Source organism: Stutzerimonas stutzeri (assembly GCF_038561965.1).
In the GTDB taxonomy this organism is placed as follows: Bacteria; Pseudomonadota; Gammaproteobacteria; order Pseudomonadales; family Pseudomonadaceae; genus Stutzerimonas; species Stutzerimonas stutzeri_AA.
In genome coordinates this window covers 1,378,437-2,293,598 of the sequence record NZ_CP139348.1, presented here as the reverse complement: position 1 = coordinate 2,293,598, position 915,162 = coordinate 1,378,437, and the positions used below count along the sequence as shown (strand labels likewise).

At 60.5% G+C, this 915,162-nt stretch carries 843 protein-coding genes, 11 tRNA genes, 3 rRNA genes, 1 other RNA gene and 8 pseudogenes (1 of these 866 cut by a window edge); 397 read left to right on the top strand and 469 right to left on the bottom strand.

The genetic code is table 11. The features are described 5' to 3' along the window. The 4 genes from SM130_RS10510 to SM130_RS10495 form a co-directional block, all read right to left on the bottom strand. Positions 1 to 327 carry the beginning of a TonB-dependent receptor gene (locus SM130_RS10510; protein ID WP_102826084.1) on the bottom strand. Its footprint begins 1,974 nt before the window's first position, so 327 of the gene's 2,301 nt are visible here — the first part of the coding sequence; its start codon is at positions 325 to 327; its stop codon lies beyond the left edge, outside the window. A gap of 356 nt (positions 328 to 683) precedes the next feature. Beyond that, positions 684 to 1,343, bottom strand: a complete 660-nt coding sequence (locus SM130_RS10505) for a response regulator transcription factor (RefSeq protein ID WP_102826085.1) — start codon at positions 1,341 to 1,343, stop codon at positions 684 to 686. Beyond that, entirely contained in the window at positions 1,340 to 2,605 is a 1,266-nt protein-coding gene (locus SM130_RS10500; protein ID WP_102826086.1) for a histidine kinase, read from the bottom strand. Before SM130_RS10500 ends, SM130_RS10505 begins: the two co-directional genes overlap by 4 nt. 44 nt (positions 2,606 to 2,649) lie before the next feature. Then, entirely contained in the window at positions 2,650 to 3,087 is a 438-nt protein-coding gene (locus tag SM130_RS10495) for a hypothetical protein (protein WP_015276869.1), read from the bottom strand. Positions 3,088 to 3,472: 385 nt separating this feature from the next. Between SM130_RS10495 and SM130_RS10490 the strand changes: the two genes are divergently transcribed. The 8 genes from SM130_RS10490 (at position 3,473) to SM130_RS10455 (ending at position 11,518) form a co-directional block, all read left to right on the top strand. Further along, a complete protein-coding gene (locus SM130_RS10490) occupies positions 3,473 to 5,644 on the top strand; it encodes a methyl-accepting chemotaxis protein (protein WP_102826145.1) in 2,172 nt (723 codons plus the stop codon). Positions 5,645 to 5,782: 138 nt separating this feature from the next. Continuing rightward, positions 5,783 to 6,970, top strand: coding sequence for an ABC transporter substrate-binding protein (locus SM130_RS10485; protein WP_102826087.1), 1,188 nt, complete (start codon positions 5,783 to 5,785; stop codon positions 6,968 to 6,970). Further along, positions 6,967 to 7,464 (top strand): tetratricopeptide repeat protein, encoded by a 498-nt coding sequence (locus SM130_RS10480; RefSeq protein WP_102826088.1) that lies wholly within the window; start codon positions 6,967 to 6,969, stop codon positions 7,462 to 7,464. Before SM130_RS10485 ends, SM130_RS10480 begins: the two co-directional genes overlap by 4 nt. A gap of 18 nt (positions 7,465 to 7,482) precedes the next feature. Continuing rightward, on the top strand, positions 7,483 to 8,454 hold the full coding sequence (locus tag SM130_RS10475) for a YVTN family beta-propeller repeat protein (RefSeq protein ID WP_102826089.1): 972 nt from the start codon (positions 7,483 to 7,485) through the stop codon (positions 8,452 to 8,454). Then, positions 8,451 to 9,347 carry an ABC transporter ATP-binding protein gene (locus SM130_RS10470; protein ID WP_102826090.1) on the top strand — a complete coding sequence of 299 codons (897 nt, stop codon included), beginning with the start codon at positions 8,451 to 8,453 and terminating at the stop codon, positions 9,345 to 9,347. The genes SM130_RS10475 and SM130_RS10470 overlap by 4 nt, the downstream gene beginning before the upstream one ends. Next, the gene (locus SM130_RS10465; RefSeq protein ID WP_102826091.1) at positions 9,344 to 10,135 is read left to right on the top strand and encodes an ABC transporter permease; all 792 of its coding nucleotides are present in this window, start codon (positions 9,344 to 9,346) and stop codon (positions 10,133 to 10,135) included. Before SM130_RS10470 ends, SM130_RS10465 begins: the two co-directional genes overlap by 4 nt. A 102-nt stretch (positions 10,136 to 10,237) precedes the next feature. After that, positions 10,238 to 10,801 carry a PQQ-dependent catabolism-associated CXXCW motif protein gene (locus SM130_RS10460; protein WP_102826092.1) on the top strand — a complete coding sequence of 188 codons (564 nt, stop codon included), beginning with the start codon at positions 10,238 to 10,240 and terminating at the stop codon, positions 10,799 to 10,801. A gap of 51 nt (positions 10,802 to 10,852) precedes the next feature. Next, positions 10,853 to 11,518 carry a response regulator transcription factor gene (locus SM130_RS10455; protein WP_102826093.1) on the top strand — a complete coding sequence of 222 codons (666 nt, stop codon included), beginning with the start codon at positions 10,853 to 10,855 and terminating at the stop codon, positions 11,516 to 11,518. 30 nt (positions 11,519 to 11,548) lie between these two features. Here the strand turns inward: SM130_RS10455 and cysG are convergent, their stop codons facing one another. From cysG to ftsK, 6 genes are all read right to left on the bottom strand, one after another. Continuing rightward, a complete protein-coding gene (cysG, locus tag SM130_RS10450) occupies positions 11,549 to 12,943 on the bottom strand; it encodes a siroheme synthase CysG (RefSeq protein WP_102826094.1) in 1,395 nt (464 codons plus the stop codon). 120 nt (positions 12,944 to 13,063) lie between these two features. Beyond that, positions 13,064 to 14,344: a serine--tRNA ligase gene (gene serS, locus SM130_RS10445; RefSeq protein WP_102826095.1), complete on the bottom strand. Its 1,281-nt coding sequence runs from the start codon at positions 14,342 to 14,344 to the stop codon at positions 13,064 to 13,066. 72 nt (positions 14,345 to 14,416) lie between these two features. Beyond that, the gene (crcB, locus tag SM130_RS10440; protein WP_102826096.1) at positions 14,417 to 14,791 is read right to left on the bottom strand and encodes a fluoride efflux transporter CrcB; all 375 of its coding nucleotides are present in this window, start codon (positions 14,789 to 14,791) and stop codon (positions 14,417 to 14,419) included. Continuing rightward, the gene (locus SM130_RS10435; RefSeq protein ID WP_102826097.1) at positions 14,788 to 16,113 is read right to left on the bottom strand and encodes a replication-associated recombination protein A; all 1,326 of its coding nucleotides are present in this window, start codon (positions 16,111 to 16,113) and stop codon (positions 14,788 to 14,790) included. Before SM130_RS10435 ends, crcB begins: the two co-directional genes overlap by 4 nt. A 71-nt stretch (positions 16,114 to 16,184) precedes the next feature. Then, positions 16,185 to 16,811, bottom strand: coding sequence for an outer membrane lipoprotein chaperone LolA (gene lolA, locus SM130_RS10430; RefSeq protein WP_102826098.1), 627 nt, complete (start codon positions 16,809 to 16,811; stop codon positions 16,185 to 16,187). A gap of 16 nt (positions 16,812 to 16,827) precedes the next feature. Next, positions 16,828 to 19,281 carry a DNA translocase FtsK gene (gene ftsK / locus SM130_RS10425; RefSeq protein WP_181019286.1) on the bottom strand — a complete coding sequence of 818 codons (2,454 nt, stop codon included), beginning with the start codon at positions 19,279 to 19,281 and terminating at the stop codon, positions 16,828 to 16,830. Positions 19,282 to 19,442: 161 nt separating this feature from the next. Here ftsK and trxB point away from each other — a divergent pair, with 161 nt between their 5' ends. The 4 genes from trxB (at position 19,443) to infA (ending at position 22,201) form a co-directional block, all read left to right on the top strand. After that, positions 19,443 to 20,390 carry a thioredoxin-disulfide reductase gene (gene trxB, locus SM130_RS10420; RefSeq protein WP_102826100.1) on the top strand — a complete coding sequence of 316 codons (948 nt, stop codon included), beginning with the start codon at positions 19,443 to 19,445 and terminating at the stop codon, positions 20,388 to 20,390. A 51-nt stretch (positions 20,391 to 20,441) separates the two neighbouring features. Then, positions 20,442 to 21,122, top strand: coding sequence for a leucyl/phenylalanyl-tRNA--protein transferase (aat, locus tag SM130_RS10415; RefSeq protein ID WP_102826146.1), 681 nt, complete (start codon positions 20,442 to 20,444; stop codon positions 21,120 to 21,122). A gap of 52 nt (positions 21,123 to 21,174) precedes the next feature. After that, positions 21,175 to 21,882, top strand: coding sequence for an arginyltransferase (locus SM130_RS10410; RefSeq protein ID WP_102826101.1), 708 nt, complete (start codon positions 21,175 to 21,177; stop codon positions 21,880 to 21,882). Positions 21,883 to 21,982: 100 nt separating this feature from the next. Beyond that, on the top strand, positions 21,983 to 22,201 hold the full coding sequence (gene infA / locus SM130_RS10405; protein WP_002553999.1) for a translation initiation factor IF-1: 219 nt from the start codon (positions 21,983 to 21,985) through the stop codon (positions 22,199 to 22,201). 132 nt (positions 22,202 to 22,333) lie between these two features. Here the strand turns inward: infA and clpA are convergent, their stop codons facing one another. Together clpA and clpS are read right to left on the bottom strand one after the other, a co-directional pair. Next, positions 22,334 to 24,604: an ATP-dependent Clp protease ATP-binding subunit ClpA gene (clpA, locus tag SM130_RS10400; protein ID WP_102826102.1), complete on the bottom strand. Its 2,271-nt coding sequence runs from the start codon at positions 24,602 to 24,604 to the stop codon at positions 22,334 to 22,336. 29 nt (positions 24,605 to 24,633) lie between these two features. After that, positions 24,634 to 24,996 (bottom strand): ATP-dependent Clp protease adapter ClpS, encoded by a 363-nt coding sequence (clpS, locus tag SM130_RS10395; protein WP_102826147.1) that lies wholly within the window; start codon positions 24,994 to 24,996, stop codon positions 24,634 to 24,636. Between the two features lie 217 nt (positions 24,997 to 25,213). Between clpS and cspD the strand changes: the two genes are divergently transcribed. Then, positions 25,214 to 25,477, top strand: a complete 264-nt coding sequence (gene cspD, locus SM130_RS10390; RefSeq protein WP_102826103.1) for a cold shock domain-containing protein CspD — start codon at positions 25,214 to 25,216, stop codon at positions 25,475 to 25,477. A 54-nt stretch (positions 25,478 to 25,531) separates the two neighbouring features. On the opposite strand, the gene icd is transcribed toward cspD, so the two are convergent. Then, positions 25,532 to 26,788, bottom strand: coding sequence for an NADP-dependent isocitrate dehydrogenase (icd, locus tag SM130_RS10385; protein ID WP_102826104.1), 1,257 nt, complete (start codon positions 26,786 to 26,788; stop codon positions 25,532 to 25,534). 360 nt (positions 26,789 to 27,148) lie between these two features. On the opposite strand from icd, the gene SM130_RS10380 reads away from it, so the two are divergent. The 11 genes from SM130_RS10380 (at position 27,149) to SM130_RS10330 (ending at position 40,575) form a co-directional block, all read left to right on the top strand. Next, positions 27,149 to 29,377 (top strand): NADP-dependent isocitrate dehydrogenase, encoded by a 2,229-nt coding sequence (locus tag SM130_RS10380; protein ID WP_102826105.1) that lies wholly within the window; start codon positions 27,149 to 27,151, stop codon positions 29,375 to 29,377. A gap of 102 nt (positions 29,378 to 29,479) precedes the next feature. Beyond that, the gene (locus SM130_RS10375; protein WP_102826106.1) at positions 29,480 to 29,920 is read left to right on the top strand and encodes an NUDIX hydrolase; all 441 of its coding nucleotides are present in this window, start codon (positions 29,480 to 29,482) and stop codon (positions 29,918 to 29,920) included. A gap of 68 nt (positions 29,921 to 29,988) precedes the next feature. Then, a complete protein-coding gene (mnmA, locus tag SM130_RS10370; protein WP_146029753.1) occupies positions 29,989 to 31,116 on the top strand; it encodes a tRNA 2-thiouridine(34) synthase MnmA in 1,128 nt (375 codons plus the stop codon). Next, on the top strand, positions 31,113 to 31,751 hold the full coding sequence (gene hflD / locus SM130_RS10365) for a high frequency lysogenization protein HflD (RefSeq protein ID WP_102826108.1): 639 nt from the start codon (positions 31,113 to 31,115) through the stop codon (positions 31,749 to 31,751). Before mnmA ends, hflD begins: the two co-directional genes overlap by 4 nt. An 87-nt stretch (positions 31,752 to 31,838) precedes the next feature. After that, positions 31,839 to 33,209 carry an adenylosuccinate lyase gene (gene purB / locus SM130_RS10360; RefSeq protein WP_102826109.1) on the top strand — a complete coding sequence of 457 codons (1,371 nt, stop codon included), beginning with the start codon at positions 31,839 to 31,841 and terminating at the stop codon, positions 33,207 to 33,209. 76 nt (positions 33,210 to 33,285) lie between these two features. Further along, a complete protein-coding gene (locus tag SM130_RS10355) occupies positions 33,286 to 34,452 on the top strand; it encodes a cupin domain-containing protein (RefSeq protein WP_102826110.1) in 1,167 nt (388 codons plus the stop codon). Next, entirely contained in the window at positions 34,445 to 34,870 is a 426-nt protein-coding gene (locus tag SM130_RS10350; protein WP_102826111.1) for a GNAT family N-acetyltransferase, read from the top strand. Before SM130_RS10355 ends, SM130_RS10350 begins: the two co-directional genes overlap by 8 nt. A gap of 6 nt (positions 34,871 to 34,876) precedes the next feature. Then, complete coding sequence (locus tag SM130_RS10345; RefSeq protein WP_102826112.1) at positions 34,877 to 35,506, top strand: histone acetyltransferase HPA2; 630 nt, start codon at positions 34,877 to 34,879, stop codon at positions 35,504 to 35,506. Then, positions 35,503 to 36,312, top strand: a complete 810-nt coding sequence (locus tag SM130_RS10340; RefSeq protein ID WP_102826113.1) for a secretin N-terminal domain-containing protein — start codon at positions 35,503 to 35,505, stop codon at positions 36,310 to 36,312. Before SM130_RS10345 ends, SM130_RS10340 begins: the two co-directional genes overlap by 4 nt. A 483-nt stretch (positions 36,313 to 36,795) precedes the next feature. Further along, complete coding sequence (locus tag SM130_RS10335; protein WP_102826114.1) at positions 36,796 to 38,391, top strand: isocitrate lyase; 1,596 nt, start codon at positions 36,796 to 36,798, stop codon at positions 38,389 to 38,391. Between the two features lie 189 nt (positions 38,392 to 38,580). Beyond that, the gene (locus SM130_RS10330; protein ID WP_102826115.1) at positions 38,581 to 40,575 is read left to right on the top strand and encodes a PhoX family protein; all 1,995 of its coding nucleotides are present in this window, start codon (positions 38,581 to 38,583) and stop codon (positions 40,573 to 40,575) included. 53 nt (positions 40,576 to 40,628) lie between these two features. On the opposite strand, the gene SM130_RS10325 is transcribed toward SM130_RS10330, so the two are convergent. From SM130_RS10325 to SM130_RS10290, 8 genes are all read right to left on the bottom strand, one after another. Continuing rightward, complete coding sequence (locus SM130_RS10325; RefSeq protein ID WP_102826116.1) at positions 40,629 to 41,687, bottom strand: AI-2E family transporter; 1,059 nt, start codon at positions 41,685 to 41,687, stop codon at positions 40,629 to 40,631. Positions 41,688 to 41,809: 122 nt separating this feature from the next. Further along, on the bottom strand, positions 41,810 to 43,126 hold the full coding sequence (locus SM130_RS10320) for a Na+/H+ antiporter family protein (RefSeq protein WP_102826117.1): 1,317 nt from the start codon (positions 43,124 to 43,126) through the stop codon (positions 41,810 to 41,812). Between the two features lie 220 nt (positions 43,127 to 43,346). Further along, a complete protein-coding gene (queD, locus tag SM130_RS10315) occupies positions 43,347 to 43,703 on the bottom strand; it encodes a 6-carboxytetrahydropterin synthase QueD (RefSeq protein ID WP_102826118.1) in 357 nt (118 codons plus the stop codon). A 538-nt stretch (positions 43,704 to 44,241) separates the two neighbouring features. Continuing rightward, positions 44,242 to 44,357: ribosomal RNA gene (gene rrf / locus SM130_RS10310) — 5S ribosomal RNA — on the bottom strand. Positions 44,358 to 44,487: 130 nt separating this feature from the next. Beyond that, a 23S ribosomal RNA gene (locus tag SM130_RS10305) occupies positions 44,488 to 47,378 on the bottom strand. A 267-nt stretch (positions 47,379 to 47,645) separates the two neighbouring features. Then, a tRNA-Ala gene (locus tag SM130_RS10300) sits at positions 47,646 to 47,721 on the bottom strand. Positions 47,722 to 47,751: 30 nt separating this feature from the next. Then, positions 47,752 to 47,828, bottom strand: a tRNA-Ile gene (locus SM130_RS10295). 91 nt (positions 47,829 to 47,919) lie between these two features. Next, a 16S ribosomal RNA gene (locus tag SM130_RS10290) occupies positions 47,920 to 49,456 on the bottom strand. The 16S, 23S and 5S rRNA genes sit together here with 2 tRNA genes alongside, the layout of an rRNA operon. Positions 49,457 to 50,198: 742 nt before the next feature. Here SM130_RS10290 and SM130_RS10285 point away from each other — a divergent pair. The 4 genes from SM130_RS10285 to SM130_RS10270 all read left to right on the top strand — a co-directional run bounded on the left by SM130_RS10285 (position 50,199) and on the right by SM130_RS10270 (position 53,870). Continuing rightward, on the top strand, positions 50,199 to 51,536 hold the full coding sequence (locus SM130_RS10285) for a TRZ/ATZ family hydrolase (RefSeq protein WP_102823848.1): 1,338 nt from the start codon (positions 50,199 to 50,201) through the stop codon (positions 51,534 to 51,536). A gap of 141 nt (positions 51,537 to 51,677) precedes the next feature. Then, on the top strand, positions 51,678 to 52,376 hold the full coding sequence (ubiG, locus tag SM130_RS10280; RefSeq protein WP_102823847.1) for a bifunctional 2-polyprenyl-6-hydroxyphenol methylase/3-demethylubiquinol 3-O-methyltransferase UbiG: 699 nt from the start codon (positions 51,678 to 51,680) through the stop codon (positions 52,374 to 52,376). Further along, a complete protein-coding gene (gene mupP, locus SM130_RS10275; protein WP_102823846.1) occupies positions 52,376 to 53,047 on the top strand; it encodes an N-acetylmuramic acid 6-phosphate phosphatase MupP in 672 nt (223 codons plus the stop codon). The genes ubiG and mupP overlap by 1 nt, the downstream gene beginning before the upstream one ends. 82 nt (positions 53,048 to 53,129) lie before the next feature. Further along, a complete protein-coding gene (locus SM130_RS10270; RefSeq protein ID WP_102823845.1) occupies positions 53,130 to 53,870 on the top strand; it encodes a YciK family oxidoreductase in 741 nt (246 codons plus the stop codon). 77 nt (positions 53,871 to 53,947) lie between these two features. On the opposite strand, the gene rluB is transcribed toward SM130_RS10270, so the two are convergent. The 5 genes from rluB to prmB form a co-directional block, all read right to left on the bottom strand. Continuing rightward, a complete protein-coding gene (gene rluB, locus SM130_RS10265) occupies positions 53,948 to 55,081 on the bottom strand; it encodes a 23S rRNA pseudouridine(2605) synthase RluB (protein WP_102823844.1) in 1,134 nt (377 codons plus the stop codon). 116 nt (positions 55,082 to 55,197) lie between these two features. Next, a complete protein-coding gene (locus tag SM130_RS10260; protein ID WP_102823843.1) occupies positions 55,198 to 55,842 on the bottom strand; it encodes a bifunctional 4-hydroxy-2-oxoglutarate aldolase/2-dehydro-3-deoxy-phosphogluconate aldolase in 645 nt (214 codons plus the stop codon). Between the two features lie 17 nt (positions 55,843 to 55,859). Further along, positions 55,860 to 56,573 (bottom strand): 6-phosphogluconolactonase, encoded by a 714-nt coding sequence (gene pgl / locus SM130_RS10255; RefSeq protein ID WP_102823842.1) that lies wholly within the window; start codon positions 56,571 to 56,573, stop codon positions 55,860 to 55,862. Continuing rightward, on the bottom strand, positions 56,560 to 58,029 hold the full coding sequence (zwf, locus tag SM130_RS10250) for a glucose-6-phosphate dehydrogenase (RefSeq protein WP_102823841.1): 1,470 nt from the start codon (positions 58,027 to 58,029) through the stop codon (positions 56,560 to 56,562). Before zwf ends, pgl begins: the two co-directional genes overlap by 14 nt. A gap of 210 nt (positions 58,030 to 58,239) precedes the next feature. Further along, positions 58,240 to 59,163: a 50S ribosomal protein L3 N(5)-glutamine methyltransferase gene (gene prmB / locus SM130_RS10245; protein WP_102823840.1), complete on the bottom strand. Its 924-nt coding sequence runs from the start codon at positions 59,161 to 59,163 to the stop codon at positions 58,240 to 58,242. Positions 59,164 to 59,462: 299 nt separating this feature from the next. On the opposite strand from prmB, the gene SM130_RS10240 reads away from it, so the two are divergent. From SM130_RS10240 to folE, 3 genes are all read left to right on the top strand, one after another. After that, a complete protein-coding gene (locus tag SM130_RS10240) occupies positions 59,463 to 60,059 on the top strand; it encodes a cysteine hydrolase family protein (RefSeq protein WP_102823839.1) in 597 nt (198 codons plus the stop codon). Between the two features lie 139 nt (positions 60,060 to 60,198). Continuing rightward, positions 60,199 to 60,756, top strand: a complete 558-nt coding sequence (locus SM130_RS10235) for a Smr/MutS family protein (protein WP_102823838.1) — start codon at positions 60,199 to 60,201, stop codon at positions 60,754 to 60,756. Between the two features lie 95 nt (positions 60,757 to 60,851). Then, positions 60,852 to 61,397: a GTP cyclohydrolase I FolE gene (gene folE / locus SM130_RS10230; protein WP_102823837.1), complete on the top strand. Its 546-nt coding sequence runs from the start codon at positions 60,852 to 60,854 to the stop codon at positions 61,395 to 61,397. Positions 61,398 to 61,442: 45 nt separating this feature from the next. Here the strand turns inward: folE and SM130_RS10225 are convergent, their stop codons facing one another. Together SM130_RS10225 and SM130_RS10220 are read right to left on the bottom strand one after the other, a co-directional pair. Then, positions 61,443 to 62,045, bottom strand: coding sequence for a glutathione S-transferase family protein (locus tag SM130_RS10225; RefSeq protein WP_102823836.1), 603 nt, complete (start codon positions 62,043 to 62,045; stop codon positions 61,443 to 61,445). A 41-nt stretch (positions 62,046 to 62,086) separates the two neighbouring features. Beyond that, positions 62,087 to 63,253, bottom strand: coding sequence for a PLP-dependent aminotransferase family protein (locus SM130_RS10220; protein ID WP_102823905.1), 1,167 nt, complete (start codon positions 63,251 to 63,253; stop codon positions 62,087 to 62,089). 80 nt (positions 63,254 to 63,333) lie between these two features. On the opposite strand from SM130_RS10220, the gene SM130_RS10215 reads away from it, so the two are divergent. After that, positions 63,334 to 63,777 carry a MarR family winged helix-turn-helix transcriptional regulator gene (locus SM130_RS10215; RefSeq protein WP_102823835.1) on the top strand — a complete coding sequence of 148 codons (444 nt, stop codon included), beginning with the start codon at positions 63,334 to 63,336 and terminating at the stop codon, positions 63,775 to 63,777. Between the two features lie 102 nt (positions 63,778 to 63,879). Here SM130_RS10215 and rpsA read toward each other — a convergent pair whose 3' ends face one another. The 8 genes from rpsA to mtnA form a co-directional block, all read right to left on the bottom strand. Next, entirely contained in the window at positions 63,880 to 65,562 is a 1,683-nt protein-coding gene (gene rpsA / locus SM130_RS10210) for a 30S ribosomal protein S1 (protein ID WP_102823834.1), read from the bottom strand. A 193-nt stretch (positions 65,563 to 65,755) separates the two neighbouring features. Beyond that, on the bottom strand, positions 65,756 to 66,445 hold the full coding sequence (gene cmk, locus SM130_RS10205; protein ID WP_102823833.1) for a (d)CMP kinase: 690 nt from the start codon (positions 66,443 to 66,445) through the stop codon (positions 65,756 to 65,758). Then, a complete protein-coding gene (locus SM130_RS10200) occupies positions 66,442 to 68,685 on the bottom strand; it encodes a bifunctional prephenate dehydrogenase/3-phosphoshikimate 1-carboxyvinyltransferase (protein WP_102823832.1) in 2,244 nt (747 codons plus the stop codon). Before SM130_RS10200 ends, cmk begins: the two co-directional genes overlap by 4 nt. Next, a complete protein-coding gene (hisC, locus tag SM130_RS10195) occupies positions 68,682 to 69,791 on the bottom strand; it encodes a histidinol-phosphate transaminase (RefSeq protein ID WP_102823831.1) in 1,110 nt (369 codons plus the stop codon). The genes SM130_RS10200 and hisC overlap by 4 nt, the downstream gene beginning before the upstream one ends. A gap of 69 nt (positions 69,792 to 69,860) precedes the next feature. After that, positions 69,861 to 70,958, bottom strand: a complete 1,098-nt coding sequence (gene pheA / locus SM130_RS10190; RefSeq protein WP_102823830.1) for a prephenate dehydratase — start codon at positions 70,956 to 70,958, stop codon at positions 69,861 to 69,863. Next, the gene (gene serC, locus SM130_RS10185) at positions 70,958 to 72,043 is read right to left on the bottom strand and encodes a 3-phosphoserine/phosphohydroxythreonine transaminase (protein ID WP_102823829.1); all 1,086 of its coding nucleotides are present in this window, start codon (positions 72,041 to 72,043) and stop codon (positions 70,958 to 70,960) included. Before serC ends, pheA begins: the two co-directional genes overlap by 1 nt. A 113-nt stretch (positions 72,044 to 72,156) precedes the next feature. After that, entirely contained in the window at positions 72,157 to 74,967 is a 2,811-nt protein-coding gene (gene gyrA, locus SM130_RS10180) for a DNA gyrase subunit A (RefSeq protein WP_102823828.1), read from the bottom strand. 124 nt (positions 74,968 to 75,091) lie between these two features. After that, entirely contained in the window at positions 75,092 to 76,168 is a 1,077-nt protein-coding gene (gene mtnA, locus SM130_RS10175) for an S-methyl-5-thioribose-1-phosphate isomerase (protein WP_102823827.1), read from the bottom strand. A 384-nt stretch (positions 76,169 to 76,552) separates the two neighbouring features. Between mtnA and imuA the strand changes: the two genes are divergently transcribed. The 3 genes from imuA to SM130_RS10160 are packed head-to-tail and all read left to right on the top strand — an operon-like array spanning position 76,553 to position 81,669. Further along, on the top strand, positions 76,553 to 77,170 hold the full coding sequence (gene imuA / locus SM130_RS10170; protein WP_102823826.1) for a translesion DNA synthesis-associated protein ImuA: 618 nt from the start codon (positions 76,553 to 76,555) through the stop codon (positions 77,168 to 77,170). Between the two features lie 9 nt (positions 77,171 to 77,179). Further along, a complete protein-coding gene (locus SM130_RS10165; protein WP_102823904.1) occupies positions 77,180 to 78,595 on the top strand; it encodes a Y-family DNA polymerase in 1,416 nt (471 codons plus the stop codon). Next, positions 78,592 to 81,669, top strand: a complete 3,078-nt coding sequence (locus SM130_RS10160) for an error-prone DNA polymerase (protein ID WP_102823825.1) — start codon at positions 78,592 to 78,594, stop codon at positions 81,667 to 81,669. Before SM130_RS10165 ends, SM130_RS10160 begins: the two co-directional genes overlap by 4 nt. Positions 81,670 to 81,777: 108 nt before the next feature. Here the strand turns inward: SM130_RS10160 and SM130_RS10155 are convergent, their stop codons facing one another. From SM130_RS10155 to pdxK, 3 genes are read right to left on the bottom strand one after another with little or no spacing between them, the layout of a single operon-like run. After that, positions 81,778 to 83,004, bottom strand: coding sequence for an aspartate aminotransferase family protein (locus SM130_RS10155; protein WP_102823824.1), 1,227 nt, complete (start codon positions 83,002 to 83,004; stop codon positions 81,778 to 81,780). A gap of 6 nt (positions 83,005 to 83,010) precedes the next feature. Then, entirely contained in the window at positions 83,011 to 83,271 is a 261-nt protein-coding gene (locus SM130_RS10150; RefSeq protein ID WP_102823823.1) for a cytoplasmic protein, read from the bottom strand. Between the two features lie 4 nt (positions 83,272 to 83,275). Continuing rightward, complete coding sequence (pdxK, locus tag SM130_RS10145) at positions 83,276 to 84,151, bottom strand: pyridoxine/pyridoxal/pyridoxamine kinase (protein ID WP_102823822.1); 876 nt, start codon at positions 84,149 to 84,151, stop codon at positions 83,276 to 83,278. Between the two features lie 147 nt (positions 84,152 to 84,298). Here pdxK and ptsJ point away from each other — a divergent pair, with 147 nt between their 5' ends. Beyond that, positions 84,299 to 85,594: a transcriptional regulator PtsJ gene (gene ptsJ, locus SM130_RS10140; protein WP_102823821.1), complete on the top strand. Its 1,296-nt coding sequence runs from the start codon at positions 84,299 to 84,301 to the stop codon at positions 85,592 to 85,594. Between the two features lie 31 nt (positions 85,595 to 85,625). Here ptsJ and SM130_RS10135 read toward each other — a convergent pair whose 3' ends face one another. Next, on the bottom strand, positions 85,626 to 86,924 hold the full coding sequence (locus SM130_RS10135; protein ID WP_102823820.1) for an aminotransferase class I/II-fold pyridoxal phosphate-dependent enzyme: 1,299 nt from the start codon (positions 86,922 to 86,924) through the stop codon (positions 85,626 to 85,628). A 28-nt stretch (positions 86,925 to 86,952) separates the two neighbouring features. Between SM130_RS10135 and SM130_RS10130 the strand changes: the two genes are divergently transcribed. The 6 genes from SM130_RS10130 to alaC all read left to right on the top strand — a co-directional run bounded on the left by SM130_RS10130 (position 86,953) and on the right by alaC (position 93,526). Continuing rightward, positions 86,953 to 87,648: a glutamine amidotransferase gene (locus SM130_RS10130; RefSeq protein ID WP_102823819.1), complete on the top strand. Its 696-nt coding sequence runs from the start codon at positions 86,953 to 86,955 to the stop codon at positions 87,646 to 87,648. A 13-nt stretch (positions 87,649 to 87,661) separates the two neighbouring features. Beyond that, on the top strand, positions 87,662 to 88,372 hold the full coding sequence (locus tag SM130_RS10125) for an MOSC domain-containing protein (RefSeq protein ID WP_102823818.1): 711 nt from the start codon (positions 87,662 to 87,664) through the stop codon (positions 88,370 to 88,372). Positions 88,373 to 88,426: 54 nt separating this feature from the next. Beyond that, the gene (gene ccoN / locus SM130_RS10120) at positions 88,427 to 89,860 is read left to right on the top strand and encodes a cytochrome-c oxidase, cbb3-type subunit I (RefSeq protein ID WP_102823817.1); all 1,434 of its coding nucleotides are present in this window, start codon (positions 88,427 to 88,429) and stop codon (positions 89,858 to 89,860) included. Between the two features lie 338 nt (positions 89,861 to 90,198). Then, positions 90,199 to 91,104: a diiron oxygenase gene (locus tag SM130_RS10115; RefSeq protein WP_256044893.1), complete on the top strand. Its 906-nt coding sequence runs from the start codon at positions 90,199 to 90,201 to the stop codon at positions 91,102 to 91,104. Positions 91,105 to 91,173: 69 nt separating this feature from the next. Then, positions 91,174 to 92,202 carry an iron-sulfur cluster-binding domain-containing protein gene (locus tag SM130_RS10110; protein ID WP_102823816.1) on the top strand — a complete coding sequence of 343 codons (1,029 nt, stop codon included), beginning with the start codon at positions 91,174 to 91,176 and terminating at the stop codon, positions 92,200 to 92,202. Between the two features lie 97 nt (positions 92,203 to 92,299). Continuing rightward, a complete protein-coding gene (gene alaC, locus SM130_RS10105) occupies positions 92,300 to 93,526 on the top strand; it encodes an alanine transaminase (RefSeq protein ID WP_258006864.1) in 1,227 nt (408 codons plus the stop codon). Positions 93,527 to 93,590: 64 nt separating this feature from the next. Here alaC and SM130_RS10100 read toward each other — a convergent pair whose 3' ends face one another. Next, the gene (locus SM130_RS10100) at positions 93,591 to 94,637 is read right to left on the bottom strand and encodes a threonine aldolase family protein (protein ID WP_102823815.1); all 1,047 of its coding nucleotides are present in this window, start codon (positions 94,635 to 94,637) and stop codon (positions 93,591 to 93,593) included. A gap of 528 nt (positions 94,638 to 95,165) precedes the next feature. Between SM130_RS10100 and SM130_RS10095 the strand changes: the two genes are divergently transcribed. Then, positions 95,166 to 96,893 carry an AMP-binding protein gene (locus SM130_RS10095; RefSeq protein WP_102823814.1) on the top strand — a complete coding sequence of 576 codons (1,728 nt, stop codon included), beginning with the start codon at positions 95,166 to 95,168 and terminating at the stop codon, positions 96,891 to 96,893. Here SM130_RS10095 and SM130_RS10090 read toward each other — a convergent pair. Next, positions 96,874 to 97,461 carry a Crp/Fnr family transcriptional regulator gene (locus SM130_RS10090; protein WP_102823813.1) on the bottom strand — a complete coding sequence of 196 codons (588 nt, stop codon included), beginning with the start codon at positions 97,459 to 97,461 and terminating at the stop codon, positions 96,874 to 96,876. The two genes, SM130_RS10095 and SM130_RS10090, sit on opposite strands and share 20 nt — an antisense overlap. Positions 97,462 to 98,196: 735 nt before the next feature. Continuing rightward, a complete protein-coding gene (locus SM130_RS10085; protein ID WP_342369139.1) occupies positions 98,197 to 98,325 on the bottom strand; it encodes a hypothetical protein in 129 nt (42 codons plus the stop codon). Positions 98,326 to 99,121: 796 nt separating this feature from the next. Between SM130_RS10085 and SM130_RS10080 the strand changes: the two genes are divergently transcribed. The 3 genes from SM130_RS10080 to radC all read left to right on the top strand — a co-directional run bounded on the left by SM130_RS10080 (position 99,122) and on the right by radC (position 102,929). Next, a complete protein-coding gene (locus SM130_RS10080) occupies positions 99,122 to 101,119 on the top strand; it encodes a methyl-accepting chemotaxis protein (protein ID WP_256045077.1) in 1,998 nt (665 codons plus the stop codon). A 554-nt stretch (positions 101,120 to 101,673) separates the two neighbouring features. Continuing rightward, positions 101,674 to 101,982 (top strand): DUF736 domain-containing protein, encoded by a 309-nt coding sequence (locus SM130_RS10075; protein WP_256045078.1) that lies wholly within the window; start codon positions 101,674 to 101,676, stop codon positions 101,980 to 101,982. A gap of 440 nt (positions 101,983 to 102,422) precedes the next feature. Further along, positions 102,423 to 102,929, top strand: coding sequence for a RadC family protein (radC, locus tag SM130_RS10070; RefSeq protein WP_256045079.1), 507 nt, complete (start codon positions 102,423 to 102,425; stop codon positions 102,927 to 102,929). 143 nt (positions 102,930 to 103,072) lie between these two features. On the opposite strand, the gene SM130_RS10065 is transcribed toward radC, so the two are convergent. Next, on the bottom strand, positions 103,073 to 105,073 hold the full coding sequence (locus SM130_RS10065; protein ID WP_256045080.1) for a TonB-dependent receptor family protein: 2,001 nt from the start codon (positions 105,071 to 105,073) through the stop codon (positions 103,073 to 103,075). Between the two features lie 522 nt (positions 105,074 to 105,595). Here SM130_RS10065 and SM130_RS10060 point away from each other — a divergent pair. Then, positions 105,596 to 107,752 (top strand): PQQ-dependent dehydrogenase, methanol/ethanol family, encoded by a 2,157-nt coding sequence (locus SM130_RS10060; protein ID WP_256045081.1) that lies wholly within the window; start codon positions 105,596 to 105,598, stop codon positions 107,750 to 107,752. Positions 107,753 to 107,768: 16 nt separating this feature from the next. Then, positions 107,769 to 109,205, top strand: coding sequence for an aldehyde dehydrogenase (gene aldA / locus SM130_RS10055; RefSeq protein ID WP_256045082.1), 1,437 nt, complete (start codon positions 107,769 to 107,771; stop codon positions 109,203 to 109,205). 137 nt (positions 109,206 to 109,342) lie between these two features. Here the strand turns inward: aldA and SM130_RS10050 are convergent, their stop codons facing one another. The 5 genes from SM130_RS10050 to exaC form a co-directional block, all read right to left on the bottom strand. Continuing rightward, entirely contained in the window at positions 109,343 to 111,256 is a 1,914-nt protein-coding gene (locus tag SM130_RS10050) for a sigma-54-dependent Fis family transcriptional regulator (protein ID WP_256045083.1), read from the bottom strand. A gap of 389 nt (positions 111,257 to 111,645) precedes the next feature. Next, the gene (eutC, locus tag SM130_RS10045) at positions 111,646 to 112,455 is read right to left on the bottom strand and encodes an ethanolamine ammonia-lyase subunit EutC (protein WP_256045084.1); all 810 of its coding nucleotides are present in this window, start codon (positions 112,453 to 112,455) and stop codon (positions 111,646 to 111,648) included. 26 nt (positions 112,456 to 112,481) lie between these two features. Beyond that, positions 112,482 to 113,876, bottom strand: coding sequence for an ethanolamine ammonia-lyase subunit EutB (locus tag SM130_RS10040; protein WP_256045085.1), 1,395 nt, complete (start codon positions 113,874 to 113,876; stop codon positions 112,482 to 112,484). Positions 113,877 to 113,983: 107 nt separating this feature from the next. After that, positions 113,984 to 115,267 carry an ethanolamine utilization protein EutH gene (gene eutH / locus SM130_RS10035; protein ID WP_256045086.1) on the bottom strand — a complete coding sequence of 428 codons (1,284 nt, stop codon included), beginning with the start codon at positions 115,265 to 115,267 and terminating at the stop codon, positions 113,984 to 113,986. A gap of 134 nt (positions 115,268 to 115,401) precedes the next feature. Continuing rightward, the gene (gene exaC / locus SM130_RS10030; protein WP_256045087.1) at positions 115,402 to 116,922 is read right to left on the bottom strand and encodes an acetaldehyde dehydrogenase ExaC; all 1,521 of its coding nucleotides are present in this window, start codon (positions 116,920 to 116,922) and stop codon (positions 115,402 to 115,404) included. Positions 116,923 to 117,213: 291 nt separating this feature from the next. Here exaC and qhpR point away from each other — a divergent pair, with 291 nt between their 5' ends. From qhpR to SM130_RS09970, 12 genes and pseudogenes are all read left to right on the top strand, one after another. Beyond that, a complete protein-coding gene (qhpR, locus tag SM130_RS10025; protein ID WP_256045088.1) occupies positions 117,214 to 118,302 on the top strand; it encodes an AraC-like transcriptional regulator QhpR in 1,089 nt (362 codons plus the stop codon). A gap of 423 nt (positions 118,303 to 118,725) precedes the next feature. After that, on the top strand, positions 118,726 to 119,007 hold the full coding sequence (locus tag SM130_RS10020; RefSeq protein ID WP_042919813.1) for a helix-turn-helix domain-containing protein: 282 nt from the start codon (positions 118,726 to 118,728) through the stop codon (positions 119,005 to 119,007). After that, positions 119,007 to 120,308, top strand: coding sequence for a HipA domain-containing protein (locus SM130_RS10015; protein WP_256045089.1), 1,302 nt, complete (start codon positions 119,007 to 119,009; stop codon positions 120,306 to 120,308). Before SM130_RS10020 ends, SM130_RS10015 begins: the two co-directional genes overlap by 1 nt. Before the next feature lie 410 nt (positions 120,309 to 120,718). Next, positions 120,719 to 121,243, top strand: coding sequence for an RNA polymerase sigma factor (locus tag SM130_RS10010; RefSeq protein WP_256045090.1), 525 nt, complete (start codon positions 120,719 to 120,721; stop codon positions 121,241 to 121,243). Further along, positions 121,240 to 122,082, top strand: coding sequence for a FecR family protein (locus SM130_RS10005; RefSeq protein ID WP_256045091.1), 843 nt, complete (start codon positions 121,240 to 121,242; stop codon positions 122,080 to 122,082). The genes SM130_RS10010 and SM130_RS10005 overlap by 4 nt, the downstream gene beginning before the upstream one ends. Before the next feature lie 74 nt (positions 122,083 to 122,156). Further along, positions 122,157 to 124,469 (top strand): TonB-dependent receptor domain-containing protein, encoded by a 2,313-nt coding sequence (locus SM130_RS10000; protein WP_256045092.1) that lies wholly within the window; start codon positions 122,157 to 122,159, stop codon positions 124,467 to 124,469. 71 nt (positions 124,470 to 124,540) lie between these two features. Continuing rightward, the gene (locus SM130_RS09995) at positions 124,541 to 124,852 is read left to right on the top strand and encodes a hypothetical protein (protein WP_256045093.1); all 312 of its coding nucleotides are present in this window, start codon (positions 124,541 to 124,543) and stop codon (positions 124,850 to 124,852) included. Continuing rightward, positions 124,845 to 126,392 carry a PepSY-associated TM helix domain-containing protein gene (locus tag SM130_RS09990; protein ID WP_256045094.1) on the top strand — a complete coding sequence of 516 codons (1,548 nt, stop codon included), beginning with the start codon at positions 124,845 to 124,847 and terminating at the stop codon, positions 126,390 to 126,392. Before SM130_RS09995 ends, SM130_RS09990 begins: the two co-directional genes overlap by 8 nt. Next, positions 126,385 to 126,690, top strand: coding sequence for a DUF3325 family protein (locus SM130_RS09985; RefSeq protein ID WP_256045095.1), 306 nt, complete (start codon positions 126,385 to 126,387; stop codon positions 126,688 to 126,690). The genes SM130_RS09990 and SM130_RS09985 overlap by 8 nt, the downstream gene beginning before the upstream one ends. 45 nt (positions 126,691 to 126,735) lie before the next feature. Further along, a complete protein-coding gene (locus tag SM130_RS09980) occupies positions 126,736 to 127,140 on the top strand; it encodes a hypothetical protein (protein WP_342369143.1) in 405 nt (134 codons plus the stop codon). Beyond that, positions 127,058 to 128,020 carry a bifunctional GNAT family N-acetyltransferase/nucleoside diphosphate kinase regulator gene (locus tag SM130_RS09975; RefSeq protein WP_256045096.1) on the top strand — a complete coding sequence of 321 codons (963 nt, stop codon included), beginning with the start codon at positions 127,058 to 127,060 and terminating at the stop codon, positions 128,018 to 128,020. The genes SM130_RS09980 and SM130_RS09975 overlap by 83 nt, the downstream gene beginning before the upstream one ends. Before the next feature lie 81 nt (positions 128,021 to 128,101). After that, a pseudogene (locus SM130_RS09970) lies at positions 128,102 to 128,479 on the top strand (helix-turn-helix transcriptional regulator); the annotation flags it as partial. Between the two features lie 436 nt (positions 128,480 to 128,915). Here the strand turns inward: SM130_RS09970 and ssuC are convergent. Next, a pseudogene (gene ssuC, locus SM130_RS09960) lies at positions 128,916 to 129,259 on the bottom strand (aliphatic sulfonate ABC transporter permease SsuC); the annotation flags it as partial. Between the two features lie 171 nt (positions 129,260 to 129,430). Beyond that, positions 129,431 to 130,000, bottom strand: a pseudogene (locus SM130_RS09955) (LLM class flavin-dependent oxidoreductase); the annotation flags it as partial. 1,109 nt (positions 130,001 to 131,109) lie between these two features. On the opposite strand from SM130_RS09955, the gene SM130_RS09950 reads away from it, so the two are divergent. The 12 genes from SM130_RS09950 (at position 131,110) to SM130_RS09895 (ending at position 153,772) form a co-directional block, all read left to right on the top strand. Continuing rightward, a complete protein-coding gene (locus SM130_RS09950; protein ID WP_256045097.1) occupies positions 131,110 to 131,514 on the top strand; it encodes a hypothetical protein in 405 nt (134 codons plus the stop codon). A 114-nt stretch (positions 131,515 to 131,628) separates the two neighbouring features. Then, positions 131,629 to 138,279, top strand: coding sequence for an SDR family NAD(P)-dependent oxidoreductase (locus SM130_RS09945; protein ID WP_342369138.1), 6,651 nt, complete (start codon positions 131,629 to 131,631; stop codon positions 138,277 to 138,279). A gap of 44 nt (positions 138,280 to 138,323) precedes the next feature. After that, positions 138,324 to 139,640, top strand: coding sequence for a flavin-containing monooxygenase (locus SM130_RS09940; protein WP_256045100.1), 1,317 nt, complete (start codon positions 138,324 to 138,326; stop codon positions 139,638 to 139,640). 26 nt (positions 139,641 to 139,666) lie between these two features. Beyond that, positions 139,667 to 143,194: an alpha/beta fold hydrolase gene (locus SM130_RS09935; RefSeq protein ID WP_256045101.1), complete on the top strand. Its 3,528-nt coding sequence runs from the start codon at positions 139,667 to 139,669 to the stop codon at positions 143,192 to 143,194. Then, the gene (locus SM130_RS09930; protein ID WP_256045102.1) at positions 143,191 to 144,621 is read left to right on the top strand and encodes a flavin-containing monooxygenase; all 1,431 of its coding nucleotides are present in this window, start codon (positions 143,191 to 143,193) and stop codon (positions 144,619 to 144,621) included. The genes SM130_RS09935 and SM130_RS09930 overlap by 4 nt, the downstream gene beginning before the upstream one ends. After that, positions 144,609 to 147,398 carry a beta-ketoacyl synthase N-terminal-like domain-containing protein gene (locus SM130_RS09925; protein WP_256045103.1) on the top strand — a complete coding sequence of 930 codons (2,790 nt, stop codon included), beginning with the start codon at positions 144,609 to 144,611 and terminating at the stop codon, positions 147,396 to 147,398. Before SM130_RS09930 ends, SM130_RS09925 begins: the two co-directional genes overlap by 13 nt. Next, positions 147,395 to 149,290 (top strand): acyltransferase domain-containing protein, encoded by a 1,896-nt coding sequence (locus SM130_RS09920; RefSeq protein ID WP_256045104.1) that lies wholly within the window; start codon positions 147,395 to 147,397, stop codon positions 149,288 to 149,290. The genes SM130_RS09925 and SM130_RS09920 overlap by 4 nt, the downstream gene beginning before the upstream one ends. Next, a complete protein-coding gene (locus SM130_RS09915; RefSeq protein WP_256045105.1) occupies positions 149,287 to 149,559 on the top strand; it encodes an acyl carrier protein in 273 nt (90 codons plus the stop codon). The genes SM130_RS09920 and SM130_RS09915 overlap by 4 nt, the downstream gene beginning before the upstream one ends. After that, entirely contained in the window at positions 149,552 to 151,312 is a 1,761-nt protein-coding gene (locus SM130_RS09910) for a fatty acyl-AMP ligase (RefSeq protein ID WP_256045106.1), read from the top strand. Before SM130_RS09915 ends, SM130_RS09910 begins: the two co-directional genes overlap by 8 nt. Further along, complete coding sequence (locus SM130_RS09905) at positions 151,309 to 152,049, top strand: thioesterase II family protein (protein ID WP_256045107.1); 741 nt, start codon at positions 151,309 to 151,311, stop codon at positions 152,047 to 152,049. Before SM130_RS09910 ends, SM130_RS09905 begins: the two co-directional genes overlap by 4 nt. A 1,011-nt stretch (positions 152,050 to 153,060) precedes the next feature. Then, positions 153,061 to 153,579, top strand: coding sequence for a tetratricopeptide repeat protein (locus SM130_RS09900; RefSeq protein ID WP_256045108.1), 519 nt, complete (start codon positions 153,061 to 153,063; stop codon positions 153,577 to 153,579). Between the two features lie 31 nt (positions 153,580 to 153,610). Continuing rightward, positions 153,611 to 153,772: a hypothetical protein gene (locus tag SM130_RS09895; protein WP_256045109.1), complete on the top strand. Its 162-nt coding sequence runs from the start codon at positions 153,611 to 153,613 to the stop codon at positions 153,770 to 153,772. Positions 153,773 to 154,303: 531 nt separating this feature from the next. On the opposite strand, the gene SM130_RS09890 is transcribed toward SM130_RS09895, so the two are convergent. After that, positions 154,304 to 155,275, bottom strand: coding sequence for a helix-turn-helix domain-containing protein (locus SM130_RS09890; protein ID WP_256045110.1), 972 nt, complete (start codon positions 155,273 to 155,275; stop codon positions 154,304 to 154,306). A gap of 475 nt (positions 155,276 to 155,750) precedes the next feature. On the opposite strand from SM130_RS09890, the gene SM130_RS09885 reads away from it, so the two are divergent. The 12 genes from SM130_RS09885 to SM130_RS09830 all read left to right on the top strand — a co-directional run bounded on the left by SM130_RS09885 (position 155,751) and on the right by SM130_RS09830 (position 172,240). After that, entirely contained in the window at positions 155,751 to 155,999 is a 249-nt protein-coding gene (locus tag SM130_RS09885) for a hypothetical protein (RefSeq protein ID WP_256045111.1), read from the top strand. Continuing rightward, on the top strand, positions 155,996 to 157,249 hold the full coding sequence (locus tag SM130_RS09880; RefSeq protein WP_342369137.1) for an MFS transporter: 1,254 nt from the start codon (positions 155,996 to 155,998) through the stop codon (positions 157,247 to 157,249). Before SM130_RS09885 ends, SM130_RS09880 begins: the two co-directional genes overlap by 4 nt. Before the next feature lie 172 nt (positions 157,250 to 157,421). After that, positions 157,422 to 158,597, top strand: a complete 1,176-nt coding sequence (gene moeB, locus SM130_RS09875; RefSeq protein WP_256044985.1) for a molybdopterin-synthase adenylyltransferase MoeB — start codon at positions 157,422 to 157,424, stop codon at positions 158,595 to 158,597. Positions 158,598 to 158,612: 15 nt separating this feature from the next. Further along, the gene (locus tag SM130_RS09870; protein WP_256044986.1) at positions 158,613 to 159,023 is read left to right on the top strand and encodes a M67 family metallopeptidase; all 411 of its coding nucleotides are present in this window, start codon (positions 158,613 to 158,615) and stop codon (positions 159,021 to 159,023) included. A gap of 62 nt (positions 159,024 to 159,085) precedes the next feature. Next, positions 159,086 to 159,358, top strand: a complete 273-nt coding sequence (locus SM130_RS09865) for a MoaD/ThiS family protein (RefSeq protein WP_256044987.1) — start codon at positions 159,086 to 159,088, stop codon at positions 159,356 to 159,358. Between the two features lie 88 nt (positions 159,359 to 159,446). Next, a complete protein-coding gene (locus SM130_RS09860) occupies positions 159,447 to 161,279 on the top strand; it encodes a CoA transferase (protein WP_256044988.1) in 1,833 nt (610 codons plus the stop codon). Continuing rightward, positions 161,276 to 162,970: a class I adenylate-forming enzyme family protein gene (locus SM130_RS09855; RefSeq protein ID WP_256044989.1), complete on the top strand. Its 1,695-nt coding sequence runs from the start codon at positions 161,276 to 161,278 to the stop codon at positions 162,968 to 162,970. The genes SM130_RS09860 and SM130_RS09855 overlap by 4 nt, the downstream gene beginning before the upstream one ends. Before the next feature lie 22 nt (positions 162,971 to 162,992). Next, positions 162,993 to 164,984: a TonB-dependent receptor gene (locus tag SM130_RS09850; protein ID WP_342369136.1), complete on the top strand. Its 1,992-nt coding sequence runs from the start codon at positions 162,993 to 162,995 to the stop codon at positions 164,982 to 164,984. Between the two features lie 61 nt (positions 164,985 to 165,045). Continuing rightward, positions 165,046 to 167,430 (top strand): thiamine pyrophosphate-binding protein, encoded by a 2,385-nt coding sequence (locus tag SM130_RS09845; protein ID WP_256044991.1) that lies wholly within the window; start codon positions 165,046 to 165,048, stop codon positions 167,428 to 167,430. Between the two features lie 7 nt (positions 167,431 to 167,437). After that, a complete protein-coding gene (locus SM130_RS09840; protein WP_256044992.1) occupies positions 167,438 to 169,957 on the top strand; it encodes an aminotransferase class III-fold pyridoxal phosphate-dependent enzyme in 2,520 nt (839 codons plus the stop codon). 62 nt (positions 169,958 to 170,019) lie between these two features. Then, the gene (locus SM130_RS09835) at positions 170,020 to 171,198 is read left to right on the top strand and encodes a CynX/NimT family MFS transporter (protein ID WP_256044993.1); all 1,179 of its coding nucleotides are present in this window, start codon (positions 170,020 to 170,022) and stop codon (positions 171,196 to 171,198) included. Positions 171,199 to 171,202: 4 nt separating this feature from the next. Continuing rightward, positions 171,203 to 172,240 carry a glucuronyl hydrolase gene (locus SM130_RS09830; protein ID WP_256044994.1) on the top strand — a complete coding sequence of 346 codons (1,038 nt, stop codon included), beginning with the start codon at positions 171,203 to 171,205 and terminating at the stop codon, positions 172,238 to 172,240. 206 nt (positions 172,241 to 172,446) lie between these two features. On the opposite strand, the gene SM130_RS09825 is transcribed toward SM130_RS09830, so the two are convergent. The 5 genes from SM130_RS09825 to SM130_RS09805 form a co-directional block, all read right to left on the bottom strand. Beyond that, on the bottom strand, positions 172,447 to 173,595 hold the full coding sequence (locus SM130_RS09825; protein ID WP_256044995.1) for an acyl-CoA dehydrogenase family protein: 1,149 nt from the start codon (positions 173,593 to 173,595) through the stop codon (positions 172,447 to 172,449). Continuing rightward, positions 173,592 to 173,864: a hypothetical protein gene (locus SM130_RS09820; RefSeq protein WP_256044996.1), complete on the bottom strand. Its 273-nt coding sequence runs from the start codon at positions 173,862 to 173,864 to the stop codon at positions 173,592 to 173,594. Before SM130_RS09820 ends, SM130_RS09825 begins: the two co-directional genes overlap by 4 nt. Continuing rightward, positions 173,861 to 174,916, bottom strand: coding sequence for a methyltransferase (locus SM130_RS09815; RefSeq protein WP_256044997.1), 1,056 nt, complete (start codon positions 174,914 to 174,916; stop codon positions 173,861 to 173,863). Before SM130_RS09815 ends, SM130_RS09820 begins: the two co-directional genes overlap by 4 nt. 1,040 nt (positions 174,917 to 175,956) lie before the next feature. Next, the gene (locus SM130_RS09810; protein WP_256044998.1) at positions 175,957 to 176,220 is read right to left on the bottom strand and encodes a hypothetical protein; all 264 of its coding nucleotides are present in this window, start codon (positions 176,218 to 176,220) and stop codon (positions 175,957 to 175,959) included. A gap of 26 nt (positions 176,221 to 176,246) precedes the next feature. Then, positions 176,247 to 176,375 (bottom strand): hypothetical protein, encoded by a 129-nt coding sequence (locus SM130_RS09805; protein WP_423836607.1) that lies wholly within the window; start codon positions 176,373 to 176,375, stop codon positions 176,247 to 176,249. A 159-nt stretch (positions 176,376 to 176,534) separates the two neighbouring features. Between SM130_RS09805 and SM130_RS09800 the strand changes: the two genes are divergently transcribed. Together SM130_RS09800 and SM130_RS09795 are read left to right on the top strand one after the other, a co-directional pair. Next, positions 176,535 to 176,918: a nucleotide pyrophosphohydrolase gene (locus SM130_RS09800; RefSeq protein WP_423836603.1), complete on the top strand. Its 384-nt coding sequence runs from the start codon at positions 176,535 to 176,537 to the stop codon at positions 176,916 to 176,918. A gap of 21 nt (positions 176,919 to 176,939) precedes the next feature. Beyond that, on the top strand, positions 176,940 to 178,814 hold the full coding sequence (locus SM130_RS09795) for a DNA/RNA helicase domain-containing protein (RefSeq protein ID WP_256044999.1): 1,875 nt from the start codon (positions 176,940 to 176,942) through the stop codon (positions 178,812 to 178,814). Between the two features lie 200 nt (positions 178,815 to 179,014). On the opposite strand, the gene SM130_RS09790 is transcribed toward SM130_RS09795, so the two are convergent. The 4 genes from SM130_RS09790 to SM130_RS09775 form a co-directional block, all read right to left on the bottom strand. Beyond that, complete coding sequence (locus SM130_RS09790) at positions 179,015 to 179,566, bottom strand: suppressor of fused domain protein (RefSeq protein WP_256045000.1); 552 nt, start codon at positions 179,564 to 179,566, stop codon at positions 179,015 to 179,017. 10 nt (positions 179,567 to 179,576) lie between these two features. Further along, complete coding sequence (locus SM130_RS09785; protein WP_256045001.1) at positions 179,577 to 180,422, bottom strand: RHS repeat-associated core domain-containing protein; 846 nt, start codon at positions 180,420 to 180,422, stop codon at positions 179,577 to 179,579. Between the two features lie 79 nt (positions 180,423 to 180,501). Next, positions 180,502 to 184,425 (bottom strand): RHS repeat protein, encoded by a 3,924-nt coding sequence (locus SM130_RS09780; RefSeq protein ID WP_342369135.1) that lies wholly within the window; start codon positions 184,423 to 184,425, stop codon positions 180,502 to 180,504. Positions 184,426 to 184,521: 96 nt separating this feature from the next. Further along, on the bottom strand, positions 184,522 to 184,845 hold the full coding sequence (locus tag SM130_RS09775) for a hypothetical protein (RefSeq protein WP_256045003.1): 324 nt from the start codon (positions 184,843 to 184,845) through the stop codon (positions 184,522 to 184,524). 443 nt (positions 184,846 to 185,288) lie between these two features. Between SM130_RS09775 and SM130_RS09770 the strand changes: the two genes are divergently transcribed. Further along, positions 185,289 to 185,813, top strand: coding sequence for a hypothetical protein (locus SM130_RS09770; RefSeq protein WP_256045004.1), 525 nt, complete (start codon positions 185,289 to 185,291; stop codon positions 185,811 to 185,813). A gap of 694 nt (positions 185,814 to 186,507) precedes the next feature. Here the strand turns inward: SM130_RS09770 and SM130_RS09765 are convergent. From SM130_RS09765 to SM130_RS09755, 3 genes are all read right to left on the bottom strand, one after another. Further along, positions 186,508 to 186,996, bottom strand: coding sequence for a hypothetical protein (locus tag SM130_RS09765; protein WP_256045005.1), 489 nt, complete (start codon positions 186,994 to 186,996; stop codon positions 186,508 to 186,510). 74 nt (positions 186,997 to 187,070) lie between these two features. Beyond that, positions 187,071 to 192,218 (bottom strand): RecQ family ATP-dependent DNA helicase, encoded by a 5,148-nt coding sequence (locus SM130_RS09760; RefSeq protein WP_256045006.1) that lies wholly within the window; start codon positions 192,216 to 192,218, stop codon positions 187,071 to 187,073. Positions 192,219 to 192,575: 357 nt separating this feature from the next. After that, positions 192,576 to 193,328 carry a hypothetical protein gene (locus SM130_RS09755; RefSeq protein ID WP_256045007.1) on the bottom strand — a complete coding sequence of 251 codons (753 nt, stop codon included), beginning with the start codon at positions 193,326 to 193,328 and terminating at the stop codon, positions 192,576 to 192,578. Between the two features lie 296 nt (positions 193,329 to 193,624). On the opposite strand from SM130_RS09755, the gene mauJ reads away from it, so the two are divergent. Together mauJ and SM130_RS09745 are read left to right on the top strand one after the other, a co-directional pair. Further along, positions 193,625 to 194,953 carry a methylamine utilization protein MauJ gene (gene mauJ / locus SM130_RS09750; RefSeq protein WP_256045008.1) on the top strand — a complete coding sequence of 443 codons (1,329 nt, stop codon included), beginning with the start codon at positions 193,625 to 193,627 and terminating at the stop codon, positions 194,951 to 194,953. A gap of 140 nt (positions 194,954 to 195,093) precedes the next feature. Continuing rightward, on the top strand, positions 195,094 to 195,591 hold the full coding sequence (locus SM130_RS09745) for a hypothetical protein (RefSeq protein WP_256045009.1): 498 nt from the start codon (positions 195,094 to 195,096) through the stop codon (positions 195,589 to 195,591). Positions 195,592 to 195,633: 42 nt separating this feature from the next. Here SM130_RS09745 and SM130_RS09740 read toward each other — a convergent pair whose 3' ends face one another. The 3 genes from SM130_RS09740 to SM130_RS09730 all read right to left on the bottom strand — a co-directional run bounded on the left by SM130_RS09740 (position 195,634) and on the right by SM130_RS09730 (position 197,500). Next, positions 195,634 to 196,638: a hypothetical protein gene (locus SM130_RS09740; RefSeq protein WP_102052516.1), complete on the bottom strand. Its 1,005-nt coding sequence runs from the start codon at positions 196,636 to 196,638 to the stop codon at positions 195,634 to 195,636. A 221-nt stretch (positions 196,639 to 196,859) separates the two neighbouring features. After that, a complete protein-coding gene (locus tag SM130_RS09735; protein WP_102052515.1) occupies positions 196,860 to 197,300 on the bottom strand; it encodes a hypothetical protein in 441 nt (146 codons plus the stop codon). Continuing rightward, positions 197,297 to 197,500, bottom strand: coding sequence for a hypothetical protein (locus SM130_RS09730; protein WP_102052514.1), 204 nt, complete (start codon positions 197,498 to 197,500; stop codon positions 197,297 to 197,299). The genes SM130_RS09735 and SM130_RS09730 overlap by 4 nt, the downstream gene beginning before the upstream one ends. A gap of 105 nt (positions 197,501 to 197,605) precedes the next feature. Between SM130_RS09730 and SM130_RS09725 the strand changes: the two genes are divergently transcribed. Continuing rightward, positions 197,606 to 197,740, top strand: a complete 135-nt coding sequence (locus SM130_RS09725) for a hypothetical protein (protein ID WP_256045010.1) — start codon at positions 197,606 to 197,608, stop codon at positions 197,738 to 197,740. 503 nt (positions 197,741 to 198,243) lie between these two features. Here SM130_RS09725 and SM130_RS09720 read toward each other — a convergent pair. The 3 genes from SM130_RS09720 to SM130_RS09710 all read right to left on the bottom strand — a co-directional run bounded on the left by SM130_RS09720 (position 198,244) and on the right by SM130_RS09710 (position 203,085). Beyond that, the gene (locus SM130_RS09720; protein WP_256045011.1) at positions 198,244 to 199,422 is read right to left on the bottom strand and encodes a PBS lyase; all 1,179 of its coding nucleotides are present in this window, start codon (positions 199,420 to 199,422) and stop codon (positions 198,244 to 198,246) included. A gap of 485 nt (positions 199,423 to 199,907) precedes the next feature. Further along, on the bottom strand, positions 199,908 to 201,875 hold the full coding sequence (locus SM130_RS09715; protein ID WP_256045012.1) for an AAA family ATPase: 1,968 nt from the start codon (positions 201,873 to 201,875) through the stop codon (positions 199,908 to 199,910). Between the two features lie 115 nt (positions 201,876 to 201,990). Then, a complete protein-coding gene (locus tag SM130_RS09710; RefSeq protein ID WP_256045013.1) occupies positions 201,991 to 203,085 on the bottom strand; it encodes an HNH endonuclease in 1,095 nt (364 codons plus the stop codon). Positions 203,086 to 203,890: 805 nt separating this feature from the next. On the opposite strand from SM130_RS09710, the gene SM130_RS09705 reads away from it, so the two are divergent. The 3 genes from SM130_RS09705 (at position 203,891) to SM130_RS09695 (ending at position 206,479) form a co-directional block, all read left to right on the top strand. Beyond that, positions 203,891 to 205,060, top strand: a complete 1,170-nt coding sequence (locus SM130_RS09705; protein ID WP_256045014.1) for a hypothetical protein — start codon at positions 203,891 to 203,893, stop codon at positions 205,058 to 205,060. A gap of 107 nt (positions 205,061 to 205,167) precedes the next feature. After that, on the top strand, positions 205,168 to 205,881 hold the full coding sequence (locus SM130_RS09700) for a hypothetical protein (RefSeq protein ID WP_256045015.1): 714 nt from the start codon (positions 205,168 to 205,170) through the stop codon (positions 205,879 to 205,881). Further along, entirely contained in the window at positions 205,874 to 206,479 is a 606-nt protein-coding gene (locus SM130_RS09695; protein ID WP_256045016.1) for a hypothetical protein, read from the top strand. Before SM130_RS09700 ends, SM130_RS09695 begins: the two co-directional genes overlap by 8 nt. A 148-nt stretch (positions 206,480 to 206,627) precedes the next feature. Here the strand turns inward: SM130_RS09695 and SM130_RS09690 are convergent, their stop codons facing one another. The 3 genes from SM130_RS09690 to SM130_RS09680 all read right to left on the bottom strand — a co-directional run bounded on the left by SM130_RS09690 (position 206,628) and on the right by SM130_RS09680 (position 207,681). Further along, entirely contained in the window at positions 206,628 to 207,014 is a 387-nt protein-coding gene (locus tag SM130_RS09690; protein WP_256045017.1) for a hypothetical protein, read from the bottom strand. A 50-nt stretch (positions 207,015 to 207,064) separates the two neighbouring features. Then, positions 207,065 to 207,331, bottom strand: a complete 267-nt coding sequence (locus SM130_RS09685) for a hypothetical protein (protein WP_256045018.1) — start codon at positions 207,329 to 207,331, stop codon at positions 207,065 to 207,067. A 212-nt stretch (positions 207,332 to 207,543) separates the two neighbouring features. Then, positions 207,544 to 207,681 carry a hypothetical protein gene (locus tag SM130_RS09680; RefSeq protein ID WP_256045019.1) on the bottom strand — a complete coding sequence of 46 codons (138 nt, stop codon included), beginning with the start codon at positions 207,679 to 207,681 and terminating at the stop codon, positions 207,544 to 207,546. 190 nt (positions 207,682 to 207,871) lie between these two features. Between SM130_RS09680 and SM130_RS09675 the strand changes: the two genes are divergently transcribed. From SM130_RS09675 to SM130_RS09660, 4 genes are all read left to right on the top strand, one after another. Further along, positions 207,872 to 213,670 carry a hypothetical protein gene (locus SM130_RS09675; protein WP_256045020.1) on the top strand — a complete coding sequence of 1,933 codons (5,799 nt, stop codon included), beginning with the start codon at positions 207,872 to 207,874 and terminating at the stop codon, positions 213,668 to 213,670. A gap of 250 nt (positions 213,671 to 213,920) precedes the next feature. Continuing rightward, the gene (locus tag SM130_RS09670; RefSeq protein WP_256045021.1) at positions 213,921 to 215,531 is read left to right on the top strand and encodes a hypothetical protein; all 1,611 of its coding nucleotides are present in this window, start codon (positions 213,921 to 213,923) and stop codon (positions 215,529 to 215,531) included. A gap of 494 nt (positions 215,532 to 216,025) precedes the next feature. Continuing rightward, positions 216,026 to 216,292: a hypothetical protein gene (locus SM130_RS09665; protein ID WP_256045022.1), complete on the top strand. Its 267-nt coding sequence runs from the start codon at positions 216,026 to 216,028 to the stop codon at positions 216,290 to 216,292. Positions 216,293 to 216,477: 185 nt separating this feature from the next. After that, positions 216,478 to 217,200, top strand: coding sequence for a helix-turn-helix transcriptional regulator (locus SM130_RS09660; protein WP_256045023.1), 723 nt, complete (start codon positions 216,478 to 216,480; stop codon positions 217,198 to 217,200). Between the two features lie 132 nt (positions 217,201 to 217,332). Here SM130_RS09660 and SM130_RS09655 read toward each other — a convergent pair whose 3' ends face one another. The 3 genes from SM130_RS09655 to SM130_RS09645 form a co-directional block, all read right to left on the bottom strand. Then, entirely contained in the window at positions 217,333 to 218,646 is a 1,314-nt protein-coding gene (locus SM130_RS09655) for a hypothetical protein (RefSeq protein WP_256045024.1), read from the bottom strand. A gap of 241 nt (positions 218,647 to 218,887) precedes the next feature. Continuing rightward, positions 218,888 to 219,433 carry a hypothetical protein gene (locus SM130_RS09650; RefSeq protein WP_256045025.1) on the bottom strand — a complete coding sequence of 182 codons (546 nt, stop codon included), beginning with the start codon at positions 219,431 to 219,433 and terminating at the stop codon, positions 218,888 to 218,890. Between the two features lie 25 nt (positions 219,434 to 219,458). Next, positions 219,459 to 220,136: a DUF5710 domain-containing protein gene (locus tag SM130_RS09645; RefSeq protein WP_256045026.1), complete on the bottom strand. Its 678-nt coding sequence runs from the start codon at positions 220,134 to 220,136 to the stop codon at positions 219,459 to 219,461. Between the two features lie 199 nt (positions 220,137 to 220,335). On the opposite strand from SM130_RS09645, the gene SM130_RS09640 reads away from it, so the two are divergent. The 4 genes from SM130_RS09640 to tcyN all read left to right on the top strand — a co-directional run bounded on the left by SM130_RS09640 (position 220,336) and on the right by tcyN (position 223,663). Further along, entirely contained in the window at positions 220,336 to 221,340 is a 1,005-nt protein-coding gene (locus tag SM130_RS09640; protein ID WP_256045027.1) for a D-cysteine desulfhydrase, read from the top strand. Positions 221,341 to 221,445: 105 nt separating this feature from the next. Next, positions 221,446 to 222,240, top strand: coding sequence for a cystine ABC transporter substrate-binding protein (gene tcyJ / locus SM130_RS09635; RefSeq protein ID WP_256045028.1), 795 nt, complete (start codon positions 221,446 to 221,448; stop codon positions 222,238 to 222,240). Beyond that, complete coding sequence (gene tcyL, locus SM130_RS09630; RefSeq protein ID WP_256045029.1) at positions 222,237 to 222,905, top strand: cystine ABC transporter permease; 669 nt, start codon at positions 222,237 to 222,239, stop codon at positions 222,903 to 222,905. The genes tcyJ and tcyL overlap by 4 nt, the downstream gene beginning before the upstream one ends. Then, positions 222,905 to 223,663 carry an L-cystine ABC transporter ATP-binding protein TcyN gene (gene tcyN / locus SM130_RS09625; protein ID WP_256045030.1) on the top strand — a complete coding sequence of 253 codons (759 nt, stop codon included), beginning with the start codon at positions 222,905 to 222,907 and terminating at the stop codon, positions 223,661 to 223,663. The genes tcyL and tcyN overlap by 1 nt, the downstream gene beginning before the upstream one ends. 88 nt (positions 223,664 to 223,751) lie before the next feature. On the opposite strand, the gene SM130_RS09620 is transcribed toward tcyN, so the two are convergent. The 9 genes from SM130_RS09620 to SM130_RS09580 form a co-directional block, all read right to left on the bottom strand. After that, complete coding sequence (locus SM130_RS09620; RefSeq protein ID WP_256045031.1) at positions 223,752 to 224,231, bottom strand: VOC family protein; 480 nt, start codon at positions 224,229 to 224,231, stop codon at positions 223,752 to 223,754. A 465-nt stretch (positions 224,232 to 224,696) separates the two neighbouring features. Continuing rightward, complete coding sequence (locus SM130_RS09615) at positions 224,697 to 225,875, bottom strand: ABC transporter substrate-binding protein (protein WP_256045032.1); 1,179 nt, start codon at positions 225,873 to 225,875, stop codon at positions 224,697 to 224,699. Continuing rightward, positions 225,872 to 226,861: a CobW family GTP-binding protein gene (locus SM130_RS09610; RefSeq protein ID WP_256045033.1), complete on the bottom strand. Its 990-nt coding sequence runs from the start codon at positions 226,859 to 226,861 to the stop codon at positions 225,872 to 225,874. The genes SM130_RS09615 and SM130_RS09610 overlap by 4 nt, the downstream gene beginning before the upstream one ends. Then, positions 226,858 to 227,157 (bottom strand): hypothetical protein, encoded by a 300-nt coding sequence (locus SM130_RS09605; RefSeq protein WP_256045034.1) that lies wholly within the window; start codon positions 227,155 to 227,157, stop codon positions 226,858 to 226,860. The genes SM130_RS09610 and SM130_RS09605 overlap by 4 nt, the downstream gene beginning before the upstream one ends. A 1-nt stretch (position 227,158) precedes the next feature. Beyond that, entirely contained in the window at positions 227,159 to 227,908 is a 750-nt protein-coding gene (locus SM130_RS09600) for an SDR family NAD(P)-dependent oxidoreductase (protein ID WP_256045035.1), read from the bottom strand. A gap of 43 nt (positions 227,909 to 227,951) precedes the next feature. Then, positions 227,952 to 228,713 carry an SDR family NAD(P)-dependent oxidoreductase gene (locus SM130_RS09595; protein WP_256045036.1) on the bottom strand — a complete coding sequence of 254 codons (762 nt, stop codon included), beginning with the start codon at positions 228,711 to 228,713 and terminating at the stop codon, positions 227,952 to 227,954. A gap of 16 nt (positions 228,714 to 228,729) precedes the next feature. Then, complete coding sequence (locus SM130_RS09590; protein WP_256045037.1) at positions 228,730 to 230,088, bottom strand: MFS transporter; 1,359 nt, start codon at positions 230,086 to 230,088, stop codon at positions 228,730 to 228,732. A 27-nt stretch (positions 230,089 to 230,115) separates the two neighbouring features. Further along, entirely contained in the window at positions 230,116 to 230,997 is an 882-nt protein-coding gene (locus SM130_RS09585) for a polysaccharide deacetylase family protein (protein ID WP_256045038.1), read from the bottom strand. Between the two features lie 73 nt (positions 230,998 to 231,070). Further along, positions 231,071 to 232,444, bottom strand: a complete 1,374-nt coding sequence (locus tag SM130_RS09580) for an amidase (RefSeq protein ID WP_256045114.1) — start codon at positions 232,442 to 232,444, stop codon at positions 231,071 to 231,073. 247 nt (positions 232,445 to 232,691) lie between these two features. Between SM130_RS09580 and SM130_RS09575 the strand changes: the two genes are divergently transcribed. Further along, positions 232,692 to 233,702, top strand: a complete 1,011-nt coding sequence (locus SM130_RS09575) for a GntR family transcriptional regulator (RefSeq protein WP_256045039.1) — start codon at positions 232,692 to 232,694, stop codon at positions 233,700 to 233,702. Positions 233,703 to 233,762: 60 nt separating this feature from the next. On the opposite strand, the pseudogene SM130_RS09570 reads toward SM130_RS09575, so the two are convergent. Further along, positions 233,763 to 234,081, bottom strand: a pseudogene (locus SM130_RS09570) (NYN domain-containing protein); the annotation flags it as partial. A 254-nt stretch (positions 234,082 to 234,335) separates the two neighbouring features. Here SM130_RS09570 and SM130_RS09565 point away from each other — a divergent pair. Beyond that, positions 234,336 to 235,025: an endonuclease gene (locus SM130_RS09565; protein WP_256045040.1), complete on the top strand. Its 690-nt coding sequence runs from the start codon at positions 234,336 to 234,338 to the stop codon at positions 235,023 to 235,025. A gap of 474 nt (positions 235,026 to 235,499) precedes the next feature. Here the strand turns inward: SM130_RS09565 and SM130_RS09560 are convergent, their stop codons facing one another. Next, the gene (locus SM130_RS09560) at positions 235,500 to 238,589 is read right to left on the bottom strand and encodes an error-prone DNA polymerase (RefSeq protein ID WP_256045041.1); all 3,090 of its coding nucleotides are present in this window, start codon (positions 238,587 to 238,589) and stop codon (positions 235,500 to 235,502) included. A 250-nt stretch (positions 238,590 to 238,839) separates the two neighbouring features. Here SM130_RS09560 and SM130_RS09555 point away from each other — a divergent pair, with 250 nt between their 5' ends. Then, positions 238,840 to 239,355: an SOS response-associated peptidase family protein gene (locus SM130_RS09555; protein WP_256045042.1), complete on the top strand. Its 516-nt coding sequence runs from the start codon at positions 238,840 to 238,842 to the stop codon at positions 239,353 to 239,355. Between the two features lie 88 nt (positions 239,356 to 239,443). Here the strand turns inward: SM130_RS09555 and SM130_RS09550 are convergent, their stop codons facing one another. Both SM130_RS09550 and SM130_RS09545 read right to left on the bottom strand, forming a co-directional pair. Continuing rightward, entirely contained in the window at positions 239,444 to 239,926 is a 483-nt protein-coding gene (locus tag SM130_RS09550) for a hypothetical protein (RefSeq protein WP_256045043.1), read from the bottom strand. Further along, positions 239,927 to 240,175, bottom strand: coding sequence for a carbon storage regulator (locus SM130_RS09545; RefSeq protein ID WP_256045044.1), 249 nt, complete (start codon positions 240,173 to 240,175; stop codon positions 239,927 to 239,929). A gap of 372 nt (positions 240,176 to 240,547) precedes the next feature. Between SM130_RS09545 and SM130_RS09540 the strand changes: the two genes are divergently transcribed. The 3 genes from SM130_RS09540 to SM130_RS09530 all read left to right on the top strand — a co-directional run bounded on the left by SM130_RS09540 (position 240,548) and on the right by SM130_RS09530 (position 242,520). Next, positions 240,548 to 240,799 carry a helix-turn-helix transcriptional regulator gene (locus tag SM130_RS09540; protein WP_256045045.1) on the top strand — a complete coding sequence of 84 codons (252 nt, stop codon included), beginning with the start codon at positions 240,548 to 240,550 and terminating at the stop codon, positions 240,797 to 240,799. 389 nt (positions 240,800 to 241,188) lie between these two features. After that, complete coding sequence (locus tag SM130_RS09535; protein WP_256045046.1) at positions 241,189 to 241,701, top strand: antirestriction protein ArdA; 513 nt, start codon at positions 241,189 to 241,191, stop codon at positions 241,699 to 241,701. Between the two features lie 141 nt (positions 241,702 to 241,842). Further along, positions 241,843 to 242,520: a DUF47 family protein gene (locus SM130_RS09530; RefSeq protein WP_256045047.1), complete on the top strand. Its 678-nt coding sequence runs from the start codon at positions 241,843 to 241,845 to the stop codon at positions 242,518 to 242,520. Between the two features lie 13 nt (positions 242,521 to 242,533). On the opposite strand, the gene SM130_RS09525 is transcribed toward SM130_RS09530, so the two are convergent. Further along, positions 242,534 to 242,884 carry a histone-like nucleoid-structuring protein, MvaT/MvaU family gene (locus SM130_RS09525; protein ID WP_256045048.1) on the bottom strand — a complete coding sequence of 117 codons (351 nt, stop codon included), beginning with the start codon at positions 242,882 to 242,884 and terminating at the stop codon, positions 242,534 to 242,536. A 451-nt stretch (positions 242,885 to 243,335) separates the two neighbouring features. Here SM130_RS09525 and SM130_RS09520 point away from each other — a divergent pair, with 451 nt between their 5' ends. The 6 genes from SM130_RS09520 (at position 243,336) to SM130_RS09495 (ending at position 248,279) form a co-directional block, all read left to right on the top strand. Further along, positions 243,336 to 243,674 carry a helix-turn-helix transcriptional regulator gene (locus SM130_RS09520; protein ID WP_256045049.1) on the top strand — a complete coding sequence of 113 codons (339 nt, stop codon included), beginning with the start codon at positions 243,336 to 243,338 and terminating at the stop codon, positions 243,672 to 243,674. Positions 243,675 to 243,688: 14 nt separating this feature from the next. Further along, on the top strand, positions 243,689 to 244,513 hold the full coding sequence (locus tag SM130_RS09515) for a replication initiator protein A (RefSeq protein WP_256045050.1): 825 nt from the start codon (positions 243,689 to 243,691) through the stop codon (positions 244,511 to 244,513). 244 nt (positions 244,514 to 244,757) lie between these two features. Next, a complete protein-coding gene (gene parA / locus SM130_RS09510) occupies positions 244,758 to 245,396 on the top strand; it encodes a ParA family partition ATPase (protein WP_256045051.1) in 639 nt (212 codons plus the stop codon). Further along, positions 245,393 to 245,635: a ribbon-helix-helix protein gene (locus SM130_RS09505; protein WP_256045052.1), complete on the top strand. Its 243-nt coding sequence runs from the start codon at positions 245,393 to 245,395 to the stop codon at positions 245,633 to 245,635. The genes parA and SM130_RS09505 overlap by 4 nt, the downstream gene beginning before the upstream one ends. Further along, positions 245,632 to 246,135, top strand: a complete 504-nt coding sequence (locus tag SM130_RS09500; protein ID WP_256045053.1) for a S26 family signal peptidase — start codon at positions 245,632 to 245,634, stop codon at positions 246,133 to 246,135. Before SM130_RS09505 ends, SM130_RS09500 begins: the two co-directional genes overlap by 4 nt. A 206-nt stretch (positions 246,136 to 246,341) precedes the next feature. Further along, positions 246,342 to 248,279 (top strand): DUF3363 domain-containing protein, encoded by a 1,938-nt coding sequence (locus SM130_RS09495; protein WP_423836604.1) that lies wholly within the window; start codon positions 246,342 to 246,344, stop codon positions 248,277 to 248,279. On the opposite strand, the gene SM130_RS09490 is transcribed toward SM130_RS09495, so the two are convergent. Beyond that, complete coding sequence (locus SM130_RS09490) at positions 248,269 to 249,150, bottom strand: helix-turn-helix transcriptional regulator (RefSeq protein WP_256045055.1); 882 nt, start codon at positions 249,148 to 249,150, stop codon at positions 248,269 to 248,271. The two genes, SM130_RS09495 and SM130_RS09490, sit on opposite strands and share 11 nt — an antisense overlap. Before the next feature lie 140 nt (positions 249,151 to 249,290). Here SM130_RS09490 and hemA point away from each other — a divergent pair, with 140 nt between their 5' ends. The 25 genes from hemA (at position 249,291) to SM130_RS09370 (ending at position 276,121) form a co-directional block, all read left to right on the top strand. Continuing rightward, on the top strand, positions 249,291 to 250,523 hold the full coding sequence (gene hemA, locus SM130_RS09485) for a 5-aminolevulinate synthase (RefSeq protein WP_256045056.1): 1,233 nt from the start codon (positions 249,291 to 249,293) through the stop codon (positions 250,521 to 250,523). Next, positions 250,523 to 251,026, top strand: a complete 504-nt coding sequence (locus SM130_RS09480; protein WP_256045057.1) for a GNAT family N-acetyltransferase — start codon at positions 250,523 to 250,525, stop codon at positions 251,024 to 251,026. The genes hemA and SM130_RS09480 overlap by 1 nt, the downstream gene beginning before the upstream one ends. Next, positions 251,023 to 252,096: a Gfo/Idh/MocA family oxidoreductase gene (locus tag SM130_RS09475; RefSeq protein ID WP_256045058.1), complete on the top strand. Its 1,074-nt coding sequence runs from the start codon at positions 251,023 to 251,025 to the stop codon at positions 252,094 to 252,096. Before SM130_RS09480 ends, SM130_RS09475 begins: the two co-directional genes overlap by 4 nt. Positions 252,097 to 252,109: 13 nt before the next feature. Beyond that, positions 252,110 to 253,963 carry an asparagine synthase (glutamine-hydrolyzing) gene (asnB, locus tag SM130_RS09470; RefSeq protein ID WP_256045115.1) on the top strand — a complete coding sequence of 618 codons (1,854 nt, stop codon included), beginning with the start codon at positions 252,110 to 252,112 and terminating at the stop codon, positions 253,961 to 253,963. A 59-nt stretch (positions 253,964 to 254,022) separates the two neighbouring features. After that, positions 254,023 to 255,228 (top strand): MFS transporter, encoded by a 1,206-nt coding sequence (locus SM130_RS09465; protein ID WP_256045059.1) that lies wholly within the window; start codon positions 254,023 to 254,025, stop codon positions 255,226 to 255,228. 19 nt (positions 255,229 to 255,247) lie between these two features. After that, complete coding sequence (locus tag SM130_RS09460; RefSeq protein WP_256045060.1) at positions 255,248 to 256,195, top strand: LysR family transcriptional regulator; 948 nt, start codon at positions 255,248 to 255,250, stop codon at positions 256,193 to 256,195. A gap of 219 nt (positions 256,196 to 256,414) precedes the next feature. After that, positions 256,415 to 256,810: an MbcA/ParS/Xre antitoxin family protein gene (locus tag SM130_RS09455; protein ID WP_342369133.1), complete on the top strand. Its 396-nt coding sequence runs from the start codon at positions 256,415 to 256,417 to the stop codon at positions 256,808 to 256,810. Further along, positions 256,810 to 257,277 (top strand): RES family NAD+ phosphorylase, encoded by a 468-nt coding sequence (locus tag SM130_RS09450; RefSeq protein WP_256045062.1) that lies wholly within the window; start codon positions 256,810 to 256,812, stop codon positions 257,275 to 257,277. Before SM130_RS09455 ends, SM130_RS09450 begins: the two co-directional genes overlap by 1 nt. A 298-nt stretch (positions 257,278 to 257,575) precedes the next feature. Further along, entirely contained in the window at positions 257,576 to 259,492 is a 1,917-nt protein-coding gene (locus tag SM130_RS09445; protein ID WP_256045063.1) for a TonB-dependent receptor plug domain-containing protein, read from the top strand. 35 nt (positions 259,493 to 259,527) lie between these two features. Continuing rightward, positions 259,528 to 263,442, top strand: coding sequence for a cobaltochelatase subunit CobN (gene cobN / locus SM130_RS09440; protein ID WP_342369132.1), 3,915 nt, complete (start codon positions 259,528 to 259,530; stop codon positions 263,440 to 263,442). A 14-nt stretch (positions 263,443 to 263,456) separates the two neighbouring features. Then, positions 263,457 to 263,990: a MotA/TolQ/ExbB proton channel family protein gene (locus SM130_RS09435; RefSeq protein WP_256045065.1), complete on the top strand. Its 534-nt coding sequence runs from the start codon at positions 263,457 to 263,459 to the stop codon at positions 263,988 to 263,990. 5 nt (positions 263,991 to 263,995) lie between these two features. Next, positions 263,996 to 264,313: a DUF2149 domain-containing protein gene (locus SM130_RS09430; protein ID WP_256045116.1), complete on the top strand. Its 318-nt coding sequence runs from the start codon at positions 263,996 to 263,998 to the stop codon at positions 264,311 to 264,313. Then, on the top strand, positions 264,310 to 264,513 hold the full coding sequence (hemP, locus tag SM130_RS22325; RefSeq protein WP_425473501.1) for a hemin uptake protein HemP: 204 nt from the start codon (positions 264,310 to 264,312) through the stop codon (positions 264,511 to 264,513). Before SM130_RS09430 ends, hemP begins: the two co-directional genes overlap by 4 nt. Positions 264,514 to 264,715: 202 nt before the next feature. Beyond that, positions 264,716 to 266,653, top strand: coding sequence for a conjugal transfer protein TraG (locus tag SM130_RS09425; RefSeq protein WP_423836606.1), 1,938 nt, complete (start codon positions 264,716 to 264,718; stop codon positions 266,651 to 266,653). After that, positions 266,650 to 267,102, top strand: coding sequence for a CopG family transcriptional regulator (locus SM130_RS09420; protein WP_228208719.1), 453 nt, complete (start codon positions 266,650 to 266,652; stop codon positions 267,100 to 267,102). Before SM130_RS09425 ends, SM130_RS09420 begins: the two co-directional genes overlap by 4 nt. A gap of 38 nt (positions 267,103 to 267,140) precedes the next feature. Next, positions 267,141 to 268,091: a P-type conjugative transfer ATPase TrbB gene (trbB, locus tag SM130_RS09415; RefSeq protein WP_256045117.1), complete on the top strand. Its 951-nt coding sequence runs from the start codon at positions 267,141 to 267,143 to the stop codon at positions 268,089 to 268,091. After that, positions 268,088 to 268,429 carry a TrbC/VirB2 family protein gene (locus tag SM130_RS09410; protein ID WP_272890631.1) on the top strand — a complete coding sequence of 114 codons (342 nt, stop codon included), beginning with the start codon at positions 268,088 to 268,090 and terminating at the stop codon, positions 268,427 to 268,429. The genes trbB and SM130_RS09410 overlap by 4 nt, the downstream gene beginning before the upstream one ends. Further along, positions 268,426 to 268,698, top strand: a complete 273-nt coding sequence (locus SM130_RS09405) for a VirB3 family type IV secretion system protein (protein WP_256045066.1) — start codon at positions 268,426 to 268,428, stop codon at positions 268,696 to 268,698. Before SM130_RS09410 ends, SM130_RS09405 begins: the two co-directional genes overlap by 4 nt. A 7-nt stretch (positions 268,699 to 268,705) precedes the next feature. Next, positions 268,706 to 271,126, top strand: a complete 2,421-nt coding sequence (gene trbE / locus SM130_RS09400; RefSeq protein ID WP_256045067.1) for a conjugal transfer protein TrbE — start codon at positions 268,706 to 268,708, stop codon at positions 271,124 to 271,126. Then, positions 271,123 to 271,854: a P-type conjugative transfer protein TrbJ gene (gene trbJ / locus SM130_RS09395; protein ID WP_256045068.1), complete on the top strand. Its 732-nt coding sequence runs from the start codon at positions 271,123 to 271,125 to the stop codon at positions 271,852 to 271,854. The genes trbE and trbJ overlap by 4 nt, the downstream gene beginning before the upstream one ends. Beyond that, positions 271,851 to 272,063, top strand: a complete 213-nt coding sequence (locus tag SM130_RS09390) for a hypothetical protein (protein ID WP_080695066.1) — start codon at positions 271,851 to 271,853, stop codon at positions 272,061 to 272,063. The genes trbJ and SM130_RS09390 overlap by 4 nt, the downstream gene beginning before the upstream one ends. Further along, complete coding sequence (gene trbL / locus SM130_RS09385) at positions 272,060 to 273,217, top strand: P-type conjugative transfer protein TrbL (protein ID WP_256045069.1); 1,158 nt, start codon at positions 272,060 to 272,062, stop codon at positions 273,215 to 273,217. Before SM130_RS09390 ends, trbL begins: the two co-directional genes overlap by 4 nt. Positions 273,218 to 273,231: 14 nt before the next feature. Continuing rightward, positions 273,232 to 273,924, top strand: coding sequence for a conjugal transfer protein TrbF (gene trbF, locus SM130_RS09380; RefSeq protein WP_256045070.1), 693 nt, complete (start codon positions 273,232 to 273,234; stop codon positions 273,922 to 273,924). Between the two features lie 11 nt (positions 273,925 to 273,935). Continuing rightward, on the top strand, positions 273,936 to 274,919 hold the full coding sequence (gene trbG / locus SM130_RS09375) for a P-type conjugative transfer protein TrbG (RefSeq protein WP_256045071.1): 984 nt from the start codon (positions 273,936 to 273,938) through the stop codon (positions 274,917 to 274,919). Next, positions 274,916 to 276,121 carry a TrbI/VirB10 family protein gene (locus SM130_RS09370; protein WP_256045072.1) on the top strand — a complete coding sequence of 402 codons (1,206 nt, stop codon included), beginning with the start codon at positions 274,916 to 274,918 and terminating at the stop codon, positions 276,119 to 276,121. Before trbG ends, SM130_RS09370 begins: the two co-directional genes overlap by 4 nt. A gap of 59 nt (positions 276,122 to 276,180) precedes the next feature. Here SM130_RS09370 and SM130_RS09365 read toward each other — a convergent pair whose 3' ends face one another. From SM130_RS09365 to SM130_RS09355, 3 genes are all read right to left on the bottom strand, one after another. Next, positions 276,181 to 276,588: a helix-turn-helix domain-containing protein gene (locus SM130_RS09365; RefSeq protein WP_256045073.1), complete on the bottom strand. Its 408-nt coding sequence runs from the start codon at positions 276,586 to 276,588 to the stop codon at positions 276,181 to 276,183. After that, entirely contained in the window at positions 276,585 to 277,901 is a 1,317-nt protein-coding gene (locus SM130_RS09360) for a type II toxin-antitoxin system HipA family toxin (RefSeq protein WP_256045074.1), read from the bottom strand. Before SM130_RS09360 ends, SM130_RS09365 begins: the two co-directional genes overlap by 4 nt. Positions 277,902 to 278,087: 186 nt before the next feature. Beyond that, complete coding sequence (locus SM130_RS09355) at positions 278,088 to 279,353, bottom strand: hypothetical protein (RefSeq protein ID WP_256045075.1); 1,266 nt, start codon at positions 279,351 to 279,353, stop codon at positions 278,088 to 278,090. A 418-nt stretch (positions 279,354 to 279,771) separates the two neighbouring features. On the opposite strand from SM130_RS09355, the gene SM130_RS09350 reads away from it, so the two are divergent. Beyond that, positions 279,772 to 280,971, top strand: a complete 1,200-nt coding sequence (locus tag SM130_RS09350; protein ID WP_272890632.1) for a tyrosine-type recombinase/integrase — start codon at positions 279,772 to 279,774, stop codon at positions 280,969 to 280,971. Between the two features lie 92 nt (positions 280,972 to 281,063). Here SM130_RS09350 and SM130_RS09345 read toward each other — a convergent pair. From SM130_RS09345 to SM130_RS09300, 10 genes are all read right to left on the bottom strand, one after another. Further along, positions 281,064 to 281,140, bottom strand: a tRNA-Pro gene (locus SM130_RS09345). Between the two features lie 84 nt (positions 281,141 to 281,224). Further along, positions 281,225 to 281,581, bottom strand: coding sequence for a MerR family transcriptional regulator (locus tag SM130_RS09340; protein ID WP_015276808.1), 357 nt, complete (start codon positions 281,579 to 281,581; stop codon positions 281,225 to 281,227). Continuing rightward, complete coding sequence (gene ihfA, locus SM130_RS09335; RefSeq protein ID WP_003282572.1) at positions 281,562 to 281,864, bottom strand: integration host factor subunit alpha; 303 nt, start codon at positions 281,862 to 281,864, stop codon at positions 281,562 to 281,564. Before ihfA ends, SM130_RS09340 begins: the two co-directional genes overlap by 20 nt. Positions 281,865 to 281,867: 3 nt before the next feature. Further along, positions 281,868 to 284,246: a phenylalanine--tRNA ligase subunit beta gene (gene pheT, locus SM130_RS09330; protein WP_102823811.1), complete on the bottom strand. Its 2,379-nt coding sequence runs from the start codon at positions 284,244 to 284,246 to the stop codon at positions 281,868 to 281,870. A 35-nt stretch (positions 284,247 to 284,281) separates the two neighbouring features. Then, positions 284,282 to 285,298 (bottom strand): phenylalanine--tRNA ligase subunit alpha, encoded by a 1,017-nt coding sequence (gene pheS, locus SM130_RS09325; RefSeq protein ID WP_102823901.1) that lies wholly within the window; start codon positions 285,296 to 285,298, stop codon positions 284,282 to 284,284. Between the two features lie 174 nt (positions 285,299 to 285,472). Continuing rightward, entirely contained in the window at positions 285,473 to 285,829 is a 357-nt protein-coding gene (gene rplT / locus SM130_RS09320) for a 50S ribosomal protein L20 (protein WP_003282569.1), read from the bottom strand. A gap of 27 nt (positions 285,830 to 285,856) precedes the next feature. After that, positions 285,857 to 286,051: a 50S ribosomal protein L35 gene (rpmI, locus tag SM130_RS09315; protein WP_003282568.1), complete on the bottom strand. Its 195-nt coding sequence runs from the start codon at positions 286,049 to 286,051 to the stop codon at positions 285,857 to 285,859. 62 nt (positions 286,052 to 286,113) lie between these two features. Further along, on the bottom strand, positions 286,114 to 286,665 hold the full coding sequence (gene infC / locus SM130_RS09310; protein ID WP_181019222.1) for a translation initiation factor IF-3: 552 nt from the start codon (positions 286,663 to 286,665) through the stop codon (positions 286,114 to 286,116). Then, positions 286,665 to 288,587, bottom strand: a complete 1,923-nt coding sequence (gene thrS, locus SM130_RS09305) for a threonine--tRNA ligase (protein WP_102823809.1) — start codon at positions 288,585 to 288,587, stop codon at positions 286,665 to 286,667. Before thrS ends, infC begins: the two co-directional genes overlap by 1 nt. Positions 288,588 to 288,816: 229 nt before the next feature. Continuing rightward, positions 288,817 to 288,893, bottom strand: a tRNA-Val gene (locus SM130_RS09300). A gap of 167 nt (positions 288,894 to 289,060) precedes the next feature. Between SM130_RS09300 and SM130_RS09295 the strand changes: the two genes are divergently transcribed. Beyond that, positions 289,061 to 290,344, top strand: coding sequence for an NAD(P)/FAD-dependent oxidoreductase (locus SM130_RS09295; protein WP_102823808.1), 1,284 nt, complete (start codon positions 289,061 to 289,063; stop codon positions 290,342 to 290,344). Between the two features lie 3 nt (positions 290,345 to 290,347). Here the strand turns inward: SM130_RS09295 and SM130_RS09290 are convergent, their stop codons facing one another. Then, positions 290,348 to 291,301 carry a PA2778 family cysteine peptidase gene (locus tag SM130_RS09290; RefSeq protein ID WP_102823807.1) on the bottom strand — a complete coding sequence of 318 codons (954 nt, stop codon included), beginning with the start codon at positions 291,299 to 291,301 and terminating at the stop codon, positions 290,348 to 290,350. Further along, positions 291,298 to 291,699, bottom strand: coding sequence for a PA2779 family protein (locus SM130_RS09285; RefSeq protein ID WP_102823806.1), 402 nt, complete (start codon positions 291,697 to 291,699; stop codon positions 291,298 to 291,300). Before SM130_RS09285 ends, SM130_RS09290 begins: the two co-directional genes overlap by 4 nt. 204 nt (positions 291,700 to 291,903) lie before the next feature. On the opposite strand from SM130_RS09285, the gene SM130_RS09280 reads away from it, so the two are divergent. Beyond that, entirely contained in the window at positions 291,904 to 292,215 is a 312-nt protein-coding gene (locus SM130_RS09280; protein WP_102823805.1) for an I78 family peptidase inhibitor, read from the top strand. Positions 292,216 to 292,285: 70 nt separating this feature from the next. On the opposite strand, the gene SM130_RS09275 is transcribed toward SM130_RS09280, so the two are convergent. Then, positions 292,286 to 293,314: an acyltransferase family protein gene (locus SM130_RS09275; RefSeq protein WP_102823804.1), complete on the bottom strand. Its 1,029-nt coding sequence runs from the start codon at positions 293,312 to 293,314 to the stop codon at positions 292,286 to 292,288. Between the two features lie 241 nt (positions 293,315 to 293,555). On the opposite strand from SM130_RS09275, the gene mobA reads away from it, so the two are divergent. The 3 genes from mobA (at position 293,556) to SM130_RS09260 (ending at position 294,638) form a co-directional block, all read left to right on the top strand. Beyond that, entirely contained in the window at positions 293,556 to 294,203 is a 648-nt protein-coding gene (gene mobA / locus SM130_RS09270) for a molybdenum cofactor guanylyltransferase MobA (RefSeq protein WP_102823803.1), read from the top strand. 4 nt (positions 294,204 to 294,207) lie between these two features. After that, complete coding sequence (locus SM130_RS09265; protein WP_102823802.1) at positions 294,208 to 294,429, top strand: YgdI/YgdR family lipoprotein; 222 nt, start codon at positions 294,208 to 294,210, stop codon at positions 294,427 to 294,429. A 132-nt stretch (positions 294,430 to 294,561) separates the two neighbouring features. Further along, a tRNA-Pro gene (locus tag SM130_RS09260) sits at positions 294,562 to 294,638 on the top strand. Positions 294,639 to 294,718: 80 nt separating this feature from the next. Here SM130_RS09260 and SM130_RS09255 read toward each other — a convergent pair. Then, complete coding sequence (locus SM130_RS09255; RefSeq protein WP_102823801.1) at positions 294,719 to 294,967, bottom strand: glutaredoxin family protein; 249 nt, start codon at positions 294,965 to 294,967, stop codon at positions 294,719 to 294,721. A 421-nt stretch (positions 294,968 to 295,388) separates the two neighbouring features. Between SM130_RS09255 and SM130_RS09250 the strand changes: the two genes are divergently transcribed. From SM130_RS09250 to SM130_RS09225, 6 genes are all read left to right on the top strand, one after another. Beyond that, positions 295,389 to 296,666, top strand: coding sequence for an OprD family porin (locus tag SM130_RS09250; protein ID WP_102823800.1), 1,278 nt, complete (start codon positions 295,389 to 295,391; stop codon positions 296,664 to 296,666). Between the two features lie 228 nt (positions 296,667 to 296,894). Beyond that, a complete protein-coding gene (locus SM130_RS09245; RefSeq protein WP_102823799.1) occupies positions 296,895 to 297,296 on the top strand; it encodes a DUF883 family protein in 402 nt (133 codons plus the stop codon). A 15-nt stretch (positions 297,297 to 297,311) separates the two neighbouring features. After that, on the top strand, positions 297,312 to 297,692 hold the full coding sequence (locus tag SM130_RS09240; protein ID WP_102823798.1) for a phage holin family protein: 381 nt from the start codon (positions 297,312 to 297,314) through the stop codon (positions 297,690 to 297,692). Further along, entirely contained in the window at positions 297,689 to 298,003 is a 315-nt protein-coding gene (locus SM130_RS09235; protein WP_102823797.1) for a hypothetical protein, read from the top strand. Before SM130_RS09240 ends, SM130_RS09235 begins: the two co-directional genes overlap by 4 nt. Before the next feature lie 174 nt (positions 298,004 to 298,177). Next, positions 298,178 to 299,509, top strand: a complete 1,332-nt coding sequence (locus SM130_RS09230) for a deoxyguanosinetriphosphate triphosphohydrolase (RefSeq protein ID WP_102823796.1) — start codon at positions 298,178 to 298,180, stop codon at positions 299,507 to 299,509. A gap of 5 nt (positions 299,510 to 299,514) precedes the next feature. Beyond that, complete coding sequence (locus SM130_RS09225; protein ID WP_102823795.1) at positions 299,515 to 300,606, top strand: FUSC family protein; 1,092 nt, start codon at positions 299,515 to 299,517, stop codon at positions 300,604 to 300,606. On the opposite strand, the gene SM130_RS09220 is transcribed toward SM130_RS09225, so the two are convergent. After that, positions 300,590 to 300,934: a 50S ribosome-binding protein YggL gene (locus SM130_RS09220; RefSeq protein WP_102823794.1), complete on the bottom strand. Its 345-nt coding sequence runs from the start codon at positions 300,932 to 300,934 to the stop codon at positions 300,590 to 300,592. The genes SM130_RS09225 and SM130_RS09220 overlap by 17 nt on opposite strands. Before the next feature lie 272 nt (positions 300,935 to 301,206). Here SM130_RS09220 and dacB point away from each other — a divergent pair, with 272 nt between their 5' ends. Continuing rightward, on the top strand, positions 301,207 to 302,664 hold the full coding sequence (gene dacB, locus SM130_RS09215; RefSeq protein WP_102823793.1) for a D-alanyl-D-alanine carboxypeptidase/D-alanyl-D-alanine endopeptidase: 1,458 nt from the start codon (positions 301,207 to 301,209) through the stop codon (positions 302,662 to 302,664). Between the two features lie 41 nt (positions 302,665 to 302,705). On the opposite strand, the gene rlmKL is transcribed toward dacB, so the two are convergent. After that, a complete protein-coding gene (gene rlmKL, locus SM130_RS09210) occupies positions 302,706 to 304,886 on the bottom strand; it encodes a bifunctional 23S rRNA (guanine(2069)-N(7))-methyltransferase RlmK/23S rRNA (guanine(2445)-N(2))-methyltransferase RlmL (protein ID WP_102823792.1) in 2,181 nt (726 codons plus the stop codon). 353 nt (positions 304,887 to 305,239) lie between these two features. Here rlmKL and rmf point away from each other — a divergent pair, with 353 nt between their 5' ends. Then, positions 305,240 to 305,455 carry a ribosome modulation factor gene (gene rmf, locus SM130_RS09205; protein ID WP_003280740.1) on the top strand — a complete coding sequence of 72 codons (216 nt, stop codon included), beginning with the start codon at positions 305,240 to 305,242 and terminating at the stop codon, positions 305,453 to 305,455. A 94-nt stretch (positions 305,456 to 305,549) separates the two neighbouring features. On the opposite strand, the gene SM130_RS09200 is transcribed toward rmf, so the two are convergent. Next, positions 305,550 to 306,581 carry a quinone-dependent dihydroorotate dehydrogenase gene (locus SM130_RS09200; protein ID WP_102823791.1) on the bottom strand — a complete coding sequence of 344 codons (1,032 nt, stop codon included), beginning with the start codon at positions 306,579 to 306,581 and terminating at the stop codon, positions 305,550 to 305,552. A 111-nt stretch (positions 306,582 to 306,692) separates the two neighbouring features. After that, positions 306,693 to 306,914, bottom strand: coding sequence for a DUF2835 domain-containing protein (locus tag SM130_RS09195; RefSeq protein WP_102823790.1), 222 nt, complete (start codon positions 306,912 to 306,914; stop codon positions 306,693 to 306,695). Between the two features lie 158 nt (positions 306,915 to 307,072). Here SM130_RS09195 and SM130_RS09190 point away from each other — a divergent pair, with 158 nt between their 5' ends. Further along, positions 307,073 to 307,987, top strand: coding sequence for a DUF6685 family protein (locus tag SM130_RS09190; protein ID WP_102823789.1), 915 nt, complete (start codon positions 307,073 to 307,075; stop codon positions 307,985 to 307,987). A gap of 143 nt (positions 307,988 to 308,130) precedes the next feature. Here SM130_RS09190 and SM130_RS09185 read toward each other — a convergent pair whose 3' ends face one another. Then, positions 308,131 to 312,981 carry an NAD-glutamate dehydrogenase gene (locus SM130_RS09185; RefSeq protein ID WP_102823788.1) on the bottom strand — a complete coding sequence of 1,617 codons (4,851 nt, stop codon included), beginning with the start codon at positions 312,979 to 312,981 and terminating at the stop codon, positions 308,131 to 308,133. A gap of 211 nt (positions 312,982 to 313,192) precedes the next feature. On the opposite strand from SM130_RS09185, the gene SM130_RS09180 reads away from it, so the two are divergent. The 10 genes from SM130_RS09180 (at position 313,193) to SM130_RS09135 (ending at position 323,612) form a co-directional block, all read left to right on the top strand. Continuing rightward, positions 313,193 to 314,152: an AAA family ATPase gene (locus SM130_RS09180; protein WP_102823787.1), complete on the top strand. Its 960-nt coding sequence runs from the start codon at positions 313,193 to 313,195 to the stop codon at positions 314,150 to 314,152. Next, on the top strand, positions 314,152 to 315,114 hold the full coding sequence (locus SM130_RS09175; protein WP_102823786.1) for a DUF58 domain-containing protein: 963 nt from the start codon (positions 314,152 to 314,154) through the stop codon (positions 315,112 to 315,114). The genes SM130_RS09180 and SM130_RS09175 overlap by 1 nt, the downstream gene beginning before the upstream one ends. Beyond that, positions 315,111 to 315,605 (top strand): DUF4381 domain-containing protein, encoded by a 495-nt coding sequence (locus tag SM130_RS09170; RefSeq protein ID WP_102823785.1) that lies wholly within the window; start codon positions 315,111 to 315,113, stop codon positions 315,603 to 315,605. Before SM130_RS09175 ends, SM130_RS09170 begins: the two co-directional genes overlap by 4 nt. Beyond that, positions 315,598 to 316,617, top strand: a complete 1,020-nt coding sequence (locus SM130_RS09165; RefSeq protein ID WP_102823784.1) for a VWA domain-containing protein — start codon at positions 315,598 to 315,600, stop codon at positions 316,615 to 316,617. Before SM130_RS09170 ends, SM130_RS09165 begins: the two co-directional genes overlap by 8 nt. Continuing rightward, positions 316,614 to 318,338: a VWA domain-containing protein gene (locus SM130_RS09160; RefSeq protein WP_102823783.1), complete on the top strand. Its 1,725-nt coding sequence runs from the start codon at positions 316,614 to 316,616 to the stop codon at positions 318,336 to 318,338. Before SM130_RS09165 ends, SM130_RS09160 begins: the two co-directional genes overlap by 4 nt. Next, positions 318,335 to 319,963 carry a BatD family protein gene (locus SM130_RS09155; protein ID WP_102823782.1) on the top strand — a complete coding sequence of 543 codons (1,629 nt, stop codon included), beginning with the start codon at positions 318,335 to 318,337 and terminating at the stop codon, positions 319,961 to 319,963. The genes SM130_RS09160 and SM130_RS09155 overlap by 4 nt, the downstream gene beginning before the upstream one ends. A 175-nt stretch (positions 319,964 to 320,138) precedes the next feature. Further along, positions 320,139 to 321,359, top strand: coding sequence for a CmpA/NrtA family ABC transporter substrate-binding protein (locus SM130_RS09150; RefSeq protein ID WP_102823781.1), 1,221 nt, complete (start codon positions 320,139 to 320,141; stop codon positions 321,357 to 321,359). A gap of 14 nt (positions 321,360 to 321,373) precedes the next feature. Continuing rightward, positions 321,374 to 321,952 carry an ANTAR domain-containing response regulator gene (locus SM130_RS09145; RefSeq protein WP_102823780.1) on the top strand — a complete coding sequence of 193 codons (579 nt, stop codon included), beginning with the start codon at positions 321,374 to 321,376 and terminating at the stop codon, positions 321,950 to 321,952. A gap of 300 nt (positions 321,953 to 322,252) precedes the next feature. Continuing rightward, on the top strand, positions 322,253 to 322,975 hold the full coding sequence (locus SM130_RS09140; protein WP_102823779.1) for a hypothetical protein: 723 nt from the start codon (positions 322,253 to 322,255) through the stop codon (positions 322,973 to 322,975). Positions 322,976 to 323,168: 193 nt separating this feature from the next. Then, positions 323,169 to 323,612, top strand: coding sequence for a thioesterase family protein (locus tag SM130_RS09135; protein WP_102823778.1), 444 nt, complete (start codon positions 323,169 to 323,171; stop codon positions 323,610 to 323,612). Here the strand turns inward: SM130_RS09135 and SM130_RS09130 are convergent. Continuing rightward, positions 323,596 to 324,546 carry a 1-phosphofructokinase family hexose kinase gene (locus SM130_RS09130; protein WP_102823777.1) on the bottom strand — a complete coding sequence of 317 codons (951 nt, stop codon included), beginning with the start codon at positions 324,544 to 324,546 and terminating at the stop codon, positions 323,596 to 323,598. The genes SM130_RS09135 and SM130_RS09130 overlap by 17 nt on opposite strands. Positions 324,547 to 324,915: 369 nt before the next feature. Between SM130_RS09130 and SM130_RS09125 the strand changes: the two genes are divergently transcribed. Together SM130_RS09125 and SM130_RS09120 are read left to right on the top strand one after the other, a co-directional pair. After that, positions 324,916 to 326,127 (top strand): nitrate/nitrite transporter, encoded by a 1,212-nt coding sequence (locus SM130_RS09125; RefSeq protein ID WP_102823776.1) that lies wholly within the window; start codon positions 324,916 to 324,918, stop codon positions 326,125 to 326,127. Positions 326,128 to 326,194: 67 nt separating this feature from the next. After that, a complete protein-coding gene (locus SM130_RS09120; protein WP_102823775.1) occupies positions 326,195 to 327,868 on the top strand; it encodes a bifunctional protein-serine/threonine kinase/phosphatase in 1,674 nt (557 codons plus the stop codon). Positions 327,869 to 327,871: 3 nt separating this feature from the next. On the opposite strand, the gene SM130_RS09115 is transcribed toward SM130_RS09120, so the two are convergent. Further along, complete coding sequence (locus tag SM130_RS09115) at positions 327,872 to 328,180, bottom strand: hypothetical protein (RefSeq protein ID WP_015276770.1); 309 nt, start codon at positions 328,178 to 328,180, stop codon at positions 327,872 to 327,874. Between the two features lie 487 nt (positions 328,181 to 328,667). Here SM130_RS09115 and nirB point away from each other — a divergent pair, with 487 nt between their 5' ends. The 4 genes from nirB to cobA all read left to right on the top strand — a co-directional run bounded on the left by nirB (position 328,668) and on the right by cobA (position 335,257). Beyond that, positions 328,668 to 331,118, top strand: a complete 2,451-nt coding sequence (gene nirB / locus SM130_RS09110; protein WP_102823774.1) for a nitrite reductase large subunit NirB — start codon at positions 328,668 to 328,670, stop codon at positions 331,116 to 331,118. A gap of 24 nt (positions 331,119 to 331,142) precedes the next feature. Beyond that, positions 331,143 to 331,472, top strand: a complete 330-nt coding sequence (gene nirD, locus SM130_RS09105; RefSeq protein WP_102823773.1) for a nitrite reductase small subunit NirD — start codon at positions 331,143 to 331,145, stop codon at positions 331,470 to 331,472. A gap of 172 nt (positions 331,473 to 331,644) precedes the next feature. Beyond that, positions 331,645 to 334,494, top strand: a complete 2,850-nt coding sequence (locus SM130_RS09100) for a nitrate reductase (RefSeq protein WP_102823772.1) — start codon at positions 331,645 to 331,647, stop codon at positions 334,492 to 334,494. Between the two features lie 25 nt (positions 334,495 to 334,519). Continuing rightward, positions 334,520 to 335,257, top strand: coding sequence for a uroporphyrinogen-III C-methyltransferase (gene cobA / locus SM130_RS09095; RefSeq protein ID WP_102823771.1), 738 nt, complete (start codon positions 334,520 to 334,522; stop codon positions 335,255 to 335,257). Between the two features lie 76 nt (positions 335,258 to 335,333). On the opposite strand, the gene SM130_RS09090 is transcribed toward cobA, so the two are convergent. The 8 genes from SM130_RS09090 to SM130_RS09055 form a co-directional block, all read right to left on the bottom strand. Continuing rightward, positions 335,334 to 337,688, bottom strand: coding sequence for an efflux RND transporter permease subunit (locus SM130_RS09090; protein WP_102823770.1), 2,355 nt, complete (start codon positions 337,686 to 337,688; stop codon positions 335,334 to 335,336). A 16-nt stretch (positions 337,689 to 337,704) separates the two neighbouring features. Continuing rightward, positions 337,705 to 338,703: a WD40/YVTN/BNR-like repeat-containing protein gene (locus tag SM130_RS09085; RefSeq protein WP_102823769.1), complete on the bottom strand. Its 999-nt coding sequence runs from the start codon at positions 338,701 to 338,703 to the stop codon at positions 337,705 to 337,707. Positions 338,704 to 339,207: 504 nt separating this feature from the next. Beyond that, positions 339,208 to 341,868 carry an aminopeptidase N gene (pepN, locus tag SM130_RS09080; RefSeq protein ID WP_102823768.1) on the bottom strand — a complete coding sequence of 887 codons (2,661 nt, stop codon included), beginning with the start codon at positions 341,866 to 341,868 and terminating at the stop codon, positions 339,208 to 339,210. Positions 341,869 to 342,081: 213 nt separating this feature from the next. Next, entirely contained in the window at positions 342,082 to 342,915 is an 834-nt protein-coding gene (locus SM130_RS09075; protein ID WP_102823767.1) for a DUF2797 domain-containing protein, read from the bottom strand. Then, positions 342,915 to 343,193 (bottom strand): YeaC family protein, encoded by a 279-nt coding sequence (locus tag SM130_RS09070; protein WP_102823766.1) that lies wholly within the window; start codon positions 343,191 to 343,193, stop codon positions 342,915 to 342,917. The genes SM130_RS09075 and SM130_RS09070 overlap by 1 nt, the downstream gene beginning before the upstream one ends. A 68-nt stretch (positions 343,194 to 343,261) precedes the next feature. Beyond that, positions 343,262 to 344,122, bottom strand: a complete 861-nt coding sequence (locus SM130_RS09065; protein ID WP_102823765.1) for a rhomboid family intramembrane serine protease — start codon at positions 344,120 to 344,122, stop codon at positions 343,262 to 343,264. Further along, positions 344,119 to 345,087 carry a metallophosphoesterase gene (locus tag SM130_RS09060; RefSeq protein ID WP_102823764.1) on the bottom strand — a complete coding sequence of 323 codons (969 nt, stop codon included), beginning with the start codon at positions 345,085 to 345,087 and terminating at the stop codon, positions 344,119 to 344,121. Before SM130_RS09060 ends, SM130_RS09065 begins: the two co-directional genes overlap by 4 nt. Further along, positions 345,087 to 345,974 carry an NAD(+) kinase gene (locus tag SM130_RS09055; protein WP_003280695.1) on the bottom strand — a complete coding sequence of 296 codons (888 nt, stop codon included), beginning with the start codon at positions 345,972 to 345,974 and terminating at the stop codon, positions 345,087 to 345,089. The genes SM130_RS09060 and SM130_RS09055 overlap by 1 nt, the downstream gene beginning before the upstream one ends. Before the next feature lie 207 nt (positions 345,975 to 346,181). Here SM130_RS09055 and SM130_RS09050 point away from each other — a divergent pair, with 207 nt between their 5' ends. Beyond that, positions 346,182 to 347,171 (top strand): DUF1853 family protein, encoded by a 990-nt coding sequence (locus tag SM130_RS09050; RefSeq protein ID WP_102823763.1) that lies wholly within the window; start codon positions 346,182 to 346,184, stop codon positions 347,169 to 347,171. Between the two features lie 33 nt (positions 347,172 to 347,204). Continuing rightward, positions 347,205 to 348,425 (top strand): chromate efflux transporter, encoded by a 1,221-nt coding sequence (gene chrA, locus SM130_RS09045; RefSeq protein ID WP_102823762.1) that lies wholly within the window; start codon positions 347,205 to 347,207, stop codon positions 348,423 to 348,425. A gap of 4 nt (positions 348,426 to 348,429) precedes the next feature. On the opposite strand, the gene SM130_RS09040 is transcribed toward chrA (SM130_RS09045), so the two are convergent. Then, positions 348,430 to 349,182 (bottom strand): sulfite exporter TauE/SafE family protein, encoded by a 753-nt coding sequence (locus tag SM130_RS09040; RefSeq protein ID WP_102823761.1) that lies wholly within the window; start codon positions 349,180 to 349,182, stop codon positions 348,430 to 348,432. Between the two features lie 110 nt (positions 349,183 to 349,292). On the opposite strand from SM130_RS09040, the gene SM130_RS09035 reads away from it, so the two are divergent. Beyond that, positions 349,293 to 350,243 (top strand): LysR family transcriptional regulator, encoded by a 951-nt coding sequence (locus tag SM130_RS09035; protein ID WP_102823760.1) that lies wholly within the window; start codon positions 349,293 to 349,295, stop codon positions 350,241 to 350,243. 12 nt (positions 350,244 to 350,255) lie between these two features. Here the strand turns inward: SM130_RS09035 and SM130_RS09030 are convergent, their stop codons facing one another. The 6 genes from SM130_RS09030 to speE form a co-directional block, all read right to left on the bottom strand. Further along, on the bottom strand, positions 350,256 to 350,597 hold the full coding sequence (locus SM130_RS09030) for a ribonuclease E inhibitor RraB (RefSeq protein WP_102823759.1): 342 nt from the start codon (positions 350,595 to 350,597) through the stop codon (positions 350,256 to 350,258). Positions 350,598 to 350,793: 196 nt separating this feature from the next. Beyond that, positions 350,794 to 351,528, bottom strand: coding sequence for a proteasome-type protease (locus SM130_RS09025; protein ID WP_102823758.1), 735 nt, complete (start codon positions 351,526 to 351,528; stop codon positions 350,794 to 350,796). 84 nt (positions 351,529 to 351,612) lie between these two features. Further along, positions 351,613 to 352,407: a transglutaminase family protein gene (locus SM130_RS09020; protein WP_102823757.1), complete on the bottom strand. Its 795-nt coding sequence runs from the start codon at positions 352,405 to 352,407 to the stop codon at positions 351,613 to 351,615. After that, positions 352,404 to 353,354: an alpha-E domain-containing protein gene (locus tag SM130_RS09015; protein WP_102823756.1), complete on the bottom strand. Its 951-nt coding sequence runs from the start codon at positions 353,352 to 353,354 to the stop codon at positions 352,404 to 352,406. The genes SM130_RS09020 and SM130_RS09015 overlap by 4 nt, the downstream gene beginning before the upstream one ends. Further along, complete coding sequence (locus SM130_RS09010; RefSeq protein WP_102823755.1) at positions 353,355 to 354,767, bottom strand: circularly permuted type 2 ATP-grasp protein; 1,413 nt, start codon at positions 354,765 to 354,767, stop codon at positions 353,355 to 353,357. A 178-nt stretch (positions 354,768 to 354,945) separates the two neighbouring features. After that, positions 354,946 to 355,806, bottom strand: coding sequence for a polyamine aminopropyltransferase (gene speE, locus SM130_RS09005; RefSeq protein WP_102823754.1), 861 nt, complete (start codon positions 355,804 to 355,806; stop codon positions 354,946 to 354,948). A 188-nt stretch (positions 355,807 to 355,994) separates the two neighbouring features. Here speE and SM130_RS09000 point away from each other — a divergent pair, with 188 nt between their 5' ends. Next, positions 355,995 to 356,879 (top strand): DNA-3-methyladenine glycosylase family protein, encoded by an 885-nt coding sequence (locus SM130_RS09000; protein ID WP_102823753.1) that lies wholly within the window; start codon positions 355,995 to 355,997, stop codon positions 356,877 to 356,879. On the opposite strand, the gene SM130_RS08995 is transcribed toward SM130_RS09000, so the two are convergent. The 8 genes from SM130_RS08995 to aroC form a co-directional block, all read right to left on the bottom strand. Next, positions 356,876 to 357,433, bottom strand: a complete 558-nt coding sequence (locus SM130_RS08995) for a histidine phosphatase family protein (RefSeq protein WP_102823752.1) — start codon at positions 357,431 to 357,433, stop codon at positions 356,876 to 356,878. The two genes, SM130_RS09000 and SM130_RS08995, sit on opposite strands and share 4 nt — an antisense overlap. 3 nt (positions 357,434 to 357,436) lie before the next feature. Further along, positions 357,437 to 357,628: a PLDc N-terminal domain-containing protein gene (locus tag SM130_RS08990; protein ID WP_102823751.1), complete on the bottom strand. Its 192-nt coding sequence runs from the start codon at positions 357,626 to 357,628 to the stop codon at positions 357,437 to 357,439. A gap of 3 nt (positions 357,629 to 357,631) precedes the next feature. Then, positions 357,632 to 357,844, bottom strand: a complete 213-nt coding sequence (locus SM130_RS08985) for a PLD nuclease N-terminal domain-containing protein (RefSeq protein ID WP_102823750.1) — start codon at positions 357,842 to 357,844, stop codon at positions 357,632 to 357,634. An 80-nt stretch (positions 357,845 to 357,924) separates the two neighbouring features. Then, positions 357,925 to 358,608: an acireductone synthase gene (mtnC, locus tag SM130_RS08980; protein WP_102823749.1), complete on the bottom strand. Its 684-nt coding sequence runs from the start codon at positions 358,606 to 358,608 to the stop codon at positions 357,925 to 357,927. Between the two features lies 1 nt (position 358,609). Further along, positions 358,610 to 359,155 (bottom strand): 1,2-dihydroxy-3-keto-5-methylthiopentene dioxygenase, encoded by a 546-nt coding sequence (locus tag SM130_RS08975; RefSeq protein WP_102823748.1) that lies wholly within the window; start codon positions 359,153 to 359,155, stop codon positions 358,610 to 358,612. 50 nt (positions 359,156 to 359,205) lie between these two features. Continuing rightward, positions 359,206 to 359,826 carry a methylthioribulose 1-phosphate dehydratase gene (locus SM130_RS08970; protein WP_102823747.1) on the bottom strand — a complete coding sequence of 207 codons (621 nt, stop codon included), beginning with the start codon at positions 359,824 to 359,826 and terminating at the stop codon, positions 359,206 to 359,208. After that, entirely contained in the window at positions 359,823 to 360,974 is a 1,152-nt protein-coding gene (locus SM130_RS08965) for an MFS transporter (protein WP_102823746.1), read from the bottom strand. The genes SM130_RS08970 and SM130_RS08965 overlap by 4 nt, the downstream gene beginning before the upstream one ends. Positions 360,975 to 361,048: 74 nt before the next feature. Next, positions 361,049 to 362,140 carry a chorismate synthase gene (gene aroC, locus SM130_RS08960; RefSeq protein ID WP_102823745.1) on the bottom strand — a complete coding sequence of 364 codons (1,092 nt, stop codon included), beginning with the start codon at positions 362,138 to 362,140 and terminating at the stop codon, positions 361,049 to 361,051. 144 nt (positions 362,141 to 362,284) lie between these two features. Here aroC and SM130_RS08955 point away from each other — a divergent pair, with 144 nt between their 5' ends. Together SM130_RS08955 and SM130_RS08950 are read left to right on the top strand one after the other, a co-directional pair. Beyond that, positions 362,285 to 363,247, top strand: coding sequence for an alpha/beta hydrolase (locus SM130_RS08955; RefSeq protein WP_102823744.1), 963 nt, complete (start codon positions 362,285 to 362,287; stop codon positions 363,245 to 363,247). A gap of 82 nt (positions 363,248 to 363,329) precedes the next feature. Then, on the top strand, positions 363,330 to 364,106 hold the full coding sequence (locus tag SM130_RS08950) for a hypothetical protein (RefSeq protein ID WP_102823743.1): 777 nt from the start codon (positions 363,330 to 363,332) through the stop codon (positions 364,104 to 364,106). 10 nt (positions 364,107 to 364,116) lie between these two features. Here SM130_RS08950 and SM130_RS08945 read toward each other — a convergent pair whose 3' ends face one another. The 14 genes from SM130_RS08945 to SM130_RS08880 form a co-directional block, all read right to left on the bottom strand. Next, positions 364,117 to 365,340: a maltoporin gene (locus SM130_RS08945; RefSeq protein ID WP_102823742.1), complete on the bottom strand. Its 1,224-nt coding sequence runs from the start codon at positions 365,338 to 365,340 to the stop codon at positions 364,117 to 364,119. 110 nt (positions 365,341 to 365,450) lie between these two features. Continuing rightward, positions 365,451 to 366,623 carry an ABC transporter ATP-binding protein gene (locus tag SM130_RS08940; RefSeq protein ID WP_102823741.1) on the bottom strand — a complete coding sequence of 391 codons (1,173 nt, stop codon included), beginning with the start codon at positions 366,621 to 366,623 and terminating at the stop codon, positions 365,451 to 365,453. A gap of 12 nt (positions 366,624 to 366,635) precedes the next feature. Beyond that, on the bottom strand, positions 366,636 to 367,478 hold the full coding sequence (locus SM130_RS08935) for a carbohydrate ABC transporter permease (RefSeq protein WP_102823740.1): 843 nt from the start codon (positions 367,476 to 367,478) through the stop codon (positions 366,636 to 366,638). After that, positions 367,471 to 368,388, bottom strand: coding sequence for a carbohydrate ABC transporter permease (locus tag SM130_RS08930; protein WP_102823739.1), 918 nt, complete (start codon positions 368,386 to 368,388; stop codon positions 367,471 to 367,473). The genes SM130_RS08935 and SM130_RS08930 overlap by 8 nt, the downstream gene beginning before the upstream one ends. Positions 368,389 to 368,496: 108 nt before the next feature. Next, positions 368,497 to 369,744 carry an ABC transporter substrate-binding protein gene (locus SM130_RS08925; protein WP_102823738.1) on the bottom strand — a complete coding sequence of 416 codons (1,248 nt, stop codon included), beginning with the start codon at positions 369,742 to 369,744 and terminating at the stop codon, positions 368,497 to 368,499. A 158-nt stretch (positions 369,745 to 369,902) separates the two neighbouring features. Further along, on the bottom strand, positions 369,903 to 371,354 hold the full coding sequence (locus SM130_RS08920) for an ATP-binding protein (protein ID WP_102823737.1): 1,452 nt from the start codon (positions 371,352 to 371,354) through the stop codon (positions 369,903 to 369,905). Continuing rightward, positions 371,338 to 372,072: a response regulator gene (locus SM130_RS08915; RefSeq protein ID WP_102823736.1), complete on the bottom strand. Its 735-nt coding sequence runs from the start codon at positions 372,070 to 372,072 to the stop codon at positions 371,338 to 371,340. Before SM130_RS08915 ends, SM130_RS08920 begins: the two co-directional genes overlap by 17 nt. Before the next feature lie 58 nt (positions 372,073 to 372,130). Next, positions 372,131 to 373,093, bottom strand: coding sequence for a glucokinase (locus SM130_RS08910; RefSeq protein ID WP_102823735.1), 963 nt, complete (start codon positions 373,091 to 373,093; stop codon positions 372,131 to 372,133). Beyond that, a complete protein-coding gene (gene edd, locus SM130_RS08905) occupies positions 373,090 to 374,919 on the bottom strand; it encodes a phosphogluconate dehydratase (protein ID WP_102823734.1) in 1,830 nt (609 codons plus the stop codon). The genes SM130_RS08910 and edd overlap by 4 nt, the downstream gene beginning before the upstream one ends. Before the next feature lie 232 nt (positions 374,920 to 375,151). After that, a complete protein-coding gene (scpB, locus tag SM130_RS08900; RefSeq protein ID WP_102823733.1) occupies positions 375,152 to 375,928 on the bottom strand; it encodes an SMC-Scp complex subunit ScpB in 777 nt (258 codons plus the stop codon). A gap of 21 nt (positions 375,929 to 375,949) precedes the next feature. Then, positions 375,950 to 376,771 (bottom strand): segregation and condensation protein A, encoded by an 822-nt coding sequence (locus SM130_RS08895; protein ID WP_102823732.1) that lies wholly within the window; start codon positions 376,769 to 376,771, stop codon positions 375,950 to 375,952. Positions 376,772 to 376,800: 29 nt separating this feature from the next. After that, positions 376,801 to 378,006 (bottom strand): tryptophan--tRNA ligase, encoded by a 1,206-nt coding sequence (locus tag SM130_RS08890; protein WP_181019219.1) that lies wholly within the window; start codon positions 378,004 to 378,006, stop codon positions 376,801 to 376,803. A gap of 57 nt (positions 378,007 to 378,063) precedes the next feature. After that, positions 378,064 to 378,687 carry an L-threonylcarbamoyladenylate synthase gene (locus SM130_RS08885; protein WP_102823730.1) on the bottom strand — a complete coding sequence of 208 codons (624 nt, stop codon included), beginning with the start codon at positions 378,685 to 378,687 and terminating at the stop codon, positions 378,064 to 378,066. Between the two features lie 13 nt (positions 378,688 to 378,700). Then, positions 378,701 to 379,567 (bottom strand): PHP domain-containing protein, encoded by an 867-nt coding sequence (locus SM130_RS08880; protein ID WP_102823729.1) that lies wholly within the window; start codon positions 379,565 to 379,567, stop codon positions 378,701 to 378,703. A 410-nt stretch (positions 379,568 to 379,977) separates the two neighbouring features. Between SM130_RS08880 and SM130_RS08875 the strand changes: the two genes are divergently transcribed. The 5 genes from SM130_RS08875 to SM130_RS08855 all read left to right on the top strand — a co-directional run bounded on the left by SM130_RS08875 (position 379,978) and on the right by SM130_RS08855 (position 383,430). Then, entirely contained in the window at positions 379,978 to 380,277 is a 300-nt protein-coding gene (locus SM130_RS08875; protein ID WP_102823728.1) for a YciI family protein, read from the top strand. A 74-nt stretch (positions 380,278 to 380,351) separates the two neighbouring features. Further along, positions 380,352 to 380,729 carry a hypothetical protein gene (locus tag SM130_RS08870; protein ID WP_102823727.1) on the top strand — a complete coding sequence of 126 codons (378 nt, stop codon included), beginning with the start codon at positions 380,352 to 380,354 and terminating at the stop codon, positions 380,727 to 380,729. A gap of 14 nt (positions 380,730 to 380,743) precedes the next feature. After that, positions 380,744 to 381,421 (top strand): response regulator transcription factor, encoded by a 678-nt coding sequence (locus SM130_RS08865; protein ID WP_102823726.1) that lies wholly within the window; start codon positions 380,744 to 380,746, stop codon positions 381,419 to 381,421. Between the two features lie 146 nt (positions 381,422 to 381,567). Next, positions 381,568 to 381,981 carry a Spy/CpxP family protein refolding chaperone gene (locus tag SM130_RS08860; protein WP_102823725.1) on the top strand — a complete coding sequence of 138 codons (414 nt, stop codon included), beginning with the start codon at positions 381,568 to 381,570 and terminating at the stop codon, positions 381,979 to 381,981. A 90-nt stretch (positions 381,982 to 382,071) separates the two neighbouring features. Further along, on the top strand, positions 382,072 to 383,430 hold the full coding sequence (locus tag SM130_RS08855; protein WP_102823724.1) for a sensor histidine kinase: 1,359 nt from the start codon (positions 382,072 to 382,074) through the stop codon (positions 383,428 to 383,430). On the opposite strand, the gene SM130_RS08850 is transcribed toward SM130_RS08855, so the two are convergent. Further along, positions 383,415 to 383,987, bottom strand: coding sequence for an NAD(P)H nitroreductase (locus tag SM130_RS08850; protein WP_102823723.1), 573 nt, complete (start codon positions 383,985 to 383,987; stop codon positions 383,415 to 383,417). The genes SM130_RS08855 and SM130_RS08850 overlap by 16 nt on opposite strands. Before the next feature lie 95 nt (positions 383,988 to 384,082). After that, positions 384,083 to 384,454, bottom strand: a complete 372-nt coding sequence (locus SM130_RS08845) for a YkgJ family cysteine cluster protein (RefSeq protein WP_102823722.1) — start codon at positions 384,452 to 384,454, stop codon at positions 384,083 to 384,085. A gap of 188 nt (positions 384,455 to 384,642) precedes the next feature. Between SM130_RS08845 and SM130_RS08840 the strand changes: the two genes are divergently transcribed. Beyond that, complete coding sequence (locus SM130_RS08840) at positions 384,643 to 386,094, top strand: TrkH family potassium uptake protein (protein ID WP_102823900.1); 1,452 nt, start codon at positions 384,643 to 384,645, stop codon at positions 386,092 to 386,094. Here the strand turns inward: SM130_RS08840 and SM130_RS08835 are convergent, their stop codons facing one another. Both SM130_RS08835 and SM130_RS08830 read right to left on the bottom strand, forming a co-directional pair. Then, positions 386,095 to 387,027: a DUF808 domain-containing protein gene (locus tag SM130_RS08835; protein ID WP_102823721.1), complete on the bottom strand. Its 933-nt coding sequence runs from the start codon at positions 387,025 to 387,027 to the stop codon at positions 386,095 to 386,097. An 82-nt stretch (positions 387,028 to 387,109) separates the two neighbouring features. Continuing rightward, positions 387,110 to 388,123 (bottom strand): AraC family transcriptional regulator, encoded by a 1,014-nt coding sequence (locus SM130_RS08830; RefSeq protein WP_102823720.1) that lies wholly within the window; start codon positions 388,121 to 388,123, stop codon positions 387,110 to 387,112. A 123-nt stretch (positions 388,124 to 388,246) separates the two neighbouring features. Between SM130_RS08830 and SM130_RS08825 the strand changes: the two genes are divergently transcribed. From SM130_RS08825 to SM130_RS08810, 4 genes are all read left to right on the top strand, one after another. Further along, on the top strand, positions 388,247 to 388,564 hold the full coding sequence (locus tag SM130_RS08825) for an Mpo1-like protein (protein WP_102823719.1): 318 nt from the start codon (positions 388,247 to 388,249) through the stop codon (positions 388,562 to 388,564). A 256-nt stretch (positions 388,565 to 388,820) separates the two neighbouring features. Further along, positions 388,821 to 390,209, top strand: a complete 1,389-nt coding sequence (locus SM130_RS08820; protein ID WP_102823718.1) for an adenylate/guanylate cyclase domain-containing protein — start codon at positions 388,821 to 388,823, stop codon at positions 390,207 to 390,209. Positions 390,210 to 390,285: 76 nt separating this feature from the next. Then, a complete protein-coding gene (locus tag SM130_RS08815; RefSeq protein ID WP_102823717.1) occupies positions 390,286 to 391,044 on the top strand; it encodes an AraC family transcriptional regulator in 759 nt (252 codons plus the stop codon). Positions 391,045 to 391,174: 130 nt separating this feature from the next. After that, positions 391,175 to 392,053, top strand: a complete 879-nt coding sequence (locus SM130_RS08810) for a DMT family transporter (RefSeq protein WP_102823899.1) — start codon at positions 391,175 to 391,177, stop codon at positions 392,051 to 392,053. A 3-nt stretch (positions 392,054 to 392,056) separates the two neighbouring features. On the opposite strand, the gene SM130_RS08805 is transcribed toward SM130_RS08810, so the two are convergent. Next, positions 392,057 to 392,338, bottom strand: a complete 282-nt coding sequence (locus SM130_RS08805) for a SelT/SelW/SelH family protein (protein WP_102823716.1) — start codon at positions 392,336 to 392,338, stop codon at positions 392,057 to 392,059. Between the two features lie 71 nt (positions 392,339 to 392,409). Here SM130_RS08805 and SM130_RS08800 point away from each other — a divergent pair, with 71 nt between their 5' ends. Beyond that, positions 392,410 to 394,596, top strand: a complete 2,187-nt coding sequence (locus SM130_RS08800; protein ID WP_102823715.1) for a patatin-like phospholipase family protein — start codon at positions 392,410 to 392,412, stop codon at positions 394,594 to 394,596. Positions 394,597 to 394,614: 18 nt separating this feature from the next. Here SM130_RS08800 and SM130_RS08795 read toward each other — a convergent pair whose 3' ends face one another. Together SM130_RS08795 and recQ are read right to left on the bottom strand one after the other, a co-directional pair. After that, a complete protein-coding gene (locus SM130_RS08795) occupies positions 394,615 to 395,046 on the bottom strand; it encodes a MarR family transcriptional regulator (RefSeq protein ID WP_102823714.1) in 432 nt (143 codons plus the stop codon). 180 nt (positions 395,047 to 395,226) lie between these two features. After that, complete coding sequence (gene recQ / locus SM130_RS08790; RefSeq protein WP_102823713.1) at positions 395,227 to 397,350, bottom strand: DNA helicase RecQ; 2,124 nt, start codon at positions 397,348 to 397,350, stop codon at positions 395,227 to 395,229. A 175-nt stretch (positions 397,351 to 397,525) separates the two neighbouring features. Between recQ and SM130_RS08785 the strand changes: the two genes are divergently transcribed. Together SM130_RS08785 and SM130_RS08780 are read left to right on the top strand one after the other, a co-directional pair. Beyond that, entirely contained in the window at positions 397,526 to 398,113 is a 588-nt protein-coding gene (locus SM130_RS08785) for a YecA family protein (RefSeq protein ID WP_102823712.1), read from the top strand. Between the two features lie 243 nt (positions 398,114 to 398,356). Next, positions 398,357 to 398,776, top strand: a complete 420-nt coding sequence (locus tag SM130_RS08780) for a YbaN family protein (protein WP_102823711.1) — start codon at positions 398,357 to 398,359, stop codon at positions 398,774 to 398,776. Positions 398,777 to 398,851: 75 nt separating this feature from the next. Here SM130_RS08780 and SM130_RS08775 read toward each other — a convergent pair whose 3' ends face one another. Then, the gene (locus tag SM130_RS08775; RefSeq protein ID WP_102823710.1) at positions 398,852 to 399,445 is read right to left on the bottom strand and encodes a tRNA-uridine aminocarboxypropyltransferase; all 594 of its coding nucleotides are present in this window, start codon (positions 399,443 to 399,445) and stop codon (positions 398,852 to 398,854) included. An 87-nt stretch (positions 399,446 to 399,532) separates the two neighbouring features. On the opposite strand from SM130_RS08775, the gene SM130_RS08770 reads away from it, so the two are divergent. Then, on the top strand, positions 399,533 to 400,204 hold the full coding sequence (locus SM130_RS08770) for a glutathione S-transferase (protein WP_102823709.1): 672 nt from the start codon (positions 399,533 to 399,535) through the stop codon (positions 400,202 to 400,204). A 13-nt stretch (positions 400,205 to 400,217) separates the two neighbouring features. Here the strand turns inward: SM130_RS08770 and SM130_RS08765 are convergent, their stop codons facing one another. Next, the gene (locus tag SM130_RS08765; protein ID WP_256044892.1) at positions 400,218 to 400,343 is read right to left on the bottom strand and encodes a PA1414 family protein; all 126 of its coding nucleotides are present in this window, start codon (positions 400,341 to 400,343) and stop codon (positions 400,218 to 400,220) included. 214 nt (positions 400,344 to 400,557) lie between these two features. Next, entirely contained in the window at positions 400,558 to 402,279 is a 1,722-nt protein-coding gene (gene aceK / locus SM130_RS08760) for a bifunctional isocitrate dehydrogenase kinase/phosphatase (RefSeq protein WP_102823708.1), read from the bottom strand. Between the two features lie 127 nt (positions 402,280 to 402,406). Between aceK and SM130_RS08755 the strand changes: the two genes are divergently transcribed. Continuing rightward, the gene (locus SM130_RS08755; protein WP_102823707.1) at positions 402,407 to 403,318 is read left to right on the top strand and encodes a DMT family transporter; all 912 of its coding nucleotides are present in this window, start codon (positions 402,407 to 402,409) and stop codon (positions 403,316 to 403,318) included. Positions 403,319 to 403,342: 24 nt separating this feature from the next. Here SM130_RS08755 and cysK read toward each other — a convergent pair whose 3' ends face one another. Then, a complete protein-coding gene (gene cysK, locus SM130_RS08750) occupies positions 403,343 to 404,317 on the bottom strand; it encodes a cysteine synthase A (RefSeq protein ID WP_102823898.1) in 975 nt (324 codons plus the stop codon). A 123-nt stretch (positions 404,318 to 404,440) separates the two neighbouring features. Between cysK and SM130_RS08745 the strand changes: the two genes are divergently transcribed. The 4 genes from SM130_RS08745 to SM130_RS08730 all read left to right on the top strand — a co-directional run bounded on the left by SM130_RS08745 (position 404,441) and on the right by SM130_RS08730 (position 408,185). Then, a complete protein-coding gene (locus tag SM130_RS08745) occupies positions 404,441 to 405,511 on the top strand; it encodes a DUF748 domain-containing protein (RefSeq protein ID WP_102823706.1) in 1,071 nt (356 codons plus the stop codon). A 144-nt stretch (positions 405,512 to 405,655) separates the two neighbouring features. Continuing rightward, on the top strand, positions 405,656 to 406,504 hold the full coding sequence (locus SM130_RS08740; protein ID WP_102823705.1) for an AAA family ATPase: 849 nt from the start codon (positions 405,656 to 405,658) through the stop codon (positions 406,502 to 406,504). A 49-nt stretch (positions 406,505 to 406,553) separates the two neighbouring features. Next, positions 406,554 to 406,958 (top strand): GFA family protein, encoded by a 405-nt coding sequence (locus SM130_RS08735; protein ID WP_102823704.1) that lies wholly within the window; start codon positions 406,554 to 406,556, stop codon positions 406,956 to 406,958. Between the two features lie 48 nt (positions 406,959 to 407,006). Next, a complete protein-coding gene (locus SM130_RS08730; RefSeq protein WP_102823703.1) occupies positions 407,007 to 408,185 on the top strand; it encodes a vWA domain-containing protein in 1,179 nt (392 codons plus the stop codon). A 73-nt stretch (positions 408,186 to 408,258) separates the two neighbouring features. On the opposite strand, the gene SM130_RS08725 is transcribed toward SM130_RS08730, so the two are convergent. Genes SM130_RS08725 through SM130_RS08715 form a run of 3 tightly spaced genes read right to left on the bottom strand, consistent with a single transcriptional unit; the run spans position 408,259 to position 410,064 of the window. After that, positions 408,259 to 408,774: a DUF2937 family protein gene (locus SM130_RS08725; protein WP_102823702.1), complete on the bottom strand. Its 516-nt coding sequence runs from the start codon at positions 408,772 to 408,774 to the stop codon at positions 408,259 to 408,261. Continuing rightward, positions 408,768 to 409,550 carry a class II glutamine amidotransferase gene (locus tag SM130_RS08720; protein ID WP_102823701.1) on the bottom strand — a complete coding sequence of 261 codons (783 nt, stop codon included), beginning with the start codon at positions 409,548 to 409,550 and terminating at the stop codon, positions 408,768 to 408,770. Before SM130_RS08720 ends, SM130_RS08725 begins: the two co-directional genes overlap by 7 nt. 37 nt (positions 409,551 to 409,587) lie before the next feature. Next, the gene (locus SM130_RS08715; RefSeq protein ID WP_102823700.1) at positions 409,588 to 410,064 is read right to left on the bottom strand and encodes an MFS transporter; all 477 of its coding nucleotides are present in this window, start codon (positions 410,062 to 410,064) and stop codon (positions 409,588 to 409,590) included. 199 nt (positions 410,065 to 410,263) lie between these two features. On the opposite strand from SM130_RS08715, the gene SM130_RS08710 reads away from it, so the two are divergent. Next, positions 410,264 to 410,704, top strand: coding sequence for a universal stress protein (locus SM130_RS08710; protein WP_102823699.1), 441 nt, complete (start codon positions 410,264 to 410,266; stop codon positions 410,702 to 410,704). A 47-nt stretch (positions 410,705 to 410,751) separates the two neighbouring features. On the opposite strand, the gene SM130_RS08705 is transcribed toward SM130_RS08710, so the two are convergent. Both SM130_RS08705 and SM130_RS08700 read right to left on the bottom strand, forming a co-directional pair. Beyond that, a complete protein-coding gene (locus SM130_RS08705; RefSeq protein WP_102823698.1) occupies positions 410,752 to 411,444 on the bottom strand; it encodes a DUF6901 family protein in 693 nt (230 codons plus the stop codon). 119 nt (positions 411,445 to 411,563) lie between these two features. Continuing rightward, positions 411,564 to 413,474, bottom strand: coding sequence for an ATP-binding cassette domain-containing protein (locus SM130_RS08700; RefSeq protein WP_102823697.1), 1,911 nt, complete (start codon positions 413,472 to 413,474; stop codon positions 411,564 to 411,566). Positions 413,475 to 413,764: 290 nt separating this feature from the next. Here SM130_RS08700 and SM130_RS08695 point away from each other — a divergent pair, with 290 nt between their 5' ends. Then, positions 413,765 to 415,687, top strand: a complete 1,923-nt coding sequence (locus tag SM130_RS08695; protein WP_102823696.1) for a transglycosylase SLT domain-containing protein — start codon at positions 413,765 to 413,767, stop codon at positions 415,685 to 415,687. A gap of 43 nt (positions 415,688 to 415,730) precedes the next feature. On the opposite strand, the gene SM130_RS08690 is transcribed toward SM130_RS08695, so the two are convergent. From SM130_RS08690 to yegS, 3 genes are all read right to left on the bottom strand, one after another. Then, positions 415,731 to 416,531, bottom strand: coding sequence for an MOSC domain-containing protein (locus tag SM130_RS08690; protein ID WP_102823695.1), 801 nt, complete (start codon positions 416,529 to 416,531; stop codon positions 415,731 to 415,733). Positions 416,532 to 416,609: 78 nt separating this feature from the next. Continuing rightward, positions 416,610 to 417,542, bottom strand: coding sequence for a chemotaxis protein CheV (locus tag SM130_RS08685; RefSeq protein ID WP_102823694.1), 933 nt, complete (start codon positions 417,540 to 417,542; stop codon positions 416,610 to 416,612). A 133-nt stretch (positions 417,543 to 417,675) separates the two neighbouring features. Next, positions 417,676 to 418,569: a lipid kinase YegS gene (gene yegS, locus SM130_RS08680; RefSeq protein ID WP_102823693.1), complete on the bottom strand. Its 894-nt coding sequence runs from the start codon at positions 418,567 to 418,569 to the stop codon at positions 417,676 to 417,678. Positions 418,570 to 418,944: 375 nt separating this feature from the next. Between yegS and SM130_RS08675 the strand changes: the two genes are divergently transcribed. From SM130_RS08675 to SM130_RS08625, 11 genes are all read left to right on the top strand, one after another. Next, the gene (locus tag SM130_RS08675; protein WP_102823692.1) at positions 418,945 to 420,372 is read left to right on the top strand and encodes an undecaprenyl-phosphate glucose phosphotransferase; all 1,428 of its coding nucleotides are present in this window, start codon (positions 418,945 to 418,947) and stop codon (positions 420,370 to 420,372) included. 157 nt (positions 420,373 to 420,529) lie between these two features. Further along, positions 420,530 to 420,967 (top strand): low molecular weight protein-tyrosine-phosphatase, encoded by a 438-nt coding sequence (locus tag SM130_RS08670; RefSeq protein WP_102823691.1) that lies wholly within the window; start codon positions 420,530 to 420,532, stop codon positions 420,965 to 420,967. 13 nt (positions 420,968 to 420,980) lie between these two features. After that, positions 420,981 to 423,197: a polysaccharide biosynthesis tyrosine autokinase gene (locus SM130_RS08665; RefSeq protein ID WP_102823690.1), complete on the top strand. Its 2,217-nt coding sequence runs from the start codon at positions 420,981 to 420,983 to the stop codon at positions 423,195 to 423,197. A gap of 135 nt (positions 423,198 to 423,332) precedes the next feature. Further along, positions 423,333 to 424,412, top strand: a complete 1,080-nt coding sequence (locus SM130_RS08660) for a glycoside hydrolase family 5 protein (protein ID WP_102823689.1) — start codon at positions 423,333 to 423,335, stop codon at positions 424,410 to 424,412. 19 nt (positions 424,413 to 424,431) lie between these two features. Next, on the top strand, positions 424,432 to 425,619 hold the full coding sequence (locus SM130_RS08655; protein ID WP_102823688.1) for a polysaccharide pyruvyl transferase family protein: 1,188 nt from the start codon (positions 424,432 to 424,434) through the stop codon (positions 425,617 to 425,619). Between the two features lie 2 nt (positions 425,620 to 425,621). Then, positions 425,622 to 426,854, top strand: a complete 1,233-nt coding sequence (locus tag SM130_RS08650) for an oligosaccharide flippase family protein (RefSeq protein WP_102823687.1) — start codon at positions 425,622 to 425,624, stop codon at positions 426,852 to 426,854. A 64-nt stretch (positions 426,855 to 426,918) separates the two neighbouring features. After that, positions 426,919 to 428,169: a Coenzyme F420 hydrogenase/dehydrogenase, beta subunit C-terminal domain gene (locus SM130_RS08645; protein ID WP_102823686.1), complete on the top strand. Its 1,251-nt coding sequence runs from the start codon at positions 426,919 to 426,921 to the stop codon at positions 428,167 to 428,169. A 44-nt stretch (positions 428,170 to 428,213) separates the two neighbouring features. Further along, positions 428,214 to 429,467: a hypothetical protein gene (locus tag SM130_RS08640; protein ID WP_102823685.1), complete on the top strand. Its 1,254-nt coding sequence runs from the start codon at positions 428,214 to 428,216 to the stop codon at positions 429,465 to 429,467. Then, positions 429,427 to 430,302 (top strand): glycosyltransferase family 2 protein, encoded by an 876-nt coding sequence (locus tag SM130_RS08635; RefSeq protein ID WP_102823684.1) that lies wholly within the window; start codon positions 429,427 to 429,429, stop codon positions 430,300 to 430,302. The genes SM130_RS08640 and SM130_RS08635 overlap by 41 nt, the downstream gene beginning before the upstream one ends. Next, a complete protein-coding gene (locus SM130_RS08630) occupies positions 430,295 to 431,062 on the top strand; it encodes a WecB/TagA/CpsF family glycosyltransferase (RefSeq protein ID WP_102823683.1) in 768 nt (255 codons plus the stop codon). Before SM130_RS08635 ends, SM130_RS08630 begins: the two co-directional genes overlap by 8 nt. Positions 431,063 to 431,504: 442 nt before the next feature. Next, positions 431,505 to 432,605, top strand: a complete 1,101-nt coding sequence (locus SM130_RS08625) for a polysaccharide biosynthesis/export family protein (protein WP_102823682.1) — start codon at positions 431,505 to 431,507, stop codon at positions 432,603 to 432,605. A gap of 233 nt (positions 432,606 to 432,838) precedes the next feature. Here SM130_RS08625 and SM130_RS08620 read toward each other — a convergent pair whose 3' ends face one another. Further along, positions 432,839 to 434,023 carry a thiolase family protein gene (locus tag SM130_RS08620; RefSeq protein ID WP_102823681.1) on the bottom strand — a complete coding sequence of 395 codons (1,185 nt, stop codon included), beginning with the start codon at positions 434,021 to 434,023 and terminating at the stop codon, positions 432,839 to 432,841. 451 nt (positions 434,024 to 434,474) lie between these two features. Continuing rightward, positions 434,475 to 435,974, bottom strand: coding sequence for a polyphosphate:AMP phosphotransferase (pap, locus tag SM130_RS08615; protein ID WP_102823680.1), 1,500 nt, complete (start codon positions 435,972 to 435,974; stop codon positions 434,475 to 434,477). Positions 435,975 to 436,304: 330 nt separating this feature from the next. Between pap and SM130_RS08610 the strand changes: the two genes are divergently transcribed. Together SM130_RS08610 and SM130_RS08605 are read left to right on the top strand one after the other, a co-directional pair. Continuing rightward, positions 436,305 to 437,024 carry a 4'-phosphopantetheinyl transferase family protein gene (locus tag SM130_RS08610; RefSeq protein ID WP_102823679.1) on the top strand — a complete coding sequence of 240 codons (720 nt, stop codon included), beginning with the start codon at positions 436,305 to 436,307 and terminating at the stop codon, positions 437,022 to 437,024. Positions 437,025 to 437,274: 250 nt separating this feature from the next. Next, positions 437,275 to 437,682: a PA2817 family protein gene (locus SM130_RS08605; RefSeq protein WP_102823678.1), complete on the top strand. Its 408-nt coding sequence runs from the start codon at positions 437,275 to 437,277 to the stop codon at positions 437,680 to 437,682. A gap of 189 nt (positions 437,683 to 437,871) precedes the next feature. On the opposite strand, the gene SM130_RS08600 is transcribed toward SM130_RS08605, so the two are convergent. From SM130_RS08600 to SM130_RS08520, 17 genes are all read right to left on the bottom strand, one after another. Further along, on the bottom strand, positions 437,872 to 439,884 hold the full coding sequence (locus SM130_RS08600; protein ID WP_102823677.1) for a polysaccharide biosynthesis protein: 2,013 nt from the start codon (positions 439,882 to 439,884) through the stop codon (positions 437,872 to 437,874). 82 nt (positions 439,885 to 439,966) lie between these two features. Beyond that, positions 439,967 to 440,524 carry a sugar transferase gene (locus SM130_RS08595; protein ID WP_102823676.1) on the bottom strand — a complete coding sequence of 186 codons (558 nt, stop codon included), beginning with the start codon at positions 440,522 to 440,524 and terminating at the stop codon, positions 439,967 to 439,969. Between the two features lie 17 nt (positions 440,525 to 440,541). Next, entirely contained in the window at positions 440,542 to 441,465 is a 924-nt protein-coding gene (locus tag SM130_RS08590; protein ID WP_102823675.1) for a UDP-glucose 4-epimerase family protein, read from the bottom strand. A gap of 83 nt (positions 441,466 to 441,548) precedes the next feature. After that, entirely contained in the window at positions 441,549 to 442,259 is a 711-nt protein-coding gene (locus SM130_RS08585) for a glycosyltransferase family 2 protein (RefSeq protein WP_342369141.1), read from the bottom strand. 37 nt (positions 442,260 to 442,296) lie between these two features. After that, on the bottom strand, positions 442,297 to 443,052 hold the full coding sequence (locus SM130_RS08580) for a glycosyltransferase (RefSeq protein WP_102823673.1): 756 nt from the start codon (positions 443,050 to 443,052) through the stop codon (positions 442,297 to 442,299). Next, the gene (locus tag SM130_RS08575; protein ID WP_146029724.1) at positions 443,045 to 444,193 is read right to left on the bottom strand and encodes an O-antigen ligase family protein; all 1,149 of its coding nucleotides are present in this window, start codon (positions 444,191 to 444,193) and stop codon (positions 443,045 to 443,047) included. Before SM130_RS08575 ends, SM130_RS08580 begins: the two co-directional genes overlap by 8 nt. Before the next feature lie 232 nt (positions 444,194 to 444,425). After that, positions 444,426 to 445,370 carry a glycosyltransferase family 2 protein gene (locus SM130_RS08570; protein WP_102823671.1) on the bottom strand — a complete coding sequence of 315 codons (945 nt, stop codon included), beginning with the start codon at positions 445,368 to 445,370 and terminating at the stop codon, positions 444,426 to 444,428. A gap of 64 nt (positions 445,371 to 445,434) precedes the next feature. Next, positions 445,435 to 446,577: a polysaccharide pyruvyl transferase family protein gene (locus SM130_RS08565; protein ID WP_102823670.1), complete on the bottom strand. Its 1,143-nt coding sequence runs from the start codon at positions 446,575 to 446,577 to the stop codon at positions 445,435 to 445,437. A 50-nt stretch (positions 446,578 to 446,627) separates the two neighbouring features. Continuing rightward, the gene (gene menD, locus SM130_RS08560; protein ID WP_102823669.1) at positions 446,628 to 448,370 is read right to left on the bottom strand and encodes a 2-succinyl-5-enolpyruvyl-6-hydroxy-3-cyclohexene-1-carboxylate synthase; all 1,743 of its coding nucleotides are present in this window, start codon (positions 448,368 to 448,370) and stop codon (positions 446,628 to 446,630) included. A gap of 14 nt (positions 448,371 to 448,384) precedes the next feature. Then, positions 448,385 to 449,440, bottom strand: coding sequence for a sugar nucleotide-binding protein (locus tag SM130_RS08555; RefSeq protein WP_102823668.1), 1,056 nt, complete (start codon positions 449,438 to 449,440; stop codon positions 448,385 to 448,387). After that, entirely contained in the window at positions 449,437 to 450,963 is a 1,527-nt protein-coding gene (locus SM130_RS08550) for a lipopolysaccharide biosynthesis protein (protein ID WP_256044891.1), read from the bottom strand. Before SM130_RS08550 ends, SM130_RS08555 begins: the two co-directional genes overlap by 4 nt. Before the next feature lie 101 nt (positions 450,964 to 451,064). Beyond that, entirely contained in the window at positions 451,065 to 452,573 is a 1,509-nt protein-coding gene (locus SM130_RS08545; RefSeq protein WP_102823667.1) for an MBL fold metallo-hydrolase RNA specificity domain-containing protein, read from the bottom strand. Between the two features lie 132 nt (positions 452,574 to 452,705). After that, the gene (locus SM130_RS08540) at positions 452,706 to 453,986 is read right to left on the bottom strand and encodes a Wzz/FepE/Etk N-terminal domain-containing protein (RefSeq protein WP_102823666.1); all 1,281 of its coding nucleotides are present in this window, start codon (positions 453,984 to 453,986) and stop codon (positions 452,706 to 452,708) included. Positions 453,987 to 454,282: 296 nt separating this feature from the next. Continuing rightward, positions 454,283 to 455,551 carry a Wzz/FepE/Etk N-terminal domain-containing protein gene (locus SM130_RS08535; protein WP_102823665.1) on the bottom strand — a complete coding sequence of 423 codons (1,269 nt, stop codon included), beginning with the start codon at positions 455,549 to 455,551 and terminating at the stop codon, positions 454,283 to 454,285. Between the two features lie 142 nt (positions 455,552 to 455,693). Further along, positions 455,694 to 455,978: an integration host factor subunit beta gene (gene ihfB / locus SM130_RS08530; RefSeq protein ID WP_003280517.1), complete on the bottom strand. Its 285-nt coding sequence runs from the start codon at positions 455,976 to 455,978 to the stop codon at positions 455,694 to 455,696. Between the two features lie 248 nt (positions 455,979 to 456,226). After that, complete coding sequence (locus tag SM130_RS08525) at positions 456,227 to 457,897, bottom strand: DEAD/DEAH box helicase (protein ID WP_102823664.1); 1,671 nt, start codon at positions 457,895 to 457,897, stop codon at positions 456,227 to 456,229. A 297-nt stretch (positions 457,898 to 458,194) separates the two neighbouring features. Then, complete coding sequence (locus SM130_RS08520; RefSeq protein ID WP_102823663.1) at positions 458,195 to 458,944, bottom strand: spermidine synthase; 750 nt, start codon at positions 458,942 to 458,944, stop codon at positions 458,195 to 458,197. Positions 458,945 to 459,079: 135 nt separating this feature from the next. Between SM130_RS08520 and SM130_RS08515 the strand changes: the two genes are divergently transcribed. Both SM130_RS08515 and SM130_RS08510 read left to right on the top strand, forming a co-directional pair. Next, positions 459,080 to 460,429, top strand: coding sequence for a class II 3-deoxy-7-phosphoheptulonate synthase (locus tag SM130_RS08515; protein ID WP_102823662.1), 1,350 nt, complete (start codon positions 459,080 to 459,082; stop codon positions 460,427 to 460,429). 132 nt (positions 460,430 to 460,561) lie between these two features. Continuing rightward, positions 460,562 to 462,010 carry an SLC13 family permease gene (locus SM130_RS08510; RefSeq protein ID WP_102823661.1) on the top strand — a complete coding sequence of 483 codons (1,449 nt, stop codon included), beginning with the start codon at positions 460,562 to 460,564 and terminating at the stop codon, positions 462,008 to 462,010. Positions 462,011 to 462,078: 68 nt separating this feature from the next. Here the strand turns inward: SM130_RS08510 and efp are convergent, their stop codons facing one another. The 3 genes from efp to ffs form a co-directional block, all read right to left on the bottom strand. Next, positions 462,079 to 462,645, bottom strand: a complete 567-nt coding sequence (gene efp / locus SM130_RS08505; RefSeq protein WP_102823660.1) for an elongation factor P — start codon at positions 462,643 to 462,645, stop codon at positions 462,079 to 462,081. 146 nt (positions 462,646 to 462,791) lie between these two features. Further along, positions 462,792 to 463,946 carry an elongation factor P maturation arginine rhamnosyltransferase EarP gene (earP, locus tag SM130_RS08500; RefSeq protein WP_102823896.1) on the bottom strand — a complete coding sequence of 385 codons (1,155 nt, stop codon included), beginning with the start codon at positions 463,944 to 463,946 and terminating at the stop codon, positions 462,792 to 462,794. Positions 463,947 to 464,174: 228 nt separating this feature from the next. Beyond that, positions 464,175 to 464,271, bottom strand: an RNA gene (gene ffs, locus SM130_RS08495) — signal recognition particle sRNA small type. Positions 464,272 to 464,581: 310 nt separating this feature from the next. Here ffs and SM130_RS08490 point away from each other — a divergent pair. The 3 genes from SM130_RS08490 to SM130_RS08480 all read left to right on the top strand — a co-directional run bounded on the left by SM130_RS08490 (position 464,582) and on the right by SM130_RS08480 (position 467,225). Then, positions 464,582 to 465,568, top strand: coding sequence for an NAD(P)/FAD-dependent oxidoreductase (locus tag SM130_RS08490; protein ID WP_102823895.1), 987 nt, complete (start codon positions 464,582 to 464,584; stop codon positions 465,566 to 465,568). A gap of 107 nt (positions 465,569 to 465,675) precedes the next feature. Continuing rightward, positions 465,676 to 466,482, top strand: a complete 807-nt coding sequence (locus SM130_RS08485) for a motility protein A (protein WP_102823659.1) — start codon at positions 465,676 to 465,678, stop codon at positions 466,480 to 466,482. Positions 466,483 to 466,484: 2 nt separating this feature from the next. Next, positions 466,485 to 467,225, top strand: a complete 741-nt coding sequence (locus SM130_RS08480) for an OmpA/MotB family protein (RefSeq protein ID WP_102823658.1) — start codon at positions 466,485 to 466,487, stop codon at positions 467,223 to 467,225. Positions 467,226 to 467,245: 20 nt separating this feature from the next. Here SM130_RS08480 and SM130_RS08475 read toward each other — a convergent pair whose 3' ends face one another. After that, positions 467,246 to 468,178, bottom strand: coding sequence for a ZIP family metal transporter (locus tag SM130_RS08475; protein WP_102823657.1), 933 nt, complete (start codon positions 468,176 to 468,178; stop codon positions 467,246 to 467,248). 219 nt (positions 468,179 to 468,397) lie between these two features. Between SM130_RS08475 and SM130_RS08470 the strand changes: the two genes are divergently transcribed. The 7 genes from SM130_RS08470 to SM130_RS08440 all read left to right on the top strand — a co-directional run bounded on the left by SM130_RS08470 (position 468,398) and on the right by SM130_RS08440 (position 475,290). Beyond that, positions 468,398 to 469,540, top strand: a complete 1,143-nt coding sequence (locus tag SM130_RS08470) for an efflux RND transporter periplasmic adaptor subunit (RefSeq protein ID WP_423835149.1) — start codon at positions 468,398 to 468,400, stop codon at positions 469,538 to 469,540. Positions 469,541 to 469,543: 3 nt separating this feature from the next. Then, positions 469,544 to 470,764, top strand: coding sequence for an ABC transporter permease (locus SM130_RS08465; RefSeq protein ID WP_102823655.1), 1,221 nt, complete (start codon positions 469,544 to 469,546; stop codon positions 470,762 to 470,764). Continuing rightward, on the top strand, positions 470,757 to 471,488 hold the full coding sequence (locus SM130_RS08460; RefSeq protein ID WP_181019211.1) for an ABC transporter ATP-binding protein: 732 nt from the start codon (positions 470,757 to 470,759) through the stop codon (positions 471,486 to 471,488). The genes SM130_RS08465 and SM130_RS08460 overlap by 8 nt, the downstream gene beginning before the upstream one ends. Positions 471,489 to 471,654: 166 nt before the next feature. Continuing rightward, a complete protein-coding gene (locus SM130_RS08455; RefSeq protein ID WP_102823654.1) occupies positions 471,655 to 472,518 on the top strand; it encodes an MBL fold metallo-hydrolase in 864 nt (287 codons plus the stop codon). Further along, entirely contained in the window at positions 472,508 to 472,957 is a 450-nt protein-coding gene (locus SM130_RS08450) for a beta-lactamase hydrolase domain-containing protein (protein WP_272890402.1), read from the top strand. Before SM130_RS08455 ends, SM130_RS08450 begins: the two co-directional genes overlap by 11 nt. 178 nt (positions 472,958 to 473,135) lie before the next feature. Then, positions 473,136 to 474,926, top strand: coding sequence for a SulP family inorganic anion transporter (locus SM130_RS08445; RefSeq protein ID WP_102823653.1), 1,791 nt, complete (start codon positions 473,136 to 473,138; stop codon positions 474,924 to 474,926). Continuing rightward, the gene (locus tag SM130_RS08440; RefSeq protein ID WP_102823652.1) at positions 474,910 to 475,290 is read left to right on the top strand and encodes a rhodanese-like domain-containing protein; all 381 of its coding nucleotides are present in this window, start codon (positions 474,910 to 474,912) and stop codon (positions 475,288 to 475,290) included. The genes SM130_RS08445 and SM130_RS08440 overlap by 17 nt, the downstream gene beginning before the upstream one ends. 82 nt (positions 475,291 to 475,372) lie before the next feature. Here the strand turns inward: SM130_RS08440 and SM130_RS08435 are convergent, their stop codons facing one another. The 4 genes from SM130_RS08435 to SM130_RS08420 are packed head-to-tail and all read right to left on the bottom strand — an operon-like array spanning position 475,373 to position 476,757. Next, a complete protein-coding gene (locus tag SM130_RS08435; RefSeq protein ID WP_102823651.1) occupies positions 475,373 to 475,573 on the bottom strand; it encodes a YgaP family membrane protein in 201 nt (66 codons plus the stop codon). 13 nt (positions 475,574 to 475,586) lie between these two features. Then, a complete protein-coding gene (locus SM130_RS08430) occupies positions 475,587 to 476,006 on the bottom strand; it encodes a YeeE/YedE family protein (RefSeq protein ID WP_102823650.1) in 420 nt (139 codons plus the stop codon). Between the two features lie 2 nt (positions 476,007 to 476,008). Next, positions 476,009 to 476,443 carry a YeeE/YedE family protein gene (locus SM130_RS08425; RefSeq protein WP_102823649.1) on the bottom strand — a complete coding sequence of 145 codons (435 nt, stop codon included), beginning with the start codon at positions 476,441 to 476,443 and terminating at the stop codon, positions 476,009 to 476,011. Then, complete coding sequence (locus SM130_RS08420; protein ID WP_102823648.1) at positions 476,440 to 476,757, bottom strand: ArsR/SmtB family transcription factor; 318 nt, start codon at positions 476,755 to 476,757, stop codon at positions 476,440 to 476,442. The genes SM130_RS08425 and SM130_RS08420 overlap by 4 nt, the downstream gene beginning before the upstream one ends. 196 nt (positions 476,758 to 476,953) lie before the next feature. Here SM130_RS08420 and SM130_RS08415 point away from each other — a divergent pair, with 196 nt between their 5' ends. Next, positions 476,954 to 477,244, top strand: coding sequence for a metal-sensing transcriptional repressor (locus tag SM130_RS08415; RefSeq protein ID WP_102823647.1), 291 nt, complete (start codon positions 476,954 to 476,956; stop codon positions 477,242 to 477,244). Positions 477,245 to 477,459: 215 nt separating this feature from the next. Here SM130_RS08415 and SM130_RS08410 read toward each other — a convergent pair. Next, positions 477,460 to 477,535 (bottom strand) — tRNA-Gly (locus tag SM130_RS08410). A gap of 16 nt (positions 477,536 to 477,551) precedes the next feature. Further along, positions 477,552 to 477,627: transfer RNA gene (locus tag SM130_RS08405), tRNA-Glu, on the bottom strand. 227 nt (positions 477,628 to 477,854) lie between these two features. On the opposite strand from SM130_RS08405, the gene SM130_RS08400 reads away from it, so the two are divergent. Both SM130_RS08400 and SM130_RS08395 read left to right on the top strand, forming a co-directional pair. After that, a complete protein-coding gene (locus SM130_RS08400) occupies positions 477,855 to 478,610 on the top strand; it encodes a hypothetical protein (protein WP_102823646.1) in 756 nt (251 codons plus the stop codon). A gap of 65 nt (positions 478,611 to 478,675) precedes the next feature. Further along, positions 478,676 to 479,353, top strand: coding sequence for a glutathione S-transferase family protein (locus tag SM130_RS08395; RefSeq protein WP_102823645.1), 678 nt, complete (start codon positions 478,676 to 478,678; stop codon positions 479,351 to 479,353). Positions 479,354 to 479,432: 79 nt separating this feature from the next. Here the strand turns inward: SM130_RS08395 and SM130_RS08390 are convergent, their stop codons facing one another. The 3 genes from SM130_RS08390 to msrB form a co-directional block, all read right to left on the bottom strand. Next, positions 479,433 to 480,323 carry an ATP-binding protein gene (locus SM130_RS08390; protein ID WP_102823644.1) on the bottom strand — a complete coding sequence of 297 codons (891 nt, stop codon included), beginning with the start codon at positions 480,321 to 480,323 and terminating at the stop codon, positions 479,433 to 479,435. Between the two features lie 87 nt (positions 480,324 to 480,410). Further along, positions 480,411 to 480,893: a glutathione peroxidase gene (locus tag SM130_RS08385; RefSeq protein WP_102823643.1), complete on the bottom strand. Its 483-nt coding sequence runs from the start codon at positions 480,891 to 480,893 to the stop codon at positions 480,411 to 480,413. Between the two features lie 27 nt (positions 480,894 to 480,920). After that, the gene (gene msrB / locus SM130_RS08380) at positions 480,921 to 481,319 is read right to left on the bottom strand and encodes a peptide-methionine (R)-S-oxide reductase MsrB (RefSeq protein WP_102823642.1); all 399 of its coding nucleotides are present in this window, start codon (positions 481,317 to 481,319) and stop codon (positions 480,921 to 480,923) included. A 320-nt stretch (positions 481,320 to 481,639) separates the two neighbouring features. On the opposite strand from msrB, the gene SM130_RS08375 reads away from it, so the two are divergent. The 4 genes from SM130_RS08375 to SM130_RS08360 all read left to right on the top strand — a co-directional run bounded on the left by SM130_RS08375 (position 481,640) and on the right by SM130_RS08360 (position 485,013). Then, on the top strand, positions 481,640 to 482,851 hold the full coding sequence (locus SM130_RS08375; RefSeq protein WP_102823641.1) for a pyridoxal phosphate-dependent aminotransferase: 1,212 nt from the start codon (positions 481,640 to 481,642) through the stop codon (positions 482,849 to 482,851). A 4-nt stretch (positions 482,852 to 482,855) separates the two neighbouring features. Next, positions 482,856 to 483,326, top strand: a complete 471-nt coding sequence (locus SM130_RS08370; RefSeq protein ID WP_102823640.1) for a hypothetical protein — start codon at positions 482,856 to 482,858, stop codon at positions 483,324 to 483,326. Between the two features lie 87 nt (positions 483,327 to 483,413). Continuing rightward, positions 483,414 to 484,286 carry a protease HtpX gene (gene htpX / locus SM130_RS08365; RefSeq protein WP_102823639.1) on the top strand — a complete coding sequence of 291 codons (873 nt, stop codon included), beginning with the start codon at positions 483,414 to 483,416 and terminating at the stop codon, positions 484,284 to 484,286. Between the two features lie 82 nt (positions 484,287 to 484,368). Then, entirely contained in the window at positions 484,369 to 485,013 is a 645-nt protein-coding gene (locus tag SM130_RS08360; RefSeq protein ID WP_102823638.1) for a DUF2959 domain-containing protein, read from the top strand. A 31-nt stretch (positions 485,014 to 485,044) separates the two neighbouring features. On the opposite strand, the gene SM130_RS08355 is transcribed toward SM130_RS08360, so the two are convergent. The 15 genes from SM130_RS08355 to ccmA all read right to left on the bottom strand — a co-directional run bounded on the left by SM130_RS08355 (position 485,045) and on the right by ccmA (position 498,252). Further along, positions 485,045 to 485,704 carry a thiopurine S-methyltransferase gene (locus SM130_RS08355; RefSeq protein WP_102823637.1) on the bottom strand — a complete coding sequence of 220 codons (660 nt, stop codon included), beginning with the start codon at positions 485,702 to 485,704 and terminating at the stop codon, positions 485,045 to 485,047. 57 nt (positions 485,705 to 485,761) lie between these two features. After that, positions 485,762 to 487,165, bottom strand: coding sequence for a sigma-54-dependent transcriptional regulator (locus SM130_RS08350; RefSeq protein WP_102823636.1), 1,404 nt, complete (start codon positions 487,163 to 487,165; stop codon positions 485,762 to 485,764). Between the two features lie 5 nt (positions 487,166 to 487,170). Then, a complete protein-coding gene (locus SM130_RS08345; protein WP_102823635.1) occupies positions 487,171 to 488,358 on the bottom strand; it encodes a sensor histidine kinase in 1,188 nt (395 codons plus the stop codon). Positions 488,359 to 488,513: 155 nt separating this feature from the next. Beyond that, entirely contained in the window at positions 488,514 to 489,983 is a 1,470-nt protein-coding gene (locus SM130_RS08340; protein ID WP_102823634.1) for a sigma-54 dependent transcriptional regulator, read from the bottom strand. Between the two features lie 386 nt (positions 489,984 to 490,369). After that, entirely contained in the window at positions 490,370 to 490,666 is a 297-nt protein-coding gene (fliT, locus tag SM130_RS08335) for a flagellar protein FliT (RefSeq protein ID WP_102823633.1), read from the bottom strand. A 156-nt stretch (positions 490,667 to 490,822) separates the two neighbouring features. Continuing rightward, positions 490,823 to 491,263: a hypothetical protein gene (locus SM130_RS08330; RefSeq protein WP_102823632.1), complete on the bottom strand. Its 441-nt coding sequence runs from the start codon at positions 491,261 to 491,263 to the stop codon at positions 490,823 to 490,825. An 18-nt stretch (positions 491,264 to 491,281) separates the two neighbouring features. Next, on the bottom strand, positions 491,282 to 492,493 hold the full coding sequence (ccmI, locus tag SM130_RS08325; RefSeq protein ID WP_102823631.1) for a c-type cytochrome biogenesis protein CcmI: 1,212 nt from the start codon (positions 492,491 to 492,493) through the stop codon (positions 491,282 to 491,284). Then, positions 492,490 to 492,963: a cytochrome c-type biogenesis protein gene (locus SM130_RS08320; RefSeq protein WP_102823630.1), complete on the bottom strand. Its 474-nt coding sequence runs from the start codon at positions 492,961 to 492,963 to the stop codon at positions 492,490 to 492,492. The genes ccmI and SM130_RS08320 overlap by 4 nt, the downstream gene beginning before the upstream one ends. Beyond that, positions 492,960 to 493,490: a DsbE family thiol:disulfide interchange protein gene (locus SM130_RS08315; RefSeq protein ID WP_102823629.1), complete on the bottom strand. Its 531-nt coding sequence runs from the start codon at positions 493,488 to 493,490 to the stop codon at positions 492,960 to 492,962. The genes SM130_RS08320 and SM130_RS08315 overlap by 4 nt, the downstream gene beginning before the upstream one ends. A 1-nt stretch (position 493,491) precedes the next feature. Next, the gene (locus tag SM130_RS08310; RefSeq protein WP_102823628.1) at positions 493,492 to 495,465 is read right to left on the bottom strand and encodes a heme lyase CcmF/NrfE family subunit; all 1,974 of its coding nucleotides are present in this window, start codon (positions 495,463 to 495,465) and stop codon (positions 493,492 to 493,494) included. Next, positions 495,462 to 495,929, bottom strand: coding sequence for a cytochrome c maturation protein CcmE (gene ccmE, locus SM130_RS08305; RefSeq protein WP_102823627.1), 468 nt, complete (start codon positions 495,927 to 495,929; stop codon positions 495,462 to 495,464). The genes SM130_RS08310 and ccmE overlap by 4 nt, the downstream gene beginning before the upstream one ends. After that, on the bottom strand, positions 495,926 to 496,102 hold the full coding sequence (ccmD, locus tag SM130_RS08300) for a heme exporter protein CcmD (protein ID WP_015276605.1): 177 nt from the start codon (positions 496,100 to 496,102) through the stop codon (positions 495,926 to 495,928). The genes ccmE and ccmD overlap by 4 nt, the downstream gene beginning before the upstream one ends. Further along, complete coding sequence (locus SM130_RS08295; protein WP_102823626.1) at positions 496,099 to 496,854, bottom strand: heme ABC transporter permease; 756 nt, start codon at positions 496,852 to 496,854, stop codon at positions 496,099 to 496,101. Before SM130_RS08295 ends, ccmD begins: the two co-directional genes overlap by 4 nt. Positions 496,855 to 496,948: 94 nt before the next feature. Further along, complete coding sequence (gene ccmB, locus SM130_RS08290; RefSeq protein WP_102823625.1) at positions 496,949 to 497,620, bottom strand: heme exporter protein CcmB; 672 nt, start codon at positions 497,618 to 497,620, stop codon at positions 496,949 to 496,951. Next, positions 497,617 to 498,252 (bottom strand): cytochrome c biogenesis heme-transporting ATPase CcmA, encoded by a 636-nt coding sequence (gene ccmA / locus SM130_RS08285; protein ID WP_102823624.1) that lies wholly within the window; start codon positions 498,250 to 498,252, stop codon positions 497,617 to 497,619. The genes ccmB and ccmA overlap by 4 nt, the downstream gene beginning before the upstream one ends. A gap of 135 nt (positions 498,253 to 498,387) precedes the next feature. On the opposite strand from ccmA, the gene SM130_RS08280 reads away from it, so the two are divergent. Continuing rightward, entirely contained in the window at positions 498,388 to 499,917 is a 1,530-nt protein-coding gene (locus tag SM130_RS08280; RefSeq protein ID WP_102823623.1) for a flagellar hook-length control protein FliK, read from the top strand. After that, positions 499,914 to 500,246 carry an EscU/YscU/HrcU family type III secretion system export apparatus switch protein gene (locus SM130_RS08275; RefSeq protein ID WP_102823622.1) on the top strand — a complete coding sequence of 111 codons (333 nt, stop codon included), beginning with the start codon at positions 499,914 to 499,916 and terminating at the stop codon, positions 500,244 to 500,246. Before SM130_RS08280 ends, SM130_RS08275 begins: the two co-directional genes overlap by 4 nt. On the opposite strand, the gene SM130_RS08270 is transcribed toward SM130_RS08275, so the two are convergent. The 15 genes from SM130_RS08270 to flhA all read right to left on the bottom strand — a co-directional run bounded on the left by SM130_RS08270 (position 500,227) and on the right by flhA (position 514,859). Continuing rightward, positions 500,227 to 500,670 (bottom strand): rhodanese-like domain-containing protein, encoded by a 444-nt coding sequence (locus tag SM130_RS08270; protein WP_102823621.1) that lies wholly within the window; start codon positions 500,668 to 500,670, stop codon positions 500,227 to 500,229. The genes SM130_RS08275 and SM130_RS08270 overlap by 20 nt on opposite strands. 134 nt (positions 500,671 to 500,804) lie before the next feature. After that, entirely contained in the window at positions 500,805 to 501,218 is a 414-nt protein-coding gene (locus tag SM130_RS08265) for a DUF2802 domain-containing protein (RefSeq protein ID WP_102823620.1), read from the bottom strand. Between the two features lie 3 nt (positions 501,219 to 501,221). Further along, positions 501,222 to 501,701 (bottom strand): chemotaxis protein CheW, encoded by a 480-nt coding sequence (locus tag SM130_RS08260; RefSeq protein WP_102823619.1) that lies wholly within the window; start codon positions 501,699 to 501,701, stop codon positions 501,222 to 501,224. Positions 501,702 to 501,786: 85 nt separating this feature from the next. After that, positions 501,787 to 502,590, bottom strand: coding sequence for a CheW domain-containing protein (locus SM130_RS08255; protein WP_102823618.1), 804 nt, complete (start codon positions 502,588 to 502,590; stop codon positions 501,787 to 501,789). Between the two features lie 87 nt (positions 502,591 to 502,677). Next, on the bottom strand, positions 502,678 to 503,466 hold the full coding sequence (locus SM130_RS08250) for a ParA family protein (RefSeq protein ID WP_102823617.1): 789 nt from the start codon (positions 503,464 to 503,466) through the stop codon (positions 502,678 to 502,680). 87 nt (positions 503,467 to 503,553) lie between these two features. Further along, the gene (motD, locus tag SM130_RS08245) at positions 503,554 to 504,396 is read right to left on the bottom strand and encodes a flagellar motor protein MotD (RefSeq protein ID WP_102823616.1); all 843 of its coding nucleotides are present in this window, start codon (positions 504,394 to 504,396) and stop codon (positions 503,554 to 503,556) included. Positions 504,397 to 504,401: 5 nt separating this feature from the next. Continuing rightward, entirely contained in the window at positions 504,402 to 505,142 is a 741-nt protein-coding gene (locus tag SM130_RS08240; RefSeq protein ID WP_102823615.1) for a flagellar motor protein, read from the bottom strand. Between the two features lie 16 nt (positions 505,143 to 505,158). Further along, positions 505,159 to 506,274 carry a protein-glutamate methylesterase/protein-glutamine glutaminase gene (locus SM130_RS08235; protein ID WP_102823614.1) on the bottom strand — a complete coding sequence of 372 codons (1,116 nt, stop codon included), beginning with the start codon at positions 506,272 to 506,274 and terminating at the stop codon, positions 505,159 to 505,161. Positions 506,275 to 506,327: 53 nt separating this feature from the next. Then, positions 506,328 to 508,490, bottom strand: a complete 2,163-nt coding sequence (locus tag SM130_RS08230; protein ID WP_102823613.1) for a chemotaxis protein CheA — start codon at positions 508,488 to 508,490, stop codon at positions 506,328 to 506,330. 11 nt (positions 508,491 to 508,501) lie between these two features. Beyond that, positions 508,502 to 509,296, bottom strand: coding sequence for a protein phosphatase CheZ (locus tag SM130_RS08225; RefSeq protein WP_102823612.1), 795 nt, complete (start codon positions 509,294 to 509,296; stop codon positions 508,502 to 508,504). A 23-nt stretch (positions 509,297 to 509,319) separates the two neighbouring features. Next, positions 509,320 to 509,694 (bottom strand): chemotaxis response regulator CheY, encoded by a 375-nt coding sequence (locus SM130_RS08220; protein ID WP_181019210.1) that lies wholly within the window; start codon positions 509,692 to 509,694, stop codon positions 509,320 to 509,322. Positions 509,695 to 509,768: 74 nt separating this feature from the next. After that, on the bottom strand, positions 509,769 to 510,494 hold the full coding sequence (fliA, locus tag SM130_RS08215) for an RNA polymerase sigma factor FliA (RefSeq protein WP_102823610.1): 726 nt from the start codon (positions 510,492 to 510,494) through the stop codon (positions 509,769 to 509,771). A 17-nt stretch (positions 510,495 to 510,511) separates the two neighbouring features. Then, complete coding sequence (fleN, locus tag SM130_RS08210) at positions 510,512 to 511,339, bottom strand: flagellar synthesis regulator FleN (RefSeq protein ID WP_102823609.1); 828 nt, start codon at positions 511,337 to 511,339, stop codon at positions 510,512 to 510,514. A 91-nt stretch (positions 511,340 to 511,430) separates the two neighbouring features. After that, positions 511,431 to 512,723 carry a flagellar biosynthesis protein FlhF gene (gene flhF, locus SM130_RS08205; protein ID WP_102823608.1) on the bottom strand — a complete coding sequence of 431 codons (1,293 nt, stop codon included), beginning with the start codon at positions 512,721 to 512,723 and terminating at the stop codon, positions 511,431 to 511,433. Between the two features lie 15 nt (positions 512,724 to 512,738). Continuing rightward, positions 512,739 to 514,859 (bottom strand): flagellar biosynthesis protein FlhA, encoded by a 2,121-nt coding sequence (gene flhA, locus SM130_RS08200; RefSeq protein WP_102823607.1) that lies wholly within the window; start codon positions 514,857 to 514,859, stop codon positions 512,739 to 512,741. 217 nt (positions 514,860 to 515,076) lie between these two features. Here flhA and sodC point away from each other — a divergent pair, with 217 nt between their 5' ends. Further along, positions 515,077 to 515,598 carry a superoxide dismutase family protein gene (sodC, locus tag SM130_RS08195; protein ID WP_102823606.1) on the top strand — a complete coding sequence of 174 codons (522 nt, stop codon included), beginning with the start codon at positions 515,077 to 515,079 and terminating at the stop codon, positions 515,596 to 515,598. Between the two features lie 45 nt (positions 515,599 to 515,643). Here sodC and flhB read toward each other — a convergent pair whose 3' ends face one another. The 18 genes from flhB to fliE form a co-directional block, all read right to left on the bottom strand. After that, the gene (gene flhB, locus SM130_RS08190) at positions 515,644 to 516,780 is read right to left on the bottom strand and encodes a flagellar biosynthesis protein FlhB (protein WP_102823605.1); all 1,137 of its coding nucleotides are present in this window, start codon (positions 516,778 to 516,780) and stop codon (positions 515,644 to 515,646) included. Between the two features lie 33 nt (positions 516,781 to 516,813). Beyond that, a complete protein-coding gene (gene fliR / locus SM130_RS08185) occupies positions 516,814 to 517,590 on the bottom strand; it encodes a flagellar biosynthetic protein FliR (RefSeq protein WP_102823604.1) in 777 nt (258 codons plus the stop codon). Positions 517,591 to 517,595: 5 nt separating this feature from the next. Then, positions 517,596 to 517,865, bottom strand: a complete 270-nt coding sequence (gene fliQ / locus SM130_RS08180; RefSeq protein WP_102823603.1) for a flagellar biosynthesis protein FliQ — start codon at positions 517,863 to 517,865, stop codon at positions 517,596 to 517,598. Positions 517,866 to 517,876: 11 nt separating this feature from the next. Then, the gene (gene fliP, locus SM130_RS08175; protein WP_102823602.1) at positions 517,877 to 518,653 is read right to left on the bottom strand and encodes a flagellar type III secretion system pore protein FliP; all 777 of its coding nucleotides are present in this window, start codon (positions 518,651 to 518,653) and stop codon (positions 517,877 to 517,879) included. Further along, positions 518,653 to 519,072 carry a flagellar biosynthetic protein FliO gene (gene fliO / locus SM130_RS08170; RefSeq protein ID WP_102823601.1) on the bottom strand — a complete coding sequence of 140 codons (420 nt, stop codon included), beginning with the start codon at positions 519,070 to 519,072 and terminating at the stop codon, positions 518,653 to 518,655. Before fliO ends, fliP begins: the two co-directional genes overlap by 1 nt. A 1-nt stretch (position 519,073) precedes the next feature. Then, positions 519,074 to 519,547 carry a flagellar motor switch protein FliN gene (fliN, locus tag SM130_RS08165; RefSeq protein WP_102823600.1) on the bottom strand — a complete coding sequence of 158 codons (474 nt, stop codon included), beginning with the start codon at positions 519,545 to 519,547 and terminating at the stop codon, positions 519,074 to 519,076. A gap of 40 nt (positions 519,548 to 519,587) precedes the next feature. Next, on the bottom strand, positions 519,588 to 520,559 hold the full coding sequence (gene fliM / locus SM130_RS08160) for a flagellar motor switch protein FliM (protein WP_014820859.1): 972 nt from the start codon (positions 520,557 to 520,559) through the stop codon (positions 519,588 to 519,590). Between the two features lie 13 nt (positions 520,560 to 520,572). Next, positions 520,573 to 521,106 (bottom strand): flagellar basal body-associated protein FliL, encoded by a 534-nt coding sequence (gene fliL / locus SM130_RS08155; protein WP_102823599.1) that lies wholly within the window; start codon positions 521,104 to 521,106, stop codon positions 520,573 to 520,575. Between the two features lie 240 nt (positions 521,107 to 521,346). Continuing rightward, a complete protein-coding gene (locus tag SM130_RS08150) occupies positions 521,347 to 522,582 on the bottom strand; it encodes a flagellar hook-length control protein FliK (protein ID WP_102823598.1) in 1,236 nt (411 codons plus the stop codon). A gap of 190 nt (positions 522,583 to 522,772) precedes the next feature. Then, positions 522,773 to 523,123, bottom strand: coding sequence for an Hpt domain-containing protein (locus SM130_RS08145; RefSeq protein WP_102823597.1), 351 nt, complete (start codon positions 523,121 to 523,123; stop codon positions 522,773 to 522,775). Positions 523,124 to 523,152: 29 nt separating this feature from the next. Next, positions 523,153 to 524,844 carry a fused response regulator/phosphatase gene (locus SM130_RS08140; RefSeq protein WP_181019209.1) on the bottom strand — a complete coding sequence of 564 codons (1,692 nt, stop codon included), beginning with the start codon at positions 524,842 to 524,844 and terminating at the stop codon, positions 523,153 to 523,155. Further along, a complete protein-coding gene (locus SM130_RS08135) occupies positions 524,844 to 525,149 on the bottom strand; it encodes an STAS domain-containing protein (RefSeq protein WP_102823596.1) in 306 nt (101 codons plus the stop codon). The genes SM130_RS08140 and SM130_RS08135 overlap by 1 nt, the downstream gene beginning before the upstream one ends. A 243-nt stretch (positions 525,150 to 525,392) precedes the next feature. Then, positions 525,393 to 525,845 carry a flagellar export protein FliJ gene (fliJ, locus tag SM130_RS08130; protein ID WP_102823595.1) on the bottom strand — a complete coding sequence of 151 codons (453 nt, stop codon included), beginning with the start codon at positions 525,843 to 525,845 and terminating at the stop codon, positions 525,393 to 525,395. 3 nt (positions 525,846 to 525,848) lie between these two features. Then, positions 525,849 to 527,207, bottom strand: a complete 1,359-nt coding sequence (gene fliI / locus SM130_RS08125) for a flagellar protein export ATPase FliI (protein ID WP_102823594.1) — start codon at positions 527,205 to 527,207, stop codon at positions 525,849 to 525,851. Further along, on the bottom strand, positions 527,197 to 527,973 hold the full coding sequence (fliH, locus tag SM130_RS08120; RefSeq protein ID WP_102823593.1) for a flagellar assembly protein FliH: 777 nt from the start codon (positions 527,971 to 527,973) through the stop codon (positions 527,197 to 527,199). The genes fliI and fliH overlap by 11 nt, the downstream gene beginning before the upstream one ends. A gap of 19 nt (positions 527,974 to 527,992) precedes the next feature. After that, positions 527,993 to 529,009 (bottom strand): flagellar motor switch protein FliG, encoded by a 1,017-nt coding sequence (gene fliG / locus SM130_RS08115; RefSeq protein ID WP_102823592.1) that lies wholly within the window; start codon positions 529,007 to 529,009, stop codon positions 527,993 to 527,995. Beyond that, the gene (fliF, locus tag SM130_RS08110; protein ID WP_102823591.1) at positions 529,002 to 530,786 is read right to left on the bottom strand and encodes a flagellar basal-body MS-ring/collar protein FliF; all 1,785 of its coding nucleotides are present in this window, start codon (positions 530,784 to 530,786) and stop codon (positions 529,002 to 529,004) included. The genes fliG and fliF overlap by 8 nt, the downstream gene beginning before the upstream one ends. Before the next feature lie 13 nt (positions 530,787 to 530,799). Continuing rightward, the gene (gene fliE, locus SM130_RS08105; RefSeq protein WP_102823590.1) at positions 530,800 to 531,129 is read right to left on the bottom strand and encodes a flagellar hook-basal body complex protein FliE; all 330 of its coding nucleotides are present in this window, start codon (positions 531,127 to 531,129) and stop codon (positions 530,800 to 530,802) included. A gap of 234 nt (positions 531,130 to 531,363) precedes the next feature. Here fliE and SM130_RS08100 point away from each other — a divergent pair, with 234 nt between their 5' ends. After that, positions 531,364 to 532,551: a benzoate/H(+) symporter BenE family transporter gene (locus tag SM130_RS08100; protein ID WP_102823589.1), complete on the top strand. Its 1,188-nt coding sequence runs from the start codon at positions 531,364 to 531,366 to the stop codon at positions 532,549 to 532,551. Positions 532,552 to 532,596: 45 nt separating this feature from the next. Here SM130_RS08100 and SM130_RS08095 read toward each other — a convergent pair whose 3' ends face one another. Then, positions 532,597 to 533,358 carry an SDR family oxidoreductase gene (locus SM130_RS08095; RefSeq protein ID WP_102823588.1) on the bottom strand — a complete coding sequence of 254 codons (762 nt, stop codon included), beginning with the start codon at positions 533,356 to 533,358 and terminating at the stop codon, positions 532,597 to 532,599. A gap of 217 nt (positions 533,359 to 533,575) precedes the next feature. On the opposite strand from SM130_RS08095, the gene SM130_RS08090 reads away from it, so the two are divergent. Beyond that, positions 533,576 to 534,580, top strand: a complete 1,005-nt coding sequence (locus tag SM130_RS08090; protein WP_102823892.1) for an NADP-dependent oxidoreductase — start codon at positions 533,576 to 533,578, stop codon at positions 534,578 to 534,580. 51 nt (positions 534,581 to 534,631) lie between these two features. On the opposite strand, the gene pyrF is transcribed toward SM130_RS08090, so the two are convergent. Then, positions 534,632 to 535,327 carry an orotidine-5'-phosphate decarboxylase gene (pyrF, locus tag SM130_RS08085; RefSeq protein WP_102823587.1) on the bottom strand — a complete coding sequence of 232 codons (696 nt, stop codon included), beginning with the start codon at positions 535,325 to 535,327 and terminating at the stop codon, positions 534,632 to 534,634. Positions 535,328 to 535,501: 174 nt separating this feature from the next. Here pyrF and SM130_RS08080 point away from each other — a divergent pair, with 174 nt between their 5' ends. Together SM130_RS08080 and SM130_RS08075 are read left to right on the top strand one after the other, a co-directional pair. Further along, the gene (locus tag SM130_RS08080) at positions 535,502 to 535,669 is read left to right on the top strand and encodes a DUF2897 family protein (protein ID WP_102823586.1); all 168 of its coding nucleotides are present in this window, start codon (positions 535,502 to 535,504) and stop codon (positions 535,667 to 535,669) included. A 99-nt stretch (positions 535,670 to 535,768) separates the two neighbouring features. After that, on the top strand, positions 535,769 to 538,336 hold the full coding sequence (locus SM130_RS08075) for a bifunctional diguanylate cyclase/phosphodiesterase (protein WP_102823585.1): 2,568 nt from the start codon (positions 535,769 to 535,771) through the stop codon (positions 538,334 to 538,336). Between the two features lie 25 nt (positions 538,337 to 538,361). Here SM130_RS08075 and SM130_RS08070 read toward each other — a convergent pair whose 3' ends face one another. The 7 genes from SM130_RS08070 to SM130_RS08040 form a co-directional block, all read right to left on the bottom strand. After that, positions 538,362 to 538,904, bottom strand: a complete 543-nt coding sequence (locus SM130_RS08070) for a hypothetical protein (RefSeq protein ID WP_102823584.1) — start codon at positions 538,902 to 538,904, stop codon at positions 538,362 to 538,364. Positions 538,905 to 538,938: 34 nt separating this feature from the next. Further along, positions 538,939 to 540,369, bottom strand: a complete 1,431-nt coding sequence (locus tag SM130_RS08065) for a PLP-dependent aminotransferase family protein (protein WP_102823891.1) — start codon at positions 540,367 to 540,369, stop codon at positions 538,939 to 538,941. 108 nt (positions 540,370 to 540,477) lie between these two features. After that, a complete protein-coding gene (locus tag SM130_RS08060) occupies positions 540,478 to 541,257 on the bottom strand; it encodes an OmpA family protein (protein WP_102823583.1) in 780 nt (259 codons plus the stop codon). Between the two features lie 14 nt (positions 541,258 to 541,271). Next, positions 541,272 to 541,628, bottom strand: coding sequence for a DUF4398 domain-containing protein (locus tag SM130_RS08055; RefSeq protein ID WP_102823582.1), 357 nt, complete (start codon positions 541,626 to 541,628; stop codon positions 541,272 to 541,274). Between the two features lie 8 nt (positions 541,629 to 541,636). Continuing rightward, a complete protein-coding gene (locus SM130_RS08050; protein ID WP_102823581.1) occupies positions 541,637 to 542,461 on the bottom strand; it encodes a substrate-binding periplasmic protein in 825 nt (274 codons plus the stop codon). Between the two features lie 126 nt (positions 542,462 to 542,587). Then, positions 542,588 to 543,517, bottom strand: coding sequence for an electron transfer flavoprotein subunit alpha/FixB family protein (locus SM130_RS08045; protein WP_102823580.1), 930 nt, complete (start codon positions 543,515 to 543,517; stop codon positions 542,588 to 542,590). Then, on the bottom strand, positions 543,518 to 544,267 hold the full coding sequence (locus tag SM130_RS08040) for an electron transfer flavoprotein subunit beta/FixA family protein (protein ID WP_102823579.1): 750 nt from the start codon (positions 544,265 to 544,267) through the stop codon (positions 543,518 to 543,520). It abuts the gene before it with no gap. A 330-nt stretch (positions 544,268 to 544,597) separates the two neighbouring features. Here SM130_RS08040 and SM130_RS08035 point away from each other — a divergent pair, with 330 nt between their 5' ends. Beyond that, entirely contained in the window at positions 544,598 to 546,253 is a 1,656-nt protein-coding gene (locus SM130_RS08035; protein ID WP_102823578.1) for an electron transfer flavoprotein-ubiquinone oxidoreductase, read from the top strand. A 58-nt stretch (positions 546,254 to 546,311) separates the two neighbouring features. Here SM130_RS08035 and SM130_RS08030 read toward each other — a convergent pair whose 3' ends face one another. The 4 genes from SM130_RS08030 to SM130_RS08015 all read right to left on the bottom strand — a co-directional run bounded on the left by SM130_RS08030 (position 546,312) and on the right by SM130_RS08015 (position 549,206). After that, complete coding sequence (locus SM130_RS08030; protein ID WP_102823577.1) at positions 546,312 to 546,878, bottom strand: DUF1285 domain-containing protein; 567 nt, start codon at positions 546,876 to 546,878, stop codon at positions 546,312 to 546,314. 49 nt (positions 546,879 to 546,927) lie between these two features. After that, entirely contained in the window at positions 546,928 to 547,539 is a 612-nt protein-coding gene (locus SM130_RS08025) for a DUF4823 domain-containing protein (RefSeq protein ID WP_102823576.1), read from the bottom strand. Positions 547,540 to 547,656: 117 nt separating this feature from the next. Continuing rightward, positions 547,657 to 548,553, bottom strand: a complete 897-nt coding sequence (locus SM130_RS08020; protein WP_102823575.1) for a radical SAM protein — start codon at positions 548,551 to 548,553, stop codon at positions 547,657 to 547,659. A 32-nt stretch (positions 548,554 to 548,585) separates the two neighbouring features. Next, positions 548,586 to 549,206 carry a TetR/AcrR family transcriptional regulator gene (locus SM130_RS08015; RefSeq protein WP_102823574.1) on the bottom strand — a complete coding sequence of 207 codons (621 nt, stop codon included), beginning with the start codon at positions 549,204 to 549,206 and terminating at the stop codon, positions 548,586 to 548,588. A gap of 75 nt (positions 549,207 to 549,281) precedes the next feature. Between SM130_RS08015 and SM130_RS08010 the strand changes: the two genes are divergently transcribed. After that, entirely contained in the window at positions 549,282 to 550,415 is a 1,134-nt protein-coding gene (locus SM130_RS08010; protein WP_102823573.1) for an aminotransferase class V-fold PLP-dependent enzyme, read from the top strand. A 222-nt stretch (positions 550,416 to 550,637) separates the two neighbouring features. Here SM130_RS08010 and SM130_RS08005 read toward each other — a convergent pair whose 3' ends face one another. The 14 genes from SM130_RS08005 to SM130_RS07940 form a co-directional block, all read right to left on the bottom strand. After that, positions 550,638 to 552,032: an amino acid permease gene (locus SM130_RS08005; RefSeq protein ID WP_102823572.1), complete on the bottom strand. Its 1,395-nt coding sequence runs from the start codon at positions 552,030 to 552,032 to the stop codon at positions 550,638 to 550,640. 105 nt (positions 552,033 to 552,137) lie between these two features. Further along, positions 552,138 to 552,923, bottom strand: coding sequence for a TatD family hydrolase (locus SM130_RS08000; RefSeq protein WP_102823571.1), 786 nt, complete (start codon positions 552,921 to 552,923; stop codon positions 552,138 to 552,140). Positions 552,924 to 553,029: 106 nt separating this feature from the next. Beyond that, a complete protein-coding gene (locus tag SM130_RS07995; RefSeq protein ID WP_003283656.1) occupies positions 553,030 to 553,386 on the bottom strand; it encodes a PilZ domain-containing protein in 357 nt (118 codons plus the stop codon). A gap of 31 nt (positions 553,387 to 553,417) precedes the next feature. Further along, entirely contained in the window at positions 553,418 to 554,404 is a 987-nt protein-coding gene (locus tag SM130_RS07990; RefSeq protein ID WP_102823570.1) for a DNA polymerase III subunit delta', read from the bottom strand. Then, positions 554,397 to 555,029: a dTMP kinase gene (gene tmk, locus SM130_RS07985; RefSeq protein WP_102823569.1), complete on the bottom strand. Its 633-nt coding sequence runs from the start codon at positions 555,027 to 555,029 to the stop codon at positions 554,397 to 554,399. The genes SM130_RS07990 and tmk overlap by 8 nt, the downstream gene beginning before the upstream one ends. Then, a complete protein-coding gene (gene mltG, locus SM130_RS07980) occupies positions 555,026 to 556,099 on the bottom strand; it encodes an endolytic transglycosylase MltG (protein ID WP_102823568.1) in 1,074 nt (357 codons plus the stop codon). Before mltG ends, tmk begins: the two co-directional genes overlap by 4 nt. After that, positions 556,096 to 556,911 carry an aminodeoxychorismate lyase gene (gene pabC / locus SM130_RS07975; protein WP_102823567.1) on the bottom strand — a complete coding sequence of 272 codons (816 nt, stop codon included), beginning with the start codon at positions 556,909 to 556,911 and terminating at the stop codon, positions 556,096 to 556,098. The genes mltG and pabC overlap by 4 nt, the downstream gene beginning before the upstream one ends. A gap of 2 nt (positions 556,912 to 556,913) precedes the next feature. Then, positions 556,914 to 558,158, bottom strand: coding sequence for a beta-ketoacyl-ACP synthase II (fabF, locus tag SM130_RS07970; protein ID WP_102823566.1), 1,245 nt, complete (start codon positions 558,156 to 558,158; stop codon positions 556,914 to 556,916). Between the two features lie 169 nt (positions 558,159 to 558,327). After that, positions 558,328 to 558,564 carry an acyl carrier protein gene (gene acpP, locus SM130_RS07965; protein WP_003283670.1) on the bottom strand — a complete coding sequence of 79 codons (237 nt, stop codon included), beginning with the start codon at positions 558,562 to 558,564 and terminating at the stop codon, positions 558,328 to 558,330. Positions 558,565 to 558,758: 194 nt separating this feature from the next. After that, complete coding sequence (fabG, locus tag SM130_RS07960) at positions 558,759 to 559,502, bottom strand: 3-oxoacyl-ACP reductase FabG (protein WP_102823565.1); 744 nt, start codon at positions 559,500 to 559,502, stop codon at positions 558,759 to 558,761. Between the two features lie 14 nt (positions 559,503 to 559,516). Continuing rightward, positions 559,517 to 560,455 carry an ACP S-malonyltransferase gene (gene fabD, locus SM130_RS07955; RefSeq protein WP_102823564.1) on the bottom strand — a complete coding sequence of 313 codons (939 nt, stop codon included), beginning with the start codon at positions 560,453 to 560,455 and terminating at the stop codon, positions 559,517 to 559,519. 62 nt (positions 560,456 to 560,517) lie between these two features. Then, positions 560,518 to 561,588: a phosphate acyltransferase PlsX gene (gene plsX, locus SM130_RS07950; RefSeq protein ID WP_102823563.1), complete on the bottom strand. Its 1,071-nt coding sequence runs from the start codon at positions 561,586 to 561,588 to the stop codon at positions 560,518 to 560,520. Between the two features lie 3 nt (positions 561,589 to 561,591). Next, positions 561,592 to 561,774, bottom strand: a complete 183-nt coding sequence (rpmF, locus tag SM130_RS07945; RefSeq protein WP_003293518.1) for a 50S ribosomal protein L32 — start codon at positions 561,772 to 561,774, stop codon at positions 561,592 to 561,594. Positions 561,775 to 561,786: 12 nt separating this feature from the next. After that, positions 561,787 to 562,314 carry a YceD family protein gene (locus tag SM130_RS07940; RefSeq protein WP_102823562.1) on the bottom strand — a complete coding sequence of 176 codons (528 nt, stop codon included), beginning with the start codon at positions 562,312 to 562,314 and terminating at the stop codon, positions 561,787 to 561,789. 105 nt (positions 562,315 to 562,419) lie between these two features. Between SM130_RS07940 and SM130_RS07935 the strand changes: the two genes are divergently transcribed. Continuing rightward, the gene (locus SM130_RS07935) at positions 562,420 to 562,998 is read left to right on the top strand and encodes a Maf family protein (protein ID WP_102823561.1); all 579 of its coding nucleotides are present in this window, start codon (positions 562,420 to 562,422) and stop codon (positions 562,996 to 562,998) included. Between the two features lie 12 nt (positions 562,999 to 563,010). On the opposite strand, the gene SM130_RS07930 is transcribed toward SM130_RS07935, so the two are convergent. From SM130_RS07930 to rluC, 3 genes are read right to left on the bottom strand one after another with little or no spacing between them, the layout of a single operon-like run. Then, the gene (locus SM130_RS07930) at positions 563,011 to 563,994 is read right to left on the bottom strand and encodes a S49 family peptidase (RefSeq protein WP_102823560.1); all 984 of its coding nucleotides are present in this window, start codon (positions 563,992 to 563,994) and stop codon (positions 563,011 to 563,013) included. Beyond that, entirely contained in the window at positions 563,984 to 564,670 is a 687-nt protein-coding gene (locus SM130_RS07925) for an HAD-IA family hydrolase (RefSeq protein WP_102823559.1), read from the bottom strand. The genes SM130_RS07930 and SM130_RS07925 overlap by 11 nt, the downstream gene beginning before the upstream one ends. Continuing rightward, positions 564,663 to 565,616: a 23S rRNA pseudouridine(955/2504/2580) synthase RluC gene (gene rluC / locus SM130_RS07920; protein ID WP_102823558.1), complete on the bottom strand. Its 954-nt coding sequence runs from the start codon at positions 565,614 to 565,616 to the stop codon at positions 564,663 to 564,665. Before rluC ends, SM130_RS07925 begins: the two co-directional genes overlap by 8 nt. 560 nt (positions 565,617 to 566,176) lie before the next feature. On the opposite strand from rluC, the gene rne reads away from it, so the two are divergent. After that, the gene (rne, locus tag SM130_RS07915) at positions 566,177 to 569,338 is read left to right on the top strand and encodes a ribonuclease E (protein WP_219725290.1); all 3,162 of its coding nucleotides are present in this window, start codon (positions 566,177 to 566,179) and stop codon (positions 569,336 to 569,338) included. An 858-nt stretch (positions 569,339 to 570,196) separates the two neighbouring features. Here the strand turns inward: rne and murB are convergent. The 8 genes from murB to SM130_RS07875 all read right to left on the bottom strand — a co-directional run bounded on the left by murB (position 570,197) and on the right by SM130_RS07875 (position 577,035). Next, the gene (gene murB, locus SM130_RS07910) at positions 570,197 to 571,216 is read right to left on the bottom strand and encodes a UDP-N-acetylmuramate dehydrogenase (RefSeq protein ID WP_102823556.1); all 1,020 of its coding nucleotides are present in this window, start codon (positions 571,214 to 571,216) and stop codon (positions 570,197 to 570,199) included. Next, positions 571,213 to 571,677, bottom strand: coding sequence for a low molecular weight protein-tyrosine-phosphatase (locus SM130_RS07905; RefSeq protein ID WP_102823555.1), 465 nt, complete (start codon positions 571,675 to 571,677; stop codon positions 571,213 to 571,215). The genes murB and SM130_RS07905 overlap by 4 nt, the downstream gene beginning before the upstream one ends. A gap of 1 nt (position 571,678) precedes the next feature. Further along, on the bottom strand, positions 571,679 to 572,443 hold the full coding sequence (gene kdsB, locus SM130_RS07900; RefSeq protein WP_102823554.1) for a 3-deoxy-manno-octulosonate cytidylyltransferase: 765 nt from the start codon (positions 572,441 to 572,443) through the stop codon (positions 571,679 to 571,681). Further along, positions 572,440 to 572,625: a Trm112 family protein gene (locus SM130_RS07895; RefSeq protein WP_102823553.1), complete on the bottom strand. Its 186-nt coding sequence runs from the start codon at positions 572,623 to 572,625 to the stop codon at positions 572,440 to 572,442. Before SM130_RS07895 ends, kdsB begins: the two co-directional genes overlap by 4 nt. A 45-nt stretch (positions 572,626 to 572,670) precedes the next feature. Further along, positions 572,671 to 573,675 carry a tetraacyldisaccharide 4'-kinase gene (lpxK, locus tag SM130_RS07890; protein ID WP_102823552.1) on the bottom strand — a complete coding sequence of 335 codons (1,005 nt, stop codon included), beginning with the start codon at positions 573,673 to 573,675 and terminating at the stop codon, positions 572,671 to 572,673. Next, positions 573,675 to 574,103: an ExbD/TolR family protein gene (locus SM130_RS07885; protein WP_102823551.1), complete on the bottom strand. Its 429-nt coding sequence runs from the start codon at positions 574,101 to 574,103 to the stop codon at positions 573,675 to 573,677. The genes lpxK and SM130_RS07885 overlap by 1 nt, the downstream gene beginning before the upstream one ends. Continuing rightward, complete coding sequence (locus SM130_RS07880; RefSeq protein WP_003299642.1) at positions 574,100 to 574,732, bottom strand: MotA/TolQ/ExbB proton channel family protein; 633 nt, start codon at positions 574,730 to 574,732, stop codon at positions 574,100 to 574,102. The genes SM130_RS07885 and SM130_RS07880 overlap by 4 nt, the downstream gene beginning before the upstream one ends. Positions 574,733 to 574,803: 71 nt before the next feature. Continuing rightward, positions 574,804 to 577,035, bottom strand: coding sequence for a DNA internalization-related competence protein ComEC/Rec2 (locus SM130_RS07875; RefSeq protein ID WP_102823550.1), 2,232 nt, complete (start codon positions 577,033 to 577,035; stop codon positions 574,804 to 574,806). Between the two features lie 148 nt (positions 577,036 to 577,183). On the opposite strand from SM130_RS07875, the gene SM130_RS07870 reads away from it, so the two are divergent. After that, complete coding sequence (locus tag SM130_RS07870) at positions 577,184 to 577,699, top strand: DUF2062 domain-containing protein (RefSeq protein ID WP_102823549.1); 516 nt, start codon at positions 577,184 to 577,186, stop codon at positions 577,697 to 577,699. 6 nt (positions 577,700 to 577,705) lie between these two features. Here the strand turns inward: SM130_RS07870 and SM130_RS07865 are convergent, their stop codons facing one another. Genes SM130_RS07865 through SM130_RS07855 form a run of 3 tightly spaced genes read right to left on the bottom strand, consistent with a single transcriptional unit; the run spans position 577,706 to position 580,903 of the window. After that, complete coding sequence (locus SM130_RS07865) at positions 577,706 to 578,950, bottom strand: lipoprotein-releasing ABC transporter permease subunit (RefSeq protein WP_102823548.1); 1,245 nt, start codon at positions 578,948 to 578,950, stop codon at positions 577,706 to 577,708. Continuing rightward, positions 578,950 to 579,648, bottom strand: a complete 699-nt coding sequence (gene lolD / locus SM130_RS07860; protein ID WP_102823890.1) for a lipoprotein-releasing ABC transporter ATP-binding protein LolD — start codon at positions 579,646 to 579,648, stop codon at positions 578,950 to 578,952. The genes SM130_RS07865 and lolD overlap by 1 nt, the downstream gene beginning before the upstream one ends. Positions 579,649 to 579,655: 7 nt before the next feature. Next, entirely contained in the window at positions 579,656 to 580,903 is a 1,248-nt protein-coding gene (locus tag SM130_RS07855) for a lipoprotein-releasing ABC transporter permease subunit (protein WP_102823889.1), read from the bottom strand. Positions 580,904 to 580,937: 34 nt separating this feature from the next. On the opposite strand from SM130_RS07855, the gene SM130_RS07850 reads away from it, so the two are divergent. From SM130_RS07850 to SM130_RS07840, 3 genes are read left to right on the top strand one after another with little or no spacing between them, the layout of a single operon-like run. After that, on the top strand, positions 580,938 to 581,573 hold the full coding sequence (locus tag SM130_RS07850) for a PilZ domain-containing protein (protein ID WP_102823547.1): 636 nt from the start codon (positions 580,938 to 580,940) through the stop codon (positions 581,571 to 581,573). 3 nt (positions 581,574 to 581,576) lie between these two features. Next, entirely contained in the window at positions 581,577 to 581,885 is a 309-nt protein-coding gene (locus tag SM130_RS07845) for a phosphodiesterase (RefSeq protein ID WP_102823546.1), read from the top strand. Next, positions 581,882 to 582,604: a glycerophosphodiester phosphodiesterase gene (locus SM130_RS07840; RefSeq protein WP_102823545.1), complete on the top strand. Its 723-nt coding sequence runs from the start codon at positions 581,882 to 581,884 to the stop codon at positions 582,602 to 582,604. Before SM130_RS07845 ends, SM130_RS07840 begins: the two co-directional genes overlap by 4 nt. A 150-nt stretch (positions 582,605 to 582,754) precedes the next feature. Here the strand turns inward: SM130_RS07840 and sthA are convergent, their stop codons facing one another. The 10 genes from sthA to SM130_RS07790 form a co-directional block, all read right to left on the bottom strand. Continuing rightward, complete coding sequence (gene sthA / locus SM130_RS07835) at positions 582,755 to 584,149, bottom strand: Si-specific NAD(P)(+) transhydrogenase (RefSeq protein WP_102823544.1); 1,395 nt, start codon at positions 584,147 to 584,149, stop codon at positions 582,755 to 582,757. A gap of 138 nt (positions 584,150 to 584,287) precedes the next feature. Continuing rightward, entirely contained in the window at positions 584,288 to 584,515 is a 228-nt protein-coding gene (gene nqrM, locus SM130_RS07830) for a (Na+)-NQR maturation NqrM (protein ID WP_102823543.1), read from the bottom strand. Then, positions 584,512 to 585,435, bottom strand: a complete 924-nt coding sequence (locus tag SM130_RS07825; RefSeq protein WP_102823888.1) for an FAD:protein FMN transferase — start codon at positions 585,433 to 585,435, stop codon at positions 584,512 to 584,514. The genes nqrM and SM130_RS07825 overlap by 4 nt, the downstream gene beginning before the upstream one ends. 130 nt (positions 585,436 to 585,565) lie before the next feature. Further along, entirely contained in the window at positions 585,566 to 586,792 is a 1,227-nt protein-coding gene (gene nqrF, locus SM130_RS07820; protein ID WP_181019217.1) for an NADH:ubiquinone reductase (Na(+)-transporting) subunit F, read from the bottom strand. A 12-nt stretch (positions 586,793 to 586,804) separates the two neighbouring features. Next, positions 586,805 to 587,413: an NADH:ubiquinone reductase (Na(+)-transporting) subunit E gene (gene nqrE, locus SM130_RS07815; RefSeq protein WP_102823541.1), complete on the bottom strand. Its 609-nt coding sequence runs from the start codon at positions 587,411 to 587,413 to the stop codon at positions 586,805 to 586,807. Continuing rightward, the gene (locus SM130_RS07810; protein ID WP_181019208.1) at positions 587,413 to 588,087 is read right to left on the bottom strand and encodes an NADH:ubiquinone reductase (Na(+)-transporting) subunit D; all 675 of its coding nucleotides are present in this window, start codon (positions 588,085 to 588,087) and stop codon (positions 587,413 to 587,415) included. Before SM130_RS07810 ends, nqrE begins: the two co-directional genes overlap by 1 nt. Beyond that, positions 588,084 to 588,878: a Na(+)-translocating NADH-quinone reductase subunit C gene (locus SM130_RS07805; RefSeq protein WP_102823539.1), complete on the bottom strand. Its 795-nt coding sequence runs from the start codon at positions 588,876 to 588,878 to the stop codon at positions 588,084 to 588,086. Before SM130_RS07805 ends, SM130_RS07810 begins: the two co-directional genes overlap by 4 nt. Next, a complete protein-coding gene (locus tag SM130_RS07800; RefSeq protein ID WP_102823538.1) occupies positions 588,871 to 590,082 on the bottom strand; it encodes an NADH:ubiquinone reductase (Na(+)-transporting) subunit B in 1,212 nt (403 codons plus the stop codon). The genes SM130_RS07805 and SM130_RS07800 overlap by 8 nt, the downstream gene beginning before the upstream one ends. Positions 590,083 to 590,085: 3 nt before the next feature. Then, positions 590,086 to 591,423, bottom strand: coding sequence for a Na(+)-translocating NADH-quinone reductase subunit A (locus SM130_RS07795; RefSeq protein ID WP_102823537.1), 1,338 nt, complete (start codon positions 591,421 to 591,423; stop codon positions 590,086 to 590,088). A gap of 334 nt (positions 591,424 to 591,757) precedes the next feature. Next, positions 591,758 to 593,209: a glyceraldehyde-3-phosphate dehydrogenase gene (locus SM130_RS07790; RefSeq protein WP_102823536.1), complete on the bottom strand. Its 1,452-nt coding sequence runs from the start codon at positions 593,207 to 593,209 to the stop codon at positions 591,758 to 591,760. Positions 593,210 to 593,367: 158 nt separating this feature from the next. Here SM130_RS07790 and mfd point away from each other — a divergent pair, with 158 nt between their 5' ends. From mfd to pdeM, 8 genes are all read left to right on the top strand, one after another. Continuing rightward, entirely contained in the window at positions 593,368 to 596,814 is a 3,447-nt protein-coding gene (mfd, locus tag SM130_RS07785; RefSeq protein ID WP_102823535.1) for a transcription-repair coupling factor, read from the top strand. Further along, entirely contained in the window at positions 596,815 to 597,333 is a 519-nt protein-coding gene (locus SM130_RS07780; protein WP_102823534.1) for a CsiV family protein, read from the top strand. A 74-nt stretch (positions 597,334 to 597,407) separates the two neighbouring features. Next, complete coding sequence (locus SM130_RS07775) at positions 597,408 to 599,738, top strand: DEAD/DEAH box helicase (protein ID WP_102823533.1); 2,331 nt, start codon at positions 597,408 to 597,410, stop codon at positions 599,736 to 599,738. Between the two features lie 146 nt (positions 599,739 to 599,884). Continuing rightward, positions 599,885 to 600,445 (top strand): hypothetical protein, encoded by a 561-nt coding sequence (locus SM130_RS07770; RefSeq protein ID WP_102823532.1) that lies wholly within the window; start codon positions 599,885 to 599,887, stop codon positions 600,443 to 600,445. Between the two features lie 167 nt (positions 600,446 to 600,612). Next, the gene (locus tag SM130_RS07765; RefSeq protein ID WP_102823531.1) at positions 600,613 to 601,629 is read left to right on the top strand and encodes a ligase-associated DNA damage response exonuclease; all 1,017 of its coding nucleotides are present in this window, start codon (positions 600,613 to 600,615) and stop codon (positions 601,627 to 601,629) included. A gap of 97 nt (positions 601,630 to 601,726) precedes the next feature. Beyond that, a complete protein-coding gene (locus tag SM130_RS07760) occupies positions 601,727 to 603,433 on the top strand; it encodes an ATP-dependent DNA ligase (RefSeq protein ID WP_102823530.1) in 1,707 nt (568 codons plus the stop codon). A 350-nt stretch (positions 603,434 to 603,783) separates the two neighbouring features. Further along, positions 603,784 to 606,408 (top strand): ligase-associated DNA damage response DEXH box helicase, encoded by a 2,625-nt coding sequence (locus tag SM130_RS07755; RefSeq protein ID WP_102823529.1) that lies wholly within the window; start codon positions 603,784 to 603,786, stop codon positions 606,406 to 606,408. 297 nt (positions 606,409 to 606,705) lie between these two features. Continuing rightward, positions 606,706 to 607,395 carry a ligase-associated DNA damage response endonuclease PdeM gene (gene pdeM / locus SM130_RS07750; protein ID WP_102823528.1) on the top strand — a complete coding sequence of 230 codons (690 nt, stop codon included), beginning with the start codon at positions 606,706 to 606,708 and terminating at the stop codon, positions 607,393 to 607,395. Here the strand turns inward: pdeM and SM130_RS07745 are convergent. After that, the gene (locus tag SM130_RS07745; protein WP_102823527.1) at positions 607,373 to 607,606 is read right to left on the bottom strand and encodes a hypothetical protein; all 234 of its coding nucleotides are present in this window, start codon (positions 607,604 to 607,606) and stop codon (positions 607,373 to 607,375) included. The two genes, pdeM and SM130_RS07745, sit on opposite strands and share 23 nt — an antisense overlap. 194 nt (positions 607,607 to 607,800) lie before the next feature. Here SM130_RS07745 and SM130_RS07740 point away from each other — a divergent pair, with 194 nt between their 5' ends. After that, entirely contained in the window at positions 607,801 to 609,135 is a 1,335-nt protein-coding gene (locus SM130_RS07740) for an erythromycin esterase family protein (protein WP_102823526.1), read from the top strand. 93 nt (positions 609,136 to 609,228) lie between these two features. Here the strand turns inward: SM130_RS07740 and SM130_RS07735 are convergent, their stop codons facing one another. From SM130_RS07735 to SM130_RS07705, 7 genes are all read right to left on the bottom strand, one after another. Beyond that, a complete protein-coding gene (locus SM130_RS07735) occupies positions 609,229 to 609,390 on the bottom strand; it encodes a hypothetical protein (RefSeq protein ID WP_342369127.1) in 162 nt (53 codons plus the stop codon). A 108-nt stretch (positions 609,391 to 609,498) separates the two neighbouring features. Next, a complete protein-coding gene (locus SM130_RS07730) occupies positions 609,499 to 610,038 on the bottom strand; it encodes a DUF2058 domain-containing protein (RefSeq protein ID WP_102823524.1) in 540 nt (179 codons plus the stop codon). 112 nt (positions 610,039 to 610,150) lie between these two features. Next, on the bottom strand, positions 610,151 to 610,981 hold the full coding sequence (gene mazG / locus SM130_RS07725; protein ID WP_102823523.1) for a nucleoside triphosphate pyrophosphohydrolase: 831 nt from the start codon (positions 610,979 to 610,981) through the stop codon (positions 610,151 to 610,153). 187 nt (positions 610,982 to 611,168) lie between these two features. Further along, positions 611,169 to 613,412, bottom strand: a complete 2,244-nt coding sequence (gene relA, locus SM130_RS07720) for a GTP diphosphokinase (protein WP_102823522.1) — start codon at positions 613,410 to 613,412, stop codon at positions 611,169 to 611,171. Between the two features lie 105 nt (positions 613,413 to 613,517). Further along, positions 613,518 to 614,870, bottom strand: a complete 1,353-nt coding sequence (gene rlmD, locus SM130_RS07715; RefSeq protein ID WP_102823521.1) for a 23S rRNA (uracil(1939)-C(5))-methyltransferase RlmD — start codon at positions 614,868 to 614,870, stop codon at positions 613,518 to 613,520. An 84-nt stretch (positions 614,871 to 614,954) separates the two neighbouring features. Further along, positions 614,955 to 615,857, bottom strand: a complete 903-nt coding sequence (gene cysM / locus SM130_RS07710; protein ID WP_102823887.1) for a cysteine synthase CysM — start codon at positions 615,855 to 615,857, stop codon at positions 614,955 to 614,957. Between the two features lie 112 nt (positions 615,858 to 615,969). Further along, entirely contained in the window at positions 615,970 to 616,863 is an 894-nt protein-coding gene (locus SM130_RS07705; protein ID WP_102823520.1) for an HTH-type transcriptional regulator ArgP, read from the bottom strand. A 140-nt stretch (positions 616,864 to 617,003) separates the two neighbouring features. On the opposite strand from SM130_RS07705, the gene SM130_RS07700 reads away from it, so the two are divergent. From SM130_RS07700 to SM130_RS07680, 5 genes are all read left to right on the top strand, one after another. Further along, a complete protein-coding gene (locus SM130_RS07700) occupies positions 617,004 to 617,630 on the top strand; it encodes a trimeric intracellular cation channel family protein (protein WP_102823519.1) in 627 nt (208 codons plus the stop codon). Positions 617,631 to 617,723: 93 nt separating this feature from the next. Then, the gene (locus tag SM130_RS07695; protein WP_181019207.1) at positions 617,724 to 620,480 is read left to right on the top strand and encodes a response regulator; all 2,757 of its coding nucleotides are present in this window, start codon (positions 617,724 to 617,726) and stop codon (positions 620,478 to 620,480) included. Between the two features lie 68 nt (positions 620,481 to 620,548). Then, positions 620,549 to 622,531, top strand: coding sequence for a bifunctional tRNA (5-methylaminomethyl-2-thiouridine)(34)-methyltransferase MnmD/FAD-dependent 5-carboxymethylaminomethyl-2-thiouridine(34) oxidoreductase MnmC (mnmC, locus tag SM130_RS07690; RefSeq protein ID WP_102823518.1), 1,983 nt, complete (start codon positions 620,549 to 620,551; stop codon positions 622,529 to 622,531). Between the two features lie 101 nt (positions 622,532 to 622,632). Then, positions 622,633 to 623,190: a Tll0287-like domain-containing protein gene (locus SM130_RS07685; protein ID WP_102823517.1), complete on the top strand. Its 558-nt coding sequence runs from the start codon at positions 622,633 to 622,635 to the stop codon at positions 623,188 to 623,190. A gap of 183 nt (positions 623,191 to 623,373) precedes the next feature. After that, on the top strand, positions 623,374 to 624,129 hold the full coding sequence (locus SM130_RS07680; RefSeq protein WP_102823516.1) for a sulfite exporter TauE/SafE family protein: 756 nt from the start codon (positions 623,374 to 623,376) through the stop codon (positions 624,127 to 624,129). Here the strand turns inward: SM130_RS07680 and SM130_RS07675 are convergent, their stop codons facing one another. Then, positions 624,130 to 624,366 (bottom strand): DUF1127 domain-containing protein, encoded by a 237-nt coding sequence (locus SM130_RS07675; protein ID WP_102823885.1) that lies wholly within the window; start codon positions 624,364 to 624,366, stop codon positions 624,130 to 624,132. A 96-nt stretch (positions 624,367 to 624,462) separates the two neighbouring features. On the opposite strand from SM130_RS07675, the gene SM130_RS07670 reads away from it, so the two are divergent. Then, complete coding sequence (locus SM130_RS07670) at positions 624,463 to 625,317, top strand: LysR substrate-binding domain-containing protein (RefSeq protein ID WP_102823515.1); 855 nt, start codon at positions 624,463 to 624,465, stop codon at positions 625,315 to 625,317. Between the two features lie 5 nt (positions 625,318 to 625,322). On the opposite strand, the gene SM130_RS07665 is transcribed toward SM130_RS07670, so the two are convergent. Continuing rightward, positions 625,323 to 625,703, bottom strand: coding sequence for a transcriptional regulator (locus tag SM130_RS07665; protein WP_102823514.1), 381 nt, complete (start codon positions 625,701 to 625,703; stop codon positions 625,323 to 625,325). Positions 625,704 to 625,846: 143 nt separating this feature from the next. Here SM130_RS07665 and SM130_RS07660 point away from each other — a divergent pair, with 143 nt between their 5' ends. Then, a complete protein-coding gene (locus SM130_RS07660; protein ID WP_102823513.1) occupies positions 625,847 to 626,143 on the top strand; it encodes a hypothetical protein in 297 nt (98 codons plus the stop codon). A gap of 16 nt (positions 626,144 to 626,159) precedes the next feature. Here the strand turns inward: SM130_RS07660 and SM130_RS07655 are convergent, their stop codons facing one another. Continuing rightward, on the bottom strand, positions 626,160 to 627,491 hold the full coding sequence (locus SM130_RS07655) for a DEAD/DEAH box helicase (RefSeq protein ID WP_102823884.1): 1,332 nt from the start codon (positions 627,489 to 627,491) through the stop codon (positions 626,160 to 626,162). Between the two features lie 149 nt (positions 627,492 to 627,640). Here SM130_RS07655 and SM130_RS07650 point away from each other — a divergent pair, with 149 nt between their 5' ends. After that, a complete protein-coding gene (locus SM130_RS07650) occupies positions 627,641 to 628,078 on the top strand; it encodes an anti-virulence regulator CigR family protein (RefSeq protein ID WP_102823512.1) in 438 nt (145 codons plus the stop codon). Between the two features lie 51 nt (positions 628,079 to 628,129). On the opposite strand, the gene SM130_RS07645 is transcribed toward SM130_RS07650, so the two are convergent. Then, on the bottom strand, positions 628,130 to 628,450 hold the full coding sequence (locus tag SM130_RS07645) for a 3-phosphoglycerate kinase (protein WP_102823511.1): 321 nt from the start codon (positions 628,448 to 628,450) through the stop codon (positions 628,130 to 628,132). A 58-nt stretch (positions 628,451 to 628,508) separates the two neighbouring features. On the opposite strand from SM130_RS07645, the gene SM130_RS07640 reads away from it, so the two are divergent. From SM130_RS07640 to SM130_RS07630, 3 genes are all read left to right on the top strand, one after another. Beyond that, positions 628,509 to 629,417, top strand: coding sequence for a LysR family transcriptional regulator (locus tag SM130_RS07640; RefSeq protein ID WP_102823510.1), 909 nt, complete (start codon positions 628,509 to 628,511; stop codon positions 629,415 to 629,417). A gap of 28 nt (positions 629,418 to 629,445) precedes the next feature. Then, entirely contained in the window at positions 629,446 to 630,000 is a 555-nt protein-coding gene (locus SM130_RS07635; protein WP_102823509.1) for a peptidylprolyl isomerase, read from the top strand. A gap of 96 nt (positions 630,001 to 630,096) precedes the next feature. Further along, entirely contained in the window at positions 630,097 to 630,519 is a 423-nt protein-coding gene (locus tag SM130_RS07630; RefSeq protein ID WP_102823508.1) for a DUF6306 domain-containing protein, read from the top strand. A gap of 120 nt (positions 630,520 to 630,639) precedes the next feature. Here SM130_RS07630 and SM130_RS07625 read toward each other — a convergent pair whose 3' ends face one another. The 3 genes from SM130_RS07625 to tcdA all read right to left on the bottom strand — a co-directional run bounded on the left by SM130_RS07625 (position 630,640) and on the right by tcdA (position 634,133). Next, positions 630,640 to 631,770, bottom strand: a complete 1,131-nt coding sequence (locus SM130_RS07625) for a GNAT family N-acetyltransferase (protein WP_102823883.1) — start codon at positions 631,768 to 631,770, stop codon at positions 630,640 to 630,642. Positions 631,771 to 631,853: 83 nt separating this feature from the next. Then, complete coding sequence (locus SM130_RS07620) at positions 631,854 to 633,155, bottom strand: OprO/OprP family phosphate-selective porin (protein ID WP_102823507.1); 1,302 nt, start codon at positions 633,153 to 633,155, stop codon at positions 631,854 to 631,856. A gap of 168 nt (positions 633,156 to 633,323) precedes the next feature. Further along, positions 633,324 to 634,133: a tRNA cyclic N6-threonylcarbamoyladenosine(37) synthase TcdA gene (gene tcdA / locus SM130_RS07615; RefSeq protein ID WP_102823506.1), complete on the bottom strand. Its 810-nt coding sequence runs from the start codon at positions 634,131 to 634,133 to the stop codon at positions 633,324 to 633,326. A 127-nt stretch (positions 634,134 to 634,260) separates the two neighbouring features. Between tcdA and dapE the strand changes: the two genes are divergently transcribed. The 3 genes from dapE to SM130_RS07600 are packed head-to-tail and all read left to right on the top strand — an operon-like array spanning position 634,261 to position 636,640. Then, on the top strand, positions 634,261 to 635,409 hold the full coding sequence (gene dapE, locus SM130_RS07610) for a succinyl-diaminopimelate desuccinylase (RefSeq protein ID WP_102823505.1): 1,149 nt from the start codon (positions 634,261 to 634,263) through the stop codon (positions 635,407 to 635,409). Continuing rightward, positions 635,403 to 636,209, top strand: coding sequence for a putative RNA methyltransferase (locus tag SM130_RS07605; protein ID WP_102823504.1), 807 nt, complete (start codon positions 635,403 to 635,405; stop codon positions 636,207 to 636,209). Before dapE ends, SM130_RS07605 begins: the two co-directional genes overlap by 7 nt. A gap of 59 nt (positions 636,210 to 636,268) precedes the next feature. Further along, positions 636,269 to 636,640, top strand: coding sequence for a hypothetical protein (locus tag SM130_RS07600; RefSeq protein WP_102823503.1), 372 nt, complete (start codon positions 636,269 to 636,271; stop codon positions 636,638 to 636,640). 141 nt (positions 636,641 to 636,781) lie between these two features. On the opposite strand, the gene SM130_RS07595 is transcribed toward SM130_RS07600, so the two are convergent. The 4 genes from SM130_RS07595 to SM130_RS07580 form a co-directional block, all read right to left on the bottom strand. Further along, a complete protein-coding gene (locus SM130_RS07595; protein WP_003283763.1) occupies positions 636,782 to 636,991 on the bottom strand; it encodes a cold-shock protein in 210 nt (69 codons plus the stop codon). Positions 636,992 to 637,196: 205 nt separating this feature from the next. Further along, entirely contained in the window at positions 637,197 to 639,038 is a 1,842-nt protein-coding gene (locus tag SM130_RS07590; protein WP_102823502.1) for a GldG family protein, read from the bottom strand. Positions 639,039 to 639,048: 10 nt separating this feature from the next. Next, entirely contained in the window at positions 639,049 to 639,780 is a 732-nt protein-coding gene (locus SM130_RS07585) for an ABC transporter permease subunit (protein WP_102823501.1), read from the bottom strand. Next, on the bottom strand, positions 639,777 to 640,700 hold the full coding sequence (locus SM130_RS07580) for an ABC transporter ATP-binding protein (RefSeq protein ID WP_102823500.1): 924 nt from the start codon (positions 640,698 to 640,700) through the stop codon (positions 639,777 to 639,779). The genes SM130_RS07585 and SM130_RS07580 overlap by 4 nt, the downstream gene beginning before the upstream one ends. 235 nt (positions 640,701 to 640,935) lie before the next feature. Here SM130_RS07580 and blaOXA point away from each other — a divergent pair, with 235 nt between their 5' ends. The 6 genes from blaOXA (at position 640,936) to SM130_RS07550 (ending at position 646,841) form a co-directional block, all read left to right on the top strand. Next, positions 640,936 to 641,718, top strand: coding sequence for a class D beta-lactamase (gene blaOXA, locus SM130_RS07575; RefSeq protein WP_102823499.1), 783 nt, complete (start codon positions 640,936 to 640,938; stop codon positions 641,716 to 641,718). 91 nt (positions 641,719 to 641,809) lie between these two features. Further along, entirely contained in the window at positions 641,810 to 642,520 is a 711-nt protein-coding gene (locus tag SM130_RS07570) for a class I SAM-dependent methyltransferase (RefSeq protein ID WP_102823498.1), read from the top strand. Then, on the top strand, positions 642,510 to 642,854 hold the full coding sequence (locus SM130_RS07565; protein ID WP_102823497.1) for a hypothetical protein: 345 nt from the start codon (positions 642,510 to 642,512) through the stop codon (positions 642,852 to 642,854). Before SM130_RS07570 ends, SM130_RS07565 begins: the two co-directional genes overlap by 11 nt. A 91-nt stretch (positions 642,855 to 642,945) precedes the next feature. Then, complete coding sequence (locus SM130_RS07560; RefSeq protein WP_102823882.1) at positions 642,946 to 643,359, top strand: ester cyclase; 414 nt, start codon at positions 642,946 to 642,948, stop codon at positions 643,357 to 643,359. Between the two features lie 156 nt (positions 643,360 to 643,515). Next, complete coding sequence (plsB, locus tag SM130_RS07555; protein ID WP_102823496.1) at positions 643,516 to 646,017, top strand: glycerol-3-phosphate 1-O-acyltransferase PlsB; 2,502 nt, start codon at positions 643,516 to 643,518, stop codon at positions 646,015 to 646,017. Positions 646,018 to 646,169: 152 nt separating this feature from the next. Further along, entirely contained in the window at positions 646,170 to 646,841 is a 672-nt protein-coding gene (locus tag SM130_RS07550) for a DUF4197 domain-containing protein (RefSeq protein WP_102823881.1), read from the top strand. Positions 646,842 to 647,135: 294 nt separating this feature from the next. On the opposite strand, the gene SM130_RS07545 is transcribed toward SM130_RS07550, so the two are convergent. The 3 genes from SM130_RS07545 to SM130_RS07535 form a co-directional block, all read right to left on the bottom strand. Next, on the bottom strand, positions 647,136 to 647,951 hold the full coding sequence (locus SM130_RS07545) for a TlpA family protein disulfide reductase (RefSeq protein ID WP_102823495.1): 816 nt from the start codon (positions 647,949 to 647,951) through the stop codon (positions 647,136 to 647,138). Between the two features lie 76 nt (positions 647,952 to 648,027). Continuing rightward, positions 648,028 to 649,392, bottom strand: coding sequence for a heavy metal sensor histidine kinase (locus SM130_RS07540; RefSeq protein ID WP_102823494.1), 1,365 nt, complete (start codon positions 649,390 to 649,392; stop codon positions 648,028 to 648,030). After that, entirely contained in the window at positions 649,389 to 650,072 is a 684-nt protein-coding gene (locus tag SM130_RS07535) for a heavy metal response regulator transcription factor (protein WP_003283788.1), read from the bottom strand. Before SM130_RS07535 ends, SM130_RS07540 begins: the two co-directional genes overlap by 4 nt. A 211-nt stretch (positions 650,073 to 650,283) precedes the next feature. Here SM130_RS07535 and SM130_RS07530 point away from each other — a divergent pair, with 211 nt between their 5' ends. The 6 genes from SM130_RS07530 (at position 650,284) to SM130_RS07505 (ending at position 654,964) form a co-directional block, all read left to right on the top strand. After that, positions 650,284 to 650,541, top strand: a complete 258-nt coding sequence (locus SM130_RS07530; protein WP_102823493.1) for a heavy-metal-associated domain-containing protein — start codon at positions 650,284 to 650,286, stop codon at positions 650,539 to 650,541. Between the two features lie 20 nt (positions 650,542 to 650,561). Continuing rightward, entirely contained in the window at positions 650,562 to 651,008 is a 447-nt protein-coding gene (locus SM130_RS07525) for a DUF411 domain-containing protein (RefSeq protein WP_102823492.1), read from the top strand. 205 nt (positions 651,009 to 651,213) lie between these two features. After that, positions 651,214 to 652,989, top strand: coding sequence for a copper resistance system multicopper oxidase (locus tag SM130_RS07520; RefSeq protein ID WP_102823491.1), 1,776 nt, complete (start codon positions 651,214 to 651,216; stop codon positions 652,987 to 652,989). 11 nt (positions 652,990 to 653,000) lie between these two features. After that, positions 653,001 to 653,321, top strand: coding sequence for a hypothetical protein (locus SM130_RS07515; RefSeq protein WP_102823490.1), 321 nt, complete (start codon positions 653,001 to 653,003; stop codon positions 653,319 to 653,321). Then, positions 653,311 to 654,261: a copper resistance protein B gene (locus SM130_RS07510; RefSeq protein ID WP_102823489.1), complete on the top strand. Its 951-nt coding sequence runs from the start codon at positions 653,311 to 653,313 to the stop codon at positions 654,259 to 654,261. Before SM130_RS07515 ends, SM130_RS07510 begins: the two co-directional genes overlap by 11 nt. Positions 654,262 to 654,265: 4 nt before the next feature. Continuing rightward, positions 654,266 to 654,964 (top strand): c-type cytochrome, encoded by a 699-nt coding sequence (locus SM130_RS07505; protein ID WP_102823488.1) that lies wholly within the window; start codon positions 654,266 to 654,268, stop codon positions 654,962 to 654,964. 46 nt (positions 654,965 to 655,010) lie between these two features. Here SM130_RS07505 and SM130_RS07500 read toward each other — a convergent pair whose 3' ends face one another. Then, on the bottom strand, positions 655,011 to 655,550 hold the full coding sequence (locus SM130_RS07500; RefSeq protein ID WP_102823487.1) for a DUF3087 domain-containing protein: 540 nt from the start codon (positions 655,548 to 655,550) through the stop codon (positions 655,011 to 655,013). Positions 655,551 to 655,792: 242 nt separating this feature from the next. Between SM130_RS07500 and SM130_RS07495 the strand changes: the two genes are divergently transcribed. Continuing rightward, a complete protein-coding gene (locus SM130_RS07495; RefSeq protein ID WP_102823486.1) occupies positions 655,793 to 656,293 on the top strand; it encodes a GNAT family N-acetyltransferase in 501 nt (166 codons plus the stop codon). 10 nt (positions 656,294 to 656,303) lie between these two features. Here the strand turns inward: SM130_RS07495 and wrbA (SM130_RS07490) are convergent, their stop codons facing one another. Both wrbA (SM130_RS07490) and SM130_RS07485 read right to left on the bottom strand, forming a co-directional pair. After that, the gene (gene wrbA / locus SM130_RS07490; protein WP_102823880.1) at positions 656,304 to 656,903 is read right to left on the bottom strand and encodes an NAD(P)H:quinone oxidoreductase; all 600 of its coding nucleotides are present in this window, start codon (positions 656,901 to 656,903) and stop codon (positions 656,304 to 656,306) included. Between the two features lie 83 nt (positions 656,904 to 656,986). Beyond that, positions 656,987 to 657,685: a pirin family protein gene (locus SM130_RS07485; protein WP_102823879.1), complete on the bottom strand. Its 699-nt coding sequence runs from the start codon at positions 657,683 to 657,685 to the stop codon at positions 656,987 to 656,989. Positions 657,686 to 657,918: 233 nt separating this feature from the next. Between SM130_RS07485 and SM130_RS07480 the strand changes: the two genes are divergently transcribed. After that, complete coding sequence (locus SM130_RS07480) at positions 657,919 to 658,263, top strand: FKBP-type peptidyl-prolyl cis-trans isomerase (RefSeq protein WP_102823485.1); 345 nt, start codon at positions 657,919 to 657,921, stop codon at positions 658,261 to 658,263. Between the two features lie 43 nt (positions 658,264 to 658,306). On the opposite strand, the gene mdoH is transcribed toward SM130_RS07480, so the two are convergent. The 6 genes from mdoH to SM130_RS07450 form a co-directional block, all read right to left on the bottom strand. Continuing rightward, complete coding sequence (gene mdoH, locus SM130_RS07475; RefSeq protein ID WP_102823484.1) at positions 658,307 to 660,865, bottom strand: glucans biosynthesis glucosyltransferase MdoH; 2,559 nt, start codon at positions 660,863 to 660,865, stop codon at positions 658,307 to 658,309. A gap of 13 nt (positions 660,866 to 660,878) precedes the next feature. Continuing rightward, positions 660,879 to 662,405 carry a glucan biosynthesis protein G gene (locus SM130_RS07470; protein WP_102823483.1) on the bottom strand — a complete coding sequence of 509 codons (1,527 nt, stop codon included), beginning with the start codon at positions 662,403 to 662,405 and terminating at the stop codon, positions 660,879 to 660,881. A 174-nt stretch (positions 662,406 to 662,579) separates the two neighbouring features. Beyond that, positions 662,580 to 664,871: a beta-glucosidase BglX gene (gene bglX / locus SM130_RS07465; RefSeq protein WP_102823878.1), complete on the bottom strand. Its 2,292-nt coding sequence runs from the start codon at positions 664,869 to 664,871 to the stop codon at positions 662,580 to 662,582. A 100-nt stretch (positions 664,872 to 664,971) separates the two neighbouring features. After that, complete coding sequence (locus tag SM130_RS07460) at positions 664,972 to 665,751, bottom strand: PhzF family phenazine biosynthesis protein (protein ID WP_102823482.1); 780 nt, start codon at positions 665,749 to 665,751, stop codon at positions 664,972 to 664,974. A 144-nt stretch (positions 665,752 to 665,895) separates the two neighbouring features. Continuing rightward, positions 665,896 to 666,606, bottom strand: coding sequence for an LrgB family protein (locus SM130_RS07455; RefSeq protein WP_102823481.1), 711 nt, complete (start codon positions 666,604 to 666,606; stop codon positions 665,896 to 665,898). After that, positions 666,603 to 666,968, bottom strand: coding sequence for a CidA/LrgA family protein (locus SM130_RS07450; RefSeq protein WP_014820968.1), 366 nt, complete (start codon positions 666,966 to 666,968; stop codon positions 666,603 to 666,605). The genes SM130_RS07455 and SM130_RS07450 overlap by 4 nt, the downstream gene beginning before the upstream one ends. Before the next feature lie 301 nt (positions 666,969 to 667,269). Between SM130_RS07450 and ccoG the strand changes: the two genes are divergently transcribed. After that, on the top strand, positions 667,270 to 668,688 hold the full coding sequence (ccoG, locus tag SM130_RS07445) for a cytochrome c oxidase accessory protein CcoG (RefSeq protein WP_102823480.1): 1,419 nt from the start codon (positions 667,270 to 667,272) through the stop codon (positions 668,686 to 668,688). Between the two features lie 34 nt (positions 668,689 to 668,722). Further along, entirely contained in the window at positions 668,723 to 670,132 is a 1,410-nt protein-coding gene (gene mapR / locus SM130_RS07440) for a GntR family transcriptional regulator MpaR (RefSeq protein ID WP_102823877.1), read from the top strand. Positions 670,133 to 670,147: 15 nt separating this feature from the next. Here mapR and SM130_RS07435 read toward each other — a convergent pair whose 3' ends face one another. From SM130_RS07435 to SM130_RS07425, 3 genes are all read right to left on the bottom strand, one after another. After that, on the bottom strand, positions 670,148 to 671,488 hold the full coding sequence (locus tag SM130_RS07435) for a sensor domain-containing protein (protein WP_102823479.1): 1,341 nt from the start codon (positions 671,486 to 671,488) through the stop codon (positions 670,148 to 670,150). A gap of 139 nt (positions 671,489 to 671,627) precedes the next feature. Then, positions 671,628 to 672,440: a Zn-dependent hydrolase gene (locus SM130_RS07430; protein WP_256044886.1), complete on the bottom strand. Its 813-nt coding sequence runs from the start codon at positions 672,438 to 672,440 to the stop codon at positions 671,628 to 671,630. A 5-nt stretch (positions 672,441 to 672,445) separates the two neighbouring features. Beyond that, positions 672,446 to 673,039, bottom strand: a complete 594-nt coding sequence (locus tag SM130_RS07425) for a glutathione S-transferase family protein (RefSeq protein WP_102823478.1) — start codon at positions 673,037 to 673,039, stop codon at positions 672,446 to 672,448. Between the two features lie 134 nt (positions 673,040 to 673,173). On the opposite strand from SM130_RS07425, the gene SM130_RS07420 reads away from it, so the two are divergent. After that, the gene (locus tag SM130_RS07420; RefSeq protein ID WP_102823477.1) at positions 673,174 to 673,734 is read left to right on the top strand and encodes a TetR/AcrR family transcriptional regulator; all 561 of its coding nucleotides are present in this window, start codon (positions 673,174 to 673,176) and stop codon (positions 673,732 to 673,734) included. Between the two features lie 32 nt (positions 673,735 to 673,766). Here the strand turns inward: SM130_RS07420 and SM130_RS07415 are convergent, their stop codons facing one another. Continuing rightward, complete coding sequence (locus SM130_RS07415; RefSeq protein ID WP_102823476.1) at positions 673,767 to 676,847, bottom strand: efflux RND transporter permease subunit; 3,081 nt, start codon at positions 676,845 to 676,847, stop codon at positions 673,767 to 673,769. Between the two features lie 5 nt (positions 676,848 to 676,852). Continuing rightward, the gene (locus SM130_RS07410) at positions 676,853 to 677,953 is read right to left on the bottom strand and encodes an efflux RND transporter periplasmic adaptor subunit (RefSeq protein WP_102823475.1); all 1,101 of its coding nucleotides are present in this window, start codon (positions 677,951 to 677,953) and stop codon (positions 676,853 to 676,855) included. 93 nt (positions 677,954 to 678,046) lie between these two features. Here SM130_RS07410 and SM130_RS07405 point away from each other — a divergent pair, with 93 nt between their 5' ends. Then, a complete protein-coding gene (locus SM130_RS07405) occupies positions 678,047 to 678,682 on the top strand; it encodes a TetR/AcrR family transcriptional regulator (protein WP_102823474.1) in 636 nt (211 codons plus the stop codon). Positions 678,683 to 678,712: 30 nt separating this feature from the next. On the opposite strand, the gene SM130_RS07400 is transcribed toward SM130_RS07405, so the two are convergent. From SM130_RS07400 to ppc, 7 genes are all read right to left on the bottom strand, one after another. Beyond that, entirely contained in the window at positions 678,713 to 679,489 is a 777-nt protein-coding gene (locus SM130_RS07400; RefSeq protein ID WP_102823473.1) for a class I SAM-dependent methyltransferase, read from the bottom strand. Between the two features lie 66 nt (positions 679,490 to 679,555). Continuing rightward, positions 679,556 to 680,248 carry an extensin family protein gene (locus tag SM130_RS07395; protein ID WP_102823472.1) on the bottom strand — a complete coding sequence of 231 codons (693 nt, stop codon included), beginning with the start codon at positions 680,246 to 680,248 and terminating at the stop codon, positions 679,556 to 679,558. A gap of 72 nt (positions 680,249 to 680,320) precedes the next feature. After that, a complete protein-coding gene (locus SM130_RS07390; protein ID WP_181019216.1) occupies positions 680,321 to 681,181 on the bottom strand; it encodes a DUF72 domain-containing protein in 861 nt (286 codons plus the stop codon). Between the two features lie 11 nt (positions 681,182 to 681,192). Next, positions 681,193 to 681,537 carry a hypothetical protein gene (locus SM130_RS07385; RefSeq protein ID WP_102823875.1) on the bottom strand — a complete coding sequence of 115 codons (345 nt, stop codon included), beginning with the start codon at positions 681,535 to 681,537 and terminating at the stop codon, positions 681,193 to 681,195. Positions 681,538 to 681,601: 64 nt separating this feature from the next. Further along, the gene (gene tsaB / locus SM130_RS07380; protein WP_102823470.1) at positions 681,602 to 682,279 is read right to left on the bottom strand and encodes a tRNA (adenosine(37)-N6)-threonylcarbamoyltransferase complex dimerization subunit type 1 TsaB; all 678 of its coding nucleotides are present in this window, start codon (positions 682,277 to 682,279) and stop codon (positions 681,602 to 681,604) included. Between the two features lie 143 nt (positions 682,280 to 682,422). Continuing rightward, a complete protein-coding gene (adk, locus tag SM130_RS07375; protein WP_102823469.1) occupies positions 682,423 to 683,070 on the bottom strand; it encodes an adenylate kinase in 648 nt (215 codons plus the stop codon). A 245-nt stretch (positions 683,071 to 683,315) separates the two neighbouring features. Further along, positions 683,316 to 685,955, bottom strand: coding sequence for a phosphoenolpyruvate carboxylase (gene ppc, locus SM130_RS07370; RefSeq protein WP_102823468.1), 2,640 nt, complete (start codon positions 685,953 to 685,955; stop codon positions 683,316 to 683,318). A gap of 249 nt (positions 685,956 to 686,204) precedes the next feature. On the opposite strand from ppc, the gene SM130_RS07365 reads away from it, so the two are divergent. From SM130_RS07365 to SM130_RS07355, 3 genes are all read left to right on the top strand, one after another. Continuing rightward, positions 686,205 to 686,555, top strand: a complete 351-nt coding sequence (locus SM130_RS07365; protein ID WP_102823467.1) for a pilin assembly protein — start codon at positions 686,205 to 686,207, stop codon at positions 686,553 to 686,555. A 285-nt stretch (positions 686,556 to 686,840) separates the two neighbouring features. After that, on the top strand, positions 686,841 to 687,233 hold the full coding sequence (locus tag SM130_RS07360) for a DUF4398 domain-containing protein (protein ID WP_102823466.1): 393 nt from the start codon (positions 686,841 to 686,843) through the stop codon (positions 687,231 to 687,233). Positions 687,234 to 687,282: 49 nt separating this feature from the next. Further along, a complete protein-coding gene (locus SM130_RS07355; RefSeq protein ID WP_102823465.1) occupies positions 687,283 to 688,065 on the top strand; it encodes an OmpA family protein in 783 nt (260 codons plus the stop codon). Between the two features lie 105 nt (positions 688,066 to 688,170). Here the strand turns inward: SM130_RS07355 and SM130_RS07350 are convergent, their stop codons facing one another. The 11 genes from SM130_RS07350 to SM130_RS07300 all read right to left on the bottom strand — a co-directional run bounded on the left by SM130_RS07350 (position 688,171) and on the right by SM130_RS07300 (position 700,930). Continuing rightward, positions 688,171 to 688,497 (bottom strand): hypothetical protein, encoded by a 327-nt coding sequence (locus SM130_RS07350; protein WP_102823464.1) that lies wholly within the window; start codon positions 688,495 to 688,497, stop codon positions 688,171 to 688,173. Between the two features lie 60 nt (positions 688,498 to 688,557). Continuing rightward, positions 688,558 to 689,304 (bottom strand): TIGR00266 family protein, encoded by a 747-nt coding sequence (locus tag SM130_RS07345; protein ID WP_102823463.1) that lies wholly within the window; start codon positions 689,302 to 689,304, stop codon positions 688,558 to 688,560. A 60-nt stretch (positions 689,305 to 689,364) separates the two neighbouring features. Next, the gene (locus SM130_RS07340; RefSeq protein ID WP_102823462.1) at positions 689,365 to 690,024 is read right to left on the bottom strand and encodes a Bax inhibitor-1 family protein; all 660 of its coding nucleotides are present in this window, start codon (positions 690,022 to 690,024) and stop codon (positions 689,365 to 689,367) included. A 43-nt stretch (positions 690,025 to 690,067) separates the two neighbouring features. Continuing rightward, the gene (locus SM130_RS07335; RefSeq protein ID WP_102823461.1) at positions 690,068 to 691,363 is read right to left on the bottom strand and encodes a flavohemoglobin expression-modulating QEGLA motif protein; all 1,296 of its coding nucleotides are present in this window, start codon (positions 691,361 to 691,363) and stop codon (positions 690,068 to 690,070) included. A 95-nt stretch (positions 691,364 to 691,458) separates the two neighbouring features. Continuing rightward, positions 691,459 to 692,961, bottom strand: coding sequence for a lysine--tRNA ligase (gene lysS, locus SM130_RS07330; RefSeq protein WP_102823460.1), 1,503 nt, complete (start codon positions 692,959 to 692,961; stop codon positions 691,459 to 691,461). Positions 692,962 to 693,187: 226 nt separating this feature from the next. Then, positions 693,188 to 694,283 (bottom strand): peptide chain release factor 2 gene (gene prfB, locus SM130_RS07325; RefSeq protein WP_102823459.1). Its coding sequence is split into 2 segments (ribosomal slippage): positions 693,188 to 694,210 and positions 694,212 to 694,283, totalling 1,095 coding nucleotides; the frame shifts between segments, so codons are not numbered across the junction. Positions 694,284 to 694,439: 156 nt separating this feature from the next. Then, complete coding sequence (locus SM130_RS07320) at positions 694,440 to 695,189, bottom strand: tellurite resistance TerB family protein (protein ID WP_102823458.1); 750 nt, start codon at positions 695,187 to 695,189, stop codon at positions 694,440 to 694,442. Between the two features lie 41 nt (positions 695,190 to 695,230). Beyond that, complete coding sequence (locus SM130_RS07315; RefSeq protein WP_102823457.1) at positions 695,231 to 696,340, bottom strand: NADH:flavin oxidoreductase/NADH oxidase; 1,110 nt, start codon at positions 696,338 to 696,340, stop codon at positions 695,231 to 695,233. Between the two features lie 95 nt (positions 696,341 to 696,435). Continuing rightward, positions 696,436 to 698,529 (bottom strand): molybdopterin oxidoreductase family protein, encoded by a 2,094-nt coding sequence (locus SM130_RS07310; protein WP_102823456.1) that lies wholly within the window; start codon positions 698,527 to 698,529, stop codon positions 696,436 to 696,438. 129 nt (positions 698,530 to 698,658) lie between these two features. Continuing rightward, positions 698,659 to 700,374: a single-stranded-DNA-specific exonuclease RecJ gene (recJ, locus tag SM130_RS07305; protein WP_102823455.1), complete on the bottom strand. Its 1,716-nt coding sequence runs from the start codon at positions 700,372 to 700,374 to the stop codon at positions 698,659 to 698,661. A gap of 28 nt (positions 700,375 to 700,402) precedes the next feature. Continuing rightward, complete coding sequence (locus SM130_RS07300; protein WP_003283847.1) at positions 700,403 to 700,930, bottom strand: winged helix DNA-binding protein; 528 nt, start codon at positions 700,928 to 700,930, stop codon at positions 700,403 to 700,405. A 189-nt stretch (positions 700,931 to 701,119) separates the two neighbouring features. On the opposite strand from SM130_RS07300, the gene SM130_RS07295 reads away from it, so the two are divergent. The 4 genes from SM130_RS07295 (at position 701,120) to SM130_RS07280 (ending at position 704,819) form a co-directional block, all read left to right on the top strand. After that, on the top strand, positions 701,120 to 701,869 hold the full coding sequence (locus SM130_RS07295; RefSeq protein ID WP_102823454.1) for a 5-oxoprolinase subunit PxpA: 750 nt from the start codon (positions 701,120 to 701,122) through the stop codon (positions 701,867 to 701,869). Next, positions 701,866 to 702,573: a 5-oxoprolinase subunit PxpB gene (gene pxpB / locus SM130_RS07290; RefSeq protein WP_102823453.1), complete on the top strand. Its 708-nt coding sequence runs from the start codon at positions 701,866 to 701,868 to the stop codon at positions 702,571 to 702,573. The genes SM130_RS07295 and pxpB overlap by 4 nt, the downstream gene beginning before the upstream one ends. Beyond that, on the top strand, positions 702,570 to 703,484 hold the full coding sequence (locus SM130_RS07285; RefSeq protein ID WP_102823452.1) for a biotin-dependent carboxyltransferase family protein: 915 nt from the start codon (positions 702,570 to 702,572) through the stop codon (positions 703,482 to 703,484). The genes pxpB and SM130_RS07285 overlap by 4 nt, the downstream gene beginning before the upstream one ends. Positions 703,485 to 703,598: 114 nt before the next feature. After that, positions 703,599 to 704,819 (top strand): NRAMP family divalent metal transporter, encoded by a 1,221-nt coding sequence (locus tag SM130_RS07280; RefSeq protein ID WP_102823451.1) that lies wholly within the window; start codon positions 703,599 to 703,601, stop codon positions 704,817 to 704,819. Between the two features lie 48 nt (positions 704,820 to 704,867). Here the strand turns inward: SM130_RS07280 and SM130_RS07275 are convergent, their stop codons facing one another. After that, positions 704,868 to 705,410 (bottom strand): YaeQ family protein, encoded by a 543-nt coding sequence (locus SM130_RS07275; protein ID WP_102823450.1) that lies wholly within the window; start codon positions 705,408 to 705,410, stop codon positions 704,868 to 704,870. 176 nt (positions 705,411 to 705,586) lie between these two features. Between SM130_RS07275 and SM130_RS07270 the strand changes: the two genes are divergently transcribed. Further along, positions 705,587 to 707,296: a hypothetical protein gene (locus SM130_RS07270; protein ID WP_102823449.1), complete on the top strand. Its 1,710-nt coding sequence runs from the start codon at positions 705,587 to 705,589 to the stop codon at positions 707,294 to 707,296. A 22-nt stretch (positions 707,297 to 707,318) separates the two neighbouring features. Here the strand turns inward: SM130_RS07270 and SM130_RS07265 are convergent, their stop codons facing one another. From SM130_RS07265 to SM130_RS07230, 8 genes are all read right to left on the bottom strand, one after another. Then, positions 707,319 to 708,011: a phospholipase D-like domain-containing protein gene (locus tag SM130_RS07265; protein WP_102823448.1), complete on the bottom strand. Its 693-nt coding sequence runs from the start codon at positions 708,009 to 708,011 to the stop codon at positions 707,319 to 707,321. Positions 708,012 to 708,026: 15 nt separating this feature from the next. After that, on the bottom strand, positions 708,027 to 708,572 hold the full coding sequence (locus SM130_RS07260; RefSeq protein WP_102823447.1) for a rhomboid family intramembrane serine protease: 546 nt from the start codon (positions 708,570 to 708,572) through the stop codon (positions 708,027 to 708,029). Continuing rightward, positions 708,569 to 713,812 (bottom strand): DNA repair ATPase, encoded by a 5,244-nt coding sequence (locus tag SM130_RS07255; protein ID WP_102823874.1) that lies wholly within the window; start codon positions 713,810 to 713,812, stop codon positions 708,569 to 708,571. Before SM130_RS07255 ends, SM130_RS07260 begins: the two co-directional genes overlap by 4 nt. Positions 713,813 to 713,919: 107 nt before the next feature. Further along, a complete protein-coding gene (locus SM130_RS07250) occupies positions 713,920 to 714,159 on the bottom strand; it encodes a hypothetical protein (protein ID WP_102823446.1) in 240 nt (79 codons plus the stop codon). 78 nt (positions 714,160 to 714,237) lie between these two features. Next, complete coding sequence (locus SM130_RS07245) at positions 714,238 to 716,280, bottom strand: flotillin family protein (protein ID WP_102823445.1); 2,043 nt, start codon at positions 716,278 to 716,280, stop codon at positions 714,238 to 714,240. Between the two features lie 27 nt (positions 716,281 to 716,307). Continuing rightward, entirely contained in the window at positions 716,308 to 716,952 is a 645-nt protein-coding gene (locus SM130_RS07240) for an OB-fold-containig protein (RefSeq protein WP_102823444.1), read from the bottom strand. Positions 716,953 to 717,028: 76 nt separating this feature from the next. Further along, positions 717,029 to 717,724: a PspA/IM30 family protein gene (locus SM130_RS07235; RefSeq protein ID WP_102823443.1), complete on the bottom strand. Its 696-nt coding sequence runs from the start codon at positions 717,722 to 717,724 to the stop codon at positions 717,029 to 717,031. 19 nt (positions 717,725 to 717,743) lie between these two features. Continuing rightward, on the bottom strand, positions 717,744 to 718,364 hold the full coding sequence (locus SM130_RS07230) for a YjfI family protein (protein WP_102823442.1): 621 nt from the start codon (positions 718,362 to 718,364) through the stop codon (positions 717,744 to 717,746). A 251-nt stretch (positions 718,365 to 718,615) separates the two neighbouring features. Between SM130_RS07230 and SM130_RS07225 the strand changes: the two genes are divergently transcribed. Then, on the top strand, positions 718,616 to 718,834 hold the full coding sequence (locus SM130_RS07225) for a bacterioferritin-associated ferredoxin (RefSeq protein WP_102823441.1): 219 nt from the start codon (positions 718,616 to 718,618) through the stop codon (positions 718,832 to 718,834). Positions 718,835 to 719,025: 191 nt separating this feature from the next. Then, positions 719,026 to 719,496, top strand: a complete 471-nt coding sequence (bfr, locus tag SM130_RS07220; protein WP_102823440.1) for a bacterioferritin — start codon at positions 719,026 to 719,028, stop codon at positions 719,494 to 719,496. 75 nt (positions 719,497 to 719,571) lie between these two features. Here the strand turns inward: bfr and SM130_RS07215 are convergent, their stop codons facing one another. The 3 genes from SM130_RS07215 to SM130_RS07205 all read right to left on the bottom strand — a co-directional run bounded on the left by SM130_RS07215 (position 719,572) and on the right by SM130_RS07205 (position 720,744). After that, positions 719,572 to 720,321: an FKBP-type peptidyl-prolyl cis-trans isomerase gene (locus SM130_RS07215; protein WP_102823439.1), complete on the bottom strand. Its 750-nt coding sequence runs from the start codon at positions 720,319 to 720,321 to the stop codon at positions 719,572 to 719,574. A 257-nt stretch (positions 720,322 to 720,578) separates the two neighbouring features. Then, a tRNA-Asp gene (locus tag SM130_RS07210) sits at positions 720,579 to 720,655 on the bottom strand. Positions 720,656 to 720,668: 13 nt separating this feature from the next. Next, positions 720,669 to 720,744: transfer RNA gene (locus tag SM130_RS07205), tRNA-Val, on the bottom strand. 214 nt (positions 720,745 to 720,958) lie between these two features. Here SM130_RS07205 and rdgC point away from each other — a divergent pair. Next, on the top strand, positions 720,959 to 721,879 hold the full coding sequence (rdgC, locus tag SM130_RS07200; protein WP_102823438.1) for a recombination-associated protein RdgC: 921 nt from the start codon (positions 720,959 to 720,961) through the stop codon (positions 721,877 to 721,879). A 39-nt stretch (positions 721,880 to 721,918) separates the two neighbouring features. Here rdgC and SM130_RS07195 read toward each other — a convergent pair whose 3' ends face one another. The 4 genes from SM130_RS07195 to SM130_RS07180 all read right to left on the bottom strand — a co-directional run bounded on the left by SM130_RS07195 (position 721,919) and on the right by SM130_RS07180 (position 725,088). Continuing rightward, positions 721,919 to 723,331, bottom strand: coding sequence for an MFS transporter (locus SM130_RS07195; RefSeq protein WP_102823437.1), 1,413 nt, complete (start codon positions 723,329 to 723,331; stop codon positions 721,919 to 721,921). Then, positions 723,328 to 723,654 carry an AzlD domain-containing protein gene (locus SM130_RS07190; protein ID WP_102823436.1) on the bottom strand — a complete coding sequence of 109 codons (327 nt, stop codon included), beginning with the start codon at positions 723,652 to 723,654 and terminating at the stop codon, positions 723,328 to 723,330. Before SM130_RS07190 ends, SM130_RS07195 begins: the two co-directional genes overlap by 4 nt. Beyond that, positions 723,651 to 724,367, bottom strand: a complete 717-nt coding sequence (locus tag SM130_RS07185) for an AzlC family ABC transporter permease (protein ID WP_102823435.1) — start codon at positions 724,365 to 724,367, stop codon at positions 723,651 to 723,653. Before SM130_RS07185 ends, SM130_RS07190 begins: the two co-directional genes overlap by 4 nt. A 160-nt stretch (positions 724,368 to 724,527) precedes the next feature. Next, positions 724,528 to 725,088, bottom strand: a complete 561-nt coding sequence (locus tag SM130_RS07180) for a GNAT family N-acetyltransferase (RefSeq protein WP_102823434.1) — start codon at positions 725,086 to 725,088, stop codon at positions 724,528 to 724,530. A gap of 275 nt (positions 725,089 to 725,363) precedes the next feature. Here SM130_RS07180 and SM130_RS07175 point away from each other — a divergent pair, with 275 nt between their 5' ends. Both SM130_RS07175 and SM130_RS22320 read left to right on the top strand, forming a co-directional pair. Then, positions 725,364 to 728,831: a hybrid sensor histidine kinase/response regulator gene (locus SM130_RS07175; protein WP_102823433.1), complete on the top strand. Its 3,468-nt coding sequence runs from the start codon at positions 725,364 to 725,366 to the stop codon at positions 728,829 to 728,831. A gap of 225 nt (positions 728,832 to 729,056) precedes the next feature. Continuing rightward, positions 729,057 to 729,214, top strand: a pseudogene (locus SM130_RS22320) (MgtC/SapB family protein); the annotation flags it as partial. Between the two features lie 9 nt (positions 729,215 to 729,223). On the opposite strand, the gene rmuC reads toward SM130_RS22320, so the two are convergent. Together rmuC and SM130_RS07165 are read right to left on the bottom strand one after the other, a co-directional pair. Continuing rightward, the gene (gene rmuC, locus SM130_RS07170) at positions 729,224 to 730,696 is read right to left on the bottom strand and encodes a DNA recombination protein RmuC (protein ID WP_102823432.1); all 1,473 of its coding nucleotides are present in this window, start codon (positions 730,694 to 730,696) and stop codon (positions 729,224 to 729,226) included. A gap of 63 nt (positions 730,697 to 730,759) precedes the next feature. Beyond that, on the bottom strand, positions 730,760 to 731,107 hold the full coding sequence (locus SM130_RS07165; protein ID WP_102823431.1) for a tetratricopeptide repeat protein: 348 nt from the start codon (positions 731,105 to 731,107) through the stop codon (positions 730,760 to 730,762). 545 nt (positions 731,108 to 731,652) lie between these two features. Between SM130_RS07165 and SM130_RS07160 the strand changes: the two genes are divergently transcribed. Genes SM130_RS07160 through SM130_RS07150 form a run of 3 tightly spaced genes read left to right on the top strand, consistent with a single transcriptional unit; the run spans position 731,653 to position 734,796 of the window. Next, positions 731,653 to 734,214 carry a YdbH domain-containing protein gene (locus tag SM130_RS07160; RefSeq protein WP_102823430.1) on the top strand — a complete coding sequence of 854 codons (2,562 nt, stop codon included), beginning with the start codon at positions 731,653 to 731,655 and terminating at the stop codon, positions 734,212 to 734,214. 37 nt (positions 734,215 to 734,251) lie between these two features. Next, positions 734,252 to 734,443: a YnbE family lipoprotein gene (locus tag SM130_RS07155; RefSeq protein WP_102823429.1), complete on the top strand. Its 192-nt coding sequence runs from the start codon at positions 734,252 to 734,254 to the stop codon at positions 734,441 to 734,443. An 8-nt stretch (positions 734,444 to 734,451) separates the two neighbouring features. Continuing rightward, positions 734,452 to 734,796 (top strand): YdbL family protein, encoded by a 345-nt coding sequence (locus tag SM130_RS07150; protein WP_102823428.1) that lies wholly within the window; start codon positions 734,452 to 734,454, stop codon positions 734,794 to 734,796. Positions 734,797 to 734,845: 49 nt separating this feature from the next. Here SM130_RS07150 and SM130_RS07145 read toward each other — a convergent pair whose 3' ends face one another. The 6 genes from SM130_RS07145 to dapA all read right to left on the bottom strand — a co-directional run bounded on the left by SM130_RS07145 (position 734,846) and on the right by dapA (position 740,942). Then, entirely contained in the window at positions 734,846 to 735,154 is a 309-nt protein-coding gene (locus SM130_RS07145; RefSeq protein WP_102823427.1) for a hypothetical protein, read from the bottom strand. A gap of 72 nt (positions 735,155 to 735,226) precedes the next feature. Next, positions 735,227 to 737,593 (bottom strand): DNA polymerase II, encoded by a 2,367-nt coding sequence (locus SM130_RS07140; protein ID WP_102823426.1) that lies wholly within the window; start codon positions 737,591 to 737,593, stop codon positions 735,227 to 735,229. Between the two features lie 179 nt (positions 737,594 to 737,772). Continuing rightward, a tRNA-Ser gene (locus SM130_RS07135) sits at positions 737,773 to 737,862 on the bottom strand. A 122-nt stretch (positions 737,863 to 737,984) separates the two neighbouring features. After that, a complete protein-coding gene (locus tag SM130_RS07130; protein WP_102823425.1) occupies positions 737,985 to 738,854 on the bottom strand; it encodes a phosphoribosylaminoimidazolesuccinocarboxamide synthase in 870 nt (289 codons plus the stop codon). Between the two features lie 95 nt (positions 738,855 to 738,949). Continuing rightward, positions 738,950 to 740,047 carry an outer membrane protein assembly factor BamC gene (bamC, locus tag SM130_RS07125; protein ID WP_102823424.1) on the bottom strand — a complete coding sequence of 366 codons (1,098 nt, stop codon included), beginning with the start codon at positions 740,045 to 740,047 and terminating at the stop codon, positions 738,950 to 738,952. Positions 740,048 to 740,063: 16 nt separating this feature from the next. Next, on the bottom strand, positions 740,064 to 740,942 hold the full coding sequence (gene dapA / locus SM130_RS07120; protein WP_102823423.1) for a 4-hydroxy-tetrahydrodipicolinate synthase: 879 nt from the start codon (positions 740,940 to 740,942) through the stop codon (positions 740,064 to 740,066). 215 nt (positions 740,943 to 741,157) lie between these two features. Here dapA and SM130_RS07115 point away from each other — a divergent pair, with 215 nt between their 5' ends. Both SM130_RS07115 and SM130_RS07110 read left to right on the top strand, forming a co-directional pair. Further along, entirely contained in the window at positions 741,158 to 741,718 is a 561-nt protein-coding gene (locus SM130_RS07115; RefSeq protein WP_102823422.1) for a glycine cleavage system protein R, read from the top strand. A 17-nt stretch (positions 741,719 to 741,735) separates the two neighbouring features. After that, the gene (locus SM130_RS07110) at positions 741,736 to 742,209 is read left to right on the top strand and encodes a peroxiredoxin (RefSeq protein WP_102823421.1); all 474 of its coding nucleotides are present in this window, start codon (positions 741,736 to 741,738) and stop codon (positions 742,207 to 742,209) included. 33 nt (positions 742,210 to 742,242) lie between these two features. On the opposite strand, the gene SM130_RS07105 is transcribed toward SM130_RS07110, so the two are convergent. Further along, a complete protein-coding gene (locus tag SM130_RS07105; protein ID WP_102823420.1) occupies positions 742,243 to 743,313 on the bottom strand; it encodes an AI-2E family transporter in 1,071 nt (356 codons plus the stop codon). A 21-nt stretch (positions 743,314 to 743,334) separates the two neighbouring features. Then, positions 743,335 to 743,586 carry a sulfurtransferase TusA family protein gene (locus SM130_RS07100; protein WP_102823419.1) on the bottom strand — a complete coding sequence of 84 codons (252 nt, stop codon included), beginning with the start codon at positions 743,584 to 743,586 and terminating at the stop codon, positions 743,335 to 743,337. Between the two features lie 111 nt (positions 743,587 to 743,697). Here SM130_RS07100 and SM130_RS07095 point away from each other — a divergent pair, with 111 nt between their 5' ends. After that, positions 743,698 to 745,128 (top strand): M48 family metalloprotease, encoded by a 1,431-nt coding sequence (locus tag SM130_RS07095; RefSeq protein ID WP_102823418.1) that lies wholly within the window; start codon positions 743,698 to 743,700, stop codon positions 745,126 to 745,128. Between the two features lie 41 nt (positions 745,129 to 745,169). Here SM130_RS07095 and nadA read toward each other — a convergent pair whose 3' ends face one another. From nadA to aspS, 17 genes are all read right to left on the bottom strand, one after another. Next, complete coding sequence (nadA, locus tag SM130_RS07090) at positions 745,170 to 746,228, bottom strand: quinolinate synthase NadA (protein WP_102823417.1); 1,059 nt, start codon at positions 746,226 to 746,228, stop codon at positions 745,170 to 745,172. A 242-nt stretch (positions 746,229 to 746,470) separates the two neighbouring features. Then, the gene (locus SM130_RS07085; RefSeq protein WP_102823416.1) at positions 746,471 to 747,967 is read right to left on the bottom strand and encodes an acetyl-CoA hydrolase/transferase family protein; all 1,497 of its coding nucleotides are present in this window, start codon (positions 747,965 to 747,967) and stop codon (positions 746,471 to 746,473) included. Positions 747,968 to 748,171: 204 nt separating this feature from the next. Next, a tRNA-Lys gene (locus tag SM130_RS07080) sits at positions 748,172 to 748,247 on the bottom strand. A gap of 105 nt (positions 748,248 to 748,352) precedes the next feature. Beyond that, entirely contained in the window at positions 748,353 to 749,027 is a 675-nt protein-coding gene (gene queC / locus SM130_RS07075) for a 7-cyano-7-deazaguanine synthase QueC (protein WP_102823415.1), read from the bottom strand. 62 nt (positions 749,028 to 749,089) lie between these two features. Continuing rightward, positions 749,090 to 749,731: a 7-carboxy-7-deazaguanine synthase QueE gene (queE, locus tag SM130_RS07070; RefSeq protein ID WP_181019214.1), complete on the bottom strand. Its 642-nt coding sequence runs from the start codon at positions 749,729 to 749,731 to the stop codon at positions 749,090 to 749,092. Between the two features lie 119 nt (positions 749,732 to 749,850). Beyond that, on the bottom strand, positions 749,851 to 750,654 hold the full coding sequence (gene ybgF / locus SM130_RS07065) for a tol-pal system protein YbgF (RefSeq protein WP_102823413.1): 804 nt from the start codon (positions 750,652 to 750,654) through the stop codon (positions 749,851 to 749,853). 6 nt (positions 750,655 to 750,660) lie between these two features. Continuing rightward, positions 750,661 to 751,164 carry a peptidoglycan-associated lipoprotein Pal gene (gene pal, locus SM130_RS07060; protein ID WP_102823412.1) on the bottom strand — a complete coding sequence of 168 codons (504 nt, stop codon included), beginning with the start codon at positions 751,162 to 751,164 and terminating at the stop codon, positions 750,661 to 750,663. Positions 751,165 to 751,212: 48 nt separating this feature from the next. Beyond that, complete coding sequence (gene tolB / locus SM130_RS07055) at positions 751,213 to 752,514, bottom strand: Tol-Pal system beta propeller repeat protein TolB (protein ID WP_102823411.1); 1,302 nt, start codon at positions 752,512 to 752,514, stop codon at positions 751,213 to 751,215. Then, the gene (gene tolA, locus SM130_RS07050; protein WP_102823410.1) at positions 752,511 to 753,512 is read right to left on the bottom strand and encodes a cell envelope integrity protein TolA; all 1,002 of its coding nucleotides are present in this window, start codon (positions 753,510 to 753,512) and stop codon (positions 752,511 to 752,513) included. Before tolA ends, tolB begins: the two co-directional genes overlap by 4 nt. Next, complete coding sequence (gene tolR, locus SM130_RS07045) at positions 753,512 to 753,952, bottom strand: protein TolR (protein WP_102823409.1); 441 nt, start codon at positions 753,950 to 753,952, stop codon at positions 753,512 to 753,514. Before tolR ends, tolA begins: the two co-directional genes overlap by 1 nt. Positions 753,953 to 753,963: 11 nt before the next feature. Continuing rightward, entirely contained in the window at positions 753,964 to 754,656 is a 693-nt protein-coding gene (gene tolQ / locus SM130_RS07040) for a protein TolQ (RefSeq protein WP_102823408.1), read from the bottom strand. A gap of 2 nt (positions 754,657 to 754,658) precedes the next feature. Further along, a complete protein-coding gene (ybgC, locus tag SM130_RS07035; protein ID WP_102823407.1) occupies positions 754,659 to 755,102 on the bottom strand; it encodes a tol-pal system-associated acyl-CoA thioesterase in 444 nt (147 codons plus the stop codon). Positions 755,103 to 755,153: 51 nt separating this feature from the next. Further along, positions 755,154 to 756,206, bottom strand: coding sequence for a Holliday junction branch migration DNA helicase RuvB (ruvB, locus tag SM130_RS07030; RefSeq protein WP_102823406.1), 1,053 nt, complete (start codon positions 756,204 to 756,206; stop codon positions 755,154 to 755,156). A 3-nt stretch (positions 756,207 to 756,209) separates the two neighbouring features. Next, positions 756,210 to 756,815 carry a Holliday junction branch migration protein RuvA gene (gene ruvA, locus SM130_RS07025; RefSeq protein WP_102823405.1) on the bottom strand — a complete coding sequence of 202 codons (606 nt, stop codon included), beginning with the start codon at positions 756,813 to 756,815 and terminating at the stop codon, positions 756,210 to 756,212. A 73-nt stretch (positions 756,816 to 756,888) separates the two neighbouring features. After that, a complete protein-coding gene (gene ruvC / locus SM130_RS07020; RefSeq protein ID WP_102823404.1) occupies positions 756,889 to 757,413 on the bottom strand; it encodes a crossover junction endodeoxyribonuclease RuvC in 525 nt (174 codons plus the stop codon). 151 nt (positions 757,414 to 757,564) lie between these two features. Further along, on the bottom strand, positions 757,565 to 758,314 hold the full coding sequence (locus SM130_RS07015) for a YebC/PmpR family DNA-binding transcriptional regulator (protein ID WP_015276358.1): 750 nt from the start codon (positions 758,312 to 758,314) through the stop codon (positions 757,565 to 757,567). Positions 758,315 to 758,464: 150 nt separating this feature from the next. Continuing rightward, on the bottom strand, positions 758,465 to 760,240 hold the full coding sequence (gene aspS, locus SM130_RS07010) for an aspartate--tRNA ligase (protein WP_102823403.1): 1,776 nt from the start codon (positions 760,238 to 760,240) through the stop codon (positions 758,465 to 758,467). Positions 760,241 to 760,588: 348 nt separating this feature from the next. Between aspS and SM130_RS07005 the strand changes: the two genes are divergently transcribed. After that, on the top strand, positions 760,589 to 761,059 hold the full coding sequence (locus SM130_RS07005) for a Dps family protein (protein WP_015276356.1): 471 nt from the start codon (positions 760,589 to 760,591) through the stop codon (positions 761,057 to 761,059). A 266-nt stretch (positions 761,060 to 761,325) separates the two neighbouring features. Beyond that, positions 761,326 to 761,952: a cold-shock protein gene (locus tag SM130_RS07000; RefSeq protein WP_102823402.1), complete on the top strand. Its 627-nt coding sequence runs from the start codon at positions 761,326 to 761,328 to the stop codon at positions 761,950 to 761,952. A gap of 52 nt (positions 761,953 to 762,004) precedes the next feature. Here the strand turns inward: SM130_RS07000 and SM130_RS06995 are convergent, their stop codons facing one another. Then, a complete protein-coding gene (locus SM130_RS06995; protein WP_102823873.1) occupies positions 762,005 to 762,211 on the bottom strand; it encodes a SlyX family protein in 207 nt (68 codons plus the stop codon). Between the two features lie 2 nt (positions 762,212 to 762,213). Beyond that, positions 762,214 to 762,636: an HIT family protein gene (locus SM130_RS06990; RefSeq protein ID WP_102823401.1), complete on the bottom strand. Its 423-nt coding sequence runs from the start codon at positions 762,634 to 762,636 to the stop codon at positions 762,214 to 762,216. A 434-nt stretch (positions 762,637 to 763,070) separates the two neighbouring features. Between SM130_RS06990 and SM130_RS06985 the strand changes: the two genes are divergently transcribed. From SM130_RS06985 to SM130_RS06970, 4 genes are all read left to right on the top strand, one after another. Continuing rightward, positions 763,071 to 764,366: an OprD family porin gene (locus SM130_RS06985; RefSeq protein ID WP_102823400.1), complete on the top strand. Its 1,296-nt coding sequence runs from the start codon at positions 763,071 to 763,073 to the stop codon at positions 764,364 to 764,366. A gap of 160 nt (positions 764,367 to 764,526) precedes the next feature. Beyond that, complete coding sequence (locus SM130_RS06980) at positions 764,527 to 766,242, top strand: proline--tRNA ligase (RefSeq protein ID WP_102823399.1); 1,716 nt, start codon at positions 764,527 to 764,529, stop codon at positions 766,240 to 766,242. Between the two features lie 9 nt (positions 766,243 to 766,251). Then, on the top strand, positions 766,252 to 767,181 hold the full coding sequence (locus SM130_RS06975) for a hypothetical protein (RefSeq protein ID WP_102823398.1): 930 nt from the start codon (positions 766,252 to 766,254) through the stop codon (positions 767,179 to 767,181). A gap of 5 nt (positions 767,182 to 767,186) precedes the next feature. Then, positions 767,187 to 767,759 carry a lytic transglycosylase domain-containing protein gene (locus SM130_RS06970; protein WP_102823397.1) on the top strand — a complete coding sequence of 191 codons (573 nt, stop codon included), beginning with the start codon at positions 767,187 to 767,189 and terminating at the stop codon, positions 767,757 to 767,759. Between the two features lie 10 nt (positions 767,760 to 767,769). Here SM130_RS06970 and SM130_RS06965 read toward each other — a convergent pair whose 3' ends face one another. Continuing rightward, positions 767,770 to 768,228, bottom strand: a complete 459-nt coding sequence (locus SM130_RS06965) for a TlpA family protein disulfide reductase (RefSeq protein ID WP_102823396.1) — start codon at positions 768,226 to 768,228, stop codon at positions 767,770 to 767,772. Positions 768,229 to 768,452: 224 nt separating this feature from the next. Between SM130_RS06965 and SM130_RS06960 the strand changes: the two genes are divergently transcribed. Continuing rightward, positions 768,453 to 768,845 carry a hypothetical protein gene (locus SM130_RS06960; protein ID WP_102823395.1) on the top strand — a complete coding sequence of 131 codons (393 nt, stop codon included), beginning with the start codon at positions 768,453 to 768,455 and terminating at the stop codon, positions 768,843 to 768,845. Position 768,846: 1 nt separating this feature from the next. On the opposite strand, the gene SM130_RS06955 is transcribed toward SM130_RS06960, so the two are convergent. Beyond that, entirely contained in the window at positions 768,847 to 769,047 is a 201-nt protein-coding gene (locus SM130_RS06955) for a hypothetical protein (RefSeq protein ID WP_102823394.1), read from the bottom strand. Positions 769,048 to 769,196: 149 nt separating this feature from the next. Beyond that, positions 769,197 to 770,429 carry a virulence factor BrkB family protein gene (locus SM130_RS06950; RefSeq protein ID WP_102823393.1) on the bottom strand — a complete coding sequence of 411 codons (1,233 nt, stop codon included), beginning with the start codon at positions 770,427 to 770,429 and terminating at the stop codon, positions 769,197 to 769,199. 162 nt (positions 770,430 to 770,591) lie between these two features. Here SM130_RS06950 and arsC point away from each other — a divergent pair, with 162 nt between their 5' ends. From arsC to SM130_RS06935, 3 genes are read left to right on the top strand one after another with little or no spacing between them, the layout of a single operon-like run. Beyond that, positions 770,592 to 770,945, top strand: a complete 354-nt coding sequence (arsC, locus tag SM130_RS06945; RefSeq protein ID WP_102823872.1) for an arsenate reductase (glutaredoxin) — start codon at positions 770,592 to 770,594, stop codon at positions 770,943 to 770,945. After that, a complete protein-coding gene (wrbA, locus tag SM130_RS06940; RefSeq protein ID WP_102823392.1) occupies positions 770,942 to 771,547 on the top strand; it encodes an NAD(P)H:quinone oxidoreductase in 606 nt (201 codons plus the stop codon). The genes arsC and wrbA (SM130_RS06940) overlap by 4 nt, the downstream gene beginning before the upstream one ends. Then, positions 771,540 to 771,950: a DUF2069 domain-containing protein gene (locus SM130_RS06935; protein ID WP_102823391.1), complete on the top strand. Its 411-nt coding sequence runs from the start codon at positions 771,540 to 771,542 to the stop codon at positions 771,948 to 771,950. The genes wrbA (SM130_RS06940) and SM130_RS06935 overlap by 8 nt, the downstream gene beginning before the upstream one ends. 52 nt (positions 771,951 to 772,002) lie before the next feature. Here SM130_RS06935 and hda read toward each other — a convergent pair whose 3' ends face one another. From hda to SM130_RS06920, 3 genes are read right to left on the bottom strand one after another with little or no spacing between them, the layout of a single operon-like run. After that, positions 772,003 to 772,707 carry a DnaA regulatory inactivator Hda gene (gene hda, locus SM130_RS06930; protein ID WP_102823390.1) on the bottom strand — a complete coding sequence of 235 codons (705 nt, stop codon included), beginning with the start codon at positions 772,705 to 772,707 and terminating at the stop codon, positions 772,003 to 772,005. Further along, complete coding sequence (locus SM130_RS06925) at positions 772,704 to 773,801, bottom strand: AI-2E family transporter (protein WP_181019206.1); 1,098 nt, start codon at positions 773,799 to 773,801, stop codon at positions 772,704 to 772,706. The genes hda and SM130_RS06925 overlap by 4 nt, the downstream gene beginning before the upstream one ends. 58 nt (positions 773,802 to 773,859) lie before the next feature. Then, a complete protein-coding gene (locus SM130_RS06920; protein ID WP_102823389.1) occupies positions 773,860 to 774,909 on the bottom strand; it encodes a DUF2066 domain-containing protein in 1,050 nt (349 codons plus the stop codon). Positions 774,910 to 775,280: 371 nt separating this feature from the next. Here SM130_RS06920 and purM point away from each other — a divergent pair, with 371 nt between their 5' ends. From purM to dapC, 5 genes are read left to right on the top strand one after another with little or no spacing between them, the layout of a single operon-like run. Beyond that, entirely contained in the window at positions 775,281 to 776,339 is a 1,059-nt protein-coding gene (gene purM / locus SM130_RS06915; protein ID WP_102823388.1) for a phosphoribosylformylglycinamidine cyclo-ligase, read from the top strand. Then, positions 776,339 to 776,986 (top strand): phosphoribosylglycinamide formyltransferase, encoded by a 648-nt coding sequence (purN, locus tag SM130_RS06910; RefSeq protein ID WP_102823387.1) that lies wholly within the window; start codon positions 776,339 to 776,341, stop codon positions 776,984 to 776,986. Before purM ends, purN begins: the two co-directional genes overlap by 1 nt. Positions 776,987 to 776,994: 8 nt before the next feature. After that, on the top strand, positions 776,995 to 777,705 hold the full coding sequence (locus SM130_RS06905) for a DUF3108 domain-containing protein (protein WP_102823386.1): 711 nt from the start codon (positions 776,995 to 776,997) through the stop codon (positions 777,703 to 777,705). A gap of 55 nt (positions 777,706 to 777,760) precedes the next feature. Further along, entirely contained in the window at positions 777,761 to 778,426 is a 666-nt protein-coding gene (locus SM130_RS06900) for a COG3650 family protein (protein WP_102823385.1), read from the top strand. 51 nt (positions 778,427 to 778,477) lie between these two features. Then, positions 778,478 to 779,674 carry a succinyldiaminopimelate transaminase gene (gene dapC / locus SM130_RS06895; protein ID WP_102823384.1) on the top strand — a complete coding sequence of 399 codons (1,197 nt, stop codon included), beginning with the start codon at positions 778,478 to 778,480 and terminating at the stop codon, positions 779,672 to 779,674. Between the two features lie 39 nt (positions 779,675 to 779,713). Here dapC and SM130_RS06890 read toward each other — a convergent pair whose 3' ends face one another. After that, on the bottom strand, positions 779,714 to 779,863 hold the full coding sequence (locus SM130_RS06890; protein WP_181019205.1) for a hypothetical protein: 150 nt from the start codon (positions 779,861 to 779,863) through the stop codon (positions 779,714 to 779,716). Positions 779,864 to 779,877: 14 nt separating this feature from the next. Then, complete coding sequence (locus SM130_RS06885; protein WP_102823383.1) at positions 779,878 to 780,123, bottom strand: hypothetical protein; 246 nt, start codon at positions 780,121 to 780,123, stop codon at positions 779,878 to 779,880. Positions 780,124 to 780,251: 128 nt separating this feature from the next. Between SM130_RS06885 and SM130_RS06880 the strand changes: the two genes are divergently transcribed. The 5 genes from SM130_RS06880 (at position 780,252) to SM130_RS06860 (ending at position 783,851) form a co-directional block, all read left to right on the top strand. Next, the gene (locus tag SM130_RS06880; RefSeq protein ID WP_102823382.1) at positions 780,252 to 780,581 is read left to right on the top strand and encodes a thioredoxin family protein; all 330 of its coding nucleotides are present in this window, start codon (positions 780,252 to 780,254) and stop codon (positions 780,579 to 780,581) included. A 137-nt stretch (positions 780,582 to 780,718) separates the two neighbouring features. Beyond that, positions 780,719 to 781,090, top strand: coding sequence for an ArsC family reductase (locus tag SM130_RS06875; protein WP_102823381.1), 372 nt, complete (start codon positions 780,719 to 780,721; stop codon positions 781,088 to 781,090). A 42-nt stretch (positions 781,091 to 781,132) separates the two neighbouring features. Beyond that, positions 781,133 to 782,167, top strand: a complete 1,035-nt coding sequence (gene dapD, locus SM130_RS06870; RefSeq protein WP_102823380.1) for a 2,3,4,5-tetrahydropyridine-2,6-dicarboxylate N-succinyltransferase — start codon at positions 781,133 to 781,135, stop codon at positions 782,165 to 782,167. A 74-nt stretch (positions 782,168 to 782,241) separates the two neighbouring features. Then, positions 782,242 to 783,447: an aminotransferase class V-fold PLP-dependent enzyme gene (locus SM130_RS06865; RefSeq protein ID WP_102823379.1), complete on the top strand. Its 1,206-nt coding sequence runs from the start codon at positions 782,242 to 782,244 to the stop codon at positions 783,445 to 783,447. Then, positions 783,444 to 783,851 (top strand): SufE family protein, encoded by a 408-nt coding sequence (locus SM130_RS06860; RefSeq protein WP_102823378.1) that lies wholly within the window; start codon positions 783,444 to 783,446, stop codon positions 783,849 to 783,851. The genes SM130_RS06865 and SM130_RS06860 overlap by 4 nt, the downstream gene beginning before the upstream one ends. An 18-nt stretch (positions 783,852 to 783,869) precedes the next feature. Here SM130_RS06860 and SM130_RS06855 read toward each other — a convergent pair whose 3' ends face one another. After that, positions 783,870 to 784,991: a beta-ketoacyl-ACP synthase III gene (locus SM130_RS06855; protein ID WP_102823377.1), complete on the bottom strand. Its 1,122-nt coding sequence runs from the start codon at positions 784,989 to 784,991 to the stop codon at positions 783,870 to 783,872. 325 nt (positions 784,992 to 785,316) lie between these two features. Here SM130_RS06855 and SM130_RS06850 point away from each other — a divergent pair, with 325 nt between their 5' ends. Beyond that, the gene (locus SM130_RS06850; protein ID WP_102823376.1) at positions 785,317 to 785,847 is read left to right on the top strand and encodes a hypothetical protein; all 531 of its coding nucleotides are present in this window, start codon (positions 785,317 to 785,319) and stop codon (positions 785,845 to 785,847) included. Between the two features lie 29 nt (positions 785,848 to 785,876). Here SM130_RS06850 and SM130_RS06845 read toward each other — a convergent pair whose 3' ends face one another. Continuing rightward, on the bottom strand, positions 785,877 to 786,104 hold the full coding sequence (locus SM130_RS06845; RefSeq protein WP_102823870.1) for a DUF3820 family protein: 228 nt from the start codon (positions 786,102 to 786,104) through the stop codon (positions 785,877 to 785,879). Between the two features lie 215 nt (positions 786,105 to 786,319). On the opposite strand from SM130_RS06845, the gene SM130_RS06840 reads away from it, so the two are divergent. After that, a complete protein-coding gene (locus SM130_RS06840; protein WP_102823375.1) occupies positions 786,320 to 786,847 on the top strand; it encodes an ankyrin repeat domain-containing protein in 528 nt (175 codons plus the stop codon). Positions 786,848 to 786,924: 77 nt separating this feature from the next. Here the strand turns inward: SM130_RS06840 and ybaK are convergent, their stop codons facing one another. Next, positions 786,925 to 787,395 carry a Cys-tRNA(Pro) deacylase gene (ybaK, locus tag SM130_RS06835; RefSeq protein WP_102823374.1) on the bottom strand — a complete coding sequence of 157 codons (471 nt, stop codon included), beginning with the start codon at positions 787,393 to 787,395 and terminating at the stop codon, positions 786,925 to 786,927. A 72-nt stretch (positions 787,396 to 787,467) separates the two neighbouring features. On the opposite strand from ybaK, the gene glpD reads away from it, so the two are divergent. Next, a complete protein-coding gene (gene glpD / locus SM130_RS06830) occupies positions 787,468 to 789,012 on the top strand; it encodes a glycerol-3-phosphate dehydrogenase (RefSeq protein WP_102823373.1) in 1,545 nt (514 codons plus the stop codon). Between the two features lie 50 nt (positions 789,013 to 789,062). On the opposite strand, the gene metE is transcribed toward glpD, so the two are convergent. Further along, positions 789,063 to 791,372 (bottom strand): 5-methyltetrahydropteroyltriglutamate--homocysteine S-methyltransferase, encoded by a 2,310-nt coding sequence (metE, locus tag SM130_RS06825; protein WP_102823372.1) that lies wholly within the window; start codon positions 791,370 to 791,372, stop codon positions 789,063 to 789,065. A gap of 161 nt (positions 791,373 to 791,533) precedes the next feature. Between metE and SM130_RS06820 the strand changes: the two genes are divergently transcribed. Then, positions 791,534 to 792,124, top strand: coding sequence for an exopolysaccharide biosynthesis protein (locus SM130_RS06820; RefSeq protein ID WP_102823371.1), 591 nt, complete (start codon positions 791,534 to 791,536; stop codon positions 792,122 to 792,124). Positions 792,125 to 792,275: 151 nt separating this feature from the next. Continuing rightward, the gene (gene metR / locus SM130_RS06815; RefSeq protein WP_102823370.1) at positions 792,276 to 793,202 is read left to right on the top strand and encodes a transcriptional regulator MetR; all 927 of its coding nucleotides are present in this window, start codon (positions 792,276 to 792,278) and stop codon (positions 793,200 to 793,202) included. A 9-nt stretch (positions 793,203 to 793,211) separates the two neighbouring features. On the opposite strand, the gene SM130_RS06810 is transcribed toward metR, so the two are convergent. From SM130_RS06810 to SM130_RS06800, 3 genes are all read right to left on the bottom strand, one after another. Then, entirely contained in the window at positions 793,212 to 794,186 is a 975-nt protein-coding gene (locus tag SM130_RS06810; RefSeq protein WP_102823369.1) for an SDR family oxidoreductase, read from the bottom strand. A gap of 86 nt (positions 794,187 to 794,272) precedes the next feature. Beyond that, positions 794,273 to 794,728 (bottom strand): VOC family protein, encoded by a 456-nt coding sequence (locus SM130_RS06805; protein ID WP_102823368.1) that lies wholly within the window; start codon positions 794,726 to 794,728, stop codon positions 794,273 to 794,275. A gap of 75 nt (positions 794,729 to 794,803) precedes the next feature. Further along, positions 794,804 to 795,439 (bottom strand): LysE family translocator, encoded by a 636-nt coding sequence (locus SM130_RS06800; protein WP_102823367.1) that lies wholly within the window; start codon positions 795,437 to 795,439, stop codon positions 794,804 to 794,806. 246 nt (positions 795,440 to 795,685) lie between these two features. On the opposite strand from SM130_RS06800, the gene SM130_RS06795 reads away from it, so the two are divergent. From SM130_RS06795 to SM130_RS06750, 10 genes are all read left to right on the top strand, one after another. Beyond that, positions 795,686 to 796,336: a helix-turn-helix transcriptional regulator gene (locus SM130_RS06795; protein WP_102823366.1), complete on the top strand. Its 651-nt coding sequence runs from the start codon at positions 795,686 to 795,688 to the stop codon at positions 796,334 to 796,336. Further along, positions 796,333 to 796,716, top strand: coding sequence for a curli production assembly/transport protein CsgE (gene csgE / locus SM130_RS06790; RefSeq protein WP_102823365.1), 384 nt, complete (start codon positions 796,333 to 796,335; stop codon positions 796,714 to 796,716). The genes SM130_RS06795 and csgE overlap by 4 nt, the downstream gene beginning before the upstream one ends. After that, a complete protein-coding gene (locus tag SM130_RS06785) occupies positions 796,713 to 797,129 on the top strand; it encodes a curli assembly protein CsgF (RefSeq protein WP_102823364.1) in 417 nt (138 codons plus the stop codon). Before csgE ends, SM130_RS06785 begins: the two co-directional genes overlap by 4 nt. 22 nt (positions 797,130 to 797,151) lie before the next feature. Beyond that, positions 797,152 to 797,982: a CsgG/HfaB family protein gene (locus tag SM130_RS06780; RefSeq protein ID WP_102823363.1), complete on the top strand. Its 831-nt coding sequence runs from the start codon at positions 797,152 to 797,154 to the stop codon at positions 797,980 to 797,982. Positions 797,983 to 798,235: 253 nt separating this feature from the next. Continuing rightward, positions 798,236 to 798,733, top strand: coding sequence for a curli production assembly protein CsgB (locus SM130_RS06775; protein WP_102823362.1), 498 nt, complete (start codon positions 798,236 to 798,238; stop codon positions 798,731 to 798,733). A 47-nt stretch (positions 798,734 to 798,780) separates the two neighbouring features. Then, positions 798,781 to 800,067: a hypothetical protein gene (locus SM130_RS06770; RefSeq protein WP_102823361.1), complete on the top strand. Its 1,287-nt coding sequence runs from the start codon at positions 798,781 to 798,783 to the stop codon at positions 800,065 to 800,067. A 367-nt stretch (positions 800,068 to 800,434) separates the two neighbouring features. After that, entirely contained in the window at positions 800,435 to 801,250 is an 816-nt protein-coding gene (locus tag SM130_RS06765) for an outer membrane protein OmpK (RefSeq protein WP_102823360.1), read from the top strand. Positions 801,251 to 801,501: 251 nt separating this feature from the next. Beyond that, positions 801,502 to 802,176 carry a TetR/AcrR family transcriptional regulator gene (locus tag SM130_RS06760; protein WP_102823359.1) on the top strand — a complete coding sequence of 225 codons (675 nt, stop codon included), beginning with the start codon at positions 801,502 to 801,504 and terminating at the stop codon, positions 802,174 to 802,176. 6 nt (positions 802,177 to 802,182) lie between these two features. After that, a complete protein-coding gene (locus tag SM130_RS06755; protein WP_102823358.1) occupies positions 802,183 to 803,139 on the top strand; it encodes a LysR family transcriptional regulator in 957 nt (318 codons plus the stop codon). A 55-nt stretch (positions 803,140 to 803,194) separates the two neighbouring features. After that, positions 803,195 to 803,716, top strand: a complete 522-nt coding sequence (locus SM130_RS06750) for an ATP-dependent zinc protease family protein (RefSeq protein WP_102823357.1) — start codon at positions 803,195 to 803,197, stop codon at positions 803,714 to 803,716. A gap of 7 nt (positions 803,717 to 803,723) precedes the next feature. On the opposite strand, the gene SM130_RS06745 is transcribed toward SM130_RS06750, so the two are convergent. Both SM130_RS06745 and SM130_RS06740 read right to left on the bottom strand, forming a co-directional pair. Next, a complete protein-coding gene (locus SM130_RS06745) occupies positions 803,724 to 804,665 on the bottom strand; it encodes a class I SAM-dependent methyltransferase (protein ID WP_102823356.1) in 942 nt (313 codons plus the stop codon). A 61-nt stretch (positions 804,666 to 804,726) separates the two neighbouring features. After that, complete coding sequence (locus SM130_RS06740) at positions 804,727 to 805,737, bottom strand: zinc-dependent alcohol dehydrogenase family protein (protein ID WP_102823355.1); 1,011 nt, start codon at positions 805,735 to 805,737, stop codon at positions 804,727 to 804,729. 253 nt (positions 805,738 to 805,990) lie between these two features. Here SM130_RS06740 and SM130_RS06735 point away from each other — a divergent pair, with 253 nt between their 5' ends. Continuing rightward, positions 805,991 to 807,523 carry a phosphate ABC transporter substrate-binding protein gene (locus tag SM130_RS06735; RefSeq protein ID WP_102823354.1) on the top strand — a complete coding sequence of 511 codons (1,533 nt, stop codon included), beginning with the start codon at positions 805,991 to 805,993 and terminating at the stop codon, positions 807,521 to 807,523. Positions 807,524 to 807,537: 14 nt separating this feature from the next. Here SM130_RS06735 and SM130_RS06730 read toward each other — a convergent pair whose 3' ends face one another. Then, complete coding sequence (locus SM130_RS06730; protein ID WP_102823353.1) at positions 807,538 to 809,469, bottom strand: sigma-54-dependent Fis family transcriptional regulator; 1,932 nt, start codon at positions 809,467 to 809,469, stop codon at positions 807,538 to 807,540. Between the two features lie 395 nt (positions 809,470 to 809,864). Between SM130_RS06730 and SM130_RS06725 the strand changes: the two genes are divergently transcribed. From SM130_RS06725 to SM130_RS06680, 10 genes are all read left to right on the top strand, one after another. Beyond that, a complete protein-coding gene (locus SM130_RS06725; RefSeq protein ID WP_102823352.1) occupies positions 809,865 to 810,368 on the top strand; it encodes a gluconate 2-dehydrogenase subunit 3 family protein in 504 nt (167 codons plus the stop codon). Between the two features lie 49 nt (positions 810,369 to 810,417). Next, on the top strand, positions 810,418 to 811,995 hold the full coding sequence (locus tag SM130_RS06720; protein WP_102823351.1) for a GMC family oxidoreductase: 1,578 nt from the start codon (positions 810,418 to 810,420) through the stop codon (positions 811,993 to 811,995). Positions 811,996 to 812,020: 25 nt separating this feature from the next. Continuing rightward, positions 812,021 to 813,010, top strand: coding sequence for a thiamine pyrophosphate-dependent dehydrogenase E1 component subunit alpha (locus SM130_RS06715; protein WP_102823350.1), 990 nt, complete (start codon positions 812,021 to 812,023; stop codon positions 813,008 to 813,010). A gap of 100 nt (positions 813,011 to 813,110) precedes the next feature. Beyond that, positions 813,111 to 814,181, top strand: a complete 1,071-nt coding sequence (locus SM130_RS06710; RefSeq protein ID WP_102823869.1) for a 2,3-butanediol dehydrogenase — start codon at positions 813,111 to 813,113, stop codon at positions 814,179 to 814,181. 13 nt (positions 814,182 to 814,194) lie between these two features. Further along, positions 814,195 to 815,217, top strand: a complete 1,023-nt coding sequence (locus tag SM130_RS06705; RefSeq protein WP_102823349.1) for an alpha-ketoacid dehydrogenase subunit beta — start codon at positions 814,195 to 814,197, stop codon at positions 815,215 to 815,217. A gap of 5 nt (positions 815,218 to 815,222) precedes the next feature. Next, positions 815,223 to 815,456: a lipoyl domain-containing protein gene (locus SM130_RS06700; RefSeq protein ID WP_102823348.1), complete on the top strand. Its 234-nt coding sequence runs from the start codon at positions 815,223 to 815,225 to the stop codon at positions 815,454 to 815,456. A 2-nt stretch (positions 815,457 to 815,458) separates the two neighbouring features. After that, positions 815,459 to 816,160: a 2-oxo acid dehydrogenase subunit E2 gene (locus tag SM130_RS06695; RefSeq protein ID WP_102823347.1), complete on the top strand. Its 702-nt coding sequence runs from the start codon at positions 815,459 to 815,461 to the stop codon at positions 816,158 to 816,160. Beyond that, positions 816,157 to 816,924, top strand: a complete 768-nt coding sequence (locus tag SM130_RS06690) for a lipoate--protein ligase family protein (RefSeq protein WP_102823346.1) — start codon at positions 816,157 to 816,159, stop codon at positions 816,922 to 816,924. The genes SM130_RS06695 and SM130_RS06690 overlap by 4 nt, the downstream gene beginning before the upstream one ends. Before the next feature lie 376 nt (positions 816,925 to 817,300). Next, the gene (locus tag SM130_RS06685) at positions 817,301 to 819,433 is read left to right on the top strand and encodes a PQQ-dependent dehydrogenase, methanol/ethanol family (protein WP_102823345.1); all 2,133 of its coding nucleotides are present in this window, start codon (positions 817,301 to 817,303) and stop codon (positions 819,431 to 819,433) included. A 164-nt stretch (positions 819,434 to 819,597) separates the two neighbouring features. Beyond that, positions 819,598 to 820,866: a carbohydrate porin gene (locus SM130_RS06680; RefSeq protein ID WP_102823344.1), complete on the top strand. Its 1,269-nt coding sequence runs from the start codon at positions 819,598 to 819,600 to the stop codon at positions 820,864 to 820,866. A gap of 137 nt (positions 820,867 to 821,003) precedes the next feature. On the opposite strand, the gene SM130_RS06675 is transcribed toward SM130_RS06680, so the two are convergent. Next, positions 821,004 to 821,621, bottom strand: coding sequence for a LysE family translocator (locus SM130_RS06675; RefSeq protein ID WP_102823343.1), 618 nt, complete (start codon positions 821,619 to 821,621; stop codon positions 821,004 to 821,006). A gap of 326 nt (positions 821,622 to 821,947) precedes the next feature. Between SM130_RS06675 and SM130_RS06670 the strand changes: the two genes are divergently transcribed. Further along, positions 821,948 to 822,892, top strand: coding sequence for a LysR substrate-binding domain-containing protein (locus SM130_RS06670; protein WP_102823342.1), 945 nt, complete (start codon positions 821,948 to 821,950; stop codon positions 822,890 to 822,892). 56 nt (positions 822,893 to 822,948) lie between these two features. On the opposite strand, the gene SM130_RS06665 is transcribed toward SM130_RS06670, so the two are convergent. Beyond that, positions 822,949 to 823,536 carry a glutathione S-transferase family protein gene (locus SM130_RS06665; RefSeq protein ID WP_102823341.1) on the bottom strand — a complete coding sequence of 196 codons (588 nt, stop codon included), beginning with the start codon at positions 823,534 to 823,536 and terminating at the stop codon, positions 822,949 to 822,951. Then, positions 823,533 to 823,961: a VOC family protein gene (locus tag SM130_RS06660; RefSeq protein WP_102823340.1), complete on the bottom strand. Its 429-nt coding sequence runs from the start codon at positions 823,959 to 823,961 to the stop codon at positions 823,533 to 823,535. The genes SM130_RS06665 and SM130_RS06660 overlap by 4 nt, the downstream gene beginning before the upstream one ends. Before the next feature lie 113 nt (positions 823,962 to 824,074). Here SM130_RS06660 and SM130_RS06655 point away from each other — a divergent pair, with 113 nt between their 5' ends. The 3 genes from SM130_RS06655 to SM130_RS06645 all read left to right on the top strand — a co-directional run bounded on the left by SM130_RS06655 (position 824,075) and on the right by SM130_RS06645 (position 826,522). Next, complete coding sequence (locus SM130_RS06655) at positions 824,075 to 824,971, top strand: LysR family transcriptional regulator (protein ID WP_102823339.1); 897 nt, start codon at positions 824,075 to 824,077, stop codon at positions 824,969 to 824,971. Between the two features lie 303 nt (positions 824,972 to 825,274). Next, entirely contained in the window at positions 825,275 to 825,763 is a 489-nt protein-coding gene (locus SM130_RS06650; protein ID WP_256044976.1) for a hypothetical protein, read from the top strand. Positions 825,764 to 826,051: 288 nt separating this feature from the next. After that, on the top strand, positions 826,052 to 826,522 hold the full coding sequence (locus SM130_RS06645; protein ID WP_102823337.1) for an SEL1-like repeat protein: 471 nt from the start codon (positions 826,052 to 826,054) through the stop codon (positions 826,520 to 826,522). A 39-nt stretch (positions 826,523 to 826,561) separates the two neighbouring features. On the opposite strand, the gene SM130_RS06640 is transcribed toward SM130_RS06645, so the two are convergent. After that, entirely contained in the window at positions 826,562 to 827,212 is a 651-nt protein-coding gene (locus SM130_RS06640; RefSeq protein WP_272890593.1) for a DUF998 domain-containing protein, read from the bottom strand. A gap of 135 nt (positions 827,213 to 827,347) precedes the next feature. Here SM130_RS06640 and SM130_RS06635 point away from each other — a divergent pair, with 135 nt between their 5' ends. Then, complete coding sequence (locus SM130_RS06635) at positions 827,348 to 828,223, top strand: LysR substrate-binding domain-containing protein (RefSeq protein ID WP_102823867.1); 876 nt, start codon at positions 827,348 to 827,350, stop codon at positions 828,221 to 828,223. 246 nt (positions 828,224 to 828,469) lie between these two features. On the opposite strand, the pseudogene SM130_RS06630 reads toward SM130_RS06635, so the two are convergent. From SM130_RS06630 to SM130_RS06580, 10 genes and pseudogenes are all read right to left on the bottom strand, one after another. Further along, a pseudogene (locus tag SM130_RS06630) lies at positions 828,470 to 829,374 on the bottom strand (hypothetical protein). 1,155 nt (positions 829,375 to 830,529) lie between these two features. Continuing rightward, positions 830,530 to 830,829 carry a hypothetical protein gene (locus tag SM130_RS06620; RefSeq protein ID WP_342369126.1) on the bottom strand — a complete coding sequence of 100 codons (300 nt, stop codon included), beginning with the start codon at positions 830,827 to 830,829 and terminating at the stop codon, positions 830,530 to 830,532. A 156-nt stretch (positions 830,830 to 830,985) separates the two neighbouring features. Next, positions 830,986 to 831,126 (bottom strand): annotated as a pseudogene (locus SM130_RS06615) (RHS repeat-associated core domain-containing protein); the annotation flags it as partial. Positions 831,127 to 831,415: 289 nt separating this feature from the next. Next, on the bottom strand, positions 831,416 to 831,817 hold the full coding sequence (locus tag SM130_RS06610; protein WP_102823332.1) for a type II toxin-antitoxin system MqsA family antitoxin: 402 nt from the start codon (positions 831,815 to 831,817) through the stop codon (positions 831,416 to 831,418). Positions 831,818 to 831,819: 2 nt separating this feature from the next. Continuing rightward, positions 831,820 to 832,116, bottom strand: a complete 297-nt coding sequence (locus tag SM130_RS06605; protein WP_069521742.1) for a type II toxin-antitoxin system MqsR family toxin — start codon at positions 832,114 to 832,116, stop codon at positions 831,820 to 831,822. Positions 832,117 to 832,166: 50 nt separating this feature from the next. Next, positions 832,167 to 833,165 (bottom strand): tyrosine-type recombinase/integrase, encoded by a 999-nt coding sequence (locus tag SM130_RS06600; RefSeq protein WP_102823331.1) that lies wholly within the window; start codon positions 833,163 to 833,165, stop codon positions 832,167 to 832,169. Continuing rightward, complete coding sequence (locus SM130_RS06595) at positions 833,155 to 834,009, bottom strand: hypothetical protein (RefSeq protein ID WP_102823330.1); 855 nt, start codon at positions 834,007 to 834,009, stop codon at positions 833,155 to 833,157. The genes SM130_RS06600 and SM130_RS06595 overlap by 11 nt, the downstream gene beginning before the upstream one ends. Positions 834,010 to 834,011: 2 nt before the next feature. Next, positions 834,012 to 834,761 carry an IS21-like element helper ATPase IstB gene (gene istB, locus SM130_RS06590; protein WP_102823329.1) on the bottom strand — a complete coding sequence of 250 codons (750 nt, stop codon included), beginning with the start codon at positions 834,759 to 834,761 and terminating at the stop codon, positions 834,012 to 834,014. Then, positions 834,754 to 836,298 carry an IS21 family transposase gene (gene istA / locus SM130_RS06585; RefSeq protein WP_102823328.1) on the bottom strand — a complete coding sequence of 515 codons (1,545 nt, stop codon included), beginning with the start codon at positions 836,296 to 836,298 and terminating at the stop codon, positions 834,754 to 834,756. Before istA ends, istB begins: the two co-directional genes overlap by 8 nt. A gap of 266 nt (positions 836,299 to 836,564) precedes the next feature. Beyond that, complete coding sequence (locus tag SM130_RS06580; RefSeq protein ID WP_256044975.1) at positions 836,565 to 836,870, bottom strand: hypothetical protein; 306 nt, start codon at positions 836,868 to 836,870, stop codon at positions 836,565 to 836,567. A gap of 177 nt (positions 836,871 to 837,047) precedes the next feature. Here SM130_RS06580 and SM130_RS06575 point away from each other — a divergent pair, with 177 nt between their 5' ends. Beyond that, positions 837,048 to 837,905: a hypothetical protein gene (locus SM130_RS06575; protein WP_181019203.1), complete on the top strand. Its 858-nt coding sequence runs from the start codon at positions 837,048 to 837,050 to the stop codon at positions 837,903 to 837,905. On the opposite strand, the gene SM130_RS06570 is transcribed toward SM130_RS06575, so the two are convergent. Then, positions 837,900 to 838,067: an antitoxin VbhA family protein gene (locus tag SM130_RS06570; RefSeq protein WP_146029721.1), complete on the bottom strand. Its 168-nt coding sequence runs from the start codon at positions 838,065 to 838,067 to the stop codon at positions 837,900 to 837,902. The two genes, SM130_RS06575 and SM130_RS06570, sit on opposite strands and share 6 nt — an antisense overlap. Before the next feature lie 408 nt (positions 838,068 to 838,475). Here SM130_RS06570 and SM130_RS06565 point away from each other — a divergent pair, with 408 nt between their 5' ends. Next, a complete protein-coding gene (locus SM130_RS06565) occupies positions 838,476 to 838,805 on the top strand; it encodes a hypothetical protein (protein ID WP_102823326.1) in 330 nt (109 codons plus the stop codon). Beyond that, positions 838,806 to 839,423 (top strand): hypothetical protein, encoded by a 618-nt coding sequence (locus tag SM130_RS06560; RefSeq protein WP_102823325.1) that lies wholly within the window; start codon positions 838,806 to 838,808, stop codon positions 839,421 to 839,423. 79 nt (positions 839,424 to 839,502) lie between these two features. Here the strand turns inward: SM130_RS06560 and SM130_RS06555 are convergent, their stop codons facing one another. The 8 genes from SM130_RS06555 to SM130_RS06520 all read right to left on the bottom strand — a co-directional run bounded on the left by SM130_RS06555 (position 839,503) and on the right by SM130_RS06520 (position 845,746). Next, entirely contained in the window at positions 839,503 to 840,132 is a 630-nt protein-coding gene (locus tag SM130_RS06555) for a hypothetical protein (protein WP_102823324.1), read from the bottom strand. Between the two features lie 143 nt (positions 840,133 to 840,275). After that, the gene (locus tag SM130_RS06550; protein ID WP_102823323.1) at positions 840,276 to 840,551 is read right to left on the bottom strand and encodes a hypothetical protein; all 276 of its coding nucleotides are present in this window, start codon (positions 840,549 to 840,551) and stop codon (positions 840,276 to 840,278) included. An 84-nt stretch (positions 840,552 to 840,635) separates the two neighbouring features. Then, entirely contained in the window at positions 840,636 to 841,694 is a 1,059-nt protein-coding gene (locus SM130_RS06545; protein ID WP_102823322.1) for a hypothetical protein, read from the bottom strand. A gap of 36 nt (positions 841,695 to 841,730) precedes the next feature. After that, positions 841,731 to 842,429, bottom strand: coding sequence for a hypothetical protein (locus tag SM130_RS06540; RefSeq protein WP_146029720.1), 699 nt, complete (start codon positions 842,427 to 842,429; stop codon positions 841,731 to 841,733). An 88-nt stretch (positions 842,430 to 842,517) separates the two neighbouring features. Further along, complete coding sequence (gene nucC, locus SM130_RS06535) at positions 842,518 to 843,243, bottom strand: CBASS effector endonuclease NucC (RefSeq protein WP_102823321.1); 726 nt, start codon at positions 843,241 to 843,243, stop codon at positions 842,518 to 842,520. Positions 843,244 to 843,325: 82 nt separating this feature from the next. Beyond that, positions 843,326 to 844,258, bottom strand: coding sequence for an AAA family ATPase (locus tag SM130_RS06530; RefSeq protein WP_102823320.1), 933 nt, complete (start codon positions 844,256 to 844,258; stop codon positions 843,326 to 843,328). Next, positions 844,258 to 844,773, bottom strand: coding sequence for a hypothetical protein (locus SM130_RS06525; protein WP_102823319.1), 516 nt, complete (start codon positions 844,771 to 844,773; stop codon positions 844,258 to 844,260). The genes SM130_RS06530 and SM130_RS06525 overlap by 1 nt, the downstream gene beginning before the upstream one ends. 7 nt (positions 844,774 to 844,780) lie before the next feature. Further along, on the bottom strand, positions 844,781 to 845,746 hold the full coding sequence (locus SM130_RS06520) for a CBASS oligonucleotide cyclase (RefSeq protein WP_102823318.1): 966 nt from the start codon (positions 845,744 to 845,746) through the stop codon (positions 844,781 to 844,783). A gap of 187 nt (positions 845,747 to 845,933) precedes the next feature. On the opposite strand from SM130_RS06520, the gene SM130_RS06515 reads away from it, so the two are divergent. Continuing rightward, complete coding sequence (locus SM130_RS06515) at positions 845,934 to 846,257, top strand: helix-turn-helix domain-containing protein (protein WP_102823317.1); 324 nt, start codon at positions 845,934 to 845,936, stop codon at positions 846,255 to 846,257. Between the two features lie 2 nt (positions 846,258 to 846,259). Next, positions 846,260 to 847,150, top strand: a complete 891-nt coding sequence (locus tag SM130_RS06510) for an ImmA/IrrE family metallo-endopeptidase (protein WP_102823865.1) — start codon at positions 846,260 to 846,262, stop codon at positions 847,148 to 847,150. A gap of 461 nt (positions 847,151 to 847,611) precedes the next feature. On the opposite strand, the gene SM130_RS06505 is transcribed toward SM130_RS06510, so the two are convergent. From SM130_RS06505 to SM130_RS06490, 4 genes are all read right to left on the bottom strand, one after another. Then, positions 847,612 to 847,842, bottom strand: coding sequence for a hypothetical protein (locus SM130_RS06505; RefSeq protein WP_102823316.1), 231 nt, complete (start codon positions 847,840 to 847,842; stop codon positions 847,612 to 847,614). A gap of 8 nt (positions 847,843 to 847,850) precedes the next feature. Then, the gene (locus tag SM130_RS06500) at positions 847,851 to 850,598 is read right to left on the bottom strand and encodes an RHS repeat-associated core domain-containing protein (protein ID WP_102823315.1); all 2,748 of its coding nucleotides are present in this window, start codon (positions 850,596 to 850,598) and stop codon (positions 847,851 to 847,853) included. A 17-nt stretch (positions 850,599 to 850,615) separates the two neighbouring features. Further along, the gene (locus SM130_RS06495; RefSeq protein ID WP_102823314.1) at positions 850,616 to 852,250 is read right to left on the bottom strand and encodes a DUF6531 domain-containing protein; all 1,635 of its coding nucleotides are present in this window, start codon (positions 852,248 to 852,250) and stop codon (positions 850,616 to 850,618) included. 114 nt (positions 852,251 to 852,364) lie between these two features. Beyond that, the gene (locus SM130_RS06490) at positions 852,365 to 852,877 is read right to left on the bottom strand and encodes a type II secretion system protein N (RefSeq protein WP_181019202.1); all 513 of its coding nucleotides are present in this window, start codon (positions 852,875 to 852,877) and stop codon (positions 852,365 to 852,367) included. A 665-nt stretch (positions 852,878 to 853,542) separates the two neighbouring features. Here SM130_RS06490 and SM130_RS06485 point away from each other — a divergent pair. The 3 genes from SM130_RS06485 (at position 853,543) to SM130_RS06475 (ending at position 856,602) form a co-directional block, all read left to right on the top strand. Beyond that, complete coding sequence (locus SM130_RS06485) at positions 853,543 to 855,291, top strand: ATP-binding protein (RefSeq protein WP_102823312.1); 1,749 nt, start codon at positions 853,543 to 853,545, stop codon at positions 855,289 to 855,291. Between the two features lie 52 nt (positions 855,292 to 855,343). Beyond that, on the top strand, positions 855,344 to 856,030 hold the full coding sequence (locus SM130_RS06480) for a hypothetical protein (RefSeq protein ID WP_102823311.1): 687 nt from the start codon (positions 855,344 to 855,346) through the stop codon (positions 856,028 to 856,030). Positions 856,031 to 856,209: 179 nt separating this feature from the next. After that, complete coding sequence (locus SM130_RS06475; protein ID WP_015276279.1) at positions 856,210 to 856,602, top strand: VOC family protein; 393 nt, start codon at positions 856,210 to 856,212, stop codon at positions 856,600 to 856,602. Between the two features lie 125 nt (positions 856,603 to 856,727). Here the strand turns inward: SM130_RS06475 and ggt are convergent. The 3 genes and pseudogenes from ggt to SM130_RS06460 all read right to left on the bottom strand — a co-directional run bounded on the left by ggt (position 856,728) and on the right by SM130_RS06460 (position 860,792). Beyond that, positions 856,728 to 858,401: pseudogene (ggt, locus tag SM130_RS06470) on the bottom strand (gamma-glutamyltransferase). Positions 858,402 to 858,765: 364 nt separating this feature from the next. Beyond that, positions 858,766 to 859,467: an SDR family NAD(P)-dependent oxidoreductase gene (locus SM130_RS06465; protein ID WP_102823310.1), complete on the bottom strand. Its 702-nt coding sequence runs from the start codon at positions 859,465 to 859,467 to the stop codon at positions 858,766 to 858,768. Between the two features lie 17 nt (positions 859,468 to 859,484). Beyond that, positions 859,485 to 860,792, bottom strand: coding sequence for an ABC1 kinase family protein (locus tag SM130_RS06460; protein ID WP_102823864.1), 1,308 nt, complete (start codon positions 860,790 to 860,792; stop codon positions 859,485 to 859,487). A 433-nt stretch (positions 860,793 to 861,225) separates the two neighbouring features. Here SM130_RS06460 and SM130_RS06455 point away from each other — a divergent pair, with 433 nt between their 5' ends. From SM130_RS06455 to SM130_RS06425, 7 genes are all read left to right on the top strand, one after another. Further along, a complete protein-coding gene (locus SM130_RS06455) occupies positions 861,226 to 862,752 on the top strand; it encodes an ATPase domain-containing protein (protein ID WP_102823309.1) in 1,527 nt (508 codons plus the stop codon). Continuing rightward, complete coding sequence (locus SM130_RS06450) at positions 862,736 to 864,436, top strand: response regulator (RefSeq protein WP_181019201.1); 1,701 nt, start codon at positions 862,736 to 862,738, stop codon at positions 864,434 to 864,436. Before SM130_RS06455 ends, SM130_RS06450 begins: the two co-directional genes overlap by 17 nt. A gap of 63 nt (positions 864,437 to 864,499) precedes the next feature. Further along, complete coding sequence (locus SM130_RS06445; RefSeq protein WP_102823308.1) at positions 864,500 to 865,003, top strand: GNAT family N-acetyltransferase; 504 nt, start codon at positions 864,500 to 864,502, stop codon at positions 865,001 to 865,003. A 102-nt stretch (positions 865,004 to 865,105) separates the two neighbouring features. Then, positions 865,106 to 865,516 carry a GFA family protein gene (locus tag SM130_RS06440; protein WP_102823307.1) on the top strand — a complete coding sequence of 137 codons (411 nt, stop codon included), beginning with the start codon at positions 865,106 to 865,108 and terminating at the stop codon, positions 865,514 to 865,516. After that, positions 865,516 to 866,052 carry a GrpB family protein gene (locus SM130_RS06435; RefSeq protein ID WP_102823306.1) on the top strand — a complete coding sequence of 179 codons (537 nt, stop codon included), beginning with the start codon at positions 865,516 to 865,518 and terminating at the stop codon, positions 866,050 to 866,052. Before SM130_RS06440 ends, SM130_RS06435 begins: the two co-directional genes overlap by 1 nt. Positions 866,053 to 866,157: 105 nt before the next feature. Next, on the top strand, positions 866,158 to 866,844 hold the full coding sequence (locus tag SM130_RS06430; protein ID WP_102823305.1) for a hypothetical protein: 687 nt from the start codon (positions 866,158 to 866,160) through the stop codon (positions 866,842 to 866,844). Positions 866,845 to 867,066: 222 nt separating this feature from the next. After that, complete coding sequence (locus SM130_RS06425) at positions 867,067 to 867,573, top strand: DUF523 domain-containing protein (protein WP_102823304.1); 507 nt, start codon at positions 867,067 to 867,069, stop codon at positions 867,571 to 867,573. A gap of 192 nt (positions 867,574 to 867,765) precedes the next feature. Here SM130_RS06425 and SM130_RS06420 read toward each other — a convergent pair whose 3' ends face one another. Next, a complete protein-coding gene (locus SM130_RS06420; protein WP_102823303.1) occupies positions 867,766 to 869,013 on the bottom strand; it encodes a benzoate/H(+) symporter BenE family transporter in 1,248 nt (415 codons plus the stop codon). 367 nt (positions 869,014 to 869,380) lie between these two features. Between SM130_RS06420 and SM130_RS06415 the strand changes: the two genes are divergently transcribed. From SM130_RS06415 to SM130_RS06375, 9 genes are all read left to right on the top strand, one after another. Continuing rightward, complete coding sequence (locus tag SM130_RS06415; RefSeq protein ID WP_102823302.1) at positions 869,381 to 870,880, top strand: PLP-dependent aminotransferase family protein; 1,500 nt, start codon at positions 869,381 to 869,383, stop codon at positions 870,878 to 870,880. Positions 870,881 to 871,231: 351 nt separating this feature from the next. After that, positions 871,232 to 872,212 carry an isopenicillin N synthase family dioxygenase gene (locus SM130_RS06410; RefSeq protein ID WP_102823301.1) on the top strand — a complete coding sequence of 327 codons (981 nt, stop codon included), beginning with the start codon at positions 871,232 to 871,234 and terminating at the stop codon, positions 872,210 to 872,212. Next, entirely contained in the window at positions 872,205 to 872,954 is a 750-nt protein-coding gene (locus SM130_RS06405; RefSeq protein WP_102823300.1) for an alpha/beta fold hydrolase, read from the top strand. Before SM130_RS06410 ends, SM130_RS06405 begins: the two co-directional genes overlap by 8 nt. Positions 872,955 to 873,004: 50 nt before the next feature. Further along, positions 873,005 to 873,982, top strand: coding sequence for an ABC transporter substrate-binding protein (locus SM130_RS06400; protein ID WP_102823299.1), 978 nt, complete (start codon positions 873,005 to 873,007; stop codon positions 873,980 to 873,982). 4 nt (positions 873,983 to 873,986) lie between these two features. After that, complete coding sequence (locus SM130_RS06395) at positions 873,987 to 874,790, top strand: ABC transporter ATP-binding protein (RefSeq protein ID WP_102823298.1); 804 nt, start codon at positions 873,987 to 873,989, stop codon at positions 874,788 to 874,790. Beyond that, complete coding sequence (locus tag SM130_RS06390) at positions 874,777 to 875,571, top strand: ABC transporter permease (RefSeq protein ID WP_102823297.1); 795 nt, start codon at positions 874,777 to 874,779, stop codon at positions 875,569 to 875,571. The genes SM130_RS06395 and SM130_RS06390 overlap by 14 nt, the downstream gene beginning before the upstream one ends. A 214-nt stretch (positions 875,572 to 875,785) precedes the next feature. Further along, on the top strand, positions 875,786 to 876,256 hold the full coding sequence (locus SM130_RS06385; RefSeq protein ID WP_102823296.1) for a nucleoside deaminase: 471 nt from the start codon (positions 875,786 to 875,788) through the stop codon (positions 876,254 to 876,256). A 122-nt stretch (positions 876,257 to 876,378) separates the two neighbouring features. Beyond that, positions 876,379 to 877,116 (top strand): SDR family oxidoreductase, encoded by a 738-nt coding sequence (locus SM130_RS06380; RefSeq protein ID WP_102823295.1) that lies wholly within the window; start codon positions 876,379 to 876,381, stop codon positions 877,114 to 877,116. 10 nt (positions 877,117 to 877,126) lie between these two features. Further along, positions 877,127 to 877,582 carry a carboxymuconolactone decarboxylase family protein gene (locus SM130_RS06375; protein WP_102823294.1) on the top strand — a complete coding sequence of 152 codons (456 nt, stop codon included), beginning with the start codon at positions 877,127 to 877,129 and terminating at the stop codon, positions 877,580 to 877,582. Position 877,583: 1 nt separating this feature from the next. On the opposite strand, the gene SM130_RS06370 is transcribed toward SM130_RS06375, so the two are convergent. Then, complete coding sequence (locus SM130_RS06370) at positions 877,584 to 878,504, bottom strand: AraC family transcriptional regulator (protein WP_102823293.1); 921 nt, start codon at positions 878,502 to 878,504, stop codon at positions 877,584 to 877,586. 248 nt (positions 878,505 to 878,752) lie between these two features. Between SM130_RS06370 and SM130_RS06365 the strand changes: the two genes are divergently transcribed. From SM130_RS06365 to SM130_RS06355, 3 genes are all read left to right on the top strand, one after another. Beyond that, on the top strand, positions 878,753 to 880,309 hold the full coding sequence (locus SM130_RS06365) for an ABC transporter ATP-binding protein (protein ID WP_102823862.1): 1,557 nt from the start codon (positions 878,753 to 878,755) through the stop codon (positions 880,307 to 880,309). 12 nt (positions 880,310 to 880,321) lie between these two features. Continuing rightward, on the top strand, positions 880,322 to 881,428 hold the full coding sequence (locus SM130_RS06360; RefSeq protein WP_102823292.1) for an ABC transporter permease: 1,107 nt from the start codon (positions 880,322 to 880,324) through the stop codon (positions 881,426 to 881,428). A gap of 62 nt (positions 881,429 to 881,490) precedes the next feature. After that, positions 881,491 to 882,417, top strand: coding sequence for an ABC transporter permease (locus tag SM130_RS06355; protein WP_102823291.1), 927 nt, complete (start codon positions 881,491 to 881,493; stop codon positions 882,415 to 882,417). Between the two features lie 89 nt (positions 882,418 to 882,506). Here the strand turns inward: SM130_RS06355 and SM130_RS06350 are convergent, their stop codons facing one another. From SM130_RS06350 to SM130_RS06340, 3 genes are all read right to left on the bottom strand, one after another. Then, positions 882,507 to 883,640, bottom strand: a complete 1,134-nt coding sequence (locus SM130_RS06350; protein ID WP_102823290.1) for a Fic family protein — start codon at positions 883,638 to 883,640, stop codon at positions 882,507 to 882,509. 188 nt (positions 883,641 to 883,828) lie between these two features. After that, a complete protein-coding gene (locus SM130_RS06345; protein ID WP_102823289.1) occupies positions 883,829 to 884,554 on the bottom strand; it encodes an SIMPL domain-containing protein in 726 nt (241 codons plus the stop codon). A 73-nt stretch (positions 884,555 to 884,627) separates the two neighbouring features. Further along, complete coding sequence (locus SM130_RS06340) at positions 884,628 to 884,951, bottom strand: hypothetical protein (RefSeq protein WP_102823288.1); 324 nt, start codon at positions 884,949 to 884,951, stop codon at positions 884,628 to 884,630. Between the two features lie 193 nt (positions 884,952 to 885,144). Between SM130_RS06340 and SM130_RS06335 the strand changes: the two genes are divergently transcribed. Next, complete coding sequence (locus SM130_RS06335) at positions 885,145 to 886,374, top strand: dicarboxylate/amino acid:cation symporter (protein ID WP_102823287.1); 1,230 nt, start codon at positions 885,145 to 885,147, stop codon at positions 886,372 to 886,374. A 19-nt stretch (positions 886,375 to 886,393) separates the two neighbouring features. Here SM130_RS06335 and SM130_RS06330 read toward each other — a convergent pair whose 3' ends face one another. Continuing rightward, a complete protein-coding gene (locus SM130_RS06330) occupies positions 886,394 to 886,606 on the bottom strand; it encodes a DUF3079 domain-containing protein (protein WP_003283903.1) in 213 nt (70 codons plus the stop codon). A 188-nt stretch (positions 886,607 to 886,794) separates the two neighbouring features. Between SM130_RS06330 and SM130_RS06325 the strand changes: the two genes are divergently transcribed. Beyond that, positions 886,795 to 888,741: a DNA topoisomerase III gene (locus tag SM130_RS06325; RefSeq protein WP_102823286.1), complete on the top strand. Its 1,947-nt coding sequence runs from the start codon at positions 886,795 to 886,797 to the stop codon at positions 888,739 to 888,741. A 144-nt stretch (positions 888,742 to 888,885) separates the two neighbouring features. On the opposite strand, the gene SM130_RS06320 is transcribed toward SM130_RS06325, so the two are convergent. Both SM130_RS06320 and SM130_RS06315 read right to left on the bottom strand, forming a co-directional pair. Continuing rightward, positions 888,886 to 889,362 (bottom strand): GreA/GreB family elongation factor, encoded by a 477-nt coding sequence (locus SM130_RS06320; protein WP_102823285.1) that lies wholly within the window; start codon positions 889,360 to 889,362, stop codon positions 888,886 to 888,888. Continuing rightward, positions 889,359 to 890,315: an alpha/beta hydrolase family protein gene (locus SM130_RS06315; protein ID WP_102823284.1), complete on the bottom strand. Its 957-nt coding sequence runs from the start codon at positions 890,313 to 890,315 to the stop codon at positions 889,359 to 889,361. The genes SM130_RS06320 and SM130_RS06315 overlap by 4 nt, the downstream gene beginning before the upstream one ends. A 162-nt stretch (positions 890,316 to 890,477) precedes the next feature. On the opposite strand from SM130_RS06315, the gene SM130_RS06310 reads away from it, so the two are divergent. Together SM130_RS06310 and chrA (SM130_RS06305) are read left to right on the top strand one after the other, a co-directional pair. Continuing rightward, positions 890,478 to 891,422: a chromate resistance protein gene (locus SM130_RS06310; protein ID WP_258006858.1), complete on the top strand. Its 945-nt coding sequence runs from the start codon at positions 890,478 to 890,480 to the stop codon at positions 891,420 to 891,422. Next, positions 891,415 to 892,770 carry a chromate efflux transporter gene (gene chrA / locus SM130_RS06305; protein ID WP_102823282.1) on the top strand — a complete coding sequence of 452 codons (1,356 nt, stop codon included), beginning with the start codon at positions 891,415 to 891,417 and terminating at the stop codon, positions 892,768 to 892,770. The genes SM130_RS06310 and chrA (SM130_RS06305) overlap by 8 nt, the downstream gene beginning before the upstream one ends. Positions 892,771 to 892,803: 33 nt before the next feature. On the opposite strand, the gene SM130_RS06300 is transcribed toward chrA (SM130_RS06305), so the two are convergent. Further along, positions 892,804 to 894,825 carry a methyl-accepting chemotaxis protein gene (locus tag SM130_RS06300; RefSeq protein WP_102823281.1) on the bottom strand — a complete coding sequence of 674 codons (2,022 nt, stop codon included), beginning with the start codon at positions 894,823 to 894,825 and terminating at the stop codon, positions 892,804 to 892,806. Between the two features lie 361 nt (positions 894,826 to 895,186). Here SM130_RS06300 and SM130_RS06295 point away from each other — a divergent pair, with 361 nt between their 5' ends. Further along, entirely contained in the window at positions 895,187 to 896,413 is a 1,227-nt protein-coding gene (locus tag SM130_RS06295; protein ID WP_102823280.1) for an MFS transporter, read from the top strand. A gap of 137 nt (positions 896,414 to 896,550) precedes the next feature. Further along, a complete protein-coding gene (locus tag SM130_RS06290) occupies positions 896,551 to 897,477 on the top strand; it encodes an alpha/beta hydrolase (protein ID WP_102823279.1) in 927 nt (308 codons plus the stop codon). Between the two features lie 143 nt (positions 897,478 to 897,620). On the opposite strand, the gene SM130_RS06285 is transcribed toward SM130_RS06290, so the two are convergent. Both SM130_RS06285 and SM130_RS06280 read right to left on the bottom strand, forming a co-directional pair. Continuing rightward, the gene (locus SM130_RS06285) at positions 897,621 to 898,628 is read right to left on the bottom strand and encodes an alpha/beta fold hydrolase (RefSeq protein WP_102823278.1); all 1,008 of its coding nucleotides are present in this window, start codon (positions 898,626 to 898,628) and stop codon (positions 897,621 to 897,623) included. 123 nt (positions 898,629 to 898,751) lie between these two features. Further along, positions 898,752 to 900,368 carry a methyl-accepting chemotaxis protein gene (locus tag SM130_RS06280; protein WP_102823277.1) on the bottom strand — a complete coding sequence of 539 codons (1,617 nt, stop codon included), beginning with the start codon at positions 900,366 to 900,368 and terminating at the stop codon, positions 898,752 to 898,754. 475 nt (positions 900,369 to 900,843) lie between these two features. On the opposite strand from SM130_RS06280, the gene SM130_RS06275 reads away from it, so the two are divergent. Continuing rightward, a complete protein-coding gene (locus SM130_RS06275; protein WP_102823276.1) occupies positions 900,844 to 901,194 on the top strand; it encodes a DUF6746 family protein in 351 nt (116 codons plus the stop codon). 12 nt (positions 901,195 to 901,206) lie between these two features. Here SM130_RS06275 and SM130_RS06270 read toward each other — a convergent pair whose 3' ends face one another. Continuing rightward, positions 901,207 to 901,632, bottom strand: coding sequence for a 3-isopropylmalate dehydratase (locus SM130_RS06270; protein ID WP_102823275.1), 426 nt, complete (start codon positions 901,630 to 901,632; stop codon positions 901,207 to 901,209). A gap of 112 nt (positions 901,633 to 901,744) precedes the next feature. On the opposite strand from SM130_RS06270, the gene SM130_RS06265 reads away from it, so the two are divergent. After that, on the top strand, positions 901,745 to 902,584 hold the full coding sequence (locus SM130_RS06265) for an AraC family transcriptional regulator (RefSeq protein ID WP_102823861.1): 840 nt from the start codon (positions 901,745 to 901,747) through the stop codon (positions 902,582 to 902,584). Here the strand turns inward: SM130_RS06265 and SM130_RS06260 are convergent. From SM130_RS06260 to SM130_RS06250, 3 genes are all read right to left on the bottom strand, one after another. Next, complete coding sequence (locus SM130_RS06260; protein WP_102823274.1) at positions 902,581 to 903,168, bottom strand: LysE family translocator; 588 nt, start codon at positions 903,166 to 903,168, stop codon at positions 902,581 to 902,583. The genes SM130_RS06265 and SM130_RS06260 overlap by 4 nt on opposite strands. Before the next feature lie 84 nt (positions 903,169 to 903,252). Then, complete coding sequence (locus SM130_RS06255; protein WP_102823273.1) at positions 903,253 to 903,462, bottom strand: hypothetical protein; 210 nt, start codon at positions 903,460 to 903,462, stop codon at positions 903,253 to 903,255. 55 nt (positions 903,463 to 903,517) lie between these two features. Next, the gene (locus SM130_RS06250) at positions 903,518 to 903,706 is read right to left on the bottom strand and encodes a hypothetical protein (RefSeq protein WP_102823272.1); all 189 of its coding nucleotides are present in this window, start codon (positions 903,704 to 903,706) and stop codon (positions 903,518 to 903,520) included. Positions 903,707 to 903,940: 234 nt separating this feature from the next. Between SM130_RS06250 and SM130_RS06245 the strand changes: the two genes are divergently transcribed. Beyond that, on the top strand, positions 903,941 to 904,339 hold the full coding sequence (locus tag SM130_RS06245; RefSeq protein ID WP_102823271.1) for a hypothetical protein: 399 nt from the start codon (positions 903,941 to 903,943) through the stop codon (positions 904,337 to 904,339). Between the two features lie 286 nt (positions 904,340 to 904,625). Then, positions 904,626 to 905,891 carry a DUF445 domain-containing protein gene (locus tag SM130_RS06240; RefSeq protein ID WP_102823270.1) on the top strand — a complete coding sequence of 422 codons (1,266 nt, stop codon included), beginning with the start codon at positions 904,626 to 904,628 and terminating at the stop codon, positions 905,889 to 905,891. 6 nt (positions 905,892 to 905,897) lie between these two features. Here the strand turns inward: SM130_RS06240 and SM130_RS06235 are convergent, their stop codons facing one another. The 4 genes from SM130_RS06235 to SM130_RS06220 form a co-directional block, all read right to left on the bottom strand. Next, positions 905,898 to 906,551: an ATP-binding cassette domain-containing protein gene (locus SM130_RS06235; protein ID WP_102823269.1), complete on the bottom strand. Its 654-nt coding sequence runs from the start codon at positions 906,549 to 906,551 to the stop codon at positions 905,898 to 905,900. After that, a complete protein-coding gene (locus tag SM130_RS06230; protein ID WP_102823268.1) occupies positions 906,544 to 907,305 on the bottom strand; it encodes an ABC transporter permease in 762 nt (253 codons plus the stop codon). The genes SM130_RS06235 and SM130_RS06230 overlap by 8 nt, the downstream gene beginning before the upstream one ends. Then, entirely contained in the window at positions 907,302 to 908,252 is a 951-nt protein-coding gene (locus SM130_RS06225) for an ABC transporter substrate-binding protein (RefSeq protein ID WP_102823267.1), read from the bottom strand. Before SM130_RS06225 ends, SM130_RS06230 begins: the two co-directional genes overlap by 4 nt. Positions 908,253 to 908,394: 142 nt before the next feature. Beyond that, entirely contained in the window at positions 908,395 to 908,838 is a 444-nt protein-coding gene (locus SM130_RS06220; RefSeq protein ID WP_102823266.1) for an HIT family protein, read from the bottom strand. Between the two features lie 136 nt (positions 908,839 to 908,974). Between SM130_RS06220 and SM130_RS06215 the strand changes: the two genes are divergently transcribed. The 6 genes from SM130_RS06215 to SM130_RS06190 all read left to right on the top strand — a co-directional run bounded on the left by SM130_RS06215 (position 908,975) and on the right by SM130_RS06190 (position 913,527). Further along, complete coding sequence (locus SM130_RS06215) at positions 908,975 to 910,225, top strand: M20/M25/M40 family metallo-hydrolase (protein WP_102823265.1); 1,251 nt, start codon at positions 908,975 to 908,977, stop codon at positions 910,223 to 910,225. A 98-nt stretch (positions 910,226 to 910,323) separates the two neighbouring features. Then, a complete protein-coding gene (locus SM130_RS06210; protein ID WP_102823264.1) occupies positions 910,324 to 910,878 on the top strand; it encodes a hypothetical protein in 555 nt (184 codons plus the stop codon). A 1-nt stretch (position 910,879) separates the two neighbouring features. Then, positions 910,880 to 911,146 carry a hypothetical protein gene (locus SM130_RS06205; RefSeq protein WP_256044974.1) on the top strand — a complete coding sequence of 89 codons (267 nt, stop codon included), beginning with the start codon at positions 910,880 to 910,882 and terminating at the stop codon, positions 911,144 to 911,146. 215 nt (positions 911,147 to 911,361) lie between these two features. Beyond that, positions 911,362 to 911,781 carry a YciI family protein gene (locus SM130_RS06200; RefSeq protein WP_102823263.1) on the top strand — a complete coding sequence of 140 codons (420 nt, stop codon included), beginning with the start codon at positions 911,362 to 911,364 and terminating at the stop codon, positions 911,779 to 911,781. A gap of 16 nt (positions 911,782 to 911,797) precedes the next feature. Next, a complete protein-coding gene (locus SM130_RS06195) occupies positions 911,798 to 912,211 on the top strand; it encodes a VOC family protein (protein WP_102823262.1) in 414 nt (137 codons plus the stop codon). Positions 912,212 to 912,363: 152 nt separating this feature from the next. After that, complete coding sequence (locus tag SM130_RS06190) at positions 912,364 to 913,527, top strand: DUF1624 domain-containing protein (protein ID WP_102823261.1); 1,164 nt, start codon at positions 912,364 to 912,366, stop codon at positions 913,525 to 913,527. A gap of 115 nt (positions 913,528 to 913,642) precedes the next feature. Here SM130_RS06190 and SM130_RS06185 read toward each other — a convergent pair whose 3' ends face one another. Next, on the bottom strand, positions 913,643 to 914,956 hold the full coding sequence (locus tag SM130_RS06185) for a CitMHS family transporter (RefSeq protein ID WP_102823260.1): 1,314 nt from the start codon (positions 914,954 to 914,956) through the stop codon (positions 913,643 to 913,645). Positions 914,957 to 915,162: the final 206 nt, after the last annotated feature.

Sequence of the window (915,162 nt, the reverse complement as noted above, 5' to 3'; positions counted from 1 at the left end):
CGCGCTGAAGCCACGATAATTGAGATCCGCCTGATAGGGGTTGCCCTGCGTCTCGTTGACCGTAACGCTGGGTAGCCCTCGCTGCAGCTTCTCGGCAAGCGACTGGCCGCCCAGCTCGCGCAAAGCGTTGTCGTCCAGCGTGCGAATGTTGGCAGGCACCTGATCCTTGGGCAGGTCGATGCCTGGCAGCGGCGTCGTCGCCACCACATCCTGGCGGCCGAGATCGAGCGGCTGGTCGGCATGAGCGAATCCAGGCAACAGGCTGGTGATGGCGAGGGAAAGCAGCGTGCGTCGGGGCGTCCCGCGGCAACAAAGCTGATACGGCATGGGTGGTCCTTGTTTTTGTTGGCCAATCGGATCGGGCGAACTGTCGGCGCTTGACGGGCCAGAAGTTCGTTGGTGGGCAAATACTGGCAACCCGCCAGGTACGATTATCGAGAGGCGCGATGCAGCGCTGACAGGGAAGAATTCCCGGCTACTGCGGGAAAAATTCCCGGCAGCGCGGCGATTGGTCGTACGACCAGCGCAGTAGCCCGGAGCACGACTTTCGACACGCACGAACCGGCCTGGGAATGCTCAAGGCAAGACGAGGCCTGGAGACGTGATTGCGGCCTTATGGATATGGCGCGCTGCGTCTGCGATGCAAGCGGAAGGCAGAAATGCAGCTGTGTCGCTAGCTGGGGTCAGGCCTCGCAAACCATACGGTCACCGATACGCAGCAAGCCCTGATCGATGGCCAGGTGCACCAGCTCGGCCTGCGAGCTGACCTCAAGCTTACTTTTGAGCAGCGCCATGTGGTTCGAGACGGTCTTGCTGCTGATGCACAGCCGCTCGGCGATTTCTCGATTGCCGATACCCCGGGCCAGCATGATGAAGATCTCCATTTCACGTGGAGTCATCTCTGCCAGCCGCCCCTTGACCGGCGATTGCGACGGCCGCTGGCACGCCAGTTCGGTAGCGAGCGGCTGCTCGATGAAGGTCTGGCCGGCGAGTACCTTGCGCACCGCCTCGACCAGCACATCGGGCGCGCAGCGCTTGGTCAGGTAGCCGGAGGCGCCGGCATCCAGCGCCTGCCGAACCAGCGCCAACTCGTCATGCATGCTGAAGATCAACACCGGCATCAGCGGCAGTCGCTGGCGCAGGCGGCGGCAGGTCTCCAGACCACTGATGCCAGGCAGACCCAGATCAAGCACGACCAGGCTTGGAATCGTCTCCTGTACCTGCTCGAGCGCCTGCTCGCCGCTGGCGGCTTCGCTAACGGTCACTTCGGGAAGCAAGGCCTTGAGCAGGCTCGCATAACCCTGACGCACTACCGCGTGGTCATCCACCAGCAGAATTTTCATGACGTCGCTCCTTGCAAAGGCAACTTGAGATAGAGAGCCCAGCCCCTGCCGGCGCGATGCCGCACACGCAAGCGAGCCCCGAGACAACGCGCATGTTCGAGCATCGAGCGCAGGCCAACACCCGGGCGCTCCGCTGGGCGGCCATGCCCGTCGTCACGGATCAGCAAACGCAGCACGTGATGGTCACCGCGCAGATCGAGACATACCCGAGAGGCACGCGCATGTCGCGCCACGTTGGTCAGCGCCTCCTGCACCATGCGATACAGATGCACCTTGGCCTCCATCGACAGCGCAGGCATGGTGCCGCGCAGGCGAAGCTCGCATGAGACTCCCTGGGTGCTTTGCCATTGCTCGGCGAGTTGCCTGATGGCGTCCTCCAGACTCAAGTGATCGAGCATTACTGGGTACAAATCGCGCACCAGCGTGCGAAAGCCGTTCTGCAGATCGATGCTGTGCTGTTCGAGATGGGCAGCGGTTTCGCGCACTGCGGCTGGCTGATCGGCCTGGACCCGCAACAGGCAGACCCGGGCCCGAATACCAGCGAGGTATTGCCCCAGATCGTCATGCAGCGCCTGCGCCAGGCGGGTGCGCTCGCGCTCCTGCAGCGCCAGCAACGCCTGGGTCAGGCGCTCGTTGTCGACCCTGGCCTCTTCGAGGGCAGCAGCCATGTGGTTGAAGCGCTCGGCAAGCTCGCGCGCCTCGGCGAAGCGATGCATCGGCAAGCGGGTGTCGAGCCGGCCGTCGGCGATTCGCACCAGCGCACCGAACAACTCGCCCAGTACGCGCATCCCGGGGCGCAGCGCCCAACGAATCGCCAGTAGGCAGAGCATCAGCGCCAGGCCGAACAGCACCAGCAGCTGTACTAGCGAATCCCTGACCTCCTCGACTTCGTCGCTTGGATCGACGCTGATATGCAACCGCTGGCCATTCGACAGTTGCAGCACCGTGGGCGCGGAAAGTTCGGTCGGATACAGCCAGGCGCCCAGCCAGTCGCTTAGCACCGGATCGGCAGCATCAGCCTTGATAGTGTCCGCTTCCAGCCAGCGAACACGGACATGCCGCAGGCTGTCGGTGAGTCCAGGCCGCAAGGAATCTGGATCACGCTCGGCCATTTCGCCGAGGTAGCCAACCACCGCGGCAGCGGCATTCAGCTCACGCTGCACGTCATGGCTGGCCTGGCGCAGCAAGACTGCCAGGCAAACCATGGTGACCAGCGTGAAGAAAAGCGTGACCAGCAGATTGATTCGCCAGAGTGCGGACATGTCGGCCATTTCCCCGAGTCAGCGTCGCCGAGCGCGAGGCCGCATCACTTGACCACGAACCGGCCTTCCATGCCCTTGTTCTGCAGACCCTTGCAGTAGAACGGAAAGCTGCCCGGCTTGACTGGCAGAAAGAAGATCTCGGCTTCACCGGCGTCCTCGAACTCCAGCTCGACCAGCGTGATGGCCTTGATCTCTACGCCGCCGGCCTCGACCTTGCGCAGGAAGATCGACTGCGCGAACTCGGGGGCCTGGAAGGCGCATTCCTTTTGCCCGTCTGAGCTGATCTTGAGTTGATAGGCGACGCCGGTTTCCAGTTGGTACTCCTTTTGCGAGACAGCGTAATCGCTTTCTTCGGAGCCGAATTTCAGGTCTGGCAGAGCCTGGGTCCGGCGAGTCAGATCGCCAGCGGCGTGGCTATGATCGAAGCCGATCAGGCTGCCAATCAGCAGAAGGTTGAACAGCAGCGCTTTGATAGTGGGCATGGGGATAGCCTCATTATTGTTTTCGGTGCCCCATCCTAAGGCGCCCCGCTTCGTCCAGCTTCCTACCTTGGTAGCGCCCAAACCGGCAGGTCGCATTGCATCGCCCCCGCAGCCATTCGATTACGCGCATCGAAACCGACCAAAAAAGCACGTTCTCGACTTATTTCCGTACGCCGACGGTACTGACTTCGGTAGCGGCCCGCTAAACCAGTACCAACGTAGCAGTACCAAGGTACCGATCAACTTAATGGTCGGCCGGCCGCAATATTCAGGTATGCGTGATGCCGTTTGGACATCAACTCGATCTTCGGCGACTGGGCAGCTGTATCGCCATCCCTGGTACGCCACCGCTGGTTCTTTTGCGTTATCAGGAGTTGGAACCGTGATCTCTCTCAAATCCATACAGCAGCGAATAGCGATTACGGGCGGCTTATGCCTGCTCGCGACGGCAGGCATATTGATCGGCTACAGCGTCTACCTTGCCAGCACGACTCAGCAGCTGGTTTCCGGCCGTGTCAGTCAGCAGGCACAAGAGGATGCTTTGCAAACGCTGCAGCACCTTGGTGGCAAATACGCCGGGGAGATCCGCTCGGAGTTCACCGAGGCACTGGAAGCCGCCCGCGGGATGGCGACCACATTCGCAGTCGGCAAGTCGAGTTCGACGAACTCCGGAGGCCTCCAGATCGGGCGTGATCAGGTCAATTCCATTCTGCTGAACGTGCTCAAGAGCCAGCCCGATTTCAACGGTACCTACTCGTGCTGGGAACCGGACGCCATCGATGGCCAGGACTTCCTGTTCACCGATGCAGGGAATGGCAACAACGGGCAGACCGGCCGCTTCACGCCGTACTGGACCCGTGGCGCAGACGGCAAGATCGCCGTTCAGCCGCTGGTCGAGTACGACACCATGGACAAACACCCCAACGGGGTGCTCAAGGGCGGCTGGTACATCGGACCCAGGGAGACACTCAAGGAAAGCGTACTCGGCCCACTGCCCTACATCGTTCAGGGTAAGCAGGTGTGGCTGGCGACACTCTCGGTGCCAATCATCGTCGACGGCCGCTTCATGGGCGTAGCGGGCACCGACTACAACCTGGACTTCGTGCAGAAGATCAGCCAGGAAGTATCTGCCAAGTTGTTCGACGGACAGGGCGAAGTGGCAATCATCAGTGATCAGGGACTGATCGTCGCGGAAAGCCGCTTCCCGAATCTGATCGGCCAGCACTTCCAACAGGTCCTGCCTGATGGCTGGCAGACGGCGCTGAACTCGGTGCAGAAAGGCGAAGAACTCGCCCGTCTGGATGACAATGGCATGGTCGTGGTATTCGCCCCCATCGAGCTGGGCCGCACTGGAAAGCCGTGGTCGATGATGCTGAAAATCGACAAGGAGATCGTGCTGGCCAAGGCGACCGAACTGAAAGCCGAGATGGACGCGCAAAGCGCCCGGAGCATGCTGCAACAGATCGGCGCGGGCGTGCTCGTCTCGCTACTCGCGGTCATTGCCCTGTGGATTTCCTCCCGGGCGCTGGCGCTGCCCATTCGCAAAGCGGCTCAGCTGGCCGGGGCGATTCAGAAAGGTGACTTCTCCCAGCGCCTGGCGCACCAGTCTGCAGACGAAGTCGGGCAGCTGTCCGCCAGCCTCGACCGGATGGCAGACAGTCTTCAGGAACAGGTGCACGTCGCCGAGCGTATATCCCAGGGCGACCTGGCGGTCGAAGTACGGCTGGCATCCGAGCAGGATCAACTCGGCCTCGCGCTTCGGCGGATGGTGGACAACCTGAACGGGTTGGTTTCTCAGGTGCAGCTGAGCTCCGAGCTGATCAACGACAAAGCGGGCCAGGTCACCACGCTGAGCCAGGACCTTTCCAATGGCGCAACGGAATCCGCCTCGGCGGTCACCCAGATCAGTGCGACCGTCACCCAGATGGCCGCGCAGATCCGCCAGACCTCCGAATATGCCAGCGAAGCCAACGCCCTTTCGCGCAGCTCAGAACATTCGGCTCGCGGCGGCAATGAGCTGATGGTCACACTCAAGGCCGCCATGCAGGAGATCAACCAGTCGGGGCTGGACATCACCAACATCATTCGGGCAATCGAAGAGATCGCCACGCAAACCAACCTGCTCGCGCTGAACGCAGCCATCGAGGCGGCCCGAGCGGGCGAGCATGGGCGCGGATTCGCAGTGGTTGCCGATGAGGTCCGTCAGCTGGCAGCCCGCAGCGCCGAAGCTGCACAACGCTCCACGCGGCTGATTCAGGAGTCCAACGCACGCACGATCAAGGGCATGGAGATAACCGACGACACGGCACGCGCACTCGAGGCGATCGTTCAGGGCGCGGCGCAGGTATCGCAGCTGGTGGACGAAATCGCTTCCGCGTCGAGCCAACAGGCATCCGGTATCGAGCAAGTCAGCCTGGCCATCGGCCAGATCGATGAAGTCGTTCACCACAACAGCACCAACTCAGAGCAGTCGACGCAAGCGGCACAAGAACTGACGCAGCAAGCGCAGCAAATGATCGTTCAGGTCGGACGATTCAAGGTCAGGCGAATTCGCTGACAGGTCAGAGGCGGCGCACCTGCTGCGCCGCCTCGTTGCGCTTTTCTACGACCTTGGTACACAGCGACTGGTACTTTCTGCATATTCCCCCGCTCCGCCATGGTTCCTATGCTGCCTGCAACGTCACAGGAGCTGCCCATGCGCCATGTATTTCGACGACTCGGTTTCCTGATCGCCCTCACCTGCTGCGCCCCTTGGGCGGCGGCCGCCCCCAGCCAGGAGCTATCGATACGCATCGGCTACCTGGGTTATCGAGCGGATACCGGGCCAGTGCTCTCCAACGTCATTCCTGAACCGGAAGATGCCGCCCTTCGCGGCGCCGAGCTGGCCATTACCGATAGCAACAGCACCGGACGCTTTCTCAAGCACAGCTACGCGCTCGAGGCGGTCACCAGCGAAACGGCGGAGGACCTGCTTGAACAGGCCACCAAGCAATACGCCGATGGCTTGCGCCTGTTCGTGGTCAACGCCCCGGCGGCAACCTTGCGCCAGCTGTCCGACGCCATGCCGGAAGCACTGCTGATCAACGCCGGCAGCGCCGACGACGCGCTGCGCAGCCAGAGTTGTCTGGCCAATGTTCTGCACACACTGCCGAGCCGCAGCATGCTCGCCGACGCGCTAGGCCAGTTCCTGGCGGCGCGGCGCTGGAACCGCTGGCTGCTGATCGCCGGGCCCACCGCGGATGATCGGGCCTACGCCGATGCGCTGCGCCGTGCCGCAAAGCGCTTCGGGCATCGGATCGTGGCGGAAAAAGCCTGGAGCTTCGACAACGACCAACGCCGCAGCGCCCAGGCCGAGATGCCGCTATTCACCCAGGCCGCCGAATACGACGTGGTGCTGGTGGCCGACGAGCGTGGCGACTTCGGCGAGTACGTGCCCTACCAGACCTGGCTGCCAAGGCCGGTTGCCGGCACTCAGGGTATGACCGCCACCGGCTGGCACAAGACTGTGGAAACCTACGGCGCCGCGCAGCTGCAGAAACGTTTCGAAGCGCATGCCAAGCGCTGGATGAATGACCGCGACTTCGCCGCCTGGATGGGCGTACGCAGCTTCGCCGCCGCAATCACGCGCTTGCGCAGCACGGACCCCGCCGCGATTCGCCAGTTGTCGCTCAGCGGCGAGCTGCCGCTGGATGGTTTCAAGGGCCGCAAGCTGAGCTACCGCGCATGGGACGGTCAGCTGCGCCAGCCGATCCCGCTGGTGCACCCACGCGCGCTGGTTTCGAATTCCCCGCAGGAGGGTTTCCTGCACCCCACCAGCGAACTGGATACCCTCGGCTTCGATGCGCCGGAAAGCAGCTGTCGCCTCAGTGAGGTTCGCTCATGAAAAGACCATTGACTATTGGCTTGCTGGGCCTGGCGGTGCTTTCCAGTGCCGCCGTGCAGGCAGACGAGATGGGTTACGAAGCCTATGTGGACAGCCCGAAACGCATCAAATGCCTGTACGGCTACGTGACCGCCAAGACCGGTAACTTCGATGCAGCAAGAGCCATCTTTGAAGACTGTGTGGCGCGCTGGAATGACGTCTACTCGCTGATCTCGTTGGCGCAGATGTACGAGAGCGGCAACGGCGTAGAAAAAGACCTGAACAAATCCGCTGCGCTGCTCAAGCAGGGCGCGGAGCAACCGGACAAGGCCAGCTACGTCAGCTTGGCGCGCTATCACTGGGGCGTCGCGCTGGCCGAAGGGCGTGGCGTCGAGGCTGATCCAGATGCCGCACGCACCTGGTTGCGCCGCGCCGCCGCCGATGGCCAACCGGAAGCGGACGAATACCTGCAGCAGCTGGACCACACTCACGCGCCAGCCTCCAACACACAATAACGACAAGAGAACCCGACCATGCCACGAACTGCCCTTGCCGCCGCAATTGCCCTTGCCGTCAGCCTTGCTGCGGGCTCGGCTGCGGCCGCGACTGCCTACGTTTCCAACGAGAAAGACGACAGCATCAGCGTCATCGACCTGAATAAGATGGAAACGGTCGAGACCCTGCAGGTTGGCATGCGCCCGCGTGGCCTTACCCTTTCCAACGACAACAAGCTGCTCTACATCTGCGCCAGCGATTCGGACACCGTTCAGGTGATGGACCTGGCCACACGCCAGATCATCAAGCAGCTGCCATCCGGTGCAGACCCGGAACAGTTCGCCCTGCACCCCAACAACAAGTGGCTGTACATCTCCAACGAGGACGATGCGCTGGTGACAGTGGTCGACGTCGAGAAGGAAGAGGTGCTGGCGCAGATCGATGTTGGAGTCGAGCCAGAAGGCATGGCGGTGAGCCCGGACGGCAAGTGGGCGGTCAACACCAGCGAAACCACCAACATGCTGCACTGGATCGACACCAGTACCAACGAGCTGGTGGACAACACCCTGGTCGACCAACGTCCGCGTCACGTCGAGTTCACCAAGGACAGCAAGCAGCTCTGGGCCTCGGCAGAAATCGGCGGCACCGTCAGCGTCGTGGATGTCGATAAGCGTGAGATTCTCAAGACGCTGACCTTCAAGATCAAGGGTGTGCACCCGGACAAGGTGCAGCCGGTGGGCATCAAGCTCTCCGCCGATGGCAAATACGCCTTCGTCGCGCTTGGCCCGGCAAACCACATCGCGGTGGTCGACGCTAAAACCTACGAGGTGCTCGACTATCTGCTAGTCGGCCGCCGCGTCTGGCACATGGCGTTCAACCCCGATGAAAGCCTGCTGCTGACCACCAACGGTGTCAGTGGCGACGTCTCGGTGATCGACGTCGCCAAGCTCAAGGTCATCAAGTCGATCAAGGTTGGCCGCTATCCGTGGGGCGTGGTGGTTACGCCATGAACGCGCTGGAGGTCAGCGATGTCGGCTTCGCCTACGGCGCTCGCCGGGCGCTCGATGGGGTGAGTTTCACCGCGGCGCAAGGCCGCTTCACCGCATTGCTTGGCCCGAACGGGGCCGGAAAGTCGACGCTGATTGCATTGCTGACTCGCCTGTATGACCTGCAACACGGCCAGATCCGCATTGCCGGATTCGGCCTGCGCGAAGCACCACGCAAGGCCCTGGCACGCCTGGGCGTGGTCTTTCAACAGAGCACGCTGGATCTGGACCTGACCGTGGAACAGAACCTGCGCTACCACGCGGCGCTGCATGGGATGCCCCGAGCCGTGGCGACCGAGCGCATCGAAGTTGAACTGCAGCGTCAGCAGCTCGGGGAGCGCCGGCGTAGCAAGGTACGCGAACTCAACGGCGGGCATCGCCGGCGCGTGGAAATCGCCCGCGCACTGCTGCACCGCCCCGATCTGCTGTTGCTCGACGAAGCCAGTGCCGGCCTGGACCCCGCCAGCCGCCAGTCGCTCAACCAGCATGTGCGCATGCTCTGCCAGGAGCAGGGCATGAGCGTGCTGTGGACTACGCACCTGCTTGATGAAGTCCACGCGGATGACGATCTGCTGGTACTCAATCGCGGCCGGCTGGTCGCTCAAGGCAGCGTGGCCAGTGTGGCCCTGGACGGCGAGGATCTGGCGGCAAGCTTTGCACGGCTGACCGGCGACGCCACACAGGTCTCGACGTCGACATCACCAACGCTCCAGCGAGCAAGCACAGCCCCGTGCTTCGCGGAAGCCGCTAGCCTCCCGGTAAATGCCTCCGCCCCGGAAACAGCGACGCCAGAAGCCGACCCCGCGGCTGCCCGTCGTCCAAGCGCCCCTCTCAATCCCGGGCGGGAGACCTTATGACTACCTACTGGGAATGCCTGCGCGGCATCGTCATGCGTGAATGGCTGCGCTTCGTTCAGCAACGCTCGCGGTTCTTCAGCGCTCTGGTGCGCCCCCTGCTGTGGCTCGTGGTATTTGCTGCCGGTTTTCGCGCGGCGCTTGGCATCGCCATCATCGAGCCGTACGACACCTACATCACCTACGAAACCTACATCGTTCCAGGCCTGGCATGCATGATCCTGTTGTTCAACGGCATGCAGGGTTCGCTGTCGATGGTTTATGACCGGGAGATGGGCAGCATGCGGGTATTGCTGACCAGCCCGCTGCCGCGCAGCTTTCTGTTGGCCAGCAAGCTGGTGGCCATTGCGCTGATCTCATTGCTGCAGGTCTATGCGTTTCTGGCCATCGCCTGGTTCTACGGTGTCCAGCCACCGCCGCTGGGCCTGGTCGCCGCCCTGCCCGCCTTGCTGCTGGTGGCGCTGCTGCTAAGTGCCTTGGGCTTGCTGCTGTCCAACGGCATCCGCCAACTGGAGAACTTCGCCGGCGTGATGAATTTCGTCATCTTCCCGATGTTCTTTCTGTCTTCGGCGCTGTACCCACTGTGGAAGATGCGAGACGCCAGCGAGTGGCTGTACTGGATCTGTGCGATCAACCCATTCACCCATGCCGTGGAGCTGGTACGAAACGCGCTCTATCTGCGCCTGGCTCCCACTGCACTGATGGTCTGCCTTGGCCTGACACTGCTGTTCAGTCTGCTCGCGGTCATCAGTTTCAACCCGCAACATGCGGCGCTACGGCGCTCGGCATGAGCGAATTAGTACTTTGGTAGCGCTTTTCCCCTCCATCGTAGGATTTAAAAGACGCGCCCATTGTTCTGTAATCGGCCTACCGAAACGCCAAGGACTACAACCATGCTCAGGTCGCTGCTGCCCTTGCTCTTTGCCGCGCTGCCTGGACTCGGCATGCCCCTGATCGCATCGGCCGAGGATCAGCTCGCCTTGTTCTCCGCCGACGGCTATCGCCAGACGCAATACCGCAGCCCGACGCCGCCTTCGATCGACGGTGCACAGACCCTGGATACCGCCGCATTGCAGGCATTGCTGGAACGACAGCCCGACGTGGTCTTGGTGGACGTGTATCGCAGCCAATGGCTGGCCGGCCAGTTCATCGCCAGCGAACCCCATGCCAATCTCCCAGGCAGCCTCTGGTTGGCGAATACCGGCGATGGCGATCTGCAACCCGAATGGGCAAGCTACTTCAGCGAAAATCTCACACGCGCCAGCCAGGGCAATCTCGAGTGGCCAATCGTGTTCTACTGCCGCTCCGACTGCTGGCTAGGCTGGAACGCCACCAGGCGCGCCCATGCGTTGGGCTATAAGAAGCTTTACTGGTATCGAGACGGGGTGGACGGCTGGGAACAGGCGGGTCTGCCCTTGCACCCGGCTACGCCGAAGCCCCTGCCTGGCGACGACTAGCCTCCCGATCCAGCATGCCCCACCATAATCACAACAAAGAGGTGACCGGCCTTGTACAAGATTCTGATCGCGGACGACCATCCGCTGTTTCGTGAAGCCATCCACAACGTCATCCGCGATGGCTTTCCGGACAGCGAGATCCTGGAGACCGCCGACCTGGACAGCGCATTGGCGCTAACCCTGGAACACGACGATCTCGACCTGGTGCTGCTGGACCTGAACATGCCAGGCATGCACGGCCTGAATGGCCTGATCAATCTGCGCAACGAGGCGCCGACCATCCCTGTGGTCATCGTTTCCGCCGAGCAGGACAAGCAGATCGTATTGCAGGCGATAACCTATGGCGCCGTTGGCTTCATCACCAAGTCTTCGCCACGAGCGCAGATGACCGACGCCATCCAGCAGATTCTCAACGGCAACGTCTACCTTCCTTCAGACATCATTCGCAGCCAGAAGCCCACCAGCCGCCATTCCCATCACAACGAACAGTCGATTCCGCCGGAACTGCTGCAAGCCCTGACCCGCAAGCAATTGCTGGTATTGGAGCGCATGACCAAGGGCGAGTCGAACAAGCAGATCGCCTACAACCTCGATATCGCCGAAACCACGGTGAAGGCGCATGTCTCAGCAATCCTGCGCAAACTCAACGTACACAACCGCGTCCAGGCAATCCTCTCGGCCGGTGATATCGACTTCACTGCCTATCTGCGCCGCTGAAGCGCGGCGCACGCAGCGCTCGGCTTCAGACTAGTCGCTCGCCTGGGCACCCTCGAACCAGGCGAGTTTTTCCCGCAACTTCACCACCTCACCGACGATCAACAATGTCGGTGCCTGGACCTGCTCCTGTGCAATCAGCTCTGCAAGGGTGGCCAGCGTACCGCTGAAAACCCGCTGGCTGCTGGTGGTGCCCTGCTGCACCAGCGCCGCTGGTGTATCAGGCGAGCGGCCATGTGCAATCAGCTGCTGACAGATCACCGGCAATCCCACCAGCCCCATGTAGAACACCAGCGTCTGCCCCGGCGCCGCCAGCTCTGCCCACGGTAAATCGCAGCTGCCATCTTTGAGATGACCGGTGACGAAGCGTACCGACTGGGCATGGTCGCGATGGGTCAGCGGAATGCCGGCATACGCCGCGCAGCCGCTGGCCGCGGTAATGCCGGGCACCACCTGGAACGGCACGCCATGGGCCGCCAGCTCTTCAATCTCCTCACCGCCGCGTCCGAAGATGAATGGATCACCACCCTTGAGTCGCAGGACGCGCTTGCCCTCCTTGGCCAGGGTCACCAGCTTCTGGTTGATCTGATCCTGCGGCACGGCATGATCCGAGCGCTGTTTGCCGACATAGATGCGGTCGGCATCACGCCGGCACAAGTCGATGATCGCCGGGGCGACCAGTCGGTCGTAGAGGACCACGTCGGCCTGTTGCATCAGACGCAACGCGCGGAAGGTCAGCAGATCCGGATCGCCCGGGCCGGCACCAACCAGGTAGACCTCACCCAGCGCGCGGGGCGCGGCACCTGCGAGCTTTTCGGCAAGCAAGCGTTCGGCCTCAGCGGTACGCCCAGCCAACGCCTGCTCGGCAATGGCACCCTGAAACGTTTCCTCCCAGAACACCCGACGCTGCTGTACGTCGGCAAACCTGGCTTTGACTTGGGCGCGAAACTGCTTCGCCAGCCCGGCGAGTTGCCCGTATGCAGCCGGAATCCAGGTTTCGATACGCGCACGAATAAGACGCGCCAGCACCGGCGCATCGCCGCCACTGGACACGGCGATGACCAGCGGCGACCGATCGACGATCGCGGGGAAGATCACGCTGCATAGCTCGGGCGAGTCGACTACGTTCACCGGAATGCCCAAGGCGTTGGCGTGTTGCGATACCGAAGCATTCAACGGTTCGTCGTCGGTCGCAGCGATGGCCAGCACACAGCCCTGCATGTCCCGCGGCTCGTAGCCGCGATCGAGGCATTCGCCACCACCCGCCTCTACCAGCTCAACCAGTTGCGTTTCGATGCTCGGCGCCACCACCCGTAGCCGCGCTCCGGCCTCGCTCAACAGTCGAGCCTTGCGCAACGCAATCTCGCCACCACCGACAATCAGCACCGTACGGCCTTTGAGGTTGTGGAACAGCGGGAGGTATTCCATGGGCGAATCCTGGAGGGTCATTGGAGGTACGGGCATCACAGCCATTACGGCCGCGATGCCCCTTGTCGAATATCAAGGATCCGGTCTGATGCCAGGATCGCGTTGACGCAGCGCCGCACGTCAGCCGATGACGTCGATGCCGCCCATGTAAGGCTTCAGCACCTCCGGCACTACCACGCTACCGTCGGCCTGCTGGTAGTTCTCCAGTACGGCGACCAGGGTGCGGCCTACGGCCAGGCCGGAGCCATTGAGTGTGTGCACCAGTTCAGGCTTGCCGGTTTCCGGGTTGCGATAGCGCGCCTGCATGCGCCGGGCCTGGAAATCGCCGCAGTTGGAGCAGGAGGAAATCTCGCGGTACTTGTCCTGGCTCGGTACCCAGACCTCCAGGTCATAGGTCTTGGTCGCGCCGAAACCCATGTCGCCCGTGCACAACGACAGCAGACGGTACGGCAGCTGCAGCAGCTGCAGCACCTTCTCGGCGTTGCCGGTCAGCTCTTCCAGCGCCTCGAAGGATTTTGAAGGCTCGACGATCTGCACCATCTCAACCTTGTCGAACTGGTGCTGGCGGATCATGCCGCGGGTGTCGCGGCCGGAAGCACCGGCCTCGCTGCGGAAACACGGCGTATGCGCGACGAACTTCAGCGGCAGCTGCTTGGCATCGAGAATCTCGCCGGCAACGATGTTGGTCAGCGACACTTCGGCGGTAGGAATCAGATAGAAATCGGCTTCGCCCTCTCGGCTGATCTTGAACAGATCTTCCTCGAACTTCGGCAGCTGGCCAGTGCCCAGCAAAGCCGGAGCTTGTACCAGATAGGGCGTGTAGGCCTCTTCATAGCCATGCTCGCCGGTGTGCAGGTCGATCATGAACTGCGCCAGCGCACGATGTAGACGGGCAATCGGACCGCGCATCAGGGCGAAGCGGGCACCGGACAGCTTGGCGGCCGTTTCGAAATCCAGCCAGCCATGCTGTTCGCCCAATGCGACATGATCCTGCACGGCGAAGTCGAAGGTTTTTGGCGTGCCCCAGCGACGAACCTCGACGTTCTGGTCCTCGTCGGCGCCAACCGGCACGGACTCATGCGGCAGGTTGGGAATGCTCAGCATCAGGTGGTCGAGGTCGCTCTGGATACGATCCAGCTCGAGTTTGCCGGATTCGAGTTCCGAGCCCATGCGATCCACGTCCGCCAGCAACGGCGCAATGTCCTCACCGCGCTGCTTGGCCTGGCCGATGGACTTGGAGCGCGCGTTGCGCTCAGCCTGGAGTTGTTCGGTGCGGGTCTGCACGGTCTTGCGCTGAGCTTCCAGCGCCTCGATGCGCGCCACGTCCAGCTGGTAGCCACGGGTGGCCAGGCGGGCCGCCACGTCCTGTAGCTGAGTGCGTACCAGTTTCGAATCAAGCATGGTGGGTCTCGTCTGTGAAAGCTTGGATAAAGGGCGAAGAGGGAGCGAAGTTTACTGTGAACCGGCGTCGGTTCATAACCTTGCGAGCGTGAGCCCAACCCAGGCCGCGAGCAAGCCGCCAAGCACGCTGCCACCGACGTAGGCAAAGGCGGTCGCAAGCTGACCACTTTCGAGCAGCCGCAGTGCATCCAGCGAGAAGCTGGAGAAGGTCGTCAATGCTCCGAGGAAGCCGATCAGCAACGCGCCACGCAGCTCCGGAGAAATATCCGGCCGGGCAAGGAAGGTCGCGTAGAGATAGCCGATCAACAAGCACCCGAGCAGGTTCACTGCCAACGTGGCCAGATAGAAATGCCGGGGCCACTGTGTACTGACCCAAGCGGCGACGGCAAAGCGCAGCAATGTTCCGATCACACCACCGCAGGCGACGGCGAAGGCCATGCGGATCATCGCTTTCTCCGCTGTACGGGGCTATCGCGATCGAGCTGGGCAAGATGCTCGAGCTTATCGCGGATCTTGCTTTCCAGCCCGCGCGGAGCGGGATGGTAGTAACGACGCGGCTCCATTGCCTCGGGAAAGTAGTCCTCGCCAGCAGCATAGGCATCCGGCTCGTCATGGGCGTAGCGGTATTCGTTGCCGTAGCCGAGCTCTTTCATCAGTTTCGTTGGCGCGTTTCGCAGATGCAGCGGCACTTCCTGCGAGCCGTTTTCCGCAACGTCGCGCATCGCTGCCTTGAACGCGGTGTAGACGGCGTTGCTCTTCGGCGCGCAGGCGAGATAGACGATGGCCTGCGCCACGGCCAGTTCACCTTCCGGACTGCCCAGGCGCTCCTGTACATCCCAGGCATTCAGGCACAGCGGCAGCGCACGCGGGTCGGCATTGCCGATTTCCTCGCTGGCCATGCGCACCACGCGCCGGGCAAGGTACAGCGGGTCGCAGCCGCCATCGAGCATGCGCGCAAACCAGTAGAGTGCTGCATCGGGATTGGAGCCGCGGACTGACTTATGCAGCGCCGAAATCTGGTCGTAAAAGGCCTCGCCACCCTTGTCGAAACGGCGGCGGCTGTCACCCAGCAGGTCCTGCAGCAGGTCGGTACTGATGCTGCCGCCCTCCTCGGCCAGGTCGGAGGCGTTCTCCAGCAGATTGAGTAGCCGCCGCCCATCGCCGTCAGCCGCGGCCAGCAGCATCTGGAAGCTTTCTTCCGGCAGTTCCAGATGCAGATCGCCCAGGCCTTTCGGTTCGCTCAGCGCCCGCGCGACCAGCTTGCGTAGAGCCGCTTCGTCGAGGCTTTTCAACACGTAGACGCGGGCACGCGAGAGCAACGCATTGTTGAGTTCGAAGGAGGGATTTTCAGTGGTAGCGCCGATGAAGATCAGCGTGCCGTCTTCAACATAAGGCAGAAAGGCGTCTTGCTGCGACTTGTTGAAACGATGCACTTCGTCGACGAACAGGATGGTACGCCGGCCATACTGCGCAGCCTGCTGTTTGGCGATCTCCACCGCCTGGCGGATCTCCTTGACCCCGGCGAGCACAGCCGAAACCGTCTCGAAATGGGCATCGGAAACCTTGGCCAACAATCGCGCCAGCGTGGTCTTGCCAACGCCAGGCGGGCCCCAGAACACCATGGAATGCAGCGCGCCCTGCTCCAGCGCCTCACGCAGCGGCTTGCCCCGCGCGAGCAGATGCTCCTGCCCGACGTACTCGTCGAGACTGGCGGCACGCAACCGCGCGGCAAGTGGCTGGGAGACTGGTTCACGGCTGAACAGGTCCATTGCGGACGGTTACCTCAATTGCAGCGGCCTGCAATTACGCAGGCCACCGGAAACGAAATGCCGGACGTAGGTCACTCGGAGATGACGTCGGCACCCTCGGGGATTTCGAAGGTGAACAGGTCAGCCTTCAGCGGCTGGTTCATCTTTACGCCCATGAACAGGATATTGGTGCGCTGACCGACGCTGTCGATCAGTTGCATGTCGTTGATCACACCACCGCGGAATGACAGGCGCAGATTGTCGAACAGCGTGTCCTTGGCCTTCGGCTTGAGGGTGAAATCGACAACGTCGCCGGCCTCCTTATGGGAAACCTCGAAGTTCTCGCTGATGGTCGACACGTCACCGGAGAGCAGCAGCGCAGGGGTATGCGTCAGACGCTGGTCGAGTTGCTGAACGGTGACCTGCTCCAGGTCCGGATCGTACAGCCAGACCTTCACACCATTGGAAACCAGCAGCTGCTCCATAGGCGCGTCGGTATGCCAGCGGAACTGGCCGGGGCGCTTCAACGACAGCTCGCCGGACGTTTCCTGCAGCTGGGTACCGCTGCCATCGAGCGACAGCTGCGAGAAGCGGCCAGTCAGGGTTTCGGCCTGGTTGAGCAGGCCGGTCAGTCGTTTGGTGGATGCAGCCTGGTCGGCGTGAGCCGGGGCCAGGGCAACCATCAGGACAGATGCACACAGCAAACGGATCAATTGCATGTAACCCTCAAGCGATTCAATCGCGCATAGGCGGCGGCGCGAGGACTTCCCGCGAGCCATTGGTATTCATGGATGTCACCACACCGGCCATTTCCATGGCTTCGATCATGCGCGCGGCGCGGTTATAGCCAATCTTGAGTTTGCGCTGCACCGCGGAAATCGATGCACGGCGGCTTTCGGTGACGAAGCGCACGGCCTCGTCGTACAGCGGGTCTTCTTCACTGCCTTCTCCGCTACCTTCGCCACTGCTGCCATCAAAGCCGTTGCCAGTGTCTTCCACGCCAACGAGGATTTCCTCAATGTAATCGGGCGCGCCACGGGCCTTCCATGCCTCAACCACCCGGTGCACCTCTTCGTCGGAAACGAATGCGCCATGCACACGAATCGGCAGGCCGGTGCCCGGCGGTAAATAGAGCATGTCACCGTGACCCAACAGCTGTTCGGCACCGCCCTGGTCGAGGATGGTCCGCGAATCGATCTTGCTCGATACCTGGAACGCCATACGGGTCGGGATATTGGCCTTGATCAGACCGGTGATCACATCCACCGATGGACGCTGAGTGGCGAGGATCAAATGAATGCCCGCCGCCCGCGCCTTCTGCGCGATACGTGCGATCAGTTCTTCGACCTTCTTGCCGACGATCATCATCATGTCGGCGAATTCGTCCACCACCACGACGATGGTCGGCAGGGATTTCAGCGGCGGCGGCTGATCGTCCATGTTTTCGCGACGGAACAGCGGATCGGTAAGCGGTGTGCCCGCCTCTTCGGCGTCCTTGACCTTGCGATTGAAGCCGGCGAGGTTACGCACCCCCATTGCCGCCATTAGTTTGTAGCGACGCTCCATTTCGGCGACGCTCCAGCGCAGCGCGTTGGCCGCCTCCTTCATGTCGGTAACCACCGGGCAGAGCAGGTGCGGAATGCCTTCGTAGATCGACAGTTCGAGCATCTTCGGGTCGATCATGATCAGCCGCGCCTCTTCCGGCGTGGACTTGAACAAGATCGACAGAATCATCGCGTTGACGCCCACCGACTTACCCGAACCGGTGGTACCGGCTACCAGCAGGTGCGGCATCTTCGCCAGGTCGGCAATAACCGGCTTGCCGCCGATATCGTGGCCAAGGGCGATGGTGACAGGCGACTTGGCGTCGTCATAAGGCGCGGAAGAAAGCACCTCGGAGAAGCGCACGATCTGGCGATCCTCGTTGGGTATCTCGATGCCTACCGTGGTCTTGCCTGGAATCACCTCGACCACGCGCACGCTGATCACCGCTAGCGATCGCGCAAGGTCCTTGGCCAGGTTGGAGATACGACTGACCTTTACACCGGCCGCTGGCTGAATCTCGAAGCGAGTGATGACCGGGCCCGGATGAACCGACTCGACGATGACCTCTACACCGAATTCCTTCAGCTTGATTTCCAGCAACCGCGACATCGCCTCCAGCGACTCAGGCGAATACTGCTTCTGTTGTTTCTCGGCAGCATCGAGTATCGAGATCGGCGGCAAGCTGCCTTCGATCAGCGGGTCGACGAAGAGGTTGGCCTGCTTTTCTTTCAGCACGCGCTTGCTCGGTTCGGCAGCTTTGGGCGGTGCAGCCGGGGCGATCACCGGAGCCACACGCTTGTCGCGCTCGCTCATGTGCTTGGCCAGGGCATCATCACGCTCGATGATGCGCTCCTTGATCTTGGCCTGCTCACGGCGGTCGCGCACCATCGGCGCAGCCACCTCGCTCACCACATCGTCCACTTCGCGCAGCTGGGCAACCATCTGCTTGCGCTCGGCCCGGGCATTCCACCAGCGGCTGAAAGCGCTCTGAATCAGCTCGATCAGATCAAGCGTGATCTTGCCGGTGATGTCCATTACCTTGAACCAGGACAGATCAGTAAAGACGGTCAGGCCAAACAGGAAGAATGCCAACAGCGCCAGGGTACTGCCCTGCACGTTCAGCGAAAGCACGGCAAGCTGGCCGAGGCTTTCGCCGAGCGCTCCGCCTGCGGACGCCGGCAAGCCAGGTGCTGCCTGGAAATGGATATAAGCCAAGGCCGAACCGGACAGCACCAAAAATACCAGCCCGATCAGACGCCATGAGAACAGCCAGCCATTCCATTCCCAGGGCTGATGCCTGGCACGGAATACCTGCCAGGTCTTGACCCCGAGCAACAGCGGAAACAGGTAGGCGAAATAGCCCAAGGCCATGAACAGGACATCGGCAAACCAGGCGCCAGCGCGCCCCGCTGCGTTACGCACCTGATCGATATTGCTTGTATGCGTCCAGCCCGGATCGCCTGGATCGTAGGTCAGCAAGGCCATCCAAAGGTAGACGCAGAGCGCACCGAGCGCTATCAACGCGCCTTCCTTGAGGCGATAGTGCAACTGTTGTCGCCAGACGGTTGCCGGCGCGGTAGATGAGGAATTCTTCAAAACGCTTTCTTTCCTGCGCCTGCGGCGCGATGAACCGTAGTCAGCCAGAACCCCGGCATTGTACGGGTTTGTCGATTCGATGGCATGCGGGTTCCGCGGCGGCTTGGGCTTTTGCCAATGCTTCGGTGTAGCATAAACGCCCGATTTCCCGGCGCGGCTCGACTGGAGCACGCTTCTCTATTTGCAACAAAGGCTTATGAGGGCTTTTTATGAGTGAAGTCAAGCATTCGCGTCTGATCATCCTCGGCTCGGGCCCGGCCGGTTATACCGCTGCGGTATACGCTGCCCGCGCCAATTTGAAGCCATTGATGATCACTGGCATCCAGCCCGGCGGTCAGCTGACCACCACCACCGAAGTCGACAACTGGCCCGGCGACGTCGAAGGCCTCACCGGCCCCGACCTGATGGTCCGCATGCAGAAGCACGCCGAGCGCTTCGACACCGAGATCGTCTTCGATCACATCCATACCGCAGAGTTGCAGCAGCGTCCGTTCACGCTGCGCGGCGACAGTGGCGTGTATACCTGCGATGCACTGATCATCGCCACCGGCGCCTCGGCGCAGTACCTCGGCCTGCCTTCGGAAGAAGCGTTCGCCGGCCGCGGTGTATCGGCCTGCGCGACCTGCGATGGCTTTTTCTACCGCAACCAGGTGGTCGCGGTGATTGGTGGTGGCAACACCGCTGTCGAGGAAGCGCTGTACCTCTCCAACATCGCGAAGGAAGTCCATCTGGTCCATCGCCGCGACAAGCTGCGCTCGGAGAAGATCCTGCAGGACAAGATCATGGACAAGGCGACCAACGGCAATATCCGTCTGCACTGGAATCACACCCTCGAAGAAGTACTCGGCGACGCCAGTGGCGTTACCGGCGTGCGTCTGAAAAGCACCCTCACCGGCGAAGAAAATCAACTCGACCTCGCCGGCGTGTTCATTGCCATCGGCCACAAACCGAACACCGACCTGTTCCAGGGTCAGCTGGACATGAAGGACGGTTACCTGAAGATCAGGGGCGGCGGCGAAGGCGATGCCACCTGCACCAGCATTCCCGGAGTCTTCGCCGCTGGCGATGTGGCTGACCATGTCTATCGCCAGGCAATCACCTCTGCCGGCGCTGGCTGCATGGCTGCCCTGGACGCCGAAAAGTACCTAGATAACTGATCAAGCGGCGGGCCCCGGCCCGCCCTCCCCTTTTTGTATCTGCGTGGCGATATGCTCACCTGGCTGAAGCGCGACGACCTCGAATTCCCTCCTCTCGAAACGGCTCTGCATGAACCCAACGGCCTTCTGGCGGCCGGCGGCGATCTGAGCGTCGATCGGCTGTTGGCGGCCTATCGACATGGCTGCTTCCCGTGGTACCAGGACGGCCAACCACTGCTGTGGTGGTCCCCCAACCCTCGCACCGTGCTCTACCCGAACGAACTGCATGTCTCGCGCAGCCTGCGCAAGCGCATTCGCCAGGGCGATTTCCAAGTGACGTTCGACCGAGCCTTCGGCGACGTGATTCAAGGCTGCGCCGGCCCTCGCAGCTATGCAGACGGCACCTGGATAACCACACCTATGCAACGGGCCTACCTCAAGCTGCACGACATGGGCGTTGCGCATTCGGTGGAGGTTTGGCAGAACGGGCAGCTCGTCGGAGGACTCTACGGCTTGGCTATGGGTAGGCTATTTTTCGGCGAGTCGATGTTCAGTCGCGCGACCGATGCGTCCAAGGTCGGCTTTGTCACACTGGTAGAGCGATTACACGCCTGGGACTTTGCCCTGATCGACTGCCAGATGCCAACGCGGCATCTTGAGAGCTTTGGAGCCCGCAGCATTCCACGGGAGGCCTTTGCCGCGGCACTTGCCGAGCATCTGGATCGCCCCGGCGCAGCCGACTGGCGCGCCTAGTCGACTACCGCAAGCTGACCTACACTCAGCTCATGATTTCTGAGAGTTGACCATGACTTCACTGGCTCGCCTCAAGTTCTACGCCACCCAGCCCCATGCGTGCAGCTACCTGCCCGATGAACAGGCCACCACCCTGTTCCTCGACCCCAGTCAGCCAATGGATGCGCACGTGTATGCGGAGCTTTCAGAGATGGGCTTCCGGCGCAGCGGCGACCACCTTTACCGTCCGCACTGCCAGCGCTGCTCGGCCTGCATCCCCGCGCGCATTCCAGTCGACGCACCAGACCTCAGTCGGCAACAGAAGCGGATCCTCAAACGCAACGCAGACCTGGAAGTTCGCTGTGTTCGTCCGTCATTCAGCGAAGAGCTCTATACGCTCTATGCAACCTACATCGAGAAGCGGCACGCGGATGGCGATATGTACCCGCCCAGCCGGGAGCAGTTCAACACCTTCCTGGTGCGCGACCTGCCCTTCTCGCGGTTTTACGAATTCAGACTGGCCGGCAGGCTGCTGGCCGTCGCCGTCACCGATGTGCTACCCAATGGCCTTTCAGCCGTCTACACCTTCTACGACCCCGAAGAAGAACGCCGGAGCCTGGGGCGCTACGCGATCCTTTGGCAGATAGGCGAAGCGGCGCGGCTTGGCTTGAGAGCCGTCTATCTAGGCTATTGGATCAAGAACTGCCGGAAGATGAATTACAAGACCGAATATCGTCCAATCGAACTGCTGGTTAACCAGCGCTGGGTGACGCTTAGCTGAAGTCCTTGGCTCATCGAGTCATTTCGGGCACAATGCTTGCCGCTTTTGCCCGCGCACGCATGCGCCGGGTCACTCATTTGGACACCGAGGACTTTACTGAATGTCGAAAGAAGACAGCTTCGAAATGGAAGGTACTGTCGTCGACACCCTGCCCAACACCATGTTTCGTGTGGAGTTGGAAAATGGGCACGTCGTTACTGCGCACATCTCCGGAAAGATGCGCAAGAACTACATCCGGATTCTTACCGGTGACAAGGTTCGCGTGGAACTGACCCCCTACGATTTGAGCAAGGGTCGCATCACCTACCGCGCCCGCTAAGCGAGTCGCGAGAAAAAATGCCCGGTTCTTACCGGGCTTTTTTGTTATGTCGCATATTTACCTAGCGCACTAGATCGGTTGGCCATAACGAAAACGCCCGGCTAAAAGCCGGGCGCTCGATACAACTGACAGTTACGCCAGCTCGGCAGTGGTCTCGAATTCGAAGAACGGTTCACCGTCGCGAATATCGATATTCACCACCCCGCCATGCTCAGCCAATTCTCCAAACAGGATCTCTTCGGCCAGGGGCCGCTTGATCTTGTCCTGAATCAGCCGCGCCATCGGCCGCGCACCCATCTGCGCGTCATAGCCATGCTCTGCCAGCCAGCTTCGGGCAGCATCCGACACCTCCAGCGTCACATGCTTGTCCTCGAGTTGCGCCTGAAGCTCGATGAGGAACTTATCAACGATACTCTTGATGACTTCGTGACTCAGGCGACCGAACTGAATGATGGTATCCAGACGGTTTCTGAACTCAGGCGTGAAGCTCTTCTTGATGACTTCCATCGCATCGGACGCATGATCCTGCAGCGTAAAGCCAATAGACGCACGCGCTGCTGTTTCCGCACCCGCATTTGTGGTCATGATGATGATCACATTACGGAAGTCAGCTTTACGCCCGTTGTTATCGGTGAGCGTGCCGTGATCCATAACCTGCAGCAGCAGGTTGAAGACCTCCGGATGCGCCTTCTCGATCTCATCCAGCAGCAATACGCAGTGTGGCTGCTTGGTAATAGCCTCAGTCAGCAGGCCACCCTGATCGAACCCGACATAACCCGGAGGCGCGCCGATGAGCCGAGACACAGTATGGCGCTCCATGTATTCGGACATGTCAAAGCGGATCAGCTCAACCCCCAACGCCCGTGCCAACTGGCGTGCAGCCTCGGTTTTGCCTACGCCCGTAGGCCCAGCGAAGAGGAACGAACCAACCGGCTTATCCGGCGCCTTGAGGCCTGCGCGGGAAAGCTTGATCGCGGTAGCCAGTGAATCGATTGCGTCGTCCTGCCCGAAAACCGTGAGCTTGAGATCGCGCTCGAGGTTGCGCAGCAATTCCTTATCGGAGCTGCTGACATGCTTCGGAGGAATCCGTGCAATCTTTGCAACGATATCTTCGACCTGCTCGACATCAATGCATTTGACCCGTTGATCCTCAGGCTGCAAACGCTGGTAAGCCCCAGCTTCATCAATGACGTCAATCGCCTTGTCAGGCATATGGCGATCATTGATATAACGCGACGCCAATTCAGCCGCGGCACGAAGCGCCTCGTCGCTGTATTCAATGTTGTGATGCTGCTCGAAGCGCCCCTTCAGGCCGCGCAGTATGCCGATTGTGTCTTCGACAGACGGCTCGCTGACATCGACCTTCTGGAAGCGTCGCGCGAGCGCGCGATCCTTTTCGAAGATTCCACGAAACTCCTGGAAAGTCGTGGAGCCAATGCAGCGGATTTCGCCAGAGGAAAGCAACGGCTTGAGCAGATTGGAAGCATCCATTACCCCGCCCGACGCTGCACCAGCGCCGATGATGGTATGGATCTCATCGATGAAAAGAATCGCATGCGGACGCTTGCGCAGTTCGCCGAGCAACGCCTTGAAGCGCTTCTCGAAGTCGCCCCGGTACTTCGTACCGGCCAGTAGAGCACCCAGATCCAAGGAATAGACGACGCTATCGGCCAGCAGATCCGGGACTTGGTTATCTACGATGCGTTTGGCCAGACCTTCGGCAATAGCGGTCTTGCCAACACCGGCCTCACCGACGAGCAGAGGGTTGTTCTTGCGCCGGCGCGCGAGGATCTGCGCAACTCGCTCAACTTCGCTCTCACGCCCTACCAGCGGATCGATCCGCCCTTGCCGCGCTAGCTCGTTGAGGTTACTGGCATAGGCATCAAGCGGATTGCTAGACGCGCCCGGCTCGCCGCCGTCTTCGTCCTGCATCTCGGCGTCGCTTTCCGGACCTCCAGCGTTGCCGGGAATCTTGGAAATGCCATGCGCAATGTAATTGACGACATCAATACGCGCCACATTCTGCTGCTTGAGCAGAAAGACAGCCTGGCTCTCCTGCTCGCTGAAGATAGCTACCAGCACGTTAGCGCCAGTGACCTCACGCTTGCCGGAACTCTGGACGTGGAAAACCGCACGCTGCAGAACGCGCTGAAACCCTAGTGTAGGCTGGGTCTCGCGCTCTTCATCGTGCTGTGGAATGAGTGGTGTGGTGGAGTCAATGAATTCCTGCAGATCGTGGCGTAGCTTGTCCAGGCTCGCACCACAGGCCCGCAACACAGTTGCAGCCGCTTCATTGTCCAGTAGGGCCAAAAGGAGGTGTTCAACCGTCATGAATTCATGACGCTTGGTACGTGCCTCTTTGAAAGCCAGATTCAGAGTGACTTCGAGCTCACGGTTCAACATAGCTTCACCTCTTTCCCCAGCAATGGGAGTTAACCGTCCTTCTCGATCTCACAAAGCAGCGGGTGCTGGCATTCCCTTGCATATTGATTCACTTGCATCGCTTTGGTTTCGGCCACGTCACGGGTATATAGCCCGCAGACTGCCTGCCCCTCGGTATGGACGGCCAGCATGATCTTGGTGGCCTGCTCCCTGCTGTGATTGAAAATGCCTTCCAGCACCTCGACGACGAAATCCATCGGCGTGTAGTCATCATTGAACATGACAACTCTATACATCGGTGGTGCCTTCAGCTCCGGCTTGGCCTCCTGAACAGCGAGACCAGACGCGTCGTCTTCGTCCTCTAAAGGCCGATCCTGATTGAATGTTAGTCGAATCTGAGCAAATGCATGCATGCGCATAACGGTTCTAGGTCGTGGCGTGGAGCCAGATAAATATGGACAGCTTCGCAGCCAGCTGACGAGTCGCCTTGACTATCGGCAAAACGGTGATACAAACAGTATGTGCCTACAAGGGCAAACGGGTTGCGCAACATGAGGCCTCGGGCTGCATAAGCGCGGAATGAAATGGATGTTACTCCAGTAATGGACTCCTTTGCAGAGGGATAACAGCATGCTAAGCGGTAAGGTCAAGTGGTTCAACAACGCCAAAGGTTACGGCTTCATCGTAGCAGACGGCGGCGATGAGGACCTGTTCGCCCACTACTCGGCCATCCAGATGGAAGGCTACCGAACTCTGAAAGCTGGGCAAGCAGTCATGTTCAATATCCTGCAGGGTCCGAAAGGCCTTCACGCAATCGACATCAGGCCTCAGCAGGCCCTGTCTGAAGCGACGACCCCTGTAGCTGCCCAAGACGTCTCTACGGTAGACGCCTGACGCTTCATGAAACAAAAAAGCCGATCAGATGATCGGCTTTTTTTCATCGCCCAGTTACATATGGCTGATCATCGCGTCGCCGAATTGCGAGCAGGACATCAGCTTAGCGCCGTCCATCAAACGCTCGAAATCGTAGGTCACGGTCTTGGCTGCGATCGCGCTTTCGGTCGATTTGATGATTAGGTCAGCAGCTTCTACCCAGCCCATGTGACGCAGCATCATCTCGGCGGAAAGAATCAAAGAACCTGGGTTGACCTTGTCCTGACCGGCGTATTTCGGCGCGGTGCCGTGCGTCGCTTCGAACATGGCAATGGTGTCAGACAGGTTCGCTCCCGGAGCAATACCGATACCACCCACCTCGGCAGCCAGAGCATCTGACAGATAGTCACCATTTAGGTTGAGCGTGGCGATTACATCGTACTCAGCCGGTCGTAGCAAAATCTGTTGCAGCATGGCATCAGCAATAGCGTCCTTAACGACGACGTTCTTGCCGGTATTCGGGTTCTTGAATTGCATCCATGGGCCACCGTCCAGCAACTCAGCGCCGAACTCATCGCGCGCTACCTCGTAGCCCCACTCCTTGAAGGCACCTTCGGTGAACTTCATGATGTTGCCTTTGTGAACGATGGTGACCGAGCTACGGTCATTGTCGACGGCGTATTGCAGGGCCTTACGAACCAGTCGCTTGGTGCCTTCAAGGGAAACCGGCTTGACGCCAATGCCACAATTTTCAGTGAAGCGGATCTTCTTGACACCCATTTCCTCGGTGAGGAACTTGATGACTTTTTCTGCTTCTGGGGAACCCGCCTTCCACTCGACACCAGCATAGATGTCTTCAGAGTTCTCGCGGAAGATCACCATATCCACATCGCCCGGCTTCTTGACCGGACTCGGCACGCCTGTGAACCAGCGAACCGGGCGCTGACATACGTAAAGATCGAGTTCCTGACGCAGCGCAACGTTCAACGAGCGGATACCGCCACCAACTGGGGTCGTCAGCGGGCCTTTGATTGACACCACGTAATCGCGGACCGCTTCCAGGGTTTCCTTCGGCAACCAGGTGTCCTGATCGTAGACCTGCGTCGCCTTCTCGCCTGCGTAGATTTCCATCCAGGCAATCTTGCGTTGGCCGCCATAGGCCTTCTGAACAGCCGCATCCACGACCTTGATCATCACCGGGCTGATATCGACACCGATACCGTCCCCCTCTATATAAGGAATGATCGGATTATTGGGGACGTTCAGGGTGTTATCGGCATTAACGGTAATTTTGTCACCGCTGGATGGCACCTGGATCTTTTGGTATCCCATGCTGGACTCCGTCTTCGTGGTTAGACATCGATCGTCGTTTGAGGGTAACCCACTCGAATCGCCTGAAACTACATGTTCGTTCGTCGTATGCGCAATGCCGTTCTGCCAGAGGGTGGCTCAATGGTATACTTCCCGGATGACTAACAAGTCATAAGGGACGAGCCTGTCTTGTACAAGACCCGCCTCTTGAAACCACTGAGTTGCTACCGCGGCTCTTCGGTTCAAATGCTCGACACTCTATTGGTGCATCCATCATCACCGCGGCGAATCCCCTTCTGGTTCATCTAGACGGAGACCAGAGCGCCTACCCGGCGCACTCGGGATTCTGTGCACGCCCAGCAAGAAGAGAGTTAACGCTAAATGTCCACCCCCTCGAAGATCATCTATACCTTCACCGACGAAGCTCCAGCCCTGGCCACCTATTCGCTTCTTCCAATTGTAGAAGCCTTCGCAGCCTCCGCTGACATAGCCGTCGAAACACGCGACATCTCTCTTGCAGGGCGCATTCTTGCGAGCTTTGCCGACCAACTGGAAGCGGAAAAGAAAGTCGACGACGACCTGGCCAAGCTGGCCGAGCTGACAGTCCAGCCGGATGCCAACATCATCAAGCTGCCGAACATCAGCGCCTCCGTACCGCAGCTCAAGGCAGCCATCGCCGAGCTGCAAGCCCTCGGCTTCGGCATCCCCAACTTCCCGGAAGATCCGCAAACCGAAGCGGAGAAAGACGTGCGCGCTCGTTACAGCAAGGTCCTCGGCAGCGCCGTGAACCCTGTACTGCGTGAAGGCAACTCTGATCGCCGCGCGCCAGCCGCCGTCAAAGCCTATGCCCGCAAGCACCCGCATTCCATGGGCAAGTGGAGCAAGGCTTCGCAGTCCCACGCCGACTACATGCGCGGCGGCGACTTCTTCTCCAGCGAACAGTCCGTCACCATGGACAAAGCCGGTGACGTGCGCATCGAGTTCGTCGGCAAGGACGGCAAGGTCGAAGTCAAGAAGCAGCTCGCCCTACAAGAAGGCGAAGTACTCGACGGCATGTTCATGAGCTGCAACAAGCTGCGTGCGTTCTTCGAAGAAACGCTGCAGGACTGCAAAGAGACCAACGTGATGTGGTCGCTGCACGTCAAGGCCACCATGATGAAGATCTCGCACCCGATCGTCTTTGGCCATGCGGTCAGCGTTTACTACAAGGACGTGTTCGACAAGTACGGCGAGCTATTCAAAGAGCTGGGCGTCAACCCGAACAACGGCATCAGCAGCGTCTACGACAAGATCAAGTCCCTGCCCGCTTCGCAGCAGGAAGAAATCCTGCACGATATCCATGAGGTCTACAGCCACCGCCCGGAAATGGCGATGGTCGATTCGGTCAAGGGCATTACCAACCTGCACATCCCGAGCGACGTAATCGTCGACGCCTCGATGCCGGCAATGATCCGCAACTCTGGTCAGATGTGGGGCAAAGACGGCAAGCAGAAGGACACCAAGGCGGTGATGCCGGAAAGCACCTACGCCCGCATCTATCAAGAGATGATCAACTTCTGCAAAACCAACGGCGCTTTCGATCCGGTCACCATGGGCAGCGTGCCGAACGTTGGCCTGATGGCACAGAAGGCCGAGGAATACGGCTCGCATGACAAGACCTTTGAGATGCAGGCCGACGGCACCATGCGCGTAGTCTTGGCCGATGGCACCGTGTTGATGCAGCATGAAGTCGAGAAAGGCGATATCTGGCGCGCCTGTCAGACCAAGGACGCCCCGATCCGCGACTGGGTCAAGCTGGCCGTCACCCGTGCTCGCCAGTCGGACACTCCGGCGATCTTCTGGCTTGACCCGGAGCGCGCCCACGATCTTCAGCTGCAGAAGAAAGTAGAAGCCTATCTTCAGGATCACGACCTGAGCGGCCTGGACATCCGCATCATGGGTTACAACGAAGCCATTCGCGTCAGCATGGAGCGCATGATCCGCGGTCAGGACACTATTTCGGTGACCGGCAATGTGCTGCGCGACTACCTGACCGACCTGTTCCCGATCATGGAGTTGGGCACCTCGGCGAAGATGCTCTCCATCGTTCCGCTGATGGCGGGCGGCGGAATGTACGAAACCGGTGCGGGCGGCTCCGCACCGAAGCACGTACAGCAGCTGGTCGAAGAAAACTACCTGCGCTGGGACTCGCTCGGCGAGTTTCTGGCGATAGCGGTTTCTCTGGAAGAAACAGGTATCAAGACCGGCAACAACAAGGCCAAGATCCTTGGCAAGACGCTCGATCAGGCAACCGGCAAGCTGTTGGACAACAACAAGTCCCCGGCCCGCAAAGTTGGTCAGCTGGACAACCGTGGCAGCCACTTCTACCTGGCGCTCTACTGGGCCCAGGCCCTTGCCGCGCAGGACGAAGACGCCGAACTGAAGGCCCACTTCACTCCAATGGCCAAGCAGTTGACCGAACAGGAAGCGACCATTGTCGCCGAACTGGCTGAGGTGCAGGGCAAGCCGGTAGATATCGGTGGTTACTACCGTTCCAATCCGGAACTGACCAGCAAGGTCATGCGCCCAAGCGCGACCTTCAACGCGACGCTGGCTGCGCTGAACGCCTGAGTCACGCCTGAGCGTTACACGAGCCCCGGCCTAGTGCCGGGGTTCGTGCTTTCTGGGCGGAAGTGGCTGCTATCATCCCGTCAATTACACGAGGCAGCTCCTATGGATTGGCAACCACACATCACCGTCGCAACCGTGATCGAAAACCAGGGCCGCTTCCTATTGGTAGAAGAACTCAAGGCCGGCCGGTTGGTACTTAATCAGCCTGCCGGCCATCTGGAAGCCAACGAGAATCTGCGCGAGGCCGCGGTACGGGAAACGCTGGAAGAAACCGGCTGGGAGGTCGAGCTCACGGGCGTCGTCGGTATCTACCTATACACGGCTCCGAGTAATGGCGTGACCTATCAGCGCGTGTGCTTCGCTGCCAAAGCCCTGCGGCATGACCCACAGCGCACGCTCGATGACGGCATCGTCGCGGCTCTATGGCTGAGCCGTGAAGAGCTGGCTGAGCAGCCTGAACGCTGGCGTAGCGAGCTGGTACCCCGCTGCATCGATGACTACCTGGAGGGCCCGCTGCATTCGCTTGACGTGATTCGCAACTGATCACGGCTTCGTCAGCCAGCGGCAGCCTGTTAGAATTCCGCCCCCTTGCAGAACCTCAGTGTATTCCCATGTCTGTAACGCCCTTAACCGCCCCGGAAAAAACTCGCGTAATCGTCGGCATGTCCGGCGGAGTGGACTCTTCCGTTTCGGCCCTTCTGCTTCTCGAGCAGGGCTATCAGGTCGAAGGCCTGTTTATGAAGAACTGGGAAGAGGACGACGGCACGGAATACTGCACCGCCAAGGAGGACCTGGCCGATGCCCAAGCCGTCTGCGACCGGATCGGCATCAAGCTGCACACAGCCAACTTCGCCGCAGAGTACTGGGATAACGTCTTCGAACACTTCCTTGCCGAGTACAAGGCTGGGCGGACACCTAATCCGGACATCCTTTGCAATCGCGAAATCAAATTCAAGGCATTCCTCGAATACGCACTGATGCTCGGGGCTGACCTGATCGCTACCGGCCATTATGTGCGGCGCAGGGACCTGAATGGGCGCAGCGAGCTGCTCAAAGGGCTGGACCCGAACAAGGACCAGAGCTACTTCCTCCATGCGGTTGGCGGCGACCAGCTGAGCAAGACGCTGTTTCCAGTTGGCGAACTGGAAAAGCCCGAAGTACGCGCAATCGCAGAAAAGTACGACCTCGCCACGGCGAAAAAGAAGGATTCCACTGGTATCTGCTTCATCGGCGAGCGACGCTTCAGTGACTTTCTCAAACAGTACCTACCGGCGCAGCCGGGCAACATCGAAACCATTGACGGCGAAGTGATCGGCCGCCACCACGGCCTCATGTATCACACCATCGGGCAGCGTCAGGGCCTGGGCATAGGCGGCCTGAAAGATGCCTCGGACGAGCCGTGGTACGTCCTGAGCAAGGACCTGCAGCGCAATGTACTGGTGGTCGGCCAGGGCAATGATCATCCGTGGCTGTTTTCCCGCGCCCTACTGGCATCCGATATCTACTGGGTGAACCCCATCGACCTCAGCGCCCCGCTCAAGCTGACCGCCAAGGTTCGCTATCGTCAGGGCGATCAAGCCTGCACACTGGAAAAAACAGCGAATGGTTATCGCGCGCTGTTCGAAGCGCCGCAGCGGGCCGTGACGCCTGGCCAGTCGGTCGTGTTCTACGACGGCGATGTGTGCCTGGGTGGCGGCGTGATCGAACAGGCCGAACCTTGGTTCGAGGGCCGCCCATGAAGTCCGTGGACGAGCAGCTCATCGCACTCGGCGCAGTTTTCGAAGCCGCAACGCTGGTGGATCGCATCGCTCGCACCGGTCAGCTGCCGAACGCCTCGCTCGGCTGCATGCTCGGCAGCCTGCTGGCACGCAACCCGCAAACCACGCTGGAAATCTACGGCGGCGATGATCTCAACCTGCGTGACGGCTACCGCGCACTGGTTGGCGCACTGGAGCGCGACAGCAGCACGCTGCAGCGAGAACCACTGCGTTATGCGCTGGCGATGATCGGCCTGGAACGCCAACTGGACAAGCGCGATGACATGCTCCAGGTCATCGGCAGCCGGCTGGACCAGATTCAGCAGCAAGTCGAGCATTTCGGCATTACCCACGAAAATGTCGTCGCCTCGTTCGGTGGCCTGTACCAAGACACCTTGAGCACCTTCCGTCAGCGCATCCAGGTCCAGGGCGACATGCGCCACCTGCAGCAAACCGATAATGCTGCCAAGATTCGCGCCCTGCTGCTGTCCGGCATCCGTTCGGCGCGCCTCTGGCGCCAGCTCGGCGGGCATCGCTGGCAGCTGATCTTCAGCCGTCGCAAACTGCTCGACGCGCTCTATCCGCGCGTTCGCTCCACCCAGAGCGAAGACCATTAACCGCAGCGAATGTGCCGGGCTCAGCCGGTGCATTCGTGTATAATCTGCGCCCTCTTTTCGTTGCCTGACTGTCCGAGAATGCCCTCTATGCAGCTTTCCTCGCTCACGGCGGTTTCCCCCGTCGATGGCCGCTACGCCGGCAAAACCAGCGCCCTGCGCCCGATCTTCAGCGAATTCGGCCTGATCCGCTGCCGTGTTCAGGTAGAAGTCCGCTGGCTTCAGCGCCTCGCTGCTCACCCAGGCATTCCGGAAGTCCCCGCCTTCTCCTCCGAAGCCAACGCCGCGCTGAATCAGCTGGCCGAGAACTTCCAGCTCGAACATGCCGAGCGCGTCAAGGAGTTCGAGCGCACCACCAACCATGACGTCAAAGCGGTTGAATACCTGCTCAAGGAACAGGCCAAGCAGCTGCCCGAACTGGCCAAGGTCAACGAGTTCATTCACTTCGCCTGTACTAGCGAAGACATCAACAACCTGTCTCACGCGCTGATGCTGCGCGAAGGTCGCGACAGCGTCCTGCTGCCGCTGATGCGCCAGATTGCCGAATCGATCCGCAGCCTGGCTGTGCAGTTCGCCGACGTACCGATGCTTTCGCGAACCCATGGCCAACCTGCGTCGCCGACCACCCTCGGCAAGGAACTGGCGAACGTCGTATACCGCCTGGAGCGTCAGATTGTGCAGGTCGCAGCCGTTCCGCTGCTGGGCAAGATCAACGGCGCCGTAGGCAATTACAACGCCCACCTGAGCGCCTATCCGGATATCGACTGGGAAGCCAACGCGCGCGAGTTCATTGAAGGTGACCTCGGCCTGACCTGGAACCCCTACACGACGCAAATCGAGCCGCACGACTATATCGCTGAGCTGTTCGACGCCATTGCACGCTTCAACACCATTCTCATCGACTTCGACCGCGACGTATGGGGCTACATCTCGCTCGGCTACTTCAAGCAGAAGACCGTAGCTGGCGAGATCGGCTCGTCGACCATGCCACATAAGGTCAACCCGATCGATTTCGAAAATTCCGAAGGCAACCTCGGTATCGCCAACGCACTGTTCCAGCATCTGGCGAGCAAGTTGCCGATTTCCCGCTGGCAGCGTGACCTGACTGACTCAACGGTGTTGCGCAACCTAGGCGTCGGCTTTGCCCACAGCGTCATCGCCTATGAGGCCAGCCTCAAGGGTATCGGCAAACTCGAGCTGAACGCAGCCCGCATCGCCGAAGACCTCGACGCCTGCTGGGAAGTGCTGGCGGAACCAGTCCAGACCGTCATGCGCCGCTACGCCGTGGAAAACGCCTACGAAAAGCTCAAAGACCTGACCCGCGGCAAAGGCATCACGCCAGACGCACTGCAAACGTTCATCGACAGCCTCGACATCCCGGCTGAAGCCAAGGCTGAACTGCGCAAGCTGACCCCGGCCAACTACATCGGCAACGCTGTTGCCCAGGCCAAGCGCATCTGAGCAACCCCATGCATGCACGCCCGGCTGTGCCGGGCGTTTTTATTTTCAGCTCTGTATATAGAGCAAGGTGTTACGCATGACTTCTGATATCCCACTTCAAATTCTGGGCGGCATCAGCGCTCGGGAATTTCTGCGCGACTACTGGCAGAAGAAGCCCCTTCTTATCCGCCAGGCCATTCCGGACTTCCACAGCCCCATCTCACCAGACGAGCTGGCCGGGCTTTCTCTGGAAGAAGAAGTCGAATCCCGACTGGTCATCGAGAGCGGCGAAACGCCCTGGGAACTGCGCCGCGGCCCATTTGCCGAGGACACCTATCAGCAACTCCCCGAGCGCGACTGGACCCTTCTGGTGCAAGCCGTGGATCAGCTGGTACCGGACGTTGCCGACTTGATCGAGCACTTTCGTTTCCTGCCCAACTGGCGCATCGACGATGTGATGGTCAGTTACGCCGCACCGGGCGGCGGCGTCGGCCCACATTTCGACAATTACGACGTGTTCCTGCTGCAGGCACATGGACAGCGACGCTGGCGTATCGGGCAGATGTGCGACAGCGATAGCCCGATGCTTGCCCATGGGGATCTACGAATTCTGGCCGACTTCCACGGCACCGACGAATGGGTGCTGGAGCCAGGCGACATGCTGTACCTGCCTCCCCGCCTTGCCCATTTCGGAACCGCAGAAGACGCCTGCATGACCTACTCGGTCGGCTTTCGCGCGCCAAGCGCGGCCGAAGTGCTGACTCACTTCACCGATTTTCTCGCGCAGTTTCTACCGGACGAAGATCGCTACAGTGACGCCGATCTGCAGCCGACCGACGATCCGCATCAGATTCAAAGCGACGCGCTGGATCGCCTGAAAGCACTGCTCGCCGAACATATGAACGATGAGCGCCTACTGCTTACCTGGTTTGGCCAGTTCATGACCGAGCCTCGCTATCCAGAGCGTGTAGAAGGCCCTGGCATCGACGAAGCCGAATTGCTCGCCGCCTTGGAAGATGGCGCCCTGCTGGTCCGCAATCCCGCTGCTCGCTTGGCCTGGAGCGAGGTAGATATCGGACTGCTATTGTTTGCCAGCGGGCAGAGCCGGTTGCTTCCTGCCAGGCTGCGAGAGCTTCTCAAGCTGATCTGCTCGGCTGACGCGCTACATGTTGAAAACGCCGGCGCTTGGCTGAGCGACGAAGAAGGGCGTAGCCTTTTGTGTGAACTGGTCAAACAGGGAAGTCTGGAGTTTGCTGATGAATAGCGTTCAGGTGCGGATCGCCGATTGGCAGCAGGACAACGCCGAATTGCGGCGTATCCGCGAAGCGGTTTTTATTGCCGAGCAGGCGGTTCCACCCGAGCAGGAATGGGATGCCGATGATGCGGAAGCCATTCATTTCCTTGCATTGGAAGGTGACTACCCGATCGGCACCGCCCGCCTACTGGCCGACGGGCAAATCGGACGGGTAGCGGTTCTGCGCGACTGGCGAGGCATGAACGTCGGCGATGCGCTGATGCATGCGGTCATTGCCGAGGCTGAGCATCGCGGTCTCGCGGAACAGAAATTGACCGCTCAGGTTCATGCCACCGCATTTTATGAGCGTCTTGGTTTCGAAGTCGTCAGCGACGAGTTCCTCGAGGCCGGCATTCCCCATGTCGATATGCTCCGCCGCAGCCACTGATCCCACATGAGCAATAGCGCCCCGGACGAACAAGACGATCCGGCCGAACTTCCGGCCATCGACTTCCATTCCCCGGGGCGTTTTACGGTGCATAACCCTCAGGCTGACATCCCCGAGCCCCGAGCATGGGACGCCGCCCCTTTCCAGTTAGGCCAGAACACGGCACTGCACCGTTTCGACAAACCCATCGAGGTTCGACAGCATGCATTGGCCATGCTGCAGCAGACAAAGCGTTGCCTCTGTATCTTCACCACGGATCTCGAGCCCTGGCTGTATCACCACAGCAGCGTCCAACAGGCTTGCACTCGCCTTCTGCTCTCGCATCCGCGCACCCAGCTGCGCATCCTGGTCGCCGATCCGACACGCGCCGTCAGAGAAGGCCACCGTCTCCTGCAGCTAGCCCGTCGACTGACCAGCAACGTGCATATCCGCAAGCTGAATCCCGACCATCCAACGACCAGTGGCGCGTATCTCATTGCTGACGACTGCGGTCTACTGGAAAGGCCCAAGGCTGATCAGTACGCCGGATACGCCCTGTACCGCGACCCCGCTCGAGTGCGCGTGCGCCAGGCGGAATTCGACAAGGCGTGGGATCATGGACTATCGGATGCGAACCTACGGAGCTTTCTGCTATGACCCTTCGTACCTTGCTGTTGGCCGCCTCGCTCAGCCTCTGCCTGCCGCTGCAGGCAGCGACTGAAATCATTCAACTCAACAACCGCATGGCCGAGGATGTGATTCCAGTGGCCGAATCCGTATTGGGCAACCAAGGTCGAGTTACCGCTTACGGCAATCAACTGATCGTCAACGCACCGGACTCGATGATCAGCGAACTGCGCCGGGTGATTGACCAGCTGGATGTCGCGCCGAAGCGTTTGCTTATCAGCGTCGACACGCAAGACTCGGCAAGCAGCAGCGCAGGGGGCTATCAGGTAGATGGAACCATTCGTTCCGGCGATGTGGAATTCGAAACCGGGCGCGGTGAGACAGGCGGTCGCGATCGCGTGCGAATAATCCGTCGCAGCACCAACAGCCGAGATGGCGGCGTTCAGCAAGTGCAGGCCAGCGAAGGTTACCCAGCCCTGATCCAGGTTGGTCAGAGTGTGCCGCTGATGACGCAGGGCACAGACGGTTACGGCCAGATTTACCAGCAGACGCAATATCGTGACGTTCTTCGAGGCTTCTACGCGACGGCCACCGTGCACGGCGACCGCGTACAAATCACCATCAGCAGCACTCGTGATCGGCTCGCGCAGGGCCGCAGCGGCGTGGTCGAAGTGCAGAATGCCGATACCCGAGTCAGCGGCCGGATCGGCGAATGGATCACCATCGGCGGCATCGATGAAAGCGCCAACTCCGAGCAGCGCGGCACGCTACGCCGTTATTCGACGCAAGGTAGCCAGAACCTGTCAATGCGCCTGAAGGTCGACGTTCTGGACTAACGGCAACGCCTGTCTAGACCCCTGACAGGAGAATGTAGTGCCGCAAAAAAAACACTACAAAACGATTGACGATGCCTTTTCAGCGGAGCATTATTGCCCCGCTCCCGCTAACCAGGGGCCCTGGCAAGGGTCTCCGGGGCGTGCTCAAGCCAACCAGCCGAGCCGTTCCGTGACTGCACTGCCCACAAGGCGGACTGACGAGGTTGCGACTGGAACGAGTCGTCCTGAGGGACGGGGTAGCGATTGACGCATCAGCCAGACTGACCGCTTCTCGTTGTTGTAGCGCACACGGCAGCCACGCCGGCTGTGGGCGCAGCAACCGGAACCAGCCCGGCGATCGTATCCCCCCTTCTCTTGGTTCAATCCTCGTCCCGGTCGATATTTCGACGCTCTGCCGCGTGTTGCCCGCAATGATCAGCGATACCACGTAGGTTTCGGTGGGAAAAGTCGGTGCTCAACCACACTCATTTTGAAGGATTGAACATGTCCGCATATCAAGACGACATCAAGGCAGTTGCCGCCCTGAAAGAGCAATACGGCAGCAGCTGGGCCGCCATCAACCCTGAGTCTGTCGCTCGCATGCGCGCCCAGAACCGCTTCAAGACCGGTCTGGAAATTGCTCAGTACACTGCCGACATCATGCGCAAGGACATGGCCGAGTACGACGCCGACTCGTCCGTCTACACGCAGTCCCTCGGTTGCTGGCACGGCTTCATTGGTCAGCAGAAGCTGATCTCTATCAAGAAGCACCTGAAGACCACCAACAAGCGCTACCTTTACCTGTCCGGCTGGATGGTTGCTGCTCTGCGTTCCGACTTCGGCCCGCTGCCGGACCAGTCGATGCACGAGAAGACTGCAGTCTCCGACCTGATCGAAGAGCTGTACACCTTCCTGCGCCAGGCTGACAGCCGCGAGCTGGACCTGCTGTTCACCGCGCTGGACGCTGCTCGTGAAGCAGGCGACACCGCCAAGGCTGCCGATATTCAGTCGCAGATCGACAACTACGAAACCCACATCGTACCGATCATCGCCGACATCGACGCCGGCTTCGGCAACCCGGAAGCGACCTACCTGCTGGCCAAGCGCATGATCGAAGCAGGCGCTTGCTGCATCCAGATCGAAAACCAGGTTTCTGACGAGAAGCAGTGCGGCCACCAAGACGGTAAAGTGACCGTTCCGCACGCTGACTTCCTCGCCAAGATCGCCGCTGTTCGTTACGCCTTCCTTGAGCTGGGCATCGACAACGGCGTGATCGTTGCTCGTACCGACTCCCTGGGTGCCGGCCTGACCAAGCAGATCGCCGTAACCAAAGAGCCGGGCGACCTGGGCGACCTGTACAACTCCTTCCTGGATTGTGAAGAAGTATCCGCTGCCGACCTGAACAACGGTGACGTGGTCCTGAACCGCGAAGGCAAGCTGCTGCGTCCGAAGCGTCTGCCGTCCAACCTGTTCCAGTTCCGCGCTGGCACCGGTGAAGCACGCTGCGTACTGGACTGCATCACCTCGCTGCAGAACGGTGCCGACCTGCTGTGGATCGAAACCGAGAAGCCGCACGTTGGCCAGATTGCTGCCATGGTTGACGAAATCCGCAAGACCATCCCGAACGCCAAGCTGGTTTATAACAACAGCCCGTCGTTCAACTGGACGCTGAACTTCCGTCAGCAGGTATTCGATACGTTCGTTGCCGAAGGCAAGGATGTTTCCGCTTACGACCGCGCCAAGCTGATGAGCGTCGAGTACGACGAAACCGAACTGGCCCAGGTTGCAGACGAGAAGATCCGTACCTTCCAGCGCGACGGTTCGGCTCATGCCGGTATCTTCCACCACCTGATTACCCTGCCGACCTACCACACTGCCGCGCTGTCTACCGACAACCTGGCCAAAGGTTACTTCGCCGACCAGGGCATGCTGGCCTACGTGAAGGGCGTCCAGCGTCAGGAACTGCGTCAGGGTATCGCCTGCGTTCGTCACCAGAACATGGCTGGCTCCGACATCGGCGACAACCACAAGGAGTACTTCGCTGGCGAAGCTGCTCTGAAAGCAAGCGGTAAAGACAACACCATGAACCAGTTCCACTAAGAACAGGTTCGTAGCCTTTACAGCTGCGATGTAGTGAAAAAGCCTCGGCACTTGTGCCGAGGCTTTTTTTTGCCCGAACGAAGCGTGCATGCGCCTGCGCTTCGTCGGGCAAACTCGAAACTGTCATTCTGTTGTCGCATATGCAATTTAGCGTCATGGCTCCGACAACAATTGTTATGGAGCTGCGCCGTGATTACTGAGAACAAAGACATTCTGTTCGGCAACGGGGACGAGTTGCCCAGTAACCATTCAACGAATCCGCATATCCAGGATGTAATCTCCATTGGTCGCCGCAAAGTGCTTGCTGGCGGCGCAGCAATGGGCGCCCTGGCATTTCTTGGCGCGTCGCTTCCGGGACTTGTACAAGCAGCCGAGCCGGCGGCCCGTACACTCAAGGATATTCCGTTCAAGCGCCGTACCCGCCTGCCCTTCACCCCGGTTGCGGTTACTCGCGCAGATACCATCACGGTTCCTGCCGGTTACTCCGCGACAACGTTCATCCCGTGGGGCGCTCCTATTACTGGTCGCTATCCAGCCTGGCTGGAAGATGGCAGCAATAGCGCTGAAGACCAGGCTCAGCAGGTGGGCATGCATCACGACGGGATGCACTTCTTCCCAATGAACGCGAAACACGGCGGGCGTCAGAGCGACCACGGCCTGCTGGTCCTTAATCACGAATACATCGACGCACCCCTGCTCCACCGCAACGGCCCAACGGTGGTGGACGGCAAGCGCACCAACGTCGACGAGGTTCGCAAAGAGATTAATGCGCATGGCGTGTCCGTGGTGGAAATCCGCCGCGGCCCACGAGGCGAATGGTCGGTACTGCCGACGGCTCGGAATCGTCGCATCACCGGCGCCACCCCGATGCGTATCGAGGGTCCCGCACGTGGTCATGCCCTGATGCGCACGCGCTATAGCCCGAGCGGTACATCGACCCGAGGTACCCTCAACAACTGCGCTAACGGCTATACGCCGTGGGGCACTTACCTCACATGCGAAGAGAACTGGGCCGGGTATTTCGCCACCGCCGATGCCGAAATACCACGCGAACTCAGCCGTTATGGCATACGCGGCAGCGGTCGCTACGGTTGGGAAACAGTCGCGGGCGATGAATTCGAGCGGTTCAACGCGACACGCATGGCTGCTGCTCCGCAAGCAGACTATCGCAACGAGCCAAACACCTTCGGCTGGGTCGTCGAGATCGATCCGTTCGATCCGAATGCGACTCCTGTAAAGCACACTGCCCTAGGTCGATTCGCCCACGAGGGTCTGGTATTCGCCCCGGTCAAGCCAGGTCGCCCTGTCGTCTGCTACTCAGGCGACGACTCGCAGAACGAGTACATCTACAAGTACGTCAGTCGTGACAAGTACCGGCCGCAGCGCAGCGATGGCCGCCTGCTGGATGACGGCGTTCTTTATGTGGCGCGTTTCAACGCCGACGGCAGTGGTGATTGGCTCGCTCTGGATTATGCAAACCCGGCATTCAAACGCGCCTGTGAGGCGGCCGGTGTCCAATTCGCAGATCAAGGCGAGGTCCTGATCAACACCCGACTGGCCGCAGACATAGTCGGCGCAACCAAAATGGATCGGCCAGAGTGGGGCGCGGTGAATCCGGATACCGGTGAGGTCTACTTCACTCTCACCAACAACAGTGGCCGTCAGGAGGCGGATGCCCCCAACCCGCGTGCACCTAACCCGTTTGGTCATATCATCCGTTGGCGAGAGGAGAGCCGTGATTTCTCCGGCACGCGATTCAACTGGGATCTCTATCTTCTTGCCGGACCACAGGAAAACAGCCGCAGCCCGAAAGGCAAACCGCTCGATGACAGCAACATTCTGGCCAGCCCTGACGGCTTGTGGTTCGATGATGAAGGGCGCCTATGGATTCAGACCGACATGAGCGGCAGCCAACTGAGCGCAGGGCCATTTGGTAACAACCAGATGCTGGTATCCGACCCCAAAACCGGCGAGACCAAGCGGTTTCTGGTCGGACCCAAGGGCGCAGAGGTGACGGGGATCACGGCGACACCTGATTTCCGAACCCTATTCATTAATATTCAACATCCCGGTGAAGGCTCGACTCCAACGAACTACACGAGCACATGGCCGGACGGCCCAGGCCGCAGACCTCGTTCCGCGACGGTTATCATTACCCGCGAAGACGGAAAGCGGTTGATGTGACCATCGAGGGGGCTGGCTCATGCCAGCCCCCTCCTCTCTACGACGATGCCCAACTAAGCAATATCAGACTCTTCGGGTGAGGTAAAAAGCCCCCAGGTAGAAATGAACAGGGCGGCCACCAACGGGCCAATGACAAATCCGTTCAATCCAAATAACGCCAGCCCCCCTAGCGTCGAAATCAGTACGACGTAATCGGGCATCTTGGTGTCCTTCCCAACCAAGATCGGCCTGAGAATGTTGTCCACCAGACCGATCACCAACACCCCATAGAGCGTTAGCACCACGCCTTGCCAGATCGCTCCAGTCATCAGGAAATAGATGGCTACGGGTGTCCAGATCAACCCTGCACCCACGGCTGGCAACAACGATAGAAACGCCATCAGTACGCCCCATAACAAGGCGCCGGAAATACCGAGCACCGCGAAGATGATCCCGCCCAAGGCGCCTTGGGTTAGGGCAACGACGATATTCCCTTTGACCGTCGCTCGTACCACGCGCGTGAACTTGTTGAACAAGCGTCGCTTCTGCGCATCGCTGAGCGGAATAGCCTTTCTGATTCGTGCAACCAGCTCGCGGCCGTCCCTTATGAAAAAGAACAGCAGGTACAGCATCACGAAGAAGCTGATCAGGAACTGGAATGTACCCTGGCCAAAGCTAAACGCCTTGGTGGCAAGGAACTGACTGCCCTCGAGCGCACCGGAAGCAAGCCGCTCGCGCATCGATTCGAGGTCCCCGAAGCCGAAGCGTTGCAGTTGCTGCTGTAGCGACTGCGGCAGCAGCTCTCGAAAGCTCGTCACCCAGCTGCCGATGTCCAGTTCCCCGCTTTCGATCTGCTTGTAGAGTGTCGCGCCTTCTTGAACCAACATTCCCGTAGTCAGGATTACAGGGAGAACGGCAACCAGTAGGCAAACCAGCAGCGTAAAGAGCGCTGCCAGGTTACGTCGCTGATTGAAGCGCCGGTAGAGATACCGCTGCAGAGGAGCAAAGATGATTGCGAGGATGACTGCCCAAAACACTGCCCCGTAGAACGGCAATAGGATCCAGCCAAACGCGAAAGAAACCACCACGAGCAGCGCAAGGAAGACCTTTTGCTCGAGCGTCGAATTTACCATTGTTGACCCTGCCCGCTGCGTTCAGTCCTGTTTAGTCAACGGGCGGCGGTACGAGTGCGGGTCGGCAGCCTAATCACTGTCGGGCCGTCGCCGAGCAGACGGCCCTAAGAGAATTGAGCGTGCTACAGGGTCATCGCCGCCAGCCAGCCGAAAGCCAGCAGCGGCAGGTTGTAGTGCAGGAAGGTCGGTACGACGGTGTCCCAGATATGGTTATGTTGGCCATCAGCGTTCAGACCGGCTGTCGGCCCAAGCGTGGAATCGGAGGCCGGCGAACCGCCGTCGCCCAGAGCACCTGCAGTTCCGACCAGGCTGACGATCGCTAGCGGGCTGAACCCGAGTTCCATACCCAGCGGCACAAAGATCGCGGCGATGATCGGCACGGTAGAGAATGACGAGCCAATGCCGATGGTCACTAGAAGACCGACCAGCAGCATCAACAACGCGCCCACAGCCTTGCTGCTTCCGATCCATTGAGTCGATGCATCTACCAGCAATTTCACCTCGCCGGTTTCACGCATCACTTCAGCAAACCCAGCGGCGGCGATCATGATGAAACCGATCATGGCCATCATCTTCATGCCATCGGTAAAAAGATCATCCGCTTCTCGCCAGCGCACCACCCCGGACACGGAGAAGATTACAAACCCAACAAGCGCGCCGAGTATCATCGAGTCCAGCCACAGCTGAATCACGAAGGCCGCTGCAACGGCAACGGCGGCTACCAACAGCGTGAGCGGACTGTAGCTAACTGTGGTCTTTTCAACCGTCTCAATCCGTGCGAGGTCATATTCCCGAGGCTTGCGATAACTATAAAAAGCGATCAATAGCCCAGTAACCATTCCCATCGCTGGAATGAACATCGCCTGGGTAACTTTGATGCCGGCGACATCCGCGCCGCTCTTCGCAACGTTTGCCAGCAGAATCTCATTCAGGAAGATATTGCCGAACCCAACAGGAAGAAACATATAAGGCGTAATGAGGCCGAATGCGAGAACACAGGCAATCAAACGTCTATCGATCTTCATCTTTGACAACACGAAAAGCAGAGGCGGGACCAGAAGCGGAATAAAGGCAATATGGATAGGCAGAATATTTTGAGAAGACACTGCTACCGAGAGCAGCAATCCAATCATCAACCACTTAACCGCGCCGGCACCATGAGCGCCTTGCTTACCAACCAGAGTCAGGGCCTTATCAGCGAGGGCATGCGCCAGCCCGCTTTTACCGATAGCCACGGCGAATGCTCCGAGCAAAGCGTACGACAATGCGACCGTTGCTCCACCGCCAAGCCCCTTATTGAACGCAGCAAGGCTGCCTTCCATCCCTAACCCGCCGATCAAGCCACCTGCCAGAGCTCCAGCAATAAGCGCAACCACTACATGCACGCGACATAGACTCAAGATCAGCATGATGCCGACTGCCGCAACAACTGCGTTCATTCCAATTCCCCATAGAGGCGGCCTAGGCCGCGTAAAAAGCGCCGTACTCTGCTACAACGAAACGGAAGTGTCAAAGAAGCGGAGATTCGAGCGTTAACCAACCCACTTATGCCATCTGACGCTGCCCTGTCGCCTTTAGCTGATGCTGATCCGCCTTTGGGCTGGCACTTCAATCGGTTCAGCTAATAGAGCCTTGGCGGCATCGCTAGCGAGCAGGCTTTTAGTCGCCACGATACTCGCAGCCACTGGTGCAGGTTTCATGAATACGGATACGCGATAGCTCTGGGAGCAATGGCTTGAGTTCGTTCCAGATCCATTTCGCCAAGTTTTCGCTGGTAGGGTTTTCCAAACCAGGAATGTCGTTCAGATAGTTGTGATCCAGTAACTCGTACAACGGCTTGAATATGGACTTGATCTCACCGAAGTCACGAATCCAACCCGTATGAGGATCTATCGGACCGCTGATATACAGAGCAACCCGAAAGGAATGACCATGCAGCCGCCCGCATTTATGGCCCTGCGGCACATGAGGTAAACGGTGGGCAGATTCGAACGTAAATTCTTTGAAAATTTCCACGATATCAACTCGGTAACCTAGTCACTGGATCGAAGCGCGATTCTACGCGTTTTGACGATATGACACTCGCGTTTGCTGCCTAGAGGTCGACGTGCACCGCTATCAGCAACAAGCAACGGCAACAACAAGGCAAATTGATCGATGTTTCGACCAAGAACGACTCTTGTAACCATGGGCCCACGCAGCTTCCTGCACAAGCCCGTCACTATCGACCTGTAGCTGTTGCGCAGCGATCAATCAAGCCATCGGCTGCTACCTAAAGAAGCGAAGCATGCGCGCCAAAGAAATAACCAGAAAAAACGGTAGCAGATGGAAAGTCCGACGGTAGATGCTCCGCAGGTCTGCAATGCCGGTGCTCCCCCTCCCTGCCGCCCTCTGCCGCCGACCCTAGGCCGCTCGACCAGCTAGCCCTAGCCATCCGAGGTGACCGTTAAGTTAACCTTTCGATGATCAACGACAGTACGTGCCTATCGCAGCTTTCTTTTGGGCAAAAGCAAACCCCCGACCCGCTTTCGCGGATCGGGGGTTTGGGAAAGGAGCTTGACGATGACCTACTCTCACATGGGGAGACCCCACACTACCATCGGCGATGCGTCGTTTCACTACTGAGTTCGGGATGGGATCAGGTGGTTCCAACGCTCTATGGTCGTCAAGCAATTCAGTTGCTGTCTCGGGGTTTAGCCGCTACAGCCAATTGGGTATGTGATCAGGTAATGCGTGTTCATGCTGATTTTCGGCTTTTCTGTCGACTTTCCGTCTAACAGCCAAATTGTTTGGGTGTTATATGGTCAAGCCTCACGGGCAATTAGTATTGGTTAGCTCAACGCCTCACAGCGCTTACACACCCAACCTATCAACGTCGTAGTCTTCGACGGCCCTTCAGGGAGCTCAAGGCTCCAGTGAGATCTCATCTTGAGGCAAGTTTCCCGCTTAGATGCTTTCAGCGGTTATCTCTTCCGAACGTAGCTACCCGGCAATGCCACTGGCGTGACAACCGGAACACCAGAGGTTCGTCCACTCCGGTCCTCTCGTACTAGGAGCAGCCCCTCTCAAATCTCAAACGTCCACGGCAGATAGGGACCGAACTGTCTCACGACGTTCTAAACCCAGCTCGCGTACCACTTTAAATGGCGAACAGCCATACCCTTGGGACCGGCTTCAGCCCCAGGATGTGATGAGCCGACATCGAGGTGCCAAACACCGCCGTCGATATGAACTCTTGGGCGGTATCAGCCTGTTATCCCCGGAGTACCTTTTATCCGTTGAGCGATGGCCCTTCCATACAGAACCACCGGATCACTAAGACCTACTTTCGTACCTGCTCGACGTGTCTGTCTCGCAGTCAAGCGCGCTTTTGCCTTTATACTCTACGACCGATTTCCGACCGGTCTGAGCGCACCTTCGTACTCCTCCGTTACTCTTTAGGAGGAGACCGCCCCAGTCAAACTACCCACCATACACTGTCCTCGATCCGGATAACGGACCAGAGTTAGAACCTCAAAGTTGCCAGGGTGGTATTTCAAGGTTGGCTCCACGCGAACTGGCGTCCACGCTTCAAAGCCTCCCACCTATCCTACACAAGCAAATTCAAAGTCCAGTGCAAAGCTATAGTAAAGGTTCACGGGGTCTTTCCGTCTAGCCGCGGATACACTGCATCTTCACAGCGATTTCAATTTCACTGAGTCTCGGGTGGAGACAGCGCCGCCATCGTTACGCCATTCGTGCAGGTCGGAACTTACCCGACAAGGAATTTCGCTACCTTAGGACCGTTATAGTTACGGCCGCCGTTTACCGGGGCTTCGATCAAGAGCTTCGCTTGCGCTAACCCCATCAATTAACCTTCCGGCACCGGGCAGGCGTCACACCCTATACGTCCACTTTCGTGTTTGCAGAGTGCTGTGTTTTTAATAAACAGTCGCAGCGGCCTGGTATCTTCGACCGGCATGGGCTTACGTAGTAAATACTTCACCCTCACCGGCGCACCTTCTCCCGAAGTTACGGTGCCATTTTGCCTAGTTCCTTCACCCGAGTTCTCTCAAGCGCCTTGGTATTCTCTACCCAACCACCTGTGTCGGTTTGGGGTACGGTTCCTAGTTACCTGAAGCTTAGAGGCTTTTCCTGGAAGCATGGCATCAACCACTTCGCTTTCTAAAAGAAAGCTCGTCATCAGCTCTCGGCATTAAGATCCCGGATTTACCTAAGATCTCTGCCTACCACCTTAAACAAGGACAACCAACGCCTTGCTGGCCTAGCCTTCTCCGTCCCCCCATCGCAGTAACTAGAAGTACGGGAATATTAACCCGTTTCCCATCGACTACGCTCTTCAGCCTCGCCTTAGGGACCGACTCACCCTGCGTCGATTAACGTTGCGCAGGAACCCTTGGTCTTTCGGCGTGCGAGTTTTTCACTCGCATTGTCGTTACTCATGTCAGCATTCGCACTTCTGATACCTCCAGCCAGCTTCTCAACTGACCTTCACAGGCTTACAGAACGCTCCTCTACCGCTCAACTTACGTTGAACCCGTAGCTTCGGTACCTGGTTTGAGCCCCGTTACATCTTCCGCGCAGGCCGACTCGACTAGTGAGCTATTACGCTTTCTTTAAAGGGTGGCTGCTTCTAAGCCAACCTCCTAGCTGTCTAAGCCTTCCCACATCGTTTCCCACTTAACCAGGATTTTGGGACCTTAGCTGACGGTCTGGGTTGTTTCCCTTTTCACGACGGACGTTAGCACCCGCCGTGTGTCTCCCGTGCTGACACTTGCTGGTATTCGGAGTTTGCATCGGTTTGGTAAGTCGGGATGACCCCCTAGCCGAAACAGTGCTCTACCCCCAGCAGTGATACACGAGGCGCTACCTAAATAGCTTTCGAGGAGAACCAGCTATCTCCGAGCTTGATTAGCCTTTCACTCCGATCCACAGGTCATCCGCTAACTTTTCAACGGTAGTCGGTTCGGTCCTCCAGTTAGTGTTACCCAACCTTCAACCTGCCCATGGATAGATCGCCCGGTTTCGGGTCTATTCCCAGCGACTAAACGCCCTATTAAGACTCGCTTTCGCTACGCCTCCCCTATTCGGTTAAGCTCGCCACTGAAAATAAGTCGCTGACCCATTATACAAAAGGTACGCAGTCACCTAACAAAGTAGGCTCCCACTGCTTGTACGCATACGGTTTCAGGATCTATTTCACTCCCCTCTCCGGGGTTCTTTTCGCCTTTCCCTCACGGTACTAGTTCACTATCGGTCAGTCAGTAGTATTTAGCCTTGGAGGATGGTCCCCCCATATTCAGACAAAGTTTCTCGTGCTCCGTCCTACTCGATTTCACTTCTAAGACCTTTTCGCGTACAGGGCTATCACCCACTATGGCCGCACTTTCCAGAGCGTTCCGCTAAAATCAAAGAAGCTTAAGGGCTAATCCCCGTTCGCTCGCCACTACTAAGGGAATCTCGGTTGATTTCTTTTCCTCAGGGTACTTAGATGTTTCAGTTCCCCTGGTTCGCCTCACACACCTATGTATTCAGTGTGTGATAACCATCTTATGATGGCTGGGTTCCCCCATTCAGACATCTCCGGATCAAAGTCTGTTTGCCGACTCCCCGAAGCTTTTCGCAGGCTACCACGTCTTTCATCGCCTCTGACTGCCAAGGCATCCACCGTATGCGCTTCTTCACTTGACCATATAACCCCAAGCAATCTGGTTACTGTCTAATAACGTGAAGACGACATTCGCCGAAAATCCGCATTCTGCCCATAAAGAGCAACTCGCAAATTTTACCTTGACTTGAATAATTACCAGTGAAAGTAACTACCCAAATCTACTTCTATCACATACCCAAATTTTTAAAGAACAGTTCTGGCGCAAAGACCAGAAATCAATACCCTCAAACATCCATCAGATGCCCAAGCAGCACTCATTTCTGAGCTTTCAGCGATTATCGAGTTAATGGTGGAGCCAAGGAGGATCGAACTCCTGACCTCCTGCGTGCAAAGCAGGCGCTCTCCCAGCTGAGCTATGGCCCCATCTACAGATCGGCCACATCCCATGACAATTGGTGGGTCTGGGCAGATTCGAACTGCCGACCTCACCCTTATCAGGGGTGCGCTCTAACCAACTGAGCTACAGACCCAATCGTCTCTCTCGGGTCGAAACCCAATCGCTTTTCGCTAGTGAATCAAGCAATTCGTGTGGGAGCTTATGAAGAAGCTGAAGTCTTCGATTAAGGAGGTGATCCAGCCGCAGGTTCCCCTACGGCTACCTTGTTACGACTTCACCCCAGTCATGAATCACTCCGTGGTAACCGTCCCCCCGAAGGTTAGACTAGCTACTTCTGGAGCAACCCACTCCCATGGTGTGACGGGCGGTGTGTACAAGGCCCGGGAACGTATTCACCGTGACATTCTGATTCACGATTACTAGCGATTCCGACTTCACGCAGTCGAGTTGCAGACTGCGATCCGGACTACGATCGGTTTTATGGGATTAGCTCCACCTCGCGGCTTGGCAACCCTTTGTACCGACCATTGTAGCACGTGTGTAGCCCAGGCCGTAAGGGCCATGATGACTTGACGTCATCCCCACCTTCCTCCGGTTTGTCACCGGCAGTCTCCTTAGAGTGCCCACCATTACGTGCTGGTAACTAAGGACAAGGGTTGCGCTCGTTACGGGACTTAACCCAACATCTCACGACACGAGCTGACGACAGCCATGCAGCACCTGTGTCAGAGTTCCCGAAGGCACCAATCCATCTCTGGAAAGTTCTCTGCATGTCAAGGCCTGGTAAGGTTCTTCGCGTTGCTTCGAATTAAACCACATGCTCCACCGCTTGTGCGGGCCCCCGTCAATTCATTTGAGTTTTAACCTTGCGGCCGTACTCCCCAGGCGGTCGACTTAATGCGTTAGCTGCGCCACTAAGATCTCAAGGATCCCAACGGCTAGTCGACATCGTTTACGGCGTGGACTACCAGGGTATCTAATCCTGTTTGCTCCCCACGCTTTCGCACCTCAGTGTCAGTATTAGCCCAGGTGGTCGCCTTCGCCACTGGTGTTCCTTCCTATATCTACGCATTTCACCGCTACACAGGAAATTCCACCACCCTCTGCCATACTCTAGCTTGCCAGTTTTGGATGCAGTTCCCAGGTTGAGCCCGGGGCTTTCACATTCAACTTAACAAACCACCTACGCGCGCTTTACGCCCAGTAATTCCGATTAACGCTTGCACCCTTCGTATTACCGCGGCTGCTGGCACGAAGTTAGCCGGTGCTTATTCTGTCGGTAACGTCAAAACAGCAAGGTATTAGCTTACTGCCCTTCCTCCCAACTTAAAGTGCTTTACAATCCGAAGACCTTCTTCACACACGCGGCATGGCTGGATCAGGCTTTCGCCCATTGTCCAATATTCCCCACTGCTGCCTCCCGTAGGAGTCTGGACCGTGTCTCAGTTCCAGTGTGACTGATCATCCTCTCAGACCAGTTACGGATCGTAGCCTTGGTGAGCCTTTACCTCACCAACTAGCTAATCCGACCTAGGCTCATCTGATAGCGCAAGGCCCGAAGGTCCCCTGCTTTCTCCCGTAGGACGTATGCGGTATTAGCGTTCCTTTCGAAACGTTGTCCCCCACTATCAGGCAGATTCCTAGGCATTACTCACCCGTCCGCCGCTGAATCAGAGAGCAAGCTCTCTTCATCCGCTCGACTTGCATGTGTTAGGCCTGCCGCCAGCGTTCAATCTGAGCCATGATCAAACTCTTCAGTTCAATACTGCTTGGGTTTTGAGAAAACCCTAAACTTGGCTCAGCAATCGCAAATCTCTTTACAAGTAAAGAGTAACTCTCGAATACTCGAGTGTTGCTTTGTGATGCTGATAATCTAGCTGACCATCAGTCTTACATTCACAAGCACCCACACGAATTGCTTGATTCAGTTGTTAAAGAGCGTTTCGATCAAGTCTTTCGTCTCAACCGAGGCCGCGCATTCTACAGCAGCCTTGTTACCTGTCAAGCTGTTTTTGAAGAACTTTTTCTTTCTTCTCAACCGCTTGCGCCTTCGATCAACTCTCATCTCTCGTTAGCGGGAGGCGAATCATACAGCGTTCAAAACCGCTGTCAACCACCTCTTTCAACCACCTCTTTCAACCACCTCTTTCAACCGCTCCCGATCAACCTGACCGAAGCCACCAACAGGACTCAACCACCACCCTGTCAGCCCGGCGCATTCTACTTGAATTCGCCATCCGTGCAACCCTTTTATTTCGCTAACCTTTTGATTTACAAGAGGTTTTGCTTAAGGACTGCGCCGGAGAAGGTGCGCATTATAGGAGCCTGAAAACTAACGTCAACCGTTATTTTCGATCACAGATCGCACCGCCGGATATTTAGGAGGGCATCTGGCGGTACCTATATATAGAAGCTACAAGCACCGCCTCAATCCGCGCGCGTTCCTTCAATCCCAAGTCGCTAGCCATTACACTAACAGCCTTCCAATCAGTCATGGCTTCCCATGTCCAGGCAAAGCGACGCACAGTTAGACCTGCTCTTGTTCCCGACCTGGCTTGTTCCAGTAGAGCCGGCCGGTGTTGTGTTGCAAGGCCACGGCCTTGGCATTCGAGACGGACGCATCGCACTAATCGCCCCCCGAACTGAGGCTGTGAAGTATCCGGCTAAGGAGACTCGCGACCTTGCAGGCATGCTCCTCGCGCCAGGCCTGATCAATGCGCACGGTCACGCGGCCATGACGCTTTTCAGAGGCCTCGCCGACGATCTCCCCCTGAAGCGATGGCTGGAGGATCACATCTGGCCGGCCGAATCGCGCTGGGTCAATGAAGAGTTCGTTCGCAGCGGGACCGAACTGGCTATTGCCGAACAGTTGAAAGGTGGAATCACATGTTTTTCGGATATGTATTTCTACCCGAACGTGGTCAGCGAACTGGTACATAAGCACGGGGTGAGAGCCCAGATCGCTATTCCAGTTCTGGACTTTCCCGTCCCAGGCGCTCGCGACGCTGACGAAGCGCTACGCAACGGGGTGGCATTGTTCGACGACTTGAAGCATCACCCACGAATGAGCATTGCGTTCGGGCCGCACGCTCCTTACTCCGTGACAGATGACAAGCTCGAGAGCATCCGCGTTCTCGTAGCGGAGATGGACGCGGGCATCCATATGCACGTTCATGAGACGGTACAGGAAGTTCAAGAAGCACTGCGCAAGCATGGCGAACGTCCGTTAGCACGACTGGCTCGGCTACAGCTACTCGGACCACGGTTCCAAGCGGTGCATATGACTCAGATTAACGATGACGACCTTGGACTGCTTACCGAGCACAACTGCAGTGTCATTCATTGCCCTGAGTCCAACCTAAAACTTGCCAGCGGTTTCTGCCCCGTGGAACGACTATGGGAAGCAGGTATCAATGTGGCGATCGGCACCGACGGGGCGGCAAGCAACAACGACCTGGATCTTCTCGGCGAAACCCGCACTGCGGCTTTACTGGCGAAGGCCGTCGCCAACTCGGCCACGGCCCTGGACGCGCACCGTGCGCTGCGCATGGCGACGCTAAATGGTGCGAGAGCCCTTGGCATCGACGACCACACAGGCTCGCTTGAAATTGGAAAGTTTGCCGATCTGGTCGCGCTGGACCTTTCTGGCCTTGCGCAACAGCCAATATACGACCCCGTCTCCCAAATGATCTACTCCACCGGCAGGGACGCCGTGCGACATGTCTGGGTAGGTGGCAAGCAACTTCTGGATAATGGCAGCCTGACCCGCATGGACGAGCAGCGCGTAATTGCCAATGCCCGCCAATGGGGAAAACGAATTGCTAGCACAGACAGGCATTGATAGTGCAGTGCTGATAGCGCGGCTTGAAAGGCACCTGACATACGAAAAAGCGGCGGCCACCAGGGCCCCACATCATCTGAGCTGGCAACATGAGCATTTGCGGCTCAAGCTTATTCCTCAAGCTTTCAAACGGACCGGACCATGAGCAACGTCGACCATGCTGAAATCGCCAAATTCGAAGCCCTTGCACATCGCTGGTGGGATCGCGAAAGCGAGTTCAAGCCACTGCATGAGATCAACCCGCTTCGCGTGAATTGGATAGACGAGCACATATCGTTGGCTGGCAAGAAGGTCATTGATATCGGATGTGGCGGCGGAATCCTCAGCGAGGCTATGGCACAGCGAGGAGCCGAGGTCACCGGTATCGACATGGGCGAGGCACCGCTTTCAGTAGCGCGCCTACACCTTCTCGAATCGGGTCTGGATATTGATTATCGACAGATCACGGCTGAAGCCATAGCGGAAGAGACGCCCGAGCAATTTGACATCGTGACCTGCCTTGAGATGCTCGAACATGTGCCAGACCCAGCATCGGTGATACGGGCCTGCAGCAAACTGGTCAAGCCGGGCGGGCATGTGTTCTTTTCGACAATCAATCGCAATCCGAAAGCCTATGCGCTTGCCATCATTGGCGCAGAGTACGTGCTGCAGTTGCTTCCACGTGGCACCCATGATTTTAAAAAGTTCATCCGGCCTTCGGAGCTTGGCGCCTGGAGCCGCGACGCCGGGCTCGCCGTGAAGGACATCATCGGCCTTACCTATAACCCGCTTTCCAAGCACTACAAGTTGTCAGCGGACGTCGACGTCAATTACATGGTAATGACCATCAAGGAGGCCTGATGCGCCTGCGCGCTGTTCTGTTCGACATGGACGGTACCCTGCTGGACACCGCTCCCGACTTCATCGCCGTGTCACAAGCCATGCGTATTGCTCGAGGGCTTACGCCAATTCCTGAACAGCAGATTCGCGATGTCGTGTCGGGTGGAGCGAGAGCCATGGTGCTAAGCGCATTCGATGTCGACCCGCTATCTGACGAGTTCGAAGAGCTGCGCCTCGAATTCCTCGCGCGGTATCAGGAGAATTGCGCCGTACATAGTCATCTATACGACGGCATGGCCGAACTCCTCGATGACATCGAGCGGGCTAACCTGTTATGGGGCGTAGTGACCAACAAACCGCTGCGTTTCGCCGAGCCGATCATGCGCCAGCTGGGCTTGGCGAAACGCTCTGCTGTTCTGATTTGCCCGGACCACGTAAGCAAGAGCAAGCCCGATCCCGAACCAATGCTGCTCGCATGCAAGCTACTCGACCTTGACCCTTCATCGGTGCTCTTCGTAGGCGACGATCTGCGGGATATCGAGTCCGGCCGTGCAGCCGGAAGCAGAACAGCTGCGGTTCGCTATGGCTACATCCACCCCGAAGATAATCCAGGTAATTGGGGCGCAGACGTGGTGGTCGACCATCCACTGCAGCTCCGGCAGATACTGGACAGCGCGCTGTGCAGTTGCTGAAACGGGATTAATGAATAGCTGCTTTAGCTTATCGTTCGGCAACACAGTCGAGCGCCAATACCATCATTAAACGAGGCAACCGATGTTCGAGTACTCCGCCCGCCCCGACCTGCTCGCAGGGCGCATCATTCTAGTAACGGGTGCCGGTCGCGGCATCGGTGAAGCGGCGGCTAAAGCCTATGCCGCTCACGGCGCAACGGTGTTGCTGCTCGGCAAGAACGAAGACAACCTAAATCGTGTTTACGACGACATTGAAGCGGCCGGCCATCCGCATCCAGCCGTCATCCCGTTCAACCTGGAAACCGCCTTGCCGCACCAGTACGACGAACTGGCCGCCATGATCGAGCGCGAGTTCGGCCATCTTGACGGGCTGCTGCACAACGCCGCAATCGTCGGTCCGCGCACGCCGCTCGAGCAGCTGTCCGGCGACAACTTCATGCGAGTGATGCAGGTGAACGTGAACGCGATGTTTATGCTGACCAGCACACTGCTCCCGCTGCTCAAGCTCGCCAAAGACGCCTCGGTAATCTTCACGTCGAGTAGCGTCGGCCGCAAAGGCCGAGCTTATTGGGGCGCCTACGCGGTATCTAAATTTGCTACCGAGGGCCTGATGCAGGTGCTCGCAGACGAAGTGGATGAAACCGCGCCAGTACGTGCCAATAGCATCAACCCCGGCGCAACCCGCACTGACATGCGCGCAAAGGCATATCCTGGCGAGAACCCTCAGGTCAATCCGCTTCCAGATGAGATCATGCCGGTCTATCTGTATCTGATGGGCCCCGACAGCGCCGGAGTTAATGGCCAGGCGCTGGACGCGCAATAACCACGCCTTGCGCGGAAACAAAAACGCTGCGCAGTGGCGTCGAACCATTGCGCAGCGCTGGATACAACAATCAGGAATCAGGTGCGTTTGCTACGCCCGAAGCCTGGACGCTGACCATCTCCGGCCGGCCTTTTACCTGGACCTGAAGGGCGCCCTGCCCTGTCATCGCGCTTGCCGCCTTTACGCGTACCGCTCGGACGCTCGGCCACGGGTGTCCCACGACTCTTGTCGCTACGCTCTTCGCTAACACGCGGCTTGCGCCCGCCTTGATCGTCCCGTTGGGTCCGCGGCTTGTTCGAGCTTGGTACATCAGCCTCGTTTGATGAACGAAGCACGCGAGGTCGACGCTCGCCACGACTCAGAGGCTTCGCCACCTTACGCTGCATGCGGTCGATCTTTTCCTTGGCCTTGGCCTTCATGCTCGGCAGTGCAATCGGCTTGAGCCCGACCTCCTGACTGAGGATGTCGACTTCGGTTTGCGACATTTCGCGCCAACGCCCCATCGGCAGATCGGAGGTCATGAACACCGGACCGAACCGGACCCGCTTCAGGCGGCTCACGACCAAACCCTGGGACTCCCAGAGCCGACGAACCTCACGGTTGCGGCCTTCCATCACTACGCAGTGGTACCAATGGTTGAATCCCTCACCGCCAGGCGCTTCCTTAATGTCGGTGAAGCGTGCCGGACCATCCTCTAGCATGACGCCGGTCTTCAGCCGCTCGATCATCTCGTCGTCGACTTCCCCACGCACGCGTACCGCATACTCGCGGTCCATTTCATACGAAGGGTGCATCAGGCGGTTGGCCAGCTCTCCATCCGTGGTGAAAAGCAAAAGACCGGTGGTATTGATATCTAGACGGCCGATATTGATCCAGCGTCCTTCCTTCGGCCGCGGCAACCGATCGAAAACCGTCGGACGACCTTCCGGGTCGTTGCGAGTGCAAATCTCGCCGTCAGGCTTGTTGTAGATCAGTACGCGTCGAACGACTTCGTTGGCTTCTTCCCGCTTGAGCAGGCGACCATCGACGGCAATGGCATCATGTGAGTCGACCCGCTGGCCAAGGCTTGCGATAGCACCGTTGACCTTGACGCGGCCTTCCGCGATCCACTTTTCGACATCACGGCGCGAAGCCATGCCCAGGCGAGCCAGCACTTTCTGCAGCTTTTCGCCATGGGTTACGTGTGTGCTTGTTTCTTCGTGCTCGGTCATGGGCACCTCCCGGTGTGGCAATCCGATTGAAAGGGCGCGAATCATACGCGCATCGCTGCGGCTACGCTACGCACCAACGACAGCGTAGCAGCGATTCAAAAGGTAGCCTCGGCGTGCTATGCCAACGCCGCAAGGGCCTCGGCCGTGCGCTGCTGAATGCCTGACCAGTCGCCGCTGTTGAGGCTTGCGCTGTCGATCATCCAGGTACCGCCGACACACATTACATTTGGCAAAGCCAGGTAGTGTGGGGCGTTGGCCGCCGTCACGCCGCCGGTTGGGCAGAAGCGAACGTCCGCGAAAGGCCCGCCCAAGGCCTTCAGCGCGGCGATGCCGCCGCACACCTCCGCCGGAAAAAGCTTGAACCGCCGATAGCCGAGCGCATAACCCTCCATTAAGTCGGACGCACTGCTGATGCCCGGCAGCAACGGCACGGAGCAGCTCACTCCGGCTTCGAGGATTTCTCGGGTCGAGCCAGGCGTGACGATAAACTGTGCCCCCGCGGCTTCGACCTCATCCATCATTCGTCGATCGAGCACGGTGCCCGCACCGATGCAAAGATCGGGACGCTCTTCGCGCAGCCGCCGGATTGCCGTCAGGCCATGACTGGATCGCAGGGTGATCTCCAACGCGCGCAGACCACCAGCGGCAAGCGCATCGGCAAGCGGCAGGATTTGCTCTTCACTGCCTATCGTGATGACCGGAAGAATCCGCGCATCCACACAGATTCGTTCAATCAGAGCGTTTTTCTGGTCCATGGTCATGCAAGAGTCCTCGGGCCTCATGGGCACCAGTAAATCTCGAGCGGAGAATGTAGGAACGCGCGGATCGGCATTTGCAGCGGATCGGCAATCAAAGCGGCGCGCAAGGTTTCAAGCTTGTCGGCTCCCTGAATAGCCAGGCACTGCATCCGGGCGCTGGCTAGGAGCGGATAGGACATCGTCAAACGAGCGTGCGGCGCTACGGGAGCCTGCATCGGCAGACAACGCTCCGCACAATCCGAGCGCAACGCATGTGCCAAGTTAGGACTACCTGGGAACAGTGACGCCGTATGGCCATCGTCGCCCATACCGAGTATGAGCACGTCGATTGGCCACCGAAGCCGCGCAAGGGCTTGGTCGGCGAGCGATGCCGCCTGGACAAGGGAATCAGCGGGCTGATACAGCCCGATCAGAAGAGCGTCACCGGCAGCGTTCTGCAGCAGATGACGGCGCACCAGGCCTTCGTTACTTGCCGGCTCTCCAACAGGTACCCAGCGCTCATCGGCCAGGCTGACCTGAACCTTCGACCAATTCAGCTCTCGCGTCGAAAGCTCTTCGAAAAACGTGATCGGACTGCGCCCGCCAGATACGACCAGACTGGCAACGCCATGGGTCTGCACGGCATAGGCGAGTGCACCAGCAACACTGTCAGCCATCACTTCTGCTTGTCGCTTCGGGTCAGCCGAACTGTGCGCAATCACTCCGATCGGTAGATCCAGCTCAGAGATCGCCATACCACGTCCTCCCGTCTCGGGTGATCAACGCAATCGAAGCGACCGGCCCCCAGGAACCGGCGGGATATAGCTTTAGCGAGGCACCGAGGCGATTCCAGCCCTCGATAAGTTGGTCGCACCACTGCCACGCGTACTCGATCTCATCCCTGCGAACAAAAAGGTTCTGGTTGCCTTGCATGACTTCAAGCAACAGGCGCTCGTACGCATCGGGAATGCGGGTGCTCTTGTAAGTGTCCGAGAAATTCAACTGCAGTGGCCCGCTGCGCAGATGCATGCCCTTGTCCAGTCCCTGCTCCTTGGTCATGACTTGCAAGGAGATGCCCTCGTCAGGCTGCAGCCGGATGATCAGACGATTGCTGATCAGTGCGCGTTGCTCAGGCGCGAAGATATAGAAAGGCGGTTCCTTGAAATGGATGACTATTTGCGAGAGCTTCTGCGCCATGCGTTTGCCGGTGCGCAAATAGAACGGCACGCCCGACCAACGCCAGTTACAGATATCGGCGCGCAGCGCCACGAAGGTTTCCGTGCTGCTCTCGGCGTTGGAGTTTTCCTCGTCGAGGTAACCCGGCACCGAGGCGCCAGCGACGTTCCCGGCCGCGTACTGGCCACGAACCACCCGCTGATGGATCGACTCTGCGGTGATTGGCGCAAGCGCTTTGAGTACCTTCACCTTCTCGTCGCGAATGCTGTCGGCCGTCAGGTTGCTCGGAGGGTCCATAGCTATCAGGCAGAGCAACTGCAGCAGATGGTTCTGCACCATGTCGCGCAGTTGGCCGGCCTGGTCGAAGTAGCCCCAGCGCCCTTCAATCCCCACCGTCTCGGCCACGGTGATTTCGACATGGGATATGTGGTGCTGGTCCCATTGCGTCTCGAACAGGCTATTGGCGAACCGTAGCGCGATCAGGTTCTGAACGGTTTCCTTACCCAGATAATGATCGATGCGATAGATGCGGCTCTCGGGGAAATGCTCTGCGACCGCATCGTTGATGACGCGCGAAGAATTCAGGTCATGCCCGATAGGCTTCTCTAGAACGACTCGCGTCTGCTCCGCCAACCCTGCGGAGGCCAGATATCTGCAGATATCCCCGTAAACGGCTGCGGGCGTCGCGAAATAGGCGATCAAGGGCCGGTCAGCCGGCACGCATTCGCTCAGCGCCAGGTAGTCCTCGGGCCGACGAAAATCCATTGATAGATAACTCAGCCGAGCGTTGAAACGCTCAAGCGCTTTTTCATCGAGTTCCGCAGCAGGAATTCGGGTGCGCAACGCCTGTTCGATCCGCGCCTCGTGAACGCCAGGCTCACCGCCCTCGCGTGACAGCGCCAGAATCTGGGTATCGGGGTGCAACAGACCGGCACGATCCAGCTGATACAAGGCCGGAAACAGCTTGCGCAGGGCCAGGTCACCCAACGCGCCGAACAATGAAAAGGTGGTGGATTCTACCGTGATGCCTGGCATGGTCCGTCCGCTTGAGTGCTGGGGGTCACTGACGTACTGAGCGCATAACGATGAATCAACCGGTCAGACGTGTCGATCAGCGCTCAGATCATTCGTCACATGCAACAGACCCGCACGAAGGGCCAAATGCTCAGAAAAAATCGGTGAGATTTGCCCGCTCCGCACCCAGGCACTCGCTCGACGACCTGGCCGAGCGCTGCACATGCCAACTCAACGCTGCTCGAGGCGCGAGCGGAACAGCGCCTGATGCTTGCGGCACTGCTGAGCCGCCAGCAGGAATACTCCATGCCCCCCGCGCGAAAACTCCAGCCAAGTGAAATCCACTTCGGGGTACAACGCCTGCACATGGACCTGACTGTTACCGACTTCGACGATCAGAATACCGTCATCGGTGAGGTGATCGGCAGCCTCAGCGAGCATCCTTCGCACCAGATTCAGCCCGTCTTCGCCGCACGCCAATCCGAGGGCCGGCTCATGCTGAAACTCCTCTGGCATGTCGCCGAAATCTTCCGCATCGACGTAAGGGGGGTTTGAAACAATCAGATCAAAACGCTGACTGGGCAAACCATCGAAGCCATCTCCCTGCACGGTGTAGACACGTTCTTCGAGGCCATGGTGCTCGATATTTCGATTGGCCACCTCGAGCGCATCGAATGACAGGTCCGCCAGAACAACTTCAGCTTCGAGAAACTCATAAGCGCAGGCTATGCCAATGCAACCCGATCCGGTGCATAGATCGAGTATTCGGGCCGGCGTACCGGGCAGCCAGGGGTCGAAGCGATGCTCGATGAGTTCGCCTATCGGCGACCGCGGGATCAGGACTCGCTCGTCGACAATGAACGGCAAGCCGCAGAACCAGGCTTGCCCGAGAAGATAGGCGGTCGGTACGCGCTCTTCGATACGCCGGTGTAACAAGCTCTGCAGATGCTCGCACTCGTCGAGTTCCAGTCGACAGTCCAGATAGCTGTCCGACATTTCCCAGGGCAGATGCAGCGCCCCTAGTACCAACTGGCGGGCATCATCCCAAGCGTTGTCGGTGCCATGGCCGAAAAACAACTGCTCCGCCTGGAATCGACTGACAGCCCAGCGAATATGGTCACGCAGCGTACGCAAGCGGGAGATTGAAGCGGTCACAAGGGCATCTCCTGTAAAAGGGCGCGAGTTTAACAGGCAATCCAGACACTCGGGCTATGCCCGTGACACCGGAAAACACCGGCCTGCGCCGTTGTAAATGCGCTGTTCGCTTCATGCATCTATCGACTGCCGGTATTACCCTTCGCAGCCCGACATGGTTTCCAACCCATGCTCACCCTTGCTGGTCTATGGCTAGACCGCCTGGTCAGCGCCAAGGCGCTGCGAAACATCAGTCGGAAGGTTCACATCAGCGCGTTCTGGCGCCACAATCAGCCCCCTCACAGCACAAGGAGTCGACAATGACCAAGCCACAGACCATGCTTCAGCTCAGTGGCCGCAGCTATAACCCGGCGACGCTGGCGAACGCGACCCTGCTGGTCATCGATGTGCAGGAAGAATATCGCAGCGGTGTGCTGGCCTTGCCCGCACTGGATCGTGCACTCCCGGAAATCAAAAACTTGCTGGCCGCTGCACGCGAGGCCGGCGCACCGATCGTGCATGTGCACCACCTTGGCATCAGCGGCGGTCTTTTCGATCCGCAGGGCTTTCGCGGCCAGATCATGCCTGAAGCCGCTCCCCAGCCTGGCGAGGCAGTGGTAGCCAAGCGACTTCCGAATGCCTTCTCCGGCACCGAACTGCATGAACTGCTTCAGAAGCTGGGCCGCCTTGATCTGATCGTTTGCGGATTCATGACTCATTCGAGCATCAGCACCACCGTTCGCGCCGCCAAGGACTACGGCTATCGTTGCACCCTGATCGACAGCGCCTGCGCCACTCGCAATTTGCCGATGGGCGAAGGCAGCATTGATGCCGAGCAGGTCCACCGTATCGAGATGACGATCCTCGCTGATAACTTCGCCGTTTGCGTCCAGGACGTGGCAGCACTAGCGCTCTAGAGCTCTGTACCGTTCAGGTCGCTCCTGCCCGGTTGCAGCCTGCTAGAACGGCATGTGTCAAATATTGGAACGCCTGGACGGAACGCTTATCCGCCAGGCGCGGTGGCTGGGGTAAACTGCCTGCCTGTCTGGAGGCCCCATGCAAGACGACGACTTTTCCCTCTTCCAATCTTCCGTGCGCGGCGTCAAGCCGATCACCCATGATCGCGCCGAGACTGGCAAGGCGCGTAGCAATCGTGAACAGATCGCGACCCGCCGCAGCAATGCGACCGTAAGTAACGACACGACTCGTGTCGACGGCCTATCTGATCAGTTCGTCATCGACGTAGGCGCCGAGGACGAGCTGTACTGGGCTCGCGATGGCGTGCAAGACAGCCAGGTCCGCAAACTCAAGGCAGGCCAGATTCCATTCGAAGGAAGCCTCGATCTGCATGGCATGAGTGTCGAGAAGGCCCGCGAGCTGCTATGGGACTTCATCGCCGAAGCGACCCGGCTCGAAGTACGCTGTGTCCGCGTCACCCATGGCAAGGCTGCGCGGCTCGACGGCAAGCGGCCGCTGATCAAGAGCCACGTCAACACGTGGCTGCGGCAGCATCCACAGGTGCTTGGCTTCACCTCCTGCCTGCCACGTCATGGCGGAACCGGAGCGATTTACGTAATGCTCAAGCGCACCATGCTCGAAGGCCGTGATGAATGAACCGCGTCCGGCAGATCGCTCGGTATACTTGCCAGCCAAGCGGCCGCCCCCTACCCTTCGCATTCGCGACCTCATGAAGCCTGACAGGTAGTTCAATGCCCCTGGAACAACACTACACCGCGATCCTTGGCCAGCTTGGCGAGGACGTTAGCCGCGAAGGCCTGCTCGACACGCCCAAGCGCGCCGCCAAAGCCATGCAGTATCTGTGCAAGGGCTATCAGCAGACCCTTGAAGAAGTCACCAACGGTGCGCTGTTCAGCTCGGACAACAGCGAAATGGTGCTGGTCAAGAATATCGAGCTGTATTCGCTGTGCGAGCATCACATGCTGCCTTTCATCGGCAAGGCACACGTTGCTTATCTACCCAACGGCAAGGTGCTGGGCCTTTCGAAGGTGGCCCGAATTGTAGACATGTATGCACGCCGCCTGCAGATTCAGGAAAACCTGACTCGGGAAATTGCCGAGGCAATGCAGCAGGTTACCGGCGCTTCAGGCGTTGCGGTGGTCATCGAAGCTCAGCACATGTGCATGATGATGCGCGGTGTGGAGAAACAGAATTCGTCGATGGTTACGTCGGTGATGCTGGGCCAGTTCCGCGATAACGCCGCGACCCGCAGTGAGTTTCTCGGCCTGGTCAAGTAGCCTCAGGCGCATAGAAAAACAGGGCCCTTGCGGCCCTGTTTTTGTTCAATCGTACATACCGACATGTCGTGGATGACTAGCCACTCGCTCCAGCCAGAGGCGAATTGCGGGATAGGTGTCGAGCTTGAACCCTCCCTCTTCAGCCACATGTGTGTAAGCGTACAACGCAACGTCGGCGATTGAGTAATGCTCACCCACTAGATAGGGCGTGCGCAGCAATTGTTGCTCCATTACGTTCAACGCGTGGTAGCCATCGAGTTGCTTGGCCTCATACTCCTCACGGCGATCCTCAGGCATACCGAGATACACCTTGATGTAGCGGGCAACAGCCAGAAACGGCTCATGGCTGTATTGCTCGAAGAACTGCCACTGCAGCACTTGGGTTCGCAGTCGCGGATCAGCTGGCAAGAATTCGCTGCCGTCGGCCAGATAGTTGAGGATGGCGTTGGACTCCCACAGGCAGGCGCCATCTTCCAGCTCCAGAACCGGGATCTTGCCATTCGGGTTCTTCTTGAGAAATTCCTCGGAGCGGGATTCCCCGCGGAGGATATTGATCGGAATCCATTCGTACGGCTGATCAAGCAGATGCAGCATCAGCTTGACCTTGTAGCAATTACCCGATCTGTAATCACCATAGACTTTGAACATGACTCCCTCCAATGACCCGCAACGCAGGTCAATAATATTCCTCAGGCAGCTTCCAGCGCTTTAGCTTCGCGGATGACCTGCGCCAGGCGGCGCAACCCTTCCTCCATTCTCTCAGCGGCAACGTGACTGAAATTAAGCCGCAGATAACCGGGATTGGCATCCGGATCCACGAAGAAAGGCTCGCCGGGCATGAACACCACATCGTTGGCGAGCGCCTGGTTAAGCAAGGTCCGCGTGTCCAGTGGCTGCTTCAGCGTCAACCAGAAGAACAGTCCACCCTGCGGCAGCTCCCAGGTCGCCAATTCACTAAAGTGCTCGCTGAGCGCAGCCTGCATGGCATCGCGACGAGTACGATAGAAGTCGCGCAGCTCTGCCAGATGCGTCTGATACCGCTCACTGCCCAGCCATTGCAGGGCTTGCCACTGCCCTATGCGATTAGTATGTAGATCGGCCGACTGCTTCAGCCGCAGCAGGTACGGATAGATATCCGGTGAAGCGATCAGATAGCCCACGCGCAGCCCAGGCAGCAACGTCTTGGAAACGGTCCCGGTATAGATCCAGCTCGCTCGTTGCAGACGCGAAACGATCGGCCTGGCACTGCCCTGATCGAATACCAACTCCCGGTATGGCTCATCTTCAAGCAGCGTCACGCCGAACTCGTCGAGCAAGCTCGCAACGGCGTCACGCTTGCTTTCGCTGTAGCGCACAGCAGATGGATTCTGGAAGGTCGGGATCAGATAAGCGAAAGCTGGCGTATGTTGCTCCAACGTGGCGCGCAGCACGTCCAGATCCGGGCCATCAGCCTGCTGCGGGACGGCCAGACAGTGTGCACCGAACAGCTGAAAGGATTGAAGTGCGGCGAGATAGGTAGGCGCCTCGACCAGCACCTCAGTACCTGAGTCGATAAACAGCTTCGACGCGAGGTCCAGCGTCTGCTGCGAGCCACTGACGATCAAAACCTGACTCGCCTCGCAAGGCACGCCAAGCGCTCGCGCTTGGACGGCAATGGCCTCACGAAGAGCGGGTTCGCCTTCACTCATGCCGTACTGCCCCATGCTTGCCGGCAATTCGGTCCAATCGACGGTTGGCAGCATCGCCTCGGCCGGCAGCCCGCCAGCGAAAGACATCACTTCCGGGCGCTGGGCTGCAGCGAGAATTTCACGAATAAGGGAGCTTTTCAGGCGAGTAATACGTTCGGAGAAGGCCATTTTCATACCAGATGCGAGGCGCTGCGAAATAAGTCAAACTTCTTGACCGAAATTACGCCTCTCATGATAAATACGTCAACATGCCTGACCTAAAAAAAAGCACAGTACAACGCCAGATAATGGAGAGCTTTTTTCTCGGCTACCAAGCCTTCACGGCCAAGCCTGACGAAATGCTCGCCCGCCGCGGCCTGTCCCGCGTGCACCACCGCATCCTGTTCTTCATCGCCAGCTACCCGGACCTCAGCGTCAAGGAATTGCTGAGCTACCTCGGCGTATCCAAGCAGGCGCTAAATACGCCGCTACGCCAGCTGATCGAAATGCATCTGGTGGAGAGCCTTACTGCAGAGGATGACAAGCGCAAGCGCATGCTGCGCTTTACGGCGGAGGGAGCGAAACTGGAGCAAGTCCTGCGCAGAGAACAGGTCCGCTTGCTTCAGCGCGCATTCGATGATGTCGGCGAACAGGCCGTCGATGGCTGGCTGGAAGTCAACCAGGCGCTTGCGATGGAGAAGGCTAAGGGCTAGACGGAATTTGTGCTTCGATCAGATTATTTCATCGTCTGACTGTTTTCGCAGGCACAAAAAAGGGCGACCGAAGTCGCCCTTTTTTACATGAAGAACCCGAACTTAGTTCTGGTTTTCCATTTGAGCACGGATCAGATCACCAATGGTGGTCGGGCCGGTGCTTTCTACGTCCTGCTTGGTACGCAGCTCTTTCATCGCATCCTTTTCGTCTTCGACGTCTTTGGACTTGATGGACAGGCTGATCACGCGGGACTTGCGGTCGATGCTGATGATCTTGGCTTCGACTTCGTCGCCTTCCTTCAGTACGTTGCGCGCATCTTCAATGCGGTCACGGCTGATTTCGGAAGCTTTCAAAGTTGCTTCGATATCGTTGCCCAGATCGATGATGGCGCCTTTGGCGTCAACTTCTTTCACGGTACCGCGAACGATGCTGCCCTTGTCATTGACAGCGGCGTAGTTGGAGAACGGATCGTCTTCCAGCTGCTTGATGCCCAGGGAGATGCGTTCACGCTCCGGATCGACCGACAGGATAACGGTGTCCAGCTCGTCGCCCTTCTTGAAGCGACGCACGGCTTCTTCGCCAGCTTCGTTCCAGGAAATGTCGGACAGGTGAACCAGACCGTCGATGCCGCCGTCCAGACCAATGAAGATACCGAAATCGGTGATCGACTTGATGGTGCCGGAGATGCGGTCGCCCTTGTTGAACTGGCCAGAGAAGTCTTCCCATGGGTTGGACTTGCACTGCTTGATGCCCAGGGAGATACGACGACGCTCTTCGTCGATGTCCAGAACCATGACTTCCACTTCGTCGCCGACCTGAACGACCTTCGACGGGTGGATGTTCTTGTTGGTCCAATCCATCTCGGAGACGTGCACCAGACCTTCGACACCCTCTTCCAGCTCGGCGAAGCAGCCGTAGTCGGTCAGATTGGTGACGCGCGCCTGAACGCGGGTGCCTTCCGGGTAACGAGCCTTGATGGCAACCCATGGGTCTTCGCCCAGTTGCTTCAGGCCCAACGATACGCGGTTACGCTCGCGGTCGAACTTCAGCACCTTGACATCGATCTCGTCGCCAACGTTGACGATCTCGGACGGGTGCTTGATACGCTTCCAGGCCATGTCGGTGATGTGCAGCAGACCATCGACGCCACCCAGGTCAACGAACGCACCGTAGTCGGTGAGATTCTTGACGATACCCTTGACCTGCTGACCTTCCTGCAGGGATTCCAGCAGAGCTTCGCGCTCGGCGCTGTTCTCGGCTTCCAGCACGCTGCGGCGGGAAACGACAACGTTGTTGCGCTTCTGGTCCAGCTTGATGACCTTGAACTCGAGCTCTTTGCCTTCCAGGTGAGTGGTATCACGCACCGGACGGACGTCGACCAAGGAGCCTGGCAGGAACGCACGGATGCCGTTAACGTCGACAGTGAAGCCGCCTTTAACCTTACCGTTGATAACGCCCTTGACCACTTCCTCAGCGGCGAAAGCTGCTTCCAGAACAATCCAGGATTCCGCGCGCTTGGCCTTTTCACGGGACAGCTTGGTTTCGCCAAAGCCATCTTCAACCGCGTCCAGAGCAACGTGGACCTCGTCACCCACCTTGATGGTCAGCTCGCCCTGCTCGTTGTAGAACTGCTCGACCGGGATGACGCCCTCGGACTTCAGACCGGCATGAACAGTGACCCAGTCACCGTCGATGTCGACCACGATGCCGGTGATGATGGCGCCCGGCTGCATGTCGAGGGTTTTTAGGCTTTCTTCAAAAAGTTCTGCAAAGCTTTCGCTCATGTTTATTCCTGCTGTTTTCGGACGAGGATCCGCCCAATCTCCACATTCCAGACAATGTGGGTTCATTCATATAAAAAAAGGCCTGTGGGACTGGATCTGGTCTCCCACATGCCTCCTTGTTAACGGGCCCGAGATGCACATCGTAGCGACTGCGCCTGCTCAAGGTCCGTTTGGCCGCCTTTCGGCGTTCCGTTCATCCAGCCAAATCGCGGTCGGCGACTTCGCTCAGAATCTTTTGCAGCACTTCTTCGATGGAGAGCGTAGTGGAATCCAGTTGAATGGCATCGTCTGCCGGCTTCAACGGTGCCACCGCACGTTGGGTATCACGCTCGTCGCGCTCCCGGATCTCCTCAAGAAGACTCGCGAGATTAACATCATCACCGCGAGCCTTCAACTGCAAGAAGCGTCTGCGAGCACGCTCTTCTGCGCTCGCAGTAAGAAATATCTTCAGCGGCGCGTCGGGAAAAACCACCGTACCCATGTCACGTCCGTCGGCAACCAAGCCAGGGGCCTCGCGAAATGCCTTCTGTCGCTGCAACAAGGCTGTGCGAACCACCGGCAACGCCGCTACCTGGGATGCGCCTGCGCCAACACTTTCATTGCGAATGGCTTCGGTGACCTCCTCCCCTTCGAGCGTGATGATCATGCCGTGCCCGTCGCGAGCCGCACCGAACTGAACGTCGAGGTGTTCGGCAAGCACTTTCAATGCTTCTTCGTTGGTCAGATCGACTCCGTGGTTACGTGCAGCGAAGGCCAGAAGACGATACAAGGCGCCGGAGTCGAGAAAATTCCAGCCCAGCTTGCCCGCGAGCAGAGCCGCGACGGTTCCCTTGCCTGAACCGCTCGGTCCATCAATGGTGATGACCGGTACGGGCCTGATCATGAATCTCCCTCCGAATGAACGTGCATGCCAGCACGCTGTGCCAACGCCAGAAAGTTGGGGAACGATGTCGCCACATTGGCGCAGTCATGGATGCGGATCGGACCGCTCGCGCGTAGCGCTGCCACACTGAAGGCCATGGCTATGCGATGGTCGCCATGAGCCCAGACCTCACCGGAGCCAATCGCACCTCCTTCGATGACAATTCCGTCGGGGGTCGGTTCAGCCTTGACGCCAAGTGTCTGCAAGCCGTCAGCCATGACCTGGATTCGGTCTGATTCCTTCACACGCAACTCCTCGGCGCCACGCAGCGTGGTACGGCCATCGGCGCAGGCCGCTGCCACGAAGAGCACAGGGAATTCATCAATTGCCAGCGGCACCAGGTCCTCGGGAATGTCGATGCCCTTGAGCTGTGCGCCTCGCACACGGATGTCCGCCACCGGCTCGCCGCCCACTTCACGGAGATTCTCAAGAGAGATATCTCCGCCCATCAGTTTGAGGATGTCGATTACACCGGTGCGGGTCGGATTCACCCCAACGTGCTCGAGCACGATCTCCGAGCCTTGAGCGATGCTCGCTGCAACCATGAAGAAAGCCGCCGAGGAAATATCTGCCGGCACTTCGATATGAGCAGCTTGCAGCTTGTGTCCAGGCTCGACGAGCGCGGTACTACCCTTGACGGTTACCGGATAGCCGAAGCCGCGCAGCATGCGTTCAGTATGGTCGCGCGTCGGGGCCGGCTCGGTCACAGAGGTTTGGCCGGCAGCGTACAGGCCAGCCAAGAGCAGGCAGGACTTGACCTGAGCGCTGGCCATCGGCATCTCGTAATGCATTCCAGACAGACGCTGGCCGCCTCGAATGATCAGCGGAGGCCGCCCTTCCGGGGCCGTCTCGATCACCGCACCCATTTCGCGCAGCGGCTTGGCAACACGATTCATCGGACGCTTGGACAAGGATGCGTCACCGGTCAGCGTCGTATCGAATGGCTGCGCAGCGAGCAAGCCGGACAGCAGCCGCATGGAGGTCCCGGAGTTGCCCAAGTAGATCGGACCAGGCGGAGCCTTGAGGCCATGCAGACCCACACCGTGAACGGTCACACGACCCTGCTGCGGGCCTTCAATGACGACGCCCATATCACGGAACGCCTGAATGGTAGCCAAGGCATCCTCTCCCTCGAGAAAACCCTCGACTTCAGTCGTGCCTTCGGCCAATGAGCCAAGCATGATCGAACGGTGGGAAATGGATTTGTCGCCCGGAACACGCAGATGGCCAGTCAGGCTGCCGCCGGGGTTGGCGAGGAAAACGAGGTCATTGGAATGCATAACGTCCACATAGGCTCGGCGAGCCAGTATTTTACTGAAATGTTCCCGGGCAGCCTTGGCGCGGGTAAATACGCCCAACAGCCTGTGCCCGTCCCCTTCATCGACCGCGGCGCGCAGCGCGTCGAGGTCGGCACGAAAATCATCCAGGGTATGCAGCACAGCTTCGCGATTGGCGAGAAAGATGTCGTGCCACATCACCGGATCGCTACCAGCGATACGGGTGAAATCGCGAAAGCCACCCGCCGCATAACGGAATATCTCGAGATTTTCATGGCGCTTGGCGAGCGAATCAACCAGACCGAAGGCCAGTAGATGCGGTAGATGACTGGTGGCAGCCAGTACCTCATCGTGATGCGCTACCTCCATATGCTCTACATCCGCACCAAGCGCCGACCAGAGTTTGCTCACCAGCGCGAGCGCTTGCGGATCGGTACTCTCCAGCGGCGTCAGGATCACCTTGTGTCGCCGAAACAGCGTGCTATTAGCCGCCGTCACACCACTGAGCTCCGAGCCCGCAATGGGATGACCAGGCACGAACCGCGACGGCATACTGCCGAATACGTTACACGCGCACCGCACGACATTGCCCTTGGCGCTGCCGACGTCGGTGATCACTGCATCACCGAGCTCAATGCTCGCCAGCTCGGCGAGTAGCTTTTCCAGCGCAAGGATAGGCGTAGCAAGCTGAATCACATCAGCCCCATGACAAGCCTCGGCGAGTGTATCGGCGCAGCGATCCACCACGCCCAGCTCGACCGCCAGCTCACGCGCACGTGCATCGAGATCGAAGCCGACCACCTCGCGACAGAGACGAGCCTCACGCAGACCCTTGGCGAACGAGCCGCCGATCAGCCCGAGACCGACCACCACTAGGCGATTCACAATAGGCGCAGACTGCTGGCCGTGACGAACGTGATTCACTGAGCGAGGACCTGGCGCAGCACATCGAGAAAGCGTGCATTTTCCCGCTCGGTGCCAATGGACACACGCAAGAATGTCGGCATGCCGTATCCGGCTACAGGTCGCACGATCACACCTTCGCGCAATAGCGCCTGATTGATCGGCGCCGCATCACGAGCGAAGTCCACGGCAATGAAATTGCCCCGCGAAGGTATCCACTCCAATCCCAGCTGACGGAAGCCCGTTTCCAGCTGAAGCATGCCGGCATCATTCGCCTTGCGACTGGAGACCAGGTAATCAACGTCATCCAGCGCCGCACAGGCACCGGCCAGCGCCAGACTATTCACATTGAATGGCTGCCGGACGCGATTCAGCACATCGGCAATCACCGGCGAGCAGATCGCATAGCCGACTCGCAAGGCGGCAAGCCCATAAGCCTTGGAGAAAGTGCGCGAAACCAACAGATTCGGATAGTCGGCCAGGAACGCCAGGCCATCCGGCAACTCCTGCCCTTCGGCATATTCGATATAGGCTTCATCCAGCACCACCAGGACTTGTTCCGGTATACGCGCTAGAAATGAGCCCAGCGCAGCGGCGTCGAACCAGGTTCCGGTGGGATTGTTCGGGTTGGCGACGAAGACCACGCGAGTGTTCTCATCAATGGCCGCGGCCATAGCATCCAGATCATGCCCCCAGTTCTGCGCCGGCACGGCACGCCCCTGCGCACCGACCGCCTGCGTTGCAATCGGATATACGGCAAAGGCGTGCTCACTGAATACCGCATTCAGACCCGGCGCCAGATAAGCGCGAGCGACAAGTTCCAGGATGTCGTTGGAACCATTGCCCAGCGTGACCTGATTGATACCGACCGAATATCGCTCGGCGAGGCGCTGTTTCAGCGCAAAGCCGTTGCCATCGGGATAGCGAGTAAGCTCCGAAAGCTCGGCCCTGATCGCATCAAGCACTTTCGGGCTTGGCCCCAGGGGGTTTTCGTTGCTGGCCAGCTTCACGATCCCGGCGGGATCCAGGTTCAGCTCTCGCGCCAGCTCGTCAACAGGCTTGCCCGGTACGTACGGAGACAGCTTCTGCACCCCCGGCTGAGCCAGGGCGAGGAAATCACAACTCATAAAAAGCCTCAGGCTTCCGGCAGCTGGTACAAGCTGCTCGCCTGTCCCTCGCCGCCTGAAGCCGTAATGTCAAAGGACTGCTTTGGGGTAGGAACCCAGCACTTTCAGCGCCACGGCTTCCTGACCGATTCGCTCCAGCACATCTTTGATCAGCGGATCCTGGTGATGGCCGATGCAGTCGATGAAGAATACGTAGGTCCATTTGCCGCTGCGCGAAGGGCGGGTCTCGATCCGCGTGAGATCGATTCCATTGGAATGGAACGGCATCAGCAACTCATGCAGCGCGCCTGGCTTATTGCGCATGGAGACGATGATCGAGGTCTTGTCGTCGCCGGTCGGCGGCACTTCCTGGCTACCGATGATCAGGAAACGCGTGGAGTTATCCGGGCGGTCCTCGATCTTCTCGGCCAGCTTGGTCAGACCGTATAGCTGAGCAGCCATGTCGCCGGCGATCGCAGCAGAATTCCATTCGCTTTTGACCCGCTTGGCCGCATCGGCATTACTGGAAACGGCTACGCGCTCGACATTGGGATAATGTGCATCGAGCCACTTGCGACATTGCGCCAAGGATTGAGCGTGGGAGTAGATCCGTGTGATGCGATCAGTCTTGGTCGTTTCGCCCACCAGCAGATGGTGGTGAATACGCAATTCCACTTCGCCGCAGATGACGATGTCGTGCTCTAGAAAGCTGTCCAGCGTGTGATTGACCGCACCTTCGGTGGAATTTTCCACCGGCACCACGCCGAAATTCACAGCCCCCGCAACCACTTCGCGGAACACCTCATCGATAGCAGCCATCGGCTTACTGATCACAGCATTGCCGAAGTGCTTGAGTGCAGCGGCCTGGGAGAAGGTGCCTTCCGGACCCAGATAGGCTACCCGCAGAGGCTGCTCAAGAGCCAGGCACGAAGACATGATCTCGCGGAACAAACGCGCCATTTCCTCGTTGTCGAGCGGTCCGCGATTGAGCTCCATGATGTGCTTGAGCACCCATGCCTCACGCTCCGGACGATAGAACACCGCCGATTCACCCTCAGCCAGTGCTGAGGTCTTTACCCGCGCGACTTCCTGGGCGCAGCGGGCGCGCTCGCTGATCAGATCGAGAATCCGCTCGTCGAGGCTATCGATTCGAACCCGCAGGGCCTTTAGCTGATCGGCGTCGCTCATCAACCGTGCTCCTTCTCGAACTCAGCCATGTACGCTACCAACGCTTCGACCGCATCCAGGCCGACAGCGTTATAGATCGAAGCGCGCATGCCGCCAACGGAGCGATGCCCCTTGAGGTTCAACAGGCCGCGTGCGTCGGCGCCAGCCAGAAAAGGCTTGTCCAGACGCTCATCAGCCAGACGGAACGGTACGTTCATCCACGAGCGGGCATTGATCGCGATCGGGTTGGTATAGAAATCGCTGGCATCGATGGCGCCGTAAAGCATGTCCTTCTTGGCGCGATTGCGCTGCTCCATCGCCTCGACGCCGCCCTGCTCCTTCAGCCACTCGAAGACAAGGCCAGACAGGTACCAGGAAAAGGTCGCGGGCGTGTTGTACATCGAGCCGTTATCCGCAGCGATCTTGTAGTCGAGCATGGTCGGGCAGGCGGAACGCGCGCGGCCGAGCAGATCCTCGCGAACGATGACGACTACCAACCCCGACGGACCGATGTTCTTCTGCGCACCTGCGTAGATCAGGCCGAAATTTGAGACGTCGATGGTGCGCGACAGGATGTCCGAAGACATGTCGACGACCAAAGGCGTATCGCCAAGATCCGGGATCCAATCGAATTGCAGACCACCAATGGTCTCGTTGCTTGCATAGTGCAGATACGCAGCGCGCTCACTTGGCTGCCACTCGTTCTGCCCCGGAATGGCGAAGTAATCGAGGGGCTTGGCGCTTGCTGCGACGTTGACGTTACCGAAGCGGCGCGCCTCTTCGATTGCCTTGCGCGACCAGATACCCGTATCGATGTAGTCGGCAACCCCATTTTCGGGTAGCAGGTTCAGCGGGATCTCGGCAAATTGCTGACTAGCGCCGCCCTGCAAAAACAGCACCTTGTAATTCGAAGGAATCGCCAGCAGGTCGCGCAGGTCCTGTTCGGCCTTTTCCGCGATGGCGGTGTATTCCTCACTGCGGTGACTCATCTCCATGACCGACAGGCCCTTGCCATGCCAGTCGAGAAGCTCCGCCTGGGCGCGCTGAAGGACGGCTTCGGGAAGCGCAGCCGGACCGGCACAGAAGTTAAAGGCGCGTTTGCTCACTGCTGTTCTCTCGCTCTTGCTCGATGTTGATTCCCGGGACGCAGCGGCCGGTATCTACCGACCGCCTCGCTACCACCTTCCCGGTGTGCTGCTGTAGGGATAGCTTTCGCCAATCAGTCTTCGTCGTCAGTAGGCACAACATCCGGCGACACGTCACCGGCACCACCGAGCAGCTCGTCCTCGCTAGGTTCGGTACTGAGTACAGGCATCTCTTTCTCGAGGGAGTCGTCATCGAGCAGTGCTTCGATGTCGTCCAGCACGTCTTCCTCGGATGGCTCCTGCACACGCTCCAGGCCAACAAGATGCTCGCCCTTGCTCAGCTTGATCAGCGTGACGCCCTGAGTGTTGCGGCCCAGCGATGACACCTCATCCACTCGGGTCCGCACGAGCGTGCCCTGATCGGAAATCAGCATGATCTCCTCACCTTCTAGCACCTGAACCGCGCCGATCAGCGGACCGTTGCGCTCATTGGTGACCATGGCGATCACGCCCTGACCGCCACGACCACGGCGCGGGAACTCTTCTATTGATGTGCGCTTGCCATAGCCACGAACGGAGGCAGTTAGAATCTGCGCACTCGACTCAGGAATCAGCATGGAAATGATCTGCTGCCCTTCAGGCAACCGCATGCCGCGTACACCACGAGCGTTTCGGCCCATGATGCGAACCTTGCTTTCCTTGAAACGGATCACCTTGCCGCCATCGGAGAACATCATGACCTCCTGGGCGCCATCGGTCACTGCCGCTGCGATCAGGGTGTCACCATCCTCCAGCTTCAGCGCAATGAGACCCGAGCTACGCGGTCGGCTGAACTGCACCAGGGGTGTCTTCTTGACCGTGCCTTTGGCGGTAGCCATGAAGATGTATGAACCCGTCGGCTCATCTTTCTCGTCGCTGTCGGCGTCATCGCTTTCGACGTCGTCAGCATCTTCGTGCTCGATGACGAGGCCTTCCGCGTCGTCCAGGTCGTCGTCCCCTTCGGCAGCCTGCTTGCGCAATGCTTCCAGGTCCACCTGAAGCATGGCGGTGATTCGTTCGCCTTCGTCGAGCGGCAGCAGGTTGACCAGTGGACGACCGCGCGAGGTGCGCGACGCTTCGGGAATCTCGTAGGTCTTGAGCCAATACACCTTGCCCTTGCTGGAGAACAGCAACAGCGTGGTGTGACTGTTGGCGACCAGCAGGTGCTCGACGTAGTCCTCTTCCTTGACCCCGGTTGCGGCCTTGCCACGCCCACCGCGACGTTGCGCCTGGTAGGCCGCCAACGGCTGCGACTTGGCGTAACCGCCGTGGGAAATGGTGACCACGCGCTCTTCTTCGGTGATCAGGTCGGCAAGCGTCAGATCCAGACGCGTTTCGAGAATCTCGGTGCGACGCGCGTCGCCGAAGTCGCGTTTGACGCCTTCCAGCTCTTCGCGAATGACCTCCATCAGACGCACAGGGTTGGTCAGGATACGGATCAACTCACCGATCTGAGTCAGGATTTCCTGGTATTCGCTGAGGAGCTTTTCATGCTCGAGCCCAGTCAGGCGATGCAGGCGCAGATCAAGAATGGCCTGGGCCTGCTCCGGCGAGAGATAGTACTTGCCGTCACGCAGGCCGTACTGCGGATCGAGGCCTTCCGGACGGCAGGAATCGGCCCCGGCACGCTCGACCATCGCTTCAACGGCGCTCGATTCCCAATCCTTGGCAATCAGTGCTTCCTTGGCTTCGGCCGGCGTCGGCGAAGCCTTGATCAGGGCGATTACCGGGTCGATATTGGACAGCGCGACCGCCTGGCCTTCGAGAATGTGCCCGCGCTCACGCGCCTTGCGCAGCTCGTAGACGGTCCGACGGGTCACGACTTCGCGGCGATGGCGTACGAAGGCTTCGAGCAGTTCTTTCAGGTTCAGCGTACGTGGCTGGCCGTCGATGAGCGCCACCACGTTGATACCGAACACGCTTTGCAGCTGGGTCTGAGCGTAGAGGTTGTTGAGTACGACCTCCGGCACTTCCCCGCGGCGCAGCTCGATCACGACGCGCATGCCATCTTTGTCCGACTCGTCGCGCAGCTCGGTGATGCCCTCGAGCTTTTTCTCTTTAACCAGCTCGGCGATCTTTTCGATCAAACGTGCCTTGTTCAGCTGATAAGGCAGCTCGGTGATGACGATCTGCTGGCGACCGCCGACCTTGTCGATATCTTCGATCATCGAGCGGGCACGCATATAAATGCGCCCGCGGCCGGTGCGGTAAGCTTCGACGATACCCGCGCGGCCGTTGATGATGCCTGCGGTGGGGAAGTCCGGGCCCGGGATGAACTGCATGAGTTCATCGATGGTGATGTCGGCGTTCTCGATCAGCGCCAGGCAACCATCGATCACTTCACTGAGGTTGTGCGGCGGGATGTTGGTCGCCATACCAACGGCGATGCCGCTGGAGCCGTTGACCAACAGGTTTGGAATCTTGGTCGGCATGACTGCCGGAATCTGCTCGGTGCCATCATAGTTGGGCACCCAGTCGACGGTTTCCTTGTCCAGGTCCGCCAACAGTTCGTGCGCCAGCTTGGCCATCCGCACTTCGGTGTAACGCATGGCTGCGGCGTTGTCGCCGTCCACCGAACCGAAGTTGCCCTGACCATCGACCAGCATGTAGCGCAGCGAGAAGGGCTGCGCCATCCGCACGATAGTGTCGTAAACCGCCGAGTCACCGTGAGGGTGGTATTTACCGATCACGTCACCGACCACACGGGCGGATTTCTTGTACGGCTTGTTCCAGTCGTTGCCCAGCTCGCTCATGGCAAAAAGCACACGGCGATGCACAGGCTTCAATCCGTCGCGCGCATCCGGCAGTGCACGACCGACGATTACGCTCATCGCGTAATCGAGATAGGACTGCTTGAGTTCGTCTTCGATATTGACCGGGAGGATTTCTTTGGCCAGTTCGCCCATGGAAGCCTGGTTCCTTATAGTCAGCAGGGTCCTGCGATTAAGCGCGGAATGGTATCACAGCTGGCGAGCCGGAGGCTTCAGGAAGCACATTCGAGAGAAAGGACTCGGCCAGCGAATACCCGATTCAATGAAGCCGCTTGCGGCTCATCAACGCGGCGAGCTTGGCGGCATTTGGCCGCTCTACCACGCCTTTTTCAGTCACGATGGCATCGATCAGGTCGGCAGGCGTGACATCGAACACCGGATTGAATGCCTCGATATCAGCCGCAAAACGCTGACCATTGACCTCCAGTAGCTCACTACCGGAGCGCTCCTCGATCGGGATATCTTCGCCACTCTCCAATGCCATATCAATCGTCGAGCTCGGCGCCACCACCATGAAGCGTACGCCGTGGTGCATAGCGAGAACCGCGAGCTGGTAGGTGCCGATCTTGTTTGCCACATCGCCATTGGCGGTGATGCGATCCGCACCTACGATTACCCAGGAAATGCCTCTGGTTTTCATCAGATGAGCAGCAGCGGAGTCGACATTCAACATGGCCGGCACGCCATCGCCGAGCAATTCCCAGGCCGTCAGCCGGGAGCCCTGCAGCCACGGACGCGTCTCATCGACATAGATCCGCTCCACCAGCCCCTCGAGATGGGCTGCACGGATGATACCGAGCGCCGTACCGAAGCCGCCCGTCGCCAGGGCGCCCGTATTGCAATGGGTGAGCAGGTTCTGCGGATTGCCTTGATGCCGGCGAATCAGGTCTACGCCAAATTGCGCCATCGACAGATTCGCCTCGCGGTCGCTTTCATGAATCGAAATAGCCTGGGCCTCGAGCGCTGCGCAAGGGTCTTCACCCGGCTTGAGACGCTCCAGCCGCTCGCGCATCTGGTTGAGCGCCCAGAACAAATTGACCGCAGTGGGTCGGGAATCAGCCAGCACCCGGAAGTCTTCTTCCAATGCCTGTCGCCAGTCACCGCCATCAGCGATGCGTGTGCGCGCGGCGAGGGCCAGGCCATACGCCGCGCTTATTCCGATCGCAGGCGCGCCACGCACGACCATGTCCCGAATCGCCCCGGCCACCGATTCCGCTGAGTCGTAGCTGCACCAAAGCGTCTCGGCAGGAAGCTTGCGCTGATCGAGCAGGTTCAAACGCCCGTCCAGCCACTCGATCGACTTCACCTTCTCCGCAGCCAACAAACGCTCGCGCATGGCATTCCCCTCGTTCAGCTTCGTCGAAGCAGGACCCATCATGCGCCCCGCACAGCAAACAAAAAGCCCGGATCGCGGGCGAACCGGGCTTTCATCTTGATATGGCCGGGAAGCAGCTAGTTGGACGTTGCAGCCTCGTCCCGGGCGCGAATCCTAATCGACTGATTTTCCGAGCACAAGCAGCGCTTACGGAGCGATGCAGGGCCTTCCGATCATGATCCGCGCATGTACTGGGCAAGTTGTCTCAAGGTTGACTCCCGTCCCGCCCGAAGCAGATAAGAAACCAAATCACCAAAACGGTGCGCTCGCTCATCGCGTCGAACTTGACCAATTCAGGTCAGGCCAAATACTGTATTTATATACAGTTATTTTGGATGTTTTTTCATGACTACAGTGGTCGCCCTCGACCGCCTGCTGGATACCCGGCGTATCTGGCGTGGCCAGGCCGTTGTTTCTCGTTCGGCCACCCAACCGACCGGAAACACAATGCTGGATGCTTTTCTGCCTGGCGGCGGCTGGCCGGAATCGGCACTCAGCGAGCTTCTCGTCGCGGCCACCGGGATCGGCGAACTGCGTCTGCTATGGCCGACCCTGGCACGGCTGACCAAAATCGGCGAGCGCGTGGTGCTGATTTCGCCGCCCCATCGTCCTTACCCCCAGGCCTGGGTCGCTGCCGGCGTAGATCTGCGACAGCTAGTCATCGTCCAGGCAAAGGGACGCGATGCATTGTGGGCTGCCGAACAGTGCCTGCGCTCGGGCAGCTGCGCCGCTGTCCTGTGTTGGCCGCGGCAGGCAGATGACCGGGCTTTGCGGCGCCTGCAGATTGCCGCCGAGACCGGCCAAACCCTTGGTTTCATCTATCGGCCGCTGCATGAAGCAGACAATCCATCACCGGCCGCACTGCGACTGACCATCGAGGCGCAACCGGCCCAGCTACGCGTAATCAAGTGTCGCGGTGGTCTGGCTCCGGCTACCCCTCTCCCAGCCGCTGCCTGGCAATAGCACATGCCTATGCTCTGGGCTTGCATTCTGTTGCCTCAACTCGCCATGGACGGTGTGCTACGCCATCGCGATGATCCCGATTCGCCACTGGCCCTGCTCGCCGGCCCACCGCAGCGGCGTGTGCTGCAGGCCGTCAACGAAGCCGCGCGCAATCTCGGCCTCAAACCTGGACAGTCGCTGATCGCAGCCCAGGCCCTGACCCGGGGCTTTGCCACAGCCGAGTATGATCCGGTCACGATCGAACGCTGGCAGCGCTTCCTTGCCTCCTGGGCTTACAGCTATAGCGCGCAAGTCAGCCTGCATTACCCACGCTGTCTGCTGCTGGAAGTGCATTCCAGCCTCAGCCTGTTCGGCCCCTGGCCGTGCTTCGAGGCACGCTTGCGTCAGGAGTTGACGGCCTTGGGCTTTAGCCATCGCATCACCTTGGCCCCCAACCCGGCGGCGGCACGGATCCTAGCCAACGCTCATGACGGGTTGGCCATAACCGATGCTGCCGGGCTGCGTCAGGCTCTCGACCCATTGCCTGTAGAACGTCTTGGTCTGTCCCGTGAGGTGACCTCTTCCCTCATTCGCATGGGCCTGCGCCGTCTACAACAACTGCTTGCCTTGCCTCGTGACAGCCTGGCCAAGCGCTTCCCCTCTGAAGTATTGGCTCAACTCGATATCCTGCTTGGCTACCGGCCACTTGCACTGGATTTTTATCGACCTCCGGACGTGTTCGATGAACGCCTGGAATTGAATTTCGATGTCGAGTCACACCAGGCCCTTCTCTTTCCACTGCGTCGCCTGACCGCTGACCTTGCCGCCTACCTGTCGGGACGCGACAGCGGTGTGCAGCGCTTCGTCCTGCATCTGCAGCATCGCAACCAGACCGATACGCAAATCCCGGTCGGCTTGTTAGCCGCCGAGCGCGAAGCGTCCATGCTCTTCGAACTGACCCGCGGACGCCTGGAGCAACTGCAGCTGACGGCGCCGGTACAAGCCTTGCGCCTGCTCGCTCGCGAGCTGCCAGTGTTTACTCCAGAACATCGCCAGCTGTTCGACGAACGCCCTCAGCAATCGCTACCTTGGAAACAACTACGCGAGCGGCTTCGCACGCGATTGGGCGACGATGCCGTACAGGCGCTGGGTGTCCGCGCCGACCATCGTCCCGAATGCACTTGGCTGCCCAGCGAGCAGACGTCTCATGTCGCGCTCCCGGCCTGCAGTTCGAGGCCTGGCTGGCTGCTCGACACACCGGTACCGCTATCCGACACCTCCATACGCATCCTTGGTGACTCCGTGCGAATCGAGTCCGGTTGGTGGGATGGGGGGGACATTCGGCGCGACTATTACCTGGTAGAAACCCGAACCGGCCAACGCGGCTGGGCGTTCCGCAGGCTCGACAGCGAAGGCCCGTTGCTGCTGCACGGCTGGTTCGCATGACCGCCGATTACGCCGAGCTGCATTGCCTGTCCAACTTCAGCTTCCAGCGCGGTGCCTCCAGTGCTCAGGAACTGTTCGAGCGTGCCGCCCGACACGGATACCGCGCCCTGGCGATAACCGACGAATGCACCTTGGCCGGCATTGTTCGTGCCTGGCAGGCATCAAAGAAAGCACGCCTGCAGCTGATTGTCGGCAGCGAGATGCGGATTGAGAGTGGCCCTAAGCTGGTTTTGCTGGCCGAGAACCTCACGGGTTATCAGGCCTTGTGCCGGCTGATAACCCGTGCCCGACGCCGCGCCGAAAAAGGACGATATCACCTGCTGCGCGAGGATCTGAGTGAACAACTCGACGGCCTCATAGCGATCTGGACTCCCCAGCATCACATTGATGGCGACGCCGACGGCCACTGGTTGCGCGAGCGCTTCCCCACTCGCCTATGGCTGGGGATTGAGTTACATCGCAGCGGCGACGATGCACGGCACCTGCGCGACAGTCTTGCGCTGGCCGGGCGCCTAGATATCCCTCCGGTCGCCTGTGGTGACGTGCATATGCATGCCCGCGGCCGCCGCGCCCTGCAAGACTGCATGACTGCCATCCGCCACCACCTGCCAGTTGCCGAGGCCGGTGCATACCTGTTTGCCAACGGCGAGCGCCATCTTCGCCACCGCGAGGAGCTCGCCGAACTCTACCCGCCAGAGCTGCTGGCCGAGACGCTACGCATCGCAAAGCGCTGCAGTTTCGATCTCGGCCAGTTGAAATATCACTACCCCCATGAGCTGGTACCAGCCGACCACAACGCCACCTCCTGGCTGCGCGCGCTGGTCGAACGGGGTAGCAGTTGGCGCTGGCCGGACGGCGTCCCAGCAGATGCCCGAGCGCGAATTGAGCACGAACTGGCATTGATCGCCGAACTGCGTTACGAGAGCTACTTCCTGACGGTGCACGACATCGTTCGCTTCGCCCGTGAGCAGCACATCCTCTGCCAGGGTCGTGGCTCGGCAGCCAACTCGACGGTGTGCTATGCCCTAGGCATTACTGAACTGAACCCCGCGGGCAGTCGACTGCTGTTCGAACGCTTCATGTCCCGTGAGCGCAAGGAGCCGCCGGATATCGATGTCGACTTCGAGCACGAGCGCCGTGAGGAAGTCATCCAGTACATATTCCGCCGTTATGGCCGCGGACGTGCCGCGCTCGCCGCGGTGGCCAGCACCTATCACGGCGCTGGCGCGGTTCGCGACGTCGCCAAGGCGCTCGGCCTACCAGCGGACCAGATCGACTCGCTGGCCGACTGCTGTGGACGCCGGCATGAGGGAGCGCCGTCCGCTACGCGCCTGATCGAGGCCGGTTTCGACCCGGACAATCCACTGCTGCGCCGTGTGTTGACGTTGACCGCGTCGCTGATCGGATTCCCTCGTCATCTGTCGCAACATCCCGGGGGCTTCGTCATATCCGAGCACCCGCTGGAAACTCTGGTACCGGTGGAAAACGCGAGCATGGCCGAGCGCACGGTAATTCAGTGGGACAAGGACGATCTCGACCTGGTCGGCCTGCTCAAGGTCGACGTACTGGCGCTCGGAATGCTCAGCGCACTGCGCCGCTGCTTCAACCTGATCGAACACTATCGCGGGACTTGCTGGACTCTGGCCAGCTTGCCGCAGGAGGATCCGGCAACCTACGCCATGATCAGCCGCGCCGACACCGTCGGGGTATTCCAGATCGAATCACGGCCACAAATGGCGATGCTCCCGCGGCTGCGGCCGAAGACCTTCTATGACCTCGTGATTCAGGTGGCCATTGTTCGTCCCGGGCCAATCCAGGGCGACATGGTGCATCCCTATCTGTGCCGCCGGAACGATGAGGAGCCAGTGGTATATCCCTCCGAGGAACTCATCCCAGTGTTCGAACGCACCCTTGGTGTACCCCTGTTTCAAGAACAAGTCATGGAGCTGGCCATGGTCGCAGCCCAGTACACAGCGGGCGAGGCCGACGAGCTGCGCCGCAGCATGGCCGCCTGGAAACGTCACGGTGGCCTGGAACCACATCGAATACGCCTGACCTCGAGGATGCTCGCCAGAGGCTACACACAAGAATTCACCGAGCGGATCTTCAGGCAGATCGAGGGCTTCGGCAGCTATGGCTTTCCCGAGTCCCATGCAGCCAGCTTCGCCCTGCTCACCTACGCCAGTTGCTGGTTGAAGTGCCACGAACCGGCGGCCTTCGCCTGCGCACTGATCAATAGCTGGCCAATGGGTTTTTACAGCCCCGACCAGATATTGCAGGATGCCCGCCGCCACGGCATCGAAGTACGCCCGGTAGACGTGCGCCATAGCGAATGGGAGTGCAGCCTGGAACCGACCAGTGACCCGCAACCGGCTATCCGCCTCGGCCTGCGGATGATTCGCGGCCTGCGTGAAGAGGCCGCGCGACACATCGAGGGAGAACGGCGGATATGCCCGTTTAGAGATGTCGAGGATCTGAGCCGGCGAACCGGGCTCGACGCTCGCGCCCGCGAGCAACTGGCCGATGCCGGTGCTTTGCGCGGTCTGGCCGGCCATCGGTACCAGGCTCGTTGGGCAATGGCAGGAATCGAACCACAGCTGCCACTGTTCGCCGGCCTGCCGACCGAGGAAGCATCGGTGAGTTTGCCGCTGCCGAGTTGTGGCGAAGATCTGCTTACCGACTATGCCACTCTGGGCACCACACTCGGCCCACACCCATTGAAATTGCTACGCCCCCAACTCGCAGCCCAGCGCTGCCGAAGCTCACGCGACCTGGCCGCACTGGAGCACAAACGCCCGGTCAGCGTTGCCGGCCTGGTGGTTGGTCGCCAACGTCCACAGACGGCAAGCGGAGTTATCTTCGTCACGCTAGAAGACGAGTTCGGCATGATCAATGTCGTGGTATGGCACGACTTGGCCGAGCGCCAACGTCGGGTGCTGGTGCAATCGCAGATGCTGCGCATTGACGGCTACCTGGAGACAGCAGATGGCGTACGCCACGTAATCGCCGGTCGGTTGACCGACCTCACGCCCATGCTCACGGGCCTGGACGTACGAAGTCGGGATTTTCAATGACCGCCTGCCGATCCGTTTTTCAAGCAGAGTCCCGTGGCGGGATGACCGCACTACTTCGCTTCATCCATACGACGGGCACAGACATGGATGCAAAGCACCCTTTGCCAATCAAAGCGTCGCAAGCGAGGCTTGCCGCAGCGTGTCGCTCTGCAGGCGCGACCATTTCCAAACGATCCGTGACAGGCGAGCTGCAATCTCGTCGATCTCAGCTTCGGAGCAGATCAAAGCCGGCAGCAGGCGGATCGTTCGTTCCCGCGAGACGCTGATCAGCAGGGCTTCATCTTTCAATGCGCAGGTCAAAAGCTCGGTACATGGGCGATCCAGTTCGATGCCTACCATCAGACCGAGTGCGCGAATCGCTACAACGCCTTCGCACCCCGCGAGCCCTTGCCGAAGTGCGCCTTCCAGGCGCTGCCCCATGACCCTCGCATGTTGCGGTACACCATCTCGCTCCATCACATCGACCACGGTGCAGCCGATTCGACAGGCCAAGGGGTTGCCGCCAAAGGTGGAACCGTGGTGACCAGGCGAAAAGAGATCCGCCGCGACGCCTCTGGCTAAACACGCACCGATTGGATAGCCGTTGCCAAGGCCCTTGGCCAAGGTGATCACGTCCGGCAGCACTCCCGCATGCTGGTACCCAAACCATGCCCCCGTACGGCCGAAGCCGGTCTGCACCTCATCCACCATGAACAGCCAGTCGTTGGCCGTGCACAACTCTCGCAGCGCCTGCATATATTCAGTCGGCGCAATACGTACACCACTTTCGCCTTGAACGGGCTCAACCAGCACCGCAACGATATTGGGGAACTGCGAAGCGAGCGACCTGACTGCATTGATATCGGCGTAGGGCACCCGCATGAAGCCTGGCATAAGCGGCTCGAAGCCCCGGTGTACGCTTGGGTTACCGGTCGCAGCCAACGTTGCGAGTGTACGACCGTGAAAACTGTTCTCCATTACCAGCACGACCGGCAGGGCTTCGCCTCGGCGGGTTGCGTGCAAGCGAGCCAGCTTCAATGCGGTCTCGTTTGCTTCCGCGCCTGAGTTGCAAAAGAACGCCCGACGCATTCCAGAGATCGCACAAAGCCTCGAACCAAGCGAGTCCTGCCACTCGATGCCGAACAGATTCGAGGTATGCATCAAACGACCGGCCTGATCGGCAATGGCGGCGGTTATTTCAGGGTGAGAGTGACCGAGATTGGTTACGGCAACCCCCGCGATGGCGTCGAGATATTCCCGCCCATGAGTGTCCCAGAGGCGGGCGCCCTTCCCGTGGGTGAAGTAAACCGGCTGCCTGGCATAAGCATGCATCAGATGAGCGCTTTGATCGTCCATGACCTGTCACTCCACTGCTGAGAGAAGCGCTGAACGCTGCGTTACGGGCCGGAAGCTGCGCTCCGTACCCAGTACTCGGATTCCGCTGGGCCCGACCTCCAGGTAGCGGCGTTCGCCATCGGATACCTGCATCTCGATGCAATAGCCCTCGCCCGCAGGCAGACGTTGAGCGATGTCTTGTACGGCCTCCAAGGCCCATGGCGCATCGGACTCAAAATGACCTAGATGCTTTTGATCACGGCGAATGTTTAAACGATAGACGGGCATGGAGTCATTCCTTGGCGAAGAGAGAGGTGCCAAATGCTGGCAAGCGCAGCTCAGCCGAATTGCTTTGGCGTGTAAGGGCTAGGGAATCAATGACTTGGCGGCAGGCAAACTTAACGGCGTGGGTAAGCTCCATCCCCCTCAGCAATGCGGCGGCCAGGGCTGCACTGAAAAAATCTCCGGTGCCCTTGGGCGAGACGCTGACTCGCTCGTGCTCGATCACCTCTGCAGACTCTTTCGTAGCCACCACCACGTACATACGTTCGCTTGGCCACTCATGTTGAGCTGCACTGGTGACGACGACCCACTGGGTACGCCCGGTCAGCAAGCTGCGCGCGGCATCGATAACCTGCTCGACGGTTTCAACGCAGCGGCCGGATAGACGAGCCAGCTCGAATGCATTGGGTGTCAGGCCATTGGCGAACCGAAGCAAATGAGTCTGAAAGGCACTCACCATCGCAGGCTCTACATACATGCCGCAGTCATCATCACCAAGGACGGGGTCCAGCTGAACGCGTATACCCGGGTGCCTCTCCAGTACCGTGCCCAACCAGCGGGCAAGTACCGCCGCCTGTGTCGTGCTGCCCAGATAGCCCACCAGCACGGTTCTTACCGAGCGCAGCGCATCCCGGGCTTCCAGATCTTTGAGGTAGCCAGCGAACCAGCTAGTCGGAAGCGCACCGCCATGGCAGGTGGAGTAGTGAGGCGTATTGCTGAGCAAGACGGTGGGTATGGCCCCCACGGAGAGACCGCCGGCATTCAGTACGGGCACGGCGATGCTGTTTCCTACGCACCCGTAGACAACCTGCGATTGGATCGAAATCACGTCCAGTGGAAGCGGCTCTGCACCCGACACGCCGGTGAAATCGATGCTGACAGCCATCAAACACATACTCCATTGCAGCCTGCTGGTGAGCCACGGCTGAAGCTATCCGCTCAAGCTGCGTGGGATCGATTGCCTTGAGGTAGCAACCGCTTTCGCAAAGTGTAAGATTGTCCTGTGCCCAAGTAAACATTGTCATAGGACAATATGAAAACTAAAAACAAGACCGCAATCGACATCTTTGAAACGATACGAAGCCAAGTGCAGGCGCAGCAGCTAACTCCTGGTCAGTCGCTACCGCCCGTGCGTCAGCTGGCATCGGAACTCGGGGTCAACCGCAACACCGTCGCCGCGGCGTATAAACGATTGGTCGCTGCAGGTGTTGCTGAAACCCGAGGACGGCTGGGCACGGTGGTTTGTGAAACGGCCGGGCCCGGTGAGCAGGAAGGCGGCATCGGGCACTCTCGATTGATTGATTTATCGAGCGGCAACCCGAACCCCATATGGCTGCCTGATCCGGCTCTCGCACTGGCACAACGGCAATCACGCCTGCGGCTGTACGGCGACGCGCCGGTTGATCCGACCTTTCAGGACGTGGCCTATCGATGGCTGGTTGACGATTGCCCTTCGCCTCCGGAAATCGACCTGGCCCATGGCGCAGTCGACGCAGTTGAGCGCCTGCTGGCCGCCTATCTTGTATCCGGCGACAAGGTTGCGGTCGAGAGCCCTTGTTTCATCAGCAGTATCAACACACTGCGCATTGCTGGCCTGCAGGCCGTCGGTGTCCCTGTTGACGAGCAAGGGATGCAAACTGACGCGCTTGAAGCCGCACTAGCGAAGGGTGTGCAGGCGGTGCTGATCACCCCCCGCGCTCACAACCCTACCGGCTCAAGCTTGAGCGCTGAGCGGGCCGCACAAATACGCGCCGTGCTTGAGCGACACCCTCAGGTTCTAGTGCTCGTCGATGATCACTTCGCACTGTTATCCGAAGCGGCATTCCACCAGGTCATCCCCGCCTCCAGCCGACGCTGGGCTCTGATCAGGTCCGTATCCAAAGCGCTTGGCCCGGATCTGCGACTCGCTGCTATCGGCAGCGATCGGGAAACATCACAGCGGCTTCGGTTGCGGCTGGCTTCAGGCACAACCTGGGTGAGTCACCTTTTGCAAGATATCGCTCATACCTGCCTGACCTCGCCGCTGGTCGGAGCAAAAATCGAACGCGCTCGAGCGGACTACAAGCATCGCCGAGATCTTCTGCTCGCCGCACTGAGGGCCCATGGTGTACAGGCCGGACATCCGTGTGATGGGCTCAACGTCTGGGTGCCGCTTGATGAAGATGTCGAACCGATCATTCTCCATCTGGCCCAGCGGGGCTGGGTCGTTCGCAGCGGCACGGGCTTCACCGTGCAAGAGCAGGTGCGCGGCATTCGCATCACTACCTCGACGATGGACGCGGACCAGGCGGCCCGCTTCGCCGAAGACTTGAGCCTCTGCATGCAATGACCCAGCACTCCAGGCGATTTGCTGCACTCGTTCAGTTAACCGTTCGGCGACGCTGCTTCAATGCATGAGCAACATCGCGCGCTAAAGCGGGCACGCTGATAGGGTTCAGGTTGCCGATACTGACGCGTACAGCCGCCGGGCTTTCCAACCTGAACGGCGAGCCCGCCTGGATGGCCCAGCCCAACGATGCCAGCGTCTGGACCACAGAGGTCTCATCCGAGACGGGCAGCCACACATGCAGGCCCTCCCCCTGAGTGGGCACGGCTATGCCTAAGTCATTCAGCCCCTGGACCAAGGACGAACGCCGTTGCAAATACTCAGCCCCCACTGCCGATAGGCGATTGCTATCGAGCATTTTTTGCCAGAGGCGCCCTGCAAGCCTCTGTAGCAAAAGGCTGACCCACCGGGGGCCGAGCGTCTGCTGGTGGTGCATGCTCTTGAGCACGCTGGAGGTGCCCGTGACCACCGAAACGCGCAAGTCCGGCCCAAGGAATTTGCTGACCGACACAACGTAGACCCAACTAAGAGGCTCACGACCGAAGCTCAAGGGTTCGGCAGCGCTGAGCGGCCCCCAATGATCGTCAAGAATGAGCAGCGTATCGGGCGCATCTGCAAGCCTGTCGACCCACTGCTTCCAACGGCGACTACTTATGCAAAAGCCGGTGGGGTTATGCGCACGCGGCGTCAAGATGACCGCCGCCGCCGAGCGAAGGATTTCAGTAGAGGGGACCATCGCGCCCTCTTCGTCTACGGGTACGGGAACCGCCTTGAGTCGCAGGCTCGCCAGTAATGCCAGCGCTGGCGGCCAGCAAGGATCTTCCACGATTACCTTGTTTCCTGGCCGGCAACGCAGGCGAAGCGCCCGCTCTACGGCGTCGAGCGCTCCCGAATAGATGCCCAGCTGCTGACAGGGAATTCTCTGCTCAGCCAGCCACCGGCCCGCAACATCAAGCAGCTGTGGGTCATTACTTTGCACGTCATAGCCGGACTGGCTCTCCGTGAGCCAGCCAGCCTCGATGGCAGGCAGTGTAGCCCCGTCAATATTTCCAGAGGCCATGTCCCGCAAACCTTCCGGAATGGTGGTTTGCGTCTCGGCCGTCGGCATCTCACTCGCCACACGCGTACCGCGCCGTCCGTCGGTAACTATCAGGGCCGCATCACGCAGCAGCTTATAGGCCGCCGCCACAGTGTTTGGGCTGACTTGAAGCTGCTGCGCGAGTGATCTGACGGCAGGCAGCAGGGCGCCATCCGGGTAAAAACCCGAACGAATTTGCTGTTCGATCGATTCAGCGATCTCGACAGCGGTCGATCCGCTAGCTATTGTATTCATACATTCATTCTATTGTATTGGTACATAAATGCAAACCGCCCTCGTCATCCGCTTTCTCGCTTTCGAAGATCTCGGCTCGCTGCAGCAAATTCTTGATAGCCGCGGATACCAAATCGAAACATTGGACGCGAACCTCGACTCGTTCGCGAATCACGATCCGTCAGCACCAGACCTGGTGATTGTTCTCGGCGGCCCAATCGGTGCATTTGACGAAGCGAAGTACCCGTTCCTCAAATCCGTGCTTTCGTTCGTCGAACAGCGGCTTCAGTGCGGCAAGAAAATACTGGGAGTTTGCCTTGGCGCTCAGCTGATAGCACGAGCACTGGGCAGCAACGTCGGCCCCATGGGGAGAAAAGAGATCGGCTTTGCACCGATATCGCTAACCGACGAGGGCTTGCAGTCCTGCCTGGAGCCACTAAGTGGCGGGATACCGGTGCTGCACTGGCATGGCGATCAGTTCGAAATTCCAGCGGGAGCGACGCGGCTGGCAGCAACCGAAATCTGCCCAAACCAGGCGTTTTCGGTTGGCACATCGGTTCTAGCCCTTCAGTTCCACCTCGAGGCCAATCCGCAGCGTATTGAGCATTGGCTGGTCGGCCATGCAGGTGAGCTCGACAGCATCAAGCTCGACCCCCGCGTGATCAGAGAGCAAGCACAGGCATGCGCCGACGAACTGCTCGCCGCTGCACAGACGGTCTTTGCATCCTGGCTGGATCGGAACTGACGGAGCCGCATAAATGCTACTCGGGACGATTCAAACCATCATGACCGGAACAGCGGTGCCATTTACTCGGCCCGAGACCTTCAGTGGAATCGACAAAAGACCGCGCACAGGCTCGGTCGGCGTCGGGCTTGAGGGGCTCGAAGGTGACGAGCAAGGAGATCGACGTGTTCATGGCGGGCCTGACAAGGCTATCCACCACTACCCGTACGACCATTATCGCCACTGGAGACAAGCGTTCGGAGATCGAAAGCTACTGCAAGCCCCAGGCGCCTTTGGCGAAAACATATCAACTGTAGGAATAACCGAAGAAAACATCTGCATGGGAGACATCATCTCGTGCGGATCCACGGTGCTGGAGGTTTCGCAGACCCGTCAGCCTTGCTGGAAACTCGATGATCGGTTTGCCGTCCGGGGCGTTGCCCTCGAAATGCAACGCAGCGGCAAAGTTGGCTGGTACTACCGGGTGCTCAAGCCTGGGGCATTTGAAGTCGGCGCAGCGCTGAACCTGATCGACCGACCGAACGCCGAGTGGCCACTGCGCAGAGTGCTTCAGCTCCTCTACGTGAACCCGATGGACCTGGACGCATTGACGCGCTTGCAGTCGCTTCGATTGCCGCCCTCCTGGGAGAAGATTGTGGCAAATCGCATTAGGACCAGCACCGTTGAGTCTTGGGCCAAGCGCCTGGGCGGGCCGGGATTCGACGCAGGCGAATCGCATGGATGACGCGCTGTCCCCCAGAGCGCGCCGATTCAACCGAGTCACCGGTGAGGGCAAGACGTGAATAACACTAACGAAACGCTGAATTATGAGGTGGTACGCCAGTTTACGTTGGCGGCACTTGTGTGGGGCGTGCTGGGCATGGGAATGGGCGTGTTCATTGCCGCGCAGCTCGTCTGGCCAGGTTTGAACTTCGACTTGCCATGGACAAGTTTCGGTCGGATTCGTCCGATCCATACAAACCTTGTCATCTTTGCATTTGGCGGCAGTGTCCTGTTCGCTACCTCGCTGTTCGTAGTGCAGCGAACATGCAAAACCCCGCTTATTTCTTCTGCGGCTGCGAGTTTCGTATTCTGGGGATGGCAGTTAGCGATCCTGGCGATGATCGTAAGCTACGCGCTGGGCTATACCACTTCCAAAGAGTACGCAGAGATGGAATGGCCGATCGCCGCCTGGGTTACGGCGGTTTGGGCGATATACTGCTACTTGTTCTTCGGGACGATCGCTAAACGAAAGACCTCCCATATCTACGTGGCAAATTGGTTCTTTGGCGCATTCATCATCGTGACCGCAATGGTCCACGTCATCAATCATTTAGCGATACCGGTAAGTGCATTAAAGTCGTACTCCATATACTCGGGAGCAACCGATGCAATGATCCAATGGTGGTACGGTCACAGTGTTGTAGGATTCATCCTCTCAATTGGCTTTCTGGGAATGATGTATTACTTCGTACCTAAACAAGCTGACCGGCCAGTCTATTCATATAGACTTTCAATAGTACATTTCTGGGCGATCATCAGTTTATATATCTGGGCCGGCCCTCACCACCTGCATTACACCGCTCTACCGGACTGGGCCCAAAGCTTGGGTATGGCCATGTCAATTATTCTGCTGGCACCAAGCTGGGGCGGGATGATCAATGGAATGATGACGCTTTCAGGTGCGTGGCATAAGTTGCGGACTGACCCAATCCTTCGCTTTCTGGTTGTTTCCCTCGCGTTCTATGGCATGTCAACGTTTGAAGGTCCGATGATGGCAATAAAGACCGTCAATGCGCTTTCTCACTACACTGACTGGACCATCGGCCACGTCCATGCAGGCGCTTTGGGATGGGTGGCGATGATCTCCATTGGCACGCTGTACAACATGATCCCCGAGCTTTGGGGCAAGAAAAAAATGTACAGCGTCAGGCTCATCAACGTGCACTTCTGGCTCGCAACGGCTGGAACCGTTCTTTACATAGCCTCAATGTGGGTAAACGGCATCACACAAGGCTTGATGTGGCGAGCTGTAAATGACGACGGTACCCTGACCTATTCGTTCGTTGAAGCGTTGGAAGCGAGCCATTCGGGTTATGTAGTGCGCCTTCTAGGCGGATCACTTTTTGTGATCGGGATGATATTGATGGCCTACAACGCGTGGCGCACGTTAGTTATACCTGCGGAGCAGTTGAGCCCTGCCCGACGCCCCTCTGCTGCCGAGGCAATTTAATGAGTTTTTTAATGATGCTGGCTACGACGTTGGCCAGCTTCTGGCTCCTCGCTTGTTCAATCCGGATTGATGACAGATCAAGAAGCCCTAGACGCCTCCCAACTCCCATTTGCTGACGAGCCCGACTACCAGCCCCAGATCTTATTTGAGGCATAGCCAACACAAAACCAGAACACCTAACTTCAACTATGGCGAAGCAACTTGTTTCGCCAGCAGTTCCGGCCGCCCAAAATAATTAATTAACAAGGACACCGACAAACGGCACCAGCTCGTAACAGAGTCGCAACATATAAAGACAACCATTCAACTTACGAGACCACCAGAAGAGGAGAAACATCATGCACGCAGCGCAACCCGCAGGACAGCATAACTCCGTAGCAGATATGCTAAATAAGCTGTCAGAACTTTGGGAAACAAGGGCAGCCGTTAACAAGCCACAAGGAAAATATAATGAACTTGCATTTGATCCAAGCCGAAACGACTACAGCGAGTCTCTTCTACCGTTCCGCAACCACGGGGCATGGGCCAGAGCACCAGAACAGATAAAATCCAAGTGCCTGTCATATGCTTGGATCATATACAACTTAAAGACGATATATATCGAATGCGATATTGTCACTCCAGCGTGCGAAGACATAATAAAAACACCTCCTAGCAACACAGGTAACCGTGCAGTTCTCCAGAACGTCATGGCAGAAGCTTTGCTGGACGAAGCGCTTCATACGAAAATGTCGTTGAATGCATGCAATTATATCTATGATCGCAGAAATCTAGATTATTTCGACTTCAGCGATTTTAATTTAATCAAATGGCGCAATGAAGTAATTGGGAGTTGTACGGCAGAGTGGGAGCGGCGTCTAACCCGATTCGGTATCGCATGCGCGAGCGAAACGCTGATCACCGATTACCTGAAGACAATGGCCGAAGATGATTCGATCCAGAAAATTTGCCATCAGGTAACCAAAACCCACGCAATGGACGAGTGGAGTCACTCCAGCGTGTTCAGCTTCGTGGCAGCCGACATTGTAAACGGCTTGGCCCTATCGGAAAAAAACCATCTGGAAAAAATTATACGGAGAACCGTTTCCATGTTCGCCAACAATGAGCTGAAAGCATGGGAACATGCTTTTGCACTTGCTGGCCTTCCTTATTACCAAGAAATTATTAATGACAGCGCGGAGCTTGGCGAAATCAACGTCTATACCGACTCCGTCGAGAACCTCATTGAACGCATTGGGCTTTAGTCCTAACGTTCACGGCACTAATAGGTGCACATAAAAACAATTCGGCATTATCAGGCAATAGAGGCTCCCATGGAAGACATTATGTTTCTTCGATGCGAACAGGCTTGCGAAGTAGCAAGGAACGTGAAGACATTTAAGTTACGCATTCTAGATATCAGTCACAGCACCACCCCAGAACCAGGACAGTACATATCCATCGTATTTCCCGACTGCAGCGGAATACGTCAACAACGCAGCTATACAGTTATCGGAAAGCCAGAAAACGACTTGATAGTCATAGCCGTTCAACGAACCGGACGCGGTGGCGTTTCGGATAGGCTCCATGCCGATCTCAAGGAAGGGGTCGTGGTTGGCGCGACGGGCGCCGCTGGTGAGATCACATCTGAAGCCTTGATTGGCGCCAGTGAGCTGGTACTGCTAGCCGGAGGCATAGGGATCACGCTTCCTTATGGCCTTATAAAATCCCTCTCGACGCTTCACGACGCCGGCCTTCCCGTACCCAAGACTACCCTTTTTCTAAGCGCACCAGACGTAACCGATATCCCCTTCCTTGGCGAACTTCTCAAGCTTGACATGAGCACCGACTGGTTCAGCATTCGCTTGTTCATCACCCGCAGCCCTATCCGGCACAGTACTGTTCAGTTCCGAAGCGGCCGCATACAGGCCTCATTGCTCGCCGAGCATGCGCAGCCGGATACGGTAATTATTTGCGGGGGCCATAGCTTCGCTCAGTCACTTCACGAGCAATGCAATCAAGTATATGAGAGGGCGCACTATCTCATTGAATCATTCTCCGCTCCGGAAACTGACGAAATCACGAATGGTCGTCCCCACCCTGTCACGCTATACATCGAGGGCATCGACAAAGAGCTCGTCATGCAATCGGATCAATCGTTGTTGGATGGGCTCGAAGCCCACGGCATTCCGATAAAGACCCAGTGCAGGACCGGAGTCTGCGGTAGTTGCAAGATTCGCATCAACAGTGGCGACATACATCGCAGCGCCGATTTTGCGTTGAGAGCGACTGAACGCGCGGCGGGCTATGCATTGGCATGTTGTTCTTTTCCTCAAGGCAAGGCCGTTTCAATTTCACTCTGATGACCTTTTTCGGGGGGTTAGTCTTTGGCATCCGCTAGCCCGCCGATTACAAAACCAGCTCCCGTTCAAGATATCCGCCTTTATTCTCGAGATCCAAATGTCCAATAACAGTCAGTCAGCCCCCATTCCCTCCAAGATGGCGTTCAGTCGAATCGATCGCCTTCCTGCTTATGTTTTCAATGTCACAGCGGAGCTGAAGCTCGAAGCGAGACGCAGGGGGGAGGATATCGTCGATCTCAGCATGGGTAATCCGGACGGCGCGACTCCACCGCATATCGTGACAAAGCTCTGTGAGGTCGCTCAGCGGGACGATACGCACGGCTATTCGAGTTCAAAAGGCATTCCTCGGCTGCGCCGCACGATCACCCAGTGGTACCAGAGTAGATACGACGTCGAGATTGATCCGGAAACCGAGGCAATCGTGACGATCGGCTCCAAGGAAGGGCTGGCACACTTGATGCTCGCTACGCTGGACGCCGGGGATACGGTGCTCGTACCCAACCCGAGCTATCCGATCCATATCTATGGCGCGGTGATCGCCGGCGCTCAAGTCCGCTCCGTTCCACTTGTGTCAGGCGTGGACTTTTTCATCGAGCTGGAGCGGGCCATTCGTGAATCCATTCCAACACCGAAGATGATGATCTTTGGCTTTCCGTCGAACCCGACGGCGCAATGCGTCGAACTCGATTTCTTCGAGCGGGTGATCGCGCTCGCCAAGCAATACGGCATCTTGGTCGTGCATGACCTCGCCTACGCGGACATCGTGTTCGATGGCTGGCAAGCCCCCTCGATCATGCAGGTACCTGGAGCCAAGGATGTAGCAGTCGAGTTCTTCACGCTGTCGAAAAGCTACAACATGGCCGGATGGCGCGTTGGCTTCATGGTGGGCAATGCCGAACTCGTTAACGCCCTGGCTCGTATCAAGAGCTACCACGACTACGGCATGTTCACCCCGCTTCAGGTCGCCGCAATAGCGGCGCTGGAGGGCGACCAAAGCTGTGTGAAGGAAATCGCTAAAACTTACCAAGCCCGCCGAGATGTTCTGGTCTCGGGGTTGCGAGCTCTCGGTTGGATGGTCGAGCAACCCAAAGCAACCATGTATGTCTGGGCAAAAATACCCGAGCGATACCAACACCTGGGCTCGCTTGAGTTCGCCAAAAAGCTGATGGCAGAGGCCAAAGTCGCCGTTTCCCCCGGGGTCGGTTTTGGCGAATATGGCGATGATCACGTCCGCTTTGCGCTGATAGAGAACCAGAGCCGTATTCGCCAAGCACTGCGTGGAATCAGATCCATGCTAAACGCCAGCTACCCGCCAGTTTCTTAGGCGGGCCCAGCTAAATAAGCGGTACCGCATGTTCGCGGGCGGTGCGAGCCGTGCATCGCGCTGCCTATACGGGGCCGGTTATGGTCGCGCGGATATCATCTGCCAACTGGCGTACCCGAGCTTCGCTGGTGTCCCACGAGCACATGAAGCGTGCGCCGCCAACGCCGATAAACGTGTAGAACATCCAGCCGCGGTTTCTCAGCGCTTCCAGCGCCGATGGCGGAAGGCTGACGAACACGCCGTTTGCCTGTACCGGGAACATCAACTCGACGCCAGGCAAGTCCTGAATCAGGGCCGCCAACAACTGGGCACAATGGTTGGCGTGCTCGGCGTATCTATGCCAGGCGCCGTTCTCGAGCAGTCCGACCCAGGGCGCCGAAAGGAAGCGCATCTTGGAGGCGAGTTGGCCGGCCTGCTTGCAGCGATACTCGAAATCGGTGGCCAGTTCGCGATTGAAGAACAGGATGGCCTCACCTACCGCCATACCGTTCTTGGTGCCCCCGAAACAGAGCACGTCGATGCCGGCTTTCCAGCTAAGCTCGGCTGGCGGCATGCCCAGATGAGCGCAGGCGTTGGCGAAGCGGGCGCCATCCATGTGCAGGTGCAGCCCGAGGTCTTTGCAGGTGTCGCTGATGGCACGCAGCTCGTCGGGCTGATAGACGGTACCGACTTCCGTGGCCTGGGTCAGGCTCACTACGCGTGGCTTGGGGTAATGGATGTCCTTACGCTTCAAGGCAATCTCACGAATGGCCGCCGGCGTGAGCTTGCCCTGCTCAGTTCTGCCGAGCAGCAGCTTGGAGCCGTTAGAGAAGAACTCTGGTGCACCGCATTCATCCGTCTCTACATGCGCGATGTCTGCACAGATCACGCTGTGGTAGCTCTGGCAGAGGGACGACAATGCCAGGGAATTGGCAGCCGTGCCGTTGAAGGCGAAGAACACCTCGCAATCGGTATCGAACAATGCGCGGAAATGGTCAGCGGCGCGGGCGGTCCATTGGTCATCGCCGTACGCCCTATCGTGGCCCAGATTCGCCCTCGCCATGGCCTCCCAGGCTTCGGGGCAGATGCCGGAATAATTATCGCTGGCAAATTGCTGTTTGTCGGTCGTCATCGAATCCTCCTCGCATGACACTGCCGGGCCGTTGGTGGCTGCACGTTACGCTGTAGAGCCCAAAAGATGCGAGCGCAAACGATAAAGTGCCGGATGGCGGGTACGACTTTGCTGTTCCCGCTCACCTTGTACGGCGTGAATGCGGGTGGCGTCCACCAACAGCGTGGCGGGTTTCCGGTAACCAACCGTAGCCACCCTGCCCTTGCTCCACGCGGGCTCGCGCACCGCGGACTGTAGGCCTATAGGGAACGGATGCGTAGAGACAGGCTGATTCGAGTGGCCAGTTCCAGAACTCTTACGATCGAAAGCGCTGCGCAAATCCGTGTAGTGAGCGGGAGCACAGAGTAATCGCATGTTCGTAACCCGCGCTCTTTTCCTTTACCTGAAGCGCAGGCGAGCACGCTGAATGGAGCGGCTGTGCTCAGGGCGTGGGCGATTCACAGGGCTCGATCCGTTGACATATGTTAATGAGCTGACAGATCTGCCAGGGGATCATCGGCGCCTCTTGCTCTGCATAAGCCCATAACAATGAAAAATAATTGCCCTGCCACCGTTTATGAACTCATCTTGGCGTCTGCCCAGAAAGTGCCCAAGTCGACCGCTATTCACTACGTCGAAGACGCTGATGACCTCAATCCTGGATATGCTCAATCCTACGAGCAGTTGTTAAGCAAGCTGCACAAGTCGGTCAACATGATGAGGACGCTGACTGGCAAACGTCGGCCTGTGGTGTCACTTCTCCTACCGAATATTCCGCAAGCTCAAACCTTACTTTGGGCTGCCGAGTCAGCTGGTGTCGCCAACCCTTTGAATCCGCTCCTTAGCGAAGAAGCGCTGTTTCAACTGATGGAAAAAGCCAAGACGGATCTTATCTTCGTGATGGGCCCTATGGAGGGCAGTGACCTCTGGGGAAAAGCTGAACGGGTTGCTGGTCGACTTACCAGCCAGCCACAGTGCGTCTCGGTTCTAAGCGCGGCAGGCTCACTCCATTACGACGCCCTGGTGAACCGCTACGCAGACATTCCTTTGGGTGCAGATGCGGCGCCCTCACCGGGAGATATCGCTGCGTACTACCATACCGGCGGGACAACCGGGACGCCGAAGTTAGCCTGCCACACTCACGCCAATCAGACCGCAGGCGCGCTTGCCGTTGTGCAGAGCATGCAGCTGACGGAATCTGATATCGCCATTAATGGCCTGCCGATCTTTCATGTAGCAGGCGCGATAGTGAACAGTTTGGCGATCCTAGCGGCCGGCGGCCAATTGGTACTCCCGACCGCGGCGGGCTTTCGCAATCCTTCGGTGATACGGAACCACTGGCGCTTGATCCAGCACTTGGGCGTGACCATCAGCAGCGGTATTCCCACCTCGATGGCATCCATGCTTGATACGCCCGTAGAACACAACGACATCGGCACGTTGCGCTTTCTGGTTTCGGGCGGAGCGCCTGTTCCCCTGAAGCTTCATGAGCTCGCCCAGCAAAAGCTGGGACGACACCTGTATCAAGCCTATGGCATGACAGAGTGCAGCGGTGTCATTGCGCTTCCCAACCTTTCCAAGCCTCCAGTGTGGGGGAGCGTTGGTCAGGTTGCTGCTCCCTCAGAGGTGCGCATTGACTCCGGAGAAATTTGCATCCGAAGCCCCATGGTATCGCCTGGCTATCTCGGTTCAGAGAAGCAGCTCTGCGAGGACGGCTGGTTTAGGACCGGAGACCTGGGTCGAGTCGACGAAGAAGGCAATCTGTTCATTACCGGACGCGCTAAGGACCTGATAATTCGCAGCGGCCACAACATTGACCCGGGATTGATCGAGGGATCTCTGGAGCAACACCCAGCAGTGGGTATGGCAGCTGCGGTTGGCATGCCTGATAAATATGCAGGAGAACTGCCTGTCGCCTTCGTACAGCTCCGGGCAGGGGCACATGCCACTTGCGAAGAGCTGCAAGAGTTTGCAATGACTCATATCGATGAACGACCTGCTTGCCCCAAAAGGATTGTCGTCTTGGATACACTGCCGATAACTGCTGTGGGCAAGGTCTTCAAGCCGAAGCTGCGTGAACACATTACTGAGCTGCTCCTTGAGGAGCTCATCGAGCCACATGTGGGGAAGGTCACCATCAGTACCCGTCACACCGAAAGCGGCGAGCTTGTTGTTCGGTTAACAGATGTGCCAAGTACGCAGGAGGCGTGGTGTCGCAGTGTGGTTGCGCAGTTGAACCTGCAGCTAGAAGCGCTAATCACCCAACATGACGTTTAATACGCGATAGGGAGGCGGGCTCTATGCCCAGGTAGCTTGCCAGATGATATTGGGCCACTCGGGATACGAGCCACCCCTGATGCTCAATCAGCCACCGGTAGCGAGCCTCACTGTTGCAAGTCAGCAGCAAGGCCTCGCGCTCCTCATTGCGCAGCATGATTTCTCGGATGTATCGGTTGAGCAAACCTTGAAGCGGCTGCCCGGTTTCGCTCAGATCGTCAAAAACACTGACCGGCAATGCTGCCAGTTGGCAGTGCTCGACCGCCGCGATCGTATAGGTACAAGGTTGACGCTTGAGGTATGAGCTAAGTGATCCGATTAACTGGCCTTCTCGGAAAAAAGCTTTGTTCCATTCCTTGCCGTTTGGCGATAGGTAGTAATAGCGAGCCGTGCCGGCGAGCACCATGTAGAAGTACGTCGGTATCTGTCCCGCTTCAATGACGACCTCATTCTTTGCAACTGACCGCAGCCGGGCAAGATCAGCCATTGCCGCCAGCCATTTCCCATCTGAAAGTCCAAGTGCCTCTAGCTGGGTCTGCAACGTTCTCCTTGCTGCTTGCGGCTGCATCTATCTCACCTTCACGCTTAGAAAACAGGCACCAACTTGGAGTGTGCCATGCTTTTTTCGCATCGAGAAAAAGGGGGGCGAATTGAACTGACCCTGATTTTACGGAGACCTCGAATGTGACTATACCGTCAGGTAGGAAGGTGTCCCATGATCGACAAACGTACGTATCAACGCCACAGCCCAGAGTTCAAGCAAGAGGCTGTACGCCAGCTCACCGACACGAATAAGTCCTGGACGCGCAGGACCAGAACTAAGCCGCCGGGCTGTACCGTTGCAGGGAAGCGGCGATCTGCAACCTAGTCGAATTTCAAGGCCCCAGTCGTCCAGCACTCACTGCGCTCTACCTTGAACATTTGGCCCCACCTCGCGATTTGCCCGTCGACCATGTGGACGACGAGTCGTTGGCTCCGTACATCCGAGACCGACTGGCTGGCCGATTACGCGGCAACCGGCAAAGCATTTGCGGCCTGTCTCCACCGCGGACAATAAACCTTGCGATCGAGAGAGTCATACGTGTCTTGGAGCTGTGTGCCTGAAGTGACGCGATGAGACAAGACGACTCTGGCGCGATACGGCCACGATGATTACGCAGCTGCACCTCAGACGTCGACGCGCCAGGCCCATACGCTATCTTGGTATGAACAGATCCTGCTCTGTTCACCAACTGTCCGATCATTTGCGAAGGATGGCCCTCAACAGATCCATAGCGGCTCTCGGGAGCAGGAGGTAGCCAAGTTAGGATTGAGAAATTCCGCTGCCGGAACTTGGAAACAGCATGTTCTTCATCATCTGGCCGACCTCAGCGGGCAACATGACTACGCGGGGGTGAAGTACGGCGACGAGCGCCTGATCGTGCTGATCCATGCCGCCAAATCGGTGATCGAGAGGCAACGAGGTTCGGACCCAGTGTGAGCCCTACGGGTTGGCCACCCTACCCCAACGCATCGAATGATGGCTCTGCATGGCGCAAAGCAAGGAAGCGAGCGGCAGCGATGTATGAGCAGCGCTTCCGGCATAGCACCGCCGGATTTTGCTTCGATCCGCGTGCATGACCTGAAGCACACGTTCGGCCGCAGGCTTCGCGCCCGCGCTTGACGGAGGAAGACAGGACGATCCTGTTGGGCCACAAGAACGGCAGCATCACCAGCCACTACTCGACGGCCGAACCGGGCAAACTGATCGATGAGCCCAACGGGATATCGGCAACCGACTCGTGGGGGGCGACACTAACGATATTGAGGAGGAAGGCAGGATGAAGGAAGCCCTGCAAAAGTCCCACAACGAAAAAGGCCGGTGCTTTCGCAACCGACCTTTTTCGTTGATTTGTTTGGTCGGGACGGAGTGATTCGAACACTCGACCCCTTGCACCCCATGCGGGTTATCGAACACCTATCTTGTTGTTTTTAAATACTTTTTCAACGGCGTCCTACTGCAATCAACGCCCTACACTGTTCAACGATGCTCAACGGATCCCCGCAAAACTCCCACCACACCATCTGCTCGCAGCCGAGCCCTCTACTTCTATTATATCGAGTGTGTGAAGCCTGCCTTGAACCCGGGCGACCGCCAGTCGCCGATTTCTTAACTAATCGGTCAACAAGCCGATAGCGCACCATCGCCATGCCCTCCGTTGGGCCGGCTGTCTCAAGGTTCAGGATCCATGCTCTCTTTGCGTACCATCAAAGCTCGCTACACCGCTGCCTTCATCGGCTTCGTTCTTCTGGTCATGCTGCTCACGATGCTGGGCATCAAGCGCTTCGTTACCCCACAGCTTATGGAGGCAGGCGAAACCATCGTCATGTCGCAGGTCACCGAGATCGGCGAACACATCTCGTTGGAACTCGCCCGTGTCGAGGCGCAGGCACGCAGTATCACCCAGACGGTGCCGATGCTCGCCAGTGACGAGATCGACCGGGTCCTGCCGGGTCTCGTGGACCAGTACGGCGACATCAAGGTATTCGGTGGTGGGATCTGGCCACTTCCCGAGGTCCGCACGCCGGGTCGCGCCAAGCACAGCACCTTCTATCACCGGGATGCGTCCGGGAAACTGATCGTCAATACCCACTGGAACTCGGCCGAATCGCGCAACTACTTCGACGAGCCCTGGCATAAGGGGGGCCTGCTGGCGCCGCGCGGCAAATGCGTCTGGGCGGCGGCCTACCAGGACGACGCCAGTGCCGAGCCGCGCACCAACTGCGCGATGACAATCTATAAAGAAGGCTCACCCTGGGGCGTGTCGACCATCGATCTGACCCTCGGCTTCTTCAACCGCCTGGTTGCCGAAAAGCAGGACGAGATCGGCGGCGAGGTCATGATCATCGAGGCCGATGGCAAGATCCTCAGCAACCAGCCGCAGCTTGGTTCGGACATGGTGCTGCGCAACGTGTCGGAACTGGCCAGCCAATCGCCGTTCATCGCGACGGTGCAAAAGGCTCTGGCCAGCACAACGCAACCCTTGCGCCGCAACATGTTCACCAGTACGACCGGCGACGCATTCACTTTCTTCATGGCACCAATCGAAGGTACGCCGTGGTTCCTCGCCGCAGCCCTGCCGACCGCCAAGCTCGAGGCACGAAGCGATGAGATGCTCGGAACGCTCGCGTTCCTGCAGATCCCGATGGTGGTTGTCCTGCTCGCGCTGATGCTCGTTGCGATCAGCCAGCTAATGAAGCGACTTACGGTCCTGAAGACAAATATCGATTCCCTTTCCGCAGGCGACGCCGATCTGACCAAACGTATCGATATCAAGGGCGAGGACGAAGTCGACCAGGTCGGCCGCTCAGTTAACGGCTTCATCGGCTACTTGCAGAAGATGATGATCGACGTAAGCGATGCCACCACCCAGATCCAGTCCGAAATCGCTCAGCTCAAGCTGCTCTCACGCTCGACCAATGAAGCGCTGGCCCGGCACGCCTCGGAAACCGACCAGGCCGTTACCGCGATCAACGAGATGAGTTCGACGGCCGAGTCGGTTGCCCAGAGCGCCAGCGACACGGCGAGCTTCACCCAAACGGCCAATCACAACGCGGTTTCCTCCAGGTTGGTGGTCGACGATGCATCGAGCAGCGTGCGCTCGCTGGTCAGCGAGGTGGAAAGCGCAACGGCGAAAGTCCAGGCGATGCAGGCCGATGCCCAGCGCATCAACGATGTACTGGGCGTCATTGGAGACATCGCCGGGCAGACCAACCTGCTTGCGCTGAATGCGGCGATCGAGGCTGCCCGAGCCGGCGAACAGGGCCGTGGCTTCGCGGTCGTTGCTGACGAGGTCCGCGCACTTGCCGCACGCACTCAACAGAGCACGTCCGAAATCAATGAAACCCTGCAGCGGCTGAAGGATGCCGTCGGATCTGCCGTGCAGGCCATGGAACAAACCAAGGCGAGCTGCCAGGCGACAGCCGACAAAACGGCTCAGGTCACCGTTGGACTTGATGAAATGACCAACTCGGTCGTTCACATCAATGATCTCAGCACCCAGATCGCCACCGCGGCGGAAGAACAGAGCGCCGTAGCCGAGGAGATCAACCGGAACATGGTCGCCGTGCGGCATGTTGTCGACGAATTGGTCGAAAGCGGTGTGAGCGTCGATCGAAGCACAGAGTCCTTGCTCAGCACCAATGCTCGCCTGACGGCGCTGGTGAATCGATTCAGGGTTCGCTGATAGAGCGATCGCAAAAAAGGCCCCACTGGGGCCTTTTTTTGCACCGCAATCTTCTACTCATAAGCCACGTTGCGGCCAGCCTGGCCCGCCCGCGCTCCAGTGGGTGGCCGGAACATCGATCGTGGCGGAGCATATCGATCAAGGTCACTTCGGTCATCTGCCCGACGATCCCGCACTGTGGCGCCTCGTCGACTCATCGCGCACGGCATTCACCATGGCAGGGCACGGCCACGTCGCGACGGCTCATAAATGCGCACCATGCGAATGGTCGTCTTGCGCAGGGTCATCGGTTAAGCCTGGAGTCTGCCCCTGCCAGAGCGCCGGCCAGCGTCCTCTGCTCGTAGTGAATCCTGGAGGGCTCGGGCTTTCTGCCCACAACCGCGGAACCAAACAATTTCCCCGCCGGTGCCCGGCTTCCTCGCGACGCAAATTGTTAGGTCCCTACGGTCCTTCTCTGCGTTACGGCTGCAAGCAGTGCGGCCCGCCCTCTCCCACCGACCGGATCACAACGAGGACGCGATAGGCGCGGCCCTCAATCCGAAAGGAGAAACACCATGGCCAACATCGGCACCTTCACCACCCTCAACGACGGCTTCACCGGAACGCTGCATACCCTGACGCTCAAAGCGAAGATCGCCTTCGTGCCCAACGAAAAGGGCACAGCCAATGCGCCCGATTATCGCATTCTCACCTCGGGCGGAGTCGAGATCGGGGCCGCCTGGCAGAAGCTCAGCCAGAACGATCGCCCCTACCTGTCGGTCGCGCTCGATGATCCGGCTTTCCCCACCACCGTATACGCACGGCTGCTGGAAGGATCCGAAGGCTCCCACGTATTGATGTGGAGCCGAAGCAAGACCGAATGACGCCAAGGCGCCCTGGCAATCCAGGGCGCTTTTTTTGTGACCCAGTTCCGCATGCGCTGAGCCATGTGCGCTACGGTTTGCGCGGGGTGAAAACGACCCCGCACTGCTTGCTCTTCACAAACCAGTGAGGAGCATTGGGCGCCCGAAGGGGCGCTTTTTTTTGTCCGCGTTCTGGACGACTTAAACTACGGGTGCGGCCACGGCCGATGATAGGCGCAAGGCCTACGCGCGCAGCTTGCGTCGTTGCCTGTCATATCGTGCCAGAGAGTTAATGGGGCGGACTTGCTGTTTTCCTTCACCTTGTCACGGCGTGCTCGCCGTCAAGGGCTTCACCCGCGTCGCGTTTTCGCGGCTGGCGCCGGCTTCGCCCCCTGACTGCTTGCGCTGCGCCGTGCCGGGTCGGGTCCGGGCAATCTCGCCCGAGCAACCGGAGCACCGATATGTCGAACGACACTTCCTTCGCCGAATCCATCCTGCTGGTTCGAGACGATGCGGGCCGTTATGTACCGGCAACCCCTGAACAGATACTCGATGCCGCGCGGCGCGCCATCGATCTGAAGATGAAGAGAGGCGCAGCATTCACGTCGCCAGAAATCGTCAAGGACTTCCTGCGGGCCAAGCTCGCAGGTTTCGAACACGAGATGTTCGCTGCCCTGTTCCTGGACAACCGGCACCGGTTGATCGAATACATAGAACTGTTTCGCGGCACCATCGACGCTGCTTCGGTGTACCCCCGCGAAGTGGTGAAGGAGGCCCTGCGGCTCAATGCAGCGGCGGTGATCTTCTCCCACAACCATCCAAGCGGACATCCCGAGCCGAGCGAAGCGGACAAGGCACTGACCAGACGCCTCAAGCAGGCGCTAGAACTTGTCGACGTGCGCACCCTCGACCACGTAATCGTGGCTGGCCATGCATCGGCTTCACTCGCTGAACAAGGGCTCGTCTAATTCAAAAGGGGGCGCAAGCCCCCTCTCTTCAACGGGCCGCCAAGGAGTCGACCGAGTGATGTCGTGCAGGCGAGACGGCGGAACTGCTTGCTGTACGCAAACTCCCGAGGCCGGCGAAGGTCGGCATGCTGAAATATCAGTCGTTATTCAAAAGTCAGCTTCGCCCCGGCGTAGAACGTGCGGCCGGGGGCAGGCTCGTAGTAGCGGCCGAAGTTATCGTTGATTCGTAGGTTGTCGTAGTAGTCACGATCGAACAGGTTGTCGATACCAATATAGGGCTCCCACTGCTGACCGCCCCACTGCAGCCGCCAGCCCAGGCGGGCGTTGGCTACTGCATAGCCGGGCACACGGTCGAGGTTGGCGTTGTCCGCGTACTGACGGCCATAGGCATTGACGTTGACCCGCGCATGCCAATCGCTGCGGTCGTAGCTGGCCTCAGCGAACAGGCTCTGCTGCGGTATCCCAGGAATGCGATTGCCGTCATAGCCCTGGAATTGCTCGAAACGATAGCGGTTGTAGGCCCACGCTCCGGTCAATCGCCAAAAGCGCCCCAGCAACCAGTCCCCGCTGAGCTCGACACCGTCGCGGCTGGAGCGGCCCGCGTTTGTGTAGAAGGTGCGTCCGTCGACTTCGGGGATCAACTCGTCTTCGATGCGCATACTGTAGAGCACCGCTTCGTAGCGCAACCCGGGGTGCTCACCCTTAATGCCAATTTCGCGGTTGACCGACTGCGCCGCTCCGAGCGATGGATTGAAGCCGCCCCCGGTTGGATTGGCCATTTCATTGATCGTAGGGGTCTCGAACGAGGTCGCGTAACGCACGTACGCCACGTGATGGGCGTCCAGTTGCCGGCTCAGGCCCAGGCTGTAGTTCCAGTCTTCCAGGTTGCGCTCGCCCGAGGCATCGCCGTCGCTCAGATAGCGGTCATTTGCCTCGAGCCGCACGCTGTCATAGCGCAGACCTGCGGTGAGCAGCCAGGCGTCGCCCAGGTTCACCTGGTCCTCGATAAACACACCCCGGCTGTCTGCCGTTTCGCGCTGGCGCTGAGTGAGGACGCCCGTGATGCCGCCAGGCAGGTTGTCGTTGCGAGAGCGATCATCCCGCTGACTCTCCAGATCCACCCCAAAGGTCAACTGATGGGGCAAGCCCGCCAGCTCACGGTGAAAGGTACGCTGGGCACCCACCCCGGCGAACCAGCGGTCGTAGGCTGTCTGACCATTGGAGCGCAGCGGGAGGCGGTTGCTGAACTCACGCTGGCCATAATAACTGCGCAACTGGTAAGTATCGTCGCCTGCAGCCTTACCATCCCAAACCAACGAAAGGCGTTGCTGCTGGATGGTCTCGTCTGAATTGAACTGAAGGCTTTGTGGCCGCGCCTGGGAACGATCAGCCCGGACCTGATCCAGGGTCAGCCCACCGGGGTCTTCGGCCCGGTTGTCGATTGCATGCAGGGTGAAACCGAGCGTGCCGCCCTCCCTCCGCCAGCGCAGCTTGCCGGTGAGGTGGTTGGTTTCGGCGGTCCCGTGGCTGCGGTAGCCATCGAGTTGCGTTGCGTTGACCGCCAACAATGCGCCCAATGCTCCGGTGCTGCCACTGGTTTCCGCGCGCATCCGGCGATAGCCCAGTTCGCCTCCCGTCACCTCGACCTGAGTGCGCGGCGTGTCCCCTGGCTGCCGCGTCTGGATCGCCAGAACGCCACCGGCGGCATTGCCGTAGATGGTCGACGAGGGACCACGAATCACCTCGATGCGCTCGACCAGCGAGGTATCGAGGCCGTCCATTTCGGTCTGCCCGTCAGGCATCGTCAAGGGCACCCCGTCGACCAACACCCGCACGCCGCGCACACCAAAACTGGAACGGGAACCGAACCCGCGAATCGACAGGCGCATGCCCTGTGCCAGGTTGTAGCGGCTCTGCGAAAGCGCGCCCGGAACGGGCCCCAGCAGGCTGTCGAGGCTGAGCAACTGCTCGCCCGGATGGTCCTGCGCGTCGACGGCGGACACCGCCATCGGCAAGGTAAACCAGTCGGATTCCGCTCGAGGCGAACTCACCCACAAGGGATCGAGAGTGAGCGGCTCGCTCGTCTGGGCGAGCAGTGAACCGGATACCAACAAGAGCGATCCGGCGAGCAGTAGTCGATGCATGATTGAGCCTTGTTGTTATTGAGTGACGATGCTGTCACCGACCTCTGTTGAAAAGAGCCTCACCAGAGGACGCGATTGGGCAGCCTTGGAGCCCAGCGCTCCGGCACACGTATTCCAAACTACAGAAACGACCGGACGCGGGAAATCCTCCCTTAGGGTCATCAAGGCAACGCACATGCCAAGCGAGCCCGACGACTTCACCGTTTACCATTCATGCCCCGAAACAGCCCTCAGCGCGCGGTCCTGCTGTTCCGGCAGTGCCTTCTGAATCGCCGCTCCGCATACAGATGGTGATCGCGCGGCCTGGGTGCGCCTTTCCGCTGTCGCCAAGACGCGACAGTTGTCGCAGCCGTGCAACGGTCAAGGTGCGACAGGCCGCACCAACCGTGGACGATCTGGATCGCGTCAGCCAGCGCCAGTGCTAGCTTTGCGGCCAAATTGGAACGCCTGGCACAGCGGTTGCTCTCTCCGGTTTAGCTGCCCTGCGGGGCGGCCATAGCCAATAACAAGAGAGAGCCTTCGATGAATCAGTTCGATCCCTGTTCGGGCCGACGGCCCACCGCTCTGCTTGGCGCCAGCCTTGCCGCGCTACTGTCCCTTCCGCTGCACGCCGCCGATGTGGACGGCCAGCGCATCGCCAATGCCGACGCAGAACCCGGCAACTGGATGAGCCACGGTCGCGACTACGGCGAGCAGCGCTACAGCCCACTGAAGAACATCACCGACGAAAACGTCGACAAACTCGGTCTGGCCTGGAGCTACAAGCTGGACATCGATCGCGGCGTGGAAGCCACACCCATCGTGGTCGACGGCGTGATGTACACCACCGGCCCCTTCTCCATCGTCTATGCACTGGATGCACGCACCGGCAAGGAAATCTGGAAATACGACCCCAAGTCCGACCGTTCCCGCGCCGGCGAGGCCTGCTGCGATGCGATCAACCGCGGCGTCGCCGTGTGGAAAGGCAAAGTTTACGTCGGCGTGCTCGACGGTCGCCTCGAAGCCATCGACGCCAAGACCGGAGAGCGCGTCTGGTCGGTCGACACCCGCTACGACAAGGAACGCAGCTACTCCATCACGGGTGCGCCACGCGTCGTCAACGGCAAGGTGGTGATCGGCAACGGCGGCGCCGAGTTCGGCGTGCGCGGCTACGTCACCGCCTACGATGCCGAAACCGGCGATCAGGCCTGGCGCTTCTTCACCGTACCCGGCGACCCGGACAAGCCGGCCGAAGGCAACGGCATGGAGATAGCCAAGAAGACCTGGCATGGCCGCGCGTTCGTCGAGCAGGGCGGCGGCGGTACCGCCTGGGACTCCTTCGCCTACGACCCGGAGCTGAACCTGCTCTACATCGGTGTCGGCAACGGCTCGCTGTGGGATCCGATCTGGCGCAGCGAGGGCAAGGGCGACAACCTGTTCCTGTCTTCCATCGTCGCGGTCAATGCCGACACCGGCGAATACGTCTGGCACTACCAGACCACGCCGGGCGATGCCTGGGATTACACCGCCACCCAGCACATGATCCTGGCTGATCTGGAAATCGAGGGCAAACAGCGCAAGGTGCTGATGCAGGCACCAAAGAACGGCTTCTTCTACGTCATCGATCGCGCCACTGGCGAGCTGCTCTCGGCCGAAAACATCGTGCCGATCAACTGGGCCAAGGGGGTCGATCTGAAGACCGGTCGCCCCATCGTCGATGATGAAGCCGCGGCCTACTGGAAGGGTGAGAAGAAGGCCAAGCTGGTCCAGCCGGGCTTCTGGGGGGCGCATGACTGGCACCCGATGTCCTATAACCCGAACACCGGGCTGGTCTACATCCCCGCGCACATCATGTCCGCCTGGTATGAGCACGTACCTGATGCGCCTGCGCGCAACAAGTTCAAGAGCATGTACCAGCTGGGTCTGAAGACCGGGATGATGCCCGAGGATCCTGAAGGCCTTGGCAAGTACGCCGACACCTGGTCCGGCAAGCTGATCGCCTGGGACCCGGTCAAGCAAGAGCAGGCTTGGGAGGTGCCCTACGTCACCATCTTCAATGGAGGGACGCTGACCACCGCCGGCAACCTGGTGTTCGAGGGCAGTGCCGACGGGCGGGTCATCGCCTACGCGGCCGACGATGGCGACAAGCTCTGGGAGCAGCCGGCCGCCAGCGGCGTGATGGCCGCACCCATCACCTACAGCGTGGACGGCGAGCAGTACGTGACCTTCATGGCGGGCTGGGGCGGTGCGTTCTCCACCTTTGCCGGCGCCCTGTCGCTGCGTGCCGGCGTGCAGCCCTACGCACAGGTGCTGACCTACAAGCTCGGCGGCACGGCTGAACTGCAGGAGCCGGCACCGCGCAAAGACGCCCCCGAGCCGCCACCGCTGACGGCCGATGCTGCGACGGTCGAAGCCGGCGCCAAGCTGTATGACGGTTACTGCTCGCAGTGCCACGGTATTCATGCGGTCAGCGGCGGCGTGCTGCCGGATCTGCGCATGCTGACGCCGGAAACGCACAAGCAATTCCTCGGCATCCTCCATGGCGCGCGCGTTCCCGATGGCATGCCCTCCTTCGCCGAGGCGTTCGATCGCGAACAGATGGAGCAGATCCACCAGTACCTGATCAAGCGCGCCCACGACCGTCTCGAACACGGCCCGGACGACCTGCCGCAGCCCACCCAAGAAACGGCCAGCAACTGAGCACCAGGAGATCGACATGACTGACGCAATCACCTATCAGAACTATATCGACGGCAGCTTTGTCGCCTGCGACAACCTCGTCGACGTGCGCAACCCGGCCACTGGCGCCCTGCTCTCACGCGTCCCGGAGTCCGATTCGGCCACCGTCGAGCGCGCCATCGCGGCCGCCCGCACGGCGCAGAAAGACTGGGCGAACAAGCCAGCCAAGGAGCGCGCAGGCTATCTGCGCACCATCGCCAGCAAGATTCGGCAGAACGCCGAACGCCTTGCCCGCGTCATCACCGAAGAGCAAGGCAAGATCCAAAGTCTGGCGCTGGTGGAGGTGAATTTCACGGCCGATTACATGGATTACATGGCCGAGTGGGCGAGACGTATCGAGGGGGAAATCATCACCAGCGACCGCCCTGGCGAGAACATCTTCCTGTTCCGCAAGCCGCTGGGCGTGGTCGCCGGCATTCTGCCGTGGAACTTCCCGTTCTTCCTGATCGCCCGGAAGATGGCGCCCGCACTGGTCACCGGCAACACCATCGTCATCAAGCCCAGCGAGGAAACGCCGAACAACTGCTTCGAATTCGCCAAGCTGGTGGCCGAGACCGACCTGCCCAATGGCGTGTTCAACGTGGTCTGCGGCAGTGGCGCCGGCGTGGGCAGCGCCCTGACAACCAGCAGCGGCATCGACATGATCAGCTTTACCGGCAGCGTCGGCACCGGCTCACGGATCATGGCCGCAGCAGCGCCCAACGTCACCAAGCTCAACCTGGAGCTGGGCGGCAAGGCCCCGGCCATCGTGATGAACGACGCCGATCTCGAACTGGCCGTGACGGCTATTCGCGCCTCCCGAATTATTAACACAGGCCAGGTCTGCAACTGCGCAGAGCGCGTCTATGTTCAGCGCGGCGTGGCCGATCAGTTCATCGAACGCATCGCCGGGGCCATGGCCGAAACCCGCTATGGCGACCCTATTGCCCAAGCGGATGTGGAAATGGGCCCGTTGATCAACGAGGCCGGCCTGCGCAAGGTCGAGCAGATGGTACGGACCGCCCAGAACCAAGGCGCTCATCTGATCACGGGCGGTGCCGTGGCCGATCTCGGCCAGGGCTTCCACTATCAGCCAACCATCCTTGCCAATTGCTCACATGACATGGAAATCATGCGCCAGGAGATCTTCGGCCCGGTGCTCCCAATCCAGATCATCGACGATCTCGACGAAGCCATCGCCATGGCCAACGACTGCGAGTACGGCCTGACCTCCTCGATCTACACGCGCGACCTCTCTACCGCGATGAAGGCAGCCGCCGGCCTGGATTTCGGCGAGACCTACATCAATCGCGAGAACTTCGAGGCGATGCAGGGCTACCACGCCGGGGTGCGCAAGTCCGGCATCGGCGGTGCGGACGGAAAGCACGGTCTTTATGAGTACACCCATACTCATGCGGTGTATCTACAAAGCTGAGTGAGTTGCGGTAATCCAGAACCCCGCCCCGGCGGGGTTCTTGTTCTTTGGTCGAGCGACGACCAGCGCCAGATCCTAGGTGGACCGGGCGGCCATGCGCTCCGGGCCACCGAAAGCACTGACTCGTAGTCGAGACATCATTTGCGCAGCGCCGCCAGGTCGTAACGGTGCAGCTTGCGATATAGGGTGGCGCGGTTGATGCCGAGGGAACGAGCCGCAGACGCGACGTTGCCACCGTGCTGTTCAAGTGTCGTTTGCAAATGGGCCGCCTCGGCTGCATCCCGGGTCGTCGTCAGCGATTGTGCCGATGACGACCGTTCCACGGGCACCGACACGACTTCCGGCGGCAGGCAGTCAGGACCGATCATCCCGTCGTCGGCGAGCGCGACGGCACAGCGCAGCACGTTGATCAGTTGGCGCACATTGCCAGGCCATCCATAAGTGGCCAGGCGTTCCATTGCGTGGGTGGTCAGCTCGATATGCTCATCCCCGGCCTCACGTGCCAGGACACGACGAATCAGGCTCCTACGATCCGCACGGTCACGCAAGGCGGGTAGCCTCACCGTCAAGCCATTGAGCCGATAGTACAGGTCCTCACGAAACTCCCCCGCAGCGACCATCGCTGGCAGGTCGCGGTGCGTTGCGCACACAAGCTGTACGTTCAGGGCGACTGGAGTCGCAGCGCCCAGCGGTACCAGCTCCCGCTCGGCCAGCACGCGCAGCAGCCGCGTCTGCAAGTGCGCCGGCATGTCGCCGATCTCGTCGAGGAACAGCGTCCCGCCATTGGCCTGCTCCAGCTTGCCCTTCATCCCTTGCCGGCTGGCGCCGGTAAAGGTGCCGGCACGGTAGCCGAACAGCTCGCTCTCGATCAGCGACTCGGGGATCGCGGCACAATTGAGCGCGATGAAGGGTCCGCTGGCACGCACGCTCGCCTGATGAATCGCCCGCGCAAACGCTTCCTTGCCGGTCCCCGTCTCGCCGGTCAGCAGCAGCGAGATGTCGCGATCAAGCACGCGGCGCAGCTTCTGGACGGAGCGCTGCAGGTCAGGGTCCTCCCCTGCCAGGTGATCGAGCGTCGGCTCTGCCGGAACCACCCTCAGCCCGCGCTCATTTCTGGAGCGCCGCGTGGCGGTGGCCGGCATGCGCAGCGCGACCTCCAGTGCCGCTCCACCGGCTAAGCGCAAGGACGCACTGCGATGGCCGCCCTGGGTCAGGGTGATTAGCTCGTCCAGTGATATGGACAGGACATCCTGGACTGCTGCCCCCAGCAGAGGGATCCCCTGGGCGGCGGCTAGAAAGGACGCCCGATTGGCACCGAGGATGCAGCCCGCGCCATCAATTGCCAGCAAACGCTCGTTGCCCAAATCACCCGAATCGCCGCCCAGGGTCAGCATGGCGCAACTGGCATAGCGTTGACGGAAACTGGCGTTCTCGATCAGTCGCGCGTACAGGCTTACCAACTGCAGCGTTAGGTACTGCGCCTGCTTCGGCCCGCCACTGTTGAGACACGAGGCATTGAGGCAGCCCAGCAATGCACCCTGGGGATCGAACAGCGGTGCCACCGAGCAACTCAGCAGGGCGTTGCTGCTGAGAAAATGCTCGTCCCGGTGGATGATCAGCGGCTGGCTGGCGGCCAGCCCGGTACCGATGCCATTGGTCCCCACAAGCGACTCGTCCCAGCAACTGCCAATCACCAGCCCCGAGTCCGAATAGGGGCTGTGCTGCCCTGGCAGTCTCGCGTCGAGCGTGATACCGCGCCGATCGCTGAGCAGCACCGCAAAACCCGCGGGGTTCAGGCGCCGCGCGAGGCCTTCCACGCCCTGGCTCGCAATCGCGAGAAAGTCATGGTGCTCCTCTTGATGCAGGCGGATCTCGTGGTGCTCAAGCTGAACATGAGAGGCAGGTTTAGCGGGATCGAGCCCGTGCTCGTAGACGCTGCGGTACCAGGATTCAGCAATCAACCGATCCGGATTGGAGCCTCGACCAGAGAAGTGCGTAGCAACAAACGCTGAAAGGTCGCTTGGAAGCTCAGATGGTGGGCGCGCGATCATGCGGGACTCCAAACCAGGCGCCGAGTCGGGCCGTGCGTAATTGTTTGTATTGGCAGGCAACGCAGCCAAGCCCAAGCCTAGCACGGCCACATTACTCCAAGACGGGCGATCTGCTCACGGGCGCTGCGAGGTAAACGTATCGGTATCACGCTCCATACGGATGGAGCAGCCCGTGTTCCGGACGGTACGTCTCGATGGGGTGAGGACATCGAGCGAAACCGAGGCTTGTCGATGCTTGGAGCGCCACGAAACTGGTGCGCCCGAGCAACACGAACTCGTCAATGGTGCCCTATACCGCGGCGGGGCTCCGAGGCTCGAAAGGCGAACCCGGGTTTCACGGTGCCCTTCGCCGCTCCGTCCTTTTTGTCTACCTACTGGTGCATCCTCTTTCAGGCCAGGTCTGGCAGCAGGAAGTTGCCGGGCCCTTGTTTATCCAGCGTAGGCACCTGGGCTTCGTCCTTGAGATCGACACCGGACAATTGCCGCCGGCAGGCTTCGCGCATCAGGTACATCAGACGGAAGGCGGCCATGCCGTAGCTCAGACCCTCCAGACGGACATTGGAGATGCAGTTGCGGTAGGCATCGTTGAGGCCAACGCGTGGGGCCCAAGTGAAGTACAGGCCGAGGCTATCCGGCGAGCTGAGCCCGGGCCGTTCGCCGATCAGAATCACCGTCATCTTCGCCCCAAGCCGCTCGCCCACTTCGTCGGCCACCGCCACGCGGCCCTGCTCAACGAGGGTAATCGGCGCCAGCGACCAGCCTTCGGCAGCCACCTGTTCGAGCACACGCATTAAAAAAGGCAGGCTGTGGCGGCTGACGGCAAGGGATGACAAACCATCGGCGATGACGATGGCCAGGTCATGGCCGCCCCCGTGTTGCTTGACGTGATCATCCAGCAGCGCAGCGGACGCTTCGTCCAAACGCCGGCCCAGATCAGGACGCTGCAGGTAGGTGTGGCGATCACTGGCAGCACTGTGCAGCAGCAGCGTGCCATGCCCCCGGGCGTGCAGTTCTTCACGCAGGGCTGCGTGGTCGAATGGCAGGTGCACAGCGTCTCGTGCCTGGGCATGGGCGAACTGGAAATCGAGCTGGGCGCCGGTCGGCAGGCTGGTGCCGGCACGGCCCAGCGCGATGCGCGCGGGGGTCAGCTGGCGCAACTGTTGCCACGGGTTCTCTGTGGCAGGGGCGTTATCGGTCATACGTACCTCTGCATAAGTGAGCGAAGTCAGGAAAGTTGTGCCAGGGCCTGGCGGAAGGCGGATGGCAGTTCGTTACCCAGGCGCAGTTGGCCGTCGCGCTGCTGGAGGATGCCCATGTGCGCCAGCCATTGCTCGAACTCCGGTGCCGCGCGCAGACCGAGCACCTTGCGCGCGTAGAGCGCGTCGTGGAAGGAGGTGGTCTGGTAGTTGAGCATCACGTCGTCCGACCCAGGGATGCCCATGATGAAGTTGATGCCGGCAGCGCCGAGCAGCGTCAGCAGCATGTCCATGTCGTCCTGGTCGGCTTCGGCGTGGTTGGTGTAGCAGATGTCGCAGCCCATTGGTACGCCGAGCAGTTTGCCGCAGAAGTGGTCCTCCAGACCGGCGCGGATGATCTGCTTGCCGTTGTAGAGGTACTCCGGGCCGATGAAGCCGACCACGGTGTTGACCAGGAAGGGATTGAAATGACGGGCCACCGCATAGGCGCGGGCCTCGCAGGTCTGCTGGTCGACATCGTGATGGGCGTTTGCCGACAGCGCGCTCCCCTGCCCCGTCTCGAAATACATCAGGTTGTTGCCGAGCGTGCCGCGCTTGAGACTCAGGCCGGCCTCGTAACCTTCCTGGAGTACCTTGAGGCTGATACCGAAGCTGGCGTTGGCCGCCTCGGTGCCAGCGATGGACTGGAACACCAAGTCCAGCGGCGCGCCGCGTTCAATGGCCGCGATGGAGCTCGTAACGTGGGTCAGCACGCATGACTGGGTGGGTATTTCGTAGCGCTGGATGACGGCATCGAGCATCTCCAACAGGGTGCAGATCGAGCTCATGCTGTCGGTGGCCGGGTTGATGCCGATCATCGCATCACCGTTGCCGTAGAGCAGGCCATCGAGCGTGCTGGCGGCGATGCCTGCGGGATCATCGGTGGGATGGTTGGGTTGCAAGCGTGTGGACATGTGGCCGCGCAGGCCCATGGTGTTGCGAAAGCGGGTGACCACGCGAATTTTCTGCGCGACCAATATCAAGTCCTGGACACGCATGATCTTCGACACCGCCGCCGCCATCTCTGGCGTCAAGCCGGGGGCCAGGGCGCGCAGGCTGGCCTCGTCGGCATGATCGCCCAGCAGCCAGTCGCGCAGGCCGCCTACGGTCAGGTGGCTGACCGGGGCGAAGGCGCTGGCATCATGGCTGTCGATGATCAGTCGAGTGACTTCGTCGCGTTCGTAGGGAATCACCGCTTCGAGCAGAAACTGCTTGAGCGGCACATCGGCGAGGGTCATCTGCGCTGCCGCGCGTTCGGCGTCGCTGGTTGCAGCGACGCCCGCCAGGCAGTCGCCAGAACGCAGCGGACTGGCCTTGGCCAGCACCTCGCGCAAGCTGTCGAAACGCCAGGTCTGGCCACCGATACTGTGGGAATAGGTTGCCATGGTCGGGCTCCTGTTTTCAGGGTGAACGGCGACCCGGCGAGCACGCTGCCGATGAGGGCGTTAAGCCTCTTGCGGCAGCAGTGGCCCGCTTTAGGGATCGTCGGGGTTCAGGCGTGGGCGGCGGCTTTCGGGATCGGCAGAGAGCCGTCGTGTAGCGATGAGCCCGGATATTCATCCGCATCGATGATGCCGGCGGCGCGATCCTGCTGTTCCAGTTGCAGCGCCTTGGGTACCGACAGCCAGTAGGCAAGCCCCACGGCAGTGAAGCCGGCGAGCATCTTGCCGATCAGCACCGGCAGGATGATGGTCGGCTGGAAGTTGGCGGTGAACGACAGGTGATCGCCCAACAGGAAGGCTGCGCACACGCCGAAGGCGATGTTGATCACCTTGTCCTTCGGCGGCATGAAGCGCACCAGACGAAACATCGCAAGGATATTGGCGATGGTCGCCAGCATGCCGGCGCTGCCAACGGCGCTCAGGCCGACCCTGCCGCCGAGCGCTTCCAGCGGCCCACCGAGGTACTTGCGCAGCAGGTAGACCATTGGAAAGGCACCGGCCAGCATGATCCCGATATAACCGGCCGTCTCCAGCGCGCGGGTCTGATCCTCGGCGTCGGCGATGATCGGGTGGAAGCCCCAGCCCCCGAAGACCACGGTGAAGAAGCCCGTGAAGTACTCGACGATGGAGAACACCAGCACCAGTTTGATCATGGCATCAAGGCCGCGTCCGAAGGCGATAAAGCCCTTGATCATCAGGTCCGGCAGAAAGCGCAGACCGGCCGCCAGCGCCACCACGAAGACGATGATCGGCAACAGGTTGGCGAAGATGCCGCCAAGGCTCATTGCCAGCTGATAGGTGGCCTCACCGTTGGTGGCGACCACCTCGCGCACTGCGGGATTGCTCAGCATCAGTACGACGCTGGCGATCAGCACACCGACTGGGATACTGAGGATGCCCGACATGATGCCCAGCGCCATGTACTTGTGGTCACGCTTGTCGAGCATGGCCAGACCCATGGGGATCGAGAAGACGATGGTCGCGCCGCCCATGAAGCCGGTGATCAGCGCCATGATCAGCGCTTCCTTGCTTTCAGTGAGCGCGGCGGCCAGGTGATAGCCGCCCATGTCCGAGGCGATGATCATCGTCGCTGCCAGCGCCGGGTCGGCGTTCAGCGCATCGAAGAACGGCCCGAACACGCTCTCGATCAATACCGTCAGGTAAGGGATGGAGGCCATGATCCCGGCCGCCGGGACGAAGATGTGCCCCGTGGCATGGATACCCTCCATGAACTCGCGGCCGAGGCCTTTTTCGCTGTCTCGAATGGCTGCGAAGGCCCCAAGGACCGCGCAGAACATGATGACGTAGAGGACGTAATTGCCGATCTGATCCATTGCTTTGCCCTTTTATTGTTTTTACCAGGCGCCAGAGACCCATCCTCAGCGGCAGCTTGCTACCGCTGGAGAAGGAATCACGGAGTTTGATGCGCCGGGGCTGAACGCACGCAAGCCAGCCCCGGTGTTCTGCGTTAGAAGAAGCCCAGCGGGTTGATGTCGTAGCTGATCAGCAGGTTCTTGGTCTGCTGATAGTGGTCGAGCATCATCTTGTGGGTTTCACGGCCGACGCCGGATTTCTTGTAGCCACCGAACGCAGCGTGCGCCGGGTACAGGTGGTAGCAGTTGGTCCACACGCGACCGGCCTTAATGCCACGACCCATGCGGTAGGCGCGGTTGATGTCGCGCGTCCAGACGCCGGCACCCAGGCCGAACTCGGTGTCGTTGGCAATCGCCAGCGCTTCAGCCTCGTCCTTGAAGGTCGCAACACCGACTACGGGTCCGAAGATCTCTTCCTGGAACACACGCATCTTGTTGTGGCCTTTGATCAGCGTTGGCTGCACGTAGTAGCCGGTCGATAAGCTGCCTTCGAGCTTCTCGGCGGCGCCGCCGGTGAGGATCTGCGCACCTTCCTGCTGAGCAATCTCCATGTAGGAGAGGATCTTGTCGAACTGCTGCTCGGACGCCTGAGCGCCGACCATGGTGTCGGTATCCAGCGGGTTGCCACGCTTGATCGCCTTGATCTTCTTGATCACCACTTCCATGAAGGGCTCGAAGATCGATTCCTGGATCAGCGCACGCGACGGGCAGGTGCAGACCTCACCCTGGTTGAAGAAGGCCAGTACTAGGCCTTCAGCGGCTTTCTCGATGAATGCAGGCTCGGCATTCATGATGTCTTCGAAGAAGATGTTCGGGCTCTTGCCACCCAGCTCCACGGTGCTCGGGATGATGTTCTCGGCGGCGCAACGCATGATGTGCGAGCCGACTGGAGTCGAGCCGGTGAAAGCGATCTTGGCGATGCGGGTGCTGGTGGCCAGCGCCTGACCGGCTTCGCGACCGAAGCCCTGGACGATGTTCAGCACGCCCGGCGGCAGCAGATCACCGACCACTTCGATGAATACCATGATCGACAGCGGGGTCTGCTCGGCCGGCTTGAGCACGATGCAGTTACCGGCAGCCAGGGCCGGAGCCAGTTTCCAGGCGGCCATCAGCAGCGGGAAGTTCCACGGGATGATCTGGCCGACAACACCCAGCGGCTCATGGAAGTGATAGGCCGCGGTGTGCTCGTTGATCTCGGCGGCGCTGCCTTCCTGGGCGCGGATGCAGCCAGCGAAGTAGCGGAAGTGGTCGGCAGCCAGCGGCACGTCGGCGTTCAGGGTTTCACGGACGGCCTTGCCGTTGTCCCAGGTTTCAGCGACAGCGAGCTTTTCCAGGTTGGCTTCGATGCGATCGGCGATCTTCAGCAGAATCAGCGCGCGGTCCTGCACCGAGGTCTTGCCCCAGGCATCGGCAGCAGCGTGAGCGGCGTCCAGCGCTTTCTCGACGTCTTCGGCGCCCGAACGCGGGAACTCGGCAATGACTTCACCATTTACCGGCGAGGTGTTGACGAAGTACTCGCCTTTGACCGGCGGGACGAATTCACCACCAATGTAGTTGCCGTAGCGCGGCTTGAACGATACGACGGCGCCTGCGGTGCCGGGTTGGGCATAGATCATGGGAATCCTCCGAACGAACTCTTGTAATAATTGGTGCACTGGCCGAATCTCGACACGGCTCACGTTGATCATGAGTCAGTTTCATCAGCGCGACTTGACGCCAAACGGAGCTCTGCTGTCGTTGACAGTCAACTTCGTGGCGTAATGTCGCAGGGGACAGGCGAGCGCTCTGTTTTGATGTGCGTTCGGGCGGGATGCTCTTTGGACACGCTTGCGCGGCTGTCCGGTGCCCTGCACGAAGCGCACGGGGCTTGCCTTCAGGTCGCGAAATCACGGTTGGTGGAGACTTCGATGAGTTCCTTTTTCGAGCAGACAGATGCGCCAGCCGGCCTGGCGCTTGTCACCAGCGGGCAAAGGCATGTCGGCGTGCTGGCCGCAGCCGCCAGCGGCCTGTGCGGCTTTATCGAGAAACAAGGCGGAGACCCCGAGCGGGTGCTCGGAGTGTCGGGCATTGATGCGCAATTGCTGCAGCGTCCAACACTGAGCCTGGCGCTGCCCAACTACTGCCAGGTGCTGGAAGAGGCGGCGCGCCAATCGGGCTGCGACAACTTCGGTCTGTACTACGGCCAGCAGTTCAAGCCACAGGCTCTGGGGCTGCTAGGCTATATCGGGCTGTGCTCGGCAACCGTCGAGCAGGCACTGATCAACTTCGCCCGCGCGTTCCCACTGCACCAGCGCAACAGCCTGATCCGCCTGGTCGATGAGGGGGACTGCTATCGCTTCGACTATCAGGTCCGTCACGGCGCCATCCTCTGGCGGCGACAGGATGCAGAGCTGACGCTGGGCATGGCGCGCAACCTGATCCGTCACGTGCTCGGCAGCCAATGGGCGCCACGGGCGGTGCACTTCGAACACCCACGTCCTGCGGATTGGCACGAGCACAGCAAGGTCTTCGATGCGCCGGTCTACTTCGAGCAACCGTACAACTCGCTGCTGATCCCCAAGGCCGGCCTGAACCGAGCCATGCCGGACAGCGATCCGATCCTGTTGATGGTCATGCAGGATTCCCTGCGCCAGCTCAGCCTGGCGGGCCGCGATGAGCCTGACGTCGTCGATGATGCACGCGCACATATTCGCCAGCGCCTGGTGCTGGGCGAACCGGGGTTGGAGGATATCGCCGAGCAGATCGGCATGACCAGCTGGTCGCTACAGCGCCGTTTGCGCGAGCAGGGGCTGACTTTCTCTGCGCTGGTGGACAAGCAGCGTCAGGAGCTGGCGACCTACTATATGCGCCAGCAGCAACTGCCCATTTCGGAGCTAGCCCCCTTGCTGGGCTATTCGGAAACGAGTGCCTTTTCCCGTGCGTTCCGCCGATGGTTCGGCGTAAGCCCCCGCCAATGGCGCCAGCACAGCGACCTGGTCAATACCAGGCAGCACTAGCTGGCGCCGTTCTGCCCTGACTATCAGTACTCATCGTTCGATGTCGGCTGCCCGGGTACCGATCGCATTCAATTAATCGGAGACGGTATTTGTCTACGTCTCACCGAGCCGCCGCCCGGACGAACGCACTGGCGCGCCGAGAGGCCCGTCGCGTCCGAACTGACGTTACCACTCCAGATCACCGCGCCCTAGCGATTAGCAGCTCGTTGGGGGCGGTGATGAATGCGATGCGCGACGAAGATCACCAAGGCCGCAGCTTGTCCAAAACCGCGCTAACCGGCCCACCAGGGATCCAAGATCCTCACGCCCGCAAGGATTTACCCCTTATCCACCCCTCTCGGGCACTTTATCCTTACGATCGTGAGGATTACGTTGCGTTTCAAGCCGCTTCAGCTATTATCCACGCGATCGTGAGGATTAATAATGAAGATTACACTCGGTTCTGCATCGGACATTGGCCCTCTCGTGCGCGCTACGCGCAAGGCACTTGGACTGCGCCAGGACGATACCGCAGGCACGATAGGCGTCAGCGAAAACTTCTTGGGCAAGGTCGAGCGCGGCGACGACTCCGTGCAATGGAGCAAGCTGTTTCAGGTGCTGGACCAGTTGGGCATACGCCTCACCGCCGAGATACCGGAGCAAGCCAGAGCCCTGCACGAAGCCGAGACGAAAAAGCTCGAGACGCGCCGGAGTGAGGCGAACTGATGTCGCGTACGCTCGAGGCCTGGATTAACGACCGGTTCGTTGGCGCGCTTCACGAAGCAAACGGCTTGTGGGCGTTCGAGTATTCCAAGCAATGGCTGGCCCACCCGGATGCTTATCCGCTTTGCCCGGGCATTCCATTGGTCGAAGGGCTGCAACGCGATGGCGCCACCAGTCGCCCGGTGCAGTGGTACTTCGACAATCTGCTGCCCGAGGAAGGCCAGCGAACCCTGTTGGCCGGTTCGGCGCAGCTCGATGCCCACGATGCCTTCGCACTGCTGGCGCACTATGGCGCCGAGTCTGCAGGCTCGGTGACGCTGCTTGCGCAAGGCACCTCCAAAGGACCTCACGCCACCCATCCGCTGTCCGACGAGGCGCTGTCGCGGCGGATCCGGCTGATGCCCAGCATCGCGCTGACCCATGAAGCCAGGAAACGGATGTCGCTTGCTGGCGCACAACACAAGCTCGCCGTCATCCTGGGCCCCGACGGCCTCCGGGAACCCGAAGGCGGTACCGCCTCCACACACATCCTCAAACCCGATCACCCCGACCTGTCATACGCCCACTCTGTCATAAACGAATGGTTCGTGATGACCCTGGCCGCACGGGCGAAACTGAACGTGCCCGCCGTTGAGCGCCGCTACGTCCCGCAACCCGTATACCTGATCCAGCGATTCGACCGACGTCACGAGAGTCAGGGCTGGAGCCGCATTCATTGCATTGATGCCTGCCAACTGCTCGGTTTGGATCGGACCTACAAGTACACCGCCGGCAGCGTCGAGCAACTGGCACGACTGGCCAATCTGTGTTCGGCGCCGGCGATCGCGCGTGCACAGCTTTTCCAATGGCTGGTCTTCAACGTACTGGTAGGCAACACGGATGCACACCTGAAGAACCTGAGCTTTCTCGTAAGCCATGATGGTATCGGCATGGCCCCATTCTATGACCTGCTCAGTACCGCCGTTTACGAGACACGCGCGTTCGATAGGGATCGCTGGCCACTGGGATCTACGCTGGCCTGGCCGATCGGCCAGACGGCGCGGGTGGCGGAAATTGGTCGTTCAGCCCTGGTCGAGGCCGGCCGGAGGATGGGAATCAAGGCTGCGACGGCCAGTGCCATGGTCGATCGGCTGCGCAATGCCGTAATGAGGGAGTCCGTCAGTCTCTACGAAACGACCGAACGGGCCCATCAGCAGCTTGGCAGTGAGCAGCCTTCGCTCAAGCCAACGCTTGCCGGGGAGCTACGCTGCTTGCGTGCAATTACCAAGGTGATTATTGCGGACCAGGCTAGGCGCCTGGCCTGATTGCCCTTGGCGGCCTCGTAAGATTAGAAGCCCCTGGCGCATGACTGGGCACGTTTGTCAGCCGCCATCGAATGACTTGGAATACACATTTGGCGGAGCGTTCGCACAAGCGCCTGTTTTCGAATTAGACGCAGATTGCACCGTGCCGGTGGCCGAATTTCCTGGCAAGCACTCACCCGCCATTACCTAACAGAGGTTCTTCGGGTCATTGCTCATCCCCCTCGTTAGCGGCTAGGAAGGATCAACATAAGGCCTTTGTCGGGTGTCAGCGTAACAAGCTCACAGGCGTTCTTACCGAACTGGTTGATATAGCCCTCTGTGGCAGTCGAAGAGCACATTCACTTCTTTCAATTGCTAAGAGTTCTCATTTATATTCGCAGCCTTACTCCTTGCGCTCTTGCGGCCCCCTCGTGTCTCACGCCCCATCCCGATCATCCTTGGTTACGGTGCTAACCCGTCATTACGAAGAGTTGGTCGATTCTGTGCGCCGCCGCTTTGGTGATCGTCATACGGCGCATGAGGTCGTGCACGACGTTTGCGTACAGCTGCTTGAGTCGCCCGAGAAGGAAGGTGTGCGTCTGCCCTTGGCCCTGCTGCGCAAGATCACCCACGATCGTGCCATCAGCCATTACCGCAGCGAGAGGCGGCGACAGGCTTGGATCGACGAACATGCAAACTTACCGGAAATCACCTGCAGCGCATTAAGCCCGGAGTGCCATCACCAGGTCGCTGACGAGTTGGAGCGCCTCAGCGCCGCTGTCTCTACCTTGTCGCCACGCTGCCAGCAGGTGTTCATCATGCACAAGATCCATGAGCTGCCGCAGAAAGAGGTTGCAGTGCAGCTGGGGATATCGCTGAAGGCCGTGGAGAAGCACCTCAAGCTGGGCATGACCCGCTGCCGTATCATGCTCGGCTACCAGAAGGCTCAGTCATGAACCAGAACGAGCCGCAACAGAACGCATTCGTCCCCGCTGACGACGCCATCGCACGCCACCGCGATGAGCTGAAAAAGCGCTTTCCGCTGCCAGCACCGGCAAAAAAACCTAAACCCCGCAGCCTCACCACGCAGAGCATCCTGATCGCCACGCTGGGGCTTGCCGGCGTTCTGGCCTGGCTCGACCCCAGCTACAAGACCGAGCAGTTTGGCAGCGCTATTGGTGAGCATCAGGGTATCCCGCTGGCGGACGGCAGTCGCATAACTCTGGATGCTGCTAGTCGGATCAAGGTCAGTTGGCACCTGCGCTCACGCCGGGTGGAACTGCAAGCTGGCCAGGCACTTTTCACTGTCGCCCCGGCCCTCTATCGCCCATTCCTGACCACCGCGGGCTCGACCCAGATCAAGGTGGTCGGCACTCGCTACAACGTCAGTCGTTATCAGGACGATGTGCGTGTCACGGTAGAAGAAGGCAACGTCGATGTTCGTGTTAACGATGCAGGCATCCGCCTCGGGGCAGGCGAGCAGATTGCGGTACACAATGGTCGGCTCGGGAAACCTGCGCGGGTCGACGCTGCGGCCTTTGTCGCCTGGAAAGAGGGTCGCCTGGTATTCGAGCGCACGCCATTGCGTGAAGTGCTTGAGGTAATTCAGCGTTACCAGCGCCAGCCCATCGCCATGGATGACAGCAGCCTTGCCGAGCTTCCGGTATCGGGGGCTTTCGATAGCGCGCGCCTGGACGTAATGCTGGCATTGCTGCCGAAGATCCTGCCGCTAGAGCTGAACGCTGATACCGATGGCACGCTGCATCTGACGCGGCGCACACGCAAAAATAAATAAAGTCCCCGGGTAGGGTTTCCTCTTCGCTGTGGCGGCTAACTCCAGGAACACAACACTTTCCCGGAGATCCACGCGTGATAACCCAGACCCTGCGCCTTTCCCTGTTGGCCAGCAGCCTGTTGCTTGGCTTGTCGTCGATAGCCCAGGCTGCCACTGAAGTCGATTTCGACCTGCCGGCCGCACCGCTCGAACAGTCGCTGAACGCCTTGGCCAACCAGTCCGACGCGCAGATTCTCTTTTCCAGCGATATCGCGGCCGGCAAACAGACGCCGGCGTTGCGCGGTCGCTATACCACCTCTGAAGCCTTGCAGAGGTTGCTCGGCAATAGCGGCCTCAAGGTGCAACAGCAGGACGAACACACCTATATCGTGGTGCCCGACGCAGCCGCAGCGCCGAGCCCAGCGCCTGCCGCACCAATTGAGCTCGCCCCGCTCATGGTCAGCGGCGAAAAAATTAGCCGTACCCTGGCACAAACCCAGTCCAGCGTCGTGGTCGAGACAGCCGAGAGCATGCGCGCGCATGGCGACAGGGATATCGGCAGCGTATTCAGCCGCACCCCGGGCGTGTACACCCAGGCCGGCAATGAAAACTGGGGCATCCGCGGCGTACCGGTTTCGGGCTTCGATGATCAAGGCCCGGCGACCCTGAACGGTGCCGTTTCGGTGTACGTGGACGGAGCCCAGCAGCCTAATCGGGCGTTGACCCTGAGCCCGATGTCGATGTGGGATGTGGAGCAGGTGGAAGTGCTGCTCGGCCCGCAATCCACCACCCAGGGCCGTAACTCCCTGGCTGGTGCGGTGGTGATTCAAACCCGCAACCCCACCTTCGAGCCGACCTTCTCGGCACAAACCAATGCCGGCAGCTATGGCGAAAGCGGCGCCGCGGTGGCCGGTGGCGGCACGCTGGTCGATGGTGTGATGGCCGGCCGCGTGGCCGTGGATTACCAGGACGGTGATGGCTATATCGACAACATCACCACTGGCAGCGACGCCAACCCCAACCGCAACAAGAATGCCCGGGGCAAGCTGCTGATCCTGCCCAACGACGACCTCGACGTACTGCTTACCTACGTCCACCACAACAGCCAGCAGGGCGACAATTCGATTCTGCGCAGCAACAACGATGTGCAGTATTACAAGATCGCCTCCAACACCAAGGCCTTCGACAAGCTGCAGCAGAATACCGCCACCGCCAAAGCCGACTACCGCCTGGGCGAGGCCTTTACCCTGACCAGCCTGACCACCGGTACGCAGTCGGATTACCAGTCGCGGCTGGACTTTGACCAGACCGCCACTCGCAACCAGGAGGTCGCGCGCACCCAGGAAACCCACCTGTTCAGCCAGGAGCTGCGGCTGGCTTACGAGGGCGAAAGCCTGCGCGGTTTTGCCGGCGCTTATTACGGCCGCACCAGCAACGCCTACCACGACAGGCTGAGCAACAATGGCAATCTGCTTGGCACCGTGAAGGGCTACACCAGGATCCACAACAAGGCGGTGTTCGGCGAACTGAACTGGACCTTTGTGCCTGACTGGACCCTGATCACCGGCCTGCGCTACGACAAAGAGCAGAACGATACCGATGTCGAGCAGGATGACTTTTCCAGCCCTGGCCAGGTATCGAAAACGTTCAACGCACTGCTGCCAAAGCTCGGGCTGGACTATCAGTTCGCAGCCGATCAGTACCTCGGCTTCATGGTGCAGAAAGGTTACCGCGGCGGTGGTGTCAACGTCCGCGCCGGCGGCGGGCACGCCGACTACGATCCGGAATACACCATCAACTACGAGCTGTCATACCGTGGTTCGTGGCTGGACGACAGCCTGCGAGCTCGGGCCAACCTGTACTACACCGACTGGAAGGACCAGCAGGTGAGCATGCTCGATAACGCCGGTGACTTCTTCCAGGTGTATAACGCCGCCAACAGCACCATCAGGGGCCTGGAGTTGTTCGTCGAGCAGGATCTCACCAGCCGCCTGCAGGTGAATGCCGGGCTCGCCTACACCGATGGGCGTTACGGCGACTTTGTATTTGGCGATGGTGACGACCTCAGTGGCGAGTCGTTCCTCTATGCACCCAAGTACAAGGTTTCGGTCGGTGGCAGCTATCGCTTCGACAATGGCCTGAAAGTCACCAGCGACGTGATCTATCAGGAAGGCAGCCCATCGCAGTACGAGTTCGACGCCAGCGGTGACGTGATCCATACACGCCGCAGTGATGACTTTGTACTGGTCAACCTCAATGCCGAATATGAGCTGATCAAGGGCTTGGCCGTGTCGGGCTACGTGAAAAACCTGTTCGACAAGGAGTACGTCACCAACAACCGGGGTGGCGACATCATCGATGTGGGTGCCCCCCGGACCGTAGGGCTGGTTTTGCACTACGACCTCTAACCTTGGAGTGATGCCAAAACAGCGGCCAGAGCGATCCGCCACGCGCTCTGGCCTGATTTAGGGGGACGGGCGTGCACACTCTAGCGAAAACGCCGGCAAGGAATACGGCTCTGGCACGTGGCGCTTATCTGCTTGTTGTGCTGGTGGGCGGCTATGCCGCTATCTGGGCGCTTACGGGCTTTACCGGGCTGGTCTTGTTGCACCTGGGCTTGGCGCGCAGTGAAGTGGCGATCTTCAGCAGCCTGCTGGGCTTTGTACTCTATCCGGCGCTCGTCATCGCGGCACTTGCAGTTAAGCGGCCATTGCGACTCTGGGGTGTATTGATGGCGGCTAGCGTTTTGCTGGAAGTGGTCAGCCGCTGGTGGGGAATCCCTGATGTTTAGCAACTTGCGTCAGGCCATGCTCTGGCTGCACAGCGTGCTCGGCCTGGCCTTCACGGGGCTGCTGTTCGTGGTGTTCTTTACGGGCAGTCTGGCTTTGTACGATCGCGAGCTGGACCGCTGGATGCTGCCGCAGACGCGGCTGCCAACGGCTGCAGCCGAGCTGTCCCTGGATCGTCACGTGCTGCCGGTGGTTGAGTCGCTAATTGCGGGGCAGGCGCTGGAGCAATGGTTTATAGAACTGCCCAGCAGCCGGGTGCCGCCGCTACGTCTGCAGACCTGGGATCTGCAGGGCAAGGGGCAAAGCCGCTTTATCGACCCAGGCACTGGCCATGTGCTCGAAACGACGGCTAGCCAGGGCGGAGACTTCTTTTACCGCTTCCATTACACGCTGCACCTGGAGGCCGGTCGCCTGGGCCTGCTGCTGGTTGGCCTGGCCAGCATGGCCGGGCTACTGGTAATCATCGCCGGGCTGCTGATCCATGTGCGGCTGTTCAAGGACTTCTTCAGCTTTCGGCCGGACAAGACAGCGAGGCGTTTGCTGGATCTGCACAACCTCTCCGGGGTGTTCGCCCTGCCGTTCTTTCTGACCCTGCTGCTGAGCGGCCTGGTTATCAGCTTTCCGCACTATTTACCGGCCGGCATGCTGGCGACCTACCAAGAGCAGGCCGGTGAGCTCGCCAGCGAGGCGCGTGACCTCTTTAGCCGGTCAGCGTCAGGCCAGGCTAGCAGCCTGGCGTCGCTGGATGACATGGCCGAGCAGGCACGAACGATATGGAAAGGCGGAGAGCCGGCATTCATCCGCGTCTGGCACCCGGACGATGCCCAGGCCTATGTGGAAATCAGCCGTTCTCTTGCCAGTCGAGTGAGCCAGGACGCCGACACCCTGTACTTCGATGGCCCCAGCGGGCAGCTGTTACATCAAGCCAGGCTCAAACCGGCAGCCTCCATCTATAGCCTGTTGGCTGGGCTGCACGTGGCGTATTTCCAGCAGCCATTGCTGCGTGCGTTGTACTTCCTGGCCGGGGTCAGCTGCTGCCTTGTGCTGGCCAGCGGCCTGCTGTATTGGGCCGAGAAACGTCGCTTGCGCCTGCCCCAGGGCAGAGCGGGCCTGCGTATGGCCGAAGTGCTGGCGGCCTGCCTGATCACCGGCCTACCGCTGGCGACCCTGGCCATGCTGGCGAGCAATAGGCTGTTACCGGAGAGTCTGGTGCAGCGGGCGAGTTGGGAGCTGTGGCTGTTCTTCGCCACCTGGTTGGCCGCAGCCGTGCACGCGCTCCTCATGGTTTTCCGCTCCAGCGACAGCCGTGCGCCCTGGCGAAGCCAATGTGCGGCTATCGCCGTGCTGGCCCTGGTGACGCTGTTGCTCAACGGCATAACCACCGGCGACTATCTATGGCGAAGCCTGAGCCAGTCCCACTGGGCCGTAGCCGCGGTAGATGGCTGCTTATTGCTTAGCGCTTGGCTGGCTGCCTATACCTGGCTGCGCCTGGGCCGGCGCAGGCCTCGGCGCTTGCAATATAAGGCGCTCGAGGATGCTTGATCTGCTGCTCATTACCAGCCTGCTGGTTCTCTATCTACTCGGCCTGGCGTGCTTGGCGCTAGCCCAGAACAAACACTGGAAAACGCTGAACGTTTACTCTCAGCGCCAAGCTTGGATAGCCCCTATCGGCTGGGGCAGCCTGGCATTGAGCCTGCTACTGGCCTGGATCTATCAAGGCGTGGCTTTCGGCAGCCTGATCTGGGTGCTTCTGCTGCCGCCCGGCGGCTATGTCATGGTCTTCACCCTGGCCTGGAGACCGCGGTGGTTAAGGCCGCTGGCCAGGCTACTGAGCCGGTAGTTTCTCCTTGGGTTGTGCCAGTTTGGGTCTCCATGAATGGCCATAATGGGTCTGCTGTTGACGGCCGTGACAGCCTATAACCGGCTATTAGCAGATGGCCGCAACAGGCGCTACCGGCCAAAAGCGGGCATTGCAGCCCGCATGGCAACTTCAGCGACAGTTCCTGCCAGCATCTCTTTCGAGTCGACCTGCAGCGCCTCTAACCCCCTCAAAGCCAAGGTGCCTATGAGTTTGTTGCGAGGCCGTTACGTGCAGGCGCTCGTTCCCCGTGCGCACTACCCCGCCGTCGTCAGCGTGCCGCAACAAGGCACCTGTTCGGCATTTCCCGCGTTATGTCTTAAGATGGCCGGCTGCCGAAAGAACCGTCATGGCTATAGCCATGGAGGGCTTTCATTCTTTACAGACTCGTGTGGTGAAGATGAAAAAGCCTTTCGTTTCGCTGTGCCCTGAGATCACTCGGGAACACGCGCTGATGCTGATGGACTGGTTGGATGATGAGCGTGTCACCTGCTACCTGAGCGACTCGCGTCATACTTCCCGCTTCATCGAGCAAGCCATCAATCGTACTCAATTACCGATCCTGACCCAGCTGTTCAACCGGGGCGGCCGTTTCTTCATGGCCTATAACCGGCATGACGCTCCGGTGGGCTTTGTCCGTCTCATCAAGACCGGCGCAAAGTGTGAAATAGTCTTGGTCATCGGAGACAGCGACAAGTGGGGCCGGAACCTCGGCGCCAGTACGATCCGCGAAGGTATGAAACTGGCTTTTCTCGACATGCGCGCCGAAAAGCTCATCGCCAAGATCCACTCGGACAATGTGCGCTCGGTAAAAGCCTTTCTGCGCAGCGGATTTCTGCTTGAGAGCGAAGCGCCTGCATTGAAATCATTCTCTATGACCTTCGGGCGCTATCTCCATTTCCTGCGCGACGGCGACGTTGGCGACTCCACTAGGATCTACATCACTGAAATCGACAAAGCCAGGCTCGAGAGTCTGATTGCGATGGAGCAAGGCCCGGTCGTTGTTGAAATCGAACACGAGCTTGAACGAGCGATTATCGTCAAGCCGCAGCAGGTGGCGCGTAATGTTGTCACGATGAACTCTAAAGCCTTGCTGCAGGTGGACGAAGAAGAGATCGAAGTGGCCTTGGTCTACCCGGAAGACGCAGACATCCGCGCGGGAAGGCACTCCGTGTGCTCCGACATCGGCGCTGCCATCCTGGGCTATCAGGAAGGGGACGTCATCGACTGGCGAATTTCTGATCGGGCCTGCCGGATTGCAATCAGGAAAGTGCTTTACCAGCCGGAGGCGGTGGGCCATTTCCACCTTTGATTGCGCTTCTAGCCGTTAACAGTCTGGTACCAGAGTTGGCGCGGACTGCTGGCTGGCTAGAAAGCAGTGAATACGCAAGCTGATTCCCTGCGCCAGCTCAGCCTGGCGGGCCGCGATGAACCTGACGTCGTCGATGATGCACGCGCACATATCCGCCAGCGCCTGGTGCTGGGCGAGCCGGGGTTGGAGGATATCGCCGAGCAGATCGGCATGACCATCTGGTTGCTACAGCGGCGCTTGCGCGATCAGGGGCTGACCTTCTCTGCGCTGGTGGACAAACAGCGCCAGGAAATGGCGACCCACTATATGCGACAGCAACAGCTGCGCATATCGGAACTAGCCCCGTTGCTGGGCTATTCGGAAACCAGTGCCTTTTCCCGTGCGTTCCGCCGATGGTTCGGCGTAAGCCCCCGCCAGTGGCGCCAGCACAGCGACCTGGTCAATACCAGGCAGCACTAGCTAACGCGGTTCTGCCCTGAGTATCAGTACCCATCGTTCGATGTCGGCTGCCCGGGTACCAATCGCATTCAATTAATCGGAGACGGAGTCTTTTACGTCTCACCGAAGCGCCGCCCGGACGAACACACTCGCGCCGAGAGGCCCGTCGCGTCCGAACTGACGCTACCACTCCAGATCACCTCCTGCGCCCTAGCGATTAGCAGCTCGTTGGGGTCGGTGATGAATGCGATGCGCGACGAAGATCACCGCAACGCTCTATGCAGTTCGCTACATTGGCCAACGTTGATCCAACTGATCGATATCTGGACGAAACCGAGAAGGGCTCTCATGTCAGGCAAACCCGCCGCTTGCCTGAGCGACCCAGCCTCCTGCCCGATTCCCAGACATGGCACACCCGCCATCACGTCCGGCGCCCCGGATGTGCTATTCAATAATCGACGAGAAAGATCTTCGCGCCCTCGTCGATGCCAAACCAGAGGATGACCAGCGGGATCAGCGCCAGGTGCGGCACATTACGGATCATCTGCACCGAGCTGTCGAGCAGTCGTTCGCCCCAGGTCGACAATCCGGTGATGAAGCCCAGCAGCAGGCCGATCCCACCGCCAATGGCGAAGCCGATGCCCGCGCGCCAGCCGCTATGGCCAGATGTGTCCAGAGCTCGCCACTGTCGAGCAAGTCCCAGCCGGCCGCAAGCACGGCGCTCGGCGCCGGAAGGACGCGGGTGGACAACAGCCCGAAGACCACCGCGCCCTGCCAGGCCGCCAGCACCGCAACCGGCAAGGCTCACGGCGCCAGGCGTTGGCCAAGAGAATTGAAGGTCATGGTTATGCTCCGCATGTTCGAGTTTCGATTACGTAAGGTCGGTCGCCTTCAGCAACGGCTCGATGTTTCACCGGGCCGCCGACAACAGGCGGGGCATTCACCCCGCGGGCTTTCGCCCACCCTGCGTACTCAGCTTGCCGCAGCCGCCTTCGGCAGGATGTCGCTGGAGATCATTTCACCGAACGGGCTCACGTAGCCGCGGCTCGCCGGACGTTCGGGCTGGGCGATGTCCAAGTGCGGGAACAGCAACTCGGCAACGCGATAGCTCTCCTCCAGATGCGGGTAGCCGGAAAAGATGAAGGTGTCGATGCCAAGGTCCGCGTATTCCTTGACCCTTGCCGCTACGGTCGGGCCATCGCCGACCAAGGCAGTGCCAGCGCCACCACGCACCAGTCCGACGCCTGCCCAGAGATTGGGTGCAACCGCCAGCTTGTCCTTGCGGCCGCCATGCAGCGCGCTCATCCGTTGCTGCCCCACCGAGTCGAAGCGCGCGAGGGAGGCCTGGGCGCGCGAGATGGTGTCATCGTCCAGGTGGCTGATCAGCCGATTGGCGGCAGCCCATGCCTCCTCATTGATCTCACGCACGATGACATGCAAACGAATGCCGAAGCGCACCGTGCGACCATGCCGGGCCGCCTTCTCGCGCACCTGGGCGATCTTTTCCGCGACGACGTCCAGCGGCCCGCCCCAGGTCAGGCCAGAAGGAAGCGATTGGGCAGCCTTGGAACCCAGCGCTCCGGCACACGTGTTCCAAACTACAGAAACGACCTGAAGCGGGAAATCCTCCCTTCGCGTCATTAAGGCAACGCACATGCCAAGCGAGCCTGACGACTTCACCGTTTACCGCTCATGCCCCCAAAACAGCCCTCAGACCGCTGTTCTGCAGTTCTGCAGTTCTGCTGTTCTGCTGTCCTGCTGTCCTGCAGTGCCTTCTGAATCGCCGCTCCGCATACAGATGGTGATCGCACGTCCTGGGTGCGCCCTTTGCCCTGTCGCCAAGACGCGACAGATGTCGCAGCCGTCAACTCGGGCTGGCCTGGGATTCCACGCCGGGGTGCGCAATTCCGGCATCAGCGGTACGACGGCAAGCACGGTTTTTATGAGTGCACCCATACTTATGCGGTGTATCTACAAGCTGAGTGACTTGCGGTAACCCAAACGCTTCCCCAAAGCGGTTCTTGTGATTTGGCCGAGCATCCCGGGTCGTCGTGAGCGACTTTGCGCAAGGAATGTCCGCCCCGCGAGCGCAGATTGGACCTCCTGCGGTAAGCAATCGAGATCAATCATCCCGTTGTCAGCCAGGGCGACCGCACAGCGCAGCGGGTTGTTCAGCTGGCGCGCGTTACCAGGCCACCCATAACCGGACAGGTGCTGTATTGCATCGGTGGTCAGGTCGACATGCTCGTCCACGGAATCACGTTGCAGAAAGCGACGAATAAGCCCTGCGCGATCCGTGCTGGCCGCGCAAGGCGGGCGGGCGCACCGTTAAGCCATTGAATCAATAGTGCAGGTCCTCGTGAAACTCTCCCACATAACGATTGCTGGCGCCGTCGGTTAAGTTGGCTATCTCCTGTTCGTTCATGCAATGGACTCACAAACAATATTTCGTATATCCACCACTGCATTACGCATAAACTTTACGGAACTTCAGTAGTAGTAATTACTACCCCTCTCCTTTCTTTGGTCTTGATGGCACTTTGTTTGCTTGACAAGTATGCACGCCCGCAGCAATTCTTATGTTCAGCAAAGAGACCCATAACAAAAACTTTAAATTGCGCCTATTGGCGCCATAAGTAAGGAGCTGCCCAATGCTCGGTTATTATGCGCAATACAGCAAAGAATACATAACAACCTTGATGCTGTTGACCACGCTTTTCTTTGCATTGCCCATCTTTATCGCCCCACTTGCTTGGGCTAGAGCAATGCGCTGGGCAATCCCCGAGCAGCAACACCTAACCATCTACTTTGGCCGGTGTCTTGGCGCCTTTATTTTGGTGATCGAAGCAACAATGTTGCGTTCCGCAACTACGGGCACAAGCTTCAGTTATTCCTTCGATGTACTTTTCGTAGTGTTTTCCCTGATGTTTGCAATCCATGCCTATGGAGCTGTAAAGCGTATTCAGCCTATTACTGAAACGCTTGAGATTGGTTTGTGGATGATCCTGTTTATCTTAAACATCCTATTCTATCCCGCCCCCAGTATCACTCTTTAATGCACGTTTGTAGATCCAAAATAAATTACCCTGCTTGTTGTTGCCTGTAGTCAAGCGTGAACAACTTCTTTAACGATCGGCATCGATAGTTGTGTTTGCCTATAGGAGTTAACAATGCCTAATTTAGTAGATGCATCGAAACGCGCTGCGCTTATGGACCTAGTCCGCCGCCTCTTTCACGAGGCCACCGACGTAGCCCTGCAGGAGCTGCACGACGACGCGACGTTTTATGAGATTGGGCTCAATTCACTGGCAATAATTCAGTTCAACCAGCTGATCCAGCCGATTTTTCCCAACCTGAGTAAAACCCTGCTTTTCGATTGCCGTGGTATCCGCGAGGTGGCCGACCACCTGCTGCGCGAACATCCAGCGAGCAGTGCGAAGTACCTGCACGAGCAACTGCCCGCACCGACCGCGGTACCTCGCGCGAATGACGGCTGGCCAGTGCTGGCGCCTCTCGCCACTGAGCCTCGGAGCGAGGCCTGTGCGGATATCGCGATCGTCGGCCTGCATGGCCGTTTTCCCGATGCGGACAACCTCGATCAGCTCTGGCAGAACCTGCTCGATGGCCTCGATTCGATCAGTGAGATTCCCGCTGAGCGCTGGTCGCTGGAGGGCTTTTTCGAAGCGGGTAGCGACGCCCGCGGCACGGGCCTGAGCTACGCCAAATGGGGCGGTTTCCTCAAGGACATCGAGCAGTTCGACGCGCAGTTCTTTGCGATTCCGCCCCGCGAAGCGGCCTGTCTCGATCCCCAGGAGCGGCTGTTTCTGCAATGCGCCTGGCATGCCCTGGAAGACAGCGGCCACCTGGGCGAGCGCAGCCGGTTGCTGCGCCATGCCAATGGCTCGCTGGATATCGGTGTGTTTGTCGGTATCACCAGCAATACCTACCCGTTACTCGGGCCGGCGCTCTGGCAGGCCGGGCAGACCTCGATTCCCAGTGGTCTGCCCTGGTCGGTAGCCAATCGGGTGTCCTTTGCTCTGGATCTGTGCGGGCCGAGCCTGGCCATCGACACTGCCTGCTCGTCATCGCTGACCGCCGTGCATATGGCCATGGCCAGTCTGCGCAAGGGCGAATGCCGCGCCGCCCTGGTCGGCGGGGTCAATCTCTACAGTCACCCGGCCAAGTACGTGCAGTTGTGCCAACAACATATGCTCTCGCCCACCGGGCGGTGCCATGCCTTCGGCAGCGCCGCAGACGGCTTCGTCCCCGGTGAAGGGGTCGCGGCCCTGCTGCTCAAGCCACTCGCTCAGGCGCTGCGCGATGGCGACCGGGTGCTGGCGGTGCTCAAGGGCAGCGCCATCAACCATGGTGGGCGCACCAATGGCTACACGGTGCCCAGCGCCAGTTCCCAGGCCGCGCTGATTGAACAGGCGCTGGCCGATGCCCAGGTGTCGGCCAGCAGCATCAGCTATATCGAGGCCCATGGCACCGGTACCCGCCTGGGCGACCCGATCGAGCTGCAAGGCCTCAAGCAGGCCTTGGCCAGCGACAGTGCCGAGACCTGCCATATCGGTTCGATCAAGAGCAATTTTGGCCATCTGGAAGCGGCGGCCGGGATGGCCAGTCTGAGCAAGGTCGTGTTGCAATTGCAGCACCGGCGCCTGGCGCCGTCGCTCCATGCCCGCACGCTGAACCCGGATGCCGGACTGGAGCGCAGCCATCTGCGTATTGTCCAGGAAGCCTGCGACTGGCCGGCCGGCGCCCTGCGGCGGGCCGGAATCAGCTCCTTCGGCGCCGGTGGCGCCAATGCCCATGTCATCCTCGAACAGGCCCCCGACGCTCAGGTTCGCACTAGCAGCGCGGGAGTTCCGGTGTTCGTCTTGTCGGCGCGTAGCGAAGTCCAGCTGCGGGAGCAGGCCGGCGCCCTGCTGGACTGGTTGCAGCGCCATGCCGATGCATCCGCCAGCCAGCTGGCCTATACCCTGCAATGTTGCCGTCCGGCGTTCGACTATCGTTTCGCCCTGGTCGCCGATAACCTGCAGCAATTGCGCGAAGGCATGAGCCGTTTTATCCAGGGCGCCGCCGTCGGTTATCAGGGTCGCCTGCTGGCGGGCACGGGCGCTGCGCCGACCGCCAAACCGGCCGGTACCGACCCGCAACACCTCGCGCAAGCCTGGGTCGCCGGCCAGCTCGGCAACTGGAGCCGCTTCTGGGATCAGGAACCCGGTCCGCTCGCCGCGCCGCTCTACCCCTTTGCCAGGGATCGCCACCAACTGCCACGGCTCGACAGAGCCGCAGCCGCCGAGCGCAGCGTTGTGTTGCTCGATCCGCGGCGCTTTTTCCTGCGTGATCATCTTATCCAGGGCCAACCGGTGTTGCCCGCCGCGGCCTTTATCGACTTCTGCTACAACGAGGCTCGCCGTCACGGCCTCAGCCTGCCGCTGGAATTGCACAAGTTGACCTGGGCCAGTCCGATCCGTTTCCAGACGGAGCAGCCGCGCACTCTGGAGTGTCGTAGCGAACGACATGAGGGAGCCCTGCGCATCACCTTCCATCCCCTGCCGAACAGCCATACCAGCCCGAGCTTTCGTGGTGAGTGCCGCGCTCTGTCGCGCGAGCCCGCGCGCCAGCCGAACCTGCAGCAACTGCGTGACGAATGCCGCGATGCGTTGTCTCTGGAGCAGCTGTATCCGACCCTCGAACGCCTAGGCATCGCCTACGGACCGAGCTTCCGTTGCCTGACCGGCGCTTGGCTCGGCGCCGAACAGGCGCTGACTGAAGTGCGTTGGCGCCCGCAGCAGCGCACGGATGAGCCGCTCAGCACGCTTGACCCGGCCCTGCTCGATGCCGTGCTGCAAAGCGCCTTTGTCACCGCCGCGCGGGGTGGTTCGCAGATCGACGCGACATTCGTGCCCTATGCGTGCCAGTCGCTGCAGTGCTACGGCGCGCTAACCGAGCGGCTGTTTGTTCATGTGTGCCCGCGCCCGACGCCGGGTAGCCAGACGCGCCTATATGACTTCCGGGTGTTCGCTGACTCCGGGGCACTGCTGCTGGTGATCGAAGCCTTCGCGTTCCGCCAGTATCGGGTCGCGCCGGCCAACCCTGTGCATTTGCTCGAACCCTGCTGGCTCCCGGCCCCGGCAGCGGAGCGGGACAGCGCAAGCGTGCCGACCACCCTGCTGTTCGGTACCGCCGCGCACAGCCAGCTGCCCGCCTGGCTGCTGGAGCATAGCTGGCGGCTGATCGCTGCCGAACACTTTCAGTACCAGGCGCCATGCACCGTCGAGGCCGATTTGAGCGACCCACGGCAGATCGAACTGCTGCTGCGCCTGCTGGCATCCCGGGGGCTGACGCCCGAACGTCTGCTGCTGGATCTGCGTGCGCCTTCGCCAGCCGCGGATGCGCTGGGCGAAGGCCTTGATGCGCTGCTCGACGCGGCGGATTTGCTGCGTCAACTCTGCCTAAGCCAGTCCACACCGCGGTTGCATATTCAGGTGCTGCTGCAATCCGGCCCGACCAGCGCTATCGACGGGCTGTTGCGTTCGGTGGTCCAGGAACTGCCCAGCCTGAGTGCCAGCGTGATTGAAATCAGCGCCAGCCCGACTGTTGCCGAGCAGGCCGCACTCGACGGCGAACTGCGGGCCGTGGTCCGGCCCGGGGTCAGACGGGTACGTCTGGCCGACGGTCAGCGCCAGCTCGCCGCGTTGCGGTTTGTCGAGCCACAGGCCGGCAGCGTCTCGAGCGATCTGGCGCGTGGCGATACGGTGCTGATCAGCGGCGGCCTTGGCGCGGTGGGTCGGGCCTTGAGCAGCGCCATGGCGAAAATCGATGGGCTGAAGCTGGCGATTATCGGCCGCCGTGCCGCTGACACTGAGAGCGAACGATGGCTGCAGCAATTGCGGCAGTTGGGTGCGGCCGACGCCGGTTACTGGCAGGCCGATTGCGCCAACAGCGAGTCGCTGCACGGCGCCCTGGCCGCCATCCGCCAGCGATTCGGCGCCTGCCACGGCGTGATCCATTGCGCCGGGGTATTGCAGGACGGCTTCTTCCTGCGCCAGCCCGCGGCCGAACGCATCAAGGTTCTGCAAGGCAAGACCCTGGCCGCCCAACATCTTGACCGGTCCACTGCCAGCGATCCGCTGAAACTCTTTATGGTCTGTTCATCCCTGGCCGGGGTCTATGGCAATGTCGGGCAGAGCACCTACGCCCTGGCCAATGCCTGGCTCGACCGCTTTATCGAGGCACGGTTGCAGCGCTGCAACGAGGGCCAGCGCCAAGGCCGCTCGCTGTCAATCGCTTGGCCGCTCTGGCAGACCGAACACGGCATGCAGGCCCCAGAACCGGTGCGCCAGTGGCTCGCCCAGCATGGCCTGGCGCTGATGTCTGGCGAACAGGGCATGGAGGTATTCCTGCGCTGCCTGACGTTGTCCCAGCCGGTACTGATTCCCGTGTGCGGCCAGCGCGAGGCGGTGGCCCGGCTGTTCGCGATCAAAGCAGCTGAGCCTGCTCCGACAACCCCGTCACTTGGTACGTCCAGCGTCACAGCCAGCAGCCCATCGCTGCTCGACTATCTGGTCCGGCAGCTGGCCGAGGTCACCGCCACGGCCCTGGACAAGGTTGATCCTGATATCGCCCTGGAGGTCTTCGGCCTCGATTCGATCCTTGTCATGGAGCTCAATGGGCGCCTCGAACAGCATTTTGCGAACCTGTCGAAAACCGTGCTGTTCGAGGTCCGCAGCCTGCGTGAACTGGCGGCGCTGCTCGGTCAAGAACATCCCGACGAGGTCGCTCGGCTGGTCCCTGTGCCGCTGCCGGCGGCACCGGAACCCATGGCCGTGCCCGAGGAGGTTGAGGCATTGCCGTCCTCCAGCGAGGCACGGTGCGAGGACATCGCGATTATCGGCCTGGCCGGGCGCTATCCCGGCGCCCGCGATGCACAGGCGCTCTGGCAGCATCTTGCCGCCGGCGACGATCTGGTCAGCGAAATCAGCGGCCGCTGGGAACCCGCCGATAGCGAAGATCCGGTTTATGCCCGCTGGGGAGGGCTGCTGGATGACTTCGACTGCTTCGACCCGCTGTTCTTCGGCATCTCGCCCCGCGACGCGGAACGCATGGATCCGCAGGAGCGGCTGTTTCTGCAAACCGCCTGGCATGCCGTGGAAGACGCCGGCTACACCCCGCAGACCCTCTGCGGCCCGCGTCAATCGGGGGTGCCACGGCGGCGGGTGGCGGTAATCGCCGGGGTGATGTATGGCGAATACCAGTTCTACGGCGCCAGCAGTTGGCCGCGCAAACCGCAGACCCTGACCAACTCCTCTTATGCCTCGATCGCCAACCGGGTGTCCTTCTGTCTCGACCTGGAAGGACCGTCGTTCGCCATCGACAGCATGTGCTCGTCGTCACTGACCAGCCTGCACCTAGCGTGTGAGCTGATCCGCGGCGGCAGTTGCGAATTGGCCCTGGCCGGTGGCGTTAATCTGTCCCTGCACCCGTACAAGTATCGCACCCTGTGCGAGCTCAATTTCGCCTCGACCCAGGGCCAATGCCGCAGTTTCGGCGCTGATGGCGACGGCTATGTGCCCGGCGAAGGCGTCGGCGTGGTTCTGCTCAAGCCGCTGGCCCAGGCCCTGCGCGACGGCGACCATATCCACGGGGTGATCCGTGGCAGCGACCTCAACCATGGCGGGCGGACCTCCGGCTACACCGTGCCCAACGCCGAGGCTCAGGCCCAAGTAATCGGCCGGGCGCTGGAGCGCTCAGGCCTGCCGGCTGCGCGGCTGGGCTATATCGAAGCCCACGGCACCGGCACCAGCCTCGGCGATCCCATCGAGATCCGTGGGCTGAGTAAGGCCATCGCCGCCCAGGTGCCGGCCGGCTGGCAGTGCCCCATCGGCTCGATTAAGGCCAACCTCGGCCACCTCGAATCCGCGGCAGGCATGGCCGCGCTGACCAAGGTGCTGTTGCAATTCAAGCATCAGCAACTGGCGCCATCGATTCATGCCCAGCCACCGAATCCAAATATTGATTTCAGCAAGACGCCGTTTGTGGTTCAGCAGCGTCTGGCCGCCTGGCCCACACCGGTCGATGGCTTGCCACGGCTGGCGGCGATCAGCTCGTTCGGTGCCGGAGGCGCCAATGCGCACCTGTTGGTTGAAGATGCCGCGGCCCGGCCACTGGCCGCCGCCAGCGGGGTCCAGGTATTTGTCTTCAGTGCCCGCGGTGCTGGCCAGTTGCGCGGCTACCTGCAGCGCTTCGTCGAGCATCTGGAACGTGAGCGCGCACTGGCCTCGGAACCGTTCGCCGAGCGTCTTGGTCGCGAAGGTTTCACCACCCGCGATGTGGCCCGCACCCTGAGCGAAGGCCGCCAGCGGTTCGACGAAGTGCGCCTGGCGGTGGTCGCCGCGAACTTCGACGAGCTGCGTCAACTGCTCGGTCAATGGCTGCTTGAGCCACCGGGCACAGATGGCCGGGCATTGCTGGCCGGCGCGACTGCCAGCGTCGCTTGCCGCGAACAGGCCCAGGCCTGGCTCGACGCCCGCACAGGCGAGGCCCTGCCGGCGGGCGGCGAGCCATGGCGCAAGGTGCCGCTGCCCGGCTACGAATTTCTCCGGCGCCGCTACTGGGTCAGCGCCCCGCCGCCTGTGCCGGACGCACCCGCTGCCATCGTGCGCGACAAGGACATTGGGACGCAGCTGTCTCCGCGCCGGACAGGTGAGGTCGTCGCACCGCCCGCGCAGACGCCGCAGGACATTCTCGACCGCCTGGCCCGCCAGGAAATCAGCCAGGAGCAGGCTCGCGAGCTGCTCCGGGCCATGCTCTGAACGCGACCAGCCGCCCTATTTCAATCTTTCAAGGGAGTGACGCAATGCAGCAGCCGACAATCGCCATTATCGGGGCCGGGGCCAGTGGCCTGGGTGTGGCCAAGGCCCTCAAGGCAGCCGGGGTGGCGTTCGAGCTCATCGAGGCCACTGCCCGCTTCGGCGGCAATTGGCAGCCCGACGGCCCGGCCTCGAAGATGTATGCATCGGTGCACCTGATCAGCTCTCGGCGCAACACCCAGTTCGCCGATTTTCCCATGCCCGAGGACTATCCCGACTACCCCCGGCATAACCAGGTCTTCGCTTACCTGACGCAACTGGCCGAGCACTATCAGCTGGCGCAACACACCCGCTTCAACACCCGCGTCAGCCAGATGGCCAGGGACGCCCAGGGCTGGCAGCTGACCTTCGACGATGGCCGCCAGGCCCGCTATGAGCTAGTGGTGGTATGCAACGGCCTGCTTGGCACGCCGGCGATTCCCCATTACCCCGGCAACTTCAGTGGTTCAACCCTACACGCCTGCGACTATCGTTCCTCGGAGCAGCTGCGTGGCAAGCGGGTGCTGGTGGTCGGCGGCGGCAACTCCGGTTGCGACATCGCCGTGGATGCCGCGCAGACCGCGCAACGCGCGCTGCATTCGACCCGCCGCGGCTATCACTATATGCCCAAGTTCATCGACGGCCAGCCGACCCAGGAATGGCTGATGGACCAGGCGCCCAAATTCGCCGACGAAGACGAGTATTGGGCCCATGTCGAGCGCAGCTTCAAGTTCGCGGGCTTCGATGGCCGCGACTTCGGCCTGCCGGCGCCCGACCATGGGATCCGCGAGTGCCATCCGATTCTCAACTCGCAGATTCTCTACTACATCGGTCACGGCGACGTGCTGCCCAAGCCCGACATCAGCCATTTCGACGGCCAGCAGGTGCACTTTGCCGACGGCAGTGTGGAGAGCGTCGACCTGATTGTCTGGGCCACCGGCTATGGCATCGACCTGCCGTTCCTGCCGCTTGAGACCTACAACTGGAAGCGCGATTTCGACGCGCAGTTCCTGCGCATGCTGCCGGCCGCCTACGACGACCTGGTGTTCGTCGGCTACCTCAACACGCCTTCCGGCATCGGCAACCTGGCCAATATGACCGGCCGCTTCGTCGCCGCCTATATCCAGGCCCGTGCCGCGCGCAGCCCGGCCTGGCACAGCCTGATGCAGATGAAGCTGCAGCCGGAGCTGCTTGATCTGGGCCAGCAGCGCTTCATGCAGACCCAGCGGCATGCCCATGAAGTCGATCTGTGGAAATTCATCAAGGCCATGAACTTTCTGACCGCGCGCCTGCAGCCGGCGCAACCCCTGGCGCACAGCGCCTGACCATCGACTTCACGCGAGGCATGACCATGAATCAATCCACTCGCCTGCCCTTTGCCGGCGACGCGGGCGCCAGCGCGCTGAGCGCCAGTCAGGCCCTGCAATTGCTGGACAGCCTGAACTCGCCTGCGCCGGCGCTGGAGCCGCGTCTGCTTGCCGATCTGCGCCAGTTGCTGCTGGACGTGCTGAAGATCGACCCCGAGGACTTCTCGCCGACACGCGCGCTGATGGACTACGGGCTCGACTCCATCGCCTCTACCGAGATCGGCACGCTGTTCAGCAAACGCTTCGGCATCAGCGTTCCGCCTACGGTATTTTTCGAGTTCCAGGACCTGCAGAGCTTTTGCGGCTATCTGCTGGCCAATCACAAGACGCCGTTGCTGGCGCACTATGGCGACAGCGAACCCGCTCCGGCTGCGGTGGTCACGCCGCCCACGCCGCTTGCCATCGTCGCGCCCACGCTGCCCACGTCCACGTCCACGCCTACGCCGAAAGCGCCCAGCTCCGGCACCGCCCTGAGCATCGAAGCCCTGTGGCAGCGCCATGAACACGCGGCGCCCAGGCCAGTGCCCGCCACGCCGGATATCGGCGTCGAGGAACCTCCCCAGGCCCTGCTCGACGAGCAGCTGGCGATCTGCCGCCTGGCCAGCCGGATACAGATCCAGCGCCCTGATCGTTCGCGCCTGGAGTGCGCCACCTATGGCAGCGGCACGCCCGTGCTGTTGCTGGGCGGGCTGGTGATGCAGTACGACGTGATGTGGCGCCTGCAAATGCAGGCCCTGGGCCAGGAGCATCGGCTGATCATGTTCCACCTGCCCGGTTGCGGTGAGGCCGAACTGCCGCAAACCTTCGATATCGGGCATCTGGTGGCCGATACCGCCGCGCTGCTCGACGAGTTGGGCATCCGCCAGGCGCTGCCGGTGATCGGCTATTCCTTTGGCGGCGTGCTGGCGCAGGCCTTTGCCCTGGCGCACCCAGAGCGCTGCGCGGGGCTGTGCCTCAGCGTCAGCTCGCCATTCAGCGAAGGGGCCTCGAACTTCCCGGTGTTGATGGGCGAGCTGCAGAAAAGCCCGCGTTTCATGACCCTCAATCGCGGCTGGAACATGGCAGCCCTGCCGGCCTACCAGCAGGTCATCGGCGACTTCGACCTGCGCCCGCTCCTGGCCCGCGTGCAGTGCCCCTGCCGGATCATCTGCGGCAGTGAGGACGCCTATCAGCCGCCGGCCTATTCGGCGCTGATCGCTGCGGCGGTGCCCCACGCCGAATTGATCGAAGTGGCGGGTGCCGGGCATCTGCTCGGCTTCACTCACCACCAGCGCTATAACGAATTGCTGCTGGAATTTCTGCAGAGTCTGCCAAGCCCCGACAGTCCGCCTCGCGCGCGTCCGCGAGTGTTCCAGCCGGCCACCGCACAGACGCTGGAAACCCTCGAAGACTATGTTCGCCAGGGCGAGCAGGGCCACTGCGCCATCCTGTCCGCCCCGGCGGCGCAAACCGCACTGCTGCTCAACCATGTGAGCCGGCGCGGCAAGCACGAGCCGGGGGAGTACCGCAGTTACTTCATGACTTCCCTGGAGGAATCCCTCGACGCGGCGCTGCGCCTGGCCCGCCATCATGCGCGCAATCGCACGCCCGGTGGCGAGGGCAGGCTGCTGCTGATCGACGCCAGCGGTTACTGGGCGCGTTATTTCGACCCCTTGCAATGCAAGGACGCCAGCGCCTTGGTGCCCGGCGTACAGGTGGTCGCCAGCCTGGCCGAGGCCCGTGCGTATCTGGCCGGCAGTGGTCCCGAGCAACTGGCGGCGGTGGCCTGTATCGAGGCCCGTGATGCCACGCCCGCAGCCTTCGATGCCTGCATCAGCGGACTGGCCGGCAGCGGCATTCTCAGCATTGTCGTCGAGCATTGTCGGCAACCCGGGGCTTGGCCCTTGCTGGAGCTTCGCGAAAGCCCCGACCTGATCGTCTTCGGTGAAGGCCTGGGCGGTTTCCAAACGCCGCTGGGCGCCTGCCTGGTGCATGGTCGGGTGAAGAATCCCTGGCTGATGACCCCCAATGAAAGCTATGTGCGCCATGTGATGAGCAATTTCGGCCTGCCCTTCAGGCTGGCCGTCGAGCACCTGATGGAGCATTTCGCCGCAGGCCTTGGCACCGATGAGCAGCGTCAGTTGCGACGCATCGCCGCCAGCAGCGAGGCGACCTATCAGGCGCATCTGCGCTACGGCAACAGCGGCTACGCGAAGATCGCCCGCATGCATGGCTTTCACGGGCGCTTCCACGAAGCCCGCGGTGTGCGTTCGCGGCTGGTGGAGGATGGCCAGCCCTCGCGGGAAATCATCGACTGCTTCGTCAATGTCGGCACCTGCCCGCGCGGCCTGAACCCTGCGGATGTGATCGAACAGGTCGCTCTCCAGCATGACGCCAGCCGCGACTACTGGAGCGAACTGCAAAATCTGCTGGCGGGAACGACCGGCCTGCCGCTGGCGCTGCCGGCGTCGAGCAATGTCACCGCCGTGGAGGCGGCACTGACCCTTGGCCTGCTGGCCGCCCGCGGTGAGCGTCGCAAGTTGCTGTGCTTCAGCGGTGGACTGGGTTTTTCCATGCTCAGTGCGGCAGCCTCGCGCAACGAGGAGTTCGACATCTTCCGCCAGCCCTTCGAGCCGCTGCACGCCCACACGGTGTTTGTCGACCCGACGGCCAGCGATGCCGAGGCGCAGTTACAGGCGCATCTGCTTGGCGGCGAGATCGCCATGGTCTGGTTCGAGACGATCCAGGTCGATGCCAACGCCTCGCGGCCGATTCCGCCTGAGCTGATCGCCCTGATCGAACGCCATCGCGAGGCGGGCGGCTATCTGGTGGGCATTGATGAAACCCAGACCAATCTGGTCAGCGGCAGGTTTTTGCATAGCCAGGCGCAGGTGCCAAGGCCGGATATCATCGCCCTCGGCAGCGCGCTGTGCGACAGCCTGCTGCCCATGGGCGTGGTGCTCCACCACGATGCCCTGGCGCAACGGGCGGCGCAGCGCCAGCCCGAGCGCCTGGGCGATCTGCAGGAACGCGGCATTGCCCAGTTGAGCGCGCATATCGCCCTCAACTGCCTGCAGGCCCTGGAACGCGATGCCGCGCTGGAACAGGTGCGCAGCCAGGGTGGCTATTTCAAGCAGCGCCTGCAGGAAGTACAGCGCGACTTCCCGCTGATCCGAGAAGTGCGCGGCGAGGGCCTGTTGCTGACTGTCGAACTGGATCTGGCCGGCACCCCGACGTTTGTCGAGCGCAGCTTCGGCTACCTGCTCTGGGGCAGCCTGCTGCGCGATCCCGAAGGCGGCGTCGCCGCCGCGGTCTGCCCGATCTACAACAACTGCCTGCGCTACCTGCCGCCGCTGAACATCGACCGCGAGGCCATCGATCTGATCATCGCCAACCTGCGCCGGGCTCTGGCCCGTGGCATCGACGGCGTTCTGCAGGACTGCGCCGAGCACAACCTGCGTCTGGGCGATACCCGCACCGCCGACTTTCTGGCCAGCCTGACCCAGGCTAAAAAAAAAGGACTGAACCTGTGACCGAGCACACTCGCCTCAACCCGTCGCACCTCGCCGAACCGGGCGTGGCCAGCATTCGTCCGCTGCAGGGCCGTGGCCCGATGGTCTGCATCATCGGCGCCGGCGTCGGTGGCCTGTGCATGGCCCGTGCGTTGAAGCGCAAGGGCATCGAGTTTGATTGCTTCGACAAGCGTGACCGCATCGGCGGGATCTGGGCCTTCGACGATACGGGCCAGCACACTTCGGTATGGCACAGCATGAACATGAACACGCCCAAGGGCCTGTATCAGTTCAGCGACTTCCCGATGCCGCAGCACTATCCGGACTTTCCCTCGCACCGCCAGGTGCACGCTTACCTGGAAAGCTTTGTCGAGCACTTCGAGCTGCGCGACTCGATCCATCTGGACTGCCCGGTGCGGCACACCGAACGGCTTCCGGACGGCGTCTGGCGGGTCACCCTGGCTTCCGGCGAAGTCCGCCATTACGACGCCCTGGTGGTCGCCAACGGCCATCACAACACCCCGAACCTGCCGGACTACGCCGCCACGGCCGGGATCGACAGCATTCACTCCCAGCAGTACCGCTACCGCCATTCCTATCAGGACAAGCGGGTGATGGTGGTCGGTGTCGGCAACAGCGGCGCGCAGATCGCGGTGGATGTCAGCCATGACGCACGCATGACCTATCTTTCCCTGCGCCGCGGAGTATATGTGCTGCCGCATTACCTGTTCGGGTTTCGCATCGACAAGGTCATGGGGCATCTGAACGACTGGTGGGTGAGGAAGATCCTGCCCTATCCGCTGAGCGGGCTGATGTTCACGGGCCTGTACAAGCTGCTGATTGCCAAGCGCAAGCAACTGGGCATGCCCAAGCCCGACCACCTGATGATGTCGAGCCTGCCGACCCTGTCGGAAAATTTCGGCAACCGGGTCGGCGATGGCAAGCTCAAGGTGGTGCCGCAGGTACAGCGTATCGAGGGCAATACCGTGCACTTTGTCGACGGCAGTCGGCTGGAGGTGGATGCGGTGATCTACGCCACCGGCTACCACACCGACTTTCCGTTTCTGCCGCCGGACCTGTTGCAGGTAAAAGAAAACCGCATTCCGTTGTTCCAGCGGATTTTCCTTCCCGATGTACCGAACCTGGCCTTTATTGGCCTATTCCAGGCGGTGACCTGGGGCTTTCTCGACATGATGGAGCGCCAGGCCGAGCTGGCCGCCGACTACTTTGCTGGCGACTACCAGCGTCCCTCGGCCGCCCGCGAGCGCGCGCATATCGCAGCAGAGCGCAAGGTCATTGAGCGCGAGTTTCTGGCCACCCCGCGCAACAACTACGAAATGCACGGCCCAACCTACATGCACTACCTAGCTAAGGAACTGCGCCAGGGTCGCCAGCGCGCCCGGGCACAGACGGATGGTCCACTGGAGCGCAGCGCATGCCAACTCTGAATGCCGAACCGCTGGCAGTGGTCGGCATGTCCGGACGCTTTCCCGGCGCTGCCGATCTGCATGCATTCTGGTGCCTGCTGCGCGACGGTCGCGATGCGGTCGGCCAGGTGCCTGCCGAGCGCTGGAACTGGCGCGACTACGACAGCGAGCTGAACGCCGGCGAAGACACCAGCTACTGCCAGCGCGGCGGGTTCATCGAGAATGTCGACTGCTTCGACGGGCGCTTCTTCGGCATCCTGCCCCGCGAAGCACAGAGCATGGACCCGCAGCAACGGCTGTTTCTGCAAGCCGCCTGGGCCGCCTTGGAAGACGCCGGCTATGACCCCACGCAATTGACCGAACGTCGGGTCGGGGTTTTTGTCGGAGTCGGTCATGCCGATTACCCGACGCTGCTGCGGCGCGATGCGGTGCCCATCGATCCCTGGCGTGGCACTGGCATTGCCCTGACAGCCATAGCCAACCGGGTATCGTACTGCCTTGACCTGCACGGTCCCAGCGAGAGCATCGACACCGCATGCTCAAGTTCGCTGGTGGCCGTGCACCGTGCCAGCCAAGCTTTGCAAGCCGACGAGTGTGACCTTGCAATAGCCGGTGGAGTCAATCTGCTTCTCGGTCCGGAGCTGTTTATCGCCTTCGCCAAGGCAGGCATGCTCAGTCATGCCGGGCACTGTCAGACCTTCGCCGCCAGCGCCGATGGGTATGTGCGCGGCGAAGGCGTCGCCGCCCTGGTGCTCGCGCCGCTGGAAGTGGCCCGCGCCAATGGTGATTTCATTTATGGCCAGGTCTGCGCCAGTGCGCAGAACCACGGCGGGCGCGCCCACAGCTTTACCGCACCCAACCCCAAAGCACAGAGCGAAGTGATCGAACGTGCCTGGCAGCACTCCGGCTATTCGCCGCGCCAGGCGTGCCTGATTGAAACCCATGGCACCGGCACCCCCCTGGGTGATCCGGTTGAAATCAATGCCTTGAAAAAGGCGCTGCCCGTGGGCAGCGGCGCGCCCATCGCCCTGGGCGCGCTGAAAAGCCAGATTGGCCATCTGGAGGCCGCCGCCGGGATTGCCTCGGTGATCAAGAGCCTGCTGTGTCTGCAACACCGGCAACGGGTCGGCAATCTGCACCATGCCAGCCTCAACCCGCAGATCAACCTGGAGGGCAGCCCCTTCTATCTGCCCACCGGCAGCGCACCGCTGACGGTCAGTCCCGGAGAACCGCTGCTGGCCGGCGTCAGCGCCTTCGGCTTTGGCGGGGTCAATGCCCATGTGGTGCTGCAGGCCGCCGATACGGCGCCGGAAACCGCGCCTGCGCCTGTCCGGCAGCCTTATTTGATTCTGCTTTCGGCCAGGGATGAAGGCGGCCTGCGCGCCCGCGCCCGGCAATTGCTCGAAGCCTTTGGCGAACCGGCACCGAGCCGCGCGGCGCCCTTGCGTCAGGCGCTGCTGGAGCGATTGCGCGATCTGCTCGGCCTGGACGCCGAGCCCACCCGACTGGCCGACCTGAACGTCGATGCCGATTATTTTGTCGGTTGCCTGGAGCAGGCCCTGGCGGCCGAGCATCTGGACGCGCCGATCGACGCCTGGCGGGGCGCGCTCAGCCTGGAAGAAGTGGTCGAGCGGCTGGTCGCCGCAGCGCGGCTGGACGCGCCGGCCGAACCACGCCTGGAGAGTTTCGGCGCCCTGCCGGCCAGCCAACTGGCCGCTGCCAGCCTCGCCGCCATTGCCCGCAGCCTGCTGGAAGGGCGCGCCGCCATGGCCCAGCGACTGGCCTTTGTGGCAGACAGTCGCGAAAAGTTGTTCGACGGCCTGCGCGACTATCTTGACCCGTGCCTCGACAGTACCCAGTCGCTGTTCTGCAGCGGCGCCGGGCAAGCCGTCGCCGCGCCGGCCAGCAACCCGCAGCGGGCCGACGCCGAACACCTGGCGCAGTGGGCCGTGCACTGGGCCGGCAGCAAGGTTCCCAGCCCGAGCTGGTCGAGTCTGTATGGCGACGAACCGCGCCCTGGCAAGATTCCGCTGCCGGCCTATCCATGGCGCCTGGAGCGCGTCTGGTATACCCCGGCGGCTGGCGTGGCGGCCGCCAGCCGCGCCGCGCCTGCGCCAGCCCAGGCCTGGCTGGCGTGCTGGGAACCCGGCGCGGCCTTGCCCGGCTCGCCCATGGCGCTGGCCGGGTTGATTGGTCAGGCGTTGCGTCAACAGCCGAACGCCGTACTGAGCTGGCTGGATATGCGCTTCGGCCCGCCGCAGACGCTGACAACCGGCGAAGCCATGCGGTTTACCCAGGCCGGCCGGCACTGGCAGGCCAGCCTGGGCGAGCAGGTGCTGCTGCAGATTGAAAGTGCCGCGCTCAGCCAGTCGCCGCAGGCCCTGCAAGCCGAGATCGGCGCAATCACGCTGTCGGCCAAGGCGTTTTATACCGGCCTGGCCGATCAGGGCCTGCGCTACAGCGTGAGCGGGCGCGGCCTGCAAGGGGTGCGCAGCACCCCGGACGGCCTGCACGCCAGCCTGGCTCTGGCGTGCCAGGGCGTTGAGGATCTGCCGTTCTGGGCCGCGCTGTTGAGCAGCTTCAGCGCCGCCCAGGCGCTGCTCGATCCGGCGACCGGCACCAGTCTGCCCTGGCGCATTCGCCAGCTTCTCCTCGATCCCGCAGCGCTACCGGGCGCGCGGCATCTGGACATGGTTCGCCAGGGCGCGCTGTTCGCTGTCAGCCTGTGCAATGCCGATGGCCGCTGTGCACTGCGCCTCGACGGCCTGGAAATGCGCGGCATCCGGGTGAGCGCATGAAGGCCTGGTTGTTTCAGGGCCAGGGCAGCCAGCGCAAGGGCATGGGCGCGGCGTTGTTTGCGCGCTTTCCCGAACAGGTCGCCGAGGCCGACAGGATCCTTGGCTATTCCATTGAACGTTTGTGCCTGGAGGATCCGGAGCAGCAGTTGAACCTGACCCTCTACACCCAGCCGGCGATCTACGTGGTGTCCTGGCTAGGCTATCTGGCCGCGCGCGAAAACGGCGAAGCGGCGAGCATGGCGGCCGGTCACAGTGTCGGCGAGTATGCCGCGCTGACCGCTGCCGGTGTACTGGACTTCGCTCTGGGCCTGCGCATCGTAATCGAGCGGGCGCGGTTGATGGCGCAGGTCGAGGGTGGTGGGCTGATGGCGGTACTCGGCCGTGACCATGACCAAGTCCGGCAACTGCTTGATGAGTTGCCGGACCTGGGTCTGGCTATCGCCAATATCAACAGCCCGCGACAGATCATTGTCGGCGGCAGCCATCTGGCCCTCGAGCGGCTGCTGGCGCATTGCGCCAGTCAAGGCATTCGCGCCCTGACGCTCAAGGTCAGCGGGCCTTTCCATACGTCTCATATGCAGGCTGCAGAGACACCGTTCCGGGCCTTTCTCCAGGAACTGAGCGGCCAGTTTCGCGCGCCGGCCTTCCCGGTAATCGCCAATCTCGACGCCCGTCCTCATCGCCGCGAGCAACTGGTCGAGGCGCTATCCAGGCACCTGACCCATCCGGTGCAATGGCAGCAGGTCCTGGAGCGATTGCTGGCCGAGGGCGTCGAGGACTTCGTCGAAGTCGGTCAGCCGGCGATTCTCGGCGACATGCTCAAGGATATTCGCGAGCATGCTCCGCCGGCCATACCGAAGCAGCCCCAGGGCGGCGCGCGATCGCTACTGGTCGCTGCCCTGCTCCCCGAGCACGGCGGCGAAGCGCTGCTCGCCGAACTGGCACGTCACGGCGCCATAGGTCTGCTCGACAGCCGAGGGCTGGACGACGAACAGCTGCGTAGCACCCTTGAGCGCCTGAAACACAACCCCGTACTAAGCGGTCGTTTTGGCGTCAGCCTGAGCGGCGCCGCGCGGCTGGCGTGGGTCGCCGAGCTTGGCGTGCGCTGCATCGAGTTTGCCGCCAGCAGCCTGGCGGCGGATCAATGGTCGGCCCTGCGCAAGCGCTGGCCGACGGTGCACTGGCTGGCCCGGCTCGATCATGACGCCGCGCTCGACGCAAGTCTGGCCGGCGCCAATGCCCTGGTGATCGCCGCGGACCGGCAACTGCCCCTGCTGCTAGAAGCGCTGGCCCGCCGCGAGCAACTGCCACAGACACAGCGCCCATTGATTGGCGCCAGCGGTCTGATCGGGACCCCCGCCAGCGCCCGGGCCATGTTCGATCTGGGCGTTGATTTCGTCATGCCCGGCGCCGTGTTTCTACTCAGCGCCGAGGCCGCGGTGCCTGTCGGACGCCAGCGACAGCTCGCGGGGCTGGGGCGGCTCGACCACGGCCTGCTAACAGACTGGCGTTTTCCGGAGCTGGCCAGTCGCTCTCCCGGCTACGTCCTCGACCGCGCCGTGAGTGAGCAGAGCGAGGCCTTGCAGACCTTTTACCTGAGTGCCGGCGGCAATGACTGGCCCGGCCTGCAAGCCATCGTAGCATCATTTTCCGCACCGCTGATCAGCGCCACGGCGCCCGCCGATGGTGAGGTCCGACGCGAGCTGCACGTGCGTCTCCAGGGTGCATTGCTTGACGCGCAAATGCCGGGCGACGCCTCGCTATGGCTGTTTAATCAGTGGCGCCAGCTGCACGCGCCGACCCTGCCCATTCCATTACCCGCGGCGCAGTTGCTCGAATTGCTCTGCCCCACGTCCGCTACGCCAGAAGCCCCCACAAGGAAAAGCTCATGACCCTGGTCGAGACTCTACAAACGCACATCAGCGACTTCATCTGCAAAGAGGCAGATCTGCCGGTCGAGGACATCGATCTGCAAGCCCCCCTTGGCGCCTTGGGTGTCGGTTCGCTGACCGGCACTCGACTGATCGGCAACCTGGAAGAGCAGTTCGGGCTGCGGCTGTCACCGACGCTGATTTTCGAATACCCGAGCATCGCCGAGCTGGCCACCGCCATAGCCGAAATCGCTGCCCAAGCCGCCTGCGAGAAGCCTGCCAATGTTTAACAAGACCTGCCTGAGCACCCAGGAACTGGCCTCCGCCACCGGTTCGCTGGCCATCCACGACAGCCTCGCCCTACGCGCCTGGGCCCACCCGGATAAGGTGCTGTTCACGCTGCTCGACGACAACGGCGGCGAACAGGAGCGATTGACCTACCGGCAGCTGCTTGGCCGGGCCAGCGCTATTGCCCGTCAGCTGCAGACCCTGAGTCAGCCGGGCGAGCGCGTTGCGCTGTTCTTCCCGCAGGGCTTGGAATTCATCGCCAGCTTTCTCGCCTGCCTGATGTGCAAGCGAATTGCCGTGCCAATCAATTTGCCGACGCGGCGGCGCATCGAGCGCTGCCTGACGATTCTCGACGACAGTGGCAGTCGCCTGTTGCTGGTCGCCGGAAGCGAGCAGGCGATGCTGCGGCAGGCCTTTGCCGACAGCCCGGCGGCAAGTCTTCCGATGGCCTGCCCCACCACGGCGTGCGATGATGATCCGCATTGCTCGCCAACCTTGGAAAGTGACCCACAGCGCCTCGCTTTCCTGCAGTACACTTCGGGCTCCACTTCAGCCCCCAAGGGGGTGATGGTCAGCCACGCCAATATCACCGCCAACCTGCGGATGATGCGCGACTCCTGGGCTTTGGATCACACCTGCGATTTCGTCACCTGGCAGCCCCACCATCACGATATGGGGCTGATCCTCGGCCAGTTGCTGCCTATCGTGCTGGGTAACCACACGGTGGTCATGGCGCCTTCGACCTTTGTCCGGCAGCCGCTGATCTGGCTGCAAGCCATCGCCCGTTACAAGGCGCGACTGGCCGGTGGGCCGAACTTTGCCTACAACCTCGCCGCCGAGCGTTACGATGCCGAGCGCCTTGAGGGCCTCGACCTGTCGAGCTGGTCCCACGCGCTCAACGGCGCGGACGTGGTGCGTCCGACCAGCCTTGCGCGCTTTGCCCGGCGCTACGCCGACCATGGCTTTCGAGCGACGGCCTTTCTGCCCTGCTATGGCCTGGCGGAAGCCACGCTGTTCGTCTCCGGCGGGCCTCATGGCCGGCCTGTGCACTCACTGCTGGCCGACCCCCTGACGCTGGCCATGGAGCAGCGGGTGGTACCGCCCCGCGATCCTTCGGCAGTAAAGGAACTGGTCGGTTGCGGCGAACCTTCCTGGGAAGCGCAGGTGGCGATTATCGACCCCGCGAGCGAGCAGCGCTGCGAGTCGGGGTGCATTGGCGAGATATGGTTGCGGGGGCCGGCCGTCGCCCAGGGTTACTGGCAGAACCCAGCCGCCACCGAAGCCGGCTTTGGCGCGCAACTCGCCGACGGCAGTGCGCAGACCTACCTGCGCACCGGCGACCTGGGCTTTGTCGAGCCGCAGAGCCAGCAGCTGTACATTTGCGGCCGGCTCAAGGATCTGATCATCTGCGAGGGACGCAATCTGCACCCGGAGGACATCGAGCACACTGTGATCGAGGCGCTGAGCGACTTGCGGGCGCAAAGCTGCGCAGTGTTCAGCCATGACGACGACCAGCAGCGCCAGACCATCGTCGCAGCCATCGAACTGAATCGTGAACTCAAGCGCCGCCTGCAGGACAATTGCCGCCAGCTCAAGGCCGTGGTGCGTAGCGCGGTGGTGGACAGTCATGGCATCACCCTCAACCGCATCGTCTTCGTGCAGCCGACCAGCATTCACAAGACGACCAGCGGCAAAATCCAGCGCGCGAAGATGCGCCAGCTCTATCTCGCCGAGGAACTGGACATGCTGCAATGAAACCCGGTGCCCCTTCAGCCCTGGTGCAGTGGCTGGCCGATGCGGCGGCACCAGTGAGCCTGGTCTGTTTCCATTGCGCCGGCGGCAGCGCGCAGAGTTTTTTCCCGTGGAAAAAGGCCGCCCAAGGCCTTTGCGAGCTGTATGCCGTCGAACTGCCCGGCCGCAGCCGGCGCTTGCGCGAGCCGTTCGCCGAGTCGCTGGCGCAACTGGCCGAGGCCTTCGCCGAGCAGTGTCGCGCCCTGCCGAACAAACCGCTTATCCTCTTCGGTCATAGCCTGGGCGCACTGCTCGCATATGAAACCGCTCGTGTGTTGCTGGCCAAAGGCGAAAGGCCACCCGTGCAGCTGCTGGTGTCCTCGCGCCAGAGCCCGGACTGGCTGCCGGCCTGCGCGGGTCTGCCGGCGCTAAACGATCAGGCTCTGCGCGATTACCTAGGCAACCTCGCCGGCACCCCGCCAGAGGTGCTGCAGAGCAAGGCGATGATGGATCTCGCGGTGCCGGTGCTGCAGGCCGACCTGAAGCTGATCCTCAATTACCAGCATCGACATCTCCAGCCCCTGAGTATCCCGGTGCTGGTCTTCGGCGCGATCAGCGACCAACAGGTGCGCTATGAGTCGCTGCTGAGTTGGGAGCGGATCAGCGGCGAGGGGTTCAGCCTGCGGATGATCGAGGGAGGGCACTTTGCGGTAATGCAGCAACCGCAGTGGGTGCTTGACCAGGTGCAAACCGAGTTATAGCCCTCCCAGCCAGCTCCCATACGCAGGCACATCTCTGTTTGCGCCTCGCTCTTCGCCCTCTCGCGTTGGACATAAGAACTCGCCCATGCGCGGGGGCAAAAGATATCCCAGGTCCTTGACGTGTCGTGAATCGCGATCCGATTTGCCGTCGAGGCTTTTTGCCGTGTCTCGAGCGAGTAGAAGCGCAGCCGGGGCTAAACTCATTCGCCTCGCCAGACGGGCCCCCGCTTGCACTTCATGAACTTGCAAACCTGACATGCAAGGGTGCACGCCTGCGTTTTACCCACCAATGGCATGCCCTTATCAATACCAATCCGAAGGTACTGGCGTGCGCGTGCTCGTAGCTGATAAGAACGTCCATCCCAACAAGCCGTAAAAACGGTCAAACTGCGTTTTTGGGCAATTTAATCGCCGCGATGCTCTAGCAGGGGCAGCACAATTGGGAGCACTCGAGGACTTCGATCCCGAACCTTCGCCCGGCTGGACAAAGTGACACAAGCCGATGCTAGCCCCACGGTTGAAACCCGTATTCGCTGCTACCCCGAGCAGCCCGGCAATTATCTGCTGCGTTGGTCGTTCAAATCCTGTGAAACTGATCCTACGAAAGCCGGTATCGGCATATCGCAAGGCCTCTGGGGCAAATTTTCTATTTCTTGACCGCCCCCAACCGGATACCAAAAGCTTCGCGTTTACCGCGGGTTTTATCGAGTCTGGACGGCGTGAAAGGGCAGGCTTGCCCTGGACTTGGTGCCGGACTACTACATTGGTATGCAGCGCCTGGCACTTTTTGCATATTTCGCCATAGCGACGGGGTTCCTATGCTGACGGCAACTCCACAGGAGTCGCCCATGTCATTTCATCACCTGAGAGCGGGTTGCCTGCCCTTGACTGCTTCGCAGCTTTGGCGAACGCCACACCAACCGATCCAGTGCTGGGCGTGAAGATCGGCTATCTGGCTTATCGACCGAACGCGGGGCCATTGCTCTCCAACGTCCTCAGCGAGGCGAAACCATGATGGCAAAACATTTCCCTCTACTAAGTTTGGTCCTCGCGATACCAGTTACGCACGCTCAGACCAGTGATCTGAGCTATGAGAGCTTTGTGGATAGCGATAGACGCATCAAATGCCTCTACGGCTATGCCGCTGAAAAGACGGGTGATCACGAGTCGGCGATCAAGATTTTCGAAGATTGTGTCGAGCGCTGGAACGATGTGTATTCGATGATTTGGCTTGCCCAGATGTACGAATCCGGCGCAGGTGTGGATGTAGACCTGGCGAAAGCCGCATCGCTCATGAGACGCGGCGCAGAGCGGCCCGACGATGTTGCGTACGTCAGTCTGGCACGCTATCACTATGGGCTCGCGCTGGCGGAAGGGCGAGGAGTCAGAAAAGACCTTCAAGCCGCTCGTGCCTGGTTGCAAAGCGCCTCAAAAGGTGGCCAGAGCGAAGCGAATGACTACCTCACGCAACTGGAAAAGTCATCCTCTTTGAACGCTCCGGCTCGTCAACACCCTAGCGGAGCCGAATAAACGCTTTGCCAGCTCCTACCGAGCGCGTCAGGTGTATGACAACGTGCTGCACAAGCACAGCAAGTCCCAGGCTCGCTTCGGTCGCTCGGGCCTAGACATGCTGGCGTACGACCCTCTGGAAGAAGGGCCCTTGTACCTGTTCGGTGTGAGCGCGAGCGCCCAAGCTAACGGTGAGCTTCACTACGACATCTGAGCTTTTTTCGGAGTTAGGTGATGCGCTGAACCTGGTCGAACTCCATGGCCGCATTTACAACCAACCTCTGCGCATAACGACGACATTTATGTGGTGATGATCAGCGTGCGCTCGAGATCCTCACTTTCTCAGGTGGAACAGGGCGTGAAGCGAAAATCGACATCAAATACACAGTCAAGCCCATATCGCGAACGACCTTCTTCCGAATGCTCCGACGCAAGACCGAATAGGCTCTGGTAGATGTGCGCCGATGCTGACGCTGAGTAGAAGGATATCGAGACAGCAGAGATGGACTACCCAGAGGTACCTACGGTTTTATCCGAGCATTTACAAGGCCGGAGCCCGATAGCCGCTGATTATGAAGTTTGACAACCGACCGCTTTTGGCGAGGTCGCCGACGATACGCCGCACAGGCCGCCAGCCCAGTACATGATTTTCGCCGCTGTCGTTCTCGACAGCGGCGGGAGGGATGCATCATTCAGTACATTAGGCTGGAGCGCCCGTCATCGATCACGGGCGCACCGAGGTAGCTTACGGCTCCAGTAGTCGCTTGCCGAACAAGGCTTTCGGCGATTTGCCGTGGTAGCGAGTAAAGGCGACGGTGAAATTGTTGGGGTATTTGTAGCCTACCATCCAGGCGACCTGGGAAACCCGCAGCCCGGTTTCCAGCAGCGCGAGAGCCTTGGTCATGCGCAATTCCAGCAGCAGCTCCGCCGGCGTGGCGTTGTACAGGTAGATCATGCCGTCCTTGAGCTTGTTCTTGTTGATGCCGACGATGGTGGCTAGATAGTCGAGCGTCAGGGGCTTGTCGAGGTGCTCATCCATCATCTGCCGTGCCTGCTCGATACGGTCGATGTCCGCTGGCGAAAACGGCGATGAAACTGCACCGTGCTGCGGCGCCAGCAGGCTGAGCTGTTCGTTGAGCAGGCTAAGGGTGTGGATGTGCAGGTCCAGCCGCGAGAGCGGACGACTACAAGGCAACAGGTGGCTGATCAACGCGTTGGCATGGGCCATTGTCGCTGGCGTGCTGGCGCGATACGCCAGACGGCTGAGCTGATTGCCACCGAGCGTCTCCGCCGCCCGCTCCGGGCCCACGTATTTGCAGATCAGCGGCTCATACGCCACCACGCGCAGTTGCGAAACCGTAACGTCCGCCTCGTAGCGCCGCTCACCGGGAATACCCTGGAACGAGGAGATGGTGGTGTAGCCCTTCTGGAATTCCAGGCTGGTGACATCCTGCCCGTCGTAGCAGGAGCGGCCTTTCATCCCAACGGTGATGACCATGACCCGACCTTCATGCGGTCCGCTCGTTTCCTCGATCAGCGGCACAGTCGGACGATAGTGCAGCCTGCCAAGACCGAGGCCTGGTTCAAGTTCGACAAAATCCTGGAAGCATTGGCCAATCTCGTCGGGCAGCTGCAGCCGAGTCTTGCCATCGCTCAGGACGCTGCGGATGCGTGGTTCTTCCATTGTCAGCCGGTAGCAGCTCTTGTGTGCGCTCACCTCTCACCTCCAGTCCGTTAGCCCCCCGAATGTCGCGCATATCAATCTGTGTTTCTCGCATACAAAAAATGCTAATGGTTCTCATTACTATAATGCATCATTTTACCGATGGCCAGTCATTGGCGACCAAACACCCAACTAAAAATACGGAAAATCAATGTCTTACAGGCCAGGCACTGCACGCCCGAGAGGAACTGGACGACTACCCACGAAGCCAAACCCTGTCGAAACACTGCCGTTCCCTTCTCTCCTTGCTCGACCGCACGCGCTGCAATCGTGTTGGCCGACGCAGCTGACCGAGCCGCTGCGCGATGGCAGGCCGTGTCCGGTCTCACCCGCTCCTGCTGGACGGCGGCAGGGATGGGCCGATACCGCCCGGGTGAAGATGGCTCAGGTGCAGGCGGTCAGGGCCGACGTGTCCTGTGAGATTCTTCCTCGACAGCCCGTGTTTTCGCCGATAGGACGGACACTGAACATGGACGGCATGCCCGGCTTGGTGGCGGTCGCACTGGCGAAGCCGAAGCTGGAAGTGTCCGGTGTAGGGTTCGAGTGCCCGGCCGCCGCCGTCGTGGCGCAGCAGCCCATCGAAAGCGTCGGACTTCCCGACCGTCTGAGTGCGCGCAGCGGCGATCTGGTACAGGAGGTCGAGCAACGGGATGACGTCTGTTTTCCGTTCGCTTCCGTCGCTGGCCTGCTCGCCCGCAAAGAGGAAAACCTCTCATGACCAAGTCGCGAGTGGTAGGTCTGCAACTGTTGTTCGGCTGGATGAATCTGGTGCTGGCGGTACCCAGCATCTACTTGATGCTCGGCATGCCACTTGTAATGCGCCAGCATGGCTGGAGCGGCGCAGAGATCGGGTTGTTCCAGCTTGCCGCGCTGCCGGCGATATTCAAATTCCTGTTGGCTGTGCCGGTGCAGCGTGTGCGCCTCGGGCGCGGACATTTCGTGCACTGGTTGCTGTTGCTCTGTGCGCTACTACTGGCGCTGTACTGGCTAATCGGACGGCATAATCTGATCGGCGATCGCATAATGCTGTTCGCGCTGACCTTCGCCATCAGCATTGCCGCCACGTGGGCCGACATTCCGCTAAATGCGCTAGCGGTGCAGTGGTTGCCGCGTAGTGAACAGTTGCGCGCCGGCAGCATCCGTTCCGCAGCGCTGTTCGTAGGCGCCATTGTTGGCGGCGGCGTCATGATCATGGTGCAGGCGCGCGTGGGCTGGCAGGCCCCCTTCTGGCTGCTAGGGGTCGGACTGCTGATTGGCGCCCTGCCCTTCCTGCTGTTGCGTAGACACGCCGCACTGCCCGAGCAGGCCGAGCCGCGCGAGACTACAGATCCTCCACCGGGCGTGATGGCGGACTGGGCAAGCTTCTTCCACCAGCCAGGGGCGCGGCAATGGACATTGCTGCTGCTGACCAGTTTCCCCTTCCTCGGCGCGACGTGGCTGTACCTCAAACCTTTATTGTTGGACATGGGCATGCAGCTAGAGCGCGTGGCCTTCATCGTTGGCATCGTCGGCGGCACCGCAGGCGCACTGTTCAGCCTGCTCGGCGGACAGCTAGTGCAAATGTTGGGCATAGCACGGGCCATTGCCTGGTACCTGCTGGCGGCGCTGGGCGCGCTGGCACTTTTGACGTTCAGCGTCTGGGCCCAACTGGGGGCGGCATGGCTGATTGCCAGCGCCCTCTGCGTGGCAGCCAGCATGGGCGCCATCTCGGCGCTGATGTTCGGGTTGACCATGTTCTTCACCCGAAATCGGCGCAACGCGTCGGACTATGCCCTGCAAACCACCATGTTCACCGTTGCGCGACTGGCGGTGCCGATCGCCGCCGGGGTGTTGCTCGACCGGGTGGGCTACACCGGCATGCTCCTGGCAATGACCCTGGCGCTGCTGCTTTCCTTCGCGCTCGCCTGTCGGGTGCGGGAAAAGGTGGAATCTTCGGCACAGTCGATACTCGAGCACGAGCGGGTTTGAAGGCTGAAGTGACCGGCCATGCCCCTTCGGACAATGGCCTGAAATGCGCGGTCCTTTTGCATAGTTTTTCATGCTCACGTCATATGAAAGAACAGCCAACGGCAATTGCTATAGTCATCACCACGAACGATAATGATTATCGTTACCATTGAAATCAAACAGGATAAGCGATATGCCACTATCAGCGCTGGTGGCGCCGGCTGGGGAACTGAGCCGCGCCGAGATCAACCGTTACAGCCGCCACCTACTGATACCCGATGTGGGCATGATCGGGCAGCGTCGGTTGAAGAACGCCAAGGTGTTGGTCATCGGCGCCGGCGGTCTTGGCTCTCCGACTCTGCTCTATCTAGCTGCAGCAGGTGTGGGCACCATCGGGATAATCGACTTTGATCGGGTTGACGACTCCAACCTTCAGCGCCAGGTCATCCACGGGGTGGATACCGTGGGCGAGCTCAAGGTGGACAGTGCAAAGAAAGCCATTGCGCGACTAAATCCCTTTGTCCAGGTCGAAACCTATACCGATCGCCTGGAACGGGACATGGCGATCGAGCTGTTTTCGCGCTACGACCTGATCATGGACGGTACCGACAACTTCGCAACCCGTTACTTGGTCAACGACGCCTGCGTGCTGGCCAACAAACCCTATGTGTGGGGCTCGATATTCCGTTTCGAAGGGCAGGCGTCCGTGTTCTGGGAAAACGCCCCGAACGACCTGGGCCTGAACTACCGCGACCTGTATCCGGAGCCTCCGCCGCCCGAGATGGCCCCCTCGTGCTCCGAGGGCGGTGTGTTCGGCATTCTTTGCGCATCCATCGCATCGATCATGGCCACCGAGGCGGTCAAGCTGATCACGGGCATCGGCGAGCCACTACTGGGTCGGCTGGTGGTGTACGACGCTTTGGATATGCGCTATCGGGAGCTTCCTGTGCGCCGCCTGCCAAATCGACAACCGATCACCGACCTGGCCGAGGACTATCAGGTGTTCTGCGGTCTGGGGTTGCCCAAAGGTGACACGGCGGACGCCGTGCCAGGGATCAGCGTAACGGAACTCAAGAAGCGGATGGATCAGGACGAGGTGCCTGTGCTGATAGACGTGCGCGAGCCCACCGAGTGGGACATCGTCCGTATTCCGGGCGCAATCTTGGTGACCAAATCGCCCACCGCAGCGCAGACACTGCGCGAGCGATACGGGGCAGATGCCAACCTGGTGATCGTCTGCAAGTCCGGGCGGCGCTCTGCCGACGTGACCGCCGAGTTGCTAAACCTGGGCATGCGCAATGTTCGCAACCTCGAAGGTGGCGTTTTGGCCTGGGTGAAGGACGTGGACTCTTCTCTGCCTAGCTACTGATAGGAGGCCTAGAAGATGGCATTGCTTATCAAGCGTCAGGCGCTGGGGCAGGTTCTGGCTCAAGCACGTCGCGATCACCCACTTGAAACCTGTGGAATCGTGGCGTCTTCACTGGAAGCCCAGTTAGCGACAAGAGTAATCCCAATGCGCAACCAGGCGGCATCACAAACCTTCTTTCGGCTCGACTCGCAGGAGCAATTCCAGGTGTTCCGATCTCTGGATGATCGCAACGAGTTCCAACGGGTCATCTACCACTCTCATACCGCGAGTGAAGCCTATCCGAGCAGGGAGGACATCGAGTATGCGGGCTATCCGGAAGCGCATCACCTGATTGTGTCCACATGGGAGAACGCCCGAGAGCCCGCCCGTTGTTTCCGGATACTTCGTGGAAAAGTCATCGAAGAAAGTATCTCCATTGTGGAATAGCGACTTTCCAATATTTCAATCAGCAATGCCTCAGCCACAGCTAGAGGCAAAAGGAGTTCTACATGTCGATTTCAGTGATCGTTCCCACATTGCTGCGCCCGCTGACCAATGGGGAAAAGACAGTTTTTACCCAAGGCAACTCGGTGGCAGAGGCCATCGAGAACCTTGAACACCAGTTCCCTGGCCTTAAGGCCCGGCTGGTCAGTGCGGAACATGTGCATCGTTTCGTCAATATCTACGTCAACGAAGACGACATCCGCTTCTCAGATGGGCTCAACACGCCACTCAAGGCCGGTGACAGTTTGACCGTGCTGCCTGCCGTCGCCGGTGGCTGACTCGCACCTCCGGACACCGCTGAAAGAATGACCCCTGGCGATTCAAATCCAGGGGCAAGTGCAACGCTTTTGTCTCTCGGTTTTGAATATGCCGACACTCTTAAATGAATTTTCCCTGCTGCATTCATCCACTTCGTTTCCGCCGAATTGGAATGAACTGCAACTTAGCCTGACGGAACAGGCCAGATTATTGGGCATTTGCCCGCTCGCAATCTCGCCGCCTGTGGATATGGAAGGAGCCGCATTCCAGCTGCAGCATCCGGCTATTTCTCCTATTCAGGCCCACTTCGCCTCACCAGCCGGCTGGCTGCCAAATCGACACCTCTCGGAGCTGCTGCTGCAGGCGGGCAGCGGTCTTATGTCGGTGCACGGCCGTGCTAGCGGTAGGGCCCAACCGCTGGGCGTGGATTATCTTTCGACACTTACCGCCGTCATGACGCTGCACGGAACGCTGGCCGCAGCCGTGGGGCAGCTGCGTGGCGGTGCATTTGATCAGGTTCAGCTTTCTCCACTGGGATGCGGGCTGCTCAGTATCGGGCAGTATCTGGCAGGCGCCACGGCACCAGAAGATCGTGAGGCGTTCCTGCCGGGCGGCTCCGATCCGCATTTGAGGCCGCCATTTCGTTCCGCTGACGGCATCACATTCGAGCTGGAAACGCTCGACAGCACACCGTGGCGAAGCTTTTGGACCGCCGTCGGCATTGAATCGGAATTGGCCGGTACGGCCTGGAAAGGTTTTCTGCTTCGCTACGCGAGGGCCGTGTCGCCTCTACCTGCCGCCTGTCTCACGGCGCTCGCCCGCCTGCGTTACGCAAAGATCCAACAATTGGCAGCGCAAGCGGGTGTTGCGGTCGTGCCCGTCCGCACCGATGCGCAACGCCGCGAGGACCCCGATTACCGGCAGTCACTGGCTACGCCATGGCAGTTCGAGTCTTTCCCGCCGTCCCCCGAAAGGCATCGAGACACCGCATTTCCGTCACTGCTGCCGCTACAGGGGATGCGCGTCATCGAATCCTGTCGACGCATTCAGGGACCGCTGGCCGGGCATCTGCTGGCATCGCTGGGCGCCGAAGTCATTCGGCTGGAGCCGCCGGGTGGCGATCCGTTGCGAGCCATGCCGCCCTGCGCCGAAGGCTGTTCGGTGCGCTTTGACGCGCTGAACCACCTCAAATCCGTTCACGAAGTCGATATCAAATCCGCCCATGGGCGGCAGTTGGTCTACGAGCTCGCCCGCGATGCGGATGTCTTTCTGCACAACTGGGCGCCCGGCAAGGCCCATGAAATGCAACTGGATGCTGAACATCTGCGCAGGGTTCAGCCACATCTCGTTTACGCCTATGCGGGAGGCTGGGGCCGGGCTCCCGTCAATGCCCCGGGTACCGACTTCACCGTCCAGGCCTGGTCGGGTGTGTCCGCCGCCATTGCACGTCAATCCGGCATCCGCGGCGGCTCGCTGTTCACCGTGTTGGATGTGCTGGGCGGCGCGATCGCGGCACTGGGTGTGACGGCCGCGTTGCTCAATCGAGCAGTCACGGGCACGGGTACTTATGTCGAGAGCTCATTGCTGGGCGCCGCCGATCTGCTGATGCACAGCAGCGGCAAGGCGTCGAGGGGCATCTTGTCCGGCGTGTATCCCACGCTATCGGGACTGATCGCCATCGACTGCCAACACCCAGATCAGTTCCAGTCGCTGGCCATGTTGCTGGACATTCCTGCCACTGCGGATACCTGCCAGCAGACGCTGGCGGAGCGCTTACGCAAGCGACCCGCTTCGGAATGGGAAACGGTGCTGAACGAACGGGGCATCGGCGCCTGTGTAGTCATCGAAGACCTCAAGCAGCTCGCCGCCGACACCCGCATCTCTGAATGCCTCACTCGCAAGTCTTACTTCTCTGTCAACGCCCCCTGGAGGTTCCTATGAACAACGCTGGCATCATCGACCTGGTTCCTGCTGAGGAACGCCAACGTTGGGTGCAGGACGGTACCTACCCGAACCAGCCCGTATTCACGCTGTTTGCCGCCAAAGCCGAAGCGCATCCCGACAAGAAGGCCGTGCTGTCGCCGCAAGGTGACGTGACCTACGGCGAGCTCCTCGATGCAGCCCTGCGGATGGCTCACAGCCTGCGTGATTCGGGGATCGTGGCCGGCGACGTGGTGGCTTACCAGCTCACCAACCACTGGTTGTGCTGCGCAATCGACCTGGCAGTGGCAGCGCTCGGTGCCATCGTCGCCCCCTTCCCTCCGGGACGCGGCAAGCTGGATATCCAATCGCTGGTTCGCCGCTGCGACGCGCGAGCGGTGATCGTCCCGCAAGCGTACGAAGGCATCGATCTGTGCGAGGTTATCGAGTCACTGCGCCCCACCCTGCTATCCATGCGCCGCCTGATTGTTCAGGGCAAGCCTCGCGAAGGATGGATTACGCTCGATGAGCTGATGAGCACCGAGCCGCTGGATCTCGCCAGCCTACCCAGGGTGTGCCCGAACTCGCCGGTGCGTCTGCTGGTGTCTTCAGGCACCGAGTCGGAGCCCAAGCTGGTGGCGTACTCGCACAATGCGTTGGTTGGTGGTCGCGGGCGCTTCCTGCAGCGCATCGCGTCCGATGGCGAAGATTTTCGCGGCATGTACCTCGTTCCGCTGGGTTCGTCCTTCGGCTCCACTGCCACCTTCGGTGTGTTGTGCTGGCTGGGTGGTTCGCTGGTCGTATTGCCCAAGTTCGACGTGGATGAAGCCATCAAGGCGATTGCGGCATTTCGGCCGGGCTTCATTCTCGGCGTACCCACCATGCTGCAACGCATCGCCGCTCAACCGGCGTTGGAGAGCATCGACAAATCCAGCCTGCGTGGTTTGATCGTCGGCGGCTCGGTCATCGACGAGGCCACCGTGCGCAAATGCCGTGATGCGTTTGGCTGCGGCTTCATCAGCCTCTACGGTTCCGCCGACGGCGTGAACTGCCATAACACCCTGGACGACCCCATCGAAGTTGTGCTGACCAGCGTCGGCAAGCCCAATCCGGCGGTCTGCGCGATTCGTCTGGTGGACGACGAAGGCCGGGAGGTCCGGCAAGGCGAGGTTGGCGAAATCACCGCCCGCGGGCCATTGACTCCAATGCAGTACGTCAACGCGCCGGAGCTGGACGAGCGTTACCGCGACCCGCAAGGCTGGGTGAAGACCGGAGATCTGGGCTACATCAACGACAAGGGTTATCTGGTCCTAGCCGGTCGCAAGAAGGACGTCATCATCCGTGGGGGCGCCAATATCAGCCCGACCCAGATTGAAGGCCTGGTCATGGCGCATCCCGATGTCGTGACCGTTGCGTGCATTCCTGTTCCCGATGATGATCTCGGGCAGCGGGTGTGCCTTTGCGTCACCTTGCGCGAGGGTGCAGCGAAGTTTTCCCTGAAAGCGATCACCGACTTCCTGCGCGAACTGGGACTGGAGGTGAACAAGCTCCCCGAGTACCTACGCTTCTACCGCGCTCTGCCTCTGACACCGGCGGGAAAGATCGATAAAAAAGCGCTAACCGAGGAAGCCCGCGAGCTGGGCACCTCGGGCATTTGTCCCGCTGGGCCGGGGCAGTCGACTCCCGAGCGCAGCTTACGGGAGTACGCATGATATGCGCGGTCAACCGATGATGATGGCTACAGCTTTGATCTGTGCCTTTGTACCAGGGCCACAGTTGGCGTTTGCTGCGCCAGGCTCCGCGGCTTCGCCTGACTCCACGACGCTACCGGAAATCACCGTCACAGCCGAGAAAATCGAGCGGCCGCTGGAAAGGGTGCCCGCCAGCGTGGCGGTGATCGATGGCTGGGACGCCGAGCAGTCAGGCATCACTAGCCTCAAACAACTGGAAGGACGCATTCCTGGTCTGTCATTCCAGCCGTTCGGGCAAGCAGGTATGAATTCACCCGTCATGCGGGGGCTGACGGCCAACTTCAACAGCTTCTCCAGTTCAACGTTGTTGCTGGTCGATGGCGTTCCCACGCTGACAGCCCAGGGATTCGAGAGTGGCATGCTGGATCTCGATCGCATCGAGGTCATTCGCGGCCCGCAATCTACGCTGTATGGCCGTAATGCCGAGGCCGGTGTGATTGCCATCCACAGCCTGCCGATGGACGCGACCCCGAGAGCCAGCGTGTCTGCCGAAGCGGGCAGCCGGAACAAGCGTGTCATGCGGTTTGCGCTCAGCCAGCCTTTGGTGGAAGAGCGGTTGTACGGCAGCGTATCGGGCAACTGGTCGAGCCAGGACGGCTTCATCGACAACACCCACACGGGGCACAAGGCGGACGATCGTGAGCAGAAGAACCTGAACCTGGGGCTGCGCTGGGCCCCGGGGGCCGCAACGGATGTGGTCATGCGCTATGCGCATCAGGAGTACGACGATGGCGCCTCCCTGTGGGGCTCGCCCGGCGCGCCAAGGAAGCGAGTCGCGTCCGGAACGCCGAGCTGGAACCGTTCTGAGGGCCAGACCTTGTCCTTCAATGTCCAGCATGAATTTGCCTCCGGCCTGCGGTTGCATTCGGTAACGGCCTGGAACGAGTTCAAGGACAGGATTCAGCAGGACACTGACTTCATGCCAGCCGATGTTCTGCACGTCGGGCGCGACCATCACCTGCGCACACTCTCCCAGGAGTTCCGTGTGGAGGGACAGCTCGGGGAGGCCAGTTGGCTGGCTGGTGTCTACGCGGATCGCAGCGACAACGATCTGCACAGTACCAGCAAGACCATGATGGGGCTGTCGGACATTCGCGCGGATCAGCAGAGCGATACCGCTGCACTGTTCACCCACTGGAACGTCCCCCTGTCGGCCGACTGGTCCATAGACGCCGGAGCGCGCGTCGAGCGCAACGAGGTGCAGCTACGTCCGCAAGGGGCTACGAGCCATGAAAAAGGCTGGACACACGTTTCACCCAGGCTCGCGCTGCAACACCAGATAACCGCCAATCACCAATGGTATGTGAGTGCCAGTCGTGGCGTGCGCACTGGCGGCTTCAATGTGCTGGCGCCGACGCTGGGTTATCTGCCTTACGACACGGAGAAGAACTGGTCGTATGAAACCGGTCTCAAGGGCTGGCTTCTTGACAAGCGCATTCGCTATTCGCTGGCCGCCTACCTCATGGACATCGATGACATGCAGGTCATGCAGATGCCCACCGTCGGCGTGATGTACATCACCAGCGCTGCCACGGCGACATCCAAAGGTCTCGAGCTGGATGTGGACTATCTCCTCGGTGGCGGCTGGCAGCTCAAGGGCGGGCTGGCCTGGAACCACACGCGCTTCGATCACTTTCGCGATGGCGAGGCGGACTATGACGGCAACCAGAACCCGTTCGCGCCGGATCTCACCGGCCACCTCGGCATCCGCTACGACGCGCCCGAAGGCTGGTATGCACAAGCCAGCGTGACCGGCAGCAGCAAGGTCTACCTCGATGCGGCCAACGGGTATGAACGCAACGGCTACGGCCTGGTGAACCTGGTAGCTGGTTACCAACGCGGCAACTGGGAAATCGCGGCCTACGCCGACAACGCGACCGATCAGCGCTACGACGCGGTGGGCTACCAGAACGGATTCGTCACCGTCTACAGCCCGCCGCGAGAAGCGGGCCTGCGTCTGACATGGCGCCTGTGAACAAAGTCGTCGGAATCCGCGGGATCGGGCAATGGCAGCAAGCCAAAGAGGATGCGGGCATATGCAGCAAGAGAGACGGAATATCGGAATACTCTTGGTCAGCCAGGATGAAAAACTGGCGTTGGACCTGGACATGGTAGTGGAAAGCGTAAACGGTTTGCTCAGTCGCAATACCGATACGCCTTTCGATTTGCACCCGAACGACGAATGCTTTCCCTACCGCCAGATCTTCGCTCAGGCCTGTCGATACTTGCGCTCACAACCCAGGGACAAGCTGCCCGCCCTGTTCTCTCGGTGCTTCCACTCAATGGCAACCGCCCGCCAGGCGCTGTCGGCGGGTGATTGGACGTTGTCCCCGCTTGAATGCGTGTTGCTCGATACGCGCCATGAGGAACCGGTCGATGACGACCCCTTCCTTGCGCTTACGCTGCAACAACCGCCGACCCGGCCCTCGCCCTGCTCTGCAATGCTGCTGTGCGAGGAAAGGGTGCTGGGTAAATGGATGTGCCGGCTGGGGGGCAACCGCCTGGTGCGGGTGCCGCATTCGAATCCCTGGCAACGCCGCGCCGATATCCTCCGGCTGATTCTGGATCATCTGGAGCATGCCCATTTCAACCGCATGCTTGCTCGCGCGCGCCAGAAAGCCGATGGCCAGGTGACGCTGGCACAAAAGATTCATCACCTCATGACTGAACGCTGGGGTGATCAATGGGACTTCCACTTCTACACGGGCTCCATGGTCGCCGGTTTCATCGACTCGATGAAATCTCTGCTGCAGGGAACGGACAGCCACTGCCTGACCGGTAACAACGAGCACTCATTGGCCGTAAGCGCGCTGGCTGGCTGGCAGTTGTATGGCCGTGCCTACGTCATCGCCATGACCTCCGGGATGATCGACGAAGCGCGCGGGACTCTGGCGAATCTCAAGCGTGCCGCAGCCCCTGGCATCATTGTCTGCGCCGACTCCCCGGAAACGATCTGGTATCCATTCCAGGGTACGCTCGACGCCGACAGCGACGGACATGCGGTCATTGCAGCACGCGGCTTGTGGCATGGGTTCATGCGTACCCCCGATGACATGCCAGCTTGCCTTGCAAATGCCTTCCAGGCCCTTGATGAGCGCCCCGCTCCAACCTTCGTCCTTGCAACGCAACACGTGCTGGAGTCGCAAGCGACCATTTCGGAACCAGTGGTGCAGCGCCCCTCCTCCAAGGCTGCAACGCTCTCCTGCGCGCAACGCGAACGACTGGATCAGGCCGTGGCCGCCATCAACCACGACAACGCCCGGATGCTGTGGCATTGCGGTCGCCTCACATCGGACGAGCGGAATCAGATTCTTCGCCTGGCCGAAAAAGCCGGCATCGCCCTGGTGGACAGCATCATTCATCCGGGAAGCGTGCCCGGGTTCAGCGACGGCAAGTCCGTAGCGAACTATCTGGGAACGCTTTCCATGTATGGATTCAACCGCGCGGTCTATGAATTCCTGGAAGCGCAAAGCACCAACGAAGAAGGCGCTCCCTGGCTCTTTTTCCTCAAGGGCAAGGTAGAGCAATCGTCTACCCCGTATTCGGAAGGCAAGCTCAAGCGCAACTTCCGCATTGGCCAAGTCAACTGCAATGAGGCGCACCTGTCGCCATTCACCCTGCTGGGACTGGACGTTCGGTTGGCGGACTTCCTGAATTACCTCGAACCACGCCTGCAGGTTGACGACGCGGTGCTACGGCAGCGCCGCGCCAGAATCGAACAATTGCGCAAGCTGCCGGCCGCTCAGCCAAGCGACCTGATCGAAACAATGCCGATGACCCCGAATTATTTCTTCCACCAGTTGGGACGACTGGTGGTCGATCTGATCGAGTCGCGAAGCTACCGCTATACCGGCGTCTACGACGTTGGTCGTTGCGGTTTGTCGGCAATGCGCAACGTGGCACGCACCGATCCCGGTTTCTCCGGCTGGTACGGTCGCGCCCTGATGGGTGACGGTCTGATGTCGCTGCCCTATATCGCCTTGAAGAACGAACGCAATGTGCTGGCATTCATCGGTGATGGTGCTCGCGCAATAGTGCCGAATGTGGAGCAGCGCCTGGTTGGCTCTTCGATCCGGGGCATCGCAGGGCGTGGTGGCAACGTCACCGTTTTCTATCTGAGCAACGGCGTGCTTTCCATGATTCAGACCTATCTGGACAAACGCTACACGCTCAATGGCTGCAGCCAGGTCAACGTGCCATTGACGGAATGGAAGGAGGCTCCCGTCGAGCATGCTGAAGACGATGTGACGGTTCATCGTCGCGTTATCCGGCAATTCTGCCCGGCGCTGTTGGGCGAGGCCTTGATGGCTCCGCGCCGCGTCAATTTCTTTGATGTCTGGCTTGGACACAACTCGGAGGGCGATGGCTTGAGCCTGATCTCGGAAGGGTCCTGGAGCCGCATGCGTACTCATGGAGAGTGAACACATTATGAAGTTCGGTTTTATTGCCCACCCCACATCCCGGGACTTGCTGCATCAGGTCAAGCTGATCGATATGGCGGGTCGTATGCTCGAGGAACAGGCCAACGGCTACGACGGCGAGCGCTGGCGCCGTCGCAATCTGGTTCCGTTCATTGAATTCACTCGCATCGTGAGCGCCAGCGGTTCGCAGTGTGAAGGCATCTTGCAGTTCATGCCGTTGACGGCAGAGCAAATGTTGAGTCAGCCGAGGCGCATTGCGGAGCGTGTCGTCGAAGGCGTCAATGCGTTAAAGGACGAGGGGGCAGAACTCGTAGGGCTGGGAGGCTTCACGTCCATTGTTGGCAATCGCGGCCTGCAGACACTGGATCGCACGCAAATTCCGGTGACGACGGGTAACTCGCTGACTGCGTATGCCGCCTATATGAATCTGTTGGGTGTCCTATCCGCGCTGGAAATTCCACCAGAAAAAGCGGAGGTCGCCGTGCTCGGGTATCCCGGGTCGATTGCACTGGCCATCGTTTGCCTGCTGGCGCCATTGGGGTGTCGGCTGCGACTGGTGCATCGCGGAGGGAAACAGCAGGTCGACACGTTGCTTGAGTACCTGCCCTCACAATTTCACGGACAAGTGACGCTGCACGCCGGTCTGGAAGATTGCTATGCCCAGGTCCGATTGTTCGTTGCCGCGACCTCCACCGGTGGGGTCATTGATCCTCGGCGGCTGGCTTGCGGTAGTGTCGTGGTGGATGCAGCGTTGCCGAAGGACATGCAACCTGGCTGGGAAAAACGCGACGACATTCTGGTCATTGATGGCGGCCTGGTCTCTGCGACTGACGCAGTGGACTTCGGGGCCATGGCGCTGGGCCTGGGTCCTAAGCGCAATATCAATGGTTGCCTGGCCGAAACCATGATCCTGGCGCTGCAGGGTCGCGCAGAGGCATTCTCCATCGGGCGCGAACTGCCTGCTGAGAAGGTTCTCGAGATCGGTCGCATCGCCGAGGGACATGGCTTTCTGCCTTACCCCATGGCGAGCGGCGGCGAATCAGTGGATGGCGCTCGGTTCGATGAACTGCGACGATTTCACGGTGCCAGGCCGCCAGCTGTCGTACACGACCTGAATACCGGCTCCCAGGAGCTTCGCTCAGAAGTGCTGCGCTGCTTCGGTACGCACATCAACCCCATTCTGCGTGAATTCTATGAGTTCAATCATGTCGAGCGTGTCTTCAGCAATGGCCAAGGCTGCTGGCTGACGGATCTGGACGGTCGCCGTTACCTGGATTTCGTAGCGGGATACGGCTGCCTCAACACGGGCCACAACCATCCGGAGATAGCAGCCAGGCTGCAGGAATACCTCACCCAGCAGCATCCCACCTTCGTGCAGTACCTGTCTGCGCCGTTGCATGCCAGCCTGCTGGCCAAACGTCTTGCCGAGCTGGCTCCAGCCGGACTGGAGCGCGTGTTCCTTAGCAACTCTGGGACCGAAGCCGTGGAGGCGGCTTTGAAGCTGGCTTTGGCCGCCAGCGACAAATCCACGCTGCTCTACTGCACCAATGGCTATCACGGCAAAACGCTTGGCGCCCTGTCCGTAACGGGGCGTGAGAAGCACCGCAAGGCGTTCGAACCGTTGCTGCCGCGCTGCGAGGAGATTCCGTTCGCCGATGTTTCGGCGTTGCGAAACCGGTTGCTCAAGGGGGATGTCGCAGCCTTCATCATGGAACCGATCCAGGGTGAAGGTGGTGTCACCATGGCCCCGGACGGCTATCTCAGAGTTGTGAGGGACCTGTGCTCCGAGCATGAATGCCTCTGGATTCTCGATGAAATCCAGACCGGGCTCGGACGTACCGGCAAGATGTTCGCCTGCGAATGGGAAGACGTCTCGCCCGACATCATCGTGCTATCCAAATCCCTGTCGGGTGGTCTGGTGCCTATCGGCGCAACGCTGTCCTCGAAAGAAGTCTGGCAACGCGCCTACGGCAATATCGACCGATTCGCATTGCACACCTCGACGTTTGGCGGCGGGAATTTTGCTGCCGCCGCCGCCATGGCCGCGCTGGACGTGATCGAGCACGAAGACCTGCCCGGCAATGCCGCTCTGGTTGGTGCACACCTGCGACAAGGGCTGGAGGCGCTGGCCCGCAAGCACTATTTCATCAAGGAGGTTCGCGGGCGAGGCCTGATGATCGCCATCGAATTTCAGAACGATGTCTCAAATGGCATTGAAGCCTTCGTGCGGGATATGACCAGCCGGATGCCCGCCAATGCCGCAGCCACCTACCGAATGATGCCTGCCAAGGCCCGCGAACACCTCGAAGCAGCCATGCGCGAATTGGAGTCCACGCTGGCCGACATGTTCGTCCTGCGCATCATGACCAAGTTGTCCCAGGAGCACGGCATCCTGACCTTCGTGACGGCCAACAACAACCGTGTCATGCGGATTCAGCCGCCGCTGGTTCTATCACTGGCAGAAGCCGATCGGTTCATAAAGGCATTGGGCGAGGTCTGCGAGGATCTCTCGACCTTTGAGTCATGAGTTCAGTCATCGGGATGCGCTGTTGATTCGATCTCCCCTTCCCAGCTTATAAGGGTGACGCAATGAACGTTGAAACCCATCGTCCTGCCTCGCTGGCTGGACTGTCCGCGCTTCTGTTGATAGCGATGGGCATGCCGATGATGATCTTCTATGCTATCGGCATCCTGGGCCCGCACCTGGTTGCCGACTTGGGGATTTCCCGTCAGCAACTGGGCTGGCTGACCGCCAGCACCTTCGGACTCGCCGCCCTGCTGTCACCCTGGGCAGGCGCACTGGTCCAACGCATGGGCACTCGTGCGGGGCTGATATGCATGTTCCTGCTGGTGGGGTTGTCCTTTTCGCTAATGGCGGTCCTGCCTGGCTTCGGTGGATTGGTCACGGCATTACTGCTTTGCGGGACGGCCCAGTCATTGGCAAACCCGGCGACCAATCAGGCCATCGCGCATAGCGTACCCGTTGCGCGGAAAGCGGGTGTCGTCGGTCTGAAGCAGTCGGGTGTGCAGGCGTCCGCCTTGTTGGCGGGCGTGGCGCTTCCACCGCTGGTGCTGATGTGGGGATGGCGTGGCGCGTTGGCAGCCTGGGTGCCCGTGGCATTGGTCATGGCCGCATTGGTGACCTATTGGGTACCTGCAAAATCGGTGTCAGCGCCAAGCCTGCCATTGCGCGTGCGTGGACCCAATGTGTGGCTGTCGATATTGATGGCCATTCAGCTTTGCGCAGGTCTTGCGCTGTCCTCGTTCATGACCTTCCTCGGCGTCTATGCCGCCCAGATCGGCGTATCGGTCAGCACCATCGGAGCCATGGTCAGTTGCTTTGGCGCCATGGGGATCCTGTCCCGCGTGCTGCTGACACCGATCGCTGACAAGCTGAAGGACGAAACCATTTTGCTCGGCGTGCTGTTCATACTTGCAGGCCTGGCGCTGGCGGTCATGCGCGAGGCCAACACTCAGCAGCACTGGCCACTCTGGCTTGGCGTGACGGGAATGGGCCTGACCGTGGCCGCCAGCAATGCCATCGCCATGAGCATGCTGTTGCGCGATGGGCGATTTGGCGGCGCAGCCACTTCGGCGGGGATGCTATCGGTTGGATTCTTCGGCGGCTTCGCCGTTGGCCCGCCTGCATTCGGGTGGTTCTTGGCCCACTCAGAGGGCTTCGCGGCCGCCTGGCTTAGCCTGATCGGTATCTTGGTCGCAGGCGGTCTTCTGTGCCTGCTGTTGCTCTACATGCGCCATCGGGAATGAGTCCATGCAAGGAAATAACCTCCATGAAGTTGCCATCCGCGCCATCTTCAAGCGAATGGATGAAATTGCCGCGCAATGCGGCGATCGTTTCCCGTTGTTCCGCCGCAGCGCAGACGGACTGTGGACGTTATCCACACGAGGCTCTTGGCTGGGTGGGTTCTGGGCGGGGCTTTGGTGGCGGCGCGCCGCCTACACAGGCAGTGCAGACGACCATGCTGTGGCAGAAGCTTGGTCGGCGCGACTTGCCCCATTGTTACGTGAGCCATCGATCAATCGCAGTTTCGTTTTCTGGTATGGCACCGCCATCGGCCATGAGAAGCGCGGTAAAGACCAAGCGTCCCAGCAACTTGCCAACCAAGCGGCTCTCGCCATCTCTGAAAGTTTCAACCCCGGATTGGGTGGCTGGATGTCCGGTTCCGGCATGGGCGCCGGAGAACTCGGAACGCGCGCGCTCAACGTCGACGCGCTGGCGCCGACACTGGCACTGCTGCACGGTCATGGAGGCCAGAAAGAACGCAAACGGGCGCGTCAGCATTTACAGACCTGCCTTCACTACCTCGCAACCGAGCATGGCGCCTGGCGAACCAATGCTGTTCTAGATGCCGGTGACGGCGCGAAGCAGGAAGCGGCCGGGGCTTGGCCTCGCGGACAGGCCTGGGCCATGCTGGGCATGGCTGAAGCGGTTCGATTGTTTGGAGAAGCCTATCGGCATCCGGCTTTGCAGGCTTGCACGTATTGGACTGAACGCTGGGGAGGCGCCAGTCAGCCTGCAGAAACATCAGGGTTGCAACGCCCGCCGCAGGACCTTTCCGCGCACGTGATTTCGGCAACTGCCATGCTCAATCTGTCGCGGCTCATCCCAGGCCAGCATTGGTTGTACCGCCAGGCACATATGCAAATTTCTGCGGTGCTTGATGTCACTGACGTTGTCGAGACAGGGCAATTCGTTGGGCATCTTTATCACGTCGGCCCAGATGATGAACAGCTGGTTGAGTCGGCCTGCGCGACATTCTTCTTGCTTGAAAACCTGATTAACCTGTAACGCGCTGTGCTCGTTGCGGTTCGCGCCGACGTCCCGAGGGGCCTGCCCAACGCACACCGCATCTGGCGCTACAGGCCGTCTTCGCCTCTCACCGCGGTCGGCCTTCCCCCAAACGCAGCGCCGTCCCTCGCCCCAGGGCATCTGGTGCGTATTAGCGCTGGCACCATTTCGCGCCACTGAACGATACGCTCAGGGCCTGAGAGGCTTCAAAGCAGCGAAATTCCTCTTTCGAGCAGGCGGCGCGCGATCATGATCCGATGAATTTCCGAGGTACCATCGTAAAGCCGGAAGACCCTCGCATCGCGGTAGTAGCGCTCGATCGGCAACTCAGTGCAATAGCCCATTCCGCCAAAGATCTGCACTGCGCTGTCCGCGACGCGGCCCAGCATTTCGGACGCGAACAACTTCACCATCGAAACCTTCTCACGCACATCCCGCCCTTGATCGATTTCCCAGGCCGCGTTGAGAAGCATCATCCTGGCGCCGTAGATTTCACACTGCATGTCCGCCAGCATCTTCTGCACCATCTGGAAACTGCCGATCGGGGCACCGAACTGCGAGCGCTGCTTCGCGAAATCGACCGACATTTCCAGTAGTTTCGAAGCCATGCCGACAGCCCTGGCACCGACATAGGCCAACCGTGCAACGTTGAGATGGCCAAGTACCAGCGACATGCCCCGCCCCGGCTCGCCGAGCAATTGTTGCGGCGCGATCCGGCAGTCGGTGAAGAACAGCCCGTGCTGATGGGTACCGCGATGCCCCATCATTTCCTGTATCGGCCCGAGTTCAAGGCCCGGCGTATCGCGGTCGACCAAAAAGCAGGAGATACCTTCCTCGCTGCGTGCAGTGACGATATAAGCGCTCGCGATATCGGCATCGCTGATGAAGTGTTTGCTGCCGTTCAATATCCACTCGCAACCGTCGCGCTTGACCGCGGTTCTGATGCCGTTTGCGTCCGAACCGGCCTCGGGCTCGCTCATGGCAACCGACACATGTATATCGCCACGCATGGCGGCATGCAGGTACTTCTCGCGCTGCTCGCCGGTACAATGAACAAGGATGCTGGGAACGTGGCCGAATGCCCGCCTTGCCAACACATCCTTGGTTCGGCCGATCTGCTCATTGACCAGACAGAATTCAACGGCACTCAGCCCGCCGCCGCCCACCTCCTGCGGCATATGCATGGCCCACAGCCCCAGCTCCCGGGCCTTTTGCTTGAGGCCTTCAGCCACGCTGGGATCGATCGCATTCGTTCTTTCGATCTCATCCTCGAGCGGATTGAGTTCGTTTTCGACGAACCGCTTCACCGTCGAAACCAGCATTTGCACTTCATTGGGAAGGGAAAAATCGATCATGTCGTTGGCTTCCGGCGTTCCGGCCAAGCGTGAAAGCCGGCCTGATGGATCAAGTTGCCAGCGAGGCGGTAACTGGCCCAAGGGAACACCACGTGCTCGGCGACGCTTGTGCGGGTGGTGTAGCAGATGCCGTAGGTGACACGACACAAAGACCTGCCTACGGTTTCGTCGCGCACACGTTGCTCGCTGCGGATGATGGCAATGAACGCGGAGTCGGCCTGCTTTTCCAGATCGGCTCCATCGGCTAGTCCGAGGGCCAAAGACATCATCGGCACACCAGCACTTGCACTGGCGCCAATGGAAACAAGTCGCTCTCGAAGGTGGCGACGTTAGCGAATCCTGCGGCGAACAACGCCTCGGCGAGTTCTCCCTGGTGCCAGACATGGTGGCCACGCATCAGCAACGGCAGGTAGTACGCCAGAACCGTGGCTGTCTGCGCCGCCGTGAGCGGAATTTCAGCATGAATGCTCACGAAAACCCCGCCCGGCGCCAGCGCTGCTCGGATCTTACGTAGCGTCTGCGCAAGATCCGGCACGAAGTGCAAAACCGAAGCGCACCAGATGAGGTCATAACCGCTGCCAATTTCATCACGGGTCAGGTCGCCTCCCAGCACCGACAGACGCGTGCCGAGTTGCGCCATCTCGACGTTCTGCCGTGCCACTGCTGCGGTTGGCGGCAACTCGAACGCAGTGCCATGGCATCCGGGAAGAGCGCGTGCCAACGCAATGGCCACCATGCCGGGACCGCAACCGAGGTCCAGGAAACGTCGAATGCCCTTTAGCTCCGGCAGGCGAGCAACGATCGCGAGTGCCGCTTCGACCGTAACAGCCGATTGCTCCTGCACGATTTTTGTCCGAGCAAGCGTGGCCCAGCATTGGTCGGTCGGTACCGGCGCCTCCTCGATGGCACGCACTTGCAGATATTCCGGCAATCGCGTGCCAAAGTCGCGTAGCGACCGAAGGCGAAAGGCCCAAGCATCACCGCAGTAATCGGACGACTGCTTGGCGAAAAAACGCTTTGCTTTGTCGCTGGAACGATAGTGTGGCGTCGACCCAGTGCTGTCATGGAGCTGAAACCGCTCCAACAGATCCATGCTCCATAACAACTCAAGAACGGGCTCGAGCCTGTTCGGATCAAGTTCGAGCTGCTCTGCAATTTTCCCGGCCCCTGCCTGTTCGGTCAGCACATCGAAAAGGCCGCTATCCAGCGCAGTCGCCAACGCATCAGCCTGCACAGACGCCAGCGCGAGATCCCAGCAGGATTGCAATGGATGGGCGTGTTGAAATTTCATCTTGGACCTCATAAGCGCTACGTCACCCACAGGCCTACCTCACTCAGCAGGCTGTTGATCGTGGTCGCGCCATCAATGCCGATGGTGTCGTGGTTTCGATACCCAGCGTTATGGAAAAAAAAAGGACGACTCGTGTGTCCGACGGTGCAATCCGCCATCAGTTGATCGCGTCGTATTCGGCGCCGCCGTTGTCGAAGGTCTCGAACTGCCCATGTGTCAATGCGCCGAAGCTCGCCAGCAGCGCGTGAAGTCAAAGACGTCTGGCATGAAGCTTTATGCGAAGTGTCACCATTGCCCGCTCCCAAAAGGTGTTTTCGCCAAATCGCTCTCGTCGCGCGGAGGAATCCTGGGCACTTGAACCATGTGCTCCATGGGCTTGACGGCCAATCCATGGCAGATAACGCAGTCAACAATAGCAATATCTCGCATTCCCATTCGTATTAGGATCGCTGTATTTCGTATGCGATCCGTGCAACTGGGCGCGCGGCGCGAGAAAAGCTCGTACCTTTACCGGGCTTCGATCATTCGTCATCAGCAAGCAACGGCAGGACGAACGCGGTGGTTGCAGGGCTTTTGCGGGAAGTGATAACGGACGTTGTACAAGCGTTCAGGCTCGCGTGCGCTTGACACCGCTAGGGCTACAGGGAAATGGACGATGCCCCGTAAAGTGGCATTTTCCCTTACCGGAGATGGGATCGGCGGCTCTTCGCTGGCCTAACCGGAAACTCCACAGCTCGCGCGCTCACCTTAAGCATTGGCCAGTGAAACGCGCGCCTCGGCGATTTAGCTTCACTGCTAGTGCCCGGCATGCGTAGGCGCGTGAGGTCGCGGTGGGGTGTTGTCGCGGAGAGTCCGAGGATGTGAGTTAGAGCAACGGCAGGAGCGCGTGCGCACAGGTTAGGCGTCACCCGGATAGGCCGGGTCGCGCTGGTGTGCTCCAGATAGATTCGGTCCAGCACGTCTTGACCTATGAAGCTGCTTTGGGAAGCCGCGACGTTGGTAGCTTTGACCAATCGGTTCCAGAAGCGATCGCAGTGGAAAAAGTGTTCTGAGGGCAGTGACCTAAGGCTCTATGTTAGCAAGAGTCCTTTTACTTTCTGCTTGATTTCAACTGGACACTCTTTAAAGCCGTATTTCCCGGCATTCTCTTTAGATGAGTTAAATCCCAGATAGTAGCCATCGTAACAAAAATAGTAATTGTCAATCTTTCGCGTGCTTGGCTTGTCTTTTTCCAGCATGTCTAGAAGCGTCTTTAATTGTGAGCGCGTTAGCCAAAAATTCTGAGGTACAGCAGAGTTGCATTCATATGTCAGCTGTAAGAGTAACCTAGCCATAAAGTCTCCTTAACATCGCAGTCAGGTCACGCACGAGAATCGCTCGACTTGCCGAAACCATAGCGTGCCAGGAACTTGGTACGGCCGAGCTGCACGAACTCATCGATGGCAGCCTGCACGGCGGCGGGGCTACGGAGCTGGGAAAGCTGGGACAAAAACGACCACGTCCTTATGTTGTGTAACGCCGGGAACCCTCAAGCTGCAGCTTTCTCGCTTCGCAGGCCCTGGCCCGATGGTTGCGGGCCGGGCCGCACTTACATCGGCCTTACGCTCAAGTATGATCGGCAAACCCTGCCGCCACCAAGGACAACCTCGTGCCGATCGATGCCTCGCCGCCCTCCTCGCTCGTTGATGTAGCGCCACTGGCCGAAGCGCTCGAACAGTTCGCCGAGGCGCGCAACTGGGCGCAGTTCCACTCGCCAAAGAACCTGGCCATGGCCCTTGCGGGCGAGACGGGCGAACTCCTCGAGATCTTCCAATGGATGACCGAGGAACAATCCATCACCGCGGCGCAGCGCCCCGAAACAGCCCAGGCGGTGCGCGACGAGCTGGCCGACGTGATGATGTACCTGGTGCGGCTGGCCGATGTCCTGGGCGTGGACCTGGACGAGGCCGTGCAACACAAGCTTCGGCTCAATGGGCAGAAGTACCCCGTCGACAGGGCGCGCAACACGAGCAAGAAGTACGACCAACTTTAAAACCCGGCCAAGGAAGACCGCGTGATCGTCTACGAAGCTACCAAGCAGCAGTTCCTCAAGGACACCGACAACGACGACATCGAGGACGTGATCCTCGCCCACTTTACCGCCAGCACCGGCAAGCGGGTCGGACGATCGGAGATCGAGTCGTGGAAAGGGTCGCTCGGCTACATGGCCAAGGTGCTACGCGACGAAGCGTTGCCGGCTGACACGGGACTCGCCATCGAGCTCCATATCCCGCAGTCCTCCAAGCGCATCGACTTCACGCTCACCGGCCATGACGAGCTGGGTGGCAAGAACGCCGTGCTCGTCGAGCTCAAGCAATGGAGCACGGCGAAGGCCACGGCCAAGGATGCGATCGTGGTGACCGCCCTCGGCAAGGGGTTGAGGGAAACGGTGCATCCCTCGTACCAGGCCTGGTCCTATGCCTCTCTACTGCAAGGCTTCAACGAGGCGGTATACGGCCAGAGCATTTCCGTCAGGCCTTGCGCGTACCTTCATAACTACATACGTGACGGGGTCATCGACGCCTCACATTACCAGCCCTACATCGAGAAGGCCCCGCTCTTTCTTAAGGGCAAGGACGAGCTCGAGCAGCTTCGCGCCTTCATCCGGAAATACATCAAGTCCGGTGACGACAAGGCCGTCCTGTACGAGCTGGCCAACGGCCGGATCCGTCCGTCCAAGGCGCTCGCCGATTCGTTGTCGGGCCTGCTGAAGGGCAACCCTGAGTTCGTCTTAATCGACGACCAGAAGGAGGTCTACGAGGCCGCGCTTGCAGCGGCCAAGGCTGCTTCGTCCGATCAGCCCCGGGTCGTCATCGTCGAGGGTGGCCCCGGTACCGGCAAGACGGTGCTGGCCATCAACCTACTGGTGCAGCTCACCTCGCAGGGGTTGGTGGGCAAGTACGTGTCGAAGAACGCCGCCCCGCGAAAGGTCTACGAGACGAAGCTCGTCGGGTCGATTACCCGCTCACGGTTCTCGCACATGTTCACCGGGTCCGGCGCCTTCGTCGATGCCGAGCCCAATGTATTCGACGTGCTCATCGTCGATGAGGCCCACCGCCTCAACGAGAAGAGCGGCTTGTATGCCAACCTCGGCGAGCACCAGGTCAAGGAACTGATCGGAGCCTCGAAGTGCACGGTCTTCTTCATCGACGAGGACCAGCGCGTCACCCTCAGTGACGTGGGCAGCAAGCAAGGGATCCGGCAGTTCGCCGAGGCCAAGGGCGCCCTCGTCGAGGAGTACGACCTGGCCTCCCAGTTCCGTTGCAGCGGGTCGGATGGCTATCTCGCGTGGCTCGACAACGCGCTCGACATCCGGTCGACCGCCAATTATCGGCTCGATGCCGGCGAGTATGACTTCCGGGTATTCGATACGCCCGAGGCGCTGCATGCGGCGATCGAGGCACGCAACCACCAGAACAAGGCGCGTGTCGTGGCCGGCTATTGCTGGCCATGGCGCAGTAAGAAGGATCCGCTGGCCGACGACATCGTGATCAGTGATTACCGCCGGCAGTGGAATCTCAGCCAGGACGGTAGCCTCTGGATCATTGCCGAGGAATCCATTGACCAGGTCGGGTGCATCCACACCTGCCAGGGCTTGGAGGTTGACTACATCGGCGTGATCATCGGGCCGGACCTGATCGTGCGTAACGGCCGTGTCGTGACCTTGCCCGACCAGCGCGACAAGCAGGACCGTTCCATCCGCGGGTACAAGAAGCTCATGAAGACACAACCGGACCTGGCGCGGCAGGAAACGGACCTGATCATTAAGAACACCTACCGCACGCTCATGACCCGTGGGATGAAGGGGTGCTATGTGTATTGCACGGATGCCGAAACGGCCGAGTACTTCAGGGCTGGGTTGGCAGCTGGTCCTCTAGGGGCAGGTTGAGATGGGGCGTCGCCCGGCGCCGCCGGGCGACGCTGTCGTGAAGCGAGCCGGAGACCGTCTCGCCCCTTCGGGCTTCCATCGTGCCCTTCCCTGCGGTCGGCTGACGCATAGTGCTCGCACGGCAACCCGGAGCGTAATCCAGAGCGTTTGATCATCGATGAGCACGTCGCAACACTGCTGCTCATACAGAACGCAGAACGTTAAACTATTGGATCTCGCTCCAACAGGAATAGATCAGGGTCTTGATCCTCTAATAGATCCTCAAATGCGCTCCAGCCGTTCACCTCAATGTAGTTGGCTTCGCTCCGGCAGACAGGAATCATCCAAACGAAAACAGTTGCCGGAACCGATCCATGATAAGTCGCGAAATGGTCATGTAGGAAAACCGGTATTGTACAGTACAGCGCATCGAACCCAAGCTTCTCCGCAGCTTCGATCGGCATCTCTATCAACTGCCCCCGAAAAATGGCTTCATGGGTAGACAAAACGAGCTCACATACGTAGAGCAGAAGCGAGGCCACCGTTTCGGACGGAGTTAAACTTGAAACAGCAAAAATCAGCTCCTGCCGGACATTCTTTTTTTCATTAATTTTCAACTCATGAAAACTGAGCCCGACAGTGATGTAAGTGCTGATATCTTTAAGTGGTGCATTTTCAAAATATAGTACTTGCAAACCATCTACTGAACCGGTTTCGTTCCAGCCTTGAGAGGCCTTCCCTAAAAATCTTTCAGCATGTGCGATGATGTTCATCGATTGTTCCTCAATTGTCGCTGCGGTTACAGCTCGGGCATCGCAACCTAACATCCTTGTTATATTGATCCAACACTTGTTTCCTATCCAGACCACGCAAATCCCTATCGCGCCACTTTGGCTGATGGTCTACGTCCCAATCTCGACGCCCCTGCCCAGGAGCGACCTCGACATCTTTATTACAAGTAGGGCATGCTTTCGCATCACGCTTTGATCCAGGAGCGGCATTATCCCAGGAATCCTGAATGGTTCGCTTTCTGAACGTCGACGGGCGCTTGGTTACGTCTTTAGCTTCCGACACTGCGGGTCTAGCCTTAACCCCGCTATTAATTAACTCTCCCTGCGGAGCCAGCCCTCCTTTCAAGCCACCAATCGGTCCCAGGCTCCCCTGCCATGTATCAACCTCAAACCCAGGTATCCAGCCGCCAGCAAGGATGGCATCGTCGGACATTCTCCCGTCCGGATCAACGTAGCGGTGGGGATTATTGTTGCCATAGGCATAGCGATTGAAGGTAACGGGGGATTCAAACTGAATGTTGGCCGGGTCGATGGAAAGAAACCGGCCCAAGACAGGATCGTAATGTCGAGCACCTGCATAAATAAGCGCGCTCGTATCGTCCTGCGCATGGCCTGTATAACCCAAAGCTCCGAACCGTCCCGTCGGCGTTTCCTCCTGCCGCTCGCCGAAAGGTCTGAAGTGCGCCCGCCACAAAAGCTCATCTCGTTCATCGGTAGCCGCGACCGGTGAACCAAGATAGTCATTATGATAATAGGTGGTAAATCTAAGAGTTTCCGCGTGGACCGGTGCACCAAGGCAGAAGAGCACGACCATCAGAAAGCAAAACAAGCGTCTCATAATCCGTCATCCCTGTTGATTATCGTTGCCGCATGAGCGCAACATCGCACAAATGAATTTCCTAACACGCCCATTAGCGCTAATTAAGAATGACATTCAAAGCAGGAAGTACTGCGGGCCACAACGATGATGCAGGTGTGCCTTTGGTGAAATGCTCAAGGTTGGACACGCCGTCGCCGTTCAGATCTAGATGAGCGTCCGACGCGGAGTTTGGATCGAGACCGAATCGTAGCTCCCAGCCGTCCGGCATCCCGTCGTTATCACTATCGACATTGCGAATTTTAGTGGCGTATCGATACTCCTGATAATTTAAGACGCCATCACCGTCACTATCAGCGTAGCCATCCGCTCGATCATCCGGATCGAGCCCTAGGCGCTTTTCATAGCAATCTGGCAACCCATCACCGTCGGAATCAATGGCGGAGCATGTCTCGCTGTGCGCAACAAGCTCTCTTCCGACATATATATAATCTTTAACCGTTCCGGACGTCAGGCTCTCTTCGCTAGCAAGCAATCCTCTGCTTGAGTAAATATGAACGCTCCGATTCCCCTCACTATCGGTACTTACAATTTTTCGTTGCCGCGCATCGTAAGAGTACTGCAGGTCGGGCCGAGCAGCGCAGTCGGAACGAGCATTTAAACAAACTAATGACAGATTTCCTGCGAGGTCATATCGATATTGGCTGCGAGCTGCGAGGACATTGCCTTTTTCATCGTAGGTAACAGCACTCTGAATGTTGCCACTGAGGCCAGATAGTCTACCGCGGGTATCGTAGGCATAATTGATAACGTATGTGCCAAGTTTCCGGCTTGTTATATCGCCGCGATTATTATAACTATATATCTCCGTGCCCCACCCGCCCACGCCAGATGAGATTCGATTAAGCGTATCGTAAGTGAGTTTCTGCGAGTATCCACTGTTTTGAAGATCAGTTACTTGAATGACATTGCTTGTAGCGTCGTAGACCAATCGCTGCTGCATCGGCAAGTCAGTGCCATAAACAACACGTTCAACAGGACGCAGCCTATTATCTAACGTGACGGTTAGCTTACGATCATTACCAAAGTGAAGTTGCTGGATCGCCCCATTAGCATGATAGCTAATTGACTTTGCGTAAGCGCCGGCCTTCGTCGGCCTTCCGTAGGCGTCTGGAGAGAAATCGATTATCAGGCCGCTTGGATAGGTCATGGAGGAGAGTGCATCCGTCGCATTGTAGCTGTACGATAGCTTGAACGTACGCGACGGTGACGCTAGAGAGACGCTCTCGCTCAAAAGATTGTCATGCGCGTCGTAGGAATAAGTCCAAGTTGAGGACCCGAAACTCTGCGTCGCGAGCCGCCCTCCTTTGTCGAACGTATTTGCGAGCCTAAGCGTGCTCCCCCCGTATGTAACCGTCGTTAACCTATTTCTCATATCATATGTGTACAGATCTGCCGCGGCCGCACCTACCTTCTTGGACAGAACGTTACCTACTGCATCGCGGGTGTACTGAGTGACTCCCGATTCGGGATGGTTTTCAGACGCGAGAAAACCATTGCTCGAGAATACGAAGGTTCTCGTTAGCCCGTCTTGCATGACTGACGTTACCCGCCCCAGGTTATCGAGGCTTAGCGACGTGGTGACTCCGCCTGGCTGAGTTACTTTTGACAGGATTTTTTCATTAGGCTCGCCAAATGCAACAAACTCTTTTGTTGTAACGTTGCTCCGCTCATCGCTCACGCTTACCTTGTTTCCCGTCTGATAGGAAAACGAACTTGAAGTGCCGTCGGCATTAGTTATCTTCGTTATGCGGTTCAGGGCATCGAAACTGCGACGCTCTCCAGATGAAGAGGCCGAGAGATAGTTTGGGTTGGAAAAAAAGGTGCGGTTCCCTTGGGAATCATACCGAGCTGCGACTATGATCGCACTGCCGGTACCGCTCTCGGCTTGATTAAATAACTGGCCAAGTTGGTTATAATTCCGCACACGTCTATAGGCTCCTACAGACAACGTCTCAGTGGCCCCGTTACTACCAAAAGCATACTTGATAGCTATTTTCGAGGTAAGGCCTTTCGGTGGAACTATCGACACAATCCTATCCATGTCGTCGTATGAATATGATGTTACCCTTCCGAGCTCATCGGTCCGTGATGCAACCGTCCCCGATGAGTTGACTGTATATTTAACAGTCGTTCCGTCAGGATAGGTGATCAGCCTCGGAACACCGCGATAGTAATCTTCATAACGAGTGGTTCGACCATTAGCGTCAGTCTGAGCACTGACATCGCCTCGACTTGTATACGAATACTTGGTAATGACGCCGTATTCATTTTTCTGCGTAACCCTCGCGCTTGTATTGTAAGAAAAACTTATATTTCCGGATATCCCGGATATTGATTGCGTCGCCACCAAGCCAAGCACCCAATTACCACCGGGCCTCGAATATGTCAGATTTTTAGTTCTTGTTTTTTGGCCTGATTCGACAACCCGCGTAGGCTGTCCGTTTTCGTCGTACGTATACTCTGTCGTGTAATTAGAGCCACCTTGCTGTACCACCATCTTGGCCAGGATGGCGGTATATGTTCCATTCTGCGTTTGACTGAAGTTATATGCCCCGTATCGCCTCACCTCATTTTGATATGATATTTTTTGACTATCCCATGTACTTTGCTCGCTCCTAACGAGTGTACTGCACGCTGAACCGTCAAGTGTCTCCTTTTTTACCAGTAAACCAAGCTTCCACAGCTCGTTTGTAATCGTCGCCTTGCTTATCGTGTCGGATCCTATATGTTCATAACGGACACAGCTCTGCGGGCCTGCAACCAACGTTTTGTCGTTGTTGGGTGAGTAACCCTTCGTGTAAGAATATTTCCAAACCTGCTTTGATTGATCAGCCCCCGCAACGGAGCTTAGTGTGCGACTTGTAACAACATTAACTTTTTCCGCCGGCAGCGCACCCATCTGACGATATTCGTATGTATAACTTGTATTAAGACCAAGCGGACTCGTCATTTCAGATATTGAAAATCGGCCCGGAACAAAGTTTGCTTGGTCCGAGCGATGGATGTACTTATACGACCACTTTGTTCCATCAGCGTACCGCACCGAAGTCAGGTAATGCGGTAACTCGTTAGTTCCCGAAAACCAATCCGCATCATTGTAGTTGTATGCAACGCTCTTTCCGCCGCCCTTGATGCTGGTCAGACGGGGGCGCCATCCGATCGCGTCGTTAGTAACGTCGGCATAGTCGAAATCGACGCGACGCCCGTCGGAGGCGACAATAGACTTTAGGAGGGTATATCTAGTAACGGTATTTCCGCTCGGCTTAAAATAATCGAATTGGAGGCTGTTACCATCAAGATCCTCGATTTTTGTAACAAAATAAGCCATATATGGTTTATCTGGAGAAACCGACCCCAGCAAATTGAAGGTATATTTTTTTCCTTCAGGGGAGAAAACAATTAGTCCGCCAACGGAGTTCGCATTTTCTCCAGTTGGCAGGCACTTTCCGATCCACCGATTTTTCGTAATAAAAGCATAATCGGTGCCCAAGCTGTTCGCTAGTAGTTCACGGGACCCATCTGGAAGTTCGAGGTACGGATTGAATCCTGTGGCGACGTTGTTCTTCTTACATGAGGAAGGGCTATTCGACGCATTGATATGTCTATAAGAATTATTATTGGGTACAAGTATTCTGCCAAAATTTATATCCCAGCCCGTCCCGAAAGGAGTGCGAGCCGTATGCCCATTATTGTATGGGCCGCGATCATTATTGTTACTTTGATAGTTGCGAACGACATCAATATCTAGGCCGCCATTACCCGGCACATGCAGGTCAACTACTAATATTTTTAGCTGACCGGAGAATGGGTCGATGGAGTCTTCCTGTCGACTGGAAGAGTAATCGCGATTTGTGTTAAAACCCGGATCTTGGTATATATCGGTCGCTGCGCTATTAAAACCGTCTTCTGCGCCATAGACCATTCCGGCAGAAGTTAACAAGAGCAGCAAAGATGCCGTCATGATTCTAGAGATAAAGACCATACTGACCTCGGCGAATAATTTACACGAAAGTTTTGGTCCTTCTTGCAACCAAGCAAGGACGCTCTTTTGCGTAGTTTAATTCTGCCTAACATCAGCGCTGGTCGCGTTGCACTGCGCACCCACTGCGAGCTTATCTATAACAATTCCGAATTTGGTCTGCATTGCCATCGACGACAAGGCAAGGGCGTAGGTTTCTGAGTATAGTTTCTCACCAAGGGTCGCACGCTGGAAGTATGCATATTTGTGTTGGCAGTCGTCTAATGCGGTTGAATCCAGAGTAACTATGAACGCACCGCCTTGAGGCCAAACCCTGGTGATTTTTCCCGAATACCAGGCTGGAGCCGCACTTGCCTGATTTGAGAGAAGAACTGCTGCGGTAATAATGCTCAGTTTTTTCATTTCAATTCCCTTTGATTAGCTACGATTACTGCACGGCTGACGAACATCAGTTTTTTACGAGATGTTTCGTCGAGGCCCTTTATCAGGTGCCTAGAAAATCTGGTCAAAGTCGCCGATGTTTTACTGTGAACTCGTTCACGGTTGATCGGTAACGATCCGCTGGACGGTAAGATTGGCGGCTGGGACTCTCGGGGCAGGTTGAAGCAGGGGCGTCGCCCGGCGCTGCCGGGATGCGCTGTCGTGGAGCGAGCCGGAGACCGTCTCGCCCCTTCGGGCTTCCATCGTGCCCCTCCCTGCGGTCGGCTGACGCGATCAAGACTTCGTTTAGCTAGCCGAAATCGATAGTTCGCAAAGAGGCTTAGGTGACAGCAAAAGCTATCTTGGGAAAAGGGGGTCAGCCACCCCCTTGCTCTGCTCCTCGATGACCGAACAGGATGAATGAAATGCGATTGATTCCCCCGCGAGCGGAAATGCTGGAAGTACTTGAACAGGCGACCAGAGAGCTTGTCGTGTCGTTCATCGTGGGAGGCATTCCGCTTCTGCTATTCGCCCCGACGAGCAAGGCTCTGAAAGAACTGATCAATGCTAGCTTGACACCTATTCCGCTGATGAAATGGTACGCATGTTTGATGATCCCGTTGGTTATCGGGGCTTTGTTTGCCAAGCACCTGAACATGCGCAAAGGTCGCTCACTCTACATCGCAAAGTGGGTATTTCGAGTTCTGAGTGACATCGCAGGCACAATGGCAAGTGCTATTCAGCTAGCGCTCGGTGCCGCATTGGGCTTCTTAGTCACTTGGCAATCTGTTGAGCCTGAGACTCTCACCGCCCAAAATGCCCTAGGCCTAATAGTTACGATCGTCTGCATGCTTTTCGCTTCAGTAATGTTCTCTTTATACGCTCCGATGTTTCGGAACCCCAGGGCATCTAAAAGGAGGACATCCTCCAGCACCGTCTGGATTGACTGAATGAAGCTGTACTGCTGTAGGCACGCGATGTGCTCTCAGTCCAATCGGAGGCGTGTTCCCGCAGCTTACCTGGCCTCGCCGGGCCGGCAGATTAAGTGGGGCTTCTAACAACAATCTGGTTCGGGAGGCCGCAGATCTGGTAGTAGCTATTCGGCCTGAGCCAGACATGGCCGATTCTATCGATCAGATTCCGTACCACTGGTCAGCCAGACCAGATGCAACATATTCAGCTCAATGCGATGAGTTATAGAACAGAGGAAGAGTGGCGCCGTTAAGAATAACGACGCGCCGACGCTTCTATCTAACGGAATCGCTTCCTGCGATCTGATGCTGCGCGCGATATCGCTTGATCGAATCGGCTGAAACATCTTCCCTGTAGCACAGCGGCGAGGCTCCGCCTGGTCGGCTGTATGCACTACGGCCCCCGCACCTTGAGCCATTGCTGGCGCGGTTGTATGGGCATGGACAGTTGCCAGAATATGCATTGATCGACCGATCAATCAGGATCTGGGCGATTGCATCATCCGATAGTGCCGAATTCTCTTTTGCAATGGCAGAACCGCTAATCAGCGCTACCAACGCAATCCAACCTACGGCCACGAACCGACCTCTCCACATAGCTTTCATCCTTGTAAAACATTGGGGGATTGAGACTATATGGCATAGTGACATCACGCACTAGGGAAGATGTTGCTTAGAATGGATCGCCCTCAAGCACCGCGCGTCCTGGATCTGCCTCGCACGAACCAATGCCCTGCCACGTTTGAACGGCAGACTTCTCTTGAGGCCGAATTGATAGTTGGCGCCGCGCACAATCCAAGGTGCTGGTGATTTCGCTCGCTTCAAGCAACTCTTCAGTCCATAAAGAAACCCGATACACCCGGGCCGCTGACGTGAGGTCCTGTCCTTCCAGATGCTTGAGCAAATTTGCCTCTGCTTCGATGCAAAGCTCCGTTGCCTGAAAGCACCGTATCTCTATCGCACCGGTTCCCGGTTGGACATAGCCGGCCTGGACGTTCCAGGCACCCCAGACTCGAACTTCATCCGGCTCCGTCAGAATCTCCATCGGGGGGCGAACGACATCCCACCTATCGGATTGGGATTCACTGACCAGCCACCCCGTTATAGCGCCAATTCCAAGCGCAACGCTTACGCTCACGACTACTGCCTTCGAAACGATCATATCCACCTCCATGTGACGGCACATCGCTGTGCCTTAGACGTACAAACATCAAGCCTCTTGCAGGGCGGTTATTTTCAGTTCCGGCCAGCTCGGTTAATCCTCAGTCCGCCCACTACCCTCGGCACCACCAACTCCCACTGCTCGCACTTGTGCCAGGCCCGGTACTGTTCTTCGCATCGATCGGTGTGGCGTACCAGGATCGCCGCCACCTCGCAGTGCTCGACATCGAGGTCGAGCTTGAAGGTCTTTGCGGTACGGCCGACGATTCGATCGTTGGCGTCCAAGATCAAGTAACGGTCGTCCTGTGGCTGGATTGTGAGGGGATCGCCCGGCTCAAGGCTTGCCAGTGCTTTGTGGACGGTTGAGCTCGGCGGCTGGCGTCCAGCAAAATCCAGGTCGATGTCCTTGAGCGAGAGCTGCAGGTAGCGCTTGTCGAGTTCTGGCATGAACTCGCCGGCAAAGGTCCGCCCCATCACCTCTTCGGTTAGGTTGCGTGAGAAGGGGTTGCCGCCCGGAAATTCGCATAGGGTCAGGGTCTGCTCGGCGCGGGTCATACCCACGTAAAAGAGCCGACGCTCATCGCTCAAGGTTTCGGGCTGCGAGGACCAGCCACCGTCCAGCACTTCCACGTGCCGAAACTCCAGCCCCTTGGCCGAGTGCACCGTGCCCAGGTACAGCCCCTGCCTTGGTTGTTGGCGCAGCTCGCGGGCGTAGTCGTATAGCCAGTCGATCAGCGTGCGGGCGGCGAGCGGGCATTGCCCGAACTCGACCGTGAGCTGATCGAACGCCGTCATGAATAACCCGTACCAATCCGGGGCAAGGGCCGTCTGGCTCAGGCGCATCCATGCTTCGGCGGCCGTGACCGGCTCGGTGATCGCGCGTAGCCCTTCGACCGCGCGCACAAAGCCCCGCTGGGCCGTAAGGGGCAATGCACTTTCCTTGTCAGCGGCCAGGCAGTACGGCACGCCGTGCGCCTCGCACCAGGCCTGCACCGGCAACAAGTACTGATGGGTGCGCGCCAGTACGGCGCAGCCCTGCCAATCCTCGGTGTCCAGCGCGAGCACCCGTTGCAGCTCGGCCATGGCCGCTTGGGCCTGAACGTTTGCGCGTGCATCGTCTTCCGCGTCGACCCTCAAACGCAGCACCCGCCCCGCCCGCTCCGAATCCAGGTTCTCCCAGTCGCCACCTTTGGGTCGTTCGCGGCGGGCCGTATCGATCTGCATTGGGTGATCTTGTTTCAGGCGCTCCGGGTTGCGGTTGATGACGCTGTTGGCGGCTTCGATGATGCGGGCACTGGAGCGGTAGTTGTCGACCAGATAGCTGGTCGACGCCGAGTAGTCTTCGCGAAAGCGCTCGATGTAGCGGTTGTTGGTGTCGCGCCAGGCGTAGATGTTTTGGTCGTCGTCGCCCACCGCCAAGATGCACAGGCGCCCTTCTTCCTCGGCCTTGCGCCCGGCCAGGGCACTGACCAGGCGGTATTGCAGGTCGTCGATGTCCTGGTACTCGTCGACCAGGATATAGCGGTACCCGCGCATCAATTGTTCGCGCAGGTCATCCTCGCCCTCGACCTGACGCTTGCCTTCGAGCAGCTCGACGGCCTCGCTCATCACCTGGGCGAGCCGCCCTTCCTCGACCGTTTCGCCGCGTTCGAAGCGGGTACCCGTTAGGCGCATGGCCATGCGGTGATAGGTCATCACGTTGACCCCAAATGCATCGGGTCCGACCAGCCTCACCAGGCGCTGCTTGATCTCGTTCGCCGCATGCCGGTTGAAGGTCAGCGCGACGATGCAGCGCGCCGGAACTCGGCGTACGCGTAGCAAGTAGGCAATGCGGTGGACGATGACCCGTGTCTTGCCCGAGCCGGGGCCTGCCAGCACCAGGCGGTTGACGTCATCGTCATCGGAGACGATGACCCGCTGCGCCGCGCTCAATTTCTCGACGATGCTGCGCCAGGACTCTTCGCTGGTGGCGAGCTTGAGCACCTCTTCGCGGCCGGCGAAATAGCGGCGAATGAACTCCTGCTTAGCCAGGGTGAAGTAGTGCTTCACCAGGTCGCGGGCTTCGCGCATCGAGCCCAGTGCAACCTCGGCATACTCGCGCATCACGTGCACCTGAATGCGCTTCTCGCGGTAGTGCTCGTCCAGGCGCTGATAGTCGTCTTTGAGGTACCCGGTGCGTTTGTCCGGCTCGACTTCGATGGTCATGGCGCGACGCATCACCGTCATCCCGTGGTTGAGGGTCAGTACGTCCTGCTTGTGCAGGTAGAGCAGCACGTGCTCGATGGCCCGGCGTCGCTGGGGCGCCTCGATGCGGGAGCGCAGTTCGAGGTCCTGGTCGATCAGGTCCATGAGTTCACCGAACGTGGTGTCGACCAACAAATCCTTGCTGCGCGAGCCCGGCGCCAGCTTGCCGATCAGAAACGGTAGCACCACCGCGGCCAGGGCGCGACGGCGCTCCCCCAATCCTTGAATGCCCCGCCAGTTGTACCCACCGCGGATGCGCAGCTTGAGAAAGTCCTGGCTGATCTGACGCAACTCGAAACTGCTGCGCAGTTGCGTCTCGCTGTCGTGATCCTGAGCCAGGTTCCGGAGCAGGCGCAGCACGTGCAGCGGAATCAGATCCTTGTTTCCGGTCGCGGTCTTGAGCGCTGCGGTCAGCAGCGGCACGTTCAGATCCTGCCATTCGCCGCTCTCGGCCTCGGGCGCTTGCTCCTGCAAGAGATCGAACAGTGCCGACTCCAGCTCCAGCGTGGCTTGAAGACGCTGTGTGGATGGTCCCACTACGCCGTGGCGCACGTAGAGGGTGAGCTTGGAATCATTGACCAGTAGCCCCAGGTCCTCCATCTGCCGCAGGGTCGCGGTGACCTCTTCGGAGGTCAGGCTGGTCAAGCCCATCAGCGCGTCGGTGTTGATGCGCTCATCCGCGCTCGCGTCATAGAGAAAACTCAGAATGGCCTTGAATTCTTCGAGCCTTCGGCCCGGTAGCTTGGCATTGGCCAGGCGCTTGTCGGCCTCCTCCTTGGAGAGCTTCAGGCTCGCGGGAAAGATCTGGGTCTGGTTCTCCTCACGCCTTAGAAACTGCCCACGCTCGAGCCACGCCACCGCGGTGACGACCTTGGTTTCGGCGTCGCGCTCACCGGCTTCGAAGCTGGTCTCGACCTGTTCGTCCATCAGCACTTCACCCGCGGTGATGACGACCTTGCCGCCCTTGCGCCGCTCACTCTCCTTGCGCAGTTTGCGCAGGATCTGCTGAATGTCGCGCAGGGTCAGTTTCGAGCCTTCGCACATACCGAACTGGTTTTCGATGTCTTGGGCGTCGTACAGCAACACGCAGCGCGCCTCGCCTTGGTCGCGCCCCGCCCGGCCGGCTTCCTGCAGGTAGTTTTCCAGCGAACCTGGAATGTCGGCGTGCACCACCAGGCGAATGTCGGACTTGTCCACGCCCATGCCAAAGGCGTTGGTGGCCACGATGATCTTGAGCTCGCCGCTTTTGAACGCGTCCTGAATGTCCTTTTTCTCGTGTGGCTCGAGCCCGGCATGAAAGTACTTGCAGGCCCAGCCATGGCCGATCAGAAAATCTGCCAGTTCCTCGGCGCCCTTGCGGCTGGAGACAAAGACCACTGCCCCGCCCTCGCGACGGCCCAATTCGTCTTCGAGCAGGGCCTGGGTGTGGTGGCGCTTCTCAGCTCGGGCACAGGGCAACACCTCAAAATGCAGGTTGGTCCGCTCGTGGGTACCGATGAAGCACTCGAAGGTGATGTCGAGCTGATCCTTGAAGTGCTGCTCGATGTCTTCGAGCACATCGGGCTTGGCCGTGGCGGTAAAGCAGCCGATGGCGGCCAGCGCACCGTCACCGGTGAACTGCTTGATGAAGCGCGAAACGTAGAGGTAGTCCGGGCGAAAGTCGGCGCCCCATTTGGACAGGCAGTGGGCCTCGTCGAAGATCCAGGCGCCGACCTGGCGCTGGGCAATCGCCCGGCGAAAGGCCTTGTTGCGAAACTGCTCTGGCGAGACCAACAAGATGCCCACATCCCCTAGCTGAATCTTCTCCAGCACCTCGGCCCGCTCGGGCATGGTCAGGAGACCATTGAGGGTGGCGGCGCATTGGACGTTGCGGGCCAGCAGGCCATCGACCTGGTCCTTCATCAAGGACTGCAGCGGCGAGATGATCACCGTGAGACTGCCGTTGCGATGAAAACGGTTCAGGGCCGGGAGCTGGTAGCACAGCGACTTGCCGCCCCCGGTCGCGAGAATGGCCAACACGTGCTTGCTTTGCATGCCCGCCAACACCACGTCGTGCTGCAGGGTGCGGCCGTCCGGTTCGCTACGAAAGTCCTGAATCGGTGCAAAGTAGCGCCGGAGCTCGTGGCGCGGGTCGTGGGTGGTGCTGCAGTAGCCACAGCTCTCTTGGCCGCAAGGCGTGTCGCGCAACTCAGCGATCAGCCGACCGACTTCTGGAAACTGGTGACGCACCCAGGGCGCCAGTACCGAGTTGCCACCCGAAACGCGCAGCCAGGCCAATGCATAGGCCAGGGGCCAGTGCAGGGACTCGTGCAGGAGGTCGGTTTCGAGCAGGCGCTCCAGGCGGGTGCTGCAGACCTTGAGGCTACGGGTCAGGGTCGGGTCGGTTTCGTTGAGCAGCTCGGGAATGAGGCTGCGCAGTTCGGTGACCGGTTTGGGGCTTTTGCCGCTGAGCGAGGCAAAGAACGAGCCCAGGTCACTTTTGAGTGTTGGAGCCAGCAGCGTTTGGTAGCACAGGAGCTCGGCCTGGTGACTCGTGTTGAGCTCGGCGAAGGCCTGGCGCTGGTCGTTGAACAGGGTGAGCGTGGAGCGGCAGTCCGACAGCGGTGAGTTGAGGCTGTCACGAATGAGTTTGTAGTCCTTGACCAGGCGGTGATACGGGTTCTGCGGAAAGGCCAAGGGCGACAGGCGCAAGGTGTCGATCACCGGGAGCTGGTGCAGGGCAAGCGTTGGCGCCTGCTGTTTGAGGATCGGCAGGTCATGGTCGATGACGTTGTAACCGAGCACGAAGCTTGCGCCCTGCCCCAGCGTGTCCAAGGCATCGAGGACGCTGGGTAGGTCCTTGTCGACCTTGCGTTCGAGCTCCTCGCCCGTGTCGGGACGCAGGGCACCGACCATGAAGATGCGGTCGGGTTGGTCGGCTTTGCCGGGGGCGACTTCCAGATCGAAGATCAGGCTTTTGGGTTGAGACGGTGAAGCCATCCGGACGGCGATCCTTGCAACAGACTACGGGGCTGCCTGCACTGTAGCGGCAAATGCCCGGTGTAGGTAGGTGCGTGAGGTCGCGGTGGGGTGTGGTTGCGGGGGTTTCCGACGGGGGTGAAGGATGGGCAACGGCAGGAGCAAAAGAGTATGGCGTCACCCGGCTGGGCCGGGTCGCGCTGGCGTGCTGCGCATCGAGCCGGCCGGTGCCGTCTCGACCCTATGGGGCGCTCATCGCTGACGCGGGAGCGGTGGGGATGGCGGGTTTCGGCCAAAAGCGGACTTTGGACTCGATGCGCTAAGAGGAGATAGTGCGCAGGCCGCTTGCCAGTGATGCGTAAGCAGTTGGGCTCAGGGTTAGCTGACGGGCCTATCGATAATGTTCTCGCCGCGCTGAATCATGTCGATTAGCCGTATCAGGTAGAACCCAATTGTGTCCGCGGAGATAAAGTTGAGGATGCCGGTTTCCTCATGAGCAAGGGCGAGCATCCCGGCAAGCTTCCATATTCCGTCCACGTTTGCTACTACAAGGGAACCGCTAAGGCCTCGAAATGAGCTCGGGCGCTCACCGAACACATGGAGGGTGGATAGCCCATCAACCTGTGGTGTGGTTAGCCTGGCTTCGAGGATGGATAGCTCGGCGGTGAAGGTCTGCTGTTCATAGTTATATTCTCGATCGTCCTCCGAGTAGCCGACGATGCAGAAATGATCTGCGTTCGGCTGTTCATCATCCGCGATAGAGTCCGTGAGGTTGATCCAATAAGCGCCAAGTGACCGAAGTAGTTCTTGCTGGAAGGCGGCAATGCGCAAGATGACGAGATCGAAGTGTGGGGAGTAGTCGGGTTGGAATACTGCTTCGGCATCGAATTGCACTGAGTACCCATTCTTGCGTAGTAGGATCTGCAGGTCGCTGCTCGTGGCATGCTGGCTGTCGAGGATGTGCTTTGCGGTCACAACAAAAAGCTGCTGCTCGAACTCCAAGATGAACGCGGTGCCGACACCGTAGTACGGATACTGATCATCCGTGCTTTTCAGTATCACCGGATGGATCTGGCCTTGGAGGATCTTTGTAAGTTCTCCAATCGAGACGAATTCACCGTCATCGCTCATCGCCTTGCCTCCGATTCCTAGCGGGGTGCCAGTATGAGGGGGTGGCATTCATTCGTCTCCCCAATGACATCCACCTCCTAGGCTTTGTTTGAACGTCTGCCTTTGGCCGTTTTGAGCCAGTCGCATCAGGCAGGAGTCGGCCAGAGGCGGTTATCGAGCATCTACGAAATCAGGGCATATTCGGAAGCACTGAGTTCGACCATCTATAGTCCATGCCTCACGCCGCTCGGAAGCTGCCTCTCGGGCTGGGCGTAGATTTACTCTGTACAGCAAAAACTCATTATGAGGCTAGGCCCATGCTGGCGACACAAGACCCTTTCGAAGAAGCTGAACAACTTCAGCAGCAGCGCGGACACTGGATAACGGCAGGTGTGGAAACCAGAGCTTTTTGGCCCAAGCGGGCACAAGTTCTCTCCTTCGAGGGTATACGGTTCTTGCTCCAGCCCGCAGAGCGCGGTGAACGCGGGGACACTCTACCCGCTATCGCGCTTCGTACCGATGGTCTAGGCCTGACTGACCACCAGTGCAGGGCAGTAATCATGCGGCTCGCAACTGCCATAGCTTGGCGTGAAGGTCAAAAAGTAGAGCTGGTCATGTGGGGCGGTGGGAGTTCTCCTTTCCGATTAGGTATGTCACGAAACAATGCGATTACGGACTACCTTCCAGCTGACAACCTTTGCGCACCTGTTAGTGACGAGGCACGCAAAGCGTTGGCTTATTATCGGGAAGGCCTGTCCATAGATAACCCCTTCTACTCGTTTCTGGGGTTCTACAAGGCCTTCAGTCGGTCATTGCCCAATGGGAGGGAACGCGGGCCCTGGATCGCCGCAACGCTACCGCGGCTAACCGACAGGAAGGCCATCGAACGAAGAAGTGAATTGATTCGAGCAGGCGAGGACATTTCGACCTATGTAGCCAACCAAGGTCGTCACGCGATCGCTCATGCTGAGCGGGATGACATTGTTGATCCTGACGATCCCTCCGACCATCAACGCATCATCCAGGACCTTCCTCTCATGCGCCATTTGGCTGAGATTGCCATGGAGGAACGTCTTGAAATTACCCGACCTGGCGCTTACGAGAGAGACCACCTCTATGAGCTTGCAGGCTTCAGGGAGCTCTTCAACGATGTCGAGCTGGAAGCACTTCGACGTGGAGCGTTGGCGCCAGGCGAGAAGTACGAAGGTCCGGAGCACTACTTCGTCCTAGCCCGTAAGCAAGGCAAATTCTTTCCGTTGGGGAAAATGAAAATGTCAGGGGGCGGGCTACTCGAAGGGAAGCTGGTTATTGATCTCGAAAGTGAGAGCCAGAACGTCCTCGTTCGAATAACGCTCGATTTCGTTAACGAGCGCTTACTGTTCGATCCATTACGGGATGTGGGTTTCCGCCAAGATCGCAACAGCCGCGCCTCAGTTCAGGAGGAGCTGGCAGTCCACTCGTTTCTCTGGTGCATGTACTGCAATGGTCGAATAGAGGTGTGGGATGAAACGGGGGAACAGCGAATGGCAATGTCGCAACCTTGTATCCTCACGAATATGGATCTGAATCCAGCAGGTCATCAACGTCTAGTAGACGAGCTGACCGCGCTGCTTGATCAATTCCCGCCTGACGAACCCGTCGCATGATCCTGTAAAGAAGTCGCTGGCATCGGGCTGTTCTTTCTGGTGCCGCTGGCCGACCTGCCTGAGCACCAGAAGCTGATTCTGCGCATGCTCGCTTGTCTAAGTTAGGATTCAGTAACCAATAACAACTGCATGGAGGCTCTATGAAACTTGATCGTGATCTACAGCGTAAGCTGCTGGAAGAGTTGCGCGAACACTACCCGGCGCCATTTTTCACTAACCGTATGGAGCATCTACACGCTGATCCTCAACATCTGATGGCAAACGCTGCTTATCTGATCGAGCACGGCTTGGTGGGCGGTGATTTACGGATGACCTCCACAGGTCGTGGCGACTTCTTGCCGACGAAACTTGCACTGACAGCCAACGGATTGGATTTCTTGGAGGATGACGGCGGGCTCACTGCAGTTTTGGGCACCCTGACCGTTAGGCTGCATGCTGACAGTGTCCGTGACCTACTTGCCAAGCAGATCGAAGCTTCGGAGTTGGAAGACAGCGTTAAGAGCCAGTTGATCGCAGAGGTGAAGGGCTTGCCAGCAAAAGGTTTGGAAACAATGGTGACCGGGCTCGCTAAAGAGGGACTAGCTCGCTTGCCAAACGCCATTCAGTGGCTGCAAACATCTCTAACTGGTATGCAGTGAGTGGTAAAGTCCGACCCCGGCCAAAGCCAGTTGCTGATGAGCTCACCGTTTATCCTTGGCGTCCTCGCGGATGCCATGCGTCAATTGCTCGACCAGAGTAAGTGTTTCAGCCACTGCCTCGCGCTTGATCACCAACCGCTGCCCAGACTTATACCGTGTGTCACCGGTTTTCCGGATGTAATCATCATCGACGACGCCCTGTGTGTGAGCGAGCAGGTGACGCTGTTGGAAGGCCGTTGTCAGTTGTTCCATCTCGACGACCGTAAGATGCCTATCGTAACCGCGCCCCATCGCAGCAGCCCAAAGAGCTGAGCCCTCGGCAAGGTTCTGAAATGCATTGCGCCGGATCTTGGTTGTCGGCGCTACGCGTGCGTGAAGTGCTTCTGCAACCCTCTGGAATGCCGTCACCACGTTCTGCAAAGCACTCTCAACGATCAGACGGCACGTGTTCTCAGCAGTGTCTGCGTCTGCTATGGCAGCTCTGATGGCATCAACGGCTTCAAGCGACTGCCGGATGCCCTGGGCCGTGAGATCGAAGACAAGTTCCGCAGCGTTTGCTCCGCAAGACGGGCAGAAATACGCCGCACCGACGACGGCATACCTACATCCGCATTCACCACAGGTGATCTTGAGACGCATGGGGGCTGCCGCGGCATAGGGGATAGGGACATGCTGAGGTCTGCTGTCCACCTTCATGCTCATCGAGATGAATCCACCCTTGGGCTGCCTCTGATTGAACCTCTGCGCATCAAGGCGAAGTGCACCACCTAAAGCCGCTTGAACCTTCGCCATAGCGACGTCCCGTGCGTGATTTAGCTGTTCCTGCGTCCACCACTTCTGAGCATCAGCGGTGTGGCCGCAGAACGGACAAAAGACCTCCTCGTCCCTAACCTTGTCCTTCCAATCTGCCATCAGAACCTTGAACTGAGCTAGGCATTCTGGCGCGGGACACTCGCGATCGAAGTAGTTGTCATCGTCTGCGGAGATGGCGACGGTAGATTTTTCGTCGCCAAGCTCTTTCAGTGCGCGGATTGTTTCTTCAAACATTGCCATTCTCCCTGCAGAGGCACCGCGATTGAGGGGCTTTCTTATTCGATACGGACTAACTGATAGTAACCGGGCCACATTTGCCGCAGAGTTTTTCTGCACAAAGCCTCTGTACGCATCTCCTTCTTCTCTGTCACGTAGATAATCTTCCTCCCGGCTACTGTGCCACCCACCACTGCCTTAGTTGGCAATACCCACACCCAGTCCGCCATTATCCCTCCCTAGCCGGGCAAGCCGAGCTGAGCAGTTAGCATCCTGGCCCCAAGGGAAAGCGCCTCGCTGGCAACGCCGCGTAACACCTCCTTAGCACCGCCCTTGGATGCGTCCACCAGCTTGTCGCCCAGTGTTGGCCCAGCCTGCAAGCTAGCAGGGAAAGCTTTCAGCACTTCAAGACCTTTGGCTGTCAGTACACAGCGGTAAACATCCCCATTGTTGGCAGCGCTTCCATGCTCTATGTAGCCGGCACTGCCAAGCCAGAGCACGGTGGATTGAAAGAAAACGCCATCCTCTTTCGCTAACCAGCCATCCTCCATTGGGGCTCCGGTGAAGAGGTCGCGATAGCTCCAGGCCTCAAGATCCAAATCCACCGGGAAATGCTGATACAGCTCAGCCAGTACCCGCCCCGTCAGAACGTCGAACCGTTCAATGTTGCTGGCCGTCATGGCTCACCTCGGGCCTTGCACTTCAGGGCGGACAGATACCCGCGCAGATGGGTTTCGGCAGCATGATCGGGGTTCAGGCCTCTGAGCGTTGTTTGCCGTGTGGAGCCATCCGGCAGATAGACCGTCAACTCATCGCCCAGCTGGATATAGCTAGCCGAGTAGATCTGCCCCTCATGCTCCAGCGTCACTTCTTCTTCCACTCTTGCCTCCCATGGCATCTCTTTAAACCAGATTAAAAGCCTGTTGGCCGGCTAGGTGCGATGCTCAGAGCTCCTTTCGGATACCCATCACCCGGAGCAACGAACATGGCTGAAACCCTGCACACTCCCCTCAAGTTTCCCTTCACCGGCGGTGCGGGCAACCGTATCGACAAACTGCCCATTCGCCACCACAAGCGCAAGGACATTGCCGATGCCCAGCAGCACTGTCCGCCAAGATGACCGGCCTAACCCTGGGCGATCTGAGCGAGTTGGATATTGAGCTGAATATTGCCGACTCACGAACGGTGACCGAGGTGTTTCGGGAAGTGGTTGGCGGTGGAGACGGTTCAGCAGTACTGGGACGAGGCACTGCTGCTAGTGCCGCGGATGCAGCTGAGTGAGATAAACGAGCTGGAGATAAAGGACTACTGCGGTGGTGCGAGGTGTGCGAGTGGGAGATCAACCGTCGGGTCGAGCACGCTGAACGGCTGAGCCACCAGGTAGGCCACTAGCCCTACTAGGAATGAACCGCCCGCTGCCAAAGGGGGGTGGCCACCAGCAGCTGCGGCATAAATAGCTCCCGGTTTGTAGATACCTTCAAGCCTCAAATGAACGTCCGCGAGTCCACTACATGGTCGGCCGCTTTTGGCCGGAAGCGGCCGGGACAGAGCCGCAGCTATCGGCCGGGTAGCTGCGGGCCATACCCGCGCGGTCAAGATTCATTCTGGCGACAACACAACTAGTCAAAGTATTCGCTGCACCTTTTCGATGCTCAAAAGGCCTTGAGCGGCCAGTTGCATTAGCTTTTCTGCTGCTGCCTCGCGCTCGATTCTGGGTGTCACCGGGTCAACCATCAAATACTGTCGATCGCACCAAAGAGCCAGCTGACGGAGCCAGAATGCTTGGAAATCGGTTTCCGCGCCCAGCCGAGCGAGTAGGAATGCTAGCTGTTGCCACTCAGGCAGCAGCCGCAGAATCGCTTCGCGGCGGGCTGCCGGCAGCGCATGCCAGCGTTGAGACAATTTACTGTCCAGCTCTTTTAATGACGACCAAGGTTGCTTACCAAGCCGCGCGACCGAGGCACTAAAAACCCTGTCTGAAGGGTCCTCTAGCATCTCAAACAAGAGCGATAAATGATCGTCGCGAAGCTGCAGCACGGCGGACTCGCGCACGGTTGGGTAGCCGGAGCGCAGTGCATTCTCCAACCATTGCATATCGAGTTCGACGTCAAGCTCATCGGCGAGACCAAGAACGCCTAGCCAGCCTTTCTTCGTCACTGGCATGTCGCCTTGACGTCGCTCTGCGAGAATAGCAGCGGCATCAAGGCCGCTGCGGGGAGCTGCCCAGCATGCAAAACCCCTAACACCTCGGGATGCGTCCAACAACGCGTCGCGCAATACGTCGCGCGGGTCATCAAGTAAAGGCAGCAATGCCCGCAGCACGCAAACCCGAACGCTGGCGCCAGGTCGCGACAAGGCGTCGGCTAGCAACGAACGCGCCTGGTAAGCGGGTAGTTGCTTACAGACAACCACTGCCATTAGCCGTACGGTGAGCTCCCGGTGGGCTAGCGCAGACCTAAGTAGCGCCTCGGGCTCAGCGTCGCACTCTAGCAATAGGTCAAACAGGTAGCGCGCTGCTTTACCCTGTCGTGTCAGGAAGTGTCGATAAACCTCCTCCCGAACGAGCGGGGATTGTAATACCGTGCGCGCCGCCATGAGCGTGGGGCCATGATCGACCCTCTGCCGTGCTTCAAGGGCGATGAGCGGCTCAAGCGCCGCTAGCAGCGCGGGTGCCTGGGAAGGAGACAGATACTGTTTGAGTCCGGCGGCTGCGAGATCACGGACCTGTGGCACCCAATCGTTGAGCCTGTCGATCAACGCGACTAGCGCGTCAGGTGAACGCGTGCGGTTCAACTCCCTCACCGCAACTTCCCGCACGAAACCGTTGCAGTGGCGAGACAGGCCAACCCATGCAGCGTCATTTCCAGCCTGTGCCACGAGTTCGAGCGCTTCGACACGTCGACGGTCTGCCCACGACTGAGCGGCTCCTATCGAGCCAGCCTCGTATTTCGTTCAACTCTCAGATCTCGGACGCGTGTATGAGCAATTATTTGTATCGTTCAACAGTTGGACGAAGCCTCTTGAGGTCGCTCCAAGCGCACGGCAGGCCTGGACGTGCCACCGAGCCGTTCCACTGTTGTAACAGTAACAGCCCGCTTATGGCCTGAAGTGTGCGTAATCCCGCGGTTTTGAATCCGCCATGACAGACCGATCAACAAGCGGTGTGCGGGGCAGCTTCGGGGCCTGCTTTTTGAGAGTTGGCGGGTCATGGTCGATGACGTTGTGGCCAAGCAAGAAGCTTGCGCCCTGCCCGGCTAAGAAAGCACAGTAGGCTTCTACAGGGGGGTTCAGCTCCGATTTGGGGTCGAATAGGCTTTTCTGTGTGCATCCATCGTCCATCCATCAATCTGGCCTGGAACGATCAGTTTGTGTTTGGCACGTGATGCTGCGGTGTAAAGGCTCGCGCAAAGAGTGCCAAGGCCGCTTACATCATTCAGCTTGGGCATACGTAGAAAATCCGGGGAGACCACGACGCGATCAAATTCCTGGTTCTTGGCATCCTCTGCGCGCATTAACGTGATAGGTGCGTTTTCTTGCTGATGCTGGCTCAGATCGTTTAGAAAATCGGTTAGAGAGCCTCCCCTCTCTACTCGTCGAGTGAAGCGGGCAAGGCCTGGGACGGCACCGATCGAGTCCTGCAAGTGGTCCCAGCTGTGGAATGAAAGCAAATTTCGGTGACGAGCTGGAGTGCCGTGCGAATAGAGCTCGAAAAGGTCGCTAACTAACAAGTGGATCCCCAATGCGAGCTTCTCGGGCACCCGAAAGCGTGCGCCAGCGTCGATTAGGCGCAAAACCCAGTCCAGAACTCCCCATTCGTTGGCACAAAGCACGGTGGTCGGGTCATTAGGAATCTCCAACTCATCATATTGGACTACATCCGTACGGTGCTCGGCCCTGCCTACGAATGGGTCCTTGAATGTGCTGGGATGCGCAATGATCAGTGGATTCAATACTTGGCCCATCTGAGCCCCTGCGCGAACCGACTCTGTGATTATTCGCGGACGGATGAAGTTACCTCGTCGAGCAGCGAGCCGAGACAGTGACTGGAACTCATCACCTAAAGTGATCACTGCCTGTGGGCTACGATCTAGGATGGTCAGCATCGCTGGCGTTAGCTCGTGGCACTCGTCCACGACGACGTGCGTGAAGCGCTCCGGGATCACATCCCGACGCAGAGACAGGAATTTGATGCGATGCACATGGCGGATAGGGAGGCGAATCCATGGCTCTGAGGGTGAAACGATTTCTCTCCAGAGGGTTTCGCTAAGCTCGAGTAAAATGCAGACGTCTGCCTGGGTAAGCGGAACAGCAATCGCTGGAAGATGGCTGGCATTGAACGAGCGAGCAGACGACTCGCAATAAGATTTCACGGTACGCTGGCAGATCGTTGCCACCGTTGCAGGCGAAAGGCCGCCGACACGCGGCAGTTGTAGCCACTGAGCGATCTGATTACTCGAAACAGCATATTGCTGATACGTCCGCTGGTGATCGGTGATAATCCAGCTGTCGCGGGTGCGGTTACCGTTGATGATCCGGCTCGCCAGCACGCCTATGGTCATCGCGTGCAGTTTATCGGGCTCGATACCACATAACCGAGTAATCCGTTCCGTCAACGCTTTTACTTGTCCGGGCGTGTTCGACAGCAACAGCGTCCTGTCGGGGTCGAGTAGCTCGAATAGATATGAAATCAGAAAGGTCTTGCCAGCGCCGGCATATGCTTGAACGTGTAGCGACTCCTCCATGTTGTTGCGCATTTCGTTATAGAGCACGCTTTGCGAACGACTGAGGAGGCTGATCGAACCGTCGGGGCGCGAAACGGGGTGTTGAAGAACCTTTTCGCGCTCGCGCTGACGAACCCAAAACGAAAAATCCCATAGTCGATCAAGCCGACTGAGGTAGTCGGCTTGGCGAACCTCACCAGCGGTTAGCAGTTTGATCCGGTACTGCGGAAGGCTTTTCAACCGATCCGTTACCGTGCCCGGCAAAAAGCAACCTCTAATGTCTGATGCCGGGTCGTAATTGGGCTCTCCGGATTTGCGCGTGGAGGCTTTTTCAAGGGCACGTGCAAAAGCTCTTTCTAGCGCAGTTGAGCTGGGGTTGGCTGCGGCAATACGTGGCAGATGTAGCAAGAAAATAAGAGCGATCTGCTCTGCTGTACTAGACGAGGCAAGAAAGGACTCAAGATGCTGTGCATCTTGAAGTTGATGCAACGTTGTCCTGGCTATAGGCAGATAGAAGATGTGCTCAGTGTCCATGTTAAATCCTAGCTGACCGCTGTCGCAGCCGGAACAACCCGGCAATCGCTAATCAGATAACCAGTAGTCACATACTGATTGCCAGACCTTGTGCTTTCAATCAAGCGCCGGGCTGCTATTGCTCGAGAGCAGCGACGTAAGCCTTTAGCCGGTCGTTTTTGACGTGCCCCTGAATACCATGATGTATTTCCCTATGACAGTCTGGACACACCGCCCCTATGTAACGCGGGTGATCCAGCCCGCCATCGGAGAGGCGGTTCACGTGGTGTGGCTCAAGGTAAGGCGAACCGTTTCTCTTAATGAATGGGGCCGGCTTCTTACAGCTCTCGCACTTACCGTCGGCTCTTTTTAGAACGTAATCGGAGATACGTTTGCTGCGCCGGTAGTTCGTCCTTAAGGCCTCGCTTTTACTGCCCGGACCGGAGCTTGCCGCGGCCGCTAGGGCACGCTCTCGCAACTGCGCTAGCGAAAGACTGGGATCGCTCTCATCGTCGTCCTCGACGAGTTCCGGTCGCTCGAGCTCAAGCCCTACAGGCACGAGGTTGAACACCACTACCTTCCGAACGTTTCCGTGCTTGTCCTGCCCTTCGCGCCACTCATGACTCGCGCACGCATACTCGCCGATGTAGCGTTGCCCTTGACCCTTGCCCAAGGCCTCAAAGACATGGATAGCCCGACCTGTCTTGGCATGCTCGAGAATGGCGCGGTTGCCTTTCGTGAGCGTCATGTCGTTTGACTGTCCCTCACCGGTGTAACTGAGCACACCATCTGGCCCGCGTGTGTCGGCGTACCCGAATTGTTCACCGGATTCACCGGTGAAAATGAAGATCGCAGGCACCTTTGCCGAGGCTGAAATACCGCTTTGCCGGCTACCACCGAACCAATCATGTATTTCCGTCTGGCGGTCATATACCTGCCCCACCACAAAGCAAAGCTCGGGTTCAGAGGAGCGAGGCAAATCCACAATCGTGAAGCCGTGGCGTTTCAGGAACCCGTTGGTCGTCTGGCCACCTGAGAAAAGCCTTACTGGAGTTCCTGTCGCGAGCGAGACGATCTTCTTGGCCGGGTACAGCTGGCCATTAGCGCTGATTGCGTATCGGTGTGCTTGGTGCTCGGTCCACCCTTGCCATTGGCGAGTGTGGCGAAGCTTTTGGTCGAACACCTGCAGAGCACGTTCGAGTTTTTCTTTTTTTACAGCTGGCAGTTTCAAAGCGACGTCCTTGTGAAATAGCTGGTGCTTCGCGCAGGGCTGGCTAGCGATCCGAGCTGCATCGTAGATCCATAACCACCCCTGCTAAAGGCGGACTGGGCAGAACAAGGCTCTTCGACTGGTGTCTTGGCTCGCCTTGGGGCCTAGGCTATAGGTTCTGCTTGTCCCAGTTGCCTCTACCCTGCGCTGATCTGGCATCTCTCCGCGCCTGGTCAGCTACACGTGCTGCTTCACGGTCGGCAAAGACTTCCAGATGAGCTAGACGTGCGGCGATTGCGCCCTCGGTTCGCTGCATCAGCTCGCCTATCTCTGAGCACAGCTTCTTTTCCTGATGCCAGAGGACTTTTAAGTATTCATCATGTTCAGCTTCCCACCTCTGCCCAGTATTGGCAGGTTTAGGGCCCGGCGAAGGACTCGTTGCCTTAGGCGCCGCCGGCGCGTTCGCAGGGATAGCAGGTAACATCAGCCAAGGCTGCTCCGTAGCGTCCAGGCTGCGTTGCCAGACTGACCCGTCTTCACATAGCGCCACCAAGGCAGCGTGTGTGCCAGAGTTCATCTGCAGCTGAACAATCTTGCGGGATTTCAAAGGCCGACCTCCAAAGCACCTAGGGTGGGAGTTCTGAAACTAGCAAAAATCAATATGTGCGCAACAGCCTTATGTTTTGCCCCGCTGCTCCGCATCTAGAGCTGCCAAACTGGCACACATACCACGTCGACTAGGTCGCCGGCATGCCGCTCGAAAATAGGTGGTTTTTCAGAGGCGTCCGCCACAACCTGCTTAGCCAAGCAGCTCCATGTTACTGTTTTGAACATGATCTTCACTGACTATCAACGCGCCAACGCAAGCCCCAAAGCGAACCGCGAGAGTAATTTCGCCTTCTTGGATCGATCCGCTAGACCGGAAATGGAGCGAGTCCGCCATTACTTAGAAAGCCTTGTGGGGGAATACCCACAGGAGGAGCGAACCGAGCTAGTCGCTCGGCTCAAATGCGGCGACGACACGCACTTCAAGTCTGCAGTGTTCGAACTCGCCCTCTATGCGTTCTTGGTTCGACTGGGTTACACGTTGTCCCCCCACCCCGAGCTGCCGAGTGGGTCAAAGGCACGCCCTGATTTCCATGTCACAACACCCGCGGGTGAAGAGTTCTATCTCGAGGCTGTTTTGGCTTCGATTAGGGACGAGTCTGTTCCTGCAGCAGAAGCAATGATTGGTTCAACGCTCGATGCCCTGGGTAAGGCTAGCCACCCTAACTTCATGGTCCTCGTTGAGTACGACGGCACACCCGATACTCAACCGAGCGGTAATAAACTGCTCGCCGCCACATTGAAATGGCTGGACTCACTCGACCCCGATAGGGTTCGAGCTGAAGCTGAAAGCCGAGGCTTGGAATCAACCCCCAAACACGAATGGGCACATGAAGGATGGCAAGTGCGCCTCCGTGCCTATCCACTTAAACCTGAGGCCCGCGGTAAGCGTTCATTGATCGGCATGCTTGATGGTGGCGCAGGGCTCATTGATCAGTGGTCATCCATTCGGGATGCCATCAAGCACAAGGGCGCAAAGTATGGCGACCTCGATAAGCCTCTCTTGGTAGCAGTGAATTTCGGCTCGTTCCATCTCGATAAAATTGACGAAATGGACGCGCTATACGGGCAGGAGCAGTACGTTCTGGATACTAGAGATCCGGAGGAGGAAGCCAGAATTACTCGTGCTTCAAATGGAGCATGGATTGGCCCGTCGGGCCCTCGAGCCAGGCGTGTTAGCGGCGCATGGATTTTCAACGACCTGACCGTATACTCGCTCTCCTCACGACGCCACACGATCTATCTCAATCCATGGGCAACGCATCCACTCCCTGAAGCACTGAAAGCGATGCCTCACGCGATCGTTAGCGGGGATCGGTTGCAAAGGTACGACGGCTTTTCGCTCGCTGAGGTGCTCGGGCTTCCCACCTGCTGGCCGGAAGACGGATAGCACGGTGGCCGCGGTGCATCTGGCCAGTGATAAGAGCTGATGAGCGTTAAGCGCGGGTGGCTGCTTGTCGCCCTTATTCATTACGCCCTAAGGATTTAGCGCACTGAATGAAGCTTTACGAAAACATCACCATCGGGAATTTCTTGTTTGCCCTCGGCTATGCCATCCGTGACTTCCAGCAAGGCTCAAAATCAGCTGCGGTAGGATCGGTCAATTTGCTCCAACAAACGCCTGCCGATCGACTGTTAGCCGACGTGTTGTTGAATTTCGGTGGAGTGGCCCGTCTCTTGGAATTCAAAGCCGAGGGAGCGAGGCTAGGCAAGGAACTCGGTAAGCATGCAGGGCTCAAGCAGGTCATTGAAGATCAGGGGCTCTCCGAGATTTCCCGTGAAGTGCATTGGTATGTCGAGACCAAGGCCACCGAGGATTCGCTAGGACTCCTCAGCGTTCCATATCTGGATGCGTTTCCTAGGGAAACTGCGAGGGACGGCCGGCTGCACGAGCTCGTCCAATCCACTGCTAAGGCCATTGCCTTACAGAAATCCAGCTTCACCCCCAAGGAGATTCACGACTACCTCCTAGCAGTCAAAACCGTTAACGGTACTGAGAGCTCGGGGACTGGCGGCTTGCTGCTTTGGGCTGAACCTGGGGGGGTACTGAAATTCACTCCTCTAGAGGACATGCTCGAGCTCAATATGACGCATCGAGAATGGGTAAAGGAGCGGTTCGAACGCGCCGAAGAAAATCACCAGCTAGCTCTTGATAAGGCAAAAGCGAAGGAGCTCGCCAAACATAAATCATATGGTCCGAGCCTTGGATGAGCGCCTGATGAATGCTAGTGATTACGCAACCTACGACGAGAAAATCCGTGGTCAAGCCGAGGTGCTCACCTCGCTCCTCACTGCAGGATTGCGGACCAAGCAAGACGTCGAAAAAGCGGTCGTTGCTCTAGGAGAATTTCAGACTGCAGTCGAGGGTCAAATCACCTCTGCGAGACAAGACCTTTCTCTCATTGCTGATAAAACCGCCACCCAGGCCGCAGCTTTGCTGTCTGATAAATTCGTTCAGGCGAACAAGGCAGCTGACCATGCTGCTAAGCAGTACAGAAGCGCGGCCCGGATGCTAGGCCTCAAGACCTTCGTGATACTTGTCGTTTCTCTAGCAGCCATCGGCGTGACAGCATGGCGTCTGGTTGGCCCCCTGCTACCAAGCCAAGCAGAGCTCGCGTTTCGGCGCGCGCAGATTGCTGAGATGGAAACCAAGGCAGCCGAGCTTGAGCGCAGAGGTGTCAACTTAGAGTGGGGCACGTGCGAAGTGGGGATCTTGAAACGCCATAAACCCTGTTTCAGATCAGACGGAAAGGTCTACGGACCGGACGTTCGGTCTAACTTCTACGCTGTTCCGCATAGCTCGCTATGATCGGCATTCCCAATCAATAGTCTCAGTAACGAGCGCCGTGTACCCTAAGGCTGCTTGCTCCGAGATTTCGTTGGCACCTAGCCTCCCCTTGGAGAAACCTGAAAGCCCGCCCGTTTAAGGCGGGCTTTTTTGTGCCCCTCCGCAATGGTCACGATCCGCCAGCAGGTAACGACAAGCGCGTCCTGATGTTTTCGATGATCTCGGTGATGCGCTTCGGGTACTCACCAGTGAAGTACTCGAAGGCAAGCGGGTTTTTCGCAAGAAATTGACTGCAGAACTCGACCCAGTCTTTTGTTCTCAGCGGGCCATTGATTTTGAAAACCTTGGTCGATCTTGCCTTGATGTGCGCTGAATTCTTCATGACCATATTGAAGTCAGAATCCCTCCTCTGAAAATACTCATATTCCGTAAAGAGCTGGATCGCGCCATCGAAGTGCCTGAAGCAGTCGGCCTTGAGGTCGTACTCGGCATGCAGGTACCGAGCAGGAAAGTAATGCTGCCCTTCGACCTCGACCCTGACGCTCTCCGTCTTCATCTCCAGGGCTTGGAACGACTTGATTCCATCCGACTCGCTCCACTTGATGTCTAGGCAATAGGCATCAGCGAGAACATCGAGAGATCTATCGAATCGAGGTCGAGAGGAGGTCGCAGCTTGACGCTACCGGGTTTTATATTCCGGATGTCATCGTCGAAAGGTGCGCCGAACCATGTGTCGGCTTCGAAGTAGCGCCCACCGTCAACATCGATCCGAACCCGGTCCTCGTCGAGGGCTATGTATTTTTCTATCCCGGGACCGTCGAAGCTCCAGAACAGCTCTATAAACCGCGGGGCCCAGCTGTTCACTAGGCTCATGCTGCGCCGGTAACAGGGGTGGGCCATCAAAATAAAGTCAGAACCAGCAAAACACCCACCACCAAAGTGGCTTGGGGGTAGCCGTGCCGCAATATCGTTGAACGGCAGCAGCCCATCACGCTCTGCAGTTATCGGCCCTAGAAGCTTCCTAGCAATGCCTTGCGCCTTAGCGACAATTCCGGTGGTTTGGACGTACCCGAACGAGTCTGCACTTAGATCACCCCTTTGGATGCTGCCATGTCAGTAAACCTGGCAAGCAGATCTGCTTCTTTTGCGAGCCGTTTGCGCGACTGGTCTTTTAAGTCCTCAAAATAGCGGGCCAGCCAGTCGTTATGGTCATGATCAGACATCACTTTCAGGTCGCCGCGCAGGTATTCTCTGTCCTACTACGATCGAAGGCTACAAACATCAAGTCACCGCAGGCTAGAATGCTAGAGCCACAGCCGGTGATCGGGCAGCCTTAGTCAACAGATGTATAAATACACAGCTAGCATCCGCACAATGCTAGTACCCGAGTGAAAAACTCAAGATATTGATTCCATGACCATAGAACACTTAAAAAATCAGGCGATATATCAACTACCTAAGGCACTTGAAAACCAAAGCGGCCAAGTTGATCAAGAGATCCTAGCCAAGCTTTGGCAACGAATGCCAAAGAGCGGATCAGTGATCAGGGCGCTGATAAAAGACCTGTCATCAGCACCCTTAAGCCCTAAAGATAATGCTTTGGAAAAACTAGCTTCACTTTTAACGTGCAGCTTATTTCTCACCAAATGGTTAACGCAAGAAAAAAAACACTACCCGCCATTATCAACGCTGATAAATTCTTATTTTGAACTAAATGACAAAACGCTTAGCTTCGCCAGCTTAAAAAAATTGGGCTTTTTTGCGCAAGCCAAGAACAGCAAAGACAAATATCTACCAGACCTAAATAAAATACCCGACCTAGTAGACCGGATTGAAAAATCACAACTACAGGTAAACTATCTAGCCTTGTTCGTGTGGCAGCTATTAACCAACTCTCGAATCGCAAAACCGAAGTATCCGCATGAAAAGTCGATCCAAGAATTCGAGCTGCGTTTTACAAGCGCATTACAAGAAAGGAACTTGGATGTCTTGCTGGACCTTACGAAGCCTGGGAACTGGGCCATAGATTTACAACCGCAGTGCACAAATAGCACAGAATTGGAATCTGATTCACCGCCATCCCCTACCGACACCAAGCATAACGCCCACCCTAAAGTCACCATATCGTGCGAAACGACCGAACACCTACTGGCAGATAAGCTAGCACTTGAAGCGAAGCTTGATAACTACAACCAAGCAATAAACCTAATAATTTTCAGAGCAAAGCAGCTTTTAAGCGACGACGATCCAACACAGACGCTGCGAAGTCTAAAAGACCTAGCACAACGTAATGAAGAATTATACTGCGACATAAATAGCAGAGCACAAGAAATCGCTAGCAATATCGACTGCAAATTACTATCTGAAGCCGAACGACTTTGCATCGCGATAGAACTGCCCGAGCCGCCAAAGCTCCAGCTTTCAGCGCATAGAAACTGGATCGCTTCGTTAACACGTAGAATCGAGGACAACCGACAGCTACTAGATCTCGCCTCACGAATAGACCAAAGCAACATTAGTGAGTTCGAGCCCCCATTGTCGCCGTCAATGAAAGTCAGCCATGAACAACTTAAAGCGATTTTAGAGAGCAAACTTAATAAAAACCAAACATGCCAAGCTGGTTTAGAGGCATTAGAGACTATACGAGGCTCAGCTAAGAAAAACCTATTAAACCTCTCTTGGAATCTGTTCCAGGACGAACTTATTGACAAGAAGACTTGGCGAGAACTCACAGCTTATTACATTCTTGCAAGGAAGCTAGGGCCAAGCCTAGGAATAGCTTTAAGCTATACGCTCGATGACTTCCAAACTGATTTCGCCAGCATGGTTACTTCGCAACTATCAACGCAAGACCACGCCACTATTGCAAAAATCATTCAGTCTATCTCATGGCTAACACTGGCTCAACAGGAATCACTTGCGAAATCACAAGCCGAGCTTAGGACACTCGTAGCGCTATGCCAACTCGACGCTTATTTCCAAGCAGTTAAAAGCACACGTGAATACTATGTATATTGGAGCAGCAGCCCACTGAGCGACATCGCAAACACGCACCACAACGTGGTCGTTAGAACTTTCTTCTCTGCCATTTACGAGTTAGTCTCAGCACCTGGGACTGATCCAATAAGTTACGCGTCAATAGCATGGTGCATATCCAGGTCACAGATTGGGAAAGCCACTAGCACTCACGAAAAAGCATCACTTGCCAAATTCAAAGACGAGCTAAACGAAATATTAACCTTTCGAAGAAAGGGGGGGCGAACTACCTACGCCCATATATGGCAAGCTGCGTATGAGGATATTTTTGCGCCACTGCTTGAGATACTTAAGCGACAAGGAATTGCGCCATTCATCGATGCATTTAGGCTCTGGAACAATAGTTTTGAGATCGAATACCACTTGTCAGATTGGAAGTCTCAAATACCAGACCATTTGAAGAAAAGATCCGAATATGACAAATTTGTCAGGACACAAGTCAACCTAAAGATCACGGAGATTAATAATTGGCTTAAAGTGTACGAATCCGTCACGCTCCAACACCAAACCGTCGTTAGCGAGCCACTAAAAAACCTACAGAAAGCTATAGAAGGTATCTTTAAAGCGAGAGATTCTGATTGCACCGCAGTAAGAATTTGGCTGGAAGCGACTTGTTCAGACCATCCGATTAAACTAAATAGCTACCCATGCGACAACAGGGAACTAGCAAAGGGTATAAACCATAAAACCAACTTCAGCAATATTGATGCGTATCACCCTCGCGCCTTTGCGAAGCCGATCGAGGTCCCAATCTCCTATGAAGAAATTTACACCGATGACTTCCTTGCCGATTTAGGACTACTTTCGCATGAAAACCTTATTAATATTTATATAGAAAACGAAATATTTGAGGGTTATTCGTCCATAGTTGATGACTCCGCTGAAGAAATACCACCTGCCCTAGACCGAAAAGTCGAAAAATTAATAGATGAGGTTGTTGCAAATCTTACTCAGCGAGTAGCTGCGCTAGATAACCTGAGAGGGTATTCGGAGGTCAGCGATCTACTTGTTAAGGCTGAAAACCATATCGAAAACCAGCAATGGCGACAGGCTGAAGCCACGGTAGACAAGGCTGAACGTGTTTCTATACAAAAAAAGGGAGAAATTCAGAGCCTTGAAGCGAAAGAAAAGTTGTTGAGAAAAATCGAGCGACTCGGCGGCCAACCAGAAAGGGAACAACACAAAGACAATGACGCCCTGAAATCGGAAGTTGAAAAACTGCTCTTCAAAAATCAGGACAGACGAAGGCACATTTTGGTTATTGAGAAGCTAGCTACATTAAATTCGACTGGCTTCGAAGAAGAGCTTTCCGATTGCCTAAATCACCTCGATCAAGCCAAGTACTTCCCAACGATCGAAGTCTCTGAGTCAGTGGCTTATTATTTAGAGCAAGCTATAGAACCTATCGTTAGCGAGCTTAGCAGAAGCAGGACCCTCCTTGCGACGTACGTGTCGCAGCTGAAGAAGCTAGGCAGAATTCTGCTTATCAATATACGTCATGATCAAGCCCTATTCGATGAAGAGTCCCCTCTGATATCTATTCTCCTAGACACTGCCCACCTTTGGCAAAACCTCGCCATTGAAGGCAAGTCGAACGCGGATAGAATCATCAACCTTTTCGAAGAAAAAGGTGTTAGCTATTTACAAACGAAATCGGATGAAAGGCAAGCACAACCGCCCTCATTTGTTATTCCAAGCGAAGCTACCATCGATTTAAGCGTGGATTGCTATGAAGAGCTAAAAATCAAAGCTAAAGAAGCCTTCAATAGCCAAGCCCATCCGCATCACCGTCCGGATCAAGAGTTAACAAAATTAATTAATGCTAGAGACTGGACTGGGGTAAGCGAATTTTCACTCGCTAGCCTTAGTAAATTGAATTTTGATTCGCTAGAACACTTGGCAAACTGGTCTATTAGCGAATGTGTCGGAGGAACAACTTCGTTCAAGCACAACGAGCTTTCTGCCATTTTGAGGCTTGTCAACGACAGAACGAGTTCAACGCTATCCCGCTTTATGCTCCAAGAGAAAGCAACCCGCGTGCTTATAGCAGACATGGCCGCACGGTTCGTTAACACCTTGGCGGATGAAGTTAGCGGCAAAACGGAAGCACGCAGGACACCGCTCGAGAATCTACAATTATTGAACTCAAACATCGATCTTACGATAGCGCACAAGCATAGCTTCAGGCAGGCATTCGAAAACGCTGGTTCGGAAAATACCGTACTGAAGTCTTTTTGGGACAAATTCGCTGGAGAGCAAAAGCAAGCAGACGCCCGCGCGTTGTTTATGTATTTAGCTTGGAAGCTGCAGTCTGCAACAGCACTGGAATACTGCTTAACTCTACCGCCCATAGATCTGGAGCGACGCAAAGCGGAAGCCCTAGCAAAGGTTGCTAATGATGCGCTCATAACCGGAAATAGCAATTTACTACAAGGTTTCTTCGACCTTAAAAAGAGTATCCAGGCTAAGCCTTTCCAAATTTTCGCTGATTTAATATTAAGCAAATCAATACCGCAGAGTGAAAATCCAGCAAGGCTATCGCTCTTAGGCGGCCTAGAAAGACAGCTTGACGGAACCTTAAGGGGCATTATTCGCATCGAGCCCAGACGCGTAGATAGCCCTGACAGCATTAGCTTGCAGCTGCCCGCGAACAGTCCGGTGAGGTTTGCGGACGGGACGTTATATGAACAGTTACAAGGTCCGTTCTTCACCGACACCTCCTTACCGGTGTCTTTCATCTTGCTCGACGAGTTAGCTGTAACCTTTGTTAGCGAGCTGACTTGTGCTGTCATATCGCTGACTGGAGTCACGTCAGGTTTCACTGAGAGATTCGTCTTTACAATTTCAGGTGAAACGCCTTTTGAGCCCCTCACGCCCGATGAAATAGACGACGCCTTTGAGAACTTCCCTGACAAACACATGCGGGGAGAGAGCTATGTCGCAAGGGTGATCGACGAGCGTAAAATCGAAAAAGCGCTATTTGAAAGTAAAACTGTTCGTAGTCTTTGGATATCCAGCCCACGCAGGTCGGGGAAAACGACAATGCTGTTTCGAATACTGGATGCGTTCTCTCATAAGGCACACCGGGATAATCTGGTCGTGTACTTGACGCTAGACGAGACGTTTGAAGACAGCGCATCGTTCAATCGCTGGATGTGGAGAAGGATCAGAACAGTTCCAGCAAATAAGGAGCTTCGTGAACTATACACGGACTTTGAGGCCATCGGTCGTCGGCTGCCTTTTGACTCAGACACTGGAACTTTCATAGGCGAGCTTTCGACTTTGTTACTTAGCGATAGAGACAATGCTACCCGGATAATCTTTCTTATCGACGAGGTTGATCGATTTGCGTCAATGTACTTTGAAGGCAGCACTAAGAGAAATACCGCGGTGGACATATTATGGCAAATCCGCCACATGATTACAGATAGGCGCGATATAGGCATTGTTTTCGCTGGATCGTCCGCAGCCAAACAGATATTTATCACAGATGCTTCATCGCCATTTTATAATAGCATTGACCACCTTGAACTAACTCCGTTCTCCTGCAAAACAGACGTAATGGAGTCTGCCTCCAGAGAGATTATTGAACCTCACAAGATTAAATTTTATTATGATCTACCGAAGGATAGCCTTGAGCACTTAATATGGGTTTGCGCGGGCATTCCTTACTATATGAAGCTCGTAGCTGGTGCGACTTATGCGATCGCGAAGCAATCACACATCTTGAAAAGCGATATAAACGAAGGGCTTAGAGCGTTACTGTCAAAAACCACGGGGATATCTAAGCTCGATGACATGGGCGGCGACCCAGGCTCTGATGATCTACGTACAACTATATCGTTAGAGAAAAGCACAGACGCGACAATTGCAAAGGCTGTGCTCTACTCCTTTGCTGACTTGCATAGTCCTATAAGCGGACATAAAAGCTATCGCGGAAAAATCACCTCGAGCGAGAGCCGCCTGGTATCTCATTACAAACTACCTAAAGCACTCATCGAGCACGGCCTCGATATTTGTATTAAATTAGGCCTGATGCGCTTGATCGAAACAGAGTCTGTGCCGGAAATCGATTTTTCAATACCAATTCTCGGTGAATCCATCCGAAAGGCGTCAGGTCGACTATGGGCAAATATTGACCACCAGCTCATTGAACTATCTCAACAGGCCTCATAATATGGTACCGAGCGCTCAACTAACTGTACTCTCAGAAATAATCAAAAGCTGGCAACTCGGGAGAAGCAATTACATATTGGTCTGCCCACCAATGAACGGCGAGAGGCGACTAGTTAGTAAATTAACATCAAAAGCATACATCAGCGAAGTAATCGGAGATAAGTGCAGCAGCCTCGCAATAGCTTCGTTAGATACAGCGGACTTCAGAAGTGAACTAGCCTTCGCGACTAGCGTTGCGGGGAAATGGCAAGTGGATCATATCAGCATTGAGAACGATGATGCGCGTACTATTCTCGAGCTCGCCTGCGCGGAGGTCTGCCGCCAAGGCCTTATTCCTATTCTAGTAATACATCGTTTTCACGAAGCTCTAGATAAACTAGGCGAAGACATTGGGTCAGCATTACGAGATCTCGAACACACCTATAATCTAAAAACAGTCGTTACAATGCCTGTTTCCCTCACGGTTCTGCGCGAACGCTGGGAAGTTATGGATCCCGACAAAGCTCCTTTTTTAGCATCTGACTGGGGCCAAGGTCATCGTAGCAAGATGCTAAAAGGGTATACTCGCGCCGAGCTCAGCGAAATCGGTGCAAAAAGAGGTATTGATGATGCTGTCTGCGACGCTCTGCATAGAGCTACTGCGGGGTTGGTAGACCTTGTTGAGATTTTACTCGACGAAGTCAGAAACAAGAAAGGTAAGGGTCTTACCTTATATCTACAGCAGCGTGCTCCAGAAATATGCAAGCGAACTCTAGATTGGCTTGACCCCGTAAGCAGCTCTCATACTTATAAAAAATCTCTTATTAATTTACTAGACACAAACTTTTACCCAAGCGCCCTAAGCTTCATCAGGGACCATGATTGGAATCCAATATTACTAAACAAAAATAGCGAACTGGGCTTCTTGATGCTAGCGTGGGCCGCGAACACTACTTTATCAAAGTTGCCGGACTCTCAATGGATTGAAACACTGAGCACTCAGTTTAGAGATGGAAATTTTGACTCAGCTCGCTCAGTCATTGAAATGATGTACGGCTCTGACAAAAAAAATAGGATTTTTTGGCTAACTCTGCGTCACCTAGCTATATTTTGCAAATCTACTAGTGACGTATTCTCCAGAACGGAAGAATGGGATACTGCAAGTCGCACTTTGCTGAAGCTGTTAAACAGCCAAAAACCTAAGGTTCCTGAGCACAACAGCTGGATAGTATCAGATATTTCCAAGTGGAAAACGCTCATAGATTTGCTTTCAGGCTTTCTTTCAGTCAAATCATCCTGCCCCACCCTTCGAATTGAGCAATACATTTGTGAACGTTCGAACCGAAACCATATTTTGCCATTTCTGCAGCTCATGCATTTGAGATTACAGGCTGCCGAGAAGGCGAACACCTATCAGGCTCTTCAATGTATCGTATCGGCCCCTGAGAGTCTTTTGCAGATCTATGCCTATTTCGAATGTGACATTCGGTTTTGGGCGTTTGACGGACTCTCAAATTCTCATGCTTCACGTTTAGGGGAGGTCGCAAGAAAGCCTTATCACATCAAAGCTGGAAGACTTGGCTATAGTGATCTAGCATTTCTCATAAAGATTAAGGATGAGGACAATAACAGGAGCCCTGCTCTATTTATCGACAACATAGAGCTAGATGACGCTCTTGCGAATTATGAACTACGTAAAGAAAGCGCTCACAGCACGATTTTCGCAGAGCGGGAAAGCTGCGAGAAATATCGCTTGTTCCTTTTGCATTTGCTTCATCGTTACGTCTCCATAATTGGCGAAACCCCACAGAGCATAGCGCTACCCTCGCCTAAGCTATCGGCACTTGAGCTCATCAAGCTTGCTCCACAAGCACCCGTATAGAGATTAACGAAGAGCTGATTCTGTCGCTTGATGCTTCTGCAGACTATCAATCGTTTACGCGCAAAGCACTTAGGCATTCGGCACAGCCCCGGCCTAAGGCCTTACGAATGCGTACGCCTGCACGCTTGTCGCCTTCCAATTCCCCGCGCTAGACTGTCCGCGTCGTGGTAAATCCCACGGCCGGGTGTAGCAACCTGAGAAAACCAGGGCGCGGTTGCGCCGTAGCGCACAGTCAGTGTTTTGCACTGCGCTGTGGCGACGCTATGGCGGGCCGTGCGGGGCAGGCTTCGGCCTGGCCGGTTCCCTTGGTTTCCGGTTTGCTACCCCCGTGCGGTCCGCCACCCATAACCGCGTAGCAACGGCGGGTGACGGCTCCTTAATCAAACCAAGGAGCACAAGCAGAATGCACTACCTCCTTTTTACGCCCGCGCCCCACCCTGTCGCTTCGTCGTTGTCTGACCGTTATGTTGTCACTTCGCGCTGCGAGGTGGGCCATGACTGAACATCCTTCCAATCTCCTGGCCTTTCCTTCCACTGCCCCCTTGCGTTGTTCGACTGCCGTTTCGTCTTCCGGTCCATTGGCCGAGGCGGAGATGCGTGTCGAGATGATCCGGGGCCTTTTGCTTCAGCTGACCGAGGACGAGGGCGTGCAGACCCTTGACCTGCGTGCGCGTCTGCTGGGCTATGCGGCCCAGGAACTGCTCGACGAGATGGTCGTGCTGTATCGACGGGCATTCGGGACGGAATCGGCGCAAGCCTGAGCCGTTGGGCCGTCCGCTTGGGCGGCCCGCTCTGATCCTATCGTTGGTCCTCGGTGTGGGCTCATCGCGCTGTTTGCGTCGTTTGCCCTGTTACGCCTCAGTGCCTTTTGGCTTCTTGTCGTTTTGGGGAGGCTGATCGTTTCGCCTTGACGTTTGCCTTGGGTGATTGCTTCCGGAGACTTGGCGTGAAACTGGAGCTGATCAGGCGTGCGGTGCATGAGCTGTCCGAGACGGATTCGCTGAATGATCTGCGGACTGTGTTGGGCAGGCTCTTTGCCGGTCTGGGTATCGAGCAATATGCCTTCGTTCGGGTGGAGAGCGCCGTGCTGGGTGCGTCTCCCCTGCTCGTCTCGAACCATCACGGTTGCTGGCAGCAGCTGTATCGCACGCAAGGCTATCAGTGCATAGATCCGTTTGTGCGTCATGCGCGGTGTAATGCGTTTCCCTTCCTTTGGCGGGACGTGAGTGTGCAGGCTTCGTGCTGCTCGGCTGACGCAGCGTTCCTGGCCTGCGCCAGGCGGCATGGCATCGATGTTTGTCGGGGCGCCTCAATCCCGGTCCATGTGCGCGGCGAGCAGCTCGCGTTGCTCAGCATCAGCCAGGCGGTGGAAAGTGATCATAGAAGAGACATCTGTATTCGCGATGCGCTTTTGCTGTCGGGCGTTGCCACGACGCTACACCTGCGGGTCGGCCATTTGGTGGTGGGTTGCCGATATCGATCGCTGACACGGCGTGAACGCGAGTGTCTGCTCTGGGCATCGCGCGGCAAGGGGCAGGAGGAGATTGCCGTGATACTGAGCTTGCGGCCGCGGACCGTTCGCTTCCACCAGGAGAACGCCATGTGCAAGCTCGGTGCTCGCAACATTGCGGCGGCCGTGGCGATGGCAACTGCGCTAGGGCTTCTCTAACACATAGGTTAGCTGTGGGTTGCTCGGTCACCAAGACTCATCGAACACTAAGCGCCTATCGACGCCTGCTTTGCTCTCTGCTGGCTCCCGCAGAGAGCAGAAGGAGGCTAACCTCCTTCTGGGTATTCGTCGCTACGACCCGACGGATGCCGCCACTACAGCGCGTGCAGCATCTAGGCGTTGAAGCATCTTACGCAGGGGGGCGCAATCGAGATACGACCGGGTCAGAATGGCATGGACTCGATCGACAGCCCTCAGCTGCTCTCTGGCTGTCCGGTACCGCGCGAACTCAATCCCGCTGTAGTACGCATCCTCTTCATCCCTGGTGCACTTCCGATTGCCCCAGGAGTTTTCCGCCACCATCCAGTCTTCGAGCTCGGACCGAATGCCACCGAGCATGTCGTAAGCATCGATGCGGAGACCTGAAACTCTCAGCCTCTGGAAGATTTTGCCCAACGCAACGTGATCAGCCAAGTGCATGGACGGATAGGGGCGCCACAGCGGCTTGAAGCCTGGGCGGCGCCAGTATTCAATCGCGTTTTTGCTAGCCCCATAGGTCGTACCAGGACGAGACTTCCGCTTAGCACCTGCAGCCTCGCGGGCCGGACTCACGAACTGTGAGCGGTAGTCAGCAGTGGTGCCCTGCCACTTATCCGCGTCAAGACACACGATATCAGGCATGGCCTCGATCGTCTTTACCACTTGCTGCAGTAGCCCTTTGTCGGCGCAGATTAGATGGGGGACCGCGTGGTTAGGGTAATAAAGCCCACTCCACGTTGGTCGAGCCCAGAACAGTCCGCGGCTCTCCACCCAGGCCGCTCGCGCGGCCATCACGCTTGGTTCGGTCACGTGATCATAGGGCTCGTCTAGAGCGACCCACTGACCAGATGGAGCCACCCAGCGTGACAGATGATCACGCTTAGGAAATTCATCGACGGCCAGCATCCCCTTCCGCTGAAGCTTGGTTGTTGCCGGACGCAGACCAGTCGCCTCCATGAACTGAAGGGTCAACGCGGCTCGGCATAGCAGCTCACGCGCTCGTCCTTGAGAATCCACATCCCCACGCATCTCAAGGTGATCTTCGAACTCGATGTAAAAGGCCTCAAGGTTCCGGGCACTACCGCACTGGTGCTTCTTGACGATTGCATGCAGCGGACTGGGCAATTCAATCTTCAGCGTTTCCAAACCCCACTGGAATGGCTTGGCCGACCTGTCGCGCCAGTAGGCCGAAAGGTAGATGCTATTGCTTCGCTCCGAAGGCAGGTCGCCTGCGAGCAGTCGCTCCAGGACACGCCGCGCATGGTGATAGTCTTGATAGCCGCAGTTTTGGGCGGCCTGGTTAAGCGCTTGGAAATGAGGAATCTCTTGTTGCCTACGGATCGACTTCGCCAGTCGCTTGAGGCCAGATAGAGATGAAGGAAGTGCGGAACTTGAAAGATGGCGCATGGTTTTATCCTCGCCCCTTCTGCATACGCCACCCGCCTACGTTGCTGAGGGACCAGAGGAAACCTTGGCCTTACGCGTGGTGTTACAGGGTAGTGCCGATTTCCAGCTGCCACTGACGGGTGAGTTGCGCCTACCCAGCGCAGGCCAAATCTAACAAATAGGTTCAGTGCTCGCAACCTCGCCGTGGGCTTAGACCTAGCTACCGCACTCGGTCTTCTCTGGAAGTCGGAGATATGTCCGGCTAGGGCTGCAGAGCCCAAACACCTGCCAAATGCTCGCCTGGAATCTGCGGAACGCTGTTCTTTGCCCAACGGACCGTACTGATCGCTTTGAACTGATTAATGCCAACCGATCCGCGCTCATTGCGGGCTTTTGATCCTGGCTTGGTGAGTAGTGCCTCGACAGCAACACGCTCCGCTTCGTACATCGCAAGCGCATTCAGGTCCATGTCCAGTAGGACCAGCAGTACGGTATCGAAAGGTTGCCTGAGATCGATCTTTCCGACCCGCCCCGTTACGCGCTTCGGGTCAGCGATGCATCGACCTTTTATTTGCACCCGAACGGGCTTCCCGTCTCGCATCTCGGTTGCGTCATAGCCCGCGGTCCGAGCCGCGTGCAGATCCAAACCAAGAATGGCGGCCGCCTCGAACTCTGCCACTTCTCCTGTAATACCCAACGGTTTACCGGTGAGCTGGCGATAACGCACCGCGATCAGCTTGGCCTGGCGCAGCAGCTCGACGACCTCTTCGTTGCTTCCCCCTGAAGCGTCTTCTAACCCATAGCTCATGTAGCGCTACCTCGATGCTTGGCACTCACTGGTCATCCTTGTGCTGCATGAACTCGACGAAATTCTCCGATGCATATCCCACACTGCCATTCGCCTCGAACGGCGCGTCGACCTTGCGCAGGATCATCTTGCTTGCGTCGGCAGCCGACATTGGAAAGAACGCACCACCCGGCTCTGAGTGCATATAGAAGTCACCCAGCTTGGCCCCGCAGTGCTTGCAGTGATTCATGTAGTAGGTAGCCCCGGCCTGTTGGCTGTAGGCAGGCCTATAGCGGGGCGTATGGGACCGAAGCTGCGTCACTACCTTCGGCGACAAGCCATACACATTCGACACCGTTCCCACCTCCCCCTGGCGCATCCAGTAACCGCGGGGACTGGCTAGGGTAAACGCCTCATCGTCCTCGTCTGCGTACTCGAACTGCTCGTGATCCTCCGGCAGCATGAACGCATGCACCTGTGTCGGGCTGCCGCATTTCCAACAGTGCGATGACGACTCAACAAGGAAGTACCAAGGCGACCGGATTTTGAATTCCGGCTCATTCGCCAAGTCTGCATCGCCTTGCTGGCGGAGCCATCTCGCAAAGGGAGTCGTTTCCTTGCCCTCGGGGACATACCAGGTCTTGGCCTGCGGATCCCAACGGGCTCCAACCGCTTTTGCCTCGTCCTTCTCGGCAAACGGAACGTCTAAGTCAACGCGAGCCACACAGGTTCTCCTGAGACGGGTGAGTCTGCCACGGCGTCGCCGAGGCTCTGGTGTAGCGACCGAAGGATAGCAAGGCTCCACAGAGAACTGGGAAGCCGCCTAGCATGCGCAGCTTGTCAGCACTCCGCCAATATCGACTTGGTGCAGCTTTGAATTGCCTTCTACAGTGATGATTCATCTCTGTTCAGAAGCCTGCCCGATGCTCACCGATGCCCTCGCCCGCTTCCCGCGCCTTGAATTGATTACCGCCCCCACACCCCTGGAACGTCTACCGCGTCTTTCACGTCACCTGGGTCGGGATATCTGGATCAAGCGTGACGATCTCACCCCGCTGGCGTTCGGTGGCAACAAGGCGCGAAAGCTCGAATACCTCGGTGCCCAGGCGCTAGCTCTGGGCGCCGATATGCTGGTAACCGCCGGTGCGATTCAGTCCAACCACGTGCGTCAGACCGCAGCCCTGGCGGCCAGGCTGGGTCTTGGCTGCCTGGCCCTGCTGGAGAATTCGCTGGGCACCGACGAGGGCAACTACCTGGGTAATGGCAATCGTCTGCTGCTCGACCTGTTCGGCTGCGAGATCGAAGCGGTTACCAACCTGGACAATGCCGAAGAGTTGCTGCAGGCCGCCGCCGAGCGTCTGCGCAGCGCCGGGCACAAACCCTACGTGGTGCCCATCGGTGGCTCCAATGCGCTTGGTGCGTTGGGCTATGTGCGCGCCGGCCTGGAGCTGGCTGAGCAGATGCACGGCACGGGCGAGGATTTTGCCGCCGTGGTGCTGGCCTCGGGCAGCGCCGGGACCCACAGTGGTCTGGCGCTAGCGCTGGAGCATGCCCGACCCGGCAGCCGGGTGGCCGGGGTTACCGTGTCGCGCCCGGAGGCGACACAACGGCCCAAGGTCGAGGGGCTGCTGCAGCGCACCGCCGAGCTGCTCGGTGTCGAGGTACCAGGGGGGTTACAGGTCGAGCTGTGGGACCAGTATTTCGCCCCGCGCTACGGTGAACCGAATGCCGACACACTGGCCGCGATTCGCCTGCTTGCCGAACAGGAAGGCGTGCTGCTCGATCCGGTGTACACCGGCAAAGCCTTCGCCGGACTGCTCGGCGGCCTGGCCCAGGGTGCCTTCCCCGGCACGGGCCCGCTGCTGTTCCTGCACACCGGTGGTGCCCCTGCATTGTTCGCCTATTATCCATGGGCACTGGGTGCATAACGCCATATTCCTATGGCGTTGGCTCTGATGCCTTCTAATTATTTTGTCGAATAAATGCCCATCGTTAGAGTTATGTGACCATTCCGTTCCCCCTGGAGGCCTGCCATGACGTTTGCGATCCTGCGTCGCCATTTGCTGCTCGGAGGTCTGAGCCTGCTGCTCGGAAGCCTGTTCATGCCGGTGTTCGCGGCCGACCTATTGGATGAGGTCAAGGCCGATAAGGTGCTCGAGGTCGGCCTGGAAGGCACCTATCCACCTTTCAATTATCAGGATGCCGGTGGCCAGTTGACCGGCTTCGAGGTGGACTTCGCCAACGCGCTGGCTGAGGAACTGGGGGTCAAGGCCAAGTTTCAGCCGACCAAGTGGGATGGCATCCTCGCCGCCTTGGAATCCAAGCGCCTGGACGTCGTGATCAACCAGGTGACCATCTCCGAGGAGCGCAAGCAGAAGTACGACTTCTCCACGCCCTACACCGTCTCCGGCATCCAGGCGCTCACCCGCAAGGCCGATGCGGACAGCATCAGGAATCCGGCCGACCTCGCCGGCAAGAAGGTCGGGGTGGGTCTGGGTACGAACTACGAGCAGTGGCTGAAGGAGAACGTGCCACAGGCCGATATCCGCACCTACGACGATGACCCGACCAAGTTCCAGGACCTCGCCGTCGGCCGCATCGACGTGATCCTGGTCGACCGACTGGCCGCCTTCGAGATGGTCGAGAATACCGGCGATCGCCTGGCCGTGGCCGGTGACGCCTTCTCCCGCCAGGAGTCCGGCGTTGCCCTGCGCAAGGGCAACCCGCAGCTGCTCGCCGCCATTAACGAAGCCATAGCCAGGCTGCGCGCCGACGGCACGCTCAAGGAGCTATCAGAGAAGTGGTTCGGGGCTGACGTCACGCAATGATCGAGGGCAGCCTGCAGCTGGTCCTGGACTCCCTGCCCTTCCTGCTGAAGGGCGCATGGTGGACCGTGGTGCTGAGCCTGGGTGGGATGTTCTTCGGCCTGCTGATGGGCTTCGGTTTGGCGCTGCTGCGGCTGTACGCGTTCTGGCCGCTGCAGTGGCTGGCGCGGGTCTACGTGTCGTTCTTCCGCGGCACGCCGCTGCTGGTGCAGCTGTTCATGATCTATTACGGCCTGCCGCAACTGGGTATCCAGCTCGATCCGCTACCGGCGGCCCTGATCGGTTTTTCGCTGAACATGGCGGCCTACACCGCCGAGATCCTGCGCGCCGCCATCGCCTCCATCGACCGTGGCCAGTGGGAGGCGGCCGCGAGCATCGGCATGGGCCGCGCGCAGACCCTGTACCGGGCCATCCTGCCGCAGGCCGCACGCACCGCCCTGCCCCCGCTGGGCAACAGTTTCATCTCGCTGGTCAAGGACACCGCCCTGGCTGCCACCATCCAGGTGCCGGAGCTGTTTCGCCAGGCGCAGCTGATCACCGCGCGCACCTTCGAGATCTTCACCATGTACCTGGCCGCTGCGCTGATCTACTGGTTGCTGGCCAGCGTGCTGGCATACTTCCAGGGGCGCCTGGAACACCGGGTCAACCGCCACGAGCAGGACGCCTGATGATCGCCGTGCGCAATCTGAAGAAATCCTTCAGGGGCCAGGCGGTGCTCAAGGGCATCGACCTGGACATCGCGCCCGGCGAGGTGCTGGCGATCATCGGCCCCAGCGGTTCGGGCAAGACCACCCTGCTGCGCTGCCTCAATCTGCTGGAGCAACCCAGCGGTGGTCAGATCAGCGTGGGCGAAATCCACATCGATGCGGACCGGCCGCTCAAGACGCAGCAGGGGCTGATCCGTCAGCTGCGCCAGCACGTCGGTTTCGTGTTCCAGAACTTCAACCTGTTCCCCCATCGGACCGCGCTGGAAAACGTCATCGAAGGCCCGGTGCAGGTGAAGAAGGAGCCGCGAAGCGAGGCGATCGAGCGCGGCCGCGCTATGCTCGCGAAAGTGGGGCTCAATGGCAAAGAAGACGCCTATCCCCGACGCCTCTCCGGCGGCCAGCAACAGCGCGTGGCGATTGCCCGCGCCCTGGCCATGCAGCCGGACGTGATCCTGTTCGACGAGCCGACCTCGGCGCTCGATCCGGAATTGGTCGGCGAAGTGCTCGCCACCATCCGCGGTCTGGCCGAGGAAAAGCGCACCATGGTCATCGTCACGCACGAGATGAGCTTTGCGCGGGACGTGGCCGACAGGGCGATTTTCATCGACGACGGGGTGATCGTCGAACAGGGTGACGCCAGACAGCTGCTCAGTACACCGCAGCACGAACGCACGCGGCAGTTCCTGAGCAAGTTCATTGGCGGCCACAACTCACACTAGGGCGCTCGCTTGCCGCGGCCCTCGGGCACCAGAAATGTGTTCGTCGGGGCCGGTTTGGTTTTGGCCTTTCGCTGGGTCGCCGGCCCGATTAGCCCCGCAATGCCGCTTCGATCGTAGCGATGTCGATCTTGCGCATGCCCATCATTGCGTCGAACGCACGCTTGGCCGCTGCCCGATCAGGGCTGGTCCAGGCGGCCGTCAAAACGCGTGGCGTGATTTGCCAGGACAGGCCCCACCTGTCCCTGCACCAGCCGCATTCACTTTCCTGGCCGCCGTTGTCGACGATCGCGCTCCACAAGCGGTCCGTCTCGGCCTGGTCGTCGGTGGCAACCTGGAACGAGAACGCCTCGGAATGCTTGAACACCGGGCCCCCGTTTAGCCCGAGGCAAGGAATCCCCATCACCGTGAACTCGACCGTGAGGACATCGCCCTGCTTGCCCGAGGGATAGTCGCCTGGCGCACGATGCACCGCGCCTATGGCACTGTCCGGAAAGGTTTCGGCATAGAAGGTAGCCGCCTCGAGCGCGGTACCGTCGTACCACAGGCAGATGGTGTTCTTGCTGATCATTGCAGCTCTCCGTCTTAACGAGATGGTGCCAAGCCCGTGTGGTGCAGACGCCCGCCGACCCACCGCCCCTGGATATGGCCGCGGCCATGGCATTTGCGGCGACGGCCGGGCAACTTCCTCAGATAGTCGTATGGGCGCCTGCGCAATCGACACCTCGCTCGAATCGCTGGGAAGCTTTTCTGGCTGCGCGGACGCCGTCACCGTTCGGCGGCGTCGCGACGCTAGATCCTCACCCGCCCGAGGACGATCCGTCGCGTATGCTTCCACCATTCGATCAGTAGGATTTTTTGATGTATCGGCCTTGCTCCCTTCCTTTTCGGCTCCCTCTCCCGTGAACCGCCGGGCGTTAATTCTAGAAGCAGTCATACGAGGAGCCGGCTTTATACGGTCGCTATCCAGTAGCGCGCCTCAGTCCGCTGTCAGCACCTCGGTGCCAGTCCTGGGATAACTACTCTCCAGCAACCTTCAGGCGGACCGAGCCGCGCGGAGGAAGTCGCTCCAACGCCGCACCAGATAATTGTGCTCATCCATAACGGCGTTCCATACACCGATATGCCCCATGCGCTGAGCATAGGAGCCACCTTCGCGCAGTTCGCCAGGCTCGATCAATGGCAGCCCGTCGCTGCCCAGCAACTGTTCTGCAGCGGGCTTACCGTCATACCAATAGTCCCATTCGGCAATGGACATCTGGTCTCGGGCGCGCGTCGGATTGGAGATGTAGAACCCTTGACGAGCCATCAACGCGCCGGGCCAGCCGGCCAGCCACCAGTTGAGGTAGGCGTAGGCAGCATCTTTGACCTTGCCCTCGACGCAACGCGACAGCGAGAGGCCTCCGAACCAGGCGCGATAACCTTCCTTTGGAGCGGCCAGACGGTACCGCACACCGGCGCGGTGCAATTGCATGATGGCCGGAGACCACAGGCTCTGCACATGTACGTTGGGGCCGAGCATGAGTTTGCTGGCCTCACGGTCATCTGACCAGAACGCAGCGAAGTGGCCGTGACGCTGCTTCTCGATCAGCTGCTCGGCAAGACGGTCGATCTCGCCCAGCCGAAGGTTACCGATATTGTCGAAGTGCGCCAGGCCTGCGGCCTGAAGCGCGAGCGCGGCATCGAGCGCACCGATGGCGGCATCGTTCTGCAGGGCAATATGTCCGCACCAACCTTCGTCTACCAGCCAGGCCCAGCTCTCCTCATGGCCCGCCAATTCCGTCGGCAAATGCGCGGGCAGGTAGGCAAAGCTGTCGGCGTTGTGGGTCAGCGGCAACATGCTGATATGGTCACTCGGCGTACTGCCCAGGTTGCCGTCGGGCTGCACAAAAAGTCGGTCGCAAGGCAGGCTGCCGCTGGCCAGGCGGTCGTCGGGGTGCAGGCGGCCTTTCTTCGGCAGATCGTTGATCTCTTCCCAGAGCGCCACACGACGCGTGTCGATCGGCTGGATTGCCCGCGCAGGCCAGACGAAATCGATGCTATGAAACCACTGGTCGTAAAGGTCGTAGCTCTCCGGCTGCATTACCGCGATGCGTTGCACGGTTTGGGTGTCGTGCAACTGATACTCCAGGCGGATGCCGAGCTCCTGCTCGGCGCGCTGGCGGATCGGTTCGAGCAACGTGACGGAGGTGCCGAGTACGCGCAGGGTGATCATGCGGCGCGCCCAAGCCCGGTCAGAAAGGCATTGAACGAGCGCCGCAGCGTCACGGTGTCCAGTTCGCGGACGATGAACACCAGGCGCGAGCGGCGCGCACCACCCGGCCAGGCATTGAGATGAATCGGCGCATGCAGGCAATGCTGCACGCCATGAATGACGATGGGCTGGGGAGAATCGATCACGTCGAGAATGCCTTTGACTCGCAGTATGCGTTCGCCGTGGCATCTTAGCAGCATGGACAGCCAGACCCCGAACGCGATCCAGTCCAACGCGCCATCGAACTCCAGGCAGCACACCTCGACACTACCATGGCGGCGAGTGTCGAGCGGCGCGAAGAGTTGCCAGCGCGCTACTTCAGCATCGGGATTGGAACCCTTTAGCCCCTCGCCGAGCAGCAGCTCGTCGCCACTGGCGATGTCGCGGGTCAGCGCCAGCGATGCTGACGGATTGAGTGCCAACAGCCTTGAGCGCAGCGGGTCGATCACCTCTGCCGCGACCAGATCGGTCTTGCTCAACAGCAGGCGGTCCGCCGCCGTGACCTGGCCGAGCCACTCCGGGTGCAGGCGCTCCTGCAGCTCGGCATGTTGCGCATCGACCACCGTCACCAGCAGACCGAGATGGAAGCGGCGACGCAGTTGCGGATCGCGTTGCAGGGTGGCCAGAATTGGTGCCGGGTCGGCCAGCCCGGTAGTTTCCAGCAGCACCCGGCGGAAGGCCGGAACCTCGCCACGGCTGCGTTTGCCGTGCAGATCGAGTAGCGCCTGCTTGAGGTCTCCGCGCACCGAACAACAGACGCAGCCGCTGGGTAGCAGCACGGTTCCCGGTGCGACCTCCTCGACCAGCAGATGATCAATACCGACTTCGCCGAACTCGTTGATCAGCAGCGCGGTATCACCAAGTTCCTCGTCGGCCAGCAGGCGTTTGAGCAGCGTGGTCTTGCCGCTGCCGAGAAAGCCGGTGACGACGTTGATGGGCAGGCTCATGGCTGTGCCTCCAGATGATCGAGCACCCGTGGGTCGAGCGGATCCAGAGGCCGGCCGAGGATCGCTTCGGCCTGCAGCCAGAGCTGGTCGAGGCCGCTGGCCAGCGCCTGGCGGCCAGTCGCCCCCTGCAGCAGATAAGAGACGCCCTGTACATCGCTGACGGTGAGGCGGAATGGCGCCAACACCTGGTTGATCGCGGCGATCCGGCGAAGCCGCTCACGGCGCCGAGGCAGGGTGTCGCCGAGCGGGTCGCTCCAATGCAGGTCTTCGCCGAGCAGGCCGCAGAGTCCGCACATGTCAGGGCATCACATCGCCGGAGTTCGGCCCGAGGGTCTGGCCGACGAACAGGTTGCCACCCGGCTCCGAGGCCAGCAGCACGGCGATAGGCGCCACCTCACTGGCCTTGCCGAAACGGCCGAGGGGCAATTCCTTGGCCTTGGCCGTCTTCCAGTCCTGGCTGATGCCATTGACCAGTGGCGTCTCGATGGGGCCGGGGGCAATAGCGTTGACCAGCACGTTTTCCTTGCTGACCTCGAGTGCCAGCGACTTGCTGAAGCCGATCACACCGGCCTTGGCTGCGGCATAGTGGGTCAACTCAGCACCGCCCTTGATGCCCAGTTGCGAGGCGACGTTGATGATCCGCCCCCAACGCTGCGCAAGCATATGGGGCAGCGCACGCTGGCTGGCTACGAACACACTGGTGAGGTCGACACGCAGCATATCGTCCCACATTTCCTGGGTCAGCTCGACGCACGGTGCCTGGGTCAGCATGCCGGCGTTGTTGACCAGGATATCAATACCGCCGAAGGCCTCTACGCAGGCATCGACCCCGGCCTGGGCACCTTCGCGGGTGCCGACGTCGGCTACGCTTTGGACCACCTCGGCACCGCGCTCGCGGCACTCGCTGGCGGTGACCGCCAGGCGGGCGGCATCGCGATCGCAGAGCACCAGGCGGGCGCCTGCATCGGCATACGCATGGGCGATGGCCGCGCCGATGCCACTGGCGGCGCCAGTGACCACGGCGCGACGGTCTTGTAGTTGCTTCATGGCTCTGTCCTTATCTTTTTTGAGCGGCAAGCTGCTCTTACTCTCAATCTGGCCAACGCACAGTCAGGCCACCATCGACGATGATGCTCTGACCGGTGATGTAACTGGATTGGGCACTGGTCAGGTAACGCACCAAGTCGGCTACTTCGCTGGCGCGGCCGACGCGGCCCAACGGGATGGACCGAGCCGCCTGGGCCAGCCCCTGCGGTCCGAGGGAGTTTTGCGCGTCGAGCGATTGCGGCGTTTCGATAAGGCCGGGGATCACCGCATTGCAGCGGATGCCCCGGGCCGCCAGCTCCACCGCTAGCGACCTGCACAGACCCGGCACGCCGGCCTTGGCGGCGGCGTAATGAGCATGCTCCTGCCAGCCGTAGACACCGCCAGCGATGGAAGAAATCGCCACCAGTGCACCGCCTTCACCCATGTAGGGTACGGCACTGCGAAAGGTGCGCATGACGCCGGTCAGATCGACGTCGAGCATCTCGTTCCAGCGCTCGTCAGTCATTTCCAGCAACGGTGCGCGGCGTAGCAGGCCTGCATTGGCCACCGCATAGTCGAGGCGGCCAAAACGCTCGACAGCGGCAGCGGCCAGAGCGTCCAGCGAGGCGCTATCGGTGACGTCAGCGGCGAGCATGATGCACTCACCACCGGCGGCTTCGACCAGCTGCTGAGTCTCGGCGGGGTCATGGGGGTCCGCCGCGAAATAGCCGCCGGCTACGCGCACGCCGCTTCTGGCATACGCGACCGCCAGGGCCTGGCCAATGCCGCTGGCGGCACCGGTAATAATGGCAACGGGTAAAGTCATGGAAAGGTCCTCCTCATCATTTGATGCTGTCCGGCTCTACATGGCGTGCAGCGAGCATTACAAACCCAGACAGGAAGCATGGGAGCGCACCGAACCAAAGAGCCGCGCTGTGCCATTCGCCCCCGCTGGTGAGCACGCCGGTAATGCCGAGACCGGCGAGGATCGCTCCAATCGGGCCCATGGCATGAACAATGGCGCCGCCGGTGGCACGGATGCTGGTGGGGAAGCTCTCGCCCATAAAGAACAACATCGCCGAATATGGGCCGGTCAGGAAGAACAGGCCGAGGCTGTACAGCGCGACGACGGTCATCAAGTCGCTTGGCGCTTGCACCATGGCAAAGAACGCAACGCCTCCGCACATCCAGCCGATGGCAACGGTATTGCGGCGGCCGAATCGGTCACCCAGCCAGCCATGGAACAGGTAGCCAATGAACCCGACGAGATTTGACAGCACCAGAATCACCAGCGAGTTTTCGAACGACAGCTTGTGCACGCTGACGATCACCGAGGTCCCGAGTACGCTGAACACCTGAATTGCCGACCAGTTGAGCAGGATCGCCAGGCTCAGCACCAGGGTCGGGCGCAGCGCCGCGCCGCGGAATGCTGCCGCCACACCAGCCTTGGAATGCTCCTCGTAATCCACATCATATTCACGGGCCAGGGCACGCGCGTCAGCATCCTGGCCAGCCTTGCGAAGTTGGGAAATTCGCTGGTGCACCTGAAACTGTGGGCTTTCCTTGAGTTTGTAAGCCAGCACCGCGATGACAAACGCCGGTATTGCGGCAAACACGAAGCAGCCCTGCCAACCGATGTGCGGCAGCAGCAGAGCGGTCAGGCCCGCGGCAATCAGCGCGCCCACCGGCCAGCCACTCTGCACCAGGCTGTAGATGAAACCGCGGCGTTTGATCAGCTTCGGATCCGTGGACGCGGCATACACCTCGGTCAAGTACGTGGCGTTGACGGCTTCTTCGGCATAGCCCAGCCCGGCCACCGAGCGCACCAGGATCAACGGCACCTTGCCCATGCCCGCGCAGACCGCCGTCAACGCCGAACAAATTGCAGTGCCGCCAATCGTTACCATGATGCCGCCACGGCGACCGATACGGTCTACGATCGGGCCGATAGCAAAAGCGACGATAGCGCCGCCAAGGGCGACCCAGGTAGCAATCTTGGCCTGCTCAGCCTCGCTCCAGTTGAAGTGACCACCCATGACCGGCAGCAAGGTGCCGAACAGGATGAAATCATAGACTGCAAAAACCCACGCGAAGAACGCGATCCAGGTCGAGTAGGTAACATCTCTGGGTGACAGCTGCACCGGTTTCCAGGTGCCAGCTTCTTCCCCGTGCGTCGGTGTTGCGGCATGCGTGGTAGTCATCTCGGCATTCTCGTCAGGGGCTAAGAATCAGCGCGCGCGCGGCTGACGCCGCAGAAAGTCATCAGCGATTTCATCCATGGTCACGAAGCGCACGCCTTCATGGCTCTTGAAGTGCTCGATAAGGCGCTCGAGCATCAGCAGGACCTGGGGGCGACCGGAGACGTCGGGGTGGATGGTGATCGGGAATACCGCGTAGTCATGCTCGCGATAGACCCAGTCGAACTGGTCGCGCCACATTTCTTCCAGCTGGCGCGGGTTGACGAAGCCGTGGCTGTTGGGCGCCTTTTTGATGAACATCATGGGCGGCAGGTCGTCGAGGTACCAGTTAGCCGGAATCTCCACCAGGTCGGTTTCTACACCGCGAACCAGCGGTTTCATCCAGATATCCGGGTGCTGGCTGTAGTCGATTTTGGTCCAGCGATCACCCACGCGCACGTAATAGGGGTGGAAGTCGTTGTGCATCAGGCTGTGGTCATACTTGATGCCCTTTTTCAGCAGCAGCTCGTTGGTCACGTTGCTGAACTCCCACCAAGGCGCGACATACCCTGTCGGGCGCTTGCCGGCCAGGGCGGTGATCAACTCGATGGATTTGTCGAGCACGATCTCCTCCTGCTCGGGGGTCATGGCGATCGGGTTTTCATGGCTGTAACCATGGATGCCAATCTCATGGCCCGCATCGGCCACGGCCTTCATCTGCTCGGGAAAGGTCTCGACCGAGTGACCGGGGATGAACCAGGTGGTGCGCAGGCTATATTTCTCGAACAGCTTCAGCAGGCGCGGTGCGCCCACTTCACCGGCAAACAGCCCACGGGAGATGTCGTCCGGCGAGTCTTCGCCACCGTAAGAACCGAGCCAGCCGGCGACCGCATCCACGTCCACGCCGATGGAGACGAATATTTCTTTTGCCATGGTTGAATCCTCACAGCCCGGATCGGTGAACGACGAGCGAGCGGGCCGGGCCCCGCCACTCGCGAAAGCGAATTCAGGGCAGCAAGGCAGACTCGACAGCCAGTGCCGCGCGTAACAACAAGTCGTCCGCTGCGCTGGGCGCTGCAAGTAACAGACTGGTGGGTAGGCCGTGCTCATCGACGCCGCTAGGCAAGGCGACCCCAGGCATATCGAGCAGGCTGCCTGGCATAGTCAGGCGCAAAGTGGCCAAGTTGGTGGCAACGAAAAGCGCCTCGTCGGCTTCCAGAGGCGCCAGCAGAGGAGCCACATGCGCGACGGTCGGTGTTATGACAAAAGCGCCATCCAGCTCATCGGCGAGTTGCTTGCGCAGGCTTTCAGCTTGTTGGTAAAGGCGGATCTGGTGGCTTGCACGGATCGAGCGCGCCCCTTCGAGACGCTTGCGCACGCGCGGGTCGAGACGCCCGGCATCGGCGCTGTCGAGCAGGCGCTCATGCAGGGCAAAGGCCTCGGCGGATCCGACCCAGTCGCCGCGGTCGATCATGGCCAGCGCCTCGCGCATGGCCATGATCGGTTTGCGTTCAATGACGGCGCCGGCGCGGGCCAGGCGTTCCAGGCTCTGCTCCAGGTTCTGCCTGACCGCTGGCTGTACACACGAATCGTCGACCCAGGCCAGGTCGACATACAGCCGCAGGCCAGCCAATGACAAGGCTGTTGGGCAACTCGAAACCACGCCACCACGCAGCAGAGTATCCACCGCCACCACGTCTTCGACAGTGCGCGCCAGGGGCCCGAGGGCGTCCAGAGAGCGAGCCAGCGGAAATACCCCTTCGAAGGCGTAACGACAACGGCTGCTGCGGTAGCCGACCAGACCGTTGAACGCCGCAGGGACGCGAATCGAGCCTGCCGTATCGGTACCCATCGCCAACGGCACTACACCCGCGGCTACGGCAACCGCAGAGCCACTCGACGATCCACCGGGAACCCGGGGCGTGTGTCCGCTGCATGGGTTGATCGGCGTACCGAAATGCGGATTGAGACCGAGCCCGGAGTACGCGAACTCGCTGAGGTTGGTCTTGCCTAGAGTGACCAGCCCAGCCCGGGTCAGCGCGCCGACCAAGGCAGCGTCGGCGATGGCCGGCGCCAGCTCGCGGCGAGTTGCAGAGCCGGCGGTCGTCACGCTGCCGGCCACGTCGAACATATCCTTCCAGGCGACTGGTACACCGTCCAACACAGAAAGCGCCTGCCCAGCCTGCCATCGTGACCGTGACGCCAGGGCCTCGCGGCGACCACGTTCCGCGCTCAGTGAAATGAATGCACCTGGTAGCTCGTCAGCGGTCGCCAACGCGGCCTCGAACACCTCGACAGGGTCGGTCAAACCCGCAGCATAGGCGCGGGTAATCTGGAGAGCGCTTAATGAGCCGTGCACATACACCTCGAAAACGTACATATTCAACAACGTACGTTTACAAGGCAGGCTTCATGCCAATCTTTTAAAACGTCCAGCTAGCCCAGCAAATGCGTAGAAGGCCATCAATATTTAATAATGGATATAAATCTAAAAGATCCATTTTTGTGCAGAAAAGTAACGCCAACTGCTACGATGCTTCCTTTTGGAGCATGTTCATCTCCGCCATCGGCAGGGTTGGCTGTGAGAGAATCGTCGACTCGTACCCGAACTCGTCCCGGAAACCGGTATGCCCGCAGCCAGCGCCCCTCAGGAAGAACCCCTTGCGGTCTCGCGCTATCAAATGATCCGCGACACCTTGCGTGCGTCCATCAGCCAGGGGCGCGCCACCCCGGGCCTGGTGCTAGTCGAAGCCCCTCTGGCGCAACTGTTCGGCACCAGCCGAGTACCGGTACGCCGAGCGCTGAACCTGCTGCATGACGAAGGCCTAATCTGTCGTTTCGAAGGGCGCGGCTACTTGGTCAACCCGCACGACGCCGCCGTCGAACCACTACGCACACCGCTGACACGCCAGCTATTGGGCTTGGAAACCGAAGATGAATTGATCGACGTGCGTCCGTTGGGCGAACGGGCTTATGAAGACCTCGCCGCCAACGTGGGGACCTTCATGGTCTTCGGTCACTACCGGCTGGACGAGCAGTTGGCGGCAGAGCATCTGAACGTCAGCCGCAGCGTGGTCCGCGAGGCGCTGATGCGCCTGCGTGACCGTGGTCTGGTGGAAAAGGAGCCCTACTCGCAGTGGCTGGCCGGCCCACTTACGGCGCAATCGGTGTTTGACGACTACGAACTGCGCTGCCTACTCGAGCCACAGGCGCTACGGCAAAGCGCGCCGGGCTTGAGGCCTGAGGTTTTGCACGGCATGCTCGCGCGCATCGAACGCGCCCGACAGGCCAGCAACAACCCCGATCGCGCGAGCATCGAACGCATCGAGCATGACCTGCACGTCGAATGCCTGGCCGGCCTGCCCAATCAGAAGATGGCGCTGCTGATCCGCCAATGCCAGAGCCAGATGAATATCGGCCGCATCCTCCATGGCGCCTTGCGCAGGAGCCTGGACGAGGCAATGCTCAACGAACACTATCAAGTAATCGAAGCGTTGCTAGCCAAGGATACCGAGCGCGCCGCGAATGCCCTCCACCATCACCTGTGTAATGCCCGCGAACGCACCCTGCAGCGCCTAAAGGTGCTGTCGGTCCTTCCTGAACCTGTCAGACCGCCTTATCTGATCCGGCTGAGCTGATGATCGGTAACGACCGGACGCTCAAAACGTGTGCGATCGGCAATTTACTACCAAGGCATGTCTGGGAATTGGTGCCGTGCTGACGGCAGCGCCCCGCTCCCGCAGCTTGCGGCACAGGTAGGCGAAGTCCGAGTCGCTGGTAACCAGGCAGAAGGTATCGGCACGCGCGTCGAACAGCCCCTCGAGCGCAGCGAGGGCAAGGCCGATATCGGCGGTGTTCTTGCCTCGGCATACTGGTACTGCAGGCGCGGTGTAAGACAAGGCGCACCAGCGCCTCCTGCCAACGGTTGGCAAGGGTGTCGTGATTTCCATAGCCGGCGTAGGTCGACGGGACCGAATTGGCAACTAAGCGAAGCGCATGCTCCAGGATCTCGGGCATGACGTTGTCGCCATCTACGAGTACGGCGACGCGTCACCCCGTTGCTGAAGACACCATCCGTGTCCCCTTCCCATCGTCCCTGACGCATACTCAAGGCCACCATCAATCGATCCTGTCGCATGGCCCTAACCCGTGCACCTGTGCGGCAGCCCTTAGCCATGCACCGGTGGAGTTCGAACCGTGACGTTGGGCATGATTTCCCGCGCCTGGTTGCTGTATATTTGTACAGCCAACTTGATAGTGCCGGTTCTCCGATGGTTCGTTTGCTTGCCGCCCTTCTGCTCACCGTTCTACTGCCCGCTTCCCATGCCGCCGCGCCGCGAACCTTCGCCGAGGCCAAGAAGGCCGCATGGGCCATCTATGCGTCAAATCCGGTCGAGTTTTATTGTGGCTGCCGCTATTCGGGGAACCGGGTCGACCTGGCAAGCTGCGGGTACGTGCCGCGCAAGAACCCACAACGTGCCGCGCGTATCGAGTGGGAGCACATCGTGCCCGCCTGGGTGATCGGCCATCAGCGCCAGTGCTGGCAGAACGGTGGTCGCTCGAACTGCGCGAAGAAGGACGCGACCTATCGTCGGGCAGAGGCCGACCTGCACAACCTGGTGCCCAGTATCGGCGAGATCAACGGTGACCGGAGCAACTACAGTTTTGCCTGGCTGCCGCAAAAGCCGACGCAGTACGGAAGCTGTCCCATGGTCGTGGATTTCAAAGCGCGCAAGGCGATGCCGCGCCAGCCGATACGCGGCATGATCGCGCGCACCTACTTCTACATGGCCGATCGATACAAGCTGCGCCTGTCCAAGCAGGATCGACAACTGTTCAACGCCTGGAGTAAGACCTATCCACCGCAGCCGTGGGAACACGCGCGCAACCAGCGAATCGCATGCGTGATGGGGCACGGAAACGCTTTTGTCGGGTCCGTGGACCTGGCCAGATGCCGTTGATTTTTCTTCGCCAAACACAAACCAGCGGTGTGGAGACGAATGCCGGGAGGCCCCTGCAAACGGTAACAAATCGGGAATAAGCTGACCGGCTATCTGAGTTGGATGCCGCAAAGCCGCGCCGGCACTAGGATTTAGTTCCTTATCCACAGAAGCTGTGGATAACACTGTGAACATATCTTGGATTCTTGCTTCAAACCCCCGCCTGGCGCGGACTTGAAACGGATCGGCGAGATTTTGCGCAGCGTTGCCTATTGCTTTTAAATCAATCACTTACATCACTGCAGCAATCTGCCGCAGCGCCGACTTCAGGTTTGCAAATCTCCTCAAGCAGGAATGTGCATAATTGTTGGTGTCAACCATTTTTTAAGACCTTTTTCTGCTTATTAGCTGGGTAAGCACCTTGACTTGCGCTTCACTTGAGCCGGATCACATCCTGTCAATTGGCTACGCTTTTTTACTGAAAGGTCAGATGGGTCAATGAAAGTCGCGGCTCCTAACATCCAGCCCGTCGAGTAGATCGCTTCGGTCTTGAAGGTGGCCGGCAATCAGGTGCCTCACACCGGCCTGGTCCTCGAGCTTGCCCTTGACCTGCAGCAATCGCGACTGCATTAGCGCCGTCCGGTAGCGCTCGGCCAGATCCCGCCAGACCACGACGTTGACCATGCCGTACTCGTCCTCCAGCGTGACGAAGGTTACACCCGACGCCGTCGATGGCCGCTGCCGACCGGTGACGATACCGACCACCGTAACGAACTGACCATGTGCCGACTCGGCCAGATCCCTGGAGCTGCGAGCCCGCATCGACCTCAGTGTGGCGCGAAGCAGCGACAGGGGGTGTGGGCCCAGCGTCGTGCCGGTGCGCGCATAGTCGGCGTGCATGTCCTCGACCATCGTCGGCACTGGCAGGGCGATCGGGTCGTCTGGCTCGACGCCATCGAACAGCGGAAGCGGTGCCTGGACACCGGCGATGTCCCAGCGCGCCTGATGCCGATGCCCTGCCAGCGCCCGGAGGGCATTGGCTTCGGCCAGCAGTTCGCGCGCCTTGGTATCGATCCCGGCCCGAAGGCACAGGTCGCCGACGTGGCGAAACGGGGCGCTTCTGCGCTCGGCTTCGATGCGGCGCCCGACCGGTTCCGCGAGCCCGCGCACCATCCGCAGTCCCAGGCGAATCGCCGGCGTCTCTTGTTGAGGTTCTTCCAATGTGCAATCCCAGTCGCTCAGGGTAACGTCCACCGGCCGAATGTCGATGCCGTGCCGGCGCGCATCCTGTAGCACCTGGTCGGGCGAATAGAAGCCCATGGGCCAGCTGTTGATCAATGCACAGGCGTAGGCAGATGGTTCATGGCATTTGAGCCAGCAGCTGGCGTAGGTCAGCAGCGCAAAACTGGCTGCATGGGACTCGGGAAAGCCGTAACTACCAAAGCCCTTGATCTGTTCGAAGATGCGTTCCGCAAAGGCCTCGTCGTAACCGCGCTCGAGCATGCCCCGCTTCAGGCGCTGCTGGTGGGGCTCCAGCCCACCGTGACGCTTCCAGGCGGCCATCGAGCGGCGAAGCTGGTCCGCCTCGCCGGCGGTGTAGCCAGCCGCGACGATGGCCAGGCGCATGACCTGCTCCTGGAAAAGCGGGACCCCCAGCGTGCGCTCGAAGACCTCGCGCAGCTCATCGGTCGGGTAGGTCACCTCCTCCTCACCGTTGCGCCGGCGCAGGTAGGGATGGACCATCTGCCCAACGATCGGCCCGGGCCGCACGATGGCGACCTCGATGACGAGGTCATAGAAGGTCCTGGGCTTGAGCCGGGGCAACATGGCCATCTGGGCCCGGGACTCGATCTGGAACACGCCGAGCGTGTCGGCGCGACTGATCATGGCGTAGGTCTGCGGGTCCTCGGCCGGGATGGTGGCCAACGTCAGATCGCGCCTGACATTGGTGCGCAGCAGGTCCAGGCAGCGCCTGATCGCGCTCAGCATGCCCAATGCCAGGACATCGACCTTCATCAGCCCGAGCGCGTCGATATCGTCCTTGTCCCACTGGATGATCGTCCGGTCCTTCATGGCCGCGTTTTCCACCGGCACCAGCGTCGACAGCGGATGTTCGGAGATGACGAAACCACCCGGATGCTGGGACAGGTGCCGCGGAAACCCGACCAGTTGCGAAGTCAGGACCAGCACCCGGTGCAGCGTCGGGTTCTGCGAATCAAATCCGGCCTCGGCAAGCCGCTGCGGCGAAGGCATGTGGTCACTCCAGCTACCACAGCATCTGGCCAGGGTATCGACCTGGTCGGGCGGCAGGCCAAGGGCCTTGCCCACGTCGCGGATCGCGCCGGCAAAATGGTAGGTGCTGGCCACCGCCGTCAGTGCCGCCCGCTCGCGTCCGTAGCGGTCGAAGATGTACTGGATCACTTCCTCGCGCCGCTCGTGCTCGAAGTCCACGTCGATATCCGGCGGCTCGTTGCGCTCCTTGGAAATGAATCTCTCGAACAGCATGCTCATCCGGGTGGGATCCAGTTCGGTAATACCCAGTACAAAGCACACGGCCGAGTTCGCGGCGGACCCCCTGCCCTGGCAGAGGATGGCCCGGCTTCGGGCGAAGCGGACGATGTCGTGTACGGTCAGGAAGTAGCTCTCGTACTGCAGTTCCTCGATCAGGCCGAGTTCCGCCTCGAGTTGCGCCAGTGCCTTGCCCGGGATCCCGTCCGGCCAGCGCCAGTTCGCGCCTTCGAACGTGAGCTGCCTCAGCCACTCGGTGGCCGATCGCCCTTGCGGCACGACCTCGTGCGGATACTCGTAGCGCAGCTGGCCAAGGTCGAAGGTACACAGCGCCGCGATCCTGACCGACTCGCGCAGCAGCGCTGGCGGATAGAGATCGGCCAGCATCTCCAGCGTACGAAGGTGGCGCTCGCCGTTCTGGAACAGGTAGGCACCGGCGTCGGCGACGACGCAGTGATGCCGGATCGCAGTCATGGTGTCCTGCAGTGCCCGCCGCCCCCTCACATGCATGTGCACGTCGCCAGCGGCCACGAGGGGCATCCCAAGTCGCTCGCCCAATGCCATGAGTTCCAACCGCTTGCGCTCATCGTCACACTCACGATGCAGCTCCACCGCAATCCAGCAGCGGTCGGCAAAGCGCGATTCCAACCACCTGCCCTGCTCCTCCGCTTCGTTCAGATCCGGTATCCAGAGCGCGAGCATCCCTTCGGTCCCGCTGTCGAAGTCGGACTGATGAAGCACATAGCTCCCCTTCCTTGCGCGCCGCCGTGCCTGGGTAATAAGTGCGCAGATCCGCTGGTAGCCGACCAGATCCTGGGCCAGCAGCACCAGCCGAGCGCCCTCGACTAGCCTTACCTCGGTGCCGACGATCAGGCGAACGCCGGTTGCCTTCGACGCCTGCCACGCCCGCACGATGCCGGCGAGGCTGCACTCGTCGGTGATGGCGAGCGCCTCGTAACACAGGTGACGGGCCCTCTCGAACAGCTCGGCGGCGCTGGATGCACCGCGATGAAACGAGAAGTTGCTCAGGCAGTGCAGTTCCGCATAGCGAATGGGAGTGGGATCGACGCTGTCCATGGAGAAACCACAAAACTGTATATGCATACAGTATATTGTGAGCGAGCCGAATTGCGTCAATCGAGAAGCGACAGGAGGAATGATCAATGTGCGGACGCGTCGCCCAGCACCGTGCGGCGGAGAAGTACCTGGCATCGCTGGGTGTCCATGCCACCCTGTTGGGGCGTGCACCCGCAGAGCACATCGGCCGCTATAACGTCGCGCCGCACTCGCGCGTGGACCTGCTCAGGCGTGTTGGCGAGGGCCTGGTATGGAGCCCGGAACGGGCTGGACGCCCAGTTGGGCCAAGGTCCCCGTGCGCAACGACATCAATGCCACCCGCGAGAAAGTCGCTCATAGCACGTACTTTCGACAGGTCTGGCCGAACCGGGCGCTGCTTTGTGCCGACGGCTGGTACGAGTGGTGTCCAGTCGAGGGCCAGAAAACCAAGCAGGCCTATTACATTCGCCGATGCGACAGCGAACCGCTGTTCATCCCTGCGATCGGTCAGTTCTCTGATGCAGGAAGCGAGCCCCGCGCAGACGACGGCTTCTGGATCATCACAGCCGATTCGCAGGGCGGAATGCTCGACATTCACGACCGGCGCCCCGTCGTGCTCGATGCGCTGCAGGCGCGTTCCTGGCTGTCCGACTTCGGCGCTGGCGAGGCCGATGCGCTGCTTCAGGCCCATGCGATTGCCGTCGATGCCTTCGTCTGGCATCCGGTCGGGCGAGACGTGGGCAACCCGCGAAACGAGGGTCCCCATCTGATCGAGCCGATTGCCTAGTCGATCTTCTAAGCCGGTCAGCCAGCCACAGCGATCCATCAGGCTTATTGGTCGCGATCAGCGCTCTGCAGACCCGCAGCGCGGCGCGCTACTGGTACCGATTGAGAACCGCCAGAAGTGCCGTACGGTCCTGGCTGGGCACCTTGGTCATGAGCATCTGAAGGAAATCGAACGCATCCAGCCCGTCGATGCTGGCCTTGGAACTGGCGATCTCCCTATAGGGATCGGCGCCAGCCTGCAGGAAGCGCTCGACCAGAGCGGGCTCGTTGTACAGGATCGCGGCGTTCAAGGGCGAAAGGCCCAGTTCATCGGGCTCGTCGATGTCGCAACCGGCGTTGATGGCCGTGTCGATAACCTCAAGCACGACGACCTTATCCTTGGACAGCTTGTCGTAGGCGCCTGCCATCAGGACGATGGTCGGCGCTTCGAAGTCTTTACCGTCGGTCAAGCGGCAGGCGTTGTTATCCTTTGTGCGCAGGCCGAACGAGGCCAACGAGTCGGACCAGGCGTTGCCGCACAACAGTACGCAGACCACGATGGCCAGCCCAGCGGCGAGGGTTCTGGCAGGCATCTAGGAACGCTCGAATCCAGCCGTGAGTTCCACGAACGACTCGTGGCTTGGAATCAGCTCGTCGCGCAGGACCAGCATTTGCTCGGGCGCCTCGATGGCCAGACGGGCCCGGCCTCCATCGATCTCGACGACCGTTATCCAGATGCCGACCTGCTCCAGTTCATCCAGAAAGTCGTCGATCGAGGCACCGGGCTTCAACGTCAGTCTTATCTGCTCATCGGCTCGCCTGCTCAAAACCAACCTGCCCATATGCGCTCCTTGCTTGGGTCATCCGTCGAGCTCGACAGTAGCGCAGCGCACGATGGAAGCTGAAACGAATTTCCAAGTTTAGGCAGTCGTTCACAGTCCGCCTTACCCGTGGTCGAGAACGAGAGGCAGGGTGTCGTGCAATTTCCTATGAGCTGCTGACGCGTAGCCCGCGGGACGCAAAGTACGCCGCACTGTCCATTTTTGTAGCTTGTGGGCCACAAATAACAGGTGTTGTTTTTAGGCTCCATCGGCTTCGAGCGCCTTTGCATTCGGGCGACGCCGCCTCGCAACGTTCACGCAGAGGTTATTAATTGCTCTTGTGCATTGTTCCGAATACGGTACATTTTTCTTTATATGTTACACAAACAAGACATGGACTACGCCTTCATTACAGCTCGCCTTGGCCAGCAGGTCAGGCAGCGTCGACTGAACCTCGGCCTGACCCAGGCGAAGCTTGCCTCCCTGACGGGCATCACCCGCCAGAAGGTTATCGCCGTCGAGAGGGGCGACTTGTCGGTTGGAATCGCGGCTTATGCGAGGGTGCTGGGCGCGTTGGATTGCGAGTTCGCGGTAACGCCGGCCGCGATGCCCACACTCGATGATATCCAGGGAGTGTTTGATTGATGACAGCCGTGCTTCGAGTGTCGACGCCGGAAGGCGGCAGCGGGAGGATCCTTAGCAGTGGTGGCGACTATCTATTTCGCTGTTTGGATAGCGCATCGAGGACGCGCGACAGTAACCTATCGGCGACCGAGCAAGGCGGTTGACGCTCAAAGGGTGACTGCCAATGTGAAGGCGTACGCTGGAGCATTGAGGGCACGGTTCAAACGCGAAAAGGCAGGGGTTCTTGCCCCCTCAAAATCAAGATAAATAGACGGTTTCCACCCGGCCGCTGCGCTGGGCGGAGCCTCCGCGATTTTTCCTGATTTTTTCACGACGGCCTTAGTCGCCCTAGTCGGCAGGGGTTCATGCGCGGCGAAACGCGCAGAACCTTCGAGACAAGGAGCGCAAGCATGAGCAAGCCCATCCGGATCTACCTTGCCGATCTCGCTGCCTACAATGCCGGGCATCTACACGGCGTGTGGGTTGAGGCTACCCAACCCCTGCATGAGATTCAGACGCAGATCGAGTCGATGCTCCGAGCATCCCCGGTCCCTGGCGCCGAGGAATACGCGATTCACGACCATGAGGGTTTCGACGGTTACCGTCCTGGCGAATACGAGTCGCTCCAAGCCATACGCGAGATTGCCTGCCTGATCGGAGCGCATCCCGAGCTAGCCGGCGCTCTGCTGGCCTACTTTGGCGAGGTGGAACCAGCACGCGCTGCAATCGAAGAAAACTACTGCGGCTGCTATACCTCCCTCGCTGACTACGCCCAGGACGTGACCGAGCAAACAACCGATATCCCTGCGCACCTCGCGCCGTATATCGACTACCAGGCCATAGCGCGCGACATGGAATACGGAGGCGACGTGTTCACCATCGAAACGGGCTTCGAGCAGGTGCACGTTTTCCACGCCAACTAGCGGGTTACCTGCGGACGCCTACGAGGGTCCGCAACCTGTCCCCTGAGCGTAGCCGCCTCGCACACCGGTGGCGGCGTCATCCAATTGCAATGCGCCACGGCCTTCAATACATCGCCATCGCCAATCACCGAGGCCAGCATCATGCCCGAGAAAGCCCTATGCGGACTGGTAGCCCGCTTCCCATTCAAGCAGCTGCGCAGCCAATTCGAGCAGGTGCATGGTGCGGTCCAGTTGCTGCTTCCCCTGCTGCGCAGCGCCCTTGACGAGGACTGGCAGCGCGTACACCTGATCGAGCAGCAGGTGCAGGAACTCAGCCAGGAAAGCGAACGCGTGTCGCGCGATGTCTGCCTGCACTTGCCGAGCACGCTTTTCATGCCAATCCCCCGCAGCGATGTGCTGGATCTACTGCGGGCGCAGGACAACCTGGCCCACGGCGCCAGTGAAATCGCCCGCCTCGTCGCGTTGGGCAGGATGCGCTTTCATCCGGCGATGCAGGATGAAATCAGGATCCACCTGCTGCGGGCGGTCGATACGGTAGCGCACGTCATGGTTGTGGTGGAAAAGCTCGACGAGTTGCTCGAAAGTCGTTTCCGCGGCCATGAGGCGGTTTTGGTGCAGACGATGATCAACGAACTGATCAACATCGAGTACTCGTCGCGGCAACGTCGGGACGAGGCAACCATCAAGTTGCTTGGAATGAAAGACCAATTGCCGGCCGCTGAACTGATGCTACTCGATAGGCTAATCGACTTTATTGCCGGCATGGCGGCGCAGGCCAAGCAAGTTGGACTGCGCCTGGAGCAGCTGTTGGCAAACTAGCGGAAACTTATGTTCAGGCCGCCCAGGACTTCACCGCCTCGGCGCCGTACTGCTCTTTCCAGGCATTCAAAATCTTATGGTTACCGCCCTTGGTCTCGACCACCTCGCCAGTGTGCGGGTTCTTATAGGTCTTGGTTTCACGGGCACGACGGCGGCCGACAGGCGCTACATCCCCTGTCTGCGCTGGGTCGAGGATATCGAGGACGGTGCGGGCATTGAAACCGTACTCGTTGATCAGGGCCTTGAGCTTGTCTTCAAACTCCATTTCCCGTTTCAGTTGGCCATCGGTCTTGAGTTTGTCCAGCGCCGCGAGTTGTTCGGCAAGTTGGGCTTCAAGGCGTTTGTACTCGGCGATCTTGCTCATCATTTTCCTCTTCAAAGCCATAAGACATAATTGGCCCGGCGATATACCGTGGGCCAAACTAACACGGCCACTAGTGGATAACCAGAAGGCGCCACGGTAAATCAACTTCTGCCCCGTATTCAGACGGAAACGTAAAGGCGTATTTACTATTAGCGGCACAATACGTGAACGCACAGTTACGATTCTGTGCGTATACGCATTTCAGTAATTGCAGTTCTACTGAAATGCGCTCTTTCGCTTCTGGTAAAAGTGGATGCGTCGCACCCGCTTGCAGGACATGCGGGCAACGTCGATCAATATGTCTGCCCGGTTCGCGCAGTGACGCAGCAATCGGACCGGGCACGCTGCAATTGGTTTTGTGCCGCGTTGCCGTCTGCCCCCAGACGCAGTCCGGCATGATCGGCACGGGCTGATCGGCACAGGGTAGGCCTCCGTTACAGGAGACCTGCCCATGTCCCACTTACCTCACTACGATGCGCCCTCTTCTACCGACCACGACCGGCAAACCCTGCCTGGCCAATCGGTAGCGCCCAGATCGCACAGCGCTTCCGCGCACGATCATCCGACCTATCTCAACAATGCCGAGGCCGCGGTCTTCCTTCGGCTTTCACCGCGCACCCTGGAAAAGCAGCGTGTCATCGGGGGCGGACCGCGCTTTCGCAAGTTCGGCCGCCGCGTCATGTATGCCCTCGCCGATTTGCAGGCATGGGCCGATGCGCGCAGTTTCGAGACCACCTTCGACCCCGAGTACCTGCAGCATCACTGCGGAGGTGCGCGCCATGAACGTTGAGACGCTCGATACCGATGAGCGCGCGTTCCGAGCCGCCTGCCCTGGAACGGCCGCTACCCCCGTTTCGTGCCCTGCACGGCGACATGGCCCCGCGCGATGCCCAGGACCTGATGGCGCACCCCTTCTTCTCGCTCGGCAAATCGCGTCGCACGCTGCCAATCGACTTTCGCTCGGGGAGCGTGACGGTACGCGTGGAGGGCACGCACGAGCATGGCATCGCGACGATATGGGATGCGGACATCCTGATCTGGGCCGCCAGCCAGATTGTCGAGGCGCGCGATGCGGGTATCGCGACGTCCCGCCTGATCAGGGCGACGCCCTACGAGATCCTGCGCTTCATCGGGCGTGGCACCTCCCGGCGGGACTATCTGCGGCTGAAGGCAGCCCTGGATCGGCTACAGACCACGAGCGTCGCCACCTCGATACGCGAGACCACCGGCCGCCGGCTGCATCGCTTTTCATGGATCAACGAGTGGAAGGAGCTAGCCAATGCCGATGGCAAGCCCCTGGGTATCGAATTGATCCTACCGGACTGGTTCTATGCAGGCGTACTGGATCGCGCCCTCGTCTTGACCATCGACCGGGCGTATTTCCGGCTGACCGGCGGGATCGAGCGCTGGCTCTATCGCCTCGTGCGCAAGCACGGCGGGCACCAGCCGGAGGGTTGGCAGTTCGACTTCAGGCACCTGCACCGAAAGTCTGGCAGTGCTGCCCGCTTCTCGGACTTTGCCCTCGATCTTCGTGCACTCGTCGCCCGCCAGTCCCTGCCCGGCTACCAGCTGGACATCGTGCGGTTGGAGCCCTCCACCGAGCTGCTGGCGTTCAGGCCCGTGCCGTAGGCGGCACGGGGATAAGCCGGGGACAAGCTGTGAAACCCGTCGTGCTATCAGGCGCAAAGACACTCGTGCCATCAGGCGCAAGCCTATCGTGCTATCAGGCGCACCGAATTGGACGCAGGCCAGCAAACTCGCGGCCTGCGACGTGCCTTAACTTAACTAACTCAAAATCTCTAACTTGTTGTTGTGCGATCAAGGCCATACGGGTCATCCGTGCCGCCCGGCACGCGTACATGGAGGCCGAGTCATGATCCTCGCCCTGCTCAACCAGAAAGGCGGGGTCGGCAAGACCACCCTGGCCACCCATATCGCCGGCGAGCTGGCACGACGCGGCAAGACCGTGATCCTGCTCGATGCCGACCCGCAAGGTTCTGCGCTGGACTGGGTGCAACGGCGTGCCCAGCAGGGCCTGGCGAGGCTGTTCGGCGCGGTGGGCCTGCCACGCGAGACGCTCCACCAGGAGGCGCCGGAGCTCGCCAGACGTGCCGACCACCTGATCATCGATGGCCCACCGCGCATCGCTGCCCTGGCCCGATCGACGTTGATGGCGGCGGACCGGGTACTGGTACCGGTCCAGCCCAGCCCCTTCGACTTCTGGGCTAGCGCCGAGATGGTCGACCTGATCCGCGAGGCACAGGTCTTTCGTCCCGCGCTGCGCGCGGCGTTCGCAATCAACAGGCGTGTCAGCACCACGGTGATTGGGCGCGAGGCCAGAGAGGCACTGGCCGACCAGCCGCTCCCGGCGCTCCGCGCCGAAGTGCGCCAGCGAATCGTATTTGCCGACAGTGCGGCAGCCGGCCGCCTGGTGCACGAACTCATCCCCGACGGCGCAGCGGCCCGCGAGATCAGCTCTCTGGTCGACGAACTGATCGGGTGGGCGCCATGAGCGCGAAGCGCGTCGACATAGGCGCGCGGCCCATGGCCGATGCCCAGGCCCGGGCATGGATCCGTCAAGCGTCGGTACAGCTCCCTGCAAAGGGCAGCATCCACACGGCGCGCCTTACGCTCGACATCACCCCCGACCTGCGGGCTCGAATCAAGGTGGCCGCGTTTCAGGAAGGCATCACGGTGGCCCAGATGCTGCGCGAGCTGCTCGAGGCGCGTTTTCCGGAGCGCGAGACATGAGGCGCCGCACGTCAGTCCTCCTGCTGGTGATCGTCGGCACCGCGTGGGGCCTGTCGGGCCTGATCGAGCTGCCGGTGAGAGTCGTCTACAACGCCTCCGACAGCGTGCCGCCGGGCTGGTACCGCATCGAACCGGGCGCGCTGCCAAAGGTCGGGGAACTGGTCTTGGTACGCCTGCCAAGCGAGGCGGCGCAGCTCGCATCTCAACGTGGGTATCTACCGATTGAGGTGCCGATGCTCAAGCCGGTCTTCGCGGTGCACCCGCAGCGGGCGTGTGCGATCGGAAAGCGTCTGCTGGTGGGTGATGGTACGGCGGTGCAGGTACGCAGGCACGACAGCCGTAGGAGGCCGATGCCGCAGTGGAAAGGATGCCGCCCTCTGGCGGAGGACGAACTCCTGCTGCTCTCCCCGCTCCATGCCGACTCGTTCGACAGCCGCTATTTCGGTCCCGTCAGCACGCATACCGTGCTGGGCACGGCACATCGTTTGTTTGCCGATTAGTGGCGAATGGCGGAGCTGAGAGGCATGAAAAGCGGAGGGCAAGATAAAAGGGAACCCTACGCCCTGGCAGGCGAGTCCAGTCTGCACGTGGGTTGGAGACGGCACGGACATTACGGTTCGGAGTGCCTGTCAGCCCTGGGGGCGCACCGGCTGTGCAGCTAACCGGGGCACCCCTGCGCCCCACCACGACCACATTGGAGGCAATGATGGACGATCGGGATAGCACCCATGACGACCGATTCCGGCCTCGAACCGGCCCGCCGAAGCAGCGCGGCCAGGCCTTCGTCGGCCAGGTTCTTCGCCAGGCCAGCAAGACGGGTGCCCATGCGCTCGTGCAATCAACAAGGCCAGGCGCCCGCCTCGGCCGTGGTCATGTCGAGGCTCAGTTCGGCCGAACAGGACGCTCGGTCTATTTTCGGCGTGTCGCCGTCAAGACGCGCCTGGTGAATCTCCAACGCGCCGGCAGGCGATCCACATCGACTCATCTGCGCTACATCGAGCGAGAGGGCGTCGGGCGTGATGGCGAGCCGGGCAAGGCCTACGGCGCGCTGACCGATGAGGTCGATATCCAGGCGTTCGAAGCGCGCGGCCGCGATGATCGCCATCAGTTTCGCTTTATCGTCTCGCCCGAGGACGCGAACTCGCTCGATGACCTGCGCACCTTCACCCGGCACCTGATGGAGCGAGTCTCGTCGGACCTGGGAACGCGGCTCGATTGGGTAGCCGTCGACCACTGGAACACCGACAACCCGCACACCCATATCGTGTTGAGGGGCAAGGACGAATCCGGCCGGGATCTGGTCATCGCCAGGGACTACATCGCCCATGGGATGCGCGAGCGAGCATCGGGGCTGGCGACCGATTGGCTCGGGCTGCGCACGGAACGGGAGATCGCGCAAAGCGCTCAGCGCGAAGTGACGCAGGATCGCTGGACGAGCCTGGATCGCATGCTTGCTCGCCAGATGTCGCCGGAAGGGCTGCAATTGAACGCTCTTGGACGCCACCCGCGGCGCCAACAGCTGATCGGGCGGCTCCAGCACCTGGAACGACTAGGGCTCGCCAGGCAGGCGCCGGGGGGACACTGGCGCGTATTCGATCACGCCGAGCGCACGCTGCGCGAGTTGGGCGAGCGCGGCGATATCCTGCGCACGATGCAGCGCGCCATGGCGGGCACCCAACGGGACCTGCATATCGTTCAGCCTGGACACGACGGCAGCATCATCGGGAGGGTGGCAGCCAAGGGGCTAACCGGCGAGTCCCACGACCTGCCGTACTTGGTGGTCGATGGCACGGACGGCCGGGCTCACCACGTCACGTTGGCGCGCGACACGCAGTTGTCGAGCTACCCAGTCGATGCAATCGTCGAGGTCAGGGGTACGTTCCCGCCACGTGCAATGGATAACCGGATTGCCGCCCTGGCGGTCGATGGCCTGTACGTCCGGGATACGCATCGCGCCATGCTAACGAAGCGAGACCCGAAGATCGACATGGAATCACTGCTCGATGCGCACGAGCGGCGTCTCGAAGCCTTGCGCCGCGCCGGTATCGTCGAGCGGGTAGGCAACGGCTTATGGCGCGTGCCGCGGGACCTTGCCGAACAGGGGCGCCGGTACGACACGCAGCGCTCGAGCGGTGTCGCGGTAACTGTCCATTCGCGACTGCCAATCGATCGCCAAGTCCGGGCCATGGGTGCCACCTGGCTCGACGCGCAGCTCGTGGGAGGGGCAGCGGAGCCGGCGACACGTGGCTTCGGCGCAGAGGTTCGCACGTGCCTGCGCGAACGAGCAGACTATCTGGTCAAACTTGGGCTGGCGCAGCGCCTGGGCGAGCAAACATCCTTTGCACCGAGCCTGCTAGCGACGCTTCGCCAGCGCGAATTGGCCGCCACGGTGAAAGGAATCGAGGAACGGACTAGCATGCGGCATCACGCACCGGTCGAAGGCGTACGGGTCACCGGGATCTACCGAAGGTATGTGGACCTTGCCAGTGGGCGCTACGCGCAGCTCGAACATGACGGCGGCTTCAGCCTGGTGCCATGGAAGCCGGTCATCGAGCCGCGGCGAGGGCTATCGGTGACTGCACGGGTCCGGCGCGACCAGGTGTCCTGGAACATCGGACGCTCGCGCGGCCCGGTCATTGAATGAGCGACGCGCGATCCGGGCTGGAGGTCGCGGCGTCGTTCGCCAGCCACTGCTCGAAACGGTGCTCATGCACCTGCCCTTCCCTCGCTGCGTAGTAAACCAGCCGCAGGTCGCGGTCGACGTCGATGGTCAGGGACGTATGGTCGAACACGACCGGGCCAACCTCGGGAACGCTAAGATACCGAACCCCCTGGCACGGGCCATGGATATCCTGCTGGCGCCACCAGGTCCTGAAGTCGGTATCGACCTTTTCCAGGTCCTTGACCAGGTTGTCGATGTCCGGATCGAGCGGGGCCCTGACGAAGTCGCGGCGAAAGCTCGACAGAATTTGCAGCGCCTGATCCTGCCAGGGATCGAACAGGGTGCGCATCGAGGCGGCGGTAAACAGCAGCCAGAGCAGGTTGCGTCGCTCGGCCGGAAAGCTCGAGAAGCCAAACAGCCGATCGGCCGCAGCATTCCACGCCAGCACGTCCCACCGCAGGTTCAACACATACGCCGGGCGCAACGGCAGATCGGCCATCAGCCGATGCACGAGGGGCGGAACCACGCACCACGTCTTGCCCGGTTCTGGCGGCAAGCGCTGATGGGCCAGCAGAAACAGATGGCGACGTTCTGTCGCATCGAGCTTGAGCGTGCGCGCCAGGTTCTCGAGAAATGTCGCCGATACGCCGATATCCCTGCCCTGCTCCAGCCAGGTGTACCAGGACAACCCCACCCCAGCGAGCGCGGCCACCTCCTCGCGCCGAAGGCCCGGCGTACGGCGCCTGCCGCCCGACGGAAGGCCAACCTCCTCGGGCGTAATGCGTTCACGGCGGCTGCGCAGGAAGTCGGCAAGCTCGGTGCGGTTTCGTTCGAAGCTTCGCGGTGCGCTCATCCAATTACCTCCAGTAACAGCATAACCAGTCAAATTGTAACCCCCTGGCAACGGTACTAAGAATAGCGTCTCGTCGCGCAAAACCCCATTGCAGAGCAGTCGGTAGGGGCAAGGCGGCCAGATCGCTAGGAGAGATACGGATGTACCAATCATTGCTTCGCGAACAGCTGGAGTCATTGAAGTCCTCCAACCAGTACCGCACGTTCACAACACTCAGCCGCATCTGTGGCCAGTACCCACTGGCCAAGCTCCAGGGCAGCGACCGCGAGCCGGTCGTTGTCTGGTGCAGCAACGACTACCTGGGAATGTCCCAGCACCCGGCGGTGCGCCAGCAGATGCACGTCGCACTCGAGACCTACGGCGCCGGCTCCGGCGGCTCGCGCAATATCGGCGGATCCCATGAGCTGTATGCCCGCCTGGAAGCCAGCCTTGCCGAGTGGCATGGCAAGGAGGCCGCGCTGGTCTTTCCAACCGGCTTCGGCTCGAACGATGCGACCCTGCAATGCCTGCTGCGCCAGATTCCAGACTGTGTGGTGGCGAGTGACGCCATGAACCACGCCTCGATCGTCAATGGCATTCGGGCAACACCCAACGAGCGCAAGGTATTCAGGCACAACGATGCCCGTCATCTTGATGAAATCCTGTCTGGCTACCCACTCGGGCAACCAAAGCTCGTCGTGTTCGAGTCAATCTACTCAATGGACGGCGACATCGCGCCAATCGAACGTATCGTCGAGGTTGCCAAGCGCCACAACGCGCTGACGTACCTGGACGAGGTTCATGCGGTTGGCATGTACGGTCCCCGCGGTGACGGCATTGCCGCCCAGCTCGGACTGGCCGGCGAGATCGACATCATCCAGGCGACGATGGCCAAGGCCATCGGGGTCATTGGCGGATACATCGCCTCGAGCCAGGTCATCGTCGATGCCGTGCGTTCCTTCGCAACCGGCTTCATCTTCACCACTTCGCTGCCACCGGCGGTTACGGCCGGCTGCCTTGCAAGCGTCGAGTACCTCAAGGCAAACGACGACGAACGCACCCGGCTGCACGCCAAGACCGCGCTTCTTCGTGAACGGCTCAAGCAGTACGACATCCCGGTCATGCCCTGCTCGCAGACGCACGTATTGCCCGTTCTCGTTGGCGAGGCGGAGCGGTGCAAGGCTGCCGCCCAGCGCCTGCTCCATACCCACCGCGTGTACCTCCAGCCGATCAACTATCCGTCGGTACCAGTGGGCACGGAGCGCTTTCGCATCAACGCCACGCCGAACCACAGCGAAGCGCAGATTGAACAGCTGGCCGCAGCTCTGGACGAGACTTTCGCGCATTTCGCCATTCCCCGGGCTTCGAGCGCCTTCAAGACGGAGGTTGTGTGATGGGCGATTCGTTGTTCAACGTGCGCAGCGCAACCACGCTCGACATCCCGATGCTGATCGAGCTGCGCGGGGTACTGCTCGACGGCACCAACGCCAGCTACTCCAGTCGCACGCCGGAAGCGTGCGCGCGCTGGCGAGCGGCGTACCGGACCTGGCTGAGCAGCACCCTCGGCGCCAACGACAATGTCCGTGTGCTGGCCGTCGAGCATCGCGACTCCGGCCAGGTGATTGGTTGCGCAACCGGCATCATCGACGCGAGGGCCCCCACCGCCGCAAACCCGAACGGACTCTCGGGGTGGGTGCAGTCCGTCGTGGTAGCACCGCAGTTCCGTGCCAGGGGCATTGCGCGCGAGCTCATGACAACCCTCCTGCGTTGGTTCGACAAGCGCGAGGTACGCACCGTCGTGCTGCAAACCACAGAAGACGGGGCGCAGCTCTACTCCGCGCTTGGCTTCCAGCCCAGCAACGAGCGCTTGCTGGTCCGCCAGGAGGCGCCGACATGAAGGTGCTCATCATCGGCTTGGGCTATGCGGGACTGCGCTGGCAGCACGCACTCGAGCACGTCGGTCGTACGTGCCGTATCGCGATGTCGATTGCCTATCTGGATCGTCGCGAAAGGCCGAGCACGCTCGAGCGAATCGGGACCATCGACGAGGCGCTCGAGGCGTTCGGACCGGACCTCGTCGTGGTCAGCGTCAATGACGTGAGCCATGCTGCAGTTCTGCGCCAGCTGGGCGGGTACCGCGGATTCGTCATCTGCGAAAAACCGCTGGCAACACCGGCTGACGACCTCGGACCCATCGACTCCGCCCTCGCCTCGCTCGACGGCTTCTCCCTCAACCTGGTCGAGCGCTACTCGAGTGCGAGCCAGACGCTTCGCGAGTGGGTCGCTCGGCATCGCTGGCGTCTAGTGCGGGCGCACTTCAACTGGGGGAAGGACCGAATCAACGACTATCGCCCGACCTGCGGCGTTACGAGCGAAGTGATCCATGCCCTTGACCTTGTGAGCTGGATCTGTCCCACCGAGGGTGAGTGGTCGGCCGACGAGGTGATCGGCGTTCGATCGGACTTCTCGATATCCGGCCCCGCAGTGCTCGACACGGTGATGGTCGGCGCAACGCTCGGCGAGGTCCCCGTCACCGGCTACAGCAGTTTCGTCAATGTCGTCCGCCAACGCACCGTCGACTGGTCGTTCGTCGATGACCAGGCGCATGTCATCCACGCACGGCTGACCTTCGATACGCCGTGCTGGGACCACGATCATCTGCGGATCTGGATGCGCGACAGCGACGGAACGCAGTTGACGCTGCACGAAACGAGCGAGGCGCCCAGCGAGCCGGGTCTGAAAACACTGCACAAGCTCTCGCACCTGTGCCGGGACGCGGTGCTCTGGGTAGCAAGACGGCGCGAGCCGGACTTGCCATTCGCCGACCTGCGCACCGCGATCAAGCTGCAGCGCCTGCTCAACACGCTGGAGACGCGCGCCAAGGCAGCCGCAGTTCCCGCGCGCTACATCCGCTCCCAGAACCGGGTCCTGCTCGGCGAAGACAGCGACCTCGAAAGCCTTGGCTAATCAGGAGACAACTATGTGTGGAATCACAGGATGGCTGTTCTACAGCCAGGACATGCGGGAACACGAGAACGTCCTGCAGCGCATGACCGACTCGATGGCCCGGCGGGGCCCCGATGCGCAGGGAACCTGGATCGACGGCCCGGTCGGCCTCGGCCATCGCCGCCTTTCGATCATCGATCTGGAGGGCGGCAAGCAGCCGATGCTGGCTCGCCAGGCGGACGGTAAACAGGCAGCGGCCATTACCTATAGCGGGGAGATCTACAACTTCCGCGAGCTGCGTGCAGAACTGCAGCTGCGCGGACATCGTTTCGAAAACCGCAGCGATACCGAAGTGGTCCTTCGCGCATATCTCGAATGGGGGGAAAACTTCGTCGACCGGCTCAACGGCATGTACGCCTTCGCCATCTGGGATCGACGGCAGGAAAGCCTGCTTCTCGTCCGCGACCGCATGGGCGTCAAGCCCTTGTACTACTACCCCACTGCGGACGGTGTCATCTTCGGATCCGAGCCGAAGGCCCTTTTGGCCAACCCGAGCGTGCCGCGCCGAGTCCGTGCGGACGGCCTTCGAGAAATACTGGAGATGGTCAAAACCCCCGGCCATGCCGTCTTCCATGGCATGTACGAGGTTCTGCCCGGCGAAGTCGTTCGGGTCGATCGCCGAGGGCTGAGGAAGCGGCGCTACTGGCGCCTTGAGGCACGCGAGCACTCCGATTCGCTGGAGCAAACCGTTCGGCATACGCGTGACCTGCTGGAGGATATCGTCGAGCGTCAAATCGTGGCAGATGTTCCCCTGTGCAGCCTCCTGTCCGGCGGTCTGGACTCGTCCGTGATCACTGCGCTCGCATCGAAGAAGCTGCTCGAGGCCGGTAAAGCGAACATTCGCTCCTTCTCGGTGGACTTTCGAGAACACGGCCAGGGCTTCGCCGGCGACGCGGTTCGGGGAACGCCGGATGCGCCCTTCGTCCGCGAACTGGTTGCACGAATCCACTGCACGCACGGCGAGATCATCCTGGACAGTGCCGAGCTTGCCGATCCGATCCTGCGCCGTCAGGTCGTGCGCGCGCTTGACCTTCCACCGGCGTACTGGGGCGACATGTGGCCGTCGCTGTATCGCCTGTTCGAGGAGGTGCGCAAGCATTCGACCGTGGCGCTCTCCGGGGAAAGCGCCGATGAGGTGTTCGGCGGCTATCGGTGGTTCCATGACCCGGAGGCGATCGAGGCAGGCACCTTTCCCTGGCTGACGTCCGTCACCGGCAAGTACTTCGACGGCAAGACACTGTTCGACCACGGGCTGCTGCGCCAGCTCGACATGCCTGTATTCCTCGCCGACAGCTACCGCCAGGCCATCGCCGAAACACCCATGCTTGTCGGCGAGAGTCCGGTCGAGCGGCGGATGCGAGAGCTCAGCTACCTGAACCTAACGCGCTTCGTGCAAACGCTGCTCGATCGCAAGGACCGCATGAGCATGGCGGTCGGACTCGAGGTCCGGGTTCCGTTCTGCGACCACCGACTGGTCGAGTACGCCTTCAACATCCCATGGTCGCTTAAGGCCTTCGATGGCCGCGAGAAGAGCATCCTGCGCGCAGCGACACGCGACCTGCTGCCGCCACCGATCACCGACCGCGTCAAGAGCCCCTATCCCTCTACGCAGGACCCTGCGTACGAGCACGCGCTGCGCCAGTCGCTGGCCACGATCATGCAAAGCCAGGATGCACCCGTCCGACCGCTGCTGGACACCATGCAAGTCCAGGAAACGCTCAACCGGCCGCTGGGCGATGTCTCGCCCATGTATGACCGGATGGGCATGGAGCTCGCCGTCGGACTCAACACCTGGCTGACAGACCTGGACGTAACACTGGATCTTTAACCTCCGGGCGTGGCCCGACGGGCCACGCTGCCCTGTCACGACGTGGAGCCTCAATCCTCATGAGTACCCCCTCATCCAATTCGCTACCCATCTACCTGATCGCACTCGGCGCCTTTGCGCTCGGTATGGCGTCCTACGTCACGGCCGGACTGATACCGTTGATCGAAGACGCCTTTACGGTCTCGGTTGCCGTCGCCGCGCAATTGGTTACGGCCTTCACCCTTGCCTATGGACTCGGCTCGCCCATCTTCGTGGCGCTGACGCCGCCAGACCGTCAACGCAGTGGCCTGCTTGCCGCCCTGGCCCTCTTCGTCGTCGCGAACGCGGCCAGCGCGCTTTCCACGGACTTCAATGCCCTCCTTGCCTGGCGCGCCATCGCCGGAATTGGCGCGGGCGTTTACCTGGCCATGGGCATCGGCGCATCGGCCGCCCTTTCGACCGCGGAGCGACGCGGCAAGTCCATCGCGATCATCATGGGCGGAATGGCCAGCGGCGTGGTCCTGGGCGTACCGCTTAGCCTCATGATCGCCGACCTCATGGGTTGGCAGGCCGCGCTCTGGCTGGTCACGCTGCTCGGGCTTCTGGCCTTCGTCGGGCTCTTACTGCTGCTACCAGCACTGCCCGCCGCACAAGCGAGCTCCCTTCGCGAGAAACTCGCCATGCTCGCCGATGTGCACGTAGTCACCATCCTGCTTGTTTCGCTGCTCGCAGCGATCGCCAGCCTCGGCATGTACACCTTTATCGCACCGCTGCTGCGCGACCCAGAGTTTGGTGGCGTTCGCTCGGTTACCCCATTTCTCTGGGCGTGGGGAATCGGCGGCGTGCTCGGCAGCTTCCTGATCGGACCGGTGGTCGATCGTGTGAGAGGGCCGGTGCTGGTCCTCGCCATCATGCTCATCCTGAGCGCCTCGCTGTTCCTGTTGCCAGTGGTGGCCGCCTTCAGTGTCTGGCTCGCCATGCTGCCCATTGTAATGTGGGGCGCCGTCGGCTGGGCGCTGCAGGTACCGCAGAACAACGAACTGATTCTGGCGCGCCAGGCACAGGGCGACGGCAATCTCGCCATTGCGCTCAACGAGTCCGCGCTGTACCTGGGCAGTGCCATCGGTGCCGCGGCCGGTGGGTTCATTTTTCTGCTGCAGCTGCCCATCTGGTCGCTTGCTGTCGGCGCGGGCGCCGTTGCGCTGGCCGGGGCCCTGCTGCAAACGCTCAACCTTCGTCGCCAACCCGATTGGTCTGCTGCACGGCGGGCTGCATCGGATCACTAATCGCTAGGAGGTAGTAGCCGTGGAGCTTCGTCACCTACGCTGCTTTGTCGTCGTAGCCGAGGAACTGCATTTCGCTCGGGCAGCCGCACGATTGCATATCGAACAGTCACCCCTGTCACGCATCATCAAAGACTTGGAATACAGACTCGGCGTACAGCTGTTCGAGCGCACGACCCGACGAACCCGCCTAACCTGGGCGGGCAGCGTGCTGCTCGAAGAAGCGCGCCGGATCTTTGCCGTGGTCGAACAGGCCAAGGCGAGCGTCAAGGGCGCTGCCGCGGGCTTTCGCGGCAAGCTCCGTGTCGCGCTGTCCGATGGCGTGCCGCAGTCCCGGCTCGCTGCGCTGTTGGCCCAATGCCGGGAGGAGGATCCGGACGTCGAGATCTTTCTTCGCGAGGTGCCGTCCTCGGTGCAGGCCAACGGCCTGCGCGAGGACTTCTTTGATGTCGGATTTGCACAGACCTCCGCCAACGAAGGTGATGGGCTCCTGTCCGAGCCTGTCTGGCAGGACCCGCTTGTCGTCGTCCTACCTGCCCGGCACCAGTTGCTTGCACACCGGCACATTCCAGTCGACGAGCTAGCCCGGCATCCACTTGTGCTATGTGAGCCGGAGGTCTGCGAGGGCTTCTGGCAGCAACTTCAACCCGTGCTCAAACCGATCGAAACGCAGATGACGATTGCCGACCGTGTACCCACCCTTGACCTCCTGATGGCGCTCGTCGCCGCGGGTTACGGCCTTGGCTTCTCGAGCCTTGCTCGCGTCACCGAACTCAACAACCCAGATGTGACGACCCGGCCGTTGGCAGGCGACACGACCATGATCACCACATACCTTATCCGGCGTGACGTCGAACCCAGCGAGCAACTGAGACGTTTCATCAGTCGAGTCGTGAAGGCCGACGATGAGCTAGACCCCGTTGCCTGTGCGGACGAATCTGCAACGCCAATCACTCAGTCTGGGATATAGGTGCCAGGGACAGATGACAGTCAACCCGAGTCGCCCTTCCACGCTAAGGAACACGACGCATGTGGTTCCAGACTGCTTTGCGCAGCGAAATGGAACGCCCGAAGGTGCTATCATATGACGTATCTAAGTACGTCATTTGAGGGTTTCGCAATGACTACCGCAGCGAAGCAATCGATCAAACGGTCCTCCAGCACTCCGAAGACGCCTAGTTTCTGGAGCATGGCGCACGAGCTGTCGAAGAACACCGAGTACGAACGGCTTGAGCGAATTCGTGCGGGCTTCGAGCCCTACTGGCTCCTCGCAACCAAGGCAGCGTTCGGGCTAACCATTCCGATGATCGCAGGCATCGCAAACGTGTCGGCGTCGACAATGGAACGCAGACTGAGAAGTACCGATGCCCTTGATCCAGTAGCATCGGAGCGAATTGACCGATTGGCTCAGGTCGCAGTGCTGGCCGAGGACGTGTTCGAGGAAAGGGACGCCGCGAGCCGCTGGATGGCAACACCGAACGATTCGCTAGGAGGAAACACGCCCCTCTCCCTTTGCGAGACAGAGCTCGGCGCGCGGCAGATCCGTCGGGTCCTGCATGCGATTGAATGGGGCGGCGTTGTCTGATGCGCGCATGGCGTATATCCAAAGCCAAACGTGCTGCAGACCTGTCCGGCCTGGGCGCTGCGATTGAGGGTGGACGCTGGAATGATGCCAAAGTAGCAGCCGTTTACTTAGGACTATCTCCCGCTATCTGCTGCCTAGAAACGTTTGTGCATCAGAACCAGCGTCCGGTGATTCCCATGAAAATTACCGAACTCGAACTGCCAGACGATCCTGACCTGTATTTTGAACCCGCCGAAAGCGAACTACCGGTGGGCTGGGCAGCATTGCCGGCCGACACGCCCAGCATGTCTTTCGGCACGGACTGGTTGAATCGCGCCTCCCATCTGGGACTGATCGTGCCTTCTGCCGTTCTGCCGCTCGAGCGAAACATCGTGCTTAACCCAAGACACCCGGCGATCACGCGCGTAAAGATCAGCCGGATAATGGATTTCGCGTACGACGAAAGGCTTTTCGCAATTCGGCCGTAAGAGAGACAAAAACAAGACACTCCTCGTGCGTGGACTGACCGATAGCACCACGCACCACGGCCTGCGACCAATTGTCATCCCCCTTTGCCCACTCGAATCGCCCGTCTTCGGCCATTACAGCCAATTGTCCGAGCATGCCCTGATGGGACTCCCGGTCATCGACAGCCAGACGTGCCATGCATCGATTGCGTTCGATAATCATTCTTATTACCATCTATCGCTTCACTTAGGCCGATACGTTCTAGCCAGCCAGGGACAGTCCCCAGCCAGCCATCTCATTCTTTCTTAGGGGGTGAATATGCGCAGGCACGCGCTGGCAATGGCATGCATCATGGTTTCCGGAGCGGGAGCAGCCGCCGAGACGACCGAGCTCAACCCGATGGTGGTTACGGCCACCCGCAGCTCCGTCTCATTGGCAGACGCGCCAGCTGCAATGACCGTTATCACTGCCGAGCAGATCCGTGCACGAGGTGCGACCAACCTGCTCGAGGCGCTTCGCGGGACCCCCGGCATCACCCTCAATGGGCGCCAGGTTGGGGGTCGCAAGACCTTGAGCATTCGCGGCGCCGAAGATCGCCATACGCTCGTGTTGATCGATGGCCGACGCATCTCCTCGACCGATGACACGATTGGCCACTCCGACTACCAGTACGGGTGGGTCGGTATCGAGCAGATCGAACGGATCGAGGTCGTACGGGGCCCAATGTCCGCCCTTTACGGCTCCGAAGCGATCGGCGGGGTGATTAATATCATTACCCGCCAGGCCCAACGTGAATGGAGCGGCGGGGTGACCCTGCGTGGGGATGTGGGTGAAGGGGACACCGGCAATGGCCATCGCCTGGCCGCGCGGGCGTCAGGCCCACTTGCCGAAGGGTTAAATGTCGCGATGGCGGTCGAAGAGATGCGCCGCGAATCGACACCATGGGAGCAGGATCGGCGAGTGTCGGAAATGGAGGGGCACGATCGCAAGACGGGAAGCCTTGCGATCAGTTACCGGCCGATTGAAGGACAGATGCTGAAGCTGGACCTGCTTCGCAGCGACGAAACCCGCGATCGTGACCAGCAGTACGCCTACTACGCTCGTCCGATCTACCTGGATACCTACGAGCTTGAGCGACGCCAGAACTCGCTGGCCTGGAACGCCGACTGGGGTGACCTTCAGTCGCAACTGCGCTTTACCCGTTCGGAATTCGACGTCACCAACAAGCGTACTCAGAACCTGGCCCCAACGCGCCCCCAGTCGATCCGCGATGACGTATGGGACGGCAGCCTCAATTTTCACATCGGCGAAGACCATGCCCTCACCGTAGGCGGAGAGCATCGGGACGAACGCCTGGAGAACGCCGGCCTGATCGGCGGCTCGGACTCCGCGACACACCAAGCGGTGTTCATCCAGGATGAGATCGCATTGGCGACGGAGTGGGCATTGACTCTGGGCGCGCGCCTCGACGATCACGAGATTTTCGGGCGCGAGACCAGCCCACGTGCGTGGCTCGTCTGGCGCGCCACACCGGAACTGACGTTCAAGGCAGGATACGGCGAGGCCTTCCGCGCACCGACGCTCAAACAGATCTCGCCGAACTACGTCGGGGCCGAAGGCCCGCATACGTTTCTGGGCAACGCCGACATCAAGCCGGAAACCAGTCGCTCGTTCGAGCTGGGCGTCGATTGGCATGACGAGCGTGGTGCCTATACCGCAAACGTCTACCGCAACGAGATCGACGACCTGATTTATTACCGGCGCCTGCGCACCGAGCCCGGCATACCGCCGCGCACGATCTATCAGTACGACAACATCGAACAAGCTCGAATCGAGGGGTTGGAGCTCACCGGGCGCCGCGAGTTGGGATACGGCATTGCATTGGGCGCGACGGTCAACTGGATGGACCCGCGCGACGCTCGGACCGAAGCCAAGCTCAACGGACGTCCAGAGTTCACAGCTACGCCTTCGCTGGAATGGACCATGGCGAGGTGGAACGCGCTGGTGCAGTGGGAGTATATCGGCAAGCAGTACCTGGAAGGCTCGAACGGGCAGGAGCGCGCACCCGGCTACAGCATCGTCAACGCGAGCCTCGGGTACAGGCTGCAAGACAACCTGACGCTACGTGGTGGCGTGCTTAACATCGGCGACGTGCGACTGGAGGACAAATCCGAACTGTTTGGCTACGCCGAACAGGGTCGCACCGGTTGGCTGGCGGTGGAGGCCGGGTTCTGATGCGCGGCCTACTACTGCTCACTAGAACAACAGTGATGCTCGTCTTCGGCCTCCTGGCGCTGAGCCTGTCGATGCGGGTCCAGGCCGAGACCATGCAGGCCAAACGTTTGCTGTTCGTGGCGGCGGCGCCAGTCCAGGCGGGCAAATTCGAGCGCCTGAAACCCATCGCCCGCGATGCAGGCTTTAGCCTCGAGTATCGGATGATCGACGGCGTAGATGGCAATCCCAACCTCGCACAGCTCGACAGCTTCGACATGATTGCAATCGACGCGCCCTACGGCGCTGCCCTGGGAGCAATGCAAATGGGGCTTGGGTCGGCGCTCGACGGCCTTGCGACGCCCTGGATCTGGCTGCGCCGGGATGGCAGCCGCGGCAACGGCCTGCCGCCCGCGCTGATCGAGGAGCTCGACCTCTATTACACAAACGGCGGCGTAGCGAACTTCAACGGTTTCTTCTGCCGTCTCGACGCTCATCTCACTAGCAAAGCGTCACCCTGCCCGTCTCCGGATATTCATCCGCAGGCAGGCATCTATCATCCCCAGGGGGACGGGAGAATCTTCACCAGCCTGGACGACTACCTCGAGTGGAAAGGTGTTGAGCTACGCACCGAAATACCGGTGATTGGCGCTCTCTTCCACAAGGCGTACATGGACTCCGGGCTCACAGGCTTCGTCGACGACACGGTCCGGCGCATCGAAGCGGCCGGTGCGCTGGCAGTACCGCTCTATACCACGGCGATGGGCAACGATGAGATTACCTCGTTGCTCGGCACTTCCGGCACGCCCCGTGCGGATGTGCTGATCAACATGCAGATCATGCTCAACGGCTCGGGGCGCAAGGCGGAATTCGAACGACTCGGCATCCCGGTCCTACAGGCCATGCCCTATCGCGGTGGCGAGCAGGCCGACTGGGAAGCCGACGCAGTCGGTTTGGAGGCCCAGGACATCCCGTTCTATCTCGCGCAACCGGAGTATGCCGGGCTCATCGACCCGCTGTTCGCTGCTGTAACGCGCAAGGCCGATGGCGACATCGTGCCCATCGATCGCCAGCTTCAAGCCGTTGTCGACAAGGCGATGCGGCTCGCGCATTTGCAGCGGCTGCCCGCCCAAGAGGTGCGAACAGCGATCATGTTCTACAACTACCCGCCGGGCGAAACAAACCTTGGCGCGTCGTTCCTCAATGTGCCACGCAGTCTCGAAACGTTGCTCGCCGCCTACGCGGAGCGCGGCTATGGCGTGCAGCAGCTCGATGAGCAACAGCTGATCAACGAGCTGGCCAGCTTGCTTGCCCCCTTCTATCGCGACGATGCGCTTGAGGGTCTGCTGATCGATGACCGCGGCGCGCCGTTGTCGCTCGCGGCTTACCAGTCCTGGTTCGACAATCTGCCCGAGAGGGTGCGGCAGCCGATCCTCGAGCGTTGGGGACTACCAGAGGATGCCAGCTTGTTCTTGCCGGCACGCAACGTCTTTGTCATTCCACGTCTGCAGCTTGGCAACCAGGTGGTGATGCCGCAGCCGCCGCGAGGCGAGCGGCTGGACGATCGCGAAAAGGCGCTGTATCACGACACGAAGTCTCCCCCTTCCCACAGCTATCTCGCGGCCTATCTCTGGTTGCGCAACGAGTTCGCCGCCGACGCGCTGGTGCATTTCGGGACACATGGTTCCGCGGAATGGCAACCGGGCAAGGAGCGAGGGCTCGACGTGGTCGAGGCGCCCTACCTCGTGCTGGGCGATCTGCCGGTGATCTATCCCTACATCGTGGACAACATTGGCGAGGCGCTGCAAACCAAGCGCCGGGGCCGAGCGGTCACTATCAGCCATAACACCCCGGCCTTTGGCCCGGCCGGGCTACATGGCGAGCTCAACGAGCTACACGACCTGCTCCACCAATGGCTGAGCATGACCGAAGGCGAGGTGCGGACTGTGACCGCCAATCGGATCCGCGAGCTGACCGAACGGCTGAAGCTCGACCGAGACGCGGCAATCGATACGGCAACCATCGAAAGCAATTTCGCTGCCTTCATCGACTCCCTGCACGTACAACTGCATGACCTGGCGCTGGAACAGCAGCCGTTGGGGCTCGCACGCTTCGGAATGCCGGCCGATGAAAACGTGCGTCTGTTGACCGTGCAACAAATGCTCGGCAAGCCGCTGCTCCAGGCCATCGCCCCGGACGATCCGGAAGAACTATTGCTGGTGGACTATGAGAGCATCCGGACAACCCCAGTGTGGCATTTGCTGGACGAGCACGTACGCCAGGGGCGGCCCTGGACCGGCGACCCGCAAGTTGGAGCGCTGCTCGAGCGCGGCCGCAGCTACTGGCAAAGCCTTGGCAACGACAGCGAACTGGACGGCTATTTCGCCGCGTTGCAGGGGCGCCACGTGCCCACGAGCTACGGCGGCGATCCCATAAAGAACCCGGACAGTCTTCCGACTGGCCGCAACCTGTACGGCTTCGATCCTTCACGCATTCCAACGCCCGAGGCATGGGAGGCCGGCCAACTGGCCGCAACACGACTGCTCGAGCAGCATCGGGAGAAGCATGGCCAATACCCCAGCAAAATGGCCTTTACGCTATGGTCGGTGGAAACCATGCGCCACTTCGGCATGCTCGAAGCCCAGGTGCTGGCGATGATGGGTTTCCGCCCGGTCTGGGACAGCGCAGGTCGGGTCACCGGCATTGAGGTCATCCCTGCCGAAGAACTCCAACGGCCGCGTATCGACGCGGTTGTTTCGGCGACCGGCCTCTATCGCGACCAGTTTCCGCAGGTCATGCAGTGGCTCGCCCAGGCGGCTGACCAGGCCAGCGCGCTGGACGAGCCGAACAACGCAATAGCCGCCAACAGCCGGAGAATCGAACGTACGTTGCGGGAGATTGGACTGTCACCCGAGGATGCATCGCTGGCAGCCCGAACGCGGATCTTCTCTTCCGAATCGGGCGCCTACAGCACCGGCCTGGAGGACGCCACCCTGGCCAGCGACAGCTTCGGCGAGAATGCCGATGGCGGCCAGGACCGCATCGCTGGCGAGCAAAAACTGGCCAGCCTCTATCTCGATCGAATGCAGTTCGCCTATGGGCCGGATCCCGCACGCTGGGGAGAAAAGCCGGACGTCAACCTTTACGCCGAGCAGCTACGCGGCGTGGAAGGTGCAGTGCTGTCCCGTTCGTCAAATCTATACGGAATGCTCACCACGGATGACCCCTTCCAATACCTGGGTGGCCTCGGCCTTGCCGTAAGGCACCTAGATGGCAAGTCGCCCGAGCTTTACATCAGCAACTTGCGCGACGCGGACAATCCGCGCAGCGAGACGGCGGCCGGCTTCCTCGCACGCGACCTGCGCGCACGCTACTTCCATCCCGGCTGGATCAAGGCGATACAGCAGGAGGGCTATAGCGGCACGCTCGAGGTCCTGGGCGCAGCCAACAACCTCTGGGGTTGGCAAGTCACCGCACCGGAAACGGTTCGCACCGATCAATGGGACGAGTTCAAGGCGGTGTATGTCGACGACAAGCTTGGACTGGGCATCAATGAATGGTTCGAGCAGAACCATCCGCAAGCCCAGGCCCAGCTGATCGAACGGCTACTGGAAGCGGCTCGAAAGGAGTACTGGCAGGCGGACGCGCAAACGCTACAGCAGTTGGCGCAGCGCTGGCAGGACCTTGCAGAGCGCCACGACGCGGTCAGTGACAATGCCAAGTTCAGCGCCTACGTCGAACAGGCAGCGGCGGGCTTCGGGCTCGCCGCGCCGAGCGACGCGCCCCCCGACGCGCAAGCCTCAGCCGCAAGCGATGCTGCGGATACACAGCCCGTCACGGGCCAGAAGCTGGAGCGTCAACAGGCCCAACCGCAGCCCTTCGACTGGGCATCGCTGGCGGTCCTGCTGATGATCGCAGTGGCGCTGCTGGCCGGTATTTACAACCAGGGGCGGCACCTGCCGGCCCGTGCATGACTCAGGGAGACACCATGCAACTGTTCATCGAATCCGCGCTGTACAGCGCCAGCCAGATTTTCATGCTGCCGGTACTGCTGACCGTGATTGCCATGTTCATCTATGCGTTCTTTGCGGTGGGCCAGTTCCTCATGCAGGCGCGTCAGCGACGCCAGGGCCAGCCGCGTGGGTACGACCTGGTCGAGAGCTGGCGCCTCGCGCCGTCCATGTGCGCAACCGAGCTCGAGACACTGGCGTTCAAACGCCTCGAGACGCCGCGCATCGTCACGCGAGTGACTCCGATGCTGGGTCTGGTGGCGACCATGATTCCAATGGGGCCCGCACTCAAGGGCCTGTCCAACGGCCATCTCGATCAGGTGAGCGACAACCTGACGGTTGCCTTCTCCGCAGTGATTCTTTCCCTGCTCGCTGCCTCGCTCACCTACTGGGTCGTGAATGTGCGTCGGCGCTGGTATGCCGAGGAGCTCGTACAGATCGAGCATGAACAGCGAAACGGTACCGGTGCTGCAGCTGAGGTCGCCCACGAGATGACAGTGGAGATGAGCTGATGAGCGTGCGCTTGCTTGAGGAGGCGGAAGCCGATGATCCGATCCTTTCGGTCGTCAATCTGATCGATGTATTCCTGGTGATCATCGCTGCACTCCTGATCGCGGTGGCGAACAACCCAGTCAACCCGTTTACCAGTGAGGATGACGTCACGGTTATCAAGAACGCCGGCAAACCGAACATGGAAATTTTTATCAAGGAGGGCAAGACCATGGAGCACTACAAGTCCACTGGTGACATCGGCCAAGGACAAGGCGCCAAGGCTGGCGTGGCGTATCGCCTCGAGGATGGGTCAATGGTCTACGTGCCGGAGGGAGCGAAGTGACGGTCATACGAGCACCGCAGCGTCCGTTTGCAGAGCCGGTGGGCAAACACATCGGCGAGTCGAACGGATCGGCAAATCCGCGCCGGAGGGCCAACAGCGAACACCTACTGCAGGGCGCTCGCGAACTGGTCATCCTTCATGACGGTTGCGAGTACATCCTGCGCGTCACCCGACAGAATAAGCTGATCCTAACCAAGTAGTTCGCCGCAGACCTTCGGCGGACGACGCTCGCGGCCCCAACCATTCCGATCACGACGCCGCCGACCGACATAATCGTTGCCCAATCGGTCTTTGAAATCAGGGACCTGATTACCGAACCTTATCCAGGCGGCACGCCAAGGTGCCGTATGGATCAGGAGCGCAACGGCAGTGAGTCAGGCATCAAGCGTGCTGTACGGACAGATGGTGACGACGGTCTCGGTCGTATTCGCCAGCGTCTGGATCGCGACGCAGTCGGCCGCATCATCGCTGGGCTACGCCGAGCAGCTTGGCCACCCCTGGTTCGAGTTGCAGGGCTATCCCGTCTATAAGCCATGGGACTTGTTCGGCTGGTGGTTTCGGTTTGGCGATGCGTCCCCATCTACCTTCGACAGAGCGGGACTAATCGCAAGCGGCGGCAGCGCAACCGCCGTATTGCTCGCATTCGGCATGTCTATCTGGCGGGCCCGCCAGTCCAGTACAGCCACTACCCATGGTTCGGCGCGCTGGGCCATGCCCAGGGAGGTACGTGCGGCTGGGCTGACAAAGGACGCGGGTGTCTGCCTGGGCCTTTACCGAGGCCGCTATTTGCGCCACGCAGGCCCCGAGCATGTCCTTGTGTTCGCCCCCACCCGCTCTGGAAAAGGCGTCGGGCTGGTCGTGCCTACCCTGCTGTCGTGGACAGGTTCGGCGGTCATCCACGATATCAAGGGCGAGAACTGGAACCTGACGGCAGGCTGGCGCTCGCGCTTCTCGCACTGCCTTCTGTTCAATCCGACCGATCCGGCCTCCGCGGCATACAACCCCCTGCTCGAGGTTCGCCGGGGCGATCATGAGGTCCGGGACGTCCAGAATATCGCGGATATCCTCGTCGATCCCGAAGGCGCGATGGAGCGCCGTAACCACTGGGAAAAGACCAGTCACTCTCTACTGGTTGGCGCCATCCTCCACGTCCTGTATGCCGTCGAGGACAAGACGCTGCGAGGCGTTGCCAACTTTCTTTCAGATCCCTCCTGCACCTTCGAGCTGACGCTCCATCGCATGATGGCTACCTCCCATCTGCCGGAGGGTCCCCATCCGGTCGTCGCTTCTGCGGCACGCGAGGTATTGAACAAGAGCGAGAACGAACGCTCGGGCGTGCTCTCGACGGCCATGTCCTTTCTTGGTTTGTACCGTGACCCGACGGTGGCCCAGGTGACCTCCCGATGCGATTGGCGCATTGCGGATCTGGTTGCCGCTGTGCATCCGGTGTCGCTTTACCTCGTCGTTCCGCCGTCGGACATCAGTCGCACCAAACCGCTCATTCGATTGATCCTGAACCAGATCGGGCGGCGCCTGACCGAATCGCTCGACGACGCCGACGGCCTCAGGCGCAGGCACCAACTGTTGCTGATGCTCGACGAGTTCCCCGCGCTGGGACGGCTGGATTTCTTTGAATCGGCCCTGGCGTTCATGGCCGGTTACGGCCTGCGGGCGTTCCTGATCTCGCAATCGCTCAACCAGATCGACAGGGCATACGGGCAGAACCACTCGATCCTGGACAACTGCCATGTCCGCATCACCTTTGCCACCAACGACGAGCGTACGGCCAAGCGCATCTCCGAGACCTTGGGCACCGCGACTCACCTGCGCGCGCAACGCAACTATGCCGGTCACCGCCTGGCGCCCTGGCTGGGGCATCTCATGGTCTCACGCCAGGAAACGGCACGACCGCTGTTGACGCCCGGCGAGGTGATGCAACTGCCGGTCGACGAGGCCATCGTGATGCTCTCGGGCGTGCCGCCCATTCGCGCCAAGAAGCTGCGCTATTACGCGGATCGCAACTTCGTCCGAAGACTCTACAGCGCTCCGGTGCTCAGCCCGGGTCCCTACCCGGATGCGCCAGCCGTAGCACCTCACGACTGGTGCGGCGTCGTTGTGACCGGCGAGCCATACCAGCCGCTCGGCGCACTTGGGGACGATGCCGGTGGCCTCGAGCACAGCTCCTTGGGCGAGTCGTGGGACGAGGCACGGCCAATGCCGAACCTGTCGCCCCTGACCAACGACCTGGCGCTGCTGGACGACGATGCGGGTCTCGATTCAGTCGGAACGCCGCCGCGGCTATCGGCGGCAATTGGTCCTGACGATGGAGTATCCCTATGAGACGCGCGCGACTAAACCTCTTCATCGAGCCCGAGCACGCCAAGCGTCTCGATGAGCTGGCAACCAAGAAAGGTGTATCGAAGTCCTCCCTCGTCGCCGCCGCACTGGCGAGTTGGTTGTCGCCCGCTTCGGGTGAACAGCGTGAAGTTGCCATGGGCAAGCGGCTGGATCGCCTGTCGAGGCAGTTCGAGCGGTTGGAACGTGACCAGAACATCCTCATCGAGACGGTTGCTCTGTACGTGCGCTACTACCTGACCGTCAGCACGCCGGTGCCCGAAGCGCACCAGGAAGCCGCTAGAGCCCAAGGTCGCCTGCGCTTTACCCAGTTCGTCGAGCAGTTGGGCAGACGATGGCAGAAGGGCCGACGTCTGATAGACGAGATCGAGCGTGAAGGGCAGGCATTCGAAACACCTGATCACACCATGACGGCGTCGGGAGATCGGCCATGACCGCCCTCCCCGTCACGGCTCTCACGCGCAGCGCAGCGATGTTGCGCACCGCCTTGGGCGCGCGGATCGCGACCGCCCTCGATGACGCAGATGTCGCCGAGGTCATGCTGAACCCCGATGGACGCCTTTGGATCGACAGGCTATCCGGGGGACGGCAAGAGATTGGAACTCTGACGGCATCCGAGGCCGAGCGCATTGTCCGGCTGGTCGCAGCACACGTGGGACGGGCCGTGACTGCAGCCACCCCCCTGCTGAGTGCCGAGCTGCCCGAGACCGGCGAACGCTTCGAAGGCGTACTGCCCCCCGCCTCGCCCGCTCCCGCCTTCTCTATCCGCAAGCGCGCAATCCAGCACCTCACCCTAGACGACTATGTGGATGACCGTGTCATCACGCCCGAGCAGCGTGACGTACTGCGTAAGGCGGTGCACGAGCGCAGGAACATCCTCATCGCTGGCGGCACAAGCAGTGGCAAGACCACGCTGGCCAACGCCCTGCTCGCGGAGGTGGCCGGCACCGGCGATCGAGTCCTGGTGCTCGAGGATACGGTAGAACTGCAGTGCACGGCCCGCGACCAGGTTTGCCTGCGGGCAATCTCCGGAGTCGTCACGATGAAGGACCTCGTGCGCAGCACCCTCCGGCTTCGGCCGGACAGGATTGTCGTCGGTGAGGTGCGGGGCGCGGAGGCGCTTGACCTCGTCAAGGCATGGGGCACCGGCCACCCGGGTGGGATCGCCACGATCCATGCCGGTTCCTGCCACGGCGCGCTGCTTCGTCTGGAGCAACTGATTCTCGAGGTCGCCCTCGCCGCACCGCGGCCGCTGATCGCCGAAGCCGTCGATCTGGTCGTGTTCCTCACCGGCCGCGGCCGCGCGCGCCGCGTACAGGAGATGGCCTGGGTTACCGGCTACGACCATCAGGGCTACGGACTGACAGCAATCGGCATCCCACTCGCCGACACACCAACCAACCATCAGGAAGCCCCCGCATGATCCGACTCTTACGCACTTGTCCGAGTCTGGCCGTTCGTATCTCGCGTATTGCATGGGGGCTGCAGGTTCTGGGTCTTGCGACGCCAGTCCTTGCAGCCGGCTCGGGGATGCCCTGGGAGGCGCCGCTGGAGTTGATCCTCAAATCGGTTCAGGGTCCGGTGGCCAAGATCGTTGCGGTGATCATTATCGTGGCGACCGGACTGACCCTTGCCTTGGGTGACACCAGCGGGGGCTTTCGCAAACTCATCCAGATCGTCTTCGGGCTGTCGATTGCCTTTGCCGCTTCCTCGTTCTTTCTCACCTTCTTCAGCTTCGCCGGCGGCGCGGTGATCGCATGAGTGAAGCGGGCCCATACCTACCCGGCTTCGAGCTGCCGCTGCACAGGTCATTGTGCGAGCCAATCCTGCTCGGCGGCGTGCCCCGCAGCGTCGCCATTCTCAACGGCACCATGGCCGCCGTGGTTGGATTGGGCCTGCAGCTCTGGCCGGCCGGCCTCGCACTGTGGCTGACAGGCCACATGCTGGCGGTATGGGGGACCCGGCTGGATCCGCTGTTCCTCCCGGTGTTTGCCCGCCACCTCAGATTCCCACCCTTGCTTGACGTGTAGGCCGACCATGCTGAATCTGCGTGAATACCGGGCGTTGCCCGCCAGGCTGGCCGACTGGCTTCCCTGGGCAGGCCTCGTGGCGCCCGGGGTAGTACTGAACAAGGACGGCTCCTTTCAGCGGACCCTGCGCTACCGCGGGCCGGATCTGGACAGTTCAACCGAAGCCGAGCTGCTCGCCATAACGGCTCGCTTGAACAATGCGCTACGTCGCCTCGGATCCGGCTGGATGCTCCATATAGAGGCAGACCGGCACGCATCCGAGGCGTACCCCACCAGCCAGTTTCCCGATGCGCTGTCCTGGCTCGTCGACGAGGAACGCAGGGCGACGTTCGAAGCGGCTGGCCGCCATTTCGAGAGCCAGTACTTCCTGACCCTTACCTACCTGCCGGGCGAGCAGATCCGGGCGCGCGCATCTGGCCTGCTCTACGCCGGTCGAGCCGCTCCCGGCGCAGACTGGAAGCGCGAGCTTGGCGACTTCGTTCGCGACAGCGACCGCTTCCACGATCTGATCCAAGGCGCGATGCCCGAGTCCGCCTGGCTGGATGACGGGCAGACGCTGACCTATCTGCACCAAACCGTATCGACACAGCGGCAGCAGGTGACGGTCCCGAACGTTCCCTTCTACCTGGACGCCCTCCTCGCCGATCGCCCGCTCGTAACAGGGACCGCACCGGTGCTGGGCGATCAACACCTGAGGGTCGTCTCGGTCAGAGGCTTTCCGGGATCGACCTGGCCTGGCGTTCTCGACAGCTTGAACCACATCGCCATCGCGTACCGCTGGTCCACCCGCTTCATCTGCCTCGACAAGCACGAAGCCCTCACCGAACTCACGCGGCTTCGCCGACAGTGGTTCGCCAAGCGCAAAAGTGTTGCGGCGCTCCTGCGCGAAACCGTCTTCCAACAAGAAAGCGCACTGGTCGATAACGACGCGTCCAACCAGGCCGCCGACGCCGACGCTGCGCTGCAGGAACTCGGCGCCGACATGACCGCCTTTGGGTATGTCACGACAACCGTGACGGTTCTCGGCGATACCCGCGAGCAAGCCGAGGAGAAACGTCGGCTGGTGGAGCGAACCATCCAGAGCCACGGGCTCGTCACCATTGACGAGCAGCTCAATGCAGTCGAGGCCTGGCTCTCCTCCATTCCAGGCAATGCCTACGCCAATGTACGCCAGCCACTGATCTCAACCCTCAACCTTGCGCACCTGATCCCGGTCTCGGCGGTGTGGGCGGGGCCCGCGCGAAACCAGCACCTCGACGGCCCGCCCCTGATGATCACCCGTACAGAGGCCTCAACGCCTTTTCGGCTGGTTACCCATGTCGGCGATGTCGGCCATACGCTGATCGCAGGCCCGACCGGCATGGGCAAGTCCGTACTGCTTGCGACCCTTGCGCTGCAATTTCGGCGCTATCCGGGCGCACGCCTTCTGATCTTCGACATGGGCCGGTCGCTTAGAGCGACAACGCTGGGCCTCGGCGGCATCCACAATGATCTCGGGGACGACGCTTCGATCGCATTCCAGCCGCTGGCCGACATTGATCATGATCGCCAGCGCACGTGGGCGAGCGAGTGGATCCAGGCCCGCCTGCTGCAAGAGGGTGTCCGGGTGGGGCCCGAACAACGGTCGGCCATCTGGACGGCGCTGCTCAGCCTGGCCGGCGTGCCCGGGGCCCAGCGAACCCTCACGGGTTTCACCCTGCTGCTGCAGGACCCCGCCCTTCGCGAAGCGCTCGAGCCCTATCTGCTCGGCGGCCCACATGGCCATCTACTCGATGCAGACCAGGACTGCCTGGCCGATGCGCCCGTGCAATGCTTCGAGATGGAGGCGCTGATGTCGAGCAAGGCGAGCGTCGCGGCGGTGCTCGGCTACCTGTTTCATCGGTTCGACGATCAATTCGATGGCGCGCCGACGCTGCTCATTCTCGACGAAGCCTGGCTATTTCTGGACGAGCCTCTCTTCGCAGCCCGCATCAGGCAATGGCTGAAGACGCTGCGCAAGAAGAACGTCTCGGTGATCTTTGCCACCCAATCGCTCGCTGACATCGACGCCTCGAGCATTGCCTCGGCCGTCATCGAAAGCTGCGCGAGCAGGATCCTGCTGCCCAATCCGCAGGCGCAGGAGCCACAGGTCCGCGAACTCTACAGGGCGTTTGGCCTGAACGATCGCCAGATAGCAATGATCACGGGCGCCGTACCCAAGCGCGAGTACTACTACCAGTCCCGTCAGGGCAACCGCCTGTTCGAGCTGGCACTCGGCCCGGTAGCTCTCGCCTTTGCGGCCGCAGCCACGCCCGAAGACCAGCGCCGGATCGACCAGGTGCTCTCGAGCGGAACGCCCTTCGCACAGGCCTGGCTGCAGGCCCGCGGACCGGGCTGGGCGGCCGGGCTGCTTGCGTCCCATCAATCGGTACAGGCTCACCAGCCATGACATTGCAGCGCCTGGTCCTACACATGGTGGTTCTGCTCTGCGCCTCAGCCATTGGGCACGCAGGCGCGATAACCGTCATCGACCCGACCAATCTGGTCCAAAACACGCTCACCGCCGTGCGCACGCTGGAGATGACCAACAACCAGATCAGCCAGCTGCACAACGAGACCCAGATGCTGCTGAACCAGGCGCGCAACCTTGCCGCACTGGACTTCAATGCCGTTAACCGGCTGCGACAATCGATCAGGCGAAGCGAGCAGCTGCTGGCCGAGGCAACCGGTCTCGCGTACGAGGTTTCAAGGCTCGACCAGGCTTTCGCCCGGCTTTACCCCGAGCGGTATGCCGCCTCGATCACCGGGTCCGACATGGCCGCCCATTCGATCGAGCGTTGGAGCCAGGCGCGCGAAGGCGTGCATACAGCCCTCCGGATGCAGGCGCAGCTCTCGCAGGATCTTGCCTTGGATGAGGCTGCGCTCACCGACCTGGTCAGTCAAAGCCAATCTGCAGTGGGGGCGCTTCAGGCTTCGCAGGCGACCAACCAGTTGCTAGCGCTGCAGGCCAAACAGGTCATCCAGGCCCAGCAATTGGCGATCGCACAGCACCGCGCCGTGTCCATCGGGCAGGCCCGCCAGGTTGCCGCCGAGCACGAGGCCCGAGAGCAGCGCAAACGCTTCATGTCTATTGGCACGTCCTATTCGCCTCGCCCCATCCGGCTCTTCGCACCATGAAGCCGCGCGTGTTCGTCCCGGCTCTTTTGGGTGCTGCGCTTGTACTGGCGTGCGGCTGCCAGCAGGCGGATTCGAGCAGCGATGCTGCGCGCCATGCGAAACCTGATGCAACACAGCGCTTCTTCTCCGGGCGGGCACGGCCCGATGAGTTTCAACGGCTGCATCAGCTGCCGGACATCCCGCCGACCTTCGAGGAGGCGGAACCATGAACGACGTGGGGGTCATAGACCGCTTTCTCGAAACCTTCTCGCTCTACATCGACTCCGGCTTCGGGCTGCTCAATGGGGAGATAGCCTTTCTGTCGGCGACCCTGGTCGTCATCGACGTCACCCTTGCGGGCCTGCTGTGGGCCAACGGCGGTGACGATGCCATTGCGAAGCTGCTCAGGAAGACGCTCTACGTAGGCGCGTTCGCCTTCATCATCGGCAACTTCAACTGGCTGGCCAAGATCGTCTTTACGTCCTTCGCAGGCCTTGGCCTGCTGGCATCAGGCTCTTCCATGACGCAAGAGCAGTTTCTGCAACCGGGACGGATTGCAGCGCTAGGCATCGAGGCGGGACGCCCCCTGCTCGAACGCATCGGTGGCCTGACGGGGCTCACCGAGACGATGGCCAATTTAGACATGATCGTCGTGCTGTTCCTGGCATGGCTCGTGGTGCTCGTCAGCTTCTTCATTCTCTCCATCCAGCTATTCGTCACCCTGATCGAGTTCAAGCTGACCACGCTCGCAGGCTTTGTATTGGTGCCCTTCGCGCTCTGGAACAAGACCGCCTTCCTCGCCGAGAAGGTCCTCGGCAACGTTGTCTCGTCAGGGATAAAAATCTTGGTGCTCGCGGTGATCATCGGAATCGGCAGCGGGCTGTTCGACGAGTTTCTATCAACTCCCGAGGAGCCCACCCTTGATCATGCGCTGGCCACGATGCTCGCCTCGCTCGCCATGCTGGGGCTCGGCATCTTCGGCCCCGGCATCGCGACCGGACTTGTCTCGGGCGCACCACAGCTGGGCGCGGGTGCGGCCGCCGGAGCCGCCTTAGGGGTTGCCGGCATGACTGCCGGCGGTGTGGCCCTGGCATCCGGCGCAACATCTGCACTCAAGGGGTCGCGCCTCTCCGCCGGCGTGACGGGCGCAACAGGCGCAGCGAGCGCGGCGCGCATGGCAGGCGGCTCCCTGGCTGAAGCCACCATGGGGCAAGGTTCGGATGGGCAGTCAGAAACCTCGACCGCACAACCGGCCTGGGCCAAGCGCCTGCAACGTCGACAGCAGCTCAGCCAGGCGACCGCCACCGTGGCCCACACGCTGCGCGGCGGGGACGCTGGTGGCTCGGCACAGGGACCTCGACTGAAGGACCCGTCGGATGGGTAAGGGAGACCGCCTCGATGCGCTTTAGACGCGCTCGCACGCGCTACTCGCAGGCGCCTACACCAGCGACGCCCTACCAGGCTGCTGCACAGGTCTGGGACGAGCGTCTAGGGTCCAGCCGCGTCCAGGCCAGGAACTGGCGCCTGATGGCGTTCGGTTGCCTGGGTTTGGCGCTGCTGATGGCCGCGGGCCTGGTCTGGCGTTCGGCACAGTCGCTGGTCATTCCCTACGTGGTGGAAGTCGACAGTGCTGGCCAGGTTCGTGCGGTGGGCGAAGCTGCGACCGGCTACCAGCCAGGCGATGCGCTGATCGCTCAGCACCTGGCCCGCTTCATCACCCAAGTCCGCGCGCTGCCCATCGACCCGATCGTGGTCCGCAGCAACTGGCTTGGCGCCTACCAACTGACCACGAACCGCGGTGCCACCACGCTCAACGAGTTCGCTCGCGAGAGTGATCCGTTCTCACGCATCGGCAGGGAGTCGATCACGGTTGAAATCACGAGCGTTGTCCGCGCCAGCGAGCACTCCTTCCAGGTGCGCTGGACCGAGCTCCGCTATGTCGATGGTGCCTCGGCAGGTTCCGAGCGCTGGACCGCCGTGCTAACGGTCGTCCTCAAGCCGCCACGCAGCGAAGAAAAGCTTCGCCAGAATCCCTTGGGCATCTATGTCGACAGCCTGTCCTGGAGCCGCGAACTGAACACCAGTCAATGAGGCGAGCCACGATGATGCGGTACCTGCACTACGTTTGCTCTTTTCTAATCATTGCAACAACCGGCTGCGCCAGCCGAAACGAAATACCTCCGGCGATTCCACTGGAGGAGCCGGTTGCAGCCCAGCAGATGGCGGAGCCTCCAAAGCCGTTGGAGGTAGTGGCGATACCCCAGCCGCTGGCGCTCCCGTCACAGCTCAAGCCACTGCCACAGCCGGTCAGTCAGTCGGAACCTGCCGCCCCTGAAGCAAGCGTCTCGCGCGCCAACGATGAAGCCAGGATTGCACCGAGCCGGGAGGGCTATCTCAACGCAATTCAGGTATGGCCTTTCTCCGACGGTGCCCTATACCAGGTCTTTGCCAGTCCCGGCCGAGTGACCGCGATCAACCTCGAACCCGGTGAAGAACTCGTCGCCGTCGCCGCCGGTGACACCGCACGCTGGATCGTCGGCGACACATCGAGCGGGATGGGCGAGAAGCTGCGGATCAGCATCCTCGTCAAACCGACCCGCGTCGATATCACGACGAACATGGTGATCACCACCAACCGACGCACCTACCTGGTCGAACTGACCTCCACCGAGCAGGCCTGGATGGCATCGGTATCCTGGGACTATCCACAGGATCGGCTTATTGCCCTCAATAGGCAGGCCGCCGAGGCCCTCGAAGCGGCCCCCGTGGATGTCGGTCTCGCCCTCGAACAGCTGCATTTTCGCTATGTGATCCGCGGCGACAACCCGTCCTGGAAGCCACTTCGTGCATTCGACGATGGGCGCAAGGTCTACATCCAGTTTCCGCCGGGGATTGCGCAGGGCGAGCTCCCGCCACTCTTCGTCATTGGCGCCACGGGCGATGGCGAGCTGGTCAACTACCGCGTCCGGTCCCCGTACTACGTCGTCGACCGGCTGTTTGCCGCGGCGGAGCTTCGCCTGGGCGGCGAAAATAATGCGGTCGTCCGAATCGAACGCAGCGACGTCCCCTCCGGTGGTCGTCGATGACGAGCGCACCCGACGCCTCGGAGGACGACGGCGCAGTGCCGCCACAGACAAAGGTGGCGGCCGAGACGCTGGCATTGCGCGCTCGACCGGATCGCATCACGCGGTTAAACGCACGGACAGTGCTAGCCATTGCCGGCACTCTGGCCACAGCGACGCTCATCGCCCTACTCCTGGGACTGAATCCACCAGACCACACGCGCGGGAATGCGGCGGGAGAACTCTTCAACGTCGATCACAATGTTCGACCGGAGCGCTTCGAATCACTTGCAAAGGACTATTCGCAATTGGCGTCGCCCCGGCCAGCGTCGGGTAGCCACACCGAGAGACCCGACACCGCGACAACCGAGCCTTTGCCTTACGCGTCACCGCACCCGAGCGGGGTCGAGCCGAAAACGCCCGAACTGGCGGACGCGGAAGAGGACGAGCAAGCGCGCCTCTCGCCACTCTTCTTCCAGGCCAGCCATACCCGGCCAGCCAGCGATCCCGTCATTGATCCGGATCGCCTTGACCGCTCTGTTCAAAACCTCGGTAGCAATCAGGCGCTTCGCAGTAAAACCTCAGACGCACAAATGAGCGAATCCGCATTGGTGCCGAAGCCGGCGTCTCCCTATCAGATCATGGCGGGGACCGTGATCGCGGCCGCGCTGGTGACCGGCATTAAGTCCGACTTGCCAGGCGACGTGATCGCCACGGTAACCGAGCCGGTCTACGACACCGCGACCGGAGCACATGTGCTCATTCCCCAGGGTGCTCGTCTGCTTGGCCGCTACGACAGCCAAATCCGCCATGGACAGAGCCGAGTCGATGTGGTCTGGCACCGGCTTATCTTCCCCGACACCTCGTCGCTAAAACTCGACACCCCTACCGCAAGTGACCCCCAAGGCTATGCCGGCCTCGAGGACGGCGTTGATTGGCACTGGGATCGAGTCTTTGCTGGCGCGGCTCTGACCAGCCTGTTGGGCATTGGCGCCGAGCTGGCGGCCCCGTCCAGCCGCGACGAGGGGGATCGAATCGTGATAGCGGGTCGTGACAGCCTGCAAGACTCGGCCAACCAGGTAGGCCAGGAGATCACACGGCGAAACGTGGACATACGGCCCACGCTCACCCAGCGGCCCGGTCTTCCCCTGCGGATCATCGTCAACCGCGATATCCCGCTGCGCCCGTATCGGCCGCTTCCCGCACCGATACATGGCCGGCCATGAGAATCGAGCGAGACGACGAAGACTCAATCCTCCCACAGACGTGCCCGGCGCTAGCCAGCCTATCTTCGCTCGCCACCCTTATCGGGCGGAGCGGCCGTCCTCCCTTCTCGCCGTTCGACGTGTTTGCGGCGCGGGTTGGCTCCGCGGACCGGGCGGGCCACATCGGACGGCGGCTCGCGCAGAGAAACGGACGAGGCGGGTATGCCGGCAACGAGCCCAAGGCGAAGCCCGAATTTCCTCAGGATCGCCTCGATGGTGCCGAGGGTTGGATTACCTTTATCGGTCTCAAGCTGGTACAGGGCTTTGGTGGACAGGTTGCACATCGCGGCGAAGGTCGCCTGGTCGAAACCGGTCACCTCGAGGCGCAGCCGGCGTATCGAAGTCCCCAGCGTTTCCCTTCCCGACGCATGGCCCTGCATGATGTCGTCGATGATCTGCTTTCGTTGCTCGCTATTGGGCGTACTCATCTCAACCCCCATTCCGCCAGGCGCGCGTCCAGGTTGTTCAGGGGGATGGTCCGGGCCTGGCGCACCTCTGCGGGCAAATCGACCAACAGATCGGGCAACGCTCTGAATCTCTGCGCAGCCCCGCGGAGGCGCTCGAACAGCGCAGCCGGATCGGTAATGGCGTGGAAATAGTCGCAGACCGCTCGCCAGTCCGGGCTCCCCATGTGTTCAGGCCTCCACTTGGTCACCCGCGTGACGCCCTCGGGGTCCAGCACCATCGGCGCGAGGTCATAGATGGGCGCCAGCTCGAATCTGCCGCGATATCGAAAAATCGCCATATTGCGGCCGTGGTTGTCGGAGTTGCCGAGGATCCGATTCAACAGATCGCGCTGCAGGTACTCGAAGACAAGCTCCTCGAGCTCGCCGACTTGGTTGTTGGAGGCCCACAGCCCGATCAACCGCCCCAGCACGTCCTCATGGTTCATCCTTGACCCCGGAACGGTATTTGCGCAGACCGAATAGATCGACTCGACCGGGATCCTTTCGACCCCACCTTGATTGGTTCGACGATCGAAGCGTGGCATCCACAGGCTTGGCTTCTCGGCTTCCTCAAGCACGAGGCCGTCGGTCGAGACCGTGTTCAAGCCGAGCGCCGAGACCGCCCGGTAGTAGTGAAATTCAGAGCGGAGGATGTTCTTGTCCCGCTCGGTCACCTGGTTGCGCGCGAACTTGACCAGCCAATGACGCCTGGCCAGGTCATCGGACAGCATCGCGTCTGCATACAGCGCCCCATCTACGCCTTCAACCATCAGCAGCTTTGGCGCCTCGCCCTGTGCACCGGTGGCGCCGCCTAGCGCAGCTCCCGATTCGTAGGCGTACTCAAGAAAATCGTTGGTCCTGTCCACGACTTCGCGGCGAGGAAAAGCTTCCCGGCGCGCCTGGTCCACATGCTCGAAAGACTCCTTCACGCGCAGATGGCCGATCGACGACGGGGTACAGCGGCTTAGCAGAAAAAAATTGAGATCGACTCCGTCGGGCTTCTCACCGCCGAAGCGCTTCTCCAGCGATCTGCGAGCGGCACCGGCTGGCATTAGGTCATAAACGAAAGCCGGATAGCCCCTGGTCTCGGCCAGATTCCAATTCACCGGCAGGTTTACGCTAATGGCGGGCTCGAGAAGCGAGTCCAGGTCACCAATGAAGTCGACCAGGTACGGCTGCAGGTAGGCGGTCGTGCATCTCGCTTCCCCCACATGACGAATGTCCGTGATCGAGAGCACCAGCGCATCTCGCCAGCGGCCCTCGATGTGGGTCTGGATCGTGAGTTCTCCAATCATAAGCCTGCCCAATATATAACCGGCACTTTAGTTCCGAATATATCGCAGAGGGCCTGACTAGTCAGCATTAAAATACCTACAAAAGGGAAAAATAAATAATATTCGGTTTTATAGTACTGATTGAAGCCCCAACTAAGCAGTCGATGCGAGTCGCGAAATGATCGCGCGGGACGATGGGTGGGAGCCCTAACGCTCTTCAGGCGTTTTCCAGCTAAGCAGCGCTGCCAGGGGATCCGGCTCGCCCATCAATGAGCGAGCGCTATCCAGCCGCTCGAGAAGCACATCATGCGCGTCATCGTTTCGCTGTCGAACTTGCGCTCTTGCCGCTGCAAAGAACGAGTCGATACGCTGCGCTTCGTCCCAGCTGGCAATGATCTGCAAAAGCTCATTCCGTGCGTCCTGCCTGGCCTTCTCGCACCGTTGCCGCTCCCGCTCCTCCAAATGGCGCTGCCATTGCGCCTCTTGTTCCCGGCGTCGAACTTGCTCGGTGAGCTCTCCCTTCTCCACAAGCTGCGCCACGAGGGGCGCAGCTGCACGCACCGCACGAACGATGGCGTCGAGGCGTTTTCGCAGGTCGCCGGGCTTGCGCTCGCGCCAGGTTTCGGACCAGTCGGCCAGCGGATAGGGAGAATAGGCCTGCAGACAGAACCGCCCCGTCGCGAAGGCATGCTGGGTCGTCCAGGACCAGTGCGGCCATCCGTGCCGGGGCCGATGTTGCTCGGCCTGCTCAAGCGGCACGTACTCGCCGTCGATGTAACGCGCCTCCTTCGTTTCCGTCAGCTCGAACAACGTCAGCCCAATGGCAACGGTCCCAATGAAAACGACGGTTGGCTTCGACGGAGCCCAGAGCGAGGGATAGCGGCGCTCGGCGGTCTTGCCTGGGTTCTCGCGCACATCCACCCCGACCCGACGATAGATCCGATCTCCGGGTGACAAGCTGACCGGGTGTCCTTTTTGCTCGAACCGTCGAAACAGTTCATCAAGCAGCGCAAATCCCTCGTCGAGCATCGGACGGGTCACCACGAGATCGGCGAGACGGCGCTTGGAGGGCTTGAGAAAACCCTGGTCGATCTCTTGCCCTTGCGCGAACACCTCCTTCGCACCGGCGAGCACCGGATGGGGTCTAGCGCTATCGCGAACCACGGCCTTGAGCCAACGCGATCGTGCGGGCGGCTTTGGCAGTGAACGAGGACCGCTCATATCGACCCGCTCGCCACGGCGCCACGACTCGCGCATTCCAGGCCCCAGCGCAGGCAACGGCGGCTGCGGACTGGGTTTGCCGTGACTAAGCTTCGCCCAGTGACCGCGCGGCGGTCGCGGCACTCCCATGCATTGGCAAACCCGAGCCATGAAGCTGGACGATACCCTGTAGCGCTCAGCGACCCTGAGCATGGGTTCGCTCCAGACCAGTTCGTACAGCGTCTCTCTAGTAATCCGCTCGTCGTTGCTCACCTCTACCTCCAGCCAATCAGCCCCACCCCCCTACCACGCCCGCTCCAATATGCCCGAGCCGGTTGAGCACCTGCAGCGTAACGCCCAGCATCTAGCCGATGGTGCCAACGGCACCCTGTCGTTTCAAGCAACCGGTGCCCAAGGCCATGGCAAACCCCAGCAGCCCCACCCTAGCGCCCCTTCCCCCGCGCATTCTGCGAGCCAATTCAGCTCCGGGGTACCTGGGCATGTGTCGCAGCGAGTTCAACAGGACCGTACGTCCCTTCATTCGCGAATTTCCCATTGGGGTCCAGGGCGTTGGCTTCGATCGACTGGAGCTCGACGCCTGGGCAGATGCCTATATCGCCAGAGCCAGTATTGAAAAGAACGGTGCGCAGGGGGAAGATTTGCCCTGCAGTAGGCGCCGTGGAGGACAACCATGGCGAAAAGAACAATCAGCGGTCTCTACCAACGCAACAGCGTCTGGTACATCGACAAGATCTACCGAGGTCAGCGCATTCGGGAAAGCACTGGCTCAGGTGACCGGAAGGAGGCGGAGCAATACCTGATACATCGCCTGGAGCAGCTGAGGCAACAGCACATCTATGGCGTTAGAAGGGTAAGAACATGGCGCGAGGCGGCTACGCGCTATCTGGTGGAATACAAGGACCAGCCATCCATTGGACTGACGGCGTTGTATCTCGAGCAGCTCGATCCGTACATTGGTGATCGACCGGTCGACCACATCGACGACGAGGCACTCGCACCCTATGTGAAGGACAGGCTCGCCGGTCGCCTGCGCGGATCCGCCGGAAAAGGCAGAAGCGTGGCGCCGCGAACCATAAACATCGCGTTGGAGCGAGTCATACGGATCCTGAATCTCTGCGCCCGTAAGTGGCGTGATGAAGCGCGACGTCCCTGGCTTGATACCGTCCCGATGATCACGCGGCTGGACCTCAGGCGCTCGACGCGTCAGCCCCATCCGCTGTCATGGGAGGAGCAGAGCCTGCTGTTCGCAGAGCTGCCGGATCACCTGAAAAGGATGGCGCTTTACAAGGTCAACAGCGGCTCCAGGGAGCAGGAAGTGGTCAAGCTACGCTGGGATTGGGAGATCCCTGTACCGGAGCTCGGCACCAGCGTTTTCCTCATCCCGGCCGATTTTGGCGGGCGACACGAAAATGCGGGCGTGAAGAACGGCGACGAGCGCCTGATCGTGCTGAATAGGGTCGCCAAATCGGTCATCGAGGGGCAACGGGGACTGGATACGATATGGGTGTTTCCCTACGGTCAGCCCGACAAGGATGGCAACGCCACTCCGATGCACCGCATGAACGACTCGGCGTGGCGCAAGGCAAGGAAACGTGCGGCCGCGATGTACGAGCAGCGCTTCAAGCGAACGGCACCGGCGGGGTTTGCGTCGATCCGCGTGCATGACCTGAAGCACACGTTCGGTCGCAGGCTTCGCGCCGCAGGCGTTACCGAGGAAGACAGGAAGGTCCTGTTGGGCCACAAGAACGGCAGCATCACCAGCCACTACTCGGCGGCCGAACTGGGCAAGCTGATCGATGAGGCCAACAAGATTTCGGCGACGGATTCGAGGGGACCGGCGCTGACGATATTGAGGAGGAAGGCAGGATGAAAAAAGTCCCCCCAAAAGTCCCCCATCGATGAGCGTGAACCGGGCAAAAAAAATCCAGTCACCGCTAAGTAACTGGATTTTCTAGGGAATTTTGGTCGGGACGGAGTGATTCGAACACTCGACCCCTTGCACCCCATGCAAGTGCGCTACCAGGCTGCGCTACGCCCCGACTAGTACTTTCAACACTGCTGAAAGCGGATCGAACTATACATTAAGCATATGAAAATGTGAAAGTTTTTTAGGCCTAAGCGGCCTATTTTCTCAGCACCTGAAGGACCTCTTCCAGCTCAGAGATCATCTGTCGAATGAGCTGCTTGTACTGAGTCGTGTCGTCGCGCGCTTCTTCGCCAGACATACGCTGCCTAGCGCCCCCGATGGTGAAGCCCTGGTCGTAAAGCAGCGCCCTGATCTGACGAATCATCAGAACGTCCTGACGCTGGTAGTAGCGCCTATTGCCACGACGCTTAACCGGATTGAGCTGAGGAAACTCCTGCTCCCAATAGCGCAGCACATGCGGCTTGACGGCGCAAAGCTCGCTTACCTCACCGATAGTGAAATAGCGCTTGCCTGGGATCGACGGAAGCTCGTCGTTATGACTTGGTTCCAGCATAGGCCTCGACTCTCGCTTTGAGTTTCTGCCCTGGGCGGAACGTGACCACACGACGCGCCGTGATAGGAATCTCCTCACCTGTTTTCGGATTACGACCCGGCCGCTGGCGCTTGTCGCGCAGATCGAAGTTGCCGAACCCGGACAACTTGACCTGCTCGTTATGCTCGAGCGCCTGGCGGATCTCCTCGAAAAACAGCTCCACCAACTCCTTGGCCTCGCGCTTATTCAAGCCCAGCTCTTCATACAGACGTTCCGCCATTTCAGCTTTCGTCAGAGCCCCCATACGCTATTTCCTTAACGTGGCATTGAACCTTTCTTCCAGGGAGGCGAGGATTTTCTGCATCGTACCGTTCACCTCATCGTCGTTTAGAGTGCGCGATGGGTGCTGCCAGGTCAAGCCGACTGCCATACTTTTGCTAAGAGGATCAATACCTTTCCCCTGATAGACATCAAATAGCTTGAGGTCTGTCAGATTCTCACCCGCAACGTCACGAATGCAGCTGAGAATATCCTGAGCTGCCGCCGCGCAACCGACTAGCACAGCAATATCGCGCCGAACTTCGGGAAACCGCGACAGCTCATTAAAGGAAGGCATTCGCCCCTCGGCGATCTCGCTGATCTTCAGCTCAAACATGTAAACCGGCTGATCAATACCCAAGGTGCTTGCCAACTCAGGATGGAGGCTTCCCACGAATCCAACCAATCTTCCGTCGCGCTCGATACGTGCGGTCTGTCCCGGGTGTAGCGCCGGATGCTCCCCCGCAACGAAACGATAGGCGCCGGCATTACCGGCGAACGCTAACAGCGCTTCGACGTCTGCCTTGATATCGTAAAAATCCACCGCCTCACGGGAATTCGTCCAGCCTTCGGGCTGACGGCTTCCGGTGAGCACGCCGGCCAACATGCTTTCTTGCTCAAGCTCTTGCAACTGGCCAACGAAGCGCAGACCCGCCTCGAACAAGCGAACACGTGACTGTTGCCGATTGAGGTTGTATTGCAGGGCTTTGATCAACCCCGGCCAGAGTGATGCACGCATGGCCGCCATATCGGCAGAGATAGGATTGGCTAGCTGTAAAGGTTTTACGCCAGGACTGAACAGTTCGAACAGCTTAGGATCGATGAAGCTGTAGGTGATTGCCTCCTGATAACCGCGAGCAACCAGCAAGCGTCGCAGCAATGGCAATTCGGCACGCGCTTCCGGCTTTGCTTCAGGGGCAAGCCGAGCCTGCGGATAACGCACCGGCAGACGATCATAGCCATACAGCCTACCCAACTCTTCGATCAGATCGACTTCAAGACTGATATCGAAACGATGACTCGGAACACTAACCTGCCAATGCCCTTCAGCGTCTTCAGCTACCGCTAGGCCCAGCGAGGTCAGCAAGCGAACCACCTCGGAACCGTCCATTTCCAGACCCAACATCTGGGTGGCACGCTCAGCCCGAAGCGTTACTGGTGCAATCTTGGGCAGGTCACTTTCACTGACGGTCTCGACGATTGGCCCTGCTTCTCCACCAACGATTTCCAGCAGCAAACCCGTCGCGCGCTCCATAGCCCCACGAGCGAGCTGCGAGTCCACGCCTCGCTCGTAACGATGCGATGCATCCGTATGCAACCCATAGGAACGCGCTTTTCCAGCCAGAGCGATGGTGTCGAAAAACGCGCTCTCCAAGAAGATACTCTGCGTAGCAGCATTGACACCACTATGCTCTCCCCCCATTACACCAGCGATGGCGAGCGCACGCTGATGGTCCGCGATAACCAGAGTATCCGCACGTAGAGCAATCTCCTGACCATCCAGCAGGACCAGCTTTTCACCCTCTTCAGCCATTCGAACCCGAATGCCACCTTTGATCTCGGCAAGGTCAAAAGCATGCAAAGGCTGACCTAGTTCAAGCATCACGTAGTTCGTCACATCGACAACTGCGTCAATGCTACGGATATCGGAACGACGCAGACGCTCAACCATCCACTGCGGCGTTGGCCTGGAGAGGTCAACGTTTCGAATGACACGCCCGAGGTAACGCGGGCACGCAGCCGGTGCAAAAACCTCTACGGGACGCGACTCGTCATGGCCAACTGGCGCCGCGGCGATTTCCACCGAACTGACCGCAGCACCATAGATCGCGCCGACCTCACGCGCCAAGCCAGCAATGGAAAGGCAATCCCCGCGATTGGGGGTCAGGCCGATCTCGATACTTACGTCATCGAGCCCGAGAAACTCACGAAAATCAGTACCAACCGGTGCGTCGCTGGCCAGTTCCATCAGACCGCTATCGTCAGTGCCGACCTGCAGCTCGGTTTCCGAGCACAGCATGCCACTGGACTCGACACCGCGCAGCTTGGCTTTCTTGATCTTGAAGTCACCTGGCAACTGGGCGCCAATCATGGCAAAGGGAATTTTCAGGCCTGGCCGCACGTTTGGCGCACCGCATACCACCTGAAAGGTTTCGCTACCATTGCTGACCTGACACACCCGCAGCTTGTCCGCATCGGGATGCTGCACGGTTTCGAGCACCTCACCGACGACCACGCCGCTGAAACTGCCCGCAACGGGCGTTACAGCATCAACCTCAAGCCCGACCATGGACAGACGAGCAACCAGCTCTTCGCGGGAAACCTGCGGATTTACCCAGCTCCGCAGCCATTGTTCACTGAATTTCATCCTGCTCTCCTAATATTCGTTGACGGGCGGCGGTACTAGCGAAATTGCGCAAGGAACCGCAGGTCGTTGTCGAAGAACAGGCGCAAGTCATTGACACCGTAACGCAGCATGGCAAGACGCTCTACACCCATGCCGAAAGCAAATCCGGAGTAGCGCTCCGGATCGATCCCGGACATCCGCAATACGTTTGGATGCACCATGCCGCAGCCCATGACTTCAAGCCAGCCGGTCTGCTTGCATACACGGCACCCCTTGCCGCTGCACATTACGCACTGCATGTCGACTTCGGCCGAGGGCTCGGTGAACGGAAAGAACGAAGGACGGAAGCGAACACCGAGCGGCTTTTCAAAGAACACCCGAAGGAACTCTTCGATGGTGCCCTTGAGATCGGCAAAACTGACACCCTCGTCGATCAGCAGCCCTTCGACCTGATGAAACATCGGGGAATGGGTGATATCAGAATCGCAGCGATAGACGCGCCCCGGACAGACGATACGAATAGGCGGCTGACGTGACTCCATGGTGCGCACCTGAACCGGCGAGGTATGGGTGCGCAGCAACATGTTGGCATTGAAGTAGAACGTATCGTGCATCGCCCGCGCGGGGTGGTGCCCTGGAATATTCAGCGCCTCGAAGTTGTGATAATCGTCTTCGACCTCAGGCCCTTCCGCCACGCTATAGCCGATATGACTGAAGAACTGCTCGACGCGCTCCAATGTACGAGTTACCGGATGCAGCCCACCTGACAGCTCGCCGCGCCCAGGCAAGGTCACATCAATTTGCTCGGCCGCGAGCTTGGCATTCAAGGCCGCCTGCTCCAAGTCAGCCTTGCGAGCATTCAGTACATCTTGAACGCGGCTCTTGGCTGCGTTGATCAGCGCGCCGGCCTGCGGACGCTCCTCAGCAGACAGCTTCCCCAGGGTTTGCATCAGCTGGGTGAGTTCGCCCTTCTTGCCCAGATACTGGACGCGCACTTGCTCGAGGGTCCCGATGTCTTCGCTTCGTTGCACAGCCTCAAGCGCTTGCGAGACCAGTGCATCCAGATTTTCCATGTACACAACCTCCAGAGGTTCTTGCAGAACCGCGCTGGTCATCGCCTTATAGCTAGCGACAGCCAAACGCCCTTTTGCAAAAGCCCCTCTCAGATACGAAATAGGGGAAGAGCACAAGGCTCTTCCCCTATTGATGACGTTGCAACGAATCCGAAAATTCGCGATTGCCGGGGCTTAAGCCAGAGAAGCTTTGGCTTTCTCGACAATCGCAGCAAACGCCGCTTTTTCGTTTACTGCCAGGTCGGCCAGAACCTTACGGTCGATCTCGATGGCCGCCTTTTTCAGACCGGCGATCAGACGGCTGTAGGACAGACCGTTGACACGAGCACCAGCATTGATACGGGCAATCCACAGAGCGCGGAACTGACGCTTCCGCTGACGGCGGTCACGGTAGGCATATTGGCCAGCCTTGATTACCGCCTGCTTGGCAACGCGGAATACGCGCGAACGCGCTCCGTAGTAGCCTTTGGCGAGCTTCAGAATCTTCTTGTGACGACGACGGGCAACGACGCCACGCTTAACACGAGCCATGAGTTATTCCTCTGAGTCTTGACCGAATCAACGAACGCGCAGCATGCGCGCCACCTTTGCAACGTCGGACGGGTGCACTTGCGAGCAACCGCGCAGCTGACGCTTACGCTTGGTGGACATCTTGGTCAGGATGTGGCTCTTGAAAGCGTGCTTGTGCTTGAAGCCGTTAGCAGTCTTCTTGAAGCGCTTCGCAGCACCACTTTTAGTCTTCATCTTTGGCATGTTCGGTACTCCACATTGTGGGTGATTACAAATAACCGCAAGGCCTGCCAGTGCCCTGGGGGTTACTTTTTCTTCTTGGGAGCGATGACCATGATCAGCTGGCGTCCTTCCATCTTCGGATGCTGTTCGACCGAACCATATTCAGCGAGATCGGTTTCGACCCGCTTCAACAATTCCATCCCCAGCTCCTGATGGGCCATCTCACGGCCGCGGAATCTCAACGAAACCTTGGCCCTGTCCCCTTCACTCAGGAAACGCACCAGGTTACGAAGCTTGACCTGGTAGTCCCCTTCTTCCGTCCCTGGACGAAACTTTATTTCTTTAACCTGGATCTGCTTCTGGTTCTTCTTCGCTGCAGCAACCTGCTTCTTCTTTTCAAACAGATGCTTGCCGTAATCCATGATCCGGCATACAGGAGGAACCGCATCGGCGGAAATTTCCACCAGATCCAACTTGGCTTCTTCAGCTATACGAAGCGCTTCATCAATCGAGACGATGCCAACCTGCTCGCCATCAGCACCAATCAAACGGACCTCACGAGCCGAGATATTCTCGTTGATCGGGGCCTTGGGTGCAGCTCGTTTATCCTGTCTCATTTCACGCTTAATAATTATTACTCCAATTCTTGGCGACCACGCCGGGAAACCGCTTGTGTCAGCAACTGGGCGAAGTCATCAAGGGGCATGGAGCCCAGATCAACGCCTTCACGCGTGCGCACAGCAACGGATCGTGTCTCGACTTCCCGATCTCCGATAACCAGAAGATAGGGAACCTTGAGCAAGGTATGCTCGCGGATTTTAAAGCCGATCTTTTCGTTTCTCAAGTCACACTTGGCACGGAGGCCGCTTTGGAGGAGCGTTTTTTCGACTTCAGCGGCAAAAACGGCCTGCTTATCGGTGATATTCATGATCACCGCCTGCGTCGGCGCGAGCCACGCAGGGAAAGCTCCTTCATAGTGCTCGATCAGAATACCAATGAAGCGCTCGAAAGATCCAAGGATCGCTCTGTGCAACATGACCGGATGCTGTCGATCATTGTTCTCACTAACGTATTCCGCGCCGAGACGCACCGGCAGATTGAAATCCAACTGCAGCGTGCCGCATTGCCATACCCGCCCGAGACAATCGCGCAGGGAGAACTCGATCTTAGGACCGTAGAACGCACCCTCACCAGGTTGCAGATCATAAGGTAGGCCGGCAATTTCCAGCGCCGAGGCGAGAGCCGCTTCAGCCCTGTCCCAGAGTTCATCCGAGCCTACGCGTTTCTCGGGACGGGTAGACAGCTTCAGCTCGATGTCCGAGAAACCGAAGTCGGCATACACCGCCTGCGTCAGCTTGATAAACGCCGCAGACTCGGCCTGCATCTGCTCTTCCGTACAGAAGATATGCGCATCATCCTGGGTAAAACCACGCACACGCATGATGCCGTGCAACGCACCGGACGGCTCGTTACGATGGCAAGCGCCAAACTCTGCTAGGCGCAACGGAAGCTCGCGATAGCTTTTCAAACCTTGGTTATATACCTGCACATGGCACGGACAGTTCATCGGTTTGATCGCGTAATCGCGGCTCTCCGACTCAGTCGTGAACATGTTTTCGGCGTAATTGGCCCAGTGTCCGGACTTTTCCCAGAGCACGCGATCGACTACTTGCGGGGTTCTGATCTCCAGATATCCGTTTTCGCGCTGTACCTGCCGCATGTACTGCTCAAGCACCTGGTAAAGCGTCCAACCATTCGGATGCCAGAACACCATGCCCGGCGCCTCTTCCTGCGTATGAAACAGGTCAAGCCGCTTGCCGATCTTGCGATGGTCGCGCTTTTCAGCTTCCTCGATGCGCTGGATATAGGCAGCCAGCTGCTTCTTATCCGCCCAGGCAGTACCGTAGATACGCTGCAACTGCTCGTTCTTTGCGTCGCCGCGCCAGTACGCACCAGACAACTTGGTAAGCTTGAACGACTTCAGAAAGCGTGTATTCGGTACATGCGGACCACGGCACATGTCGACGTATTCTTCGTGGTAGTACAAACCCATCGCCTGCTCGTTGGGCATATCCTCGACCAGGCGCAGCTTGTAGTCCTCACCGCGCGACTGGAACACCTCGATGACCTCAGCACGTGGCGTCATCTTTTTGATGACGTCGTAATCGTGATCGATCAGCTCACGCATACGCTGTTCGATGGCAGAGACATCATCAGGAGTAAAGGGCCGCTCGTAGGCGATATCGTAATAGAAGCCCTCATCGATGACTGGCCCGATAACCATTCGAGCCGTCGGATATAGCTGCTTCACCGCATGCCCGATCAGGTGCGCACAAGAGTGGCGAATGATCTCCAGCCCTTCCGCATCCTTCGGCGTGATGATCTGCAGCGTCGCGTCCTGTGCAATCAGATCACAGGCATCGACCAACTTGCCGTCAACCTTGCCTGCGACGGTCGCTTTGGCAAGACCAGCGCCAATGGACTGAGCCACCTCAGCCACGGTAACTGGATGATCAAACGAACGCTGACTGCCATCGGGAAGAGTAATGGTGGGCATGGCGCCTCCTCTCCTAGTGGTGACCCGTACTAAAGGCCACATGGGTTGGGATGAGCCAGTAAAGCGATTCGGCGAGCATGCCTGCCGCACAATGGCAGGCGCTTGATGAGCTCACCTCGACCGAACCGAAGTCACTGGAGGAAAACAAGACTGGCGATGCTTTCAGAAAGCAGAAGCACTGACAAGCAAGCCAAAAAAAAGGGTCGCTTGCGCGACCCTTTAATCGAATTGGTAGGCACAATTGGATTCGAACCAACGACCCCCACCATGTCAAGGTGGTGCTCTAACCAACTGAGCTATGTGCCTTCGATGGGGGCGCATTCTAAAGCCAGAAAAAAAAGAGTCAAGCGCTTTTTCTTCTAACTCACTGATATCTGGAAATTTTGGAAACACGTGCGCAGCGGGCTCGCAGTCTGGCGAGCGGCAGTCTTAAGCGCTAGCATGCGTAAAATATTCAGAACGGAGCATCCAATATGCCGCACAAGGATTATCCAGCTTCCTACTATGCAGCCACCGCGACTACAGCGGCAGCTCGACCGGAGCTTCAGGAAGACAAGCAGGCGGACGTGTGCGTGATCGGCGCAGGATATACCGGCTTGTCGACCGCTCTGTTTCTGCTCGAAAAGGGTTACAGCGTAGTCGTCCTTGAAGCAGTAAAAGTTGGCTTTGGCGCCTCCGGACGCAACGGCGGACAGATCGTCAATAGCTACAGCCGTGACCTGGATAGCATTGAGCGCAGCGCTAGCGCCAAAGCAGCAAAGATGATCGGTGCAATGGCGTTTGAAGGCGGTCGGATTATTCGCGAACGAGTCGCTCGCTACGATATTCAATGCGATCTGAAAGACGGGGGCGTGTTCGCCGCCTTCAATCAGAAACAGCTGCACCACCTTGAAACGCAAAAAGCACTTTGGGAACGATACGGCTACCAGCATCTAGAGCTACTGGATGAGCAAGACATGCGGAGGGTAGTCGCGTGTGACCGATATGCGGGAGGCATGCTCGACAAGCATGGCGGCCATATTCATCCACTCAATCTCGCGCTCGGCGAAGCCACTGCCATCGAGTCGCTGGGCGGAACCATCCACGAATACTCCCCCGCCACTCGAATCGAACGAGGCGAAACACCGCTGGTGCATACACCCAAGGGGACCGTTCGCTCGAAATTCGTTGTGGTTGCAGGTAACGCTTATTTGGGCGATCTGGTTCCTGAGCTGGCTGCTAAGTCGATGCCTTGTGGCACACAAGTGATAGCGACCGAGCCGCTGGACGATGAGCTCGCGCGCAATCTTCTGCCGCAGGACTACTGTGTTGAGGATTGCAATTACCTGCTCGACTACTATCGGCTATCGGCTGATAAACGCCTCATTTACGGGGGCGGAGTCGTCTATGGTGCACGCGACCCTGCCGATATCGAATCGATCATCCGCCCAAAAATGCTGAAGACCTTCCCACAACTAGAAAAAGTGAAGATCGACTATGCGTGGACGGGTAACTTTCTGTTGACGCTGTCACGACTACCCCAGGTCGGGCGACTGGGCAACAATATCTACTATTCGCAAGGTTGCAGCGGCCACGGCGTTACCTATACACACGTGGCAGGAAAGGTGATCGCCGAAGCCCTCAGCGGCCAAGCGGAGAGATTCGATGCGTTTGCCAGCTTGCCTCATTATCCATTCCCCGGAGGGCAGCGTTTTCAGGTGCCGCTGAGCGCGCTCGGCGCTATGTATTACAGCCTTCGTGACAGGCTTGGCTTCTGATAATCAGGGTGAAGAACACAGTGGAATCGGAAGGCATTGAGCCGCTTGTCCGCTCCCTTGCGCCGGCAACGGCGCTTTGAGGCGAGCATCATCCGGGGCAATTCGTACAGCGCAGGCTTGCGCATCTCGGGCAAGAGAGCCACAACCCCGCTCAGCCAGCACCTGCGAAAGATTGAACCAGCCAATGGCGAAGCCTGGATCGAGACGGACACTCATACGCAGCGACTCTTCAGCCGCAGCCTTTTCTCCAACTGCATACTGACTGTTCGCTAGTGCAAACCGCGAGAGTGCCGAATTCCAGTGCGCTGCCGCGGCCTCATACGCAACCTGAGCAGCGCGGGTCCGCCCCACCTCTTCGAGGTCGCTCGCACTGCGTAGCCAGACCGTTTCCCGTGCCGTGGATGGCATCTGATCAGGCCTGAGCGTAACCACAGCCCAACGCTCGGCCTTGGCCCAAGAACGCTCGAACTCACGGAAACTGCCTACCCAGCGCTTCGTCGTGCCGGAACGCAAAACAATTTGCTGCTTCGGGAGGTCATAGCCTACTACCACGGCGAAGTGCCATTGCGGCCAGCGATCAAAAGCAAGATTTTGCAATACCAACACAGGATTACCTGCTGCTACTTCGGCAAGCAGATCCTCAAGACGTGGTTGCAGCGGATACACGAGAAGACCGCTCGAACGAGCCGCAGCGACCATTTCGACCTGCAGGCTGCCTTTGCGCTGAGGAATGTAAACCTGATCCACCAGCGCGTCCGGCGTCGTAGCGACACCTCGCTGCGAGAGCATTGTTGCCAGCGCAGCGGGCCCGCATTGGTACTCGTCCTGCGGATAGAACGGCACCTCAACCAGCTCTGCCCTCGCCGGAAGCTGCGCATCGTCGACAAGCGTAACCGCCGTCCGAGCGCAGCCGCCGAGCACCGCGAACAGCAGCAGTATGAGTAGCCGCTGACTCAACGGTTGACGCAGTTGACGAAGTTGAAGATGTTGGTTGCACAGAGCATGTCAGTGATGATGAAGATCACCAGGAACAGTACGATCACGCCCACCACACCCGCACCAGCAGGCGCCTGATCTAGCTGCTGATTGAACTGAGCCAGCTCAGCGGCCGTCAGACCATTGATTCGCTTTTCGACCTGGTCGCGCTCTACACCCATCGACTCGAGTTTTTTCTGCACGTCCTGATCATCGAGCATGGAAAGCAATTGCTGCCGGTCCACCTGCTGCTGGTGTTCGGCAACGACTTCTGGCGTGCCGATCATCGCAGCTTGCGCAAGTGGAATCTGTGCCACCAGAAGGATGTGTAGAGCAGCCAGGACCGTCGCGACTCGCTTGAGTAAGGGGGAAGTGAACATAGCGGGAAACTCCTTCTTTATCGTCAACTGAGGATTGCAAAGCGCCATCAGGCAATAAGACGAGCCAATGCCGTTTCGGTTCCCGACCACGGCCTCATTTTAAAAATCCACAAGGCGTGCTCTTTGCGCATGGTTCCACCTGCCCTACCGACCCGCTCGTAACTTTGATAATAGTTGTTTTTGAAGAAAGGGAACGAATAAGGAATGCACACGTATCAGATCAAATTTTCCATTCCACTGCTGATGGCTGCTTCAGCGCTGGCATCTGGCTGTCAGCCCAAAACCACTGCCATCGAACCCATTCATGCAGACGGGACCTGTAACTCCGAGGCTGTGAGCCACTTCGCAGGCAAGAAGGCAACGCCGGAGTTGCTAGAGCAGGCCAGGAATCAATCAGGAGCGAAGACAGCGCGCATACTAGGGCCCGATGACATTGTGACGCTGGAATACAACTCCCAGCGCCTGAACATAAATACCGATGCAAGCATGACCATAGAGCGAATCAGCTGCGGCTGATTGCATGGGGAGACGTCACCAACCATGGCCGCCGCCCACACCTCGACTGGGCGGCGACCAAGGGAAAGCCCTACGCCATAGCCTTGCGCATGCGTAGATGGGACGCGGAGATTCGCTTGGGTGGCGTAAGCAGAAAATGAAGCTTGAAGCGGTCAATAAACACCTGCGCGAGCAGTGGAGCGGCAATTCCGATCAGCGTCCCGATCACAAGATGAGCAGCAATCGAGTCGATACCAAGGAACTTGCTCAGTATTACCCGTACGCCACTGCCTGCCAGAATGTGCATCAGGTATATCGTCATCGAAGACGCGCCGATGAACAGGAACCAATCAACTCGAAACTGCCCGAGCCACATCGACAAGGCAATCATGAAGAAGATCGAGACGGTTGCCAGCGCCAGCACTGGCAACCCGCCACTGGTGTAGTTCAAGCCGAACGTCACATGAAACAGATATTGTCCTGCTACGAACAACACACCGAAGAACAAGGTCAGTTGCGTAAAGCGCGCCAGGAAAAAAGCCTTGACCTCGTTGAACCACACACCAAGCGCAAAGAACACGGTGTTGCCTAGAATGAAGCGCGTCATATTGTTGACCGTCAACTCCTGCTGAAACACGAACAAGACACCAAACAACACAACGAACGGAAGAAAGTAACGGCGATCAGCGCGAGCGTATAGAAACGTGCAGACAACAAACACTAGAAAGAGCGCATAGAGGAACCAGAACTGCGCTCTTGGCATCCACAACAGCGAAAAAACTTCGATAAGGGTGACTTGCCCGTTCGTATAGTTTGACAAGAGGACTTCGAACAACCCCTGCAACAGCGACCAGACAATAAAGGGATACACGATTGTGTCCACTTTATTCACGAGCAGCCCGCCCCGCCCCCTTTTCTGCAGCGAATCGAAGAAGAACAGGCCCGACAGAAAGAAGAACAACGGCATATGGAAGCTGTAGATGATGCTGTCTACCAGCGCGAACTCGCCCTCATCCATTGGCAGGCCCGCGTTGAAAACACCTCGTGCGACATGCCCGTAGACAACGAGAATGATTCCGATCGCCTTGGCGTAATCAACCCAAACGTTTCTCTCCTGCATGTGCTTGTTCTCCTTGTGTCGGCCAATAAGCAGGCGGCATCCGCTTCCTCTGAAAACGCGGATGGAGGAGATAGACAACGGAATTCCTGGTTGGTTTAGCCGAGATTATGTGCTCCGAGGCACAAATACTCCCGACCGATGCCTCACGAGAGCCAAGACATAGGATTAGCTGACGCTGGACGTGAGCGGTTGCCCCCATACCGGCCGGGTGCTATACGCAACATATTTGCGGAGCAACATCATGTCGGATCTGATATTGCCGTCGTGCTCCATCTTGCTTCTAGCAGGCGGTCGTGGTCAGCGTATGGGCGGGCATGACAAGGGCCTGATCGATTGGCATGGTCGGCCACTGATCGCGTGGTTGCATGAAACTGTTCGGCCTCTGACGGACGACCTTTTGCTGTCCTGCAATCGTAATCAATCCTGCTACGCCAAATATGCAGACCGGCTGGTATGCGACGCCGAGGAAGGATATCCAGGCCCCCTTGCAGGAATACGAAGCGGCCTCTCGGTTGCGCGCAATGACTGGATGCTTCTATTGCCTTGCGATACGCCCCTGGTAGATCAACCACTGCTCCAATCTCTTCACGCTGCCGCAACTGACGCGCCGGAAGTACCGGTAATGCTCCGCTGCGGAAAACAATCGGAGCCCCTTTTCAGCATTATCCCTACCTACTTGCGCGCGGAGATCGAAACCTTGTGGCTCGCCGGGGAGCGCAGCCCATTACGCACTCTCCTTCATCTGGGGGTCATGGAGCTTCAGGCTCCCGATGCCGACCCTCGCTTGGCCAACCTCAACAGCCCAGAACTGCTCAAGACCGATTTGCTAGCGGGAACTTCGCAGCGGCACGCTTCGTCCCATGGGTATCGAAACCCGCAAAAGGAATAGCGTCATGCGACCATCTATCATCTCCACCCTCGTCCTCGCTGTGAGTTTCGGGATCCTTGCTGGCTGTGCCAATCCGAGCGTGATTACGCTCAACGATGGCCGAGAAATTCAGACATTGGATCGCCCCGACTATGATGACGAGTCTGGTTTCTATGAATATGAGCAGATCGACGGCAAGCCCGGCAAAGTGAATAAGGATCAGGTGCGCACCGTACGCGAACTTTGAGACGTTTCCCTCCCTGCGTGCCCGAGCAGCTCTTGCCAGGGCACCTTGCACAAATCCTCAGGCACGCTCCAAAAAATTCCCCGCCTAACGCCTTGTGTAGCAAAACTTTTTCTGTAGAATGCGCGCCATCTTCGGAGCGTAGCGCAGCTTGGTAGCGCGTCTCGTTCGGGACGAGAAGGTCGCTGGTTCGAATCCAGTCGCTCCGACCATATCCCTTCGTTCAGCTAGCTGAACGAGCTGAACAAAAAAACCGGCTAATTAGCCGGTTTTTTTATGCCTGTTCCATGCATCATCGCGTCGCACTTTGTAGAAAACTCACCACTTGTTGCGCCTCGAATGGCCAATCCAATTCAGCGCCGGTATCAACGCGACGAAGCACTGGTATGCGCAAGCCGTAATCCTCGACCCACTCGGAACGCTCGGCAATATCGATTAGCTCGACTAGCAGGCCGTGTTCGACTAATGGCATGAGCACTTCCTCGGCCTGCTCACAAAGATGGCAGCCCAAGGTACCGAAGAGTTGACATTCAGGCGACATCCGAAGCCCTCGCAATTTCCGTGCGGAGATACTAGCAAGAGCAGCCTAATTCGCCACTGACTTCAACGGGCCAAAAGCAGGTTATCCGACCTCGAAAATGTGAAACCGCCCCCACTCGCCTGGCGTTTATTGTCACGCCATTCGACTCTGACCGAGCAAAACGCTAGGATGCTGCCACCCGCGGCAACACAGATTGCCCGGCAAATGCCCTTAGTATTTAACCGCCAGACCTATGCAACGCGCGATATACGAAGCAGACCGACCGTCATTTGAGTTGGCCATCAGGGCTGCGACCGTCTAGCACGTTGACTTGCGGGGCTTGGCGACTAAAGTCTAAAGGTTGAAAAACCTCTGTAATGTTTTATTGCATGGCGCCGTAAAGAGCGACTTCAGAGCATCATCCAACGAGGAGAAATAAGAAATGCTCAAGACCCCCATCGCCCGGGGCGTGGCCCTCGCCACTCTGGGAGCAACACTGGCTATCCCCACCATGGCTCAAGCCGCCTTCATTGATGACACCAAGGCTGGCCTGGAACTCCGTAACTTCTATTTCAACCGTGATTTCCGTCAAGAAGGCGGTGCTAGTGGCCAATCCAAGGCTGAAGAGTGGGGCCAAGGCTTCCTGCTTCGCGTAGAGTCTGGATATACCGAGGGCACAGTTGGGTTCGGGGTTGACGCTCTAGCGCTGCAGGGTGTCAAGCTATATTCCAGTGAAGACACTGCTGGTAGTGGCTTGATGCCTAGCTCCTACGGCAATGAGGCTCCGGGAGATTGGTCGTCGTTTGGCCTGACCGGCAAAGCCAAGGTTTCCGAGACTATTCTCAAAGTTGGCACTCTGCAGTTCAAGAACCCTGCCATTGGCACCAGCGACAGCCGTCTGCTGCCGCAAACCATGCAGGGCGCCCAGATCATCTCTAAAGAGATTAAAGGGCTGACTCTGGACGCAGGCTATGCGAACCGTATCAACCATCGCGACTCCACCAACAACCAGGTAATGGCGCTGAATACCGGGGGCCGCCGCGGTATCAGTATTGAGGGTGGCGCAGCAAACAATCAGTCCGACGACTTCCGCTTCCTCGGCGGCAGCTATCAAGTCTCCAAGGACCTGACTGCTACTTACTACTACAGCAATCTGGAAGACCTCTATAAGCAGCACACGTACAACCTCGTACATGTGCTGCCAATCGCTGATGGCCAGTCCCTCAAAACCGACCTGCGTTACTCGCGTTCGAAGGATGACGGCAGCTCTAACGTAGACAACAAAGCGCTTGGCGCCATGGTGACTTACTCGCTTAGCGGCCATAGCTTCGGCCTTGGCTACCAGAAAATGAGCGGCGATACCGGCTTCGCTTATGTTGGCGGCGCTACCGATCCGTTCCTGGTTAACTACGTTCAGATCAACGATTTCGCCAACGCTGACGAGAAGTCATGGCAGGCTCGCTACGACTTCAACTTTGCCTCCATTGGTATCCCGGGTCTAACCTTCATGACTCGTTATATCACCGGCGATAACTTCGAGCGCGCTAACGGCACCGAAGGCAAAGAGTGGGAACGCGACATGGACATTGGCTACACCTTCCAAGAAGGTGCGCTGAAGAACCTGAACCTGAAATGGCGTAACGCCACTGCCCGTAATAACTACGGCAACGACATCGACGAGAATCGTCTGATCGTTAGTTACACCATTCCGCTGATGTAATAGCGGTTGAAAACGGTGCAGTAGAAAGAAAACCCGCTTTAGGCGGGTTTTCTTTTGCTCGTAGTTACGAGGCTTGCCGTCTAGCAGAGGAGAATTCTCTATGGTAGAGCCATGTCATACACGCTCTCGGCTAGACTAACGAAGCGGGGAACCTTTACAACAACTCCACGCTCGAAACTTAAGGCAACGGGACGTCCCGTCCCCGCGAGATTCAAGAAGGAGCTGCGAATGTCTACCGAATCCACCTTCGGCACCAGCGACAACACCCCTATCCCTGAGGGTCCTGCTGGGAGCACCCGCCCCCTGATCGATACGTCGGCCCATCGCCGTAACTTGCAGGCTGCACAGAATGCCTTGATCGAGGAGTTTCATACTCTGATCGGCGACACTGAGCGACTGCTCAAGCACACCCAGGAAACCGCCGGCGGGCAGACCGAAGAGCTGCGCGGCAAGATCAATGCGAATATCGCTAAGGCTCGGGAGATGCTGAAGGAGCGCGAGGGCTCGATGCGTGAACAGAGCCAGGCGGCCATTCAGTGCACTGAGGAATACGTGCACACCCATCCATGGCAGTCGATCGGTATCGCCGCCGGCGTTGGCTTTCTGCTCGGTCTGATTACACGTCGATAAATGGGAGAGACACCAATGGAAGCGAAGCCCGGCGCCGAGGCCCCTAAGCCATCGCTGAAAAAGCTGGGCGGCGCATTCGTCGGTCTGCTACAGGGACATCTGGAGCTGGTTGGCATAGAGGTCCAGGAAGAGAAAGCCCGTACATTTCGGCTATTTCTACTGGCCGGGGTCAGCCTGATTCTAGGTCTTTTGATTCTGGTTGGTCTTTCAGCGGCGATTGTCATCGCATTCTGGGAGACTCACCGGATCGCTGCAATCCTGACGTTGTGCGCCGTTTACGCAGTTGTCATGGTCGTATGTATCAGCCGTGCCATCTCGCTTGCCAAACAGTGCGCCGCGCCATTCCAGGCCACTCTTGAAGAACTGGAGCGTAACCGGGAGCGCCTATTGCCATGAGCCGACCGCTAAGCACGTCGAATGAATTGAGTATGCGCAAAGACCTGGTGCGCTTGCGGATGGAGATGCATCGCCAGCAGATGCTCTACCACGCACAACCGATTTCTCATCCATTGCAACAGGTGAAGAATTTCGTCACGTCACGCCGCTCATCAACTGAATCATCCTCAGGTAGAGGCCCGATGATGATGGCGGCCACGGTGATGCTTGCGCTGTTCGGTCGCCGATTGGGGAGGATGGGCAAACTGGCTCGTGTGGCGCTGACCCTCTACCCGCTGATCAAGGGTCAGCAAAAGCTGCGAAACAGGTAACGCGCACTCATCGCCCCAACCTCGTGAACACGACTCACCTTGCCGCAGGTTGCCGCAGGGCCGAGGCGAGTCGTGCTGTGCAATCATGCTTCACCTCTGACACGTTAGCCGATCTGCATCCAGCAGTTATGGTAGCTTTGCACCAGCCCGCTAATGGCAATATGGAGATGGTCCTTGGACTGGCACACACTGCTTACCCGCGAACGACTCGGCAAGTCGGCCCATAGCAATGACGAGTTGGGCCGCAGCCCTTTTCACAAGGACCATGATCGCATCATCTTCTCCGGAGCCTTCCGCCGGCTCGGGCGCAAGACGCAGGTCCATCCGGTTTCCAGCAACGATCATATTCACACTCGCCTGACACACTCGCTAGAAGTGAGCTGCGTAGGACGATCTCTAGGCATGCGTGTCGGCGAAGTATTGCGCGACGACCTGCCTGAATGGTGCAGCCCAGCCGACCTTGGCATGATCGTGCAGTCGGCATGCCTGGCCCACGACATCGGCAACCCGCCCTTCGGGCATTCCGGTGAGGATGCGATTCGCTGCTGGTTCCAACAGGCCGCAGGGCGCGGATGGCTCGACGACATGAGCGACGCACAGCGCGCCGACTTTCTCAATTTCGAAGGCAACGCCCAGGGTTTTCGCGTCCTCACGCAACTGGAGTATCACCAGTTCGACGGTGGAACACGGCTGACCTATGCCACGCTCGGCACTTACCTGAAGTATCCCTGGACCTCTCGCCACGCAGAGGCACTGGGGTACAAGAAGCACAAATTCGGCTCCTACCAGAACGAGCAACAGCTGCTCGAGCAGATTGCGCAGAAGCTGAACCTGCCGCAGGTTGCAGAGCAGCGCTGGGCGCGCCATCCCCTCGTTTACCTCATGGAAGCGGCAGATGACATCTGCTATGGCCTGATCGATCTCGAAGACGGCCTTGAGATGGAGCTGCTGGAATATTCGGAAGTCGAAGCGTTGTTGCTGGCGCTGGTTGGCGATGACATTCCGGAAACCTATCGCCAACTCGGTCCTCGCGATTCCAGGCGACGCAAGTTGGCGATTCTGCGCGGCAAGGCAATCGAACACCTGACCAATGCAGCAGCCGGCGCGTTCGTCGAGCAGCAGGGCGCCTTGCTCCGCGGTGATCTGCATGGCGATCTGGTCGAGCACATGCATGGCCAGGCGAAAGAATGCGTATTGCAGGCAAAGGCAATGGCCCGGCAGAAGATCTTCCAGGACAAGCGTAAAACGCTGCATGAGATTGGCGCTTACACAACGTTGGAGATACTGCTCAACGCGTTTTGCGGTGCAGCGCTGGAGCAGCATCATGGCGGCACTCCTTCGTTCAAGAATCAACGAATCCTCGATCTGCTAGGCCGTAGCGCCCCATCTCCCGATCTGCCGCTCTATCAGTCGTACTTGCGCATGATCGACTTCATCGCAGGCATGACCGACAGTTACGCCACGGAAATGGCCGGCGAGATGACCGGCCGCTCCAGCCCGGTCTGACTGGCATGAAGCGCCTGTTACGACAGAGCATTCACTGGAACCCCGGCCGGCCAGCTTGGGGTGCAGCCATGGTTGCCGGCTTCGGTTGCGCCCTACCCCTGCTGCTCGGCCTGTTCAGCGGTCATCCAGGCTTCCTTTGGGCAACTGTCGGCGCGTTTCAGGCGGCCAAGGCCAACCCCCTTCACCGGTTCGGCATGTTGCGCATGCTACTACTCATCGCGTTAGGCGCCGGGAGTGCCGGGCTCGGCTTCTGGTCCGCGACTCACCCACTGATCAGTCTTGGTTTGTTCGCTTTCTACGGCTTGCTACTGGCCTGGCTGCAGCGCTATGGCAGCGAAGCGGGAAAGCTCGGTATTGGGCTCGCTATCTGCCTGTGTCTGGGCCAGGGGCAATATGGTATCGGCGAGTTCAATAATCCTTATGCGATCGCTGTGCTCTTTGCGCTTGGCGGGCTCTGGGTGACATTGTTGGCGTTCGGCATGCGCGGGATGCATGGGCTGCGCATGTGGCCCTACATGCCCAGGCTAATGAGCATTCTGCGGGTGCTACGCCGGCATGCGCGACGCACGCCGATCCGCCAATGGCGCGTGCATGCGCTGAGCTACACCTTAGCCGGTGCATTGGGTGGCGTGATCGTTAACATGGCGGACTTGCCGAGAGGCTACTGGCTGACGCTGGCAGTGTTCACCACGCTGCAGATGGATCTGGAGCGGAGCCTGGTGCGGGCGCTGCAAGCGAGTCTGGGGATATTGGCTGCGGCGGCAATTCTGATCTACATCGGCCATGGCCTAGCCGATCCACCGCTGATGGTGATGATTCTGCTCCCGCTGGTGGTGCTGGGAAGGGCCTTCCAGGCGAACCACTACGGGCTGTTCGTGCTGCAGACTACTCTGCTATTCCTGCTACTGGCAGAGACGCTGGCGCAGGATTGGAATCTGCCACAGATTCGCCTCATAAACGCCGCTATCGGCGTAGGCGTCGCGCTGCTGGTAGCAACGCTGATGCATCTGCTACATGTGCTGCTGGCCAGGCGTTCGCGCAGGAAGGCCCAGCTCGCAGCGCAACGATCAGAAGAGCAGACTACTTCTCAGCCCTGATCGGGTTTTCCGGATACCACACATCCATCAGCGGGCTGACGCTGTACTCAGCCAATTCGCTGCGACCTTTGAGCCAGGCATCGACTGTCGCGCGCTGCTCCTCGCTGACCGAACCGCGGCGGCCCAGGCAGACAAAACCGTAGTCTTCACCGCCGATATAGCCGAGTTCGTTACCTTCCATCGCTTCACCGATGAACGCTTCGAGGAAGTCATCTACGGCCTTGCTTTCAATCCCATCGCGATAGGTCAGATTGATCTCGAAGCCCAGTTCCTGGAACTCATCGACACAGAGTTTCTTGCGCAGGCGGCGCGAACGATTGGTAGCCATTGAAGCGATCCTTTTTCTACTTGATGACGGCGCGCACTCTAACAGCAACCCCGTGCCAAGGCGATCACCGACCGTGAACCAGACGATCGTAGCGCCTGGCCGCGTATCTTGTTTTGCAGTTACCCATGTGCCACAGCTACGCTTATCGGATAGAGGCACCGCGCCTCTACCTCCCGGGCATAATGGCCCGCATTCGTTCCCTTAGAGCAGTGGGAAATCGTATGTCAGATCGCATCGCCAGCAGCCCCTTGTGTATGCCCAGAGGTGCTCGCATGAAGAACATCCTCCGCGGCATTAGTTTCGCCATTCTTTCCTTGCCTTTGGCCTTGCCATCGCTGGCCGCGGGTGTAAACCAGACGCTGCCTACCCGCGTCGAGCAGGCGCTCAAAGCGAACAAGATCAACAACGAAGCATTGTCGTTGGTCATGCTGCCACTAACCGGCAACGCCACATCTACCATCGTCAACGCTGACGTTTCGGTAAACCCTGCCTCGACCATGAAGCTCGTTACCACCTATGCCGCGCTCGAACTGCTTGGGCCCAATCATCAGTGGAAGACCGAGTTCTATGCGGACGGTCCGCTGGTGGATGGCACCCTCAACGGCAATCTCTATCTCAAAGGTGGCGGCGACCCGAAGCTGAACATGGAGAAGCTTTGGCTACTGCTGCGAGATCTGCGCGCCAATGGCGTGAGCAGGGTCACCGGCGACCTGGTGCTGGACCGCAGCCATTTCGTCCAACCCAACCTGCCGGTTTTCGACGATGACGGCGGCGACCAAAACAAGCCATTTCTGGTCGGGCCGGATTCGCTGCTAGTTAACTTGAAGGCGCTGCGTTTCATCGTGCGCAACGATGGCGGCAAGGTGAACATCGCGGTGGAGCCTCCCATCGCCACTGTTCGCATCGACAACCGCGTACAGGCACTACCCGCAGCCAAATGCCCAGGCTGGCCGGAGGTGCTCTACAACCCTGTAGCAGAGGGTGATGGCGTAACCGTCGTGGTCACTGGCAAGCTCGCCGACGGCTGCAGCGCACAAACCTATCTTTCATTGCTGGATCACGAGCGCTACGCCGCAGGCGCAGTACGTGCGATCTGGGGTGAGCTCGGCGGAAGTATTCTTGGCCGCGATCGGGTAGCACAGGTCCCCAGCAGCGCGCGGCTACTGGCGAGGGCTTACTCGCCTGATCTCACCGAGATCATTCGTGACATCAACAAATACAGCAACAACACCATGGCCAAGCAGCTGTTCCTGAGCCTGGGCGCAACGTTCCGAAATGAAGCCGACGCGGACGACGCCAAGGCGGCGCAGCGGGTAATCCGCCAGTGGCTGGCCAAGAAGGGGCTGATTTCCCCACACTTGGTAATCGAGAATGGCTCTGGGCTTTCGCGCGCGGAGCGCGTCAGCGCCAGGGAGTTTGGCAACCTGCTGCAGGCTGCCTGGCGCAGCCCGTACGCCGCCGAGTTCATCTCGTCGATGCCACTTGCTGCCGTAGACGGCACCATGCGCAAGCGTCTGCGCAACACGCCAGTGGCAGGCAAGGCACATATGAAGACCGGCACGCTGAACAACGTACGCGCCATAGCCGGCTACAGCCGCGACGGTGACGGCAATGTCTGGGCGGTGGTGGCCATCCTCAACCATCCGCGCCCCTGGGGCGCCTCATCGATTCTCGATCAGGTGCTGGTAAGCCTGTACAACCAGCGCAACGAAAACACGGCGCACCGCTGATAGCCGAACTAAGGCAGGCCGAGCGGCCTGCCTTAACACGATCACCGAGCCTGCAGTTTCCAGGCGCGGTGAATTCGAGGATTGCGGCGGAAGTCTTCATCCAGCGTCGAGGCAGTGATTTCCTCCACGGCATAGCGGTCGCTCAAACTTGCATCCAACACGAACTTGCGGAAGTTGTTGGAGAAATACAGAGTGCCACCTGCAGCCAGCCGTGCCATAGCCAGATCAAGCAACGCCAGATGGTCACGCTGCACGTCAAACACGCCTTCCATACGCTTGGAATTGGAGAAGGTCGGCGGGTCGATGAAGATGAGATCGTACTCGTCACGATCTTCTTCCAGCCAAGCCATTACATCCCCCTGCTCCAGCCGTTGCCGATCCGACAGCCCATTTAGCGCCAGGTTACGTCGCGCCCAGTCGAGATAGGTTTTCGACAGGTCAACGCTAGTCGTGCTGCGAGCACCACCCTTCGCGGCGTGCACCGTTGCGGTAGCGGTATAGCAGTACAGGTTGAGAAAACGTTTGCCGGCCGCCTCTCGTTGAATACGCAGGCGCAGCGAACGGTGGTCGAGAAACAGCCCGGTGTCGAGATAATCGGTGAGATTGACCAGCAGCTTGACGCCGCCTTCAGCTACCTCAAGGAACTCGCCCTGAGTGGCCTGCCGTTCGTACTGGCGCGTACCGGACTGTCGCTCGCGCCGCTTGACCACCACTTTCTCGCGCGGAATACCCAGCGCCTGTGGAATTGCGGCCAAAGCGTCGAGCAGACGTACCTGGGCTTTGTCCGGGTCAATCGAGCGTGGTGGTGCATATTCCTGAACGTGTACCCAATCGCGGTACAGGTCGATTGCCAGCGCGTATTCCGGCATATCGGCGTCATACAGCCGATAGCACTCGATGCCCTCACGACGCGCCCACTTCCCGAGCTGACGCAGGTTCTTCTGCAGGCGATTAGCAAACATTTGCCCGCCTTCGCTTAGGCGCGCCTGCTCGACCGGAGCCTGCTGTTGCGTATTGTCCTCGTTTGCAGCCGTGCGCTGGCCGGTGACGAACTGCTCCAGATCGACCTTGATCAACAGCAGCTTGCACGGCAGCGCACCATTCCAGAACGCATACTGCTTGTGGCTGCGAATGCCCATGCGCTTGCCGAGATCCGGCGACGCAGTGAACACCGCCGCTTCCCAACCCAGGCAGGCCTGACGCAAACGCTCGCCGAGATTCTGATAGAGGTAAAGCAGGCTCGCCTCGTCACCGAGGCGCTCGCCGTATGGTGGGTTGCAGATGACCAAGCCCTTCTGGTTCTGGTCCGGCCGCGGCTCGAAATCGCCGACGTCGCCCTGATAAACCTTGATCCAGCCGGCCAGGCCGGCGCGCTCGATGTTGTTGCGCCCCGGCTGAATCAGTCGAGGGTCGGCCTCATAGCCGCGGATCCACAACGGTGGTTTGGCCAGCCCAACCTCCGCTCGCGCCAGTGCCTCAGCATGCAAACGGGCCCAGATCGCTGGGACGTGTCCGAGCCAGGCACTGAATCCCCAACGCTCGCGCTTGAGGTTCGGTGCGATGTCCGCTGCCATCATTGCCCCTTCGACGAGAAAGGTGCCGACGCCGCACATGGGGTCGGCCAGCGCACCACCAGCAGCGGCAATGCGCGGCCAGCCAGCACGAATCAAAATCGCGGCTGCGAGGTTTTCCTTCAGCGGTGCCGCGCCCTGCTGTAGGCGATAGCCGCGCTGGTGAAGGCTGTGCCCAGAAAGATCGAGCGAAAGGACCGCCTGCCCCCTGTCTAGGCGCAAATGCACCCGCAGGTCAGGGTCGAGCTTGTCGATGCTGGGTCGCTCGCCCGATGCGGTACGCAGGCGATCAACGATAGCGTCCTTGACCTTAAGCGCACCGAAATGGGTATTGTCGATGCCGGAGCCGCGACCGCTGAACTCCACCGCCAGGCTACCGACTGGCTGCAGATGTTCAGCCCAGTCGACATCATGGACGCCCTGATAGAGTGTCTCGGCATCGACCGTAGGAAAACGGCGTATTACCAGCAGCACGCGATTGGCCAGACGTGACCACAGACAGAGCCGGTAGGCCACGTCCAGCGCACCGAATCCTCGAATCGCGGACGTCTGCTCGCGCGCTTCTTCCAATCCGAGTGCGGTCGCCTCTTCAAGCAGCAGGCCTTCGAGCCCCTTGGGACAGGTCAGTATCAATTCATGGCGGTCGGTCATGGTGTTTCCAGAAAAGATGCTTCGCCGTTCGACCCTTTCGTCGGAACAAGCCCAGCAGAGAAAATAAAAGAAGCGGCTACGAAATATGTCTAAACGCTGACAGAAAGGCGAAGCAGTACACTTCAGGTGCCGTTCTGTTTCCGGCTTATGGGCAGAACCATTAATTCGTTACCTACTTATGACAAAACGATCATTCCAGCGCCTTCAGCATTGGGTTAGAACTCACCTCAGGCCGGCATCGCAAATATGTCGGCGAAGCGCGCCACGCCGGCAGCGCGCTTCATAGGCAGTCTATCTGCCCGGTCTCGCCATGAGGCCAAGGAACACCAGTCAACCACTGAGGGCAATACCCAATGAGAAGACTCAAGCGTGATCCGATGGAACGAGCATTCCTGCGCGGTTATCAACACGGCATACATGGCAAATCTCGCGACCTCTGTCCTTTTTCACATCCCAATGTTCGCCAAGCCTGGATCAACGGCTGGCGGGAGGGTCGCGGCGACAACTGGGATGGCCTGACCGGCACGGCCGGTCTGCATAGACTCAACGAACTCCACGCGGTCGGCTGATTCACCCATCCTTCCGACCTGATACAGCACGCCCTACCCGGGCGGCGGGCTAGACGCCCAGGGGCTCCACCAGGAGCCCCTTCCCAAAGCAACTTCAGCGCGCTTGTGAGCGCAACGCCGCGATGGCATCCACCGCCTCGCGGATCAAGGCCGGTCCCTTGTAGATGAACCCTGAATACAACTGGACCAAGCTGGCCCCCGCCTCGATCTTCTCTGCCGCATGCCGACCTTCGGTAATACCGCCTACCGCAATGATCGGCAGTCGTCCACCAAGGGTCTGCGCCAGCACCCTGACCGTGTGTGTGCTTTTCTCCCGTACGGGCGCACCCGACAGACCGCCAGCTTCATCGGCGTGTGCCAGGCCGGCAACACCTTCACGCCCAAGGGTGGTGTTAGTGGCGATGATCGCATCCATCCCCGCCTGGAAAACGGCCTCGCCCACCAGCGCCGTTTCTTCGTCGGTCATGTCAGGGGCGATCTTGATGGCCAGCGGTACGCGCTTGCCGTGCATGATTTCCAGATCCTCACGGCGCAGGCGCAACGCGTCGAGTAACTTCTTGAGCGAATCGCCGAACTGGAGACTGCGCAAGCCCGGCGTATTCGGCGAACTGACGTTCACCGTGACATAGCTGGCGTGGTGATACACCTTGTCCAGGCACAGCAGGTAGTCCTCATCGGCACGCTCGACCGGCGTGTCGAAGTTCTTGCCGATGTTGATACCGAGCACACCCTTGAACCTTGCAGCTTCGACGCGCGCCAGCAGTGCATCGACGCCATGATTGTTGAACCCCATGCGATTGATGATCGCCTCGGCCTCGGGCAGTCGGAATATCCTCGGCTTGGGGTTGCCCGGCTGCGGACGCGGCGTCACGGTTCCCACCTCGATGAAGCCAAAGCCCAGCTGCGACATCCCGCGAATGGCCTCGCCGTTCTTATCCAACCCGGCAGCCAGACCCACTGGGTTGGGAAAGTCCAAGCCCATCACTCGGACAGGAAGACTTGCCGGTGATTTACCCAACATCGCATTGAGCCCGAGACGGCCACCGGCGCCAATCAACTCGAGGGAAAGTTCATGGGAAGTTTCCGGAGATAACTTGAACAACAGCTGGCGGGCCAGGTTATACATACGCAGCCTAAAATCTCGGTAAATGTGGACGCGGAGTATAGCAGCCGAAGGGGTTTCAGCGGCCGCTTACGAGGTGGGAAATACGCCGCCACGACGAGGTCGACAATCGCCCTATTTCAGACGTCGCAAGCGCAGCAATTCGCCCTGCTCCGAGAATTCGAGCTCAAAGGAACCATATATGCCTTCGTGGGTCAGAAACGGGCGCAGATGATGCGCCGGCAAGCTGACTCGCGTGCCCTCACGGCTTCGGATCAGGACTCGATTCGCATGGCCCTGATATACCGCTTTCATTCGCTCGGCCGGTAATGCGATATCCAGCAGCAGATTTGGCATGGAGGCTCCTCAATGATCTATTCCGCGATATTGCCACATCGATACGTCACCTTTGGCCAGGCCTGTGACGCAGGACCAGCCCGCAAGGGGTGCAAAGCCCGTGCGCAAATGACACAGGTCTGCCACACTTCGGCCGTAGCCCTGAGAGCTCAAGCATCATGATGAGCCTGCCCGAGCCCATGCCTTTACTGACATCTCAAATCGCCAGACTTGCGCAACGCCTCGGGCTACGCTCCAAGGCTTCGCTTCCGATCCAGGAGCGCGCCAGCAGTTTGCAGCTGCCCTTCTCCCGCTTACCCGAGCCGGAACCAAGTATTTTCTGGAATGACGGCCCTTGCCTGCAGCGCCTGCTCGAATTGCCAAGGGGCGCTCTGTCTGGCCCGGTTCAGGAAGACAAGGCTCGCGCTCATGCCGCCCTCACCCGATTGATCAGTAAGGATTCCGTTCGGTCACAGCTCGACCTACGGCAGATCGATGGCTTTGGTGGCCAATGCAAAGCCGACTCGAACTACCCGACCTTCGAGGCCTTCGCCACGACCGCCGCCTGCAGACAGGTGCGGATCATCAGCTACAAGGATTTTCTCCGAGCGCTCGGCAGCGCCTTGCCTGGGTTCGACATGGGAGCAGCGATAGAGGTGCGCCAGGCCAGTTGGCTCGGCGAGCGGCTTTACTGGGCCGGGGAACACCATCTCGAAGCATTCGCCTGTGCCGTGTCCTATGCCCGCCTACGCGGCCTGGAAGTGATGCTGACGGCGGATGTTACCGATTACCGCCTTGACCGCTCTGGCGTTCATGCGCTGGACGCGGAATATCACGCGGTGACAATGCCAGCCCAGGCATGGAGCGACTGTGAATTCATGGCATTGCTTCTCGACAGCCAGGTGCCCTATGCCCGCCTGACCCTGTTACGTGATACCAGCAATTCGGAATTGCTGTTGCTGGAGAAGCGCGATCCGACCGCCAACGCCATTGGTGAGGGCCTGAAGGCAGCGGGTGCGCCAGACCTCATCCGTTACCTGCGTGATTTACCGCAGATCACACGCTTCAAGGTCGGACTGCCTGCGCACGACTGAAGCATCACCCGCCTCCGATCATTTCTCTCGAAAAACTCTGACCTGAACATAAAAACAGCGCACCGCCCAAGGGCGGTGCGCTGCGTTACTTCGGATCCGCGGCTAACCGTCTGGGATCAGATCGACCCCAGACGGCCGGGCGGTTAGCTATGTCCTACCGATTGCGCCAGCCCCTGCAACTCCCGGCTAGCGACAGCGTATATCGCGTAGTCATTACCGCTCGCACTACGCAACTCCGCCAACATCGATCGCCACCGCGCCAGCGGTGCCGGCCGTTGGGCCAGCCACGCATCGACCCGCTCACTGATCGACTCCGAGCCGTTCTCCATCTGCAACACCGAGACCGTAATGCTGCGTTGCTGGGAATCCAGGTCATCACGGAAGCCTTCACGGGCCAGCGCCTGCCAGTTATTGGCCACCGGCATGTTGCTCAGTTGGTGCAGATACCAGGGCAATTCCAGCGCTCCACCGACGGCGAAGTACGCTGCTGCGACATGCGCGGGAACCTGACCGGTCTCATCGGCCGCCTCGAGGATCGGCAACAGCGTGTACAGATGGTTCGTCCCCGCCACCATACGCGCGAGCAACTCGGGTACACCGGCTTCGGTGTAACGCCGATAGCGTTCCTGCCAATGGTCGCGGGTGGAACCTTGCAACAGCTCGTCGAGCTTCAACCCAAGAGCGGCGACACGCGGACCGAAGTGCGCGACATCCCGCGCCGCGTCCAGCTCGCTGCGACGGTTGCGCAGGAACCAACGCGTTGCACGCCGCCCTAGACGCATGAGTTCGTCCATCAGGCTCAGTTGCAGCTCTGCAGGCACTTTGTGATCGAGCGCCTCGATCTGCCGGAACCAGTGCGGCAGATGGAAGATGTCGCGGACGATCACATAGGCGCCAGCCACATTCGCGGCACTCATGCCGGTCGCCTCGTTCAACCGCTGAACGAAGGTGATGCCCATGTTATTGACCAGATCATTGGCAATCTGCGTGGCAACGATTTCGCGCTTGAGGCGGTGCTGCAGCATTGCCTCGCGGAACTGCTCGGCGAGCCGTTGCGGGAACGCACTGTCCATCTCCCGAGTGAGGTAATCGTCGTCCGGAACGCGGGAATCCAGCAGCGCTTTCTTGAGCTCGATCTTGCTGTAGGAAATCAGTACGGAAAGCTCTGGACGAGTCAGCCCTTTGCCAATCGTAGCGCGATCCGCCAAAGCCTCATCCGAGGGCAGGAACTCGAGTGCACGGTCGAGTTGTCCCGTGGCCTCCAAGGCGTTGATCAACCGCACGTACTCGGCGGCCCGCTCGCGCGAGCGATGCTGTGCCTGGGACAGCGCCTGGGTCTGCTTGTAGTTGTTGTGCAGCACAAGTTCGGCAACATCATCAGTCATCTCGAACAACAGCTGGTTTCGCTGCTTGGCGGTCATGTCACCGGCGCTGACCACCTCATTGAGCAGGATCTTGATGTTCACCTCATGATCCGAGCAATCAACCCCGCCGGCGTTATCAATGAAGTCGGTATTGCTCGAGCCGTCGTGCAAGGCGTATTCGACGCGCCCTAGCTGGGTCATACCGAGATTGCCGCCCTCGCCCACGACCTTTGCCCGCAGTTCGGCGCCGTTGACCCGTACCGCATCGTTGGCCTTGTCGCCAACCTCGGCATGGCTTTCGCTGCTGCTCTTCACATAGGTTCCGATGCCGCCATTCCAAAGCAGATCGACCGGCGCCTTGAGTAGCGCGTTCAGCAGCTCGGCAGGCGTCAGCTGGTCCGCTTCGATGGCGAAGCGCTGCTTCATCTGCGGCGTGATATGCACCCGCTTTGCCGAACGCGGGAAAATGCCACCGCCCTCAGAGATCAGAGACGCGTCGTAATCGGTCCAGGACGAGCGCGGCAAATCGAACAGTCGCTTGCGTTCGAGGAAGCTGCGGGCCGGGTCCGGATTCGGGTCGATGAAGATGTGCAGATGGTTGAATGCGGCCACCAACTGCAAGGTTTCGGACATCAGCAAGCCGTTGCCGAACACGTCGCCGGCCATGTCACCGATGCCGATCACACTGATGACGTCGGTCTGCACATTGATGCCGCGCTCGCGGAAATGGCGCTGCACGGAAACCCAGGCGCCGCGAGCGGTGATGCCCATTTTCTTGTGGTCATAACCTGCCGAGCCGCCTGAGGCAAACGCGTCGCCGAGCCAGAAGTCGTACTCGGCAGCGATGCCGTTGGCGATATCCGAGAAACTCGCCGTGCCTTTGTCCGCAGCAACCACAAGGTAAGGGTCATCGCCGTCATAGCGCAGTACGTTCGCCGGCGGTGCGACCTGGCCTTCGCGCAGGTTGTCGGTGATGTCCAGCAGGCCACTGATGAAGATCCGATAGCAGGCGATCGCTTCAGCCTGAATGTCATCACGCGAACCGGTGGTAGGCAGACGACGCGGTACGAAGCCGCCTTTGGCGCCGCCTGGGACGATCACCGCATTTTTCACCTGCTGAGCCTTGACCAGGCCAAGCACTTCGGTGCGGTAGTCCTCTTCGCGGTCGGACCAGCGCAGCCCACCACGGGCAACCTTGCCACCACGCAGGTGCACACCTTCGACCCGCGGCGAATAGACGAAGATCTCGTACATCGGCGCCGGTCGCGGCATTTCGGGGATAGCGCGCGGATCGAACTTGAAGCTGAAATACGGTTTGGGTCGGCCGTTAGCATCCGGCTGGTAGAAGTTGGTCCGCAGGGTCGCCTGGATCAACGCCAGATAGCGCCGCAGGATACGGTCCTCGTTAAGGACTGCGACGTCATCCAGCGCACTCAGAATCGCGTGCTCGAGCCGCTGCTGCTTGTCAGCCAGATCCTCGTCACCCAACTTGCGCGCCAAGTAGAAGCGCATCTTGAACAGCCGCACCAGTTCGCGAGCAATGTCCGTGTGATTGAGCAGTGCACTGGCGATGTAGCCCAGGTCGAAGCCCATGCGAATCTGCTTGAGGTAGCGCGCATAGGCTCGCAGCAGCGCCACTTCCCGCCAGGCCAATCCGGCAGTCAGGGCCAACCGGTTGAACGCATCGTTCTCGGCAAAGCCGCCATAGATATGGATGAACGCATCCTGCAGCGCCTCGTTGATCTCCAGGAGGTCGATTTCCAGCCCTTCGGCATAAGTGAAGGCGAAATCATGGATCCAGTATTCAGCGCCGTTTCGGTCGCGCAGCCGGAAAGGAAACTCTCCCAGCACGCGCAGTCCGAGATTCTCCATGATCGGCAGAATGTCCGACAACGGCAGCGGCGTGCCCAGGTGGTAAAGCTTGCAGTGGAGGCGATTCTCTTCCGCAGTGATCGGCTGATAGAAGCTCATCACCAGCGGACGCTCTTCACTCAGGTCGAGCACATGCTGCATGTCGACGGTGGCCGATTGCGGCGAAAAGCGCTCGCGGTAACCGGCCGGGAAGCCCTTGGGAAACTCGGTGAGCAGATGCGTGCCCTTGGCCTCACCGAATCGCTCGACCACCAAGCTCTGGTAATCGTCCTGCCAGGTGCGGCAGGCCTGCAGCACTTCCTGCTCCAGACGTACTGGATCGACCTGTACCGCCCTGCTGGGATCGAGGCGCAGGATGAACTGCACCCGCGTCAGCACGGACTCGGAGAAGTAAGTGGAAAACTCGCAATCGCTTGCCTCGAGCCGCTCCTGCAGAACCTGTTGGATCTTGAGCCGCGTCTCGGTCGAGTAACTGTCGCGCGGTACGTATACCAGGCAGTAGCAGAAGCGCCGGTACGGATCGAAGCGCAGGAACAGCCGCAGTCGATTGCGCTCCTGGATCTGCACGATGGCGATAGCGTTCTCGAACAGCTCGTCAATCGGCGCCTGGAACAACTCGTCGCGCGGCAGCACTTCGAGAACCTGCACCAGCTCCTTGGCCAAGTGGGCGGAGTTGCCGAAGTTTGCCCGCTGCACGACCGTCTCCACCTTGCGGCGAATGAACGGAATGCGTCGCACACTCTGGGTATAGACGGACGAGGTGAACAGACCGAGGAAGCGGCACTCGCGCACCACGCGCCCCTCGTCATCGAATTCACGCACCGACACGAAGTCTGGATACGCCGGGCGATGCACCCGGCTGGGCATGGCCGCCTTGGCAAACGACAGCAGCAGCGGCTCGCGCAAATAACTCACCGACTGGGCAGTGAGCGACTGCTCTTCCTCCGAAAGCCCGGTGCGCATGGACCGCGACAACCCCAGCAGCGAGCTTTCGTCGTAGACGATTCGTCCGCCGTCAGCCTGCTCCAGCACGGAGAACTCTTCGTAACCAAGGAAGGTGAAGTGATCGTCGGCCAACCAGCGCATGAAATCGCGAATTTCGTCCAGTTCGTCGCCGTCGATATTCAGATTGACCCGTTCCAACCGCCCTTGTAGCTCGACGGCCTTGCCCTTCATCGCAGAAAAATCGCCTACGGCCTGGCGCACGTCGGCCAGCACGCCGAGCAGTGATTGCTCCAATTCGCGCAACGCAGACGGGCTGGCGCAGCGATCTATTTCGACGAAGATCAGCGATTCAGCATGGCTATCGGCGACGCGCTGGTCCTTGGGCAGAAGTTCAAGCAAGCTGCCGTCGGCGGCGCGGCGAACCTGCAACACGCTGGTCTGCAGGGTGTGGATGCTGTAGCCGCGGCGCGTCAGCTCCATGCGTACCGAGTCGACCAGGAACGGCATGTCCGGGTGTAGCACCTCGACCACGCTGTGGGTCGACTGCCAGCCATGCTTCTCGAAATCAGGATTGAACACCTGCACTTCCGGCGTGGCGGGGTCGAAGCGCTCAAGCAGGCGCCAGCTGGCCAGCGTCGAACCAACCAGGTCACTCATGCGCCGCTCGGTGAGTTCCGGCAACGCGACGATGCCGAAGAACTGTTCGGCGAACAGATTCAGTTGCGGCAGGATTTTCGTGTCTACGTGTTGCGCTAACGCTGTCTGCAATTGCTGCTGAAAGTCGGCTTTGCTGGCCGCTGAAAAGAACGCCATGTATGGCTCCGCTTGGCTTGCTGGGGAAAGGCACGTCGGTAGTGACTGACGGCACAGGACGAAGGTTCAAGGTTAGTCTAGTTGAGGGCTAATGCAGTAAAGTGGCGCTTCTCCAACAGTCCCCTGCGACTGTCTGTAGCAGGCAATAGCTGCTGACGGCCCCGCCAGCCCCATCAGCCGATCTGCCGCCCACCCTGGAAGAAGCGAAACGATGGATCACCGTGAATCGATAACCGCGCTGCGACAGTTCCTGTCCACCCAGATTCTGGGCCAGGAACGGCTGATCGAACGACTGCTGATCGCCCTGCTCGCCGACGGCCATATGCTCGTCGAGGGTGCGCCGGGTCTGGCCAAGACACGCGCTATCAAAGAGCTCGCCGAGGGTCTGGAGGCCGAGTTCCATCGTATTCAGTTCACGCCCGACCTGCTGCCAGCGGACATCACCGGCACAGAAATCTACCGTCCGGAAACCGGCAGCTTCGTTTTCCAGCAAGGCCCGATCTTCCACAACCTGGTGCTTGCTGACGAGATCAACCGGGCCCCGGCCAAGGTGCAGTCGGCACTCCTCGAGGCGATGGCCGAACGGCAGGTCAGCGTCGGACGCAGCACCTACGACCTTCCACCGCTGTTTCTGGTGATGGCAACGCAGAACCCGATCGAACAGGAAGGCACCTACCCGCTGCCAGAAGCGCAACTGGACCGCTTCCTGCTGCACGTGAAGATTGGCTTCCCTGACGCCTCGGTCGAGCGCCGTATTCTTCAGCAGGCCAGGGGCGAAGCCATCAACGGCGAAGCGGCACCGGAGCACCGGGTCAGCCAGCAGGCCATCTTCGCCGCACGCAAGGACATCCTCGGGCTGTACATGGCCGACGCCGTAGAGGAATACCTCGTGCAGCTGATCATGGCGACCCGTACTCCGGCGAAGTTCGACGCCGAGCTGGCCGAGTGGATCGCCTATGGCGCGAGCCCGCGCGGATCCATCTCGCTGGACCGCTGTGCCCGTGCCCATGCCTGGCTGGCCGGGCGTGACTTCGTCAGCCCCGAGGATATCCAGGCGATGCTCTTCGACGTGCTGCGTCGCCGCCTGATCCTTTCCTTCGAGGCGGAAGCAGCCGGGATCGACCAGGACCGCGTCATCCAGCGCATTCTCGACGTGGTCGCGGTGGCCTGATGCAACCGCAGGCTTCCGGCAGCGGGCAGCCGAGCGAGCAGACCGCCGGCATCCGGGTGAGCCTGGCCGAGCTGATCGATATGCGCCATCGCGTGCGTGAAGTGCCCATTTTCTCCACGCCCCATCGCCGCAGTCCGCTGGTGGGTCTGCATCATTCCAAGCTGCGCGGGCGTGGTGTGGATTTCGACCAGGTCCGTGTCTACCAGGCCGGAGATGATGTGCGCACCATCGACTGGCGAGTCACCGCGCGCACCCAGGAGCCCCATACCAAGCTCTTCCATGAAGAACGCGAGCGCCCGATCTACATCGTCATCGAACAGAGCCCGCGCCTTTTCTTTGGTAGTGGCCGTCTGTTCAAGTCAGTGTTGGCAGCTCATGCGGCAAGCCTGATCGCCTGGGCGGCGCTCAGCCACAACGACCGGGTCGGCGGCTTGGTGTTCGGCAGCGAGCAGCAGGAGATCAAGCCGCGGCGCAGCAAGCAGAGCCTGCTACAGCTGCTCGATCGCGTCACGCAGGCCAACAACCGACTGCACCCGGAAAGCCCACTCGATCCGGAAGCGTTCAGCATGGCGCTACGCAGGGCACGAGAAGTGCTGCGCCCCGGTAGCCTGTCGGTGATTCTCTGCGACGAGCGCACCCTGACCGATGCCGCAGAACAACAGCTCAGCCTGCTGGCGCGCCATGTCGACTTGCTGTTGTTGCCCCTGTTCGACCCGCTGGATCGCGCCCTGCCCGCCGCCGGCCTGCTGCGCTTCAGTGAAGGCAATGCGCGGCTGGAACTCGATACCCACGACGCCGCGCTGCGTCAGCGCTACCGCGAGCTGGGCGAAGCGCGCAGCGCGCGTTGGCAGCGCCTGGCCAACCGTTTGCGGGTGCCGCTGATGCCGCTGGACACCCAGCATGACTTGATCGAACAGCTGCGCGAGCATCTGAGCGTCCGGCATCCGAGCACACGGCCATGAACCCGCTCGACCAGTTGGCACCGCTGATCAACCCGGAGCCTGTCCACTGGTGGCCCCCGGCGCCGGGCTGGTGGCTGCTCGGGCTGGTGCTATTCGGCGTCTTCGCTGCGTTGTGGCAGCTGCGCCATCGTCTGATCACGCGTCAACCACGCGTCCAGCCCGAGGCGCCATTGGACCCGCAGCGCCAAGAGGCGCTCATCGAGTTGTCCCGCCTGAGCAAGCCCTACGGCGGCCAACCCGCCAGCCAATGGCTGCAGCAGATCAACGGTTTGCTCAAGCGACTCTGCCGCATCCGCTATCCCGACGACCATCCGCACACGCTCAGCGGCCGTACCTGGCTGGCCTTTCTCGACAGCCGCTGCCCGGCCGCCGGACTGACCCGCTGGATGATTCTGGTCGAAGGCGCCTATCGAGCCGAGTGCCGGCTCGACGACAAGGCCATCGACGGCCTCGAACAATCCGTCGACATCTGGATTCGCAAGCATGTTTGAACTGGCCTGGCCCTGGATCTTTGCCCTGCTGCCCTTGCCCTGGCTACTGCGCGCACTGCTGCCGCCTGCCGACAGTGGCGAAGCCGCCTTGAAGGTCAGCTTCCTCGATGAGCTGCAACAACTCGCGGGGCGTCGCGCCCGTATCGCACTGCCCGCCTGGCGCCAGCAACTGCCCTACCTCACCATCTGGCTGCTGCTGCTGTTTGCCGCGGCCCGCCCGCAGTGGCTCGGTGAACCGCTGCCCCTGCCCACCAGTGGCCGCGATCTGCTGCTGGCTGTGGACGTCTCCGGCTCGATGGACTACCCCGACATGCAATGGCAAGGCGAGGAGCTGACACGCCTGGACCTGGTCAAGGTGCTGCTCGGCGACTTCATCGAACAGCGCCGCGGCGATCGCGTCGGCCTGATCCTGTTCGGCAGCAAGGCCTATCTACAGGCACCACTGACCTTCGACCGCCGCACGGTGCGTGTCTGGCTGGACGAGGCGCGGGTAGGCATTGCCGGCAGCAACACCGCTATCGGCGATGCCATCGGCTTGGCCGTGAAACGCCTGCGGGACCGACCAGCGAATAGCCGCGTGCTGGTGTTGATCACCGATGGCGCAAGCAATGGCGGTGAAATCGAGCCGCTGCTGGCGGCCTCGTTGGCCGCCGCTGAAGGCATACGAATCCACACCATCGGCATCGGCGCCGTTCCGGAAGAAGGTGGAGTACTCAGCCGCTTCGGCTTCAATCCGGGCCTGGACCTGGACGAGCCCACACTTCGCGCCATCGCCGACCAGACCGGCGGAGAGTACTTTCGCGCAGCCTCCAGCGCAGAGCTGAAGGCCATCGGCGACGCCCTGGATCGGCTCGAGCCAGCCGCACAGCAACCGACCCAAGCGCGCCTCGCCGAAGCGCTCTATGTCTGGCCGCTGTCGGCGGCACTGCTGATCAGTCTGCTGATGGTGGCGGCCAGCCTGTGGAGCGCTCAGCTGCAGCGCCTGGCATGGCGGCGGGAGCAGCGTCGATGAGCGAACTGCTGCCCTATCTGCTACGGCCCTACTGGCTGGTCATCCTGCCTCTGCTGATCTGGTTGCTGTGGCGGCTCTGGCACCGCCAGTTGCAAATCGGCCGCTGGCAGCGTTTGCTCCCGGAAGCCTTTCATGCGGCGCTGCTGACCCGCGGCCGGCTACGGCATAGTCGCTTGCCCTGGCTGGTACTCGGCGTTGCCTGGCTGCTGGCCGTCAGCGCCCTGCTCGGCCCCAGCTGGCAGCGCTTCGAGCAACCCAGCGTGAAGCGCAGCGATCCGCTGGTGGTGCTGCTGGAGCTCACCCCCTCGATGCTCGCTGGCGATGTTCCGCCCACGCGCCTGGAGCAGGCCAAGCGCAAACTGCTGGATCTGCTGGAGCGGCGACAGGACGTACAGACCGCCGTGGTGGTGTTCGCCGGCAGCGCCCACACCGTGGTGCCGCTGTCAGACGATCTGGCGACCACCCGTAACTTGCTGGATGCCTTGCATCCGGCCCTGATGCCCGAGCCGGGCCAACGTGCGGACCTCGCCGTCGCCAAGGGTCTCGCCCTACTCGAGCAAACGGGTCTGGGCCGGGGGCGCTTGCTGCTGATCGGCAGCAGTCTGGACGAGCACGAACACAGAGCAATCGGCACCTTGATGCGTGGGCGCGGCGAGAACCTGCTGATCCTCGGCGTCGGCACCGAACAGGGCGCACCCATTGCCGGAGACAATGGCAGCTTCCTCAAGGACGCACAGGGCGCGATCCTGATCCCGCGCCTGGACAATGCACGGCTGCAGCGCCTGGCCACAGAATTGGGCGGTCGCTACCAACAGGCACGCCTGGGCGACGACGATCTCGCGGCGCTCGGCCTGTTCGATGAGGCCGGTACGTTGCAGCACGACGACGAGATCACCCGATTCGAAGCCTGGTTGGATCAGGGCCACTGGCTCCTTGTGCCGCTGCTCCTGCTTGCTGCGCTGGCTGGCCGTCGCGGCTGGCTGTTCTGCCTGCCGCTCCTGCTGTTGCAGCCGCAGCCGGCCAACGCGTTCGAATTCGATGACCTGTGGCTGCGGCGCGATCAGCAAGGTCAACGCATGCTCGAGGCACAGCGCCCCGCCGAGGCGGCGGAGCGCTTCATAGATCCCCGCTGGCGAGCGACTGCGCGCTACCAGGCCGGCGACTATGCCGGCGCCGCGGAGCTGTTCGCCGAAGGCAATACAGCCGTCGATCACTACAATCGTGGCAATGCCCTGGCTCGCAGCGAAGCCTTGGAGGCTGCCATCGAGGCCTACGACCAGGCGCTCGATCTCCAGCCTGATCTGCAACCGGCACAACGCAACAAGGCACTGGTCGAAGAGCTGCTGCGCCGCCGTGAGGAACAGCCCGAATCCGAACAAGACCAGGATCAGCAGGACGAGCAAACTGAAGAACCGCAACCGCAGCCGCAGCCGCAGCAATCGCAGGAGCCAGGCTCGGCCAGTTCGCCGTCGTCCGACCACGCCGAAGGCGAAGCAGACCGGGAGGCCAGTGGCGCCGCGCAACCTTCGGTAAGCGAAACGACAGCGGATGCGCAAGAACAGGATGCCGCCACGGCCCTGGCGCAGCATGAAGCGCTCCCTGAGCAGGAGCGGCAACAAGCAATGGAACAATGGCTGCGACAGATTCCGGATAACCCCGGCGAGCTGCTGCGGCGAAAATTTCTCTACGAACAGCGCAAGCACCAGGAAACCAGTCGATGATGCGCCTGATGGCCTTTCTTCTGCTCAGCATCCTTGCCGGCCAGGCTGCAGCGGCCGGTCTTTTCGCTCGAGTGGACCGCACCCAGCTGAGCATCGACGAAACCTTCGAGCTGAGCCTGGAAAGCCAGGGCGGCGCGGTGTTCGGCAAGCCCGACCTGCAGCCGCTGGATGATCTGTTTCAAGTCTTCGATACCCGCCAGGTCAACCAGCTTTCGAGCAGCAATGGCGAAGCGCGGGCGATCACGCGCTGGTTGATCACCCTTCGTCCGAAGCAGACCGGCTACGTGGTCATTCCGCCACTGCAGCTGGGCGACTGGCGCAGCGAGCCGATTACCCTGCTGGTCCAGGAATCGTTGAAAAGCAGCGAAGGCGACCAGTTGGCACCGATCTTCATTGACGCCAGCGTCAACCAGGAAACCATCTACGTGCAGGCCCAGGTGATCCTCACGCTGCGCATCTACCATTCGGTTTCGCTTTACGACGACAGCACCCTGTCGCCGCTGCAGATGCCCGAAGCGCTGGTGGAGCGACTCGGTGAGCCACGTACCTATGAGAAGACCATCAATGGCATCCTTCATGGTGTCATCGAAGTGCGCTATGCCCTGTTTCCGCAGAAATCCGGCGAGCTGACGATCCCCGCCCAGCTGTTCAGCGCCACTACCGTGACCAACGGGAGTAACTCGGTATACGGCTCGCGCTCGGGTCGCTCGACTCAGGTCCGCTCGCCGAGCATCCCGCTGACGGTCAAGGCCAAGCCGGCAGACTATCCCGCTGATGCTCCCTGGCTGCCGGCACGCAGCCTGACGCTGGTGGAAGCCTGGAGCCCTGAGCCGGACCAGGCGCAAGCCGGCGAATCGCTCACCCGCAGCCTGTTGCTCAAGGCCGAAGGCTTGACCAGTACACAGCTGCCCGCCATCGGTTCCGCGCAAAGCGCAGAATTGCGCCGCTATCCGGACCAACCAAGCCTCGCAAACGAAGTCAGCGGTACCGGGCTGGTCGGTAGCCGTGAGCAGCGCGAAGCGCTGATTCCCACGCGCAGTGGCACGCTGCAGCTGCCTGCGCTGGAAGTGGTCTGGTGGAACACCGTTGAAGACCGGCTGGAACGCACCATCCTGGACGAACGCACCCTGACTGTTGCAGACAACCCGAATCTCGTGCCACCGCCTGCGGAGCAATCCGCCGTAGCGCCGGTGCCGGTCATGCAACAACCAGTTTGGCCTTGGCAGCTGAGCACCGCACTCTTTGCCCTCACCACCCTCGTCGGCTTCGGGCTGTGGTCACGTGCACGGCGACAGCCTGCGGTGCAACGCGCATTGCAACCCGGGCCGACCCCGCGCAGCCTGCTCGACGACCTGCGCCGCGCCTGCCAGGCCAATGATTCCCAGGCCACGCGCCAAGCGCTGGACGCCTGGGCACGGCAACAACCGGAGACGCTGGCGGACATGGCCGCCCGCTTCGTGCCGTTGTCCGATGCGCTGGACGACTTGAATGGCGCGCTGTACAGCGAAGCCGGGCAGCGCTGGCAAGGCGACGCCCTGTGGCAGGCGATCCAGGCACTGCCTCCGGCTGTTGGTCCTAGCGTCGAACAGGACAAGAGTGCCCTACCGCCGCTCTACCCTCGCTGATCGCCTGTGGCCTGGCTAACCATCGCTTGCCGACGCGGCGCGTATGTAGCGCGCTATGCACCATTTCCACGCTGGCATATCGCTTGCTTCAGGCTTGGCATAGACCACTCCTGAGCCGTCGCGGCACTCGTCGAGATCTGCACGCGCGCTTCGTAATCGAAAAGGCCAACACAGCATGACGGACTCCCCCTCGCCGCACCGCCACGACGCACTGGCCTGGGTTGCCGGCAGCGACGCACCGGAAAAGAGCTCGGTCAATCTCGGTTTTCTACCCCTCACGGACGCCGCATCACTGATCGTCGCGGCGACACAGGGCTTCGCGCAGCCATTCGGCCTGACGCTGAACCTGCAGCGGCAGAACTCCTGGTCGGCGCTGCGCGACAAGCTGATAGGCGGTGAACTGGACGCAGCCCACGGGTTGTACGGACTGATCTATGCCGTGCATCTGGGCATCGGTGGCAGCCCGGCGGTGGATATGGCAGTGCTCATGGGCCTTGCGCAAAACGGCCAGAGCATCAACCTGTCTGCCTCGCTGAAAGCCGCGGGCGTGACCGATCCGGAGGCGTTGCGCAACAGCGTGCGCCAAAGCGGTGCGCGACTGACCCTCGCGCACACCTTTCCCACCGGCACCCACGCAATGTGGCTGTACTACTGGCTCGCCGCCAATGGCATCCACCCCTTGCAGGATGTGCGAACGCTGGTGTTGCCGCCGTCGCAAATGGTGGCGCACCTGCGCGCCGAACGCATCGATGGCTTCTGCGCAGGCGAGCCATGGGGCGCCCAGGCGATCACCGAAGGCGTCGGTTTCACTCTGGCGACTAGTCAATCGATCTGGCCGGACCACCCCGAAAAGGTACTTGGCTGCACCCGTGCATTCGTCGAGCAATACCCAAACACAGCGCGTGCATTGGTAATGGCGGTACTCGAGGCAAGTCGTTTCATCGACCAGAGCCCGGAAAACCGCCGCAGCACAGCGCAGCTGATCGCCGGGCGGGAGTACATTGATGCACCGCTCGCGGCTATCGAGTCGCGCTTCCTCGGCACCTATCAGGACGGGCTAGGCAACGCCTGGAGCGACGAACACCCGCTGCGCTTTTTCGCTGACGGCGCCGCAAACATGCCTTATCTGTCAGACGGACTCTGGTTCATGACCCAGCTACGGCGTTGGGGTCTGCTGCGCCAGGACCCGGACTACCTGCAGGTAGCACAACAGGTTCAGCAGACCGAACTGTATCGACAGGCCGCCGAAGCGCTTGGCGTAGCCATGCCGGAGTCGACAATGCGCAGTGCCACACTCATGGACGGCAAGATCTGGGACGGCAGTGATCCGGCAGCCTATGCCCGCAGTTTCACGCTGCACGCCATGGCCGAGCAGGCCGTGGCGGCCACAGTTTGACAAGGGGGTCTGGCATGTTGCGCATCCTGCTGATCGACGACACCCCACGAAAGATCGGGCGCCTGAAAAGCGCGCTGATCGAGGCTGGCTTCGAAGTCATAGACGAGTCCGGCTTGAGCATAGACCTGCCCGAGCGCGTCGAGGCAATCTGCCCTGACGTGGTGCTGATCGATACCGATTCCCCCGGCCGCGATGTGCTGGAGCAAGTGGTGCTGGTAAGCCGCGACCAGCCACGGCCGATCGTCATGTTCACCGACGACAGCGACCCAGGTGCCATGCGCCAGGCCATCCGCGCTGGCGTCAGCGCCTACATCGTCGAAGGCATCCAGGCCCAGCGGCTCAAGCCGATCCTCGATGTGGCAATGGCGCGCTTCGAGACCGACCAGGCGATGCGTGCGCAATTGCAGGCCCGCGAGCAGCAGCTGGCTGAACGTAAACGCATTGAACTGGCCAAGGGGATGTTGATGAAGATGCGCGACTGCAAGGAGGAAGAGGCCTATACGCTGATGCGCCGCCAGGCGATGAGCCGGCAACAGAAACTGATCCAGGTCGCCGAACAGATCATCGCCATGAACGAGCTGCTCGGGCAGTAGCCCTGCCCGCTTGCGGTGCTACTGCCCAACGAAGCGCACCAGCACTGAGCGAATCTGGCCACCGCGCAGTCAGCGGCGCCAGCTAGCTGGATCGCCAAGTACGCATGCGGTGAGGCGCTCCGCTGAATTTGCTGCTCCTGGCGGCCTTGGCAAGCGACTTGCTTAGTTGCTTGGCCGACCCAACGAAGGCGTCCGGCGAAGACGAAGGCGCCCCGTTACCGCATGTTCTGCATGCCGGTCCGGACGCCTTTTTTATTGCATGCGCTGGACATGCTCCGTGCTTACTCTGGGATTTGCAGAATGACCATAACCGCAACCTTGGCGATCGCCTGTGCACTGCTGTTGCTGGGCCACTATCTGAACGGCATTGCCAGCGCCGAGCACTCCCGGCGCGTTAACCAGTTACGCATGCTGGCCGTTCAGGAAGATCTGGAGATTCTGCGCTTGCTGCAGCAACACCGCGGCCTGGGCGTGCAGAGCGAGCCCGCGGCGGTGGCTTTGCGTTCTGTCATGGCGGCAAACCTGACGCAGCGACTGCAACAACGTAGCGCCTTCCCCGATGCGTATTCGCTAACCGAGAGCTGGGCGGCGTTGCGCCTTACCCCGGAGGATTTCGACGCACATAGCGCGTTGATCGAAACCCTTATCGAAACGCTTGAGAACAGGGCATCGCTTCCCAACGACAAAATCGCCCCCATCGCTGCAGCATGCCGCGAACTGGAAGACGTGGCGCGTCTGCGCGGATTGTGCGTTATCGCCTCGAACCAGGGCGGCTGCACGCCAACCCTGCACAAACGCCTGGAGGCGCTCTGCCGACGCATCCGCAGCGGTGCGGATACGGAGCTCAACCGGTTGGTCGGCAAGCTTGAGCGTGGCGTGATCCATAAGATTCAGCCGCGGCTGAGCCCGCCCGAATGCTTTGCCCTGGTCACCCCCTTCATCGATGCGCGCCTGCATGCCATCCAGCAGTGCCTGCTGCACGGCGACACACCGGCGCAGCCCGGCTTGCATCGGCTGGGGTAACAGGGCCATCAGCCGCCATGATTTCAATCATGCTCCGGGCTCGGGCCGCGAACGGAGGGATTTTCCCTGGGAGCGGCCTTGGCCCGGTCGATGCCGACCCATTTGCGGTCAAGAGCGCTCTGCCGTGCGTGCCTAACCTGTGGGAGTGACGCGGCGCTAGAATGCGCGCCTTCGATCGACAACCGAGCGACCCATGGCGCGCCTGAATCTACAGTTCCCGGAAGACCAGTACTGCTTCTCCACCCAGCTCACCGTACGAATCACCGACATCAACGCCGGCAACCATCTGGCCAACGACTCGATGATTTCAATGATCTCCGAGGCGCGGGCGCGCTTTCTATTTGCCTATGGCGTGGCCGAAACCCGCCAGGACGGAGCCGGGATCATCGTCACCGACCTGGCCACGACCTATAAAGCCGAGGCCCATGCCCGTGACGCGCTGCTGTTCGAAGTCGGCGTGATGGATTTCAACAAGTACGGCGGAGACATCATCTTCCGCATCACCCGTCCCGCCGACGGCACGCTGATCGCCATGGCCAAGTCCGGTTTCGTCTTCTACGACTATTCCCAAAGCCGCGTCGTCGCCATGCCCGAGGCGTTCGCTGGCAAGTTTCCGCGGGTCAACCGACTCGACTAGAGTCGCTTTCCTTGGTTGGCAGTAACCGCTGGACATCCTCGCGACGGCATAGCTCGGTGCCCGGGCGCATCACCGTGGAGGCACCGGCAGCGATGCCCCGGCGTACTGCGTCCTGCAGTGAGCACCCTTCGGCCAGTGCCAGCACGATGGCACCAAGCATGCTGTCGCCCGCTCCAACCGCGCTGACCACCGGGACATCCGCCGATGGCAGCCGCTGCAGCGCATCGCCACAGGCGTACAGCGCCCCTTCGGCACCCAGCGACAACACGACAATTTCCGCACAGCCCTGAACGATCAGGCTGCGCAGGGCTTGTTCCTGCTCGGTTTCGCTGGTGACCGCGCGGCTCATCAGCGTGGACAACTCATCGAGGCTCGGCTTCATCAAATAGGTGCCGCCTTGCCGGGCTGCGTAACGCAAAGGCTCACCGGACAGATCGACGACCAGCCGGGCACCGATACCTCGGGTAAGCGCCAGCAGCTCGTCGTAAAAACTCAGGCCAACGCCGGGCGGAAAGCTGCCACTCAACACGACGAACAGCGGCGCGGGCTGCAGTGCCGCCAAGCCGTCGAGGCAGCGCTGCAGTTCCTGTGCGGACAGCGTCGGACCAGGCAGCACGAAGCGGTATTGCAGGCCTGACTCCAGTTCATCGACGGTGAAGCTCTCGCGGGTGTCGCCAGCAATCGAGACCGGGCGATGCACCAGGCCCAGCTCGTCCAGCGAACGTTGCAACAGATCACCGAATGGGCCGCCCGCCGGGTAGACGGCAACCGCCTTGCCTCCCAGCGTCTTTACCACTCGCGCCACGTTGATCCCGCCGCCGCCCGGATCATGACGCGGTAGCGAACAACGCAACTTCTCGGTACTGGTCACCCGGGCGGTGCTGACGGAAAGATCCATCGCGGGATTGAGGGTGAGGGTCGCAATCAGAGGCATCGCTCGCTCCTTGGGCAAAAGCAGGCCAAGCCTATCAGCAACCGCAGCACCGGAGGCGTTGCGCAAAGCCAGGAAGCTTGCCCCGATTTGGCGCGCAGTTGCGCGCTATCTGTGCGCTGCGCTGCCACGGGCCAACCGCGAATTACCTCGAACCCTCGCAGATCGAGGCTTTCGCCAGCTGGCACGCTAGATGCTAGATCCGCTCCAGGCAGGCCAACGGCGGTCTGCAAAACACGACAAAGGCGTCGCACCACTCCTGCTCCGGCAGGCGTGCTGCGGCGCCTTTTTTGTTTTTCCGCCTCGACGAAGGGGCGGCCTGAGCAGCCCTGGCGACCAACGCCGCATAACGAACGCCCTGGAGCAGAGCCAATGAGCACGAGTTTCTGGAAAGCCGGCCACACGCCGACCCTGTTTGCCTCCTTCCTCTACTTCGACCTGAGCTTCATGGTCTGGTACGTCCTTGGCCCGCTGGGCGTGCAGATTGCCGCCGATCTCGGCCTGACCACCCAGCAGCGCGCCTTCATGGTGGCCACGCCGATTCTTGCCGGCGCGGTATTACGCCTAGTGCTGGGCATCCTGGCTGATCGCACCTCACCGAAAACCGCTGGCCTGTTCGGCCAGGTCGTGGTGATCGTTGCGCTGTTCGTCGCCTGGCTGCATGGCATCCACAGCTATGAGCAGGCTTTGCTGCTCGGGCTGTTCCTCGGCATGGCCGGCGCATCCTTTGCCGTGGCACTGCCGCTGGCCTCGCAGTGGTATCCGGCCGAGCATCAGGGCAAAGCCATGGGCATTGCCGGCGCTGGCAACTCCGGCACCGTGCTGGCCGCCCTGTTCGCGCCGGTACTGGCGGCCATCTTCGGCTGGAACAACGTGTTCGGCTTGGCGCTAATTCCACTGGTGCTCACGCTGATCATCTTCGCCAGTGTGGCGAAGAATGCGCCCAACCGCCCTGCGCCAAAGTCGCTGGCCGACTACATGAAGGCGCTGGGCGACCGCGACAGCTGGTGGTTCATGTTCTTCTATAGCGTGACCTTTGGCGGCTTCCTCGGCCTCGCCAGCACCCTGCCCGGCTATTTCCATGACCAGTACGCCTTTGACCCGGTCAAGGCTGGCTACTACACCGCTGCCTGCGTCTTCGCCGGCAGCCTGCTGCGCCCACTCGGCGGCGCGCTGGCCGACCGCATCGGCGGTATCAGGGCGCTATTGGTGATGTACACCGTCGCCGCATTCTGCATCGCCGCGGTGGGCTTCAACCTACCGAGCTCCACTGCCGCGCTGGCGCTGTTCGTGGTTGCCATGCTCAGCCTGGGAGCCGGCAATGGTGCGGTGTTCCAACTGGTGCCGCAGCGTTTCAACAAAGAAATTGGCGTGATGACCGGACTGGTCGGCATGGCCGGCGGTATCGGCGGCTTCCTGCTCACCGCCGGTCTCGGTGCGGTCAAGCAGTCCACCGGCGATTACCAGCTTGGCCTTTGGCTGTTTGCCAGCCTCGGCGTGCTTGCCTGGTTCGGCCTGTACGGCGTCAAGCGTCGCTGGCGCACCACCTGGGGCTCGGCTGCCGTGACCGCGGCGCGGGTGTGATGTCCACCCAGGTCCTTCAGGGCGCGAATATTGCTCTGCTGCAGTACGCAGTCTTTCGAGAACGACCATGCCCCTGCGATTGAGCTATGGCGAAGCCAGCGCTGCCGGACCGCGCCCAGAAAACCAGGACGCAATACGTATCGTCACCCCGGCACCCGGACTGGCGACCGGCAAGGGCTACCTGTTCGCCCTGGCCGATGGCGTCAGCCAGTGCGCTGATGGCGGGCTGGCGGCGCGCGCATCTTTGCAGGCGCTGGCGTTCGACTACTACGCGACGCCCGAAACCTGGGCCGTCGCGCAATCGCTGGACCGCGTTCTGGTCGCGCATAACCGTTGGCTGCAGGCCAACGGTGGCAGCCAGCCGCTGCTGACCACCCTCACCGCGCTGGTGCTGCGCGGTCGACGCTTTACCCTGGCCCACGTCGGCGACTGTCGCGCCTATCGCTGGAATGGCTCGTTGCTCGAGCGGCTCAGCGAAGACCATGTCTGGGAACAATCGGGCATGCAGCACGTGCTCAAGCGCGCGCTGGGGCTGGATCAGCACCTGGTGGTGGACTACCTCGACGGCGAGTTGCACGAAGGCGAAAGCTACCTGTTGCTGAGCGACGGTGTCTGGTCATGCGTCACCGAGCGCGACATCACCCATATCCTGCGCGATCAGCCTGACCTCAGCGCCGCGGCACAGGCGCTGGTCAATCTGGCACATCAGAGCGGCAGCCAGGACAACGCCAGTGCCTTGCTGCTGCGCGTTGACGCGCTTCCCGAAGCGGTGCTGGCCGACGCCCTGGCGCAGCTCGATCATTGGCCGCTGCCACCGAAGCTACGTCCCGGCCAGCTGTTCGAAGGCTGGCAGATGCAAGCGCTGCTGCATGAGTCAAGGCAATCCTTGATCTACCGTGTTCAGGACGCTCAGGGCCAGGCCTGGCTACTGAAGACGCTGCCGCCCAGTCGGCAGGATGAAGCTGACGCCGGGCCTGCGCTGTTACAGGAAGAATGGTTCATGCGTCGGGTTGCCGGGCGCAACTTCGCCGAACTGCACCCGCTGCCAGCACGGCAACACCTCTATTACGTGCAGCGCGAATACAGGGGGTCGACCCTCGCACGACGCTTGGAGCGGGACGGCCCGCTGCCCCTGGCCGATCTGCTGCAGGTCGCGTCCCGGCTGATCCGCGCGGTCGGCATGCTGCATCGGCGCAACATCCTGCACCGCGACATCAAACCGGAAAATCTGCTGCTGGGCGAAGACGGCGAGCTGCGCATCCTGGATTTCGGCCTGGCGTTCTGCCCTGGGTTGTCTCGCGACCTACCCAATCACCTGCCGGGCACACCAAGTTTCATCGCGCCCGAAGCATTCACTGGCGCTGAACCCAGTACGGCGCAGGATCTCTACGCCACTGGCGTAACGCTCTATTTCCTGCTGACGGGGCACTATCCCTACGGCGAGATCGAAGCCTTTCAGCGTCCGCGCTTCGGCAACCCGACACCGGTCAGCCGCTATCGCCCGGACGTGCCGACCTGGCTGGAGGAAAGCCTGAGCCGAGCAGTGGCGGCCGAACCGCGCCAACGCTTCGAAACCGCCGAGCAATGGCTGCTGGAACTGGAACAGGGCGAACAGCGCAGCGCCAACCTGCATCCACTTCCGCTGCTCGAACGTGAACCGCTTAAGGTCTGGCGCGGCATGGCATTGCTGTCGCTGTTGCTCAACCTGCTGCTGGTGGTGTTGCTGATAAAAGGCGCGTGACGCTCAGCGCCGGGTAATCAGCCCCTGGCGCGCCACCCGGGTCAGCTCACGTACGCATTCTTCCAGGCGCTCGGCGGTCGGTGCCTGAATGACAGCGAGGTCGAAGCTGTCGGTGGCGAAACGTGCCAGCGACTCGTCGGCCGTGGCGAACTGGATTAGCAGGGCGCGGGATTTGCGATGACGTCGCGGCCAGCCTTCGAGGTAGCGCAACAGAGACGGCTGGTGAGTGCCGCCAAGGAGGATTTTTGGATTACTGGGGTGTAGGCCGCTGGTGATCGGGGCCAGGCGCAACTGAGCGTGCTTTGCATTCATTGATTCAACTTCCGCCTCGAGGATTCCGCTGGGCAGCGGTGGGAGGCGACACCGGAACCAGCGCTTTAGCGGTATTTCGAAGCCATTGGCTCCAGGCGCCCCGCAAGTAGCTGACTAAATCGGCGCATGGGCGAAACTTTAGAAAGCCAGCCGGCGCCTGTCAACGGCCTTTTGGCGTCGGTGCCAGAGCGATTCGCACCATCAGGGCGCAAGCCGCTGCATATCAGTGCAACGAACCACCCTGAGCAACTCGCCAGCAATGCCTCAAGCCCTGGAAAATGGCGTATTCACAAGTTGGCACAGCCTCTGCAATGTAAACCTCGAAGAATCATTACAACCTGACCCTCAACGTGGAGTGGCCAGGTTTCCCGATAGAGCGGGACACGGACAAAGGCGTCCTCACTGGGTAACCGGTGGGACGCCTTTTTTGTTGTTGGAAAATATCGAGCAGGCCGGGCGACAACGTCGACTGGCACGGAGAATCGGCATGAAGAAACTCAAACTGGTGATGATCGGCAACGGCATGGCCGGGGTGCGCACCCTGGAGGAACTGCTCAAGCTCACCAACGAGCTCTACGACATCACAGTGTTCGGCGCCGAACCACACCCGAACTACAACCGCATCCTGCTCTCCCCCGTGCTGGCCGGCGAACAGCAGTTCGAAGAGATCGTGCTCAACGATCTCAACTGGTACGCCGAGAACGACATCCACCTGATGCTCAACCGCAAGGTGGTGAAGATCGACCGCGTAAAACGCCGGGTGATCGCCGATGACGGCAGTGAGGCGGAATATGACCGCCTGCTCATTGCCACCGGCTCCAACCCGTTCATCCTGCCGATTCCAGGCAAGGACCTGCAGGGCGTAATCGGCTACCGCGACATCGCCGACACCCAGGTAATGATGGAAACCGCCAACACCCACAAACACGCAGTGGTCATCGGCGGCGGTCTGCTCGGCCTGGAAGCGGCGAATGGCCTGAAGCTGCGTGGCATGGACGTCACCGTGGTGCACATCGGCGACTGGCTGATGGAGCGCCAGCTGGACAAGACTGCCGGCACCCTGCTGCAGAGCGCGCTGGAAAGCCGCGGACTGAAGTTCCTGCTGCCCAAGCACACTGCCGAACTGCTCGACAACGGAGAAGGCCGGGTCTGCGCGGTCAAGTTCAAGGACGGTGAGGTGATCCCCGCCGACCTGGTGGTGATGGCCGCGGGCATCCGGCCCAACAGCCAGCTGGCCGAGCAGGCCGGCATCCCCTGCAACCGCGGCATTCTGGTCAACGACACCCTGCAGACCTATGACCCGAGGGTGTACGCTGTCGGCGAATGCGCAAACCATCGTGGCACCGCCTATGGCCTGGTCGCGCCGCTGTTCGAGCAGGCCAAGGTCTGCGCCAACCACCTGGCCATGCTCGGCTTCTCCCGCTACCTGGGTTCGGTGACCTCGACCAAGCTCAAGGTCACCGGTATCGACCTGTTCTCGGCGGGCGATTTCATCGGCGGCGACGGCACCGAAACCATCACCCTGTCCGACCCCATCGGCGGCATCTACAAGAAGCTGGTGATCAAGGACGACGTGCTGGTAGGCGCCTGCCTCTACGGCGACACCGCCGACGGCGGCTGGTACTTCCGCCAGGTGCGCGAGGGCCAGAACGTCGGCCAGATCCGCGACCATCTGATGTTCGGCGAAGGCGCCATCGGCGACGCTGGCCACCAGGGCCAGAGCAAGGCCATGTCGATGCCCGACGACATGGAAGTCTGCGGCTGCAACGGCGTGTGCAAGGGCACCATCGTCAAGGCGATCCAGGAACACGGGCTGTTCTCTGTGGATGAAGTGAAAAAGCACACCAAGGCTGCGAGTTCCTGCGGCTCCTGTGCCGGGCTGGTCGAGCAGATTCTGATCAACACCGTCGGCGGCGCGGCGGACGTCAAGCCGAAGAGCGAAAAAGCCATCTGCGGCTGCAGCGACCTCAACCATGGCCAGGTGCGCAAGGCCATCCGTGAGCACCACCTGACCAGCATTCCGGCGGCCATGGCCTTCATGGATTGGCGTACGCCCAACGGCTGCGCCACCTGCAGGCCGGCGCTGAACTACTACCTGATTTCTACCTGGCCGGGCGAAGCCAAGGACGACCCGCAGTCGCGTTTCATCAACGAGCGCGCCCACGCCAACATTCAGAAGGACGGCACCTACTCGGTAATCCCGCGGATGTGGGGCGGCGTCACCAATGCCGCCGAGCTGCGGCGCATCGCCGATGTGGCGGACAAGTATCAGGTGCCGATGGTCAAGGTCACCGGCGGCCAGCGCATCGACCTGCTCGGCATTCGCAAGGAAGACCTGCCGGGCGTCTGGAAAGACCTGGACATGCCTTCCGGTCACGCCTACGGCAAATCCATCCGCACCGTGAAGACCTGCGTCGGCAGCGAGTTCTGCCGCTTCGGCACGCAGAACTCGACGCAGATGGGCATCGATCTGGAACACGCGCTGTTCAACATGTGGTCGCCGCACAAGGTCAAGCTGGCCGTCTCCGGTTGCCCGCGCAACTGCGCCGAATCCGGCATCAAGGACGTCGGCATCATCGGCGTGGACTCCGGTTGGGAGCTGTACATCGGCGGCAACGGCGGCATCAAGACCGAGGCCGGCGAGTTCTTCGTCAAGGTGAAAACGGCCGATGAGGTCATGGAGTACAGCCTGGCGTTCCTGCAGCTCTACCGCGAAGAAGCCTTCTACCTCGAGCGCACCGTGCACTACATGCAGCGCGTCGGCATGGATCACATCAAGAAGGCCGTGTTGAACGACGCCGAGCGACGCAAGGCGCTGCACCAGCGACTGCTGTTCTCGCTCTCCTTCGAGCAGGACCCGTGGCAGGAACAGCTCTCCAAGCCGCAGCTGAAGAAGGAATTCGACCGCATCGCCGTCAAGCAGCTGGAAAACGCCTGAGAACCTGATCTGGAGAGACACCGCATGAACTGGCTCGATATCTGCGCACTGGATGAAATCAACCCGCTCGGCTCGCGCATCATCGCCGGCCCCAAGGGCGACATCGCGATCTTCCGCACCTCGGACGATCAGGTCTTTGCGCTCGACGACCGCTGCCCACACAAGGGCGGTCCGCTGTCGCAGGGGATCGTCTACGGCAAGCAGGTCGCCTGCCCGCTGCACAACTGGCAGATCGACCTGCAAAGCGGCGAAGCACTGGCGCCCGACGTCGGCTGCGCCCATCGCCACGAGGCGCGTGTCGAGAATGGTCGCGTGCAGCTTTCGCTGAATACACGCAAAGAATGTGCGGCTTAGAACATGCAGCTGCGCACCGTAGGGTGGGCTTCGGCCCACCGCTTGTTCGGCTTTTGCCTATGAACGGCCACCGCCACGCCGCGCGCTCCGCTGTGGTCAGCGCCCCGCGGCTTGGTGGGCTGAAGCCCACCCTACAGCTCCGGCCCGGCGATAACTTCCAGGAGACGACGCCATGCGTATGACAACCGCCTCAACTTGCTGCTACTGCGGTGTCGGCTGTGGCGTGCTGATCGAACACGACGGCGAGCGCATCCTCGACGTGGCCGGCGACCCCAGCCATCCGGCCAATTTCGGCAAGCTATGCAGCAAAGGCTCGACCCTGCACCTGACCGGCGATCTCGACGCCCGCGCGCTCTACCCCGAGCTGCGCCTGGGCAAGGGCCTGGCCCGCAGCCGTACCGACTGGGACAGCGCCCTGGAGCATGCCGCCAACGTATTCGCCGAGACCATCCGCGAACACGGGCCGGACAGCGTGGCCTTCTATGTCTCCGGCCAGCTGCTGACCGAGGACTACTACGCCTTCAACAAGCTCGCCCGCGCGCTGGTCGGCACCAACAATCTGGATTCCAACTCGCGGCTGTGCATGTCCTCGGCGGTGGTCGGCTACAAGCGCAGCCTGGGCGCCGACGCCCCGCCCTGCTCCTACGAGGACATCGAGCTGGCCGACTGCCTGCTGATCGCCGGCAGCAACATGGCCTACGCACACCCGGTGCTGTTCCGCCGCCTGGAAGAAGCCAAGGCGAAGCGGCCGGAGATGACCATCATCGTCATCGACCCGCGGCGCACCGACACCAGCGAGCTGGCCGACCTGCACCTGGCGATCCTGCCGGGCACCGACGTCGCGCTGTTTCACGGCTTGCTGCATATCCTCATGTGGGAAGGCTGGATCGACCGCCATTTCATCGATGCTCATACCGAAGGCTTCGATGCGCTGAAAAGCCTGGTGCGCGACTACACCCCGGCCATGGTCGCCGACCTTTGCGGCATCTCTGTAGATGATCTGCAAACCTGCGCACGGCTGATTGGAAAACCCAGGGCGCGCAGGAGCGTCGCGAGCGAAGGTGCGGCAAGGCAAAAAACGGCGAGGGAGCGGAGTTTACATGCAGTAAATGAGCATCCCGAGCCGGTTTTTAACGCGGCCGCACCGAGTGCAGCAGCTCCTGCGCGTCATGGGGCGCCGAGCTTTCTAAGCCTGTGGTGCATGGGGCTGAATCAGTCCACCGCCGGCAGCGCGAAGAACAGCGCGCTGATCAATCTGCACCTCGCCACCGGACAGATCGGCAAGCCGGGCGCCGGGCCCTTCTCGCTGACCGGCCAGCCGAACGCCATGGGCGGACGCGAAACCGGCAGCCTGTCCAATCTGCTGCCCGGCCACCGCGACGCAACCAATGCCGAACACCGCGCCGAAGTGGCGGAGTACTGGGGCGTAGAGCAGCTGCCGGCGCAGCCCGGGCTGTCCGCCATCGAGCTGTTCGAGGCGGTGCGCGCCGGCAAGATCAAGGCGCTGTGGATCGCCTGCACCAACCCGGCTCAGTCGCTGCCGGACCAGCAGAAAGTCCATGAAGCGCTGGCCACCTGCCCCTTCGTCTTGGTGCAGGAAGCCTTTTTCACCACCGAAACCTGCCGCCACGCCGACCTGCTGCTGCCAGCCGCCAGTTGGGGCGAGAAGGAAGGCACCGTGACCAACTCCGAGCGCCGTATCAGCCACGTGCGCCGTGCCGTGCCAGCCCCAGGCGAGGCCCGTGCGGACTGGGCAATCACCTGCGATTTCGCCCGGCGCCTGGAGCGCCGCCTGCGCCCCGGCGAACCGAGTCTGTTCGCGTTCGATAACTCCGAAGCGCTGTTCGAGGAATACAAGCCGCTCACCGCCGCCCGCGATCTGGACTACAGCGGCCTGAGCTACGCCGTGCTCGATGCGCTCGGCCCGCAGCAATGGCCGTTCCCGCCGGGCAGCGAACAGGGCACCGCGCGGCTGTATGGCGACGGTGTGTTCCCAACTGCCAACGGCCGCGCGCGTTTCATCGACGAGCATTATCAGGCGCCGAAGGAAAAGCGCGAGGCGCGCTATCCGCTGACGCTCAATACCGGCAGGCTGCGTGATCAATGGCACGGCATGAGCCGCACCGGCACTGCGGCGCGGCTGTTCGGCCATGTCGAGGAAGCACTGCTCGGTATGAACGCTGAGGACATGCGCCGCCGGCGTCTGCTGGACGGCCAGTTGGTGAAGGTGAAAAGCCGCCGCGGCAGCCTGGTCGTCCCGGTGCAGAAGGATGACAACCTGCGCGCCGGCCAGGCCTTTCTGCCGATGCACTGGGGCGATCGCTTCCTCAAGGGGCTGGGCAGCAACGTCCTGACCCTGGCCAGCGTCGACCCCTTGTCGAAGCAGCCGGAACTCAAGCACGCCGGCGTCGAAGTGGAACAGGTCGAATTGCCGTGGCAGTTCTTTGCGCTGGTTGAAGGCGACGTACAGCGTCGCTTCGAGGCATTGCGGCCCCTGTTCGAGGCCTTCGACTTCGCCAGTTTCAGCCTCGGCGGTCGCGAACGCTCGGCACTGCTGATCCGCGCCGCCCGGCAGTCGACGCCAACGGCTGCTGAGCTGGACGCCATCGACCGGCTGCTCAGCCTCGAAGAAGGTCCGGTGCTGGCCTATGACGATCCGCGACGCGCGGTCGGCAAGCGCGTGCGCATCGAAGAGGGTCGCATCGTCGCCTTGCGCCTGGCCGGCGAAACCGCCGCCCGACACTGGCTGCGCGGACTCTGGGAAAGCGGCAGCGCCGACGCCGAACTGCGCCGCTGGTTGCTGGCGCCGCTCAGCGCCCCGCCAGGTGGCGCGACAATCAGCACTGACCGCACGTTGTGCAACTGCATGAACGTCAGCCAGAGCAAAGTCCGCGCAGGCATCGAGCGTGGGCTCGACCTCACTGGGCTCAAGCAGGAGCTGGGTTGTGGCACCAGCTGCGGCTCCTGCATTCCCGAAATCAAGCGCCTGCTGGCCAGCCAGCCGGAACGCGCACTTTCCTGATACCGACCAAGACGAGGATTACCCCATGAGCGCAAAAGTCTGGCTGGTAGGCGCCGGCCCCGGCGATCCGGAACTGCTGACTCTCAAGGCCGTGCGGGCGCTGGGCGAAGCACACGTTGTGATGATCGATGATCTGGTCAACCCCGCCGTGCTCGAGCATTGCCCCAACGCGCGGATCATTCCAGTGGGCAAGCGCGGCGGCTGCCGTTCCACGCCGCAGGCCTTCATCCACCGGCTGATGCTGCGTTATGCCCGCCAGGGCAAATGCGTAGTTCGCCTCAAGGGTGGCGATCCGTGCATCTTCGGCCGCGGCGGCGAAGAAGCCGAATGGCTGGCGACACGTGGCATTGACGTCGAGCTGGTCAATGGCATCACCGCGGGCTTGGCCGGCGCGACCCAATGCGGCATCTCGCTGACCCAGCGCGGCGTTGCTCGCGGTGTCACCCTGGTCACCGCGCATACCTTGGACGACAGCAGCCCCGAATGGCAGGCACTGGCGAAAAGCGGCACCACGTTGGTGGTATACATGGGCGTCAGCAAGCTGGAGCAGGTACAGGCCGGTCTGCTGGAGGGCGGCCTTCCGGCCGGCACGCCGGTGGCCATGATTGAGAACGCCTCGTTGCCACAGCAACGTGAATGCCGTTCGAGCCTGGCCACCATGTGCCGCGATGCCTTGACCTTCAAGCTGAAGAGCCCGGCCATTCTGGTGATCGGCGAGGTTGCCGCGCAGGCGGCGATGGAAGCCATAAGCCAGAGCGCCTGATCACTCAGCCGACCCGTCACGATCTGCCATAAAAAAACGCGGCCCTAGGGCCGCGTTTTTTGTTGCCACTTGAACATCACGCCTTCTGACGCAGCTTCTCTGGGTTGATCAGGAAGCGCGCCAGGGCCGGCAGCAGCCAGATCGCGCCGACCATGTTCCAGAGGAACATGAAGGTCAGCATCATGCCCATGTCAGCCTGGAACTTGATGTCCGAGAACACCCAAGTCACCACGCCGATCGCCAGACAGACACCGGTGAAGATCACCGCCTTGCCGGTTGATTTCAGGGTCTGGTAGTAGGCTTCCTGCAGGGTCATACCCTGGCGCAAGAAGGACTCCAGGCGGCTGTAGATATAGATGCCATAGTCCACACCGATGCCCACGCCCAGTGCAATTACCGGCAGCGTTGCCACCTTGACGCCAACCCCCATGAAGGCCATCAGCGCGTTGCCGAGAATCGAGGTCAGCACCAGCGGCAGGATCACGCAGAGCGTGGCCGCCAGCGAGCGGAAGGTCAGCAGACACATGATGCTCACGGCCAGGTAGACCGCGATCAGCATGGTGGTTTCGGATGCTGCGATGACCTCGTTGGTGGCCGCCTCGATACCGGCGTTACCCGCTGCCAGGACAAACTCCAGGCCTTCGCGATTGTTTTCCTCGGCGAAATCCTTCGCCGCCGCAACCACGTGTTCCAGGGTTTCGGCCTTGTGGTCGTTGAGGAACACCAGTACCGGCGCCAGCGAACAATCGCTGTTGTACATGCCTTCGGCGCGGGCGATGGAGTTGTTCAGCACATGCTGGTTACGCGACAGCGTTTCCCATTTCAGGCTGCCCTCGTTCATGCCTTTGATGCCCTGGCGGGCCACCGAGACCATTGAAACCGCCGACTGCACACCGTCGGTGTTCTGCATCTTCCACATCAGCTCGTCCATGGCAGCGAGCGTGTCGTAGTGGGAACAGCCCTCCGGCGCGGTCTTGACCATCACCACCAGCACGTCGGAGCTGGTCGAGTAGTTGCGGATGACGAAGTCGTTATCCAGGTTGTAGCGCGAGTCCGGATGCAGTTCCGGTGCGCCCTGATCGAGATCGCCGATCTTCAGGTTTTGGCCATACCAGAGACCGCCGGCCAGCGCGACCACCGCGATGGTGATGGAGATCGGCGCCACCTTCGGGCTGGCGAAGTTCGACAGCGCGCGCCAGAACGGATGATCGCGGGAGGCTTCTTCGCGAGCCTGCTTGATCGCCCGCTGGCTGATGCCCATGTAGGAGATCGCCACCGGTAGCAGGATCAGGTTGGTCAGGATGATCACCGCCACACCCAGCGAAGCGCCGATGGCCAGCTCGCGAATCACGCCGATGTCGATCAGCAGCAGGGTAACGAAGCCCACCGCATCCGACAGCAGCGCCACCATGCCCGGGATGAACAGCTGACGGAACGCCATGCGCGCAGCCGTCACCGGGTCTTCGGTATAGCCGGAGGCCATGGCGATGCCGTTGATCTTTTGCACGCCATGGGAAATACCGATGGCGAACACCAGGAACGGCACCAGCATCGAGTACGGATCGAGCCCGAAGCCCAGCGTATGCAGCAAGCCGAGCTGCCAGGTCACGGCAATCAGCGTGGTAACCAGCACCGCGATGGTGCTCTTCAGGCAGCGGGTGAACCACAGCAGCAGAACGAAGGTGATGCCGATGGCAACGATAAAGAACAACGCCACACCGACCAGCCCGTCGATCAGGTCTCCGACCTTCTTGGCGAAGCCGATGATGTGCACCTTCACATTCGGATTCTGCGCCTGGTACTTCTCGCGGATCTTTTCTTCCAGCTCGTGGGAGAACTTCTGGTAGTCGAGCTTGATTTGCCGGCTCTGGTCTTCCGGGTCCGGGTAGGACTCCAGCAGCGGCACATCGATGATGCTCGACTTGAAGTTGTTCGCCACCAGGCGGCCGATCTGGCCGGACTTGAGGATGTTGTCGCGCAGGTCATCCAGGCTCTCGGGCGAGCCGTCGTAGGTCTGCGGGATCACCTCGCCACCGGCGAAGCCTTCCTCGGTGACCTCGGTCCAGCGAACGTTGGGGCTCCACAGCGACTTCATGTTGGAGCGGTCGACACCGCGGATGTAGAACACCTCGTCATGGATCTGCCGCAGCGTCTCCATGTACTCCTTGGAGAAGATGTCGCCTTCCACGGCCTCCACGGAAATACGCACGGTGTTGCCGAGGTTGGCCAGGTCGTTCTGGTGCTCGAGCATCTTCTGGATGTAGGGATGCCCCAGCGGAATCATCTTCTCGAAGCTGGTCTGCGGCCGAACCTGCGCCGCCTGGTAAAAGAGGAACGCGCTGATCAGCAGGCAGAGAACCACGACTGCCGGCCGGTTATTGAAGATCAGGCGCTCTAGGAACGACGCCGGCTTCTGTTGGTGCTTGGTCATGCAGACTCTCCCGGCTTTATTGTTTTGGGGCCAGATCCGCGCCCGATGGCGAGGCGATGCGAACACCACCCTGCCCTACCAGGATCAGGTTGCCTTGGGAATCGGAGTTAACACCTGACAGCGAACGGCGGTCAGGTCGATTAAAGAGTTTGAAACTGCGGCCCTGATCGTCGCTGGTCAGCACGGCGCCGCCATGCCCGACCACCGCGATGCGGCCATCACGCAGCAGACTGCCATCGGCCAGCCCGGACTCGAGCGTATGGCCGTTGCCGTTGCTGAGTTCGATGGCCTGCCAGCTGTCGCCGAAATCGACGGAGCGGAACAGGTGACCGCGCAGGCCGAAGGCGACGACCACGCCGGGCTCAGAGCCGCCCACCACGCCGAAGAACGAGCCCTTATAGGGCGATTCGACCCGTTCCCAGGTCTCACCCATATCGGCGGAGCGGAACATGCCGCCCATTTCGCCAACCACGAACAGGCCGGAGCCTTCAATATGGGTGATGGCGTTGAGGTGGAAGCCGTCTTCGTTGTCGAGCCGCTCGCTGATGTCATCCCAGCTCTGACCGCCATCAACGGTTTCGATCAGTGCACCGTAGGCGCCGACGGCGATGCCGTGCTGGGTATCTTCGAACCAGACATCCAACAACGGCGCCTCGCGCTCGCGCTCTTCATATTGCACCGCCCAGCTTTCACCGCCATCGGAGGTGACCAGCACCAGCGCGTCGTGTCCGACCGCCCAGCCGTGCTTGTCATCGATGAAATCAATGGCAGTCAGCAGCTGACGCGTCGGCACCTTGGCCTGGGTCCAGCTGTTGCCCTCGTCGTCGGAATAGAGGATGTGGCCTCGATCACCCACCGCAACGATGCGGTCACCGGCCTGAGTGATGTCGAGTAGAAGATTGGAAGCAGCTTTGGCCGACTCGATCGAATAGCGAGTCTGGCCATCGGTAGCGGCCTGGGCGGGTGCCGATGCCGCAAGCAGCAGGAGCGAGAACGTGCCGCATAGCGAAAGCATGCCGGCAACCGATGAGTGAAGACGCGACGCCCTCGCCTGGTGCGGAACCTTGGCGCGGCCGGATAGTGTGCGCCGCTGAACGGGCTCACTCATACATACCCCCTTTATTCTTATTAGGTAAGGCCTGTAGTGCAGGCTCGGCCATCCTAGCCAGCTTACGCAGACAGGCACAATTGGCCGGACGTTATGAATTGTTAACTCTTACGCAATGATTGACGCGTGATCACTCAGGGTGATTAGGCCAGTGGCCAGTATGGTGACTGGCTGATCCGACGTCGAAGTGACGATCGGACGCGGTGGGGTCAGGGATGGTCACGGCAGGCGGCAACGAATAAAGAGTATCTCTAAGTGGGACACGGTCCCCTGTGCCCTGACGGCACGGTGAATCGACGAAGGCCTGCTTTGGTGGACTGAAGCCCGCCCTACGATTGAAGCAGAGGCAGAGGCAGAGGCAGAGGCAGAGGCAGAGGCAGAGGCCGATCGTTGTGCGATCGGCCTTTGGACTCAGGCGAGGCTCTTGCTCACCACTTCGTAGACGTCGCTGGACAGCTCTCCCGACGCCAGGATGCGCTCCAGCTCGCCCTTCATCAGCGCCTGGCGCGCGCTGTCGTATTTGCGCCAGCGGGTCAGCGGTGCCAGCAGACGCGAGGCGATCTGTGGGTTCAGCGCGTTGAGGGTGATCACCTGATCGGCGAGAAAGCGGTAGCCGGCACCATCGGCGCGGTGGAAGTTGACCAGGTTCTGATTGGCGAAGGCACCGATCAGCGCGCGCACCTTGTTCGGGTTCTTCAGCGTGAACGCCGGGTGCTGCATCAGTGCCTGTACCCGCTCCAGGCCACCGGGCAGCGGATTGCCGGCCTGCACGCTGAACCACTGATCCATTACCAGCGGGTTGTCCTTGAAATGCTCGGCGAAAGACTGCAGCGCCTTGTCGCGCTCCGCCTCGAACGGCGAGTTGACCAGCACGGCGAGCGCGGTCAGGCGTTCGGTCATGTTGTCGGCGTGCTCGAACTGATCCAGACACGCTTCGACGACCTCGGCTTTCTCGCTCAACATCAGGTACGACAGTGCGATGTTCTGCAGCGCGCGACGAGCGAAGTGCTCGGCCGAGGCGACATAGGCGGTGTTACGCGAGGTTTCGCGATTGGCCTGATAGCGCTGCCACAGCGGCTCGAACAGCGCATCGGCAATGCGCTTGCGAGCGAAGTCACGGGCGGCGTGAATGGCATCGACATCCGCCACGTCGCTGATTTCGGTCAGATAGGCTTCGCCCGGCAACGAGAGCATTTCGGCAACCATGGCCGCATCGAGCGTCTCGTTCTGCAACAGGCTGCGCAGCGCCTCGACCAGACGCTCGTCCATTGCCAACGCTTCCCCACGCTGATGCTGGCCGATCAGCTCCTGCAGCACCTGCACCGACAACTGCTGGCCTGCCTCCCAACGGTTGAAGCCGTCGGAATCGTGCTGCATGAGGAACATCAGCTGGTCGCGGCTGTACGGGTAGTCCAGTTTCACCGGCGCAGAGAAGCCACGCAGCAGCGATGGCTGCGGGCGCTCGGCGACGTCGACGAAAGTGAAAGTCTGCTCGGCCTCGGTCACCGCCAGCACACGGCTGGTCCCGGCTGCAGACGCTTCGCCCTGCAGCCGTAGCGGCATGTCCGAACCATCGGCAGCCAGCAGGCCGAGTTTCACCGGGATTACGAACGGCTCCTTGGTCGGCTGGCCCGGGGTCGGTGGACAGCTCTGGCGGAAGGTCAGCCGATAGGTCTGCGCCGCCTCGTCGTATTGCTCGCTGACGGCCAGGCGCGGCGTGCCGGATTGGCTGTACCAGCGCTTGAACTGCGTCAGGTCGGCGCCGTTGGCGTCTTCCATCGCCTTGACGAAATCGTCGACGGTCACCGCCTGGCCGTCATGCCGTTCGAAGTAGAGATCGCTGCCCTTGCGAAAGCCTGCTTCGCCCAGCAGCGTCTGGATCATGCGCACCACTTCGGCGCCCTTCTCGTAGACGGTCAGGGTGTAGAAGTTGGAAATCTCGATGAAGGATTCCGGGCGCACCGAGTGGGCCATCGGGCCGGCATCCTCGGCGAACTGATGGGTGCGCAGGTAGGCGACGTCCTCGATGCGTTTGACCGTCGCCGAGTTCATGTCGGCGCTGAACTGCGAATCGCGAAAGACAGTGAAGCCTTCCTTGAGCGACAGCTGGAACCAGTCGCGGCAGGTCACGCGGTTGCCCGACCAGTTGTGGAAATACTCATGGGCAACGATCGCCTCGACGCGCTGGTGAGCGGCATCGGTGGCGGTTTCGGCGCGGGCCAATACGGCGCTGGAGTTGAAGATATTGAGGCCCTTGTTCTCCATGGCACCCATGTTGAAATCGTTGACCGCGACGATCATGAAGATGTCCAGATCGTATTCGCGGCCGTAGGCCTCCTCGTCCCACTTCATGGATTTCTTCAGGCTATCCATGGCGTGCTGGCACTTGTCGACGTTCTCCGGCTCGACATAGATGCGCAGCGCCACATTGCGACCGCTCATGGTGGTGAAGCTGTCCTCGATGGCCCAGAGGTCGCCCGCCACCAGCGCGAACAGGTAGGCCGGCTTCATGAACGGATCTTCCCAGGTCGCCCAGTGCCGACCGTTGTCCTCGCTGCCACTGGCGATCGGGTTGCCATTGGACAGCAACACCGGATAGGCCTTCTGCTCGGCGCTGACGGTGGTGGTGAACTTGCTCATCACGTCCGGGCGGTCAAGGTAGTAGGTGATTTTGCGGAAGCCTTCGGCTTCGCACTGGGTGCAGAACATGCTGCCCGACTTGTACAGCCCTTCAAGCGCAGTGTTGGTTTCCGGATGGATCACCACCGAGCTGTCGATGACGAAGGCATCTCTGTCCGGCTGCAAGGTCAGGCAGTCTTCGTTGATCTGGTAGTCGCCAGCACCCAGCTGGCGATCGTTCAGCGCAATCGACAGCAGCTCTATTTCCTGGCCGTGCAGCTCCAGCGGCGGCAGCTTGCCAGCCGGGCGTTCGGGATTGCGGCGCATCACCAGCTGGGCATGCACCAGGGTGCGATCCTCGTACAGCTCGAAGGTCAGGTGGGTTTCATCGATCAGGTACTCGGGCGCCTGGTAATCCTTCAGATGAATGACTTTCGGTTGTTCGGTACGCATGGAAACCTCGTCGGCTGAGCTTCAAGCGGCAAGCTTCAAGCGGAAATATGGATGTCAGCCCGGACACCGGGCTGCGGATGAGTTCGAGCTTAGCGCCTGTCGCAGCGGACTTGTAGGGTGGAAACGGCGCAGCCTTTTCCACGCGATGGTCCGGCCGCTCAATTTGAGCCTGAGGGCGGGGTCAATCGGTGGATAAGCGAAGCGTTATCCACCCTACGCCGTAGTGCTTGCCGCGACCTGATAAGCGGTGAACTTGCGGATATTGATCACGCCGGTATCGAGGATCAGGTACTGGCCCTTGATGCCCTTGAGCGTGCCTTCGACCACCGGGGTCTTCTCCAGATCGAGGCTGACCACCTTGGTCGGGTAGGCGTCGACCGGATAGCGAATCTCCAGCACCTCGGCATTGGCCACCGGCTGGATCGCTTGCAGCCCGTAGCGCTGCTGCAGCTCGCGCAGGCCGTCGGCGCAGGCATCGAAGATCTGCTCACGCATCTCGATCAGGTCGAGCGGCTCGGCGTCACTTTTAAGCAGCGCCCGCCAGTTGGTGCGATCCGCCACCTGGCTGCGCAGCAGATCTTCGACCATGCCGGACTGCTGGCGCGTGGCGACGCGCAAGATCGGCAGCGCCTGGCTCGCACCCTGATCGAGCCAGCGCGTCGGCAGTTGTGTGGCGCGTGTGATGCCGACCTTGATACCCGACGAGTTGGCCAGATACACCACGTGGTCGGTCATGCAGAAGTCCATGCCCCACTGCGGATCGCGGCAGGTGCCGAAATCGTGGTGGCACTTTTCCGGGCTCATGATGCAGATGTCGCACTGCGGCAGCTTTTTAAAGCAGGGATAGCAATAACCCTGGCTGAAGCTCTTGTTGGTCTTGCGTCCGCAATGGGTGCAGTTGATGGCACCGAGGTATTCCAGCCGCAGGGTCTTGCCGATCAGCGGGTTGACCGGCACCAGTTCGTCATTCAAACGGAAGGAATACTGCGCCGGCGCGCCCAGCTGGATCGACATTTTACTCAGCGCACCGCGTCCCAATTCAAGCATCAGTGGCGGGTTCCCGAAGCGGGCGAGAACAGGCTGGTATCAATCGCAGGCTCGGCCTTCTTGCTCTTGGAAGCGCATTCCTGACCGCCCATGAAGCCGGTGCGCTTATCTTCCGGGAGGTTCTTCATCTCCCAGGCAATCACCGCCTGCATGCAGGTTTCCTTCTGCTCGGGGGTCAGCTTGCGGCCGTCAGCCCATTTGCCGAGTTCGAGGGCCTGCTTGAGGCTCTGGTAGATTTCCGGGGTGATGTTTTCGGCGGTTTGGATAAAGGTCGACATGGCCAGCTCCGAGGGAAACGAGCGGCCATTCTACCGGGCAGTCGCGCTTTAGGGAAAAGCCTCGCAAGCTAACGGCGGCGTGCCAGCATGCCGCCAATCACACCGGTGACGCAGCCGGCGACCAAGCCGCCGACATGCGCTGCATTGGCAATCGCCAGCGCGCCGAAACTGAGCACCTCGATGACACCGGTCAGGCAAATCACCAGCCACACCAGCATCAACACCACCACGCCAGGCGGCAATCGGTAGGCGGCGTTAGGCGCGAGCTTCTGATACAGCCAGCAATGCCCGAGCAGGCCGTACAGCACACCCGAGAGCCCACCAAAAATGCCAGGCCCACCGAACAGGTACTGGGCGAAATTGGAAACCAGGCCGAACAGCAGTGTCAGCGCCAGCAGCATCCAGGCTCGCTGATGCGCTTCGATGCGCCGCCCCAGCTCCCAGAACCACATGCTGTTCATCGCCAGATGCAGGATGCCGAAGTGCACGAAGATCGGTGTAATCAGGCGCCACCACTGACCTGCAGCAAGCGTCTGCTCCAGCGAGGCGAAATAGGCGTATTCACCATCGACACGGAAGTCGACGAAGTTCAGCCAGCGAATCGCCGCGAAATTCTCACCAAGCATGGTGACCGCTGCGACGACCAGGGTAATCACCAGCACTGCTGCAGTCAGCGGGTTGGCGCGCAGGGCTGCGACAAAGCCTCCGCGCCGACGTGGCTGCTCGATGACCACGCTGTCATCGCCCTGCGGATAGCGCGCATACAGATCACGGACCTGCTCAACCACCTCGCCCGGCACGCGCAAGACCTGCTGATCGCCCTCTTCCGACACCCGGCATGGCACTCGCAGACGACGTAACAGGGCGATGAAACCGCTCAGGTCTTCTGACAATGGCAGGCGCAACGCCTCGGCAACGGAGACGCTCACTGGATCACCGCCTTTACATCGACCCAGACGAACTTGGCAGGGTCCAACCGGGTTTCCTGGTCGAGCCGATATGCCACCAGCTTGCCGTTCTTCACCGCGCTGTAATCGAGACAGGCGAGATTGTCGCGAATCGGTGCCGGTTGGCCACGACGCCAGTAGTGACCGACGAACAGCAACGGCTCGTCCGGCCCGTAGAGGAACAGGCGATTCTTCTGCTGTTGCGACAGCGGCATACGCGCCGCGTGGTCCGGTAGGCCGTCAGGCTGGAACACGACATCCCCGTAGGTCTGCGGATTCTCTTCCCAGAATTTGGTGCGGAAGAAGGTCCGCACGAAGCCTTCCTCGCTGGTCAGCACCATTCCTTCGGGCAGCGGCATATCGGTACCACGCAGCAGCCGATCCAGCGCCTGACAGATGAAGGTGCCCGGCAGGCCAGCCTCGCGCAGGATCGCAGGGTTGATGCAGTCATCGTTCAGCAGCGGTCGCAGGCGCGCGATCACGCTGCTGTCCCAGCAGGCGTGCACGACGCGGAAGCGTTCGTTCTCGAGAAATAACGGCAAGCCGTAGAACCACTCGCGGAAGGCTTTCCACTCGTCAGGATAGGCTTCGAACTGCTGGAAGGTTTCCTGCAGCAGGCGGGCGAAACGCGGCGAATGCTCGCGGACGCAATCGCGAGCGCTGCCCGGCGGCGCTGGCATGTACCAGCCCAGCGCGTTGAATTCGTGGTTGCCCATGATGCAGTAGGCGTGACCCCGGTCGACCATGTCGTAGACCAGGTGCAGCGCCTCGCGAATATGCGGGCCGCGGTCGATGATGTCGCCGAGGAAGATCACCTGTCGCCGCGGATGGCGCCAGACGCCGCCCTGAAAACGGTAGCCGAGCGTGTCCAGCAGGCGTGCCAGGGTATGGCCGCAGCCATGCACGTCACCGATCAGGTCGTAGCCGCGTTCGGGATCCAGCTGCATCAATCGCCTCCGCCGAGCCGGCTGCCCCAGCCAAGCTTGGTCCGGCACACTTCGTAGTAGTTGTGATCCAGCGGATGGATAAGGTGCAGCTTCTGCGGCTTCTTGCGCACCGTCACGGTGTCGCCCGGCGCGCAGGTGAAGTGGTTCTGGCCATCACAGGACACCTGCGGATAGATCTGCATGTTCGGCGACACCACGATTTTCAGCTCACTGTTACCGTCGACCACGATGGGCCGGCTCGACAACGTGTGCGGGTACATCGGCACGACGACGATGGCGTCCAGCCGCGGATGCATGATCGGCCCGCCCGCCGACAGCGAGTAGGCCGTCGAGCCGGTGGGGGTCGCCACGATGAGGCCGTCGGCCTTCTGGCTGCAGACGAACTGACCGTCGATATACAGCTCGAACTCGATCATCCGCGTGGATTTGCCGGGGTGCAGCACTACATCGTTGAGCGCATCGCCCTCGCCGATCGGCTCATCGAAACGTCGCGCCTGGGCTTCGAGCAGGAAGCGGTTTTCCAGCGTGTACTGCCCGTTGAGTACCTCGGCAACCTTCTCCTCCAGTTCATCCGGACGGATATCGGTGAGAAAGCCAAGGCTGCCACGGTTGATGCCGAGTACCGGCACCCGGTGCTTGGCCATCGCGCGGGCCGCGCCCAGCAGGCTGCCGTCACCGCCGACCACGATCACCAGATCGCAGGATTCGCCCAGGCGCTGCCTGGATGAGGTCTGCATGCCATGGCCCGGCAACACCTCGGCGATGTTCTCTTCGAGAATCACATGCAGATGCCGCTCGACGAGGAATCGTTTCAGCCGGCGGATGGTATCCAGCACCTGGGAGCTACCCAGGCGGCCGATGATGCCGATATTGCGGAATTGCTCCATTGACGTTCCCTGGTGTGGCTGGGCGGATGGTTGCGGGCAGTCGCAACGCTGGAAAAGTAACACGCAGCACGCTGGCAGAGTCGCCATGAGCGCCGGGCCTGCATTCCGCCAACAGACGTTAGAGGGCCTGATTGGCGATGGTGTTCAGCGCAACGGATTATCGGCGAAACGCCGGACCATCGGCAAACCGACGGCTATGCTGCATCCATGAGCCTTCGCAGTCTTGCCGATTTCCCCAGCCGTCTCCAGCATCAGCAGGTGCGCGACCTCGCCTGGACGATCCTCTCGCCATCGCTGTTGAGCGAGGCGCCACGATGCCAACGGCATCCGCTGAGTGCGAGCCGCTGGAACAGCGAACCCGAGCGGATGGCCGACTGGCTGCAGCAGCAGGACGCCGATCCATCCATCCTTGAGGCCTGGTTATCGCTGCACAGCACTCGCCGCCTCGGCCTGTATTACGAGCGGCTGTGGCAGTACGCGCTTTCCCAGGCGCCGGATATTCAGCTATTGGCGGCCAACCTGCCGATTCGCCAGAACGGCACCACCCTGGGCGAGTTGGACTTGCTGTTCTGTGACGACGACGGCGTGCACCATCTGGAGCTGGCGGTGAAGTTCTATCTGGGCCTGGACCACGGCGGTGGCGGCGCGCATGCCGATTGGTTGGGGCCTGGCAGCCATGACCGCCTCGACCTCAAGCTGGCCCACATGTGCCAGCATCAGTTGCCGCTGAGCAGCCAGCCGGCAACGCTCGCGGTGCTCGCTGAACTCACCGGCCGCGTCGTACACAGCAGTTTCTGGCTCGGCGGCTATCTGTTCCAGCCCTGGCCGCGAGGCTGCATGCCGCCTCTCGGCGCCAATCCGCACTACCTGCATGGGCGGTGGCTGCGCCAGGCCGATTGGCCGGGCTTCAACGCGGAGAAGCCCGACGCGGTCTGGCAGCCCATCGCGCGCGCAGCCTGGCTGGCACCGGCACGTATTCCGGCCGCGGAATTGTGGGATGCAAGCCGCTTTGCCGATTGGCTGGCAGGTAATCCAGCGCAGGCGCGCGCGCAGCTGCTGGCAAGGCTCGAACCGGATGCGACCGGCGCTTGGCTGGAGCAGGAGCGACTCTTTCTCGTTGCCGACGACTGGCCTCGAAACGGCGCGGCCATGCTCGGTATGTCACCGCGTCACCAGCCTGACACGTTCGCTGGCTAAAATGGCCGCCCGACTCAACCCCGACGGCCTTACATGCCAACTGCCCAACAACACGATCCGGCGATCAGCCGACTCGATGCCTGGACAATTTTCCTGGTATTTCTCCGCCTCGGCCTGACCTCGTTTGGTGGCCCCATCGCGCATCTTGGCTACTTTCGCCACGAGTTCGTGCAACGTCGGCGCTGGCTCGACGAGCGCAGCTATGCCGATCTGGTGGCGCTTTGCCAGTTTCTTCCCGGGCCGGCCAGCAGCCAGGTCGGCCTGGCGATCGGCCTGCTGCGCGGCGGCTATCGCGGGTCCCTTGCCGCCTGGGCGGGTTTCACCTTGCCGTCGGCGGTCGCCCTGGCAATCTTTGCGTTGGGTATCGCCAGCTGGGGCGAAGCGCTTCCCCATGGCGTGCTTCAGGGCCTGAAGGTCGTCGCCGTGGCGGTGGTTGCCCAGGCGGTGTGGGGCATGGCTCGGACCCTGTGCACGGACGGACCACGCGTGGTCATCGCCTTGGCCTCGGCAAGCGCCGTGTTGCTGCTCCCGTTCGTCTGGGGCCAGGTCGGGGTTATCGTCGCGGCGGGCCTGCTCGGGCTACTGATATTCCGTCCAATCGTCACCGAGTCGCATGTGGCATTGCCAGTCGCCGTATCAAGCCGCGCCGCCTTGACGGCGCTAGCGGTATTCGTCTCGTTGCTCGCCCTGCTACCGCTGCTCGCCAGCGGTACCAGCAGCCAGGCCCTGGCCCAGGTCGACGCGTTCTATCGTACCGGCGCGCTGGTATTCGGTGGCGGCCACGTGGTCTTGCCATTGCTGCAAGCGGAGGTGGTGCCGTCAGGCTGGGTCGACAACGATTCTTTCCTCGCAGGCTACGGTGCAGCCCAGGCGGTACCGGGGCCGCTGTTCACCTTTGCGGCTTTTCTCGGTGCATCGATGAGCGTCGGCGCCAGCGGTTGGCTGGGTGCCGCCCTGTGCCTGGTGGCAGTATTTGCACCTTCGTTCCTTCTGGTAATCGGCGTGTTGCCGTTCTGGGAAAGATTGCGCAGCAATCGACGTACCCAGGCGGCACTGGCCGGGGTGAATGCCGCTGTGGTCGGGCTAATACTGGCCGCCCTGTACGACCCGGTCTGGACCAGCGGCATAAAGGCACCGGAGCATTTCATCTTGGCGCTGCTCGCGCTTGCCGCCCTGATGTACTGGAAGCTGCCGCCATGGCTGGTGGTGGTCGGTGGCGCATACGGCGGCTGGGCACTCACGCTCGTGCTTTGACTGATCAGCTTTCCAGCGCGAGCAACACTGCGCTGGCCACCAGGAACAGGCTGAACAGCAATCGCAACAACCGCTCAGGCAGCGCATGCGCGAGCCGAACGCCCAGGCTGATGCTCAGCAGCCCCCCGACCGCCAACGGCAATCCCAACAGCCAGTTGACCTGGCCGTGCAGTGCGTAGGTGACCAGCGTGACGCCAGTGCTGGGCGCCGCCAATGCCAGCGAGAGACCTTGGGCAACCACCTGCGACGCACCGAATACGCTGGTCAGAATCGGCGTGGCAATCACCGCACCGCCCACACCAAACAGGCCACCCGCTGCGCCGGCGCCCGCACCGAGCAGGCTCAGCCAGGGCCAGGGGTGGCGCAACTGCCCATCACCAGGGGGCGGACGCAGGAACACCCGCAGCAACGTATACGCCGCCAGCGCCAGGAGGAAACCGACGAACGCCAGGCGCATGCGGCCGGCGTCCAGCGACACCGCAATGGCGGCCCCGAGGATCGCAAAAAGGAAGCTGGTGCTGCCCAGCGCAACGGCGTTACGCCAGTCGATTCGATTGCGCTGGTGGTAACGCCAGATGGCGAGCAGCACATTAGGCACAACCATAACCAGGGCGGTGCCCTGAGCCAGTTGCTGATCCAGACCAAACAGTACGCCCAGCACCGGAATCGCGATCAATCCGCCACCGATACCGAACAGCCCGCCGAGCGTGCCGAGTGCCAGCCCAAGCAGCACGTTCAATCCGATATCCAGCAGCATTTGTTCGCTCCAGCTTATATGAGGCGCCTATGCTACGCCGCCATGGCTGGCACCGGTACGCACAGCCACGCACAATGGCTTTGCGCAAATAGCAAAAGTGAGAACCCCCAATGTTGCCCGATGCCCTTTCTGCTCAGCTCAGTCTGTTCATCGATGTGCTCGACGCTGGCAGTTTCTCGGCCGCGGCGCGCCGTCACGGCTTGACGCCGTCGGCAGTCGCGCGCCGTATCGACGCACTCGAAAAGGCGCTCGGCTGTCAGCTTTTCAGCCGCAGCACCCATGCGGTTCGGCCAATGCCTGCCGCGCTGGTATTTGCCGAGCGCGCGCGGCGCATCGTCAAGGAGCTGAATCTGGCACGTGCGGAAGCAACGTCGCTGGACAGCGCGCCGGAGGGCCGCATCCGGATCGACGCGCCAGCGCCGTTCGGTCGTCGTCATCTGGCGCCGGCGCTAGCTGAATTTCTTCAGGCCTACCCAGGAGTGGACATCCAGCTGCGGCTGATCGACAGCTTCGTCGATCTGCACGGCGAGCACCTGGGCGAGGTTGACCTGGTGCTACGCATCGGCCCATTGGCCGACACCCGCCTGGTCGCCACACCTCTGGCGCCGATGGTGCGTATCGTCTGTGCCAGCCCCGCCTATCTGGAACGCCGCGGGGTGCCGCTGCAACCGGAAGAGCTGCCCGAGCATGACGGGCTGGACTGGGACGCGCTGGCGCCGCCGCATGCCTGGCGTTTCGAGCGCGATGGGCGGCCGCAGCTGTTGCGTCCGGGTCGGCTGCGAATGGTGGCGAACAACGCCGAAGCGCTGCTGGCCGGAGCGTTGGCCGGGCTCGGCATCGCCCACCTGCCAACCTGGCTGATCAGCGATCAACTGCTGCGCGGGGAATTGCTGCCACTGTTCTGCGAAGGGGGTCTACCGCAACCGGAAGCCAGCGGCATCTATGCGCTGCGCCTGACGCGCGAAGCGGATTCACGTAGTCGCCTGCTGCTGGAATTTCTGAAGAACCGCTTTGGCCCGGTCCCTCCCTGGGACCAGGCACTTCAGAGCGGCTTCAGGTGAGGGTGAAACGGATCAGACGCTCAGACCTTCAAGTTCCTGGGTGACGCCCCAACCATCGAGAACACCGCCAAGGGGTTCGACGAGATGCTCGAGATCCTGCTCGAAATCGCCGATGCCGTTGAATGTCGCGTACATCACTTTGCTTACCTGCAGATTCCAGCTCCCGTCCTCACGCGGAAACACCTGGGTATTGATGGTTTCGCCGCGAAAGTTCTGCGCGGCTATCTCGGCAGGGTCCTGTTCTGGAAACACCGCATAGAACTCGATGGGATGAACACGGGCGAAATCGAAACCGCCCTCCTTCATCCGGCGCAGAACGGTGCTGCTGACATCCTCGTGGAAGGTGCTGCTCATAAATCAACCTCCTCTCATACCTGGATGAAGTTGCCACGAGCTCAGCGGGAGGTCGGCTCCGTCGTCAAGACATCGGGCAAACGGAAGTCGCAACAGCTAATCGGAGAAACGCGGTGGACGCTGTCCACAGTGACAAGCTAGCAGGCCGTGAAGCTGACTGCGAGAGCTATATGGCGTCACGCCACATCAACGGCTCCTACTCAAGATAGAGGCCCGGCGCTGATGGCAGTTCAACCAGCATTCGTCGCAAGTTGCTACACCACTGCTCGCGAATACCCTCGTAATAGGCATCACCCTCCGCCACGCGATAGCCGGCGGGCAGCTCGAGAGTGTCCTTGCGATAGACCAACACATCCAGAGGCATGCCCACCGAGAGATTGCTGCGTATGGTCGAGTCGAAGGAGATCAGTGCACAGCGCAGCGCCTGCTCGAGACCAGTGGCGAACTGCAGCGCGCGGTCGAGAATGGGTTTGCCGTACTTGCTTTCACCGATCTGGAAGTAAGGCGTGTCTACCGTCGCACTGATGAAATTTCCCTGCGGATAGAGGTTGTAGAGCTCAGGGACCTCACCCTTGATCTGCCCGCCCACCAGAAAAGAGCTGCTCATGTCGATGCCCGAGTTCATGCTCGGCGAGGCATCGTGCTCCACGACTTCGCGTAGCGTGTCACCGACCAGGCGCGCGGCGGCGAACATGCTGGGCACGTTGTTGAGGTTGACGCCATCGGCAGCCAACCGGTGGCGCAGCAAGCTCACTACCGCTTGCGAGGTGGCCAGATTACCGGCGGTCTGCAGCACGATCAGGCGCTCGCCCGGTATGCCGAAACGGTAGAGCTTGCGGAACGTAGCGATGTGATCGACGCCGGCATTGGTCCGCGAGTCGGACACGAATACCAGTCCGTCGGCGAGGTTCATGGCGACACAGTAAGTCATTACTCGGACTCTTTTGAGTGAGGGGCCAGCCCCAGGCAGCGCGGATGGTAACCCAACCGCCACAGCCGCAAGGCAACGCCAGAACTACTGCTGCGCCATCTGCATCGGCATGACCTGAACCCGCGCGTGCATCGATTCACAGCCACCGCCCCGACGCATGCCGCGCACGGGGCATGCGTCGAGATAATCCAGCCCCACCGCCAGCTTGAGATGGCGATCCGGACGGATCAGTCGGTTCGATACATCGAAGCTGTACCAGAGCCCCTCGACCCAGGCCTCGACCCAGGCGTGACTGGCCAGGTGGTCACTGTCATCGGTGAGCAGATAGCCGGATACATAGCGCGCCGGTATACCCAGGCTGCGAGCACAGGCGATGAACGCGTGACTGTGGTCCTGGCAGACGCCCGCACGACCCGCGAACGCCTGCGCGGCCGTGCTTTCTACGTGGGTGGCTCCTGGGGTGTAAACCATGTGATCGGCGAGCGCGTGCATCAGCTGCGCCAACGAATCACGCTCGCGACGGCTACCGCACTGAAGCCGAGCAAAATCGATCAAGGCGTCGTCAGCCTGGGTCAGTGGGCTGGCGCGCAAAAAGGGTAGCGGCGATGCGTCGTCCGTTTCGCATTCGCAGGCTTCATCGATCTCCACCTGGCCGCGGGCGCGAATGACGATCTCGTCATGGGGTTCGTCGAGCGTCAGCACATGCAGAACGTTGCCGTAGGGATCGAGCTGCGCACGCACCGGGCGCGGCAACTCGAGTTCCCAGCTAAATACACGCTGGCGCTGGCTCTGCTGCGGGGTCAGGCGCAGGTACTGGATGCTCGCGCGAACCTGATCTTCGTAGCGATAGCTGGTGTCGTGGCTTATCGATAGCTTCATGCTGCCTCCAGATAGGACGAGTGAATGGCGCTGCCGAGCCGGCCGATGTGCTCGATGTAAACGCTGATCCAATCGTGCAGGCCGAACTCGACCACCTCGTCGATTGCGGTGTAACGCAGACCCGCCTCGAGTTCGGAAGCCAAGCGTTGTGCGGGCCGCCCGTTCTCGCCCGGCAGGCTGGCGAGAATCATCTGTAACTCCACCAGGCAGGCGCGTAATGAGCGCGGCACGTCCGCGCGTAACAGCAGCAGCTCCGCAACCTTCGCCGTACGCGGCGACCCCCGGTAGATCTCGGCGAACGCCTCGAACGAGGACAGCGCGCGCAGCAGTGCGCTCCACTGGTAATAGGCCCGCGCCGAACGGTCATCGAGCAGTTCGCTTTCCTCGCCAAGTAACTCGTGGCGCGCATCGAGCAGACGCAGGGTGTTATCCGCACGCTCGATAAAGGTGCCGAGCCGAATGAAGCGATAGGCATCGCTGCGCATGATGGTGCCCACGGTAGCCCCGCGAAACAGGTGCGAGCGCTCCTTGACCCACTCACAGAATCGGCTGATGCCGTAGCGCCCCAAGCCCTGCTCGGCGATGCCACGCATCTCCAGCCAGGCAGCGTTGATGTTCTCCCACATATCCGAGGTGATGCGGCCGCGCACGGCATGGGCGTTGCTACGGGCCAGGCGCAGGCAGTTGAACAAGCTGACGGGGTTGGCTTCCTCAAGTGCGAAGAAGTGCAGCATTTTTTCGGCATTCAACTGGCCGTGGCGGCGCAGGTATTCATCCAGGGTGCCAGTGATCAGCAGCGGCATCGCCAGCTCGTCGAGGCCGTCGCCGCGCCCGCTCTGCGGCATAAGCGACAGCGAATAACTCACATCCATCATGCGCGCCATGTTCTCGGCGCGCTCCAGATAGCGGGACATCCAGTACAGGTCGGCAGCGGTTCTACTCAGCATTCAGAAATCCTCCACAACCCAGGTGTCCTTGGTGCCGCCGCCTTGCGACGAATTGACCACCAGCGAGCCTTCGCGCAGCGCAACGCGGGTCAGCCCGCCAGGGACCAGGCGTGTCTCGCGGCCACTGAGCACAAAGGGCCGAAGATCGATGTGCCGCGGTGCGATGCCGTTTTCGACGAAGGTTGGGCAGGTCGACAGACACAACGTGGGTTGCGCGATGTAGGCGGCCGGATTTGCCTTCAGCCGGGCACGAAAGGCCTCGATCTCCCTTACGCTGGCCGCAGGACCAACCAACATGCCGTACCCACCGGAGCCTTGTGTTTCCTTGACTACCAGCTCCGGCAAGTGGGCCAGAACGTGGGACAGCTCGTCTGGCTTGCGGCACTGCCAGGTCGGCACGTTGGCGAGAATCGGCTCCTCGTCCAGGTAGAAGCGGATCATCTCCGGGACGAATGGGTAGATCGATTTGTCATCCGCCACGCCAGTGCCGACGGCATTGGCCAGCACCAGGTTGCCTGCCCGATAAGCCGAGAGCAGGCCCGGCACACCCAGCGTCGAGTCGGGATTGAATGCCAGCGGATCGAGAAAACCATCGTCGAGCCGGCGGTAGATCACGTCCACCTGGCGCGCGCCGGAGGTGGTACGCATGTACAGGTGCTCGTCGCGAACGAACAGATCGGCCCCCTCGACCAGCTCGACACCCATTTCCCGTGCCAGAAAGGCATGCTCGAAAAAGGCGCTGTTGAACCGACCCGGTGTCATCACCACCACGCAGGGGTTATCCATCGGGCTCGAATGCTTGAGCGTTTCCAGCAACAGGTTCGGGTAGTGATTGATCGGCGCAATGCGCTGTGCGGCGAACAGCTCGGGGAACAACCGCATCATCATCTTGCGGTCTTCGAGCATGTAGCTCACGCCGCTGGGCGTGCGCAGATTGTCCTCGAGTACGTAATAAGTGCCGTCACCGTCGCGTACCAGATCCACGCCAGCGATGTGCGCGTAGATGTCTCCGTGCAGGTCGAGCCCCTGCATGGCCGGTTGGTAACCCTCGTTGGTAAGCACCTGCTCCGGTGCAATGACGCCAGCCTTGAGGATGCGCTGCTCGTGGTAAATATCCGCAAGGAACAGATTGAGCGCCTGGACCCGCTGCACGCAGCCGCGCTCGACCATGCGCCACTCGCTCATCGGTATGGAGCGTGGAATGGTATCGAACGGGATCAGACGTTCTGTGCCCTGCTCATCACCGTACAGGGTGAAGGTGATACCCGCCCGGTGGAACAGTAGATCGGCTTCACGCCGGCGCTGAGCCAACATGTCGGCCGGCGTGCTCGACAACCAGCTGGAGAATGGCTGGTAGTGGGGTCGGCAGCCGCCTTGGGGGTCGAACATTTCATCGTAGAAAACGCGGTCCATGCAAAGCCCTCGAGCACATACGTGCCCATTCACAGTGCAAAGCCCGCGCCACGAAAACAAATCCTTTCAGAACAGCCAGTTTAACGATCGCAGAAAAAAAGCCCGCACCGTTTCCGGGCGGGTCGCGTCAGCGAGCAAGGAGGCGTGCCCCTTTTCGAGACACTCGTCACATTTGACCTCAGTCGTTACTGGGCTTGGCGATCGCATGCAGCACGAACTGCGGCAGTGCGAAGGCGCCGATATGCACGTGCGGGTTGTAATAACGGGTAACGATGCCGCTGCCGGCGTAACGCTGCGCCAGGGTTACCAGCGGCAGCTTGCGGCTCTCGACGTTGCAGGCGCCCCAGGCGAAGGTCATGGCGCCGCCGATATAGGTCGGCACTGCGGCCTGATAGAAATGCCAGTCGGCGAACAGGCCATGCAGGCGCTTGGCAGTGGTCTGCACTTCACCCAGTTGCATGAACGGCGTGCCGTTCTGTGTGACCAGAATGCCGCCTTCGTTCAGGCAGCGGCGGCATGCCTGGTAGAAATTTTCGGAGAACAGCACCTCGCCCGGGCCGATGGGATCGGTGGAATCGGAAATGATGACGTCGAACTTCTCTTCGGTGGTCGCCACGAAGCGCATGCCGTCATCGATCACCAGATTCAGCCGCGAGTCATCGAAGGTTCCAGCGGAATGATTCGGTAGGAACTCCCTGCACATATCCACCACGGTGCGATCGATCTCGACCATGGTGATGCTCTCGATATCACGATGACGTGCCACTTCTCGCAGGATGCCGCCATCACCACCACCGATGATCAGCACTCGTCGCGCCAAGCCATGGGCCAGGATCGGCACATGCGCAAGCATCTCGTGGTAGATGAACTCATCGGCTTCGGTAGTCTGGATCACACCATCGAGAGCCATGACGCGACCCATCCGGGCGTTCTCGAAGATCAGCAGATGCTGATGTTCGGTACGCACTTCGTGCAGCAGCTTGTCGATCTGAAAGCGCTGGCCGTATCCCTCGTAGAGAGTTTCCTGATAGTCACTCATGGGGCTTTCTCCGTTGGCAGACGCCGAGCGCAGCGCTCCGGCGTCTGAGCTGGCTGAGGGGAAGGACGACCGAATCGCCCACCGCAAAGAGGCACGATTCTACGTTGGCCAACATGACAGGGGGAGCCATGGGGTTCGAAAGCATACTTCGGGGCGACAAAGTGAATGACGCACGCTAGGGTCTGGTGATGACTGAAACCTTGCAACTGCCCTACCTCGAACCTTGGGACTGGCAGCAATTCCATCGCCATTTCGCCCTGCGCCTGCTGCCAGGTGTCGAACGTCTGGAGCCGGACGGCTACTCGCGTACGCTGCGTCTGGGCCCAGCTAGCGGTTGGCTCAGCGTACGCACACTGGCTGACCGCCCAGCGCTCGAACTGACGCTCAGCAACTCGCTGCAACAGGCGACCCAGACGCTCGTCAGCCAGGTGCGCAAAATGTTCGATCTGGACGCGGACCCGCACGCCATCGCAGCACACTTCACCCCTGACCCCGCGTTAGGTCCGCTGATCGCGGCTCAGCCAGGCCTGCGTCTGCCGGCTGCCTATGACCCGTTCGAGCAAGCCGTGCGCGCAGTGGTGGGCCAGCAGGTAACGGTAAAGGCAGCGGTGACCATTACTCGCCGCCTGGTAGAGCGGCTCGGCGAGCCGCTGCAAGACGCACCAGCCGGGCTGGAGCTGCTCTTCCCTACTGCCCAGGCAATCGCCGATGACCCGCTGGAGAACATCGGCATGCCTGCCAAACGCGCGCAGGCTCTGCGCCGCCTCGCTGCAGCGGTGGCCGAAGGTGCGCTGCAATTGCATGTCGAAGACGGCGCCGACGTGCTTGTCGAGCAGCTGTGCGAACTCCCCGGTATCGGCCCCTGGACGGCTGAATACATCGCCCTGCGCGGGTTCGGCGTTGCGGACGCCTTCCCGGCAGCCGATCTCGGTTTGCTCAAGGCGCCTCTATGGGGCGACGGCGGCATCGCCGCCAAGGCGCTTGCAGCACGTGCGGAAGCCTGGCGGCCCTGGCGGGCCTACGCCGCCATCCACATCTGGGACAACTATGCCAAGGGAACCAAGGGTGGCTAAGGCGGAGCGATGCGTGCCAATACCACAGGAGGCACTGCCAGCGGACGAGCCAGGATCAGCCCCTCCCCCGATTGCGGGAAGATGCCCGTCAGCGCAGTGATATTGACTTGATGAGTCACCAGCACCGCGACCTCGCCCGGCGCTAGTACCTCGACTGCCCGGCGCAGCGCGGCTGTCTGATGCCGCTCGGTGATCGGCGATGTGAAGAAGGAATCCAGCGCAGGCAATGGTTCGACGACTCCGAGCGCCATGAACTGCGCCGTCTCAAGCGCACGGCACCAACGGCTACTCAGCACCCGAGCGCTTGTGATGCCGGCCTGCCGTAACCGCGCGCCCCAGCGCCGGGCTTCGGCACGACCGCGTTCATCGAGATTACGCTGCGTCTTGCAGTCGTCGATGTTAAAGCCACCAGGGTCGCCCAAACCTGGCGCAGTAGCGTGGCGCAAAACGAGAATGGCATGCCCTTCACGCAATGCCTGCCATGCGTCGTGTTCATCGGCCTGCGCCAGTTCCAGGCTGTAGAGCAGGCAGATCAGCAGGCCTGCGCGACACATGATTCAAAGCCGCGCCTTGCCGAATGGCCCCGCTGCCACCGCCCACATGACCAAGCCAACGACCGGCAGCAGCACGATCACCAATGACCAGATCACTTTGCGACCTACTTCGATGGAGCTGCGCCAGACATAGACGATTGCCACCAGGTCCAGCAGCAGCACGATGATCGCCAGCGGAGCGCTCAGGCTTTCCATCAGTTAGTGCCGGTAAGGTCCACGTGCATCGGGACGATTGCCGCGCGGGCCCATGATTCCCCAGATGATCAGGCCGAGCACTGGCAGAATGACGATCAGCAGGACCCAGAGCACTTTCTTGCCGCTGGTGCTGTCACTGCGAATCACGCTGATGATCGCCCAGATATCCAGTATCAGGATGAGCAGGCCGAAAATACCGCCGAAGGCGTCTCCCATGGGTACGCTCCTGTTTGGGTGGGTACGTAACGTAGGATGCCAGCGCGGCGGCAGGGTTCAGTTCCCTGGTTCAGAGCGGCTCAATAGCGGGCAGGGTCGATCTGCGCAAAGCTGGCTACGCTTTCATGTCCGCCCAGCTCGCCGCCTTCGCGCGCCAGGCCACACACCTGCATGCCGGCCTGCTGCGCTGCATCAAGCTCTTCGGCAACGTCGGAAAGGAACAGCACGTGGACGGCCGGAACACCAATGGCCTCGGCGATACGCCGGTACGACGCAATGTCCCGTTTGTGCCCGCTGGTGGTATCGAAATAACCGGAGAACAACGGCGTCAGGTCGCCGGCCTCGGAGCAACCGAATATCAGCTTCTGCGCCTGGACCGAGCCCGAGGAATAGACGTAAAGATCGAAGCCGCGCGCCTTCCACTCGCGCAGCGCGGCTACCGCATCCGGGTAGACATGCCCCTTGAGCTGTCCGGCCCGATACCCCTGGGCCCAGACCATGCCTTGCAGGGCCTTGAGCGAGGTGACCTTGCGATCACTGGCGATCCAGCCAAGCAGGATTTCGATGACGCGCTCGATATCTGCATCGAGCTCCCCGCTTTCACTGCGCACCGCTTCGATCTGCGCGGCTACCGCGGGTGCCTCGGCGTGACTGCGGATGTAGGCCGGCAGATGCTCGCGAGCGTAGGGGAACAGCACATCGAAGACGAAGCTGACGGCGCTGGTGGTGCCTTCGATATCGGTGAGGATCGCCTTGATCGGCATCTCAGTCGTCCAGCCGCGGGAACTGATCGGCGATGCTCTCGCCAGTGAACTCGGCGACCCAGCCTTCCGGGTTGTTGAACAGGCGGATGGCGACGAAGTGCGGCTCTTCACCCATGTCGAACCAGTGGCGCGTGCCGGCGGGCACGGAGATCAGGTCGTTCTTTTCGCACAGCACGGCGTAGACCATGTCCTCGATATGCAGCGTGAAGAGCCCGCGCCCGGCGACGAAGAAGCGCACCTCGTCCTCGGCATGACGGTGCTCGTCGAGGAACTTCGCGCGCAGTTCGTCCTTCTGCGGGTGATCGCGGGTCAGGCTGATCACATCGACGGTGACGTAGCCACGCTCGGTCATCAGCTTGTCGATCTGCGGCCGGTAGGCAGCGATCACCTCTTCCTGGCTGGCCCCGGCGACGATTGGTGCGCTGGCTTCCCAGCGCTCCAGCTGCACACCGACCTTGGTCAGCGTCGGGGCGATGTCTTCGAGGTGGGTCAGCACCTTGAGCGGCTGATCGGGGCGGGACTCGTGATAAACGCTGAGGACACTCATGTTCGGCTCTCCGAAAATCGTCTGGCCGGTCGTTACCGGCCAGGCAGGAATTATCTGGGCTGCAGGGCGCGCATTTTCAGTTCGCATTCGAAGAGAAATTCGAACGCCTCGATCTGCCGCAGCGCATCGCTCATCTTCTCGCCCCAGGTGTACAGGCCGTGGCCACGAATCAGGTAACCGACGCAATCGGGATGCTCGTCGAGCCAGGGCTGCACCCTGGCGGCCAGGCGCGCGATGTTCTGATCGTTGTCGAAGATCGGCACCAGCACTTGTGATTCATGGCTCGAGATACCACTGAAGGCCTTCTGCAATTCGTAGTCGGCGAACACCAGCGAATCGGCCAAGGCTACGCGGGACAGCACCGTGGCGTTGACCGAATGAGTATGCAGCACCGCGCCGATCTCCGGCTTCCAGCGATACAGCTGGGTATGCAGCAACGTCTCTGCGGAAGGCTGCTTGCCCTCCTCCAGACTGTTGCCGTCCATGTCCACCGCGAGCAGGTCGTCAGCAGTCAGCTCACCCTTGTGCCTGCCGGAAACGGTCAGCAGTACCTCGGCGCTGGTCAGGCGCGCGGAGTAGTTGCTGCTGGTCGCCGGCGACCAGCCACGACCATACAAAAAGCGTCCGGCGTCGATGATCGCCTGGCTCAGGTGGCGGCGCGTGGCAGTCATGCTCGGTCCTCCTGCAAACGGAAGGCAATGATAGCGGCTGCGGCCAGCGCCGCCAGACTGGCAATGGCGAACGACCAGCCTGGCCCAAGACCTGACCAGGCGTAGCCCGCGTAGAGCGCGCCCAATGCGCCACCGATGCCCGACAGGCTGGCATACAACGCCTGGCCCTGGCCCTGCTGGCGATGACCGAAACTGCGCTGGACGAAGTGAATGGCGGCAGCATGGAAGCTGCCAAAGGTGGCCGCATGCATCAACTGCGCAACCAGCAGCACGGCAAGATGCTCGGCAAATTGCCCGAGCAGCACCCAGCGCAGCGCGGCTATCAGGAAACTGGCCAACAGCACCTGACGCAGCGAAAAACGCGCAAGCAGGCGCGCCATGACCAGAAACAGCAGGATCTCCGCTACCACGCCCAGCGCCCACATCAGCCCGATGAAGCTGCGGCTGTAGCCGAGCGCCTCCAGGTGAATGCTGAAAAAGGTGTAGTACGGCCCGTGGGCCAGCTGCATCAGCGCCACGCAGGCGTAGAAAGCCAGCACACCAGGACGTCGCAGCTGAGCGAGAAAACCGCCGTGCCCGGTCACCTCGCTACGCTGACGCGGGTGCGCGTTGGGTACCCAGGCACTGCTCAGCACGATGCCGACCATCACGAAGGCCACCGCAGTTGGGTAGAGATCAAGGCTCAGCTGCTGGAACAACAGCCCGAGCCCCACCACCGCAAAAATGAAACCGATACTGCCCCATAGGCGAACCTGGCTGTAGCGCTCGGGCTGTTCATGCAGATGGGCCAGTGTGATGACTTCGAACTGCGGCAGTACCGCGTGCCAGAAGAACGCATGCAGCGCCATCACCATCGCCAGCCAGGCAAAGCTCTTGTCGAAGAAGATCAGGCCGAAGGAGAGCAAGGTGCACAACGCACCGAGGCGGACGATTTCCAGCCGCCGGCCGGTTGCGTCACCCAGCCAACCCCAGAGGTTCGGCGCCACGCAGCGCATCAGCATGGGGATGGCGATCAGTTCGCCGATGCGTTCCGGGAAAAAACCCAGGTGATCGAAGTACAGGCCGAGAAACGGCGCCGTCGAGCCGAGCAACCCAAAGTAAAAGAAGTAGAAACCGGACAGGCGCCAGTAAGGCAGAGCAGCGGCCATGGGCTACAAGCTACCGGCTGCAGGCAAAGGCCGTCTTTTCCTGCAGCCGCGCACCTGTTGCCTACCGCGCGGACTCACAGTTGCGGCAGCACCGGGGTGAGCACCTGCACATCGGCGTTCTGCCCACGGTGGCGCAGCAGGTGATCGAGCAGCACGATGGCCATCATGGCCTCGGCAATCGGCGTCGCACGGATGCCAACGCACGGGTCATGGCGGCCCTTGGTGATGACGTCCACCGGTGCGCCATTCACGTCGATCGACTGCCCTGGCGTGGTGATGCTGGACGTCGGCTTGAGCGCCAGATGGGCGACGATCGGCTGGCCCGAGGAGATGCCGCCGAGAATGCCGCCGGCATTGTTGGAGTGAAAGCCCTGTGGCGTCAGCTCGTCACGGTGCTCGGTGCCACGCTGGGCTACCGAAGCGAAACCGGCACCGATCTCCACGCCCTTGACCGCGTTGATGCTCATCAGCGCATGGGCCAGCTCGGCGTCGAGACGGTCGAAAATCGGCTCGCCAAGGCCCGGCGGCACGCCATCGGCAACCACGGTGATCTTCGCGCCCACCGAATCCTGATCGCGACGCAGCTGGTCCATATAGGCCTCAAGCTCCGCCACCTTGTCCGGGTCCGGGCTGAAGAAGGCATTCTGCTCGACACTGTCCCAGGTCTTGAACGGGATCTCGATCGGCCCGAGCTGGCTCATGTAGCCACGCACCTGGATGCCCAGGGTCGCCAGATACTTCTTGGCGATGGCGCCGGCCGCCACGCGCATGGCGGTCTCACGTGCCGAGCTGCGGCCACCGCCGCGGTAGTCGCGCACGCCATATTTGTGGTGATAGGTGTAGTCGGCATGGGCCGGGCGGAACTGGTCCTTGATCGCCGAGTAGTCCTTGGACTTCTGGTCGGTGTTGCGGATCAGCAGGCCGATCGGGCAACCGGTGGTCTTGCCTTCGAACACGCCGGAGAGGATTTCCACCTCATCGGCTTCCTGGCGCTGGGTGGTGTGCCGGCTGGTACCCGGCTTGCGACGGTCGAGGTCGCGCTGCAGATCGTCCAGCGACAGCTCCAGCCCAGGCGGGCAGCCGTCGACGATGGCCACCAGTGCAGGACCATGGCTTTCGCCGGCAGTGGTGACGGTGAACAGCTTGCCGTAGGTATTGCCGGACATGCAGGACGCTCCGCGATCGACCGAAAAACAGGGGCCGGAAGTATACCTGAGGGCGCTGCGGTTTCATCGTCCCTGTTGCCGGCGCATACTGACCTTTGCGTCGAATGCCGCATCCAACCTGCTCCGTGATCAAGAAGTCCTTCCATGCGTGCCCTGCTGATTTTGCTGCTAATGACCATGTCCCCTTCTTTCCTGCAGGCACAGACCCTGCTCAATCAAACGCTCAATCTGGACACCGGCAGCGGCATGTTGCAGGGCAGCCTGCTGCTGCCGAAAAGCGACCAGTCGGTGCCGGTGGCGTTGTTGATCGCGGGCTCCGGCCCGACCGATCGCAACGGCAATAACCCTGCCGGACACAACGACAGCCTCAAGCGCCTCGCCCAGGGCCTGGCCAAACTGGGCGTGGCCAGCCTGCGCTATGACAAGCGCGGCGTCGGCGCCAGTCTAGCGGCCGCGCCGAACGAGAGTGAGCTGAGCGTTGACGCCTATGTCGACGACGCCTTGGCCTGGAGCGAAAAGCTCAGGAACGACTCGCGCTTCAGCGAGCTGATTCTTATCGGCCACAGCGAGGGTGCGCTGATCGCCAGCCTTGCAGCGCCCAGGTCCGGAGCCACCGCATTGATCAGCATTGCCGGCAGCGGCAGGCCGATCGACCAGGTGCTGCGTGAGCAACTTCAGGGTCGCCTGCCACCTGCACTACTCGCCACCAGTTACTTCCTGATCGACGAGCTCAAGGCCGGACGCACCCATATCGAGGTGCCCGAGCCGCTGCAGGTGCTGTTCCGCCCCAGCGTGCAGCCTTATCTGATCTCGCTGTTCGCTTTCGACCCGGCCACCGCCTTCGCTGCCGTCGAGATACCCGCGCTGATCGTTCAGGGCCGTCATGACATCCAGGTTGGTGTGGAGGATGCCGAAGCGCTGCAGCGAGCGAAGCCGGATGCCAAGCTGGCGCTGATCGATGGCATGAATCACGTGCTGCGCATCGTCCCGCCGAGCGCCGCGCAGTTGGCCTCCTACGACGACCCGAACCTGCCGCTCGCCCATGCTCTGTTGCAGGACGTTCAGCGCTTCCTGCTGGATAATGGCATCCCGCCATCCTCTAGTTAGGCGCCGCGCGGCCGATAGCCCGCGTGACGATGGCCCGATACGACTCCTGAACGAGCCGCCGCGCAGGCCCAGGAACGCGCAGATGACCGACACCGAGACGACTCCAACCGCCGAGAAAGACCTGGCCGAAAAGCCGAAACATCCGTGGGCAGAACTCAAGCCCGACCGGTTTCGCTTGCTGCGCCTGGCGCCACTGCCAACCGAACGCGACGGCGGCGCACGTCCGCTGCGCTTCGTCGAACTGGCTCAGCTCGAACGCCATACACCTGAACAGAGCCTGCTGCGGATGTTCATCAACATTCCCGGCCAGGTGCGCGCGCGCAAGAACAACGTGCTGGAGGTCTGGGCCGATCACCGCAGCAAGGAGCTGCGCTTCGGGCCTGATTCGGGCCTGCGGCTGGAACCAGCCAATCGCGGGCTCGGCCGCTTCCTGCTCGCGCAGGGCGCAGCTTGGGCACAGCGGCGTTGGGGCCACTATCTAATTGAAGGTGGGGCGCTGAAGGACGTATCGAGTGACGACCAGCGCCTGCGTCGTGACCATTGCCTGCGCACTCAGGGCTTCGACATCGACTACCCCAAGGATCAGACGGCCACGGCGACCTACGGTGCGCCGCGGGTCAGCATCCTGCGACCTGACTGGAACAGCGAAAAGGTCCAGGTCGTCGAACTGCAGGACGCCGCAGCCATGTTGGAGCAGGCCGACCGCAACCTGCAGGCGCAGGAAAACCAGATCCGCGACCTGCAGGAGCGTATCGCCCGCTTCCGCCGCGAGGACGGTGCGCTGCGATTCACCATCGTCAGCCTGATTGCGCTGGCGCTGTTCCAGGCCGGACTACTGATCTGGATGGCGACCCGCTAACCAGTCGCGCTTACCACCAGTGCTCCACCTGCACGCCGAAGTTCGAACCGTGCTGGGCATTACCGAACGCACCCGTATCGGACAACGCCGAGCCCTCGGCCATCAGGTTGGCTGCACGCTGCGCGGCATCGTTCCAGCTGGCGTAGGTGTAATACAGGCGGAACTCGGGGCGCGCCCAGAATCCCGGACCTGACGGTGACCAGGTCGGCGCAACGGTGAACTTGCTCAACTTGCGCGTGCCGTCGGTGGCATCGATCTGGTCATGCCCTACTTCGGCAACGAGCTTGAACTGCTCGTTGATCGCATAAACCGGACGTGCACCCACCGACCACCAATCCTGGTCACCGCCATCAGCGCGCTTGTCTTTCTGGTAGACGACCTGGAACTGGCCGCCAAAGCGCGGCGTCAGCTGCCAGTCGAAATACTCCACTACGCGCCAGCTCTTGGCACTGTCATCCAGTGTCACGTCGCCGGTGTAGCCGAGGCCAGTGCCTGGGCCTTCACCGTACTGCAACGCCACGGTGTTCTTGCCACCGAGAAAGTCCGACTGCACGTGCTGCACCGTCACTGCCCAGCCACTGTGAGCGTCGTCACGGCTGGGCTTGTCGATGTAGCTGACACCAAACTCCAGCTCGCCGCCCGGGTTGCTGTCGAAGCCGCCGACGTTGAAGTCGTGGCGATTGACGTAATTCTTCTGGAATACGCTGTCCTTGCGCGAGAAGGCGTAGCTGTACTTCAGCCCGCCGATTTCCATGTCCTCAACCCCGGCGCCGGTGGCGCTCTGGTTCCAGTAATAGAAGTCGGAGATGTGGATGTCGTTACGCTTGTAGAACCGGCGCCCGGCCCACAGCGAGCCGTTATTGAGTGCCGGCACCTTGCTCCACTCGGCATAGGCCTGCACCATCCGCGCCCAGCCGTGATCGCCGGTAAATTTCGGGGTGTGGTTGTACTGGTTGTACAAGGCCGCCATGCCTTCCAGGCTCAAAACCGAGCCGTCGGCAAAGGTGTAGAGGTCGTGACGAAGATCCAGCTCGCCGTACTGCTCACATTCGTTACCGAGGCGGTACTTGCTCGGCGCGCCAGGCAACTGGAAGCAGGATTGCGAGTCGCTGTTAACCGATTCACCGACGCCGCTACGCATGTAGCCGGTGAATTCCAGGGCGTGGGCGCTCAGAGGCAGTGCCATTCCGGCAACGGCGGTCGCTACGCCCAACGCTGTTAGTGTTTTTTTCATATCCACTCCGCTTTTGTTGTTATTGATCGCTGGATCGAGCCGAGACGGCTCTTTTCATTCCTGTAACCGTTCACTTTCATCGGCCGCCTGCTGGCAAGGCAGGCGGCATGTCACTGCGCAGTTCCCGCGCCGTTGGAAACCAGCCGAGTAACCTTGCTCTCACGTACAGGCTCAGGCTGGACGACACCCAGCCGTTCGCCGGTCTGCCCATCGAAAAGCAGCGCCTTGCGCGGATCAAATTGCAGATTGAGCGTTTCCCCCACCCGCGGAGCCTGATCCGGTGCCAACCGGCAACAGGCCTTGACCTGGTTCAGTGTGAACACCACCAAGGTGTCTGGCCCGGTGGGTTCCACCACTTCGATGTCGACTGCCAGAGAAAAATCCGTTGATCCTGCTGCAGCCAGGCCAATTTGTTCCGGCCGGATGCCGAGAATGAGCTCGCGGTCACGCAGACCCTCGTCGCTGGTAATCGGCAACGGCAACTCGCAACTGCCCTGCTCGCTGTTGAGCACACCCACCCAGCGCCCGTCGCGCTGGCGAATGCGCAGCGGTACGAAGTTCATCGGCGGCGAACCGATGAAGCTGGCGACGAACAGGTTGGCCGGGTTGTTGTATATCTCGTGCGGGGTGCCGAACTGCTGGATGACGCCATCCTTCATCACCGCGACCTTGTCGCCGAGGGTCATCGCCTCGATCTGGTCATGGGTGACGTAGACCGTGGTGGTTTTCAGGCGCTGGTGCATCAGCTTGATCTCGGTACGCATCTCCACCCGCAGCTTGGCATCGAGATTCGACAGAGGTTCATCGAATAGATAGATCTTCGGCCGTCGCGCCAGTGCCCGGCCCATGGCCACACGCTGCTGTTGGCCCCCGGACAGCTGCGCCGGTTTGCGCTCGAGCAACGGCTCGATCTGCAGCAGCTTGGCAACCCGCGCCACCTCCTCCTCGATCTTGGCCGCCGATACCTTGCGCATCTTCAGGCCGAAGGCGATGTTGTCGCGCACGCTCATGGTCGGATAGAGCGCGTAGGACTGGAACACCATGGCAATATCCCGATCCTTCGGACTGGCCTGGCTGATGTCTTCGCCGTCGACGAGAATCTCGCCGCCGGTGATGTTCTCCAGCCCGGCGATGCAGTTCATCAGGGTGGATTTTCCGCAGCCCGAAGGCCCGACCAGGATCAGGAACTCACCGGCGTCGATCCTCAGCGCGATGTCCTTCAGCGTCGCGATCTGGCTGTTGCCATAATTCTTTTGAACGTTGCGCAGTTCCAGGGAAGCCATCGTTGTTTCTCCTCAACCCTTGACGGCGCCGGCAGTCAGCCCGCGCAGGAAATATTTGCCGGCGACCACGTAGACCACCAGCGTGGGCAGCCCAGCGATCATCGCGGCCGCCATGTCGACGTTGTATCGCTTGGCGCCGGTGCTGGTGTTCACCAGATTGTTCAGCGCTACGGTGACCGGCTGCGTGTCGCCACTGGCGAACACCACACCGAACAGGAAGTCGTTCCAGATCTGAGTGAACTGCCAGATCAGGCAAACCATGATGATCGGCACCGACATCGGCAGCAGGATGCGTCCGAAGATGGTGAAGAAGCCGGCGCCGTCCAGTCGCGCCGCCCGCACTAGCGCATCCGGCACGCTGACGTAGAAGTTGCGGAAGAACAGCGTGGTGAAGGCCAGCCCGTAGACCACATGCACCAGCACCAGGCCGGTGGTGGTGTTGGCCAGGCCCAGCTTGCCGAGCGTAAAGGACGCCGGCAGCAGGATCACCTGGAACGGCAGGAAGCAGCCGAACAGCAGTAGACCGAAGAACAGCTGCGAGCCACGGAAGCGCCACATCGACAGCACATAGCCGTTAAGCGCGCCCAGCGCCGTGGAAATCAGCACGGCCGGAATGACGATCTTCACCGAGTTCCAGAAATAGCCGCCAATGCTGTCCCAGGCGGTCAGCCAACCCATCGCACTGAAGGCTTGCGGCCAGCTCAGCAGGTTGCCCGTGCGGATGTCTTCCGGGGTCTTGAAGCTGGTCAGCAGCATCACGATCAGCGGCACCAGGTAGACGGCACAGGCCAGCAACAGCGTGGCATGGATAGTCAGGCGCCCGAGGGTCAGGCGCGGTTGCGCGAAGTCAGACATGGCGCTTGTTCCTCAGCTCGGAATACAGGTACGGCACGATGATCGCCATCACCGCGCCGAGCATCAGAATGGCGCTCGCCGCACCCAGGCCCATCTGGCCGCGGGTGAAGGTGTGGGCGTACATGAACATCGCCGGCAGATCGCTGGAATAACCCGGCCCACCGGCTGTCATCGCCGCCACCAGGTCGAAGCTCTTGATCGCGATGTGGGCGAGGATCATCAGCGCGCTGAAGAACACCGGGCGCAAACTCGGCAACACGATGCGCAGGTAGATGATCGGCAGGCTCGCACCGTCCACCTGGGCGGCGCGGATGATCGACTGATCGACACTGCGCAGGCCGGCAAGAAACAGCGCCATGACGAACCCGGAGGCCTGCCACACTGCAGCGATCACCAGGCAGTAGATGACCCGGTCCGGGTCCACCAGCCAGTCGAAGCGAAAGCCTTCCCAGCCCCAATCGCGCAGCAGCTTGTCCAGCCCCAAGCCAGGATTGAGCAGCCACTGCCAGGCGGTGCCGGTGACGATCATCGACAGCGCCATGGGGTACAGGTAGATGGTGCGGATCAGCCCTTCGCGACGGATACGCTGGTCCAGCAGCACGGCGAGCACGACGCCGATCAGCAGGCTGATGGCGATGAACAAGCCACCGAAGACCAGCAGGTTCTGGCTGGCGACCCACCAGCGGTCGTTATCCCAGAGGCGCTCGTATTGCTGCAGGCCGACCCATTTGTAGCTGGGCATGAAGCGTGAATTGGTGAACGAGAGCAGGAAGGTCCAGCCGATGTAGGCGTAGAAGCCGACCAGCACGATCAGCATGCTCGGAGCCAGCACCAGCTTGGGCAGCCAGCGCTGCAGGGCGTCGAACGGCGAGGCCTTGGCTGGCCTGGCTTGAAGCGCGATGGAGCTCATGGGTGTGATCCCTCGGGGAAATCCGGGATGTCGTCGCCCAAGGCACAGGCGTGGGCATGTGCCGGGACGTACGTCAGGGAAGCGGGCGGACGCGGTCCGCCCTCAGCGTTACTGCACGGCCTTGATCGCCGCAGCCAGCTGCTTGGCCGCCTTTTGCGGGTCGGCCTTGGGATCGTTGAAGAAGTTGGTGACCACGTCGAACACCGCACCCTGCACATAGCTGGAAGCGGCCATGCCATGGGTCAGACTGGGCTGCAAACCGCTGCCCTTGGCCGCCGCCTTGAAGTCAGTCATCGACTGCTGGGCGCAGGCGTCGAACTCGCTCATGTCCTGGTCCTGGCGAACCGGAATAGAGCCCTTGTTCTGGTTGAAGAACGTCTGGAATTCCGGCTCCAGCACGGTGCGCGCCAGGTCTTCCTGGGCTTTGCGGTTGTCATCGTTGCTGAGCTTGAACATCGCCAGGGAGTCGATGTTGAAGGCAAAGCTGCCTTGGGTTCCGGGGAACGGCAGGCACTGATAGTCCTTACCGGCCACCTTGTTGGCGGCGGTGAACTCGCTTTTTGCCCAGTCGCCCATGATCTGCATGCCGGCTTTGCCGTCGATGACCATGCCCGTAGCACGGTTCCACTCGCGCCCCGCAGCATCGGGATCGATGTAGTCACGCAGCTTTTTCAGGGCGGTAAAGGCCTGGACCATCTTGTCGCCAGTCAGGGTGTCGTTATCCAGCTCGACGAAGGCCTTGTGATAGTCGTCCGGCCCGAGAATGCTCAGCACGAAATCCTCGAAGACAGTGCCGTCCTGCCAGGGCTGGCCACCGTGGGCAACCGGGATAAAGCCGGCGGCTTTGAGCTTGTCGGCTGCAGCAAAGAACTCATCGAGCGTCTTCGGTGGCGTGGCGCCGGCCTTTTCGAATACTTCCGGATTGATCCACAGCCAGTTGACCCGGTGTACGTTGACCGGGACGGCCACGTAGGAACCGTCGTACTGCATGATCTTGCGCACCTGCTCTGGCAGCAGCTCATCCCAGCGCTCGGCCTTGGCGGTGTCATCAAGGTTGGCGAGCAGGCCGAGCTCGCCCCACTCCTGGATGTCTGGGCCCTTGATCTGTGCAGCAGAAGGCGGGTTGCCGGACACGGCGCGGGTTTTCAGTACAGTCATGGCAGCCTCACCGCCGCCACCGGCCACCGCAAAATCCTTCCAACTGTGGCCCTTCTGCTCGACCAGCTTCTGCAGGGTATCGGCCGCGCGCTTTTCACCACCGGAGGTCCACCAGTGCAGAACTTCGACTTCGCCGGCGTGGGCGAGAACAGGCAGGGCAAGGGAAACGGATAGAGCGAGACGATGGAACGCATTCATGGAGGGGCACCTTCTTGTTTTTATCCTGCAAGTCATGGTCGCTTGCGATGGATCGAGTCTATGCGCAGAAAAATGGTCACTGGGTAACGAAGGGATGGCCGATGGTCACAAGGCCGTTACAAAGGCGCGACACGCGTAACGAGGCGCACGGGGCTGATTCAGCGCGGCAGGGTCAGCGTCACCCTCAGCCCACCCGGCTGCAGGTTGCGCATGCTCAGCTCGCCGCCATGGGCGTGGGCGATGTTGCGTGCAATGCCAAGGCCCAGCCCATAGCCCTGCTGCTGCCCCGACAGTCGTACGTGGGGCTCGAAGACCTGTTCAAGACGCTGCTCCGGTACACCAGGGCCCTCGTCATCGACGTGCAGCACCAGCGTCTCCTTGTCGTCCTCGACGTGTAGATGGGCGCGCTCGCCGTACTTGAGCGCGTTATCCAACAGGTTGCCGATGCAGCGCTTGAGCGCCAGTGGCTTGCCGGGATAGCTGGCGAGTGCGCGCCCGTCCAGGGTCACGCGGGTGCGGTCACAGGCCTGATACGGTTCGACGATATGCTCGAGGAGCAGATTGAGGTCGACCGCCTCGATGTTCTCGTGGATATCAGTGTCCTTCACGCATTGCAGCGCGCCCTTGACCAGCAGTTCCAGCTCGTCGAGATCGCGGGTGAATTTGATCTGCTGGGCTTCGTCTTCCAGCAACTCGACCCGCAGGCGCAACCGCGTGATGGGCGTACGCAGGTCGTGGGAAATGGCGCTGAACAGTTGTCCCCGCTCGGTCAGGTAACGGCTGATGCGCTCACGCATGTTGTTGAAGGCGCGACTCACCTCGACGATCTCACTGGCGCCGGTTTCGGTCAGGGTTTGCACCTCGGCGCCCAACGACAATTCACGCGCTGCCTTGGCCAGGCGCTTGAGTGGCCGGCTCTGCCAGCGCACCAGCAGACCGATGAACAGCAGCAGAAAGGCGCTGGTCAGCACGATGAACCAGAGCTGCTGGATCGGCAGGCCCTCGTCTTCCAGGCTGACGTAGGGCGCCGGCATCAGCGAGGCCAGGTACAGCCATTCCTGTGGGGCGATCTGGATTTGCGTCACCAGTACCGGCGGCGACAGCGGTTCTAGCCCCAGCGCGTAGTGCGCCCAGGAGCGCGGCAGTTCATCGAGCTTGATGCCGCTGTTGAAGATGCGCAGGTCGTCCGGACTGACGAATTCGATGGTCAGGTCCACCTCGCCGCCGAGCCGTTGACGCAACACCTGCTCCACTTCATGCAGGACGGCCCGCTTGCGCGGCGTCTCCGGAAGAATCTTCATGTCCAGCGGGTTGTCGTTCAGCGAGACGAAAAACCGCGTGCCGCCCATGCTGCGCAGCTGATCGAGTACCAGCGGACGATAGCCCAGTGGCAACGAACGGAAGTAGCTGACGCTGGCGGCCATCGACTGCGCCAGGCTGCGGGCGCTGGTCAGCAGGCCTTCCATCTGGCTGGCGCGCAGCTGTGACAGCCAGATCAGACTCGACAGGCCCTGAGCCAGCAACACCGCCAGCAGGGTCAGGAGCAGCATCCGTCCGAGCAGCGAGCGCGGCACCAGCCGCAGGCGCCGCCGCTCAGTGCGCAGATTCATGGTGCGGCGTTACCTGGGTGGCCAACAGATAGCCGCTGCCACGCACGGTGCGGATCAGCCGCGGCGACTTGCCGGTGTCGCGCAGGCGCTGGCGCAGACGGCTGACAGCCATGTCGACGATGCGCTCCAGCGGCATCACCTCGCGGCCGCGCGTGGCGTTGGCGATGGTGTCGCGGTCGAGGATCTGCTGCGGATGATCGAGGAACAGCTTGAGCAGGGCGAAATCGGCGCCTGAGAGAAAGACTTCCTCGCCGTCGGCGTGGAACAGGCGGTGGCTGATCATGTCCAGCCGCCACTCATCGAAGGCCAGCACATCGCTGCCACGCTCCTGGGCGAAGCTGACCCGCCGCAGCAGGGCCTTGATCCGCGCCAACAACTCGCGCGGGCTGAAGGGTTTGCCCAGATAATCGTCTGCGCCGAGTTCCAGGCCAATCACCCTGTCCGTCTCGTCGGAGCTCGCCGTGAGCATGATGATCGGCATTGAAGCCAGCCGGTCATGCTGGCGAATCCAGCGGCACAGGCTGAAGCCGTCCTCGTCGGGGAGCATGACGTCGAGAATTACCAGGTCGGCCGGTTCGGCACACAGGGCAGCACGAAACTGACCGCCGTCCGGCACGCCACGCACCTGAAAGCCTGAGCGACTGAGATAGGTCTGCAACAGTTCACGGATTTCCTGATCGTCGTCGACCAGAAGAATGTTCTTACCTGCTTGGCTCACGTCACGTCCCTTTCTTGTTGTTATCCGATCACCACCGACCTGATCTGTCTGTCGCCGCCTAGGCACCCTCCAGCAACGGTTGCAGCGCCACGCCTGCCCCTTCCAGACCGGGGTAAGGCGCGGTCACCAGCCACACCGGCAGTCGATCGAAATAACCGCTCATCTGCCCCTTCTCGCGTAGTGCATCGCGAAAGCCGCTAGCCAGGAAGATATCGACGAAGCGTGGCACCACGCCACCGACGATGTATACGCCACCGCGAGCGCCAAGTGTCAGCACGTTGTCTCCGACGATGCGCCCCAGCCAGCGACAGAACTGTTCCAGCACTGCCGCCGCGTATGGCTCACCGGCCAGCGCTGCGCGAGTAACCTCGGCAGGTGAAGCGAAAGCCTGCTGCTGCCCATCCAGCGCACAACAGGCGCGGTACAACGTCAGCAGGCCCGGACCGCTGAGCACCGCCTCGGCATTGACATGGCCAAGGGAGCGATGCAGCTGCGACCAGATCGCCGCTTCCCGATCTGTACCGATCGGCAGGCAGATATGCCCGCCCTCACCGGGCAAGGCCCGCCAGCCGCCGCCAGACAACGGCAACAGCCCTGCAACCCCGAGCCCGGTGCCGGGCCCTATGACCAGCCGCGGCCGTCCTGGTTCAGGCTCGCCCTGGCAAACCGTGATGCGCTCGCCATCGTGCAGGCGTGTCATGCCCAGCGCCATGGCGGTGAAGTCGTTGATCAGCAACAGCTCCTTTACGCCCAACTCGCGGCAGAACGCCTCCCGGCTCAGCTGCCAATGGTTGTTGGTAAAGCGAAAAAGATCGCCGCCGACCGGTCCGGCACAGGCCAGGCAGACCGCTTCGAGCGCTTCGAGTGGCTGGTCCACTTCATTCAGATACGCGCGGATCGCCAGTTCCGGCCGCGCATAATCCGCGGTGGGGAGCACGCGAATCTGCTCGATATGCTGATCACGCCACAGGGCGAAACGTGCGTTGGTACCTCCGATGTCTCCAACCAGCGCTGTCTTCACTTGAGCGCCTCCAGACTCTCGGTGAATGCGCTGGCGCCCTGCTCTGCCGTGCTGAACGAGGCGCGCATGAAGGCAAAGAGCTCACGACCGCAGCCAATGCCCATGTCTTCAGGCCGAATCGCCGGTTCACGCGCATTCCATTCGGCGGGATCAACCAGTGCCCGCAGTTCCCCGGTCTCGCCATCTACACGGATGATGTCGCCATCGCGCACCCGCGCCAGCGGCCCGCCGTCCAGCGCCTCGGGGCAGACGTGAATGGCCGCCGGCACTTTGCCAGAGGCTCCGGACATGCGCCCGTCGGTGACCAGTGCCACCTTGTAGCCACGGTCCTGCAATACACCGAGGAACGGCGTGAGTTTGTGCAACTCCGGCATGCCGTTGGACTTCGGGCCTTGAAAGCGCACTACCGCAATGAAGTCGCGCTCCAGCTCGCCAGCCTTGAACGCAGCCGCCAGCTCGCTCTGATCAATGAACACCCGCGCTGGCGCCTGGACCACACGGTGCTCTGGTGCCACCGCGGAAATTTTGGTGACCCCACGGCCAAGGTTGCCCTCCAGCACGCGCAGCCCGCCTTCCGGGGAGAATGGCCGCTCGGCCGGGCGCAGGATGTTCTCATCGAGGCTCTGCGCTGGCCCGTCACGCCAGACCAACTTGTCTCCGTCGAAGAACGGCTCCTGGATGTAACGTCGCAGCCCCTTGCCGACCACGGTATGCACATCTTCATGCAGCAATCCGGCATCGAGCAGCGTGCGCACCATGAACGGCACGCCGCCACAGGCATGGAAGTGATTCACGTCGGCCTGACCGTTGGGGTAAACCTTGGCCAGCGTCGGCACCACCTCGGAAAGATCGGCCATATCCTGCCAGGTCAGCTGGATGCCAGCGGCACGGGCGAATGCGGGAATGTGCAAGGTATGGTTGGTCGACCCACCGGTGGCGTTTAGCGCGACGACCGAATTGACGATGGACTTCTCGTCGACCACCTGACACAGCGGTGTGTAATTACCGGCCTGGTGGGTCAGACGCGTCACCTGCTGCGCTGCCTCGCGAGTCAACGCATCGCGTAGCGGCGTGTATGGGTTGACGAACGATGAGCCCGGCAGATGCAGGCCCATGATTTCCATTACCACCTGATTGGTATTGGCCGTGCCATAAAACGTGCAGGTACCGGGGCTGTGATAGGAGTTCATTTCCGACTCCAACAGTTCCTCGCGGCTGGCCTTGCCCTCGGCGTAACGCTGGCGCACCTCGGCCTTCGCCTTGTTGGGAATTCCAGAAGGCATGGGTCCGCCTGGAACGAAGATGGTCGGCAGATGGCCGAAGCGCAGCGCGCCTATCATCAGGCCGGGCACGATCTTGTCGCAAATGCCGAGCATCAGCGCCGCATCGAACATGTTGTGCGACAGCGCAACAGCGGTGCTCATGGCGATCACTTCGCGGCTGGCCAGGCTCATTTCCATGCCCGCCTCGCCCTGCGTGACGCCATCGCACATGGCCGGCACGCCACCCGCGAACTGACCGACCGAACCGATATCGCGCAGTGCCTGGCGAATCATTTCCGGAAAATGCTCGTAGGGCTGATGCGCCGACAGCATGTCGTTGTACGCCGAAACGATGGCAACGTTTGCCGCGTTCATCAGGCGCAGACTCTGCTTGTCCTGACTGGAATTGCAGCCGGCGACACCATGAGCGAAGTTGGCGCATTGCAGCCCGCCTCTCTGCGGGCCCTCGCTGGCGGCAGCGGCCATCATCGCCAGATAGCGCTCACGGGTTTTGCGGCTGCGCTCGACCAGGCGCTCGGTGACTTCTAGAACTCGCGGATGCATGCCTCACTCCTGCTGCAAGATTCAACTGTTGGTTGAACAGCTCAACGTTTGGTTGAAAGCTCAGACAACCATAAACCATCCAGGGTCAGTTGGCGTTCGGACGCGATGCGATGCCGACGACCGAAGTGCCAGCCGGGCGGGTTGATGGTGGAAGGACTTGGCTGCGAGCGCCCCCGCGAGGGTGCCGATCACTTTATTGGCACGCGCGACCGCGCTCGGCGAAAAGTTCCGATCAGGGCGCCGGCTTCGCCTCGGATGGCTCGTCCGTGAGCGTTTCTTCCTCGGCCTCCAGCAGGTCGTCGAAGTCGGTCTTGAGGCCCTGCTCCATACCGTCGAGTTCAGCCAGCAAGCTGCGAAAGCTGGCCTGCTCGCGTATCGGCGCCTGTGGCTCATCAGCCGCCTCATCGGCGCGCGCCTGCAAGGCGACAGGCACGGGCGCGTCCTCGTCGTCGAGCACCGGGCGCAACTCTGGCTCCATCTCGCGCAACACCGCGAGTGGCGGCAGCTCATCGAGGTTCTTCAGGTTGAAATGGTCGAGAAATTGCCGCGTGGTGGCGAACATTGCCGGCCGACCCGGCACGTCACGATGGCCAACCACACGAACCCACTCGCGTTCCAGCAGTGTCTTGACGATCTGACTGTTCACCGCGACGCCGCGAATGTCCTCGATCTCGCCACGGGTGATCGGCTGGCGGTAGGCAATCAACGCCAGGGTTTCCAGCAGCGCGCGGGAATAGCGCTGCGGGCGCTCTTCCCACAAGCGGCCAACCCAGGGCGAAAAGCGCTGACGCACTTGCAGGCGATACCCGCTGGCGACCTCCTTGAGTTCGAAGGCGCGGCCCTTGCAGGATTTCTCCAGTACTTCGAGCGCCTTTTTCAGCTGCGCCGATGACGGCCGTTCGCCTTCCTCGAAGAGTTCGCCCAGGCGTTCCAGGGAAAGCGGCTTTCCAGACGCAAGCAGAAAAGCTTCGAGCAGCGAAGCGAGATCCTTCGGATCGGACAGGTCCACGATTGACTCCTGCAAAAATGCTTATTCGGTACGGCTGCGCACATGAATTGGCGCGAAGGGCTCGTTCTGCACCAGCTCGACCAGCGACTCCTTGATCAGCTCGAGCACGGCCATGAACGTCACCACCACGCCAAGCCGGCCTTCCTCGACACGGAACAGCGCAACGAAGGGTACGAAGCCGCCGCCCTTCAACCGCTCAAGCACCTCGCTCATGCGCTCGCGGGTCGACAGCGCTTCACGGGTGACCTGGTGGCTCTCGAACATGTCGGCGCGCCGCAGCACCTCGGCCATCGACACCAGCAACTCCTCCAGGCTGACGTCCGGCAGCAGCTTGCGCGCACGCGCCTCGGGCGCATCGAGGCGCGGCACCTGCAGGTCACGGCCGACACGTGGCAACTCGTCGATGTCCTCGGCCGCGGCCTTGAAACGCTCGTACTCCTGCAGCCGACGGATCAGCTCGGCACGTGGATCGTCTTCTTCCTCGGCGATCTCCGCCGAGCGCGGTAGCAGCATGCGTGACTTGATCTCGGCGAGCATCGCGGCCATCACCAGGTACTCGGCAGCCAGCTCCAGGCGCACCGATTTCATCAGTTCGACGTAGCCCATGTACTGACGGGTGATCTCCGCTACCGGGATATCGAGAACGTCAATGTTCTGCTTGCGGATCAGGTAGAGCAGCAGATCCAGCGGGCCTTCGAACGCCTCGAGAAAGACCTCCAGCGCATCCGGCGGGATGTACAAATCCAGCGGCAGCTCAGTCAACGCCTCGCCATAGACCAGCGCCAGGCGCAGCTGCTCGCCGGGCTGGATCGCTTCGGTACTGGGGGACTCGGTTTGCTGCATGGACATCCTCAAAGGCTGCACGGCGAACGTCAGCGGTAATTCAGGCCCATCGCCTGGCGAACCTCGACCAGCGTATCGCGAGCTTCATCGCGGGCCCGCTCGGCACCTTCGGCCAGGATGCTGCGAACCAGATCGGGGTTCTGTTCGTAGTCCAGCGCACGCTCCTGCAGCGGCGCCAGGTCGGCCTTGATCGCCTCGATCAGCGGCGCCTTGCATTCCAGGCAGCCGATGCCGGCACTGCGACAGCCCTGCTCGGCCCATTGGCAGACCGCCTCTTCGGAGTGCACCAGGTGCATCTGCCACACCGGGCAGCGCGTCGGCTCACCGGGATCGCTGCGATGTACGCGCGCCGGGTCGGTGGGCATACGGCGGATCTTTTCATCGATCTCGTTCGGCGTGTCGCGCAGATAGATTGCATTGCTGTTCGACTTGGCCATCTTGCCGCCGTCGAGGCCGGGAATCTTCGGCGACTCCCCGAGCAGCGCCTGAGGCTCGGGCAACAGCAGCTTGCCGCAGCCTTCCAGGTAGCCGTACAGACGCTCCTGATCGCCGATGCTGATGGTCTGCTGTTCCTTGATGATGGCTCGTGCAGTGTTCAGCGCTTCGACGTCGCCCTGCTCCTGGTAGCTCTTGCGCAGGCTGACATAGAGTCGCGAAGTCTTCTTGCCGAGCTTGCGGATCGCCGCTTCGGCCTTGCCTTCGAAATCCGCCTCGCGGCCATAAATATGGTTGAAGCGCCGCGCGACGTCGCGGGCAAACTCAATGTGCGGCAGCTGGTCGGCCCCGACCGGAACCAATCCGGCGCGGTAGAGCAGGATGTCCGCCGCCTGCAGCAGCGGATAGCCGAGAAAACCGTAGGTATCCAGATCCTTGTGCTGCAGGCTCTGCTGCAGCTCCTTGTAGGACGGCACGCGCTCCAGCCAGCCCAACGGGCAGATCATCGACAGCAACAGATGCAGCTCGGCGTGCTCCGGCACCTGTGACTGGATGAACAGCGTTGCGGAACTCGGGCTGACGCCTGCGGCCAGCCAGTCCACCGCCATGTCCGTGATGTTCTGCGAGATTTCGCTGGAATTTTCGTAGTCGGTGGTCAAAGCGTGCCAGTCGACAATGCAGAAGAAGCATTCGTACTCGTGCTGCAGTCTGACCCAGTTCTTCAGCACACCGTTGTAGTGGCCGAGATGAAGCCGGCCACTTGGGCGCATGCCGGAAACCACGCGCCGCTGCGAATCCATGGAGCTCAAAAGGGTGTCCTTGATTGATGTTGTACGGGCACGCTTGCCTTCGTTGCCTCAGGCCATGAACGGCGTGGGATCGCCGCAACCGACCCGCACCACTTCGGGCTGATCGTCGACCAGGCTGATCACGGTCGATGCCTCGACGCCACCGTACCCGCCATCGATGATCAGGTCCACCTGATGCTCCAGCGCGTCGCGCATCTCGTACGGATCGCTCATCGGCAGATCCTCACCCGGAAGAATCAGGCTGACGCTCATCAACGGCTCGCCGAGTTCTTCCAGCAACGCCTGGGCGATCGGCTGCGCCGGCACACGCAGGCCGATGGTACGGCGCTTGGGGTGCAGCAGCATGCGCGGCACCTCGCGGGTGGCCGGCAGGATGATCGTGTAAGGACCCGGCAGATGGGCCTTGAGCAGGCGGAAGGCGGCGGTATCGACCTTGGCGAACAACCCCAGCTGCGACAGGTCGCGGCAGGCCAGGGTGAAGTTGTGCTTGTCGTCGAGCTGGCGCAGGCGACGAATGCGCTCGATGCCCGCCTTGTTACCCATCGAGCAGCCGACGGCGTAACTGGAATCGGTCGGATAGACCACGACGCCACCCTTGCGGATGATTTCCACGGCCTGCTTGATCAGGCGTGACTGCGGGTTATCCGGATGAATCTGAAAGAACTGGCTCATGGGAACTCCCTGTTCAGCTGGCAGCAGGTGTGCGGCGCTCATGATCGAAATGTCTCCAAAGCGGCGACAGGTCTTCCGGCAAGTTGCGGTACAGCCCAAGCTCCGACCAGTCGCCGGGCGCATGGAAATCGCTGCCGACCGTGGCCATCAGGCCCAACTCACGTACCAGCGTCGACAGCCCGCCGACCTGTTCCAGCGGTTGCATGCCGTTGACCACTTCCAGCGCATGGCCGCCTGCCTGGGCGAAATCGATGACCAGCCGGCGCCGCTTGCTGCGGGTGAAATCGTATTGCCACGGGTGCGCCAGACTGATCCAGGCGCCGGAATCGCGCAGGGTCTGTACCGTCTGCTCCAGGCTTGGCCAATGCTGTTTGACATCTCCGAGCTTGCCCGAGCCCAGCCACTTGCGAAACGCCTCGGCGCGGTCACGCACATGCCCGGCACGCACCAGGAAGTCAGCGAAATGTGGCCGCGCCGGCGCATTGCCGCTGTCGCCGAGCTCCTGCTGAATCGCACGTGCGCCCTCGAGCGCGCCGGGCATCCCCTTCGCTTCGAGTCGCTGGCCAATCAGCTCGGCGCGGCGCCAGCGCCCCTCGTGCAATTGCGCGATCGACTGCTGCAACGCAGGCGCGTCGGCGTCGAACGCGTAGCCCAATATGTGGATAGTAGCCCCGTTCCACAGGCACGAAAGCTCGATGCCGTTGACCAGTTGCATGCCCAGGTCCTGGGCGGTCGTCCGCGCCTCCGCAAGACCGTCCACCGTATCGTGGTCGGTAAGCGCCAGCAGCTGGATACCACGTGCATGGGCGCGCTCCACCAGCCTGGCAGGTGCCAGCGCGCCATCCGAGGCGGTGCTGTGGCAATGCAGATCGACAATCATCTAGTAACGCACTCCAGTGAGGTGCTGCCACCTCGAGAAAAAAAGCCGTGACCCCGTTGTAATAGACCTTCCACGGTCCAAACCAAACGGGCGCTCGCGCGAAAACGGCCGGCTAGTCTAACGCCGCGCCGAGGCTTTGGCTTGCATCGGCGCCTTCGCCACATAATCCGCGTCCGCGCGCGGAGATTTCGTTTCTGCTTCGACCGCCGATCCCGTTCACCGTGCGATCAACCAACGCCCCGAACAAGCGTGGCACTTCCGCCGCAAGCGCCGTTTGCTATGATGCCGCGCTACACGACAGGCGCAGCTGCGCGCTTGGAATAAGCGCCGCCAGCAGCGCTGATCACAGCTCACCATGCGCACCGAGCTTTTCTACCGTCACGAGCAATTTACGCGAACGAGGACCGACCATGCTGTACGCCATTATCGCCACTGACGCACCGAATTCCCTGAAGGACCGACTCGCCACCCGTCCGGCCCACCTGGCACGCCTGGAACAGCTGAAGGACGAAGGCCGTTTGATTCTGGCAGGGCCGCATCCGGCCATCGATAGTAACGACCCGGGCGAAGCAGGCTTCAGCGGCAGCCTGGTTGTTGCCGAGTTCGACTCGCTCGAAGCGGCGCAGCAGTGGGCCGATGTCGATCCTTATATAGTCGCAGGCGTTTACGCGAACGTAGTGGTCAAGCCGTTCAAGAAAGTGCTGCCCTGAGCCGACACAACAGGGATTAGCAAATTTGCCCGGCCGCTGGCGCACCACGGCCTCGTAAGGAAATAGGAGTTCCGATGCGTCAACGACCGCTCTCCCTGTTGTTTGCACTGACACTGCTCGCCCCCGCGCTACATGCTGAGGAAGCGGCACCGGAAGCTTCCGGTCCGTTAGCCGAGCCCGGTGACTCGCTCGAATTCGAGCAGATGGAAGCCACACCCGAACCACAGGCCGCAGGCCTGGGTGGCGATACCGCCGAGGCGTTGCTACTGCGCCTGCGTGAAGAAAACAGGCGCCTGCGCCTGCAGCTGCAGACCGAGCAGGCGAAATCGCTGCCGGTACTGCTGAACGAGCAACAGCAATGGTTCGCCGTGGGCGGTGCAGTCGGGGTCATCAGCTTCAGCCTGGGACTGCTGGTCGCGCGCGGCCGCCGTCGGCGCCAGTGGCTCAACTGATCAATAGAGCCAATATGAGTGAACTACTGCTTATCGACGACGACCAGGAACTCTGCGAGCTGCTGATCAGCTGGCTTGCTCAGGAAGGATTCGTCGCTCATGCCTGCCACGATGGCAAGAGTGCGCGCCAGGCGCTGGCGCAGCACCAACCGGCTGCTGTAGTGCTGGACGTGATGCTGCCCGACGGCAGTGGCCTGGAGTTGCTCAAGCAGCTGCGCAGCGAACATCCGGAACTGCCGGTGCTGATGCTTTCGGGCCGTGGCGAACCGCTGGATCGCATTCTCGGCCTGGAACTCGGCGCCGACGATTACCTGGCAAAACCTTGTGACCCCCGCGAACTCACGGCGCGCCTGCGTGCCGTGCTGCGCCGCAGCCAACCGACCGCAGCGCCGAGCCAGGTCGAACTCGGTGACCTCTGCTACAGCCCCGCGCGAGGCATTGCCAGCGTCGGCGGTGTTGAGGTCAGCCTGACGTTATCCGAAGGCCGCATTCTCGAAGCACTGCTGGCCCAAGCCGGCGAGCCGATGGACAAGCAAGCGCTGGCCCAGCACGCATTGGGCCGCAAGCTGACCCTCTACGATCGCAGCCTGGACATGCACGTCAGCAACCTGCGACGCAAGCTCGGCCCACACGCCGACGGCAGCCCCCGGATCGTCGCCCTGCGCAGCCGTGGCTATCTTTACGCGGCCTGATCGTCTTTACCGAGCCTTTACCCTGGGCTGACCGCCCTTGACCTTGCCCTGCGTAGACTGAACTCATCCGGTCACAGCCCGCCGCCAGCAACCAGATACGTCACGCTGCGGCACGGCCGGTGTCCCATACATAGGAGAGTATTCAGATGCGCAAATCACTCGTAGCCCTGCTGTTCGCCGCCACCCTGCCCGCCTTCGCCGTTGCCATGCCAGGTGGCATGCAGGACGGTCACCACGCTGGCAAGCGAGCTCCGCACATGTTTTACGGCCTGGACCTGACCAAGGAGCAGCAGCGCGAAATGCGCATGCTGATGGGCGAGCAGATGAAGCAGCGCCAGGAAATTACCCAGCGCTACCTCGACAAGTTGCCCGAAGCAGAGCGCAAGGCCATGCAGAAGGATCTGGACGCCAGCCGGGAAAAAACTCACCAGACCATGCGCGCCCTGCTCAAGCCCGAACAGCAGAAAGCCTTCGATGAAGGCATGAAGAAAATGGAAGAAAAGCGCGCCGAGCGTGCCGAGTTCCTCGAGTGGAAGACCGAGCGCGATCAGAAGAACTGATCCCGCCCTTCCTGAAACCTGCCCGGCAGCTTTCGCCCAGCGTTCACAACGCTGCCGAAAGCTGGCCGGGCTTCGTCGTGGAGACACCCAGTGCGATCACTGTTCTGGCGCATACTTGCAACCTTCTGGCTGGCCATCGCGCTGGTCGCCGGATTGGCGATGCTACTCGGTCATGCGTTGAATCAGGATGCCTGGATTCTCGGTCGCCACCCGGCACTGCAAGGGCTCGCCGAAACCTGGACCGAGGTCTACGAGCGACAAGGCCCCTTGGCTGCCCAGCGCCTGCTGGAACAACAACGGCATCGCTCCCGTATCGATGTCCAGGTATTGGCGGAAAACGGCCAGCCAATCATCCGCGGGACTTTTTCCGCCCGCGCCGCCGCTTTTGAGGCGCGCCATCAGGATCGCGAACGTCAGCTACCATGGCGCCGCCTGACCGCTGATTACACCAGCCCCGCCAGCGGTGAAACCTACCTGTTCATCTACCGCATTCCGTATCCCGAGCTGCAGGCCTGGCACCGCGGTAGCCTTGCGTGGCCGCTCAGCGCGCTGGGTATCGCCCTTGTGGTGCTCACCGGTTTCAGCCTGTTATTGACGCTGTCGATAACCCGCCCGCTGGATCGCCTGCGTCGGGCGGTGCATGACCTCGGGCAGACCAGCTATCAGCAACAGTCCCTGGCCCGCCTGGCGACCCGTCGTGACGAGCTTGGCGTACTGGCAAGCGACTTCAACCGCATGGGCGCGCGTCTGCAGGCATTGATCGGCAGCCAGCGCCAGCTGCTGCGCGACGTATCCCATGAGCTGCGCTCCCCACTGGCGCGTCTACGCATAGCCCAGGCACTTGCCGAGCGGGCCAGCCCAAGTGAGCGCGAAGTGATATGGCCACGCCTGGCCAAGGAGTGCGATCGGCTGGAAGCGTTGATCAGCGAAATTCTCGAACTCTCTCGTCTGGACGCCGAACCCGGCACTGTGACGGCGGTCGATCTGCCAGCGATGTTCGAGCAGCTGAAAGATAACGCCCGCATCGTCTGCCCGACTCAGCGCATTGATAGCCAGGTTCAACCTGGTCTCAGGTTGACCGGCTGGGCGGATATGCTGGAACGGGCGCTGGATAACCTGTTGCGCAACGCCCTGCGCTTCAATCCAGAGGGCGTGCCGGTGGAGCTGCATGCGCAGCGTGAAGCAAACGAGGTGGTAATCAGCGTGCGCGACCATGGCCCCGGCGTTGCCGAGGAATATCTACCCCAGCTCAGCCAACCCTTCTTCCGTGCGCCAGGGCAGACCGCGGCTGGGCATGGCCTCGGTTTGGCCATCGCCCGCCGCGCGGCCGAGCGTCACGGTGGGCAACTGCGACTGGCCAACCATCCCGACGGCGGCTTCATCGCCAGCCTGCGTCTGCCGCTAGCAGATGATTCGCCTCTAGGCACCGGCTTTCAGATGCCTGATTGACCATCCCAGCCGGCGACGAACGCCTGCGGATCGAGCACCGGCGCCGTACGCACTCGGCCTTCCGGCGTTCCGAGGTACAGGAAGCCCAGCAAGCGCTCCTGTTCGGTCAGTCCCAGCCCCTCAAGTACATGAGCGTCATAGGCAAACTCACCGGTGCGCCACACCGCACCTACCCCCTGGGCATGTGCAGCCAGCAGCAGGCCGTGGGCCGCACAGCCCGCAGCGAGCAACTGTTCGCCTTCCGGCACCTTCGGATGCGCCTTGAGGCTGGCGACCACAACGATCAGCATCGGCGCACGCAGCGGCATGTTCCGCGCCTTCTGCAAGGCTTCGTCAGACGCTTGCGGGTTGCGCAATTGCAGGGCGGCGACGAGCAGTTCACCGAACTTGTGCCGCGCATCGCCCTGGATGGTGAGGAAGCGCCAGGGATGCAACTGGCCGTGGTCCGGCGCACGTAACGCCGCACGGAATAGCAGATCGAGTTGAGCGGCATCAGGGGCCGGCTCGCATAGGCGAGTGACCGATACACGATTGAGCAACAGGTCCAGAGCGTCCATCCATTACCTCCTAAAGCGGTCGGACATTCTAGAGGGTGTTGCCGCGGTATCGCGAGTGATGGCCGGCTGGCAGCGCACTATATTCAGTGTTCCGCTCAGGCCACTCGATCCGGCGCGAGCTGTGGCTGCAACGGTGGCATCAGCGGCGGCAAGCCGTGCGCTGCCCGTGCCGCATCACAGTTCGGATTGTGCTCGCCGCTCTCCCAGGAGGCCTCGAACTCACGGCAAGTGCTCGAACGTTGCTCATACATGCTGCAGCGAACCCCGCATCCCACATCGCCCATCAGGCCGGAACAACGGGCCGGCTTGCTGTCGGTGCCAAGCATAGCCACATGAAATGGTGATACCTGAACCGTGAGATGGTCCGGAACCACGCCGCCGGCAGACACACATTCACCAAAGTAGAAGGACACACGAAAGTACGCGCAGCAAGCGCCGCACGTCAGGCAGGGATTGTCGATGGACATGGAAGGTGAACACCCAGAGACCGGAAATGGGCCGGCGCCCGGGCGGCTATTCTATTCATGCCGTTAGCCATGGGAAGAGGCAGCAGGCGTGCAACGAAAACATTTTTCAACAAGCCGCCAAGCGGTTTACTGCCGGAGCGACGCGAGTAGAATGACCGCCCTCTTTCACCGTGCCGAGCACCTTCTACATGGCCCTGCCGACCCTGCGCATCATCGGTTTCATTCTCGGCATATTTCTGATCACCCTTGCGGTCAGCATGATCATCCCGATGCTGACGCTGCTGGCCTACGAACGCACCGACGACCTGCAGGCATTCATCTGGGGAAGCCTGATCACCTTTTCCTGCGGCTTTGCCCTGGTGGCACCCGGACGGCCGGCCAACACCAACCTGCGACCACGAGACATGTACTTCCTGACCACGATCAGCTGGGTAGTGGTCTGCTGTTTCGCCGCGCTGCCACTGATGCTGATCCAGCACATCAGCTATTCGGATGCCTTCTTCGAAACCATGTCCGGCATCACTACCACCGGAGCCACGGTACTGTCGGGGCTCGACAGCGCTTCGCCGGGTCTGCTCATGTGGCGCTCCCTGCTGCACTGGCTAGGCGGGATCGGCTTCATCGGCATGGCGATCGCAATTCTGCCGCTGTTGCGGGTCGGTGGTATGCGGCTGTTCCAGACAGAGTCGTCGGACTGGTCTGAGAAGGTGATGCCGCGCTCGCACGTGGCCGGCCAGTACCTGCTCGTCATCTACCTGACCTTTACCGTTGCCGCGTTCGTGGCATTCCTGTTGACCGGCATGAGCATGTTCGACGCCATCAACCATGCAATGTCGACGGTTGCGACGGGGGGCTTTTCCACCTCCGATGCATCAATGGGCAAGTTCGGGCCCTCCGCCCACTGGGTCGCGATTTTCTTCATGCTGCTCGGCAGCCTGCCGTTCACCCTGTATGTCATGACGCTGCGCGGCCATCGCACCGCTCTTTTCAGGGATCAACAGGTACGCGGCTTCGTAATGATGCTCGCCATCACCAGCGTGCTGTTCAGCGGCTGGTACTGGCTGAACAACGATATTCCAGCGCTGGACGCCCTGCGCATCGTCACCTTCAGTGTGGTATCGGTGGTGACCACCACCGGCTTCGCGGTGGACGACTACACCCAGTGGGGCGGCTTTGCCGTGATGGTGTTCTTCTATCTCACCTTCGTCGGCGGTTGCTCAGGCTCGACCTCGGGCGGGCTGAAGATGTTCCGCTTCCAGGTCGCCTACTCGTTGCTGCGGGCCAACTTCAAACAGCTGATTCACCCGCGCGCAGTCATCCGCCAGCAATACAACGGACACAATCTCGACGAAGAAATCGTCCGTTCGATTCTCACCTTCTCCTTCTTCATCACCATGACCATCGGTGTGCTGGCGCTATGCCTGGCAATGCTGGGGCTCGACCCGATCACCGCGCTCACCGGCGCGGCTACAGCCGTATGCAACGTCGGCCCGGGATTGGGCGAGATCATCGGCCCGGCGGGCAACTTTTCCACGCTGCCTGATACGGCTAAATGGCTGCTGTCGATCGGTATGCTGCTGGGGCGACTGGAGATCATCACCGTACTGGTCTTGCTGACCCCAGCGTTCTGGCGCCACTGATCAGGCTGCAGCTCCTGAGCCGCGCTTGAACAGCCGACTGCCAACGGTCACCAAGGCCAGCACCACTCCGCCTGCAACGATGCCGAATGCAGCATCAAGCAGCGTCGGCAGCAGCCCGCCCAGCACCGCCCCGACGTAAGGCAGCCCAAGGGCGTCGTGGGCACTGGTCTCGATGAAGTGGTGCACCGCACGAATACCGTGAGTGAGAATGCCGCCGCCGACCATGAACATGGCTGCGGTGCCGATGACCGACAGCGATTTCATCAGCCAGGGCGCAACACGCAAGATGCCACGACCGATGGCATTGGCCAGACTATTGGCTCGCTTGCTCAGCGCCAAGCCAAGATCGTCAAGCTTGACGATGGCAGCGACCAGACCATAAACGCCGACCGTCATCAGAATGGCGATACCGACCAGCACCAGCACCTGCTGGCTGAACGACGCTGCGGCGACCGTGCCGAGGGTAATGGCGATGATTTCGGCGGAAAGGATGAAATCGGTGCGCACCGCGCCGCTGACCTTGCGCTTCTCGAACGCCACCATGTCCACGGTGGGGTCGGCCAGCGCCTTCGCTGTCGCGGCATGCTCGCCGTGATCCTTGTGCAGTAAACGGTGCGCCAGCTTCTCGAAACCCTCGTAACAGAGAAACGCGCCCCCCAGCATCAACAGTGGCGTGATCGCCCACGGCAGGAAGGCACTGATCAACAACGCAGCCGGCACCAGAATCGCCTTGTTGCGAAACGACCCCTTCGCCACGGCCCAGACCACTGGCAGTTCACGGTCGGCGTTCACACCGGTCACTTGCTGTGCGTTAAGCGCGAGATCATCGCCCAGCACGCCAGCCGTCTTCTTTGCCGCAACCTTGGTCATGACCGATACGTCATCGAGCACGGTCGCTATATCGTCGATCAGCGCAAGCAGGCTGGTGGCCAATTGGATATCTCCGCTACATGAAAAAGGTGCGTAGCAATAACCGATCTGCTGTAGCTAAGGCTACGCCTGTAAATGCGGGTTCCTAGGTTCCAGATCGCGCAGCCAGACGGTATTCACCGGGCGTCATCGCGAACCAGCGCTTGAACGCACGGTAAAAGTTGCTCGGGTCGGCAAAACCCAGCAGATAGGCGATTTCCAGCGGGGCAAGGTCCGGCTGAGCCAGATACTGAACAGCCAGGTCGCGACGCGTATCGTCGAGCAGTTGCTGGAAGCTAATGCCCTCTTCCTGCAGACGCCGCTGCAGCGTCCGCTCGGACAGGCACAACGCCTGCGCGACGATCTCGCGCCGAGGTTCTCCCTGGGGCAGCAACCGGCAGAGAATCTGGCGTGCGCGATGTAAGACCCGACTGTCGGCAAATCGAGAAAGGTACTCCCCGGCGAAACGGTCGTGCAGTTGTGCCAGCGCTTCGTTGGCGGTGGGCAAAGGCACCTCGACGTCAGCCTGGCGGAACAGTAATGCATAGCGCGGAGCATCGAAGCGCAGCGGTGCCTGGAACAGTTGCCGGTAGGGCTCCAGATCCTCCGGTGCTTGCCCCTGAAAACTCACCTCCAGCGGCTGCAGCACCGTTCCGGTCAGCCAGCGGCAGAATGTCAGGCAGCCGGCCAGCGAGCCCTCGGCGCTTTGCCGAGCCGGCGGCAATCGGTCGCCGAGAATTGTCAGACTCAGCCGGTAGCCTTGCGCGCAGGGCTGGAAATCCAGATCGGCGCCCTCGGCGATGATCCGCTGATAGCGCACCAAACGGGCGAAGCCTTCCTTCAGATTGCGGCTGGACATCAGCGCATAGCCGACCACGTTGAGCGCCGCCGGCCTGGCCTGACGTGCCATGTCCAGCCCGATTGCCGGATTGCCGGAAATCGCCACCGCGCGATGCCAGAGGCGGGTCATGTCATCTTGCGCGAAACGCGCGTCGGGGTCGTCGAGGGCTGCGTAATCCAAGGCCAGCTCAAGGAAAAGCTGACGGCAGTCGATCCCTGCCGACTCCAGCGTTTGGACAATTCCCTGCGCCCAGCTCGAGGAAGTGGTGCGTTCGTTCATGGTATTTCTTGTTCTTCGGATGTCGGCCAGCTGCGCCCAAGGCTACTAAACTGGCCCTGATTGTCACTGACTGGAAAGGTCTGAAATGCCTACTCTGCCTTCGACAATAACAGGAGGTACGTCATGCGTACGCAAACCGCCGAACGCTTTACCCGCTTTGCCGATTTCTATCCGTTCTATCTCGCCGAACACAGCAACCCGATCTGCCGCCGCCTGCACTTCATCGGCAGCCTGGTGGTATTGACCATCCTGGGTTACGCGTTATTCACCCAGCAATGGCTTTGGCTGCTTGCCATGCCGCTGGCCGGTTACGGCTTCGCCTGGGTTGGGCACTTCATCTTCGAAAAGAACCGCCCGGCGACCTTTAAATATCCGCTGTATAGCTTTCTTGGCGACTGGGTGATGTTCAAGGACATGCTGACCGGCCGTATCCGCTTCTGAGAAGACGGCTACATATCCGACCGGTGTAGCATCTGTTTTCTACCTCTGGTTTGGCGATGCGGCGTGGCTTGGTTATGATCTGTCGGCTGTCACGCGGGCCGGCTATCGCCGAGCCAGCTCCGTGACCGCGAGGCTGCACGCTGAAGCGCTGTACTTCTCCGCCACCACCGTTGCCGCGGGCGGATACAGTGCTCGATGTGAGTCTGCAGGGCGCATAGAGATGGCGTCGACAAACTACCAGGGATTGCACGCATACATGACTTCCACCACGGTTGAGCGCCGCAACGGCCTCGCCACTCGCCCGTTGCGCGAGTACTACTCCCGCGTGCTCGCCTACCTGATCTGCGCCGCGACGCTTGCTGCTGGAACCTACACCCAGTACTTCTCGATGGAGCTGCTGTGGATGGTGCCGTACGCGCTGCTTTATCCGCATCTGGCCTATCACCTGAGCTATCGCTTCAAGCGCGATCATCCCGAACGCACTTCACAGGCACTGCTCTGCTTCGATGCACTGAACGCTGGCGCGGGCATTCTGCTGCTTGGCTTCTCCATCGTTCCCAGCCTGATGTTCCTGCTGACACTCAGTTTCAGCGCTCTGGTGATCGGCAGTCTGCGCAACCTGGCAATGGCACTGACCTGCGCCGCCATCGGTATCGGCCTCGCCTATCTGGTAGCACCGGCGAATTACCAGGGCACCACGCCACCGCTGGTATCGCTGGTGAGCATTCTGTTCACCACGCTCTACGTCTGCGCAACCGCCTACTTCGTTCACCAGCAAGGCGTGCGCCTGGCGCTGGCGCGCAAGGAGATCGAAACGGAACAGGCCAAGGCCGCTCGGCTGGCGCGCAACCTGGCCAAATACCTTTCGCCACAGGTGTGGGAGTCGATCTTCACCGGCAAGCGCAGCGTTCGCCTGGAAACCCAGCGCAAGCGGCTGACTGTATTCTTTTCCGACATCAAAGGCTTCACCGAGCTCGCCGAAGAGCTGGAAGCCGAAGCACTCACCGACCTGCTCAACAACTACCTCAACGAGATGTCGAAGATCGCCCTCAAGTACGGCGGCACCATCGACAAGTTCGTCGGCGACTGCGTGATGGTGTTCTTTGGCGACCCGACCACCCAGGGCTCCAAGAAGGATGCCGTAGCAGCCGTCTCCATGGCGATCGCCATGCGCAAGCACATGAAGGTATTGCGTCAGCAATGGCGCGCCCAGGGCATCACCAAACCCATGGAAATACGCATGGGCATCAACACCGGCTATTGCACAGTGGGCAATTTTGGTGCCGATACCCGCATGGACTACACCATCATCGGCCGCGAAGTGAACCTTGCCAGTCGCCTGGAGAGCGCAGCCGAAGCCAGCGAGATTCTGGTTTCCCACGAGACCTACTCGCTGATCAAGGACGTCATCATGTGCCGCGACAAGGGCCAGATTCCCGTCAAAGGCTTCTCTCGCCCCGTGCAGATCTATCAGGTTGTCGACTTCCGCCGCGACCTGGGTTCCACCTGCAGTTTCGTCGAGCACGAGCTGCCCGGTTTTTCCATGTATCTCGATACCAACGGCGTGCAGAACTTCGACAAGGAACGGGTGATCCAGGCTTTGCAGCAGGCCGCAGAGAAACTTCGCGACAAGGTCATCCTCTGATCTTCTGACCCCGCTGGCCGCCTGCTCCGACTTCTGCACTGGCCAGCGACGCGCCCGCTCTTGAGACCGCCGCCAGATGTTATCGCTGCGCAACTACCATGATGACCTCATCGCCCACAGCCACGGCCACCCACAACTGGTGTTCGGGCTGAACGGGCTGTTGGAGTTCGAAATTGCCGGTCGCGCTAGCTGCATCGGCGAGCAGGGCCTGGCGGTGATTCCCTCTACCACTCATCACGCGTGCGCCAGCACTACCGGAAGCCGCTGCCTGGTACTGGACCTTCCCTCTGAAAGTTGGGTTCGCGAGAACCTCGGCCATCACGCCGAGGGCAGCCTGCGTTTGCTCGACCGGCCGGATACACTGCGTCTTGCCCCGGCACAGCAGAGCCTTGTCGCCTGGCTGGCGCAAAGCTCGATCAATGATTCAGTGATCGCTGCGCAAGGTACCGTATTGTTGCTGGCCAGCCTGGCCAGCGGGCATGAGCCCCAGCGAAACGAGTTCGGACTACCGTTGGCAGCCTTTGATGCGTTCATCGACCAGCACTTGTCCCATCCGCTGCAGGTTGCCGATCTGGCTCGGATCGCAGGGCTATCAGTAGCGCGGTTGCATGCACGCTTTCTCCATGAGACCGGCAAGACACCCATGGAATACGTGCGTCAGCGCCGCCTGCAACGCGCCGAAGCCTTGCTGCACGACACTCGGCTGCCAATCGGAGAAATAGCAGCATGCGTGGGCTATGCGTCGCAAAGCGCCTTCACCGCAGCGCTGGTACGCGTGCGCGGTTGCACACCGCGCATGCTGCGCCGCGAGTTGCGCGACAAAATCGGTGACTGACGCGAAAGACACAGCGCTAGCGTCGGCCTAGCATGGCCGTAAACCACCAAGCTCCGGCAGTCATGAACATCCCTGAAGCAGTCTCGTCTCGCCTGTACCGATCATGCAGCTCAGCCAGGTCGACCACTTGATGACCCCGCGTAACGCCCTACTGGCGATCCACCTCGGCGCATTGATGTTCGGGCTGTCTGGCGTGCTCGGCAAGCTGGCCGAAAGCTCGGCGCTGATCATCACGTTTGGTCGTGCGCTGTTCGCCGTGCTGGCATTGCTGATCGTCGCGCAGCTTTTGCGGCCCAGCGGGGCAACCCCGAATTGGCGACAACGCGGCGGCCTCGCTTTGGGCGGCCTGCTGCTAGGTGCGCATTGGCTGACCTTCTTCATCGCCGTGAAAATCGCCGGCGTCGGCATCGCTACGCTCGGTTTCGCTAGCTTCCCCGCCTTCACCGTGCTGCTCGAAGGCTTGCTGTTCCGCGAGCGCACCCGCCCGGTCGAGTTCGCCATGGTCGGGCTGGTATGCGCCGGCCTGCTTCTGGTCGCGCCGGCATTCGATCTGAGCAGCGGGCCGACCGCCGGGTTGCTCTACGGTGTGCTGTCAGGCCTGCTGTTCGCCCTCCTCTCACTGCTCAATCGCGCCGTAACCCGCGGCCTTGACCCGGTTCGTTCCGCGCTCTGGCAGAACCTGGCGATCCTCGCGGGCCTGCTGCCATTCAGTTGGTCGGCGATTCCTGCGATATCCGCGCAGGACTGGCTGTGGCTTGCATTGCTTGGCGTGCTCTGCACCGGGCTGGCGCACAGTCTGTTCGTCGCCAGCCTGCGGGTGCTGAAGGCGCGTACGACCTCGGTGATATTCGCCCTCGAACCGGTCTACGGCATCGCCTTCGCCTGGTGGCTGTTCAACGAGCAGCCGACGCTGGGAATGTTGCTAGGCGGCGCCTTGATCATCATCGCCAGCGTCATTACCAGCCGTCTGAAAAGCCCGCCGAGCATCACCGCGAAACCCGTCAGCTGATTCTCAGCGATCGTTGTGACCCAGCGAGCGCTGCGGGTCGATGCGATCACGCACGCGCTGTTTGAGCTCCTTCGCCTCGGGGAAGCCACCGTCACGCTTGCGCTCCCAGATCTGCTCGCCATCGCAGCTGATATGGAACGTACCTCCGGTGGCAGGCACGAGACAGACACGCCCCAGATCATCGGCAAAGGTCGACAGCAACTCCTGAGCGAGCCAGGCGGCACGCAGCAGCCACTGGCACTGGGTGCAATAGGTAATGACAATTTCCGGCTTGCTTGAAGTCATGTGTGACATCTCCCACTGGTTAATGGCGGCCTATAATAGCCGGCTTCCCAACGCCCCCCCCTGGTTCCGCCATGCTCCGCCTGTTCGTTTCGCTGCTGTTTCTGCTTGTCGCATCCACGTCGTTCGCTGAACCGGCCCAGCCGAAGACTGGCCTGGTGCTGTCTGGCGGCGCCGCACGCGGGCTCGCCCATGTCGGCGTGCTCAAGGCGCTGGAGGAGCAAGGCGTGCGCATCGATGCCATTGCCGGAACCAGTATGGGAGCGGTGGTCGGCGGGCTCTATGCCGCGGGCTATAGCGTTGCCGAACTCGAACGCCTGGCACTGACGCTCGATTGGCAGCAGGTGCTCTCGGACGACCCACCGCGCCAGGACGTTCCCTACCGGCGCAAGCAGGATGATCGCGATTTCCTCATCAAACAAAAGCTCAGCTTTCGTGACGACGGCAGCCTCGGCCTGCCCCTGGGCGTGATTCAAGGGCAGAACCTCGCGCTGTTGCTCGAGCGCCTGCTGGTGCATGCCAGTGACACCCGCGACTTCGATCAGCTACCAATCCCCTTTCGCGCGGTTGCTACCGATATCGCCAACGACGAGAAGGTGATTTTTCGACGTGGGCACTTGCCCCAGGTGATACGCGCCAGCATGTCGATTCCAGCGGTGTTCGCGCCGGTAGAGCTGGACGGCCGCCTGCTGGTGGATGGCGGCATGGTCGACAATATTCCAATGGATGTGGCCCGCGACATGGGTGTCGACCGCCTTATCGTTGTGGATATCGGCACGCCACTGAAGCCGCGCAAGGAATTGCTCACGGTTGTCGATGTACTCAACCAGACCACAACCATGATGACTCGCCGCAACTCCGAGGCGCAGCTGGCCACCTTGCAACCGCAGGACCTCCTGATCCAGCCACCCCTGGCCGCTTACGGCTCTACCGACTTCGCCCGCGCTGAGCAACTGGTCGATGCCGGCTATCGCGCCACCCTGGCGTTGGAGGGGCGTCTGGCTGAGATGCGTGCAACCGCAGGCGGCAATCCGGCCCTGAGTCTTGCGCGCGCCAGTGATCCGCGCACGCCAGTCATTTCGGTGATTCGGGTAGAGAACGACTCCAAGGTCAGCGACGCGGTAATTCGCCGTTACATTCGCCAAGAGCTGGGCGAGCCGCTCGATCTGGAGCATTTGCAGAAGGACATGGGCACGCTCTACGGCCTGGACTACTTCGAACGCGTCGAGTACCGCGTCCAGCGTGGCAAACAAGGCAATACGCTGGTCATCAGTGCGCGCGAAAAACGTACCGGCACCGACTACCTGCGTCTTGGCCTGAGCCTGTCCGACGACTTCCGTGGCGATAGCGTATTCAACCTGGGCGCGAGCTATAGGAAGAATGGCATCAACCAGTTGGGCGCCGAATGGCTGACCCGCCTGCAATTGGGCGATCGCCAAGAGCTCTATAGCGAGTTCTACCAACCACTGGATGCCGGCTCTCGCTGGTTCCTCGCACCGAACGTGTTCGTCGAGGCGCAGAACGTCGAGTCCATCCTCGACAACGACCCGATCGCTGAGTACCGGCTGCAGCGTTACGGCTATGGCCTCAACCTCGGTCGCCAGATCGCCAATAATGGCGAAATTCGTTTTGGCGTCGGTCAGGCCTGGGGCGAGGCCGATGTGCGGATTGGCGAACGGGACCTGCCCGACTTCAGTTTCACCGAGGGATATTACGAACTGCAGTACTCGTTCGACACTCTGGACAACATCGACTTCCCTCGCGAAGGCGAGGACATCCGCCTGACCATGCGTCAGTACGACCCGAGCCTGAGCTCGGACCAGCGCTATCGACAATGGAACATCAAACTGGACAAGGCGCTCAGCCACGACGCCAACACCTGGGTGCTAGGTGGCCGTTACGGTCGTACATTGGACGACGCAGAAGTCGTCACCTCGAGCTTTCTGCTCGGCGGCGCCCGTCAGTTGTCGGGCTTTCGCCAGGATGCGTTGGCCGGACAGAACATCAGCCTGGCGCGCATGGTGTACTACCGTCGCGTGACGCCACGAGCGTTTCAGCCGTTGGACTTTCCGCTTTATCTCGGCGGGTCGCTCGAGCGTGGCCGCGCCTGGAACAACGATAATGGCTTCGACAGCGGCTACATCAACGCCGCCAGCATCTTTCTCGGCTATGACACACCGCTGGGCCCGCTGAACTTCGGGTACGGCTTCAATGACGAAGACGAACAGGCGCTTTACATGAACCTGGGACGCAGCTTCTAGACGGCTCGTCCCTGCTGATCAACGCCGATCAAGATTGGCGAGGATGCGCGCATGCACCTGCTGGCATTTGCGCAGATCTTCCTCATCGATTCCGGCGAACGCATCATGGCGGACCTGAGTGGAAATCGCCTCGATCTTCTGAATCAGAGGCAACGCCGGTGCACCGAGCGAAATTCGCTTGGCTCGGCGATCCTCGGCGGAGGCCTTGCGGTGGACCAAGCCCTGCGCCTCCAGGCTGTCGAGCAGACGGGCCAAGGTCGGCCCTTCTACCGCAACGCTCTGCGCCAACTCCCGCTGGGTAGGTTCGTGATCGAAACGGGCAAGGTGTAAAAGAACCAGCCAGCGCGCCTGGGAGAGGCCAAGATCGGCTAGACGTCGATCAAGTTCTGCGCGCCAGCCACGCGACAGTTGGGCCAATTGCATGGCGAAGCGATGTTGCTCGGCGTACATCTACGGCGATTCCTGCAAAAACTAATTATTAGTTAGCTAACCACAGCCCCGAAAAGCAGGCAAGACGACCTTCGGCCCGTGATGGACCGGCAAAAGTCGCAGTGATAGCACCAAGACATGCGCACGCCTGCCGAAGCAGCCACTACGGGGCTTCGGGCATGGGCGCCGAGATGCAACCGGTTACAATTCGAACTCGACCTGCAACGCCGCGCGCACGCAATAGAGCACCTGTTCCGGCACTCGGTCGGCAAACTGTTCGGCAACGGCGCTCACGGGCGGCAGCTCACCTTCGCCATCAAGGAACGCTTCCTGAATCTCCCCAAGCAAATCCTCGGGTAAGTCCAGCGCCTGATCCAGACTCAGTTGCTGCTGCCCGATAGCCTCGGCAAGCATGGCGTATACATTCTTCTCGCTGCAGTCGAGTTGACGAGCAATCTGCGCTGGTGTCATGCCCGCACGCGCCAGCGTGATCAGCTCGTGGCGCAGATCAGCAGGCGCCTTGGCCGCCGTCACGCTACCTTGCAGTACTTCCAGGAATGCCTGGCCGTAACGCTCCAATTTGCGCGCGCCGACGCCGCTGATCCCGGCCATGTCGGAAAGCGACGCCGGCTGGCTGCGCAGCATTTCCAGCAAAGTGGCATCAGGGAAAATCACGTAAGGCGGTACGCTGTGCTCCTCGGCGAGCTTGCGCCGCAACGTGCGCAGGGCTTCCCAGGTTTCACGCTCTTCCCCACGCACCAGTTGGCTAGCCGCACTGGCGGCAGGTTTTGGCGCCTTGCTGGATAGATCACGGCGCAATTCGAGGGTGACCTCACCCCGCAGAAGGGGGCGACAGCTGTCGCTGAGGCGCAATCCGCCAAAGCCCTCAAGATCGACATCGACCAGTCCGCGCGCCACCAACTGACGAAACAGCGAACGCCATTCCGCTTCGGCCAGCGCTTTGCCCATCCCGAACACGGAAAGGTGCTGATGACCGAGCCCGCGCACTTTTTCGTTGTCGCGTCCCAGCAGAACGTCTACCAGATGGCCGACGCCGTAACGCTGGCCGCTGCGGTAGATGGCTGAAAGGGCTTGGCGTGCAGGCTCGGTGGCGTTCCAGGTCTGAACGCCATCCACACAGTTATCGCAATGGCCACAAGGCTTGGGCAACTCCTCATCGAAGTACGCGAGCAACACCTGGCGACGGCAACGTGTTTCTTCGCAGAGTGCCAGCATGGCATCCAGCTTATGCTGCTCGACACGCTTGTGGCGTTCATCGCCCTCTGAGTTGTTGAGCATCTGCTTGAGGAAAATCACGTCCTGCAAGCCGTACGCCATCCACGCGTCCGCCGGTAGCCCATCGCGCCCTGCCCGCCCGGTTTCCTGGTAGTAGGCTTCCAGGGATTTGGGTAGATCGAGGTGGGCGACGAAGCGCACGTTGGGCTTGTCGATTCCCATACCGAAAGCGATGGTCGCCACCATGATCAGGCCTTCCTCGTTGAGGAAACGCTTCTGATGGTAAGCGCGTAGTTCGTGGGGCAGACCAGCGTGATAAGGCAGCGCCGGAAAGCCCTGTTCGGTCAGGTAGGCGGCAAAATCATCGACCTTCTTTCGCGACATGCAGTAGACGATGCCGGCATCGCCGCGCCGCTCGGCAAGGAAGCCAAGCAACTGCTTGCGTGGCTGCTCCTTGGGCACGATGCGATAGAAGATGTTCGGCCGATCGAAGCTGGAAAGAAAACGCTCGGCGTTCTCCAGATGCAGGCGCTGGACGATTTCTTCCCGGGTGCGCATGTCCGCCGTGGCAGTCAGCGCAATGCGTGGCACGCCGGGGAACAGTTCAGCCAGCTGACCCAGCTGCATGTACTCGGGACGGAAGTCGTGCCCCCACTGGGATACGCAATGCGCCTCGTCGATGGCGAACAAGGCGACGTCCAGCCGCTGTAGAAACGCCAGCATGCGTGGCTGAACCAGCCGCTCCGGCGCGAGATAGAGCATCTTGATCTCGTTGCGCCGGATACGCTCGGCGATATCGCGCTGCTCGTCGGCGCCCAGTGTCGAATTCAGCGCAACGGCCGAAACCCCGAGCTCATCGAGGGTCGCCACCTGATCGTCCATCAGTGCAATCAGCGGCGACACCACCACCGCCAGGCCGTCGCGCAGCAGTGCCGGCACCTGATAGCACAGCGATTTGCCGCCGCCGGTCGGCATCAGCACCAACGCATCGCCGCCGCTGCCGACACGCTCGATGATCGCGCCCTGGTTGCCACGAAACGCGTCGTAGCCGAAAACGTCTTTGAGGATGCGCTGTGCCTGGTCGAGCATGCCGGTCTCCGAAACAAGGCGCGCAGTATACGCGAGCGATCCACGGAGTTCAGGATCGGTCGGCGATTACGGACGGGGCGTCGCCACCGAAGCGACATAGCGAAGGCGTGAGTAGCCTGCGCTCCGCGCCTCGTCTAGAATCCCGGTTGTCTTCCAGCCCCCAAGGTAGTTCCCGATGTCATTCGCCGAGCAACTCGCCCGCCTGCAAGTCTTTCTTGATGCAGATGACCTGCACGAGGAAGCCCTGGATTACATCGCCGCCCATGGCTACCTGACAGCGCTGTGCATCTGTTCCGAACAGGTACCCGAGCGGGAGTGGATCGATGCGCTGTTCGCCGAGCCGCCGAAGTACAAGGATGACACCGAGCGCGAAGCGATCGAAGCCACGCTGATCCAGCTCAAGGCACACATCGCCCGTCAGCTGGCCAGCGATGAGGACATGGAGCTGCCCTGCGAACTGGACCTGGGCGAGGAGCCGGACGAATCCGATCTGCGCGGTTGGTGCATCGGTTTCATGGAAGGCGTGTTCATGCGTGAAGCGGTCTGGTTCGAGGATTCCGAAGAGGAAGTCAGCGAGCTGCTGCTGCCGATCATGGTTGGCTCGGGCCTGTTCGACGAACAACCTGAGTTTGCTGACATCGCTGAGAATCCCGATCTGGTCGACGAGATGGTTGCGCAGATTCCGGAACTGCTGACGGCTCTGTACCTGATCTGTCACGCCCCGGAGGAAAAGCCGGCACTGCTCAAGCCACGCCGCCACTGACTGACACGCAGCACATCGACGCGAGGGGAATTCAGTCCACCTTGGCGGCCTGCATGTGCCGTAGTCCTGTCATCCGGCTCGCCCGCCAGAATGGTTTGCTAGCGGGCCTTGGGAAGGAGAGCACGTTGTTCCACTTGTCTCGATGCCTGACCACTCGGCGCCTGCGCTTCACCGATCATGCTGGCGTGAGCCGGCAGCCGCGAGCGGTACGCAGCCCGCCGACAAGCTCCCCCGGATAGCCCAGTGGCTCATCGCGATATTCGACAGCATCGCAACCCTCTGATCCGCTCGCTTCTGCTGGTGATCGGCTGGCTCGCTGTGGCGCTGGGCGTTATCGGCATTTTCCTACCCGTCCTCCCCACTACCCCGTTTCTGCTTCTGGCAGCGGCCTGCTTCGTTCGTAGCTCGCAACGTTTCTACGACTGGCTTGTGGGCCACCCGCGGCTGGGGCCGTGGTTTCGCGACTATCTGGAAGGGAACGGTATCCCGCTCAAGGGTAAGGTGTATGCCATCGCCACCATGTGGATCAGCATTGGCATATCCTGCTGGCTGGTTCCGCTGATTTGGGCTCGAGTCGGCATGCTGTTGAGCGCAACGCTCGTGACGCTATACATCATCAGGCAGAAAACCCTGCCGGTGGGGCATGAGCGTCAAGCCAAGTAACTATTCCTGACCTTGCCGAGCGCTGGCCGGGCGTGAAACGCTCGTAGACAAGAGCGGCTCGATCAGAGCGGTCAATCATTTACCGTGGTTGCGGCGATAGACTTCCTGGCCCATCGCCTCGATCTGCCCTTCGATAAGCGCGTCGAAGGGCCGGAGCAGCTCATCGAATCGACTGGTGCCTTCCAATATATCGAGGGCCGCGACGATCGCCTCGATGGTTGACAGCGCACCGGGCATCGGTGCCTTGCGCAAGCGATAGCGGGAAGTCAGGCCCTCCGGCAGCGCAACCCGCGGCAGCGCGGCTAACCAGGGATTCACGTGCATGATCTTGCGCGCCTTGCGCCAAGTGCCGTCCGGCACGATCAGCCGTATGGGCCGGTCGGCACCGGCAAGCGTGCTTATCGGTACGGCATCCTCGCCCGGAAACAAGAGATAGCTCGGCAGATAGCTCGGCTCGTCGCTTCTGGAATCATCTGCAAAGCACTCGCCGTTACGCAGTTGGGCATTGCGCAACCCCAACACTGCCAATCGCGCCGTATTCAGCGCATGACTCGCTTCGCTGAAATGCTGAAGGACGAGTATTCGGGTGCGGCTATCGAGCGACGGAATCAGCGCACACAGACAAAGGGGCGAAGGGCGCTGGCAGCGCGAGCATTGTGGTCGGGACATGGTTCACCTCGGCGGCGGAGTCTGCCATATCGGCCATCTATGTGCAGACCGACTATGCTTGCCCCGACCCCGCCACGAGGAACCGGCATGATCACCGTCCATCATCTGAACCACTCTCGCTCGCACCGCATCCTCTGGCTTATGGAGGAACTGGAACTGCTCTATGAGCTGAAGCGCTACGCCCGTGATCCGAAGACGATGCTCGCTCCGCCCGAACTCAAAGCCATTCACCCGCTGGGAAAGTCGCCGGTAATCACCGATGGCGAGCTGACGCTGGCCGAGTCGGCGGCCATCCTGGAATACCTGCTGGAGCGTTACGGCACTGGTCGCCTCGCTCCGCAAAGCGGCAGCGCGGATTACCGGCGGTTTCGCTACTGGATGCACTACGCCGAAGGCTCGGCGATGCCGCCGATGTTACTCAAGCTAGTATTCGACCGAGTCGCCAGCGGACCGATGCCGTTCTTCGTTCGACCGGTAGCACGGGCAATCGCAAAAGGCGCCAACCAGGCCTTCATCGGCCCGCAGCTAAAGACTCATCTTGATTACATGGAGGCGGAGCTGGAGAAGTCTGACTGGTTCGCTGGTGACTCGTTCAGCGCAGCGGATATCCAGATGAGCTTTCCGATCGAGGCAGCGCGTGCCAGAGCGGGCCTGGACGAGAGTCGGCCACGCCTGATGAATTTTCTGCAGCGCATACAGCAACGGCCCGCCTATAAACGAGCCGTAGAGCGCGGAGGACCCGCCTTGCCCACCGCCTAGAGGCCACCCTGCCCTAGCGGGAAGAGCGGCGAGCCTGCTCGCGCTGGGCGCGCACGGGAATGGGTTGCATACGAGGCGGCTCGATCAAGCCAAGAGCGACCGCCAGCTTCCAGAACATTTCATTGAGCCTTGCTTTCATGGTCACACCCTCCTGCCAAATAACGGGTTACATCGGAGCCATGTGGGCTTCGTGGACAGCATAATCCAACTTTCACAACGGCGCTTCGCGCTTTTGCTACTGCTGGCTCCAGAATTGGCACCGCTTTGTTACTGCGCTTTACTAGTGCGACCGGGGCGAGGCCGAGGCGTTCAACCAAAATCCACCGCCGACGACGGTACATGGCCAGCGGCGCTCAGTTGCGGTCCGCCTTGCGCCGATAAGGGAAGACGTCAATCACCTTGCCGCTGCGAATCGCATCCTGTAAGCCCTTCCAGTAATCAGCGTCGTACAGCTCGCCATGCAGGCTGGCAAACAACCGACGCTGCCCGTAGTCAGCGAACAGAAAGCGCGGGAATTCTTCGGGAAACACATCGTTCGGCCCAACCGAGTACCACGGCTCCGACGCCATTTCATCCTCCGGGTAGCGCGGTGCTGGGATGTGACGAAAATTCACCTCGGTGAGATAGCTGATCTCGTCATAGTCGTAGAACACCACCCTTCCGTGGCGAGTAACACCGAAGTTCTTCAACAGCATGTCGCCAGGAAAGATATTGGCCGCCGCCAGCTGCTTGATGGCCAGACCGTAGTCCTCCAGTACCTCGCGTACCTGCTGTTCGCTGGCCTGCTCCAGATAGAGATTCAGCGGCGTCATGCGCCGCTCGGTCCAACAGTGACGCACCAGGACCGTATCGCCCTGAACCTCGACCGTTGAAGGCGCGACCTCCAACAGCTCGGCGAGGCATTCGGGATCGAACTTGGCTTTGGGAAAGCGGAAGTCGGCGAACTCCTGGGTATCGGCCATGCGCCCTACCCGATCGACACTTTTCACCAGACGATATTTCTCAATCACCGTGGCCCGGTTGACGCTCTTGATCGGCGAGAAGCGATCCTTGATCAGCTTGAACACGGTATTGAAGCCGGGCAGCGTGAACACGGTCATCACCATGCCACGCACGCCGGGCGCCATGACGAAGCGGTCGTCGACGTTCGCCAGATGATCGATAAGCGCTCGGTAGAATTCGGACTTGCCGTGCTTGTAGAACCCTATCGAGGTATACAACTCGGCGATGTGCTTGCCCGGCAGGATGCGCTTGAGAAAGCCGACGAATTCCGCCGGAATCGGCACCTCAACCATGAAGTACGAGCGGGCAAAGGAAAAGATGATCGACACATCCGCCTCGTCGGTAATCAGCGCATCGGCGACGATGCCTTCACCCTCGCGATGCAGCAATGGGATCACCAGCGGCCACTGCTCGTCGCAGGTGAAGATCCGACCAAGCAGATAGGCGCCCTTGTTGCGGTACAGCACCGAGACGAACAGCTCTACCGTCAGCTCCGGGTCCTTGCAGACCCAATCGGGCAGCGTTTCACACAGCTGCGTTTGCAACCGCTGCAAGTCCCCCGAAAGATTGCAGTACGGAACAGCGAAGGCGTAATCGTGCAGGACCTGCTCCAGCATGCCAGCCAGATCGCCGTTGGGCTGGTAGGTGCGCGTCTGCGCCAAGCGCTCATGGGCGCGTACCGTAGGCCGGGTGGTATGGATGAACATCGTGCCATCGCTGATGCAGTCATGACTGAAGAGGCCGCAGAAGATGGAGTTGTACCAGGTCTCCGACAGCTCATCGTCGAAGCGCGGGTTGATCAGATCGATATAAGCACTCTTGATCTGCGGCCAGGCTTCGACCTGGAGCAGCTCGGCATTATCGAAACCGGCGAGTAAGCCGCGGCGGGTTTCCCCGACCTTCTCTTCATAGAGATTGATACGCGCAGCTGAGGCACGCTGTGCTTCCTGCCACTGCGCCTGCTCGAAACGGGCACGGGCGCCTTCGGTGATCACGCGGAAGTGCTCGCGATAGTCGTCAAAACCGAGAAGTATCTGCCGAGCAATTTCAGCGGCCAGCTTCTGCTCCACCATGATTCACCCACTGCAGGACATGAACGTCCGCCGAGCTTAGCAGCACGCAGTTTGAAAGTCGGTTTCGGATTGCCAGTCGGCAGTTGGGCGACAACACTTGCAGCTCCTTTTGGTGGAAAGCCGCCCCATGCGCCCACTCGACATGTTCCGCCTGCTCGCCCTCGCCGCCATCTGGGGTGCGAGTTTTCTCTTCATGCGAGTCATCGCGCCGGTGCTCGGCACCTTTCCTACGGCGTTCTTTCGCGTGCTGCTGGCGACGGCCGGGCTGCTGGTGATCCTCGCCCTGCTCCGCACACGCTGGGATTTTCGCGGCAAGTTCGGCTTATGCATGATGCTAGGGGTGATTAATTCAGGCATACCCTTCGCCCTGTATGCAGTGGCCGCGCAACTGGTGCCGGCCGGCTATTCGGCCATCTTCAACGCCACCACGCCGATGATGGGCGTGCTGATCGGCGGATTGTTCTTCGCCGAGGAGCTGACCTTGGCCAAGTGGCTCGGTGTATTCAGCGGACTGGGCGGCGTAGCGCTGCTGATGCGCATCGGACCGGTGCCCTTCGATATGGGTTTGCTGTTGGGCGCGCTGGCCTGCCTGGGCGCCACCGCCTGCTATGGCTTCGGCGGCTTTCTTACGCGTCGCTGGATCAACCGGGACGGCGGACTGAACAGCGAGATGGTCGCATTCGGCAGCCAGGCCGGCGCAGCACTTTGCCTGTTACCGCTGTTCGGGTTGTCACTGCTGAACGCCTCGCCGACGAGCTGGGGCGACACCAGGGTCTGGCTGAGTCTGCTTGGGCTGGGGCTGGTCTGTACCGCGTTCGCCTACATCCTTTACTTCCGGTTGCTGGCGGATATCGGGCCGGTAAAAACCCTGACGGTGACGTTTCTGATTCCACCGTTCGGCGTGCTATGGGGCGTACTGTTTCTCGATGAGCCACTGTCCTGGGCGTACGTTCAGGGCGGTGCACTGATTGCGCTGGCGTTGTGGCTGATCCTGCGCCAGGCTCCTGCCGCCCTACCGGCCGAAGCGCGACGCGGCTGATTTGCTCAGCCGCGTCGCAACGCCTTACTGGACCAGTTCCTGGTCGCTGAACATGTCACTGAACAGCATGCTGGAGAGGTAGCGTTCGCCCGAGTCCGGCAGGATCACCACGATGTTCTTGCCCTGCATTTCGGGACGTTCGGCCAGGCGAACCGCAGCCGCCATCGCCGCGCCGCAGGAAATTCCACAGAGAATGCCCTCCTCGCGCATCAGCCGCAGGGACATCTGCTTGGCCTCCTCGTCATCGACCAGCTCGACCCGATCAACTATCGAAAGATCGAGATTCTTTGGTACGAAGCCGGCGCCGATACCCTGGATCTTGTGCGGGCTGGGTTTGACCTCATCACCTGCAAGGGTCTGGCTGATCACCGGCGAGCTGGTCGGCTCCACGGCCACGCTGATGATCTGCTTGCCCTTGGTGTTCTTGATATAACGCGAGACACCGGTGATGGTGCCACCGGTCCCGACTCCGGCCACCAGCACGTCGATGCTGCCGTCGGTGTCGTTCCAGATCTCCGGGCCGGTAGTCTTTTCATGGATAGACGGGTTGGACGGGTTCTCGAACTGCTGCGGCATGTAGTACTGCTCGGGATTCGAGGCGGCAATCTCGGCGGCCTTTTCGATCGCTCCCTTCATGCCCTTGGCCGGCTCGGTAAGCACCAGTTCGGCACCAAGAGCTTTCAGCACCTTGCGCCGCTCGAGGCTCATGGAAGCCGGCATGGTGAGCATGAGCTTGTAACCGCGTGCAGCAGCAACGAATGCCAGACCGATACCCGTGTTGCCCGAGGTCGGCTCGACCAGCGTCATGCCCGGCTTGATCCGGCCACTGTCCTCGGCATCCCAGATCATCCCGGCGCCGATGCGACATTTCACTGAATAGGCGGGGTTACGGCCCTCAATCTTGGCCATGATGGTAACGCCCTTGGGGCCCAGGCGATTGATCATTACCAGTGGGGTGTTGCCGATGGAGCGTGCGTTGTCTGCGAATATGCGACTCATGGGAATGCCCTGTCCGAGGAGTATCAGACCAATCAGCCTATGCGCAGTCCATGCGACAGTCCAGCCGAACTCACAGCCGCCACCCGGGTCAATCGTCAACATCCAGCACATCCCCGGACTGCCATGACCCGTCGCCTGCTTCCCCTGTGGATCCTGCTCTCGATTGGCCTGCTGCTGCTCCTGTTGCATGTCGCCCTGCCTCATCTGGTACGCAATTACCTGAACGAGAAAATGGCGGACATGGGCGACTATACGGGCCACGTCGAAGACGTCGACCTCGCCTGGTGGCGCGGCGCTTACCGTGTCGAAGGTCTGCTGATCGAGAAGAAGGACAAGCGCGTACAGGCGCCGCTGCTGAAGGCGCCTGTGATTGATATCGCCATCAGCTGGGATGGCATCCTGACTCACCGCGAAATCTTCGGCGGAGTTGTTTTCAACGAGCCGCATCTGAATTTCGTCGATGGTGGTGACAGCGGCGACTCGCAAAATGGCGAAGGCGTCGACTGGCGTGATCAGCTCGATGCGTTGGTGCCAATCACCCTCAACGAAATCCGCGTAGTTGACGGCCAACTGTCGTTCCGCAACTTCACTTCCGATCCACAGGTACACGTCTACGCCAGCGACATCCAGGCCAGCCTGTACAACCTGACCAACACCGACGATGCCGACGGCACCCGGACCGCCCTTTTCGAGGGCAATGGCAAGCTGTTCAATCAGGCGCCCATCGAAGCGACAGCCAGCTTCGACCCATTCACCGACTGGGAAGATTTCGAGGTCAACCTGCGTGTCACTGGCGTGCCGCTCAAACAGCTGAACGACCTCAGCCGTGCCTATGCCAATTTCGATTTTGCCGGCGGAACGGGTGATCTCGTCGTCGAAGTTCAGGCCAGCGACAGTCAGCTCGACGGTTACATCAAGCCACTGCTACGCGACGTCGATATTTTCGATTACGAACAGGACGTCAAGAACGAGGACAAGGGCTTTCTACGCGGACTTTGGGAAGCAGTTGTCGGCGGCGGTCAGGAAGTGCTGAAGAATCAGCGTAAGGATCAGTTCGCCACTCGAGTCGAATTGTCCGGCACTACCAAGGAAACCGACATCAGTCCGTTTCAGGCCTTCGTTGCAATACTGCGCAACGCGTTCGTCGAGGCCTTCACAGCGCGCTTCGAAAGCTCGCTCGCGGAGGACGAATGACAGCTGGGCGTCACCAGAAATGCACGCACGGACATTCAGTGACTGAATGATGCGCTCGCGTTCACAGTCGCACGGCCTTCCCTTATAGTCGTCCACCTGACTACAACGAGTGCCTGCGTGCCAGGCCCGCCGAAGGAATCCGCAATGAAATTCGAAGGCACCCAGTCCTACGTCGCCACCGACGACCTGAAACTTGCGGTCAACGCCGCCATCACCCTGCAGCGCCCACTGCTGGTCAAAGGCGAGCCTGGTACCGGCAAGACCATGCTGGCTGAGCAACTGGCCGAGTCCTTCGGCGCCCGGCTCATCACCTGGCATATCAAGTCCACCACCAAGGCGCATCAAGGCCTTTACGAATACGATGCGGTGAGCCGCCTGCGTGACTCGCAGCTCGGCGTGGACAAAGTCCACGATGTGAAGAACTACATCAAGAAAGGCAAACTGTGGGAGGCCTTCGAGAGCGAGGAGCGGGTCATCCTGCTGATCGATGAAATCGACAAGGCTGATATCGAGTTCCCCAACGACCTGTTGCAGGAACTCGACAAGATGGAGTTCTACGTCTACGAGACCAACGAAACCATCAAGGCCACCCAGCGGCCAATCATCATCATCACTTCGAACAATGAGAAGGAGCTGCCGGACGCCTTCCTGCGCCGCTGCTTCTTCCACTACATCGCTTTCCCCGATCGCGAGACGCTGCAGCGCATCGTCGATGTGCATTACCCGGACATCAAGAAAGATCTGGTCAGCGAGGCGCTGGACGTGTTCTTCGATGTGCGCAAGGTCCCCGGCCTGAAGAAAAAACCCTCCACGTCCGAACTGGTCGACTGGTTGAAGCTGCTAATGGCCGACAACATTGGCGAGGCCGTCCTGCGCGAACGCGACCCAACCCGGGCGATCCCGCCGTTGGCCGGCGCGCTGGTGAAGAACGAGCAGGACGTGATGCTGCTGGAGCGTCTAGCCTTCATGAGTCGGCGTGCCAACAGCCGCTGATCGACGCCGGCTTCGGTGAGCCGGCCGCGAACTCACTGGAGGAAGAACCATGCAAACGCATACCGGTAGTTGCCTGTGCGGTGTCGTGCGCTATCGCATCGACGCGCCCATCAATGAGCTGACCCATTGCCACTGCAAGATGTGCCGCAAGGCCCACGGTGCCGCTTTCGCCACTTACGCGAGCGTGCCTCTTGATGCCTTCCACTTCATGTCCGGCAAGGACCAGCTGGGCGTCTATCACTCTTCCGATCACGTGACGCGCACCTTCTGCATCCGCTGTGGCTCGAATCTGCAGTTCGTCGACAACCGCGAACATGAGCTCGGGATTGCCGCAGGCACCCTCGACTCACCGCTGCCGGAGCCGCCGCAATCGCATATCTACGTCGACTCCAAGGCCGACTGGTACGAAATTCGCGACGGGATGCCCCAACACAACGGCGACAGCCCCAGCTGAGCGCCCCGAACATTGCGCACCACTCGCGGTGCGCCAGAGGTTTTCTGCATGCTGCTTGGCCTGTTCAATGAGATGCGCGCCGCCAAGGTGCCGGTATCGGTACGCGAACTGCTGGACTTGATCGATGCGCTCAAGCACCGCGTCGTGTTCGCCGACATGGACGAGTTCTATTTCCTCGCGCGCACGGTGATGGTCAAGGACGAACGTCACTTCGACAAGTTCGACCGGGCCTTCGGTGCCTATTTCAAGGGCTTGGAAAACCTCGACCAGCACCTCGAAGCGCTGATTCCCGAAGACTGGCTGCGCAAGGAATTCGAGCGCAGCCTGACCGATGAAGAACGCGCGCAGATCCAGTCCCTCGGCGGCCTGGACAAGCTGATCGAGGAATTCAAAAAACGTCTCGAGGAACAGAAGGAGCGCCACGCCGGCGGCAACAAATGGATCGGCACCGGCGGTACCAGCCCGTTTGGCTCAGGCGGCTACAACCCCGAAGGCATTCGCATTGGCGATGCCGGCAAGCGCCAGGGCAAGGCGGTCAAGGTCTGGGACCAGCGCGAATACAGGAACCTCGACGATCAGGTCGAATTGGGCACGCGCAACATCAAGATCGCCCTGCGCCGTCTGCGCAAGTTTGCGCGCCAGGGCGCGGCGGACGAACTGGACATCGACGGCACCATCGACCACACCGCGCGTGATGCCGGCCTGCTCAACATCCAGATGCGCCCGGAGCGGCGTAATGCGGTGAAGCTGCTGATCCTGTTCGATATCGGCGGATCGATGGACGCCCACGTCAAGGTCTGCGAGGAACTGTTCTCTGCCTGCAAGACTGAGTTCAAGCACCTTGAGTATTTCTACTTCCACAATTTCATCTACGAATCGGTGTGGAAGAACAACTTCCGCCGCACCTCGGAGCGCACCTCGACGCTGGATCTGCTGCACAAGTACGGCGCCGATTACAAAGTGGTCTTTGTCGGTGACGCAGCGATGGCGCCCTATGAAGTCACCCAGCCGGGTGGCAGCGTCGAGCACTGGAACGAGGAAGCCGGCTACGTCTGGATGCAGCGCTTCATGGAGAAGTACAAGAAGCTCATCTGGATCAACCCCTACCCCAAGGACACCTGGGGCTACACCACCTCAACCGGCATCATCCGTGAGCTGGTCGAGGAACGGATGTATCCGCTGACCTTGAGCGGCCTCGAGGACGGCATGAAGTTTCTCGCCAAGTGACGTGACGGGCTGCGGATGGAATCCCGCAGTGTGTCAGCAGTAACGTCTGCCGAACGGCAAACGTAGCCGCCGGTCAGCGATACGACTTGTAGCGTCGCGCTCGCGATCTGAATGGAAAGCTAGCCGCCAACAGCAGGCTTTCCAGCAGCCAAGCCAGCAGCAGCGCGCAGCTCAATCCCCAGGCGATGGCTTCCGGGGCGAGCAAAACCTGGAATCGGTAACTGCTCCATACCTGCGCTCGCAAGCTGCGCTCGGCGCCCAGCAGTACGTGGACGGCACGCGCGTACCAGGGCCGCTGCATCGCCTGCCACTCACGCTCCAGCAGTCGCGCGCGGCTCACCAGCTGCTCGACGCTTTGCGCATCGCTCTGGAACACCGGATCGTCACTGCCTCGATAGTGCTGAACCAGCGCGTCCATATCACCATTGAAGTACCGTCGCGCCGTCTCCTGAAAGCCCTGCAACCCCTGCTGTGCCTCCAGGCGTCGTGCTTCCACATGCTGGGCATAGGCCTCGATAAAGCCAGGGACCTGAATGCCTACCAACAGGCCGAAGGTAAACAAGGTCAGCCGCAAGTAGCTTCTCAACATTCGGTCACTTTCCCTTGGGCGATGCATTCGCCGAGACGCCACAAGCTCCATTGGCCGGGCTCGTGCAATGTCCACTGCTCGTTATTGGTCAGCGGTTCGGTGGCCAGAACGGTGACGACATCATCGGGAGTGGTTTCGGCGTGGAAGTTCACGGTCAGCTCGGCATCACGAAGTTGAGCCGGGCCAAACGGAGCGCGCCGGGTGATCTCTGCGAGCTTGGTGCTGCAGAAGCTGAACAGCCACTCACCATTGCTCAGCAGGCAATTGAATACGCCCTTGCGACGGTACTCGACACAGGCGCCCAGCAGTACGGGCAGCAGACTTTCGGGTGCGCAGCGGTCAGGAAAGTCCAGACGGATACGGTTCAGCAAATCGCAAAAAGCGCGCTCGCTGTCGGTGTCGCCAACCGGGCGGTAGGTGCCCTTCGGCGGCTCGAAATCTGAGAGCTGGCCGTTGTGAGCGAAGCACCAGTGCTGCCCCCAGAGTTCACGAACGAAAGGATGTGTATTGACCAGGGAAACCTTGCCGACGTTGGCATGACGAATATGGCCAATCACCACCTCACTCTTGATCAGGTAGCGCTGCACCATTTTTGCCACTTCGGACTCGCAGCTGGCTACCGGATCCTGGAACAACCGCAGGCCGCGACCTTCATAGAAAGCGATGCCCCAGCCGTCCTTGTGTGGCCCGGTCTTACCGCCGCGCTGCATCAGGCCGGTAAAGCTGAATACGATATCGGTGGGAACGTTGGCGCTCATGCCAAGCAGCTCGCACATGCGTCATCTCCCGATGGTTTCTGACTCGTTCGCTCGATTAGAGCCGCGGTTCGGTGCGCATCTGCCCACGCGACGGTGCGTAATCGCGCTCATAGTCATCGTCGTCCTGATCTTCCATTCGTTCGCGTAGCGTTCGGCTATCTTCATCCGCTGCCTGGTTTTCGCTGCGTCGCCCATACTTGCGCTCGATCGGCCAACGAATGGCGACCAAAAGCAGATACAAGCCGAAGGCGATCATCCCGTACATCGCCAGGTCTGCCACGGCGCGCCAGGCGTTGTTCCCCACCTTGAACGCCAGATCCATGGCAGTAATGGCCACAGCAGGCGCGAACAGTTCCTTCGCCGGGTCGACGATGGTGGGCGTAAACAACAACACAGCCACGATCAGGCGCAGCGGTTCGCGCAGCCACCGCCACATCCAGCGCGTCACACGGAACCAGAACAACAGGCACCCGAGTGCTGCAATCCCGTACAGGGTCCAGGCGAGCGAATAGTCGGAGTCGAACATCGGCATGGCGTTTTCTCGATACAGCACGCGGCAACAAAGGCGGCCATGATAGCAGCCAGTGCCCCCTCCCCGTCATTGATGGTGACAACAAGCCACTGGCGGACCCACGAGCAAGATCGTATAAACCTCTTAAACGAAAGGGTAATCCCCATACCGCCGGACCGGCCACGGACTCTGGCAACCGGCACGAAGGAGAAAGCACACCATGCCCTACCAACACATCCTGGTCGCCATCGACCTGACCGAAGAATGCCATCCCGTCGTCGCGCGCGCGCAGGTGCTTGCCAGTACCTCTGGCGCCAAGCTGAGCCTGGTGCATATCATCGAGCCTATGGCCATGGCCTTCGGCGGCGATGTGCCCATGGACCTATCGATGCTTCAGCAACAGCAATTCGACCAGGCTCGCGGGCGTATGAACGGCTTTGCAGACAGCTACCCGGGCCTGGCCCCGGAGAACCGTCATCTCGCCTACGGGCAGCCGCGTCAGGAAGTACACCGCCTGGCTAAGGAGCAGGCCTGCGATCTGATCGTAGTAGGCAGTCACGGGCGCCATGGACTTGCCCTGCTGCTGGGCTCGACGGCAAACGACATCCTGCACGGCGCGCCCTGCGATGTGCTGGCGGTACGCCTGAAGAAGGCCGAATAGAAAGAGTCGCTGCGCAGAGTGCAGGTGCTTTGCGCAGCGATCTAAAGTCAGATGGCCTCCACACCCTCGCCCGCGCTCATGACCAGCGGGCGTATCTTCTGCAGCTGGGTCTCGAGCGAGTACGTCAGGCTCGACGACATGGAGAAGAACGTCAGAAATGCCTTGAGGTTGGAGTCAGCGTGGCAGGTATCGTGAATGCGCTGCCAGAACGCCTGATTGACCAGCTGCAACTGCTGGAACGAACGCACCAACCCGCGCAGCTCCCAATCGGCATGCCGCCCCTCGCGCAAGTTGAAGTATTGCCGAGCCAGGTATAGCGACACCGCCCGCAGCACGAACTCGTGGTTGCTGGCAAACGGCAAATGCTGCTTGGCCATAGGCTTGAGCCGAGCGAGCACCGGACAAGCGCTGGTCGCCATGATCACCCCAAGCAACGCGCGCAGCCCCTCGTCCAGCCCAACCTGTTTAGTGTACTCACGCTCCGGCGTGCGCACCCAGACCAATGCCTTTTTCACCGCCGGCAGGCCTTGGAAATCTTCGATGACCCGGTGCAGGTCGACCGCGGCAGGGCAATGACTGAAATCGTCTTTGCTCAGTGGGCAATTCGAACACCGCTGATGCTCCAGACGAGTCCACTTCGGCGCTTGCGCGGCGACCTCCCTGTCGTACTCACGATCCAGTTCGATCCGGTAACTGAAGTCGTGCTCATCATCCAGAGTAATGCGGTATTCGATTGCCATTGAAGCTCCATCATGACTGCATGATCCGATGCGGATACTTAACTACGCGCCAGCAAGCTGGGCATTGATCCATCTCATAAGCCGTGATCGAGACCCGTTTCACCGCGTCACCTTCGCCGTTACGCCTCGAGTTCCGCCCAGCGTTCTAGCAGGCCGTCGAGTTCTGCCTGCAGTGCCTCGATACGACTCAGTACGGCAGCGGTTGCCTCGGCCGGTTGCTGATAGAACCCCGGATCGGAGATCTGCGCCTGTAACGCCTCGATAGCCTTTTCCGCTTCGTCGATCTGGCCAGGCAAAGCCTCCAGCTCGCGCTGTAGCTTGTAGCTGAGCTTCTTCTTAGCCGGCGCGACCTCGGCAACCACTGGAGCGGCCGATGCCTGTTGGGCTTTCTTCGCATCCTTCGCTTCGCCGCCGGACTCGGCAACACCCAGCAAGCGCGGCGAACCGCCCTGACGCAGCCAATCTTGATACCCGCCAACGTACTCGCGCACCTCACCGCCGCCCTGGAACACCAGCGTGCTCGTGACGACATTGTCGAGGAAGGCCCGGTCGTGGCTCACCATCAGCACAGTACCCTGGAAACCAAGCAGCACTTCTTCGAGCAACTCGAGCGTTTCCACATCGAGGTCGTTGGTCGGTTCGTCGAGCACCAGCAGGTTGGCCGGCTTGCTGAAAAGCTTGGCGAGCAAGAGCCGTGCCCGCTCACCTCCAGACAGCGCCTTGACCGGCGTCCGAGCCCGTTGCGGACTGAACAGGAAGTCGCCTAGATAGCTCAGCACATGGCGGTTCTGGCCATCGATGGTAATGAACTCGCGGCCCTCGGCGAGGTTGTCGACCACGGTCTTTTCCAGCTCCAGCTGGTGACGCAATTGGTCGAAATACGCCACTTCGAGTTTGGTGCCGAACTCGATGGAACCGCTGCTTGGATGCAGTTCGCCAAGCAGCAGCTTGAGCAAGGTGGTCTTGCCGGTGCCGTTGGCGCCCAGCAAGCCGATGCGGTCGCCACGCTGGATGACCATGGAAAAGTCCTGAATCAGTGGCTCGCCACCAACGTGGGCGAACGACACATGTTCAGCGACGATGACCTGCTTGCCAGATTTGTCCGCCGTTTCCACCTGAAACGTCGCCTTGCCCTGCACATTACGGCGTTCACTGCGTTCCGCACGCAGCGCCTTGAGCGCCCGCACACGGCCTTCATTGCGGGTGCGACGCGCCTTGATGCCCTGGCGAATCCACACTTCCTCCTGCGCCAGCTTCTTGTCGAACAGCGCGTTGGCAGTTTCCTCAGCCGCGAGCTGCTGCTCCTTGTGCACCAGGAAACTGGCGTAGTCGCCATTCCAGTCGATCAGATGGCCACGATCCAGCTCGATAATGCGGGTTGCCAGGTTCTGCAGGAATGCCCGGTCGTGGGTGATGAACAGCACGGCACCGTTGAAGCCAAGAAGCGCCTCTTCCAGCCAGGCGATGGCACCAATATCCAAGTGGTTGGTGGGCTCGTCGAGCAGCAGCAGATCGGGCTCGGACACCAGCGCCTGGGCCAGCAATACGCGGCGGCGCCAGCCACCGGACAACTCGGCGAGCGTTCGGTCGGCGGGCAGCTGCAGGCGGCTCAGGGTACTGTCGACCAGCTGCTGCAAGCGCCAGCCATCCTTTGCCTCGAGCGCCTGCTGCACGTGCATCAGCTTGTCGAGATCAGCTTCGTTCTGGATGTTCTGGCTCAGGTGATGGTACTCGGCGAGCAACTCGCCAACCCCGGATAGACCCTCGGCGACCACGTCGAAGACGGTGCGGTCATCCGCACGCGGCAGCTCCTGTGGCAGCTCGCCGATCTTCAGGCCAGGAGCACGCCAGATTTCACCATCGTCGGCGCTACGATCGCCCTTTACCAGGCGCAGCATGCTGGATTTGCCGGTGCCGTTGCGGCCGATGATGCAGACCCGCTCACCCCGCGCGATCTGCCAGGACACGCCGTCCAGCAACGGCGTGGTGCCATAGGCGAGGGATACATCGGTGAACTTGAGCAGGGTCATGACTACCTCCGGAAAACAGGGCGCGCATTCTAGCAGATAGCTGTCGTCTGCCTGCTGTGAGCGCCGTTTTATCGGCCGTACGGCCTGCATTGCTGCCCCTCTGCACAAGGGCTGAGCCGTGCGCGGCTACGTACGCTCGTCGGAAGAGCGCGTTTGTTTGTTACCGGAGCTTAATGCGCGTTTAACTGGCCGGTGCGGCAGGCTAAGCTAGCCGCTGCAGCAAGCCGCTTCCTGTGCCGTTCGCGCAGCAGGCTGCCTGTCTTATCAATGCCCCGTTTTACGGATGTACCATGCGCGGCCGACTCTCCAGTTTGTGTTTCTGCCTGTTTGTTTCAACCATCGGCCTGGATGCTTCCGCCGCCAGCCTCAGTCAACAACGCCAGTACTACGACGAGGCCAAACAGGCCCTCGCCAAAGGCGACAGCGGACCGTACCGCCGCTATCAGAGCGCCCTGCGCGACTATCCGCTGGAGCCGTATCTCGCCTATGACGAGCTGACTCATCGCTTGAAGTCCGCCAGTAATCAGGAGGTCGAGAAGTTTCTCGCCGAGCACGGCGACCTGCCACAGATCAGCTGGATGAAGCTGCGCTGGCTGCGCCTGCTGGCGGCACGTGGCGATTGGCAGACCTTCACTCGTTATTACGATCCGAAGATGAACTTCACCGAACTGGACTGCCTGTTCGGTCAGTATCAGTTGCGCAACGACATGCCCGGCGCTGACGCCACGGCCGAGCGGCTGTGGCTGGTCGGCAAGTCGCAGCACAATTCCTGCGACCCTTTGTTCGAACTGTGGGAAGCCAAGGGGCTGCTGACCGAAGAGCGACGCTGGAAACGCACCAAGCTGGCCGTGGAAAGTGCCAACTACAGCGTCGCCAGCTTTCTGGTGAAACGCCTGCCCACGCTGCAGAGCCAAGGCCAGCTGATGATCGACGTCGCGCAGAAACCACAGATGCTGCGCCAGCCAGAGCGCTTTGCGCCGACCAGCCCAGCGATGGCAGATGTCGTATCGATCGGTCTGCGGCGTCTGGCGCGCCAGGACCCCGAACAGGCATTGAGTCTGCTCGACGGCTACGCGCGCCGCTTTGCCTTCTCGCCCGAGGAAAAGGTCGCCATCGCACGGCAGATCGGGCTGACCCTGGCCAAGCGCTTCGATGCCCGCGCGCTAAAGGTGATGGCCGAGTATGACCCTGAGCTACGCGATAACACCGTCACCGAGTGGCGCACCCGCCTGCTGCTGCGCCAGGGCCAGTGGGACGAAGCCTACAAGCTGACCCAGCGCTTCCCGGAAGACCTGGCGAACACCAACCGCTGGCGCTACTGGCAGGCGCGCAGCCTGCAGCTGGCCAAACCCGAAAGCAAACAGGCGGCGGCGCTCTATCAACCAGTGGCGCAGGAGCGAGACTTCTACGGTTTTCTCTCCGCAGACCGCATCCAGGCCCCGTACAAGCTGAACCATCAGCCGCTGGCCCTCGATTCGAAAGTCGTGCAGAAAGTGCGCAATGCCGCCGGTATTCGCCGTGCACTGGAGTTTCATGACCGCGGACAGATCGTCGATGGACGCCGCGAGTGGTACCACGTCAGCCGGCTGTTCAGCCGTGACGAGATGGTCGCGCAAGCCCGCATCGCCTATGAAAAGGAATGGTACTTCCCGGCAATCCGCACCATCAGCCAGGCGCAGTACTGGGACGACCTGGACATCCGCTTCCCCATGGCCCATCGCAACGCACTGGTCCAGGCTTCACGTGCGCGCGAGATCCATCCCAGCTGGGCGTTCGCCGTCACCCGACAGGAAAGCGCATTCATGGCCGATGCCCGCTCGCACGTCGGGGCCACCGGCCTGATGCAGCTCATGCCCGCCACTGCCAAGGAAACAGCCAAGCGCTTCAACATTCCGCTGGCCTCACCGCAGCAGGTGCTCAACCCCACTACCAACATCCAGCTGGGTACCGCTTATCTCAGCCAGATCTACGGACAGTTCAACGGCAACCGCGTGCTTGCCTCGGCCGCCTACAATGCCGGCCCCGGTCGCGTCCGCCAGTGGCTGCGCAATGCCGAGCATCTGTCGTTCGATGTGTGGGTGGAGAACATCCCGTTCGACGAGACCCGTCAGTACGTACAGAACGTGCTGACCTATTCGGTCATTTATGGGCAGAAGCTGAATTCACCGCAGCCATTGGTGGAGTGGCACGAGCGCTATTTCGAATCGCAATAGACGAGTACCAGGCCGATGGCAGGCGCGGGCCTGCCATCGGCCGTCAGGCAAGCACTTCCACCGGTGCGCCCACAGCCAGTTCGCCGGTGCCTTCAGCGATCAGATTCTGCCCGAAGAACACCCCGCCCTGGCCTTTGCGATACGACAGCAGCGTATTCAGCGGTTCACGATCCGGCTCGCGCTCCGCAGTTAATGGGTCGAGCGTGGGAATGACGCAGCGTGAACAGGGCTTGACGACACGAAAGGTGAGCTCACCGATACGGATGCGCTTCCAGCTATCCTCCGCGTAAGCTTCCGCGCCGCTGACTACCAGGTTCGGACGAAAGCGCAGCATATCCAGTGGGCGCCCAACCCGGCGGATCAGATCATCCAGCGATGCCTGGCCGATAAGCAGAAACGGGAACCCATCACTGAACGCCGTGCACTCACCCAGCCGCGCAAAATCCAGATCCACCTGAATACCGTCGTCCAGCGGCAGATATACCAGTCGACAGGGCTGCTCGAGAAACGCCGACAGCCAGGCGGCTGCCGCCTCACCGGCGTCTGGCACCACGGCATTGGAACTCCAGATCTGCACGCAGCGCATCTCTCGAGCATCGGGCACCGGCACCAGCAGTTCCTGCATGTCCGGTGCAGCCAGCCGCAGGATCGTTTCGCCCTGCCAGCGCGCTTGCAGCAGCGCCATTCTGGACGCCACACGCTGAGTGAGAAAGCGCCCGGTTCCGGCGGCAACCACCATCCAGCGCCGATCGCCAACCAGGCCCAGGGCATCACTGGCGCAACGTTGCAGCGATTCGCCAGCGCCCGATTTGAGTGGAAAGCGGTAGAGCGATGAGAGATGCATACCACGCCTCCAGCAGGGGGAAGCGCAGCAGCATATCAGGGCTCGGCTGTGCTATCAGCAGCCGGTGGGAGAGTACGATCAGTCCTGCTCGTCCAGCTTCAGGCGCTCCTGAATCACATCCACGAGCTTTTCCGGCTGGAACTTGGAAAGGAAGTTGTCGCAGCCGACCTTCTGCACCATCGCCAAGTTGAAGTTGCCGGACAAAGAGGTATGCAGCACGACGTATAGATCGCGCAGACGCGGATCGTGGCGTATCTCGGTCGTTAGCCGATAGCCATCCATTTCCGGCATCTCAGCATCGGTGAAAACCATCAGCAGCTTGTCGGTCAGCACCTCGCCGGCGTCGGCCCATGCTTTGAGCATGTTCAGGCCCTTGAGCCCGTCGCTTGCGGTGTGGATTTTCAAGCCGAGCTGGCTGAGCGTTTCACGCAACTGCGACAGCGCAACGGTCGAGTCGTCGACGCAGAGCACTTCACGTCCCCGGGCGCGCTCGAGTATCGGCTCGGCCAGGCGCTCGGCGGAGATGCTGGTGTCATAAGGCACGATTTCGGCGAGCACCTTCTCCACGTCGATCACTTCCACCAGTTCGTCGTCTACCTTGGTGATCGACGTCAAGTAGTGTTGGCGACCCGCAGTGGTGGGCGGCGGCATGACCGCTTCCCAGTTGAGGTTGACGATGCGGTCCACGCCACCGACCAGGAAGGCCTGCACGGTGCGGTTGTACTCGGTGACGATGATCGTGCTGCGCTCATCAGGCACCAGCGGCCGCAAGCCGATAGCCCTGGAAAGATCGATTACCGGCAGAGTCTGGCCGCGTAGATTCACCACGCCGCAAACCGAGCCGTGTCGATGAGGCATGAGCGTCATCTTTGGCAGCTGGACGACTTCCTGGACCTTGAAGACGTTAATGGCGAACTTTTGCCGCCCGCCAAGCCGGAACATGAGAATTTCCAGGCGATTTTGCCCGACGAGGCGGGTACGTTGATCGACTGAATCGAGAATGCCGGCCATTTACAGGCTCCTTGGGAAGACGTGTCAGAAGGCATATCGGCCGCGTCTCCCTCGCCTTTATGTACCGCCTGTATTTTTTTCAATCCCATGACGCCGTAGGAGCCTCCGCCCGCCTCGATCGATTGCGCAAACCTCACCCGAGCAACGGGGTCGCGGCGGGCAGATGCATTCGAAGAGCACCAGCACGCACCTCGAATCGCAAGTGAGCACCGGTAAAAGGCTCGCCATCCAGATTGACGTTGATCGCCGTCGGCGCTTCGACCTCAAGCCAAGGCATCCGCGCGCTGACCGAAACTGCGTCGACTCCCAGTAGCCCACCGCTCAACAATGTCCCCAGGGTGCCGACCGCATCGGCCGGTGCCGGCACGATGCACAGATCCAGCATCCCATCGTTGATCATCGCCTGTGGGCACAGGAGCTGGCCGCCACCGGCTTGCCTTCCATTGCCGATTCCGAGGGCGAGAAACTCTCCTTCCCACTCGAACCCAGGCCCCCTGAAGCGACCGCGTGCCGAATGCACTTCGGCAAAGCGCGTCAGCCCGGTCAATAGATAGGCACCGCCTCCAAGCATGCGCTTGAGGTCTTCAGAAGTGCTGGCGGTGACCTTCGAGCCGAAGCCCCCGGTGGCCATGTTGACGAATGGCTCTCCGTTCATTTCACCGATATCGATCAACTGCGCCGGCTCATCCAGCAGTGCCAGCGCATCGAATGGTTCCAGCGGAATTCCGGCGGCCTTGGCGAAGTCGTTCGCGCTACCGAGCGGCATCAAGGCGAGGCTCGCCTGTGCCTTGGACGCAAGCATCGCTTCAGCCACCTCGCGCAGCGTGCCGTCCCCTCCACCGGCGATCAGTGTCGGGTATCCCGCGTCCAACGCCTCCATGACCAGGCGTTGCGCATCACCCGGCTCCCAGGTGACCCGCACCGCGAGATCCCAGCCATATTCGCGCTGCTGCCTCACAGCCTCGCGTACCTCATCGTTCAGCGCCTGTTTTCCGTGCAGTATCAGCAGCGCCCTGGTATCGCTCATGGCCGTTCATTCCTAGAAGTTCGCTCCGCAGCATAGGACAGAGACCACGGACGGAAGTTGTGCCCAGCAAGCGCGACGGTATTAATCCAAATGTTCGATAAATCGCGCCGCCGGTCACTACGGCCTGCCTGATTAGCCCTCCCAGAGCCCCTTGCTCATTGCTCAAAGCCCTTTCAAAACAGCTATTTGCGGGCTTTCTGGCAGTTCGCTCATTTTTTTGGCAGCGCGCTGACTGGTACTGAACTCATCCCGAGAGGCACGGTCGGAGCAGGAGTCCCGATCACGGTTGCGATGGCGGCCTGCTATCAATCCCCCGCGTACCGCGGCGATTAATTCGAGATTTGAGCCAGCTTTGAGCTGAGGATGGAGCCTTGTATGCGCGTACAGTCAGTTGGAACCCTTGAATTTGCTCACCCGAGTTTCGTCGATTACTTCCTCGCCAGTATCCGGCTGATACACGGCCTCACCGCCATCCTGCCAGGACTCCTCCTGATGGCATTCATGGATCTGCCCACCAGCGGCACGTTCAGCGCCTTCCTCGGGTTCTTCGCAGTACTCAGCATCGTCATCTTCCAGACCGCTGGCATCTACAGCGAAGAAGTGTTCAGTACGCTGCTGCGCTTTCGGGTAATGATCATCGCCTGGGCTGCGGCGTTCAGCTTTCTGGTTTTCATGCATCAAGGGATGGGGATGTTCGGCTACCTGGAAGCCAAGCACCTGTCGTTCTGGTTCTTCACCAGCACCGTCCTCTTCGGCGCAGAGCGCTTGGCAATGCTCGCCCTGTTCCGTCGACTCATGGCGCGTGGCATGTTCCTGCAGAACGCCGTGATCCTGGGCGGCACCGATAACGGCATACGCGTCGCCGAGTACTTGCAGAACCACCGCGACATCCGCACCGGCGTACTCGGCTTCATCGATGACCGCCTGGAGCGTCTACCCAAGGAGCTGGCCAACCTGCCGCTACTGGGCAATACCCGTGACCTGGAACAAATGATCCGTGAGGAGAAAGTCACCCAGGTGCTGGTCGCCCTGCCCTGGTTCGCCGACAGCCGGATCGGCCAGCTGATCGCCGAACTGCGCAAGCTGCCGGTAAACGTTCTGTTGGTGCCCGATATGGTCGCCTTCCGCCATGCCGACAAGCGCATCACCGAGATCGGCGGCTTGCCAACCCTTAGTGCGTCGGACCTGCCGCTACGCGGATGGTCGCCGATGTTCAAACGCCTGGAAGACATCGTCATTTCCAGCATCGCACTGCTCGCCGCTGCTCCGGTCATGCTGGCGATCGCCCTGGCTATCAAGATCGATTCACCCGGCCCGGTGCTCTTCAAGCAGAAGCGATACGGCTACAACAACCGCCTGATCGAAGTCTTCAAGTTTCGCTCGATGTACCACGAGAAATCCGACGCCAACGCTGATCGACAAACCACGCGGGGCGACGACCGCATTACACGTGTGGGCCGCTTCATCCGCAAAACCAGTCTCGACGAGCTGCCCCAGCTGCTGAACGTCTTCCTTGGCAGCATGTCTATGGTCGGCCCCCGCCCACACGCGACAGCGACGAAAGCGGCGGGCGTACTGTTCGAAGACGCCGTGGCCGAGTACTCCGCACGCCATCGGGTCAAGCCAGGCATTACCGGCTGGGCGCAGATCAACGGCTATCGAGGCGAAACCGACACGTTGGAAAAAATCGAAAAGCGCGTCGAGTTCGACCTCGACTATATCGAGCGCTGGTCGGTCTGGTTCGATCTCTACATCCTCGTCCGCACCCCGCCAGCACTGATCTTCAACAAGGATGTGTACTGATCGAGGCACGCTCTGCGCGCCGCCGAAAAGACTGGAAAAAGCCACGCCGCACAAAGGCGTGGCAGGAAGGAACTAATGACTCTCCCCAAAATCTCACATTCGTTCACCGCGGGCCGCACCCCGACGGCTGCGAACCTGCAGCCACGAGGTTGAACCCATGTTCAAGAACATCTTGATCGTCTGTGTCGGAAACATCTGCCGAAGCCCAGCAGCCGAGGCGTTGTTCACGCACAGGCTACGCGGCCACGACCTGACGATCAGCTCGGCAGGAATTGGTGCACTAGTAGGTAACCCAATGGACAAGACCGCCCATGAAGTACTGCAGGACAACGGGCTAGAACTCCCGACTCACTGCGCGCGCCAGGTCGACAGCCATATGTTGCACCAGGCGGACCTGATCCTAGCGATGGAGCATAGCCACATTCAGCACATACGCCAGATCGCCCCCGAGGTGCACGGCAAAACGTTTCTCGTTGGTAAATGGCAGGACGACCTCGAAATTCCAGACCCGTACCGCCAATCCAAACCCGCTTTTGAACATGTCCACAATCTCCTGACGAAATCCGTCGAGAGCTGGCTTCCTTACCTGAAATGAAGAAGGAACTTCGATGACAACCATGCCCCGCCCAATTTATGAAACCAAAGAGGACAAGGACATCGACTTGGCCCACCTCTTTGACACCTTCATTAACAACCGCATGCTGATCCTCAGCATCACCGGGTTCTTTGCTGCCTTGGGTATCGCTTACGCGTTGCTCTCCACACCGGTCTATCTTGCCAGCGCGATGATCCAGATCGAGCCCAAGAGCGGCTTGCCGAGCCTGACCGACGTGGTCAACACCAACCCACCGGTGTCCCCGGCGCAAACCGAGATCGCACTGCTCAAGTCGCGCTCGGTAGTGGGTGGCGCGGTCAGCAACCTGAACCTCGACATCAGCATCACTCCGCATCACTTCCCGATCATCGGCGGCTTCATGGCACGCCGTTTCGAGCCGAGCGAAGAAGGCGAGTTGGGCTGGCATCCTGCCGGTTTCGGTGGCTATGCCTGGGGTGGCGAGACGCTGAAGGTCACTCAGCTGGAAGTACCGGACAAGGTGCACGGCAAAGAACTGACCCTCGAAGCAGCCGAGGACAATGGCTTTATCCTGCGTGACAAGGACGGCGAAGTCGTCGTACAGGGCGTCGTCGGTGAGCCGGTCGAGAATGAAGGCTACCGCGTCACAGTGGGCGAGCTGAATGCACGCCCCGGCACCACGTTCACCGTGGTCAAGAACCGCACCTACAATACGACCGAGAGCTTCCAGCAACGCCTGTCGGCTGCCGAACGCGGCAAGCAATCGGGCATCGTCAACGTGACTCTGGAAGATACCGACCCGGCTCACGCAATTCGCGTACTGGAAGAGGTGGCCAACCTTTATGTCGAGCAGAACATCGCTCGTAATGCGGCCGAAGCGACTCAGAGTCTTGAGTTCCTCAATGAGCAGATTCCGACCGTACGTCGCCACCTCGAAGCCGCGCAGACGGCGCTGAACAAGTACCAGACCGGTTCGCGCTCGGTAGACATCACGGCCGAAACCAAGTCGGTGCTTGATCGTATCGTCGACATGGAACGTCAGATCTCCGAACAGAACCTCAAGCGCACCGAGATGGAGCGCCGCTTCACTCGTCAGCACCCGAACTTCCAGGCGCTGATAAACCAGATCAATCAACTGCAGTTGCAGAAGGAAGAACTGGAGAAGCAGATCGGCACCCTGCCGTCGACCCAGCAGGAACTGCTGCGCCTGACCCGTGATGTCGAAGTTTCCTCGGAAACCTACTCCATGCTGCTGAACAAGACTCAGGAGCTGGACATCATTCGCGCGGGCACTGTCGGCAACGTGCGTATCATCGACCACGCAGCCGCGGACCTGGAAAACCCGGTCAAGCCTAACAAGCCGCTGGTCGTGATCGTCGCCACCCTGCTGGGCGCCCTGCTCGCCACCGCCTTCGTCTATGTACGTGAAGCACTCAAGCGCGGCGTCGAGAATCCGGAAGACATCGAGCGCACCGGCACTCCGGTCTACGCCTCTATTCCGTTCACCGAGAAGCAGGCTGTGCTGGAAAAACGCCTGGCCAACTTCAAGCGTGACAAGAGCACTGCTTCTTACCTGCTGACCATCAACGACCCGGCCGATCTCGCCACCGAAGCCATGCGCAGCCTGCGCACCAGCCTGCACTTCGCGATGATCGAGGCCAAGAACAATGTCCTGATGATCACCGGCCCGAGCCCGGCGGTGGGCAAGTCGTTCGTCACCACCAACCTGGCTGCGGTTGTCGCCCAGTCCGGCAAGCGTGTGCTGCTGATCGACGCCGATATGCGCAAAGGTTATCTGCACAAGGTCATGCGTTGCGAAGGCGACAAGGGGCTGTCCGACATCCTCTCAGGCCGTATCACGCTGTTCGACGCCATTCAGAAGACTCAGCTGAACAACCTGCACGTGATCACTCACGGTCAGTTGCCGCCGAACCCGTCTGAACTGCTGATGCACGAGAACTTCTCTCGCTTCGTCAAAGAGATCAGCCACATGTATGACCTAGTGATCTTCGATACGCCGCCAATCCTGGCGGTCACCGATGCTGCCCTGGTCGGTAGCCAGGCAGGCACCACACTGATGGTCACTCGCTATGGTTTGAACGGCGTGAAGGAAATCGAAGCGGCCAAGCGTCGCCTCGAGCAGAACGGCCTGATGGTCAAGGGCGTGATCTTCAACGCGGTCGTGCGCAAAGCCTCGACCTACGGCGAATACGGCTACTACCAGTACGAATACGCCAGCACCACCAAATAAAAAGTGATTCGCATGGCGACGGGCTGCCCGTCGCCATGCCGAACACTGCATCCATCTTTTTTTTTTCGAACCTGCCAAGTAACTGACCTTACGAGCGTCAGTAACTTTTTTTTTGCCTGTAAATAGGTGCTAGCGATGACCAGACACCCTAACCGGACAGCCCTGCGCTCGAATCGCCTAATTGTGGCGCTGGTAGCTGCGTTGTCGGCTGTAGGCGTCAGCGCCGCGCAGTGGCCGGCTGGCAACGACGGGCTGGCCCTGCTCGGGGTCAATATCTCCGGCGCCGGGTTCGCCCCGCATATCACACCGGGCAAGAACGGAACCCACTATTTCTACCCGGAAAAAAAGCACTTCAAGTACTACGCCGATCAGGGCATTCGCCTGATCCGCTTCCCCTTCATATGGGAGCGAGTCCAGCATTCGCTCGACTCCGGATTGAACTTCGACCAGATCCGGTTGTTGAAGAAGACCCTGGATCTGGCCGCCATGAATGGCCAGAAGGTCATTCTGGACATGCACAACTATGGTCGTTACCACGGCGAACTCATCGGTTCGAGCAAAGTGCCTTACGAGGCCTACGCATCGGTGTGGCGTCAGTTGGCGCAGCACTTCAAAGGTCATCGCGGCCTGCTCGGCTACGACATCATGAACGAGCCGCACAGCACCGTCGGCCTCTGGCCTGGCGCCGCCCAAGCGGCGGTCGATGCGATTCGTGAGGTCGATGACCAGACGTTGATCTTCATCGAGGGCGAGCGCTGGTCAAGTGCCTATCACTGGCCGCTGGTGAACGCCAACTTCCTGATCAATGACCCGGCCGACCGGATCGTTTACGAAGCGCACCTGTACTTCGACAAGGACTTCTCCGGCAAGTACATGGCGCAGACCAGTAACAACATTGACCCAATGCTTGGGGTAGAACGGGCACGTCCGTTCATTGAGTGGCTGAAGAAACATGGCCAGAAGGGTTTTCTCGGCGAGTACGGCATTCCGGACGACCTACCCGAGGCAGCGGTGGCGATGGACAACCTGCTCGCCTACCTCAACGACAACTGCGTGCCCAGCGCTTACTGGGCCGGTGGCCCAGGCTGGGGCACCTACAAGCTCGCGATAGAGCCGCGTGACGGCAAGGACCGTCCGCAGATGGAACTCATGCGCAAACATCTGGCGAACGACTGCACCGACATCGGTCCGACCCCTGCGCAAAACGCTGATTGATTCTGGAGTGAATTCGAACATGAAATTTGGACTGCTGTGGCATTCGTTCTCATCTGGCAACCTCGGGGTTGGCGCCTTGAGCATTTCGAACATGCTGCTGATCGACGAGGCCGCGCGCAAATGTGGGATCACCCCGGAGTTCCTGATCATCGGCTCGTCCGGTCCTTGCGACTATCCGCCGTCCACTGAGCGTTTCAAGTACGAATTCATCGAGTTCAACGAGAAGGCGCTGCTGAAGAATCCGCACGGCTTGTACAAGGCCATCAGCTCTTGCGACGCAGTGTTCGATATCGGCGAAGGCGACAGCTTCTCGGATATCTATGGCGCCAAGCGTCTGATCAAGCTTCTGGTCAGCAAAGGTATGGCCTTGGGCGGCCGCGTGCCGCTGGTCCTCTCGCCGCAGACCATTGGCCCGTTCAAGGCCGACTGGGCCACCAAGACATCGGCATGGGCGATGAAGAAGAGCACCATGGTCTTTGCCCGTGACCATCAGTCGTTCGACGTGCTCAAGCAGCTGAACATTCCCAACCGCGACGAAGTCATCGACGTTGCCTTCGCCCTGCCCTTCGACCGCCAGAGCGAGCATCGGGACCCGAACAAGCTGGCCGTCGGCCTCAGCGTATCGGCGCTTTTGCACCATGGCGGCTATGAAGGCACCGCCAACCAGTTCGGTCTGCGTGCCGACTACAAGGCGCTCACTGATCGCCTGATCCGCACCCTGCTCGAGCGCGGCCATGAAGTGCATCTGGTTCCGCACGTGATTCCGATCGGCTTCCCGGCCGAAGACGACTACACCGTTTCCCAGCAGTTGCAGCAGCAATACCCGGAACTAAAGCTGGCGCCGCGCTTCAAGGGCCCGATCGAAGCAAAGTCCTACATCAGTGGCATGGATTTCTTCGTGGGTGCGCGCATGCACGCGACCATTGGCGCGTTCTCCGCCGGCGTTCCGGTTGTTCCGCTGGCCTACAGCCGCAAGTTTGCCGGTCTCTATCAGTCGCTCGACTACCACCGCGTCGTCGACCTCAAGACCGAGGATACCGAGAGTGCACTGGAGCTGGTGCTATCCCATCTGGACAACCGTGAACAGCTCAAGGCTGAGGTCGCCGCCAGTGGCGTGATCATCCGCCGCAAGCTGGATGCCTACAGCGCGGCACTGGAGCACATCCTCGCCACACTGCACCAGCCCCAGGCCGCGTATCAGAGATAACCATGCGCGATCATGCCTTGATGGGGGTCACCACGGCGGCTCGCACCGCCGTGCAGCTCGGCACCTTGCTGATCCTCGCGCGAACGCTGGGGCCGAGCGACTTCGGCTTCATTTCGATCGTGATTACCTGGTCGACCATCGTCGCCCTGGTGACCGACTACGGCTTCGGCATGCGCGCCTTGCGCGATATAGGTGCCGAACGCCATCGCGCTGGCGAGATCATGTCCGCCAGCCTGGCGGCGAAGTCAGTATTGGTGTTGCCGGCCTGCGTTGTGCTGCTGCCGATCATTCTGTTCGTCCTCGATCTGCACACGACCGAGCGCTTCGCCGCGGTGCTGTTCCTGCTCGGCACGCTGGCTTCGTCCTATGGCGATCTGGGGTTGACGGTGTTTCGCAGCATCGGTCAGTTCCACCGCGAAACGAAGATTGTGGCGGCAACCGCATTGGTTCATTTCGTGCTCATCGGCGCCGCGATCCTGCTGCACAACGACGTGCTGGCCATTGGCGTGGCATTCCTCGTATCGCGACTGATCTACGCCACCTTCGCCCTCCGTGCGCTGTCGAAGATTCTCGCGTTGGGCGGCATCCTGCGGAGTTCCTGGCAGGTGCTGGCGGAGCGATTCAAATCCTCTACCAGCTTTGCCATCGACAGTGGCGCCACCAACATCTTCGCCCAGCTCGACGTCATTCTGGTCAACCACCTCGCCGGCCGCGAAGCGGCAGGCATCTACTTTGCCGGCTCACGGCTGATTCAGGGTGCGGTGCCATTCAGCGTGCTGCTGGCCAGCGTGCATATCCCGCGTTTCGCCTATCAGCTGCACAACAAGACAGCCGGCCTGGTTCGCTATGGCGCGCGCATCCTCGGCGAGTACACCGGCATGGGTCTGATCTTCGCCCTCGCATTCTTCTTCATCGGCCCACTGTTCACCGACTACTTCCTCGGCGCCGAGTACGCGGAACTCAATACGCTCTGGCTGGCCTTCGCCTGCTTTACCGCGGCGCGCTTCATCGCTGCCGGCCTTGGCGTGCAGCTGCTGGCCATGGGCACAGGCTTTCTGCGCACCTTCGGCATCATCGCCTCGGGCGTGATCACGGTGGCTTGTTACTGGTTTTTTATCCCCTCGCACGGGATACAGGCGGCCCCCTGGGTGTCCACTCTGGGCATGGTCGTCCTGACGCTTATTTACGGTTATGCGGTGCTCAACATCTATCGCAAGCGGCGCCAGCCCGCATGACCGCGCTCATTAAATACTGCCAGTCGTGCGTCGCGCTCGATTGGCCGCTCAAGGGAAGGCAGGTATGAAAGCTTCATTGAATCGCGTGCTGAACAACGACCTCTGCAGCGGCTGCGGAATGTGCAGCTCGGTAGCCGATGACGACGCCATCAAGATTCGTCTGACCGGCGATGGCTATCACCGCCCGGTGCTCAACAGCCAGTACCAGAACAAGCCGGTGGCCAACGAACAGACCAGTGCCGCCTTCGCCAAGTCCTGCCCGGCGCTGAATCTGGATATTCGTCCGTACAAGTCGGAAAACTATCACCCCATCTGGGGCGAAATCCTCGACACCATGAAGGGCTATGCGACCGACAATGAAATTCGCCAGGCCGGCTCGTCCGGCGGCGTGATCTCGGCGTTAGCGCAGTACTGCCTGGAGAACAAGCTGGTCGATGGCGTAATCCAGATTCAGGCCTCGCCGACCGATCCGCTGGAGAACGTCGCGACCATCAGCCGTTCACGGCAGAACGTCATCGCCTCCTCTGGCTCGCGCTATGCGCCAGCCAGCCCGGGCGAAGCCTTGAAGTGGGTGGCCATGTCCACGGAAAAGTACCTGTTCATCGGCAAGCCGTGCGACGTCGCGGCAGTGCGCCAGATGCAGCAGCACAACCCACGGCTGAAGGAAAACATCCCCTACATCGTCTCTTTCATGTGCGCCGGCACGCCGAGCCTGCAGGGCACCGAGCAGGTGCTGGAAAAATTGGAGGCCAAACGCAGCGAGGTCACCTCCTTCCGCTACCGCGGTGACGGCTGGCCAGGGCTGACCAAGGCGACCCTCGCTAATGGTGACGAGCGAACCATGACCTACAACGACTCGTGGGGAAAAGTGCTCAACCGCCACCTGCAGACGCGCTGCAAGATCTGCCCGGACGGCATCGGCGAATTTGCCGATATCGTCTGCGCCGATGGCTGGGAAGGCGACGAAAAAGGCTACCCCTCCTTCGAGGAGCGCGAGGGCAATTCGCTGATTCTGGTACGCACTGCAAAAGGCCGCGAACTTTTTCGCAACGCGGAGGCAGATGGCGTTGTCAAAGCGGAAGCTTTCGATACGAACAGCATCTTTGCCATACAGCCGTTCCAGTACTACCGCCGCACGACGATCCTGCCGCGGTTGTGGGCGATGAAGTTGCTGCTGCTTAAAACCCCTTCGTACAAAGGCTTCGAGCTTGGCAAAGGGATCAAGGAGATCGGGTTCTATCAGAGCTTCAAAGCGTTCACCGGCCTGCTGGTACGGCGCAAGAAGATCAAGAAGCGGGCGCTGGAATCAGCTTGAACGGCTGTGGCGCCCAAGGAACCAATACCTAAGGACTCAGGTTGATGACGAATTTCAGTTCACGCTTCTTCTTTTTTCCGCTGCTGATCCTGGCGATCGTGCTGCATTTTTCCGTATTCGGTGACAGCCCGCACAACCCTTACGGGATCAAAGGCCTGAACGAACTGTACTTGGCCGTCAGTATCATCTTCACCATTCTGTTGCTACTCGCCTCGGCCGAGAATGCCCCGCGCGAGTTCCGCATCCTCATGTACTACTGCCTGTACACCGCCGTGGTGTTCCTCGTGCTGCCCGCAATTTTTGCGTACTACACCTACGGCCAGCCAATCGTCTTCGGGCTCATCGAAGAACGCCGTGTGCTGTTCTGCCTCGGCTTCGCACCGCTACTGTTCCTCGGTAAGCGGGTCAGCACATTGAAGTTCGAGCGCGCTTTGCTGTACGCAGCCCTGATTGCCGCATTCTTTTCCTGGTGTTTCAAGTTCGGCGTAATTCCCGATATGCGACCGGAGGTGCGCTCGGATGACCGTCCCGACCGTTCATCCATCGGCCCCTACTTGATTTGCCTAGGCTACTTCTACTGCATCCAGATCTGGTCGAAGGGCACGTCGCCAATCAATGGGGCCGCTCGTAGTAAGACGCTCTATCTGGTGATTGCCGCCCTGCTTCTGCTGACGCTGGTGTTCGCTACCCAGACCCGCCAGCTGATCGTGCTGTGCTTGGCGTTTACCCTGTTCTGTCTGCGCGCTAAGGCCGTCATCTGGGCAGCCTCGTTATCCATCCTGCTATCGCCATTCTATTTCTACCCAAGCCTGCTGGAGGTACTCGGCCTGAACACCGAGTTCTATGACAGCACGCTGGAAGGTGTTGAAGACGGCGCCCGTTCCAACACCATTGCGGTCATTTTTGCCCATCTCGATCAAGTCAACTGGCTACCCAGCGGATCGCTCTCGTTGATGTGGCAGGACGGTTTCATTCCGTATTTCGGCGAACACTTCTTCCTGTCCGACGTCGGAATCATCGGAACGCTGTTCCGCTTCGGGTTCCTTACGTTCCTGGTCGTTCCGGTGACGCTGTTCGTTTATCACCGCATCGCCAAGAACATCGCCACTGACATGACCTTCATCTACGCAACCATTCTTGCTTTCTTCGTCATTTGGCCACTCAACGGCTTTTTCGAGTACGGCCAGCCGATCCTCGCAATGCTGTTCGTTATCCACGCCCTCAAGGCCCGTCACCTTCGCAGCCAGGAAATCATCCATGAACGTCGCGCTTATCCTCAACTACAAGGCAGCTACTGAAACCATCAGTTGCGTTGAGAGCCTGCTCGCTCATTGCCCGGCTATCAACCACGTGGTGGTCATAGACAATGACTCCCAGGACGGCTCCATGGTGGCGTTCAACCAGTGGCTGGAAACTCAGCCACGCCACAACGTAACCCTGCTAGCGAATCCGCAGAACAATGGTTACGCAGGCGGCAACAACTATGGGCTGCGTTGGGCATTGGACAACCTGCCGGTATCCAACTTCTGGATTGTCAACAACGACACCTATGTCGACAGCGATGCCTTCACGCCGCTGCTTGAAGCGTTGAACGAGAACGACCGCCAGTTCGTCGGCTCGGTCATTCTCAGCGCCGACACCGGACGGTTGGAATGCTACGGCGGCGGCAAGCTCTACCCGCTGCTGGGCAAGGCCAAGCTGCTGGGCAAGGACCAGACGCTCGAAGCCATGGCGCAAAACAGCGAGCAGCCGGATTACCTGATGGGTTGCAGCCTGGCGTTTTCGGCCAAGCTGGTCGAGCGCGTCGGTCTGATGGACGAGGCGTACTTCATGTACTCCGAGGAAGTCGATTGGCAGTTCCAGGCGAAGAAGAAAGGCATCTCGATCCGTGTCGTGCCTAACAGCCGCCTTTTCCACTACGGCTCGCTCAGCTCGGGCGGTCGCTCGGCCTTCTACCACTACTACCGCAACCGCGCGGCGACCCGCTTCAACAAGCGTTTCTATGGCCAGGGCTTCGCGTTCGCTTCGGCCTGTTTCCTGTCGGCGATCACCGTCATCAAGGAGTTCAACCACCCCAGCCTCGCCTGGTCCGGCATCAAGGGCGCTTTCAAAGGAGTAACGATGAGTGTCTAACGAGACTAACCACGCGTTCGGTGTGGATTTCTTCACCGGCAGCAAAGCGACGTTGCTGAACTGCATTCGTGAGGGGGTCAAGCAGCCCTACTCGTTCGTGGTGACACCCAACGTCGATCACCTCGCGCAGCTGCAGGAAAACCCTGCGCTACGTGAAGCCTATGCCAAGGCACGCCTGCGCCTATGCGATAGCCGAATTCTGCAACCGCTGCTACAGCGCCTGGGCGTGCAAGTCGAGGAAGTGATTCCGGGAAGCGACCTTACTGTCGACCTGCTGCAGTGGGCCGATCGTGAGCGTCTGCGCATCGTCCTGATCGGGGCAACCGAGCAGGAGTGCATCAAACTGCAAGCGCTCTATCCCGGCATTACGCTCTATCACCACAACCCTCCGATGGGCTTTATCAATCGTCCGGACGAAGTTCAGCAGGCGTTGCAGTTCGTTCGAGATAACCCGTCCGAACTAGTGCTCTACGCAGTTGGCGCGCCACGCCAAGAGATATTGGCCAGTTCTATCGAAAGTCACGAACGAAACGGGATGGGCTTCTGCATTGGCGCGTCCATCTCTTTCGCCACCGGCAGTATCAAACGTGCGCCGGTGTGGATGCAGAACTGCAAACTAGAGTGGCTGCATCGCATGTGTTCCGAGCCTAAAAGGCTGGTGAAGCGCTATGCCCATGACGCGCTATTCATAGTTCCGGCCTTTATGCGGGAAAAAAACTACCGCGCGCAGAAAGCCCGGCCGGCAAAACAGGACAGCTGAGACATTGATCGAAAAATTGGCTGAAATTGCGAGAAACCGCGGTGAACCCAGCCAGATCAGGACGGTCTATCCCTTCTGTGTGAATGTGACAGGATGGCAATTCAACATCTATCTAGATACATGCGCCGTCTCGCCCCGGTCGTAATGCAGCAGCCGCGCATAAACAAGTAAGAATTAAACCTGCCAAGTCAGGGGTTGCTGCTTACAACCAGGAGGGAAGAAAAACGCTTCCGCGAAGCTGAATATAAAAGCCGCTGGAGATGAACAATCAGGAAGGAGAAAACTTTGGCTACCGATCCAATTTGGTCGCTGAGGAGTGTGGAGTGATGACTCCGGTCCTCTTGGAAAGGCGAAAACACAAATCAAATGCCTCAGGCAAAAAAGTGAATCAAGCCGTCTCACTCTTTGAACAACAACCACTCCGTCAAGGATGAACAACCCCATGAAACCATTTATCGCTCTTGCTTTTACTTCCGCCCTGGCACTGCAGGGTTGCGCTTTTGCCCCCGGCCAATACCTCGATCCCGATGAGTTCAAGGATGGCGCTGAAGCCGAACACGGCTCGGTCCAGCTGATCCGCATCACCCCTGAGATGCTCAAGGGCGACCTGGCCTCGGACATGGGCACATCGAGCAAGCAGGAACTGCTGAGCTACAAGCCCAGCTCCTACCGCATCGGCGCGAACGATCTGCTCTACATCACCGTCTGGGACCACCCGGAATTGACCGCGCCGTCCGGCCCGCAGCAGCAGCTGGATGCCAACGGTCGCCTGGTGCGCCCTGATGGCTCCCTCTTCTACCCGTACATCGGTAACGTCGATGCCGCCGGCAAGACCATCGAAGAGCTTCGCGCTCTGATTGCCCGTCGCCTGACCAACTACATCGACAGCCCCCAGGTAGACGTTTCCATCCTGCGCTTCGGCAGCCAACGCATCATCGTCTCCGGTGCATTCAACACCGCCGGCGAAGTACCGGTCACCACCGCACCGATGACTATCACCCAGGCCATCGGCCAGGCGGGCGTGGATACCGATACCGCAGACCTCACTGGCTTGACGCTCAAGCGTGACGGTCGTGAATACATGCTTGACGTCGACTCGCTCAACCGTCCGGATTCGTGGCTGCATCAGGTCTACCTGAAAGATGGCGACCAGTTGCACCTGCCGTACAACGACCAGCGCAAGATCTACGTTCTGGGCGAAGTGAACCTGCCGCAGGCACTGTCCTTCAAGGCCACCAGCATGAACCTGATGGACGCAGTCGGCACCGCTGGCGGCATTCGCCAGGAGACCGCCGATGGTGAAGCGCTGTACGTGATCCGCGGTGCGGAAAACATGGCCACCGAGCCGGCCAAGGTCTTCCAGCTGAACGCCAAGTCGCCGACCGCGTTCGCCCTGGCCAAGCACTTCCCGCTGCAGCCGCAGGACGTCGTGTTCGTTGGCCCGGCCAACATCACCCGTTGGAACCGCTTCATCAGCCAACTGCTGCCGTCGGCTAACGTCATCGGTATCGGTGCTGCAGCGGAATACAACATCAACCGCTAAGCAACACATGACCTGATCGAATGATCAGGGCAACAAAAAAGCCGCAGAGTCATCACATGATGCTCTGCGGCTTTTTCGTATGTCAGCGCAATGCGCGCCACGAAACCGGTCTAGCAGCTTCGCTCATGCCAGCCGCAAGACAGTACGGTTCGGCGTGTTGAGGCCCAAACGAAAACGGGCCTGCTACGGTTGGGTAGCAGGCCCGCTTTGTTTCCTACACGGTATCGACCGGGTTAGCGCACAGCTTCAAACAACCCGGCGGCGCCCATACCACCACCTACGCACATGGTCACCACGCCGTAGCGCAGATTGCGCCGCTGCAGTTCGCGGATGATGTGGCCAGCGGTGCGCGAACCCGTCATGCCGAACGGGTGACCGATGGAAATCGAGCCGCCATTAACGTTGTACTTGTCGTTATCGATGCCCAGCGTGTCGCGGCAATACAAGCACTGCGATGCGAACGCTTCGTTGAGCTCCCACAGATCGATATCGGCAATCTGCAGCCCTTTCGCCTTGAGCAAACGAGGCACTGCGTAAACCGGTCCGATACCCATTTCCTCCGGCTCACAACCAGCCACGGTGAAACCGCGGAAAAACGCGCGCGGCTTGAGACCAAGCTCAATAGCCTTGTCCAGGCTCATGATCAGCGTCATGGATGCGCCATCGGACAGCTGCGAGGCGTTGCCGGCCGTGACGGAGCCATCTTCAGCGAAGACCGGCTTGAGCCCAGCGAGGCTTTCCAGCGTTGTGTCGGGACGGTTGCAATCGTCGCCCTCAACCACGCCCTGGTGCACGGTGCGCTCGCCAGTGTTCTTGTCTTCGGTGAAGTACTGCACATTCATCGGCACGATTTCGTCGTTGAACAGCCCCTCAGCCTGGGCACGTGCGGTGCGCTGCTGACTCTGTAACGAATAGATGTCCTGCTGTTCACGGGTGACGTTGTAGCGACGCGCCACCAGCTCGGCGGTCTGCCCCATGGTGTGGTAAATGCCTGGCACACGCTCCTGGATGATCGGGTTGAACAGCTGATCGGTGTTGCGGCTCTTGAGGGTCAGGGTGATGGACTCCACTCCACCGGCGACGATGATGTCGCTGCAACCGGAGGCAATCTGGTTGGCCGCGACAGCAATGGCCTGCAGGCCCGACGAGCAGTAGCGATTGAGCGTCATGCCGGCGCAACCGATGCCCAGGCGCGATAGCACTGCAACATTGCGACCGATGTTGTAGCCCTGCGCGCCCTCGTTGGAGCCGGCACCGATGATGCAGTCCTCGACCAGCGCGGGGTCCAAATCGTTACGGGACAGCAGCGCATTGACGCAATGCGCTGCCATATCGTCGGGACGGGTCATGTTGAACTTGCCGCGGAAGGACTTGGCCAGGCCGGTCCGCACGCTATCGACGATCACTAGTTCACGCATGGCATACCTCGGAGACTAAGAGCGGTCGCGGAGATGTTGTGACGGCGCGGCGCGCACGGATTGTTCCACGACCGCCAGGTGGACGGTAACCGGAGCATAGTGGCCGCCTCGCCGCACTGGCGACGACCATTCAGTTTGGATATGAAAGACCATGGGTCGCCTGCCCCCCTCGATCGCCATGCTCCGAGCGTCAGCCTGCCGCGCTGAATTAGCCGTGCTGGGTGGAAACACGCAGCACTCACTTGTCGTGCAACACACTCAAACCGGCATTCACGGGGGGCTAAAGACGACCCTACGCTGAGCGATGCCCGGACCACGACCGGCGCAAATTCAATTTGCAGGGTGGGCTTCAGCCCACCGATCAAGCGCTGGTTTCCAGCTGCCGAACGCCAAGAACTGCCCGACAACCGCCGAACCTTTTCGCCCCGACATGGGCTGAAATCAACAGCCCTCAGCGCGCCTTGTCTATCGCCGCCTCCAGCGCCTCGTTCAGCGTGCGCAACACCTTGATTCTGGCGAAGCGCTTGTCGTTGGCCTCGACCAGCGTCCAGGGCGCGATCTCGGTACTGGTGCGATCGACCATGTCGGCCACCGCATGCCCATAATCATCCCACCGCTCGCGGTTGCGCCAATCTTCTTCGGTAATCTTGAAACGCTTGAAGGCGGTATCCTCACGCTCCTTGAAGCGCTTGAGCTGGGCCTTCTTGTCGATGGTCAGCCAGAACTTCACCAGCACGACATCTGCATCGACCAACTGCTCCTCGAAGTCATTGATCTCCGAATAGGCCCGCAGCCACTCATCCGGGGTGCAGAAGTCTTCCACCCGCTCGACAAGTACCCGGCCGTACCAGGAGCGATCAAAGATGGTGAATTTGCCGCGCTCCGGTACATTCCGCCAGAAACGCCAGAGCCATGGCTGTGCGCGTTCCTCCTCCGATGGCGCAGCAATCTGCACGGTCCGGTACATCCGCGGGTCCAGCGCGCCGGTCACCCGGCGAATCGCGCTTCCCTTGCCGGCTGCATCATGGCCCTCGAACAACGCCAGCACGCCACGCTTGCGTAGGCGGCGGTCACGCAACAGTTGCGACAGCCGCGCCTGCTCCGCGGCGAGTTGCTGCTGATAGTCCTCCTTGCCGAGCTTCTGACTCAGATCCAGGCTATCGAGCAGGCTCAGGTGATCCAGATCAACCTGCAGCGGTGCCGAATGCGGCTGTGACTGCGCCTGTGCAGGCTGTTCCGCAGCCGCGAGCGCAGCTTGCAGGCCCTCCAGAACGATGCGGCCCACGGTAAGGCTGCGATAGCGTTCATCCGCGCCCTCCACCACGTACCACGGTGCGAAATCCCGGCTGCTCAGGCGCAGAATCTTTTCGCCGTGATGCACAAACTTGTCGTAGGTCTTGGATTGTTGCCAGTCCAGTGGGCTGATACGCCAGCTGTGAAGCGGATCGTTCTTCAACGAATCCAGCCGTGCGTGCATCTGCTGCTTTGACAGGTGGAACCAGAACTTGAAGATCAGTGCGCCTTCATCGCAAAGCATTCGCTCCAAGCGCTGCGCCCGAGCCGTAGCCAACTTCAGTTCGGCGCCGTTGATTCGGCCATGCACGCGGTCCTCGAGCATCTTGCTGTACCAGTTACCGAAGAAAATTCCGGTGTGCCCTTTCGGTGGCAGCCGGCGCCAGAAACGCCACGCTGGAGGGTGTGCAAGCTCTTCATCGCTGGGCACATCGAAGCTGTCGACACGTATCAGCCGCGGGTCCATCCATTCGTTAAGCAGCTTGATGGTTTCGCCCTTACCGGCGCCTTCGATGCCATTGATCAATATCAAAACGGGAAAACGCGCCTGCTCCTTGAGCCGGTACTGTGCCTGCAACAAGGCCTCGCGCAGTTCGGGTACGGCGGCGTCATAGGTTTCCTTATCGATGGCATGACCAATTTCAGCTGACTCGAACATCGTTTTCTCCGCCCTGTGTGATGCCTTCAACCCTAGCAGGCACGTCGAGGGCATAGCGAGGGGAACGCCGACCTAGATAACGTCACGTTGATCTGCGTCGGCGCATTGAGCACCGAAGCGAGCGAACGGGCCGAGCGGAGCAATGGCGTTGGTACCGACGTGCCAGCATCCACCGACACAGGAGAAAATCAGAGCGCCCAGCCAGCATCCAATTAGCCCGCGCCGGCGTTGTAGCGGCAGCAGCACTTACACGGGGAAATACTCTGGTGATGTGCCGTTGCGGCGATGCGCTGAGCGCATCCTTACGAGGCTTGAGGCAGAATAGCGGGCATGAACGACCAACCTTCCTATCCGCGCTGCTGCTCGGCTCCCGTCGACTATTGGCCGCTGCCTCAAACGCTCGCCGGCGTTCGCCTGTTGAGCACGCGCTTCGATCCGGCATTGCTCGATCCTGAAGATTTTGGTCGCTGGGAAATTCCTCCGCAGAAAGGCGTCAGCAAACGGCAAACGGAGTTTCTCGCCGGCCGCTTCTGTGCCCGGGAGGCGTTACTCACGCTGACCGGCGCGCCCTTCGTGCCACCAGTGGGAGAAGACCGGGCGCCACAGTGGCCGCCAAGCATTGTCGGCTCCATCACACACGGCGCAGGTTGGGCCGGTGCGGTAGTGGGTCGCCGGCAACAATGGGATGGCCTGGGCCTGGATATCGAGCGTCTGCTGACGCCCGAACGGGCCGACCGCCTGGCGGGGGAAATCCTCACGCCCAGGGAATTGGAATGCTATGCCCCCCTTAGCGACATCGAACGCGCCGAACTCGTCACCCGCACCTTCTCGCTGAAGGAAAGCCTGTTCAAGGCGCTGTATCCACTGGTAAAGCGGCGTTTCTACTTTCAGGATGCAGCCGTCGTAAGCTTCTCGCCTCAAGGAACTGCTCGCCTCCGCCTGCTGATCGATCTGTCCGAAAACTGGCGTAATGGTGCAGAACTCGATGGCCAATTCGCCACATTCGACGGCTACCTGCTCAGCCTGATCAACATTCCCAGCAAGCCCTGACCGATCAACTCAACGTAGAACGAGCGGCAACGGGCCTCGCGTTTCGGCACCACAACCCGAGGTACCGCAAAGCCAAAGCATCCGCTGAAGCAGAAGATGCGCGCGCCCTGGCTCGCAGGGTATCCAACCACGCTCGTCTCCCCGCATCCACAAAACCGAACCCTCAGCAGCCACACGAGTCAACCAGACACCCCTATTCACTGGCGCGCACGCCTATAATCGCGCCCACCAAAATCGACACAGGTGCACCATGGCCAATCCATACCACGATCACAACCTGGCCTTGCTGGCCCATCTGCGCGGCATCCTGCTCGCCATGGGTGAGGCCGAACAAGTCTCGGAAGAAAGCCACGCGCTATTCCTGGAGCGCTTCGACGAACTGGTCATGAACCTGCAAAACGTGCCAGAAGAGCGCCACATGGGTCAGGATCTGATCTGCCAGGTTTTTCAGCGCTACCCACAAATCGCCCACCTAGTACCGCGCGATTTACTGTGGTACTTCGGCGGCGACTGCCTGCACTTCATGCCCGATGACGAAATCGCCATGTTCCAGCAGCTGGAAGAACGCCGCTATGAAGCCGAAGAGAACGACGAGCCGTTCGACTGGAACCTTGAAAAGCAGTTGCTGATCATGCCGGACGAGGGGGCAAGGCACTGATCGCCGAGAAAGACAGATCTGGTGAGGAGGCCTGAGGGAGCGACCACGGCCCAGCAGGGTCCGCAATGGTGGTGGGCTGAAGCCCACCCTACAACGCTGTACTCAGATGACGAGCATCTCAGGCGAATGCGGCCGCAGAGGCCCGCGAACGTCAAATCAGCAGGCGCAGCACCCCGGCGCGATTGCAGATTAATCGCCCGGATTCACCCGACGCTGCTGATAGATCCAGTCGACAATCTCACCTTCTGGCACATACCCGCTCACCACCTCCCGCAGCAGCTGCCGCACCTGCGGGTAGTCATCGTTATCCACGGCCTTAACCAGCTTCGCCAGCCTGTTCTTGAGGAGGTCCCAACTTAGCTGCTCCTCGTTGGCACGCATGATCATCGGGTGCTCGGTGGGGCTTACGTTGTCGCCAATCAGCAGCTCTTCATAGAGCTTCTCGCCAGGACGCAAACCGGTGTATTCGATGGAGATATCCCCGTGCGGGCACTTCTCCGAGCGTACGCTCATGCCGGATAGATGAATCAGCTTCTGGGCCAGCTCCGCAATGCGCACCGGCTGCCCCATATCCAGCACAAAGACATCGCCCCCCTGCCCCATGGAGCCGGCCTGGATAACAAGTTGCGCGGCTTCGGGAATGGTCATGAAGTACCGAGTAATCTTCGGATGCGTTACGGTCACCGGCCCGCCCGCGCGAATCTGCTCGTAGAACCTCGGAATGACCGAGCCGGACGAGCCAAGCACATTACCGAAACGCACCATGGTGAAACGGGTTTTGTTGACGTGATGTACGCCGTCCGCAACACCAAACAAACCAGGCGCCGGCTCACGGCTCAGCGCCTGCAGGATAAGCTCGGCGACACGCTTGGTACTGCCCATGACGTTGGTCGGCCGCACGGCCTTGTCGGTGGAAATCAACACGAAGTTGCTGACCCCAGCCTGCACAGCCGCCTGTGCCGTATTCAGCGTGCCGATCACGTTATTCAGCACGCCCTCCGCTACGTTGTGCTCGACCATGGGCACATGCTTGTAAGCCGCGGCGTGATAGATCGTCCCAACGCCCCAGGTGCGCATCACATCCAGCAACCGATCAGCATTGCGAATCGAACCGAGGATAGGCACCAACTTGGTTGCCAATGACGACCGTTCGATCAACCGCTCCAACTCCATATGGATGCTGTAGAGATTGAACTCACTGTGCTCGAACAAAAGCAGCACCTGAGGCTTGTTCGAGAGAATTTGTCGGCACAGCTCCGAACCAATCGACCCGCCGGCGCCGGTTACCATCACCACCTTGCCGCGAATGCATTTCTCGAACAGTGCCTGCTGCGGAGGCACCGCTTCACGCCCCAGCAGATCGGCAATATCGACCTCCTGGATGTCCTCTACCTGCACCTTGCCGCTCGCCAGATCCATAAACCCCGGCACGCTGCGCACGTGCAAAGGGAAACGCTCGAGCATCTCCAGAATCTCGCGACGACGCCCCCGCGAAGTAGAAGGAATGGCCAGCAGGATTTCCGCCGCGCTCGTATCTTCTACCAGTTGAGCAATGTGTTTGGCCGAATAAACCCGCAGCCCCGCGATAACACGGTTATGCAGGTTGGGGTCATCATCGATGAACGCCACCGGGCGCATCGCACGGCCCATACGCAAAGCGGCAACCAGCTGATTGCCTGCCGCACCCGCGCCATACACGGCAACCCTGGGGAGTCCTGCCTCTTTGCCCTTGAACTTGGTGGCCGTGTTCGGTGAAAACCAGTCACCCATAAAGTACTGGCGCATCACCAGCCGCAAGCCCCCAATCAGCACCAGGCTCAACCACCAATAATTGAAGACCATAGAGCGCGGAATCAGCTTGGGCGCATCGGTGTACCAATACACGGCCAATGAAAGCAACAGGGCGGAAAGCGTAACTGCCTTGGCAATTGCGATCAGCGCATCGTTGCCGAAGTAACGCATGACCGCCCGGTACATGCCAAAGCGAACGAAGAACGGTATCGAAAGCAGTGGTGCAACGACGAATAGCCAGGCATGCCCACCCAGAGGGTCTACGAAAGTGGCATTTCCGAGGCGAAGATAGAAGGACAGCCAAAGCGCCAGCCATACCAACAGCAGGTCCGCGGAAACCTGAATCAGACGCTTCTGTTGCCTGGGCAGACGCACCAGCGAAGCCCGTAGTTTTTCAGCTAACCTCAACACTGTTCTTTTCTCTTAATTGCGCCGGGTCTAACCGTTACAAGTAGTGCCCAAACATGGTGAACCGGCAGAATCATCTTGGACATTAGTTCCTGCGAATGATCCTGTCCCCAGCACCCTTACCCGTCGCAGTCATCAAGATGTACTTGAAATAATGGGCCAACGAGAAGCTCTGGATCATTCGCTCGTCGGTTTCAGCCAGCAGGGCGGGCGTAGACATATCGATCTCGCTCACCTGCGCCAACCCGGTAATCCCGGGCCGGACAGCAAACACCCCCCTTTTGGCACGCTCTTCAGTCAACTCTATTTGATTGAACAGCCCGGGGCGCGGCCCGACCAAGCTCATTTCCCCTTTGAGCACGTTCCATAGCTGGGGCAACTCGTCCAGCTTGCTCTTGCGCAGGAAATGACCAAAACGAGTGACGGAAGCACTGCTGGCCAGATGTGTGGCGACCGAAGCTGTATCCACCTTCATGGTCCGAAACTTAACCAGCGTAAACGGCTTTTGATGCCGCCCGACACGAACCTGCCGAAATATCGGTGAGCCGGTATCGAACAAGCCGATGATCGTAAGCACCACCAATACCGGAAAGCCGACAACCAGCCCCAGCAGCGAAAAAACAAAATCAAAAAATCGAATCACGATTCACCTAGCGGTCGTCAATGGGTAGGCTCGAAACAACGTTGAAGCCCCTCTTCCACGGTATAAGGCGGCTTCCAGTCGAGCAGCTCGCAGGTCTTGGTGATATCTACCTGCAATGAACCGAGCAGGCGCTGGGCTACAGCCTTCTTGCCTAACAAGGTAGCACCTAACTGCAACAAGCCAGCTGGTACAGGAATCAGTCGAGCAGGCTTGCCCATGGCATTGGCTACACCACGTAGAAGCTCTGTGGTGGAAAGATCCTCACCATCGCCTGCGAGGAACACCTGATTAGCAGCTGCGGGATGGTCAATACACCTTATGATCAAGTCGACTAAATTATCGATACCTACCAGAGTACGTTTATTGTGAAGCGCACCGAGAGGAAGCGGAATGCCCATTCCAATCCAACGAACTAAGCTGCCGAAACTGCCGGGCGCACCAGGGCCGTAGACCAAAGGGGGACGGACCACCACGACCTCCATACCAGTCTCGTGCTGTATTCGCCAAAGCCCTTGCTCCGCTTCCCACTTAGACAAAGCATAGAGCCCAACAGGGTTAGGCTGATCGTTAAAGGAAAACGGTCGCTCACTTATACTTCCATTCACACCGATTGAGCTGATAAAAATGAAACGCCTAACCCCAGCAAAAGCGGCCTGCCTCGCAAGATTAATCGTACCCGCCACGTTCACCTCGTGAAACAACGATGGATCTCTACTTACAATATGAGCAATGGCAGCAATGTGGATTACAGTATCCTGTCCAGAAACCGACGCTGACCACTCGGTGGCGCCAGAAAGATCATCGATCGGAAACTCTAAAAAATCGCACAAAGAACTTTTTTTTCGGACGACAACAGAAAGATTAAATTTTTTTTGAGCCTCTATAGCAACACGCACAGCCCCCCCTATAAATCCGGAAGAGCCCGTTAATAGCACATTCATATAGAATCCATCCGACACTTATCGCAACCATGTAAACTAGGCAATACAGCTCCATATCTAAAATAAAAACTAAAGCACTAGCATCAAATCCTTTTTAGCAAGGAGCTTCGCGCATACCAAAAAAAGTTGACTATCGATTCAAAAAGGCTTAAGCCAAGCTCTAGCCTAAATATTTTCCATGTCCAAATTGCTGCGCGGAATTTGTTGCCTGACAAAGAACTTCCAACCCGATAGCGAGCTAAGGGGCGCTCGATTCCTCTCGCGACCGCACCAGAGGATAAAATTTGAAGCCACATTAGATAATCTTCATGACCAATTGCCCGTTGATAGAACTTTCCTAGCTCATGAGAATCATAAGCTCCGGTGAGATTACCAATGCAGTTACCATGCAGTAGGCTCCTATAAGTTGATTGTGGCGGCACCTTAACTATTTTCTCATCGCCATTCGGGAAAAAACGAATGTAAGAAGAGTAAACAATACGGGCCCCGTCGTTAAATTCCGCATACTGCGCTTCAAGCTTATCCGGAAGCCACAGATCATCAGAGTCTAAAAAAGCGATATATCGCCCTCTAGCAGCAGAAACACCTAGGTTTCTTGAGTGCGCGACCCCCTGATTACTTTTAGAATAAATAGCTCTTATACGGCAATCTTGTCTAACATACCTGTCAATTAAAGCCTGACAGCCATCGCTAGAGGAATCGTCCACGATGATCAACTCAAAGTCACCAAACGTCTGACTAAGCACACTATCAACGGACTCGCAAAGTGTAGTTACCGCGTTGTACACCGGCATGATCACTGAGAATGCCGCACCATGCATACTTTCAGCCTCAATCTAGAAAAAAGGTTTTTGCAAAGAAAATTAATCTTTTATTAGCAAGCAACAATTTACTTTTTTTTGCAAAAAAAACTATCATTACAAAGGGTGCCCAGAGCCCAAAAACTCGTATTATCATTTCGCGCTTGGCTAAGACCTTTTCCTTAGTGGTGAAAAAGTCCATACCGGATGTAACTAGCGGATGACTGCAGACTACGCAAGGCGAATGCCTGATCTCAAGTCCGGACTTTAGCGCATCGGTCAGAAACACATACTCCTCTCCTGATGGAAGCGATGTACCGAGGCCAAACCGTTCATCGAATGAAATAAAATTTCGGCGCAACGAATCTACTTTTACTAGAATCTCAATAGAACATACTGACGCGACGCTCATAATACCCAAATGACGCCCAGCCTCAGGATATGAGTTCATAGTGCCGTCCGAATATGAGAATCGACAAGCCAATATATCTACATTATTTTTTTCAGCAAAATCAACAGCGTTTAATAAGGAAGGTATATCTATCACGACGTCGTCATCACTTATGAGTGCATATTGAGTGGAGCAATTCCGCATGGCGAGATTTCGGCTCTTAGACAACCCCTTTTCGGAAGACGGAATATATAGCACATCGTTACGAGCAAAAAAGAACGACGACTGAGGGTGCTGATGGACGACCACATATAAAACATCGTCACAATAAGTAGGCAACAATATATTTTTTATCCGCTCACCCATTGTAGAAATCAAAACCGTTACTCTAGCCATTTTTTATTAGCCCCCTCGCACAGCTAAAATTTAGCAAAGACAAATAAAAAACGAAAATTTGATTTATATAAATAGACAAGAAAAACATTGATACTGAAAACGAAAAAAACGCAGGCAAAACAAACAAAAGGCGAGAATCCGAACTCATCTTGACGCTGCGTTTTAGCATTAAAAACACAGAGGTCGCAAAGATAATAAGACCAATAACACCACATTCAACTAGCACTTCTAGATATGTATTATGCGCAAAATGAAAATCATCATAATACAGCTGGTTGACATCTCTAAATGAGAACCCACCCCAACCAGTTACAGGTCTTAACGAAAACATCTCCAAAGCATTGAGCCATATTTCAATCCTACCTGATCCAGAGCTAAACCCAGATATTCGCTGCTCCCAATAGTTGATTGGTAACATATCAAATAACAACATACCCAATACACCAATCACTACGAGTAAAAATGTAATAGCTATCGCACCAATACTCGTCCTGGTGGGTCTAAAAATCGCCAAACAAGTTAGTCCTACTACCATTGAGAGAACCGCCCCACGCGACATGGTCGCGAAAAGTAAAAACAGCCCCAAGGAGAACCAAACATAACTTTTTCTGCTTAAAAGAAAATAAAATATAAAAGGAATCAATGTCATAGCAGACATATTAGGATCAAACCCAAACGCCACTAATCTCGGGATTCCGCGCTCCACCATAAGCCCGTAATATAACTGGTGCTCCTGCCAGCTTACAAAGCTAAGTAACCCGAGAGAATAAAATATTAACGTAAACGCGAAATAACATTTTCCAACTCTCCCGAACGCTGACAAGGCAGCATCCAGCGACAACCTATAAAGCGACAATTTAAAGCCGAAATACAACCCTATAAACACCATCACACCAAAGAAAAATCTAACGGAAGTACCTGGGTCAGGCGCATAACTGGACGTCAAAAGCGAAAAGAAATAAAACACAAACAAAAAAATATCAAACCTGTATAAGGCGATGCCTCTCTTACATATTATAAGCGGGACAGCTAACACGAGAATTATATATGTCGGCGTGAGAAGGAACCCTAAATCCAAATTGGGACGCCACAGCAAAACCAAAACTAGAAAAAGCATATAATAAAATGCTGAAGAAGACACATTGTCATCTTGCTTGGAGGGGGTAAAAATCAACGATCTATAGGACAATTTAACCTCTACTACTTCTGCCGAAGTTGAAGAGGCCTGTGCCCTTTTAACGCACTTTCCTCGATCAACGATTTGAAAGCCTCTTTGCTCTTCCGCCGCACTTCAAGCTGCTAAGCCCCCTATCTAGGGCCTTAAAGCGCAAATAGGCTTGGCTCAAGTAATCTTTCTAGTTGCATACGAAGCACTATACCAACTTTATTTTTTTTACAGAAATTATATAGACCATTATTCTTAATAGATATTTAATCTTTTTTGATTTCCTGATAATGAAAAAATAACTGCGCAAATTATAAAAAAAAGAATCACTCAATCTAATATCAATTTTTCTTGCATCAACCATCAACCTATTAGCTACAGGCATAAAAATATGAGCGACCCCTCTGCAAGAATTCGCCCTATCCAGAATTAAGCTCGCACATATTTCTACTTGCTCTTTCATATATTTTAGGGCTTCATCGGTGCCTACTTGAGTTACAGAGCCTATATTTGTATGATAAATATAAAGCCTTTCATTTACGAGGGAGATATTTGACGAAACATTCAAAATTTCAGCAAACAGAAGCTGATCTTCAGCAAAAACCAATCTTAAGCTTTCAGGAACATTAAGATTACGATACGCCGTCAATAGGACTTTTCTGTTAAATACTTTACCTGCCGTTCCTAGATTAAAGCCTTTTGCAGAAAAAATTTTTTTTATATTTTTAGAATCCAGATGCTCACTGATTAACTTTGGCAAGCCAGTACGATTTTGATAGAACCGTTTTTCAGGTAGAACTTCAACACCATAGACAACAATATCTTTTTTATCGTCAAGCTTGTTGGATATCAACTCTAACGTGTCTCTCTTTAACTCATCATCAGGATCTAAAAATAGAATATATTCACCAGCAGCAAACTCCGCCCCCATGCGACGCGCATGGTAGGTTCCCATATTCTTTGTATTTCGAACAACTTTTACTCTTGCGTCTATCTGTGCAATACGCTTTACCTGATCAATAGAATCATCCTGACCGCAGTCATCAACGACGATAATCTCTATTTCGTCATAGGTTTGGTAGATGCATGATAGCAAGCATCTTTCAATGTACCTTCCAACATTATAAGCAGGCAACACTATACTAAATTTCACTTATGACCTGTCCACACTGAAAACAACCTGATGCCGCTGCACCAACACGTTTTTCGAGCTAAAACTAACGATATGAGCCTTCTAAAGCCTCAATCAAAATTTTCGTTGATTTTTCACGTAGCGAATTCAGCCTGCGTCGAACATCGACATAATCTATGGGTGTCGCCAATAACCTATTGACGGATAACTCGTCATAGCCTTCCAATATTCTGCATCGTAAATTAAGCTCATCCGCTACAGAATAAAACCTTGACGCGCCTCTGCTTGGATTTATCAAGCTTACAAATGGTTTTTCAAAAATTATTGAAAATACTGTGCCATGGAACGAATCGGTGATCACAAAATCAGCATCAGCAAAACCCTTTATCCAACTTTCTATACTGGGCAGCATGTAATGAGCTAGGTTACTAGTGACAATTGATGATAATTTTTCTTTTGCCTGATTGCTAAATTGTGGTTTCTGAAATATTTCCTTGGCCCTTTCTACGATCTGATTTTTCCAGTCAGCCGAATCTAGGATATAGGTATATACGCCCTGCCTTCTGGGTATTTTTTTATCTTTGTATAGTTCTTCGTAGGTGTTCTTTTCGAGCAGCAGTACAGGATCCAACACATGAGCAGCCTTTACTTCTAAATGATTTCTGCATAGATCCACACCGGATTTCTCACGAACACTAATAATATCAAATTGCTTAGATAGCATAGCGCACCGCTGGGTCTGTTCCTCAGTGTATTCCCATTCGTCTACGCCGAAAGATGATGCATAAGCAATGCGCTTGATCTTAGAGCCCTGCAGAAAATCTAGAAAGAAATTATAGATATTAGGAGAATAGCAAGGTCGCCAGGTCTGGTCGCTTCCAACGATAACTGCATCATACTGTACACGCTCAAAGTGAGCCTTGAGCTTTGCCGTACTATTCAAAGGTTCGGACATATTTATTGTTTTTTCAATGAATCCGTTGGTCTGCCTCAGAATCATCGGCAAGTGACGCTCAAAGTTGATCGGTGCCTTTCGCTTGCCCAATACCTTTTGAAGGGTGCGGTAGCCAAAACGAGCGGCATAGTACGTTCGGCCTTTCGCATCTGCCTGCCGGTCAATTGTCACAGGCTGATGCCCTGCATTCTTGAGTAACTGCTGCAAAGCCCAGGCTTGCATGATGCCGCCGTAGTTTTGGCCCAAGGGCTGGGTCATTATTGCAATATTCATAGATTAATCATTCAATAACTATAAGTAAAAATAGTTCGTAACTTTAGAATCTATTTATTCAAAAAAGCTTTTACTATTTTCATACCGCTGTCACCTAATATACCCTTTACCACTTGCTTTACTCTACTGTCAGTAGTCGTGCAGAAACTCGTCATAGCTTCCAGTGCGTCACTTTCTTCTTGGCTGTCGGTGAACAGCTCGAACAGCATGGGCCGGTCTGTGGCCACGTCAGTGAAGAAGCGCTGATAGACGCTTAAAAATTCTTCTTTACTTGAAGCGCTCAGGTATTCAAAGCCAAGGTCTTCAGCATAGTGTTTGACCAGTGTTTTTGACTTATTACCAAAATGCCCACCTGCAGCGTGGAGCTCGTCAGCCGAATCCCCAAAAGCGGCTGCGCTGTGGTTGAAGTTCTTGAACTCGGTACCAATGCCGTTGTTGATCAACATAATCCTAATATTGCTACCGACATGACGGTTGCCGAGAGAATTCATGTCGTAGAAAAATGCCAAATCACCGACAACGCAAAAGTAAAGCCTGTCACGGTTAGCTAGGGATGCACCGAGCAAGGAGGATACACAACCATCAATACCGAAGCCGCCGACATTGCTGTACGACATTACACCCTCGGGCAAATGAAAGAAGTTCCACGAGCGCAGGCTATTCAAAATCCCAAAATGAATTACTGAATTTTGCGGCACGCTTTTGTGGGACTTCCCTGCTATCCAAATATTGGAGAACGGTAATTCAGGGATATTTTGCTGGATGGTTGCCAAGTGTTTCTGCCAGGCATGCAGATATTGACTTTCAACTGGTTGTTTTTTTTCGGCATAGCGCGCAAAAAATTCCGTTTCCGGCATCTGGAATGTATTGGTCAGTTTTCTGAAGGTATCCCTGATTTCGCCGTCTTCGTTTACTCGCCAGACCTCGTTACCGATAATCCTGTCAGTTGAGTAGTCACCGGTCACTTCTCCCATATGAATCGTTAGCTCTGGCTTTAACGCCTTATAGTAGGCGTGGCTCTGCGACGAGCTAATAGAATGTACCACCTTGTACTTGCCGTAGTAGCCACTGGTATGGTCACAGAAAACAACCGCATCGTAGACTGCACAAAAGCGGTCAATGGCGGCGCTGAGTTGTTCGCTCATGCGGGGGTGGGAGCCGACAAAAATGGCCGTTTTACGTTGCTCTATTGGAGGCAGTTCGTCCGTACTGACAAACCTTTTCATTGCGCGCACAGACGGCAGCTTGTGCACGTTGTAGATTTTGCTATAGGCAGTCGTCAGGTTGATATGCACTGGCCCACCGCCATTACGGAACAGCTCCAGAACGGCAGTGTTGATTTTGACCTCGCTGGACCAGAAGTCGTCGTTGTCTTTGACAATCGGTAGGTGCACGCTCAGCTTGGCGGCGTCCTTTGGCTTCTGCGTGCGATCTATCAGCTGTGCGCTGTGATGGCCTATCTTGGCAATATCCTGGCTGGAGGTAACCGCAAGAATGGGTAACTTTCTGTAGAAAGCCTCGGTAAGGCCCGGCAAATAGTTTCTGGACGCCGTTGCTCCGGTACAGCTGATGACCACAGCCTCGCCTGTTTCCCCGGCCAGGCCACAAGCCATGTAGGCGGCGGAACGCTCATCCACCGCTGAGTACAGTTCAAAATATGGATCATTCTGCATACTTCTTGCAAAAGCCATGTTTGTAGTGCCTGGCGAAACAACCGCTTTTTTGATGCCATTGGCCTTCAGGATGGATACCAGTATTTGTACGTTTTTCTCGTCGGAATAATGTTCTTTCATATGATAATCCTTGCTTAAATCACGTACCGGAAAAGTGCGTATTTCAGCTTGTTTAATGCACCCTCTATGCGAAGCAAGGATGTATGCTCGCCGGCGAGCCTGTCTTTTATGCCTTCGCTGCGCCAGTTAATATTTTGAAAATGCGGACTAACTAAGAATTCTTTCAAGCAATTGGTCAGTCCAGCTTTGGCTTCCACAAAACTGCCGACATCAACGAATTCGTTTATCTTTTCGTTATCAAATTTCCTATGATACATTCGATCATAAATTATTTGATATCTTCCGCCTTGTAATTTTATAAAGTCCTTTAGACCAAGAAAGATGACCGTTGGCCGTGAGCCCTTAATTTCTTCAAACACATCAAGATAAACGCCGAGTAGCTCTTGCCATGTGTAAGAGCCACTACTGGTAATATGATAACTTTCACCCAGACTCTTTTCCTGCCCCATTAACGCCGCTATTGACTTAGCTACATCATAGCCATAGGTAAGCGTTGTAACCTTTTCTTTAAGGTCTTCAGAAAAAACGATGGTTTTTCCTTCGAGTGCTCGAAACAGCCAGTCCTCTTTCTCCAGCGTCCCCAGCTGCAAGCGTTGCTCGCTATAGGTGATATAAGGCCTAACTATCGTCCAGTTCGTGTTCTTATTCTTCTTTAGAATATTTTCTTGTCTTGCCTTTGTTAACGCATACTCACGCTTGGCAAGATATTCTTTGTCCTCAATGGTATCAAGCAGCCTTGTGGTGCTTTCCTTGATCCATTCAGCGCTGTTATCGTATACCCGCGCCGAACTTATAAAAATATACTGCTCGGTGGCATCAAGCAGCATTTCCACTCGTTGCTCCAGCTCCGCTTCATTGTAGATCATGAAATCCACAATAACGTCCCATTTTTCCTGCAAAAGCCGCGTCAAGAATCCAAGTTCCTTCGCACTGCCAGTCAAATATGTAATATTTCCGGTGCGCTCTTTAGCGCGCCTAGTGGTGACAGAAACATGTCGCCCTTGTTCTGCCAATATTTTGGAGAGATGAACACCCATTGCCCCGGTGCCACCCAATAGTAAAATCTTCATGCTCTTGCCTTAATAAATCTTAAACCGAAAATTTTGAATTTTTCTCGTGTTTTTCGATCAATGCCCAAAATAAAAATAACAGCCAAATTTAAAAGGACCGAGAGTATTCCGTAAAGCACTACCGAACCAAGGGTGTTTCGGAAAAAACCTTCTAAGTGGTACATAACAAACCCGGTAACAAATACAACTTGCGTTACGCGCGATAACACCTGCTTGATAAACTGCACGCTGGAGAGGCCAGTAAGGTACTCGACCAGAAACAGGCGAGCAAAGAACATAGCCACATTGGCTACTATAGCCACAACAAACACCGAGTACGCCGGATAGCCGTAATAAAGCACCAACCAGGACACAGGTAAAATCAACAGCTGGATTGTTCCCAATGCCAGTTCGTATAGCCTCATCTTTCCAGGTGCACGCGCTGCAGTGGCCAGCGGCATGCTAATCGCAAATATCAGCGACTCCAGCAGGGCCAGCTGAGCAAACAAGTAGGTCTCAACTGGTGCGTTTTTCAGCCAGAGGTCTACCAGAAATTCGATTTTAAGTATCATCGGCAACAGCAGGATCCACATCAGAAAAAATGTCAACTTCGAGCCGTCCAGTACCAGCTGATACATTTCCGTTTTATTATTCTCAGCATAACTTTTGATAATCGGCGGATACAGTGCCGTGTTAAAATTCTGCGCAAAAACATTGGTAAAGCTCACAACCTGAATCGCAATGGCGCGGGCGGCGACAACCGTCGGGTTGAACATTTGATTTAATAGTACAGTTACGCCGTGGGTTCTGATAATTGTGGTAAAGCTGCCAAAAACGGCCCAGCCAGTAAAGCCCAGAACCTCCTTTACCAGAGCCTTGTTTGCAGTCAGCTTGCGTAGATGGCACTCAGGATATTTCCTGAAGGCGGTTACCATATACATCAGCATAACTGCCAGCGCGGCCAGCATCATTAACCAACCATAAGCCACCAGCCTGTCAAAAGGCAGCTGCGCCAGGAAGAAAACTGCCAATAATTTAACTACAGATTCGGTAACGGTGATAATCGCGTAAATATTCATATCCTCGTGGGATATGATGATCGCCATAAAGGGTGCCGAGAATATGGAGAAAGCAAATGAAAAAACGGCTAGGTGGTATAGCAGCATGGCACTGCCGGCCTTGTCCTCCGGTAGTTTCAAATACTGGCTAACGAGGTAAAAGCCGACCGCTTCAAGTAGGAGCACTGCTACTGCTGCTACGCCCATATAGATAATCAGGTTTGTACTGAATACCTGTTCTAGCTTTACTAGGTTATTTTCACCCAGCGCAAAGGAAAAATATCTTTGCGTGGCAGACGACAACGCCGTAGGGATGAAAGATGAAATGGCAACAATACCCGCTACCACATTGTATATGCCGTAGTCTTCAACGCCTAATACGTCGAGCACCACCCTAACTGTATAAAAAGATATGATGGCAATAAAAATCATCCTGAAATATAGGATTAACGTACTTCTTGCGATTCGCTTATATTTATTGCTCATCCGGTACCGTTTATCTTCCTGGGTTGTCTGATATGACTAATAAACCGGGCATTGTCGGGGAGGCTTATTGGCATGGCCAGCATTCCGATCTGACCTATCTGCTAGGTAGCTGTGATCTTCACGAGCGGCCTGTTCAGTTGCTCATAGTCCGCACGTAGCCGAGCAGCTAGTGCCTTCTTGGCGCGTCGCTCACCATGCACAATCCGTATATCCTCCGGCCAGTCCTGCATCCCGGTAACAAACTCCACCAGTCCCTTTTGATCCGCATGAGCCGAGTAGCCACCGATGCTGGTCACCTTCGAGCGAATATCGAAACGCTCGCCATCCAGTTCAACATAGCCACCCTTGGGCCCGAATTGCTGGATGGCATGGCCGGGCGTGCCCTTGGCTTGGTAACCAACGAACAGAACATCATGCCTTGGGTCATGCAGCATAGCTTTCAGGTAATTAACGATTCGCCCACCGGAGCACATGCCATTGCCAGCAATGACGATCGCGGGGCGTGCGGTTTGGGCGAGGCGGTTCAACACGGCGATATGGTCGGCGTGGTTATCGATCATGATCAGGTTGTCGAACGCCAATGGGTTGCGGCCGGCTTCGACGCGCTCGCGCGCCTCCTGATTCCAGTAGGGCTGCAGGCTTCGGTAGGCCTCGGTGAAGCGTGTGGCTAAGGGCGAATCGAGGATGATCGGGAGCTTGGGCCAGTGGTTGGGGCTAAGCGTCTGGGTATCGCTATTCGCGGCTGAAGCCGCTCCCACGGTGACAGGGGCTTCTTCAGGCTGGGCCGCATTCGCGGGCGAGCCCGCTCCCGCGGAGCGGGCGTGAATGATCTCTTCCAGCTCGTATAGCAGTTCCTGGGTGCGGCCGATGCTGAAGGCGGGGATCAGGACGGTGCCTTGATCCTGCAGGGCGTGCTCGATGACGGCTTCCAGACGCTGACGGCGGCTGGCGCGGTCTTCATGCAGACGATCACCGTAGGTGCTTTCCAGCACAAGGATATCGGCGCGCTCGGGTGGTTCAGGCGGCATGAGCAACGGCGCATGGGGCGCGCCAAGATCACCAGAAAAGACGATGCGTTTGGTGTCACCCGTGCCGGGGTAGAACACGTCGATTTCCACGTACGCCGAGCCGAGAATGTGGCCGGCGCGCTGCAGGCGAATACGCACGCAAAGCCCATCGGTTTCGATGAGAGTGAACCATTGTTTGTAGGGCAGTGGTTGAAGGCGCTGCTCGACAAGCTTGATATAGCGCTCCACCTCTTTCTGATCACGGCCGAAACCCAGTTTGAAGGCGTCTTCCAGAACGATGGGCAGAAGTTTGGCCGAGGGCTCGCTGCACAGAATCGGCCCCTTGAAGCCGGCGGCAAGCAAGTAAGGAATTCGCCCTACGTGGTCGATATGCACGTGAGTGACGACTAGCGCCTTGATGGTAGCCAGCGAAAACTCGATGGCTAACCGCCCTGCCCCGGAACGTCCATCCACCGAGGCTTCGCTGCCCTGGAACAGGCCGCAATCGATCAGCAAGCTATTGGCCGCATCCATATGCAGCTGATGACAGGAGCCGGTGACGCCATCCTGAGCGCCGTGATGTTCGATATCGGGATAGCGCACGGTTATTCCTTTAACGATGTCAGCCAACGCACTCGCAACAGGCTAGGCACGAGTCCACTTAAAAAATCAGCGGGAATACTACCGCCTTTCCGGAGCCGCTAAGTCGTCAGCGGCGCTCCGAAGGATGGATGGTCATGCAGCAGTGGCAGGCCTGCGTAGATTTCGCACAAGCGCGATGAAAAGCCCAAGCATGCCCCCCAATACCAAGGCGAGCGCGACGATCAGCGCCTTCTTGGGTTTGATCGGACGGCGAGGCTCCACTGCACGCTGATCGATGGAAACCAGCTTCAGCGCGCTGGCATTGAGCGCCAGGGCGCGTAACCGCGCAGCCTCTTCACGCCAACCGGCGAGGTCTTTAAGGAAGAGATCATCGTTTTCCCGGCTGATTAGGACCTCGATCTGGCGGTTGTGTTCCAACAACTTAAGTTCACGGGCGATTTGCGCGATACGCGGCTCGGTAAAGTCATCGGAGCGGCGAGCCAGTAACGCCTTGCGCTCTGCTTGCAATGCCTCGCTGCCCATGAAGTAAAGGGGAATCTGCTGATTATTCACTTCGGTACGGATCACACTACCCTGGCCGGTCATCTCGGCAGCCCCTAGCGAGGATGGCGTAGTGGGCTTGCTGATACCCAGTGATGTGGCGATGCGAATTGCTTCATTGAGCTGGTTAATACGGTTGTCGCGGCGGGTCCTGAGCTGCTGTCGCAGAGCCGCCAGCTCGTCGTTCAGCTGCGCTCGTTTGAGCGTGTCCTCTTCGGTGAGCTTGGCGATTTTGACTTCTTTGCTTGCCTCGTAATTGGCGCGCGCGGCAGCCATTTTCTTTTCCAGCTGGCTGAGTCGGTTGGCAATGAGCGTTTCGAGGTCCGCGCCAATTTCCTTCCGGACGTTATCCAATGAGTACTGCACGAAGCCGTTGACGATCTCTACACCGTTAAGCTTCTGGGGAAAGGTGAGTTGTAGGCCAATGAAAGGCGTGGTGCCCTCTGCTTTCTTGGGGTCAGGCTGCAGCACTTTGAACGCTTGATCATTGAAGTCTTCGAAAGTCTGTTCAAGGCTGCGCCCGGGCTGCTCAAGATCGGCGAACAACTGCTGATTGTCGCGAAAGTAGGCAAGCCGGTTTTCATAGGAGTCGAGCGCAGCTCCAACTTGGGCTAGGGCTTGCTTGGGCGACAGCTTATAGATGCCGAGATGGTTCAGCTCATCGAGGTCCTTGATTGCGGCGGGCCGCAGGACGCTTTGAACTGTGTAATAGCGAGGTGCGAGCAGTGCGTATACGAGCCCGGCAAGGCCCACAATCAGCGTGACTGCAACGATGAGCGACTTTTGCTTCCATAGCGCACGTCCGAGTTGAACGAGATCGATCTCGTCATGTGCGTTTGGATTGAGGATATGGGGAGGGGTAACAGCGTTCACGTTGGAGTTCCATCTCACTGGTTGCGGCGCAAGGCCTGTACCGCAAGTGAAAGCGAAAGTTCCTTTCTCGCGGGTCGACATTTTGCCAGCCAGCTCACAAAAAACAAGTGACACGTATCAAAGTTGTCGGGCCACCGCCATCCGGCTAGAGCTTTGCGCCGGAGGATGACCAATCCCGGGCCGTCCAAAAGCTTGACGAGAGCCAAGCTATACGCAGCCCAAGAATCGGTCGCCTATGTGATGAGGAAGCGAAAGAGGAATTTTGCGGACCCGGCTCACGGCACCGCAGCCAGGGACTAAACTCGTTGGCCAGCCCCACGACCTGCAAGGCTACGCACGAGCGCGACAAAGATGCCGAGCATGCCACCGAGTACTAAACCCAGCGCCAGGATCATCGCCTTTTTGGGTTTGATCGGCTTGGACGAATCCAGGGCGGGCTGATCGAGCCGAACGAGTCGCAACCGTTCGGTATCGAGCTTGATACCCTTGAGGCGGGCCGCCTCCTCGCGCAGTTGTGCCAGGTTGGTCAGGTAGAGGTCTTCACCTTCGCGCCCTTTCAGGATTTCAACTTCACGATTATTCTCCAGCATCGCCAGCTCTGACTGAATCTCGGCAATACGAGGCTCGACGAAGTCATCCGATTTTCTGGCAGCAAGCGCGTCGCGCTCGGCGGTAAGCGCTTCGGTGCCCATGAAATACAACGGAGTCTCCCGGTTGGTTACCTCGGTGCGGATGACTTGCGTGCCACCACGCGCCGACTCGGACATCCCGGACGGGCTGGTAGGCTTGTTAATGCCCAACGATTCAGCAATCGAGATCGCCTCGCTCAGCTGCTGAATCCGGTTAGTCCGCCGCGTTTTTAGCTCCTCGCGCAGGCTGGAAAGCTCGTCTTTTAGCTGGGCACGCTTTAGCGCGGCATCCTCGAGCAGCTTTGCGATCTTTGCCTCTTTGGAAGCATTGTAGTTAGCACGCTGTGCATCGATGTTCTTTTCCAGACTGGCCAGCCGATTGCTGATCAGGCTTTCCACGTCGTCCGATATTGCGCGGCGCTCCAAATCCAATACGTAGGCGACGAAGCCATTCACCACCGAAGCGCCAGACACGCCCTGTGGATAGATGAGCTTCAAGCCAACGAAAGCGCTGCGGTTATCCGTACGCTTTGGGTCCGGAAATAACATCTCGAAAGCTTCGTCATTAAACTCGGCGAAAGACTGCTCCAACGAGCCTCCGCCCTTGGTGACGTTCGGAAACAGCTCCTGGTTGTTCATGAAGAACTCCAGGCGATTATCGTAGGACGACAGGCCGCCGGCCACTCGGTTGATGGCCTCTTCTGGGGTGAGCTTGTAGATACCCGTCTCATTGAGCTGATCAAGATTGCTCTGCGGTACGGGCCGAAGGTAAGTGCGGGTTTGGAAGTATGGCGTGGCCATGAAGGCGTAGATGGCCGCTAACGCGGTGACCAGCAATGCTATACCGCCAATCAAGATTTTCTGCCGCCAAAGCGCGCGGAACAATTCGACCAGATCGATTTCGTCATTAGGCGAAGTAGATTGCTGCACAGTCATCCGAAGTCCCTGTATGTATGCCCTTCACTGCAGGGCAAGCTAACCGGATTTTGTGCGCATGAAAGGCCGAAAGTTCCAGTGGCTGATGCTATGTGACAACTTTTTATATGCCAATAAGGCGGGTATCGCATCAGCGGCCGGGTTATTCGTCCTCATTGACCCTGTCACGCAACTCCTTCCCCGGCTTGAAATGCGGTACAAACTTGCCGTCAAGGCTGACGGATTGGCCTGTCTTGGGATTTCGGCCGACGCGGGGGGCGCGGTAGTGCAGGGAAAAACTGCCGAAGCCGCGGATTTCGATTCTGTCGCCGGTGGCCAAAGCCTGAGCCATTTGCTCAAGCATGGTCTTGATGGCCAGCTCGACATCCTTCGACGAAAGCAGTCCCTGTTGGGTGACGATTCGCTCGATCAACTCCGACTTGGTCATGGTTTTCCCTTCGTTTTCAAGCGGCTAGATCATTCGGGTTGCGGTCGTTTGTAGCATGTTGTTCAGAGTTTGAACAGCCCAGGCGGGATTGACGAGGAAGGAGTGCTTCGTTTAGCGGAGCGCCGCGCAGAAGGGACAAAGCGAATGAACGTGGCTGTGGTGTCGGTGGTAGCCCCTTGAGCTCTGGCTTTTATGCGGGCAATAAAAAGGCGGGCTATAAGCCCGCCTTTCATTTAGCTACCTATCGCTCAATCTTCGCGATAACGACGCAGCTTGAGTTGCTTGCCACCGACGCGAGTGTCCTTGAGCTTGCCAAGCAGGCGCTCAAGGCCATCTTCCGGCAGTTCGACCAGGCTGAAGCTGTCGCGTACCTGGATGCGGCCGATGGCTTCGCGGGCCAGGCCGCCTTCGTTGAGGATGGCGCCCAGCAGGTTGCGAGCAGCGATGCCATCACGCGCACCTAGCGGAGTGCGGCAACGGGCGCGGCCTTCGGCCAGCGGAACCGGAGCGCGACGCTCACGATCACCACTGCGCTCGGGACGATCCGAACGCTCGGTACGTTCACGCGGGCTGCTGGTCGGAACCAGCGGCTGCTCTTTTTCCACTTCGGCCAGGGTTAGCGCCTGACCATTGGTGGCCTTGCGCAGCAGCGCCGCGGCAAGTGCACGCGGGCTGCAGCCGATGTCGGCAACCAGCTTGTCGAGCAACTCGCCATGGGTGGTTTCGGCGTCAGCTACCAGCGGCGCAAGGCTGTTGGTGAGCTTCTTGATACGCGCATCAAGCACCTGCTGGGCATTCGGCAGGCGGGCCTCGGCGACCTTCTGGTTGGTTACACGCTCGATGACCTGCAGCATGCGACGCTCACGCGGGGTAACCAGCAGCAGCGCACGGCCTTCACGACCGGCACGACCGGTACGGCCGATACGGTGTACGTAGGATTCCGGGTCGTAGGGCATGTCCACGTTGAACACGTGGGTGATGCGCGCCACGTCGAGACCGCGAGCGGCCACGTCGGTGGCAACGACGATATCCAGACGACCATCCTTGAGCGATTCGATGACGCGCTCACGCTGGTTCTGGGCGATGTCGCCGTTCAGCGCAGCGGCCTTGTAACCCTTGGCTTCCAGCGCGGCGGCCAGATCCAGCGTCGCCTGCTTGGTCCGCACGAAGGCGATCAGCGCGTCGAACTCTTCGACTTCCAACAGGCGCAGCACGGCCTGAATCTTCTGGTCGGCGTGGACCATCAGATGCGCCTGCTCGATACGAGCGACGGTCTGGGTCTTGGCGGCGATCTTGATGTGCTGCGGCTCACGCAGGTGCTTCTCGGCAATCGCGCGAATGGAATGCGGCAGCGTGGCGGAGAACAGTACGGTCTGGCGGCTCTCAGGCATGGCCTCGAAGATCACTTCGAGGTCGTCCATGAAGCCCAGCTTGAGCATTTCGTCCGCTTCGTCGAGGACCAGGAAGCGGATGGTCGACAACAGGCCGCTGTTGCGGCTCAGGTGATCGACCAGGCGGCCCGGGGTAGCGACGATGACTTGCGCACCCTGACGGATGGCCTTGAGCTGCGGGCCCATCGGTGCGCCACCATAGACCGCGACGACGGTCAGGCCAGGCATCTGCTTGGAATAGGTTTCGAATGCAGTGGCGACCTGCAGTGCCAGCTCGCGAGTCGGCGCGAGGATCAGCGCCTGCACTTCCTTGCGAGCGGGATCGATCTTGGACAGGATCGGCAGCGCAAAGGCTGCAGTTTTGCCAGTACCGGTTTGGGCCTGGCCGATCATGTCGTGGCCACCAAGGATCACCGGGATCGCTTGGGACTGAATGGGAGACGGTTCTTCGTAGCCGACTGCGCTAATGGCAGCCAGAACAGCGGAGTGAATACCGAGTGCGGCAAAGCCGCCGATTTCTTGGGTCATGGGTCTTGTCTCTGATGCTCCGCAAGACCCATTGTTCCGAAGCTGCGCATGCCGTGCAAAACCCGAAGGTCACCCTGGCAGCCTGGTCGGCGGGGTTGCGAAAACGTATGAATGATGAATCGTCAAGGATAGCCCGCTCGAAGCGGACAGCAGCTGAAGCGACGCTTCGTGTGTTGCAGTACCTGAACGCAGGCTGGGTTTCAGCCGGCGCGTACTATACCGGATTAACGTGAAGCTGTGCGGGTTTTTGTGCACAGTTGGCATCGTCACATGCTGACCTTTTTCAGCCGGCTCAACTCAGCTAGCCGGCCGCAGCGCCATGATCAGCGATTCCAACGAATAACCCAAGCGCGGCGCCAACGCTTCGGCCCGGCGCCGCAATCCGTCCACGTCCAGATGCTGGTCCAGATCTGCGGGCACCAGCAATATCACGTTGCCCTCCTTCACCGGGCATTCCCAGTAGTGCCGGTGATAAAGGCCGCGCAACAGTGCCGCGCCCAGTGGACGATCATCATCGGTGCCCCACTGATTGATGACCAGCCAGCCGCCTGGGTTTAACTTTTCCTGGCAGCGCTTGAGGAACGACCAGGCCAGGTGCGCGGCATCCGGCCCGGTATCGTTGTACAGATCGACAAAGATCAGATCGGAAGTCTCGGCGGTATCCAGCAGTTCGGTGGCATCGCCGATACGGATATACAGGCGCGAGTCGTTCTGCAGGCCCAGATAACGCATCGCAAGCTCTGGCACCGACGGGCGCAGCTCGATGACCTCGATGTCTTCCAGCGGCAGAAACTGCAGGCAGGCCTGGGTCAGGTTGCCGGCGCCCAGCCCGAGAAAAAGCGCCGTTTCCGGTTCCGCATGGCAAAGCCCACCGAGCAACATGGCGCGGGTGTAGTCGTACTCCAGCCAAGCCGGATCGGCAGTGAAGACACAGCTCTGCTCGACGGCCGCGCCGAACTCCAGAAAACGGTACTCACCCACCTCCAGCACGCGAATGAGCCCAAACGCGTCATGCACTTCGGCGAGCAAGCGCTCCTCTTTGTCCATCGATAAGCTCCGCAGCTATCTATCCACCATCATGTCGGCGAAGCGCATCTTACGCAGGCCCATAGGCCATCGCTATCTCCGGCTGCCTAGCGCTTCAGGTAAACTCGCGCCACTTTTTTAGAATCTGGAACGACCATGAACGACGCCTGGAGCCCCGAAAGCTGGAGAAGCAAGTCGATCCAGCAGCAGCCCGAATACCCGGATGCCGAACACCTCAAGCGCGTTGAACAGACTTTGGCAGGCCTGCCGCCTCTGGTCTTTGCCGGCGAAGCGCGTGCGCTCAAGCGGCAATTTGCCGAGGTGACCCAGGGCCGCGCGTTCCTCCTCCAGGGCGGGGACTGCGCCGAGAGCTTCGCCGAATTCTCCGCCACGAAGATTCGCGACACCTTCAAGGTGCTGCTGCAGATGGCCATCGTGATGACCTTCGCCGCCGGCTGCCCGGTGGTCAAGGTAGGACGCATGGCCGGCCAGTTCGCCAAGCCGCGTTCGGCCGGCGACGAAACCATCGATGGGGTCACCCTGCCGGCGTACCGTGGCGACATAGTCAACGGCATCGACTTCAATGAAAAAAGCCGGGTGCCGGACCCGGAGCGCCTGCTGCAGGCCTACCATCAGTCCACCTCCAGCCTGAACCTGCTGCGCGCCTTTGCCCAGGGCGGGTTTGCCGATCTGCACCAGGTGCATCAGTGGAACCTGGACTTCATCGCCAACTCGTTACTGGCCGAGAAGTATCACCAACTGGGCGCACGCATCGACGAAACGCTGAAGTTCATGCGCGCGTGCGGCCTCGACGGCGCACCGCAGTTACGCGAGACCAGCTTCTTCACTGCCCACGAGGCGCTGCTGCTCAACTATGAACAGGCGTTCGTCCGCCAGGACAGCCTCAGCGGTGGCTGGTACGACTGCTCCGCGCACATGCTGTGGATTGGCGACCGCACCCGCCAGCTCGACGGTGCGCATGTCGAATTCCTGCGCGGCGTCGGCAACCCTATCGGCGTGAAGGTCGGCCCGAGCATGGACAGCGAAGAGCTGATCCGCCTGATCGACATCCTCAACCCGCAGAACGATCCCGGCCGCCTGAACCTGATCGTGCGCATGGGCGCCGACAAGGTCGAAGCCGGCCTGCCGCGCTTGGTACGCGCCGTGCAGAACGAAGGGCGGCACGTGCTCTGGAGTTCCGACCCGATGCACGGCAACACCATGAAGGCGTCCAGCGGCTACAAGACGCGGGACTTCGAGAAGATACTCGCCGAAGTTCGCCAGTTCTTCGATGTGCACCGCGCCGAGGGCAGCTACCCCGGCGGCATTCATATCGAGATGACCGGCCAGAATGTCACCGAGTGCATCGGCGGCTCGCGGCCGATCACCGAAGCCAGCCTGTGCGATCGTTACCACACTCATTGCGACCCGCGGCTCAACGCCGATCAGTCGCTGGAGATGGCGTTCATGATTGCAGAGACCCTGAAACAGGTCCGTCCAGACTGATCGACCGGCTACCCATCGGTCGCAGCAATTTAGGAAACAAAACCGCGCCGCCCATGTCCGCCTAATAAGGGCCACGCAGGTATCGCCCCGCGTGGCTCAGGTTTCGATAATGCAGCTTCGAAGGTATCGACGATGGCGGAATCATCCCAAAGCCGAGGTGCTGCGCTTGCTGCGTGGGTCGGTCTGATCCTCGGCCCGCTCGTTTTGCTCACATGCATCCTGACGGACCCACCCGGCGGTCTATCCGAAAAGGCTTGGCTGACCGTAGGCCTGGCCGTGCTGATGGCGGTCTGGTGGTCGACCGAAGCCATTCCGATCCCGGCGACCTCGCTACTGCCGATCCTGTTGATTCCCCTGCTCGACATCGACACCCTGGCCAAGGCCACTGCGCCTTACGCCAACCCGACCATTTTCCTGTTCCTTGGCGGCTTTCTGCTCGGCCTGGCAATGCAGCGCTGGAACCTGCACCGGCGCATCGCGCTGAGGACTCTGCTGGCCGTGGGCAACCAACCCAGTCGGCAGATCGCAGGCTTCATGATCGCCACGGCGTTCATCAGCATGTGGGTCAGCAACACCGCAACCAGCATCATGATGCTACCCATCGGCCTATCGGTCATCGGCTTACTGATCGCCGGCAGCGACGAAAAGGAAAGCGCTCGGTTTTCTGTCGCGCTACTGCTGGGCATCGCTTATTCCGCCAGCGTCGGCGGCATCGCGACGCTGATCGGCACCCCGCCAAATGCACTTCTTGCCGCATTCATGCGGGAAAACTACGACGTCGAGATCGGCTTCGGTCAATGGATGCTGCTGGGATTGCCACTGAGCATCGGCATGCTGATCTTTATCTGGTGGTCGCTGACGCGCAGGGGCTTCGTGTTGGCCGGTGGTGATAGCCGAGGGTTGCTGGAGAAAGAAATGGCCGCTCTGGGGCCGATGTCGCGGGCCGAGAAAATGGTCGCCGTGGTGTTCGTTCTGGCCGCCCTGGCTTGGATATTCCAGCCGCTGTTAGCCGGCTACGTAGACGGCGTAAACGACACCAGCATCGCCATGGCTGCGGCGATCATGCTGTTCCTGATCCCGGTGAATCTGCGCGAGCGAGTCTTTCTGATGGACTGGGAACAGGCCAACAAGGCGCCTTGGGGCGTGCTGTTGCTGTTCGGCGGCGGCCTCTCGCTGGCGGGTGTCATTGGAGCATCCGGCCTGGCCGAGTGGATCGCAGGCAGCCTCGGCACGTTCGATGCCCTGCCCCTGCTGCTGATGATTGCGCTGGTCGTGGCGGTCATCATCTTCCTTACCGAGATCACCTCGAATACTGCGACCGCCGCAGCGTTCCTGCCGCTGCTCGGCGCGCTCGCCGTGGCCCAGGGGCTTTCGCCTGAGATGCTGGCGATACCCGCCGCCGTAGCCGCCAGCTGCGCTTTCATGATGCCCGTCGCAACACCACCGAACGCTATCGTGTTCGGCACCGGCCAATTACCCATCCAGGCGATGATCAAGGCCGGGTTCGTACTCAACCTGTTCGGCGTGCTACTGGTCTCGCTGCTGTGCTACGCGCTGGTGGGGTGGATCTGGGGCAGCTAAGGCGTTACCGCAGAAATGAAAAAGCCCAGCATCGAGCTGGGCTTTTTCAACACCGAAGACCAGGAATATCAGGCCTTGACGCGCGACTTGTACTCGCCGGTGCGGGTGTCGATTTCAATCGAGTCGCCGATTTCGCAGAACGCGGAAACCTGCAGCTCAGCACCGTTCTGCAGACGGGCGGTCTTCATGACCTTGCCCGAGGTATCGCCACGTACTGACGGCTCGGTGTAAACGATTTCACGAACGATGGTGGTCGGCAGTTCGACGGAGATCACCTTGTCGTTGTAGAAAATGGCTTCGCAGACGTCGGTCATACCGTCTTCGATGAAGGTCATCACACCTTCCAGGTCGTCTTTTTCGATTTCGTACTGGTTGAACTCTTCGTCCATGAAGACATAAAGCGGGTCAGCGAAATAGGAATAGGTCACTTCCTTGCGCTCGAGAATCACCGGCTCCAGCTTGTCATCAGCCTTGTACACGGTTTCGGTCGCAGAACCGTTGAGCAGGTTCTTCAGCTTCATCTTGACCACGGCACTGTTACGACCGGACTTGTTGAACTCGGCTTTCTGGATGATCCAGGGTGCGCCGTTGATAACGGCCACTTGGCCGGCACGGAACTCTTGTGCGGTTTTCATACGAAATATCCGAAGGGAATTAGAGACATAAAACAGGCCGCGTATCATAGGGGCTGTTCCCGTCCTGTCGCAAGCCGCGTCTCTGCGCCAGATGACGCAGGGTCGAGGCGGTCCGCAAAGCGCAAGCGAGCAACGTCAGCGGCGAACTAACCGTGAACGGCGCCTAACCAATCCGTGTGGAAAAACATCAGCTTGCCGGCCAGATCGCCATTGGCAACCTGCTCGTGCGTCCAACCTTCGGCGCGCTCGAGCAACGCAGGGTACTGATCTAGTAGAACAGTCCACGCTTCACCGGCGCCCTCCCCGGCATTCCAGGTACGCCAGAAGCCACGCAGCGCTTCGCCAGCCGTCGTCGTCGGCAAACCGTGTGCATAAAGGTCGAGAAACGCGTTGAGTTTGTCCCAGTGCGCATCGTCTTCCTGGGGATAGATGTGCCATACCAACGGGCGGCCTGCCCATTGGGCGCGGATGAAAGACTCCTCGCCACGCACCGCATTGAAATCGCAGCACCACAGCAACAGGTCGTATTCATCCTGGGTCATGAACGGCACGATGGATAACTGCAGGCTGCCACGTTGAAGAATGTCGCCCGCTTGTACCTTTGGCACCCCGAGCCAGGTCGCAATGTCGCCCAGCACACGCCCCTCCGGCACCAGCAATTGGTTAACACGCGTATCGTTGGCAAGTGCATTCAGCCAGCCCGCAACTGCAGGATTTTCATAGGCAAACAAGGACAGCAGCCGGGCTTCGGGCTGCCGCACAACGCCGAGGGTGGCGAGGAAGTCAGCCTGCTGCTGGGGATCATCTTGAAATCTGGCGCGACGCAACATCAGATCGCCTTCGCGAATCAGCCCGCCGGTGTTCGCTTCGAATCCAGGAAAGAAGAAAAACTTCTGCAGCCCATTGGCCTGCAGCGAGGGCAGCGCGTGACAGCCGACGATCCAGTCTTCGGCGCTCAGGTATTCGAGATTCAGCCAGAGAATGCGTCGTCCGCTGGCGGCCATGGCATTGATGTAGGCCTGGGGCAAGTTGCAGGCAAACGCCTCGATTACCACATCAGCGGGCTCGGCTCCCGGCCACGTTGCCGGCCAATGCCTGACCTCTACCCCGCCATGGGTCTGCTGCTCATCGGCACTGGCTGCCGGACAGAGTCGGGCGAAGGTATCCAAGTCATCCACCCATAGCCGTACGGGTTGCCCATGCTCGGCGGCAAGCTGACGTGCCAAACGCCAGGTGACGCCGATATCCCCGAAGTTATCCACGACCGCGCAGAAGATGTCCCACTTCGCTTTGACAGACAAAACCATGCTCCCCGAACAGATACAGGCACTTCGTGCATATGGAAAATTCGGCGCAGGATACAAGGTTGAAGCAGACGGCGGGCCTGCAGCCTGAGCGAGACGCGCAGAAAGGCATGCTGCCTTTCATCCCTAAATGCATGACGTGCGCATACGCCCGACCTGTGAAGGTCAGCTGGAAGTCGACTAAATAGAGGGAAGGAAGAACAAGAAGGTCGTTATGGAGGTGAACCCTACCAGCCACACCCCGGCACACAATGTCACCGCTGCGGCTGCTCCCTTCCGGGCCTGACCGGGTTCACGGCTGATCGTTGCGAGGGGACCGGCAGGGCCCACCATAACGAAACCCGCCTGGCGGCGAGCGGCGCCATTGTACCGGCTTATCAGCAACTTACAACCACTGGCTGTTAACGGCGCACATGACCGGCCAATCCCCTCTGTTCACAGGCAAGCTACCGCCGGTCAGTAACACCCAAAACCGCCAGATCGTATGTCGCATTGCGTCGAAACCCTCTAGCCAAAGGCCGGCGTCTGTCCGAGGATGGGGAGGCTCAAGCGCTGTATCGAACGCTTGTCATGAAACCATGCTGCGCGGCGGTTCGCCTGTGCGGCTGATGGCAACAGCAAACGAGGTAAACATGAGCAAGGCTCCAATCGCCGTCATCGGAACCGGAATCGCAGGGCTCTCCGCCGCACGCACGCTTCACGATGCTGGGCAGGCAGTACATTTGTTCGACAAGAGTCGCGGCAGCGGTGGCCGTATGGCCAGCAAACGCAGCGACGCAGGCTCGCTCGATCTCGGCGCCCAGTATTTCACTGCGCGCGACAGGCGCTTCACTGAAACCGTACGCCAGTGGCAGACAGAGGGCTGGGTAGCCCAGTGGACACCTACCCTATTCCAGTCTCGCGACGGACAGCTGACGCCCTCGGCGGACGAGCAACTGCGCTGGGTCGGTACGCCGACTATGAGTTCGATCACCCGCGGGTTGCTCGGCGAGATGCCGGTGACGTTCGGCTGCCGAATCACCGAGGTCTTCCGTGGCGAACAGTACTGGACGCTCGTCGACGCTACGGGCGTCAGCCACGGCCCTTTCAGCCACGTAATCATTGCTGCGCCCGCGCCGCAGGCCGCTGCGCTGCTTTCCGGTGCCCCTAAACTCGCGACCGTTGCCGCCAGCGTGGCGATGGAACCGACCTGGGCCGTCGCCCTGGGATTCTCCACGCCGCTAGAAACGGCACTGGAAGGCTGTTTCGTGCAAGACGACGCGCTGGACTGGATCGCCCGCAACCGCAGCAAACCCGGCCGTGATGGCGCGCTGGATACTTGGGTATTGCACAGCACCAGCAGTTGGAGCCGCCAGCATCTCGACCTGGCCAAGGAGGCGGTGATCGAGCGACTGCACGGCGCTTTTGCGGAGCTGATCGACTGCGTCGTCCCTGCGCCCGAGTTCACGCTTGCGCATCGCTGGCTGTATGCCAGGCCCGCACAGGCGCACGAATGGAATGCCCTTGCCGATGCCGGTTTAGGTCTGTACGCCTGCGGTGACTGGTGCATGTCCGGCCGGGTAGAAGGCGCCTGGCTCAGCGGCCAGGAAGCAGCGCGGCGACTGCTCGAGAACCTCTGACTACGCACAACACGCGGCTGACCTGTCCCTGACCCAGGTCAGCCGCGGCGACGACCCAGCTGCTATTATCGCGCGCTTTGTGCACTGCCCCTTTCAGCGGAGTCTCGATGAATCCCTCCACCCTGATCGGCATCCTCGCGAGCATCGGCCTGCTGGCTGTCGTCATGCTCTTCGCAGCCCAGGAACCCGCGCTGTTCATCGATCTGCCGAGCCTCGGCATCGTTCTGGTCGGCACCCTGGCAGCGACATTCATCAGTTATCCGCTGCGCGAAGTCACCCGGGTGTTCGGCCTGCTCTGGACGGTGATGCGTAACGAGCGGCTGTATACCCGCCAGGATCTCGACGAACTGGTGCAGATCTCGCGCCTGTGGATCAGCGGCGATCTGCCGGCCGTTGAAAAGGCCGTGGAGAAAGTCAGCAACCCCTTTCTGCGTACCGGCGTGCAGCTTGTAATCGACAACACACCGGAAGAAGACATTCTGGAGGTCCTGCAATGGCGCATCGCGCGCCTGCGCGCTCGGGAAAATGCCGAGGCGCAGCTGTTCCGTGCGATGTCCAGTTACGCCCCGGCTTTCGGCATGATCGGCACGCTGGTGGGGCTGATCAACCTGATGTTCATGCTTGGCAGCGGCGACATGGATCTGATCGGCCGCAGCCTGGCCGTCGCGTTGATGACGACCTTCTATGGGGTACTGCTGGCCAACCTGATCCTCAAGCCGGTCGCGGTTAAGCTCGAGCGACGCACCGAGCAGCGCGTGGCGTTGATGAATCTGGTGATGCAGGGCATCTCGATGATGTGCAATCGGCGTAGCCCAGCTTATATGCGCGAAACGCTGAAATCCTTCATCGCCCACCATGACGACGAAATTCGCGATGGCCCCAGCGCGCCGCGCATCAAGCCGCAGGAAGATTGACCGTGAACGGGCAGACATCCCAGGGCAGCCGGTTCTCCAAGTGGCATATCGAACCGCAACGGGAGGAGGAGCAAGAGGCCTGGCTGATCACCTACCTGGACATGCTCACCCTGCTGCTGGTAATGCTCGTGATCATGCTGACACTTGCTGGCAAGGGTGACGGCAAGCAGAACGAACAGGCGGTTGCCGATTCGATGGCGCTCACGGCGGCGAGCGCACCGGGCGTTGGGCTGAACACGTCAACCTCGCCGATACCCTCAATCGAACCGCTGCCGACGCCGCCAAGCGAGACAGAGCCGAGTGAGGCCGACGTCACCAAGCCCGTGCCGGACATGGCCCTGGGCGACGACATCCAGGTAATCGTCAATCAAGGCAGCATCAGTTTCCGTATCAGTAGCGAGATTCTCTTCGGCTCTGGACGAGCAGAGTTGGAAGACGCCGGGCTGGATGTAATCGACCGGCTGGTCCCGACGCTGGCCGCCAGTCGTTATCGAGTCATCGTCGAAGGCCATACCGACAACCTGCCAATCCAGACCGAGCGTTTCCCTTCGAACTGGGAGCTTTCCGCCAACCGCGCCAGCAGCGTGGTGCGCTACCTGCAACTGGCCGGGCTCGAGGCAACGCGCTTGAGTGCAACGGGCTACGCCGATACGCGCCCGATCGCCGACAACGGCGATGAACGCGGGCGCGCCAGCAACCGCCGCGTCGAATTGATCATGCAGACCGAGCCGGACAGCCACTGACAGTTGTCCGCCCCGCTCCATCAGCCCAGCGCGGTATCGAGAAACATCATCACGGCGAAACCCACCATCAGCCCAAGCGTTGCGGGCGTTTGGTGGCCATTGCGGTGCGTTTCCGGAATCACCTCATGGGAGACGACGAAGATCATGGCGCCCGCAGCCAGGCCGAGGCTGATCGGATAGGCAATGGCGAAGCCGCTGGATATCCCGATGCCTACCAGCGCACCCAGCGGCTCCATCAGCCCGGACGCCGCAGCGACCAGTACCGATGTCAGTGCAGACAATCCCGTCGTGCGTAACGCCAGCGCCACGGCCAAGCCTTCCGGAATGTCCTGAATGGATATCGCCGTGGTCAATGGCAGGCCGACGCTGAGGTCGCCATTGGCGAAGCTCACGCCAATGGCCATGCCTTCAGGAATGTTGTGCAGTGCGATGGCGAGCACGAATAGCCAGACGCGGTTGAGCCGCTCGCACTCCGGGCCGCAGGGTCCGGTGCTTTCGTGCTCGTGCGGCGTGAAATAGTCCAGACCGAGCATCAGCAGCACGCCGAGGCCGAGCCCCACGACGACGGTTAGCGCCGCTGCCGGGCCGTTGCCGAACAGCTCGCGCCCCGCCTCCAGGCCCGGCAGGATCAACGAGAAGGCACTGGCAGCAAGCATCATCCCGGCCGCGAAGCCGAGCATGCTGTCCTGAGTACGGGTCGAAATATTGCGTAGACCAATCGCGAGAAACGCGCCGAAGGCCGTTGCGACGAAGCCGGCAGTACCACCCAGCATGGCGTAGCGAACATTGCTGGCCTCGCTGCCCTGGAACGCATTGACGGCTCCCGCCACAAGCAAAAGCAGCACAGCCAATGCGGTTGCGGCAAGACCTACGGTTATCCAGGGCTTGGCCTGAGCCTGCGCGAGCCAGGCTGCGCGAAGCGTGGCAGCCGGGCTTTGGACGGTAGACGCCATGATCTGTGAATCCTCGGATGCGGGGCGCTCAGTGTACGCTGCCGCGTTGCAGCCAAGGGGCTATGGCTGCCATAGGCGCAGGCCATAGCGAGTGCTCTGCGTTGTACCCCATAGGGTATGTCCGTAAGCTGGGCGTATTCGTTGGCCGTCACGGGCCGCATCAGGGAGTGGTCCGTCGTGTCCGCCACACAACCCATTCGTCGCGCCTTCTTGCTGCTCATGGTGCCGGTGCTAATTGGCGGCTGGCTGATCTGGCGCCAGCTGCAAGGGCCGGAACTGCCGGCGTATCGCGTGGAAAACCGCCCACTCGTGCAGCGCGTGGTCGCCAGCGGCGAAGTTAACAGCCAGTCCCTGGCGCAGATCGGCAGCGAGATCACCGGGGTCATCTCCATGCGGCATGTGCGCGAGGGTGACATGGTGAAAGCCGGCGACCTGCTGCTGGAGCTGCGTGACGAGGAGCAGCGCGCCCGGCTGCGCGAGGCGCAAGCGGCACTTCAGCAGCTTGCTGACTTAACGCGGCCACAGGCGCAGGCAGCCCTGCGTGAGGCGCAGCACAATCTTGAACAAGCCAGCCGCGAGCTGAAACGCCGCGAGACACTGTTCGAACGCAACATTCTGGCCTCCGAGCCCTTGGAGCAGGCGCGCCGCGCCGAGCTGACCGCACGAACCGCGCGCGATCGCGCGCGCCTCGCTGCTGCGGCCGTGTCCGACGACGGCAGCGAGGCCCAGGTCTTGCGACAGCGCCTGGAAGCCGCTCGCGCCACCCTGGCGAAAACCCGGATTCATGCGCAAGTGGACGGCATCGTCCAGACGCGAGATGTCGAGCCAGGCGATCTGGTCCAGCCAGGACGCGCCCTGCTGACCATCGCCCGCTCGGGGAACAACGAGATCGTCCTGCCGCTGGATGAGAAGAGCCTGGCGCCGATTAGTCTGGGCCAAGCGGCCAGGGTCATCGCCGATGCCTATCCTGATCGCGTCCTTGCCGCACGGGTGAGCTTCATCGCACCGAGCGTCGACAGTGCCCGCGGCACCATCGATATCCACCTGGACCTGCTCGATCCGACCGATTTTCTGCGTCAGGGCATGACCGTCTCGGTGAACATCGAGACCGGACGGCGCGAGCAGGCGTTGGTGCTGCCCAACGACGCTCTACGTGCCCGCGACGGATCGCATGCCCGGGTACTTCGCGCCCGCGACGGGGTTGTCGAACGCGTCGACGTGCGCCTGGGAATGCTGGGTACGGCGCTAAGCGAGGTGACCGAGGGCCTGGCCACCGGGGACCTGATCCTGATTGGCGATGCCGAAGCAGGTCAGCGGGTGCGCGTGCGTGAAAAGCCTCTGCCCAGCGGCATTCAGGACTGATACATGCGCCTGACCGAATCACTGTGGACCGAATGGAAAATCGCCCTGCGTTTCCTGCTGGACAACCGCATGCAGACGCTGCTGATTATCTTCGGTATCGCCGTAGGCTCGGCGGTGATCGTCTTCATTACCGCACTGATCACCGGCCTGCAGGCCAACGTGGTGGAGCGCACGCTCGGCACCCAGGCGCATATCCGCATCTTGCCGCCGAACGAGGCCAACCGCATCTTGCCTGGCGATGACGGCGCCTGGTCACTGGTACTGGAAAGCCCACGAGCCCAGCGTCTGCGCTCGATCCTCAACTGGCAGGACATTCGCGACGTGCTCGACCAAGACGCGCAGGTCCTCGCCGTGTCGCCAGTGATCAGCGGCCCGGCCATCGCCCGGCGTGGTGTGGCGCGTGCTTCGGTGGCGTTACTCGGCATCGATCCGCCGCGCTATCAACGCATCATCCCGCTGGCTGATGACCTTATCGCCGGGCGTTTCGTGGTCGGTGCCGGCCATGCGGTTGTCGGCAAGGAGCTGGCCCGTGACCTGGGTCTGGGCATCGGTGACAAACTGCGGCTGGATGCCGGCGAAGGTCGAGAGACAGTAGTCGACATTGCCGGCATCTTCGAGCTGGGTGTGCGTGAACTGGACGCACGCTACGTCTATCTGGATCTGAAACAGGCGCAGACGCTGCTCGACCTACCCGGTGGCGTAACGGTGATCGATACCACTGTTGCCGAGATTTTCGACGCCGACCATATCGCCAGACGTCTGGCGCAGCTTACCGGCCTGCGCACGGAAAGCTGGATGGAAACCAATGGCCAGCTGCTCAATGCGCTCCGCTCGCAAAGCATGACCACCGAGATGATCCGCGTGTTCGTCGGTATTTCGGTGGCGTTCGGCATCGCCAGCGTGCTGGCGGTAAGCGTTGTTCAGCGCACCCGTGAGATCGGTATCCTGCGCGCCATGGGTAGCCCGCGCGGGCAAATCCTGCGGGTGTTTTTGCTGCAAGGCGGCGTGCTAGGCCTGCTCGGTTCGGCCTGCGGTGGTGGGGTCGGCTGGGGGCTGGTGCAAGTGTTCAATCTGTTCGGGCCGCGACTGTTCGAAATCCCCGTCGACCCGACATTGGTGCCGCTGGCGATGCTGGTCGCGACCATCACCGGTGTCTTGGCCGCCGCCATGCCTGCGCGGCGCGCGGCGCGCTACGACCCAGCCGTGGCGATCCGCTATGTCTGAAGCGATGATCAAGCGCAACGCTGCGGAAGTATTGCGCCTGGACCAGGTACGCAAGGTCTTCAACCTCGGCACACCACTGGAAACAGAGGTACTGCACGGTATCGACCTGTCGCTGTGTCGCGGCGAGCTGGCCGCGCTGATCGGGCCATCCGGCTCCGGCAAGAGCACGCTGTTGAACCTGATCGGCCTGCTCGACACACCCAGTTCAGGCGAGCTGTACCTGCTCGGGCAGCCCACGCGCCTAAGTGATGACGAAGCCCGCACTCACTTGCGCAATCAGGCGATTGGGTTCGTTTTCCAGTTCCATCATCTGATCTCGGCCTTCAGCGTCCTGGAAAACGTGTTAATGCCGCTGATGATCCGCCACGGCAAACCCTCGCGTGCGGATATCGATCTGGCGCGCGGCCTGCTCGACGAAGTCGGGCTGACCCCGTTTGCCGACAAGAAGCCCACACAGATCTCCGGCGGCCAGCAGCAACGGGTCACCATCGCGCGGGCGCTGGTGACCCGCCCGCCACTGCTACTGGCCGACGAGCCGACCGGTAACCTCGATACGCGCACCGCGCAGAGCGTGTTCGAGCTGTTTCATCGTATCAACGCACAGTTCGGCTGTGCGGTGCTGGTGGTGACTCACGACCCGCGACTTGCCGCGGATTGCGCACGGACCATCCAACTCGTCGATGGGCTTATCGTCAGCGACGAGGCCAACCCGGCCAGCCGCTGAGTATCGACTGCCGCGGTGCGGTGCAGCCTCCTACATCAGCGCCCATCGCGGCTGTGCCCTCAAGCCGTTAATAACTAATAGTTCTAAGCATATAACTGCATTTCGGACTAAGATCATCCCCACGCAGATACCCCTGCCGGTATATAGAGCCAGTGAGAAGCACGCGATGAATGCCCATGTTGAAGCCTTTTTCGACCCAGCAACCTTCACTTACAGCTATGTCGTTAGCGATCCGGAAACGCATCAGTGCGCAGTGATCGATTCAGTGCTGGACTACGACCCGGCTTCGGGACGTACATCCCACACCACCGCCCAGCGTCTGGTCGACTATGTGCGCGAGAATGAGCTGACGGTGCAGTGGCTGCTGGAAACCCACGTACATGCCGACCATCTCAGCGCTGCGCCCTACCTCAAGCAACAACTGGGCGGTCAGCTGGCGATCGGCGATCAGATCACCGTGGTACAGCACACCTTCGGCACGCTGTTCAACGTCGGCAGCGAGTTCGCCACCGATGGCCGTCAGTTCGACCGCCTGTTCCACGACGGTGACACCTTTCAGGTCGGCAACGTACAGGCGCGCGCCATCCACACCCCGGGCCATACGCCGGCCTGTATGACCTATGTGATCGGCGACGCCGCGTTCGTCGGCGATACGCTGTTCATGCCGGACTACGGCACTGCGCGCTGCGACTTCCCAGGCGGCGATGCCCGCACGCTGTATCAGTCCATTCAGAAGCTGTTCGCCCTGCCAGACCAGACGCGCGTCTTCATGTGCCATGACTACAAGGCACCCGGCCGCGAGGAGTTTCTCTACGAAACCACCATCGCCGCCGAGCGCGAACAAAACGTGCACGTGCACGTCGGCATCACCGAAGAACAGTTCGTCGCCATGCGCACCGCGCGCGACGCAACGTTGGCCATGCCCACCCTGATCCTGCCTTCGGTACAGATCAACATGCGCGGCGGCGAGCTGCCGAAGCCCGAGAGCAACGGCACGCGTTACCTGAAAATCCCCCTGGATGTGCTGTAACTGCGAGCGCGGAGTACGTCGACATGCAAACCATAAAACGCCTGACGCCGTTCATCTCCGTTGCTGCTCAGCTGCAGCAGGCCGACATGGCCCTGTTGTGGCCGGCCGCGGTTTGCGGTGCGTCATCAACAATCGCCCGGACAACGAGGGTGAAGGGCAGCCGTCCAGCGAAGCCATGCGTACCGCCGCCGAAGCCTCGGGTTTTGAGTATCACCATCTGCCCGTCGTATCTGGACAGATCAGGGGGCCTGCCCTCGCGTTCTGTCGAACCGGAACCCGCTCGACCTCACTCTGGGCGCTGGCCGAGGCACATCGCCTCGATCCGCAGGTGCTGTTGCAGACCGCGAAGCAGGCGACTACGACCTCACCGGTCTACTGCCTCGGCTGGAGCAGTACTGGCAATCGTCCGCCGCAGCATTCGTTCGCCAGGGCGCACTGAGCAATGCTGATAACTGGTTCGAAACCGAGCATGAAACCCTGCGCCATCCGCGCTTCGACGACATCTTCAGCCTAGGCGACGTTTGCTCCGCGCCTAACGCCAAGACCGCCGCTGCGGTCCGCAAGCAGGCGCCGGTTGTGGCGCCGAACGCCTGCGACTTCACTCAGGAGAAAAAGGGATGATGAAGCGGCTGGCTCGCTTTCTGCCATGCCTGGACTGGGCGCAGCATTACGACCGCGCAGCCGCGGCCAAGGACGGCCTGGCCGCACTGATCGTGACCTTGATGCTGATTCCGCAAAGCCTGGCCTACGCGATGCTTGCGGGCCTGCCGTCGGTGACCGGCCTGTATGCCAGCATGCTGCCGCTGATCGCCTACACATTGTTCGGCACCAGCCGCACCCTGGCCGTCGGCCCGGTGGCGGTGGTCTCGCTGATGACTGCTGCCGCACTGGGGCCGCTATTCGCGGCGGGCAGCGCGGAATACATCGGCGCGGCCATGCTCTTGGCGATGCTGTCTGGCGTGGTGTTGCTGGTGATGGCGGTGTTGCGCCTGGGCTTTCTGGCGAATTTCCTTAGCCACCCGGTGATTTCCGGATTCATCAGCGCCTCGGGCATTCTCATCGCCCTCGGCCAACTCAAGCACATTCTTGGTATTTCCGTTGTTGGCGACAATGCGCTGGAACTTGCTACTGAGCTGATCGCCGGCCTGTCACAGACTCACCTGCCGACCCTAGCCGTGGGTATCACCAGCCTGCTGTTTCTCTATCTGGTGCGTAGCCAGCTGGGCAGTTGGCTGCATCGCCTGGGAATGAATCCGCGTACAGCCGCCACCCTGACCAAGATCGGGCCCGTGGTCGCCCTGCTTCTTGCGATAGCTGCGGTCGGCGCGTTTCAGCTCGCCGGCCTGGGCGTGCGGGTGGTCGGCGAAGTGCCGCGCGGGCTGCCATCACTGAGTGTGCCGTCACTGGACCTGTCACTCGCCCTGCAACTTCTGCCGGCCGCGGTGCTGATCAGCCTGGTGGGATTTGTCGAATCGGTATCGGTAGCCCAAACCCTGGCAGCCAAGCGCCGCGAGCGTATCGAGCCCAACCAGGAGTTGGTCGCGCTCGGCAGCGCCAATATCGCTGCAGCATTCAGCGGCGGTTTCCCGGTCACGGGCGGTTTCGCCCGTTCGGTGGTGAACTTCGACGCCGGTGCTCAGACCCCGCTGGCCGGTGCCCTGACCGCCGCGGGTATAGGCCTCACGGTGCTGTTCTTCACACCGCTGTTTCATAACCTGCCACACGCCGTCCTGGCCGCGACGATCATCGTGGCTGTACTCAGCCTCGTGGACCTCGCCGCACTGCGACGAACCTGGCGCTATTCCCGCCAGGACGCCGCCGCCATGACGGCCACGATGCTCGGTGTACTGCTGATTGGGGTGGAGAGCGGGATTATCCTGGGCGTGGGTCTGTCGCTGCTTCTGTTTCTCTGGCGCACCAGCCAGCCGCATGTTGCCGTGGTTGGACAGCTGCCAGGCAGCGAGCACTTTCGCAACATCGAGCGCTTCGCCGTGGCGCAGAGCCCGAAGGTACTTTCGGTACGGGTAGATGAAAGCCTGTACTTCCCCAATGCGCGCTTCCTGGAGGACCGCATCGCCGAATTGATCGGTCGCTATCCTCAAGCCGAGCACCTGGTGCTGATGTGCCCAGGGGTGAACCTGATCGATGCGAGCGCGCTGGAAAGTCTCGAGGCCATCACAGCCCGCCTGCACACCGCCGGCGTTCAGCTCCATCTTTCCGAAGTCAAAGGCCCGGTAATGGATCGGCTACGGCGCACCGACTTCCTTGGGCACTTTGGCGGCCAGGTATTCATCAGCCAGTACGAAGCCTTGCTCGCACTGGACCCGCAAACCACTCATCGCGCCCTCGAGCGACAGCGCGACCACCGTTCCAGCATGAAGGAGAACGCAGATGAAGAGCGCCCATGATCTTGTCGAACAGGCCCGGACCAGCATCCGGGAAGTATCGATGACCGAAGCCGACGCGGCGATCCAGGCCGCAGACGTACTGATCGACGTACGCGAGCCAGACGAATTTCGCGAGGGGCATATCGACGGCGCCCTTAACATCCCGCGCGGCGTGCTGGAATTCAAGCTCAGCGGGACGCCGGAGCTGGGCGCTCGGGACCTGAGCGTCGTGCTCTATTGCAAGACCAGCGGTCGTGCTGCGCTTGCTGCAGCAGCGCTGCAGGAGATGGGCTACATGAACGTCAAGTCCATCGCCGGCGGGTTTGATGCGTGGGTCGAAGCCGGCAAGCCGGCGATCAAGCCGAGCCTGCCAAGCTTCGACTGAGGTGCTCGTTAAACCAAGCAAAAAGGCCGACATTGCTGTCGGCCTTTTGCTTTGGCGCGCTTCGGGTTTGATGCTCAGTCATTCAAGACTTGGCGTTGCATGCCTTGCAGGTCTTGATGCCAAGCAGGGTATAGGCCGGGCAGAAGCGAAAGATGCCGGTGGCCAGAGGCACAAGGCCGATCCAGCCCCACACACCAATCACGCCCGCCAGGCTCAGGCCGATGAGCGCCAGACCGACGATGATCCGTAGTGCCCGATCGATGGTTCCAACGTTGGCTTTCATAATGACCTCCCGGTCAGCAAGTGCGCCGGCGTTCCAGCGCAGAGAACAACAGCATCCCGCCAAGCATGGCGAGAACGAAAAGCACGACCTGCCAATGGCCGCTCAGCAGCACGGCAATTGCCGGCCCCGGGCAGATGCCAGCGATACCCCAGCCCACTCCAAACAGCAGGCTGCCGCCGATCAGCCTCCCATCAAGCTCGCGCTTGTCGGGTAGCTGCATCGGAGCACCAAGCAGCGAACGCTTACGCACCTTGGCCCACGTAAACGGCAGCAACGCAGTACCGATGGCACCGGCCATCACCAGCGCAAGCGATGGATCCCAGGCGCCGGTGATGTCTAGAAAGCCAATAACCTTGGCCGGATTAGCCATTCCCGAGAGCAACAACCCCAGCCCGAACAGCAGCCCGGCAGCAAACGAAGCCAGCGTGCGCATGCTCACCCTCCAAGCAAATGACGCAGAACGAAGACGGTGACGAAGCCAGCAGTCATGAAAGCCAATGTGGCGACGACGGAGCGCGCAGACAGTCGCGAGATACCGCATACCCCATGGCCGCTGGTACATCCGGCGCCATAGCGGGTGCCAACGCCGACCAGTAACCCGGCCACTACCAACCCGAACCAATCGGACTGAAACTCCAAGGCCGGTAAAGTACCGAACAGCATCCACAGCAACGGCGCGACCAGCACGCCAAGCAGGAACATCAGCTTTTCGCCTCTGCCCTCCGCGCCGCGCTGAAGTGCGCTGGCGAGCAGCCCACTGATACCTGCGATACGGCCGTTGAGCAGCGCAAACAGACTCGCCGCCGCACCAATCAATACGCCGCCAGCGAGTGCAGGCCAGGGCGTGAAGCTGATCCAATCTATGGTCATTTCTGGCTCCTCTCGCAGAAGAGCTGATACAGCGTGGTGATCACGGCCAAGGCCTCCGGGCTGCTGATTCGATAGTGAATCTGTTTACCCTCGCGGCGCGTCGCCACCAAGCCTTCGCGCCTCAGCACAGCTAGCTGCTGCGACAGTGTCGGCTGCTGGATACCCAAAAGTTGTTCGAGCTCGGAAACATTGCGCTCACCCTGGGAGAGCTGACAGAGCAACAACAGGCGATCAGGGTTGGCCAGAGCCTTCAGCAACGCACCGGCGGAAGCGGCGTTGGCTCGCAGTTGCTCTATATCCAAATCGGGGCTCATGACGATGACCAGAACGCTTACGATGAAAACAATATATTTTTTTATATATTGTTATGCAAGCACTGATCGAGCGCTGCTCGAAAGAAGTTGGCCCTGATCGTTTGCGCCGCTAGCATGCCCCTACCCGTATATAAGTCGCCGACTCCGCTAACCGGAACGCAGCAGACCTACCATTCCAACGTTTCGAGGTGGCCGCATGAACGACCAGACTACTCCTGCCGAATCCGCAGACCTGCAGGCGCAGCAGCAGGCGATGCTGAAACGGCTCGCGAGGGTCGAGGGACAGGTGCGGGGCATCCAGGCAATGATCAAACGTGGAGAGGATTGCGAAGCCATCGCCCAGCAGTTTTCCGCTGCGCGCAGCGCGCTGGACAAGGCTTATCGGTTGATGCTGACCTGCCTGATCGAGGAGGCGCTGCACGATCAATCCCAGGACACGGGCGAGACACTGGCGCGTGTACGTAGCATCTTCACCAAGTACACCTGAAGGTACACCGCGCGCGGACACCGATCAGCGTCAACTACTCGAGGTGTCGCGCGGTGATCGCGGCCCCGGCAGTACTGCCACATCATTGGTGGTTGATCAACGCGGGACGCGCCTGCAAATATCGGCTGGAAAAGCCTGATCCAGAAACGAAAAAAGCGACCCTAAGGTCGCTTTTTCAATCCTCAAGTCCTTTCAGGAAGTACTTGAAGAAAATTTGGAGCGGGAAACGAGACTCGAACTCGCGACCCCGACCTTGGCAAGGTCGTGCTCTACCAACTGAGCTATTCCCGCGTATCTACAACAAAAATGGCGTCCCCTAGGGGACTCGAACCCCTGTTACCGCCGTGAAAGGGCGGTGTCCTAGGCCACTAGACGAAGGGGACGCTGCCCGGAAACTACATCTTACTTCCGGCTTGCAACGCTCTGTTTGGTGCTTCACGCTGCAAGTGGCGCGCATTCTATGGAGGGGTTTGAGAGCCGTCAAGCATAGTTTTAAAAAAATTTACCAGGCATGGCCGATCAGCATGCAAAGCTATCGGCCACATCACCAAGCCACTACACTCGAACGAAAAGCCAGCGGCTCGAGAGGTGCAGTCAAGTGTCTCCACTAATGATCACGGGATTGATCCTGGCCGGTGTGTTTCTGCTGGTCGGCATCGTCTATACCATCCAGATCGTCGAAAAAGGCAACCTGGAAAAAGCCCGCAAACGCGCGGACCTCACGGACCGTTGCAACCGTTGCGCTAAATTGTCCGACGGCCTGCCCGGCCAGATGGTGACGCCAGCGCTCAAGCTCCTGCTTACCCGTCTAGAGCTGTCGTTGAGCGAGCGTCTCCAACCGTTGGACAAGGGCAATGACAAGCTGGCCTCGCGCATTCAAAGCTTGCGCGCCGATGTAGCCAAGGGCGAGGCCATCGAGGTGCGCAATCCGCCACGGCAGATCCTCACGGAGGCTCAAGCCAAGGAAAGCCGCTTCATGCTGGAAGATCTTCACGCGCAAATCGTCCGCGCCACCAAGGAAGGCATGCTTGGACAAGCCGAGGCCAAACGCTGGGTGCAGGACATCCAGCGCATGCTGGCTATTCTGCATATCGAGTTCTTCACCGGTCTGGGCAAGCTCGCGCTACAACAGAACCAGCCACAACGTGCTCGCCTGGCGTTCGAGCGAGGCATTCAACATATTCGCCGTCAATCTGCGCAGGCTCCCTACCAAGCCCAGTTGAAACAGCTTGAGGCCTTGCTGGAGCATTCGAACGCGTTGGTTCTCAAAACCGAGCTGCCCAAGGCAGACGAGCCGAGCGAATTGACCGAAGGCATGAAGGCTTTCGACGATGATGATCTCTGGAAGAAGAACAACGTGTACTGACAACTCGCCCGATGGCGCGCCCATCGGGCGGCACGAGACCAACCGAATCGCTGCGGAGCACGACGATGTCTTTAACCGTTTATGGCGTCCCCCTCTCCCCTTTCGTGCGCAAGGTTCGCCTATGCCTTCAGGAAAAGCGGCTCGACTATCAGCTCGAAACGGTAATGCCCTTCACGCCGCCGCAGTGGTATCTGGAAATCAATCCCCTCGGTCGTATCCCGGCACTCAAGGACGGCGATTGCACCCTTGCTGACTCCAGCGTGATCTGTCAGTACCTGGAGGAGGCCTATCCCGAAACGGCTGGCCTCTATGGCGAGAACGCTCAGGAACGCGGACGCGTACGCTGGCTGGAAAAATACGCGGACTACGAATTGGCGCCACTGACCACCTTCACCGTGTTCCGTAATCGCATCCTCAAGCCGACATCCGGCCACCCCTGTAACGAAGAAGCCGTGCAGGCTACGTTGCAGCAAAAGCTACCGCCGCACTTCGACTACCTGGAGCAACAGCTCGGCCAGCAGGCGTTCTTTGTAGGCGACCGTCTATCGATGGCCGACATCGCTATTGCCTGTCAGCTGATCAACCTGGCGCACGGCGGTGAACAGCTCGACGCTCAACGCTGGCCGGGCCTGGCCGCGCACCACGCGCGCATATTGTCGCTGCCTTCGGTCGCAAGCCTGCTGCCAGATGAGCAACGCATGAATGCCAAGCTAAAAGAGATGGGTAAGGCCACTACCGTCTGACTTGCGCCGGAACGCTGCGCACGGCCCGCTGCTGCAAAAAGCAGCGGGCAGCATTGGCCAGCTGTCCCGGGCGCTGCGTTCAGCCCCGCGCTTCCAGCAAGCGCGTGCCCACCCACTGACGCGCGTACTGATAGGCACAACGGCCGTTACGATTGCCCCGTCCAGTGGCCCAGCGAATCGCATCCTTTTCCAACGATTCGTCCCAAGCCCACTGTAATTGCGCGCTGCCAGCCAGCGAATCGATCCAGTGACGCACTACGCTGAGGTAGTGCTGCTGAGAAAACGGGTAGAACGACAGCCACAGTCCGAAGCGATCAGACAACGCAATCTTGTCTTCCACGGCCTCGTTCGGATGCAGCTCACCATCGACCATCTGCCAGTTTTCGTTATCACTCTGACGCTCAGGGACCAGATGCCGGCGATTGGAGGTGGCGTACAACAGTACGTTCTCAGGCGCGCGCTCCAGTGATCCGTCTAGAACACTCTTTAGCACCCGATAGTCACCCTCACCCGCCTCGAACGACAAGTCGTCACAGAACAGGACGAACGCCTGCTGCAGCCCTGCGAGCTGCTCGACGACGCGCGGCAAATCCGCCAGATGATCGCGTTCGATTTCGATCAGCCGCAGCCCGCGCCCGGCGTACGCGGCCAGCAAAGCGCGGATCAGTGACGACTTACCGGTGCCACGGGCGCCCCAGAGCAACACATGATTGGCTGGTAGCCCATCGACGAACTGGCGGGTATTCGCTGCGAGCAGATCGCGCTGGCGATCAATACCAATCAGGTCGTCCAACGTCATGTCCAGACTGACCTGCAACGGCGCCAGGTAGCCACTACGGGTGTCACGCTGCCAGCGTGCCGCCAAGGTACGGTCCCAATCGATGCATGGCGGCTGCGCCGGCAGCAACGGCTCGATACGCGCCAACAGGCCTTCGGCGCGTTGCAGGAAGGCTTTTAGTTCAACATCCATCATGGCTCCAGATATGAGAAGGCCCGGTCGGGCCGGGCCGCACAACAAGCGATCATGTTTGTAGCAAAGCCCCGGCTTCTCGAGGCATCAGAGTAGGGCTTCGATGTCCTCTGCCAACGCCTGCGGCGTGGTCCGCGACGAGTAACGAGTGACAGTTCGCCCCTGATCGGTAATGAGAAATTTTGTGAAATTCCATTTGATCGCCTTGCTGCCCAGCAGGCCAGGCGCACGTTTCTTCAGCTCGATGAACAGCGGATGAGCGTCGCCACCGTTGACTTCAATTTTTGCGAACAATGGAAAGGAAACACCAAAGCGCCGCTCGCAGAACGCAGCAATTTCCTGGTCTCCGTCAGGTTCTTGTTTCCCGAACTGATTACACGGAAACCCGAGCACCACCAGCCCGCGCTCACCGTAACGCTGCCACAGCTCCTCCAGCCCTTTGTATTGAGGAGTAAAACCGCACTGACTGGCCGTGTTGACCACCAGCAGTACCTTGGCATCGAAATCGGCAAGCGTCTTCGCCGCGCCTTCAATGGTGACGCAGGGGATGTCTAGCATTGAATCGTGCATGCAAGGCTCCTTGGGACCGGGCAGGCATCAAGCCTCGCTCGGTTTCAGATTGAGAGAGGCGGAATTGATGCAGTAGCGCAAGCCGGATGGCTTTGGCCCATCAGGAAATACATGGCCAAGATGAGCATCGCAGCGCGCGCACCTGACCTCTATCCGGTGCATGCCATGGCTGAAATCATCCAGGCTGGCGATGGCCGTATCACTGACCGGCTGGAAGTAGCTGGGCCAGCCACAGCCGGAATCGAACTTGGCATCAGCATCGAAAAGCGGCTCGTCACAGCAGGCGCAATGGTAGATGCCAGGCGTATTGGTATCGTTGTACTTGCCTGTGAAGGGTCGCTCAGTGGCACCCAGCCGGCAGATCTGGAACTGCTCGTCTGAGAGCTCCTCGCGCCAGACATCAAGCGGTTTTTCCAGCTTATCCATCGTTACACTCCTCCGGTCTGTTGCGGTTCGTCGAGCCGCCTTGCTGCGCAACGCAGGTAGTTGGCATTCCTGAGAAGCCAAGCGATACCGCGTAACGCGATTCGCCATGCGCCCTCGGTGCAAACCAGGCACGAACAGACCCTATATAAAAAAGGGCCGATCTGTACCTTTTCCACTGCCCGGGGCGCACGTATCATGCGTCCCTCTTCGACGCCTAGTCTGGCAGCGGGGTTTCCGACTGCCAAGGCGCCCGGGTTCATGCCAAGCGTGGCCAGCCATTTCCGGAACTGGCACGTTTTCACTTCGGGACACTCAGGATCATGCAGGTCAGCAAATCGAACAAGCTCGCCAATGTCTGTTACGACATCCGTGGGCCCGTGCTCAAGCACGCCAAACGCCTGGAGGAGGAAGGCCATCGCATCCTCAAGCTGAATATCGGCAACCCGGCGCCGTTCGGTTTCGAAGCACCGGAGGAGATCCTTCAGGATGTGATCCGCAACCTGCCCACAGCCCAGGGCTACAGCGACTCGAAAGGCCTGTTCAGCGCCCGCAAGGCGATCATGCAGTACTACCAGCAGAAGCAGGTGGAAGGCGTCGGTATCGAAGACATCTACCTCGGCAACGGCGTGTCCGAGCTCATCGTGATGTCCATGCAGGCCCTGCTGAACAATGGTGACGAAGTACTGATTCCTGCACCGGACTACCCACTTTGGACCGCTGCGGTCAGCCTGGCCGGCGGCAAGCCAGTGCACTATCTCTGCGACGAGCAGGCCAACTGGTGGCCGGATCTGGCAGACATCAAGGCCAAGATCACACCAAACACCAAAGCACTGGTGCTGATCAACCCGAACAACCCTACTGGCGCGGTCTATCCGAAGGAAGTTCTGGAAGGCATGGTCGAGCTGGCGCGCCAGCACAAGCTGGTGCTGTTTTCCGACGAGATCTACGACAAGATTCTCTACGACGACGCGGTACACATCTGCACAGCATCCCTGGCCCCGGACGTGCTCTGCCTGACCTTCAACGGGCTATCGAAGTCTTATCGCGTCGCGGGCTTCCGTTCAGGCTGGGTAGCGATCTCCGGACCGAAGCACAAGGCACAGAGCTACATCGAAGGCCTGGATATCCTTGCCAACATGCGCCTGTGCGCCAACGTGCCTTCGCAGCACGCCATCCAGACCGCGCTCGGAGGCTATCAGAGCATCAACGATCTGGTTCTGCCGCAAGGCCGGCTGCTCGAACAGCGCAACCGCACCTGGGAATTGCTCAACGACATTCCGGGCATCAGTTGCGTCAAGCCCATGGGCGCGCTTTATGCGTTTCCCCGGATCGATCCAAAGATCTGCCCGATCCATAACGATGAGAAATTCGTACTCGACCTGCTGCTTTCCGAGAAACTGCTGATCGTCCAGGGCACCGCGTTCAACTGGCCGTGGCCGGATCACTTCCGCGTGGTCACCCTGCCCCGAGTAGACGATCTGGAGCAGGCCATCGGCCGCATCGGCAACTTCCTCAAGACCTATCAGCAGTAGCCCGATGGACCTGCAGATCGACGACTTCTACAAGGATGCAGCGGGCGGCCTGCTAGTGCTTTATCAGGCTTTCCCGCGCAAGGTTGCGCTGTATGTCGAAGACCTGATCGGGCGGGAAGATCCAGACGAATTCGGTCTTCCCTCCAAGCGCCACCAGAGCTGCCTGGGCGCCCTACTCTGGCTTGCCGAAGAAGGCTATATACGCTTCGACAGCACTATTCAGTTTCAGGCTCTGGACCAGGCGGTACTCACGGAAAAGGGCTTTGTGCGCCTGACGCGCGCGGTGCCCGGACACATTGCCGGCGATTCAGACCTGCCGCCCAGCGTACTGCGCATTCAAGCCAGTCTCGCCCACCAACTTCGCACCGCCATCAAGGAAGGACACAGCGAGCGCATCGCCCGGCTTGCCCGTTTGCTGTTTGAAAACGAGTCCGGCTCGCCGCTACATCCCAGCCTTGCCGGACGGGCGACATAGCTTGAAATAGTCGCTCGGTTGAATAGCTCAAGGGCGGGCCTTATATAGCCTATCGTTCTTCAATTCCTACCCGGAGTCTGCCGCAACATGATGCGCATTTTCTTGTTCCTGGCCACCAACCTTGCGGTCTTGGTCATCGCCAGCATCACCCTGAAGCTACTCGGGGTTGATCGCTACACCGGCCAGAATTACGGCAGCCTGCTGGTGTTCTGCGCAGTGTTCGGCTTTGCCGGCTCGCTGATTTCGCTGTTCATCTCTAAATGGATGGCGAAGATGAGCACCCGCACGGAGATCATCAGCCAGCCGCGTACCCGCCATGAACAGTGGTTGCTGCAAACCGTCGAGCAGCTGTCGCGCGAAGCCGGCATCAAGATGCCTGAAGTCGGCATTTTCCCGGCGTACGAGGCCAACGCCTTTGCCACTGGCTGGAACAGGAATGATGCGCTGGTCGCCGTGAGCCAAGGCCTGCTCGAGCGCTTTTCCCCAGATGAAGTGCGCGCTGTACTGGCCCACGAGATCGGCCACGTAGCCAATGGCGACATGGTCACGCTGGCGTTGATCCAGGGGGTGGTGAACACCTTCGTCATGTTCTTCGCGCGCATTTTCGGCAACTTCGTCGACAAGGTCATTCTCAAAAATGAGGATGGCCACGGAATCGGCTACTTCGTGGCAACCATTTTTGCCGAACTGGTGCTGGGTGTACTCGCCAGCATCATCGTCATGTGGTTCTCGCGTAAGCGCGAGTACCGCGCAGACGAAGCCGGTGCTCAGCTGGCTGGCACCAGCGCCATGATCGGTGCCCTGCAGCGCCTGCGTGCCGAGCAGGGCCTGCCAGTGCATATGCCCGACACGCTCAAGGCGTTCGGCATCAACGGCTCACTGAAACATGGTATGGCCGGGCTGTTCATGACACACCCTTCGCTGGAAGACCGCATCGAGGCCCTGCGCCAGCGCGGCTGAGCGTGTATGAATAGAAAAAGGGCGACGCAAGTCGCCCTTTTCGTTTGTCTATGCTGACTCAACCCGCATACAAGGAATCGCCATGCGCCGTTTCATAATCGCCTGCTGCGCGCTGCTCGCTCTTTCTGGCTGCCAGAGCGCCTATTACTCCGCAATGGAGAAGGCTGGCATCCATAAGCGCGATATTCTCGTCACCCGCGTGGAAGATGCCCGCGATTCGCAACAGGAAGCCAAGCAGCAGTTCAAGGACGCCCTAGAGCGCTATCGCAGCGTTGTCGAGGTCAAGGGCGGCGATCTGGAAAAACGCTACGACGCGCTCAACCGTGAGTACGAGGCAAGCGTAGCGAGCGCCAGGGATGTCCGGTCACGTATCGAGGCAGTCGAGGATGTCGCCGATGCGCTGTTCAAGGAATGGGAGAGCGAACTCAAGCAGTACAGCAACGCCAGCCTCAAGGCCGCCAGCGCGAAAGAACTCAGCCGCACCCGTACCGAATACCGCACGTTGATTCAACGCATGAAAGCCGCCGAGAAGCGCATCGAGCCGGTGCTCAGCGTGCTCCGGGATCAGGTACTGTTTCTCAAGCACAACCTCAACGCTCGCGCGATCAGCGCCTTGCACGGCGAATACCGTACGCTGCAAGGCAACGTCGACCAGTTGATGGCGGACATGCAGCGCGCCATCGACGAGGCTGATACCTTCATTCGTCGCCTGCAGGCAGAAAGCTGACCACCCCTGGGCCCGACGTTGAGGTCGACGGTCAAGCCCGGCGTATCAGGCGATGGAATTGCTCTTCGAGGCGCCGCAACCCGCGTTCTCGCATGCGCGGGTTGCGCTCCAGCACCTCCTTGGCCTCCAGCAACTCCAGATCCCATCCAGCGGCGTACAGATCACGCACTTCGCTGGAGCTAACGGCAAACGGCGGGCCGTCCATTTCCGCCTGGTCATAATCTAGCGTGACCAGCAATTGCTGGCAGCCAACCGGCAGGATGGCCGTCAGCAACGTCGCATAGCGCTCACGCATCGCCGGCGGCAGAGCGATCAGCGCAGCTCGGTCGTAGACGCCCCGGCAGTCAGCTACATCGTCCGCACGGAGCGCGAAGAAGTCGCCACAACGAATCTCCAGCATGCCGGCGCGATAAATGCGGTACGGCCCTTCCTGAGAAATCTCGGCTTCGAGTTGATGCTCGACGAAGAACGCCTCTACGGCCTTCTGACTCAGTTCGACACCCATGACCTTGAAGCCCTGCCCGGCGAGCCATGCCAGATCCAGACTCTTGCCGCATAGCGGCACCAACACCGTCGCGCCGCTCGGCAGAGCCAATCGAGGCCAGTGGCGGCGCAATCCCGGATGCACATCGTCAAGATGAAAACCAATTTCGTTGCGAGCCCAACGTTCCTGCCAGAAGTCTTCGTGCACCTGCGAATCTCCTTACTGTGATGCCAGGAGCTTATCAGAGCGACGCCGCATGGTTTTTCAACCGGTATACAGCGACGCCTCGACATCTACCCCGGCGTCACGCATCTGCGCCAGCTTGTAGCGCAGCGTGCGCGCACTTATTCCCAGGCGATCGGCCGTTTCCTTACGCCGACCACGCTCGGCACGCAGGGTATCGATAATCAGCTGGAATTCACGCCGACGCAGATCGTCGCCTAGCGCTGAGCAAGGTTCGCTCCGCGGCGAAACGGCTTCGCTCGGCAACGGCTCCGGCGCCGCGACGCTCGAAGTGGCCGATACGGCGCCGGGCAAACCGCCCACCTCCGCCAGGAACAAATCCTGCGGTTGGATCAGTCCGCCTTGTTGCAAAATCAGCGCCCGCTGGATGGCATTGTCCAGCTCGCGCACGTTTCCTGGCCAGGCATGACCGAGCAAGCAGCGTTGAGCCTCAGCAGACAACCGAGGCGGAATCTGCCGCATCTTGCGAGCGTGGCTGGCCAGCAAACGCTCAGCCAACGGCAGAATGTCCGCTGGACGCTGCCGCAGTGGGGACCATGTCAGGGGGAAAACCGACAGGCGATAGTACAGATCTTCACGAAAACGGCCTGCCGCGACCTCGCTGCGCAGATCTCGGTTGGTGGTGGCGAGCACCCGGATATCCAGCGTAATGGGGCGGCGGCCGCCGACCCGCTCGACCTCCCGCTCCTGCAGCACCCGCAGCAGTTTCGCCTGCAACCCGAGCGGCATCTCGGAAATTTCATCAAGCAGCAACGTACCGCCATCGGCCTGTTCGAACTTGCCCGGCTGGCTGGCGATGGCGCCGGTAAACGCGCCCTTCTCATGCCCGAACAGCGTCGCCTCGAGCATGTTGTCCGGAATCGCTGCGCAATTGATGGCGATGAATGGCCGCCCGTTCCGGGACGACTGCTGATGAATGTAACGAGCGAGCACTTCTTTGCCCGTGCCGGACTCACCAGATATCAGTACGGTCGAGTCGCTTTGCGCCACACGCCGGGCGAGGCTAAGCAACTGCTGGCTGGCCGGTTCGCAGGCGATCGGACCTTGCGCGTCGGCCGTGATCGCGCCGTCCAGATGCCGCCCCAGCAATTCGAGCAGCGTCGTCGGTTCGAATGGTTTTACCAAGTAATCGAGCGCGCCTTGGCGCATCGCATCTACCGCCCTTGCCACGGCACCGAACGCGGTCATGAGCAGCACGGGGGTATGCGGGTAGCGCTTTCGGATCAAGGCCAGCAGCTCGTGACCGTCCATTCCGGGCATGTTCACATCGCTAATGACCAACGCGAATGTCTCTTCCTGCAGCGCCGCCAGAGCCGCCTCGGCACAGTTGACGGCACGATAGCCGTAGCCGCCGAGCTCAAGTGTTATTCCCAAGGCTTCGCGCAGGGCGTGGTCATCTTCGACCAGAAGAATTTTGGCAGCCATGCAGCTCACTCCGATCGGGGTGCAACGGGGATCAGCGGCAGCGTCATCACAACGCACGTCCCGCGGCCAGGCCGCGAGCGCAGCTGCAACTCACCGTTATGTGCTCTGGCAACCGCATTCGCCACGGCCAGCCCGAGGCCAGTTCCAGTGTCGCGCGTCGTGAAGAACGGCTCCCCCAAGCGCACCAGGGTCTCGGCATCAATACCTTTGCCGCAATCGCTTATGCAAATACGCAGCAGTCCGTGACGCCGATACAGGTGTACCTTCAGCCGCGGCTCATCATTACTGGCCTGCAGTGCATTCTCAACGAGATTAAGCAACGCGCCGACCAGGGTATCTCGATTGCACAGAAGCTCCGCTCCGGATACATCGCATTGCCAGCGCAGCGCGACGCCTTGCAACTGTGGCTCCGCTGCCGAGCGCAAGGCGGACATAAGCGATGCCGGGCTCAGGCGCTCCCCCAATGGTAGATCTCCACGAGCGAAGACCAGCATGTCGCGAACCTGGTGCTCCAACTCATGCAAGCGAGCCTTTAGATTGCCGGCAAAGCGCTGCTGTTGCGACTCGCTCAAGCCACCCTGCTCGAGGTGGCTGGCATACAGCAGAGCAGTGGAAAGCGGGGTACGAATCTGGTGAGCCAGCGATGCCATCATTCGCCCCAGCGAGGACAGCCGCTCATGACGCGCCAGCTGGTCCTGCAGGCGCCTGGTTTCGGTGAGATCGGTAAGCAAAACCAGTTGCCCCGGCTCGCCCGTGAGCGAACGCGTTGCGATCGAAAGGCGGCGGCCGTTGCGCAGCGAAACTTCATGCCCGTCGTCCTTGCGTGGCGCAAAACAGCGAAAGATAACGTCTCGCCAGGGGGCACCCACGAGCGGCTCGCCAAGCAGTTCCAGGCCGACCGGATTGGCATCGCGAACCACACCATGCCCATCGATGATGACGACACCGCCGGGCAGCAGATCGAGTACGTTCTGCAGCCGCTGAGCGAGTCGTTCCTTTTCTTCCAGCTCCTGGCGCCTGAGTTCGCCAGCTTCGTCGAGCTTTCGCTGGAGCTCATCGACGTGGGCCTGCAAACACCCCTCGGAATCACTCAGCTGACTGGACAGGCTGCGAAAAAGCTCGAGCGCACCAGACAGCGCAACCGCATCTGCGGCTTCGGGCGAATCTACGGAAGGGCTGGTGACGGAATTCACGGGTTCACTCGCGCCTGTCAAAAGATGGTCATTGGCGAGACACGAGCAATGTTCATGCCCAGGGCGCAGCAACAGTTCGATTTCAGCGCTCGGGCAAAGGGCAGCAATGAAAAGGCCACCTATCGGTGGCCTTCAAGTAACGCGGCGTTATGAACCTATTCGCCCATCTCATCTTCGCGCCGGTTCATCCCGTACTTGCGCATCTTTTCCACCAGCGTCGTGCGGCGAATCCGCAGACGCTCGGCGGCTCGAGCGACCACACCGCCAGCATCTTCCAGCGCCTGGTTAATCAGGCCCTGCTCGAGATTGCCCAGATACTCCTTGAGATCAAGGCCTTCCACCGGAAGCATCGCCTGCGCCTCGGGCACGACCATCGGTGCGCTGATGGCAGCACGCTCCTCCATCTCGTCATGCAAGCTGGTCGCATACTGCTCGTCATCGTCATCGACATGACGAAACTTCTTCGGCAGCTCCATAACGCCAATGACGCCGTACGGATGCATGATTGCCATGCGCTCGACCAAGTTGGCCAGCTCACGAACGTTGCCCGGCCAGTCGTGCCGACAAAGCGACATGATCGAGGCAGAATTGAAGCGGATGGAACCGCGCTTCTCGTGCTCCATCCGAGAGATCAATTCGTTCATCAGCAGCGGGATATCTTCGACGCGCTCACGCAGCGGAGCCATTTCGATAGGGAACACATTCAGGCGATAGTAGAGGTCCTCGCGAAAGGTGCCCTCCTCGATCATTTTCTCCAGATCCTTGTGGGTCGCCGCGATGATGCGGACGTCCGCATTCTGCGTACGGTTGCTGCCGACGCGCTCGAAAGTGCGCTCCTGCAGGACCCGCAGCAGCTTGACCTGCATAGGGAGCGGCATATCGCCAATCTCATCGAGAAACAGCGTGCCGCCATCGGCCAGCTCGAAGCGCCCCGCACGCGCGGTGATTGCCCCGGTAAATGCGCCTTTCTCGTGACCGAACAGCTCACTTTCCAGTAGCTCTGCCGGAATCGCCCCACAATTGACAGGAACGAACGGCCCCTGCCGGCGCTTGGAGTGATAATGCAAATTGCGCGCAACCACTTCCTTTCCGGTTCCTGACTCGCCAAGAATCAGAACGCTGGCCTCCGTATCAGCCACTTGCTCCATCATTTGCCGGACATGCTGTACCGCCCGACTGGTGCCGACCAGGCTACGGAAAAGATTGGGCTCGCGCTGCCGACCTCGGGACTTGGCCTGATCGTACATTTCACGATAGACCTGCGCGCGGTGCAGGGAGTCGAGCAGCTTGTTGTAGCTGGGCGGCATTTCCAGGCTGGTGAGCACTCGACGGCGGACGTCGTCCGGCCAGTCGGCATGGGCGGGCTCGCCGATGAGTATCAGCGGAACGTTTTCATCCCATTTGCTCATCTGCTTGATCAGCTCGACGGCACCACCCTTGGAGGACACATCGCCCAGCATGACGCCATTGACGGCGCGACTGGACTCCAGCCCGGCGACTGCGTTCTGCCACTCGCTACTGGAGCAAGCCAAATGATCTTCACTGAGAAAATTCAGAACGACTGCCAAATCTCGCCGGCGATCGTGATCATCGTCTATCAACAAAATCTTGGTTTCACGCCACATCTTGTTTATAGGGCTCTAAAGAGGCTGAAGGAAAGCCTGCGCTCGCATCCATGGAAGAACGACGATCACGCTCATGGCAGATGGACGTAGATTAATGAAAAAATGAACTGAGTCAAATTTATGGCGTGAATTAGCGACCAAAGAACGAACTGAAAATCAACGCCTTGTGAGAGGGCCCAACATTAAATTGGCGACTTCGGCACACGATGGCTGCGAAGTTAGCGATTTAACAACGGATACGCGCCAAATAGCCGCTCGCCGGAAAAGTGCCAGCGACATAATGCCGCATACTTTGTAATGATAATTGTGAGGCGTCGTAGCGCGCCCATTCAGTCGGGCGTAAGGAAGGGATAAAGCAGAGTGACTATAAGAGGTGCTGCGAGGTTTCAGGCGAACAGCTGGTAAACCCTGGCGCCCTGTTGGGATTGGTTGAGCTGACGCAGCTCGCTTGCGACTCGTGCCTGTTCGATCTGACAGGTCATTACGAGCTCCCCGTAGAGATCAAGCAATTCCTGTAGACGCTGACTGATAACGCCACTGTCCCGCTCACGCGCTTGCATCGCCTCGTCCACCGCATTGCGGCACTCGCGATCAAGCATGCTGATCGCTGCCCAGTCCTGCTGCGTCAACGCATCACGCAGTGCGGTACCGGTTTCTTCGAGGCGCTTGACGGAAGCATTCATGATCGACTCCGGGGCGTAAGCCCGATGCGGTGGCGTGGGCCGAGCCAGCTGAGAATATTGCAAAGCAACGGTGCTCAATCCTTTATCGGCAATCAACCGGCAGCCTTTAGGCTGGCGCGCTAAAACTTATCCTGCCGGCTGCAGTTAACCCACTGATCAATAGCGGTCACGCAGCCCGGGAGGAACGCTGGGCGGCGCAACTGGCTCCCAGGGCCCGTCCGGGCGGCCAGCACAAAACCAATCGCCTTCCCAGCGATAGTACAGCCGCTCCCGATAGAACAGATCGCGACCTTCCACCACATACACCCCCAAGCGGTTGTCCCAATGCGCCGCGACATGCGGAGGCGGTGCATAACGCGGATGGCTTCGCTGAGTGGCTGGGGCTCTCGGTGCCGGCGGCGCCTTGATTGCTGGAGGTGCGATAACTGGACCGCTGGGCTCAGGTATACGTGGGACCGGAGCAGGCGCTGGCTGTTGCGGTGCGGAATCGTAGGGACTACCTGCGCAGGCGCCGAGCAACAGCGTCACTCCGAGCAGCGCAACCCGCTGGCCGAGCCATACAAGCGTAAGCGGGCGTGCTGACGGAAACCTGTTCATTTTTACCTCGTGAGTGAATCAGGGGGCCTCGGCGCGGTCGATCACCAGGCGCACAGAGCTGTGTTCGCCGGCCGTATCGAGCGCTTCGCTTTGACCCATCCACTCCCCTTTTGTTGCGTCGCCGGAACTCGAAACCCGGGCCATCACAGTGACCTGCTCGACACTGGATATCTTCAACGAAGGAACCATTGCGTCAGCGTCGCCCAGCGTGATGGTCGCAGGCAGATCGGCGACCGTCAGGCGCTTGGCTGCCAGGGGAACTGGTGGCCCTGAAACCGCCCGGGCGAAAACGAATACCGTGTCCTGCTGTGAAACCGACTCCGCAACTTTTGGGTCCAGCGCTACCTGGATCTGCAGTGTGGTACCTACGGTATCGTTGCCCGCTTGGCCCTGCTCGGTTGCGGTCTCGCCATTGATTTGCTGCCGGGCGCGCTCGATACCGCCACGGATAGCTTCACGTGAAGGGTCTTCTTCAGGTAGCGCCGCAACCAGCTGTTCCCAGTAACGTACCGCATCCTGATACCGCGACTCCTCATACGCGGCGATACCGAGCAGGCCGAGGCTGGTCAACTCCTGCGGATCGCTCTGTAGCGCCTCGTCAGTCAGCGCTTGCAACTGCTCGGACCATTGACGGTCGCGCGCGAAGTACAAGGCCTGGGCCCATTGACCGAGGAGTTCTGGCTGGCGGCCGGCGATTTCCACGACACGAGCGAATGCCTTGGCTGCATCGCCTGGCCGCTCCTGATTCATGTAAGTGCGGCCCAGGAAATACCAGGCTTCCGCCGATTCCGGCTGCTCCTGTACGGCCTGCTCCAAGTGTGCCGTCATTTCTTCGACGGTGCGTGGCTGCTCGGAAAACTGGCGAGCCATCTGTACTTTGTCGATGGCGCCCCAATACGCGTAGAGACCATAGCCCACCAATGGCACGAGTACCGCCGCGATCAGCGGCACGCTGCGGCCCAGCTTGGCAATTCTTGGCTTGTCGCTGCCCTCGGTGTCCTCCAGAAGCTCGCGAGCTGCGTCCGCACGCCCAGCGTCCAGCTGCTCGTCACTCAAGGTTCCGGCAGCGTGCTGAGCTACGAGCTCGGCCAGGCGCTCTTCGTACAGGGCAACGTTTAGCGCGGTACGGTCTTCTTCGGCTTGGGCACGACGACCATGGAGAATAGGTACAAGCAGGAAAGCCAATGCCACCAACAGCAAAGCGCCGGCGGCGATCCAGAATTCGATCATGAGTCTTTTTTATCCAGAAGCTGGGCGAGACGCTCGCGCTCGGTCTCGGAAAGGGTGTTCGCTGCAGGAGCCTTCTCGACTCGACGGCGGCGCACCAGGATGACGGTTAGCACACCGAAGCCCAGCACCAGCAATCCAGCCGGTCCATACCAGAGCAGCAGCGTTTTCGCATTTACCGGCGGTTTGTACCGCACGAAGTCACCATAACGGTCCACCAGATAGTCGACGATCTGATCATTGCTACGGCCCTCTTCCAGCATGCGGAAAATTTCCTGACGCAGATCCATAGCAATGGGTGCGTTGGAGTCGGCAATGTTCTGATTCTGGCACTTGGGGCAGCGCAGCTCTTCGGTCAGGGTGCGATAGCGCTCCCGCTCTGCCTCGTCCCTGAACTCGTACGTATCAATCGCGGCCTGGGCGGTCGTGGCGAGGAATAGACCAAGCAACGCGCCGTGGATCAGTCGTTTCATTCGTCCACCAGCTCCTGATAAAGCACTGCCAGTTGTTCACGCCACACGCGATCATCAATTACCCCCACAAACTTGTGGCGAATGATGCCCTTTTTGTCGACCAAGAACGTTTCAGGAGCGCCATAGACGCCCAGGTCCAGACCGAGGCTGCCGCGCTCGTCGCGAATGTTCAATTGGTAAGGGTCATGGAATTCCTTCAGCCACTTCAACGCCGCAGCGTTGTCATCCTTGTAGTTGACTCCATGAATCACCACGCCCTGGGCCGCTAGCCGGTTCAGCACCGGATGCTCGACCTTACAGGCAACACACCAGGTCGCCCATACGTTGACCAAGGCTGGCTTGCCTTTGATATCTGCGGCGGTGATGACACGCTGCTCGTCCTCCACTGATGGGAGCGAGAACGCCGGCAGCGGCTTGCCGATCAATGCCGAAGGCAGCTCGGACGGATCAAGGAACAGACCGCGATAGAGGAACACTGCTACCACCAGGAAAACCACCAGTGGCAGCAACATCAGCAATCGTTTCACATCAGGCTCCTTGCGCCGCCATGCCCAGCGCTTCGCGCACGCGGGTCTTCACCTTGACTCGATAACGACGATCACTCGCCGCGAGAACCCCGCCAAGCCCCATCATCAGCGCACCAAGCCAGATCCAGCGCACGAAGGGCTTGATATGCACACGTACAGCCCAGGCGCCATCGCCCAGCGGCTCACCCAGCGCAACATATAGGTCGCGGGTAAATCCGGCGTCGATTCCAGCCTCGGTCATCGGCATCTGCTGCACGGTGTACAGACGCTTCTCCGGATGTAGCGTAGCGACCTGCTTGCCGCCATCGAGCACCCGAATGGTCGCCTTGTCCGACGTGAAGTTCGGCCCTTCATGATGTACCGCGCCTTCGAAAACGAACTCGTAGCCACCAAGCGAGAGAGACTCGCCAGGCGCCAAGCGCAGGTCGCGCTCGGCGCTCTGGTGGCTGGTGAGCACCACGCCAATGGCGCAGACGGCCAAGCCAAGGTGCGCCAGATGCATGCCCCAATAGCTCGTCGCCAGACTTCGAATACCTTTGAACAGCCCCTTGTGACGTGTTTTGTCCAGCAGATCACGAATGCTCGCAATCACCACCCAGGCGGCCAGCAAAGATACTGCAAGCACAGCCCAGTTGAAGTCGCCAAACAGCAACGAACCGAGCCCACCGAGCACCACGCTGGTAATCAGTACTGGCGTGAGCATGCCAAGCAGCCACTTCAGCGGCGTATCTTTCCAGCGCACCATGATGCCGACGCCCAGCGTCACCATCAGCGCGCCGATCAGCGGCACGAACATGGCGTTGAAGTACGGCGGCCCCACGGAAAGTTTGGCGCCGGACAACGCGTCCAGCAGCAGCGGATAGAGCGTGCCGAGCAGAATCATCGCCGTGGCTACGACCAGCAGCAGGTTATTGACCAGCAGCAGCGTCTCGCGGGACCAAAGACCGAAACCAACCTGACTCTTGACCACTGGTGCGCGTAAAGCAAACAGCGTCAGCGAACCGCCAACTACCATCAGCAGGAAGATCAGGATGAACACGCCACGCTCGGGATCGGTAGCGAAAGCATGCACAGACGTCAGCACACCGGAACGAACAAGGAAGGTTCCGAGCAGGCTCAGCGAAAAGGCTGCGATGGCCAGCAGCACGGTCCAGCTCTTGAATACGCCACGCTTCTCGGTCACCGCGAGCGAATGGATCAGGGCGGTCCCGACCAGCCACGGCATGAACGAGGCGTTTTCCACCGGATCCCAGAACCACCAGCCGCCCCAGCCAAGCTCGTAGTACGCCCACCAGGAGCCCAGGGCGATACCAGTACCGAGAAAGGCCCAAGCCACCAGCGTCCACGGACGGGACCAGCGAGCCCAGGCGGCGTCCAGGCGGCCGCCTAGCAACGCAGCGATTGCAAAAGCGAATGCCACGGAGAAGCCGACATATCCCATGTAGAGCATGGGTGGATGGACGATGAGACCGAAATCCTGCAACAGCGGATTGAGGTCACGACCATCCAGTGGCACCTGCGGAAGCAAACGCTCGAAGGGGTTGGACGTGACGATCAGGAACAACAGGAAACCGATACTGATCAAGCCCATTACGCCAAGCACCCGCGCCAACATGTCTTCTGGAAGCTGGCGAGAGAAAACTGCTACGGCAAAGGTCCACCCTGCAAGAATCAAAGCCCACAGCAGCAACGAGCCCTCGTGCGCGCCCCAAACGGCGCTGAACTTGTAGTACCAAGGCAACGCGCTGTTGGAGTTGTGCGCGACATAGGCGACAGAGAAATCGTCGACCATGAAGGCATAGGTCAAACAGGCGAAGGAAAATGCGAGAAAGGCAAACTGCCCCCATGCGGCAGGTTGCGCCAGCCCCATCCACTGCCTGTCACCGCGCCAGGCGCCGATCAGGGGTAGCGTGGCCTGAACGACTGCCAGGCACAGGGCAAGAATCATCGCCAGATGGCCGAGCTCCGGAATCATTTCGCGTACCCCTGCTTGCCACCTTCGTAATGTTTCATCATGCCGCTCTTCTCCAACGCCTGCGTGACCTCGGGCGGCATGTAGTTCTCATCGTGCTTTGCCAGCACCTCGTCAGCGACCAGCACGCCGTCGGCGTTGACCCGGCCCAGCGCGACGATGCCCTGCCCTTCACGGAACAGGTCCGGGAGAATGCCCTGGTAGGTGATGGTGATCGCCTGGGCGCCGTCGGTGACACGGAAGGCGACGCTGAGTGAGTCATTGGTACGTTTGAGCGACCCCTCCTCGACCAATCCCCCCGCACGGATTCGAGTGCCTTCAGGCGCTTCCCCGGCTGCGATCTGGGTCGGCGTATAGAACAGGTTGATGTTCTGCTGCAGAGCGGACAACGCCAGCGCCACGGCGATACCGACACCAGCGAGAATCGCCAGGACGATGAAAAGACGCTTCTTGCGCACCGGATTCACTTGGACTCCTCCCGGCGCAAACGACGCGCCTCATCTTGCAGGTAACGTCGACGGGCCAGAACAGGCAATACGACGTTGAGAATCAGGACAGCCAGGCTGATGCCGTAAGAGGTCCAGACGTACACGCCATGATTGCCCATGGCGATGAAATCGGCGAAGGACGAAAAGTTCACGAGTTGTTTCCTACCAGAGCCTTGACCTCATTCTTCACCCAGCTGGCGCGCGACTCGCGGCGCAGCACTTCCAGGCGCATGCGCATCAGCAGCACCACGGTGAAAAAGCAGTAGAAGCCAATCACCATTACCAGCAGCGGCAGCCACATCTCCATTGGCATGGCCGGTTTCTCGGTGACCTTGAATGTGGCGGGCTGATGCAGCGTGTTCCACCACTCCACCGAGTACTTGATGATCGGGATGTTCACTACGCCGACGATCGCCAGAACCGCACAAGCTTTGGCCGCGCTGTCACGGTTGCTGATGGCCTGACCGAGCGCGATGAGGCCGAAATACAGGAACAGCAGGATGAGCATCGAGGTCAGCCGGGCATCCCAGACCCACCAGGCACCCCAGGTTGGCTTACCCCAGACGGCGCCGGTGAGCAGCGCTATGAAGGTCATCCAGGCGCCGATCGGGGCAGCCTGTTGCAAGGCGACGTCGGCGAGCTTCATTTTCCAGACCAGCCCGACCACACCCGCCACCGCGAGCATGACGTAGATGGACTGGGCAAGGAACGCAGCCGGAACATGAATGTAGATGATCCGGAAACTGTTGCCCTGCTGGTAATCCTCGGGCGCGAACGCCAGGCCCCAGACCACGCCGACACTGACCAGCAACACAGCTGCCCAGGCCAGCCAGGGCAGCCAGCGACCACTGATCTCGTAGAACCATTTGGGTGAGCCCAGCTTGTGAAACCATGTCCAGTTCATCGGATGACTCATCGTCCAGCGAGATCCTGACGGATCGGATCTCGAGATTCGTTACATCGACCAGGCGCAAGCACCGGCCATACGGTGTGTGTCGCTATTCGCCAACGCTGATCTTCAGCCCGGCAGCTATCGCAAAGGGTGTAAGAGTAACGGTCAGCGCGGTCAGGCTGGCTAGCCAGAGCAGATGGCCGACCGCCGGTAAGCCTTGCAACGCCGCTTGTAGCGCGCCGCTGCCGAGAATAAGTACCGGGATGTAAAGAGGCAGAATAAGCAACGCCAGCAGCAGGCCGCCGCGCTTGAGCCCTACCGTCAGCGCCGCCCCAACCGCACCAAGCAAGCTCAGTATCGGCGTACCGAGCAACAGCGAGATCAGTAGCACCGGAATGGTCCCAAGCGGCAGCCCCAACATCAAGCCCAAAAGCGGTGCCAGCAAGACCAGCGCCAACCCGGAAAATGCCCAGTGTGCCAGCACTTTGGCGAGAACCAAGAGCGCAAGGGGGTGCGGCGAAACGACCCACTGTTCTAGGGAGCCGTCCTCGAAATCGCTGCGAAACAGGCCGTCCAGGGAAAGCAGTACCGCCAGCAAAGCAGCAACCCACACCAGACCGGGCGAAATGGTTTGCAGAAGTTGCGTCTCCGGCCCAACTGCCAACGGGAATAACGCGATGACGATAGCGAAGAACACCAGCGGATTGGCCAGCTCGGCCGGGCGGCGGAACAGCAGGCGCGTCTCGCGCGCCAGTAACAATGAGAATACGCTGCTCATGCTGCCTGCTGCCCTAGATCCAACTCGCGATAGCCGGCAGGCTTTTCCGTCAGGCTGTGGTGAGTGGTCAGCACCACCAGGCCGCCCTGCTCGCAATGCGTTGCCAGGTGCTTTTCCAGCTGAGCCACGCCGTGCTTGTCTAGGGCCGTAAAGGGCTCGTCGAGGATCCACAGCGGCGGAGGTGAAAGATAAAGACGCGCCAAGCCTACGCGACGCTGTTGTCCGGCAGAGAGCGTATGGCAGGGCACGTCTTCGAAGCCGCGCAGTCCTACTTCGGCAAGCGCGTGCCATATGGCGTCGCGATTGGTCGGCTGGTGCAAGGCGCAGAGCCAGGTGAGGTTTTCTTCTGCTGTCAGTAGGCCCTTGATTCCGGCTGCATGACCGATCCACAACAAATTGCGCGCCAGCTCGCCGCGCTGGGCATTGAGTGACTGCCCCCTGAGCAACACTTCGCCAGCAGTTGGCTGCATCAACCCGCAAAGCAAGCGTAGAAGACTGGTTTTGCCACTGCCGTTAGGCCCCGAAATCTGCAACATTTCTCCGCTCTCGAGACGCAGATCGAGCTTGTCGAAAAGCAGCCGCCAATCCCGCTCACAAGCGAGCGCTACAGCTTCGAGGAAGGGAGTTGACACGCTAGCGACACCTCAAGATGAAAAGGGCGTGGCCGCTATACTCTGGGAGCAGGGCCAGGCGGGCGGAATTATACATGGCAACCCTTGGAACCGAGGGCCGCAAACGCGAAAGGTTGTAAGAGCATTTGAGGAAAGATGACCGAGATCAAGAGTACCACTGCTCTGCCACCGACCAGTTCGCCACGCCAGGCAATAGCGGCTAGCGACCTTGCGTTGAAGCTGCTGCAACCGATGCAGGGCCTGCTGGCAGCAGGCGAAAACGCGGAAGCCGAAGTCGTTAGCATCAGGGAGGCAGCGCAGGCATTTCGACTGGTGTTGCGCCTGACTATGGGCAGTGGGCGCCAGGCGACCGTGGAGGTCAGCAGCAATAAGGCCCCGCCACCTGGCACCGCCTATGTCATCACCGCGCTGTCGGACACCCGTTTGCTCGCCTCGGCGCAACCGGCCGGACGTCAACCGGCATCAATGATCGACCTTCAACAGCTGCCGGTCGGCAGCGTCATTCAGGGCCGAGTAGTCGCGACTAGCCAACAGCAGTCCGATGACGGGCAAAAAGTCTTCAAGGTGGTTATCAGCCTGCTCAACTCTTCGGTTGCGGGGCAAAAACTGAATATCGAGTCGAGCAATCCGCTTGCGCTTGGCAGCCTCCTGACGGCGCAAGTCAAGGATGGCCAGTCCCTCGCCTTTCTTCCGCTGAGCGGGCGCCTTAACCAACTCCTTCTTGGCGAACAGCTTGGCGCCCAACAGAACCGTCAGGCATCGTTGGAGGGGCTGTTCAAGGCACTCCAGGGCGGGACTGCCGCACTACCTGATGGGTTGCGCGGAGCTGCCGAAAAGCTGCTGGGACTGATACCGGAAATGCAGCAGCTAGGCGACGCCAAAGCAGTCGCCGCAGCGCTAGCCAGGAGCGGCGTGTTCCTCGAGGCGCGCCTGCTCGCCGGGCAGACCGAAGGATTGCAAGGTGATCTGAAGGCTGGCTTGCTGCGGCTGCTGGCGCAGATGCCGAATCTTCCCGGCAGCACGCCCCTCGCCGGTGCCCAAGCGGGAGCGGCACTCGGCCAGGCCCTGCCTGCGTTTGCCCGGCAGGCTCTGGGCTCCCTGGCGCAAAGTAATGCGCGCCAGCTAGCGATCGGCTTCCCGCTACCGACCAGGCTCCCCCCTGGGCTCGAAGAAGAAGCGGACCTGGAGATGCTGCTCAAGCTCGCAGCCGCCGCTGTATCGAGGCTGCAGACTCATCAATTGTCTAGCCTCGCTCAAACCCAGATCGGCCCGGATGGAGCACTACTGACAACCTGGCAATTGGAGTTACCGATGCGCGATCAGCGCGACATCGTGCCGCTGCAGATAAAAATGCAGCGCGAGGACCAGCCGAAAAAGCACGACAAGGACCGTGGAGAGCCACTCTGGAAGATCGAGCTGGCATTCGATGTTGCTCCGCTTGGCCCGCTGCAGATTCAAGCGCAACTGACAAGCGGCACCCTGTCCAGCCAACTATGGGCCGAGCGCGGCGCGACGGCCCAGTTGGTCGCCGCCGAACTGGACCATCTACGTGGGCGTTTGCAGGCAGCAGGACTGAACGTTGGTGAACTGTCCTGTCGGCAGGGCACGCCGCCGCAGGGGCCTAGCACTACGCTCGAACAACGTTTCGTGGACGAAAAAGCATGACCGACAAACAGCCACGCCAGGCAATCGCGCTCAGCTACGACGGCGTAAATGCGCCGAGCCTGAGCGCCAAAGGTGACGATGAACTGGCAGAGGCGATTCTCGCTATCGCTCGCGAGCACGAGGTGCCGATCTACGAGAACGCCGATCTGGTCAGGCTGCTGGCAAGGCTGGAACTGGGCGATGAGATTCCCGAGGCGCTGTATCGGACGATTGCAGAGATCATCGCCTTCGCTTGGTATCTCAAGGGTAAATGCCCACCCGGCTTCCAGGCCTCGAAGCACGAGCCGTCGTCGCCATCGCTACCATTGCTCAGTGGGCCTGAGCATTGAGCGTTACTCCTGCCCGATCTTCGCCAGTGATTTGCGGATAGTCATGTAGCTGCCAGGCAAAGTAGCCCGAGCGAAAATAGAAGACCTGCTTGTAGCCCCAGGCAACTGCCATGCGGACGGCTTCTGCGCTTCGCGGGCAGATCTCGCTGTCGCAGTAGATAACAAGAGGCAATTCACGCGGCCATTCCCGAGCCGCCAGATTCACGAAGTCGCTGGCCAGATCAAAATGCACAGCACCTTCGACGTGCCCCCATAACCATTGTCGATCGGAGCGCACGTCGATGAATACGGCGCCCAAATCATGCAATCGCTTGGCCTGAAAAACATTCACGGTCATCGCGCCGTCGACATTTTCGGGCGCTTCGGCGGCCTGTACGGCAGCAGACGAAACCACGCAAAACAGCAGAACCAGTATGCACCGCATCACTGCCCTCCTCGCCCCGAATCCGAGACCTGTACGCGCCCAGCAAAGCCAAGTCGATAAGGTTTGGAATAACCGGGAAGCAGGAGGTTCCGACCGGCCGGCAGGACGCCAGACCCGTGCGAAGGTCGACGCCGTCAGGGCTTCTGGCGAGCCTTATGCAGCTTGCTCATCAGCTCGGCCTCGGATTGCGAAAGGCCGCAGGTTTGCGTCAAATCGTCGACACTAGCGCCCATTCCGACAAGCTTGGCGGCCTGCGACAGCGCAAAATTGTTCGGGTCACGCTGTTCCAGCTGAATGAGTTTGTCGGGCAAGGGCGCAACCATGCGATTCAGCTCGCGGAGCTCGTCACCCATGCGCAAGCTGCCTTCCAGATAGGCATCCAGACGGCTGCTCAGCTCCTTGATCCGCTTGTCCCTGCTCGCATCACGTTGCTGCTGCTGCTCTACCAGCAGGCGCTGCCGTCTGAGAAGCCACAGACAGAAGCCCAGCAGGCCCAGGCAGCAGAATGCCAGCGCAACCAGCGATGCGACCAGCGACGCAATCAGCATGTATCAGATGCTCTCAAGATCGGCCCATTCTTCTTCGCTCATCATCTTGTCGAGTTCGACCAGAATCAGCAGCTCGCCGTTCTTGTTGCAAACACCCTGGATAAACTTCGCCGATTCGTCATTACCGACGTTTGGCGCGGTTTCGATCTCGGATTGGCGAAGGTAAACCACTTCGGCAACGCTATCGACCATGATGCCGATCACCTGACGATCCGCCTCGATGATCACGATCCGGGTATTGTCTGAAACCGATGCGGTTTCCAGGCCAAAACGCTGACGCGTGTCGATCACCGTCACGACATTGCCGCGCAAGTTGATGATCCCAAGCACGTAGCTTGGCGCGCCTGGCACCGGAGCAATCTCGGTGTAGCGCAATACTTCCTGGACCTGCATTACGTTAATGCCGTACGTCTCGTTATCCAGACGGAAGGTCACCCATTGCAGAACAGGATCTTCGGAACCCTGCGCAGACGTCATCTTCATAGTCCCACCTTCTTCAGTTACCGCTATGGCGGTCGATTCTATCGCTGGGCCGCACCGCAAGGCGCGACCGTCATTTGTAGTGTATTCAGTGCGCTCGCGGCTTCACCGCACCCGGCATCTGCTTGACCGCACCACTGGAGATCAACTCGGCCAGCGCAGTCACGTCGACCAGCGCGCACATATGTTCGATTACCGTACCGGCCAGCCATGGCCGCTGGCTGCGCTGCGTACGCCATTTGACCTCGCTGGGGTCAAGGCGAATCGAGCGACTGACCTGATGCACCGCCAAGCCCCATTCGTAGCCTTGAACCGATATCACGTATTGCAGGCCTTCGCGGAAATCCTCTCGGTACCGATCAGGCATTACCCAGCGTGCGGTGTCCAGCACCTTCAGGTTGCCCGCCTGGCTTGGCAGTATGCCAAGGAACCAGTCTGGCTGGCCGAACAGTGGCGTGAGCTCCTGGTCCGCCAGCGGATAGATCGACCCCAGACATACCAGCGGCACTGCTAGCGTCAGTCCAGCGACATCGAACAACAGGCATTCGAAGGGCTCGTCGCCCCAGCCCGGATGATTGTCAGTCTCGACCCTGGCCGGTTCGCTCGGTGGCTGCGGTGCAATTTCGAGTTCGATCACCGGCTCAGGGCTCAGCATCGGCGGTAGCACCACCAATTCAGCAGGCACGCTCACTGGCGGCACTGGCTGGACTATTTCCAGCCGAGGCGGCTGGCTCTGCCGGGTATCACGCAGCTGCTCCTCCAGCACGGCAGCCTGAAACTCATCCTGACTGACCGAGTCCGCCAGTTCGATGGCAGCATCCTGCAGCAGCCCATCGAGATAGGACTGCAGCGCCAGCTGCGAACGGGTTTCTGTTAGGACGGTGCGACTCATGGGGCGGACTCGTGAAGAGAATCTGAACAGGCTATCGGCCAACTAGGCGACAAACTTGAGCCGCGAGGCGCCGAGTGGCATGGCATTTCACGCCACCTGCGGCGAGGCTTGCGACACCAGCAAATGCTTGAGCAAAGCACGATAGGCAAGCACTGCACGACTCGTGGGATCGAACTGCGAAGGCGTCAGACCGGCGCGACTGGCATCACGCAAACGTGTGTCGACCGGGATGAACGCCGGCCATAGATGGTCAGCATAGCCAGCACGCAACACCTTGAGCGTATTCATGGAAGCCTGGGTCCGACGGTCGAACAACGTCGGCACGATGGTGTAAGGCAGCGCTTGCTTGCGCGAACGATTGATCATCGCCAGCGTGCTAACCATGCGTTCCAGGCCTTTCATGGCCAGAAATTCGGTCTGCACCGGAATCACCAACTGCTGACTGGCGGCCAGGGCGTTGACCATGAGCACGCCGAGCAACGGCGGGCTGTCGATGATCGCGTAATCGAAGTCCTGCCACAGCTGCGACAAACTCTTGGCGATGACCAAGCCAAGTCCGTTCTGGCCAGGCGACTGCCGTTCCAGAGTTGCCAGCACTGTGCTGGAGGGCATCAGCGAAATACGCTCATGGCTGGTGGCGAGCAGCAATTGCCACGGCAGCCCATCCGGCACGGTGCCCTGATGCTGGAAAAGATCGAAGACACTTCGATCCAGGTTGTCGGGGTCGTGACCGAAATAGCTGGTCATCGAGCCATGCGGGTCCAGATCGAGCACTACCACGCGCTTACCGGAATCAGCCAGCAATCCCGCCAGCGCGATCGACGTGGTGGTCTTTCCAACCCCACCCTTTTGATTGGCTACAGCCCAGACTCTCATTGATCTTCCACCCGGCGAAGCTGACCGGAACCACTGCGCCTTGAACTGGCGAAGCGTCGGTGTTTTGACGATGCGCCTATTAGGCGCCTACATGGATGCAGCCGGTGCAGATTGTGTGCCAGCCCGGCGCAACGCTTCGTTTGGCTTGGCGTTCCCGCTACCGACTCCAGTGACGCTGCGACGCACATCGAGATTGCGCGACACCACCAGAATCACCCGTCTATTGCGCGCTCTGCCTTCTGCGGTGGCGTTATCGGCCACTGGTTGAAACTCACCGTAGCCCACCGCTGCCATCCGCGACGGATGGACGCCCTGGGCTGCAAGCATCCGCACGACACTTCCCGCGCGTGCGGCAGAGAGCTCCCAATTGGTCGGAAACTTGTCGGTGCTGATGGGCAGGTTGTCCGTAAACCCCTCCACATGAATGGGATTGTCGAACGGGGCCAGAATACCGGCCACCTTGTCGATCAGCTGAAAAGCCTGATCGTTGGGCAAGGCATCCCCACTGGGAAACAGCAGACTGGAGTTGAGCTCGATCTCTATCCACAACTCGTTGCCGCGGATGGTTAACTGCTCGTTGGCAATCAGCTCACCGAAGGTTTCGCGCATGCTCTGGGCGATGCGCTCCAGAGGGTCAAGCGTCAGATCGCCAGCAGCCGAAGACTGGCCGGACGGGTCGTCAACCTGCGACACGTCAGGCTCGGTGGTCCGTGGTCGCTCGTCACCTACGGGAATCGGTTTGACCGAACGGTCCGCTTGATTGAACACACCAACCAAGGAGTCCGAAAGAATTTTGTACTTGCCCTCGTTGATCGAGGAAATCGAGTACATGACGACGAAGAACGCGAACAGCAGCGTGATGAAGTCAGCGTAGGAAACCAGCCAACGCTCATGATTTTCGTGCTCTTCCGGGGGTCTGCGTCTGGCCATGGCGCTCAGTCCATGAAGCCTTGCAGCTTCATCTCAATGGAACGCGGATTTTCGCCCTCAGCGATGGACAGGACACCTTCGAGCAACATCTCGCGGTACGCAGTCTGACGCTGGACAACGCTCTTCAATTTGTTGCCGACCGGTAGTACCAGCAGGTTGGCAAGCGCGACGCCATAGATGGTCGCAACGAACGCCACGGCAATGCCGCTACCGAGCTGACTGGGATCGGCCAGGTTACCCATGACATGGATCAACCCCATCACCGCACCGATGATGCCGACAGTCGGCGAATAGCCGCCCATCGCGTCGTACACCTTGGCTGCACGCAGGTCACGGCTTTCCTGGGTGTAGAGATCGACTTCCAGAATGCTGCGGATGACCTCAGGCTCGGCACCATCCACTAGCAGCTGCAAACCTTTACGCGCGTAAGGATCAGGCTCCGTCTCGGCAACTGGTTCGAGGCCGAGCAGCCCCTCTTTTCGAGCTGTGTTGCTCCAGGTGGTGACCATCAGGATGCCACGAGCGAGATCGATGCGCGGCGGGAAGAATATCCAGCGGCCGATGCTTATCGCTCGCATGAAAACGGCGATGGGCGTCTGCAACAACACCGCACCCAACGTGCCGCCGAGCACGATCAGCGCGGCAGGGCCGTTGAGCAGAGCCGATATATGTCCACCCTCCAGGAAGTTGCCCCCGACGATGGCGACGAACGCCAGCAACAGCCCGATGAGGCTGAGCACGTCCATTAGAAGCAGCCCCTCATCAAATGCAGGCCTCGGCGAGATTGCGGCCGATGTCGTCAAGCCCGAAAACCGCATCGCTCAGGTTGGCTTTGACCACGGCCATCGGCATGCCGTAGATCACGCAGCTCGCTTCATCCTGAGCCCATACCTGGCTGCCACTCTGCTTGAGCAGACGCGCACCTTCACGGCCGTCTGCGCCCATACCGGTCAGCACCACCGCGAGCACCTTGTCGTGGAACGACTTGGCCGCAGAACCAAACGTGACGTCAACGCAGGGTTTGTAATTGAGGCGATCGTCGCCCGGCAGGATACGCACCGCACCGCGGCCATCAATCATCATCTGCTTGCCGCCCGGTGCCAGCAGCGCGAGGCCGGGACGCAGCACGTCGCCATCCTCGGCTTCCTTGACGCGAATACGACAGAGCTTGTCCAGACGGTCAGCGAAGGCCTTGGTAAACGCGGCCGGCATGTGCTGGATGAGCACGATCGGCGCCGGAAAATTCGCCGGCAACTGGGTTAGTACGCGCTGCAGCGCCACAGGACCACCGGTTGACGTACCGATCGCAACAAGCTTGTACGCCTTGCGCTTGGGCGCAGGCGAACGGGCCGCCGGCGCCGCGGGCACGGGCGCCGTACTGCCGGCCCGCGACGCTGACGCCGCCAGTGTCGATGTAGCACCACGCGGAGGCACAGTCGGCACGCTGGCACTCGACGTGCAGAACGTGCTGTAGCGGCGATTGCTGCGCGATACGGTATGGACCTTCTCGCACAGCAGTTGCTTGACCTTTTCAGGGTTGCGCGAGATGTCCTCGAAATTCTTTGGCAGATAGTCCACGGCGCCGGCGTCCAGCGCATCGAGGGTGACTCGTGCGCCTTCGTGCGTCAGCGAGGAGAACATCAGCACGGGTGTCGGACAACGCTGCATGATCTGCCGCACCGCCGTGATGCCATCCATCATTGGCATCTCGTAGTCCATGGTCACGACATCTGGCTTGAGCGCCAGCACCTGATCGATCGCCTCACGTCCGTTTGTGGCGGTGCCGACGACCTGGATATTGGAATCAGAGGATAGGATTTCCGAGACGCGCCGGCGAAAGAAGCCGGAATCGTCGACGACCAGGACCTTGACTGCCATACATCACTCCTAGCGGCAGCGCGCCCTTCTGTGGGCAGCGCTGCCTGACTGAATCAAATCCGGCGTGCGTACCGCTTGAGCATGCTCGGAACATCGAGAATCAGAGCGATGCGGCCATCGCCGGTGATGGTTGCGCCGGACATCCCGGGCGTACCTTGCAGCATCTTGCCCAGCGGCTTGATGACCACCTCCTCCTGACCCACCAGCTGATCGACGACAAAGCCGATGCTCTGGTTGCCGACACTGAGGATGACCACGTGACCTTCACGCTGCTCTTCCTGAGACGCATCGTGGATCAGCCAGCGCTTGAGGTAGAACAGAGGCAGTGCCTTGTCGCGCACTATCACCACTTCCTGGCCGTCCACTACGTTGGTGCGCGAAAGATCGAGGTGGAAAATCTCGTTGACGTTGACCAGCGGGAAGGCGAAGGCCTGATTGCCGAGCATGACCATCAGGGTCGGCATGATTGCCAACGTCAGAGGCACCTTGATCACCACCTTCGAGCCTTGGCCCTTGGTGGAGAATACGTTGACGGTACCGTTGAGCTGGGAAATCTTGGTCTTGACGACGTCCATGCCGACACCGCGGCCAGACACGTCGGAAATCTCGGTCTTGGTCGAGAAACCAGGCGCGAAGATCAGGTTGTAACATTCCAGATCGCTCAGGCGATCCGCTGCGTCCTTCTCCAGCATGCCTTTTTCGACCGCTTTGGCGCGCAGGATATTGGCGTCCATCCCCTTGCCGTCATCACTGATGATCAGCAGGATGTGATCGCCTTCCTGTTCGGCGGACAGCACGACCCGACCGGTGCGCGGCTTGCCAGCGGCTTCGCGCTCTTCAGGCATTTCGATGCCATGGTCGACCGCGTTGCGCACCAAGTGCACCAGCGGGTCGGCAAGCGCCTCGACGAGGTTCTTGTCGAGGTCGGTTTCTTCACCGACCAGCTCGAGATTGATCTCTTTCTTCAGGCTGCGCGCCAGATCACGGACCAATCGCGGGAAACGGCCGAAAACCTTCTTGATCGGCTGCATGCGGGTCTTCATCACCGCGCTCTGCAGGTCGGCAGTTACCACGTCGAGGTTGGACACAGCCTTGGCCATGGCCTCGTCGCCGCTGTTGGAGCCCAGGCGTACCAGACGGTTACGCACCAGCACCAGCTCACCAACCATGTTCATGATTTCATCGAGGCGCGCAGTATCGACGCGCACCGTCGTTTCGGCTTCGGCTGGCGGTTTCTCAGCCGGCGCCGCAACGGCAGGCTTGCTGACCGCTGCCGCCTTAGCTGGAGCTGCAGCGCGAGCGGGCTCTGGCTTGGGCGTCGGCTTGACTGGTGCAGGCGCCGCGGGTTCGACAGCTGCCACATCGGCAGCGGCAGGCTCGAACTTGCCTTTGCCGTGCAGCTGATCGAGCAAGGCTTCGAACTCGTCGTCGGTGATCTCGTCACCGGCCTTCGCTGGCGCCGCGCTTACTGGCGCAGCGGCCGGAGCGGCTTCGAACTTGCCTTTGCCATGGAGCTGATCGAGCAGCGCCTCGAACTCGTCATCGGTAATTTCATTACTGACCGGCGCGGCGACCGCGTCCGGCTCGGTGGGTGTCGTCGCGTCTGCTGCGGCAGCGAACTGGCCTTTACCATGCAACTGATCGAGCAGCGACTCGAACTCGTCGTCGGTAATCTCGTCCGTTACCGGAGCGTGTTCGGCCTCGGCTGCTGCCGGCACGCTGGCGGGCGACTGAATGGCATCGAGCAGCTGTTCGAACTCGGTATCGACAGCTTCGGCCTCGGCAGGGATCTGAGCCTCGACCGGCGCCGCCGGAGGATTGGCGGCAGCCGGCTCAGCCAGACGCGCTAGAGCAGCGAGCAGCTCACGTGAGGCTGGAGTCGGTTCGACGCGCTCGCGAACCTGGCTGAACATTTCGTTCACGGCATCGAGTGCCTGCAGAACGACATCCATCAGTTCGGAATCGACGCGACGCTCACCCTTGCGCAGGATGTCGAAGACGTTTTCGGCGATATGGCAGCACTCCACAAGCTCATGAAGCTGAAGGAAGCCTGCACCGCCCTTGACCGTATGGAACCCGCGAAAAATCGCATTGAGCAACCCCGTGTCATCAGGGCTGCTTTCCAGCTCCACGAGTTGCTCGGACAATAGTTCGAGAATCTCGCCGGCCTCTACCAGGAAGTCCTGGAGGATTTCTTCATCGGCGTCGAAGCTCATATTCACTTCCCCTAAAAGCCCAGGCTTGAAAGCAGATCATCGACATCGTCCTGGCCGGAAACGACATCTTCACGCATATCGGCATGCATCTGCGGACCTTCACCCTTGGAAGGTTCTTTTTCTTGTTTTTGCTTTTCCTGCTCGGCGCGCATCGCTTCGCGGTCGTGCTGGATTCCAGCCACACGATCAACCTGCCCTGCCATCAACACAAGATTGAGCAGGTTGCTTTCGAGTTCGGTGATGAGACGAGTCACCCGCTTGATCACTTGACCGGTCAGGTCCTGGAAATCCTGCGCCAGCATGATTTCACTGAGGTTCTGTGACAGCTGTGAGCCATCGTTCATGCTGCGCTGGAGATAGTGGTCGATGCGCTTGACCAGGTCGCGGAACTGCTCGGCGTTCATTTCGCGGCGCATGAAGCGCTGCCAATCAGCCGTCAGGCTCTGCGCCTCATAGCTCACGTAGTTCACCAGCGGAGCGGACTCCTCCACCAGGTCCATGGTGCGATTGGCGGCCTTCTCGGTCATCTCAACCACATAGGACAGCCGATCGGTCGCGTCGGTAATCGGTGACGGATCGCCTCCGGTCGCGCATGTATCCATCTCGAGCTTGACGATGGCGTTGTGCAGCTCACGCGTGAGCTTGCCAACCTCCAGGTAGATCCCGTGATTGCGCACCTGATTGAGTTCGTTGAACATCTGCGTCGCTTCATCGAAGCGGCCCTGTTGCAGACTTTCGATCAACTTGGGTGCATGAGTCTTCAGAGTCGCTTCGAACTCTGCCAGGCTTTGGTCTGCTTGCGTCATAGTGCCCTCGCGGCGTTGCTGCTTCAGCCGTTGACGCGCTCGAAGATCTTCTCGATCTTCTCCTTGAGCACCTGGGCAGTGAAAGGCTTGACCACATAGCCATTAACCCCGGCCTGTGCCGCTTCGATGATCTGATCGCGCTTGGCTTCGGCCGTCACCATCAGTACCGGTAGGTTCTTGAGGCGTTCGTCGGCGCGCACGGTGCGCAGCAGATCGATACCGCTCATGCCCGGCATGTTCCAGTCAGTGACCAGGAAGTCGAAGTTGCCGCTCTTGAGCATCGGCAGTGCGGTAGTGCCGTCATCCGCCTCGGCGGTGTTGGTGAACCCCAGATCACGCAGGAGGTTCTTGATGATTCGTCTCATCGTCGAGAAGTCATCGACGATGAGGATTTTCATGTTCTTGTCCAAGTCGACCTCCGTAAGTCCCAAAATGCCTCAGCAAACCGAGCACGTCATACCGCAAACAATCGTCAATTGGCGCGCCATTCACCGAGACGTGCACGCAACCGCGCAGCACACTGGCTATGCAACTGGCTCACGCGCGACTCGCTGACCCCCAGCACCTGCCCAATTTCCTTCAAATTCAGTTCTTCGTCGTAGTACAGCGACAGCACCAGCTTTTCACGCTCGGGCAGGTTCGCAATAGCATCGGCCAAAGCCTGCTGAAAGCGCTCATCCTCAAGGTCACGAAAGGGCTCCGGGTGGGTACTGGCGGCGTCATCCTCGAACTCGCCGTGCTCACCCTCCTGCAGCAGATCGTCAAAGCTGAACAGGCGACTGCCTAAGGTGTCGCCGAGAATGCCGTAATACTCATCGAGACTTAGCTTAAGTTCGGCCGCAACTTCATGATCTTTAGCGTCGCGCCCGGTTTTCGCCTCGATAGTACGAATTGCCTCGCTGACCATGCGCGAATTGCGGTGCACGGAGCGTGGCGCCCAGTCACCCTTTCGCACTTCGTCCAGCATCGTGCCGCGGATGCGGATACCCGCATAGGTCTCGAAACTGGCACCTTTGCCGGCGTCGTATTTCTTCGCTGCTTCCAGCAGTCCGATCATTCCAGCCTGAATCAGATCGTCTACCTGCACGCTGGCAGGCAGACGCGCCAAAAGGTGGTAAGCGATTCGCTTGACCAACGGCGCGTACTGATCGATCAGGCGGTACTGCGCATCCTTTGCCTGAGCCTTGCTGTAATACATAGCGGATCCGGCACCTGTCATTCGTGGCTTTGAGAAGCGGGGCTTATGAGCCGCTCTACGAAGAATTCGAGATGACCACGCGGCGTCGCGGGCAGTGGCCAGGTATCAATCTTCTGCGCGATAGCCTTGAACGCCAACGAGCATTTCGAACGCGGGTACGCCTCATAAACCGCACGCTGCTTCTGTACTGCCTTGCGCACCGCCTCGTCGTACGGCACGGCGCCCACGTACTGCAGCGCCACATCGAGAAACCGTTCAGTAACTTTGGTCAACTTGGCGAACAGGTTGCGACCTTCCTGCGGCGCATGCGCCATGTTCGCCAGCACGCGGAAGCGGCTGATTCCATAGTCGCGGTTAAGCAGCTTGATAAGAGCATAGGCGTCGGTGATCGAAGTGGGCTCATCGGTAACGACCAGCAACACCTCGTGCGCAGCCCGTACGAAACTGACCACCGAATCGCCAATGCCAGCCGCAGTGTCAATGATTAGCACGTCGAGCTCGTCGCCCAGATCGCTGAATGCTTGAATCAGACCCGCGTGCTGCAGCGATGAAAGCTGCACCATACTCTGCGTGCCCGAAGCGGCCGGCACCACACGGATGCCGCCTGGCCCCTGGATCAGCACATCGCGCAGATCACACTCGCCGGCAATGACGTCGGCCAAGGTGCGCTTGGTGGTCAACCCCAGCAGAACGTCGACGTTGGCCAAACCGAGATCGGCGTCGAGCAGCACTACACGCCGACCCAGATCGGCCAGCGCGAGCGAAAGATTGACCGACACGTTGGTCTTGCCGACGCCACCCTTGCCGCCGGTCACCGCAATCACCTGTACGGGATGCATACCCATGTTCACACGCCTATATCTTGCTGGGGCCTTGCGGCCGTCGATGCGCCCGCATGGCACGCATCTGATTCATTCAGGTACCGCTGTCGCAACTTCATCCGGCCCGCCTTGACGAACCGTTGTACAACCCGGCGAACATATCGGCCATGGTTTCCTCGCTCGGTTCCTCACCGGACTGCAAACTCACCGCACGACTGACCAGTTGGTGACTGCGTGGAAGGTGCAGGTCATCCGGAATCCGGGGCCCGTCGGCGAGGTACGCTATCGGCAAATGCTGGCTGATCGTGAGCCCGAGCACATCACCGAGGCTGCCGGCCTCATCCAACTTGGTCAGGATACAGCCGGCCAGGCCGCAGCGACGATAGTTGTGCCACGCCGCCTTGAGCACCTGGCTCTGACTGGTCGCGGCCAGCACCAGATAATTCTTCGATTTCACACCACGATCCGACAACGCTTCGAGCTGCATGCGCAGCGTCGGATCGCTGGCAGGCAGGCCGGCCGTATCGATGAGGATCACCCGCTTGCGTGCCAGCGGAGCCAGCGTCTTGCTCAACGACTGGCTCGGGTCGATCTGCACGACCGGTACATCGAGAATGCGGCCCAGGGTCTTGAGTTGCTCCTGTGCGCCGATCCGATAATTGTCCATGCTGACCAGCGCGATGTTTTGCGCGCCGTATTTCAATACGTAGCGTGCAGCGAGCTTAGCCAGCGTCGTGGTCTTGCCGACACCTGCCGGGCCTACCAGGGCGATCACGCCACCCTCTTCCAGCGGTTCGTTCTTGCTTACCTTGATTGCCTGAGCCAGGTAGGCCAACACCATCCGCCAAGCCTGGCGAGGCTCGTTGATCCCGGCAACCTTTTCCAACAGGCTACGCGATAGCTCGGCCGGCAAGCCCAGCCGTTGCAGGCGACGCCAAAGGCCGGCCTGCTGCGGACGGCGGCTTTGTTCCTGCCCCCAGGCAATCGAGCCGAGCTGGACTTCGATCAGCTCACGCAGACCGTGCAGTTCCGACTGCATCGCCTCGATCGCACGTGTGTCGACCGCGCCAGCAGCTTCGGCCACAGGCACAGGCTGCGGCTTACTCGCCGCGGCAGCGGGCTTCTCGTCAACCAGTTGACGATCCTGCATCTTCGCGCGAGGTGCAGCGCTCAGCTCAGCATGGGCATTGGCGAGGCGAGCCTGGGTCTTGCGCAGCTCGGCTTCCAGCGCCGGGTTGGGCTTGTTGGCGGCCGGAGCGGACTGCATCGGGTAATCGAGCACGGCAGTCAGCTCGACGCCGCCGGCCACCCGGCGATTGCCAATGATCACGGCATCGGCGCCCAGCTCGTCACGCACCATTTTCATGGCGATGCGCATATCGGCGGCGAAGAAACGTTTGACCTGCATGGCCTGTACCCTCGGTTAATTCTGACCCACCGTCGAAACGATGGTGACCTGCTTGTTGTCCGGTATTTCCTGATAGGCCAGAACATGAATGTTCGGCACCGCCAGACGCGCGAATCTCGACAGCATCGCCCGAACCGGGCCGGCTACCAGCAAAACTGCAGGCTTGCCGAGCATTTCTTGACGCTGTGCCGCTTCTATCAGAGACCTTTGCAACTTTTCGGCCATTCCCGGTTCCAGCAAGATGCCATCTTCCGAACCCTGACCAGCCTTCTGCAAGCTGTTGAGCAAGATCTGTTCCAACCGAGGTTCCAAGGTGATTACAGGCAGCTCCGGCTCTAGTCCCACAACGTTTTGCACGATTGCTCTCGACAGCGCGACGCGTACCGCGGCCACCATCGCGGCGGGATCTTGACTCTTGGCCGCGACGTTGGCGATGGCTTCAGCGATGGTGCGAATGTCGCGCACCGGGACCTGTTCCTGCAGCAATGCCTGGAGCACCTTGAGCAAAGTCGACAGCGAGACCATTCCAGGCACCAGCTCTTCCGCCAGCTTGGGTGAGCTCTTGGCCAGCAACTGCAACAGCTGCTGGACTTCTTCGTGACCCAGCAGCTCATGGGCGTGCTTGTGCAGGACCTGGTTGAGATGCGTAGCGACCACGGTGCTGGCGTCAACCACCGTGTACCCCAGCGATTGAGCTTGATCGCGCTGGCTCGCCTCGATCCAGACAGCCTCCAGGCCGAACGCCGGATCCCTGGCGGTGATGCCGTTCAAAGGCCCAAACACCTGCCCCGGGTTGATCGCCAGCTCCCGATCCGGATAAACCTCGGCTTCGGCAAGACTCACTCCCATCAGGGTCAGGCGGTAGGCATTGGGTAGCAGATCCAGGTTGTCGCGAATGTGCACCGAAGGCATGAGAAAACCCAGGTCCTGAGACAGCTTCTTGCGTACGCCCTTGATGCGCGCCAACAGTTGACCACCCTGATTGCGGTCGACCAACGGAATGAGGCGATAGCCCACCTCCAGGCCCACCATGTCCACGGGGGTCACGTCGTCCCAGCCCAACTCCTTGGTTTCAGAGGCCCGCTGAGCCGGGAGCATTTCCTGCTGCTTCTGCACGTCCTGCTCGGTTTTCTTCTCGACCTCTTTCTTCCGGTGCCAGATCCAATAGGCACCCGCCGCAGCGGCGGCGCCGAGACCGAGGAACGACATGTGCGGCATGCCGGGCACCAGACCCATCGCAATCATGATCGATGCAGCCACGGCCAGCGCCTTGGGCGAGGCGAACATCTGCCGCTGCACCTGCTGGCCCATATCCTCGGAGCTGGTGACACGCGTCACCATGATCGCTGCAGCGGTCGACAACAGCAGAGACGGAATCTGCGCAACCAGACCGTCACCGATGGTCAGCAGGGCATATACCTGGCCGGCTTCGCTGAAGCTCATGCCGTGCTGCGCCATGCCGATCCCGACACCGCCGATGAGGTTGATGAACAGAATCAGCAGACCGGCGATGGCGTCACCGCGCACGAACTTGCTCGCACCATCCATCGAGCCGTAGAAGTCCGCCTCGGACGAGACCTCGACACGACGCAGCTTGGCTTCTGTCTGATCGATCAAGCCGGCATTGAGATCGGCATCAATGGCCATTTGCTTGCCGGGCATGGCATCGAGGGTAAAGCGTGCGCTGACCTCGGAGATCCGACCCGCGCCCTTCGTAACCACGACGAAGTTGATGATCATCAAAATTGCGAACACGACGATACCGACGACATAGTTGCCGCCGATCACGACATTGCCGAATGCCTCGATCACATGTCCAGCGGCAGAGCCACCTTCATGGCCATTGATCAGTACGACACGTGTGGAGGCCACGTTCAGCGCCAGACGCATCAGCGTGGCAACCAGCAGAATGGTCGGAAATACCGCGAAATCCAGCGGCCGTAGCGCGTAGACGCTGACCAGCAGCACGACGATCGACAGTGCGATGTTGAAGGTGAACAGCAGATCCAGCAGGAACGGCGGCACCGAGAGCATCATCATGCCCATCATTACGAGCAACAGTAGAGGTACGCCGAGGTTTCCGCGCCCCGCGCCCGTCAGGCCATTGCGAATATTGATGAGTTGCGTGCGATCCAACGTAGCCCCCGGCGTAGAACGAATTCTTGACGCGAAATGCGCCTTGCCGGGGTTATAGCAAGAAGAGGTCCAACTTTTACCGCCCATTCCAGAGCCCGCCACGCGGTTTGCGCCCAGCCTCAAGGCGACACGGCAAAGCGGGCGAACGCGGCCGGTAACTGGCAGTCACACTAGCACCGGCGACAGCCCGTTGCCGTTTGTACACAGGAGCTTTCAGATGAAACAGTGGATCATCGCCGCGTTGGCCGGCTGCACCGCCCTCGCCGTTCAGGCCGAGACGCTGAGCGTCAAGGTCAACACCGTGAGCGCTCAAGGCATCGGCGAATCCGTCGGCAGCGTGAAGATAGAAAGCAATGAATATGGCCTGGTATTTCGCCCGGAACTTACCGGTCTGCAGCCTGGTGCTCACGGGTTCCACATCCATGCCAAGGGCAGCTGCGAGCCGGCCGAGGTAGACGGCAAGCTGACCGCCGCAGGCGGTGCCGGCGGTCACTGGGACCCGAAGAGCAGCGGCAAGCATGGCGAGCCCTGGGGTGACGGACACCTGGGCGACGTGCCTGCGCTGTATGTAAACAGCGAAGGCAAGGCAAACCAACCGGTGCTGGCTCCGCGCCTGCAAAGCCTGGGCGATATCAAGGGCCTGGCGCTGATGGTCCACCAGGGCGGTGACAACCACTCCGACCACCCGCAACCACTGGGTGGTGGCGGCGCTCGGGTTGCCTGCGGCGTAATCGAATAACCGCAGTGGTACGCGGCGCGCTCAAGCGGCGGCCGCGTGACCGAATCACTCGTCGCGGCGCAGATCCGGTGGAATGGGCACGTCGTTCAACGGGTCCGGCCGACGACCCTTGCCCGCGCGATACTGGCGCAGCTGGTAGACGTAGGCCAGGACTTGCGCCACCGCCAGGTAGAGGCCGGCTGGAATTTCCTGATCCAGCTCGGTCGAGTAATACACCGCCCGTGCCAGAGCCGGGGATTCCAGCACCGTAACCTTATGCTGCTGGGCGATTTCACGAATCTTCAGCGCCACAAAATCGCCACCCTTGGCCACCAGCATCGGCGCGCCGCCACGCGCTCCGTCGTATTTCAGCGCGACGGCGAAGTGGGTCGGGTTGGTGATCACCACATCCGCCTCGGGCACCGCTTGCATCATGCGCCGCTGTGCCGCTTCACGCTGCAGCTGGCGAATCCGCGATTTGACCTCTGGCTTGCCCTCGGCATCCTTGTATTCGTCCTTGACCTCCTGCTTGGTCATCATCAGCTTCTGCTTGTTGTCCCAGAGCTGGAATGGCACATCCACCACCGCAATCAGGATCAACCCACACGCCATCCACAGCGCGCACCAGCCGACGACCTCCGCGCTGTGCATGATGGCCAGATCAAGCGGCTGCTTGGCGATCGACAGCAGATCGTCCTGGTACGCAGAGAGCACCAGTAGCGCAACGCTGAGCACCACGAGAAACTTGCCCAACGCCTTGAGCAGCTCCACCAGAGCCTTGGTGGAAAACATGCGTTTGAGTCCGGCAGCCGGATTCATCCTGCTGACCTTGGGGGCCATGGCCTTTACCGAGAACAGCCACCCGCCCAGCGAAACGGGGCCGACAATCGAGGCGATCAGCAACGCAATCAGCAGTGGCATGATCGCTTCCAGAGCGATCATACCGTTGCCCATCAGCAAGCGCACCATGGAGCCCTCGTCGAGCAGGGTTTCCCTACTCAGCTCGAACGTACCCTGCATCATGGCCATCAGGGCATGCGCCAAACTTCCGCCGGACGCCAGCAGCCCACCTATTCCCCCAAGCGTCACCGCGACCGTGCTGAGCTCGCGCGAGCGCGCCAGCTGGCCTTTTTCACGAGACTCACGCAGCCGTTTGGCTGTGGGTTCTTCACTTTTATCGGCGCCACTTTCGCTCTCAGCCATAGGCGGCCTCCAGCATGCATGCGAGCTCCACCATCAGCGCGCCCCCGCCAGCTCACGAAGCATCACCAGTGCTTCACTGACGAATACCTGATACTGCGCAAGGATGTCGGCCATGCCGATCCAGACGATGATCAGACCCAGCACCAGAGTCAGCGGGAAGCCGATCGAGAAGATGTTCAATTGCGGAGCCGCGCGCGTCATCAGGCCGAACGCCAGATTGACCACCAGCAGCGCAGTGATCGCCGGCAACACTAGCAGCAAGCCGGCACCCAGCACCCAGCCAAGCTTGCCTGCCACCTCCCAGAAATGATTGGTCGACAGGCCGCCACCTACCGGCAAGGTAACGAAGCTCTCGGCGAGGATTTCGAAAACGACCAGGTGCCCATTGACCGAGAGAAACAGCAGGATCACCAGCATGTTGAAAAACTGGCCGAGGACCGGTACCGAGATTCCATTGGCCGGATCGACCATCGAGGCGAAACCCAGGCCCATCTGCATAGCCAGCATCTGTCCGGACACGATGAACACATGGAAGAACAGCTGCAGAACGAAGCCAAGCATCACGCCGATCAGTATCTGCTCGGCAATCAATAGCATGGAAGCGACGCTAAGCGACTCGACAACTGGCATGGAGGGCAACGTCGGCACCAACACCAGGGTCATGGCCAGCGCCAGATACAAGCGAACCCGCACCGGTACCAGCTGTGTGCCGATCAGTGGCATGCTCATCAACAATGCGGCGATGCGAAACAGCGGGAGCAGGAACTGCCCTACCCACCCGCCGATCTGCGCATTGCTAAGCTCCAGCACGTTACCTACCCGATCAGCAGCGGAATGTTTTGGACCAGGTTCTGCGTGTACTCCATCAGCTGGCGTACCAACCAAGGTCCGGCCCAGATCAGCGTCATGAGCATGACCAGCAGGCGCGGCAGGAAACTCAGGGTTTGCTCATTGATCTGTGTGGCCGCCTGGAACATTGCCACCACCAGACCGACCAGCAAGCTGGGCACCACCAACACGCCGACGATCATCGCGGTCATCCACAGCGCTTCGCGAAACAGGTCCACCGCTACTTCAGGCGTCATGCGAGTTTTCCCTAAAGGGTGCCGAAGCTGCCGGCAAGGGTGCCGATGATCAGCCCCCAGCCGTCCACGAGTACGAACAGCATGATCTTGAATGGCAGCGAGATGATCAGCGGCGAGAGCATCATCATGCCCATCGCCATCAGCACGCTGGCCACCACCATGTCGATGATGAGGAACGGAATGAAGATCATGAAGCCAATCTGGAACGCAGTCTTGAGCTCAGACGTCACGAAGGCCGGCACAAGAATCGTCATCGGCGCCGCTTCGGGCGAGGCGATATCGGTGCGCCGCGACAGCCTGACGAACAGTTCCAGATCGCTTTCGCGCGTCTGCGCCAGCATGAAGCCCTTCAATGGCACCTCTGCACGCGCGATCGCTTCCTGAGCCAGTATCTGCTCGCTCAGATAGGGCTGCAGTGCGTCCTGGTTAATCCGATCGAATACCGGCGCCATGATGAACAGCGTGAGAAACACAGTCAGACCGACGAGAATCTGGTTCGATGGCGTCTGCTGCAGGCCCAGCGCCTGACGCAAGATGGAAAACACAATGATGATCCGGGTGAAGCTGGTCATCAGCATGACGAACGCTGGAATGAAGCTCAGCGCCGTCATGATCAGCAGAATCTGCAGGCTGACCGAATACTCCTGCTGCCCTTCGGCGTCGGTGGTCAGCGTTATCGCCGGAATCGACAGCGGGTTGTTGCCCTGCGCCAGGATGCCGGAAGGCTCCTGTGCCATGGCAAGCGGGCCGCACAGCATCAACGCGACCACTAGCAGAATGCGCAACATCAAGGCTTGTCCTTGTGATCCTTGCCAAGCAGCTCCATCAGACGCTGGGCGAATTCGGGGTTGGCTGGCTCGGCATCCGGCAGGTGCACCGGCTCCTGCATGACATGCAACGGTGTGATTCGGCCACCGCTCAGACCGATGAGAACCTGTTCGCCGCCAACCTGCACCAGCACCAGTCGTTCGCGAGGCCCCAGCGCCTGAGTGGAAATCAGCTTGATCACCTGAGTGCCACGCGGATTCATCTGCTGTACACGACGCAATAGCCAGGCCAGCAGGAAGATCAGCCCGATCACCAACAACAGGCCCAGCATCAGCTTGGTCAGCTGCGCACCCATGTCGGCGCTGCTCATGCTCGTAGCCGGCTCCGCGGCCAGAACCGGGAGCGCGACCAGAGCACTTAGAAATGCAAGCGCACGCATGTCAACGCAGCTTCTTGATGCGTTCGGTGGGGCTGATGACATCGGTCAGCCGGATGCCGAACTTCTCGTTGACCACCACCACCTCGCCATGGGCGATGAGAGTGCCGTTGACCAACACGTCCAGCGGTTCGCCGGCCAGACGATCGAGCTCCACCACCGAACCCTGGTTGAGCTGCAGCAGGTTGCGGATGCTAATTTCGGTGCTGCCGACCTCCATCGAGATGGAAACCGGGATATCGAGGATCACGTCCAGGTTGGGACCATCGAGTCCCAGCTGCACGCCATTGGACTTGGGCGCGCTGGCGAAATCCTCCAGCGGTGCGCGCGGGGCAGCCGGCGCAGGCGCTTCCGGGCCCTGATTCAGCAGTGCATCGATATCGTCCTGGCTGGCGTCGCCAGCTTCGGCCAGCGCCGCAGCCCATTCATCGGCGAGCGCCTGTTCTTCAGGGGAGGTGTTGTCGTGTTCGTCTGCCATCGCTAATCCTCGATCGGCTCGAATTGAGTAAAGGGCTGGCTCAGCGTGGGCGGACCACGGGCTCCAGCACCTGCAATGCCAGGTTGCCCTTGTGGGCACCCAGCTTGACCTTGAAGGACGGCATGCCATTGGCACGCATGATCATGTCTTCTGGCATTTCCACCGGGATCACATCGCCGGGCTGCATGTTCAGAATGTCGCGCAGCTTGAGTTGCCGCCTGACGACAGTGGCACCCAGCGGCACGTTGACATCGAGAATGTCTTCGCGCAGCGCCTTGACCCAACGCTCGTCCTGATCGCTGACGTCCGACTGGAAGCCGGCATCCAGCATTTCGCGGATCGGCTCGATCATCGAATAAGGCATGGTCACGTGCAGGTCGCCGCCGCCGCTGTCCAATTCGATGTGGAAGGTGGAAACCACCACCACTTCGCTGGGGCTGACGATGTTCGCCAGGGCCGGATTCACTTCCGAATTGACGTATTCGAAGTTGACGTCCAGCACCGCGTGCCACGCTTCCTTCAGATCAGTGAAGGCCTGATCGAGCACCATGCGTACGACGCGCAATTCGGTCGGAGTGAACTCGCGACCCTCGATCTTGGCGTGGCGGCCGTCACCGCCGAAGAAGTTATCAACCAACTTGAACACCAGCTTGGCGTCGAGGATGAAAAGTGCAGTGCCACGCAGCGGCTTCATCTTCACCAGATTGAGGCTGGTGGGGACGTACAGCGAATGCACGTACTCGCCAAATTTCATCACCTGCACGCCGCCCACCGAAACATCGGCGGAACGACGCAGCAGGTTGAACATGCTGATACGGGTATAGCGCGCAAAGCGCTCGTTGATCATTTCCAGCGTGGGCATTCGTCCACGCACGATGCGGTCCTGACTGGTCAGGTCGTAGCTTTTGATGGACCCCGGTTCGGAATCGCTCTCGGTATCCACCAGACCGTCGTCGACCCCGTGCAGGAGCGCATCGATCTCGTCTTGCGAGAGCAGGTCTTGAACAGCCATCTGCGGCAGCCTTCTATTGCAATACGAAGTTGGTGAACAGCACTTGCTCGACGGCAAGCTTGCCGATTTCCTTCTGCGCCAGCTCCTGCACACTGGCAGTCGCCTGCTGACGCAGCATTTCCTTGCCGACTGGCGTTCTCAACGCCTCGAAATCCTGACTGGAAAACAGCATGACCAGGCGATTGCGCAACAACGGCATATGCGCCTTGAGGGCATCCAGCGCCGCCTGATCACGGGACATCAGCGCGATGCTGACTTGCATGTAGCGTTGCCGCCCCTTGTAGTTGAAATTGACCACGAAGGCCGGCATCAGCACCTCGTAGATTGCCGGCTGCTTGCCCGATACGGTTTCCGCCGCTTCGTGCGATTTCCCGGCATCAAGGTCATCGCCCTTGTCCATGAAGTACAGCGTACCGCCGATGGAAAGCCCGACAGCCACCAACATGGCGACCACAATCACGATGATGAGTTTCAGCCGTCCCTTGCCTGCCGGTTCCGTTTCCGGACCCGTTGGCGGCACTGCCGGTGGAGCCTGTTTCTTAGCCATGCCAAATATCCGTCATCAACAACATTTCATTCCGAGTTAAGAGCAACAGCTGTGCCAACGCAGGCGGAACAAGCGTTTAACAGCGCTCGGCTAAACCCGGCGCCGACAAGGTATCAGGAAAACGAGCGATACATCGGCCATGCACGCAACGCACAACGCGCGCGCGCGACAGGCGGCGGAAAACCGGCGTAACGGTTAGGCTACGCCGGCAGACAAGAGGGGCTATCAGAAGCAGCGGCCCTAGGCGTAGTAATCCACCAGGCCGCGGTCACCCGCGGTGCGGTTGCTGGAAATCTCGCTGACGCCCTGCTGCAACTCGTCATCCGACTCGCCATCAGCCGAAGAGCCTCCGCGCGAAGAGCCACTCTCGGCACCACCCTGCCAGCCTCGTGCGAGCGATTGATCGGAGACGTTGACGTCCATGAGGCTCATGCCTTGCTGGGTGAACATCTCGCGCAGGCGGTGCATCTGGCTTTCCAGCGCGTCACGCACGCCAGCATGAGGACTGAGGAACGTGACCTGCGCCTGGTCCTTGGTCAAGTCGATGCGAACCTCCATGCGACCCAGCTCAGCCGGGTCGAGCTGGATCTCAGCCGACTTCAGATTCTGGCTGGACAGCCACATCACGCGATCAACAACGGCCTCGCTCCAGCCGGATTGCTGCATGTGAACTGGCTGCCCCGGCACCAGGGCTGGCCGCTGCGGCTGCTGCACCTGCTGGGCAATCGCCTGGCTCAACGGATTAAGACGCGCCGCGGCCATTTCGCTGGCGCTCGCCGAGCGGCTTTCCTTCGGCCCATCGACACTGTCCAGCAGATCTTTCACTGCCAGATCCAGCTCAGGCTCCTCGCCATCAGCCGACTCCTTGCCAGCCAGCAACATGCTGGCGAAACCGTCATCCGCCTCGGCCTTCGCTTGCGCATCGGCCAGCGGATTCTGCAATTGCTGAGTCGTTTTCTGCACGCCGACCGGCGTTTCAGTCAATGTCTGCAAACCCGTGAGCAACGACTCATCCGCTACCGGTTCCGCCTCGCCCGCAGCCAGGCCCTGCGTCATCGGCAACCCGGCCAGCAGTGATTCGCCCTGGAGATCCTCCGCAGGCTGGGTCTCGGCTTGTGGCGCGAACTGCCCGCCCAAGCCTAGTAACAACAACGGATCGAGCTCAGCTTCCGGCAGGTCTTCGGCTGATGTTTGCGCAGGCAACGGATTGCCGCTCTCGGCAACTGTCGGCTTTTCCTCGGCGGTCACGCCGGCTGCTTCTTGCCGGCCCTTGTCATCGACAGGCTTGTCGCGACTACTATCGTTGCGCGTCGGGCGGTCGACCGGCTTGGTCTGGCGTTCCTTGGCGTAAACGTCCGAAAAGCTGGCATTGCCGCTATCCCGTCCTTCACGCGGGGCGTCCGGCGCCTTGGCCGAGGCCTTGGGCCGAGCGTCGACAGAAGGCGTTTTGAGTAACAGGTCGGGGGAAACAGCCATGAGGTTATTCCACTACGTATGGATCGTAGCGCTAACTGAGCAAGTTACGGGCCAGGATTGACTGGAGCATCAGCGTATTAGCCAAAGAGCCCGCAGCGCCCGTCGCACACAACGGTTGAGGACCCTGTGCGCAATCGCAAGCCGCCTCGACTGGCAGTGCAGCAGACGGAGCGCGTCAGAGATTTGGCCGTTACGCGTAGCGTTGACGCTCCGCCCTGAACAGAATCCCAACAATCGCGAATTCACGTTCAATCGAGGCGATGAGCACAGGCGCCTGGGCAAGCTGCTCGCCTCTAGCGGCAGTTTCCAGCTCCTGACAGAGATCGGCCAGGAGCACCGCCCCCATATTGCTACAGCTGCCTTTGAAGCTGTGCGCGGCCCGACGCAGGGTTTCGGTTTGCTCGGCTTGATAGGCCTGCCTCAGCAAGCGGACTCGCTCTTCGGAGTCGGCGAGGAAGGTATCCAGCAATGCCGGATACTCACTCTCCATCACGTCCTGCAGCGTGGCCAGCACGGCGCTGTCGAGATGAGTGTTGGACACCCGAAACACTCCTGATTCAAAGCGAAGGATTATGCCTCAGCCTGCCAGACGAACTCCACGTTCAGCCCTCTGCCGTCCGACTGCCAGTCAAATCCGTCGCTCAACTGGCGTACCAGGTGAAGGCCCCTGCCGCTGAGGCGATCGCCACCGAGCTGAACCTGCAACGCATGGGTCACGTCGAACCCGGCGCCACTGTCATCGATGGAGATTCGCAACCGCCCGCCCTGGCCGTCGGTCTTGATAGCCAGCTCCAGATGAACATGCCCTTCTGCCAGTGCCTGCAGCCGTTGCTGGCGCAGGTCGTAGTAGCGTTTGAAACCCTCAGCGTCGCACTTGAGCGCCGAATCGAGACCAAGCACACCGTGCTCCAAGGCATTGGAATACAGCTCGCCGAGCACCGCGTAGATTGCGCCGGCGCGTGGCCGCAGTTGATTGACCTGTAACAGCAGCTGCAGCAGCATCGGCAGCGGATTGCCGCTACGCAGACTCTCGGCCCGCAGCTCGACCTGTATCGACCAGTCCATGGGCCGGGAGCGATGTGCGGTAACCGGCACCGCGAGCGGCATCGCAATCGTCTCGTCAGTGATCACGACCTCAACCAAGCTGAGGTCATCATGCGGCTGGCCATGGAAATCCAGCAGCGCCTGCTCGATCTCATCGAAGAGCCGCGCCGGATCACGATTGGCAGTCAGCGCAGCCAGCAGGCGCTGCTCACCAAACAACTCATCGTCGGCGTTGCGGCTCTCCACCACACCGTCGGACAGCAACAGCAAGCGGTCGCCCAGCGCCAACGGATAATGCTCGAACTTGTCGTCGAACGCCGTTGCAGACACCACACCCAGCGGCAGATGCCTGGAAACCAGCGCGGTGCGCTGGCCGTTGGCGCCAATCAGATAACCATCCGGCAAACCACCGTTCCAGACGCGCAGCGAGCCCTGCTTGGGATTGATGTCGAGCAATGTCGCGCAGCAGAACATTTCCACCGGCAGGATTTGCTTGAGCTTGGCGTTCATCTCACGAAGGATGTCAGCGCCGGAATAGCCCTTGGCGGCCATCCCATAGAAGGTTTCCGCAAGCGGCATGGCACCGATCGCCGCGGGCAGTCCATGCCCCGTGAAATCGCCGAGCAGGACGAACATCTGCCCTGCCGGGGCCTGGGCCGCCAACAGCAGGTCACCATTGAACAAGGCTTGTGGCGATTGCCTGTAACGAATGCTCGGCGCGCTCAGGCAGCCGGCATGGGCGACCTTGTCGAAGATCGCCTTGGCCGCCCGGTGCTCGGCAAGCAATTGCTGGTTACGCCTGGCGATCAGATCGCGCTGCTCGAGCACGGTCGCCTGCAGGCGACGCAGGCGGTGCATGGCCTGGATCTTGGCTTCGAGAATGATCGGGTTGTAGGGCTTGGCGATGAAATCGTCACCGCCGGCTTCCAGGCAACTGACCAGCGCTTCATGCTCGGTCAGCGAAGTGAGAAAGATGATCGGTACCAGCTCGTCACCGGCTAACTGCTTGATACGCCGCGCGGCCTCGAAGCCATCCATCACCGGCATCAGCGCGTCCATCAGCACCAAGTGTGGCCGCTCCTGCTGGAACAGCTCGACCGCTTCCTGACCATTAGCCGCAGTGAGTACCCGATGGCCCTGCTTGGCGACGATGGTGGAAAGCAGCATCCGATCGACCGGGCTGTCCTCGGCGATCAGGATCGACAGCCGCATCGGCATCAAGCGATCACGAACAATTGTCCGAAATTCGATACCGAAAGGATCTTGCGCACATCGGGACTGCAGTTAAGCAAACGAATATCGGCTTCATCGCCCCCCGCGTGGTCACGCAGCAAAAGCAGCATGCCCAGCGCAGAGCTGTCCATGTAGATAGTGCCCTGCAGATTCACCACATAGCGCTGTGGGTTTACGTCCTGGCGCTGGTAGGCATCGCGGAAGGCCTGATGCGCATTGAAGTCGAAGCGTCCGCTAATGGAAATGGTCAGCTCCTGCCCATCCACCGAAGGCTGCGAGTTAATGGTCATGTGGCACTCCCTGATCCGTAACGTCTTGAAGGCCGCCCACGTTGGCAGCCGTCGCTTATGCGAAGTGGACAGCCGTATACGGGCTGAAAATGCGGCGATCCGAAACCAAACCGACCAAAGGTCCATCAAGGGCTGACGATCGCTGCGTAGAAACGGGTGAAGATTTATCACTCAAGCTGCAACACGGCAAGCACGAATCCGGCCAATGCCCACTGGGTCGAGGCGAAGCGCCACGCAGCCTAATCATTGGTCGCGCGCCCGCCCAGCCAGTCGCTGCGCGAATTCGTCGAGCAATTTTTGTTCACGCTTGTCTGCCGCGATGCGTGCCTCGCGCTGGTAGCTTTCAATAAGCTTGCCGAGCCCTTCCACTCGGGCATGTTTCTGGTGCCATTGCTGCCTCAGCTTCAGCAGATTGTCGCGATACCAATTGACGCTGCGCTGCTGCTGGCCGATAGCCGACTCCAGCTGGGACAAAAAGCGCTGATAGTTCATCAGCCACTGGCCGGAAACGCCCTGGCTACCTTGCTGCATCCACTGTTGCTGATAGTCGCGAAAGTATTGATCGAGTTCGGCGAGCTTGGTTTCTGCCTGCGTCAGTTGCGTCTGAGCCTGCCCAAGCAGGCGCGCGGCATCACGTTCAGCACGCTCGGCCATTTCGATGACCGGCGCCAGGCGCGCAGCTCGGCTGGCAGCCATCGGTTAGCCCGGCTGCCGGGGACTGAATACCGCAGCCAGCTGCGCGGCACTCTGGTTCAGGTCCTCGCTTTCATCGAGACCCTGCCGCAGATAGCGAACCATTTCTGCCTGCCGCGCAATCGCCATGTCGGTTTCCGGATCGCCGCCTGGGACGTAGGCGCCGACACTGATCAGATCGCGACTCTGCTGATAGCGCGACCAAAGCTGTTTGAAACGTTGCGAGGCACGAACGTGGTCGGCGCTGACCACCTGCGGCATGACCCGGCTGATGGAAGCCTCGATATCGATCGCTGGATAATGCCCCTCCTCGGCAAGCCGACGTGACAGCACGATGTGGCCGTCGAGCACGCCACGGGCGGCGTCGGCAATCGGGTCCTGCTGATCATCGCCCTCCGACAGCACGGTGTAAAACGCAGTAATGGAGCCACCGCCCTGCTCGGCATTACCGGCTCGCTCGACCAGGCTGGGCAGTTTGGCGAACACCGATGGCGGGTAGCCCTTGGTTGCCGGAGGCTCGCCAATGGCCAGGGCGATCTCGCGCTGAGCCTGGGCGTAGCGGGTCAGCGAATCCATCAGCAGCAGCACGTTCTTGCCCTGATCACGGAAGTACTCCGCGATACGGGTGCAATATTGCGCGGCGCGCAGTCGCATCAACGGCGCTTCATCGGCGGGCGAGGCAACCACTACGGAGCGCTTGATGCTCTCCTCGCCGAGGATGTTCTCGATGAACTCCTTGACCTCGCGGCCACGTTCGCCGATCAGCCCGACCACGATGATGTCGGCCTCGGTGAAGCGGGTCATCATGCCCAGCAGCACCGACTTGCCGACACCGGTACCCGCGAAAAGACCGAGGCGCTGGCCACGCCCTACTGTGAGCAGGCCGTTGATACTGCGGATACCCACATCAAGCGGCTCGCTGATCGGATGGCGCTTGAGCGGGTTGATCACTGGGCCGTCCATCGGCACCCAGTCTTCGGCCTTCATGCCGCCCTTGCCGTCCAACGCCCGCCCCGCCCCATCGAGCACGCGGCCGAGCATGGACATGCCCATGGGCAATCGACCGGTGTTGACCAATGGCACGACCCGCGCACCAGGCGCGATGCCAGCAAGGCTGCCGACCGGCATCAAGTACAACTTGCCGCTGGAAAAGCCCATCACCTCGGCCTCGACCTCGGTGGGGTGATAGCTGTCGTCGTTGATCACCAGGCAGCGGCTGCCGACCGCTGCACGCAGGCCTTCCGCCTCCAGCGTGAGGCCGACCATTCGCAGCAGTCGTCCTTCCAGCATCGGCTGGCTTGGCAGTTTGATCGCCTCGCTATAGGTCTCGAAACGCCTGGCGAAGCTGACTCGCTCAAGGCGCATCAGGCACATCCAGCTCGATATTCAAATCCGATGCAGGCGGACGGGTGGCGTTCTCTCGCTGCTGCTCAAATAGCTGCTTGATGGCCTGGGTCAGGCGCGTTTCGATGCTGGCGTCGATTCGACTGTGTTCGGTTTCGATGTGGCAACCACCAGGCAGCAGGCTGCTGTCCTCAAGGATTCGCCAGGTTTCCTCGTGGCGCTCTCGAAGTGCTTTGACCAGTTCGAAATCCTGCGGATTGACGTGAATGCGAACGTTGTTGGCGCCCATGGGCAAAAGCTTCAGCGCTTCGCGCAATACCTGGCGAATCTGGCTGGAGTCGATCAGCAGATCACGCTGGATCACTTCGCGTGCCATGTGGCTGATCAGTGTCGCCATGGCGTGCTCAAGGTTGCGATCCTGATCGGCGATCGGGTCGAGCAATTGGCTCATCAGCCGTTCAAGGCTCTCCACGCGTGACGCCAGCGCTGCGTCGGCTTCCTGCCGCGCCTTGAGTTGCCCGGCATGAAAGCCGTCTTTTTCGCCGGTGCCAAAACCTTCGTTGTAGGCCTGCTGGCGGATCGCCTCGAGCTCATCGAGCGTCAGCGGTTTGACTTCTTCGACCGGCACATCTTCGATGCGCGCCAACTCTTCGATAGGCTCCGGCACGGCTTGAGCCGCGGGCACTACCCGCTCCTCACCTTGCGGATCGAAACTGGGCAAAGACCAGCGATCGAACAGGCTGACATCTTTCGCGCGAATGACGTCGCTGGGGTTGTCCTTGGCCATGTGTGGGGTTCGTACCTGCTTAGATCATTTCTTCGCCGCCCTTGGAGCCCAGAACGATTTCTCCGGCCTCGGCCATGCGGCGAGCAATGGTAAGGATTTCCTTCTGGGCGTTCTCGACATCACTGACGCGCACCGGGCCCTTGGCTTCCAAATCGTCGCGCAGCAGTTCGCCGGCGCGCTTGGACATGTTCTTGAAAACCTTCTCCTTGATGCCGTCGTCGGCGCCCTTGAGCGCCATTACCAGCACGTCGGAGGATACCTCACGCAGCAGCACCTGGATGCCACGGTCGTCGACTTCGGCGAGGTTGTCGAAGACGAACATAAGGTCCTCGATCTGGCTGGAAAGATCCTCGTCCACGTCGCGGATTGCGTCCATCAACTGGCCTTCGATGGAGCTGTCCAGGTAGTTCATGATGTCTGCCGCGCGCTTCACGCCACCCAGGCTTGCGCGGCTGGTGTTGGTGCTGCCGGAAAACTGCTTTTCCAGGATCAGGTTCAGTTCCTTCAGCGCAGCCGGCTGCACGGTATTGAGGGAGGAAACGCGCAGCACGATGTCCAGCCGCACCTTGTGGTCGAAGTGCGACAGCACCTCGCCGGCCTGGTCTGGATCGAGATAGGCGACCACGATCGCCTGGATCTGCGGGTGCTCGTAGCGGATCACATCGGCCACCGCACGCGGCTCCATCCACTTTAGGCTGTCCAGACCGCTGGTATTGCCGCCAAGCAGGATGCGGTCGATAAGACCACCGGCCTTGTCCTCACCCAGCGCCTGGGTGAGCATCTTGCGGATGTAGCCATCGGAGCCCACGCCCAGGCTGGTCTGATCACCGACGATCTCGACGAACTCGCTCATCACCTGTTCGATCTGCACTTTCTGCACATTGCGCATTTGCGCCATCGCGGTGCCGACACGCTGCACTTCCTTCGGCCCAAGATGGCGTAGAACCTGCGCGGCATCGGTTTCACCCAGCGAGAGCAGCAGGATGGCGGCCTTGTCGACTTTGTTGAGCTTGGCTGGAACTCGATTGTCACTCATCGTCGTTGATCCACTCTTTAACCACCTGGGCTACCCGTCCCGGGTCATCGGCCACCAGGTTCTTGATCGCGTTCAGCTGGGCTTCATATCCCTCGCTGGGGCTTGGCAACAGAATGTTCTGCGGACCGCTCAGGCTGACCCGGTCACTCGCCAGGCTGGAATCCAGACCGTCTTCGTCGCCCAGGCCTCCCGGGCCGCCGGCAACCTGCAGCTCCTTGCCAGCCGAAGGATTGGTCAGGCTCTTGAGTACCGGGCGCAGTACGCCGAATACCAGAACCAGGATGAACAGTACGCCGAGCACCTGCTTGACGACATCCCAGAACCAGGGCTGCGAATAGAACGGGATCTCTTCGAAGGTTTCGCCAAAACTGTCTGTCACGAACGCGGTATTGATCACGCTGACGCTATCCCCGCGGCTGGCATCGAAGCCCACAGAGTCCTGCACCAGGCGGGTGAAGCGCGCCAGGTCATCAGCAGTCCAGGGCACACGAACCATCTCGCCGGTCGCATTGAGCGACATTTGGTCGTCAACCACGACAGCCACCGACAACCGGCGCAGGCGGCCCTGCTGCTGCTTGGTATAGCTGATGGAGCGATCGAGTTCGTAATTGCGGGTGGCCTGTTCGCGCTTGTCGGCCGGGAAAGGCGCCAGCATCGGCTGACCCGTCGTTGGATCCATGACCTGTTGGCCATTGGCATCGAGCAGCGGTTGGCCAGGAGCCACAGCACCAGCAGCAGCGGCTGCCTGATTGGCCCGTTCAGGCGCAGCGGCCGGACCAGGAGGCTGGTTGCTCAGGGCGCCCGGCACACCTTGCGGCGGCAGGCTGCTCTGGCGCTGCTCATTGACGCTCTGCTCGCTGCGCAGCGCCGGCTGATCCGGGTTGAAGGTTTCCGAGGTGGACTCGACCGCGCTGAAATCCACATCTGCCGAGACTTCAGCCTTGTAGCGGCCGCTACCCAGCACCGGTTGCAGGATGTTGTGTACGCGCTGGGTGTAAAGGCTCTCCATGCGACGGCTGTAATCGAACTGCTTGCCGGCCATGCTCAGCTCGGTCAGTTCCTGCTGATCGGACAGCAGGTTGCCCTTCTGGTCCACCACGGTGATCTGCGACTTGTTCAGTTCCGGGACGCTGGTCGCGACCAGGTTGATGATCGCCATCACCTGGCTCGGCTCCAGCGCGCGGCCCGGATACAGCTCTACCAGGACCGAGGCGCTTGGCTTGCGCTCGTCGCGAACGAATACGGAGCTTTTCGGAATAGCCAGGTGCACACGTGCACCCTTGACGTTGTTCAAGCTTGAAATGGTGCGACCCAGCTCACCTTCGAGGCCACGGCGATAGCGAGTCGCCTCCATGAACTGGCTGGTGCCGAGGCCTTGATCCTTGTCGAGAATCTCGAAGCCGATATTGCTGTCAGCCGGCGCAATACCGGCACTGGCGAGCTTGAGGCGGGCACGCGCAAGATCATTCGCTTTGACCAGCAGAGCGCCGGAGTTGGGCTCGACGGTATAGGCGATATCTGCGGCGGCGAGGGTTTCCATCACCTGATTGGCATCCATCCCCGCCAAGCTGCCGAGCAGCGGACGGTAATCGGGCTGCTGCGACCAGAGCACCACGGCAAAACCGATCGCCACGCTGGCCGCCAGACCGACCAGCAGGCCGACCTGCCGCAGCATGGACATATCCGAAAGGTTTTCCAGAAAGGACAAGCCCAGCAAGGGTTTCTTGACACCCTCGGCGGTAGCCGGCACCGGAACGTTGCTCAACGCTTCAGCCATGATTCAATCCGCCTCAAACCGGCATCTGCATGATGTCTTGGTAAGCCTGAACCAGCTTGTTACGCACCTGGGTCATGGCCTGAAAGGAAACGCTGGCCTTCTGCGAGGCGATCATCACTTCGGTCAGGTCGACACCGCCCTGCCCCATTTCGAAGGCAGACGACAGCTGGCTCGAAACCTGCTGGGTTTCGTGCACTTTGTTCACCGCCTGGCCAAGCATGTCGGAGAAGCTCGGTGCGCCGACCTCTTGGGCCTTCACCTCCGGCTTGCTGCGCGCCATTGCATCGGTCTGCATGGCCCGCATTTCCAGCATCAAGCGATTGAATTGAACACCCTGACTCATCTAATCCTCCAACAGCCGCGGTTTTTTTGACGCATCGCGGCAGGCAAAGACTAGATAGCAACAAGGGTGCCAGATCGAACTGCATCACCCAGGCGCGCCGATGACATGCACTCGGACTGCGACTGTTACGCCCAATCCACTCGCCGCTGTACCGCGACGCTTCCCGGCTGAGGCCAATAGGCTTGTACGATGTTCGCCATAGCGCAACGCCGCACCTGATAAGTGAAACCAAGAATGAACGAGACCCGCCGCACCGCCTTGCAGCCCCTGAGAGACAGCTCGCCTTCAGCCATTGTGGCCGGCTTCATCGCCATGCTCACCGGCTATACCAGCTCACTGGTACTGATGTTCCAGGCAGGCCAGGCAGCAGGTCTGAGCGAGGCGCAAATATCCTCATGGATCTGGGCGCTATCGATCGGTATGGCGATCTGCAGCATCGGCCTTTCACTGCGCTTTCGGACACCTGTCGTAGTGGCCTGGTCGACACCCGGTGCTGCTCTGCTGATTACCAGCCTGCCCGGCGTGCCATACGCCGAGGCCATCGGCGCGTTCATCTTCGCCTCGGCGTTGATCGCCTTGTGCGGCCTGACCGGCAGCTTCGAGCGGCTGATGCGGCGAGTACCGGCATCGCTGGCCGCAGCATTGTTGGCGGGAGTACTGTTCAATATTGGTATCGAAATCTTCCGCGCGGTCGAGGTCCAGCCGGTACTGGTGCTCGGCATGTTCTTCAGCTACCTGCTGGCCAAGCGGCTGCAACCACGCTATGCCGTGCTGGCCGCACTACTGGTCGGATGCCTGATCGCCGGCGTTTCCGGCCTGCTGGACTTCCAGCGCTTCAGCCTGCAGGTGGCACTTCCGGTCTGGACCACGCCTGCGCTGTCCTTCGCCGCGGTCTTCAGCATTGGCATTCCGCTGTTCGTCATCGCCATGGCTTCACAGAACATGCCTGGGCTGGCCGTGTTACGCGCCGAGGGCTACCAGGTGCCAGCGTCGCCACTGATTTCCACCACCGGTATCGCCTCGGTTTTGCTGGCGCCATTCGGCTCCCATGGCATCCATCTAGCGGCGATTACGATGGCGATCTGCGCAGGCCCCGAAGCCCATCCCGACCCGCAGAAGCGCTATACCGCTGCGGCGTGGTGTGGTGTCTTCTATGGCATCGCCGGCATCTTTGGCGCGACCCTGGCAGCGCTGTTCGCGGCCTTTCCAGCAGCACTGGTGTTGTCGGTTGCGGCACTGGCGCTGCTTGGCTCCATAGGCTCGGGGTTAACCCAGGCCATGCAGCAACCCAACGAACGCGAGGCGGCGCTGATCACCTTCATGGTCACGGCGTCGGGATTGACCCTGTTCGGCATCGGTGCGGCGCTTTGGGGGTTGATCGCAGGCGTTATCACGTTGGTCATTCTGCGTAGCCGTACCTGAGCGACGCAGCAAATAGTGCCCGGCTAGACAGCGCCGGGCTCGCCGTTAGATCGCCGTTGCCCCGCCATCCACCGCCAACGCTTGGCCGGTGGTAAACGCGGCGCCATCGCAGCACAGATACAACACCGCTGTTGCGATCTCCTCAACCTTCCCAATCCGGCCCACCGGGTGCATCGCCGCGGCAAACTCAGCCTTGCGCGGATCGGCCTCGTAGGCGCGACGGAACATGTCAGTGTCGATCACTGCCGGACACACCGCATTCACCCGAATCTTCTTCTTCGCGTACTCGATCGCCGCCGACTTGGTCAGGCCGATTACCGCATGCTTGGACGCCGCATAAATGCTCATCTTCGGCGCCGCGCCGAGGCCTGCGACCGACGCGGTATTGACGATGGCACCGCCACCCTGCGCCAGCATGACCGGCAGTTGGTGCTTCATGCACAGCCAGACGCCCTTGACGTTGACGCCCATGATCGCGTCGAACTCCGCCTCGCTGCCTTCGGCCAACCGACCCTGCTCGATCTCGATACCGGCATTATTGAATGCGTAATCGAGCCGCCCGTATTGCGCCAGCGTCTGCTCGATGAGCGCCTTGACTTCCGCATCACGCGTCACGTCGCAGCGCACGGCGATTGCTTCACCACCGGCGGCACGAATGCTCTCTGCACCATCACGGATGCCCGCTTCGTCGATGTCGGCCAACACGACCTTGAGGCCCTGCTCGGCGAATGCTTGCGCCGTTGCGCGCCCTATTCCTGCCGCTGCGCCGGTAACCAGGGCGACCTGCCCGGAGAATGTCATGCTCATGATTGTTCTTCCCGAAGAATTCGACTCGCCTTGTGGCCGCGAAATGACCACACAAGACTTCCCGGTCGAACTTATACCGCTATGCGCTGGCGCATTTAACTGCCGCCACGGTCATATCACCGAACTGGATGCCCGTTCATTCCAAGCTGCCCACGTACCTTGCGGTGCGGCGCTGGCCGGGCTAAACCAAACCTTTCGCAAACACGAGGCTTATTTCATGACCCTGCTCAACCAGCAATTCCTGCTAGCCCAGCGGCCAATCGGTGCGCCGACCCGGGAAACCTTCGACTACGTCGAGAAGCCGGTGGGTGAGCCTGGGCCCAATCAGATTCTGGTAAAGGTCGAGTACCTGTCCATCGACCCGGCCATGCGCGGCTGGATGAACGACGCCAAGTCCTATATTCCGCCGGTAGGCATCGGTGAAGTGATGCGCGCGCTCGGCGTGGGCAAGGTGATCGCCTCGCAGCATCCGGACTACAAGGAAGGCGACTATGTAAACGGTGCGCTGGGTATCCAGGCGTACTACCTGGGCGAGCCGAGGGGCTTCTACAAGGTCGATCCGCAGCAGGCGCCGCTGCCCCGCTACCTCTCCGCGCTGGGCATGACCGGCATGACCGCCTACTTCGCGTTGCTTGCGGTCGGCCAGCCCAAGGCCGGCGAGACCGTGGTGATCTCCGGTGCCGCCGGCGCGGTCGGCAGCATTGCCGGGCAGATCGCCAAGATCAAGGGCTGCCGAGTGGTAGGCATCGCCGGCGGCGCGGACAAGTGCCGCTTCCTCACCGAGAAGCTCGGCTTCGATGGCGCCATTGATTACAAGAACGAAGACCTGGCGGCTGGCCTGAAGCGCGAGTGCCCCAAAGGCGTCGATGTGTACTTCGATAACGTCGGCGGCGACATCCTCGATACGGTATTGCAACGCATCAGTGTCGGCGCGCGGGTGGTGATCTGTGGCGCTATCAGCCAGTACAACAACAAGGAGGCGGTGAAGGGTCCGTCCAACTACCTGTCGCTGCTGGTCAATCGCGCACGGATGGAGGGCATGGTGGTAACCGACTACGTCTCGCGCTATCCCGAGGCGATGCGCGACATGGCTGAATGGCTCGCCAGCGGCCAGCTGAAAAGCAAGGAAGACATCATCGAAGGGCTGCAGACCTTCCCTGAAACCCTGATGAAACTGTTCACTGGCGGCAACTTCGGCAAGCTGGTGCTCAAGGTCAGCTGATTACCTGCCCGCTTCGACAAAGGCTGAGCCTTGCGGCTCAGCCTTTTTTCGTCATGCCAGCTCAGCCACCACGGCTGCCAGTGCTTGCGCAGGGTCGGCAGCCTGCGCAATAGGCCGGCCGATCACCAGATAATCGGAACCTGCAGCCATCGCCTGGGCTGGCGTGAGAATGCGGCGCTGATCGTCCTGCGCACTGCCGGCAGGCCGGATACCTGGGGTAACCAGCTGCAGCGCGGGGAACTGCGCCTTGAGCGGTAGCGCTTCCTGCGCGGAACAGACCAGCCCATCGAGTCCCGCCTGGGCGGCCAAACCGGCCAGCCGCAACACCTGCTCCTGCGGCGCGATATCCAGACCGATGCCGGCGAGATCGTCCTGCTCCATGCTGGTCAGCACGGTGACACCGATCAGCAGCGGCGTGGGCGCGGTCATGCCCTCAAGTGTTTCACGACACGCCGCCATCATCCGCAGCCCGCCGGAGCAGTGCACATTGACCATCCACACGCCCAGCTCGGCGGCAGCCTTAACCGCCATGGCCGTGGTGTTGGGAATGTCGTGAAACTTGAGATCGAGAAACACCTCGAAGCCCATCCCCTGCAACGCCTCGACTATCGCCGGGCCGCACCGCGTGAACAATTCCTTGCCGACCTTGACCCGGCACAGCCTGGGATCAAGCTGCCGCGCCAACGCCAGCGCGGCATCGCGGGATGGGAAATCGAGCGCTACGATAATCGGAGTCTGGCAGGTCATGACACGTCCTCGGAAAAGTCGGCGCGCATTGTCGCAGAAAACGCAACATGCGACGAAAGCCCTCGCCGAGGGTCAAACCAAACGTGCGCCGACGCAAACGGTGACCGCACAGGCGCAGCCAAGTAAAGTACTGCAACGCTCTGTCACCCACTCAACGCCCGCCCGGAGGACAACATGCCCTGGTATTTCTGGCTGATTCTGCTCGTCGCACTGGGATCGATCGTTGGCAGCCTGCTGATGCTCCGCTCGACCGCACGCAAGATTCCACTGACCGATGAGCAGAAACAGCGTGTTGCCCAACGCAATGCCGAGGCGGATGCCCAGGATTCCCGTGACCGCTGAGCCGGCATGAACCCTCGATAGCTTTCAGATGCGCTCGCTCACCACAAGTGGCAGTATGCCTTGATCGCCGCGATCCAGTAGTTCTGGCAGGACTCCCTCATGCAAATCCCCTCCTCTGGCGATGGCCCGGTAAAGCCGCAGGCCAAAACAATCTTCGCTCGACGCATACTCCCCGGCATGGTCGCACTGCTGGTTGTCGCGATCGTCGCAGCCGCATTCGCCGTCATACACATCGCGCGGCGAATCGATCAGGACGCGCTGCAGCACAGCCACTTTCTCGTCAGCAAGGCTTTGCAAGCGCAGCACGACTGGATAAATCGCTCCATCGTCGACTACGCCTTCTGGGGCGACGCATATGTGCACCTCAGCAAGCAGGTCGACACGGGCTGGGCCTATTCCCAGGCCAATCTCGGCCCCTCGCTATACAAGGACTTCCACTACGAAGCGGTGCTGGTCATCACCCCTGAGGGAGACACCGCGTACTCGGTCGTCCGCGGCAAACTACAGGCCATCGACGGCTTCGAATATCTCCAACACGGATTACCGGAGTTGTTGGCACGAGCCCGCGAAGCAGTCGAGGAAGACTCCGGCGTCACCGCGCTGCTATGGGCTGAAGGCCGACCGGCACTGGTCGCCGCGGCTGTCCTGACCACTGGTGGGGCGGACGTCGAAGCGCATGCAGGATCGGCGTCGACCCTGCTGTTCGTGGACGTGCTCGATGCCGAGCGACTGAAGGAAATCGGCGAGCAATATGCAGTGGACGATATGCGCTTGCGGGTGGACCCGGCGTCTGAGGATGGCCCAACCCTAAGGCAATCCATGGAGGACGGGACAACTCTGCATATCACCTGGGCTGCGGCCCAACCTGGGCGCCTGCTCCTGCTGATTACGCTGCCTGTTCTCTTCGCCGTCGCGCTGGGCCTGGGCCTGCTTGCATGGCTGCTCATACGGCACGCATTACGCGCCCTGCACATGCTGGATGTCAGCTACGCGCGGCTCGCCGCGAGCCGCAGCGCGCTGGCAGAAAGCGAGGAACGTTTTCGTGATGTCGCCGAGGCTGCATCCGACTGGATCTGGGAAACCGACGAGCAGGCTCGGCTCACTTTTCTTTCCAATCGCTTCCGACAGATAACGGGGCACGAGCCCAAACAATGGCTCGGTCGTCCCCTGCTGGATTTATTGATCACCGACAGCGCAGCCCTGCAGAGCTGGCTCGAAGCGCCGCAAACCGCGCCTTTGCGCAGCAGCTATCGCGCTGCCGATGGCTGCGAGCGGTACTGCCGGCTGGCCGCCCGTGCGATTCAGCATGACGGCGTACTGAACGGCTACCGCGGAACGGCTAGCGACATCACCGAGGAGACCAAGGCGCAAGCACGCGTTCAGTACCTGTCCCAGCACGATGCGTTGACCGGGCTGCCCAACCGCACTCGGTTGCGCGATTACCTCGATCACAACCTGGCCTCAATGCGCAGCGGCTCTACCCTGACTCTGCTTTACATAGACCTGGATCGGTTCAAGCCAGTCAACGACACCCTCGGCCACGCGGCGGGCGATGAAGTCCTGATCGGAGTGGCCTCACGCCTGCGTCAGCACACCCGGGACGGCGATCTGGTGGCGCGACTGGGTGGCGATGAATTCGTCGTCGCGCTTCACCGCATGAGCGAAGACGAAGACATTGATCGTCTTTGCAATCGCATCATCGAGGCGCTCAGTACGCCCTTCCTCTACGAGGATCAGCAGATCAGCATTGGCGCCAGCATCGGCGTGGCCCTGGCTCCGAACGACGCTTCGCAAGCCAACGAACTGCTGCGCTGTGCCGACATTGCCCTGTACCAGGCCAAGGACGCAGGCCGTGGAACATGGCGCGCCTATGGTCGCGAAATGGACCTGCGCCTGCATGAGCGACTTCGACGCGAAGAGGAGCTGCGCACCGCAATCGCCGAGCAGCAACTGGAGGTTCACTATCAGCCACGCTACTTGAGCAAGGGCATGCAGATCGTCGGCGCCGAAGCGCTGCTGCGCTGGCATCATCCTGAGCGAGGTTTGCTGCTGCCGGAGCACTTCATTGCGCTGGCCGAGGAAACTGGGCTGATCATTCCGCTCGGGCGCTGGGTGCTGCATCAAGCCTGTCGCCAGGCCGCCCGCTGGCCAGGCGACACAGCAGTCTCGGTCAACCTTTCACCCTTGCAGCTACATGATGATCGATTGCTCGAAGAGATCGCCCAGGCACTCCGCGAGAACGGCCTACCGGGCGAACGGCTGGAGCTGGAAATCACCGAAAGTGCGCTGCTGCGGGAAACTCAGAGCACCCTCGACCTGCTGAGGAGCATAAAAACACTCGGTGTCCACCTAGCGGTGGATGACTTCGGCACCGGTTACTCATCGCTGACCAACCTGCGCCACTACCCATTCGATGTAATAAAGATTGATAACAGCTTCGTGGCCGGTATCGAGCAATCGACAGAGGATCACTCAATTGTCCGCGCACTGATCGAGCTGGGCCGCGGGCTGCGGATGCGCGTGACCGCAGAAGGCGTTGAGACCGAACAACAGCTGCGCCTGCTGACCGATGACGGCTGCACCGAAGTGCAAGGTTTCCACATGAGTTATCCGCTGCCAGCCGATGAGCTGCAGAGGCTACTGGCCCGTCCGATCAATGCGGGCTGAGTCGCGCAGCGGGCTTCCAGCCGGATCAGCGCTTGAATTCGAAGCGAATCTCGGCGCCATCAATTAACGCCTCATCGTCATCTTCACTAGAAATGAGGCGCCCGCCGATTTGCATCGACTGCGCTTTTCCCGCCCCAAAAAGAGGTGGTAGCAACTGAGCTGCCTCGGCATTCACCGTGGGCATCAATTCCTGCGCCAGCTCCTCCGGTAAATGTAGATCAAGCACAGGTGCGGGGAGCTCGTCCTCTGCTGGTTTCACGGCCGCTTGCCGCTTGGCCGGTGCTGAAACTGGCTTCGGAGCGGGTACTGCAGTTGGCTCTGGTTCTGGATCTGGTTCTGGTTCTGGTTCTGGAATATTGATCTGTACGTCTGGTCGATCCGCATTGGCGGATTCTTCAGCCGGTGCCAGCTCGATCTCCAGATCGGGCGGCCCCTCGGCTGGCTCGTCGGTGACAGGCGCCTGCGTCGGTTGCCCTGGCGCCGTCGCCTGTTCGGGCTTCGCGTCATCGTCACCACATCCGCCTAGCAAGGCCAGGGACAGCAACACCAGTAGCAGCGGCCTATGCATGTGGACCTACCTCATGACTGCAAATGAACGGTATCTATTGTGCGTCCCGGCACAGTTCCGAAGCCAGCTGCCCGAGCGTCCGCAGCGCTCGCTCGGTCTCGTTGTTCCAAGGGAGCCCACAGTTGAGACGAATACAGTGGTTGAATTGTTCAGTGTTGCTGAAGATCAACCCAGGCGCGATGCTGATGCCCTGCTCCAGAGCCCGTACGTGCAGATCCTGCGTGTTGACCCGCACCGGCAGGCTGACCCAGAGAATGAAGTTGCCCTTGGGCCGCGTCATCTGGGTGCCTTCCGGGAAATAGCGCTGTACCGCCAGCTGGAAAGCGCTGAGGTTTTTGCGATATTCCTGGCGAATCGCCCGCAGGTGCCGGTCGTAGCCACCATTTTCTAGATAAGCCGCCACTCCCATCTGCGTGACGCTACAGGCTGAATGAGTGCTGAACGTCTGCAACCGCTCGATCTCCGGTTGATGCCGGCCAGCGATGACCCAGCCGATACGCACGCCAGGTGACAGCGTCTTGGAAAAGCTTGAGCAGTAGATGACCCGCCCGTCCCGATCATTGGACTTGAGCGCTTTGTACTGGTCCTGATCGAACATCAGCTCCCCATAGATATCGTCCTCGACAATCTGGATATCGAAGCGCGCCGCCAGACTCAGCAATTGCTTCTGCCGATGGTCTGGCATGCTCACACCCAGCGGATTGCTCAGGCGTGCAGTCAGCACCAGCGCTTTGATGGGCCACTGCCCCGCAGCCAACTGCAGCGCTTCCAGACTCATGCCGGTATCCGGGTCGCTCGGGATTTCGATGACCTTGAGGCCGAGTAGATCGGCCAACTGCAACAGCCCGTAGTACGTCGGCGACTCGGCTGCGATCAGATCGCCAGGTTTGGTAAGTACACGCAGGGACATCTGCAGCGCGTCGACGCAACCGTGGGTGATGACGATCTCGCCCGAATCGACCACCACACCGGCATCGCGCATGCGAATCGCCACCTGCCGCCGCAACGGCTCATAACCCGGGCTGAACATGTAACTGAACGCCCGCGGACTCTGGAAGCGCGTGACTTTGGCCAGTTGCTGATGCAGCGCCCGCACCGGCAGGTAATCGACATGAGGCACGGCTGCGCCCAGAGGGATCAGCCCCTCGCGGCGTGACTCGCTGAGTACCTGATTGATGATGCTGCTGCGGGTAACCAGCGTCGGCCGCTCGACCTGCGCGATATCAGGCATCGGCGCTGTGAGCACTGGCGTCTGATGCACATAGAAGCCGGATTGCGGACGCGCGCGGATCATGCCCTGATCCTCGAGATTGGCATACGCTTGCAACACCGTGGCATGGCTGACGCTGAGCTGTCGGCTCATCTTGCGCACCGAGGGCACACGCTCACCAGGTCGATAAACGCCTCGCCGAATATCCTCGGCAAGCTGCTGAGCAATGCGCTGATAGAGCAACAGATTGGTCATTTCGTCGGTCTCCTGCCAACTGAACCGTAACAGTAGCTCAGCAGCACCGTACATGACCGATACAGTTGTGCTCCGTGTGGGCGAAACAGTCGGTCTAGAGCACTTGCACTAGCGGTCTGGACCGAACTCGCCCTCTGCATCGGAGAACAGTATTTCAACTCGACGATTCTGCGCACGGCCACGGGCTGAAGCGTTCTCGGCCAACGGGAAGCGCTCGCCATAGCCGCGCACATCGATACGCTCGACAGCAATACCGAGATTCACCAACAGCTCGGCGACGGTCTGCGCCCGCGCCTGTGACAGCGCCAGGTTCGCTTGCGGATCGCCACGACTGTCGCTGTAGCCCTCGATGCGCACCTTGCGTTGCGGATTTAACTGGAGGAAATGAACGAGCTTGAGCAAGGTCCGGTTGGCGGAGCTGTTCAGATCGGCGCTGCCAGCGTGGAACAGCAGGTCACCTAGCGTCATCACCATGCCGCGATCAGTTTCACTCGCCGCCAGACTCATCATCTGATCTTCGAGCCAGCGGCCCTGCTGCTCAGCGGTGATCAGCTGGGCGTCCTGCAACATGCGGCGCAGCCGGTCACGCTCCATCTCCAAGCGCGCAACCTGCTCCTGGTGTTGCAAAAGAGCGCCTTGCTGCACGGCAATCTCGCTATAGCGATGGCTCAGATAAGCGTAATGTCGTGCATCGGCTGCGCCGCCCCAGTAGTCGTTGAAGCGCTCGGCACGCTGCAACGTTTCCAGGCCGCGCTGCAGGTCCTTCGGCGCTGCACGCTGAGCCATGCTGTCGGCCTGGACGCGCTCCAACGCAGCAGAGGCCTGAGCGATATCACGCTCGGCTTCCTGACTGGCGCAACCGGCCAACAGCAGTGTGGCGATAGCCATGCCTAATGAGCTTCTCACCGGACCTCTCCCAGTTGCTGACGTAAACGCTGGATACGCCGGGTGAGATCATCAACCTGGGCTTGGCGTTTGTCCTTGAGCACCCTGACTTCGGCCAGACGGGCATCCAGTTCCGCCTGCTCCGCCAACACGCGCGCTTCACGGTTATCGCCTGCTTGCAAGGCAGCGCGAGCCGCGCTCAGCTTGCTTTCGGCAAGGACGAACTCCTCGTAATGCTCGGAGGCATCCACGGAGCGCGCCTGCTCCACGGCCTGTTCGCTCAGACGCAACTGTTCGATGGGGGCTGGATCATTGGCGCACCCGCTCATCATGAGCACGGCAAGCAACGCGCTGGGAAAAAGCTGTTTCAACACGGCGAATCCTAGTTCTTCGGAGCGTTGGCCCGCTCCGACTGCTGGTTCTTCCAGACTGCCAAATTATGCGCTACCAGTTGCTCTGGCACGCCGGCAGCACGCAATTCTGTCATCTTCCGCGCCAGTTGTCCGCGCAGCCAAGGGTCATTGCAGGCAGAGTCGTGGGAAATGGCGAGGTGCATGTCTCGCGCTACTACCGGCGGCTCGAGGCGCTGAACCTTGTCTAGAACGCCTGCCGAATCGGCTGCGGCAACGGTGCTGTAGCGCTCGTGCAATAGATAGTCGGCATTACCAGCCACAAGCTTCTGCAGCCCCTGAGACAGGCTGGCGGCCTGCTGCAATTGCATATTGCTCTTGGCAAAAGCGTCAAACTCACTTCCTAGCCGACTGGCGCCGACCGTCATGCCGGTGTGGCCTCGCAGATCTTCGCGACTCGCGTAGAAGAAACCCGGCTCATTACGCACCCAGGCCACGGTCTGCAGCTGCAGGATGGGCGGGTGAACGAAATCCAGTTCTTCAAGCCGTTGGACGGTCAGGGTTGCATCCGCCAATACGTCGACTCGGCCACTGCGCACCTCGTCGAGAGCCTTGGCGCGATCCCCGGTGTAAAGCAAATCCAGCTTCAGATCGAGCGACTTGGCGAGCTGACCGAGCAAGTCGGCATTGGCGCCGATCAGACGCTTGGGGTTCTGCGGGTCGCGCCAGAGAAACGGTGGATTGTCCGCGGCCCCGGTAGCGACGAGACGGTCACACTTTCCCGCCGCCGCTGCCGTGAGTGGCGTTGCCAGCACAAGCGCGACCAGAGCCGATTTCAACGGAAAAGCGAAACGCATGAAGATCCCCCTTGAGGTGAATGAACTGGGTACCGATCAGGTTCGCCGATGGTACACCGAGCCCCCCGTCGATCGCCCATGAAAAAACCCGCTACATGAGCGGGTTCTTTCCTACAGCGATTGGCTTCAGACGAGCTTTTCCAGCTCCGGCACGATCTCAAACAGATCGCCCACCAAGCCGTAATCGGCAACCTGGAAGATCGGGGCTTCCTCGTCCTTGTTGATCGCGACGATCACTTTGGAGTCCTTCATGCCAGCCAGGTGCTGGATGGCACCGGAAATGCCGACCGCGATGTACAGCTGCGGCGCGACGATCTTACCGGTCTGGCCAACCTGCATGTCGTTCGGCACGAAGCCGGCGTCGACTGCGGCGCGCGAGGCACCAACCGCAGCACCGAGCTTGTCGGCCAGCGAGTACAGGTGCTTGAAGTTGTCACCGTTCTGCATGCCACGGCCGCCGGACACGACGATCTTGGCAGCAGTCAGTTCGGGACGATCAGACTTGGCTAGCTCTTCGCCCACGAAGGCCGACTTGCCAGCGTCGCCGGTACCGGAGATCTGCTCGACCGCCGCAGAACCGCCAGTGCCATTGACCGCATCGAAGCCAGTGGAGCGTACAGTGATGACCTTGATAGCAGCGCTGGACTGCACGGTAGCGATAGCGTTACCGGCATAGATCGGGCGCTTGAAGGTATCGGCGCTTTCGACAGCGACGATCTCGGAGATCTGGTCGACGTCCAGTTGGGCGGCAACGCGTGGCAGGAAGTTCTTGCCATTGGTAGTGGCAGCAGCCAGTACATGGCTGTAGTTCTTCGCCAGATCGGCGATCAGCGGCGCGACGTTTTCCGGCAACTGATTGGCGTAGGCCGCGTCATCGGCAACCAATACCTTGGCAACGCCTTCGATCTGCGCGGCTGCTTCGCCGATGGCGCCGCAACCGCTGCCGGCTACCAGCACGTGAATGTCGCCACCGATGGCCTTGGCGGCGGCAACGGTGTTCAGGGTAGCGGCCGCGAGGACGGCATTGTTGTGTTCAGCGATAACCAGGATAGTCATTTAGATTACCTTCGCCTCGTTCTTCAGTTTCTCGACCAGTTCAGCCACGGACTTGACCTTGATACCGGCGCTGCGAGCAGCCGGCGCTTCGACTTTCAGGGTCTTCACGGTGGAAGTGGTGGTAACGCCCAGCGCATCGGGAGTCAGCACTTCCAGCGGCTTCTTCTTGGCCTTCATGATGTTCGGCAGCGACGCATAGCGCGGCTCGTTTAGACGTAGGTCGGTGGTAACGATCGCCGGCAGGCTCAGCGCGACGGTTTGCAGACCGCCGTCGATTTCGCGGGTTACGTTGACCTTGTCGCCAGCCACTTCAACCTTGGAGGCGAAGGTGCCCTGGGCATAACCGGTCAGAGCGCCGAGCATCTGCCCAGTCTGATTGTTGTCGCTGTCGATCGCCTGCTTGCCGAGGATGACCAGCTGCGGCTGCTCCTTGTCGACCACTGCCTTGAGCAGCTTGGCGACCGCCAGGGAGTTCAGCTCCTCGCTGGACTCGACCAGCACGGCACGATCGGCACCCAGCGCCAGCGCGGTGCGCAGCTGCTCTTGAGCAGCAGTCGGGCCAATGGAGACGACAACGATTTCGCTCGCCACGCCCTTCTCTTTCAGGCGTACGGCTTCTTCCACAGCGATTTCGCAGAAGGGGTTCATCGACATCTTGACGTTGGCGAGGTCAACGCCGGAGTTGTCCGCCTTGACGCGAACCTTGACGTTGTAATCGACCACTCGTTTGACAGCTACAAGAACCTTCATGGATTCCTCGTTACTCTCCGGTGAATAGAATTCCGCCGAGGCGAACCGAGCCTTGCTCGTGGCTTGGGTTTTGATAGCCGCTGCCCTGTTCGGCGAGTGCAAACCGTCCGTATCTTGACCGCAGGCTGCGGACGGGGTCAACAACGTATATGACCCGCCATAACGTCGCGGTTCAGGCGATTCTAACAGGCTTCCAGAAAATTCAAACAAACGTTTGTATTGGACCGATTCGAGTGTCTATATATAATGCGCCGGCCCGGCTCGGTCAGGGACCGATCACAGCCCTCCACCACTTATATAACAACCAAGCCCTGAGTAGGAGAAAGCCCAATGGAACGCGAATACATGGAATTCGACGTTGTCATCGTCGGCGCCGGCCCTGCAGGCCTATCCGCAGCCTGCCGACTGAAGCAGAGAGCCGCCGACGCTGGTCAGGAAATCAGTGTATGCGTCGTTGAGAAAGGCTCCGAGGTAGGCGCCCACATTCTATCCGGTGCGGTCTTCGAGCCGCGTGCGCTTAATGAACTGTTCCCCGACTGGAAGGAACTCGGCGCACCGCTGAATACGCCGGTCAAGCGTGACGACATCTACCTGCTCAAGAGCGCCGATGCCGCCAGCAAGCTGCCCAATGCACTGGTTCCCAAGACCATGCACAACGAAGGCAACTACATCATCTCTCTGGGCAACCTGTGCCGCTGGCTTGCCCAGCAGGCCGAGAACCTCGGTGTAGAAATCTACCCCGGCTTCGCCGCCCAGGAAGCGCTGATCGACGAAAACGGCATCGTCCGCGGTATCGTCACCGGCGATCTCGGGGTCGACCGCGAAGGCAATCCGAAGGAAGGCATGTACACGCCGGGCATGGAATTGCGCGCCAAGTACACCCTGTTCGCCGAGGGCTGCCGTGGCCACATCGGCAAGCAGCTGATCAACCGTTTCCAGCTCAACGCCAATGTCGATCCGCAGCACTACGCCATCGGCATCAAGGAGCTCTGGGACATCGATCCGGCCAAGCACGAGCAAGGTCTGGTGGTGCATACCGCAGGCTGGCCTTTGAACGACGAGAACACAGGCGGTTCGTTCCTCTATCACCTGGAGAACAATCAGGTGGTCGTCGGCCTTATTATCGACCTGTCCTACAGCAACCCGTACCTGTCGCCGTTCGATGAGTTCCAGCGCTACAAGCATCACCCGGTAGTGAAGCAGTACCTGGAAGGCGGCAAGCGCGTTTCCTATGGTGCGCGAGCCATCGCCAAAGGCGGCATCAACTGCCTGCCCAAGATGGTATTCAACGGCGGCGCACTGATTGGCTGCGACGCTGGCACGCTGAACTTCGCCAAGATCAAAGGCAGCCACACCGCGATGAAGTCCGGCATGCTGGCTGCCGAAGCCGCTGCCGATGCACTGCTGGCCGGGCGCGAGGGTGGCGACGAGTTAAGCGCTTACGAAGAAGGATTCAAATCCAGCTGGCTGTACGACGAGCTGTACAAGAGCCGCAACTTCGGCGCAGCCATTCACAAGTGGGGCACCATCAAAGGCGGCGCCTTCAACTTCATCGACCAGAACATCTTCGGCGGCAAGATTCCGTTCACGCTGCATGACACCAAGCCGGACTATGCCTGCCTCAAGACAGCCGCAGAGTCGAAGAAGATCGAGTACCCCAAGCCGGACGGCAAGCTGAGTTTTGACAAGCTCTCCTCGGTATTCCTCTCCAATACCAACCACGAGGAAGAGCAGCCGGTTCACCTGAAGTTGGCTGACCCGAGCATTCCGATCGAGAAGAACCTACCGATGTACGACGAGCCAGCGCAGCGCTACTGCCCGGCTGGCGTCTACGAAGTCGTGAACAACGACGATGGCAGCAAGCGTTTCCAGATCAATGCGCAGAACTGCGTGCACTGCAAGACCTGCGATATCAAGGACCCGGCGCAGAACATCACCTGGGTGGCGCCAGAAGGCACTGGCGGGCCGAACTACCCCAACATGTAAGAAAGAAAAAAGGCTCCCTCGGGAGCCTTTTTTACACCCACGAAACCGTAGCGAACCGCTACTCGGCGCGGCCAATGGGAAAGAACACGCCATTACTCCACACGCCGAGCCAATTCTGGCCGTCCACCTCGCTGGGCACCGCCAACTCCACGAGCTGATAGAACACGTTGCGGTGGATCAGCGCCTCAAGATTGGCGCGCACATGAACATACGGCGCCGGCTCCTGCGTTTGCGGGTCGGTGACCACACGCAGCGGATGCTCTTGGCCCGCCTCGAGATCATCCTCGACATTGGTGAAAAAGCGCAGACGTTGTTCCTTGCCCTGCCCGCTCACCTCCAGCCGGACCGCAACGAACGGTGCATCCTCGACCTGAATGCCGACCTTCTCGACCGGAGTCACGAGGAAGTAGTCGTCCCCGTCGCGCCGAATCACGGTGGAGAATAGACGTACCATCGCTGCACGCCCAATCGGAGTGCCCTGGTAATACCAGGTTCCGTCACGCGCAATGCGCATATCCAGATCGCCGCAGAATGGTGGATTCCACAGATGTACCGGTGGCGGTCCCTTCTTCTCGCCAGCCGAAAGCTGCGCCAGTAAGTCGCCGGCCTTACCTGTATCGGTCATTCGGTTCTCCTCAGATGGCACTTGAACTGCCCCGATACTGCCACATCGATCAGCGCGGCAGGCCCAACAACCGACGAGCATAGTCTTGCAAGGGCGGACGCAGGAGATGCTCAGGCCTGGCATCGTAAATACCCAGCACACCACCACGGCTGCGGATACGGGCCGTATCGACCAGATATCGCGTACCGGTCTCCACCAGCATCAGCTGTACCACACTGGTATCGACGCCGAGCCGATCCAGCGCCCGCTGATCGTTTAGCTCATCAAAGCTGCCTATGCGGTCATCGGCTGCAGCAAAACGCAGATACAGCAAATAATGTGCGCCAGCTGCCGCAGCCTGCCCCATGGCCTCCTCCAGCCCTATGGGATCCTGGGCTCGGCGCACCATTGGAAAATACTCCACGAAGCCGCTGAAGGCTTCTTCCGCAACGACGTTTGGCCGCGGATAAACGTCTCCAGGCGGCACAAAATGGCCCTGGGCGATATAGATAAAAGAGTCAGCCTGTAGCCGCCAGGAGTTAGAACGGCGGGTCTCGCTATGGTCGAGAATACCGGCATCGCGCAGGTGATAGCGGGTGCCCTCGGCCATGTCGCTAACCTTCATGCAACCCGCCAGTGCGAGCATCGCCAGCAGGCCTGGTACTCCGAACAGAAAACGCATGGATCTCACCTCCAGTGCCGGCGACGAAAAACCGGCGATTCGGCAGGCAATGCAGCATCCACGCCAGATAACGCAATTTGCCCCGACGACGACTCACGAAGACGCTTGCTCGTTCGATCAGAGCCCGCGCTGCCACTCCTGGCGCAAGGGAGCGTTACGCGGGTCCTCGATTGCCTCGCGCACACGGCGCAGCAGCCCCTGTTTGTCTGCCCCAAGCACGCCCTTGAGCACGAGATAGTTGGAGGCGTGATCGCTGCGAAAAACCGTATCGCTCAACTCGAGGTCGCCCAGTAACCATTCCAGCTCGCGAAGCAGTTCGTCCGGCGGCAGCAGTTCGAAGCTATCAAAGGCTTGTCGAAAACGCGCTTCGCCCTGCGGGAAACTGACCACCAGCGTGGACAGAAACTCGGGCTGCGCTTCATTCATCAAACGCGCGGAGTTGCGTGCGTGCTGACGGCTCAGCCGGCGGCCACCCAGCCCGTTGAGGATCATCACCGAGCGGACGATGCCCGCCTGCCCCAGCTTATCCAACGCACTAAGGGTCGATTCGTAGGTTTCGCCCTTGTTGACCAGCGCCAGTACCTCATCATCCCCGGACTCGGCACCGACATAGGCCATACCGAGTCCGGCATCCGCCAGTTCGCGCAACTCCGCGACGGACTTCTTGCGCAGGTTACGCGGCAGGCAGTAGCTGGAGACGCGCTGTACCTCCGGCAAACACTGGCGAATCTGCTCTAGGATTTTCAAGAGCCTGCGGGTCGGCAGTACCAAGGCATCACCATCGGCGAGAAATACGCGCTGTACGATCAGCTGCTCACCGCAGCGACGAATATCGTCGAGCACTTCCGCTTCATCGCGGGCGCGGAATTTCTTCTGGGGCGCGGTGTACATTTCGCAGAAGGTGCAGCTGTTCCATGAGCAACCATTGGTTACCGGCAGGATCAGCGAATGTGCTTCGCTGGGCGGCCGAAATACCGGCTCTATGTAGCGGATGGGAAACTCGCTCGCGTTCATTGCTACCACGTCTGTTCGATCCTGCCTGCGCTTCAATCACGCTTGCGCTTGTTGCCCATGCGCACGCCGATGTCCATTAGGAACTGGAAAAAGCCATCCTGGTCTTCCAACACGTTGCTCCAGAACGGCGAGTGATAAAGCGCAACGGCGCCATGCACCAGCGCCCACGCCGCGCAATAGTGGAAGTAGGGAGGCACGTCTTCCAGCTTGCCTTCAGCGATCCGGCCTTTGATCAGCTGGGTCAGGTGCTCGAAGTTGGAGGCGCGGATGCTGTGCAACTGTTCGACCATCTCAGGAACCTGATTTCCCTTGACCACTTTCTCTTCGAGGCGGTCGAACAGCCGATAACGCTGGGGATCGCGCATGCGGAACTCGAAGTAGGCTCGCGACAGCGCTTCCTTGTCGAGATCCAGGTCAGGAGAGTGGAGGATCTGGTTCAGGTCTCGCTCGTAATCGAGCATCAGCCGCAGGTAGATCTCGGCCTTGGACTTGAAGTGTTTGTAGATCGTGCCTTTGCCGATACCGACCGCATCGGCAATCATCTCGACGGTGACGCTGTCTTCTCCTTGGTCGAGAAACAGCTGCAACGCGGTATCGAGGATTTCCTGTTCGCGGCGACGAAATTCGCGGACCTTACGAGGTTCATTCTGCATAGGAAGGCTGCTTGAGGGTTGATTCGAGGCAGCCATTATGCCTAACCGGTCATGAAATGCACGGAACATCCAAACATGATCCAAATAAATGACGAATTTCCACAAATAGTCGGTTTGCGATATCTGAACCATGCGGCCGTCGCTCCCTGGCCGCTGCGCGCGGCCCGAGCCGTCAGCGCTTTCGCCGAACAGAACGCAACCATCGGCGCGCGCGACTATCCGCAGTGGCTGTCGGTAGAGCGCAGCCTGCGTCAACGCCTGACGCGACTACTGAATGCCCCCAGCAGCGCCGATGTGGCCTTGGTCAAGAACACCTCCGAAGCGTTGTCGTTTGTTGCATTCGGGCTGGATTGGAAAAGCGGCGACCAAATCGTCATCAGCGATGAGGAATTCCCGTCCAACCGCGTCGTCTGGGAAGCGTTGCAGCCGTACGGTGTCGAGGTGGTCCAGGTCAATCTCAAGGGCGCCGACCCGGAAGGGGATCTCCTGGCGGCATGTGGCCCACGGGTACGCCTGATGGCCATCAGTGCCGTTCAGTACGCCAGTGGAATGCGCCTGGATCTGGTACGCCTGGGTGAAGGCTGCGAGCAACGCGGAGTGCTCCTGTGCATCGACGCGATTCAGCAACTAGGCGCTCTGCCCTTCGATGCGCAGCAAAATCGCTGCGCCTTCGCCATGGCTGATGGCCACAAATGGATGCTCGGCCCGGAAGGGCTCGGGGTGTTCTATTGCCGCAGCGATCTGCGCGAACGATTGAAACTGCACGAATACGGCTGGCACATGCTGGAACACGCAGGCGATTACGACCGCACCGAGTGGGAACCTGCGCGCAGCGCAAGGCGCTTCGAATGCGGTAGCCCTAACCTGCTAGGGGCAATGGCGCTCGAAGCCAGTCTTTCACTGCTGGAAGAAGTGGGAATGGAGCAAGTCGCCAAATCGCTGGGCGAGCGAATCGAATGGCTCACCCAAGGGCTCAATAGCCTGAACGGAGTCGAAATCCTCTCCCCAGGCCAGGCGGAACGCCGCTCCGGCATCATCACGTTCCGGCTCGAGGGCTCGACGAATGCCGAGCTGTTCGAACGTCTGAAGGCAGAACAAGTAGTGTGTGCATTGCGTGGTGGCGGTATCCGCCTCTCTCCGCATTTCTATACGCCAGAACGGGTGATTGAAGAAACGCTTGCGCTGCTACGGAGCCTGGCTACGCACTGACGGCGATCAACCAGCGAGACATGTATTCCAAATGCGTTTAAAAAGCGCGCAAATCCGCCTGCAGAGCGCAGATGTAGCGCCAATACTTGAGTAACTGGCCGGGCAATCCCCCCACTGCCCAGCCAGATGAGGTCGCTAGGATTGCGATTTCATACTCCTAATGGTCTTGGCCCGGCTTCTCAGGAAACCGGGTTTTTTTTGCCTAACGACCAAGCTGCAGCGCTATACCATATTTGCCGATAGACGAGCCCGTAGCTGATAGCACAACCAAAGGAAGCCAGCCCATACGGGAATGGCGAACACAGACATGCGAATGCCCGGCAGCCACAGCATGATCACCAATATGCCGGCAACGAAAACCAAACACAGGTAGTTGCTCAACGGGAACCAGAACGCCTTGAAGCTTGGCTCGATGCCTTGCTGCTGCATGGCACGTCGAAACTTGAGATGCGCAAGACTGATCATCGCCCAGTTGATGACCAGCGCAGCCACCGCCAGGGACATCAGCAGCTCGAGAGCGCCCTGTGGGAACAGGTAGTTCACCGCCACGCAAAGCAACGTCACCAACGCAGACACACCCACTGCAAGAACCGGCACGCCACGAGAATTGATCTTCATGAGGCTGCGCGGGGCATCGCCCTGCTCCGCCAGGCCGTACAGCATCCGGCTGTTGCAATACACGCCGCTGTTGTAGACCGACAGCGCCGCAGTGAGTACAACGAAGTTCAACAAGTGCGCGGCCGTATCGCTGCCGATCAGCGAAAATATCTGCACGAAGGGACTACCGCTATAAGGATCGCCCGCTGCGCCCAGCGTCAGCAGCAACGCATCCCAGGGATAAAGCGCCAGCAGCACGGTCAACGCACCTATGTAAAAGATCAGGATGCGATAAACGACCTGATTGATCGCCTTGGGAATGACGGTTCTCGGCTCAGCCGCTTCCGCCGCGGTGATGCCCACCAACTCAAGTCCACCAAATGAAAACATGATGATCGCCAAAGCCAACAGCATGCCGCTGAAGCCATTGGGGAAGAATCCACCGTGGGACCACAGATTACTGATACTTGCCTGCTCGCCGCCCTGCCCACTGACTAGCAGGAACAGGCCAAGCAGGATCATGCCGACGATTGCCGCCACTTTGACGATGGCGAACCAGAACTCGGTTTCCCCGAAGGCTTTGACATTGCTGAGATTGATCAGATTGATCAGCACGAAGAACGCAGCGGCCGTGGCCCAGGTCGGAACCTCAGGCCACCAGAACTGCACGTACTTGCCGACCGCGGTCAGCTCGGCCATGCCCACCAGTACGTAGAGCACCCAATAATTCCAGCCCGAAAGAAACCCCGCGTAGCCACCGCCGTACTTGTGCGCGAAATGGCTGAAGGAGCCCGCAACCGGTTCCTCGACGATCATCTCGCCCAACTGGCGCATGATCAGAAAAGCGATGAAGCCACCAATCGCGTAGCCCAGGATCATCGACGGCCCCGCGCTCCGCAGCACCCCAGCCGAGCCAAGGAACAAGCCAGTGCCAATCGCCCCACCCAGAGCGATCAACTGGATATGACGGTTCTTCAGACCGCGCTGAAGCGGTCCGGTGTGTAGCGTTTCAGCGGTCATACGCCACCTTGGAGATCGTTAGGGCACGAAAACAGCGCCATTCGTTTGGCAATCAGCCAGGCAACGCGTCAGCGAGAGCGTGCAGAAACCCGAGCGGCAGCCATCTCAGCCGCGCACTCTTGCCAGCGGAAACAGCGCCTTGAAGTTGGAGGTGGTTTGTTCGGCCAGCACATCGAACGAAACGCCACGCAGTTCGGCAAGGAACTCGGCGACCTCACGTACGTATTGCGGAAGGTTGGCCTTGCCACGATACGGAACCGGCGCCAAGTACGGCGCATCAGTCTCGACCAGTAGGCGGTCGGCAGGGACTTTGCGGGCTACGTCGCGCAGCGCATCGGCATTGCGGAACGTCACGATTCCCGAGAGTGAGATATAGAAGCCGAGATCAAGCGCTGCCTTGGCCATGTCCCAGTCTTCGGTAAAGCAATGCAGTACACCCGCTTGCGGTAGCGCCGCTTCACGCAGTAAGTCCAGCGTATCGGCGCGCGCCGCCCGGGTGTGCACGATGACCGGCTTGCCGGTCTGCCTAGCGGCTTCAAGATGCAGGCGAAACGACTTCTGCTGCATCTGCGCAGCCTCAGGCTCGTAGTGATAGTCCAGGCCCGTCTCGCCGATAGCAACCACATGAGGGTGCTGCAGCTCGCCTAGCAACCAGTCCAGCACCGGCTGACTGCTCGGCTCAAGATCCAGCGGATGCACGCCAATTGAGCAGTCGACATCAACATAGCGCTCGGCCAACGCTCTTACCGCCGCCGCGTTATCCGCGCTGACGCCGATACAGAGGAAATGCTCGACGCCGCACGCTCGTGCAGCGTCCAGCGCGGCATCCAGTGAGCCGTCGTGAGCGGTGAGGTCGAGGCGATCGAGGTGACAGTGAGAATCTACCAGCATGGAAGGCACTACTTGCTATCGCTAAAAAGGGGCGATTGTAGAGCAAATGACCGGTTTTCAGGAAAAGGACGGTGACGCTAGCTGGCCGCACTGAGCCAGACGCGCGCTACATCGTGTGGGTCGGGCGATCCGACTTAAGGGCACCAGCCAGATAGGTTTCGATCTTGTTACGCGCGGTACTGTCGCCTTCATTGAACTGCACGCCGATGCCCGCAGCGCGGCTGCCCTGGGCGCCTTTGGGCGTGATCCAGACCACCTTGCCTGCGACCGGTATTTTCTCCGGCTCGTCCATCAGGTTGAGCAGCATGAATACTTCGTCGCCGAGCTTGTAGCTCTTGTTGGTCGGAATGAACAGACCGCCATGCTTGATGAAGGGCATGAACGCGGCATAGAGCACCGACTTGTCCTTGATGGTCAGGGACAGGATGCCATTACGCGGACCAAGATTTGCTGGCAGGCTCATGCGGTGTTCCTAACGATAATTCCGGTCGATTCTAGCCCGCGCTAGGCAGCGTTGCCCACTGCACCAGCAGCGCTTCGAGAAGCAATACACGGTTCAGATTGGCTTTGCCTAGCACTTTCTGCCGATGTTCGAGCAGCCAGTCCTGCAGCGCCATCACTTTGTGCTGCGGCGACTTCTGTGCAAGGTACTGCAATACCTTCTGCATATCGGCAGCGCCGAGCTCCGCTTCATCACCGGCCATCTGGTAACGCAGGATCAGATGCGTCCACTCACAGAACCAGTCGAAGAGCAGAATCAGCGGTAGTGCATTCCAGCCCTCGGCCAGCTGACTGGGCGATTGTTGCTGCTTGAGCAGCTTCTTCACCCCATCGACCACCTGCGCCCGAAGATCCAGCACCTTCTGCTCATGAAGTTTCAGCGCGGCCAGAGGCGACCCGGCTGCCAATGTCAGCAGCTGTTCACGCAGCTCCGGCATCAATTCAGGCAACTGCCCTGCTAGCCAATCGAGACTCTGCTTGCGCCCCGGCAGTGGGCAGGCCTGTTGAACACAGCGACTCTTGATGGTCGGTAGCAGGCGGCTTGGCTGATGACTGATGAGCAGCAGCACGGTATTGCCGGAGGGTTCCTCAAGACTTTTGAGCAAAGCATTGGCCGCATTGAGGTTCATCGCCTCGGCCGGCTCCAACAATATCACCTTGCGTCCACCCAACTGCGCCGTCTGGGTGACGAAACCAACCAGGTCGCGCACCTGGTCGACACGAATGGCCTTGTCTATTTCCTCCGGCTCGAGAATGTAGTGGTCCGGATGAGTATGGGCAGCGAGCAGCAGGCAAGCCTTGCACTCACCGCAGGCACTGGCGTTAACGGGGCGCTGGCAAAGCAACAGCGCCATCAACTGCTCGGCCAGCAGCCGCTTACCGATGCCCCCCGGGCCATGCAGCAGATAGGCATGAGCATGCTGCGTGCGCCCTGCCAGTTGCCGCCAGAGTTCGGCCTGCCAGGGAAGGACGTCAGCCATCGAGGCGCTCCATCAGGTCAGGAATCAACGCCTCAACATCCTGTTGCACGGCGGTCAGCGATTGGCCGGCATCAATGATCCGATAGCGTGCCGGTTCAGCTTTCGCACGCTCCAGGTAGGCACGCCGTACCGACTCGAAAAAGCGCACGCCTTCTTGTTCGAAGCGATCCAGGCGCCCTCGGGCAGCCGCTCGTGCCAGCCCCACCTCGATCGGCAGGTCGAAGATCAACGTCAAGTCGGGACGCAGCCCCCCCTGCACAAAGGCTTCCAGCTGTGCGATCCGCTCGACCGAAAGCCCACGACCACCGCCCTGGTAGGCGTAGGTGGCATCGGTGAAGCGATCACAGAGCACCACTGCGCCACGTTCGAGCGCTGGCCGGATGACCTGCGCCAGATGCTGGGCACGCGCTGCAAATACCAGCAGCAGCTCGGTATCCACCGCCATCGGCTCATCGGCGGGGGTCAGCAGCAACTCGCGAATACGCTCGGCCAGCGGCGTCCCACCGGGCTCGCGCGTCAGCACAATGTCCAGACCTTTAGCTCGCAAGCATTCGGCGAGGCATTCGCGATTGGTGCTCTTCCCGGCCCCCTCGGGGCCTTCAAGGGTGACGAAGAGTCCGTTCATTGAGTGCTCCCGCTGTTGACCGGCGCCTGCCGCGGCGGCGGCGGGCTGGAACGATAGTCAGCGCGGCGCTTGAGCTGGTACTCGCGCACCGCCCGGTTGTGCTGATCGAGCGTATCGCTGAAGACATGGCTGCCATCACCGCGCGCGACGAAGTAGAGGCTGGTGCCGTCCGCCGGATGCAATGCGGCGTGAATCGCCTCGCGCCCGACCATGGCGATCGGAGTCGGCGGCAAGCCGGCATTGGTGTAGGTATTGTAGGGCGTCGGCGTGCGCAGGTCGGTGCGAGTGATTCGGCCCTTGTAGCTCTCGCCCATGCCGTAGATCACGGTCGGATCGGTCTGCAGCAACATGCCCTGCGCCAACCTACGAACGAAGACGCCGGCGATCTCGCCCCGCTCTTCCGGCACCCCGGTTTCCTTCTCGATGATCGACGCCATGATCAGCGCCTGATAGGCATCCTGATAAGGCAGGCCTTCAACCCGCTGCTGCCATTCTTCCTCGAGCACCTGCTCAAGTCGCGCATAGGCACGGCGCAGCAGATCTGCATCGGACGTGCCGCGAGTGAATCGATACGTATCGGGGAAGAATCGCCCTTCCGGGTGCAGCTCCGGCGAGCCGATGTGCGCCATGATCTCGGCATCCGACAGACCATCCAATGTCTGCTGTAGCTTGGGCTGATTCAGCAGCGCGTTACGTAGCTGACGGAAACTCCAGCCTTCGACGAGCGTCAGGCTGTACTGCACGACCTCGCCGCGCTTCCACAAGCCGATCATGTCGCGCGCGGTCATGCCCGGCGTCAGGCGGTACTCACCGCTATGCAGGCTCTGCCCCGACAAATTCAACCGCCAATACAGCCGCAGCCAGAACGCATCGTCCAATACACCCTCTGCCTCCAGCCGCTGAAAAACGCCGCTGGGCGTATCGCCGGGGCGCACATCGAGCAGAAGGGCTTCGTCAGTTACGCCCAGAGGCTGCTCCAGCGCCGAATGCTGCTTCCAGGCGAACAGCCCGAGTGAGATTGTCGCTAACAGCACTACGGCCAGCAGCAGAACTAGAATTTTACGGATCACGAATCACTCAACAGGTCGGCAACAACGACCTGCAGTTTACGGGTCAGCGGACCGACGGGCCAGACACGTTCAGCCAAACCGGTGACAGGCCAGATACCATAGAGGCTGTTACAGAGGAAAACCTCATCAGCCTGCAACAACTCGGTATAGCTGATATCGCTTTCGATCACCGCAAGCCCCTGCTGCGATGCGCGGTCCATGATCTCCGCACGCATGACCCCGGCAACTCCACAACGCACCAGCGACGCAGTAAGCAGCTCACCGCCGACGACCATAAACAAATTGCTGAAGACGCCCTCTACCACCCTGCCGGAGATGTCGCGCATCAGCCCCTCGGCGAATGCCGGATCATGCCATTCGGCACGCGCCAGCACCTGTTCCAGCCGGTTCAGATGTTTGATGCCAGCGAGCCGCGGCTGCTCCGCAAGACGCGTCTCACAGGAGAAAATCCTAATGCCGGATTCAGCATGCTGTGACGGATAAGCGGGAAGAGGTGAACCCAGAAGCAGCCGTTGCGGCTGACAGGGCTGTGGCGGTGCATAACCGCGTTGCCCGGTACCGCGGGTAACGATGAGTTTGGCGACACCTTGCCCCAGCGCCTGACAGAACTGCGCCAGTTCGTTGTGCAGCTGATCTGTGTCAACCGGAATGGCGAGGCGCTGGCAACCATCCTCCAAACGCCGCAGATGGCGCTCAAGCAGTCGCACCCGACCACCCACGACCCGTATCGTCTCGAACAGCCCATCGCCGTAAGCCAGGCCGCGATCATGAACGGGCAACCCGTCACAGGGCTGCCCGTTCAGCCAGCTCAATGTCACTCGGCGAACCGGCGGAAAACCAGCGAGCCGTTGGTGCCACCGAACCCGAAGGAGTTGGATACTGAGACGTCGATCGCCCTCGGCTTGGCCTGATGCGGCACGAAGTCGAGATCGCAGCCTTCACCTGGTTCGTCCAGGTTAATGGTCGGCGGTGCAACCTGATCACGAATGGCCAAAACGCTAAAGATCGCTTCTACGGCGCCGGCAGCACCGAGCAGATGCCCAACCATGGACTTGGTCGAACTCACCGACAATTCATAGGCATGATCGCCAAACACGCTGCGGATAGCAGCCGCCTCGGCCTTGTCGCCAGCAGGAGTGGAGGTCCCGTGCGCGTTGATGTACTGCACCTGGTCGACATTCAGCTGAGCGTCCTTCAGCGCGTTACGAATGCAGCGCGCCGCGCCGGCACCATCGTCCGGTGGCGACGTCATATGGAACGCATCAGCACTCATACCGAAACCGATCAGCTCAGCATAGATATGCGCGCCGCGAGCCTTGGCGTGCTCAAGTTCCTCGAGTACCAGCGCACCGGCACCGTCGGACAGAACGAAACCGTCACGGTCCTTGTCCCACGGACGGCTGGCCGCAGCCGGGTCGTCGTTACGCGTGGACAATGCCCGCGCCGCCGCGAAGCCACCAATACCGAGACCACTGGCAGCCATTTCGGAACCGCCTGCTACCATCACATCCGCCTCACCATAGGCGATGTTACGCGCGGCCATGCCGATGCAATGAGTGCCCGTGGTGCAGGCCGTGGCGATGGCATAGTTGGGGCCCTGCAATCCAAGGTGGATCGACAGGAAGCCAGACACCATATTGATGATGGAGCCTGGCACGAAAAAAGGCGAAATGCGCCGTGGGCCCTGTTCAATCAGCGCCTTGCAGCTGTTTTCGATGTTGGTCAAGCCACCGATACCGGAGCCCATCGCGACGCCAATACGCTCACGATTGGCGTCAGTGACCTCCAGCCCGGAATCACGCACGGCCTGAAAGCTCGCGGCGAGGCCGTACTGGATGAACAGGTCGAGCTTGCGCGCTTCCTTTGCCGGCAAATACTGCTCGACATCGAAGCCCTTCACCGACCCGCCAAAACGAGTGGAGTAGGCAGAAAGATCCATGTGCTCGATCAGGCCGATACCACTGCGGCCGGCGAGAATACCCTGCCAGCTGCTCGGCACATCGTTACCCAGTGGCGATAGCATGCCCATCCCGGTGACTACGACGCGTCTACGCGACACAGCGATTACTCCTATACCTAACGTACTTGGCTCGGCTCCCATTGAAACAGGAGCGATCCTCGGATCGGGAACCCAATGGCGCCCATCCTAGATGAATCTCTCTCAAAGAAAAGCCGCACTACCTCGATCAAGGCAGTGCGGCTTTCCTGTTTCCGAAGCGAATTACAACTTACTGCGCGTGCGCATTGATGTAATCGATGGCTTCCTGAACGGTGGTGATCTTCTCAGCCTGCTCGTCCGGGATTTCGGTCTCGAATTCCTCTTCCAGAGCCATCACCAGCTCAACGGTGTCAAGAGAGTCGGCACCCAGGTCTTCGACGAAGGAAGCGCTGTTGGTTACTTCCTCTTCTTTAACGCCAAGTTGCTCGGCAACGATTTTCTTGACGCGTTCTTCGATGGTGCTCATACCTTGTTTTCACTCCTATGGAAAAATCAGGCAGCTGGTTTGCGCGGTAGTGTATAGAAAGCGTTTTCCGCATTTCAAGCTGGAAGCCGACCAGCATCATACTGGCCTTCAACCATCTGTCTATAAACCAGCTGAGGTTTTATAGCTAATTTAAAGACAGCCTTTAAGACTGTCCTTGTACGCCGGGTGTCACATCAACTCATGTACATGCCGCCATTCACCGGAACAGTTGCCCCGGTGACGTAGGCAGCGCCGTCCGAAGCGAGAAACGCAACGACCTTGGCAATCTCTTCGGCCTGACCGAGACGCCCCAGGGGAATTTGCCCCAGGAGCGCATCACGCTGGGCTTCTGGCAACTCGCGAGTCATATCGGTATCGATGAAACCAGGCGCCACGGAATTCACCGTGATACCACGCGAACCGACCTCACGAGCCAATGCACGACTGAAACCCTCCAGACCGGCCTTGGCTGCCGCGTAGTTTACCTGTCCGGCGTTGCCCATGGCACCAACCACCGAACCGATATTGATGATTCGTCCCCAACGAGCCTTGGTCATCCCACGCAGCACACCCTTGGACAGGCGATACAGGCTGTTCAGGTTGGTATTGATAACGTCGCTCCACTCGTCATCCTTCATGCGCAGCATCAAATTGTCGCGGGTAATGCCAGCATTGTTGACCAGGATTGCCGGCTGCCCAAGATGCTGTTGAATGTGCTCCAGAGTGCTGCTGACCGACTCGCCATCACAGACGTCGAGCACCAATCCGGCACCTTGGATACCGTTCTCTTTCAGGGTTTCGGCGATACGCTCGGCGCCAGATGGAGTGGTCGCAGTACCGATCACTATCGCGCCCTGGCGGCCCAGTTCAAGGGCAATGGCCTGGCCAATACCACGACTCGCGCCGGTTACCAATGCCACCTTACCTTGCAGATTCATAGCGTTCTCCTTGTTCAAACCAGCGCCGCTCGAGCGGCAGCAAAGGCCTCGGGGGTATCGAGATTGTAGATATTGACGCCCTTGACGCAGCGCTTGTTAAGGCCTGAAAGGACTTTTCCGGGACCGCATTCGACTAAAGACGTCACGCCACGCTCGCCCAGAGCAACAATCGATTCGACCCAGCGAACCGGACTGTAAAGCTGCGCCAACAGATCACGCTTGAGTGCATCCAGATCCGCAACCACTGCTGCGCTGACATTCTGCACCAGCGGAATCTGTGGCGCCTGCCATGCGACCGCCTCTACCGAGGCAGCAAAGCGCTCGGCAGCAGGTCGCATCAAATCGCAGTGGGACGGCACGCTCACCGGCAAAGCCATAGCACGCTTGGCACCCTTGGCCTTGCATGCTTCGATGGCTCGCTCCACGGCTGCAGCATTACCAGCGATCACGACCTGCCCAGGAGCGTTGAAGTTGACCGCGCTGACAACCTCTCCCTGCGCCGCCTCGGCACAGGCAGCCAGCACATCGGCATCCTCCAGTCCTAGAATGGCTGCCATCGCGCCCTGCCCTGCCGGCACTGCCTGCTGCATCAACTGGCCACGCAACTCGACCAACTTGACTGCATCGGCGAACGGAAGGCTGCCGGCAGCCACCAAGGCCGAATACTCACCAAGACTGTGTCCCGCAAGAAAGGCAGGCTGCGCGCCGCCTTCAGCCTGCCATAGACGCCAGATTGCAACGGAGGCGGTGAGAATCGCCGGCTGGGTCTTGTCGGTCTGATTGAGCTGCTCTTCTGGGCCGCTCTGAGCTAGTGCCCATAGGTCATAGCCCAGCGCCGAAGATGCTTCGGCAAACGTATCGACGATCACGCTCTGCCGAGTACCCAGCTCGGCCAGCATGCCAAGGGATTGCGACCCCTGACCGGGAAAGACGAAAGCAAGTGATGCGGACATGGAACAACTCTCTTGTGGTTCTGTTCGTCTGAAGAATACGCCAGAGACCGGCGCAGCGAATTTCAGTTGGATGGCGGGCCGCCACCTGCGGTCACATCATCAAACCCATCGGCCGGATGAATAGCCTTCAGATAATGCCCGAGCCGGCGCCTCAGCTGCTCAGGAAGATCATGCTCGACGTCCTGCGCTGCGCGCCGAATGGCCGCCTTGAAGCCATCCGCGCCTGCACTACCATGGCTCTTGACCACAATTCCTTGAAGCCCCAGAAAACTGGCCCCGTTGTACTGTGCGGGATTGAGCTCCGAGCGCAGCCGACGTAATAGAGGCAACGCCATAGCGCCAACGATGCGCGCCCCGAGCGATCGCCTGAAGAGCGCCTCGACTTTGGCAACCAGCATACCGGCCAGCCCTTCGCTAGATTTGAGCAGTATGTTGCCAACGAACCCATCACATACGACGACATCAGCCTCTCCGCGATAAAGCCCATCCCCTTCGATGAAACCTCGATAGTTGATTCCCGACGCCTGCTGCAATAGGGCAGCTGCCTGCTTGACCTGCTGGTTACCTTTGATTTCTTCAGTGCCGACATTCAGCAACGCGACCCTAGGCTGATGGCGCCCGAGCGATTCCGCAGCGACGACGCCCATCACAGCAAACTGATACAACTGGTCGGCCGGGCAGTCGACGTTCGCGCCGAGGTCCAGCAATAGGCAAGGATCACCCTGCGTGGGTAGCGCGGTAACCATCGCCGGCCGATCAATACCTGGGAGCGTCTTCAACACCTGACGCGCCAACGCCATGAGCGCCCCGGTATTACCGGCACTCACGCAGGCCTTCACGTTACCGTCGCGCACCTCTTCGAGCGCCACTCGCATTGATGAGCGCGGCTTGCCACGTAATGCCTGAGCAGGACGCTCGTCCATACCGATCACCTCGGGCGCATCGACGATTTTCAGGCGCGCCAAATCGGTCCCGGGGTGCTGGGCAACAAGCTGTTCAATTAGAGATTTTTGGCCGACGAGGACCAGATGCAACGAGGGGTTTTCAACCAGACAGGAAAGACTGGCCGGAACAATGCAGTGGGGACCGAAGTCCCCACCCATTGCATCAATCGCGATAACCGGAGCGGACAAGGATTACTCGTCAGCGCCTTTGTCGATCACCTTGCGACCACGGTAGAAACCATCCGGGGAAACGTGGTGACGCAGGTGAACTTCACCGGTGCTCTTTTCCACGGATAGAGCGTTCGGCTCGAGAGCGTCATGCGAACGACGCATGTCACGGGCGGAACGGGATTTTTTGTTCTGCTGAACAGCCATTTGGATCAACTCCTAAACGTTTGGGTCACGCTTTAACTGCGCCAGTACGCTGAACGGGTTGGACCGCGTTACCTCGTCCTCACTCGGTTCAGGCTCATCTGGCCCAACCGGCGGCTGGCAAATTTCAGGGTCATGGAGTGGAACAATCGGCAGAGCGAGCAATAGCTCGTCTTCGACCAGCGCCAGCAGATCCAGAGGATCTTCTCCTACTTCCAGCACGTCATACCCTTTGGGCAGGTGCTGGCTGCTCGCCCCTTCATTCACAACCGCATAATCGCACTCGCTGTGAATCGGCAGAACAACCGGCTCCAGACAACGCTGGCAAATCATTTTGACCTCAACGTCGAGCTGACTATGGATAACCACAGTACGCTGCTCGTCGCGCCCGAAGGAAAAGCTGGCGCGCACCGCTCCCTTATCATCTTCAAGAGAATCAGCGAGCCGTTTCAGCTGCGACAATTGCAGCTCACCAGCAAGGGTGGCCGCTCGGTCAGCGAGCTTACGCGGATCAGCGTGCGGAGGTATCGGTCCTTTCAACATAAGCGCGGCATTCTAGGGACGCACCCGCGACCTGTCAAAGGAATTCCGCCCAGCTTCACAACGTAACGCATACAATCGTTTTACCTATATATAAAGGAGGGAATCATGCGCCGCCTGCTGCTCGCATCCAGTTCACGTTATCGCCAGGAACTGCTGTCACGCCTGCAACTACCGTTCGATAGCTACGCACCGGAGATTGATGAGACTCCCCTGCCCAACGAGGCCGCAGAACAGCTTGTGCGCCGGCTCGCCGAACACAAGGCAAGAGCGCTGGCCGCACGCTATCCAGATCATCTAATCATTGGGTCGGATCAGGCCGCAGTACTCGGCCAGCATATTCTTGGCAAGCCACACACATTCGAACGAGCCAAGCAGCAACTACTGGCCGCCAGCGGCAACAGCGTCAGATTCCTTACCGGCCTAGCCTTACTCGACAGCAAGAACGACCAACTAAAGGTGGACTGCGTGCCATTCACCGTACATTTCAGAGCACTCGATGAGACGCAGATCGAGCGCTACCTGAAGATCGAACAACCCTACGATTGCGCCGGGAGCTTCAAGGCCGAGGGGTTAGGCATCAGCCTGTTCCGCGCCACCGAAGGTGAAGACGTCACCAGCCTGGTGGGCCTACCACTTATTCGACTGGTGGATATGCTTCTGCTTGCAGGCATCGAAATCCCTTGAAAACAGGCAAGCCTAGCGCAGCGCCGGCCCTTGCAACCCAACCAGAATCGCCAGCCGCTCAGCAACGCTCGCACCCAGCTTCTTGGTGAAGCGGTCGAGAGGCGATTCCTTGATGGTAAAATCAACCATCTCCGGCTCTCCAATCACTTCACGCGCCACGTGGGAAGTGCTACCCAAGCCGTCGATCAACCCCAACTCCAGAGCTTGCTCCCCGGACCAGATCAGACCAGAAAACAGCTCCGGGTGCCGCTCATCCTGAAGACGATCACCACGCCCGCGCTTGACACTGTCGATGAACTGCCGATGGGTAGTGGCAAGCACTCCGCGCCAGAACCGGCTTTCCTCGGGTTTTTCTGCCTGGAACGGATCCAGGAACGCCTTATGCTCCCCAGCGGTATAAACACGGCGCTCGACGCCCAACTTCTCCATGGTATCGACGAAACCGAAGGTTGCCGCTGTCACCCCGATCGACCCTACCAGGCTTGATTTATCCGCATAGATTTCGTCCGCCGCGCTGGCGATATAGTAAGCGCCCGACGCACCAAGATCAGTGATAACCGCATAAAGCTTGACGGCCGGATACTCGCTACGCAAACGCAAGATCTCGTCATAGATATAGCCCGACTGGACCGGACTACCGCCAGGGCTGTTGATACGCAGCACAACCCCCTTAGTGCTGGCGTCCTCGAAGGCAGCGCGCAAGGCTCCCACGATGTTATCGGCACTCGCAGACTCTTCATCTGCGATCATGCCGCGCACATTAATCACAGCCGTATGGCTTTCCTGAGCACCCTTGTTCTTACCGAACTGCAAGACCGGGGAAAACAAGGCCAATGCACCGAACAGGTACACGAACGTCAGCAGCTTGAAAAATATGCCCCAGCGCCTAGCGCGCCGCTGCTCCTGGACCCCAGCAAGCAGTGTTTTCTCCAGCAGCTTCCAACTGTTGCGATCTTCCTTTGATTCATCCACCGGAGCTTTCCACTCATCCGACATTTACATTCACCTCAGTACCAGCAACGGAGCGCAACCAACTGCGAAGCTCCGAAAAATGATTAATCGCAGCGCGGGGTTCATAGCGCTGCAGGATATGCAGCGGCTGCGCCCCATAGGAGACAGCCACACTATCCACTCCCGCACGACGTGCCATTTGCAGGTCGAATACCGAATCGCCAACCATCAAAGCCTGCTCCGGACGAGCACCGCAATGAGCGAGAATCTCTTGAACCATTCGGGGATCTGGCTTGCTTGCCGTCTCATCCGCGCAGCGCGTGATATCAAAGAAATCTTCCCAACCCTGCCCGGCCAAAACGCGATCTAGGCCTCGCCGCCCTTTGCCAGTCGCAACCGCAAGCAGATACCCAGCATCGCGAAACTCTGACAGCGCTTCAGCTACGCCCGGATAAAGGGCTGAAGGCTCGGTCTCCAACGCAAGATAATGCTCGCTGTAGCAATGACGGAAATCCTCGATCAGCCCGATAGTGGCCTGGTCCGGGTACAGCACGGCGATCGCCTCGGGCAACGCCAACCCGATAATGCCCTTGACCAGGCCGTCATCGATTTGCGGCAAGCCACAATTACGAGCAGCAACATGTATCGACTCGACGATGCGACCAATCGAGTCAACCAGCGTGCCATCCCAGTCGAATATAAGGACCTGATAGTTACTCACCGAGACGCTCCAGCGTTCGCGCCCATACTTCATCGACTGGCGCCTCTAGCGACAACTCGCCACCGTCGGGTAGCGGAACCTTCAACGCGTAGGCATGGAGGAACAAACGCTTGCCGCCAAGCTCGCGAATCTCGCGCGTGAACTCTTCGTCACCGTACTTGCTGTCCCCAGCAATGCTGTGTCCAGCGTGACGTGCATGAACACGAATCTGATGGGTGCGTCCGGTCACCGGCTTTGCCTCAACCAGGGTTGCGAACTCACCGAATCGACGAAGCACGCGAAACAGCGTCAGCGCCTCTTTGCCGCCCTCGGTCACCTCGACCATCCGCTCACCGGAGCGCAGCGTATTCTTTAGCAGCGGCGCGTTGACCTGTTTTTTGGACGTTTCCCATCGACCGCGCACCAGCGCCATATAACGCTTGTCGACGCCGTCACCACGAAGCGCTTGATGCAGGTGGCGCAACATGCTGCGCTTCTTGGCGATCATCAGCAGTCCTGAAGTATCCCGATCCAGGCGATGCACCAACTCAAGCTCCTTGGCATCTGGGCGCAACTGGCGCAGCGCTTCGATTACGCCATAGCTGAGCCCGCTACCGCCATGCACCGCTATACCGGCAGGCTTGTTCAGCACGATGAGCACCTTGTCCTCATGAACGATGGCTTTTTCCAGTCTTTCGAGCAGCCCTTGAGCCAGCGGCTCCGGCTCATCGCGTTCAGCCAGCCGCAGCGGAGGCACGCGCACCAAGTCGCCAGCCTGCAGCTTGTACTCAGGCTTGATCCGCCCCTTGTTCACCCGCACCTCGCCCTTACGCAAGATGCGGTAAATCAGGGTCTTGGGCACGCCTTTGAGCTGGTTGCGAAGAAAGTTGTCGATGCGCTGGCCGGCAAGTTCCGGCGCGACCTCGAGTATTTGCACACCTGAGGTCTGGGAGGGGGTATTGGTCATCGCGGCATCATATCAATTTTCATGGATTTGAAGCACTTAAACATTGCTGTTATAGTCGCGAACGCCGCCAAAAGCGGACAGGCCTTGGGATGCCAGCGATATCGCCAACCTGGGCCGGCAAAAAAATGTTCTAGGACGTGAGGCCGTCCGACGGAGCTTCCCTCAAGTAGCGGTGAAGTTGCGAAACAAGCCTTGAAGACATGATGCGTGCCCCCTTTGGGGAATCGCGATAATCGACAACCCGCTCCCTGGATTCTGCGAGCGGCACCCGATTTTCAAAGTATGCGTGTTGGGTGGAGATGCACAGCATCGGATTGCGTAGCAAAAGGCTTTCACAGACGCTTCATTCCGTCCGCTACCGATGCCTGATTCCTCCTCCCGAACCATTGCTTCTGTTCCGACAGTAAGCAGGAGACGTCGTCGCGACGCCGGCCCCATCTGGCCGCACATCGCTGGACACTGGAGTGCCTTACAACCATTCCTGACTCACCTGACACCGACCGCGAGAGTCGTGTGTGCCGAACGCCGTTTCCGGATGCCACGGAAACCGACGGTACTACATGAAAAGAATGCTAATTAACGCAACTCAGCCTGAAGAGTTGCGTGTCGCACTGGTCGACGGCCAACGTCTGTTCGATCTGGACATCGAATCGGGTGCCCGCGAACAGAAGAAAGCCAACATCTACAAAGGTAAGATCACCCGCGTAGAGCCTAGCCTCGAAGCCGCCTTCGTCGACTTCGGCGCCGAGCGCCACGGCTTCCTCCCCCTCAAGGAAATCTCTCGCGAGTACTTCAGCAAGTCGCCTGAAGGCCGCGTGAACATCAAAGACGTCCTGCGCGAAGGCCAGGAAGTCATCGTTCAGGTCGAAAAAGAAGAGCGCGGCAACAAGGGAGCCGCACTGACCACCTTCATCAGCCTCGCTGGCCGTTATCTGGTATTGATGCCCAACAACCCGCGTGCCGGTGGCATCTCCCGCCGCATCGAAGGTGAAGAGCGCAACGAGCTGCGCGAAGCCCTGAACGGGCTCGATATTCCCGCCGACATGGGCCTGATCGTCCGTACCGCCGGCCTGGGGCGCTCCAGCGAAGAACTGCAGTGCGACCTCGACTACCTGTTGCAGCTCTGGACCGCAGTAAAGGATGCATCCAAGGATCGCGCCGCACCGTTCCTGATCTATCAGGAATCCAATGTCATCATTCGCGCCATCCGCGACTATCTGCGTCAGGACATCGGCGAAGTACTGATCGATAGCGTCGAGGCCCAAGACGAAGCACTGAGCTTCATTCAGCAGGTCATGCCGCAGTACGCCAGCAAGATCAAGCTGTATGAAGATTCCGTACCGCTGTTCAATCGTTTCCAGATCGAGAGTCAGATCGAGACGGCCTTCCAGCGCGAAGTGAAGCTCCCTTCCGGCGGCTCGATCGTCATCGATCCGACCGAAGCACTGGTCTCCATCGACATCAACTCGGCTCGCGCCACTAAAGGCGGCGACATCGAAGAAACCGCACTGCAGACCAACCTGGAAGCCGCGGAAGAAATCGCGCGCCAACTGCGCCTGCGCGACATCGGCGGCCTGATCGTCATCGATTTCATCGACATGACGCCGGCGAAGAACCAACGTGCCGTCGAAGAAAAAATGCGCGAAGCGCTGGAAGCTGACCGCGCACGCATTCAGGTTGGTCGCATCTCGCGCTTCGGCCTGCTGGAAATGTCCCGTCAGCGTCTGCGCCCATCCCTCGGCGAGACGAGCGGCATCGTCTGCCCACGCTGTAATGGCCAGGGCATCATCCGCGACGTGGAGTCCCTGTCGCTGGCAATTCTGCGCCTGATCGAAGAAGAAGCCCTGAAGGATCGCACGGCCGAGGTTCGCGCTCGTGTGCCGTTCCAGGTCGCCGCATTCCTGCTGAACGAGAAACGTAACGCGATCACCAAGATCGAACTGCGTACCCGCGCCCGTATCTTCATCCTGCCGGACGACCATCTGGAAACGCCGCATTTCGAAGTTCAGCGCCTACGCGACGACAGCCCTGAGATTCTGGCCGGCCAAGCGAGCTACGAGATGAGTCCGACCGAAGCTGAAGAAGCTCAGCCGGTCAGCTCCACGCGCACCCTGGTTCGTCAGGAAGCGGCAGTCAAGACGGCGCCGCAGCGTGCCGTACCGGCTGCTACAGCGGCAGCGCCAGTTGAGGCGCCAGTTGCCGCCGCGCCGGCACCGGAGCCGAGCCTGTTCAAAGGCTTGATCAAATCCCTGGTCGGTCTGTTCGCAGGTGATACGAAAGAGCCGCAAGCCACTGCCGAAGTAGAGAAAAAACCCGCATCTGAGCGGCCACAGCGCAACGACGAGCGCCGCAGTGGCCGTCAGCAGAACCGCCGCCGCGATTCGCGCGGTGGCCGTGACGAAGAGCGCAAGCCGCGTGAAGAACGTCAGCCTCGCGAGGAGCGCCAACCGCGCGAAGAGCGTCAGCCACGAGAGGACCGCCAGCCACGCGAAGAGCGTCAGCCGCGTCCGCCACGCGAGGAGCGCAAGCCACGCGAGCAGGCCGAAGTCACCGAAGCCCAGCCACGCCGCGAGCGAGCTCCACGTGAGGAGCGCAAGCCGCGCGAGGAGCGCAAACGTGAACTGCGCGCGCCGATCGACGAAGCTCCGGTAGTTGCAGAAGAAGAGCAGGTTGAGCGGCAGCCCCGCGCACCGCGCGAAGAGCGCAAGCCGCGTGCCGAACAGCAAGCCGTAGTAGCCGCCGACGAGCTGCTGCAACAAGCTGAAGACGCGGACGACGCCGAAGATGCTCAGGACGCCAACGAGGGTACCGAAGGCAACGATGGCGAGCGTCCACGCCGTCGCTCTCGCGGCCAGCGCCGTCGCAGCAACCGCCGCGAGCGCCAACGCGATGCCAATGGCAACGAGATCGATGAAGTCGACGAGAGCAACGCCCCGGTTAAGACAGAGGAGATCGCTGTTGCAGCAACCGCAGCCGCCCTGGCCGCAAATACCGCCGACACCGAAGCAGCTCCGCAGGCGAAGCTCGCTGATGATGCGGTGATCCAGACCAGCAGCGAAGGCGTTGCAACCATCGTCGAACAGCCCCCGGCTGCGCAGGATGCTGACGAGCGTACGGTTGTCGAAGAGCCTGCAGTGGTCGAGGCAGCAATCGAGACCCCGGCACAACCGACCGAACTTGCACCCAGCGAGGCACCGCAGGTTGTCCAGGCCGATGTGACTCCGCAACCAGCGCCCGAGCCGGTTGCCGAGAAAGCCGAAACGGCACCGGCTGCCGCGCCTGCACTGACACCTAACGGTCGGGCCCCTAACGATCCTCGCGAAGTCCGTCGCCGTCAGCGCGAAGCCGAGCGTCTGGCCAAGGAAGCGGCAGAAGCCGAAGCCAAGGCCGCAGCCGAGCAGCCGCTGGCCAGTCCAGAGATCGTTGCCAGTGAACCGGTCGTAGAAACGCAGGCGCAAGCCGTGGCGCAGCCGGAAGTTACCGCTGCCCAGCCGGAGCAAGTGGAAGAGCCCGTGCGTGCTGCGGTAGAACCCGCAACCGAAGAGCAATCGGTCAGTTCGACTGCCGAACCCGCTCAGCAGGCGCAAGAGCCAGCAACGGAAGTGGTCGAGCCGAAGCCAGATGCACCGGTAACCGAGGAGGCGCCTCAACCTGCCCCCGAAGAATCGGAAAACGCTGTTGTAGGCGACGAGCCAGATAACCGTGAGAAGCCGCAAGGCTAATCACCACTGGCGCGAAAAAAGGGATGCTTCGGCATCCCTTTTTTTGTCTGCCTGTTCCCTCCTGAATAGGGTTTACCTGATCCGTTTTTGAGGAGGATGCGATGGACGCAGCAAGAAGGCGTAGCCAGCGGGCCTACACGATGACTGTCCCGTCCTGACTGAGTGCGCCCTCACCTGGTTATCGAACGATGCTTTACAGAAGGTGCACGGCTCACTCAAGCAGCCGATTCGCCGCCTGCTCCGCCAGGATGGCGCGACGAAAAAGAACCTGGGCAACGATGATTTGACCTGGCGCTTCGACGATATAGGGCCGTCGTGTATTTAGTGTCAGGGCTAACCCGCAGCTGGTCGACGCGCCGTTTACGCCCTGCCCTGTTCATCAGCAGAGGCTTACTCATGAGCGAAAGAAGCGTTGCCGCAGGCAGGCTAATCGGTCTCTCCGCCGGAACGATTCAGATTGCGCGCCGTACTTGCCAGACTCGATGTAAGTCATAGCCGGACCGACTGCAGACGAGCCGCGACAACTCACACGCCCCCACGCTGACGATACGGATCTAACGCAACTGCGTGAGCTCATTGCCTGTGGCAGCGGGACCGAAGGGAATTGGGCAGCACTGAAACAACCGTGCGCGCGAGAGCTGTGCCGCCAGAGCAAATCATGAGGAACACAGAGGGGAGCCTCACCGAAGCCTGGCAGCACCCCGACTGCCGATGCGCAGGGTGGTGGCGACCGAGACTAGCTATGGCCGTACCGGTTAGAGACGCAGGAAGTGCTCCTACGGGGATGGCCTTCCGATCAGGCAGTAAGCTGAGCGCGCTACAAACAGAGCATCCGGCAAAGATGCTTGGGAACGCCGTTCAGATCACGTTCGGCTCGATTTCCAGCGCAACATTAAATCGATCGAGCACGTCGGCCTGGATTCGCCGTGCCAATTGCAGCAATTGCTCGCCACTGGCCTGACCATAGTTCACCAACACCAGCGCCTGCAGTCGATGCACGCCAGCGTCGCCCTCACGAAACCCTTTCCAGCCAGCTTTTTCAATCAGCCAGCCCGCTGCCAGCTTCACCTGACCGTAGCCCTGCGGATAGGCCACAAGGTCAGGATGATTATCGCGAAGCGCCTGAGCAACGGCAGCCGTGACCAAGGGATTCTTGAAGAAGCTGCCGGCGTTGCCGAGCTGCTGCGGGTCTGGCAGTTTTTCACTGCGAATGGCACAAACCGCTCGACTCACATCTTTCGCCGTCGGCGCGACGATGCCCTGCTCCGCCAAGCGCTGGCGAATTGGCCCATATTCAAGATGCAGCGACGCCTGACGACGTAACGCGAAGCGCACACGCAAGATCAGGTAACGACCCGGCTGCTGCTTGAACAGGCTGTCGCGATAACCGAAGGCACAATCTTCGAGAGAAAACTCGCGAAGCGACCCCGTCTGACAATCCAGCGCTGTTAGGCTAGAGAAAACATCCTTGATTTCGACACCATAGGCGCCAATATTCTGAATTGGCGAAGCGCCAACGGTACCCGGTATCAGGCTGAGATTCTCCAGCCCAGCCAAGCCCTGCTCTAATGCCCAGAGCACGAACGGATGCCACGGCTCCCCCGCCTCTGCCTCAACCAGAACCTGCTCGGCGCTTTCCTCAACGATGCGCTTTCCACGACTGGCCATATGCAGAACCAGTGACGGCACATCACGGGTCAGCAGGAGATTGCTGCCGCCACCAATTACCAGCAGCGGCACATCGAGCGCCTTTGCACGGGCGAGCGCATCGCGCACATCAGCATCGCCATGTGCTGCCGCGAAATACTGCGCGCGCTGATCGACGGCAAATGTGTTGAAAGGCTTCAATGAGCGATTGAATTCGATGGTCAGGCTCACAATCGACCCTTTATTTCGACGAGCAGCGCGTCACTGGCTTTCTCAATGAGGTCCAGGACTTCCTCGAAACCATCAGCGCCGCCATAGTACGGATCAGGCACCACGTCCGAGCCCAGATCATAGCGACGCAATAGCAGATCGAGCTCTGCCTGGCCCCCAGCTGGGCGCTGGGCCTGCAACCGGGCAAGGTTGTCGTGATCCATCGCCAGGATAAGATCGAAGCGCTCGAAATCCTTGGGTTGTACCTGACGTGCACGCAGCGCTGTGAGCTGATAGCCACGCTTGCTAGCCGCCTCGCAAGCACGCAAGTCCGGCGCTTTGCCAACATGCCAGTCACCGGTCCCGGCAGAATCGATCTCGATCCGTTCGCTGAGTCCGGCCTCCTCGACGCGCTGACGAAACACCCCCTCAGCGGTAGGTGAGCGGCAGATGTTGCCCATGCAAACGAACAGAACTTTCATCTCAACCACCCAGTAGACGGCGAACCCGCTCCAGGTCTTCCTCCGTATCGACACCGGCAGGCGGCGCCTCCGCCGCGTCGGCGACGTGAATACGCTGGCCGTGCCAAAGCGCACGCAGCTGCTCCAGGCACTCCGCATCCTCAAGCCAGCAAGGGCCCCAGGAAACGAAATTAGCGAGGAATCCGGCTCGATACGCGTAGATCCCGATATGTCGACGGTAAGGCACTCCGACCGGCAACTGGCTGCGATCAGCCGCAAACGAATCGCGCGCCCAGGGCAGTGGTGCCCGGCTGAACGTCAGTGCCAGACCATTGATATCCGAGAGGACCTTTACCACGTTGGGATTGAACAGTGTCTGCACATCCTTCAGCGGCTCGGCGAGCGTCGCGATGGCGGCTTCGGGATGTGCAGCCAGATTCGCGGCAACCTGATCGATCACAGCCGGAGGAATCAGCGGCTCGTCGCCCTGTACGTTAACCACGATGGCGTCGCTTGGCAGCCCGAGCTGCTCGGCCACCTCGGCGAGCCGATCGGTACCGGAGTTGTGATCGGCACGGGTCAGTACAACTTGGGCACCAAAAGCCGCACAGGCTTCGACGATACGCACATCATCGGTAGCGACCACGACGCGCTGCGCGCCACTCTTACTGGCTTGCTCCCAGACATGCTGGATCATTGGCTTGCCGGCAATATCCTGCAGCGGCTTGCCGGGAAGACGGGTCGATGCATAGCGGGCGGGAATTACGACGGTGTAAGCGGTACTCATTTGTCCAGGCGCTCATCCACTTCCAGGGCGCGGGCCTCGCTCTCGAGCATCACCGGGATGCCGTCGCGCACAGGAAACGCCAGGGCGTCGGCCTTGCAGATCAGTTCCGACTTGTCATCGGTCAGCTTCAGCGGCCCCTTGCAAAGCGGGCAGGCCAGTATGTCGAGCAATTTGGTATCCATGCGCAGTCCTTGGAAGCGTTCGACTGCGATGGCAGTGCGAGCGGCTTAAGAGTGATTGGGCAGCAATCGCGCCAACTGGCCGTCGAACCAGGTGACAAAAGCAGCTGACGGCACAGCCTGCACCTGCAAATACGACCAGCCTGGCGGGGCGAAAGCCCGGCATTTCACCGCGTCCTTTTCAGTCATCACCAGCGGCAAGTCGGGGCTGAATTTCAACTGCTCCGAACTGTAGGCTGCATGATCGGCGAAGGCATGCGGAATCGGCCGCCAGTGTAGCGTTTCGAGCGTGGTGAAGAAACGCTGCGGGTTGCCGATGCCAGCCACCGCATGCAGCTGTTGCCCGACAGGAAAATGATCGAGGGGCCAGTGTGCGCCGGAGCACAATTCGACCAGCGCGGCTGGCTGAAGGCTGAACGCATAGCCGTTCGCTGAATCCGCCTCGGCACCGTTGAACAGAACCGCATCCACCGTATCCAGTCGTTCCGCTGGCTCCCGTAGTGGGCCGGCCGGCAGGCAGCGGCGGTTGCCCAGCCCACGCGCAGCATCGATCAGCACGAGTTCGAGGTCACGCGCCAGACGGTAGTGTTGCAGGCCATCATCGGAGAGGATCAGATCGAGCGACTCAGTCTCCAGCAACTGGCGAGCGGCGCGCGATCGATCAGGATCGATCATCAGCGGGACACCGGTACGCTGAACGATCAACAGAGGCTCGTCGCCCGCCTGTTGGGCGGAATCTTCCAAGCGAACCCGCCAGGGCAACGATGGGGGAGTCGCACCGTAGCCCCGACTGACGACACCGACGCGAAGACCACGGATTCGACAGTGCTCGATAAGCCAGAGAATCAATGGCGTCTTGCCGGTTCCGCCCACGGTGATGTTGCCCACCACAATGACCGGCACCGGAGCGCGATAGGCAGTGCTTTCGCCTTTGAGGAAACGCCGCCGCCTGGCCTCGACCACGCGGCGATAAAGCAGCTCCAGCGGAGCCAGCAAGCGCAGCGCCGGATGCCCTTCGTACCAGGCGCGTTGCAGGCGGTCGACGAATGACATTAGGGCGACGCCTGTGCCTCGACCGTGGTAATGCGCAGCTGGCCGAAACCCAGCTTGCCGGCGGCATCCATGGCGGTGATGACCGCCTGGTGCGGCGTCTTGCCATCGGCGCTGATGATCATCGGCATCCGGTTGTCGCCGCCAGATTCTTTGCTCAAGGCCGCCATCAACGAGTTGAGATCATTCTTCAACAAGGCTTTGCCGTTGAGGGAATAATTGCCAGCCACATCAATCAGCACTTCCAGCTGGCGATCCGCGGCATCCTGCGGTGGCGTACCACTCGCCGCTTCCGGGAGGTCAACCTTGAGCTGTGTTTCACGAGTGAAGGTGGTGGTGACCACGAAAAACAACAGCAGAATGAACACCACGTCGATCAGCGGCGCCAGCCCAATCTCCACGTTCTCGCGAGGTTTGCGACGGAATTTCACGCCTTGTCCTCACCGAGATCGACGTCACGGTCGCCCTGCACCACTTCCACCAGCTTGATCGCCTCCTGTTCCATCCCCACGACCAGCTCGTCAACGCGACGCTGCAGGAAACGGTGGAAGAACAGCGCGGGAATACCAACCATCAGCCCCGCAGCGGTCGTGATCAGCGCCTTGGCGATGCCACCGGCGAGCAGCGGCGCGTTGGCCATGCCGGAGCCCATAAACGCGCTGAAAATCTCGATCATGCCCAGTACGGTTCCCAGCAGACCGAGCAAGGGAGCGATACCGGCAATGGTGCCCAGGGCGTTGAGGTAGCGTTCCAGATCGTGGACGACGCGAGCGGCGGCTTCCTCGATGCATTCCTTCATAATCTCGCGACCACGTTTGGAGTTGCTGAGGCCGGCTGCCAGGATCTCACCCAGCGGGGAGTCCGCACGCAGCTCCTTGAGTTTCTGATTGCTGAGTTTCTTGTCCTTGATCCACTTCCATACCTGGCCAAGCAGATGCGGTGGTGTAACGCGACTCGGACGCAGCGTCCACAGTCGCTCGGCGACGATACCGGCGGCCGCGATGGAACACAGGATGATTGGCAGCATTATCCAGCCGCCTGCTTTGACCAGCTCCCACACGAGATGAATCCCCCTCGAAAAAGTGGCGCCACTCTAGCATAGGGCCGCAGGGTCGCCGACGGCCGCCGTTCTCATTTTTCCCGCCAGAATCGACGTTTCGCGCGCTCCACCTCGGCGGCCGAGAAGTCGCCGAGATCAATCCGAATGGCACCATGCAAAGCGGTGTCATAAGCATCGATGCCAAGAGCCGCGAGCCGAGCGCTCACACTTGGGTGAGGATGCCCGAAGGCATTGTGGAGACTGCGCGAGACAAGCGCCGCGTCCGGCGCTACTGCCCGCAGGAACGGCTCCGACGAAGAGCTGCGACTGCCATGATGCGGCAGCAGCAGCCACTGCGCCTGCACATCCCGTCCGCTGCCTAGCAATGCCCGCTCCGCTACCTCATCGATGTCGCCCGTGAGCAGCACGCGCTCACCGTTAGCCTCGACCAACAGAACGCATGACATCTGATTGCTTTCGCGTGCCGCCTGCCATTGCCAGAGGCTGAAGCGCACATGGTCCCACTGCCACTCCGATCCACTGTCGCAGGGCAGCGCACCCAGTTCAGCTGCGTGCCGTTGCGGCTCTCCGCTGATTATCTTCGCTACCGGCATCAAGCGCTGGATCGCCTGGGCGCCACCGGAATGATCATTGTCGGCATGGCTAAGCAGCAGCATATCCAGCTGACTTACACCCAGGCTTCGCAAAGAAGGAAAGACGACCCGCTCGCCCGTATCGAAATCGCCCTGCCGTGGCCCCGCGTCATAGAGCAGAGCATGCTCGCGAGTTCGCACCAACACCGACAACCCCTGCCCCACATCCAGCACCTGCACCTGTGCTCGTCCCTCCGGCACTTCGGTGCGTGGCGGGAACACCAAGGGCAACAGCAGTACCAGCCCCAGCGCGCGCAGCGGGATGCCCGCGGGCATCAGCAACAGCAAAACGGCCAACCCGACCATCAGCAGTGCCCAGTAAGGCAAACCGACAACCAACCAGGCAGGTTGCCAGGCGGCGATGATGCTCAATAGCTCAAATAGCAGCGCGAGGGAGCCGCCGGCCAGCCAAAGCAGCGCTTCGCCGATTCCACCTAGGGCTAAAAGTACCGTACCTAGAAGCGCCACGGGCACAGTCAGACTCACCCAGGGAACGGCGATCAAATTGGCCAACGGACCGCTGGCACTGACCGGCAGGCCCAGCGCCATCAATAGTGGAAGCAGGCCCAGGGTCGCGGCCCATTGCGCCCGCGTCAGCGTCTTCCACCAAGCCCACCGACCTAGCCGTCCGGAGAAAGCCAAAACCAGCACCGCAACGGCACCGAAGGAGAGCCAGAACCCCGGTTGCAAAGTGACCAGCGGATCGGTCAGCAGAACACCATTGAGCGCAAGCAGCAGCGGCTGCCATACGCCCAGATGACGGAAACGCAAGCGCCAGAGCAGGACCACCGCAACCATGAGGCAGGCGCGTCGGACAGGAACATCAAACCCTGCGAGCCAGCCGTAAGAAAGCGCACCGGCAAAGGCCAGTCCGCACGCGCAAGGTAGCCACGACCACCGACTCGGCCAGACACCCAACCGAGCTAGCAGCGCGACCAGCCCGTACAGCAACCCCGCCAGCATGCCAATGTGCTGGCCCGAAATGACCATCAGGTGCACGGTGCCCGTGTCCTGTAGTACCTGCCAATCACGGCGGCTCAAGCCGGAATCGTCACCTACCACCAGCGCCGCGATTGCGCCCTGCCGATCGAATGCCGAAACGTCCATCAGACGCGCCCTCAGCCGGTCGCGCCAGCCGTCGGCCGCAGCAACTGCCGAAGTCGACACACGCTCCCCGGCCTTGACAGTGCCGGTCGCGCCAATACCGCGTGCCAGCAGCCAGGCTTCGTAGTCGAACGATTGTGGGTTGACCAGACCGCGGGGACGCTTCAGTCGCGCCGCCAACCGCCAGCGCTCGCCGGCCCGGAGCTGCGGCCCGCCATACCAGGATAGGCGCACCCTCGATGGCAAACCGGCGTGGCGCGACTCGATATCGCCAAGTTCGAAGCGCACTACATCGCCAATCGTGCCAGGCAGGCCGACCACCGTCCCTTCTATCCAGAACGTACGGCCATCCATTGAGGCCGGCAGGCGGTCGTCCATGGCGTTTTGGCTCTGGTAACAGGCCCAGCTCAAGCCAAGAAGAAACAAGGCCAGCGCGGCCCACCTCCTGTGCACGAGCATCAGCACGCCAACCGCGGCGAACGCTGCGCAGGCCCAGCTCGCAGGCAGCACCGGCAGGAACCGCGGCAATACAAGCCCCGCGGCGAGCGCCAGCATTAATGTCCGCATGATTCAGACTCCTGGAATCCATTCCGGGACCGCTGTTCGCGGCTAGTCAATTTGTCGCAGGCGTAGACGTAATGTCACAAAACTACTGTCAGCGCCGCACCACGATTCGAGGCATAATCGCCGGGCTGCTGACTGCCAGAGAACCTTCATGCCGCGTCGTTTTTTCAAACGCTACATGCCGCACCCTGATCGTATCAAGACTAACAAGTCGCTGCGTTTTCTCGGCGCGCTGATTCACGATCCCAATCTCTGGCATCTCAATCGGCACTCGGTAGCGCGCGCCATGGCGATCGGTTTGTTCTGGGCAATGATACCGATGCCGCTACAGATGCTTGCCGCAGCCTTATGCGCACTGCCGTCCAGGGCTAACTTGCCGATCGCAGTGGGTCTGGTCTGGCTGACCAACCCACTGACCATGCCACCCGTGTTCTATTGCAACTACAAGGTTGGCACCTGGCTGCTCGACACACCAGCTAACAGCATGCCCGCCGAACTTAGCCTGGCTTGGGTGCGGCACATGCTGGAGCACAACTGGGAACCGTTGTACCTGGGTTCCCTAGTTACGGGAACGGTACTGGCGGTGCTCGGTTACGCCTTTACCCAGGCCTATTGGCGCTGGTGGGTTGGGCGTAGCTGGCGGCGCCGGCAGGACGCCCGCCGCTAGAGCCAATTATTCGTAGCGCAGCGCCTCGGCCGGCTGAGTCTGAGCGGCGCGCCAGGCTGGATAAAGCGTGGCCAGAAAGCTCAGGCCCAATGCCGTGACCGACACCAGCACGACATCCTCCAGACGCAACTCCGATGGCAGGGTGCTGATGAAATACACGTCCGAACTGAAGATATGTTGCCCGGATACCTTTTCCAGCCAAGTCACCAGTTCGCTTACATTCAGCGCCCCCAGTACCCCCAGGATCACTCCGATAACGGTACCGCTGAAGCCGATGATGCTGCCCTGCACCATGAATATCGCCATGATCTGCCGCGGCGTAGCACCCAGCGTGCGCAGGATCGCGATATCGGCGCGCTTGTCGGCGACCACCATGATCAGCGTCGCGATGATGTTGAAGGCCGCCACCGCGACGATCAGCATCAGCAACAAACCAATCATGGTCTTCTCCATTTTCATCGCGCTGAATAGGCTGCCCTGCGTGTACGACCAGTCTTCCACGCGATAACCCTCACCCAGCGTGGCAGCAACCTGCGCAGCCACTTCCGGGGCGCGATACAGGTCGCTCAACTTCAGTCGCACGCCCTGCACCTGCTCCGGCGCCCAGCGATGGATCTGTGCGGCGTCGGCGCGGTGGATCATCCCCAGACTGCCGTCCAGATCGGCACCAACCTTGAACACCCCAACCACGTTCAGCCGCTGCATGCGAGGCGTCACGCCTCCCGGTGTCGAACTGACCTCTGGCACGATCAGCGTAAGCTTGTCGCCCAGCTTCAGTCCGAAACGCCGCGCCGTCATGAGGCCGATAATGACGCCGAATTCACCAGGCTGGAGCTGGTCGAGGCTGCCACCGACCAGCCGTTCACCGACGATGGATACCTGCGACTCTGCCTGCGGGTCGATGCCGCTGATCTGAATGGGCTGCATGCTGCCCTTGAACGACAGCATGCCTTCGAGCTGGGTAACCGGAGCCATGCCGACGATCTGCTTATGCGAAGACAGGCGCGCCGCGACGGCCTGCCAGTCATCCAGCGGCTGCTCGCCGATAACGGTCGCGTGCGGCACCATGCCGAGGATTCGCGAACTCATCTCACGCTGGAACCCGTTCATCACAGACAGCACCATGATCATCGCCAGCACGCCCAGTGCCAGACCGATCAACGACGTCAGGGAGATGAACGAGATGAAATGGTTGCGTCGCTTGGCCCGCGTATAGCGGCTGCCAATGAAGACACTCAGTGGCCTGAACATTATTCAGCCACCAAGTGCCCGTCTTCCAGCCGCAGGATCTGGTCCATCTGCGCGGCGAGCTGACGATCATGGGTAACCACCAGGAAGGCGGTTTGCAGAGAGGTACTGAGCTCGAGCATCAAGTCCTGAATGCCCTGCGCGGTGTGGTGATCAAGGTTGCCGGTCGGCTCGTCGAGCAATACCAGCGCCGGCTCATTCACCAGCGCCCGGGCAATGGCCACGCGCTGTCGCTCACCGCCGGACAATTCCGCAGGCTTGTGCTCGAGGCGATGACCGAGCCCGACCCGTGTCAACAAAGCGGCCGCCTTCTGACGCGCTTCCGGGATCGGTGTGCGACCGATCAACAACGGCATGCAGACGTTTTCCAACGCAGTGAATTCGGCCAGCAGGTGGTGGAACTGATAGACGAAGCCCAACGCCCGGTTACGCAGCAGTCCACGATCCTTCTCGTTGAGTGCAGAAAGCTCTTCGCCGGCCAGCCAGACGCTACCCTCGCTGGGCGTGTCCAGGCCACCTAGCAAATTCAGCAGCGTGCTCTTGCCGGAGCCGGAGCTGCCCACAATCGCCACGCGCTGCCCCGGGAATAGCTCCAGCTGAAGTCCGGACAGCACTTCCACCGACTCGGGACCTTGTTCGTAGCGTTTGCCGAGATTACGGCAACTCAGCACCGCATGCTTTTGCGAAGACAGCTCGTTCATAACCTGTTCACTCATAACGTAGCGCCTCGGCCGGTTGGGTGCGTGCAGCACGCCAGGCCGGATAAAGAGTCGCGAGAAAACTCAGGACCAGCGCGGCGACACAGACCTGGATGACATCGGCAGCCATCAACTGTGATGGCAGGTAGTCGATGAAATAGACATCAGCGCTGAGAAACTTGTGGCCGATCAGCCGCTCCAGCGCGGCAATCCAGCTACTGACATTGAGCGCCACGAGCATGCCCAGCAGCGCGCCGACCAGCGTGCCGACGACGCCAATCACCGTGCCCTGCACCATGAAGATCGCCATGATCTGCTGTGGCGTCGCACCCAGTGTGCGGAGGATGGCGATATCACCGCGCTTGTCGGTCACTACCATGACCAATGTCGAAATGATGTTGAACGCGGCGACCGCGACGATCAGCAGCAGCAGCAGCCCGATCATGGCTTTTTCCATGCGGATCGCCTGATAGAGGTTGCCGTGGGTACGCGTCCAGTCGCGGGAATAGAAGTCGTCGCCAAGCTTACCGGCCAGCTCCCAGGCAATCCGCGGTGCCTGGAACAGGTCGTCGAAACGCAGACGCAGTCCTTGCACTTGGTCAGGCTGCCAACGCTGCAGACGCGCCATGTCGGCGATATTCGCGAGCGCAACGTAGCCGTCGATTTCACCTGCGCCGACGTGGAAGATGCCGGTCACGGTGAAGCGCTTCATGCGCGGGAACATTCCCGCCGGCGTCACCGTAACCTCGGGCGCGACGAAGGTGATCTTGTCGCCCACGCCAACACCGAGCTTGGCGGCGGCCTTGTCGCCGATGACGATGCCGAAATCACCGGCGGTCAGGTCGTCCAGCGAACCTTCGCGGAAAAACTGATCGATGATCGAGACCTGCCGTTCGGCCTGCGGATCCACAGCATTGATCAGAATCTTGGTGACTTGTCCCTGATGGGTCAGCAAACCCTGGCTTTGAATGAACGGCGCAGTGGCGATGACCTGAGGGTGGCCCTCAAGGCGCCCGCCCAGTGTTTGCCAGTCGTTGATTGGGGTCGGGCTTTCGATGGTCGCGTGCGGCACCATGCCGAGCACACGGGTGCGCATCTCGTGATCGAAGCCGTTCATGACCGACAGCACCACGATCATTACCAGCACGCCGAGCGCCAGGCCGATCATGGACGTCAGAGAAATAAAGGAGACGAAGAGACTACGACGTCTGGCGCGGGTGTAACGCGCACCGATGTATACGGACAGCGGTCTGAACATAAAATCGACGGGTTCGCTGGCGGGGAAAAACAACATGCCGCTGACGCAACCACGGGGCCTGATACACTCTGGCCATTACTGCTACCCGGGTACCGCCATGCCGACACAAGACACTGAAGAACGCCGCGAATACTACCGTATCGAGGATCGTGTGGCACTGGAAATCATGCCGGCAAACCCGGACCACACGGAGGTCGACGAGCCCCTGCCGCCGCTTTTCAGCCTGCTCGGCGAACTGCACCAACTCGATTTCGAAGCACAGCATTTGTTGCGCCAGATTGCCGAGAGCAACCGCACCCTGGCTAATTATCTGAAAGTGCAGAACAAACGAATCGAATTGCTAGGTCAGGCCTTGGCGCAGGACTTACTGAAGGATCAAGGCGCTCCGCAGCCGGTGGTGCTCTCCGAAGGTGGCATCAGCTTCGCCTGCGACCAGCCACAGACTGAAGGCGCAACACTTACGCTCAAGCTGGTTCTATTGCCGCAAGGGCTCGGTCTGCTGCTCGCGGCTCGTGTCATCTACTGTGCTGCCATGGACGACGGGCGCTACGACATCGGTACCGAGTTCGAAGCGTTGACTGATGCACAGCGCCAGCTGCTTGCACGGCATATCCTGCAGAAACAGGCGCTGGAACGGCGCCTGGCTCTGGAAAGCCTGCAAGGAGATTGACCGATGCGCCGTCTGGCGACCCTGCTGTTGACATTGACGTTCAGCCCCGCCCTTTTTGCCGAAGACATCCGCATTCCGGTTGGCCAACAAGGCCTGTCGGACATGCCGATGCCAGCCCGCGGCGATTCGAAGAATCTTGTGCTAGATCGCTTTGGTCTGGCCGACGAGGAGCGGCCGGCAGTCGGCCAACCGCCGATCAGCCGCTGGGACTACCGGGAATTTTCCGTTTACTTCGAAAGCGACCGGGTCATCAACAGCGTGCGCCATCACCAACGCACCCAATCACCGTCCAAGGAAGACCTGCAGCCGTGACACTTATCTATGGCCATCGCGGCGCCAAGGGCGAAGCGCCGGAAAACACACTGGTGGGCTTCGAACAGTGCCTGCAGCATGGTGTACGCCGCTGCGAGCTGGACCTGCATTTGTCCCGAGACGGCGAGCTGATGGTCATTCATGACCCGACGCTCAAACGCACCACCGGCCGGAGGGGCAAGGTCGCTCAACATGACGCCGAAGAACTGATCAGCTACGACGCAAGGCTGGGAGGACCCGGCTGGAAGGTGCCCTGCCCTATACCCAGGCTGAGCGAGCTGTTCGCGAAATGCGATTTCGAACACTGGCAACTGGAGGTCAAGAGCGCTTCGCGAGTACGCGCGGCGCGCACGGTGTTGGCAATCAAGGAGCTGGCGGAACGCCATCGACTGCTCGACCGCATTACCGTGACGTCCAGTTCCCGCGAGGTGCTACGTGCACTGAACCGGCTCGCTCCAGAGATATCCCGAGGCCTGGTTGCCGAGTACAACTGGCTCGACCCACTCAAGGTGGCTCGTCAGTATGGCTGTGAGCTACTGGCATTGAAGTGGACGCTGTGCACGCCGGAGCGCCTGGAGAAAGCTCGTAAGCAAGGGCTGAAGGTATCGGTCTGGACGGTGAACGAGCCTGCGCTGATGCGCCGCCTGGCAGACTTCGGAGTCGACAGCCTGATCACCGATTATCCCGGCCTGGCGGTCAGCACGCTGGCGCGCAGCTGACAGCAAAGTCCCGACACGCTAAAAAACATCCGGCAGCCAAGAAGCCGCCGGAATCGTTTTTACCTGATCAGAAGCTCTCCCGGTTCGGCCAATGCCAATCCCGGGAGTCGCCACCTTCTCCAGCCGCCTCAGGCCGGCGGCCGGAGCCGCTCAAAAAAGCCGATTAAGGCCGTCGAACGCTGCGACCCGGTAGGCTTCGGCCATGGTCGGGTAGTTGAAGGTGGTGTTGACGAAGTACTTGATGCTGTTCGCCGGCCCCTTCTGATTCATGATCGCCTGACCGATGTGCACGATCTCCGAAGCCTGGTAGCCGAAGCAATGCACGCCGAGCACTTCCAGCGTTTCACGGTGGAAGAGGATCTTCAGCATGCCCACCGGCTCGAACGAAATCTGCGCCCGCGCCATGCTCTTGAAGAACGCCTTGCCAACTTCATAGGGAATCTTGGCCTGGGTCAGTTCCCGCTCGTTCTTGCCGATGGAGCTGATCTCCGGAATCGTGTAGATCCCGGTCGGCACGTCATCGACAAAGCGCCAGGAGTCGTTCTCGACGATGCTGCCAGCGGCCGAGCGGCCCTGGTCATAGGCGGCACTGGCAAGCGATGGCCAGCCGATCACGTCACCCGCGGCATAGATATTGCCGATCTCGGTGCGATAGTGCTCATCGACCTGAACCTGACCACGGCTGTTGGCCTTGAGGCCGATGTTCTCCAGACCGAGCTTGTCGGTATTGCCGGTCCGCCCATTGCTCCAGAGGAAGGCGTCGGCCTTGATCTTCTTGCCCGATTTAAGATGCAGAATGACGCCGTTCTCCAAGCCCTCGACCCGCTCGTACTCTTCGTTGTGACGAATCAGCACGTTGTTGTTGCGCAGGTGATAACTGAGCGCGTCGGAAATCTCATCATCCAGGAAGCTAAGTAACTGCTCGCGGTTGTCGATCAGATCGACCAGCACGCCCAGGCCGCTGAAAATCGAAGCGTATTCGCAACCGATCACACCGGCTCCGTAAATGATCATCCGACGCGGCGTGTGGCTCAGAGTGAGGATGGTGTCGCTGTCATAGATTCGCGGATGACTGAAGTCGACGTCTGCCGGACGGTAAGGACGCGAACCTGTCGCGATGACGAACTGGCTGGCGACGAGCTTCTCCACCATGCCATTCAAGCAAACCACTTCCACGCTCTGCTCGTCGGAGAAGCTGGCGGTACCGAAGAACGTGTCGATGCGGTTGCGGGCGTAGTAGCTGGTACGGGAGGTAACCTGCTTGCTGATTACCTTCTCAGCGCTTTTAAGCACATCCGGAAAGGAGAACCAGCGCGGCTCACCGATCTGGCGGAACAGCGGATTGGTGTTGTACTGCATGATCTGCCGCACCGAATGGCGCAAGGCTTTCGACGGAATGGTGCCCAGGTGCGTGCAGTTGCCTCCTACCAGCGGCCGGTTGTCTACCACGGCGACCTTGCGTCCCGCCTTCACGGCGTTCATCGCCGCGCCTTCCCCGGCCGGGCCGGAACCCAGCACCACCAAATCGTAGTTATAGACCGCCATATACACTCCTGAAAACGCAGCGGGTTACGCCGCTGCTGTCAACGAATTCGCCGATGGTCAAGGCATCCGCGCTGGTCCTCGAGCGGGGCACGTCGCACTTGGCAGTGCGACATATCCCGCTAGATCGGCGCTTCACAATCAGCGCTTGGTGGCGTCATAGGCGAGATCGGTATTACCCGCGTTCTTCGCCTCGTTCACTTCCTCGCATTTCTCGCGACTTCCACCACAGATGGAACATTCCTTCTCGATGCCGAGATTGGCGATACCACCGCAGGAACCCGCGATGGGCTTTCGCCCCATGATCACACCAATGGCCATGCCGAAAACCACTAGCAGCATCACCAGAAAAACCAATAACCAAGTCATTGCTCTACTCCCGCACCGAACAGCTCATCAAAAGCCCTGGTGCTCGTTGTTGCGAAGCCCTGTCCTTCACGGACGACGAAGAAAGCGGCAATCGCATTTCGCTCGGCCAATGCCAGACCCCGATCAGGGCCCAGTACCATTAGCGCGGTAGACAATCCATCTGCGCGCAAAGTCGATTTATCGATCACCGTCACTGCCGCCAGATGATGTTCGATCGGCTTGCCGCTCTGTGGATCCAGCGTGTGCGAATAGCGCCGACCGTCCTGCTCGAAGTAATTGCGATAGTCGCCGGAGGTGGATACACCCAGACCATCGAGCTCTACGATCTTTTGCGCAACACGCTGGTCATCTCGGGGCGCCTCGATGGCGATACGCCAGGGCGAGCCATCGGGCTTTCGACCCTCCGCTTTGAGTTCACCGGTAATTTCCACCAAGTAACTCTGCACGCCCAATGCCTTCAAACGATCAACAACGCGATCCACGGCATAACCGGCAGCGATGCTGTTGAAGTCCAGCTGCACAGCAACCGCCTTGCACAGCTGATCGCCATCAATACGCAGGTGCCGATGACCGGTCAGCGCTTTCGCCGCCTCGATATCCTCTGCCGACGGAACGCGCTCGCCACGCCCTTGCGGACCGAACCCCCAAAGGTTCAACAAGGGCTCGAGTGTAAGATCGAACGCACCTTCGCTGTCGGCTGATAGCTGTTCGCCTGCTGTGACCAATTCACGCACCATCTCTGGCATCGGCTCGCAACTACCGGCTGGCAACGCATTGAACCGCTCGATGTCGGAATCGCTGCGGTAGGTGGAAAGCTGCTTGTCGACGTCGCCGAGAATGACCTCGACCTCGCCATGCAACTCTTCCTTTGAAGGGACATCGCCGCTACGTACGTACTTGACGGTATAGGTGCTACCCATCGTAGGGCCCGTGAAGACTTCGACCTTGTCCTGAAACAAACAGCCCGTCAGGGCTGTCGCGAGCGCGACAGCGATGACGGGCTGGAGGTACACGACAGCGAAGACAGGCCGCAGTGACGCTCGGATCATGCTAGCCGCCGAAGTCATCGAGCAGAATGTTCTCTGGCTCGACGCCCAGATCGGTGAGCATCTTGATCACCGACGCGTTCATCATGGGCGGGCCGCACATGTAGAACTCGCAATCTTCCGGAGCAGGGTGATCCTTCAGATAGTTCTCGTACAGCACGTTATGGATGAAACCGGTCGGGCCTTCCCAATTGTCTTCCGGCAGCGGGTCGGACAATGCCAGATGCCACTGGAAGTTGGGGTTCTCCGCCTGTAACTGATCGTATTCCTCGACGTAGAACGCTTCGCGCATTGAGCGCGCACCGTACCAAAAGGTGATCTTGCGCTCGGACTTCAGGCGCTTGAGCTGGTCGAAAATATGCGAGCGCATCGGCGCCATACCTGCACCACCGCCGACGAAGACCATCTCGGCATCGGTGTCCTTGGCGAAGAACTCGCCGAACGGTCCGTAGACGGTAATCTTGTCGCCCGGCTTGAGGCTGAACACGTAGGACGACATCTTGCCCGGCGGGATATCGTCGCGGCCTGGCGGCGGCGAAGCGATACGGATGTTGAACTTCACCAGGCCGCGCTCTTCAGGGTAGTTGGCCATGGAGTAGGCACGGATCACAGTCTCGTCGCACTTGGATACGTACTTCCACTGGTCGAACTTGTCCCAGTCGCCGCGATACTCTTCCTGGATGTCGAAGTCCTTGTAACGCACTTCATGCGGCGGGCATTCCAGCTGCACGTAACCGCCCGCACGGAAATCGACGTTCTCGCCTTCCGGCAGTTTGAGCGTCAGCTCCTTGATGAAGGTGGCGACGTTCGGGTTGGAAACGACGGAGCATTCCCACTTCTTCACGCCGAATACTTCTTCCGGAACCTCGATCTTCATGTCCGCCTTGACCGGAGTCTGGCAGGACAGGCGCCAGCCCTCACCCGCCTCGCGACGGGTGAAGTGCGACTCCTCGGTGGGCAGCATCTCGCCACCACCGCTCTCGACGATGCACTTGCACTGCGCGCAGGTGCCGCCGCCGCCGCAGGCAGACGAGAGGAAGATGTTGTTGGAGGCCAGCGTCTGCAGCAGCTTGCCACCGGCGGGCACGGTAATCGTCCGCTCGCCGTTGATTTCAATAGACACGTCGCCGCTGGAAACCAGCTTGGCGCGCGCAGCCAGGATGATCACCACCAGCGCAAGCACAATGGCGGTGAACATACCGATGGCGAGGAAAATTTCGTAACTCATCAGTTCGTCCCGTCCTTACAGCTGTACGCCAGAGAAAGACATGAAGCCCAGCGACATCAGTCCGATGGTGATGAAGGTGATGCCCAAACCCTGCAACCCATCCGGAACGTCACTGTACTTAAGCTTCTCGCGAATACCGGCCAGCAAAGCGATGGCCAGTGCCCAAGACAGGCCGGAGCCCATGCCATACACCACGCTCTCGCTCAGGTTGTAATCGCGCTCGACCATGAACAGCGTGCCACCCATGATGGCGCAGTTCACGGTGATCAGCGGTAGGAACACACCCAAGGCGTTGTAGAGGCTCGGTACATACTTATCGAGCGTCATCTCGAGTATCTGCACGATAGCCGCGATCACACCGATGTAGCTCAGCAGACCGAGGAAGCTCAGATCCACTTCGGGCAATCCGGCCCAGGCCAGCGCGCCGCTTTTGAGCAGGTAGGTGTAGATCAGGTTGTTGGCGGGCACGGTGATGGTCTGCACCACGATAACCGCGATGCCCAGGCCGATCGCGGTTTCCACTTTCTTGGAAATCGCGATGAAGGTACACATGCCAAGGAAGAACGCCAGGGCCATGTTCTCGATGAACACGGCGCGGACGAACAGGCTGATGTAATGCTCCATTAGTAAGCCTCCTTGTTCGAGACTTGTGGCGCCATCTTGAAGGAAGGCTTCTCGACCTGATCCTTTTTCCAGGCACGGATGCCCCAGATGAACAGACCGATCAGGAAGAACGCCGAAGGCGGCAGCAGCATCATGCCGTTGGGCTGATACCAGCCGCCGTCATTCACTAGCGGCAGAATGGTGTAACCCATCAGCTTGCCGGCACCGGTCAGCTCGCGAATGAAGCCAAGCGCGATCAGCATGGCGCTGTAGCCAAGACCGTTGCCGATACCGTCGAAGAACGACAGCACCGGTGGGTTTTGCATGGCGAAGGCTTCGGCGCGTCCCATCACGATACAGTTGGTGATGATCAGACCGACGAACACCGACAGCTGCTTGGACAGCGAGAAGGCGTACGCCTTGAGCACCTGATCAACAAGGATTACCAGCGAGGCGATGATCACCATCTGCACGATCATACGAATCGAGTTCGGGATCTGGCTGCGAATCATCGAGATGAACAGGTTGGAGAACGCGCAGACCAGGGTCAGCGCCACCGACATCACCAACGCGGTGTTCAGGTTGGAAGTAACCGCCAGCGCCGAGCAGATTCCGAGAATCTGTAGGCCGATGGGATTGTTGTTGAAGACCGGATTGAGCAGTACTTCTTTGACAGTGGGTTGCGACATGATCAAGCCTCCCCAGCGCGCAAATTAGCGATAAATGGACCGAAGCCGTTCTCGCCCAGCCAGAAGTGCAACAAAGCGTTGACACCATTGCTGGTCAGGGTCGCACCGGCCAGGGCATCGACCTGGTGAATGGCGCGCGGACTTTGTGGATCTACGCCGCCCTTGACGATCTGCACGGCCAGCTTGTCGTTGTCGTCGAACAGTTCCTTGCCCGGCCATTGGCCACGCCATTTCGGATTGTCGACTTCACCGCCCAGACCCGGCGTCTCGCCGTGCTGGTAGAAGCCGAAGCCCGCAACTGTATCCAGGTCGCCCTGCACAGCCATGAAGCCATATAGCGTCGACCACAGACCGTAGCCACGAACCGGCAGGATCAGCGTGTCGATTTCGCCCTCACCCTGGCCTTCGACTATATAAACAGTGCTGTAACGCTCGCGACGTTTGATCGAGGCGATGTCCTGCTCACTCGGCAGGGTTTTCGAGAGCGATGGATCCTTCGCGGCCGCAAGCGGATCGAAAGTCTTCGCTTCGAACTCGTCGCTGAACTTGCCGGTTTCCAGGTCGACCAGGCGAGCAACGATGCGCTCGTCGAACAACTGCTTGACCTGATTGCCGGACATGCCAGCCTCACCCAGGCCGGCAATGGCCAGGATGCTGCGCTGCTTGTCCAGCAGGCGATTTTCCTGCTGAGTCGGGCGAAGCGCCACAGCGGCGCCGGCCACGAAGATGGAGCACACCAGGCAGACCAACAGGGCTACCGTCAGCGTGCGAACGGTGGATTCTTTCTGACTAGACATTACGTGCCAGCCTCCGCTTGATATTGGCCTGAATGACGAAATGGTCAATCAGCGGCGCACACAGGTTGGCGAACAGGATCGCCAGCATCATGCCTTCCGGGAAGGCGGGGTTGACGACGCGGATGAGCACGACCATCACACCGATCAGGATGCCGAACACCCACTTGCCGGTATTGGTCATGGACGCCGAAACCGGGTCGGTCGCCATGAAGATCATGCCGAAGGCGAAGCCACCGACGACCATGTGCCAGTACCACGGCATACCGAACAGCGGGTTGGTATCGGAACCGATCAGGTTGAACAGGAAGCTCAGACCGATCATGCCGAGCATTACGCCAGAGACGATGCGCCACGAGGCGATCTTGCTGCCGACCAGGATCGCACCGCCGATGAAGATTGCCAGCGTACTGGTCTCACCAATCGAACCATGGATCGTGCCGACGAATGCGTCCATCCAAGTGATACCGCTTGCGAGGACATTCTCGATGCCACCAGCGAAACCGAGACTCAGCGCAGTCGCGCCAGCGTAGCCATCGACCGCAGTCCAAACCGCATCGCCAGACATCTGCGCCGGGTAGGCAAAGAACAGGAACGCGCGTGCTGTAAGCGCCGGGTTCAGGAAGTTCTTGCCAGTGCCACCGAAGATCTCCTTGCCGATCACCACACCGAAGCTGATACCCAGTGCAACCTGCCACAGTGGGATGCTCGGCGGCAGGATCAGGGCAAACAGTACGGAGGTGACGAAGAAGCCTTCGTTGACCTCGTGCTTGCGGATGGAAGCGAATAGCACTTCCCAGAACCCACCGACGATGAAGGTCACCGCGTAGATTGGCAGGAAGTAGGCTGCACCCTGGATGAAGTTATCCCAGAGACTGTTCGGGTCGAAGCCGGCAAGCGCGCCGATCAGACCAAAGCGCCAGCCCTCCTGCGCCGCCAGCAGATCGGGGCTCTGCGCGAAGATCAGGTTGGCCTGGTAGCCGGTGTTCCACATACCGAAGAACATCGCCGGGAAGGTGCACATCCAGACGGTGATCATCATGCGCTTGAGGTCGATGCCGTCGCGCACGTGAGCGGTGGTCTTGGTGACACTACCGGGACGATAGAGGAAGGTGTCGGCTGCTTCGTACAGTGCATACCACTTTTCGTACTTGCCGCCTTTTTCGAAATGATGCTCGATCTTGTCGAGGAATGCGCGGATGCCCATGCCTTAACCCTCCTTTTCGATGCGGGTCAAATTGTCCCGCAGGATCGGGCCGTATTCGTACTTCCCGGCACAGACGTAGGTGCACAGCGCCAGATCTTCTTCGTCCAGTTCCAGGCAGCCAAGCTTCTGCGCCACCTCGGTGTCGCCCACGATCAAGGCGCGCAGCAACTGGGTCGGCAGAACGTCCAGCGGCATGACCTCTTCGTAGTTGCCTACCGGAACCATCGCACGGGGGCTGCCATTGGTGGAGGTGGAGAAGGAGAACTTCTTGCCGGCCATCAGCTTGGAGATATAGATGTTGAGGATCGAGTGCTTCTCGACGCCCGGGCGCATGTAATGGAGCATTTCGCGCTCCTTGCCCTCATGCAGACAGGAAACCTGCTGGTGATAGCGACCGAGATAGGCGAACGCGCCATGGGCAGTACGTCCACCGAGCAGCGAGCCGGAGACGACACGGTTGGCGCCGGGCTGCAGTTCGCCCGCGGTCAGTTCGTCAAGATTAGCGCCGAGACGGGCACGCACCAGACGCGGCTTTTCCACCACCGGCCCGGCCAGCGACACGACGCGCTCCACCGACAGACGACCACTGGTGAACAGCTTGCCCACCGCGATCACGTCTTGGTAGCCAATGGTCCAGACGCTCTTGCTGGCACTCACCGGATCGAGGAAATGAATATGGGTACCAGCCAGCCCGGCAGGATGCGGACCATTGAAGCTTTCGACCTGAACCTTTGCCAGGGACTCACCGGGTAGCGAGGCAGTCGGAGCCTTGCACAGGAATACCTTGGCCAGATTGGTGAGAACCTTGAGGCCGGCTTCGAACGCTTCCGGCTGCTCGGCGATGACAACAGTCGAATCTGCAGCCAGCGGATGCGTGTCGATCGCCGTCACGAAAATCGAAGCAGGCGTGGCATTGACAGCCGGAACCTTGCTGAACGGACGCGTGCGCAGCGCAGTCCAGAGGCCGGACTGCTGCAGATTCTCACGAACCTGCTCGCTGCTCAGGCCATCAAGTTCGGCAAGCGAGTAGCTCGCAAAGGTAATTTCCTCATCGCCGTCGAGGTCGATGACCACCGACTGCAGCACGCGCTTCTCGCCGCGATGCACCGCACTGACGACACCAGCGCCGGGCGAGGTGTAATGCACGCCTTCGGACTTCTTGTCGGAAAAAAGGATCTGCCCCAGCTTAACCCGATCACCGACCTGAACAGCCATGGTCGGCTTCATGGTCGGATAGTCGAAGCCAATGATGGCGACGCTGCGTACGGGCCTGCCGGCCTCGATACGCTGCGCCGGCGCACCGGCTATGGGCAAATCAAGCCCTCGTTTTATATTGATCATCGGTTTGCCTAACCACTGATTTTAGAAAGCTTTTTTTGCAGGCCCAGCGGCATGGCGCAAAGTAGGATTGCGCCGCGCGCGCCAATAAGTTATCGACGCGACACCATGTCGCGGACCCAGGTAAAAAATCCGCCCGATTATAGAGGTCACGGACCTTGACTGACCACCCAAGCATTGCGGATTTTTGACTCGAAACAAGAGAAGCAAAATTACCGGCGAGCGCTATGAGTCGACCAGCCGGGCGCTCATCCGTGAAAGCGGGCATTGCCGGCTACAGCGCAAAAACGCAAAACGGGAGCCGAGGCTCCCGTTTTTGCATCACCGCCCGCAGCGCTTAGCGCGGGAAGGCTGGCGGGTTAACCCCTGCCATGTCTTCCATCACACGCACTACCTGACAGCTGTAGCCGAACTCGTTGTCATACCAGACGTAAAGCACGACGCGATTGTCGTTGCAGATCGTTGCTTCTGCATCCACCACACCGGCATGGCGAGACCCTACGAAATCAGTGGATACAACTTCCTGCGAGTTGACGAAATCAATCTGCTTCTGCAGATCCGAGTGCATGGCCATCTGGCGCAGGTACTCGTTGATTTCTTCGCGACCGGTTGCCTTCTCCAGATTCAGATTGAGAATGGCCATGGAAACGTTCGGTGTCGGGACGCGGATTGCGTTACCGGTCAGCTTACCCTTGAGCACCGGCAGCGCCTTGGCTGCGGCCGTGGCTGCACCGGTCTCGGTGATCACCATGTTCAATGCAGCACTGCGACCACGACGACTGCCCTTGTGGAAGTTGTCGATCAGGTTCTGGTCGTTGGTATAGGAGTGCACGGTTTCAACGTGACCGTTGACGATGCCGTACTGATCGTTCACTGCCTTGAGCACCGGCACGATGGCGTTGGTGGTGCAGGACGCGGCAGAGATGATCTTGTCATCGGCAGTGATGTCGCCATGGTTGATGCCATGCACGATGTTCTTCAGCTCACCCTTGCCCGGAGCGGTCAGAACGACGCGCGCAACACCTGGGCACTTGAGGTGCTGACCCAGGCCTTCGGCATCACGCCACTTACCGGTGTTATCGACCAGCAATGCGTTCTCGATGCCGTACTCGGTGTAGTCGACCGAGGACGGATCGTTGGAGTAGATCACCTGAATCAGGTTGCCGTTGGCGGTGATGGTGTTGTTCTCTTCGTCGATGGTGATGGTGCCATCGAACGGACCATGCACCGAGTCACGGCGCAGCAAGCTGGCGCGCTTGACCAGATCGTTGTCGGCGCCCTTGCGCACGACGATGGCACGCAGGCGCAGGCCGTCGCCGCCACCGGTCTTCTCGACCAGGATGCGAGCCAGCAGACGCCCGATACGGCCGAAACCGTACAGCACGACATCAGTGCCTTTGTGGCCGGCGGCAGCGAGACGCTTGTCGGCCACTTCGGCCAGCTCTTCGCGCACGAACTGCTCGAGGTTGCGGCCATTACCGGCTTCTTTGTACTTGGCGACTAGTTTGCCCAGGTCCACCGAAGCGGCACCCAGGTTCATTTCGCTCATGGTCTTGAGAATCTGGAAGGTGTCGTGCACCGACAGCTCGGTTTCGTCGGCAATGCGGTGACGCGCGAAACGATGTGCCTTTAGGATGGCGATAACCGAACGATTGATCAGGCCACGGCCGTAGATCGAAGTCACCACGTTATTGTTGCGATACAGCTGACCAATCAGCGGAATCATCGCTTCGGCGAGGGCTTCGCGGTCAATCCATTCACCAAGACACTGGTCGGGCTTCTGAGTCACGGGCAGTTCCTTCCAACATGTAGGGGCTGAGAAAAGGGGCTACATTATGACGGCGCACCCTAGCGCCGGCAATCTGCAGCGGACGAAACACTGACAGCCGAGCGCCTCGATAGTTACAATCCCGGCGGCCTATTTTTCCATCGGAGCCACGCCTACTCGTGTCCGTCTTGCGCCTTCCCCCTCTGCCTGCCGCCAGCGGCAAGCAACACTGGGGCAATCTTCCAGGAGCTGCGCTGAGCCTGGCGATTGCCGAAGCAGCCAGCAACGCCAAACGCTTCACGTTGCTCCTCACCGCTGACAGCCAAAGCGCCGAACGCCTGCAAGAAGAGCTTGCCTTCTTCGCGCCCGGGCTACCGGTGCTGCATTTCCCCGACTGGGAAACGCTGCCCTACGACATTTTTTCGCCGCACCAGGACATCGTCTCCCAGCGGATCGCCGCGCTCTACCAGTTGCCGGAGCTAAGCCACGGCGTGCTGGTAGTGCCAATAACCACGGCCCTACACAGGCTGGCGCCGAAGCGCTTCCTGCTCGGATCCAGCCTGGTGCTCGATGTGGGTCAGAAGCTCGATGTCGAGCAGATGCGACTACGCCTGGAAGCAGCCGGCTATCGCTGCGTGGACACTGTTTACGAACACGGCGAGTTCGCCGTACGCGGCGCGTTGATCGATCTCTTTCCCATGGGCAGCCCCCTGCCCTACCGCATCGATCTGTTCGATGACGAAATCGAAACGCTGCGCACCTTCGATCCAGAGAACCAGCGCTCGATCGACAAGGTTGAATCGATCCGCCTGCTACCAGCGCGCGAGTTTCCCCTGAAGAAGGAGGCGGTCACCGGCTTTCGCGCCCGTTTCCGTGAGCGTTTCGATGTCGATTTCCGCCGCTGCCCGATCTATCAGGATCTCTCCACTGGCATAACCCCGGCGGGCATCGAGTACTACCTGCCGCTGTTCTACGAAGAAACCGCGACGCTGTTCGATTACCTGCCCGAAGACACTCAGGTGTTCTCGCTGCCCGGCATCGAGCAGGCCGCCGAGCAGTTCTGGAATGACGTACGCAATCGCTACGAGGAACGCCGCGTCGATCCCGAGCGGCCGTTGCTACCGCCGGCGGAGCTGTTCATGCCGGTGGAAGATTGCTTCGCGCGGCTCAAACTATGGCCTCGCGTAGTCGCCAGCCAGCAGGATGTGGAACCAGGCATTGGCCGTGAACGCTTCAGCGCACAGGCACTTCCGGAGCTGGCCATCGAGTCCAAGGCCAGCGAGCCGCTGGGCAAGCTGCGTCAATTTCTGGAGGACTACGCAGGACGCGTGCTGTTCACCGCCGAGTCCGCAGGGCGCCGCGAGGTGCTGCTGGAACTGCTCGCACGCCTCAAGCTGCGCCCGCAAGAAGTCGACGGCTGGGGAGGATTCCTCGCAAGCCAGGAGCGGCTTGCGATCACCATCGCCCCGCTCGACGAAGGCCTGCAACTGGAAGACGTGGCATTGGTCGCGGAAAGCCCGCTGTTCGGCCAGCGTGTCATGCAACGCCGGCGCCGCGAGAAGAGCCGCGACGGCGGCGAAAACGTCATCAAGAACCTCACCGAGCTGCGCGAAGGCTCGCCGGTGGTGCATATCGATCACGGCGTGGGGCGCTACCAGGGCCTGACCACGCTGGAGATCGAAGGCCAGGCACAGGAATTCCTGCTGCTGCAGTACGCCGAAGACGCCAAGCTGTATGTGCCGGTCGCCAGCCTGCACCTGATTGCCCGCTACACCGGCAGCGACGACGCGCTGGCACCGCTGCACCGGCTCGGCTCGGAAACCTGGCAGAAGGCCAAGCGCAAGGCTGCCGAACAGGTTCGCGATGTGGCCGCCGAGCTGCTGGATATCTACGCCCGTCGCGCCGCACGCGAGGGCTATGCCTTCAAGGACCCGCAGGTCGACTACGAAACCTTCGCCGCTGGCTTCCCCTTTGAAGAGACACCGGACCAGCAGGCCGCCATCGACGCGGTGCGCGAGGATTTGCTCTCGGCCAAGCCGATGGACCGCCTGGTTTGCGGCGATGTCGGCTTCGGCAAAACCGAAGTGGCCATGCGCGCCGCTTTCATTGCCGTACATGGCGGGCGGCAGGTCGGCGTACTGGTACCCACTACCCTGCTCGCCCAGCAACACTACAACAGCTTCCGCGACCGTTTCGCCGACTGGCCGGTGCGGGTAGAGGTAATGAGCCGCTTCAAATCTGCCAAGGAAGTGCAGAGCGCTATTGCCGAGCTGGCCGAAGGCAAGATCGACATCCTCATCGGCACTCACAAGCTGCTGCAGGACGACGTCAAGTTCAGCAACCTGGGCCTGGTCATCATCGACGAGGAACACCGTTTCGGCGTGCGTCAGAAGGAACAACTCAAGGCACTGCGCAGCGAAGTGGACATCCTCACGCTGACCGCCACGCCGATTCCGCGCACACTGAATATGTCCATTGCCGGCATGCGCGACCTGTCGATCATCGCCACCCCACCGGCGCGCCGCCTTTCGGTGCGTACCTTCGTCATGGAACAGCAGAACACCGTGATCAAGGAAGCGCTGCTGCGCGAGCTGCTGCGTGGCGGCCAGGTCTATTACCTGCACAACGACGTCAAGACCATCGAGAAATGTGCCGCCGACCTGCAGGCGCTGGTTCCGGAGGCGCGTATCGCCGTCGGCCACGGACAGATGCGCGAGCGTGACCTCGAACAGGTGATGAGCGATTTCTACCACAAGCGCTTCAACGTGCTGGTGGCTTCGACCATCATCGAGACCGGCATCGATGTGCCCAGCGCCAACACCATCATCATCGAGCGCGCCGACAAGTTCGGGCTGGCGCAGCTGCACCAGCTGCGTGGCCGGGTCGGCCGCAGTCACCACCAGGCCTACGCATACCTCCTTACCCCGACCCGCAAGGCGATGACCGACGACGCCCAGAAGCGTCTGGAAGCCATCGCCAATGCCCAGGATCTCGGTGCCGGCTTTGTCCTGGCGACCCACGATCTGGAGATCCGCGGTGCCGGCGAGCTGCTCGGCGAGGGTCAGAGCGGGCAGATCCAGGCGGTTGGCTTCACGCTTTACATGGAGATGCTCGAGCGCGCGGTCAAGGCGATCCGCAAGGGCGAACAACCGAATCTGGAGCAGCCGCTCGGCGGCGGTCCAGAAATCAACCTGCGCCTGCCGGCATTGATACCGGAGGACTATCTGCCAGACGTGCATGCCCGCCTGATTCTCTACAAGCGCATCGCCAATGCCGCCGACGAGGACGGTCTGAAAGAGCTGCAGGTGGAGATGATCGACCGCTTCGGCCTGTTGCCCGAGCCGACCAAGAACCTGGTACGCCTGACGCTGCTCAAGTTGCAGTCGGAAAAGCTTGGCATTACCAAGATTGACGCCGGCCCGCAGGGCGGGCGTATCGAGTTCTCGGCCGATACCTCGGTCGATCCGATGGTGCTGATCAAGCTGATCCAGAGCCAGCCGAAGCGCTACAAGTTCGAGGGCGCCACGCTGTTCAAATTCCAGGTACCGATGGAGCGTCCCGAAGAGCGCTTCAACACCTTGGAAGCGCTCCTTGAACGACTCGCGCCCAGCGAACAGGGATCCTAGGTGCCAGTTCGTTGGCTGCTGCTGTTGCTGGCACTCTGCACGCCTCCGGCGTTTGCCGAGGCGCTGTATCGGGTAGAAGTGCTGCTGTTTCGCCACGATGCCCCGCTGCAGGCCAGTCAACGCGCGCCCGTTGACTGGGCCAAAGGCGCGCATATGCTGGAGCGCAGCGCAGAGCGTCAGCCGGTGCTGGAGGCCGTCGCCGAAAGACTCTCGGCCGAGCCTGGGTATCAGCTACTGCTGCATCGGGCCTGGCGACAACCGATAACCGATAACAGCAAGGCGATTGCGTTGCACCAGGGGCAACGTCACTTCGAGCACTATCCGATTCAGGGCGTGCTGCAGTTGCGGCCGGGGCGTTATATGCAGACAGACGTGACGTTCTGGATCAACCGTTTCGGCGACTACGGCCAGCTGCTCGCCAGCGAACGCCTGACACAGCGGGTGCGCCTGGTGCCTGGTCGACTCACCTATATCGATCACGACAGCCTCGGGCTGCTGATCGAACTGAAGCGATTATGAGTAAGCAGCGCCGACGCCTTGCCCAGACCCGGACTGGTCTGGCTCACTTCGCTTTTGCGGTGAGGAGCTGATCGATGGCCCCTCCCCTGGTTCCGCGCAAGGAACGACTGGTTGACGACCTGCTCCCGGTCCCGCTGCTCAGTCTCGGCAGTCATCAGGCGATCAACTACCAGCCTGGCAACCAGCGCATGGTCAGCGACCATCAGCACCGCGCCGGCCTGTCGTTCCTCTATGGCGAGGCAAGCATCCACGGCAAACGCAACGGCGAGCGCATCCGCCATCTGGCTGGCGGTGAGCTGCAGCTGATCGCCCGCCATGCGCAGGCCGAACAGGCGCTGCGCAAACAGCTGGAACAGTTGGGCTTTCGCCCGGCACTGCGCCAGAGCCTGGCGCTGCCGAAGGACTCGGGCGAAATGTTTCAGCTGCCCGGCGAGGAGGCTTGGCTCAGATTCGTTCAGCAGCAGTTGCCCGAACTGCAACGCCAGGGCTGGCAGATCGATATTCACCCCGGCTTCGCCTATGACCTGACGACCATCGATAGCTGGTACGCGGCAGTCGATGAATCCGCCGATGACGAGTGGTTCGATCTTGATTTGGGCATCGTCGTGGGCGGTCAGCGCATCGGCATATTACCGGTGCTGTTGCGCCTGATTCGCCAGAATCCACAGTTACTGACGCCCCGCGCCCTCGCCCAGCGCAGCGACGACGAGCAGCTGCGCGTGCAGCTGGAAAGATCGAGCCAGCGCGACGGGCAACCCTTACAGGTCTTGCTGCCGTTCGCGCGGATCAAACCGATTCTGGCGACGCTCGGCGAACTCTACATGCAGGAGCCAATGGATGGCCCTTCGCTGCGCCTGAGCAAGGCTGACGGTGCACGCCTGGCCGGGCTCGAGAGCCTCAGCCCACACTGGCACGGGGGCGAACGGCTGCGACGATTCGCCGGGCGGCTGCACAGTCCGAGCATTCAGGCATGCCCGGCACCAGCCATGCTCAACGCTACGCTGCGGCCTTATCAGTTGCAGGGCCTGGCCTGGATGCAGACGCTGCGCGAACTGGACGCGGGCGGCATCCTCGGCGATGACATGGGCCTCGGCAAGACGCTACAGAGCCTCGCCCACATCCTGGTGGAAAAACAGGCCGGGCGCCTCGACCGCCCGGCCTTGGTGGTGATGCCGACCAGCCTGATTCCCAACTGGCAGGACGAGGCCAGGCGTTTCGCGCCGCAGCTGCGGGTGCTGACCCTGACGGGCACCAGTCGCCAGAAGCATTTCGGCGAACTTGCCAAGCATGATCTGCTGCTGACCAGCTATGCCTTGCTGACCCGTGATATCGCCGTACTGTGCGAACAACCGCTGCACGTGCTGATTCTCGATGAAGCCCAGCACATCAAGAATCCCTCCAGCAAAGCGGCACAGGCCGCGCGGGCACTGCAGACACGGCAGCGTCTGTGCCTGACCGGCACCCCATTGGAAAACCACCTCGGCGAACTCTGGTCGCTGTACCACTTCCTCATGCCCGGCTGGCTCGGCGACGCCAAGCGCTTCACTCAGGACTATCGCAATCCCATCGAGAAGCATGGCGACGACGCTCGACTGAGCCATCTTCGCGCGCGCATCCGGCCCTTTTTACTGCGTCGTACCAAAGAGCAGGTGGCGACCGAATTGCCCGCGAAGAACGAGTTCGTCCACTGGGTCGAACTCAACGATGCCCAGCGCGAACTCTACGAGACGCTGCGCCTGGCAATGGACCGCAAGGTGCGTGACGAGATCGAGCGCAAAGGCCTGGCGCGCAGCCAGATGGTCATCCTCGAAGCCTTGCTCAAACTGCGCCAGGTCTGCTGCGATCTGCGCCTGCTCAAGGGCGAGTCGACGCGGGCTACACGCGGCAGCAGCTCGGGCAAGCTGGACAGCCTGCTGGAGATGCTTGACGAACTGATGAGCGAAGGCCGCCGGGTACTACTGTTTTCCCAGTTCACCTCGATGCTGACGCTGATCGAGCAGGCGCTGCACAAGCGCGGCATTGCCTACGTCAAGCTGACCGGTGAGACCGATGACCGGCGCACACCTGTCGAGCGCTTCCAGGCTGGTGAAGTCCCGCTGTTCCTGATCAGCTTGAAGGCCGGCGGCACCGGGCTCAATCTGACGGCCGCCGACACGGTGATCCACTACGACCCCTGGTGGAATCCGGCAGCGGAGAATCAGGCGACCGACCGCGCCTATCGTATCGGCCAGGACAAGCCGGTGTTCGTCTATCGCCTGATTACCCGCGGCACCGTCGAGGAGCGGATTCGCCAGCTGCAGTCACGCAAGGCCGAGCTGGCCGCCGGGGTGCTCGAAGGCTCCGGCGATGCCGGCTGGCAGCTCGGCGAACAGGATATCGACGCCCTGTTCGCTCCGCTGCCCTGAACAAGACACGGCAACTGGCGAACTTGTGACAGCGGCAAGTGCAGCACTTTGCGCTTTGCCAGATCATCGCCATCTCGATTAACGTTCCATCCGCGGCGGTACTGCCGCTACCACGTCACCGGCAGCGCCACAAAGGAGCAGCACCCATGAGCCTCTACGAAATCGCCTTTTCCGGCCAGCTGCTCCCCGGCGCCAGGCTCGAGCAGGTCGAAGCCAACCTGACCAAACTGTTTCAGGCGGACGCCCAGCGCATCGCGTTGCTGTTCTCCGGACGACGCATCGTCATCAAGCAGAACCTCGACTTCGCCGCCGTGGAAAAGTATCGCCAGGCGATGGAACGCGCCGGTGCGCAGGTAGAGGTCAAACCGATGCCGGTGGATGTCGAGGAAATCGAATTGGCACCGCCACCACCCGCGACCCCAGCGGCAAGCACCGCAACCGCACCGAGCACTTCGAATGCGTCCCCGGCAGCGCTCAAGGTGACGCCCCGCGACGAGTACATGGCAGCCTTCATAGACGTCGAAGCACCGGACTTCGGCATCGCACCCGTGGGCGTCGACCTGCAGGACGCCCATCCCGAGCCCGAGGCGCCCCGTGTAGACCTCTCCCAGTTCAGCCTGGCGCCGGTGGGCAGTGACATGGGCGAAGTCCCGCGCGACACGGCCGCGGTGGTGCCGGATACCTCGCATCTCAAGCTGCAGGACTGATTGGCCGATCTCGAAAACACGCTGGGCTAAAGCGGAACCCCGCCCGGCCCACCGGCGTCTCGCGCCCCTCCCATCCTTCTTGAATAGAATCCCCGCCACCGCGGAAAGCGAACTCGCAGCGCCACACTGGGCTCCAACTCTGCAAGCCCCTCAAGCTGTCGTGTTCAATGGACCTCGTCGTTGCCCGCCCCGAAGGCCTCTATTGCCCGCCCGGTGATTTCTACATTGATCCCTGGCGGTCGGTCGAACGCGCCGTCATCACCCACGCCCATGGCGACCACGCGCGCTGGGGCATGGGTCATTACCTGGCATCCAGTGACAGCGAAGGCATCCTGCGCTCGCGGATTGCCGCCGACATGCCATTGCAGACGCTGCGCTACGGCGAGTCCATTGAGCATCACGGCGTCAAACTCAGCTTTCATCCTGCCGGCCATGTACTCGGCTCGGCCCAGGTGAGGTTGGAATACAAAGGCGAAGTCTGGGTGGCCTCGGGCGACTACAAGGTCGAGCCGGACGGCACCTGCGCACCCTTCGAGCCAGTGCGCTGCCACACGTTCATTACCGAATCGACCTTCGGCCTACCTATCTACAAGTGGCCCTCGCAGGGCGTTGTCTTTCGCGACATCAACGACTGGTGGCGCGCCAATGCCGCAGCCGGGCGCGCCAGCGTGCTGTTCTGCTACGCCTTCGGCAAGGCGCAGCGCATCCTGCACGGGCTGGACGAAAGTATCGGCACCATCGTCGTCCATGGAGCGGTGGAGCCGCTGAACAAGGTTTACCGGGAAGGCGGTGTTTATCTGCCTCCCACCGTCTACGCCGGCGATCTGAAAAATGGCGACCCGCGTTTGAAGCAGGCCATCATCCTGGCTCCGCCTTCTGCCGGCGGCAGCACCTGGATGCGCCGTTTCGGCGATTATGCCGACGCCTTCGCCAGCGGCTGGATGATGCTGCGCGGGACCCGCCGTCGGCGTGGTGTCGACCGCGGCTTCGTGCTCTCCGACCATGCCGACTGGTCGGGTCTGCTCTGGGCCATCGAACAGACCGGTGCTGAGCGGGTAATGGTGACGCATGGCTCCGTGCCGATCCTGGTCCGCTATCTGCGCGAGATGCGCGGGCTTGATGCGCAGGCATTCGAGACCGAGTACGGCGAAGAGGACGACGCCGCGACCCTGGAGGCCGAATGAGCCGCCGCAAGCACACCCACGCTGAAGTACGGCGACGCCCCCGTAGGGGCGAGCTTGCTTGCGAATTGCCTGCCCGCGGTCTTGCTGGCGATCCCCAATGAGAGCTTTCGCCACCCTCTACAGCCGCCTCGACGCCACCACGTCGAGCAACGCCAAGCTCGCCGCGATGCGTGACTATTTCCGTGAAGCCGATCCTGCTGACGCCGCCTGGGCCGTGTACTTCCTCTCCGGTGGCCGGCCGCGCCAACTGGTCCCGACCCGAGTGCTGCGCGAAACCGCCATGCAAGCCTCCGGGCTGCCGGAATGGCTGTTCGAGGAAAGCTACCAGGCGGTGGGTGACATGGCCGAAACCATCTCGCTGCTGATGCCCGAAGCCACGCACAGTTCCAACGAAGGCCTCGCCGTATGGATGCAGGACAAGCTGCTGCCACTGCGCGGCCTGCCGCCTGGAGAACTGGCCGAACGTCTGCCAGCACTATGGGCACAGCTTGACCGGCTCAGCCTGATGGTCTGCATCAAGTTGATCACTGGTGCCTTTCGCGTGGGCGTCTCGAAGCTGCTCGTCACCCGAGCGCTGGCCTCGCTGGTCGATCTCGATCCCAAACGGATCGCGCAGCGCCTGGTCGGCTACACCGACCTGTCCCACCGTCCCAGCGCCGAGCGCTACCTGGCCCTGATCGCCGACGAGTCCGAGCATGAACACGCGCAGCGTGGAGGCCAGCCCTACCCCTTTTTTCTAGCCCATTCTCTGCAGGCGCCGGTGGATGATTTCGACACGCTGCTCGGCGCGCCGGATAACTGGTTCATCGAATGGAAGTGGGATGGCATCCGCGCGCAACTGGTCAAGCGCGATGGGCAGGTCTGGGTCTGGTCCCGTGGCGAAGAGCTGGTCAGCGAGCGATTTCCCGAGCTCTGCGAGCTGGCCGTCGGTTTGCCGGACGGCACGGTGATCGACGGTGAGATTCTGGTCTGGAAGCACGCCCCGGAGACCCCAGCCGGCGAGCTGTTCGACGGCGCCAGCACCGGCGAGCCCAGCGCCGATGGCTTCGGCGTGCAGCCCTTCTCTCTGTTGCAGCAGCGTATCGGGCGCAAGAACCTGACGGCGAAAGTGCTAGCCGATGCGCCCGTCGCAGTGCTCGCCTACGACCTGTTGGAATGGCAAGGCGACGACTGGCGACAACGCCAGCACCGCGAGCGGCGGAAACAGCTTGAAGCTGTGGTTGCCCGGTGCGCGGACCCGAGGCTTATGCTTTCACCGCTGATAAGCGGAAACGACTGGCACGATCTGGCCCGGCAGCGCGAGGCGTCCCGTGCGCGTGGCGTTGAAGGGATGATGATCAAGGCCCGGGCGGCCCAGTACGGTGTCGGCCGGACCAAGGACGTCGGCGTCTGGTGGAAATGGAAGATCGAGCCGTATTCCATCGATGCTGTGCTGATCTATGCCCAGCGCGGCCATGGGCGTCGCGCCAGCCTCTACACCGACTACACCTTTGCGGTCTGGGATGGCGAGCCGGGCAACCCAGAGCGCAAGCTGGTGCCCTTCGCCAAGGCCTACTCCGGACTGACCGATGAGGAGATGCGCAAGGTCGACGCCATCGTGCGCAAGACCACCGTGGAGAAGTTCGGGCCCGTGCGCAGCGTCACCCCGACATTGGTGTTCGAGCTCGGCTTCGAGGGCATCGCCGCTAGCAGCCGCCACAAAAGCGGCATTGCCGTACGCTTTCCGCGCATGCTGCGCTGGCGCCTCGACAAGCCTGTGGACGAGGCCGATAGCCTGGAGACGTTGAAGGAATTGCTGGGATGATGCCCTCAGCCAAAGAAGCCCGGCTCTTATCCGTAAAGCTCGTTTGTTGGCGATACGCATCACCGTGGAACCCCTGGCTCGCGAGCAAGCTCGCTGCTACAGGAAAAGCGCGTTTATGACAGTACGTCTCTCGAATGAACTTCCCATACTGAAATCGTTGCGCCTGCCGGTGAATCGCTGCCGTTTCGTAGGAGCCAGCTTGCTGGCGAACCGCAGCCATGCGGTGTTCTCGGTTCGCGAGCAATCTTTCTCCTACAAAAGCTCTTCCACACTCCTATTTGCTGTTTCTGCTGAAACCCGACATTGCAGCTGCGCGCCCTACTGTCATAGATCCCGCCATGGCGCGACTTATGGCTAAAAAACACATGTCTCATGGTGTCGGCTGGTTCGCTAAAAAAGGCTGGCAACCTTTCCCCTTTCAGCAGGATGTTTGGCAGGCCGTAGAGAACGGCGAATCTGGCCTCTTGCACGCCACGACTGGGTCGGGCAAAACCTACGCTGTCTGGCTGGGCGCGCTCAATCATTTCGCTTCTGTAGGAGCGGGCTTGCCGGCGAAAGGCCCGCAGAAGAGCGCCAAACCATCGTCAGACAAACCCGCTCCGCTCACCGTCCTCTGGATCACCCCGATGCGCGCGCTGGCGGCCGATACCGCGCGCGCCCTGCAGGCACCGCTGGACGATCTGGGCATCAACTGGAGCATCGGCCTGCGCACCGGCGACACCAGCAGTGCCGAACGCGCCCGCCAGGGACGAAGGCTGCCGAGCACGCTGGTGACCACACCGGAAAGCCTGACCCTGCTCCTGACTCGCGCCGATGCGCGCCAGGCCTTCGCTGGGCTACGCATGCTGGTGGTCGATGAATGGCACGAGCTGCTGGGCAACAAGCGCGGCGTGCAACTGCAGCTGGCCCTGGCGCGGCTGCGCCAGTGGGTGCCGGAGCTGATCGTATGGGGGTTGTCGGCGACATTGGGCAACCAGTCTCACGCCCTCGAGGTGCTGCTGCATCCCGGCAGCGGCAAGCTGGTGCAGGGCAAGGTCGACAAGGACCTGCGCGTCGATACGTTGCTGCCGCCGAGCATCGAACGCTTCCCCTGGGCCGGTCATCTCGGGCTGCGCATGCTGCCGCAGGTGGTCGAGGAGATCGACTCGGTCGCCACCACCCTGGTCTTCACCAACACCCGCTCACAGTCCGAGATCTGGTACCAGGCAATCCTCGGCGCGCGGCCGGACTGGGCCGGGCTGATCGCGCTGCACCACGGCTCGCTGGCGCGCGAGGTGCGTGACTGGGTAGAGCTGGGCCTCAAGCAAGGCGCCCTCAAGGCGGTGGTCTGCACCTCGAGCCTGGATCTCGGAGTCGATTTCCTGCCGGTCGAACGGGTGCTGCAAATCGGTTCGCCCAAGGGCGTGGCGCGGCTGATGCAACGAGCAGGTCGCTCCGGCCACGCGCCGGGACGAACCTCCCGGGTCACGCTGGTGCCCACTCACAGCGTGGAGGTGGTGGAAGCCGTCGCCGCACAGGTCGCAATCGCCGAACGCCGAATCGAGGCCCGCAGCGCGCCCCATCGACCGCTGGACGTGCTGGTACAGCACCTGGTGAGCATGGCGCTGGGCGGCGGTTTTCGCCCCGAGCAGTTGTTCGCCGAGGTGCGCCAGGCCTGGTCCTACCGCGAGCTCACCGATGACCACTGGCAATGGGCACTGGCTTTCGTGCGGCATGGCGGCCATTCGTTGACCGCCTACCCGGATTACCAGCGCGTCGAGCCGGATGAAACGGGCCTGTGGAAGGTGCCGAGCCGCCGCGTGGCGCTGCGTCATCGCATGGGCATCGGCACCATCGTCAGCGATGCCAGCCTGACGGTGAAGTTCTGGGCCAAGGGCGGCAGCGGCCGCTCGCTGGGCAGCATCGAGGAAGGGTTCATTGCGCGCCTGCGGCCCGGTGACAACTTCCTCTTCGGTGGACGCCTGCTGGAGCTGGTGCGAGTGGAAAACATGACCGCCTACGTCAGCCGCGCCACGGGCAAGAAAGCCGCCGTGCCACGCTGGAATGGCGGGCGGATGCCGCTATCGAGCGAACTGGCCGATGCCGTGGTCGAGCAGCTCGGCGCCGCCTCACGCGGCCAGTTCGACAGTCCCGAGATGCGCCTGGTCGAACCCCTGCTCCGCGTGCAAATGGACTGGTCGGCGCTGCCCACCGAAAATACGTTGCTGGCCGAGGTGATGAAGTCGCGCGAAGGTTGGCACCTGTTCCTCTACCCCTTCGCCGGCCGCCACGTACATCTGGGGCTCGCCAGCCTGCTGGCCTGGCGCATGGGCCAGCGCCAGCCGCTGACCTTTTCCATCGCAGTCAACGACTACGGTTTCGAACTGCTCTCGGCAACCGAAGTGGACTGGCTGCAATGGCTGACACCCGAACTGTTCAGCCAGGACAGTCTGCTGTATGACGTGCTCGCCAGCCTCAACGCAGGCGAACTGGCGCGCCGGCGCTTTCGGGAAATCGCGCGCATCGCGGGGCTGGTGTTTTCGGGCTACCCCGGCGCGCAGAAAAGCGCCCGACAGCTGCAGGCCTCCAGCGGGCTGTTCTTCGATGTGTTCCGGCAATACGACCCGGCCAATCTGCTGCTGACCCAGGCCGAAGAAGAAGTGCTGCGACAGGAACTGGAGGTCGAGCGGCTGGAGCAGACCATGAGCCGGCTCCAGCAGCGTCAGCTGGACATTCATCCGGTCAAACGCACCACACCGCTGGCATTCCCGCTGATGGTCGAGCGCTTCCGCGAAAGCATGAGTTCGGAAAAGCTCGCCGACCGCATCCGCCGCATGGTCGCCGAACTGGACAAGGCGGCAGGTCCCGGTGGTTACCAGCCAGGGGCTGGCGCCGACATCGTGGTGGAACGGGAGACCAGCCCCACGCGCAAACCGCGCAAGACCAAGGACGGTACGCCACGCTTGAAGAAGCCAAAGCCAAAGCCGTCCACTTAGAAAGCACGCTTACGTTGATCCAAGCGGGTCTACCGAGAGTTTCGCCCTATGCAAACAGCAAGAACGCTTCCGCAGGCGCGACCTGTAGAGAGGCGAACTTGGAATTCTCCGAGCCTTGAAACGCTCTTCGGAGCAAGCAACTATCAACGGCCAGGACCCTGCGCAACATCGATTACGATCATTTCGTAGGCACCCGCTCACTGATAACCGCGACCCCCAGACCTCCGATCCCACGGCCCTAGCCTGGCGCTGTGATCCATCGGTCGGCGCATGCCGAGCCTGAGATAAACTGCGGCAATGAATTCTTACCTGTCGATCCAACTTGAACAGACCGAGCTCTGGTTGCTCGCAGAAAAGGCGATTTACTGGCCGGAACACCAAGCACTGCTGATCGCCGACATTCACTTTGGCAAGGCGGCCGCCTACCGGCGACTCGGGCAACCGGTACCGCACGGCACGACCCAGGCGAACCTGCAACGGCTCGACGCCCTGCTCGCTCGCTTTCGCTGCGAGCAGCTGATCTTCCTAGGCGATTTTCTTCACGCGCCGGAATCGCAGACGCCGGCGGTTCTCGCGCAATTGCATGAATGGCGAGCCAAGCACTCAGGCCTAGCGATAACGCTGATCCGCGGCAACCACGACCGGCGTGCCGGGGACCCGCCGACAAGCCTGGGAATGCGTGTAGTTCCCGAGCCTCTGCTGCTCGGCCCGTTTGCATTGCAGCATGAACCCGACCCGCACCCCACGCATCACGTCCTGGCCGGCCATCTTCACCCAGCGTTTCGCCTCTCAGGAAAAGGCCGGCAAAGCTTGCGCCTGCCGTGTTTCTGCATCGGCGAGCGGCTCAGCCTGCTGCCGGCCTTCGGCGACTTCACCGGCACGATGACGGTGACAGCGGAAGATCGCTGGCAGATCTATGTGGTTGGGGATGGAGAAGTCTGGCCGCTGGCGCGGCCAGTACCCGTCAGGCCTGGGATATGCCCGTAATGGTGATGCCGTAACGCTCGGCCAGGCGTGTGGCTGGGGTGTCCTCCAGATCAGGGTCGTGCTCATGCTCGAACTCCTGATCCGGATACAGCTCCTCTGCCTTGCGCGTGACGAGATCAACGGCCTCGTCGATATCAGGCTGATGCTCGGAGTCGATCTTCAGCGTCGAAGTGTTGCCGTCTTTGTTATACGCAATGATCCAGGTCGTCATGGAATGCCCCTCGCCTTAAATAAACCCGTGTGCGCGTAATAACGCGCATCTTGGTTTTTGTAAGTTTTTAGACCCATCCGGCGCCGGCAGTTCGGTCCCTCACCTTCAAAGTTAGCAGCTTTGGTCGCAGTACGAGGAACAACCAACCGGATGTTCAGTCATCCGTTAGGTGTTCTGCATGAGGAGTTCGAGTCATGAACGCTTCGCGTACCCATCCATCCGGCCCGCCCGAAGAGCAGCTGGTAGCCTTGCTGCGCCAGCATGCCGAGCACCTGCCGGCGGTGGACGACCCGCACTTTGCCGATGCCTTCGAGCGCTATGCCGATGCCCGTGTGGTGCTGATTGGCGAAGCCAGCCATGGCTCATCCGAGTTCTACCAGGCCCGCGCCGCGATCACCCGGCGCCTGATCGAAAAGCACGGCTTTACCATCGTCGCGGTCGAGGCCGACTGGCCGGACGCCGCGCAAATCGATTGTTACAGTCGACAACGCATGCCCGTTGCCTGGGTGGAGGACGCGTTCAAGCGTTTCCCGAGCTGGATGTGGCGAAACCGAGAGGTCCAACAATTCGTTTGCTGGCTGCGCGCGCACAACGAAACCCTGACAGCCGAACAACGCGTCGAATTTCGCGGCCTGGACGTCTACAGCCTGGGCAGTTCGATTCAAGAGGTCTTGCGCTATCTCGATCGCACTGACCCAGAGGCGGCGGCTGCGGCGCGGCGGCGATACGGTTGCCTCAGCCCGTGGCAGGAAGATCCGGCCGTCTATGGCCACAACGTCATGCTCGGCCAGCCCTCCTGCGAGGAGGCAGTGCTCGAACAGCTGCAAGCCCTGCTCGCACAGCGTCTCGAGCTCATCGGCCAGGACGGCGAACGCTTCTTCAACGCCGAACGCAACGCCCGTGTGGTACTTGCCGCGGAGCATTACTACCGCGCCATGTACCGTGGTTCGAGCGAATCCTGGAACCTGCGTGACCGCCATATGTTCGACACCCTGAAGGCGCTGCTCGAACATCGCGGGCCGGACGCCAAGGCCGTGGTCTGGGCGCACAACTCCCACATCGGCAATGCCGCGGCGACCTCAATGGGCTGGGGAGGAGAATTCAATATCGGCGAACTCTGTCGTACCGCCTTCGGCAGCGATGCGGTGCTGATCGGAATGGCGACCGACCGCGGCGAAGTGGCAGCTGCCGACAATTGGGACGAGCCGATGCAGGTCAAGCAGGTCATCCCTTCCAGAGCAGACAGCTGGGAGCAGCTATTCCTGAGGGCCGGCGTGCCGATTTCACTGACCGACTGGCGCAACGATCAGCATGAGCTGCGCAAGGCGCTCGCCCAGCCGAGGCTGGAGCGCGCCATCGGAGTGATCTACCGGCCCCTGACTGAGCGGCAATCGCACTACTTCCGCGCGATCCTGGCCGAGCAGTTCGATGCGCTGATATGGCTGGAGCAAACCCGCGCCGTCACGCCGATCGGCCCGCAACAGATCGATGCGGAGATCGTTCCGGACACGTACCCGTTCGGCGAGTGAAGCTTCTGATGCAAAACAGCCGAGCAGCTAGCAGATAACCCTGCGCCGCATTGTGCAAACGACAGCGCAGGTATCGGGTTGTCGGCGGGCGGTTCAGGCAACCGGCGCGGGCGGTGGCTGATCGGGAACCGTAGGCTCACCAGGCTCCGTAGGCTGCGTCGGAACCCCTGGCTCTTCGGGGTCACCGGGCACACCAGCGGCGCGCCAGTACAGGGTATCGGCATTAGGGATATAGCGAATCGACTGAGCGGGCATGATCTTCTCCACTGCATTTGCCCGCAGCTGCGGGCAGGTCTGTAGTAGAGATGCAGGCGGGGCGTTTCTATCCAACCTTCCGTCGGACATCGCGCCCGCCGCAAGGGATCACCACATCAGATCGTCCGGCACCTGATAAGCGGCGTACGGATCGTCGGCGTCCGGCTCTTCGGTGCGGGTATTGAGCTGCACCACGCGATGTGGATCGCGTTCCTGGATCTTCAGCGCGGCCTCACGCGGAATCACCTCGTAACCACCGCCATGACGCACGATGGCGAGCGAGCCACTGGCCAGCTTGTCACGCATCAGCTTGTTCACCGACAGGCGCTTGACCTTCTTGTCGTCGACGAAGTTGTAGTAGTCCTCGGTGGTCAGCTTGGGCAGGCGGCTGGTCTCGATCAGCTGCTTGATCTGCGCGGTGCGGGCCTTCTGCTCAGCCTTCTGTTGCTGCTGGCGGTTGAGCTCCTGGTCGCGGGCGATCTTTTCCGCCTGCGCCTTCAGTGCTGCCTCGCGCTGCGAGTCGTCCTTCTCGACCTGGCCTTTCTTCTCCAGGCGCTGCTGCTTCTGCTTCTGCTTGACGGCCTGCTTGGCCTGCTTTTCGTTGACCAGTCCAGCTTTGAGCAACTGGTCACGGAGGGAAAGACTCATGTTTCGGCTCGTCTCGTCATGAATTCAAGTTGGGCGCCGGTGGGAAACTGCTTCGCTCCACCGAGCGGCATTGTGGGTGATGTGAAAAGCCACATCCACCCCGGAAACGCCATTAGCCGCAGGAGGAGGATCGTTCGGCTTTCTTGGCCTCGCCCCAGAGCGCGTCGAGCGCCTCGAGATCGCAGTCCTCGATGGGCCGCCCCGCTTCGCGCAATGCCTGTTCGATAAAGCGGAAACGCCGCTCGAACTTGCCGTTGGCGGCACGCAGGGCGTTCTCAGGATCGACCTTGAGATGGCGCGCCAGGTTGACCACGACGAACAGCAGGTCGCCCAGTTCCTCTGCGATGGCTTGTGGATCGTTCTCGCTCATTGCCTCAAGCACTTCGCTGAGCTCCTCGCGCACCTTGTCCACCACCGGCAGCGCCTCGGGCCAGTCGAAACCGACCTGGGCGGCGCGCTTCTGCAATTTCGCAGCCCGGCTGAGCGCCGGCAATGCGTTCGGTACGTCGTCGAGCAATGACAGCTGTTCAGGTGCGGCAGCCTTCTCGGCACGCTCCTCGGCCTTGATCGCTTCCCAGCGCTGTTTGATGGCCGACTCGTCGAGCCGTGGCAGCTCCGGCGAGCCATACAGATCGCCGTCTGGAAAGACGTGCGGGTGGCGGCGGATCAGCTTGCGGGTAATGGCATCGACCACGCTAGCGAACTCGAAGCGCCCCTCTTCTTTGGCCAGCTGGCTGTAGTAAACGACCTGAAACAACAGGTCGCCCAGCTCGCCGGGCAGATGATCGAAATCGCCGTTCTCGATGGCATCGGCGACCTCGTAGGCCTCCTCCAGCGTGTGCGGCACGATGCTCGCGTAGTCCTGCTGCAGATCCCATGGGCAGCCATGCTGCGGGTCGCGCAGCCGAGCCATAAGATGCAGGAGGTCGTTGAGTTGGTACATGGGACTCCTCAGCGAATCGAGGGCTGGTGACGGATGCTGATGGCATCAGGGTGGATACAAGAAGCGACAGCCACCCTACGGTTCGGTCGCGGCCAAACGCCGCAAACCATATTGCAGGTAGGGAGGATGACGATCCACCCATCCACCCATCCACCGTGGCGACCGGCGCCACCGCCGGCCTTGCGCCTTACGTCGCCCGCTGGCGCTTGGCTTCGATGATATTCGGCAGCTGCGAAATGCGGCTGAGCAAGCGACCCAGGGCATTCAGCCCAGGAATCTCGATGGTCAGCGTCATCTGTGCGGTGCTGTCTTCCTTGTTCGAGCGGGTGTTCATCGACAGCACGTTGATACGCTCGTTGAGCAGCATCTGCGAGATGTCGCGCAACAGGCCGGCGCGGTCGTAGGCGCGGATCATGATTTCCACCGGATAAGTCTTCTCCGGCACCGGACCCCAGCTGACCTGGATGATCCGTTCCGGCTCGCGTCCGGCCAGTTGCAGCACCGACGGGCAGTCCTGGCGATGAATGCTGACGCCACGGCCCTGGGTGATGTAACCGACGATGGGGTCGCCCGGCAGCGGCTGGCAGCAGCCGGCCATCTGCGTCAGCAAGTTGCCGACGCCCTGGATCTGCACGTCCCCGCGCTTGCCTGGCTTGTAAGGCGCCGAGCGGCGCGGAATCAATTCCAGCTGGTCGTAACCACGCTCCGGCTCGACCAGTTGCTGCGCCATGTTGACCAGATGCGCCAAGCGCAGGTCGCCAGCCCCCAGCGCGGCGAACATGTCCTCGGCGCCCTTCAGGTTGGCCTTCTCGGCCAGCTTGTCAAAGTCCACCGGCGGCAGGTCCAGACGGCCCAGTTCGCGCTCCAGCAGTGCCTTGCCGGCGGCGACGTTCTGATCACGGGCCTGCAGCTTGAACCAGTGGACGATCTTCGCCCGCGAGCGCGAGGTGGTGATGTAGCCCAGGTTCGGGTTCAGCCAGTCGCGGCTCGGCGAGCCGTGCTTGCTGGTGATGATCTCCACCTGCTCGCCGGTTTGCAGGCTGTAGTTGAGCGGCACGATGCGCCCGTTGATCTTGGCACCACGGCAGTTGTGGCCGATCTCGGTGTGCACGCGGTAGGCGAAGTCCAGCGGCGTCGCGCCCTTGGGCAGGTCGATGGCGTGGCCATCCGGGGTGAATACATAGACCCGATCCGGCTCGATATCCACTCGCAGCTGATCGGCCAGGCCGCCGATATCGCCGAGTTCTTCATGCCACTCGAGCACCTGACGTAGCCAGGCGATCTTTTCCTCGTAATGGTCGGAGCCGGAATTGACGTCGGTGCCCTTGTAACGCCAATGCGCGCAGACGCCCAGCTCGGCCTCTTCGTGCATCGCCTGGGTGCGGATCTGCACCTCCAACACCTTGCCCTCCGGCCCGATCACGGCAGTGTGCAGCGAGCGGTAACCGTTTTCCTTGGGGTTGGCGATGTAGTCGTCGAATTCCTTGGGAATGTGCCGCCACAGGGTGTGCACGATACCCAGCGCGGTGTAGCAATCACGGACTTCCGGCACCAGCACGCGAACGGCGCGAACGTCGTAGATCTGACTGAACTGCAGACCCTTCTTCTGCATTTTCCGCCAGATGGAATAGATGTGTTTGGCGCGCCCGTCGATGTCGGGCTGGATACCGGTGGCGGTCAGCTCGTCCTTGAGCTGCTGCACGACGTTCTGGATGTACTGTTCGCGATCGAGGCGACGCTCGTGCAGCAATTGAGCGATCTGCTTGTACTGCTCGGGCTCGAGGTAGCGGAAGGACAGATCCTCCAGTTCCCACTTGATATGACCGATGCCCAGACGATGAGCCAGTGGCGCGTAGATATCGAAGACTTCGCGGGCAACCCGCTGGCGCTTCTCATCGTCGGCCAGTTTGACGGCGCGAATGGCGCAGGTCCGTTCGGCCAGCTTGATCAGCGCGACGCGCACGTCGTCGACCATGGCCACGAGCATCTTGCGCAGATTTTCCACCTGCGCCTGGGAGCCGAGCACCAGGGATTCACGAGAATTGAGACTGGCGCTGATCGCTGCCATGCGCAGCACGCCTTCGACCAGCTTGGCTACCACCGCGCCAAAACGCTGGTTTACATCGGCCAGCTGAATCTTGCCTTCACGTACGCCACGGTAGATTACGGCTGCAACCAGGCTGTCTTGATCGAGTTTGAGGTCGGCCAATATCTCGGCGATCTCGAGGCCGATCTGGTAGCTGGAGGTACCTTCACTCCAGAGATTCTGCGCCGCGTTGGCCTGCTGTTCCGCCTCGCGGGCGAACTCGCAGGCTTCTTTCAAGGCCGCGCGGTCGAGTGCCGGGTCCATCCCCAACACATGATCGAGCCAGCCATCCAGGTTGATACTGCCGTCCGTATTGATCGGCTGAAGCGCTCTGACCTGTACCATCTAACCTTCCCTTCTGCGCAGCAGCTGCGCCATGAACGCCGACATTCTGTGTGCCGGTCGGTTGAACCACAGGCAAGTCGCCTGTCAAGAATGCAGCTTCGAGCGCTAACCCCGCTCGAACAACGCCATGGCCTCAACGTGGGCGGTTTGCGGGAACATATCCAGCACACCCGCACGCTTCAGACGATATCCCTGGCTGGCCAGCTCGCGCGCATCGCGCGCCAGGGTGGCCGGATTGCATGAAACATAGACCACGCGCTGGGCCTTCAGCATCGACATTTGTCGAACGATTTCCAGCGCACCGTCGCGTGGCGGATCGAGCAGTACCGCGGCGAACCCTTTGCCTGCCCAGGGGGCATCGGCAAGCGGCTTCGACAAGTCGGCCCGATAAAAGTGCGCGTATTCCAAGCTATTGTGGCGGGCGTTCTCCTGTGCCCGCGCCACCATCGCCTCGACCCCCTCCGCACCAGTCACCTGGGCGCCGCTGCGCGCCAGCGGCAGGCTGAAGTTGCCCAGCCCGCAGAACAGGTCGAGTACGCGTTCATCCTTGCCCGCTGCCAGCCACGCCAGTGCCTGTGCGACCATCGCATCGTTGACCGGCGCGTTGACCTGAACGAAGTCGCCTGGTCGCCACGCCAGCTCCAGATCCCAAGCCTCCAGTCGGTAGCCCAGCGTAGCCGCGGGATCGTCCGCTTGTGGCTCGCCTTCACCCTGCCACCAGAGCTGCGTCCGATTGGCACTAGCGAAGCTGCGCAAGCGTGCTACGTCTACTTCCGGCAAGGCTGCGGTATGGCGAACCAGCACCGCCTCCGCCGTGCCGCTGAACAGCTCTATATGGCCGATCGCCTGTGGCTTGCTCAGATCACGCAGTGCCGTCAGCAATGCCGGCAGCAGCGATTGCAAGGGCTGTACCAGAACCGGGCACTGCTCGATTGAGACGATCTCCTGGCTGGAACTGGCGCGAAACCCGATGTCCAGCTGCTTGCTCTTGACGTCCCAGCGCACCGCCAGCCGAGCGCGACGGCGATAGCCGAAGGCTGGGCCAACCAGCGGCTCAGCCCAGGATTCCGGCTGCAGATCGGCCAAACGGCTGAGCTGCTCGCTGAGCGCGTGCTGTTTGAGCGCCAGCTGATCGGCAATAGGGGCATGCTGCAGGTTGCAGCCGCCACACAGACGGGCATGCGGGCAGGGTTCGACCTGCCGCTGCGCACTGGCCTGGAGCACGCGCTCGCAGCGCGCCTCGACGATCTGGCTACGTGCGGACAGCACACGCGCCTCGACCTCTTCGCCAGGCAATGCGCCTTCGACGAACCAGGTGCGCCCTTCGACGAAGGCAATGCCGCGCCCGTCATTGGCCAGCCGTTGGATATTCAGACGCTGCTTCTTGCCGATCGGCACCTGGGGCTTGCGCTCGCCACCGCTGGGTTGAAAGCGCAGAGCGCCGCTACGTTTGGCCATCAGCTGGAACCTGCGCTGTTCTGTTCGTTGGGGATGTCATGGGCGACGCAATGCGGCGCATGGAGCGCGCCGCTGATGAGCCAGTCAATTGGGCGCGTCATACACGCCGGTCGAGAGATAGCGGTCGCCGCGGTCGCAGATGATCGCCACGATCACCGCGTTCTCGACCTCCTGCGACAGGCGCAGCGCCGCGGCCACGGAACCACCGGAGGACACACCGCAAAAGATGCCCTCTTCGCGGGCAAGGCGACGCATCACCTGCTCGGCTTCGGCCTGCGACATGTCGACGACGCGGTCGACACGCTCGGCCTGGTAGATCTTCGGCAGGTACTCCTGGGGCCAGCGGCGGATGCCGGGGATAGCCGCGCCTTCCATCGGCTGCAGGCCGATGATCTGCACGTCCGGGTTCCGCTCCTTGAGGTAGCGCGAAACGCCCATGATCGTACCGGTGGTCCCCATCGAGCTGATGAAATGAGTGATGTTGCCCTGGGTTTGCTCCCAGAGTTCCGGCCCGGTGCTGTTGTAGTGCGCCTCGGGGTTGTCACCGTTGGCGAACTGATCGAGCACCTTGCCGCGACCTTCGGCTTGCATCTTCAACGCCAGATCACGGGCACCTTCCATGCCCTGCTCCTTGCTGACCAGGATCAGTTCGGCGCCATAGGCGGTCATCGCCGCCTTGCGCTCGGCCGTGGAGTTGTCCGGCATGATCAGGATCATCCGGTAACCCTTGATCGCCGCCGCCATGGCCAGGGCAATCCCGGTGTTGCCGGAGGTCGCCTCGATAAGGGTGTCGCCCGGCTGAATGTCGCCGCGCACCTCGGCGCGGTTGATCATCGACAGTGCCGGACGATCCTTGACCGAGCCGGCCGGATTGTTGCCTTCGAGCTTGACCAGAATAATGTTACTGGTCTTACCCGGTATCCGCTGCAGACGAACCAGCGGGGTGTTGCCGATGCAATCGGCAATGGTCGGATAGTGTGTAGTCATGGCGTCGCACGGCATCTGAAGAGGTGGCCATGATACCGGCAACGCTCGACGACGGGCAGACCGTCTCGGCTGACCGGCAGCACTTCGGACGCATAGCGCGTTCCCGGCCTGGCTAGGGCCGCGCAAGAATCTTCGGTGCCGCCTCGATAATCTGCCGCGAAAGGTGCTCCATGCGCGGCGATTGCACCTTCCAGGTATGCCAGTACAGCGCGATTTCCAGCGGCTCGTCGGGCGCCAGGTCGACCACCTCAGCGGCGCTCAGCGCATCATGCAGCAACAGTTCGGGCACCATGCCGTAACCCAGGCCGTAGCGAATCGCGCTGAAGTGCGGCTCGGCACCTGGGACGAAATGGCAGGGATAAGCACCCTCCGGCAGTCCGAAGCGGCGCAGCAGGAAGGATGACTGCAGGGTGTCCTTGCGCGTGTAGGCGACCACCGGCGCCCTGCGTGCGGCATTGCGGGTCAGCCCGTTGGCGAAGTGCTTGGCGCGGAACTCGCTCGATGCCACCAAACGGTAGCGCATGCTGCCCAACGGGCTCGCCGTGCAGCCGCGCATGGGCTTGGGTTCGGTACTGATACAACCGATAGCCAGGCCCGTTTCCAGCAGGCTGTAGGTGTGATCCTGGTCCTCGACGGTGAGGTCCAGCAATACCCGCTCGCGGATCAGCACCTCGGCCAGCGCCGGAAAGAACCAGGTTCCCAGGCTGTCGGCATTGAGTGCCGCGACCACTACCAGCGGCGCATCGCTGCGCTCGGCAAGGTCCGCCAGCAGATCAGCCTCGAGCAAGGTGGCGCGCTTGAGGTACTGCAGCAGGCGCTGGCCGGTTTCGGTAGGCCGGCAGGGTCGGCTGCGTACCACCAGCGCGCTGCCCAGCGCACTCTCCAGTGCGCGCACCCGCTGGGAGATAGCCGGAGGCGTCAGGTGCAGGCGCTGCGCAGCCTGTTCGAAGCTGCCAGTACGGATAACCGTGCGAAACGCTTCGGTCTGCTTCGGATCGAGATTCATGCGAGCCACTGATTAAGAAAATGTTTGGATGGCCTAAAAATACTTAGCCACGACAAATTAAGCCATCGTTGCTCCATAATCGCGCATCCCAAGCTGCAGCGCCCCACAGGCGTGCAGCCTAGCCCGTCCGGAGTACCGTCGTGGAATTGCTGCACACCATCTACCTGATTGCCATCATGGCCGAAGCCATGTCCGGCGCCATCATGGGCATGCGCCGGGGCATGGACCTGTTCGGCATCTGCCTGCTCGGCACCGTGACGGCACTGGGTGGCGGCACCGCACGCGACGTGCTGCTTGGCCATTACCCGGTCGGCTGGATTGCCCATCCGGAATACCTCACCTTCACCATCGGCGCGGCGATCGTCACCGGCTTCATCGCCCGCCACCTGCATCACCTGCGCATGGTGTTCCTGCTGGTGGATGGTCTCGGCCTGGTGGCATTCACCGTGATCGGCTGCGACGTAGCGATGGGCATGGGTGCGCACCCGTCCATCGTGGTGCTGGCCGGCGTGATCACCGGGATCTTCGGTGGGCTGATGCGTGACGTACTCTGCAACCAGGTGCCAATGGTCCTGCAGCGTGAGCTCTACGCTACCGTGGCGTTGTTCACCGGCGTGTTCTACATGGGCATGCTGTGGCTGGAGATCAACACCACCCTTGCCACGTTGACCGCGCTGGGCAGCGGCTTCCTGTTCCGAGTGCTGGCCATGACCTTCCACTGGAAGCTGCCCGACTTCAACGGCAAGGAGATTCGCGGCCTGGACTGACGGGCGCGGCATCAAGGCTTGATCTGGCGTGCAGATTCCACCGGGCCGAGCCGCTACACTAGCGCGCTGCAACCCAGGATCGGTGGACGGACTGTGCTGAAAGACCTAGGAATTCGTGGCCGCGTGCTGATGCTGACGCTGCTGCCAAGCACCCTGCTGGCAGTAGTGCTCGGAGCCTACTTCACCTGGATGCAGCTGTCCGAGATGCGCCATCAGCTCGACGAGCGTGGCCAACTGATTGCCGAGCAGCTCGCCCCGCTCGCCGCACCGGCGATGAACCTGGGCTATGACAAGCGCCTGCAGCGCATCCTGACTCAAGTGCTGGACCAGGCCGACGTCCGTGCGGTGACCATCCTCGATCCCGAACGCACCCAGCGCGTTCACGCCGGCCCACGCATGCTGACGCCGCCGCCTCCGGGCGATCCGGAAGGCCTGACCCGGGTCAGCAGCATGGATCACACACGCATTCTGATGCCGGTGCTCAGCCGCCACCTCAACCTCGCCGACGAAACGCGCGGCCCGGAGGAGAAGCTGATCGGCTGGCTGGAACTCGAACTGTCGCATCACAACACCCTGCTGCGCGGCTACCGCAGCCTGCTGACCAGCCTGTTTCTGGTTGGTGCGGGCTTGATCATCACGGCCCTGCTGGCGCTGCGCATGAGTCGCGCCATCAGCCTGCCGCTACAGCGTGTGAAAGCCGCCGTCGCACAGCTCAAGGATGGCCATCTGGAGACCCGCTTGCAGCCGTTGGGCAGCCACGAAATGGACGAGCTCGCTTCCGGCATCAATCGCATGGCCGAAGCATTGCTCAGCGCCCGCGAAGAGCTGCAGCAGAGCATCGACCAGGCCACCGAGGATGTGCAGCAGAATCTGGAAACCATCGAGATCCAGAACATCGAACTGGACCTGGCGCGCAAGGAGGCTCTGGAGGCCAGCCGGATCAAGTCCGAGTTTCTCGCCAACATGAGCCACGAGATCCGCACCCCGCTCAACGGTATCCTCGGCTTCACTCAGCTACTGCAGAAAAGCGACCTCACGCCACGCCAGCAGGATTACCTGGGCACGATCGAGCAGTCCGCAGACAGCCTGCTCGGGATCATCAACGAGATTCTTGATTTCTCGAAGATCGAGGCGGGCAAGCTGGTGCTCGACAGCATTCCGCTCAACCTGCGCGACCTCATCGAAGACACCCTGACCATCCTTGCGCCGTCGGCGCATACCAAGCACCTGGAGCTGGTCAGCCTGGTCTACCGCGACACGCCGCTGTCACTGCTGGGCGATCCGCTGCGCCTCAAGCAGGTGCTGACCAATCTGATCAGCAACGCCATCAAGTTCACCAACGAAGGCACCATCGCCGTACGCGCCATGGTCGAGGACGACAATGCCGATCGGGCCCAGCTGCGCATCAGCGTGCAGGACACCGGCATCGGCCTGACCGATCAGGATCTGCGAGCGCTGTTCCAGGCCTTTAGCCAGGCGGATAACTCCATCTCGCGCCAGCCCGGCGGCACTGGGCTCGGGCTGGTCATTTCCAAGCGCCTGATCGAGCAGATGGGCGGCGAGATCGGCGTCGACAGCATTCCCGACGAAGGCTCGGAGTTCTGGATCAGCCTCAGCCTGCCGAAGGCACGAGATGACATCGAAGACCTGCCGCACCCTGCCCTGCAAGGGCGCCGCATCGCGCTGCTCGAACAGCACCCGCTGGCGCGCCAGGCCTTGCAGCACCAACTGGAAAGTCTCGGCCTCGAAGTACACACCTTCGATACGCTCGATCAGATGCAGGCAGCGATCGGCGAGCAACGCCAAAGCAGCCAGCTCATCGACCTCGCCGTGCTCGGCGTGACCGGTCGCGAAATCGAGCCGGACGCACTCAGCCGACGACTGATGGAAATCGAGGCGCTCGGCTGCAAATGCGTGGTGCTGTGCCCGACTACCGAGCAGGCCCACTACCACGACTCACTGCCGGAGGTGCACAGCTATACACAGCTGCAGGGCAAGCCGGCCTGCACGCGCAAGTTGCAGCGGGTGCTGGTGGAACTGGTGCGGCCGAATCAGGTTTACACCGAGCCTGCGATTCCGGTGCCCAGCCGCGCCGCGCGCGTACTGTGCGTAGATGACAATCCGGCCAACCTGCTGCTGGTAAAGACGCTGCTGGGCGACATGGGCGCCGAGGTCATCGCGGTGGACAACGGGCTCGCTGCGCTGGAGGCGGTCAAGCAGCACACATTCGACCTTGCGCTGATGGACGTGCAGATGCCCGGCATGGACGGCCGGCAAACCACCGAAGCCATCCGGCACTGGGAACACACCAGCGGGAGCACGCCGCTGCCAATCATCGCCTTGACCGCGCATGCGCTGGCCAACGAGAAACGCTCGCTACTGCAAAGCGGTATGGACGATTACCTGACCAAGCCGATCAGCGACCGGCAGCTGGCCCAGGTGGTGCTGAAGTGGACCGGCCTTGCCTTGCGCAGCCAGCCGCAACGTGTTGCGGAGCCGACATCGCAGCCCAACCCGAACCTGAAAGTCCTCGATGAGGAAGAGGGACTGCGCCTGGCTGCCGGCAAGGCCGATCTTGCCGAGGATATGCTCGGCATGCTGTTGCAATCGCTCGAAGGTGATCGCCGGACCATCCGCGAAGCCAGGCAGGCGAATGATCGTCAGGCACTGATCGAACGCGTGCACCGGCTGCACGGCGCGACCCGTTATTGCGGCGTGCCGCAGCTGCGCAATGCTTGTCAGCAGAGCGAGACGCTGCTCAAGCAAAACCACCCGGACAGCGAGACCGCGCTGGACGAACTGGACGCAGCCATCGAACGCCTGGAGCAGGAAATCCAGCTCGACGGCTGATCGAGCGCACCGGGCGTCAGTACGCTCGGTAGACCCCGTCGCGTTGCCCCGCCCATTCAGGAACCACCATGAACGACCGCTCTGCCTCCGATGCCTTCCTGCACGCCGAACTCGACTGGGACGAAAACGGCCTGCCGCAATCGCGCCAGTACGGCGACGTGTATTTCTCCCGCGCCAGTGGGCTCGCCGAAACCGAACACGTGTTTCTCGCGCAGAACGAATTGGCTCAGCGCTTCGCCGCGCTGCAGCGCAACCAGCATCTGGTGATCGGCGAAACCGGCTTCGGTACGGGCCTGAATTTCCTCTGCGCCTGGCAGCTGTTCGAGCGCACCGCCGATAATCAGGCGCGCCTGCATTTCGTCAGCGTCGAGAAACATCCACTAAGCCGCGACGACATGCAGCGCGCGCTCGCACTGTGGCCGGAGCTGCAGCCGCAAGCGGAAGTGCTGCTGCAACAATACGTCGCGCTGAACCCGGGGTTCCAACGCTTCGTCTTTGCCGGCGGACGCGTGGTGCTGACCCTGCTGATCGGCGACGTGCTCGCTTGCCTGCCCAGTCTGGATGCGCGGGTCGACGCCTGGTTTCTCGACGGCTTCGCCCCCGCAAAGAATCCCCAGATGTGGCAGCCGGCGCTGTTCGCCGAGCTGGCCAGGCTGTCCGCACCCGGAGCCACGCTGGGCACCTTTACCAGCGCCGGCTTCGTCCGCCGCGGCCTGATCGAGGCCGGCTTCGACATGCAACGGGTGCCCGGTTTTGGCCACAAGCGCGAGATTCTGCGCGGGCGCCTGCATGCCGCGCCTGCCAGCGTTTCGGACAGACCCTGGTTCGCTCGGCCGAACCAACTGGCGTCAGAGCGTCATGCAGTCGTGATCGGCGCCGGCCTTGCTGGATGCGCAACGGCCGCATCGCTGGCTGCCCGGGGCTGGCGGGTAAGCGTGCTGGAGCGGCATGCCGAGGCCGCTCAAGAAGGCTCCGGCAACCCTCAGGGCGTGCTCTACCTCAAGCTATCGGCACACGGCACTGCGCTGTCGCGGCTGGTAGTCAGCGGCTTCAGCTACACACGGCGACTGCTTGCCAACCTGCAAGCGGGCCAGGACTGGCAGGCATGTGGCGTCCTGCAGCTGTGTTATGACGACAAGGAGCGCGAACGCCAGGCCGAGCTGGCGGCGGCCTTCCCTGCCTCACTGGTCCATCCGCTATCGCGCGACGCGGCTGAAGCGCTAGCGGGAGTGGCACTGGCCGAGGGTGGCCTGTTCTATCCCGACGCCGGCTGGGCCCATCCGCCCGCCCTGTGCCGCTGGTTGCTGCAGCAGCCGGGCATCGAGCTGCTGCAGCATCGCGAAGCCCTCGAGTTGCAGCGCAACGGCCAATCCTGGCAAGTATTGGCTGGCGAAGAGGTACTGGCCGAGGCGCCAGTGGTGGTGCTCGCAGGCGCCGCGGACGCTGCCCGTTTCAGCCAGAGCGAATGGCTGCCGCTCAAGCGCATACGCGGGCAGATCTCCTGCTTGCCGGCCAATGTCGAGAGCGGCCAGTTGCGCACCGTGCTCTGTGCCAAGGGTTACGTCGCGCCACCACGCGACGGCACACACACCCTTGGCGCAAGCTTCAACTTCCAGCAGACCGACGATGCTCCAAGCGTCGCCGAACATCAGGCGAACCTGGAAATGCTCGAGCAGATCTCGTCCGACCTGTATCAGCGCCTCCAGGCAGACCCGCAGCAAACCGATTCGCTGCAAGGGCGCGTCGCATTCCGCTGCACCAGTCCGGATTACCTGCCAATGATTGGTCCGCTGGCCGAACCCCGGGCCTTCGCCGAAACATACGCGGCGCTGGGCAAGAATGCGCGGCAGTCCCAGCAGGCGCCCTGCCCCTGGCTGGATGGGCTATACGTCAACACCGCCCACGGCTCGCGCGGCATGATCAGCGCACCGCTGTCCGGCGAACTGTTGGCAGCCTGGCTGAATGACGAACCGCTGCCGCTGCCGCGGGAAGTGGCCGAAGCCTGCCACCCAAATCGCTTTCTGCTGCGCAAGCTGATTCGCGGCAGCTGAGAAGCAGCCCTCTCAAGCGTCGTTTTGCTGCAGCGGCTTGCATCATCGCACACGCCCAACGGATACTCCCCCCCCTATACAAATGAGCATGCGGAGATCCTATGAAACCACTGTCCCTACTTGCCCTTGGCTTGTTCGCACTCGGCGCCGACGCAGGTTCCGCGCCGGATAGCGAACAATTGCGCAACGAAGCCGCCGGTTTGATCCCGCCGTTCCAGCAGCAATTGCTCGGTACGGTGAAACAGGCAGTGGCCGACGGCGGCCCGGCCAAGGCAGTCGAAGCCTGCCAATCGCTCGCGCCAAGCATCGCCGAGCAGCACAGCCAGGCGCCCTGGAAAGTCGTTCGTACGGCGCTCAAGCTACGTAACCCGGACAACGCCCCGGACGCCTGGGAGCGTTCGGTGCTGCAACAGTTCGCCCAGCGCGCCGCGGCCGGCGAGCCGATACAGCAGATCAAGCACGCCGAGGTCGTCGATGGTCAGTACCGTTACATGCAAGCCATCGGCACCGCGGAACCCTGCCTGGGCTGTCACGGCGAGAAGATCAAACCAGAGCTGCTGAGCCTGCTCGACCAACATTATCCGCAGGACCAGGCGCGGGGTTTCCGCGAGGGCGAACTGCGTGGCGCCTTCACCCTCAGCCGTCCCCTGACGCCCTGACCCGCCTCGCTCCGTGGCGATGATGGCGTGATACCGTCTCGGTTCGCTGCGCATGGTTGGGAACACGCGCTGGCGTGAACGTACCAACGTCATGAATGGCGATCCTGCTGACAGACGGAGCATCGAATTGAACCCGGCGATACCAAACAACCTACCCGCCGGCCCGATTGGCATTTACGCCTGATGGACATACTACTGCTGGAAGCACTGGGCATCGGCCTGGTACTCGGGCTGCTGCTCGGACTGACCGGTGCCGGTGGCTCGCTGGTTGCGCTGCCGCTGCTGCTCAGCCTGCACCTGCCTCTGCGTGATGCCATTGGTGTCAGCCTCGGCGCGGTCGCCATGTCTGCACTGATCGGAGCGATTCCCCGTGCGCGCCTCGGCCAGGTCGCCTGGCGCCCGGTCATGCTGCTGGCCATATGCGGCCTGCCGGGCAATGCGGCCGGTCAATGGCTTGGGCAGTTCATTCCGGAACGCGGGCTGATCATCGGTTTCTGCCTGCTGGTGCTGTGGTCGGCGTGGCGCATGTGGCGCGGCGCCAGCCTGCCGGCGAAGGAGAACGTCGACGACCATCAACTGGCGCTGCTGGGTATCGGCGTAGGCGTCGGCCTGTTGTCCGGGCTGATGGGTGTTGGCGGTGGTTTCCTCATCGTGCCGGCGCTGCTCTGGTTCACCTCGTTGTCACTGCTAAGCGCCATGGCCACGTCGATGGCAGTAATCGCCGTAGTCAGCGGCGGCGGTTTCCTACTCTACCTCACCGACGCCGAACCACCGCTGCCGCTGCTCGGCGGGCTGGCGCTCGGCGGTGCCATCGGCGTGCTGGCAGGCAATCACCTGGCGCAGTACCTCAACAGCAGCCTGCTGCAACGGCTGTTCGCGCTGATGCTGGTAATCGTAAGCCTGTCGCTGGGCGTACAGAAGTTGCTACTGGGGCACTGATCAGCGCTGCGCTGGTTCATCCCAGAACGGCCTGTTCACTTCCCGTTCGATATCAGCGCGGCTGCGACCGATGTCCTTGAGCATCTCGTCACTGAGGCTCGCCAGTTGTCGCCGTTGACGCGCCAATTGGTTCCAGCGCTGCAGCGTTCGCCACGTCCGGGAAAACAATGCGGCCACAGACGCGTGTGCTGCCTTGGGTAAATGGAACCTGTGCGAAGCCAGTTTCTGCGTATTCATCACGGCACCCTCCTGTTGGATTGCCGCCAGTCTCACGCCGGGTTTAAGATCAATCCAACGAATGTTCCTGATGCCATGCATCTCGAGGATTGATGAATGGCCAACTTCCCGAATATCGATACCGAGCTACTACGCAGCTTTGTCGCCATTGCCGATCATGGCGGCTTTACCCGCGCCGCGGCTGCGGTGAACCGCACCCAGTCGGCCGTAAGCATGCAGATGAAGCGCCTGGAAGAGGACGTGTTGCAGCGCCCACTATTCGAGCGCAATGGCCGACAAGTCAGGCTTACGGCCGAGGGACAGATACTGCTGGGCTACGCACGGCGGATTCTCAAGCTGCACGGTGAGGTGATGACCACGCTACGCCAGCCGCACATGGTTGGCGCCGTGCGCATCGGCACGCCGGATGACTACGTCATGCGCTTTCTGCCCGGAATTCTTGCGCGCTTCGCCCAGGCGTATCCGCTGGTGCAGGTCGAGGTGCATTGCGAACCATCGAGCCAGCTGTTGCAGCGGCGCGACCTGGACCTGAGCATCGTGACGCGCGAGCCAGGCACCGAGATCGGCCAGCTACTGCGCCAGGAACACGTTGTCTGGGCGGCCGCCCCGGGCTTCAATCTGCACGAGCATCGCCCCTTGCCGCTGGCCACGTTCAACACCGATTGTTTCTGCCGCGCCTGGGTGTGCAACGCATTGGATGCAAGGGAGATCGAATACCGGATCGCCTACACCAGCCCCAGCCTTTCGGCGATCATGGCCGTGGTCGGCGCTGGCCTGGCGCTGACTGCGCAACTGCAGAGCCTGATCCCTGCAGAGCTGCAGATACTCGGCGAAGCGGAAGGGCTACCTCGGCTGCCGCAGAGCAGCATCGTGCTGCTGCGCAATCCGCAGCAGCAGTCGCCCGTCAGCGAAACGCTCGCCGGTTATATCGTCGATGGCTTTCGTCTGTAAGCAGATCAAGCACGGCCGGCGGCCATCTCATCGAACACCTCCGGCACCAAGGCCGCTTCGCCCTTGTCGGCCAGGCGTTGACGCTGCCCTACATCCTGCTGGTTATCGAGGATCGCCAGCAAGCGTGTGCCACGCTCGGTGAGGACGAAATTCTCGCCATTGCCGCCCTGCTCTTCAGGTCGCGCCACGATGAAGCCGCCTTCGAAAAGCAGGCTCTCGTAATCGGCCGCCTCGGCGCGCAGGCTGTCCAGATTGGGCATTGGCTGACCGTCACTTTCCATCTGCGCGGCATGCTCCTCGGCATAGCGGCGCGGCTTGAAGCTGTCGTTACCGCTAGTTTGCACTTCGTGAAGCAGGCGCTGGATCAGATCCCAGTTGTAGCTCATGGCCATTCTCCCGTGACGTTTGCACGCCCCAGAAACGAGGCGCCTGTGCATACCGACCGTTTCCGGTGCCACGGGGTTCGCCGCTGAACTAAAGCGGCTGCGCTGTGATCCACCGTTCAGACCGACTGAGCGAGGAACAAGCCATGAAAATGCTGACGATCACCCTGACCGCCGCCCTGCTGGCCAGCCCTGCCGTGCACGCGGCCTGCACCACCGACGAGGTGAACGCCAAGGCCGAGCAGCTGGCCCAGCGCGTCAATGAGCTCACTGAGAGCGATCCGCATCGCGCCAAGGAAATAAACGAAGAGATTCGCCAGATGGAAGCCAAACGCACCGCCGACCAACTGGGCGACGAGTGCGAGGCCTACGACAAACGCCTGAAGCAGATCGAAAAAGCCGAGCGCAAGGCCGACATTCCGCCGGCCGAAACGCAACGCTGAGCCAGCCGGTCGGCGGTCACTCGGCCGTCGGCTTCTTGCGCTTGAGCGGCGCCATGCCGTCTTGACTCACCACCGGTGATGGGGCTTCTCGCTTGGCGTTCTTGGGACGCTTGGCGGTGGGCTTGGCCTTCTTCTTGTCATCTTTCTTCTTGTCGTCCTTTTTCTTCTTCGGGCCGGCCGCCTTACCGGAGGCCTTGAGGTTCTTCGGCCCCATGTAGCTACCCTTCAGGCCCTTGACCACCCGATGCTCGAAGCGCTGCTTGAGGTAGCGCTCGATGCTCGACATCAGGTTCCAGTCGTTGTGGCAGATCAGCGAGATCGCCAGCCCCTCGGCGCCAGCGCGCCCGGTACGACCGATGCGGTGCACGTATTCGTCGCCGGAGCGCGGCATATCGAAGTTGATCACCAGATCCAGGCCTTCGATGTCCAAGCCGCGGGCCGCGACATCGGTCGCAACCAGCACCTTGACGCCGCCTTCCTTGACCCGGTCGATAGCCAGCTTGCGGTCCTTCTGGTCCTTGTCACCGTGCAGCACGAACGCCTTCACGCCTTCGGCCACCAGGCGCCCATACAGGCGGTCAGCCTGCACGCGGGTGTTGGTGAAGATGACCGCCTTCTTGTAGGTTTCGTTGGCGAGCAGCCAGTGCACCAGCTTTTCCTTATGCTCGGTGTTCTCGGCGGTAATGATCTGCTGGCGGGTGCCTTCGTTGAGTTCGCTGACACGGTTGAGCTGCAGGTGCAGCGGGTCGCGCAACACGCTGGCGGTCATTTCCCGCAGCGCGGCGCCGCCGCTGGTCGCCGAGAACAGCAGCGTCTGCTGACGCTTGGCGCACTCGCCCACAAGACGCTGCACGTCCTCGGCGAAGCCCATGTCGAGCATGCGGTCGGCTTCATCGAGGATCAGCATCTCTACGTCCTTGAGAATCAGCGTACCGGCGTTCAGGTGCTCGATCATCCGGCCCGGTGTACCGATGAGGATATCCGGCACCTTACGCATTACAGCGGCCTGAACCTTGAAATCTTCGCCGCCGGTGATCATTGCCGACTTGATGAAGGTGAACTGCGAAAAGCGCTCGACCTCTTTGAGCGTCTGCTGCGCCAGTTCCCGGGTCGGAAGCAGAATCAGCGCGCGTACGTCGGTGCGCACCACGGCATCGCCGATCAGTCGATTGAGCATCGGCAGGACAAACGCAGCCGTCTTGCCGCTGCCGGTCTGTGCCGTCACGCGCAGGTCACGCCCTTCCAGCGCCGGCGGGATCGCCGCCACCTGCACCGGGGTCGGCTCGACGAATTTGAGTTCGGCGACGGCCTTGAGCAGGCGTTCGTGCAGGGCGAATTGGTCAAACAAGGGAACTACCTCGGAGGTCGAAAAAAACGATGGCATAGGTTAACCCGTATGCAGGGCAAAGGCGCGTTCTGTAACAGCCGGCATGTTTTCCGCGGAAAACACAGGCTAAGCTGAGAAAAGCGAAGCGGCTTAATGCCCAGGAGGTTCACATGATCTCAAAGAAGCGAGTAGCGCTGCTGGCCAGCACACTTTCACTGGCGCTGTACGCCATCACAGGTGCGGCACAGCCGAACAACGATCATCCCGGCAACAAGGGCAAGGCCGACCGCGGCGATGGATACCCGTCCAAATCGCAACAGACTTATCGCCACCACGAGCCGGCGGTCGATCTCGGAGCCGTCCGTATCACCCTGCGCAACCATCGCGACCTGTTGGCGCCAGCAGCCTCTTTGCCGCCGGGAATCCAGAAGAATCTGGCACGGGGTAAACCGCTACCTCCGGGTATTGCCAAGAAGATGGACAGCCGCCTGCTGGGTCGTCTGCCGCGCTATGACGGCTACGAGTGGAAACAGATTGGCCGCGACGTGATCCTAGTCGCCATCGCAACGGGCATCGTCTACGAGATTCTGGAGAACATTCTGGATTGACCCCACAGCGCGCCGCTCAGCAATTACTCCGGCGGCGGCATGGCTGTGCGCTTATTGTGGCTCGCAGGTCAGCTTGACGCGAAGGCGGATCACGTCGCGCTTGAACTTCGACGTCAGCGCCTTTCGCTCACCCGGCTGCACTTCCGTGCGCCGGGTACGGGGCGCTTCCGGACCATTCTGGAATACCGCCGTGCACACCGCGGCCGTTTCCCCGTAATTGAGCAGCAGCAACGCCGCCAGGTCGCGGTCGATGGCCTGCGGAGTGACATTGATATCCGCGCCGTTGAGCTGCTGATCGACATCTATTGGATAAGTCGTCGCGTTGGCGGTAAGCGGTAACAGGGCAAAGAGCAGGTAACCGATTGTTTTCATTTGACGTGGGCTCCTCGATGGAGCGGCCAGCGTAACAGACCCTAAAGGAAGCGAAGGAATGAAAGTGCCCCGTGTGACCCTCGATCAGTGGCGCACTCTGCAGGCGGTCATCGATCACGGCGGCTTTGCTCAGGCGGCCGAAGCACTGCATCGGTCGCAATCCTCGGTCAGCTATACCGTGGCGCGCATGCAGGAACAGCTCGGCGTGCCGCTGCTGCGTATCGATGGCCGCAAAGCGGTGCTGACCGAAGCGGGCGAAGTACTTCTACGACGCTCCCGGCAGCTGGTTACCCAGGCCAGCCAGCTGGAGGAACTGGCGCATCACATGGAACAGGGCTGGGAAGCCGAAGTGCGGCTAGTGGTCGATGCAGCCTACCCGAGCGCCAAACTGATCCAAGCCCTCAGTGAGTTCATGCCGAAGAGCCGCGGCTGCAGGATTCGCCTGCGCGAGGAAGTGCTCTCCGGCGTCGAGGAGGTACTGAAAGACGGCACCGCGGACCTGGCGATCAGCGGCCTGGACATTACCGGTTATCTGGGCAGCGAACTCAGCACCGTGGAGTTCGTCGCCGTCGCCCATGCTGATCACGCGCTCCATCAGCTGGGACGCAAACTCAGCGTCCAGGATCTGCAGGGCCAGATGCAGATCGTGGTGCGCGACACCGGCCTGCGCCAACCGCGCGATGCCGGATGGCTGGGAGCAGAGCAACGCTGGACAGTCGGCAGCCTGGCAACTTCGGTGGCGTTCGTCAGCAGCGGCCTGGGCTTCGCCTGGCTGCCACGCCACCTGATCGGCCGCGAGCTGGCCGAAGGCGTGCTCAAGCCGCTGCCATTGGTCCAAGGCAGCATTCGCCGCCCCTCTTTCTATCTCTACACTAACCACGACAAACCGCTCGGGCCGGCTACCCGGATTCTCATCGAGCTGATCAAGACGTACGATGCCGGGCAGGCCACCCCTCTGGCCGGCTGACAGCTTCCCCAACATCAGGAAATCCATCATGTTGAAACGCATCGCCCTCGCCGCCTGTACCATTCTGCTGACCGGCAATTTGTTCGCCGCGGAAAACCCTCGCGTGCTGCTGACCACCAGCCTGGGTGAGATCGAGCTGGAGCTCGAAGCAGAAAAGGCGCCGATCAGCGTCGAGAACTTCATCGGCTACGTGGAAAGCGGATTTTATGACGGCACCGTATTCCACCGCGTCATCCCGGGCTTCATGGTCCAGGGCGGCGGCTTCGGCGAAGGTCTGAACCAGAAGCCCACCAAGGCGCCGATCAAGAACGAGGCGGACAACGGCCTGCACAACGTGCGCGGCACTGTCGCCATGGCTCGCACACAGAACGTGAACTCGGCGACCAGCCAGTTCTTCATCAACCATCGCGACAACGATTTTCTCGACAACGGCAGCCGCGACTTCGGCTACGCAGTGTTCGCCAAGGTCGTGCGCGGCATGGACGTAGTCGACCAGATCGCCCAGGTACCTACCGCCAATCGCGCCATGATGCAGAACGTCCCGCTGACGCCGGTGAAGATCATCACCGCGAAAAAACTCTGATCCCCGAGGGGCCGGTTCGCCGGCCCTTCTCATTTACGGCGGCACTTACCAGGCGCCGCCATCGAGCGAAACCCTCAACCGACAGGAGATCGCGACATGACTAGCCCACAAAGCCCGCTGAACACACCGGAAGGCGAAGCCCAACTGCTGCAAGACCTGCTCAGTGCCGAGCGCGCCGGCGCCAAGGTAGCCGGTGATTCCTTGCAGCAGCGATGCACCGTGGAGCAACGGCAGCTGCTCGAGCAGATCCGCCAGGGAGAAATCGAGAGTTGCAAGCTGCTGCTCAACTGCCTGCAGCACCTGGGTCTTGAGCCCAACAAGGACACCGGCGCCTTCTACGGCAAGGCGATGTCCATCCAGTCACTGGACGAGCGCCTGCCCTTCGTCGACAAAGGCCAGCTGTGGGTGATTCGCAAGCTGCGCGAGTATCTGCCTGGCTGCCAGGACCCGCTATTGCGCAGCGAGCTGGAGAGAATGCTGCGGATTCACGAGGAAAACAGCGCCGCGTCACACGAGTGAACCGCTACGCGCTGCGTTCGACCAGAGCTGACAGCCCATTGAAAACACGTACTAGCGATAGCGGGACCAGGCAAACACCGCCGGTCCCCCGGCAGCGCCGGTAAGTCTTGCCCCAGCCGGCTAATCGCCGGCCTGCCGATACGGCAGCGCCTCGCGCGCCGCCTCTGCATATGCCAGCACGCCCACCCGCTCCTGCTGCAGGAAATCCGTCACTGCCGCGCGCAAGCCGGGATGCTGCAGATAATGCCAAGAACGGGTGATGACCGGCTCGAAACCGCGAATGAGCTTGTGCTCACCCTGCGCACCGGCATCGAAACGCTGCAGTCCGCCGGCGATGGCCTGGTCAATGCCCTGATAGAAACAGGTCTCGAAGTGCAGCCGATCGAACTCCGCCAGGCAGCCCCAGTAGCGGCCGTACAAGCCGTACTCGTTGCACAGGCTGAAGGCCATGGCCACTGGCCGTGGGCCTTGCAGGGCCAGGACCACACGGACTGCCTGCGGCATGCGCTCGGCCAACAGGCTGAAGAACTGTCGGGTCAGATACGGCGCCTGGCCGCGAACCTGATAGGTGTTGGCGTAGCAGGCATAGACGAAATCCCATTCCGCCTCGCTGAGCTGATGCCCTTCACGCCAGTCGAACGTGATGCCCTGTCCAGCCACCTGCTCACGCTCCTTGCGCAGCTGCTTGCGCTTGCGCGAGGTCAGCGCATCGAGAAAATCCTGAAAGTCGCGATAACCACGGTTGTGCCAATGAAATTGGCAGCCAATGCGCTCCAGCCAACCATCTCGCCCCGCCAGTAACTGATCGGCCTGTGGTTCGGTGAAGTTCACGTGCAGGCTCGACAGCCCTTGCGTCTCCAACCCATCGGTCAGCACATCGAGCAGCTCGGCTGCCGCTTGCACGTCACCCAGCAGGCGGCCGCCGGTGACCGGGGTAAAAGGCACTGCGCAGAGCAGCTTGGGGTAGTAGCCGATGCCGGCCCGCTGGCAGGCATCCGCCCAGGCCCAGTCGAACACGTATTCACCGTAGGAGTGGTTCTTGCGATAAAGCGGCAATGCCGCCTGCAACGCGCCCTGTTCGTCGCGCAACACAACATGGGCCGGCTGCCAGCCGCTGCGCCCGCCGACGCTGCCGCTGTCTTCCAGCGATGAGAGGAATGCGTGACGAAGAAAGGGCTGGGAGTCGGTCAGCAAGGCGTCCCATGCAGCGGGCGCGAGTTCGGCGAGGCGGTGTACGGTCTGAATAGGCATGCGCGCAGTCTGGCCTGTCACGCGGACGAAAAAAAGCCCCGCCTAGGCGGGGCTCAATGGAGCATCACGGATGAGGGTGATGTTTAGAACACGTACTGGGCACGCAACACAATGCCGTCACCAGAGTCATCGCCATCAGCGTTCTGCTGGTTGTCGACCTTGGCTTTGACGTAGGCGCCAGTCACGCGAACGTTGTCATTGGCGTACCAGTTCAGACCGACGTTGTGCACCTTGCCTTCGACGGTACTGCTGGCAGTGGTGCCAACGGTGTCGTCATCACCTTCGATGTAGTCGTAGCGGTAGAAGACTTCCCAGGCACCGGTCTGCTTGTTGCTCGGCTTGATGGCATCGAAACGACCCAGCTTGTAGTCCCGCGCTTCACCGGTGAGGGTGTAGGCGATCTGGGCGTAATAGCCCTTGGCTTCGATGTCTTCATTGGCACTGGAATCGGCATCCAGCTCACGCTTGATGTATTCACCCTGGATCGACAGCGGGCCCATGGCCCATGCCGCTTCCAGACCCCAGGCGGTGTCGTCGCCGTAGGATCCGGCAAGTTGGTTGTTGGCGCCGCCCAGCAACAGACGGTTGCCGTTGGTGCCAGCGTCATTGCCACCGGAGGTGGATACGCCGCGCATGCCCAGGCGGCTGCGGATACGGGTATCCAGACCGCCGACGTCATCGAGGTCACGCTGGGCGAAGTTCACGCCCAGATGCAGCACGTTGCCGGCTTCGTGCATCGGGGCGAAAACGCCACGCACGTTGAATTGCTTGACGCTATCGCCGTCGACGTCGTTCTGATCCTTGGCATGCAGACCGAGGGAACCGTACAGGGATGGCCCGGCAGTACCGTTGACCTGAATCCCCAGGCCGTTCTGGTGGCCGTTGGTCCAGTCGACCAGATCGTACGCGGCGTTACGCTCAGGAGCGGTGACCCACTTGGAGCTGGTGGCTTTTTCCAGACCGAAGTCAGGGTCGAAGCGACCGACCTTGATGTTGACCGGGCTGAAACCGGAGTACTGGATCGAAGCTTCATCCCAGTAACCGTCTTCGCTGCTGCCGGCGTTGTGCGACAGGTCGTAGTTGAACTGATATTTCCAATCGGTGAACGCAACGCCACCGATCTCGATGAAGGCACGGCGGAAGTAGGCAGCATCGGCGCTGTCGCCGTTAACGGTGTAGAAGCCGTCGAACTGGCTGTAGTCGGCCTGCAGGCGGCCGCCTACCTTGAAGCTGAACTGTTTGTCCGTCGTGGCGACTTCCAGGCCACCCTTGGTCTTGACAACGATATCGGCGCCGTCGGTGGTGACGGTGCCGGCGAAAGCCTGGGCGGTAACGGCCAGAGCCAGGGCGCTGGCAGCGAAACCGGCGAAGTGCTTACGGATCATCAAAATTCCCCTTTATGTTTAGCGTCGGAAACACTCGAGATGGGCTCTTTGTGTTCGGGGGAATCTTGGCGACCGTGTATGTCAGCCAAATGGCTGATGTGTAAAGCTTTTGTGACAGCGGAACTATTCTTCGACGCGCGTCATAGAGCGGCTGAGTGCCCGTCGCACTCAGCCGTTCGCCTTACGCTCGCTGGGGCGACGGGCTCCGGCGACCAGTTTGTCGACGGCCTTTGCCGCAGCGACCATGCCGAAACTCGCAGTGACCATGGTGACCGCACCGAAGCCACCGGCGCAGTCGAGCTTGACCCCTTCGCCGACGAAGCTCTTGCTCTGACAGACTCCGCCGTCCGGCTTCGGATAACGCAGCTGCTCGGTGGAGAACACGCACGGCACGCTGTAGGTGCGCCCCGGCGTGCGCGAGAAGTTGTATTCGCGACGCAACAGCGAGCGCACCTTGGCCGCCAGCGGATCATTGAAGGTCTTGTTCAGATCGGTGACCTGGATTTGCGTCGGATCGACTTGCCCGCCGGCACCTCCGGTGGTGATGATCTGGATCTTGCGGCGCTTGCACCAGGCGATCAGCGCCGCCTTGGCCGGCACACTGTCGATGCAGTCGATGACGCAATCCATGTCTTCGGTGATGTACTCGGCCATGGTGTCGCGGGTGACGAAATCCGCCACCGCATGCACGCGGCAGGCTGGATTGATGGCGCGAATGCGCGCAGCCATCTCATCGACCTTGGGCTTGCCCACGGCGCCAGCAAGGGCGTGAATCTGCCGGTTGGTATTGGTGATGCACACATCATCCAGGTCGAACAGACTGATCTCGCCGACGCCACTGCGTGCCAGCGCCTCGGCGGCCCACGAGCCGACACCACCGATGCCAACCACCGCCACATGCGCAGCCGCCAGCCGCTCAAGGCCGACGCGGCCATACAGACGGGCAATGCCGCCGAAACGCTGATCATCGATAGACATGCCGACTCCCCGGAAAAAACCTGGCGATTATAAGACCTAGCCGCGCGGCGACCACTGCATCCGGCCGTCACCGAGGCCACGGCTTTGCTTTAATATGGCGCCCTTTCCCCGCCGCACCGGAGCCGTGATGACCGCCCCAGCCCTTTCCCCGACGCTCGAACTCGCCTGCGAGCTGATCAACCGCCCCTCGGTCACACCGCTGGACGAAGGCTGCCAGCAGCTGATGAGTCAGCGCCTGGCGGCCTGCGGCTTTGCCATCGAGCCGATGCATATCGAGGACGTGGAGAATTTCTGGGCCACTCGCGGTACCGAAGGCCCGGTGTTGTGCTTCGCCGGCCACACCGATGTGGTCCCTACCGGCCCGCTGCAGGCGTGGCAGAACCCGCCATTCGCCGCCCGTATTGACGAGCGCGGCATGCTCCACGGCCGTGGTGCGGCGGATATGAAGGGCAGCTTGGCGGCAATGGTCGTCGCGGTGGAGCGTTTTACTGCCGACCATCCTCAGCACAAGGGGCAGATCGCCTTTCTCATCACCAGTGATGAAGAAGGTCCGGCGCACTACGGCACCAAGGCCGTGGTCGAGCGCCTGCGCGAACGTGGCCAGCGCCTGGACTGGTGCATCGTCGGCGAGCCTTCGAGCACCTCGCTGGTGGGTGACGTAGTGAAGAATGGTCGGCGCGGCTCGCTGGGCGGCACACTGACCGTACGCGGCCAGCAAGGCCACGTCGCCTATCCGCATCTGGCAAAGAACCCGATCCACCTGGCCGCGCCAGCCCTGGCAGAACTGGCCGCCGAGCACTGGGACGACGGTAATGCCTTCTTCCCGCCTACCAGCTTCCAGATATCCAATCTTAATGCCGGCACCGGCGCGACCAACGTGATTCCCGGCACGCTGGAGGCGGTGTTCAATTTTCGCTTCTCCACCGAATCCACCGTCGAGCAGCTCAAGCAGCGCACCGCCGCGATTCTCGACAAGCACGGTCTGGATTGGAGTGTCGATTGGGCGCTGTCCGGCCTGCCCTTCCTCACCGAGCCCGGCGCGCTGCTCGACGGCGTAGCCAAGGCGATCCGCAGCGTCACCGGCCGCGAGACCAAGCCGTCCACCAGCGGCGGCACTTCGGATGGGCGCTTCATAGCCACTCTCGGTACCCAGGTGGTCGAGCTTGGTCCGGTCAACGCGACCATTCATCAGGTCGACGAGCACATCCTCGCCAGTGATCTCGATCTGCTGACCGAGATCTACTACCAGACTCTGGTGAACCTGCTCGCATGCTGATTTGCCCGATCTGCCAGGCGCCACTGAGTGCGGTCGACAACGGGGTGGCCTGTCCGGCCAATCACCGTTTCGACCGTGCGCGTCAGGGCTACCTGAACCTGCTCCCCGTGCAACACAAGAACAGCCGCGACCCCGGCGACAACCAGGCCATGGTCGAGGCTCGCAGACGCTTTCTCGACGGTGGCCATTACGCGCCGCTGGCCCGGCGCTTGGCCGAGTTGGCCGCCGAGCGCGCACCGCAGCGCTGGCTCGATATTGGCTGCGGCGAGGGCTACTACACCGCGCAGCTCGCCGAAGCGCTGCCGGACGCCGAAGGCTATGCGCTGGACATCTCCCGCGAGGCGATCAAGCGCGCCTGCAAGCGCGCTCCGCAGCTGGAATGGCTGGTCGCGAGTATGGCGCGTGTTCCGCTGGCCGATGCCAGCTGTGAGCTGCTGGCCAGCGTGTTCAGCCCGCTCGATTGGCAAGAAGCAAAGCGCCTGCTGCCTTCGGGCGGTGGGCTGCTGCGAATGGGGCCGACCCGAGAGCACCTGTGGGAGTTGCGCGGACGGCTCTACGATGAGATTCGCGACTACGACGACGAGAAGCACCTGTCGCTGATTCCCGACGGCATGCGGCTGGCACATAGCGAAACCCTCAGCTACGAGCTGCAACTGGACGATGCCCAAGCCCGTGCCGACCTGCTGGCGATGACTCCGCATGGCTGGCGTGCCAGCGCCGAGCGCCGTGCCGCAGTGATCGAAAGCCACCTGAGCGTGCGGGTTGCGATACGCTACGACTGGATCGAACGCACACCCTAGCGTTCGTATGTTTTGCCGACGATTGAAGAACCCCGCTCCACCACATAAGGCAGTCGCCCATGCGTCAACCCGATATCGAGATCTACCTCAGGGATGCCAGCCAGCAAGCCGTCGGCGAGTGGCTGGCCCAGGCCATTGGCTCCTGCTCCGCCTGGCAACAGAAAGGCCAGACGTTCAAATGCAGCGCCGGCGGCATTCCGGTGACCTGGCTGCCGAAAGCGGTAGGCAAATGGCATTGCCTGCTGCTGGAAAGCGACGCCACCCCTTGGGACGATGACCTCACTTGCGCCCGCGCGGCGTATCAGGCGCTAGGCGTGGAAATCCGCTGCGCGCCGGGCGGCTGGCAGGAAGAGGAAGCCGTTGAGGTGGCCGACCGCTGGATCCGCATCAGCGATGACGGCGAAGAGGAAATCGTCTGGCGTACGGGTTGATCGCATCAAGGGCGTAAAACACCATTCCCCGAATCACCGGACTGAGGTCCATGGTGGGCTAAAGCCCACCGAAAGCCCCTGCCGCCAAACTCAAAAAAAAAGCCCGTCATCAAGACGGGCTTTGTACTTCTGCGACCGGAGTCAGACGCCGGCGACGTCTTCGGCCTGCAGGCCCTTCTGGCCCTGGGTCACCGAAAACTCCACCTGCTGCCCTTCGGCCAGCGAGCGGTGGCCGTCGCCCCGGATGGCGCGGTAATGCACGAACACGTCGGCGCCATTACCCCGCTGAATGAATCCATAGCCTTTTGCATCGTTGAACCACTTGACGGTTCCGGTCTCGCGCTCAGCCATTACCACTTCTCCAACTCGCTTTTTGTTATTCCTCGGAAGAGGGGTCGACGGCCATGCTTTCGCGCATTCGGCTCCAGCGCAAATGCGACTCGAACGCGACCGTAGCCGGAGTATAAAACAACGAATTTGGCTGTCAGCCTCTTTTTTCCATAGGCGTTTGTGCCCCTGCGCCTGCCCCGATTAGCGTCGGGACAGGCACTTTTCATCAGACGCTCCGGCTCCGACGGCGGCGCCACAGCCACAACGCCAACACGCCCAGCGTCAGCGCCAATGGCACCAAGGCAATGTTGGCAAACTTGAGCGTACGCCCCAGCGCCTCGATGTCGGCGTTGAGCTGGTAGCGTACCTCGCGCAGTTCCTTGCGAATCCGCACCTTCTCCTGCATGAACTGGCGCAGCGTCTGCTCCTGCTCTGCGGTCAGTTCCAGAGCCTGCTCCGGATCCGGATTCTGCAGCTCGGCCAGCTGCTGCTCGGTATCGGCCAGACGCTGCTGCAACACCTCCTCCTTCTCGCGGAAGCGGTTCTCGGCCTGACGCTGCAGGGCTTCCACCACGACGAACGGGCGGGTGAAGCGACCGCGGGAGCGCACGCTGATCAGCGCATCGGTGCCAGACAGATTGTCCAGCGCGTTGATCACGAACGCCCCGTTGTCCGCCCACGGCTGCGGGATGCGCTGCCCGAAGAAGTCCTGCACCTGCACCCACATACGATCACTCAGCAGGTCGGTATCGGCGACGGCGATGACGTTGATGTTCTGGCTTTCCTGAATGCCCTTCTCGCGCCCTTCGATGCCATTCGGGAACGCGGTTTTGGCCGTACCCTGGATTCGTGCAGCCAGGGTATAGCGCTCACCGGTCGGCTTGAGGTCGAGCAGCAGCGTTTCCGGGTTGTCCAGGGTTGCAAAGCGCTCGGCATCCACCGGCATGGCGTAATCGGAGCTCGTAAGCAGCGGTGTGAAGCGCGTGGTCGCACCTTCCAATGCCTCAAGCATGCCAGCGCTGGCGATGGTGATGTTTTCCAACCCAGCGGTGGTCACGTCATCCTGGTCCAGCGCGTCTCGCGGCAGGCTCAACCAGCCTGCGTGGCGAACCGGCCGACGATCGGCGCCCACGCCCACCGACATGGCGTAGGCGGCGTCGACCAGCGCACGCTGCGGCACCATGCGCACGCCCCAGGCCTTGAACAGCGGTTCGAGGTCAGACGCGCGCTCCTCCCCGAACTCGCCCGGGCCAATGCCCATACCGGGGTCAACCTCGCTATGCGGATCGACGAACGCCAGCAGCTTGCCGCCACGCAACACGAACTGGTCGATGGCATATAGCGTCTGCTCCGGCAGATCCTTCGGGTGGATCAGCAGCAGCACCGACACATTGGTCGGGATCATGTCGACGTCGCGACGCAAGCTCTCGATATGGAACAGCTGGCGGACCTCCTCCAACAGCATCCACGGTGGCGTCGCCTGTTGGGTACGCATGTCGAAGCCGCCGGTCAGCTGCAATCCGGACAGCACCCCGACCACCGGCAGTTCTCCGGCCGCCAGGCCCTGCACCAGACGGCTTATTTCGTACTCGAGAAACTCTTCCTGATCCAGCGGGAAGAACGGAATGATCTGCGTGCTGCCCTCGGCATTGGTGCCGGCCAGGCCGAAGTAGACCTTGTCGCCGCTTTGGTTGAGCGGCACCGCTTGCAGGCCGAATTCGGCTGCGCGGTCCTCTTCCTCGGAGAACGGCTGCGGGTCGATCACATGCAGCTTGAGCTTGCCGCCAGAGGCCCGCTGATAGGCCCGGAGCATCTCCTCGACGCGACGAGCGTAGTTACGCAACGCGACCAGCTCCTTGGCGGTACCGTCCGAATAGAAAAAGTGCAGCTCGATGGGGGTTTGCAAACCGTCAAGAATGCGCTCGGTGCCTTCGGAGATCGTATAGAGCTTCTGTTCGGTCAGATCGAGCCGCGCATTGGTGAACAGCATGCCGGATAGACCGTTGAACACCAGGAAGGCCAGCGCAATCAGTAGCAGCCCGGCGCCGGAATAGATGACTCGTTTCATATCTGTTCCCTCAGGCGGCTTTTTTCAGATCGACGACCACGGCGGTAGCCGCCAGCCAGGCGACGATCAGCGTGACGAAATACAGCAGGTCACGCAGGTCGATCACACCCTTGCTAATGGAATCGAAACGGATCAGGAAGCTCAGCGAGGCCACCGCATCGATCAGCCACTGCGGCGCCCAGGCCAGGGCATCCAGTACCATCGGCAGGCCGCTGACGATGAACAGGAAGCACACCGCAACCGAGAGGATGAAGGCGATCACCTGATTCTTCGCCAGTGCCGACATGCACGAACCGATCGCCAGAAACGCGCCGGCCAGCAACCAGCTGCCAAGATAGCCCGCGGCGATCACGCCGTTGTCCGGCTCGCCCAGGTAGTTGACGGTAATGACCATCGGAAAGGTCAGCAGCAGGGCAATTCCGGCGAACACCCAGGCGGCGAGAAACTTGCCGCCAACCGCTTCGAAACGGGTGATCGGCAACGTCATCAGCAACTCGATCGAACCCGACTTGCGCTCCTCGGCCCACAGGCGCATGGCAATCGCCGGCACCAGGAACAGATAAAGCCAGGTATGGAAGCTGAAGAACGGCGTCAAGTCGGCCTGGCCGCGCTCGTAAAAACCGCCCAGGTAGAAGGTAAACACCCCCGACAGCACCAGAAAGATCACGATAAATACATAAGCGAGCGGCGTGGCGAAGTAGCTGCCCAACTCACGTTTGAAGATAACCGGCAACTGGGTCATAGCGACTCCCCACGGGTCAGGTTACGGAACACCTCGTCCAGCCGGCCGCGCTCCACGTCCAGCTCCTTGACTACCCAGCCCTGCTGGCTGATCAGTGCATTGACCTGCGGGAAGATCACCTGCCCAGGCTGCGCCAGTACGGTCAGGCTGTGCTCGCGCTCGTTGGCCTCGACACCCGAAACACCGGGCAGCGCTGCCAGCGCCAGGTCATCAAGCGGAGCATCACTGACCAGGGTGACTGCCTGGTGATACTTCGAACGGCTTTCCAGCTCCAACGGCGTGCCGTCGGCCACCAGTTTGCCGTGGGCGATCACCACTGCGCGGGTGCAGACGGCGCTCACCTCTTCGAGAATGTGCGTGGAAATGATGACGATCTTGTCCTGCGCCAGCCCCTGGATCAGTTGTCGTACCTGGTGTTTCTGGTTTGGATCGAGGCCGTCGGTGGGTTCGTCGAGAATCAGCACCTTGGGATCATGCAGGATCGCCTGCGCCAGGCCGACGCGACGCTTGAAGCCCTTGGACAAGGTTTCGATGGACTGTCCGAGCACCTGCTCCAGCTCCACCTGCGCCACTGCGGCTTCGACGCGCTGATGCTTGTCCGCACCGCGAAAGCCACGTACCTCGGCGATAAACTCGAGAAAGCCGCGCACCGTCATGTCGCCATAGCACGGCGCACCCTCGGGCAGATAGCCAATCTGTCGCTGAGCCTGCAATCTCTGAGTCTGGATGTCGTGACCGAGAATGCTGGCAGTGCCGGAGGTCGGCGCGAGAAAGCCGGTCAGCATCTTCATGGTGGTAGATTTGCCCGCACCATTCGGGCCGAGAAACCCCAGCACCTCTCCACGCTGCACCTGGAACGACAGGTCATCTACAGCCGTGTGCTGGGCAAAACGCTTGGTCAGGTTGCTTATTTCGATCATGGACTCTCACCAGTGCGCTGAAGGTCTGGCACGCCGCGCGCGGCACGGACCAGGCCCTGCAAAAATGCCGGCGGAACTATAAGAACAGCCAAGCACCGAATGCAACCGCGCATACGGACATTGCGGCTGACGGTTTTCACCGACCTCAACTGCGCGGCGGCAGAACACGGACGATCAACCACCGCCACCTTATTCTTGAGCGCCGCCTCATGCTCCAATGCCCCGGTAATCCGCCATGCCCTACCTGTTGTTGTCGCTTCTGCTCATCGGCCTTTCCGGCGTCACTCATGCGGAAGATGCCGATATTGCTCGGCTATTCGAACAAGCGGGCGTTGATGGGACATTGGTGATCGAATCGGCTCAAACCGGGCAGCGCTACCTTCACAACGACGCCCGAGCGAAGCAGCCGTTCACCGCTGCATCCACCTTCAAGGTGCTGAACACGCTGGTCGCGCTGGAGGAAGGTGCCATCGCCGGCGCGGACGAGATCATCCCGTGGGATAACACCCGTTACGAGATCGAGGATTGGAACCGCGACCAGACGTTGAAAAGCGCATTCAAAGTCAGCTGCGTCTGGTGCTATCAATGGCTGGCGCAGCGCGTAGGGGCGGCAAGCTATCCCGCTCATATTCACCGGGCGCGCTACGGGCGGTTGCAACAACCCTTCAACGGCACCGAGTTCTGGCTGGATGGCTCGCTGACCATCAGCGCCGAGCAACAAATAGGCCTGCTCAAACGTGTCGTCGAGCGCAGCCTGCCGTACCGGGCCAGCAGCTACGACACATTGAAAGCCGTAATGCTCGCCGAGACGGCAACGGATTACCGGCTGTATGCCAAAACCGGCTGGACCAACCGCAGCACGCCCGGCATTGGCTGGTATATCGGTTACGTCGAGCGCGGCGCGAATACCTGGCTGTTCGCCTTGAATCTCGACACCCGCGGCGCCGCGGACCTGCCACTGCGCCAGCGTATTGCACTGGATGCACTGCGGGCCAAAGGCATTCTGCCCGCACACTGATTAAGCTCGCCAAGCTCCAGGGTCTACTCTCGCTTCACACACTCGCGGGGGCGAAGCACCGATCAAACACCCCTCCACTCGGGAAGCCACTATGCGCAGCGATGAGATCAAAGACATCTTCGATCAACAGGCGTCCAGCTACGACGAGCGCTGGGCCAGAACTGCGCCGATTCGCGATGCCCTGCATTTCCTTCTCGAAGCGGTGTTTGCAGAGCTCCCAGCCAACGCTCGGGTTCTGTGCATTGGCGCAGGCACTGGCGAGGAAATCGCCTATCTGGCCAAGCGCTTCCCTGGCTGGACCTTCACCGCCGTCGAGCCTTCAGGGCCGATGTTAGCGGTGTGCCGCGACAAGGCGATCAAAGGCGGCTATGCCGAGCGCTGCCATTTCCACGAAGGGTATCTGCAATCACTGCCCGAGCAAGCCGCCTTCGATGCAGCGACGTGCTTTCTGGTTTCACAGTTCATTCTGGAGCGCGACGCCCGCGCTGACTTCTTTCGCGCCATTGCTGCCCGGCTTGGTCCGGACGCATTACTGGCGAGCTCGGATTTGGCATCGGATGTTTGCTCACCTCACTACGAAGCCCTGCTCGAAACCTGGCTGAACATGATGGTGATAGCGGGCATCCCGGCGGCGGGCCTGGAGCAGATGCGCGCGGCCTACGCCCGTGACGTTGCAGTGCTGCCTCGCGAGCAGGTCGCAGCCATCATCGAAGCCGGCGGCTTTGCCAACCCGGTTTTGTTCTATCAGGCCGGGCTGATCCACGCTTGGTACTCCAGGCGGGCCGCGCCCGATGCGCCATAGCCTCCAGCCGGTGCTACAAGCCCTGCGGATCGCCACGCTCGCGGGTGCCGGCATCTGGGCTCTGTCGCCCTGGCTCAGCGGTCAGGCTGAACCATGGGATGCGGGCGGCCTGTACTACAGTGGAGCCTTGTTTGTGGCTGGCGTGCTGTCGGGCTTCATCGTGCCGGGACCACTCTGGGCGCTGTATCTGGGTGTCGTCTTCGGGCAGGCGCTGTACCTGCTCGTGTTCTTGCCGCCCAGTCCGCTGCTGGCCGTGGGCGTGGGGTTCCTGCTGATCGGGTCGCTGCTGTTTCTGGCCGGGGCCTACGGCGGTGCTCGACTTCGCACACGCTGAAGCCTCCGCCATGGCTGACCCGATAAACGATGCGCGCCTGCACACTGCCAAACAGGCCGGCCGCTCGGCTCATGTAAACGAGGATCCGCCCATGACGCCACCAGAACTGGCCGGTATCTATCGAGCCTACATCGCCTGCCTCAATGCCAGGGACTGGTCGAATCTTGGGCGCTTCGTGCATGACGATGTACGTCACAACGGCAGCCGCCTTGGCTTGGCTGGCTATCGACGGATGCTGGAAAACGATTACGCAACCATTCCCGACCTGCACTTCAACATCGAGTTGCTGGTCAGCGAGCCTCCGCGAGTCGCGTGTCGTCTGCGATTCAACTGCTCGCCAGCAGCTCGCTTTCTCGACCTGGACGTCGACGGGCGGAAGGTCTCGTTCGCGGAGAACGTCTTCTACGGGTTCAGCGACCAGAAGATCATCGAGGTCCATTCAGTCATAGACAAACCCGCCATCGAGACTCAACTGTCGGCTCGAACACATCCGAGCGGACGCTGATATCCCCCGAAAGCGCTGCCGGTAGCCCTGGCTTCAGCCGAACCGTCGATCTGCTCAGCAGCCAGGCGAGCAGCAGAGATTTTGCCCGCCCTCCTCGCTTGCGGCACACTTGCCGCCTTCGAGGGCACCGCCCCCTTTCATAGCCGAATCCGCCGTATGACCCGCTCCCCCATTCGCCGTCTGATTTTCTCCATGCTGCGCCGCGTGCTGTACTTCTGGGTGCGTTCGGAGACCATCAACCAGTCCGCCTTCACCCTCAAGCTGGACCGCAGCAAGCCGGTGTTCTATGTGCTGCAGCAGCCCTCTTTGAGCGATCTGGCGGTGCTTGACGCCGAGTGCAGCAAAGCCGGGCTGCCACGCCCGGTGGCCGATGTGGCGGTGGGTGAACATGTGGAGCCGGCTGCATTCTTCTTTCTGAATCCGCCGACCAGCTGGTTCGGTCGCCGTACGCGGCTGGTAGCCCCGCCTGCGCTGGTGCGACTGGTCGGAGCGCTGGAGCACAACGCGGTGGAGAACGCGCAGATCATCCCGGTCAGCGTGTTCTGGGGGCAGTCGCCGAATCGCGAGACCAGCGCCTGGAAGCTGCTGTTCGCCGACAGCTGGGCGGTCACCGGGCGCCTGCGCAAGTTGCTCAGCATCCTGGTGCTGGGGCGCAAGACCCGCGTGCAGTTTTCCGCACCGATCCAGCTGAGCGAGCTGATCGCCTTGAACAAGGGCCATGAGCGCACCCTGCGCATGGTCCACCGGATGCTGCGGGTGCATTTCCGCAACCAGAAGACCGCCGTAATCGGCCCCGACCTGTCCCACCGGCGCAATCTGGTCAAAGGCCTGGTGCACTCACCGCAGGTGCGCCAGGCGATTCGCGACGAGGCCGAACGCGAGAACATATCCATCGAAAAGGCCGAAGCCAGGGCGCTGCGCTACGGCAATGAGGTGGCTTCGGACTACGCCTATACGGCGGTGCGTTTCCTCGAGGTGGTGCTGTCCTGGTTCTGGAACAAGATCTACGACGGCATCCGCGTCAACCATATCGAGCCGCTGCAGGAAGCCGTGCGTGGCTATGAGGTGATCTACGTTCCCTGCCACCGCAGCCATATCGATTACCTGCTGCTGTCCTATCTGCTGTTCCGCAACGGCCTGACGCCGCCGCACATCGCCGCCGGCATCAACCTCAACATGCCGGTCATCGGCAGCCTGCTGCGCCGCGGCGGTGCTTTCTTCATGCGTCGCTCGTTCAAGGGCAACCCGCTGTACACCTCGGTATTCAACGAATATCTGCACAATCTGTTCACCCGCGGCTTTCCGGTGGAGTACTTCGTCGAAGGCGGCCGCTCGCGCACCGGTCGCATGCTGCAGCCCAAGACCGGCATGCTGGCACTGACCCTTCGTAGCTACCTGCGCTCGTCGCGCCTGCCGATCCTTTTCGTGCCGGTGTACGTCGGCTACGAACGTGTCCTGGAGGGCCGCACCTACCTCGGCGAACTGCGTGGCGCGGCGAAGAAAAAAGAGTCGATCTTCGACATCTTCAAGGTCATCGGCGCGCTCAAGCAGCGCTTCGGCCAGGTCTGGGTCAACTTCGGCGAGCCGCTCAAACTCAACGAATTCCTCGAACAGCAACAGCCCGGCTGGCGCCAGCAGACCCACGCCCCGGATTTCCGTCCCGAATGGCTGAACGACGCCACCAATCGACTGGCCGAGCGCATCGCCCAACGTCTGAACGAGGCTGCGGCGGTCAACCCGGTCAATCTAGTGGCCCTGGCGATGCTCTCCACCAGTCGCCAAGCGCTAGATCAGCAATCGCTGGCGCGCATTCTCGATCTCTACCAGACCCTGCTGCGTGCGGTGCCCTACTCGCCCCACACGACGCTGCCGGATGGTGACGGCAACGCGCTGATCGCCTATGTGAAGAGCCTCGGCCTGCTCGCCGAGCAGAAGGATGCGCTGGGCAACATCCTTTACCTGGACGAACAGAACGCCGTCCTGATGACCTACTACCGCAACAACGTCATGCACATCTTCGCGCTGCCAGCACTGCTCGCCAGTTTCTTCCAGAGCAGCTCACGTATCAGCCGCGAGCAGATTCAGCGCTTCACCGAGGCGCTGTATCCGTATTTGCGTGCCGAGCTGTTCATACGCTGGGAGGTCGAGGAGCTTGGGGCGGTGGTCGACCAGTGGCTGGCTGCATTCGTCGAGCAAGGCCTGCTCAAGGAAGATGGCAACCATTACGTGCGCCCCGCTCCCAGCTCGCGCCAGTTCGTGCTGCTGACGCTGCTTGCGCGGGTGGTCATGCAGACCCTGCAGCGCTTCTACATGGCGACCTCACTGCTGCTCAACAGCGGCCAACACAGCCTCACGGCCGAGGAGCTGGAAACCCTCTGCACCGTCATGGCCCAGCGGTTGTCGATTCTGCACGGGCTCAACGCACCGGAATTCTTCGACAAAACGTTGTTCCGTCATTTCATCCAGAGCATGCAGGAGCAGGGTGTGGTCAGCCCGGATGAGAATGGCCGGCTCGGCTATCACGAGAAGCTTGCCGAACTCGCCGAGGGCGCGGCCAAGCGCGTGCTGCCGGCCGAGATTCGGCTATCGATCCGCCAGGTGGCGCTTGAACGTCATCACGACGAAGCCGACGTGGCGCCGCCGGCAACCGGCATCTGAGAGTTGGACTGGCGGTGCCAGCCAGCACTAGCTCCTGCAGGCGTATTGCCTGCGGGATGTCGCCCCGCTCGATATCCACTAGCATCACAGCAAGTAGCCCGCCGATGTCCCAGGCGCGAACGCTTCCTCACCTGCAAATCAAGGTAATCGCCATGTATCGCATCATCACTCTTGCCGCTGGCCTGGTACTTTCCGCCAGCGCCTTTGCTCTGTCGCTCTCCGACCTGACCCAGAGCGACGCCAGCGCCGGCCTCAAGGATGCGCTGAATCAAGGCACCAAGGTCGCGGTACAACAGCTTGGTCGACCGGGCGGTTTCAGCAGCGACCCGAACGTACGTATCGAACTGCCGGGCAACATCGGCAAGGCCTCGCGGATGCTGAAAATGCTCGGCATGGGTGCGCAGGTCGAACAGCTGGAGAACAGCATGAACCTGGCCGCGGAGAAGGCTGTGCCGCAAGCGCAGCAGTTGCTGCTGGACGCGGTGCGCAAGATGACCGTGCAGGACGCCAAGGCGATTCTCGCCGGCGGTAACGACTCGGCCACCCAGTACCTGAACAAATCCAGCCGCGACCAGATTCGCGCGAAATTCCTGCCCATCGTCAAGCAGGCTACCGACCAGGTTGGTCTGGCGCAGCAATACAACGCCGTCGCAGCCAAGGTCCCGACGGGGCTGAACGGCAGCTACGCCAATATCGAAAGCTACGTGACCGAACAGGCGCTGGACGGGCTGTTCACGGTGATCGCCGAGCAGGAGGCAGGCATCCGCAAGAATCCGGCGGCCGCAGCTACCAGCCTGGCAAAGAAAGTGTTCGGAGTACTCTGAGTCGCGCAGGTTGGGAAACAAACTGGAGCGCAAGGACAGGTATTGGCAAGGTCGCCGCTCCGCTGGTTCACAGCTAGCCGATGGCGTTCCGTTTGCTTCATACCCCGTGGTGGGCTGAAGCCCACCGATCGCAACGCAGGATAAAGCAACCTGACTGTCGTAACCCCCATATCACCCTCCAGGCCTCCGGGCGCATCGAAGCGGACGACCGCCTTGGTAGCCTTCGGCAGAGCTGCTGCCGGTGCTTTATTGGCAGCAGCAATAAGCCAAGCAGCACCGGCTAGCTGAATCGCATCACTCGCTACTTTCCCTCTTCAGCTGCTCGAGCGCCTGCGCCAGGCTGGCATGTGAGAGTTCGCCAAGGTGGCTGCCGACCTGCCGACCGTCGGCGTTGTAGAACAATGTGGTCGGCAATGCCATGGAGCCGACGTGCTGGCCCAAGCGCCCGCCGCTGTCGAGCAACACGTTCTCCAGGCTCAGCCCTGCACTCTCCAGAAAGCGATTGATCTCGCCCTCGCCCTCGCCCTGGTTGATGAATAGAAACAGGGTGTCGCTTTCCCGTGCCTGCGCATCGGCCAGTACCGGCATTTCGCGCCGGCATGGCGGGCACCAGGTCGCCCACAGATTGATGACCAGTGGCTGCCCGGAATAATCCTCGAGCGCCACCGGACGCCCCTGGTTGTCGCGCAGCCCCATTTCCGGCAGCCGCGTGCCCTGCTCGAAGGAATGCCACGCCAGATTGGCGAAGCCCCAGCTGAGAATTCCCACCGTCAGCGCGATGCCCAACGGCTTGCGCAGCGCACCGTCGCGCCATCCCCACCAGATTCCCAATGCCAGCGCAGCGACCAGCCCAGGCAAGGCGATAAAGCCGCCGTCGCGGATATCGACGACGCTTAGCCAGTCGTCCTGATAGTAGGACCAGTACATCGCAACGAAGGCCAGCCGAGCCACCAGCAATGCCACCAGCAGCAAACGGAACAATTGCCGCTCCGGGTTGCTCGCGCTACGCCGGCCAACCCACCAGCCAGTCAGCGTCGCCAGCAACAGGCTGCCCAGCAGAATTACATGGGGCACCGCCAGGGCCAGCGGCCCGATATTCACAGTCAGCATCTACCTCTCCAGTTGGTTGGCATTCATGTATCTCCTGGCCAGCAGACCATCATGGGCCATCCGGCACCGTTGGAGGTTAACCGGGGAAATCCAGCCGAAAGACCGTACGGCCCTGCTCCGACGTGCAGCTAATGGACCCCTGGTGCGCTTGAACGATCGAACGGGTAATGGCCAGACCCAGCCCGGCATTGCTCGGGTTGCCTTCCCGGCGTGCAGGGTCGACGCGATAGAAGCGGTCGAACAACCGCTCCAGATGCTCAGGGGCAATGGTCGCGCCGGGATTGGCGACGCTGAGCGCTACGGCATCAGCGCTTCGCTCTATATCCAGCCGGATCAACCCGCCATCGGGCGTGTAACGCAGCGCATTGGACAGCAGGTTGGAGAGCGCGCGACGCAGCATCAGCAGATCGCCCTGAATGGTGCCGGTGCCGGACAGTTCGAAGCGAACCCCGCGCTCTTCCGCCGAGAGCTGGTAATAGTCCAGCAGCTGCGCGCATAGCGCTTGCAGTTCGACCGGCTTGGCGTCCGGGACGATCAGGCCGTTGTCGGCCTTGGCCAGGAACAGCATGTCGTCGATCATCCGCGACATGCGCTGCAGCTCCTCAAGATTGGAATGCAGGTTGTCCTGGTACTGATCCAGCGTGCGCGCGCGGGTCAGCGCGACCTCGGTATGGGTCATCAGATTGCTCAGCGGCGTGCGCAGCTCGTGGGCGATGTCGGCGGAGAAGTTCGACAGCCGCACGAAGGCATCCTCCAGCCGCGCCAGCATGGCGTTGAAGGCCTGCACCAGCTGCTGCAGTTCCGCGGGTGTCGACTCGTCAGGGATGCGCTCGCGCAAGGATCTGGCCGAGACCGAAGCGGCCACCTGCGTCACCTCGCGCAACGGTCGCAGGCCGCTGCGCACCAGTAGCCAGCCGAGCAGTCCGCTGAGCAGCGCGCACGCCACCAGCGCGCCCCATAGCCAGCCGCTGAAGGTGTGGAAGAACGCCTTGTGCGCCGTTACATCAAGCAGAATCAACAGCGTCAGCCGCTGCGCGCCGATCTCGACATGACCGGCCTCCCCCCGCCAGACGCGGCCTTCCAGCGTCAACTCCCCGGCCTCCCGACTGATCAGTTCGACCAGCGATGGCTCCATTTCATCAACGCTCGATTCGGGAAACAGCTGTGCACCACGCCCATCGAAAACGAAGCCGCGCATTTCGCTATGGCCGCCGAGCAACGCCTGTAGCTGTGGGCGAACGCGCTCGAAGTCCTGCAGATCGCCCAGCTTCCCAAGCAGGCGGCGGCTCGCCTCGAGCTTTTCATGCAGGGTGTGGCGGTCGAGTTCGTCGAAATGATGCTCGCTGAGCTGACTGAAGAAGTAGCCGGCCGCCGCCAGCACACCGGTCACCGCGAGCATGAACATCAGGCTTAGCCTGGCGGTCAGCGACAGCCGCTTCATGGGGCGTCCGGCTCGTCGAGCATGTAGCCCATGCCGCGCGCGGTGTGGATCAGCTTGGGCTCGAAACCATCGTCGATCTTCACTCGCAAACGGCGGATCGCCACTTCGATCACATTGGTGTCGCTGTCGAAATTCATGTCCCACACCTGCGAGGCGATCAGCGACTTGGGCAGCACCTCGCCCCGCCGACGCAGCAGCAGTTCGAGCAGGGCGAATTCCTTGGCGGTCAGGTCGATGCGCTGGCCGGCCCGCACGGCCCGGCGCTTGAGCAGGTCGACCTCCAGATCGGCGATTTTCAACTGGGTCTGCAAGGCAGCCGCATTACCTCGCCGCAGCAAAGTGCGCACGCGCGCCAGCAGTTCGGAAAACGCGAACGGCTTGACCAGATAGTCATCGGCACCCAGCTCCAGCCCCTTAACGCGATCCTCGACGCGGTCGCGCGCGGTCAGAAACAGCACTGGCACCTCGTTGCCCGAAGCCCGTACCAGTCGCAGCACTTCCCAGCCATCCAGGCCGGGCATCATCACGTCAAGAATCAACAGGTCGTAAGGCGCGCTGAGCACATGCTGCAGCGCATCGGTGCCGCTGGTGACGCGATCGACGGTGAATCCGGCCTCGCTCAAACCCTGCTGCAGGTACATGCCGGTTTTCGGTTCGTCTTCAGCGACCAGCAATTTCATGGCGACAAGTTCCTTCAATAGCGACGGCGCAAGTGTGGCAGTGCCCGTACCCGAGACGCCACGAAGCTGACAAAAAAGTAATCTTCCGATCAGCCTCCTGTCAGGCCGACAGCGCTAGCGTGGTACGCAGCAGATGAGGCTTGACCTTACCATCGCGTCAAGGTCGAGCATCAAGCCGGTGCTACAAAACTGGCTAACCGAGGACCACCCCATGACCAACATTCAACTCAAGGTTTCCGGCATGACCTGCGGCGCATGCGTCAGGCATGTAACCGCCGCATTGCAGCCCTTGCCGGGCGTCGAGCGAGTCGAGGTCGACCTGGCCACCGGACTGGCCCGGATAGATGGCACTGCCGATAGCGCCGTGCTTATCGCAACACTCGACGAAGCCGGTTACCCTGCCGAAATCGCCACCGGCTCGCCCGTCCCAGCGCCTCGCAAGACGGGGTGCGGCTGCGGCTGCAACTGAACATCGCTCTGGAGAATCCCATGAAGCTCTACCTCACCGCTCTCGCCGCCCTGCTGGTGTCCAGCATGGCCCACGCCGCGGACGTCATCGATGTGCACCGCGATGCCAACTGCGGCTGCTGCAAGGACTGGATCAAGTACCTTGAGGCCAACGGCTTCGAAGTGCGCGATCACGTCGAAAGCAACATGTCGGCGGTCAAGCAGAAACTGGGCGTCGCGCCCCGCCTCGGCTCCTGCCACACCGGCGTGATCGACGGCAAGTTCATCGAAGGGCACGTACCGGTTGCGGCGATTCACGAACTGCAGAAGCGTGACGACCTGGCCGGCGTTGCCGTGCCGGGTATGCCGGCAGGCTCACCGGGCATGGATTACGGCCAGCCGCACCAGCAGTATCAGGTGATCGGGCTGACCACCAAGGGCCGCGACCTGGTGCTGGGCGACTACCTCGGCGCGCAGCCGGTACGCTAAGCAACGCACCCCAGGACGGTGCCTATGCCGTCCGCATCTTAGGCGTGGCCAGCCCAATTGGGCCGCCACGCCGCAAGCTGACAAAATCGTAATTTTCGCTTCAGGTCGCTGACAGATGAGCCGCGCTATGGTGCTTGCCATAGCGTTGCAGCGTCGTGCCTGCACGGCGGCAAACCAATATTCCGATCGACCGAACAGGACCCGCATGCAATTGACCAGTTCTCGGCGCACCTTCGCCAAAAGCCTGGCCGCCGGCGGCGCCGTCGCTGGCCTCGGGCTGTGGCAACAGCCCGTATGGGCGCTGACCAGCGCAGGGCAACCGACGGTGCTCAGCGGCACCGAGTTCGACCTCAGCATTGATTCCATGACTGTGGATTTCACCGGCAAGCGCCGCACTGCCATGGCCATCAACGGCAGTATTCCCGGCCCACTGCTGCGCTGGCGCGAGGGCGACACCGTCACCCTGCGCGTGCGCAACCGGCTGCCACAGGACACCTCAATTCACTGGCACGGCATCCTGCTGCCAGCCAACATGGATGGCGTGCCCGGCTTCAGTTTCGCCGGCATCGCGCCGGACGGCATGTACGAATACCGCTTCAAGGTCGTCCAGAGCGGCACCTACTGGTACCACAGCCACTCCGGCTTCCAGGAGCAGTTGGGCGTCTATGGCGCGCTGATTATCGATCCCAAGGAGCCGGACCCGTTCAGCTACGACCGTGACTACGTGGTGTTTCTATCCGACTGGACCGATGAAAGCCCGGCGCGTATGCTGGCCAAGTTGAAGAAGCGGTCGGACTACTACAACCAGGGCCGGCGCACCCTTGGCGACTTCATCAACGATGTCGCGGACCAGGGCTGGAGCGACACCGTCAGCAAGCGCTGGGCCTGGGCAAAGATGAACATGTCGCCGACCGATCTCGCCGACATCAGCGGCGCCACCTATACCTACCTGCTCAACGGCCAAGCGCCGGACGGCAACTGGACCGGGGTGTTCCTGCCCGGCGAGCGCATCCGCCTGCGCCTGATCAACGGCTCGGCGATGAGCTATTTCGACTTCCGCATCCCGGGTCTCAAGCTCACCGTGGTCGCGGCCGATGGGCAGAACGTCGAGCCGGTGCAGGTGGACGAAGTGCGCCTGGCCGTGGCGGAAACCCTCGACGTGATCGTCGAGCCGGACGCCAGCCAGGATGCCTACACGTTGTTCGCGCAGGCCATGGACCGCAGCGGCTACGCGCGCGGCACCCTGGCTGTGCGCGATGGCCTGCAAGCGCGGGTGCCCGAGCCCGACCCACGCCCTGAACTGACGATGGACGACATGGGCCATGGCGATCATGCCGCCCATGGCAAGGCTGCTGCGGCACCCGCGAAGGGTCATGACGCCCATGCCGGGCACGGCGCGATGGATCACGGCCAGATGGACCACTCGGCAATGGGCCACGGTTCGTCCGGCGCCAGCATGCAGGCGCATCCGGCCAGCGAAACCAACAATCCACTGGTGGACATGCAGACCATGATCCCGGTGCCCAAGCTGGATGACCCGGGGATCGGCCTGCGTAACAACGGCCGGCGCGTGCTGACCTACGCCGACCTGCGCAGCACCTTCGCCGATCCGGACGGCCGCGAGCCGATGCGTACCATCGAACTGCACCTGACCGGGCATATGGAGCGCTTCGCCTGGTCGTTCGATGGCATTCCCTTCGCCGACGCCGAGCCGATCCGGCTCAAGTACGGCGAGCGGGTGCGCTTCGTGCTGGTCAACGACACGATGATGCATCACCCCATCCACCTGCACGGACTGTGGAGCGACCTGGAAGACGAACACGGCAACTTCCAGGTACGCAAGCACACCATCGACATGCCACCGGGCGCGAAACGCAGCTACCGCGTCACCGCCGACGCCCTCGGACGCTGGGCCTATCACTGCCACATGCTGATGCACATGGACCTCGGGATGTTCCGCGAAGTCCGCGTAGAAGAATGACGGAGAAGTCTATGAAAACGCTCAAGCAAACTGCCCTGCTCGCCTTCGGCCTGGCTGCCGCTCTGAACCTCAACGCCGCCCACGCGCAGAGCGAGCACGACGCTCATCATCCCGCCAATGCGCCAGCCGAACAGGCCGCACCGCAGGCCAGCCAGCCCAAGCCCGATGCAAAGCAGGGCGGCATGATGCAGGGCATGGACCATGACAAGATGCAGGAGATGCATGACCAGCACATGGGTTCCGGCCATATGGATCACGGCAGCATGGGCAACGGAAAAATGCAGAAGGACATGCCAAAGAGCCCTGAACAGGGCAAGCCACATGATCACTAAGACACTGCCCATCGCCGTCGCCCTCGCACTGGCTGCAACGGCGAGCCAGGCGCAGCAGGCCATGGACCATTCCGGTCACGCTGGGCACGGTTCGCCAACCGACCACAGCCAGATGGACCATGGACAGATGGATCACAGCCAAATGAACCATGCGCCAACCAACCATGGCGACATGGGTCACAGCGGCATGCCTCACCCACCGTCGACCGGCGTTCCGCCTGAACAGCAGCAACGTTCGCCGATCCCGACGATCAGCGATGCAGACCGCGCCGCCGCATTCCCCGACCTGCCAGCCCACTCCATGCACCAGGGTGCCAGCAACTTCCTGTTCCTCGCTGATCAGCTGGAATGGCAGGACGCCGACAAGGGCAGCACGCTGGCCTGGGATATCTCCGGCTGGTATGGCGGCGATATCGACCGTCTGGCCTTCCGTTCCGAGGGCGAGCGCACCAACGGCCACACCGAGGAAGCCGAGCTGCAGCTGCTCTGGAGCCACGCCATCGGCCCCTGGTGGGAAACCGTCGCTGGCGTGCGCCAGGACTTCAAGCCCGGCTCGCCGCAAACCTGGGCCGCCTTCGGCGTACAGGGCATGCCGTTGTTCGGCCTGGAAACCGAGGCGACAGCTTTCCTCGGCGAAGGTGGCCAGACCGCGCTGCGCCTGGAGGCCGAATACGACATCCTGCTGACCCAGCGCTGGGTGCTGCAACCCACCGCGGAGCTGAACCTGCACGGGCGCAACGACGAGGCGCGCGGCGTTGGTTCTGGCCTCAGCGACGCCAGCGTCGGGCTGCGCCTGCGTTATGAGATCAACCGTCAGTTTGCGCCTTATGTCGGCGTCAGCTGGGGCCGCGCCTACGGCAACACCGCCGACCTGCTGCGCGCCGAGGATGAAGATGTCAGTGAGGCGAAGCTGGTCGCCGGCGTTCGCTTCTGGTTCTGAACCCATGAAAATAACAATCAAGACCCTGGCGCTGACCAGCGTCGGACTCGCCGTAATCGGTGCCGGGGTGCTGTATTCGGGTGTGATCAGTGTCGCGGCCGACGAGCCACATTCGCGGGCGGTCGAGGCGTTGCTGGCAATCACCCGCGAGCGCTCGATTGCCGTACGCGCTCGTGAAATCGAAGTGCCGAGCCTCGACGATGAGGCACTGATCCGCTCCGGTGCCGGCAACTACCACGCGATGTGCATCGGCTGTCACCTGGCACCGGAGATGCCCGCTACCGAGCTGAGCGAGAGCCTCTACCCGGCCCCGCCGAACTTGGCAAAACGGGGCACCGGCGGCGACCCGGGCGCGACGTTCTGGGTCATCAAGCACGGAATCAAAGCCACCGGCATGCCCGCGTGGGGCAAGAGCATGGGCGACGACTACATCTGGGGCATGGTCGCCTTCATTGACCGGCTACCGCAGCTCGACGCGGCGCAATACCAGTCGCTGGTCGCTGCCAGTGACGGCCACCAGCATGGCGGCGGTGAATCGGACATGCACGATCACAGCGGGCAGCACGCCAGCCCAGCCGCACCTCGCGGGTCAACGTCAGCAGCAGACGATCATCATGGCGCGCACGATGACCACGCGGCGAAGAAGCCGAAAGCGGAAGCCGACGTGCATCACCACCCGGACGGCAGTCGACACGTGCATTGATGCGTAGCGCCGTTAACGGCGCTACCCGCATTTCAAACCGCTCGCTTCAGCGCTTGGCCTCGATCTGGCCGACTCGTTCCAGCCAGCCGGACTCCAGTCGTGGCTGGTCGATATCCATGCTCTGCGCCTCCATCACCTCACGGTGACGGTCGATTTCAGCGACTGAATCGCTGAGGCCGCTGGAGTTGCCGTCGAGCTGGTGCATCTGCGTCAGCCCCAGATGATAGAAGCGCAACATCTTCATCGCATCGGGATCACCAGCGCTTACGCCGGCCTTGACCTGATGCATCATGTTGGTCACGCGCATCAGGCTGCGCTTGAGTCCCCAGCCGTAAACCGCCGAGGCCATCCAGGCTTGTTGCCAGTAGATCGATCTGACCAGGCCGATGGTCAGCACCAGCCCGACAACCACCCCGCCGATGTTCAGCGGCAGGTTGTTGCCGCCCGGCTCGCCAAACAGCGCCACGGCTAACGTCGCCAACCCCATGGCCAGCGCTGCAAAGGTGGCAACGACAACCAACGTGCTGCGACGGGTCTCGCGACGATAGGTTTCGGGGCTGCGCGGAACGATCTCGAATAGCACCACGGGGCGATGTCCTTAGCTGAAGTGAATGGTTAAGCGACGCGCATTATCACCGCATTGGCGCAGGCGCGGCTGATGCAGCGCAGTGATTCGCACTCTCCCGCGAATCACCGTAGGGAGGGCTGAAGCCCACCACAGCGCCCCGGCTCTAACGGTCGGCTGAAGCCCACCCTTCGGGTTGGAAGCGTCGCCGCTGTCGTTGGCTCAGCGGCTATGCTGCCGCCACCAGCACATTGGAGATGCACATGCGCCGCCTCGCCATTCCCGCCGACCAGCAGCGGGTCTACGACATCTACATGCACCCGGATGTGGTGCCGTATCTGGGCTTCGACCCCATGCCCCGGAACGCCTTCGGCAAGGTCTTCGAGCCGCTGTTCGAAAGCGGCAGCTTCTATGTCTACGAGGACGGCGGTGAGATTCAGGGGTTCTACAAGGTACAGCGGCATCTGGGCCGTGCCGCCCATGTCGCGTACCTCGGCACTCTGGCCGTTGCGCCCGAGGTCAAGGGCAGCGGCCTGGCTAGCCGAATGATGCAGGACGCCATCGACAAGCTGGCCGCCAGCGGCATCCGTCGTGTGGAGTTGACGGTGGAGGCGGACAACCCGCGGGCGATTGCCTTTTACGAGCGCTTTGGTTTTGCCTATGAAGGTACGCAGCGCGCCGCCTACAAGCGCAGCAGCGATGATGGCTTCGTCGATGAATTGATGTATGGCCTGCTGCTGGGCCCCGGCCGGGACCCAGCATAGGTTCTGCTGATCAGCCCTTGAGTTTGCTGGTGATCTTCGCCACGTGCTCGCCCTGGTAGCGCGCGATGGCCAGTTCCTTTTCTGAAGGCTGACGCGAGCCGTCGCCGCCGGCGATGGTCGTGGCGCCATAGGGCGTGCCGCCGTTGGTTTCGGAGATGTCGAAGAACTCGCTGATGCCATAACCGGTCGGCACGATGACCATGCCGTGGTGCGCCAGGGTGGTCCAGGTCGAGGTGATGGTCATTTCCTGGCCGCCGCCAGTGCCGGTCGAAGCGAACACGCTAGCAACCTTGCCATGCAACGCGCCCTTGGCCCACAGGCCGCCGGTGCGGTCGAGGAAGTTGCGCATCTGTCCGGACATGTTGCCGAAGCGGGTCGGCGTGCCGAAGATGATCCCGTCGTAGTCCGGCAGCTCGTTCGGATCGGCGATGTCGGCAGACTGATCGACCTTGCCGCCAGCATTGCGGAAGGCGTCTTCGGGCATGGTTTCCGGCACACGCTTGATCGTCACCTCGACGCCTGGCACGCGACGTACACCTTCGGCCACAGCATTGGCCATCGTTTCGATATGGCCGTACATGGAGTGATACAGCACGAGAATCTTCGCCATCTTGGTTTCCTCTTTCGGTGGGTGAGTCTGAATAATGTTCTGGATGTGATGGACCATCGGCCGGGACGTTCCCGCCCGGACCCTCAGCGCGACTCGACCAGGACCACTTCGCTTTTTTCCAATGCTCTGATGGTCAGTCGCGCCTCGTCGCGCACGGCTACGCCATCGCCTGCGGCAACTTCGAGCCCATTGACCTCGATACGGCCGCTGGCGGGCACCAGATACACACGGCGCCCATCGGCGATTGCAAAGTCGGCGCTCTGCCCTGCTCCAAGCGTAGCCGCTGCCAACCTCGCCTCGGCACGAATCGTCAGCGCCTCTTCATCACCGGGCAGGCCGCTGGCGAGCGTGACGAAAGCACCGGCGCGCTCCCCACTCGGAAATGTCCGCGTGCCCCAACTCGGTGGCAGGCCCGTCTGCTCGGGGTGAATCCATATCTGGAAGATGCGCGCCTCTTCATCCTCAAGGTTGTACTCGCTGTGCACGATGCCCGTGCCGGCGCTCATCACCTGCACATCGCCGGCCACGGTACGGCCACGATTGCCCAGGCTGTCCTCGTGGGTGATGGCGCCCTGACGCACGTAGGTGATGATTTCCATGTCGCGGTGCGAGTGCGGGTCGAAGCCGGTGTGCGGTGCGATGCTGTCATCATTCCAGACGCGCAAGCGGCCCCAGCGCATACGTTCGGCGTCGTGATAAGCGGCAAAGGAAAAATGGTGGCGGGCATTCAGCCAGCCATGCTGGGCGTCGCCGAGCTGCGCATAGGGACGTCGTTCGATCATCTGAGCCTCCGGATGGAAGTCGGCCACTGGGCCAATTCCTGTGACACAGATGATCTATTTACTCAGATCGTATATGTGCGCAATTTTCTGCCAATAAATATCGGATAAATCGATAACTCGAAGTGCGACGGGGTCCGCCATATAGTCCAGAACTGGAAAGGCCTGGCCCGGTCTTGCCTGCTCTGGATTAACCTGCGAAAACGGCGCCTTTATCAGCACGCCGAGGAATATGAATGAGCGAAGCAGAACTACAGGTCGAAGATATTCAGCTGGGCGATGGCAAAGCGGTCGTCAAAGGCGCGCTGATCACGACCCAGTACCGCGGCACGCTGAGTGATGGCGCTGTGTTCGACAGTTCCTACGAGCGCGGCAAGCCCTTCCAGTGCGTGATCGGCACGGGTCGGGTAATCAAGGGCTGGGATATCGGGCTGATGGGCATGAAGGTCGGTGGCAAACGCAGGCTATTCGTGCCGGCGCACCTGGGCTACGGCGAACGCCAGGTTGGCGCACACATTCCGCCGAATTCCGATCTGCATTTCGAAATCGAGCTGCTGGAAGTGCTCACGCGCGACGATTGAGCACAACGCCCATGCGGCCTGGGTAGCCACATGGGCGGATGGCTCAGCGAGGCTCGCTCAGCTCCGCACGCGATACGCCGTGCGGGTATTGCTTGCGGTAACGCTCGAGCCAGGCTGCACCGGCCGGGTCATTCCAGGCGTGCTGGTGCAACAGTGCCATGCCGTCCGGATCGTTGAGCAACCGCCAACGCGCCGCTTCGGCTTTTTCACCGGCGGGGCCACCCGCAAGCACTTCAGCCAGGCGCTGTTCGCGAAGGTGATCGGCAGCTGGCACTACCTTGGCATGACGAGCCCGCGCCATGGCGCAGACCAGTGCGTTGTACAACGGATCGACCACCGCCACGAGAAAGCCCTGGCGCAACGCGTTGGCTTCGTTCTGCTGCTGGTAGCGATCGGTATTGGCCAGTTCGGCAGGCGGCGCGTACTCCTCCGGAATCAGGAACAGCTTGTGGCGCAGTGCAGCCAGCCCTAGACCGGTACGGCTGGTGATCACCGACACCGGCGCCGAGAGCATCAGCGACACCACGATGGGCGCCAGCCACCAGAGGAAGGCCGCATCCAGCCAGGCCACCAGCGCCGTCCACAGCACCCCGATGACGATCTGCGAACCATGCCGGCGCAATGCTTCGCCCCAGGGCGTGGAGTCATCGCCCCGCTGTGGCGAGTTCCACTGCACCGACCAACCGAGAAACGCCGCGGTGACGAATACGCTGTGGAAAAGCATGCGCACCGGTGCCAGCAGCACCGAGAACAGCGTTTCGATCAGCATCGACAACACCACGCGCAGCCTTCCTCCGTAGGCTTGCGCGCCCTGGATGCAAATCAGCAGTACGCTGAGCAGCTTGGGCAGGAACAGCAGCGTCATGGTCGCCGAGAACAACGCAACGGCTTCTTGCGGTTGCCAGCGCGGCCATAGCGGGTAGAGCTGGTTGGGCTGCAGGAAATACTCCGGCTCCATCAGCGTATGGATCGCCAAGAGACCGGTGGACAGCAGCAGGAAGAGAAACCACAGCGGCGCCGACAGATAGGACATGACGCCGGTGAGGAACACCATGCGATGAACCGTGTGCACGCCACGCACCATGAACAGGCGGAAGTTCATCAGGTTGCCATGGCACCAGCGGCGATCCCGCTTTAGCTCGTCGAGCAGGTTGGGCGGCAGCGCCTCGTAACTGCCCGGCAGGTCATAGGCGATCCACACGCCCCAGCCGGCCCGGCGCATCAGCGCCGCTTCGACGAAGTCGTGAGACAGGATCGCACCGGCAAACGAGCCGGTTCCCGGCAGCGGCGCCAGCGCGCAATGCTCGATGAAGGGTTTGACCCGGATGATCGCGTTGTGGCCCCAGTAGTGCGATTCACCCAACTGCCAGAAGTTGAGCCCAGCGGTGAACAGCGGGCCGTAGACGCGCGTGGCGAACTGCTGCATCCGCGCATAGAGCGTGTCCATGCCCGAAGCCTTCGGCGCGGTCTGGATGATGCCGGCGTTGGGATTGGCTTCCATCAGCCGCACCAGGCTGGTCAGGCATTCGCCGCTCATCACGCTGTCGGCGTCGAGCACCACCATGTAGCGGTAGCTGCTGCCCCAGCGACGGCAGAAGTCGTCGATATTGCCGCTCTTGCGTTTGACCCGGCGTCGACGCCGTCGGTAGAAGATGTGGCCGAAGCCATCCACGGCGCGGCACAGCTCGACCCAGGCTTTCTGTTCGGCGACGCAGGTGTCCGGATCGTTGCTGTCGCTGAGCACGAAGATATCGAAATGCTCGAGCTCACCGGTCGCCTTGAGCGACTCGTAGGTCGCCCGCAGGCCGGCGAACACTCGCGGCACATCTTCGTTGGCGATCGGCATCACCAGCGCCGTACGCGCCTCGGCCGGGATCGGCTCATTACCAGGGCTGCTTGCCGAGATGCTGTAACGATCCTTCCCGCTCAATAGCTGGAAAAACCCCATCAGCGCGGTCCAGAACCCCATCGAGACCCAGCAGAACAGCAGCGCGAAAAGCAGCAAAATACTGGTCTGCACCACGTACGGCAGGATCTGCCGCGCCGACTCGGCCAGCGGCTGGACGAAGACCTCCTGCAGGTCCACCAGGAACCAGCCTTGATAAGGCAGCACCGCCTTCATCTGCCACGTGGCAAACGCGGTCTGGCCAATCATCAGCAGCAACAGTGCCGAGCGGCGCAAGGCGGCAACGCGCCGCCAACGGGCTTCGTCGAGCGGCTGCGGGCTGGGTTCGAATTGCCGGCGCGGGGTCGAACGGCCCAGCATCCGCCGCCAGCCGCGGCGCAGGATATTGGTGTGCCAGGGTTCTGGGACCATGCGCGTGCGCACGATCGGCGGGGTCGACTGCACATAGGCTCGGCCCTGGTGGTCTTCGGCAATCGCCCCGGCACGGTCGAACAGATCGCCCCAGCCCAGCCGCAGCCGGGCAACCACCGAATCGAGCAGGCGCCGCGATGGCTCGCGTCCCTCGCGCACTTCGGCGGACATTTCATCGTGCAGCGCAAGCAGGCCGCCCTGCTCCGCCGTCTGCCGGTATCTCGCCGGGTCTTCGGCGTCGTTCAACGCCAGACCATCGCAATAGCCTTCGGCAATGGTGTTCATTGCATCCTGCTGCTCATTCATGGGGCGGGATCTGATAAGTCCAGGTTTCGGAGAGGGTCTTTTCGCCATCGACCAGCGCGGCACGCATTTCCACCGGTCGCGCCGGGTCGTGCACTTTCAGCCGCAGCGTCAGGCGCCAGCCTTTGGTGACGGTGTTGTAACGCAGGTTGTTTTCCACCAACTCGGCGTTGTCATCGATGCTGACGCGGGTGGTCACCGGTGCATCCTCTGCCAGCTGCTCAAGCACCGGACCGACGAAGTCGACGATAAGCGCGGTGCTGCCATCTGGCTGGCGAATCAGGTTGGCCTGCTTGACGTCGCCAGCCGAAACGCGGGTCTGCTGCACCCAGGCCAGCTTCGGATCGTGCAGGCTGGGTTCGTCCATGGAGAAATGCAGGCGATACTCCAGATCCAGCGACTGGCCGGGCTCCGGCTGCTTCTCGGGGGACCAGAAGGCAACGATGTTGTCATTGGTTTCGTCGGGCGTGGGGATTTCCACCAACTCGACATGGCCCTTGCCCCAGTCGCCACGGGTTTCTATCCAGGCGCTCGGGCGCAGCTCGTAGCGGTCGTCCAGATCCTCGTAGCGGCCAAAGTCGCGGGTACGCTGCATCAGCCCGAAGCCACGCGGGTTCTCCACGCTGAAAGCGCTGACCGCCAGGCGACGCGGGTTGTTCAGCGGTCGCCAGAGCCATTCGTCATTGCCGGCGTGGATCGCCAGCCCCTCGGAATCATGCAATTGCGGGCGATAGTTCAGCGAATCGCTCGGCTGGTTGGCACCGAACAGGAACATGCTGGTCAGCGGTGCCAGGCCCAACTTGCCGACCGGTTCGCGGAGATACACCTTGGCCTGCACATCCAGCGTGCTGTCCTTGCCCGGCGTCAGCACCATGCGATAGGCGCCGGTGGCACGTGGCGAGTCGAGCAGCGCATAGATCACCAGATTGCGCCGATCAGCCTGCGGCCGCTCGACCCAGAATTCACGGAAGCGCGGGAACTCCTCGCCAACCGGCAGAGCCGTGTCGATCGCCAGCCCACGCGCGGACAGCCCGTACCACTGGCCCTTGCCGATGATGCGGAAGTAGCTGGCGCCGAGCAGGGTCATCACCTCGTCCTGCTTGTCCTTCTTGTTCAGCGGATAGAGCACCTTGAAGCCAGCGAAACCGAGCCCTTCCAGGGCGGCAGGATCGATCTCGACGCCATCGAACTGGAACATTGCCGGGTCGTAGCGGATCTCGCGAACGTCCGTGGCGGTGATTTCGTTGATCCGCACCGGCGTGTCGAAATGCATGCCCTGATGATAGAACTGCAGGTGGAATGGCGTCTCGGCATCCTTCCAGTAGGCATGCTCGGGGTTGAAGCGCAGCCGCTGGTAATCGGCGAATGCCATCTTGCGCAGCTCAGCGGGCAGGTTGCTGACCGGCTCTTCGTAACCGCTGGCAGCCAGCGCCTGTGCCCGTTCGGCTACATCATCGAGACCAAACGCCAGCGCACTGCCAGCCATCAACATGCACAACCCGCCTGCCAGCCCCGCCAGCATGCGTGCCGACTGCGTTCCGGTCTTCCACTGAAAAATGCGTAACACACCGCCTCCGAATTACACGATTGTGCAGAGTCCGCTCTGCGTCGCTATGGTTTGGCTGCATACAGCCTAGCCAGTCACGCCGCTGCGCCAAGAAGCGCAACGGCAGGCACGCTGCATACAGGATATTTATTACAACAACTCGAAACGCTCGCTCAGCACCGACTGCGAATCGAGCCCCAGCTGGACCTCGAACTCGCCTGGCTCCGCCACATGGTCGAGCCGCGCGTCATAGAATTTGAGGTCGTCCTCACCCAGTCCGAAGCGCACCACCTGTGTCTCGCCAGGCTTCAGCATGAGTTTCTTGAAGCGTTTGAGCTCCTTGACCGGGCGTACGCTGGAGCCCACCAGATCCTGCAAATAGAGCTGCACGACTGTTGCGCCGGCGCGCGCTCCGGTGTTCTTCACCGTTACGCTGACCTCCAGATTCTGCCCACGTTTCAGCTCACGCCGCGAAAGATGTGGCTTCGACAGCTCAAAACCCGTGTAACTCAGGCCATAGCCGAAGGGGTACAGCGCACCGTTAGGCTCTTCGAAATACTGCGAGGTGTAGTTGCCGGGGCGTCCTTCGACATAGGGACGCCCAAGCCGAGGGAGGTTGTAATAGGTAGGAATCTGGCCAACCGAGCGCGGAAAAGAAATCGGCAGCTTGCCGGACGGGTTATGCGCACCGAACAGCACGTCGGCGATGGCGTGCCCACCCTCAGTGCCGGCGAACCAGGTTTCCAGCACTGCATCGGCGTGCTCCTTGACCCAGCCAAGCTGCAACGGCCGTCCGTTCATCAGCACCACCACCAACGGCTTACCGGTGGCGGCCAGTGCCTCGAGCAGCGCCTGCTGGCTGGCCGGCAGCGCAAGGCTGGTGCGACTGGATGATTCGTGGGACATGCCTCGCGCCTCACCCAGCGCGGCAACGATCACGTCGGCCTCACGCGCGGCACGTACCGCCTCATCGATCATCGCCTGCGGCGGGCGTGGGTCCAGCGATACTTCGGGACGATCCCAATTGAGGAAGTTCAGGTACTTGATCATCCCCGCGTCATCGGTGACGTTCGCGCCGCGGGCATGGATGACCTGGCCGCCCTTGCCAACCGCCGCTTCGAGGCCCTGGCGCAGGGTCACCGCTTGCGCGGCAACCCCGGCTGCGGACCAGCTGCCGAGCATGTCGACGTGGGAATCGGCCAGCGGCCCGACCAGCGCAATGGTCGCGTCCTTGCGCAGCGGCAGCGTTTGCTGGCGGTTCTCCAGCAAGACCAGCGAGTCGCGCGCCACCCGTCTTGCAGCCTCGCGATGCAGGCGGCTTTCGGCATTGACCTCGATAGGATCGTCAGTCGCCTTGCCGATGCGCAGGTACGGATCGTGGAACAGCCCGAGGTCGTACTTGGCGCCGAGGACCCGGCCCACGGCCTGGTCGATCAGCTCGATCGGCACCTCGCCGCGCTCGACCAGCCCGGGCAGTTCCTGCAGGTAGAGCGAGTCGTGCATGCTCAGGTCGATGCCCGCCTCGATCGCCAGGCGCGCTGCCTCGCGTCCGTCGCGGGCCACACCATGGCGGAGCAATTCATCAATGGCGCCGTGGTCACTGATGTTCAGACCGCGAAAGCCCCAGTCATCGCGCAGCAGGTCACGCAGCAGCCAGCGATTGGCGCTGGCCGGCACGCCGTTGACCGTGTTCAGCGCCACCATCACCCCGCCAGCGCCGGCATCCACGGCGGCCCGATAAGGCGGCAGATAGTCCTGATACATGCGCTGCGGACTCATATCGACCACGTTGTAGTCGCGCCCGCCTTCCACAGCGCCGTACAGTGCGAAGTGCTTGACGCTCGCCATCACGCTGTCCGCCGCAGAGAGGTGCTGGCCCTGGTAAGCGCGCACCAGCGTGCTGGCGATCTGCGAAACCAGGTACGGGTCTTCGCCGAAGCCTTCCGAGGTGCGGCCCCAGCGTGGGTCACGGGTGATGTCGACCATTGGCGCAAAGGTCAGGTCCAGGCCATCGGCACTGGCTTCGATGGCCGATACGCGACCGCTGAGGGCAATGGCGTCGAGGTCCCAGCTGGAAGCCAAGGCCAGGCTGATCGGAAAGATTGTGCGGTGACCGTGAATGACGTCGTAGGCGAAGAAGATCGGGATGCCCAGACGGCTGCGCAACGCGGCGTCCTGCATCGGACGGTTATCGGCGCGGGTGACCGAATTGAATGTAGCGCCGATGCGCCCGGCGGCGATTTCCTCGGCGATTCGTTCGCGCGGCATGTCGCCACCGATGCTGATCAGGCGCAGCTGGCCGACCTTCTCCGCCAGGGTCATCTGTCCAAGCAGGGTTTCGATCAGCGCCTGGCGGTTATCCAGTGGTAATACCGGCGGCGCCGCAAAGGCGAACGGGCTCATCGCACCGGCAAGCAGGACAAACGGCAGCAGCCTTTTCATCATCACGTTTCGCAATCCCATTGGTTGAATCGATCAGCCACACACAGGCACACCCATCGCGCCGACTCCCGGCCGCCCGCAATGCATGAAGAAAGGTCTTTTAAAGTTCGATGGTGCCGTCGAGATAAAGCACGGCCTGGCCGGCCACCATCACCCGATCCGCCTCGACCCGGCAGTGCAGGATGCCGCTACGCGCCGACGCCTGCAGCGCCACCAGTTCATTGCGGCCCAGTCGCTCGGCCCAATAAGGCGCGAGCCCGGCATGGATGGAACCGGTCACCGGATCTTCGGCACCGCCATTGGCCGGCCAGAAGTAACGCGAGACGAAATCCTGTTCGCGCCCTGGCGCGGTCACCACTACATCCAGCGGCGCCAGCATGCGCAGCGGCTCGAGGTCAGGCGTCAACATGCGCACCTGCTGTTCGTCGCGGTAGACGGCGAACCAGGCCTGCTGGTTGCGCAGCACGGCGTCTGGCTTGCATCCAAGCCCCTGCAACAATGCCGCCGGCGGTTCGGCAACCGGCTCTGGCGCGCGGTTGGGGAAGCTCATTTCCAGCAGGCCGTCAGCCCGACGCTGCACGCTCAGATCGCCCACGGCGGCAGCGCGGAAAACCAGCGGAGCCTGCGCCAGGCCCGCTTCCAGCAGCACGAAAGCGCTGGCCAGGGTGGCGTGCCCGCAAAAATCGATTTCGGTAAGCGGCGAAAACCAGCGGATGTGAAACGCCCCGTCCGCTTCGCGCACGAAGAAGGCGGTTTCGGAAAGGTTGTTTTCGGCGGCGATGGCTTGCATCAACTCATCCGACAGCCAGGCTTGCAGGGGGATCACCGCCGCGGGATTGCCCCGGAAACGTTCAGCGGTAAAAGCATCGACCTGGAACATCCGCAATTTCATGGTTTGCACCCTGTGCACGGTCAAGCGACCGCCGCCTACTTTAACGGGTCGGACCGGGCGCTAGCCAGTACCACGTGAGGGCTGAAGCGCCCGTAATTCGTGCGCTTCATCAGGAACACTGCGGGCAGAGATTCAACCGAGGGCGAAAGGCAGCAACAGTGCGATAAGTATGCCCAGCAAGCTCATCCCCAGCGCCGCGAAGGCACCGCATTCATCGCCCTCCTCCAGCGCGCGTGCCGTACCGATGGCGTGCGCATTGATGCCATAACTGAGGCCGCGTGCGGCGGGATGATCGACGCCAGCCCAACGCAGCAACAGCGGCCCCAGTGCCGTGCCGATGACACCGGTAAGCATGACGAACACCGCCGCCAGCGAGGCCAAGCCGCCAAGCTGCTCGGCCACCAGCATGGCGATCGGCATGGTTGCCGACTTCGGCGCCAGGCTCATCAGCACTGGCAGCTGCGCGCCCAATGCCCAGGCAATCATCAGCGTCAGCACCACGCTAAGCACACCGCCGATCGCCAGGGTGATGACGATAGGCCAGAACAACTGCTGAATCCGTTTGAGGTGGCGATGCAACGGCACCGCCAGCGCCACGGTTGCAGGCCCCAACAACATCGCGATCAACGAGGCTCCCTCGCGGTAGCGCGCGTAGTCCAGATCCACCAGGGTCAGCGTGCCAACCACCAGGAGCATGCCGATCATCACCGGCTGCAGAACCAACCAGCCGCTGCGCCGGTAGAGCATCAGCGCGAGCTGGAATGCGATCAGCGTCAGCGCTACGGCGAACAGCGGATGCACCACAACGGCCGCCCAGGCCGTGCGCCAGTCGAGAACCGTCATGCCTGATCCTCCCGCTTGAGGTCGAGCCGACGAATCAGCCGCTGCATCAGCCAGCCGCAGAACGGCACAGTGATCAGCAGGGACAGCACCAACCCGGCGGCGATGGCCGGCAGGTCGTCCAGCAGCGCGGCGCCACTGGTCATGATCCCGGCTGCGGGCACGATCAGCAGCAGTGGCAGGTACTGCAGTAACAGCGCCGCGGTCTTCTCCAGCGACTCGGGAATGCTACGACGCAACAGCAACAGGCCGAACAGCAACAGCATGCCGATGATCGGCCCCGGCAACGCCGGCAGCAGTACGAGATTGATCAGATTGCCGAGCAGTTGCAGCAGCACCAGCCAGGTCAGGCCCTTGAGAATCATCGGCGGTGCTCCATTGGCGGCAGGTCAGAAATCATGACGACAGCTCCTCAGTGCGTGGCAAAAGGTTTCGACTATGGCTGCGTTCGCAGCAGCGCAACAGATGCAGATTGGCGCTAAAAAAGCAGATCAGCCAATCCCGAAACGTTCCACTGATACAGGTCAACCCATTGTCCGAAGCCGTTTCCGAGCAGGCAACCGATGCTCATCTGATCCGTATTTTGGCTGTTCATCTGAGTCTGTTATGCAACACCATCGGCAGGGATCATCCGCTTCGCCTGAAATGCCTATGGGGCGAAGCCTAATGACCGACCGCATACCCGCGCAGATCATCGAAACCGTTGATCCCAGCCAACCGATCCGCCTGACACCCGCTCAAAGCGGCGGGCCCATTCATACGCGCAGCTTCAGCGGGCGTTTCCGCAATCTGCGCCTGTTGGGCGGCGGCCTGCTGATGCTGCTCTATTTCGGCACCGTGTGGCTGAACTGGGACGGACGCCAGGCGGTGCTCTGGGATCTGGACCGCCAGCAGTTTCACATCTTCGGTGCCACCTTCTGGCCACAGGATTTCATCCTGCTCTCAGCAATCCTGATCATCGCCGCGTTCGGCCTGTTCTTCATAACCGTGCTGGCCGGGCGCATCTGGTGCGGCTACGCCTGCCCGCAGAGCAGCTGGACCTGGATGTTCATGTGGGTGGAAAAGGTCACCGAGGGCGATCGTCTGCAGCGCATCAAGCTCGACGCGGCGCCCTGGCAGCCCATCAAGCTGCTACGCCGCACTGCCAAACACACGCTTTGGCTGGCTATCAGCCTGGCGACCGCACTGGCTTTCGTCGGCTATTTCACGCCGGTGCGCGAATTGCTGGGCGACCTTGTACACCTTGAGCTCGGCGCGACGACTGCTTTCTGGTTGCTGTTCTTCACTGCCGCGACCTATATCAACGCCGGCTGGCTGCGCGAGCAGGTGTGCCTGCACATGTGCCCCTATTCGCGCTTCCAGAGCGTGATGTTCGATGCCGATACGCTGCTGGTTTCATACGACGCCACGCGGGGCGAAAACCGTGGCGCGCGGCGCAAGGGCAGTGACCCGCGTGCGCAGAACCTCGGCGATTGCGTGGACTGCACACTATGCGTACAGGTCTGCCCCACCGGCATCGACATCCGCGACGGTCTGCAGTTGGATTGCATCAGCTGCGGCGCGTGCATCGACGTGTGCGACAGCGTCATGGACCGGATGGGTTACGCTCGAGGCCTGCTGCGCTACACCTCCGAACGTGCCCTGCAGGGTGGCGCCACACGCCTCTTCCGCCCTCGTCTGATCGGTTATGCGGTGGCGATGACGGCGATGATCGCTGCCTTCATCTGGGCGCTCGAGGCCCGGCCGCAGTTGCAGCTGGACGTCACCCGCGACCGCACCCTCTACCGCGAGAACATGCAGGGGCAGATCGAGAACATGTATCGGCTCAAACTGATCAACAAGACCCAGCAGCCGCGCCGCTATGTGCTCGGACTGGAGAGCGGGCCGTTCGAGTTGCAAGGCCCGCGTGAAATCAGCCTGGCCGCAGGTGAAATTGCCGACCTGCCGGTCAGCATCGCGTTGCTCGACAATGCCCGGGACTTCAGCCGCAACGTGCGTTTCGAGGTCAGCGACCTGGCCGATCCAAGCAGCCGAGTGAGCACGCCGAGCACCTTCGTCGCACCCATCGGGGCGTTGCGCCAGTAGACTGGCCATGCCCAACCGCCACGGCCCGGACATGATGAAACGCTACGAGAAATTCGCCGACGAGATTGCCGAGCTGATCCGCACCGGCGTGCTCGCCCCCGGCGAAAAGGTGCCCTCGGTGCGCCACGCCAGCCGCACCTACGGCGTCAGCCCGTCAACCGTGTTCCAGGCCTACTACCTGCTGGAGGACCGCGGGCTGATTCAGGCCCGGGCTCGCTCGGGCTACTTCGTCCGCGAACATGCCAAGCGCCCGCTGCACGAGCCGGACATCAGCCTGCGACCGCCTGAAACCACAGACGTAGGCGTCAGCGAACTGGTTTTCTCAGTGCTCGCCTCCCTGCGCGATCCGGCCACGGTGCCCTTCGGTTCGGCCTTTCCCAGTCCTGAACTGTTTCCGCTGCAACGTCTGGCGCGCTCCATGGCGCAAAGCGTGCGGGACATGCCGGCCCGCGAGGTGATCGCCGAAATGACCGCCGGCAATCCGGACCTGCGCCGGCAAATTGCCCTGCGCTACATGGTCAGCGGCGTGATGCTGCCGATGGACGAACTGGTGATCACCACCGGTGCGATGGAGGCGCTGAATCTCTGCCTGCAGGTGGTGACCGAGCCTGGCGATCTGGTCGCCATCGAGGCACCGGCGTTTTACGCCACGCTGCAGGTGCTGGAGCGGCTCAAGCTCAAAGCGGTGGAGATCCCGGTCCACCCACGCGAAGGCATTGACCTCGACATCCTCGCCGACCGCCTCGCACACCTGCCGATCAAGGCGTGCTGGTTCATGAGCAGTCTGCAAAACCCGCTGGGCGCCAGCATGGGCGAAGTGAAGAAGCAGCAACTCTACGATCTGCTGCAGCGCTATCAGGTGCCGATGATCGAGGATGACGTCTACGCCGAGCTGTACTTCACCCGTGAGCCGCCCAAACCAGTGAAGAGCCATGACCGTGAAGGCCTGGTGATGCACTGCGGCTCTTTCTCCAAGAGCCTGGCGCCCGGCTATCGGATCGGCTGGGTCGCAGGGGGGCGCTATGCCGAGCAGATCGCCCGGCTCAAGCTGATGACAACCATCTCGCCATCCGTGCCAGCGCAGGCCGCTATCGCCGACTATCTGCAGCACGGCGGCTATGACCGCCATCTGCGCAAACTGCGTCATGCGCTGGAAATGCAGCAGGGTGCAATGCTCGCCTCCGCCGCCCGGCATTTCCCGGCCAGCACGCGAGTGACGCGACCCAGCGGTGGGTATTTTCTGTGGTTCGAATTCCCAGAGCAGGTGGATTCGCTGCAGCTGCTGCAACTGGCGTTGGCTCAGGGCATCAGCCTGGCGCCGGGGCCGATCTTCTCGGCGACTCAGCGCTTTCGCAACTGCGCGCGGCTGAATCACGGCCACCCATGGGATGCGCGCAGCGAGCAGGCGATGGAGTTGCTCGGGAGGATGCTGAAGTCTTTTTGAGGAACACCGTCGAGTTCAATCGCAATCGACCGGTTCCTGACCGCTGCGGGCCTTCATCCGGTACATACGCTCATCGGCCTGCTTGAGCAGCTGCATCTCCGCCTCACCATCCTCCGGATAAAGGGCGGTGCCGATGCTCAAGTCAATATCAATGCTGTGCTCCACGATCAGCATCGGCTGCGCGAAGGCATTTCGGATCTTCTCGACCACACGCTGGGCATCCTCCGGCTCGACGATGCTTTCGAGCAGCACGACGAATTCGTCGCCGCCCAGGCGCGCCACCGTATCGGTGTCGCGCACACAGAATGTCAGGCGGTCGGCAACGGCGCGCAGCAGCTGATCACCGCCGCCATGCCCGTAGGTATCGTTGACCTGCTTGAAACGGTCGAGGTCTACGTAGAGCAAGGCGATTCGCCCACCATTGCGCCGCACCCTTGCCAGTGCCGTCTCCAGACGGTCACGGAAGCAGGCTCGATTCGGCAGCCCAGTGAGTTCGTCGTACTGCGCCATACGATGCAGCCGTGCATACAGCTGCTGGCGCTCGATGGCCGTGACCACCTGGGTGGAGACGAACTGCAGCAACTCCTGATCCTTCTCGGAATAGGGTGCTGTGCTGCTTTTCAACAGCAACACGCCAATCGCCCCCTCGCTCGAATTCAGCGGCACACCCAGCCACCAGGCAACCGCATCGGCCGCGTCCAAGGGCAGCGCCAACGCGGACAGCGATTCGGCATTGAAACGCAGCGCTTGTCGACCATGCAGGACGGAGAAGCACAGCGACCGTCCCGGCTCCGGCGGTGCGCCGAGCGAGTCGAGCGCCAGCGCCTGGTAGGGATAGGTCAGTTCGCCGCTGGCGAGATCACGAATGGCTACGATGAAATCATCCAGCGGCAACAACTTGGCGATGGTCAGATGAATTTGCTGATACAGAGCGGCGAGATCCTTCGCACCGTGAGCCGCCTCGGAAATCGAATAGAGCGCTGCCTGCATCGCTTCGGACTGCTTGCGCTGGGTGATGTCACGGGCCACCCCGATACGCAGCTTGTTGTCCGTTGACCAGCAGGCTGACCACATGATGTGCACCACGCTGCCATCCTTGCGCAGATAGCGATTTTCGAAGTGCAGCAGCGGCTGGCTGGCCATGACTTCCTGCGCCGCCGCTATGGTCCGGGCCCGGTCCTCCGGGTAGACCATCTCAATCATTCGCTTGCCGAGCATCTCGTCAGGGGTATAGCCGAAGATGCGCTCGCAGGCGGCGCTGACGTAAACGAAGTTACCCTGCGCATCGACAACGCAGATGGCATCCAGCAGCAGATCGATGACACTCGCCAGGGGCGCGCAGCTATCCGTCTTCACGGCGGCAGACCTACTTCGGCCATTGGGCATGGGGATAGCGATCGAGGCCGGCGTATGGCGCGCCGCGTGAACGCTTGTCCCTCGCGCTAAGCATCGCCTATATCCGACTTGGCTGCGCGGTATTTTTGAGTTTTCCAGTTCACTGCACCCAGTGCGGATAGACGCCCAGCGCGCCGTGCTGGCTGCCATCCTGCAGAGCCACAACACCCTCCGGTGCGCCTTCTGCGTCATGCCCGAGCTGGTCACCACGAAAGAAGAAGCGACGACCATCGGCCAGCGTCAGAAACAGGCCGACCGCGCCATGGCCGGCGAGCGGAACCAGCACCAGGTGTCCGTCACCGTACAGGTCCAGACTTTGCGCATAACCCTGATAAGGCCTTGGCTGGAACTGCAGCGAATGCCAGCGGACCGGGTGGCGAAACTGGCTGGGTAACACCGCGGGTGGCGTGGCCGCCCTCAGGTAGCTCAGGCTTTGCGCGCTAGCCAGCACTGGCACCTCGGGAAAGTCGGCCAGCCCCGAGGCATGCTCCCAACGCACGCAACCCAGCACGATACGGTCGACCGTGATCCCATCCCCTTCCAGCTGATCGCGCACCGGTCGAACCGGTCCGTAACGCTTGATCCGCCAAGGCAGCTCAGCATCCAGCTGCGTGTCGATCTGCCGACCCAGTCCGGTGCCGAACAGCAGCCGGCTGCCGCGATGCTCGATCAGGATCGCGACGTGCTCGACCGGCTGCGCTTGTTGCCAACCGCCCCGGCGCAGCAGGAAGTCGCCACTTTCGCTCTGTGCAGTCTTCACCAGGCTGAAGCGCAGCCCCTCTGCGGCCTGCGCTTCGTCGGCAGAGCCGGACAGTGGCAAAACCAGAGCGACAGCCAGCAACAGCCACACGCCGATCCGCTTGCCCGGCAACCGGATACCCTCTGCCAGCATCCCGCCCATTTGCGCGGCCATGACGGCTACAGCCCCGGCATGCCGACATAGCCCGGCAGCGCACGAATACGTCCGAACCAGGCCTGCAGCGCCGGATATGCCGCCAGATCGAGCCCGCCTCCGCCAGCCAACGCGACGTTGGGGTAGACGGCGATATCGGCGATGGTCGGCTCGCTGGTCTGCGCCAGCCAGACATGTTGCGCGAGGTGCCGCTCCAGCGTGCGCAGGGCGCTGGCGGCACGTGCCTGCGCCAGCGGTTCGTCGATCGGCCGGCCGAACAGCTTGCCCAGGCGTACCGTAGCCGGACCATGCTGCACCTCGTTGGCAGCAAAGCTCAGCCAGTTGGCGATGCGCCCCTGAGTCTCGGCGTCCTGCGGATACCACACGTTGGCATAACGCTGGGCCAGATAGACCAGAATCGCTTGAGAGTCGCCCAGACGAAGCTCGCCGTCCTCCAGTACCGGAATCTGCCCGCGCGGGTTGATTTCACGAAACGCCGGCTGCTTGTGCTCGCCCGCCAGCAGATTCACCGGTATCCGCTCGACCGGCTGGCCGATCAGGCTGAGAAACAGGCGAACCTTGTGGCAATTGCCGGATAGCGGCAGGTCGTAAAGCTTCATGGTGTTGCCCTCGTGATTGGCTGAGACTGGATGATAGACAGACCTGTCTGTACACTGCAAGCACCAACGAAAGACCGGCCGGCTGGAGCGAGCGCCGTGCGCTCCCGCATAATGTCGAACCGCAGGAGGAATCCATGGCATCGAACAAGCGCGACCAGCTGCTCAACACTGCAGAGAATCTGTTCTACCGCGAGGGGTATCACGCCACAGGCATCGACCGCATCCTGGCCGATTCTGGTGTGGCCAAGATGACTCTGTACAAGCACTTCAAATCCAAGGAAGAACTGATCCTTGCCGTGCTGGAGGCGCGCCACGAGCTGATGCTGACGCGTCTGCACGAACGGGCCGGCAGACTGCCGCCACGCGAGGCGCTATTGGGAATTTTCGATGGCTTGCACGGGATGATCCACGGTGGCGACAAGTTCTGCGGCTGCCTGTTCATCAACGCAGCGGCCGAATACCACGACCGTGATCACCCGATTCACCGTCGCTCATCGGCCTACAAGGCGGAGCTGCAGGCCTACCTGCGCGAACTGCTGGAACGCCTGGATGCGCCCAACGCGACGCAGCTGTCGCGCCAGTTGCAGTATCTGCTCGAAGGTGCGCTGAGCATGGCGCATATCGAAGGACCGGGCGACCAGGCGCTGGACGCCAAGGTCGCCGCCGAACGACTACTCGAGGCCGCCGGCATCTAGGCGCGCCGGAACGGACGCGCCCTTCTACCCCTTCAGATGGTGCTGGCTTCGTCTTCCCGGACCTTGAACCAGGCAGCATAGAGCGCTGGCAGGAACAGCAGCGTCAGCGCCGTGGCGACGATCAGACCGCCCATGATCGCCACCGCCATCGGCCCGAAGAAGATACTGCGTGACAGCGGAATCATGGCCAGCACCGATGCCAGCGCAGTGAGTACGATGGGCCGGAAACGACGCACCGTGGCTTCGACGATGGCGGTGAAACGCGCTTGACCGGCGCCGATGTCCTGCTCGATCTGGTCCACCAGGATCACCGAGTTGCGCATGATCATCCCTGACAGCGCGATGGTGCCGAGCATCGCCACGAAGCCGAACGGCTGACCGAACAGCAGCAGGAACAGCGCGACACCGATGATGCCTAGCGGCGCGGTGAGGAACACCATGGCCGAGCGCGAAAAGCTCTTGAGCTGCGCCATCAACAGGGTCAGCACCACGATGACGAACAGCGGCATGCCGGCATTCACCGAGCGTTGGCCGCGCTCGGAATCCTCTACCGTACCACCCACCTCAAGCAGATAGCCGCCGGGCAACTGCGCGCGGACATCTGCCAGCGTCGGCTCGATCTCCCGCACCAGCGCAGCCGGCTGCTGTTCGCCGTACACATCGGCGCGCACGGTGACCGTCGGCAGCCGGTTGCGGTGCCAGATCACACCCTCCTCGAAGCCGTACTCGAGCGTCGCCACCTGCGACAGCGGCACGCTGCGCCCGCTCTCGGTGGGTATCGCCAGGCTCGGTAGCATCGAGAGTTCAAGGCGCTCACGCTCCGTACCGCGCAGGAGGATCTCGATCAGTTCGTTATCTTCGCGGAACTGGCTGACACTGCTGCCGGTGAAGGTGCGGCGCAGGAAGCTGGACAGCTCGGCAGTGGTCACGCCCAGTGCGCGGGCACGATCCTGGTCGACGTTCAGGCGAACCATCTTGCTCGGCTCCTGCCAGTCCAGATGCACATTGGCGACGTGCGGGTTCTCGCCCACCTTGGCGGCAACCTGGCGGGCCAGCCCGCGCACCACGTCGATGTGTTCGCCGGTCACGCGAAATTGCACTGGATAGCCCACCGGCGGGCCATTCTCCAAACGTGTGACACGCCCGCGCAGGCTCGGAAAGTCCTCTCGCATACGCTCGATCAGCCAGGTACGCAGGGCTTCACGGGACTCGATACTGTCGGCCAGCACGACGAACTGCGCAAAGCTGGTCGCCGGCAATTGCTGATCCAGCGGGAGGTAGAAACGCGGCGAGCCGGTGCCGACGTAAGCCACGTAGTTGTCGATACCGGCGCGCTGCTTGAGCAGTTCCTCCAGGCGTCGCACCTCCGCCTCGGTAGCCTTGAGCGACGCGCCTTCGGCCAGCTTGAGATCGACCATCAACTCCAACCGGCCGGACGCAGGGAAGAACTGCTGCGGCACCAGCCGGAACAGCACCACCGCGGCGGCGAAAATCACCAGGGTGAGCAGGATAACGGTCTTGCGCCGGCGCACGCAGAAGGTCACCACGCGGCGCACGCGTTGGTAGAACGGCGTGGCGTACGGATCGTGGCCATCATTGCCGCCGCCCTGTCTATGTGCAGAACCCTTGCTCACGTCCGGCAACAGCTTCGCCCCGATCAGCGGCACGAACATCACCGCTGCGATCCAGGATGCGATCAGCGAAATACCCACCACCTGGAAGATCGACCGGGTGTACTCGCCCGTGCTGGAGTTCGCCGTGGCGATGGGCAGGAAACCCGCCGCAGTGATCAGCGTGCCGGTCAGCATCGGGAATGCCGTGCTGGTCCAGGCGAAACTGGCAGCCTTGAGGCGGTCGTAGCCCTGCTCCATCTTGATCGCCATCATCTCCACCGCGATGATCGCGTCGTCCACCATCAGCCCGAGCGCCAGCACCAGAGCCCCGAGGGAAATCTTGTGCAGGCCGATGTCCAGGTAGCTCATGGCGGCGAAGGTCATTGCCAGCACCAACGGAATCGACAATGCCACCACCAGCCCGGTGCGCACGCCGAGCGAGAAGAAACTCACCAGCAGCACGATCACCAGCGCCTCGATCAGCACCTTGACGAACTCACCGACGCTGGTTTTCACCGCCGCTGGTTGATCGGAGACCTTGCGCAGCTGCATGCCGGCCGGCAGCTCCTGCTGCAGGCGGGCAAATTCGTGCTCCAGTGCTTCGCCCAATACCAGAATGTCGCCACCGCTTTTCATCGATACCGCCAGCCCCAGCGCCGGCTCGCCCATGAAGCGCATGCGCGGCGCGGGTGGGTCGTTGAAGCCGCGATGCACTTCGGCAACGTCGCCGATACGGAAGGTGCGCCCGGCGACGCGGATGGGGAAATCTCGAATCTCCTTGACCGTCTCGAAGCTGCCGGTGACGCGCAGCTGCACGCGATCGCTGATCGTCTCGACGAAACCGGCGGCAGTCACCGCGTTCTGCGCCTCCAACGCCTGGCGCACGGCCTCCAGCGGCACGCCAAGCGTAGCCAACTTGACGTTGGAGAGTTCGATCCAGATCTTCTCGTCCTGCAGGCCGATCAGCTCGACCTTGCCGACGTTCTTGACCCGTTGCAGCTGCAGCTGGATGCGGTCGGCGTAGTCCTTGAGGATCGCGTAGTCGAAGCCGTCGCCGGTCAGCGCGTAGATGTTGCCGAAGGTGGTGCCGAATTCATCGTTGAAGAACGGTCCCTGCACACCAGGCGGAAAGGTATGGTGGATGTCGCCGATCTTCTTGCGGATCTGGTACCAGAGGTCGGGAATATCCTTCGAGCGCATCGAGTCGCGCGCCATGAAGGTCACGTTGGACTCGCCCGGTCGGGAGAACGAGACAATGCGCTCGTATTCGCCGGTTTCCATCAGCTTTTTCTCGATACGCTCGGTGACCTGGCGCGACACCTCTTCGGCGGTAGCACCCGGCCACTGGGTCTGGATGACCATCGCCTTGAAGGTGAATGGCGGGTCCTCGCTCTGACCGAGCTTGCTGTAGGAAAGCGCACCGACGATCGCCAGCAGCAGCATCAGATAGACGACAATCTGGCGGTTCTGCAGCGCCCAGGCGGAAAGGTTGAAACGCATTGCGATTACTCCTGGGCAGCCAGCTCGACGGGGCGATTGTGGCGATCCACCGGTCGAACCGGCTGGCTATCGCTGAGCATCTGCACCCCGGCCAGGACGATCCAGTCGTCGGCCTCAAGCCCCTCAATGACCGGCACCAGCTGTTCGCCGTACGGCCCGGTACGGACCTCCACCCGCTCCACGGTGGAATCGGCCTTAAGCCGCCAGACATGCGCCCTGCCCTGTTCGGCACTCAGCGCGGAGAGCGGTACCGCCAGGGAGACTTCACCATCGCGGCGAATGCTGACCAGCGCGCTCTGTCCCAGTTCGGCTGGCACCTCCTGCTCGCTGAAGGCGACGCGGGCGGAATAGGTCCGCGACTGCGCATCGGCGGCCGGCGAGAGCTCGCGAATCTTGCCAAGGTAGTGGCGCCCAGGCTGCGACCAGAGTTCGACCTCGACGTCCTGGCCAACCCGATAGCGCTCCAGTGACTGTTCCGGCAGATCGATGGCGACCTCACGCTCACCATCGGCAGCCAGCACGAAGGCCATCTGCCCGGCGGCGACTACCTGCCCGACTTCGATTCGGCGCTGCGCGATCAAGCCATCACGGGTAGCGCGCAGCACCGCGTAATCGACCTGGTTGCTCGCCACATCGAACTCGGCACGCGCCTGCTGCAGGCGGGCTGCTGCGGCGCGGTAGGCGTTATCGGCATTGTCGAACTGCGACTGGCTGACCAGCTGCCGACCGAGCAGCGCCTTATAGCGGTCGTGCTCTGCCTTGGCCACGCGCAGATTGGCTTCCGCTGCTGCCACCTGGGCGCGCATGCCATCCAGCTGCAAGCGCACGTCCTGTGGGTCGAGACGCGCCAAGGGCTGGTCCTTGCGCACACGATCACCCGCTTCGACCAGACGCTCGACGACCTTGCCGCCGATGCGGAAGGCCAGTTCCGGCTCGTATCGCGCATGCACCTCGCCCGGATAGCTTTCGCGCGCCTCGCTGGCTGGCTGCGGCTGCACCACCATGACCGGACGGGGCAGCTGTTGTGGCGGCTCGCTGTTGCCACAGGCGACCAGGGCAAGCGCACAACCGAACGTAGAGGCAAGGGACAAGGCATGTCGGAACACGATGAAGTCTCTCTGTCGCGAAGCGGATTGGAATACTTATACTGCGCGGTATAGTAAAAATACCGTACCAGCCAGTCCACTATTAAAACGCCCATGATAGAAAACCACTCCGTATCCCCCGGTCCCGGTCGCCCGAAAGACCCAGCCAAGCGCGAAGCAATCCTCGCCGCGGCGCAGGTGCTGTTTCTCGGAAACGGCTATGAGGGCAGCAGCATGGAGGCCATCGCCGCGGAGGCTGGCGTTTCCAAGCTCACGCTGTACAGCCACTTCAAGGACAAGGAGGCGCTGTTCTGCGATGCCGTGAAAGCCACCTGCGAAACACGTCTGCCGCGCCGCCTGTTCCACCTGGAGGAAAATTGCGCCATCGATGAAGTGCTGCTGGCGATCGGCCGCGCCTTCAATGAGCTGGTGAACAGTCCGGAATCCATCGGCCTGCATCGGGTGATGGTGGCCATGGCGACGCAGAATCCGGGGTTGGTGAAGATGTTCTTCGACGCGGGTCCGCAGCAGTTGCTCTTCGATCTGGAACAGCTGTTCGCCCGGGCCAACACGCTAGGCCTGCTACGTATCGACGAGCCGTTGCGCGCGGCCGAGCATTATTGTTCGCTTATCAAGGGTGCCCAGCACTTCCGCTTGCTGGTCGGCTATGCCGAGGCGCCAACCGAGGAAGAAGGCAACCTGCATGTACGAGATGTTGTGAGCGTGTTCCTGCGCGCCTATCGCCACTGAGCCGCCCACAGCAACTCAGGGCCGTAGCAGTCAGCCCTGCAGCTTCTTCTTCGGGTAGATGTCGTAGCGGCTCGATTTGCCTTCCAGGCTGTAGCCAGGCTTGCTGCCTTCGATTGCTGGCGCCTTGCGCGGCCGCTTGACCACCACCCGATGGCTGGCCAGCTCCAGTGCTGCGGCCAACAGCGCCGGGGCATCCATGTCGTCGCCAACGAAGGGCCGGAACAGCCGCATCTCCTTCTTCACCAGCGCACTCTTGTCACGGTGCGGGAACATCGGGTCGAGGTAGATGACCTGCGGCGGATCGCCCTGCCACTGGCTCATCAACTCGATGGCATTGCCTTTGAGCAGGCTCATCCGCGCGGCGATGGCGCCGACGTCTGCATCCGCCACGGCCCGGCTCAGACCGTCCTCCAACAGCGCGGCGATCAGCGGCTGGCGTTCGATCAGGCTGACTTCACAGCCCAGCGTAGCCAACACGAACGCATCGCGCCCCAGCCCGGCGGTGGCATCCAACACCCGCGGCCGAACGCCGGGCTGTATGCCCACGGCCTTGGCGATCATCTGCCCGCTGCCACCACCGAACTGCCGACGGTGCGCCGCAGCACCTTCTACGAAGTCCACCCGTACCGGGCCCGGCGCCTGCGCTTCGAGCAACTGCAGCTGCAATCCGCTCTCGCCTATCTGCAGGGCGAATTCGGCCTCCTCCAGCGCTTCCGGCAAACCCAGGCGCAACGCCCAATCGTGAGCTGCGGCAGCAAATTGCGCGGCGAGCGGTTCGACCCGAACCAGGGGATTGCTTGCAGACATGGGGCACCGGCAACGATGAAAACGGCGCATTGTGCCAGAGCGATCCATGTCCTGCCCGGTAGCCTATTAGCGGCACATGCCGAATCCGCCCATGTCGACGTGAAAGTGGTCGTGATGGGCCGCGTTGTATTCTGGCCCGAGCGTGACGTTGAACGCATCGCAGGCCGCGTCGCGCACCAGACGCAGAAAACGCGCCTTGTCGCCATCGCCCTGCCAGTCTCGCGCCACGGTGATGCGGGTGCCGTCCTGCAAGTGGAAGCCGGCCAGATCCAGCGCATTGGCACTGGCGTGCTGGCTGCGACGGTTACTGCGCGCAATGTTGCGGCAGGCGAAGCTGCCGAAATGGTCGATGCGTACCACCGGCTGGCCGAACACGGCCCGCGCTGCAGGCTGAAGTCCGTGCAGCTCGAACATGGCATAAGCGGCCGCCAGCGGGCAGGTAGCCAGAAACGGCCCGTTGAAGCGCACCTCCGAGCCTTGCACCCGTACGCTGTTTTCAACTGGGCAGCCTGGCTCCGGCGTGCTGTCCGGCACGGCCGCATAGCGCAGCGGCGCCGTCGCGAGCGCCTGTTCGCAGAGCGTACGATCCTGCTGCAACCGACGCAGCTTGAGCGGCGTCAGCAGGTTGGGCGGCTCACGGATGTCCAGCGGCGCCCAGGGATTCCAGCGCGGCGGGATGTCGATCAGCTGCTGTCGGACCGCGAGCGCGAAGCCCGCTAACAGCAGCAACAGCAGGAGAAAAAAACGGCCGAAGGTCATTCCTTATAGGCAATGCCGAGCGGGCGAAGTTGAGCGCGATGTTTTACAAAACTGGTCGAACGGCCGAGCGGCTCAATCAGCCAGCAAAGACAGCTGCGGTGCAGGCGGCAATGAAGGCAGGGACGGCAGGCCTGGCAGGCGCTCACCCAACAGGACGTGGAAGCGCATCGCCAGTTCGGGCGCTCGATGATTGTCCGGGGTGTGCAGATAGACGTGCGGCATCTTGCCTGCCTCGATCCAGCTGGCCACCTTGTCCAGCCAGGGCGCCATGAACACATCGTTTGCCGCCAGCTCCGGGTGACCGACGAAGCGCAACTGCGGCGAGTCGCTGAATGCCACCGGTCGCACCGGCAGCCGCGGCTTTTTGCTTTGCGCATGCAGCAGGGCCGGATCACGCGAATGGCAGCTGAACAGCGCCCGGGTATCGAGGCAGATACGTTCGATACCGCGATCACGCAGCAGGCGATTCAACGCGCGTTCACCATCGCCCCTGTCGAAGAACGCCGGATGCCGTACCTCGATCGCCAGTGAAGCCGCGAAGCCATCGATGAACGCCGCAAGCTCGCCCAGCCGTGATGGCCCCACGCTGGCCGGCAACTGCAGCCAGAATGGCGTCACCCTTCGCCCCAGCGGCAGCAACAGCCGTTTAAAGGCGTGCGCCAGCTCCAGCGCCGCGTGCAGATCGGCCGCCTGACTTATTTCCCGGGGAAACTTGGCACAGAAGCGAAAGCCGTCGGGCATCTGACCGGCCCAGCGCCTGACCTTCTCCTCCGAAGGCCATGCATAGAGCGTGGTGTTGCCCTCGACCGAGTTGAAGGTCGAACAGTAGCTGGCAAGAAAATCGGAGGCAGGCGTACCTGTCGGATACAGAGCACCGAGCCAGGCACTCTCATTCCAGGAGGGGCAACCGAGAAAGTAGGGAAGTTGCGGCAGATCGAACCGCCTCAGGCGTACAGGTCGAGCCCGAGCACTTCAGTGCCATCGAGATCGACACGGAAATTCGCCGTGCTGGTGTAACTGGCCAAGGCCTGGGCAACCCGGCTGGACAATGGACGCTCCGGCTGCGGCTCGTCATAGCGAAACGCAGAATAGCGCTCGACCAATGCGCTCGAGTTGACCCGCTGCTGAGGCCGGTCCGCCTGGGGCTGATAATCCTGCCCGGAGCGGCTATCGACCCCGCGCTGCGCCTGCGCCGCTCGCTGCGTTTCCCCATAGCTGTCCGCCGCCCTGCCAGTGCGGGCAGAACGATCTGTTGAATAGGGAACAGGAAAGGAGTTTTCGACGCGCATCATTCGACTCGATCAGAGGCCCGGCGACTCTAACGGGCAGCCAAGACTTTGGCAACGCCCCTCGTCATTTGATCCCTTTCGGTGTCGCGACGTTATCGCGCAGATAGACCGGCTGGGCCTGATCGGCCTCCAGCGCCTCGCCCCGCTGCCAGGCGAAACTCGCCAGACGCAGGAGGTCTTCGGCGTGCGGCAGCATGCCGGCATCGCTCGCACGCACGGCTGCCGGTATCCGCTCGGCGTAGCCCCAGCCGGTACCGGCGCCGAACCATTCGCCGCGAGCAGCGCGTGGCAGAACAGCCTGCTCGGGCGGCAACACGGCCTCGCTACCGAGCAGCTGCATCTCCCCGCCCTGCTCGCGGTAACAACCCCAGTAAACCTCGTCCATGCGCGCATCGATGGCAGCCGCAACCTGCGCCGCTCCGTGTTCACGCCATGCTCGCTGGGCGATGGTGGCCAGAGTGGACACGGGCAATACCGGGCGCTGCAACGCGAACGCCAGGCCCTGCACCACGCCGATCGCAATCCGCACACCGGTAAAGGCACCCGGGCCCCGACCGAAGGCGATCGCATCCACCGCGGACAACGCGACTCCAGCCTCGCTGAGCAATGCCTGCACCATCGGCAGCAATCGCTGGGCATGCAGACGCGGTATCACCTCGTAGTGGCTCAACACCTTGCCGTCATGCAGCAGGGCGACCGAGCAGGCTTCGGTGGCGGTATCCAGGGCCAGCAGAGTGGTCATCGGGTCAGTCCGGTCGGTGAAAAGGCGCAGATTCTAGCGTATTCGCGAAGCGGGTTCTTTCGTTGTCGCCCTGACGCTCAGCGCAAAAAAATGCCCGTATCCTTCGATACGGGCATCTCATGATCCTCGCAGCGCGACTTCGATCAGCTCAACGCAGCAAATACCTTGGCGGTGATTTCATCCACCGAACCGACACCTTCGATACAGCTGTACTTGGGCGTCCCTTCCGCAGCCGCCAGGCCCTGGTAGAAATCCACCAGCGGCTTGGTCTGAGCATGGTAGACGGACAGACGATGACGGACGGTTTCTTCCTTGTCGTCGTCGCGCTGGATCAGCTCGTCGCCGCTCTCATCGTCCTTGCCAGCAACCTTCGGCGGGTTGTGCTCGGTGTGGTAGACGCGGCCAGAAGCCGGATGCACACGGCGACCGGCGATACGGCCGACGATTTCCTCGTCGTCCACGGCGATCTCGATCACGTTGTCGATACGCACGCCGGCTTCCTTCAGCGCTTCGGCCTGGGGAATGGTGCGAGGGAAGCCGTCGAACAGGAAACCGTTGGCACAATCGGGCTGAGCGATACGCTCCTTGACCAGGTTGATGATCAGATCATCGGAAACCAGGCCACCGGCATCCATCACGCTCTTGGCTTTCAGACCCAGCTCGGTGCCAGCCTTGACGGCCGCACGCAGCATGTCGCCTGTGGAGATCTGCGGAATACCGAATTTTTTGGTAATGAAGCCAGCCTGAGTACCTTTTCCGGCACCGGGAGCTCCCAGCAGGATCACACGCATGATCAGTCCTCGAGTTTCTTAGAAGGGGGGTGACCCTGCCAGCGGGCGGTACGGCTCATCGCTGACGAATCAAAAATTCTGGTTTGCCGCCATGCGACAAAAGGTTGAACACGATACACAGCGCACCGGGACGGCACAAGCCGTCCCGAAAACGTCTATCCAGACTCATAAATGTCACGATTCGACGCAACTGGGCGCTAACGGCGCGACACGCATAAAGCCGTCAGCCAGAGTGCTGCGCGACCTCAGCCAGTGTTGCGCAAGCCGGCCGCAATACCAGCAACACTGACCAGCAGGGCCTGCTCGAGCGGGCTGTCTGCTGGGTTCTGCTGCTGCCTTGAACGCGCCAACAGTTCGATCTGCAGCAGGTGCAACGGATCGAGGTAAGTGTTGCGCAGGCTGAACGCTTCCTGAGTCTTGGGGCTGTGGTCGAGCAGATCGACTTGGCCGGTCACGCTCAGTACCGCACCGACCACCTGCGACAATCGGTCACGCAAATCGCTGCCGAGTGCAAGCAGTTCCGGCTGTACCAGACGCTCGTCGTAACGCCGCGCAATATCCGCATCGGCCTTGGCCAGCACCATTTCCAGCATGTCGATTCGCGTGGTGAAGAAGGGCCAGCGTGCTCGCATCTCAGCCAGGCAATCGCCTTCCCCGCGCTGCAGCGCGTTGTGCAATGCCTGCTCCCAACCCAGCCAGGCGGGCAGCATCAGCCGCGTTTGCGTCCAGGCAAAGATCCAGGGAATTGCTCGCAGGCTTTCCACCCCACCCTCGCGACGTTTGGATGGTCGGCTGCCCAACGGAAGGCGTCCGAGCTCAAGCTCCGGTGTCGCCTGGCGGAAGTAGTCGACGAACAGTGGATGTTCACGCACGACGCCCCGGTAGGCCGCCACGCCTTCGGCGGCGAGCCGGTCCATGGTTTCGCGCCAGCCGGGTTCGGGCATCGGTGGCGGTAGCAGGGTCGCTTCGAGCACTGCCGCGAGATACAGGTTGAGGTTCTGCTCGGCGATATCCGGCAGGCCGAACTTGAAGCGGATCATCTCGCCTTGTTCGGTGGTACGGAAACGCCCCGCCACCGAGCCCGGCGGCTGTGAAAGAATCGCCGCGTGCGCTGGGCCGCCGCCACGTCCCACGGTGCCACCGCGGCCATGGAACAACAGCAGTTCGACATCGTGCTCTCGGCACACCTCCACCAGGCGCTCCTGGGCACGGTACTGGGCCCAGGCGGCGGCCGTGGTGCCGGCGTCCTTGGCGGAGTCCGAGTAGCCGATCATCACCTCCTGCGGTCCCTGCAGACGCTGGCGATACCCTGGCAAGGCGAGCAGCCGATCGATGATCGGCGCAGCGTTGTTCAGGTCGTCCAGGGTTTCGAACAGCGGCACCACGCGCATCGGTCGCTGCAGACCGGCCTCCTTGAGCAGCAGTTGCACCGCAAGCACGTCTGACGCCGCGTGGGCCATGGAAATGACGTAGGACCCCAGCGAGGTGGCAGGCGCCTCGGCGATTACCGAACAGGTGGCCAGTACCTCGGCGGTATCGGCCGAAGGGTGATAGTGGGCCGGCAACAACGGACGGCGATTGCTCAACTCGAGCTGCAGCCAATCCAGCCGGCGCTGTTCGTCCCATTGCTGGTAATCGCCCATACCCAGGTAGTCGGTGATTTCCGCCAGCGCAGCGGCATGTCGAGCCGCGTCCTGGCGAATATCGAGACGCACCAAGAACAGCCCGAACACCGCCAGGCGCCGCAAACAGTCGAGCAGTGCGCCATCGGCGATCATGCCCATGCCGCAGGCATGCAGCGATCGATAGCACAGCTCCAGCGGCCGGCGCAGTTCCGCACAATCCTGCAGTACATCGACCGGTGCCGGTTGGCCGTGCTGGATGGCTGCACGTGCCCAGTCGCGCGTCGCCCGCAAGCGTTGCCGTAACGGCTTGAGCAGCACTCGATACGGCTCGGCCGAATCACCACTCTGGCGCAGCAGCTCGTCGCTGGCTTCGCTCATGGACAACGCGGTGATCAGTCCCTCGATCTCGCGGAGATACAGGTCCGCAGCCATCCAGCGTGCCGTCAGCAGGACCTCGCGAGACACCATTGCCGTCACGTTCGGGTTGCCGTCTCGGTCACCGCCCATCCAGGACGCGAAGCGGATCGGCGCAGCCTCCAGCGGCAAATGCAGCCCGGTCGCTCGCCTGAGCGTCGCATCAGTCTGGCGCAGTACGTTGGGCACGGCCTTCCACAGCGAGTTTTCGATCGCAGCGAAGCCCCACCGTGCTTCTTCGACCGGTGTGGGCCGGTTGCGCCGAATTTCCTCGGTATGCCAGACCTCGGCGACCAGACGCTGCAACTGCAGCGCGATCTTCGCCTGCTCGGCATCGGAAAGGTCGGTGTGGTCGCGCGCCGCCAGTTGCTCGGCAATAGCGTCGTACTTCTGAATCAGCGTACGGCGAGACACCTCGGTGGGATGCGCGGTCAGCACCAGCTCGATTTCCAAGCGGCTGACCTGCCGTGCAATAAACTCATCGCCATGCCCAGCCGCCTTGAGGCGCTCGATCAGATCGGCAAACACGCTCGTCTCGAAAGGTACCGGCTCGCCAGCCGTGCGGCGGCGGACCTGATGATACTGCTCGGCGATATTGGCCAGATTGAGAAACTGGTTGAATGCCCGAGTCATAGGCAGCAGTTCATTTTCATCCAGGCTGTCCAGCGTTTCGGTCAGCAGTCTCGCCCCGTCGGCCGAACCCTTGCGTGCCGCCTTGGCACCCTTGCGGATGCGTTCGATCTTGTCGAAGAACTGGTCGCCGTGCTGTGCACGGATGGTGTTGCCGAGCAGTTCGCCGAGCAGGTGTACGTTGTCGCGCAGGCGTGCATCGATGATTTTCGCCATGACCTTGTTGTTCTCCCGCCGATACGACCAATGAGTTTCGCGCGCCTCGCCCGGCTTGTGCGACCGGCGCGCCGCATTGCATCAGACGCTCCGCTGGGAAAACGATCCTGAACGGCTACGCTGAAAATATCTCCAACCAGAGTGCCCACCACGCCGGGCCATGACAAGACGTCAGTGCCGGCATCAATTGGGCAGCGACATGAAAGCTACACGTCATTACCGCTCGTAAGCGCGGGCAAAGGAGTAATCATGAGACTTTCCGAGCTGGTCAGCCATTGGGAACGGGACGCCAAAGGCCACATGAGCCAGACCCGTTACAGCATTCCGCTGGACGTTGAAAGCGCCGCGCGGCTCGCGGCTCTCGCCGAGATGTACCCCAAGCGCAGCACCGAGGCACTGCTGGGCGAACTGGTCGGCGCGGCGCTGGAGGCCGTCGAAACCAGCCTGCCGTACGTGCGTGGCACGCAAGTGATTGCCACTGATGAACAAGGTGACCCGGTTTACGAGGACGCTGGCCCCACACCGCGCTTCCTCGAACTGTCGCGCAAGCATCTCAAGCGCATGCTCGAGGAAGATGCGCCGCCCCCTCCCTCCGCCTGATCGACTAAGCGCGATCTGCACCTCGACGGCGCCCGACCAGGGCGCCCGAACTGATCCACCCTTGCCTGGCAAACCCTCTCCCAGTGGCCTGTTCACCAGGCTCCCGATGCTCGAATCTTAGCCCTCTGCGTGCATGACAACCGCTCTAGCTCGCCAATCGCAAATGAACGAATGACGCCGTTTGCCCTCACAAAAATATGTCCCGACATCGGTAGCGCCCTAATCAGACGCTGCCCGGCCAGGGACGGTAGCTATCCGTCATGCAATTCGAACTGGAGACTGACCATGAACAAAGCTGTCGCAACCCACGCTTCGAGATTTCAGCTACCCAAGCTGGCAGCCATTGCACTTGGTGGCCTGCTGCTGACGGCATGTGCGGGCAATCCGCCGACCGAGCAGTTCGCCGTGACTGAATCGGCAGTGCGCAGCGCCGTCAGCGCCGGTGGCCCAGAGCACGCTGCGGTGGAAATGCGTGCCGCGCAGGAAAAATGGAAGCAGGCCGAAATGGCCATGCAAAAGGAAAACTACGAAGAAGCCCGCAAGCTGGCCGAACAGGCCGAATGGGATGCCCGTGTCGCCGAACGCAAGGCTGAAGCGGCCAAGGCTCAGAAAGCCGTCGACGACGCCCAGCAGGGAATCAAGGAACTACGCGAAGAAGGCATGCGCAACGTTCGCTGATTTCCCCACTCGCCCGCCATTCCATTCAAAGCCATAGGATGAACTCGTCATGCACAAGCTCGTAACCTTACCTACCATGCTAGCCCTGAGCATCGGCCTGGTGGCCTGCGCCAGCCAGCCCAACGAAAACCTCGAAGAGGTACGCAGCAGCTTCTCTGCGCTGCAAAGCGACTCGCGTGCCAGCCAAGTCGCCGCTCTGGAAACCCAGGACGCCAGCAACATGCTGGACAAGGCGAACAAGGCCTACCTCAACGATGCCGACAAAGAGACAGTCGATCAGCTGGCCTACCTGACCAAGCGCCGTATCGAACTGGCCGAGCAGACCATTGCCCTGCGCGCCGCTGAAGCGGATCTGGGTAAAGCCTCGGCGCAGCGTGCCGAGGCGCGCCTGGAATCCCGCGACGCACAGATCCGCAAGCTGCAGGAAGACATGCAGGCCAAGCAGACCGAGCGCGGTACGCTGGTGACCTTCGGTGATGTGCTGTTCGATTACGACCGCGCCGAGTTGAAACCGGGTGGCATGCGCAGCGTGCAGAAGCTGGCTGACTTCCTCAATGAAAACACCGAGCGCAAGGTGATCGTCGAGGGCTACACCGACAGCACCGGTTCCGCCGAATACAACCAGCGCCTCTCTGAACGCCGTGCCAACTCGGTGCGCACCGCACTGGTGAAGATGGGTGTCGACCCACAGCGCATCGTCTCGCAGGGTTATGGCAAGGAGTATCCGGTAGCAAGCAACAGCGATTCAGCTGGCCGTGCCATGAATCGTCGCGTGGAAGTGACCATTTCTGACGACAACAAGCCGGTAGCACCACGCTCTTCGATGCGCTGATCCAGCACCCCGAGAGCTGAACGAACGCTCCCGACGCCATCAACGCGTCGGGAGCGTTTCTGTTTCAGGCCGCCGCCTTTAAGCGCCGGCACCACGGCCAGGCGCTCAACGCAACAGACCAGCCGGGACCTGTTCTTCCATGCAGCGTACGGCGCGCTTCTTGTTGTCCACCAGTACGCCGGTCAAGCCCTTCTGCTCGGTATCGAACAGCACCAGCACACCGTCAATGCACTGTGCCACCTGTGAGGCCGGCTTCAGCGAAACCCGGTAGTCGTCTCCGGGAACGGTCTTGAGCATGGTGTAGTCAGCCAGCAGCAGCGCATCTTCAGGCTTGGCGATATGCACGTAGCCGTAGTAGGTCAGTACGGCGACCGTAGCGAACACGCTGCCTATGGCAGTGAGGATCAAGGGAATGGGATTGCGTTCGGACATGGACGATCTCATCGAGGCAAAGAGGCCTATTGTGGCAAATTCAGACGTGACCCAGGCCGATCATTTACCTCCGGCGCGGGTTTCTCCGCGGGCCTGATAGGTCGCCTCGTAGACCCGCTCGGCAAGACGCGAGAACGGCAGGCTCTGAATCCAGACGCTACCGGTGCCCTTTAGGGTGGTGAGCAGCAATCCTTCACCGCCGAACAACATGCTACGCAGACCGCCAGCCAACTGGATGTCGTAATCGATACCAGGCGTGAACGCCACCAGGCAGCCGGTATCCAGCCGCAGGGTTTCGTTGTCCAGTTCCTTGCGGATCACCGTACCGCCGGCGTGAACGAAGGCCAGCCCGTCGCCGTCCAGGCGCTGCAGAATGAATCCCTCACCACCGAAGAAGCCGGCGCCGATGCGTTTGCTGAAGCTGATGCCAATACGGGTGCCGTAGGCCGCACAGAGAAAGGCGTCCTTCTGGCAGATCAATTGCCCACCGAGCGCTGCGAGGTCCACCGGCACTACCGTGCCGGGATATGGCGCAGCAAAGGCCACGCGGGCCTGGCTTTTGCCCTGATTGGTGAAATGCGTGAGGAACAGCGACTCACCGGTGATCATCCGCTTGCCCATGCCCCACAGCTTGCCGAGCACGCCGCTGCTGGAGCCATCCCCCATGCGCGCCTCGAAACGCACGCCATCGGTCATGTAGTTCATCGCCCCGGCCTCGGCGATCACCGTCTCGCCGGGGTCGAGGATGATCTCCACGCTTTGCGCAGACTGGCCGAGGATTTCGTATTCGAGTTCATGGCTGGACACAGGAGGCTCCTGAAAGCGACTGGATGGCGGCACGGCAAGGACACAGCTGCTCCGCCCCGCCTATTTACGACCAAGAATGCGCAGGATACGCAGGAACAGATTGATGATGTCCATATAGAGCGCCGCAGCACTGTCGATGGCGTTATCCAGGGTCTTCGGAATCTGGTTCGCCCTGCCCCAGTCGACGCCAACGTAACCGCAGAAGATCGCCACGACGATCCAGTCGATCACGCCATGGTGGATGCCGAGGATGAACAGCTCGACCAGTTCCACGATGATCACCAACAGCAACGCCACCGTCAGGGCACTGGCGATGCTGGCGAAAAACTTCGGAAACAGCGTACCCAGCACCATCATGCCCACTGTGACGAGCGCCGTGATGCGGATGGCGTCGTGAACCAGTGCAGCGTCGTAGCGACTGACCACCAGATTGACAATGAGCCCGAACGGCACCACGACCAGGTTGTAACCGAGGAAACTCACCGAGGGCTTGTTCGAACGGTGAAACAGCCAGGCACCGGTCATGCAGCTGGCGAAATAGCCACCGAAGAACAGCCACGGGTGAATGCTGCGGATAGCCTCGACCGGAATGTTGCCAACCATCCACCAATTGACCCAGAACCCCCAACAGAGGGTGAGGCCGATGACGAGGTTGTATGCGGCGGGCGATAACGTGCGATCCATCGGGCTCGCACGGCGGGCAAAAACGGGGTTTTCCATGTCGTTACGCTTCCTTGCGTGAGGTGTATCCGGTTGTTCGGGATCAGAGAATGTTGGCGTAATCGGCTTCGATGCGATCCAGGCTCAGATGATTCAAGAAGTTGGAGAAGCACATCCAGGCCGATAGTGCGTTGAGATCCTGAAACTGCTGCGGCAGGTACTTGGGCGGTACCACCATGCCTTCGTCCACCAGCTGGCGCAGCGTGCGCATGTCTTCAAGGGTGGTCTTGCCACAGAACAGTAGTGGAATCTGCTCGAGCTGGCCTTTGCGTACGGCGAGCTGGATGTAGTTGTAGACCATGATGAAACCCTTCAGGTAGGACAGATCCTTGGTGAAGGGCAAGCCATCCGGTGTCGAGCCTCGAAATACGCGGCTGGCATTGCTGTAGCAGTCGTCGTCGGCATAGCCCTGCTCGCGGAAGAAGGCGAAAACGTCGAGAAAATCCGCGCCCTCCTCGGCCATGTGGATGGCGCGGGTGCGGTTGGTCAATTTGCGCAAACGTGTCGGGTAGGAGGCGAAGGCAATCACTTCCATCAGAATCGCCAGACCTTCCTGAGTCACCGTTGAGGATGGCGGCCCCTTGGCCAGGAAGGTGCAGATCGGCTGGTTCTGGCCGTTGAGCGTGGTGCCCACATGCACCAGGCCTTCATGGACTTCCAGCGCACGCACGTCGCGCTCGTTGAACAGCGCATCGCTGCGAATCTTGATGTAGTCGGCGCCAGCCGCCGCATCGGCGAGGATGCCATCGGACTCGAACACGCGGATCACGCCCTCGCCTTCGCCGAACACCACGTCGAGGCGTTTCTGCAGCAGCTCGACCGCCTGCGGTGCGGTGAGGTTCTTCGGTTCGTCGCGCAAATCGCCACGATCGGCAATGTTGTTCAGGTAATCCGAAAGCATCAGCCCGAGATCGGCCAGGGTTGGATCGCCGGCGTGAAAGGCGTCAGACGCCGCGCCGTAGAGCTCCTGCGAGATCATGCCGAAGTCCGGCGTGCCGCGCGCCTCGAGCATGCGAATCACCATGCGGTATTCCTTGCACATACGCCGCATGATCTGCCCGACCGGGTTGAACTGGCCGAGCTGGCGGGTGATGTCGCGCTCGATGTCTTGGAATTCCTGTTTCTTCGCGCTGGAATCGAAGGCCAGTGGCCGGCCCTCGTAATAACCGCGATCGATCTTCGGCAACTCGCGCCCTTGGGCAGCGAAGAAGCCTTGGCGGGTGTTTTCGTCCCACTTGACCGCATCCAGCACGCGCACCGGGGTTTGTGCCTCGACGATGCGGTCGGATAGCGCACGCACGATGCTCTGGTATTCGTCCAGGTTGTTACGGGTATTCATCGCTACCTCTTCACGGAAGATCCGTACCGTTGAGGTTATACCCGCAGATGCCTGCGCCAGCACACTGCGGGTTGGTGACCTTCACAGTCAGTGGATCAGACTTCCGGTCGCATGTGCGGGAAGAGGATCACGTCGCGGATCGACGGCGAGTTGGTCAGCAGCATAACCAGACGGTCGATACCGATCCCCTCGCCCGCGGTCGGCGGCATGCCGTACTCCAAAGCGCGGACGAAATCAGCGTCGAAATGCATGGCTTCGTCGTCGCCAGCGTCCTTGTCCGCCACCTGGGCGTGGAAACGCTCGGCCTGATCCTCGGCGTCGTTGAGCTCGGAATAGGCGTTGGCGATTTCACGACCACCGATGAACAGCTCGAAGCGATCGGTGACATTGGGGTTGCGGTCGTTGCGGCGCGCCAGCGGCGAGACTTCGAACGGGTATTCAGTGATGAAGGTCGGCTGTTCCAGCTTGTGCTCGACCAACTCCTCGAAAATCAACACCTGCAGCTTGCCCAGGCCTTCGTGGCCGAACAACTTGGCGCCAGCCTTCTTGGCCAGGGCACGGGCCTTTTCCAGGTCGTTGAGATCATCGGCGCTGATTTCGGGGTTGAACTTGAGGATCGAGTCGAACACCGAAAGCCGCACGAACGGTTCGCCGAAATGGAACACCTTGTCGCCGTAGGGAACGTCGGTGCTGCCGAGTACCGCCAGGGCCAGCTCGCGGAACAGCTCCTCGGTCAGGTCCATGTTGTCTTCGTAATCGGCGTAGGCCTGGTAGAACTCGAGCATGGTGAACTCGGGGTTATGCCGGGTCGAAACGCCTTCGTTACGGAAGTTGCGGTTGATCTCGAATACGCGCTCGAAGCCACCAACCACCAGACGCTTCAGATACAGCTCCGGTGCAATACGCAGGAACATCGGCATGTCCAGCGCGTTGTGGTGGGTCTCGAACGGTTTGGCCGCGGCGCCGCCAGGGATGGTCTGCAGCATCGGCGTTTCCACTTCGAGGAAGTCACGCTCGGCGAGGAACTTGCGGATATGCGCGATGACCTGGGAACGCACGCGGAAGGTCTCACGAACTTCCTCGTTGACCATCAGATCGACGTAGCGCTGGCGATAGCGCTGCTCGGTGTCGGTCAGGCCGTGGAACTTGTCCGGCAGCGGACGCAGCGACTTGGTCAGCAGACGCACGCTGTTCATGTAGACGTAGAGGTCACCCTTGCCGGAACGCGCCAGGGTGCCTTCGGCGGCAATGATGTCGCCCAGGTCGAAGTGCTTGACCGCCTCGACCTGCTCGGCTGGCAGCGTCTTGCGATCGACATACACCTGGATGCGCCCGCTCATGTCCTGCAGGACCATGAATGGTCCGCGGTTGAGCATGATGCGCCCGGCGACCTTGACCGGGATGGCGTCCGCTTCCAGCTCTTCCTTGGTCTTCTCGGCGTACTGTTTCTGCAGATCGCCTGCATAGCGGTCGCGACGGAAGTCATTGGGGAAGGCGTTGCCCTGCTCGCGCACGGCAGCAAGCTTTTCCTTGCGCAGGGCAATTAGCTTGTTTTCTTCCTCTTGGATGGCGTGCTGGTTCAGCGGTTGTTCGCTCATGGTTTCAAAATGCCTGGAATCGAATGGATGAATCCTGGGTAGGGTGCGCCGGAAGGCGTTTCGCTTCAGCCCACCAGGGACCTGCCCTATTTTGGTGGGCTGAAGCCCACCCTACATCTGACACGTGGAACTCAAGCAGGGCGGGCTTCAGCCCACCGACGCACTGCTCTGTTGCGGCGGGCCAAAGACCAGTCTACGGTCGTGCCACTACTGCGCCCGGCAAGGCTTACAGGCCCTGCTTCAGACTGGCTTCCAAGTACTGGTCGAGGTCGCCGTCCAGCACCTTGTTGCAGTCGCTACGTTCTATGCCAGTGCGCAGGTCCTTGATGCGCGAGTCATCAAGCACATACGAGCGGATCTGATGGCCCCAGCCGATATCGGACTTGGTGTCTTCCAGCGCCTGGGACGCCGCATTGCGCTTCTGCATTTCCTGCTCGTACAACCGGGCCCGCAGCATTTTCATGGCGGTGTCCTTGTTGGCGTGCTGGGAACGCTCGTTCTGACAGGCCACTACGGTGTTGGTCGGTACGTGGGTGATACGCACTGCCGAGTCGGTGGTGTTGACGTGCTGACCACCGGCACCGGAGGAGCGGTAGGTATCGATGCGCAGGTCGGCCGGGTTGATCTCGATCTCGACCCTGTCGTCGATCTCGGGCGAGACGAACACTGCCGAAAACGAGGTGTGGCGACGCGCGCCAGAGTCGAACGGGCTCTTGCGCACCAGGCGGTGCACACCGATCTCGGTGCGCAACCAGCCAAAAGCGTATTCACCCTTGATATGAACGGTAGCGCCCTTGATACCGGCGACTTCGCCCTCGGACAGTTCGACGATCTCGGCAGTGAAGCCGCGCTTGTCGGCCCAGCGCAGGTACATGCGCAGCAGGATGTTGGCCCAGTCCTGCGCCTCGGTACCGCCGGAGCCGGCCTGGATGTCCAGGTAGCAGTTATTCGGGTCCATCTCGTGGCTGAACATGCGGCGGAATTCAAGCTTTTCGAGGATTCCGCGCAGACGGTCCAGCTCGGCGGCCACGTCATCAACGGCGCCTTGATCATCTTCTTCGACCGCCATCTCGAGCAGGTCGCGGGAATCGGCCAGACCGCCGTCGAGGTCGTCGATGGTCTCGACGATCTGCGCCAGGGTGGCGCGCTCGCGGCCCAGGTTTTGGGCGTATTCGGGGTTGTTCCAGACGTTAGGGTCTTCGAGTTCGCGGTTTACTTCGACGAGGCGATCATGCTTCTGATCGTAGTCAAAGATACCCCCGAATTGACAGGGTGCGCTCGGACAGGTCCTTGATGCTGTTGAGGATCGGGTTGATTTCCATAAGTAGGCAGCTCTCAATCGGACGGTGCGAAAAGCCGGCGATTATAGCGCAGCTGACCGCGGCTGACAGCCCACGCGGGACCGTCGGCACGGCGAATGTCAAGCAAATTGACCAGCACTAAACGAAAGCGCGAGGTGCAGACCACAACCTCTGATTTCAGCCGGAAACGCCGCGGACCTGGCTTTCCAGTTCGGCCTTCAGCTGAGGATCAAGCTTTAGCTGGCGGCCCAGTTCATCCAGATAGGCGCGCTCCATGAACTGCTCCTCGTCGACCATCAACACGCTGGCCAGATACATTTCCGATGCCATCTCAGGGGTGGTTGCAGCCGCCGCCACGTCGACAGGATCCAGTGGTTTGTTCAGCTCGGCATCAAGCCAATGCTGCAACTCTGGATCTTCAGTCAGCCGGGCCAGTTCGGCTTCGATCATTTTGCGTTCCTGATCGTCGACGTGACCGTCCGCCTTGGCCGCCGCGACCAGCGCCTTGAGGATGCCTCGGCTGTGTTCCTCGACCTGATCGGGCGGCAGCCGATCCACAGTCTTGGGTTCAGGCTGAGACGCGTCAGGCTGCGCCGCAACGCCTTGCTGTGCCTGCCAGTTGCCATAGGCTTTATAGGCAAGTACACCAAGTGCTGCGAGACCACCATAGGTGACCGCCTTGGCACCCATCCGGCGCCCACTCCGACTCGCCAGCAGCATGCCGAGCGCCCCGGTCGCTAACGCACCTTTTCCGGCACCGCCGCCACCACCAAGAATGCTGCCAAGCGGGCCGCCCACACCTGAGAGCATATCGCCGAGCGAGCCACCGCTTTTCGAGGGTGTCGAACGCGACACTGAGGCTTGTTGCTTCTGCAACAGGTCCTGACCGGACCTCAGCAGTTGATCGAGAAGGCCACTGGTTTTCATCGAAGTCCCCAAACGGATTGAATCAGGATTGGACCGAGTACTCAGTCGAACGACTCAGACACTTGGCGAATAGGCGTATCGCGATGCGCGGCACGCACGTATTGCGCCGGCCAGGCCACGGAATTGTCGCGCAGGTCTTCGGCGGCGTGCAGCGGCCAGTACGGATCACGCAGCAGTTCGCGGGCGAGCAGGATCAGATCGGCCTGGCCGGTGCGCAGGATGTGCTCGGCCTGCACCGCTTCGGTAATCATGCCGACCGTGCCGGTGGCGATACCCGCTTCCTTGCGCACGCGCTCGGCAAACTGGGTCTGGTAGCCGGGCCCAACCGGGATATCGGCGTTGGCTGCGGTGCCGCCGGATGACACATCGATCAGGTCGACACCGACATCCTTGAGCCGCCGCGCAAGCTCGACGGTTTCATCGGCATTCCAGCCGTCATCGACCCAATCGGTCGCCGACAGCCGGACGAACAGCGGCAACTCCTGCGGCCAGACCTCGCGCACCGCAGTCGTTACTTCGAGCAGTAAACGAATGCGGTTTTCGAACGAACCGCCATAGCGATCCTGACGCTGGTTGGACAGTGGCGAGAGGAACTGATGCAGCAGGTAGCCGTGCGCGGCGTGCACTTCGGCAATCTTGAAACCCGCCGCCAGCGAACGCTCGGCGGCCTCGACGAACGCCTGCACTATTCCCGCGATACCGGCCTCGTCCAAAGCCGTAGGCACAGCATGCTCGGGCGAGAAGGCAATGGTCGAAGGGCCGACCGGCGTCCAGCCGCCAGCGGCGATCGGTACGCTGCCGTGCTTGCCGAGCCAGGGCCGCCATGTACTCGCCTTGCGCCCGGCGTGGGCCAGCTGCACGCCGGCGAACGAGCCCTGCGCCTCGATGAAGCGGGTGATGCGCCGCAACGGCTCTACATGATCGTCGGACCAGATGCCCAGGTCATCAGGCGAAATCCGCCCGTCAGGGCTGACTGCTGTCGCCTCGATGATCACCAGCCCGGCGCCACCCACCGCACGACTGCCCAGATGCACCAGATGCCAGTCGTTGGCCATACCGGCTTTCGCCGAGTACTGACACATCGGGGATACGGCAATGCGATTGGGCAGTTTGAGCTGGCGCAGGGTGAGCGGCTGGAAAAGCTGGGACATGACGGCCTCTACTGTCGTGGATGCAGATTGGACATCCGTCAGTAGAGACCGTTTCCACCCTCATGCCCAGCCTGACATCACAGAGGTGGGCCGGCTCAGGCGGCGCTGACCTGCACCGGCACCCCGTTGAGCGCCGCATTGCCGGAGACATCCAGCTCGCGTTCGTCGGTCAGGTCATTGCTGCTGACGCCGGGTTGCTGCCGGGCGATGTCCATCTGCACACCGGGACGACCGTGGCCCCAGCCGTGGGGCAGACTGACCACGCCTGGCATCATCTCGTCGCTGGCCAGTGCCTCCACCTCGACCATACCGACCCGCGAGCGCACCCGTACCCGCTGGCCATCCTGCAAGGTGCGTGCAGCCATGTCGGCAGGGTTCATCATTAGCTGGTGACGCGGCTTGCCCTTCACCAGCCGCTGGTAGTTGTGCATCCAGGAATTGTTGCTGCGCACATGGCGACGGCCAATCAGCAGCAGCTCGTCTGCGCCCGCCTGGGGCTGTGCGGCGAAGCGCTGCAGATCGTCCAACATCAAGGACGGTGCCGCCTGAATTCGTTGGGTCGAGGTTTTCAGGCGCCGCGCCAGGTTCGGCTTGAGCGGGCCGAGGTCCAGCCCGTGCGGATAGCCCTCCAGCGCCGCCAGGCTCAACTTGCGCTCCGACTTGTCGCCGTAGGGACCATGACGCAGCGCCAAGTCCATCATCTGCTGCGGCGGCATGGTCGGCCTCAGCTCGACGCCCGTGCGTGCGGCATAGGCCTTGGCCAGCCCAATGAAGATCTCCCAGTCGTGCAACGCGCCCTCGGGCTTGGGCAGTACCGGCTGGTTGAAGCGGGTGACGTTGCGCACCGCAAGCAGGTTGAAGGTTGCGTCGTAATGGTCATGTTCCAGCGGCGCGGTCGGCGGCAGGATCACGTCGGCATAGCGGGTCGTCTCGTTGATGTAGAAGTCCACGCTGAGCATGAACTCCAGGCCATCCAGCGCCTGCTCCAGCTTGCGCCCGTTGGGCGTGGACAGCACCGGATTGCCGGCCACGGTGATCAAGGCACGTACCTGCCCGTCCCCCGGCTCGAGCATCTCCTCGGCCAGTGCCGCCACCGGCAGTTCGCCGCCGTACTCGGGCAGTTGCGACACCCGGCTGCGCCAGGCAGCGAAATGCCCGCCTGTGGTGCTTTCCACCAGATCCACCGCCGGCTCGGTGCACAGCGCGCCGCCGACGCGATCAAGATTGCCGGTGACCAGGTTGATCAGCTGCACCAGCCATTGGCAGAGTGTACCGAAGGCCTGGGCCGAAACGCCCATGCGTCCGTAGCAGACCGCCTTGTCCGCCGCGGCGAAATCTCGCGCCAGCTGACGAATCAGCTCAGCGGGCACACCGCAACGGGCGCTCATCGCTTCGGCGGTAAAGGCGGCGATTGCCGTGCGCACCTCTTCCAGACCGTCCACTGGAAGCGGCGCGGCACGGGTCAGACCTTCCTCGAACAACGTGTTGAGCAGGCCGAACAGCAGCGCGGCGTCCTGCCCTGGGCGTACGAACAGGTGCTGATCGGCAATGGCCGCGGTCTCGCTGCGCCGTGGGTCGACCACCACCAGCTTGCCGCCACGGGCACGAATCGCCTTCAGCCGCTTCTCAACGTCGGGCACGGTCATGATGCTGCCGTTGGAAGCCAGCGGGTTGCCGCCGAGGATCAGCATGAAATCGGTGTGGTCGATATCCGGCACCGGCAACAACAGGCCATGGCCGTACATCAGGTGGCTGGTCAGATGGTGCGGCAGCTGATCGACCGAGGTCGCGGAAAAGCGGTTTCGCGTTTTCAACAGGCCAAGGAAATAGTAGCTGTGGGTCATCAACCCGTAGTTGTGCACGCTCGGGTTGCCCTGATAGATCGCCACGGCGTTGCCACCGTGGCGTTCGCGGATTTCAGCCAGGCGCTCAGCGACAAGTTCGTAGGCTTCGTCCCAGCTGATCGCCTGCCATTCCTCACCACAACGGCGCATCGGGTGGCGCAGGCGGTCAGGGTCGTTCTGGATGTCCTGCAGCGCGACAGCCTTCGGACAGATATGGCCGCGACTGAAGCTGTCGAGGGGGTCGCCCTTGATCGAGAGGATTCGCTCGCCTTCGGTCTGGATGGTGAGACCACAGATGGCTTCGCACAGATGACAGGCACGGTGGTGGACGGTCGTGTCGCTCATTTCGGATTCCCGCATGGCGCTGTTGTTGTCCAGCCACTCTAGGCCCCATGGCTGCGGGCAACAATCAGACGTCTTGACGGGGAATGGCGCTGGATTCAGCCGGCCTATCATCGACCGGCGAAGGGGCAGTCAGCGCGGGGCGATATGCGCCACCATCAGCTGCACGCTTTCCTGGCCGCGGTACTCGTTGACGTCCAGCTTGTAGGCCAGTTCGGCCCAGCGCACCGTCGGGTTCGGCCAGATTTCGCGGTCGATGTTGAAGGCGATGCCATCAAGGGTGAGCGAACCGCATTCACTCTTGAGTACCAGCTTCAAATGGCGCTCGCCAACCAGGCGCTGCTGCACCAGCTGGAACACACCATGGAACATCGGCTCTGGAAAGTGCTGCCCCCAGGGCCCGGCATTGCGCAGCGCACGCGCCAGCTCCAGGTGAAATTCCTCGACACTCAGCTGGCCGTCGGTAAGTAGCCGGCCAGTGAGGTCGTCCTCGCAAAGCTGACGGCGCACTTCGGCGTCGAACGCGGCGGCGAAGGCGCCGAAGTTGGCTTGCGGTAGTGAAAGCCCGGCCGCCATGGCGTGTCCGCCGAACTTGCTGATCAAACCGGGATGCTTAGCGGCGACTGCATCCAGCGCATCGCGGATATGAAAGCCCGGCACCGAGCGCGCAGAGCCCTTGAGCAGGCCATCGCCCGCATCGGCGAAGGCGATGGTCGGACGGTAATAGCGCTCCTTAAGGCGCGACGCCAGGATGCCGATCACACCCTGGTGCCAGTCGGCTTCGAACAGGCACAGGCCGAACGGCAGGTCTTCCAGGGGCAAATCCTTGAGCTGCGCCAGCGCCTCGCGCTGCATGCCCTGCTCGATGCTCTTGCGGTCCTTGTTCAGCTCATCGAGCTGGACCGCCATGTCGCGCGCCAGCGCCTCGTCCTCGCAGAGCAGGCATTCGATGCCCAGCGACATGTCATCCAGCCGCCCGGCCGCGTTGAGCCGCGGCCCGAGAATGAAGCCCAGATCGGTGGAGGTGATGCGTCGATGGTCGCGCCCCGCCACTTCGAGAATCGCCCGCAGGCCCGCCCTCGCCCGCCCCGCGCGAATCCGCGCCAATCCCTGATGGACCAGGATGCGATTGTTGGCATCCAGCGGTACCACGTCGGCGACACTGCCTAGCGCCACCAGATCCAATAGTTCAGCCAGGTTCGGCTCTGCCCAGCCCTGACGGATGAACCAGTTCAGCTCACGCAGGCGCGCGCGCAGGGCCAGCAACACGTAGAAAATGACCCCGACCCCGGCGATGCACTTGCTGGGAAAGGCACACTCAGGCTGATTGGGGTTGACGATGGCATCGGCCGCCGGCAGTTCGTGGCCCGGCAGGTGATGGTCGGTCACCAGCACCTTCAAACCAGCCGCCTTTGCCGCCGCCACGCCGTCGACACTGGAAATGCCGTTGTCCACGGTCACCAACAGATCGGGCTCACGCTGCAACGCGACGGCGACAATTTCCGGCGTCAGGCCGTAGCCATATTCGAAGCGATTGGGTACCAGGTAATCGACATGCGCGGCGCCCAACTGGCGCAAACCGAGTACGCCGACAGTGCTTGCCGTCGCGCCGTCGGCGTCGAAATCGCCGACAAAAAGAATGCGCTGACGTTTCTCCAGCGCCTCGACCAGCAGCTCGACCGCCGCATCGATGCCCTTGAGCTGCTTATAAGGAATCAGCCGCGCCAATCCCTTGTCCAGCTCCGCCGCGCTGGCCACGCCCCGGGCAGCATAGAGGCGCTGCAGCAACGGCGGCAGATCGCCAAGGTCAGGCAGCTGCTCGGGCAAGGGGCGGGGTTCGATACGCATCGTTGGATTCCAGACTCGGTGAAACGGATTACAGGGAGGTGGCCGCACGTGCGGCCTGGTCGTACAGGCCCGACATGGCGCGCAGCATGCCCGCCAGGCGGTGGATCTCATCGGGGTCGATATTGAGGTTCTCGAACGAGGCGATCAGGCATTCGCGGCGGATGTCGGCGTATTCCTGACAAAGCGCACGGCCCTTGTCGGTGGTGCGATAGAACATCTCCTTGCCCTGCTTCGCCCCTTCCACCAGCCCGAGTTTGCCGAGCTTCTTCAGCGCATAAGTCACGGTGTGGGTGTCTTCCACATTGAGCAGCAGGCAGATGTCCGCCTGTCGCTTCGCGCGCCCACGGCTGGTGAGATTGTGCAGCACCATGACGTCCAGCGCGTTCATCTCCACCGTGCCGCAGGCCTGCATGCAGCGCTCCATCCAGCGCATCAGCGCGGCGCTGGCGACGATGATGCCGTACTCGAGTTCGGACAGTTCCTGGGACTGTTCGGCGAGGTGCGCCGAAGCGACGATCGAAGATCGCAACGGACGGGGGCTTTTGGCGTCAACCATCTTGAGTTCCTGATTTATGAAGCGGCAGCGCCGATCGTATCGAGGTGGCGGGCAAGGATACAGCAATGTCCGATCGGTCACTTCGGCAGAGCAAAGGAAAAACTCGTTGATAATTTATCGATACTTTATCAATGTATCGCCCTTAAACACGCCGCAACGCACCGGCCAATCTCGAAAGGAGCAGCCATCGTGAGCCGTCTGTTACTTAACTGCGATATAGGGGAAAGCTTCGGCGCCTGGAGCATGGGCCTGGACGCCGAGGTGATGCCCTTCATCGACTGCGCCAACATTGCCTGTGGCTTCCACGCCTCTGACCCGCAGATCATGCGCCGCACCGTTGTACTGGCGCGGCAGCATGATGTGCGTATCGGTGCGCACCCGGCCTATCCGGATCTGGTCGGCTTCGGCCGGCGCTCCATGGCCTGCAGCCCGGCCGAAGTGGAGAACATGCTGCTCTATCAGATCGGCGCGCTCGACGGCATCTGCCGCGCCGAAGGCACGCAGGTCCGCTACGTCAAACCGCACGGTGCGCTGTACAACGACATGATGCGCCAGCCCGAGCTGCTGCGTGCGGTGATGAGCGCCATCAAGGCCTACAGCGCCAACCTGCCGCTGATGCTGATGTCCACACGCGACAACAGCGCAAGCCAGGCGCTGGCGGCGGAAATGGGCATCAGCCTGTGGTTCGAGGTGTTCGCTGACCGCGCCTACGACGCGGCGGGCATGCTGGTGTCACGTAGCCTGCCAGGCGCCGTCCACCACGATGCCGACACCGTCGCCGACCAGGCGCTGCGCCTGGCCAAGGGCGAACCCCTGACCGCCAGTGATGGCAGCGCGCTGATACTGCAGGCCGACACCCTCTGCGTACACGGCGACAACGCCGGCTCCGTCGCCGCGGTCCAGCGCATTCGCCAGGCGCTGCAGGCGCTTCCCGCATGAAGCCGCGGATCGAAGTGGTCGGCGTCGATAGCCTGGTGCTGCGCCTGTTCGAGCATATCGATGAAGACAACATGCCGTGGATGCTCGCCGCCAGTCAGCGGGTGCGCGAAGCCTTCGGCACGGCACTGATCGATCTGGTGCCTTCCTACACCACCCTGCTGGTGCATTACGACCTGACCCGACTGGACGACCAGCAGGCCCGCCAGCACCTCCATCACGCGCTCGAAGGTCTTCAGCCGGCCGCTGCCGAAAGTGCTCGCCAGCACGACATACCGGTGTGGTACGACACCAGCATCGGCCCAGAGCTTGAGTCATTGGGCAAACGCAGCGGGCTGGGCGTAACCGGCGTGATCGAGCAACACAGCGCGCATATCTATCAGGTATTCGCCCTGGGCTTCGCACCGGGCTTCGCCTTTCTCGGATTGGTCGATGAGCGTCTGGCCAGCCCGCGCCTGGCCACACCGCGCAAGCAGGTGCCGGCGGGAAGCCTGGGCATAGCCGATCGGCAGACGGCGATCTATCCACTGGTTTCACCGGGTGGCTGGAATCTGATCGGGCGCAGCCCGGTTCGTCTGTTCGACCGCGAGCTCGACGGCTACAGCCTCTGGCAGCCAGGGGATCGGGTGCGGTTCGTGCCCATCGAGCGCGCCGAATTCATCCGCCTGGGCGGAGATGACAGCCCCTTCGAGGAGACAGCTGCATGAGTCTGCTTATCGAACGCGCCGGCGCACTGGCCAGCTTGCAGGACGGCGGCCGTATGGGTGTGCGCCACCTCGGTGTTACCCAGGGCGGGCCGGTGGACTGGATTTCCCACAGCTGGGCCAACTGGCTGCTCGGTAACCCGGTGCAGGCCGCGACGGTGGAAATCACGCTGGGAAACTTCAGCCTGCGCGCGGAAAGCGATACCCGCCTGGCAATCTGTGGCGCCGACCTTGCCGCCGAACTTGATGGCGAGGCCATCGTCCCGGGGCGCAGCTTCAAGGTTCGTCGCGGCCAGCTGCTTACCTTCGCTCATCCGAAGCGAGGCGTTCGCGCTTATCTCGCCGCGCCAGGCGGCTTTCAGGCGACGCCGGTACTGGACAGCTGCGCCACAGTGCGCCGCGAACAGCTCGGAGGCTTGACGGGTGACGGCCGGGCGCTGGCCGATGGCGACCGCTTGCATTGGCTCGAAAATGCTCCGTCCGTTTCGCGCGAACTGCCGTCGCAAACCGTCGCGCCGCCATCGAACCTGGCCCTTTCGGTCGTACTCGGTGCACAGATCGGAGATTTCAGCGGCCAGAGTCTGTTCGATGCCTTCAATAGCGAGTGGACCGTCGATCAGCGGGCCGACCGCATGGGCGTGCGCTTGCTCGGCCCCGCGCTTCACAGCACGCGCTCATCGATGATTTCCGAAGGCGTGCCGCTCGGCGCGATTCAGGTTCCAGCCGATGGACAGCCGATCATCCTGCTCAACGACCGCCAGACAATCGGCGGCTATCCACGCCTAGGCGCGCTGACACCAGCGGCGGTAGCCCAGCTGGCGCAGTGTCTGCCCGGCACCCCTCTCAGGCTTAAACCGATTTCACTGGAGGCCGCGCAACGGGCACACCGCGAACTGCTCGCGCAGTGGCGCTAGTCGCTCATGAGAAACAGCTGACCAACGGCTATTTATTCCTACAAGAACAACATTGCCGGGTATGACCCGGACGCATTTCTACCTGCCCCAACGCCAAGAAAAAGAAGGTATCCAATGCAATCCACACAAGCCGAACGCGGCACTCCCGCTCAGCGCAACGTCCTACGCGGCGCCATTTTCATCATGGCCACCTCGTCCATCGGACCCGCGTTTCTAACCCAGACCTCGCTGTTCACCGAGAAGTATCTGGCGAGTTTCGCCTTCGCGATCCTGATCTCTTTGCTCATCGACATCGGTGCCCAGCTCAATATCTGGCGGGTGATCACCGTTGCCAACCTGCGCGGCCAGGACGTCGCCAACCGGGTAATACCCGGCGTCGGCCATCTGATATCCGCCTTCATCGTGCTTGGCGGCATCGCCTTCAACATCGGCAACATCGGTGGCGCCGGCCTGGCAATGAACGTCATTTTCGGCATCCCGCCGGTAATCGGCTCGTTGATCGCCGCCGTGCTGATCATCGGAATTTTCCTGCTGCGCAATGCCAAGGGCGTAATGGACTCGGTGATGCAGGTGCTCGGGCTGGTGATGCTGTGCATGATCGGCTACGCCATGCTGCAGTCGAACCCACCGCTGCTCGAGGCGATGAGCCGCAGCTTCAACCCTGACGACCCGCTGATCCTGCTACTGCCGATCGTGACCTTGGTAGGCGGCACGGTCGGCGGCTATATCTCATTCTCCGGTGGCCATCGACTGGTCGAAGCCGGCATCACCGGTGTCGAAAATGTAAGGCTGGTGACTCGCGCGGCCGTGATCGGCATCGCCACGACCGGCGTCGTGCGTATCTGCTTGTTCCTGGCGGCGCTCGGAGTCGTCAGCCAGGGCCTGAGCCTTGATCCGAGCAATCCCGCTGCGTCGGTGTTCTCCCATTCGATGGGCACCATTGGCTACAAGATATTCGGAGTGGTGCTGCTGGCCGCCTCGGTGTCATCGGTGATCGGTGCTGCCTATACCAGCGTGACCTTCATGTACTCGCTGCATGACAGCATTCGGCGGCATAACCAGCGAGTCGTGATCGCCTTCATCGCCTGCTCGACACTCATCTACAGCCTGGTCGGCCAGCCGGTGAAGGTTCTGGTGGTGGCGGGCACGTTGAATGCGCTGGTACTGCCCCTGGCGCTGGGCTGCATATTGCTCGCCTCGCGCAAATCGAACATCGTCGGCGACGTCTATCGTCACCCAACCTGGATGCTGGTGTTCGGCATATTGGCCATGCTGGCCACGGCGGTTGGGGTGGTGATGTCGTTTAACGCCTTCGTGCAGTTCTGGCAGTCCTGACGCCAACATAGGAGGGCCGTCGCGCCCTCCTCTACCATCGCTGAGCGCCTAGCCGCGCTCGCCGATCAGCCACTCCAGCGGCACTTCGTGCTGGCCGCGCTCATCGGTAATGAACATCGAGCCTTCGCTGACCATTACGCTCCAGCTGATCGACCGAGGCAAATCACGCGAGACGGACTCCAGCGCTTCCTGCCCCACCGCCACGACGTTGATTTTCTTCAGGGTGCGTACGCTATCGAGCACCTTGGTCTGCCAGACCCGCAGGTTGCCATAGGCCACCAGGCTGAAACGCTCGGCGCGGCGCGAACACCAGGTAATCCGCTCAGCGTCCGGCTGGCCCACTTCGATCCAGTGCAGCACGCGGTCGTCCAGGCTTTTCTCCCACAGTGCAGGCTCATCCACATCTGAAAGCCCACGGCCGAATGCCAACTGCTCGCCATACCAAAGGATATAAGCGATCAACCGCGCCACCATCCGCTCTTCTGTCTCCGACGGATGACGAGCCACGGTGAAACGCAGATCCTGGTAAACGTGGCGATCAAGATCGGTGAGATTTATTTCAACTTTGTAAGGCGTGGCTTGCAGCGCCATGGCGGGCATCCGGCGAACGAAAGGCGAAGAGTCTACAGAATTATTGGGCCGTGAGCCCGAGAGAGACCAGGTTGGCATTTGGCATGCCCCATCATTGCGCCCTTCCTTGCTCGGCCCTTATAAAGCGCCGCCTGGCCTGCCACGGGTCTTTTCAGAAACAGAGAGAACGGATTCTCATGGAAGTATTTGTCGTCGTACTGGTGGTACTCATCGGGGTTTTCTTGATTATCGCCATCACTGGCGCTGATCCGAAGCCTCATCGGATTGCCGTTGCTGATAGCTCAGCCCGCCTCACGCTTGAGGAGGTGGTGTGGATCAATCGCATCTCGACCCTACGCATTTTGGCCCCCGAAATGGCCATTAATTTGGCTGCACGGCTACAGGGCGATGCCTGGCAGGTGGCCAATGCATCGCTGTGCGCGACCCTGCTCGAGCTGAACCGTGAGGAAGAAGCGCTGGGGCTATACTCGTACCTCGACGCGCACCATCGCTGCGAAGCGCTAGCCAAGATGCTTTACCAGCTGATCGACGCCGGTGAAGCCGAAAAGGCACTGGAGCTGCTAAAGCGCACTGGCGATAAGCGCCCTAGCGATCCGCTGCTACGCATCCCATTGTTGCTTGCCGAGGGCGATCAGGACAGAGCCAATAGCGAGCTCGAATCGTTCGCCACCACATCCCACCTGAGCGCACAGCAGTGGCTGGACCTTGCGCGCCTGCAACGCCAGAGCGGAAAAGATGATGCCGCACGGCATAGCCTGGCGCAGTTCTGGGCACTGCAGCAGACCGTTCCGGCTGAGGACATTGCCGGGTTGGAAATTTTTGCGCGGGAGTTGGCTTCCCTTGGCGATCTCCAACAGCTTCTGGAAATCTCCGATTCGCTTTCGCTGCAACACGACAATCCCTTCATCGCCCCCATGATAGAAGCCGGCTGGCTCGCTCAAGCCCAGCAGCAGATCCAGCGACTGGATGCGGACTGGCGCGACGAACATTACGATCAATTGTTCGACGCCATGCTGCGACATCGTCAGCTTCGCGAGGCCGAGGCGTTGCTGAAGGAGGTCAAAGATGGCGCGCATGACGCCTTACTACTGAGGCTGGCCCAATGGTGGATTGACCAGGGCGCCGTGTCTGACGCCGAGCGAGATGTACAGCGCATGTCCAGGCACGAAACACAGCGCATCAGCCTGTACTTGTCGCTATGGGCTCTTTATGAACAAAGCCAGCCAGACCTAGCCACCTCGATGCTTGGCCAGGCCGAGCGCTGGATCGAGTACCTACCAGAGAACACCGATCGCGATCACCTACGGCTGCAGGTCCTGAACGCGCGCCTGACACTACAAAGCCGCCTACCGGAGCGCCAACGCACCAGCTACGAAATTCGCCGCGCTCTGGGACAGATTCAGCGCTTGGCAGAACGTCAGCCTCTCTTCGACCGTGCATTCACTGACACACGCCACGCCCTTCTGCTACAGCGCCTGGATCGGCCGGCAGATGCGCGAAGCCTGCTCGACAATGTGCGGGACACGCTGGTCACCGCCAACACCCCAGAGGAAATCGAAGCGTTCGACATGGCCTTGCTGCTCGATGCCCTAGCCATCGCTTACCTGCGTCTGGGAAATGTCGATGAAGCGGTGGATCTAATCCGACGAATACCTGAAGAAATCAGCTATCCGTCGGACTGGATCGACGCGTTACTCGAGCAGGACCTACTCGCGCACGCGGTCGATGGTCTTGGCTATCGAGACCTCTTCGACCCACGCAACGGGCCTCAGCGTCTACTGAAGAAACTCAACGCCGCCGCTACCGATGAAAGCCGCACGCTCAAGCATCGCTTACTCGATAAGGTGTTCAGCGACGATTTCTGGCGGCAGCCCAACGCGGCTTGAAGAAGCTAACCAACTGCAGCGATCAACAATTATCCGCATAACGCGCCCAAAGGCTCTCGAATTCGCGCGCGTAATCGGCCAGCAATTGTGGGTGATCGATCACCAGCAGATTTTCCTCATTGCTGGTGGTCGCGCTACGGGTCCAGTTGAAGCTGCCGTTGAGTAGTAAGCGCCCGTCGAACAGGGCGAACTTGTGATGCATGTGGTAGGGGCCAGAGTCGATACGCAGCGGCACGCCCTTATCGCGCAGCCACTGGATGTCGCTGCCCGCGTCATACTGTTTCTCGTTGTCGCTGATCACCCGCACAGTTACGCCACGTTGGTGGCAGGCCAGAATCTCCTCACTGAGCTGATCATCGGAAATTGTGTAAACACAGATATCCACGCTCTTGCGCGCCTGCCGGCAGAGATCGCGGATCTTGCGACGGCAGCTTTCGCCCGGACTGAAATGTGCGCTGGCCTGCTCTGTCCTGACTGGCGTGGAGCAGGCATCGAGCGTCTTGATCACCTGCTCCAGCCATTTAAGCGCAGGCTCGATGTTCGCGGGCTCACGACTGAGCTCGCGGACCAAGGCAAAAGCCCGATTACGCAGGAAGCGTATCTGGTCAACTGTCAGCTCGCTGCCCAGCTGGCGCAACTCGTCGCGCTCTTCATTGCTCAGGCGCAGATCGGCCAAGCTGTCGCGCAATTGTTGGTCGAGTCGATTGAAATCCACACAAAATCCTTTTTGTCAGAGTCGCCGACTACGCGACAGCACAGCGTAAAGCACACCGCACGACGCACCGGCCAAATGGTATTCGAAGGAAACCCCGTCACGCGGTAATAGCCCGAACAGCCAACCGCCGTAGAAAATGAACACCAGCCCCGCCAGCAACAGGTCAAGCAGGCTACGGTCGATCCAGGCACGTGCCAGCAATAGCCCCCAGAAACCAAACAGCCAGCCACTAGCGCCGATGTGCACGCCGGTTCGACCAAAGCACCACACCAACCCGCCGCTGCCAACGATGATGAAAATGCTTGCCAGAACGAAATCACTCTGGGAGCGCAGCAACACCAGTGACCCGAGAATCATGAGCCCACTGAGATTGCTTAGAAGGTGCGCCCAGCCGCCGTGCAGCCAGGGCGCGATCAGGATGCCAGGTAGGGCCTGCACCTGACGCGGCACTAACCCCCATACGTTCAGCGCACCGCCGGTAAAGCTGTTAGCGAGCTGCACAAGCACCAGGCTGCCGGCCAGCACGGCCAGCAAGCGCAGCTCACCGAGCGCTCGCTTCACGGCATTCCATCGTGGGGCTCGACGTTGCGCTGTTCCTGGCCGAGATGTTCGCCAAGCTCACGCAGTTGAGCGGATATCTCCAGCATCCGATGGTGAGTACGCAGGTCGATGTCGATCTTCTTATCCATGGTTTTGATCAGCGGCAAAAAACTGTTCTGCAGGCTGTCGGCCAGATTCTCCAGCAGCTTCTGTACGGCTGGTTGAGGCGGTGCGACGACCTCTACCTGTGGTCTTAGCCGGCCGAGATTATCCAGCCCGCTAAGCAGTTGCTCCCAGGGAATACGCGCCTCATCACGGTCGGACTTGCCAATGCTCAGCCCGCGCACGCTTTCGACCAGATCATTGAGCTGCGCGACTACGCGACCCCCGACATCGGTGTCACTGCCGCCCATGGCCTTGTTGCGCATGAAGTCACGCTTGATCTGCGCCCAGCGCTCGACCTGAGCGTCCGTCATATTGCCGCGCAGCTCGGCAAGCTTGAGCAGGTTTTCCTCGGCACCGGTGGTGAGCAACTGCGCTTCACCCTGGTAGTGATCGGCGATCAGCTGCAACAGCTCAGCCTGGTTCATCACCGAACAGATCTTCTCAGCCATCTTGTTCATGTTGCGGTAACTGCCCTGCAACTTGAACGGCGGCTCGCTACGGTACTGGTCGGCCTGCGCGGCGCTGACGATGTACTGCTGGTTGACCCTTCCTACAACATCGCGCACTTGCATCAAGCGTTCGAGCGTAGCGGTGATCTCGTTGATCTCGGCGGCGCTGTAGCTGTACGACAGCTCATTGGCGGAAAACGGCTTGCCCTGAGCCTTGTCGACCAGCCGATAGACATCGGCCATGTCGCGAGTAGCCAGCGGCGCAAGAATCGGATTGGAGGTCAACGCATTCTCGATATAGCTAAGGCTGAAGGCTTCCTGCATGCCTCCAAGCGTGTCGCCGAGGTTGTAGATATCCGCACGGTTGGCAAGCATGTCAGGGATTTTGAAGACGTCACCGGATTCGGTATAGGGGTTGCCGGACATGATTACGCAGAACTTTTTGCCGCGCATGTCATAGGTTTTGGTCTTGCCCTTCCAGACGCCTTCGATACGCCGCGTACCGTCGCAGAGCGAGATGAATTTCTGCAGGAATTCGGGATGGGTGTGCTGGATGTCATCGACATAGAGCATCACGTTGTTTCCCATCTCCAGCGCCAGATTGAGTTTCTCCAGCTCCTGGCGCGAGGTGGCATCGGGCGCTTGTGCGGGGTCCACCGAGCGAACCTCGTGACCCAAAGCGGGGCCGTTGATCTTCATGAAGATCAGCCCCAATCGATGGGCGACATATTCCATCAGGGTTGTCTTGCCGTAGCCAGGCGGCGAGATGAGCATCAAAAGCCCCATCAAATCGGTGCGTTTGTTCTCTCCTGCAGTGCCCATCTGCTTGGCCAGGTTGTCGCCAATGAACCCCAGATAAACGTCGTTGATCAACTTGTTGCGCACGAAAGAACTCAGCGGCCGCGGCTTGAACTCGCCAAGGCGCAGCGCGTCGCGCTCGCGACCGATCACGTCCTGACGCAAGGCCTGATAACGCCGAAGTTGTGGAAGGAAGCGACGGCGATGGTTCTCGAGCCGCTCGAAATAGTCATCCAGCGAAAGCGTCAGCCGCTGGCCTTCAATGCGTGGGTGGTCACCCATCAGCTCTTCAACAGCAAAGCGCAGATCCACTTCAGTGACCCGTCTGCTCTGCCCCTCCGGCAAAAGAGCCAGCGCCACTGCTTCGGGGATGTAACGAGCAAGGTCGGACAGCTCGCCCTGATTGCAGAGTCCTTGCAACCAGTTGTCCACCAGCGCCCACCGTGCCGCTGGGCGCGCCTGCAGACGCTCCAATGTCTGCACATAGCCATCCCAGACACGTGCCGCTTCCAGCTTTGCCTGCAGCGAGACAAGCAGCTGGCGCGCGTATTTGCTGAAGACGAATTCGATGCGTTCGCCAGCCAGCTCCTGTACGAGATAGCGCGCTGCGTCTATTGGCAGCCCGCACGGCAGCGTCATCCCTTCGTCGGCCGCGAACCGCTCAATCGCCGAAGCGATTTCCGCCTCAAGCTGATCGAGTCCATCACGGCGACCAAAGAGCTGCTGAATATGCCGACTGGTGCGGGCGCGCTCCGGCCACTCCAACGCAATGGCCTCACCCTGGACGCTGTTCCAGAAAAAACAGCCAGTGCCTCGCGCCATCGGCGTATGGCTAAGCAGCCCAGCGCTGTCGCGAAGCGGTAGCAGGCACGCCAGGATCAGCGCCGCGTCGTGATCGTGGATACCCTTTTCGTAGCCTTCCCGGTAACGAGGGGCGGCAAAATCTCGAATGCGTCTGGTCAGCGCCTCACGGTCGGCGAGTAGCTGCTTTAGGCTATTGATATCCAGGCCATCTTGTCCGGCGTCTGCGGCGGCGAGCACTTCGCCGGCCAGGTACTCGGCGCGGTACAACGCCTCCGATTCCGACTCCAGCGACACCTGCCAGAATTCGCGTAACGCTTCGAGTTCGGAATCACGCAACGGCTCGAGAAAGTCGGTCCCGGTCAGGTGCAGATAGAGCTGATCACCACGGGGCAGCAGGGTCAGATCCAACTCCTGCGTGTTGACGCTAAAACGGTGGCGCGGGCCCAGCCGGATGACATTGCCACCTGCCTCGAACAGCTCACTCTTGTCGCGCATCGCCCGCACCGCCTGGTCGCGGGCGCTCTTCAGGCGCGCCTCTACATCGTCTGCCTTGACGCTGTCCTTGAGGTCGCGCAGGCGCCCGACCATCTCACGCAACTTGAGGATTAGCGGGTCGGCGGCAAAAAAGGCGTTGAGCTCCTCCGCCAGGTTCAGACGGGCAGTACGTCGGCCAAGACTGTCGAGGATGCGCGACGCAGCATCGAGGACGCCCTGGGCGCGGCGCTGGCGATCATCGAGCAGGCTCTGCTTGTGCGCCTCGAAAGTTTCCAGCAACTCCTCACGCTTGCTCAGGATGTCGCCGAGGAACTGTTCGTGATCACCGAACTGGCTTTCCAGCTCCTCAAGCTGCACCAGCAGACGTGAGAGCTGCTCGTCGCAGCGCTCCGGGTCCGATGCCTGGGCCAGAGCGTTGGTGATGCCCTGGCTGAACAATTTGAACTGAGCACCGAACTGGGCCACTGTTTCCGCCGAACCGAGCCCCTTGCGGCGCTGCTCCGCTCGCGCCTTGGCCTGGTTGAGAAGGGCATACACTTCCGAGATCGATTCAACGATGCGGGTGCGCTCGGTGGCATCATCGATCGACAACGACGCCATCAGGCCCGAAAGCATGTCCAGCCCTGCAGCCATATCCTGCATACCGGCCAAGGGCTCATTGAGCTGGGTGACGGTTTCCGCCTTCTGCGCCGCCGCATCGTGGTCACTGAGTTCCAGCAGATAAGGCTCAAGCGCCGCATCGCTGGCGAGGAACCTCGAAGTCGCCAAACTGGCCCGTTCCTGCGCCTCGAGCAGTTCGGCCTCCATGGCATCGATGCGCGAGACATCGATATAGCGGTAGTCACGAATGGTCAGCAGCTGGCCGCGCTGTGAGTTGATCGCGTTAAGCGCCTCGACGAACTGCTGCACCCTGTCCCAGCTGTCGGTCAACAACCCGGAGAGCAATGCCTTCTGGCGGGTCTGGGCTTCGGCCATCGCACGGCTCGATTGCTGACGAATGCTCTCGACCTTCTCGAACTCATCGAGTACCAGCTCGCCGGTTGCTGCAATCTCGCGCAGGAGCAGGGCAAGCCCCTGGCACTGGGCATCGCCCAGCCAATGGTAGGCATCGAACAGACGGCGGGTATTCTGGCAGAGCTGGGTATAACGCTGCACCGATATCTGCGGCGCATCGATCTCGCGACTCAGGTTGAACAGGTCGGATACGCCTCGCACCAACTCGGCGTTGCCGATGCGCCCGAAGAACCCGCTGCGCGCAGGCTGCCGTGCGGCGAAGTCATCGGTACAGAATGGCGTCTGCCAGATCTGCATCGGGTGGATGCGTGTGGGTTCGCTGCCTTCGGCAGAAAAGATCACCATGCGCCCGTCTTCGAGCCGGGCATAGCCATGACCGAAAATCGGATTCTGCAGTTGGCGGTCGATCATGTTGTAGGTAAACAACGCCGATCGCCCTTCTTCCGGGTGGTAGAAGATGTACTGCACATCCTCACCGTTAGGCGAGCGCACCGCGCGCTTGAAGCGCATGCCGTCCATCGACTGCTCGAACGCCTTCGACTCTCCGTTCTGCAGGTAATAACCGCCAGGGAAGATGATTCCATGGTCTTCTGGCAACTGAACGCAGGCGAGCCCGATTGCATCAAGGCGCTCAACCGAGCGCGTCAGGCTGTTGAAGACCAGATAGCGCCACTGCTCTTCCCGATACGGCAGCACCTTGAGCAGAATCAGGCTACCGAGCCTGGCGTATTCGATCTGTGCATCGTCGAGGGACTGGGTCTTGTCCAGCACCGCCTCACGGTAGATGCCTAGGCCGTCGTCGGTATTGTTTTCCACCTTAACGGTCAGGTCGCCGCCAATCGTCTCGACGAACAATGTGTCGAGGATATTCAGGTGCGGATGGCGGCCGTTGACCGCCATCTCACGAGAAGTCTTCTGCCATTCGAAATCGAATGGTGCCGGCAACGCGATATCGCGTTCACCGCGGTTGTCGATATACCGGACATCCTTGCCGTCATTGGAGATTGACCAGCGGAATACCCGGATGTCAGTGACCCGCTCGCCGATCTGGAAGCTGGCCAGCAGCTTGCCGTCACGCACTATCAGTTGCAGCAAGCGGGTGTTTTTGTAGTAGGTGTACAGCTCGTTGAAGTCGTTTACGAAGCTGGTTTGGGCAAGAAAGCTGCCCTCAAGCGACACGGCTTGGGCTTCGTAGCCCTCGGCCTGCTCGCTCAATCGATAGATCGAAAATACGTCCTCGACACGGGTTTCTTTCTTGAGCCCGAGAAAAACGTTGTAGCCAAACAGCAAGCTGTCGCCAACCTGGACGATATCACGTGCCGTGCAGTTATTCTCGGTACGGATACGGACGCGCCCCACCACCTCCATTCGGCTGCTGCCGAAGGCCTCCAGGCGCTCTTCGTTCAAGCTCTCGGTGATATGCCGAAGACGTAATCCCTGCTCCTGCAGTCGCTTGTGCAGCACCTCGTAAGCACCGCCTTGCGCGACGGCTTTATCGAGAATGTCCTGGGTATTTTCGGCTTGGACGTCCGACATCATGGGTCTTCCTTGAATCTATGCGGTCTGCAAGCAACGAGCCCCGGTCGCACGGGGCTGCACTAAGTAGCGGGGAACGCCGAATGGCTGGTGATCTGGAGGATGCCTCAAGCTCCGATTTTCTTGGCCACCTCGGCGAGCTTGTCGCGCATTGGCTGGTCGATTTCCTCGGGCCGGATACGTTCGATGATCTTTGTCAGCACACGAGCTTCGTTTTCATCGATATCACCGTCGCGCTCGGCGATGTCCAGCAGAGCACCGAGCTCGTTCACGTCCAGGCGGCCATCATTGGCAAAGCACTGAATCGAGCGGAAGGACATTTCCAGATAATCCCTTGGTTCAGACATAAACACTCCTTGCTGCAGCGGCTCATCAGGTGAGCCAGAACGGGCACTCTGCTTTCAGATTCAGGCGCCCTGGGATCATCAAACTTCGCTGGCGTCAGCGCGCATCGGTTTGGCTTCAGCAGCGCGGCCATTGAGCAAGCGCGCGAGCACGTCCTGAACTACCGGACTCTTGCCAACCACACCTTCGATCGCCTTGCCCACCGACAACGACTTGGCGAACGAATTGAAGAAGTCGCCTTCGCCCCCGACGATTTCGATCTTGGCTTTCGACAGCGCCGCCGACAGCACCTCTGCCTGGTCCTTGGCGATGTCCTTGTTCGCCGCGATCGAGGCCATCGCCTCTTCGAAGCTCTTCTCCAGCTGCATGCGGAACTCTTCGTGCTGACGCGCACCGTCGCTGAGCGAGTCCAGCGCGCCGAACTTTTTGCCCAAGCCTTCGGCCTCGGCGTTCAGACGCTCCAATAGCACGTGCGCCTCGGCCATACCCAAATCCTGGGCCGCCTTGGCCTTGGCACTGCCCAACTGCTCCTCGCCGCGGGCCTGGGCTATGAGTTTTTCTTCCAGCACCTTGGCCTCGGCCAGACCGTCCTTCTCCTTGGCGCCTGCTTTGGCCTCAATCACCCGTGCCTCGGCGAGGCCCTTCTCCTGCTCGCCCTTGGCAGCTGCGATCAGTTGCTCCGCTTGCACACGCGCTTCGGCCAGCCCTTCCTTCTCTTTCGCTGCCGCGGTGACCTCACGCACCCGCGCATCAGCCAGGCCAGGTGCTGCACGCTCGGCTTCGACGCCCTCGGCAAGCTTCTTCTTGGCCTCCGCCTGCTTGGCAGCTGCCTCCAGCTCGGCCTGGGCCAACGTATTGATTTCCACAGCCTTGTGCTTGGAGCGCGTTTCGTCCGCTTCGGCCTGCTTGACCTGACGCACCAGCTCCTGCTCTGCCTCCGCCTGGGCATTGAGTACCACGACCTGCTTCATTCGCTCGGCCTCGGAGACCTCGCGAACTTCCTTGATGCGCTCTTCTTCCTGAGCAACGGTTTTCTCGACCGCCACACGCTCACGAATGACTGAAGCAATATTCTTGCGCTCTTCTTCCAGCGCCTTTTCCTTTTCGATTCGCTGCAGTTCGACTTCACGCTCGCGAGCCACGATCTCCAGATCCCTGGCACGCGTCACTTTCTCGACTTCGATGACCACAGCGCGCTGGCGGTTCTGTTGCGCCACCTCGACTTCACGCTGGTGGTTCTCTGCGCGGATATCCAGCTCCTGCTGGGTTTGAATGCGGGCCTGTTCGGCCTTCAACCGCTCCTCTTCCTGCACCTTGAGCGTTTCAGCATGCTCGCGCGCACGAATGGTCTCGATCTCCCGCTTCTGCCTAGCCACCGCATCAGCCTCCTGACGCTCAAGCGCCAGAGTAGCCTCACGGGTTTCGACGTTCTTCTTCTTAATAGCCAACTCTTCGTTGCGCTCGAAGTCGTTGGTGATGATGTTCTGCGCAGCCGTCAGCTGAGTGATCTTGCGAATACCTTCGGCATCGAGAATATTGTTTGGATCCAGGGAGCTTTTGGGCGTTTGCTCCAGGTAATCGATCGCGACGTCTTCAAGCACGTAGCCATTCAGATCGTTGCCGATCACCTCAACGATACGGTCACGAAAGCTCTGGCGTTCTTCGAACAGCTGGACGAAATCGAAGCGCTTGCCCACGGTCTTAAGTGCTTCGGAGAACTTGGCATTGAACAGCTCATTCACCGCTGCACGATCGGAGGCACGATCCACGCCGATCGCCTTGGCGACCTTCAGCACGTCCTGCTGGGTCTCGTTTACCCGTAGATAAAAAGCGACGGTGATATCGGCACGCAGGTTGTCCTGGCAGATCAGACCATCCTTGCCGCGGCGATCGACTTCCAGCGTCAGCAAGGAGATCTTCATGAACTCCTTTTTGTAGATCACCGGATAGACCAGGGCACCTGTGAAGTGGACCTTGGGCATCGACGACATGTCGTTGACGATCAGCGCCGTGCCTTGCGGGACCTTGATATAGAAGGCTTTGAACAGGACAAAGAAGCCCATGATCAAGAGGAAGAACACGCCCAATCCGATCAGGAAAGGCATCACCAGTTCGAGGCTCATTACATCAACTCCTTTTAAAAAGCGGGCTTAGATGCCCTTGAATTCACTTTCGGTAATGACCCGATAGGCATTCTCAGCCTCCAGGTACTCCAGCAAAACCACGCGGTCACCGCGCTTGAACCCGGCCTGCTCATCCGCTCTGACTCGCAGGATCAGCCCAGCACCGCCATCCTCCAGAGTGGCCTCGCCAAAACTCGACGTAACCGTACCGCTGCGCACGACAGCTACCTGGCCGAGCAAGGAGCGATGAGTGGGTGCGTGAAGCTTCAGAAACAGCGGGCGAAGTGGACGGACAAGCGCGCCGCAGATCGGCACTGCCAGCAGCAGCGCAACCACGGTCAGCACCAGGCCTAGTGGGTAACGCAAAATGCCGAGCGGCAAGAAGCGCAGCACCAACAGCTGGGCGAAATAACAGAACAACCAGGAAAAGAAGAACAGCAGGGTCAGCACCAGCGTGACTGGAACCCCGGACAGACCGAATTTGAGCAGCAGGCCAGCCAGGCCTTCCGGCTGAAACGACGTATCTTCCAGAGAAGACTCCATCTCGACGTCGAGTACGTCCACGTCGACCATACCGAGGGCCGCCACACACCAGTACAGAATGGATATACCCAGCACAAAGCTGAGTAGCACCACCGGAAAGCTCAAAGCAGTCTGTATGAACAAATCCATCGATCACATCCTTGTGTTGTGCCGCGACTCTCGCCGATTCCGCGCGACTAAGCTCTCGTAGTCGCTGATGGCCGGATCAGCCCTTGGCTTTGTCCTTCAAGCGTGCGAGCACGCTGTCTGCACTGGCGTTGTCGGCAACGATCCCCGCGGCGCGCAATTTGGCGTCAAGTGATTCGTCGACGCTGGACGCTTGCGCCAGCTCGGCCGTTGCCTCCATCTTCGCTGCGCGCTCGGCCTGTTGATGCTTGATCCGCTCGAGCGACTCAACCGCGGTGTGCAACTTGGCCTGCGAGCCGCCGTAGCGCTGGGCGACGGCCATCTGGGCCTTCTGCACACTCTCCGTAGCCTTGACCGTATCAACCTGCTGCTTGAGCCGCTTGATATGTGCTTCCGCCTGACTGACGGCCTTGCGCAGTTGCGCCACGCTCTCAGCATAGTTATCGGCCTGTTCGCGCTCGGCTATCTGCTCAGCCTCAAGATTGGCAATCTTTGCGGCAACTTCTTTGGCCAACGGCTCATCACCGGCCTCAAGGGCCTTCAACGCATACTGTTCGTATTCGCTGATCGCTGTAGTAGCCTTGTTGACACGCTCAGCAGCCAACTTCTGCTTGGCCATTATTTCGGCCAGCGCTTCCTTGGCTTTGCGCAACTCGGAATCGGCATTGCGTATTTCCTGATCAAGAATACGCAGCGCTTGGCTATCCACTACCGCTTCGCCCGCCTCATTGACACCACCGCGCAGAGCGGTAAGCAGCTTGCTCCATACATTCATCTCAGATCTCCTTTAGAGCTCAAATGCCGGCCTTGAGAAAGCCTTCGTACGCCTCGGTAGCCTTGATCACGTTATCGCCAAGCAACTGGATCTCCAGCACCACATCCGAAAGCGTGGACGCCGAACTCAATGCACCGAACATGGTGTAGCAAGGCTGGCCATCTGGAAGCGACTCGATGCCGATGCACGAAAGTGGAAACAGCTTGTGAGTGCGCAATATCTGTTCATTGAATGCGGTCGGATCCTGCACATCAGAAACCGGCCAAAGCAGCGCCTCGACGATGATTTGCTCGCCGACCACTGCCACATAGATCGGCAGGTCGCCATACTCGCGCATCGTGACGCGCAGGCTGGCGTCAGCCCCTTGGATCAGCTCGATTGCAATCTGACCGTTCTTACACAGTTCCGTGGTTTCAATAGCGTCATGCAACGCTTGGGCGGTCCATAGCTGCGGCATATTCATACCTTCTTCCATCTCACATGAAGCCAGCCCCTGAAGCGGCTGGCGCATTCTCTTCTCCAAGGCCGCAAGCCGTACTGAATGCTCGGGCAAAATCCAGACTTCCTTTTTCACCAACCCCTGATCACGCAGGCGCTGCCGAAAAAGGCGCTGATAATGTGCGGACGATTTCGTTTCCATGCCGCCAGAATATCAGCACATGTGATAAGCGCAACAAGCTCACATGTAATTTTCTAGAAACGTGACGCGGAGCCGAGTCACGGCACACAGAGAAGCGCGACGAAAGCTTCGAACATTGTCGCTCAAGCCGTTACACGCCGCCGCCAACCACAGCACGCGGCTGAAATTCGTCAAGGCGACGAACGAGCTTTGACAATTATTCTCATTCTGATTAGCATCGCTACCAACAACGAACTTAACGGGTAGTGCTTATGTACGTCTGCCTCTGCCAGGGTGTAACCGACGGCCAGATTCGCGATGCAATCTACGAAGGCTGCTGCAGCTATCGTGAAGTACGGGAAACGACTGGTGTCGCAACCCAGTGCGGCAAGTGCGCTTGCGTTGCCAAGCAGGTCGTTCGCGAGACACTCAGCAACGTACAGAACGCCCAGGCATCCCTCGCCCACCCAGCAAGTTTCGTTCAGGCTTGACAGACTGAAGCCGTATAGCCGGGCGATGCCCGGCTTTTTTATGCCTGCAAATCAGTCAGTTGCCATCCAGGATGCGGAACGCAACCATTCTCGCTAGATTTTAGCTTTTGCATTCAAAGACTTAGGTTTGACAGCCCGCCTTGCCGTGGCCAGACTGGTTCTATTCCCACCGCTCCAGGCAGGCTAATTACATGAAAGGCGACAAGCTGGTCATTCAGCACCTCAACAAAATTCTCGGCAACGAGCTGGTAGCCATCAACCAGTACTTTCTGCACGCGCGCATGTATGAGGACTGGGGTCTCGGCAAGCTCGGCAAGCATGAGTACGAAGAATCCATCGACGAGATGAAGCATGCGGACAAGCTGATCAAGCGCATCCTCTTCCTCGAAGGTCTGCCGAACCTGCAGGACCTGGGCAAGCTGCAGATCGGTGAAAACACCCGCGAGATGCTTGAGTGCGACCTGAGGCTGGAGCATGGCGGCGTACAAGACCTTAAGGTCGCCATTGCCTATTGCGAAAGCATTGGCGATTACGGCAGCCGCGAGCTGCTGGAAGACATCCTTGAGTCGGAAGAAGAACACATCGACTGGCTGGAAACCCAACTGAGCCTGATCGACAAGGTTGGAATGGAAAACTACCTGCAGTCGCAGATGGACGACTGATTCGGTTAGGCATCAAACAAAAACGCCCCGATCGAGTAGGGGCGTTTTTGTTTCAAGCGACGCAATGTCCGCTTATTACTGCTGCTCTGCCGCTTCAGCAGGCTGCTCGGCTGATGGCTGCTCAGCCGCCTCGCCCTTGATATCCAGCAGCTCGAGATCGAACACCAGCACCGAATTGGCTGGAATCAGCGGGCTCGGGCTCTGCTCGCCGTAGGCCAGTTCGCTCGGGATGTAGAGTTTGTATTTCTCGCCGACGTGCATCAGCTGCAGACCTTCGACCCAACCAGGGATCACGCCGCCGACCGGCAGGTCGATCGGGCTGCCGCGCTTGATCGAGCTGTCGAAGACGGTGCCGTCAGTCAGGCTGCCCTCGTAGTGCACGGTCACCACGTCGCTCTCGGTCGGCTGACGACCTTCGGCCGCTTTGACAACTTCGTACTGCAGCCCCGACTCTGTGGTCTTCACACCGTCACGCTTGGCGTTGTCTTCGAGGAATTTCTTGCCGGCCTCGACCGCCTTGGCGTTCATCTCAGTCATGCGCTCTTCGGCGCGAGTCTGCAGGAAGGTGAATGCTTCCATCAGCTGCTCATCGGTAAGCTTCTGCTCTTTGTTGCCGATGGCGTCTTCGATGCCCTGCGCCACAGCTTGGGAATCGAGATCATCCATACCCTCCTGCGCGAGGCTCTTGCCCATGTTCAGGCCGATGCCGTAGGACGCCTTCTGCGCCGGAGTGTCGAGCTTGGCACTGGTCTGCGAGTCGCAGCCGGCCAGTACCAGGCCAACCAGCGCAACCGCAGGTGCCAAACGATGGTGTCTCAGTCTCATGCTGTTTCCTTAATTACGCTGTGGGCATATCGAAAAAATCAGTGCCCGAGCTTAGCAGCGCACACCGGCAGTGGCTACCGCGCCTCCCGGCAAGGATCGTAAAGAGATGGCAAAGAAAGGAAGCACGTAACATTTCCGCCGCGAGGACCGGACTGGGGAGGCAACGGCCACCCCAGTAAAAAATCAGGCAAAAAAAACGGCCTAAAAGGCCGTTTTTTCGTTGCTTCAAGGTGTTCAGTGGACCCATAAAGCGAATATGGCGCAGCGGACGGGACTCGAACCCGCGACCCCCGGCGTGACAGGCCGGTATTCTAACCGACTGAACTACCGCTGCGCTAAACCTCGAGTGGTGGGTGATGACGGGATCGAACCGCCGACCCTCTGCTTGTAAGGCAGATGCTCTCCCAGCTGAGCTAATCACCCGTTTGCTCTCGAAGTGGGGCGCATTCTAGAGAGGGTTCTGCACCTTGGCAACCCCCTTTCGAAAAAAAAATTGCAGAAGTTCCAAAGACTTAGGAAAACCCTCGTTAAACCGGTGTTTTTTACAGCTCACAGCCCATTCACTTCATCCAGGGTTGGCCTTAAGTAGCCAGGCAGGAATAATGCACCCCTTTGCTTTCCGGAGATCTACCCCGCCATGTGGTTTCGTAATCTGCTCGTTTACCGTCTCACCCAAAATGTCGCTCTAGATGCCGAGACACTCGAAGCTGCACTGGCCGCCAAACCCGCCCGCCCCTGCGCCAGCCAGGAGCTGAGCACCTACGGCTTCGTCGCACCTTTCGGAAAAGGCGAAGACGCCCCGCTGGTGCATGTCAGCCAGGGGTTTCTGTTGATCTCAACGCGCAAGGAAGAACGCATCCTGCCGGGCAGCGTGGTCAAGGACGCTGTAAAGGACAAGATCGACGAGATCGAAGCGGAGCAGATGCGCAAGGTCTACAAGAAGGAGCGCGACCAGATCAAGGACGAGATCATCCAGGCCTTCCTGCCCCGCGCCTTCATTCGCAAATCCGGCACCTTTGCCGCTATCGACGCCGAGCGCGGCCTGATCCTGGTGAACTCCGCCAGCGCGAAGAAAGCCGAAGATCTGCTATCCACCCTGCGCGAAGCCATTGGCTCGCTGCCGGTGCGCCCATTGACGGTGAAGATCGCACCAAGCGCCACACTCACCGACTGGGTGAAGACGCAAAAGGCTGCGGATGACTTCTTCGTGCTCGACGAATGCGAATTGCGTGATACCCATGAAGACGGTGGCGTGGTGCGCTGCAAGCGCCAGGATCTGACCAGCGACGAAATTCAGCAGCATATGGAAGCCGGCAAGCAGGTCACTCAGCTTTCCCTGGCCTGGCAGGACAAGCTCTCGTTCGTACTGGACGACAAGCTGATCATCAAGCGCCTGCGCTTCGAGGAATTGCTGCAAGACCAGGCCGAACAGGATGGCGGTGACGATGCGCTCGCTCAGCAGGACGCCAGCTTCCTGCTGATGATGATGACCTTCCGCGAGTTCCTGCCGGCACTGTTCGAAGCGTTCGGCGGCGAGGAGGTTCCGCAGGGCGTCTGATACCCGCTCGGGGCGCTAATCAGCGCCCCTACTCCTGCATCAGCGCAACGTCAGCCGCACCAGCACCGCCCCGCCCAGCCGCTCCCCCAGCGACCAGATGAGAAAACGCTCGATAAACTCCGGCGCATCGATGAACAGCGCGCCACAGACCAGTACGCTGAGCAGCGAGACCACGAGGAAAAGCTGCGGTATCGACAGTTCAAGCAGCACCAGCAACACGATTGCGATGATGGCTGACATAACCATGAATAAAGCGTTGAGGATGTTATTCGCCGCGACCACCCGCGAACGCTCATGAACCACGCTACGCGACTGAATCAGGGCGAACAGCGGGACGATATACAGCCCACCGAAAATACCCAGCCCAAGAATGTCCGCCAGTATCCACCAGGCTGATGGCTCGCCGAGCAAAGCCAGCCAGCTAACGGTTGTCGCTGGCGCCACATGGCCGCCCGCATGCCACCACAGCAACACGCCGCACAGGCTCAGCCCGATAGCACCGAATGGCACCAGACCGATCTCCACATGATGTCGTGACAGCCGTTCGCATAGCAGTGAACCCAGCGCAATGCCGACCGAGAACAGCGTAAGGATCAGCGTCACGACGCTTTCATCGCCGCTCAGATGCTCCTTGGCGAACGCTGGAATTTGCGTCAGATAAGTCGCGCCGAGAAACCAGAACCACGAGTTGCCGAGCATCGCACGCGACACGGCACGCTGCTGACCGAACCCGAGCCGCAGGATTCGCCATGACTGGCGCAGTACGTGCCAATCCATATGCAGGGTCGGCAGGGCGGCCGTTCCGCCGGGAATAGCAAGGCTTGCCAGATACCCGGCCAGCGCGATCAGCACGACGCTGACCGCCACCAGTTCGGCATAGGCTTCGTTCGCCATCAACACACCGGCGCCGATGGTGCCGCCGAGAATCGCCAGAAAGGTGCCCATCTCCACCAGCGCGTTGCCACCGACTAGCTCATCTTCGGCGAGCTGCTGCGGCAGGATCGAATACTTGACCGGTCCGAACAGCGCCGATTGCGTGCCCATGCAGAACAGCACTACAAGCAGCATCGGCAGATTGCCAAGCAACATGCCGACGGCGCCGACGAGCATGATCAAGATCTCGGCGAACTTGATCCGGCGAATCAACCAGGCTTTCTCGAAACGCTCACCGAACTGCCCGCCGAGCGCAGAGAACAGGAAGAACGGCAGGATAAAAAGCAGCGCACAGAGATTGATCAGCAGGCTGGTGTCCGCGGCAGTGCCAAGCTTGAACAGAATCGCCAGGATCAGCGCCTGCTTGAACACATTGTCGTTAAATGCGCCAAGCAATTGGGTGCAGAAAAATGGCAAGAAGCGGCGCTTGCCGAGCAAGCGAAACTGCGAATGCGTGGCAGCCGGCCCGTCAGCCAGCGTCGGCCGGCGCAAATCCGCATCAGGAGATATCTGGCTCATATCGGTAACTGCCCAAAGGCCCAGCGCAGCAGGAAGAAACTCAGCAGCCCGCCGGCGATTGTCGCCAGCAGATTGCGGCTTAAGGTAGCGATAGCGATAGCCAGGAGGCCTGCAAGCAGGTAGGCATTGTTCCAGTGCAGGGCCCACTCCCCTTCCGGCATCAGCATGCCAGGCACCACGATGGCGGTAAGCACTGCCACTGGCACGTAATGCAGCCCCTGCTCGATGGCGCGGGGAAAACGCAGATTGGGCCAGGCAAAGAAGCTGTAGCGAGTCACGAAGGTGATCGCCAGCATGCCAAGGATCAGCAGCCAGGTGCTCATGACGCCCCCTGCAGTCGCGCATCTATCTCGGCCCGGCGCTCCAGCCAGACGCCGACAACGATGCCAGCCATCGCAGCGGCGATCAGACCGAGCTTGTAAGGCATCTCCCAGGTCAACAGCGCCACCGCACCGGCAACCAGTGCCGAGGCCACTTGCGGCCGGGTGCGCATCATCGGCACGGCGATACCGATGAAGGTGGCGATCATGGCGAAGTCCAGGCCCCAGCGGGCGATATCCGGAACGGCCCGACCAAAGGCGACACCCACCAGCGTCGAAAGCTGCCAGCTGATGTACATCGTCAAGGCGGCTCCTAGGAAGAACCAGTGTTTGTAGGGCGAACCATCGTCACGGGCGTAGCGGTTCTGTACCACGGCGAACGCCTCGTCAGTCAGCCAGAAGGCCAACGGCGCTCGCCAGCGTCCGGGCAAATGACGAACGAATGGCTGCAGCGCGGCGCTATACAGCGCATGCCGCAAGTTCACGACGAAGGTCGTCAGCAGCACCACTGCAGCCCCTACCCCGCCGGTGATCAGCGTGACGGCTATGAACTGGGCGGAGCCGGCGAAAACCAGCGCGGACATGCCCATGGTTTGCCAACCAGACAATCCGGCGCCTATCGCCAGCGTGCCGAAGATCACCCCGAACGGAATAGCGCCGAGGATCAACGGCAATATGTCGCGGCAACCGCAGACGAACTCTTGCGAGCGGGACATCAGAACTCCTTGTAACCCTCATCACGATGACCATCAGCCGCCAGCCGAGTGGAACGGCACGGCAGCGACGACGGACAAATTGAGCGGACCGTGCGGCAAAGCACCGCACGATAACCGAACTGGGCGGACCAGGCGATGCGGAGCGCCGCCTTGCCGATAGTCAATCGGCCGCGAGGCGTTGCCGAACCTGCGGCCAATCGCGGTCGGTGATGCTATAGAGGACGGTATCGTCCAAACGGCCATCCGCAAGCCGGCGATGATTGCGCAACACGCCTTCGCGAGCGGCGCCGAGCTTCTCGATGGCTCGCTGCGAGCGCAGGTTGCTGGCCGCGGTCTTCAGCTGCAGCCGCACCAGCTGCCATTCCTCGAACGCATGGCGCAGCAACAGGAATTTGATCGAAGCGTTGAGCCCGGTGCCATGCTCCGCCTTATCCAGCCAGGTCCAGCCCAGCTCGGCTGCCGGCAAGCTGCTGACGAAATCGGCGAAGCGGGTTGTGCCGATCAGTCGCTCTGCCATCCGCACGCTGAACACGACGGCACGCCCGTCACGCTGCTCAGCCAGAGCGTGGCGATACCAATCGGGACGCAGCGGACCGCTCATGAATGCCAGCTCGTCGCGGTTCCGTTCAGCCAACGTAACCAGCTCTGGAATGTCCGCCTCCATCAGCGGCTCCAGGCGTAACGCCCCACGCTGCAGGGTTACCGGATGCGGGATGAGCATGACATTCTCCTGTTATTGGCTGCGAGCGACTGCCGGATGCCCAGACAGTAACCGATGCTTTGCGACATGTGGGCTTCACAGACGATCGGCGATGCTGCTGGCGCGCCCGTCCTAGACACATGCGACCTTGGTCGCAACCCTGCACACGAGCGCACCATTGCTGCGAAACTTCGCCAATTCAGCATATTAATGAGTCACCAGGGCTGATTAAATTCGGCGCGGCCCACGGCCCCCGAAGCCAACCTGGCACTTGTCCTTCGTTTTCTGGAGTTTGCATGACGCTGTCAGGCGGGCTGATCGCTGCGGTCGCCCTCGTCTATATGGCCATTCTGTTCGCCATCGCCTTCTACGGCGACCGCAATCGCGACTCCATGTCGCCGCGTTTGCGCCCCTGGGTCTACAGCCTGTCGCTGGCGGTGTATTGCACCAGCTGGACGTTCTTCGGCGCAGTCGGTCAATCCGCCGAGCAGCTGTGGGCGTTCCTGCCGATCTATCTTGGCCCGATCCTGCTGATGCTGTTCGCCCCGCACGTGATCCAGAAGATGATCATGATCAGCAAGCAGGAGAACATCACCTCGATCGCCGACTTCATTGCCGCGCGCTACGGCAAGTCGCAGACGTTGGCAGTGGTGGTCACCCTGATCTGCCTGGTCGGGGTATTGCCCTATATCGCCCTGCAGCTGAAAGGCATTGTGCTGGGCGTGAACCTGCTGAGCGGTATCAACATCGACACAGCGGGCACCGGGACACGCGACACGGCCCTGATCGTCTCGATCGTTCTGGCGCTTTTCACCATCCTCTTCGGCACGCGCAACCTCGACGTCACCGAGCACCACCGCGGCATGGTCCTGGCGATCGCCTTCGAGTCGCTGGTCAAACTGCTGGCATTTCTGGCGGTCGGCGCCTTCGTCACCTTCGGCCTGTTCAACGGTTTCGGCGACCTGTTCAACCAGGCCCATGACTCTCCCCTGCTCGCGGATTTCTGGGGCGAGAACATCAATTGGTCAGCGATGCTGGTGCAAACCACCGTGGCGATGATGGCGATCGTCTGCCTGCCGCGGCAATTTCACGTTGCGGTCGTGGAAAACATCGAACCGCGCGACTTCCGTCTAGCGCGCTGGGTATTCCCGCTCTACCTGGTACTGGCCGCAGTGTTCGTCATCCCCATCGCCCTGGCTGGGCAGATGTTGCTCCCGGCAGGCGTAACACCGGACTCGTTCGTCATCAGCTTGCCGCTGGCGGAGCTGCACCCATGGCTCGCCCTGCTCGCCTTTATCGGCGGCGCTTCGGCGGCAACCGGTATGGTCATCGTCGCCAGCGTGGCGCTGTCGACCATGGTCTCCAACGACATGCTGCTGCCCTGGCTGCTGCGCCGCCAGGAAACCGAACGCCCATTCGAGGCGTTCCGCCATTGGATGCTCTCGGTGCGCCGTATCAGCATCGTGGTAATCCTGCTGCTGGCTTATGTCAGCTACCGACTGCTCGGCTCCACGGCGTCGCTGGCCACCATCGGGCAGATCGCCTTTGCCGCCATTACCCAGCTGGCACCGGCAATGGTCGGTGCGCTGTACTGGAAGCAGGCCAACCGCCGCGGCGTGTTTGCCGGCCTGACCGCCGGTGCCGCCATCTGGTTTTACACATTGATTCTGCCCCTGCTGGGCTGGCCGCTGGACATGTTCCCGGGCCTGAGCTGGATGTACAACGGCGGCCTCGGTTTCGGCCTCAGCGGGCTCACCCTGGGCGTGACCCTTTCCCTGGTAGGCAACGCGACACTGTTCTTCTGGGTATCGATTCTGACGCAAACCCACGTAGCCGAGCATTGGCAGGCCAGTCGTTTCATTGGCCAGGAAATCACCTCTCCGACCGGCGCACGCCGCCTGCTCGCCGTACGGGTCGAAGACCTGCTGACGCTGGCATCGCGCTTCGTCGGTGCCGAACGCGCCGAGCAGAGCTTCCAGCGCTTCGCCCGGCGCCATGGCCAGGACTTCTCGCCCAAACTGCAGGCCGATGGCCAATGGATTGCCCATACCGAACGCCTGCTCGCCGGCGTGCTGGGTGCGTCCTCCACCCGCGCGGTGGTCAAGGCGGCGCTCGAAGGACGCGACATGCAGGTCGACGACGTGGTGCGCATCGTCGGCGAAGCCTCGGAAGTGCTGCAATTCAACCGCGCACTGCTGCAAGGCGCGATCGAAAACATCACCCAGGGCATCAGCGTGGTTGATCAGTCGCTGCGGCTAGTGGCCTGGAACCATCGCTATCTCGAGCTGTTCGAGTACCCAGACGGGCTGGTTTATATCGGCCGACCGATCGCCGACATCATCCGCTACAACGCCGAGCGCGGCCTATGCGGCCCGGGCGACCCTGACACCCACGTGGCCAAGCGGCTGTACTGGATGCGCCAGGGCCGCGCACATACGTCCGAGCGCCTGTTCCCCAACGGCCGGGTGGTCGAGCTGATCGGCAACCCGATGCCCGGCGGCGGCTTCGTCATGAGCTTCAGTGACATTACCGCCTACCGTGAAGCCGAGCGCGCCTTGAAAGACGCCAACGAAGGCCTCGAACAACGGGTCAGCGAGCGAACTCAGGAGTTGTCGCAGCTCAACCAGGCGCTGATCGAAGCCAAGAGCACGGCGGAAGCGGCCAACCAGTCGAAAACACGCTTCCTCGCCGCAGTCAGTCACGACCTGATGCAGCCGCTCAACGCTGCCCGCCTGTTCTCCGCAGCGCTGTCGCACCAGCAAAGCGCGTTGCCCGCTGAAGCCCAGGAACTGGTGCAGCATCTTGACAGCTCGCTGCGTTCGGCCGAAGACCTGATCACCGACCTGCTGGACATCTCGCGCCTGGAAAGCGGCCGGGTCACCCCTGATCGCAACCCCTTCCCGCTGGCCACGCTGTTCGACACCCTGAGCACCGAGTTCACTGTGCTGGCTCGCGAGCAGGGTGTGAACTTCCGCGTGTACAGCAGCAAGCTGCGCGTCGATAGCGACATCCGCCTGCTGCGCCGAGTACTGCAGAACTTCCTCACCAACGCCTTCCGCTACGCCAAGGGCCGAGTGGTACTCGGCGTGCGCCGGCAAGGTGCATCGCTGCGGCTCGAGGTCTGGGATCGTGGCCCTGGTATTCCGCAGGACAAGTTGAAAGTGATCTTCGAGGAGTTCAAACGCCTGGACAGCCACCAGACGCGCGCCGAGAAGGGCCTGGGCCTTGGGCTGGCCATCGCCGATGGCCTCTGCCACGTACTCGAACATCCACTGGAGGTACGCTCCTGGCCGGGCAAAGGCAGCGTGTTCAGTGTCACCGTGCCGATTGCCCGCGCGCTCAGCCAGCCACGACCGGTAGTTAAACGCGGCGAACCGCAACACACCGCACTGACCGGTACCCAAGTCCTGTGCATCGACAACGAAGACAGCATTCTGGTCGGCATGAACAGCCTGCTTACACGCTGGGGCTGTCAGGTATGGACCGCCAGCAACCGCGCCGACTGCGAAGACCTGCTGGCAGAAGACATTCGCCCACAACTGGTTCTGGTCGACTATCACCTGGATGAAGGCCAGACCGGTACGGAGCTAATGGCCTGGCTACGCACCCGCCTCGGTGAGCCGGTGCCGGGCGTGGTGATCAGTGCCGATGGACGTCCGGAACTGGTGGCGGCGATACATGCAAGCGGCCTGGACTTCCTGCCCAAGCCAGTCAAACCAGCCGCGCTCCGCGCACTGATGAGCCGGCATCTGACCTTGCGATAGCTCGCATATCCGGGCCTGCATAGTGAGGCCGCCCCGCCTTGCAATGCTGCTGTCAGTGGCCGGCTACGCTGATGGCCATTTGCGCAATCGCCAGCGGGGCGGACGATGACACTCAAGTTGTTCTCAACCTCGCCACGGCGCTTGCAGCAGGACTGCTGATCGGCATCGAACGCATCTGGAGCGGCCGCGGGCGGCCAGCGCCCGGATTTCAGCAACCACCAGACTGAGGTCGCGATACGCGGCATCGTCTTCGCTGCCCTGAGCAACAGCCTGGTCAGTGCGCTGCTGATCACCTGATCGGTGGGCGCGCGCTGGCGCTACGCACCTTGCCAGTCATGTTCGCCGGCTTGCTGACGGGCCTAGCGGTGCTGCTGCTGCGCTGAAAGTGCTACCTAGTCGCCAGCTTCACTGAGTTCTTCAGCGCCGGCGCGCTCCAGCCAATCCCCCGGCAACCGCTTGCTGGCCCGCGCGCCAAGTGACTTCAGCTGCTCAGCGCGACCGACCAGGTTGCCGCGGCCATCGCTGAGCTTGTTGCGCGCAGAAAGGTAGGCGCGATCCACCTGCTGCAACCGGCTGCCGATTTCATCGAGGTCCTGGATGAAAGCGACGAACTTGTCGTACAGCCCGCCGGCCTTCTCGGCGATCTCCCGTGCGTTCTGGCTTTGCCGTTCCTGCCGCCACAGGCTGTCGATGACCCGCAGGGTAGCGAGCAAGGTGGTCGGGCTGACGATCACGATGTGTCGGCCGTATGCCTCCTGAAATAGATCGGGGTCGGCCTGCAGCGCTGCGGCGAAAGCCGCTTCAATTGGGACGAACAGCAACACGAAGTCGAGGCTCTGCAGCCCGTCCAGGCGCTGATAATCCTTGAGCGAGAGGCCCTTGAGGTGGCTGCGCAGCGATTGCACATGCTGCTTGAGCGCCAGCGCCCGACTGCTATCGTCCTCGGCGCAGGTCAGCGCCTGGTAGGCGGTCAGGCTTACCTTGGCGTCCACCACGACCTGCTTGTCACCTGGCAGATGTATCAGTACATCCGGCTGGAAACGCTCACCATCCGGGCTCTTCAGGCTGACCTGCGTATGATACTCGCGGCCTTTTTCCAGCCCGGCGTGCTCCAGCACCTTTTCCAGCACCAGCTCACCCCAGTTGCCCTGCGTCTTCTGACCCTGCAACGCGCGGGTGAGGTTGGTCGCCTCGTCGCCCAGGCGCTGGTTCAGCTGTTGCAGCCGCTCCAGTTCACGGGCCAGGGAAAACCGCTCACGCGCCTCGTTCTGGTAGCTTTCCTCGACACGCTTCTCGAACGACTGGATACGTTCTTTCAGCGGATCGAGCAGCTGCCCCAGACGCTCATGACTGGACTCGCTGAAACGCTGCTCACGCTCATCGAAGATCTTCCCGGCAAGCTCGGCGAACTGTGCGCGCAAGTCATCCCGCGCCGCCTGCAGATCCGTCAATCGCTGCTGATGCGCGCTGTGCTGTTCGCGCAGCTCGGCTTCGAGCGCTGCATGCGCTGCGCTCAATCGACGCAACTCTCCCATCTGGGCGTCACGCTCGGCTTGCAGATCAGCGATGGTTTCCATGTTGCCGTCGCGCTGCGTGCGCAGCAGCTCGGTCTCGCGGCGCAGCGCGGCCAGCTCTGCCTGCTGCTCGGACTTGATGCCATTCAATTCGGCGAGTTCGATCCGGCAGCCTTCCAGCTGGGCGGTCAGCCCTTGCTGAGCCAACGCCGCTTGCCTGAGCCGCTCGTCGAGCATTGCCTGTTCGGCTTCGGCGCAAGACAGGCGGCGCTGCAGATAGACGCTAAGCACGGCCAGGGCGACTGCGCCGAGCGCCAAACCGATCAATAGATGAAGAGGATCAAAGGACATGAAGGGCTCCGGCGAAATTGCCGGGCAGTATAGCGACCCGCAGATAGACGGGTGCGGGGCCGTTTAGGCCTTGACCCGCTGGAGGAAGCGCACCGCTTCCTGAGAGCCTTGCGCCGCGGCCTGTTCGAGCCAGAGGCGCGCCTTGGCAGGCTCGGGATGATCCGGCTCGCCATACCGGCGGCCAAGTTCCAGCTGAGCCTGGCAATCACCAGCACGCGCCGCCTGACGCAGCAGTTCGAAACCGATGCGGCGATCGCGCTGACTTTCACACTCACAGCACAGCAAGCGGCCGAGGCGGCTCTGTGCTTCTACCACGCCCTCGCGCGCAGGCTGCTTGAGCAGACGGCCGGCGATGCGCTTGACGCCCTGGTTTGTGCCCAGGTGCTGGCTGTCGAGCAACCACAGCGCCATACGCAGCGGCAGACGTGCCGATGGAGTGGAAGTAGCAAAGGAGGCGGAAACGGAGGTACGCGTTCTCATGCACATCAGGGGGCTGGATGGATAAGGTCGCGCACTCTACTCCTTTTTTCTGAGAGTTAAAGTCTTGTCAAAAACGAAAAAAGTAGATCCGGATCACATCAGTTTTTAATCCACAGAAGCTGTGGATAACTCAGTGGACAAACAGCAGACAAATCGTCGAACGCCACGTCTCATGGGGGCTGCGCTTAAACTGGCGCTTTTTTCGCCAACGAAAAAAGTGCTTATTTTTCAATTGGTTATTAACGTTCTATGGATTCAATTGATTTGCGACAGTTTGTCATAAGGCCTTGACAGGGCCACCGCACAAATGTGCACAAGTTCGGCGCACGTCGCTCAGAAGCCCTTGACACAACGGCCTACGCGGGCTTCGAGTGAACCTTTCAAGCCTCGCGCTGTCGCTTCCTGCACCACGCCAGAGCACGGTCGCTACGTCTGTTCTGCAGCTATGCTGTCTCCCTCGCCTTCTGGAAGTGGCCATGACAAAACCGTCGAGAATCCTGCTCTGGCTGTTGCTAGGACTGCTGGGGCTTGCATCGCTTGCCGGCGGCTTCGCCTGGTATCAGTGGAATATGTTCAAGCGGGAACAGGGCATTGAGCGCCTCGAATGGGAAAACCTGCGCGTCTCGACTCAAGGCATAACCGTTAGCCGTTTGAACTACGAACAGCGAACTGTGGACGGCTTGGCCATGGCCGCACAGGCTGACAACGTTGCCTTGCGGATACCCAGCCTTTCAAAACCGTTGCCAGCACGATCCCTACATATCGATCGAATCCAGTTCACACTACTTTCACTGCCAGACGCTCCCGAAGACCACTCTCCAGCACCGGACCTTGAACAATATGAACGGTGGGCGGCCTGGCTACCGCAGCGATTGACCATAGACGATCTGCAGCTGGACCTCCCCTGTGCCAACGGCCGTTGCGACGAACGGGGCGCACTGCAGCTGCAACATGCTGGCGAATCATTGCTGCCGCTTGAAGCCCGCCTGGATCTACGACGCAACCAGCACCAGTTATCGCTGACCATCAGTGCGCAGCGTTCCGATGAACTTCACAGCCTGATCGAAGCGAAGCTGCTGATCGATGGGCAACCGCGCCTGGAAACCCGCCACCAGCTGGACAGTACCAATGAACTGCTGTGGAACGGCACGCTGTCGATGGGCAGCCTGCCGGAAGCGCCCTGGTTGCTGGAATGGCTAGGGGAATGGACAAGCTACCAACCTGCCACGCTGCCGGACATGCCGACAGACATGCGACTGGGCGCAGGCTGGGCACTGGCGTTGCCGCAGGCACCGGGCGCAGGTTTCGACTGGCGCGATGCCGCCGGCGATCTGCGCCTGTCTGCTCATCTGCCCGCCTTCTGGCCCGTCATCGGCCTTGGCGAGCTACAAGGCGAGATCGACCTGGCGGCCAATGGGCAGAACGGTCTGTGGCTGCCCACCGAACTGAAAGCCAGCCTCAAACTACGCCCTGAACCAACGATGGTTGCCGAACTGCCGAAAAGCCTGCGCCCCACTCTGCTGAATCTCGATATCGTCCCGATGGAAGCCGAGACGGCTCAAGGCCGGCTGCCCTTGCAGCTTCGCCTGGAATCCCAGGGCAGCACCCCGGCAACGCTGCAAGCGCGCGTGCAGCTGGCCACCGCGCCGCCTTACACATTGGATGTCGAGCAAGCACGCCTGCAACTGCGCAGCAGCAAGCTGCAGCTGGATGCGCTTTCACTGCAAGGACTGGAGGCCGCACTGAGCTTTTCGGGCCGAGCTGACTTCGAGCGGATCGCTCTGCAGGTCGATAAGACATCGCGTGTAACCCTCGCCCGAATGACCAGCGCAGAGTTTGCGGCCAGCCAGTTACGTGCCGAGCTGCCGCAGCCGCTCAGCCTGCAAATCGAGCGCAGCGGGACCGAACCCATTACATGGCGCCTACGCGGCCCGGTAGAGCTGCGCCTGGGCACACTGGAGCATCCGCAGCTGATCAGCCAAGGCTGGCGCTGGAGCAGCCAGCTGGATGTCGACGCAACGCGATTGAATGCAACCGGCCCGCTAAGCAATGACGCCGGGCTGGCACTGGCAACCAGCCTGAACAACGCCTGGAATGGCTCGTTGCAGGTAAGCGGCAAGCTGCAAGAGATATTCCTGCGCGCCGGCAATCCATTCGCCCGCAGCTTCACTGCCTGGCCGGCAGCGCTTGAGCTGAACAGCGGGCGGCTGCTGGGCGATGGCAAGTTTTCGTTGCCGACCGGCAGCGGTGTGCTATCGGCCAGTCTCGCCCTTGAGGCAAGAGGCCTGGCGGGCATCTACGACCGCACCGAGATATCCGGGCTCGATGCGCGCCTTGCCGGCAGCCTGCAGCACAATCGTTTGCAGATGGACATCACCGAACTCCGCCTGGCGCAGCTCAATCCCGGCTTCACCTTCGGCCCGCTCCTGCTGCGTGGTGCTTACAACGCCAGCCTCGACCAACCGGGACAAGGGCGCCTGAGCTGGCAAACTGCCGAAACGCAAATCCTCGGCGGCCGGTTCTCGCTGGAGCCGGCAAGCCTTGATCTGGCCGCAGCGCAACAGCAGCTCAACGCCCATCTGCAGGGCGTGCAGCTAAGCGAGTTGCTGGCAGCCTATCCAACCGAAGGCCTCAGTGGCAGCGGCCATATCGACGGCAGCTTTGAAATCCATCGCAGCGCCACGGGGCTAAGCGTGGATCAGGGGCAGCTCGCAGCACGCGCACCGGGTGGCGTACTGCGCTTTCGCTCACCGAAGATCGAAGCCCTCGCCCAGGCGAACCCAGCCATGCGAATCGTCAGCGAGGCCTTGCACGATTTTCATTATGATCTGCTGAGCAGCGACGTCCGCTATGATGAGAGCGGCAAGCTGAACCTCGGGCTACGTCTGAATGGCCGCAACCCGGCTTTGGAAGGCGGTAGACCTATCAACTTCTCTATCAACCTTGAAGAGGACATTCCGGCGCTACTAACCAGCTTGCAGCTGAGCGACCGGGTAAGCGAAACCATTCAACGGCGGGTGCAGGAACGGCTTCGCTGAGGCCATGCAACCGCAAGCCGACACAGGAGAGACCGCCATGCGGTTGCGCCAATCGCTGATCATTCTGTTGCTGGCCCTGTTTGCCAGCGCCTGTACGCCGAGGGTGGAACTGGCCGTGCCGAACGAGCCGATCAACATCAACCTGAACGTGAAGATCGAACACGAGATTTACATCCGGGTAGACAAGCAGCTCGACTCAATCATCAACCAAGACAGCGGACTGTTCTGAGGACGACGATGAAAACCTATCTCAAATTGGCGAGCCTGCTGTTCGCGCTCGCCCTGGCCCTGCCCGCAGCAGCCATGACACTCAACGAAGCCATGTCCGCCCTGGGCGACGCCAAGGCCAGCGGTCTGCTTGGCGAGAGGCCCGACGGCTACCTTGGAGTGGTTCGCTCCAGCCAGAACGCCGAGGACATCGCCAGCCAGATCAACCAGGCGCGCCGCGCGGAATACCACCGTGTTGCCAAGCAGAACGGCATCAGCGTCAGCGACGTGGAAGCCATTGCAGGCAAGAAGGCCATCGAGAAAACACCACCGGGACAGATCATCCAGCTCAACGGTAACTGGATCCGCAAGTAACTAAACACCGATGGCCGGGCCCGCCGGCCATAGCTGTTGGCGACAGTGCCTACAGCAGCATCAGAGCATGTGCCCGAATCACCAGCATCTCCTGCCGAAACCGGCGCTCCAGCTCGGCGCGGTAATCGGCCCACCAGCTCCTGTCCAGCTCATCGACCATGACCTCGTAGACCACCGATTCGTCGTGAACGGCATTGTCTCCGTCCTCCAGCCAGTAACCACTCGCCGGCGCTCGCGAATATGTGGTCAGGCCGCCGAAGTGCTCGATGAGCTCATCGCTCACCATGCCGAACAGCGATTTCGGCAGCGCTTGCTGATCATTGTCATAGAGCGGTAGCAGCAGCTGGATCAGATACATGTCGGAGCTCCGTCGATGGTCACTCCACATACGACCGACCCGACACGACATCGATGCCGCGGCCCGACGAAGTCAGAACAACCCGAGCTGTCCATCGACCAGCGAAGCGAAGTTATCGCCCACGAATGGCAGTATCGCGTCCGCCACCGGCTGCAGTTGTCGCGACACATAATGGTCATAGTCGATGGGCGATGACCGCGTCTCCAACGGTTCGGGCCCTGCGACCGTGATCAGATAGCTGATCCAGCCGCCGTTCTGGTATTGCCGCGGCCGGCCCTGGCGGTCGTTGTAGTCATCCGCCAGGCGCGCTGCCCGCACATGCGGCGGCACGTTGCGCTGGTAGTCATCGAGCCGCCGGCGCAGGCGCTTGCGATAGATCAGCAGCTCATCCAGCTCACCGGCCAGCGTGCGCCGCACATAATCACGGACGTAATCCTGGTGCGGCTGGCGGTGAAAGATGCGTTGGTACAACTCCTGCTGAAAGCGCTGCGCCAAGGGTGACCAGTCCGTGCGTACGGTCTCCAGACCCTTGAAAACCATGCCGTCACTGCCGTCCGGGCGCGTGACCAGGCCGGCATAGCGCTTCTTGCTGCCCTCCTCCGCGCCACGAATGGTCGGCATCAGAAAACGCCGGAAATGGGTTTCGTACTGCAGCTCCAATGCGCTGGCCAAGCCCAACTCGGTCTGCAGATGTTTACGCCACCAGCCGTTGATGTGCCGCACCAGCTCTTGGCCGATCCTCGCAGCCTCGTCATCCGAATGCGCCTTGCGCAGCCAGACGAACGTGGAATCGGTATCGCCATAAATCACCGCGTGCCCCTGCGCCTCGATCAATTCCCGCGTGTGCCGCATGATCTCGTGGCCGCGCAGGGTGATGGACGAGGCCAACCGCGTATCGAAGAAGCGACAGCCACTAGAACCAAGCACCCCGTAGAACGCATTCATGATGATTTTCAGGGCCTGCGACAACGGCTTGTTGTGCTCACGCTTCGCCGTTTCGCGACCTTCCCAGACGCGCTCCACGATTGCCGGCAGGCAGTGCCGGGTGCGTGAGAAGTGCGCCCCGCGAAAGCCGGGGATCGACTCCTCGTCGGTCGGGTGACGCAGCCCCTCGATCAACCCCACCGGGTCAATGAGAAAGGTGCGAATGATCGAGGGATAGAGACTCTTGTAATCAAGCACCAATACGGACTCGTACAACCCCGGCTGCGAGTTCATCACGAAGCCGCCTGGGCTGGCTTCGGCCTGACGTTCACCGAGATTAGGCGCCACGAAGCCTTGGCGGTGCATCAGCGGCATGTACAGGTGTTCGAACGCAGCGACTGAGCCGCCACTGCGATCCGCGGCCAAGCCGGTCACGGTGGCGCGCTCGAGAAGAAACGTCAGCAATTCCGTGTGGGCGAAAATGCGTGTTACCAGCTCACAATCCTTGAGGTTGTAACGCGCCAGGGCCGGCTTGTCCTCGGCGAACATGCGATCGATTTCCGCCATTCGCTGATAGGGATTGTCGATCGCTTTCCCTTCGCCCAACAGTGTTTGCGCGACGTTCTCCAGACTGAACGAGGAAAAACTCCAGGTCGCTGAGCGCAGCGCCTCGATGCCATCAATGATCAACCGCCCCGCTGCTGCGGCGAAAAAGTGATTGCCGCGCCCGCCATGCTCGCGCCATTCCACCTCTTCGCCACCCCGACCCAGGCGCAATGGGACCTGCAGCCGCTGAGAATGCTCGTGCAACACGCGCAGATCGAACTGCACCAGATTCCAGCCAATCACGGCGTCGGGATCGTGCTCGGCGAACCAGGCGTTCAGCCGTTCGAGTAACTGGCTTCGGGTTTCGCAGTATTCCAGCGAAAAATCGACGGCGCTGCCCTGGCTGTTTTCCGGTCCGAGCATATAGACCTGGCGCTGACCGCAGCCCTCCAGGGCAATGGAATAGAGATCGCCACGGGATGTGGTTTCGATATCCAGCGAGACCAGTCTGAGCGCCGGGCGGTAGTCCGGCGCCGGCTTGAGTGGAGCATTGATCGGAGCGCCGCCACCAACAGGCGTGTCCGTGAACGACACCGGCGCGGTGATGAACCGCTCCATCAAATAGCGTTCGGGCGGACGGATATCAGACTCGTAGACATCAATCCCAGCCTCACGCAGCAACCGAGCACAATCCAGCAAGCGTCGGTATGACCGGCAATACAACCCCATCACCGGCCGATGGCGGAAGTCGCATAGTGTCAGCGGCCGCAGCTCGGCGTCACGCTCGCGACGCAAGAGCGACTCTGCGAGCGCGCGCTGCTCCTCGGGAATGAACGCAACCGAATGCTGATGCGGCACACGCACCAGCCGTGCCCCTTCATCAGTAGCAAGCCAGAAACTGACCTCGGTGCCGTCTGGCGTATCGCGCCAGTGCCGGGTCAGGATGAAGCCCCGCTGTTCCTGCGACATCACCCTCCTCTTCGCTTTGCTTCGCGCAATGCAATGGTCCCTGTGCCGTCTGCAGGTAGTTCGCGGACGCTCGTCGAGCATAGACCTGGGACAAGCCAGCCCATTGCAGAGCAATTGGCGGCACCTAAAAGCAAAAACCCCCGAACTCTGGCGAGTTCGAGGGTTTAGGCTTTATGTAATGGCGGAGAGATAGGGATTTGAACCCTAGGTACCCGCGAGGGTACAACGGATTTCGAATCCGTCCCGTTCGGCCACTCCGGCATCTCTCCAGCGGCGCGCATCATAGCAGCTGGATTGAGTTTGTCGAACCCCAACTGCACAGATTTTTATCCGTTTTCAATCTCTTGCGCTTACCGTGACAGGCACTGGCGAGTCCGTTCACTTGTCCCGATCAGGCTGTCAGTCGGGTAAGCGCTTCGCGGTACTTGTCCGCAGTCTTCTGCGCGACGTCTGCCGGAACGGCTGGCGCCGGCGGCTGCTTGTTCCAGCCGGTGGATTCCAGCCAATCGCGGACGAACTGCTTGTCGAAGCTCGGCGGGTTCTTACCTTCTTCGTAGCTGTCGGCCGGCCAGAAGCGGCTGGAGTCGGGCGTCAGCACTTCGTCCATCAGCGTCAGTGTGCCATCTTCATCCAGACCGAATTCGAATTTGGTGTCGGCGATGATGATGCCCCGCGTGGCCGCGTATTCGACCGCAGCGCTGTACAGGGCGATGGATACGTCGCGCACCTGAGCAGCGAGCTCCTTGCCGATGATCGCTTCGCACTGCTCGAACGAGATGTTCTCGTCGTGGTCGCCCACGGCAGCCTTGGTCGAAGGTGTGAAGATCGGCTGCGGCAGCTTGGCAGCTTCCTTCAAACCGGCCGGGAGCTGGATGCCGCAAACCGTGCCGCTCTTTTGGTATTCCTTCCAGCCGGAGCCGACGATGTAGCCACGCACAATCGCCTCCACCGCTACCGGTTTGAGACGCTTGGCCACTACGGCACGCCCTTCCACCAGCGGCAACTCGGCAGCCGGCACCACATCTTCGACCTTGTCGCCAGTGAAGTGATTGGGGATCAAGCCCGCAAGCTTGTCGAACCAGAAGTTGGAGATGGCGGTGAGGATCTTGCCCTTCTCCGGAATCGGCTCAGCAAGAATCACGTCGAAGGCCGAAAGGCGATCGGTGGCGACCATGAGCATGCGTTTATCGTCGATCTCGTAGAGATCACGTACCTTGCCCGAATAGATCTTCTTCAGGCTGAGGGCGGTGGGAGTGGTCATACGAAAACTTCCGCGGGTTGGCAGGTCGGCAGAAACGAAACAGGCGAAACCTTGAGGTTTCGCCTATCCGTGTCGTGTTGCAGGGCGGCTTTCGCTCAGCCCAGGTTGTCCTTGATCAGACCGAGCACTCGGCGAGCTACGTCAGCTGGCGCGACGGTGTCGATGCTCTTGTCCAGGGTTACCTGGACGCCATTACCGGCACGTGTCAGGCGCACCTGATAGCGCTCGGCCCGCGCCTCGATGTCGTCTTTGTCCGCGCCGCCAAACAGGCGACTGAAGAAACCGGGCTTGTCGTCTGGATCGTTGGCCCGCTCGCTCAAATTCACGTAGTAAACACCCAGGCTGCGGTCCAGGTCGTCGACCCGCACGTCTGCCGCCTGGAGCGCACGACCGATGCTCGACCAGGCTCGGTCGAAATCGCTGTCGAGCTGCAGCAGCGGATTGCCGCTACCGTCCTGGGTCAGGTTAACGCGGCTTGGTGCGTCGAAGTCGCGCTCGGCCAGCAGCGATACGGAGCCACCCTGGCGGGCACTGCGGTTCAGGCTCGCCTGCAGCTCATCGAGCAGCACCCGATCGAGCTCCTTGTTGCTTGAGGTTTCAGGCCACGCCACATCGGCAGTGCTGCCGGCAGGACGCTTGACGCTAACCACGAAGATCTCGCTGGTGTTGCGCTGCACGCCGGGCTCGACGCGAACTCGCACGCGTGTTTCGCCATCCTGAATGCCCAGGTTACGCACCAACGCTTCGTCCAGCCCCGCGGCGGCCTGCCAGGCCGTGGCGAACTCGCCGGTCTGGCGGCGCTCGTCAGCGATGCTGAAGCCCTTATCGGTGAAGAACTGCCGCGCGGCGATCCACACCTGAGCGGGTGCGTATTGCGCTACCAGCCAACGGGAATCAGCGGAGGACTGCACGCTGAAATCACTGATATCCGCAGCAACCTGCAAGCGCTGGGGACGCGGCACTTCGTACTTGCCAGCATGGCTGCTGTCGGCAACCTGACGAGGGACCGGCAGCAGCGGATCGAGCGGGCGGACCTCACCATCCACGGCAACCTGCATCGGAGCAGTCTGGCGGGCCGAAAGGTAGTCGCTGCCGCGGTCGCGGAAATATCCATCGTCGCCCCACAGCCAGCCGCAGCCACTGGTTGCAGAGATCATCAGGGCAAGGGTCGAGAATCCGGCCAGTCGCTTCATGCGTATTCCTTTGTTGTTAAGCCAGCACGCCGGTTTGGCGCATCGCCTGGCGCAGCGGTTCCTGGAAGCTCTGGCTAAGCCAGGTCAGTGGCAGACGGATGCCATTGCCCATCAGGCCCATCTCGTGCAATGCCCACTTGACCGGGATCGGGTTGGCTTCCAGGAACAGAGCGCGATGCAGCGGCATCAAACGCTCGTTGATCGCACGGGCAGTGGCGGCATCGCCTGCCATCGCCGAAGCGCAGAGGTCGCTCATGGCGCGCGGCGCCACGTTCGCCGTGACCGAAATGTTGCCCTTGCCGCCCATCAGCATCAACTCGACAGCGGTGGGGTCATCGCCCGAATAGACGAGGAAATCCTTGCTGACGCGATCCAGCACTTCCTGGCCGCGCTTGAGGTCGCCCGTGGCCTCTTTGATACCGATGATGTTGGCTATCTTGGCCAGTCGCTCGACCGTATCCGGCAGCATGTCGCACACAGTACGACCGGGCACGTTGTAGAGGATCTGCGGAATCGCCACGGCTTCAGCGATATGCTTGAAGTGCAGGTACAGGCCTTCCTGGGTCGGCTTGTTGTAGTACGGGGTCACCAGCAGGCAGGCATCCGCACCGGCAGTCTTGGCGTTTTCGGTCAGCTCGACGGCTTCACTGGTAGAGTTGGCACCCGTTCCGGCGATGACCGGGATACGGCCGTTGACCTGATCGACAACGCGCCGGATCACCTCGATGTGCTCGGCGACGCTCAGCGTGGCCGACTCACCCGTAGTTCCGACAGCAACGATTGCATTGGTGCCTTCCTGCAAATGGAAGTCCACCAGTTTGCTCAGGCTGTCCCAGTCCAGACCGCCTTGCGCATCCATGGGCGTGACCAGCGCCACCATACTGCCCGCAATCATGCAACCACTCCTGCCGGATAGATAAAAAGAGGCGTAATGGTACAAGGCTCCCCAGCGCTTTGCGAGTAGCGTGAAGCACGCCGCACGAAGCATATCGACGCCACCCGAAAAGGCCTCCATCGGGCAGCGCGCATTCCCTCCGCCCTCACTTTTCGCTACCCTTAGCCGTTTTCGGCTTGGCTGGCCGACCGATTCACCACCGCCAGGAATGCTGCATGTCCACCCCCCCTCTACCCCGCGAACAATTTCTCGTCATCAGCGCTCTCGGCGCCAACCCAATGGAGCTGACCAATGTGCTCTGCCGGGCCGCCAACGAGAACCGCTGCGCTGTCGTCAGCACGCGACTGACCCGTCACGGTGAATGCAGTGCGCTGGTTCTGGAAGTCACTGGCAGCTGGGACGCGCTGGCCCGGATGGAGACCACCCTGCCAGGCTTGGCGAAGAAGCACGCCTTCACCGCCAACGTCGTACGCAGCGAAGCGTTGGAAATCCGGCCGCAAGCGCTGCCGTACGTGGCTTATGTGAGCGCCGCCTTTCGTCCCGACATCCTCAATGAACTGTGTCAGTTCTTCATCGACCACCTCGTCGAGCTGGAGAGCCTGACTTGCGATACCTATCAGGCACCGCAAACTGGCGGGACCATGCTCAACGCCACGCTAACCGTCACGCTGCCGGCCGGCACGCAGATCAGCTGGCTGCGCGACCAGTTCCTGGATTTCGCCGACGCACTCAATCTCGATGCGCTGATCGAGCCATGGCGTCCGCAGAACCCATAGCCGAAACAGGAGCCAATATGGCCGTTGAAATCGATCACCCCGTTCCGCCCTTCCAAGTCCAGGCCACCAGCAGCCAATTGATCGATCTCGCATCGCTGGATGGCAGGCAAGTCGTGCTGTACTTCTATCCGAAAGACAACACGCCAGGTTGTACGACCGAAGGACAAGGCTTTCGCGATCATCACCCAGCCTTCCTGGCCGCCAACACGCTGATTTTCGGCGTCTCGCGCGACAGCCTGAAAACTCACGAGAACTTCCGCACCAAGCAAGGCTTCCCGTTCGAGCTGGTCAGCGACAAGGACGAGCAGCTGTGCCAGCTGTTCGACGTGATCAAGCAGAAGAAGCTCTACGGCAAGGAGTATCTCGGCGTGGACCGCAGCACCTTCCTCATCGACCGCAACGGCGTGTTGCGTCGGGAATGGCGTGGCGTGAAAGTGCCAGGCCATGTGGAAGCGGTGCTTCAAGCAGCACAGGCATTGAACGAAGCATAAAAAAGGGCTGGCTCAGCCAGCCCCTCGCTTAGCTCATTCGCTGGGAGTAACCACCGCAGGCTCGCGTGGCCAGGCGTAGAGAACAGCCTTGAACAGGGTCGCCAATGGGATAGCGAAGAACACGCCCCAGAAGCCCCAGAGACCGCCGAACAACAGAACCGCGCAAATGATCGCGACCGGGTGCAGGTTCACCGCCTCGGAGAACAGCAGCGGCACCAGCACGTTACCGTCCAGCGTCTGGATGATTGCGTACGCCACCATCAAGTAGAAGAACTGGTCGCCCAGCCCCCACTGGAATATCCCAATCAGCGCGATAGGGATGGTGACAACAGTCGCGCCGATATAGGGCACCACGACCGATATCCCCACCAGCATCGCCATCAGCGCCGCGTAGTTGAGCCCCAGAGCAGCAAAGACCGCGTAGGACACGACGGCCACGATCAGTATCTCGATCACCTTGCCACGGATGTAATTGGCGATCTGCAGGTTCATTTCCTGGGAAACCTGGGTGATCAAGCCACGCTCGCGTGGCAGGTAGCCCTTGATCCAGCCGCTGATCTGCTCGCTGTCCTTCAGGAAGAAGAACACCAGGATCGGGACCAGTACCAGGTAGATCATCAACCCGATCAGCAATGGCAGGCTGGACAGCGAGGAGGTCAGCACCACTTGGCCATAACGACCGATCTCGCCGCGCATGAAATCGATGCCGCGTAGCACCTGCTCTTCGGTTACCAACTGCGGATAGCGCTCTGGCAGCAGCAACAGCAGAGACTGCCATTCGACCAGCATGCGCGGCAGCTCATTGAACAAGGTCAACAGTTGCTGCCACAGCAGTGGCACGATGAATAGCGTGCACACCACCATGACCCCGATGAACATCAGGAACACCAGCCAGACCGCCAGAAGGTGCGGCACACGCAGGCGCTGCAGCGCACCGACCAGCCCCTGCATCAGGAAGGCTAGCACCAGCCCGGCCAACACCGGCGCGAGCATCTTGCCGAGCGTCAACACGGCCGCAAAGGCAAGGAACAGCAGAACCGCGAGAACAACCGCCTCCTCATCGGAGAAGTAACGCTGCATCCAACCGCGTAGTACCTTGATCATGTATTTCCTCGAAGCGAATCGTCAGGCCTTGCGCAGCCAGTAGCGATAAAGACCATCCTCGGCCTCCTCACGCAGCAACGCATGGCCGGCCAGCTTGGCAAAACTGCGAAAATCTCGCTGCGAACCGGGATCGCTGGCGATGACCTTGAGCACCGCACCACTAGCCAAGCGGTTCAACTCCAGCTTGGCCTTGAGCAGCGGCATCGGACAGTCGAGGCCTACAGCATCCACTTCGGCATCGAATACGAGCGACTGCGATTGTTCGTCAGTCATGGTTCGCCCTCCACAGAAAAGCCTCGCAGCATACCTAGCACACCAGGGCTCTGGCCAGCCGGCCAAGGTCAAGGCTACAGTAGCCGTTCTCACTTCAACGAGCCTGTCTGGATGAAACTGCTGCGCCCTGCCCTGCTCACGCTCACCTGCCTGCTTGTCCAACCGGTGTTGGCCAACGACCTGCCATCGCTCGGCGATGCCAGTTCAGGCATCGTTTCACCGGAACAGGAACATCAACTCGGGCGCGCCTGGCTCAGCCTGCTCCGTGGCCAGGTCAGGCAGCTTTCCGATCCGCAGCTCAAGGACTACGTCGAAAACAGCGTTTATCGCCTGGCCGAGACCAGTCAGCTGCAAGACCGCCGCTTGGAGTTCGTACTGCTGGACAGCCCCCAACTGAACGCCTTTGCCGCACCGGGAGGCATCATCGGGGTCAATGGCGGCCTGTTTATCCACGCCCAGACCGAGGCCGAGTACGCCTCGGTGATGGCTCACGAACTGGCGCACCTTTCACAACGTCATTTCGCCCGCGGCCTTGAAGCGCAGCAGCGCATGCAGCTGCCGCTGATGGCAGCCATGCTGGCCGGCGTCGTCGCCGCGGCAGCAGGCGCAGGCGATGCCGGTATCGCCGCTATCGTGTCCACGCAGGCCGCTGCGATTCAGGCACAGCGCCGTTTCTCCCGGCAGAATGAACAGGAAGCGGACCGCATCGGCATCGTCAACCTAGAGCGGGCCGGTTACGACCCACGCGCGATGCCGTCAATGTTCGGCCGCCTCATGCGCCAGTATCGTTACGATCAAAAGCCGCCGGAGTTTCTCTTGACCCACCCGGTCAGCGAGTCGCGCATTGCCGATACCACCAATCGGGCGGAGCAATATCCGCAGGGCGGCGCTCAGGACAGCCTGCGTTACCAGTTGATGCGTGCCCGCACGCAACTCAAGTTTGAAAGCACCCCCGGCGTTGGAGCGAAACGTTTCCGCGCGATGCTCAATGAAAACCCGGAGATGGACGCAGCCCGCTATGGCCTGGCGCTGGCCCAGATCAAGGCAGGCCAGCTCGCAGACGCGAGTAGCAGCCTCGCCCCCCTACTAGCCAAGGCGCCGGACGACCTCACTTACAACCTCGCCCAGATCGAACTGGACATTACCTCCAATCGCCTTCAGCAGGCACAGACGCGCGTACAGCGGCTGCTGCAGCTGTACCCGGGTAACTATCCAGTGCGCCAGATGCACATTGATCTATTGATGGAACAGGGCGAAACGCAGCAAGCCGAACGTGAGCTGGACAAACTTGCAGAACAGCGCCGTCGAGACCCTGATATCTGGTACCAGGTCGCGGAAGTCCGCGGACTGAGTGGCAATATCGTCGGCCTGCACCAGGCGCGTGCCGAATACTTCGCGCTGGTTGGTGATTACGACCAGGGCATCGAGCAGCTCAACCTCGCCAAACGCCGCGCCAGCAATTTCCAGATTTCTGCACGGATAGACGCACGGCAGAAGCAGCTAATGGACGAAAAACGCATGGTCGAGGAAATGCTGCGCTGATTAGGCCAAGGCGCTGAGGCACCCTCAGCGCTGATTCGACCTCAGGCGTTGCCGGCTTGCCTGAGTCGCGCAGCCTGAGTGAAATCGAGCATCCGCTTCAGCGGCTTGACGGCACGCGGAATGAGCGCCGGATCGACGAAGATTTCATTGCTCCCCGCACGCAGGCATTCCAGGGTTCGCTCAAGCGTGTTCATGGCCATCCATGGGCAATGCGCGCAGCTACGGCAGCTCGCGCCCTGCCCGGCAGTCGGTGCCTCAATGAAGGTCTTCTCGGGACATAGCTGCTGCATCTTGTAGAAGATGCCGCGGTCCGTTGCGACGATAAGCGTCTGCTGCGGCAGCGTTTGTGCCGCCTTGATCAGCTGACTGGTAGAACCTACCGCATCGGCGAGCTCGACCACAGCTTGAGGGGACTCAGGGTGCACGAGGATCGCCGCATCAGGGTACAGCGCCTTCATGTCGGCCAACTGCTTGGCCTTGAACTCCTCATGAACGATGCAGGCGCCATCCCAAAGCAGGATGTCCGCGCCGGTTTCACGCTGCACGTAATTGCCCAGATGTTTGTCCGGGGCCCAGATGATCTTCTCACCGTTATCCATCAGGCTTTCGACAATCTCCAGTGCGCAACTGGATGTCACCACCCAATCAGCGCGCGCCTTAACTGCGGCCGAGGTATTGGCGTAGACCACCACAGTGCGTTCAGGATGCTGATCGCAGAACGCCGAGAATTCCTCGACCGGGCAACCCAGATCAAGCGAACAGGTAGCCTCAAGCGTGGGCATCAGCACGCGCTTCTCCGGGTTGAGGATCTTCGCCGTCTCCCCCATGAACTTGACGCCAGCCACCAGCACCGTCTGCGCTGGATGCTCATTGCCGAAACGCGCCATCTCAAGGGAATCAGATACGCAGCCGCCGGTCTCCTCGGCTAATGCCTGAATCACCGGATCGGTGTAGTAATGAGCAACCAACACTGCATTCTGGCGCTTCAATTCAACAGCGATCTCGCTGCGCAACTGCGCCTCCTCTTCATGCGTCAGAGGCCTGGGCTGCTTGGCCGCCAGGTGAGCCTGCACAAGTATGCGTTCGGGTATCTGCGTCATGGTCGCGGGTCCTGCCAGCACGGGATTGCACGATGCGCCGAGTCCAGCGGCGTTAGCCAGCCTGTTCGGGCTTGTCGTAGGGACGGGAGGTGCAGGATTCAGACACGCCTCCTGCCGTTGAACGGGGCAGGAATACTAGCCGAAGCCTTTGCAAAAGGGAAAGCGTGGCGGGATTCGAGCGAAGCAGGGCATTGCACCCCGCAAAAGCAAACCGCCGGCTGGAAGCCGGCGGTTTTGTTGGATCACTCGCCTTTGAGCATGTGTCCACGTTCTTCCAGGTTGATGTGCCACTGCATGGCTTCGCCCAGCAGGTGTGGCGTCTGACCGCCCTTCTTGCAGGCGTCGTCGAAGTACTTGTTCAGCACGTCACGGTAGGACGGGTGTACGCAGTTGTCGATAATGACTCGCGCACGCTCACGCGGAGCCAGACCACGCAGGTCAGCCAGACCCTGCTCGGTAACCAGAATCTCGACGTCATGTTCAGTATGGTCGACGTGCGCGACCATGGGTACGACGCTGGAAATATTGCCGCCCTTGGCGATCGACTTGGTCACGAAGATGGCCAGGTGAGCGTTACGTGCGAAGTCGCCCGAACCACCGATGCCGTTCATCATCTTGGTGCCACCCACGTGAGTGGAGTTGACGTTACCGTAGATGTCGAACTCGAGCGCGGTGTTGATACCGATGATGCCTAGACGACGCACCAGTTCAGGATGGTTCGAGATTTCCTGCGGACGCAGGATTAGCTTGTCCTTGTACATCGCCAGATTACCGAACACGCGATCATTGCAACGCTCGGACAGAGTGATCGAGCAGCCGGAGGCGAACGTCATCTTGCCGGCATCGATCAGCTCGAAGGTGCAGTCCTGCAGCACTTCGGAGTACATGACCAGGTCTTCGAACGGCGAGTCAATCAGACCACACATTACGGCGTTGGCGATGTTGCCGATACCGACCTGCATCGGGCCAAGATTCTTCGCCATACGCCCGGCATCGACTTCGCTCTTGAAGAACTCGACCAGATGGCTGGCAATGGCCTGGGTTTCTTCGTCCGGCGGGGTAACCGTGGAGTAGGAATCTGGCTGATTGGTGATGACGATAGCAGCGATCTTGGCAGGGTCGACCGGGATCGAGGTGGAGCCGAGACGGTCATCGACCTTGGTCAGCGGAATCGGCCCGCGATTCGGACGCTCACCAGGGAAGTAGATGTCGTGGAGACCTTCCAGGTTCAAGTTGTGCGCCAGATTCAACTCGATGATTACCTGATCGGCAAACATCACCAGGTTGGCAGAGTTGCCCACCGACGTAGTCGGAACGATGTGGCCCTGCTCGGTAATGCACAGTGCCTCGATGATGGTGACATCAGGGCGCTTGATCTGATGGTTGCGCATCTGCTCGACGGTATGCGACAGGTGCTGGTCAATGAACATGACCTCGCCCTGGTTGATCGCTTTGCGCAGCACAGGATCTGCCTGGAACGGCATACGACGGGCCAGCAAGCCGGCAGTAGCCATCTTGCCGTCAAGATCGTTACCCAAGCTGGCACCAGTGACCAGGCTGATCTGCAGCTTCTCGTCCTTGGCGCGATCGATAAGCGCAAGGGGCACGGCCTTGGCTTCGCCCGCACGGGTGAAACCGCTCATGCCAACGGTCATGCCGTCGCGGATAAGGGAAGCGGCCTCTTGGGCGCTCATTACCTTGCTCTGCAGAGAGGACAAGCGGATGCGATCAGAATACATTTGAGCCTCGAACCAACGGACAATCAGGAAGTCCGCAGTCTATTACGTTTAAAAACCCTTAAGCCACCTACTAAGGTCGTAGAGAAAAATGCCGCTTATGACCGAACGTAGCACTCAGACGGGCGCCGCTACCGATGTGCAGGTATAAAAAAAGCCGGACGACCTTGAAGGTCTCCGGCTTTTCGCACTCCCGAAGGAGAAATATGGTGGGTCGTGTAGGATTCGAACCTACGACCAATTGGTTAAAAGCCAACTGCTCTACCAACTGAGCTAACGACCCAATGCGGGGCGCATGATACTGATTTGATTGATGAAAACAATCTTTTTTTAAAAAGATTCAATCAATACAGCGTGACGTCAGCCCCGATATCAAGTGCGACGCCATTCAGAAATAGCGGGTCGGATCAGCCAGGCCTGCTTCGGCAAAACCGGCGGCGCGCAGCCGGCAACTGTCGCATCTCCCACATGCCCGGCCATCCGCATCAGCCTGATAGCAAGAAACCGTCATCGCATAATCCACGCCCAAACGAGCCCCTTCCTGGACGATCCGCGCCTTGCTCAGCTCTTGCAGCGGAGCCTGGATACGGAACCCCACCCCTTCCACGCCCGCCTTGGTAGCCAAATTGGCCATGCGCTCGAATGCGGCAACGAACTCCGGACGGCAGTCTGGATAGCCCGAATAGTCGACCGCGTTGACACCGATGAAGATGTCTCGTGCACCAAGCACTTCCGCCCAACCAAGCGCCAGCGAGAGAAAGACGGTGTTGCGTGCAGGAACGTAGGTGACAGGAATGCCTTCACTCGGCACTTCAGGCACATCAATGTTTGCATCCGTCAGCGCCGAACCGCCGATACCGTTGAGGTTGAGCCCAATCACCTTGTGCTCGATCACACCCAGCTGCTTCGCCACGCGCTCGGCAGCCTGCAGCTCGGCGCGATGGCGTTGCCCATAGTCGAAACTCATCGTGTAGCAGGTGTAACCCTGATCACGAGCCATGGCCACGACCGTGGCCGAGTCGAGTCCGCCGGACAGCAGAATGACTGCCTTCTTATCGTTCATCTCGGATACCTTCAATGCGGGTTGTCACAGCCAGCAAACAGCTGACCACAAGAGCCACGATCTCAATGGCCGGGCGCGTCGTTCCAGATGATCTTGTGCAACTGCAACTGCAGCCGCACGGGAAGATTGTCAGCAACGATCCAATCCGAAAGCGCACGGACATCAACCTGGCCGTGACTAGGTGAGAAGAGCACCTCACCCGCGCGCCGATCCAGGCCATATTCGATCAGCTTGCTGGCAGCCCAGTCGTAGTCCTGGCGGGAACAGATGACAAACTTCACCTGATCGTTAGGCGTGAGATAAGCCATGTTCTCGTAGCGATTGCGTGCGACCTCGGCGGAACCTGGTGTTTTGAGGTCCACCACTCGACTAACCCGTTCGTCCACCATGGAAATATCGAGCGCGCCACTGGTCTCCAGCGAAACCTCGTACCCCGCGTCACAAAGCCGCTGCAGCAATGGCATGCAGTTGGGCTGAGCCAAAGGCTCTCCACCGGTTACGCAGACGTAACGGGGATTGTAGGATGCGACACGCTCGGCGATCGCATCGAGAGTCATCAACTCTCCACCACTGAACGCATAAGCGGTATCACAATATTGACAGCGCAGGGGACAGCCGGTCAGGCGAACGAACACAGTAGGCAGTCCACTGGTTCGCGTTTCCCCCTGCAGCGAGTAGAAAATCTCGGTAATTCGCAGAGTCATATCAGCCACGGGCGTGACGGCTAAACAGGCCATCCGCCTCCGTTGCGGGAAATAGGGGCGGCGATTCTAACGAAAAACCCGCACGATGGGCGGGTTTCGTTCATATCGCCAGCGTGATATCAGCGATTGAGTTGCCGCTGAGCCAACTGCGCGGCCGATGTATTCGGGTACTGAGTAACGACCTGGCGCAAAATACCCTGAGCCTTGTCCCGATTACCCAGGCGAATTTCGACGTCGGCCAGCTTGTAGAGCGAATCCGGCACCTTGTTGTGCTGCGGATAAGCCTGGCTGACCCTAGCGAAGGCCTGGCCTGCGCCCTGCAAATCACCCTTGGCCAGATTGACCTCACCCAGCCAGTACTGCGCATTGCCAGCGTACTGACTGTCAGGGTACTTGCGCAGGAAAGCCGCGAAAGCCTGGCTGGCCTTATCGAAGTCTTTCGCCTTGATCAGGTCGAAAGCAGCATCGTAATAAAGCTTTTCTTGGGCAGGATCGCTTGAGCCGCTCTGGGTCTGGCCCTGCGTTGCTGCGGGCGCATTGGTATTGGCCGCAGAAACGTCGCGCGCAGGCGCCGCCTGGTTTGTTGCGGACCCGCTCGACATCCGTCGATCCAGATCCTGATAGCGTTCCAGCCCCTCTTGTTGCAGGCGCTGAATCTGATTCTGTTGTTCTTCAAGCATGCCGCGCAATTGCGCGATCTCTTCCTGCATCTGTTGCAGCTGCATGAAGAGCATGCCCTGCGCCGAAGATGGAGCAGCAGCTCCACCTCCAGCATAGGCACCGTCACCGCTCGGCGCGGCCGTGGAATAGCCAGGGTTACCGCTAGCGGCACCCTGCTCGTAATCCACAACCGGCACTTGAGCCGCCGCCATAAGCGGCAGGCCGAGCACTGTAAAAGTCAGAGCGTGGCGGTACTTGCGCATATCGAATTACTTACGCAGTTCGACGCGACGGTTCTGAGCCCAGGACTGCTCGTCGTTGCCCATGGCAACCGGACGCTCTTCGCCGTAGGAAACCAGTTCCAGCTGAGCCGGGGAAACGCCCTGCAGTACCATGTAACGCTGAACGGCCTTGGAACGGCGCTCGCCCAGAGCCATGTTGTACTCGCGAGTACCACGCTCGTCGGTGTGGCCTTCCAGAACGACGCGAGCGCCGTTGCCTTTCAGGTCCTTGGCGTGAACGTCCAGAGCGCGCATGGCTTCCGGCTTCAGGTCGGAGCTATCGTACTCGAAGTAGAAAGTGGTGATGGCGCGCAGAGCAGCTTCTTCGCTCATGCTGCTATCAACGGAACCGGAATCGGCACCGTAACCAGCGTTCGGATCGATCGCGCCCGAACCTTCGCCCGAATCGTCGCCGCCCTTAGAGGAACAACCAACAGCAACAGCCATGGCCAGAGCCAGAGCGGTGAACTTACCGAATTTCAGCATTTCCATGTGTAACAACCCCAGGTGTGTTTTTGGTTAAAAAGCGTTGATACCGCATCAGTTCAGGTAAGGGGACCAGGACGGCTCTCGGACTTCTCCTTGAGCTGTTGGAAGCGGGAGCCTAACGCGTCCATTGATGGACACGAGCATCAAGACTCCCCGGCCCTGCTGGCGGGTGGCGTAGATTAGCATGGTGCCATTAGGCGCAACAGTAGGAGACTCATCCAGACTGGTATCCGAAAGTATCCGCAGATTGCCCCGTTGCAGATCCTGTGCAGCAACCTTGAAGTTCGTGTAACCGTCCTGACGGTGGATCATGACCAGAGTCTTCTCATCAGCCGACAGTTTAGGGTTAGCGTTGTAGTTACCGACGAACGTCACGCGCTCGGCCGAGTTGCTGCCTATCCGCTGTTTGTAAACCTGCGGTTTGCCGGCGCGATCGGAAGTGAAGTAAATAGTTTGACCGTCCGCGCCCCAGAAGGGTTCGGTATCAATGGCGTAGTGATTGGTCAGACGCTGCAGCTGGCGTGACCCCAGATCCATTACGTATATCTCGGGATTGCCATCCTTGGACAGCACGAACGCCAGGCGATTGCCATCTGGCGAGAATGCCGGCGCGCCGTTCAGGCCCTCGAAATTGGTGATTTGCTCGCGGCGGCCGGTGTCGATGTGCTGGATGAAAATCCGCGGGCGCCTCTGTTCGAAAGACACGTAGGCAATACGGCGGCCGTCCGGCGAGTAACGCGGCGAGAGGATCGGCTCACGCGATTGCAGCAAGGTCACTGCGCGGGCACCGTCATAGTCGGAGCGCTGCAGCGTGTAGCGAGTATTAGCGCCACCCAGTCGTTCGACGGTGACATAAAGCAGACGGGTGGAAAACGCGCCCTTGATGCCGGTCAGCTTCTCGAAAGACTGATCTGCTGCATGGTGACCCATATCGCGCAGCTGATCGGGAGAGCCTCCGACCGTTCCAGTCATGACCTGCTGCTCGGTGGTTACGTTGAATACCTCGTACCGGATCTGCAGCCGACCACCAGCCGGCTCGATGTTACCGACCATTACGTATTGGGCACCTAGCGCCTTCCAGTCGCGATAGATGATCTCGCTGCCGCGCGTCGGCATGCTGATCATGTTCTGCCGCGGAATCGGCTGAAAGATGCCGGAATTACGTAAATCGTTGCTGACGATTTCCGCCATGTCCTCAGGCAACACAGTACCGCCCTGCCAGCCGAACGGGACCACCGCGATTGGAATCGCACGGTCGGCGCCGCTGGTAACCACAATGTTCTTTTCCTGCGCCACCGCCATTCCCGCCAGGCAGCAGAGCAGGACAAATAGACCTCGAAGGGAATTGATCACAACGCAAGATCCTCAGGCGTGAATGTCATTTTGAAGGACCGGTAAGGCTGGAAGTCCTGCGGGCTCAGGCCCTGCATTTCTGTCAGCCGACCGATGTTCTTAACTGCGGCAACCGCAGAATTGTCGAATGGCGCATCACCGCTGGAGCGAGAGACGCTAACGCTGGTAATGGTGCCATCTGGAAGCATATTTACCTGAAGCTGCACGGTCATGTTGTTGCGCGCCGACGGCGGACGCGTCCAGCCTTCTGCCGCGCGCAGTCGAATCAAGTCGTCGAAGTTGCCGGCCACTTGGTCACCATGGCTATCAGCCAACGCCTGCTGACGCTCGGTAGTGTCCGAGAGCAACTCGGCAAGTGCCTGTGCTTTCTTGTCTTCTGCCGCTTTGCGTGCCGCATCGGCTGCCGCCTTCTTCTTGGCGTCTTCCGCTGCTTTCTTCTTCGCCGCTTCGGCTGCCGCTTTTTTCTTGGCCTCCTCCGCTGCCTTCCGCTTGGCTTCTTCGGCGGCCTTTTTCTTGGCCTCTTCTGACGCTTTCGTCTTGGCCAGCTCTTCGGCCGCCTTCTTCTTTGCGATCTCGGCTTGCTTCTGTTGCTCGACCTTCTTGGCCTCCTCGGCCTTCTTCGCAGCTGCTGCTTTATCGGCCGCAGCTTTCGCCGCATCGGCCTTTCGAGCCTCTTCAGCCTTCTTTTGTTCCGCAGCGCGGGCGGCAGCGGCCTGCTTTTCCTGCTCGACCTTGCGCTGTTCCATCTGCTCGCTTTCGAACTGCTTGGCAGCGGTCTTCTTCGCTTCGCCCGCGATCTTTTGGTTGGTCTGAGTAGTTGCCTGGCTCTGGGACTTCAACTGGTACAGGGTGGCCTGCACGATCGGCTTGGAAGGCGGCAGCTCGGGTGTCATTGAAAAGCTGACGAACAGCATGCCGAAGATAATGACGTGCAGGCCGACCGCCAGCACGGTCGGCCAGAAGTAGCTCTGCGAAGGCGACGAGTCACGCTGCTGCATCAAGGCGCCTCGGTGATCAGGCCGACATTACCAACGCCGGCTTCCTGCAAACCGCCCATGGCCGCCATGACCGAGCCGTAATCCACGGCACGGTCGCCACGGATGAATACCTGCGTGTCTGGACGCTGACGCATGATGGCGACGACCGCCTGCGTCATATCAGCCAATGCGACAGCCTCGTTACCCCTGCTCTCTGTATCGACCTCGCTGCCGACGTTCCAGTAGTAGGTCTTGTCGGCCTTGATCGAGATGGTCAACACCTGCTTGTCGTTATCTTGCGGCAAGGCCTCGCTGCTGACCTTGGGCAGATCGACCTTGACGCCCTGATTGAGCATCGGCGCCGTAACCATGAAGATGACCAGCAGTACCAGCATCACATCGATGTAAGGCACTACGTTCATCTCGGCGACGGGCTTGCGTCTATTGCGGATTCTGGCCATGGCCGTGGGCCTCAGTCTTCAGTGGTGTGAACTTTGCGATGGAGGATGGCCTGGAACTCATCGGCAAAGGTGTAGTAGCGGCCGATGAGCATCTCGCTGCGTGCAGCGAAACGGTTGTAGGCAATCACCGCAGGAATCGCGGCAAACAAACCGATCGCAGTGGCGATCAACGCTTCAGCGATACCTGGCGCCACGGTAGCCAGGGTTGCCTGCTGAACCTGAGCCAAACCGCGAAAGGAGTTCATGATCCCCCAAACGGTGCCGAACAGGCCGATGTAAGGACTGGTCGAACCAACGGTGGCCAGGAATGGCAAGCTCTGCTCGAGCTTCTCCTCTTCGCGAGAGATGGCTACGCGCATGGCGCGATTGACCCCATCCATCACCGCATCAGGATCGACGCCCTGCTGCTGGCGCAGGCGGGAAAACTCCTTGAAGCCGGCGCGAAAGATCTGCTCGACGCCCGAATCCGGATCAGGATTGCTGCCCGCCTGGCGATAAAGCTTGGACAGGTCAATACCCGACCAGAAGCGCTCTTCGAAGGTATCGAGCGCTCGTTTCGCAGCGCGCAGCAAATTGCCGCGTTGAAAAATCAGAATCCATGAGGTCACCGAGGCGCCTACAAGTATCAGCATGACCAGCTGCACCACGAAGCTGGCGTTGCTGATCAGGCTCCACATGGACATGTGATCGACGTTGGCTTCCACGCTTACTCTCCTGCAGGGGATAGACCCGAACCCGCGAAAGCGATACGTAGCGCTTCGGGGATGGCTCGGGGTTTCAAACTTTCGGCACGTACGCAGGCCACCAGCACCTGCCCCTCACAAAGCAGAACATCATCTACCGCACGCCTGACCTGCTGGCGAAAACGCAGGCTGGCACGATTCAAATCAACCACCTCGGCCGTCACCAGCAATTCGTCATCCAAGCGAGCCGGGGCACGGTAGCGAGCCTCGACTGAGTGCACGACAAACAGCAAGTCCTCACCGGCCAGCTGCGACTGGGCGAATCCCAGACTGCGCAACCGCTCGGTACGAGCTCGCTCCATGAATTTGAGGTAATTGACGTAGTAGACAATGCCGCCCGCATCAGTGTCCTCGTAATAGACCCGACAGCGGTGGGTGAAGATTTCAGCTCCGGCTTGCGCGCGCATACTAGTGCTCGGCCTTGTAAATGCCAATCGGGTAAGAGAACAATATTTTCGTCAAACTATGTCGCCATCGAACAGATCCGGCGTCGGCGCGTCGCTCATGCGCTTGGGCAGGTTGAGGCCGAAGTGCAGATAGGCGTGACGAGTCACGACCCGGCCGCGCGGTGTACGCATGATGTAGCCCTGCTGGATCAGGTACGGCTCGAGCACGTCCTCGATGGTATGGCGCTCTTCGCTGATTGCCGCAGCAAGACTATCAATCCCTACCGGGCCGCCATCGAACTTCTCGATCAGCGTCAATAGCAACCGGCGGTCTTGGTGATCGAAGCCACGCTCGTCGACGTCGAGCATGTTCAGCGCAAGATCGGCAATCTGTCGGGTGATTTCGCCGCGACCGCGGACCTCAGCGAAATCCCGCACGCGGCGCAACAGACGATTGGCGATTCGCGGAGTCCCGCGGGCTCTCCGAGCGATCTCAAACGCACCCTCGGCCTCGGTAGGCAGCCCGAGAATGCTGGCCGAGCGGCTGACGATGGTAGCTAGGTCCTCGGTGGAGTAAAACTCTAGCCGCTGGACGATGCCGAATCGATCACGCAGAGGATTGGTCAGCATGCCGGCACGGGTAGTGGCACCCACAAGGGTGAATGGTGGCAGATCCAGCTTGATCGACCGAGCCGCCGGCCCCTCGCCGATCATGATATCCAGTTGAAAATCTTCCATCGCCGGATACAGCACTTCCTCGACGATGGGCGAAAGCCGATGGATCTCGTCGACGAACAGCACGTCGCCTGCTTCCAGGTTGGTCAGCAATGCCGCGAGGTCGCCGGGCCGCTCAAGCACTGGCCCAGATGTGCTCTTGATCGACACACCCATTTCTTCGGCAATGATGTTCGCTAACGTGGTCTTGCCCAACCCAGGCGGACCGAAGATCAGCGTGTGATCGAGTGCTTCCTGGCGGCCCTTGGCGGCGCGAATGAAGAGGTCCATTTGCTCACGAACGACCGGCTGACCGATGTACTCGGCCAGCGTCAAGGGGCGAATCGCGCGATCCACTTGCTCGTCGCGATCTCGACTGCCTGCCGTGACGATACGATCCGCTTCGATCATGGCTTACACCATGCCCTTAAGGGCACGACGGATCATTTCTTCACTGCTCAAATCATCTTCCTGTATCGCGGACACCGCACGGCTGGCTTCCTGTGGCTTGAAGCCAAGGGAGATCAACGCGCTGACCGCATCATTCTCGGCGCTTGTGACTGCCGTTTTGCTCCCGGGTTCAACCACGAACGTCGCGATCGCTGGCATGCTTTCCCAAGCCTTGAAGCGATCCTTCAGTTCGACCAGAAGCCGCTCGGCGGTTTTCTTACCGACGCCCGGTATGCGCACCAGGACCGAAGTGTCCTGCGCCTGCACGCAGCGCACCAACTCATCGACCTCCAACCCAGACATCAGCGCCAGCGCCAGCTTTGGGCCAACACCGTTCAAGCGGATCAGCTCGCGGAACAGCTCACGCTCGCGCTTTTCAGCGAAGCCGTAAAGAAGCTGCGCGTCTTCGCGCACGACCAGGTGCGTGTGCAGCGTCACCGGCTCGCCGACCGCCGGCAGGCGGTACAACGTAGTCATCGGCACCTCGACCTCATAGCCGATGCCGTTTACGTCGAGAATCAGATGTGGCGGTTGTTTTTCCGCCAGCGTGCCGCGTAAACGTCCGATCAATCTGTGTCCTCCATGGCCATAGCATTCGCTGACGACCAGTCGATATTCATCCAACCAAGAATGCTTGCGCCAATCACAGACGCAACCGCCCGCCTCGCCGCTTGGCGCCAGCCAGGCCGTGTGGGATCAGACTCTGCCGGTGATGTGCGTGACATAGCGCAATGGCCAGCGCATCAGACGCGTCGATCTGCGGTTTTTCCAGAAGCTTGAGCAAGTGCATGACCATCATCTGCACCTGCTGCTTGTCCGCCCCACCCGTTCCGGCGATAGCCTGCTTGACTTGCGTTGCGGTGTACTCGGCAATCTCCAGCCCTGCTTCGGCACCGGCGACAATGGCCGCCCCGCGAGCCTGGCCGAGCTTCAGCGCAGAATCGGCATTGCGCGCCATGAATACCTGTTCGATACCCATGGTCACCGGACCGTAGGTTCGAATGACCTCGCTCACACCACTGAACACCGCACGCAGCCGGTCGGGCAACTCGCCAGTGCCGGTACGAATGCAGCCGGAGGCGACGTACTCGCAACCACGACCATTGTCACGCACAACGCCATAACCGGTAATTCGAGAGCCGGGGTCGATACCTAAAATCAGCGTCATGCCTTGGCCGTGCTGTCTATTTATCCAGTAGCGAGTATACGGAGCCGATGCCAGATCCGCTACCGACCGCTTAGCCCGACCTGGGAATAGACCGGCCGTAAAAAAGCCGGGAACACACCAGTGCGACTCCCGGCTACGGACAGCGTGACACTCAACCCAGTTGCTGCATGATCTCGTCGGAGATCTCCGCGTTGTGATAGACGTTCTGCACGTCATCCAGATCTTCTAGCGCATCGATCAAACGCAGAACTTTCTGCGCCGTCTCGACATCGGTGATTGGCGCCATGATCGACGGAATCATCGCCACTTCAGCCTCGTCGCCCTTGAAGCCTGCCTGCGTCAGCGCCTCATTGACCGAGAGGAAATCCGCGAAGCTGGTGTAGATTTCGACCGAGCCATCTTCCTGGCTGACCACGTCGTCCGCTCCGGCTTCCAGCGCCGCTTCCATCAACGCATCCTCGTCGACGCCCGGCGCGTAGCTGATCTGTCCCTTGCGATCGAACATATACGCGACCGAACCGTCGGTACCGAGGTTGCCGCCGTTCTTGCTGAAGGCGTGGCGCACTTCAGCCGCCGTACGGTTACGGTTGTCGGTCATGGCCTCGATGATGATCGCCACGCCGCTTGGCGCGTAACCTTCATAGCTCAGCTCGGTCATGTTGTCGGCTTCGCTGGAGCCTGCGCCCCGCGCGATCGCGCGATCAATGACGTCACGCGACATGTTGGCCGTCAGTGCCTTGTCCACCGCCAGGCGCAGGCGTGGATTGTCCGCCGGCACGCCGCCGCCATGCTTGGCCGCGACGGTCAGCTCACGAATCAACTTGGTGAAGATCTTGCCCCGCTTGGCGTCCTGGCGCTCTTTGCGGTGCTTGATATTGGCCCATTTGGAATGACCAGCCATAACTCACTCCATTCTTCGACTGAATCAGAAATCTCGATAACCGCCCCGCCTGCGTTATCTATCAGGACGAAACGCGGTATCACCGTTACGCCTGCGCGGCGCTAGGCCGCAAGACGAAGAAGCCTGGCAGAACCAGGCTTCGGATGGCGCTTATTCCGCCTTCGGCTGCTCGCGCAGACGGATATGCAGGTCACGCAGCGCCTTGCTGTCCACCGCGCCCGGCGCCTGTGTCATGACGTCCGCAGCGCTCTGGGTTTTCGGGAAGGCGATCACTTCACGAATAGACTGCGCACCGGTCATCAACATGACCAGACGATCGAGGCCGAAGGCCAGACCACCATGCGGCGGCGCACCGAACTTCAGTGCATCGAGCAGGAAGCCGAACTTCTCTTCCTGCTCGGCTTCGTCGATGCCGAGAATACGGAACACGGTCTGCTGCATTTCCTTGCGATGGATACGGATCGAGCCGCCACCCAGCTCAGTACCGTTGAGCACCATGTCATAGGCACGCGACAGAGCCCCGGCCGGGTTGGCCTCCAGCTCCTGAGGTGTGCACTTCGGTGCGGTGAACGGATGGTGCAGCGCGCTCAGCGAGCCGTCATCGTTCTCTTCGAACATCGGGAAGTCGACCACCCACAGCGGCGCCCAGTCGCAGGTCAGCAGCTTGAGGTCGTGACCGATCTTGATGCGCAGCGCGCCCAGGGCCTCGGAAACGATCTTCGCCTTGTCAGCGCCGAAGAAGACGATGTCGCCATCGACCGCACCGGCGCGATCAAGGATCACATTAAGGTTGTCTTCCGGAATGAATTTGACGATCGGCGACTGCAGTCCCTCGATGCCCTTGGCGCGCTCGTTGACCTTGATGTAGGCCAAGCCCTTGGCACCATAGATACCAACGAACTTGGTGTAGTCGTCGATCTGGCTGCGCGGCATGCTCGCTGCACCCGGCACGCGCAGGGCAGCAACGCGCCCTTTCGGATCGTTCGCTGGGCCGGAGAACACCTTGAACTCGACAGCGTTGAGCTGATCGGCAACGTCTACCAGCTCAAGCGGAATGCGCAGGTCAGGCTTGTCCGAACCATAGCGGCGCATGGCCTCTTCGAACGGCATGTGCGGGAATTCACCGAACTCCAGGTCCAGCACTTCCTTGAACAACTTGCGGATCATCCCTTCGGTGATACCGATGATGTCTGCTTCGTCGAGGAAGCTGGTTTCGATATCAATCTGAGTGAACTCAGGCTGACGGTCAGCACGCAGATCTTCGTCGCGGAAGCACTTGGCGATCTGGTAGTAGCGGTCGAAGCCGGCGACCATCAGCAGCTGCTTGAACAACTGCGGCGACTGCGGCAAAGCAAAGAAGTTGCCGGCGTGGGTGCGGCTGGGCACCAGATAGTCACGCGCGCCTTCGGGCGTCGGGCGACCCAGAATCGGCGTTTCCACATCGAGGAAGCCGTTTTCATCCAGATAACGGCGGATGCTGGCGGTTATGCGCGAGCGCAGCTTGAGCTTCTCGGCCATTTCCGGACGGCGTAGGTCGATGAAGCGATAGCGCAGACGCGTCTCTTCGCCGACATCGCTGTACTCGTTGAGCGGGAACGGCGGCGTTTCCGCTTCGTTCAACACTTCCAGCTCGTAACCGAGGACCTCGATGGCACCGGAAGCGATGTTCGGGTTCACCGCACCAGCTGGGCGCAGACGCACCTTGCCGGTGATCTTCACCACATACTCGCTACGAACCTTGTCGGCCGTCGCGAAGGTTTCCGCGCGGTCCGGATCGAAGACCACCTGCGCCAGGCCATCACGATCACGCACGTCGAGGAAGATCACCCCGCCATGGTCACGACGGCGATGTACCCAGCCGCAAAGAGTGATTTCCTGGCCGTCCAGGCTTTCGTTCAATTGGCCGCAATAGTGGCTGCGCATCATGGTGGAGTTCGCTTCTCGTATCTTGAATTCGATGGGGCGCTAGAGACGCGACAGGCTGACCGCACTGTTGCAGCTCTGCGCAAACGGCTTTTGCCGCACGCGTTACCGCATATGACGCCGGGCGCTGCGGCTCGCGCAGAGGCCGCCGGGCATAAGCGCGGGATTATATCTGCATAATCAGCGCGGCGCAGCCGTTGCCCCTGGGCGATTGGAAATCGGGCTGGCGATGGAACCCTGACTTGATCCCGGCCTTCCAAACCCCGAGCCCCGCCAGAAACGCATCGCTTCACCACGTCACGCGTTTTTCTGGCATAACTAATGGCTGAACCATCCACCAGGAGAAAAAGCATGGAAATCAACATTGGCATCGCCGAGCAGGACCGGGCAGCCATCGCCGAGGGTCTGTCTCGTCTACTCGCCGACACCTACACCCTGTACCTGAAGACCCATAACTTCCACTGGAACGTTACCGGTCCGATGTTCAACACGCTGCATACCATGTTCGAAACCCAGTACACCGAACTTGCCCTCGCCGTAGATGACATTGCCGAGCGCATCCGCACCCTGGGCTTTCCAGCACCGGGCACTTACGCAGCCTATGCACGCCTGAGTTCGATCAAAGAAGAAGAAGGCGTACCTTCAGCCGAAGAGATGATCAAGCTGCTGGTAGAAGGTCAGGAAGCGGTCGTACGCACCGCCCGCGGCATCTTCCCGCTGCTGGACAAGGTCAATGACGAACCAACCGCCGACCTGCTGACCCAGCGCATGCAAAGCCACGAGAAGACTGCCTGGATGCTGCGCAGCCTGCTCTCAGCCTAAGCTGCCTCTGGACGGGGCGCCCGTGTGCGCCCTGCCCAACATTACCGCTGATCTTTGTCGAAACCGCCACGCACACCCCTGCACTTTATCCATGCTGCGGAACGCGCATTTGAGCGCCCTCCTCCTTTACTGTTAAATACGCCGCGCTGCAGCCCGGACCCGCGCGGTTTCTCGAACAGTGTTCAGCCCTGACCGACGAACGTTTTCCACGAGCTCCTGGCCTTGCGGCTTCTTCTGTCGTGTTATCAACCGTGAGTCATACAAGAATGCTAAAGATCATCCATGTTCTGGCGGGCGTGATTGCCCTATTGCTGTCCTTTGTTCCAAGCCTGCGCGGCGCCCTGCCGCTTCTACTGCAACCTGAGGCGCTGTGCCTGCTGATGCTGGGCTTACTGAACGTCCAGTTCGCTCCTTCCGCCTTGCTGATCGACGCCCGGACCCGCCCCACAATCATCGCCGCGTCCGCACTATTGCTGCTTTCCGTCGTACTGCAGTCGGTTATCGTGCTCGCATCGCTGCAGCAGATCGCCGGCCAGCCCGCTACGCTCGCCAGCCTGCTGCTTGCCCTGATCGCGGTGCTGCTGCACCTGGCCACGCCTCGAGCGCAGCGCAAGCAGGCTAAACCGACTCGCACCAATGCCAGCACGGGCGCAGGCACCGGCACGTCTTCAACGGCGGGCCGAGAAGCCGGCACCGTGAAGTGGTTCAACACATCCAAGGGCTTCGGCTTTATTTCCAGGGACAGCGGAGATGATGTGTTCGTGCATTTCCGCGCCATCCGCGGAGAAGGGCATCGCGTCCTGGTCGAAGGCCAGCGTGTGCAGTTCAGCATCATGATGCGTGACAAGGGACTTCAGGCAGAAGACGTCGTCCCGATTGAATCGGACCGATAAGCGCCATTGATGATGGGGAGGGCATGCCCACCTCCCCATTGCCTGCCGTTAGTCAATAATGCGGTGGCGGAGCTTCATCCTCACCAGCGTCCATCGGCACCTGCATTTCTTCCTGACGTTTGGCCAGGGCGCGCAACTGCAGCTGCATTCGCTCCATGATCCGCTGTTGCTCGACCAGCACATCGTTCAACGCCTGAATCGTGTCGTCCTGAAACGCCAGACGCGTTTCCAGATCCATCACTCTCGACTCCAGCTCCACGGTCATTCTCCAAAACGGAATTGATTGGTCAGCACTAGCCTGAGCTTGTGCCTGATGGCCGCCACTTCTTCATCGCTGTAAGGCTTGGCAGGATGCTTGCCCCATACCGGCGCCGGCCAGGCCGCGTCGTCGCGACGCCTTGCGATGACGTGCATATGTAGCTGCCCGACCATATTGCCAAGCGTTGCGATGTTCATTTTGTCCGCACCGAAAGTGTCCTTGACCGTCTCGGCCAGCGACGTTGCCTCCCGCCACAATGCCTGCTGGTCGGCCACATCGAGCTGGAATAATTCACTGACGTCCTCACGGCGCGGCACCAGGATGAACCAAGGGTACTGAGCATCATTCATCAACAGCAATCGACACAGCGAGAAGTCGCCAAGCAGTAACGTATCCTGCTCCAGGCGTGGATCGAGAGCGAACATAAAAACCCCTTTGAAAACGAGTCGGACGCCGGCTCGTCAGATAATGAACGTGAAAAAAGAACGCCCCAAGCATCACCTATAATAACCCGTCAGTGGCGCCCGCTAGTGGTGCCAGCGGTAACCGAACGCGCGCTATTGCGGTGCAACGGAGGGCCTGCAACCTCACGGCAAAGGCAGAGAAACCCAGCCAGACGATTTGAGTACGATTCTTGCTAACCCCAAGAAGAGAACACAACGACAGCTTCAAAAACGCCACAATGGAGCTGCGCAGCTTGCTCTAGCGCTGCACTAGAGCTAAACAGTACATTCTCTGGATGGCTTTTTTGCGAGAGCAGCCATAATTGGCTAAAGCCTGATGCGGGACTAAGAAGTTGCACCCTTTCTGCCCACCGCAGAAAGGTAAGCACCATTTTTAAACCAAAGGAGCAATCACAATGAAAGTGATGAAGTGGAGCGTAATCGCCCTAGCCGTATCGGCGGGCACCTCCCAGATGGCGCTGGCCAGCCAGCAATCGGAGTCCAAGGGTTTCGTGGAGGACGCGAGTCTCGATCTGTTGCTGCGCAACACGTACTTCAACCGCGACTATAAAGATGGCGCAGGCGACGTTCGGAGCTGGGGCCAAGGCTTCATCACCACCTTCGAGTCCGGCTTCACCCAAGGCACCATCGGCGTAGGCGTGGATGCCTATGGCCTGCTGGGCGTTCGCCTCGATGGCGGCCGCGGCCACACCTATGGCGCCATGTTCGAGCGTGACTCCAACGGCGATCCAGAGCGCGACCTGTCCCAGGCCGGCGCCGCTATCAAGGCTCAGTTCTCCAATACCGTAATCAAGTACGGCAACCAGTTCCCGTCCATGCCGGTTCTAGCTTATGACGATTCGCGCCTGCTGCCCGAATCGTTCACCGGCACCCTCGTCACCAGCAACGAGATTGAAGGTCTGGAGCTGAACGCTGGTCGCTTTACAGCTGACAGCACCATGCAGTCCTCCAGCCGTGACGATGTAGGCCTGAAGAGCATCAACGTGGTCGGCGGCACCTATGCATTCAATGAAAATTTGAGCACGTCGCTGTATTTCGCTGACAACGAGGACGTTGCCAAGAAGAAATATGCCAACGTCAACTATGTGATGCCCTTCAGCAGCGACCAGTCGCTTAGCTTGGATTTCAACATTTACCGTTCCGATTACGACAAGGACTATGTCCAAGCCGCGGACACGACCTTCAACGACGACGGCTCGGTTAATGAGCTCGGCGCGCGCGAATCGCACGACAACACCATTTGGAGCCTGGCCGCCAAGTACTCAGTCGGCGCGCACGCGTTCATCCTGGCTCACCAACGTGTCAGCGGTGATCGTGGTTACGATTACGACATCGGCGACGGCGGCGGCTCCATCTGGGTAGCCAACTCCTACTACTCCGACTTCAACTCCAAGGACGAACGCTCCTGGCAGGCCAGCTATGAGCTGGACTTCAGCGGTTACGGCGTTCCAGGTCTGTTCTGGAAAACCGCCTATGTCTACGGCGACAACGTAGATACCGGCACCGGCGAAGGTAAGGAGCGCGAGTTCTTCAACCAGGTCCAGTACGTCGTACAGAGCGGCCCGGCGAAAGACCTGTCGCTGAAGCTGCGCAACTCGATCTATCGTTCGAACAGCGACATGCGCGAGTACTACAGCCCGGACCTGAACGAAATCCGAGCATTCGTCGAATACCCACTGAGCATCCTGTAACCCAGGCGTTCAGTTCATTCGATGCAAAACGGAGCCCGGCGAAAGCCGGGCTCTTCGTTTCAACGCCCAGCCCAGCGGCCATGTCGATCCTATACGTCGCACCCCGCGCGCCGTACAATGCCGAGCTAAATTTCAGCCTCTGCAAGGACATAACGGCCACATGCGCACCAGTCAGTTCCTGCTCTCGACCCTCAAAGAAACCCCATCCGATGCAGTGGTCATCAGCCACCAGCTGATGCTGCGCGCCGGGATGATCCGCAAGCTGGCTTCCGGACTGTACACCTGGATGCCAATGGGACTGCGTGCACTGCGCAAGGCCGAGGCCATCGTTCGCGAGGAAATGAACAAGGCAGGCGCCCTGGAAGTGCTGATGCCCGCCATCCAGCCCGCCGAGCTTTGGCAGGAATCCGGCCGCTGGGAGCAGTACGGCCCGGAGTTGCTGCGACTGAAAGACCGCCACAACCGCGAGTTCTGCGTAGGCCCGACCCATGAAGAGGTCATTACAGACCTGGCGCGCAATGAGCTTCATAGCTACAAGCAGCTGCCGATCAACTTCTACCAGATCCAAACCAAGTTCCGCGACGAGATACGGCCGCGCTTCGGCCTCATGCGAGGCCGCGAGTTTCTGATGAAGGATGCCTACTCCTTCCATCTGACTCAGGAATCGCTGCAGGATACCTACGACCGCATGCATCAGGCGTACTGCAACGTCTTCACCCGCCTCGGTCTTGATTTCCGCCCCGTGCAGGCCGACACCGGCTCCATTGGCGGAACCGGCTCCCACGAGTTTCATGTATTGGCAGAATCCGGCGAGGATGACATCGCCTTCAGCGACACCTCCGATTACGCCGCCAATATCGAGAAAGCCGAAGCCATTCCACGCGAGACCGAGCGCGCCGCGGCTAGCGAGGAACTGCGGCTGGCCGATACACCAAACGCCAAGACGATCATCGAACTGGTCGAACAGTTTGGCCTGGCCATCGAGAAGACCGTTAAAACGCTGGTGGTTCATGGCGTCGAGAAAGGCCAGCTGATCGCCTTGATCGTACGCGGCGACCACGAACTCAATGAAATCAAGGCAGCCAATCTCGAACAGGTTGCCAGCCCGCTGGTGTTCGCCTCCGAAGCGGAAATCCGCGCCGTCATCGGTGCGGGCCCCGGCTCGCTGGGCCCGCTAAACCTGCCGATTCCTTGCGTGATTGATCGCTCCGTCGCACTGATGAGTGATTTCGGCGCAGGCGCCAATGTCGACGACAAGCACTATTTCGGCCTTAACTGGGAGCGCGATCTGCCGCTGCCGCAAGTTGCCGACCTACGCAACGTAGTAGCGGGTGATCCGAGCCCGGATGGTCAGGGCAACTTGGTCATCAAGCGCGGCATCGAGGTAGGGCACATCTTCCAACTTGGCACGAAGTACAGCGAAGCCATGAACTGCAACGTGATGGGCGAGAATGGCAAGCCTGCAACGCTGACCATGGGCTGCTACGGCATCGGCGTTTCCCGCGTGGTGGCTGCCGCGATCGAGCAGAACTACGACGACCGCGGCATTCTCTGGCCGGACGCACTGGCGCCCTTCCAGATCGCGCTAGTGCCGATGAAATATGAGGCCGAAGCGGTAAAAGAGGCCACCGATCGACTCTACGCCGAGCTCACCGCTGCCGGTTATGAAGTGCTGCTCGATGACCGTGACAAAAAGACCAGCCCTGGCGTCAAATTCGCCGACATGGAGCTAATCGGTATCCCGCATCGGATCGTCATCAGCGATCGCGGGCTGACCGACGGCACCCTGGAATACAAGCATCGCCGTGACGCCCAGCCTCAGCCGGTCGCGGCTGCCGAGATTCTGTCCTTCATCAACTCGCGTGCTAATCGCTGATCGGAAACCATGCTCAACCGACATGTTGTCGTTTCAACCAGCGTCGCCCTTGCGACGCTGCTCCTTGGTGGCTGCGCCAACCACTTGCCGCAACGCAGCGAGCACGAGGCGCGCACCGAGCGCAAACTGCTCGACCATAGCCTGCGCATCGAGCTTGGCGAACCTCAGGTACTCGAGCTGCCGCAACGCCGTATCCGCGTGCAGGAGCAGAAGACATTCGAAGTCACCGATTTCGAAGTCACGCGCCGTTACGACCGCTACACGCCCTACCAGCCCTGGCGCGAGCTGTACGAGATACCCATGGGTTTCGTCGCAGTAGTCGCGGGTGTCGGCGCCAATGTGCTTAACGTCGTGATGCTCGGCAATGTTCCGGAGCGCGCCACCCGCGGCTGGATCAGCTACGGCTTCGCCGGCATCAACCCGTTCATGAACGTCGAGTCCAACGGCCGCTCGCAACAGAACCTGGCCAGTCTGAATGAGCAGCGTAGAGATGCGCGACTTGAATACACCAGCCTGCCATGGGCCGAACGACCGGTGATGGTCATCGCCGGCCTGCACACCCACGAGCTGTCTACTGATCGCCACGGCATGCTGCGCCTGAACCTCCTCGATGGCCCCTTCGCCGATCAGGACATCGCCCAGGTCGGCAAGCTGCAGTTGTCAGTAGAAGATAGTCAGGACGGCACCCGCGCAGACGCGACGCTGCTGGTCAGCCATAAGCTGCGTGGCAAGCTGCAGGAAGCTCATGACCTGATCTTCGATGATCTTGAAGGCGACGATGTAGCGCAATGGGTGCATCGCGTCCGACGCCTGTCTGAGCTGGGCCTGGAAGAAGAAGCCAGCGAGCTTGAACAGAGCCTCATCGAGCTGACACGCAACGATCCAGAGCTGCAGCAGCAGTTTCTGCAAAGCCTGATCGAAGGCAGTAGCGGAAACTGAAACCGATGAAGACGTCTGCTCTTCTGCTCGCCCTGCTACTGGTGTGCGCACTACCGGCGGCGGCCAACATTCGCCAAGCTCCGGAACCCGAGCTGCGTGACCTCATGCAGCGAACCGTTGCCGAAGCGGACAGCTTTCAGGATCGCTTCGATGCCGAAGTCTGGCTGGTGGACATGTCCGGCCGCCTCAAGCGCTACGTGCCGGACGTCGAGCAGAGGCTGTCGATTCTCAGACTGGTGCACCGAGAGGCAAGCAAGGCGGGCCTGAAGCCCGAACTGGTGTTGGCGCTGATTCATGCCGAAAGCCTCTTCGACCGCTTCGCCATATCCAGTGTCGGTGCTCAGGGCATGATGCAGGTTATGCCTTTCTGGAAAGCCGAGCTAGGACGCCCGCAGGACAACCTCACCGACAACGCCACCAATCTTCGCTATGGCTGTACCATCCTCAGCTACTACCTGAAGAAGGAAAATGGTGACATCAATCGGGCACTGGCGCGCTATAACGGAAGCCTGGGCAAGAACCGCTACCCCGCCAAGGTGATAGGGTTCTGGCAGGACTTCTGGTACGTCAAACCATGAGGCGCCCGTGTTAATCGCCTCTCAACCGCGCCAGATGCGCGAGTATCCCATCGGCGGTCTGCTCGCCAACCAGGCGCTCTCGCACAACGCCCTTATCGTCGACCAGATACGTCACCGGCAACACCTGGCTACGCGGTAATTGCAGGCGTTCGGCAGGGTCATCGCTGAGCACTCGGAAGCGAATTCCCAGCGCCTCGGCAGCCTGAGCAAGCTCCTCACCACGCAGCTCATCGAAGTTGACCCCAAGCACTTCCAGGCCTGGCTCGGCTTCAGCCAAGGCATTCAGCTCCGGTATCTCGGTACGGCAAGGCCCGCACCATTCTGCCCAGTAATTGATCAATAGCCACTGCCCCTGCAACTGTGTCGCGGTGATTTCGCGCCCATGTTGATCGACACCCCATTCCTTCTCGCAGGCCGAAAGGACAAGACAGGCGAACAGAAGCAAGGACGAAGCAATCGATTTGGTCATGGCGGCGATCTCTAACGTGCACCACCGGAGGATAACGCTTCCGCCGGTGCAGGACACGTCCGCCACGGCCATATACTGACGCGGGTTCATTCGGCGCCAAGTAACCGTCGCGTATTTTCCGTTCTGCGAGTCCCGTCACGCATAGCGCCGTTCAAGTGCACAGTTTTGCCGGGGGAGCGCCGCCTATAATTCCGCACCCACCCACGTATGCCAGTAGCGAAGCCATGTCCCAAGCCCACGACAAACTGATCGGTACCGTACCCTCGCGGATCGTTGAGCAAGCAGCCATAGCCCTGACCACCTACGACGGCAGCGTCGCTGAATTCAATGTCGCAAGCTGGCTACAACTGCAGGGGCATGCAGGGCTGGTGGTGTCGCTTGTCGCCAAGTACCGGGACGGGCAGCAGCAGCGCGAAGCGGCCGTTGATCATGGCCGTACCGACGGCGCAGGCAAGATCCTACTGTCCGGCGTTGCGCAATTACCGGTGCGGCACAAGATCGAAGAATTACAGATTTACCTGCGGCCAGCCGCGAAGGTGACAGCAATCACCGTTGAAGAGCTCTTTGTCCATCCAGTCGAGCCGGTCGCCGCCGAGATGAAAGCTGTTCAGGCCTGAGTCAGCCGCTGACCTGTTTCGATACCCGCTGCAGGTTTACCGACGCAACCTGCGTAGCCCCATCAGGCTGCATGTCAGATTGATTGATAAGCGACTCAGGCCAATACGCGAAGCGCAGGCCGGTAAGGCGATTCAATGCCTCGAGCGCTACATCTGGCGCTCGCTGATGCAAATATAGAATGGTGCTGCGCTTGCCTTTCATCACGCCTTCCTCTCAACCACCCAAGCCATAGCCAGAAGCGTGCCAGCAGAGAGCTATCGGCTCGCCATGCACCGCTATGCGTGCCTACGCGCCGCGCGGTCGTCGCGCTACGAGCGCAATCGATATTCCGCGCGCGCAGAATCCTTCCCTTACTGACGATTTTTGTCACCGCCCGCCTGCAACCAGTCGGCCAGGCTGCCACCAAACAGATTGGACTGCTCCTGCTGCAGCAATTCGAGAGAACGGCGCAGTGTCGGATACCAGGGCTCGTCAAGCTGCTCTGGTAACTCTACGCGTGCAGATAGCGGCCAAGGGTTGCAACGCAGCAGCTGGTCCAGGCTGTAATGATTCAGATCGCGACAGAGCACCCAGCCCCCTGAGCCGGTTCGGCAGACCAGCTGCTCCTGTTCGAAAAACCCGAGGATGTCGTCCCACTCATCTTCCGGCAGGCGCAGGCCGGCCTTGTGCAGATCGCGCAAATGGAGCTCTCGCCCTTCCTGCTGTCGACGATGCAGATTACGCAAGAGCAACAGCATCACCAGCAAGCGCGGCAGCGGTCGCCGACGCCATTGCTGCGACGAGGACAGGCCGCACACCAGCTCAGCACCGAAGAGCACGATCATCCAGGACAGATAAACCCACAGCAGGAACAACGGAACGGCGGCGAAGGCTCCGTAGATCAGCTGATAACTGGGGAAATAACTGACATACACGCCGAACAGTTGCTTTGCCGCCTCGAACAACACGGCAGTGAACACACCACCCACAAGGGCATGACGCAGCGGAACGCGAGTATTGGGTACGGCAGCATAGATCAGCGTAAAGGCCGCCACGCTGAGCAGCAGCGGCATCACCTTGATTAGCGTACCGACACCGATCAACGCATATGGCCCTGAAATCAACGAGAGCGAAGCGATGTAGGTGCTGGTGGCAAACCCCGCGCCTAATAGCAGAGGGCCCAAACTGAGAATCGCCCAATACAACAGGAAGCTGGACACTCCCCTGCGCGGCTGCCGAACGCGCCAGATGGTGTTGAATGCTTTCTCGATGGTCAACAGCATCATCAGCGCCGTTGCCATGAGAAAACCGACACCGAACCAGGTGAGCTGCCGCGCCTGGCTGGTGAAGGCGAGCAGGTATTCCTGAATGGTCGCGCCGGTAGACGGAATGAAATTGCTGAAGATGTAGAACTGGATCTGTTCGCCGACACCCTTGAACGCAGGAATCGCCGACAGCATGGCGAACGTTACGGTCATCATCGGCACCACCGCGAACAGCGTGGTGTAGGTCAAGGCCGCAGCGCTGTGAGGCCCCTGATCAGTCAGAAAGCGTCGGACCAGAAAGCGGCCGAATTCAAGCATGTTGTCGATGCGCTGATGCATCCCCTCTCCTTACAAGACTGCCGTGTGCCATAGGTTCGACAGCTTCACGATCAAAAGGACCCAACTCGACCCATACGCCCCGGATCAGCAGAGCAGCACATTTCGGCCAGCGCCCCGATGAGGGTTAGAATGGCCACCTCATCCGGCGAGACGCAACTACAAATGACCGAACTCACCCTCTACCACAATCCTCGCTGCTCCAAATCGCGTGGTGCGCTGGAGCTGCTCGAAGCCCGCGGGCTGACGCCTGAAATCGTGCGCTACCTGGAAACGCCTCCCAGCGCAGCCGAGCTTTGCGCCCTGCTGGACAAGCTGCGGCTGACTGCCAGGGACCTGTTGCGCACCGGTGAGGAAGAGTACAAGAGCCTCAACCTGGCGAACCCTGAGCTAAGCGAAGCCGAGCTCATCGACGCCATGATCGAACACCCACGTCTGATAGAGCGCCCGATCCTAATCGCCGGTGGCAAGGCGATCATCGGCCGGCCACCCGAAAAAGTGCTGGAGATCCTGCCGTGAGCGCGCCCTATATCCTCGTGCTGTATTACAGCCGCCACGGCGCCACAGCGGACATGGCCCGGCAGATCGCCCGCGGCGTTGAGATGGGTGGACTGGAAGCGCGTCTACGCACCGTACCGGCCGTCTCCTCCGAGTGCGAAGCCGTCGCGCCGTCCATTCCCGACTCCGGCGCACTGTATGCGACCCTCGATGACCTGAAGAATTGCGCCGGCCTCGCGCTTGGCAGCCCGACTCGCTTCGGCAACATGGCGGCGCCAATGAAATACTTCCTCGACGGCACCAGCAGCCTGTGGCTGACCGGCGAGCTCGTTGGCAAACCGGCCGGCGTGTTCACCTCAACCTCCAGCCTGCACGGTGGCCAGGAAAGCACGCTGCTATCCATGCTGCTGCCGCTGCTGCACCATGGAATGCTGGTACTCGGCCTGCCATATAGCGAGAACGCGCTGCTGGAAACCCGTGGTGGCGGTACGCCGTACGGCCCCAGTCATCATGCAGGCGCAGACGGCAAGCGATCGCTGGACGAACATGAAATCGCTCTGTGTCGCGCCCTCGGGCAGCGGCTGGCGCGCACCGCACAGCGGCTGGAGACGTCCCTTGGCTAAGCAGCGCAAACCCCTTCCGTCTCTGGAGTGGCTCACCCCGCGGGTGAAGACAAGCCGCGCTATCAGCCTGGCCAGTTTCATTGGCCTTGCAGCGCTATTGATCGTGTGGAATCTGGTATTTGCCGATCTGCACGGCGCCCGGATCTGGGTCGTGCTCAGTATCCAGCTTATTCCCCTGCTGCTGGTCGCCCCCGGAATGATCACCGGCAGCCCGCGGGCTCACGCCTGGACCTGCTTTATCGTCAACCTCTACTTCATCCAGGGCGTACTGGCGGCGATCGATCCGGCGCGGATGATCTACGGCTTGCTGGAGGCAGCGATCAGCCTGACGCTGTTCGTTGCGGCAATGCTGTATACCCGCTGGAGCTACCAGTACGAACGCAAGGCGATGGGAGAGGCATAAAGAAGGGGCAGCGGCGGAAAACGTACAGATGTGTTCCGCCGCGGCCAGTCGGCTACCAGCCCAGCGTCTCTTTGAGGAAGGGAATCGTCAGTTTGCGCTGCGCCTGCAACGAGGCCTGATCCAATTGATCGAGCAGCTCGAACAGCGCATTCATGCTGCGCGAGCCGCGGGTCAGGATAAAGCGGCCAACGTCGTCGGGCAGGTTCAGGCCGCGGCGTGAGGCACGCAGCTGCAGGGCACGCAACTTGTCTTCGTCGGAGAGTTGCTGCAGCTGGAATACCAGCGCCAGACTCAGGCGTGACTTGAGGTCAGGCAGCTTGACTGCCAGCTCGCGCGGCGAGGCATTCGCCGCCAGCAGCAGCCGTCTACCGGCATCACGCAGACGGTTGAATAGATGAAACAGCGCCTCCTCCCACACCGCATCCCCCGCGACCGCATCTAGATCGTCCAGGCAGACCAGCTCGCACTGCTCGAGATTATCCAGCAAGGCCGGACCATATCCGACCACCTCGGCCAGCGGTAGATAAACGGCCTGCTCGCCGCGTTCCTCTACGCGCAAACAGGCAGCCTGCAACAGATGGCTGCGGCCGACGCCGGCTTGCCCCCAGAGATAGATCAACTCATCGGACCAGCCGGCGGCCGGCGAACACAGCCGCTCCACATAGCCGAGTGCCGCGGCATTGGCGCCCGGATAGAAGTTGGCGAAGGTGGCGTCATCGCGTAGGCGGACGCCCAGGGGAAGCTGGATGGGTTTCATGGCTGGCTGGGTGGTTCGGCCGGTGCACCGGCGGGCTCGGCGTAAAGGTCCGAGAGTTTATAGAGATCGTGCACGTGGCGCAGCAGAACCATGATCACGGCCGCCACTGGTAGCGCCAGCAGCACGCCAGTGAAGCCAAACAACTGACCGCCAGCGAGCACGGCGAAGATCACCGCCACAGGATGCAGCCCGATCCGATCACCGACCAGCAGTGGCGTCAGCAGCATGCCTTCGAGCATCTGCCCCACGGTGAATACCGCCGCCACACCCAGCAACGGGTAGGGCGACAGCCCGAACTGAAACAGCACAGCCACCACGGCGGCGCCAATTCCGACGACGAAGCCCATGTAGGGCACGATGCTGGCGAGTCCGGCAAGCACGCCGATCAGCAGCCCCAACTCGAGCCCTACCAGCATCAGACCGGACGCATAGATAATGGCCAGCGCCAGCATGACCAAGAGCTGGCCACGCAGGAACGCACCGATCACCTCATGGCATTCGCTCATCAATCGCACCACCATGCCCTCGCGCTTGCGCGGTAGCAGGCTGCGCAGCTTGAGCATGATGAGATCCCAGTCGCGTAGCAGATAAAAGCTGACCACCGGAATGAGCAACAGATTGCCGATCCAGGCGAGCAGCGCCAGGCCCGATGCAGTGGCTCGACTCAAGATTATGCCGAGCACATCAGTAGTGCTGCCCAGATGCGCAGAAAATGCTGCCTTGAGCTGATCGAGGCGCCAGAAGTTTTCTTCCAGACCAAACTGCGCCTGCACCCAGGGCAATGCCTGGTGCTGCAGCCAGTCCAGGGTCAGCGGCGCCAGTTGATAGAGCCGCACCAGCTGCTTGCCCAGCATGGGCAGCAGCACCAGCAGCATCAACAACATCAGCAAGCTGAACAGGGCGAATACCGCAATCACGCCCCAGGTCCGTGAAAGCCCCCAGCGCTCCAGTCGATCAACCAGCGGATCGCCCAGATAGGCCAGCAGAATGCCGATTAGAAAAGGCGTGAGGATTGGCGTGAGCAGGTAGATCAGCCAGACGCACAGCAACAGGCCCGCCAGCCATAGCCAGCGGTTCGAATCATTCATGGTCATGCTCACAATGCCTTCCCTGCAGGACGATCGCCAAAACGTTTAAGTTTGTACTGCTGGATCACCAGCGATAACGCAACACTGTACCGGCCTGAGGCGCCACAGGCGCGCCGGCTTCATCGTCGCTCTCGGCCATTGGCTGACTCGCATCCAGCGGCAGCTCGTCCTCCGGGACTTCTTGCAGCCGCGCCAGCGACAATTGCGCGCGCAGCTGCTCCGGGCTGGCGTTGACCCGGTAGACCAGACGATCACTTTCCACCCGCAGCAAGCTGCCGCCGAAAGGTTCGAGCAGCCGATCCAGCTCGGCGAACCGCGCAACGTCGGCGCCGATGATTTCCAACGTGATATCCGAGGCCGCGCCGGGGGCAACCACATAGCGCGGTGCCAGATACTGACTGACCGCCAGCAGCACCGCATCGGCCAGCGCCTCGGGAGTCTCGGCCTCAGCCTTGCCGTCACGCTCCTCGTCATCAAGCCAGACTTTCCATTGCGCCTGCCAGGAAGAATCAACCTCGCGTGCATGCACAGCCAGCAGCACATCGGCGTCATAGCGCTCGGAGGCGTCGCCCAAGGTCTGGCGACCGCTCGCACCGAAAGCGTCCGGCGTCGCCAGCAACTGTTCGGAAAGGTCAGCCAGCGGCAGGCGCAACGGCAAACCCCGATGCTGCGCAGCGGCACGCAACGGAGCCGCACTGTCTTGCCCATCGCCCAAAAGCTGCGTGCCCTCGACCCGCTCATTCAACCACCACACCAACATCGCCGGTCGGTTGGAGCCCCACAGCGACACACCGGCACGGCGCAAGCTTCGTTCGGTAGTGCCCGGGTCGAAATCGACCACGATATGCTCACTTTCGTAACCATACTTGCTGATCAGTTGTTGCGGATCCTCTCGCAGCGCGGCGACGGCCTTGCGCTTGCCAACCTCAGCATCGCCGGTCAAACGCAACAGCAGCGTATCGAAGGCACGCTGCAAAGCCGCGGCGCGCTCCTCGGCCTGCTGTCCGGAAACAGGCTCACGCACCTGATACAGACCTCTGAGCTGTTCGGCCTGGCTAGGCGAGGCCGTACCCAGTGCAAGGCACAGGACGAATAGGCGATTGATAAGGCGCATGATCGTTTCTCGCAGGCCACTGGGGCTGGAAGTAAGGGAACAGGACGCTACACCTTAAACAGCCGCCCCAGAGGGGGCAACCGCCTACCGCACAGTTGACCAAGCCGCGCAGCATTGACCCGCCTCATCACGGCAGTCGGGATGGCCGCTGTGCGGCAAGCCTGATAAAATCGCGCGCTTTCCGCAGACCGGTTCCGGCGCTCGTCCGAGCCCGGCATCCAGTACCTGAGACAAACACGACGCAGGCGGTGCGATGCCGGCGTTCAATCGGCATTTCTGGTGGCGACACCAACTGCCGAATTCGTTTGCGCAGGCCTGGATGCAGCAAATGACCGGTCGACACCCGCACTCCTTTTACAGGTCCGGACTCTATGAGCAAGCAACCCTCCCTCAGCTACAAGGACGCTGGCGTCGACATCGATGCAGGCGAAGCGCTGGTTGAACGCATCAAAGGCGTGGCCAAGCGCACCGCACGACCTGAGGTTATGGGCGGCCTGGGCGGCTTCGGCGCCCTGTGCGAAATCCCGGCGGGCTATAAGCAGCCGGTGCTGGTATCCGGCACCGACGGCGTCGGCACCAAGCTGCGTCTGGCATTGAATCTGAACAAGCACGACAGCATCGGCCAGGACCTGGTCGCCATGTGTGTCAACGACCTGGTGGTTTGTGGCGCCGAGCCGCTGTTCTTCCTCGACTACTACGCCACCGGCAAGCTCAACGTCGACGTAGCCGCCACCGTGGTCACCGGCATTGGCGCTGGGTGCGAACTGGCCGGCTGCTCGCTGGTTGGCGGCGAAACCGCTGAAATGCCGGGCATGTACGAAGGCGAAGACTATGACCTGGCCGGCTTCTGTGTTGGCGTAGTGGAGAAAAGCGAAATCATCGACGGCTCGAAAGTCGCCGCTGGTGATGCGCTGATCGCACTGCCCTCTTCCGGCCCACATTCCAATGGCTATTCGCTGATCCGCAAGATCATCGAGGTCGCTGGCGTCGACATCGAGAGCACCCAGGTGGACGGCAAGGGCCTGACCGAACTGCTGATGGCGCCGACGCGCATCTATGTCAAGCCGCTGCTCAAGCTGATCAAGGACACCGGCGCGGTCAAGGCCATGGCCCACATCACTGGCGGCGGCCTGCTCGACAACATTCCGCGCGTACTGCCCGATGGCGCCCAGGCGCTCATCGACGTGGCCAGCTGGACCCGCCCGGCGGTGTTCGACTGGCTGCAGCAGCAGGGCAACGTCGACGAGCACGAAATGCACCGCGTGCTCAACTGTGGCGTCGGCATGGTTATCTGCGTCGCTCAGGACCAGGTCGAATCGACGCTGACCAAGCTGCGTGAGTCCGGTGAATCGCCGTGGGTCATTGGCGAAATCGCCAGCGCAGCGGAAGGTACCGAGCGCGTCGTGCTGAACAACCTGAAACAGCATTGATGACCGCGACTTGCAATGTGGTGGTACTGATTTCGGGGTCCGGCAGTAACCTGCAGGCCCTGATCGACAGCCAGGCCGAAGGCAATCCGGCACGCATTCGTGCCGTGGTTTCCAACCGCGCCGATGCATTCGGTCTGACCCGGGCGCAGAACGCCGGCATTCCCACTGCAGTGCTCGATCACAAGGCATTCGACGGGCGCGAGTCGTTCGACGCCGCGCTGACGGAGCTGATCGACGGCTATGCGCCGGACCTGGTGATTCTGGCCGGTTTCATGCGCATCCTCTCGCCTGGTTTCGTCCGCCATTACCAGGGCCGCCTGCTGAACATTCACCCGTCGCTACTGCCCAAATACAAGGGTCTCGACACCCACCGGCGGGCACTCGAAGCAGGCGACAGCGAACATGGGTGCAGCGTGCACTTCGTCACCGAGGAGCTCGATGGCGGGCCGGTAGCGGTTCAGGCCACGCTTGCAATAAACGCTGGGGAAAACATCGAAGTATTGACTCAGCGGGTACACGCCGCGGAGCACCAGATTTACCCGCTGGCCATGCGCTGGTTCGCCGAAGGGCGCTTGCGCCTTGCCGAACAAGGCGCGATGCTGGATAGCGTCACCCTGCCGGCCTCCGGCTATCAGATCAGAACCTAGGAGATAACATGCGTCGCGCCTTGCTGCTCGCTCTCGCCGTGCTGGCCCTACCGGTCCAAGCCCTGGAGCTCAAGCCTTTCTCCGCCAACTATACGGCCGACTGGAAACAGGTGCCGGTTAGCGGCACCGCCCAGCGCAGCCTGGAGCAACTGGACGATGGCAACTGGCGGCTGGATTTCGACGCCTCCATGCTGGTAGCCAGTCTCAACGAACGCAGCACCTTCCGTACCGAAGGCGAAACCTTCCTGCCGTTGAGCTATCGCCTCAAGCGCAGCGGTCTGGGTAAAGGCAAACGTGTCGAGCATCGTTTCGACTGGGACAACAAGCAGGTCGAGGGCAGTGACCGTGGCGATCCGGTGAAGCTACCTCTGCATCGCGGGCTGCTGGACAAGTCCACCTACCAACTGGCCCTGCAACACGAAGTAGCTGCTGGCAAGAAAAGCATGAGCTACCAGGTTGTCGATGGCGACGAGATCGAAACCTACGACTTCCGCGTACTGGGCGAAGAGAAGGTCAGCACCAAGGCTGGTCAGGTCGACGCGATCAAGGTCGAACGCGTGCGCGATCCGACCCAGAGCAAACGCGAGACCATCCTCTGGTTCGCCAAGGATTGGGACTACCTGCTGGTCCGTCTGCACCAGATAGAAACGGACGGCAAGGAATACCAGATCATGCTTGAAGAGGGCCGCGTCGGCGGCAAGGTCGTCAAAGGCAACTGAACCTACGCGGCAGCTTTAGGGCTGCCGCCCCTCCGACATCGTGCCGAGCCTCCTGATGATCCCTTCTCGCCTGCTGCTGGCTGTACTGCTCCTGCCCCTGGCGGGTTGCCAGACCTTTTTCGCCGACCGCGCCCCACCGAAACCCGCAACCGAGCGTCTGCAAGGCGAGGTTCGGCAAGTCAACGGCCAGCTGCAACTGCAGAGCTGCCAGGGCCAGCGGACACTGAATCTGCTGGAAGGAAGCACGGGACTTCAGGAAGAAGCGCAGGCACTCATGGCCCACGAGCAGGACCGGCTGTTCGCCGACCTGCGAGGTGCGCTCAGCCAGGCGAAAACGGGCGGCGAAGGCCAGCTCGCCTTGACCCGCATCTATCGTCTGCAACGCGAAGGCCACGGCTGTAACGAAGAGAACTTCAAGCAACTGATTCTGCGCGCCAGCGGGCAGGAACCTGGCTGGGCAGTGACCGTGACCACTCGCGGCATGCTGCTGGTGCGCCAAGGGGAATCACCAATCGCTCTGCCCTATCTGGAGGAGCAGCTCCCAGGGGGCCAGCTCAGCTTCACCAGCGAGGCCAATGAACATCAACTGGACCTCTGGGTCGCGCCGCAGCGGTGCGTCGACAGTGCCAGCGGTACCGTCAGCCACCTGAGCGCCGAACTCCGCCTCGATGGCCAGACCTTGCGCGGCTGCGCCTACTACGGCGGCGCACGCGACGACTGAAATCACGAATGCGGGGCGTTCGCCGCGCTCACCCTGAAAGAAACTGCATCCATGAACAACGCCCTGAACCTGCTGCACCCCTACCCGTTCGAAAAGCTGCGCGGCCTGCTTTCTGGCGTCGAAGCCCCGGCGGGCAAGCACCCTATCGCCCTATCGATCGGTGAACCCAAGCATCGTTCGCCGGATTTCGTTGCCCAGGCACTGGCGGACAACCTCGATCAGCTGGCGGTATACCCGACCACGCTCGGCATTCCGGCCCTACGCGAAACCATTGCCCGCTGGTGCGAACGGCGTTTCGGTCTTGCTGCGGCAGCGTTGGACCCCGCCCAGCACGTGCTGCCGGTGAACGGCACGCGGGAAGCCTTGTTCGCATTCACGCAGGCGGTAGTCGATCGCGAAACGGACGGACTGGTGGTCAGCCCCAATCCGTTCTATCAGATTTACGAAGGTGCAGCGCTTCTGGCGGGCGCCACACCGCATTACCTGCCGTGCCTGGAGCAGAACGGCTTCAATCCGGACTTCGATGCCGTACCGGCCGACGTCTGGCAACGCTGCCAAATCCTCTTCCTCTGCTCGCCGGGCAATCCAACCGGCGCACTGGTACCTCTCGATACGCTGAAAAAGCTGATCGCCCTGGCTGACGAGCACGACTTCGTCATCGCGGCGGATGAGTGCTACAGCGAACTGTATTTCGATGAAGCCAACCCTCCTGCAGGCCTGCTCACTGCATGCGCCGCGCTGGGCCGCAACGACTACAAGCGCTGCGTGGTTTTCCACAGCCTGTCGAAACGTTCGAATCTGCCCGGGCTGCGTTCGGGGTTCGTTGCCGGTGATGCCGATATTCTCAAGGCCTTCCTGCTTTATCGCACCTATCACGGCTGCGCCATGCCGGTGCAGACCCAGCTGGCGAGCATTGCCGCCTGGAATGATGAGATTCACGTGCGCGCCAATCGCGAGCTCTATCGCGCCAAATTCGACGCCGTGCTGGAAATACTTGCACCGGTGATGGACGTGCAACGCCCGGACGGTGGCTTCTATCTGTGGCCGAAAACGCCGATGGACGACCAACAGTTCACGCGCGAACTGTTCGCTCGTGAACATGTGACCGTGGTGCCCGGCTCGTACCTGTCGCGTGAAGTGGACGGCGTTTCGCCGGGTGCCGGACGCGTCCGCATGGCGCTGGTTGCACCACTGGGCGAATGCATCGAGGCGGCATCACGTATCCGCCATTTCATCGAAACGCTCTGATAGCGCACCGGGCGGCCCGGCCGCCCGGCATGTCTACCTTCAAGCCACGCCAGGCGGGATCATGTCCTTGCCGTAATCGCGCAGCTTTTCCAGATTCTCTGGCTTCATGTGCTCTGGAATATCTGCCTGCGGATGCTCATCGCGTGGTTCAGGCTGCGTCCGCTCGTTACGCTCGTGGTGGTCGCTCATAGGTTGCCCTCCTGTCAGATAGCGTGCTCTTCCCAGATCAGCTCACCTTCGTCGCTGACCTCTATCACTTTAGTCAAGGCCGCCTCGGCGATCGCATCGGCTTCGGATGCCAGGTCGTAGCGACGGCCATCGGCAATCTTGAACACATGCAACTGCTCGTCGCTGTCACGTCGTTTGATGGCGATCACCGCCTCGAAAGCATCCTCGGCAGGCACAGCCGAAGAAATCGCCTCGAAATTCTCGAAATGCTTGCGTGCCATTACTCGTCACCTCACCGTTGCGATTGTCATCAATGGACAACACCATCGGTGTAAAAGGTCGAGATTCCCGGCTGAACAACGGTCCGGCGACAAGCTCGAACGTTGAACGGCACATCGGAGAAGTTTCCATGAACATGACTGAACACTACGCGCAGACCGAGCCCAGCCGAGCCGACGTCGACGCCATGCAAGGGCCCGTGTTATTGGAGTTCGGCACAGCATGGTGCGGCCATTGCCGCGCAGCCCAGCCGCAGATTGCCGAGGCGCTGGCCGACCGACAGGGCGTCAGCCATCTGAAGATTGAGGATGGGCCGGGCCGACCGTTGGGGCGTTCGTTTCGCATCAAGCTCTGGCCGACCCTGATCCTGTTGCAGAACGGCGAGGAACTGGGGCGCATCGTGAGGCCGCAGAATGTGCAGGCAATCGAGCAAGCGCTGGGCAAGACGGGAAAGGCCTGAGCGCCCGCGGCTACCGTGCACATCTTTGGCTTCGACCTGACACGCTTGATCTGTGCAGTTGTGCTCCGCCGTCCATCGGCAGGCGAGGCGTGGCATAATCCGCCGTCCAGTTTTGCAGGAGCCTTGGAGAGTCGTTTATGTCCGAATCAGATCAGCGGTTGTGCCTATACGGAATCAAAGCCTGCGACACGATGAAAAAGGCCCGTACCTGGCTCGACGAACACGGACTGAGCTACGACTTCCACGACTACAAGAGCGTCGGCATAGACCGCGCCCATCTGGAAGCCTGGTGCAACGAACACGGCTGGCAGACCATTCTCAACCGTGCAGGCACCACCTTCCGCAAGCTGGACGACGCTGCAAAGGCCGATCTTGACCAGGCCCGGGCCATCGAGCTGATGTTGGCCCAACCGTCGATGATAAAACGCCCTGTACTCGACCTGGGCGGTAGAACCCTGATTGGCTTCAAGCCCGATCTTTACGCTGCCGCAGTGGCAGCGCCGAACTGATAGCCGCCCAACAGACGGCGCGGCCGACAAAAAGGAAATCCTATGTCCGCAACCCTATTCAGCCTCGCCTTTGGCGTAGGCACCCAGAACCGCCAAGGCGACTGGCTGGAAGTCTTCTATGCGCAGCCATTGCTGAAGCCAGCCGGCGAGCTGGTTGCTGCCGTTGCGCCGCTGCTTGGCTATGCCGGTGGCAATCAGGCGATCACCATCACCACCAGCCAGGCCGCCCAGCTGGCCGATGCACTCAAGCCGCTCGATGCAACTCAGTACGCCCTGCTGACCCGTCTGGCCGAAAGCCAGCGTCCGCTGGTCGCGACTCTGCTGGCTGAAGACGCGCCGCTGACCTCGACGCCCGAGGCTTACCTCAAGCTGCACCTGCTCTCCCACCGCCTGGCCAAGCCGCATGGTCTGAACCTGACCGGCATCTTCCCGCTGCTGCCGAACGTCGCCTGGACCAACCAGGGCGCGGTAGATCTCGGTGAGCTGGCCGAGCGCCAGCTGGAAGCGCGCCTGAAGGGCGACCTGCTGGAAGTCTTCTCGGTGGACAAGTTCCCGAAGATGACCGACTACGTAGTGCCCGCCGGCGTGCGTATCGCCGACAGCGCCCGCATCCGCCTCGGCGCCTATGTCGGTGAAGGCACCACCGTCATGCATGAAGGCTTCATCAACTTCAATGCCGGTACCGCTGGCCCAGGCATGATCGAAGGCCGCGTCTCCGCCGGTGTGTTCGTCGGCAAGGGCTCGGATCTGGGTGGCGGCTGCTCGACCATGGGCACGCTTTCCGGTGGCGGCAACATCGTCATCTCCGTTGGCGAAGGCTGCCTGATCGGCGCCAATGCCGGCATCGGCATCCCGCTGGGCGACCGCAATACCGTGGAATCCGGCTTGTACATCACCGCTGGTACCAAGGTCAGCCTGCTCGACGAAGGCGATCAACTGGTCAAGGTGGTCAAGGCACGCGAACTGGCCGGCCAGAGCGATCTGCTGTTCCGTCGCAACTCGCAGACCGGTGCAGTGGAATGCAAGACGCACAAGTCGGCGATCGAGCTGAACGAGGCGCTGCACGCGCATAACTGAGCAGGAGCAGCGGCAAGCTGCGAGCCATGAGCGCCAGCCTTGCCGCATCCCCTGCAGCTGGAGGTTTGCCGCTTATGGCCCTGTTTTCCCCCTGGCGCGCCGACTTCCCTGCCCTGGCGGTGCTCGAAGCGCAAGGCCAGACCTATCTCGACAGCGCCGCCACGGCCCAGAAACCGCAGGCGCTGATCGATGCCCTCAGCGGTTACTACACCTGCGGTGCTGCCAATGTGCACCGCGCCCAGCATCAGCCTGCCGAACGCGCGACCCGCGCCTATGAGGATGCCCGGATCAAGGTGGCGAAATGGCTTAACGCCGCCTGCCCCACCGAGATCGTCTTCACCCGCGGCGCGACCGAGGCGCTGAATCTGCTCGCCTACGGACTGGAACATCGGATCGAAGCGGGCGATGAAATCGTCATCAGCGCGCTCGAACACCACGCCAACCTGCTGCCCTGGCAGCAGCTGGCCAAACGGCGCAATGCCAAACTGCAGATTCTTCCGCTCGATACTTCCGGCCGCATTGATATCACGGCAGCCGCCGAACTGATCGGGCCGCGCACCCGCCTGCTGGCAGTGAGTCAGCTGTCCAATGTGCTCGGCTGCTGGCAGCCGCTCGACGAACTGCTGCGCCTGGCCAAGGCGCAGGGTGCGCTGACCGTCGTCGATGGTGCCCAGGGGGTAGTTCACGGGCGCCATGACATGGCCACGCTGGGCTGCGATTTCTACGTGCTGTCCAGCCACAAGCTCTACGGGCCGGATGGCGTCGGCGCGCTGTATGGCCGCGGCGAATCACTGCTGCAGCTACGCCACTGGCAATTCGGCGGTGAGATGGTGCGCATCGCTGATTATCAGAGTGCCGAGTTTCATGCCGCGCCACTGGGCTTCGAGGCCGGCACGCCACCGATCTCCGGCGTCATCGGCCTGGGTGCGACGCTGGACTACCTCGGCGGGCTCGACGCCGCCGCGGTCGATCGCCATGAAAGCGTTCTGCACGATCAGTTGCTCGCCGGGCTTGCCGCCCGAAACGGCATCCGCCTGCTTGGTTCACCACAGGTCGCGCTCGCCAGCTTCGTCGTCGATGGCGTGCACCACGCCGACCTCGGGCACCTGCTCACCGAACAGGGCATCGCGGTGCGCAGCGGCAATCATTGCGCCATGCCGCTGATGAAGCAGCTCGGGCTGGATGGCGCAACACGCGTGTCGCTTGGGCTGTACAACGACGAGGCCGACCTCGAGCGCTTCTTCAGCGCCCTGGATCAGTCGCTGGAGCTGTTGCGATGACTGACTTGCCGCAAGCTGCCATCGAGGCGCTGGATGCCTTCACCCAGGCATCCGGCTGGGAGCAGCGCGCGCGCCTGCTGATGCAGTGGGGTGAGCAACTGGCGCCACTGGACGAGAGCGAGCGTAGTGACACCAACCTGGTATCGGGCTGCGAAAGTAGCGTGTGGTTGGTCGGCGCGCCGCACGAGGGCCGTTGGCATTTCCGTGCCAGCAGCGATGCCCGGCTCATTCGCGGCCTGTTGGCTGTGCTGCTAGCGCGGGTGAATGGCCTGGAGGCGGAAGAACTGAAGGGAGTGGATATGGCCGACTGGTTCAGTCGCCTCGGCCTTTCGCGGCAACTGTCGCCATCACGCAGCAACGGCATGACCGCCGTGCTGCGCCGAATGCGGGAGCTGACCGGCTGATCCGGCCAGCAGTGTGGATCAACGTTTGCGCAGGATCACGCTGCCGATGGAGTAACCGGCGCCGAACGAGCTGAGCACGCCGAGACTGCCGCTGGGCAGATCATCCTGATGCTTGTGGAAAGCGATGACCGAGCCGGCGGAGCTGGTGTTGGCATAGGTATCGAGGATCACCGGCGCCTCTTGCTCGGAGGCATCGCGGCCGAGCAGCTTGCGCACGATCAGGTGATTCATGTTCAGGTTGGCCTGGTGCAACCAGAAGCGCTTCACCGCCTCCACCGCGATATCGTTTTCTTTCAGGTGCTCGCCGACCAGCTCCGCCACCATCGGGCAGACTTCCTTGAATACCTTGCGCCCTTCCTGGATGAACAGCTTGTCCGGATTGCTCATGTATTCTTCAGCGGTGCGGTTGAGAAAGCCGAAGTTGTTGCGGATGTTGTTGGAAAATTCGGTCACCAGCTTGGTGCTGAGCACTTCCCACTGATGTTCGGAAGTCGCCAGGTCGGCGCGCTCGATGATCACCGCGGTACAGGCATCGCCGAAAATGAAATGGCTGTCGCGGTCGCGGAAGTTCATGTGCCCGGTGCAGATCTCCGGGTTGACCATCAGAATCGCCCGCGCCTGACCCAACTTGATGCTGTTGACGGCATTCTGGATGCCGAAGGTGGCCGACGAGCAGGCCACGTTCATGTCGAACCCGAAGCCCTTGATGCCAAGTGCAGCCTGCACTTCGATGGCGACGGCGGGATAGGCACGCTGCAGATTGGAACAGGCGACGATCACGCCATCGATATCGGCCGCCGTCTTGCCGGCGCGGGCCAGCGCTTCTTCGGCCGCTTTGACCGACATCTCGCAGAGAATCGACCACTCGTTGTTGCTGCGCTCGGGAATCCGCGGAACCATGCGCTCGGGGTCGAGAATCCCGGCTTTGTCGGTGACGTAACGACTCTTGATGCCGGAAGCCTTTTCGATGAAGGCTGAGCTGGATTCGGGCAGCGGCTGGACTTCGCCGGCCTCGATGGCTGCGGCATTATCACTGTTGAAACGATGAACGTAGGTGTTGAAAGACTCCACCAGTTCGTCATTTGAAATACTGCTGGCAGGGGTATAAAGGCCGGTACCGCTGATGACGACGTTATGCACAGTCGTTCCTCTCGAATTTGGCTAGGTCGTTCTGACGTTGGGACTGTGTAGCGACGAGCCTCGGCCCGTCTCGATCATTCCAGCGCCTTTTATGGCGGCTATTGTGCACGAAAAGCTGAAAGAATCCGTAACATTGCGCAGATTCCAGAGGCAGGAATTAAGCCTTTCAACCCGAAAAGCGTGACCGCATGGTCTGAGCGTGAATAAGCCAGTCTAGGCTGATTTTTCGCTGAACGATGGCGGCGTGCGCTGCCCAACCCATTCGATTGGCTGCCGCGCAGGCGAGCTTTGGTTATCCTTGCGCCCCAACCACTCAGGATTGCCCATGAAAGCTCAACTTGCCGAACTGATCACGCTCATCAGCTCGGGCTGCATGACCGATGAGGAAATAGCCCGCGTGGCCGAAGACGCCGCCCAGGCCTATGCCGATCCGCAGGCATTCCTGCAGGCCAATCCGGACATCAACTACGATGACAGCTTTCCCATACCGCTCGGCGAATGGGTCGTGGTCGGCAGCCTGCCGGAGACGGTGCTGTTCCAGGCGGACGATTATCAGGAACTGTTCGCTCAGATCGTCGCGTCGTTCGGCGACAGCGTCAGCTTCATACTCAAGCCCAAACAACTCGCCAAGACCGACCCACTGACTGCGCTGAACCGCATTCAGGTGCAACTGAGCAGCCTCTATCCCGAGAAAGGCGGCTACGTGCTGGTTGACTTCAGCGAGCCGCTGGACGACGAGCTACAGGCAGTACTGGTCTATACCTGCGATGTGCCGCGCCTGATGGAGCTGGCGGTGGAAGTGGGCATCTACGCCGCGCCCGCCCTGGAAACCCGGCGCCAGGAACGCGAGGAGTAAGCGCCGTCAGCGTGGGCCGTTCGGTGTGGCTAGCCGCGTGCCGCGTTGCGACGGCGTAGCGGTTCCAGCAGAGCCGATAGGCCGTTGTGGTCGATCTCGTGCATCAGCGCCAGCAACTGACCGAGGCTGTCTGGAGGAAAGCCGACCCTCGCAAACCAGTTGAGGTAATTGCCCGGCAAGTCGGCAATCAGCCGGCCCTTGTATTTGCCATAGGGCATCGTCTGGGTCACCAGGCGTTCCAGATCTTCAGCTTTCATCGTGTTCGCATCGATTGAAATGAGCGGAGCAGATACTGCCACAACCGTCATGCCTGGCGCTGCCCGATCTTTCTGCGGGACGAGGCCACCGCCGCTGTGCTGCATGCAGGATGCCTATGCGGCACATAGAAAGACTTGGTTAGCGGTCATGACGGGGCATCGACACAATGCCGACACAGTAACAGCACCGCTGCTCGTGCCAATGGAGACCTGCCATGTCGCATACACCCCAGCCGCTACCGGAACTGGACGACGCCACCCTGGCTTTTGCCGCGCAAGTGTTCGACAGCGCACGCAAGGGCGACAGCGCTTGGCTTGGCGAGCTGCTTAGCCAGGGCATGCCGGCCAACCTGCGCAATCATGCTGGCGACAGCCTGCTGATGCTGGCCAGCTACCACGGTCATGTCGAGGCCAGTCGAGTACTGCTGCAACACGGTGCCGATCCACAGTTGCGCAATGGTCGAGGTCATACGCCGCTTGCAGGTGCAGCCTTCAAAGGCGATCTGGCCATCGTCGAGCTGCTGCTTGAGCATGGGGCGAATGTGGAAAGCCCCTGTGAGGATGGCAAAACGGCCTTGATGATGGCGGCCATGTTCAACCGTACTGCGCTTGTCGAGTATCTGGTGACTCGGGGTGCCGATCCGCAGGCTGCCGACGGCAGCGGCGTCACTCCGCTGGCCGCCGCCACCATGATGGGCGCAACGGAAGCCCAGGCGCTGCTGCAGCGTCTTGGTGCCGCGTAAGCAGATCAGCCGCGGTATCAATATCGATCGCTAGCAGAACGGCAGAGGCCTCGTCGTAAACCGTCGGTCCGCAGCGCTCAGCTGCGCCCGATCGAAGCGAATGCAGCCTTCGTGTGCTCGGCCAGCACAGCCGGCGCCAGTTCCACCTCCAGACCGCGACGACCGGCGCTCACGTAGATCGTCGTCTGCGCCTGCGCAGAGCTATCTATAAAGGTGCGCAAGCGCTTCTTCTGTCCCAGAGGGCTGATGCCACCAAGCAGGTAGCCGGTGGCACGCTGAGCTGCCATCGGATCCGCCATCTCGACTTTCTTCACCCCTGCTGCCTGGGCCAGCGCTTTCAAGTCTAGGGTGCCAGCCACCGGAACCACGGCGACCAGCAGTTCATTCTTCTCGCTACAGGCAAGCAGCGTTTTGAATACTCGCGCTGGCTCCAGCCCGAGCTTCTCCGCAGCCTCCAAGCCGTAGGAGGCTGATTTCGGATCGTGCTCGTAGCTGTGCACGGCGTGCTCAGCACGGGCTTTTTTCAACAGGTCGATGGCAGGTGTCATGGCTTTGTAGTGCTATTGGTTGATGAATGGCGTTAACGTAACGCGACAAAGAATCGGTAGTTATAAGCGCCCATGAATCATCCTCTTCTTGCACCGCTCGCGGAAGTCTACGACGTGGCTGTGGTGGGCGGCGGCATCAATGGCGCAGGCATCGCCGCGGATGCTGCCGGCCGCGGTCTGTCGGTATTTCTCTGCGAACAGGGCGACCTGGCGGAACACACATCCTCCGCCAGCAGCAAATTGGTGCACGGCGGGCTGCGCTATCTCGAACATTACGAGTTGCGCCTGGTCCGCGAAGCGCTGGCCGAGCGCGAAGTGCTGCTGGCCAAGGCGCCGCACATCATCACCCCGCTACGCTTCGTGCTGCCATACCGTCCGCATCTACGCCCGTCATGGATGATCCGCACCGGCCTGTTTCTCTACGATCACTTGGGCAAGCGTGAAAAGCTCGGCGGCTCGCGCAGCCTGCGTTTCGGCGCCGATAGCCCGCTGAAGGATGAGATCACCCACGGCTTCGAATATGCCGATTGCTGGGTCGACGATGCGCGGCTGGTCGTGCTGAACGCCATGGCAGCTCGCGAGCTAGGTGCGCATATCCACACCCGCACGCGCTGCGTCAGTGCGCGCAGCAGCAAGGCGCTCTGGCACCTGCATTTGGAGCGCCAGGATGGCAGCCGTTTTTCAATCCGTGCCCGTGCTCTGGTCAATGCCGCCGGCCCGTGGGTGGTCTCGTTCATTCAGGAGCAGCTCAGGCAGACCTCGCCCCACAGCATGCGCCTGATTCAGGGCAGCCATATCGTCGTGCCGAAACTCTACGAGGGCGATCACGCCTACATCCTGCAGAACGAGGATCGGCGCATCGTGTTCATCACGCCGTATCTCGGCCAGTTCAGCCTGATCGGCACCACCGACCACGAGTACCACGGCGATCCGACGCAGGTACGGATCACCGACGAGGAGATCGATTACCTGCTAGCCATCGTCAACACGCACTTCAAGCATCAGCTGAGCCGCACCGACATCCGCTACAGCTATGCCGGCGTCAGGCCGCTGTGCGATGACGAGTCAGACCAGCCCTCGGCGATCACCCGCGACTACACGCTGACGCTAAGCGACAGCGCCGGCGAGGGACCGCTACTCTCGGTATTCGGCGGCAAACTGACCACCTACCGCAAGCTCGCCGAAGCGGCACTGGCGCAGCTGGCTTCGCTGTTCCCCGAAATGAAAGCAGCCTGGACCCATGATGCGGCGCTGCCTGGCGGTGAGCACCTGGAGGAACCTACAGCCCTGGCCCATGCGCTCTGCGCCAGTTATCCATGGCTGCCCGGTCCGATCGCCCGGCGCTGGGCACGCACCTACGGCAGCCGCAGCTGGCTGCTGCTCAAGGGCACCGATGCGCTGCAGGATCTTGGCGAATGCTTCGGCGCCGGCCTGCATGCGCGCGAAGTGGACTATCTGATGGTGGAGGAATGGGCGCAGACGACGGAAGACATTCTCTGGCGCCGCACCAAGCTCGGGCTGTTCATGCAGCCTGCGGAGGTCGCGCTACTGCAGCGTTATCTGGACAGCCGAACAGCCCAGCGACTGACCCACTTCGATCACGTCGCCCAAGGCTGACGCACCGATGGCGCAGCCCTCCGCATCGTAAGGCTGCACCAGCGCCGACGTCAGGCCACCTTGGCGTTGCGCGAGGCGCGCAACTGACGGGCAGCCGCCACCATGTTCACCAACGCCGCCTCGGTCTCCGGCCAGGCACGGGTCTTCAGCCCGCAATCCGGGTTTACCCAGAGCCGCTCGGCCGGGATGCGCTCGGCGGCCCTCTCCAGCAGCTGCACCATTTCTGCGGTGTCCGGAACGCGTGGCGAGTGGATGTCGTAGACCCCCGGGCCGATGTCATTGGGATAGTCGAAGGCGCGGAAGGCTTCGAGCAGCTCCATCTGCGAACGCGAGGTCTCGATGGTGATGACATCGGCATCCATCGCCGCGATGGACTCGATGACGTCGTTGAACTCGCTGTAGCACATGTGCGTGTGGATCTGCGTCTCGTCACGCACGCCACTGGCGCACAGACGGAACGCCTCGACCGCCCAGTCCAGATAGTGCTGCCACTGCGCGCGACGCAGCGGCAAGCCCTCGCGGAACGCCGCCTCGTCGATCTGGATGATGCGAATGCCCGCGGCCTCCAGGTCGCAGACCTCGTCGCGGATCGCCAGCGCCAGCTGCCGCGCCTGCACCTCACGCGACACGTCCTCGCGAGCGAAGGACCACATCAGCATGGTCACCGGACCAGTGAGCATGCCCTTCATCACCCGGTCGGTCTGCTGCTGTGCATAGCGAATCCAGTCAACGGTCATCGGCTGCGGGCGGCTGAGGTCGCCGTAGATCACCGCCGGCTTCACGCAACGCGAGCCGTAGCTCTGCACCCAGCCGAACCGGGTGAAGGCATAGCCATCGAGCTGCTCGGCAAAGTATTCGACCATGTCGTTGCGCTCCGCTTCGCCATGCACCAGCACGTCTAGGCCGATCTGCTCCTGCACCGCCACCGCATGACGGATCTCGTCCTGCATCGCCTCGGTGTAATCGCCAAGCGACAGCTGGCCCTGCTTGTAGGCCTGCCGCGCCAGACGGATCGCTGGCGTCTGCGGGAATGAACCGATGGTCGTGGTTGGGAAAGCCGGCAAATCGAGCCGTGCGCGCTGCTGTTCGATTCGCGCGGCGAAGACCGAGGTGCGCTGGCTGTGCTGTGGCCCGATGGCCCTCAGGCGCGCCTGAACCTGCGGCTTGTGAATGCGTGGCGAGTGCTGACGCGCAGCCTGCACTGCACGGCTGCGCGCCAGCTCAATCACTACATCCTCATTGGCTGGCTCGTCGATGGCACGGGCCAGCGTCGCCACTTCGGCGCACTTCTGCACGGCAAAGGCCAGCCAGCCTTTCAGTTCATGATCGAGCCGGTCTTCGCGCTCGAGGTCTACCGGGCTATGCAGTAGCGAGCAGGACGGCGCCAGCCAGAGCCGGTCACCCAGACGCTCGGCGGCATGCCGTGCCAGTTCCAGTGCCTTGTCCAGATCGCAGCGCCAGACGTTGCGTCCGTTGACCAACCCGAGCGACAGCACCTTGTAGGTCGGCAACCAGTCGAGAATCAGCGGGTACTGCTCCGGCGCACGCACCAGATCGATATGCAGTCCATCAACCGGCAGTGTCGCCGCCAGGCTGAGGTTGTCCTCCAATCCGCCAAAGTAGGTGGCGACCAGCTTCTTCAGCGGGGCGCGCTGTAGCAGGTTGTAGGCGCGTTCGAAGGCGTTTTTCCAGTCCTGAGGCAGGTCGAGGGCGAGGATCGGCTCGTCGATCTGCACCCACTCGACACCCTGCGCCGCCAGCCGGTCGAGCACCTCGCCGTAGACCGGCAGGAGTCTTTCGAGCAGGTCGAGCTTGTCGAAACGCTCGGCGTCTTCGCCCTTGAGCTTGCCCAACCAGAGATAGGTCAGCGGACCGACCAACACAGGCTTGATCGAATGCCCCAGCGCCTGCGCCTCCTCGACTTCCTCGAACAATTGCGACCAGGACAGCTGGAACTGCTGGTCAACGGTGAACTCCGGCACCAGGTAGTGATAGTTGGTATCGAACCACTTGGTCATCTCCTGGGCCTGACCGCCACCGCAGCAGCTGTTGGTCACGCCACGGGCCATGGCAAACAGCGTGTCCAGCGTCGGCTGGCCATCGGCCGGGCGGAAGCGCTGCGGCACCACGCCGAACATCAGCGAGTGGCTGAGGACGTGGTCGTACCAGGCGAAGTCGCCCACCGGCAGCAACTGGATGCCAGCGTCGGCCTGGGCCTGCCAATGCTGCGCACGCAGCTGGCGACCAATCTGGCGCAGTCCCTGCTCGTCCAGCTCGCCCTTCCAATAGGCCTCCAGGGCTTTCTTCAGTTCGCGGTCCGCACCGATACGTGGAAAACCGAGGTTGTGCGCTACAGCCATTACTCACTCCAAATGTTGTTCTGCATGAATGCGATGATTGTCCACGCCTCGACAGCATGAAACAAACTCACTCAATTGCATTTGAAAAGCAGAAATATTCATGTTGGAGCATTTCCGGTTGGCAGCCCTCTAAAAGAAAATCTCTTCTACAAGGCGCATCCATGAACTCCGATCAGCCACCGCAGAATCTCGAAAGCCTGCTGCAGCGTCTCGAGCAGGCCGGCGAAGCCGACCAGCCGGTGAGCATCGAGTGCATGTTGCAAGCGACCGACGAGCGCAGTTTCGGTGCGCTGCTGCTGGTTCCAGGACTGCTGGTGCTTTCACCGCTGTCTGGAATTCCCGGACTACCCAGCGTGTTCGCGGCAATGGTTTCGCTGATCGCAATTCAGTTGCTACTGGGGCGGGAGCGGTTCTGGTTGCCCAAGTGGTTGCTCAGGCGCAGCGCCTCGCGCAGCAAGTACGACAAGGCCATCGCCTTCCTGCACCACATCTCCGGCTTCATCGATCGCCTGCTGCGGCGCCGGCTGACGTTCCTGACCAAAGGCCCGGCGACACGCTTGAACGCCGTGTTATGCCTGGCGATAGCGGCAACCATGCCGCCGCTGGAGCTCATCCCGTTCGGCAACTCCATTGCCGGTGCGGCGCTGAGCACGCTCGGTCTAGGGATGATGGCCCGTGACGGCGCGATGATCATCGTCGCGCTGCTGTTCTTCTGCGGCCTGGCCTACATGGCCTCACGGCTTTGGTTATGAGGCGCTGACCAGCGCATAGCAGCGGCTCGACAGTATCCAGATGCTGCGACACACTTGCGGCGAATGAGCACCGCTCATTCGCATATCCATTCCGGGATGCCGCGCCTGTCATTCAGCGCCGTAATGATCCCGCCTCGCAAGGTAGTTCGGCATGCTGGAAATTCGTCACCTGAAGACGCTTCATGCACTTCGGGAAACCGACAGTCTCGTCGAAGCAGCCGAGCGTCTGCACCTGACGCAGTCGGCACTTTCCCATCAATTCAAGGAACTGGAAGAACGCGTCGGCCTGCAGCTGTTCGTGCGCAAGACCCGTCCGGTGCGCTTCACCAGTGCCGGCCTGCGCCTGTTGCAACTGGCTGACCTGATGCTGCCGCAACTGCGCAGCGCGGAGCGTGACCTCGCGCGGTTGGCCGGCGGCACAGCCGGACGCCTGCACATGGCCATCGAGTGCCACAGCTGCTTCCAGTGGCTGATGCCCACGATCGACCAGTTCCGCGACGCCTGGCCCGAAGTCGAGCTGGATCTGGCCTCGGGCTTCTCCTTCGCCCCGCTACCGGCTCTGGCGCGCGGCGATCTGGATCTGGTGGTCACCTCCGATCCGCTGGAGCTGCCCGGTATCACCTACGTGCCGCTGTTCACCTATGAGGCTCTGCTGGCCGTGGCGAACCAGCATACGCTGGCCACGCGCCCGTACATTCGCCCGGAAGACTTGGCCAGCGAGACGCTGATCACCTACCCCATCGAACGCGACCGTCTGGATATCTTCACCCGCTTCCTCGAGCCGGCGGACATCGAGCCGGCACAGGTGCGAACGTCGGAACTCACCGTGATGATGATGCAGCTGGTGGCTTCGGGGCGTGGCGTGTGTTCCCTGCCGAACTGGGCGCTGCACGAGTACAGCTCGCGTGGCTACGTCACCGCCAAACGACTGGGCGACAAAGGCCTGTTCGCCACTCTTCATGCAGGCATCCGCGCCGACATGCTCGACTCGCCCTTCATGCGCGACTTCCTGCTGACCGCCAAGGATACCTCCTTCGCCACGCTCGAAGGCGTCAGTGCCGCGCCGAAGGTGCGCTGAGCGACGCGCTTAGCGACGCCGCGCCAGGCACACCCCGAGGCCGATCAGCCCGGCTGCAACGCCGCCGATCAGCAGCCAACGCTTGTCGTCGTCCGGCGATGAGCGCCAGCCGCCGTCGATGCGCCGCTGGCCCAGCGGTGGATGAAAGAGATTGCCTGACGAAGGCGCTACTCGCTGTGCCCGGCCAAGCGCAAAGCCAGTCAGCAGGCCATTGATACGATCGAAGCCAGGCGTGAGGAAGTGCGCCAGCCGCAGCAGCGTCGCGGTCGCGCCGACCGAAGTGGTATGCCGCGGATGCAGCGCCAGGCTGACCATGGCGTTCGCCACTTCACGCGGATCGAGCAACGGCGGTGGCGGCTGCAACGAGCGCCCGGCGTAATTGCCGCCGTCCCGAAAGCCGGGCGTATCGACGATGCCCGGATAGACATCGCAGATGTGAATGCCCGGCCAGGCGCCCAGTTCACCGCGCAACGCCTGGGACAAGCCGCGCAAGCCAAACTTGCTGGCCGAATAGGCCGCCGCGAACGGCTGCGCCACCCAGCTGCCAACCGACAGGGTGTTGATCAGCACACCGCTCTGCTGTTGCTTGAAGTACGGCAGCACCACATGCGCGCCGCGCAGATAGCCGAGCAGATCGGTCTGCACCACCTGTTCGTGGGCATCCAGCGGGGTCTCGTCGAACGCGCCGACGGCACCGATCCCGGCATTGTTGATCCACACGTCGATCCGGCCCTGACCAAATTCCGCAGCGGCGCTGGCCAATGCTTCCACATCGTCGCTCTGGGTCACGTCGGTAGGCACCACCAGAACCTCGCCACCGAGCGCGCGACACTCATCGGCGGTTTCCGCCAACGCCTCGGTGTCGCGCGCAGCAAGTACCAGCCGTGCGCCCTGCCGGGCAAACGCCTGGGCAGCGGCGCGGCCGATACCGCTGGAAGCGCCGGTCAGTACCACCAGGGCGCCGTAGAGATTACTGTGGGCCATCGTCGTTCCTCCGCATGTCTGCTGTCGTAGTTAAGGTGACAGCAGCAACGGGGAGATCATTCCCCCCGATGGTCGGCGCGGCGGCTTCAGGCCTGGGCAACCGTCCCGGCAGCCTCATCAGCCCATGGGTCGTAGGTGCCGAAGCTCCACAGATGCCCTTCGATATCACGACAGCTGAAACCGCGGCCGCCGTAATCCTCGTCCTTGAGCTCGACGACGATCTGCGCACCAGCGGCTTTGGCCTGTGCATAGAGGGCATCGGCGCTGTTGACGATTACATAGATGCCCTGGGTCGACGCGCCGCCGATTTCGTCAGGCTGGCGCAGCTGTCGGCCGTACTCGGAGTCGACCACCGGCCCCACCATCAGCATGCCGTTGCCAAAGGCGAGTTGCGCATGGGTGATGCCTACCTGCTCGTCTTGATACCTGCGCTGGCACTCGAAACCGAAGGCCTGGCAGAGCCAGTCGATCGCCGTGGCCACCTCGCGATAGCGCAAGCAGGGAATCAGACTGGCCGAGGTGTTCTTGCTCTGATGTGACATACGCAGCTCCCATCATGGGCGCCCGATTGGCGACCCTCCCCTGTTGAGAACCGCACGGGGCGGATCAATTCCCCTTCAGATGCGCTCGCTCAGTCCCAGGCGGATGCCAAGCGCGATAAGGACCGAGCCCAATACCCGGTCGAGCCACTGGCTCACGGCCGGATTGTTTCGCAGCGTCTGCGTGGCACGCGCTGCCAGCAGCACCATAGCGCTTTCGACAATGATCGCCACCATGACCACCAACACGCCGAGCACCAGCAGTTGTAGCGGCACCGCACCATGCTCGGGGCGAACGAACTGCGGCAGGAATGCCATGAAGAAGATGGCCACCTTGGGGTTCAGCAAATCGACCATTACGCCCTGGCGATAGGCTTTCCAGGCCGAGGTTCGTGGCGCGGCCTTGGGCGCTAGCGCCGTCCCGCTACCGGCCGACCGCAGCGCCTGATAGCCGAGGTAGAGCAGATAGGCGGCGCCGACATACTTGACCACGGTAAAGGCGAGCGCCGAGGTGGCAAGGATTGCCGAAATCCCCAACGCAGCGAAGGCGACATGAACCAGCGCCCCGCTGCACACGCCGCAGGCGGAAATGATGCCGATGCGGCGTCCACCACTCAGGGTTCGCGAGATCACGTAAAGCAAGTCCGGCCCAGGCGACAGATTCAGCGCCAGCGCAGCCGAAAAAAAAACCAGCCAGAAGAGCGGGTCATCCATTTTTTCCATCTCCTTGTGCCATACGCCGAGTGAGCGGCTTCATTCAGAAATCAGACCCTGGAAAGCAGCACCGAAGCGCTGCCAGCAGAAACACCCCAGCTCTTCGTCGGCAATCTGACACTTATTTTTACTTTTGACTTTTTTTTGTCGCATAGCTGAACTATTTTCAAATGCGCACCGTAACGCGCCACCTGAAGAGTAAGAAAGATCAAGGACTCCCATCAACATTCAGCAAGGGAAATGCGAATGAAAGATCAAGCTTTGTCGGCCTTCCAGGCCGCCCAACCTCGCGTGATGCTGCTTTCCGCCAGCAAGCTTCTCCACAGCACGCTGCGCCAGCATCTCCACGACGGCCCCGACTGCACCCTCCTCCATATGCTCGCACCTAGGCCGGAACAGGCCGATGCCGCGTTGATCCTGCTCGATGTCGCCAGTTTTGACCGCGACGAATGCGTGCATCTGCTACGGCAGTTCGGCGACGCTCCGGTGGCGCTGATCAACTCCCAGCCTGATCAGGCGCGGCGGCTGGTCGAAACGCATCCATGGATACGCGGTGTCTTCTACCGCGCTACTCCGCGCAACATTTTCGTGCGTGGCGTCGAGGCCATGCTCGCTGGCGGCGACTGGTTGCCCCGGCCTCTGATGGAAACGCTGCTCTGCCGCTATCGCCAGCTCAGCAACGCGCATCAGGTGATCGACGAGCTGACGCTGCGTGAAAAGCAGATTCTCGCCCTCGCCGGGCAAGGTCTGTCCAACGCAGCCATTGGTGAAAAGCTGCACCTGAGCATTCACACCATCAAGAGTCACGTGCACAACGCCCTGCGCAAGCTCGGCGCCAGCAATCGTGCCCAGGGCGCATCGCTGGTGCTGGCGCACGTCGGTGAGGCGGTGTCGTGATACGCGCTGCCGCACTGCTTCTGCTGCTGTTGGGCCTGTCCGCCCACGCCGATGAAGCCGAGCTGCAGGGTTTCATCACCGACAACACGGTTTCCCGCTCCGGTCATGAGTTCTACGTCCGCTTCTGCGAGCGCCTGAACGACATCAGCAGCCTGGACTTCAACCTCGCCATCAAGGAAAGGCCCTCGGCGCGCTGGGGCGTTCTGGTCTGGGTGGAACACGAGAACCGGACGCTGTATCGCCGCTTCCTGCAGCCCAACGTGGCGGACATGAAGGAGCCGGCCTACGAGGCGGCCGACTTCGTGGTGCAGGAGATCAACCGGCGCAAGATCGAAGCGCTGTTCGAAGACAACATAGATATGGCCAAGGACGAGTTATGAAACAGCTCACCCGCAAAACCCTCGGCGCTCTGCTCGCCAGCCTGCTACTCAGTGCCGGCGCCAGCGCCACCGAACTGGTGTACACCCCGGTCAATCCATCCTTCGGTGGCAGCCCGCTCAACGGTGCCTGGCTGTTGGGCAACGCCCAGGCGCAGAACAAGAAGAAGGACCCCGACGCACTGGACCGTTCATCGCTGCTGGGCAATCAGTCATCACTGGATCGCTTCACCAGCCAGCTGGAATCTCGCCTGCTGGGTGACCTGCTTGCCGGCGTTGGCAGAGGCGAGACCGGCACGCTGACCACCGATGACTTTATCGTGCGCGTCTACAACGGCGATGCCGGCATGCTGATCGTGGAAATCAAAGACCGCCTCACCGGTGAAATATCCGAAATCATCGTCGGGCAAAACTGACCACCAAGGAGAAACAAAGGCCATGAGAAGCCTATTCGTAGCCATAGGGATGATGGCTGTACTTCAGGGTTGCGCCGTACGCGAGCCCATGTCTGCCGACCAGCACCCGCCAACCCTGACCCCACGTACTTCGACCTATCAGGACCTGCTGGCACTGCCGCGCCCGAAAGGGCCCCTGGTGGCTGCGGTGTACGGTTTTCGCGACCAGACCGGCCAGTACAAGCCGACGCCGGCCAGCTCGTTCTCCACCGCAGTGACCCAGGGCGCGGCGAGCATGCTGGTCGATGCGATGCAGGCCAGTGGCTGGTTCGTCGTGCTCGAACGCGAAGGTCTGCAGAACGTTTTGACCGAGCGCAAGATCATCCGCGCCTCGCAGGCCAAGCCGGATGTAGCCCCTAACATCCAGTCCGAACTGCCATCGCTGCTGGCGGCCAACATCATCATGGAAGGCGCCATCGTCGCGTACGAGACCAACGTGCGCAGTGGCGGCCAGGGCGCACGTTATCTCGGTATCGGCGTATCGCAGGAATACCGCGTCGACCAGGTCACGGTGAATCTGCGGGCCATCGATGTGCGCAGCGGCCGGGTACTTTCCAACGTGATGACCACCAAGACGATCTTCTCTGTCGGCCGCAGCGCCAACGTCTACAAGTTCATCGAGTTCAAGGAACTGCTCGAGGCCGAGGCCGGCTACACCACCAACGAACCGGCGCAGCTTTGCGTGCTTTCGGCGATCGAGGCCGCTGTCGCGCACCTGATCGCCCAAGGTGTCGATCGTCGCCTTTGGCAGACTGCCGACGGCCATGGCAGCGAGCATCCGGAGCTAAGCAAGTACCTGAGCAAACTGAACTGACCCCGCTCGTCGGCGCAACGCCGACAGGCTTCGCACAGCTGCCCGATTATCTAAAAGGCCGTTCAACGGCCGCCGGCGTCTCGTCCCGGCGGGCCCGTCGGCGGCTGGCCCGAGCGGACGAAGCTACCGGCAACATCACCGCAGACATGGCTGCCACGCACCAAATCGCAGCATTTTCAATCATTGGATGGATGTTCGCCGTCCCGATTCGGGGCAAGTATGTCGGCATATGAGCCCAACCAGGACAGGCCCCATGACCCGCTCGCAACGGATTGCGTATGACCTGCTGTTACCCGCCGTTCTGCTGCTGGCCTCTTGCAGCTACGCCGATACCGCACGCCTTACCGATCTCGCCCCCGCCGAACTGCCCCGCATCAGCGGAGACCTGTCCTTGCTCAGCCAAAGCGCAATCAGTGCGCAGGGCGCGCTGGCAGTCGTCCAGCAATCCGGCCAGGACATGGCCGGTCGCATCGAGCAACGGGGCGCTGAACTGGAGGCGTACATCATCCAGAGCGGCTACGCCAATAGCGCGTCTATCGAACAGATCGGCCTGGGCAATACCGGGCTGATCAGCCAGAACGGCTTCGACAACGACGCCCACATCGAACAGTTCGGCTCGGACAACCGGGCCACCATCGCGCAGCGGGGTTCGAGCAATCGCGCCCTCATCGAACAGACCGGCAGCGGGCACAGCAGCAATGTCAGCCAGAGCGGCCAAGGTCTGACGGTAGTGGTTCGCCAGTACCGCTAATCCCAAGGAAATACCGCTGTACTTAAAACATCCATGGAGTGACAAAAATGTTTAAGTTCAAACCTCTTGTAGCAGCCATTCTGACAGTCGCCACTGCCCAGGCTTTCGCCGCCGACAACACGTCGGAGCAAAACCAGCTTGGCATCAACAATGTCGCAGAAGTGCTGCAAAGCGGCGGTTCGGGCAATCTGGCCAAGCAGGGCCAGAGCGGCTTCGGCAACAACGCGATGATCGAGCAGCACAGCTCGCGGGACACCACCGCAGTGCAGTCTCAGGCGGGCAATTTCAACGTTGCCAATTCCCAGCAGAATGCCACGGTGATGACCGGCTCGACCCAGAACCAGCGCGGCTGGGGCAACGATGCGCTGGTTGAACAGACCGGCACGTACAAGACTGGTGCCACGCAAAACCAGAACGGTATCAACAACGTCGCCGAAACCTTCCAGACTGCAGCGACGATGACCAACGCCACCACCAGCCAGACCGGCAAAGACAACTACGGCCTAGTCACTCAATCCGCCAGCTACGCCAGCCAGGCCACGCTTACGCAGAATGGCGACCTGAACAACGGCAGCATCACGCAAGCCGCCAGCCTCACAGACCGCGCGAGCATTGATCAGCAGGGCACCGATAACGACGCTCACGTCACGCAACTCCTCAGCAGCGGCTCCATCGCCGAAGTCGAGCAGAGCGGATGGCGCAACGACGCCATGGTTTCCCAGACCGGCGTGCAGCACGAGGCTTATGTCGATTCCGTCGGCAGCCACAACAGCGTCGACATCGACCAGAGCGGCAATGCGCAGAACGCTTTCGTCGTGCAGTACGGCGAGCGCAACGATTCCAGCATCACGCAGACCAACGGCTGGTTCGGTGGCAACAACACGGCTACAACTGAGCAGTCTGGTAGATATAACAGCGCTGACGTTTACCAGGACGGGCGCAATCAGACTGCCAAGACCATCCAGGAAGGCGACTTCAACGTCGCCGCAGTGGAACAGGAGGGCCGCGGCAACGACCTGCACTTCCACCAGGACGGCGTCGCTAATGAGCTGAACGCCGTACAGCACGGCGTCGACAACGAGATCGTCGGGGTCAGTTATGGTGCGAACAATACCGCCGACATCGAACAGGACGGCCGCGACAACCTGGCCACCGTTCGCCAGGAAGGCTCGTTCAACGACGTCATGCTGACCCAGAGCGGCGCTGATCACTTGGTCAAGGTGACTCAGCATGGCTTCGGCAACGATGCAATCGCCAGCCAGGCCGGCTATGGCAACGCCGCTTACATCACTCAGAACGGCACCCACAACAGCGCCCTCGTCACCCAGCAATAAGCCCCTCCGCCCCTCGACTGCCGGCCGCGTGCCGGCAGTCGCGTTTCAGCATTGCCTGCCTGCTGCGCATCGTTGCCAACCCACGCACCGTTTCGGTGGCGAACCTGGCGATCAGCCACCTGCCGCGCCCCAAACTGAAGCAAGCTGACGCTTCGGTCAGGTCATGCGTGCAGCATGCCGGCCTGGCTAGCACGTGCTGCGTACCATCACCCTCGTCAGAACCACTAATTAAAGACTTTAAATTCAGTTAGTTATCTAAACGCTACAGACACCTCTAGATATTGGCTCGGCGCTTGCTTTGGGACCAAAGCCTGACCGCTTGGACAACTTACAAGCTCATTCAAATGCCAATACGGAGAAACACCCAATGAAGCGCAGCCTGACCACCGCAGCCCTCGCGGCCGGGTTCATCCTCAGCAGCCAAGCCATGGCCAGCCCCATGCTCTGGCAGAACAACAGCCTGACCTATCTGTACGGCAAGGATTACAAGGTGGATGCCGGCGAAATCCAGCAGACCATTACCTTCGAACATGCCAGCGGCTGGACCTGGGGGGACATGTTCCTGTTCGTCGACAACAAGTGGTACAACGGCATTTCTGGCAGCGACGGCCATACCTATTACGGCGAGTTCAGCCCGCGCCTGTCGCTGGGCAAGATCACAGGTACTGACCTGTCCTTCGGCCCGATCAAGGACGTACTCATCTCGGCAACCTACGAGCGTGGGGAAAGCCAGGACGACGGTACGCCCAACCAGAACTACCTGCTCGGTCCAGCCGTGGACCTCGCCATTCCTGGCTTCGATCGCTTCGCCTTGAATACCTATTACCGCAAACCTGACGGGACCACCGGCAAGCCGGGCGGCCAGTGGCAGATCACCCCGACCTGGGCCATGACCTTCCCGGTAGGCAAATCGGACATCCTCTTCGACGGCTATATCGACTGGGTCGTCAACGACAAGAAGAACAGCAACACCGAGCTGAAGAAGAACTTCCACTTCAACCCGCAGATCAAGTACGACCTCGGCAAGGCGCTCGACTACACGCCCGGCAAGCTCTACGTCGGTATCGAGTACGACTACTGGTCGAACAAGTACGGCATCGAGGACGGCGGTTTCGTCAGCGAGAACTTCGTTGGCCCGACCGACCAGAACACCTTCAGCGCCATCGTCAAAGCGCATTTCTGACGCGCTCGCCGCCCGAATGCGCGGGCGGCGCTTGCCCTGCAAGAACGGCTGTTGATCCTGGCAAGCGCAACGGCTGTTCATGCAACAAAACTCGTGCAGAATCAGCCCGACTCGGTTCACCGCCTCCTCCTCTGGATTCGTGGCCTGGACCGTAGGGTGGGCTTCAGCCCACCGAAACCGATGACGGCTTCCAAAGCTGGGCTAACGCCCATACTGAAGGCCGGCCGCCAGCGCGCTAACGGATAGGGATCATGGACAAGAACAACGCACCGCAGCCGCTCTACACCGCACAAGGCAAACCCGCTGGCCGTATTCGCCAGAAGAATGAGGAATCCATACTCGCTGCCGCCGCCGAAGAGTTCGCCCGCTACGGCTTCAAAGGCACCAGCATGAATGCCATTGCCACCCGCGCAGGGCTGCCCAAGGCGAATGTGCATTACTACTTCAACAGCAAGCTCGGGCTGTACGTCGAAGTCATGCGCCACATCCTCGAACTCTGGGACACCGCCTTCGATGACATGACCGTAGACGACGACCCGGCCACCGCGCTGGCCGAGTACATCCGCATCAAGATGGAATTCTCGCGCCGTCATCCGCAGGCGTCGAAGATCTTCGCCATGGAGGTCATCAGCGGCTGTGAATGCCTGTCCGAGCATTTCAACAAGGACTACCGCAACTGGTTTCGCGGCCGTGCCGCCGTATTCGACGCCTGGATCGCCGCCGGCAAGATGGACCCCGTGGACCCGATGCACCTGATCTTCATGATCTGGAGCAGCACTCAGCACTACGCCGATTTTTCCGATCAGATCCGCCGCATCAACGGCAAACGCATGACCCGCGCAGACTTTTCCCAGGCCAGCGACAACCTGATCGCCATCATTCTTAAAGGCTGCGGACTAACACCGCCGCCAACCGCGGAGCGCTGACAGAGCGTGTCGCGCAAGCTGCGCATCCACTCGCCGGCCATCCATTACTTCGACATGGTGCGCCGCTGCCAGTCGATTCGCGAAGCGTCGCGGCGGCTGAACGTTGCCTCTTCGGCGGTGAACCGGCAGATTCTCAAGCTCGAAGACGAGATCGGCACGCCGCTGTTCGAACGTCTGCCCGGTGGGCTGCGACTGACCGCTGCCGGCGAGATCTTCGCCCGCCACGTCATCGTCGTACTGCAGGACGCCGAGCGCGTGCGCTCCGAACTGGATGCACTACAGGGCCTGCGCACCGGCCATGTGGAAATTGCCACCGTATCGGGCGTCACCACCGATCTATTGCCCGGCGTGCTGGAGCAACTGCGCGAGCGCTATCCACGGGTCACAGTGGGCGTCACCAGCCTCGGCTCGCAGGCAATTCCCGAAGCGGTCATCAGCGGTCAGGCGGACATCGGCCTGGCTTTTGCCCTGCCGCGCACCACCGATCTGCAGCAGCTGGGCGTCGGCCATTTCCGCCTGGGCGCCATCGTCAACCCGGCGCATCCGCTGGCCACGCGATCCGACGTCAGCTTCGCCACCTGCGCCGAATATCCGCTGATCCTCGCCAAGAGCGACCTTTCCATTCATCACCTGCTGGCACCGCTGCTGGCGCGTACTCGTCCGCGACACAAGGCGCCACTGGAAACCAGTTCGGTGGAGCTGGCCCTGCAGATGGCCAAGCGCGGCACCGGCGTCGCGTTCCAGACGCGCATCGGCATCGAGGCCGAACTCGCCAACGGCACGCTGGTGCATGTGCCGCTGAACGACAGCGGCTCGGTATTCAGCGACCTCGGCGTCTACGTGCGCAGCTCGCGCTACCTGCCGGTCGCAGTGGATGCGTTCGTCCGCGCGTTGAGTGAAGAGATCGCCGTTCGCGAAGCCGCGCAGAACGGCGCCGGCAGCAACGGGACGACAGCCGGCTGAACATCCGCAGCGGATATCGCTCTATTGAGCGAACCCAAACGCTCAGGAACGTCCCTTGAACGCCTCTCGATTGCTCGCAGTGCCGGCCGCCCTACTCCTTTCTCTGACCACCCTGTCATCGCTTGCGGCAGAAGGTACGCCGCTGGGCTGGGTGGAGCGCGGCCTGATCCTCCCGGAACAGGTCACGGTGAAATTCAAACTCGATACCGGGGCGCTGACGTCCTCCATGCACGCCGAGGACCTCGACTACTTCGAGAAGAACGGCGACAAGTGGGTCCGCTTCGATCTAGACCTCAAGGACGTCGAGCATGACAAGCTGGTCAAGTCGCGGATCGAACGCAAACTTCAGCGGGAGCTGACTGTTCGCGGCGCCGGCGGCAAGGAAGACCGACCTGTGGTGCTGATGAAGGTCTGCGTCGGTGATCGCCTGCTCGAAGAGGAGTTCTCGCTACGGGACCGGGACGAGATGCACTACCCGGTGCTGCTTGGTCGGCGGACCTTGGAAAAGCTCGGCCCGGTGGACTCGGCACGCACCTTCACCATCGAGCCCAATTGCTCCGAAGTAGCCAATCGCTGAGCAGGCGTTAACCCGACGTTACGAACAGCATCGCCTTGAGCCCGCTCTCGGGGCTGATGTCGGGAAACTCCGGCGGGTTCTCCAGACGCTGCTCGAAACGCAGCTGCGGCGCCTCGGCAGCCATGCCCTGGATCAGGAAGTCCGCGCCGATGTCCGGGTCATTCACACAGGCCAGCACCTGGCCGTCGGCGTTCAGCAATTCCGGCAGCTTACGCAGGATCTTCTGGTAGTCGCGGGTCAGGGCAAAGCTGCCCTTCTGGAAGGATGGCGGGTCGATGATGACCAGATCGTAAGGCCCGAGCTTTTTCACCTTGCCCCAGGATTTAAACAGCTCGTGGCCGAGAAAGCTGACCCGACTCAGATCGTGTCCATTGAGGCGATGGTTCTCCCGCCCACGGGTCAGGGCGGCACTGGCCATGTCCAGATTGACCACGTGCTCGGCGCCACCGGCAATCGCTGCGACGGAGAAGCCGCAGGTGTAGGCGAACAGGTTGAGCACCCGCTTGCCCTGCGCATGTTCCTGCACCCAGCGTCGGCCGTAGCGCATGTCGAGAAACAGACCGTTGTTCTGCTTGCGCCCGAGATCGAGCTTGTAGCGCAGGCCGTTCTCGCTGATCTGCCACTCGGCGGGCACATCGCCCAGCAACGCTTCGGTCGGCGCATCCGGCAGATAGCGATGCTGCAGCAGCAAGCGCTGCGCCTGGCTCTGCTGCCAGGCCGGGGATTCGGTCAGCGCCATAAGCATCTGCCCTAGCGCCGCCCGTTCCGCCTCGCCGGGATCACGAAACAGCGCCACCAGCAGCACGCCCTGCAGCCAGTCGACGGTCAGTTGTTCGAGCCCCGGATAGCAGCGGCCGCGGCCGTGAAACAACCGCCGCGTCTCGTCGGGCACGTTGGCCAAGGCGTCGAGCAGGTGATCTTGCAGAATGGAGAGGTGTTCGGGCGTCATGGCGGGCATCGTCGGCAGCGTGGCCGCGCATTCTAAACGCAGCCGCCGCCGACGCCAGGCTTCAGATATCCAGGCAGATCTTGCCAAAGTGCTGGTTGGTTTCCTGGTAGCGGAACGCCTCGACGATATCGTCCACCGCGAAGTGCTTGTCGATGACCGGGCGAATGCCGTTAGCGTCGATGGCGCGGATCATCTCCTGCTGCTGCGCGCGGCTGCCCACCAGCACACCCTGCAGACGCAACTGACGCACCAGCGCCGGCACCAGCGGCAGCTCGCCCGCCACGCCGGTGAGGATGCCGATGACAGCGATATGCCCGCCGATGCGCGCCGCCACCATCGACTGCTCCAGTGTCGCCGGGCCGCCCACCTCGATCACATGGTCGACGCCGCGGCCATCGGTAAGCTGGCGCACCGTTTCACCCCAGGCCGGCGTGCTGCGGTAGTTGATCAGATGATCGGCGCCCATCTCGCGCAGGCGCTCCAGCTTGGCATCGCTGGACGAGGTGGCGATGACCGTGGCGCCGGCCATCTTGGCGAACTGCAGGGCAAAGATGGAAACGCCGCCGGTGCCCTGGATCAGCACGCTGTCGCCGGGCTTGAGCTTGCCGTCGGCCATCAGCGCACGCCAGGCGGTTAGGCCGGCGGTGGTCAAGGTCGACGCCTCGGCATGGCTGTAGCCCTTGGGTGCATGGGTGAACGAGGTGGCGCGGGCGGTGACCATTTCCCGCGCGTAACCGTCGATGCCGTCGCCTGGCACGGTGGCAAAGCCTTCGATCAAAGGCTCACCGGCCAGCCAGTCGGGGAAGAAGGTACTGACCACTGCATCGCCGACCGCAAATTCGGTCACGCCTGCGCCCACCGCCAGCACTTCACCGGCACCATCGGCCATGGGAATGCGTGGCTCGCTCGGGCCCCACATGCCGCTCACTACCGCGAAGTCGTGATAGTTGAGCGAGTTGGCGCGCAGGCGCACGGTGATCTCACCGGCCCCTGGCGTGGCAGCCTCGCTGGTGCCGACGACGACCCGGTCGTAGCCGCCACCGGGCTGCACGAATATGGCTTTATGGCTCATGGAGTTCTCCTCTGCTAATGGAATGACCTGCATGGGAGCGGACGGCAACGACATCGTTCGACCTGCCAAAACCTGCTGCGCATCGCTGCATGAGCGCCGCTCGAATGCGCCACAGCATAGCCAATCCGCCATCGACATGGCTGCCGCGAACTTACGTCCTTTAGTACCGTCGAAAGCGCGTCCGACAATACCTACGGCTCGCCTGCAACTTGCCGTACACGATGATCCAGTGCCGTCCCGGAACCGCAACCCCATGCCCGAGCTTCGCCATCGCCCCCAACAGCTGACTTCTCCACGTCTGCGTGCAGCCATCGCCGTAGCCCTGCTGACCATCGCCACGCCCACCCTCGCCGCCCTGTCGGACAGTGAAATGGCTGCCCGTGATACCGAAAACAAGCGTCTGACCGCTGAACTGCTGGCAAAGCCGAACGAGCTGACTCAACCGCTGGAAAGCAAGTACAACCACATCATCACCTACGGCCAATCGCTCGCCTCCGCGGCCGAAGGCTGGCCGGCACTCTCGGTCGCACCGCGCTACGACAACCTGATGCTCGGCGATTCGCCACGTTCGGCCGCCTTCAGCGGTGCAACGTTCAAACCGGTGGGCGATGCCGCGTTCACCCCACTGCGGGCCGTGGTGCAACAGAAGAGCAACGCGGCAGTGCTGCTCGATACGGAAAAGGTCGCCAAACTTGACCCGAAGGCCCAGGAGGAAGGTGAATCTGTGGAAGTCGGCGCGCTGAACATGGCGCGGCGGCTGTATCTGCATCACCTGGGCCGCGATACCGATCCGGATCACCTGCTTGTCGCCAGCAATGCCTCAACCTCCGGCCGCTCCGTCGCCCAGCTTTCAAAAAGCGGCGGCACCAATGAATACCAGCGCGTGATCCAGGCAGTCGAACAGGCCAAGGCGCTCGCCGATGCCCAGCAAGAGAGTTACAGCATCAGCGCCTTCTTCTGGCTGCAAGGCGAATTCGACTATTCCCACACCAACGGCGGCAAGAACGACCAGGCCTACTACAAGGCCAAACTGCGCCAGTTGCGCGACGACCTCTACGCCGACACCGCCAAGGCCATCGCAGGTCAGGAAAAGATGCCGGCCTTCTTCAGCTACCAAACCGACGCCAAATCCTCGGTCAAGGATGGCTCGCTCGCCATCGGCATGGCGCAATGGGAACTGGCCGAGGAAGAACCCGGCTGGTACTTGGTCGGCCCGGTCTACCCGTACACCGACAAGGGCGTGCACCTGTCGGCAAACGGCTACCGCTGGTTCGGCCAGATGCTCGGCAAGGTCTATCACCACGTCGTCATCGAGCGAAAAGAGTGGGTGCCGCTGTCGCCGCGCCAGGCCACGGCCGAAGGCCGCGACGTGTTGATCGACTTCCACGTACCGCACCCACCATTGGCGTTCGACCAACCCTACATCGGTCACCAGGCCCGCGACGTGAAGGACAAGGGTTTCGTGCTGCGTGACGACCAAGGGGAAGTACCCATCGATGCAGTCGAAATCGCCGCCGATACCATTGTGCGCCTGCGTGCCGGACGCGACCTCAGCGGCCAGCCGCGCGTCAGCTACGCCAGCCACCAGGTCGGCGGCGCCGGCCAGCTACGTGACAGCGACCCCATGCGCGCCGACGCCACCTACGAATACCTGCCCGACCTGATGCCCGCCGAAGCCAACATCAAGGCACTGGTGCACCAGCCCTACCCGCTGCACAACTGGAGTATCGCGTTCGATATCGCCGCTGAAAAAGGCACGCCGACGGAACAGCCTGTCAGCGAGTAGCACCCAGGCGCCGGTCAGACCGGCGCTTCGATACCCAGCACGCGCATGCGGCGATACATCGTCGGTCGCGACACGCCAAGTTCGCGCGCGGCGGCGCTGACGTTCCAGCGATGACGGCGCAGCGTCTCGCGCAGCGCTGCCGCCGACTCGGGTTCGGCTGCGGCCGCCGATTGACGACAGCGCGCCAGAATCGGCGGCAGGCACTCGTCAGGCAGATCCTGCACGGTGATCTCGTCACCCTCACAAGTCGCCAGCGCGTATTGAAGTACGTTGCGCAGCTCGCGAATGTTGCCCGGCCAAGGATAGGCCAGCAGCGCACTCATGGCATCGCCACGCAGATGCGGATTGCCCGGCCGGCCCTCGGCGAGTTCGGCGAATACCCGCTCAATCAAAAAGCCTTTGTCGGCGCGCTCGCGCAGCGGCGGCAGCTTCAGCAACGCGCCGTTCAGGCGGTAAAACAGATCCTCACGGAACGCCCCCGCCTCGACCATCTGCCGCAGGTCGCGGTGGCTGGCGGCCACCACGCGGATATCCACCTTCACCGGTTTCTCGGCACCCAGCGGCATCACTTCCTGTTCGGCCAGCACACGCAACAAGCGGGTCTGCAGATGCAACGGCATGTCGCCGATCTCATCGAGGAACAGCGTGCCGCCATCGGCCTGCTGGATCAGCCCGCGCATACCCTTGCTGCGCGCCCCGGTAAAGGTGCCCGGGGCATAGCCGAACAGCTCGCTTTCGATCAGCGATTCGGGCATCGCACCGCAGTTGATCGCCACGAAAGGTTTGCTCCGCCGGCTGCCGCTTTCATGCAGTGCCTTGGCCAGCCGCTCTTTGCCGGTTCCGGTCTCGCCGTTGAGCAGCACGTTGAGTGGCTCGCTGCACAGGCGTCGGGCGCGCGCGAGCATCTTGCGCATGACTGGGTCGTCGTCGGCCAGCGCATCAAGCGCGGAGTGGCCACCGGGGACACTGCGTTCGACCGGTTCCGCCACCCGGCGGCGCGGCTCCATCAGCGCGGCGAAGAACAACTGGTGCCGATGGGTGCGAAACGCGCGGACCTGGTCGTGGCTGGCGTAGGGAATGCTCAGGACGTCAGCGAGCTCGCAATCGAACAATTGGTCAATCCGCGTCTGTCCCGCGTTACCAAAGAGCCCGGGCGTCATCAATCCATGCTCGGCGAGCAGACCGCGCGCAGCGGTGTTGCCGGCCAGCAGCTCGCCGTTGTCCCCCAGCGCCAGCAAATAGCGCCGGTTGATCACCACGAACTCACGGGAGCCGTCGAAACAGAGAATTGGCCGCTCGCGGTAAACCCGCATGAAGTAGGCGTCCTCGATCATCCGCGCGTACTGCTTGACCAGCTGCAGGGCGAAGGTCTGGGAGTCCTTGGTCGGCGGCGAATGCAGCGCCGAGATATCCAGTACCGCCAGTAACTGACCCTGCGGGTTGAACATGGGCACGGCGGTACAGGTGAGGTTGGTGTGCCAGACGCTGAAGTGATCGTGCTGGTGACAGGTGAGTGCCTGCTGTTCCTTGATGCAGGTGCCGACCGCGCAGGTACCCGCATGGTCCTCGCCCCAATCGGAACCGAGAAAAAGACCGGTCTTGCGATGCGACTTTTCATCCGCCGGGTCGCCGAGAAACTGCACCGCGATGCCGCGATTGTCGGTCAGCAGGATCACGTAGCCGAGTTCGGCAATCTGCCGGTAGAGGTGCTCCACGCCAGCACGGGCGACGTTGATCAATTCGTCGGCCTGGTCCTGATGCTCACGCAGGACCTGCCGGGGCACGTAACGGGCTTCGGCCGGGCGCGCCGGGTCCAGGCCGTAATCGTGCACACAGCGGCGCCATGAGCGCGCAATGATCGGGTCGCGATCACCTGGCAGATGCGGCGTGTGGGCGAGCGATAACACCGCGTCGATATGGCTGACAGGACCGGACAGCAGATTCATGCCTCCTCCTCGAAGGGCTCGCGCCAGACCGAACGCGGGCGACTCCAGCGAAACGCTTTATTGTTTTGCATTAAACGGAGGATAAACCATTGAACCGGACAGGCCAGCCTGAACTTTAGAAGCACTTTTACGATTCGCATTGTTATCTATGCACTGTAAAGGGCTTTACAGGTCTTTACAGGTGTAACGTGTATTCAGCGTTACACACCAACCAAACTCTCACTTACTCTTATAATAATTTCTTTTATTATCAACAATATAAGTTTAATTAATCGTTAAACTTAAAGTTGGCACGACACCTGCTCCCACTGTTTTGCGGAACAAACTCTACGCATAACAAGATCGCCAGCATTCCGATGCGCTTGGAACTGCCGGTAATAATCAGGAGTCATGTCATGCACGATTCAGCTCGCCCGCAGGGCACGCTAAACCGGCGACGTTTTCTTTCCATTTCCGGCCAGTCCTTGCTGGCACTCAGCCTGTCACAACTGATCCCGGTGAACCTGCTCGCCGAGGAACGCCTGCCAGACCTGCCCGACGGCCTGCTGCGCATGGGCCGCGACGTGTTTCCCCACGAGTTCATCAGCGACCACCACTACGTACTGCCCTTGCTCGGCCTGGTGGATGAACAGCCAGCCCTGGTCGCTCGCGGCCTGGACGAACTGCAGCAGCAGGCGCGTCAGTCCCATGGCTCGCCATTCGAACAGCTCGATGAGGCCGAGCGCGTGGCCCTGCTGACCGAGATCGAAAACACCCCCTTCTTCAAGGCCGTGCGCAGCAGCCTGATGTTCGGCCTGTACGACAACAAGGCGCTGTTTCCACTGTTCGGCTACGAGGGTTCGTCCTGGGAATACGGCGGCTACGTCAACCGCGGCTTCGACGACCTGAACTGGCTCTAAGCGCCATCGCCAACGAAACAACAACAAGAACAAGATGAGGAACATCTCCATGGCAACTTTTGCCCAGGACGACGATGGCGTCGTGGTGATCATCGGCTCCGGTGCCGGCGGCGGGACGCTCGCGAACGCGCTGGCCAAGCAGAAGATTCGCAGCGTGGTGCTGGAGGCCGGCAAGCGCCACACGCTGGAGGACATCGAGAACGACGAGTGGGCGATGTTCAAGAAGATCTCCTGGCTCGACAAACGCCAGGCCGCCGGTGGCTGGCACCTGGCCGAGAACAACCCGACCCTGCCCGCCTGGATCGTCAAGGGCGTCGGCGGCAGCACGGTGCATTGGGCCGGCATCGCCCTGCGCTTTCGTGACTTCGAATTCAAGATGCAGAGCATCAATGGCGACATCGCCGGCGCCAACCTGCTCGACTGGCCGGTGACGCTGGACGAGATGGCGCCCTGGTACGAGAAGGCCGAGAAGCACATGGGTGTGACCGGGCCAAGCACCGGCATGGCTTATCACCCGTGGCACAACTCCTTCAAGGTACTGGCCACCGGCGCCAAGCGGGTCGGCTACAAGGAGATCCTCTCCGGGCCGATGGCGATCAACACCGAGCCCTACGATGACCGTGCCGCCTGCCAGCAGCTTGGCTTCTGCATGCAGGGCTGCAAGATGGGCGCGAAGTGGTCGACGCTCTACACCGACATCCCCCGCGCCGAGGCCAGCGGCTACTGCGAAGTGCGCCCGCAGTCGATGGTGCTGCGCATCGAGCATGACGCCAAGGGCCGCGCCAGTGCCGTGGTCTATGCCGACGCCGAGGGCAGCATTCAGCGGCAGAAGGCCCGGGTGGTCTGCGTGGCGGGCAACTCCATCGAGTCGCCGCGGCTGTTGCTCAACTCCGCCTCGGCGATGTTCCCAGACGGGCTGGCCAACTCCTCCGGCCAGGTCGGGCGCAACTACATGACCCACACCACCGCCGGCATCTTCGCGGTGATGCCCAAGCCGGTGAACATGCACCGCGGCACTACCTGCGCCGGCGTCATCTCCGACGAATCCTACAACGACCCGTCGCGCGGCTTCGTCGGCGGCTATCGCCTGGAAATCCTCGCCCTCGGCCTGCCCTTCCTCTCCGCCTTCCTCGACCCCACGCCCAAGGGTTGGGGCCGTCAGTTCACCTCGCGGATGGAGAAGTACAACCACTTGTCCGGGGTCTGGCTGTGCGGCGAAGACCTGCCGCTGGAAAACAACCGCATCACTCTGCACGGCAGCGAGAAGGACCAGTACGGCCTGCCGATTCCGGTGGTGACCAAGAGCGATCACCCAATGGATGCCGCCATGCGCAAACACGGCGTCGCCGCCACGGCGAAGTGCTACGAGGCCGCCGACGCCACCGACATCATCGAGCTGCCGCCCTACCCCGCCAGCCACAACATGGGCACCAACCGCATGAGTGCTAAAGCGCGTGACGGCGTGGTGAACAAGTGGGGCCAGAGCCACGACATTCCTAACCTTTTCGTTTCCGATGGCAGCCAGTTCACTACCAGCGGCGGCCAGAACCCCACCCTCACCATCGTCGCGCTGGCACTGCGCCAGGCCGAGCAGATCGGCCGTCTGCTCAACGAACGTGCGATCTGACCCGCCACTACAAGGGAGTCCACCCATGACCCAGCCCAACAACTCGCAGCGCCTGTGGATGTACGAGCAGATGCTGACCAGCCGCTACATGGAGGAATCCATCGAGCGCATCTACATGGAAGGCAAGACGCCGGTGTTCAACATGGCCAAGGGGCCGATCCCAGGCGAAATGCACCTTTCCAATGGCCAGGAGCCCTGCGCCGTGGGCGTCTGCGCCCACCTCGAGGCTGCGGACATCGTCACCGCCACCCACCGCCCGCACCACATCGCCGTGGCCAAGGGCGTCGACCTCAACGAGATGATGGCCGAGATCTTCGGCAAGGCCACCGGCCTGTCTGGCGGCCGCGGCGGGCACATGCACCTGTTCGATGGCCGGGTGAATTTCTCCTGCTCGGGGATTATCGCCGAGGGCATGGGCCCAGCGGTCGGCGCGGCGCTGTCGCGGCAGATGCAGGGCAAGCCCGGCGTGGCCGTCTCCTTTATCGGCGAGGGCGCGGCCAACCAGGGTGCCTTCCACGAAACGCTGAACCTCGCGGCGCTGTGGAAGCTGCCGGTGGTGTTCGTCATCGAGGACAACGCCTGGGGCATCTCGGTGGCCAAGGCCAGCGCCACCTGCATCGCGCAGCACCACGTGCGCGCGGCGGCCTACGGCATGCCTGGCGTGTTCGTCGAGAACAACGACCCGGACGGCGTGTTCCGCGCCGCCGGCGAAGCCATCGAGCGCGCCCGTGCCGGTGGCGGCCCGACCCTCATCGAGATCGAGACCTACCGCCTGGCCGGCCACTTCATGGGCGACGGCGAAACCTACCGCCCCGAGGGCGAGAAGGACAGCCTGATGAAAAAGGACCCGATTCCCGGCTACCGCCAGCGCCTGCTCGATGAAGGCGTGCTGAGCGAGGCGCAGGCCGAAGACATCGCGGCACGTGCCCGCGGCCGCATCGACGAAGCCGTGCAGTTCGCCCGCGAAAGCCCCTACCCCCGTCCAGAAGAGGCGATGGAAAAGGTGTTCGTGTAACGCACGCGGCCACCACGGCCCCGAAAGGAGCGAGCTTGCTCGCGAACACAGCCCCCAGCAGAACAACAAGAGGAACACCCCCATGAATAGCCAAGCCACCATGACCGCCGCCGTCTGGCACGGCCGCAAGGACATTCGCCTGGAACAGGTTCCACTGCCCGGCGCGCCGCAACCGGGTTGGGTACAGATTCGCGTGCACTGGTGCGGAATCTGTGGCTCCGATCTGCACGAATATCTCGCCGGCCCGGTGTTCATTCCGGTGGATGCGCCGCACCCGCTCACCGGCATCAAGGGCCAATGCATCCTCGGCCACGAGTTCTGCGGCGAGATCGTCGCCCTGGGCGACGGTGTGGAGGGCTACGCCGCGGGCGACAAGGTCGCCGCCGATGCCTGCCAGCATTGCGGGCAGTGCCGCTTCTGCAAGACCGGGCAGTACAACCTCTGCGAGCAGCTGGCCTTCACCGGGTTGATGAACAACGGCGCCTTCGCCGAATTGGTCAACGTGCCGGCCGAGCTGCTCTACCGCCTGCCGGAGGGCTTTCCAATGGAAGCCGGCGCGCTGATCGAGCCACTGGCGGTTGGCATGCACGCGGTGAAGAAGGCCGGCAGCCTGCTCGGCGAGACGGTGGTGGTAGTCGGCGCCGGCACCATCGGCCTGTGCACCATCATGTGCGCCAAGGCCGCCGGCGCAGGCCAGGTGATCGCCCTGGAAATGTCCGCCGCACGCAAGGCCAAGGCGCTAGAAGTTGGTGCCAACCGGGTCATCGACCCCAGCGAGTGCGACGCCCTGGCCGAAATCAAGGCGCTCACCGGCGGTTACGGCGCTGCCGTGTCATTCGAGTGCATTGGTCACAAGTCCACCGCCAAGCTGGCCATCGACGTCATTCGCAAGGCCGGCCGCTGCGTGATGATCGGCATCTTCGAAGAACCTTCGGAGTTCAACTTCTTCGAGATCGTCGCCACCGAGAAACAAGTGATCGGCTCGCTCGCCTATGCCGGCGAATTCGCCGATGTCATCGCCCTGATCGACGACGGGCGCATCGACGTCACGCCGCTGATCACCGGCCGCATCGGCCTGGACAACATCCTCGAACAAGGCTTCGAGGAGTTGGCCAACCACAAGGACCGCAACGTCAAGATCATCGTCAGCCCCGGCGCGCTGGCCGGCTGAGCAGGAGAACCCCATGACCACAGCAGTAAAAGAAAGAAAGCTAACCGTGGCCCGCGCCATGGCCGAAGCCGTGGCGCAGGAAATGCGCCAGGACCCGAAGGTGTTCGTGATGGGCGAGGACATCGGCCAGCTCGGCGGCGTGTTCGGCAACACCCGTGGGCTGTATGACGAGTTCGGCAAGACGCGCATCCGCGACACGCCGATCTCCGAGACCGCCTTCATCGGTGCCGCCGTGGGCGCCGCCTCGGACGGCATGCGGCCCATCGTCGAGCTGATGTTCGTCGACTTCTTCGGTGTCTGCATGGACGCCATCTACAACCTGATGGCCAAAAACACCTACTTCTCCGGCGGCAAGGTGCCGGTGCCCATGGTGCTGATGGCCTCCACCGGCGCCGGCTACTCGGACGCCGCCCAGCACTCGCAATGCCTCTACGGCACCTTCGCCCACCTGCCGGGCATGAAGGTGGTGGTGCCGAGCAATGCCTATGACGCCAAGGGTCTGATGACCGCGGCGATTCGCGACGACAACCCGGTGGTCTACCTCTTCCACAAGTCACTGCAGGGCATGGGCTGGTTGGGCACCGAGAAAGGCGCCACGGTGCCGGTGCCAGAAGAGCCCTACATCGTCGAGATCGGCAAGGCCAAGACGGTACGTGAAGGCAGTGATGTCAGCCTGGTCAGCCTCGGTGCCGGCGTACACCACGCTCTGCGCGCGGCTGCGCAGCTGGAGAAGGGCGGCATCAGTGCCGAGGTCATCGACCTGCGCAGCCTGGTGCCGCTGGACCGCGAGCACGTCATCGCTTCGGTCCGCAAAACCGGCCGGCTGATCGTGATCGACGAGGACTACCACAGCTTCGGCGTCAGCGGCGAGATCATCGCCAGCGTCGTCGAGCACGACATCGGCATGCTCAAGGCGCGCCCGCAGCGGGTGGCATTCCCCGACATCCCCATCCCCTTCACCCCGGTCATGGAGCAGTGGGCGCTGCCCAACGCGGACAAGATCGTGGCCGCCTACCACGCCATGCATAAGGAATGACGTTTATGAGTACCCCCATCGTGATTGCAGACGACCTCTGGGAAGGCGACGCCGAAGCGGTGATCACCTCCTGGCTAGTCAGCGACGGCGCCGAAGTGGCCGCCGGTGACCTGGTCGCCGAGGTCATGTCGGAAAAGGCCCAGTTCGAGATCGAAGCGCCGGCTGCCGGCGTGCTGAAGATCATCGAAGAAGAAGACGCGGTGATCGCCAAGGGTGCGGTCATCGGCCAGGTGGATTAGCCATGACTCGACTGGAGATCCTGCCCGAGCGCGCGCCCGAACGGGTGCCGCTCAAGGGCATGCGTAAGATGATCGCGGCGAAGATGCACGAAAGCCTGCAGACCACCGCGCAGCTGACCCACCACGCCGAATGCCGGCTGGATGCGCTGAAAACCCGTCGCGCCGAGCTGAAGGCCGAGGGCAGCGCGGTGTCCGTGCAGGACCTGTTGCTGCTCAAGGTGATCGAGACGCTGCAGGCCCATCCCGGGCTCAATGCCACGCTGGAGGACGAGGTGATTCACCAGCACGCGGCGGTGCACCTGGGTCTCGCCATTCCGCTGCCGGGCGATCTGCTGGTCGCCCCGGCGCTGTTCGACGCCGAACAGCTGGACGGCGAAAGCCTGTGCCTGGCGCGCAAGGCGCTGGTAGACAAAGCCCTGGCCGGCAAGCTGTCGGTCAAGGAACTGACCGGCGCCACCTTCACCGTCTCCAACCTGGGGCTGTCGCGGGTGCACCACTTCACGCCAATCCTCAATCCGCCACAGGTGGCGATCCTGGGTGTCGGCGGCATTCAGCGGCGGCTGGAACTCGGGCCCAGCGGCGAACTGGTGGAAGTCGAGTGGATGGGCCTGTCGCTGACCTTCGACCATCGCGCCGTCAACGGCTCGCCCGCGGCGGAGTTTCTCGATGATCTGTGCCGGCGTATCGAGGAGTACGCGGCATGAACGGCATCGCCCGGTTCAGCGTGGGCGCCGGCCTGAATGCCGAGCGGGCCTTGTTGCAGCGCGTCTGCGACGGCCTGTTCGACTGCCAGCTGCTGCTTTGGCGCCCCACCGGCCAGGCGCTGGTGATGCCCGGTAGCTTCGAGCGCCGGCCCGGTCTCGCCCTGGCCAGCCAACGCTGCGCGGCCCAGGGCTGGCCGATCCTGCTGCGCGACACCGGCGGCGAGCCGGTGCCGCAATCATCGGCGGTGCTAAATATCGCCCTGGCCTGCGCCCTGCCGGCCGGTGACGAGGTCGGTAAGCGCATCGACATCGCCTATGAACGGCTGCTCGAACCCCTGGCGCTGTGGCTGGCGGAGAACGGCCTCAAGGCCGGTGTGGGCGCGGTGCAGGGTGCATTCTGCGACGGCCGCTTCAACCTCACCCTGGAGGGCCGCAAGCTGGCCGGCACCGCCCAACGCTGGCGGCGCAGCCGTGACGGTCGCCCGGTGGTGCTGGCGCATGCCGCGCTGCTGATCGAAGACTGGCGCGAGCCGATGGCCGACGTGGTGAACCGCTTCTATCACGCCTGCGCCAGCGACCTGCGCTGCCAGGCCGAAAGCCATCTGGCGCTCGCCGAGCGGCTGGCCGATGCCTGGGCAACCGCCACAACCCTGCCCGAGTGCTACCAGCGCGTCCTCGCCTGGCAGGGCCTGGAACTCGGCGCCCGCGCCAGCGCCTATCCGCCCGAAGGCCTCGCCGCCGGACGGCACTCCCCCTTGCTTTGAATAACAACAACCCGGCAGGCAATTCGGCCCGCCATGCATCGGAGGAAACACCATGAGGCATCCCACCCCGCCCCAAGGCAGCCTGTCCAGCCAGCGCGATATACAGCAACTCTCTGCGAAGCGTTACCGCAGCGGCGCAACCACCACTAACGCTGGAAACTAACGCGCAAACAAACCAGACCTGTAGTTATTGCAGTTTAAATAACAAACCTGAAAAGCAGTGATATACGCGCACGTCATGTTGCCCGCTATTACAGAGCGCAACATAGGAAGTCGTTTTTACAAATAAAACAAATATCAGAAGAGTTTTAGCAGCGGACGCTCGTTTAAGGAATGCCTGAAACGAGAAACAACCCCATACAAGGAAATAATAAAAATGAAATTCAAACAGTCGAGTTTAAGGGTACAGATAATCATGGCGGCCTCGCTTCTTGCGGTCACGCCACTGCATGCATCAGACAGAGTCATTACCGACAAGGAATTGTCTGACGAGTCGAACACCAGCGATTGGCTGGCTTACGGGCGGACACACTCCGAACAGCGATTCAGCCCCCTCAAAGACATCAACGTAGAGAACGTCAGCGGGCTCAAGCCTGAATGGTACGCGCCGCTGCCGGATCGCTCCGATATCGTCGGAACACCTTTGGTTGTCGATGGCGTCATGTATTACGTTGGTGAAATGAACAAAACACGTGCGTTCGATGCACGCACGGGCAAGATGCTTTGGGAATATGATCCAAAAGTTTCCAAAGAGATTATCGACAACAACATGAAGAAGGTTTTCTGGAGCCATAACCGCGGCCTTTCAACCTATGGTGACAAGCTATTCATCGCCACCTGGGACGGTCGTCTGATTGCGATCTCCAGAAAAGACGGCAAGGAAGTTTGGCAGACCCGAACCTTCGATCACGACCAGCCGTTGAATATTACAGGTCATCCCAAGGCCTTCGATGGCAAGGTATTTGTAGGCAATGGCGGAACAGAACTTGGCCCGATGCGCGGTTATGTCACCGCTTATGACACTGAAACGGGCAAACAGGTTTGGCGTTTTTATATCGTTCCTGGCAATCCCGCAGATGGGTTCGAGGACGCCGCTCAGGAAACGGCCGCTAAAACCTGGACTGGCCGGTGGTGGGAAAACGGCGGCGGTGGTAATGCCTGGCATGGCTGGACGTATGACGAGAAATACAACCAGCTTATCTTTGGTACCGGTAACGGTGGGCCATGGAATATCAAGATTCGTAGCCCAGAGGGTGGCGATAACCTGTTCCTGTGTTCTGTCGTAGCCGTAGACGCGGATACAGGCGAATACAAATGGCACGTCCAGACTGCACCAGGCGACACCTGGGACTACAACTCGAACATGGACATCGTGCTGGCCGATTTAAAAATTGATGGCAAAGATGTCGATGCTGTATTGCATGCGCCGAAGAACGGCTTCTTCTATACGATCGACCGCTCAAACGGCAAGGTTCTGTCTGCTGAAAAATTCACAGATGCTAACTGGTCAACCAAGTACGACCTAAAAGAACAGCGCCACATTGTTGCGGATGACGCTAGATATCCTGACGGCGAGAAAAATATCTATCCATCGGCATTTGGCGCTCACTCATGGCATGCAATGTCTTATAACCCCGAGTTAAATCTTGCATTTATCCCAACCAACCATTTAGGTAACACTTTCAAGGACGACGGCAAAGACACGAAGCCCGGTCATAAAATGGCGAGCCACAAACTCTACCTGGGGCTGACCGGCTGGGAACTTACCAAAGATCCACATGAATCACGGGGCTCCCTGCAGGCTTGGGACCCGGTCAAGAACAAGCGTGTATGGCAAGTAAATCAAAAGAGCCCGTGGGGTGCTGGAACGTTGACTACGGCCGGCAACCTGGTTTTCCAAGGCCAGCCTGATGGCATGTTCAACGCTTACGACGCTCGTACCGGAAAGGTCCTTTGGTCCTATGACGTGGGCCTGGGTATCTCTGCGCCACCGATTACCTACAAGCTGGATGGCAAGCAGATGATTGCCCTTCTAGTGGGCCCTGGTGGTGCATTAGCCTCCAACTTCGGCGGCTCCGGTGAACTGGGCTTTGAAAGCCATGGCTGGAAATACGGTGCCCATGAGCGCCGGATCATGACGTTCTCCCTTGATGGGAAAGCGGTTGTTCCTGAACAGCCTGCACCGCAGCTCGCCAAGCCGATTATCGATGAGAAGTTTGAAGTCGATGCCAAAAAGGCAGAGGCCGGCGCGGGTGTCTTTGCGGAAAACCTCTGTGTTGGCTGTCATGGCGCCGGAGCTGTAGCGGGTATGAAAGCACCCGATCTGCGGGAGTCGCCGATATTGCTCAAAGGCAGTGAAAAGGCGTTTGAGAGTGTTGTGCGCGGTGGCGCGTTACTTGCCAACGGCATGCCTAAGTTTCCAGATTTGTCAGATGCAGAGCTGGAAAACATTCGCCATTTTGTTCGTCGGCAAGCGCGCGATGGTGTGAAGTCGGGCGGCGGACATTAAGCCGGCAACGGTCAATCGCCAACTCAACACTTGAACCAGTAACGCCTACATAGCCAGGCGTTACCACTGAGCAGAAACGCACGCGAATACCGTGAATGCCCACAGGCATTGCGGCTAACGGTATTCGCTGCACCCCGCATCGTTACATCCCAAGGATTAGAACAATGACAACAAGCCTGCGCTTCGGCAGCGGCGTTCTCGCCGCCTGCCTGTTCACTTCTGCCCACGCGGCCGAGTATTCACCCGATCAGTTCCTCTTCGGCGACTGGAACGGCAGCCGTACCCGTCTGCATGAGGCCGGCGTTGACCTGCAGATCACCTACGTCAACGAGCTGGCCTGGAACACCCAGGGCGGCGATGACCACACCGGCACCTACTCCGATCAGCTGATGTTCGATGCCGCGCTAGACCTGGAGAAACTGCTGGGCTGGTCCGGCGCCGGATTCCGCTTCAGCGTGGTCAACCGCAACGGCGAGAACCTCAACGCCGAGGCCGACCTCGGCGTCCTGCTGCAACCCCAGGAAATTCACGGCTACGGAAGCGTCACCCGACTGGTGCAGTTCTATTACCAGCAAGCACTGCTGGACGACCGCCTGCTGGTCAAGCTCGGCCGCCTGCCCATGAGCGGCGAGATATTCCCCTTCGCCTGCCCGTTTCAGAACCTCGGCTTCTGCGGCACGGTGCCCGGCTACATCACGCCCAACTGGTTCACCTGGCCGATCAGCCAATGGGGCGCCACCGCGCGTTACCAGCTGGACGCAGAGTGGTCGCTGCAGACCGCGCTTTATCAGGTCAACCCGCGTTTCACCGAGCGCGAGCAGGGCCTGAATTTCGGCAGCCCGTCCGGCACCACCGGCTACCACGCAGTCGCTGAACTGGGCTGGACGCCGACCTTCTCCGGTCAACCCGGCGCCTATCGCCTGGGCCTCTGGCGCAATACCGGCGACTTCGCGGACATCTACCGTGACGCTGCCGGCCGGCCGATGGCGCTTTCCGGCGCGCCAGCCGCCGAACACGACCAAGCCACTGGCGGCTACCTGATGGCCGAACAACAGCTTTGGCAGAGCAGCGCGGTGGCCGAACGTCGGTTGAAGCTGTTCGCCAACTTCATCCAGTCCGACCCGGACGTGACCTATATCGAGCGCATCTGGCAGGTTGGCGGCATCCTCTCCGCCCCCTTCGCTTCGCGCCCGAATGACGAGCTCGGCCTGGGCCTCGGCCGCCTGGAAATCAACGACGACGCCCGCAAGCACCTGCGCGAACAGGGCGAGCCGGTGCCTGACGTGGAATACCCCGCCGAACTCTACTACCGCGTCGCCCTGACGCCGGCCATCTCGCTGACGCCGAACGTCCAGTACTTCCACCGGCCAGGCGGGCTCGACGAGGCGCGAGACGTCGTGGTCGTCGGGCTGAAGACGGTGGTCAGTTTCTGAGCAGCAAATAAGAAAAGGCGACCTGGACGGAAGACCGGTCGCCCGAACCGTTGCCGTCGTCGATCTGACCGGCGGCACTTTCTGGAGCTAAAACGAACACTAGGTTAAGAAAACTTATTTTCATAAGCTGCGCTATATCACGATCCCAATCCTGGTAACACTAAGCTTGCGCCAAGACCAATCAATGCCGCACCAATAACCCGATCAACAATGTGCTGCTTTCTCAGTATGCGTCTACGCATGGCTTCAGCGGAAAAGAATACCGCCACTAAGCTAAACCAAACGAAGTGAGACAACGACATGAATAAACCGTAAGCAAAATTAACGAATGGAGAGCTATCCGCTCGCACGACCTGACTATAAGCTGCCACCACAAAAAACATCGTTTTAGGATTGAGCGCATTAGTGAAAAAACCAGTCCGAAACGCCCCCCAAGCTGTAGGTTCGCGTCCGTCAGCTTTCCCTATCGTGAAGGCTCCAGAATTCGTTAACGACCTGACACCTAAATAAATCAGGTAGCCGGCGCCGAGCGACTTCATACCCAGGAACAATATGGGTGAACTGGTGATTATCACGGCAATCCCGAATACCGTGTAAAAGACATGAACTTGCACACCACACGCAATACCTAGCGCAGCCGTCAAGCCATTCTTCCGCCCGAACGAATAACTGTTGCGAGTTACCATGGCAAAGTCGGGACCTGGACTGATTACAGCTAGAACGGTGATAGCGGCAACCGCGAGCAATTCACTCATGCGAATCCTCTGAGAACCCGAGATGCGTGGCGATCGTCAGTTCGGTGCCGCCCGCGAGGCAGTTTCACGACATCCGGTTGGACAGAAGGGAGAATAGTTTTATTTTGTGCTACTTTTTCGCGCAGATCACCGATCTTTGACGACGTGGCTTGGGGCTGAGGGTGAAACATGAAAGCATTTTGCAAATCGCTACGTCGGTCGTTCATAGGTCCTCCTGATGGGCATACCACCGCTTTGGCTCAAGTGGCTGCTGCAATCTTGCGGACCTTAAAGCAATTAAAAAAACGATTTATCGTTTCTGATATCTGTGAGAAAACGTCGTCTATATGAATTTACCTCCGCTAGCTTCGTTCCGGTTTTTCACTGTTGCAGCCAAAACTCAGAGCTTCGTCAAAGCAGCTGAGCAACTGCACGTAACTCACGGCGCCGTTAGTCGTCAGGTGCGGCTGCTGGAGGATGCTATCGGGGTCGAGTTATTTGATCGGCGTAACAGGGCAATATTTCTCAACCAGGCAGGCCAACTCCTTCTTAACGTGACAGCACCCCTGTTCGATCAGCTGGAAGATGTGGTTTATCGATTGCAGCGGGAAGGTCGGGAAGACGTCCTTGTGCTTTCCTGTGAGCCCACCATCGCCATGAAGTGGCTGATCCCTCGACTACCTGCTTTTCATGAAGCGCATCCGAACCTGCAAATCCAATTATTGGCCGCCGGCGGGCCGATTGATTTCGCCCGCTCAGGGGCTGATCTCGCAATCCGCCGCGATGACTTTCACTGGGGCAATTCTGTTCATAGCGTGAAAATTTGCGAAGAGTGGATCGGGCCGGTTTGTACGCCGCCGAATACTCCCGACAAGAAACGGCTAGACAAATTAAGTCTGTTACACAGCAAGACTCGCCCGATGGCATGGGATAATTGGCTACGCCTTACGGGAGTGGATCTCTCTGGCTCTATAAAGGTCGACTATGAGCATTTCTACCTGTCCATTCAGGCGGCGACGTCAGGATTAGGAGTGGGCATGGCGTCCCTATTTATGGTTCAAGCCGAACTGGAGTCCGGCCAGCTAGTCGCGCCGTATGGCTTTATTAGAGACGGTTCAACATATTGCCTTTTATCACCCAATGCTTTTGATGAAAGTTCCAAGCGCAATATATTCAAGAGCTGGATAACGGAACAACTTGATCACTACATTGAGCTTATGGGTGGTGAGCTGCCGCCAACAGCTAACTCGACGAGCAGCCCACATCCCGCGGTATTTTCTTATAGGCCATAACTCGGAATGCTGACCGACAGCGGTTTTGTCAGTAGACCTGCCTACCTGATCGACACTCAGGGCTTGGGCAGATAACCCGGCAACGCTTCCAGCCGCTCCATCCAGCGGGCGACATGGCTGTACGGCTTCAGGTCCACATCCCCTTCCGGCGCCAGCACCACGTAGGGGTAGACCGCGCAATCGGCGATGGTCGGCCGGTCGATCGCCAGCCAGTCGTGACGCTGCAGATGATCGTCGAGCAGCTTGAGCACCGCCGGTGCCTTTTCCAGCGCCGCGGCCTTGTCCAGCGGATAGCCGAACTTCTGCACCAGCCGCGCCGCATTCAGGCTCTGCTGAATCTCGTTCGCGGTGAAGGACAGCCACTGCACAATCTCCGCCTGCCCGCGCGGATTGTCCGGCCACCACGCCAGGCCACCGTAAGTACCGGCGAGGTAAACCAGAATGGCCTGCGAGTCGCGGACGATATACCCGCCATCATCCAGAATCGGCAACTGCCCCAGCGGGTTCAGCTCGGACAGCGGCGGCTTCTTGTGCGCGCCATTGGCGAAATCCACGGCTACCAGTTCAAGGTCGATGTTTGCCAGCGCAGCGAACAGCCGCACCTTGTAGCAGTTGCCGGACGGACCCAGGTCGTACAGTTTCATTGCGCACCTCCTCTGATGAGCTGATTGAATTCGAGAACGTTGCCGTCCGGGTCGCGGATAAACAGCGCGATCCGCCGCGGGCCGATGGGATGCGGCCCCTCGGTGATGACGATGCCCTGCGCCTCGAGCCAGTGCTGGAGCGCCGCAAGGTCATCGACGATAAACGCCGGATGGGTCATGCCGGGCCGCTTGACCGGCGCATCCAGCAGGACGTTGTGCGCATCAGCTGCACGCGCACCGTTGAAGATCAGGTTGATGCGCACGCCATCCGGGCTGAGCATTTCGTTCGCCTCGAAGAGCGGAAAGCTCGCGCTCTCGACGAAGCCCAGCGCCTGGTAGAAGGCCATCGCCCGCGGCCGGTCGCTGACACGAATGCCGATGTGGTCGTAGGCGAGAATGCGGGCGGGACTGGCTGATTGATTCATGTGCGAAACTCCAAGAGACCTCAGTCCCTGAAGTGTCAGCCGCCGCGCGGTTTTCACCTATGCCGCGGGCCTGACAACATCTATGCAGCAATCGCACAAATCCAGGGGTGGCAATGGACAAGCTCAAGGCAATGGCCAACTTCGTTCGCATCGTCGACAACGGCAGCCTGAGCTCGGCCGCCGACGCCACCGGGCAGTCGGTCGCATCGGTGGTGCGCTCACTGGCCGCACTGGAACGCCACCTCGGCGTGCGCCTGCTGAACCGCAGCACCCGGCGCATGGCCCTGACCGACGAGGGCGCGGAATACCTGGCCTGGAGCCGGCGCATGCTGGCGGACTTCGCCGACATGGAGCAGCGCCTGGAGGCCAGCGACGGCACCGTTCGCGGCCTGCTGCGCATCACCGCGCCAGTGGAGTTCGGCCAGCGTTACGTCGCCCCGTTAGTGAATGACTTTCTCAAGGAACATGCAGAGATCCGCGTCGAGCTGAACCTGAGCGACCAGATCGTCCCGCTGCTCGACGAACGCCTCGACCTCGCCCTGCGTATCGGCCACCTGCCCGACTCGGCCATGGTCGCCCGACAGATCGGCAGCACCCGGCTGGTCACCTGCGCCAGCCCGGACTACCTGAGCACCGCCCCCGCCATCGACACCCCGGCGGCGCTCAGGAACCACGCCTGCATCCTCTTCGCGGCCCAGGGCCGCCACTGGTACTACCGCCACGGCGAAAAGGAACAGGCCGAAGAAATCACCCCACGCCTGACCTGCAACCAGATCCGCACCGCGAGCCTCGCCTGCGTGCAAGGCTTGGGCATCACGCGGCTGATGCACTATCAGGTCGCCGATGAACTGGCTGATGGTCGTCTGGTAAGGGTGCTCAGGGATTACGAACCGAAGGACCTGCCGATCCAACTCATCTACCCGCACGCCTTGCAGCTATCGCCAAGGGTGCGGGCGTTTGTGGAGTGGGCGTGTCCGAGATTGGAGAGGGGTTTGCCGGGGTTGGATTAGGACAGAACTACATTTGGCCAATAAAGTTTTTGAGTACTAGCCGCATACTGCGAATGTCGCTTCAGCGAAAGTTTAGGCCGCACTAACCAAAGGGGTGCAGAAGAAGAAGATTTTTCGACGCGTAGTTCAAAGAAGCACCAGCTCGGCCAACCCGGGGAAAACACATCTATAGCGATTCGCTTACTACTAAAGGAGTTCTCCCTCCCTCACCGGAACAAAAAAATCCTAACGCTTGTTATACTTTGGCATGAGCTATAACCAAATACATTGACAAGAAACATTCGCAGGGCCATCGTAAATTTGGTGCACAATTTCAACCCCCATGCGCACGCACTAAACCCCAAGGAAAAAGCAACAACCCCCGCCAACAATGAAGGCATATACGCCATGCTCGGGTACTACTCTCAATACAGCCACCAATACATCACCGCATTAATGATTGGCACAACGTTGTTATTTGCACTTCCCATCTTCTTAGCGCCACTCACCTGGGCAAGGCTGATGCGCTGGACGATTCCAGAGCATCAACATCTGGCCATTTACTTCGGTCGCTGCCTGGGTGCATTCATTCTGGTCGTGGAAGCGGCGATGCTGCGCTCATCGACGACAGGAACAAGCTTTAGCTATGCCTTCGACATTCTCTTCATTGTGTTCACGCTGATGCTAATCGTCCATGTATACGGGGCCTTCCGGCGTATTCAGCCCATTACGGAGACGGCCGAAATCGGCCTATGGATCGGTCTTCTGGTCGCCAACACCCTCTTTTACCCGAGCACCTCAATCACCCTTTAACTAACGCATAGTTGCTCAACAGCAATACGAATCACGAGCCCAGTTCAAAAAAATCTCGCGAAGACAGCAAGTCTCTAACCGATACCTTTGCCTGCTACAGGGAACACCAAAAACAAGATCTTCTCCTCAGAGGCTTATTCGCACACACGCATATATAATTTGACCTTTCACTCAACACATCGAACAAAGACCCCACCAGTTAAACCCACGACCCATTTAAGAAACAGCGGCGCGCATTAAATAATAGCAATCGTGCGTAACGGAAGGCCGCAACCAAATGGAATCACCATGCACAGAAATCTGCTTGCCCTCGCCATTATCTCGGCACCAGCGCTCGCTCAAACCAGCGATTTAAGCTATGAAGCGTACATCAATAGCAACAAGCGTATTAAATGCCTATACGGGTACGCCGCAGAAAAGACCGGTGATCATCAGGCGGCGATCGCAATCTTCGAGGACTGCATTGCTCGGTGGAGCGATATTTATTCCATGATCTGGCTGGCGCAGATGCATGAGTCCGGTGTTGGCGGGAAAGCCAATCCCGCAAAGGCGGCAGAACTCATGCGTCTCGGTGCTAACCTGCCGGATGGTACGGCGTATGTCGATCTTGCGAGATACCACTGGGGAGTAGCACTCATCGAGGGGCGAGGCGTAGCGGCGGACCCCATCACAGGGCGCCAGTGGCTTGAGCGCGCAGCTGCTGCTGGTCAGGCGGAAGCTCGAGCCTATCTAGATGGCGCCGACGAAAACCGCCGCTAGTCTCGAGCTTCGGGCGCTATATCGGCCAGCAGCAGGCGCTCACGAAGCCAACTCACCACGATTGGCAATCCATGCCAATGCCGCGACCCAAACCACGGATACGGTGTAATTGAGCCGCTGATGCAAACCAAATCCATGTCCATCGTCGAACGCTTTGGCCATCAAGCCGACTGTCACGACGGCAAAGATCAAGCAAAGTATTGAGAACCATCCGAACGCTGGAGATGACAGCAGCCTCTTGCTCAGAGCCCCCCAAAGCGCGGTCGCCAGCGTCAGCGAGAGGAACATGACTAGTCCTGCCAGGTTATGAACCTGCTGAGACGGCGAGGGTTGTGCAGGTGCGCATCCCGGATCGCATGAGAACGCCCCAGTAGCAAAACTTGCCAGACCGTGGATCAGTATCAGCGCTGCGCTGAGCTGGGCTAGACGCGATGTAGCGAACCTCCGAGCAACACCCAGAGCAAAAAGTACGAAGAGCACGCCTAGGGGGAAGTTGTTCACCCAGGCGGAGAACGGATGGGTGGGGGCTCCTACTGCCCCTAACTGGCTCATCGCCTGATCGATATGGCTGTAGCCCGGATAGCTTAGCGACGTTAGCGCCACGCCCGCAAAGAGCCAGAGGGGAATTAATAGCCCCAAGCACAGTAAAGTTCGGTCAAAGGTGCTCACGGTGCGGCCTTCCCTTGTCATGGCGACTACCAACTCCATCTCTCGAAAAGTGCCTGCATGCTAGGGATCACCGATGCATTCGAGCTAACCATTTTTTTGCAAGGCAGCTTGCGCATGCGTCATCCTGTCGCCCCCCTTCAAACCACGGATGGAACCATGAGCAGACGTCTGCCAAGCACCTCTATGATGCTTGCCCTGGAAGCAGCCGCGCGCCATCAGAGCTTTGCCAAAGCGGCACAGGAGCTCTCGCTCAGCGAAGGTGCTATCAGCCGGCAAATATCTAAACTGGAAGAATTTCTCGGGACGCGGCTGTTCAACCGTATAGGCAATCGCGTCGAGTTGTCAGTTGCTGGTGACAACTATACTTCGCACATTCGTACGGCACTGGCCGATATCGAACGGCACACCCGCCAGCTCGTTGCGGACGCTAGAGGCAGTACCTCGCTGGAAATTGGCGTCATTCCCACATTCGCCAGTCGCTGGTTGATACCCAGGCTGCCTCGATTCCAGGCGCGTTACCCCGATATAAAAGTGAATCTCCACGAACGTACACAGCCCTTTTCCCTTGAGCATAGTGGCTTGCACGCCGCGATCAACTACGTCCATCCCGCCTGGCAGACAATGAGAGTACAGCCGCTCTTTGAAGAACCGATGGTTGCCGTCTGTCACCCTCGCCTTGCAAGTGAACTACCCGAAAGCATGCCGCTACTTCACAAGCTCGCGAGCCCCTATAGCTGGGCTCGTTATGCAACGCTTGCTGAGTTGCCACTGGATTCCAACTCAACAGGCCCCACCTATGATCGTTATGCGCTGCTGATCGAAGCGGCGAAAGCCGGCATAGGGATGGCGCTCGTGCCTAATTGCTACGTTGAGGAGGAACTGCTTGGAGGCCGGCTTGTAGCTCCTTGGCCGGCATTCGAAGAACTCTGCAAACGCTACGTCTTGGTAACTCGCCCGAGTACGCATGCCGCTTCTGCACTGACGAATTTCAAACGTTGGCTTATGGAAGAGTCTGCTTCCAGTAGGCCTTAACTGGCAGTCATCCCTGAGCTTTAGCCAGCAACTTCGTCCGATTTCGGCCAAAAGCGGACTTCCCTACCTGCGTCTATGCCAATGCCTCATTGCTTAGTGAACCACTAACCAGCCTGGACGGCGTGTCTACCCTGACTTGCGGCCCTGCTCGGCTGATGGCCCATAGATTCGAGGCACACCGGCAGGAACTGCACTTCGAGGATGCACTCGATATAGACATGCTGTAGCCCAGAAGAATGCTCTGACCTAGAAGTCAGAACCTGTGGGTAAGACCGCCGGTGGCGCATCTGGATGGTCGTCCCAAGCATCTTCAGTGCCATACCAATGCTTTGTGTCCACCGAAATGGAGTTCTCGATGTACTCCAGTTCATCGGAATCGGGAGCTTTAGTGGTCCCCGTTAGCTCACAAGTGAAGTCGAAACTCTCCTCTATTTCCGCACCATCGCCGTTGCGAACGTCGGAATTTGACCCCCACTGCAGAGTTACTCCAATTGTCCCGCTTGCGCGGAGGAAGATGGTGTCGGAGGTAATGGATATAACCTCGTGCTCATAGACGATCACGCTTCCACAAAATGGTGGGTAGCAAGCTCATCTACCTCAGGGAGACTGGTTTCCAAAACCCGCTGGACCGCAGCGTCTTCGATGACGCCCGATAAACGGTCTGCTACGGCGGATCGACAATCTGTGATCGCCATTGCCAGACCTGCTACGGCTGACGTCGTCTCTTCCGCGAGCCTAGTCACCTCCCCGTCGGAGAGGCCGAAAACGGCGGGTTCAATGTGGGTGTATTTACTGAGCTGCTCGATTGCGTCTCGAAGTGCTGCATGGCTCTCGTTGAAGTCGAGATCCAACTTCTTCTTCATGTAGTGGTTCGAGAGTCCGCCTTGAGTCGCGTAAATAGCTCGTTCTACACGGGTTACGTCGTCCTTCTTTTTCATTCCCTTTATTTCTGACTTCCACCAGACGCACTTACGCACCTCATCACTTGGGGCCAAGCGGTGGAGCATATGCCGGGTTAGCTCCCGGATCGCGTAGGCAAAATTGTTGAAACGCAGTTTGTTCTCAGTATCAGCCAAATTCCGAACTGCTGCTTCATAGAGGTCGCGCTCGAAGGGCGAGTCATTGAAGAGCTCAAAAACTCTTTTGTCCATGTCTTGCTGACTGCTGGCTGACCAAGCAGTCCTCCCGAAATTGTTCTCCACTGATCTTGGCTTGTCGCGGGCTGAGTCGCCACTGATATTGGACCCAATGCCAGCTTTTGGCCAAAGCAGCCGTTGGCGACTGGCCCCTATCGGCCAAAAGCGGCCAGTCACGTGGTCGTCTATCCAAACCTCGCTCGATTAGGCCCGAAGCAAGAGCATCATGACTGCATCCAGCAACAGCCACGACCAAACAACAGGGGGGCGAGCCACGCGGCAGCTTCTCCAACGCTGTACAGCCAGCGGACCGCTTCAGCCCCCCCCAGGTGCAAGGCGGTGGCCCATCCGCACATCGGTGCTGGGACCCTCGGCCGTCTCGATCAGTCCAAGGTTTCTAGGGGTAGCTCGAGTTACTCTCGAGAGCTTTGGCGCTAGATAAACCCAGTGCCGTCGCTAACGTTAGAGTAAGCAGCTTCAGGCGATGCGATGGTGTCATCGGCCAGCTCCTTCTGATCAGCGTTCAGTGAGGGTCTGGGTGAGCTGTCGCCCCTGTGCATCGTAGGTGTAGTTCGTAATCTGGTTCGGCTCGGTTACGGTCACGGGTAGCAGGGTTAGATGCCAGGCTGTCGTGACGGTCCGGGCTTCATGCAGGCGCTGCTTAAACCGGAACAGCGTGCCGGCCTAACCTGGCACCCTGAACCGAAACAGCCTGAACAGCCTGCTGCACCGAGTGATAGAGCTACTTTTCTTGGCTAGCTGGTTTCGCAGTGCTATGGGAAGGGGTTGGGAGGGGCACTATGGGAATGCCATAGTGCCCGCAGGCGAGATGATTACTCTGTGAGCTTTACTCAGCGTATATCACGACAAAGAGATTGAAAGCGGCTTCAAGATACTCAGTGACCTTAATAGCGTCGTTCTTTGTGGCCAAAGTAATATCGCTCAGTGCCAGCATTAGGTGTTGGTCACCTCGATTCGCGGCGATTACTCGGTCAGTAACTTTCAATATTCCACTGAAGCCAATGGATGGCTCAATAGTTTGGTCGCCCTGTGAAAACAGGAATGATATGGAGTCTCCTAGTTGAGGAGGTATGAGGGTGTCAATCTCGCCCGATACACTTCCAAATGCGCCATCCGCCTGCGTGTATACTGAGAAATCTACAGATACCTTCATAGTGGCTTGCTCGGCACAAATAGAGTGGCTAAAGCAGCCTTTTCTGTTGACATGTCACACCCCATCTTTTCGCCAAGAGAAATCATCGCCGCAATGTTTGCTAGTCGTCCACTTAGGTCGCCTGCATGGGTTCCCCAGCCGGCAGTACCGTACATTTTTCCTGGATCATTTAGCATGTTGTTCATTTTCAAACGAGCCATCGTAATAGCAGCTTGTGCTGAAGCCTTGATCGCCGCACAAGGATCATCGGAGCCTCGACAGGTTCTATCATAGTGTCGCTTTTCTAGAGGCGACATATCTACAGGGCGAGATGCTGTTGCTGATGATCCAGATACAAGTGCACCGCCTACTAATGCGCCAGTTCCCCAAAACGCAGCGCTGCCTAATGTTGCGCCGCCTGTACCCTCCAGAGCAGCAAGACCGATAGCGCAGAGTGGGGTTAGCGGGCCGCACAACCCTAGAGGGTCAGAAGTAGAAAGCGGGTTTCCTTGAACGTAGGCGTAGGTATTCAGCCCGCCCTTGAGCCCAATCGGATCACTTTCGACATACCGCCCATTCTCCGGGTCGTAATCCCTGAAGTAGTTGTAAACTAATTCTGTTTACCACCCCCTTTCACAAGGCCTCCGCTCTCCCGCCAACAGGGCCGCCGCAACTGACAGCCGGCACCGCCATAAGGTTGACTGCACAACCCATCGCCATTAGCCTTGGCACCAAGAATAACCCCCACGCCTCGGGCGGGACTCGTCCCGTACTGCGCACCAGGGGGTTAGTTTTTTCTGCCCTCCTAGCACGTCCTCCAGTGCTCGCGCTGCTCAAAACTCATCAGCGCTCTCAAAAGACAAATCCATACTCTAAGGCGTGGACTTCACCAGACGTGTGGGGCTATGCAGTCCTGACTTCGTTCAGCAGCTCAGGGTGGCGATCAAGCACCTTGAGCAATTTCACCAGAGCCAGCGGCGGCTTGGTTTTGCCGTTCTCGTAGCGCGAGAACGCATTGACGCCACCGCCGAAAATCTCGGCCGCTTCGCGCTGGTCAAGGGCGAGCTTCTTGCGGACACTGGTGATAAAGCCCGGATCGACAATCGAAGCATTCACCTGCTTGTTAAATCCCAGCATCGCCGTGCTGACGCGGGCCGATTCGCCTGCATCCAGAACCGCCTCTCCACAGGCCGGGCAGAAGTCGCCGGTTACTGCCGGAATGGTGGTCGATTCGCTCTTGTAGGTGTACGGCATATCGCGGGTGTCATGCACCAGTTCCGCCGCTGCGCAAGATGGACATTTCATGTTCATAGCTCCTTGAAGGACACGATGAGCACATCATCAATGACCGTGAGTTTCAGATAGACCTCTCCGGCCTCCGTGTTAGTCCGGTACACGTCCTGCCAGACCGTATGATCGGCGTGCGTGGTCATGCTTTTGTAGAAGTCTGCCGGGACCAGCGCCATGACAACGCCGATGATCCCCTCAAAGTCGAACCCCAACGCCGCCCCGCCAGCCAGGGCGGACATGGTTGAGCGCACTTTCCTTGCTTCGACCAAGGCTTTCACGACTGACAGCTTGCAGTGTGGGGTCCTTTTTTCCATATACGTCACGCTAACCTACTAGGTTATATTTGGCAACTTGGTTAATCGCCTCAGGGTAGAGCTTTCTGAGTTCTACGGGCCTCCTCAAGCAGCTTTCCTGGGCCGGAGCTCTGGGCTGCGGGGTGCGTTTTGCTATACACACCTTGCAGATCAGTGATGGTCACATGGGTGTAGATCTGGGTGCTTTCGATGCACTGGTGTCCCAGCATCTCCTGCACATAACGGATGTCCGCCCCATTGCGCAGCATGTGTGTCGCTGTTGCATGGCGAAGGGCATGGCAGGAGCCGCTTTTACCGATCCCGGAACGCCGGATGTACCTACCAACAAGCGTCGTTAGCTTACTTTTCTGGATGCGCTTGCCGGATATGCCCAGAAAGAGCGCTTCGCCGCTGGCCATTGTCGCCAGGCTGCCTCGAACCTCGTTCAGGTACTGCTCAACCCGGTCGAGTGACTGCTGTGCAATGGGAACACGCCGATCCAGGCCGCCTTTCCCTTTGCGCACGGTAACGATCTTCTGCTTGAAATCCACATCTCGGATATCCAGCCCGGCCAATTCGGCTCGGCGTATTCCTGTGGCGTAGTAAACCTCCAAGATGGCCCGGTCCCTCAACCCCATCCGACCCTTCGTGGTCGTCTGATGCAGAATCGGAGCGATCTCATCTTCGTCGGGGATCTGCTTGGGTATCTGGCGAGGAGCCCTGGGCAACGGAAATCTGGAGTAGAAATCCGACGGCACAATGCCGAAGTAGTGCAATCGCTTGAGCAGGCCTGTCACCGCCATTAACCGCATACGCTGCGTCGCAAGTTCCAGGGGCTCGTGGTCGCGCGCCTTGCGATAGCGATACAGGTGCTTGCGATAGCGCTCCAACAGATCCAGATCGACCTGTGAAACATCGCTGATGCCCTGCGGCTCGCACCAGAGCACAAACATTTGCAGCACTGTCGTCTTGGCATATGCGGTCGCATCGCTTTGACCGCGTGCCAAGCAGTCATCAACGTAGAAGCTCACACACGCAGACAGGGTGGTTGGATAAGTTTCACTGGCCATAGTCACCTCCCGTTTTCTTCGGAAACACCAATGACTCCCTCAGCAGGAGTGAGAGCTCTTTGGCGGGGTCGCTAACCGTAAGGACAAAAGCGTTGCTATCTGCGCCCTGCGGAAACAGAACGAAGCGCACTTCGATATCGTTGTGAGTAAGCAGGTGGGCAATTCGTTTAGCCTCAACCAGCTCAGGCCTCGATGAACCAAAGGCGAGATACACCAGCCTGACCAGGCTGTTCTGCAGGATGCTCAGATACTCATCGTCAAATCCTGCGAACCCCAGGGTGGCAGCTACGTTTCGGTGCCCATGACACCACCAGGTCAGTGCTTCGATCGGGCTTTTGCAGAGAATCAGCTCGGTGAACTCGAATACCGCTTTCTGGTTGAAGAAGCCGCTTTGCTCAAAATGCCAGTGGACGTGGTAAGCCGATTGAGATGTCAGCTTGGGCGTGATCCGACGTCCATAGCCACCCAGTATCTGCCCGCCCTGATCAAACATTGGAAACACTAGCGCGCCACGAAACAGCTCATGCCCTGATACCTTCAGTAGACCGACACGTTGCAGCGCACCTCTGACTGTTTCCTCCTGAAGGTAATCCAGCTTGTGTAGCTGCAGGCCCAATGTGCGATCCGCAAAACCCAGTCGGAACTGGGTCAGCAGATCGGCATGGCAAAGACCTCTAAGCTGCAGAAAGGCCTGTGCCTTGACGTTGCTGCGTAATGTCTCGGTGTAGTAGTCGAGCACCTGGCCAATCACCAAACCATCAGCCATCCCATCGTTGTAGGTACAGCGAACGATCGGTTGGTGAATCACTACATCTTGGTTCTGAGTTTGATGGGGCTCGTACATGACTAGGCCTCCCCATCATCGAGACCGAGCTTCTTGCGCATGGAATCGCCGCGCATCTCGATCTTGTGCGCCCGGTGCACGATGCGATCCAGAATGGCATCCGCCAGCGTCGGTTCGTTGATGTACTCGTACCACTTGGCCACCGGCAGCTGGGAAGCGATCAGGATGGCGCCGGCCCCCGTCCGGTCATCGACGAACTCCAGGAGATCCTGTCGGCCGATATCGGTGAGCGGTGACATGCCCCAATCATCGAGGATCAGCAGGTGGCATTTCGCGAGCTTGCTGCGGAAGCCGGCAAGAGAGCCGTCAGCCCGGGCAATTTCGGTTTCCTCCAGCAATCGGCTGACGCGGTGATAGGCGACGGAGTAGCCGCGGCGAATGGCTTGCATACCAAATGCGCACGCCAACCAGGTTTTACCGACGCCCGTAGGCCCGCTGATGAGCAGGTGTTGATGGCGCTCTATCCACTGACATTGCCCCAGCGACAGCAGTTGAGGCTTGTCCAAGCCACGCCGCGGCCTATAGTCGATATCCTCCAGGCAGGCATTACGCATCTTCAACTTTGCCTGTGCCATCAATCGCCGCTGACGACGATTGTCGCGGTCGTGGCACTCGGCCTCGACCAGCAGTGCAACTCGATCGCTGAATGGCAGACTCTGAGTACTGGGACTCTCCAGCTGTGAAGCCATGGCGTTTGCCATACCAAACAACTTCAGCCCATGGAGCTGCTCGATTGTTTGCTGCTCATTCATGGCGGCTCTCCCCAGCGTAGTAATCGGAGCCGCGAACATTGGCGTGGGGAGGGATCAAAGTGGCTGCGGGATGCACTGAGCGGTGCAATTCATCCAACCGGTGTAGCAGGATGGAACGTAGGCTCTTGATCGTGGGAGATTGGATGGCCAAGGCCCGTGTGCAAGCGGCCTCAACCCGGGCATTTCCGTAGTGCTTGGCCAGGTGCTGCAACTGCTGGCAGGCCTTGCTGCCGGAGATAGAGAAATCAGCCTTGCCATGAAACTGCGCCTGAACGACCTCTGAAGTAGCAGTACCGATGCCGTAGGCCCATTCGAGGTAATGGTGAGCGGTTCGCGAAGCATAGGCCTGGTGAGCCTCTGGGCGATGGTTGGGGTTAGTCGTCGCGGCCCCTGGCGTGTCGTCGCGCGGGTGAATGGCTACTCGCTTGCTCAGGTGGAACAGGGAAATAGCCGACGGGCTGACTCTGGCCTCCACCCGCTCCCCCACCAAACGCCAGGGCACCGAGTACGCATGATTCAGCACATAGACGTGATAGTCCGGGCCAACCTTCTGAGCTGCCATCCATTCGCCGTACTCGTAAGGCTCTGCCGGCAACGGTTTCAGCGCTGGCTTATCCAACTCCTGGAATCGCTCGAAACGATTACCGGGCAGGCGTTTGAAAGAACGCCGATTCAATTTCTCCAGCAGCTCAGCCAAAGCAATGTTGATCTCTTCCAAACTGAAGAACTGCTGGCGACGAAGAGGCACTGTCACCCACTGCGTGGCTAGTTTCACACCCAGTTCTGCTTTGGATTTGTCCTGCGGCTTCCGAACGCGAGCCGGCACCACCACGCAGCCATAATGCTCGGCCTGCTCCTGATAGGTCTTGTTGATGGCGGGGTCATTGCCTGGCGTGGTTACCGCCGATTTGAGGTTGTCCGGGATAACTGTCGCAGGCACGCCACCGAAGAACCGAAACATCTGGTTGTGAGCTTCGATCCAGTCATGCAGCTTTTGGCTGGCACTGGCCCAAGCGAAGGTGTAATTGGAGCAGCCCAGCACACCGACAAAGAGCTGAGCTTCATGCTGCTTGCCCTGTGCGGCGTCGAACCAAGGAATGGTCTGACCGGCGTAGTCCACAAATACGCAATCACCTGCGAAATGGACCTGCCGCATAGTGATATCGATCTTGCTCAAGAACTCGCGGTAGTAGTAGGTGAACTGAGAGTACGAGTAAGCCGCGGACTTGAGCTGATTGCGGTACTCGTCCCAGAGCTGGATCAAGGTCTGGTGCTTGGCCTGCATCAGGTGATGGATGGCCACCCAGTCCGGCATGACTTTGCCACTCTCCTGCTGTCTGACCGCGTGAAAGCAGGTTTTTAGCTGACGATCATCCATGTCTTGGATGGTCGCCCAATCCCATTCATTAGTTTGCGCGACGGACACAATCTTTCTAGCGGTATTGATGGAAACGTTTGCCATCTTGGCCATTTGTCGCAGGCTCATTGCTGAGCAGCAGTGGAGATGCAACGCCTTGCGGTAGGTTTGAACTTGCATAGCTGTACCCTCCACGAAGCCGGATCCAGCTATTCAAAGGGCGAGCTGGGCCGGCATCGCTAGACGCAATCGAAAAAAGGATACAGAGAGGCCCCGAAGCCAGAATCTGCACACTGGCTCTCGTCTTGACAGACCGGGCTTCGGGGATAAGACTGAAGGCAGTCGGGGTTTCAAATCGACTGCTACAAAAGGCCTCTGGGATTGCCGTCCTGGGGGCTTTTTCTTATCCGCGCCTCACTGTGTTGGTTACTCGCGTGGTTGCTAGCTCATATGGAATCACCTCCTTGCTCACGATTGAGTGAAACGCCGAATTTGGCGTTGAAGCGCTGCTCGGCCAGGTGGCGAGCAATGTCCTTCACCAAGGCGAATTTCCCACGGCGGTATTCAAGGTCAAACAGCGGAATGGCGACCGTGTTTCGTATCAGCGATTGCCGGAATGCCTCTTTCGACGAGTAGCCCAATGCTCGTAGTAGCTCATCCCCACTCATCACGGGGCCATAGCGGCCCAGCAAATCGCTCTCAAGGCTTTTGGCGAGCTCTTCAATCAGCATTGCTTTCTCGGCATCGTCCATCGCGGTATGTCCAAGTCGTTAATGACTGAGCGTTACCTCACTCTTCGAAGTCTATTCCACCTTCGCAATGCCTGCCTTTTGTCCTGTTATTCGAGAAAATCCCAGAAAATTGAAAAGCTGGGACTAAATTTTCTTACTATCTACTGAAAGTAAAATGGCTTCGCGAGAAAGCAAGCTATGCACCACATGTGGTGCATAGCTTTGGCTTTGGATGGCTTTATGGAACAATTTCTTCCAACAAGCAATTCCGTAATAGCGATTTGCAGCAAATACTATGTAAGCATGCTGCTATATCGACTTGGAATTGAAAAAGTCGGTCATGTCCCCGCGGCGCTTAAAGAGATAGCCGGCAACACGAATAATTTTGACTACGCCCAATATCGATCTGATTTATTTCGATATTGGGACGGCGGAAAGATAAGAAATCCAGAACTTGTAATAAATATTGACGTACTGCTGCCTGGGACAGCACGAATCCTTAATCACCCCATCTGGCCTTTGCTTTCAATACCGAACCCACAAGAAAACGAGTTAGTCTCTCTTGCTCGGAATATCGAACCCGGCCTTCAACACTATATTCTCAAACATGATGAGACCACGCGGACTGTAAGCTTCAAGAATCTCTCAAGAGATCGTCACTGGTTCAATGGAGGCTCATCATTTCGTCAGATGATTGATAGATGCGGGCTAGACGAACTAGCCGCATTACTAATCGCCACCCGAGCACATGAGTTTCAAGGGGCTTATAGGGTATCTTTTTACCTGAGGAGTATTATCAGTGAGTTTTTCACAGAAATCAGCAAGTTGCCTGAATTCAAAATTATTGTAATTCCGCTATACAGGCAAGTGCATGAGTTGTTTATAGGCGCTATCTATAAGCATCCGCACAAAATGGATGGAATGCTTGATCATATCCAGAGAAGCTTCCCTGGGAGCCTTGACCACATGCTAGATCATATTGAAAGACTTTTATTTAGACAAATGAGCCAGCGAAGCCAATACAGCCAGATACTTAAAGAAAATAGAACTCTATAGACGAGGCACTTCAATCGCCTGCTCGATAGAGGTTTCGCCTTCCACAAATCGCGCCAGCTGTTTTGCTGCAATAGGCATCTGCTGACCGCCCTCCAAGGCAACCGTCGCCCGAGCATATTGGGCTGCAGCCTCTCGGCGTTTTTGTTCAGCACTAGAAATCACGACATGTCTCCTCGTGGATATCCGCTATGCCAGGGGGCACCGCCTGCCGGTAGGATGGCTTGCTGCTGGAGCACTCAATGGGGTGGAAGACAGCCCGTTCGGGTCAAATCAGTCGCTCATATTCCGAGAGAAGCTTAACACTGACACTACTTGCATTCGATTTCGGCCGATGGTGACAGACGGCAGTCGATCCCAAGCGGTCACTGACGAGAGGCCGGTACGGGGCTGCGGTGGGCCTGACTCAACACCTAGCACGAGTGGTCACTCATTGCATGAGGTACAGCCATTGCTTGAACAGCCGCTTCCTATTCGAGCTCCTAGGCGTTGCAGAATTTCAATGTGGCTGACATTTGGTTGCTTTAGCTATAAAGTCAATTCGTAGAATTTTATCCTCGCAGGAGGTCGTAAATGGCCAAAAAACCTAAGGCTGCAGCCGCGAAAATCCATACGAGCGAGCCTGCGAAAGCTCTCGCGGCGAAGCCAAAAGCTGCTCCGAAAGCGAGAGCTACTGCGAAACCAGCTGCTACTGCCAAACCGAAGGTCGCTGCCAAGTCGGGGGCTCCCCGAGCGAAGGCCGTTGCTTCGTCAAAACGAATGCACAATTCCCATTCTGACGCTGCTGAACGCATGATGCAGTTGGCTCAGTTCCTTTCGGAAGATCCTGAGGCAGCAAAGGTATTTGCGAAGAAGACGGGTGTATACACCAAATCGGGCGAACTTACGGCTGCTTATCGATAAATGTATCAACACCTCCCTTCGTTTGTTTTGGGCTTTCATGGATGTGATCGGGAAATTGGCGAAGCAGTACTTACTGGCGAGCCCCTTCAGCCAAGCACGAACGACTACGACTGGCTAGGGCAAGGCATCTATTTCTGGGAAAATAGTCCAGAGCGAGCTCTTAGCTACGCCGAAAGTATCAAACGCTACAAGAAACGTGGGAAAGGGGCGATCAAGAGCCCTTATGTCATCGGTGTGGTACTCGATCTTGGACTCTGCTTCAATTTGACTGAGGAGGGTGCCTTGTTGGAGCTCAAAGGAGCTTACGCACTATTGGAGGCAACCGCAGGCGCCACCGGTAATGCTCTTCCGATAAACCGCCCGGGTTTCGAGGGCGACTTGGATTTGCTGAAGCGTCACTTGGACTGTGCTGTATTTGAGAACATGCATGCAGCCCGTGCAAAACTTGGTTTCCCCTCATATCAGACTGTTCGATCACCTTTCAACGAAGGTGTAGAACTTTATCCTGGGACGAGTTTTAGAGAAAAAACTCATATACAGATTTGCGTGCGTGAAATAAGTTGTATCAAAGGTTATTTTCGGCCGTTAAACGATGATGGCGGTTTATTTCAGCCTTAGCGACTGATGTGTGCATGCTAGTTATCAGATACCGCTAGCCTGCAAGGTTGTCACTCTTTGATTATGTTGGTGTAAGCAATTAGGGTTTGCTCGGCGGCGCATGCCCGAATGATTGGGCCTTCGTTCTTTGTGCAGTCGACAGCGCCGGCCAAATCACGTGTACCTGGCTCAGAGGCATTTTCGCAAGGTCCTGCTGGTACTTAGCCTTTTGGAGGTTGATCTTGAAGAACGATGGGCTGTGATCAACTTTATTAGTCTGAAGGCGCCACAGCACGACGAATGCAAATTTGGGCGTGAGGTACTTGTTCTTCCGGTAGTAATCGAGAGCGCTCAGTAGGATTTTGTTGTCTTCCTTCTTTGCGAGCTCTTCCAAAGCCTTAATGCACGAGCGCAGCCGCATCTGCTGCATCAGCCGGTCAAGTTTTTTCTTCGTGTCAGCAGATGAGAGGAGACGCCCGTCTTCAAACACTGACAGGTTGAATTTCAGGATGCACTGAGAACCAACCCAAAGGGTCTTGTGGGTGAGAGCGTTTCGGATCTCGAAGTGGTAGCGCAGCTGTTCCTGATCACAAAGTCTGCATGTTTCGATTGGCTCTTCATGGTCGTGGGTGCGCTCAGTAAACGACCATTCCTCAAACGCCTCAGGTAGTGTCGAGCCCACCGACAGCGGCAAAATGTTGTCTCTAACGCGCTGGGGGTAGCTTTGCATCCCTCACCTCCTGGCTCAAACCATCCTGAACTGAGTGCATGTTTTGGGCGTCACCAACCGGCCCACTGATTGGCTGGGAACGCGTGATAAGTCCGCCGTCTCCACCTCGTAAGCCATCATGCTCACGAGGTAGCTGAGTCAGGTCAGAAGATGCGGCGCTTGTCACGGCGGTAGAACTTTATGGCCAGCGCCCAGAATGACGCCAGAGCAACAAGAGCAGCCTTGTCATATTGCTTTATCAGCTTGGGGATCACTGCTTGTTCCAATCCCGCAAGTAGCCCCGAGAAATGGAGCTTAGAAACGTAAAACTCCCCGAGAAGAATAATCCCCACGAAAAAAACAGCCCCTAGGAAGATTGCCACCTGGGTTCGTCTGGACAGAGCTAGGACATACAAAGTCTCGGCAATGTAGTCCTTCATATCGCTCTCCCACTTTCAATTTCGTGATGACTTTCTGTCGGTTGGTATGATTTCAGCCGACGGCGGCTAGGTATGGCCACCTGCCTATTCATAAGGCAGCTCACCGAACAAGCCAATCATGAGGTCACCATCTAGGACCTCAAACGGAAGCGTGACATACTGATCGGGATGCCGTGGCAACGCCTTGCCATCGTGCGGTGCGTTCTTGGTATGCCCCTGCACGTGATCACCGTTTTCCTTGATGTAGGGCAGAACCACAATTCGTCCATGATTTTTCGACAGGATTGTTCCTTCTTGCCATAGGGTAGTTCCCTCTGCACTACTGGATTCGCCACCGGTATTCTTGATGACCCATCGGGGCACACCATCCTCCTCGTACCAGAAGACGAAACCACCGCATACGACCACGCGCTGACCACGAGCTCTAGCATCAGCAAGCAGTTGTATGACGCTGGCTTGTTGGAGCAGCTGATTTGCTCTCGGAAGCAGAGATGCGCGAATCTGAGCTTTCGTTCGCCCCCAGTGATCAGATCCTGAAAATCCAAAACCCCGAGCAATCCGTTCGCGGAAGCAGCATTGCAAAAGCTTAGTGTCGAGGCGATATAAGTATTCCCATTCCAAGTCACCTTTACGCCGAAGACAGGCGTTGTACTTAGGAAGGGCAATCAGCTGCAGGTAAGGGGCCTGGCTGAGCTCTTGGAATAAAGGAACTCTTAGTGCTTCCATGCCGCGTGGAAGCTTAAGATCACTAGCGGAGGGGCGTGGCAGAGAGGCATTTCTTCGAAGGGCCTCTTGCTCCATCAGTTCTTCCTCATCGCGAATCCGGCGCCCTGAGGTGAGAGCCTTTTCAATCTTCAAGATGGTCGAGGTCTGGAGTTCGACAGAATCAACCGTCTGACACACCCGCTCGTGAATATCCGCGTTGAACTCGTCTGCAGCAGCTATCGCCTCCGCGTAGATCTTAAATACCTGGCCTTTCGCATGACCTTGGCCGTTATCAACAAAATGGTGCTTCCAAGCCAAGAGAGCATCAGGAAATAACTTCAAGGCGCGTAGTTGCCAGTTCCAGCCTTTCCCGAACTGGCGAAACGGGAGCAGTGCTACAGTAGGCACTGAGTGATATGGCATTTGATCGAGTCGCATGGAAACTCTCCGAATAGTACCACTCAGATTTAAAGCTCAGTTCGGCACAAGAGCACAAGGGTATGTGTGTAACTCTACTGGCGCATGTGCAATCAGCGCGAGGTCGCTATTTCTGTTGAGTGCCTCAGCAAAATTTCGACCTACTGCCATGGGGTAATAACGATGACCTTCTAAAATTTCGCTTGGATTTCCCCAGGCTATACCACCGCTGTACTCAGAATATTTGTTTGGCGATATTATGGCGAGTGAACTCAATAAGCTAAGTTCAATTATTTCACCCGTGTCAACAGTAAGCCATGCATGCAAATTTATGCCGCTGCGTCCCTCGTCATGAATATGCTTAAACGTTAGCCCCGATTTACTCCAATCCCTCAGATTCTGCCAAGAAGGGTTGAATACCGGTTGATCCTTTCTCCACAGCTGACCAATGGTCACCTGTACAGGGCGTTTAAGCTCCACCTCAATGAATGGGGCTAGGTAATGGCACCATTTTAAGCACTGAAAAGCTGATTTTGACGGATCCTTCACCCCAGCGGCGCGAAAAGCCTTTTCAATCTTGTCTCCTTCATCTTCACCTAATTTACCATCAGCCCAAGAAGGTTTTTTTATCGAAACTCCACAGCTGTGCGTAAAGGCAACTGCTTGATCAAAATTTGCACGGTAATCTTTGAAATCAGACTCTGATTCAGGATTGTTCGGAAGTTTGTAGAAGAGTCGTTTCAACGCCTTTAGCATTGCCAGCCCCTTTTCGAAAATTAGAAAAATACTTGCCGCTATTCGCGCTGAATTTGCTTTCTTGCCCCGCAGGTCACGAGCACAATAGCTACTTGGTCAACCATTTTCCGTATGCATCAATATCAATCATCGGCACTGTGCCACTGAATTGAAGCTGCGCAATCAGTTTGAATAAGAATGCTGTCGCCGGCTTATTTTCCTGCTCAAACTTGAATGTGCTGTCGCTGCCATCGTAGAAAAAATGTCCATGCGAAGCCACGCAACCGAGATCCAGTCGGCCAGCAGACATGTCCACCTTGAGCGCCTTGTCGAACGATGGACCGAGCGCCGGACTCCAGTCGCTCTCAAATGTGAGCAAACCTCCCAATACTGGAATCAGCGGTTTAGCTGGATACGTGCCGCCGGCATGCGGAATTGGAAGGCTGGTGCGGTGAAGCTTGCGAACGCTAGCGACTTTACGCTGGGCGTAGGCAACAAGTTCTGCTGTGGCCGTTTGCTTCGCTTCGAAAACGGCATAAACGCTTTCTGCCGGAACGATGATCTGCTCATCAAATTTGAAGATGAACGGTGAGTACTGTCGATCAAAAACTACGACATCAATCTGCTCACTGAAGTTGCCCAGACTGTCCACCACAAAAGCTTGTGCCGCTTGATAGCGCTTCGGTAGGTAGGTGTCGAGCATATCGATCCAGACACCTTCACTTGCATCCCCTTTTGCCCCAGGGTGATTGAACGCTTTGCGTGCTGTGCCTAGACGAAGCTGGATATCATCGTGCAAGGACGCAAGAAGAGTTGAAAGTGACCACGCTGACATAAAGCCTCCATCAAATAAGTACTGGCAACCTACATAAGAATTTGACGAGCAGCAGTAAATGCCTTCTGCTCGACCAGCGTGATTAGCGATCTTGGAAAGTAGGGGTTGGTGACATTGCTTGGGCAGTCAGCAATGCTGTCCTTGCAGCTACAGCAGCGTGGGGGTATGCCGCAAGGATGATTGATGGGATAAGCCTTTGGTTGATATCGGAGAAGGTAAATCCTGGCGCGCTGGCCTCGCGTGGGCCGGTCAGCTTAACTAATTCCTCAATCACCTGAGCGCTCAAGCCCAGCCCCTCCAACTTGGAACTCAATAAATACCGTCTCTGTGCATCGTCCGGCCGACCAAACGTCAAAACCTCTGCCGCACGCCGTTGAACCGCAGGATCCAAAGCCTTCAGACGGTTAGTGCACATCAGAACGGCAGCCGGCAATTTCTGATTGGCAATACGATCAATGCCGCGAATGAAGGCGTTAACCCCCGCTCGATCCTCATGGTGCATCTGCGCGTTCTCGCGTGACTGAGCCAATGCATCGGCTTCATCAATCAGCAACAGCACTGCGCCGCGGGCTTTTCCGCCTCTATTTTTAAGCTTCTCGGCGGCCTCGATGGTGTAGTCGAAAGCAGCCGAAACCAATTGCGTCATTTCACCAACCCGTCCCTGACCGCGGGTAGCCAAACTCAGCGGATACAGCGTGATATCAATGCCTTCTTGGCGGGCGACAGCATCCCCGATCGTTTCTGCCAGCTCAGTTTTCCCCGATCCGACATCTCCAGCCAGCACAGCCAAAGGCGGCCGGCGCAATACGGTATCTATTGCTGCGCGCGCTTGCGGATGGTGTTTCTCTGCCCACTCCTGCAGACCAAAAGGGTTGACCAGCAAGCCCAACACCTTGGCTAGTCGATCCTTCTGCTCGTCCAAACCAACCAGGCGTGACAAACGCTCCTGTGGCTCAAAGTCAGGGAAGCACACACGCCGCTCGAACAGCTCATCCAGTGACGGTTTGACGTTCATCAGAAACTCCTTACGCTTGCACGATTGAGGGCGCGACCACCCGCCGAGTAGGTCTTGTCGCTTTCGAGATATCCGCTGATTCCCGGCGCAGATGCACCACCGCGCTCAAACGGCAAATCTTTAAGAGAGTTCTCCTTGTCAGCCGACGAGGCGTTTTGGTATTTCGCGCTGTAGGTCAGATAGCTGTAGAAAGACGCGCCAGATACGTCCCGCCCCTGGCGAACACGTCCTGGGTCATCATCCGTGCCGGCACCGACGAGATCTCCGGCGGTGTACCGCAAGGACGGCTCGATCCAGTCGTCGCCACGTTTGAAGCCGTAAGTCACCTCTCCCAGGTAACCAGCCTTAAGCAGCACAACCAATTCCGCCTCGTACTCTTCGATCCAAACATCACTGGGGTAGCCATAGAACCGCTGCATCCGCCGTAGATCGGTAGCTACCTTGGCTGCCATATGGCGAGCATGCGTAACAGTGAAAGTTTGTGTTTCAGCAACGGTAAAACTGTAGGAAGACATGGCTTGCTCACCCCTGGAAAGAAGAACCGAAGACTTTCTGCCAATAGCCCACCGTCAACTGTTTGGTCGGTGCGTAGAACGCTGCATCGATGGCGTCGCCGGCATCCATTGCCGCATCGATGATCGCGTCGACATTGCGCTGGGTGTACAAGCGCGCCACGTTGTTGTCGGGGTTGACCGGATCAATGATCTGCACCAAATCGGTCAGAGGGCCGACTTTAGAGGCCGCGTAGTTGTCCTCAAAAACGATGCGCTCGCGCAATTCGCTGGTCACTAGGTAGGTGAAGAACGCTTGTAAGGCTTCGGGATAGTTGGAGAAGTCCACTCCGTTGTCGCACAGCTTGGCCATGATCAACTCGATCATGAAGGACTTGAACCGGAAATCCTGACGCTCCTGTTTCATCAGGCGTGCCCAGTATTTGGCTAGGCGGACAACCTGAGCGAAATGCGTCGGGGCCGCGCGCTTACGCGCTTTGGCAAACTCAAGATGCAGCGGAATACTCGTCTCCAGGAAGGAGCCGTCTTCCTGACTGATCAAGTTGCCCCGCCATTGCGGCAAACCGGAGTACAAAACCGGTACGACATCGACATCCAGGCCAGAACCACGGAACGACACGGTCACCGAGTAGGTTTGTGGTTTGACTTGATCCGCGCTGAAATTCGGGAACGCTTTACGCAGTCGCTCCGCCAGATAATCAAGCAAATCGCGGATATCAGTAGGGGCATCGGAACCGCTGATATAGACCGCAACGTCAATGTCATTCAGCGAGCGAAGAGCCGTGCCTTTAGCCAAGCTGCCCGACAGCATCATGCGTTTCAGTGAGAAGTCGGGATGATCCGACAGATACCCTTCCAGCTTGTCCTGCAAGCGCCCAGCCTGCTCCCGGTATTCCTTTGCCTTCTCCTTTGGCAGGTTCACCTTTTCTTCGGCGAACCGCGCTATATCCTTGTGATCGACATGCTCTTTCGACATCTCATCCCCCTTGGAGATCTATACGCTGCTAACGGCTGGGCGATGAGCTCAAATGGCGTGTCGTCGAGCCAATACAAAAAGTTCGGAATAGCGAACTTTGTGACAGACTGCTCGCGCCTATCGGCTTTGTCAAACGATTTGTTCGGAATAGTGGTATATTTTCTACAACTACGGAGGAGATACGACGATGACGACGCGTCTAGGCGAAAAGCTCCGCGATCTGCGCAAGCAGCGTGGGCTGACTCTAGAAAAGCTCGCAGATATGGCTGGGCTCAGTAAAAGCTATTTATGGGAGCTGGAGAACCGAGAGTCCCAACGCCCCTCGGCAGAGAAGCTCACCGCCTTAGCAGATGTACTGGGAGTGGGAACAGCGTACTTTTTCGAGGATGATCTACGCGAGCCAGAGGAGAGACATCTCGATGAAGCCTTCTTCCGCGGTTACAAGACTCTTGAGCCGGATGCAAAGGCACAGCTGAGGAGGATTCTGGATACTTTCAAAAAGGACTTTTAATGATGCCTGAGCGCGAGGTATGGACGCCCCAGAAAGCTGCTATTCGCTTAACCAAGATCTGTGACCGAGTCAGTGAGGTACATGGAGCTGCGCGTTTCCCCGTTGATGTCAGCGAACTCGCGTTAGGCACTGCGGAGGTTTTCAAATGGCCGGATCCGATCGCTAAAGTCGAGTCCGTCGACATTAAAGGCTTCGACGGGGCGCTATTCGCCAACGAGGCGCGCAATCGCTGGATGATGCTTTACAACAACGGATTGGCATCCCCAGGCCGGATCCGTTTTACCCAAGCTCACGAACTAGGGCATTACATTCTTCATCGCCTTAAGCGTGACGAGTTCAGGTGTAGCAGTGACGACATGCTGTCTTGGGAGGAGAAAAACATTGAGGCCGAAGCTGACCTGTTCGCCTCCTTCCTACTGATGCCGCTCAACGACTTTCGTAACCAGCTCACAACGGATGTCGACATTGAACTGTTGCGCCACTGCGCTGTGCGCTATGGAGTCTCACTGACCGCCGCTGCGTTGAAATGGATTAAGTGTACCGAGGAAAGTGCGGTACTCATTCTGTCCCGCGATGGCTTTATGAAATGGGCGTTTTCTAGTGCGGTAGCACGTCGAAATGGAGCCTTCTTTCGCACGCGCAAGGAAGTCGTGAAGATTCCTACGGGTTCACTAGCGGCGTGCTCGACGGTTACGCAGGAGCGCAGAGGGATTGAACTCCCGGCATCGCTCTGGTTCCCGCATGCAGATCGGAATGCGTGCGTGCGAGAAATGAAGATTCAGTCAGAACAATACGAATATGTCATTACCCTGCTCTGCCTTCCCCGCACTGCTTCAGTATGGCCACCCTTTGCAGAGCGAAAAGATGGAAATGGCCACTGGCGACATGAGTGATGAGCCAAGCACACTCAGCGATCAATAGTCATCGAAATGGCGTCCCCTGTTAGGCGAGGATCAGGTAGGGGATGTTCGTCCTGCCTGGGGAGTTAGGGTACACCTAAGCGAAAATAATCCCAGGTTGCGCTCAATAACTCTTCCGTGATTACAGCAGTGTGTTCAGAGCTTTCCGGCCCAAGGTATCAAATTTAGCCAGCAGACCGTATTAATTCTTCCGGTTCCCACAGCTGTAGGGGCTGCACTAACTTGAACGCCCTGCTGGTCAAGGTTGATACTTAAAACCGAAAAAGTCTGAACACCCTGCTGGTGAAATTGATACAGCTTACGCTGGGTGCGTTTCGGGGGCTATTGGGATCATGAGGCGCGCGCCCATGCCACAACATAATTGCTGACATGGGTGGATTTTTAAACAGAGCGCTACGAATTTAGCGCCCTGTTTAGTTTGATGTGCAACCCAGTTATACACTCCTGGCTATTAGTTCAACGTCCTCGTCCAGCTCAGGGTAATGAAGTAGTGCCGAGTCATTTGCAAGTATAAGCAGACCCGTTTTTAGGTATGCCCACTCTTCGGCAGAATAATCACGCGCAAAGGAGTTGGTATCAATAACACCAACCACCATGCCGGCATCGCCGCTACCAAGTTTTACTTGATCGCCGACCTTAACTTCCTCTCCATTTTTATATTTCATATAGGATCTCAGTTCACGAATGGTTCTACTGGCACCGCAGTTGCCGGAAGTTGCTCTGGTTTTAGGACGTAACTTTGCTTCTGCCAGAAACATTGGCAATTATTAGGATTCTGATTGGCAACGAACATATTGTGATGAGAACCATAAACGCCGTGCTGCATTTGGTCATCTGGAATGACATCGAGCGGCCTGTATCCTAGAGTGCCAGGAGGAACAACTCTTCCGCTCACAGTTTTGCACGGTGGGCAATTCTTGGGACAACTCTTGGCTTCTGTTTCGGCGCTAGTTTGCGAAGTTGAGCCAGAGATAGAAGCAGTAAGCGCTGCTCCTCCTACTAGCCCCCCCATTGTCCAAAAACCAGCACCGGCAGTAGCTGTCGTCCCAGTGCCCCCAAGAGCCCCAAGCCCCAAAAACCAAACTAATCGCCCATCAGGGTCGAAGTTATTAATTGGGTTTTGATAGGCATACCCGTAGGTATTGAGCCCTCCCTCCAATCCAATCGGATCACTTTCGACGTACCGCCCAGTCTCGGGGTCGTAATCGCGGAAGTAGTTGTAGTGCAGCCCGCTTTCGCTGTCGTAGTACTGGCCGGGGAACCGCAAGTTGATGGTGGCCGCGCCTACCGCCGCTCCTACACCAAAGGCATCGGACTTCCACCGCCAGACTTCATTACCGGACTGGTTGGTAGCTAGCCGTGGAGTGTTGAGGTGATCAGCATGCAGATAGAAAGCACTGCTGCTGGCGATGCCGCCCTCGGCATCATAGGCCAAGGTAATGCCGCCCAGTGGCAAACTGTCCAACCACAGGTAGAACTGGCTGCTGAGCTTGGCGCCGGTGGGGCTGTAGCGCGTTTCGCCGAGCAGCTGGCCGTTCGGGCCGTAAAGAAAGGTTGTTGTCGCTGTGCCCGTGATCTTGTGAATGCGTTGGCCCAATGCGTTGTAACGGTATTGGGCAATTACGTTGCTGCCAATCTTCACCTGGGCCGAGCGGCCTTGGGCATCATAGTCAAAGGTTCGGTTATTGCTGAATTGCGTCAGGCTACCGGTGGCATCGCTGGTCACTCCCAGTCCGTCGATGCTTACCAGCCGATTGCTGTCGCTGGCATAACTAAGATCGGTGACCACGCTGCCCATGGGCTGGCCTTCGCTCAGGCCGATGAGCGCTTTGCTGGTCCGGTTGCCCACCGCGTCGTAGCCATACTGCAGGCGCTGATTACCTTCATCTTCGCGGGTCAGCCGATCGAGCGCGTCATAGCCGTAGAGCAGATCACCGAACAGGCCGCTCTCCAGGCTCTGGATATTGCTGTTGGCGTCGTAGCCATAATTGACCTGCCAAGGTCCGACGCTTTGCTGGGTGAGTCGATAGTCCTGATCGTAGGTGCGTGAAAGATTGATGCCGTTGGCCCAGGTAAGGCTCTTCAGTGGCCCGAACGGCATATAGCTCAGGTCGCTGGCAAAGGCAGCAGGCTGTTCATCGATAACGATGTCTACCTCGCCAACCTGCCCCGCAGCGTTGCGCTGATATTGCACAGCAAAGCCTGCTGGGTAATCGATGCGCGTGAGCTGGTTGGCGCCGTCGTAGGTGTACTGCAGCGTGTCGTAGACGTCACTGCCAGCCACCTCGAGTGAGCGAAGCTGCTGAGTCAGGTTGCCACGTGCGTCGTAGCGATAGCCCAGCACTCCACTGGCATCCTGCACAGCTGTGAGTCGGCCAACGCCATGATTGCCATCGGCAGTCATGTCGTAGTGGTACTGGATATTAAGCGCTGGGCTGGTTGGATACGTCTTGCTGGTTAGACGATTCAGAGCATCGTAGCCGTAGCTCGTCACCACGCCGCGGGCGTCGGTTTTACGGATGACGTTGCCAGCAGCGTCGTGTGCAAAGGCGGTCGTGCCGCTATCCGGACTTACCAGCTGGGTTAGATTGCCTAACCCATCGTACCGGTACTGGGTGGTGACGCCGCGAGGGTCGCTGACCTGAGTCAGGTTGTCCTGCGCATCGTAGCCTAGGGCGGTGACACCATTGAGTGGGTCGGTACTGGCGACCAAGCGGTCCAGCGCGTCATAGCTGTTAGCGGTGCTGTGCTGCTTGGGGGTGGTGCCAAGTGCGAGGTTATCGTTCAGGTCGTAGCCGTATTGCCGGATCTGGCCTTGTGCGCCGACGGCGCGCAGCAGGCGGCCGAGCTCGTCATACACCCAAGTCTGTTGCTGGGTCAGTACGCCGGATGCATCATTGAGGCGCTGAGCGGTGCGGTTGCCCATTAGGTCATAGTCATACTCGACCTTCTCGCCCACGTTGTTCGAAATCGCAGTCAGACGACGGGCGTCGTCCCAGGTGTATTGCAACCAACTTCCGTCGCCGCGGGTGACTTTGGTGATCTGCCCGATAGCATCGTGCTCAAAGCTTGTGCTGCTACCGGCAGTGCTTGTGGAGCTCAGCCAGCCCTGCGGTGCATAGGTCAGGGTAGTCGTCACACCGTTGGCATCAATCAGCGTCTGGGGGTTGCCGTAGGTATCGAAGTTCGAGAGTTGTGTGACGTGGCCAAGGGCATTGGCTACCTGTGTCAGATGGCCTTGGGCGTCATAGGTGTAGGTGGTGACATCCGACACGTCGGTGCGAGGGCCGTCAGCTGTCTCGATCAGGCCGAGGCTGTTGTAGGTGTAGCTCCAGCTGCGCTCAAGCGCTTGGACGCTTGGCACACCCAGTGCCGTCGCGAGCGTTAGCGCAAGTAGACTTATGCGATGTGATGATTTCATTGGTCAGTTCCTTCTGATCAGCGTTCGATTATGGTCTGGCTAACCGGATTTCCCTGCGCGTCGTAATTGAACTGAACGATTCGCTCGGGCTCGGTGATGGTGGTGGGCCTGAAGAGTGTCGGGTGCCACTCAGTGCTGATCGTACGGGCCTGCGGCGTGCCAGCCGCTTCGGTACGGCTAGTTTCCAGGCCGCGTTCGCTGTAGACGAACGTCGTCTGGTTGCCCTTATTGTCGGTACGGGTCTTGATCAGGCCGCGGCCGTCGTAGGTGAACGTGGAGTTGCTGCTAGGACAGTTGGCCGATGCGACGCCTGCCAGCGAGCTAATGCGTTTGGCACCGCCGATGGTCTGGAAGCTGTAAGTGGCTTTTTTGCCCAAGGGGTTGGTCAGGGTCGTGGAGTTGCTACCGTAGGTGAACAGGTAACGGTCGGCGCCGCCGGCATGTTCGCTTTTAGTGGCTCGCCCCTGCGCGTCATAGGCCCAGGTGGCATAACGCACGCCACGTTCGTCGGTGATGCCGGTCAGCCAGCCGCCTTCTCGTGCGTCCTCATAGTGGTACGTACGTGAAAGGCTATTTCCACCCTGGCTGCGCGTCGCTTTGCTCAGGCGACCAGCCGTGTTGTAGGTATAGCTGACCTGCAGCTCCCCAGCCGTTAACGCCGCCAACCGATTGGCAGTGTTAAAGGCGAGGGTCATTGCATTACCGAGCGAGTCGGTAACTAGAATGCTGCTAGTGCCGTAGGTGAGGGTTTCATAGCTCCCACTCGCATGCTCGACTCGAGTCAAGCGTCCTGCGCTGTCGAAGTGCAGATGATCGTTGCGCGGGGAATCATAACGCCATCCTTGGGCCGTCTTCTCGAGGCGCCCGAGCTCCTTGGGCGATGCGGTTACGGCGGTACCGGACACGCTGAACAGACTTTGACGGCCGTCAGCGTCAATGAGCAGGGCCTTGGTGGGAGAAATCTTAAGCTGCGCTGAATACGTATGCGTCCAACTGGTAGTTCTGCTGTTGTAGTAGCGAACGAAGCGCATATCGCTGCCTGAGCGACCGGAATAGTCTATTTCAGTCTGGAATTTGTTTCCGTAAGCCACGTCGACCGGGTTACCAGCGCTCAGGCTTGGGGAACCCTGTCCAGCAAGTAAGGGTGGCGCTGACGGTACAGGACAGACACCAGGCAGGTCTGGTGCACCAACCCCCGGAACGTCGGGGCAGAGCAGCTCCGCGGGTCGGTTGTAGAAGACCGGGCCGGCAAAGACTCCATAATGCGTTTGCTTGGCAACGGCGAAGTTTCTCGCGGAGACGCCATCGACCGAGCCGGTGAAGTTGTCGTGGAGCAGGATCGCGTGTGTCTTGCAGTCGTTGGTGAACACCCGCTTCATGTTTGCATTGCTTGATTTGAGCGTCTCGAGCATCTGATCTGGCGTATACCACGCACTGCTTTCAAGCCACTTGATCACCTTGCCGCCTGAACATTGGAGGCCGGCAACCTGGTAGAGATATTGCCCGGAGCCATCTGGTGGCTGAGACGCATACACTTCCGTGCCGAAATAGCTAACGCCACCTGTCGTGCAGTTCGCGGCGGCATGGGCGGATTGTTCGAGGAATGCGGAGCTAAGAAGGGTGAGGGCGAGCGTGCTTGAGAAACGATCCATGTTCCAAATCCTACGTCTGGGATGATGCAGGTAGGCTAGATTCGGGTTCGAGAAGTGTCAGCCGTCGCTTTGTGGCCGAGTCCGCAAAACTGATGACCGCCTGTCGGATCCGCTCTATAGCGGGTTCTGGTTAACGCGACCCAGAGGCTCTAGACGAAGCCCCGTTGCACTTTCGGATGGCGTCGGGTGGAGTTTCTTAAGATAAGAATCCGTAAGATCGGCATAGCGTACGACCTGTCCGACTGGCTTGGCGGGGACTTTCATCGCGTCGGGAAAGTAAAGTGGATCAAGCGATCCGTTGCGCGACAGGACGACATGGCTGGGTTGCACTTCGCTTAGGATCGCACCTGGGACGATCTGGTCACCCGATTTGAAGAGACGAGGGGGGCGGCCCGAAACCACAATAATGGCTGAGGAACGTGCGCTCACCGGGTGCACGAAGCTACCCACCAGTGTCATCGGAAGCGGAGATCTTTCGTGTAAAGGCTGTGTCTGCTGTCGAGGTTCGCCGAACAGATTTTTCCGATAGTTGGCAGGCGCTTTCCTGGGCTCAAGCACTGCTTGTTCGCGGGCAGGCTCTTGGAGCAGAACCTCCCTAAGTTGCTGCCATTGGTTGTAAATATTCACGCTCATTCCTATCGCTACGACAAGCGACACCGCCCACGGCAAGGAGCGGTGTCTGAGGATCGTAAATAGCAAGCGTGGTTTCATGCGTGGCGGCAATCCAAAACTGCACCGCTCATTTTTCACAATTCCGAGGAAAGGTCGAACAGTTTGGGGTCGAGACTTGATGTGATGCGCAAAGCAGATGGCGGCCGAGGTCGAGGAAAATCACGAGCGCGTCTTCCCTAGTTGATCAAATCTTGCCAGCGGCCGGTTGCGCAGAATCCGCTAAAGGAACCAGGTAAATTAGCACAGCCCATTTCGCACCACCTGCCTAGAGGACTTGTCAGCGTGGAAGCTCCGGCCGTTGAATCGCGGAGGCCCGCTGTATTTCGAACAATCGACCTTGATCCTCCAAAGTCTCGATTGAATTTGCCTATGCGAAGTGAGCGGCACCTAACGGCCAGAAGCGGACGGCTAGCCTGTGAGTAAATCTGTCACCATTTACGCAATGTACCTATAGGCCTCTGTGTGACGGATCCTCGTGCTTCTTGGCACAACGTCAATTGACATCTAATTGCCATCACTGATTGCATCGGTTAAAACCTCGTGTTAACCGCCATCCGTGAGGCGTCCTGCCCGGAAGGATTCGTATTTGAGCGGATGGGAAATAGGGACATGATCGCGCAATGAAAAAATTACATTTCCAAGTGGACTCACGACTGGCAACTCTACTCAGCCAAGAGTACTCATCCACTGAGAAGGCATTGAAGGAGCTAGTAGATAACGCTTGGGATGCTGATGCGGAGCAGGTGTCGATCACTCTACCTGCCCCTCTCAGCAATGATCCAATTTTAGTCATAGATGACGGGACAGGGATGACCGCCCAGGAACTCTCCGCTCATTACTTAAAAATTGCATCTGATCGGCGCTCCAAACGAGGCCTGCGAACGACTGGAAAGCAACGACTAATCAAAGGTCGAAAAGGAATCGGTAAGTTCGCAGGCTTGATGGCAGCATCAGTTATGAAACTGACAACTTACGCACGGAGCAGTGAAGTAAGCTTCACGTTGAGTTTAAAAGCGCTGGAAGAGCAGGCTGATATCGAGCACTTACCAATTGATGCCGAAGTGGTGCCTTGCTCACCAGAGCTGCACGGCACCTCAATAACGCTGTCGGATCTACACCAAGAACTAGCCTACCCTGATGCCAATAAACTTCGCCAGATTCTTCTCCAAGAGTACGGCAGACAGAAAGACTTCAGTATTACGGTCAATGGCAAGCCCCTGGCCATCGACGACCTCTCTGGCACTTACCGCGAAGACAGCACCACTCTACCTGAGGCTGGTGACGTAACCTTGCGATTCGCCATCAGCGATGCCAAGACTGGCCTGCGACAGCCGGGAATCACTTTGATGGTCGACGGAAAAGCCGTGGGAAAGCCAAGCTTCTTCGGCCTAGACGAATGCGATGATTTTCCGCCCAAGCTTCTCAGAAAAATGTTTGGTGAAATCGACGCCGATGGTTTGAGCGAACATGTCACTGCCGGATGGGATGCTGTTGTGGAAAACAGCGAGTTGTTCCACCAAGTGTCAGAGCACGTACAGGCGAAGCTTAGGGATGCGTTTGTAGAGACACACGGAATGGAGATGCGTCTGGCTCACGCTCGGTTGCAGAAGACAATTCATGAGCGATTGGCTGGAATGCCAGAGTTCAAACGTGAGTACGCAGATCGTGCCATCAAACGAATCTTGGAAAAGTACTATGACGAAGCCCCTAGCAAAGTCGAGCCAATCGTATTCGTAATTTTGGAAGCGCTCGAACGATCCGACTACCGATTTCTTCTTGAGCATGTTGCCGAGGCAAAGCGTCGTGACATCTCTGCCGTAGTGGACTCACTCAGCGAATTTGGCCTTGCAGATATGGCCTTCCTGGTAGAACAAGCCAACGCTCGATCCGCTTACTTGGATCAGCTTGAGATGTTGGCTGCAACGACCAACACACTTGAGGCGACTATGCATCGAGCGATAGAGAACAGCCTCTGGATACTTGGGCCCGAGTACTCACTGTTCAGCTCTAACAAGACACTGCAACGTCAGGTGGAAGACTATCTCGGTGACCAGTACGTAGGTGAACTCGCCTCCAAACGACCTGATCTCCTCCTAAGCGAAGACCTCAATGGAGAGTATTTGCTGATTGAGTTCAAACGCCCCAGTCACGCACTCAAATACGTTGATTACCAGCAAGCGACCAGCTATCGCCATGACTTCGCCAAACATGTCAGTAAACCAATCAAGGTGCTGATAATCGGAGGGAAGCGGTCTGAGGATTTCCCCGCGACCAACCTCGAACCTAACGTTTCGGCAATGCTGTTCGTCGATGTCTTTTCCACTGCCAGAAGACAAATTCAGTGGCAATTGCGGTCACGTCCGGCCTAGTTCCCCTCGCCACATCAGCAATGACACCTTCAAGGTTTACAGGAAATCGGTCATGACCTTTGACGCTAACATTTACGCTGAAGCCTATTACCAAAAAATCCTGCCCTCGTCGGGCAACGATTACCCACGACTCAAAGCCTGGGAGTTCCTTTACGAGTACATCTGGGACGAATCCCGTACTAACTGGGCTGACCTCATCTCAGAGGATCAGATAGATACCACAGCGCTACACATCGGCTTCTACCTAGCGAACTGGGGAATGTTTCGCGGCTCATCAGGGCTTCTGCAGAATAGCAACCTAGATCTGATGAAGGCTTTAGCTAAGCTTCTTTTTGAAGGTCAAGGCCCCGAGCTGTTGGAGCTTTCTATGGATGATTTCGCCTCAGGCGCTCCGCAGCTGGTATACCACCAGAAACTGCTGGACTCAGTACTGGACTCCATGGAGTCTTTAGCATCTAACGTCTCCTGGACAGATACTCTCAAGACCAAAATCCTGATGGGGGTTTGGGGTGAGTGCCCGGCACTTGACCGTTTTTACATCGCAGCTTGCCGAGATTTATTTCCCCGCCGGCCCTTCATCACCGCCGCCAGCGGGAAGGGGCTTACCGCGTTGGCCGGCGTGGTTCAGGAGCTAAATTCCCCCACCTTGCACCTAGAAACAGGACGTCTAAAACTTCCATACCCCACTGCCCGAGTTATGGACATGGCGCTATTCCAATACGGATTAGAAATCGCGTAATTAAACACGCCGTCCTTTTTAGAAGCATGTAATGGCCACTTTTGGCCGAAAGCTGTCGCTGACGGCCGTGCGAACATCTGAACTCGCGACCCAACCCACCGTCTGTCCCCCCTCTCCATCCCGATGCTAGAGTGCCTGCTCCATACCCGCACAACTCCAAACCACCTAGCGAGGCCCCCATGCTCAACCATGTAATGGTCGGTTCGAATGATATTGAACGGTCGAAGCGGTTCTACGACGCCGTGCTCGGCGTACTCGGCGCAGGCGAGCCGTTGCGCAACGTGGGGCCATCCGGGCATACCCGCCTGTTCTACCGCCACGACGGCAGCCTGTTCGGTGTCACCGAGCCGATCAACGGTGAGGAAGCGACCGTCGGCAACGGCGGCACCATTGGCTTCAAGTGCAGTTCGGCGGAGCAGGTCAAGGCGTTTCACGATGTCGGCGTCGCCCATGGCGGCACCACCTGTGAGGAGCCGCCGGGACTGCGCGAAACCAGCCTCGGCGCGTTGCACCTCAGCTATGTACGCGACCCTGACGGCAACAAGCTGTGCGCCATCTACCGCCCGCAGTAATTTCCCTCTCTAAACACCGCACAAGCCATGTGCGGCGCTGAAAGCTGGACCTCATGCGCCGCAGCCCGCTGCGGCGCATGACGTTTCACAAGAAGGCAGCGATTCCCTTCGCGTGCCCTTCCCCATCAAGGCTTGACGACCATCCCCACGCCACGACCGCGCGGGTCTGATCCGGTCTGCAAACGGGTGCCGTCGACGCGTATCGCCTGGATATCACCCATCAGCCAGCCCTGATCCTCCAGCGTGTAGCCCATGGCTTTCAGCTCGTCGGCAGCCTTGCCGGTCAACGGCGCATGGGCGTCGTAGTAGATGGTGTCCTTCGGTAGCAGCTGGTGATGCACGCGTTGCGCGGCGACGGCTTTTTCCAGCGGCATGTCGAAGTCGTAGACGTTGTTCAGCACCTGGAAAATCGAGGTGAAGATGCGCGAGCCGCCCGGCGTACCGAGCACCAGGCTGACCTTGCCGTCGCGCGTGACGATGCTCGGGCTCATGGAGGACAGCATGCGCTTGCCCGGTTCGATGGCATTGGCGTCGCTGCCGACCACACCGAAGGCATTGGCGACGCCCGGCTTGGCGCTGAAGTCGTCCATCTCGTTGTTGAGCAGGAAGCCGGCGCCCTTGACCACCACCCCACTGCCGTAGTCCAGATTGAGGGTGTAGGTGTTGCTGACCGCATTGCCATCGGCATCGACGATGGAGAAGTGGGTCGTCTGCCTGTGCTCAAGGCCCGGGCGTACCTTTTCGGTTTCGGAGATGGCCGTGGGATTGATCTCGGCGGCGCGTTGCTTCAGGTAGTCAGCCGATGTCAGCTTCGCGACCGGCACGTCGGAATAGTCCGGGTCGCCCAGGTAGTCGGCACGGTCGGCAAAGACGCGCTTCTCGATCTCCGCCAGCAGGTGGATGTAGCGTGCCGAGTTCAGTTCGACGCCTTTGAAATCGGCGGCGCGCTGCTCCTTCATGCCGATCAGCTGCGCCAGGGCGATACCGCCGGAGCTGGGCAGTGGCGCGGTGTAGAGGCTGTTGCCCTGCCAATCCACGCGCATCGGCTCGCGCCATTTGACGCGGTAGCCGGCCAGGTCCTCCTTGGTGATCAGCCCGTCGTCACGCCCCATCTGGGCCACCAGCAAGTCGGCGGTCTTGCCTTTGTAGAAGTCGTCAGGCCCCTTGTCGGCGATGCGTTCCAGGGTCTCGGCCAGCTCCGACTGGCGGAAGGTGGAACCCGCCTTCATTGCGCCGAAGTAATCTTCGAAATTGGTCGTCCCCTTGAACAGGCCGAGTGCATCCTCGCGGTACTGGTATTGCTGGTCGGCCACCGTGAAACCTGCACGGGCATAGCCGACCGCCGGGGTGATGAGCTCGCTCTAGGGCAACTTGCCGAACCGCTGATGTGCCTCCCACATGCCGAGCACGGTGCCGGGCACGCCGGAAGCCTTGGCGCCGACCAGGCTCAGGTTCTCGACGACCTCGCCCTTGTCGTCGAGGTACATCGTCTTGCTGGCGGCTTTGGGTGCGACTTCCCGGTAATCGAGAAAGTACGGCTTGCCCTCGATATACAGCGTCATGAAGCCACCGCCGCCGATATTGCCGGCCTCGGGGTAGGTAACGGCCAACGTAAAGGCGGTCGCTACCGCGGCATCGACCGCGTTGCCGCCGGCCTTGAGCACCTGGGCGGCCACCTTGGCGCTGTACTCGTCGGGGGCGGCGACCGCACCGCCTTCCAGAAGCGCACCGTGGGCGATGTGGCCGGTGGCGACGATCGCCATGCCAAGGGTCAATCTGCTGATCTGAAGCAAGCGCATCGTGCTCATCCTTATTGTTGTGATCACTGCCGCCCCGCGATGGCTGGGGCGGTTATCACCAAGATAGACAATGGGGGCGAGGCGTCGGTGCGCAGCGAGCTTGAGGAGAATGCCGCGCCGGCCGAGAGAACTGGCGCTTCTGGAATGTGCTTTTAAATATGCAGGCGAAGCTTGGCTGAAAAATCTATGACTCAATATTGGCGATGCATGCAGGCTGGATATTTGTGAAAAAAAAATGTGCAGCGATGAGCGCTAGGCTGCTTGGCCCGCAATCGCATCTCGGGCCTTTGTTACGCGGTTTCGTCCGCCGGCACGAGGACGCCTATCGAGCCTGGCTGTCCGTCACCGTCCGCTCCGCGGCTGCTTACCACGGCAATCCCTCCCCGCTATACGCATAAAACCCACCGCTGGCCTCCGGCCCCAGGCCATCGATCACCCGCAACAGATCCTGTGCTGCATCGGCTGCGGGTCGGCCGATCTCCGCGCCGCGGAAGGGTTGCGACAGCCGCGAGTTCACCGTGCCCGGATGCAGCGCAAGGAGCACCGCATTCGGCTGGCTGCGGCGCACCTCGATGGAGGCGGTCTTGAGCAGCATGTTCAGCGCGGCCTTGGAGGCGCGGTAGCTGTACCAGCCACCGAGGCGGTTGTCGCCGATGCTGCCGACCTTGGCTGAAAGCATGGCGAGCACGCCGCGCTGGCGGTCGAGCAGGTCGCTGAAGTGACGCAGCAGCATGGCCGGGCCGAAGGTGTTGATCTGGAAGGTGGCGAGCAACTGCGCCTGGTTGAGATCGGCCAGGCGCTTCTCTGGCATGAAGTCGCCACCGTGCAGCACGCCCGCGGCGTTGATGATCAGGTGAAACGGCCCCTGCTCCGCCACGCTGGTCGCGGCTTGTTCGATGCTGGCGGGATCGGTCAGGTCGAGCGCCGGCTCTGACGAGCGGCTCAGGGCGATGACCGACGCGCAGCGCGGATCGCTGCGCAAGGCATCGACCAGTGCGGCGCCGATGCCACCGGATGCACCGATGACCAGCGCGCGAAACCCTTCGGGAAATGATTCCAACGGCATAACGATCTCCAGCAGGTTTATGGCCGGCGAACGCCCGCTTCGCTGCGCCAACGCGCGATATGTTCGGCAAGCAGGTCGGCGATGGGCAGGCAGGCGCCGAGCCGGTAGAGGTTCCAGTAATGGCCTTCCAGGGTGCGATTGATCAGCAAGGTGCCGGAAGCCGGTTGCAGGCTGCCGAGTGCGGACATCATCAAGGGGAACAGCTCGGACAGCCGTTGATGCAGCGCCGCCTCGCGGAAATCCCATTGCGCGCCGGGTTGCAGCAACGGGTGCAGCATCAGGTGGATGCTTCGATACAGCCCGTGCGGCGCCGTGCTCCCTGGTTGGCGCCCGCCCAGGGCCTGAAAACCCGGCTCCAGCGCCTCGCTGGAAGTGCCACGCAGCGCTTCGAATATCTGCACGTAGCCGGTCAGCAGCCGTGGTTCCAGGCGCAGCACGCTGCCGAAATCGTAGACCACCAGTTCGCCGCTCGCGGTCCAGGCGAGGTTGCCGGGATGCGGGTCGGTATGCAGCCGTTGCAGCCCGAATGCCTGCTCGGCCAGCCATTGGCAGAGGGTTTCGGCCAGGCGCTGGCGCACTTCCGCCGTGGCCTGATCGACCTCGGCCATGGAGCGGCCCGGCAGGTCTTCCTGCACCAGCACACCGGGCCTGCAAAGTTCGCCCGCGGCATAGGGTATGCGGATGCCCGGCCAGCTTTCGAAGTGCTCGCGGAAGGCTTCGAGATTGGCGCGCTCGGCGTCGTAGTCGAGTTCCTCGGCAATGGCCCGTTGCAGCTCGATGTAGACGGCATCAAGACGCGCGGGCGGCGTCCCGAACAATCGCCCCAACGGCATCAAGCGACGCAACTGACGCAGATCGGCATCGCAGATGGCGCGGATGCCGGGGTACTGGACCTTCATGATCAGCGCCCTGCCCTGGCGATCCCGAGCGCGGTGCACCTGTCCCAGCGAGGCTGCTGCGGCCGGCTCGGGCTCGATCGAATCGAACAGTTCGTAAAGCTTGCCGTCGTACAGGCGCTGCAGGTTGGCTTCCAGCGCATCGAATGGCAGCGAAGGCACCTGGTTCTGCAAGCGCGCCAGGGCAGCGCTGATTGGCTCGGGCAACAGGTCCTGCCATTGCGAGGCCTGTTGCCCAAGTTTCAGCACCGGGCCTTTCATCTGCCCAAGCGCATCACCCAGCAGATCGCCAACCGGTTCCCAGTCGATGCGCGCCTTGCCCGGCGTGATGCGCTGCACCAGCAGGTTGCCAGCAATGCGCGCACCGGTGCCGCCCAGTTGCAGAAAGCGGCCCAGCGCCGAAGCCGATGGACGAGAGAATCGAGACATGCAGGCAACCCGCGAAGGCAAAGGCTGATCATGGGCCAGCCCGCCGTGCGATCCAAGGGTGAATGGTTGCAGTCTGTTGCGCCGAAATACGGCTGCAAGCATGGCCAACAAACAAGCGAAACGGCGCCTGCCATGCACTCGCAGCCACCTATACGGTGCGAAAGCGGCGCCCGAGCCGCAGAGCGAAAAAGCGCTCAGGCGGAACGGGCGGACGTCAGACGAGTCGGATTAAGTGACTGCGCCGCTCGGTCATCGCTTGTCGGACCCACGCCTTCAGCGTGCAATGACAGCCAATTTGGCAGCGAATCGAGCGGCTTCCGGCCCGACCTGCCTTGACGGCAAAACGGGCGTGTTCCCACGCCAGCTTCGTCAGCACGAACTAGATGTAGCGCGGGAACAAGCACGCAGCGGAGTCTGCGCTAAGGAGAACGGAATGACCGATTTCAATAATCCTTCCTTCCAAACGAACGATGAAGCCCCTCGCATTTCTACCGGCAGCAAGGGGCTGGACGACATTCTGGGCGGCGGCCTGGACCCCAACCGCATGTACCTTTATGAGGGCAGCCCAGGTTCCGGCAAAACCACCATGGCCTTGCAGTTTCTGCTCGAAGGCGTGCGTTCGGGCGAGCGCGTCCTCTACGTAACCCTCTCCGAAACCAAAGCCGAGTTGGAGCTGGTGGCCAAGCGTCACGGCTGGACGCTCGAGGGCATCGATGTTTTCGAGCTGATCCCACCGGAAACCAGCCTCGACCCGGAGCTCGAGCTGACCGTACTGCACCCAGCGGAAATGGAGCTGAGCGAAACCACCCAGCAGGTATTCGACCGCGTCAGCGAAACCAACCCGACGCGAGTGATCTTCGACAGCCTTTCCGAGATGCGCCTGCTGGCGCAGAGCCCGCTGCGCTATCGGCGGCAGGTGCTGGCGTTCAAGCACTTCTTCACCTCGCGCAACTGCACGGTGATTCTGCTGGATGACCAGACTTCCGAGAGTGGCGACCTGCAGCTGCATTCCATCTCCCACGGCGTGGTCATGCTCGAACAACTGGCCATCGATTACGGTGCCGAACGCCGGCGCCTGCGCGTGATCAAGATGCGCGGCATCCAGTTCCGAGGTGGCTACCACGACTTCGTCATCCGGAAAGGCGGCCTGCAGATCTACCCTCGCCTGATTGCGTCGGAGCACCATTCCCCGTCCATCGGCGAATCAGCATCCTCGGGCAATGAGGCGCTGGACAAGATGCTGGGCGGTGGGCTGGAGCGCGGTACCAACGCACTGCTGGTCGGCGCCGCCGGGGTCGGCAAATCATCACTGGCGCTGAGCTATGCCTACGCCGCCTGTCAGCGCGGCGAGCAGGTCGCCTTCTTCGTATTCGACGAAAACATCGGCACCCTGCTGGCCCGCGGGCGGGCGCTCGGGCTTGACCTGCAGCCATGGCTCGACCAGGGCCTGCTGCACCTGCAACAGGTCGACCCTGCCGAGCTGTCGCCTGGTCAATTCACCGCTGCGGTCCGTGACAGCGTCGAGGAGCTAGGCGCCAAGCTGGTCGTGCTCGACAGCCTCAACGGTTACATGCACGCGATGCCGGACGGCAAGTTCCTGATTCTGCAGATGCATGAACTGCTTAGCTACCTGGGACAAAAAGGCGTTATCAGCATCATGGTATTGGCCCAGCATGGCCTGGTCGGCCCGATGGATACGCCCATCGACATCAGCTACCTCAGCGATGCGGTTATCATGCAGCGCTATTTCGAGCACTCGGGGGTGGTTCGCCGAGCGCTTTCGGTGGTGAAAAAGCGCAGCGGCCGGCACGAAAACACCATCAGGGAATATCGCCTCAGCGCTGATGGGATCCAGGTAGGGCCGCCTTTGAGTCACTTCAACGGCATTCTATCGGGCACACCGGAATACACCGGTGATGCGACTTATCTACTGACAGACGAGCATGACGACCCCCACTAAGCGAGATAGCCCCATCGTAGTCGTCTATGCCCCCATCGGCCGTGACGGTCCCGCCTCGGCCGAGCTGCTCAGTCGCAGCGGCATGGAAGCCGTTGTGTGTCACAGCGTCGACGAAGTGCTGCAGCGTGCGGAAACCGACGCGGACGCGGTGTTCATTGCCGAAGAAGGGCTGTTTGGCCAAGATCTCGAAGGGCTTGCCGCCTGGGTCGAGCAACAACCGGCCTGGTCCGACTTTCCCTTCGTGGTGCTGACCAGCAAGCATCAGCAGCCGGCAGTCGCCGCGTGGCGCCAGCGCATGGTCGCTGCGTTGCGCAACGTCTCTCTGCTGGAGCGTCCCGTACAGAGCATCACCCTGACCAGTGCGGTAAAGGCCGCGTTACGTGGGCGGCACCGGCAGTACGAAGTCCGAACGCTGCTGGAAGCACGCGAACGGGCCTCGCAGGAGCTCGAAGCGCTGGTCGTCGAACGAACCAGCGAACTGGAAGAAACCAACCTCGAATTGCGCACCCAGATGGCCGAACGCGCGCATATCGAGGAAACCCTGCGCCAGACGCAGAAGATCGAGGCCATCGGCCAGCTCACTGGCGGCATTGCCCACGATTTCAACAATCTGCTCATGGTCATTACCGGCGGCCTCGACATGCTCGACCGCCGCGCCGACCCGGAGCGCCGCAAGCGTCTGATGGATGGCATGCGTCAGGCAGCGCAGCGCGGCTCGGCGCTGACCCGTCAGCTGCTGGCATTCTCCAGGCGCCAGTCGCTGGCCCCCGAACCCGTGGACCTGGCCCGGCGCATCAGTCAGATGCGCGAAATGCTCGACCGCAGCCTGCGCGGCGATGTGCATGTTCACCAGCAATTCGCGCCAGATCTGTGGCCGGTGCAGGTCGATCCGGGCGAGCTGGAACTGGTGATCCTCAACCTGGCGGTCAACGCCCGCGACGCCATGCCCATGGGCGGCTCGGTACTGCTGCAGGCCTGCAACGCGCCCGATGAAAAGGTGCTCGGCCGTCGTGGAGACTTCGTCCGTCTGGCCGTGACCGACACCGGTACCGGCATACCAGCCGATGTACGCACCCGCGTGTTCGATCCTTTCTTCACCACCAAGGAAATCGGCAAGGGCTCTGGCCTCGGCCTCGCTCAGGTCTATGGTTTTGCCCGGCAGTCGGGCGGCACCGTATGGATCGAAAGCGAATGCGGAAAAGGCACCAGCGTGATCCTGCTGCTACCGCGCGCCGAGGAAATTCCGGCATTGCCTGACGAAGTCGAGCGTGACGCGGACGACAGCACCGATGCGGCTATGGGCAGCGTCCTGCTGGTGGACGACGACGAGGAAGTGGCCGCCCTGGTTGGCGAGATGCTTGAGCATCTCGGCTATCGCGTCACCCATGCCGGCAGCGCCACCGAAGCCCTGAGCGCGCTGGCGAACGGGTGCAAGGTGGACATCGTATTCTCCGACGTGATGATGCCCGGCGGCATGAACGGCGTTGAGCTCGCACGCGAGATTGGCACTCGCGCGCTGGGCGTTCCCGTGCTGCTCACCAGTGGCTACGCCGAAGCCGCGCAACAATCGGCGGCGGCAGTAGGTGTGCATGTGCTGGCCAAACCTTACCGCCTCGAAGACCTGGCAACAGCGTTGCGCGAGGCGATCGATGGCGCCGCCACGGTTACCTGCAGGTTTGGATAGTCGCCCTTTCTGTCGTGCCATCTTCTGGTGTTAGGCTGAGCCACCGCATCTACGGAGGCCCAGATGAACAGCGCATGTACCACGTACTACCTCGATATGACGTCGGCAAATGAACTCCGGCCCAAGCCGCTGCCTGCCGAACTTCAGATCATCGAGTGCGAAGTGCCCCAGCCCGAACTCAACCGTTTCCTGTACCAGCTGGTGGGGCAGCAATGGGGATGGAGTGATCTGGATACATGGGCCATCGCGGACTGGCAGACGCTAGTCGAACAACCGGACCATCGAACATGGGTTGCCTATTACAAAGGCGCCATCGCCGGCTATTACGAGCTGCATCAAGCGGACGATTTCAGCGTGGAGATTCGCTACTTTGGCCTGGCGCCGCAATTTCTGGGCAGAGGCTTCGGCGGGCCACTGTTGAGTCATGCAATCGAAAGCGCCTGGGCCTGGCCTGAGACCCAGCGCATATGGGTACATACCTGCACCCTGGATCATCCGGCAGCACTGGCAAACTACCAGGCGCGCGGCTTTCGCATTTTCAAGCAAGAGACGACGCTGCTTGATTGAGCCAAGCTCGACGGCTGGCCACTCTGTGCGCGTGAGCAGAACGGGCCGCTACAGAATCGGGCCACGCCGTACCGCCACCCAGCTTGAACGGAGCGCCACAGATTGACCGAGTCTTTCCAAGGAAGCTGCCTGTGCGGCGCGGTTCGATACGAAACGCTCACACCGCCGAAGGCACTCAGCCACTGTCATTGTGTTCAGTGCAGGAAAAGCCATGGAGCGGCATTCGCCAGTTATGCGAGCGTGCCCCGCGCCGACCTTCGCATTTGCACGGGCATGGAGCACATCATCGCCTTTCGGTCATCCGAATCGGTAGTACGCCAATTCTGCACTCGCTGCGGTGCTTCGCTGTTCTGGGCGAAAGAACATGGCGAGTATTCCGATTGGATTTCGATTGCGCTGGGCACCTTGGACACGGCCTTTGTATCGCCGAAGCAAAAGCACATCCATCTGCAATCCAAAGCCCCGTGGCACAGGCTCGACGACTGCAGCCAGGGCTTCGCAGAGAACGCGTGATGACCGAAGAAGAGTCGCTGCTGGCGGCCATCCATGAAGAGGTAAAGCTGCACGCTTATCAAGCCTCCTGGCCTCGGGCGTACGACCTGGAGCGTGACCGACTCCTGTCTCTCTTTCCTGACACCTTCCAAGAGATCCAGCACATTGGCAGTACCGCGGTCCCCGGCCTCAGTGCCAAGCCCATCATCGACATGCTTGCTGGCGTTCAATCCATCGCAACGGCCGAACGGCTTGCGCTACCGCTGTGCCAATCCGGCTACACCACGTCTTCCGAGTTCAACGACTCTCTATCAGATCGAAAGTGGTTCATGCGCTGGGCAGACGGGCACCGGACCCATCATCTTCATCTTGTCGTCCATGACAGTTGTGTCTGGCATGAACGACTTAGATTTCGCGACGCCCTAAGGGCCAGTCCAGCGCTCGCCGCCAGGTATGCCGCACTGAAAAAGGCGCTAGCGGCAGCGCACCCCAAAGACCGGGACGCCTATACGGATGCTAAAACGGACTTTATTCGCACCGTCTTGCTCGAGGCTTGATGAAATACCGGAACATGACTAGCCCGCGTGGCCGGCAGGCAGGGCCGAACATATGAGTCTCCAGGCACGCACACTACTCCCGTATAGAAATTAACGAGCCTTTGAATGAATAAAGTAGCCCTCTTGGCCTTACTGGTACTTGGAACGTCGGCCGTAGGGCACGCAGCACCGATAATCGCGAAGTCGCCGTCCGATTTGGTCCCCGCCGGGTATGTGGTCGCAGAGACAATCGAAGGCGACCTGAACAAAGACGGCAAAACGGATTACGTATTGCTCATCAAAGGAACGGATAGCGCGAACTTTATTGATCATGAGTACCGCGGCACACTGGACCGTAACCGCCGGGGCATCGTCATTGTCTTCGACAATAACGGCACATACGAACCAGCCCTGAAAAACCTCGATTGCTTTTCCTCCGAGAACGAAGACGGCGGTGTCTATTTTGCGCCAGAGCTGAGCATCAACATAAACAAAGGCAATCTGTTTATTAATTACGGCCATGGCCGATATGGCTATTGGTCTTACACCTTTCGCTATCAGAATTCCGATTTCGAATTGATCGGTTACGACGACAGTCAAAATCGCGGACCACTTATTGAACGGACAACCAGCATAAATCTACTGACCAGAAAGATGCTGACTAGAGAGAACATCAATCAGGATGCCGAAGGCGGCGACGAGAAATTCAAGGAAACCTGGACTAGGTTTACGGCTCAAGCACCGATCAAGCTGAAAGACGTTACCGACTTCGACTATATACATATGGACAGCGTGATCGGGCCGTCAAAATAAGTACGTCAAGCCAACATGAAGCCGCTCCTGAGGATCTATTGACAGCTGGCGTAACGCATCCTTACGCCGGCCTAACCAACGGGTAGCCCATGAAAGCCGAAACCATTTCTCCAGCGAATATGTTTGAACTGATCGACTCGTATAGCCATGTTGCCAACATTCGGCCTTTTCATCGCGTTCGCTCAGCCTGACGGCAATCACAGCCTATAACCGGGAAACATAATGAGAAAAATACTAGTCAGCTCATGCCTCGCCGGAGAAAACGTAAGGTACAACGGCGGCTGCCTGAGCATTGCCGACGAGAACAGGGACTGGCTGGATAGCCATTTCGAAATCGTCCGCTATTGTCCTGAAGTCGCGTCAGGCCTGCCCACACCGAGAGCCCCAGCTGAAATTGTGCAAGGTACGGGAAAAGACGTCCTGGATCAGGGTTCGCTGGTTATTGGAAATGACGGAATTGATGTCACTGACTACTTTTTGAACGGAGCCAAGCTGACACTCCAGTTCTGCCAGAAGCATGGAATAGAGTATGCAATTCTGGCTGAGTCGAGCCCTTCGTGCGGCAGCTCGACAATCTACGACGGCACATTCACAGGCACAAAGATCCCAGGCCGCGGAGTTACCACAGAACTTTTGGAACGCAATGGAATTCAGGTTTTCAGCCAGCACTCTATCGCGCTGCTAAAGACACGGATTGAACAGAGCGAACAAGAAGGAAATGCAAGGTAGTCGGCGGCGCTTCTGTTATTGAATATGGCACGAAGCACCCGACGGAACCGTTGATGCTGGCCTTCGCGTAGCCAATTTGCTACGCGGGGTCGGTGCTCGACTTTGGTTGCGGCGGAGTCTTCGACGTTGGCAGCCTGGGGTAACGGCCATGGCGCTCGTGCAGGATGGCAGCGTCTTCTCGTTGAGCGAGCATCAGTGGGCTCCTTTGCTCGTCACAACAGCGTCGACTGCCGGGCTGGCCGCTCCCTCGCGACGTGGCAAACGACCATTGAGCAGAGCGTGCGCCGCCAAACCGATCAACAACCCCCAGAACGCGCCCCCGATCCCCAGCAAGGTGATGTTCGCGGCGCACGCCAGAAAAGTGATCAGCGAGGCTTCGCGGGATTTGACGTCAGCCATGGCGCTGGCCAGGCTCGCGCCGATAGTACCGAGCAGGGCCAACCCGGCCAGCGTGGTAATGAAGGCGGCCGGGAGCGCCATAAACACGGCGGCGAGAGTCACCCCGAAAACCCCGACAAGGATGTAGAACACGCCTGCGGCAACCCCGGCGATCCAACGCTTGGACGGATCCTCCGAAGCTTCCTTACCGGTGCAGATGGCTGCCGTGATGGCGGCGACGTTGAACGCGTGAGAACCGAAGGGTGCCATCAGCAGTGAGCCCAGCCCCGTGACAGTCAGGATAGGGTTGGCGCTGGTGCTGAAACCATCGTTGCGCAGCACCAGCATGCCCGGCATGTACTGGCCGGTGAGGGTAATCAGGAACAGCGGCAGCGCCACGCTGAGCAACGCATTGAGCGAAAACTCGGGCCGAGTGAATAACGGTGCCGCAAATTGCAGCGACAGCCCCGAAAGATCCACACGCCCCTGCGTCAGCAGAAACCCCAGCCCCAGCATCAGAATGCCCACCACCGCGTAGCGCGCCGTGAAGCGTTTGAGCACCACATAAGCTGCAATCAGCACGCCGACCAATACGGGATCAAGGCTCATGCCAGCAAACGCGCCGATTCCGAACTGCAGCAGAATGCCGGCCAGCAGCGCCGCAGCCACGCCCGGCGGGATCAGGCGGATAACCTTCTCAAAGCAGCCGGACACACCCAGCAGCACGAAGGCAGCAGCCGAAATGACGTACGCACCGACCGCCTCGGCGTAAGGCGTGGTGGACAGCGCGACCACCAGAAAGGCGGCAGCGGGTGTCGACCAAGCGGTAATGATCGGCTCACGGTTCATCCAACTGAGTAACAGCCCGGTAATCCCCACACCAATCGACACCGACCACACCCACGACGCCGTCAGTTCCGGGCTGAGCCCGGCGACCTTGGCGGCCTGAAAGACCAGGATGAACGTGCCGCCATAGTTGACGATGACTGAAACCAATCCGGCGACAATCGGATGCAGAAGGTCGCGTAGACGAAGGGGCGACGCGGAAGCTGACGAGGACATGGTGCTTTGCTCCTTGCAAAACGAGGTGATTGGCTTGCGTAACAGGTGTTTTATAACGCCTAAGTGGCAGGCCCTACCCGTACGCTTAAAGCCGAAACACCAGACCACTTATCGCGACTAGCGGTTTCTCAAGCGTCCAAGCGCTGACCGAAACGTGCCGTTTGAGCGCGTACAGCCTGGCCTGTTCGCACACGCAAAAACGAGACGGCGCTTGCACGCGGTCGCGGTAAACCTGAATAACCCTTGTTCCAAATTGCTCGCAGCGTGGGTGCTCGCTCGCCTGGCGCAAATGCTGTGGCGAGGGGCGAAGTCCATGAATAGACTGGCCTGCCTTCAAGCGCTTCTTTATTGAGATCAGGCAGACCGCATGGCAAAAGCATTCGAGCTGGAAACCCTGAAAATGCGTCTTAACGATGCTGAGTTTCAGCTGCTGGATCTACACCAGCGGATTCAGCGCGCGCTGCGTGCTCTGATCCTCGAAGGCGCCCTCGACCCAGGCCTGAAACTTCCCGCGACCCGGGTCCTCGCCAAGTCACTCGGGGTTGCCAGAGACACTGTGGAAAATGCCTACGTACAACTGCATCGGGATGGCTTTATCGTCAGGCGCGAGGGCTCTGGCAGTTATGTCTGTGAAACCGTAGGTACCGAATTACGCGGCGCAGCCCGGCGGCGCATCAAGGCGCAAGAAGTCAAAAGCAGCCAGGCGTTGCCGGGAACGGGGTTGAGCCAGCGAGGGCGGATGATTTTCGACAGTGCCGGTGTGAACGACCAACAGGTGATCAAGGCGTTTGCCACCGGCCTGCCCGAAACCCGCACCTTTCCGACCGATGTCTGGACACGCCTGCAACGTCAGGTGATGAAAGACCATCGCGCCAACGTGCTGTTGCATGGCGATCCGCAAGGCGCCGAGCCGCTGCGCAAGGCCATCGCTACCTACTTGAACCTCGAGCGCGGAGCCAAATGCTCTCCCGACCAAATTTTGGTACTGAGCAGCACTCGCCAGGCCCTCTTTCTATGCGCGCAATTGCTGGTCGACGCCGGCAAGCCGATCTTGTTGGAAAACCCGGGCTACTACGGCGCCAAGAAAGCCTTTGAAACCGCCGAGGCCAAGGTTCTGCCTATCGATGTAGACGAAATGGGGATACGCACCGACCTGCTGCAGGCCGACCGTAGCGGCGCCAACTGTGTCTATGTCACGCCTTCGCACCAATACCCCACTGGCGCTACTTTGCCGCTGGAGCGGCGTCTCGAGTTGATCAACTGGGCAGCGGAAAAAGGCAAGTGGGTCATCGAAGACGACTACGACAGTGAGTTTCACTACGACGGGCAGCCAACCGCGTGCGTACAGGGCCTGGACAAATACCAGCGCACGCTCTACGTCGGCACCTTCAGCAAGACCCTCTATCCCGGTTTGCGAATGGGCTACATGGTACTGCCCCACGAACTGGTCAAAGCCTTCACCTACGCGCGCAGCATGATCGACGGCCACACGCCACAAGTCCTGCAACTGACCCTGGCCCGCTTCATGGAGGATGGCCACTACAACGCCCATGTCCGGGCCATGCGCAAGCTGTACGCCGCGCGCCGTTCGACCATGCTCGACGCGATCGGCGAGCATCTGAACGGTGTTGTTACGGCGTTGCGCCCTCCTGGTGGACTACAGATTCCGTGCGTGCTGCACGACGGATGGCTCGAGAACGACACCATCCAGCAGGCGGCTAGCGTGGGTATCCAGCTCTCTGGATTGAGTCGCCTGTACGCCGGTGAGCAGAAGAAACAAGGCTGGCTATTGGGTTACGCGTCATTGACCGCTTTTGAAATCGAAACGGCCATGTTGCGCCTGGCCAATGCGTTGAAGCCCCGCTAGGCGAGCTGCAGAGAGCTAGCGGCTCAAGGCGTAGCTCAGCAGCAGGCGTCGTGCCTAAGTACGCATCGCGCGCAGCAAAGCCAAAAAAATTTCGGGCCGCCAACGGTCACCCTACGCCCCATAAAAGTGCAAATGACGCAGCTCCAGCCTGGATCATAATCGCCCGGGCAGCCCCTATGCTCCCTGGCGTGAGCACCAATTGTGCTCATCTGCCGCCTCGCAATGAGGCACACGCCCCCGCTGCCGAAACGGCATCACGCTGCTCGATATTCTGTTCTTCTGCGCACAGCCATGACGGTCAGATACTGCGCTCGCCGATGCCATTCCGCCTCGGCGAAGCAGGACTGTCACATGAGCGATGCACTTTCCGCCCGCCATCTCGAAGCCGCCGCGCTGCCGCTGATGGATATCGCCGGGCTGTTTTCCACCGAGCTTGCCGAGCGCACAGCCGTAGCCGAACGCATCGGTGCAGCCTGCCGCGAGGTGGGTTTCTTCTGTATTGCCAATCATGGCGTCGACCCGGTGCTGCAGCAGGCGGTGTTCGAACAGGCGCGGGCTTTCTTCGCCCAGCCCGAAGCAGGCAAGCGTGCGCTGGACAAGGTTTTCTCGAGGGCCAATCGCGGCTACGAGCCGTTGCGCGGGCAAGTGCTGGAAGCCGGTGCGCCGGCCGATCTCAAGGAGGGCTTCTACATCGGCGAGGAGCTGGCCGAGGACGACCCGCGCGTGCTGGCCGGGCGCTTCAACCACGGTGCCAACCAATGGCCAGCCGAGCTCGCGGACTTTCGCCCGACCATGGAGCGCTATCGCGATGCGATGAATGCCCTCGCGGCACGGCTGATGGGTGCGATCGCGCTGTCGCTGCAACTGCCGGAGGAACATTTCGCCAGCTTCTGCCGCGACTCCATGAGCACCCTGCGCCTGCTGCACTATCCGCCGCAACCGGCCAACGCCGCGCCCGGTGAGAAGGGCTGTGGCGCGCATACCGATTTCGGCGGGCTGACGCTGCTTCTTCAGGACGAGAACCCCGGCCTGCAGGTCTGGGATCGCCACAGCGGCGGCTGGATTCACGCGGCGCCCGTGCCCGGCACCTATGTGGTCAACCTGGGCGACATGATCGCTCGCTGGACCAACGATCAATACCGCTCGACGCTGCATCGGGTGGTCAACATTTCCGGGCGCGAGCGCTACAGCGTGCCGTTCTTCTTCAGCGGCAACCCGGACCATCTGGTCGAGTGCCTGCCGACTTGCCTCGCGGCGGGTGAAGCCCCTCGCTATCCCGCCGTGACGGTGGAAGAACACCACCGCGAGATGTACCGGAGGACCTATGGCTGACATCGTCCTCATCCACGGTGCCTGGGCCGGTAGCTGGGTCTGGGATTCGCTGCAGGATGGCCTGCGCGATGCCGGACACAGACCCCACGCGGTCGATCTGCCAGGCAACGGCCACAACGACACACCACTCACCGCGGCCTCGCTGCAGCGCTATGTCGAGCACGTCGGCGCACTGATCGAGACACTGCCCGGCCCGATTCAGCTGGTGGCGCATTCCGGCGGCGGCGTTACCGCTACTGCCGTGGCCGAACGTTATGCCGAGCGCATCGCCGGGGTCGCCTATGTCGCCGGGATGATGCTGCCCAGCGGCATGGGCTTCGGCGAACTCTGTGCCGAACTGAGTCGCGACTATCCCGAAGTCAGCGGCATCGGCCCTTATCTCGAAGCCGTGTCCGGTGGCAGCCGCGTGCCCAGCGATGCCGCCTGCGCGGTGTTCTATCACGATGCACCGGCACAGGCCGCCATCGCTGCCGCGCGCCGCCTTACGGTGCAGCCCGATGGCGGCCGCGACATCGCCGCGTACTGGAGCGCCGAGCGTTTCGGTCGCCTGCCGCGGCTGTACATCGAAGCCGCACAGGACCGCTCCGTGCTGCCACGGGTACAACAGCGCATGCAGCAGTTGGTGCCTGGCGCCGAGCGGGTGGTGCTCGATTGCGGCCATGCGCCGCAACTGGCCATGCCCGACGCGCTGCTCGCCGCGCTGGTGGATTTCTTCGCTCGCCATCCTCATCAGGTGCACTGACCCGTTTATTGCATCGCGCTTATCACGCCGAACCTTCAAGGAGCTTCACCATGTTCAAGAAAACCCTGCTCGCCAGCGCCCTGCTGGCGCTGTTCAGCCAAACAGCCCTGGCCGCCGACAAGGTGCGCTGGCTCAACGACTGGCTGCCGGCCGGCGACAAGGCGGCGATCTACCTAGGTGTCGAACAGGGCCTGTTCGCCGCAGAAGGCATCGAAGTGGAAATCGCCAGTGCCCGCGGCGGCAGCGACGTGGTGACCAAGCTGGCCACCAACAGCGCGGACTTCGGTTCGGCCGGGCTGGCCTCGCTGCTGCAAGCCAAAGCCCAGGGCGAGGTGCCGGTGGTGGCGGTCGCCCCGATCTACAACAAGCAGCCAGACGCCTTCTTCACCACCGAAGGCTCGGGCATCAACAGCTTCAAGGACATCGTCGGCAAGACGGTCGCCACGCCGACCTTCTCCGCCTCCAACGTGGTCTGGCCGCTGCTGCTGGAGCGCAACGGCATCGACCCGGCCAGCGTCAAGCTGCTCAAGCTAGATCCCGGCGCACTGGCGCCGATGCTCGCCACCGGCAAGGTCGACGCCACCATCAACTGGCTGACCGTCGCGCCCGGCTTCGTCCGTGCCCTCGGCGAAGCGGACAAGACGCTGAAAACCATCCCCTGGTCGGAATACGGTTTCGAAGGCTACGGCCTGTCGCTGGTCGCTTCGCAGCGCTTCGTGCAGCGCAACCCCGAGGTGGCGAAGAAGTTCGTCAAGGCCTACCAGCAGGCGCAGAAGAACGCCATTGCCGACCCGGCTGCCGCGGCCGCCGCACTGAAGAAGATGGTTGCCGAGGTCGACGAGCAGCAGGCCGAAGAACAGTTCGCCGCCTCGGTCCCGCTGATGCAGAACGACATCAGCGACGCCGAAGGCCCGGGCTTTGACGCCAAGCGCCTGGCCACGACCTGGGAATGGGTCGCCAAGGCGCAGGGCATGGCTGTCGACAGCCTCGACCCGGCCAGCGCCATCGACACCAGCCTGAGCGAGTGACGCCATGAACGCCGCCGCCCTGCCCGCCATGCCGCGCCCCAACATAAGCTTCGACCGGGTCAGCCAGGTCTTCACCTCCTCCGATGGCAGCGAGGTGGTGGCGCTGGACAACGCCAGTTTCGATATCGGCCGCCACGAGTTCATCGCCGTGCTCGGCCCCTCGGGCTGCGGCAAGTCCACGTTGCTGCGCATCCTCGCCGGGCTGGTGCAGCCGACCCACGGCCAGGTCAGCATTTACGGCAGCCCGGTGGACGGCCCGCGTGACGAGATCGGTATCGTGTTTCAGCGACCGACCTTGCTGCCCTGGCTGAACATTCGCGACAACCTGACCTTCCCCATGCGCCATAAGTACGGTCGCGTCACCGCGCAGGAAATCACCCGCGGCGAAGAGTTGCTGGAACTGGTGGGGCTCAAGGACTTCGGCAACAAGCGCCCGGACGAACTCTCCGGCGGCATGCAGCAGCGCGCGGCAATTGCCCGCGCGCTGCTGCACGACCCGGAAATCCTGCTGATGGACGAACCCTTTTCGGCCCTCGACGCGCTGACCCGCGACGAGTTGAGCCTGGAGCTGCTCAACATCTGGACCCAGCGCCCGAAGACGGTGCTGTTCATCACCCACTCGATTCCCGAAGCACTGCTGCTGGCCGACCGCATCCTGGTGATGTCGGCGCGCCCCGGCCGCGTGCAGGAAATCATCGATGTCGACCTGCCGCGCCCGCGGTCCATGGAAACCCTCACGGAGCCCCGTTTCAATGAGCTCGCCAACCATATCCGCCGCAAAGTCTTCTCGCGCCATGCCGCCCATTAAGCCCAAGGCGCTGCGTCTGAGGACCCAGGCCGACCGCTTCGCGCCCTGGCTCGCTCTGCTCGTTCTGTTGCTGGTCTGGGAAGCGGCCTGCCGCTTACTCAAGCTGCCGAGCTTCGTGTTGCCCTCACCCAGCGCCATCTTCGCGGCGACGCAGAAGGTCGGTCTTGGCACCTGGGCCGAGCATATTTTCGCCACCCTGCGGGTGACGCTGATGGGTTACGGCCTGTCGATTCTGATCGGCATCCCGCTGGCCATCGCCCTGGCCTCTTCGCGAGTGATGTCGCGCACGCTGTATCCGCTACTGGTGATCGTGCAGTCCACGCCCATCGTTGCGGTAGCACCGATCATCGTGGTGGTGATGGGCGCTGGCGATCTGCCACGGGTGTTCATCACCTTCCTCATCGCTTTCTTCCCCATCGTGGTGTCCTGCGTGACTGGCTTGCTGGCGACACCGGAGGAGCTGGTGGAGCTGTCGCGCTCGCTTGGCGCTTCCAAAGCCCGTGAGTACCGCAACATCCGTCTGCCCTATGCGATTCCGCACCTGTTCTCGGCGCTGCGCATTTCCATCACCCTGGCAGTGATCGGCGCGGTGGTGGCCGAGTTTGTCGCTGCTGAAAAAGGCCTGGGCTACTTCATCAACTTTTCCACCTCGATGTTTCAGGTGCCTCAGGCCTTCGCAGCGCTGATGATGCTCGTGGTAATCAGCCTGGTGCTGTTCCACCTGATCGGGCTGCTGCAGAAGGTCTTCTTTCCCTGGAGCCTGCCCAAGGGTGGACATTGATATAGCGGTGACGCCGGACCTTGGCCGCGAAGGCCCTCCTTCGCGGCCAAAACCAGGCGCCCCGGCCACTCGTCCGCAATCAGAACCACCAAGAGTCGTGGGATCGGACTTGTCCGCGATAGCCGCCGCACCTGCCCGCCCCATTCGCGGCCAAGGCCGCTCCACAGAATCGGCGCCACAGCCTGACCAAGTCACATTGAACCTGGAAACCACCATGCCCCTAGACGATCTCGCTCTGCTGCGCAAAAGCTTCGACGTCGCCCGCCGCGCGCTGGAAAACGGCACCCATCCGTTCGGCGCCATCCTGGTCGGGCCGGACGGTGAAGTGCTGCTGGAACAGGGCAACGCCTACATGCCCGACCACGACATGACCGGCCACGCCGAGCGTGTACTGATGACCCGCGCCTCGACCCGCTACACACCGGAATTTCTCTCGCGCTGCACCATGTACACCTCCGCCGAGCCCTGCGCCATGTGCGCCGGCGCTGCTTACTGGGTTGGCCTGGGTCGCGTGGTCTACGGCCTTTCCGAGCGCAGCCTGAAAGACATCACCGGCAACCATCCGGAGAACCCGACACTGGACCTGCCTTGCCGCATCGTTTTCGAAGCCGGCCAGCGCAAGGTCGAAGTCGTCGGCCCGCTGTTGGAAGATGAAGCCGCCGCGCTGCACGAAGGCATCTGGTAGGCCCTGCCAGAATCAGGCAAGCGCCCGGCAGGATCGCCATAACGGCGGCACCGTCCTGCGTCGCAGTATTCGAACCACGGCGTCATCGACGTCGTTCGAATCAACCTGCGGAGGACAGCCCCATGTCGAACATCAACGGAAAAATCGTACTCATCACCGGCGCCAGCAGTGGCATCGGCGAAGCCACGGCGCGCCTGCTGGCGGCCCAGGGCGCAACGGTAGTGCTGGGCGCACGACGCCTTGAACGGCTGGAAAAGCTGGTCGCCGAGATCGACGAAAGCGGTGTTATCGCCGCCTGCCGTGCGCTGGACGTCACCAGCCGCGAGGACACCCAGGCCTTCGTCGACTTCGCCGAACGGCGCTTCGGCCGCGTTGATGTGATCGTCAACAACGCCGGAGTGATGCCGCTGTCCCCGCTCGACGCGCTGAAGGTCGACGAGTGGTACCGGATGATCGACGTGAACATCCGCGGCGTGCTGCACGGCATCGCTGCCGGTCTGCCACTGATGCAGCGCCAGCGCTCGGGGCAATTCGTCAACATCGCCTCCATTGGCGCCTACGCGGTGAGCCCGACCGCAGCGGTGTACTGCGCCACCAAGTACGCAGTGCGCGCCATTTCCGAAGGCCTGCGCCAGGAGGTCGGTGGCGATATCCGCGTGACTCTGGTTTCGCCCGGCGTCACCGAATCGGAGCTGGCCGAGAGCATCTCCGACGACACCGCGCGCGCAACCATGAACGACTTCCGCCGTATTGCCATTCCGGCCGAAGCCATCGCCCGCGCCATTGCCTATGCCATCGACCAGCCGGCCGATGTCGATGTCAGCGAGCTGGTGGTGCGCCCTACCGCCAGCCCCTATTGAGGACGCCGCCATGACCCTTCGAACCAGCAATACCCTGGCCGCGGCCTGCGTGGCCGTGCTCGGCTCGCTGACCTTCGCCTCGCTGGATGCCGTCGGCAACGAGCGGCACGAACGTGGCATCGAGGTGATGGATCACCTGTCCGGCGGTGCCGGGCAACCGGTGCTCGAAGCGCTGCGCGAGGACTATCCCTTTCTCGCCGATGGCATCACCCAGTACGCATTGGGTGATGTCTGGGGACGCAGCGAGCTGGATGATCGCACCCGTCAGCTGGCCGTAATCGCCGCCTTCGCCGCCCAAGGCAATCTGCAGTACATGAAGGTCCACGCCGGCTACGCGTTGCGCCTGGGCGTCACCCGTGAGGAGCTGAAGGAGGTGGTGTACCTGACGACCGTGACCGCCGGCTTCCCGCGCGCCATCGACGCCGCCCAGGCATTGCGCGAGGTGCCGGACCCGGTCGCGCGCTGAGTCAAGCGGTGCTGCGCAGCCGCGCAATATCCTTCACCGGCGAGGCGCCGAACAGCCGGCTGTACTCGCGGCTGAATTGCGAGGGGCTTTCGTAGCCAACCCGGTAGCCGGCGCTGGAGACGTCGAGCCCCTCGGCGATCAGCAGCCGCCGGGCCTCCTGCAGACGTAACTGCTTCTGGTACTGCAGCGGGCTCATGGCCGTCAGCGCCTTGAAGCGGTGATGCAGCGTCGAGCTGCTGAGGTTGACCCGCTGTGCCAGTTCGTCGATGCGCAGCGGTTCGACGTAGTTGCGGTTCAGCCATTCGATGGCGCGGGTGACGCGATGGCCCTGGCTGTCGCGTACCGCGATATCGTGCAGATGGCGGCCCTGGCGACCGCAAAGCAGACGGTAGAAGATCTCGCGCATGGCCAGCGGCGCCAGCACGGGAATGTCCTGCGGGCTGGCGAGTAGTCGCACCAGACGCAAGGTGGCGTCGAGCAGCGGCGCATCGATGCGGTCCAGGTAGACCCCGCGCGCCGGCCCTTCGACGGGCTGGCCCAACGGCCCGCCCTCGGCCACCAGCGTGGCGACCATTGCCGGATCGATGTCCAGGCGGATGCACAGGTAAGGCTCACCAGACGAAGCTTCCAGCACACGGCCAGCCACCGGCACAGTGACCGACACCACCAGATAATGCAGCGCATCGTAGGTGTAGAGCTCGTCGGCCAGGCGTACCTCCTTGCTGCCCTGCACAATGATGCACAGCGCCGGTTTGTGCAGCCCGTGCACCAGCTCGCTGGGGGCACTGCAGCGGATCAGGTAAAGGTCATCAATAGCGGTGGGATGCATGCCGTCGTCGCTGACGATGCCATCGATGAATCGCGCCAGGGCGGCGCGCTGGGCAATCGTTTCCTCGGCGGAATGAAGGTCCATCTGGTTCATTGCAGGAAACCACGGGAGCGGGAAAGGTGTTCAGCTTAGCAGGCCGGCCGGCCCACGGTCGTCACGCCCCATGGCGGTGCAGCGGCTCGTCAGCGTTACCGAGTGCAGCACCAAAGCGATGCACCGGCTAACATCGTCGCATGGCCATTGGGTGGCGCAGCTCCCATGGCCACGTCGCACTTCATTTCCTGACTGCCTGGCCAGCTTTTTGCTACACCCTGGTCATGAAAACCCCAGCGGACGCCTCCATGCCCGAATCCCAGACCGCGCGCCTTCAGCTCTGCGGCATTACCAAACAGTACCCAGGCTGCCTGGCCAACGACCGTATCGACCTGTCGATCCAGCCGGGCGAGATCCACGCCCTGCTCGGCGAGAACGGCGCCGGCAAGAGCACCCTGATGAAGATCATCTACGGCGTGACCCAGCCGGACGCCGGCGAAATCCACTGGCAGGGCGAACGGGTGACCATGCGCGATCCGGCCCAGGCCCGCGAACGCGGCATCGGCATGGTGTTCCAGCACTTCTCGCTGTTCGAGACGCTCTCTGTGGCGGAGAACATCGCCCTGGCGCTGGGCGCCAAGGCCGGTACGCCAAAGCAGCTGGAGCCGAAGATCCGCGAGGTCTCGCAGCGCTACGGCATGCCGCTGGAGCCACAACGGCTGGTGCACAGCCTGTCCATCGGCGAGCGCCAGCGGGTGGAGATCATCCGTTGCCTGATGCAGGACATCCGCCTGCTGATTCTCGACGAACCGACCTCGGTGCTTACCCCGCAGGAGGCCGACGAGCTGTTCGTCACCCTGCGCCGGCTGGCAGCCGAGGGCTGCAGCATCCTGTTCATCAGCCACAAGCTCAATGAAGTGCGCGCGCTGTGCCAGAGCGCCACGGTGCTGCGCGGCGGCCGGGTGTCCGGCGAGTGTGTGCCGGCAGAATGTTCGGACCTCGAACTGGCACGGCTGATGGTCGGCGATGCCGAGGGGCTGGAAGCCGAGTACCCGAAGAGCGAGGGCCGTGCGCCGTTCCTGCGTGTCGAGCGACTGTCCTGGCACAACGCCGACCCGTTCGGCGTTTCCCTCGAAGAAGTGGATCTGGAAGTACGCGCCGGCGAGATCGTCGGCATCGCCGGGGTCGCCGGCAACGGCCAGGACGAACTGCTCGCCCTGCTCAGCGGCGAACAGCGCCTGCCCGCTGCGCAGGCCATGCGTATCCGTTTTCTCGGTGACGATGTCGCCCATCTGCGCCCCGATGCCCGCCGCCGCCATGGCATGGCCTTCGTGCCGGCCGAACGCCTCGGTCACGGCGCGGTGCCGAGCATGAGCCTGGCCGACAACGGCCTGCTCACCGCCTATCAGCAGACCGGCATGGTCGAGCAGGGCATGATCCGCCGGGCCAAGGTCCGTGCTTTCGCCGAGCAGGTCATCCAGCGTTTCGCGGTAAAGACGCCCGATGCACAAACCCCGGCGGCAAGCCTGTCCGGCGGCAACCTGCAGAAATTCATCCTCGGTCGCGAGATCCTGCAGCAGCCGAAGCTGTTGATCGCCGCGCACCCGACCTGGGGCGTGGACGTCGGCGCGGCGGCGGCCATCCATCGTGCGCTGATCGAACTGCGCGATGCCGGTGCGGCGATCTTGGTGATCTCCGAAGACCTCGAAGAGCTGTTCCAGATCAGCGACCGCATCGCCGCCCTGAGCGACGGCCGCCTTTCGCCACAGCGCGCCACCGCCAGCACCTGCCCGGTCGAAGTCGGCCGCTGGATGGCCGGCCAGTTCGATACCAGCGACACCCCCGTTTCCACCTCTGCCGCCTGACGAGAATCCATCATGCTGTTATCCCTGCAACCCCGCGGCGAAGCCTCACGGGCCATGCTCTGGTTCTCGCCATTGCTGGCCGCGCTGCTGACGTTGCTGAGCGGCGCCCTGCTGTTCGCCCTGCTCGGCCATCCACCGCTGGAAACCCTCAAGGTGCTGCTGATCGACCCGCTCGGCGACCTCTACGGCGTCTCCGAACTGCTGGTCAAGGCGCTGCCGATCCTGCTTTGCGCCCTGGGCCTGGCGGTGGTCTACAACGCGCGTATCTGGAACATCGGTGCCGAAGGCCAGCTGCTCATCGGCGCCCTGGCTGGCAGTGCGCTGGCAGTCAACATCATCGACTGGGATTCGCGCTGGGCATTGGCGCTGACCCTGCTGGCGGGCACCCTCGGCGGCGCCGCCTGGGCCGGGCTCTGCGCCTGGTTGAAAACGGCCTTCAATGCCAACGAAATCCTCACCAGCATCATGCTCAACTACATCGCACTGAACCTGTTGCTGTTCGCCGTGCACGGTCCGTTGAAGGACCCGGAAGGCTTCAACTTCCCCGAGTCGGCGATGTTCGGTGATGCCAGCCGGCTGCCCGAGCTGATCGACGGTCTGCGTGTGCACGGCGGCTTCTATTTCGCCCTGCTGGCGCTGGTGGTGGTCTGGGTACTGCTGCAGAAAAGCTTTCTCGGCTTCCAGATCAAGGTGCTCGGCCTGGACAAGCGCGCCGCCGGCTTAGTTGGTTTTCGCGACAAGAAACTGGTGTGGATCGCCCTGCTGATCAGCGGCGGCCTGGCCGGGCTGGCCGGCGTCGCCGAAGTCACCGGACCTATTGGCCAGCTGGTGCCGCAAGTGTCGCCTGGCTATGGCTACGCGGCGATCACCGTGGCCTTTCTCGGTCGCCTCAACCCCATCGGCATCGTCTTCGCCAGCCTGCTGATGGCGCTGCTCTACCTCGGCGGCGAGAACGCGCAGATGGCGGCCAACCTGCCGCAGTCCATCACCCAGCTGTTCCAGGGCATGGTGCTGTTCTTCCTGCTCGCCTGCGACGTGCTGATCCTTTATCGGCCGCGGCTGAAGCTGTGGGCGCGCAAGCCCGCCCCGCTCAGCGCCCAAGAGGAGCCGGCCACATGATCGCGCTCGCCCCGTTGCTCACCCCTTCACCCGCTGCTCGCTTGAAGTTCGAGGCCTGACCGATGGACATGGATCTGCTGACCAATATCTTCTACGCCATGATCCGCACCGGCACGCCGCTGCTGCTGGTCGCCCTCGGCGAGCTGGTATGCGAAAAGAGCGGCGTACTCAACCTCGGCCAGGAAGGCATGATGCTGTTCGGCGCGGTGATCGGCTTCATCGTCGCCTTCGCCAGCGGCAACCTCTGGCTAGGCGTGCTGTTCGCCTGCCTGGCCGGCGTACTGCTCTCGCTGCTGTTCGCCATGGTGGCGCTGGGCTTCAACGCCAATCAGGTAGCCACCGGTCTGGCGCTGACCATCTTCGGCGTCGGCCTGTCGTCCTTCGTCGGCGCCAGCTGGGTCGGCAAGCCGCTGGCCGGCTTCGAACCCATCGCCATTCCGCTGCTCAGCGAGATCCCGCTGATCGGCCGCATGCTGTTCGCCCAGGACCTGCTGGTCTATCTGTCCTTCGGGCTGTTCGCGCTGGTCGCCTGGGTGCTGCTTAAAAGCCGCATCGGCCTGATCATCCAGGCCGTCGGCGAGAACCCCAACGCCGCCAGCGCCATGGGCCTGCCGGTGCTGCGCGTAAGGACGCTAGCGGTGATGTTTGGTGGTGCCATGGCCGGCCTCGCCGGTGGTTACATGTCGCTGGCGTACACGCCGATGTGGGCGGAAAACATGACCGCCGGGCGCGGTTGGATCGCCCTGGCGCTGGTGGTCTTCGCCAGCTGGCGGGTCTCCCGCGTGTTGCTTGGCGCCTATCTGTTCGGCCTGGCCAGCATCCTCCACCTGGTGGCCCAAGGGCTAGGCCTGGCGATCCCCGGCAACCTGCTGGCGATGCTGCCGTATGTGGCGACCATTCTGGTGCTGGTGCTGTTGTCACGGGATGCGATCCGCACGCGGTTGTACGCGCCGGTGTCGCTGGGACAGCCTTGGCAGCCGGGGCATTGATTTTGTCGGACCGGTTGGCTACACGGAACCAGGCCGGTTAGCGAGTTGCTTGAGAGCTTGGTTTCGCCCTGCTGGGCGACTCACTTTATTCAAGCGTTTGCCGAGTGCTGTATCTGGTAGCGCGTGCTGCGCCCGCCGCCAGGCAACCGGGCAAGGCAGCCCTTGTCGACAAGATCGCTCAGATGGCGCGTGGCGGTGGCTTTCGAGACCTTGGCCACAGCCTGGTATTGCGCGGCGCTGATGCCGTTCTCGAAACCTCTCTCGCCACCATCGAGCAGGCGGTTAAGCACTTTGATCTGCTCGGCAGACAGGGTTTGGCTGCGGTGAGCCTGCCAGAAGCGTGCCTTGACCAGCACGCGGTCGATGCGCGCAAGGGCCTGCTCCAGGCTCTTGAACAGCGTGGCAAGGAACCATTGCAACCAGGCGGTGATATCCAGCGTGCCTCTCTGGCTGGCTTCGAGAATGCGATAATAGCCGGCGCGGTCATCGAGGATGCTCGCCGACATGGCGTAAAAGCGGATGGCCTGCTGTTCTCCCTGCGCAAGGGCCAAGTCGGTGATGGCGCGCGTAAGGCGGCCGTTGCCGTCGTCGAAGGGGTGCAGGGTGACGAACCAGAAGTGCGCAATGCCGGCTCGTAGAAATGGGTCGAGGCCTGCATCGCTGCGGCTGCTCTCGAACCAGGCAAGGAAGTCGTCCAGTTGTTCTTCCAGCCCGGCGCGGGGTGGCGCTTCGAAATGCACGGTAGGGCGGTCGAGTCTCCCGGAAACTACCTGCATGGGCTCTTCGCCGCGCAGCATGCCAATGCGTAACGGGCGGGCCAGCAGGTGGTCATCACTGGGGAACAGCCAGCCATGCCAGGTGAACAGCCGCTGCAGATCGAGCGGCTGCTGATACGCGCGGGTGGCATCGAGCAGCAGTTCCGCCAGGCCTTCGGAACGCGAGGTGATGCGGCCTTCTTCGCTCAGCCCCAGGCGCCGCGCCAGTGACGAACGCACGGAGCCGGCATCCAGCTGCTCACCCTCGATGGCTGATGAGGTGACGATGTTCTGCAGCATGGCATCCAGGTTGCTCTGCACCTCTGTATCACTGCCAACGGCACCGAGCATCCCGAGTAGGCGACCCTGAGCCTGACTGCAGGTACGCAGCAGCGGGGCAAGTGCGTCTGCCTGCCAATTGAAGTGCGGCCAGTTGGGCTGCTGCCAGACCCAGAGCGGGTCATTCATGAGGGCTGGCTCCTCTGTGAGCCGATTAATGAGCTTATTCGGCTCATTTGGTGAGCCGATAATGCCGACTAATCGGCTCACTGTCTAACCTTTAAGCGAGGGGCTATCGGGCTTGAACTCGCCTGCGCAGTGCGGTTGATCCGCCTTGGCAGGCGGCTGCCGCTTCATTCAGAGACTCAAGCCCAATATCAATCCAACGTGTACTCAAACGTACTCACCACCCGCAGCCGTTTCCCCACGGTCCGCCCACTATCCATATCGCTGCCATCGTCATCGATCACCCGAATCACGCCCTGATTGGCATTCTTCAGCCGCCCAAGCGTAGCGCCGGCATCATCGGCAAAACGAGTCGCCTGCTCACGGGCATTGCTGGTGGCCGCTTCCAACAGTTGAGGCTTCAGTTCGTTGAAGCCGCGCAGCTGGTAGCGCGGCCCGGCGAAGCCGTTCATCTCGGTATCCAGCTGCACGCCAGCCATGATCAGCGGATCGATGGCATTGGCCGCCGTGCCCACCGCATCGACGCGCTCGGACTTGACCACGACCTGGCCTTGGCCGTTGAAACGCAGTGCCACATCACGCGAGGCCCATTCGCGCGCCAGCAGATCCTGCACCTGCAACGGCCGCACTTCGATTTCCTCATCGGTGAAGCCCTGCTCACGCAGGAACGCCAGCACCCGTTGCCGATCCTCGCTCAAACCTTGCTGCACCTCGGCAAACTGATTGCCGCCGCGACGAAAACCCAGCGTCCATACCGCGAAGTCGCTTTTGACGTCCATCTCAGCCAGGCCCTTGACCGTCACCGTGCGGTCGGCCATGCGAAAACGCTCCACCCCCTGCCCTACCGACCAGCCGGCAAACGCCACCGCGGCGGCGATCAACACCGCTGGCAGAAATCCAATTCGAGCTGTAACCACGCGCTTCTCCCTGTAGGAATTGACCGAATGCGCATGCTACTCCAGCCATGGGCGAACGCCAGTGACCAGGCGCTCAGCCGCGACCCAGCCGCTGCAACGCCTCCAGCCGGAAGGCGATGTGCTGCTCGAGCTCACTCAGTTCGCATTCCAGCCGCTCGCGCTGATGGGTATCGGTGCAGGCATTCAGCCGTTCACGTAACGCGGCACGCTGCGCCAGCAATTCCACTTCCCGTGGCGGCACCCCGGCGCTCTTCAGCACCGAGAACGGCAAGCGCAAGCCTGGCGGCGTCTGTAGCCAGCCGTTGTCCACTACCAACGGTTCGCCTTTTTCCTGCACGCCGCGCTGCCATCTGGCGATATCGCGGGCGATGCGTTGTTCGATGTCCTGATCGCTCACGACTCGGCCCTCTTTTAGCTGCCCGATCATGAAAACCCAGCTGTGTAATTTTGTCTGCTGCAGGCCGACGCCAGGTCACTGGCACGTCCGTTGCGTTGCGTCTGTATGATTGCGCCCCGCTCGAAACGAACTTTTTGCCGCGGCTTCCATTCTTTTGCTTAGCGCCACCGCTACCGATCCGAGGAATCATCCATTGCCCAGTCTCAATCTGCAGATTCTTATCGCGGCCTGCCTGGGCGTCGCCATCGGCTGGCTGACCGGCACGCTGCCGACCGATGCGCCCGTTCGTGAAGGCGTGCTCTATGCCAGCACCCTGGCCGGCAGCATCTTCATCGGCCTGCTGAAGATGGTGCTGATTCCGCTGATCTTCACCTCCATCGTGGTCGGCGTGGCCAACCTGCAGGCACATCGGCAGGTGCATCGGGTCTGGGGTGGTGCGCTGGCTTACTTCACCCTCACCACCGGCGCCGCGATGCTGGTGGCGCTGGTCGCAGCGAATATCTTCAAGCCCGGCGCTGGGCTGTCGCTGGACCTGTTCGCCGATGCGATGAACGACTTCGAGGCACGCCAGCTGACGTTGCCGGAGTTCTTCCTGCACTTTTTCGCCAACCTGTTCCAGAATCCCTTCGCCGCGCTGGCCAACGGCAGCATCCTCGCCGTCGTGGTGTTTGCCATGTTCATCGGCGTGGCGCTGGTGGCCGGCGGCGAGCGCTACCGCAATATCCTCGTGGTGCTGCAGGAATTCCTCGAACTGATGATGCGCATCATCAGCTGGATCATGCGCCTGGCGCCGCTGGGCATCCTCGCGCTACTGATCAAGCTGGTGGCCGAGCAGGACGTAGCACTGCTCAGCGCCGTCGGTGGTTTCATCGCGCTGGTGTTCGCCACCACGCTGTTCCACGGCATCGTGGTGCTGCCAGGCATTCTCTTCCTCACGACCGGCAAGTCGCCGCTGTGGTTTTTCCGTGGAACCCGCGAGGCGCTGATCACGGCGTTTGCCACCAGCTCCAGTGCGGCGACATTGCCGATCTCCCTGCGTTGCGCGGAGGACAACCTCAAGGTGCGCCCGGGCATCGCCGGCTTCGTGCTGCCGCTGGGCGCGACCATGAACATGGACGGCACCGCGCTCTACGAAGCCGCGGCTGCGCTGTTCGTCGCCAATCTGATGGGTATCGAACTGAGCCTGGCGCAGCAGGCGGTGGTGTTCTTCACCGCGATGATCGCCTCGACTGGCGCGCCGGGGATTCCCAGTGCGGGCATGGTGACCATGGTGATGGTGCTGCAGGCGGTCGGCCTGCCGGCTGAAGCGGTGGCGATCCTGCTGCCGATCGACCGCTTGCTGGACACAGTGCGCACGGCGGTCAACGTCGAGGGCGACATCATCGGCAGTGTGGTGGTGCAGCGTTTCGCCGATCGCGCCTAGCGCAGGACCCCGCGCAACATCAGGTCGACGACTCCTTGCGGGTCTTGGCGATCAGTTCCGGGTCGATGCCCCAGCATTCGTCCAGATACCAGTCCTCACCGAACATTTCCGCCGGATGCTGAGTGCGGCCCGCGCCGTTGCCACAGGCCATCGAAGTGGCCGGGCAATAGCGGTCGCAGCCCCAGCACACACGTTCGGGGTGGGAAGGTTCGAGGGGAAATTTCTTGGCCATTGCGGGTGCCTTTTTGGGCGTTGTTGCAGTGGCCACAGGCTAAGCCTCCTCGCCGTCGCCAGACTTGATCATGCTCAAGAACGACCGGTATCGGCGCACAACAACTGTATGCACATACAGATAAAGATTGCCTGAAGCGCCTTTTGTGCACATGCTTCGCGCCATCGACCGCTGCCGTCACAGCCTCCATGCAACTCTATCTCTGCGAAAAACCTTCCCAGGCCCGCGACATTGCCAAGGTGCTCGGCGCCAACCGGCGTGGCGACGGTTGCCTGCAGGGCGCCGGGGTGACGGTGACCTGGTGCATCGGCCATCTGCTGGAAACCGCCCCGCCGGACGCCTACGACCCGCGCTACAAGCGCTGGGTGCTGGCCGACCTGCCGATCGTGCCAGAGCGCTGGAAGATGCTGGTCAAGCCGAAGACCGCCAGCCAGTTCAAGGCGGTCAAGCGCCTGCTCGGCGAATGCAGCGAACTGGTGGTCGCCACCGACGCCGACCGCGAAGGCGAGATGATCGCCCGCGAGCTGGTCGAGCATTGCCGCTATCGCGGGCCGATCCGCCGGTTATGGCTGTCGGCGCTGGACGACGCCTCGATCCGCAAGGCGCTGGCCGCGCTCAAGCCCGGCGCCGAGACCTTCAACCTCTACCACGCCGCCCTTGGCCGCTCGCGTGCCGACTGGCTGATCGGCATGAACATGAGCCGGCTATTCACCCTGCTCGGCCGCCAGTCCGGTTATCAGGGCGTGTTGCCGGTGGGCCGGGTACAGACGCCGACGCTGCGCCTGGTAGTCGATCGCGATCGCAGCATCGCCGACTTCGTCCCGGTGCCGTTCTGGGCCATCGATGTGCAGCTGCTCGCCGATGGCGCCGCCTTCACCGCGCAATGGCAGGCGCCGGACGACTATTGCGACGATCAAGGCCGCTGCCTCGATCAGTCCCGTGCACAGCAAGCTGCCGAAGCCATGTGCAATGCCGCCAGCGCCCGGCTGGTGAAACTGAAGACCGAGCGTCAGCGCGAGGCGGCGCCGTTGCCGTTCGATCTCGGCACGCTGCAGGAAGTCTGCTCGAAGAAGCTCGGCCTCGGCGCCCAGGAAACCCTCGACATCGCCCAGGCGCTGTACGAAACCCACAAACTGATCACCTACCCGCGCAGCGATTGCGGCTACCTGCCGCTGAGCCAGCACGGCGAAGCGCGGGCCATCGTCGCGGCGCTGATGCAGGCCGACCCGGCGCTCGCGGCGCTGCAGCCGCATCTGGACCTGTCGCGTCGCTCGCGGGCCTGGAACGACGCCAAGGTCAGCGCTCACCACGGCATCATCCCCACCGTTGCCGCACGCGGTCTCGAACGCCTGGCGGGCCGGCAGCGAGCGGTCTACACGCTGATCCGCGCGCGTTATCTGGCGCAGTTCCTGCCCAACCATGAATACGACCGCACCCAGGCTGACTTCGACTGCGCCGGTCACGCACTGCGGGCGGTGGGCAAGCGCATCGTCGAGCCCGGCTGGAAACGCGCCATGCCCGAAGCGTTGGCACCGGCACGCGGGAGTCGCGAAGCGCCAGCACCGCAAAGCCTGCCGGCATTGCAGCAGGGCCAGGATTACACGGTGGGCGAGATCAACCTCAAGGACCAGCAGACCCAGCCGCCGAAGCCCTTCACCGAAGGCGACCTGATCAAGGCGATGAAGAACGTCGCCAAGCTGGTGGACGATCCGCGGCTGAAACAGAAGCTCAAGGACACCACCGGTATCGGCACTGAAGCGACCCGCGCCGGCATCATCCAGGGCCTTCTCGACCGCGGCTACATGGTTCGCCAGGGCAAGGCGCTGGCGGCGACATCGGCAGCCTTCAGCCTGATCGACGCCGTGCCACGGCCAATCGCCGACCCCGGGACCACGGCGATCTGGGAACAGGCGCTGGACATGGTGCAGACCGGCGAGATGCCGCTGGAAGAATTCGTCGCCAAGCAATCGGCCTGGATGAGCAAGCTGGTCGAGCGCTGCGCCGGGCTGCGCATGACCATCAGCGGCCCGCCGGTAGCCGCGGGCCGAGGGGGAAAACCGTGGAAGAAGAAACGCAGCGGCACGCCCCGCAAGGCCAGCGGCCCACGCACGAGAAAATCACGCGCAGCGGATTGATGGGGCGGATAAAAGCAGCCGCTTAGCAACCGCAAAGCCCCGCAGCGAACATCGGCACGCCGGAGCGTAGGAACAATCAACCCTTGTAAGGTGGGCTTCAGCCCACCAGTACTCCGCAATCGCCCACCTACTTGCCTGACGGTGCTACCCGATCTCCAGCACCTCATAGCACTGTCGTTGGCCGTTGACCTGCAACTCCACCTCATCGCCCATCTGTCGTCCGAGCAGGCCCTGTCCCAGCGGTGAGCGCGGCGAGATCACCAGGATCTCCCGCCCCTCGTGCTGCAGCTTCAGCCCCGCCGCATCCGGGCCGAGGAAGAACCAGCGTTCGTGGCCATCATGTTCCAGACAAAGCAGTGCGCCGACCCGCACGTTGCCGTCCAGGCAAGCACCCGGCTGCAGGTTGCGGTAGGCGGCAAGCGCCGTCTCGATCTCGTGCAGGCGTCGTCTTTGTCCATCGGCGAGGTAGGCGGCTTCCAGGCCGCGGGTGTCGTACTTGTTCTCGGCCTTGCTCTCGGCATGGGTGGCGGCCTCGTGGGTCGCGGCCAGCACAGCCTTGGCGACCTCGCGGTCGGCTTCGAGGGTGGCGATGATCTGCTGCTGAAGGGCGGTCTTGTTCATGGGCCAGGCTTATAGCCGGATGGCGCGCCGAAAGGAATGGCGGTGTCGCTGTTCGGCGCTGCTCCTGCCTCGATGACCTCATCGGCGAGCCAGGGATTGCGGCCCTCGGCGATCCACTCCAGCGTCTCGCGCCAGAAACCGTTGCGATGGCGGTCGTGGAACAGGCCGAAATGGCCGATGCGCTCGAAGCCCATCGCGCGGGGATTGAGCTGCACCAGCTGACGCGGGCTGTTGCGAAAGTAGCCCAGGCCCCGGCGCATGGCTGCCGGCGTGGCGAACTCGTCATCGCTGGTGCTCACTGCGAGGATCGCCGCGCGGATCGCGGCGAAGCGGCTGAACAGCAATTCATGCTCGTGCGCAGGGTAGCTGTCTTCCAGCCGTGCGCCACGCCGAGACCACTCCTGGGCGACGCCGGCCGGCAGGTCTTCCAGCCAACCGAGCCGCCGACCGGGAAAATAGCCGTAGAGCCGGGTCACTGCGGGCATGAACAGGTGCCACTTGGCATACATGCTCAGGCGCCGGTTGGCAGCGTAATCGCGCCAGTAGGCGTACTGCCCCGCCACATTGAGGTAGCGATCCACCTGGTTGGCCGCCTCGGCAAAACCCGGCATGAAACCGCCGGCACTGTGCCCCACCGCCACCAGCAGGCCTTGCGCATCACGCTCGCGCATAAAGCGCACGGCGGCGTCGAAGTCGTACTCACCCCAGTCGCGCCAGCGCATCTGCATGTCGCGCAGACGCTCCGGTCGCGAGCCGCCGATACCGCGGAAGTCGTAGGTCAGCGCGGCAAATCCGTGCTCGCTAAGAAAGCTCGCGTAGCGGGCGTAATAACGCGACAACACTCCGGTGGCGCAACTGATGATCACCGCGCCGCGCTCCGGACCTTGTGGACTCCACAGCTGCGCAGACAGCGCAAAGCCGTCGCGGCAACGCAGCGAAACGGATTCAGGCATAGCAAGGACCTTCCGAATTGTTGTGCCGTCACCTTGCCCCGCAAAGCAGGTTTTTTCCATAGCGACATCGTCCTGTAGCCGCCCCGCTGGCGGCGCAATTCCCAATGGACCCGAACGGAAGATCATGTAGAGTACTCACGAATTTTTCGTGAGTACTCTACATTGAGCGAATGGCTCTGTTTGGTAATGGCTCTGCCTACGTCCAGTGCAGCAGAACGAATGCGTGCCTGGCGAACGTTGAAAGCCGCCGGTTCCGCAGTACTTCGGGACGGCGTGTATCTGCTACCCGATCACCCGTCCTGCCGAGAAACCCTTGCTGCGGTGGAGCGCAATATTCTCGACAGTGACGGCTACGCATGTTTGCTACCGGTAAGTGATCCACACGGCGAACGCTTCATTCCCCTGTTCTCCAGGGCCAAGGAATATTCCGAGCTGCGTTCCGAAACCGAAGAGCAGCTTGCATTGCTGGATGCCGATACCGCTCTCGCCGTCATGCGCCAGGCTCGCAAGTTGCGCAAGACCTTTTCCCACATCCATGACATCGACTTTTTCCCGGACGCTACGCAACAGCAGGCTGACTCGCGGCTGCGCGAATTGGAGACAGCGATCAGTCGGGCACTCTCGAGAGACGAGCCCAGCGGCCATGAGCAGGCGATCGAGCGATTGCCTGTCGCCGCATTCAAGGAGCGTGTCTGGGCTACCCGGCAACGCCCCTGGGTCGACCGCTTGGCCAGTGCCTGGCTGATCAAGCGCTTCATAGACCCCGCGGCGCGCATTCTCTGGCTGCAGTCACCGAGCGATTGTCCTGATGACGCGCTGGGTTTTGATTTCGATGGCGCCCGGTTCAGCCATGTCGGCAACAGGGTGACCTTCGAAACCCTGCAAGCCAGCTTCGCCCTGGATGCACCCGGCCTGACGCGCATGGCTGCGCTAGTGCATTACCTCGACATCGGCGGCGCCCAGCCGGCCGAGGCGGCTGGCGTGGAGCGGGTGCTGGCCGGCCTGCACACGAGTATTGGAAACGACGACCAATTACTGAATGCCGCCTGCGCCATTTTCGATGGCCTGCTGGCGGCTTTTGGCACAGAAGGGCCTAACGATGAGTGAGCAAGCCATGCAATCAGAAGAGCAGACGTTACCGCGCAGCGTCAGTTTCACGGAGGCACTACTGTTCTGGCTCAAGCTCGGCTTCATCAGCTTTGGCGGCCCGGCTGGGCAGATCGCGATCATGCACCAGGAACTGGTGGAGCGGCGGCGCTGGATTTCCGAACGACGTTTTCTCCATGCGCTCAATTACTGCATGCTGCTGCCCGGCCCAGAGGCGCAGCAACTGGCGACCTACATCGGCTGGCTGCTGCATCGTAGCCGGGGCGGCATCGTCGCAGGCGCACTGTTCGTGCTGCCGTCGCTGTTGATCCTGATCACCCTGTCCTGGATCTACATTGCTTTCGGCGACGTGTCTCTGGTTGCAGGAATCTTCTACGGCATCAAGCCTGCGGTGACCGCCATCGTATTGCACGCAGCCCACCGCATAGGCTCCCGTGCGCTGAAGAACAGCTGGATGTGGGCGATTGCCGGGGCTTCGTTCGTAGCCATCTTTGCGCTCAATGTGCCATTCCCACTGATCGTGCTGGGCGCAGCCACGATTGGCTACCTTGGCGGGCGGATTGCGCCGGCCCGGTTCAGCATCGGCGGTGGCCATGCGGCAGGTGACAAGTCATACGGCCCGGCGCTGATCGACGACGATACCCCACCCCCTGCACATGCGCGCTTTCGCTGGTCGCGCCTGGCGTTGCTGCTGGCGATCGGCGCTGCGCTGTGGCTGCTTCCCATGGCGGTCCTGACCGTGTTGTTCGGGTGGGGCGGGACGCTGACGCAAATGGCCTGGTTCTTCACCAAGGCGGCTTTGATGACGTTCGGTGGGGCCTATGCGGTGTTGCCCTACGTCTACCAGGGAGCGGTCGGCTACTACGGCTGGCTGAGCCCGACGCAAATGATCGACGGCCTCGCCCTCGGCGAAACCACACCGGGACCGCTGATCATGGTGGTGGCGTTCGTTGGCTTTATCGGTGCCTACGTGCAACAGGTGTTCGGCGCAGACCAGGCCTTCGCTGCCGGCGCCCTCGCCGCCTGCCTGGTCACCTGGTTCACCTTTCTGCCATCGTTCCTGTTCATATTGGCAGGCGGACCGGTGGTGGAATCGACCCATGGCGAGCTGAAATTCACCGCACCGCTTACGGCCATCACGGCGGCTGTGGTCGGTGTGATCGTCAACCTGGCCTTGTTCTTCGGCTATCACGTGTTATGGCCACAAGGCTTCGCCGGCAGTTTCGACTGGCCTTCGGCGCTCATCACACTCAGCGCAGCGGTGGCGCTATTTCGCTTCAAGCGTGGGGTAATCCAGGTGTTGCTGAGCTGCGCTCTAGTCGGCCTGGCGGTGCATCTGCTGCGATGACGGCGCCAACTGGCGCCGTCGATGTGCTGGCGCTCAGCTCGCCTTGAAGCGGCTGACATTGTCGAGCAGAGTGCCGGCCAGGTCGCTGAGGCGGCTGGCGGTGTGGTGGTTGCTGCCTACCGCTTCGCCGTTTTCCTCGGCCATGCGGGCGATGGTGGCCACTTGTTGGGCGATTTCGGCGGACGCCGTGCTCTGTTCGCGCAGCGCATTGGAAATCTCCGCCACGGTGAAGAGCACCTGGTTTGCCGCTTCACGGATGCCGCCCATGGCCTCACCGGCGCGCTGAGCACGTGCGACGCCTTCGTTGACCTTTGCCACGCCCTGCTCCATGCCTTGCACCGCACCCTCGGTGCCCTGCTGGATGGCCGAAACCATCTGTGCGATTTCCTTGGTGGAGTTGGCGGTGCGTTCGGCCAGCTTGCGCACCTCATCGGCCACCACGGCAAAACCACGTCCCTGATCGCCCGCTCGCGCGGCCTCGATTGCCGCGTTCAACGCCAGCAGGTTGGTCTGTGCGGCGATATCGCCAATCACCCCGACGATGGCGGAGATCTGCCCGGAGCGTTCGCCCAGCTCGGCGACGGTACGCGCCGAGTCGCCCACCGATATGGCGATCTGGCTGATCTCCTCGACCACCGCGGCGACGATTTCGCCGCCCTGGCGTGACAGTTCGCCAGAGCGATTGGCCAGTGCATCGGCCTCGCCGGCGTTGCGCGCGATGCTCTCGATGCCGACGGTCATCTGCTCCACCGCCGCCGCCATGCTCGATGCTGCATCACTCTGGCACTGCGAGGCGACATGAATCTGCCCGGAGGCAGTTACCAGGCTGCGCGCCGAGTCGGCGACGTGGTCGGAGTTGCTCTTGATGCTGCCGATCAACTGGCGCATGGCCTCGGCCATGTCGTTGAAGCTGCCGGCTACGTAACGCAGCTCGTCACGCGCGGCCAGCTGGATGTGCGCGGTGAGGTCGCCGGCGGCGAGCCGTTCGCTGCCGTCGCGCAGGCTGCGAATGCTGGTCATCACCGACAGGTAGGCACCCACCGAGAGATAGCCGATCACGCCAAGCACCACCAGCAGCATGGCGAGGTTGCCATGCAGCATCTGGCGGGCGTCGTCGATACGTTGCTGCAGCAGCTGATCCAGATTTGGCAGCAACACGTCGTACATTTGCGAGTAGCCGATGCTGATCGCCTCGGTGGTCATGTCGAAGAACTGCGCCGACGTGGTGCTGCTGAAATCGCCGCGCACCACCATGCCCTGGACAACCCGGTCAACCGCTTCACCGCGCTCACGCAGGGTCGCCACCGCCCGGTTCAGCTGCGTCTGCAGCTCCGGCCGCTGGGCGATGACCTTTTCCACACTGCGTTCCATCTCGACCGTCGCCGAGCGAATTTCCTCGGTCACCACGATCAGCGCGGTGCGTTGCTCGTCGCTGATTTCGCCCCGGGCCAGCATGGCCGACGCACTGCCGCGCAGGCGCCCGAGCCGCTCGATCAGAAACGGCACGCGATTGACCGCGGCAGTCATCAGGTAATAAGTCTGCGGCTCCGGATCGAAGGTCAGGCCGTAGACGTCGGACAGCAGCGTTTGAAAATTCAGCAGCTCGCCGATCAGCGCGGTATGCGCCTGATAGCTCTGCGGCTGCGACCAGCTCTGCACGCTCCGCTTGATCTCGTCCCAGCCGCGTCCGATGTTCTGCCATTCGCGCATGCCACGTTTGTCGTCGGCCAGTGTGCGGTTCATCTCGGCCATGGCCGCATCGACGTTGGTCTGCAGTGTGTTGCGGCGGTCAGCCATCGAGGCGTTGCCACCCAGCAGCATGGAAGATACGCCGCGGTGTTGCTGGGTCAGCTCGACCAGCTTGGACAATGGTCGCGCCAGGGCGGTCGCGACCAGTTCGCTCTCGGCTCGCTCTATGGTGCGGTTGAGCTGGCTGGCGATGGTCCACATCAGGCTGGCGAAGGCGAGAAATACCAGCAAGCCGATCAGGGCAAACTTGCTCGGGTAGTTGAGCCGGTTCATCAGCAGTTCGGCGGGCGAAAACACGATTTTCATGGGGCGTTCCTGGACGATGCGAGGTGCTGCACGAGAGCGATCGGCGTCGAGTTGCCCGGCGGTGCCGAGGTGCTTCGAGGCGATCAGAACGAAATGAGATCTGCCGCGCAAAATACGGATGCGACCTCACAGTCACCCTGATCAGAGTCAAGATTGCAGGGCAAAAAAACTGGCGCCAGCAGACCGCCCGTCCGATGCCTGGTCCATCGCCACCCCGTGCGCAGGGTTCCCTGCACAGCAGGCGAACTCCGGCTTGCCGTTGCAATCCCACCACCCTGTGATCTCCTTCTTCAGCGGTAGGGCTTTACCTGCGCGCCCAAGCGTAAATAATGCCGCCTCTTTTCAACGCGCCGAGGTAATTATGACGGCACCCGCCACCGCAGCGACCCCGCCCCTTTCCGCCCGTGCCGTACTGCTGCTCGAACTGGCGCTGGCCATGGGCGGTTTCGCCATCGGTACCGGCGAGTTCGCCATCATGGGGCTGATGCCCAACGTGGCCGAGGGGCTGGGCATCAGCGAACCCCAGGTCGGTAACGTCATCAGTACCTACGCGCTGGGCGTGGTGGTCGGCGCGCCGCTGCTGGCAATTCTCGGTTCGAGGCTGTTCCGCCGACAGCTGCTGCTGTTGCTGATGGGCTTCTTCGCCCTGGGCAACTTCGCCAGCGCCCTGGCGCCGGATTACGCCACGCTGATGGCCTTCCGCTTCGTTACCGGGCTGCCCCACGGCGCCTATTTCGGCGTGGCGATGCTGGTGGCGGCCTCGATGGTGCCGCCAGACAAACGCGCCCAGGCCGTCGCCCGCGTGCTGATGGGGCTGACCGTGGCGATCTTGATCGGCAACCCGCTGGCCACCTGGCTCGGGCAATGGCTGAGCTGGCGCTATGCGTTCGCCCTGGTCGGCGCCATCGCCCTGCTGACGGTGCTGCTGGTGGCGCTGTTCCTGCCGCTGAACCGCGACGAGCCGCGCAACAGCCCGCTGCACGAGATACGCGCGTTCAACCGGCCGCAGGTCTGGCTGGCGCTGGCGATCAGCTCGATAGGCTTCGCCGGCATGTTCTGCGTGTTCAGCTACATGGCACCGACCCTGCTGGAGGTAACCGGTGTCAGCGCCGGCTGGATTCCATTTGCCCTCGCTGCATTCGGCTTGGGCGGCATCGTCGGCAACCTGGTCGGGGGCTGGCTGTTCGATAAGCTGCGCTTCAAGGCAGTCGCCTGGCTGCTGTTGTGGAGCGCGCTGGTGTTGCTGGTGTTTCCACTGGCGGCACACTCCGTCTGGACGATCTTCCCTGCGGTGTTCGCAGTGGGCACCATGGTGTCGCTGTCGCCCGCCCTGCAGACCCATCTGATGGACGTCGCCGCAGATGCCCAGACGCTGGCTGCCGCCTCCAATCACGCCGCCTTCAACGTCGCCAATGCCCTCGGCCCCTGGCTCGGCGGCCTGGCGATCACTGCGGGCTTTGGCTGGACTTCGACCGGCTACATCGGTGCCGCTACGGCCGTCGGCGGCCTGCTGGTATTTGCCTGGGCCTGGAAGATCGAACGCGCCGTACGGGATTCCGAGTCGAGCCCGGCGACCTGCTGCTCCTGAGCGCGACGCCGGCTGTCCGTTGGCTGCGACCATGGCGCGCAACATGCAGTAATTAGTGAAGCGAAGGGCCGCATTGCAGATCATTCGGCAAGCGGGTCCTATCTATCTATAGCCTCTGATTTTTCGAGACCCTGACCTTGCAGCGCTTCTTTCTGTTTCGCAGCAGAGCCCGACGGCTCTGCCTGTTGCTCATCGCCCTGTTCGCCGTTGGCCTGCCGGTGGGCTGTTCTGTGCTCGAACAGAAAGAGCGCGAGTTGGTGTTCCGAATCGAACCGGGCACCGCGTCCTGGTTCAGCGGCCTGCCACGCGGCATCGAAGAGTTGCAGCTGACCGATTCGGCATTCGGCGACGAACAGAACATTCATGCCTGGTGGTGGCCAGCCGCCGACGCTGATGCACCCGCCCTGCTCTACCTGCACGGCGTGCGTTGGAACCTCACCGGCCACCTGTTTCGCCTGGAACAACTGCGCGCGCTGGGCTTCTCTGTGCTGGCCATCGACTACCGCGGTTTCGGCCAGAGCCTCGGCGACCTGCCATCGGAGCGCAGCGTCTATGCCGATGCACGTATCGGCTGGGAACGCCTGAAAGCACTGCAGCCGGATGCCAACAAGCGCTTCATCTACGGCCATTCCCTAGGCGGCGCGGTGGCCGTCGATCTGGCCGCGGAGCTGGGGCAACAGGCCGAACGCGAGGACGCGCCAGCCGAGGCGCGTGCCTTGATCATCGAATCGACCTTCACCTCACTTGCCGACGTGGCGACGGTGGTATCCGACACCAGCCTGCCGGTGCGCTGGCTGCTGTCGCAGAAATTCGATTCGGTGAAGAAGATCGACCGCATCGGCATGCCTCTGCTCGTAGTCCACGGCACCGAAGACCGCTATGTGCCGGCGCGCTTCAGCGAGCAGCTGTATCAAGCCGCGCGCCAGCCCAAGCAGCTGTTGTTGGTCGAGGGCGCCACCCACAACAACAGCCTGCGCGTGGCGCTCGGCGCCTATGGCCGTGCGTTGCAGGCGTTACTGGAATCCGACACGCCGCCATCCCTCGAAGTCTCCAGGCGCGGTTAGGCTTGGGGCCGTCCTGCGCCTCGCGCGGACCTCGCCGTAGGGTGGGCTTCAGCCCACCAGCCGATGCACCGCGGGGTGTCCGGTGTACTAAATCCCACCCTACGTAACTGAGGTGAGTCGCCCGGCAGCGCCGGTGATCCCGCTTAGCGCTGCAGCCTCTCGAGCAGCGCACGGTGGAACTCTTCCGGTGCCTCGACCTGCGGTGAATGCCCCAGATCAGGGAAGGCCACCAGCGTCGCATCCGGAATCATCGCGGCGGCCTGACGGCCCAGCTCTGGATAATTGCCCAAACGCTTGGCGACGTCCTCCGGAGCGCGGTTGGCGCCCGGCGCGGTGCGATCCAGCCCGCCGATCAATAGCAAGGTGGGGGTTTTGATCCGAGAAAATTCATGGATCACTGGCTGGGTGAAGACCATTTCCGAGGTCTGCGCCTGGTTCCAGGCGACCTGCTGCTTGCCCTCTCCGGCATACATACCCGCCAGCATGCCAACCCAGCGGTCGTACTCCGGCTTCCAGTTGCCGTTGTAGTAGAACTTCTGCTGGTAGGCCTTGATGCTGTCGAAGTCCGTCTTGAGTTCCGATTGGTAGAGCTGATCAATCGAGGCGTACGGTACGCCTTCGGCCTGCCAGTCCTCGAGACCGATTGGGTTGACCAGTACCAGCTGCTCGACCCGCTGCGGGTAGTTCAGCGCCAGCCGCGCCGCCAGCATGCCGCCCATCGAGTGGCCGATCACCGTGACCTGTTCGATGCTCTCCTGCTCGAGGAGTGCCTGGGTATTGTGCGCCAGCTGGGCGAAGCTGAACTGGTAACCCTCGGGCTTGCTCGAGCTACAGAAGCCGACCTGATCGGGTGCAATCACCCGGTAGCCGGCATCGCCAAGCACCTTGATGGTGCGTTCCCAGGTCGCCCCACAGAAGTTCTTGCCATGCAGCAACAGCGCCGTGCGGCCGTTCGCCTTGCCCTGCGGCTCGACGTCTATGAAGGCCATCTCCAGCGCCTTGCCCTGGGATTCGAAACGGTAGTGCTTGAGCGGATGCGGGTAGCTGAAGCCTTCCAGCTGCGGACCAAAGGCCGGTCGGCTTTCGGCCAGCAGCGGCAGGCTGAGGGTTAGACCGGTGGCGAGCGCCAGGACGGACACGGCTGTTTTCACACGCGACTCCTTGTTCAGTATGGATCGGGGGAAACCCGTACATAGGAATGCGTTCGTCCCGTCAGGTTCGCGGTCGGATTGCGACATCGCATGTCCCGACCGCATCAGCCCATCGCCCGGCGCTTACAGACGGAAGCGGCCGACCAGCTGGTTGAGCTGCGTCGCCAGGCGCGCCAGTTCGTCGCTAGCTACCGAAGTCTGCTGCGCACCGGTGGCGCTCTGCTCGGAAATGTCGCGAATGGCGATAAGGTTGCGGTCCACTTCGCGGGCGACCTGGGCCTGCTCCTCGGCTGCGCTGGCGATCACCAGGTTCATCTCATTGATCTGTCCGACCCGCTCGGCGATAAGTCCCAGCGCTACATCCGCTTCGTCAGCCATGGCCTGGCTGCGGGAAGCGAATTCACTGCTCTGCTGCATGTCGCGCACCGATTGCTCGGTGGCGCTCTGGATCGCGCCGATCATGCGCTCGATTTCCTGGGTCGAGCTCTGCGTGCGCTGCGCCAGGTTGCGTACCTCGTCGGCCACCACAGCAAAACCACGCCCGGCCTCGCCCGCGCGCGCCGCCTCGATGGCAGCATTGAGCGCCAGCAGGTTGGTCTGCTCGGCAATCGAGCGGATCACGTCTGCCACCTGGCCAATACTCGCCGCTTCATCGGCCAGACGGGTCACGGTGCCAACGCTTTCCTGCAGCCGGTCGCTGAGCTGGTGAATGGTCTGGCGCGTCGCGGTGACCTGGCGGCGGCCAGCTTCGGCAACCGTCTCGGCATCGCGCGAGGCATCCGAGGTTCGATTGGCGTTGCCCGCCACCTCATCCACTGCCGCAGACATCTCGGTGACTGCGGTGGCCGCCATCTGTACTTCTTCGTTCTGCTGGTGGATGCCCTGGGCGGTGTGCTGGGTGACGGCATGCAGCTCTTCGGCTGCGGATGCCAGCTGCGTGGCCGAGCCCTGGATATCCTGCAAGGTGTCGCGCAGGGTGCTCTGCATCTGCCGAATCGACTGTTGCACTTCGGTGATCTCGTCACGCCCGCGGCACTCGATGGTCCGAGTCAGGTCACCTGCGGCAACCGATGCAGCGGCCTGCTTCAGCTCTTGCAGCGGTCGGCTGATGCTGCGCAGCAATACCATGGCAAACAGCCCGCCGCCGATCATCAGTGCCAGCAACAGGCCGATATTCAGCACGCGGTTGCGCTCATACAGCGCCAACGCCTGATCATATTCAGCCTTGGCCTCACCCAATTGCATCTCGATCAGCTCGCTGTAGCCCTCGGAAATGGGATCGATCAGCGGATACAGATCGTTGATGACGAACGCTGCCAGGCGCTTCTCGCTGTGGCGATCGAGCGTGCGCTCCAGCTCGTCCAGCGGAGCGTCGGCAGCTTTCATCAACCCCTCGAGGCGCGTCGCCACCCGGCGTTCGGCTTCGATCAGCTTGGTGCTCATGAAGTCGCCCCACAGACGGCGAATCTCGCCGCGCGCATTACGCACATCATCACGCGCCTGTCCGTAGGTGAGCATGCCGCTGCGCGTCTTGTGCGTGGTGTCGACGATCTTCACCGCATACAGATCGGCGATCAGCTTGAGGTCACGCAGCGGTACGACGCGGTCGAGGTAGACCGTATTCAGCCCGGCTACGCTGCGCTGCTGTGCGTTCAGCCCGGTCAGGCCGATGACCAGACAAGCCAAGAGCATCGCCCCAACCAGCATCAGCAGGCGGGCACGGATGGTGAGTTGCTGCATATTCATTCTTTCCATATGACGTGCCGTCTCTGAGGGCGGCAATTGGCAAGTAAGGCAGTTCTTTGTAATTGGTTCTGGCAGCACGGTCGATCTGCTCGACCGATGTCCCATTGCGGGACGTGACATGGGGGGGCAAGGCCTCGAGGTGTTTGTTATTGAATCCCAGAGTACTCGCGCGCCAATAGAGGCATTGTGCCATCTAACCGTTCGGTATCGGTCACCCCTTATCGGCTTTTAACGCGAAGCTGTAACCAGGTTTAACCTCGCAAGGCCCATGCCAGAGCGGATGAGGCCAAGAGGGTTCCCCGTCCAAAACCAGACTCGAAGCCACCTGACGCCCTCGGCACCGGCGCAGCGGGGTTCGCCAAGCGAGCGGCCTACGACTAATGGCGCTGCGCATACTGTGCGCTGCTGCGCAGCGTCCGGATGAACAGCTGATACCTTCGCGCCCCACAATTTCAGCAAGGGACCTGTCGTGAAAACGCTTATCAAGAGTGCCGTTCTGGCGCTGACCACTAGCATTGCCGGCCATGCTCTGGCCGACGCCCAGCCATCGCGCAACCTGGCCGAGGCGGTGAAGAACTTTTCCGACTACAACAGCCGCCTGGAACAGGCCATGGCGCAAGGCCTGACGCCGGAAAGCATGGCGCAGATTCACGAACTGACCTACACGCTGAAAGACGCGCTGGACAAGATCAACGAGGAGATGGACGGCCTGACCGACACCCTCGAGGAAATCCACATCGCCTCGGAAGCCAAGGATGCCGACGAAGTGAAGCGCTACGCCAACGAATACCTGAAGACTGCGCGGACGGTGATCAAGTAGCTCACCGGTCGATCAGCGCTTGACCGGCAAGATGTCAAAGCCAATGCGGTTGTCGCTGATCACACGAAACTCCAGCGTCTGCCCCGCTTGCACCTGTGCCAGCTTCTCTCGGCGCAGGCTGAGTTTGCCGCACAGCGTGTCATCCAGCGGATCGGTGCCAATGCTGACGATCCGCGCGCCGGCCGGCACCTGAAAGCGCACCACCTCCCCGACATGAATGCGCGCCGCCAGCTCACGATCGATCAGCACGGCGATATAGCAACCACCGCCGCGCAAGCCGAAGTCCCGCGTCACCACCACCTCACCGGAGTTATCCAGCGTCTGCTGATACGCCAGTACACGCTCGGCCGGCACCGGGACGACGTCTTCGGCATCGGGCTGCCAGGACGAGCAGCCAGCCAGCGAAAGCAGTGCGGCGAAAGCGAGAATTGGGCGCATATGAACTCCTGTTCGGAAGACGAAACGGCGAGCCGGATCATTGAGCATGCCAGAGCGGCAGATGATTGCTAGAGTCAGACGCCAGTTTCGTATCAATGACGGCAGGTGCAAGGTGAACAACCCGAACGACGACCAGCCACGCTTCTGGCGCGACGCCGCGCTGCCCTTTCTCGAAGCGCGAGCAGTCGCCGACGGGCGCAAGGTCTGCTATGCGCCGCATTGCCACGAGACCTTTTCAATCGGCGCGATCACAGCAGGTGCGAGCACCTACTTCAACGGCGAGGCCCGCGAAACGATCGCACGCGGCACGCTGGTGCTGATCAATCCGCAAACGCTGCATGCCTGCAATCCCATCGATGGCCAGGCCTGGTCGTATCTTATGTTTTACGTCGACGCACGCTGGCTGGGCGCGCTGCAGAATGAATTGGGCGTCAGCAGCGACGGGGTTTTCATCCCCTACGCACCGATCCAGAGCCTCAATCCGGGCTTGTTCGACGGGCTGACGCAGCTGTACGCCACGCTGCTCGACCCGCTGGCGGACACGCTGCACAAGCAGAGCGCTGCGGTCGAATACTTCACCCTGCTGCAACAGACGCTAGCGCCCGCGCCAACCGAGTCGCGCACCGAGCCGTTGCAGCAACTGAGTCGCGCTGCCGACTACATTGCCGAGCACTGCACCGACGCGCTGCGCCTGGAAGACATCTGCCAGGCCGCCGAGCTGTCGCCTTCCTACCTGATCCGCACGTTCAAGCAGCACTACGGCATGACCCCGCATGCCTATCTGCTCAACCGCCGTATCCAGCGCAGCCAGCACTGGCTTCGCCAGGGCCTGGATCTTGCCGAGGTGGCGCTGGCCGCAGGCTTTGCCGACCAGGCGCACTTCCAGCGCACCTTCAAGCGCCAGCTGGCCGCGACGCCCGGCCAGTATCGCGACCGGACTGCCCGCAGCTAACCGACCACGAGATAGAGCGCGCTGCCGGCCAGCAATAGCGCCATTGTCCGATTCAGCCAGCGCACCCGCGATGGCTCCTGCAGGTAGCGACTGAGAAAGGCTCCGGCGCCGGCCCAGCAGGCAATCGAGGCATAGCAGATGAGGAAGTACAGAGCGGCGAACAGCCAGACCCGCTGAACATCGCCGTTAGCCGCAAACAGGCCCATCCCGGCGACAGAGGCCAGCCAGGCCTTGGGGTTGAGCCACTGCATCAGCGCCCCATCGAGCAACGAGGGGCCACCACTGGCGGCAGCAGGTTCGAGCCGACCATCATCAGCAGCCAGGCGCCAGGCCATGTACAACAGAAACGCCACGCCACCCCACTGGATGCCACGCATCAGTATCGGCGCACGCTCCAGCAGCTCGTACAGCCCGAGGCCAATGAGCAACAGCAACAGGGTGAAACCGATGGTTGCGCCGGCAATGTGCCGCCCGCTGGCGCGAAAGCCGAAGCGTGCGCCGCAGTTCAACGCCACCAGATTGACCGGCCCGGGCGTAATCGAAGACGCCAGCGCGAACGCGGCCATGGCGAGATAGGGGTCCATAAATACTCTGTTTGCCAATCGAAGGAGGCAACAGGATAGCGGCTCGTGGGAGTCGCTTTATTGAAGGAAATTGCCCTGCCTGCGCTACGGATGATGGCTGCCAGGATAGGGCCGCTCTTCCTCCAGTTCACCATCGCGGCCGATGACTTCGACCGATGCCGTACGGCCCTCCATGAAGGCGTCGAGGGCGCTGTACATCTCGTCCTTGGTGAGGGTGCGCAACACGGTTTCCTGCGACTGCTGGTCTTCCAGCTCCCAGCCCATTTCGGTAGGCCTGACTTGATAGATGTTCATGGCGATTCCTCTGGCATAGGTAGCCCGCGAGTGGCGCGGGATCAATATAGGTCGGCTAGCCCGGCTGATTGGAGCCGTCGCGGCCCTCGATATCCGGATCGTCCGGCAGCACTTCGGGCTCGTCAGGATTGTCCCGTAGCGACGGTTGGTCGTCGAAATCGGGGTCTTCGCCAGGGTTCTTTTCACCGGCATCGGTCATGGTGACATCGGGCTCATCGCCCGCGAGTTGTTCATCCGCGTCCATGGCTGCTCCGCATCTCGCTGGTGGTTGGTATCGATTGGAGGGGGGAATCGACACCTCGTTCGTATTGCGATGTGCCGGCGGTCCGATGCTTGCCACCGATGCTGGATACCGCTCTCACGTGTAACCGAAGGTCGCCTCGTCAGCTGAGCGCAAGGCGCGACCATCCAACCGATTGCACTGCCGGTTCTGCTACACCACACTGCCCACTCACACCCAACCGCAGTCGGAGATTCCATGCAGACACTCACCCCACAATCCCGCGCGGCCATTCTCGAAAACCCGGACGCCCTGGAATGCACCCTGTACCGCCCCGACGAATACGACGAGGAAGCGGAAGAGCAGGACCTTGGAGACGCGCGCATCATCATTTCGGGGCCCTTCCAAGCCCCCGCTGAATGGGATGCCAAGGACCGTGACGACTACTTCGATGGCACTTCGCCAGAAGCCTTCGTCACCGGCCGCATCGCCTGCCAGGCAGCGCCCGATTCCGGCGTCTATTTCACCGCGGTGCCCGGCGATTACGCCGCCGTAACGGAAAAACCGGGTCAGGTATCGATGTTCTACGTCTGGGACTGCCTGAACGACGCCGAAGGTCAGTACGTGCTGATCCGCGAGGAAGAAGAAGAAGCGTGATCCAGTAACTTCCTGCTGGATATAGAGTGCGACAACCACCCTACGGCCCCAGCACCATCCGTAGGGTGGGCTTCAGCCCACCGAACAGCCGCAACACCAATGGTGGGCTAAAGCCCGCCTACTGCGCTAAGTCGCAGCACGTTGTGCAAATCGAAGCAGATCGCCTTCGCGCTCTGGCAGTTTCAATCCGCACCGTCCCTTTAATACCTGCGCTGACCTGATGGCGTTGCTTAGCTGTCTACCCCGGTAGACACTCGACTCGTTCACCATAAAAACGAGGATCTGCATGCGTTCCTTGACTAGCGCCTGGCGGTCGCCGGTTTCGCGGATGAAGCTGGTTGCCGGCCTTCTGCTGCTGTTGGCTGCCCTGCTCTACATCGTCGCGACTCGCTTCGAGGCCGCTCATCCGGCATGGCCCTATGTCGCCTCCTTCGCCGAAGCGGCGATGATCGGCGCGATTGCCGACTGGTTCGCCGTCACCGCCCTGTTCCGCCATCCGCTGGGCCTGCCGATCCCGCATACGGCGATCATTCCGCGTAGCAAGGCGCGCATCGGCCAGAGCCTGTCCAGTTTCATCACCACCCATTTTCTAGCCACGCCGCTGGTGCTGGCCAAGCTGCAGGAGCTCGACATTGCCTCGCGCCTGGCCGGCTGGCTGCGCCATCCGAGCAATGCTGAAGCCGTGGGCCACAGGCTCACCGGTGTGGCGCATTTCGGCATCGCCGCGTTGCACGACGAGCGTGTGCGCGCCTTCGTCGAGGCCAAGGTGACCAAGCGGCTGCGCAAGTTCGACCTCTCCGCACCGCTGGCCCAGGCGCTACGCGTACTGACCAGCCAAGGCCGGCATCAGGCGATGCTCGACGAGCTACTGTTGCGCCTCGACGCGATCATGCAGGACGACGACACCCGCGCCCTGGTCGCCGATGCCATCAGCCGGGAAATCCGTACCCTGCGCTATCTGGGCCTGAGCCGGCCGGTGAGTGGCTGGTCGGCGAACAAATTCGTCGACGGTCTGTCCGCGCTGATCGCCGAGATCGCCGCCGACCCCGAGCACCTGATCCGCCAGCGTTTCGACGAGCATGTCAGCGAATACATCGAGCGCCTCGAACAGGACCCGCAGTACGCTCTGGAAGTCGAACGCATCCTCGCGCAGCTTTTGGAACACCCGGCTACCAGCGCCTATTACGGCAATCTCTGGCAGGAATTGACCGCCTGGCTGGAGAGCGATCTGGCCAGCGACGACTCGCGCATCGGCCGGCGCATCGTCAGCCTTTGCAGCGGCCTCGGCGACGGCCTGGCTGGGGACGAATCCATGCGCAGCTGGATCAACGAACAGCTGCTGGCTGCAGCGCCCGGGCTGCTGGAGCGCTACCGCGGGCAGATCGGCGCTTATATCGCGCAGCGGGTGGAGAACTGGGAAAGCCGGGAGCTGGTCGAGCAGCTGGAGCAGAGCGTCGGCAAGGACCTGCAGTACATCCGCATCAACGGCACGCTGGTCGGTGGACTGGTTGGGTTGGTCCTGCACGCGCTGACGCAGTTGCTCGCCAGCTAATGTGCCTCAGGCGCTGCGCAGGTGCGCGCTGATCTGGCTGGCGCTGTCCGCGCGGCCAAGCGGCTGGTCCCAGCGTAGCGTGGCCGGTGTGCCGCTCAGGTACCACAGGCGATTGGCCAGGTCATCGGCGTCGCGCGCATCGTGGGTCACGCAGATCATCGCCATGCCGGGGTGCTGGTCCAGCAGGCGGGCGATCAGGCCGCGCAGTTCGGCGGCGCGGTCCGCATCCAGCGAAGCAAATGGCTCGTCGAGCAGCAAGAGCTCGGGCTTGATCGCCAATGCGCGGGCCAACGCGGCACGCCGGGCCATGCCCAGCGAGAGTTGATCCGGCAGACAGTCGCCCGATCCGCTCAAGCCGACCTCGGCCAGCAGCCGCTCGATCTCCGCCGCCCCCGCGCCGACCAGCGCCAGGTTCTGCCGAACCGTGCGCCAGGGCAGCAGACGATGCTCCTGAAACAGGTAGCCGACGCGCAGCCCGGCACGTTGCGTGACCATCGGACTCAGTTGCAGATCGAGCCCGGCAATGGCGTTGAGCAGGGTCGTCTTGCCGACGCCGGAAGGTCCCAACAGGCAGATGCGATCACCCGGGCGCACCTGCGCCACGATCTTGCCCAGCACAGGATGGTTGCCGCTGGGGCCGTCCAGGCGCAGCTCAAGCATGGCGCACGCCCGCTTCGCGCCAGGACGATGCGCGGCGCTCCAAAGGTTGCAGCAGCGCCAGTTCGATCAGCTGGACCACGGCGATAAAGGCCAGGCTGTAGGCCAGGATGCTCGCCACATCGAAGACCTGAAAGGCCATGTGCAGCTGAAAGCCGATGCCATCCGAGCGCCCGAGCAGCTCGACCACCAGTACGATCTTCCAGATCAGCGCCAGCCCGCCGCGGGTAGCCGCCATCAGGTAGGGAAACAGCTGCGGCAGCCAGACATGGCTGATCCGCTGCCAGCGCGTGAAGCCATAGACCAGGGCCATCTGCTCCAGTTTGGGATCGAGGCTGCGTGCACCCTCGCGCACGGTGACCGCCACATTCGGCACCTTGTTGATCACCACTGCCAGTACCGCCGCGGCCTCCACCAGCCCGAACCAGACATAGAGCAGGATGATAATGACCAGCGCCGGCAGGTTGAGAAACAGCACCAGCAGCGGATCTAGCACGGCATTGGCAAGCCGCGAGCGCCCCATCCAGACACCGAGCAGCGTGCCCAGCGCCATCGCCAGCACGAAAGCGATCAGTACCCGGCGCAGCGTTACCAGCAGGTGCTCGGGTAGTTCGCCGCTTTGCACGGCCAGCCAGAAGGTATCGAGCACGGCGGCCGGGCTGGGCAGCAGCGGCGTCTGCACCACCAGCGCAATCACCGTCCAGAGCGCCACCGCGAACGGCAGCGCAATCCAGCAGGCCCAGCGTGAGCCGTTCATGGTGCGCTCTGGAACAGAGCCGCCGGCATAAGCTTCGCCGGATCGGCGCCGGTGAGAGTCAGCAGTCGCTGCAGGTCAGCGATCCGCGTCTCGTTAAGAGGCGGCGGTATGCCTTCGACGAAGCTGTCGCGTAAGGCAGCGAATACCCCATCTTCGTCGGCACGCATGAGCGGGCGCAGCGCCTGCCAGTGCGCCGGCTCGCGGGCTAGCTCGTCCTTGGTCTGGCCCAGCGCCGTGGCGAAACGCTGCAACAACGCTTCATGTTCGACTGCCCAGGATTCGGGGAATAGATAGCCGAGCACCGGCAGGTCAGGGTCGAGTTCCAGAGACTGCAGCAGATCGGCCAGGCCGAACGCCACCTGCACGCCGCCCTCGCCGCGCATGCGCGCGGAGAAATGCCAGAAGGTCAGCAACGCATCCACCTGACCGCGGCGCAGGGCCTGGCCAAGCAGTGGCGGTGCGGCGTATTGAACAGTCGCCTGTTTGGCCAGATCGATTCCGTCCTGTGCCGCGGCATGCTGCAGCAACTGCCAGCCCAACCCGTCCGGGCCGCCGGCGACACCGATGCGTTTGCCGCGCAGGTCGTCGAGCGTGCCGATGGCGGCGCTGCCTTCGGGCACCAGCACTTCGCCGATCTGCGAGGAAAAGGGTACGTAGCGATAGGCCGTGCCGGCCTGGTAACGCGCCTGCGCCCAGAGCAGATCGCTCACCGCACCGTCGACGCTGCCGCTGGTCAGCGCCAGCCGCGAGGCCGGCACATCGGCCACCAGCCGTACCTTCAGCTCGAAGCCATTGGCGCGATCCAGCCCCTGACGCTTGAGATGTTCCAACTCCCAGTGCGGCGTGCCGAACTGCAGCACGCTGAGAGTCAACACTGGCAGCTCCTGCGCCTGCGCGCACAACGGCAGCAGCACAAGCGCCAGCAGCGCACGGCGAGCACGTAGCATGAGCGGGGTGAGGATGGGCAATGAAAGCATCATGCCCGCAGGGTACGAAGCCCCCTGCCGGGCACGAATTGTACTTTGGTGCCTGTTGGCTGCTGCGATGGTCGCAGCGGGCTTGACCTCGCTACGACCATCGCAGCCTGACTCAGGCCTGCGTGGCGATACGCTGCTGCAAGCGCGCCTGGAGCTTTTCCAGTTCGGCCGGATCGGCCTTGCCGGCGGCATGGATACCGAGCCCTTCGCCCGAGTAACGCGGCACGATGTGCACGTGGATGTGGAACACCGTCTGCCCGGCCGGCGCGCCATTGAACTGGGCGACCTGCACGCCATCGGGCTGCAGTTCGTCAACGATCACGCGGGTGAGCTTCTGCACCACGGCCATGACCTTGGCCAGCGCCTCGGTATCCACATCGAGAATGTTGCAGGCGGCGGAGCGCTTGGGGATCACCAGCGTGTGGCCGAAGGACTGCGGGAACAGATCGAGGAAGGCCAGTACGTCGTCATCCTCGTAGAGCTTGTAGCAAGACGCATCGCCACGAATGATCTGGGCGAAGATGTTCTGCGGGTCATAGGACGTGGTCAGGGACACCTTGGTTTCTCCAGCAAGTCGAAAAGACAAACCTTAGCACTCTCCGCGCGCCAGCGACTTGCGCAGCGATGCTTCGGAACGTTGCGGGCATGGCGGCGCTCTCAATCTCATCCCCCCGCGATCCGAGGTTATTCCGATGCACGTCCGCGCCGTCGCACCGATTGCAGCTGCAGTCGCGCTTTGCCTGTCTTCCTTGTCCGCCATGGCTGCCGACATCAAGCCCTCCGAACTGCTCGACCAGGCCAAAGCCGAACAGAGCGCCTATATCGATACCGTCAAGCAACTGGTCGCAGTGGATACCGGCACCGGTCAGGCAACGGGCCTGGCCACGGTCAGCAAAATGCTGGTCGAGCGCCTGCAGGCGCTGGGGGCCGAAGTCAGCACCAGCCCGGCGACGCCATCGGCCGGCGACAACATCGTCGGCACCCTCAAGGGCAGCGGCAGCAAGGACTTCCTGCTGATGGTGCATTACGACACTGTATTTGCCGAAGGCACCGCGCAGGAGCGCCCGTTCCGCATGGACGAGCAACGCGCCTATGGGCCCGGTGTGGCTGATGCCAAGGGCGGCGTGGCGATGATTCTGCATGCGCTCGAACTGCTCAAGGCGCAGCAGTTCGACGGCTATGGCAGCATCACGGTGCTGTTCAATCCGGACGAGGAGATGGGCTCGGCCGGTTCGAAGAAGATCATCGCCGAGCTCGCCCGCAAGCATGACTACGTTTTTTCCTACGAGCCACCAGACAGCGATGCGGTGACCACAGCCACCAATGGCATCAATGCCGTGATGTTGGAGGTGAAGGGCAAGTCGTCCCACGCCGGCTCCGCGCCAGAAGACGGTCGCAACGCCGTGCTGGAACTGGCGCATCAACTGGTGCAGCTCAAGGATCTGGGCGATCCGGACAAGGGCACCACGGTGAACTGGACCATGATTGCCGGCGGCGAGAAGCGCAATATCATCCCGAACAAGGCGACCGCCGAGGCGGACATGCGCTATTCCGATATCAGCGAAACCGACCGCGTGCTCGCCGATGGGCAGAAGATCATCAAAGACCAGCTGATCGACGACACACGTGTTGAACTGCGCATCGACAAGGGCCGGCCACCACTGGCGAAGAATCCGGCATCGGAGCGCCTGGCCAAAACCGCGCAGCGCCTGTACGGCGAGATCGACCAGCGCATCGAGCCGATCGCCATGCGCTTCGGCACTGACGCCGGCTACGCCTACGTACCGGACAGCGACAAGCCGGCCGTGCTGGAAACCATGGGCGTGGTCGGTGCCGGGCTGCACTCGGAAGACGAATACATCGAGCTGTCGAGCATCGCACCGCGTCTGTACCTGACGACGGCAATGATTCGTGCGTTGTCTGCCGAAGACGCCGCGCGCTGACACACGCGTCAGGCCGGCCGAGAGGCGAAGGTTGCAGTAGGCGAAAGCCGGCGCTGCGGGTATCTTCGCCACCTCCCCAGTACAGGACCTTCCGCCCGATGCATCGCCTCGTCACCCTTTGCGCACTGGCGCTGTTTGCCTGCACCGCTCACGCCAAGGTCGAAGTGCTGCCGCTGGAGCATGAAGACCAGGGGCCGGTACTGGTCGCGCGGGTCACCGAGCAAATTGCGCCGGGTGATTACGAAGCGCTGCTCAAAGGCATCATGGCCCACCCGGGCAAGCACGCGCGAAAGCTGCTGATCCTCGACAACATCGGCGGCAGCGCAGCGGAAGCGATGCGCATGGGCTATCTGCTGCGCGAGACGGGTTTCGACGCGCTGGTTCCAGCCGCCGCGGTCTGCCAGGGCAGCTGCATCTACCTGTTGGCGGCTGGGCGACAGCGAACCGTTCGTGGGCATGTCGGCCTGCATCGGCCCTACACCAGCAACGGCGAATCGGCACTGTCGATTGCCCAGCGGCCATACCGCGCGCCGCGCATCTACCTGCGGGACATGGGCGTCAATCCACGGCTGGCTGACGATATGCAGCTGATCGAACCATGGCGCATGCGCGTACTGACGCCAACCGAGCTCAGGCGGTACCGGCTGCAATAGCGTGACCCGCACGCTGCACTACGGCATTCCCCTCGTCACGCTGCTGATTGGGCTTGCCCTGGGCATGATCGAGCCGGTCGGCGCGCTGACCGTTCTGGTGTTCGCTGGCTGGCTTATTGCTCAGCCACGTGTGCCTCACCTGCTGTGGCAATTGGGTGCGTCGCTCGGCGCTCTGTTGCTCGCTGCGCACATGCTCCCAGGCTTCATAGCGCTGCCGCTCGGACCACCGCAAGACCTAGGCGGCGCTGCGCCTGGCAAATGCACCTAAGCCTGGGCAAGGCGATGGTAGCGGCCCTGCTGCTCGCCTGGTGGCTGGGCAACAGCCTGCATCTGCTGTTGCTGACCTATCCGCTGCGCTGACTTCACCAAGAAATTTTCGCCGATCTGTCGATTCATCCCGCGCCCGTTCGACCAATGATCGGAGCCGGCGGAATTTGCTGCACGCCCGTCTAGGCTCTTTCCAACCACTGAAGGAGTCCACCGATGCGTTTCATGGTGATGATCAAGGCCACCCCGCAAACCGAAGCCGGCGAGATGCCCAGCGAAGATGTGCTCGCGGCGATGGGCCGCTACAACGAAGAACTGGCCAACGCCGGCGTACTGCTCGGCGGCGAGGGCCTGCACCCCAGCCACAAGGGCGCGCGCGTCCGTTTCAACAACGGCGAGTGCAGCGTGACCGACGGCCCATTCGCCGAAACCCGTGAGCTGATCGCCGGCTACTGGCTGTTCCAGACCGCCTCGCTGCAGGAGACCATCGACTGGATCAAGCGCTGCCCGCAATCAGCCATCGGCGATTCGGAAATCGAGATTCGCCAGATATTCGAAGCGGAAGATTTCGGCGCCGAGTTCACCCCCGAACTGCGCGAGCAGGAAGAGCGCCTGCGCGCGCAACTCAATCAATGACCGCAAGGAGCAAGCAATGAAGATCACCACTTACCTAACCCTGGACGGCGCCACCCGCGAGGCGTTCACCTTCTACAAAGACGTGCTGGGCGGCACGCTGGAGATGATGACCTTTGCCCAGGCACCGGATGCCGAGCAGTTCCCCGCCGAGTATCGCGAACGGATCATGCACGCCTGCCTGAACCTCGGCGATGGTGTGCTGATGGCCTCCGACTCCTTGCCCGACACCTGTGGCGGCGGGCCATACGAAGGCATCAAGGGTTGCTCGGTTTCCCTGCATCCGAGCAGCGTGGACGAAAGCGAAAAGCTATTCGCTGCCCTGGCCGAGGGCGGCACAGTGGTCATGCCGCTGGAAAAAACCTTCTGGGCTGAGCGCTTCGGCATGCTCACCGACCGCTTCGGCGTGTCCTGGATGGTCAACTGCGAATAAGGCGACCGCATCTGCCGTTTTCAGGTCCGTAACGGTATTCGTGGTTGATTCGCATTTGGAGAGGCGACTTCTTTGTTATAACGTATCGCACCTTCTGGCGGGCACAGCGAAACGCTGTGCCCGCATCGCGATCATCCCGTTGTGAGCTGTTCATGCCCTCCCCCAATCTGACCCCGCCAGCCTCGGCGCGCCTGCATTCCATCGACGCGCTGCGCGGCCTGGTGATCCTGTTCATGCTGCTGGACCATGTCCGCGAAACCTTCCTCCTGCATATGCAGGTGCCCGACCCGATGGACGTGGCGGTCACCGAGCCGGCGCTGTTTTTCAGCCGCACCCTGGCGCATCTGTGCGCACCGGTGTTCATCTTCCTCACCGGCCTGTCCGCTTTCCTTTATGGAGAAAAACATCAGGACCGTCGTGCGGTGTCGAGCTTTCTGCTCAAACGCGGGCTGTTCCTGGTGGCGCTGGAGTTCACCTTGGTGAACTTCGCCTGGACGTTCCAATTCCCGCCCCAGGTGATTTATCTACAAGTCATCTGGGCCATCGGTCTGAGCATGCTGGCATTGTCGGCGTTGCTCTGGCTGCCGCGCCCTGCGCTGATCGTGCTGGGAATGGTGATCATCGGCGGGCACAACCTGCTCGACCCGCTGCAGTTCGCCGCAGACTCGGCATTGCACATCCCCTGGGCCATCCTGCATGACCGCGGCTGGATCGAGGTTTCGGAAAACCTGCGCCTGCGCACCTCCTATCCGCTGTTACCGTGGATAGGCGTGATCGCGCTCGGCTATGCCGCCGGCCCCTGGTTCGGCAGGAACGCGGACGCCGAGCGACGTCAGCGTTACCTGGGCGGCTGGGCTCAAGGCGCCTTGCTCACCTTTATCCTGCTGCGGCTGATCAACGGCTACGGTGAGCAGCCCTGGGTCGTCGGCGAGGATGGCCTGCGCACATTGATGAGCCTGCTGAACATCACCAAGTACCCACCGTCGCTGCTGTTCCTTTGCCTGACGCTGGGTTGCGGCCTGCTTCTGCTGCGCTACTTCGAACGCAAGCAAGACAGTGCCTGGCTGCGGCCACTGACGGTATTCGGCAGCGCGCCGATGTTCTTCTACCTGTTGCACCTGTATGTGCTGAAGCTGCTCTATATCGCCGCCGTGGCGATCTGGGGCCTGAACCGAGGCAATCACTTCGGCTTCGATGCAGTGTGGCCGCTATGGTTATGCACCGTAGCGCTGGCTGTGGTCCTGTTCCCGGCGGTGCGCTGGTTCGCCGAACTCAAGGCGCGGCGCAGGGACATCACCTGGCTCAAGTATCTATAAGCACGGCAGGCTCATAGGCCGCGTTGCACCGCGCTGAGGCCAGCGCGGTCGCCTGCTACGCGCCTTCGAATGAATCGCTTTCGAACGCACGCAGCCTGGTGCCGTCGCGCATGTCTCAGAACAAGCCGAGCGCCCAGGCGACGACGAACAACACAAGGGAAAAGCCCCACATCCACCACAGCGAGTAGCGGATGTGTCGGCCCAGATCGAGACCGGCAAGCCCGAGGGCGAGCCAGAGGGCCGGTGAGAAGGGGCTGATGAACGTCCCGATGATGTTGCCGATGGTCATCGCGTAGACCACGCTGGCCGGTTCGACACCGTGGTCAGCCACCACTTCGAGTGTCACCGGCAACAGGCCGAAGTAATACGCATCGGTACTCAACATCAGCTCCATCGGCAGACCGAAGACGCCAAGAACGATGTGCAGATTGGGCACCATCGAAGCGGGCAGCACCTTGACCAGATCCTGCGCGATAGAGGTCAGCATCCCCGTGCCGGTGAAGATTCCAAGCATCGAACCAGCCGCGAGAATGATCATGCCCATGCTCAACGCCGCCGGTGCGTGCGCCGCAATGCGTTGCATCTGGATCTTGCCACCCGGGTAGTTGATCAGCAGGACCAGCGACAGTCCGATCATGAAGATGTAGCCGGCCGGCAGCACGCCGGCGAATAGCGACACCAACACCAGCAAAAACAGGCCGCCATTGATCCAGAGCCGGCCGGGGCGCTCCAGTGCGCGCTCTTCTTCGCTGGGCTCGTGAAGATGGTGCTGGCTCTCCACCAGCACGCCGGCATCGGCATCACCGACGCCCGATGCGATACGGCGCTGCTCGCGCCAGCCAAGCAAGGCCGCCAGCGCCACCAGCAACACCACTCCAACGCCCTGAATGGCGATCAGCGGACGCCACAGTTCGGTGACATCGATGCCGGTGACCGCCGCCGCCCGGCCCAACGGCCCAGCCCAGGGCACCATGTTGAAGATACCCGCGCCCAATGCCAGCAGCAGCAGCATCAGATAGGGGCTCATGCGCAGCTGTCGATAGAGCGGCAGCAACGCCGGAATCGTCAGCAGAAAGGTGGTCGCGCCTGCACCGTCGAGGTGCGCCAGCATGCCGATCACCGCAGTGGCCACCGTGACGGCGACGACATTGCCGCGGGTCAGCCTGACCATGGTCCCGATGATCGGGCGGAACAGGCCGGTGTCCTGCAGCACGCCGAAGAATGTGATGGCGAAGACGAACATGGTGGCAATGGCAATCACCCGGCCAAGGCCATCGGTGAAGAATCCGGTGATAGCTTCCAGCCCGAAGCCAGCCAGCAATGCCCCCGCGAGAGGTACCAGAATCAGCGGCAGAATGGGCGCCATGCGCCCGACGAGCAACAGCAGTACAAGACTGCCAATGGTCAACAGACCAATCAGGGTCAACACACCTTATCTCCTCTTTATTTTTATCCGGCTGAGAACAGCTGAGTCGGAAGGCTACGAAACCAAGCTTTCAGAAACCTTTACCGGCTTTGCCGTGACAGCCGAATACGTGAGCGGATATGTCGAGCCACGCGTGCAGTAGGTGCCTGCCCATTGCCCCTGCTGGAAGTGCCCATCGATCCGAAAGATGTGAACTCGCTAGCAAAATG

What these genes read in the sequence shown, in the direction of transcription:
- ybgF (WP_102823413.1), bottom strand. Translation starts at nt 750,654, where the DNA reads ATGCGCAAGTACCGCCACGCTCTGACTTTTACAGTGCTCGGCCTGCCG.
- SM130_RS06810 (WP_102823369.1), bottom strand. Translation starts at nt 794,186, where the DNA reads ATGGCCCACAGTAATCTCTACGGCGCCCTGGTGGTACTGACCGGCGCT.
- SM130_RS07270 (WP_102823449.1), top strand. Translation starts at nt 705,587, where the DNA reads ATGGAAGTATTTGTCGTCGTACTGGTGGTACTCATCGGGGTTTTCTTG.
- SM130_RS07855 (WP_102823889.1), bottom strand. Translation starts at nt 580,903, where the DNA reads ATGTTCAGACCGCTGTCCGTATACATCGGTGCGCGTTACACCCGCGCC.
- SM130_RS08865 (WP_102823726.1), top strand. Translation starts at nt 380,744, where the DNA reads ATGAGTGAACTACTGCTTATCGACGACGACCAGGAACTCTGCGAGCTG.
- SM130_RS08035 (WP_102823578.1), top strand. Translation starts at nt 544,598, where the DNA reads ATGGAACGCGAATACATGGAATTCGACGTTGTCATCGTCGGCGCCGGC.
- hisC (WP_102823831.1), bottom strand. Translation starts at nt 69,791, where the DNA reads ATGAGTTGTGATTTCCTCGCCCTGGCTCAGCCGGGGGTGCAGAAGCTG.
- SM130_RS08240 (WP_102823615.1), bottom strand. Translation starts at nt 505,142, where the DNA reads ATGGACGTGCTCAGCCTCATCGGGCTGTTGCTGGCGTTCGTCGCCATC.
- SM130_RS09250 (WP_102823800.1), top strand. Translation starts at nt 295,389, where the DNA reads ATGCTCAAGACCCCCATCGCCCGGGGCGTGGCCCTCGCCACTCTGGGA.
- infA (WP_002553999.1), top strand. Translation starts at nt 21,983, where the DNA reads ATGTCGAAAGAAGACAGCTTCGAAATGGAAGGTACTGTCGTCGACACC.
- SM130_RS08065 (WP_102823891.1), bottom strand. Translation starts at nt 540,369, where the DNA reads ATGACCAATCTGTTGCTCTATCAGCGCATTGCTCAGCAGCTTGCCGAG.
- SM130_RS08040 (WP_102823579.1), bottom strand. Translation starts at nt 544,267, where the DNA reads ATGAAGGTTCTTGTAGCTGTCAAACGAGTGGTCGATTACAACGTCAAG.
- SM130_RS08450 (WP_272890402.1), top strand. Translation starts at nt 472,508, where the DNA reads ATGTGCTGTAACTGCGAGCGCGGAGTACGTCGACATGCAAACCATAAA.
- SM130_RS09690 (WP_256045017.1), bottom strand. Translation starts at nt 207,014, where the DNA reads ATGAAGACGGAGAGCGTCAGGGTCGAGGTCGAAGGGCAGCATTACTTT.
- SM130_RS07455 (WP_102823481.1), bottom strand. Translation starts at nt 666,606, where the DNA reads ATGACGGTTCTCGACTGGCGCACGGCCTGGGCGGCCGTTGTGGTGCAT.
- SM130_RS10050 (WP_256045083.1), bottom strand. Translation starts at nt 111,256, where the DNA reads ATGATCGCGCGCCCACCATCTGAGCTTCCAAGCGACCTTTCAGCGTTT.
- SM130_RS09525 (WP_256045048.1), bottom strand. Translation starts at nt 242,884, where the DNA reads ATGAGCAAGATCGCCGAGTACAAACGCCTTGAAGCCCAACTTGCCGAA.
- SM130_RS07995 (WP_003283656.1), bottom strand. Translation starts at nt 553,386, where the DNA reads ATGAGCCTGCCAGCAAATCTTGGTCCGCGTAATGGCATCCTGTCCCTG.
- SM130_RS06410 (WP_102823301.1), top strand. Translation starts at nt 871,232, where the DNA reads ATGAGCGATGCACTTTCCGCCCGCCATCTCGAAGCCGCCGCGCTGCCG.
- SM130_RS06230 (WP_102823268.1), bottom strand. Translation starts at nt 907,305, where the DNA reads ATGAACGGCTCACGCTGGGCCTGCTGGATTGCGCTGCCGTTCGCGGTG.
- SM130_RS10040 (WP_256045085.1), bottom strand. Translation starts at nt 113,876, where the DNA reads ATGGCAACCTATTCCCACAGTATCGGTGGCCAGACCTGGCGTTTCGAC.
- SM130_RS09850 (WP_342369136.1), top strand. Translation starts at nt 162,993, where the DNA reads ATGGCTACAGCTTTGATCTGTGCCTTTGTACCAGGGCCACAGTTGGCG.
- trbL (WP_256045069.1), top strand. Translation starts at nt 272,060, where the DNA reads ATGAACGACGTGGGGGTCATAGACCGCTTTCTCGAAACCTTCTCGCTC.
- SM130_RS10080 (WP_256045077.1), top strand. Translation starts at nt 99,122, where the DNA reads ATGCTCTCTTTGCGTACCATCAAAGCTCGCTACACCGCTGCCTTCATC.
- SM130_RS06700 (WP_102823348.1), top strand. Translation starts at nt 815,223, where the DNA reads ATGAGTACCCCCATCGTGATTGCAGACGACCTCTGGGAAGGCGACGCC.
- SM130_RS08015 (WP_102823574.1), bottom strand. Translation starts at nt 549,206, where the DNA reads ATGCAGAATGAACCTCGTAAGGTCCGCGAATTTCGTCGCCGCGAACAG.
- SM130_RS07800 (WP_102823538.1), bottom strand. Translation starts at nt 590,082, where the DNA reads ATGGGCATCCGCGCATTCCTCGACAAGATCGAGCATCATTTCGAAAAA.
- SM130_RS06805 (WP_102823368.1), bottom strand. Translation starts at nt 794,728, where the DNA reads ATGTCACATCAGAGCAAGAACACCTCGGCCAGTCTGATTCCCTGCTTG.
- SM130_RS06975 (WP_102823398.1), top strand. Translation starts at nt 766,252, where the DNA reads ATGCTCAACCGACATGTTGTCGTTTCAACCAGCGTCGCCCTTGCGACG.
- SM130_RS06415 (WP_102823302.1), top strand. Translation starts at nt 869,381, where the DNA reads ATGGCAAAAGCATTCGAGCTGGAAACCCTGAAAATGCGTCTTAACGAT.
- SM130_RS10090 (WP_102823813.1), bottom strand. Translation starts at nt 97,461, where the DNA reads ATGCAGCCGCAAGCAGCAAGGAGAACGTTGCAGACCCAGCTAGAGGCA.
- SM130_RS07285 (WP_102823452.1), top strand. Translation starts at nt 702,570, where the DNA reads ATGAGTCTGCTTATCGAACGCGCCGGCGCACTGGCCAGCTTGCAGGAC.
- SM130_RS08580 (WP_102823673.1), bottom strand. Translation starts at nt 443,052, where the DNA reads ATGGCTAGAGTAACGGTTTTGATTTCTACAATGGGTGAGCGGATAAAA.
- SM130_RS10475 (WP_102826089.1), top strand. Translation starts at nt 7,483, where the DNA reads ATGCCACGAACTGCCCTTGCCGCCGCAATTGCCCTTGCCGTCAGCCTT.
- istA (WP_102823328.1), bottom strand. Translation starts at nt 836,298, where the DNA reads ATGCAAGTTCAAACCTACCGCAAGGCGTTGCATCTCCACTGCTGCTCA.
- SM130_RS09455 (WP_342369133.1), top strand. Translation starts at nt 256,415, where the DNA reads ATGGCGCACGAGCTGTCGAAGAACACCGAGTACGAACGGCTTGAGCGA.
- SM130_RS08535 (WP_102823665.1), bottom strand. Translation starts at nt 455,551, where the DNA reads ATGACTGTGCAGCAATCTACTTCGCCTAATGACGAAATCGATCTGGTC.
- SM130_RS08795 (WP_102823714.1), bottom strand. Translation starts at nt 395,046, where the DNA reads ATGTACGCCGAGCAACATCGCTTCGCCATGCAATTGGCCCAACTGTCG.
- SM130_RS09870 (WP_256044986.1), top strand. Translation starts at nt 158,613, where the DNA reads ATGGCATTGCTTATCAAGCGTCAGGCGCTGGGGCAGGTTCTGGCTCAA.
- SM130_RS09765 (WP_256045005.1), bottom strand. Translation starts at nt 186,996, where the DNA reads ATGATCGTTTCGAAGGCAGTAGTCGTGAGCGTAAGCGTTGCGCTTGGA.
- SM130_RS09610 (WP_256045033.1), bottom strand. Translation starts at nt 226,861, where the DNA reads ATGAGCCTGCCCATCAACGTCGTCACCGGCTTTCTCGGCAGCGGCAAG.
- SM130_RS09160 (WP_102823783.1), top strand. Translation starts at nt 316,614, where the DNA reads ATGAGCGAACTGCTGCCCTATCTGCTACGGCCCTACTGGCTGGTCATC.
- SM130_RS06730 (WP_102823353.1), bottom strand. Translation starts at nt 809,469, where the DNA reads ATGAATCTGCTGTCCGGTCCTGTCAGCCATATCGACGCGGTGTTATCG.
- SM130_RS09025 (WP_102823758.1), bottom strand. Translation starts at nt 351,528, where the DNA reads ATGACTTACTGTGTCGCCATGAACCTCGCCGACGGACTGGTATTCGTG.
- icd (WP_102826104.1), bottom strand. Translation starts at nt 26,788, where the DNA reads ATGGGATACCAAAAGATCCAGGTGCCATCCAGCGGTGACAAAATTACC.
- ybgC (WP_102823407.1), bottom strand. Translation starts at nt 755,102, where the DNA reads ATGCGCGCGCAAGCCGGAGCTGAAATCTTCACCCACCGCTGTCGGGTC.
- mtnC (WP_102823749.1), bottom strand. Translation starts at nt 358,608, where the DNA reads ATGCCGATCAAGGCGATCCTCACCGATATCGAAGGCACCACCAGCGCC.
- SM130_RS09835 (WP_256044993.1), top strand. Translation starts at nt 170,020, where the DNA reads ATGAACGTTGAAACCCATCGTCCTGCCTCGCTGGCTGGACTGTCCGCG.
- SM130_RS06380 (WP_102823295.1), top strand. Translation starts at nt 876,379, where the DNA reads ATGTCGAACATCAACGGAAAAATCGTACTCATCACCGGCGCCAGCAGT.
- nucC (WP_102823321.1), bottom strand. Translation starts at nt 843,243, where the DNA reads ATGTCAGCGTGGTCACTTTCAACTCTTCTTGCGTCCTTGCACGATGAT.
- SM130_RS06820 (WP_102823371.1), top strand. Translation starts at nt 791,534, where the DNA reads ATGAACTCCGATCAGCCACCGCAGAATCTCGAAAGCCTGCTGCAGCGT.
- SM130_RS06460 (WP_102823864.1), bottom strand. Translation starts at nt 860,792, where the DNA reads ATGTCTCGATTCTCTCGTCCATCGGCTTCGGCGCTGGGCCGCTTTCTG.
- SM130_RS09810 (WP_256044998.1), bottom strand. Translation starts at nt 176,220, where the DNA reads ATGGCTAGGTTACTCTTACAGCTGACATATGAATGCAACTCTGCTGTA.
- SM130_RS06985 (WP_102823400.1), top strand. Translation starts at nt 763,071, where the DNA reads ATGAAAGTGATGAAGTGGAGCGTAATCGCCCTAGCCGTATCGGCGGGC.
- SM130_RS08840 (WP_102823900.1), top strand. Translation starts at nt 384,643, where the DNA reads ATGGCCCTGCCGACCCTGCGCATCATCGGTTTCATTCTCGGCATATTT.
- SM130_RS09745 (WP_256045009.1), top strand. Translation starts at nt 195,094, where the DNA reads ATGAAACTTGATCGTGATCTACAGCGTAAGCTGCTGGAAGAGTTGCGC.
- SM130_RS08800 (WP_102823715.1), top strand. Translation starts at nt 392,410, where the DNA reads ATGCTCCGCCTGTTCGTTTCGCTGCTGTTTCTGCTTGTCGCATCCACG.
- eutH (WP_256045086.1), bottom strand. Translation starts at nt 115,267, where the DNA reads ATGGATCAGATCGGCAATTACGTCCTCTACGTCATCATGTTCTGCGCG.
- SM130_RS07310 (WP_102823456.1), bottom strand. Translation starts at nt 698,529, where the DNA reads ATGAGCGACACGACCGTCCACCACCGTGCCTGTCATCTGTGCGAAGCC.
- SM130_RS07510 (WP_102823489.1), top strand. Translation starts at nt 653,311, where the DNA reads ATGATCACTAAGACACTGCCCATCGCCGTCGCCCTCGCACTGGCTGCA.
- rlmKL (WP_102823792.1), bottom strand. Translation starts at nt 304,886, where the DNA reads ATGACCGACCGCCATGAATTGATACTGACCTGTCCCAAGGGGCTCGAA.
- SM130_RS09090 (WP_102823770.1), bottom strand. Translation starts at nt 337,688, where the DNA reads ATGACCAAGCACCAACAGAAGCCGGCGTCGTTCCTAGAGCGCCTGATC.
- SM130_RS10100 (WP_102823815.1), bottom strand. Translation starts at nt 94,637, where the DNA reads ATGACGACCGACAAACAGCAATTTGCCAGCGATAATTATTCCGGCATC.
- SM130_RS06605 (WP_069521742.1), bottom strand. Translation starts at nt 832,116, where the DNA reads ATGGAAAAAAGGACCCCACACTGCAAGCTGTCAGTCGTGAAAGCCTTG.
- imuA (WP_102823826.1), top strand. Translation starts at nt 76,553, where the DNA reads ATGACTACAGTGGTCGCCCTCGACCGCCTGCTGGATACCCGGCGTATC.
- bglX (WP_102823878.1), bottom strand. Translation starts at nt 664,871, where the DNA reads ATGAAAAGGCTGCTGCCGTTTGTCCTGCTTGCCGGTGCGATGAGCCCG.
- ptsJ (WP_102823821.1), top strand. Translation starts at nt 84,299, where the DNA reads ATGAAAACTAAAAACAAGACCGCAATCGACATCTTTGAAACGATACGA.
- SM130_RS06905 (WP_102823386.1), top strand. Translation starts at nt 776,995, where the DNA reads ATGCGTCGCGCCTTGCTGCTCGCTCTCGCCGTGCTGGCCCTACCGGTC.
- SM130_RS06840 (WP_102823375.1), top strand. Translation starts at nt 786,320, where the DNA reads ATGTCGCATACACCCCAGCCGCTACCGGAACTGGACGACGCCACCCTG.
- SM130_RS08715 (WP_102823700.1), bottom strand. Translation starts at nt 410,064, where the DNA reads ATGCCGATGTTCGACTCCGACTATTCGCTCGCCTGGACCCTGTACGGG.
- SM130_RS09680 (WP_256045019.1), bottom strand. Translation starts at nt 207,681, where the DNA reads ATGTCTGATCATGACCATAACGACTGGCTGGCCCGCTATTTTGAGGAC.
- SM130_RS10015 (WP_256045089.1), top strand. Translation starts at nt 119,007, where the DNA reads ATGTCGCGTACGCTCGAGGCCTGGATTAACGACCGGTTCGTTGGCGCG.
- flhF (WP_102823608.1), bottom strand. Translation starts at nt 512,723, where the DNA reads ATGCAGGTCAAACGTTTCTTCGCCGCCGATATGCGCATCGCCATGAAA.
- SM130_RS08690 (WP_102823695.1), bottom strand. Translation starts at nt 416,531, where the DNA reads ATGCATCTCTCATCGCTCTACCGCTTTCCACTCAAATCGGGCGCTGGC.
- SM130_RS10345 (WP_102826112.1), top strand. Translation starts at nt 34,877, where the DNA reads ATGAGCAATAGCGCCCCGGACGAACAAGACGATCCGGCCGAACTTCCG.
- aspS (WP_102823403.1), bottom strand. Translation starts at nt 760,240, where the DNA reads ATGATGCGCAGCCACTATTGCGGCCAATTGAACGAAAGCCTGGACGGC.
- SM130_RS10410 (WP_102826101.1), top strand. Translation starts at nt 21,175, where the DNA reads ATGACTTCACTGGCTCGCCTCAAGTTCTACGCCACCCAGCCCCATGCG.
- SM130_RS09790 (WP_256045000.1), bottom strand. Translation starts at nt 179,566, where the DNA reads ATGAACATCATCGCACATGCTGAAAGATTTTTAGGGAAGGCCTCTCAA.
- thrS (WP_102823809.1), bottom strand. Translation starts at nt 288,587, where the DNA reads ATGCCCACCATTACTCTTCCCGATGGCAGTCAGCGTTCGTTTGATCAT.
- SM130_RS06565 (WP_102823326.1), top strand. Translation starts at nt 838,476, where the DNA reads ATGGCCAAAAAACCTAAGGCTGCAGCCGCGAAAATCCATACGAGCGAG.
- SM130_RS08420 (WP_102823648.1), bottom strand. Translation starts at nt 476,757, where the DNA reads ATGAGCCCCGATTTGGATATAGAGCAACTGCGAGCCAACGCCGCTTCC.
- SM130_RS08655 (WP_102823688.1), top strand. Translation starts at nt 424,432, where the DNA reads ATGAAATTTGGACTGCTGTGGCATTCGTTCTCATCTGGCAACCTCGGG.
- hflD (WP_102826108.1), top strand. Translation starts at nt 31,113, where the DNA reads ATGAAGTCCGTGGACGAGCAGCTCATCGCACTCGGCGCAGTTTTCGAA.
- SM130_RS07870 (WP_102823549.1), top strand. Translation starts at nt 577,184, where the DNA reads ATGCCGCGTCGTTTTTTCAAACGCTACATGCCGCACCCTGATCGTATC.
- SM130_RS07185 (WP_102823435.1), bottom strand. Translation starts at nt 724,367, where the DNA reads ATGTCCCGCTCGCAAGAGTTCGTCTGCGGTTGCCGCGACATATTGCCG.
- SM130_RS08415 (WP_102823647.1), top strand. Translation starts at nt 476,954, where the DNA reads ATGAACGACCAGACTACTCCTGCCGAATCCGCAGACCTGCAGGCGCAG.
- SM130_RS08260 (WP_102823619.1), bottom strand. Translation starts at nt 501,701, where the DNA reads ATGAAGATGACGTCTGCGCAGGGTTCCGAAGATCCTGTTCTGCAATGG.
- SM130_RS08605 (WP_102823678.1), top strand. Translation starts at nt 437,275, where the DNA reads ATGGCCAATCCATACCACGATCACAACCTGGCCTTGCTGGCCCATCTG.
- SM130_RS06430 (WP_102823305.1), top strand. Translation starts at nt 866,158, where the DNA reads ATGAATAAAGTAGCCCTCTTGGCCTTACTGGTACTTGGAACGTCGGCC.
- SM130_RS06640 (WP_272890593.1), bottom strand. Translation starts at nt 827,212, where the DNA reads ATGACAAGGGAAGGCCGCACCGTGAGCACCTTTGACCGAACTTTACTG.
- mobA (WP_102823803.1), top strand. Translation starts at nt 293,556, where the DNA reads ATGTCGGATCTGATATTGCCGTCGTGCTCCATCTTGCTTCTAGCAGGC.
- SM130_RS09665 (WP_256045022.1), top strand. Translation starts at nt 216,026, where the DNA reads ATGACTGAACATCCTTCCAATCTCCTGGCCTTTCCTTCCACTGCCCCC.
- SM130_RS08745 (WP_102823706.1), top strand. Translation starts at nt 404,441, where the DNA reads ATGACCCGTCGCCTGCTTCCCCTGTGGATCCTGCTCTCGATTGGCCTG.
- bfr (WP_102823440.1), top strand. Translation starts at nt 719,026, where the DNA reads ATGAAAGGCGACAAGCTGGTCATTCAGCACCTCAACAAAATTCTCGGC.
- SM130_RS10225 (WP_102823836.1), bottom strand. Translation starts at nt 62,045, where the DNA reads ATGTTCAAAGTCTATGGTGATTACAGATCGGGTAATTGCTACAAGGTC.
- SM130_RS08810 (WP_102823899.1), top strand. Translation starts at nt 391,175, where the DNA reads ATGACCCCGCGTAACGCCCTACTGGCGATCCACCTCGGCGCATTGATG.
- mdoH (WP_102823484.1), bottom strand. Translation starts at nt 660,865, where the DNA reads ATGAACACCATTGCCGAAGGCTATTGCGATGGTCTGGCGTTGAACGAC.
- fliH (WP_102823593.1), bottom strand. Translation starts at nt 527,973, where the DNA reads ATGGCCAAGGACAACCCCAGCGACGTCATTCGCGCGAAAGATGTCAGC.
- SM130_RS07625 (WP_102823883.1), bottom strand. Translation starts at nt 631,770, where the DNA reads ATGCCTATTCAGACCGTACACCGCCTCGCCGAACTCGCGCCCGCTGCA.
- SM130_RS08050 (WP_102823581.1), bottom strand. Translation starts at nt 542,461, where the DNA reads ATGCGTTTCGCTTTTCCGTTGAAATCGGCTCTGGTCGCGCTTGTGCTG.
- SM130_RS07940 (WP_102823562.1), bottom strand. Translation starts at nt 562,314, where the DNA reads ATGTTGAAAGGACCGATACCTCCGCACGCTGATCCGCGTAAGCTCGCT.
- SM130_RS07155 (WP_102823429.1), top strand. Translation starts at nt 734,252, where the DNA reads ATGCGGTTGCGCCAATCGCTGATCATTCTGTTGCTGGCCCTGTTTGCC.
- SM130_RS09200 (WP_102823791.1), bottom strand. Translation starts at nt 306,581, where the DNA reads ATGTATAACCTGGCCCGCCAGCTGTTGTTCAAGTTATCTCCGGAAACT.
- SM130_RS08435 (WP_102823651.1), bottom strand. Translation starts at nt 475,573, where the DNA reads ATGAAAGCCAACGTTGGAACCATCGATCGGGCACTACGGATCATCGTC.
- SM130_RS07845 (WP_102823546.1), top strand. Translation starts at nt 581,577, where the DNA reads ATGCGCCGTCTGGCGACCCTGCTGTTGACATTGACGTTCAGCCCCGCC.
- SM130_RS09475 (WP_256045058.1), top strand. Translation starts at nt 251,023, where the DNA reads ATGAAGGTGCTCATCATCGGCTTGGGCTATGCGGGACTGCGCTGGCAG.
- SM130_RS06425 (WP_102823304.1), top strand. Translation starts at nt 867,067, where the DNA reads ATGAGAAAAATACTAGTCAGCTCATGCCTCGCCGGAGAAAACGTAAGG.
- SM130_RS08430 (WP_102823650.1), bottom strand. Translation starts at nt 476,006, where the DNA reads ATGCGCACGCTGGCTTCGTTTGCTGCCGGGCTGCTGTTCGGGCTGGGG.
- SM130_RS10130 (WP_102823819.1), top strand. Translation starts at nt 86,953, where the DNA reads ATGCAAACCGCCCTCGTCATCCGCTTTCTCGCTTTCGAAGATCTCGGC.
- dacB (WP_102823793.1), top strand. Translation starts at nt 301,207, where the DNA reads ATGAAGAACATCCTCCGCGGCATTAGTTTCGCCATTCTTTCCTTGCCT.
- SM130_RS06745 (WP_102823356.1), bottom strand. Translation starts at nt 804,665, where the DNA reads ATGACGCCCGAACACCTCTCCATTCTGCAAGATCACCTGCTCGACGCC.
- SM130_RS08280 (WP_102823623.1), top strand. Translation starts at nt 498,388, where the DNA reads ATGACCGAGATCAAGAGTACCACTGCTCTGCCACCGACCAGTTCGCCA.
- SM130_RS08100 (WP_102823589.1), top strand. Translation starts at nt 531,364, where the DNA reads ATGAACGAGACCCGCCGCACCGCCTTGCAGCCCCTGAGAGACAGCTCG.
- SM130_RS08475 (WP_102823657.1), bottom strand. Translation starts at nt 468,178, where the DNA reads ATGGCGTCTACCGTCCAAAGCCCGGCTGCCACGCTTCGCGCAGCCTGG.
- SM130_RS08395 (WP_102823645.1), top strand. Translation starts at nt 478,676, where the DNA reads ATGTCTTTAACCGTTTATGGCGTCCCCCTCTCCCCTTTCGTGCGCAAG.
- SM130_RS09265 (WP_102823802.1), top strand. Translation starts at nt 294,208, where the DNA reads ATGCGACCATCTATCATCTCCACCCTCGTCCTCGCTGTGAGTTTCGGG.
- SM130_RS08665 (WP_102823690.1), top strand. Translation starts at nt 420,981, where the DNA reads ATGACAACCATGCCCCGCCCAATTTATGAAACCAAAGAGGACAAGGAC.
- SM130_RS08955 (WP_102823744.1), top strand. Translation starts at nt 362,285, where the DNA reads ATGCGTGCCCTGCTGATTTTGCTGCTAATGACCATGTCCCCTTCTTTC.
- SM130_RS07430 (WP_256044886.1), bottom strand. Translation starts at nt 672,440, where the DNA reads ATGGCCGCGCAAATGGGCGGGATGCTGGCAGAGGGTATCCGGTTGCCG.
- SM130_RS08005 (WP_102823572.1), bottom strand. Translation starts at nt 552,032, where the DNA reads ATGACCGCTGAAACGCTACACACCGGACCGCTTCAGCGCGGTCTGAAG.
- SM130_RS07480 (WP_102823485.1), top strand. Translation starts at nt 657,919, where the DNA reads ATGAGCGAAGCAGAACTACAGGTCGAAGATATTCAGCTGGGCGATGGC.
- SM130_RS07535 (WP_003283788.1), bottom strand. Translation starts at nt 650,072, where the DNA reads ATGAAATTGCTGGTCGCTGAAGACGAACCGAAAACCGGCATGTACCTG.
- SM130_RS09145 (WP_102823780.1), top strand. Translation starts at nt 321,374, where the DNA reads ATGTTGCGCATCCTGCTGATCGACGACACCCCACGAAAGATCGGGCGC.
- SM130_RS09365 (WP_256045073.1), bottom strand. Translation starts at nt 276,588, where the DNA reads ATGAGTACGCCCAATAGCGAGCAACGAAAGCAGATCATCGACGACATC.
- SM130_RS06960 (WP_102823395.1), top strand. Translation starts at nt 768,453, where the DNA reads ATGTCCCAAGCCCACGACAAACTGATCGGTACCGTACCCTCGCGGATC.
- SM130_RS09540 (WP_256045045.1), top strand. Translation starts at nt 240,548, where the DNA reads ATGGACTACGCCTTCATTACAGCTCGCCTTGGCCAGCAGGTCAGGCAG.
- SM130_RS07495 (WP_102823486.1), top strand. Translation starts at nt 655,793, where the DNA reads ATGCGCCGCCTCGCCATTCCCGCCGACCAGCAGCGGGTCTACGACATC.
- SM130_RS08445 (WP_102823653.1), top strand. Translation starts at nt 473,136, where the DNA reads ATGATGAAGCGGCTGGCTCGCTTTCTGCCATGCCTGGACTGGGCGCAG.
- istB (WP_102823329.1), bottom strand. Translation starts at nt 834,761, where the DNA reads ATGAATGAGCAGCAAACAATCGAGCAGCTCCATGGGCTGAAGTTGTTT.
- SM130_RS06245 (WP_102823271.1), top strand. Translation starts at nt 903,941, where the DNA reads ATGCAGACACTCACCCCACAATCCCGCGCGGCCATTCTCGAAAACCCG.
- SM130_RS07215 (WP_102823439.1), bottom strand. Translation starts at nt 720,321, where the DNA reads ATGAGACTGAGACACCATCGTTTGGCACCTGCGGTTGCGCTGGTTGGC.
- SM130_RS07145 (WP_102823427.1), bottom strand. Translation starts at nt 735,154, where the DNA reads ATGTATCTGATCCAGCTGCTGCTACCGCTCTATGACAATGATCAGCAA.
- SM130_RS09420 (WP_228208719.1), top strand. Translation starts at nt 266,650, where the DNA reads ATGAGACGCGCGCGACTAAACCTCTTCATCGAGCCCGAGCACGCCAAG.
- SM130_RS07745 (WP_102823527.1), bottom strand. Translation starts at nt 607,606, where the DNA reads ATGACGACCTGGATCATTGCGTATAACAAAGACGGCAACACTTCGACG.
- SM130_RS08930 (WP_102823739.1), bottom strand. Translation starts at nt 368,388, where the DNA reads ATGAGCTCCATCGCGCTTCAAGCCAGGCCAGCCAAGGCCTCGCCGTTC.
- SM130_RS06510 (WP_102823865.1), top strand. Translation starts at nt 846,260, where the DNA reads ATGCCTGAGCGCGAGGTATGGACGCCCCAGAAAGCTGCTATTCGCTTA.
- SM130_RS06670 (WP_102823342.1), top strand. Translation starts at nt 821,948, where the DNA reads ATGAATTTACCTCCGCTAGCTTCGTTCCGGTTTTTCACTGTTGCAGCC.
- lolA (WP_102826098.1), bottom strand. Translation starts at nt 16,811, where the DNA reads ATGCAATTGATCCGTTTGCTGTGTGCATCTGTCCTGATGGTTGCCCTG.
- gyrA (WP_102823828.1), bottom strand. Translation starts at nt 74,967, where the DNA reads ATGGGCGAACTGGCCAAAGAAATCCTCCCGGTCAATATCGAAGACGAA.
- SM130_RS08695 (WP_102823696.1), top strand. Translation starts at nt 413,765, where the DNA reads ATGCGCGGCCGACTCTCCAGTTTGTGTTTCTGCCTGTTTGTTTCAACC.
- SM130_RS06200 (WP_102823263.1), top strand. Translation starts at nt 911,362, where the DNA reads ATGCGTTTCATGGTGATGATCAAGGCCACCCCGCAAACCGAAGCCGGC.
- SM130_RS08895 (WP_102823732.1), bottom strand. Translation starts at nt 376,771, where the DNA reads ATGCAGCAAACCGAGTCCCCCAGTACCGAAGCGATCCAGCCCGGCGAG.
- SM130_RS07630 (WP_102823508.1), top strand. Translation starts at nt 630,097, where the DNA reads ATGACTAGCCCACAAAGCCCGCTGAACACACCGGAAGGCGAAGCCCAA.
- SM130_RS06320 (WP_102823285.1), bottom strand. Translation starts at nt 889,362, where the DNA reads ATGAACAAGACCGCCCTTCAGCAGCAGATCATCGCCACCCTCGAAGCC.
- tcyL (WP_256045029.1), top strand. Translation starts at nt 222,237, where the DNA reads ATGATCGAGGGCAGCCTGCAGCTGGTCCTGGACTCCCTGCCCTTCCTG.
- SM130_RS09350 (WP_272890632.1), top strand. Translation starts at nt 279,772, where the DNA reads ATGGCGAAAAGAACAATCAGCGGTCTCTACCAACGCAACAGCGTCTGG.
- SM130_RS06550 (WP_102823323.1), bottom strand. Translation starts at nt 840,551, where the DNA reads ATGAAGGACTACATTGCCGAGACTTTGTATGTCCTAGCTCTGTCCAGA.
- SM130_RS09030 (WP_102823759.1), bottom strand. Translation starts at nt 350,597, where the DNA reads ATGAGCAGCACCTTCCACGAGGATGTCAGCAGCACCGTTCTGCGCCGG.
- radC (WP_256045079.1), top strand. Translation starts at nt 102,423, where the DNA reads ATGTCGAACGACACTTCCTTCGCCGAATCCATCCTGCTGGTTCGAGAC.
- SM130_RS08675 (WP_102823692.1), top strand. Translation starts at nt 418,945, where the DNA reads ATGCGCGTACAGTCAGTTGGAACCCTTGAATTTGCTCACCCGAGTTTC.
- SM130_RS08710 (WP_102823699.1), top strand. Translation starts at nt 410,264, where the DNA reads ATGCCCTACCAACACATCCTGGTCGCCATCGACCTGACCGAAGAATGC.
- SM130_RS08880 (WP_102823729.1), bottom strand. Translation starts at nt 379,567, where the DNA reads ATGATTGTCGATCTGCATTGCCACAGCACCGCCTCGGATGGCGCGCTG.
- SM130_RS10165 (WP_102823904.1), top strand. Translation starts at nt 77,180, where the DNA reads ATGCTCTGGGCTTGCATTCTGTTGCCTCAACTCGCCATGGACGGTGTG.
- SM130_RS06705 (WP_102823349.1), top strand. Translation starts at nt 814,195, where the DNA reads ATGACCACAGCAGTAAAAGAAAGAAAGCTAACCGTGGCCCGCGCCATG.
- SM130_RS08400 (WP_102823646.1), top strand. Translation starts at nt 477,855, where the DNA reads ATGATCACGGGATTGATCCTGGCCGGTGTGTTTCTGCTGGTCGGCATC.
- SM130_RS08935 (WP_102823740.1), bottom strand. Translation starts at nt 367,478, where the DNA reads ATGTCTGACTTCGCGCAACCGCGCCTGACCCTCGGGCGCCTGACTATC.
- trbF (WP_256045070.1), top strand. Translation starts at nt 273,232, where the DNA reads ATGCGCTTTAGACGCGCTCGCACGCGCTACTCGCAGGCGCCTACACCA.
- SM130_RS10470 (WP_102826090.1), top strand. Translation starts at nt 8,451, where the DNA reads ATGAACGCGCTGGAGGTCAGCGATGTCGGCTTCGCCTACGGCGCTCGC.
- SM130_RS09520 (WP_256045049.1), top strand. Translation starts at nt 243,336, where the DNA reads ATGTCCCACTTACCTCACTACGATGCGCCCTCTTCTACCGACCACGAC.
- SM130_RS08705 (WP_102823698.1), bottom strand. Translation starts at nt 411,444, where the DNA reads ATGGCAATCGAATACCGCATTACTCTGGATGATGAGCACGACTTCAGT.
- SM130_RS09140 (WP_102823779.1), top strand. Translation starts at nt 322,253, where the DNA reads ATGACCATAACCGCAACCTTGGCGATCGCCTGTGCACTGCTGTTGCTG.
- SM130_RS07635 (WP_102823509.1), top strand. Translation starts at nt 629,446, where the DNA reads ATGTTGAAACGCATCGCCCTCGCCGCCTGTACCATTCTGCTGACCGGC.
- SM130_RS09685 (WP_256045018.1), bottom strand. Translation starts at nt 207,331, where the DNA reads ATGAGCCTAGTGAACAGCTGGGCCCCGCGGTTTATAGAGCTGTTCTGG.
- SM130_RS10125 (WP_102823818.1), top strand. Translation starts at nt 87,662, where the DNA reads ATGCTACTCGGGACGATTCAAACCATCATGACCGGAACAGCGGTGCCA.
- msrB (WP_102823642.1), bottom strand. Translation starts at nt 481,319, where the DNA reads ATGGATAAGCTGGAAAAACCGCTTGATGTCTGGCGCGAGGAGCTCTCA.
- SM130_RS09830 (WP_256044994.1), top strand. Translation starts at nt 171,203, where the DNA reads ATGCAAGGAAATAACCTCCATGAAGTTGCCATCCGCGCCATCTTCAAG.
- SM130_RS09530 (WP_256045047.1), top strand. Translation starts at nt 241,843, where the DNA reads ATGCCCGAGAAAGCCCTATGCGGACTGGTAGCCCGCTTCCCATTCAAG.
- SM130_RS09360 (WP_256045074.1), bottom strand. Translation starts at nt 277,901, where the DNA reads ATGATTGGAGAACTCACGATCCAGACCCACATCGAGGGCCGCTGGCGA.
- SM130_RS08080 (WP_102823586.1), top strand. Translation starts at nt 535,502, where the DNA reads ATGCCCTGGTATTTCTGGCTGATTCTGCTCGTCGCACTGGGATCGATC.
- SM130_RS09100 (WP_102823772.1), top strand. Translation starts at nt 331,645, where the DNA reads ATGCGTATGACAACCGCCTCAACTTGCTGCTACTGCGGTGTCGGCTGT.
- SM130_RS07865 (WP_102823548.1), bottom strand. Translation starts at nt 578,950, where the DNA reads ATGTTCAGGCCACTGAGTGTCTTCATTGGCAGCCGCTATACGCGGGCC.
- SM130_RS08625 (WP_102823682.1), top strand. Translation starts at nt 431,505, where the DNA reads ATGAAACCATTTATCGCTCTTGCTTTTACTTCCGCCCTGGCACTGCAG.
- SM130_RS08965 (WP_102823746.1), bottom strand. Translation starts at nt 360,974, where the DNA reads ATGGCCGCTGCTCTGCCTTACTGGCGCCTGTCCGGTTTCTACTTCTTT.
- SM130_RS06300 (WP_102823281.1), bottom strand. Translation starts at nt 894,825, where the DNA reads ATGAAAATCGTGTTTTCGCCCGCCGAACTGCTGATGAACCGGCTCAAC.
- SM130_RS09040 (WP_102823761.1), bottom strand. Translation starts at nt 349,182, where the DNA reads ATGCTGCTGGATATCGGATTGAACGTGCTGCTTGGGCTGGCACTCGGC.
- SM130_RS09180 (WP_102823787.1), top strand. Translation starts at nt 313,193, where the DNA reads ATGGATCACCGTGAATCGATAACCGCGCTGCGACAGTTCCTGTCCACC.
- SM130_RS09000 (WP_102823753.1), top strand. Translation starts at nt 355,995, where the DNA reads ATGACTGAAACCTTGCAACTGCCCTACCTCGAACCTTGGGACTGGCAG.
- SM130_RS10220 (WP_102823905.1), bottom strand. Translation starts at nt 63,253, where the DNA reads ATGGCCTTCTCCGAACGTATTACTCGCCTGAAAAGCTCCCTTATTCGT.
- SM130_RS07115 (WP_102823422.1), top strand. Translation starts at nt 741,158, where the DNA reads ATGTCCACCCCCCCTCTACCCCGCGAACAATTTCTCGTCATCAGCGCT.
- rlmD (WP_102823521.1), bottom strand. Translation starts at nt 614,870, where the DNA reads ATGGCCAAACGTAGCGGCGCTCTGCGCTTTCAACCCAGCGGTGGCGAG.
- SM130_RS10160 (WP_102823825.1), top strand. Translation starts at nt 78,592, where the DNA reads ATGACCGCCGATTACGCCGAGCTGCATTGCCTGTCCAACTTCAGCTTC.
- plsB (WP_102823496.1), top strand. Translation starts at nt 643,516, where the DNA reads ATGACCCGCTCCCCCATTCGCCGTCTGATTTTCTCCATGCTGCGCCGC.
- ccmB (WP_102823625.1), bottom strand. Translation starts at nt 497,620, where the DNA reads ATGAGCAGCGTATTCTCATTGTTACTGGCGCGCGAGACGCGCCTGCTG.
- asnB (WP_256045115.1), top strand. Translation starts at nt 252,110, where the DNA reads ATGTGTGGAATCACAGGATGGCTGTTCTACAGCCAGGACATGCGGGAA.
- SM130_RS07560 (WP_102823882.1), top strand. Translation starts at nt 642,946, where the DNA reads ATGACGCCACCAGAACTGGCCGGTATCTATCGAGCCTACATCGCCTGC.
- trbG (WP_256045071.1), top strand. Translation starts at nt 273,936, where the DNA reads ATGATGCGGTACCTGCACTACGTTTGCTCTTTTCTAATCATTGCAACA.
- SM130_RS08725 (WP_102823702.1), bottom strand. Translation starts at nt 408,774, where the DNA reads ATGTTGAGAAGCTACTTGCGGCTGACCTTGTTTACCTTCGGCCTGTTG.
- SM130_RS09165 (WP_102823784.1), top strand. Translation starts at nt 315,598, where the DNA reads ATGTTTGAACTGGCCTGGCCCTGGATCTTTGCCCTGCTGCCCTTGCCC.
- SM130_RS09035 (WP_102823760.1), top strand. Translation starts at nt 349,293, where the DNA reads ATGTTGCCCGATGCCCTTTCTGCTCAGCTCAGTCTGTTCATCGATGTG.
- tolA (WP_102823410.1), bottom strand. Translation starts at nt 753,512, where the DNA reads ATGCAGCAGCGTGACTCGTCGCCTTCGCAGAGCTACTTCTGGCCGACC.
- metR (WP_102823370.1), top strand. Translation starts at nt 792,276, where the DNA reads ATGCTGGAAATTCGTCACCTGAAGACGCTTCATGCACTTCGGGAAACC.
- SM130_RS06765 (WP_102823360.1), top strand. Translation starts at nt 800,435, where the DNA reads ATGAAGCGCAGCCTGACCACCGCAGCCCTCGCGGCCGGGTTCATCCTC.
- SM130_RS09735 (WP_102052515.1), bottom strand. Translation starts at nt 197,300, where the DNA reads ATGACGGCCAGCAACATTGAACGGTTCGACGTTCTGACGGGGCGGGTA.
- SM130_RS10240 (WP_102823839.1), top strand. Translation starts at nt 59,463, where the DNA reads ATGACCAAGCCACAGACCATGCTTCAGCTCAGTGGCCGCAGCTATAAC.
- SM130_RS07805 (WP_102823539.1), bottom strand. Translation starts at nt 588,878, where the DNA reads ATGTCTAGTCAGAAAGAATCCACCGTTCGCACGCTGACGGTAGCCCTG.
- pgl (WP_102823842.1), bottom strand. Translation starts at nt 56,573, where the DNA reads ATGGCGATCTCTGAGCTGGATCTACCGATCGGAGTGATTGCGCACAGT.
- SM130_RS07460 (WP_102823482.1), bottom strand. Translation starts at nt 665,751, where the DNA reads ATGTTCCAGGTCGATGCTTTTACCGCTGAACGTTTCCGGGGCAATCCC.
- SM130_RS09640 (WP_256045027.1), top strand. Translation starts at nt 220,336, where the DNA reads ATGCTCACCGATGCCCTCGCCCGCTTCCCGCGCCTTGAATTGATTACC.
- SM130_RS09650 (WP_256045025.1), bottom strand. Translation starts at nt 219,433, where the DNA reads ATGAGCTATGGGTTAGAAGACGCTTCAGGGGGAAGCAACGAAGAGGTC.
- SM130_RS08090 (WP_102823892.1), top strand. Translation starts at nt 533,576, where the DNA reads ATGACCCTGCTCAACCAGCAATTCCTGCTAGCCCAGCGGCCAATCGGT.
- pyrF (WP_102823587.1), bottom strand. Translation starts at nt 535,327, where the DNA reads ATGACCTGCCAGACTCCGATTATCGTAGCGCTCGATTTCCCATCCCGC.
- cmk (WP_102823833.1), bottom strand. Translation starts at nt 66,445, where the DNA reads ATGATCAGGCCCGTACCGGTCATCACCATTGATGGACCGAGCGGTTCA.
- fliJ (WP_102823595.1), bottom strand. Translation starts at nt 525,845, where the DNA reads ATGGCTGCCAGCCGAGCTGCGCGCCTGGCGCCGGTCATCGAAATGGCC.
- rmf (WP_003280740.1), top strand. Translation starts at nt 305,240, where the DNA reads ATGAGAAGACTCAAGCGTGATCCGATGGAACGAGCATTCCTGCGCGGT.
- SM130_RS09155 (WP_102823782.1), top strand. Translation starts at nt 318,335, where the DNA reads ATGATGCGCCTGATGGCCTTTCTTCTGCTCAGCATCCTTGCCGGCCAG.
- SM130_RS08045 (WP_102823580.1), bottom strand. Translation starts at nt 543,517, where the DNA reads ATGACTATCCTGGTTATCGCTGAACACAACAATGCCGTCCTCGCGGCC.
- SM130_RS08390 (WP_102823644.1), bottom strand. Translation starts at nt 480,323, where the DNA reads ATGGATGTTGAACTAAAAGCCTTCCTGCAACGCGCCGAAGGCCTGTTG.
- tcyN (WP_256045030.1), top strand. Translation starts at nt 222,905, where the DNA reads ATGATCGCCGTGCGCAATCTGAAGAAATCCTTCAGGGGCCAGGCGGTG.
- SM130_RS09855 (WP_256044989.1), top strand. Translation starts at nt 161,276, where the DNA reads ATGAACAACGCTGGCATCATCGACCTGGTTCCTGCTGAGGAACGCCAA.
- SM130_RS07825 (WP_102823888.1), bottom strand. Translation starts at nt 585,435, where the DNA reads ATGGGTAGCACCTATACCGTCAAGTACGTACGTAGCGGCGATGTCCCT.
- SM130_RS07650 (WP_102823512.1), top strand. Translation starts at nt 627,641, where the DNA reads ATGATCTCAAAGAAGCGAGTAGCGCTGCTGGCCAGCACACTTTCACTG.
- SM130_RS06450 (WP_181019201.1), top strand. Translation starts at nt 862,736, where the DNA reads ATGACGACCCCCACTAAGCGAGATAGCCCCATCGTAGTCGTCTATGCC.
- SM130_RS09285 (WP_102823806.1), bottom strand. Translation starts at nt 291,699, where the DNA reads ATGTTCACTTCCCCCTTACTCAAGCGAGTCGCGACGGTCCTGGCTGCT.
- SM130_RS07015 (WP_015276358.1), bottom strand. Translation starts at nt 758,314, where the DNA reads ATGGCTGGTCATTCCAAATGGGCCAATATCAAGCACCGCAAAGAGCGC.
- SM130_RS07160 (WP_102823430.1), top strand. Translation starts at nt 731,653, where the DNA reads ATGACAAAACCGTCGAGAATCCTGCTCTGGCTGTTGCTAGGACTGCTG.
- SM130_RS08985 (WP_102823750.1), bottom strand. Translation starts at nt 357,844, where the DNA reads ATGGGAGACGCCTTCGGCGGTATTTTCGGCCTGCTCATCCTGATACTG.
- SM130_RS09590 (WP_256045037.1), bottom strand. Translation starts at nt 230,088, where the DNA reads ATGACTACCACGCATGCCGCAACACCGACGCACGGGGAAGAAGCTGGC.
- SM130_RS08940 (WP_102823741.1), bottom strand. Translation starts at nt 366,623, where the DNA reads ATGGCTTCCCTGGAACTGCGCAACGTTCAAAAGAATTATGGCAACAGC.
- SM130_RS10375 (WP_102826106.1), top strand. Translation starts at nt 29,480, where the DNA reads ATGGATTGGCAACCACACATCACCGTCGCAACCGTGATCGAAAACCAG.
- SM130_RS07530 (WP_102823493.1), top strand. Translation starts at nt 650,284, where the DNA reads ATGACCAACATTCAACTCAAGGTTTCCGGCATGACCTGCGGCGCATGC.
- SM130_RS06525 (WP_102823319.1), bottom strand. Translation starts at nt 844,773, where the DNA reads ATGTCTTCCTACAGTTTTACCGTTGCTGAAACACAAACTTTCACTGTT.
- SM130_RS07540 (WP_102823494.1), bottom strand. Translation starts at nt 649,392, where the DNA reads ATGAAGCGGCTGTCGCTGACCGCCAGGCTAAGCCTGATGTTCATGCTC.
- SM130_RS08765 (WP_256044892.1), bottom strand. Translation starts at nt 400,343, where the DNA reads ATGAAAGCAAGGCTCAATGAAATGTTCTGGAAGCTGGCGGTCGCTCTT.
- nirB (WP_102823774.1), top strand. Translation starts at nt 328,668, where the DNA reads ATGAAGAAACTCAAACTGGTGATGATCGGCAACGGCATGGCCGGGGTG.
- SM130_RS10005 (WP_256045091.1), top strand. Translation starts at nt 121,240, where the DNA reads ATGAACCAGAACGAGCCGCAACAGAACGCATTCGTCCCCGCTGACGAC.
- pxpB (WP_102823453.1), top strand. Translation starts at nt 701,866, where the DNA reads ATGAAGCCGCGGATCGAAGTGGTCGGCGTCGATAGCCTGGTGCTGCGC.
- SM130_RS09445 (WP_256045063.1), top strand. Translation starts at nt 257,576, where the DNA reads ATGCGCAGGCACGCGCTGGCAATGGCATGCATCATGGTTTCCGGAGCG.
- tcyJ (WP_256045028.1), top strand. Translation starts at nt 221,446, where the DNA reads ATGACGTTTGCGATCCTGCGTCGCCATTTGCTGCTCGGAGGTCTGAGC.
- SM130_RS09785 (WP_256045001.1), bottom strand. Translation starts at nt 180,422, where the DNA reads ATGAGACGCTTGTTTTGCTTTCTGATGGTCGTGCTCTTCTGCCTTGGT.
- SM130_RS06925 (WP_181019206.1), bottom strand. Translation starts at nt 773,801, where the DNA reads ATGACCATGAATGATTCGAACCGCTGGCTATGGCTGGCGGGCCTGTTG.
- SM130_RS07545 (WP_102823495.1), bottom strand. Translation starts at nt 647,951, where the DNA reads ATGCTGACTGTGAATATCGGGCCGCTGGCCCTGGCGGTGCCCCATGTA.
- SM130_RS07565 (WP_102823497.1), top strand. Translation starts at nt 642,510, where the DNA reads ATGCGCCATAGCCTCCAGCCGGTGCTACAAGCCCTGCGGATCGCCACG.
- SM130_RS09405 (WP_256045066.1), top strand. Translation starts at nt 268,426, where the DNA reads ATGAGTGAAGCGGGCCCATACCTACCCGGCTTCGAGCTGCCGCTGCAC.
- adk (WP_102823469.1), bottom strand. Translation starts at nt 683,070, where the DNA reads ATGCGTGTGATCCTGCTGGGAGCTCCCGGTGCCGGAAAAGGTACTCAG.
- rluC (WP_102823558.1), bottom strand. Translation starts at nt 565,616, where the DNA reads ATGACCAATACCCCCTCCCAGACCTCAGGTGTGCAAATACTCGAGGTC.
- SM130_RS08025 (WP_102823576.1), bottom strand. Translation starts at nt 547,539, where the DNA reads ATGCGTTTTCTGTTCGGAGTACCAGGCCTGCTGGCGATGCTCGCACTG.
- SM130_RS06990 (WP_102823401.1), bottom strand. Translation starts at nt 762,636, where the DNA reads ATGTTCGCTCTCGATCCACGCCTGGAGCAGGATACGTTACTGCTTGGC.
- SM130_RS10380 (WP_102826105.1), top strand. Translation starts at nt 27,149, where the DNA reads ATGTCCACCCCCTCGAAGATCATCTATACCTTCACCGACGAAGCTCCA.
- aroC (WP_102823745.1), bottom strand. Translation starts at nt 362,140, where the DNA reads ATGTCCGGCAATACCTACGGCAAGCTGTTCACCGTCACCACTGCCGGC.
- alaC (WP_258006864.1), top strand. Translation starts at nt 92,300, where the DNA reads ATGTCCAATAACAGTCAGTCAGCCCCCATTCCCTCCAAGATGGCGTTC.
- pdeM (WP_102823528.1), top strand. Translation starts at nt 606,706, where the DNA reads ATGAATTCTTACCTGTCGATCCAACTTGAACAGACCGAGCTCTGGTTG.
- SM130_RS08685 (WP_102823694.1), bottom strand. Translation starts at nt 417,542, where the DNA reads ATGGCCGGCATTCTCGATTCAGTCGATCAACGTACCCGCCTCGTCGGG.
- SM130_RS09940 (WP_256045100.1), top strand. Translation starts at nt 138,324, where the DNA reads ATGCAGCAGCCGACAATCGCCATTATCGGGGCCGGGGCCAGTGGCCTG.
- SM130_RS07670 (WP_102823515.1), top strand. Translation starts at nt 624,463, where the DNA reads ATGGCCAACTTCCCGAATATCGATACCGAGCTACTACGCAGCTTTGTC.
- SM130_RS09185 (WP_102823788.1), bottom strand. Translation starts at nt 312,981, where the DNA reads ATGGCGTTCTTTTCAGCGGCCAGCAAAGCCGACTTTCAGCAGCAATTG.
- acpP (WP_003283670.1), bottom strand. Translation starts at nt 558,564, where the DNA reads ATGAGCACCATCGAAGAACGCGTCAAGAAAATCGTTGCCGAGCAACTT.
- SM130_RS06365 (WP_102823862.1), top strand. Translation starts at nt 878,753, where the DNA reads ATGCCCGAATCCCAGACCGCGCGCCTTCAGCTCTGCGGCATTACCAAA.
- SM130_RS08850 (WP_102823723.1), bottom strand. Translation starts at nt 383,987, where the DNA reads ATGGACGCTCTGGACCTGTTGCTCAATCGTGTATCGGTCACTCGCCTA.
- SM130_RS07645 (WP_102823511.1), bottom strand. Translation starts at nt 628,450, where the DNA reads ATGAAAACAATCGGTTACCTGCTCTTTGCCCTGTTACCGCTTACCGCC.
- SM130_RS06400 (WP_102823299.1), top strand. Translation starts at nt 873,005, where the DNA reads ATGTTCAAGAAAACCCTGCTCGCCAGCGCCCTGCTGGCGCTGTTCAGC.
- SM130_RS08425 (WP_102823649.1), bottom strand. Translation starts at nt 476,443, where the DNA reads ATGACCATAGATTGGATCAGCTTCACGCCCTGGCCTGCACTCGCTGGC.
- SM130_RS06950 (WP_102823393.1), bottom strand. Translation starts at nt 770,429, where the DNA reads ATGCATCAGCGCATCGACAACATGCTTGAATTCGGCCGCTTTCTGGTC.
- SM130_RS08620 (WP_102823681.1), bottom strand. Translation starts at nt 434,023, where the DNA reads ATGCGTGAACTAGTGATCGTCGATAGCGTGCGGACCGGCCTGGCCAAG.
- SM130_RS09370 (WP_256045072.1), top strand. Translation starts at nt 274,916, where the DNA reads ATGACGAGCGCACCCGACGCCTCGGAGGACGACGGCGCAGTGCCGCCA.
- SM130_RS06580 (WP_256044975.1), bottom strand. Translation starts at nt 836,870, where the DNA reads ATGGACGATGCCGAGAAAGCAATGCTGATTGAAGAGCTCGCCAAAAGC.
- SM130_RS07300 (WP_003283847.1), bottom strand. Translation starts at nt 700,930, where the DNA reads ATGGTTGACGCCAAAAGCCCCCGTCCGTTGCGATCTTCGATCGTCGCT.
- SM130_RS09615 (WP_256045032.1), bottom strand. Translation starts at nt 225,875, where the DNA reads ATGATCACCCTGCGCGTACTCGGCACCTCCGTCACGTTGCTCGAACCG.
- SM130_RS06965 (WP_102823396.1), bottom strand. Translation starts at nt 768,228, where the DNA reads ATGACCAAATCGATTGCTTCGTCCTTGCTTCTGTTCGCCTGTCTTGTC.
- SM130_RS09740 (WP_102052516.1), bottom strand. Translation starts at nt 196,638, where the DNA reads ATGTTTGAAGAAACAATCCGCGCACTGAAAGAGCTTGGCGACGAAAAA.
- ppc (WP_102823468.1), bottom strand. Translation starts at nt 685,955, where the DNA reads ATGGCGAAAATCATCGATGCACGCCTGCGCGACAACGTACACCTGCTC.
- SM130_RS10270 (WP_102823845.1), top strand. Translation starts at nt 53,130, where the DNA reads ATGTTCGAGTACTCCGCCCGCCCCGACCTGCTCGCAGGGCGCATCATT.
- chrA (WP_102823762.1), top strand. Translation starts at nt 347,205, where the DNA reads ATGCCAACTGCCCAACAACACGATCCGGCGATCAGCCGACTCGATGCC.
- SM130_RS08515 (WP_102823662.1), top strand. Translation starts at nt 459,080, where the DNA reads ATGAACGACGCCTGGAGCCCCGAAAGCTGGAGAAGCAAGTCGATCCAG.
- rpmF (WP_003293518.1), bottom strand. Translation starts at nt 561,774, where the DNA reads ATGGCTGTTCAGCAGAACAAAAAATCCCGTTCCGCCCGTGACATGCGT.
- SM130_RS06645 (WP_102823337.1), top strand. Translation starts at nt 826,052, where the DNA reads ATGCACAGAAATCTGCTTGCCCTCGCCATTATCTCGGCACCAGCGCTC.
- SM130_RS07775 (WP_102823533.1), top strand. Translation starts at nt 597,408, where the DNA reads ATGGCCCCTCCCCTGGTTCCGCGCAAGGAACGACTGGTTGACGACCTG.
- motD (WP_102823616.1), bottom strand. Translation starts at nt 504,396, where the DNA reads ATGGCCAGACGCAGACCCCCGGAAGAGCACGAAAATCATGAGCGTTGG.
- SM130_RS06505 (WP_102823316.1), bottom strand. Translation starts at nt 847,842, where the DNA reads ATGAAATATAAAAATGGAGAGGAAGTTAAGGTCGGCGATCAAGTAAAA.
- SM130_RS10350 (WP_102826111.1), top strand. Translation starts at nt 34,445, where the DNA reads ATGAATAGCGTTCAGGTGCGGATCGCCGATTGGCAGCAGGACAACGCC.
- SM130_RS09725 (WP_256045010.1), top strand. Translation starts at nt 197,606, where the DNA reads ATGGCTGAAACCCTGCACACTCCCCTCAAGTTTCCCTTCACCGGCGGT.
- SM130_RS08360 (WP_102823638.1), top strand. Translation starts at nt 484,369, where the DNA reads ATGCGCCGTTTCATAATCGCCTGCTGCGCGCTGCTCGCTCTTTCTGGC.
- fleN (WP_102823609.1), bottom strand. Translation starts at nt 511,339, where the DNA reads ATGGGTATGCATCCCGTACAGGTGATTGCGGTGACCGGCGGCAAGGGT.
- SM130_RS08550 (WP_256044891.1), bottom strand. Translation starts at nt 450,963, where the DNA reads ATGAGCAATAAATATAAGCGAATCGCAAGAAGTACGTTAATCCTATAT.
- SM130_RS06315 (WP_102823284.1), bottom strand. Translation starts at nt 890,315, where the DNA reads ATGCCTGAATCCGTTTCGCTGCGTTGCCGCGACGGCTTTGCGCTGTCT.
- nirD (WP_102823773.1), top strand. Translation starts at nt 331,143, where the DNA reads ATGAACTGGCTCGATATCTGCGCACTGGATGAAATCAACCCGCTCGGC.
- SM130_RS08990 (WP_102823751.1), bottom strand. Translation starts at nt 357,628, where the DNA reads ATGGAAAGCCTGAGCGCTCCGCTGGCGATCATCGTGCTGCTGCTGGAC.
- SM130_RS09280 (WP_102823805.1), top strand. Translation starts at nt 291,904, where the DNA reads ATGCACACGTATCAGATCAAATTTTCCATTCCACTGCTGATGGCTGCT.
- crcB (WP_102826096.1), bottom strand. Translation starts at nt 14,791, where the DNA reads ATGATCCGCATGGCCTTCGCCGTCGCCTGCGGTGGTGTGATCGGAACA.
- pheT (WP_102823811.1), bottom strand. Translation starts at nt 284,246, where the DNA reads ATGAAATTCAGTGAACAATGGCTGCGGAGCTGGGTAAATCCGCAGGTT.
- SM130_RS10460 (WP_102826092.1), top strand. Translation starts at nt 10,238, where the DNA reads ATGCTCAGGTCGCTGCTGCCCTTGCTCTTTGCCGCGCTGCCTGGACTC.
- SM130_RS09980 (WP_342369143.1), top strand. Translation starts at nt 126,736, where the DNA reads ATGGGTCTGCTGTTGACGGCCGTGACAGCCTATAACCGGCTATTAGCA.
- fliG (WP_102823592.1), bottom strand. Translation starts at nt 529,009, where the DNA reads ATGAGTGACAATCGAGTTCCAGCCAAGCTCAACAAAGTCGACAAGGCC.
- SM130_RS06445 (WP_102823308.1), top strand. Translation starts at nt 864,500, where the DNA reads ATGAACAGCGCATGTACCACGTACTACCTCGATATGACGTCGGCAAAT.
- aceK (WP_102823708.1), bottom strand. Translation starts at nt 402,279, where the DNA reads ATGGTGGAGCAGAAGCTGGCCGCTGAAATTGCTCGGCAGATACTTCTC.
- SM130_RS06785 (WP_102823364.1), top strand. Translation starts at nt 796,713, where the DNA reads ATGAAACAGCTCACCCGCAAAACCCTCGGCGCTCTGCTCGCCAGCCTG.
- SM130_RS09820 (WP_256044996.1), bottom strand. Translation starts at nt 173,864, where the DNA reads ATGATGTCTTTGGCCCTCGGACTAGCCGATGGAGCCGATCTGGAAAAG.
- SM130_RS07590 (WP_102823502.1), bottom strand. Translation starts at nt 639,038, where the DNA reads ATGAAACGAGTCATCTATTCCGGCGCCGGGCTGCTACTGATTGCGCTG.
- wrbA (WP_102823880.1), bottom strand. Translation starts at nt 656,903, where the DNA reads ATGGCGAAGATTCTCGTGCTGTATCACTCCATGTACGGCCATATCGAA.
- SM130_RS09425 (WP_423836606.1), top strand. Translation starts at nt 264,716, where the DNA reads ATGGTGACGACGGTCTCGGTCGTATTCGCCAGCGTCTGGATCGCGACG.
- SM130_RS09565 (WP_256045040.1), top strand. Translation starts at nt 234,336, where the DNA reads ATGGTTCGTTTGCTTGCCGCCCTTCTGCTCACCGTTCTACTGCCCGCT.
- SM130_RS06475 (WP_015276279.1), top strand. Translation starts at nt 856,210, where the DNA reads ATGCTCAACCATGTAATGGTCGGTTCGAATGATATTGAACGGTCGAAG.
- SM130_RS06555 (WP_102823324.1), bottom strand. Translation starts at nt 840,132, where the DNA reads ATGCAAAGCTACCCCCAGCGCGTTAGAGACAACATTTTGCCGCTGTCG.
- SM130_RS07905 (WP_102823555.1), bottom strand. Translation starts at nt 571,677, where the DNA reads ATGAAAGTTCTGTTCGTTTGCATGGGCAACATCTGCCGCTCACCTACC.
- SM130_RS09620 (WP_256045031.1), bottom strand. Translation starts at nt 224,231, where the DNA reads ATGATCAGCAAGAACACCATCTGCCTGTGGTACGACGGTACCGCGCTC.
- SM130_RS07240 (WP_102823444.1), bottom strand. Translation starts at nt 716,952, where the DNA reads ATGGATTTGTTCATACAGACTGCTTTGAGCTTTCCGGTGGTGCTACTC.
- SM130_RS09825 (WP_256044995.1), bottom strand. Translation starts at nt 173,595, where the DNA reads ATGATCGATTTTTCCCTTCCCAATGAAGTGCAAATGCTGGTTTCGACG.
- SM130_RS10060 (WP_256045081.1), top strand. Translation starts at nt 105,596, where the DNA reads ATGAATCAGTTCGATCCCTGTTCGGGCCGACGGCCCACCGCTCTGCTT.
- SM130_RS07930 (WP_102823560.1), bottom strand. Translation starts at nt 563,994, where the DNA reads ATGTCGGATGAGTGGAAAGCTCCGGTGGATGAATCAAAGGAAGATCGC.
- SM130_RS07895 (WP_102823553.1), bottom strand. Translation starts at nt 572,625, where the DNA reads ATGGATACCAAATTGCTCGACATACTGGCCTGCCCGCTTTGCAAGGGG.
- SM130_RS09070 (WP_102823766.1), bottom strand. Translation starts at nt 343,193, where the DNA reads ATGTCGACCTTTATCCAAACCGCCGAAAACATCACCCCGGAAATCTAC.
- SM130_RS09235 (WP_102823797.1), top strand. Translation starts at nt 297,689, where the DNA reads ATGAGCCGACCGCTAAGCACGTCGAATGAATTGAGTATGCGCAAAGAC.
- SM130_RS08610 (WP_102823679.1), top strand. Translation starts at nt 436,305, where the DNA reads ATGAACGACCAACCTTCCTATCCGCGCTGCTGCTCGGCTCCCGTCGAC.
- SM130_RS08755 (WP_102823707.1), top strand. Translation starts at nt 402,407, where the DNA reads ATGCGCCCACTCGACATGTTCCGCCTGCTCGCCCTCGCCGCCATCTGG.
- SM130_RS09255 (WP_102823801.1), bottom strand. Translation starts at nt 294,967, where the DNA reads ATGTCGCCTGAATGTCAACTCTTCGGTACCTTGGGCTGCCATCTTTGT.
- SM130_RS08275 (WP_102823622.1), top strand. Translation starts at nt 499,914, where the DNA reads ATGACCGACAAACAGCCACGCCAGGCAATCGCGCTCAGCTACGACGGC.
- SM130_RS07640 (WP_102823510.1), top strand. Translation starts at nt 628,509, where the DNA reads ATGAAAGTGCCCCGTGTGACCCTCGATCAGTGGCGCACTCTGCAGGCG.
- SM130_RS08465 (WP_102823655.1), top strand. Translation starts at nt 469,544, where the DNA reads ATGCGCCTGACCGAATCACTGTGGACCGAATGGAAAATCGCCCTGCGT.
- SM130_RS06770 (WP_102823361.1), top strand. Translation starts at nt 798,781, where the DNA reads ATGTTTAAGTTCAAACCTCTTGTAGCAGCCATTCTGACAGTCGCCACT.
- SM130_RS08330 (WP_102823632.1), bottom strand. Translation starts at nt 491,263, where the DNA reads ATGAACAGGTTTCCGTCAGCACGCCCGCTTACGCTTGTATGGCTCGGC.
- SM130_RS06635 (WP_102823867.1), top strand. Translation starts at nt 827,348, where the DNA reads ATGAGCAGACGTCTGCCAAGCACCTCTATGATGCTTGCCCTGGAAGCA.
- SM130_RS10135 (WP_102823820.1), bottom strand. Translation starts at nt 86,924, where the DNA reads ATGAATACAATAGCTAGCGGATCGACCGCTGTCGAGATCGCTGAATCG.
- SM130_RS07095 (WP_102823418.1), top strand. Translation starts at nt 743,698, where the DNA reads ATGAAACTGCTGCGCCCTGCCCTGCTCACGCTCACCTGCCTGCTTGTC.
- SM130_RS09555 (WP_256045042.1), top strand. Translation starts at nt 238,840, where the DNA reads ATGGAGCCCGGAACGGGCTGGACGCCCAGTTGGGCCAAGGTCCCCGTG.
- SM130_RS08235 (WP_102823614.1), bottom strand. Translation starts at nt 506,274, where the DNA reads ATGGCAGTCAAGGTCCTGGTCGTCGACGATTCCGGCTTCTTTCGCCGG.
- SM130_RS09465 (WP_256045059.1), top strand. Translation starts at nt 254,023, where the DNA reads ATGAGTACCCCCTCATCCAATTCGCTACCCATCTACCTGATCGCACTC.
- SM130_RS07705 (WP_102823520.1), bottom strand. Translation starts at nt 616,863, where the DNA reads ATGAATCTCGATCCGAAGCAGACCGAAGCGTTTCGCACGGTTATCCGT.
- SM130_RS06395 (WP_102823298.1), top strand. Translation starts at nt 873,987, where the DNA reads ATGAACGCCGCCGCCCTGCCCGCCATGCCGCGCCCCAACATAAGCTTC.
- hda (WP_102823390.1), bottom strand. Translation starts at nt 772,707, where the DNA reads ATGAAACCCATCCAGCTTCCCCTGGGCGTCCGCCTACGCGATGACGCC.
- SM130_RS07850 (WP_102823547.1), top strand. Translation starts at nt 580,938, where the DNA reads ATGCCGCTGACGCAACCACGGGGCCTGATACACTCTGGCCATTACTGC.
- SM130_RS06260 (WP_102823274.1), bottom strand. Translation starts at nt 903,168, where the DNA reads ATGGACCCCTATCTCGCCATGGCCGCGTTCGCGCTGGCGTCTTCGATT.
- SM130_RS08700 (WP_102823697.1), bottom strand. Translation starts at nt 413,474, where the DNA reads ATGACCCTGCTCAAGTTCACCGATGTATCCCTCGCCTATGGCACCACG.
- SM130_RS08785 (WP_102823712.1), top strand. Translation starts at nt 397,526, where the DNA reads ATGTCATTCGCCGAGCAACTCGCCCGCCTGCAAGTCTTTCTTGATGCA.
- SM130_RS08350 (WP_102823636.1), bottom strand. Translation starts at nt 487,165, where the DNA reads ATGGCTGCCAAAATTCTTCTGGTCGAAGATGACCACGCCCTGCGCGAA.
- SM130_RS06845 (WP_102823870.1), bottom strand. Translation starts at nt 786,104, where the DNA reads ATGAAAGCTGAAGATCTGGAACGCCTGGTGACCCAGACGATGCCCTAT.
- SM130_RS09190 (WP_102823789.1), top strand. Translation starts at nt 307,073, where the DNA reads ATGATGAGCCTGCCCGAGCCCATGCCTTTACTGACATCTCAAATCGCC.
- fliN (WP_102823600.1), bottom strand. Translation starts at nt 519,547, where the DNA reads ATGGCAGACGAACACGACAACACCTCCCCTGAAGAACAGGCGCTCGCC.
- SM130_RS09125 (WP_102823776.1), top strand. Translation starts at nt 324,916, where the DNA reads ATGAGCACGAGTTTCTGGAAAGCCGGCCACACGCCGACCCTGTTTGCC.
- SM130_RS08485 (WP_102823659.1), top strand. Translation starts at nt 465,676, where the DNA reads ATGAATCCCTCCACCCTGATCGGCATCCTCGCGAGCATCGGCCTGCTG.
- SM130_RS09840 (WP_256044992.1), top strand. Translation starts at nt 167,438, where the DNA reads ATGAAGTTCGGTTTTATTGCCCACCCCACATCCCGGGACTTGCTGCAT.
- cysK (WP_102823898.1), bottom strand. Translation starts at nt 404,317, where the DNA reads ATGAGTCGCATATTCGCAGACAACGCACGCTCCATCGGCAACACCCCA.
- SM130_RS08870 (WP_102823727.1), top strand. Translation starts at nt 380,352, where the DNA reads ATGCGTCAACGACCGCTCTCCCTGTTGTTTGCACTGACACTGCTCGCC.
- SM130_RS06760 (WP_102823359.1), top strand. Translation starts at nt 801,502, where the DNA reads ATGGACAAGAACAACGCACCGCAGCCGCTCTACACCGCACAAGGCAAA.
- mtnA (WP_102823827.1), bottom strand. Translation starts at nt 76,168, where the DNA reads ATGCGCGAGCGTTTGTTGGCTGCGGAGAAGGTGAAGTCGATCGAGTGG.
- pap (WP_102823680.1), bottom strand. Translation starts at nt 435,974, where the DNA reads ATGTTCGAGTCAGCTGAAATTGGTCATGCCATCGATAAGGAAACCTAT.
- SM130_RS09755 (WP_256045007.1), bottom strand. Translation starts at nt 193,328, where the DNA reads ATGAGCGATGACGGTGAATTCGTCTCGATTGGAGAACTTACAAAGATC.
- SM130_RS06545 (WP_102823322.1), bottom strand. Translation starts at nt 841,694, where the DNA reads ATGCGACTCGATCAAATGCCATATCACTCAGTGCCTACTGTAGCACTG.
- SM130_RS09490 (WP_256045055.1), bottom strand. Translation starts at nt 249,150, where the DNA reads ATGAGCGCACCGCGAAGCTTCGAACGAAACCGCACCGAGCTTGCCGAC.
- SM130_RS06890 (WP_181019205.1), bottom strand. Translation starts at nt 779,863, where the DNA reads ATGAGCGACCACCACGAGCGTAACGAGCGGACGCAGCCTGAACCACGC.
- SM130_RS07335 (WP_102823461.1), bottom strand. Translation starts at nt 691,363, where the DNA reads ATGAATACCCGTAACAACCTGGACGAATACCAGAGCATCGTGCGTGCG.
- SM130_RS08150 (WP_102823598.1), bottom strand. Translation starts at nt 522,582, where the DNA reads ATGGCTGTTTCCCCCGACCTGTTACTCAAAACGCCTTCTGTCGACGCT.
- SM130_RS10435 (WP_102826097.1), bottom strand. Translation starts at nt 16,113, where the DNA reads ATGGACCTGTTCAGCCGTGAACCAGTCTCCCAGCCACTTGCCGCGCGG.
- SM130_RS06520 (WP_102823318.1), bottom strand. Translation starts at nt 845,746, where the DNA reads ATGTCGAAAGAGCATGTCGATCACAAGGATATAGCGCGGTTCGCCGAA.
- SM130_RS10065 (WP_256045080.1), bottom strand. Translation starts at nt 105,073, where the DNA reads ATGCATCGACTACTGCTCGCCGGATCGCTCTTGTTGGTATCCGGTTCA.
- cobN (WP_342369132.1), top strand. Translation starts at nt 259,528, where the DNA reads ATGCTCGTCTTCGGCCTCCTGGCGCTGAGCCTGTCGATGCGGGTCCAG.
- rpmI (WP_003282568.1), bottom strand. Translation starts at nt 286,051, where the DNA reads ATGCCAAAGATGAAGACTAAAAGTGGTGCTGCGAAGCGCTTCAAGAAG.
- aldA (WP_256045082.1), top strand. Translation starts at nt 107,769, where the DNA reads ATGACTGACGCAATCACCTATCAGAACTATATCGACGGCAGCTTTGTC.
- SM130_RS06800 (WP_102823367.1), bottom strand. Translation starts at nt 795,439, where the DNA reads ATGGATGACCCGCTCTTCTGGCTGGTTTTTTTTTCGGCTGCGCTGGCG.
- SM130_RS09170 (WP_102823785.1), top strand. Translation starts at nt 315,111, where the DNA reads ATGAACCCGCTCGACCAGTTGGCACCGCTGATCAACCCGGAGCCTGTC.
- zwf (WP_102823841.1), bottom strand. Translation starts at nt 58,029, where the DNA reads ATGCCAGGCATCACGGTAGAATCCACCACCTTTTCATTGTTCGGCGCG.
- SM130_RS07105 (WP_102823420.1), bottom strand. Translation starts at nt 743,313, where the DNA reads ATGATCAAGGTACTACGCGGTTGGATGCAGCGTTACTTCTCCGATGAG.
- kdsB (WP_102823554.1), bottom strand. Translation starts at nt 572,443, where the DNA reads ATGAGTACCGCTTACACCGTCGTAATTCCCGCCCGCTATGCATCGACC.
- SM130_RS07525 (WP_102823492.1), top strand. Translation starts at nt 650,562, where the DNA reads ATGAAGCTCTACCTCACCGCTCTCGCCGCCCTGCTGGTGTCCAGCATG.
- SM130_RS06465 (WP_102823310.1), bottom strand. Translation starts at nt 859,467, where the DNA reads ATGCCGTTGGAATCATTTCCCGAAGGGTTTCGCGCGCTGGTCATCGGT.
- SM130_RS06970 (WP_102823397.1), top strand. Translation starts at nt 767,187, where the DNA reads ATGAAGACGTCTGCTCTTCTGCTCGCCCTGCTACTGGTGTGCGCACTA.
- metE (WP_102823372.1), bottom strand. Translation starts at nt 791,372, where the DNA reads ATGGCTGTAGCGCACAACCTCGGTTTTCCACGTATCGGTGCGGACCGC.
- SM130_RS07100 (WP_102823419.1), bottom strand. Translation starts at nt 743,586, where the DNA reads ATGACTGACGAACAATCGCAGTCGCTCGTATTCGATGCCGAAGTGGAT.
- SM130_RS06695 (WP_102823347.1), top strand. Translation starts at nt 815,459, where the DNA reads ATGACTCGACTGGAGATCCTGCCCGAGCGCGCGCCCGAACGGGTGCCG.
- SM130_RS08920 (WP_102823737.1), bottom strand. Translation starts at nt 371,354, where the DNA reads ATGAATCTGCGCACTGAGCGGCGGCGCCTGCGGCTGGTGCCGCGCTCG.
- SM130_RS07875 (WP_102823550.1), bottom strand. Translation starts at nt 577,035, where the DNA reads ATGCGGACATTAATGCTGGCGCTCGCCGCGGGGCTTGTATTGCCGCGG.
- SM130_RS06720 (WP_102823351.1), top strand. Translation starts at nt 810,418, where the DNA reads ATGGCAACTTTTGCCCAGGACGACGATGGCGTCGTGGTGATCATCGGC.
- SM130_RS08830 (WP_102823720.1), bottom strand. Translation starts at nt 388,123, where the DNA reads ATGAACGAACGCACCACTTCCTCGAGCTGGGCGCAGGGAATTGTCCAA.
- SM130_RS09340 (WP_015276808.1), bottom strand. Translation starts at nt 281,581, where the DNA reads ATGCTGGAACCAAGTCATAACGACGAGCTTCCGTCGATCCCAGGCAAG.
- SM130_RS08975 (WP_102823748.1), bottom strand. Translation starts at nt 359,155, where the DNA reads ATGAGTGTCCTCAGCGTTTATCACGAGTCCCGCCCCGATCAGCCGCTC.
- SM130_RS06710 (WP_102823869.1), top strand. Translation starts at nt 813,111, where the DNA reads ATGACCGCCGCCGTCTGGCACGGCCGCAAGGACATTCGCCTGGAACAG.
- SM130_RS06250 (WP_102823272.1), bottom strand. Translation starts at nt 903,706, where the DNA reads ATGGACGCGGATGAACAACTCGCGGGCGATGAGCCCGATGTCACCATG.
- SM130_RS09480 (WP_256045057.1), top strand. Translation starts at nt 250,523, where the DNA reads ATGGGCGATTCGTTGTTCAACGTGCGCAGCGCAACCACGCTCGACATC.
- SM130_RS10340 (WP_102826113.1), top strand. Translation starts at nt 35,503, where the DNA reads ATGACCCTTCGTACCTTGCTGTTGGCCGCCTCGCTCAGCCTCTGCCTG.
- SM130_RS06980 (WP_102823399.1), top strand. Translation starts at nt 764,527, where the DNA reads ATGCGCACCAGTCAGTTCCTGCTCTCGACCCTCAAAGAAACCCCATCC.
- SM130_RS06740 (WP_102823355.1), bottom strand. Translation starts at nt 805,737, where the DNA reads ATGAGCCATAAAGCCATATTCGTGCAGCCCGGTGGCGGCTACGACCGG.
- SM130_RS08075 (WP_102823585.1), top strand. Translation starts at nt 535,769, where the DNA reads ATGCAAATCCCCTCCTCTGGCGATGGCCCGGTAAAGCCGCAGGCCAAA.
- SM130_RS10020 (WP_042919813.1), top strand. Translation starts at nt 118,726, where the DNA reads ATGAAGATTACACTCGGTTCTGCATCGGACATTGGCCCTCTCGTGCGC.
- htpX (WP_102823639.1), top strand. Translation starts at nt 483,414, where the DNA reads ATGATGCGCATTTTCTTGTTCCTGGCCACCAACCTTGCGGTCTTGGTC.
- ruvC (WP_102823404.1), bottom strand. Translation starts at nt 757,413, where the DNA reads ATGACGCTGATTTTAGGTATCGACCCCGGCTCTCGAATTACCGGTTAT.
- SM130_RS07320 (WP_102823458.1), bottom strand. Translation starts at nt 695,189, where the DNA reads ATGAAAACCAGTGGCCTTCTCGATCAACTGCTGAGGTCCGGTCAGGAC.
- SM130_RS06500 (WP_102823315.1), bottom strand. Translation starts at nt 850,598, where the DNA reads ATGAAATCATCACATCGCATAAGTCTACTTGCGCTAACGCTCGCGACG.
- fliP (WP_102823602.1), bottom strand. Translation starts at nt 518,653, where the DNA reads ATGTTGCGCATTCTGCTAGTGGTCGCGTTGATGCTGTGCGGCCCGCTT.
- SM130_RS08135 (WP_102823596.1), bottom strand. Translation starts at nt 525,149, where the DNA reads ATGACCATTAACTCGCAGCCTTCGGTGGATGGGCAGGAGCTGACCATT.
- SM130_RS10075 (WP_256045078.1), top strand. Translation starts at nt 101,674, where the DNA reads ATGGCCAACATCGGCACCTTCACCACCCTCAACGACGGCTTCACCGGA.
- SM130_RS09435 (WP_256045065.1), top strand. Translation starts at nt 263,457, where the DNA reads ATGCAACTGTTCATCGAATCCGCGCTGTACAGCGCCAGCCAGATTTTC.
- SM130_RS07990 (WP_102823570.1), bottom strand. Translation starts at nt 554,404, where the DNA reads ATGGCTGACGTCCTTCCCTGGCAGGCCGAACTCTGGCGGCAACTGGCA.
- rne (WP_219725290.1), top strand. Translation starts at nt 566,177, where the DNA reads ATGAAAAGAATGCTAATTAACGCAACTCAGCCTGAAGAGTTGCGTGTC.
- SM130_RS09900 (WP_256045108.1), top strand. Translation starts at nt 153,061, where the DNA reads ATGATGGCAAAACATTTCCCTCTACTAAGTTTGGTCCTCGCGATACCA.
- cysG (WP_102826094.1), bottom strand. Translation starts at nt 12,943, where the DNA reads ATGGAATACCTCCCGCTGTTCCACAACCTCAAAGGCCGTACGGTGCTG.
- SM130_RS07680 (WP_102823516.1), top strand. Translation starts at nt 623,374, where the DNA reads ATGGACATACTACTGCTGGAAGCACTGGGCATCGGCCTGGTACTCGGG.
- SM130_RS07660 (WP_102823513.1), top strand. Translation starts at nt 625,847, where the DNA reads ATGAAAATGCTGACGATCACCCTGACCGCCGCCCTGCTGGCCAGCCCT.
- fliI (WP_102823594.1), bottom strand. Translation starts at nt 527,207, where the DNA reads ATGCGCCTTGAGCGAGTCAGCTTCGCCAGGCGTTTCGAGACCTATAGC.
- SM130_RS06795 (WP_102823366.1), top strand. Translation starts at nt 795,686, where the DNA reads ATGAAAGATCAAGCTTTGTCGGCCTTCCAGGCCGCCCAACCTCGCGTG.
- nadA (WP_102823417.1), bottom strand. Translation starts at nt 746,228, where the DNA reads ATGACGCAGATACCCGAACGCATACTTGTGCAGGCTCACCTGGCGGCC.
- SM130_RS09195 (WP_102823790.1), bottom strand. Translation starts at nt 306,914, where the DNA reads ATGCCAAATCTGCTGCTGGATATCGCATTACCGGCCGAGCGAATGAAA.
- SM130_RS08740 (WP_102823705.1), top strand. Translation starts at nt 405,656, where the DNA reads ATGAAATTCGAAGGCACCCAGTCCTACGTCGCCACCGACGACCTGAAA.
- lolD (WP_102823890.1), bottom strand. Translation starts at nt 579,648, where the DNA reads ATGAACGAGCTGTCTTCGCAAAAGCATGCGGTGCTGAGTTGCCGTAAT.
- SM130_RS08225 (WP_102823612.1), bottom strand. Translation starts at nt 509,296, where the DNA reads ATGACGCAAGCAGACCAAAGCCTGGCAGAGTTCGAAGCGACTCTGAAG.
- ihfA (WP_003282572.1), bottom strand. Translation starts at nt 281,864, where the DNA reads ATGGGGGCTCTGACGAAAGCTGAAATGGCGGAACGTCTGTATGAAGAG.
- SM130_RS09575 (WP_256045039.1), top strand. Translation starts at nt 232,692, where the DNA reads ATGCCCGCAGCCAGCGCCCCTCAGGAAGAACCCCTTGCGGTCTCGCGC.
- SM130_RS08340 (WP_102823634.1), bottom strand. Translation starts at nt 489,983, where the DNA reads ATGTGGCGTGAAACCAAGATTTTGTTGATAGACGATGATCACGATCGC.
- SM130_RS08660 (WP_102823689.1), top strand. Translation starts at nt 423,333, where the DNA reads ATGACCAGACACCCTAACCGGACAGCCCTGCGCTCGAATCGCCTAATT.
- ihfB (WP_003280517.1), bottom strand. Translation starts at nt 455,978, where the DNA reads ATGACCAAGTCGGAGTTGATCGAGCGAATCGTCACCCAACAGGGACTG.
- mnmC (WP_102823518.1), top strand. Translation starts at nt 620,549, where the DNA reads ATGAACGACCGCTCTGCCTCCGATGCCTTCCTGCACGCCGAACTCGAC.
- cspD (WP_102826103.1), top strand. Translation starts at nt 25,214, where the DNA reads ATGCTAAGCGGTAAGGTCAAGTGGTTCAACAACGCCAAAGGTTACGGC.
- SM130_RS09500 (WP_256045053.1), top strand. Translation starts at nt 245,632, where the DNA reads ATGAGGCGCCGCACGTCAGTCCTCCTGCTGGTGATCGTCGGCACCGCG.
- SM130_RS06515 (WP_102823317.1), top strand. Translation starts at nt 845,934, where the DNA reads ATGACGACGCGTCTAGGCGAAAAGCTCCGCGATCTGCGCAAGCAGCGT.
- SM130_RS08730 (WP_102823703.1), top strand. Translation starts at nt 407,007, where the DNA reads ATGCTGCTTGGCCTGTTCAATGAGATGCGCGCCGCCAAGGTGCCGGTA.
- ubiG (WP_102823847.1), top strand. Translation starts at nt 51,678, where the DNA reads ATGAGCAACGTCGACCATGCTGAAATCGCCAAATTCGAAGCCCTTGCA.
- SM130_RS08555 (WP_102823668.1), bottom strand. Translation starts at nt 449,440, where the DNA reads ATGAAGATTTTACTATTGGGTGGCACCGGGGCAATGGGTGTTCATCTC.
- SM130_RS06600 (WP_102823331.1), bottom strand. Translation starts at nt 833,165, where the DNA reads ATGGCCAGTGAAACTTATCCAACCACCCTGTCTGCGTGTGTGAGCTTC.
- hemA (WP_256045056.1), top strand. Translation starts at nt 249,291, where the DNA reads ATGTACCAATCATTGCTTCGCGAACAGCTGGAGTCATTGAAGTCCTCC.
- SM130_RS07515 (WP_102823490.1), top strand. Translation starts at nt 653,001, where the DNA reads ATGAAAACGCTCAAGCAAACTGCCCTGCTCGCCTTCGGCCTGGCTGCC.
- SM130_RS07425 (WP_102823478.1), bottom strand. Translation starts at nt 673,039, where the DNA reads ATGAAGCTTTACGACCTGCCGCTATCCGGCAATTGCCACAAGGTTCGC.
- SM130_RS06595 (WP_102823330.1), bottom strand. Translation starts at nt 834,009, where the DNA reads ATGTACGAGCCCCATCAAACTCAGAACCAAGATGTAGTGATTCACCAA.
- SM130_RS06875 (WP_102823381.1), top strand. Translation starts at nt 780,719, where the DNA reads ATGTCCGAATCAGATCAGCGGTTGTGCCTATACGGAATCAAAGCCTGC.
- SM130_RS10260 (WP_102823843.1), bottom strand. Translation starts at nt 55,842, where the DNA reads ATGACCATGGACCAGAAAAACGCTCTGATTGAACGAATCTGTGTGGAT.
- SM130_RS07470 (WP_102823483.1), bottom strand. Translation starts at nt 662,405, where the DNA reads ATGCTGGCGGGGCTGGCAGGCGGGTTGTGCATGTTGATGGCTGGCAGT.
- SM130_RS08635 (WP_102823684.1), top strand. Translation starts at nt 429,427, where the DNA reads ATGAACGTCGCGCTTATCCTCAACTACAAGGCAGCTACTGAAACCATC.
- parA (WP_256045051.1), top strand. Translation starts at nt 244,758, where the DNA reads ATGATCCTCGCCCTGCTCAACCAGAAAGGCGGGGTCGGCAAGACCACC.
- nqrE (WP_102823541.1), bottom strand. Translation starts at nt 587,413, where the DNA reads ATGGAGCATTACATCAGCCTGTTCGTCCGCGCCGTGTTCATCGAGAAC.
- SM130_RS06955 (WP_102823394.1), bottom strand. Translation starts at nt 769,047, where the DNA reads ATGAAAGGCAAGCGCAGCACCATTCTATATTTGCATCAGCGAGCGCCA.
- SM130_RS09585 (WP_256045038.1), bottom strand. Translation starts at nt 230,997, where the DNA reads ATGGCAAAAGAAATATTCGTCTCCATCGGCGTGGACGTGGATGCGGTC.
- SM130_RS08770 (WP_102823709.1), top strand. Translation starts at nt 399,533, where the DNA reads ATGATCACCGTCCATCATCTGAACCACTCTCGCTCGCACCGCATCCTC.
- rluB (WP_102823844.1), bottom strand. Translation starts at nt 55,081, where the DNA reads ATGACCGAGCACGAAGAAACAAGCACACACGTAACCCATGGCGAAAAG.
- SM130_RS09580 (WP_256045114.1), bottom strand. Translation starts at nt 232,444, where the DNA reads ATGTACGTTTTCGAGGTGTATGTGCACGGCTCATTAAGCGCTCTCCAG.
- SM130_RS09915 (WP_256045105.1), top strand. Translation starts at nt 149,287, where the DNA reads ATGACCCTGGTCGAGACTCTACAAACGCACATCAGCGACTTCATCTGC.
- SM130_RS06330 (WP_003283903.1), bottom strand. Translation starts at nt 886,606, where the DNA reads ATGGCCAAGAAATTTCCCCTCGAACCTTCCCACCCCGAACGTGTGTGC.
- SM130_RS09700 (WP_256045015.1), top strand. Translation starts at nt 205,168, where the DNA reads ATGAAGCTTTACGAAAACATCACCATCGGGAATTTCTTGTTTGCCCTC.
- trbE (WP_256045067.1), top strand. Translation starts at nt 268,706, where the DNA reads ATGCTGAATCTGCGTGAATACCGGGCGTTGCCCGCCAGGCTGGCCGAC.
- SM130_RS08845 (WP_102823722.1), bottom strand. Translation starts at nt 384,454, where the DNA reads ATGTCCATCGACAATCCCTGCCTGACGTGCGGCGCTTGCTGCGCGTAC.
- SM130_RS06715 (WP_102823350.1), top strand. Translation starts at nt 812,021, where the DNA reads ATGACCCAGCCCAACAACTCGCAGCGCCTGTGGATGTACGAGCAGATG.
- SM130_RS08585 (WP_342369141.1), bottom strand. Translation starts at nt 442,259, where the DNA reads ATGCCGGTGTACAACGCGGTAACTACACTTTGCGAGTCCGTTGATAGT.
- pheS (WP_102823901.1), bottom strand. Translation starts at nt 285,298, where the DNA reads ATGGAAAATCTGGATGCACTGGTCTCGCAAGCGCTTGAGGCTGTGCAA.
- SM130_RS08805 (WP_102823716.1), bottom strand. Translation starts at nt 392,338, where the DNA reads ATGACTTCAAGCAAGCCGGAAATTGTCATTACCTATTGCACCCAGTGC.
- SM130_RS09085 (WP_102823769.1), bottom strand. Translation starts at nt 338,703, where the DNA reads ATGCTTTCGCTATGCGGCACGTTCTCGCTCCTGCTGCTTGCGGCATCG.
- SM130_RS06360 (WP_102823292.1), top strand. Translation starts at nt 880,322, where the DNA reads ATGCTGTTATCCCTGCAACCCCGCGGCGAAGCCTCACGGGCCATGCTC.
- purM (WP_102823388.1), top strand. Translation starts at nt 775,281, where the DNA reads ATGAGCAAGCAACCCTCCCTCAGCTACAAGGACGCTGGCGTCGACATC.
- SM130_RS08820 (WP_102823718.1), top strand. Translation starts at nt 388,821, where the DNA reads ATGACTTCCACCACGGTTGAGCGCCGCAACGGCCTCGCCACTCGCCCG.
- SM130_RS08370 (WP_102823640.1), top strand. Translation starts at nt 482,856, where the DNA reads ATGGACCTGCAGATCGACGACTTCTACAAGGATGCAGCGGGCGGCCTG.
- SM130_RS06420 (WP_102823303.1), bottom strand. Translation starts at nt 869,013, where the DNA reads ATGTCCTCGTCAGCTTCCGCGTCGCCCCTTCGTCTACGCGACCTTCTG.
- speE (WP_102823754.1), bottom strand. Translation starts at nt 355,806, where the DNA reads ATGAGTGACTATCAGGAAACTCTCTACGAGGGATACGGCCAGCGCTTT.
- SM130_RS08945 (WP_102823742.1), bottom strand. Translation starts at nt 365,340, where the DNA reads ATGAAAAAAACACTAACAGCGTTGGGCGTAGCGACCGCCGTTGCCGGA.
- SM130_RS08645 (WP_102823686.1), top strand. Translation starts at nt 426,919, where the DNA reads ATGAAAGCTTCATTGAATCGCGTGCTGAACAACGACCTCTGCAGCGGC.
- SM130_RS10085 (WP_342369139.1), bottom strand. Translation starts at nt 98,325, where the DNA reads ATGGATCAGCACGATCAGGCGCTCGTCGCCGTACTTCACCCCCGCGTA.
- dapC (WP_102823384.1), top strand. Translation starts at nt 778,478, where the DNA reads ATGAACAACGCCCTGAACCTGCTGCACCCCTACCCGTTCGAAAAGCTG.
- SM130_RS07190 (WP_102823436.1), bottom strand. Translation starts at nt 723,654, where the DNA reads ATGAGCACCTGGCTGCTGATCCTTGGCATGCTGGCGATCACCTTCGTG.
- SM130_RS08020 (WP_102823575.1), bottom strand. Translation starts at nt 548,553, where the DNA reads ATGAACGCGAGCGAGTTTCCCATCCGCTACATAGAGCCGGTATTTCGG.
- SM130_RS09225 (WP_102823795.1), top strand. Translation starts at nt 299,515, where the DNA reads ATGAAGCGCCTGTTACGACAGAGCATTCACTGGAACCCCGGCCGGCCA.
- SM130_RS09010 (WP_102823755.1), bottom strand. Translation starts at nt 354,767, where the DNA reads ATGGACCGCGTTTTCTACGATGAAATGTTCGACCCCCAAGGCGGCTGC.
- SM130_RS08070 (WP_102823584.1), bottom strand. Translation starts at nt 538,904, where the DNA reads ATGCATAGGCCGCTGCTACTGGTGTTGCTGTCCCTGGCCTTGCTAGGC.
- SM130_RS07085 (WP_102823416.1), bottom strand. Translation starts at nt 747,967, where the DNA reads ATGTATTCTGATCGCATCCGCTTGTCCTCTCTGCAGAGCAAGGTAATG.
- fliM (WP_014820859.1), bottom strand. Translation starts at nt 520,559, where the DNA reads ATGGCTGTTCAAGACCTGCTCTCGCAAGACGAGATCGATGCGCTCCTG.
- SM130_RS09655 (WP_256045024.1), bottom strand. Translation starts at nt 218,646, where the DNA reads ATGCGCCATCTTTCAAGTTCCGCACTTCCTTCATCTCTATCTGGCCTC.
- SM130_RS06385 (WP_102823296.1), top strand. Translation starts at nt 875,786, where the DNA reads ATGCCCCTAGACGATCTCGCTCTGCTGCGCAAAAGCTTCGACGTCGCC.
- SM130_RS07195 (WP_102823437.1), bottom strand. Translation starts at nt 723,331, where the DNA reads ATGAGCCAGATATCTCCTGATGCGGATTTGCGCCGGCCGACGCTGGCT.
- SM130_RS07755 (WP_102823529.1), top strand. Translation starts at nt 603,784, where the DNA reads ATGGCTAAAAAACACATGTCTCATGGTGTCGGCTGGTTCGCTAAAAAA.
- SM130_RS06235 (WP_102823269.1), bottom strand. Translation starts at nt 906,551, where the DNA reads ATGCTTGAGCTGCGCCTGGACGGCCCCAGCGGCAACCATCCTGTGCTG.
- rpsA (WP_102823834.1), bottom strand. Translation starts at nt 65,562, where the DNA reads ATGAGCGAAAGCTTTGCAGAACTTTTTGAAGAAAGCCTAAAAACCCTC.
- SM130_RS08950 (WP_102823743.1), top strand. Translation starts at nt 363,330, where the DNA reads ATGACCGACACCGAGACGACTCCAACCGCCGAGAAAGACCTGGCCGAA.
- SM130_RS07765 (WP_102823531.1), top strand. Translation starts at nt 600,613, where the DNA reads ATGGACCTCGTCGTTGCCCGCCCCGAAGGCCTCTATTGCCCGCCCGGT.
- SM130_RS07675 (WP_102823885.1), bottom strand. Translation starts at nt 624,366, where the DNA reads ATGAATACGCAGAAACTGGCTTCGCACAGGTTCCATTTACCCAAGGCA.
- queE (WP_181019214.1), bottom strand. Translation starts at nt 749,731, where the DNA reads ATGACTCTGCGAATTACCGAGATTTTCTACTCGCTGCAGGGGGAAACG.
- SM130_RS07740 (WP_102823526.1), top strand. Translation starts at nt 607,801, where the DNA reads ATGAACGCTTCGCGTACCCATCCATCCGGCCCGCCCGAAGAGCAGCTG.
- SM130_RS07550 (WP_102823881.1), top strand. Translation starts at nt 646,170, where the DNA reads ATGTATCGCATCATCACTCTTGCCGCTGGCCTGGTACTTTCCGCCAGC.
- SM130_RS06375 (WP_102823294.1), top strand. Translation starts at nt 877,127, where the DNA reads ATGACCCTTCGAACCAGCAATACCCTGGCCGCGGCCTGCGTGGCCGTG.
- SM130_RS08320 (WP_102823630.1), bottom strand. Translation starts at nt 492,963, where the DNA reads ATGAAACGACTGATCCACGGCGCGTTGCTTGGTCTATTCCTCGCCACG.
- SM130_RS06350 (WP_102823290.1), bottom strand. Translation starts at nt 883,640, where the DNA reads ATGAATGACCCGCTCTGGGTCTGGCAGCAGCCCAACTGGCCGCACTTC.
- SM130_RS08310 (WP_102823628.1), bottom strand. Translation starts at nt 495,465, where the DNA reads ATGATTCCGGAGCTCGGCCATCTGGCGATGATTCTTGCCCTGTGCCTG.
- fliA (WP_102823610.1), bottom strand. Translation starts at nt 510,494, where the DNA reads ATGTATTACAGCAAGGCTCAGGCAAAGGATGCGCAGTACCGCCTGATC.
- SM130_RS07760 (WP_102823530.1), top strand. Translation starts at nt 601,727, where the DNA reads ATGAGAGCTTTCGCCACCCTCTACAGCCGCCTCGACGCCACCACGTCG.
- SM130_RS09770 (WP_256045004.1), top strand. Translation starts at nt 185,289, where the DNA reads ATGCGATTGATTCCCCCGCGAGCGGAAATGCTGGAAGTACTTGAACAG.
- cobA (WP_102823771.1), top strand. Translation starts at nt 334,520, where the DNA reads ATGAGCGCAAAAGTCTGGCTGGTAGGCGCCGGCCCCGGCGATCCGGAA.
- bamC (WP_102823424.1), bottom strand. Translation starts at nt 740,047, where the DNA reads ATGAAGCGACTGGCCGGATTCTCGACCCTTGCCCTGATGATCTCTGCA.
- SM130_RS08775 (WP_102823710.1), bottom strand. Translation starts at nt 399,445, where the DNA reads ATGTCCCGACCACAATGCTCGCGCTGCCAGCGCCCTTCGCCCCTTTGT.
- SM130_RS06675 (WP_102823343.1), bottom strand. Translation starts at nt 821,621, where the DNA reads ATGAGTGAATTGCTCGCGGTTGCCGCTATCACCGTTCTAGCTGTAATC.
- SM130_RS06195 (WP_102823262.1), top strand. Translation starts at nt 911,798, where the DNA reads ATGAAGATCACCACTTACCTAACCCTGGACGGCGCCACCCGCGAGGCG.
- SM130_RS09450 (WP_256045062.1), top strand. Translation starts at nt 256,810, where the DNA reads ATGCGCGCATGGCGTATATCCAAAGCCAAACGTGCTGCAGACCTGTCC.
- SM130_RS07355 (WP_102823465.1), top strand. Translation starts at nt 687,283, where the DNA reads ATGCACAAGCTCGTAACCTTACCTACCATGCTAGCCCTGAGCATCGGC.
- SM130_RS09880 (WP_342369137.1), top strand. Translation starts at nt 155,996, where the DNA reads ATGACCAAGTCGCGAGTGGTAGGTCTGCAACTGTTGTTCGGCTGGATG.
- SM130_RS09020 (WP_102823757.1), bottom strand. Translation starts at nt 352,407, where the DNA reads ATGAAGCTATCGATAAGCCACGACACCAGCTATCGCTACGAAGATCAG.
- SM130_RS06860 (WP_102823378.1), top strand. Translation starts at nt 783,444, where the DNA reads ATGACTGACTTGCCGCAAGCTGCCATCGAGGCGCTGGATGCCTTCACC.
- SM130_RS06540 (WP_146029720.1), bottom strand. Translation starts at nt 842,429, where the DNA reads ATGCTAAAGGCGTTGAAACGACTCTTCTACAAACTTCCGAACAATCCT.
- fliT (WP_102823633.1), bottom strand. Translation starts at nt 490,666, where the DNA reads ATGAATGCTTCCGTCAAGCGCCTCGAAGAAACCGGTACCGCACTGCGT.
- SM130_RS09515 (WP_256045050.1), top strand. Translation starts at nt 243,689, where the DNA reads ATGAGCGCGCGTTCCGAGCCGCCTGCCCTGGAACGGCCGCTACCCCCG.
- SM130_RS06255 (WP_102823273.1), bottom strand. Translation starts at nt 903,462, where the DNA reads ATGAACATCTATCAAGTCAGGCCTACCGAAATGGGCTGGGAGCTGGAA.
- SM130_RS06575 (WP_181019203.1), top strand. Translation starts at nt 837,048, where the DNA reads ATGCACCACATGTGGTGCATAGCTTTGGCTTTGGATGGCTTTATGGAA.
- mazG (WP_102823523.1), bottom strand. Translation starts at nt 610,981, where the DNA reads ATGTACCAACTCAACGACCTCCTGCATCTTATGGCTCGGCTGCGCGAC.
- clpA (WP_102826102.1), bottom strand. Translation starts at nt 24,604, where the DNA reads ATGTTGAACCGTGAGCTCGAAGTCACTCTGAATCTGGCTTTCAAAGAG.
- SM130_RS06610 (WP_102823332.1), bottom strand. Translation starts at nt 831,817, where the DNA reads ATGAAATGTCCATCTTGCGCAGCGGCGGAACTGGTGCATGACACCCGC.
- SM130_RS07005 (WP_015276356.1), top strand. Translation starts at nt 760,589, where the DNA reads ATGGAAATCAACATTGGCATCGCCGAGCAGGACCGGGCAGCCATCGCC.
- SM130_RS09775 (WP_256045003.1), bottom strand. Translation starts at nt 184,845, where the DNA reads ATGAAAAAACTGAGCATTATTACCGCAGCAGTTCTTCTCTCAAATCAG.
- SM130_RS06865 (WP_102823379.1), top strand. Translation starts at nt 782,242, where the DNA reads ATGGCCCTGTTTTCCCCCTGGCGCGCCGACTTCCCTGCCCTGGCGGTG.
- SM130_RS06655 (WP_102823339.1), top strand. Translation starts at nt 824,075, where the DNA reads ATGGACAAGCTCAAGGCAATGGCCAACTTCGTTCGCATCGTCGACAAC.
- SM130_RS09560 (WP_256045041.1), bottom strand. Translation starts at nt 238,589, where the DNA reads ATGGACAGCGTCGATCCCACTCCCATTCGCTATGCGGAACTGCACTGC.
- SM130_RS09675 (WP_256045020.1), top strand. Translation starts at nt 207,872, where the DNA reads ATGACCATAGAACACTTAAAAAATCAGGCGATATATCAACTACCTAAG.
- SM130_RS07280 (WP_102823451.1), top strand. Translation starts at nt 703,599, where the DNA reads ATGCAATCCACACAAGCCGAACGCGGCACTCCCGCTCAGCGCAACGTC.
- SM130_RS10480 (WP_102826088.1), top strand. Translation starts at nt 6,967, where the DNA reads ATGAAAAGACCATTGACTATTGGCTTGCTGGGCCTGGCGGTGCTTTCC.
- SM130_RS07165 (WP_102823431.1), bottom strand. Translation starts at nt 731,107, where the DNA reads ATGGCGCTGTGGTTGCTCGACAGCCAGCACCTGGGCACAAACCAGGGC.
- SM130_RS06900 (WP_102823385.1), top strand. Translation starts at nt 777,761, where the DNA reads ATGATCCCTTCTCGCCTGCTGCTGGCTGTACTGCTCCTGCCCCTGGCG.
- SM130_RS08825 (WP_102823719.1), top strand. Translation starts at nt 388,247, where the DNA reads ATGCGTACGCAAACCGCCGAACGCTTTACCCGCTTTGCCGATTTCTAT.
- pepN (WP_102823768.1), bottom strand. Translation starts at nt 341,868, where the DNA reads ATGCGTACCGAACAACCGAAAGTCATTCATCTGAAGGATTACCAGGCG.
- SM130_RS08000 (WP_102823571.1), bottom strand. Translation starts at nt 552,923, where the DNA reads ATGCTGGTAGATTCTCACTGTCACCTCGATCGCCTCGACCTCACCGCT.
- SM130_RS06725 (WP_102823352.1), top strand. Translation starts at nt 809,865, where the DNA reads ATGCACGATTCAGCTCGCCCGCAGGGCACGCTAAACCGGCGACGTTTT.
- fliL (WP_102823599.1), bottom strand. Translation starts at nt 521,106, where the DNA reads ATGGCTAAGAAACAGGCTCCACCGGCAGTGCCGCCAACGGGTCCGGAA.
- SM130_RS09015 (WP_102823756.1), bottom strand. Translation starts at nt 353,354, where the DNA reads ATGCTGAGTAGAACCGCTGCCGACCTGTACTGGATGTCCCGCTATCTG.
- trbB (WP_256045117.1), top strand. Translation starts at nt 267,141, where the DNA reads ATGTTGCGCACCGCCTTGGGCGCGCGGATCGCGACCGCCCTCGATGAC.
- ccoG (WP_102823480.1), top strand. Translation starts at nt 667,270, where the DNA reads ATGACCGACCGCATACCCGCGCAGATCATCGAAACCGTTGATCCCAGC.
- edd (WP_102823734.1), bottom strand. Translation starts at nt 374,919, where the DNA reads ATGCATCCGCGAGTTCTAGAAGTCACCGAGCGCCTGGTCGAGCGCAGC.
- SM130_RS06735 (WP_102823354.1), top strand. Translation starts at nt 805,991, where the DNA reads ATGCCCGAGCTTCGCCATCGCCCCCAACAGCTGACTTCTCCACGTCTG.
- SM130_RS08455 (WP_102823654.1), top strand. Translation starts at nt 471,655, where the DNA reads ATGAATGCCCATGTTGAAGCCTTTTTCGACCCAGCAACCTTCACTTAC.
- SM130_RS06620 (WP_342369126.1), bottom strand. Translation starts at nt 830,829, where the DNA reads ATGTCGCCTCTAGAAAAGCGACACTATGATAGAACCTGTCGAGGCTCC.
- SM130_RS08255 (WP_102823618.1), bottom strand. Translation starts at nt 502,590, where the DNA reads ATGAGTCGCACCGTCCTAACAGAAACCCGTTCGCAGCTGGCGCTGCAG.
- recJ (WP_102823455.1), bottom strand. Translation starts at nt 700,374, where the DNA reads ATGCGTATCGAACCCCGCCCCTTGCCCGAGCAGCTGCCTGACCTTGGC.
- SM130_RS08885 (WP_102823730.1), bottom strand. Translation starts at nt 378,687, where the DNA reads ATGAGCCAGTTCTTTCAGATTCATCCGGATAACCCGCAGTCACGCCTG.
- dapD (WP_102823380.1), top strand. Translation starts at nt 781,133, where the DNA reads ATGTCCGCAACCCTATTCAGCCTCGCCTTTGGCGTAGGCACCCAGAAC.
- SM130_RS08720 (WP_102823701.1), bottom strand. Translation starts at nt 409,550, where the DNA reads ATGTGCGAGCTGCTTGGCATGAGCGCCAACGTTCCCACCGATATCGTA.
- SM130_RS07385 (WP_102823875.1), bottom strand. Translation starts at nt 681,537, where the DNA reads ATGCGCGTCGAAAACTCCTTTCCTGTTCCCTATTCAACAGATCGTTCT.
- SM130_RS06225 (WP_102823267.1), bottom strand. Translation starts at nt 908,252, where the DNA reads ATGCTACGTGCTCGCCGTGCGCTGCTGGCGCTTGTGCTGCTGCCGTTG.
- SM130_RS09115 (WP_015276770.1), bottom strand. Translation starts at nt 328,180, where the DNA reads ATGAATGCAAAGCACGCTCAGTTGCGCCTGGCCCCGATCACCAGCGGC.
- SM130_RS07795 (WP_102823537.1), bottom strand. Translation starts at nt 591,423, where the DNA reads ATGATCAATATAAAACGAGGGCTTGATTTGCCCATAGCCGGTGCGCCG.
- SM130_RS09505 (WP_256045052.1), top strand. Translation starts at nt 245,393, where the DNA reads ATGAGCGCGAAGCGCGTCGACATAGGCGCGCGGCCCATGGCCGATGCC.
- SM130_RS08995 (WP_102823752.1), bottom strand. Translation starts at nt 357,433, where the DNA reads ATGTGTCGCGCAGGCCTGCTGATCTGCCTGCTCTACAGCCTGGAACTG.
- SM130_RS09985 (WP_256045095.1), top strand. Translation starts at nt 126,385, where the DNA reads ATGCTTGATCTGCTGCTCATTACCAGCCTGCTGGTTCTCTATCTACTC.
- fabG (WP_102823565.1), bottom strand. Translation starts at nt 559,502, where the DNA reads ATGAATCTGCAAGGTAAGGTGGCATTGGTAACCGGCGCGAGTCGTGGT.
- SM130_RS08460 (WP_181019211.1), top strand. Translation starts at nt 470,757, where the DNA reads ATGTCTGAAGCGATGATCAAGCGCAACGCTGCGGAAGTATTGCGCCTG.
- trxB (WP_102826100.1), top strand. Translation starts at nt 19,443, where the DNA reads ATGAGTGAAGTCAAGCATTCGCGTCTGATCATCCTCGGCTCGGGCCCG.
- SM130_RS09905 (WP_256045107.1), top strand. Translation starts at nt 151,309, where the DNA reads ATGAAACCCGGTGCCCCTTCAGCCCTGGTGCAGTGGCTGGCCGATGCG.
- SM130_RS09245 (WP_102823799.1), top strand. Translation starts at nt 296,895, where the DNA reads ATGTCTACCGAATCCACCTTCGGCACCAGCGACAACACCCCTATCCCT.
- SM130_RS07405 (WP_102823474.1), top strand. Translation starts at nt 678,047, where the DNA reads ATGATAGAAAACCACTCCGTATCCCCCGGTCCCGGTCGCCCGAAAGAC.
- SM130_RS09945 (WP_342369138.1), top strand. Translation starts at nt 131,629, where the DNA reads ATGCCTAATTTAGTAGATGCATCGAAACGCGCTGCGCTTATGGACCTA.
- SM130_RS10320 (WP_102826117.1), bottom strand. Translation starts at nt 43,126, where the DNA reads ATGAACGCAGTTGTTGCGGCAGTCGGCATCATGCTGATCTTGAGTCTA.
- mnmA (WP_146029753.1), top strand. Translation starts at nt 29,989, where the DNA reads ATGTCTGTAACGCCCTTAACCGCCCCGGAAAAAACTCGCGTAATCGTC.
- SM130_RS07580 (WP_102823500.1), bottom strand. Translation starts at nt 640,700, where the DNA reads ATGATCGAAATAAGCAACCTGACCAAGCGTTTTGCCCAGCACACGGCT.
- SM130_RS08375 (WP_102823641.1), top strand. Translation starts at nt 481,640, where the DNA reads ATGCAGGTCAGCAAATCGAACAAGCTCGCCAATGTCTGTTACGACATC.
- ybaK (WP_102823374.1), bottom strand. Translation starts at nt 787,395, where the DNA reads ATGACACCTGCCATCGACCTGTTGAAAAAAGCCCGTGCTGAGCACGCC.
- SM130_RS09175 (WP_102823786.1), top strand. Translation starts at nt 314,152, where the DNA reads ATGCAACCGCAGGCTTCCGGCAGCGGGCAGCCGAGCGAGCAGACCGCC.
- purB (WP_102826109.1), top strand. Translation starts at nt 31,839, where the DNA reads ATGCAGCTTTCCTCGCTCACGGCGGTTTCCCCCGTCGATGGCCGCTAC.
- serS (WP_102826095.1), bottom strand. Translation starts at nt 14,344, where the DNA reads ATGCTTGATTCGAAACTGGTACGCACTCAGCTACAGGACGTGGCGGCC.
- fabD (WP_102823564.1), bottom strand. Translation starts at nt 560,455, where the DNA reads ATGTCCGCATCACTTGCTTTCGTCTTTCCCGGTCAGGGGTCGCAATCC.
- SM130_RS06295 (WP_102823280.1), top strand. Translation starts at nt 895,187, where the DNA reads ATGACGGCACCCGCCACCGCAGCGACCCCGCCCCTTTCCGCCCGTGCC.
- SM130_RS07110 (WP_102823421.1), top strand. Translation starts at nt 741,736, where the DNA reads ATGGCCGTTGAAATCGATCACCCCGTTCCGCCCTTCCAAGTCCAGGCC.
- SM130_RS06405 (WP_102823300.1), top strand. Translation starts at nt 872,205, where the DNA reads ATGGCTGACATCGTCCTCATCCACGGTGCCTGGGCCGGTAGCTGGGTC.
- SM130_RS06660 (WP_102823340.1), bottom strand. Translation starts at nt 823,961, where the DNA reads ATGAATCAATCAGCCAGTCCCGCCCGCATTCTCGCCTACGACCACATC.
- relA (WP_102823522.1), bottom strand. Translation starts at nt 613,412, where the DNA reads ATGGTACAGGTCAGAGCGCTTCAGCCGATCAATACGGACGGCAGTATC.
- SM130_RS09220 (WP_102823794.1), bottom strand. Translation starts at nt 300,934, where the DNA reads ATGGCTACCAATCGTTCGCGCCGCCTGCGCAAGAAACTCTGTGTCGAT.
- SM130_RS06190 (WP_102823261.1), top strand. Translation starts at nt 912,364, where the DNA reads ATGCCCTCCCCCAATCTGACCCCGCCAGCCTCGGCGCGCCTGCATTCC.
- SM130_RS10355 (WP_102826110.1), top strand. Translation starts at nt 33,286, where the DNA reads ATGACTTCTGATATCCCACTTCAAATTCTGGGCGGCATCAGCGCTCGG.
- SM130_RS09545 (WP_256045044.1), bottom strand. Translation starts at nt 240,175, where the DNA reads ATGGGCAGGTTGGTTTTGAGCAGGCGAGCCGATGAGCAGATAAGACTG.
- SM130_RS08295 (WP_102823626.1), bottom strand. Translation starts at nt 496,854, where the DNA reads ATGAACTGGACATGGTTTCACAAGCTGGGCTCACCCAAATGGTTCTAC.
- SM130_RS06455 (WP_102823309.1), top strand. Translation starts at nt 861,226, where the DNA reads ATGACCGATTTCAATAATCCTTCCTTCCAAACGAACGATGAAGCCCCT.
- SM130_RS07245 (WP_102823445.1), bottom strand. Translation starts at nt 716,280, where the DNA reads ATGAGCCTCGAACTGGTGATGCCTTTCCTGATCGGATTGGGCGTGTTC.
- SM130_RS08525 (WP_102823664.1), bottom strand. Translation starts at nt 457,897, where the DNA reads ATGACCCAAGAAATCGGCGGCTTTGCCGCACTCGGTATTCACTCCGCT.
- SM130_RS10115 (WP_256044893.1), top strand. Translation starts at nt 90,199, where the DNA reads ATGCACGCAGCGCAACCCGCAGGACAGCATAACTCCGTAGCAGATATG.
- yegS (WP_102823693.1), bottom strand. Translation starts at nt 418,569, where the DNA reads ATGAGCGATACCAGGGCGCTGCTGATACTGCACGGAAAACAGGCGCTG.
- SM130_RS08095 (WP_102823588.1), bottom strand. Translation starts at nt 533,358, where the DNA reads ATGAGCATGACATTCTCCGGGCAGGTCGCCCTGGTTACCGGCGCAGCG.
- SM130_RS08860 (WP_102823725.1), top strand. Translation starts at nt 381,568, where the DNA reads ATGCGCAAATCACTCGTAGCCCTGCTGTTCGCCGCCACCCTGCCCGCC.
- lysS (WP_102823460.1), bottom strand. Translation starts at nt 692,961, where the DNA reads ATGAGCGAACAACCGCTGAACCAGCACGCCATCCAAGAGGAAGAAAAC.
- SM130_RS07340 (WP_102823462.1), bottom strand. Translation starts at nt 690,024, where the DNA reads ATGGAAAACCCCGTTTTTGCCCGCCGTGCGAGCCCGATGGATCGCACG.
- SM130_RS08510 (WP_102823661.1), top strand. Translation starts at nt 460,562, where the DNA reads ATGGCGGAATCATCCCAAAGCCGAGGTGCTGCGCTTGCTGCGTGGGTC.
- SM130_RS09495 (WP_423836604.1), top strand. Translation starts at nt 246,342, where the DNA reads ATGGACGATCGGGATAGCACCCATGACGACCGATTCCGGCCTCGAACC.
- SM130_RS09240 (WP_102823798.1), top strand. Translation starts at nt 297,312, where the DNA reads ATGGAAGCGAAGCCCGGCGCCGAGGCCCCTAAGCCATCGCTGAAAAAG.
- ccmI (WP_102823631.1), bottom strand. Translation starts at nt 492,493, where the DNA reads ATGATCGAATTCTGGATCGCCGCCGGCGCTTTGCTGTTGGTGGCATTG.
- SM130_RS08970 (WP_102823747.1), bottom strand. Translation starts at nt 359,826, where the DNA reads ATGACTGCCACGCGCCGCCACCTGAGCCAGGCGATCATCGACGCCGGA.
- SM130_RS07570 (WP_102823498.1), top strand. Translation starts at nt 641,810, where the DNA reads ATGCGCAGCGATGAGATCAAAGACATCTTCGATCAACAGGCGTCCAGC.
- SM130_RS06495 (WP_102823314.1), bottom strand. Translation starts at nt 852,250, where the DNA reads ATGGATCGTTTCTCAAGCACGCTCGCCCTCACCCTTCTTAGCTCCGCA.
- SM130_RS06850 (WP_102823376.1), top strand. Translation starts at nt 785,317, where the DNA reads ATGAAAGCTCAACTTGCCGAACTGATCACGCTCATCAGCTCGGGCTGC.
- tsaB (WP_102823470.1), bottom strand. Translation starts at nt 682,279, where the DNA reads ATGACCACTCTGCTGGCCCTGGATACCGCCACCGAAGCCTGCTCGGTC.
- SM130_RS10285 (WP_102823848.1), top strand. Translation starts at nt 50,199, where the DNA reads ATGTCCAGGCAAAGCGACGCACAGTTAGACCTGCTCTTGTTCCCGACC.
- SM130_RS07180 (WP_102823434.1), bottom strand. Translation starts at nt 725,088, where the DNA reads ATGCTCATCCCGCATCCGGTAACCCTGCAGCGTGGGGCGTTACGCCTG.
- SM130_RS09760 (WP_256045006.1), bottom strand. Translation starts at nt 192,218, where the DNA reads ATGGCTTCACCGTCTCAACCCAAAAGCCTGATCTTCGATCTGGAAGTC.
- fliF (WP_102823591.1), bottom strand. Translation starts at nt 530,786, where the DNA reads ATGGCTGAAGCGTTGAGCAACGTTCCGGTGCCGGCTACCGCCGAGGGT.
- arsC (WP_102823872.1), top strand. Translation starts at nt 770,592, where the DNA reads ATGACCGAACTCACCCTCTACCACAATCCTCGCTGCTCCAAATCGCGT.
- SM130_RS06885 (WP_102823383.1), bottom strand. Translation starts at nt 780,123, where the DNA reads ATGGCACGCAAGCATTTCGAGAATTTCGAGGCGATTTCTTCGGCTGTG.
- SM130_RS08670 (WP_102823691.1), top strand. Translation starts at nt 420,530, where the DNA reads ATGTTCAAGAACATCTTGATCGTCTGTGTCGGAAACATCTGCCGAAGC.
- SM130_RS09295 (WP_102823808.1), top strand. Translation starts at nt 289,061, where the DNA reads ATGCCGCACAAGGATTATCCAGCTTCCTACTATGCAGCCACCGCGACT.
- SM130_RS07235 (WP_102823443.1), bottom strand. Translation starts at nt 717,724, where the DNA reads ATGAATGTATGGAGCAAGCTGCTTACCGCTCTGCGCGGTGGTGTCAAT.
- SM130_RS09990 (WP_256045094.1), top strand. Translation starts at nt 124,845, where the DNA reads ATGTTTAGCAACTTGCGTCAGGCCATGCTCTGGCTGCACAGCGTGCTC.
- SM130_RS07605 (WP_102823504.1), top strand. Translation starts at nt 635,403, where the DNA reads ATGCTGATTTGCCCGATCTGCCAGGCGCCACTGAGTGCGGTCGACAAC.
- tcdA (WP_102823506.1), bottom strand. Translation starts at nt 634,133, where the DNA reads ATGTCTATCGATGATCAGCGTTTCGGCGGCATTGCCCGTCTGTATGGC.
- SM130_RS10095 (WP_102823814.1), top strand. Translation starts at nt 95,166, where the DNA reads ATGAAAAATAATTGCCCTGCCACCGTTTATGAACTCATCTTGGCGTCT.
- cysM (WP_102823887.1), bottom strand. Translation starts at nt 615,857, where the DNA reads ATGACTACACACTATCCGACCATTGCCGATTGCATCGGCAACACCCCG.
- aat (WP_102826146.1), top strand. Translation starts at nt 20,442, where the DNA reads ATGCTCACCTGGCTGAAGCGCGACGACCTCGAATTCCCTCCTCTCGAA.
- SM130_RS06880 (WP_102823382.1), top strand. Translation starts at nt 780,252, where the DNA reads ATGAACATGACTGAACACTACGCGCAGACCGAGCCCAGCCGAGCCGAC.
- SM130_RS09845 (WP_256044991.1), top strand. Translation starts at nt 165,046, where the DNA reads ATGCAGCAAGAGAGACGGAATATCGGAATACTCTTGGTCAGCCAGGAT.
- SM130_RS08010 (WP_102823573.1), top strand. Translation starts at nt 549,282, where the DNA reads ATGATCCAAATAAATGACGAATTTCCACAAATAGTCGGTTTGCGATAT.
- SM130_RS07450 (WP_014820968.1), bottom strand. Translation starts at nt 666,968, where the DNA reads ATGATTCTCAAGGGCCTGACCTGGCTGGTGCTGCTGCAACTGCTCGGC.
- queC (WP_102823415.1), bottom strand. Translation starts at nt 749,027, where the DNA reads ATGAACGATAAGAAGGCAGTCATTCTGCTGTCCGGCGGACTCGACTCG.
- SM130_RS07400 (WP_102823473.1), bottom strand. Translation starts at nt 679,489, where the DNA reads ATGTCTGCAAGCAATCCCCTGGTTCGGGTCGAACCGCTCGCCGCGCAA.
- clpS (WP_102826147.1), bottom strand. Translation starts at nt 24,996, where the DNA reads ATGCATGCATTTGCTCAGATTCGACTAACATTCAATCAGGATCGGCCT.
- SM130_RS07365 (WP_102823467.1), top strand. Translation starts at nt 686,205, where the DNA reads ATGAGACTTTCCGAGCTGGTCAGCCATTGGGAACGGGACGCCAAAGGC.
- SM130_RS07415 (WP_102823476.1), bottom strand. Translation starts at nt 676,847, where the DNA reads ATGCGTTTCAACCTTTCCGCCTGGGCGCTGCAGAACCGCCAGATTGTC.
- SM130_RS07360 (WP_102823466.1), top strand. Translation starts at nt 686,841, where the DNA reads ATGAACAAAGCTGTCGCAACCCACGCTTCGAGATTTCAGCTACCCAAG.
- sthA (WP_102823544.1), bottom strand. Translation starts at nt 584,149, where the DNA reads ATGGCGGTCTATAACTACGATTTGGTGGTGCTGGGTTCCGGCCCGGCC.
- chrA (WP_102823282.1), top strand. Translation starts at nt 891,415, where the DNA reads ATGAGTGAGCAAGCCATGCAATCAGAAGAGCAGACGTTACCGCGCAGC.
- SM130_RS09925 (WP_256045103.1), top strand. Translation starts at nt 144,609, where the DNA reads ATGCCAACTCTGAATGCCGAACCGCTGGCAGTGGTCGGCATGTCCGGA.
- blaOXA (WP_102823499.1), top strand. Translation starts at nt 640,936, where the DNA reads ATGCCCTACCTGTTGTTGTCGCTTCTGCTCATCGGCCTTTCCGGCGTC.
- dapA (WP_102823423.1), bottom strand. Translation starts at nt 740,942, where the DNA reads ATGATTGCGGGCAGTATGGTGGCGCTGGTCACGCCCATGGATGCGCAA.
- SM130_RS08520 (WP_102823663.1), bottom strand. Translation starts at nt 458,944, where the DNA reads ATGGACAAAGAGGAGCGCTTGCTCGCCGAAGTGCATGACGCGTTTGGG.
- SM130_RS10495 (WP_015276869.1), bottom strand. Translation starts at nt 3,087, where the DNA reads ATGCCCACTATCAAAGCGCTGCTGTTCAACCTTCTGCTGATTGGCAGC.
- SM130_RS06485 (WP_102823312.1), top strand. Translation starts at nt 853,543, where the DNA reads ATGAAAAAATTACATTTCCAAGTGGACTCACGACTGGCAACTCTACTC.
- SM130_RS06240 (WP_102823270.1), top strand. Translation starts at nt 904,626, where the DNA reads ATGCGTTCCTTGACTAGCGCCTGGCGGTCGCCGGTTTCGCGGATGAAG.
- SM130_RS09390 (WP_080695066.1), top strand. Translation starts at nt 271,851, where the DNA reads ATGAAGCCGCGCGTGTTCGTCCCGGCTCTTTTGGGTGCTGCGCTTGTA.
- SM130_RS08030 (WP_102823577.1), bottom strand. Translation starts at nt 546,878, where the DNA reads ATGACCGATACAGGTAAGGCCGGCGACTTACTGGCGCAGCTTTCGGCT.
- recQ (WP_102823713.1), bottom strand. Translation starts at nt 397,350, where the DNA reads ATGCTCGACCAGGCACAGCGCATCCTCAAAGACGTTTTCGGCTACGAC.
- SM130_RS07275 (WP_102823450.1), bottom strand. Translation starts at nt 705,410, where the DNA reads ATGGCGCTGCAAGCCACGCCTTACAAAGTTGAAATAAATCTCACCGAT.
- SM130_RS07685 (WP_102823517.1), top strand. Translation starts at nt 622,633, where the DNA reads ATGAAACCACTGTCCCTACTTGCCCTTGGCTTGTTCGCACTCGGCGCC.
- SM130_RS09410 (WP_272890631.1), top strand. Translation starts at nt 268,088, where the DNA reads ATGATCCGACTCTTACGCACTTGTCCGAGTCTGGCCGTTCGTATCTCG.
- SM130_RS08490 (WP_102823895.1), top strand. Translation starts at nt 464,582, where the DNA reads ATGAGCAAGGCTCCAATCGCCGTCATCGGAACCGGAATCGCAGGGCTC.
- fliO (WP_102823601.1), bottom strand. Translation starts at nt 519,072, where the DNA reads ATGCGTGCGCTTGCATTTCTAAGTGCTCTGGTCGCGCTCCCGGTTCTG.
- SM130_RS07505 (WP_102823488.1), top strand. Translation starts at nt 654,266, where the DNA reads ATGAAAATAACAATCAAGACCCTGGCGCTGACCAGCGTCGGACTCGCC.
- SM130_RS08470 (WP_423835149.1), top strand. Translation starts at nt 468,398, where the DNA reads ATGGTGCCGGTGCTAATTGGCGGCTGGCTGATCTGGCGCCAGCTGCAA.
- SM130_RS08875 (WP_102823728.1), top strand. Translation starts at nt 379,978, where the DNA reads ATGCTGTACGCCATTATCGCCACTGACGCACCGAATTCCCTGAAGGAC.
- SM130_RS07770 (WP_102823532.1), top strand. Translation starts at nt 599,885, where the DNA reads ATGAGCCTCTACGAAATCGCCTTTTCCGGCCAGCTGCTCCCCGGCGCC.
- SM130_RS06355 (WP_102823291.1), top strand. Translation starts at nt 881,491, where the DNA reads ATGGACATGGATCTGCTGACCAATATCTTCTACGCCATGATCCGCACC.
- SM130_RS09715 (WP_256045012.1), bottom strand. Translation starts at nt 201,875, where the DNA reads ATGGACACTGAGCACATCTTCTATCTGCCTATAGCCAGGACAACGTTG.
- rmuC (WP_102823432.1), bottom strand. Translation starts at nt 730,696, where the DNA reads ATGTCCTTTGATCCTCTTCATCTATTGATCGGTTTGGCGCTCGGCGCA.
- sodC (WP_102823606.1), top strand. Translation starts at nt 515,077, where the DNA reads ATGAAACAGTGGATCATCGCCGCGTTGGCCGGCTGCACCGCCCTCGCC.
- SM130_RS10110 (WP_102823816.1), top strand. Translation starts at nt 91,174, where the DNA reads ATGGAAGACATTATGTTTCTTCGATGCGAACAGGCTTGCGAAGTAGCA.
- SM130_RS06920 (WP_102823389.1), bottom strand. Translation starts at nt 774,909, where the DNA reads ATGCGCCTTATCAATCGCCTATTCGTCCTGTGCCTTGCACTGGGTACG.
- SM130_RS08650 (WP_102823687.1), top strand. Translation starts at nt 425,622, where the DNA reads ATGCGCGATCATGCCTTGATGGGGGTCACCACGGCGGCTCGCACCGCC.
- SM130_RS09920 (WP_256045104.1), top strand. Translation starts at nt 147,395, where the DNA reads ATGAAGGCCTGGTTGTTTCAGGGCCAGGGCAGCCAGCGCAAGGGCATG.
- mauJ (WP_256045008.1), top strand. Translation starts at nt 193,625, where the DNA reads ATGCTGGCGACACAAGACCCTTTCGAAGAAGCTGAACAACTTCAGCAG.
- SM130_RS10500 (WP_102826086.1), bottom strand. Translation starts at nt 2,605, where the DNA reads ATGTCCGCACTCTGGCGAATCAATCTGCTGGTCACGCTTTTCTTCACG.
- SM130_RS10325 (WP_102826116.1), bottom strand. Translation starts at nt 41,687, where the DNA reads ATGGTAAATTCGACGCTCGAGCAAAAGGTCTTCCTTGCGCTGCTCGTG.
- pdxK (WP_102823822.1), bottom strand. Translation starts at nt 84,151, where the DNA reads ATGGCTGTCAGCATCGATTTCACCGGCGTGTCGGGTGCAGAGCCGCTT.
- SM130_RS09550 (WP_256045043.1), bottom strand. Translation starts at nt 239,926, where the DNA reads ATGCCTGCCAGAACCCTCGCCGCTGGGCTGGCCATCGTGGTCTGCGTA.
- SM130_RS09950 (WP_256045097.1), top strand. Translation starts at nt 131,110, where the DNA reads ATGCTCGGTTATTATGCGCAATACAGCAAAGAATACATAACAACCTTG.
- SM130_RS06325 (WP_102823286.1), top strand. Translation starts at nt 886,795, where the DNA reads ATGCAACTCTATCTCTGCGAAAAACCTTCCCAGGCCCGCGACATTGCC.
- SM130_RS07485 (WP_102823879.1), bottom strand. Translation starts at nt 657,685, where the DNA reads ATGATCGAACGACGTCCCTATGCGCAGCTCGGCGACGCCCAGCATGGC.
- tolR (WP_102823409.1), bottom strand. Translation starts at nt 753,952, where the DNA reads ATGGCCAGAATCCGCAATAGACGCAAGCCCGTCGCCGAGATGAACGTA.
- SM130_RS09150 (WP_102823781.1), top strand. Translation starts at nt 320,139, where the DNA reads ATGACGGACTCCCCCTCGCCGCACCGCCACGACGCACTGGCCTGGGTT.
- SM130_RS09865 (WP_256044987.1), top strand. Translation starts at nt 159,086, where the DNA reads ATGTCGATTTCAGTGATCGTTCCCACATTGCTGCGCCCGCTGACCAAT.
- SM130_RS09595 (WP_256045036.1), bottom strand. Translation starts at nt 228,713, where the DNA reads ATGACTTTACCCGTTGCCATTATTACCGGTGCCGCCAGCGGCATTGGC.
- SM130_RS08140 (WP_181019209.1), bottom strand. Translation starts at nt 524,844, where the DNA reads ATGCCGATGCGGCTGTCGATCCTGATCGCCGAGGACAGCCCGGTCGAT.
- SM130_RS09130 (WP_102823777.1), bottom strand. Translation starts at nt 324,546, where the DNA reads ATGCCTCTGATTGCGACCCTCACCCTCAATCCCGCGATGGATCTTTCC.
- SM130_RS08925 (WP_102823738.1), bottom strand. Translation starts at nt 369,744, where the DNA reads ATGAATGCGTTCCATCGTCTCGCTCTATCCGTTTCCCTTGCCCTGCCT.
- SM130_RS06775 (WP_102823362.1), top strand. Translation starts at nt 798,236, where the DNA reads ATGACCCGCTCGCAACGGATTGCGTATGACCTGCTGTTACCCGCCGTT.
- SM130_RS10215 (WP_102823835.1), top strand. Translation starts at nt 63,334, where the DNA reads ATGCCTGACCTAAAAAAAAGCACAGTACAACGCCAGATAATGGAGAGC.
- pal (WP_102823412.1), bottom strand. Translation starts at nt 751,164, where the DNA reads ATGGAAATGCTGAAATTCGGTAAGTTCACCGCTCTGGCTCTGGCCATG.
- SM130_RS06390 (WP_102823297.1), top strand. Translation starts at nt 874,777, where the DNA reads ATGCCGCCCATTAAGCCCAAGGCGCTGCGTCTGAGGACCCAGGCCGAC.
- SM130_RS10465 (WP_102826091.1), top strand. Translation starts at nt 9,344, where the DNA reads ATGACTACCTACTGGGAATGCCTGCGCGGCATCGTCATGCGTGAATGG.
- SM130_RS07315 (WP_102823457.1), bottom strand. Translation starts at nt 696,340, where the DNA reads ATGTCCCAGCTTTTCCAGCCGCTCACCCTGCGCCAGCTCAAACTGCCC.
- ruvB (WP_102823406.1), bottom strand. Translation starts at nt 756,206, where the DNA reads ATGATCGAAGCGGATCGTATCGTCACGGCAGGCAGTCGAGATCGCGAC.
- SM130_RS09600 (WP_256045035.1), bottom strand. Translation starts at nt 227,908, where the DNA reads ATGAAGCAACTACAAGACCGTCGCGCCGTGGTCACTGGCGCCGCCAGT.
- SM130_RS06435 (WP_102823306.1), top strand. Translation starts at nt 865,516, where the DNA reads ATGACCGAAGAAGAGTCGCTGCTGGCGGCCATCCATGAAGAGGTAAAG.
- fliE (WP_102823590.1), bottom strand. Translation starts at nt 531,129, where the DNA reads ATGAGTCAGGGTGTTCAATTCAATCGCTTGATGCTGGAAATGCGGGCC.
- SM130_RS08890 (WP_181019219.1), bottom strand. Translation starts at nt 378,006, where the DNA reads ATGGATTCGCAGCGGCGCGTGGTTTCCGGCATGCGCCCAAGTGGCCGG.
- SM130_RS09605 (WP_256045034.1), bottom strand. Translation starts at nt 227,157, where the DNA reads ATGTGCGGACTCTGCGGCCTGCTCGGCGAAGACCTGCATTGGAGCGAC.
- SM130_RS07255 (WP_102823874.1), bottom strand. Translation starts at nt 713,812, where the DNA reads ATGTCGGACGTCCAAGCCGAAAATACCCAGGACATTCTCGATAAAGCC.
- SM130_RS06215 (WP_102823265.1), top strand. Translation starts at nt 908,975, where the DNA reads ATGCACGTCCGCGCCGTCGCACCGATTGCAGCTGCAGTCGCGCTTTGC.
- SM130_RS07350 (WP_102823464.1), bottom strand. Translation starts at nt 688,497, where the DNA reads ATGTCCGAACGCAATCCCATTCCCTTGATCCTCACTGCCATAGGCAGC.
- glpD (WP_102823373.1), top strand. Translation starts at nt 787,468, where the DNA reads ATGAATCATCCTCTTCTTGCACCGCTCGCGGAAGTCTACGACGTGGCT.
- SM130_RS07225 (WP_102823441.1), top strand. Translation starts at nt 718,616, where the DNA reads ATGTACGTCTGCCTCTGCCAGGGTGTAACCGACGGCCAGATTCGCGAT.
- SM130_RS09780 (WP_342369135.1), bottom strand. Translation starts at nt 184,425, where the DNA reads ATGACGGCATCTTTGCTGCTCTTGTTAACTTCTGCCGGAATGGTCTAT.
- SM130_RS06370 (WP_102823293.1), bottom strand. Translation starts at nt 878,504, where the DNA reads ATGAACCAGATGGACCTTCATTCCGCCGAGGAAACGATTGCCCAGCGC.
- SM130_RS08265 (WP_102823620.1), bottom strand. Translation starts at nt 501,218, where the DNA reads ATGCTGATTGCGTCGCTGGTCGCATCGCTGGTTGCGCTGGCATTCTGC.
- tmk (WP_102823569.1), bottom strand. Translation starts at nt 555,029, where the DNA reads ATGAACGGACTCTTCGTCACCCTTGAAGGCCCCGAGGGGGCCGGGAAG.
- menD (WP_102823669.1), bottom strand. Translation starts at nt 448,370, where the DNA reads ATGAAAGAACATTATTCCGACGAGAAAAACGTACAAATACTGGTATCC.
- SM130_RS08815 (WP_102823717.1), top strand. Translation starts at nt 390,286, where the DNA reads ATGTTATCGCTGCGCAACTACCATGATGACCTCATCGCCCACAGCCAC.
- SM130_RS07585 (WP_102823501.1), bottom strand. Translation starts at nt 639,780, where the DNA reads ATGACCCAGTTGCCGGTTATCTTCAAACGTGAGTTGGGCAGCTACTTC.
- exaC (WP_256045087.1), bottom strand. Translation starts at nt 116,922, where the DNA reads ATGATCTATGCCCAACCCGGCACCGCAGGCGCCGTCGTATCGTTCAAG.
- SM130_RS09050 (WP_102823763.1), top strand. Translation starts at nt 346,182, where the DNA reads ATGAGCCTTCGCAGTCTTGCCGATTTCCCCAGCCGTCTCCAGCATCAG.
- SM130_RS06480 (WP_102823311.1), top strand. Translation starts at nt 855,344, where the DNA reads ATGACCTTTGACGCTAACATTTACGCTGAAGCCTATTACCAAAAAATC.
- SM130_RS08060 (WP_102823583.1), bottom strand. Translation starts at nt 541,257, where the DNA reads ATGGCTATCGCCACACTGCTGTTGGCCGGTTGCGCCAGTCAGGAAGCC.
- SM130_RS07250 (WP_102823446.1), bottom strand. Translation starts at nt 714,159, where the DNA reads ATGTCTGAACCAAGGGATTATCTGGAAATGTCCTTCCGCTCGATTCAG.
- SM130_RS10155 (WP_102823824.1), bottom strand. Translation starts at nt 83,004, where the DNA reads ATGGACGATCAAAGCGCTCATCTGATGCATGCTTATGCCAGGCAGCCG.
- SM130_RS07595 (WP_003283763.1), bottom strand. Translation starts at nt 636,991, where the DNA reads ATGGCTGAGCGCGAGACCGGAACCGTCAAGTGGTTCAACGATGCAAAA.
- SM130_RS10335 (WP_102826114.1), top strand. Translation starts at nt 36,796, where the DNA reads ATGTCCGCATATCAAGACGACATCAAGGCAGTTGCCGCCCTGAAAGAG.
- SM130_RS06270 (WP_102823275.1), bottom strand. Translation starts at nt 901,632, where the DNA reads ATGCGCCCAATTCTCGCTTTCGCCGCACTGCTTTCGCTGGCTGGCTGC.
- SM130_RS06280 (WP_102823277.1), bottom strand. Translation starts at nt 900,368, where the DNA reads ATGCAGCAACTCACCATCCGTGCCCGCCTGCTGATGCTGGTTGGGGCG.
- SM130_RS09120 (WP_102823775.1), top strand. Translation starts at nt 326,195, where the DNA reads ATGCCCCTGCGATTGAGCTATGGCGAAGCCAGCGCTGCCGGACCGCGC.
- SM130_RS06680 (WP_102823344.1), top strand. Translation starts at nt 819,598, where the DNA reads ATGACAACAAGCCTGCGCTTCGGCAGCGGCGTTCTCGCCGCCTGCCTG.
- SM130_RS07935 (WP_102823561.1), top strand. Translation starts at nt 562,420, where the DNA reads ATGCGCCGCCTGCTGCTCGCATCCAGTTCACGTTATCGCCAGGAACTG.
- SM130_RS08565 (WP_102823670.1), bottom strand. Translation starts at nt 446,577, where the DNA reads ATGAATATTGCAATAATGACCCAGCCCTTGGGCCAAAACTACGGCGGC.
- lpxK (WP_102823552.1), bottom strand. Translation starts at nt 573,675, where the DNA reads ATGTCATTCGTCGACCGCCTGCAACGCGCCTGGTACGAAGGGCATCCG.
- SM130_RS07130 (WP_102823425.1), bottom strand. Translation starts at nt 738,854, where the DNA reads ATGACCACTCCCACCGCCCTCAGCCTGAAGAAGATCTATTCGGGCAAG.
- eutC (WP_256045084.1), bottom strand. Translation starts at nt 112,455, where the DNA reads ATGACCGATAACGCCCCTGCCACAGAGAACCCGTGGCAACAGTTGCGC.
- SM130_RS06685 (WP_102823345.1), top strand. Translation starts at nt 817,301, where the DNA reads ATGAAATTCAAACAGTCGAGTTTAAGGGTACAGATAATCATGGCGGCC.
- SM130_RS07620 (WP_102823507.1), bottom strand. Translation starts at nt 633,155, where the DNA reads ATGATCCGTAAGCACTTCGCCGGTTTCGCTGCCAGCGCCCTGGCTCTG.
- SM130_RS06665 (WP_102823341.1), bottom strand. Translation starts at nt 823,536, where the DNA reads ATGAAACTGTACGACCTGGGTCCGTCCGGCAACTGCTACAAGGTGCGG.
- SM130_RS09135 (WP_102823778.1), top strand. Translation starts at nt 323,169, where the DNA reads ATGGCGCGCCTGAATCTACAGTTCCCGGAAGACCAGTACTGCTTCTCC.
- SM130_RS08640 (WP_102823685.1), top strand. Translation starts at nt 428,214, where the DNA reads ATGACGAATTTCAGTTCACGCTTCTTCTTTTTTCCGCTGCTGATCCTG.
- SM130_RS06210 (WP_102823264.1), top strand. Translation starts at nt 910,324, where the DNA reads ATGCATCGCCTCGTCACCCTTTGCGCACTGGCGCTGTTTGCCTGCACC.
- qhpR (WP_256045088.1), top strand. Translation starts at nt 117,214, where the DNA reads ATGAGTTCCTTTTTCGAGCAGACAGATGCGCCAGCCGGCCTGGCGCTT.
- SM130_RS09060 (WP_102823764.1), bottom strand. Translation starts at nt 345,087, where the DNA reads ATGCAGCTGGATCCCGAACGCGGCTACGACCTGATCGGTGACGTGCAT.
- SM130_RS07520 (WP_102823491.1), top strand. Translation starts at nt 651,214, where the DNA reads ATGCAATTGACCAGTTCTCGGCGCACCTTCGCCAAAAGCCTGGCCGCC.
- SM130_RS09975 (WP_256045096.1), top strand. Translation starts at nt 127,058, where the DNA reads ATGGCTATAGCCATGGAGGGCTTTCATTCTTTACAGACTCGTGTGGTG.
- SM130_RS08250 (WP_102823617.1), bottom strand. Translation starts at nt 503,466, where the DNA reads ATGAGAGTCTGGGCTGTAGCCAATCAAAAGGGTGGGGTTGGAAAGACC.
- trbJ (WP_256045068.1), top strand. Translation starts at nt 271,123, where the DNA reads ATGACATTGCAGCGCCTGGTCCTACACATGGTGGTTCTGCTCTGCGCC.
- SM130_RS08590 (WP_102823675.1), bottom strand. Translation starts at nt 441,465, where the DNA reads ATGAATGTGCTATTAACGGGCTCTTCCGGATTTATAGGGGGGGCTGTG.
- SM130_RS10235 (WP_102823838.1), top strand. Translation starts at nt 60,199, where the DNA reads ATGCAAGACGACGACTTTTCCCTCTTCCAATCTTCCGTGCGCGGCGTC.
- nqrM (WP_102823543.1), bottom strand. Translation starts at nt 584,515, where the DNA reads ATGACTTGGTTATTGGTTTTTCTGGTGATGCTGCTAGTGGTTTTCGGC.
- SM130_RS07395 (WP_102823472.1), bottom strand. Translation starts at nt 680,248, where the DNA reads ATGACCTTCGGCCGTTTTTTTCTCCTGCTGTTGCTGCTGTTAGCGGGC.
- mupP (WP_102823846.1), top strand. Translation starts at nt 52,376, where the DNA reads ATGCGCCTGCGCGCTGTTCTGTTCGACATGGACGGTACCCTGCTGGAC.
- dapE (WP_102823505.1), top strand. Translation starts at nt 634,261, where the DNA reads ATGACCGCCCCAGCCCTTTCCCCGACGCTCGAACTCGCCTGCGAGCTG.
- mapR (WP_102823877.1), top strand. Translation starts at nt 668,723, where the DNA reads ATGAAACGCTACGAGAAATTCGCCGACGAGATTGCCGAGCTGATCCGC.
- SM130_RS06530 (WP_102823320.1), bottom strand. Translation starts at nt 844,258, where the DNA reads ATGAACGTCAAACCGTCACTGGATGAGCTGTTCGAGCGGCGTGTGTGC.
- SM130_RS10150 (WP_102823823.1), bottom strand. Translation starts at nt 83,271, where the DNA reads ATGCCCGTCTATCGTTTAAACATTCGCCGTGATCAAAAGCATCTAGGT.
- purN (WP_102823387.1), top strand. Translation starts at nt 776,339, where the DNA reads ATGACCGCGACTTGCAATGTGGTGGTACTGATTTCGGGGTCCGGCAGT.
- SM130_RS07735 (WP_342369127.1), bottom strand. Translation starts at nt 609,390, where the DNA reads ATGCCCGCTCAGTCGATTCGCTATATCCCTAATGCCGATACCCTGTAC.
- moeB (WP_256044985.1), top strand. Translation starts at nt 157,422, where the DNA reads ATGCCACTATCAGCGCTGGTGGCGCCGGCTGGGGAACTGAGCCGCGCC.
- SM130_RS07140 (WP_102823426.1), bottom strand. Translation starts at nt 737,593, where the DNA reads ATGTCGCAGGAACAGCGGGGCTTCATCCTGACCCGGCACTGGCGCGAT.
- SM130_RS09275 (WP_102823804.1), bottom strand. Translation starts at nt 293,314, where the DNA reads ATGCAGGAGAGAAACGTTTGGGTTGATTACGCCAAGGCGATCGGAATC.
- SM130_RS08220 (WP_181019210.1), bottom strand. Translation starts at nt 509,694, where the DNA reads ATGAAAATCCTCATCGTCGATGACTTCTCGACGATGAGACGAATCATC.
- SM130_RS07665 (WP_102823514.1), bottom strand. Translation starts at nt 625,703, where the DNA reads ATGAGCTACAACTGGGATCTGATCCAGCGCCTGCTTCACGAAGTGCAA.
- SM130_RS09935 (WP_256045101.1), top strand. Translation starts at nt 139,667, where the DNA reads ATGAATCAATCCACTCGCCTGCCCTTTGCCGGCGACGCGGGCGCCAGC.
- SM130_RS06690 (WP_102823346.1), top strand. Translation starts at nt 816,157, where the DNA reads ATGAACGGCATCGCCCGGTTCAGCGTGGGCGCCGGCCTGAATGCCGAG.
- SM130_RS06780 (WP_102823363.1), top strand. Translation starts at nt 797,152, where the DNA reads ATGAGAAGCCTATTCGTAGCCATAGGGATGATGGCTGTACTTCAGGGT.
- pheA (WP_102823830.1), bottom strand. Translation starts at nt 70,958, where the DNA reads ATGAGCGACGCCGATCAGCTAAAGGCCCTGCGGGTTCGAATCGATAGC.
- SM130_RS07600 (WP_102823503.1), top strand. Translation starts at nt 636,269, where the DNA reads ATGCGTCAACCCGATATCGAGATCTACCTCAGGGATGCCAGCCAGCAA.
- SM130_RS08230 (WP_102823613.1), bottom strand. Translation starts at nt 508,490, where the DNA reads ATGAGCTTCGACGCCGATGAAGAAATCCTCCAGGACTTCCTGGTAGAG.
- SM130_RS08270 (WP_102823621.1), bottom strand. Translation starts at nt 500,670, where the DNA reads ATGCGGTGCATACTGGTTCTGCTGTTTTGCGTGGTTTCGTCTGCTGCC.
- SM130_RS07730 (WP_102823524.1), bottom strand. Translation starts at nt 610,038, where the DNA reads ATGAGTCTTTCCCTCCGTGACCAGTTGCTCAAAGCTGGACTGGTCAAC.
- rdgC (WP_102823438.1), top strand. Translation starts at nt 720,959, where the DNA reads ATGTGGTTTCGTAATCTGCTCGTTTACCGTCTCACCCAAAATGTCGCT.
- SM130_RS08440 (WP_102823652.1), top strand. Translation starts at nt 474,910, where the DNA reads ATGAAGAGCGCCCATGATCTTGTCGAACAGGCCCGGACCAGCATCCGG.
- SM130_RS07000 (WP_102823402.1), top strand. Translation starts at nt 761,326, where the DNA reads ATGCTAAAGATCATCCATGTTCTGGCGGGCGTGATTGCCCTATTGCTG.
- flhB (WP_102823605.1), bottom strand. Translation starts at nt 516,780, where the DNA reads ATGGCTGAGAGCGAAAGTGGCGCCGATAAAAGTGAAGAACCCACAGCC.
- SM130_RS10505 (WP_102826085.1), bottom strand. Translation starts at nt 1,343, where the DNA reads ATGAAAATTCTGCTGGTGGATGACCACGCGGTAGTGCGTCAGGGTTAT.
- fliQ (WP_102823603.1), bottom strand. Translation starts at nt 517,865, where the DNA reads ATGACGCCTGAAGTAGCGGTGGACCTGTTTCGCGAAGCGCTGTGGATG.
- SM130_RS07150 (WP_102823428.1), top strand. Translation starts at nt 734,452, where the DNA reads ATGAAAACCTATCTCAAATTGGCGAGCCTGCTGTTCGCGCTCGCCCTG.
- folE (WP_102823837.1), top strand. Translation starts at nt 60,852, where the DNA reads ATGCCCCTGGAACAACACTACACCGCGATCCTTGGCCAGCTTGGCGAG.
- SM130_RS08735 (WP_102823704.1), top strand. Translation starts at nt 406,554, where the DNA reads ATGCAAACGCATACCGGTAGTTGCCTGTGCGGTGTCGTGCGCTATCGC.
- SM130_RS07175 (WP_102823433.1), top strand. Translation starts at nt 725,364, where the DNA reads ATGACGCTGTCAGGCGGGCTGATCGCTGCGGTCGCCCTCGTCTATATG.
- rplT (WP_003282569.1), bottom strand. Translation starts at nt 285,829, where the DNA reads ATGGCTCGTGTTAAGCGTGGCGTCGTTGCCCGTCGTCGTCACAAGAAG.
- SM130_RS09075 (WP_102823767.1), bottom strand. Translation starts at nt 342,915, where the DNA reads ATGCTTGAATTGGGACGCGGTGCGCTGAGTAAAATGTCGATCCAGCTG.
- SM130_RS09055 (WP_003280695.1), bottom strand. Translation starts at nt 345,974, where the DNA reads ATGGAGCAATTCCGCAATATCGGCATCATCGGCCGCCTGGGTAGCTCC.
- SM130_RS07420 (WP_102823477.1), top strand. Translation starts at nt 673,174, where the DNA reads ATGGCATCGAACAAGCGCGACCAGCTGCTCAACACTGCAGAGAATCTG.
- SM130_RS09910 (WP_256045106.1), top strand. Translation starts at nt 149,552, where the DNA reads ATGTTTAACAAGACCTGCCTGAGCACCCAGGAACTGGCCTCCGCCACC.
- efp (WP_102823660.1), bottom strand. Translation starts at nt 462,645, where the DNA reads ATGAAAACCGCACAAGAGTTCCGTGCCGGCCAAGTGGCCGTTATCAAC.
- SM130_RS09885 (WP_256045111.1), top strand. Translation starts at nt 155,751, where the DNA reads ATGGACGGCATGCCCGGCTTGGTGGCGGTCGCACTGGCGAAGCCGAAG.
- SM130_RS09535 (WP_256045046.1), top strand. Translation starts at nt 241,189, where the DNA reads ATGAGCAAGCCCATCCGGATCTACCTTGCCGATCTCGCTGCCTACAAT.
- SM130_RS06560 (WP_102823325.1), top strand. Translation starts at nt 838,806, where the DNA reads ATGTATCAACACCTCCCTTCGTTTGTTTTGGGCTTTCATGGATGTGAT.
- SM130_RS07230 (WP_102823442.1), bottom strand. Translation starts at nt 718,364, where the DNA reads ATGGAAACGAAATCGTCCGCACATTATCAGCGCCTTTTTCGGCAGCGC.
- SM130_RS09860 (WP_256044988.1), top strand. Translation starts at nt 159,447, where the DNA reads ATGCCGACACTCTTAAATGAATTTTCCCTGCTGCATTCATCCACTTCG.
- SM130_RS08385 (WP_102823643.1), bottom strand. Translation starts at nt 480,893, where the DNA reads ATGCACGATTCAATGCTAGACATCCCCTGCGTCACCATTGAAGGCGCG.
- SM130_RS10485 (WP_102826087.1), top strand. Translation starts at nt 5,783, where the DNA reads ATGCGCCATGTATTTCGACGACTCGGTTTCCTGATCGCCCTCACCTGC.